Here is a 922,746-nt window from a genome sequence, read left to right as displayed (position 1 = left end):
ATGAACACGTTGATTTTAACAATATCAAAAATCAAATAGACGATTATTTAGACAAAAAATTTGAATTTTACATCCTCAACAAACTCCTTTTTTCGCTCCTTGTTTCCAGTGATTATTACGCTACAACTGATTACATGTCTGGTTTAAAAACCGACGATTTTGGAGTGTTCTCAAACTCCAAGAAACAGAAGCTTACGGAGCTTTTTTCTACCTTTACATGTAAACTCAAAAGCGATAAGGGAATTAACAAATTACGAAGCGAAATGTTTCAAGAAGCAGAGGAAAATCTGCTCAAAAACTTAGATAAAAACATCTTTTACCTTGAAGCTCCAACAGGAAGCGGTAAGACCATTACTTCTATCAACTTAGCGTTAAAACTTTTAGAACACCATGAGCATCTCAATAAATTACTCTACATCTTTCCGTTCAATACGCTCGTTGAGCAGACAAAAAACGTTTTTGATGACATCTTTAAAAATGAATTGTCAATCGAAGTGATTAACTCGATAACGCCGATAAACGTAAGTGAAAAAGACCAAGAAGATACAGAAAGCAAGTACGAAAAATCATACGTCAATCGACTCTTTTTTCATGCGCCAGCTATCATTACTACGCATGTGGCACTGTTTGATATTTTCTTTGGTACATCTAAAGAAGACAACTTTCCCCTTTGGCAGTTGGCAAACAGCGTCATTATCCTCGATGAAATACAAAGTTACAATAACCATCTTTGGTGGTACATGGTGGAGTTCTTTGATAAATATGCGAGCTTGCTCAATATGAAAATTATCATTATGTCAGCGACACTGCCTAAGCTAGATTTTTTTCTTGAAGAAAAAAACAATTTTGTTGCGCTTATCGGTGATGAAAAAAAAAGAGATTTATTTCAAAATGCACTTTTTAAAGATAGAGTAAAAATCAATTTTTTACTTGATAAAACTGAAAAAATGACGATACCAAAGTTAGTTGAGTTATTAAAAGAGCAACCCAAAGAGAAAAAAATACTCTTTGAGTTCATCAAAAAGCAAAGTGCGAGAGAGTTTTACAACGCCATCAAAGATGAGTTTGAAAATGTGTGCGAACTCAGTGGTGACGATAACAAAGCGTACCGACAATATGTCATCAACAAAAGTAAAAATGAGCCTCTCATCATCGTCGCAACACAAGTCATTGAAGCGGGTGTTGATATAGATATGGACATCGGTTTTAAAGATATTTCGACCATTGACAGTGAAGAGCAGTTTATGGGGCGCATCAATCGTAGTTGTTTAAGAGAAGGTATGGTTTACTTTTTCGATATGGATGATGCTGAAAAAATCTATCGAGGCGATAATCGTCTAGGGTTAGATTTGAAAACGCCAAAGTACCAAGATATTTTAAAAAACAAAGAGTTTGATGTGTACTATGGCGAGGTTTTAGAGAGAATCAAAACCGATAAATCGAAGTTTAAATCTGGTTTGATGACAAGCCACAATTACTTTGAAGAAGCTATCAAAAAACTCAATTATAAGAAAATCAAAGAAGAAATGACATTGATTAAAAGTGATACATTTACGCTTTATTTTCCGTTTCAAATTGATATAACGCTTTATCAAAATGTTAAAGAGTTTGATGGCTTAGATGAGTGTTTTCAAACGGACGGGAAGCTTGATGGGCACAAAGTATGGAATGCTTTTATCGAACTCAATGAGATTGAGGGATTTGCAGAAAAAGAGGTGGCAAAGTCTCACATTTATGCACTTATGCAATTTTTTACTTTCAATATTTTGAGATTTAATGATAAATATGTATTACCTCATTACGATGAGGAAAAAGGTGGTATTTATCTTGTAAAAGATTATGCAGAATATATTACTGAAGATGGCAAATTTAATAGAAAAAAATATCTAGGTTTGAAAGACGATATTTTTCTATGAACAACATCACAGGAACCCTCATCAACTACTATTTTCATTGTCATACACAGTGTTGGCTTCACGCCAATCGCATCAACCTTGAAGACAACAGCGAGGATGTGCGCATCGGGAAAGTGTTGCATGAGATTAGCGAAGAGAAAGCTCAAAAAGCCGAAGTGAAGATAGACAATGTCAAGATCGACAAGCTCACCAAAGAGTACCTTGTGGAGCTCAAAAAGTCCGACTCCGACCCCGAAGCGGTGAAATGGCAAGTGTTGCTTTATCTGTACAAACTTAAAGGCAAAGGCATCGAGCGCAAAGGCAAAGTCGAGTACCATGAAAAAAGTCACAATACCAAAAGCGAGATACTCGAATTAACCGAGCAAAACGAACACGAGCTTTTGCGTGTTTTAGAAGCCATTACACAGCTCATCAATGCCGAAGTTCCACCGCCACCTAAGTTTGAAAACAAATGCAAAAAATGCGCTTATTTTGATTACTGTTTTATATGAGGTAACATGGCAAAAAATCACACACGCTACATCTTCTCGATGGGCGAACTCAAACGCAAAGATAACTCCATCGCCTTTAGCAACGAAAAGGGCAATTTTTACCTGCCCATCGAAGAGACGAGGGAGCTTTATTGTCTCAACGAGGTGAGTTTCAACACGAAGTTTTTGGACTTCATCGCTAGGGCTGGCATCACGATGCACATCTTCAACTACCACGGCAACTACAGCGGCAGTTTTTACCCCAAAGAGTATCTCATCAGCGGCGATTTGACCATAAAACAGTCTTTGAGTTTTGTCAATGAACGCTTAGTTATCGCCAAAAGCATCGTCTCCGCCATCGCTCAAAACATCCACGAAGTGTTGTACCACTACTACCGTCACGACAAAAAAGAGCTCAAACCGTATCTGGATTGGTTGAAAAACGATGTGCCAACACTCTTACATGTAACGATGAAAGTCGAGCAAATTATGTTCGTTGAAGGGCAGATTTGGAGTCGATTTTACGACAGTTTTAAGTACTTTTTACCCGAAGATTTTGTGATGAACAAGCGTGTCAAACGCCCACCCGATAACCCCATGAACGCACTCATTAGCTTTGGCAACACGCTTTTATACACCAAAACCATCGCTTCCATCTACCACACGCATCTCAACCAAGCCATCAGTTTTCTTCATAGTCCAAGAGAAGGGCGGTTTAGCTTGAGTCTGGATTTGAGCGAAGCGTTTAAACCCGTCATCGTTTTTAAAACCATCTTTGATCTGGTCGGACGAAAGAAACTTCAAGTGCTCAAACACTTTGACAAATCCCTAAATTACGCACTTTTAAACGAAGAGGGCAAGAAGATTTTCATTGATGCGTTTGAAGAACGCATGAACGAAACATTCTTACATGTAAAGCTTAAACGCAAAGTCTCCTACAAACATTGCCTCAAACTAGACGGCTACAAACTCATTAAAACCATCGTCGAAGGACGAGAATTTACGCCCTTTTTGCTCAAGGAAAAGATGTGAAAAAAGACACGACCAATTACAATTATGTCTTTTTGTTCTACGACATCGCCGATGAGTTTAGTGAAGTCGGCAAATACCGTGTCGCCAAAGTCTTTAAAATCTGCAAAAAATACCTCAAACATCACCAAAAGTCCATTTTCAGAGGCAACATCACCCCTGCCAACCAAATAAAACTTCAAAGCGAACTCAAAAAAGTGATTGATAAAGAGATAGACTTTGTGACAATCATTAAGATGCTAACATCGGGAAGCTTCAGCGAAGAGACGCTAGGCAACCCAAAAAAGGAGAGCGAAGGAATTTTCATCTAATTTTCCAACCACAGTTTAGTCTTTTTTAGGCGAAAAGTTGCTAAAATAGGGCGTTAAATCGCCTTTTTGATCTTTAACAATTCATTGTTAATTTTAATTGGAAAAAACGACACAAATGGCTATTTTGTGGGATAGTGCTTTTTGAAAAGTCCCATAATCTAGCCCCTCAGACCGACACAAGATTTGTATTTAAACTTTTTTAAAAATTCAGCAGTCAAAGCGGATTTAATCCTCAGACCGACACAAGATTTGTATTTAAACTTTACTTTTTGCTGTTTTTTTATCGGTTCATTCCACTCAGACCGACACAAGATTTGTATTTAAACAACAATCTTGGGCTCCTAATGATTCTACGCGTCAACTCAGACCGACACAAGATTTGTATTTAAACTTTTGATGTTTTCTTCTTTATAGTCTAGTTTTTTTTCCTCAGACCGACACAAGATTTGTATTTAAACTGAGTAAGAGTCAGAAAAATAGGCGTTAAATCAAGATCTCAGACCGACACAAGATTTGTATTTAAACAGAATAGAGTTACCCATTTGAGTTGTGGCTTGTCCTCTCAGACCGACACAAGATTTGTATTTAAACTCTAACAACACCAACCAATCTATGCAATGCGATCTCCTCAGACCGACACAAGATTTGTATTTAAACCGCCTTTAGGTTTTTATTTTAAACTTATTAGTGAAACTCAGACCGACACAAGATTTGTATTTAAACAGCGTTTGATCTTCTTGGTACTTATTTCTCTTTTACTCAGACCGACACAAGATTTGTATTTAAACCGGACAGTATAACATAGATGAAGGTGAGTCAGGGTGCCTCAGACCGACACAAGATTTGTATTTAAACAATCTTGAAAAACCGGTTAACTCCCCCATCCGTGCACTCAGACCGACACAAGATTTGTATTTAAACCCGGTTTTGCTGTGGGAGGTGTTATGCACGTAAACTCAGACCGACACAAGATTTGTATTTAAACAACGCTTGATGGACTTGTCGGAAACGTTGCGATTTCTCAGACCGACACAAGATTTGTATTTAAACCTTGCTGTTTTATCCCAATTTGTACCAGTTGCAACTCAGACCGACACAAGATTTGTATTTAAACTAGCACCATAGTACGCAGGGCTTATCTCGCCTAATCTCAGACCGACACAAGATTTGTATTTAAACATCAACATTAGCGACTATCGGAATAGCGCAAGTAATCTCAGACCGACACAAGATTTGTATTTAAACGGCGTATCGGTAACTATAACTGTTACACCGTCTTTCTCAGACCGACACAAGATTTGTATTTAAACTAATAAAAAAAGTGTTTATTTTTTGTGCAGTGTTACTCAGACCGACACAAGATTTGTATTTAAACTTTACATTAATAGCGCAAACATCGCTAAAACTTTTACTCTCAGACCGACACAAGATTTGTATTTAAACTTAAGAATGAACTCTGCAACTTGATTACCAATAAGCCTCAGACCGACACAAGATTTGTATTTAAACCACTTGACTATTCCTAAGAACTATTACGGCTTAGCCTCAGACCGACACAAGATTTGTATTTAAACAGCGTATTAATGCCATCATTTACTTTTTGACCTAACTCAGACCGACACAAGATTTGTATTTAAACAATAATCGCCTTATCACATAACTACGTAAATAAGACTCAGACCGACACAAGATTTGTATTTAAACAGAATTCGAAGGATACAGCAAAAAGGTAGAAGAGCTCAGACCGACACAAGATTTGTATTTAAACTTAATTTACTTGGCGGTGGGTTGCTTGGTAGCGTAACTCAGACCGACACAAGATTTGTATTTAAACCAAAACACTTCTATATCTTGTTTCACTTTATTGTGTCTCAGACCGACACAAGATTTGTATTTAAACAGTATAAAATGTGTTTATTTAAATTATGCTATAACTCAGACCGACACAAGATTTGTATTTAAACAGAGTCTACATTTTCGCTTAACGGCATTACGCCAGCTCAGACCGACACAAGATTTGTATTTAAACAAAGAGTTATATAATTCTAAACTTTCGCCTTGCCCACTCAGACCGACACAAGATTTGTATTTAAACATGCGATGTGCAAGGGTATGAATTTACGGCTTTACTCAGACCGACACAAGATTTGTATTTAAACATACTTGCATCTATAAAGCTAAAGGTAACACCACAACTCAGACCGACACAAGATTTGTATTTAAACGATGACTACTGCCATGAGATTGAACTCAAAGAGCATCTCAGACCGACACAAGATTTGTATTTAAACAAGAAGAGGATAAACAAATTTACAAAGATCAGGAAACTCAGACCGACACAAGATTTGTATTTAAACAAGATGGCTACTCCTGCATCTACAAGAAGGCAAAATCTCAGACCGACACAAGATTTGTATTTAAACTACGCGGACGTACAAATGCAAATGTTTAAAGACGACCTCAGACCGACACAAGATTTGTATTTAAACTAAAAAATTACAGAATTAGGAAATTTTGTAAGAACTCAGACCGACACAAGATTTGTATTTAAACTGGAAATGAGTTCCCCATTTTTATTTTTTCGCTCACTCAGACCGACACAAGATTTGTATTTAAACTTAACATTAAAATAATGTGTCTTGTTGTTTGTTTCCTCAGACCGACACAAGATTTGTATTTAAACCGGGACGAGCTTATTTATAAGCCCCGAAATGTCCGCTCAGACCGACACAAGATTTGTATTTAAACGGCATAGCACCGCTAATATTCATATTAGCAGAACCGCTCAGACCGACACAAGATTTGTATTTAAACTGACTTTTTTTGTAATTACCGTAACGGATAACCTCTCAGACCGACACAAGATTTGTATTTAAACACTTAAACAAGGTAGTCGAACAATTGTAAATCAAACTCAGACCGACACAAGATTTGTATTTAAACTTCATTACACGGATACAAATACTGTTGAAGCGACTTCTCAGACCGACACAAGATTTGTATTTAAACCGAAAAAAACTTCAGAATGACATATCCACAATTCAACTCAGACCGACACAAGATTTGTATTTAAACGGCGACAAAGTAGAAGTCAGAACGGACTGGACAAACTCAGACCGACACAAGATTTGTATTTAAACTCGCGAACGTATTGACAAACGTGGTAAGCGTATCCTCAGACCGACACAAGATTTGTATTTAAACTTTTAACCCCCAACATCATCATCGATTTAAGAAACTCAGACCGACACAAGATTTGTATTTAAACACGAACATAATGTCTCCGTCTTCCAAAAACGGCGTCCTCAGACCGACACAAGATTTGTATTTAAACCTTGCGCCCATTATCGCAGGGCTATGGTACAAACCCTCAGACCGACACAAGATTTGTATTTAAACGGCGTTAGCTTCTAACAATAGTGGGGCGGGTGCTCCTCAGACCGACACAAGATTTGTATTTAAACTAGTGCATTTGCTGCGCTTGTAGCTCGATTTCTTCTCAGACCGACACAAGATTTGTATTTAAACGTCGGAAGAGGTTTATAGGTTGCAGGGTATTTACTTCAGACCGACACAAGATTTGTATTTAAACATAGTTGTTTCAGGCTTTAAAATGATAATTTCTCTGCTCAGACCGACACAAGATTTGTATTTAAACTTCGCGCTAGAATCGTCTATTGTTTGAGTAAGCGCGCCTCAGACCGACACAAGATTTGTATTTAAACCTCTTTTTTCCACTATGTCTGACTTCAATAATTCTCTCAGACCGACACAAGATTTGTATTTAAACTCGAACGCATCTAGCGCTGCTTCGGCTCCGATTTGGCTCAGACCGACACAAGATTTGTATTTAAACAACTATATCTAACGTCTTCGTCTATTTACATAACTCAAACCGCTACTCGTGTTTGATGTACGCCTTTGATGTTTAAAAGCGGGTTTTCAAATCGAAAACGGCGGGTGCATTTTTGAAAAGTATTTATGGCTCAGGCTGGTGTTGCCTTCGGCTAAAGAGAGTAGATTTTCGATGAGGGTTTGCAGGGCTTGGATCTCTTCGAGTTGCACTTCTAAGATACGACGGTATTCTTCATTGGAACGTTCTCTTCTCAAGGCTATTTCGATCTCTCCTCTCATAATGGTCAGGGGTGTTCTAAGCTCGTGGGAGGCTTGGGTATTAAACGCTTTAATCGCGGTAAATGAATACTCCAATCGCTCTAGCATCGCGTTAAACGCGGTGGCGAGTCGGTTGATCTCATCGTCGTTTTCGTGCGTTACGATGCGCTGAGAAAGTTCTTTCGCGTTGATTGTTTGCATGTTGTGAAGCATCGCTTTAAGCGGTTTAAAATACCGACCGATCAAAAAATATCCGCCAAAACTTGAAAGCACAATGCTAAAAGGGCTCAACAGCCACACCGTGTTTAAAAAGTGCTCGATCGCCTCATGCGTTTGGATGACGCCTGAAATATTTTCGCGAAGATTGTGCTCGACATTGATGTAAAGCGCGTAATTGAAACCGGCTAAAATAAGGCTCTGAATCAATAAATACCACAACAGCAACTTTACTTTAATCGGCATGCTCTGCCTTTATAAGTCGAATAATAACGACTTCGCTGGGTGCTTTAAAACGAAAATCAAAGCCCCAACTGCCATACCCCGTTGTCACAAATATCTGCGTTTTGTCTTTTACATGTAAACCGTGGAGGTAGGGTTGAAAAAGCCTCACGATGTAGCCAAACGGGTAAATCTGCCCGCCGTGCGTATGACCGCTTAGTTGCAAATCGATAGCAAACGTGTGTGCTAAACGAATATCTTTGGGCTGATGGGCAAGTAAGATGGAAGGAATCTTTGCATCCAGCTCACCAAACAGCTTCTTTGGGTCTCGTTTGATGCCAAAATAGCGGCTATACGCATCGCTTAGCCCGACAAATTGAAGTGCTTCATCGCCACGTTTGAGAGTGATAATGCGGTTGTCTAAAAAGATAAATCCAAGCATCTCAATTTCACGCGCTAACTCTTTACATGTAAACAAAAGATCGTGGTTGCCGCTCACAAAATAGACAGGGTGTTTGATGTGACTGAGACGTTCGAGTTGGGCGCGTATGCGTGCTGGATTGGCATCGAACAGATCGCCTGTGAGTGCGATCATGTCGATCTCCAGTTCATTGATTTTATCGATCAACTCTTCAAGCGCAGGCAAGGGTGTTTTAGCGTTTACATGTAAATCGCTCAGATGCACGATGGTAAAGTTTTCAAACGAGGAGGGGAGGTTTGTGATGCCAACCCTAAGACGTTTAAAATTCAGCCGTGTATACGCTTTTTCAAACATTAGTGCGCCTCTTAATTTTTCGCCAAAGTCAGGTCATAAGAGATGACAACTTCATCACGCACGCTTAAAAAAAGAAGGGTTGGAGGCTCGATGCCAAACTCACTCATCTTGATGCTAAAACCGCCTTTGAGTTTTAAAAGATCGTTTTGGTCGGTTATGTCGGCTTTAGTATTGATCTCTTTGGTCTGTTTATTGAGCGTGAGAAGACCGATAAGGTGGTAGCCGTCAGATTCTTTACTCACCTCTTTGAGTTGGAAAACCGTGCTTGGATGTTCTTTTACATGTAAAGTCTCATACATATGCTCATCGCGTTTGTCATTTTCACTCTTAAGATTTAAAAGATCGAGTGAAATGTCGCCTTTAAGGGATTCTATGGCATCGTCCATACTGAGTTTTGCCTCAACTTGAGAGCTTTTTGGGTTGATATTGCTATCACCTAAGATTTCCGTTTGAGCGCCAATGGTGCCCTCTTTAAAGCTGAGCTCTTTGGCATACATGCTACCGCAAAGCAGTGAAGCGCAAAGCAGTGAAAAGGCGATTTTAGTAAACATTGTTGATCCTTTTTTGAGAAGTTTGATATAGAAAGTTATAGATTTCGGCGCACAAAAGCACACAAATAAAGATAACACCAACATAGGTGTAGCCGCCAAGCGCGCTAAGGAGCCCGCCACCGCCTGCGATCCAACCGGTAAACACCATGATGACCCCAAGCAATCGTAAATTGCCAAACTTTGAAAGACGTTTAAGAATAACAAAGTTGTAGTACGAGATCACAAACGGATAGATCATACTTAACAGCACCGCTTCGCGCGCCGCGTAGAGCATGTAACTGAGTGCAAACAAAAACGCGATGATAAAGGAGTGATGCTCCTTTAGCGTGTCACGAAGCAAATAGGCTGAGCCCATTCCTACCAAGTGAAAGACTAAAATGATGTGCCATGTCTCCGCTCGCCAGATGGAGATGTCGCTCGTGCGTGAGAGTGTTTCAAATAGATTTGAATCCAAATACGCCCAAATAGACATCGATAAAACCGCGTAAATGCTCAAACGCTCAGGCGCAATCTCTTGCTCAAGAGCTGGTAAACGGTGAATAAAAAAGCTACATGTAAAGGCAATGAGTGAGAGCGCAATAGCAAGATTGCCCCGTAAAATAGGCTCATACGTAAAAAGAGCCGTAGCCAGTGCATAAGTAATGCCAAGCGCTATGGCAATTTCGGTGTAGCGACCTTTGGTAAATTTAATCAAAAGCGGTGCGCTCATACCCAAACTGACGCCAAGAGCACCTAAAACCACCAAATTTAACGAAGGGTAAAAGAGTGAACAGAGCGCTTGAAGCCCCACAAAAAAGATGATTTTTTTCTGGTCGGTATTGAGCCAGCCAAACGAACGGTACACCAGCAAACTTCCTAAAATTCCACCGAGCGGAAGGGTAAAGAAGGCTTGGATGTCGGAGTGAAACACTTCAATAATCCCTGTTTGTGCGATGAGCAAGTAGTAGCAAAACTCACTCGCAACAAAGAGAGTAAAAAGGGCATTAAACATACAGTCTCCTTTGTAATTGGGATGCAAACATAACGTAAATGGAGGCAAACACAAGGTCATACACAGCGATCAGCATCGCTTCAACCCCCAACTGGTGCGAAAGATAAAGCGATAAAAACATAGCGGAGACGACAATGCGATTAAACGCGCTTATTTTGGCGAGCATAGGCGCATATAAGGGCTGAAGCAGACCAAAAAGATGCAAAATGCCCGTCGTTGTCATAAAGGCAAACACGACATACTCGTACTTGCCTTCAAAGCCAAATCCTAAAAGTGGGTACAAGGTCGCGGCAAAGGCAAATAAAAAGATGCCACCCAGTGCGTCGGAGAGAAAGCCTGTGAGATGGTAGAGCCTAAGAGCGTCTAGTTTCTCAACATTGAGTCCAAGTTGTGGGTAGAAAAAGCCAATGCTCACGAGGATGATAAAGAGACCGCAGAGCATTCGAATCGTCCATAAAAGATGAATATCTGCTTGCAAAAAGCCCGCTTCCATCAGTCCTGCCATCGAAAGGGCGATCAGCATCAGCGTAAAACCAAGTGTGTAAAAAAGGCTAAACGAGCGTTGGTTGAGCTTTTTAAGGTAGGGCGAAACGACTGCCATTGCCATAAAAAAGATACCCACACCCATAGCAATATGTGCATGCGCTACAACGAGGTCATTGCGGTGAAATAACCAGCGAATGGAAGGGATAAACAAGATGTTTCCCTCTATGTCCACAAATAAAAACGAGTAGACTGAGATGGTCAAAAATGGGTTGTTTTTAAACGTAATGTTCGCATCTCTCAGCCATTTGATAAGCAAAGGCACAAAACAAAGCGTTAGGTACTGAAAAAACCACTCTTGGTTGTAGCTAAGATCACCGATAAAAATGCGGTGCGCAACCGAAGCAATGTAGCCAACCAATGGAATGATCCACATTGCGTGATATTTCGCAACAAACGTCTCTTTAGCATGCAGTTTAATGAGCAAGTAAAAAATAGGAATCAGGGTAAAACTCATACCCAAAGTATTGTCTCCATGCGGTCCTTGAATGGTCTTTTCCACTTGCCCGATAACTGGATTCATCAGCACCAAAAGCGCTATGGGTGAGGCGATGACAAGGTATAACGAGACTTTGATCCACAATGGAATGACCTTGTACGCTTTAATGTAGTCATAGAGTGCTAAGATGTAAAAAACACCCGAAAAGGCAAGAATGAAGTTGAGCTCATATGCAAAGTCGTAAAAGACCAGACCTCGATGCACGCCTAAAAGAAGGCTGATAGTCATAAAGACCAAAAAGATGCACCAAAGGGTAAAGTAGATTTTGAGCTTTTCAAGCCCTTTTTCACTGTGGACATTCTCTTTTTCCATCAAAACAAACGGCAAAAAGGAGAGCATCAACGGCACAAAACCATAGAGCATCAACGAGACATGTACACTTCTTGCATTGACCGCTGAGAGCGTGGAAGAGGGCAGAAAGTAACCCAAAAGGTTGAGCGAATACTCAAATCCAAAGGCTAAGCCAAGCACTAAAAAGAGTGCGCCTATCGCAAAGGCTTTTTGTATAAAACTAGAGAATTTTTCCATCTTTTACCTCGATAATTTTGTCTGCATACGTCGATACATTGCGGTCGTGCGTCGCGATGATAAGGGTCGTGCCACTTTGGGAGAGCGATTTGAATAGCTCATAGATATTTTGCGAATTGTGTGAGTCTAGGTTGCCTGTCGGCTCATCGGCAAAGATAATTTTAGGTGAGTTAACCAGAGCCCTGACAATGGCGGCACGTTGGCGTTGACCACCCGAAATCTCATCGGGGTATTTGCTTTTAATCGCTTCGATACCACATTGCTCAAAAAGCGTGTCGATGTAGGGGCTTTTTTTGTCAATGGCGGCAAGCTTGATGTTTTCCAAAATCGTTAAATACCCGATGAGGTAGTGAAACTGGAAGATAAACCCAATCTCTTTTTGACGAAATGCGTCGATGTCTTTAATGAGCGCGTACGACTTCTCCTCAAAAAACAGCTCGCCTTTAGTAGGGCGTAACAAGGATGAAAGAATAGAGAGTAGAGTGGATTTTCCACTGCCACTCTCCCCCACGATGGCGATAAACTCGCCACGTTTCGCTTTAAAATTGACGTCATCGAGAGCTAAGTCATTTTTGTAGTAATGGGTAATGCCACGTGCTTCAAGTATCATAATGCACCCCTTTGAATCAGGATGATCGGATCGATCTTTGAAGCGCTATAGGCTGGAAGCAGCGCGCCTAAAAGCGCCATGAAAAGGGAAAAACCAAAGACCGTTGCAATCGTCTCGAAGCTAAGCTCACCGTTCACATAGCCTTGAAACTTCTCAATATGCGCGATCATAAACAGAAGCACTTTGGAGAAAAGAAGAGCCGAGAGAAAGCCAACGCAGGTGATGATAAACGTCTCACCCACGACCATCGTCATGATGAAATTAGATGACTTACCGATGGCTCTTAAAATGCCAAACTCACTGCGACGTTCGTTAATCGTAATGCTGATGAGGCTCGCAATCCCAAGCAGTCCCATCAAAAATGCCACGGCACTAATGACGTTGGAAGAGGTTTCGATGATCTTAAACTGATTGTAATTGTCCACAAATTCATGGGTGGTTTTCGCCTCAATGTCAGGGCTAATCGCGTTGATATGCTCTATCAGCTTCTCCACATTCGTGTCTCGCTTGATGCTGACAAGCAAGATAGACGCGTCTTTGTTGAAAATGGCACTGGCATCCCAACGGTTTAAAACCGCCCCACCATCTTCAAAGCCGACACCGTTTTCAAAGATGCCTGAAACAGTAAATGTTTTATTTGAAATGGAGATAGATTTGGGTGCATGCAGGCGTGCGTTGATGTTTTTACCTAAAATGACTTCGCCTTTTTTTGGGTAAGCACCCTCCGTGAGCGCATAGGTTTTAAAGCGGTTTTCACTCACCCCGTAAATCGCAGCGATGGGAAGGTCATTGATAGGACTTGCCCCTAGAATGATCGCGTAAACCTCTTTCACCCCTGCAATCGTTTTGATGGTGTCGGCAAGAGACGCGTTCACATCGCTGAAAAAGGTATCGGCGATTTTAGCTTGCGTGACGATGATGTCGCCCTCGGTTTTGAGCATCGTGGAGTACATGCCGATGATACCCCGTGAAATCGAAGTGATCATAAAAATCGCCGTAATTGCAACGGTAATGCTTAGGTAAATGAGAAACGTTTTAAAGCGGTTACGATTCAGCGCTTTAAAGAAAAGTGAAATCAAAACGACCCCTTGTTTTATATTTGTGACAATTTTAGATAAATAAGATGAATTGAGTATGAATTACCTTTACATGTAAAAGAGTTAAAAGCTAGTTTGACGTACAATGAGGCAATTATGAAGATGAGGGCACGCCATGAAAATCATTGTGTTAGATACCGAAACCACGGGAATGTTTGAAAAAGATCGCATCTGTCAGCTCAGTTTTTTGGTGCTGAATGAAGAGTTTGAGATCGAAGAGGTGCATGACGCGCTGTGCAAGCCGCCTTTGCCCATCTCCTACGAAGCGATGGCGATTCACCACATTACCCATGAAATGGTTGAAGGCGAGCCTGCATGTGTTCAAACCAAAGCATACAAAAGGCTTCTAGAACTCAATTCGCCTGCGAACATCCTCGTCATTCAAAATGCTGCGTTTGACCTTAATATGCTTGCCAAAGAGGGTTTTGCTTCGCAGATGAATCTCATCGACACTTTTCGTATTTTGCGTGCGCTTTACCCCAACGATGGCTCGTTTAGCTTGCAATTTAAACGTTACCAATGGGGACTCTACAAAGAAGAAGAGGGAATCGCCAAAAAGCTTAACATCACCATCAAAGCACACGACGCACTCGGCGATGTCATCGTACTCAAACACCTCTTTGAACGACTGTGCGAAGAACACTCCATGCCCAAAATGATCCTGCTCTGTTCTGAACCCATCATCCTCAGCCACATTCCTTACGGCAAAAACAGAGGCAGAAAGTTCATCGACGTCGCCAAAACCGATCGCCAAGACCTCCACTATATGCTAAATTCCAACGGACTCGACGAAGACATGAAAGCCTCCATACTCCACGCCCTCGAATCCACCAAAGATGACATCACCCTCACCATCGGCTTTGGCAAATACGCAGGCAAAACGCCTCTGGAAGTTTTAGAGTGTGACCGAAACTATCTTGTGTGGATGGTGACTAAGATGGATAATCTGAGTGTCGAACTGAAAGAGGCGATAGAGAAGGTTTTGGTTTCGTATCCGTAGGTTTTACATGGAAAGGATAAAAATGGGATTTCATATTAGTAGTCATTTTGATAAAAATGATAAAAATGTTAATAATACTCAGGAGTTCTTTGAAAGTTTTCTTAATGCTTTTGCCGAAGAAGCATTAAATTTTTATGAGTGCTGGGGCTTACTTCCTTTTACTTACAGTGAAAAACAAGTAAATTCTATAATTGTTCCATCAATTCACAAAATAACAAGGAATGTGTGGCTTGAACAGCCGTTTAAGATAGGAACTGAGCAAAGATTTTTAGATATAGCTACGGTTTATAATAGTGATATCTATTTAATTGAGCTTAAACATTCATGGAATAGTAAAAATGATAGTATTGCTAAGAGAACGGATAAAGAATGGGAAACTGCTATTGATCAAATTGCTACTCTTAGACGAAGTAGTGTAAAACAATTTGTAAATCATAAAGATTTTAATATATATAAAATAGCATTAATGGTAATGCCAACATATCTTACTAATAACTTACAGCATAGTATTTTAGAACAATCTGCACAACAATATGCTCAGAATATTTTTATGAAATACCAAGAATATCGAAGTGAAAAATATCGTGCAAATTATGTTTCAACATGGAAAATTGATGAATATAATAATTATACCCATGAGTATGCTAGGGGTAAACAAGTTTTCCCATTTATTTCATTTATTGCAAAAATTGACAAAATTTTTGATTGATAAATTAAGAAAGATAATTCTAGTGAACAATCAAAGCTAAGAGAATAACAAAATAAGAGGACAGTCCACTTCACAAAACAAACGGAATAATTCTTTTCGTTTTGAGCCTATAGTTTTGGTACTCACTCGACTGCTCCACCCACAACGCCTCCTCTTTTTGAGCTTTCAAAAACAGCGTTACCACTAAAAGCACATAGATAAAAAGACTCAGCAACGTAGGCTTAGAAACCACAACCCCAAGCATCATCACAAGCACGGAAAAATACATAGGATGCCTGATGTAGCGGTAGGCTCCTGTAGTGATAAGTGCGGCATTTTGTTTGATTTCGGGGGTGATGTTGAAGTTGTTAAGGGTGTTGTGTTTGAGTGCATAGATCCCGAAGGCACTGCCTATCAAGAAGGTGAGTAAGGCTAAGGTGCTGGGTGTGTACAAGCCGTGGTTTATGGCGAGGATTGTGATGAAGATGAATTGCAACGATACGAGAAGGTAATAGTAACTTTTTGAACTCATTGATTTTCCCTTTCAAAAATTTCCACCAAACTGCTCAAAAATACTTTTACATGTAAATCATTTTCTATTTCAATGCGCTCTTTTACTTCAAGAACAATGATGCGCATAGCTTCGACACATTCATCATAAAGCGCTAGCGCCTCATTGGTATTTAGCTCACAACTTTCTTTGCCAAAACGCAATAAAAACGCTTTGCTCCACCATTTTTTACTTCCCAAAAGATGCAAAGCAGGGATGTCTTTTTGAATGTAGAGTGTCGTACAGACGACATCATACGCAGGTGCAAGCCAAATGTCGTGTATGTTTTCATAAAGTACACCAAAGTTTTTGAGGTGCGCATCACCATTTTGCACGAGTGTGTTGATGACCATCATTTTGAAAAAGTCTCGTAAAGCCTTTTTTTTGTGTTTGGATGAGACAAAGGTTTTGATGCTTTTGGCGATGTGCTCGTAGGAGCCTTCATATTTTTCATCGGCTTGACGTGCTTGAAGGACACACATATCTTCAAAACCTAAGTAGCTGCCATCGTCTTTGATGTCAAAGCGTTTCATGATGAAGAGCTTGTTGTCATCGGAGAGGTAAAACTCAGGCACTTCTATGCCAGAAAGTTTTACAACTTTCATGCAATAAAATTCGTTGAGCGCTAAGTGTGGGTACTCATCTCCCCATGACTTGACGATGTACTCTTGCAGTGGCAAGGTGATTTTGTCGCGCACTTTGGCTAAGACTTTGGGTTGTACGCCACTCAGCGGTGAATTAAGAGCAAAACGGGCTACGAGTTCATCAAAGAGTGTTTCACTTTTTGGGTGTAGGAGTGCGTCTAAGCTGAGGGTTGTTTCTTCTTGTGTGTCATCTGCTTCGTATGTGAGCCTGCCTTTGATGCTGTGTGCCATAAGATGAAGGAGTCCGAAGTCATCGGTTTTGGTGATTTTTGAGAAATGTTTTTTAATGATGGAAAGCAGATACCCCTCGGGCAAGTGCATCTCAAAAATGGGGTGGAGTTTTGGGTTTACATAACTCTTCGTTCGTACAGGCATACTGAGTGACACAAAAGCATCTTGATTATCGGTTGTGTAGTCAAAGATGTATTCGTTATTTTCAAGAAGGATAGTGCCTGCTTTTTCGCTAGAAACTTTTACATGTAAACTATCTTTCATCTCTTAGCTCCTCAAAAGTTGGGAAGGGAGATTTTTCTTTACATGTAAGCTCGTACCCTAAGTAGTCAAGGATGTGAAGTATCTTCTTTATGCCAACATCGGAACTTGTGCCGTTTTCAAGGGAACTGATGGTCGCGCGAGAAATAGAAAGATCACGAGAGAGTTGTTCTTGTGAGACTTTTTTCTCTTTACGAAGCTGTGCAACGTAGGCTCCAAACTCTTTTAAGTCCATGTTTTTCCTTGACTAATATTTTAGACATTTTATAACTTTAAAGTATAAATGTCAAATATATTAGTCAAATAAGTTTTACATGTAAACCCAAAAACCCTCTAACACACCAAACTAAAATGGTGCAACAGCGGGCATTTGGAAAAGAGGACGACGCCTTTTTCGGACTTGTTTTCGGAGACGATAAGGTTATCTTCGATGAGGTCGTTTAAGACAGCATTGATTTTGGCTTCGCTTGGGAAGATGTTGTAGCCGATGAGTTGTTTGTAAGCGTATTCTTTGGCTTGTTCGAACGTGTAGGCGCGTTTGTAGGTGCTCGGGAAGTAGTGGACGTTGTAGGCGATGGAGGCTTTTTCCAAGGCGTGTAAAAAGGCTTTGACTTCAACGCTGGGATTGGCGTGGTATTCGGGGGCGTTGTGGGCGATGAGCAAAAGGTCGAGCAAAGAATTGTGACGGTATCTCTTCCAGCCGACGAAAATTCCAAGCGAGCGGGTTACGTTTAGCATCGCTTCAATGTCGCGTTGCGTGCTGAGGGCGGGCGTCATAGAAGCAAGGACGATGTCGTAGACTTCTTCGGACGTAAATGCACTCCAATCGGCGTGTTGAAGCCTCACGGAGACGTCGGTATCGAGTGCTTCGCTTTTTTCATTGATGATTTTGAGCATATCGCACGAAAGATCAAGTGCCGTGACATGGGCTTTTTTGAGCGCAAGAGGAAGCGCAAACGTCCCCGTTCCGCATCCTATATCTAAAAGTGAATAGCCCTCAAAGCCGATGCCTTGATTTTCGATCCAGTTGAGAATATAGTTGGTGTCTTCGGAAAAATCGTTTGGTTGCAAAGCATGCTTGGACGCACGACTCCAAAGCGCTACATGTGAACTCATCGAGCATCCTTTTTATTTATATATTTAAAAATATAACGAAATTTCCTTTAAAAAAACTTCTGAGCCGCGACGCTACGCTTTACGCAACAATGCACGACTTCGTTACGCCTTTAACGTCAGTTCTTTTTGCGCGGCGTAAAGCAGTGTTTGAAAGTCGTCGAAGTAAGCGTATGCGCCTTGTTTTAACGTTTCTTGATCGTCGCGTGCGTAACGGTCGTACACAATGATCGCGTCGATGCCCGCATGGCGTGCGGCTTCGAGTCCGACGAGGGAATCTTCGATAATTAAACACTCCTCCGGCGTGACATTGAGCGTCTGCATGACGTGATGATGGACGTGCGGGTGCGGTTTGATGCGACTAACGCTTTCACGCCCGAGAATCATCGCAAAGGTTTCGGCAAAATCGACCTTTTGCATCATCTGAGAATTTTCGTACATGTATGTATGAAGATTGCTCTGTGAGGTCGTACTAGCGATGGTAAGCGTTAAGCCTTTTTCGCGAAGAAAATGCAACAGCGCAGGAGCGTCGGGCTTAAAATCGATAACGTTTTGAAGGTAATGCTTGGCAATGCGATACCGCATCGCGCGAATCTCTTCTTTCGAATAGCGCGCGTTATAGGCTTTTCGCAGCGCATCGCAATACTCCAAATAAGCGTCTTGCGTATGACTGAGAGCGTGTAAAAGCGCATCGCGTCGGTGTTGAATCGCACACTCGTTCGGTGCTTGTGCGCCCAAAGCATTGATAAGTTCGGCGTCGACGGCATTCCAAATACCGACCGAATCGATAAGCGTACCGTCCATATCGAAAATAACGACTTTTTTACCGTCAAACATGAGTAACTCTTTCAAAAAAACAAAGCAGGAGCGTCACTTTTAGCAAAGCCTTGTAAAGCGCGTTTCGCGTTATTAGGAATTTTAATGTAACCGAAGTATAGCGTAGTTTGGAAAAGAGAAAAACGCTCGAATCGGGCAATTCGAGCGTTTGGTATTTCAAGTGGTTAGGTTTTCTAAAAAGGAGGTATTGTCTTGGTATCGAAAGTATAGAAAAAAAGATTAAACGTTTTGCTAACCTTTTTTAAACTATAAGTAAACAAGAACCGTTTTGACGCGTGTGACGATTCTTTAACATGTCAGTGTAAAATTTATCTTAAAAAATTTTATTATAAGATAAAATCAGATACTATTTTTTCGCCTTTTGTGATCAACGCTTGATGCAAACGAAACTTGTGATATAAAAGATAATAGCTATGAACGAGTATAACCCTTTAGAAATTTTATCGGATAAAAAGGTTCTGTGCGTTGAAGACGAAGAGATTATTTTAAACAATATCGTCGAATCTTTGGAGCTTTTTTTCGGTAAAGTCGTCGGCGTGAAAGACGGGCTTGAAGCCTTGGACGAGGCTTTGGGAAACATCTACGACGTCTTAATGCTCGACATCTCGATTCCGCATATCGACGGGCTTGAAGTCGTCAAAAAAATTCGTCAAGTGAATAAAAAAATTCCGATTATTATTCTTTCGGCGCACACCGAACAAGAGTACCTTTGGCGTGCGGTGGAACTCAAAATTACGCGTTATTTAACCAAGCCGTACGACAAAAACAGTCTTATCAAAGCATTGGAAGAAGTGGCGTTGGAGCTGGTGGATCATCGTCCGAGTTTTCAAATCAGCGCGGAATACACGTATGATTATTGCCGTAAAACTTTATCCTGTCGCAACGAGACGATCCACCTTTCCAAAAGTGAAAGCCGCCTGCTCGAATACTTTTTAAAACGACCTAATCAAACGATTACGTATGAACAGCTTTTTGAGTACATGTGGGAATTTGAACAGCCGAGCAAAGAAGCCCTCAAGTCGATCGTGAAAGAGTTGCGCAAAAAGATCGATAACGGATTTATCAAAAATTTGTACGGTGTCGGGTACGTGTGTGAGGTATAATTTTAAAATCATCATCGCGCTTTTTGTCGTGCTCTATGCGATTATTACACTTTTGTTTTTCAACTTTTACCGCGAACTTGCGATGAAAGACGCCAGACAAGAGGCGTTTTTCGTTTTGGATACGATGAATGCGATTCGCGACTACGTTTCCGTGGTACAACGTCCGCTTATCGAAGAACTCAAAGAAAAAAAGATGCTTGCGCGCGATTTTTTTGACCCGAGACTCCTCTCGTCAACCTACATTACGCGTTCGATTTACGATATACAGCGTTTAAAAAAGAACATCAACTACGATTATAAATTGGTCGCATACAATCCGCTCAATCCCGCACACGAGGGAAACGAGTTTGAAAATGAAATCCTAGACGACTTTAAAGAGGGCAAGTATCAGGAGTATTCACGGATTATTCACGAAAACAATGCACCGTATTTTTTCGTCGGATTGCCGATTCGCAATTCGGACACTTCGTGTATGCAATGCCATACGTCCAATAGCGCGCCCAAGCGTATGATTGAGCAGTACCACGTCATTCCCTCGTTTGATAGCAAAGTCGGCGACGTCATTGCGATGATTACGTTTAAAATCCCCGTTTTTAGTATTTTAACGTACCACGTTAAAGAGTTTATGGTGGGCGGAGCGGTCATGTTTATCGTCTTTGTCGTGTTTATTTTGTTTTTGTATAAAATCTACCGTAGCGAACTTCGCTTACAGGAAAAAAATAAGATGCTGATGATGAGTCAAAACCGTCTTGCGTCGATGGGAGAGATGATCGGCAATATTTCCCATCAATGGCGTCAGCCTTTGGCACAAGTCAGCTCGATCTTAATCAACCTCGAATTGCACAGTGAAAAAGACAAGTTAACCAAAGAAAAACTCACGCAAAAAATCAAAGAAGCCAGCGAACAGCTCTCGTTTATGTCGCATACGATCGACGATTTTAAAAACTTTTTTACACCGAGTACGACCAAACACGAATTTAGCGCGCAAGAGGTCGTCTCGCAAGCCAAAAGACTACTAAGTGCCTCGCTGGAAAAATACGCGATCGACGTTCAAGTCGAGATTCAAGACAATTTTATACGTTTGGGGTATCGAAACGAGATCGTTCAAGTTTTGATTAATATTATGAACAACGCTAAAGAGGCTTTTTTGGCGAACGTGCCCGAACGACAAGAGCGCATTATTCGTATTCGCGCTTTTCTTGCCGATACTATACCGATTCTTACGATTGAAAACAATGCCGGAAATATCGATGCAAGTTTGATCGGGACGATTTTCGATCCTTACGTGACGACGAAAGAATCCGGTAGCGGACTCGGACTTTACATGAGCCGTATGATTGCCGAAAAAAACGGCGCATCCTTACGCGTGGACAATACGGATGATGGCGTTATCTTTACAATTATCTTTTAATTCTTCTATTTAACATACATTTAATACTTCCCCCTTTTCCCCCCTTTTTTAGTGTTACCATTCCCTTGAAGCATTTGTGCTGGTTAATGCTTTAATTGCTCGAAAGCGCATGTGAAATTTCCACGATTCATACGCGAAAAAGAGCGGTTTAGGTTGGTCTGTTTCAAAGGAGGAAACATGAGAAATTGGGACAAAGTGTTACTGGGTTTATTCATGTGCACGAGTATCTTTGCCGTCGGTGCAACCAGTGCCGCCGCCATGGAAGGCATGCAGATGACTAAGGAAGCGCGCGAGATTATTGCTCACGCGAAGGGAACGAAAGAGAGCCGAGGCGTCATTTCGTTGCAAGATTATATTGTCGAAGAGCAAGCGATGTACGACTGGCTCTTTAAAAATCACCCCATTTTTACCAAATACGGCGGAAAAACGGTCGGTAAGATGGTCGTAGGCGATCGCGGTCACGAGTGGATCGAAGAGGGACACGGCGTCGATTTTTCCAAAAACTCTAAACGCAGCGGCGGTGAGGGTTTGAGTTCGATGATGTATCGGGTAGCGCGTAATTCAACGCTTGCGTATCCTAACAAATTCATCGGACCTGAAAAATGCGGCGAGTGCCATACTGCGCAATATGAAGCTTGGAGCAGATCACGACACTCGTCCACAATACGTTTCCCGGGCGAACACCCTGAGGTCAATAATAAATTGAACGATCCCGTTTTTGACAGCGACACGGCATCGATTTTACCGCAAGGTATCACACCCGACGTTATTTATTGTACCGTAGGACACCTTAGAACAAAAATGGGCTTCTTTGATGCATGGTTATTACGTGGAACATACCATGTCGAAGGTGGTTTACTCAAAAACGGTACGGGTCAAATCACGGCCGGAGCAAACCAATGGCAACGTACGTGGGCGTACAACCTAACGCCTGAAGTCGCGAAAAAGATTAAAAAATGGGTTCCCGAGTTCCCCGTAACGCTTCAAGAATACGGCGATAACGGCGGATACGTCAGAGGACTTGCTTCTTATGCGGCGAAGTATAAAAAAGAGATGTCGTTCCAAGCATCGACTTCGTATTGTGAAGTATGCCACCCTTGGAAATTCGATTTTAAAAACCAAGGCGAATTTTTTGCGGCTTTAGGTAATGCCAAAGAGCTTCAAAAACATACGATCTCCAAAGGCGTTTCATGTGAAGAGTGCCACGGAGCGGGCGGTCACTTGGAAGGCGGTTCGGGCTTATTGATCTCTAACTGCGAACGCTGTCACCAACGCTTTAGCTACAACCCCGATTTGATGAAAAGCAATCCGCTTAACGTCGGTAAACCCGACCTAGCATTGAGTTCAAAATTCAAATCCATGGGACCTGGATGCGGAACCGAAGGTGCTCAATCGTACTTTACGGCGCACTACTTAAAAGGAATGCGTTGTTCTACATGTCATGATCCTCACGACGTTACGGGTGACGTTTCGGGTGAGAAAAACGTTAAAGGTACGAACTATAACGCCAACCAAGGTTACTTGAGTTCGTTCTATACGAAACCGAAACTCAAAAAAGAGTGTGCGGATTGCCATAAAGAGCAAGCGTATATTCACGCCAAATCCGATACGCACAGTAAAAACAGTTGTGCAACGTGCCATATGCCGTTCTTGATGAGTTGTGAAAACTTCTATGCGATCCAATTCCAAGACCAAGCGGGCTTTGATACGCAACGTCGTTCACATATCTGGAAAATCGAAGTCGATCCGAAAATGAAAACGATGGTTGCAAGCTCTGCCGCAACAGGACCTCGTGATACGAAAGATTGGCATTTCGATAGAAATAAAGACGGACGTAACTTTGTCGACTTGATGTGGGCGTGCGCTCGAACGACATGGGCGGATAAAGAGCAAGTCGAGGCAAAAGGATGTCATAGTCCGATTAACTCTGAATTAAAAGAGACCTTACACTTCAAAGACCAAAAACAAGTCTACGATGAAGTTATGGGCTGGCAAACACCGGTCAAAGACCAGTTTACGCAAGTCAAAGTCGGTATCCAAGGGCTTTATGCAATGCTTGAAGTCAAAAAATTGGCACCGTCCGATAAAGCTCGCGTTTACGAGTTGATCGAAAAAGCGCAAGAAACCGTTGATTTAGTGGAAAAAGACGGTTCATGGGGCGTACACGGATTTAAATATACGAAACAAAGACTCGATGCAGCGGTTGAGTATATTAATGAAGCGCAACGCGTCATGAAAAAGAATCTCTAAGCAGGTGTCGCGTTAGCGACTTTATCATGGGCCAAGCTCGCTTGGCTCATGAATTTTTACGGTAAAAGGCATGATGATGAGTAGTAAAAAAATCTCTATTGGGTTGTTTGTATTTATTTGTTTGGTATCAAGGGGTTTTGCGGTTGAGCTCAAAACGGATGTTCAAAAAGAGTCGTACAGTATCGGCGTTTCGACGGGTTCTTATATTTCGAATCAACTCTTTGAACAATCCGAGCTCGGCGTTAAGGCAGATGTTGAAGCATTGATCGACGGTTTCGTCGATGCTTTAAAGAAAAAGCAAAAACTTTCAGACGAAGAGATTATTACGTATCTAAACAATCGAGCAGAGGGTTTAAATAAAATCAGCCAAGAGAGATTTAACCAAGAGCTCAATAAAAATTTAGAAGAGGGTAAAAAATACCTTGCAAACAATGCCAAGAACAAGAAAGTCGTTACCACGAAATCAGGCCTTCAGTACGAAATGTTAGCGGAAGGTAAAGGCGAGAAGCCTAAACCTGAAAGCATTGTGATGATCAATTATAAAGGAACGTTGCTCAACGGTACGGTGTTCGACGACACCTATGCGCGCAAAACGCCGGCTCACCTTTCGATGGTCAACGTCATCGACGGTTTACAAGAGGGTTTGATGTTGATGCGCGAGGGTGAAAAAGCCAAATTGGTTATTCCAAGTGAGCTTGCGTACGGTAATGCGGACGTTCAAGCCATTCCTGCCGGATCGACGGTCGTTTTTGAAGTCGAACTCGTCAAAGTGCTTAAACCGGGCGAATTGAACAATAGCGCAAAACCGCTCAGCGAAGAGACGAAGAAAGAGTTGACGACGACGGACAAAACACTCAAGAAACAGTAGAGGTTCGTAGTCACACAAAAAGGGGAGACGAGAATGGAACAAGATGAGAAAAGAAGAAATTTTCTAAAGTATTTAGGTGCGAGTTCCGTCGTAGTAGGCACCATCGGGCAAGGTGTCTTAGCGGAAGAACAAGCGCAAACGTCAAACGAAGGTAAGAAACCCCATTACGGGATGATTTTCGATCAAAACAAATGCGTCGGTTGTACCGAGTGTGAAGTCGCATGTCACAAAATAAACGCCGTGCCCCAAGGTCAAGCAAGGCTTTACGTGCAAAATAAAACCGATCCTGCGACGCCGATGGAAAAACGTTATGTGCGCGTTTCGTGCCAACAATGCGAAGATGCGCCGTGCGTGAACGTATGTCCCACGAAAGCCTGTCATCGAGACGAGAAAACGGGCATCGTGACGATGAACGCCGACGATTGTATCGCATGTAAGTATTGTATCGTGGCGTGCCCGTACGACGTTCGTTTTATCAATCACGAAACCAAAGCGGCGGAGAACTGCAATTTTTGTTTCAATACGAATTTTGCGAAAAAACAAGACCCCGCATGCGTGCAATCGTGCAAGTATAAAGCATTGGTGTTCGGCAATCTGAACGATCCGGATTCGTACATCAACCAAATCTTACATGTTAAAGATGCGGTACGTATGAAACCGACGTTTGGAACCAAACCGAGCTTGCGTTATATTCCCGTTGTGAAAGTAGGAGTTTAATCATGAACGAAGCCATAGAATTTACCGTCGGATTTTCCCACGGTGTGGAATGGGGCTGGCCGATTGGCGTCTATTTGTTGTTGGCGGGAATCTCCGGAGGCGCGCTCATCGTCTCGTTGGCGCTTCGCTACTATCAACGCCAAAGCGTGGAGACGCCCTTACTCAAAGCCGCTTCGCTTGTTTCGTTTGTCACCATCGTTTTTGGAATGGTTTTCTTAGTGGGCGATTTGGAAAAACCGCTTTATTTTTGGAAAATCTTGATCAATTACAACTTTAAGTCGGTTATGTCGATCGGCGTTTTGGCGTTATGTCTGTACATACCGTTAACGTTTGTGTTGGTAGCGATCGTGTTTGAGGGGTGGATTAAAGAGCATTTGGCGACAACGCCTTTGGCAAAACTCTTTTTTCTCTTTCCTCTTTTGAAAGCTTTGCGTCCAGCGGTCGAAGTGTTGGCGTTTGTGTTCGCGATCGTCGTGTGTGCGTATACGGGATTTTTGATCTCGGTATTGGTTCGTTTTCCGCTTTTAAATACCGCGATTTTACCCGCCTTGTTTGTTGTATCGGGTCTTTCTGCCGGAACGGCGTTTTCAAGCCTGATCGCTTCGTTTTTCTTTCAAGCCGACGCTCACGCGGGTGATATGAAAACCTTGCATACGATCGAGTGGCCCGTTATGGCGTTGGAGATGCTGCTTTTGTTTATGCTTTTCGTCTCTTTAATCGTTGGAACGAGCTTCGATAAGCAAACGGCGGGTGCTTTTTTTCAAGGAGGCTACAGTGCGCTTTTCTGGTTCGGCGTCGTCGGAATCGGCTTTGGCGTACCTTTGGTATTGAATTTTCTCTTAGGAAAAAAAGTCGCCCATAGCGCATTCGCGTTTTATCTCAGCGGCGCGGCAAGCGTGCTGGGAGTTTTATCGTTACGTCTTTTTATTTTATATGCCGGACAAACGTTTAGCGCATAAGGGGTTTTTATGGTGTGGATTGAAAAAGGGATGCGTTATTTTTTCTCCTACGGGGTCGTGCTACTGTTATTGGCGCTTTTAGGCATCGGCGCAGGCGTTGCAACGTTTATCGAAAGCGCGTACGATACGCAAAGTGCGAAAATCGCCGTGTACGACGCGGCATGGTACGAAACGGTCATGGTGCTTTCATGCCTTTGCATGATCGGCTTGATGTATCAAACCCGTATGTGGAGACGAAAAGGTGCTTTTTTAATACACGCCGCTTTTGTCGTGATCTTAATCGGTGCGGGCTTGACGCGTTATTTCGGATACGAAGGAGTCATGCACGTTCGTGAGGGAAAGAGCGAAAACGAAATGCTCACGGTGACGTCGTACCTTCACGTCGAAACGCCTAAAGCTTCGTTTGAATATCCGCTCGCGTTAACGCAACTCGGATCGAACGATTTTACCTTTAAAGAGACGATCGAAGGAAAGCCTTTGGTCGTAACCTATAAAAATTACCGCTATAAAGCCAAAGGCGAATTGGCGACGCTTTGGGTCGACGTTCGTTACGGAAGTGAAATGCGCTCGGTAAAAATCGAAGGCGGTGCCGGTTGGATCGAAGAGCCGGTCACCGTTTCGTTTCAGGGGCTTGATGTTCATCTATCGTGGGGATCAAAAGTGCTGGTACTACCTTTTTCCATAGCCTTGCGCGACTTTCAGTTGGAACGCTATCCCGGTTCGATGAGTGCTTCTTCGTATGCGAGTGAAATCGATGTTTTAGACACCTACAAAAAGCCTGTGATGGCGTATCGCATTTTTATGAATCACCCCTTGCATTACGAAGGGTATACCTTTTTTCAATCGTCATACGATACGGATGAAAAAGGAACGGTTTTGGAGATCAATAAAGATCCCGGAAAGTGGCCGACGTATGCGGGATATTTTCTTTTAACGGCGGGATTTTTAATGAACTTTTTTACGCGCGGTAGCCGTTTTTTCAAATTAAGAGCTTATCTTAAAAACGCGCAATTGGTATGGATAGCCCTTTTTGTAAGCTTTTTAGGCGTGGACGTGAGGGCAAATACGGCAGATTATAGTGCTTATTTGGAGCAAGTCCGCGTGAACAGCGCGGTGCATGCCGATAAGGATCTCAGCGAGCTTTTGGTGCAGGATATGCAAGGAAGAATGAAGCCTTTTAGCACCGAAGCGACCGAAATCGTCACGAAATTGACGACACAACGTTCTCTTTACGGTTTAAGTGCGGAACAGATGGTTTTAGCCATGAGCACGCGACCGGACATCTGGCAAGACATTGCGATCGTCAAGCTTTCCAACCGACAAATCAAAACACTGATCGGTATGAAAGAGGATCAAGAGTATGCCTCGTTTTCGCAGGTGTTCGACGAAAGCGGACGTTATAAACTAGCGCAAGCGATGAACGATGCCAACCAAAAAGCGCAATCCAAACGCGGTACGTTCGAAAACGACTTGATTAAATTCGACGAGAAACTCAATATCGCCTATTTGACGTTTAAGGGCGTTTTGTTCAAATTTATCCCCCTGCCGAACGATCCGGCGCACACATGGGTCGATCCTAGCGGTGCATTAAACAATCCGAGCGTCTCTTCGGAAGTCAAAACGTTGATTAGCAACTATTTTGCGGGATTGCAAGAGGGCATCGAAACCAACCGTTGGGAGAAGGCGACGCAAGCACTTTACGGACTAAAAGCGTATCAAAGCGCGGAAGCTTCGGAGATTTTGCCAAGCACAACGCGCGTGAAAGCCGAAGTGACGTACAACCGCTTGGGGCTTTTTCAAAAGCTCGTCGGCTTTTACTTTATCGTCGGATTGTGGGCATTTGCGTTAGCGTTGGTCTACTTGTTTCGAGGGCGACGTTTGGTCGTCTTGGAAAAAGCGACGATCGTGCTTTTTGCCCTCGGTTTTGGCGTGCATACCTTTGCGCTTGCGCTTCGCTGGTACGTCTCCGCACATGCACCTTGGAGCGATTCGTACGAGTCGATGATATACATCGGCTGGTCGGCGGCACTGGCGGGTTTGGTCGTGTTTCGACGCTCTATGTTATCGCTTTCGTCCGCCGCGATTTTAGCCGCAATCGTCATGTTGGTAGCGCATATGAGTTTCGTCAATCCGCAAATCACCAACTTGGTTCCCGTCTTAAAATCTTATTGGTTGAGCATTCACGTGTCGGTTATTACGGCGAGTTACGGCTTTTTGGGTTTGGGTACGCTTTTGGGCGCGGTTAGTTTGGTCTTGATGGCACTCAAACGCACTTCCAACGAAGAACGCATCAACGAGCAAATTCGTATGATCGGCGCGATCAATGAAATCAGCTTGATTATCGGACTTTCGATGTTGAGCGTCGGTAACTTTTTCGGCGGTATTTGGGCGAACGAATCATGGGGACGCTATTGGGGTTGGGACCCAAAAGAGACGTGGTCGTACGTTTCGATTATCGTCTATGCGTTGATTTTGCATTTACGTTTTGTGCCCAAATTCTCTTCGCTTTACGTTTTTTCGATTGCTTCGATCGTCGGTTTCGGCTCGATTTTGATGACGTATTTCGGCGTCAATTTCTATTTGACTGGCATGCATTCGTATGCCGCCTCCGGAGAGAGTCCTGCGATTCCCTCAGGCGTTTATTACGTTTTGGCGATCATCGTGTGCTTAGCGTTTGCGGCGTATCGCGGTCGCAAAGTACGTTTAGTTTAAGGAGTGAAAAATGCTTTACATGTACCTTTTGGTGTTTCATATTATGGCGGTCATGTCGTGGATGGCGGTGATGTTTTACCAGCCGAGGCTTTACGTTTACCATCGAGAGCATAACGACAATGCAGGCTTTGTCTCGGTCGTGCAAATTCAAGAATACAAGCTCTATAAATACATCGGCTTACCCGCATTTTGGGCAAGCATCGTCAGCGGCGTATGGATGATCGCGCTCAACAATGTGCTTTTAGAGCAGTCGTGGATGCATCTAAAACTGCTCGTGCTGGTACTTTTAACGCTTTTTTCGTTTAGCATGGAGCATTACAGGCTCAAGCTTCAAGCACAACCGACGACGCGAAGCGGACAGTTTTTTAGAGCCTACAACGAAGTGCCGACGCTCTTGTCGATCCTGATCGTTACCTACGTGATTACCAAAGAGACGATGCCGCTTTTTTCCCTCGGCGTGATCGTGTTTTTCGGCTTCGTCATTTATAAAATCGCGACCTTAAAGGCTTGACATGTTAAAACGGTTTTCGTCTTATTTCGCGCAATCTATGATGCAATCCAAGCTCAAAGAAGCCCTCAAAATCCAAAGGCTCGACGCGCCCGTCACCTACGGCGTAGACGCGTCGAAACCCTATCTTCTGTACATGCACGTTCCTTTTTGTCACGATTTTTGCCCCTTTTGTTCGTTCCATAAATTTAAATACGACGCCCTAAACGCCAAAAGCTATTTTCGTTCGTTGCGCGAAGAGTTGTTCATTTTAAAACGCTTAGGGTTTTCCTTCGATCGCCTTTACATCGGCGGCGGTACGCCCTTCGTTGATCCCAAAGAGCTTTTTCAGACGATTCGTGTGGCAAAAGAGCTTTTTGATATCAAAGAAGTCTCCTGCGAAAGTTCGCCCGCTTCGATCGATCGTGAAAGAGTGTACGAAGCTAAAGGGCTGATCGATCGGCTTTCCATCGGCGTACAAACCTTTGACGATACGCTTTTAAAACGCATGGGGAGGTATGAGCGTTACGGCTCTTCCAAAGAGCTTCAACGCAAAATCGAATCGCTTCAAGGCATTTTGCCCACGATCAGTTTGGACTTGATCTTTAATTTTCCCGCCCAAAGCGAAGCGATGTTACGCGAAGATTTACGCATCGCCAAAGCATTAGGCAGTGAACAAATCACCACGTATCCGCTGATGCGCTCTTCGTTAATGAAGGAGAGCATCAAAAATGCTTTCGGAGAAGAAGAGGGCATCAAAGAGTGGACGCTTTACCAAGCGATTCGCGACGAAATGAGCGAGTATAACCTTAATAACGCATGGGCGTTTGCCAAAGAAAAAAGTGCGTTAAGCGACGAATACGTCGTTCATTATCCCGAATACATCGGAGTCGGAAGCGGTGCGTTTAGCGCGTTTAACGGCCGACTTTACGTGAACGCCTACTCTTTGAGCGAGTACCTTCAGTGTATCAAAGACCGACGCCATGCGATTATTGCGCAAACACCCGTTTTCTCGCCCAAACAGCAGGTGCAATATGCCTTTTTGCTGGAACTTTTTTCGCGAAGCCTCGATATGGAGCGTTTTAACGCGCGCTTTGGCATTTGCGTCGAAAAAATGTTTAGCATCGAGTTGTGGTGGTTGGAGTCCAACCATGCGATTCGCAAAGAAGGGGGCGTCATTTACACGACGCTTTTCGGCGATTACTTGTGTGCGACGATGATGAAAACGTTTTACAGCGGTATGGACCTCGTTCGTACGTATTTGAGTAAAACGTTTTATCAAAATGCTTCATAAAACCAAAGGAGAAACCATGAAATACCGTGTAGCACTATTATTTTTAGCGGCGGCACTTTGCGCGCATGCCGGATTTATCAAAGAGGGTATCGAAGCAAAAGAGGGCGGAGATCATCAAAAATTGGTCGAAGTGTACGATCAAGCGTGCAAAGAGGGCAAGGCTTCGGGATGCTATAACTTGGGCGTCGTTTACGAACAAGGCGAAGGCAATGTCGCCAAAGACCTCAAAAAAGCGGCGTTGTTCTACGAAAAAGCCTGCGATCAAAATTTCAGTTCGGCATGTTACAACTTGGGGTTAATGTACGTTGAGGGCACCGCTCTCAAACAAGACCTCAAAAAAGCCAAAGCGTTGTACGAAAAAGCGTGTGCGGACGATGATGACAGCGCATGTAACAGTTTGGGACTTTTATATGCCAACGGTTCGGGCGTGACGCAAGACTATCAAAAAGCAAGCGAGCTTTACAAAAAAGCCTGCCAAAGCGAAAACCTTTTTGCCTGTAACAATTTGGGCTTTTTGTATGCCGAAGGACGCGGCGTAGCGCAAGATGCTAAAAAAGCGAGCGAATACTACCAAAAAGCGTGCGACGGTAACGTCAGTATGGGTTGCGACAACTTGGGGCTTTTATACGTATCGGGTCGCGGCGTGACGCAAGAGTATAAAAAAGCGTTCGGGTTTTACGAGAAGGCGTGTCAACTCGGGTATGACAAAGGGTGCAACAACTTAGGGATCTTGTATGCCGAGGGAAAAGGCGTCGCGCAAGACGACCAAAAAGCCAAAGCGTTGTTCCAACAAAGTTGCGACAAAGGTTTACAAGTCGGTTGCGATAACGTGCGCATTATCGATTCGCCGCATATGAAATAGACGAGCTATCAATGGTTAAGGAGAAAAAATGTTAAAACGTATTGCCGTGTTTCTTATCACATGTTTGACCTTTGTGTGGGCGATGGATATGTTCCAAAGCGTTCCGGAAGAAAAGGCGACCTTGGTTCAAAAGGACGACGCAAAGCGTTATTGCCCCAATTGCGGTATGGATTTGGTGAAATTTTATAAAACGAGTTACGTTTATGAAGAGCATCAATACTGTTCGATTCACTGTTTGGTCGAAGCGACCAAAGGGGTGATTCCTCAAAAAGACGTTAAAGTCGCCGATACGAAAAACCTTGGATTGATCGATGCGTTCCAAGCGTTTATCATTGTGGGCAGTTCCAAACCCGGAACAATGACGATGAACAGCCAATACGCTTTTGCGAGTGAAGAAGACGCAAAAGCCTTTCAAAGCGAAAACGGCGGTCGTATCGTGAAATTTGAAGAAGCGTATGCCGTTGCGCAAGAAGATTTTTCCAAAGATACGGCGATGATTAAGGCAAAACGCGAGCAAAACGTTTACGGTACGGGTGAAAAACTGTACCAAAACGCTTGCGAAACGATCGATGCCAATCGCTTCGCAACGATTGCCGAATTAAAAGTTTCGCTTGCCAAATCATGCCGACTCGAATCCGAAGGTCAGTACCAAGCGGTCGCGCTTTATTTGTGGGATCATAAAAACGTCGTCGCCGCACAAAGCGAAGAGAAAATCGTCGTTCCCAAAGACGCCAAATGTCCCGTATGCGGTATGTTCGTCGCCAAATACCCTCAATGGGCGGCGATGATCGAAACTTCGGAGAAAAACATCTATTTCGACGGCGTCAAAGATATGATGAAGTATCTCTTCGCGCAAAAAAAGAATTTCGAGAAAATCTACGTGAGCGATTATTATAAGTTGAAAAAAATCGACGCTCGGAAGGCTTTTTTCGTGATCGGAGCGAACGTTTACGGACCGATGGGTTCGGAGTTGATCCCGTTTGCGAACGAAAACGAAGCGAGTGCTTTTATGAAAGATCATAACGGAAAACGCGTGTTAAGCTTTAGCGACATTGACGAAAAGACGCTCAAAAGCCTATGAAAACTTTGCGCTTGACGACACTTTTTTTCGCGCTTGCCTATGCGGTTGTACTGATACATTACGTCAGTTTCGATCATCGGGGAAAAGAAAAGAAGATCGAAGAGAGTGCGCTTCGCATGAAATACGTCGAGCCCTCTTTCTGCTTTAAAGAGACGGGGTATAAGGAGTTTGCGTATGTTCCGTAAAAACTTGATCGAATATGCCGTGATTTTACTTTTTAAAGATCGTGCCGATCATCTGTTTAGTTTTATTATTTTTACGTTTATCGTTTCGTTATTGAGTGCGGTACTGTTCGTCTCCGACGCGATTCGTTCCGATTTGGTCGATGCGGCGAAATTTGGTCCTGATATCGTCGTGGAAAACACTTTAGCCGGACGTGCGTTCAAACTCAACGAAGAGGACAGAGAAAGCATCGCCGATCTTGCGGGAGTCAGTGCCGTTGAGGGAGACGTCGAGGGGTACTACTACTTTTCGCAACAACGCGTTTGGTTTCACTTGATCGCCGATTCGAGCCTTTCGCTACGCGAAATGAGTGTCGGAGAGGGCGTCAAAGAAGCGATGAAAGCGTGGCACTACGACGATGCGTTTAATTTCTTTTCGACGGAAGGAAAAATCACGCTCAAAATGCTCAAAACGGAGTCGAAGCAGACAAATGTTCTCTCTAACGACGTGATTTTTATGCATCCGGCAAACGTTAGGGCGATTTTGGGCTTTAAGGTCGACGAATATTCCAAGCTTTTGGTCACGGTTCCCAATCCCAACGAAGTGGGGGACATTACGCTGAAAATCGTTCAGCTTCTTCCCACCGTTAAAGCAACGTCCAAAGAAGACATTCAAGCTAGCTATCGTCATCTTTTTTACTATAAGGGCGGGATTTTTATGATTTTGTATTGGGTCTGTATGGTCGCGTTTTTGATTTTGCTCAAAAACCAGATCAGCCTTGCGTACGGCGAAAAGAAAAAAGAGATCGCTATCTTGCGCAGTATCGGATACGCCATTAAAGATATTATCGCATTGAAGTTTATCCAAAACGCCGTCGTCGCCTTAAGTGCCTTTTTACTCGGCGTCTGGATAGCTTACATGTACGTTTTTATTTTCCAAGCTCCTTTGCTTCGAGCGATTTTTTTAGGCTCGCAATTGGGGCGTAGCGTTGAGTTTACCCCGATCGTGGATTTGAATCTGCTCTTTTTGCTTTTCGTCTTCAGCGTCATTCCTTTTCTAGCTTTCGTGATTATTCCTTCGTGGAAAATCGCCATTGCCGATATGAGCGAGGCGGTACGATGAAACAGATTAGGGTATCCAACGTCGATAAAATTTACAATTCAACCAAAGAAAACGCTTTTTATGCTTTGAAGCAGATTTCTTTTGAGATCGAAGCAGGGGAGATCGTGATCTTAAAAGGAGTCAGCGGAAGCGGTAAAAGTACGCTTTTATCGTTGATCGGAGGCTTAAGCAAACCCAGTTCCGGCGACATCATCGTCGAGGGCGAAGCCATCGCGAAACTTCCCGATCGGCTGGCGTCGCTTTACCGTCACGGGCGTGTCGGTTTTATCTTTCAATCGTTCAATCTTTTAAACGGGTTAAACGTGTACCAAAACGTGATGGCACCTTTGATGTTAAGCGAATGGAGTGCTTCGCAAAGGGAGGAAAAAATAGACCGAGCCCTTCAAATCGCCAATATTGCGCATAAAAAAAAGCAAAAAGTTTCGGATTTGAGCGGCGGCGAAAAGCAGCGTTGCGCTATCGCGCGAGCCCTTGTGATGGACCCTCCTATTATTTTAGCGGACGAACCGACCGCCAATTTGGACACGCACAACAGCTTGATGTTCATCGAGATCTTAAAAACGTTTAAAGCAATGGGCAAAACGGTGCTGATCGCAACGCACGACGTTTTGTTCGAAGAATCGGACGTGATCGATCGATGCATTCGTATGAAAGACGGAGAAATAGTTTCATGAGTATCTTTTTATCGCATGAAATCGTCGTTTTTTTACTGATAGAGGTTATTTTGTTGGCGTTGATGAGCATCGCACAAGCCAATATCGTCGTCATTTTGCGCTACTGGGATTTTGAAGCGAGCAGCGCGCTTCAGTATCGTTTGGAGAAGAAAAACTACCTAATCAATACGATTTTATATTTTACGGTCGCGACGAAAATCATTCTTTTTCTCTTTTTCGTTCAGTCGTTAAATTCACTCTCCGGCGTCGTCCCAGGTGCGATGTGCTCGGCGGGCGTCGTGGGCGCGAACGTATACGGCAATCTTTTATTGTTGGTAAAGTTATGGCTGATTTTCGGTTTCGGGCTTTGGTTGATCGTCAACAAACTGGATTTAGCTGCGGCGGATTTTCCGTATTTGAGGCGCAAATATTGGCTCTATACGTTTTTGTTTGTCGGCGTCGCAGTGGAGTTTTTCTTGGAAATCGCCTATTTTGGAGACATCCCCTTAAACGTTCCGGTTTTTTGTTGTTCGGTCGTCTTTCAAGCTCCCAAACTGCCTTTTGGGTACACGCAAGAGTTTTTGGTCAGCTTGTTTTACGGCCTTTTTGTTGCGATCGCAGTTTTGAACGTTTTGAAAAACGCGATGGCAAGTTTTATCTGTAACGTGCTTTTTTTGTTCGTCGCTTATTACGCGATTACTTATTTTTTCGGGCTTTACGTGTACGAGATGCCCAATCACAAGTGCCCGTACTGTATGTTGCAAAAAGAGTATTACTATATCGGTTACGTGATTTGGGGTGCACTTTTTTTGGGAATCTTTTTTGGAACGATGCCGTTTTTGATTGAGTTGATGACAAAAAAACCTCACCTGAGACTCTTGAAGTTTTCGACGTTTTATTTGAGTCTAATGACGGCGGTGTGTACGTTTTACGTGGTACGTTACTACGTGATGACCGGAGTTTTCCTATGATGAAATCGTTGATAAGCCTGATCGTGTTTGCCTGCATCGCTTTTACCTTAATCAGCGCGGTCGATATGGGTGAGCAAAAAATATACGTGGTCAAAGGCAATAAGGCGAAAGAGCCTTTGGAAATCGTGTTCGATCGCTATTTTTGCTCTCAAGACAGAGTACCGATTACGGAATATTTCAACACCGCGCAAGCGATCAAACCTAACGGCGACACCTACTTTTTTAACGACATCGGAAGCTTATTTTTATGGCTGGAACGTCAAGAAGAGAAGGACGAACTAACGCTTTTTGTCTATGCCCAAGATACCGAGCGTTACGTGCCCGCACGCAGTGCATGGTATTCGCGCATCGAAGTGACGCCGATGGGATACGGTTTTGGAGCGTATGAATTTCAAATTTACGCCTTAGCCGATCACTATTTTGATGAAATGTATACGTGCGCGATTCGCGGAGAGACGTTATGGAATCCTATCGTTCGTCGTCTGTTGGTCGAAAATAAGCTCTAAAACGCTTTTATTTCATTTTCGCTTTGTACGCCTCGTCTAAAATACCCATAAACGTTTTAGGTTCGATATAGCCGGTATATGCATCGACGATTTCTTTGGAAGCGGGTTCTAAAATCGCATTCGCCGGAACGCTTTGTACGCGAAAAACGGGAGGCAAGCTTGGATCGTTGAGATTTTTGGAGACAAAAATAAAGCGTTGATCGATTTGCTTGCGATAGAGGGCATCGTTAAAAATCTCTTTTTTCATTTTTTGGCAATACGGACAATTTTCACTCTCGATGTTTAACAAAATCAACTTCTTTTCTTTAAGCGCTTGGGCACTTTGCGTTTCCAAAAAATCCGCATGTAACACGACAAGACCGATGCTTGCCGCCAAAAGGCTTTTTAAAAGAAAATTCATGGTTGTTCCTTCGCTTATTTTGAACAAGGCTTCTTTCAAGGAGGGATGAAAGAAGCCTTAAAATGATAACGCGAAAAAAGGGGAAAAGAGGGGGATGGTGTTGGTGCTTGCTATGGAAAAACGAACGAAAAAATGCCTCAATGAATCTTAAATGTCAGTCGAAAGTTTGTTATTGCGTTTCCAAAAATGTGTAAAAAAAAATATGCTAAAAAAGCATATTTTTGTTTTAATAATTTTTGTTGACTTTGCTATTTTGGTGCTATACACTTTCTATATTATGGGGTAAACAACCAACCAAAAGGAGTATTTTATGGCTGATAAAATTTACAGAGTTAACATGTCAAATCTTAGTTTTAAGATTGAAGAGGTTCCCGCATCATGGATGGGATTAGGCGGACGCGGTCTTACTTCAACGATTGTTGCCGAAGAGGTCGATCCCGAGTGTCATCCTCTAGGACCCAATAACAAACTGGTTTTTGCTCCCGGCTTGCTTTCCGGTACGAGTGCTTCCAATAGCGGTCGTAACTCCTGTGGTGCGAAAAGCCCTTTAACCGGAGGTATCAAAGAATCCAACGTCGGCGGTACGAGTGCGGCTATTATGGCAAAACTCGGCGTCAAAGCCTTGATTATCGAAGGCTTGCCCAAAGATGAAGGGACTTTTTATCAATTACATGTTACCAAAGATTGTGTCGAATTTATTCCCGTCCCAGAACTCGTCGGTTTGGATAACTACGCCGTGTTGGATGCGATGGCGGCTAAATACGATAAAAAAGTAGCCGTTATGAGCATCGGACGTATCGGTGAGATGCGTATGAACATCGCCAATATTTCCGTCAAAGATCCCGGCGGAAAGCTTAGAAGCCACGGACGCGGCGGATTGGGTGCGGTTATGGGTTCTAAAAAGATCAAATGTATCACCGTCGATGCGGAAAACTATAAAGAAGTGACGATCGAGAATCCTGAAAAATTCAAAGAAGCGAGTAAAATCTTCACCAAAGCCTTGCAAGAAAATCCGATCAGCGGACAAGGCTTACCGGCATTCGGTACCAACGTTCTTGTCAATATTCTTAATGAAGCGGGCGGACTTCCGACGCGTAACTTTAGGGCCGGAACGTGGGAACATGCCGAAAAAATCTGCGGCGAGACGATGGCGGAAAACATCAAAGCTAGAGGCGGAAAAACGACTCACGGTTGTCATGCAGGCTGCGTTATTCAATGTTCTCAAGTCTATAACGATAAAGACGGCAATTATTTGACGTCGGGTTTTGAGTATGAGACCATCTGGGCTTTGGGTGCGCACTTAGGTATTCAAGACTTGGACTTAATCGCCAAAATGGACGGTTTGATGGACGATTTGGGTGTTGATTCGATTGAAACGTCCGTCATGTTGGGTCTTGCCGTCGATGCGGGAATCCTTGCTTACGGCGACGGTGCAAGAGCGTACGAATTGCTTTCGCATGAAATTCCTACCGGAACGCCTCTTGGAAGAATCTTGGGTGCGGGAACGCATATTTTAGGTAAAGCGTACGGGTTGGTCAGAGTTCCGACCGTGAAAGGTCAAGGTATTCCGGCGTACGAGCCAAGAGCGGTTAAAGGTCAAGGCATTACGTATGCGACGACGCCGATGGGTGCGGATCACACGGCAGGTTATGCGGTTGCGACCAACATTCTTAACAGCGGCGGACATGTCGATCCGCTTAAAAAAGAGGGTCAAGTCGAACTTGCGCGTAATCTCCAAATCGCTTCCGCGGCAGTCGATAGCACGGGTATGTGTATCTTCGTCGCTTTTGCCGCGCTTGATGACGCTAAATGTTTACCTTCGTTGATCGATATGATCAATGCACGTTTCGGTTGTTCTTTGACGATCGACGACGTGATGAATTTGGGTAAAACTATTCTCAAAAAAGAGCATGAGTTTAACATTAAAGCGGGATTCGGTAAAGCGGACGATCGTTTACCGGAATTTATGAAATACGAGACCTTGCCTCCTCACAACGTTACATGGGATTTTACGGGTGAAGAGATCGACGCGTTCTGGAATTTTTAATGCGCATCGTCGTTAAACTCTTTGCGCATTACCGAGAAGGACGATTTAAAGTGCAAGAGGGGGATTTCCCCCTCGGCACAACCGCCGCCAAGATCATTGCTTCTTTGGAGCTTGAAAAAACTTCTCCTTTAGGCGTATTGATGGTTAACGGCAGGCACGTATCGCCCGAGTATGTTTTACGTGAGGCGGACGAAATCGCTCTTTTCCCTAAAATAGGCGGAGGATGATGCGTATTATCTTGAATGCTTTCTCTTTTTTACGCGATACGTTACGCCTTCAAGGTATTGAACCTATTGAAGCACCAATGGAAATTACGCCGCCGTGCGACGTGCATACGCTCATCGCGACCTTAGGACTCAAACCAGAAGAGGTCGAAGCGGTTTTTATCAATCGCGTCGTTATGCCTAAAGAGACACTCTTAAAGGATAACGATCGCGTTGCCTTACTCCCGCCCGGCACACCGGGGTCGTATCGGCTGATGTTAGGCATTAAGGACGCCTCAGGCGCTTAAGATACCCTATAGACACCAAAGAGGAACTATGGAACTCTTAGATTTTTTACATGTGAACCAAGAAGAGGGTTTTTTACCCTTGGCGATGACGCTCAAAGCGGCAAAAGAGTACGGTATGAGTTTTCGCGATGTCGAAATCGTAGCCATGAACGAGGGTATCATGCCGCTTCGCTACAAACGAAACGTTAAGAGCCTGTGCGTGCAAGAACAATTAACACTGCTTCAATCCAACGTTCTGATCGTGGGATGCGGAGGGCTGGGCGGATTTGTCGCCGAATTGTTAACGCGTATCGGCGTGGGAAACATCCACTTATTTGACGGTGACGTTTTTGAGGAACACAACCTCAATCGTCAAATCGGGGCAACCGTACAAACGCTCGGAAAAAATAAAGCTCAAGTGCTCGCCGAACGGTTAATGCAGATCAATCCCTCTTTACATGTCAGCGCGTACCCCGAATTTTTTTCGTTAGATCACCATAGTGCCCTTCTAGAGACAATCCATGTGACGGTTGACGCTTTGGACGACCCGACGTTTAAAAAAGTGTTGGCGCGATGGACGTATGAACGTCATATGTCTTTTGTGCACGCCGCTATTGCGGGTATGACTTTAGAGTGTTCGACCAACCGATGTTTGGAAGAACTCTATCCGACAGAGGGCAAAGGTGCGGAAACGCTGTTGGGAAATCTTGCTTTTACCGTTGCATGTGCGGCAGCATTGCAAAGTGCGGAAGTCGTGAAACTCTTGCTCCATCGTCCGCATTTAGATCAAACGCTTTTTATGGACTTGAAAGAGTACGAGACGGTGCTCTTTTAAGCCTCGCGATCTCACGCGAACCGAAGGTCAAAAAATCTGTTATTTAGGAAAAATCCAAGAGCTATTCAGGAAAATTTAACCTTTTGTAAACTATACTTTTTTATCCGCAAAAACTCTCAAAGTAATATGCTTAAATTGCATATTTAAGTAATATTTAAGTTTTGATACTACTCTTTTTTCTCCATTTTCACCTAAGCAAATCTGTGGTACATTTTCTCAAAATCGGTAAACGGTTGTTTACTGAAATGGTATAACGCACCGTAAAAAAAGGGCAATGCTTCCACCAAGATTCCGTGCTTTCCCTTGTTTTCGGACTTTACGATCGTCGTTGACTAATTCGGACTAAATCGGTCTAGTTTTGTTGACTTTAAGAAATGGAGAACAAAAAGATGATAAACAAAGCATCGGTTAATCAAGCACGTTCGCTCTATTACGGCTTTTTGAGTAAAATGTTTGTTTTTACGATCGATAAAAATCGTTTTAAAGGCATTTTAGAAGCGATCAACGTGATGATTGCTAATCCCTTGGATGAAAATTCCGCCGAGGCCTTAAAAGAGCTCAAACAACTCTACCTTGAAGAGGGCGAAGGCGTGTTGATTCAAGAGTACGACGATATTTTTCACAACCCTTCTTATCGCGTTGTTCGCAATACGGCTTCGTATTATGACGAAGGCTTGGAGAGCGGTCGCAAACAACTCGAAGTTAAAAATTTTTTAGCCAAAACGCGTATTAGACGCGATGAAAAACACTTCAAAGAAAACGAAGATAGCGTTGGATTTATTTTGACGTTTATGCACGATATTATCGAGCTTATTCTCTCAAATCAACGTGAATACGACACCTTGGCGCATTGCCTCTTTACGGAAACGATCAATCCTTTTATCGATGAATTTATCGTGAACGTTTACGAACATCCTAAAGCACGAGCCTATAAAGCCGTAGCGATCGTGATGAATGCGTTTATCGCTTTTGAGCGTCTTTACTTCGAAGTGGCGCAACCGCCGTTTCGCGAGAAAAACCGCGTTGCCAGAGCGCAACCTCTAGAAGTCGTTTCGGGTGCCGAAGCAAGACGTAGGGCAGAAAACAAAGCCAAACGCGATGCGGAGAAGGCAGCCAAGAAGCTCGCGTCTCACGCTTAGCAATCCTGAAGGGATGGCTCAAGAAAACGTCGGTTTTTTTGAGCAATCTCTTACATGTAACGTTTAACATGTCAAAGAGATGAACCCCACCAAAGGAGGTATTCTATGAACGAGAGTCGACGCGGTTTTGTGAAAAAAGCCGCACTTGCCGGTGCCGTTAGCACGCTCGGTATTGCAACGCTACAAGCAAGTTCTTCCGCTTCAAAAGGTACAAACGGCGTTATTGTAGGTCACTCAAAGAAAAAAGAAGTGACGTACAAAAAAACACAAGCATGGGAAGATTATTATAAATCTGCCCATTAAGACAGGAGGATAGCGTAATGAAGAGTGAGACGCAACGTGCTCTAAGTACGACCGTCGGTAGAAGAAGTTTCCTCAAAATGGCGGCAATTGCCGGTACATTTGGCGCGACTTCAAGCTTCGCCGGAGAAAACGTCACCAGAGCGGCAACGGAAGAAGAAGTCAAAAATCCGTTTCCGGGAAGTAAAAAAGTAAAAACGATCTGTACGTCCTGTTCGGTAGGATGCGGCGTAATCGCAGAAGTTCAAAACGGCGTATGGGTGCGTCAAGAAGTTGCTCAAGATCACCCGATTAGCCTCGGCGGACACTGCTGTAAAGGTGCCGATATGATCGATATGGTCAGATCGGAAGTCCGTTTGAAATATCCGATGGTCAAAGAAAACGGCCAATGGAAACGCTTAAGTTGGGACGATGCGCTAAATCGCATTGCAAGCAAACTTAAAGAGCTTAAAAGTAAAGACGGTCCTGATGCGGTTCAGTTTTTAGGCTCGGCGAAAATGAGTAACGAGCAAGCCTATTATTTTAGAAAGTTTGCGGCATTTTTCGGCACGAACAATACCGATCACCAAGCAAGAATCTGACACTCTTCCACAGTCGCCGGTGTGGCGAATACATTTGGATACGGTGCGATGACGAATTCTCTTGGAGATATTCAAAAGTCAAAGGCCATTATCATTTTCGGTGCAAACCCTGCGGTCAACCACCCTGTCGGTTTTCAACACTTTTTAAAAGCGCAGGAGTTAAACAACTCTAAACTGATCGTTATTGATCCTCGTTTTACTAAAACGGCGGCGAAAGCGGATCTTTACGCACAAATTCGTCCCGGTACGGATATTCCGTTTATGTACGGTATGTTGAACATTATTTTCAAAAACGGTTGGGACGATAAAGAATACGTCGATGCACGTGTTTTCGGTATGGATAAAATCAGAGAAGAAGCGGCAAAATGGACGCCGGAAGTCGTTGCCGACGTTACGGGCGTTCCTGCGGATACGTTGATTCAAATTACGACGCTTTATGCTAAAAATCGTCCAGGAACGTTGATTTGGGCGATGGGATTGACGCAACATACGATTGGAACGTCCAATACCCGTATGGCTCCGATTCTTCAGTTAGCACTCGGAAATATGGGACGTGCCGGCGGCGGTACGAACATTCTTCGAGGTCACGATAACGTTCAAGGCGCAACCGATATGGGTTGTCTTGCCGATTCGCTTCCGGGATATTACGGTTTGGCGGCAGGTTCATGGAAATATTTTGCCAAGTCGTGGGGCGTCGATTACGATTATCTCGTTAAGCAGTTTAAAGATGCGTCGTGGATGGAGAAAAACGGTTTTTCACTCGCACGATGGTGGGCGGGCGTGCAAAACGTTAAATCCGACGAAAAAATAGAAAATGCGGGAACACCGCTGAAAGCACTTTTGGTTTTCGGAAACGGTATTACCTCTGTTGCGCAACAAGCCAAAATCAAAGAAGGCCTTGACAACCTCGATATGCTCGTACTTGCCGATCCGTTCGTGAATGAAGCGGCAATTTTGACCGACAAAAAAGACAATGTCTTTATTCTTCCTGCGGCAACGCAATTTGAAACGAGCGGCTTAGTCGTTGCAACCAACCGAAGTGCGCAATGGCGATACAAAGTCGTCGAGCCGATGTATGAGAGCAAGCCCGATCAAGAGATTATGTTTGAACTCGCCAAGCGTTTAGGTTTTTATGAGCAATATACCAAAGGTATGTTGATGCAAGAGACGAAAGACGGAAAACTTGAGACGATTCCGGGTAAAACGAACTTTATGTGGCCGGAAGATGCGACCAACGAAATCGCACGTATCATCAAAACCATCGGCTTAACAGGCTGGACGGCGGAGCGCGTGAAAAAGCATACCGACAACTGGCATATGTTCGATGAAGTAACGGGTGCGGGAATGGGACCGATGAAAGGCGAATTTTACGGACTTCCATGGCCGTGTTGGACGAAAACGCACGGCGGTTCTCCAAACCTTTACGATACAAGTATTCCTGTATCCGAGGGCGGTATGGGCTTTCGAAACAACTTCGGTTTGGAGAAAGACGGCGTAAACCTCTTGGCTGAGAAAGGCTCTTTCCCGAAAGGTTCTAAAATCGAAACGGGATACCCTGAAATCACGAAAGAAAATATCGAAAAAGTGCTCGGTATTACGCTAAGCGAAGAAGAAAAAGCGGCATGCGGTGCAAACTGGAAAGTCGATAACAGCGGTATTTTGGTTCAAAAATGTCTTGAAGCGGGCGTTTGCCCTTACGGTAATGCTAAAGCCAGAGCGATCGTTTGGAACTTCCCGGATCACATTCCGATGCACCGAGAGCCTCTACACTCTCCGCGTACCGACTTAGTCGCCAAATATCCGGCTTATCCGGACAAAGCGAACCACTTCCGCGTTATGACGAAGTATATCTCCGTCCAAAGCGCGCAAGACTACGCGAAAGAGTTCCCGATCAATATGGTCACGGGACGTTTGGTAACCATGAACGGTGCGGGTATCGAAAACCGTGCGTCGAAGTATATTGCAGCGTTAACGCCTGAGATGTTTTGTCATATCCATCCGGATTTAGCGTTGAAACACGGCATTAAAAACGGTACGATGATGTGGGTACACTCTCCGGAGGGTACGAAGATTAAAGTCAAAGCGAAGTATTCGTACAGCGTGCTTCCGGATATGGTCTTTATGCCGTTTCACTTTGCGGGTTACTTTCAAGGTACGGATCGAACGGGCAATTTCCCGGCAGGAACGAAACCGTATGCAAGCGGTGAGAGTGTTAACACCGTTACCAACTACGGTTACGACATCATCACTCAGATTCCTGAGACTAAAGGCGGCTTGTGCCGCATAGAGAAAGCGTAGGGGGTGGATGATGGAATACGCAAGAATGAAATTTTACTGTGATGAGCACCGATGTATCGAGTGCGACGGATGTTCGGTAGCGTGCGCGGAAGCGCATGAGCTGCCCGTAGGGATTGCAAGACGAAAAGTGATTACGATCAACGAAGGCATCCCCGGAAAAGAGTTTTCCACGTCGATTGCCTGCATGCACTGTACCGACGCACCGTGTGAGCAAGTCTGTCCGGTCGATTGTTTCTACATTCGTGAAGACGGCATCGTTTTACACGATAAAGAAAAATGTATCGGTTGCGGCTACTGCTTGTACGCATGTCCTTTCGGCGCACCGCAATTTCCGCGTGAAGGGATTTTCGGGGCTAAAGGAGCGATGGATAAATGTACCATGTGTGCCGGAGGACCACTTGAGACGAACTCCGAAAAAGAGCGACATCTTTACGGTCAAAATAGAATCGCTGAGGGAAAAGTACCCGTATGCGCGGCGATGTGTTCTACTAAAGCACTTTTGGTCGGAGACTCCGAATCGGTGTCTGCCATTATCCGAACCCGTGTCTCCTCCCGCGCAAAAGGCGCAAGCAATCCGTTGGTATGGGATAAGGCGTATAAAAACCAATGAAAGGAGCCGCAATGAAAAAATACCTTTACATGTTCATTGCGACCCTAGCGTTGGCATCGGCGGCATTTGCCGTCGATAGCCAAATATGGGGTGAGATGCGCATACAAAATATCTTAGGATACGGACAAGAAGAGAGCTTGAAATTAGGCCCCTTGTTTACCATGCTCCAACATCACTACTTTGCATGGATATTCTTAGGCATCTTAATCGGCGTACCGGGAGCTTTTTTCCTTCATTATAAGATTATAGGGCCTAAAGTGTTTCCGCACAGTGAAAAGAAATACTACGCCTTTAATCTGTATAACCGTATAATCCACCAAATCGCGGCGATTAGCTTTATCGTGATCGTCCCGACGGGATTCGTGATCGTTTTCGGCGACTTCTTCGGCGGAGGAATGTTTGTTAGATTTTGTAAAAATTTACACGGACTCTTTACGGTTCCTTTTACGATCGTCGTCATTCCGATGGCATTGATGTGGCTCAAAGAAGCTCTTTTTAACCTCGATGACGTTAAATGGTTTATGATCCTAGGAGGGTACCTCTCCAAAGAGAAAAAACCGATCCTCGCGGGAAAATTTAACGCGGGTCAAAAGATGTGGTATTGGGTAGCAATCCTTGGCGGCATTACGATGATTTTAAGCGGTGCGTTTATGTTTTTTCTTGACTTTAAAATGGAAATGCTCCATAATCTAACGGGCATGAGTCAAATCGACATGTTACGTGCCGCCGCGATTATCCATAACGTTATGGGTTTTGCGGTCGTTGCGCTCTTCATCACGCATGTTTACATGTCAATGTTTGCCATTAAAGGTGCGGTGCAAAGTATTATCACGGGTTACGTGGAAGAAGAGGAAGTGAAAATCCTCCACAGCACGTGGTATAAAAAGCTCAAAAATCAGGGTAAGTTCTAAAAAATAGCGTGTCATGTAGCGTACGATTAAGCTTCGTACGCTACACTTTTTTTGACGATAAATATGCGCTAAACGCATAACGAAGGAACGAATATGGAACCGATTTTTTCAACCAAAATTACTAAAATTAAAGGCAAAGAGGTCTTTGAGCGAGACGATACGCTGGTACGCGAAATTAAACTGGAACTTTTCGTCAATGAAAAGCGCGTGGGTGCGTTGATGGCAACACCCGTCGATCAAGAAGCGTTGGCAATCGGTTATTTGATGAGTGAAAACATTATCGAAAAATTTAGCGACGTCCTTTCGCTCAAGCTCCTAAACGACGGTATGCAAGTTCGTATCGAGGCTAAAGTCAATGAAGCAAACATTCACAAGCTCAACGCCGAAGGCGTGGTCATTAGCGGATGCGGTAAGAGTATGACCGCCAATATCGATCCCGAAGCCATCGAAGCGAAAGTGATCAAAAGCGATTTTTGCCTGAGTGCTCAAAAATTGAGTTACGAAATGAGCCGATTTTATACCGAATGTCCGTTGTACGAGCAAACGGGTTGCGTGCATACGGCAAAACTTTTTACCGATGAAAAGACCTATTTTATCGGCGAAGACATCGCCCAGCACAACACGATCGATAAAGTCGTCGGTAAAGCCGTGATGGCGGGTGTGGATACGCGCAATGCTTTTTTAATGGTTAGCGGCAGACTCTCTTCGGAAATGGTGGCAAAAGCGGTCATGCATCAAATTCCTATTTTAGCGTCACGTACCGCATCGACCTGTTTAGGTTTGATGATCGCCGAAAAATTCGGACTTACCTTAATCGGTTTTGTACGCGGCGATACGATGAACGTTTACCGCCATGCTCATCGTATCGTGATGGAGGAGGCATAAGCATGAATGAAATGGAAGCGTTGATTCGACAGTATTTGAACGAACACGGGAAGCTCGATTGCTCCGATGCGTATAAAATCGCCGCCAAGTTAAAATGTCCGATCCGCGAAGTCGGCGATGCCGCCAAAGCTCTTGAAATACGTATCGATCGTTGCGAACTCGGACAGTTCGGTAAGATTGAAGGCGGCGTATTCGACGTCGAAGCACTCAATCGCTTGACGCCGCTTTTAGACGATAAAAATCGCGTGACATGTCAGGCCGCACGCGCGCAGGCTTCGGGTATCGGGTTGAAAAAAATTCGAGGAACGCTCAAGGAAAAAAATATCGACGTGACGTATTGTTCTTTGGGATGTTTTACCGAGAAAAGACGTCCGAGGCTTTACGTTAAAACCAAAACGTGGATTGAAAACGCCGAGGGCGAATTGCTTTTCGGCAAAGGGAAAACCGAAATTTTAGAGTTGATCGAGCAAGAAGGCTCTATCGCCAAGGCATCCGAAAAAATCGGTATGAACTATAAAAAAGCATGGACGCATATTAAGATTTTACAGAAAAACATCAACGACGTGATGGTTGAAACCAAACAAGGCGGCGGAGAAGACGCGGGTACGAAACTCACCCTCGTTGCCAAAGAGTATATGGACAACTACCGCAAACTCCAAGCGGACATCGAAAATTATGCAAACGAACGCTTTAAAGAGTTATTCTTAAGACCGAGAAATAAAAAAGAATTTAAAGATTAAAACAGTATCGGCTATTTTGTCGCTATACAAATAGGGTAAGATTTTCCGATACGCCTCGTGTGAGCGCGCGCTTCATTTGAAGCCCCTCGCGCAGTGTGATTATGCAAAAAATACATATTTTAAAAGGAGTTGTATATGAAAAAAATATGGTTACTCAGTGCCTTAGCGGCGTCGTTTTTGTTGGCAAAAGAGCCTATCGTCGTTTTACATGCCGGAAGCCTTTCGGTGCCGTTTGCGGAGATCGAAAAAGTGTTTGAAGAAAAATACCCGCAGTATGACGTGCAAAGAGAACCCAGCGGCAGTATCGCCGCAGCGCGTAAAGTAACCGATCTTGGACGTGCGGCGGACGTTATGGGCAGTGCCGACTATCAAGTGATCGATGCGATGCTAATCCCTAATAATGCCAAATTTAACGCGCAGTTTGCGACCAATGAAATGGTTTTAGCCTATACCGACAAATCAAAATTTGCCAAAGAGATTAACGATAAGAACTGGACGGATATTTTTATGAAAGAGGGTGTTGTCGTGGGACATTCGAACCCAAATCTCGATCCATGCGGTTATCGCTCGATATTGGTGACAATGTTGGCGGAAAAATACTACGTTAAACCCGGTTTGTATCAAACGCTTTTTAATTACGGCGACCATTACGAAGTCGGAGAAGAAAACCCTAAAAAAGTCGTCGTCCGACCGAAAGAGACCGATCTTTTAGGTCTTTTGGAAGCAGGACAATACGACTATTTGTTTATTTATAAATCCGTAGCCGATCAACATCACCTCAAATACGTTACGCTCCCAGAAGCTATTTCGCTCAAAAGCGCAAAATATGACAACGTCTATTCCGAAGTATCGTTTAATATCGACGGTAAAAAACCTGGCGAAGTCGAGAAGCAAGTCGGTGCGCCGATGGTGTACGGTTTGAGTATTTTTGAAAATGCTAAATCTCCTGCCAATAAAGCGGGTGCGGTGGCATTTGTCAACTTTATTTTGAGTCCTGAGGGACAGGCGATCATGAAGAAAAACGGTCAAGATGCGATGAATCCGCCGATTATTACGGGTGATGCCTCTATTTTAGGAAAAAAATGAGTTATCTCTCCTTGCAAGCCCTTACATGTAAAGTAGGGGCGTTCGATTTAAAAGACATTAGCTTCGACGTCGGCGAGGGAGAATACTTTGTGATTTTGGGGCATTCGGGTGCGGGTAAAACGGTTATTTTAGAATCGATTGCCGGCTTACACCAAGTCGGCGGCAAGTTAATTTTTAATAACGAAGAGATCATGCACAAAGTTCCCGAAGAGCGTTCGATCGGATTTGTCTACCAAGACTTTGCGCTTTTCCCCAATTTAAGCGTACGTGAAAATATCCGTTTTGCCGGACGTTATAAGACGATCGAAGACGCCGAGAGCTTGTTTGAAGATTTGGTTGAATTTTTAGGATTGGAAAAATTGCTGGAACGTCGCATCGACAATCTCTCCGGCGGCGAAAAACAACGTATCGCCATTGCCAGAGCGATCTATGCGCGCCCCAAAATCTTACTGCTAGACGAACCGCTCAGCGCGATCGACCCGACGTTTCGAAATGCCATTATGAAATTTCTCAAAGACGTGCATCGTCGTTACGGCTTAACCACGCTACATGTCACGCACAATTTTCGAGAAGCGTCCTATTTGGCGGATCGTATCGCTATCGTAATGGACGGATGCGTCCAACAAGTCGGCTCCGCCAACGAAGTGCTTTCTCATCCGAGCTCGTTAAAAGTTGCCGAATTTTTAGGCTTTAAAAATATTTTTTCGACGACACTTATCGATGAAGACGCGAGCAAACTTTTTTCGATCGATCCGAACGACATTATGGTTTCCAAAGAAGATACGTTGACATGTGATTATCGTTTTAGCGGAACGTTGGACGAATGCATGGGCATCGTGGATCATTTTAAATTGTTTATTACGGTCGGAGAAGAGCAATTTTTCGTCAAAATCATCAAACGCGAACACGAAGGGTGTTCGATTCATCGGGGAGAAGCGATTTATATCGGATTTAATCGAAAGGATGTGTGTTACTTATGAGACGCTACTGGTTTACGACGTTCTTAGCACTGTTAGGGCTTGTGATGTTGCTGTTTTTAACCGTTCCTTTGTTTAAGATGCTGATCGGAAACGACGTTAAAACGCTTTTAAAGACGATTCAAGAAGCCGATGTCGCGGCTTCGGTATGGCTGACGATGAAAGTCTCTTTTTTCTCGACTCTCTTTGCGCTGTTCACCGGACTGCCTTTGGCGTATCTGATCGCGCGACACACTTTTTTCGGGCGTTCGTTTTTAGAAACCTTGATTGATATTCCGATTATGATTCCGCATACCGCGGCGGGAATTGCGTTGCTTGTGGCATTTGGAAGCGGTTTATGGGGCGATTTTTTCAACGCTTTGGGGATTCATTTTATCGGTACGGAAACGGGTATTATGATCGCGATGATGTTCCTCTCTTCCACGTTTTTGATTAACGGAGCCAAAGAGGGATTTAAAAAAGTGGACGTTAAGCTCGAAAAAGTTGCACGCACGCTTGGGGCAACGCCTCTGAAAGTCTTTTTTGCAATTTCTCTGCCCAATGCGAAAAAAGACATTGTTAACGGCTGTTTGATGATGTGGGGGAGAGGACTCGGAGAGTTCGGTGCCGTGGTGATTTTGGTTTACCATCCGATGACCGCGCCCGTTTTGATTTACGATCGTTTTACGAGTTTTGGGCTCAGTTATTCCGCTCCGGTTGCCGGCGTGATGATCATTTTATCGATTTTGGTTTTCTTGAGCGTGCGATTTATCAACAACCGATTGCGCTAAATCGATCGGTTTCGTCCAATAAAGTTGATCGGGATCGTAACCGATCGTCGGCAGATACGCCAAAATCGTTTGCTTATCGTGCGAGGAAAGCGTCGCGGTTCGAGAGAGTATCCACAAATAGCGTCTTGTAGGCTCGCCCACGACGCTATAGCGATACTCTTTATCGAGCATAACGATCCAATAATCACCGTAAAAAGGCCAAAAAAAGCTCACTTTTAGGCGACTGTTATTGCTCCCTTCTACCATTTTTGCTTCTCCTTTAGCTTCGCCGATGCGTTCGCCCTTCGCATCGTAACATTGATTGAGTACCGATACGCTAGCGGCTTCTACGCGGTACTGGGCGGTCGCTCCGACGCACCCTTTTTCAAAACGGTTTTCATAGCGTGCTATTTCGATCCATTTTCCCGCGTAGCGTTCCAAATCGACCGAAGCAACGCTTGGAAGCGGTGGCGTATCGGGATGCGTTGCACATCCGCTCCAAAAGAGGCATGCGCCTAGTAAACCAATGGTAAGTGCGAAGGCGGCTTTGTTTTGAAATCGATGCGTAACCATGTCACTCTCCTAACGATCGTTTTTTCGATCGAATATAGGCGATTCTAACACGCTTTTTCTTGACGGAAGCTAAGGTAACCGTTTTAGATGCAATGCGTGCTATAATTCTCGCTTACATGTCATTTTAAAGGATTTCGTATGCCTACGATTAACTTAGACGAAAAATCGCCGCAAGAGCTTCGAAAACTGCTCGATACGGTCAAAACCAGCAATCTCGAGTACCGCGAAAAAGAAGAGTGGATCCAAAAAATTCAATCCAAACTGGGCGTCGTCACGCGCGATTCTAAAAGAGAAAAAGAGCTTTTAGCCCAAATCGAAGAGGGACAAGCCGACATCGACGATTTGCTTTAACGCTTAAACGCGTCATAGCCGATCGTTTGCTTCAATACCATGCGATGTTAGACGCTCTTCATCGTATGGTATTGAAAAAGTCTTCCTTTGTAGCGCGGTCATTCTTCTGCTTATCCTTGCGTTATAGCACCTTTTGTGCGTGAAAAAATACGAATTTTTCCTTACTTTTATTTGCCCAACTTAAGAGACCCATCACTCAAAAAAATAATTTTGGCATATTTTTCTTACGAGCGACCGAAAAGAGACCGCCAAAGGTATAAAATTAAAAAATAAAATTAAAAAAATTTTTATAATAAGTCAAAAGGAGCTCATTATGAAAGTAGCGTATTGGCTATCAAAAATATTGGCGGGATTGGCTTTGATCGTTTTAATGTACGGATTTGTCGTTCCTTCGGTAGGCTTTCACGGAACGTTGGAGCGTATCAAAGACGGTAAAGTCGGAGAGATTCCCGCTTACGTCTACCCGCTGTGGAATTTTTATCAAAAAGATCGGTATATCAGTATCAATACACCCCAAAAAGTACGAGGCGATCTTAAAAAAATGATAGAGATATCCGAAGAGATCGGTGTCCCGTCCATGCCGGTATGGAAATTTTCGCTTGAAGCCCCGAACTATCCCAAAGAAGCTTTCCCTTACGGGCTACCCGTCTTTATTCATTTTGATGGACTCAGCGGCGAGGTACACGAGATGAATACGATTAACCACTATGTCGGTATGGCGCATATGGAAAGAGGCGGCATTTACGAACGTGCGCTTGCTCCTTACGCTTTGATTATGCTGGCGCTGTTGCTTGCCTTATTTATGATTTACGATTATAAATGGATTGATTTTTTGATGGCGATTCCCGTACTCTTGCCTTTTTTGTTTATGGGAATTTACGGGTATTGGCTTTATTGGTTCGGGCATACGCTTCAAAGCGGTGCGATTACGATAAAACCGTTTATGCCTATACTGCTTGGAGACGGAAAAGTTGCTCAATTTACGACACATGCCTATCCCGTTATCGGTTTTTGGGCATTGGCGTTTATTAGCGCATTGTCTTTAACGGCTTGGATACTCAAAGTCAAAGCATGCAAATATCACGTCGAACGCAAAGCGACGCTTCTTCGCCATTTTTGGGCAGCATGGGTAGTGATAGCCGCCCTATCGGCAGGATTTTATACGTTAATGACGGATATGAACGTCAATACGTTGGCAAAAATTTCCGCTATCGTCGGTACGACGAAACCCCAACCCGTAACGGAAGTCATCGTTCAAACCCCCTCCGTGAAGACGCAAGAAGCGATCGAAAAAGAGAGAGAAGAAGACCAAAAAAAGCAAGCACTCAAAGTCAAAGCTCTAGAAAATCGAGCAGGTTCTCTTGGAAAGTTTAAAGTCAGCCAACTCTATAAAAGCAATTGTGCTCCCTGCCACGGCGTTAACGGCGAAGGGGCGATGGGAACAAAACTGCTTGGGCTAAAACAAGACGCGATGATGCAAACGTTATTGGACTATAAGCAACACCAAGAAGAGATGCACATTGCCGTGCTGGATCACATGTCAAAAGAAGAGATACAAAGCGTTATCGACGAGATTAGTCGGTTTGAAGCCAGATAAGTCGGGCTTATGAGAAAGGAGAAGTGATGAAAAAGTATGTATGGCTGATGTATAGCGTGATAGCAGTGTGGTTGTTTTTCACACAATCTATGGAGGCACAATCTAAATTTCAAGACGTGATGCAACAACGCGGGCTCTCCGAACAAGACGCGATTGCGGCGTTAAAAGTTTATCAGCCGAGCGGTAAGCATGATGAATACTACGTGTTTGCCAGCGGCGGACAATCGGGGCAGGTGTTGGTTTACGGAGTACCTTCGATGCGGATATTGAAATATATCAGCGTTTTTACTCCCGAGCCGTGGCAAGGATACGGTTTTGATACGGATTCAAAAGAAATTTTACGCGAAGGCAATATCCGAGGTCGTGAAATTAATTGGGGCGATACGCACCATCCCGCACTTTCCGAAACCAACGGCGTGTATGACGGGCAATACCTTTTTATCAACGATAAAGCCAATGCGCGAATCGCCGTGATTAACTTGAAGTATTTCGAAACTTCGCAAATTGTCGTTAACCCTCTTTTTAAATCGGATCACGGCGGTGCATTCGTAACGCCCAATACCGAATATATTCTCGAATCGTGCCAGTATGCCGCACCTTTAACAAACGATTATTATCCGATGGAAGCGTATCAAGACACGTATCGAGGAGGCGTGACATTTTGGAAATTTAACAAAGAAAAAGGAAGAATTTTACCCGAACAATCGTTTACTCTGGAACTGCCTCCGTACATGCAAGACTTGACTGATGCCGGAAAAGGTATTTCGGAAGGGTGGGGATTTACCAATTCTTATAATTCCGAACTTTATACGGGAGGCATCGAAAAAGGGCTTCCTCCTTTTGAAGCCGGATGCAGTCGAAACGATACGGATTATTTACATGTCTATAACTGGAAAAAATTGGCAGAGCTTGCTAAAGATGCAAAAAACGTTAAAATCATTAATAATCACAAAGTCATTCCGATCGACGTAGCGGTCAAAAACAATGCGCTTTTTTTAATTCCCGAAAATAAATCTCCGCACGGCGTCGACGTGAATCCGGACGGTCAATACATTATCGTTTCCGGAAAGCTCGATACGCATGCGTCCGTCTATGACTTTAAAAAAATTCTTCAACAAATAGACGCTAAAGAGTTCGTCGGTAAAGATGCGTACGGCATACCGATCCTTGATTTAAAGAAATCACTACACGGTCAACTGGAATTAGGATTGGGGCATCTTCATAACAGCTTCGGAAAAGAAGACGGGATTGTGTACAGCTCGCTATACGTCGACTCTCAAATCGTCAAATGGGACTATAAAAACTTGAAGATATACGATAGGGTCAATATTCACTACAATGTCGGTCACCTCGAAGCGATGGAGGGCAAATCCGCCGATCCGCAAGGAAAATATCTGATTGCTTTAAATAAATTGGCGATCGATAGATTTTTACCGGTAGGGCCGTTGCATCCGCAAAATAATCAGCTCATCGACATCGGTGATAAGAAAATGGAACTCTTATACGACTTGCCGATACCTTTAGGCGAGCCGCATCAAGCCGCATCCATTCGCGCCAGTAAAATACACCCCGAAGTCAGATACCCTATGGGAACGAACCCGAAAACAAATCAGCCGCATATCGGTAAAACGCTTGCGGGAGAAGAGCATATCGTTCGTAAAGGAGATCATGTGTATGTTTATGCGACGATGGTACGTTCGCATATCAACCCAGAGCATATTACCGTCAACAAAGGGGATAAAATTACGATGTATATTACCAACGTCGAACGTGCCGAAGACGAAACACACGGCTTTACGATCGACCATCACGATATTCACGTCTCCGTCGAACCGGGCGAAACGGCGCAGATCGATTTTATTGCCGACATCGAAGGCGTTTTCCCTTACTATTGTACGGAATTTTGTTCGGCGTTGCATCTGGAAATGATGGGGTATTTTTTAGTCAAAGATCCGAAAAAAGAGTATGATTGGAGCCAAAAATCCAAAATCAAAAATCTTTCTCCGGCGGAACTGCAAGAAGAGTATCAAAAAATTACGGCCAATAACGAAGCGACTCAACGCGTCGTCGATGCTCTGTTTGCGTTTTTAAAAGAGAACCAAGCTTCAAAATATCCGACCGTAAATAACTTGCTCGAAGACGCAAAAGACCAATATGCGAAGATTCTTCCGGAGAAAGAGAAAGCGGCAAAAGCATTCAAGGAAAATAATTTGGAAAATGCGATTCTTTTTGAGAATATGGCATGGCAGTACATCATTAAAACCGCGGACTCGGCGATTAGAGCGAAAGATCTCTTGGTCAACACCTTGGCTTCTCCCAAATCTGCCGCCGCAAAACGGGGCGAGGGTGCTTTTAAAGAAGGCGGCTGTTCGGGATGCCATGTCGTAGGGAGAGTGAGTTCGGGACCTGACGTAACGGGCGTGTTAAAACGTCACAAAAATGCGGAACAATGGGTTGCCGAATACGTCAAAAATCCCGAGAGCAAATTTCAAGAACCTTATATGAAAAAGCTGATCGAATTTTTCAATCTTAAAATGCCGAACCAAAATATGAACGATCAAGAGATCAAAGATATTATCGAGTATTTTAAATGGATAGACGAAAACGCCGATCTTTTTTAACATGTGATGTGCAAGGAGTCTTAGGAAGCAGCTTCTTGGCTCATTCACCCTCCTAGCCCAAACGATGTTGTAACGAGGCATGTAAGAGACGGCATGCCTCGATTTCTTTTGACATGTCATTATCACTTTACAGTGGCGTAAAAGAGTGCATTTTGTATAATAGACTTTGTTAAAGTTGAAGGGCTGATGCAAAAAGCCTGTGACAAAGCGATTTTTACCATAAAGGTTTTTGAGCGATGAAAACACGGATTTATTACGACGATACCGATGCCGGAGGCGTTGTCTATCATGCAAATTATCTCACGTTGTGCGAACGTGCGCGTAGCGATCTTTTTTACGAACGGGGTATGAGTCCTGCGGTAAACGGCGGCCATTTCGTCGTGAAGCATTTGGAAGCCGATTATCTCAAATCCGCAAAGCTCGGCGATCTTATCGAAGTGAAAAGCGAATTGGTCGAATTGAAAAATGCATCGTTGGTCTTAAAGCAAACGATTTACAAAGAAGAAGCGGTATTGTTCAGGATGGTTGCGACGTTGGCGTACGTCAAAGAAGGAAAACCCTCTCGTATCGATGAGGATACGAAAGCGTTTTTCCTAAGCCTCAAGGCGTAACACGAATAAATTCGTTACGTCCGGCTTGATAAAGCGATGTGTGATACGCCACTTGATTATCGATCATCGGTTCTTTAAACGCGCGAGCCACGCGTCCTTCAAAAAAGTTGGAGCAGACGAAATCCGCTCCGATAGAGGTCGAATAGTTGACCCAATCGTACACGATGTCATGCCCAAACATTGCGTTGATCTCTTCAAGTCCGCTCGGTGCGCGCTGAATCGAGTTGGCGATGTAGAGGCGGTTACGATCTTCGTATTGCGTCAACGTGAGCAATAAAGGGTTGTAATTGATTTGCGATGAAAGCAGGGCGTAAGCTTGAATGTCGTTTGCGCGTAATTGCGATGCGATCAAGCTTGACGTGACGATCGGCGTATTGAGGTAAAACGAAGCGTTGTTTAAAGAGCCGTTTCCTTTAAACATTCCTTTAAAATTGGCTTTGGAGTTTTCGACGCGTTTCTCGTAAAAAACACGGCTGTTGTGTTGTCTAACAAGCGTATTGAGTTGTGAACTAAGCGCACTTCCGTCTTCAAAAGTCCCCACTTTTTCATTGGCTTTTTCGGTAAGAAGCGCGATTTGTTTGTCGTAATCGATACCGCCGAAGACGATATTGGCGTTGGTGATCGATACGGCGGATTTATTGAGCGTCGGGATGAAAACCAAAGTATCGTGAACGTTGTTCGCGATGATGACCGCTCCCTCGTTTGTTACCGGCGCGATAATATAGCGGTAACCGCCTGCTTTGATGTCGTTCAACGCTTGAACGATCGAAGCTTCTCTTTCGTCTCCGGAATTAAAGACGTTCAAATCGAAATAGTAGTTTTTATACAACAGATACGACATGACGGAATTGACCGTTGAAATCGCGTATTTTTTAATGGTTTTTTGCGGAATTAAAACGGCAACTTTAATCATCGTACTATCGTCGTTTAAGGGTTTTGGCATCGGCGATGCGACGCTAAGCGCGCCTTCTTTTTCTTCGGAAACTTCCGGCGTCGGCGTCATCGGAGTCGCTTCAACGCCGGTAGAGGGTGTTGGCGTCGCCATAGCCAAAGTCGTTGAGCTGATCGCCGTTTCGGCGTAAGGTGTCGCGGGTTCTTGTTGTGGGGTCGCTTTGGGTTGTTGTTGAATCACTTTACCGGTAATTGTCGGTGCGGCACCTTCCGAACCGGGATAGGTTACGGTGCTTTTTTGGTTGCCTTTTTGGGCGGACGATACATTGTAGGTTGAGGGTTTATAGGGTTGCGGCGTCGACTGGGTCGTCGTACAACCGGTTAAAAAAGCTACGAGAATCGCTACGGTTGTCCAAAATCTCATAACATACTCCTTATTTTTAGCAAATCGGCGAAAACCTCTTTTTTGGCACTGGGATTTCGCAATAAAAAGCTCGGATGAAACGTCGCAACAAGTTTCGCTTCTCCGAAATTTAGCACGGAGCCTCGCACGCGATCGATCGGCGTGTCGTATTCGCCCGTTAAATGGTGAAAGGCGGTCGAGCCTAAAGCCACGATGATCTGAGGCTTAATCGTTTGAATTTGTTGCATCACGTAGGGTTTGCAACATGCCACTTCTTCCGGCGTCGGAACGCGATTTTGCGGCGTTTTGCACTTTAAAATCGTCGTCACATAAACCTCTTCTTTGGGAACGAGTAAAACGTTTTCGATCATTTTGGCAAGCAACTCACCGCTTTTTCCCGCGTAGAGCAAGCCCGTTTCATCTTCGTTCGCTCCTGGATTATCCCCGATGAACATCACTTTCGCCCTCAAATTTCCGGCTCCGAAAACGACGTTTTTTCGGCTTTTGGAAAGTGCGCATAAATGGCAATGCGCCACGTCGCGCTTAAGCTCTTCAAGCGTTTGAGGCAAGGAGGGCACGGACGCTAAAGGTCGGTATTCTTGAAAATACTCAAAGCCCATGGCACGGTATTGGTACAAGAGCTTTAGAAGTCTAATTTTTTCAATAGGAGTCATTCATATATGGTAGCCAAGGAGGAGTTAAAAACTCCTTATTCTACGTCGCAGTATTCCAACGAAGCAAGCTTGGGACGTTTGAGCCCTCGGTTATCGGCAATGTAGAGGTTTTTGAGGTGTTTGAGCTCTTTGATGGATTCGGGAAGCGAACTGATGGCATTTTCCTCGACATCGAGTTCATAGAGGTTTTCCAACTTCCCGATGCATTCGGGCAGGCTTTTGAGGCGGTTGGCACTCAGATCGAGCGAGGTCAATTTTTTGAGTGAACAAAGCGAGTCGGGCACGCTCTCAAGTCGGTTGTTTTCTAAAGAGAGGATTTGCAAATCTTCGAGTTTGGAAAAATCGATATCGATCGAAGAGAGATTGTTGGACGCAAGGTTGAGTTTGACTAACATGTCATGCACTTCCAAAGCGGGCAAGTCGCGTAAAAGATTGCCTTCTAGAATCAGCGTTTCTAGTTCTTGGATTTCGCCGAGCGATTGCGGAAGCGCGTGGAGTTTATTGAAAGAAAGATCCAGATAATAAAGCGATTGCATCGAGCCGAACACTTCGGGCAAATGGGCGAAATAATTGGTATCCAAACTGACATGTAAGAGTTTTTTGAGGTTTTTAAACGCGTCGTCCAAACGACTCAATCGGTTAACCGCTAAGGTTAAACGCGTCAAATTGCACAACTCGTAAAACCCCAAAGGAAGAGAGCTGAGTTGGTTGCCGTTGAGATTGAGGATGACCAAGGAAGAGAGGTCTCCGATTGCTTCGGGGAGGCTTTCTAAGAGGTTGTTTTCGCATTGGAGGTTACGCAAATTTTTAAGCCTACAAAGGCTCTCGGGTAGCTCGCTTAAACGATTGCCCGAGAGTTTGAGGATGCTTAATTCTTGGAGTGCGCCGATGCTCTCCGGAAGGCTTTTGAGCTTTTTGCGACTCAAATCCAAGGTCGTGAGCCCCTCGAGTTTACTCAAATCGCGCGGTAACGTATGTTCCAATCCTTGAGACTTGATCCATGCGGCAAAATCGCGAATTCCCTCAGCCATCGTTTTCTCCTTCCGTTTCATCGCGGCGATTGTTTTTTTGATCGATTAAAAAGGCAATCTCTTCATAATCGATTTCTCCGAATTCGACCATGTTAAAAAGTGCCATGAGCGGTCTTCGACAACAGGTTTGATTGCATTCGGTGACTAGTTTTTTGGCTTTTTTATACGGGAGCGTCGTCGATTTGAAAATGTCGACGGCGTCTTGAATCGTTTTGTGCCCGCATTCGCAAATAATTTTTGAGGCGTACTCGTGCATCGCTTTATCCGGCTTTATGTGCGTTGTAAAGTGCCTTAAGTTCTTTTTTGTTGAGGACTTTTTTACGCTCCGTAACCAATTCCCGTACGGTCGGTAAAATGCGATTGACGACTTCGTGTTCGGGTTCAACGCCCATAGCGCGCAGATGATACACGAGGGTGGAGCTACCCGAATGTTTGCCGATCGGATAGGTGCGTTTCATGCCCACGCTTTGCGGCGAAAAGGCTTCATAGGCTTGTTCGTGCTTGATCATGCCGTTGACGTGAATGCCCGATTCGTGCGAAAAGATGTTTTTCCCGACGATGGGCATGGTCGGCGAAATGGTTTGATGTGCGGCTTTTTGTACCAAAGAGACGACGTGATGAAGCGCTTTAGCGTCAACCGTACGCGCTTCGCCGAAAAGATGGGTCAGTGCCATGAGCGTTTGCTCGAAGCTGGCGTTTCCGGCGCGTTCGCCTAGCCCGATGACGGTCGTATTGACGCTGATAGCACCCGCTTCTAAACCGCTGATCGCATTGGCGGTTGCCATCCCGAAATCGTTATGCGTGTGCATTTCGATCTCTAAAAGGTGAAGATCGCACAGTGCGGAAATATGCTCATAAATTTGATGCGGACGCATAATGCCGACCGTATCGCAGTAGCGAAAGCGATCGGCTCCCTCTTGGGCACCTAAGCTCATGACTTCTTTTAAAAAGCCTAGATCGGCACGCGAACTGTCTTCGCCGCCGATGCAGGTAAAAAGTCCTTCGGATCGACTGACATGTAAGACTTCTTCGAGGTTCTTTAAGAGGCGTGTTTTATCGCCTTTAAATTTTGCCTCGATCAAAATATCTGAAACCGGAATCGACAGATCGACCGCTTTCAGACCGCAGGCAAGGGAAGCTTCAAGGTCGCTCATCGTAGCGCGGTTCCAGCTCATAATGCGTAGCGGAAGATCGAGTGCCAAAATCTCTTTAATGTCGGCTTGTTCTTTTGCGCCCATTGCCGGAATACCGACCTCAAGTTCGTCTGCTCCGGCAAGGTATAATGCCGATGCGATGGCGATTTTCTCATCCGTATTGAAAGCGACGTAAGGGGCTTGTTCCCCGTCTCGAAGCGTCGTATCGTTGATAATCATAGCCGTATCCTTTGCTTCTTAAGAAGCGGTATAAAAGTGTTTTCGCGCACCTTTCAAAACGGAAATCTCGATGGGTTCGTCCGCAAAACTCTCATCGCATGTCAGCTGAATGCTATTGAGCTCTTTTTGCGGGCATTCGCCGATTTTTTGCGTGAGTAACAGATCACAATCTTGCAACGTTTGCTTGATCTCGTCGATCGGATACGTTCCGTCGCATCCTTCTTTACCCATGCAGTACGCTTTTTCGACTTTGCGGTGCATCAAAAACTTAATTGCTTTATCGCCCGCTTCGTAAATTAAAAACTCTTTCGCGCTTCCGAAATGATCGTTGATCAGCCCGTTTCCGCGTGTCGTCACGGCAATGAGTTTGGTCTCTCCCGTGGAGCTAAGCGCGTGCTTGTCAAGGGCTTCTTCTTGAAGCACGCGGCCGTTCGCCGCGCGAAGCGCACGACGCCACGTTTCGATATTTTCGTGTGTCTTCATACGCTGATTGAGATTATAATGGTGGGAAAGTTCTTCAAAACTTTTCTCTACAAAACTCTCTTTAAAAAACTCGTCGCTTCGATCTTCGCCTAAAAGTCCGACCGCATCGGCACGGCACTGACGGCAATGACGCATCATTTTGACGTTAACGTCGCACGCTTCTTGTGCTTTCATCAACTGTTTGTGCGTTGCGCTCGGAACGCCGTCTAAGCCGAATTTCGTACCGAATTCCGGTTTGGAGATCAACGGCATAACGTTTTGAATAAAAACGCCGAGTTCTTTGACTTTTTTGGCGACCAAAGGAAGGTGCTCGTCGTTGATGCCCGGAATGAGGACGGAGTTGACTTTAACCAAAATACCGCGTTCAACGAGCATCTTAATGCCCAAAAGCTGCTTTTCAAGAAGCAGTTTTGCACCCTCGACGCCGCGGTGTTTTTTGTGTTCGTAAAACACCCACGGATAGATTTTTGCGCCGATTTCACCGCTTTCGTCGACGCTGTTTAACGTAACCGTCACGTGTTCAATGGTGTACTTAGCGATCTCATCGATATGTTTATGAATCATCAAACCGTTGGTGGAAAGACACAGTTTGATGTCCGGAGCATATTTTTTCAAAAGTGCAAAGGTCTCAAAGGTTTGTTTCGGATTGGCAAGACCGTCCCCCGGACCTGCGATGCCTACGACGCTTAGTTGTTGGATGAGTCCGCCTACATGTAAGACTTTTTTGACGGCTTCTTCGGGCTTAAGTTTGTAACTGGTCACGCCCGGACGACTTTCGTTGGAACAGTCGTATTTGCGGTTGCAGTAGTTGCATTGGATGTTACAAGCGGGAGCAACCGCTACGTGGATACGCGCATAATGTTGATGAGCGTCTTGAGAGTAACAAGGGTGGTTGTTAATCTTTTGTAAGATGCTCGCATGCAGCTCGTTTTGTGTATTGGTTGAGGATGAGCAAGAGCAACTCATGTGCGATCCTTTGAAGTGATTTTGTCTAAAAAGTGCACGAAGTGTTCCTTGGACGCGTCAATGCTTTTAAGGTTTCGTAGTTACTCGATGAGTGCATTTCATAAGCTATAAGCTTGGTTTTAAACGGTTGTTGGCAAAATAGCACCTTTCTTTGGTGTATAATGTTTACAATGAATTTTTGGGCGGTTAGGACGAATGCAAAAAAAAATTAAGATTCTTTTAGTGCAAAGCGATTGCGATGCCGCAAATCAAACGGTGCATTTTATGGAGAATGTCGGGTTTGAGGTCGACGTTTCGGAGACGGCGGTGGACGGGCTTTTAAAACTCTCGCTTCATGCTTACGACATGCTTTTGTTGGATTTAAGCCTGCCCGATTTTAGCGGTTTGGAAGTGATTAAACAGATCAACAACCAAAGTTCCATTCCGATTATCGTGTTAAGTGCCTACAACGACACCGCGATCAAAATACAGGCTTTTCGTTTCGGCGTGGACGATTATTTATGCAAGCCTTTCGTTTTGGAGGAGCTAGAAGTACGTATTTGGGCGATTTTAAAACGTTGTTCGCGCATCAAATTGGACGTCGCTAGAAAAAGTTTGGCGATCGATTACAATACGCAGACGATTTTATTTAACCAACAACCGCTCTCCTTGACCGCCATCGAATATAAAATTCTTGCTTTCCTCATAGAAAATAAAAATCGCGTGGTTTATCGTAACGTTTTAGCCATTCATCTCTCCTCTCTCAGTTCTCCTCAATCGTTAAATTACCATATCCAAAATATTCGCAAAAAGTTGGGAGATAACCCAAAAAAGCCGATTTATCTGATGACCGAATACGGAACGGGTTATAGGCTTGTCTTATAAAAAGAGGTTTCTCTAACGATCCTCATAATGAGCTGATAATACACGAAGTTTTGTCCGCTATACTTCGTGTATCTAGCTTGGGGCATGCTAATGAATTTTTCCGACATTGAGGCGTTAAAAATACGCACTAAACCGCTTTTTCTTTTATACGCTGAAGACGACGAAGAAATTCGTTGTTCGATGTTGGATATTCTCAAAGATTTTTTCGGACACGTCGACACGGCGCAAGACGGAGAAGAGGCGTATCGACTCTTTCTTGAAGCAAGACGACCTTACGATTTGGTGATGAGCGATATCAAAATGCCGAAAATGAACGGTTTGGAGTTAATCGCTAACATACGTAAACACTCTCGTGACGTCGCAACGATCGTTACTTCCGCGTATAACGACAGCGAGTTCTTTATCGAAACGATTCGCTTAAACGTCAACGGCTATATTTTAAAACCCCTCGAACTCGACCAATTTTTTGAAACGCTTGCTTCCACCGTCGAGACGATTGTGATGAAACAAGAGACCAAAGCTTACATGTACGGTTTGGAACAGACGATTTTGACGCAAAATCATGCGCTTGAAGAGCAACGTTACAGTGACCCTTTAACCAAACTTTCCAATAAAAACGCACTCGATTTGATGTTGAAAGAGATTTCCTCCGACGACGTACCGGCTCTTTTCCTGATTACGATCGATCAATTTAAAAATTACAATAAACTCTACGGTATGGAGATCGGCAACGATATTCTTAAAGCCTTTGCAGACGTTTTAAAAGAGGTGGCGCAGTCTCTTTTTTACAGCACGTTTCGCATTGGGACCAACGAATTTGTGATGCTCTCGATCGATCAACAGCTCGATCCCGAAAAGATTTACGAAGACGTTCAAGCAACCTTGGAGGCCCTCGACGGTTTGGAGTTAAAAGTCGACGCGTTAAGCGAAAAAATCTTGATTCATATCTCGATGGGCGTGACGTTCGATCAGGAAAATCTTTTCAATAAAGCCTTTACCGCACTTGATTTTGCCAAGCAAACAGGAAAAAGTTTCGTCGTTTATACAAGCAATCTTGACGAAACCGAATCCTTATCGAACGATTTTTATTGGCAAGACGTCATTAACGACACGCTTAACCAAGACAACGTCGTTCCGTTCTTTCAGCCGATTTGCAATGCCGATAAGCGCATCGTCAAGTATGAGGCGTTGATTCGCATTCGCACGAAAGATAAATTTGGAGTGGAGCAATACGTCTCTCCGTACTATTTTCTCGATATTGCGCGCCGAACGAAACAGTATGACATGTTAAGTTTTTGTATGATCGAAAAAGTTCTCGAAAAAGCACAAGCCAACTTAGATCTTGATTTTTCGATCAATTTTAGTTTTCGGGATATGCTCAATAAAGAGATTCGCGATTGCGTGCGTGCGAAAATCATCGATTACCAAGAGAAGCATCAACGATTTAACTTGGTGTTTGAGGTTGTAGAAAGTGAAAAAATCGGAGATTTTAATACGATCAAGCATTTTTTAAAATACGTCAAGTATGAAAAAGCGCCTATTGCGATCGACGATTTTGGGACGGGGTATTCCAACTTTACCAACATTATGGAGATGCATCCGGCTTACTTGAAAATCGACGGGAGCTTGATTAAAAACATCGACCACGATACTCAATCGTTTCAGCTGGTCAAAGCGATCGTCTCGTTTGCCAAAGCTTTGCAAATCAAAACGATTGCCGAGTTCGTGCATAACGAAGCGGTTTTCGATACGTTGATCCCCTTAGGCATCGACGAATTTCAAGGGTATTTTATCGGTAAACCGCAACAAGAGCTGCTCAACTAACGCCTTGTTACGCCAGATCGATTTCGATCATTTTACCGTTTAAAATTTCGGCAAATTCGACGCCGTAACCAAAGCATCGTTGAAGCTCTTCTTCGGTGGGAATCAGCTTGATTTTCATCGGCTCTAGCGGAGGAACCCTGAGTTTGAGAGCTTTCAAGCGCGCAAGAATATGATCGATGGCTTCACCGCTCCAGCCGTAAGAGCCGAACGCTCCGGCACTTTTACCTTGCTTATCCAAAAACATCAAACACGAAAGCAGATTCCAGACCGGTTTGGGCGCATCGGCGTTAATGGTCGGCGTTCCGATTAAAAATCCGTCGCTCTCTTCCAGAATCCGAATCATATTTTGCTCTTCGATAGACGCCAAATCGTAGATATTGGTTACGATGTTTTCCACGCTCTCCGCACCCTCGTAAATGGCTTGCGCCATCTCTTGCGTGTTTTTGTAGCTCGTCAAATAAAAAATCGAGAGAACTTTTTGCCCCTCTTTATGGCGTTCGAGCTTGGTGCTCCATTGACGGTATGCTTCGATATACGTGGAAGGATTTTCGCGAATGATCGGACCGTGAAGCGGCGCGATCGTTTGAATATCCAAGCGATCGTAGAGTTTAAGCGCACTTTTCACATAGCTTTGAAACGGGCGCATAATATGGTCGTAATAATATTCAAACGCATACCAAAAATCGCCCACTTTATCGTTAAAAAGGCGTCGATCGCAATAGTGCGCCCCGAAAACGTCGCCGCTAAAGAGCAGTTTGTCCTCTTCGACGTACGAACTCATCGTCTCGGGCCAATGCAAATAAGGCGTGCTCAAAAACGTTAAGGTTTTGTTTCCTAAACGCAGTTGTTTGTTGGTCCAGATCGTTTCAAAGTCGATATTTTCGCTTCCGGTAAGGGCTTTGAGCATCGTCGTGGCTTGCGGCGATATCAAGACTTTAGCATGCGGTGCGCGCGCGATGAGTTCGGGAAGTGCCCCCGAATGATCGGGCTCGATGTGATGAACGATGACGTAGCGAATCGCCGCATAATCGCATAAAGACTCGATGCGGTTAAAAAAAAGTTCCTGAAACTCTTTTTTGACGGTATCGACGATGATAACGCCTTGGCTTGTTTGAATCAAATAAGCGTTATAGCTCGAGCCGTTAGCGGTGTGCATCACGATGTCGAACGTTCGAATATCGGGATCGAGTACGCCTATGTAAAAAATATCCGGTGCGATTTCAAGAGGCAGAGGGTGCATGTAAAAACCTTTGCATCCACAAAGGAGGTTGCGTGTTTTTGAGCCGTAAAAGCGTGTTTAAAACATCCTCGATGGGTTCGTTCTCTTTTTCGCTTTTTAAAACAAAAATACCCGAGCCCTTGACCAAGAGCGAAGCACGCGGTCCGATATGGGAAGCACAGAGGATATTCGCATCTTCCAAACAGGCAATTTTATAGGCAAGTTTATCGCCTTCTTCGCTGTGTTCGTTCGGTGAAGGAAGCGTTTTTAAAAAGCTAAAAGAGTCGTTATGAAGTTCGTACATGTAAAAGCATTTGCACCATCCGAAATGGTCGTTGACATGGAGGTTATCTGTTGATGCAAATGCTATTTTCATCGTATTTCCTTACGCGTTAACGGGAACGTGCGCTTGGCGATCAGCGATAGAGATAGCTTCGCGATACGGTTTAGGGGAAACTTCGGGAAACATGATGCCGTTTTTCTTATGCTCGCGGATATTGTACAAACCGCTTTCGTGACCCGATACGTAGTACGCGTTAAATTCTGCCGTATAAGGCATATCCCAAACGATAGCGCCCTCGGTGGGACAGGCGTCTGCACATTTTGGCATCGTACCGTCGGCACATTCGATGCACTTTTCGGGCTTAACGTACGTTGTTTCGCCGTTGATAGGCGAATCGGATGCACTTACGATCGCGGTTGCGGGGCACTCGTCGATACAACTGTCGCAATTGATGCAAAGTTCGGTGATTTTGACTGCCATGATAGATCCTTTACATGTAAAATAGTGTCTCTCAAAAAACCTTTGTAAAAATCAACCCTGAGGCAAATAAGGGCATATTTGCATCAGGGTCGCGTTGAGTAAGGGTTTTTAAAGGTACACGCTTTCTACATTGCATAAGGTGTTCCTTTGGAGATAAAAAAGTCAAAGGAACACCTCTTGCAAATTAAGCTATATGGTAAATACGAAACTGATCAAGGATTTGTTAAACGAGAGTGCTTGTTCTCATAACAAAACCAAAAAAAGTAGCTGTGATAAACCCAAACCCGGAGCGACAAGCGGAGGGTGTGCGTTTGAAGGAGCGCAAATATCCCTCTTTCCTTATGCCGACGCCGTGCACCTCGTACACGGTCCGGACACCTGTCTTGGTGCTTCGTGGGAAACACGAGCAACGCTTACAAGCTATCAAGGCGAGAATAATACGCCTTTGGGATATTGCACGAACGTGACGACGCAAGACATCATTTTCGGCGGCGACAAGAAGCTAGCTTCGGCTTTGGCGTACATCGTAGAGCATAAAAAGCCTAAGGCGATTTTTGTCTACGAAACATGCGTCACGGCGATGATCGGGGACAACATCGACTATACATGTAAGGTTGCACAAGAGCAGTTCGGTCTTCCGATCGTTGCGGTGCATGCTCCCGGATTCGTCGGCAGTAAAAACCTTGGCTCAAGACTTGCCGGCGAAGCGGTTTTGGACGCACTCATCGGCACGAAAGAGCCTGAGACGATTCATCCTTACGGTATTAATTTGATCGGCGATTACAACGTGACGGGAGATATGTGGCAGTACCGTCCGATTTTAGAGCGCATCGGCATTCACGTCGTTTCGACGCTTTCGGGTGACGGACGTATCGAGGCGATCCAACAAGCGCATACCGCCAAACTCAACGTCATCGTCTGTGCGAAGTCGTTAGTGACCTTGTGCCGCAAGATGCAAGAGCGTTACGGTATTCCTTACGTGAGCGTTTCGTTTTACGGTAAGCGCGATACTTCAAACGCCATTCGCTCCATCGTCAACGCGTTTGGAGATGCGGATTTGTCGGCACGCGCCGAGCGGGTTATCGCCGAAGAAGAGGCAAAGCTCGAGGAGCGTTTGGCTCCGTATCGATTGTTGCTTAAAGGGAAAAAAGCGATTTTAAATACCGGCGGCAACAAGTCGTGGTCGATCGCTTCGGCACTTCAGGACATCGGTATCGACGTGGTTGCAACGTCGATTCAAAAGGCGACCGAAGAAGACATCGCCATCGCCAAAGAGTACGTGCCGATCGTGTTTAAAAGTCCCGCAACCGAACAACCGCGTCTCATCGACGAACATAAGGTCGATATTTTATTAGCGGGCGGGCGTAGCCTTTATACGGCGATTAAGAAGCGCATCGCCTTTGTCGACGTCAATCAAGAGAAAAAAGTGAGTTACGGAGCGTACGGCGGACTTGAAAATCTAGCACTCGACGTTTGTGCGGCGTTACGCAATCCCGTTTTTAAACTCGTCGGAACACAAGCACCGTGGGAAGCGGCTTAGGAGGATCATATGAGTACGGCATTTTCGTTGAAAGAGGCAAAAACAAACACGCTTAAACCCTTACATGTCAATCCGCTGAAGCTTTCGCAACCGATGGGTGCGACCTTGGCGTTTTTAGGGATCAAAAACTGTATGCCTTTAATGCACGGAGCGCAAGGGTGCGCTTCGTTTACGAAAGTGCTTTTTACGCGTCACTTTAACGACCCGATCGCGATTCAAACAACCGCGGTCAACGATATTAGCGCGGTAATCGACGGCGGGGAAAGGGGCATCTCCGAAGCGATCGAGAATATTACGAAAAAAACGACGCCCGATTTGGTCGGTCTTTTTACGACGGGAATGACCGAAACCAAAGGGGATGACATCAAAGGCGCAACGCTGCTTTTGAAGGAAAAGCAAAAAATCGTTTACGTACATACGCCCGATTTTGAAGGCGGATTGGAGAGCGGTTGGAGCTTAAGCGTTCAAAATATCATAACGCAACTCGTTGCACCCGCAAGCGAAGTGAAAAAAGAGAAAGCCTTACTCGTCCCCAACGTCAATATGAGTCCGATCGAAGTCGAAAAACTCAAAGAAGCGATGGAAGAATTGGGATTTGACGTGTTTGCCCTTCCGGATTTGAGCGATTCGCTTGACGGACATTTGGGCGTGAAACAAGGCTCTTTAAGCGGCGGCGGAATTTTAGTACGCGACATCGAAGCACTCGGTGATTGCGGGCTTGTTGTCACGATAGGGCGTTCGGTTCGAAAATGCGGCGAGCTTTTTTCGGAGAAAAACGCACAAACGAAACATGTGCATTTTGACACCTTAACGGGCTTGGAAGCTAGCGATCGCTTTTACGCCGAGATGTTGGCGTATCTTGGCATTCAAAGCGTTCCTAACCGTGTCAAGCGTTGGCGAGCACGCTTGCAAGACGTTCTTTTGGATACCCATTTCGTTTTAGGCAAAAGCAAAGTCATCATTGCCGACGAACCCGATAGCGCGTATGCCATTGCCAAAGCGTTGTTAGAAGTCGGCACTTCCATTGAAGTTTTTATCGCGCAACGAAGCGAGATTCAAGAAGAGTTTACATGTGAAGTTCGCATCGGCGATTTTGAAGAGGTCGAAACGTCTTTGCCGCTTTCTGACATGTTGATTTCCAACTTCCACGGCGAACGTCTGGCCCATCGCTACCATAAAGCTTTGTTGATTCGAGGATTTCCCAATTATGAGCAAGTCGGCGTCGGGCTTCGCAACACTATTTTGTACGAGGGTAGTTGCACGTTTTTGTGCGAAGTCAACAATCTGTTAGTACATCATCAAGCGTCACAATAATTTACCTAACACAAGGGGGTTTGAGTATGGTTCAAGAAGGAGACACGTCGCGTTACAATGCCTTTATCCCCGAGGTGGTCGCTTATCAAAAAGCACTCGATCAACTTTCCGAACGATGGAATTTACTCTCTTTACTAGGGCAAATGAGTAACATCGGTATGGATATTTCCGAAACACGACAAGCCTTTAGCCTCCTTTCCGAACAACTTTTAGGACGACTGTGCGAAGAGACCGTTAAAAAACTTTCGACCGAAATGTGTTCCAAAGCGCAAGTCGCCATCGATATTTTGATACGCAATTTGTTCGAACGAACCGCAGACGTCGGTTTTTTGGCGACGGACGTTAGCTTATGCGATTTTGCGACGATGGACGCGCCCGCACAACGCGATGCGCTGGCTTCTATACAAGCACGGTTTGCCGAGTACATCGAAAAATACAGCGTTTACGACGACGTGCTCTTGTTTGATTTGGACGGTACGCTCATCGCTTCGACGCACGGCGAAAAATTAGGTAAGAAAATCGATCGGCGTTTTATCGATACGGCGTTGAACACGTCCAAAGAGTACGTTGAAAATTTCGGTATCTATCCCATCGTCAACGACAAAGAGAGTTTGATCTACTCCTACCGCGTCTGCGACGATCAGGGCAAACCTTTGGCGGTGCTGGGATTGGTGTTTAAATTTCAAGACGAAATGCACGTGATTATCTCTCCTTTGATCGATCATGAAACGTGGACGGATATTTTGCTCTTAGACGCTAAAAATCGCACGATTTACAGTAGTAACCCGTTTCATTACCCTTTGTGTGCGCCGCACAAAACCGTTTTGAATCGAGTCGATACGGTACCCTTTTTAGCCCAAGAGTACGTTGCATGTACGAAGCAGACCAAAGGGTATCAGGGGTTTTTCGGTTTGGGATGGCAATCCCACGCGCTCATACCGCTTTCGTTTGCATTTTCCAAAAAACAAGCGCATTTGCCTTTTAGCGATGAACAGACAAAAATCATTAAAAACTCGTCGCTTTTTTCCGAAGAGTTCACGAATATCCCTTCCAAAGCCGAAGCGATTCAGCGCAAACTCGATATGACGATTTGGAACGGAAACGTGCAAATCGCCAATCAAAAAAGCGGCGATAATTCGTTTTCAAAATCGCTTCTCAACGAGATCTCGCGTACGGGCGCACAAACGAAAAAGACTTTTGAGGAGTCGATCGGCAATTTGAATTGGACGGTGGTGGCTTCGTATATTAACGATGCGGCGTTTCGTGCGACGTTGGCGATCGATATTATGGATCGCAACCTTTACGAGCGTGCCAACGATTGCCGTTGGTGGGCGCTCAGTCCCGTGTTTATTAAAGCCTTTAGCGCTAAGTATAAAGATTTTAGTACGATTAAAAAAGAGTTCGGACGCGAGATGAGTGATGTTCTTAGCACGATCAACGCACTTTACACCGTTTATGCGCACCTGCTTGTATACGATGCGCAAGGATGTGTTTTGGCGGTCAGTCAAGAAAAATACGCGCATTTCGTCGGGAAACGTATCGGTGCGCCTTATATCGCTCAAACCTTGGCGTTAAAAAGTTCTAAAGAGTATGTCGTCAGTGCCTTCGAACCCAGCGAACTGTACGAAGGCAAATACACGTATATCTATAATGCTCCGATCTTTATCGAAGGGCACAAAGAGGCATTGGGAGGCATTGCGATCGTTTTTGACGCTCAAGCGCAATTTGAGGCGATGTTGCATGACGTGATTGGCGAAGACGAACGCTCTTTCGCACTGTTTATCGAAGCTAAAACCCAAACGATCATCGCATCGACGTCGCCTAAAATGAACGTAGGCGAGCGTTGCCGTTTTTGTGACACGAACGAAAAAATCGTTTTAATCGACGATGATTATTATATCGTCGGGAAAGCGTTATCCAAAGGGTATCGCGAGTATAAAGTCAGCGACGGATACGTCAACGACGTTTTTGCGGTCGTGTGTATTCGTATCGCGCATAAAAACGCTTTGACGCAAGAGGCGAAAAAAGTCCACGCAAAACATTATGCGTATCCTAAAGTCACGGCAAGCGAAAAAAGCGTCGATCTTTCGACGTTTTGGCTATACGGAAACTTGTACGCGATACAAAGCGAGCAGATCTACGCCGCGTTAGAAGGGCAAGACGTCACAAAAGTGATCGGTTCGGACGAAATCTACGTCGGTATGATTACGTGGAATAATAAAACGATCCCCGTTGCTTCGTTGGCAAAGTATTTTCAACACGAACGCAGTTACGATAAAGAAAAAAATTATATTATCGTTTTGAAGGGAAACGACGATCATCCTTTCGGATTGGTGATCGATGCGGTACAAGATAGTCCCGAAGTGCCCATTCGTTGCATCGACGAGACGAACCAAGCGATGCTCGGGCAACATACCCTCACTAAAGCCATCGTCAAATCAGATGCCGGACAGGAAAAAGCGGAGATGCTTTCGATTTTAGATCCGCTAAAAATTGAGCGGTATTTACTGTTGGAAAAACAAGGAAGGTAGCATAGAAGGGTTGCCTTCTATGCTCAAAAAGACTCAGGCAGGTTCTGCCGTTGTTGCGGCGGCGGCCGCCATCGTCGCTTTTTTCTTACTGCGTTCCATGGATTGAAGGACGAGGTATTGCTCACCGAATTTAAGCATATTGTCCATCTCGTCGTCGTACTCGGCGTAATGTCCTTCTTCGTCTAAAACCAGTTCTTCAAAGAGCTTTTTGGTCACGCTGTCGGCGTTATTGCCGCACTCGATCGCAAATTGGTTGTACATCGTTACCGCATCGTCTTCGCCTTGACGTGCAAATTCGAGCATCGCTTTGACGTCGGTAATTTGTTGAACCTCTTGGGCGGCTTTCATCTCGATGGTTCCTTTTAAGAAAAGCACGCGATCGGCTAAACGTTCGATATGAAGCATTTCGGCAATCGCGATACGTTTAAAAAGGGTTGAAAGTAAGTCGTATCCTTGATCGTCGCAATGAAAATGAAAAAACATGTACTGATGAACCGTGGCAAGCTCGTCGGCAATAGCGCGATTGAGCAACTCGATACTTTTATCTCGTTTCATACGTTCTCCTTAGAGGTTGGTGAATTATATCCTACCATAAACTTGGCTAGAAACGACTAAGAAGAACGCGTGGTCGTTGACATGTCAATAATCGTGCGGTATTCCTTTGATGTGTAACATAAAATGTTCCTTGTTGTCGACGTCCTCGAGCCATCCGTAATTGGCATCGCTTTTATCGTCCAACTCTTTGATATAGGGTTTGATGTCCAAAAGCGGCGTACCGTCAAAGACGTCGAGTCCCGATACGATGATTTTACGATCGATAACGTTAACGAGCTTTACGATACTCAGTCCGATAGGATTGGGGCGATTGGGCGTACGCGTCGCAAAAAGACCCAACTCCTTGTTCTTAAGCCAAGGCGGCGTCAAGCGCATTTTCGGTTTTTCGTGAAGCCGATCGATATAAAACAGAAGGTAGATGTATTTAAAACGCAACAACTCTTTAAGCCCGTCCGTATAGGCTTCGTTGAGATCGATATAAAATTCTCCGGCGTCGTTTGAAACCGGCTGGTATGGGGCATTGTTACGGTAGGGTGTGTGAATAACTCCGATCGGCTCAAAGCGTATCATAGAAAAACTCCTCATATTATTTTTGTTTAGTTTATCTTATCGGAACTAAATTTGTCTACGGAACACTTTTTGAAAATACATCCGTAAGTTTAAGGATAGGAGGAACACACCGATGGTTAAAGTAGCGTTTTTTACGAACGATTTGAAAAACATTGATGCACATTTCGGTTCAGGCGAGCAGTTTGCCGTTTACGACGTCGATGCAAACGGTTATAGTCTACACGGCGTTATTCCGACCGGTGAAGAGCGCACCGAGGGCAGAGTCGAGATGCTCGTTAACGAACATGTCGATATTATGTACTGTGTCGAGATCGGACCTGCGGCAGCGGCAAAAGTCGTCAACGGAAAGATTTTCCCTATCAAATATAAAACTGTCGTCAACATCGAAGACGAATTGGAAAAGCTCACCTCTATGATGGCGACCAATCCTCCTCCGTTTATCAAAAAAATTTTAGAAGCAAGGGCATAGGTTATGAACGAGCTTGAAAAATTGTTTATCGAAACGCTGATTTCACAGACCCGAGCACTCGATCAGTTCGGTACGTGGGCAAAAAAAAGCGATGAAGAGCTTTTGTGCGAAAAATACGTCAAAAGCAAAGAAGAGCTTAAAAATGTTCCCATCATTGCCGACATCGATGAGATGCAGATTCAAGATATTCGTCTCATTTTTCAAGCGATCGCTTTGGCGTTTGAACTCAAAACGGGTGTGATGTGTTCGGTCGTGATGGAGATGAGTCACGAGGGTTTCGGTCGGGCGGTCGTCTTGGCGGATAAAATCGTCGTGACGAATAAATTTTTTAAAGATGCGCACCGTTACAGTTTCCGCACGTATGAAGACGTGGTCAAAGAAGGCGGTAAGATGCTCAAAAGCGCAATTGAAATTTACGAACAATACACTTTAAAAGTAGGATAGAACGATGGCTAATATCGGTATTTTTTACGCGAGTGCGGGCGGTAATACGACGCAAATCGCCGAGGCGTTGAAAGAAGCGTTTGAGGTTGAAGACGATGCGTGCGTTTTAATGGAAGACGACTTCGATAGCGTTGAGCAGTTTGAGGAATTCGATGTCCTTTTCTTCGGAAGTTCGACATGGGGACAAGGCGACGTTCACTTTAGCTGGGTCGACGCTCTTTTTGAAATCACTTCCGAAAATATCGATTTTAAAGGCAAAACGATGGCGTTTTTCGGTGCGGGCGATAGTAAGACGCACGGAGAACATTTTTGCAGCGCTTTGGGCAAGTTTTATCAGATTTTTTCCAAAGCGGGTGCGAAGGTTATCGGTTTTGTCGATGCTAGCGATTACGATTACGAGGCGAGCTTGGCGTGCGTGGGAGATAAATTTTGCGGTTTGGCTATCGACAATATCAATGAAGAGGACAAATCCGAAGAGCGTATCGAAAAGTGGATAGCGCAACTTAAAAAAGAATTGGCGTAAAGGATACGACATGAGAACGCTGGAGCAATTTTATCAATTAAGAGCGGCAGAAGACTACTTTGATTTTTTTGCTATCGAGTATGACGAACACATCGTTCACGTTAAGCGTTTTCACATTATGAAAGAGTACGGCACGTTGATTAAAAAGGGTTTTGAGTTTTACAAAGGCGATGAAAAATACTTGATGGATTTTTTAAAGTTTGCTTTGATGCGCGTTTATATGGACTATAAACACGGCCATTCCCCGAGTGCCGCGGAAGTGTGGGGTATGGCGGAAGACGGACATGCCAAAGGGTGTGCTTCGTGTACGACGTCTTCGCAAAAAGGAGGCAGTTGTGATTGTTGATCCAAACGTCGTATTACACGATACGGTCACCGCAAAGTTGTCGGGTAAAGACGAAGCCAAAGCAAAGTTTTTTCTCGGACAGAAAGTAAAATTGCTCGAAGACGTGAAAAACGACGGAACCTATCCGTACCTTCAAATCGGCGAAGTGATGATTCAAAAAGGCTCGATCGGTTATATCCGATCCGTCGGGGATTTTTTACAAGTCATACGCGTTTACGAAGTTCATTTTTTAGACGCCGAAGCGGTTGTCGAAGTGATCGGATGTAGGGAACACGAATTAGAGGCGATGGAGCCGTATCGCGATCTTGAAGCCGAAGAGCATGCGTGGATGAGTGAGCATTACAAAAACAAATCTTAGTAAGGAGGAAGTGTTATGGCCAAAGTGATTTTTATGCATTTTGATGCGGAAAAAGACGGTATTTACGATGCCAAAATCGGCGAACCCGTTGTTCGTTTAGCGAAAGAAAAAGGGATTCCTATTACGTTTGATCCCAAAGATCATTCGACGTGCCTGATTAGCGTTGAGCATATTAGCGAAGAGGAACCGACGAGTTATATGGAAGACGAAGAGCTCGATGAACTCGTCAAGTTAGGTGCGATTAGCCAAGAAGACGCCGATATTTGCCAACAATTTACCGTAAGCCCGAAAATTCGCATCGCTTCGATGATGATGATTAAGGGCGATGTTTTGATTAAACCATTTAAAAAGTAAAGGATCAACCATGACAACAAGAGTAGAAATCGTCAACGACTTTTTAGCCGTCAACGTTAAACCGGGTGCTACCATTCAAGACGTCGTAGAAGCAAGCGGAAGCGCATTGCCCTTTGGCTGTCGTGACGGTCAATGCGGAACGTGTGCCGTGGAGATCGTTCAAGGTATGGAGTTTTTATCGCCTAAAACCGACAAAGAGATCAAGGTTTTAAAAGAGATACTTGCAAGTACATGTACACCCAATACGCGCCTTTCATGCCAGATGAAAATCGAAAAGCCAAACGGCGTCGTTCGTATCAAATACTAATCCTTCTTTTCAAGAGTCGCTACGCATTCAAACATCCCGCGTAGCCTCTTTTTCCCCGTCTCGACCCCTTGTTACATTTTTGTAAAATCTCTTTTAAAATGCATAAAAATTAATCAAGAAAAAAATGAAAATAGCTCATAAATAGGGCATACTTTTTGTATGAGAAGTATCAATCTAGAATTTAAACAAAAGCAGAGTCTTAACCTCTCGCTCAAACTTTGGCTCCCGTTGTTACAGCTACCTCTTCAAGAGTTAAGTACGCATCTTGAAACGCTTTCGTACGAAAATCCGTTTTTAGAGGTCAAACGCCCGTATGAGCATACGATGGGTGCTAGCAGTCACGGCATGGTGGAAGAGTTGGTGTTGAGCCATGAGTCTTTGCATGAAAAGATACTCGAACAAATCGTTCCGCCGCTTTTCCCCACGCCTGTTTCGCAAAAAGTTGCCCACGAGATACTGTGCGACATCAACGAAGAGGGTTATTTTGACGGCGATATCGAACAAATCGCGATCACCTGTAACGTGTATAGCGACTATGTCGAGCGGATACGACAACGTTTTTCCAAGATCGAGCCTTATGGAGTCGGCGCTTTGGATGCGCATGAATCGTTCGTGTTTCAACTCGACGCAATGAGCGACGAGGTCGATGACGAGCTGTATCATTTAGTCTTAAAGATGATCGAACAGATGCACAAAGTCGATAAGTTTTCCAAACATCACCGTTTTGAAGAGGCAAGGGCGGTTTTAAAGAAATTTTCCAACCCTCCGGCATTGGAGTATCAAGCCACACCCAAGCAAATTATTCCCGATTTTTACGTGGAAGTGGATGAAGATATACGGCTTCGGATCAATAACGAATATTACCCCGACATCGTGATTCAAGAGCCTTTTTCGAGCAAAAACGACTCCATCAAAGACAAGCTCAAAGAGGCACGCGACATCGTCAACCTTTTGGAATTACGCAAAAGTACGTTGTATAAGATCGTGCTTTTAATCGTCGAAAAGCAGCTCTCTTTTTTTGTCGGAGGCGAGCTTAGGCCGCTCAATATGAGTCATTTAGCCGATGAACTCTCTTTCGCCGAATCGACGATCTCACGGGCAATTTCGAATAAATACGTCGAATCGAAACAAGGTATTTTCCCGCTAAAGTCGTTCTTTACCAACGCGGTAGCGACCAAAGAGCTCTCTTCCTCCGAGATCAAAAATTTTATTAACCAACAAATCGAATACGAAAACAAAGAAGAGCCTTTAACCGACGACGACTTACTCGAACGGATTGAAAAACGCTTCAACATCAAAATGGTCCGACGCACGATTACGAAATACCGAAAGCTGATGAACGTCGCATCGTCTAAAGAACGCAAAAAAATTTACAAGGTACAAGCATGAACCCCTATACGAAAGAAGAACGCTTAAAGATAGAAGCGACGGTCACGATCTTCTTGCAAGGTTACGCCAAAAATCGTTACTCCAAATACGTCATCGCCCCGCACGTTGCGGCAATGTCGATGCGCGAACGCCACTTGTACGAAGACATGGGTTTTAAAAACCGCGTGCAGATGGGCAAATACATGAAATGCCACTTTCCCAAACTCTTCGAGCTCAAGCCCGCCGATAAACTCTGGAAAAAATTTATCTACGATTCGCTCGATCTTGTCGCCCCCGCATGCTTTACATGTAAAGATCAAACCAACTGCTTCGCCTGTCGATTGGTGGGGTAAGTAAAGAGACAGTTTTCAGTATAGTATAATAGTTGCTGTAAAACTATTTTTTACAAGGATGATACTTGTGTATAAACATAGAAAAAATTAATTGTAAAAATATAGATCTCTCACAACCAAAAGATAATTATATTGCTTATTCTCCAAACATCAAATCAATATCAAATGTAGTTTTTGATGATGTTCATTTGGAAAACTTGCATTTGTCTAGTATAAAAAATTTGCCTAAAGACATTGATTCTATTTCGGTCGATCATTCAACAACGAGCGATGTATCGTTGGTATTTAAAAATTGTGAAATAAAATGCTTAACAATTCAAAATTATAGTCATCCAATTGAATTTAAAAATTGCACTTTTCAAAAAATTGAGGTTTCTCATCAGTTTTTAAATATTATTTTTGATCATTGTACAATCTCAGACTTTAAGATTACCAATTATCATTCGCCCAAAGAACCACCAATAAATAATCAAAATCTTGTCGTTTTGGCTTTTTTGGGAGGAACTATCACAACGATGAATTTGTATGGACTTATAAATTTTACGCATCGTTTATACATCAATCCGCAATCCAAACGAAATGATCAGCCGATGCAAATTTCGATACTTCGTTTGGAAGCTTGTCACTTGATGGATAATTTCAAACTTCACAATGCCGTTATCGATGAAGTTGAAATAACAGACGTTAATTTTGAGTCAAACGCTGATTTTTTTAAATCCGTGTTTAAAAAAGGGGTTGTTTTCGATCTTCAGACAGGAAAAAAATCGCTACAAAGCGATATTGAATTTGCATCAATTAATTTTCGAGGTATGGCATTGTTCGATTCCACGCTCTTTGAACAAAAATTGGTAATGCAATATGCCACCTTTGAAAAAACAACAAATTTTCGTAATGCGACATTTCGAGAAGGTATTGATTTGGACAAGATTAATTCTAAAGAAGGAATCAATTTCTTTAATATATCGGGTTTAAATCCTTTAAATACCTCACAAGAATCTTTTAGAATTATCAAACACAATCTCAAAAAAATTGACAATACGATTGAAGCCAATCATTATCATTCGCTAGAATTAAATGTGCATAGAAAAAATATAAAGATATTTAATAACTCCTCATGTTTCCCGATACAAAGTATTCTTGATTGGGCTGTATCTTCTTTTCATTTTATAAGTTCAAATTATTCAAAAAATTGGCTTCTCTCATTGGCGTGGATGGCTTGTACAAGTATAGGTACAAATTTGTATTTGGGACATAATTTAAGTTTAGAATGTATTTTCAAATACATTAACATTTTAACTACCGTTGATGATTTCGATCAATCTTATATCGCAATGACGCTTAACAAAGTTACATTAGGATACTTATACTATCAGTTTCTAACTGCCGTTAGAATCAATACGAAAGAATAGAAAATAATGTTGTCTATCTCCCACAAAGAGTGATCTGGAGTTTTTGACCTCTCTTTTTCGTTCGTCGGGTGTTCATCCAAGGCATTCGGCATTTCTTACATGTAAAGAAAAAATCCTCAAGGTGCTTTGGTTATAATGGTTTGAAAAAGGAGCTGTCGTGAAAAAAATGTGGTTGTTGTTTTTAGCTACGTTGTCATTGTTTGCACACGACGACGCGGTTCTTGCAAAGCTTTTTGAAGACTACGGCGTGAAAGGCGCGATGCTGATCGAATCGCTGGATGGCAAAGAGCGGTATGTTTACAATGATGTGCGCGCTAAAATACCGCTCTTGCCCGCATCTACGTTTAAAATTCCCCATACGCTCATCGCATTAGACCAAAACGTCGTGAATGCGCAAAGTATCATCGTTTGGGATAAAATTGCGCGAGGTATTCCCGCATGGAACGGCGATCAGACTTTAGAGAGTGCGTTTAAAACCTCGTGTGTTTGGTGTTACCAAAAGTTCGCGCGTCACATCGGCTTGGAAAAGTACGATAGTTACCTTAAAAAAATGCACTACGGCAACGAAAAAACGGGCGATGACGTCGAGCGTTTTTGGTTGGACGGCAAACTTCGCATCAGTGCGGAAGAGCAGATTGCTTTTCTCAAAAAACTCTATCGAAACGAACTTCCTTTTCGCCGAAGCGACATCGATTTACTGAAAAAAATGATGATCGACGAGCAAAGAGAAGAGTGTGTTATACGCGCTAAAACGGGCTGGGCCGTTCCCAAAGATGACGAACATCACGGCTGGTACGTGGGGTATGTGGAAAGTTCTAAAGGCGTTTACTTTTTTGCGACGAATTTACTCACTCCCTCAAGCGACGAATTGCCTTTACGCAAAAGTATTACCTTGGACGCATTGCGATACAAGAAGCTTTTAGAGTGATAAACGGTTTCACATGTCAACGCTCGGTCTTTGAGCTTTGGCGTGCGCCATTCTTCTTTTGTGCTATAATCAAAAAACATCAGCTCAAGGAGGTAGATATGGATTTCGTATTGGGTCAAATTCAATTGTTTGCATTTCACTTCGAGATGGAAGGGTGGCTCTTGTGCGACGGGCGAGCGTTGCCGATTTCTCAAAACCAAGCGTTGTTTTCGCATTTGGGAACGACGTACGGCGGAGACGGACATAGCACGTTTTGCATTCCAAATCTCAAGGACAAAGCACCGCTTCCGGAGTTACGGTACTACATCGCTATTCAAGGGCTCTATCCGATGCGTTCGATGTAAGCTATTGCCTCAGGCAAAATGAGGCAACGGCTTTACATGTCAATGTCTTTTTTGTTCTTCTACAAACGTTTGGAGTGCGTCGTAAGTCAACGGTTTAGCGTAAAAATAGCCTTGAAAACGATCGCACCCCAAATGTAGAAGCTTCTCTTCTTGCGCCTTGGTCTCTACACCTTCGGCTAAAATCGCCAATTCTAAATTTTTACCGATCGTGATGATATTTTGAACCATCTTTTCCGCGGTAACGTCCTCGATGAGGGTATCGATAAAACTTTTATCGATTTTGAGTTCGTCAATAGGCAATTTACGCAAAATATTGAGCGACGAATAACCCGTACCGAAGTCGTCCATCGAGATGTACAGCCCCATTTCGCGTATTTTTTTTAGAAGCGGCAAAAGATAGTCGATGTCCTCGATAAACAGACTTTCCGTAATTTCAAGGCATATCGCAAGGTTGTCGAGCTTAGTTTTTTGGATTTCGCGCGTGAGCTTTTCAAGAAAGTTCGCTTCCATAAATTGCTTAATCGAGATATTAATGGAGACTTGAAACCTTATGTCTAACGTCTCTTGAAAACGTTGCATCTCTTCGAGCGTTTTTTTCAAGATATAATCTCCCAATTTGGGCATCAAACCCGATGCTTCGGCGACCGGAATAAATTGATCGGGCGGAACGAGCCCCAATTCGGCATTTTGCCATCGCGCTAACGCCTCGACGCCGTACATAACGCCGTTTCTATCCATCTGCGGTTGATACGCGACGTAAAGCTCCCCTTTTTCCAATGCTTGGCGGAGCATATGTTCCATCATCACGCGATTGAGGTATCCTTCTTGCATCGAAGCGGCAAAAAGACGAACGCTATTTTTGTATTTTTTCGCCTCGTACATCGCAATGTCGGCGGCACGCAAAAGCATATCCACGCTTTGGGCGTGTTCAGGATACTTGGCGATACCGATGCTTGCACCTACCACAAAATTAAACTGTTTGATACGGTAAGGTTTGGAAATCTCTTGCATAATTTTTTCGGCTTGGGCTAAGAGTTCGTGATCGTCCGTTACGTAGCTTAAGAGAAGAAACTCGTCGCCGCCTTGTCGAATGGCGATGCTTTCGGGCGTCTTAACCTCTAAAAGCCGCCTTGAAAATTCGATGAGCAAGAGATCGCCGAAATGATGTCCGAAACTGTCGTTCACGTTTTTAAAATGGTCTAAATCAAGGTACAAAAGGCTAAAAGGCGGAGCGTTTTCGCCCATCCAATCGTGGATGTATTGTTGAAAGTAAGCGCGATTGGGCAGATGCGTAAGCGAATCGTGCGTGGCTTGGAACATTAAATCGGCACGGCGTTTGTTCTCCGCGTTCGAAATGATTTTAAAGAGAATAAACAAAACAACATGTACGCCGACAAAAAGAAGGATGTAGATGAAAAAATGGTTCATAAATTCGCGCGTAATTTGCGTTTCGTCAATATCGGAGAGAATCCATAATGCATAGCGGGGTTCGTACTTGAGCGCAAACTGGATATTCTCTCCCGTCACGTCGCGCGCATTTGCGGTGTAAATACGGCCGCTTGCTTTAATGTCGTCTTTGGAAACGGTGTATCGTTGCACGATTGCGTCCATCAATGCATTAAAAAACGTTTGGGGAAGAGGGTTTTCGTAAATTTCTTTAGAGATTTCGCGGCTTGCGGATTGAAATTGAACAAAATGATCGCGTTCTCGAATGAGCGTGACTTTATTGTAATCTCCAAGCGAAAGGTTCTCGGTGTAAATTTTAAACGCTCCTTCTATGCCGAGTCCGGCGGTCATAACGCCCATGATTTTACCCGAATCGTCCACAACGCTTTTGCGAATCGGAATGCCCCAGCGTCCGCTTGCCGCGATATAATAGGTTCTGCCTAAGATCATCGATTCTTGCGTGAGGGTATACTCGAACGACTCTTTCGTGAGAGGGTTTTGACGAAGATTGGGGAGTTTGGCTTTGTCAAATTTGGTATTGACGTAACGGTAATTGCCCTCGACATCGACAAAACCGAAGGCTACGACGGAGGGATTGAGCAAGAGCAATTCGTCTAAAATACGAGGATCTTTGTCTCTGAGAACTTGTTTGCCTAAAACATCGAGTATCATCTCTTGCGATAGAAGCAAAGAGTGCGTCGCGTTGCCGACGAGTTTTACGAGATTGATCTGATCTTCGGCGTAGTGTTCGCGAACGTTATCCCATTTGGCGTACGATACGACGCCTAAAAAGCCAATACCGCAAAGAAGAAGAATATAAAAAATCGTCCAAATGTTTTTTTGAATCAAGGCCATATTTTCTCCTTTATTCCTTAGCGATTATCTTAACATAAAAATGATCGACGGAAGTGACATTGTGAAAATGAAGCGGTAAATGCACGTAAAAAAGAGAGAATAGCTACAAAATCGATACCGCAAAGAAAAGAGTTCTTGTAGAACTCTTGAGAAAAAGAGGATTTCCTTCTTTGCGCTTTATTCGTTTTTGCGTTGTAAAAACGTTTCGATCTCTTGAATGGCTTGTTTGTTGGAGAGGCTAAATTTGATTTCGATGCGACGCGAGGCGTCTTTGTCTTCGATGCCGTTTTTAAAGATACGGTCGCTGTAAGAACGTCCGATGGCACTGACGTAGCGTTGTAAAAGCGCATTTTTACTTTCGTCCCACGAATAGATCAACGCCATAACCGCATAGGCTCTTTTTTGGGAAAGATCCAGATTGTGCATGTAGGTACCGTCTGAGTCGGTATGCCCTTCGATCATGATATGGTCGATATTTTCACGGATGGGCGCGTCGTTTAAAAGAACGTCCAAGTAGGGTTGTAAGGTCTCTTTTAAGCGTGCTTTGGCTTCGGGTTTGATCTCGTAAGAGCCCACGTCGAAAAGAACGCCCGAGGGAAGTCGGATCGCTCCGCTATTGGGATCGATATTGATCTTTTTGCCCAATTTGTTTTTCAACTCCTGTACGACTTTGATGCGAAGTCCCGTCAGGTTTTTAATGCGCGCTTTGGTCACGTTTAAATCATCAACCAGTTGCTGATGCGCCGCGGTGCTTTCCAAGAGTTTTGCGCTCAAAAGAGCGAGCTCTCCCTCTTTGAGCTTCAATGTTTGCGTTGTCGTGCCCAGTTCCATTTGGCTAGCAACCAATTCGCCTTTGACTTCGTCGCGTGCCAGTTCGGTATCTAAAAGTAGCTTTTTAAGATTTTCGATTTCTCGGTCGCTGAGTTGAAGTTTTGCGTTGGATTCGTTTAGGTCGGACTCTTTTTGCATTAACAACTCTTGGGCAATTTGCAATGAAGCACTGGTCGCGTTCATATCGGTTTTGAGGCGTAAAAAGTCTTGTTTTTGGCGTAAAAGCTCCTCTTGGCTTTGGCGTAAGACGCGCGTTTGCGCCTCAAGATCGTTTTTAATGCCCTTCAAATCCGTCTGAACGTAGACGTATTTGACGACGATCGCGCCGATGAGCAAAATAAAAACGAACAAAAGCCCTGCCATCAAGTCGGCGTAAGAGACCCAAAAGTTTTGATCCGAGCTTTTTGAAGGACGGTAGCGCATTATTTTAACGCATCCATTTTTTGAATGATCTCTTCGGTTTCGGCGTCGATCATTTTGAGGCTCTCTTTGAGCGATTCGACTTCCGCGTTAGGCTCGTTGGGATTGCGCGCCGCGGCGGATTCTTTGAGTACGCGTAAAAGCTCTTGATTGGTGGCGATCATCTCTTCGTGGTTCTGCGCCATTGCGACATGTAACGCCGTCGTATTTTCGTTAAAGCCCTCGATTTTGGCAAGCATTTGTTCGTGCAGTTCGATCAACCCTTTTTGCTTTTCTTGGGAACGCGCTAAGGTATCCATACCCTCTTTGATATGCTCGGAGACGCGTTTGACCGCACTGGCTTCCATAGTGAGCATTTCGTCGAAGAGTTCAAATTTGGATTCAATATTTTTACCCAAACGCTCGAAAAAGTCGTTTGAGCTAAGACGTTCGAACATCAAGCCGATTTTTTCAAAATGTTGGAGGTTCTCTTTGAGGTAGGCTTGTTCGATCTCTTCTTTGGTCCAAAAAAGCGATGCGGTCGCTTCACGAATAATCTCAACGTCTCGATCGAAACGGCTGAGTCCTCGTTTTTCGAAGAAAATCCACCAAAGCGAAAGCAAAATACCGTAAATCGAGACGTAAAACGCCGTGCCCACGCCGCTTAGCAAAACGGAAATCTCTTGCTCCAAAGCACCCGCCGTTTGAGACGAAAAATCGGGAAGCGTCAACGCGATGGAGATAAACGTACCCAAAATTCCCATCGTCGGGAAAACGCCCGCGGCGATTGAAGCATAATTGTCGTTTCGAATGCGTTTAGCGTAAGCGTCCATAAACGTCTCGAACGTTGCGTTTGACTTTTCGGTTTCGCCGATACGCATAAGGTTTTTCGTCACGTACGCGTTGAGTTCGCTTTTGAGCTCGTTGCCGTAGCGGCGAAACGTGCATGCGCCGTACTCTCCGTTATGTTTGGCAAACATAAGCGACACGAAAAAGATCAGTCCGATTAAAACGATGCTGTGTATGCCGACATGGAAGTGAAGAACGTCCAAATAACCGAGAATAAAATAAAGATACGCCGCACTCGGTAGGGCGATTAAGCTTAAATACGTTCCGATGCCCGATGTCGGTTTGCGCTCTAGCGCACTTAAGTCTTGAAGCATTTCATCCATTCGTTCATTCATCATAGAGCCTTTGTGACAATTCAAACGTTCTTGCAGTGTGGCAAGAACATGCGTTAAAGATGTCCTATTATAGCCTTATTTGTTATACGGAAAGTAAATATACGGGCTTTTTAATGCCGTTTTTACGATGAAAAGACTACAATCTTTTTTGATACGCCGAGTGTTTTCTCTTTTGCTTAATACTCGCACAACCTTTCTTCATAAGGCGCAAAATGAGCTCTTTCAACGATGACGGTACGCTTGAAATTCCGATGCTTCTCCAACAAAATCTCATGCACGCGCAAAGCGAGATAGCCTTACATGTCAAACGCTTTATGCAAACCGACGAGCCGGAGAGTTTGCATCGTTACCGCATACACCTTCGTTTTAGTCGCTCTTTATGCCAAGAATTCGGTTCGTTTCTGGAAAAAAAACGCCGCAAAGTCCTTCTTCAAACCTTTAAATTTTTACAAAAAGAGACCAATGCTATGCGGGATTTGGATGTTTTTTTAGCGTGTATCGGGACGTATAAAAACCGCGTCGAAGCCGTTTCGCTTGCCGAACTTGAAGCGGTTGAAAACGCGTTGCGTCAAGAACGACAAGACGCATACGATCGTTTTTGCGAACGCTACGCGCGTGAATCTGAGATGCTTTCATCGCTACAGCGTTGCGTAGAAGATGCAAACTTGTATCTCACTCCAACGCAAAAACATGCTTCGCACCGTCTCGAAGCAATCGTTCGCGCCCGCGTGAAAAAGATCGCTAAGCTTTCGCAACACCTCGTGGCGGATGCTTCCAACGAACGTTTACATCAACTACGCCTACACTACAAAACTTTACGCTATACCTGCGACGCTCTTGGATGGAAAGATTTTGCCAAGAGTTTGAAGCCGATGCAAACCGCCTTGGGAAACGTACAGGATAAACATGTCCAAATCAAACGTATCAAACGCTATAACACGTTGCATCAAACCGAACTTCGAGAACTTTCGGCACTGCTGAAAGCGGATTTGCGTGAAGATAAACGTACATGTATCGCTACATGTAAAGCCGAAAACCTCAAAAAACGTTTTCGCCGCTTTCAACGATGCGATGAGGCACGATGAATCCTTTAAACTACGTAGAACACTATCCTCATAGCCTGCAACAACAAGTACAACGCCTCATCGACGAGGAAAAACTCGGTTTATACCTGCTAAAAAAGTACCCCACCACGCACGCGATCAGCGGCGATAAAGCCTTGTATGCCTACGTCATAGCGTTACGTTCGGAATTTCTTCGTAAAAGCGAACCGATCAGCCGCGTCTCGTACGACGGAAAGATCAGTGACATTAACGACGCACTTGGGCTGCATCGCACCACCATCAAAAACCACGGCGGACGCCTTCGAAGCAAAAGCGAAATCCGTATCGCAACGCTTTTCAAAACCGCACCGGAGCCTTTTTTAAAGATGATCTGCGTGCACGAACTAGCGCACCTCAAAGAAAAAGAGCACAACAAAGCCTTTTATGCCCTGTGCGAAAAAATGGAGCCAAGTTACCATCAACTTGAGTTTGACGTCAGGCTTTACCTCACGCATTTAGAGTTATTCGGGAAGGTGTATTAAAACTATAAAAATTACCCTAAAAGGATAGGATATGATTTGGAAATTGCTTTTAACGGCGATCGTTATTACGATGTTTGCAGGATGTGCAAAGATGTATGAGGTACAGCCAAGCATACAAAAACTCAATGACGAAACGAAAGGTAGAGTCGTCGTGACTTCGTATTATGTGCCTCAAGGTTCGGGCGAAAAGCTTTCCCTTTTCGTTTTCGGTATCCCTCAAAATCTTGAAGCTTCTATTTACGATGTGACTGATGGTGATGTTCGCTATATCGGAACGCTTCCTATTGTTTACATACACAATGGAGGGTATTTGATTGAGTATTTTCCCAGTATTGGAAAACATGTATTTATGTTAACCGTACCGCCGTTTCCAACACCGCTTGCTTGGCGACATACGGATTTTATAGAAGTGACTGTTGAAAAAGATAAAACGACACATCTTGCACTTCCCTTTAGCGGATTTCGAAAAATGCCGTATTTTACGCCAGTTGATATGCCTGAAGAAGATTTTATCGGTTGTTCAAGTATTAAAGGAGACTATTATCAAACACGAGACGGTGTGAATGCTTATTTAACACGTCATAATGTTCCAAAAGAAATGGAAGATTTTAGGCACTATTGTTTAAAACTTGCGGCAAGTAGTCCTATTATTGCAACGAATGATGCTGTAAAAAAATTTAATGAGGGAAAAGAACAAGTGATTCAGTGGTACAAAGAAGACGTCAAAATATGGCAAGAAAAGCATGAAAATAGACCGCTTTTCAACTTAATGCATGTGTACGAAACACAAGATCAACCCAAAGAAAGTGAATCAAAATAAAACAAAACGGTATTTTACAATATCGTAACAGATTAGAATTTGACCCAAGGAACATAAAGAATGTCTGAAATAACGCTCCAACTTGAAACCGCACAACCCCACCATAGCGAAGCTTTGATCGCGTTGCAGGTCGTAGCGGTTCGCAATCGTTTTAAAATCGCTCAAGCTGTAGCGGATGAGCCCATCAAACTTTTTGTCGAACAACGCCTTTTGAATTCTTTTGACGAACCTTTTTCCCATTGCGTCGTTGCGTGCGTAGATGAGCATATTGTCGGTACACTTTGCTTGACATGGAAGCCCAAGAGTGGTGAAGAAAAAGCTCGTAGTACACTTTTTTCCAAAGCGATGTTTCATGCATGGGGAGCGTGGAAACTGCTGATGCTAGCGTATTCAGTGCATCTCATCAAGCACGAACCAGTCGCACAGGAGTGTTACATCGCTGATCTGTTCGTGCTTCCTGAGTATCAAGGGCAGGGCATTGAAACGCGTCTCATCCAATGGGCATGTGATCTTGCCAAAAAAGAGGCAAACTTCAACCTCATTTCTGTGCATCTCAATGACACCGACAAAGAAATAGCACAGTTTTTTGAGACGTTTTTCTTCCGAACATGCTTGCAAAAAGGCAGTTTTGTTCGTTCACTGCTTTTGGGTTCACACCGATGGAACTATATGGCATTGGCGTTGTGAAATTTATGTATTTATAATTATGATATAATTATTTTGCTATAAGGAAATAGCATGAAAAAAAAGATAGTTTGGGATGAAGCGAAGAACCAACTTTTAAAAGAACAACGAGGCATATGCTTTGAAGAGATACTTCAAGCGATAGAAGAGGGTGGAATTTTGAATATTTACAAACACCCAAATACTGAAAAATACCCTAATCAAAAAATGGTCGAAGTTCTTTTTAACAAGTATGTGTGGGTCATCCCTTTTGTTGAAAATGAAGAAGAAATCTTTTTTAAAACAGCATTTCCAAGTCGCAAAGCTACGAAGAAAATCAAGGAGTAAGCCATGAAAACAAAACAACAACCGCTTGATGCAGAAGAAAAAGCATTGATGGAAAGCCTAGAAGCAGGTGAATGGCAAGCTATGGATAAAACAGAATTGAAAGCACACAAAACCTTACTTGAAGCTTCTGCTAAAGAAACACGCAAACAACAGCGCATGGAAAAAAAGCAAATTACCATCAAACTAGGGGTTTCTGACATTGAATTTGTCAAAGCAAAAGCTCAAGAAACAGGCATTTCGTATCAAAATATTATCAGTGCTTTGGTGCATAATTATACGGTGGGGAAAGTGAAATTGGAGATTTGAAAAGCTAATCTATATCTTTACATGTAAGGAAATACTATTTTAAGTAATATAAAACCTATTTTTAAAAAATTAATTCACTCAGAGCAAGCTTCCGAAAATAACCATGATATGAATATGGAATATTTTCATAACGAAAAAGACCCAAAAGATAATTTAGAAACCACGCCACCGAGCGATGAAAAAATAAGAATACCTTGTATTTGGGCTTTTGAAGTTTTTCCACCAGAATACATAGGCAATTTTTATGAAAGTATAGATAAGCTCGGATGGTTAGACGAAAAAATCGATTCGTTAGATGATTTCCAAGATACATTACTTGAAATGCGCCATCGCGTAGGAGAAAGTGGATGGCTAAACCTTGGAGTAATTGTTGATAAATCTGATAAACGCCATTGGATAAACCCAAGGAAGGGTAATTTACCCAAAGGTGTAAGTTATATTCGCGCATCTATCTTCCAAGCTATTCCAAGTACAACCATGTTGATTTGCCAATTTAATTTTGAAGATGATTTAGCAAATATATTGGAAGAACCTCTGCGAAAGTCTTATAAAACGTATACAAAAAAGCATAAACGTGGATATAGCATCATTGGCGTTGAACATCAAAAGAAAGATGCCGTTGATTTAAATAAAGAGTATCTCAATAGCATTTGTTCTACGTGGCTAAAAGAAAATTTTGCAGGGTTGTATGCTTCTGATACAATTAAAGATGAACATCCCGTTTGTATGTTTCTTACATTAGAAAAAGATACACCTTTTGTTCATAACCAATCATTGCACAATTATATGTCTATTCTTGACATAAAAAGTCGATGGGAAGTTTGGATTAATGACAAATTAGAAGGACTTTATTTACAATTTAAGAAAGATAAAAATGCTATTCGCCGAAGTTTACTTTTAACAGGAAATATTCATCACATATTACAGAATGAAGATATAGAGCATTATGGAGAAACTAAAGAAGCACGTGTTGTAAACTATTTTCAATCTTTAGATGATACTCTTGGAACATGGGTTTTGAGTGAATTATTAGATTCATATATTTATAAAATAACTGATTTGCGAGATTTATATGGAAAAATGGATATGAATAATCTTCGTCAGTCCATTAAAACGATGACAAACTTAGACCATGAAGTTCTCAAATCACAAAAAAATATCATTCCTTTTATCATTGAATTAAAAAATTACTGTAATGATACAGGTATTTATATGCATAATATATATGAATTTAAATATCTCAGAGAAAATCCTTTTATAATGGATAATTTGTTTAGCAGTATGAGAGAATCAATGATACATCGAATTGATTTATTAATCGAAAATGAAAAAATATTGAAAGAAACAGCGAATGCTATACGCCAAATTAGCGTTACCATTTCTTCAGATAATGTTGCTGAAACCAATATACGTTTACAAAATAGCATGCGTAGGATGACCATTGTAATGCTCATCTTAACTGTTATATCAACATGCGCAACTATTATTTCAATTAGAGATGCTGAGCCCATACAAAGTATGATAACTCAGGTGACGACGTTATATCATAATATACAAAAATAATTTATAGAATAGGACACAATAATGACCCAAACCCAACTTCCCCTCTACGTCATCGATGCATTCACCGACACGCTTTTTAAAGGCAATCAAGCTGCCGTTGTGCCGCTTGAGCATTGGCTACCAGAATCTATGATGCAAAGCATTGCGTCTGAAAACAACCTCTCGGAGACGGCTTTTTTTGTGAAAAATGCTGAGGGTATTTTTGAGATTCGTTGGTTTTCGCCACTCAAAGAGATCGACTTTTGCGGACATGCGACGTTGGCGAGTGCGTATGTCATCTTTAACCATCTGGGCGAAAAAGACACTCTCAAATTTTGGGCGAAGGCGGTGGGTACCATCGAGGTCGATGAGCGTGAAAACGGGCGTATCGAGATGCGTTTTCCCAACCGTTCACCCGAAAAACTAAGCGTTATTCCAAGCGCACTTCAAACAGGGCTTTCTATCGCACCGCTTGAATTTCATAAAAACCAACAAGCCTATTTTGCCGTGTATGCAAACGAAGAAGACGTTAAAAACGTCGTGCCTGATCTTGAAAAACTAAAAACGCTTGCCCCTTTGGATGTTGTCGTGACCGCTCCAAGCAAGGCGTATGACTTTGCATCGCGTTACTTTTGGCCAGCCAATGGCGGCGTGGAAGACCCAGTCACAGGCTCGATTCATGCAGGGCTTGCCCCTTTTTGGGCAAAGCGTTTAGGAAAAAGTGAACTAGTAGCGCTGCAAGCGTCAAAACGTACGGGCGTGCTTTATTGTCGTGTTACGCAAGAGCGTATTTTTGTCTCAGGTACGTGTGTTCAGTATTTACAAGGCTCCGTAACACTCAACGCTTAGAGTGGTGGTTCAGTAGCATGAGCGTTGAAACAGCAGAAACACCGATGCCCACGCCAATGTCCCATGTAAGTGTGGCTCCTTCAATCAAATAGAGTAAAAGAGCTATACTTGCCGGGTTGATGTAAACATACGCCATCACTTTTTTGGGACCAATGATGATGGAGGCTTTTTGTGTGAGATACACAGTCATCAACGTTGCTCCGATGACAAGATAAAGCATATACATGAATGCATCGCCTTTGATTTGGCTCCATTGAAGCGGTATGTCCATCAGCATCAATGCCGCAAACATCCAAAGGCTGCCGCCTACTAATGTCATAAAAACCAACACCAGCACGTCATCCTCTTCTTGATGTAAAAATTTGGTCAAAATCGAATAAATAGCCATAAAAAGTACGGCACTCAAAAAGATAAAATCACCTCTATTGATTGAAAAATGAAGCAACAAAGAGAGTTCTCCCTTAAAAACGATAGTCACCGTTCCCACGATACCGCAAAGATAAATCAATAATTGAAAAGGGCTGATGCGCTCTTTAAAGAAAAAGATGCACAAAATGGCCGTAACAAGCGGCACAAGCGTGTAAAGTGTGCCTGTATTGAGCGCTGTTGTTATCTCCAACGCTTTAAAAAAAGCGATGAAATAGAGTGCGTAAAAAAGGCTAATCATCATCGCTTTAGGAAATGTTTTTGTCAGCTTTTCTCGTTTCGTGGAGCTGAAAAAAATGAAAGGGCTCAGTAAAATGGACGCAAGAACAAAACGCAACAGTGTCAGCGAAATAGGGTGAATGAGCCCCGCAATTTTTTGAGAGGCAATGAACGAACCTGCGACTAAAAATGTGTTGAGTAAAACCAATAAATGCGCTTTGCTCTCTTTTGGCATAAACGACCTTTGTATGAAATGGACGCATCATAGTCTGTTTTGGCGCGATTCGTCGTAGATATTAGTAGAACACTCGGTGTAAAAGCTCAAAAGGAAGCGTTTTCGAACACATACGATTTCCTTTGAAAATAGAGTTCTTCTAAAACCACTCATCTTTGGGGATAGGACAAAAAGCCGACCTTGACGTGCTTGTCAACAGCAGCGCAAGGTCGGTTACATGTTAAGGCTTTACATGTAAGAAAAAAACAGAACTATTTGTTGCGTAAAAATTTATAGCCTAACGCAAGAATGATCAGCCAAACGGGGATCAGGAAGACCGATGTACGAATACCGTCGATGAAACACATCACGACTAAAATACCGATGAAAAACGCAAGGCAAAGGTAATTTCCGTATGGAAACCACAACGCTTTAAATTTCGGAACGATTTTCTCTTTATTTTTCGCCAAGCGGAATTTTAGATGCGCGTAACTAATCATAAACCAATTGAGAACCAATGCCGAAACGACCAATGCCATGAGATAATTCAAAGCGTCTTCGGGCATAAAGTAGTTCAAAACGACGCACAGACCCGTAATGAGAGCCGAAAATAAAACGGCATTGACCGGCACGCCCGCGCGATTGGTTTTCATAAAGCGTTTGGGTGCGTTACCTTGTGCGGCAAGACCGTAGAGCATACGCGAATTGGAGTAAACGCCGCTATTGTAGACCGAAAGTGCGGCGGTAAGAACGATGGCGTTGAGAATGTGCGCAACAAAGTTTTGATCCAGACTGTGAAAGACCATCACAAAAGGCGTTACCTCTTTGGTCATTTTCATCCACGGCATTAACGAAAGTAAAACGACGAGCGCTCCGACGTAGAAGATTAAAATACGGTAAATGACCTGATTGGTCGCTTGGGGAATCGTACGGCTCGGATCGTCCGTTTCGGCTGCTGCGATACCGATCAGTTCGAGCCCGCCGAATGAGAACATAATAAACACCATCGCCATCGCAAAGCCCGAAAATCCGTGCGGCATAAAACCGCCCTCAAGTGCCCAAAGGTTGCTCAAATGTGCTTGTTCGCCGCCGTTGCCGCTGATGAGAAGGTATGAACCAAAAGCGATCATCGCAATAATCGCGATCACTTTGATGATGGCAAACCAAAATTCAAATTCGCCGTAAAAACGTACGTTGGCAAGATTGACGAGGTTGATGATGACGAAAAAGAAGGCCGCGGACGCCCATGTCGGAACGTTGGGTAACCAAAAATGAATAAACGTTCCGATAGCGGTGAGTTCCGCCATACCGACTAAAACGTAAAGCATCCAGTAGTTCCAGCCCGAAGCAAAGCCGGCAAAGTGATGCCAATAGGTATTTGCAAAGTGGCTAAAAGAACCTGCTACCGGCTCTTCGACGATCATTTCGCCGAGTTGTCGCATAATCATAAACGCGATAAATCCGCCTAACGCATAGCCTAAAAGAACCGCCGGACCGGTCATTTGGACGGTGGTTGAAACGCCTAAGAACAGTCCCGTTCCGATCGCTCCGCCCAAGGCGATCAACTGAACGTGTCTGTTTTTGAGACCTCGACTCAGAGAGTTTTTGTGCATGTAGTTCCTTTCTCAATTAAAAGCGTATATTGTATCTTTTTTGAAGCAAAAGGAGGCTGACATCTGCTCAAAAAAGAAGTACAATTACGAAAATTATTTGAGGATGATATGACATGCGCTTTTGGATGGCTTTAGGATGTTTGGTTTCGCTTGTGTGTGCCCAGTCGGGTTTTAAGATAACGCCTGAACTTCTTGCGTCCGTGATGGCAAAAAGTATGGAGTCCAATCTCCCGCAAACGTTTAAGTACAAAGAGTTAAGGCTCGTCGTCCAACATGTCGATGTGGAAGGAAAACGGGTTTTGCTCGATGCGACGACGTCGCAGTCGAAAGAGATTCTTGACGAACTTTACAAATACAAAACCTTGCCGGACGATCTGAAACGACAGTGCAACGACTTTTCCAAAGTCTCCATGGTCGCTCAAGGCGTAGAATACATGTTACGCGTTAAGGACGGGAAAAGAGGTATCGAAGTGATTTACGATAAAGAAGCTTGCGGCGAGAGTTTCGATCCGTCGCAGAAAATTTTCGTCGACGGATACAATCGCTACGGCTTGGATCGTTTCGGACATACGAAAAAAGAGAACGCCAAGCTCAAAAAAGCCTCTTAACGCACGCAGTTGCGTCCGGCGCTTTTGGCTTCGTAAAGTTTTTTATCGGCACGCAGATACAAATCTTCAAAACTTTGCACTTCAGAGGTAATCGAAGCCACGCCGATACTGGCAGTAATGTTTAAAGGCTCGATTCCTTGCGCGTACGTGATACGCAATCGGCTTAAAGCGATACGCAAGTGTTCCATCTTCTCTTTCGCCTTTTCTTCGTTGACATGTAAGAGTAAAAATGCCAACTCTTCGCCGCCCAATCGCCCGACAATATCGGTATCGCGAACCTGAGAAACGCAATACTCTCCGAGCGTTTGCAGTACGACGTCGCCTACGGGATGTCCTAAGCTGTCGTTAATGTGTTTAAAGTGGTCGACGTCCAAAAGGGCGAAGGCCAGATCGTAACCGTAACGTTTGGCGCGGATGAACTCTTTGTGAGCGCAGTTGAGAAAGTGACGGCGATTGTAAAGTTTGGTCAGCATGTCGGTTTGCGCAAGGTAGTGCAGTTCCTCTTCCAAAAGCGTGCGTCTGTGAATCTCTTCTTTTAAAAGGCTCTGTTCCGCTAAAAGGGCTTCACGGTTGGCTTCGGACTCGTGTTGGTAGCGATGTCTGTAGTATTCGATCCAGCTGGTAATAAACGCGATCGCAAGATACGAAAAGCAAAAACGGATTTTAAACGCTAGATCGTACGCGTGATCGACGTGCGGAACCCATATGAAAAAGACCATGACGATCGCAAGCAATACGCAACTCCACATAAAACCGATACGATTTCCAAATAAAAAAATCGTTCCCAACGGATAGGTAAAAAGCCATAAAATCATCGAGGCGTCAAAATCGGCATGGTAGAGCAGATAAATCATCAAAACGGTAAAAATGACATTGGAGACAAAATACAAAAGGTACGTTTTACGGGTTTTGGCAATCAAAAAAAGCGTGGTGACGAGGTACGCCGAAAAGAGAACGATTAAAAACGTTAAGGCGTAATTGCGTACGGAAGCATGATACGCTCCGGCAATCAGCGTGATAGGAAGCATCATAAACGTTACCCACACGTAGTGGTTCAGCCTGACACGTTCTTCTTTATCGCTTACGGGCGATTTGACGACGATGAGATCGACAAGGTGTTGCATTTTTTTTGCCAAGGTTAACATGGAAGGAGTATCCCTTTGTATGTGAAAAAAGGGCGGATAGAGTCACCGCCCGATACGATGCGCTTAGGCTTCGCTTGCTTCTTTAAGTGCGGCTTGTACGTACATAGCACGTAATTTTTGAACCATGGGGCCCGGTTTTCCCGTACCGATCGGTTTTCCGTCGATTTCAACGATCGGAAGAACGAAAATCGTAGCACTTGCCATAAAAGCTTCATCGGCATGGATGGCTTCTTCGATGCTAAAAAGACGCTCTTCGACTTTGATGTTGTTCTCTTTGGTGTACTCCATCAAAAGTTTGCGACGAATGCTCGGTAAGATAGCGTTTGAAAGAGGTCTCGTGATGATGACGCCGTCTTTAATGATAAACGCCGCGGAAGAAGTACCTTCCGTGACAAAACCGTCTTCAACCATCCAACCCTCGTAAGCGCCTTTTTGGTGCACTTCTTCTTTGGCAAGCACTTGTCCCAAAAGCGAGATGGATTTGATGTCGCGGCGTTTCCAACGAATATCGTTAACGCTTAAAACTTTAACCCCTTTTTCGGCGAGCGCGTTGTGAATGATCTCTTTTTTAAAGGTAAACGCCGTAAACGTCGTAGGCGTGTTCTCGGGAAAATAAAATTCTCTAGGGGCGACGCCGCGCGTAACTTGCATGTAAATTCCGCCTTCGACGACGTCGTTTTTCGCGATCAAGGTATTTAAAATCGTCATAACCTCATCATGCGAATAAGGCGCTTGAAGACCGATTTTGCGCATACTCCCGTCAAAACGCTCAAAAAAAGGCTCTTTGTCGATCACTTTGCCATTAATAACAGGAACCACTTCGTAGATACCGTCGCCAAAAAGATACCCACGATCAAAAATCGATACTTTCGCATCTTCCTCTTTACAAAAATCTCCGTTTAAAAAAACAATACTGCTCATTACAGACTCCAAAAAAAATAATACGACATTGTATCAAAAGGTTTCTTAGGCGGGTGTGCAATAAGTAGGCAAAAATGCTTTTACATGTAAAGAATTGAAAGATATAGCTTGCTTTTAAAGACGAAAGCGATATTATTTTTGTCAGGCGTTGAATGAGCTTCACGTACAAAAGTTAAAAGTCAAGCCCTCTAAAGTTTTTAAAACTTGACTCCTAAAGTTGTTAGCGAGGAAAACACTGATGTCACACTGTAAATCTCTATGCATTGCGTTTTTATACGCAACCTTTTCTTTTGTTACAGTCTCTTATGGAGCTGAAGCCTTCATTGAAGAAGCTGGCTTAACGATGACCTTACCAGATGCTTGGACATCAAAATATCAACAATCCAAGATACCTACAGGTCAGCTGTTGCAGCGATGGGTACGAGATTCCGTCGAGGTTGGTAATTTCAAAGCATCTCCGGGTTTAATTGTTGTAACATCCGTCTTACCAAAGAATGCAGATCTTGCTCTAATTACACAAGGGGTACTGAGCCGTGAACCTTATCGCGTCAAACTCGGTGCGGATACGCAATGCATCAAATGCGTAAAATATCAATTTTTAGATCCAAGCGGCGGAGTCGTCACTTTAATTGCCCCATCTGCTCCACCAAATTGTATACCGTACAAATCAGGGGTGCAGGCTGAGTGCCAGTATCTTTCGATAAATTATCTTGGACTCAAGATAGAACCATCATGGGCTAATAGGTTTGAAAAAAAGGATCAACCCTATGGGGAGTCATACTACTTAGTAGTCCATGCCATTGTCGATGAAAAGCTTGTTGACCTTACCTTTATTTACCCCAAACAGGTAGCAGAACAAATTGAACCGGAGATTGTGTCTATTGTTTCATCCCTCAGGAAAGGTACCGCTAAGCCCTCGCATTAACATGAAGAGAGGGGAAAAAGGTGACGGGGCTACTTTAATGAAATTAGCGAATTTCGGGGGGTGGTACGAAGGCTAAACTTTTAACTTTTTACTAATTGATTAGACTAAAGGTCAATGGGCTTAGAGTTTATCTCATTTTTCCAAGTCTAGCTTCATCTGTTTAAGCGTCATTGACAAATCACCAATATGATTTTTACAAATACCAAATATCACTTCTGCATCCAAATCAAAATAATGATGCGATATAAAATCTCGAATTCCTTTTATCTTTTTCCATTCAATAAGAGGGTAAGATGCTAAAAGCTTATTATCCGTAATTTTATCGATATTTTTTAAACTCTCCACGATAGCGATGAGCTTCATACAGATACTATCTAGTTTTTCTTGACCTTCTTTAGTATCCATAAAATCATTTTGACAGTTTGCAAATGTGCATCGCTCTTGTACAATGGCTATCGCTTCGATAATCTGCTCTAAAATATCGAGTACAAGCTCTTTATCATACATAGATACCATCCTTTAAAATTCTCTTTTTTAAAGAAGGATTCATTTTTTCTCTAAGTCTAACAACATCGACTTTGGCATCAAATGCTTTTTCTAAACTCTCTTTAAAATCATAAAGCAAAAAATAATCACTTAGACTTGTATCGATGGCTATATCTATATCGCTGTTATGATGGTTTTCATTGCGTGCAAATGAACCAAAGAGTGCAAGGTTTGAGATGTGATACTTTTGTGCAAACTCATCTTTGTGATTTTTTAAGTATGCCAAAATAGTCTCTCTTTCCATAGCTTGCCTCCAACATCTGAATTTTTCATGTTAAGTATAGCAAAAAATGAAATACCTTATTTTGAAAATTTTTTGTTCTCTTTTTTTCTCAAAAAAGGTGATACTAGGCTACTGTAATGAAATTAATCAATTAAATCTTTACATGTAAAGTGGAAAATTTAAAAAGTAGCCAGTGCCCATTTATGTTAAAGCCCTAAAATAGGGCTTTAACTTATGTTCTGAATTTATTGAGGATGGCGTTGAGTTGTGTGGTGAGTTCATTGAGGTGCTCACTTGCCCCTGCGATTTCTTCCACACTTCTGGTATTTTGCGTTGCTAACGTATTGATCTCTTCGATTTTGGAAACGATGATGTCGATTTTTTCACCGGTTTGGATGTAGTCGTTAACCGTTTTCTCATTGAGTTTAGTTGCAACATTCATCATAGAAACAGTGTTATCGAGTTTGCTTTCCACATCCCCCGCGAGCGCGTTTAATTCTTGGATTTGTGCTGAATTAACATTCATTCTCTCTGAGCTGTCCGTGATAGCTTGAACAATGACATTAATGGTTGCGTTGATTTCAACCAAACTTTTTTGGGTGCGCTCTGCCAAGGTGCGTACTTCATCGGCAACGACTGCAAAACCACGTCCGTGTTCTCCTGCACGTGCAGCTTCGATGGCAGCATTGAGTGCTAGAAGGTTTGTTTGATCCGCAATATCGCCGATAACGGTAAGAACATTTTTAACTTGGTCGGCATCAGAGTTAAGTTGTTGGATTTTTTGTGCAAGTTCTTGCTCTGTTTGCGCGCTCTCTTCAACACGCTGTCCTAGTTTTTGAAGGAACTTACGAGCACTTTGGAGTTCATTATTTGCCTTAACGATCTCTTCTTTTGAAGCTTTTGCTTCATTGACGGAAGCGACAATTTCTTGTTTGGTCTCGCTTGACATGTGTGTGGCTTGAGCAATGATGACTGAGGAGTCTTCCACGCGTTTGCCCACTTGCAGGGTTGTCGCTGAGAGCTCATGCGCAATCGATGCATTTTCAGAACTGGTATCTTTTGCTAATTTGATGGTTGAGTGAACTTTATCGATAAATTGGTTAATCTCATGGGAAGCATCACCAATTTCATCTTGATTTTTAATAGCTAATTTTTTGGTTAAATCACCATCACCCGTTGCCAAATCATGGGCAGTTTCTTTAAGGTTTAAAAGAGGTTTGGCAATCATACTGGTGGTAAGAAAATAGATGGCAATAATAGCGAGTAATGCAACGATAACACCAACGACAACTTGCATTGAAGCATTGCTGTAAAGTCGATCGCTCATATCTTTATCAAGCACCAACGCTTTAGCCAATATAATTTCCCGTGGCACTTGAATCAAAACCGCCCAAGGTTTACCGGTCGCTCCAAGCTGGATGGGAGCAACCGTTTCGATCATACCACTATCATTGTTGATACGAACCAACGCCTTACCTACTTGAATCGCTTCATAAATCTTTTCCCAACCTTTAGGCATCACTTGTTTAAAATGACCTCCGATCATATTAGGATTTTCGCTCTGGGCTACTAAAAGACCATTGTCTGCAATGATGGACACCTGTCCATGCGCTTCAAACAATGCTGCATCAGCTTTTTTGGCAATTTGCTGAACAAAATCTAAGTTATAATCAGCTCCAGCAACACCATAAAATTTTCCATTGACGGTAATGGGCACAGACATGGTTGCTAAAAATACTTGCTTCCCTTGCACGATATAAGGCAAAGGTCCTAGCACACTCTCTTTATTCTGCTCACGTGGGGTAATATACCAGCCACCTTTTAGAACACCGTTAGGATGCTTGTCGTAGGTGTCGTACTCGACTAACGGTTGAACGGCAATGTTGCCTTTATCATCACGTGTCCAATAAGGGGTAAAGCGTCCGGTAGTCGGGTTGTTACCGTCTTTGTTGACACGGAAGTTTTCATCCGCCCCATCGATGGCATTTGGCTCCCAACAGGAGTAGGTACCGTTAAAGCTCGTGTTATGTTTCAATACATTAAGAAGCACCGCATTGAGCTGATCACGGCCGATGTCCAAAGCTTCTTTACCGTCTTTAGGTTTAAGTTTGCTCACTTCAAAGGTATTCGCCATCGTACGCGCAGCATCCAAAGCCAACTCTAATTCGGCTTGAATGAGACCACTTTGCTCGCCGGCTAAATTTTGCAGTCTCTCCATGTTGAGTTCCGTCAACAAAGAGGAAACTTCCGCGGAAACGCGATCTTGTGTTCGTGTGGATGAGAACAACCCGTAACCCACCAATAGAACAACGGCTGAAACCAAGCACAGCCCGGCTATCAAAACAATCTTAGTTTGAATCGACTTAAATAGCATCATATGCCCCTCTTTGTTGTTATTTGTTGCGAGACTATTCTAGATGAAAATCGATTTAAATTCAATGTACATGTCGCTATTTTGCTTTTTGTTGAATTTTTTTTTCAAAAGAGTTTTTCTACGTAACACTTTATGCGGTTTCTAGTGTGAAATAATAGAAAAAGTGACAGGATAGTTGATTAAAATGACGAAAAAATCTTTACATGTAAGAAAAAGAAGTGCCCTCTTTGAAAGACAAAGAGAGCAAAAAGGCTTAGACTCCTTTAGGAGCGGAGAATGCCGTTAGAGGAAGTGTTTTTCCGGTATATTTTTCGATATTGACCAATGCCGTATGCGAGATGTTTCCATTTGCCAGTTTGGACGTTGGAATATCAATCGTTAAAAGATTGGGGCTACCGTTTTTGCAGATGCTTCCTACCGCACCCGGTTTTTCAGGGTCGTACCATACCCCCTCATAAATACACACCACGCCTTCGATTACATCGTCTGTTACGACAGCACCTGCCAAAATTTCACCTCTTGCGTTAAAAACACGTACGGTATCGCCGTTTTTGATCTGTTTTTTAGCCGCATCTTTAGGGTTGATATAGATCGGCTCATGATTGGCAACCGCATACGCGTCACGTAAACGTGTTTGATTTTGTTGTGAATGCAAACGATCGTATGGATGCGGGCTTAACATGTGAAATTCCGCCGGTTTTTGTTTCATACCCAGCCACTCAATCGGCTCAAACCAACTAGGATACGCCCTACAATCGTCGTAGTTCATTTTTGCGATCGTATCGGAGTAAATCTCAATTAAACCCGATGGCGTACCGAGCGGTTGCAAGATCGGATCGTCCCTAAAATCTTTAAATTTCACGAAGCTTTCACTTTCCATTGTGCTGTTAAAAACAACGGGTTGATTTTCACTCCAAAATGTTTGAAACGGTTTCATATCCGTCAAAAGTTGCGGTGTTTTTAAGATCGTATTGTACGCGACGTTATAATACTCCTCGATCCAATCCATCTCTTTTTTGCCATTTTCGGTGTAAGCATTAAAAAGTTCTTTACCCGCATATGCCAAACATAAATCGCTGAAAATCTGATAATCGTCTCTCGCTTCAAACTGTTTTTCGACCAACTGTTTGATCGGTGCGATACCGTGCTTGGAGTAATCGCCTATCATTGCGATGTCGTTTCGCTCGTACTGGGAAGTCGTAGGGAACACAATATCCGCCATTTTGGCACTCGGTGTCCAATAAATGGAATTTACGACGATCGTACGAGGTTTTTTCCATGCTTTCACAAGCGTATTGGTATCTTGATGGTGTGAAAAAGGATTGCCTCCGACCCAATAGATAAAGTCGATGTCAGGATAGGTAATCGTTTTTCCATTATGCTGTATCGTTTTTCCCGGATGCATTAATGCATCGGCGATTCTGGCAACCGGAAACGATGAGGCTGAGACTTTGAGTTTCCAACTCTCTCCGGTACTGGATGCGTCGCTTCCGCTACTTTTCGTACCGATAAATTTACCGCTTTCGTCAAAATACCCTAAACTTGCCGCATTGATACCGCCGATCGTTGCACCTTTACGTGTGGGTACACCGGCTCCGCTGTAGTGATGTCCTAGTGAAAAACCGCCGCCTTGAAGTCCGATTTGACCTAGCATTGAAGCTAAGGTAACCAACATCCAGTGCGGTTGCTCTCCGTGGTGCGCGCGTTGCATACCCCAGCCGCTCATCATAAACGTTCGGTTATCGTAAAAGAGTTCTGCTAATTCTTGGATCGTTTTTTCATCGATACGACAGATACCGCTTGCCCATGCCGTTGTTTTGTCGATACCGTCGGTTTTTCCTAAAAGGTATTCGCTAAAGCGGTCAAATCCAACCGTGTAGGTTTCAAGGAACTCTTTGTCGTATTTCCCTTTTTTGTACAGGTGGTTTGCCATACCGAGCATCATCGCGACATCGGTATTGGGAAGCGGTGCAATCCATCTGGCTTTATCAAAATAGCGAATGGTCTCCGAACGTCTCGGATCGATAATAATGAGTTTTTTCCCGCTTGCTTTAAGTTTTTCCAGATAAGCAAAAGCTTGCGCGTCGTCGACTTGCCATGAAATTTTGAGCGTCGTAATGGGATTGACGCCCCAAAGAACAACGACTTTGGAGTGTTCCAAGATCACCGGCCAGCTGGTTTGTTGTTCATAAACGCTGATGCTACCGACAACATGAGGCATAATGATTTGACTTGCTCCCGTGGAGTAGTCGCCTAAACTTCCCGTAAATCCACCGCTTAAGTTCATAAAACGATGCAGTAAGATTCTGGAGTTATGAACGTTTCCGACGCTTTTCCAACCGTAACTTCCCGCAAAAACGCTTGCAGGTCCTTTTTGGGCACGTGTTTTTTTGAGTTCGCGTGCAACGAGTTTGATCGCATCTTCGTAACTCACGCGTACAAATTCTTCGCTACCTCTAAGGGCGGGCTTTGGATCGTCCGGATTTTCAAGGTAACTTTTACGCACCATCGGGTATTTGACACGCGATTTATAGATCATATCGGCGGTGTTGCCTTGCAGGGAGTTGGGAATTTTACTCGTGTTAAAAAACGGTTTAGAATCAACAACTTTGCCGTCTTTTAACGTTACTTTTAAAACGCCCCAGTGCGTACCCGTAATGACTTCGCCGTTTTTAACCAAATCGCTCGCTTCTTTGGCAAAAAGCGAATAGGTTCCAGACAACTGCGAAAAAACAGGAACGGACGCTAATGTGGCACCGATTTTTAAAAATCCTCTTCGATTGATTGTTTCTTGCATAACGTTCTCCTCTTACTTTTTCATATCGCTGGCATTTTTTTGCAAATACTGAGTCACTAACCACACATCGTCTTTTTGAATCGGCGTTCGATCTAGCATCGAGCGAAACGTGGATGGCCATTGGTTGGCGGTAAAGTGATCGACGGCATTGAGCGTATGGCACATGGAGCAGTTGTCCGAATAGAGTTTAGCGGCTTTCTCCATCATCGGCTGAAGCTCTTTTTCAAAATCCCCTTTAGTGGTGTACGCTTCAGCGGTAACGAGATTCCACTGATCTTTGCTTTCCACGATTTGCGTTACGGGCGTGATGTTTTTAGCAAAGGCTAAAGAAAAGATACGCGCTTTGTCGGTAAAATAAATCACGTTGGGCGCAGTTTTGTTTTGATACCCGGTGATCTTAAATTTGATTCGATCACCCTCTTGCGAAAGAATTTCGACCGCGTTAGTAGGAAGAAGTTTCCCCACGACTTTTCCGGATGTTGCGTCCAAATAAACGGGCTTTTCTTTCACGAAATAGACGACGTCGTTCGAAAAAAGCGCGCTTGACGCCAAGGCGATACCCGCGATTTGTTTCCACATAAAATACCTCCGTAGTAACTAAAATATTTGAAACATACAAAGGAGTATAAGCGATAAAAAAGGGAATTTGGTGGAAAAAAAATGGCGAAAAAACGGCGTTTAGAGCGGTAAATGCAGTTTGATCGAAAAGAGTGCTCCTTGATCGGTGTTTTCGACGTTGACGTAGCCTTGCATGTTGTTCTCGATAATCGCTTTGGTCATATAAAGCCCGATACCCGTGCCTTGTTTGGCGTGTTTGGTCGTAAAATAGGGCTCAAAAATACGATCGATATTTTCAGGTGCGATGCCCCCGCCGTTGTCTTCGATACGAATGATCGTAAAGTGCTTACCCGTTTTAATGTTGATGCGAATGGAAGGCTCTAAAACACGTCGTTCGATTAAGACGTCTTTTGCGTTGGATAAAATATTTAAAACGGCATGGGCAAACTCGTTGGGATAGCCGATAATCAAACTGTCTTTGGCGGCGTAATCATAGCTGAGCGTGATGTTATGGTATTTGAGCGAAGCATTGATGATGGAGATGGCGTTATTGCATGCTTCCATAACGCTAAAACTTTCTTTATTTTTGGAGGGTTGAAAGAAGTTTTGAAAATCGTAAATCGTATTGGACATGTGTTCGGTGACGTCGCAACAGGTATGGATGTACGTGAGAAGCTTCTCTTGACTTAACGTGTCGTAACGCGCGACGGCTTCGACTTCCATCAAAATAGCGTTGATTTCGCTGATGGGCTGACGCCATTGGTGGGCGATATTGCCGAGCATATTGCCCATCGCGGCAAGTTTGGATTGTTGGACTAAAAGCTTTTCTTGATCGCTTCGTTGTTTGATCTCTTCTTGAATTTTTTGCTCCAAACTGTCCATCATTTCGTTCATGACGTCTTTAAGCGCGTTGAGTTCGTGGTAGTTGGAACTTAAACTCAATCGCTGACCGAATTTCCCCTCTTTGAGATGATTTACCGTTTGCGTCGCTTCTTGAATCAACAATCGATCTTGATTGAGCCTCTCTTGCACGCTTGCGACATGTTGGTTGATCGTTTGCGCCATTTTCCCGAGTTCGTCGTTATGATCAAGCTTGATAAAAACCTGCTCGTCCGTTTTGGCGGGATTTTTCAAATAGCTAAAAAACTGTTGCAGACCGTGTTGAACTTTTTCGATCGACTCGACGATTTGTTTGACGATAACAGAATCAAATAAAAAGCTAATAACAGCAATTAAAAAGAACCCCGCAATCAAATAATAATGGCTTTGAATCACGTTCTTCTCGGCATTGGAAAAGGTCGATTGCGAAGCTTCCAAACGATCTTCTTGCAAGGCTTTCAATGAATCGATGAGCGTGTAAAAAGCGTCTCTTTCCGCTGAAACGGCATTCATAAACGAGCCCTCGTCAAAGCTTTGCAGGGCGTAAGAGCGCGTCGTGAGCAAAAGTTCTTTGTAACGAATCCATTGTTCGGCTATCGGTTCGGGAGCTTGTTCGATCATCGTTTCAAGCTTGTTAAAAATGGGCATGAGCTTTTGATCCGCACGCTTTTTATAGTCGTCGTTGGGCGACATGACCATGGTTAGCATCGTTTCGCGTAACATAAAAAGCGGTTCGATGTAGTTGCTTTGCAGGTTTTGAACTTTTTTGAAGTCGGTAAAGACGTGATGCAAGTTGGCAAAGCCGCGTTGATTAATGTTCATCGAAAGAAGTGCCAGCGATAAAAGCGACACAAAGGCGATAATGCCCAAAATGAGAAATTTGGTGCGGATGCTGAGGTTATTCATCGGGTAAGACCTTTGTCGGTAAACGGTAACGTAAACGCTCTTGCGGCAGAGGTGCCGAGCGAATCGACCAATGATAGGGTGTGAGTTTGGCTTCCCATAGACGCATAATTGCTACGCTTGAGGGGGTAAAATCGACTTCTTTATTGATGCCTACGACCATATTGGGAGAAGGAATGCTTAACATGTAAGCTTTTTCGTACACATGTTTCAAAATAGTATCCATCAAGGGTAAAAAACGAGAATCGCTGTTTTCGAGCGTAAAGAGGGTTCGCATGTAAGCATCAAGCGCGTCGTCTTTGTCGATGGCGCACCATTGATTGGGCGTGTAAAGTGTAAAGAGGCTCGACCAAGGATGTCCGTACCAATCCTCGTTTCCCCACAATAACAGATCCCAATCATACCGGTGTTCACGATTGGTCAAGAGTTGTTTGAAAACGTATTTTTCATCGCTCGTGACATCGTAACTGAACGTGACGCCGAAGCGTTTGAGTTGGTATTCAATTCCTTTACAGATGGATAAAAAGCGATCTTGCGTGACGACTTTGAGATGAACGCCGTTTAAAATGCGTGCGATCTCCTCGTCGCTCATTCGCGCGGGCGGGTGTGACATGTAAGCATTCGAAAGTGCTTTGGCGGCGTGCATGTTCGCCGAGATCGGAAAAGGAGAGGGAACGCCTTCGCCTTTGTACGCAAATTTGACGAGGTTTTCTTGGTTTAAAGCTTCATTCAGCGCTTGGCGTATACGAAGATCGTGCAAAGGCGTTTGGGGGTTCATCAGATTCATATGAAAACTCAGCGTCGTGGTTGAGGGAAGTGTGTATAATTTTGCGTATTTTGAATTGACGATCTCTGTTTTTTTATTCAGCGGGATAAAGGCAATGTCGATTTGACCTTCTTTATTGCTCAGTGCGTCGATCACGCGATCGATGGGCATACGCGTGTGAATCGTTAAAGTTTGGATATAGGGTTGCGATTTTTCAAAATAGTAAGGATTGGCTTTTAAAACAACCGTATCGCTTTGGGCTAACCCCGTTGCATACCCTTGCGTTAAAATATACGGTCCCGCACCGAAAGGCCCTACAAGAGCGGTATTTTCGGCAGTGATGCTTTTTGACCATTGATGGTGTCGGTAATACTCTTTGGTGTAAAAATTGATGCGTGCGAGATCGTGAAAAAGCATACCGTAAGGGGCATTGAGGTGGATGCGAATACGGTACGCGTCTAGTTTTTCGACGGATTTGAGTTTGCGGTGAATGTCTGTGTAAGTAAAAGCACCTTGCAGAAAATGGTTAAAATTTTCAACGACGGCATCGGCGTTCAAGGGCGTACCGTCTTGAAATTTTACATCATTGCGTAGCCAAAAATCATAGGTCAGATCATCGCGTTTTTCATGCTTATACGCGATAAAATACTCCCAACCGCGCGTAGAATCGTCCAGTCTCACCAACGTCCCGTTGATTAAACGCATAATATACGCATAGGGCAACGAGGGGATATAGACATGTAAATGCGAATTGGGATCGCGATGCGCAAGGCTGATCTTTGCCGCATCGTCGGTTTCGTAGGTTGACTCGGCGGCGTACATGTAAAAAGGTATCAGACCTAAAGCAAAGCAGATAAGGCTTTTGGCAAGCATTTTATTCAAGTTTGTATCCGATCCCCGAGAGATTGACGATAATGTCTTTGGGAAGCTTGTTGCGTAGGTTTCTCACCAAAGAGCGAATCGCATCGTCGGTCATGACCGCATCGCCCCAAACGTAGGTTTGAAACTCTTCGTAGGTGACGATGCGGTGTTGGTTGTGAAATAAAAGTTCCAAAAACGAAATCTCTTTTTTGGTGAGCGTAATACTCCGGTTTTCGTAAGTCAAAATTTTTTGATTCCAATCGTAACCGTAGCCTTGAGGCAAATCGCGGCGGTCGTTACCGGTGCCTAGTTTTGAACAACATTGTTGCAAAATAGAGAGCATTTTTTCAAAACGGATGGGTTTAACCACGTAATGTTCGATGTGCATATTAATCAACGGTAGCAGATACTCTTGGCTTGTGTATGCCGTTAAAACGACGATGCACGTGTTGATCTCTTTTTTACGAATCGTTGTAATCAACTCCACGCCGTTCATGATCGGCATTTCAAGATCGGTCATAATAATATCGGGAGAAAACGTTTTGAGTATTTCCAACGCTTCTAGCCCGTTGGAGGCTTCTTTGATCTCATGAACGATATAGCCTAAAGCGTTGGCGATATGCTTACGGATATTCTCTTCGTCTTCGACAAATAAAATGTTTAAATGTTTCAGCGGATTTTGCGTCATTACAAACCTTTATTCTAGCACTGAGATTATATACCATTCCACATGTAAGTCTTTCCGGCACTCTCAATATGACACAAAAAAATGGCGAAAAAATGGCAAAAGCAGATCAGGGGAAGGTGAGGGGCGGCGTGATAACACTTCGGTAACGCAAAACGTCAAAGAGGAGAGGGCATACAGCCGCTCTCCTTGAAAACCTTAGAATTTATAGTTGGCTCTAAAGCGATACTCTTCGGACGTAACGTTGGTATTGACGCCTGCGGCGTTACGTTTGTCGTTGTCCTCTTTTTCATATTGTAAAGAGAGGCTAAAGCCTTTTAACGCGCCCTCAAAAGCGTAGGTAACGTCACATGCGGTGTTTTTCCAATCGCCGCTGGTTTGAGCGACACCTTGCGTATAGCCTTGGTCGTTATCCGCGTACAAGACAAACGCGCTTAAACCCGTGACGCCGATTTTGCTGAAATCGTATGAGATTTTACCCATATACGAATCCGTATCGCGTGCGTAGGTATGCGCTGAGGTTAAGATACTTCCGGTGTAGGTACTATCCGCACCGTTGCCGACACCCGCGATCAAGTCGTCGCTTTTATCCGACGTTGCCGCGGCAACGCTGATACCGAAACCCGCAAGGTCGATAATACTAACGCGACCGCCGAAATAGCTACCTTCTAAGTTGAGGTTATCGAGTGCAGAGTCGGTACGAGACGTACGATACATCGCGTCAAATCCTAATTTAAAACCGTTTAGCGGAAGAACGTAGTTTGCCTCGGCATGGTAAAGGCTAACGTCGCCTAAATGCGCAACGTCGTTCGCCAAGGCGTATTGAGCGGTTAACGTCAGTCCCGTAATCGATTTGTTAATCACTCCGGCACTGTAAGCATCGTCGATAAACGCTTTGCTCACGCTTCCGCCTTTACCGACGGAAAGGGCATAGGTTTTGGTAAAATCGCCGATATCTCCGACGTCGCTAGCGTCGGCTAGCGTACTGGTTCTGCCTTGAAATTTGTTGACGTAAGCGGCGATCAACGTCGTTGAAGGAAGATCCGTATTGGTTAAGACTGCCCCTTGGAAAGCCTCTTTGACGATGCGTGAACCGCTACCGCTAACCAACGGCGTAGAGATGAATTGGCGACCGATTTTAAGGTCGGTTTTTCCAATCGCATAGCCGATATAGGCTTCGGATAACATAGCACCCGAGCCGTACATGTCACCCTTGAAAAGATCTTTAGAATCACTGTCCGCATACGGCGCATAATTGGATTGCATCGTTGCTCCAAGACGAAATCCGTAGAACGTGTCCGTTACGTAGTTCAAAATGACGGCGGTATTGAAAATATCTTGATGCGACGTCGTTCCGTTATCTCTATCGAAATACCATGCACGAAGTTCTCCGCCTACCTTGCCGTTTTTAAATGCATCGGCAAGCGTATCGGCGGCACAAAGAGAAGAGACTACTCCCACAGCCATGAGGGCAACCAAACTGTATTTGGCACTTTTCATAAAACACACTCCTTAAAATAAAATGAATGACAAAGGTAATATACAGAAAAAAAATGATGAAAAAATGTAAGAACACTTTTTCTCGATACGCTTTTCTTTTAACATGTAAGGCGGATGCGTTGGATAAGAGCATCGGCGTTGGTGGTATGTGCATATCAAAAACGTACGGTAGTTTAAAGTGCCAAAGGGATTTTAAAACGATTTTTTCGACAAACGGCTTTGGCTCGATACGGATACGCTACGATGACATGTAAGCACGGTATGCTCTATTTTTGATTTTTTTTACGCTATACGTCAAATTTTTTACGCGTTTTTTTTTCTACGGAACACTCTATGCAATATCTCGTTCGAACAAAAACTCACACAAGGAGAACACAATGTCAGAGCTTCGTCAAATTGCCTTCTACGGCAAAGGTGGTATCGGTAAATCAACCACTTCACAAAATACACTTGCCGCAATGGCACACTACTTCGGTAAAAAAATTCTTATCGTCGGATGTGATCCTAAAGCGGATTCAACACGTCTTATCTTGCATGAAAAAGCACAATGTACGATTATGCAATTAGCATCAGAGGTCGGTACGGTTGAGGATTTGGAGCTCGAAGACGTATGTAAACCGGGTGCGGCGGAATTTCACCCCGATGATACGACGATTACGGAAGGTTACATTATGTGTACGGAATCTGGCGGTCCAGAGCCGGGAGTCGGTTGTGCAGGTCGCGGTGTTATCACGGCGATTAACTTTTTGGAAGAAGAGGGTGCTTACGACGAAGAACTCGATTTCGTTTCTTACGACGTACTCGGCGACGTTGTTTGCGGCGGATTTGCGATGCCGATTCGTGAAGGTAAAGCACAAGAGATTTATATCGTTATGTCAGGCGAAATGATGGCGATGTATGCGGCAAACAATATTTCTAAAGGTATTTTGAAATATGCCAACACCGGCGGCGTGAGACTTGCAGGACTTATTTGTAACGCTCGTATGACGGATCGCGAGTATGACCTAGCCAAACACTTGGCAGAGCAAATCGGAACGCAAATGATTCACTTCGTACCAAGAAGTAACCACGTTCAACGTGCAGAGCTTCGCCGTATGACGGTTGTTGAATTTGCCGACAAATCCGACCAAGCGTTCGAGTACAGAGAATTAGCGCGCAAAATCATCGCCAACGATCTTAAAGTGATCCCTAAACCGTTAGAGATGGACGACCTTGAAGCACTCTTGATGGAATTCGGTTTGGAAGAAGAAGTCGAAGCAGACGCTATCGGCAAAAAAGCATCAGCTTAATTTATACACTAGATACATACAAGGAGCACATTATGTTTATTTGCGGATACCACTTCCCTGCCTCTATGGGAAATAAAATTAGTCATGAGCAAGTTGTTGAAAGAGTTACGGCTGAAGCGGGCGATCTTTCAGATGTTAGCTATGCCGTTCTTATCTCTGAAAACCGTGACGGTGTCAAACAAGAAGACCTTAAAGTTGAAAAAGGTTCTTTCCTTTTTACAGCGTTGGCAGACTATTATAAAAAGTCTGACATTGAAGGTGAATATAAAATGATTTATTACACCAACAAATATCAAATGAGTGAAGTTTCAAAAGCGGTTGATGGCGAAAAAACGGCGGCTGTTTGTAAAAAACTCGATGATATGCTTCTTTATAGAGTTAAAGTCGCTTAATCGCGATAGCTCTCAAATCAGTTAAAGGAAAGAGCCATGACGACAGAAACATTGCTAAGCCAGCAACAAGCCGTAATCGCGGAAGTGCTTGAAGCCTATCCGGATAAAGCAAAAAAAAGTAGAGCCAAACACTTGGGCGTCGATGCGCCCGATGGTGTTAAAGGTGCATGCGATAGTACCAAAAGCAACAAACAAACGATTCCGGGCGTCATGTCTCAGCGCGGCTGTGCGTACGCGGGAAGTAAAGGCGTCGTTTGGGGACCGATTAAAGATATGATTCATATCAGCCACGGTCCTATCGGTTGCGGTCAATACTCTCGAGCCGGAAGAAGAAACTATTATATCGGAACGACGGGTGTCGATACCTATGTTACGATGAACTTTTCAACCGATTATCAAGAAAAAGACATCGTTTTCGGCGGCGACAAAAAACTCAAAGCCGCATTGGCCGAAATTGACGAGCTTTTCCCTTTGAATAACGGTATTTCGATTCAAAGCGAATGTCCTATCGGTTTGATCGGCGACGATATTCAAGCGGTTGCCAAAGCGTATAAAAAAGAGACGGGAAAACCGACTGTTGCGGTATCGTGCGAAGGTTTCCGCGGCGTTTCGCAAAGTTTGGGTCACCATATCGCCAACGATATGATCCGCGATGAGGTTTTACCGGACGGTTCGTATCGCAAAGATTTTGAAAGTACGCCTTACGACGTTGCGATCGTCGGCGACTATAACATCGGCGGCGACGCATGGAGTTCACGTATTTTACTCGAAGAGATAGGACTTCGCGTCATCGCTCAATGGAGCGGCGATGCAACCTATAAAGAGATGACGACCGCGCCCAAAGCGAAAATCAACTTGCTTCACTGCTACCGTAGTATGAACTACGTCGTACGCCATATGGAGCAAGAGTTCGGCGTGCCTTGGATGGAGTATAACTTCTTCGGTCCTTCCAAAACGACGGAGAGTTTACGCAAAATCGCCGCTTTCTTCGACGAGAGCATTCAAGCCAAAACCGAAGCGGTTATCGCAAAATATACGGCAATGACCGATGCGGTCATCGCTAAATATCGCCCGAAATTAGAGGGTAAAAAAGTCATGCTTTACGTGGGCGGACTTCGTCCTCGTCACGTTATCGGCGCGTATGAAGATCTCGGTATGCAAGTTATCGGTACGGGTTACGAATTTGCGCACGGCGACGACTATAAACGTACCAAAGACGAGCTTGCGGGTTCAACCCTTATTTACGATGACGTCAACGAATACGAGCTTGAGGCGTTTGTTAAAAAACTCAAACCCGATTTAGTGGCGAGCGGCGTTAAAGAAAAATACGTCTTCCAAAAAATGGGTTTACCGTTTAGACAAATGCACTCTTGGGATTACAGCGGTCCGTACCACGGATACGACGCATTCGCGATTTTCGCAAAAGACATGGACTTGGCTATGAATTCTCCGGTATGGGGATACACCAAAGCGCCATGGGAATCAAAGTAAGGAGGGCATCATGCAAGACGTAGAAAACATTGTCAACGGACAAAAACTTTTTCTAAAACCCGAATACCAAGAGGTTTTTAAAAATAAAAAGCAATTTGAAGGTCACGCAGGTGCTACCAATCCCGAAAAAGTCAAAGACGTCGCAAAGTGGATGACATCATGGGAGTACCGTGAGAAAAACTTGGCGCGTGAGCACATCACGATTAACCCGGCCAAAGCGTGTCAACCTTTAGGGGCGGTCATGGCAGCCCTCGGTTTTGAAAACACGATGCCTTACGTTCACGGCAGTCACGGATGCGTTGCGTACTTTAGAAGTTACTTTACGCGTCACTTTAAAGAACCGACTCCGTGCGTCAGCGACTCGATGAGCGAAAGTGCGGCGGTTTTCGGCGGTTTGGCCAATATGAAAGAGGGTTTACGAAACTGTAAAGCACTTTACAAACCTGAAATGATCGCGGTTTCGACGACATGTATGGCAGAAGTTATCGGCGACGACTTGGATGCGTTTGTCAAAGGTGCGCGCACTGAAGCCGAAGGCGAACTCGATACGACCTATATTCCGGCGGCACATACGCCTTCTTTCAAAGGTAGCCACATTACGGGTTACGACAATATGATGGAAGCGATCTTAAAAACCTTGACGCCCGAGGGTGAAGTAGCAAAAGATGAAGAGCGCATCAACATCATCCCCGGTTTTGAGACGTATTTAGGAAGCCTTAAAGAAGTCAAAAAAATCGCTTCGATGTTTAGCGACAAGATCGTTATGCTAGGCGATCACGAAGAGCAATGGAACACCGGTGCGGGCGAGTACAAACTCTATGCGGGCGGTACGCCGATCGAAATAGCTAAAAGTGCCAAAGGCGCTAAAGCGACGATTAGCTTGCAAAAGTATACGACGCCGACAACGGGCAAGTTTATTAAAAACGAATGGAAACAAGAGTACGTGACATGTAACCCGATCGGTCTTAACGGAACCGACGCGTTTGTCATGAAGCTTAGCGAATTGACGGGCAAACCCGTTCCCGCTGAACTTGCCAAACTCAGAGCGCAATTGGTCGATGCGATGCAAGATTCATATCCGTATATGCACGGTAAAAAGTTTGCGATCTGGGGCGATCCCGATTTCTTACTCGGCGTCGTTTCGTTTTTAGTCGAAATGGGAGCCGTTCCCGTACATGTACTTTGCCACAACGCTCCGCGTAAGGGTTGGGAAAAAGAGATGCAGGCTATTCTTGATAAATGTACGTTTAAAGAGGATTGCCATATTTGGATGGGAAAAGACTTGTGGGCACTTAGAAGCTTATTGTTCACCGAGCCGGTTGATTTTATGATCGGTAACGTCTACGGTAAAGAGCTTTACAGAGATACGGGAATTCCTTTGATTCGTATCGGTTTCCCGATTTTCGATAGACATCACCTTCACCGATATTCGATTAGCGGATATGAAGGATGTTTAAATCTTTTAACATGGATTACCAACGCCGTGTTAGATCATTTGGATGAAGAGACGAAAGATATCGCGAAAACCGATTATTTCTTCGATTGCGTACGCTAAAACGTTGAGGGCTTCGGCTCTCAACCTACTTTCCTCCTCCGCGGCCGCCGCCGTGACCGCCGTTTCCATTACCGCTTCCGCTTCCCGAACTTCCACCGCCGCTTGTATTTCCGTTACCTGAAATCGTGCTTGTCGATTCGTTTTTTCCCGTTAACGTATTGACATGGTGTTCTTGCAAAGTTTGCATCGCTAAAGCGCGTTTTGCTTGATTTTCATCGGCACTGCGTTCTTTGATCGCTTGAATGTAGCGGTGGCGGTATTGTTTGGGAGCATTGTTCATTTTCGTCGTTAAATCGTCAATCGTGGACGTATTTTTGATCTCTTGATCGATAAGGTCTTCAGCGTAAAGGCAAACGGCGAAGCTTAGCCCTAAGAAAAAACGCTTCACAAGGACTCCTTCAAGGCAAATGTAAGGCGGACGCACGTACCTTGTTGCGGCGTGCTTTGCAGGTCAATGTCGATCCCTAAAAGTCGGCATAAAGAGTGCACGATATGAAGCCCGAGTCCGAGTCCTTTGTTTTGCTCTTTATAGTAACGCTCGAAAACGCGTTTCGTATCGCGAATGCCGATGCCAGTATCGCAAATGCTCACGGTGTTTTCACGGTTGCACAGTTCGACCGAGCCGTTTTTTCGGTTGTATTTACACGCATTGGAGATCAGATTGTCGAAAATGCGTGCCACCGCGTCTTCATCGCTGATGAGTGTGTAGGAGTGCGTTTGAAAGACGAAGTTCAAGTGCGGATAGAGCTTTTGATAGGGTTTGGCTCTGGTGTGCAAAAGCTTTTCCAAATCGATTTCGTTTTTTTGGGCAATAAATCCTTTTTGAAGCGATTCTAAATTGCGGTAGAGCGATGCAATGGTACACGCCGCCAATTCGATGCGTTCGAGTGCCTCGTCGCTACGACGTTTTGCCAAGGCTTTGGTATTGAGCAAAATCGACGTAATGGGCGTATTGAGGTCGTGAATGACGTCTTTGAGAAAACCTTCCAGCAAATTGAGTGCTTTTTTGAGAGGATAGAGCGCATAAAAAGAGTAAAACAGCGCAAAAACGAAAATCGCCGCTAAAACACCCATGTATAACAAGAGCACTTTATAAACGATTCCGTTTTCGTGTTCGACGTATTGATCGTAAGGCAAAATTACTTTAAACAGTGACTGTTTACTTCGCGGAATCGTAAAATAGCCGCACATGCCCTCTGGGCAAGGGATCAGATTGAGCTGATCGACCGTTGCATCGTAAGGAACGACGTCAAGCTCAAAAGGCGAGCCTTGAAAGCTATAGGTAAATTCTCGCATTTGCGAAAAAATAAATTCTCCTAAAATATGCTTTTGTTCTTTGTAATAAAAATACGAAACAATGCCGCTAAACAGCGCTAAGGAGAGAAAAAAGATACCGAACGTTTTTAAAAACGCCTCTTTTTCATATTTTTTCAAGACGGTATCCTATGCCTTTAATATTGGTGATATTCAAAGCAAAGCGTTGTTTGAGTTTGCTAAGATGAACGCGTAGGGCAATGTCGCTTGGTTTTTCCATAGCGTCGAAGAACATCTCCTTATCAATCGTTTGGCACATATTACGCATCAAAAGATCGAAAATCGCTTTTTCGACGATCCCTAAATCCATCTCTTTATCGTCTATGTAAATACGTTTACTTAAAAGATCGTAACGCATAGCCCCGTAAACAATCGTCGGATTGTGCTTGTGAATATGCGCCTTGATTCGCACGACGAGTTCATCGAAATCGAAAGGCTTTTTAATATAATCATCACATGCTCCCTCAAACGCTTTCGTAATCGTCTGAATATCTTTATACGCGCTGATAAAAAAAGCCGGCGTTTTATCGTCGTTATCGCGCAAAAGCTTTAAAACGTCGATGCCGTTGAGTAAAGGCACGTTAATATCAAAAAGGTAAAGATCAAAAATCGTATCGTAGCTTAAAGACAATGCTTCTTCACCGTCTTGGGCATGGGCTACTTCAAACCCCGCTTCCCTCAGTAAACCGATGAGTGTTTGACTTAAAAGATAGTCATCTTCAAGCAGTAAAATTTTTGACATAACGCTCTCCTTGGTCTAAAGCATAACATATCTGCGTTAACGAAGTGTTAAAGTAAAAAATTTTTTCCCTTAACGATTTGCTAACACTTGCATTATAGAATTTCATTATAAAATTTTTCAAAGGGGGTTATGATGAAAAAAAGTCTTTTAGCATTATGTATGCTTAGTGTAGCGGTTTTTGCGGTGGATTATTCCGCGATGAGCGCAGCGGAACTTTCGGCAATGCGAGGAACGGTTCCCGCAGAAGATCGAGCGGCGTTTCAAGCAGCCATGCAATCCAAAATGCAAGCGCTTTCACAAGAAGAGAGGCAGTCTCTCTCTCAATCCCAACGTGCCAATACTAACGGCACGGGAGCCGGCGTAGGTGCGGGTAACGGAAATTCCGGTGCTAACGGCGGCGGAGCGGGCGGCGGCGGAAGAGGAAACGGACGTGGCGGTCGATAAGGTTTTATCTTCGTTTTTTCAAGAGAGCCTCGGCTCTCTTTTTTAACTTCTCTACTGACATTAAGTTTGAAATTCAACTCCTCCTAAACCCAAAGCGTGCTAAGATAACGACGTTATTTTATTTGCGACGGTATCAAAGGATTTTGAATGGGAAACAACGATGAATTAAAACAGACCAACAAACTTATTTTACGCAATTTGCAAGCAGAAGATTATGATGACGTCAAACGTATTATGGATAGAGTGTATCCGACGCTTGGGGGTTGGACGATCGAAGAGTTTAGCGCACAGCTTTCGACTTTTCCTGAAGGTCAGATTTGTATCGAGGACGACGGTAAAGTCATTGCCGCGGCGCAGAGCCTGATCGTCGATTATAACACATACGGCGATCGCCATACGTACGATCAAATTACGGGAAATTGTTTGCTGAGCACGCACGATCCCAAGGGCGATACGCTTTATGGATTGGATATTTACGTCGATCCGGATTATCAAGGATTGCGACTCGGGCGTAGGCTTTATGATGCCAGAAAAGAGCTTTGCTACCGACTCAACCTTAAGCGCATCATCGCAGGCGGGCGCATTCCGGGCTACGCGGCACATGCCCACGAGATGACCCCTTCTAAATACATCGAACGGGTGAAAGACAAAGAACTTCGAGATCATGTGTTGGGCTTTCAGCTTGCCAACGACTTTCACGTCAGGCGCATTTTAAAAGGGTATCTCAAAGGGGACGCCGCATCTCGTGAGTATGCCACCCTTTTGGAATGGAGCAACGTCGATTATGAAGAGCCTCATACGCATCCGACGGTCAATCGCGGTATTATTCGCGTCAGCGTCGTGCAGTGGCAGATGCGGAGCGTCAAAAGCGTCGAGGAGTTTTTGGATCAAGTCGAATTTTTCGTCGATGCGATGGCGGGGTATAAAGCCGATTTTGTGTTATTTCCCGAGTTTTTCAATGCGCCTTTGATGGCATTGCGCAGTGATGAAAACCAAGAAACGGCGATTCGTACCGTAGCGGCGTATACCGATACTTTAGTCGAAAAAATAGGTCAATTTGCAGTGCGCTACAACATCAACATCATCGCAGGCAGTATGCCCGAATACGACGGTAACACGCTTTATAACGCCAGTTACCTCTGCCGACGTGACGGTACGAAAGATGCGCAAAAAAAATTGCACATCACTCCCGATGAAGAGGCGTACTGGGGCATGCACGGCGGCGATAAACTCTGCGTGTTTGAGACCGATGTGGGACGCGTGGGCATTTTGGTCTGTTACGATGTCGAGTACCCCGAACTGCCGCGCCTCTTAGCCGAGCAAGGCATCGACATCTTATTTATACCTTACTGGACCGATACGAAAAACAGCTACTTAAGGGTGCGTCGTTGCGCGCAAGCTAGAGCGATTGAAAACGAGTGTTACGTGGCGATCTCAGGCAGTGTCGGCACACTCCCCAAAGTGGAAAATATGGACATCCAATACTCCCAAGCCGCCGTTTTTAGCCCATCCGATTTTGCGTTTCCACACGATGCTATTATGGCGGAAGCCACGCCCAATACGGAAATGACCTTGGTTGCCGATCTTGATCTCAGTCTTCTAAAGGAGCTAAGAGAGCGCGGAAGCGTGCGCAACATGCGTTCGCGTCGCCACGATCTGTACAGCTTGCGTTGGCGTGGTGACAAAGAGGATTTCCTCGTCGTTAAAGGCTAAAAATCTTTACATGTAAAACGGTTGCGCTTCAAAACCAACCGTTTTTTCTCACACTTTAAATTCGTTGAGTTTTTCGTGCAGAGCAACACCCCAATGATCTAACACCGTGCTAATCTCCAAAATCTCTTCGCTTTTCGCATAGGTTGCGTGAAAGATCGTTTCGATCTTGCCGGAGGCTTCTTTGATCTGCTCGGTTTCGTCTTTTAGATCGACCGATTTGGCGGCGACTTCGTTGGAGAGTGTTATGTTTTTTGTTGCAACGACGATCAGTTGTTCCAGTACAGCGTTGGCACTACTTGAAACCTCTTGGAGAATGTTGATCTCTGAGGCGTTGTGCTTCATCTGTTGGCCGATGGACGTGATCGCATCGACGATGGACGTGATGGTCACATTGATCTCTTCAAGGCTTTTTTGCGTCTTCTCCGCTAAAAGTCTGACTTCATCGGCAACAACGGCAAATCCACGCCCGTGTTCGCCTGCTCGTGCGGCTTCGATGGCGGCATTGAGTGCGAGCAGATTGGTCTGATCGGCGATGTCGTCGATGACGCCAAGAATGCTCTTGGTCTCTTTGGTTTGCTGTGTGAGCGCGTGTAGTTGTGTGACAAGCTGGTTCTCTTTTTGAACGCTTTGGGCGATTTTAACGCCTAGATCGGCGATGTTGTGTTGTGTGTCGCCAAGGTACGTTCCGATCTGTTGCATCTGCGCTTTACTCTCGTGCGCATTGTGGCTGATCTCATCAAAGGCGATTTGCATGGTGTTGATATGCTTGGTATTGTCATCGATGATCTTTTTTTCTTCTTTGGTTTGCGTATGCAAAAACGAAGCGATCTGTTGCAACTGCGTTGAAATCTGCCCGTGAGTCGTCGCATGGGCTTGAAAACCAAGAATGGCATGTCGGATCTTCTCTTTGAAAAAGATGACCGAATCGAGCATCTTGGCGGATTCTTGGTTGAAGTTCGTGTTAATCGTGATCGCTTTGGTTAAGTCCATCGACGCTAAGGCTTGGTTGATCTTGAGGCTTAGATCCACACCCCATTTTTTCTCATCTAGATCATGCACGATGAGAATCACCGCGATGGTATACTGAATGAACGCCCCTAGCGTGTTGGTCGTAAAAAAGAAAGCATTGAGCGGAAGGATCAAAAAAGCGGCGATATGTATAACGCGCATTCTTAAAAACAGAGATTTCATCAAATTTCTCCTGTATGAAATAGAATTCGCATTCTACTTCATACGAAAAAAGAAAGGATTGATTCGCATCAAAAAATAAGATAAAGTTACTCTCTTTTTATAAAACAGGCTATATTAAGCTTTTTTTCACGCGTATGAGGTGTTTTTGGCATGTCGTAAAAACGAAGCGTATAGCTCTTATCGGCGTGATCGGTAGTGACAAGGCAAAGAACGAGAGCCGAGCTCTCACTCTTTACCGACGGGTTTGTTCAAAAAATGCCGCCATCGCTTCCAAGCAGATTTGCGGTTGTTCTTCCGGTACAAAGTGACCGCACTCGGGCACGGCAAAACCGCTAACGTTATCGGCGTACTGTTCCCAGCCCTCCAAAACGTTCCAGATTTTTCCGACCACGCCGTCGGCTCCCCATAAAACCAGCAACGGCGTTTTGATGCGTTTGGCTCTATCGACTTTATCGTGTTCCAAGTCGATGCTAGCCGACGCGCGGTAATCCTCACAAATACCGTGAACACACGCAGGGTCGGCATAACAACGGATATAATCGTCCAATACCTCTTTAGAAAAGCGTTTTGCCGCTTTGGGACCGACTTTGTTGGTCAGGTTGAAATGAATGAAAAAAGAGGGATCGACGCTAAGGGCACGTTCGGGGAACGGATACTTTTGGATATAAAAGAACCAATGCCAGTATTTGGTCGCAAACTCACGGTTGGTCTCTTCGTACATGTCATAGGTCGGTAAAATATCCATAAGCGTACATGTCAGCACTTTTTCGGGGTGATCAAGAATCAGCCGATGCGCCACGCGAGCCCCTCTGTCGTGCCCGACGAGATGAAATTTGGCGATGCCGAGCTTTTGCATGACGCGTACGTTGTCTTGTGCCATGACGCGCTTGGAGTAGTTGGAGTGATCTTCAAAGCCTACGGGTTTGGAGCTGTCGCCGTAGCCTCTTAGGTCTGTTACGACCACACGGTATTTTTGGGCTAAAGCAGGAGCAATATCGCGCCAAATGAGATAGTTTTCAGGATGACCGTGCAGTAATAAAACGGCTTCTTCGCCGCTTCCGCCTACCCACGTATTGATAAATATATCTTCTTCAACCTCTACATGTACGTTTTCAAATCCTTGAAAATAAGCTTCCAATGCCATAGTTACGCTCCTCGTAAAAGTTGGGCTCGAATGAGCGGTTTGATGCCGCCGGCTTCTAAGATGCTCATCACGTAAGGCGAAAGCGGCTCGGCGGTTACGAGAATGCCTTTTTCGTTAGAAATCGTACCGCTTTTTAAATCCACTAAGAGCATATCTCTTGGTTGCACGAGCTTTAAAATGTGAGGGCAAACGATAAGAGGAAGAGCTAGATTGATCGCGTTGCGGTAAAAAATACGTCCGAACGACTCGGCGATAATCGCTCCTACTCCTACGGCTTTGAGCGTAATGGCGGCGTGTTCTCTACTGCTACCGCAGCCAAAATTCGTACCTGCGACGATGATGTCGCCTTGTTTGATTGTGTGAATAAACTCGGGGTCGGCTCCGTGCATCGCGTATTTGGCAACGTCTTCGACATCGGTGTATTGCACGAAACGGCCCGGATAGATTTGATCGGTGTCGACATTGTTACCGAAAACAAAAGCTCTTCCTTGTAGGTTCGTGTTCATGCGTTCTCCTTGATGATGTAAGGCGTCGGATCGACGATCTTTCCCTCGAGTGCCGCGGCGGCAACGGCGGCGGGCGAAGCTAAAAAGATGCGTGCTTTGGTGTCGCCCATACGTCCGGGAAAGTTGCGATTGGTCGTGGTAATGCACGTTTCATCTGAGGCGAGCATTCCCTCGTGCGTGCCCAAACACGCCGCACATCCGGGCGTTACAAAGGTCGCCCCCGCTTCCACCAAACTTTGCACATACCCTTTTGCCATGGCTTCCAAAAAGACGCCTTTGGACGCGGGAACGATAATAAAACGCGTGCGAGGTGCAATATGTTTGCCTTTTAAAATCCCCGCGGCGATGCCGATGTCTTCGCATCTGCCGCCCGTACAGGATCCTAGATAGGCTTGATCGACGGGCGTATCGATGAATGTTTGAATGTCAAAGACGTTATCCACGCTGGAAGGTGCGGCAAGTTTGGGCTGAAGATGCGTAACGTCAAAGCTGACCTGCGCCGCATAGACAAAATCGGGGTCGGTATGATAAATCTCATACGGGCGCGTCACTTTTTCGTTTAAAAAAGCCCTCGTAACATCATCGGGTTGGATGTAACTGGTCTTTGCACCCATCTCCGTACTCATATTGCACAGTGCCATACGCTCGGAGATGCTCAAATACTGCAAAGTCGAGCCTGCAAATTCGACCGCTTTATAAACGGCAAAATCGGCACCCAACGCTCCGATGGCGTGCAAGATGATGTCTTTGGCATAAACACCCTGACGCGGTTTGCCTTCAAAGTTGATCTTGATGATCTCAGGCACTCTAAACCACAGCTTGCCCGTTGCCAAGATGATGGCCAGATCGGTCGCACCCACACCCGTTCCAAAAGCACCGAATGCACCGTGCGTGGTCGTATGCGAATCGGTGATGACGATGATTTCCCCCGGATGCGCTAAACCTTTGTCGGCAACGACTTGATGGCATACGCCTTGGTCGATGTCCATGAGCATCTCAATGCCTTGATCCCAACAAAACGCGCGAAACGTCTTTTGGTTTTGTGCTTGCATAATGGTCGAAGCGGGGGCATAGTGGTCTAGAAACATCATAACGCGGCTGGGATCATAGACTTTGACACCGCCCATCTCGTGAAAGGAGCGCACCGTTTGCAAGTATAAGTCGTTAATACCGGCAAGATCGACTTCGCAGTTGACGATCTCGCCCGTTGTAACGCTATCCTTTCCGGCTTTGTTTGCCAGCAATTTTTCGATCGCATGCATTAAAAATCCTTCGCTTTGATTTTGGATAATTGTATGATAAATAATTATATAAAAGCAAATAATGTATAATCATAGACAATATAACGGAGGGTAATATGGACTCGAATCTTCTCAAAATTTTTGTGGCGGTAAGCGAGCAAAAAAGCATCTCCTTAGGAGCCTTGGAGCTTGGTTTTACGCAGTCCAACGTCACGCTTCGCATCAAGCAATTGGAAAAAACGTTGGGGTATGCTTTGTTTCACCGTGTTCCCAAAGGCGTCATTTTAACCCAAGAGGGCGAAAAACTCTATCCTTTGGCAAAAGAGATCGTTCAGAAAATCGAAAATGCCGCGGTGCAGATGCAAAACATGAAAGAACAAACCCTGCTTCGTATCGGCACGAGTCAAGCCAACGCAACCATACGGCTTTTGAGCTTTATCGAGACCGTGCAACATGATTTTCCTTTGATATCTTTGGAAGTCTATACAAGCGGAACGCCGAGTGTTTTGGAAAAACTCTTAGCGTATCAAATCGATATTGCCTTCATCACGGGCGATCCGAAACATCCCGACATCGAAGTGCTCAATCAGTTCAACGACGATTTGTACCTCGTGGAGCCCAAAGACAAACGCTGTCCCAACACGCTCATCGGGTATCGTGAAAAGAGCACGCATTTTGATTTTTTAAAGGCATACGAGAAGCATTCGGGAAATAAAACCTACCAAACGATGATCGTGGAAAACTATGAAGTGATGCTCGGATGCGTGAAAGCAGGGATGGGAAAAGCCTTTTTATCCAAAAAAATCATCGAAAAATTCGGCTATGTTGATGCTTTAACGCTAACGAAGTTGGAGCAATTCGAGTGTGACTTGCAGACGCGTTTGGTGTGCCGCAAAGACAACGTGCCGTTTATCGCGGATTATTTGCGTACGCTTGGCTAAAACCTTACATGTAAGATTGCGTAGGGTAAGAAAAGTTGAAAAATTTAAAAAAATGCTGTTTGTTCAAAAGCAAGGATAGTTTTAGCAACCGTGAACGCATAGGAAGCGGCGGGATTGACTGCGCGCTCCCGATGTTTTTATTAGCCTTCTTGCAGAACTCTTGACACGTCTTTAAAGCAAAGCTCTAAAGACTACGTTAACACTGCGTTTTCTTCGGTGCAAAGCCCGCCGCGCACCTTGGGTGCTTTTTCTTCTTTCAAATGCGTTTTGCAAGCAGTCTATTTACCGAAATGTTTAGATGCGTGGTGTAGGGTGGATTTGGTGGATTGCCAGATCGATTCCACTCCCTTTTTCATCGCTATGAATTTTTCTTCGCTTGCGGCAACAAGCTCTACGAGTTTAGCTTGAGCTTCATTGATTTTATCTTCAAGTTGTTTGATTTGTTTATTCATTTCTATTTGAACCGTAGCATTTGCTCTTGAAACTTCTGCTTTAAAGTGAGCGACTTTGGCTTTACATGTATCAAGTTCGGCTTGTATTTTTTGTTCATATAGGTTTTTTTCACTCATGATTCGTCCTTGATTTTTGATAACTTGATAGATCTTGGGTGGAGGATTTTAAAGTAATCGCTTGGAATTTCGAAGGGGTTTCCGCAAGGGCTTTTCTCAGCGATTCGTAATGTGTTTCAAATATTTTTTTCGATACGTCAAAATTATTTCCCGTGATTTTGGCTAATTCCGTTAGCTTCAGTTTAAGTTCTTCTATAGTGTTGTCAAGCATCTTGACATGCTTTGCAAGTTCTACTTGTACGTTGGTACGTGCGGCGAATGCTTGTGTTCTAAAGACGACCATACCGCTTTTCCATTCGTTGAGTTGTATTTGTTTTCGTTGTCTGTATAGTTCTTTATCCATCATAATATCTCCTTTTTCGTTATAGCGTGACGTTCGCATGTAGCTTCGAACGTCACGCGTGTTCACGCTTTGATCGTATCGTCTTTTTTAGGCGTTACGACGGGAGCATCTTTATTCGGCTCAACAGGTTTAACTTCTTCGATTTTCGGTTCAACCGGCGTGTCGATTTTTTTTGTATCGGGTGTTTTTGCTTTGTCGTTAAACATGAAATTTCCTTATGATTCGGTTAGGTCGGTAGATATGGGGTAGAGGGGTGAAAACGTAAAGGCACAGGACTTACAAATGTTAGTGAACGATTCTTCCTTTCAGGACACGTTCGAATATGCCTCGTTGTCGCTAGATCACTTTAAAATGCGCGGAAGAAAGAACCCGAACAAAAAGGTCGGTATTCTTATCGACTAATTTCACTATACTCTTATTTTAAAGAATACGGTACGTTTAAGGAAAAGAATGGAAATAGATTCTATAATGTTACGAAATTACCCGTTTTTGAGAATTTTAAAGGAGGAGGGAGAGACCTTAGCGCGTTTTGGTCGCTCCCACTTCTTACATGTAAAGTTTTTGATCTTCCATGATGCCTAGTTTTCGAGCGATAGCAACGGCGGCTTCTCTTCCGTCGAGTGCGGCGTTGACGACCAAGTTTGCGCCTCTGACCACATCGCCGCCCGCGAAGATAAAAGGATGGCTCGTCTCTTTGTTTTCATTGACGATCAGCGTATTGGAGCGACCTATCGCAAGGTCTAACTCTTCGTAAAAACTAAAACGCTTCGCCTCAAAGCCGAGTGCCAAGATAATACTGTCCGCCGGTAAGGTTTGCACGCTCTCTTCTTTGGTTTGCAGACGGTTGTTTGCATCAAGATAGGTTTCTAAAATTTCAAGACCGACGACGTGACGGTTCACATCGACTAAAGCTTTTTTGGGCAGAGCGTTAAAGCGAAATACCACTCCCTCTTCTTTGGCGTTGACGACTTCGGCAGGGCTTCCGGGCATGCTTGCTTCGTTTCGTCGGTATACACATGTCACGCTTTTGGCTTTATGGCGAATCGCGGTGCGAAGAGCGTCCATCGCCGAGTCTCCGCCGCCGATGACGATGACGTGTTTGTCGCGTAAAATCGATTGTTGAAGCGCATGGTCTAAAAGATTTTTTTGCGTTTGCGTGAGAAGCTCCATCACCTGATACACCCCCTTGGCGTCTTCGTTTTCCATACCCGCGCAACGACCGATCGGAACACCCAAGCCCAAAAAGACGGCGTCGAATTTTTCTTGGAGTTCGCTCAAACTGACGTCTTTGCCGACTTCGGTATTAAGGTGTACTTTCATTCCGGCATTTTTCATCCACTCGAAACGGCGTAAAATGACGCTTTTGGGGAGTTTAAAATTGGGGATTCCGTACATCAACAGTCCGCCCACGCGATTTTCCCTCTCGTAAAGCTCGACGTCGATGCCGGCTCTGAGTAAGAACGTCGCACAACTAAGCCCCGCAGGACCGGACCCAACGACCGCGACTTTGAACGTGCGTTCGCTGGCGCGACCGTAAAAAGGAACGGCTCCCTCTTCGATGGCTTTTTCGTTGAGATAGACTTCGACGTTGCCGATAGAAACGGCATGATAGGGCGTTTTCTCTAACGTACACGCACTTTCGCATAAGCCTTTTTTGGGGCAAACGCGACCTAAAATTTCAGGGAAGGGCGAGCGTGCGTTGGAGAGTTCGAATGCGCTTGCGTAGTCATGTTCGTAGGTTTTTTTCAGCCATCTGGGAATGTTGTTATTGAGCGGACAGCCCGTACGGCAGAACGTAAATTCACTCTCAAGCCCTCGCAAAAGGTCGATGGGGCATTGCAAACAACGGCTAGCTTGTGCCTTAGCTTCGTTCTCTTCAAAGTTATGGTAAATCGGATAATAATCCTGTGTACGTTCCTTTGCCGGACGCTTTTTCGGGTATGCTTTTGCAACGGTTTTATACTCTCTCATGCTCTTCCTCGATAATTTCTATGCTCTTGACATGTAACTCTTGTCCGCCGATCATCTTAACTTCCGCACTTTGGCATTTCGGGCAGACAAAACGGTTTTCGCTTACGACGCTTTGCGTGCCGCACGCTTTGCACACAAGCACGACGTCGCACACTTCAATTTCCAAGATCGCGTCGCGACAGATCGTATCTTCTTTAAAGGTTTCAAAACACTGTTCTAAAAAATGAATCTCGATGCCGCTGAGGCGTCCGATGCGAACACTTAGGCGTTTAATCGCTTTGGCACGATGCTTTTTCGCCTCTTTTTCGCACACGTCGATCAGCGATGCGACGATGGAATACTCATGCACGTTCTAGCCTTTATCGGCTTGAAGCGTTTCAAACGTATCATAATCCGCCACGCGAATCGCATCGGTCGTACAGACTTGCACGCACGAGGGACCTGTGGAAAGATGAAAACAAAGATTGCACTTTTGCGCGATCAGACGCCCTTTTTGAGGGTTGAGCGCGAGTGCTCCGTAGGGACAAACCAAGACGCACGTACCGCAACCGACGCACGCTTCTTCGTTGAGGCGAACCGTATCGCCCGTCGTTTCGATGACACCGTGCGGACAGACGCTCACGCAAGGCGCATCTTCGCAATGCATGCATTGAAGCGGTGCGGTTTTCCCTTCGATTTTTACCACGCGATTGCGCGAAAAAAGCGGCCGCTTGGTCGTATAGGCTTCTTCAAAACTAATGCCCGCATTGGCGGCGGCACAGGCGAGTTCGCAACTTAAACACCCGATACATTTGCGCGAGTCGGCTACAATAAATCGATGTCGCATCTTAACGCTCGGTACAGGAGATACAAGGATCGATGCTGTTAAAAATCAGCGCAACGTCCTCAATCGTGTTGTTTGGCATCATAATTTTGAGCGCCTCCCAGTTCATATACGTCGGAACCCTCCATTTCATACGTTCGGGCTTTCGCGTGCCGTTACTTTTGAGGTAATAGACCAACTCTCCGCGCGGTGCTTCGCTACGGGAGACGGCTTCGCCCTCGGGTACCATCGTTTTGACATGTAAGGCGATTTCGCCTTGCGGCAAGGCGTTTAAAACTTGGCGTACGAGCGCGATCGACTCTACGATTTCGTACAAACGCACGAGTGCGCGCGAGAGTACGTCGCCGTCTTGTTTGAGAATGACCTTAAAGTCCAAAGAAGCGTACGCCGCGTAAGGAGCATGTTTGCGTACGTCGTTGTCGACGCCGCTGGCTCTAGCGACCGGACCTACGACACCGAGCTTGAGGGCATCTTCGTGCGGTAAAACGCCTACGCCTTTTAAGCGTTTGATCAGCATTTCGTCGTGTTCGAAGCGTTCGATAAAACGTTTGATTGCCTCTTCGTTTTGATCGTGCGTTGTTTGAATTGCGGTTATGAGGGTTTGATCGAGGTCAAACTTGACGCCGCCGATCGTATTGGCGCTTAAGTCCATACGATTGCCCCAAATGCGCTCTTTAAGGTCTTGAAACGCTTCGCGCGTCTCGAGAAAATCCCGCATTAACGCGCCGTCGTGGATCAAATGCGAGAGCATACCCAAATTGAAAAGATGGCTAGCGATACGCTTGATCTCGTCGGTCAAGACGCGAAGGTATTGTGCGCGCATCGGAACGTCGATACGCGCGATTTTTTCCACTGCCATACAGTAGGTAAAAGGATGGTTGTTGGAGCAAAGCGCACACACTTTTTCGGTAATGATCAGGTTTTGTAAAAAGTTTTTTTGCAGTACGATCGACTCGATGCCTCGATGTACGAAACCGTTGACCATATCAACGCTTTTAATCGTTCGAGCGTCGTCGTTGGGCTCGATTTTAAAGTAAACGGGTTCTTCCAGCGCGACGTCGAAAGGGCCTAAAATCACGGTCGTTTTATCCATGGCGTGCCTCCTTTTGCGCTTTGACTTTACTCCAGAGCGTTTCGCTAACGCGCCCGTTCATCATCGACGAGAGCGAGTAGTATTCGTCTAAAACGCTTTGGGAAATCGAATCGTCCAAAAAGAGACGTTGGGGGTTGGGATGGTTTTGAAGCGCGATACCGTAAATTTCGCTGAGTTCCCGCTCCGTCCAATCGGCACTTTTAAACAAAGGCGTGATCGAGAAAACGCATCGATCGGCGACGTACACTTTGACGTTTACCATGACGCCGCCGCAGTCAAAATGGTACACGAGTTCGTGTGCTTCGTCTTTAGCGTATGCGCTAATCATACACACGCGTGCTTCTACACGGCGTAAAAGCTCCGCCAAGGCTAAAAAGAGCGTTTGATCGTCCGTTTCGCACCAAAGGCTGTCGTAGTGCGGCGTAAAACGTAACGGATTGTTTTGCGCGGCTAATGAGTCGTTCAAGGTTTTTTCAAGGGTATGCATTTAAAGAACTCGCTTTGTAAAAGTAGATTCGCGTCGGCATTTCGGACAGAGGTTAAAGAGCGACCGAAGAGCATCGTCTCGTTTTGAAAATCCTTTGTTGAGGAGCGAATCGGGTGTTTGAATCATCGGTTCGGAACATTTCGGGCAACGATCAAACGCCAAAGTCGCCGAAGTGATCGCCGTGTATTTTTGACTTTGAGGTAAAGCTTCGGCGCGTACGTCGCTCAGTGCGATCGCTCCGGTCGGACAAAAATAGGTACAATTGCCGCATAACGTACACGAATTGTGCCAAATGATAAATTCGTAACTTTGCTTGAGCGCCTTACATGTAATGTTGATCGCTCCGGCGGGACAGACGAAAGCACAGGTTTGACAAACGATACACTGCGTTTGATCGTAAGAGAGTTTGCCTTTATATGCGCTCATGCTCCCTCCTTGTCGCGGTAGAGTCGACAGGCGAGCACTAAGCCCTCAACGATACTTTGCGGACTCGGCGGACACCCCGCGATATTGACGTCGACTTCGACGAAGCGGTCTAAGGGCCCTTCAATCGAGTAACTATCCCGAAAAACGCCGCAACTGATCGGGCATATGCCCATCGCAACGACGATCTTACGTTTGGGAAGGCGTTTGAGGGTGGATTCTAAAAAGGGTTTGGAGCGTGCGGTAATCGAACCCGTAACGATCACGACGTCGGCTGCTTCGGGATCGTTCGTGTACGTACAGCCTAAAGTATCAAAGCCGAATTTCGGCACCAGAACGCTGGCTAAAAGCTCGACGTCGCAACCGTTACACGAGCCCGTGTTGATGCGATAAACGTTAATCGGATTCAAACTATTCTCTCTTTATAGCGTTTTTGAATGTAAATTATACATTTTTAATCTAACTAAAAAATAAAAGCTTTTTTTAAGTAGAGCATTTTAGCACAAAAAGACTTCTTTGTCGTGACGAATGTGTTACAATAAGCTCTTTAGTGAGACTTTTTGCCTAAGCCTGCTCCAAGATGCCTTTTTGCGCTAAAGCCTAGCGTTAGGACATCATGCCTTTTGTAGCTTATGAAAGAAGTTCATTTTACCTAGAAAGGAAACCTATGCCTACACGCGAAGATGCGCTTGCGCTACTCAAACGTTATAACTCGAATGCCCTCGTGACGCACGGACTTGCCGTCGAAGGTACGATGCGATATTTTGCCGAGAAATCGGGGGAAAATAAGGAGCTTTGGGGAATCGTCGGATTGTTACACGACGTCGATTACGAACGCTATCCCGAGGAACATTGCCGTAAAGGTGCCGAGATTCTTCGTGAAAACGGTTATCCCGAAGAGGTCGTTCGCGCGATGATGTCGCACGGATGGGAAATCTGTACCGACGTCGAACCTCTCTCGCAAATGGAAAAAACCTTATACGCGGTCGATGAACTTACGGGACTCATTACCGCGTGTGCACTGGTACGACCGAGCAAATCCGTAATGGACTTGGAACTTTCCTCGGCGAAAAAGAAGTTTAAAGACAAAGGCTTTGCCGCGGGTGCGAGCAGGGAAGTGATCCAAAAAGGAGCCGACATGTTACATGTAAGTATCGACGAACTGATCGTTGACGTCATATCGGCAATGCGCGCTATCGCGCCGAGCTTGGGTTTGGAGATGAAATCCTAACTTAGCGTCGCTTACGGGCAGGGGATTTTTTGATCATCGGTCGATAATCGACGATGGTCGTCGTTCCTTTTCCCGGATAGCGTTTCATCTCAAAATGCTCGCTTAGCTTGGCAAGAAGCGAGGTTAATTTACTCGAACCGTAGGTGCGCGGATCAAAATCGGGCGATTGGCGTTTGATGTACGCGCCGGCGGCCGAAATACTTGCCCATCCTTCTTCGTCTTGCGTCTTCTCCCAACCGATATGCAAAAGCTTGATCAACTCTTTGAGTGCGTCGTCGTCGGCTTTTGGCGTCGGTTTGGCTTCGGGAAGCTCTTCCAGCGGTTCAGGTTCGATACTAAGGTTCTCGGTGAAGATAAAATCGTCGCAGGCGTTACGAAACGAAAGCGGCGTTTTATGCTCGCCGAATCCAAAAACGTAAATCTCAGACTCTTTGAGGCGTGAAGCCAACTTGGTAAAGTCGCTATCGCTCGAGACCAACGCAAACGCATCGAATTTTTGCGTGTAAAGCAAATCCATCGCGTCGATAATCATCGAAGCGTCGGTCGAATTTTTGCCCGTCGTATAGGCAAATTGCTGAATCGGCTGAATCGCCAGCTCGTTAAGTCGCTCTTTCCAATTTTTGAGGTAGCTGCTCGACCAGTCGCCGTACGCTCGTTTGACGATAATGCGCCCGTGCGTCGAAAGCTCCGCCAAAATCGGTTCTACTTTACTTTGTTGTGCATTGTCCGCGTCGATAAGGACGACGATACGCTTCTCTTCGCTACCGTTTTTCATAATGTGATACCTTTGGTTAAAAATGCTCTAACGTCTATTATAGCTTAGTTTAGGCGTTAAAGCGTTTTAGCGTATGCGTCTTGTTCGGGTACGTTTTTCCATAAAAAAGAGCGAAATGCAAGTGCCAGGCATAGGGCAAGAAGTCCTTGAAGCAACAGCGTATGTTCCACGCCGATACGATGCGAAATCGTACCGATCAACAACGCTCCGATCGGTTGCATACCGAAAAGCGCCATCGCGTAATAGCTCATCACGCGTCCGCGCATACGAACGTCGGAGAGGGTTTGCAGCAAGGTATTGACGATCGTCGTATGCAGCATCATACCGAGTCCGGAGAGTGCGGCAAACGCAAAAGCGGGCAAATCGACGGTACAAAAGGAGAGTGCAACGATGCTACCGCCGAGCAAGAGCGTCGCAAGGTATAAAATTTTTTGGTGATAAAGGATGCTCGACAACGAAGCCAGCCGTGCGGCTCCAAAGAGTGCGCCGATACCGACGCAACTAATAAGATAACCGTACGTCAAAGCGTTACCGTTTAAAACCTCTTTAGCGACGATCGGTAAAAGCGTCGCGTAGGGTAACACGCAAAAGCTTATCAGTGCCAACAAAAGGATCAGCTTAAACAAATAAGGCGAAGTCCGAACGTAACGTAGCCCCTCTTGCAAGTCGCCGAGCAGTTTTTGCTTCGTAGGTCGCGGCGCATACGAGGGGAGTTTCATCATCGACAAGGAAGCGATAACCGCCATAAAACTCAATGCGTTGAGCATAAAACAAAGGCTTGCTCCCAAACTCTCCAAAACCAAACCGGAGAGTGCAGGGCCTACGAGCCTTGCCAAATTGACCATGGAAGAATTGAGCGCGATGGCATTGCCTAAATCCTCGTTTTTCGCAACGAGCAAGTAGACAAGCGATTGACGCGCCGGAAGATCAAAAGCGTTAATCACGCCCAAAAAAGTGCTCAAAAGTAAAATTTCCGTGACGCTATAATGCGTAAACGCCACGACCAGCGTTAAGATGATCGCTTGCATCATTGAAAGAATTTGCGTGAACAAGAGCACTTTATAACGATCGTAACGATCGGCGACGATTCCACCGACCAGCGAAAAGACGAAAGAGGGAAACTGCGTCGCAAAAACGCTCAAGCCCAACATAAACGCCGAATGCGTTTGCATGTAAACAACCCAATAAACGGCCGTTCGTTGCATCCACGTCCCCATCAAAGAGATCGATTGCCCCGCAAAAAAGAGCCGATAATTGCGACTTTGAAAAGCCCGAAAGGTATTAATGTTCATAATGAAATTATAGCGGAGTTAAGGTTTGAAACGGTTTTACATGTCAGAAGAAGAAAAGCTACATAGTCCTTTTTAAAAGAGTCTTATCGCATCTTTCATCGGTAAAAAATTGCGTATTCTGAAAAGATGGGATTTCCTTCAGTGTATCGGAAAGTAAATCTCTTCTTAGCTCTTTTTCGCACTTCTCAAATTCTCATACATTCGTCATTCGCGTGAGCTACAATATTTAGTGTTTAGATTAAATATAATAATTTATATTTTATTAAGAAATTTCTTACATGTCAAAAAGAGTTTACGAAAAAGGAGAGGCATCTATGTTTGAAAGTTTTAAAGCAAAAGCGGAGGCGTCGGGCAATACCGAAGTGAAGCGTTTTGCGACAACCTCAGAGGCATTGGGGTTTATCGAGGCGTTTATGGCGCAAGAGGGCGTTAAGGATGAAGCGGGTTCGTACGCCGTATGGGCGCAGAGTCCTATTTTAGAAGCGTTTGACAATGAAGCGATGGCTCAGAAATTTCCGGGACTTCATTTTGACGTGACGCGGGAATTGGCAAAAGGGGCAAAAGTAGGCATTAGCCAACTGAAATGGGGGCTTGCGGAGACGGGCAGTATGGCACAAGACTCGACCGACGTGACGCAACGCCTTGTTTCAGCACTGGCGTGGATTCACGTAGCGATTTTGCCGACATCAAAAATCATTGCGGATATTCCGGCATTGATGAGCAAAATGCACCCCAAAGAGGACAAATACATCACGCTGATTACGGGTGCGAGTAAAACCGCAGATATTGAGCGCGTACTTGCTATCGGGGTGCATGGACCTGAGCGATTGGTGATCGTATGTGTGGATGATTTAGCGTTAGAAGGAGCAGCATCATGAAAGAGGGTATGTCGGCATCGATTCATAAGGCACTTGAAAATCAAAACTTGGCTGGGATTTTAGACCGGTGGAATTATCCGGCAACCCGAGCCAAAGCGTTTGAAGGCGTTGACTTTGAAGCACTGCGTTCGAAAATCGCCGATATTAAAGGTGAAGCGGCGGGGCATTTGGATGAGCTTGCCCAAACGTTTAAGCACAATGCGGAAAAAAGCGGTATGAAAGTCTTCATCGCCAAAAGTCCCGATGAAGCGCGCGAATACATCGCCAATCTGTGCCAAGAAAAAGGGGTCAAAAAGATCGTTAAGTCTAAGTCGATGGCAACGGAGGAAATTCATCTCAACCATTTCCTTGATCAATTTGACATTCAATCGGACGAAACGGATTTGGGCGAGTGGATCTGCCAGCTTGCGCACCAAACGCCCTCCCATATGGTTATGCCCGCCCTTCACTTAACGAAAGAGGAGATTTCCGACCTTTTTGCGCAGGAAACAAAGCAACCGCTGGACAATGACATTCAAAAACTCGTCAAAGTAGCGCGTAAAGCGATTCGCGAGAAATTTTTTGAAGCCGATATGGGTATCTCCGGTGCGAACATCGCCATTGCGGAGACGGGTTCCATCGTCATCTGTACCAACGAGGGCAATGCCCGCCTTGTCACGACACTTCCCAAAATTCACGTCGCATTGGTCGGTCTTGAAAAACTGGTTCCCAACTATACGGACGCCGCGCCTATTTTAGCCGCGCTTCCGCGCAATGCAACCAGTCAGCTCCTTACCAGCTACGCTTCATTCATTTCCGCTCCCACGCTCAATGACGACGGCGAAATGAAAGAGGTGCATATCGTCTTGATGGACAACAACCGAACCGCGATGGCAAAAGACCCGAAATTTAAAGAAGCGCTTCAGTGCATTCGCTGTGCGGCGTGTTTGAACGTCTGCCCTGTGTACCGTCTGGTCACGGGTCATGTCTTCGGCGACATCTACACGGGTGGTATCGGCACGATCTTAACGGCGTGGTTTAACGAGCTAAAATCCGCTGAAGACATTCAAGCACTTTGCATTGGGTGTGACAAGTGTAAAGAGATTTGCGCCGCAAAGATCGACATTCCGGGGCTCATCTTAGAGATTCGCCGTCGTGCCGCAAAAAAAGAGGGTTTGCCGTTTATCTACAAAAGTGCGCTTCAAGTCATCAACAACCGCAAGGTTTTCCATACGATGTTGCGCGCCGCTTCTGTGGTGCAAAAACCGTTTGTGAAAGAGGGCTTTATACGCCATCTTCCGATGTTTCTCTCAGGTCTTTCGGAGTATCGAAGTTTGCCTTCCGTCGCACCGGTTCCGTTTCGCGATCTTTTTACGAGCATCCGACAACCTAAATGCGAGCAAAAAGCGGCATTTTACGCGGGCTGTGCGTTGGATTTCGTTTACCCCGATGCGGGCGTGGCGATTGTGAAGATTTTGAACAAAGCGGGCATTGAAGTGCTCTTCCCCGAAGCGCAATCGTGCTGTGGCATTCCACACTGGGGAAGCGGTTCGTTTGATATGGCGGCCGACGCGGCGGAGCGCAACATTTTACCGCTTTTAGAAGGCAATCCCGACTATGTCGTGGTTAGTTGTGCCAGTTGTACGACCGCTTTGAAAAAAGAGTGGATTAAAATTCTTAAAGAACAACACCGAGAATCCCTCATCCCGCAAGCCGAAAAAGTCGCATCAAAAACCTACATGTTCACCGAATTGGTCGATAAGCTCATCAAAGAAAAACGCTTAACGCCTAAAGAGGGCATGGAACTTCATACCTTAACCTATCATGACTCGTGCCACGCCAAACGTCACGTAGGCGTTTTCAAAGAGCCTCGTGAAGCACTGAGTGCGGCAGGGTATGAGATCAAAGAGATGCACGAGTGCGATACGTGTTGCGGTATGGGCGGTTCGTACACCCTCAAACAACCCGAGATTTCGATGAAAATGCTCAAACGTAAACTTGAAAACATCGAAGCGACGGGTGCGGAGTTCGTGACCGCCGAGTGTCCGGGCTGTTTGATTCAGATACGAGGCGGTTTGGATAAATCAGGCTCGAAAGTCAAAGCGATTCATCCCGCCGAACTCATGGTCGATAAGTTTAAATAAAGTGTGAAGTCTACATGTAAGGAAGAAATTCCTTACATGTAGGATACTAGCGTTGATTTTTCAAGAACTCAAAGAAGGATTAGCGTGCGTATTGCTCTTTGATCTCTTCTTTGCTTGCTTCGCGTACGTCGGCGACGATCGCGTGGAAGAGAATCTCTTTGCCCGCAAAAGGGTGGTTACCGTCTAAGATGACATGCTCTTTCGTGACTTCGCTGACGAGGTATAAGACGGATTCGTCGTCGCCGACTTCATCTTCAACAATCTCTTCAAACTGTTCTCCGACATGGACGTGCTCGTCAAAATCGCTTCGCGGTTGCGTCACGACCAAGTTTTCGTCGTATTCGCCGAACGACTCTTTTGCGCTTAAAACGAGCGTGACTTCATCGCCGATCTTTTTGTTTTCCAAAGCGTGTTCGACTTTTTCAAACAGATCGCCGTATCCTCCGTGGAGGTAAACCAACGGTTCGTCGCCCGTATCCAAAGGTTGACGATTGCTTGCGTCAAAGAGCTGATAGCTGAGCGTGACCACGCGGTTTTTTTGAATGTTCATTGTTTATCCTTCAAATAGTTTTTTAAACGCTCGATGCCTTCGCGCATATGTTCGATGCTTCGCGTGTAGGCAAAACGCACATAGCAGTGTGTGCCGTTTTCGCCGAAGTCGATCCCCGGCGTGAGTGCGATGTGAATGTTCTCCAAGAGCTCTTTGGCAAACGCAAAGCCGTCGTCGGAATATTTCGAGACGTTTGCCCAGATGTAAAAAGCACCCTCGGGTTTGGCGTCGATCTCAAAAAGTTGCGAGAGCTCGGCGTATAAAAAGTCTCGGCGGGCTTTGAACTCGGCTTTGATTTTTCTAAGGTAATGTTCATCAAAAGCTTCCAGTGCGCCGTATTGGCTAAGGGTGGGAGCGCAAATAAAGAAGTTTTGCGCCACCATTTCGGCATGGCGGATTTTCTCTTTGGGCACGATGACCCAACCCAAACGCTGACCGGGCATACAATAGTATTTGGAAAAGCCGTTGATAACATAGACGTTATCGCTTCCAAATTCAAGGGCACAATGCGCCTCTTTTTCATAGGTTAGCCCATGATAAAGCTCATCGGAGATAAAAGCGATGTTTTTTGCTTCACAGTAGCTAACAAGCTCTTTAAGGTTTTCTTTACCGTAGATATTTCCCGTGGGATTGGCAGGGGAAGAGATTTGCAGAGCATCGAGTGTGTGTTCTTCTAAATGCTTTACATGTAACTGAAAATCGTCCTCTTTGCCGATAGGCATAAAGCAAGGCGTGATGTTCAAAAGATAGGCAAAGTTTTTGTAACACGGATACGAAGGGTCGCTAAAGCCTAAAGTCGCGTTTTTGCCGAGCGTTAAAGCATAGGCGATGAGAAACGCACCGCTGGTTCCGGGTGTTAAAAAGATTTGGTCGATGTCGATGGTGACATTGTACGTGTTGGCGTAATGCGCGGCGATCTTTTCACGTAGTGCGATGAGTCCATGGCTTTGCGTATACGAAAAGCGGTCGTCGTCGATACCGACATGTAAAGCCTGTTTGACGTTTGGAGAGGGCGGAAGATCGGGTTGTCCGATCTCAAAGTGGATACAATCGTCGTATTTTTCCGCTTCTTTGACGATGTCCATGACAATAAAAGAACTCATTTTTTCACAACGCACGTTTATTCCTAACAATTTGAATACGAGAAGTCTATTATACCTATAAAAGATTTAAGCCAATGAAAAGTCGTTCATACGAAGCGAGAGGTTTTGAGAGTGCATCGGCATTGCTTATATTTTAATCAAAATAATTACGTTTTTGAAGGCATAATGCTGACGTCGTAAAGGGCACTTCAATGCTCAAAAGTAACGGAACGCTTCTTGTATAGAAAGCCGTATCGAAAAAAATTATGAGGTGAACGATGCACGAATTGTATGCAACTCCCGAAGCAACTCATCGCTTTGCCAAACGATTTTCCCATTATAAAGATTTTTACGCACGTTTTGACGGGCTGATCTTTTCCAAACTGGGATTTGGAACGTTTAAAAAAGAGCCTTATAAAGAAGAAAACTATCTGTTCGACTACAAAGAAGCCTTAAAAACGGCGATACGCGGCGGTATTAACCTGATCGACACGGCAATTAACTACCGTTACCAACAAAGCGAGCGCGAGATCGGCGAAGCGTTGGAAGAGCTGCTAGAAGCCGGTGAAATCAAGCGCGACGAGCTGATTATCTGCTCTAAAGGCGGTTTTATTCCGCTTGATTTTCCCTTCCCTCAAAATCCTTACATGTGGATCGACGAACACATCGTGCAAAAAGGCTTGGCGCGTCCCGATGATATCGAACTCGATCAGCATTGTATGACGCCTGCTTTTTTGTACGATTCGTTGCATCGCTCGTTAGAAAATTTACGTGTCGAAACGCTAGACGTCTATTTTTTACACAATCCCGAAACCCAACTTCAACGTTTGGGGCGTCGTCATTTTTTGCATCGGCTTGAAGATATTTTTCGCTTGTTCGAAGCGATGGTTGAAGAGGGGAAAATACGCGCTTACGGTATTGCCGTTTGGAATGCGCTGACGTACGAAGAGCATAACGAAGAGCATATCAACCTCGAAGAGGTGTTTGACGTTGCACGTGAAGTCGGCGGTTCAAACCACCACTTTAAATACGTCCAACTTCCGTTTAATATCGCTAAAACCCATGCCTACTCCGTGCCGACGCAAAAGATGAGCGACGCAAAAGAGTACACGGTTTTACAAGTTGCCCATAAATTGGGATTAGGCGTTTTAAGCAGTGCTTCTTTGTTACAGATGCATCTGTTTAAGCGTCCCTTTAAGCCGGAAGTCGGCTATTTGCTCGATTCGAAAATGGAGCTTGAAAGCGACGTGCAATTAGCATTACAGTTTGTGCGTTCTACTCGCGGCGTCGTTAGTTCGCTTTTTAGCTCGAGCAATCCCGAACATGTCCTGACCAATCTCGGCATTGCCAAAACCAATGCCGCCACTCTTGCCAAATACAATCTTTTATACCAAGTGGAGCGTTAAAATGACGTATGACGTGATTATTATCGGTTCGGGTATCGCCGGACTGATGGCGGCGATTGAAGCGAAAAGCGAGACCAACAGTGTCGCCATCATTACCAAAGGCAATCTTTTTAAGTCGAACAGTGCCGTCGCCAGCGGCGGAATTAACGCGGTATTGGATCCTAAAGACGAAGCGGAGATTCAAAAACACATCGACGATACGCGTAAAAGCGCGCAAGGTTTGGGCAATCCAAAAGCGATTGCGTATTTATGCCGCCAAGCACCGCATATCATTCAAAAGCTCGTCGATTACGGTGTTGCTTTCGATCGCGACGAAAACGGAAAAATTTTACAACGCAGTTTCGGAGGCGGAAGTTCAAAACGCACCTGTTTCGTCGGCGACAGTACGGGTTCGGCAATTACGCAGGCGTTGATAAAAAAGGCGCGCTTGATCGGCGTGGATTTCTTAGTGAACCATTACGTGATGGACATTACGAAAATCGAGAAATACGTCAGCGGCATCGTCGTTTTGAAAAAGCAAGACTCTACGGTGGCGGTTTATCCGACCAAAGCCGTCGTATTTGCCGGCGGCGGATATGCGGGCATTTATCGAGGATACAGTACCAATGCCCAAGATTGTACGGGCGATTTGCTGAGCGTCGCGTTACGGGCGGGACTCAGTTTGCAAGATATGGAATTCGTGCAATTTCACCCGACGGGATTTGCTAAAACCAGTTACCTTGTTTCCGAAGCGGCGCGAGGTGAAGGCGGATTGCTCGTCAATTCGCAAGGGGAACGTTTCGTGAACGAACTGGGAACAAGAGACGTCTTGGCGCGCGCGATTTTTTCTCAAATCAAAGCGGGTCAAAAAGTCTATATCGATATGCGTCATATTCCCAAAGAAGTTTTGGAAACGCGCGTGCCTTCTTTGTACAAAAGTGCTTATAACCAAGCGGGCATCGACTTGTCAAGCGAGCTTTTAGAGATCAAACCCGTCGCGCATTACAGTATGGGCGGTATCGCTTCGGTGATGTGCGAATGCGATGTGAAGGGGCTTTTCATTTGCGGCGAGAGTGCTTCTTTAGGCGTTCACGGTGCCAATCGTTTGGGTGGAAATTCGCTTTTGGAAGGAGCAGTTTTCGGCGAACTTGCCGGAAAAAAAGCCAAAGAGTATGCGCATACGCGTGATCTTTTGCCGATCGATTATAGCGTCGTTATCAAAAATATGGATTTGGTACAACGCATTTTCGAGGGAGATTGCACGAAAAACTTCAACGCTATGCGAATTTCGGTCGGAAAGGTTATGTTCGACAAAGCGGGTATTTTTCGCAACGAAAGCTCCTTGCAAGAAGCGTTTGATTATATGAAATATTTGCGTCTGGAAGCCAATACCCTGCATTGCATCGACAAAGGCAAACACAATAACGTCGAATTGATTTCGATTTTGGAGCTTCGTAACGCTTTAGAACTTTCCGAAGCGATTATCTTAGGCGCATTGCACCGTAAAGAGAGCCGCGGTTCGCATTATAGGGAAGAGCATCCTTACATGTCAAAAGAGGGAAATCGTCACGTTTTGGTCAAAGAGCTTCAAAAAGGCTTTTTCAAAGTTTCGTATGAAGATCAATGGTTGACGCGCTTTTTAAAAAAACTATTAACCTAAGGAGAAAAAATGGCAAAAGTAATGTTACGCGAAGAGGGAAACGAAATCTACTTTTATATCGCAAAAAAAGATATGGAGGAGACCATCAAAACCATCGAATTTAACAGCGAAGAAAAATGGGGCGGCGAAGTGGTTTTGAGTAACGACGAAACGTGGTGGATACAACCAGGTCCCAAGAACCTTCCCAAAGAAGAGGTGTGTAAAAAGATTTCGGAATAACATGTGGGTTTGTGGTTAAAATATAAACATAAAAAGTGGATATTAAATATTCATTTTGTCTATAATTACGTATCGAAACTAGCGGTTTAGGAGTGTACGATGGTTCCATTAGACGCAAAATGTGGAGATTGTCTGAACACGAGAGAACTAATGACACTCTATGAAACGGCAACGGTCGTTTCCAATTCACTGAATTTGGTCGCATCGCTTGAAAAAGCGTTAATGATTTTAAAAAATAGATTGCATCTTGAAAAATGCGTAATTCATACGCTCGGCGAAGATAATATTTTAAGCGTTTATGCCAGTATCGATTTTAGCAGACACCAAAAAGAGTTGGCGACGTATAAACTCGGCGAAGGCGTCACGGGACACGCCGCGGAGAGTAAAGAGCCCGTCGTCATCGAAAACCTTCATAACGATATGATGTTTTTAAACAAATCGGGCAATCGCGATCAAAGCGCGATTTCGTATATTGCCGTGCCGATGTTGGTCGATCAAGAGGTCATCGGCGTTTTGGGTGCCAGTACGACGCGTAAGACGGCGATTGATTTTGAAAGTACGATTCGCGTTTTGACGATTTTGAGTTCGATTTTTGCTCAATCCATTCGCTCGCACGATATTAATTTGAAAGAAAAAGAGCGTCTCAAAGAGTTAAAACTTTACTACAAAATGGAGTGGGACTCGAAGGTTCACAATTTCGGCGACATTATCGGAGAAAGTCCGAAAATGAAGATGGTCTACAACGTCGTCGAGCGGATCGCCGAGAGTAACGTCACGGTGTTGGTACGAGGCGAAACGGGTACGGGTAAGGAACTCGTCGCCGCCGCGATTCACAAACGCTCCAAACGCAAAGAAGAGCCTTTTGTGAAGCTCAACTGCGCGGCGATTACCGATACTTTGATCGAAAGCGAACTTTTCGGGCATGAAAAAGGGGCGTTTACCGATGCGAAAGAGGCGCGCAAGGGTCGTTTCGAACTTGCCGACGGCGGAACGCTCTTTTTAGACGAGATCGGCGATATTTCGGCTTCGGCGCAAGTCAAACTGTTACGCGTTTTACAAGAACGCGAATTTGAGCGCGTCGGCGGCAGTAAAACGATTAAAGTCAACGTTCGTTTGGTCGCCGCAACCAATCGCAATTTGGAAGAGATGGTAAAAAACGGGACGTTCAGAGAAGATTTGTACTATCGTCTCAACGTCATTCCTATCGATTTGCCGCCGCTTCGCGAACGCGGCGACGATATTGCGTTGCTCGTCAATTTCTTTTTACAAAAATCGATGAGCAATCATAAGAAAAAAGTGCTTATTACCGACGAAGCGATGGAAATCTTGTGCCAATACACGTGGCCAGGAAACGTGCGAGAGCTGGAAAATACGGTTGAGAGAATCGTATTGATGGGAAGCGAAGACGGTATTAGTGCGGATGAAATGCTGTTGCTTTTACCGGCGTTTAACCAAAAACTAATGTGCCAACGAAGGATCATGAGTGAAGAAGCATGAATTAGAAGCCCAAATTAAAGAGGGCACGACGGTTCCTTTCATCGGAATGGGCGTTTTTAAAGGCACAAAGACCGAAGACGGCTTTCAAATTCCTTTTGACAGCGATTCGATGATTTTAGCGTTAAATTCGGGGCGCGCGATGTCTCCAAGGCTGATGTACGAGTATTCGCGCGCGGCGATGAGCTTGGAACAACGCAAAGGACGAGCGTATATCGAAGGAATGACAAACCATATCTTTACGGCAAAGCCTTACGCAATGCCTGAGGTGTACGTGTGGCTCAAAACCTTGATGCCTCGCTACGTCGTCGATCTTAATCTGGACGATTCGCTGCTCAAACTGTACGATGCGACGGAGCATTTTTTGATTACGGGCGTGAGTCGTATTATGGCGGGGTATGATCGTTTTATCGTGTATCGTTACGACGTTGCGACTCAAACCTATACGCGTGTCGACAAAGAAGCCTTACATGTACAAATTCCTATCGTTTTTAAACCGCTCGGCTGTACGGTTCCCGAGAAAAACTTTATTATTTCCGATGCCGATTTTGTCGATTGGTTGACCGAAGCGATGGGTGGTTACGCGCTTCCTCCTTTATTGAAAACCTATAAAAACGACAAAAGCTATCTTTTCCTCGGCGTCGATTTCGATCGCGATACTTTTCGTATGGTAGCAAACGAGATTACGTTAGGATTGAAAGGCGGTTATACGATCAACGATCAAGAGACGATGCGTAAAAAAGAGGAAAAGTTTTTGAAAGCCCATCGTGTCGAAAAGCTTCCCGTTTCATTAGAAACATTTTTAAAGAGTGCCGAGTAGCACTCTTTATAATATATTTATTCTTCGACGCTTACTTCAACGGGATCGCTCTCCCAAATACCGTGTTTAGTACAGTAGCTTTGTGCGACGAGGTGGAGTTTTTTACCGGTCGGAACGATCGTAAACGTGACTTCCGCTTGACCTTTTTTATCTTGTCCTCCGAGTGTTCCGGCGACAAAATCGGCTCTTGCTAAAAGCGTTTCGCCGTTGTAAAGTTGGATATTGGCGATGTAGTGGTCAAAATCGTCCGGATGTGTATAGGCGTTTCCGACTTTAACGGTTACTTTAAACGGTGCATTTTGTTTAGCGTTTTGCTCACAGGCGATAAAGGGAGAGTGTCGATCGATATAATCTTTTTTAGCTTCTCTCTCAACGGTGTCGATATCGACGTAACGATTAATTTTTGGCATTCCATGACTCCTTGTTGTTTAAAAGATGTGAAATCATAATACACAATCGTGAAAATAACTCTTAAAAATAGGAGAGATAAAGTCCTATTTATAATTTTTTAAGGAGCAAAGATCTTTTGCTCCTTACATGTGAGGTTTTAGAGGAGGGTAACGCGAACGTTGTGCTTATCAACGCCGATCGCTTTAGCATTCGTTTCTCCCAATGCCAACACTAAAAGTTCGGGAAGCGTGAGGCTAAAAAGTCCGATTTCGCGACCGAGGAGTTTTTCGCTCTCTTTTTGGTAGGCGTCGCACATCACAAAACTGCGCGCGTCCGTCACGACGATGAAATCCGCCGCATTGTCGAACATATCGAGCATCGCTTTGCCGCAAAGTTTTTGGGCGGCTTGCGGATTGGCATCGAAGAGTTCGTATCCGTCGCTTTCAAAACGGTGCTCGTGTTTAACGCGTTTGAGTTCTATCAGTTCCAAAAGGGTGTTTAAATCTTCATCGCGGTTAAATTTGCGAGCACGGCAATATGCGTTGCTTTGGAAAAGTGCTGCTTGAAACTTCGTAAAAGGGTGCTTGAGCATCGTTTTGAGCTTTTCACTGTCGCAGACTTCCAGTAAAAAACGCTCTAAGCTTAAAATTTCGACGTCAAGGTTCAGCGTAACGCTTTTATCCAAGAGCGCGGAGGCTACTTTTTCATAGAGCTCGGGATTTGTCTGAAGAGCCTCTTTCGTTATAGCAAGAGAGCTGAACGAACTTTGCTCCGGACAGACGATATGCGCGTTTTCTTTCGCGGCTTTGGAAAGCGTGAAGGCATTGCGAATGAAGAACTTTTCTTGATCCAGCATCATCATCTCAAATCCGACGTCGGATTTAACCTCTTTTAAAGAGGGAACGTCAAGCTCCAACATGCGAAAAAGTGTTTGGGTCGCTTGCGTGAAAGGGGTTGTTTTATCGGCTTCGATTAAACTATCGAATAAAAAGTAACGTTTCATCGTCTCTCCTTACAACGTGTCGACGCGACGGGATAATTTTTCGACCAAAGGATTGAAAAACGGTCGATGTTGCATCATCGTGTTTTTCAATGCGGCGATTTTTCGCTCGACTTCGCCTGCACACGGATAGATTTTTTGGCACAATCTCGTGCGTACGAAGATACCGGTTTTTTCATCGGCGATCACGTTTAAAATTTTCTCTTTTTGCTCGGGATATTTTTGAATCATATCGAAAGCAAACGCAAACAAAGCGTCGCCTTGAAAATCTTCAATGACGTCTAAAGCACTGGAAGCATAACGGTAAATCAGATACTGCTCGTAAAGGGCTTTATCTTTACCGTCCACCCAAGCATTGAGCCGATCAAAGTTGCGATAAAAATCGTCGGTATCGATGATCATATCTTTGATAGCACGTTTGATGCTAAGCGGTTCTAAGCACAACTCTTTACCCATTGACTCGACGACACCTTTGAGTGTTTCGGAAGCAAAAAGGGCTTTTTGATTGATTTTAAGAGCCGAAAGAGCGTCTTTTGGGAAATCAAAGCTAGGATCTTGTGCCTGAATAAGCGTTAAAAGCGTTTGAACGCTTTCGTTAAGATCGACGGTGACGTAGTGGGTTTTGTAGTAAGGAAGAAAATCTGTTTTTGCGTCAAAGCGAAAAACGCTGAGGGCAAGTTTACACTCCATTTTTTCGAACTCCTTTTAAGGTAATACTCTATTCTAGCGCACTTTTACTTAAGGAAAACGCCTATTTTTCAAGTGGTTTTAGGCGCACGCGTCGCTATAATGGCTTCTTAATGCGTATCATCTTACAATAGCTTTCGTACAAAATTTTTGGTATAGGTAAAAAGCACCAAGGGTGCGTAGGCGTTACGTCTTGCAAAACCCAGTGTTAACGCAGCTTTTAGAGCTTTGCTCTCAAAGCATGTTAAGGTAAAAAAGTTTAAACGCAAGTGGGGTTACATGGACAAAGAGTCTTTTTTTATTTCACAATTTCCAAGTACGAGCATCGGCGACGACGGTGCGGTTGTGGGAAATTTCGTCTATGCAAAAGACCTGTTTTGCGAAGGGATTCATTTTAGACGCGACTGGATGCGTTTGGATCAAATCGCGCAAAAAAGCATGTTGGTCAATATCTCCGACGCGATTGCGATGAATGCAAAACCTAAATGGGCATTGATCGGCGTCGTGATGCCTAAAACATTCGACTACGCGCAACTCAAAGAATTAAGCGGAGGGTTTCAAAAGGTAGCACGCCGCTACGGAATCGACATCATCGGCGGCGACACGACCGCGGGGGAAACCTTGGCGATCTCGATTACGATCATTGCCGAGCGTCCTTCGCATGTTTTGTATCGAAGCGGTGCAAAAATAGGCGATTACGTCGCGTATACCGGGACGCTCGGTCGTTCTTATCGTGAGTTGACGCGCCTGTTGCGAGGAGGGAGCGTCTCTTCGTCGGGACGCTTTATGCAACCCGATCTTAAAGAGCGTTTCGTTTACAAAGCCGCTCGTTATTGGCATGCGGGTATGGATATTTCCGACGGACTCTTTAAAGACCTTTCGCGTCTTTTAAAACAAAGCGGTAAAAAGGGCGTTCGCTGGCTCAAACGGCTCCCTAAAAGGCTTACATGTAGCGGGGAAGAGTATGAGATGCTTTTTTGTTTCGATCCGCGTAAAAAACGAACGGTTGCGCGCCTTGCCCGTCAAACGCGCACGAAAATGACGATTGTTGGTCGCGTGCAAAGAGGACGGCTTAGGTGTCGTTGTCGGGAACATCATTTTTGAGGGTGACGTACTTCGCACGCCAACCAACATCGCAACGCTGGCCTCATCGAGCGTAGAAACCGTATGCAAAAGGGCATACTATTAACCAATCAAGGACATTTATGAACAGGCAATTTTTTCTTTCCCATTCGCCGATCAATGCGATGTTTACCAAAAACAGCAGTGACTTCGTGGTCAATGAAATCCCTCTTTATCCTTTCAGCGGCGAGGGTGAGCATTTGGTCTTACATGTCAGAAAAAAAGACCTCACGACATGGGATATGCTTCAATACCTTAGTGAAGTGACGGGGTGTAAAGTGCGTGATTTTGGTTATGCAGGACTCAAAGACAAAGAGGGCATGACGACGCAGTACATTTCGTTGCATAAAAATTTCGAGCCAAAACTTGCCAACTTTAGCCATGAAAAGATCAAAATTTTAGACAAAACCTACCACAACAATAAAATCCGTACAGGACACTTAAAAGGCAATCGCTTTTTTGTACGCCTTAAAAAAGTAGGCCCCATCGATGGGAAAAAACTTCAAGACGGTCTTAAAAAGATCGCTAAAGAGGGTTTCCCGAATTTTTTCGGCTACCAGCGTTTTGGCATTGACGGCGACAACTACGTTAAGGGTAAAGCGATTTTAGAGGGGAGTCGCAAAGAACGCAACCCTAAGATGAAAGAGTTTTTTATCAACGCGTATCAGAGCTATCTGTTTAACATGTGGCTTTCAAAACGCATCGAAATGAGCCGCTTGATCGAAGAGTTCAATGTCGCCGATGCGACACGCGCAACAAACCTACCCAAAGAGATGGTCGAAAGCCTTAAAAAACAACCCCAGTTTTTTAAACTTTTGCACGGCGATGTGTTGCATCATTACCCTGCGGGCAAAGCGTTCGTGTGTGAAACTGTTGCAGAAGAGCTTCCGCGTTTTTTAGCACACGGTATCACGATAGCCGGTTGGTTGGTCGGCGGTAAAAATATTCGTGCCGAATACGAGGCGGGCGAAATCGAACAGATGATTTTTAAAGAGAGCGTGCCTTTTTTAGACAAAATCAACGGAAGCCGTCGCTTTGCATGGAGTTTTGCGGAAGATGTTGAGGGTATTTACAAAGAAGAAGAGGCATGGTTTGAAATGCATTTTTCCCTTCCAAAAGGCTCGTACGCTACCGTGATCATCGAGGAATTACTTAAGATAGAATTATAAAAATTTCTTAATGGAATACTTTATGCAAGATTTCCTTTTAGCATTGTCGTTGGCGTAAAACGACGACGGTGCTAATCCGTAACGGAGCTTGCTATGACAATCAAATACCGTTTGATTATTTCCGCTTTCATCAGTTCATGCGTGGTTATTTTACTCATAGGTCTTTCGTTTATCACGATTCAACGGGTACAAATTCAAGGAAGTTTATACGAACAAATCATTCTCTCCAAAGACCTTTTAGCCGACATTCTTCCGCCTCCGGAATATATCATCGAAGCGCGCTTGGTCAGTTATCAACTTGCCGACAGCACGCAAGCACAGATTGAAGAGCACAAACACAAGCTTGAAACCTTACAAAAAGATTTTTTAGATCGTCAGCGTTATTGGGAGCAAAGTACTTTACCCCAACCGTTACGACAACTCATTTTGGAACATATAAAAGCTCCGGCATTACGTTATTTTGAAGTAACGGCAACCAAGTTGATTCCTGCCGTCGAACGCGGAGATTTAAAAGAGGCGTATGCCCTGTTACACGGTGAGTTACAAACGTATTATGAAGAACATCGTCGCTTTGTCGATCAATTGGTCGTGCTTTCCAATGAACAGGCTCAAAAAGACGAAAACCGTTCTAACGAAGCCTTAAAATCGGGATACGCAACGATGATTTTAACCGCTACGTTCGGTATCGGTATTTTACTCTTTGTATCGTGGTATACGTCACGGGTCATTCTTAAAAATATCAATAAACTCAAAGATATTGCCGCACTGCTTGCTTCCGAAAAAGCCGATCTTGCCCGTCGCTTACCGATTGAGAGCAATGATGAAATCGCGCATACTTCCGAACATTTCAATCGCCTTTTCGATCAATTCGAACATGTCGTTCTCATGGCTCAAGAAGAAGAGGCGAAAATGAAAGAGGCGCATCGCGAAGTGAACGAACATATGGCACAATCTCGTTTGATGATAGCATTAAGCAATGCCATGACCTCCGGTGCGATTGAAGGAAGCGTTGCTATACAACATACGATGCAATCGACGATAGTGACATTGCAGGAGATATTAACTCTGAACGAGCAAACCTCCGTGGTCGTAACCGACGTACATCAAAGCACCGATGAAATCATACATGCAATCGATCGCATCGTCGAAAAAGTCAACGAAACGCGTCAAAATGCTCAAAGCGTGACGCAAAGTACGCAAGAAATCGGTCACGTCATCGCTTTAATCAAAGATATTTCCGATCAAACCAATCTTTTAGCACTGAATGCCGCCATCGAAGCGGCGCGTGCGGGCGAACACGGACGCGGGTTTGCGGTGGTTGCCGATGAAGTTAGAAAATTGGCGGAGCGAACGCAAAAAGCAACTGCCGAAGTCGAAGCAACCATCAATATTCTTAGACAAAACTCCGAAGTCATGGTCGAAAACACCGAATCTACGGAAAACTACGCACTCGAATCGGCACAAAAACTGGATCGCTTCAAAAACGCGTTGCATCATTTAACCGATAATGCCGATGCGATTCGAAGGGAAAATCGACTGATTTCTTACGATATTTTCATTGAATTAGCCAAATTGGATCATATTATTTTTAAACTCAACGCTTATAATGCCCTTTTCAATAACGATACTAAAATAAACTTGAGCAATCATCACGAATGTCGTTTGGGCAAATGGTATGACGAAGGAGACGGAAAAACCGCTTTCGGACATGTTCCGAGTTTTCAACGTTTAGCCGCGCCGCATGCCTTGATTCACGAAAAAATCTTGGAATCGTTAAAATGCCTTCGTACCGACGGTTGCACGCAAAATGCCGCAGCTATTTTGGAGAATTTTAAAACCGTCGAAATCAAAAGCAAAGAGCTTTTTGAAGTTCTTGATCGAATGATCGAAGAGGTCAAAAAGTCGTAGCTCTTCTCTCCTTCAGAGCACCTTTAAGGGGAAGTTTGCTACAATAATCGTTCTAAAGGTACGGCAGGTGATTGCTTGGACGCGTGCGTTCAAGAGGAAAGTCCGGGCTACATGTGAGACATGGTTCCGTCTAACGGACGGCTAGGGTAACCTAAGGGACAGTGCAACAGAGAGTAAACTACCATGCTGACTATCATTCTTGCGAAAGCATAGCTTTTGTGAGATGAATTGGAGACGAGCTTTGCTTGTCTCCAAGAGGACAGTTTAATGGAAAAGGTGAAACGGCGGGGTAAGAGCCCACCAGCGCTTTGAGTAATCATCGCGGCTATGTAAACCCAACCTGTAGCAAGAAGGGACGGTTTTGGTCTCACGCTTCATAAACCCTTCGCTAGAGGCTTATCGTAAGATAAGTCGTAGATAAATAATCACCCCAGACAGAACCCGGCTTATCGCCGTACCTTTTGTCCCAAAGCCTAAAAAAGGATGTTTTTGGAAAATCTTATCTTTTTAGCGCATGTGGTACTTTTAATGGTACTCTCTCCGATTATTTCTCGCCTTTTTCGCCTTCCCACAGCCGTCGTCGAAATTTTACTCGGTACGTTTGCTATTTGGTCGGGATTCTTACATGTCGATAACGACGTCTTTAAAAACCTCGCCAAAATCGGGTTTTTTTATCTGATGTTTTTAGCGGGTTTAGAGATCGATATTCAGCGTTTTTTAGAGTATAAAGATCGTTTTTTAAAAAAAGCGATGTTGTATTTCGGATGTTTATACGGTATTTCGTTTTCGCTTTATTTTATCATGGGTCTTTCTGCCGTCTATATCGTTGCTATACCGATCGTCTCGTTAGGGATGATTATGGCGTTGATCAACCAGCACGGACGTCGACACAAATGGCTTGAGCTTTCATTGATTATCGGCGTGATCGGTGAGATTATTAGCATCGGCGCATTGGTAATTTTCGACGGTATGATTACCCACGGGTTCGGTTGGCATTTTGTCAAAAGTTTGATGATTTTAGCCTTGGTTTTTCTCTCTTCGTACGTTCTTTTCCGCTTAGTTAAAATTCTTTTTTGGTGGTATCCGCAACTCAAAAATATTATTATGCCCAATCACGATACGATGCACCAAAGTTTACGTTTTAGTATGGCGCTTTTTTTCGTTTTGATCGCAACGATGCAATGGCTTGAAATCGATATGGTTTTAGGTGCGTTTATCGCCGGTATTTATATTTCGAATTTTTTTACGCATAAACGCGAACTGCCGCATCAACTCTCAACGTTCGGTTTTGGATTTTTGGTACCACTTTTTTTCATCTTCGTCGGAACGACGTTGGATCTTAATCTCGTGTTTAGTTCGCATATTTTAATGCATGCTCTGTGGATTATGATTGCGATGGTTTTGGCACGTATGATCAGCTCTTTTATTGCCTATTACAGCTATTTGGGATTTAAAAGTACAATTCTTTTTAGTTTGGGCGATTCGATGCCTTTGACGTTTTTGGTTGCCATTGCAACCATTGCGGTTAAAAACGGAGCGATCGATGCAAATGAATATGCTTCGTTTATCGTTGCCGCTTTAATGGAAGGTATTTTGATTATGACCTTGATACAGATCTTGATGTATCTGTTCGCCAAGTTTGAAAAAAACGATCTCTAAATAACGCCCGAGGAAGCGCAGTGAGTCAAAAATTAAGTTTTTTCCGCTATTTCCACTTGATGGCGATTGCGGTTTTTTTACTCTTTTCGGTTGCGTTTTTCGGCTTTAGTTTTTACAACATCAAACATAAATTTTATAACGATGTTGCGGCCTTGAAGGAGAGCTATTTTCAGACGCAAAAAGAGCTCTTGCAAAAAGAGGTCAATCGCTTCATCGAAGAGATCGACCAAAAGCGCCGATCGGCCTATGCCAATACCCAACGTCTCGTTCGTGCGCGCGTGGATGAAGCCTACAATGTGGCGGTGCACATATACGAGGAGAACAAAGATAAACACTCCCCCTCACAAATCCAAGAGCGCATTATTCAAACGCTTCGTATGTTGCGTTACGAGCACAATAAAGGGTATTTTTTTATTCTTGATTTGAACGGCACGGCAATGCTTTTGACCAATCATCCCGAGATGGAAGGAAAAACACTTCTCAACGTGCACAATATCGAAGGAAGATGTATTGCCAAAGGCATGATCGATATTGCCCAAACGATGTCGGAAGGTTATTACGAATACCTTTGGAGCAAACCTTTTGAAGAAGCCGACAACCATAAAAAAATCTCGTATGTTAAACGGTTCGAACCTTTTGACTGGTTGATCGGAACAGGCTATTACGTCGAAGATTCGGAGACACAAATACGCCAAGAGATTTTGGCGGATGAGCGACGCTTTCATTTTGACGATCAACAAGACGGGTATGTGTTTATCGGTACGTGGGAGGGTTTTTCGCTTTCGTATCCCGCGCCGAATCGTAACATGTACGATACTCAAGACGCACAAGGCAAACGGGTCGTTCAAGAATTGATTCAAACTGCCAAATCAGGAGGCGGTTTTGTCGAATACGTTATGCCTCCGTTGAAAAACGAAAAAGCCTTGCCGAAACTAAGTTACGTAAGAGCCTATCCGGATTGGCGATGGTATGTCGGAGCCGGGGTTTACGTCGATAAAATAGAACAAGACATCGCGCAATTGGAAGCTAAAATGTACGACGAGCTTAAGGCGATGCTTTCGTCGATCGGTATTTGGATTTTGCTTTTTATCGCCACGGTATGGACGGTTTATTTTTATCTTAACCGTCGTTTGCGTAAAGATTTTGAAACGTTTATCGCTTTTTTCGATTCCTTATCGAGCAAAGACCGTCTGATCGATACGCAATCGTTAAAATTCAAGGAGTTTGAAGAGCTGGCACTTCATGCTAACACGATGTTGACGGCAAAAATACATAGCAATAAACATCTTGAGCAGTATAAGAAAATCGTCTCGAGTTCTGAAGATTTTTTAGCGCTTATTGATCGTCATTATACCTATTTGGCAATTAGCGAGGCGTATTTAAGCTTTTTTGATAAAGAAAAAGAGGCAATCGTCGGACATACGATGCCCGAGCTTTTTGGAGAACAGTATTTTGCCGAGACGCTAAAGCCCATGAGCGATCGAGTTTTGTGCGGTGAAACGTTTGAATCCGAATATTGGGTGCTCTCGTCGTTCGGCAAGCGTTTTTTACATGCAAAATATTTTCCTTATTACGAACAAGGCGACAAACTACCTTCCGCTTACGTTGTTTCCGCGCGCGACAATACCGAGAAAAAAGCCAATGAAGAGCGTTTAATCGCCTCGGAAAAGGCCCTCGAATTTTTAGCGCACAACGACGTTTTAACCGGACTTCCTAACCGCTTATTGTTAAACGACAGAATTGCCCATGCGATTGAAAACAGCAAACGGCATATGCAAATGATTGCCGTTTGTTTTATGGACTTGGACAATTTTAAGAAGATCAACGACAGCTTCGGGCACAGTTACGGCGACGAAATATTAAAGCAGTTTGCCCTTCGCGTGCAGCATAAAATTCGCCACTGCGATACGTTATCTCGTATCGGCGGAGACGAGTTTGTCTTAGTCATCGAGTCAATCAACGAACGCGCTGAAGTCGAAGTGATTTTGCGTAAGATTCAGACGATTTTTGAAGAGCCTTTTATCAATAAAGATCAAAAATTCTTTTTAACGGCAAGTATCGGCGTTAGTTTATATCCCGATCACGGAACCGAGGGCGAAACACTGATTAAAAATGCCGATGCGGCAATGTATAAAGCCAAAGACGCCGGCAAAAACGCCTATGCTTTCTATACGATCGATATGACCGTCGCTTCGTACGAGCGTATCGGCATGGAAAACGCGCTTCGCGAAGCGGTTAAAGAGGAACAATTTTTGGTTTATTATCAACCGCAAATCGATCTTCAAACACGTGAACTCGTCGGCGTGGAAGCACTCGTTCGCTGGCGGCACCCTTTGGAGGGTATTTTGGCTCCGGGACGCTTTATCGCGTATGCCGAAGAGACGAGGTTGATCGTCGAAATCGGAGCATGGGTGTTGCGACAAACCTGTTTGGATTGGGTCGCATTGCACGAAGAGGGGCTTTTTAGCGGGACGGTTTCCGTGAATATCTCGGGTGTGCAAATTGAATTTAGCGATTTTCTTCAAACCCTTAAAACGGTTTTAGACGAGACCAAGATCGATCCGTCCGTGATTGAAATGGAAGTCACCGAGTCGATTTTGATGCACGATCCTAAGCGATGGATTATGCTTTTAAAAGAGATGCAAAGCTTGGGGCTTAATATCGCGATTGACGATTTCGGTACGGGGTATTCGTCTTTGAGTTATTTACGAAAGTTACCGATCAACAAACTCAAAGTCGACATGTCGTTTGTTAAAGATCTTCCGGATCATGAAGATGCTTGTGCGATTGCCGATTCGATTATTCAGCTCTCACGTAGTATGAAGATTACGACCTTGGCGGAAGGAATCGAACATGAAGCGCAAGAACGCTTCTTGGCAGAACACGGTTGCGCTCAAGGTCAAGGTTATTTGTACGCAAAACCGATGAGCATCGAAGACTTACGCCAATGGATACGCCAAAGAACTACGGTTTAAAAAAATCGCAAATATCGACTTCTAAAATCGTTGCTATTTTATACAAATGCTCGATATTGTAGTGTTTATTCTCCAATCCTGCTTCGATTTTGGCTATCGTACTGACCGATTTATGCCCGATCGTCAGGGCTAGATCGAGTTGCGTCATCTTTTTTTCTTTACGAATATGCTGAACGTTACGGGCAATCAAGCGGTGAAACGCTTGAATCTCGTCCGGTAAAAAATCTCTAAATGCCAGCATGATAATTTTCCCTATAGTGAAGTATTATCTAAGTTTATAACGGTTAAAATGTTTTTAAAATTCCCTATAGTGAATTAAAACAGTATGGTACGGTGTAGGATGATCGATAATTTTTGTTTTAGTATTATGGTCGTAGCGGGTATTTTTTTTGTTTCCGTCTTGCTTTTCCTCATCAAAATCATTGTTTCCCTTAAACGAAAAATGCTTTACCTCAATGAGCTGACGCAAAAAGATGAGTTAACTCAAGCCTACACGCGACGCTATTTTCTTGAAATTTTGGAATATCATTTAAGACTACTACATCGTTACCATAATTCTTCTGCCGTTTTAATGATAGACGTGGATGATTTTAAACAGATAAATGATACACACGGACACCTTTTCGGTGACGAAGTTTTAGTGCATATCGTCAATGAATGTAACTTAAAGTTACGCGAAGGCGACGTACTGGCTCGCTTTGGAGGCGACGAATTTATTCTGTTATGTCCGCTGATCGATCGGGAGGATATTTTTGTCGTTATCGAAAAAATTCAAGACGCTTTGCGAACGTATAAGAACATACCGATTAGTATCAGCGTCGGCGTGTGCCTTTTTTCCCATTCTTTAAGTGCCGAAGCGATCGTTCAGTGCGCCGATCGCGCATTATACGAAGCGAAAGAGAAAGGGAAAAACCGCATCGAATGCGTTATGCCTTGAAAATTCCGCTAAATCAGAGTACAATTATCCGAAACTCTTATGCTAGGAGAGCCGGTTAAACCGGCTGAGATAAAGAATGACGATTCTTTGATCCTCAAAGCCGAGTCTTTTGCTCGGTCGAGACCTGATCCGGATAATACCGGCGTAGGCAAGCATCAAAAATTCCTCCGTACTTTTTCCCTCTCTTATTGCATCAGAGCGTTGAACTCTCTTTTTGAGGATAGCGTATGAAACACTGTTTAACCATTGCCGGCTCGGATAGCTGCGGAGGTGCGGGCATTCAAGCCGATCTGAAAACCTTTAGTGCGAACGGAACGTACGGTATGAGCGTTATTACGGCGATTACGGCTCAAAATACGCAAGGCGTTTTTGACGTTCAAGACGTGACCCCAAATGTCATTACACGTCAAATCGAAGCCATTTTCGACGATATTCGCGTCGATGCGGTCAAGATCGGTATGGTATCGCGCCCCGAGACGATTCGCGCAATCGTCTCTACATTAAAACGCTATGCCTTGCCGCCGCTTGTCGTCGACCCCGTGATGATTTCCAAAAGCGGTTACGATCTGTTACAACCCGAAGCCAAAAAAGCGTTGATTGAAGAACTCTTGCCGATGGCGACGCTGATTACGCCCAATTTACCCGAAGCGGAAGTCATCGTAGGCTATCGTATCGATTCTTTGGAAAAGATGCGCCGTGCCGCAGGCGATTTACACGCGCTTGGATGTTCGAACGTTTTAGTCAAAGGCGGCCATTTGGAAGCGGACGCTATCGACGTCTTGTATGACGGAGAGCATTTTTTCGAATTACATTCGCCGCGCTTACACACGCGTAATACGCACGGTACGGGTTGTACGCTCTCATCGGCGATTGCGGCTTATTTAGCCCAAGACTATCCGCTCAAAGAGGCGGTGGAAGAAGCAAAAGCCTATATTACCGAAGCGATTGAACACGGTTTTGCCTTGGGGCAGGGTGTGGGACCGGTGCATCATTTTTACGCACTGTATCGCAAAGCGGGGTTGGACGTATGACGCGCGACAAAACCGTTTTGGGCGGATGGAGCCTTTTTGCGCTGTGGTTTGGTGCCGCGATCTCTTTGGCGGAGATTTTAACGGGCTCTTTTTTGGCTCCTTTGGGATTTATACAAGGCGTATGGGCGATCGTGATCGGACATCTGATCGGCGGAGCGATTTTAATTTTGGGCGGTATGATCGGGTTTAACGCCAAAATAGGGGCGATGACCTCGACGCGTATAGCGTTCGGCAGATACGGATCGTATCTTTTCTCCGTTTTAAATATGCTTCAGCTCTTAGGCTGGACGGCAGTGATGATGCTCTCCGGTGCCAAAGCCGCCGACGCGTTAAGCTTTTCTCTTTGGGGAATCGAAAATCTTCACGTTTGGACGATCGTGATTGCCGCTTTAATCCTGCTGTGGATTGCTTTGGGCAAACAGGGCTTTACGCGATTGAACGTTATTGCAGTCGTATTGCTTTTGGGTTTGACGCTTCTATTGTGTTTTGTCGTTTTTAGAGAGCAAGAGATTTTTTCCTTGCCTTCGACCGGTGAGATGAGCTTTGGCGCGGCGTTGGAACTTTGCGTGATCATGCCGCTTTCGTGGTTACCGTTGATTGCCGATTATACGCGCTTTGCGGCGCATAAAACGCGCGGTTTGATCGGTAGTTTTTTAGGCTATTTTCTCGGTAGTTCGTTGATGTACACGATCGGTTTGGCGATGGCATTGTATGCACAAGACGCAAGTGTCGCCAGCATGATGAACGCGTTAAATTTAGGATTTTTCGCTTTGGGTATCGTTTTGCTTTCAACCGTAACGACGACATTTTTGGACGCTTATTCCGCCGGAGTAACGTTTCGAAATCTTTTTCCGCAATTTTCCGAACGTTCAATCGCTTTAGTCATGACGTTGATAGGACTAGGCGTTGCGCTTTTAACGCCGATTGAGGCGTATGAAAGCTTTTTGTATGCGATCGGTTCGGTGTTTGCTCCTTTATTTGCGATCGTGCTGAGCGATTATTTTCTCTTCGGCAATACACGTATCGATGAAACGTTACGCTTACATGTAGGGTATGTTTTTATTTGGATTGCGGGGATTATCGTCTATTATTATTTTTTAACGCTCGATTTTATTTTGGGGTCGACGTTACCGACGATGATCGTGACGCTTTTATTGTTTGTTACGCTTAGGAAAGGAGTTCGAACATGGACGTTAAAGAACAACTAAAGGCACTCTTTGAAGCATTAGCGCATAAACGCGCCTTGATTCACCATATTACCAATTACGTGACGGTCAACGATTGTGCCAATACGGTTTTAGCCATCGGCGCATCGCCTATTATGGCGGACGCGTTACAAGAAGTCGAAGCGATGGTCTCTTTGTGCGACGCTTTGGTTCTAAATATCGGAACACTCAACGCCCAAACGTTCGAAGCAATGCAAAAGGCCGCTAGCAAGGCGAATACAAAACAGATTCCCGTTGTTTTAGACCCCGTGGGTGTGGGTGCGACACCCTTTCGCCTTCAAAGCGTTACAGAATTATTGCGACATGTACGCATGGACGTCGTTCGCGGCAATATGGCGGAGATCAAAACGATTGCGGGATTGGAAGCGAAAAGCTCCGGCGTCGATTCGTTGGATGATGAAGCAGACGGCGGATTGATCGCCGCTTCGTTAGCCAAAAAACTTCAGTGTACGATTGCGATTACGGGTAAAGAAGATATCGTCTCAAACGGCAATGTAACGTATCGCTTGCAAAACGGCGATGCGTTGTTAACGAAAGTGACGGGCACGGGATGCATGACGAGTTCGTTGATCGGTAGTTTTTTAGGAACCAAAAGCGATGCGTTGATTTCGGCTATTGCCGGTATTTCGACGATGGCGATAGCTTCCGAATTAGCGGATAAAACCAAAGGCACAGGCAGTTTTCGCGTTTCGTTGATCGATGAAATCAGTAAGATGGACGCAGCGACGCTTCATCGTTTTTTACGTATTCAAAACGTGTTATAATCTCGCAAAAAGGAGCGAGAATGGAGTCAATAACGTTTGCGCAATTTTTTCCCGCTTTTTTACTAACGCTCTTAGCCGGGCTTAGTACCGGTTTTGGTGCGTTAATTGCTTTTTTTTCTAAAAATAAAAGCCATACGTTTCTATCGATCGGACTCGGTTTCTCCGCAGGCGTGATGGTGTACGTTTCATTCGTCGAAATTTTAAATAAGTCTAAACTCTCCTTTGTTACGCTTTTTCACAGTGACGTTAAGGGCGAAGCGATTGCGTTGGTCTGTTTTTTTGCGGGAATTGCGCTCAGTGCCTTGATCGATAAAATGATCCCCGAAGACGTCAATCCTCACGAACTCAAATCAACCCAAGAACTGAGCGTTCTTCACGAAACAAATGCACAAACGCCCATCAATCATTCGGCACTGCATCGTACGGGTATTTTTACGGCACTTGCGATCACGATTCACAATTTTCCCGAAGGGTTTGCGACGTTTATCGCCGCGGTCGAAAACGTTACTATCGGCTTAACGATCGCGCTTGCGATCGCAATTCACAATATTCCAGAGGGAATGGCGGTTTCGTTACCGATTTATCATGCGACGGGAAATCGTAAAAAAGCGTTTTGGTACGCTTTTCTCTCAGGTTTAGCGGAGCCTATCGGCGCGATAGTAGGATTTTTTCTCTTACTTCCGATCATGGGCGAGCTGACGTTAGGCATTACGTTTGGCGTGGTTGCGGGCATCATGGTATATATCTCTTTTGACGAACTCTTACCTTCAGCGCGCGTGTACGGTAATGCACATACGACGATTTTCGGCATTGTTCTAGGTATGTTTGTAATGGCAATAAGCTTGGTTGCGTTCAAATTAATTTAACATCTCAGACGTGATTCCAATCTGACATGTAACGGTAAACGTCAATCATTAAGTGCACGGAACTGCGTTTATTCAAAGTCGAAAAACTCTTTGATGCTGACATTAAGCGCTTTAGAAATTTTGTAGAGGTGTTCTAAAGAAAACTTAATGTTATGGTATCCCGATTCCGCTCCGGCGATTAATGAAGTCGACTTAAATCCAAGCATATTCGAAAGTTCGAGCTGGCTAATGCCTTTTTTTTTACGAATAGCCTGAATGCGCCGCCCGACGCTTAAAAAAAACGCTCGCATTTCTGTACTGTCATATTCTATTTCTTGTTGAAAATGCTCTAGTGTTTTTTTCATAAAATTTCTTTAATGCTTTTAATTTTCCATGCGTGAGTTTATACCGATAAACGACTTCAATCAATCTACCATAGTAGAGTGTTTGAGTTTTGATTGATTTTACGATTAAAAGTAAGACGGAAAATGATTACGTATGTCAAATTAATATCATTTTAATTTTATTTGAAATAAAATGCATATTTATCTACTATAATAGAGTATTTAGCTTTCTTTCTCAATTAAACTCATTAGAAAAACGTAGGTATACGTACACAAAAGAAGGTATTATGATTTATCGCGAAGCCATCCATATGCTCAATACGATTTTGGAAGAGAAAGACCCTTATACGGCCGGACATTCAAGAAGAGTCGCCTATTATGCTTCTAAAATTGCAGAAAATTTGGGCATGGATACCAAAGAACAGACTCTAGCGCACGAAACCGGTTTACTTCATGATGTCGGGAAGCTTTTAACCCCCGAATCCATTCTTTTAAAACCCAAACGCTTTACCAAAAAAGAGCTTATTATTATGCAGCGTCATGCGATTGATAGCGTGAAAATCATTGAAAATATTTCCGCGTTAAAAGACCATGTCCCTATTGTGCGGCATCATCACGAATCGTTTGACGGGACGGGCTATCCCGATCGACTCAGAGGCGATGCTATTCCTCTGATCTCGCGCATTTTATGCGTTGCCGACGCTTTTGACGCTATGACGACCAACCGTATCTACAAACCGCGAAAAAGCAAAAACGAAGCCTTAAACGAGTTACGACGATGCTCTAATACGCAATTTGATCCGCGCGTCGTTGAAGCCGCCGTACGTTTTTTTGAAACCCAACAAGAGCTTACAAGCGTTCATCAAATTCCGACATCGTATCATCAAGAAGAGTATTTTGCGTTTTTCTACAAAGATAAAATCACGACGGGATATTCCAGCGATTATTTGAACTACTTTTTAATGCAACGGGGTGAAAACGAGTGTATTTGCTGCTACTTGATAGAAATGCATCACATGCATTGCTATAACGATTATTACGGTTGGAAAGCGGGAAATCATCTTTTGAAAGAGACGTTTTTAAGGCTCAAACTTCTCTTTGACCATGCGCCGATTTTTCGTATCTACGGCGATGATTTTGTGATCTTGAATTCGCACCATATGAATGTCGACACTCAAGAGGTTAAAGAAAAACTCTGTTTAGGATTTGAGGGGATCGACATTAGTCTGACCCATTTTCATCTGAATGATTTTTCGTTCCGAACATGGGAAGATTTTGAACCGTATTTGCATAAAAAAAAGAATATTAAATACCTCAAAGGAGTGGTCAATTTATGAGTATCTCAAAACAGTTAATTACCATGCTTCTCATTGCAATTTTAGGCATTATCGCCGTTTTTAGCATCGGGATGACGAAGATGGAACACGTCTATGCCAAGACCAATACATGTAACGTCAATTCCTTACCGAGTATTTTACTGATCGGAGATTTACAGCAAGCGATGTATCGCATGCGCATTGTTGCTTTACAGCATATAGAAAGTGATGATCTTAAAACGCAAAAAGTGTTGGAAGAAAAATTTGACGGCTATAAACGCGATTTTGAAAAAGCCAATCACGATTACGAACGTTTCATTTCCGATACTAAAGATAGAGGTTATTACGAAAAAGAAAAAGAGTATTTTAAAAAATATACCCAGATCGTGAACAAAATTTTTACCCTTTCAAGAGAAGGTAAAAAAGAAGAAATTAAACAGTTGATCGCCGCTACGGCAGAAGTGCCTCAAACGCTTACGAAGACGACGGATGAGCATATGGACGATGTCCAAGAAGATGCATTACGTGAATCGCAAGAAGCGGCTGCAGAAAAGAATAGCGCCTCGTCGATGATGATAGGACTTTCCCTAATCGTAGCCTTGAGCGTGATTGTCTTAGGCGTGATGATCCGTAATAACGTTATGCAAGGAGTGCATCTGATACGTGATAGTATCAGTGGATTCGTTCAAAAAAAAGAGTTGAAGTTTCGTATCCATTACGGTAAGAAGAATGAGATTCAAGAGATCGTCAATAGCTTTAATACGCTGGTGGATACCTTAGAGCATATTATCGAAGACGTTAAACGCTCTTCTAGCGAAAACGCTTCGGTTTCGCATGAACTCTCTACCACCAGTATGCAAATCGGCAGAAACGCCGAAAACAGTACCGTGATCGTTAACAATACGATTGAAGAGATCGTATCGATTAAAAAGTTTGTTCAAGAAACGGCGATCCTCTCCGAATCGATGAAACAAAGTATCGCCCTTGCAGGCAATAAACTCGAAGCCGCCAAAAATGAAGTAATCCAACTGAAAAATGAAGTCGAACTTGCCAGTGAAGCCGAAAGTGCGCTTGCCGGACAATTGGAGCAGATGAGTAAAGATGCCGAACAGGTCAAAGAGATCTTAACCGTCATCTCCGATATTGCCGATCAAACCAATTTGCTTGCACTCAATGCCGCCATTGAAGCCGCTCGTGCGGGAGAGCACGGACGAGGCTTTGCGGTGGTTGCCGATGAAGTACGTAAACTTGCCGAACGTACCCAATCGTCTCTAACCGAGATTAACGCAACGATTAACGTCATCGTTCAATCCATCGTTAACTCTTCGGACAAGATGAGTAAAAACGCCCAAAACATTCGTCATCTAGCTTCGGTTTCAACCAATGTCGAAAATACTATTATCTCTACGACCTCGGTCATGAACGAAAGCGTAGCATCGGTCGGCGTGAGTGCCGATAATTCTCATAAGATTGCTAAAGATACCGATAAGATCGTTGATCTTGTCACCAATATCAACGCGATTACGAGTGAAAATGCCAGAAGCGTCGAAGAGATCGCCTCTGCGGCCGATCATCTCTCTAAGTTAGCGGAAAATCTCAATACTAAGCTAGGGCAGTTTCGATAATTCTTCGAGCTTCATACGTAAAGTATGAAGCTTGAATCCTCTTTTTCGTGTATAATTTCACATCTTTTTTAAAGGGAATGCGTGAAATTTGAATTTCTAGGAACTTCGGACACGGGCGGTATTCCGCTTCATCAATGTACATGTAAGGTTTGTCAAGAGGCGCGGAAACAAGGAATCAGCAATCGTTCCACGTCGGCATATCTCACCTTAGACGACGGAAGCGTGATTTTGTTTGATGCCGGATACGATGCGCTCATGGATCGCTTCAATACCGTTACGATTCGTGCCGTCTTTTTAACGCACTTTCATGCCGATCATTGTTTGGGGCTGATGCGTCTTCGTAAATCCGTTACGACTATTCCGTGCTATATACCCGACGATGCCGACGGTTTTGGGGATTTATTGGTGCGCAAAGATGCTTTGGAGTACCGCGTGTTAAATCCTTTACAAAGCGTTAAAATTCAAGGTGTCACGATTACGGCGGTTGCACTTGTACACTCGAAGCCGACTTTGGGATATGTGATTCGTACCGCAACGAAAACGGCGGCGTATTTGACCGATTGCGGCGACATCGAAGAAACGATGCTTACGTTTTTACACGCTCAAAAAATCGACCATCTCTTTATCGATGCGTGCTATAGTGACGGGATGTTGTCTAAAAAACATTGTACGCCTCAAACCGCCGCGGCATTGATCCGCCGAATCGAGCCGCAAAAGGGCTATTTTATTCATGCAAGTTGTCAAACATTATTGCCGATACGTGAGAAAAAAATCAAGGTAGCGTATCCTTACATCGAGCAAGGATTCAATATCGAGGTGTGAAGAAGAGGATTATTCCTCTTCTTCGTCGTCTTCAAAGGCTTCTTCGCCGTCTTCGTCTTCAAAATAGATATCGTCTTCGTTGCCCTCGTAATTGTACTCGCTTTGATAAATAGGATCGTCTTCCTCTTCGTCAAAATCGTCCTCATCGTCTAGTGCTTCTTCATCGTACTCTTCTTCGTTCATCAAAATATCTTCGACGGTATCGAGAAAGGCGTCGACGTCTCCTTTAAAAAGATGCTCATAGCGCATGGCGTCAATGATAAACTCCGGCGAGCAACCGTTTTCCAAGAGGAGTTCTTTTAAATTTTGCATCGTGTGTACCTTTGCTTTTTTGGCAATTTTACACTAATTTTCAATGTTTTTCAATTGAATTTCATAGGCTTCAAAGAGTGAATCGTGACGTACATGTAACGATTCAAACGTTTCGAAAAATTTTTCAAGCTCTTCTTCGTCGATTTTAATCATTTTGCTAAGACGTTGCAATTCCGACAAATCGTTAGTGCTTGATGAACAAACGACAAGGGCTTCGTTAGTGTTTTTGATGCGCTCCTCAAGCGCGATAATTTTATGTTCTAAACGCTCGATCTCTTTTTTCAGAGGCGATAGGGCGTTACTTCTCTCCTGAATCAGCTTGGTACGTCGCTTTTTGATCTCGTTATAATCGCTCGATATGACTTTTTTAGGTGTGTCGTCAAATTCTTCTTCCCATCCGATTTTTTCTAAAAACGTATCGTAGTTTCCGTCAAAAAACTCCGCTTTATCGTGATGAAAAATAATCAAGGTATCGGCTAATGCTCGAAGCATCGCCTCGGAGTGCGTGACTAAAACGGTTGATCCTTCAAAGCTTTTAATCGCTTCGCAAAGAGCGTCGATGGAGTACATGTCAAGATGGTTTGTGGGCTCGTCCAAGAAAAGAAGGTTCGCGGGCGTTGCGATAATTTTACCGAGCATAACGCGGCTTCGTTCGCCTCCGGAGAGAATTGCTATCTCTTTTTCGGCAAGTTTACCGCTAAACATCATCGCTCCGCAAATCGAACGCACGCGCGTAATTCCAAGAAGCGGGTCTGTTTCGTAGATTTCGTCGATGATCGTATTTTTAAGATTAAGCCTTTGGATATTGGTTTGCCCGAAATGCGCATGCGTCGTTTCCGGATGAAAATACAGCGAACCTTCTTGAGGGTTTAATTCCCCCGCTAAAAGGTTAAGGAGCGTGGATTTTCCCTTGCCGTTTTTACCGATAATCGCTAAGCATTTTCCTTTTTCGAGTTTAAACGAAAGGTTGTTGAAAAGCGGTTTCGCAGCATCGTATCCGAACGTAAGATTGTGCGCTTCCAACATAATTTTCGCCGGCGTTTTTTTGTAATTAAACGTAAAAGTAAGGCTGCTCTCCGCTTCCAAATCTTCCATTTCGCCCATTTTATCGAGTTGTTTTGCCTTGCTTTGCGCCATGACGGCTTTAGAAGCTTTGGCTTTTTGCCGCGTAATAAAATCTTCCAATTCGGCACGTTTTTTGTCTAAATTGGCTTTGGTTTTGAGGTAATATTCATCGTCTTCTTCCAGTTTGGCGTAGTATTTGTGCGTATTGCCTTCGATCACTTTGAGCGATCGACGCCTGAGTCCCATCGTATGCGTACAAACCGCGTCCATGAAATCGCGATCGTGGGTAATAAGTATCAGCTCGCCTTTAAACTCTTTGAGAAAATTTTTAAGCCAACGCATCGAGACGATGTCAAGGTAGTTGGTCGGCTCGTCCAACAATAACATGTTAGGATCGGCGGCAAGAAGTTTGACAAGGTTAAGGCGAATTTGATAACCGCCGGAAAAGCTCATCGGGTCTTTGTCCAAATCGTCTTGCGTAAAGCCTAAACCGAAAAGTAGCTTCTCGATTTTGTACACGTCAAAGGCTTCCTCGTGCTTGAGTGCGGAAGCGCACTCTTCGCGAACGCTTTGATGCGTAAAGAGGATATGTTGGCGAAGCGTTCCAACAGTATAGTTTTTTGGAATCAAAATATCGCCGGCGTCGGCTTCTTCTTCGTCCAAAAGTATTTTAAAAAGCGTGGATTTTCCTGAACCGTTTCGTCCGACGAAGCCGACTTTATAGCCGCTTCCTAAACTAAAATTAATATCTTCAAAAAGGCTTTGTTCGCCGAAATGTTTATACAAATGACTGACTTGAATCATAAAAACTCGTTCGTGTTAGAGATGAAGCAAAATAGTCGAAACTATTCTGCTTTTTTATTGATGGTATTAAGCGTATCGAGGATAGACTCTTTTTTGGCGGAATTATCGGGACCTGAGATGCGCATCGTAAACTCGACGCGACCGTTCTTCTCTCGACCTTCTTGCGTATCGTTGCTTGCAACGGGTTTGGTATCGCCGTATCCGGCGGAGCTCAGGCGATCGCGCGCAATGCCGTTTTTAATTAAAACGCGAATGACGGCATTGGCGCGCGCGCTTGAGAGCTCTAAATTGTCTTGAAACTTACTGCCGCTCGGTACGGGCGTATTGTCGGTGTAGCCCTTCACGACGACGTCGACGTTTTTGGGTAACATTGAGATAATATCCGAAACGCGTTTTAAGAAAAGCATCGAATCACTGTTGGTAATGTCGGCGGAGCCCGGAGCAAATAACATCTTTGTGGGGAGTTTGAGCATTGCGCCGTCGATTTTTTGTTCCAAAGAGCCTTCGCCGATGTTCATTTTTTCAATCATTTCGGCCAATTTGGCAATCTCGTCCAGTTGCGTCGATACGCCCCCCGCGTTGCCTTTGTCTTTATCTTTTGCCGCATCGCCGGCTTTGGCGTTTAAGCGAATAACGGGATTGGCTTCTTCGGGTTTGGCACTGTAATCGTAAATTTTAACAAACTCTTCTTTGAGGGCTTTCATCTTTTCGCTGTTGACGGAAGCAAGCGCGTAAAGTGCGATAAAAAGCGCTAAGAGAAGGCTAAGAAAGTCAGCATAAGGAACGGCCCATTTTTCACCGGCGGGGCATTCTAACTTTTTACATTTTTTACCCACGAAGTTTCCTTATTTATCGAATTGACTTTTCTTCTCTTCAAGCGGAGAGAGGTAGTTGAGAAGTTTCATCTCTAAAGTTCTCGGATTGTCGCCGTGCGAAATGCCTAAAATACCGGCTAAAATGACATGTTTTTCTTTGATAAAATCGTGTGATTTTCCTTTGAGCTTATTTCCCCAAGGGCCTAAGAACATGTAAGCACCCGCAATACCCGTAACCGTTGCGGTAAACGCACCCGCGATACCTGCTGCCATTTCGGCGGGGTTATCGAGTTTTTGAAGTGCAAGGATCAAACCCAAAACGGCACCGACGAGTCCCATAACGGGGCAGGTTTCACCGGCGAGAAGCCAGTAGTGCGCCGCACCGTGGTAATATTCCTCGGTTTGTTCGATCATAATTTCCAGCGTCTCTTCGATTTCGTGCGCTTCCGTACCGTCAACCGCCATGCTTAAGCCTTTTTTGAAAAACTCGTCTTCCATCTGGTTGGCATGTGATTCTAACGCCAAAATACCGTCGCGTCTGGCGATAATGGCAAAATCGACGATTTGTTTAATGCGTGCGTGAAGATCGATAGGGGATTTTTTAAAAACGAGTTTAAATTCTTTAAAAGCAGCTTTAACGTTTTCTTGGGTCGTGCCCGTCATGGCCGATGCCATAGCGGTTGGAACCACGATCAAAAAAGAGGTAAAATGTAAAACGTGAACGGGATTGCCGCCCTCTAAAAGATCACCCACGGAGATCGACGTAACGGCAAGCAACATGCCTAAGATGACGGTTAAATCCATACCTTGTGCTCCAAACTGATTCAATATTAATTGCTAAAAAATACTATCGGTAAAAATGCAAAAAAATTTACATAATTTCGGGAATAATATAACAATCTTCCTTAGTTCCTAGGCTAAGTTTTTGTTTAAAGCCAATAAAACTGTATAATTTTGAAAAACCGTGCAAGGAGGTTCGAAGGAATGAATAAAGAAGGATGTTGCTTTTTTAACTCTTTTTTTAAACAATTAAGCACGAAAGCCGAATCGCGCTGTACTAAAATCGTTGATGTCGCCTATCGTTTGTTTCTTGAAAAAGGGTATAAAAACGTAAGTATGTGCGATATCGTTAAAGTCGCCGGCGGTTCATTGGCAACGCTTTATAAGCATTTCGGCAATAAAGAGCAATTATTCATTGCGGCACTTGAGGCAAAATCACAAGAGTTATTCGGCGAGTGGTCCAAAATGAGTCAAGGCTACGAGGGGCGTTTGGAAGCGTTTTTAACGATGATCGGTCATGAATTTTTACGCGTAGTGATTGAAAACGATGCCGTTTTATTTCATCGTTTGATTGTTTCGGTCGGTTATTTGGACGATCTTCCTTTTAGCGAGCAAGTCATGCAAAAAGTCATGATGCGTCCTAAAAAAGTCATTAGCGACTATTTTGACCGCGAAAAAAAAGAAGGAAGAATCGATGTTGAGGATACGCTTTTATGTGCGGAACAATTTTTACACGCACTGAAAGACCCTTTTATATTCGGAAGGCTTGTCGGTGCGAAGATCGATATTTCACACGAAAAACAAGAACGAGCGTTGCGCCAAGTCGTGACCATTTTTGTCAAAGGATTGCAACGATTGTAGGCTTGACTTGTTAACATTTTGGGGATATAATTCGCCACAAAATGTAATGTAATATACATTACACTAAACAACGGAGTAAAACATATGATAAACACAAAGATGTCTTTACAGTATGCAACGTATGCCTTAATCGCAACATTAGGAACCTTTTGGATGAGTGGATGTAGCGGTTCGGAACATAAAACCGCGGCCGCACAAGCGATGCCGCCTTTATCCGTCGCAACGTATAAAGTTGTTGCGAGCGACGTTCCGGTCTCGCTAGAGTACCCCGCTAAAATTAGGAGTATTCAACAAATTAATGTTGTTGCTCGGGTAAGCGGTATTTTGGAGAAAAAGTATTTTACGGAAGGAAATTTCGTGAAAGCCGGCGAAATGCTTTATCAAATCGATTTTGAGCGTTACGAAGCGTTAATGCAAGAAGCGGCAGCGGACGTGGGTGTCAAAGAAGCCACGTTAAAACAAGCGACGCGTGATTGGGAACGTATTAAAACCTTATTTGCACAAGACGCCGTTTCTCAAAAAGAACGCGACAGTGCTTTATCGGCATACGAATCAGCCATCGCTTCACTCAAAGCATCGCAAGCGGCACTTAAAAAAGCGACTATTGATTTTAATTATACGAAAGTCAAAGCGCCGATTTCGGGCATGACGAGTCTTAATACTCAAGATATCGGAAGTTACGTCGGGTCTAATAGCGATACGATGACCCTGACGACAATCACGCAGATTGATCCGATTTATGTCGAGTTTTCGCTTCCCGATATTGAATTGCTCAAAAAGCGATACGTGATGGGAACGGGAAATTGGAACAGTATCGCACAAGCAAAGCTTCCCGTTCGTCTTTTGACACCGGACGGATCGGCGTATGCAAAAGAGGGAACGCTTGATTTTCTCGATAATTCGGTAGATGCCGAAACCTCGACGATTAAAGCCAGAGCGACGTTTTCTAATCCGAATCATATTTTGATTCCGGGGCTATTCGTACGCGTTAACGTGGGAGGTTTGGTTTACAAAGATGCGATCAGTATTCCTCAAAAAGCACTTTTACAAGATGCAACGGGTTCTTACGTCTATATCGTCAAAGAGGGCAAAGCGCATAAGCTTCCCGTTAAAGCCGGAACGGTACATAACGACACGTATATTATCGAAAGCGGGTTAAATGTAGGCGACACGGTCATCACGAATAATTTGACCAAATTGCGTCCCGGTGCTCCTATTAACGTTGCCCAAACAAAGGAATAAGGTATGTTTTCCAAATTTTTTATCAACAGACCTATTTTCGCAACCGTTCTTTCGATCGTTGTGATTATTGCGGGTTTGATGGGTATTAAAGGTCTTCCGATCGAAGAATACCCTGAAGTGACGCCGCCGCAAGTGAGCGTCAGTGCAACCTATGTCGGAGCGAGTGCCGAAACGATTGCGAAGACGGTTGCCGCTCCGATCGAACAACAAATCAACGGTGTCGAAGATATGATTTACATGTCCTCAACCGCTTCGTCCAACGGATCGCTGACGATCAATGTCTATTTTAAAATCGGAACCGATCCGGATATGGCGACGATTAACGTCAATAACCGTGTTCAAGCAGCGTTGAGCAGTCTTCCGAGCGAAGTGCAGGCTCAAGGCGTTACGGTACGTAAAAAGTCTTCGACGATTTTGAAAGTTATCTCGATTATTTCGCCGAATAATAGCTATGATCGTATTTACATGGCCAATTACGCGCTGGTGAACGTCATCGACGAATTGAAGAGGATCCCCGGCGTGGGTGATGCTTCATTGTTCGGGAATCAAGACTATTCGATGCGTATTTGGATGCAGCCGGATCAATTGGCCAAATACAATTTAACGCCTACGGAAGTTATCAACGCAATTTCCGAGCAAAATTCACAATTTGCAAGCGGAAAGTTTAACCAATCACCGTCTCAGACCTCTCAAGCGTATACCTATACGGTTACGACGCAAGGGCGTTTTGACAAGGTTGAAGAGTTTGAAAATATTATTTTAAAATCCAATAAAGACGGATCAAGCCTTCGCCTCAAAGACATTGCGCGTATCGAACTCGGTGCCGAGTCGTACGACGTTACCGCGATGTTAAACGGTCAAACGATGGTTCCTATCGGTATTTATTTGCAATCGGGTGCAAATGCGTTAGCGACGTCTCAAAAAGTCGATGCCGCGATGGAGAAGATTGCTAAAACGTTCCCCGAGAACATCGAGTATCGTATTCCTTACGATACGACGACGTTTATCCAAGTTTCCGTCAAAGAGGTCATCAAAACGCTGATCGAAGCTCTTTTGTTGGTCGTCGTGATTGTGTATCTTTTCTTGCAAAATATGCGTGCGACGATTATTCCAGTGTTGGCGATTCCCGTTTCCATCATCGGTTCGTTTGCCGGTATGTATGCGCTTGGTTTTTCGATCAATCTTTTGACACTTTTCGGCTTGGTTCTTGCGATCGGTATCGTCGTTGACGACGCAATCATCGTTATTGAAAACGTGGAGCGGATTCTGCATTCACGAAAGGACATTAGCGTTAAAGACGCAACGATCGAGGCGATGCAAGAAGTCACGGGTCCGGTTATCGCGATTGTTTTGGTTTTGTGCGCCGTCTTCATTCCCGTATCGTTTATGGGCGGTTTTACCGGAGCGATGTATCAACAATTTGCGATTACAATCGTTATTTCCGTCATTATTTCCGGTATGGTTGCCTTAACGCTTACCCCTGCGTTGTGTGCGATTTTTCTTAAGAAAAAAGAGCCGCAACCTTTTTGGTTCGTGAAAAAATTTAATCAATTTTTTGATCTTTCGACTGACTGGTTTACTCAAGGTGTCGGATTGGTCGTAAAACACGGTTTTATCAGTATTATGTTGTTTTTTGGACTCATGGGACTCACGTACGGGCTTTTTCAAAAAGTACCCTCTAGCCTCGTTCCTTTGGAAGATAAAGGCTTTTTGATCGCTTCGGCGTCTTTACCTCCCGCATCGTCGCTTCCTCGTACGCAAGAAGTCGGTGGCAATATGAGTAAAATTATGAACTCCGTGAACGACATTCGTTATAGCATCGTGATCTCCGGTTTTGATATTATCAGCGGTGCGGTAAAAACCAATGCGTTAACCTCTTTTATCGACTTGAAGGACTGGAGTGAACGTAAAAGTCCAAACCAAAACTCTCAAGCATTGAGCGGTTCGTTAACCGGAGCGTTTTTTCAAATTCCCGAAGCGACGATCTTTGCCTTGAACCCTCCGCCGATTATGGGGCTTAGTATCTCGGGCGGCTTTGAGATGTATTTACAAGATCGTACCGGCGGTTCATTGGATTCGCTAGGGGAGATTGTCAACCAAATCGTCGCAAAAGCGCGTCAAAGACCGGAATTGACAATGGTGCGTAGTACGTTTGATACGACGGTACCTCAGTATAAAATTACGCTGGATCGCGAAAAAGCCAAGGCACTAGGCGTTTCGATTAAAGATGTTTTTAAAACACTTCAATCGACATTCGGCTCGTACTATGTTAACGACTTTAACTTGTTCGGTCGTACGTATCAGGTCAACGTTCAATCGGAAGTCAATTACCGAGAAAAACCGGAAGATTTAAAATACGTTTTTGTGAAATCCAGTTCGGGAAAATTAATCCCTATTAGTGCGTTGGTGAGTTTTGATCGTATTGTCGGACCGGACGTCGTGGACCGTTTCAATATCTTTGCCGCGGCTAAAATCGTCGGCGAACCCAAACCGGGATACACTTCCGGCGATGCGATTAAAGCAATCGAAGAAGTCGTAAATGAAGTTGCACCGCAAGGTTACGCAACCGCATGGGCGGGAACGTCGTATCAGGAAAAAGAGATGGAAGGAAGCGGTTCGCAAGCCTTTTTATTCGGTATCGTCTTTATCTTCTTGATTTTGGCGGCGCAGTACGAGCGATGGTTGATGCCTCTAGCCGTTGTTACCGCCGTTCCGTTTGCGGTATTCGGTGCGATTGCGGCGGTTTATTTGCGAGGGCTCAGTAACGACATTTATTTCCAAATCGGTCTATTGGTACTGATCGGACTTTCGGCAAAAAATGCGATCTTGATCGTTGAGTTTGCGATGCAAGCACAAGAAAAAGGCAAATCGATCTTAGATGCGACGCTTGAGGCGGCACGTCTTCGTTTCCGTCCGATCGTCATGACGTCTTTAGCCTTTACGATCGGTGTTTTACCGCTTGCCATTAGCTCAGGTGCAGGTGCGGGAAGTCGTCACGCAATCGGTACGGGCGTTATCGGCGGTATGATTGCGGCAACGACGATTGCGATTTTCTTTGTACCGCTTTTTTACAATTGGTTGGCAAAATTGAACGAAAAATTTATGAAAAAAGGAGAGAGCCATGACGCGTAATACTTATATCGCCGCACTGGCGGTCATTATGATGAGCGGATGTTCGCTCTCTCCGGACTTGAAAGTCCCCGAACAAGCTATGCCCGATGCTTACCGTAGCGATAGCGTGCAAGCGGTATCCTCCTTTGACGCTTCATGGTGGAACAACTACCGTGACGAGAAGCTTTCTGCGTTAATCGAGGAGGCGTTGAAAAATAATTACGACCTCCAAAGTGCGATGGCAAATATCTCTTTGGCGCGCGCTTCGTTGTCGCTTAGCACGTCCGATCGCTATCCAAGTGTCGATATCGAGGGTTCGGGTAAGCGTACTCGAACGAGTTCCGATACGTTTAGTTCCAAAGCGCATAATACTTACAACGATTTTTCGTTGAGTGCCGTACTCAGTTACGAAGTGGATCTTTGGGGTAAATACAAAGAAGCCGAAGCTTCCGCACGAGCAACTTTATTAGCGACGTATGCGGCAAAAGAGACGGTTAAAATCGCATTGGCGGCTAGCGTTGCCGATAGCTATTTTACGCTTTTAAGTTTATACGAGCAGTACGATATCGTCAAAGAGACGATTCAAACCAGAGAAGAGAGTCTCAAACGTTACCAAGCGCAATACGTTGCGGGTGCGATTACCAAAGCAACGCTTTTACAAGAACAAGCTTCGCTTGATAGCGCGCGCATTAACCAAGACGCCCTAGCGCAATCGATTGCGTTACAACAAAGTGCTTTGGCCGTATTGGTCGGGAAATCGCCTCGTGCCATTGCCGAGTTTGCACACGAAACGTTGAATCGTAAATTGCCGAACGATATCGTCGTCCCCGCCGATTTACCTTCATCGCTTTTGCAAAAGCGTCCCGATATTCTTCAAGCCGAAGAGCAACTCAAAGCCGCCAATGCCAACATCGGCGTAGCTAGAGCAGCGTATTTTCCGAGCATTAGCCTCTCCGGTGCGCTTGGCTTTGAAAGCACGCAGCTTTCCAACCTTTTCCAATCGCAATCGGCGATGCACAGTTTCGGCGGCAGTTTAGCGACACCGCTTTTTAACATGGGGAAAACTTCCGCCAATGTGGAAAGTGCTAAAGCAAACAAAGAGCTAGCCGAGATCAATTATGCTAAAACGGTGCAACAAGCGTTTCAAGATACGTATGATGCGTTAAATTCACGCCATACGTTGACGCAACAGTTAGAGCATCAAAAGGCGTATTTGGACAGCGTTTCGCAAGTGTATGTTCTTACGAAGCGACAATACGAGCAAGGATACAGCGACTATTTGAGCTTGCTGGATGCTAAACGAAACTATCTTGCGGCACAATTAAGTTTGGTGCAAACCAAACAATCGTTGATTAGTTCCGGCATTTCACTCTATAAAGCCTTAGGCGGCGGCTTCGATAAACAAGCCTTTGAAAAAGAGACTTCGGAGTTATAAAAAAGATGCGTAGACGTTTGGTTTACTGCCAAGCGTTTACGCGTCAAATTCGTACATGTAGATGCGATATAAAAGCGGAACCCAGTTTTTCTGAAGCTTGGGATTGAGTCGTTCTTGCACTGCCGCGGCTTTAAAAAAGCTTTTCCATAACGCTTTAAATTTCTCCTCTTCACTTGAAACTGTCGGTGCATCAAAAGCGGCAATAGAGCGTATTTCTCGTATTTCGTCATTTTTTACAAAAGCAAGAGCGCGTTTAACGTCGTGGATGATAAAAGGAATGGTACCTAAGCGTTTGCAAAAATGGTCTCCCAAAAAAGGAACGATATTAAACTTCGTCTCGATTTTGGCATAAAGCGTGCCATCGTCTAGCTCTTCAAAGCGGGTAAAACCGTACATCTTATGCACCAAACTCAACAACTCTTTTTCAAGCGTTTGGATGTAAAAAAGGTTGGGGTTGTTGATGTTTTGTAGTTCTTTTTGGTTTTTAAACCCGATGCGAATGTACTCTAAAAGCGCCATTTCATGCTCCCTTGTGTCGCATAAAAAAATATTGAAAAGGGTGCGTTGTTGCTCTTTAGTGAAGTGCTTGATGATCGCATCTAAGACTTTGCGCGCTTTGGCTTCATCGCTAAAGACTTCATGAAAGCGCTCAAACAGAAGTGTTTCAGGGAGTTTTTTGACAATGGCGTTTACATGTAACTTCTCATAATAGACCTCATACACCAAAGACAGAAAACCCTCAAAAGTACCATCGTACAGCAAGATCATCACAGCTCTCCTGTATAAATAGACGCATCAAAAAGGCTCGGTTGGATGATGTTCTCTCCTTGATGAATAAGCGCAAGTTTGATCTTCTCTTCGTAAAGACTGGTACTTCGGTAAAAATCCTTACCCGCAACGATGAAATAGCGCGCCTTTTTGAGCGAGATTTTAAGCTGTGTTAAGTCCTCAAAACTGAGCTGTTTAAAGCGCCTTGCTTGCAAAATTTTCAATGTCCCTCTAATGCCGATCCCTGGAATGCGGACCAAAACTTCTTTGGGCGCGCGGTTGACGTCGATGGGAAACAGATGCAAATTGGAGAGTGCCCAAAAGGTTTTAGGGTCAAACTGGATGTCAAGGTTTTGGTTTTCACTCAAAATCTCATCGTAGCTAAAGCCGTAAAAGCGCAACAACCAATCCGCCTGATACAGTCTGTGTTCACGAAGTAACGGCGGTTTGGAAAGCTCTGGAACGGGGAGATATTTGTGGGTGTTTACCGCAATATACGCGGAGTAATAGACCCGTTTTAGCAACGCTTTTTGGTAAAGCGATGAGGAGAGCTTCAAGATCTCAAAGTCGCTCTCACTTGTCGCACCGATGATCATCTGTGTGCTCATCGAAATCGGCTTACTACTTCTTTGCAACGTGATGTCGCGCGCATGTTTGAGTGGTGAGAGCAGTGTCTCTTTGGTTTTATCGGGTGCTAAAAGCGCAAGGCTTTTGGAGCTTGGAAGTTCGATGTTGGAACTCACACGATGCGCCAAAAGTGTCGCTTCCTCGATAAGCTCTTTAGAAGCTCCGGGGATAAGCTTGACGTGAATGTAGCCGTTAAAGCGGTACTCATGGCGCAAAATACGCAAGGTTTGAAGCAGCAGGCTCATCGTATGGTCTTCGTTTTTGATGATGCCAGAGCTTAGGAAAAGTCCTTCGATGTAGTTACGTTTGTAAAAGTTGATCGTCAGGTCTGCCAGTTCTCTTGGCGTAAAAGCAGTGCGAGGAATGTCGTTGCTTACGCGGTTGATGCAGTAGGCACAGTCGTAAATGCAGATATTGGAGAGCAAAACTTTCAAAAGCGAAACACACCTGCCATCACTGGTAAAACTGTGGCAAATGCCGCTGTTGTGCGCACAGCCGAGCTCGCCTGTTTTGTAATTGTTCTCACTGCCACTTGAGGAGCATGAGACATCGTATTTGGCACTGCCTGCTAAGAGGGAGAGTTTATCTTCGGTGGTTAGTTTCATGCACGCATGATAAAACTTTTTTACATGTAAAGGCTAAAATATTTCAAAATGAAATGAAAAAGAGAGAAGAAGAGAGAGCGTCTCTTGGGCGTAATCGCAAGAGACGCGTTGATTGTTATTCGATGATCTCGACTATTTCATCGTAAGGAACGCGAAGGTGTGCGGGTTGCGGGTTGATGCGATACCCCAAAGGTAAGACGATGGCAACTTGGTATTTGCTCGTATCAAGCTCTAACGCTTTTTCAAGGTTCTCTTTTTCAAATCCCTCGATCGGGCACGAATCGATACCGAGATACGCCGCCGCGGTCATGATGTTGCCTAGCGCGATGTAGCATTGGCGTGCCGTCCATGCGTAGACCTTGGTATCAGAGCTTAGCGTCTCTTTGAGATGGTTGGCATAAAGGTTGATGTAAAAGTCTTTTTTTTCTTGCGGCATATCGCGTCGTGAGAAACGTTTCATCGGAATACCGCTTTCGACTTTGACGGCGTCAATGGCGGCTAGAATGACGACCAGATGCGAACATGTCGTAATTTGCGGCTGATCCCAGCAAAACGGGCGAAGTTTGGCTTTAAGCGACTCGTTTTTGATGACGAGAAATTTCCAAGGCTCCATTCCGAAAGAAGAGGGCGAATTGTGTGCGGCTTCCATGATAAAGCGCAGATTTTCATCAGAGATTTTTTTGTTTTCGTCAAAAAGTTTGCACGCATGACGAAAGTCCATAGCTTTTGAAAACTCGTTTTGTAGCATAGTGTCTCCTTATAGTGTGGCGCAAAAATTATAGTCATTAAAAACTTTCATTACCCTTACGATACTTTTGGTATGTAATTCATTTAGACAAAGGATGCTAAAAAACGTTTTCGAGCACTTTCGTGCGCAATGATGGGCTTAGGATAGCCTGAAATAGCATGATGCAGTAGATACGCTTCGTTGTGCAAAGACGCAGAAGATACGTCACGCAAGAGCGGAAGATAACGTTTGATATAGCGGGCTTCTTTATCAAATTTCAACGATTGGGCGTAGGGGTTGAAGATGCGAAAATAGGGTTGCGGATCGATCCCCGTTCCCGCGCACCATTGCCATGAAAGAATGTTCGCGCTTGCGTCGTAATCCAAAAGATGTTTGGCGAAAAATGCTTCGCCCTTTTGCCACGGCAACATCAAATGTTTGGTAAAAAACGAGCCGACGATCATACGTGCGCGGTTGTGCATCAAGCCGGTTTCTAGAAGCTCCGTGATCGCCGCATCGACAAGCGGATAGCCCGTTTGAGCCAAGATAAATCGCTCATACGCCTCATCGTCATTGGAAACAGGCGGGGAATATTTGTAATTTTCCCATGCCAGTTTGGGAAAATGGTAAAGCAAGTAAGCGTAAAATTCGCGAAAGATTAACTGCCTGAAAAATGGTTCCGTTGGGTGTCCCTCTTTTTTCAACGCAACCAAATAACGCACGACTTCGCGAATCGAGATCGTGCCGAAACGTAGATGTACGCTTAGGTGCGATGTGGCGTCCGCATCCAAAAAGTCACGTTTCTCTTCGTACGCATCGATCTTACATGTAAAGAGTTCGAGTGCTTTTTGAGGCTCTAAAATGTTGACATGTAAAGACGCAAAGCCAAGACTTTCAAGTTTGACATGTAAAGGTGTTTGAATGCCGTTTTGAATGCTCCAAAGCACGTCGTAGTCGTAGTTTGCAAGGCTTTGATCGGCTTTTACGTATTTTAATGCGTGAAATTGTGTGTAAAATTGCTGACAAGCCCTGTAATAAGGGGTAAAAACAAGGTAAGGTGAGCCGTCTTTTTTGAGCACTTCATTTGGTTCAAAAAGATAGCAGTCGTTAAGTGCGTGAAAGTGAAGCACCGAGGAGATAGCGTTATCGCGCTCTTTGGCGTACGCATCGTAATCGACGGCGGCGTAAACTTCTTCAAATCCGAGCGTTTTGAGGTAGGTAAACACCTCCAAAGGCGTGCCGTAAAACAGGGCTAGATCGAGTCCGATCGCTTTAAGGTCGGCTTTGAGCTTTAGCACCCATTCAAAAATAAACGAAACCCTACGGTCGTTTGCTTCCAGTACGTTTAAAAGGTTCGTATCGAAAATAAACAGCGGTAAAACTTCGCCTTTTGTCGCCAAAAGCATCGAGTCCTCAATGCGCAAATCGCGCCTAAACCAGAGTAATTTTTTCACATGTTAACCTTGAAGATAGTTGGAAAGTATTATATAGTAAAAGAAATCCTAAAATTGTCCCTTTTTTGATGTAAAATTGAAATATTCTGAATTTTCGCAAGGACGGTCTTGTATGCTCAAAGCTTCGCTCAAAATACGAATTCTCTTGGTTTTTATCGTCTCCATCTCGGTGATGGCGTCCATCTTTTTCATTATCGTCGTGCGCGGTACGTACGATCTTGGTGCAACGCAGATGTCTGATCAAGAAGAGCTGATCAAAACGCTGAATAAGCAAGAGGTGAAAAACTATCTCCAAATCGCGCAAGAAGCGGTCAAAGCCTCTTACGACAAAACCAGCGACGCAAAAATCGTCGAAAAAATCAAAGAAGACGCTTTGATGTTCGAAGAACTTTTGACTTTTATTTATCAAGAGAAAAAAGAGAGTATGAGCGAACAAGCACTCAAAGAGCTTTTAATTCACTTGATTCAAAGTTATCGCTACAACAAGGGGGCAGGCTATTTTTTCGCCTACACGCCTGAGGGAGTGAACGTCGCGCACGAAAGTAAAAACCTTATCGGCAAAAATTTGATCGACCGAAAGGACGTCAAAGGAAACTACACGGTCAAGCCGATTATCGAGTCGGCATTACCGGGCGGAAACAACGTGACCAAGTATTTCAATAAAAATCCCCTCAGCGGCGAAATCGAAGAGAAAATCTCGTACAATTTTTACTTTAAACCGCTCAATCTCATCATCGGAACGGGCGAATACATGTCGCTCATCAAAGCTTACCACCAAAATAGAGCCATCGAAACGCTTTCCAACCTCAAATACGGCAACGGCGGCTATTTTTATGCGGTTAAAAAGCTCAAAGACGGTAAATATTCGGTCGTTTTCAACGGCGCAAACCCCAAATTGCGCGATACGGTTTTTGACTTAGGCGATAAGGACGTAGACGGAAAACCGTACCGTCAGTTATTGATTCAAGAGAGTATGGCGCATGAGGAGGAGGGGGCTTACATCTCGTATAAGTACCAAAATCCTACGACCGGCAAAGTCGAGCCGAAAATGGTTTATGCAAAATACTTTAAAGATTGGGAATGGTTTTTAGTTTCCAACATCTACTTACAAGACGTCGAAAATAACGTCGCTACGCAAAAAGAGAAGATCGACTCCAATATAACGCATCTGATCGTGAAATTAATCCTCTCGGGCATCGTGATGGTGTTGATTATTTTCGGCGTGATTTACGTCGTTTTAGGACGCGTGGTCAATCGTCCTTTAGATGCGCTTACCGCCAAAGCCGCGGACTTGGCACGGGGAGAAGGCGATTTGACATGTAAGCTTGACGTAGACGGAAACGACGAGATCGGTAAAGCGGCGACGCAGATCAATCATTTTATCGAAAAAGTCCATCAGACGATGATTGCCGCCAAAGAAGCCAGCAGCGAAAATACCAACCTTTCCAATACGCTCTCAACCATTTCTCAAACGATTACGCAGCGCGTAGAACACTCTACGGAACTTATCGCGGACGCGACTAAGGTTTCGCAAACCCTACGTAGCGAGATCGAAAGTTCGGTCGATGAAGCCAAGCGATCGAAAGAGCAGATCGCCCGTGCAAACGAAAACCTCAAAAGCGCATGCGCTGAGATTATCGCGCTTGGGAATAAAGTCGATGAAAGCGCGCATACCGAAATGGAGTTGGCAACGCGAATGCGACAACTCAGCTCAGACGCCGACCAAGTGAAAAACGTCTTAACGGTCATCTCCGATATTGCCGATCAAACCAATCTTTTAGCACTGAACGCCGCCATCGAAGCCGCACGTGCGGGAGAGCACGGACGAGGCTTTGCGGTCGTTGCCGATGAAGTGCGAAAACTCGCCGAGCGAACGCAAAAAAGCCTTATGGAGATCAATGCAACCATTAACGTCATCGTTCAAGCCATTATCGATTCGGGTGAACAGATGAATCAAAACTCCGAAAAAGTTCAAGAGCTAACGCATACCGCGGAAACCGTCGAAGAGAAGATTAAAGAGACGACGAGCATCATGGAAATGGCGACGAAAATGAGCGATAAAACGGTCAACGACTACGTCAATACCGAAAAAAGTATCGACGTTATCGTCGAAAAGATCGAAAGCATCAACACCATTTCCCATCAAAATGCGCAAGGACTCGAAGAAATCAGCGTTACGAGCAAAGACCTTCGCCAAATGGCGGAAAATCTTAACGCAACGCTTAGCACGTTCAAAACGTGATTATTTCCCCTCTTGAATCACGGAGCGGAGCGCTAAGTCTTTAGGGTAGGGGTTTAAAAACTTCTGCCCTAAGAGGTAATGTACTTCATACTTTTTAGCCAAAAATTCGATGGTATTCATCACAGCTATGAGTGGAACGATCTCGTCTCTGAATGCTTCGATCTGAAGGTGAAGCTCCTGTTTTTCGGCACTGCTCAACTCTTTTTTGAAAAAACCGACAATATGTTGAAGCACGTTGACCGTTTTGCCGATGGAGCCTTTGTGTGCTATCGTCTTTTTAAACAGCGCAAGGTACTCGTGCGTCACAACATGCAGGCTTTTTTTCGCATGGTTGGCAACGATCTTGCCCAAAAGGCGGTAGTTTACTTCGTGCTTGCTTTGCAGTAAAAACTTATACGCCGTATGAAAGTTCACAAGCTCTTGCATGGTTTGAATGTTCTCTTGAAGCACCATCGCATCCTCATACGCAAAAAGTTGCATCACAAAATTCTCTCTCAGCCAAGGGTCGATCAAACGCGCCTCTTCCTCGATGGGAAAATCCACAAAATGTTCTTTACATGTAAACGCAAAAAGCCCATCTTTTTTTCCTTCACTCATCGACTCTGTATAGTATTTCGTACTGCCAAGCCCACAACTTGGCGACTTGGACTTAAGGATAATGCCGCAAATAGGCTCACTTTGAATCTTATGCAGTTCATGCTCCACCGCCTCATTCATTGCCTCTGTGACATCGTTTTTGGAAAAAACGGTGATGACCTTTTTATGCTCATTGTCAAGCACAATACGTATGGTTTCACGCGGCGTTCCAAACGCTAAATGCTCAGGGCAAAACGGAATAAATGAAGCGTATTTTCCAAGCTTGTCGGTAATGAAACGATCTCTTTGACCCGTTTTATCGTAACGAATAGGCTCACCCAGTAAACAGGCGGAAACGGCGATTTTGAGCATGGTCGTCCTTTTGAAAAAGCTATGAGTATTATAGCTAGGAGTTTTGATAAAAGGCTTAGTGGGGATGTGGTAAACTATAGACATACAAGATATACATGTTTGAAAATTTTTTTGAGTAGAAAAGAGAGGGTATAAAATATGATAAATTGGCTTAGAGCAATACCTTATATTTCTCTTGCAATAGTGTCTTTTGGAATTTTTGTACTATCAGAATTTATTCCAGATAGTCAAATTGAAAATATTTTACTTAATGTATTTTCTAATGCTATTTTCTTTTTTATTGTTTATCTGTTCTATGACATTATTAAAGAGGTTATCCTTGTTAAGGAACGAAAATCTTTAGATGATTATATTAAAAATAAAGTATCTAATGATATTTTTGTTGCTTTATACTATTTAAAAAAAATCATACATGGGTATAACTTAGATACAAATACATTAAAAAATATTTTTGCAATCGTTAATTACTCAAAAATAGAAATAAATAATTCTGTAAAAAATCAAAGTTTTATAGGTTTTCAAATATTTAAAAATACTGATGAAGTCCGTTCTTTGTTTGCAGATGCCCTCAATGATAATTTGATTTTAAAATATTCCTCACATATTGAGTCAATTAATATTTTAAGAATAGTTAATAATCTTGCAAAGCTTGAATCCATTTTGAAAAATGAATCAAATTATGATAAATCAGCAGAAAAAGGTATTGAATTTGAAGTTGTAAATGGAAAAGTTTTAAATCCAATCAATGATGATAAATATTTATTGATGAAAAAAACTTCATATGACAATAGATTTGTTGTTTACGATAGTGGCTTTTTTGAGGAAGAAAAAGTTAATTTTTTGCTAAGTCGATACATTCTAAAAGAAAAGTTTTCAGAAGAAGTTTCAAATATTCTTTTTGAGACATTTTCTTTGATGAAACGTTGGATTCCTGAATCTATATATTTGGCAAGAAATGAATCTCGTTTTAGAATTATCAAAGATTTTTTTAGTGCAAATACAAATTCAAAAACAAGCAAGTCCAAAATATTTGTTGCTGATATAGTAGAGGTTAAATAAAAATAAAAATAAAGCTTGCCAATAAAAAAGATTCTTTACATGTAAAGCCAAAAAGACTTTACATGTAAAAGATTATTTCGCTCGTTTATCCACCACGCGTGTGGCTTTTCCCTCGCTTCTTTGCAAAGATTTGGGTGCGACGAGTTTGACTTCGACGTTGATGTAGAGGTTGTTTAAAAGAGCGTGTTGAAGCTCTTTTTTGAGGTTTCCGAGGTAGCTGACATCATCGCTGATGAGATGCTCATCGAGTTCCACATCGATCTCGAGTTTATCGAGGTAGCCTTTTTTATCAGCGATGATTTGGTAGTTGAGTGTGATGCCTTCTTGTTTGGAAAGTACGTGCTCGATTTGCGATGGGAAGACGTTGACGCCGTTGATGAGGAGCATATCATCGCTTCTGCCGACGATGCTTTCAATTCTTCCGATGGTTCTGCCACAACGACACGGAATGCGTGTTAAGGATGTAATGTCGCCCGTTCGGTAGCGAATGATCGGCAAGCCTTGTTTGGTCAGCGTCGTGATGACCAGCTCGCCGCGTGTGCCCTCTGGCAAGACTTCACCCGTTTTAGGGTCGATGATCTCAGGGTAGAAATGGTCTTCATGAATGTGAAGTAAATTGGAGTGTTTGCAGTTACACGCCACGCCCGGCCCTATGATCTCAGAAAGACCGTAAATCTCGTGGTAGTCGATACCCCAGATGTGCGCGATCTCATTTTTAAGCCCCTCACTCGTTGGTTCTGCTCCGAAAAATCCCACTCTGAGTTTGAAATCTTTTTGTATGTCATAACCTTCCGCTTTCGCCACTTCTGCCATATGAAGAGCAAACGAAGGTGTGGCGGTGAGTACCGTTGCACCAAAATCTTTGAGTAACAACAGTTGGCGAGAGGTAAAGCCAGTGGAGCTGGGGATGACGGCGATTTTCATGCGCTCTGCCGCGTTATGAAAACCAAGACCGCCCGTGAAAAGCCCGTATCCATGTGAGTTTTGCATGATGTCTTGACAGGTCACGCCACCCATGGTAAACGCTCTTCCCATCACTTCTGCCCATATGTCCATATCGTGTTCGGTGTAGCCTACGACGGTGGGTTTACCCGTGGTTCCACTTGAGCTGTGAATGCGCACGATTTGATCCATATCGACGGAGAACATGCCAAAAGGGTAGTTGTCGCGCAGGTCGTGTTTTTTGGTGAAAGGAAGCTTGGCGATGTCCTCAAGAGTCTTAATGTCTTGCGGCAAAACGCCATGTTCATCAAACTTTTTTTTGTAAAACGGCACGAGATGATAGACGCGAAGCAAGGTCTCTTTGAGGTGTTTTAACTGCCACGCTTGAAGTTCGTCTTTACACAAACTTTCGTTTTTACTGAATGTCATTGGTCTTTCCAACCTTTACATGTAAAAATGTTTGGCTTGAACAATCTCAATAGTTTGAGCTTGAAGTGCAGCAATCGCGTCGTCAAATCGGTCTTTATCGACACTGAAAATGAAAATGCCCGTGCTCGCTTCGTAAAAACTGTAGGTGTAGAGAATGTTGATGCCCGCACGTGAAAGCGCGCCCACGGCTTGGTCAAAGCTTCCCACAACATCTTCGATCTTCACGCCAAATACATCGGTGAAACGCACACTAAAGCCCTCATCTTCAAGGACGGTTTTGGCTTTCTCAGGATTGTCAACGATGGTGCGTACCAAACCAAAATCGGTTGAATCAGCGAGCAAAATCGACTTGATCGAGATGCCATTTTTGGAAAGCACGTTGGTCAGTACTGAGAGTTCGCCCGCCTTATTTTCTAGAAAAATCGTTAATTGTTTAATGTTGCATTTCATTACAGACTCCTTTTGTCGATGACGCGGACGGCTTTGCCGACACTGCGCTCTATGGTTCGAGGTTCAACGAGTTTGATCTCCGCGTTGATGTAGAGGTTGTTGAGCAGTTCGTGCTGGATCTTCTTTTTCAAGCTTTCCAGTTGCCCGATGCTATCCAGTGGCATATTTTCAGTCACTTCGACCATGATCTCTAGTTTATCAAGGTAGCCTTTTTTATCGGCGATGATTTGGTAGTTGAGCGTAATGCCCTCGATGTTGGAAAGTACGTGTTCGACTTGAGAAGGGAAGACATTGACGCCGTTGACGATAAGCATGTCATCGACACGTCCCATGACACTTTTCATGCGCACATGCGTTCTGCCGCACTTGCATGGGGTTCTATCCAACGAGGTGATGTCGCCCGTGCGGTAGCGAATGATCGGGAAGGCTTGTTTGGTAAGGCTTGTGATGACCAGTTCGCCTTTTTCGCCGTACGGCAAGACTTCTAAGGTTTTAGGGTCGATAATTTCGGGGTAAAAATGGTCTTCAAAGACGTGCAAATCTTTGCTCTCAAAACAGTTGCTCGACACACCCGGTCCGATGATCTCGGAGAGTCCGTAAATCTCACAGTAGTGAATGCCCCACACTTTTGCGACTTCTTCTTTGAGTCCCAGACTGGTCGGTTCAGCTCCAAAGATGCCGCATTTGAGTTTGAAATCTTTCTTTATGTCGTAGCCCTCAGCGACCGCGGCTTCTGCCATGTGAAGCGCAAAGGAGGGCGTAGAGGTCAACACGGTTGCTTCAAAGTCTTTCATCAGCATCAGTTGGCGTGAGGTAAAACCGCCACTGCTTGGCACAACGGTCGCACCGACGGTTTCAGCCCCATAATGAAGCCCCAGACCGCCTGTGAAAAGACCGTAACCGTACGCATTGTGTGAGGTGTCTTCGCTTGTGACGCCCGCCATCGTAAAGACGCGCGCCATCACTTCGTTCCATGTATCAAGATCAGCCTTGGTGTATCCAACAACGGTGGGTTTTCCCGTCGTTCCGCTACTGCTGTGAACGCGCACAACTGCATCTTTTTTGACCGCAAAAAGCCCAAAAGGGTAGTTGTCGCGCAAATCTTGCTTTTTCGTAAACGGCAATTTTGCGATGTCGTCGATGGAGGTAATATCTTCAGGCGTGATGCCCAGTTCTGCAAATTTTCTCTGATAAAACGGCACATTGGCGTAAACACGCGCGACGGTCTCTTTGAGGCGTTCGGTTTGAAGCTCGCTTAGTTTATGACGTGGTAATGTCTCCTCTTTGGACCAGATCATTTCTTTGCCTTTGCATCGTTGATGCCTTGGTGAAGCACCGCGATATTTTTCTCCGCAACTTTCGCATTCATCGCAGTAATCGCCTCTTCGATCTCTTTACATGTAAACGGAAATCGTGTATCAAGTGCTAGCGTAACGCCTAGCATATAGACGTTGAGCGCATCGATGGGAAACGCTTTTGCTTTTGCTTTTTTAAACGCGTCGATGCTGTGGGTCTCAAAGTCGACTTTGGGAAAACTTTTGGGTGCATTGACAACGATGACACCTTTGTCTTTGCTTAGATACTGGATATTGCGTAACGCTTCATTGCCCTCAAGTGCGATCAAAAGGTCGGCTTGTCCTTCATCAATGGCAGGAGCGTAAAAGTCGCCGATTTTGACATAGCATGAAACCGAGCCGCCGCGTTGGCTCATGCCGTGGTTTTCCGTGCCTAAACATTTTTGACCTGCAAGGGCTGAGGCGATGCTAAGCACTTTGACCAAAAAGACCGCACCTTGTCCGCCGATACCTGCGATAACGATTTGATATTTCATGATTAGTTCTCCTCTTTTTTCACAAACGCGTCGGTTGGACAGACCACATCAAGGCACGAGCCGCATCCTGCACACAAGAACGGATCGATAGCCATTTTGCCTGCATCGTTGTAGAACATCGGTGGGCATTTGTAGTTGGTGATGCACGAATCGCATGCAACGCATTTGTCTTCATCGACTTCGACACTCACATTGCCAAGGCGTCCCGCGGCATTGTCTTTATCGAGTACACAAAATTCACGAATAACCGCGACGACTGGTGCGGTAGCGGTTTTGTAGGCTTCTTGAAGCGATTTGACGAAACCGACGGTTTTGTTTAGGTCTTGCTCGTAGACGTACTCGTGACAGGTGATACCACACCCCTCAACGATGCGTTTAATGTCGATTTGATAAGGGTTTGTGCGCTCAGGCGTGGTTTGTCGACCCGTCATTGCGGTGGTGGAGTTGTCTAAAATAATGAGGACAAACTTATGGTTTTGGTACACCGCGTTAATAAGCGGTGCAATACCTGAGTGCATAAAGGTACTATCGCCGATGGTTGCAATAACGCTTTTATCGGGATCAGAGATGCTAAAACCACTCGCCATCGAAACACTCGCACCCATGCATAAGATGGTATCAATCGCCGCTTGATTGAGTCCTAACGTGTAACAGCCGATGTCAGAGGTGTAGATGGACTTTTTCTTTTTAAAGACTTTGGTAATAGCATAATGCACGTCGCGGTGCGGACAGCCGGGGCACATATTGGGTGGGCGTTTGGGAAGTTCTTTTTCGTACTTCTCACTTTGGTACGCATGATTTGGCTCCATGACACCTGCTTTAGCAAACGCAGCGAGCACTTTGTCTTTAGAAAATTCATCGATGAGATGGACGTGTTTGGTCAGTTTCCCGTAGAGTTTTGGTGAGCTTAACTGCTCTTCGATACAGGGGTAACTCTCTTCAAAAACGATCACTTTTTCGTAAGGTGCAAAAAGCGCTTCGAGCTTTTCTTTGGGAAGCGGGTAGGGCATGTCGAGTTTTAAAATATCGGCTTGAATGCCACGCTCTTCCACGGCTTCTTTGACATAACCATCGCCCGTGCCACTGGTAAGACAAAGTACCTTAGCGCCTTTTAAGTGGTGCGTTTTAGGCTCAATGAGATGTTCCCAGTTCCACGTCTTAATCGCTTCCAAACGCTCAATCTGCTCTAAACCTTGGCGAAATCTCCCAGCAGGAGGAACCGCACCCCAACGCGGAATATTGCGCTCAAAATTGCCCTCATTGGCGTTTACGCTTATCGTATCATCGACCTCGCAAATCTCTCTGGCGTGGCTCACGCGCATGACGGGGCGAAGCATCACCACGGATTCAAAGTGGTGCGATAGCTCAGAGCCAAGTTTGACCATATCGTACGCTTCTTGCGGTGTGGCAGGATCAAGCACGGGGATTTTTGCAAACTTGGCAAAGCTTCGACTGTCTTGTTCGGTTTGGGAGGAGTAAAAGCCGGGGTCATCACAGGAGACCAAGAGCATCGCACCTTTAAGTCCGATGTACGAAGCGCTCATCAGTGCGTCACTGGCGACATTGAGTCCGACTTGCTTCATCGTCGCACAGGTGCGTTTACCCGAAATGGCACCTGCGTAGGCGACTTCAAAGCCCACTTTTTCATTGGTCGCCCATTGTGCGTAGGCATTCAGTTTGTTCTTGTCGCGAAACTTTTGAAAGTTTCCCAAAATCTCGCTTGAGGGTGTTCCAGGATACCCTGAAATCATATCGACACCCGCATGAATGAGCCCTAAGGCAATCGCTTCATTTCCCATCAAAATCTGTTTCATCGTCGCGGCGCTCCAGTACAAAGTGTATAATGGTTTAAAGCCTATTGAAAGTAAGATTATAAGTTACTTATCTAAGCCATCTTCGCAAAATCCTTACATGTAAAGTGGGCAATTTTGAAACTTCACCTATTTTTTAGAATCCATTAATTGTTCGGCTAAAGGTTCATTAAAGCATTTTATATTACTTTAAGGAACATTAAAAGGTGGGAGCTGTGAATGGGAACATTTGATCTAGGGGTTGGAGCGGCATTTTGGCTGATGAACGCAAGTGCACTTTTGTGCGTGATTTACGGTGTCATCAACTGGAATAAAGACAAAGAAGAGAAGGTGCTAAGCACCAAGTCTTGGGAAAAAGACGAAGCAAAAATGACGAAGGATTTGGGATGAATCTGATCGAAAATATCGTCATCATCGTTTATCTTGCTGTATTAGCCTATTTGGGCTATGTCGGATACAAACAGACCAAAAGTTCCGCAGATTACTTGATCGCAGGAGGCAATACCCATCCGTTTGTCATGGCGCTGAGTTATGGAGCGACGTTTATCTCTACTGCGGCGATCGTAGGATTTGGTGGCGTGGCGGCGTGGCTTGGTAATTCGCTGTTGTGGTTGACCTTTTGTAACATCTTCATCGGCGTCTTCATCGCGTTTGTTTTTCTGGGCAATCCAACGCGAAAAATGGGTATTCGCCTCAACGCACACACCTTTCCTGAACTCTTAGGCCGACGTTTTCATTCGAAATTTATTCAGGTATTCGGCGGCGTTTTGATCACAATTTTTATGCCTCTCTACACTTCAGCAGTTTTAATTGGCGGAACAGAATTTTTGGTCGCGTATTTCCATGTTGATTATCACATCGCACTTTTGGTAATGTCCGTGATCGTCACGGGGTATGTTTTAGCGGGCGGTCTGAAAGGCGTTATGTTAACCGACGCGCTTCAAGGGGTCATTATGTTTGTCGCGATGATCATCTTGATGGTGATGGTGTTTGATGCCGTTGGCGGTATGGATGCGGGTCTTTCAAAACTCGATATGGTGTGGGATAAAACTGTTGCACCGCTTTTACATGTAAACATCAAAGAACTCGCCGCGGGAAGTCCTGATTTTTTGATGAAACTCTCGATGAACTGGGGATTTCAAGGTTGGAACAAGATGCCCGTTTTCCTCTCTGAGGGATGGCTTTTTATCATCACAACTATCGCGATGGGCGTGGGCGTGGGTGTTTTGGCACAACCACAGTTGGTGGTGCGTTTTATGACCGTGAAAAGCAAAAATGAACTAAACCGTGCCGTTTTGATCGGTGGTATTTTTATTATCGCCATGACGGGCATTATCTATCTGGTGGGTTCGGTGACGAACGTCTGGTATTATGAATTTAACGAGGGCAAAAACGCGCTTCAAAGCACAGGCGGTATCGGAAAGGTGATTCCACATTTTATCAATGCCGCGATGCCTAAATGGTTTGCGTTTATCTTTTTATTTGCCCTAATTTCAGCGGCGATGAGTACGCTTTCGAGTCAATTTCATGCGATGGGAACGGCGATTGGTCGCGATGTTTTTGAACAACTTGCAGGCAAGAACAATCCCAATTCTCTGCTCATTACGCGTGTAGGAATCATCGTCATGATCGTGATCTCGGTCTCTTTAGCCTATGTGTTTGACAAACAACCTGCTATCATCGCACGCAGTACGGCGATCTTTTTTGCATTGTGTGCGAGCATCTTTTTACCGACCTATTTTGGTGGACTTTTTTGGAAACGCATGACCAAAAAAGGAGCCATCGCTTCGATGATCGTAGGAACGGTGGTAACGACGTTTTGGTTGTTGTTTGTGCACTTTCAAGAAGCCAAACAGCTAGGTGTTGCAAAAATGCTTTTTGGGGTGGATTCGCTCTTAAGCGGCAAAATCATCTTTGTTGATGCAATGATGATCGCTCTGCCACTTTCGGCACTGACCGCGGTGATTGTCTCTTTGATGACAAAGCCTGAGAGTGCAGCGTTGATTAAAAAGTGTTTTGAAGACTAAGTTGAGAAGGAGGGTAGTTTTACCCTCTGTACTCTTTTTCGTAGGATGATAATATTTCCGAAGAGGCAATGAAATCGCGTGTTTTTTTAAGTTTTTGCATCGCCTCTTGTATACCACGACGTTCATCTTGCATATACGTTAAGGCTTCTTGAATCAACGCTTGTGCACACTGCATTTCTTCTCGAGTAGTAAATTGCGGCATTCGTGCGAGCAATCGTTCTATCTCGTGATCGTTTTTTGAAACCAAGGCTACCGTAAAATCGTTATTCCATGACATTTTCGGTTTCGTCTTTCCACGCATCTAAAAGGCCGCGTGCTACGTTCATGACTTGATCTAATTTTTCGGTATCGTTGTTTAAATTGGCTTCCGAAAGCAATTTTAACTGATACGTATAAAGACCTTGCAGGTAGTATGCAACTCGACCGTTATCGTAATTAAGTGAATGAATTAACTCTGCGAAGATAGCGGAAGTGCGGTTAATCCAATAGGTTCGTTTTTCGATATTTCCGTCTTCTATGGCTCTTTTTGCTTGAGAAGCAAAGCGTAAAATACCTTCGTATAGCATTTTTATCAACTTTTCAGGTGATTCTATCGAGATGTTATTTTGTGAGTAAGTTGAGTATGCTAGATTGGAGTACATTCTATTTTCCTTAAATAAATTAATTTTGTGACGTGTAAGATTGTTTGATCATTAGCGATAAAGAGTCAAAACTTGTTTGAAGTTGATTGATAATCCTATCGTACTCGGCAAAACGTTTTGCCATCAAGTCGTATTTTTTATCCAAATTTGTGACGGTTTTTTCACGTTCCGTAGTTAGCGATTTTTTCTCCGTCGTTAAACTTGTTTTATAAAGCGACAAAATACCGTCTTTACTATTGGTATAAGAGTTTAAGAGCGTATTAAACGAGGTAAAAACACCTTCCTTGGTTTCGCTTTGCGCATAAGCCGTCGTCGGTTGTAATCCTAAAGATGCCAGCTTAGTTTTATCGCCCGTAATTTCGATGTCCAAACCTTGAATCGTGCTTTTGAGGTAGATATTATTATTGCTACCCAATGTCGCTTCGATTCCCGAAATGCCTGCTTTATTAATCGCCGTTTGTAAGGCCGTAAGATTTTCGGCCGCCGTGGCACCTGCGGATGTGGAAAACGTGATGGAAGTTCCGTTGATTTTAAATTCTTCCGTAGCGATATTCAGAGCATCGGAAGCAACGGGAGTTCCGATGTATTGCGTCGTTTTGTACGTGGTTGAACCTCTAAAATACTCTTGAAGTTCGGCAGGGTCTTCTTTCATTTTTTTGTCAAATACCGATGAGTCAAATTCAAGCTGTCCGTCAGTATTTAATTCGAGGCCGTAGTCTGCCAAGCTTCTACCTTCGGAATCGACGCTTAAGACTTGTTTGCGTACTTCTCTGCTTAATGCCGTAATTTGGCTGACGCCTTGGAATGTTCCGGCGGTTTTCGTATCGATATCGTATTTTGTCAGTTCCGTGAGTTGCGACATTAAACTATTATACGAAGAGACGAGGGATTCAACGGTTTTTTTTAGTTCGCTGGAATCTTGCGTAATCGATACGGTTGTATTTTTGCCCGTTTCTTGCGTCTCGTTTAACGTAACGCTAACGCCTTTAATCAGATCGTCAAACGTGTTGGTTGCACGTGAAATTGCCACTCCGTTATACGTGAAAGAAGCATCCGTCGCTTCTTGTAAATGGTTGGCTGCCGTGCTAAAGCCTAAGTCAGCATTGGTCGTACCCGTTGAGGAAAGTGTTATGGCATTATCTTTTCCCGTCGTATCCGACTTAATAACTAAACGATACGGTTCTGTGCCTCCGACATTCAAAATAGAAGCCGTTACCTTGTCTCCTGCTTTATCGTTAATCATATCTTTAAGCTCGGATAAAGTTGTCGTCGAGGTTACGTTAAAATCGTAACTTTTACCGTTAATTTTGAGCGTTAACGTATCGTCGGCCGAAGCAAACGTAGCGGTTTGAGACGTGTATGTCTTGGACTGATAAACGTCTTGCTTGGCTAGGGTCGTGACATGTAACGAAAAATCTTGAACGTCCGTACCTGATTGCGCCGTAATCGAAACGGCACTGTTCGAAACGGTCGTAGTTCTTTTAAGGTACGTCATTTCACTGGCAAGCGAGTTGGTAGATGTTTTTAACGTCGTTACCAAAGAGGTTAAGGACGTTAAGTCATTTTGTTTGGTCGTATTGGTCGTGATTTTTTTATCAATAGGATCCAATTGCGCTTTTTCATCGACGGTACGTAATTTATCAATCGTATCGTAACTAAGAGCACCGTCGCTTCCGAGCCCGAGTGAGCTTAAGCTTGAAGTTGCCATCTTCTATCCTTTTTTATCAAAAATCATTCCTACGATTTCTTTCATTTTTGCCGACAGATTCATGGCTTCTTCCGTCGGAAATTTACGAATAAGTTTACCCGTACTTTTTTCCATGACATTGACGTACATAATGTCGATTTTATCGTTAAAACCGAATTTAAGGTTGGTGTCAAGCATGTCCATTTGCTCGTTCAACTCTTTGACCGTTTTTTCAAGGGAGGCTTTGACGTCTTTCGTTTGATCTTTTTGATTGTCTGGATTGGCGTCGGTTGTTTCACTGTAGTGTTCTACTTGCTTGGTCGGCATAACATTTGCCGATTTGGGCGTAGTAGTAGCTTCAACATGTTTGCTGGTCGCGCTAAAAATATCCATGATAGCTCTCCTTACTCCGTAAGTTGTTTATTTCCTATTGACCTAAATCGACACATCTTTTTTTTTGTTTAACTCTTTAAGAGATTGTGTGTTATATTTCGCGATATTGTATCTTAAAGGAAGCCGATGAAGATTGCCGTTGTATGTCAATCTCTTTTATTAAGCCGTGCGCTTAAGTCGTTTTTGGGCGATGCGATTGTTGCGTATAAACAATGTGATTTCGTCATTAGCGACAAGAAAATCGAACTTGATAAGCCGGTTTTTTATATTGCTCCCTCCGAGGGAAATTTAAATATACCGTTTTCAAAATCGACGCTTTTGTTAGAGCTTGATAAATTTTTCCAACATCTTTTAATGGTGCAAAACAGTATGGACGGTCTGATGAGCGACTTACCTAAAAGCACCTATGCCCTTGAAGAAAAGATTACGGCATTGACCGATCAATTTAGAACAGATTTGATTCAGACGATTCGGAGTTATTATGGTAACTAAGCCTTTATATACGACGATTAATACGGGAAAATATAAAGGGAAAAAGCTTGAATTGCCTTCTTTGGAAAGTACGCGCAGTACAAAAGCAATTTTAAAAGGTTCGTTGTTCGATACCTTACAATACGAATTAATCGACAACGCGTTTGTCGAAGTTTTCGGCGGAAGCGGTTCTATCGGGCTTGAAGCACTCAGCCGAGGTGCCGATCATGCTTACTTTATCGAAAAAGACCATGATGCCGCCCGCATTTTGAAGCGTAATTGTAAAGCGATCGACGATGCACGCACGACGGTCATTTGCGGAGATAGTTTTATGCTTTTACCCACGCTTTTTTCTACATTACGCACGCCGACCTATTTTTATTTCGATCCTCCTTTTTCGATTCGCGAAGGAATGGAAGACGTGTATCAAAATACGCTTCGCTTAATCGCCTCGTTACCGCAGGAAAAAACGATAGCCGCTATCGTAGAACATATGAGTGCGGAAGTCTTACCTGAAACGATCGGCTCATATACCCTTCAAAAAACGAAAAAATTTGGAAAAAGTTCCCTTTCGTATTACCGATAAATCTTTGGAACGCGAATTGCTTTACACTTAGCAAGAATGCTACATGTAAAGGGAATAAATGAAAATTATCAACATCTCATTGGTAATTGTTTCCATCGTATCGTCGCTTTTCGCTGAAAGGCTCGGAGATGTCGCCAACGTCATCGGCGTGCGCGAAAACCAACTGATCGGTTACGGCTTGGTCGTGGGACTAAATGGAACGGGGGACGGTTCTTCTTCGGAATTTACGCTTCGCTCTTTGTCGAATCTTTTACAGACCGTGAACGTTAAAATCGATCCGGCGGATATTAAATCTAAAAATATCGCCGCTGTAGTAGTTACCGCAAAGCTGCCCGCTTTTGCGCGTCAAGGCGATAAAATCGATGTCTCGGTCTCATCCATCGGCGATGCCAAATCCTTGCAAGGCGGCAATCTCTTGCTAACGCCTCTTAAAGGCGTCGACGGGAAAATCTACTCTCTTGCACAAGGTTCGCTTACGATCGGCGGTATGAACGGCAAAGAAAAAGGACAGGTCAATCATCCGGCATCGGCAAATATTTTCGGTGGAGCTCTTGTGGAACGCGAAATCGAATTTGACTTACACGAACAAGAATTTATCAACCTTTCGTTAAAAGAGGCAAATTTTAATACGGCGGTATCCGTTCAAAACGAACTCAATCGTGCGTTCGGTAAAAAAATAGCCGTAGCAACCGATTCTCGAACGATTCGTTTAATGAAGCCCGCAAATTATACGTCCGTCGAGTTTTTGGCCAAAACGCTGGATACTCAAGTTAAATACGAACGTGAAGACAAAATTATTATCGATGAGCGTACGGGAACGATCGTTTCGGGTGTTAATATTAAAGTCGATCCCGTTGTCATTACCCACGGCGATATTACGATTAAAATCGAAGCAAACGATAACGTACCAAGCGATAAAAATGTCGACATCGGCGGTAATGTTCAAATAGCCGCAAGCGAAAACCGCATTAAAATGCAAGAAGAGAGTATGACCGTTGCCAACGTAGCGCGAGCACTCAATAAATTGGGGGCAAAACCCAAAGATATTATCTCGATTTTTGAAAATATCAAACGTTCCGGTGCTATTACGGCACAACTGGTGGTGATCTGATGAGCAACGATACGTCGCTTGCATTGATGAATGCAAATTACGGCTCTTTACCGACGACAAACATTAAAACGGCTTCGGCGACAAGCCATTCGTCTCAAAGCGATGCTTTACTGAAAGAACAAACCGATAAATTTGAAGCTTTTTTCCTTAAGCAAATTTTAGACATCGCAACGGACACGGAGGAACAAGATCCGCTTTTCCCCAAAGATGCTGGAGATAAAATTTATCGATCGATGTATAACGATACGATGAGTTCGGCACTCAGCGGCGGACTCGGAATTAGTCAGATGCTTTTTAATTATTTGAAAGAAGGGCGTTAAAGTTTTATTGTTTTAGACGATATAGGGTTAACACAAACGTTAAACTATAAAGGGTCTCAAATGATTTCAACCGTTCAAGCGTCCAACGCGGCGTACGTACAAGGCAGTGCATTCAAAGACGACACCGTAAAGAGTGCCGGAAAAACCGAAAAAAGCGAAGGCATAGACAAGCTCTCTACGCTAAAAGCCGAGATCGAAGAAGGAACCTATAAAGTCGATCTGAAAAAAACGGCAAAAGCGATCACGGAAGAGTTGCTCTAAGTCCTTTCTATTCAAAAGGATAAAAAAATGTTAACTCATTATCTACAAAATGCGATCAAAGATATTGAAAACCTGATTGAACAAACAGAAAAAGATATTGTGGATATCAAGGTTGCCAAACATGTCAACGTTTTCGAGCGCGCTAAAATTAAAGAAGATTTACTTCGCTCTTTTGAACATAAAAAATCACTGCTAGATAATGAGTTAATGAAAATGCTCAAAGAGAGCGGACAAAAATCGCTTGAAGAGCTTCTTGAACCAGAGCAAAAACAACTTTTAGCCTATATGAAAACCAAACTCTCCGAGCTCAAAACGTGCAATAAACAGTATGCACGATACGTCGTAACCGTCAGCCAGTTTTATAACGTTCTGTTGGATAGTATCTTCCCTCGAGAAATGGACGGGTATACTGCTTCCAATCATAAGCCGGCTTCATTACTGAAAGTAAGGGCTTAAAGATGAGCCTTTTTAGCACGCTCAATACCGGAAAAACGGCACTTAACGCTTCTCAAATCGCCATAGCGACGACCAGTCAAAATATTTCCAATGCCGACAACGATTCGTACACGCGTCAGCGCGTCTCGTTTGCGGCAAGTTCACCTCTTTATACGCAAGGCGTGAGTATAGGAAGCGGTGTTTCCGTTACTTCTATCGTTCGTATCCATGATGAATTCGTTTATTCAAAGCTACGTGAAGCTTCTTCGAATCTCTCTTACGATACGTTTTCGACTAAAACCTTACAGGAAACGGCAAAATATTTTCCCGATTTGAGCGATTCAGGATTGGCGCAAGATTTAACAAACTATTTTACGGAGTGGAGTAATTTAGCTTCCAATACGACGGAAGGTTCTCAAAAAATTGCTTTAATTCAAAAAAGCGTTACCTTAACGACCAATATTCAATCGACAAGGGATTCGTTAAGAAGTTTGCAAGACTCTATGAACACACAATTAAAAACGGCCGTCGACGAGATGAACAGCATCGGAAGCCAAATTGCGGATTTGAATAAACAAATCGGTATTGTCGAAGCGACAAAAGGGGCTTCCGCCAACGATTTACGCGATCAACGCGATAAATTGGAGTTAACGTTATCTAAATTAGTTAATATTTCCGTTTTTAAAGGCAATATTACCAGCGATACGACCGTAGATGCCAATATGACCGATACGGGAAAAGAATACTATCTTAATATATCAGGGGCTTCTTTTGTAGACGGACCTACATTTCATCCGATCGTTATCGATAACTCTTCTAACGAAAGCAGTTATTATTCTATCTCTTCACAAATGCAAGACGGGCGTTTGTACGGGTTAACGGAACAATTATCCGGCGGTAAAATCGGTGCTATCTTGGATCTCAGAGGACGCGTTATCGATAAGAGCGTCAACGGTGGATACCCGCAGGACGGTATTTTACAAGGATATATAGACGATCTTGACAGTTTTGCTCAAACGTTTATTACGGAAACCAACAATATTTACGCCCAAAGCGCTCAAAAACGTATGGATAGCCCTTCATTATCGCTTCAAGGTAACGAATCTCTTAAAAACGTTTACAACAATATGAACGACGGGTCTATGGACGTCATCGTTTACGATACCAACGGAAAAGAGGTTGCACGAAAAACGCTTAACATTAACGGTATGACGACGATGAGTGACGATACGTTTTCGCAAAGTATCTTAACGCAATTTAACAGCGATACGGACGATAATCACGATAATAACGCCCTCAATGACGTCAGCGACTATTTTAAAGCAGAGTTTATGGACAACGGCTCTTTTTCTATTAGTCCCACTTCTTTAAATAACGGCTATACAGTTGCGATTAAAGACAACGGCAGTAATTTTCCGGGTATTATCGGCGTGAGTCAGTTTTTAACGGGTAACGACGCTTCAAATATTAACGTTAAAACGGAATACAAAGAAAATCCCTCCGCTTTACAAGGATACGGAGCTCCCATCGCCGGAAACCATAGTGTCGCCAATAGTATGCTTCAACTTCAATATACTTCTTTGAATTTTTACCATAAAGACGGTTCGATTTCTCAGGGGACGATTCAAGGTCAATACAGTGCGTTTACGGCTAAGATAGCTACGGATGCTTCCGCGGCAAAAAGTCAATACGATACGAATGAAGCTTTAAATGCGACGATTACTTCCGAATTTCAATCGATTAGCGGTGTTAACAAGGAAGAAGAGCTGATCGATTTGATGCAATACCAAAAATCGTTCGCAGCGGCAGCTAAAATTATTACGACAATCGATCAAATGTTAGACACGCTCTTAGGAATTAAATCCTAGTGAAACGCTTTCCTTACGCGAGCACCTGTTTATTGGTGCTCATTTTCTTTTTATGCTTCGGTGCGCCTTTTTTCTATCATATTTCGCCTTACGATCTCCATCCCGACGCCATTTTACTAGCACCCGATTGTGATCATCTTTTGGGAACCGATCGCTTGGGGCGCGATCTTTTAGCCCGTTTAATGCTCGGCGGTCAAATTTCGCTTTTGATCGGACTCGGGAGTGCTTTTATCGCAAGTGTCATCGGCTTGCTGATCGGCATCAGCGCTGGTTTCTTTCAAAAAGGCGTCGATCGTTTGGTTATTATCGTGATCGATCTTTTTTTAACGTTTCCGACTTTTTTCTTACTCTTGGCGTTGATTAGTTATATGAATGCGTCGGTGTGGATACTTGTTGTGATTATCTCTGTGACGGGATGGATGGGCATGGCGCGTATGATTCGAAGCGAGAGCTTTGCGATTGCCAATGCGCCGTTTATCAAAATTTTACAACTCTCACATGTAGGAACGTTTAAAATTATTTTTAAATATTTTGCTCCTTTACTTGCGCCTATCTTTTTCATCAGTTTTACCTTCGGCGTTAGCGGCGCGATACTTTCCGAAAGCGGATTGAGTTTTTTAGGGATCGGCATTATGCCGCCTCAAATCAGTTGGGGCGTTATTTTAAGCGAAGGGCGCGACGTTATCGACATTGCGTGGTGGCTGAGTTTTTTCCCCGGTCTTTTGATCTTTTTAGTGACGTTTTCTTTGCTTCAACTTTCCGACTACCTTCAAGAAAAAAGTAACGAAAAAGAGGCTTTACGCGATGCATAAAAGCATTGCCGATCGTTTACGCGAAGAAGCTCTTAAACGCAATTGCGCTTTAGAATTATCCGTTTCAAAACCCGATCCTTTAATGGTCGCTTCGTGGTATAAAGACGAATACGTCGCTTTGGTTTGTGCGCTTTTTGCTTACGGAAATGCTCAAGCGATCGTGCATTTTTTAGAGAGTTTGGACTTTAGCCTTTTGGAAACAAGCGAATCGCATATCGCCGAGGCTTTGCAATCTTCGTATTATCGTTTTCAAAGCAGTCTTGACATTCAAGCATTTTTTATAACGCTCAAACGCCTCAAAGAGACGCACGGAAGTTTGGAAAAACTGTTTTTACGCGGGTATCGAAAAAAGCAAAACGTTATGGACGGAATTGCCGTACTGATCGACATGTTGTACGCTTCTAATCCGTATCGTTCAAAAGGGTATCAGTTTCTCTTAGGTAAAATGCCTTCATCTAACCCGACTTCCGCTTACAAACGATGGCATATGTATTTACGTTGGATGGTTCGTTGCGACGCATTAGATTTGGGCTTGTGGAACGAGGTTCGTCCTCAAGACCTTTTGATGCCCTTAGATACGCATACGTTTCGCGTCGGTCGAAAATTAGGGTTGATTACGCGTAAAACATACGATTTTAAAGCGGTTCTCGAGCTGACCGATGCCTTAAAAACACTTGATCCTAACGATCCCGTCAAATTCGATTTTGCCCTGTATCGCTTAGGACAGGAGAAACAAATACTGTAAAGAAAGGCGGTTTTGATGAATGTAAAAAATTGGCTTCCTAGAAGCTATACGCTTTTAAAGGAAGGGTACACTTTCGCACACTTTTCTTCGGACGTGCTTGCGGGAGCGACGGTGGCGATTATTGCCTTACCTTTGGCGATGGCGTTTGCGATTGCCAGCGGCGTAAGTCCCGAACGCGGTCTTTTTACGGCGATCGTTGCGGGGTTTATTATCTCCTTACTCGGAGGTAGCAGGTATCAGATTGGAGGTCCTACGGGGGCTTTTGTTGTGGTACTTTATGCGGTGATTTTAAAACACGGCTATGACGGTTTGGTGATTGCGACGTTTTTAGCCGGCGGAATGCTCGTTTTAATGGGTGTTTTTAAACTCGGCAATATCATCAAGTTTATTCCGTATCCCGTAACGGTGGGATTTACGAGCGGTATTGCCTTAATTATTTTTTCATCGCAAATCAAAGATTTTTTAGGCTTGCCGATTGCAAAAATGCCGGCGGAATTTACCGATCAATGGGTTTTGTATTCGCATGAAGTCTTACATGTGAATTATTACGCACTGGCTATAGGGCTGATCAGCATCGCGATGTTAATTAAACTTCGCCATCGTTTTCCGCGTGTTCCCGCTCCGATGCTAGTCATTGTTTTTGCTTCATTTGCGGTTTGGTGGTTTAATATACCGGTTGAAACGATAGGATCGAAATTCGGATCGTTACCTTCGACGCTTCCGTCGCCTTCGATTCCCGCTTTTTCACTGGAAAAAATTCGCGCTGTTTTCCCCGATGCTATTACGATAGCGATTTTAGGAGCAATCGAGTCTTTGCTCTCTTGCGTCGTCGCGGACGGTATGACGGGCGATCATCACCATTCTAACAAGGAGTTGATTGCTCAAGGCATCGCTAACATCGGGTCGGTGCTATTCGGCGGTATTGCAGCGACGGGTGCGATTGCTCGAACGGCAACCAATATTAAATCGGGCGCATACGGTCCAGTTTCGGGTATGTTACACGCGTTGATGTTATTGATCTTTATGTTTTTGTTTTCAAAATTGATTTTATTAATTCCCTTGGCGGCGTTGGCGGCAATTTTAGTGGTCGTTGCATGGAATATGAGCGAATTCCACCATTTTAAAGCGATTGCACTCAAGTCGGAACGAAATGACGTCGTCGTACTTTTAATGACTTTCTTTTTGACCGTTTTTATCGATTTGAACACCGGCGTACAAACGGGCATTATGTTGGCGGGTCTTTTATTTATCAAGCGTATGATCGACGTGACGGGGATTATCGACACGAAAGAGAGTGTGGTTATGCCTTTTGACGAAACCGACGAGCCGATTGACGAAACCGACATTCATGCGATCAGTAATAAAATCGTCCCGCAAGGCGTCGAAGTGTATGAAATTAACGGTCCCTTCTTCTTTGGCGTCGCTGATCGTTTGAAAAATATTTTGGGCGAATTGGAAGATGCTCCTAAAGTATTTATTTTACGAATGCGTCATGTTCCCATGATCGATGCGACGGGATTACATGCTTTGGAAGAATTTTTAGAGTTGTGTCAAAGCAACGGAACGGTTCTTGTACTCTCCGGCGTCAACGAGCGTATTAAACATAAAATGGAACGCCTCGGTTTTGATAAAAACGTCGGACAAGAAAACATTACCGATCATATCGATACGGCACTCCTTCGTGCCGATCGACTACTCAATCAGGAGATGCCATGCCCTACGTCAATATCAAAATAACCAAAGAAGGTGCCAGCAAAGAGCAAAAAGAAAAACTCATTGCGGGCGTGACCGATTTATTGGTCGACGTGTTAGGAAAAAATCGTTCGACGACCGTCGTCGTTATCGATGAAGTCGATACCGACAATTGGGGTATCGGCGGTGAACAAGTCACAAAGCTTCGCCAAAAAGCGAAGTCTTAATGAATGATTAAATGATTTATCGATACAATCACGCAAATAATAATTAAAGGAACGGTGTAATGGGTGAAATTTTTACCTTTGTAGGCTTAATCAGTCACGACCATAACTTTCTTTTCGTATCCCACATTCTTTTGGTAGCATTGATCGTCTTGGGACTCGCCAAAATGGCAACGTCTAAGATGCAATTGGTCCCAAGCGGCGTACAAAACGTTATGGAAGCATATCTTGTAGGCGTTATCTCTATGGGCAGAGACGTCATCGGAGAAGAGTTATCTCGCAAATATTTACCGCTTGTAGCAACCATCGGTTTGGTTGTTTTTGTTGCCAATATGATCGGTATCGTTCCCGGTTTTGAAGCACCTTCAAGCAGTCTAAACATGACATTGGCATTGGCGTTAATGGTTTTTGTTTATTATAATTTTGAAGGTATCCGCGTCAACGGCGTCGTTCACTATTTCGCACATTTTATGGGACCGGTCAAACTTTTGGCTCCGTTAATGTTTCCTATCGAAATCGTTTCGCATTTTTCGCGTATTATTTCCCTTTCCTTCCGACTTTTCGGTAACATCAAAGGCGAAGATATTTTCTTGGCGGTAGTTTTAATGCTTGCTCCTTGGGTTGCTCCGCTTCCCGCATATGCGCTTTTAACGTTTTCCGCACTTTTACAAACGTTTATTTTTATGATCTTAACGTACGTTTATCTTGCAGGTGCGGTCTTGATCAGTGAAGAACACTAAAGATTTCACGCGTTTTGAAAAACTGCTGAGCTTTTTGCAAGGTGCCTCTTGGGCTCTTGCAATTGCCGGCGGGACTTACTTCTTTTTACTCTTCTTACCTTTCGGATGGATCGTCGCTTGCGTGATCGGGCTTTTTTGTTTTCTCTTCGGAGCACTTTTTGTGGTTGTTTTTGAAGTGGCGTCTTTGCAGATTGCCAAATTTTCGGAAGCGCAAAAGCAAACGGCTTTATTGCAACGCTGGATCGACACAAACGATGCTCAAACGCTATCTGATCACTGATCCGCTTTATTACACTTCCGATGCACAAATCTGTGCGCAAAAACTTCGTGAGATTACGCAAAAACACCGCGTCGATTATCTCTGTTTGCGCGATAAACATGTTGTCGATTATGCAGTGTTTGCTACGGAGGTTCTTGCTTTGCTTCCGCAAAATTTATATGCAAACGTCCTTCTTCACGGCGATTATCGCTTAGCTCATCGTTTAGGTGTTTTGGGCGTACATTTGCCCTCAAATGCGTTACATGTCGTTGAAGAGGCTAAAGCTTTAGGACTTTTTGTCGTGGTCAGTACGCATACCTTACGCGAAGCGGAAGAGGCACAAAAAAACGGTGCCGATGCGTTGACGTTTAGTCCCATCTTCGAATCCCCCGGCAAAGGAAAGCCCGTAGGTTTAGAGAAGTTAAAAGAAATAAATGATAAAATCTCTCTCAAATGTTTCGCGCTTGGAGGTATCGTCAAACCTGCGCATGTCAAGGCGTGTGAAGCACTTGGGGTGTACGGAATTGCTTCTATCCGCTTGTTTTTAGATTAATCCGCAAAGGCTTATTAATGGAATTTGAAGTTGTTATAGGACTTGAGGTTCATGCTCAGTTAAATACGAAAACCAAAATTTTTTGCAGTTGTCCGACCAGTTTCGGCGATGAACCCAATACTAACGTGTGCGAGGTCTGCTTAGGCCTTCCGGGAGCTTTGCCCGTTTTAAATAAAGAGGCGGTGAAAAAAGCCATTGCGCTTGGAACGGCCATCAACGCAACGATCAATCGAAAATCTATTTTTAACCGTAAAAACTATTTTTATCCCGATTTACCCAAAGGGTATCAAATCAGCCAGTTTGAAATACCTATCGTCGAAGCAGGCGAGATCTATATCGATTTTGAGGACGGGACGAAAAAACGCATCGGGGTTACGCGCGCGCATCTCGAAGAAGACGCGGGAAAAAATATTCACCACGGCAACGTCTCACATGTCGATCTTAACCGTGCCGGAACACCGCTGTTAGAGATCGTCAGCGAACCGGATATGCGCAGTAGCGAAGAGGCGGTTTTATACCTTAAAAAGCTTCATGCTATTTTGCGTTACCTCGACATTAGCGACGCGAATATGCAAGAGGGAAGTTTTCGTTGCGACGCGAACGTCTCGATTCGCCCGAAAGGCGATACGAAGCTTTATACGAGAGCGGAGATTAAGAACCTAAACTCGTTTAAATTCATCCAAAGAGCCATCGATTACGAAGTAGAGCGTCAAAGTGCGGCATGGGAAGACGGCGTATACGAGCAAGAAGTCGTCCAAGAGACACGGCTTTTCGACATCGATAAAAATGAAACACGCAGCATGCGCTCCAAAGAAGACAGTGCGGAGTATCGCTATTTTCCCGATCCGGATTTATTACCGGTTCTGATTCCCGAAGATATGTTAGCCGAGTGTATTCAAATCCCTGAATTACCCGATGAGAAAAGAGATCGTTTCGTAACGGAATACGGCATCAAGGCGTACGATGCAAACGTGATTACCGCAAGTGTCGAGACGGCACGCTTTTTTGAAACGATGATCGAACACGGTGCGAGTCCGAAAAATAGCGTGACGTGGCTAAGCGTCGAGCTTCAAGGTCGTTTGGGAAACGGTGTGACGATTGTGAATTCACCGGTTGACGCCGCGACGTTGGCATTACTCGTTAAACGTATTGAAGATGCTACGATTAGCGGTAAAGCCGCCAAAGAGGTTTTGGACTATTTAATGCAAAATCGCGTCGGCGTTGATGAAGCGATTGCAACGCTGGGCTTACAACAAATGAGCGATGAGGGTGCACTGGTAGCGATCATCGATGCCATTATTGCCGCCAACGGCGATAAAGTCGCCGAATATAAAGCAGGTAAAGAGAAGCTTTTTGCTTTTTTTGTCGGTCAAGCGATGAAAGAGAGCAAAGGAACGGCCAATCCTTCCAAAGTCAACGAGCTTTTAAAAGCCAGACTTCACTAACGCAAAGGTTTTTTGTGAGTATAGCGGTCATTGGAGCGGGAAAATGGGGGCAAGCGCTTCAGTTTGCCATTTCCCGTAATGTTACATGTAAGATTACGTCGCGACGCGCAAAAGCCGTTGAAAATTTTGTAGGACTTGAAGAAGCCCTTCAAAGCGACTATCTCATTTTTGCTTTACCGGCGCAAGTAGTGCGAAGCTGGTTGGAAGAGCATTTTCGCTTTTCGGGGCAAAAAATTTTGGTTGCCGCAAAAGGGATCGAACAAGGAAGCGGAAAATTTTTAAATGAAATTTTTGCACAATACGTGCCCGAAACCCATCTGGCATTTCTTTCCGGTCCTTCGTTTGCTTCAGAAGTGATGCAAGCTCTCCCCACGGCGGTCGTCGTCAATGCTTCCAATGAAAGTCTTGCCAAAGAATTTTGCGCATTTTTCCCTTCGTTTATCAAAACTTATATTTCGCAAGACGTCATCGGCGCGGAAGTTTGCGGTGCCTATAAAAACGTTTTGGCGATTGCTAGCGGTATTTGCGACGGATTAAAACTCGGCAATAATGCACGGGCGAGCTTAATTGCCAGAGGCTTGGTCGAGATGCAACGCTTCGGTCATTTTTTCGGTGCAAAAGAAGCGACTTTTTTGGGGCTTAGCGGTGCGGGCGATCTTTTTTTAACGGCTTCGAGTACGCTTTCACGTAATTACCGCGTCGGTCTTTTTTTAGCGCAAGGCAAAGCTTTAGACGCGATTTTGGAAGAATTAGGCGAAGTGGCGGAGGGTGTTTATACCTCTGAAGCCGTTTTCGAGCTTTCTGCAAAACACGCTATTTATACGCCCATTGCTCATGAAATTGCTTTGATCTTAAAGGGAAAGGCTCCCAAACAAAGCGTGAAAGATTTATTGGCGGATTGATGAAACGAATTTTTTTACTGACGGCATTGTGCCTTAGTCTTGCCTGTGCGAAAAGCACGTCGTTGGAAGAGATGATTGCACAAATGATCGTGATCGGATTTGACGGAACGAAAGAGAGCGATAAGTGGGTTGAACAAGTCGCGAAAGATATTAAACGCGAAAAAATAGGCGGTGTTTTTTTAACGGAAAAAAATATCCAAAATGTTGCCCAGTTGAAAAAATTGACCGATTATCTCAAAGCGCAAGCCCCGGCAGATGCGGCTTTGATCGTTGCGGTTGAACATGACGGAAGCGATGCAAATCTCTTTTCCCTCAAAAAAGGATTTGCTCCCGCATACGGTGCCAATGAAATCGCAACGAGTAAAGACGTGAACGAAACCGCCTCGATTTACGATGCCATGTGCTCTTCTATGGCAAAAGGCGGCGTAAACGTCAATTTAGCTCCCGTACTCGATTTACAACGTAAAATCGCCGGTAACGCTAAAGAGTCGGAGCGTTCTTATGCTTCTTACGAAGAGATCGTTACCACGTATGCCCTTTTATTTATCGATGCGATGTATCGAAACGGTATGACGCCTGTCGTTAAGTATTTTCCCTATGCGGGAGCCAATTTATGGGATGATTTTTCAAGCCGTGCGGATGCTTCGGCTTCATGGCGATTTGAGCAACTCAAACCCTATTACGATCTCATTGCCTACGATAAAATCGATGCGGTTTTGATGTCGCATGCCAAAATTAACGATTTAGACCCGAAAGAGCCTTCTCTTTTTTCAAAAACGATCATTCAAAACTTACTGCGCGATAAGATGCACTTCAAAGGCGTTGTTTTCGTGCATAATTTACGTACCGACTCTTTGCCTAATACGCTTGATTTTAAACAGCGCGTTATTCGAAGCGTACAAGCCGGCGGCGATATTCTTGTTTTTACCAATTATTTTGCCGATAATGCCAGTATGCCCTTTACGGTTCAAAAAATTCTACTGGATGCCGTTCGTAGCGGAGAAATTTCGCAAGCTAGCATCGAGCAATCTTACGCACGCATCTTGACGTTTAAAAAAAATCTATCCAAGCGAGGAAGCTATGCTTATTAAAAACGCACGAATTCACGAAAAAAGACAAGACGTGTTGATTCAGGACAACAAGATCGTTGCGATCGGAGAAAACCTTAACGCTCCTTCGCATGAGGAAGTTTTAGAGGCTAACGGCATGGTTTTGCTTCCGGGGATGATCGATCTGAACGTACGTTTTTCCAATAGCATTCTCAACCAAGACCATATCGACAAGCTCGCACAAAGTTGCCTTAAAGGCGGTGTAACGACGGCGGTGGTGATGTCGGATTTTACGCCTCGTTTGGAGAGTGCGACGCTTTTAGAGTTGGTAAAATTTAAAATTGATCAAGCTAAAGTCAATATTGTGATGAGCGCTCCTTTGGCGGACCAAAAAGAAGACCAATTGCACAATATTGCCACGTTGCTCAATAACGGAGCTTCGGCGATTTTGGCCGATTCGCACCGTAACGCTAATTTGCTTCGCCGCGGGATGCAATACGCTACGATGAAAGACAAACCGGTTTTCGTACAGTGTTACGAGCCGAATCTTGACGATAACGGATTGATGAACGACGGATGCATAGCTTCAACACTAGGACTTTCGGGAATTTCGAAGATTTCCGAAACGGCCGAAGTGGCGAAAGTCTGTGAAATGGCACTTTTTTACGGTGCCAACGTCGTTTTAAAATCACTTTCGACGAAGCGTTCTTTGGAGATAGCCCAAGCGCATAAAAAAGCATGCCCTTCTTCTCTTTTTACCGAAGTTTCGATTCATCATCTGTCCAAAAACGATGCAAGTTGTGACGGCTTTAATACCTATGCCAAATTGATGCCTCCATTGCGCGAAGAAGACGAAAGAATCGCCCTAATCGATGCTTTGAAAACGGGAATGATTGATTGCGTCACCTCTTCGCACTCTCCTAAATCGATTTTGTATAAAGACGTCGCGTTTGAGGATGCGGAGTTCGGTATCGGATCGATTGAAGAATTTTTAACGTTGGCGTATACGTTTTTAGTCAAAAACGGCACGATCGATTTGCAAACGCTTGAAACGTTGTGTGCACGCAATCCGGCAATGATTTTAGGCTTAGAGCATAAAGGAAAAATTGAAGAAGGATGCGATGCGGACGTCGTTTTGTTTGATCCTAACCATACTTATACCGTGACGAACAAACACTCTTTATACTACGGCGATACGTTATACGGTCGAGTCGCCAAAGTGATCGTCGGCGGAAAACTTTTGTTTGAAAACGAATAAGCTTCGACACAACTTCTAATAATAAATACGCGAGAGGTAAAGCCCGCAGGCGGGAGCTAGCGTTGAGCTGATCTTCTTGCGTTTATCCCGCTGTGCGATTAAATCTTCAGGCGACAAAGAACCGCTCTCGACTTTTAAGAGCATATCGGTCATCATACGAATTTGAGATCGTAAAAAAGCGTCGCCTAAAAAGTAAAGAATGATTTTTTTTTGATAACGATAAGCTCCGGCTTTAAAAATAGTACGCTCTTCTCCCGTCGTTCCGCCTCCGGTTTTTTTAAAAAAACCGAACGCGTGTTTTCCTTCAAAAAGCTTGGCAAGCGTATCGAGTTTTGCAACGTCGAGAGAGCTTACATGTAAAGCGTAAGCACTTAAAAAAGGCTGGTACACTCCCTCGTACATAATATAGCGATAAAGCCTTTTTTGGGCGTCGAAGCGGGCATTAAAACATTCGTCTACCGGCTCAATTTTTTTGACATAAGAATGAGGCATTAAAGAACGGTTCAAATAATGACGTAATTTTGCCAGATCATTCCAAGGTTCCGGAACGTCAAAATGCACGACTTGTGCTAAGGCGTGTACACCCGTATCCGTGCGTCCGCTTGCAACGGGGGTTGAGTCGATATGAAGACGATTTAGGGCTTCCTCCAGCGTACCGGCAACGGTTTTCACGTCGGCGTCTAAGGGCTGTTTTTGCAAGCCGTTAAAAGCACTTCCGTCGTAGCTGAGGGTTACTTTAACACGCATATCGGTTTAAAAAACACGGCGAATACGTTTTTGATAGAGCAAGTATGAAGCGATCATCGTGATTGCAAAAACGATTAACGGCGCATATTGCGGTAGTTTTGAAGAAAAAACCGTCGTAAGCGTCAAATAAAACGCAAGGCACAAAAAGATACCCACGTAAATACTCTCTTTATTATAACGATACGTCACGATGCCGATGCTCATCGCGATCATCGTCGAGGCAATCGGGAAGAGGGCGACGGTAAGGAAAAAGGATAAATCGTAAGCGCGTTTCCAGTTGACGAAAACGTCGTTCCAATACTCCTTAACCGTTTGTATCGCCCCGACGGCCGTTTTAGGTTGGCTATTGATATACATCGTTTCAAAATCGGTTTGTCCGATACCGTCTTTTTGAAATTCAAAGACTTTGCCCGCATCAAGATGCAAACGTAATATACCGCTATCATTATTGATCGTAGCGGCATTGGCTAGAATCAATTGCTCTTTATCCTCTTGCTTTTCGGGATTGTGGTAAAGCGTGATGCCTTCGTACTGCTTGGCATTGTCGCTGTGCTCGATGTAGACAAGCCAGTCTGAAAATTTTTGTCCAAATTCATTGGCTTTGATATTAAATTTGGCTTCGGCTTTTTTATATTCGATAAAATTGCTGTTAAGCTGTTTTGAAATCGGTACGAGAACCATAATATCCATCAAAAGAATGACGGAAAGCCCCGTTGCTAAGCTCATAAAAAGACGCGTAATTTTTTTAGGATCATATCCGAGTGTGAAGAGCACAATCGTTTCGTTCTCTTTTGAGAGGTTGTACAAAGAGATGCTTAAAGCAATGAAAAAGGTAATCGGAAGCGTATAAACCAGCGTTTTGGGTAGAAGATAGATGTAAAGCGTTCCGAGTTCCCAAAAATTCATCGTAATAATAGCCGTTAAGGCGGTTATTTTAATGAAAAAAACAATCGACGTGATAAAAAACAGAATAAAAAAAAGTGCGCTAAAGAGTTCTAAAAAGTGTTTCAAGAGATAAAAAGATGCTTTATTCATACCAATGTTCCATAAACGTTAAAATAGGTTGATCGAAAATCCATGCAATCAAAAGTCCCAAAGATAAAAATGGGATAAAAGGCAGTTCATAGCCTCTTTGACGTAAAAGTATAAACGCGACTAAGGCGATGAGTGCGGCAAGGTAAATTGCGGCAAATCCTAGCGTGATACCCAATATCGCTCCGATAATGCCGGCGATGATACTGTCGGCTTCACCCATCGCCTCTTTACGGGAAATCGCCGAGACGCTTAAACGAAGCAGCGCAAAAGCTCCTAAAAAGACCAATCCGTCTTGAAGGGATTCCAAGGGCAATCGGTACAAAAACGAAAGAAATAACGCCGGAAGCGACAAGGCGTCGGGTACGGCTTTGTAGCGCATATCGATGATGCTGAGCGCGAGCAAAAGAGAAAAAATCGTTCCTAAAAGCAAGGCTTGCGGCCACGTAGAGACGCGCCATGCAACGAGCAGGTAACACAGTGCGCATGCCGCTTCGACGAGCGGATATTGTTTGGAAATAGGCGTACGGCAAAAAGCACATTTCCCTTTAAGTCCTAGCCACGAAATCAAGGGGATATTGTGATACCATTTGAGCGGATGAAGACAATGCGGACAATGCGATGAGGGAAGTGCGATGCTTTCGTTTTTCGGCAAACGCAAAATAACGACGTTTAAAAACGAGCCGATGCACGCTCCAAAAATTCCTATCGCCAAAAAATACATACCCTATTAGCCTTTAATGTCTAAAATGACGTCTGCGGAATCAAACAGAGGTTTAATCTCTCGTTCCAAACGTATCTGTGTAATCATACCCAATTTTGCTTGCTCTTTTTGTAAATAGTAGAGACTCTTCTCATACATGACGCAAAGTTCGAGTTGACGGTTGCTCCAAGTTCCGCGCAAGGGTCCTAAGTGCTCCAACGCCATATAAAACGATACGTCGTGCGTATCAAAAAGGGAGAATTGTATCATATGTTTTTGTTCACTCCAAAGCAAGGGGAGGTGAACGACGTATTTGGAAAGGGCTAAGAGCATATAACCGTAGGTCTGAAAAAGCGTTTTGTCCTGCTCTTCGCGTGCAAGATTATCGAGTAAGAAAGTTTTAAAAAGCGTTGTGTTAAAGCCTTCATCATTGCAAAAGAGCTCAATTTCCAAAGGCGTGAAGAGCGCATCGTCGAAAAGAGAAGGTTGCGGATACAGATGCGAAATCGTCAAAATACCGCCCTTGCCCTCGGAAAAATTCGCCCAATATTTTTTACCCGCGATCAGTTCTTTTTGACTTTTGGTCGTTAGCTCTTTTCGTCCGACTCGAAGGCGGTATCGCAAAGGGTCGATCTTTTTGAGCACTTCGATCGTCACCGGAAGATTGGCGTTAAAATTAACGCTTGAAGAAGACGTTTTGGCGATGTCCGAGCTAAGACCGGAGAGCTTTCGAAGCGTAGAGATCATAAGGTTTGCGCAAGTGTGATAATCTGCTCGGCAATCTCGAATTTACTTCGAAGCGGTAAGTGAACGATAGCGTCTAAGCCGATAAAATACACTTCGTTTTGGTTAGAACCGAAACGGTTTTGCTCTTTGACGATATTTAAACAAACGCCGTTTAGCCCTTTTTTCTCTAGCATCGTTTGGGCGTTTTGAAGAGCGTTTTCTTCGTCCGTCTCCGCTTTAAAGCCGACGACGACCCAACCGGTTTTATCCAATTCGCTTAAGATGTCGACGTTACGTTTTAATTTCAAGCAATACGATTCGCCCAAAGTCTCTTTTTTGAGTTTTCCGTGATGAACGTGTTCGGGCAGATAATCGCTAATAGCGGCGGTCATAAAAAGATAAGGCGTTTTTTCGGCATTTTGGCATAAACGCATTTGTGCCTCCAAAGTTGTGCGAAGCTCGTGCGAACTGCTGACATGTAAGGTGGAGATCGCTTTAAATTCGGGTGCTTCACCGCCGGTAATCAGCGTAACGTTTGCGCCTTTAAGGTAAGCAACCGTCGCTAATGCCAAGGCTTGTTTGCCGCTGGAAAAGTTGCTAAGGCATCGAACGTCGTCAATTTTTTCGCGCGTACCTCCGCCTGTGATAATGACGTCGCGCCCTTCCCAAAACGGCTCTTTGAGAAGCACTCTAGCGGCGGCGTAGAAAATCTCTTCGACGCTTGCTAGCGCACCTACGCCCTCATCGTTGCACGCAAGCAGTTTGGATTCGGGAGCGACGATCACGTATCCGAAGTTTTGCAGTCGCTTTAAGCTCTCCTGCGTGATAGGATTGAGCATCATATGGGTATTGGCGGATGGGGCTAAGAGGATCGGTTTGGTAAACGCTATCGCCGTTTGCGTTAGGAGATTGTCGGCAATACCGTAGGAGAGTTTATTGATCGTATTGACCGAGGCGGGCGCGATGATAAACATATCTGCCCACTTCCCGATATGAATATGGCTAAGTTCTTCGCTCCAGCTTTCGGTGTCTACATGTAAGACTTTGTTTTGGCTGATCGTCTCGAAGGTGAGGGGTGAGATGAAGCGTTTGGCGTCTTTGCTCATTACGACTTTTACGTCACCGCTTGCTTTTACCAGCAGTCGAATCAACTCCAGCGTTTTGTAAATCGCGATGCTCCCCGTAACGCCGACGAGAATTTTTTTGCCGGAAAGTAAGGTATTACGCATCTTTTTTTCCGAAAAATTTGTAAAAAAATCCCTCGACGATCTTCAAGGGCTCGCGATTGATGGCAAGTGCGCCTTTGGGGATGTTTTTCGTGACCGTCGTTCCCGAAGCGATGATGACGTCGTCTTCGATCGTGACGGGCGCAACCAGTTGCGTGTCGCTTCCGACGAAGACGTTTTTGCCGATCATCGTTCGGTATTTTTTCTTGCCGTCGTAATTACATGTAATCGTACCGCAACCGATATTGGTGCCCTCATCGATGCTCGCATCGCCGAGATAGCTTAGGTGTCCGGCTTTAACCCCTTTGAGCGTTGATTTTTTGACTTCCACGAAGTTGCCGATATGCGTATCTTCGATCAAAGAGTCGGGGCGGATGCGTGCCATCGGACCGATATCGGAGTTTTTCAGGGTACTTTTTTCAACGATGCTGTGTGCTTTCACGTGGACGTTTTCTAACGAAGTGCCTTTTAAAAGCGTTACGCCGTTTTCGAGGATACATTCGCCTTTGAGTTCGACGTCCGCTTCGATGTAGATCGTCTCGGGTAATCGCATGATAACGCCTTGTTCCATGAAGCGACGTTTGATGCGTCGTTGCATGATCTCTTCGGCTTGAGAAAGGTGGTATTTGGAATTGACGCCCATGTACGTTTCTTCATTGACGAGGAGGGCTTTAACGCCTTTTCGATCGCGGTGCGCAAAAGCGATTAAGTCGGTAAGATAATACTCTTTTTGCTTGTTTTGGTTATCAAGACGCGGTAAATATTCGCGTAAAAATGTGGATTTGAAGAGATAAACGCCCGCATTGACCGCAGTAATCTTTTTTTCTTCGTCGCTTGCGTCCTTTTCTTCAACGATTTTCTCGACGTCGGCACGATCGTTCATCACGACCCTGCCGTATCCGAAAGGCTCTTTCGCGCAAAAACTGCTCATTACCACATCAGCGTCTATCTCTAAAAAACGTTGCATGTCGCTTGCTTCCAAAAGCGGCATATCGCCGCTTAAAACAAGCAATCGATCGTATTTTGGAGTAACGCCCATAATCGCTCCGCCCGTACCGGGAAAGTTTTTATGATCTTGAATGACGTAACGGACACCTTGAAAATAGGCGTTCATTTGCTCTTGAACACGGTCGGCTTGATGGTATAAAACGACATGGACATCGTCGCTGATTTTTTGCGCCTCTTTGATAGAATGGTAAAGCATCTCAAAACCGCTAATCGTATGGAGGACTTTGGGAAGAGCGGATTTCATGCGGGTGCCGAGACCTGCCGCCATAATTGCGATCGAAATATTCATACGGATGTTCCTAAGAAGATGAAATAAAGGTTATTTTAACGAAAAGTTGTTTAAAAATTAAATGCTTTTTAACGCAAAACCGACTAGAATGATGCATTATTTTATGAGGATAGCCGTTGAAAACAGTGATGCGAGTCGTTTTAATCTTGATATTAGGATGTGCAAGCTTTGCCGCCGATACGATTCCGACCGTCAATCTCTCTTTAAGCGCGCCCAACTCTCCGCAACAATTGGTGACAAGCCTCAATCTTGTTTTAGTCTTAACGATTCTCGTCTTAGCTCCGTCGTTAATTTTTATGATGACGAGCTTCTTGCGTTTGACCATCGTTTTTTCGTTTTTACGTCAAGCTTTAGGAACGCAACAACTTCCGCCGACGCAGGTACTGGTTTCTTTGGCGATGGTATTGACGTTTTTCATTATGGAACCGGTCGCCAAAGAGTCCTACAACGTCGGAATTAAGCCGTATCTGGAAGAAAAAATGAGCTATCAAGAGGCATTTGAAAAAGGAGCCGCTCCGTTTAAAGCCTTTATGGTACGCAATACGCGTGAAAAAGATTTGGCACTTTTTTTTCGTATTCGACAATTGGAAAATCCCAAAAATATCGAAGATATTCCTTTAACGATCGCCGTTTCCGCCTTTATGATTAGCGAAATGAAAACGGCGTTTGAGATCGGCTTTTTACTCTATTTGCCGTTTTTAGTAATCGATATGGTCGTCAGTTCGGTGTTAATGGCAATGGGTATGATGATGCTGCCGCCGGCGATGATCTCTTTGCCGTTTAAATTGCTGATTTTCGTATTGGTCGACGGCTGGAACTTACTCGTCGGTAAAATGGTCGAAAGCTTTCATTAAACGTTCTTACAGAACTTTGACACGCTTTTAAAGCTAAGCTCTAAAAGCTACGTTAACACTGGGTTCTCCTCGGCGGAGTGCCCACGCACCTTTGGTGCTTTTTTATCTTTGACACGCTTTTAAAGCTAAGCTTGGGTTCTCCAAGACGGAGTGCCCGCGCACCTTGGGTGCTTTTACTTCTCGCAAAATGATTTTAGCATGAAGCCGGCTTAAAAGTATGGTGTTAAGAAGCCTTGGGTAGGGTTCGTTTAATTTCTTGACGAATGTGTAGAAAAATCGATTTTACCATCTCTTGATGTAGCGTTTCTATCGTTTCTATTCGTGCGCGAAGCGACTCGTGCGATTCGAGCATTCTAGCTTCTAAAAGTTCTTTTGCGAGACGATGAAGATGCTTATGAAGGGTTTCAAATTTGCGAAACCATGCTTTTTCGCGGTATGCGTGAAAAGGTTTTTCATGCAGCCATTTTCCGAAATAGCATAAATCGGCACTAATTTCAGGCGGTGTCGGTTTGACATTGTCGATAAAATTTTTTAAATCGTTGATCCATGCATTATGCTCGCAGAGCGCGTAAAGCCAAGGAAGAGCCTCCGAGTCGTAGCCGTAACGTCGCCATATGCGTAAATTATCTTTCATGGATTGGGGATCGGCGATCCATTGGACAAGTTGATCGGCGTTCATCGGTCGAGCAATTCCGTATCCTTGGGCGTATTGACATCCTTGTAGCAATAAAAAGATACCGTGTTCGACACTCTCGACTCCTTCGGCGATAATGTTTTTATGAAACGATTTTGCCAAGCCGATCACACCCTCTACGATGGTAAGGTCTTCCGGATTAGCAACCATATCGGCGATGAAGCTTTTATCCATCTTTAAAATTTTTGCGGGCAATTTTTTAAGGTGCATTAACGTGGAATAACCTGTTCCAAAATCATCCAGCGCAAAGTGAATTCCCATAGCGGCGCATTCGTGAATAATGTGTGAAACGCGCTCAATCTCTTCGAGTGCGCTGGTTTCCAATATTTCGATTTCTAACTGGTTGGGTAAAATATCTGCGTAATCTTCCCATAAAATTTTTAAACGTTCCAAAAACGTCTCTTCTTGAAGTTGATACGCGCTAATGTTAATGCTAACGGGAAGAAAGAGCCCTTTGGTATTCCATTCCCTAAGTTGCCATAAGACTTGGCTGATAACCCATTCTCCGAGTTTTACGATGAGAGGATGGTGTTCGATCAACGGGATAAACGTCATCGGTAACAAAAGACCTTTTTGAGGATGCTCCCAACGAATTAACGCTTCGACGCCGACGATAGTACCCGTTTGCATGTTGACTTTGGGTTGGTAATAAAGCACAAACTCTTGACGGTTTAATCCTTGCGCAATTGCGCTTAGCTCATCGTTCATGGCTTTTAAGAGCCTATTTTCGTTGAAATCGAAAAAGTGATACCGGTTTTTACCGGATTGCTTGGCGATATACATCGCTTGATCGGCATGGCGTATCAGTTGTTCCGCATCATGATGATCCATAGGATAGAGCGTCACGCCGATGCTGCATGAGATCGAAAGTTTAATATCGCCTAAAAGTACGGGTGCGGATAGGGTTTTGAGCAAGCGTTCCAAAACGATTTGACACGCATATGCTTCATCGATACTTTGAAGAACGATGACAAATTCGTCGCCGCCGATTCGTGCGATCGTATCGTCCTCGTGCATGACATGTCGCATTTTTTGCGCGACGACGACCAAAAGTTGATCTCCCGTAAAGTGACCGTAAGTATCGTTTACGGTTTTAAAGCCGTCAAGATCCAGATAGATAACGCCGACCATCCGCCCGTTTTGGTCGGCTTTGAGAAGTGCTTGATGCAGTCGTTCGGCAAGTAAAACGCGATTGGGAAGATGGGTCAAAACGTCGTAATAAGCGTTGTATTCTAATTGCTTGCTTAAAGATTGTTCTTTAATATGAAGTTGTTCTAGCGTCGCAATGCGTTCTTGGATACTCTGCGCCATCGCATTAAACGCGGTTGCAAGCTTTGAAATTTCCTTGTCATGGCTCAATTCAACGCGCTTGGAGTAGTTGCCTTCTGCTATCGCTTGTGCGCTTTGGGTAAGTTTGATGAGATTTTGATTGATCCAACGGGCAAGTAAATTGAGAATTAAGGCGGATAAAAGCAATTCGACCAAGGCGATGGCAATACTTTTGATCATCATTGAGCGACGTTCCGTTTGGTAAAACTCCGTAGAAATTCCGATGCGAAGGGAGCCGATTTTTTGATCGGAAATCATCAGATCGATGGAAGTATCATACGTGGGTTCTTGAACGCTTTGTGCATTTAGCGGTGTATTTTGAAGCGTTTGAAGAGCATTTAAGTCTACCGCTCCGACGCTTGCGATCGGCGTATGTTGGAGATCGAGCGCAACCAAATAGAGCATGTTAAGATTTTGGTACGACTCTTCTAAAATAGCTTGAACCGTTGCATAATCGTTTTGAACGAACGGAGCAATCAATGCGCTTTGTAAAAGGACTTTTTCGGCTTGAAGCCGTTGGGCGGTTTGTCGTAATAAATTGTCGCTTAATTGTTCAACATTGCGGTAAACAAGGATAGAAAGCATCACGCTTTCGATGAGTAAGGCGGCAATAAGCCATTTCCATGCAAGAGAGAGCTTCATCGATCGTTAATGCGTTAATCGCGAAGAGGTTTTTTGGGCTATAGCGCGTAGTGTGTCTAACGCATGAGGCTCAAGCATTTCAAAGCCCTCCAATTTCGTAGCCTTAAGATGCCGTGCGCCTTCTTGACTTTGGGAAAAAGCGACCAACGCATTGCGCCACTCTTCGATCGTAATCCCCTTTGAAGCTTTGGCTAAAAAAATACGACCCGGTTTGGGCGAGCTATGGTAGACGACGAAAAGTTGATTTTGCAATTCTTGATCCAGTCTCAAATAATTAGGTAACGAAATAATGATGAGATCGACTTGGTTTTTGAGTAATAACGTCGCTAAACTGTCCGAAGCGCTGATGTAATAACTGTAAATTAAATTTCTGCCCGGAACGTAACCTTGTTGTTCTAGCCACTCTTCGCCGCAGAGCGTTGCATAGGAGACGGGGTCTTGTCCTGCAATTTTGATGTTTTCGGGATGATCTTTAAGCGAAGAAGACGTTTTGCTTAAAATAATCGTCTCCAAGCCTTTGGTGTAGGTCATTAAAGGTACGTAATGCGCTTGGTGTTGCGCCAAATAAGCTAAATTCGGTGAGGTAATAATCAAATCGTAAGTATCGCCTTGATTGCAAGTATCGGCAAAATCGCTAAATGTTTTTGCGCTTAAAATTTGTACGGGTCGATTGAAATAATGTTCTAAAAACGTTTTAAGATCGCGATGTACATCATAGATAATACGAGCGGAGGAATGCGGTGCGATTCCTATTTTGAGGCTCTCTATTTCTTGGGCAAAAAGCGCAGAAGCCATACTTAGAAGAACAATCGAAACAAACTTAAAATTAAACACTAAATATCACCTTTTTGTCACACTATCACGAATTATATAGAAAATAGCGAGAGAATGTCAATGCAATGTCAGGCGATACGCTAAAGGAAAAATGAATCCAAAAAGGCGAAGCTTAGATGTAAAGCTCAAAGCCTTTTTGCTGTTTGAGGACGCTTTCAAAGAGCTTTTGTGCTCCTTCTAGCACCTTTTCGTTTTGCTTATCCGCTTGCTCCATCATCTGATCGATCATTTTTAACAGAGAATTATTAGTATAATTTTGCGTATTTTGATCTTTGGCACTCGGCAAAGTTTGATTGACTTCGTAAGCGGTATTGATAGCGGATGCGAGCGTGACCGTTTCAGAGCTTTGTTGCACGTTGGAAAGGTACTCGTCGATTTGCGGTTGAATGAGCTTCATCGCCGCATCGATCTCTTTTTGATCGTTTTCGTCGATTCCGTCGCCTTCGTAGTGAAAATTGTAACCGTAAGCATGTGAAAGCGAGAGCATCGTATTTTGCGTTCCGCCGCTTTGTTCGTGTGAAATCGAAGCGGAACGCTCGTCGTACATGTTAAGATCGATGACGTCGCCGCTACTGGTTTGGAGTGAAAATCCAAGACTGTTGTAACTGTAATTATTAGTATTGATCGATTGTGATTGCATAGCAATGCCCCTTTGACTATGGTACAACCAAATCGACGTAAATAGAGTTTACTTTAGGCGTTAATAGGGCGATTTAATTTTTTTTGAACGGAAGCGACTTTTTGATGCATCCCGTCTTCTCGGTTTTTGCGAATATCAAATTTTAAGCACGCATACACGCGTTCGCATTCTTCCAGACATTCGTACGCTTGCTCGACAAGCGACAAGGCTTCTTGCATCGTAGACGTTTCCACGACCGTACTCATCGGCGTGAGTTTATAGGCAAAACCGCTTTGATCGATTTGATCGATAATCTTCGCGACAAACGCGCTTTTTGAACCGCTTCCTTCCAACGGGAACATACTCATTTCCAATAATACGCTCATCAAAAATCCTTACATGTCGGTTTTTAGCTGTCAAATCCGCTATGATATTTTTTCTCTTTGGCGACGACAATCTCTTTTTGGCGCTCTTTTTTGTGCATCTCTTTTTCGACGAAAATCGGTTTCCGAGTGATCGGATGCAAGCCCGTATAATACATCAAAGTCGCATACGTCGAAGGCGTCGGCGTAAAGATTTGTGCTTGTTCGGGATTGATTTTGAGTACGTTGGACGCAAAATTTTTCAAAGAGTGCATATGCCGTTCTTCGCATCCCGGATGCGCGGCAATCAGGTAGTAGGTTAAAAATTGCTTTTTACCCGATTCTTTGGTCAGTTTGTCGAAAAGTGCTTTGAATGTGACCAAAGAGTCTTTGCCGGGTTTTCCCATCAGTGCTAAAATCTCGTCGTCGATATGCTCGGGCGCGATTTTCATCTGTCCGCTTAAATGGTGTTCGACGATCTCTTTGAGGTATTCGTAACCGTATGCTTTATCTTCACTGATCAGATCGTAGCGAATGCCTGAAGCCACAAACGCTTTTTTGATACCCGGAAGTGCTCGCACTTTGCGTAAAAGATCGATTTGTTTTTTATGGGTCGGTTTGAGGGCAGGGCAGAGCTTGGGAAACATACAGCTTTTATCTTCACAGGTTCCTTTGGAGAGCTTTTTTGAACATTCATATCCGTACATGTTAGCCGTCGGTCCTCCTAAATCGGAGATAATGCCTTTAAAATCCTTATACGTAGTAAACAGTTTGGCTTCTTTGAGAATAGACGCTTCCGAGCGGCTTCGAATGGTTCTTCCTTGATGAACGCTGATGGCACAAAAACTGCATTCGCCGTAACAGCCTTGATGGGTGTTAATGGAAAATTTGATGGTCTCCAACGCTTTGATATGCCCTTGTTTTTTATAATACGGGTGTGCGTCGCGCATAAAAGGAAGCGCGCTGATTTCATCCATCTGTGCGGTCGTGAGGTAACGAGCGGGTGGATTTTGAATCCAATAGCGCGTATCGACTTTTTGGCATAACCCTTTGGCGGAAACCGGATCGTTATTGTGGTAAAAAAGATCAAACATATCCATAAATTTGAGTTTATCGTTGATGACTTCCTCGTGGCTGGGGAGTTGAAGATACTCGGTTTTCGGCTCTTTCGCGATGTAACAAAGTCCTCTTACATGTAAGGGTGAAATGCCTTGTTTTAGGGCATCGGCAAACTCGACGACGCTAAGATCACTCATACCGTAAAGCAGATAATCGGCTTTGGCGTCGAATAAAATGGGTTTTCGAACGGCGTTCGACCAAAAATCGTAGTGACTGACCCGTCTCAAGCTCGCTTCGATACCGCCGAGCATAATCGGTACGGTGTTTTTAAAGTGTTGTCGAATGAGATTAACGTAAACAAGACTCGCGCGATCGGGTCGTTTGTTATTGATGCCGCCGGGCGTATAGTCGTCGGAGTTTCTAAATTTCTTCGTCGCGGTATAGTTAGAGACCATCGAGTCCACGCTTCCGCCGCTCACGCCCCAAAAAAGTTTCGGCTCTCCCAGCCGCGTGATGTCGGCAGCACTTTTGATGTCCGGTTGAGCGATAATGCCGACTTTATACCCCGCTTTTTCCAAAACGCGACCGACTACGGAAACGCCCATATAAGGACTATCGATATACGCATCGGAAGTGACGAGAATCACGTCGCAACGATCCCATCCGCGTTGCTTTATTTCATCAAAAGTCGTGGGTAAAAACATAGGGCTCCTCAGGGCTAAAAATACTTTATCGAACTATAACGAATTTCCTATTGCGTTTGGCTTTTTTTAAGATGCATCGTAGTAATATCGCTCTACTTATTTTTACGGAGGATTCGTTTGAAAAACTCGCTTTATTTCAATATAAAAGTCGAAGAAGGCATCTTTGAAAAAATCGTCGAAGAACAAAAAAACATCGGCTATTATACATTGCCCGAGCAAGATATTAGTTATCTTGAAGCGTACTTGGAAGAGTTTCGCTCCAAAAACGACGACAATGCGATTAAAGACATTGCCATTATCGGTATCGGCGGGAGTTCTTTGGGACCTAAAGCTATTTTTAGAGTGTTACAAGGAATTCGCGATTTCGATAAACGTTTACATTTTTTCGAAAGTACCGATCCTGCGTCAATTCGCTCGACCTTAAATAAACTTGACATCAAGAACACGCACTTTTTTGTCATCAGCAAGTCCGGAAGTACGATCGAAACCATTTCCGTGTACAAATACGTCCTTTCCTTACTGAAAGCCAAAGAAATTAGCTTGGATTACCGCTTTACGTTCGTAACCGACGTCGGTTCCAAACTCGAAGCACACGCCAAATCGCTTAAAGCGTTTGTTTTACATATTCCGATCAATGTCGGAGGACGTTATTCCGTACTTTCCGCGGCGGGTTTAGCTCCGCTTTTATTGGCGGGTGTAGACGTTCAACGTTTGCTTGACGGTGCTAAAGCCATTAAGCAAAGTTTCTTCGAAGACGGATACATCAAAGAGACCTTGTTGAAAAAAGCGACCTATTACGCCAAAAATTCGATGAACTATAATATCAATACGTTATTTGCCTATTCGGAGAGTTTGGACTATTTTACGGATTGGTACGTGCAACTGTGGGGCGAGAGTTTAGGAAAAAAACAACGTAATAGCAGTTTTAACGTCGGTTTAACGCCGGTCGGTTTGATCGGACCTAAGGATCAACACTCCTTTTTACAGCTCATCGTCGAAGGACTTCGCGATAAAAGTGTCACGGTTTTAAAAGTCGAAAATTTTGACGATAAGATTAAGATTCCGTCCATTACCCTCAAAGAGCTTGAAGATTTGGATTTGATGAACGGTATTGCTTTTTGCGATTTGATTAACATGCAAGCCGATTCTACGATTGAAGCGTTGCTCGATAAAAAAGATATTCCCGTCGATACGATTACGATGCAACATATCGACGAAGAGAATATGGGAAAATTGATTTTCTATTACGAGCTTTTAACCTCGATCGTCGGTCAAATGATGGATGTTAACGCTTACGACCAACCTGGCGTCGAAGACGGAAAGCGTATCTTAAAAGGTAAATTGATCGAAGAAAAACGTCTTAAAAAAATACGTTAAATACCGTGTCGGGAAGCTCTCCCGACACTATTTTTCCACAAAACTGAGCGCTTGCTCGTACAATGCAGATCCCATTTTCCCCCACATTGAAAAAAGGTGTAAGGTTTTATCGTCGATATGAAACGTTTGCGCGATTTTTGAGATGACTTTATGTTCGTTGATGCCGTAGCGATCGTCGATATGCACTAAAACCAACAATGCCAACATAGCGATTTTTTGATTTTTAGGCGATAAAAACAGGTTTAAGATCGCGTCCAAATCAAAGGCGTTTAACTCTATTTCAACGTTTTCAATTCCCATTTCCGTGCAGTATTCTTCTACGACTTCTCTCTCTTTTAGTCCGTATTCGCCGTCAAGTTTTGCGACGTATTGCGCCAGTTGTAAAAAAGCAAATTTCTCTTCGGCACGTAATTTCATCAGTAACACATTGGGCTCCTTTTGGTAAGAAATAGCAAAATTATAGTCAAAAATTTTAAATAAAGATTAATAATATGTTAGAATAAACGAAGCGTATTTTGAAGGATGGGTATCGTGGATAAAAAAAGTAAAAAAAGCGAAAAAATTTTAGAAGCCGCCTTGATGCTTTTTGCTAGTCGAGGTTTCTATTCGACGACAATCCCCGATATTGCGAAAGCAATCGATATGAGCGTCGGAAATATTTACAATTACTTTTCTTCTAAAGAGATCTTGGCCAAAGAGATTATTAAATACTCTTCGGATATTTTAGGTGCGGAAATCAGACGTGTCAACGAAGAGACATGCAGCGTCCAAGAAAAGATTCGTAAGATCGTTTCGCTCTATTTTGAGATGGCGTCTTCCAAACCGCAACACATCAACTACTTTTTGCGCGTTTATATTGCCAACAGGGAAGTTTTTAAAGACGGGTGCGAAGGGATGCTGTGCGTATCGGCGTTTGTCACGGAGTTGATGATTTTTTTTGAGGAAGGCGTTGCGTGCGGCGAACTTCGCAATCAAGACTTCTTTTCGGCTTTCGGTCTTTTTATGGGCTACTTGGGCGGTTTCGTCTTTTTAAACGGAGAGGGCGTTTTAGATAAAAATATCAATTGTTATATCGACGATATTGCATTGAACATCTACAATGCCTTAAAGCAACCGTGAAAGAAAATACAAAATCAACGGTTATTTGGATTCAAGGCATTACATGTAACGGTAATAGCCACTCTTTTTTGAATTACTCAAACATGGCACTTTTTGCCGCCTCTTTTGAAATGCTCTACCATCCTTTGTTATTTACGGCACACACCTTAGAATCGCTTTTAGACAAACCCGAAGCGTTTGACTTTCTGATCGTTGAGGGTGCGTTTACGAAAGAAGCGCGTTATCTACAGCGTTTTGGGCGTTCGTTTCCCGAAATTTTGGAACCGCTCGCGAACAAAGCGCGTTTTATCGTGTGCGTGGGAAGCTGTGCAAGTTTCGGCGGTATGTTTCGTTTACGCGATCCTCGGCACATTAGCGGCGCGCTCTTTAATGCTAAAGAAAAAGGCGGGTATTGGGAGAAAAAATCCAACGTCGTGAATATTCCCGGTTGTCCCGCACACCCGCGTTGGATTGCGGAAACGATGATGGCGTTGAGAGAGGGGAAAACGGTTCTTTTGGACGAATTCTTGCGACCGAAAGAGATCTTTGCCTACTTGGCGCATCACGGATGTTTGCGAAACGAATATTTCGAATGGAAAGTCGATTGTAAACAGTTGGGCGAAAAAGAGGGATGCATGTTTTACGAACACGGTTGCTTGGGCCCTAATACGCATGCCAATTGCAATAAAATACTCTGGAACGACGTTAGTTCGAAAACCAGAGCCGGATCGCCGTGTCTTGGTTGCACGGAGTTTGATTTTCCGCGACGTGCGCTTTACGAAACGCATAAGAACATGTCTTTGCCGCAAACACCTTACGGTATCGGTAAACGTGCCTATTATACGCTAGCAGGCGTTGCCAAAAGTTTTAAAATCGAACGATTGGAAAAGAAACTCATCGATGAAGATCACTAAAGAAATCATAGAACGAATCGAAGGCGAAGCCGCTTTAGAGGTAGAATGGGAAGACGAAAAAATCGCATTTGCGAAGCTGAAGTTTTTCAATTATCGCGGCATTGAAGAGATTTTACGCAAACGACCTTTGTACGATGCGCTTGCCTTTACGCCGCGGGTTTGCGGTATTTGTTCGCATTCGCATGCACTGGCATGCGTTCGTGCGATTGAATCGTGCTTCGAACATGCTCAAGAGACGATCACTTTAAACAAAAAAGCGCGCGATATACGCGAAATTGCACTGAATGCCGAAAAAATTCACAATCATATCAAATGGTATTTTTTCTCCATCCTTCCCGAATTGGAAAAAATCGACGATCCTACGTACCGAGGCGACGCTTTTAAAAAACCGCGTTGGTTCTTAGCCCAAAATGCTATTACCGAAACGTTAAAAATGGGTGCGATCTTCTCGGGGCAATGGCCGCACGGCTCTTTCGTCGCACCCGGAGGCGTGACATGTGATCCTGTGAGTTTGGACGTTTTGAATGCCCGCGGTATTTTAGAAAAAGTCATCACGTTTTGCGAAGAGACGCTTTTTGGATTTTCCTTGGAAGAGTTTACGGGATTTGATTCCGCCGTACAGGTTATGGCAAGTCCTTCCGCGCTTTCGTGGGGAATCGATACGATGATTCGTCATGCATTTGACCGTCTCGGGCGTAGTCACGATCGCTTTTTGGCGCTGGGGGATTCGTTTTTGTACGAAGGCGCGCTTAAATCGGCTAAAACGACCGTTTTGCCGGCCGATATCAAATACATCTCCGAAAGCCTTGCACATACTTTTTTTGAAGATACTACGCAAGGTTATACCTATTCTAAAACGGCAACGTATAAAAAGAGTTTTTTTGAAGTCGGCCCTTTGGCGCGGATGATGGTAGCCAAAGAGGGATTGATTCGCGATTTTCATCGCCGTTTTAAAGACGCGGCATTAACGCGCGTGATGGCACGCGTCGCCGAATGTGCACATTTGTTGGTTCAAACGAAGCGATTGCTGGAAAACTTGGATATTCGCGAAGCTTCTTTAATACCGCCAAAACGTAACGTCCATGAGCTGAGCGCAGAAGGTATCGGCGTGGTTGAAGCTCCCAGAGGTAGCTTGATTCACACGATCAACGTGCGCCACGGCGTGATTGAGCGTTACGATATCATTACGCCGACCGTTTGGAATCTCGGCAACGGAGAACGCGATAATTTATCGGTCGTTCAAAAAGCTCTAGTCGGTCTAGATTCGTTGACCAAAGCAGACTTTATCGTCAAGAGTTTTGATGTTTGTTCGGTGTGTACGACTCAATAACGCACGATTATTCAGTGTGACAATTTATACATTTTTAATACTATACACTTTTTATCTCCTTTTTTTGTTACATTTTTACTCTATTTACTGAAAATAAGCTAAAGATTATGCACATCTAACATATTGTGAAATAATTTTTGATTTAATACTAAATGAATAATCATTCAGGTAATAATTTTTAACCTGCATGAGGAGTCTACATTGATCTTGGAAAATTTACACAGGAGAAACTGATGGAACACGCAAAACTGTACGAAAGGCTTTCTCAAAGATTGAATGATCTTGAGAAGTTCCCCCGTATTAAGGAAGAGAAATCAATTGCGGCACTCATGGAAGAACACGGTATTAGCCGTAGGGATTTCATGAAGTGGGCAGCCGGAGTCACGGCAATGCTTTCTTTACCGTCTGAATTTACGCCTCTTATGGCGCAAGCTGCCGAATTGACCGACCGTTTACCGGTTGTATGGTTGCATATGGCAGAGTGTACCGGTTGTTCTGAGAGCTTACTTAGAACCGACGCCCCTACGATCGATAGTCTTATTTTCGATCATATCTCTTTGGAATACCACGAGACGTTAATGGTCGCCTGTGGTTGGCAAGCAGAGCACAATTTAGAAAGTGCGATCGAGAAATATAAAGGCAAATTTATTTTGATGGTTGAAGGCGGTATTCCGGCAGGAAGCAGCGAATTCTTTTTAACGGTTGGTCCACACGGACAAACGGGTCAAGCCAGTGCAAAAAAAGCGGCCGATGCGGCAGCAGCTATTTTTGCGATCGGTACATGTTCAAGTTTCGGCGGTATACAAGCGGCATATCCAAACCCTACAAACGCACAACCTTTGAGTAAAATCACGAATAAACCGGTCATTAACGTTCCGGGTTGTCCTCCAAGCGAGAAAAATATCGTCGGTAACGTGTTGCATTACATTCTTTTCGGTACGCTTCCGGCATTGGATGCTTACAATCGTCCAAAATGGGCATACGGACTTAGAATACACGATCTTTGCGAAAGACGCGGACACTTCGATGCGGGCGAATTCGTGCAAGAATTCGGCGATGCGGGCGCTAAAAAAGGTTTTTGTCTCTACAAAGTCGGCTGTAAAGGTCCTTATACATTTAATAACTGCTCACGCGAACGCTTTAATCAACACACTTCATGGCCGGTCCAAGCGGGACACGGTTGTATCGGATGTTCCGAACCGGGTTTTTGGGATAACATGGGACCGTTTGAAGAGCCTTTGGGCGATAGACTTTACCATACCGTTTACGGTGAGGGTGCCGATAAAACAGCCGATAAAGTCGGTGTTGCGCTTCTAACGGTTACGGCGGTCGGTATTGCGGCTCACGCGGCTATTGCTGCGGTTAAGGGCAGTGGAAAAACTGAAGAATAAGAGAAGGATAAGTAAATGAGCAAAAGAATCGTAGTCGATCCAATTACCAGAATCGAAGGACACTTAAGGGTTGAAGTTATCGTTGACGATAACAATGTTGTCACGGAGGCTTACTCTTCCTCGACGCTTTGGAGAGGTATTGAAACTATCCTTAAAGGAAGAGACCCCAGAGATGCGGGTTTTATGACCCAAAGAATTTGCGGCGTTTGTACCTATTCGCATTATAAAGCGGGTATCGTCGCCGTTGAAGATGCTCTTGGTATCGAACCTCCGTTAAATGCTAAATTAACGCGTACGTTAATGAACTGTGCTCTTTTCTTGCACGATCACCCCGTCCATTTTTATCACCTTCACGGACTCGACTGGGTAGACGTCGTCTCCGCGCTTAAAGCCGATCCGCATAAAGCGGCGCAAGAAGCGTTTAAATATACCGATGCACCGCTCGCGTGCGGTGCCGACGACCTTGTCGTCGTACAAAAACGGGTTGCGGAATTTGTTAAAAAAGGTCACCTTGGACCGTTCGCTAACGCTTACTGGGGACACTCAACGTATAAATTAACGCCTGAGCAAAACCTGATTGCGGTCTCTCACTACCTCAAAGCTTTAGAAATGCAACGTATTGCGGCACAAATGATGGCGGTTTTCGGTGCAAAACAACCGCATCCTCAAAGTTTGACCGTCGGCGGTGTTACATGTATTATGGATCTTCAATCTCCGGCTCGTTTGGGCGAATTTATGACGAAATTCAAAGAATTGGCGGATTTCGTGAATCGTGCGTACTATCCGGACGTCGTTATGGCGGGCCTTGCTTATGCGGGTGAGCCGAGCGTCAATGCCGGTCTTGGCGTACCGAACCTCTTTACGTACAAAGAGTTCCAGCTTAACGCTAAAGAGTTCTTGTTTGAAAGCGGCGTGATGATGGGCGAAGACGTCATTAATCTCGTGAGCGGTAAACCGTTTAAAGTTCAAGAACTCGACGAAAGTAAAATTACCGAAGAAGCAACGCACTCTTGGTACAAAGACAATGCTGCGTACCATCCGTACGAAGGAAGACAAGAACCGAACTATACCGGTTTTAAAGATGCCGAGACGATTAACGATAAAGGCGTACTTGCTCCGACGAAAGTTATTGACGAAAAAGGCAAATATACATGGGTTAAAGCACCTCGCTACGACGGCAAACCGCTTCAAGTCGGACCTTTGGCAAATATTGTCGTTAACTATGCACTCGGTAACAAACGTGTTAAAACCGTTGTCGACAAATTCTTAAAAGATACGGGTCTTCCTATTACGGCGGTTGCGTCAACGCTCGGTCGTACGGCATGCCGTATGCTTGAAGCCAAAGTGATTGCGGATTACGGTTTGGAAGCGTTTAGCGCATTGATTCAAAACCTCAAAGTCGACGACTCGACGTACACGAGCTATAAAATCGATAAAAACAAAGAGTACAAAGGTCGCTATATCGGTAACGTACCAAGAGGCGTATTAAGCCACTGGGTTAAAATCAAAAACGGCGTGATCGAAAACTACCAAGCCGTTGTTCCAACGACGTGGAACGCCAGTCCAAAAGATGCCAAGGGCGTTAGAGGTTCGTATGAAGAATCCCTCATCGGACTTAAACTAGCAGACCTTTCTCAACCGCTCGAAATCGTAAGGATCATTCACTCTTACGACCCATGCCTTGCATGTGCGGTACATGTCATGGATAAAAAAGGCAACGAGATGAGCAGTTATAAGGTAAACGTCAGCGGCGCATCTTGCTAAGAAAAGGGAGTCTAAGATGAAAAGAAATTTAGAATTTGAGTTCTCGGCAGGGCTTCGTTGGACGCACTGGCTAAGAGCAATCGCTATCGCGGTATTAACCGTAACGGGTTTTTACTTGACGTATGTTTTCATTATTCCGGAAGCTTCGGATGAGCCGATTCTCTTTTTGAATGCCAAATTTAGAATGTGGCACGAGATCGCAGGCTTTTTGTTGATTGCCGTTACGCTTTTTAAACTCTACCTTTTCTTAATCGACAAGGTCAGTATGAAAGAGCGAATCGCATTTTTAGACTTTATCAGTCCGAAAATTTGGATTCAACAAATTAAATATTACCTTTTTATGGGAGAACATCCTCATTTAAGAGGCGTGTACAATCCTTTGCAATTCATTGCATACGTCGGTTTATACGCAATGGTTTTCGTGATCAGTTTAACGGGACTTATCCTGTACGTTCACATGTACCAAGGCGGCGGCATCGGTCTTTTCTTGTACGACTTTATGCGTCCGATTGAGGCGATGATGGGTGGTCTTGCGATGGTAAGAGAAATTCACCATATCGTTATGTGGGGTATTTTGATCTTCTTACCGATCCACATTTATATGGCTATCTTTAACTCGATTATGGGTAAAGAGGGCTCTATGGATGCCATTATTAGCGGTTACAAGTTTACAAAACACGATTCAAAACACTAAGCGAGTTTTGGCTTGAAAGTGTTGATTTTAGGCATTGGCAACGTGATGTTCTCCGACGAAGGCGTCGGAGTGCATCTTTGCCGCCTTGTGGAACAAAAATATGCGTTTTCTTCTTCTGAGCATACCTTAGATTTTATCGACGGCGGTACGCTCGCACAAAGATTAATTCCCGTCATTGCCGAATACGATTATTTGATCGTTCTCGATTGCGTCGATGCCGACGACGGCGAGATCGGCGATGTTTACTTCTTCGACTTTGAAAGCGTTCCTAGCTCTATTACATGGCAAGGAAGCGCGCATGAAGTCGAAATGCTTCAAACCTTAACGATGATGGATATGGTCGGCGATAGACCGCCGACGAAAGTTATCGGCATCGTTCCCGAAGTCGTAGACGATACGACGCTTGAGATGACGCAAGCCGTCCTTAAAGGCAGCAGCGTTATGGAAAGCGTTTTACTCAAACATTTGGTCGAATTAGGTTTTACTTATGAACAAATTGCTACGCTTACGATACAAGAAGTCGCAAACGCATCTTGTTTGGAGGAGCGATGATTTTAGCATTTGAATTTGAATACGGTTCGAATAACGACATTTTAGAGAGATTGCTGTGTGAGATTGCAACAGATTTTGCGATTTTACATGCCATTCAACGCACACACAATACGATAACGCTGTTCGTAGAAGATAACGAAGAGCGTTTAGGTGCTTTTGCCGATACTTTAGCAACAATGCTTCCCTTGTCGATTTTTTTCAAATCGACCAATGTCTTTGTCGCACCGAATAGACCTCAAGACGGCATTGTATGTACGTCTGCCTTATGCGAAGATATTGTGTTTACTCCCAAACATTTGGCTTTCGTCGACGAAACGCTTTCGCCTTCTTTGACAACCAGCGGTTTTGACATGTACGAAAACGAGACGCTTATCGCCAAGGGAACCACGCGCGACGAACGTGAGAGCCTTTACGAGAAGTTGGTCGATACGCTCGTTCAAGGTCATTTCATCAAGGTTTGTTATCGTAACGAAACGTATACGATCGCGCCGATCGAAGCGTACGAGGCAGTTTCTCAAACGGGTGATGCGGAGGTGATCGCTACCGATTTATCGGCGTTGGAGCGTATGGTTGTCATCCGCGACAATGAAATTAAAGCCTTGGCGACGTTAGAACGTCCGGCGTTACGTTTAAAAGTCAATGCCGTATTTGCACAAAAAAACTCTATTGCTTCACGCGTCTGGATACGTTTAGCGAACGATCTTTTTTTATACCAGCTTTCCAAAGCACTTCAAAAAAAAGGCGTAGCGTTTCTGGCTAAAGCGACGAAACCTTGCGAGTCTGCTTCTTTTTCAGTCGTGATCGACGAAAATACGATAATCGATACGAGGCGTATTTGCGTTTTTGAAAACGGCGAAATCGTAGTGTTAAAAGACGATACGGTTCCTATGCCCGAAGCATTGCAAAAGATCGAAGAGCCTTCTCATCGCGCTTTTGCTTCGATTATGCATGAGCATCAAATTTTTGAGAACGTGACGACGTGTTTTTACCTGAGTTGCACTCACGACGATCGCATTATGCAGTATTCTAAAGAACACGGCATGCTCAATCTGGTTTCGTTTCCTTTGCCCGCAAGCTACCAAGCTTTGTTTGAGGAAATTGAGCATACGAGCGCAAGTGCGAAGCGTTTGGTTGAAAATTATCGAACGCAATTTCCTGATCTTTACGCCAAAGCATTGGCGACACCTATTCCTGCGAATTTACCGAAAAGTATTTTTTCGTTATGGAACATCGCTTCACTTCTTTTAGGATTGTGCGACGTATGGGAAGAGGGTGCGCAAAAATTGATTGAAAATGCCGAAGACTTCGGGGGTCAAAAAGGACCTCGCATCGATTATTATCTCCAAAAAGAAGATGCTTTAATCAGCGACTTTAATTACCTTCGTTTGATTCGTAGCGCAATGAGTTTTAAACTCGCGGGAACGGACGACGTAACGCTTAGTTTCGGTTTTATGGAGAGTTTGGCGTATTTTATCAGCGATATTTCCGATGCGCACAAAGAGAATATGGGATGCGAAAAAATCGCTTTGGGCGGCTTGATGTTCGGATTGAAACGTTTCAGTGAAATGGTCATTAAAAATATCAAACCTAACCATACGATTTGTATGAATCAAGAATTGCCGATTGATGGCTAAAGAGCGTATTTTTTACCGTATCGAGGGTATCGTTCAAGGGGTCGGTTTTCGACCTTTTGTTTACGTTTTAGCCCTTCGGTACGCTCTTAGCGGTGTCGTTTTTAACAATGCATCGGGTGTTTTCATCGAAGTTCAAGGAAACGAAGCGGCGTTGAGGGCTTTTGAAAAAGCACTTTTTGACGAATTGCCTCCGCTTGCACGTATCGATTTTTGGGAGAAAAAAAGAGTTGCGTTTCAGGCGGACGAAAGCACTTTCGTTATTGCTCCCAGCGATGCGAGTATGCAAAAATCGTCTTTAGTTCTGCCCGACATGAGCTTGTGCGAGGAGTGTTTGCGGGAGCTAAACGACCCGAACAACCGACGTCACGGCTATTTTTTTATCAACTGCACGCATTGCGGACCTCGTTATTCGATCATTCAAACCGTTCCTTACGATAGAGTCTCGACATCGATGGCTTCGTTTCAGATGTGCGAAGCATGCGAAAAAGAGTATCAAGACCCTACCGATAGGCGTTACCATGCCCAGCCGATCAGTTGTTCCAAATGCGGTCCTACGCTTACGTTGCGATCGATGCAAGGCGAAACGCTTGCGACGAACGAAGCCGCAATCGTGCGTTTGGCAGAACTGATTCATGCGGGTCATATCGTCGCAATGAAAGGTATGGGCGGCTTTCATCTAATCTGCGACGCAACCGACGATAACGTCGTTTTAAAACTCCGAGAGCGCAAACACCGTCCTTCAAAACCCTTTGCCGTGATGCTAAAAGACCTAGACGCCGTCAAAAACATATGCGTTATGCGTGAAGAAGAAGCCCAAGGTATTAGCTCGCAACTGCGCCCGATCGTGCTTTTAAAACGCAATGAAACCGCCTCGTCATTAAGCTTACATGTAGCGCCTTTTACCGATAGACTCGGCGTTTTTTTACCGTATACGCCTTTACATGTTATCTTATTTCAAAACTTACGCGTTCCGATTATTGCGACAAGCGCCAATCGTTCGGGCGAACCGATTATTAGTGATAGCGAAACCTTGGTTGAAAAACTCTCAAACGTCGTCGAATATTATCTGGATTATAACCGCGATATCGTGCATCGAAGCGACGATAGCGTCGTGCAGTTTATCGGTGATAAGATGCTTTTGATGCGTGCTTCACGAGGCATTGCGCCGCATAGTTTTCGCGTCGATTCAAGCGATCATCGTGCGATTTTAGCCGTTGGAGCGCACCAAAAAAACGCGATCGCTATTTATCTTAACCACCAGATTATTGTTTCGCCTTATATCGGCGATTTGGACAACGTGGCAAGCCATATGTTGTTTGAAGAGATGATTGCTTCGTTTGAGCGTTTTTACGGTTTTGTTCCCGAATTGATCGTGGGCGATTTACATCCGCAGTATCTCTCGACGCTTTGGGCGAAAAAACAACCCGTCGCCTTTTTGCAAGTGCAACATCACTACGCGCATGTTTTGTCGGTGATGTGCGAATACGGACTGAACGAAAAAGTCTTAGGTTTTGCATGGGACGGGACGGGATACGGAGACGACGGCGTCATTTGGGGAAGCGAATGCATGGTGTGCGATAAGCAAGGCTATGAACGCGTTGCTTCGTTAGAGCCTTTTTTACTCTTGGGCGGCGATGCGAGCATTAAAGAGAGTAAACGTATCTTGGCATCGATGTTGTGGCAAGCAATGGGTGATCGAGCCGATGAAGTGCTGCTTGAGTATTTTGACGAAGGTTCTCTCAAAACGCTCAAGCACGCCTATACTAAAAAGATCAACGCGCCGCTGTGTTCGTCGATGGGACGGCTTTTCGATGCGGTGGCGATTTTGTGCGGTATGCAAAGCGACGTTAGCTACGACGGTCAAAGCGGGCTTTGGTTGGAGCGCCTTTACGACGAGACGATCGTAGAGCGTTACGACGTCACGATCGATGCTCAAACGATCCGTTTTTTACCGATGCTCGAAGCGATGCTTCACGAAAGCGAACCGCGTATGATTGCCTCTAAATTTATCAATACGTTAGTCGGCATTATAGATGAAATAATACAACGATACTCCCTAAAAATCGTACTTTGCGGCGGTGTGTTTCAAAATCGCACATTGATGGAACAACTTGTTTTGCACATCTCAAAACCGCTTTATTTCCCGCAAAAGATCGCTATTAACGACGGCGGCATTTGCGTCGGTCAACTCTACAAAGCACTTCAGAGCTAGCATTAATATTTTTATTATGCAATAATTAAAGAATAATCTGATTAGAATCGTTATGAATGTTATTTTAAAGGATACACTATGGATAAAATTATTCGATTTAGCGTCTCTTTGCCGGAAAAGCTTTTAGAAGAGCTGGATAAAAAGGTGGACGTACAAGGGTATGCGTCTCGCAGTGAATTTACAAGAGATTTAATCCGAGAAAAAATCGTTAAAGACGATTGGCAAGACGACGGTAGCGACGTTATCGGCGTTTTAGCTATGATTTACACGCATCATCAAAACGAATTGGTCCAAAAAATTTTAGAGATTCAACACGACGCCAAAGTGCATATCATGTGCAATACGCACGTACATGTTACGCATGAAAACTGTTTAGAAACGGTTATGGTGACGGGAAAAGTCTCCGATATTAAAGATTTTGCGCAAAAAATCGCAGGATTGAAAGGCGTCAAATTCTGTAAACTCATCGAAGCATCGATTCCCGCTTCGTAAATCTTTGATCGTAAAGGGTAAACACGCCGTTTACCCTCTCTTCATACGCCTAATGCTACGCGATATTTTTTTAATACGGAATATGCCTGATGTCTCTAACAACGAACGATTCTCAAAAACTCTTAGTGTTAAATAAGCCAAAAGGCTATCTGGTCACGCGCTCTGACGATTTGGGGCGTAAAACCGTTTACGCACTTTTACCCGAGTGGGTATATACCGAGGGCTGGATGCCTATCGGTCGCTTAGACCTTGACTCCAAAGGATTGTTGCTTTTTACGACCGACGGGCAGATCGGCAACGCGCTTACCAAACCGGGGCATTGCATCAAAACGTATGAGATTTGGGTAAGAGGGCATGTCATGGACGAACACATTGCTCAAGCACTCAAGGGCGTGCAAAGCCCTGAGGGTTTACTCAAAGCACTCGAGGTCGAAAAAATCAGCACGGGCGGCGCGAAAACAAAACTTCGTGTCAAAATAGACGAAGGAAAAAACCGCCACATTCGCCGCCTTTTCGGAGCACTCAAAGACCCAAAATACGGCACGCCCTTAAAAGTTTTGGAACTCACGCGCACGCATATCGGCTTTTTTGAACTGGACGTTCCCCTCGGAAAATGGCGTTTCCTAAGCACGGAAGAAGAGAAGAAGCTTTTAAAGAAACTCAAGTAACATCAAAACGCAACCGTTTCGCTTTGAATACCGACATGTAAGATACAAACAAAGACAAGGGATAAAATGAAAAAAACAATGCTCCTCTTCCTCATAGGCTTAAACCTCTTCGCTGGCACGCCCGTGTGTGACTCGGGCAAAGTGGTTAAGCTCCTCAGTGATGACACTGTAGGCAGTCGTCATCAGCGTTTCATCGTCAAATTGGCATCGGGTAAAACGCTCTTAATCGCTCACAACATCGACATCGCGCCTAAAGTTACACCCTTGCAAGAGGGCGGAGTTGTGAATTTTTGCGGTGACTTGGAAACCAATGACAAAGGCGGCGTCGTCCACTGGACGCACCGTGACCCTCAACATCGTCACAATGGCGGCTTTTTGGAATATAATGGGAAGAGATATGAGTAGAGGGGAAAAGTTTATTTCATTTAAATTCTGATACTATCAGTAATGAAACATAAAAAAATCTAATTTTTTGCTAAACTTACAATATTGCCAAAATAAATTATTACGAAATTTTCACAAAGGAACTAAATGAAAACAATTGATGTCTTTGGAGTTTCAAATAGCAATATCGCATCTTATATTCAAAGAGAAGATGTTGACTCACGCTTTCTTGAAGGATTAAAACGTAATAAACATATAGTTGTTTTTGGATCATCTAAACAAGGTAAGACAGCTTTAACCAATAAACATCTAAAAGAAAGTGACTTTGTTCGAGTAAATTGTTCTCCAGAAACAGAGCCGATTGATATTTATAAATCAATTCTCAGACAACTCAAAGTTGAGTTTGAAGAAGAAAAAACGACCAATTCTTCTGATGAAATAAGTAGCAAAATTGGATTGAAAGCAAAAGTAAAAATTCCTTTTTTTGCAGATTCCGAAGCACAAGGTGAAATGGCTCTAAAAGGATCTTCAGGAGAGCAAAGTAAGTATAAACATATTGAGTATAATTTAGCGTTACCTCAAGATATAAGTGAAATTTTAAAATCTAACAATTTTACAAAACGTATAATTTTAGAAAACTTCCACTACCTTGAAGAATCTGCCCAACAGGACATGGCATTTCATCTTCGAGTATTTGAAGATTATAACATTTTGTTTATCATTCTTGGTATCTGGCGTGAAAAAAATCGGTTAGCTCAATTTAATGGTGATCTACAAGATAGATTAATTGAAATCCCTGTCGAACCATGGAAAAGAGAAGATTTCCAAAAAGTAGTTGAAGTTGGTGAAAACTTATTAAATGTATCTTTTCAAGATGTATTTGAAACTATTATTGATAATTCTTTTGACAGTATTGGCGTATTCCAAGAATTATGTAAAGAATGCTGTTTGGCTGCTGAAGTCGAAACTACACAAGAAGATCGACACTTTATCTTGCAAGAAAATTTAAATACAGCAATTGCAAGAAAAGTCGAGGATTACACAGGTAGACACATTCGCAGTTTAGAAACATTTGTTGAACAGAAAGTGAAAAAAACCGATGAAATTCCATTATATATTGCATACTACTTTGTTAAATATCTCTTTAGCTTAACATCATTAAATATTGAAGCTGGACTTAAACGTCCTGACATTTTAGGGGGTATACAAGCTAATCACCATAGACCATCTGATGTCAGATCGTCCGACATGAGTTATTTCTTACACAACCTTACAGCAACTCAAATTAAAAAGAATATTATTCCTCCATTATTTGATTACGATAGAAGTACACGAAAGCTAAAAGTTATTGATTCAACACTTTATTTTTTTCTAAAGAATATAGATAAAGACGAGCTTTTTGAAGAATTTGATAAACCAGCAGGAATTTAAAAAGGAATAAACATTAGGATCAAAGCTAAAATTTTTATTCTTTGATCCTTTTCATCGCCTCTTTATACACTTCCATCTCTTCACGTTTGCCGACGGTGACGACATAGATCACCAATTCATTCTCGATGATTTTATACACAATACGCACCTGTTTTTTCGCGACATACGTTTTATAGTAACCGCTCAAATCGAGGTTGTTTTTATTGCCGAGAGGTTGACCCAAGAGAGGTGAGTGTTGTAACTGCGCTAGTTTTTTGAAGATCAATACAACCAAAGAGTGATCAAAGCTTTTTAAATCTTCTTCAACCAAAGGATGCGTTTTGATGGCATACATTTACAGTGACTTTGGATCGACATTGAACTTTTTAGCAAGCTCTTCAAAGGGCACATACGAAGACAAAGGAGTATTTTTGCGCGCTTGTACCGCTTCAAAAATCTCTTGATGTTCCATCGTTTCAAAAAGCTCTTCAAGCGATTTGAGGCGTTCGTATTCATCGGTGGAGATGACGACGGCTTCAAGTTTATTGTTTTTCAAAATCCCCACTTTTTCGCACGATTGCTCTTTGATGCCTTTAAGAATGGTAGCAATCTTTTTCGTAAAATCCGTAATTGATAAAAGCTCATTTGGAGCGTATTTGACTGTCATGGTATATCCTATTATTTATATGCAAATATTATAGTAAATTTACCAGTAAATTACAAGTTACTTCTCATTAATCTACCAACACAATTCCCACCCCCTCAAGCAACCCAAGTGCTTCAAAACGGCTGAAAATGGCACCTTTGAGGTGGTTGGTACGAAGGTCGATGCGGGTGTTGATGGCGTCTGTGAAGTTGGCGTTTTCCAGATGGGTTTGGTGAAATAGCGCGCCTTTGAAGTCGGTTCCGGCGAAATTGGCGTGAGAGAGCAGGGCGGAGCGAAAGTCGACCTCTTTGGCGCGACACGCTTTCATGACAAGCCCTTCCATAAAAAGCCCAAAAAAGTTACTATCATCTACAATGCACTCGTCAAATTTGAGCGGCAAAGGGTTCAGCAGGCTTTTCCAGTTTGCCATGCACCAGTCGATGCCGTTCATTTTACAGCTCGTAAATGCCGTATTGGAGAATTTGGTGTCGGTCAGTTTCATAACACTGAGGTTGCAGTTTTCAAAATGGCAGTCGATGAAACGGCACGCGTAAAAGAACGTTTCGCTAAAGTCGCACGAGACAAAGGTGCACTCCTCAAATTCGGCTTTATTGACACGCTTTGCGTGCAAATCAACCCCCTCAAAACGTTCGGCAAAACAGTCCAAATGATCGACGATAGCGATGTTAGGCATGCTCATTTCCTTTTACATGTAAAGCGACCCACGCCTTAGGTGTCATGGCAAACCACTTCTTAAATGCCCTTAAAAACGGGCTTGGCTCAGCATAACCCAAGTATGTCGCAATGGTCGCGATGCCCAGACCTTTTTGCAGATAATGCGCCGCTAACTTTTGACGCACCTCGCCTAAAAGTTCGACAAAACTGCTGTTTTCCTCTTTGAGTTTTTTTTGAAGCGTTCGCGGATGCAAACCCACCTTTTGCGCTACACTCTCAAGCGAAACATCAAGCTCACCTGTGGCGATAAGAATGTAGCCTAAGACCTGCTCTTTGAGACTTCCATGCACACTCATACCCAAGCTCTGTTCCGCCTCTTTTTCAAAGACACGAAGCAAGTAAGGATTGTCATAGCTGGTTTTCATTGAGAGTTGCGTCTTGTCAAAAAAGAGGGCGTTTTCCACCTCATCAAAAACGATGTTCAGCCCAAAAACGTTCTGGTACGCTTTTACATGTAAAGGTTTGGCATGCCTAAATGTCGTGCGTATGGGGAAGATGGGTTTGGGGATGATTTTGTTGATGAGATGGAGCATCGCACTGAGGTGAATCTCCGCGCTGTACTTTTCAAGATGATACATCTCGCCCTCTTTGTGAATGAGCAGGGTCAGTTTGTAAACGCCATCGTCTTTTGTAAAAATGGGCTTAAGCGTTTTACCAACAAGCGGATAGTAGCGGCACAGCTTCACGATGGCATCTTCAACGTTGCTTGAATGTAGTAACAAATAGCCTAAAATGCCCAGATTGTTGGGTGTGACAGACTCAGCAAAGGTAAATAACACCCCCGCATCGCCTGTGCGAGTGACTGCTTCATCGATGAGATCGTGCACGTATGTAGCATTGATTTTTGCACCTTTTACATGTAAATCTTTGAGCACTATTCCACGCTCGTTAAGAAAGGGTGTTGCATCAAAGGCATACTGCTTGGTTAAAAACGAGAGAATGAACAAAAAAGCTTCCGCAGGTGCTTGCTTCAAATCTTCCGGTCGCAAAATGTCATCCTTAGAGTCGTAAAATGTCACTTAAATTTTTAAAGCAGATTATATACTAAGGGCTCTAAATCTTGCTTAAGGACTTCAAATGAACGCTTACAGTCTCGTTCTTGCAGTGCACGTTATCTCCGTTGCGACATGGATGATCATGCTGGTGTATCTGCCCAAACTTTTCGTCTATCACATCAATGCACCCCAAAATGCTCATGCGACTATCGCGCTTCAAGAGAGCAGTCTCTTTAAAGTCGGTACGGTTGCGATGCTTTTCTCAATCAAATTCGGGGCAATTTTACTCTACCTCAATCCGCATCTGCTTCAAAGCGGAGGGTGGTTGCATCTTAAACTTACATTGGTTACGGGTATGGTAGTATATCACCTTACATGTAAAACGTTTATACGCCGATTTGCGCAAGAGAGCATTCCTCAAAACGTGCGCTTTTTCAAGCTTTTTCGCGTGATACCGGAGATCACTACGGCGGTTATTATCCTGCTTAGCATCGTTAAACCGTTTTAGTTTCTTTTCTTCATTTTTAAGTCGTCTCAGGTTATGATTGGACGAGCAAACGCGCAAGGAGAAGCAATGGAAAAAATCGGCGACGCGATATTGACGCTACTGGGTACATTGGAAGAGATCTTAAAAAAGGCGGACATCAACACGGTTGCGACCAAAACCAACGCACAGCATCGTACGATCAAGCAAATTGTCGGGCATCTGTGCGATTCGGCGTCGAACAATACCCATCGCATCGTTCATTTACAGTATCAAAGCAGTCCGTTGATCTTTCCCGATTATGCCAATCTCGGTAAAAACGACTTATGGATCAAACTTCAAGCCTACAATGCCTACGATTGGGAAGATTTGCAAGCATTACTGAAAGCGACCGCTAAACACGTTGTCCATGTCATTAAAAACGTCGATGAAACAAAGCTCCAAAACGAGTGGATTAGCGCATTGAACGAGCGAATTTCTTTAGAAGCGATGATCGTTGATTTTCCAAGACATTTCAAACTCCATCTTGACGAAATCGTCGCATTGTTACAAGATTAAAGAAGCAGTGATGCCGAACATTTTAGAAATATCGCAATTGGGCTCTTCCGTCATTCGCATGCATGCCAAAGAAATACGCGACATCCGCGCACCTGAAATTCAAATGCTGATCGACGCTATGATCGCGACATGTCAAGAGGCTAAAGGTGCGGGAATCGCAGCACCCCAAGTCGGACATTCGCTTTGTGTGCTGATTATGGCTTCTGCTCCCAATAAACGCTATCCCAACGCTCCGTTGATGGAGCCGACCGCGCTAATCAATCCGCGCATTCTTGCATTCTCCGAGGAAAAAGAGAAAGATTGGGAAGGGTGTTTGAGCATTCCGGGGATTCGAGCGCGCGTGCCGAGACACGCTCACGTCGAAGTCGCCTACGTCGATAGAAAAGGCAAAGCGCAACACGCTTTTTTTGACGGATTTTTGGCGCGTCTTTTTCAACACGAGTTTGATCATCTCATCGGCAAAGTCTTTATCGACCGTGTCGATTCGACCGAAGATATCATCACGGAAAAAGAGTACCAACGTCTCCTTAACATGTAAAAACTTTTCTACATGTAAGCTTTTTTATCGTCCGATCTCTTGACATTTAAAAATCAAAAATGTACCATTTCACAAAATAAATGACTGACGGTCATTCATTAAAGAGGTGACATGGCACGTATTATCGACAAGGAAGAAAAACGTTTAGAAATAGCCCGAGCGGCCATACCGCTGTTTGCCGCTAAAAATATCTCTCAAATCAGCATCGACGAAATTGCTAAAAACGCCGGTGTTGCCAAAGGGACGATCTACCTCTATTTTAAAAATAAAGAGGAGATCATCTTTACGATTTGGGATATGCTCTCACGCAATCATGAAGAAGCGTATGCCAAACGAGCCATGCATGTAACGAGTGCAAAAGCGAAGATTTTGGAGTATTTTAATTTCAACGAATGCGGACTCGAATACGACAAAGAGCAGATGATTACGCTTTATCAACACTCGCTCAGCGCTATGCTGATCGATACGACGGGACTTTACACGGCTTATTTTGATAGGTTTATCCGACAAGATTACGATCTCATCTCCGCTTGTTTGCAAGAAGGTATTCAATCGGGCGAATTTGAAATCGACGACGTGGAACTCCTGACCTACACGATCATCATGTTACTCAAAGGAATGCTCGTACGTGCAAAAGCCGGCAATATGCACTTTGATGAAGCACAACAAACACTTTCAAAACATATCTCTAACCTTTTGCAACAGTATATAAGGAAATCACGATGAAAAAACGGATACTTTTTTTGCCTTTTCTTTTTCCGCTTTTGGCGATGGCGGGAAATTTGCCCGAACTCTTAAGCTTGGCGGAGCAAAACAAGCTCGTCGAGTCGTCTCGCTATAGCGTCGAGTCCGCGCAAGAAAAGGAGTATGCCCTCAAAAGTTCATACTTACCGAGCCTCTCTTTAGGCGCCAATCAAACATTCAATCAGGTCGAAAGCGTTCTTTCCCCCGATAAAAGTCGAACGGGTTCGGCAACGCTTTCGTTTGTGATCTACGACGGCGGAAAACGCGGGGCATTGTTCGATCAGCAAGAAGCTTTAGTACGCTCCGCCACGTTTTCGCTCGCTTCCACACAAAACAACGTCTCCTTAAACGTCGTTTATTATTATTACAACTATCTTAGCACCTTAGCGAGCAAAGAAGCGACCTTACAAAAAAAAGAGCAACTCGAAGCCGAGCGTTACCGTCTTGAAAAATTTCTCTCCGTCGGGACGACGACCGAAGACGAACTCCAAAAAATCGTCTCCAATATCGAACAAACTAACGTCGATCTTTTAAGCTTGGACAATACGCTCAATAATATTTCCAACGCGTTAGAGTACCTCACGGGAACGCGCGTATCGGTTGAAAAAGGCTCAATTTTACGGCTCGAAAACACGTCTGAAAACGCAAGCGAGCGTTTCGATATTTTAGCGATGGAACAAAACGTCCAAAGTGCCAAATCCGAAGCGGACGTTGCCAAAGCCGGATACTTACCGACGATCAAACTCCAAGATACGTATTCTCGCTACAAATACGATTACGAAAATCCCAAATTAGCGGCGCAAAACGACGGCGATCATCAAAATACGGTTATGTTGGCCTTAGAATGGAAAGTTTTTGATTTCGGTTCTACCGCGGCAACCGACGAAGCGGCACGTAAAAACTATCTTGCTAAAAGCAGTGAACTTTCTTACGAGAAAAGCAAAGCCAAAGCTTCGTTAAAAAGTGCTCAAAACAGTTACCAAACCGCTCTTGCCAAGATCGAAGCCGCTCGAGCCAAACTCACTGCTTCTTCGATGACCTATGAACTCGTAAAAAAGAAATACCAGCAAGGTATCGTCAATAACGTCAGCTATCTCGACGCTCTAAGCGATAAATACAATGCAACATCCCAATTACAAACCGCTCTCAATGAAGTAGAGTACCAAAAAGCCGTCCTTTTATATGAAATGGGGCGAGAAATAAAAGGAGCTATCCAATGAAAAAACTTTTGATCACCCTATGTTTGCTACTCAACGCTCTTTATGCCGAAGATATTTACGCGACCTTTGACGTGTTGAGCGACCAAACGTCTGATCTAGGCGTTTCGGTTTCCGGCGTCGTCGGTGCATTATACGTTAACGTCGGCACGTATGCCAAAAAAGGCGATCTTTTATTAGCGCTTCAAAATAGTGAAGAAAAACAGGAGGTAGAGAGTGCGCGCATCGCGATGCAAAGTGCTCAAAAAAGTGCCGAACACGCCCAAAAAACATACGAGCGTTATGCGGCGATTGCCGATGTGATCGACAAAGAGAAGATGGACAACTACCGCTACGAAAAAGACGTTGCGGCACTCTCTTACCAAAATGCGCGAACGACGCTTGCTATGAAAGAAGCGGCTTTTGCTAAAACCGAACTTCGCGCACCCTACGATTTGGTCGTTACTAAAAAACAAACGGAGCTAGGCAGTATCGTTTTTGGAGGTCAAACGACGCTTTTAAGCGCAATGAACCCTCATATGATCAAACTTGTGTTGAAATTTGACGAGAAATATTGGCAAAAAGTGAAAATCGGACAAAAATTTACCTACAAAGTCGACGGAAGCGATAAAACGTATGAGGGAACGATCACGAAGATTTACCCTTCCGTTTTAAGTGCGACGCGTGAGATGCAAGCCGAAGTCAAAGCGGCGGATTTGATGCCCGGACTTTTCGGTAACGGCATGATTAAAGCGGAATAGCCTTATGTATAAACTATCCATTAATCGCCCCATAACAACGCTTATGGGTGTTTTAACGTTCATCGTTTTCGGACTGATGTCGTACAATACGATGCCGATTAACCTTTACCCCAACGTCGACTTCCCCGTCGTGACGATTCAAACAACCTACAACGGTGCCGATCCGTCCACGGTTGAGACGAAAGTCACCGATAAAATCGAAGAAGCGGTTTCGGGCGTCGACGGTATCGATAAATTGATGTCGACCAGCTACGAAGGATTTAGCGTCGTGACCGTTCAATTTGAACTCACGAAAAATCTAGACGTCGCGACCAACGACGTGCGCGACAAAATCGGTGCTTTAAATTTACCGATCGAAGTCGATAAGCCCGTCGTGAAAAAACTAGGCGCCAGCGGCGCGGTCGTGAGCCTTTTTATTGCCGATAAAGGCGATAACTCCAAAGCCTTGATGCGCTTAGCCGACGAAAAGCTCAAAGCCCAACTGCAACGCATTAAAGGCGTAGGCGAAGTCAATATCGTCGGTTACCAAGATCGGGAAATCCGCATCTTTATCGATCCGTTTTTATTGGCAAAGTATGCGCTTTCTTCCTCCGACGTCAGTGCGATTATCGCGAAGCAAAATATTAAGCAAGGTACCGGCAAGATGGTCGATCAAACGCAAGAGATCATCCTCAAAGCCGAAGGCGACGCACAAAATTTCGACGAAATAGGAGAGATCCTCGTCAAACCGGGCGTGCGGCTTAAAGACGTTGCGACGATTCAAGACGGACTCAGCGATGCAAAAAGCTACTCATCGTACAACGGCCAACGCGGCGTCACGCTTGAAGTGAAAAAGATTGCGGGCGAAAACTCGTTGACGATTATTAACGGCGTCAAAAAAGCCTTACCGCACCTTCAGCATTTAGCCGGCGATCAATTTGAAATTAAAGTGCTTCAAGATCAATCCGAAAAGATTATGATCAATATTAACAACGTGCGTTTCGACCTGATTTTCGGTGCATTTTTATCGATTATCATCGTGTTTGCTTTTTTACGCAACATGACTGCGACCGTCGTTTCGGCACTTGCCATTCCGACGTCGGTTATCGGAACGTTTGCCATTATTCATGCCTTAGGCTATGACCTTAACCGCCTAACGTTGATCGGCTTGACGCTTGCCATCGGTATTTTTATCGACGATGCCATCGTCGTTATCGAAAATATTATGAAAAAAATGGAAGAGGGCATGGAGCCTTTTCGCGCCTCGTTTGAGGGTATTAAAGAGGTGGCGTTTTCGATCTTGGCGATTTCATCCGTCTTACTTGCCGTTTTTATTCCGGTGGCGTTTATGGACGGCATCGTGGGAATGTTCTTTAACTCGTTTGCGATGACGGTAGCTGCGGGTATCGTGATCTCGTATCTGGTAGCGGTCATGTTTATTCCCAGTGTCGGAGCTAGGGTTTTGAGTGCCAAAGAGAGCAAGTTTTACTATGCGACCGAGCCGATTTTAAAAGCCGTCGATCAAGCGTACGTCAAAATCTTAAAACCGATTTTACGCTTTAAAACGTTGACGATTATCGCCACCGTCGGGTTATTGATTTTTTCGACGACGTTGAAAGTGGGCATGAGCTTTTTACCGATGCAAGACAACAGCGAGTTTCAAGTCGTCATTAAAGCACCCGTGGGGATTAATCTGGAAACGATGAAAGCGAAAATCGCACCGATCGATGCTTTGCTAAAAGAGGATCACGACATTGTTTATTCGATCTCTTCGATCGGCTACAACTCCGCAAAAGAGATTCACAAAGCTAAATTCTATGCCAAATTAAAACCCGTTGCCGAACGTACGCGAACGCAAGAACAGATTATTCAGTTCTATCGCGATAAGCTTAAAACGTATCAAGATTTTACGATTTTAGTGGAAAAAGTCGACGATTTCGACACGGGCGGAACGACCGCACCCGTACAAGTCGTCATTACCGGAGATAGCCTCGAAGAGCTCGATACCGCTTCGCGTAAGCTGATGGACGTTTTAAAACAGACCCAAGGTATCGTCGATATCGACCGCGATTTTGAGGACGGAAAACCTGAAGTTAAAGTCTCCATTTTACGTGAAAACGCTCAACGCGTCGGCGTTAGCGTTAAAGAGATCGCTTCGGTGTTGGCATCGGCGTATTCAAGCGACAGTGCCGTTTCTTACTTTGAAGACAACGGCCGACAATTTGATATTACGGTGCGCTATAACGACGATTACCGAAAATCGCTGGAAGATTTAAAAAAGCTCAAAGTACGTAATGCGGAAGGCAATTTCGTGGCACTTGAAGGACTCTTAAACTTAGAAGAGGGAACGGGTAACGCATCGATCAACCGATTTGATCGTGAAAGAAAAGTGCTTGTCACCGCCAATATTTTCAACACGTCGTTGGATAAGATCGTGACCGTGATTAACGAAAAGATGCCTTCAATTTTACAAAAAGGGTACAGTTATCGTTATACCGGCGACGTCGAAAATATGGAAGACACCAATAAAGCTTTCGGTGCGGCGGTTTTACTTGCCGTGATCTTAATTTACCTTATTTTGGCGGCCTTGTACGAATCCGTCGTTCAACCGTTTATCATTATGATTTCGATGCCGCTCTCTTTTACCGGTGTTATGATTGCGCTGTATCTCAGCGGTAATGCCTTTAGTTTGTTCGTTATGATCGGTATTATCTTGCTTTTGGGTATGGTCGGTAAAAACGCCATTTTGGTCGTCGACTTTGCGAACCGCGCGATCAAAGAGGGAAAAAGCATCGACGATGCGCTTTTGGAAGCGGGAGAAAAACGTTTACGTCCGATTTTAATGACCACGTTTGCGATGATCGGAGCGATGGCTCCTTTGGCGTTCGGACACGGCGCGGGACACGAATCCAACTCTCCGATGGCATTGGCGATTATCGGCGGACTTTTAAGTTCAACCGTTTTAACGCTTTTGGTCGTTCCTGCGATTTATAAGTTTATGTATCCGCTGGATGCATGGTTGAGAAAATGGTACGAAAAAGGTATTGTTGAATAATAATCCAGCAGTGAAAATACTCGGGCGTTAATAAACGTCACAACCCTTACATGTAAAGGGAAAACCTTTACATGTAAGAATTTATTGATTGCGTTTTCTGTCTTTTTTCGCTTGTTTGGCTTTCGCTTTCGCCTTAGCTTTTTGCGCGTCGCTCGGTTTTGCTTTATCGGAGTTGACCGCACCGACGTTTTCTTGTTTTTTTTCATACGGAACCGTATGCTTTTGTTGCGTCGCAAGTCCCGCTAGCTTATAACCTTTTTCCATTTTAACGCTGTTATTGAGCAATCCGCCCATTTTTTTCTCCTTCATATTTTACCCATCGGGCGATTTGAGCAATATCCTCGGGCGTGGTTTGACAACACCCTCCGATAATGTTTGCTCCTTTTTGATACCAAGTATACGCCATTTTAGCATGCATTCCGCTTTGAGAGACGCCGTCCCACGTTTTGCTAAGCGCATTATACGTCGCTCCGCCGTTGGGATAGACGATAATCGGCTTTTGAGTGACGGCGCGTATTTGCTCGATCAACGCTTCAATGTACTGCGGCGCGGTACAATTAATGCCGATAGCAACGATATTCTCGCACGTATCTAAAACCTTGGCACACTCTTGAATCGATTCGCCGCTGTTTATGTGCTTGCCGTCTTTGGCACTAAAGCTTATCCATGCATAGACGTTTGGATGATTTTTGAGCAAAGAAGCGAGTGCTTTAGCTTCCAAAAGGCAGGGAATCGTCTCACACGCCAGCAAATCGGGTTTGGCTTCAATGAGTGCTTCCAAACGATCGGCATGAAACGCTTCCAACATTTCTTGGCTTAAACCGTAGTTGCCGCGAAACTCCGAACCGTCCGCCAAATACGCCCCGTATGGTCCAACCGACGCGGCGACCAAAGGTTTGAGACGGTCTTTTCGATTGGCTTCATCTGCCCAAAACGATGCTACCGTCTCTTGCGCGATACGCACCGAGGATTGTATCAGTTTTTTTGCTTCTTCACGACTCACGCCGCGCTTCATAAAACCCTCAAACGTGGCTTGATAACTAGCACTCGTTACGCAATCGGCTCCCGCTTTGAGGTAATCTTCGTGTACTTTCGCGACGGCACGCGGATTGTGCATCAAAAACGTTGCCGACCATAACGGATCGTTGATCTCATAGCCTTGACGTTCCAACTCCGTTCCGAACGCTCCGTCTAAAATCAACACGTTTTGCTTTTTTAAAAAAGGTTCTATCGGATTCATGCGTTTTTGCCTCGATAATTTTTCGTGCATTATACCCTGAGTTTCTTTTTAGCTACAATATGCACGAAGTTTTTTACCTATCAAAAGGAACGTCGTGAACGAGAACAACCTTGTGAGCATTCAACAATATGCCGTTAAACATAAAATGAGCACGTTTGCCGTAATCAAACAAATCAACGCAGGTCACGTGAAAACCGTTAAAAAAGACGACCAAGACTATGTTCTTGATGAAAGTATTTCTCAAACGCCGCCTAGTGCTTTATTGCCACAACCTGTCAAAAAGGTAGAAGAGGAGGGGAAAACAGCAGACGTCGATTACGAAGCAAAGTTTCATGAACTTCTTTCCAAATACATCGACCTTCACGAAAAATACACCCGCCTTATCGAGGAAAAATACGATGCGAAGAAATGAATTTGAGGTCAATGACAAACAAGCCTCGATTGCGCTTTTGAACGAATGCGACTACGGTACGCTCTGCTTACTCGATAAAACCGTTCCTTACGGCGTGCCGCTCAATTTTGCATGCTGGGAAGAGGGCATCGTTTTTCACGGTGCGAAAGAGGGCAAAAAGATGGAACTTATCGCACGCAACAACGCAGCGTCGTTTAATGCCGTTTCATGTTATTCGTACATTCCTTCCTATTTTAGTCACACGAGTGCCGCGTGTCCCGCGACGCAATTTTTTGCCAGCGTGAGTATGGGCGGAGAAATCGTCATCATCGACAATGCCGAGCAAAAAGCAAGTGCTTTAAACGCGTTGATGCAAAAACTCCAACCAGAAAAGCGTTACGAAACCATCGACGTTCAAAATCCTATCTACACCAAAATGGTCGAAAAAACGGCGATTTTCAAATTGGAGCCTACGTGGATGACGATGAAACTCAAATTAGGGCAACAGCTTAGCAAGGAAAAAAAAGAAGATTTTATTGCGCAGTTAGAAGAACGCGGTACGCCTTTGGATCGTATCACCGCTCAAGCCATGCGAGCTACGCTTTAAAACGTACATGTAAGAAACGAGGGCAGAGCGTCTCAACCCTCGTTTTGGCTTAATCGCGATGCAAAATATCGAGCGTTTTTTCGTAAACACCGAGCTTTTGAAGCTCTTCGCCTAGCGTTTGCGTTAAGGTTGCTTGGGATTTTAACTCATTGGAAATCGTATGGCTTTGTTCGGCAAGTTTTTCCATATTGGACGAAAGCGTGCCGCTCTTAGACGAAACATCCATCAATCCGCTGCTCACGCCGCCCATTGTTTTACTGATATTTTCGACCGCTTGAATAATCGTACTGACCGAAGCATTCGTCTCAGAGAGGCTTTTTTGCGTGCGTTCCGCCAGCTTTCTGACTTCATCGGCAACGACGGCAAAACCGCGACCGTGTTCACCCGCACGTGCGGCTTCGATGGCGGCATTGAGTGCAAGCAAATTGGTTTGATCGGCAATATCGGAAATAACGCTTAAAACGACGCGAATATCGCGTACATTGTTGGTTAAATTTTCAATATCGATCACAAGATTGGCGTTATCGACGCTTCCTTTTTCCATACTCGAGGCAAAAAGTCCAAACTCTTGTTCGACATGCCCGAGATTGTCTTCGATCGCATTGATAGAGCTTACCGCTTGACTGAGAACGTTACCGATATTTTGAAGTACGGGCATACTGTGCTTCATCTGATCCAACATCGCTTTATAAATGGCTTGGATCATCGTTTGGCGATTGATTTTTCGCTGCAAAAAGTAACTTTGAAATCCGGCGTATTTTTGCACAAAATTTTCGACGTAGTCGTCTTCAAAAACGCTTTGATCGAGAGCATAAAAGAAAATAGCACTTAAAGTTTGGTTGATATTGACGCCCAAAAGTTCTCCGAACGTCGAAAAGCCGGCGACTGGAACCTCTTTGAAAATGGAAAGACGATGAATTTCCGAAGCATTGCACAAACGTCTTAAGATACAGTCGTTAAAAATCGCCCCGATAGGTTTTGGTTTGTTGCGGCTAAATTGCGCATAGTCTTGTTGCGTTGTCTGCACAAAATCCGTCTTTTCCAACAACAAAAGCTCTTCTCCCGCTTCGATGTCGCAATAAAAATGTATCGTATCGTTGATCGTATCGATGGAAGCGACGGAACGAATATAAATTTCGCCGTTAATTTCGATACCGAAAGTGTAATTGGCAAGTTTAGCGTTCAAAGCATCGACAGAGCATTTAAAATGGTCGCTTAAAGCGGCAACGACGCCGATTCCCGTATGGTTGCGGCGGTCTAAAAAAGTATGAACCGAGCGCGTAAGCGGATTTGCGGATAAAACGCTAAACGAAGTGGATGTTTTTCTGAAATTTTGGCTTTTAAAAATGCCGAAACGAAACTGCGGCGATAATTTGATAAAAGTAACGACGGCATGGTGGCGCAATGTTCGCGTTCCGTCATATATGTAGGTATTTTGAAAGTCGAGTTTTCCGCCGGCACTCCCTCCGATGAGAAGACAGGGAAACTTACCGACATTGTAAACGGCCTCCATAAAAAAACTTTCACTGGCACTCAATCCGTCGATCAAAGTGTAACCGATAGTATCATCAAAACGCATTTTAAAAGGAATACGAATTTTTTTAATCTCTTCTTCGATACTTTTAACGCGCTCAAGCGTTGATTTTTTACTCGTCCCTATATCTTCGCTTTTTAAGGCAACGGAGGCGACAAAGACATCGCTTACCATTTGCTCCGAAAAAAGCATCAAAACGATATTGTCTCCTTCTCCGGCATTCGCGGAAGAGTACAACGAAGACGCAGCGGCGTTTTGATGAAGTGCGCAACTGCACAATTCTCCCGCCGTCGTGGAAAGTATTAAGGTCGTATTAGGAGGAAGCGTCGCTTTGAGCTTCGAAGCGATTGTATTAAAGTCTAGTGCCGGCGATACAAAGCCTAAAGCTACCTTCGGGACAAACGAGAGTGCATTTAAAGTGCTCGTAATCTCGTTTTCGTGAAAATTGAGCGTAATAAGAGAATCTAAAAGTGCGGAGGGCATTTTTTGAGACGTCGTTTCGGCCGATGAATGTAAAAAACTAAACATGTAAGACTTGCTCCTTTTTATAACAACGATAGACCGTATACCAATAGTAACGCTAATTATCTTAAAAATAATCTAAAGCGTTCTGAAGATATATTACATCATATTCATAGCACGAGAATAGCTTAGTTTGGTGACATACAACTTCTAAATAGCAGTCATTTTTTCACAAAAAATAAATGCCGTTAACTTTACGTGTCGTAAATTTTTTTTTGGATATAATAGAAATCATATCAAGCGTCTCAATAGAGGCAACGCATTGCAAAAGTCTTATATGCGCATCATTATATGTCGCTTTGTAAGGGCGTGTAAGAGGATACGGCAAAGTAAAACGTACGGAGTGAAAATGTTATGAAAATGGTGATATGGGTTTTGGTCTCGATTTTTTGTTTGTGCGGTTGTTCTTCTCATCCTGCCGACCCGAGAATTACGATGCAAGCACCTGCGTACGTCGACGAATTGCCATCGCGCGTCAATGAAAATATGGGTTCAAATCCCGGTAGTCTTTTTGGGCAAGGAGAAAATCCTCTCTTTTCCGATCGAAAAGCAATGAACGTTAACGATGTCGTAACGGTAACGATTACGGAAAAAACGGCACAAACTTCTACCGGGAAAAAAGCATTAACCAAAGAAGGATCGGATGCTTTAAATGCCGGTATTACGACAGCTTCCGGAGGCGGAGTGATGGGAAGCGTATCGAATCAGGTAAATAAATTGGGTAATATCGGCTTTACGGCCGGATCCAATAATTCGTTTACGGGAACGGGAAGCTCAACGCGTAACGAAAGTTTTGCCACGACGATTTCCGCACGTATCATTAAAGTGTTAAATAACGGGAACTACTTTATCGAAGGAAGTAGAGAACTGCTTTTAAACGGAGAAAAGCAGATTATTCAAGTCAGCGGCGTCATTCGACCGTATGACATCGATCAATACAATAATATTGATTCAAAATACATTGCCGATGCCAAAATACTCTACAAAACGGAAGGGGATATCGATCAAACGACGACCAAGCCGTGGGGTAGTAAATTTATGGAAACTATTTGGCCATTTTAAAAGAAGGATTATCATTGCAAGAAACGATTGCACCGAAATTTGCGGAAAAAGAGAAAATTTTTAAAGCAAAAGACATTATTGTAGCACTGAAGTATTTCGGTGCCAGTTTTGATAAAGTCAAAACCAATAACCCCGAACGTGCTCGCGCACTTGTTTTAGGCTATAAGGCTTGGCGATTGGGGCTTAACGAAGCTCATTTACGCTCATGCATCGATCATAAGGTCGATGATAAAGAAATTTTAAACGTGCTAGGTTATAAAGAAAAGAAGAGTATTCGCAGTTGGAGCATTTCGACTAAAATCAAAGAAGCCGATTATAAAATCAAAATTGAAAGGCTATGGTGTAAAAAGCTAGGTGCATTGTGCCTTATTGCGCACTTGACGCAAAAAGAGTTGATTGATCTGGCACAAGAGAAGTTTTCAGATACGCTCGAATGTGCTATTCCCAAAGAGTTCTAAGACGTAAACTTCACAAAGCTTTTGCTTTGTGAAGTCTCTTAATTCATTTTAACCGCTTTTGCCATATCCCACATCGGCATAAAAATACCTAATGCCATCAAAAGAACCATTCCCGCAATAAATCCCAACAAAATAGGCTCAATATAACTTGCGATATTGTCGATAATTTGATTAAAGCGCGATTTTAAATACAAGGTCACTTTTTCTAACATTTTATCCAACGTACCGCTTTGTTCACCCGCTTGAATCATCTGAACGAGCATCCCCTCAAAAAGAGCCGTATCTCGAAAAGCTTCGGTAAGCGATATACCGCGCTGTACCGAAACTTTAACGGCGGAAAGCCTTTTTTTAAGATGCGTATTGTCGAGTGTAAGTAATGAAGTGTCCAATGCATCGGCGATAGGAATACCCGCACGAATCAGCTCGGTAAAGACAAGGCAAAAACGGCTCAAAGTTGCATAAAAGATAATGTCGCCGATCAAGTAAGTCTTTAAAATATACCTGTCAAATCCTTTTTTAAACTCTTCGTTATTGTTTAAAAGGTATTTGAATAAAATAATCGTGCCGATAATACCGGCTAAAAGGTATAAACCGTATTGGTTAATCATCTGTTCCATAAAGAGTAAAATCTTGGTCGGAAGAGGGAGCTCTGCTTTAAGTTTGGAAAAGATGTCTTTAAATTTTGGAACGACGTAAACCATCAAAATCGTAAAGGCGATCGCGATGGCTACCACGACCGTAATAGGATAACGCATGGCTTTTTTAAATTTTTGCCTGTTTTCTTCGATTTCCTCTAAAATATCGGCAAGCTTTGCTAAAGACTCCGCCATATTACCGGTACTTTCACCTAATTCCACCAAGGCGATTGTTACGTCTCCGACGGTTTCACGATAGGGCATTAATGCCTGCGTTAAGCTCAAACCGGAGTTAAGATCGTCGTTAACGCTTGAAAAAATCTCTTTTAACGTTTTATCGACCGTTGCCGCCTCAACTTCTTTGACGCTGTCGTGAATTGAAATTCCGGCATTCGTCATAACGCTTAATTGGCGTATCGCGGCAATTAAACTTGTCATTTTGACTTTTTTACGTAAGATCGTATTTAAAAATTGATCTTTAAAGGCACTTAACTGATCTTCTAACGGTGCGGAAGTCTCTTTGACATTAACGATAATACCCGGAATTTTTATTTTGGCTATCGCAATGGCATCGTGTTTATTGGGAGACTTAATAATCGTTTTGCTTCTTTTGCCTTTGGAAAGGTAATTCACTTCGAAATATTTCATCCTTTTGCCACCCTTGCAATTTCATCAAATGTGGTTACGCCGTTTGCCGCACGTATAATACCGTCTTGGTACATGTCGATAAAACCCTCTTTTAATGCCTGTTCTTTTATTTCGCTTTTGCTAGCACCTTGGGCAATCATACTTGAAATTTTTTCACTAATGACGAGAATCTCCGAAATCATTTCTCTTCCGAGATATCCCGTTTGGGCACATTTTTCGCAACCGTTATTTTTATAAAATTGATACGTCGACGGTAACATGTCGTGAATCTCATCGTGCGCCGTCTTGGGTAGCGTGTATTTGCTTTTACAATAAGGACAAAGTTTTCGTATGAGTCTTTGAGCTTCGATAGCAATCAAAGAACCGCTAATTAAATAGGGCTCAATGCCCATATCGACGACCCTTGTAACGGCACTGATCGCATCGTTCGTGTGGAGTGTTGAAAACACAAGGTGCCCCGTTAATGCGGCTTGAACGGCAATGCGAAGCGTTTCGGTATCGCGGACCTCACCGATCATAATAATATCGGGATCTTGCCTCAAAATAGAACGCAAGGCCGAGGCAAACGTGAGATTAGCTTTTTCGTTCACCTGTACTTGTTGTGTTAAATTGAGTTGGTATTCCACCGGATCTTCTACGGTAATAATTTTGGTTTGTACGCTTTTAATCGCATTAAGTGCCGCATATAGTGTTGTTGTTTTACCGCTTCCCGTAGGTCCTGTAACAAAAATAATGCCGTAAGGCGAGCGCATCGATTGTGAAAACTTGGCATAATTTTTCGGATGCATTCCCAAATCTTCAATTTTTATCATCACTTTGGATTTGTCTAGAATACGAATGACGATAGACTCACCGTTAATGGTCGGAAGTGCCGAAATCCTAAAATCATACTCTCTTCCTAAAATGGTTGCCGAAAAACGTCCATCCTGAGGTTTTCTTTTTTCCGCAATATCCATATTGGAAAGAAGTTTCATACGAGATGCTAAGGGAGGATAGATATCTTTATCAAAAATAAATGTTTCCGTTAGCATGCCGTCGATCCTGCTTCGGACGATACAATTGTTTTCGGTCGGTTCGATGTGAATATCGCTGGCTCTTGCCAAGATAGAGGTTTTTAAGATAATTTCAATGAGTTTAAGAATACCGGAAGATTCTTGCGGATTTTCGACGGCACTGGAAGTAATCTCTTTTCGAATTTCGCCGATAAGCCCTTTAATACTCTCTCCCAATTCTATTTTAATAAGGTATTTATCGATTTGTACGGGATCGGCAATAATGATTTTCAGAAGCTTACGCGGAAAAAGACGTTGTACACCTTCTTGCGCATGAATATCCATCGGATCTTTGAGTGCCACAAAGATATTAATTTCATCTTCACGAATCGGTAAAGCTTTGTATTTCTTAAGTTGAGGGAAAGGTAACTTAGAAGCGAGTCGGTAATCGATATCGATCGAATCTAGATCCAAATACTCATAACTTAAATTTTTTGCCAATGCCTGTAAAAATCTCTCACTTTCTATAGCAAAATTGCTGTTAACGTCTTCAAGAGACAGATACCCTTTTTTGAAAAATTCGATTACTAAGATGAAAAGATCTTCTTTGGTAAAAAAACGATTTTCAAGTAAAATTTCGCCTAAAGCTTTTTGGTCATTTTGCTTTGCTTCATCTTGAATTCTATGAGCCGTATTTTCGTCAATGATGCGATTTTGGATCAAGTACGTTAATAAAGTCGTCGTAATATCACTCATGCTTCTGACCGTTACCTTTTCATTTCTAGATATGTATTATTTAGCTTGCTTCATAGCGTAAAACGTTATTGAATCGGTTCTCCCAATGTAATTTGGTTGAGCAAACTTTGTGCCGCTTGAGATTTTGTGTTTTTTAAATAGGTCTTTAACGCTAGAACAGCATCTTCTTTTTGTCCTAATTTGACTTTGGATTTAGCAAACCAAATCCAGCTTTTTTCATTTTCGGCATCAATATTATTGGCGATCAACGCCCATTTATTGCTCTCGACATAGTTTTTACTTAAATAATACTCTTCCGCCAACATTAAAGCAAAGACAATATTGTGCGTCGTATCGAATTTCTCTTTCAAATATGAAATTGAGTTGATCTCTTGGCTTTCAATCTTAATAACACCCTTGGGTTTGCTCTCTTCTAACGGAGGAGGCGGAGGCAATAGCGTAGCGTCGATTTGTTCTTCTTTATTGCGATAAAATGTTTGTTCTTCACTACTACCGTTACGTTTTAATACCGGCAAATCCAATTCGTTTTCCGCTTTCTTTTTTGCAGGCGGTGTATCGAAATCTTCGGGTGGCGGCGTATAGGATTTTTTATCCGATGTTGACGTTTTATTCAATGTATCCGGAAGGCGTAAGAGTAAAATCTCTTCTTTTGATTTTTCATGCACATCGGGAATCGTGTTCTCCGTTTGTGTCATATTGTTTTCCACTGCAAGCACGGGTGCGGATACACTACTACCGTTATTTTCTTTTTCTTGTATGCTTTCATGCGGTACTTGAACTTCTTGATGTGTTGGCACATCTGAACGATAAAAAAAGAAAAGCAAAGAGAACGTAGTGACTATGAATACGCCTATTAAAATCGATCCACTGTACAATAATGTTCTTTTTAATCGGTACTTCGATAGTTTTTTTTCAAGCTCATTGATTTCAGAATGGCTAAGCATGAAGCATTCCTAAGCTAATTCCGGCCATCTCAATATATTTGATATGCAAAGCATTGGCTTTAATTAAAGAGGGTTTATGCTGATCGTAATATTCTAAGATTTCGAAGAGTTTATACATCAGTTTGTTGATTGTACGTAGATTACCGGAAGTAAGGTGCGCAATCAATTTATAATGTTTTTCTCTAAATAAATTAAGATACTCAAAACGATTATGAAACAATAATTTTTTTTCAATATAGGTTTTAATCTCATTTAAAGAGGCATTATCGATTTCAATTGTTTCCCAAATACGCGTTTGGAAATAATCTTTAGCAAGAACGTCCTCCTTGTCCGTTTTATGAACCGTAAAGAGAAATTTAAAAAGCCTCGAATCTGCCATTAGACGAATTTTTTCGATAAGATCCGTCGGATAAAGCTGTGCTTCATCGATTAAAACGGTAATACCTTGTTCGGGAGAAGTGATGTGTTTGCCTACCAAGGCTAAAAACTCATTATAATTGGAAAATTCCGGAGAAGCTTTACCAAACGTTGCTTCGTATAAAGCTTTAATAAAAACTTTTTCGTCGAAAAAAGGCCTCGGGAAAAAAATAATACGCTTTTTTTGGCGTAAATCATTATAGATTTTTTGCAATAAAAACGTTTTTCCTGTCCCCGGTTTACCGTAAAACAAAATAAGTTTTAAAGGCTTATCCAACGTTTGTATCAATTTATCGTACGTCAATGCTGCCTTGTCTAAATTAATATAGTCAAATACTTCTCCATCGACAAAGATGGATTTTAGATCACTGTAATGGCTGTTCATAGACTTTTTGGCTATACCCAAGATCTTTAAGCGTTGTTTTATCCGTTCCTTTAGCACCGATAATACGTGGGGTAATAACAAAAACAAGTTCTGTCGTGCTAATCGTGTCGGCAGAATGTTTAAAGGCTTCACCGAGCAAAGGGATACTACTAAGAACAGGGACGTTACTTGCTTCTTTTCCTTTGGTATTGGCTATAAGTCCGCCTAAAATAATCGTACTGCCGTCTTTGACTTTTACAACCGTTGAAAGCTTTTTCTCGGTCGTGTCCGGAGCAATTTCACGAGGGTTTGTTGTTCGCGTGTCGTCGTCAGAATATTTAAAGTTACTCACGGAAGGGTTGATTCGCAAAATAATTTCATTATCTTCGGATATTTCAGGTGTAATATTGAGCAAAATACCTATAAAAATTGAATAATTAGTATAGGTGGTTGTTAATGTTGTTGTCGTTGTTGCCGTGTTGGTCGTATCTTCAGGTACACGATAATTAATGTTGTCTCCTACCGTGATCAGGGCTTGTTGATTATTCATTGTTAAAACTTTCGGACTGGATACGACGCGCGTATCTCCATTAGAGGCAAGAAAATCAACGAGACCGGAGATTGAAAAGACGGCATCGTTAACAACGGTTAAATTATTCATCACGGCACTATTCCCCGTTAGAGAGTCGTTGGCTCCAACTTGGGCATAAGGTTCTTTATGGTAGGCATTTAAATTGTTACTATTATTAAACATAGACGTACTGTTAATGCTAAGTTGGAATTTACTCCAATCAACGCCTGTTTTATTACTTGTACTTAATGCGACGGATAAGATTGATACATCGATAAGTACTTGTTTATGCAATCGCTCTTTGAGTAAGTCAATATATTCGGCAACACGATTGAGTTGCTTTTTTGTTGCAGTTACGGTAATAATGCCTGCACTTGCGTTAATAATAGGCGTTTGCACAGTATAGGATTCTGCTCCCGTATTTAAAACAGACATAAGCTCACTTGAAATCGTTTTCCAAAAATCGAAAGACTCATTAGAAGAAATGGAGTTTTGATTGGTACTAAGGTTTGCCCCGCTCGATGTACCGTTGCTACCGACTTCTTTAGGCGTAGCGTCTACTGAAGCATTGATAACTGCTTTACCTTCACGAACGGATGAAATATAATCGACTTTAAAAGATTTTGTTGAGAGTGCAGAAATTTTAAGAAAATTTTTATCATACGTATAGAAAAGGTCATTATCGTTAAGAACAATTTGAAAGACTTCGTCCAAAGAGAGATTTTTAATATTAATGCCGTTTAAATTTTTTGCTAGAATTTTTTCTGCTTCCGTATCTTTCACGACAATACTAAAATCGCATACTTCGGCTAATTCGGTTAACAATTCTGCACCCGTCGCTTTATTATTGGTTTTGATATTAAAAGTACGATGTTCACATGTTTTTGCTTTATCGACCGCCAAAACGGGAGATAGTGCAAATGCTATAATTGCCATACATGCAATAATATTATTTGGCAAAAATTTTAACATTACTCTCATCTTTCGTCCTTATAAAAAGTTCTTTTTTATCATTGTCGTTTTGTAATAGGGCACTATTTCGCGTAATTTTGACAAGCTTGTATGCTCCAACATCATCATTTTTCCCATACCAAACACCGTTAATTTTTGCTTTTGCCTCAAAAGTGGCTTCGAGCGTAAAAGTTTCTATTTTTGACGATGCGTTATGCTCCGAGACATTTAAATCGGATGAAAGTGAAACAAAAGGGTTTCCCAATGTATCCAAAAGAACAATATTCGCACCGATTCTTTTTTCTGCGATCTTCTCAAAAATAGTATCGTACGTTTTGACTTCATCATTTAACGTTAGATTGCTTTTTGCTTCGATCACCGCTACGATCGTACATGCTATGGCGATAATTGATAACACTGTTTTCAATATTTCATCCCCCAAACGGCAATGTTCAATTGTCCTTCAATATTTTTCTTTCCTGTACAGTTTAGCTCGTAAATATCGACGACTAATTCACTTTCTTCAATGGCATTCATAAATTTCATCGTGTTGACAAAAGGACCGTTAAAATCAACTTTTAAAGAGAGTATCTGTTCAATTTTTTGTAAACTCGGTTCATTGATTTTATTTTCGATGACTTTGATGCGTACGGCATATTTTTGGGCTAATTGCGTGATAGAATTTAAAAATTTTGCCCAATTTTCATCGTTAAAAAGAAGGTAGGAAAGCTCTTTTAATTTCGTATCGACATAAGCGTTCGTATACGTTGCTTTTTCAAGAAGAATTTTAGAATGCTCAATGTCGGATTTGATTTTAGTAATTAAAAAATTTTCATTGCCGTCTTTTGAAACCGAAGCTAAATATGATTGTTCATTTTTAAGTTTTTTTTCAGTTTCTTGCGCGCTTCGTAATGATTGTTTTAACAAGGATTCTGTGATTGGAAAAAGATAGCTATAGACTATAAAACCAACGACGGAAGCGAGCATGAAAAAAATTAAATACGTCTCGTTTTTTTTCTTTCCCGCAAAAAAAGCATCAATTTTATCAAAGAGTGAATCAAGGCTATTCATCATGCAATCCTATTGAAATGTTGCTACTATACAATTTACCTGCGTCGTCTTGAGCTATTTTATCGGTATTAATTTTATATTTTTTAAGTTCGGTAAGGTCTTGGATAAATTCTGTAATTTTTTTCTCACTTCTATTTTGAATGGATACTGTGAGTTGTTGGTTCTTAAAAACAATGTTTTCAACTTTGCTTCCGCTTTGGTTGGAAAGTTGAAATATCTCAAGAAGCATGGCGGCTTTCATCGGATAAGAGATTTTTTTACGGTAAATTTCCGAGAGCAATTTTTTTCTAAATTCAAATTTTGCCGTTTCATCTTTGAGAAGAACATCCACTTTCTCTTTTTCTGTTTTCAATGCCGCAATATCCTGACGAATTTTAGAGGTTTTTTGTAAAAGCGTATTGTATTCGTTAGTATTTTGTGCCGTTTGTAAACTTAAAAAAGAGTGGTAAGCAAATTGATAGGCGGGATAAATAAGACTCACGATTAAACTGGCTGCCAAAATTGCTAAAAGTTGTCCTACCGGTCTGTATTTTAGCGGAGGAGGACGTTTAAAAATCGAAAAGTTAAGTCGATCGTCGTGGTTGTCAAAATAAAGTTGTGCACTGAGCATCATCAGAATATGAATTTGATCGATATACCACTCTTTGGAATTAATAGCGATGCTAAAATTGAATTCAAACGATTCCAATCCTAAATAACTTCTTCCGTACTCGTCAATTCCTGAAAATGTTCCTATTTCTGAACCTAGAAAAATTTTATCGATATAATCGATATTGTAAGATCGTTTACAAAAAACTAAAACATCGTTGATATAAAGGAAAATTTCTCCGAAAAGCTGCATGAGGCTTTGTTGGTGTTGGCTGTTGGTTGCACGAAGTCCTTCATTGACGAGTAACTTATAAAAGTCTTCTTCATCGATTCTTTCGCCGATAAGTTCACAAAATTTTTCATTAATTTCTTTTAAAGAATAATGCAAAGATTTGGAATAAATATATTCGCCGCCTTTATAAATAGCTAAAAAAGCGTCGTTTTTTTGAAAATAGACGAAACAGTGCGTACCGTCAGGTTCAAGTAAATTTTTAGAGTATAACGCTTTGATTAAAAAGGGAGCCGGCGTCACGTAATCGATATAGCGCGTTTTTTCTTTGATCGGGGATAATTTAGCGTCAATTAACGCGGCATCGACGATAAAAACGTTAAATGAGCGATTTTTAGTATCTTTGGAATCCGTTTCGCTATACGTAATCGTATATTCTACGGATGTGTCTAGCGCCAACTCGTCGTAGACTTTGATTTCGATAGCATCTTTAAGATCGCTATCAGGGATATTTCGACTAATATCGATCGTTGCGCTAATCATATCCCGTGCGTAAAGATAAGAGATAAAAAATGCATTTTTATCGCTTTTTTCAAGCTTGTTCAGTTTGATTTCATTTTTTGAATAGGCATATGAGACAAGAGATGAAGGGTCGATGGAGACGATTTGCGAACTGTAACGTCTATCCTCTGGTATGGACATTTTTAAAACCCCTTTTATTTTAAAAATTAATCATTGTAGAACAATTATATCATAATATGTTATTGTCACTTTATTCTACTATATAACCTATTTTCTTCAATAATTCTTTATCTTGGCTCCAGCCTTGCTTCACAACGACGACAAGTTTCAAAAAGAGACGTTTTTGTGACAATTCTTCAATTAATCGACGAGCATGAGAGCCGATTCTTTTGAGCGTTTGCCCTTCTTTTCCGATAATAATACCCTTTTGGCTCTTTTTATCGACGACAATAGTAGCATAAATATGATCGATTGACTCTTTTTCTTCGACTTTATCGATTAAAACATCTGAAAAGTAGGGCACTTCATCGCTCGTGTATTCAAAAATCGCTTCACGAATCAGCTCTTTATAGATATCGCGAGAACGTTCCGTCGTCAATATTTCCGGATCGTATAAGTAAGGATGTTCCGGAATAAATCGACTAATCGTGTCTAAAAGATAGGATTGTGAGATTCCTTTTTTTACGGAAACGGGAATTAAGGCCGCAAATTTGTCTTGATAGGTTTGATATTGCGTTATTTTATCCAAAAGTACCGTTTGAGAAACGGTATCCGTTTTGGTTAAAAGAACGATGTGCGGTACGTCAGGCTTGGTTAAAGCTAAAAAATCTGCGTAGTGTTGCAGAGTATCGGTAACGGGGGTTAGAAACAAGATAAGATCGCAATCGCCCATTGCTTTCATGGCTTCTTCGAGCATAAATTGATTGAGGAGTCGTTCCTGTTCGTGGATACCCGGCGTATCGATAAAGATAATTTGAGCATTTTCATGCATGGCGATCATATTGAGTCGCTTGCGCGTTGCATTGGCTTTATGCGAAACCAAGGCAAGTTTTTCGCCGATAAGCCAGTTGAGTAGCGAGCTTTTACCGGCATTGGGGCGTCCGACGACGGCAACAAAGCCGACTTTTGTTTTAAGAGGTTCTATCATAATCCTACTTTATAAAATATAGCGACTGCTATCTTCGTTCTCAACGATAGCGTCTAATTTTTGGTGTACCAACTCTTTTGTGACGTAAAGGGTCTCGCCTTGATGTTCGTCGGCACTATAACTGATCTCTTCCAATACTTTTTCAATGACGGTATGCAATCTCCTAGCTCCGATATCTTCAGTTCTTTCGTTGGTTGTTTGCGCAATTTTCGCAATAGCACGAATCGCATCTTCTTCAAAAACCAACTCGACGCCTTCCGTTTTGAGTAACGCTTGATACTGACGAAGGAGCGAATTTTTAGGTTGCGTTAATATTTGGAAAAGAACCTCTTCGCTTAAGGCATTCAACTCGACGCGTAACGGAAATCGCCCTTGCAATTCGGGAATCAAATCGCTCGGTTTACTTAAGTGAAACGCACCTGCCGAAATAAAAAGTACGTGGTCGGTTTTAATCGTACCGAATTTCGTCGTAACGTCGCTGCCTTCGACAATGGGCAATAAATCACGTTGAACGCCTTCTTTGCTTGGATCGCTGCGGTTCGATTGTGAAGAGCTGACGGCTATTTTATCGATTTCGTCGATAAAAATAATACCGCCGTTTTGAGCTCGGTCTCTTGCTTCGCTTTTAATCGCTTCCATATCGAGTAATTTTTCGCTCGCTTCGAGTTTGAGTGCCTCTTTTGCATCTTTAACGCTCATCTCTTTTTTGATCGAACTTTGACCCGTGCCTAAAATTTTAATAAACGACTCTTGCACTTTGACCATTTCCGGCGGTAAAGAGGAGTCTCCCAAATCGTTATTACCTTGTGAAAGTTCGATTTCGATTTTGAGTTCGTCCAATTCTCCGTCGCGAAGTTTTTGGCGCATTTTTTCAAAGCTTCTTTCGTATTCGGCTTTTTTTTCTTCGCTCACGCCTTTGGGAAGCGGAGGAAGCAATTTTTCGATAATAATTTTTTCGACATGTAAGGCGATAGTTTCTTGATTTTTCTCTCGATGCTCTGCTTTTACTAGATTGATCGAAGCCATCATTAAGTCGCGAACCATCGATTCAACGTCTCGACCGACGAAACCGACTTCGGTGTATTTGCTAGCTTCCACTTTAACAAAAGGCAAAGAGAGCATTTTTGCCATTCTACGCGCAATCTCGGTTTTACCTACACCCGTAGAGCCGATCATAAGAATATTTTTCGGCATGACTTCATCGACCATATCGCCTTCGAGTAAAAGCCTGCGGTATCGATTGCGAAGGGCGATGGCGATGGCTTTTTTGGCGTTGGTTTGACCGATAATGTACTCATCCAAATAGGCAACAATTTGTTTGGGAGTTAAATTCATGAAGCACTCTTTTCTAAAACAAACGTTTTAATACGATCATTGGTGTAGATACACAATTCGCTTGCGATTTTAAGGCTCTCAAGAACGATGGTCTCTTCATCGAGTTTCGCATGCCTATCCAGAGCGCGAGCCGCCGCAATGGCATAGTTTCCGCCGCTACCGATTGCAGCGATTTTCCCGTCTTCAGGCTCGACCACGTCGCCGGTACCGCTTAAAATAAAAATATGATCGCAATCAAGTACGATCATCATCGCTTCCAGCCGACGCAACATCTTGTCTTTGCGCCACTCTTTGGAAAATTCGATCACCGATTTGTATAAGTCGCCTTTTTTTTGCTCTAAAATCGTTTCGAACATGTCAAAAAGGTTGAAAGCGTCGGCGGTACTTCCGGCAAAGCCCGTTAAGACTTTACCGTTGTAGAGTTTGCGAATTTTGGTGGCGTTGTTTTTAAGCACCGTATTGCCGAACGTGACTTGTCCGTCGCCGCCGATGACCGCTTTGTTTTCGCCTCGACATGCAAGAATGGTGGTTGCTTCAAACATTAATCTTACTCTCCGATAATGATAAGGGACAAGAGGGCGTGAATGCCGTGTCCTAATTTGATGCTGACGTCGAAATTGCCCGTCGTTTTGATCGCTTGATCAATTTCGACGGTTTTTTTATCGATTTCAATACCGTGTTGCGTTTTAAGTTCGTGCGCAATTTCATCTTTGGTAACGGCACCGAAAAGGCTACCGTTTGCCCCGAGTTTACGTTTGACGGTCAGTTTGAGCGTTGCTAATTTCGCTTGTATCGCTTTGAGGTTAGCGATCTCTTCTTCTTGCACGGCAGCTTTTTTACGTTGTTCCGCTTCGTATTTACGCATGACTTCGTTTGTCGCCAAAAGGGCAAACCCTTTTCCGATGAGGAAGTTTTGACCGTAACCGTCTTTGACCTCTTTAATTTCGCCTTTTTTTCCTAAATCTTTGACGTCTTTGATTAATAAAACTTTCATAGTATCTCCTTATGATTGATGCTAGAAGGCAGAGGAGCGTTTTTCAACTTTTCTCCGCCGTATTCGATAATTCCGCCGCTAAGGTGCGCTATTTTGGTAAAACCCATACGTTTGAGGCGCGGAATCAAACGAAAGGTTCGACTTGCATTCGTGCAGTAAAAAATCACTAAACGATCTTGTAATTTAAAAATCGCATTGAGTTGCGTATGAAGCGTCGAGGTCGGGAACACGCCGTCGGTTCCCTTAATGCTCGATGCCGTATACTCGTTTTTTTCGCGAACATCGATTAACCAAAACGAAACACGACCCTTTGCCCTCGCTTGAAGAAGTACATGTAACGCTTCCGAGCCTATTTCGTGGCTTCTTTCAATCTCTTGCAGACATAATTGACTCATCGACGTATCTTTCGGAGATCATCGGCACCGTAATGCCTTAATTTCCTTGTTTTTTTCTGTTTTTACCGCTAATAATAAAACGAAGCGCATTGAGTTTAATAAACCCTGCCGCATCTTTTTGATTGTAAACTTCGTCTTCTTCAAAGGTACAAAAAGCTTCGTTGAAGAGATTGTTGGTTTTAGAATCTCTGCCGATGACCGACACGTTACCTTTGTAAAGTTTCAATCTTACCGTGCCGTTGACGCCTTCTTGCGATTTATCGATCGCCGCTTGCATCATTTCGCGTTCGGGCGAAAACCAAAAGCCGTTGTAAATCGTTTTTGCGTAGCGCGGCATCAACTCGTCTTTAAAATGCGCCGCTTCACGGTCTAACGTAATGCTCTCGATCGCTCTGTGGGCACGAAGCATAATCGTACCGCCCGGAGTTTCGTAGCAACCTCGGCTTTTCATACCCACAAAGCGGTTCTCAACAATGTCGATACGTCCGATGCCGTGTTTGCATCCAAGAGCATTGAGCTTAGAAAGCATCGTTGCAGGAGAAAGCTTTTCGCCGTTGAGTGCGACTGGATCGCCTTTTTCGTACGTGAGTTCAATCACTTCGGATTGATCGGGCGCTTTTTCGGGGCTCACCGTCCATCGCCACATGTCTTCTTCCGGTTCGGCGGCAGGATTTTCAAGCACCAATCCTTCATAAGAGATATGCAATAAATTTGCATCCATCGAATAAGGCGATTTACCCGGCTTTTTCTCAATGCTGATACCGTTTTTCTCGGCATACGCCAATAATTTCTCGCGTGAATTTAGATCCCATTCTCTCCAAGGAGCGATAATCACAAGATCGGAATTCATACTAAGATACCCCATCTCGAAGCGTACTTGATCGTTTCCTTTACCTGTTGCACCGTGGCTTACGCCATCGGCTCCGACCATTGCCGCGATTTGCGCTTGACGTTTTGCGATTAAAGGTCGCGCGATAGACGTACCCAAAAGATACTCTCCTTCGTAAATCGCGTTGGCTCTAAACATCGGGAAAACGTAATCTCTTACAAACTCTTCTTTTAAGTCTTCGATAAAAATATTCTCGGGTTTAATGCCCAAAGAGATCGCTTTTTTGCGTGCTGGTTCCAACTCTTCGCCTTGACCGATGTCGGCGGTAAACGTGACGACCTCACATTGGTACTCGTCTTGGAGCCATTTTAAAATAATACTGGTATCAAGTCCGCCGGAGTATGCTAAAACCACTTTTTTGACATTTTTTTTCATCGTATGAATCCTCATAAAATTGATAGAATTTCGTGATAGTAGCGCAACTTTATAAAAACTTTGCTTATGCTCTAGGGGCGATTTGGCGGTCAAGCTCAAAAACCAAATTTAAATATTCTTTTGCTAGAATGGACGTTAAATCAAGGAAGAAAGATGCGAATCGATAAATTTTTAAACAGCGTCAATATCACGAAGCGAAGAGCCGTTTCCGAAGATATGTGTAAAAACGGCGTCGTCAGCATTAACGGCGTAACGGCCAAACCCGCTAAAGACGTTAAAGTAGGCGATATTATCACCGTGGCTTATCTTGAACGCTCCGTTCGATACGAAGTCGTGCAATTGCCGCAAACCAAAACCATACCTAAAACCCAACAAAACGACTACGTAAGGGAACTAAAATGAATTATCAAGAGGCATACGAAGCGTTTAACGCGTTGTTTGAAAATCAGCTTTCAAGCGAAGAAGCCGCGCGTTTTTTAGTCGAGCTTTACCATCGGGGAGAAAGCTTTGAAGAGATTGCCGCCGCGGCAAAAGTGATGCGCGAACACAGCGTTAAACTCGACATTCCACACGATTTAAAAACTGAAATCATCGATATCGTCGGAACGGGAGGAGATAAAAGCGGTACGTTCAATATATCAACCACGACCTCTATCGTTTTAAGTGCGCTCGGGTGTAAAGTCGCCAAGCACGGTAGCGGTTCGGCAACGAGTTTATCGGGAAGTGCCGATGTTTTAAGATCGCTCGGGCTCAATTTAAATTTAACGCCCGAAAAACAGGTTAAAATGCTTCAAGAGTGCGGTTTTGTTTTTATGTTTGCGATGAACCATCATCCGTGTATGAAACACATTATGCCGATTCGCCGCTCACTGCCGCATCGAACGATTTTTAACATGTTAGGACCGCTTGCCAATCCCGCGAATGCGCAAAAACAAGTTGTCGGCGTCTTTCACGTCGATTACGTCGAACGTTTTAGCAAAGCTTTACAAGCACTCGGTACGCAAAAGAGCATGGTGTTAAGTTCGCATGACGGCTTGGACGAAGTAGGGATGTCTGCTCCTACATTTTATATGATGATTGAAAATACGCAAATAAGCCAAGGCGAAATCGATCCTCAAGCTTACGGCTTCAAATCGGCCTCTTTGGAATCGATTCAAGGCGGCGATAGCGACCATAACGCTGACATTACGCGGGCTATTTTGAAAAACGAAGAAAAAGGTCCTAAGCGCGATGTTGTGTTACTAAACGGTGCATGCGCTTTGGTCGTCGATTCCAAAGCCAGAGATATTCAAGAAGGTATCGAAATGATGGATGCGGCGCTTACAAGCAAACAAGCGTGGGATAAGCTCGGCGAAATTATTAAACTCTCCTATTTAGTATGACGTACGAAACGACATGTGACGTGACGGGGCTTAGGGCACTGGCGCAAACGATTAGGGAGCAAATGGGAGAAGAGGGGATTTTATTGCTTCGAGGCGGTTTGGCAAGCGGAAAAACGACGTTTGTCCAAACGTTTGCCGCCGTTTTAGGCATTCGCGAACCCGTCTCTTCGCCGACCTTTTCCATTTTGCACGAATATGAAAACCGTTTGTTTCATTACGACATTTACCAATGCGGTACGGACGGATTCGTCAAAAGCGGTTTGATCGAAAAACTCGATAGCCGCGGATACCATCTGATCGAATGGGCCATGTCGGATTTTGAAGCCCTGTTAGGGCGCTTGGGCATTGCTTACGGCACGCTCGATATTGAAGAAAAAAACGATCAACGAACCTATAAGGTAAACATACATGCATACGCTTAAAGTAGAAAAACTTGAAAAAGTAATTAAAAAAACGCCGATCATCAAAGGCGTCTCCCTTGATGTCAAAAGCGGCGAAGTCGTCGGACTTTTAGGCCCTAACGGAGCCGGAAAAACGACGATGTTTTATATGATTTGCGGCCTGATAGAACCGACTTCGGGTGCGGTTTATTTCGATAACCAAGACGTGACGCATATTCCCTTACATGTCAGAGCCAAACAAGGTATCGGCTACTTGCCGCAAGAATCGAGTATTTTTAAAGATTTAAGCGTGGAAGAAAATATTATGCTTGCTGCGGAGATCGTTTACAGCAATAAAGAAGAGGCCGCCAAACGCGTCGAAGAACTCTTAAATCTTTTAAACATCGAACCGATTCGTAAACGTAACGGCGTGAGCCTTAGCGGCGGTGAACGACGCCGATGCGAAATCGCTCGCTCTTTGGTGTTGCATCCCAAATTTTTGCTTTTGGACGAACCTTTTGCGGGTGTCGACCCTTTGGCAGTCGCGGATATTCAAAGTATCGTCGAAGAGTTGGCAAAACTCAATATCGGCGTTTTGATTACCGATCACAACGTACGAGAGACGCTTGCAATTTGCGATCGTGCTTACGTTATCAAAGACGGAACTCTCCTTGCCAGCGGCAGTAGTGAAGAAGTGGCGCAAAATAAACTGGTGAAGACCTATTATCTCGGCGAAGATTTTCGATTTTAATTTTAGGAGAGAGGAGTGAAACTTAGGGTCAACACTACACAGACCGCCAAACAAAAATTCTCCTCAACCCTGAGAGGTTGGCTGCCCATTTTACAAGCCAATCTTGATACTTTAACCGAAACGCTCGAGCCGTTCGTGCAAGAAAATCCGTTGATTCATATTCGATCCGGATGCGAAGTTCCCGAAAAAAAGTTCGAAAAAAAGAGCTTTTTTCAACATGCCTCTAAAACGTCGGTTTCGGATACCATCGAAGCGTTAACGCTTTATAAAAAATCACTCTACGAGGCTTTGTTCGAGCAGATCAATCCGCCGCTTTTTCCGACGGAAAAATCGCAAAATATTGCTTATGAAATCATTGAAAATATCAATTGTGAAGGCTATTTCGAAGCTCAGGCTCTACACGATATTGCACACAAATTGAACGTATCGATGTCCGAAGTCGAAAAAATCAGACAACGCTTTGCTTATCTTGAACCTTTGGGAATCGGCGCGGTTGACGTCAAAGAGGCGTTTTTATTTCAACTCCAAGACCTTACGCTTGAAAATGAGCTCTACGAAGCCGTTGAAAATCTCATCGTCCATTTCGAAGCGATCGAATCCATGAGTAAAGAGCCTTTGTTTCATGAAGCGCTTAGCATTATTCAGCGTTTTCGCAATCCTCCCGCCATTGATTTTTTGGAAGACGAACGAGAGATTATTCCCGATATTTTTATCTATGCAAACGACGGTGCGATTGAGGTGCGCTTAAACGACGCCTATTACCCCGAAATCCTCATCGATACGGAAGGTATGGACGAAAGCCACAGCTTCGTTTCGCAGAAAATCAAAGATGCTAAAGACCTGATCGACGCGCTTGAAATGCGTAAAGCCACACTGTATAAAATCGGTCTGATGATCGTCGAATACCAATACGATTTTTTCTTCGGCAAAGCCATTAAACCGATGAAACTGAAAGATTTGGCGGACGATTTGGGGCGCAATCCTTCGACGATTTCGCGTGCGATTGCCGGTAAATATCTTTCATGCAGTCGCGGTGTCATCGCATTAAAACAATTTTTTGCGACCGCCTTGGACGAAGATATTTCCAATAGCGCCATTAAAGACTACATGTTAGAGTTGGTTAAAAACGAAAGTCGCATAAAACCGATGAGCGATCTTAAGTTGTTGGAGATGATTGAAGAGAAATTTAATATCAAAATGGTGCGTCGCACGATTACCAAATACCGCCAACAGTTCAATATCGCCAGTTCGTCAGAACGTAAAAAACTTTACATGTTAACGCGTTAGGCGATGCAACGCTCGGAGTTTTGAAAGTGCATTTTGACCATTTCGTATGCCGTTTGCACCTCTTGAAACTTTGCAACGTATTTGACATGTAAGTCTCCGTCGTAAAGTCCGCAACTATCGGGATGGTATTTTTTCACTAATGCCAAGTAGTTACTACGAACGATCTCGAACGAATCTTCTATTTTGCACCCTAAAATACCGAAATAGTCTTCCAAGAGCGAGAAGAGGGCATTGTGACGATTACGGCGGATTTTTTTCGCCATCAGAGTTCGTGTATAGGCTTCATAATGCGCCCGATCGTAATGAAATTCGACGTAAGAGCCGAAAAGCTCCTTTTGTGCTACAAGTTTGTCTAAAAGCACGGCGGTTTGATCGGAATTGGGATAGAGCGTAATCGTTCCGTTTTTAGGGCGTATTCTGACGAGATGATCTTTAAAATAGCTTTTTAAGTAAGATGCGAAAAGCGTATTGTGCGACCCCAAATCAAAAATAACGGCATAATTGTCTTCAATAGCGATGCGAATCGACATTTTTTGGATGACTTGATTGGGCTTTAAAAGGGAAATTTTGATGCTTTTATCGATAGCGTTTTCGATGATGCTTGCTTGCGTTTGATCATTATGCTCGCGCAAGTAAATTTTAGAGATAAGTTTTAGAAAATAACGACGCTGAACCGTCTCTTCGGGTTCTTTAAAAATAATCATTTTTTCTTTGCGCCCGATTTTTTTCGTGAAATTTTTAGCGGCGATATTTTGTAAAAAATAAAACGTCTTTGCATCTTCTTGAATTGTAACGGCAAGCATATCGTGAGTAAGGCAGCAGTGCATCGAGCTCTCCTTTTTGCATTCAGATACGCATCTTAAGCAAAAAAGATTCCAAGTTTTTAAAGCCAGATAGCATCCTCGTCTATTTTGGGGTTTCCTTGTAAAATCTGATAAGGACGATAGTTTCCTTTGTATTTTAAACTTTGGCAGTTTTCAACGTAATATCCTAAATAAATCCACGCTAAACCGTACTCTTTTGCCAAAATTAATTGCTCGTAAATCGAAAGGCGTCCTAGCGAAAGATGGGCAAAATCGGGATCGTAAAAAAAGTAAATCGAGGAGATCCCGTCATCCAAAAAGTCGATCAAATCCACACCGATCAATTTGTCTTCGTAAAAATAAAGTACCTCTTTACCGAAATCCTGCGCGCCGCTAACATAAAGTTCGTGGTAGCTTTGCGGTTTGAGGTAGTAGTATTGCCAGCCGCGTTTTTGTTCCATAAAACGATGGTATTTATCGTAGAGTTCCAGATGTTCGTTGCTAATACTCGGCACTTGAATCACGTAACGAATCCCCTCGGCTTTTTTAAAAGTCCGTTTTGCGGAGCGTGAAAATTGATAATTTCGAACATCGATACGAAGGCTTAAACATGCCTTGCAATGCGAGCATTGCGGTCTGGAATAATAATGTCCAAAACGTCTCCAACCCCGTTCAACCAGAGCTTGATTGAGTTCTGAAGTCGCGTTTTCGATGTATTTGTATTCCATACGCGTTTTACATCCGTCCAAGTAAGAACAAGACGTCTCTAAGGTCGAAAATTCGATCATACGTGAGTGTAATGCCATAATCAGTGGAGTTTTTTAACGCCCGAAGTTTTCATAAAAGTCTCAAATTGCGCTTGCAATTTTTTTTCCTTTTCTTGCTTTTGCGCTTCTATAAGCTTTTCTTGATTGATTTTTTCATCTTGATTCATCTTCTCTTTGATCGATTTTAAATCGTCAAACAACGCATTTTGCATTGTAAAGTCCTTGTCTATAGCTAAAATAAGTTTGGATTATAGCAAAAAACGGCATGATTAAAGATAAGGTACTTTGTGTTGGAGATAAAGAGTAATCATCACACAAAAAAATGAAAAATACGACAGGTTTGCATCAAGACTCGAAATAAGCAGTTATAGAATGAGTGGCAGTATAGGCGGAAATATCTTTCATATGTGCATAAAGCGTATAAACAAGAATATGTCTAAACGCTTATCGATGCATTTGAACACATCGAATAATACAAAAAAGATAAATAAATGACAGACCTCTATAAATTTGTACTAGGGCTTGGTGCCGTGGTAATCGTATTAGACCTCTTATTTGTCTCTCCTAGCCCTAAAGTGGAAGTTCCTAAGCCCAGTGCTGAAGAAACCAAACAAGGTGAAGAGGAGCTTGCACGCGTTATGTTTATAAAAATGTCTTTGGGAAGCTTAAAAAAGGAAACTTCGAGCGTCGTTATGCCTAAAAGCACCTACGAGCATCTTCTCAAACAAGCAAAACGCCTTAAAGACGTTGTCGATGAAAAAAAGAGTGATGCGGCATTTAACGATACCGTACACAAAAACATCGAAGAGTCTCTAGCAACGCTTAAAGCGCACCAAGAACGTTATGAAAAGATCTTGCAAGCCCTTCAAAACGATGAAGTGCTGCGTGCAACACAGATAGCAGGTATGCAAACACCCGAAGCATTGGTAACCAAGATGTATGAAGAAGAACCCTCCACGCTTGCGCTTTTTTTTGAAAAAAAGTGTGAAATATCTGAAGGCTTTTTAACCAAGGCACTTGAAGAAGATATAAAACGCTTAACAAAGCAGCGTTGTATCGCGCAAGAAGAGGTGCTCAATGCGCAACATATCGTCTCCTTTTTAGAACAAAACTTGCAAAGTGCCCAAAAAGAGACACTCTTATCTTCGCTTCACCAACAGTTAGCTTCTCTTCAAACCGTAGCCAAGTCTCTTTTGGACGACTCAATGGATGCCAAAGAGCTCAAACAACTCTACATCGAGGCGATAAAATTTAACTGCACGCAAACACTCGAACAACTCTTTACATGTAAAGAATGCGAGACCTTTTTAAATGAGCCCATTGAGGTGGCTGAAAAGCCTATAGGGCTTCGTCGTTATGAGACCAACAGTTACACACCTATAGAATTTGCAAGACGCTATGCCCATGAAAAAACATACAAAATTATCAAAAATAAGTTTGAACAGTAAGGCTGAACTGGGAATTTTGACGATGAAATCATTACATGTACTTTGTATTTTGCATGGAAAGCGTGACACTAGAGCTTAAAAGCGTGTACGGAGTTTAGCTAATAAAGTAAAATAACGCATTGTATAACGGGGAAAAGATAAAATAACGTTATAATCGCAGAAGGAGAAGCTGCGGAGTCGGGCTATTATCGATCTTCTCTTACACGCATACGGGCAAAACCACCGATGCATGGGCTGTTGTTTTCTATGCCGGTGCCGACTTTTAGAGCAATATGAGCTATCGTCACCATGTTCGGTGTGTGAGTAGGACAGATAGACTCTGCCAGTTTATTTTCTTTAAAGGCAAAATAGCACAAGAGCAGATAGATAAAATTAATCCAAAATGAGATAGTAACACATACTCTTTACATGTAAAGGCAAATATGCACTACGTCATCGGTGATGTTCACGGACATTTTGAGACCTTAAAAGCCCTTGTAGATGAGTTACCCACGGAGGCAACGCTCGTTTTTGTGGGTGATCTGGTGGATAGAGGCAAACAAAGTGCTCAGGTCGTAAAGTTTGTGAAAGACGGTGGGCATTTATGCGTGATGGGAAACCATGAAGAAGCGATGTGTGTCTATGGGTTTAACATCGTTCAAGCGTATGAAAACAGTGTACCTTTGCCGTTGCATAACATCTGGTTTAGTAACGGCGGTGTTGCGACACTGCTTTCGTATGGCTTAGTACAACTCAAAGAGGGCAAACCTGCCAAAGTTGAAAACTACCGTGAGGCACTAAAAGCGTTTAAAGAAGATATCGCTTGGATGAAAAAATTGCCGCTTTATCTGGAATTTCCCGTCATACATGCTTCCGGTAAACCCGTGGTCGTTTCGCATGCTCCTATCGGCACAGTGTGGGGAATGCGACATATGAACGCTATGTACGATACGTTTTTCCGCACGGCAATGTCGAGCCGAAGAGAACCCGATAGCGATACGAAAATCTTCAATATCTTTGGACATACGCCCGTGCAAAACGGTGTTAAAATAAGAGAACATTTTGCCAATATCGATACGGGGTGTTACGTTGAAGATGAAGAGGGTTTTGGTATGGGAAAGCTTAGCGCGTACTGTGTCGAAACAGGTAAAGTTATCAGCGTGGAGAGAGTTTAAATATGAAATTTTTTATTATGATATTTTTAAGTTTGATCTTAGCGTATGGTAGTGATAAAGATTGTAAAAGCGTTGATATTATGGGGACAAATGAACTCATTTTTGCAGCAGATTCGCTTAATCTCAAAAGATTTGCCACGGCACTTGATGGATGTAACGCAAAAGATGTCTATGCGCTTAGGTTTAAAGGTAGTGACCTTTTAGATATGGCGATAGAGGGCAATTTTGCGCCCATCGTGCAGTACCTTTTGGAAAAGTACCCCCGTTTTTCTTTGGATGAGCATCGTATTTTTAAGTATGTCTCTAAAGACTCTATTAACTATAAAGATCCCGAAATGATAGAGCTTTTGTTGAATTTTGGGAAATTTTCCATCAATGTGACCGATGCTGAGGGTAAAACTATATTGCATCATATCGTGTATGACCCGCAAATTTTTGAGATAAAGTATGTGCTTAGCAAAGGGATTGATACGACATTAAAAGATAACGAAGGACTTGATGCTTTAAGCACTGCCAAAAAATGGCTCACATTTCATCAAGAGATGGACGCTAAACACCCATGGGCTGAAACAAAAAAAAGAATCGCCAGAGTCCAAAAAGCTATCGCGTTGATAGAAGATTATAACGCACAAAGAGAAAAAAAGATGGTAGATAGATGTAATAGAATAATTTGAGGTAATCTAAAGTTTGCTTATTGATAATACTTTGGTTGAGTAGTTTTGGAAGAATGGTTGCGGGAGCCGGATTTATTAAATTAAACTTAATAAAACTACAAATGACTATAAAAACGGACTTTCGTAATTCTATCTTTTTTAAAAAACTGCATTTTTTGTTTATTTTGGACACGATTTGGGCGCAGTAAGATATTGTATTTTACAGTTACAATTCATAAAATTCAACTATTTTAAATTTAATAAAGTGTAATAAGATTTATTACGCATTACCTAGACATATATGATAAGCTACCAATTTCTAAAGAGGTCTATTCTTTAGTAAGTTTTATGAAATCCTAGTTTTAGATACATTGATCGGAAGATTACAGAAGTTAATTTTATAATCAAATTGGTGTATATTTCTTATTTGCAATTTCAATAGGTACGTCAATTCTATCCATAGCAACACATATATTATCTTTGACAATATAGCACTCTACATAATGAGCTCCTTTAAATTTAGTTGGTTCTATATGTGATTTATTACCTTTAAAAATTGATCCTCTTAACTGACCTGCCATTTTAGCTGCGTGACCTTCATTTTTAACTTTCCACCAAATTTCATAAGGTTCTGGAACATCAGTGCTATCAACATTAAATTCTAATTTTTTTTGAGCAAATAGAACTTGTACATACTGTAACAACATATCTCTAAAACCAGCTTGCCCTTTAACGGTACAACTAATTTTTAAGTTATAATCTAAAGAAACATTAGAGAATTTATTATCCGGGAACTCTTCTTCTTCAGTATAGTTTTCATCTACAGATTCAAGTTTAGCACTTCTCTCAAAATCTGGGAACTTATCGCCAAATACTTTTCTCCACGTTTTAATACTTTTTTTCTGATCTTCTTCGTTATAAGCTTCATTAGTTTTTTCTGTTAAAGATTTGATCTTATCTCTAAAATTAGAATATTGATCTTGCGTCCAATTTCTCATAAAATCTTCTTCAGGCATAGTAGGGTTATAAATATGTGGCATAAAATAATTTGTCTGCAAATAATCATTTAATCTGTTAATTATAGTTTTAAATGCTGTAGGTAAATTACTATAATCACTATCTGTATCATAAGTATTAACTTGACTAGCCAACATGGTATTTAATAAAATAGATTTAGACGTAAATGTTTGTTTAATATCTCTCATATACTTAAATAGTCGTATTATCTTTTTTAGTTGATACCTACTGTGTCTATGTTTATCCATGAGCCAAGCGGTATATTCAATAGGATTTGTTTTTTCAAAAACATTATCGGATTTATTGATAATGTAGTAGCTACCGCTTCTCTTAACAAGTGGAACAATGTCTATATGGAAGTCTCCAGAATAATTTAATGTTACACAACGTGTATTTTTTATAACTATATTTTTATATCTATCAGAGCTCTTAAAAATTTTATAAAGTTCATTGATATATTCAGAAGGATTAGATTCCCATTCTGAAAATGTTTCTAGTTCTAACAATAGATCAGCGTCAAATTCTTTATTGCTTTTTGGTGGTTTTATAATCGTTTCGTGTTTATATGATCCTTGCGAGAATAAATCTTTATAGTTAGCCTTAAAAGTATCACTATTGTTTATAAAATTATCAATTGTAATAGCTTTTTGATCTAAAATATTAATTCTTGATTGATTTAGATTTACCGTATCTTTCATAAATTGATTAAAATATTTTACTAGCTGCATAATTAATCCTCCAGTTCTAAAAGAGTTTTTATTTTTTCACTATTGTGTGCAAATGCACGTGCAGCTTTTGATTCAAGTTCTGTAATAATATCAACACTGTCCAATGATAGGTTTTTATCTGATTCAAAATTTATTCTTAAATAGTTGTTTGTTGGCAACATAAAGTTTACTGTATTATGAACATTGATAGATTGTAAATTTAAAATAGTATCAACAAGTTTACTATTTCCCCATTTTGTCAAAAAGCCCCAATTGTTTGAACTAGAATCTTTTGAGTCATAATATTTATGTCCGATCCCTGTTCCAATTGAAAGTAAATGCGTATTATCTAGTGTAATTTTTTCAATCTCTTCTGTGGATTTTATTTTGCCAATACCTTCAGTTAGTGCTACTAATGAAGGATTATTAGCCCATAAACCACCGTCAGCCAATAAATATTTATCTACTTTATTTGGATTAAAATATAAAGGTGCAGAACATGAAGACAATACTGCATCTTGAATCTTTCTATCTTTATCTCTTTTAAACTCTTTAATATAATAAGACTTAATAACATGAACGTCACCATTAGATATATCAGTTGTTGGAATAAGAAGTCTTGTTTTTATGGAAGGGTCAGAAAGTGTTTTGTTGTCAAATTTTTCAGAAAGTATCTTTTTTAAATGACTATTATTATATCTACTTTTAAATAAACCCTTAGCACCTGTCATTCTTAATTTAAAAATTTTCTCACCTTCATCTTTATAGAGATTTATAACTTCTGAAAGTGGAATATCAGTTGCTATTGAAGCCGCTAATATTGAGCCTGTGCTAGTACCTGCAATCAAATCAAAATGTTCATTTAGTTTTATATTAAATTTATCCTCAATTTCTTTAAGTATGATTGCCGAATAAATACCTCTTATTCCCCCACCGTCAATTGACAATATTTTAAACTTTTTATCCATATTTACCAACTTATATCATTGTTGTATACATTATACTAAAATTAATTTTGCCTATTAAATTATATGTCATTTTGCAATCTTTTTAAAAAAATTCAGCATTGAAGAAATTGAATTTAAAGTATTTGCTATCACTTTATTATCAACTCTATGTGTCATCTAGTGTAGTTAGATTAAGATTTATTATTTTTGCCAAGAGGAATAAAAACAGGTTTTTCATAATTCTTAATATTTTTAAAAAATGTAATCACCATCGTTAAATCTCCTTTGTATAAAAAATTAAATCAAAGACAGATTATTAATTTTTAATATAAACTTCAATCCTATGTGTCACTAATGCTATATCTTCGGTTATAAGCTTATTGTCTTGATTTTGAATAAATTTTTCTAACCCTTTAGGATTTAAAATCCAAATATCTTTGAGTGGAACTTTTGATTCAGTAAACCATCCTGGAAAAACGACAACAGGAAACACATTGAATTCTTTTTTTGTTGTCTCTTTCAAATAATTTTTAAGCCAATTTGCGCCTGCTTTAGCTTGAATAATAGGCTTGTCACTCTCAACCGTTCCATTGTAAGATAATTTCTCACCATCATAAATAATTTTACATTGACCTTTTAATGGTTTTGAGTAGGTTTTTGTTTCAACGACAAAGATGCCTTTTGTGCCAACAAGAACATGATCTAAATTGAAATCTTTGCTAATAATGTCATGATAAACTTTAAAACCTTTTTCTCTTAGTAATTCAAGATTCATGCCGACTTCACGTTCGCCATCTCGACCTTGTTTAAAAGATTTTATATCTTTAATCATAGTGATAATTTTGTAAATAGACCATGCAGTTGTAATGATTGCTAAACCTGTTAATAGGTAAGGATTCGGTATTACTTTGTTAAAGTAAGTAATCCATGAGTTGAAAGCAATTGTTATAAAAATGGCAGGAGCAATAATATAAGGAAGGAATTTTTCAATAAAAAGATCATCTAGTTTTTCATCTAATGATTGAGCAGGATACCGTAGAGGTTTATCTTCAATAGGTGATTTCGTTTGAGGTTTTTCTTTTTTCATTAAAAGTTATCCATTTTTAAATATAAAATGTTACTATAAAATTATACTTTTTTTTCAATAATATGCCTAAAATACATATTTCTTGATATTTAGAGGAGTAACGTAACATTGAAAGATTTAACACCTGAAAAATTCAAAACAACTGTTTACAAGGTTTTACAAGATTATGAGATTCCTAATCTTGAAGCAAAACTCAAAAATGGGGGTGAACTTCATTTATTATTAACTACAATCAATAATTTATTTGCCTATCAAACATGGACTTCAAAGCATATTTATTCTACGATACCTAAAAATGCAATCGCAAGTAAAAATATTGATACTTATCTTTCTTCACAAATTAAACATATCGAAACAACAATGCAAATATGCCAATTTCAATATAATGCCATGTATGCGTTTTTTGAATTATTTGGTATGCACTTTGGATTAAAATTGCTTCTAAGGGATAAAAAAAGCTTTCTTAATTCTTTATATGATCTTCACATGAAATATTGGACTGATTTAGAAGCGTTCCATCATCCCTTTGAATTAGTCCGTAATTTTTTTATGCCACTTTATGACATTAAAAATTTATTTCCAAAAGGTACAATAGAAAACTCCGATACATTTACTAATGCCTTTGCCTGTAGTTTTTTAAATACATACTCATTTTTTCATGCTTTCAATATCACAGAAAAGCGTATTAAAACATCGTTTTCAATTCATGTTTACCAAGAGCTATGCAAGCTATCCCTTTCAAAGTATAAAACCAAAGAGATTACCGATACTATTATGCACCATTTAGATATTGATACAACCATTAATCTGCGTAAAATAGATCAAGTTCAATGTATTGGTAAGATAGGTATGCATCAAATCGATGGCTATGATGCGCCCTTAATACCTCTTAAATTTCTTGATCATAAATTGATTCATACAATTCAAAATCATCACATACAAGAAGCCATTAATAACCACAATGAAGACCTAGCCGATGAATGGAAAGAGATTCAAATAAACATGGGTTTTGGTTATCACGTGCAAAAATACCGATAAATTTCGAAAAAAATTCCTAGATATATCCTCGCTCTTTTTCCTAAACTTCCTTTGTTTTAAAACATAAATCAAAGCTTTGGTTAATTTCATACAAGGAGTTAACTATGTTAACGCTCAAGGCACATTTGCTGAATATCTTTACCGGTAATGACTTTACCAATCAGCAAACAGGGGAAACCATTAAGGGTAAAACCAAACTTCAACTCTTGGCACGAGTACCACTTAAGAACGGTGAGTACAAAAACCAGTTGATTGATCTTTCTATTCCGGTAGAGAAACTCTCTTTATACGTGGATAAGCTCAATAGTGAAGTGGAAGTAGAGGTTGGTTTGATTGGTGATGCTAAATTCTACGGCATTTAAAAACAGGAGAGGAACAGGAGAGGAACAGGAGAAGCTCTTGGGGGACTTTGTCCCCTTAAGCTTCGGGTTCCTCCATTCTCTTTCAGCGATGCTTTTGGTAACACATCGCTCTCATACGGAAAACGATAAAAAAAGAAAGGAATTTTATGCAAGTAAAGTCTATTTATGGCATTGATACGCTTTACTACTTTGCTCAAAGTAATGAAGCGTATGAAAACGCCTTTTTTGATCTTCAAGGACAACTTGAAAGCCAAACCAAACTTCACGAAACTGATCTTTATGCTTACGCTCATTCATCTATGATTGTAAAACTTGGCAATACCGCTTTACAGTATCTTGGAAAAGATAAAGGGGTGTATTGGTTTAGAGATGTTAATGAGTATTTCAAACTAGGACTTAAAAACCCCAATATTGCAAGTTATCAACAAAATATTCATATACAGCTTCAAGGGGTTGGTATCTATACCATAGGGCTAAAGAGCCTCTTAGCTTTTATTAATGAAGAACTGCTCAAAGATATTACAACAGGACTCTTTGAAATCTCACGCGCTGATCTTAACTGCTTTGTACAATATGAGTTTGGATTTGTCACCAAAGAGATGTTTGTCTCTAAGAAAAAAGGGTATCACGTCATTTCAGAGTTTGGCAACTCCAAACGTACTCAAACGATCTATGTCGGTAAAAAACCTTTTTTACTAAGACTCTATGATAAAAAAATAGAACTGGATAAATCCGATAAAGCAGAGATCATGCAAGACTATTTTGTCTATCATGGATTTGATCTTAATGAGCCTATTTTTAACCTAGAGTTTGAAATGCACCGTGTTCATTTTAAAAATATGGGGATTCGTACCTTAGAGGGATTACTCAGTAATGCCAACAATCTTTTTAAAAAAGCAATGGATGATATACGATTGATTGATCTTTCAACGATCAGTAAAAAAGATATGCTCAATAACTCTAAAAACAGAGCTAAAACCTTAGAGATTTGGGAGTCTATCAAAGAGAACTACTCTATTGCAGAGTTTTTACAATATGAGATTGATTTAAAGCGTATTCCTCAAAAACGATCTGTTTATGATTTGCCAAAGTTTATTACAGATACCCATGAGCTTATCCATAAAGCACTCAATAACAATATTGTTCTTTCACCTGATCTGATAACCAAAATATCAGATCGTGCTATTGATCTTTATGGTGAGATTAAAGAGAAACCCTCTCATCCATCACCACGTGTTGCAACAAAATATGATGTGTTTATTCGAGATAAAGAGGATGATTTAATAGCACGGTATAAATGCACAAAAGATGATGAGCTGATTCCTTATCAACTGCCGTTTAAACTGCTTGGCACAAAAGAGCTACAACATACCATTAAGCGATTATCCAAGCAACTAACAACTGCAACACATGATGATGCTAAAACGCTTACACAACAGCTTAAAATTGCCAATAATGAACTTAGCAAGCGGTTAGAGGTGATGTGATGATAGAAATGGAAAACATTAATCTCATTAAAGCTATGGCGCAAGATATAGAGCTGATTAAAAAAGCACTTGAAAACCAAACGGCAAAAAGATGGCTAAATGTCAAAGAGTTATCAACATATCTTGGTTATTCCAAAGATCATATCTATAAACTCAAAGAGGACACATTTATTGAAGGTGTTCATTTTTACAAGAAAACGGGTAAAATAATATTTGATAGAGTTACGATTGATTCGTGGGTGGTCGGAAAGGAAAATACCGATGACATTAACCAATCGAGAAGGCAAATTGTGGATAACGTTTTATTATCAATCCAAAAGGTATCGTAAATCTTTAGGCTTAGATGATACGAAAGCTAATCGCAAATTAGCCCTCAACACCATAATACCTGAGATTCAGTACAAGCTGAACTCAGGTGAGTTCTTTAACAACACTAACGAAAAGAAAGTTCCTACTGTTGGTGAGTTTGCTAAGGTAAGTTTGGAGCTTCATAAGAGCTATCGAAAGCAATCAACGATTTATGATTATCTCTCATCGTTAAAAAATCACATTTTGCCATATTTTGAAAATACACCCATCAATCAGATAAAGCCATCTGATTTGGCACTTTGGCAAAATAAAGTTTTAGAGAGAGTAAGTGCAGGGCGACTAAAAAATATTCGTATTGTTCTAAATACGATTTTAGAAGATGCACTTAATGATGAGATAATTACAAAAAATCCTTTTAGCTCGGTGAAGCTACCCAAAAGAAACCCTATTATCATTCATCCATTTACATTGGATGAAATCAAGGCTATTCTTGGAAGAGCAGAAGGAATGCATCAATCTTTTTATGCTGTTGGTTTTTTTACTGGTATGAGAACTGGTGAAATTGTAGGTTTGAAATGGGAGGATATTGATTTTGAAAGAAAAGAAATTCATATTTCAAGATCAATTCGTATGGGTGTAGAATCTAGCCCCAAAACTTCTAACAGTATTAGAACGATTGATTTGCTTGATAGCCTTGTTCCATATCTCAAAAAACAGTTTTATAGAACAGGGGCAAAACAGTCCTATGTGTTCCTTACTCAAAATGACACTCATATCTTTGATGCTAAAAATATTAGAGATTTTGATTGGACAAAATTGCTAAAGAAGCTTGATTTGACATATCGTCCTATTTATCACATGCGACATTCGTTTGCAAGCATGATGATTGAAAATGGTGAAGATATATTATGGGTTTCAAATATGCTTGGTCACAAAAGTAGCAAGACGACACTTGATCGTTATGCGAAGTTTACAAGCCAAAAAAGCAAGAAGAGGGCAACGTTTCTGCAATCATTTTTTTAGAGCGACACAACGTGGGCACAGTTTGGACACATTCGAGATTTTTGTTTGTGAAAGAAGCCTGTTTTTGGGGAGTTATATAATGATGGTTGCGGGAGCCGGACTTGAACCAGCGACCTTCGGGTTATGAGCCCGACGAGCTACCAACTGCTCTATCCCGCGACGGAAAATGTAAAAGGTGGATGGGGTAAAGGGATTCGAACCCCTGAAATGACTGGACCAAAACCAGTTGCCTTACCGCTTGGCTATACCCCAATGCCTTAAACGAGGTGAAATTATAGTCACTTTTAATGTGTTTGTCAAGGGTTTTTGATTATACTTTTTTAAAATCACTTTTGGAGCGAAAATGCCTATTCAAAGAGTCAAGCAAGCCATCGAAGATATTAAGAACGGTAAAATGGTTATGATGGTAGACGATGAAGATCGGGAGAACGAGGGGGATTTAGTCTATGCCGCGACGTTCTCGACACCGGAGAAAGTCAATTTTATGGCTTCGGAAGCTAGGGGGCTTATTTGCGTCGCGCTGAACGACGAGATTGCCACGCGTTTAGACCTCACGCCGATGGTCAAGTACAACGACTCTCAGCATGAGACGGCCTTCACGGTGTCGGTGGATGCACGGGTGTGTTCGACGGGTATTTCGGCATACGAGCGCGACGTAACGATCAAGATTTTAGCCGATACGATGAGCTCTCCTAAAGAGTTAGTACGTCCCGGACATATTTTCCCGTTGATTGCGCGTAAGGGCGGCACATTGGTGCGAACGGGGCATACGGAAGGCTCTGTCGATCTTTGTCGTTTAGCGGGTCTTCGGGAAGCGGCGGTGATCTGCGAAGTGATGAAAGCAGACGGTCATATGGCACGACGAGACGATTTGGATCTTTTTTGCCAAAAACACGATATTAATATCGTTTATATTTCCGATATCGTAGCTTACCGTATGCAATCGGAATCTCTGGTTCGAGAGGTTTTCTCGGCAAACGTCGAATTTTTCGGAGTACAAACCCGTAAAATCGATATGGTCGATCATGAAGGTAACCATCATATTGTCTACATGTTCGGCGAAGTCGGGGAAAAATCTGCAGTTAAATTTCACCATATTTTACCCGATAACGAGTTACTGGCCAATGAAAAAAAGTATCACGGTATCTTGAAGGCGATTGAGTATTTGAAAACGCACGGCGGCGTCTTTATTTTTGTCGATAGCGAATATTCGAGCAATCAAGAGTTAAGGGAATTTGGTATCGGTGCGCAAATATTGAAAAAACTAGGGATTAAAAGTCTCGATTTGATTTCTATTACGCCGCATAAAGATTATGTCGGCTTAGCGGGTTTTGGTTTGAACATTGCGCAAGAAATAGTTTTATAACTCCAACGTTAAAGGCTCTGTATGGATTTTTTCCTACTCTCCTCATTGGTTTTATTGGCGGTAACGTCGATTATGGTAACGATTTCTAAGCGTATCGGTTTGGGTTCTATTTTAGGATTGTTGCTTGCCGGTATTATCGTCGGTCCACATACGGGAGGGTTTACGGTAACGAGCGAAGTCGAAACGTTACGCCACTTTACGGAATTCGGCGTTGTGTTACTTTTGTTTATTATCGGATTGGAGATGCAACCGACAAAGCTTTGGTCGATGCGCAAAGAAGTCTTCGGTATGGGCTCTTTGCAAGTCGTCGTCTCCGGCGTTGTTCTTGGATGGTATATGACGCTTTTTGTCGAAGACATTCGTGTAGCAATGCTTTTAGGTTTCACGTTGGCACTCTCATCAACGGCGTTTGTGATGCAAATTTTACAAGAAAAGGGCAAGCTCAATACCGAGCACGGTAAAAATGCTTTTGCTATTTTATTGCTTCAAGACTTGGCCGTCGTTCCGCTTTTGGCGATTTTACCCTTGTTGTCTTCGCATCAGCCTTCCGTTGACGAAACATCGTGGATCGAAACCATCTTAAATATCGTCGTCATGATCATACTTTTGGTCGTATTCGGTCGTTATATTATTCCCAAAGCCTTGGACAAAGTCGCCAAACAGCGCAATAAAGACGCTTTTTTACTTTTAACGATGCTCAGCGTCGTTCTTTCGGCATACTTAATGGACCATGCAGGGCTTTCGATGGCACTCGGTGCTTTTTTGATGGGAATGTTTCTCTCCACCTCACGTTACAGCTTTCAAATCGAATCGAGCCTTGAGCCTTTTAAAGGCATGCTCATGAGCCTTTTTTTCATCGCCGTAGGAATGTCGATCGATTTTAATGCCATCATGAACGATCCGTGGGTGTTTAGCGGACATATCGGCGTTATTTTGGTGCTTAAGGCATTGGTTATTTTCGTTTTGGTGCTTGCTTTCGGCGGTACGAAAAGTGCTGCGATAAAATTGGCGTTTTTGCTCAATCAAAGCGGCGAATTCGGCTTTGTTCTCTTTGGCGCGGCAAAGGCTTTAGGCATTATCGACGATCAACTTTTCGTCGTCGGAATCGGTGTGATTTCGATTAGTATGCTTTTTACGCCGGTGCTCTATTCGTTTGGGTGTTCGCTTGCCAATAAACTGGCCAATGTCTCACCGTTTTCCTACTTGAATGCGGACGGTGTGAGCATCGAGCATAAAGTCGTTATTGCCGGATACGGAAGCACGGGCAAAGTAATCGCTCAAATGCTCAAGAGTAGTAAGATTCCATTTATGGTGTTTGACGTCAACACGAGCGAAGTAGCGCACGGGCGTAAACAAGGATTTCCGGTTTTTTTCGGCGATATTACCGATATGAGGCTTCTCAATACGATCAAACTCGATCAAGCGTCTATGCTCATCGTTTCGATTGATCATAGTTTAAATGCGATTAAAGTGGTGAAGCACATCAAAGAAAATTATCCGCATATTAAAGTCTTGGCACGAGCACTCGACATCAAAGCTATGGACAAAATGCTCATGGCGGGGGCAAGTTGGGTGATTGCCGAGACCTTAGAAAGCAGTATTCGCACAGGTTCGGAAGCGCTCAGTCAAATGGGCGTTCAACCCGACGAAATTAGCGTATTGTTGGAGTCTTTACGCAAAAACGAATATGAACTGATTCGCGAAATAACGAAAGAATAAATGTGAAGGAGAAGTTGATGTACCGATGTTATCGTCTTGCGGCTTTAGGTATTGGCGTATGTATGATGTGCGGTTGTACGCCTTCTTCGCCCAAGCTTGCACCTACCGCTCAGCATGAAGAAACCAAGCAAACCGAAGCCGCAAACATAGACGTCAAAGACGAGACGGAATTGTTGCCGACGCGTATTCAAGAAGTGCATTGGAAGCTGATCGGCGTTGAAGGCAAAGCCGTGATCGCCTTAACGGGCGAACGTGAAGCCTATTTGATTTTAAAATTGGAAAATCGACGCTTACAGGGTTTTGGCGGATGCAATATTCTTTTAGGTACGTATACGCTTGATGAAACTTCTCAACGCGTCGGCTTTGAAAAGGTAGCTTCCACGATGATGGCGTGCCCTAGACTTCAAGACGAACGCGACTTTTTAAACGCTTTGTCCAAAGCTCAAACGTATAAGATAGAAGAGGGTGTATTATTGCTTCAAAAAGAGGGCAAAACGTTACTCAGTTTCGAAGCGGTACTTTAAAAAAACCGCTTTATTTATCGATTTTTTTATACGTCGTTTTCACGCCCAAAAGGTTGAGTTCGATCGTCTTATCGCCGGTAATGTAAAACGGTATGCGCATTTTCGTATTGAGGTCGACGACTTCGACGTATTGGGACTCTATCGTATACTCGATCGGCGTCGTTACACCGTTGGCCAAGAGTTGGTCTTTCCGAAACTCAATTTCACCGGTCGGTGCGAAAATATTGGTTTTTTTGATCGGCTGCCATTTCCCGAGAAGCGGATTGGGTGTTTCGTGGAGCATCAACGCGATGAAAGCGGCTAAAAGAACGGTTCCGGATAAAGCTATGAGGATTTTGGGATGGTGTTTCGGGTTCCAATCGCGTTCTTTCATGCACGCATACATTTTTTTTAAAGTCGATTCACGCGACGTCGGTGTCGTTTGGGGTGAAGGGCTTTCTTCTTGAATCGCCAAATCTTCTTTTTCGAGGTGCTCAAAAAAAGCGTCTTCCTCTTCTTGGCTAAATCGATGATTTTTTGAAGGTTTTTGAAACGCTTCTTGATTGATAAAATTTAAAGTATCGTCTTCTTTAACTTTAAAAAGATTGATCAATTTTGAAAACATAGTCGAAATCTTCCTTTGAGAGTAATGCTTTCAGAAATTATAACACGCAGAAGCTTTTAACCTTACATGTAAGAATGTTATAATGCGTCGATAACTCATTTTTAAAAGGTAACGGATGCACTCAGAGAGTCGAAAATCTCGCATGTCAAACGCTAAAACAGTCTCTCGTAAAGCAAAAACACCCTCTCGTGCTCGAACAGTGTCGAAAGTTCCCGCCAAAAAACCTTCAACGCCTGTATTTCAGATTTTTTCAGGTATCGTCATCGTGCTCTTTTTGGCATTGGGCGTTACATTTTATTGGGATGAAACGCATCGCAATCCTTTAATCGGCACGTGGAGAGCCGAAACAAAGCTGGGCATTTTAGAAATTCAGTTTGATCGTAAAAGTATGCTTTTTTTCGGTACGAAGACGCCGGTGAGTTACGATATCCAAGCAGATAAAGTGATCGTTTTCGATGATGATATTAAAGTAGGGAATGCCTATAAAATCATCGATAAAAAGACCATTTCCACAGAAGCAGGCGGGTATAAAACGGTTTATAAAAAAGTTCAATAATCTTAGATTTCATCATACAAACACATCGATATGTCGGTGTTTCTTTTTAAGAATATTTTTAGCTAAGAGATATTAATATTCCAATATGTTTAAGATTTTAGGAATATAGAAATGAAAACAATCGACACCCATGTTCACCTGCTGAACAGTGAAGTCTCTTTCAACCGCTTTTACGATAAAGTTGCTTTACGCTTTTTTGCCAAACGCTTCGGTATCGACGCCAAAGCCCTTGCGAAAGAGCCGTACAAAGCCTACACCGACGCACTGATGCACTCGGTGAAAAGCTCTGAACACATCGAAAAAATCGTGCTTTTTGGCGTCGATGCGAAGGTCGATGATGAAGGGAACATCTTACATAAAGACAAAACCGTCTGCGCAAGCAATGAGGATGTGACGGCGTTGTACGCGAAGTTTCCAGAGCTCATTATCCCTTTTTTCTCCATCAATCCTAAACGACCCGATGCGCTGGAATTGATTGAAAAGTACCACGCCTTAGGCTTTAAAGGGGCAAAATTTTTACAAAATTATTGGGGTGTGGATACGCGAGAAGCGCGGTATCGTCCCTATTTTGAGAAGCTTGCGGCTCTTGATCTGCCATTGATCATTCATGTGGGAAGCGAGAGTAGTGTACATTCCGATAAAACCTGCGAAAGCATCGAGATGCTGCGCCAACCTTTAGAAGTCGGCGTGAAAGTCATTTGCGCGCACATGGCACTTTCTTACGAGCCTCGTCACATCTTTAAAGCACTCTCATCCAACCCTAAACGCTTTAACGAAGACTATTTCACCTTACTTGAGATGCTCAAAACGCACGATAATCTCTACGCCGATGTCTCAGCCTTGCTAACGCCCGTGCGCGCCAAAGTGTTGCGCCATCTCTCCACGCAAACCGACATCCACCCCAAACTGCTCTTTGGAAGTGACTACCCAGTGCCGTTTACGACGGTATGGAATAGTTACGATATAGCGCTTTTAAAACGTATTTGCATTGCCCTTGAGAGAAATGTGTTTGATCGTTACGCCAAAGCGATGTTGGTTTATTTTCCTGCGAATAATCCCATTTATTCTAATTATCGGAAAGTGTTACATGTGGCGTAGTTTTTTGACGAGCAGTTGATACAAAAAAATATTATGGAGGTAAAAAGTGTGAAATTTAGGCTAAAATTTTCGTAATATAAAATGGTTTATAACCTTGACATGTAAAAATAAGATGACAAAAGAGAGAATGGCAGATCAATACTTTAACATGTAAGGATATGGATCTATTTTTTGATACTAAACTGTAGGAATATAACAATGAAGATGCCAACGATTTATGATTTAAAACCTGCTTTTCAAAGTGTGCTTCGCCCTATCGTTCGAGTTCTTGCGAACAGGGGTATTACTGCCAACCAAATTACCTTAGCCGCTTTAGGTCTTAGCGTTGTTTGGGGTGGGCTGATTGCTCTGACGAAAGGGGCATTGTGGACCTTATGGATGCTTCCTATAGTTTTGTTTGTTCGGATGGCACTGAATGCGATTGATGGGATGTTAGCCAAAGAGCATGATATGAAAAGCGATCTCGGTGCGATGCTGAATGAAATGGGCGATGTGCTCAGCGATACGGCACTTTACTTGCCTTTTGCCATGATAGAAGGTGTTTTACCTTTGTGGGTGACGCTTTTTGTGATTGCCTCTATTTTGACGGAAACGGCAGGTATTTTGGGTGCGGTCATTGGAAAAACGCGTCGTTATGATGGACCGATGGGCAAGAGTGATAGAGCCTTTGTGATAGGAAGTACGGCGTTGGTGTTGGGACTTGGCGTGACGCCTCACATTTGGGTCAACGGCGTGTTCATGATCGCTACGATTTTAGCGTCGTGGACCGTGCTTAGACGTTGTCAAAAAGGGTTAGCATGATGGATTCTATAGCGATGCTTTTTAGCGGTAAAAGTGGGATAGTCATCGGTGTTATTTTAGGGTTGCTTTTACTGGCAACGCTCATTGTTCGGGTATTCTTTCGTACTTCAACCGAGCTTAAAGATCGTGTTCAATCGTGGTGGATTATCGTGCTTGCTTTTGTGGTTGGAGCAATGTTACATACGACTGTGGCAATGTTCTTTTTTGCGCTGATTAGTTATTTGGCATTGAAAGAGTATTTCACGCTGATTCCAACGCGCAGAACGGATAGGCGAATTATCTTTTACGCGTATCTTTCTATCGTTATTCAGTATTGGTTTGCCGGTATTCAGTGGTATGGTATGTTTATCATTTGGATACCCGTGTATCTTTTTTTACTTTTGCCTTTTCGTCAAGTGCTTATAGGCGATACAAAAGGGTTTTTGGAGCATACGAGTCGCGTACAATGGGGATTGATGATGTTTGTGTTTGGTCTAAGCCATATCGCTTATATGATGACCTTACCCGTCCTCAACGGTCATGATGTCGGAGGAAAAGAGCTTGTGCTCTACTTGGTTCTTTTAACGGAGCTGAATGACATTTTGCAGTATCTTTGGGGTAAAACGCTTGGAAAGCATAAAATCATCCCAAAAGTGAGTCCCAATAAAACGGTTGAAGGGTTTTTAGGGGCATTTTTCACACTCAGCTTTTTAGGGGTTGCTTTCTCTTTCTTAACACCTTTTACGTGGATTCAAGCACTCCTTGCAGGTATGCTTATCAGTAGTGCCGGCTTTATCGGTGATGTGGTCATTTCGATGGTCAAACGAGACATCGGCGTAAAAGATTCGGGCAATCTTTTACCGGGACATGGCGGCATACTTGATCGCATCGATAGTTTAACCTACACCGCACCGCTATTTTTTCACTATACGTATTATTTGTACTATTAAGGATAGCGTATGTTTAAATGGCTTTTTTTTGGGTTTATCGTTCGTCCTCTTGTATTGTTTATCTTTGGCGTACATGTAAGAGGTAGAGAAAACCTCCCGCTTGATATACCGTGCATCATTGTTGCAAATCATAACAGCCATATCGATACGCTTGTTCTGATGAGTCTTTTTCCGATGCGACGTATTAGAGCTTTACGACCCGTTGCAGCGGCAGATTATTTTATGAAAAATAGATGGATTAAGTGGTTTTCAACGCATGTTATCGGCATTATAGCTCTGAGTCGCACGGTGGCTAAAACGCATTCCCATCCCCTAGAAGCGGTACGAAAAGCTTTAGAAGAGGGGCAGAGCGTGATTATATTTCCCGAGGGGAGTCGCGGAGAAGCAGGGCAGATGGAAAAGTTTAAATCCGGCATCGGACATTTGGCGAAAATGGCTCCTTTCGTGCCTATTATTCCCATCTATATCCATGGTGCCGGAAAAGTTTTACCCAAAGGCGAAGCTCTTTTAGTTCCTTTTATTATAGATATTTTTATTGATAAACCACTGTTTATTGAAGACGATACGACACACGCTTTAACAGAGCGTTTGGAGAGTCGTATTAAAGCATTGGAAGATGTGAATCAAAACAATTTAACCCAAGTATAAAAAGTCTTAAAAGGATAAAGTATGAAGACCGGAACATTTAGAAGTTTTGATAAAGCGGAACTGTTTTACAGGGAATGGGAACCGACCCAAGAAGCCAACGGCAAAGTTGTTTTACTGCTTCATCGCGGGCATGAACACTCTGAAAGACTGGATAGTATAGCGCGCTCTTCCATATTTGCGGGCTACAAAGTTTTTTCATACGACAATCGCGGGCATGGTTACACCAAAGAAGGTGCTGCGTATGAGTTTATGAATCTCGTACGCGATTTGGATGCGTTTGTACGATTTGTGTGTGAAAAAGAGCACATCACGCAAGAAGCTATTTTTGTAGTTGCAAACTCTGTTGCAGGCGTCGTTGCTTCGACGTGGGTGCATGATTTTGCTCCTAAAATTGCGGGGATGGCATTGGTTGCACCTGCTTTTAAAATCAAACTTTACGTTCCTTTGGCAAAACCTGCTTTGGCGTTGATGCTTCATTTTAAAGAGGATCTCACTATCACGTCTTATGTCAAAGCGAAGTTTCTCACGCACAATGTTGAAGAGCAAAAACGTTACAACACAGACCCGCTTATCACACCCAATATCCCGGCAAAGCAGTTGGTAACGCTTCTAGATACCGCGCAAAGAGTCGTAGAGGATGCGTCTTTGATCGTTACACCGACACTGGTTCTCTCCGCTACGGCAGATTACGTGGTGGAGAGCTCGGTTCAAAAGATTTTTTACGACAAGCTTTCATCGCCGTTGAAACGCTTTGTGGTTTTAGAAGGATTTTACCATGGGGTTTTGTATGAGCAAAATGCTCAAATAGCCCTTGATGCCATTGGAGCTTTTATGCGTGAAGCGTTTGCCGCACCGAAAGTTTCGTTAAAAGAGCATTTAATTAAGATAACGCAGCTCGAAAAAGACACCATCGCCAAAGGAGAAATACCGTTTTTGCAAAATTGCTCTTTTGCCTTTCAGCGGTTTATGTTGCATCGTTTTGGAAGGCTAAGCGAAGGGATGAGCATAGGGCTTCGTTATGGGTTTGATTCGGGTGTGACGCTGGATTATATTTATAAAAACAGACCAAGTGGTAAAGGTGCATTGGGGCAGATGATTGATAAGAATTATCTCAATAGCATTGGTTGGAAGGGAATACGTCAACGAAAAGTCAATGCCATTGCCACCATTCGTGAAAAAATAGAGCTCTTACGTGCCCAAGGCGAAAAAGTACGGATTTTAGATATTGCAGGAGGTCCGGCTCGCTATTTGATTGAGTTAGCACGAGAGTATCCGGATATTGAAGTTTTGGTGCGGGATTATCAGGAGCAAAACATTGAGCAAGGAAGAGCGTTAGCGAAAGAGTTTTCCTTGAAAAATATAAGCTATGAACAAGCAGATGCTTTTGATAAACAAACGTATGAGAACCGTTCTTATCAACCCAATATTGTCATTATCTCCGGCGTGTTTGAGTTGTTTGAAGATAATGCACTCATTCAAAACGCTATTGACGGCGTAACTTCCATGATGCCAAAAGGTTCTTTTTTGGTTTACACGGGTCAACCATGGCACCCACAACTTGAACAAATCGCTTATGTTTTAGGTAACCACCAACAAAAGCAGTGGATCATGCGTCGTAGAAGCCAATACGAACTCGATACCCTTTTTGCGCAGAGCGGATTTGAGAAAAATTCTATGAAAATCGATGATTGGGGTATCTTTACCGTTTCGGTTGCCACCTTGACATGTAAAGATGCCTAAGCATGTATGCGTTTGATGCAAAACTAGAGGCTCGCGCAACACTTAAAGAGCGTTTTGTGTGGACGCTCTTTATGGGTGCGCTCTTTTTTATCCTTTACGGTGCAGCCAATCAGTACGCGCATATGACGGCTCCTCATTCCTCTTTTTATGGAGAATGGGAGCATCAAATCCCCTTTGTTTCATCGTTTATTATTCCTTATATGTCCTCGGACGTGATGTTTTGTATCGCCTTTTTATTGCCACAAACAAGGCTTGAACTGCGTACTCTCTCTTTGAGAGTTCTGTTTATCGTAGTATCTTCTGTTCTTATTTTTGTATTTTTTCCGTTGCAATGTGCATTTACGAAGCCTCAAGTAGATTCGTACCGTTTTTTGTTCAATCTTTTGCTGGCAGATTTACCCTACAACCAACTTCCTTCCTTGCATATTAGCTTTGCCGTTGTATTGTGGGCTTCAATGCGAGAGCATTTCGTTAACCGTTTAGTAAAGTACGGTGTGGCGCTTTGGTTTTGGCTCATTGCCTTATCGACGCTTTTAGTGTATCAGCACCATTTTATCGACTTACCTACGGGGTTTTTGATGGGCTTGTGTGCTATTTGGCTGATTCCATCTCAAAAAAGCAATCCACTCTTAAACCGTTTTATGACGCCGCGAAGTTTAAAAGTAGGGCTTTATTATCTCAGTGGAGCTTTGGTCTTTTTAGTAGGAGCCTTTTATGCGCACTCATTGTTTTTACTTTGGATTTTTGTTTCCTTGCTTTTGGTAAGCCTTGCCTATGCATTTGGTTTTAATGAGCTGATTGCGGGCAAAAACGTACAGGCATCGTGGTGGCAATGGGCTCTTTTTGCGCCTTATTTTATAGGTACTTATTTGTCGTGGCGATGGTACAAACGAACATTGCCTCTTTTTGCACAGGTACAAGAGCAAGTTTATGTCGGGCGTTATCCTGATAAAAAAGAGTACGCACGCTTAAAAGAAGTAGGGGTTCAGCATATCGTCAATTTAGCACTAGAGCATCAATGCCACCAACGTTTCATCTCGCAAACGAGGTTTGCTTTTTTGGATTTGACAATTCCCTCGACCGAGGTGCTTTATGAAGTTGTTTTACTCATTGAAAAGTACAAAGAAGAGGGGGTTTACGTGCATTGTGCCTTAGGACTTTCGCGTAGTATTCTAGCAATTGGTGCATGGCTTATGTATCAAGGTTATTCATTAGAGCAGATACACGAACGTTTACGCCAAATCCGACCGGCATATGTCGCTTCAAAATATATGCACGTGAGTTTAAGCCTTTATGCAACGTACTTGGAAGAGCAGAAGAGGGGTTGAGTTTGCTTTACATGTAAAGCCCAATCCCAAAGTTTTCTAAGAAATCCTTAAGACAAAAAAGATTATTATGTCGATAAACTTAAACATTTAGGAATATAAGATGCAAACACAGTACGCCAAAGATTTACCGCTTGAATGGAAACCGATGTCTGCCATTTTTATGGCTTTGGGCGACGCACACCGTCAAAAAATTCTTTTGCTCTTTGAAGATGGGGAACGTCTTAATGCAGGGCAAATCGCTGAAGTGTCACCTTTGGCGCGTACTACCGTTTCGCATCACCTCAAAATCCTTCACCAAGCCGAAGTGCTTTTAAGTGAGAAGATCGGCAAAGAGGTTTGGTTTTGGGTCAATAAACCGCTTTTAGAAGCGACGTTTAACAACGTTTTAGATTATCTACACGGGAAATAAATATGATCAAAACAATTTTACGTATAATTTTACGTATTTTATTTAAAATACGTGTTCATGGGCATTTTACAGCCAATAAACATGAGCCGATGCTCATCATCGCCAACCACCAATCGTTTTTAGATGGGTTGATTTTGGGCGCGATGTTGCCCGTTTCGCCGGTATTTATCATCAACACGCAAATCGCCAACAATCCTTTTATACGATTTTTTCTTATGCTCGTCGATCATCTTACCGTCGATCCGTCCAATCCGATGGCGATTAAGGCGATTATTCGCTTAGTGGAGAGCGGACGTCCTGTGGTCATTTTTCCCGAAGGGCGCATTACGACGACAGGCAGTTTGATGAAGATTTACGAAGGTAGTGCCTTCGTGGCGGTCAAAACCAATGCAACCGTTGTTCCGATCATCATTCAAGGTGCGACGTTTAGTAAGCTTTCGCGCATGCCAAAGACATACCCGCACAGACTATTTCCGCAGATTTCGCTTCGTTATTGCACGCCGACCAAACTCGTTGTTTCGCATGAGGGAACATCGCATGAAAGACGTCTGCTCTCCGGTGAAGTGATGCGACGTTTGATGCAAGAGTGCTCGTTTGACGCACGTCCTGCCAATGATCTTTTCGGCACTTTTTTGGATGCCATTGAAACGTACGGCAAAAACAAAGCCATCGTCGAAGACATCAAGCAGGTCGAATACACTTATGCACAGCTTCTTAAAATGGCGCTAGGTTTGGGACGACTCCTAAGTCCTATCACTCAAAAAGACGAAGCGGTGGGCGTTTTGATGCCAACAGCGGTTGCTTCACTCGCACTGGTTTTAGGACTCTCAGGTATGAAACGAGTACCTGCCATGCTCAATTTCACAGCAGGCGTGGACGGTTTGCAAAGTGCGTGTGACGCGGCAAAAATCAAAACGATCGTCACGTCAAAAGCCTTTGTGGAGCAAGCGAAACTCGCTCCGAAATTAGAAGCCTTAAAAGGTGTGCGCATTGTCTACCTTGAAGAGCTCAAAGCAACCATGCGCTTGGTTGATAAACTGTGGTTGATGCTTTATGCGATTCACTTTCCACGCCTTGTCACAGTATCTCAAGATGAAAAAGAGACGGCGGTGATTTTATTTACCTCTGGAAGTGAAGGCAAACCTAAAGGCGTGGTACTCTCGCATGAAGCGTTGCTTGCCAATATCGCTCAGATCAGCTCCATCGTGGATTTTTCCACGGAAGATAAAATGCTCAACGCTCTGCCGATTTTCCACTCCTTTGGTCTCACTGCAGGCTCACTGCTTCCGATCTTTCGAGGTATGCACCTGTTTATGTACCCTTCGCCACTTCATTACCGTGTCATTCCTGAGATCGCGTATGATCGCTCTTGCACGATTTTGCTAGGGACAAGCACGTTTTTGCATAACTACGCACGACACGCGCATCCGTACGACTTTTACCGTGTGCGCTACGTCATCGCTGGGGCAGAAAAGCTCGCTGAAAATGTGCGTGAGCTTTGGTTTGAGAAGTTTGGCTTACGCATTTTTGAAGGGTACGGTGCCACTGAAACGGCTCCTGTGATCGCGGTCAATACGCCGATGGCGTATAAAAAAGGAACAGTCGGACAGATCTTACCGGGCATCGAGCATAAACTGATTCCCGTTCCAGGAATTGAGGAGGGCGGCATCTTACATGTAAAGGGTGCGAATGTCATGAGCGGCTATTTGCGCGCTGAAAATCCGGGTGTTTTGGAAAAGCCGACGTCCGAAGCAGGCGAGGGGTGGTACAACACAGGCGACATCGTGAGCATCGACGAATCTGGGTTTGTGCAGATCAAAGGGCGTGTTAAACGCTTTGCCAAGATCGCAGGCGAGATGATCTCCCTAGAATCAGTCGAAAAACTAGCAACATTAACATCGAACGGTTTTTTACATGCCAGCTCATCCATCCCCGATGTCGCTAGAGGCGAAGCGATCGTACTCTTTACGACCGATAAAAACCTAACCCGAGATGCCTTGCAAAAAAGTGCTCAAAGCAACGGTTTCCCTGAAATTGCCGTGCCTCGCAAAATCGTCCATGTGGAAGCATTGCCGCTTTTGGGAACAGGCAAGACTGATTATGTCACCTTAAAATCCATGGCAAGCGAGATCGCATGAGTGCTTTTTACCTTTTGAAAACCAAACGGTTCGCGCCGTTGTTTACGGTACAGTTTTTAGGTGCGTTTAACGACAATATCTTCAAAAATACCCTCGCTATTTTGGTGACGTTTCACGCAGCTTCTTGGACGAGTTTGCCCTTAGGCATTTTAGCGCCGCTTATCGGGGCAATTTTCATTCTGCCTTTTTTCATCTTTTCAGGACTGGCTGGAGCACTGGCGGACAAATACGACAAAGCTACTTTAACACGCCTTGTCAAGCTTTTGGAATTGGGGTTGATGAGCATTGCCACCCTTGGTTTTTACATGCATTGGTTTAGTTTGTTGTTGGTCGTGGTTTTTGGCATGGGCTTGCATTCAACGCTTTTTGGACCCATCAAATACGCCATCATCCCCCAACATATGGGCGAAAATGAACTGGTGATGGCAAACGCGTTGGTCGAGTCTGGAACGTTTGGCGCCATTTTGCTTGGAACGCTTGGCGGTGGACTGATCGCCGCTTCCACATATGGCGGCATTATCGCAGGGGTTATGGGCATGGCAATCGCGCTGATCGGCTACGTGTGCAGTCGCTACATTCCCACAGCACCTTCACTGAATGCGCAGATGAATCTTTCGTACAACATCTTCTCTCAAACGGCGCAAACGCTGAAACTGGCGTATGCCAATAAGACCGTGTTTCTCGCCATCATCGCCATTTCATGGTTTTGGCTTTACGGCGCACTGTTGCTTTCGCAATTTCCCGCGTTCGTCAAAATCGTTTTAGAGGGCGACGAGACCACCGTAACACTCTTGCTTAGTCTTTTTACCGTCGGTATCGGTGTGGGCTCTTTCTTATGTGAAAAACTCAGTCACCATACCATTCGCCCTTCTTTGATCATACTGGGTGCTTTGGGAATGACTTTTTTTGGAATCGACTTTGCGCTCACCTCTTCAAGCTTTGTGCCTGTAGAAGTCCTTTTTTCAAGCAGCACCTTTTGGCATATCTTGATCGATCTAACGCTCATCGCTCTTTTTGGCGGACTCTTTAGTGTCCCTCTTTACGCTATCATGCAAAGCCAAAGCGATCCCGCGTTTCGCTCACGCATCATCGCCGCCAATAACATCTTAAATGCGCTTTTTATGGTACTTGGCGCGGTACTTACGATGGTTTTGCTCGATGCTTCATGGCGAATCCCTGAGGTCTTTTTGGCAGCAGCGATTGGAACGGGAATCATAGCAACTTGGATCGCTTGGGTGGTATACAAACGGATTGATTAGTCTTGACATGTAAAGAATGTGAACGATTTGTTCAGGTTCTATTAACGAATGGTTCATCTCTTGTTTAAGCTAATCGCCTATACTTTTACATGTAAGACACATACCTCCTTTTTGTGTAGAACCTACCAATTTTTAAGACCAACGCTCGGATTGCCCGGTTCGAGCGTTTTTTCTTTTCTCCAACACTTTTTTTATTTTATACATAAACATTTTACAACTTCAAAATCTTTACATGTAAGAGTATTAGGAAGGGAATAGGGCACGCATCCTTTTACATGTAAATTTATATTTCAATAGATGCATTTACTTTAGAAGCTCAAAAGCGGATTTTATTCACACGATCAGAAATTTTTTAGACCCCAAGCATACGCTATTTATCCATGCAAACATTTTACGATAAATCTTACGTCAGCACGTAAAGCGATTGAATGATCGACCCTCTTTTCTACGTCTTTCGTGTCACACAAACGAGCACGTGTAAAACAACGACAATGTCTTTGCAAGGAAAATAAAAGAAGCGTTTTAAAGCAAAATCAGGGGATTGGTTTGGTAAAGTAATCGAATTGAAATATTTATAGGATACGAGATGTCTGTACTTTGGGATGCGTTGAACGGTGTCGGTGCGATTACGATCGCTTTATTGATTCTATCGCTTGGAATTGCGCTTTTTTACGAGATGATTAACGGTTTTCACGATACCGCGAATGCCGTAGCCATGATTATTTATACCCATTCGATGAAAGCAAAATACTCCGTCGTGATGTCGGGAATGATGAATTTTCTAGGCGTTATCACGGGTGGTATCGGCGTTGCGTATTCGATCGTGCATCTCTTGCCCGTCGATATTATGGTAACGTCCAATCCCAATGCTTCACTAGCAATGGTCTATTCGCTCTTAATTGCGGCGGTCATTTGGAATTTCGGTACATGGTACTTCGCACTTCCCGTTTCCAGTTCACATTCACTGATCGGTGCCATTATCGGCGTGAGTGCCACGTTTGGCATTATGAACGGCTTTGATATTTCGCATAGCGTCAACTGGAAAGTCGTTTATACCGTTTTAACCGGCTTAGCGGTTTCACCCTTTTTAGGTTTCGGATTTGCCTATCTTTTAATGCGTCTGTCTCGAAAATACATTAATAACCCACGCCTTTTTAGAACTCCCGAACAAGAAGAAAAACGTAAACATCCAAGCTTTTGGGCTCGAACGGGTATCGTTGCCACGGGGGCAGGTGTAAGTTTTGCGCACGGCTCGAACGACGGGCAAAAAGGCATCGGTCTTATTATGATCATTTTAATCGGTATTTTACCGCAATATTATGCCCTCAATATGGACTCGCATCACTACAAAATCATTCAAACCCGAGACGCCGCTAATAACCTTGCGCGCTTCTACCAAGACAATCAAGACTCCCTTGCACAACTCGTCAGCGAAAAAAGGCTTATCAGTGCGTTAAAAACCAAAAACACCATTGCCGAATGCAACGTCAATCAAGTCGGCGAGACCGTCTCTTTAGTCGCGTCTAAGCTTGATCATTTGCATTCGTATTCCGAACTTTCGATCGAAGATCGATGGAGCGTTCGTACGGCGATTTTATGTTCCGATAACTTTTTTGCACAAGCGGAAAAAATCTATTTGCTAAGCGATAAAGATAAATCCGATTATATCGCAGCCCAACGCAAACACATCGTCTCGGCTATCGAATACGCTCCTTATTGGGTCATTATCGCCGTAGCGTTAGCAATTGGCATCGGTACGATGATCGGCTATCAACGTATCGTTTTAACCATCGGCGAAAAAATCGGTTCAAAACCGATCAATTATATGCAAGGAACGGTGTCCCAAGCTACGGCGATGTTGACGATTTTACTTGCAAACTTCGCACATGCACCCGTTAGCACGACACACATTTTATCAAGTGCCGTGACCGGCTCGATGGTAGCAGAACCCGACGGCGGTGTTCAGAAAAATACGATTAAAGTGATTGTGCTTTCGTGGGTTTTTACTTTACCCGTAACGGCGTTACTCGGATCGGTCATTTATATGGGATTAAACTTTTTGATGAAGTGATAAATTTTGAAGTAAGGAGAAATCGTACGATACAAGATCGTACGATTTTGATCGAATATAAAGTATTATTTTGCGGAAGCGACGGAGTCTTTCAATTTTTTACCGACTTTAAATTTAACGGCGGTTGTTTTAGCAACATCGACGACTCTGTTTGTACCGGGAACTCTTGCTTTTCTAGCAGCTCTTGTCGCCGTACTAAACGTACCGAATCCGATAAAGCTAACTTCTTTACCGGCGACAAGCGCTTCGCTAATCGCTTCTAATGCTGCATCAACAGCTTTTTGACTATCTTTCTTTGAAAGACCCGCTTTCTCAGAGACCGCTTGGATAAATTCCGCTTTTTTCATTGCCCATTCCTTAAAATAAAGTGTTTGTGCGAGGATTGTACAATTTTTTTTAAAAAAAGACAATAATTTTTCTTAAAAAGTTAAAGAATATACCCAAAGAGACGATATTTTGCTCAAGGAATTAAATTTGCTTACACTAAGAAAGATCATTTATTAAGGATAATTTATGAGGATAACGAATTCTTTATTACACTCCACGTCGTTGCGTAATTATCGCACCAATAGTGAGAGCCTTTATAATATTAACCAACAAATCGCCTCTAAATTGAAAATTCAAAACAGCTACGAAGATACCGGTATTTATATCGATGCGATGCGTTTGAATACAGAAATCGACACGTTAACGCAATCAAGTGCTATTTCGTCAAAAGCCGCAACTTTTGCTAACAATACGGATACGACGCTGACGTCGTTTTCCAGTACATTGGATCAGTTTAAGGCAAAATTGGTTCAAGCTTCCACGAGTACGAATTCAACGACCAGTCTCGAAGCGTTGGCAAACGATCTAACCGGAATAAAACAACAACTTTTAAGTCTTGCCAATACCTCTATTAACGGTCAATTCTTGTTTTCAGGTTCCTCTTTGAACCAAAAACCTATCGATGCTTACGGCAACTACCAAGGTAACGATGAAAATTTAAAAGCATTAATCGGCTCTGGCGTAGAATTGGATTATAACATTAACGGACAATCGCTTTTCTTAGGAAAAGACAGCGATTACAGCAAAATCGTATCAAGTAACGTAGCATTGCTCAACCAATCCAAATTGCATCCGGACGTGATGACGCAAAACAGTCAAAACGAAACGGCAAGCGAAGTGTACATTACGCAAGAGGACACGATACGCGATCTTGTAGGCGATACGAATAATAATGCTTCCGATGACGGAAAAGCCGTTTTTTATCTCTCCGGTCGTAAAAGTAACGGTACCACTTTTTCAAACACCATTAAAATGGATACGGGTTCTAAAGTATCGAATCTTCTTGATAGCATCGGCGAAGCATACGGAAATACGGCAACCAATAAAGTCGTCAGCGTGAGTCTTAACGCACACGGGCAAATTGAAGTAAAAGATTTAATGACCGGTCATCAAACGCTCGAAATGAATATGTTCGGGGCAATCGATCGAAACGCAACCGCCGGACAAACGGGTGATGCCGAGCAAATTATGAATATCGATAATTTAACCTTGCATCCGAACGTCGACATTATCGCTTTTAACAAAAGCAACTACGCAACGTCGCTTTCTTCTCCCGATCTAACGATGCGATCAAGTGTACTTAGCGGCGGCAATTTCGGTATCAGCTTCCCGCAAAGCGGTGTCGATACCTCTACGATCAGCACGACGACGGCATTAAAAGATATTTTCCCTGCCGATGTCGATCATCTCGATTTCGGAGCAACCTCCTTTTCAATTGCCGGTAAAACGGTACAAGACTTAATGAGTGCCATCGATACGGAATATTACGGAGGCGTACCTACGGCAACGCTCGGTTCGGGAATGATAAAAGTACCGACAAACGTCGTTTCGATTGTTCCTAAAAACGCGTCCAACGGATTGGCTCACGGAAATGCGCTTCCCGATGCAATGAATTATGCACGCAGAGGCTTTGAAAAAGACGGTAACCTTCTTTCGGGTAACGTTTCTCAAGTCGTTAAATCAACCAATAACTTTGCAACCGCTTCAACTAAACTCGTAGACGTTGCAGGTGTCGATAGCTTAAACGGGAAACAACTGGTTTTAAATTTCACGGACAAAAACGGTATCAGCCGTACGGGAACACTCAATTTAGACTCCTCGGATACGACATTTTCGATTGACTTAGACGGCGACGGTATCATCAATAGCAGCGAACCGAACGAAATTATCTCTATTTATAACGGTAAAGGAGATTTAAACAATACGAAAACCAAAGCCGATGAAATGACGTATCAACAACTTTTGGATATCGTGAGCATGGTCACGTCAGGCAATATTCCTAAGCAAGGCGTAACGAGCGATGCTCAAACGGCCATTAACAATGCCATTGCGTTCGGTATAGCCGGTGATACGACCAACCGCGATGCACAAGCCGCAATTGCCAAAAGCGGTGTTTCGCTTGAAACACAAGCGTATATTCAAAAAGCGATCGATGCCGGAATCGTTAAAGCCGATCCTACTTCTTCAGCCGCTCAAATCGCTCAAGCGACAATTGATTACGATAATGCTATCGCTAATGCTAATACAGCCGAATACAATTATGCTTTATCAACGGCTAAAAACAGCGTTGAGGCAACTTTGGATTACAAAGGAAGAATAAATATCGTCGATAAAAAATCTTCTGAGACCAAAATTGCATTATCCATGTACGATAAAAGTGCGACGGATTTTACGGGCATCGGAAGTACGGCACTCTCTTTTATGGCAAACGATTCCGTAACCGTAGAGAGCCCAAGCGTAGATATTTTTAAACAATTAGATGAAATGATTGAAGCCGTAAGATCCGGCAATCTTTATATGGATGCTTCTTCGGACGATCCTCGCGCGATGGGAATTCAAAATGCATTGCTTCAAATCGACCATATCGCAGATCACGTCAACAAAGCACACACGAAAATCGGTGCGCTCGGGAATGCACTGACCGATGCCAATGCCCGTAGCGAAATGTTGACGGTCAATGTCAAAACGGTTCAAAATAGCGTGATTAGCGTCGATACGGCAGAAGCCTATTTGGAATATCAGGCGATTTATACCTCCTACCAAGCTATGTTATCGACACTTTCGCAAATTAATAAGCTGTCTCTTTTAGATTACATGTAATAATTTGTTATAATAAACGTCTTGTAATATCATGCTTACAAGACGTTAGAGCACCGATACTTAGGAGTGCTTAAATTCTACGAGAGACGCTTACGAGCCTAGAAAGCTTGAATCGCTTGAGGGGATTACGATTACATGTAAAGGATATACTATCTTAAAAGAGACTTTTTTTATTATTTTTATTGCGATTGTTTTGTATTTGGGCGTTGCCACCGTTTTACCGGACGCTTCCGTCGTCGGAAGGTTCGGTGCTTATTTGGGGCACGGAAATCAACATTTTTTCGGCTATCTAGCGTTTATCTACCCTTTTATGCTCATTTTACCGGCATTTACGCTTTACAAAGAAGGAAAAGTAACGGAACGAAGCGTCGGTATTTTTGTCGCCTCCGCCATTCTTTTTTTCGCTTTTTTAATGGCTCAGTCGATTATCGTTCATAATGAATACAACGGTTTATTCGGTCGTTCTATCGTTGATTTATTGATCGGATTTATCGGCATTATGGGCGTTTGGATTTTTATCTTAGCCGTTTTTATGCTCTCCATGACACTTTTAGTCGAATCCAGTATTAGCGATTTTTTCGCCTTGATTAAACCTACGTTTACGAAAACAAGCGTTAAAGAGTATAAAGCAGAACCCGCCGAAGAGCCCAAACGCGAAGAGAAAAAAGTCAAATCCGTGCGAAAACAAGAGACGTTAATACCCGCCGATGAGGAGATGGAAGAAAATCCTACCATTCTTCAACCGCTTTTCCCCGAAGAGAGCGAACCGAAAAAAAGTTTGGTTAAGCTCAAAAGTTCCAACGCAAAAGTCGAGATTTTGAGCGAAGTCGAAGAAAACAAAAAATTGCTTTCGCAAATTGATCAAGGCGAAGTCGACAAACCCAAAGATTTTAAACTACCGCCGCTTTCGTTTTTAGCCAATCCTCCGACAAAAGCGGTTCATGTCAATGAAAACGAGATCGATCAAAAAATCCAAGACTTACTCGAAAAACTCAGACGCTTTAAAATCGAAGGCGACGTCGTTCGTACCTATTCAGGTCCGGTGGTAACGACATTTGAATTCAAACCCGCACCGCATGTCAAGGTTTCGCGTATTTTAACGCTTCAAGACGACCTTGCGATGGCACTTCGCGCTAAAACGATTCGTATTCAAGCACCCGTTCCCGGTAAAGACGTCGTGGGTATCGAAGTTCCGAACCAAAAAATCGAAACAATTTACCTCAAAGAGATTTTAGAGAGCGATATCTTCAAAAAATCGGCTTCGCCTTTAACGATTGCCTTAGGTAAAGACATCGTCGGAAATGCCTTTGTGACCGATCTTAAAAAATTACCGCATCTTTTGATCGCCGGAACGACCGGAAGCGGTAAGAGTGTGGGGATTAATGCGATGCTATTATCGCTTTTATACCGCAATTCGCCCGATACGTTGCGCTTTTTGATGATCGACCCTAAGATGCTCGAATTTTCGATTTACAACGACATTCCGCATCTTTTAACGCCGGTCATTACCAAACCGAAACAAGCCATCGTTGCTCTTGCCAATATGGTCTCCGAAATGGAGCGACGCTATCAGATTATGAGCCGTTCCAAAACGAAAAATATCGAAAATTACAACGAAAAAGCCAAAAGTTTAGGGCTAGAGCCGATGCCTTATATTGTCATTATTATCGACGAGCTGGCAGACTTGATGATGACGAGCGGTAAAGACGTCGAATTTTACATCGCGCGTTTGGCGCAAATGGCACGAGCCAGCGGTATTCATATCGTCGTAGCGACGCAACGCCCGTCGGTGGACGTCGTAACGGGTCTTATTAAAGCAAACTTACCTTCGCGTATTAGTTTTAAAGTCGGGCAAAAAATCGACTCAAAAGTCATTTTAGACGCTATGGGAGCCGATTCGCTTCTTGGAAACGGCGACATGCTTTTCACCCCTCCGGGCACATCCGGACTCATTCGTTTGCATGCACCCTATACCACCGAAGATGAAATCGACAAAGTGGTCGAATACCTCAAAAAACAGCGTCCCGTCGTCTATGACGAAAGCTTTTTAAAAGAGAGCGAAGAGGGTTTTTCTTCTGCTTCCGGATCCAAAGATAACGGGGAACTCGACGAACTTTTTGAAGATGCCAAAGCCATTGTCCTTAATGAAAGAAAGAGCTCGATTTCTTATATTCAAAGACGATTAAATATTGGCTATAATAGAGCCGCAACGATCGTCGAGCAACTGGAGGCGATGGGAATTCTATCGGCTCAAAATGCCAAAGGTCAGCGCGAAATTATCGTTTAATCAACTTTAAAGGAGTCAATCACAATGGATTTTTTTGAAAGCTATCAAGCTGAAGTGAATGAAAGAGCAAAATTAGGTGTTCCTCCTTTACCGCTTGACGCAAAAAAAACGGCTCAAGTCGTAGAATTACTCAAAAAAGAAGAGGGCGATCAAGCGTTTCTTCGCTCATTATTGGCCGATCGCGTTCCGCCCGGCGTTGACGAAGCCGCTTACGTTAAGGCAGCATTTTTAAACGACGTTGCTCAAAAAAAAGTGACATGTAAGGCCATTTCCGCCGTTTATGCGGTTGAATTATTAGGCACGATGCTCGGAGGCTACAACGTTCAGCCGCTTGTCGATGCACTGAGCTCTTCGGACAAAGAGGTCGCGCAAGCCGCCTGTAACGCTCTTAAAAACACGATTCTCGTCTACGGCTCTTTTAACGACATTGAAACACTCTCCAAAACCAATACGTATGCCAAAGAAGTGATGCTTTCATGGGCAAATGCGCAGTGGTTTACGTCAAAACCCGCTCTTCCCGAAAAAATGACCGTTGCGGTATTAAAAGTCGCGGGAGAAACCAATACGGACGATTTAAGTCCCGCAAGCGAAGCGTTTACGAGAAGCGATATTCCTTTGCATGCCAATGCGATGCTCCTCAAACGACTTCCGGGCGCACTTGAAAAAATCACCGAATTAAAAGCCAAAGGCTATGAGGTCGCTTACGTGGGTGACGTCGTCGGAACGGGAAGTAGCCGAAAGTCCGGTATCAACTCTATTCAATGGTGGATGGGCAAAGAAATTGCGGGCGTTCCCAATAAAAAAACAAGCGGCCTTATTTTAGGCTCAACCATTGCCCCTATTTTTTTTAACACCGCCGAAGACAGCGGTGCGCTTCCGATCGAAGTCAACGTCGACGCATTTGAAACCGGCGATATTATCGATGTCTATCCGCTTTTAGGCAAGGTCGAAAAAGCAGGGAAAACGGTCGGTACGTTTAAACTCTCCCCCAATACCTTAGCCGACGAGTACCGAGCGGGCGGACGTATTCCGCTCATTATCGGTCGAGGACTGACCGCAAAAGCCAGAGCAAGTCTTGGCATGGGTGCCGAGACTATTTTCGCTAAACCAGAGCAACCTGAAGAACTTCAAGGCGTAGGATACACGTTGGCACAAAAAATGGTCGGACGCGCCTGCGGCGTCAAAGGCGTACGTGCCGGAATGTACGTTGAACCGCAAACGTTAACCGTTGGTTCCCAAGATACCACCGGACCGATGACGAGGGACGAGATTAAAGAGCTTGCCGCGCTTGGTTTTAGTGCCGATTTGGTGATGCAAAGCTTCTGTCATACCGCCGCTTACCCCAAACCCAGCGACGTCAAACTTCACCACACGCTTCCCGATTTCATCACTTCCCGTAGCGGCGTGAGCCTTCGTGCGGGGGACGGCGTTATTCACTCGTGGCTAAATCGTATGGTTCTCCCCGATACCGTCGGAACGGGCGGCGACAGTCATACGCGTTTTCCTATCGGCATTTCGTTTCCGGCAGGCTCGGGTCTTGTAGCCTTTGCCGCGGTTACCGGTAGCATGCCTCTTAATATGCCAGAATCGGTGTTAGTACGCTTTAAAGGCGAGATGCAACCGGGCATTACGCTACGCGATCTTGTCAATGCCATTCCGTATTACGCGATCCAAAAAGGCTTACTCACGGTTCCGAAGAAAAACAAAAAGAACGTCTTTGCGGGACGTATTTTAGAGATTGAAGGGTTACCCAAACTCAAAGTCGAACAAGCCTTTGAGCTCAGCGACGCGTCGGCGGAGCGAAGTGCGGCGGCATGTACGGTTGCTTTAGATGAAGAAAGCGTCGTCGAATATCTCCAATCCAACATTACGCTCTTAGAAGCTATGATCAAAGCCGGTTACCAAGACGCCAAAACGCTTCAACGTCGCGCCGATAAAATGAAAGCATGGATCAAAGAGCCAAAACTGCTCAAAGCCGATGCCGACGCACACTACGCCGAAGTCATCGAAATCGATCTCAATGAAATCAAAGAGCCGATTTTAGCATGTCCGAACGATCCGGACGATGTTGCGACCCTAAGCGAAATCTTAGCCGACGACAATCGCCCTAAAAAAATCGATGAAGTCTTCGTCGGAAGCTGTATGACCAATATCGGACATTACCGAGCACTCGGCGAAGTCTTGCAAGGAGAGGGCAAAGTTCCTACGACCTTGTGGATTGCACCTCCGACGAAAATGGATAAAAACCAACTCACGCAAGAGGGTTACTACGCGCTTTTCGGAACGGCGGGCGCGCGTATCGAAATTCCGGGATGTTCGCTTTGTATGGGCAACCAAGCCAACGTACGCGAGGGTGCCGTTGTCTTTTCGACATCGACTCGAAACTTCGACAACCGTATGGGGCCTAACTCGAAAGTTTACTTAGGAAGCGCGGAACTCGCCGCTTTATGCGCGCTTTTGGGACGACTTCCTAGCGTGGAAGAGTACATGAGCTTAGTGCCTAAAAAATTGGCGGGAAAAACCGAAAAGGTCTATCAATACCTCAATTTTAATCTCATCGAAGATTTCGCTTTAGGTCACTAAAACAACACCAAGCCGTCTTTGAAAAGACGGCTCATTTTTCTTACATGTAAGGATTGATTTGACTGTTCATAAAAATTGCGTCGTGACGCTTGATTATACTTTATTTAATACCCAACACGAACTTCTCGATAGCGGAGCGACTCCTTTGGTGTATCTGCACGGCGGATATGACGAAGTTTTCGTAAAAATCGAGCAGGCGTTAGAGGGAAAACGCATCGGAGAGAGCGTGCATATGCAACTGCTTCCTGAAGAGGCGTTTGGAGAGTATAAAGGCGAATTGGTTTTAGTAGAAGATCGTTCACAATTTGAAGACGATTTACAAATCGGAGAGCAAGTTGAAATGGTTTTCAGTGAGGACGACGACGAAGAGATTATGATGGTCTATACGGTCAGCGAGATTCGAGACGATCAGGTCGTCTTAGATGCCAATCATCCGCTATCAGGCGTAACGGTCGTCTTTGACGCCACCGTTATCGGTATCCGTGAAGCCTTACCCGAAGAGATCGAGAAGCGCTTCCATTCGATCGACGTCGAACGCTCCGTTTTATAAGCCATGTACGACACGCTCGGCTTATTCGAACATTTAACGATCCTCTACGCCGAAGACGAAGAGAGCTTACGCCATAGCGTCGCACAAACCTTAGAGCTTTTCTTTAAACGCGTGATTCAAGCGTCCAACGGCGAAGAAGCCGAAGAGCTTTTTTACGAACACCGTCCCGACGTACTGCTGTTGGATATTTGTATGCCCAAATGCAACGGACTGGAGTTGCTAAGGAGGATTCGCGAATCCCATAAACGCGTTCCCGTCATTATTATGAGCGCATATGCCGAGCAACGCTATTTTTTAGAAGCGATCGAACTTAATATTTGCACATACCTTCTCAAGCCTTTTTCCAAAGAGAGTTTTTTAAACGCCTTAAAAACATGCGCACATTGGATGTACGAATGGGGAGAGGGTAACGTCATTAAAGTCAACGAAAGCGTCTTTTACAATCCCGAATCGTGTACGCTTTACGTCAATGAAACGCCTAGCGTACTGACGAAAAAAGAGCGTCTTTTATTTGAATATCTTTTGCGCCAAAAAAATCGCGTTCTCTCTTATGACATGTTAGAAGAGGCGGTTTGGGCGGGTGACGGCGGTAATAAAGAGGCTTTAAAAGCACTGGTAAAAGAACTGCGTAAAAAACTTCCGAACGATTTGATCGAAAACATTTTCGGTATCGGGTACAAACTTGCCGTACGCTAAAAAACGCCTCTCGCCTTCTACGAAAACCAAAACGATGATCTTCGTGTTATTGCTTTTTGCGGCAATGGCAATGATCTTTGGATGGATGCGATACCTCGACGTCAAAGAGTCGATCGAAAAATCACGCAAAGATTATGCGTTACAGATTCACAGTCTCTACCAAACGACGCTAGAGCGCACCGCGACGTTTTACCTCAATCGCGCCTATGCCAATCTCGACTCTTACGGCATTAAAGACGCATTGGTGCATAAAAACGTCGAACAGCTCACGGGGCTTTCAAGCTTTCGATGGAAAGTTTTAAAGCAGGAAAATCCGTTTTTGCTCGGTATCCGTTTTTACGACAAAAACCGCCATCTCATCGCGCATCTCGGGAAAGACCCTAAGCAAAGCGAAATCGATGAAAAAAGAGCCGTTCCAAGCGAACCTCAATTTGGATTTTTCTTCTCCAAACATTATGCGGCATATCATATCATCGTGCCGGTTTACGTCGACAGAGCTTTAGTCGGAATGTTGGAATTTGCGATTGCGCCGGAGTATTTTTTAAACGAAGTCGAAGAGTTTTCGGGTCTTAAAGGCTATATATTGTTTAAAGGCGAAACGTTTGAGCCCAAAGAGAACGATTTGCGCTCCATCAGCCTCCAAGACGGGGCAATTTCACAAAATCGTACCCGCACGTACATCACGCACGTCATTCAACTCGAAGGACTTATCGGCGATCATCTAGCGCAACTTCTCTTCTTTCAAGATATTAGCGATCAGCAACAAAAACTTTTAGATACCGTCTATGAAGCGTTTTTCCTCGCGCTTGCGATGATCGGCGTATTGCTCGTCATTTTAAACTACGGATTTGACGTTTTAATCAAACGGCTTGAAGAGAGCGAAGCGAGTTTGCGCCACCTCAATCACACGCTTGAAGATCGCGTTAACCAAGAGATCAAACAGCGTTTACACCACGAACAACTTTTAATGCACCAAAGCCGTTTGGCGAGTATGGGAGAAATGATCGGCAATATTGCCCATCAGTGGCGCCAACCTTTAAGCGAGCTGGGAGCGACGCTTATGAACCTTCAACTTTTATGGGAGAGAAAGAGACTCAACCGCGATATTTTCGAAGAGCGTATCGCGCGTTCGGAGAAGCTGATCGCTTACATGTCAAAAACTATCGACGATTTTCGCAATTTTTTTATGAGCGACAACCAAAAAAAAGATTACGTCATCAACGATACGATTCAAAAAGCAATCGATCTCATCGATTCGGCACTCAAAAACCATCATATCCGCTTGACTTTCGAAGCCCAAGAGCGCCTAGAGATCAAAGGATGTCCAAGCCAGTTTGCGCAGGTCGTTTTAAATATTATCGGTAACGCCAAAGACATTTTACTCGAACGCGCGATCGACGATCCGCATATTAGCATTACGCTTCAACGCATCGACGGTCGCATTCGTATTCGCATCGTCGATAACGGCGGCGGAATCGAAATGGAACCGATTGAGCGCATTTTCGAGCCTTACGTCAGTACCAAACATGCCAAAAGCGGCACGGGTATCGGTCTTTACATGAGTAAAACCATTATCGAACAACACGCGCAAGGAAGCCTCAAAGCATTCAATACCGATCTGGGAGCCTGCTTCGAAATCATTCTCTAATCCCTCGCTTTTTGTTTCTCCCTAGTTTCTCTCGACTGCTCGTTATCATACCTTTTGGAAATTGTCAAAAGGAGTTTTTATGCCAAGTAAGAGCAGAAGGGAGTTCGTCAAAAAAGCGACGGGCTTGATCGGCGTTAGTACGCTAGCATCAACGCATGCACACGCATTAAGCCTTACCAATCCCGGTCGCGACGCCAAAGACGCCCGTTACGTCGGGCAAGAGGGTAAACGCTTCGGTATGGTCATCGATCTTCGCAAATGCGTCGGATGCCAAGCCTGCACGAGTGCGTGTAAAAGTGAAAATAAAGTCCCCAAAGAGAAATTTAGAACTTACGTTCCCGAATACGAACTCGGAAGTTACCCAAGCGTCAGGAAAGCGTTTTTACCGCAACTGTGTAACCACTGCGCCGAGCCTTCGTGCGTAAGCGTCTGCCCGACCGGAGCGACGTTTGCCCGCAAAGACGGTATCGTCGTCGTAGATAACGAGATTTGTTGGGGATGCGGATACTGCATCAATGCTTGTCCTTACGATAAACGTTATTTCAATCCGATCTCCAACGTTGCCGACAAATGCACGCTTTGCGCGCATCGCGTCGATCACGGATTGCTTCCGGCATGCGTGGAAAGTTGTGTCGGCGGAGCACGAGTTTTCGGTGATCTGAACGATCCTTCTTCGCACGTCTCACGCTTGCTTGCAACGTTTCCGGCCACCGTTTTAAAACCTGCTTCCGGAACGAAACCGCGCGTATTTTACATTGCGTTGAGCGGCGAAATCCAGTCATTGCCGTATTCAAACGGAATTTTGGACGACGCGGTACGCAAACGCGAGGGTGCTTTGCATAAAGAATGGTCAAGTAAAGGAGAATAACATGGATTTTGGATCACTATTGCATACGATTAGCTCGATTACGCCCGATCGACCTTGGGGTATCGACATTCCAAACTATTTTTGGTTTACCGGAAGTTCCGCCGCGGCGTTTATCATTTCGAGTTTTGCGCATGTTTTCGGTATGAAAGAGTATAAGCCTATTGCCGGTTTCTCGCTGCTTTTGGCCTTTGTTTTACTCGTTGCCGCACCGATGAATCTTATCGACGATTTACGTCAACCCGGCCGCATTATCAACTTCTTTTTTTACGGATGGGAAAACTTCCCGACCTCTCCGATGAAATGGGGCGTTTTGTTGCTGATAGCATATCCGCTTTTAATTTTAGCCGAAGCAATCGTCTTGTATAGACCTTATTTTACGATGAAAAAAGGGGTCGCCTACACGAAAGAACAAGAAGAAAAAGACCATCGTTTAGGCGTTTTACTTGGAGCGATCGGTATTCCTTTGGCACTAAGCGTACACGGATACACCGGTTATATTTTAGGTGCGGTTCACGCGATTCCTTTATTTCATACGCCGATTATGCCTATTTTGTTTTTAGCTTCCGCAATGGTTTCGGGTACGGGCTTGCTCATTATTTTGCTACCGATTTTTCAGAAATTTTTTACCGATTTTAAACGTATCGATTATGCGATGATGCAACGTTTGGCACGATTGCTTGCATGGTTTATCGTCATCGATTTGGTGATTCGTTTCTTTTGGCTCACCTTTGCGATTACGTTCAATAACGAAGAAAAATATGCCCTCAAACTCTTTTTCGGCGAAAACTTTTGGGAAGTCCTGATCGTCGATTACGTTATTTGTCTTTTTGTACCGATGGCAATCGGTTTTATTCGCTTTTTCTCCCGCTCGCTCAAATGGGTTCTTTTTGCGGGCGTTCTCTCGGCAATCGGCGTATGGATTTTTAGATGGAACACCGTTATCGGCGGTCAGAGCATCGGAAAAACGACGCCTTTTTTATTGGAATACCATCCTCATGTCTTAGGATTCGATAGCATTCTTTCCGTAGTGTCCAACTGGAGTTTGCTCATCGCTTTAATTGCCGCGATTATGGCACTTTTCCCTTGGGATAAAGAGATGGCGAATTATTATACGAAGGAGCAATAATTATGGAAAGTTCACGCAGAAAATTTTTAATCGGAACCAGCATCGTCACCGGAAGCGCGGCACTTGGAGGTTATAGCGATACGCTCAAACATGTCGCTACGCTTTCCAGACGCGGCGAAAAAGCAAACGATCCTATTTACGGAAACGCACCTCAAACCGAAGGCTTACATGTCAAAGGTTCTTTTACGCCCTCTAACGATTTTAGCATGAAACCGAGCATTTGTAACGGATGTACGACCCACTGTTCGGTTCGCGTCAAAATCAACCGTAAAACAGGTCACGTCGAGCGTGTTTTCGGCAATCCGTACAGTCTTCTCTCTTCCGATCCGTGGTTGGCATACAAAACTCCTTTAAGCGAAAGCTTTCAAGCAACCTCCGCGTGGAAAGAAAAAGGCTTGGAGATGCGCTCGACCGCGTGTGCAAGAGGCAATCTGGTTTATGAAAAACTCAATGATCCTTTTCGCGTCACAGCACCGCTAAAACGCGTCGGTAAACGCGGCGACAATCAGTGGCAAACGATTTCGATCGAGCAGTTGATTCGTGAAATTACGCAAGGCGGTAATCTTTTCCAAGAAGGCTATGTTGACGGGCTCAAAGCCTTTGCCGATACGAAAACCTTGATCGACGAAAACAACCCCGATTACGGTCCGATAGCCAATAAATTGTGCGTTTTAGGCACGGCGGACGAGGGACGTCAAAACTTTATCGTGCATCGCTTCGTGCAAAGTTTCGGTACGGTCAATTTTATGGGGCACACCTCGATCTGCGGTCTTTCCATGCGAGCAGGCGAAGCGGCGTATTTAGACGATTTTAACGCATATCCGCATATGAAGCCCGATTACGAACATTGTCAATTTATGCTGAACATCGCTACGGCTCCGGCACAAGCGGGCAATCCGTTTAAGCGTCAAGCCAAACTCTTGGCAAAAGGTCGAAGCGAAGGAAATCTTCGCTATGTCGTCGTCACGCCGATTTTGACCAACAGCGACTCGATTGCCTCAAGCGACCGCTCACGTTGGCTACCGATCAAACCTTCCGGAGACTTGGCGTTTGTCATGGGTATGATGCGCGTCATTATCGAAGAAGAGCGTTATTTGAAAGCGTACTTGGCGATTCCGAGCGAAACGTCGCAAAAAGCTTTACACGATTACAGCTTTACCAATGCGTCGCATTTGGTCGTTCAAGAAGGCGAAAACCAAGGTAAAATTCTCGTCGATGCCAAAGGAATCGTCCATGTCGTCGATGCCAAAGATGCCAAACTCAAATCCGCCGAGGAAGTTCTAGAAGCCGATATCGCATTTGAGGGAGACGTGAGCCTTGAGGGGAAAACATACCGCGTTAAAAGTGCCTTTTTACTTCTTAAAGAGGCGGCATTGGAGCATCCGCTCTCGTTTTACGCCCAAGAAAGCGGTATCGATGAGCAAACGATCGTCCATTTGGCGCGTGAATTTACCTCTTACGGTCGTAGCGTCGGCGTCGATTGTCACGGCGGAACGATGCATTCGACCGGATTTTACACGACGTATGCCGTGATGATGTTAGGGGCGTTGGTGGGCAATTTAAATTACAAAGGCGGTATGAGTACGGGAGGCGGTAAATTTAAAGATTTTAACGGTTCCGTTTACAACCTTTTGGCCTATGCCGGTAAACAAAAGCCTTTCGGTACGCGTTTGGATCGCGCTCGAAAAGCGTATGAAACCAGCAGCGAATACAAACAAAAAGTTGCCCGAGGCGAAAATCCCTATCCGGCAAAAGATGCATGGTTTCCTTTTACCAACGCGATCGAATCGGAAGTGATTCATAGCAGTGCTAGTGCCTATCCGTATAAAATGGGGGCGTTAATCTCATGGTGCTCGAACTTTATGTACGGACAAAGCGGTGCGGAACATTTGATCCCGCTTTTAAAAGACCCCAAAAAAGCCGTGCCGCTTTTTATTGCGATCGATCCGTTTATCAATGAAACCAGCCGTTACGCCGATTATATCGTGCCCGATTCGGTTCTTTACGAAACATGGGGCGTCGTTTCGCCGTGGGCGGCACACCTGACGAAAACTTCACATGTACGTTACCCAATCGTCGCTTCGCCCAATGCAAAGCTGCAAAACGGCGAACCGATTTCGATGGACAGTTTTCTTATCGAATTGGGAAAATCGCTTAATTTAGCGGGATTCGGTGCTAACGCCATCAACGGAGCCAATGCAAAATTTGCGCTTGAGCGTCCCGAAGATTTTTATTTAAGAGCCTTTGAAAACATCGCGATGGACGGAGCCGCACCCGTACCTGAAATTAGCGACGAAGAGATTGCTTTGGCAGGACTGGAAGAGTATGTAGTGTCGCTCAAACGTATTTGCGGCGAAAATTGGAAAAGGGTTGCTTACGTCATGAGTCGGGGAGGGCGTTTTGCCGATAAAGGTAGCGCATACGAAGGCAATAAAATGACCAAATCTTATACCAAGGCGATTGCCGTTTATAACCAGACCGTAGGAACGTCGCATCATGCGTTAACGGGAGAGCGTTACAGCGGCGTACCGCGTTATTATGCACCGCGTCTTGCTAACGGTGAAAAATTAAAATTCAATACGCCCGAATACCCGTTTCTAGCCTTTAGCTACAAGTCCAACGTGCTTTCTTCGGCAACTTCGGCCTTGGAAGCGTTGCGCGATACGCGTTACACGTCCTACATCGATTTGAACGCAAAAACGGCGCAACAGTTGGGTATCGCGCACGGCGAAGCGGTACGCGTACGCTCGCTTGACGGAACGATTGAGGGCATTTGCCGCGTCAAAGAGGGCATCCATCCGCTTTCTATCGGCATCGAACACGGTAGCGGACGCGAGGGAGAAGGGGCGATCGACGTTAAGATCGATAGCGTGCTCAAACAAGGACGCATCGCCAGAAGAAGCGGCGTCAATATCAATAAATTAGGCTTACGCGATATAACGCGCTTGAATATGCCGACCTTAAGCGACTTTGCCGTCGGTTCCAACGCACGCCAAGCCGTTCCGGTTCGCATCGAAAAAATCTAACCAAACCGCAGGCTATGAAACGACGTTTTCATAGCCTCGCTTAAGGCGAAACGATCATAAATTGAGCCCCTTGGTCAAGGTTATGTATGAAAAGACTTTTGCCGTATTTTTGCACGATTTCCCTTGACATGTTAATTCCCAAACCGTTTTTATAGCTTCCATTGTTCAGCTTTTCCACTATCTCAGGTTCTATCCCGCCGCAATTATCGTGAAACGAAATCGCATTTTCGCTAATCGTAATTTCGATATAAGGATACTTGATAGCACGTTTTTGCGCTATGTTGAGCATATTGGATAAAAGGTTCATCCACACTTGCATCCACTCGTTACGAATACCGATAAAATGGGTATTTGACGTCTGATGAAACGCTATAGCGACGTTAAGGTTTTTAATGCGGGTATCCAAAATGCGAATCACGGCTCGAATCGAGTCTTCGACCTCAAATTCATAAACGTTGGTAGAAGGTTTGTAATACTCTAAAAAGTTTTGCATCGTCTCGGACATAAAATCCAAGGTTTGCTCGATTTCCCGCGTGTTTTTATCCAACAATTCGTCCGGAATCTTTTTATTTTGCAAGATATGAGCACGAAACGTTAAATTTGCATAACTGATTTTAGTCAGGCTTTCCCGCCATTGATGCGAAATCGTCGCAATAAGCGCGCCAAGAGCGGCTTGTTTGGATTGCTGAAAAAGCATTTGAGAGTGTTCAAGGTTTTTTTTGACTTCTTGTGCGACGCGTTTACGCAATTGGTAATTCCAAATTAAGATCAGAGACGAAATCAACAAAAGCGTTAAAATACCGTAAATCAATAAGTGATGATTACGTTCGTTGGATTCGACTTTGATGTAAATATGTTTATTAACAATGTGTTCTTTTTCGCTTGGCGTGATTGCTTGAATGCCTCGATTTAAAATATCCCGCAAAATCGGTTCGTCTTTGCGAACGCCGATACGTAAAATATTGACATAATCTTTGGGTTGTGCGACGACTTTGAGGTTGAAAATACTCTCTTTTTTGATCGTGTACGCCGTGACCATGAGCGAACGAAGCGTCAAATCCGCTTTTTTATTTTCCACCATCCAAAAGGCTTCTTCTTCCGTATCGACGGGAATGATTTTAAGGTTGGGAAAATCGTTTTGAAACCGCTCGAGAATGGATGTTTCTTTCAGTAAGGCAATGCTGGTATGACGCAAGGAGCGGATGTCGTCGATCGGCGGATAATCGCTACGAGCAACCAGTACGTTGGGATCTTTAATGATCGGTTCGGTAAATACGAGCCATTCTTCGCGTTTTGGAGTTTGATTGACCAAACTTAAGAGGTCGCACTCTTGACGCTTGGATTTTAACACCGTTTCTTCCCATGTTTTTGTCGGAATCAATCGTAACGTTAGATCGAGTTTAGAAGCAATCAATCGTATTATATCCGCGGCAATGCCTTCGTGCTCTTTGTCGGCATTAATCGTTTCAAAAGGAGCCCAATCGGGATCGACACACATCGTAATGACTTTTTTCTCTTTGAGGTATGCTTCTTGCGCTTGGCTTAACGCAACGGAAGAGGCAAAAACAACCGATATAACGCCCCAAAGGCACAACGCCCAAAACGATTTCATCATACGATCAACTTATAGCCGACGTCCGGAATCGTATGTAAAAACGTTTTTCCGAAACGTCTTCGTATGCGCATAATAAAATTATTAAGCGCACTTTCACTCATCGGTTCGTACTCATAAACGTAAGCTAAAAACATGTCGCGTGTCAAAATCGTATTTTTATGCTGGCAGAGCATTTCGAAAAAGAGAATCTCTTTTTTATTCAATTCAAACGCAACGTTATTTTTCGTAACGTTTTTCAGTGCTTTATCGTAACAAAAACCGTCTTTAAGCGTAACGATCGTCTGCGAGCTTGCTTCCATTTTTTTAATGCATTCGTGAAGTCCGTCCACCAGCATTTTAAAATTAATCGGTTTTAAAAGGTAACCGCTGAGATTTAAGGTCATCGCTTTAAAGAGGAATTCTTCATCTTTATGACCGCTAAGGACTAAAACAGGGACACTGTCGTTACTTTTTCGCAACTCTTTGATAAAATCGAGCCCGTTTTCATTTTTGAGGTGAATATCCGAAATAATAATATCGATGCGCTCTTTCTCAAAAAGTTCATACGCCTCTTTAATCGTATGTGCAACATAAACACGTGCGACGAACATCTCAAATAAAGAGACGGCGTTATCGATAAATTCGACGTTGTCTTCTAAAAGTAGTAAATTTTTATCCGCTAATCGTTTCATCGGTGTTTTACCGGCCTTTTTTTAAATCTTGATGCGTATGATCGATTTTCGTAACTGTATTATAATCAAATCGCAAACACATCGCAAAAAAAATTTTAACGTGCGATAAAGCTACGATATGAAAAAAGTACAATGAGGCTTAGCGTAAAACGTATGAATATGAGGATTGGCGTATGTTAAATCGTCGCTTTCACGATGTCAGGCTTTCTCTTTCGATTTTGAGACTTCCGCTATTAAAGACTAAAAATAAAATTACAAAAGGTGTTCATCATGCTAAAACAAGTGTCTAAAAACGTTGTTCTGTCCATAGCCGCTTCGGTTGTCATTACGGGTTGTTCCGTTGCACCGCAACCGATGCTGCAAGAAGACGTCAAAGCGCAAGTGAAGAAGGATTTATCGACGCTCAGCGAGGCGGCTTTGCCGGTCACAAAACCCATTACGCTGGATGAGGCAATTTATCGCGGTATCAACCACAATCTTCAAAAGCGTGTCAAAGTTTTAGAATCGGCTCTCTCCGAACAACAACTTGATTTAGTTTATTATGACATGTTGCCGAGTTTGACCGCGGCGGCGGGATATTCCGAACGCAATAACTATGCGGCGAGCCAAAGTGCTTCTTTTACCAACGGAAAACCCCAACCGTTGAATAATACGTACTCCATCTCCCAAGAAAAAGAGAGAGCAACTACCGATGTTACGTTTAGTTGGAATATTCTTGATTTCGGTTTGTCTTACGTCAGGGCAGAACAACAAGCCGATAAATTTTTAATCGCCAAAGAAAAAGAGAAAAAGATCGAGCATACGTTGACCCAAGAGATCAGAAGAGCTTACTATCAAGCCGTCTCCGCACAAGATCTACTCAAACGCATTCAACCGATGATGGTCGAAGTGAAACAAGCATTAAACGACTCTAAAGCGGTTCAAGACCAACGCGTTTCCAAAACCCCGATGGAAGCTTTGGCGTATCAGCGAGAATTACTCGACATTTTACGATCGCTTCATACTTTAGAAAGCGGTCTTATCTCGGCTAAAGTCGAGCTTTCGGAGCTGATGGGGCTTAAACCGGGAACCGAATTTGAATTAGCCGATAAAGTCGAAAAAAACTATGAGATTCCCCAACTTCACTTAAGCCTTGATCAAATGGAAGAGATCGCTTTGGAAAATCGCCCCGAGTTGACCGAAAGCAGGTATCAAGAGCGCATCTCGGAAAAAGAGTTAACCGCCGCTAAGCTTAAAATGTTACCGGGGGTTAATCTTAGTGCTTCCTTATCCTACGACAATAGCGATTATTTGCTCAACAATGACTGGTACTCTTACGGTGCGAATGTCTCATGGAATCTTTTGAACGTCTTTAAAGCAAGCTCGTATAATAAGTTGGCAAAAACTCAAATCGAAGTGGCAAAAGAGCAAAAACTTGCTCTATCGATGGCGGTACTCTCACAAGTGCATCTCTCCATCGTTAACTTCAACCAAGCGAAAAAAGAGTACCTCTTAGCCAAAGAGTATCTCACGGTTGCCGATGATATATATCATCTCACAGAAGTTGAAAACTCCGTTAATGTTAACAGCCGTTTGATTCTTATCAAAGAAAAACTCAATAATATCTTGGCGACTTTACGTTACTCGGCAGCATATGCCAATGTTCAAAACGGTTACGGAAAAATCTTTGCCTCTTTAGGTGTGGATGAAAAAGCTCTTGAAACGCCAAACATGGAACCGATTCAAGCGGCACAAACCCCCGTTGAGGAAGTAAAACCCGTCGCGGAAGTTCCGGAAGAAAAGCTACATGTAACGCCTGTCGTTGTGCCGGAAGCACAAGAGCAAGAGCCTATCGTTGAAGCTAAACCCGTCGCCGAAACAAAAGAGGAAACGTTACATGTAACGCCTGCCGTTATGCCGGAAGAGAAAGAAACGCAAGCTGTTGAAGCACCGCAAAAAGCAACACCCAAAAAAGAAGACAATCGCTTTTCAACGATGAATTTCAGAACGGCGAAAGTGCTTCTTTACCCCGGTGACAAGCTAACGGTCAACGCAAAACCGTATAGCGTCAAAGAGGGTGATAGCCTTCCTAAAATTGCCGAAGAAGCGGGAGTTTCTCCATCATGGATCGTGTCTGAAAATCCATGGCTCGTTGAAAAAAACAGGGTTAGTGCTAAATAAAAAAGGTGAGCGCAATGAAAAGAGTTTTAAGTATCGTATTAGCGTTAGCATCGATGCTCTGTGCCGCAGAAAATCCTACGGCACGTGCCATTATCGTATCGCTTGATCGCACCGTTTTATCCAGTGAAATTGCAGGGGAAATTATTGAGCTTAGCAAGCATGAGGGTGATTCTTTTAAAAAAGGCGAATCCCTTTTGAAAATCGATTGTGCGGTTTATCGAGCGCAAAAACGCAAAATAGACGTTGAAAAAGAGATCGCCAAGCTTGAACTGGAAAAAAACAAAAAACTTGACTCTTTCGGTTCCGTGGGGACGTTTGAGATTCAAATCTCAAATGAAAACTACAACAAACAAAAAGCGGAAAGCGATATTGCCGCCATTAACGTCTCGCGATGCGAGATCAATGCCCCTTTTGACGGCAAAATTGCCTCTAAAAAAGTATCGAAATACCAAAGTATTAAACCCCAAGACGAGCTCTTTGAAATCGTCGGACTCGATAATCTTGAAGCCAGGGTCGTCGTTCCCTCTTCGTGGCTTGCATGGCTGAAAAGAGGGATGGAATTTGAACTCAATGTCGATGAAACCAAAACGACGCTGAAAGCACAAATCGTACAGATCGATTCGGTAGTAGATCCGACAAGCCAATCGATTACGATACGAGCAAAGTTGATCAAGCCTTTTGAAAATATTATTCCGGGAATGAGTGCTACGGCACATTTCCCTCAAAATACCCATTAATATCAAGGACGGACGCCATGAAAACACTCAGAAAAAAACCGGTTATTAGCGCGTTAGAACAAAGAATGCTTTTCGACGGAGCCGCAATCGGCACGGCGGTCGACGTCCTTGATAAGAGCAGTTTCTCGACACAAACAAATGATACGACCGTTAAAAACAGTGATGTGACGAACGACAACGCCGAAAATAGCGTTCACAAAATACAAGCAACGCCGAGCAATGAAACAACGACCCGCAAAGAAGTTGCTTTTGTCGACACCAGCGTCAAAGATTATGAAACGTTAGTTCAAGGGATCGGCGATAACGTTGAAATTTATTTGGTCAATTCCTTAGACGAGATTCAAACGATTCTTAAGCATGAAACCGAGATTGACGCTCTTCACGTTCTCTCTCACGGTAGTACCGGTGAAATTACGGTCGGGAACGATGTTTTAAATCAAAATACCTTAGCACATTACGACGCGTTAATACAAACGATTAAAAACGCTATGTCCGAAAACGGCGACGTGTTGCTCTACGGATGCGACGTTGCTGCCAACGGAGAAGGGCAAGCCTTTGTCAATGCCGTTGCCGCTTCGACCGATGCCGATATTGCCGCCTCAAACGATACGACCGGCGTCGGCGGAGATTGGGATTTGGAAATCAAAAGCGGTATGGTCGAGACGGCGTCTTTTAATATTATGTCTTATCAAGGAGACATGGGAACACCTTCAATTTCCGGTTTAGAAAATGTCACATTTTATGAAAACGGTTCAAGCGTAAACCCTGCCTCAAATATTTCTATTACGAACGGCACAAGCTATGCGGGACAATATATCGAGTATAGCTTTACGAATGCTACAACTTCGGATCAGCTTGTACTCAATAGTGCAAGTAACGCCACCGCGAACGGCGCTATTTCTCTTGATGGTTCCAATGTGTACTTGGGAAACGGCTCCGGAAAAGATATTATCGGTTCGATAGATTCCACCTATAACGGAGTTAACGGACAAAAATTAAGAATTAATTTTGCCAGTAGCTTTACCAATGCAAGTTTTGAGACGGGAACGATCACCGGATGGACGGCAATGAATCAAATGATCGATTTAGGTTCTACGGTTATTGCCGGATGGACATCGCAAGATACAAGCGATTATTCGAATAATGCAAACTCCGGCGGAAACGACAATGACATACCAAGCGGTTCTTATTCGACAACCATTGTTTCCGAAGCCGGAAACGCGACAGACGGTAACTATGCTTTAAAACTTACCAGTAGTATGACGACACTCAACGGCTACGATGTGGTTCACGGACCTGCCGTATACAGCTCTGCTTTTGAAGCAAGCTCGGGTGATGTCATCTATTTTGACTGGAGAGCCTATGCCGGAGGTGATGATTTTGATGCTTTCGGATATATCGTCAATGTTAATACGGGGGCGCAAATTGAAGTTTTAGATGCGACGGGTGCGTCCAACACTGCATGGGCAACGAAAGCAACCACTATTTCAACATCCGGTACGTATAGATTTGTTTTTGTTAACGGTACATACGACGCATCAGGAGGGCAAGCGGCAGGCGGACAGCTTTACATCGATAACGTAAGAGTTTACGGAACGAAAGTGAATGATGCAGTCGTAACGTCAATTTCGAAACTGGTTTCGTTTTCCAATACTTCCGACGATCCTTCAACCGCGAATCGGACATTTACCGTAACGGCTGTTGATTCAAGCGGTAACGTAGGCAGTGCTTCCAGTACGATTAGCGTTAGCTCAACAAATGATTTACCTTATATTTCAGGTAGAGAGACGCTTTCTGTGAATGAAGATACGTCCATTACGATTTCCGGGATCAGCGTTAGCGATAATGATGCCGGAAGCGATGTTAAAGTAACCATATCGTCCAATCACGGTAATTTAAGTTTAGGCAGTTCCAGCGGTGTAACGGTTAGCGGTACAGGCACGCATACGTTGGAAATTACGGGTAGTACCACCAACCTTAATAGCACTCTTGCTACGCTTCGCTATCAAGCCGATTCCAATTGGTTCGGCGACGATCCTTTAACCATTACGGTTAACGACAACCAAGGAAGCGGCGAGCAACCTTATAGAATCAACCAAACGGGTAAATTCTTCAATACGCTCAACGGACATTACTACGAATTTGTTAGCGCATCGGGTATTTCTTGGACCGATGCTAAAACCGCGGCGGAAGCTCGTACTTTATACGGATTAAATGGATACTTGGTTACCATTACATCCGCGAACGAAAATGCGCTCATCACTTCGATGGCGGGCGGAAACGGTTGGATCGGTGCTAGTGATGCCGCTAGCGAAGGGATTTGGAAGTGGGTCACAGGTCCGGAAGCCGGAACACAATTTTGGACAGGCGATACGAGTGCCGGAACCAATTCGACGTCCAATTACGGCTCAGCGTATAACAGCCAATATGCCAACTGGGATAGCGGTGAACCGAATAATTCCGATGCTTCACGCGGCGGAGAAGACGTGGCACACTTTTACTATTCCGGAGCCAATGCCGGAAAATGGAATGATTTTGCAGCCAATAATACAAGCGCAATTGCCGGATACATTGTCGAATACGGCGGAGCAGGGGGAACGTTAAGTGCTGCTCAATTAACCGTTAAGGTATTATCCGTTAACGATGCACCTACGTTAGAAACCAGTCAGACGTCAAATTATTCGGAAAACGGTTCGCCTATCGCGCTCTCGCCTTCGTTAACGCTAAACGATATAGACAATACGACTTTAGCAAGTGCTCAAGTCAGCATTAGTTCCGGTTTTTTAAGCGGTGATGTATTAAGTTTTACGAATGACGGCTCTACGATGGGCAATATCACGGCACTCTACGATAGCTCAACCGGTGTTTTAACCTTAACATCCTCAGGTGCAACAGCAACGCTTGCCCAATGGCAAAGTGCATTACGAAGCGTTACGTATCATTCCACCAGTGAAACGTTGAGTCTCACGCAAGCGACGCGAACCGTTTCGTGGAAAATTAACGATGGAAATTTAGAGAGTTCGGTTGATACGTCGACGTTACATGTAACGGGTGTCAACGATGCGCCGACGATTTCCGTTTCAACCCCTTCAGGCTTTACGGAAACGACCGGTATCGACAACCAGAACGTGACGCAAAGCGGAACGGTGACCTTTGGGGATGTCGATAGTAATGTCAATGTAACGTACAGCTACAACAACGATATTGCATGGAGCGGAGGTACGCTAAATTCGACACTTTCGTCGGCATTGAGTGCGGGATTTCACGCAAGTGCGACCAATGCTTCTTCCGGTACGACGACATGGAGCTATAGCGTTAACAATGTTGATTTAAATTTTCTTGCCGAAGGAGAGACGATTACGTTTAGTTATGACGTGATCGCAACCGACACGGCAAGTGCTACGCAAAGTACAAGGATTACGTTTACGATCACGGGAACAAACGATGCGCCGGTCTTTGGAACGATTACGAGCGGAGGGACGGGCGTTGTAACAGCTCCAAGCGCAGGAACGACAGCTCCAAGCGCAGGGGTTGAAATTTTCAATAATGGACTCTTACGATTCGGAAGCGGCACCATTGACTCCGTGAACCCAAGCACGGGTATGTTGGAACAACCGTGGTATTACAAAGACGGTGTATGGAATAAATTAACGTTTTCAAGCTATCAATTAAACATGGCAATTGCCGCAGATTATAATTCCGGCAGTGCTAAAACGGATACGGACTGGAACTTGGAAGGAACGGTTAATCTAACTCCAACCTTTACCAATACGACGGTTGATAATTCCGGTTTCAATACCGCTACGGGAACGGGTACGATTGTTTGGAGCGGTGAGATTACGGTCGGAACGGCTCATCTGAAAGTGACGAATGTCTATGCCTTGGAATCGGGGGCTAAATATATTAAAGCAAACACGTATATTACAAATCTCGGGACCACATCAACGGAAAACTTGAGATTTTGGGTCGGAACACGCGACGATTTTGTCGCAGGTAGCGATAGTCCAGCCAAACAAAAAGGCAATATCGTCGACGGTGAATTTACGATGATTTCTAATGCTTCGGAGCAAGCTAAAGCGATTAAAATTTATACGGGTACAGGTGCCAATGCGACGGCCGTACTTTTCTATTCGACCAATGAAAACGTTAATACCGTGATTGCCCCCGGATACGGTTGGACCACATCCAACCAGTACGCTCCGGGGATTGATCCTTTAAATTCCGTCTACAATCAATCGTATGATGACGGCGGATATGCTATGTTTACAAACCTGAACAACATCAATGCCTCACAAACGGTTATGTTTGATTGGTATTATGCGGCCGGAGCCGTATCAGAACTTTCTAATATCACTTCCAGTTTAGAGCACGCGGCATCGACCAACCTGCAAGAAAACAGTTCATCGCTTGTTTTAACCGACGATTATACGATTACGGATATTGATCTAACCGATGAGGTCAATGTTGCGGTCAATTCCGTACAGGTAACGCTTCCTAGCGGGTTAACCTTGCCTTCAGGTTATACGGAAGAGATTATCAAAAATATGCTCCACATCAACTCCAACCCCGTCATCGATAACGATTCAACGACGGGAACGGTCTCGTGGAGTTTTAATTCAGGAACGGAACACACGTTTAACTTCTTGGGCAGAGGGCAGACGGTGACGCTTCTTTATACATTAACGGCAACGGACTCTCAAGGAGCAACGGCAACGACGACCGTTTCAATAGCCATCGACGGCGTGAATGACACGCCTACCGTTGTTGTTGATTCAGGCGATAGCGATGTTTTAACGATGAGTGAAACCGACACGACACTCAGTTCAAGCGGTACCTTAAGTATTGAAGATATTGATACGATGGATACAAGTTTTTCAGTCAGTAAAGTCGGTGTCGTCGCATCGGGGGCAACGGAAGGATTGACGCTAAACACGAACGCTTTACTTAACATGTTAAGCGTTGCGACGCACGATTCTGACGTCAATTGGTCTTTTAATTCCGGTAGCAACTATTTTAACGCTTTACCGGCAGGCGAGACATTAACATTGACCTATACGATTAGCGTAAAAGATTCCGGTAATGCAAGCGTAAATAAAACGATTACGGTTCATATCGTCGGCACGAATGATAGTGTCACATTAAATACGCCTGCTACGATTTACTATACAGATACGGATGCAAATGACGTTTTCAACGCAACATCTTCTTCTTTAAGTGCAATCGACATTGATCACAATACGGTATTTGAATACGGAATTGACGGAGGAGTGTTGCTAAACTCAACGGTGACGAAAGTGGGCTTATACGGTACACTCTCACTTAATACCGTTACGGGGGCTTATACGTATACTCCAAACGCCGATGTCATCAATGCTCTTAGGGCTAATACTTCAGAAGCCTTTACCGTGACGCTTAGTGATAACGACGGTTCTACCGACACTAAGCAATTGGTCATTGCCATAGATGCGGTTAATGATGCTCCGCTTTTAGGCGGAACATTACAGCCCAAAACATTTGTTGAAAACGGATCACCCGTTCAAGTCGATTCCGATATAACGGTGACGGACTTGGAAGGCACGAGTTATGATGGAGGGTACATTTCTTTTGCCGTGACGACACATAAAGAATCTCTTGATACTTTGGCGATTGCATCCCTTGGCGGCATTTCGTTCGAAGGCTTACATGTAAAATACGGCGGTGTCGTCATCGGCACCATCGACTCTGTTTTAAACGGTGAAAACGGTAAAGAATTACGCGTACATTTGAATGAAAATGCTTACTCTTCACATGTACAAGCCTTGGCAAGAGCGATCACGTTTAGCAATGCATCTGATAATTTCACTGATGCGGCGAGAACGGTTGAGATTAAAGTCAACGACGGCGGAAACGGCGGTGAGACGGCGGCACGTTATAGCGTCAAAACGGCAAGTGTGAACCTTCAATCGATCAATGACTTACCATCGATCGATTTAAATACGACAACGCTCATTGTTGAAAAAGTTATCGGTCAAAATGACAATGGAACACTCTCTATAGGCTCTATTTTACGGGTTTCTGATTTAGACGATACGACGCTCAGTGTCACGATTGAAACAACCCGTTACGGTCACATCACGATCAATGACTCGATCACCAACGGTCTTAACGCTTCGCAGATCAGCGGAAACGGTTCACGCGTCGTAACGCTCAGCGGAACGATCGATCAAATCAATGCTACGTTAGCCGCTTCTAACGGTGTAACATACGCTGCTGGATACGGAAACGACTATATCACTCCGGGTGCCGATTATATGAAAATAACGGCAAGGGACGCATTAAACGGTACGAACGTATCGGAAAAATTGGTCATGGTTTTACCGGCAATTCCAAATATTTACAGTGACAATATCGTAGGATCCGAAGATAACACCTCTTCGACTATCGCCAATATCAATGATCTTGTGACGGATATTAACGATAACGGAGGAACATTCGTGTTTGGAACGGGAACACCCGACATCACGAATGCAAGCGGTACAATAACAACCGCAGGAACATTCCATGCCTTTGATACAAGCACGTATATCTATGATTCCAATGCAAAAGTTATCGGTTATCAATTAACCAACGGTAAAATTATGTTGAATGAAGGTAAGAATAGAGCAGATCATCCCGATTACGCGAAATTTACCTTTATTCCGAATGAAAACTGGTACGGATACGAAACGTTTTTATACCAATTTACGTCGAATGACGGCGAAGTGAGCAACATCGCACAAGTCGCATTTTTTGTGACTCCGGTCAATGATGCACCGGTGATTACGATCGCCGATACGACCGTATCAATAAACGAAGATACGCCTTTTGTTTTTGACAATACTCATGCGATTGTTCTGTCCGATTTGGATGTGATAGATGCATCCCAACTCTTAGACGTGACGCTTCATGTCACTAACGGAACATTAGAATTGTCACAAATGACGGGGCTAAGTGTTTTGGAAGGTTCTAATCATTCCTCTATCCTTAAAATACGCGGCAGCTTGGAAGATTTGCAAAATGCAATCAATGGATTAACGTATACACCCAATAGCGATTATAACGGAAGCGATAGTTTAACCATCAGCATTAACGACCTTGGCAATATTGGTGAGGGCAATCGTTTGGAAGCTACTCAAACCATCGCTATTACCATCAATGCGGTCAATGATAGTCCTGTGTTTGAAGCACAGTCCGGAAGTGTGATTGAAGGTGAACACCTCCAAGGCGTTCTTCCGGCAAGCGACGTTGATAGCGGCTCTATTACGTTTAGCGTAAACGGAACGGCACCTAAGGGCTTCGTCTTACATGATGACGGTTCGTTTACGTTTGATTCTTCAAGTTATAATTATATCGGACAAGGTGAAACCGATACGATTGTTATTCCTATTGCCGTTACGGATGCGGAAGGCTTAACGACGATTGCGAATTTTTCGATCACGATTACGGGTACAAACGATGCACCGACGGTTGCATCGGATAATATCGATGTCGAAATACCTTTTGGAGACGTTTACCGCAAAGATATTTCCGTTCTCTTTAGCGATAGCGATGCAAGCAACGTCTTTACGTTTGAAGCAACGAATTTACCGATAGGCTTATCAATCGATCCGGTTACGGGCGTCATCTCCGGAAGAGCTTCGCAATCGGGAGTTTTTGAGATTACGCTTAAAGCAACAGATCCGTTCGGCGCAACGATTAATCGAACCTATTCGATGCTAGTCATCGCCCCCGCTCCGCTGGAAACGGCAAAACCGGCATCATCAAGCAGCGGTAGTACGGATACGTCCACCCCTACGGGAAGCTCTTTTGGCGGTACAAATCCGTTTGGAAACACGGGAACGACGGGAGGCTCTCTTGGAGGATTGGGTGTTATCAACTATGCACCTAGCGCTCAATCTAGCGGATTACCGACAGAGGTCGGAAGAGGCTTTTTAAGCACGACCCCCTCTTCTGGGAGTGAAGCCTCAAGCGGTGGAAGCGGCGGTTTTGGAACAAGTAATGCTCAAGAAACGCCTCGAGCAGGAACCGATGCACCATCATCGAATAGTGCCGGAGAGAGGGACACTCAAAACGAGCGTTCCGCTTCATCAGGCGATACGACGACACAAAGAGGTGTTCAAGGCGGTAGCGGCACACTTCAGGTCAATGTTGACGTGAACGTTTTAACTAACGGACAAATCGTCTTTAATCAATCCAGTCGTGACTCATTCTCCATTGTCGGTATTGCCATTGAAGAGATCAAACTCGTTAACAACTATATCGAAGTCAAAGTCGTCGACACCAATCTTGCTCAAAGTTTTGTCGTAACGCTAGCAGACGGTGCGGAGTTACCGAAAGGCTTGTCATTTGATCCACGAACGGGTAATATCACCGGCACGTTACTCGAAGAGCTCGAAACGTTACATGTCAGCATCAAAGCGATCAACTCGGACGGTACGACAAGGGTACTGAATCTTACCATCGATTTAAAACAGTTGAAAAACAAAAATCAAACCGATGCCAAGAGCTTTGTGGGCTTTAAAGAGCAAATCACACTTGAAAACCAACGACTAGAGCATTACGGCTCTTATTTAACGCAACTACTCGCATAAGAAAAGAGAGAGATTGGAACCGACTTTAGCAAAACTCCTACAGTTAGAGCATAACTGTAGGAGTTGTGAAACCTTAAAAGAGCTCTATTTTCAAGTTGTCAACGAAACGCGAAACCTCGTATCCTATACGCAAGGGGTTTTACTCACGACAGATTTAAGAGAAACGTACCGTGTTGTGGCAATCTCCGATATTGCCATTATGGACGCAACTTCACCTTACGTTCAATGGATCGAAGAGATTGCCGAAGATATTAGGCATAATGAAAAAGCAAAAGAGATTTTCAGCGTCGATACCGCACGCGATTTAAAAGAGATCAACGCCAAATCTTTTCACGAATTTGCGCCTCCGCACCTTTTAGCAATACCGCTTCATTGCGAGAAAGAGCAAAAACAAACCCGTTACATGTTACTCTTATTTAAAGAAGAGCCGTGGAGCGAAAATGACGTTGCCTTGTGTAAGCATCTCTCTTCGTCATTAGCCTACTTTTTATTTGCAATGCGTAAATGCGCTCTTTTCCAAACGTTTAAAAACATCTCGTTTCGCAATAAATACATCAAAATAGCGGCATTAACGCTTCTAGTTCTGATGTTTATGCCGGTAAAGCTCTCCGTTTTAGCGCCGCTGGAAGTCGATGCCAAAAATCCTTACGTGGTGACGTCGCCTCTTAATGCGGTCATTGAAGAGGTTAAGGTGTTTCCGAACGAAAAGGTAACAAAAGATCAATTGGTCGTAAAGTTTGACGACGTCGATTTTAACAACAACTATTTAGTTGCCAAACGAACACTTGACGTGAGCAATGCCGAATTGTTTACCGCACGGCAAAGCAGTTTTTTTGATCCGAAACAAAAAAGCCAAATTGCGCAGCTTGAAAACCATGTCAAACTCAAAGAAGCTGAGCTCGCGCATGCCAAAGACCAGTTGGATAAAACCTCTATTTTTGCCAAAGAAGAAGGAATTGCGATTATTACCAATCCTAACGATTGGAAAGGAAAACCCGTCGCAACGGGAGAGCGTATCTTTTTGATTGCGGATGCTCGTAAAATAGAGCTCAAAATCATGCTTCCCGTCAATGATGCTCTTTTCCTCGAAGAAAATGCCTCCGTCAAAGCATTTTTTGACAACGATCCGATTAACGCGTGGAATGCCAAAATCAAATATATCTCTTATAAACCTGAACTCACCGAACAAAATATTTTGTCGTATCGTATCGTCGCGGATTTTGACGATATTCAAGAAAACGGGTACATTCCCTCTATCGGGCTAAGAGGTACGGCGAAAATCTATTCGCACAATGTAACGCTTTTCTTTTACCTTTTTCGTAAACCCATCACCGCCGTTAGGCAATGGATCGGCTGGTAATGCTTCCACAGACGCAAGAACCGCTTCTACCGCCGTTACGAAACGATTTAAAGCTTTTGGATACCTCTTCGGCTGAAGACGGTTCCAAACGCTGGTTACTGTTTGACCCCATTCAAAACAAGTATTTCACAATCGGTATTGATGCATTTGAGCTGATTTCACATTGGCAAAGCGGCATCACGACCGCAGAATTTTTAAAAACCTTAGAAGAGAAAAACTACGCGATCGATGCGGAATCCTTGCAGACCTTTATCGAATTTTTAAGCCAAAACAACTTGATCGTTTGTGAAGACGCAAAGTCTTTGTATCGCATCAAAGCGATGTATAAACACTCCAGACAAACGTTGTTCAAATGGCTTTTGCATAACTACTTGTTTATTCGAATCCCGTTGGTAAAACCCGATCGTTGGTTGGATGACAATCTACACCGCATTGATTTTTTATACTCTAAGCTCTGGCAAAACATCGTTTTAATTCTAGGCTTTATCGGCATCATTTTTATCTTAAGAGACTGGACAACGTTTAGTTCAACGTTTCTCTATTTTTTCTCGCAAGAGGGTGCTGCTTATTATTTTCTCTCTTTGGTGTTCGTTAAAAGCTTTCACGAATTAGGACATGCCTTTAGTGCAAAGCGTTTTGGGTGCAAAGTCCCCACGATGGGCGTTGCGTTCTTAGTGCTTTTCCCCGTTTTATACACCGATACGACCAGTGCTTGGAAGTTAAAGTCTAACTATCAGCGTTTGCAAATCGTTCTAGCGGGCATTAAAGTCGAGCTTTATTTGGCGTTGATCGCAACGTTTTTATGGTCGTTTGCACCGATCGGCGTTTTTAAAAGTATTTTATTTATCATCGCAACAACCAGTTGGACCAGCTCTTTGCTCATCAATATCAGTCCTTTTTTGCGTTTTGACGGATACTACGCCCTTGCAGATTTGACCGATACGCAAAATTTACAACCGCGCTCTTTTGCGATGGCGAAGTGGTTTTTACGTCATCATATTTTAGGGTTAGAGCAAGAAAAACCCGAACTTTTGACGAAAAAGCGCGAAGTATTTTTTATCGTTTACGCAATTGCGACATGGATATACCGCTTCTTTTTATTTGCCGGAATCGCCGCATTAGTGTACTATTTTGCGTTTAAAGCTTTGGGTATTATTCTCTTTGTTGTTGAAGTCGCATGGTTTATTTTTTTACCGATTTACAAAGAGATCAACATTTGGTGGAAAAAAAGAGGCGAACTTACGTTCAATCGAAAAAACCAACGTTCGCTTTTGGTATTTTTACTTCTTTTAGCTGGGATTTTTCTTCCATGGCATAGCACGATCAAAATGCCTGCGGTGATCGAATCAAAGCACTATTTTGAATTTTATCCGATTGAAGACGGCTACATTGAAAGCATCTTTTTTACGAATGGAGCGGAAGTTAAACAAGGCGATCTTTTGATGAAAATACGTTCATCGGAAATGGAGTTCAAGATCACCCAAGTGAAGACGCAAATCGAGCAACTCAAGCAAGAACTGGACAAACAAGCCGGTTTTAAAGAGAGCTTGGACAAACGTTTTGTCTTGCAAGAGAGCCTACTCAAAAGCTTAAACGAATTAGAAGGTTTAGAAAAAATCCGACAAAAATTTGACATCAAGGCAAATTTTGACGGCAAAGTCTATCTTTACGATACGTTCAAAGAAAATCAATGGGTCAGTAAAACTAAACCGATTTTTGTGCTATACGACGACACGGACCATCGCATTACCGCTTTTTGCAACGAATACGACATGGCGTTCCTTAAAAACAGTGCCAAAAGTACGTTTTTCTTTCACTCCGGCGATAGAAAAGATATTCATGCAAACGTGAACGAGATAGCCAAAGTATCAAGTCCGTATTTAGAATTTCCAGAATTAGCCTCCGTATTCGGCGGAAAAATCGCTACGCGGCAAGACGGCAATAAACGTCTCAAAACCGAACAAGCTTATTATAAAATCATCATTGATTTAAACGAAAGCAATGTACGGTTGCGAAATCGAAGTGTTGGGACATTGTTAGTCGAGGGTGAATCGTCAAGCTTGATCACGAAAGTTTACAAAAAAGCACTCTCCGTTCTTATTCGTGAAAGTGAATTTTAAAAAATGCTATGAATTTTTTAGGGTAAGAAGAGTGACATGTCAAGAAGATTTAACACAAAAATGGTCGGAGTGACGTGATTCGAACACGCGACCTCTACCACCCCAAGGTAGCGCGCTAGCCAGGCTGCGCTACACCCCGATCCATTTTAGAATGTGGATTTTAACAAAAATAACCAAAAAGTTTTATTATAATAAACAAAAAAATAAACGGTACACATGAAAGAAATTATTTTAACGACCTTTAATGCACGCTACACGCATACGTCGATTGCTATGCGTTATTTGTACGCCAATTTACGCGAGCTCCAACCCCACGCTTTGATTTTAGAGAGCGTCATCAATACAAGCGTTGCGGACGTCGCGGAGCACATACTTGCACATCAACCGCGCATCGTCGGTATCGGTGCGTATATTTGGAATGCGCTTGAAGTACAAGAACTGACGGCACTTTTGAAAAAAGTATCGCCCAAGACGTTTATTATCTTAGGCGGTCCCGAAGCGTCACATCTGCCGCATCGCGTCGATTTTTCCAAAGCCGATTATATCATTCAAGGCGAAGGAGAAAATGCTTTTTACGCATTGTGCCGAAGGCTTTTAAACGACGATTTACCCGAAGAACGTTTCATTAAAGCGCCGATGGTCGATTTAAGTACGATTGTTTTACCGTACGATTTTTACAGCGATCATGACGTCAAACATCGCTACTGTTACGTAGAAGCGAGTCGCGGTTGTCCCTTTACATGTGAGTTTTGTCTCTCTTCGGCAGATAAAAAAGTACGCGACATTCCGATGGAACGCTTTTTAGGCGAGCTCGAAAAATTATGGCAACGAGGCGTGCGTAATTTCAAATTTATCGATCGAACGTTTAATTTAAGTATTGAGAACGCAACGCAACTTTTAGACTTTTTTCTCTCCAAAAAAGAGGAGTATTTTGTCCATTTTGAGGTCATTCCCGACCATTTCCCAAAAGCCCTGCGTGAAAAAATCGCTCAGTTTCCTCCGGCGGCTTTGCAACTTGAAGTCGGAATTCAAACGCTCGATCCGAACATCTCTCAAAATATTCATCGACGCCTCAATGTGGAAAAAATCGAAGAAAACCTCGCTTTCTTACAGAACGAAACCCATGCACACTTACATGTCGATTTGATCGTGGGGTTACCCGGAGAAAGTATCGAGGGATTCGGGCGCAATTTAAACCGACTCCATGCCCTGACGCAATGCGAAATTCAAATCGGTATTTTAAAAAAACTTTCCGGTACGACGCTCTCGCGTCACGACGAAATCTACGGCATGGTTTATTCGGACAAACCTCCGTACGATATTGTGCAAAACGATTTAATCCCGTTTGCACTGATGCAAAAAATGAAACGATTTGCGCGTTTTTGGGATATGGTGTATAACAGCGGCAATTTTAAACGCTCGTGCGAGCTTTTATGGAAAGAGGGGAAGGTGTTTGAAGGCTTTTACGCCTTTAGCGAATGGCTCTACATCCAAACCGAATCTACATGGCAGATTGCCTTGGACCGTTTGGCGGAATTGGTTTTTCGTTATCTTTGTGAAGAGCAAGGCTATGAAAAAGAAAGGATCAAAGCGCAGCTCATCGAAGATATTATGACCGTTCGCGGACGCAAAATGCCTTCTTTTTTGCGTGACAACTACGTACCGCGAGACGAAAGTGAAGAGAACACGATCAAAGTTAACAAACGACAATTAAAACATGCAAACGCAGTGTAAAGGAGAAACGATGAAATACGATAAAAGCTTTATGACCGATCTGATAAGCCTTGGATTGGTAGCACTCTCTTACGTTTTAAGCGAACCCTTCGCGCATTGGCTACTTTTAGCGGGACTTTTTGCCCTTTCGGGCGCGATTACCAATCAAATTGCCATTCATATGCTTTTTGAAAAAGTACCTTTTTTTTACGGAAGCGGCGTCATAGAATTACGTTTTGAAGCCTTTAAAGCATCGATTAAAAACCTGATGATGGAACAGTTTTTTACCAAAACACAACTCGACGCATTCTTTGCACACGAAGAAAAAACGCTCGATCTTGGCTCTATCATCGATGAGATAGACACCTCTTTGGCCTTTGACGCGCTCAGTAAAACCGTCATGGAGTCCTCTTTCGGCGGGATGTTGGCGATGTTCGGAGGAGCAAGCGCATTGGAAGGACTGCGTGCTCCGTTTAACGAAAAGCTCAAAATCTCGCTCAATGAAATCGTTAAAAGTGATGTATTTCAACAAAAAATATCTAAAAAAATACAAAATTCATCACTAAGTGATGACATGTTAATCACCATAGAAAAGATGGTCGATGCACGCCTTAATGAGCTGACGCCGCGAATGGTCAAAGAAATCGTTCAAGATTTTATTAAAGAACATTTGGGTTGGCTGGTCGTATGGGGCGGCGTTTTCGGCGCAATTATCGGCGTGTTTTCAAGCTTAATCCTTTAAATACGTTTCCGACAAAACCTATAAACAACCTATAAGCACTGAAACGTGCCATGTTAGAAAAGCTAGAAATAAATAAAATTTTACATATAATATTACATAAAAGGAATGCGATGGAGTGCTCATATTTCGGGAAGTGCGGTAGTTGTACGCTGTACCGTTTAGATTACGAAGACCAAATAATCTCTAAAAAAGAGGCGATTACGACCTTGTTCGAATCCCTCTATCAAGGTTCTTTCGATTTTTTTCCTTCCCAAGATAGCCATTATCGATCACGCGCGGAATTTCGCTTGTGGAAAGAGGGCGACACGCTTTCATACGCCATGGGTGCGGCAGATAAAAAAAGTACGCTTTGCATCGACGCTTGCCCTAAAGTCGATCTAAAAATCGCTGTGCTGATGCCCGAACTTTTAAAGGCAATCGAAAGCTCTTCGATCCTGCGCGAAAAAATTTTTTCAATCGAGTTTTTGTGCACATCGGAGCATCTTTTGGTCACGCTCCTTTACCACAAACCTTTACATGTAGCATGGGATGAAGAGGCTAAAATCTTAGAGCAGCGATTCGGTATCGGTATCATCGGTCGCTCGCGCGGCGTCAAACGCGTTTTAAGCCGCGATTTTGCCGAAGAGTGTTTGGACGTAGCGGGAAGAACGTATCGATACCGTGTGTTTGAAGGAGGGTTTTCACAACCCAATCGCGCCATCAATCGTGCGATGATCGCTTGGGTTTTAGAGCAAATGAGCGAATGCGAAGACCTGTTGGAGCTTTATTGCGGTTACGGCAACTTTACGATTCCTTTGGCCAGTAAATTTCAGAAGGTTTTAGCGACGGAAATTTCTAAAACCTCCATCAAATCGGCACTGATAAACTGTGAATTGAACGACGTTCACACGATCTCGTTTTTGCGCATGAGTGCCGAGGAGCTCACCTCTGCACTCAATCACGAACGTACGTTCAACCGCTTAGCACATCTTGATTTGGATGCGTATCGCTTTAGTCACGTTTTCGTCGATCCGCCGCGCTCGGGAATGGACGAAAAAAGCCTTGCGTTTATTTCGCAATTTGAGCATATTATTTATATTTCGTGCAATCCGCAAACACTCAAACGCGATTTGGAGATTTTAGCGTTGCGATACGAAATCAAACGGTTTGCCCTGTTCGACCAATTTCCCAATACCGAACACCTCGAATCGGGCGTCATTCTCAAACGACGCTCGATTTCGTAACTTTAGATTTGGAATTGGTTGAGTTTATGCGAAAGTTCGCCGGCTTGCGCGAGAAGGTTTTTGGACGCACCGTTTAACTCGTGTACGTCGGTACTGTTTTTCAACGAAACTTCGTACATGTAAGTAACGTTTTCCAAGATCATCGTCGTATCGCTGGAGAGTTTTTGCGATACTTCGGATGCTTGAGACGAGACGAGCGATGCTTTTTTGATAACGCCTTCGGCTTCGCCGATATGACTCTGCGCCAGTGCCGAGTGATGGACGATTTTTTCGATAAAGGCGTAATTGTCGTTCATTTGACCGCTGGCATCGATAATATTTTGCACGATCACGCTAATGGTCGTATTAATTTCACTCAAACTTTTTTGCGTACGTTCGGCTAAGTTTCGCACTTCATCGGCGACGACGGCAAAACCGCGTCCGTGTTCGCCCGCGCGTGCGGCTTCGATCGCGGCATTAAGTGCTAAAAGGTTAGTTTGATCGGCGATGTCGGAAATGACCGTTAAAACGTTTTTGACCTGATTGGCGTCGGTACTCAGTTGATTGAGCCTCTCGACCGTGACCGACTCCACTTCGGAAGCTTTTTGTATATCTTCGACCAAACGTTGTATCTCGCATGCCGTTTCGTTCAACGTCGAAGAGGCGGCTAAAATATCGCGACTCGTATCTTTCGAGCTTTGCGTCGATTGTTCCAAGACGCCTTTCATCGTATCGCCCAAAGTTTTTGTTTTTTGGGCAAAACTGAGCTCTTCGGCAATACGTTGATGAATATTTTGAGCGATGAGCGCAAAACGATCGGCTGTGGAAGTGCTCTCTTGCGACGCTTTGGTTGCGGCGATAACGGTTTGATGGATTTTATCGATAAAGTGATTGATATTGGCGGAAAGCTCGGCAATTTCGTCATGCGACGTTACGGTGATGCGTTTCGTTAAATCGCCGCTTCCTTGCGCCAAATCAAACGTAACGGCAGAAAGCGCGTCAATCGAACGCGAAATACTTAAGGTCATAATGCGCGTAAAGATGAAGAAAAAAATCATCCCTAAAATCGAACCCGTTACCAAAATCGTACGATTCGTTCCTTCCAATAAAAAAAAGACTAAGATCGTATTTGCCGTAAATCCTCCGACCGTCGAAAGCGCTAAAATCCAGCCTTTCGTTTTAATGCTAATTTCCCCGAGAAACATCATATTCCCTTATAATACAAAATGTAATTTCGTGGGGATTATAGCACAAAAAAATGGCAAAACAGACGACATACGTCAAACGTAATTTTTTCGATAAAGGCTAAGAAAGTTTGGGTGTGCTATACTCCTCACTTCAATTTTTTTAAAGGAGCAATAATGGAATGCGACATTTCTAACATTAGCATGCCCGATGATGCGGGCATTAAAGATATTTTTTCGATGTGCAAGAGCATTGCCATTATCGGCCTTTCTCCCGATCCCGATAAAGACAGTCATAAAGTAGCACGTTATTTACAAAAAAAGGGCTTTAAAATCTATCCAATTTATCCAAAGGAAGAGACGATTTTAGGGGAAAAAGTGTATCGATCGCTTCTGGACATTCCCGAAAAAGTAGCAATGGTCGATATGTTTCGTAAACCTGAAATTGCCGATTCGCTCGTCGATGAAGCCTTGCAAAGAGGCGACGTAAAAGTCGTATGGTTGCAATTGGGCATTATTAACAATGCCGCCTGCCAAAAAGCAAAAGAAAACGGCTTAATCGCCGTTCAAAATAAATGTACGAAAGTAGAGTACGAAAGGTTACACCTATGATACCCCTTAGTGAAATCGTTAAAGCCAAACGACAATTAGCCGGCGTCGTGACCAACACGCCTTGTGCCTTAGCTCCGATTTTGAGTGAAGAAGTCGGAACAAACGTCTATCTAAAAAAAGAAAATCTCCAAATTACGGGTGCTTATAAACTTCGCGGTGCGTACAACAAAATCGCCTCATTAACCAAAGAAGAACGCAAAAAGGGCGTTATTGCGGCGAGTGCGGGCAATCACGCACAAGGCGTTGCCTACAGTGCTCGGGTTTTCGGCATCCAAGCAACGATCGTGATGCCCGAAGCCACGCCTCTTTTAAAAGTCACGGGAACCAAAGCTTTGGGTGCGGAAGTAATCTTGCAAGGCGATAACTACGACGAAGCCTACGCGTATGCGCTCACGTACGCCAACGAACACGGCTTGACGTTTATTCACCCTTTTGAAGACGAAAAAGTCATTGCGGGGCAAGGAACGGTTGCTTTAGAAATGATCGATGAAATCAACGACCTTGACGTCGTCGTCGTTCCCATCGGTGGCGGCGGACTGATTAGCGGTATGAGCTCGGCGATCAAACAGATCGATCCGAAAATCAAAGTCATCGGCGTCAATGCATCAGGAGCTCCCGCTATGTGCGAATCGTTTCACGCCAAACAAGCGATCAATTCCAAAAGCGTACGAACGATTGCCGACGGTATCGCCGTACGCGACGTCAGTGAAAGCAATTTAGCACATATTTTGGAGTGTGTCGATGAAGTCGTCACGGTAGACGACGAAGAGATTGCATCGGCAATTTTGTTTTTATTGGAGCGACAAAAATTGGTCGTTGAAGGCGGCGGTGCGGCAAGCGTTGCGGCCATTATGCATAAAAAATTTGCCTTTGACAAACATACCAAAATCGGCGCGGTTTTAAGCGGCGGAAATATCGACGTACAAGTGCTATCGATCATTATCGAGAAAGGTTTGATCAAATCGCACCGTAAAATGAAGTTGGTCATCACGTTGATCGACAAACCGGGCGCACTGATGCGTCTGACGGACTTATTTAAAAATGCCAACGCCAATATTATTCAAATCGATTACGATCGTTTTTCAACAAAACTCTCTTACGGCGATGCACAAATTACGATTATGTTGGAAACCAAAGGCGTAGAACATCAAGCGATGATCCGCGAACTCTTAAACGACGCGAAATATCCGTTTATCGAAGAGGTCTAAACCTCTTCGTTCGCGAGTGCCTCGTAGGCGACCATGAGGCTCTCGCGAAGCTTTTCGCTTTGAGCCTCTCCCTCTTTACAATAGGTTTTTAAAAACTGCTCCAAGGCGTTTAAAATTTCAAAAAGTTCCGCTTCAATCTCTTGAGGATTTTTTTGCCGTGCCGTCATCGTTTCAAAAAAAACGAGCTTGCGAATCATATCGGAGAGCTGTTCCAACGCGTACGTTTCTTGGCTCTCGTCGATTAACATGTACGTTCTTAACGCTACCTGTTTTGAGCTGTCGATACTCTGTTTCATCGCGCGCACATGCTCTTGAATAATCGCCGAAAACTTCGCATAACGCTCAAACGCGTCCGCATCGTGCACGCGATCGAGCCTTTGGGTAATGTTACCGATTTGTTTGATCATCACGAAAGCGACCGCTCCGACAATCACTAAAACGGGAATCAACTCTTCCATACCACAATCCTTACATGTCAACAATGATTAGTGCGATAAGATTTGCTCTAAAAAGAGTTTTAAACGCTCAGATTCGGGATGTTGGAAAAACTCTTCGGGAGTATTTTCTTCAACGATTTGTCCCGCGTCCATAAAAATGATACGGTCGGCTACTTTTTTAGCAAAACCCATTTCATGCGTCACGCACACCATTGTTTTATCTTCTTTGGCTAATTCTATCATAACATCTAAAACTTCGGCAACCATTTCGGGGTCAAGTGCGGAAGTCGGTTCGTCAAAAAGCATAATTTTCGGATTTTTACATAACGCTCTTGCGATTGCAACGCGTTGTTGCTGACCGCCGGAGAGTTGATTGGGGTATTTATTCGCTTGATTGGCGATACCCACGCGCTCCAAATATTTCATCGCCATCGCTTCGGCCTCTTTGCGCGGCATCTTTTTGACCCAAATCGGAGCCAAGGTAAGATTGTCTAAAATCGTCAAATGCGGGAAGAGGTTAAAGTGTTGAAACACCATCGCTACTTCTTCGCGAATCGCTTTGATCTTTTTGACGTCGTTGACCAAATCGATACCTTCAACGCTAATGCTACCTTCTTGAAATTGCTCTAAGTAATTAATACAGCGAATCAGCGTCGATTTACCCGATCCGGAAGGTCCGCATACCACGATAATTTCACCTGTTTTCACCGTGAGATTGACCTCTTTGAGGACATGAAAATCGCCGTACCATTTATTGAGATTTTTAATCTCTATAATCTCTTTTCTCTCTTTCATAAAGTGTCCTATTTTCGTAAATTCGTATTAAAACGTTTTTCAAGCTTTTGGCTGAAATTCGACATCATGTAACAGAAAAACCAAAAGATAAAGGTAACGAATACGTAACCTTCCGTCTCGTAGCCGAGCCAATACGAATCGGCGGCACTCAGACGCACCATCGCCAACAAATCGAATAAACCGATGATCAAAACAAGCGTCGTATCTTGAAAAAGGGCAATCGAAACGCCGACAAGGTTGGGAATGGCGACTTTTAACGCTTGCGGCAAGATGACTAAAAACATCTTTTGCCAATACGACAAACCGATTGCATCCGCCGCTTCGTATTGACCTTTGGGAATCGATTGAAGTCCGCCGCGGATATTTTCGGCGATATACGCCGCTTCAAACATCGCAATACCGATCAGTGCGCGCAACAATTTATCGAAGTTCATTCCCTCGGGGAAGAAAAGCGGCAAAATAACCGAGGACATAAACAAAATCGTAATGAGCGGTACGCCTCGAATAAACTCGATGTACGTAACGCTTAGGCTACGAATAATCGGTAAATGCGACGCACGTCCCAACGCCAAAATAACGCCCAAAGGAAACGCCGAGACGATACCGACGGCGGCCACCATAATCGTCAACATCAAACCGCCCCATTTGTCGGTCGGAACGACTTCTAAGCCGGCTAAACCGCCATGAACCAAAATGAAGCCGGCGATGAAATAGACATGTGCCAATACGATTTTGAGTACAGGGCTTTTGAGATAACGAAACGCCGCAACCAATACGAGAAACAGCCCGTAAACCGTATTGACGCGCCAACGAAATTCGGAGGGGTAAAACCCGTACATAAACATATCGATTTTCATGCGAATGAACACCCAACATGCTCCTCCGCCCGTACAATCTTCTCGCGTACTTCCCGCAAAATTGGCATCCAGATACGCCCATTTAACGAACGGCGGAAGCACCCATACCAAAAGCATCACGCCCAAAAGCGTTAATGCGACGTTAAACGGGGAAGAAAAAAGGTTTTCACGTAACCAAAACGTTAAGCCTTTAACGTTGGAGGGAGCCTTGCGCGCCTCTTTTTTGGAATAAACCGCCATCTTAGCGCTCCTTGATCTTCATTTTATGGTTAAACCAGTTAAGCAGCGCCGAAACCAGCAAACTAATAATAAGGTAAACTAACATCGTCATCGCAATAATTTCAATCGCTTGACCGACTTGATTTAACGACGTTCCCGCAAAAACCGTTACGATCTCCGGATAACCCACTGCCGTTGCCAAAGAAGAGTTCTTCGTTAAATTCAAGTATTGGTTGATAATCGGAGGAATCGCAATACGAATGGCTTGAGGTAAAATAACGAGTTTGAGGGACTGATACGGACTAAAACCCATCGAAGCGGCGGCTTCTTTTTGTCCATGACTGACCGCTTCGATGCCTGAACGTACCGCTTCGGCAATAAACGTTGCGGTATAAATCGTTAACGCAAACGCCAACGCCAAAAATTCCGGTGAAAGCACTTTGCCGCCTTTAAAGTTGAAACCCCGAAGTTCGGGAAAACTAAAATGCAACTGCGCTCCGCCGATCCAATAAGCAAGGGCGGGAAGTAGAAGAAAAAGCGCGATACCCCAAGGTAAGACGAAAAAGTCTTTACCCGTGGCTTCTTTGCGGCGATTTGCCCATCGATTGAGAAGATAAACACACGTGAAGGCAACCGCGAAACTTATTAAAATCGCAAAAAACGTCGTATTGTATTCGGGTTGCGGGAAGTAAAGTCCTCGGTTGTTGATAAAAATCGTGTCGAAGAAATTGTAACTTTGCTTGGGGTTTGGCATAGCGCGCAACACGACGTTGTACCAAAACAAAATTTGCAGTAAAAGCGGAATATTACGGAAAAAATCGATATAAGCTTTGGCGAGCTTGGCGATTAACCAGTTGTTCGAAAGCCTTAAAATACCGATCAACAATCCGACGATCGTCGAAAAAACGATACCGACGGCGGCAATAATCATCGTATTTAACAATCCGACGATAAAAACTCTGCCGTGCGTATCCTCTTCGGTGTAGGGAATCGGGGATTGATCGATACCGAATCCCGCCGTTCCTTCCAAAAATCCAAAACCGGTTTGAATGCCTCTTTGTTCTATATTTGCAACCGTATTAGCACCAATATACCACAAAAAAGCAACCAAGCCGATTACCGTTAAAAGCTGAAAAATAATCCCTCGAATCTTTTGATTTCTCAAAAGTGCTAACATGTACGTCCTTTGTTTAAGAAGTTAAGAGAGCGGACGTGCCGCTCTCGTGAAAAACATTCCAACGCTTCTTATCTAAAAGGAGGTGCGTATTGTAAACCGCCGTTTGTCCATAGGGCATTGTAGCCTCTTTGAATTTTAAGCGGAGAGCCTTGACCGACGGTTCGCTCAAACGATTCGCCGTAATTACCGACTTGTTTGATGATTTGGTAAGCAAAATCTTTTTTAAGTCCCAAGTTTTCGCCCATCTGACCTTCCGCACCTAAAAGACGTTTCACGTCCGGATTGTCGGATTTAAGCATCGCATCAACATTGGCACTCGTAACGCCCGCTTCTTCCGCCGTCAACATCGCATAAAACGACCATCTAACGATATCGAACCATCGACCGTCGCCTTTACGAACGACCGGTCCCAAAGGCTCTTTGGAAATAACTTCGGGTAAAACGATGGATTCGTCCGGTTTTGCCAATTTAATACGCAAACCGTAAAGTTGAGATTGATCGGAAGTTAAAACGTCGCAACGACCGCTTTCATATGCTTTAACGACTTGATCGTTGGTATCGTAGGAGACAAGTTTGTATTTCATTTTGTTGGTTCTAAAATAGTCCGCAACGTTCAACTCGGTCGTCGTTCCCGTTTGAAGACAAATCGAAGCACCGTCTAACTCTTTGGCACTTTTGACGCCGAGTTTTTTCGTCACCATAAAGCCTTGTCCGTCATAATAATTGACGCCGGCGAAATTTAAACCCAAAGAGGTATCGCGTGTTTCCGTCCATGTCGTATTACGGGAAAGCATATCAATCTCGCCCGATTGAAGCGCGGTTAATCTCTCTTTTGCGTTCAAAGCGACGTATTTAACCTTTTTAGCATCACCGAGTGTTGCCGCGGCGACGGCACGGCATACGTCCACGTCGATTCCTCTGTAAATACCGTCGCTACCGACTTCGGAGAACCCCGGAAGACCGCCGTCGACGCCGCACTTCACAAAACCTTGCTTTTGTACTTCACTGAGCGTATCGGCACTAAGTGTCGTGACGCCTAAACCCAAAATCGTTACGGTTGCTAAAGAGACTTTAGCGATACGAGATAAAACCATTATTTCTTTCCTTTCGTTTGAGAATTGGTGTACGTCCATTTTAACATCAAAAGATTTTTTTTGGCGAAAAAATTGCCTATAAATTAATCAGTCGAAAAAGGTGTGTAGAATCTACATTCTTGAAGAAAAAAGGCTTTTTCGAAATCTTATGATTATTTTTTAATCAGTTTTATCATTGCATCGTGATTCCTATTTTTGTATAGTTCTGCGTTGTTTTTTTTAAAATATAAAGCTTTCAATGCTCTATATTAAGGGGCTTATAGACGATACTTTTTTTGAGGCGATTCAATGACGCAAAACCGTCAGAAGCGTTTATGAATCAAAGCAATTGTTAAACGTCTTTCGATAATAAAAGAAAATGATTAAAAATTAAACAATTAAACCGTATAAAGGAAAATACCGTGCTTTCACTCAAAGATAAAGGGACTATTTGGTCGAAATGGACGCGCAATAAAGGAATGCTCCGTGCCGTCGAGACCGCATTTGAAGGTATTGCGCAAACACGTAAACGGCTTATGGTCGAATGGGCAAACGAAATATGGCGCGAAGTCGAAAATACAGCTATTCTTCTCGATCAAGAAGCAGGCGATCCCATCGGTATCCTCAAAGAGCAAGAAAAGCTAAGCGAAACGATTTTAGAATATTTCATTCTTAACAGTGCCAAAACGATGCTTTTTAGCTCGATACAACGTCCGTTAAAAGAGTATCGTTACGATGCAACCGCTTTTTGCGAAGCCGTCGATTACGTTCAGCTTGCCTCCTCGCAACTGCTTTTCGGCCCTTACGTCGATGAAGATACGCTTTTATTTAGACCGAAGGCTTCGACGTTCCACGATTGCGTAACGCTCGCTTTTATGAAACACGTTACATGTCAAAACGAAAAGTGCCTTCTCGTCGCACGTGTTTCCAACGATACGCTCAGCGATCTTATTCAACGCGAAGCGGGACATATCTTTAAAGAATCCGGCGATAACTATCTTTTTATGATCAAACCCTATTTTAATAAAAACATTAAAACCGGAACGGCACTTTCTCGCTCGCGTTTTGAAGACGACACGTTTAGCTTCGGTGAAAACCTCAAAGAGGGCGTGCACACAAAACAAGGCATCATTTCGATTCAAAAACATACCGAATTTGAGATCGTTTTTAACGACCCCGCGACCAAAGCATTGCACTTTGGCGTAGCCAACACCGTTAAAAAAGGAGCAAATCTCTGTTGTGCGTATCCGGGGTATTCCGATTATCGCGGCATTCCCGTGATCGGCAAAGGTATTACCGTAACGCTTCCTTATAGCCTCGATACGTGGGGAATGATGTGCGAGGGCGATCTTTTGGAAGTATACGACATCATGCAATTTCGCCATAAACTTTATTTTAGAATGGCTTTGCTCATCGGTCTTTTCATTCCGAGTGCCTATTATGCAACACTCACGTTTATGCCGTTTTTAACCCGCTTACAAGAAATCGGCATCATTACGACGGTTTCTTTAGCGATGATTTTAGGGATGACCAAAAACGAACTGTCTAATTTTTTTAATGCATACGCCTCTTTACGTTCACTCTTGCAAAGTTTTGTCGAAGGTGACGGCGATATTACCCAACGGGCAGATTTGAATCGATTTGCAAAAGACGAGAACCGACGTACGGCCGTTTGGATTAACAGCGTCATCGATATTTTCGATACGATCTTACAAAAAACCAAAAGCTCGCTTCTCAATTTGCTCAACCTCAATCAACATCTCACCAACACGATCGTCGTTACGGGCAAAAAAATCGAGCAAATCGGCGTTAGCATTCAAAATATCGCGACGCATATTCAAACCCAAAACAACGCGATCCAAAATTCGGTCACTAAAGCCGACGCGATGAGCCTTAAAATTAGCCAAACGCAAGCACATGTCGCCGAAAAACTCGGAAAAGTAGAATCGTCCATCGGCAACATCAAAACCATCGCAGACGAAACGACGCAGATTATTTTTACGCTGGAGCAAAACGTCGCCGAGGTTTCGTCGATGATCGAAACCATCAAAGACATTACCGACAAAACCAATCTTCTCTCCCTCAATGCGGCGGTAGAAGCCAGTCGTGCGGGCGAACAAGGACGCGGATTTGCGGTCGTCGCCGAAGAGGTTCGCAAACTAGCCGACATGACCGATAAAGCCACCGTACGTATCGAAGCCATCGTGCATAACATTAACGACAACGTCGGGGACGCGCTTTCGAGTATGCAAAACGTCAATCGTACGGTCGACAACGGTGTTGCGATCTCCACCGAATCACTACAAAGTATCGATGCGATTTTACACGATCAAAAAGAGGTAATCTTGGCAATGAAAGAAGACGTTTACGCCGTTTTTGAAGATTCGAAAAACACGATGCTTCACGCGAAGGCGATTAGCGACGAAGTGTACGAGTTAACGCACCTGAACCGCCGCGTACGTACGATTAGCGACAGCGTCACGCATCACGTCAATTCGCTCAGTAAAACCGTCGGGCAGTTTAAAACGTCCTAAAACGTCGGGACTTTTCAATTCTCTTTAAAGCCAATCTCATTATAATAGAGAAAATCATTAAAGGGTCTTTTATGAGTTCTTGGACGCGTGCATCTTGGAGAGACAAACCGATCAAACAACAACCGACTTATGCCAATCAAGAGATTTTACAAAATGTCGAAGAAGAGCTAAGTAAGTATCCGCCGCTCGTATTTGCCGGAGAAGTACGACAACTCAAATCCGCTTTGGCGGACGTCGTACACGGTAAGGCTTTTTTACTGCAAGGCGGCGACTGTGCCGAAAGTTTTGCGGAATTTAATGCGGTCAATATTCGCGACATGTTCAAAGTTCTGCTTCAAATGGCGGTCGTTTTGACCTTTGCCGGAGGGTGTCCGATCGTTAAAGTCGGAAGACTCGCGGGACAATTCGCCAAGCCCCGCTCAAGCGATTACGAAGAGTTGAACGGCGTCAAATTGCCGAGTTATCGCGGCGATATTATTAACGATATCGAATTTACCGAAGAAGCGCGTATCCCAAACCCGAAACGCATGCTCAAAGCCTACAACCAATCGGCGGCGACGATGAACTTACTGCGCGCCTTTTCGCGCGGCGGTTTGGCAGACTTGCATCAAGTGCATAAATGGACCTTAGGTTTTGTCCAAGAGAGTCCTTTGGGCGATCGCTACCGACATTTATGCGAGCGCATTTCCGAAACGCTTGCGTTTATGGAAGCATGCGGGATCACATCGACTAGCACGCCGAGCATTCACGAAACCGTCGTCTATACCTCACATGAAGCCTTGCTTCTCAACTACGAAGAAGCCCTCACGCGTCAAGACAGTTTGACCGGAGACTGGTACGATTGTTCGGCGCATATGCTGTGGATCGGCGATCGAACGAGAGAAGTCGACGAAGCACATGTCGAGTTTTTAACCGGCGTTAAAAACCCTATCGGCATTAAAGCAGGTCCTAGCATGACGGCTGAAAAGCTGATGGCGTTAATCGAAAAATTGAACCCCGAAAACGAAGCGGGACGCATCAATATTATCGTTCGTATGGGTGCCGATAAAATCGAATCCGAATTCCCAAAACTCGTACGCGCGGTCAAAGCAGCGAGAAAAGAAGTGCTTTGGAGTATCGATCCGATGCACGGAAATACCATCAAAGCTTCCAATAACTACAAAACGCGTTCGTTTGATGAAGTCTTACGCGAAGTCAAAGGCTTTTTTAAAGTTCACGAAGAAGAGGGCACGTTTCCGGGCGGCGTTCATTTGGAGATGACGGGACAAGATGTCACCGAGTGCATCGGCGGCGCACAAGAGATCACCGAAGAGAACCTTGCATGCCGTTACCAAACCCAATGCGACCCGCGTCTCAACGCGAACCAAGCTCTTGAACTTGCCTTTTTGATTGCAGATTCCCTCAAAGCGGCACGCCAACGTCTGATAGAATCTTAACGCTCGTTCATCCATATTCCCGCTTTGGCGTCATAAAGCGGGAATTGGTGCTTAAACTCTTCTTCGTCAAAGTCAAATCGATAGGCTTCCATATAATCCATCACCAGTGTGTACGCATCGTTAATGGCTTGAAATTTTGCGTGATCGCCTGTTGGCATATCGGGATGAAACTCTTTGCATAAGAGCAGATAAACGCTTCGAACGGTCTTTTTATCGGTTTTTCCGACAAGACCCAACGTCTCTACGGCACGGCTAAACGCTTCAAAACTGATCTCTTTTTCCATCACGCGAGTTCCTTATTTTTTGACATGTAGCTTTGAATATGCCTCATTGGCGCATCGATTATTATTTAATCTTTAATTTACATTGCTTGCATTATAATCGTTTCACAAAATAATATTTTTGGACAAAAAATGAAACAAGCCGTTCTTTCTGCCGCTGAGAATTTTTGCTCCACGATCTTATCGACGTCTTTACGACAAGGGCGACTCGAAACAGACAACTTTTACGGTGCCGCAGTTTCTTTGTACGAAAACGAAGCCGAGCATATTTGGTATCTCTTATTTCAACGAGAAACCCTCAACCAAATCGCACAAAACCTTCTTTTTGAAGATAGCCTGTGCGAAGACGATCTGGACGACTTAATCAAAGAGGTTTCCAACCAAATTATCGGCGGAGCCAAAGTCATCTTACAACAAAAATACCCAAATCACACCTACCAACTCAGCGTTCCCGAATTTATGGGACATATCTCGCATCCTTTCCCGTTTACGACGCAAGAAACGCTGTGTTATTCGCTTAACGATTTTTCGTTTGTGATTGCGCGCCAATAGCACTACGAGCGCGTTTTTTCTCTTTTGTACGAAATACTTTGACGTACACGAGCGAACTAACGACGATCAAAGCGAGTAAACTCCACGTTATCGTATGCAAATTTTCTTCCAAAAGGGCTTGATTCTGACCGAAGAAATACCCCAAAAGCGTCAAAATCGTGACCCAAATACCGGCACCCAATCCCGTGTAAAAGCAAAAAAGTGCCACATTCATACGCGCCAATCCGGCGGGCAACGAGATGTAATGGCGTACAACGGGGATCAGACGTCCCGTAAACGTTGAAAACGAACCGTGCGTTTTGAAAAATCGTTCGACTTTTTCAAGCTTTTCGGCACTAAAAAAGAGATAATGGCCGTATTTTAAAATCAATTTTCGACCCAAAAAGACTGCCAAATAGTAATTAAGTAAAGCTCCGGCGATACTTCCGAGCGTTCCTAACACGATCACGACCGGCATACTCATTTCGCCTTTAGCACATAAATAGCCCGCCGGGATCATCACAACTTCGCTGGGAAGCGGAAAAACACTGCTTTCGATCAACATCATCACGAAAATACCCAAATACCCTAAAGCTCCAACCGTTTGAACAATCCAATCTATCATAGCGTGCATGCCGTTTTAATCCTTACTTTATGTTAATTTAATCGTTTTATCGCTACACCATGCGGCTAAATGCGTATCGTGCGTAATAAGTACGATTCCCACGCGATCTAAAAAACGCATCAGCAACTGCATGACATGTAAGCCCGTAACGTTATCGAGCGCGGAAGAGGGCTCGTCGGCTAAAAGCAGTTGAGGCTTCATCAATAATGCACGTAAAATCGAGCATCGTTGCAATTGACCGCCGCTTAATTGATGCGGTTTTTTCGTTAAAAGGTTCGCATCAAGGTCCAAGTCGTGCAATAACGCTTCGCAATCTTCCATCGACGCGACGTCTTTGATTTGATTTTCAATGCTATACGTCGGGTGAAACGACGTGTAAGGGTCTTGAAAAATTTGTGAAAGCGGTGCGGCAACGATGCTTCCTTTAAGCGGTTTAAGGTGTCCGGTAATGAGCTCGAAAAGCGTGCTTTTCCCGCTTCCGCTCGCTCCCAAAATCGAAACGCATTCTCCCTGATGCACGCTTAAACAAAAATCCTCGTACAAAAGCCGTCCATGAGGATAACCGAAGCAAAGGCCTTCAATCGCTAACACCTCTTGGTTCATTCGCGAATTTGCCCTTGCCCGTAAACTTTAAATTTATAAGTCGTCAAATCGTTAATACCCATAGGACCGCGCGCATGCAGTTTATTGGTACTGATGCCCACTTCCGCCCCGAAGCCGAATTCTCCGCCGTCGGTAAAACGCGTCGAAGCGTTGGCGTACACTGCCGCCGCGTCTACTTCGTTTAAAAAACGCTCAACGACGCTGTAATTGTCGCTCAAAATTGCCTCCGAATGCGAAGAGCCGTAAGCCGCGATATGCGCAATTGCCGCATCGACGTTCGCAACGATCTTGATGTTTAAAGCGTTGCTTAAGTGTTCGGTATGATAATCTTCGTCACTCGCACGTTCTACATGTAAGAGTTCTTGTGTTTTTTCGCACCCTTTGACGTGCGTTCCCGCGCGATCAAGTGCCTCTTTCATCCGCGGTAAAAACGTTTCGGCGATTGCTTCGTGTACCAAAAGCGTTTCAAGAGAGTTGCATGCGCTGGGACGTTGGCATTTGGCATTTAAAACGATTGCGACGGCACGTTCGTGATCGGCGTCTCGGTCGACGTAGGTATGGCAAACGCCTTTATCGTGTTTGACGACCGGAACGGTTGCGTTTTCGCTGACGTAGCGAATCAACGCTTCGCCGCCCCGCGGAATAATCAAATCAACGTAGCGATCCATTTTAATGAGTTTTGCGACGCCTTCACGGGAAGCATCGGGTAGGAGCGAAATAATCTCTTCGGGCAAACGGTTGTTTCGCAACACCGCTTGCAAAAGCGCGGCAATCGCCCGATTACTGTGCAATGCCTCTTTCCCGCCTTTGAGCACGCATGCGTTGCCGCTTTTGAAACACAATGCCGCCGTATCGCTCGTGACGTTCGGACGGCTCTCGTAAATAATACCGATGACGCCGATGGGAATACTCACTTTTTCAATGCGCAACCCGCTTTGAACGACCCATCCTTCCAAAACGCGTCCGATCGGCTCTTTGAGTGCCGCGATTTCGCGAATGGCCTGCGCCATATCCGCAATGCGCTTGGCGTTTAAGAGCAATCGATCGACCAAAGCAGTCGCTAAATTTGCTTTTCGTGCCTCTTGTAAATCTTTTTCGTTTTCGCTGAGGATCGTATCGACATTTTTTTCCAGAGCATCCGCCATCTGCATCAATACCGATACTTTCGTATGGGGATCAAGCGTGGCGATCGTCTTGCTTGCCGCTTTAGCATGTTCTAAAAAAGTTTGCACGGTTCTCTTTCCTTAATCATCGCATTTACGGGGATTTTACACTTTTTATATTTAATAAGCCATAAGTAAGCTCGGGGTATAATGGACGTTATAAAGAAGAAACAAACGGGAGACGACATACATCATGGTACAGTTATACGATTTAGTCATTATCGGAGGAGGCCCCGGAGGCATCGGTGCGGCGGTTGAAGCAAAAGCCTTAGGGCTTCAAAACATCTTGATGATCGAAAAAGGCGAAAACCATTCGCAAACTATTCGCAAATTTTACAAAGACAACAAACGCGTCGATAAGAACTACAAAGGACAAGAGATTGAGCTCAAAGGGACGATCGATTTTCGAGACGGCACGAAAGAGAGCACGCTCAACTATTTTGATTCCTTACTCGATAAAGGCGAAATCGATACGGCGTTTAACAGCGAAGTCGAAAGCATCACGAAAGAGAACGGACAATTCTACGTCGTAACTTCCAAAGCCGGATACCGTGCAAAAAACGTTATCGTTGCCATCGGAACGATGGGTAAGCCCAATAAACCCGACTATACGCTTCCGATCTCGCTTAAAGAGCGCATCAACTTCAACCTCGACAAATGTTCGCAAAAAGAGAAACTGTTGATCGTCGGCGGCGGCAATTCGGCGGTCGAATACGCAATCGAGCTTTCCAAAACCAATAACGTCACGCTGAACTACCGTCGTGAGACCTTTAGTCGACTCAACGACATCAATTTAACCCTTATCAACGAATACAACGGTCAAGAAAAACTACGCCTACGCTTAGGCATGGACATCGTCTCGATCGAAAACGAAAACGGTCTGGTGAAAGTGAATTTTACCGACGGCTACTACACGATTTACGATCGTGTCATCTATGCCATCGGCGGAACGACGCCGGTCGATTTTCTTAAAAAATGCGGTATTACCTTCGATGCGGAAGGCAAACCCGAGTTTGACGAGCACTACGAGACAAAAACCAAAGGGCTCTACCTTGCCGGCGACATCGCGGTTAAAAGCGGCGGAAGTATCGCTATTGCGCTCAACCACGCCCACGATATCGTAACGCATATTTTAACTTCGTCTCACATGTAAGGATCGAAATGGCAAAAATCCCTCTTTCGTCGTCACAAAGTTTAAACATTCTTTTAAGCGTCATTATCGTCGTAGGCGGTTTTTCCGCTTACGAATTCGGTCATTTCGACGGTGTTTCGTTTGACGAACTCGGCGAAAAATACATTAGTAAAAGCGACGTCAAATTTAGCGATTTACCCAGAGACGTTCAAAAACGCTATATCGATAAAGAAGCGACTTTGGAACAAAACAAAGAGGCTTCCGATCTTTTAGAAGACACCTATCTCGACGAGCAAGGAAAACCTATTCCCGAGTCGGAAGTGACGCCGCAAGATATGAAACGCCTGATTGCCAAGTTGCAAAAAACGCTTCTTTTCTTACAACACGACAATTTACTGATAACGAATGAAAAAAACGAACTTGCTAAAAAACTTGACGAACAAGAGAACGAACGCGAGAGCGAAAAAGCGGAACTTCAAAGCAAAAATACCGAACGCCTCAACGAGGCGGAACAGCAGCATTATCGTAACATCAGCGATCTGACGATGAAAATCAACGAATTGCAAAAAGAAAACGTGGTCATCGCGCAAAAAGCCAATCTGGAAGCCAACGCATTGCGTTCTCAAATCGACGAATTAAAAAGCCAAGCCGTTGAAGCCGAAACGCGCAAGGGCAAAGAGATTCAAAAAGCGCGCGAAGAAGAACAAGCCAAGCTGAGCGACTATAAAGAAAAAATCAAACTTCTGAACGATCAAATTTCACTTCTGAACGAACAAATCGCCAACAACAACGATACGGCGAAAAATGCCTTTATGCGCAAACAAGACGAAATCGATAAACTGAAAAACCAACTCGATCTTGCGGCAAAAGAGAAAAACGAGCTTTTAAGCAAGCAAACCCAAAACCTTCTTGCGGCGGATCAAAAACATAAAGACGAAATTGCCCAATACGTCAGAACCATCGAACAACTCAAAGCCGACACCGAAACGCTCATCGCAAAAAATCGCCAAGAAATGAGTGACCAAGAACAAGTGGGCCTTAAAAAATTAGCCGTCCAAGAAGAGAAAATCAAAGGTCTCAACGCCGAACTTGCAAGTGCGCAAAAACACGTAGATGCCTTAATTTTGGAGAATGAAAAAGATTTCAATAAGTTTAAAACCTATCTTGAAGACGAGAAAAAGCTCAACAAAGAACTCACCGCGGGCAATAAAAAACTGGAAGAAAATGCGCAAGCGATGGAAAAAAGTTTGAACGACAGCTTGCTCAAACATAAAGAGGAGTTGGCAAAAAAAGAGATTGTCATTCAAGAACTCAACGATAAAATTGCCAAACTCAACAACGATAAACTCAACGTCGAAGCCGAAGTAAAACGTCGCGTCGACGAAAACGACAAAGTCCATAATAAAAACTACAAAATTTTCAACGAGAAAATCGCAAGCTTCGAAGCCTCTAAAAAAGCCTTAACGGAAAACCTCGACAAACAATTAGCCGAGTACAAAGCCAGTGCAAAAGAGACGTATGATCGCGTTCAGTTCCATACGGAAGAGCTTACGCGCGCCAACGAAGAGTTGAAACAAAAAATGAGTGCCAAAGACCAAGAACTCCAAAACGCGAAAAATCAACTCGTAGCGTTTAAACTTGAACAGCAAAAAGCTCAAGACGCCAAAGATACTTCGCTCAAATCCGCCCAAAGCACGCTGGAAACGCTTCGCGGCGAAACCAAACAAAAAGAAGAAGCCTACCTTCTTAAAATTCAAACGCTAGAGGCCGATCTGCGCGCAAAAGAGGCAACGGCGACAGCGGCAAAAAAAGACGAAACGCTTAAAATTGCGGCACTGGAGAAAGAGATTAAAACCAAAGCGGTTGAGATGCAAGCACTTCGCGATGAAAATTCGCGCCACGAAAGCGCGCTCAAAACGCTTCAAGTCAAAATCAAAGATATGGAAGACTCCGCAACCAAGGCAAGCAATAAGCAAATCGAAGAGCTCAAAGCCAAACTGGCGCAAACCGAGAAAAACCGTGCAACCGAAAACACGCAATTGGTCGATCTTAAAGATACGTTACGTGCCAAAGAGATCGAATACCTAGACGCCCTTAAAGAAAAAGACAAAGCGTTCAAAGCCAAAGAGACGCAACTTTCGGCGAGCAAAGAAGAGATTAAAAAGATAAGTGCCGCGCAACAAAACAGCGAAGAAGAGATTAAAAAACTCAAAGAAGAGCTGAAACAAAAAGAGTTTAAGCATCTTGAAGAGACCAAAACGCTTCAAAACGAGCTCAAAGTGAAAGAAAGTGCGCTCAACGGCAACCAAAAACAAGAGACGCTCAAAAGTATCGCTTTGGAAAAAGAGCTCAAACAAAAAGAACTGGCGTTTGCTCAAGAAAAAGACGCTCTGAGCAAACGTTTGGCGGCAAGCGAACAGTCGCTCAAAACGTTAAACGAAAAGTTGGCGTTACTCGAAGCGTCCGAATCGACGAAAAACGCGCCTAAAACGGCCGCCGCAACGTCAACACCGAACAAACCCGCCGGCAAGGGACAAAAGCCCGTTTTCGTCGATTCGATTATGTGTACCGATATGGGAACGGGTGTCAACGCCATTTCCGAGCAGTGCAAACAAAACGTGCAAGCCTTCTTAAGCAAATACGACGGTACTTATTTCTTTGAGGTCGCACCTATCGTCGATAACGGCGGATTTGCCTCGTTAAAACTGATTAAAAGTAAAAAAGTCGGCGTCGAGGACAGCGAAATTGATCGCATCAGTTCCCTTGCCAACATCGGCTTAGGAAAAGCACGCGCCAAAGCGGGCGGAGAGCTCATTGAAACGTTTGTGGGCGATGGCGCGAAGATCAGCTATGCGCTTTCCAACGTCGAAAAAGATAAATCCAAAGGGTTTTTAATCAAGGTGTACCGATAAGCATGCAACTTTACCAATACGAAACGGGCTATCGCTACAACAGCGATACGCTCTTACTTTACGATTTTATCGCGGCATGTCACCCCAAAGGATCGATACTGGACGTCGGATGCGGATGCGGTATTTTAGGGCTTTTGCTCAAACGCGATTTTCCTGAAACGTCAATGACACTTTTGGATATTCAAGAAGCGAACATGATTCTCAGCGAGCGCAATGCGGGGCTCAATTCTTTACATGTAGGTTTCATACACGGCAATTTTACGGAAACGTCGTTTAGCGATAAGTTCGACTGGATCGTCTCTAACCCGCCTTTTTACCATCAAGGCGTCGTGAAAAGCCAAAACGAGTCGCTTTTTTTGAGTCGTCACGGCAGTGCCTTACCGTTTGGAGCATTGGCGCATAAAGTCACGAAAAACTTGAGCAACCGCGGCTATTTTTGCTTTTGTTACGACGCCAAACAACTGGATATGCTCATGCAAGAGTTACAAAAAGCAAAGCTCAACGTCGAAGAGATCTGTTTCGTTCACCCCAGCTACGATAAAGAGTCCTCGCTGGTTTTGATTCGCGCGCGTAAAAATTCTAAAACTTTATGCAAAGTACGTCCGCCGATTATTTTATACGAGAACGATCGGTTTACTCCTCGCGTCGCACATATTTTTGAAAAATCACAAACCAAGAGCTTAGCATGGCAGAACTAATGCGTTGCAATGCTTATCCCTACGCTTTTGATCCTAGCGCGTGCGAAACGTGTCAGGGCAACTGCTGTATCGGTGAAAGCGGTTATATTTGGGTCAGCACAGAAGAGATCGAAGCGATCGCGGCAAAACTTTCTTTGAGCAAAGCGCTTTTTATCAATAACTATTTAAACAAAATTCGCTATCGTTTCACGATCAAAGAGGTCGTTCACGAAAGCGGGTATGCGTGTATTTTTTTCGATTCGCACCGCAAACAATGCGGCATCTACGAAGTACGTCCCAAACAGTGTCGAACGTTTCCTTTTTGGGAACATTTTAAAGATAACATGAACGAGGTAGTTTCAGAATGTCCCGGTATTATTCCTTTATAGTCGTTTTTTTCCTTTTGGTGGGATGTAGCACCAAAGAAGTCGTCTTCACCGAAACGACCAAAAAAGTCTTTGAAGAAGAGGATAACCTTATTCTTCAAGCCCTTGATTATCAACAACGCGGCGATTATGCGAATGCTAAAAGAGTATACCACGTTCTTTACGATCAGAGCCAAAAGAAAGACTATTTGACCGAAGAAGCGGGATTGGCGTTTGTTCTCCAAACGCAAGATGCCGCCGCATTGATCGACGAAGGACTTCGAAAATACCCCGAAGAGAAAAACTTTACACGCTTACATGTCGGTCAACTCGTCAAAGAAAAACGCTACGAAGAAGCGGAAAAAGAGATCCTTTCGTTAATCGGTACCGACAAGACCGTTCAACACTTAAGCATTGCCGCCAATTTGTATTTGCAGATGAAAAACTACGACGTTGCGCTCAAATACTTTGAAAGTGCGTACAAACTCGAACCTTCCGAAGAGCTGTTGATGAATATGGTCGAAGTGTTGTACCGCTTTTTAGACCGTAAAGACGACGCCATGGCGTACCTTGAAACCTTTGCGTCCATGGAAGGATGCGGGCAACACGTGTGCTACAAACTCGTTGAAATCTACGGACGCGATCGTAACGTGAACGGATTGATCGCAACGTACAAAAAACTCTATAAAGAGAACCAAAACGAAGAAATCGCCAAGAAAATCGTCGAATTGATGCTCTATTCCAAAGACATCAAAGGCGCGATCGCCTTTTTGGAAAAAAGTCGGTTTAACGAAGATTTATTGCTCCAAATTTATGCAACGCAAAAGAAATTTAAAAACGCTTACGAACTTGCCGAAGAACTCTACGACGATACGAAAAACATCGACTACCTCGGTAAAATGGCAATTTATGAATATGAGCTCAATAAAAACGCACTTTCGCCCGAAGTTTTACAGTCTATAATGCATAAATTTGAAGAAGTAACCGCTATTTTGAACGATTCGGTCTACTTAAATTACTACGGCTACTTATTGATCGATCATACTATCGATGTTAAAAAAGGAATCGCTTTGGTGGAGAGGGCGTTAAAACTCGAACCCGATTCGCCTTACTATTTGGACTCTTTAGCGTGGGGATACTACAAGCTAGGAGAGTGCCAAAAAGCCTACGATATTATGAAAGATTTCGACGAAAGCATCTCCGAACCCGAAGTGTTAAGCCACATTAATGCCATCAAACAATGCCTCAAAGAGAAACGACCATGATTTTAGACGAGATTATCAAGCGTACCAAAGACGATTTGGAGAAAAAGAAAAAAAAGTATACGATCGATTGGTTAGGGCGAAGCCTTGCGTTTAATCCTTATATGCCGCGCGACGTTAAGCCGTATCTAAAAGCAACGAGCGACAATCCTTACCGCATTATCGCCGAAGTGAAAAAAGCAAGCCCGAGCAAAGGAATTATCAAAGAGGATTTCGATCCGCTTGAGATCGCAAAAGCGTATGAATTAGGCAAAGCCGATGCGATTTCCGTTTTAACCGAGCCGTACTATTTTAAAGGCGATTTAGAATACCTCACGCAAATACGCCGTTACGTTCCGACGCCGTTGCTTCGAAAAGATTTTATCGTAGACGAGTATCAGATCGTCGAGGCGCTCGTTTACGGTGCCGATTTTATTTTGTTGATCGCCAAAGCGCTCAGTAAAACCGAGCTTAAACACCTCTTAGAGTATGCGTTTCGCTTAGGATTGGAAGTCTTAGTCGAAATTCACGACAAAGAAGATTTGGTCAAAGCAATTTTTGCGGGTGCAAATATTATCGGTATCAACCATCGCAACTTGGAAACGTTTGATATGGATATGAGCCTCACCGAAAAGCTCATGCCGCTTATTCCTCAAGGTAAAATTATCGTCGCGGAAAGCGGTTTGAACGATAAAGAGACGATTCGGCATTTAAGCAAAGTCGGCGCGGACGCTTTTTTGATCGGCGAATACTTTATGCGCGAACCCGATATCGCGTCCGCATTGGAAGCGATCAAAAAGGTCGACTAATGGATTACATGTACGCACCGTGGCGCGATGTTTATTTTAAAGAAAAAGAAGAGGGATGTGTGTTTTGCCGTATTAGCGAACATCCCGAAATGGACGAAGCGCATCACGTTCTCTATCGTGACGAGCTCTGTTTTGTCGTGATGAACCGCTACCCGTACACGCCGGGGCATTTTATGGTTATACCGCACGTTCATACCGACGCTATCGAGTCTTTAGAGTCTTCGACGTGGCTTCGTATGTCGCATTTGGTGCAATGTTCGGTTAAAATGCTCAAAGAAGGACTAGGAGCACACGGCGTCAATTTAGGTATGAATTTGGGCAAAAGCGGCGGTGCCGGCATTGCCGAACATGTACATTACCATATTCTTCCGCGTTGGAGCGGCGATACCAATTTTATTACCGCGATAGCGCAAACCCGCGTCTACGGTACGGATTTTGATGCCTTGTATCACACACTTCACGCGATGATCCCGACGTATTTTTCATGTTAAAAGAATGCGATGTCGAAACGTTTTTAGCGTCTCGCGAAGCGTTAGATCTTCTGATCGACGCCCGTAGCCCCAAAGAATTTAGCGAATCTTGCATTGTAGGCGCACAAAACTTTTATGCGCTAAACGATGCGCAACACCAAGAAATCGGTACGATTTACAAACAACGATCGCGCAACGAAGCCAAGATTTTAGGCGCGCGTTACATCTGCGAAAATGTTGCCGCACACCTTCAAACGATCGCAAAATACTATCCCATAGGCTCGAAGATCGGCATTTATTGTGCTAGAGGAGGGCTAAGATCCAGTTCAATCGCCATTATATTATCGCATATCGGTTATCAAGTCTATCGTTTGGAAGGCGGTTATAAACGTTATCGCGCTTACGTACTAACGTTTTTCGAGCAATTGCCTCACCGACGTTTTATCGTCCTCGGAGGAAAAACGGGTTGCGGCAAAACCGAGTTGCTCAAACGACTCTCGCCTTCGCTCGATATCGAAGGATTCGCCAATCATTTAGGTTCGAGTTTCGGCGCGGTCTGCGGAGCGCAACCGAGCCAAAAGATGTTTGAAAACAGCCTCTTTAACGCTCTTTTCGCTTTAGAACCCGATCAGAGTATCTTTGTCGAAGCCGAGAGCAAGCGTCTTGGAAAAGTCACGATTCCCGCGCGCGTGTATCAAAACATTCAAGCAGGCGTTCGCGTCGAAATTACCGCACCCTTTGAAATGCGTACGAAACGCATCTTGCACTACTATCAAAACGTAACGCCGGAATTTTTTTACCGCGCAATGGCGATTATCGCGCCTTACATTCGCAAAAGCGTTAAAGAGGCGATTATCGATGCGTACGAACGCCGTGATTTACAAAGCGTCGTTACCTTCTTACTGCGCGATTATTACGATTTGGTCTATCAAAAACCTTTACATGTAAGCTTTGTTTTCGACAATGCAAACGAAGCGGCATGCATCGCTTCACTCTTAAACCTTCGCGAAACGCTTTAAGCCCTTTTTTACGTCATAAATGCGACAATAATATCAAATTAATTCAAGTATTATTTATGAGGAGTATTCGTATGAAAATATTATTGGCATCACTGGTTTGCGCAACGTCGCTTTTGGCTCACTTTCAAACGGTTATGACCGATCAGTCGGTCGTCGAACAAAAAAATCCGAAAGTTTCGATTCAATACGAGTTTACGCACCCGTTTGAACAACAATCGATGAACATGCAAAAACCTAAGGAAGCAGGCGTCTTCTTTGAAGGTAAAAAAACATCGCTTCTAAGCAATCTCCAATCGGTCGAAAAAAATAAAATGACGACGTGGAAAAGCGAATATACGATCAAAGAACCCGGCGTATACCAATTTTACGTCGATCCGATGCCGTACTTCGAACCTGCGGAAGACAAGTTTATTCGCCATCAAACGAAAACAATCGTCGATGCGTTTAATTCAGGCGAAGGTTGGGATAAACCCATCGGACTCAAAGCCGAAATCATTCCGCTTTCACGCCCTTACTCGCTTTATGCCGGAAATCTTTTTAGCGGCAAAGTGCTCTATAAAGGTAAACCCGTCCCCAATGCCGAAATCGAAATCGAATACTACAACACACAAGGGCTTAAAGCTCCCAACGACATGTACGTAACACAAGTCGTCAAAGCCGATAATAACGGTGTTTTTCATGTGGCTTTACCGCTTGATGGCTGGTGGGGATTTGCCGCTTTAATCGACGACGACGAAAAAATCAAACACGAGGGTAAAAGCTATCCGGTAGAACTGGGTGCCGTTTTGTGGCTTAAAACCGAAAAGATTCACTAATGCATATTAGCGAAGGGGTATTACGCCCCGAAATTCTGATCGGAGGTGCCGTTCTTTCGACGGCACTGGTTTTTTACGCGTTTAAAACACTTAAAAACGAAGAGATTCCTAAAACCGCCGTTTTATCCGCACTCTTTTTCTTAGCGTCGTTTATTCATATTCCCTTAGGTCCGACGTCGGTTCACTTGGTTTTAGGCGGTATCGTCGGCGCACTGTTAGGTCCGCGCGCTTTTGTGGCAATTTTCGTCGCGCTCTTCTTACAAGGTATTTTATTCGGCTACGGCGGACTCACGACGCTCGGCGTTAACGTGTTCAATCTTGCGTTTCCGACGCTTGCGGGGTATTTTCTCTTTCGCTTACACCCGCATACGCTATGGAAAAAAACCGCCTTATGGTTTTGCATCGGCTTTGTTCCCTTAGGTTTATCGGCGTTCTTGCTCTCGCTTACCTTAGCCTTAAACGGCGAAGCGTTCGTCAGTGCCGCACAATTGGCGTTTTTAGCACACCTACCCGTGATGTTCATCGAAGGCGTCATCACGCTTTTTGCACTTCGTTTTATCGAAAAAGTCGCACCCGCATGGTTGGAGGTCGTATGATAGTTCGTTTTATAATCATCGCTTTTTTAAGTATCTCGACTTTGTACGCACATAAAATCAATCTTTTCGCTTACGACGAAGAGGGGAGTTTATACGTTCAAAGCTACTTTACCAAATCCGCTCCGTGTAAACAATGCACGATCCTGCTTCAAGATTTTCAAGACAAAGAATTGGCACGCGTTCAAACCGACGACGAAGGAAAAGCCTCCATCAAGTTGCCTGCGCCGCATTTCAAAATTACCGTTGAGGGCGGTATGGGGCATCAAGCGACGTTGGACTACGAAGCAAAATCCCACACAAAAGAAGAGCTCAAAACCTTGCCTGCCGATACGCCTTTGAGTAAAGTCGCCTTAGGATTGGCTATAATTGTCTTTTTCTTTGGAGCACTCTTTTGGATCAAACGTCCCACCCGCCGATAACGCCTTGCGTCGCCTTGCTTTTAGCCCTCGTATACAGTTGCACGATCGCACTTCAAACGCACATGTACCTTTCGATGTCGCTGATCTTATTTTTTTTGGCATGGCTCAAACGACGCTTTTTGCTGATTATTTTCAAGCGTCTTGTCATGCTCAATACGCTGATCGTTTTCATTGCACTCACGCTTTATTGGCAACACCAAGAGCACCTTGCGGGATTGATGCTCCTTCGTTCCAACTTGATGCTACTTTGTATTTTACTGCTCTTTCACGGCTGTAACGAATTTACGATCGCGATTGCGATGCAACGCCTCGCTTTACCGCATAAAATAACGACGCTCTTTTTCTTTACGAGTAAATCGATTTTTCTGATTCGCCATGAACTCGTACTCTTTAAAAATACGTTACGCATTCGCGGTTTTACGCCCAAAACCGATCTTTTATCGTATAAAACGTTGGCGGGATTTATCGGCACGCTGGTAATCAAGGCTTTAGAACGATCGGTCGCTTTGCAAAAAGCAATGCTGCTTCGAGGATTTCAAGGTGAAATTTACACCTTAAGCCGCCGCCAAAGCTTGAGCTCCAACGACGCGATTGCAACATTATTGACGCTTATCTCACTTTTTTGGCATCAAGGGTATCTGCTATGAGTTGTTCGCTAACGATGAAAAATATTTCCGCCGCACGTAACGGCGTGACGCTCTATAACGGCATCACGTTAAACCTTTCGCATAAAGAGAAAATTGCGATTATCGGACCTAACGGTTGCGGTAAAACGACGCTTTTGGAGATGATCGCCGGATTGTCTTTGCCGCAAAGCGGTCTTTTGGAACTGTTTCACCGACCGATGCGCTCTTTGGACGATTTTAAAACCGTGCGCACGATGATCGGCTATCTTTTTCAAGACTCCGACAATCAGTTTTTAGCGCCTATCGTCGAGGATGATGTCGCGTTTAGCCTCCTTGCCCAAGGCATATCCAAGGAAGAAGCCGCACTCAAAACCGCCATGATGCTTCAGGATTTAGGCATTTCGCATTTGGCGAAGAAAGTGGTCTATCATCTCTCCGGAGGCGAAAAAAAATTAGTAGCCCTTGCCGGCGTCTTAATCGCCGAACCAAAACTTATGCTTTTAGACGAACCGACCAACGGGTTGGACGATGCCATGCAACAAAAGCTCGTTGCGATTTTACGCAAAATCGATAAAAGCATCATCATCGTTTCGCATCACAGAGAGTTCCTCGAATCCATCGTCGATACAATCTACACGATGACGCCGCAGGGTCTACGCGGTACGTTTAACGCCTCAAACCCGCAAAAATCTTATATATGGAGAACTTATGACGGACACGAAACAACGCTTTGATGCCGTAGCGCAACAATGGGATCAAAACGATATGCGTTTAAGCCTTGCTAAAAATATTACCGATGCGATCTTAGAATCCGTTTCGTTTTCAAAAGACGACTGTGTTTTAGACTTTGGCTGCGGCACCGGACTTGTGGGACTCAATATCGCTCCTTTTGTCGGCAAACTCGTCGGTGCAGATCTTTCAAGCGCGATGTTGGAACAATTTCAACGTAAAGCCGATGAAAGCGGATTGTCTCACGTTGAAACCTTAGCGTTGGACGCGGATGCAAATTTCGGTACTTGGCAATTCGATCGTATCGTAAGTGCCATGGCGTTTCACCATATCGAAGAGCCTTCGCGCCTTATTCGAAAATTTTCCCGTATCCTCTCAAACAAAGGGCTCTTAGCGATTGCCGACTTGGACAAAGAGGACGGAAGTTTTCACTCGGACAACACGGGCGTATACCATTTCGGATTTTCAAGGGAAGAGTGGGTACGTTTTTTCACCGAAAACGGCTTTGAAAAACCGAGTTTCGTCCAAGCGCACACCGTGAGCAAAAACGGCAAAACGTATGAAATCATCCTCTGTTTTGCCGCAAAAGCTTAAAAGGTCAATAAGACTTTGGAACTGGTCAGTTTCAACGCTTCGTGAACGGCATTGACGTAACTGAGCGTTGAAAGTTCTTGAGCGTTTTTATAGGCAATATCAAAAGCGGTTCCGTGATCAACCGACGTTCGTATAATGCCCGCATTGAGGCTCACGTTGATACTCTCTTCAAAATAGAGCGTTTTGAGAGGAATCAAGCCTTGATCGTGGTACATGCAAACGAAATACTTAAATTTTTCACGATTGGCGGTTGAAAAAGCGGTATCGGGAACCATGGGACCGAAGAAAACTTCACGCTCTAAAAAATGGTTGGCTTTTTGAATCGCTTTTTCGATTTCGCTATCTTCGTCGCCGATAACGCCGTGATCTCCCGCATGCGGATTTAACCCTAAAACCGCAATACGTTCACATCCGAGTTCTTCATATATTTTGAGTAAAAACGGTTTAAGCTTTTTCGTTTTGATCTCGTGCGGCACATCGCGAAGCGGAATATGATGCGTGTACAAAATGACGAACATCGCTTCGCATCCGAGCATCATGATCGCTTCGCATCCGAGTAAATCGCTAAGAGCATCGGTATGACCTTTATATTCCAAACCCGCTTTTTCCCATGCCTCTTTATTGATCGGCAGCGTCACGATCGCATCGACTTCGTTACTTTTAGCTAATGCCACCGCCGTGATAAACGAATCGTAGGAACTCTCTCCGGCATCGGCACAACAAATGCCCGGAGTAATTTCAAAAACTTTTCCGCAATCGCGAATTTCGAAATCTTCGGGTACGTCGAGTCCCAAAAGTGCACTTCCCCATGCTAACATGTTTTCGTTAATGCAATAAATCGGCTTACAGACTTTCGTAATTTCTCGGTGCGCTCTGAGCGCAATTTCCAAACCGACGCCGTTGAGATCGCCGATGCTGATGGCAAGTTTTTTCATCGTACCAATCCTAACATCTCTTTAATCGCGCATTCTAAGCCGACAAAAACGGAACGCGCGATAATACTCTGTCCGATATTGAGTTCTTCGATCGCAGCCATAGCGACGATTGGCTTGACGTTTTGATAATTAAGACCGTGCCCTGCGGCGACTTTCATTCCCAATCGACGTGCTACATTGGCGGCATTTTCAAGCTCCCTCAAAGATGCTTCCAACTTGACATGTAAGGTTTTTCGATCCAGTTGCAACGTAGCAATCGAATGAGGCGTTCGCGCCAAATTGGCATACAACATCGCATAAATATTGGCGTACAAACCCGTATGCAGTTCAACCCATTCAACGCCTAAACGGTGCGCCGCTTCGATCATCTCCACCGAAGGATCGATAAAAAGCGATACTTCGATCTGCGCTTGATGCAAACGCTTTATCGCCTGATTGAGAGCATCGAAATGCGCAAGAACGTCTAAGCCGCCTTCCGTCGTGACTTCTTCGCGTTTTTCGGGAACCAAGGTCGCTCGATGCGGCAAGAAAGCTAACACTTTTTCAAGAATTTCAGCATTCATCGAACACTCTAAATTCACGGGAAGTTGCGATTGTGAAATGATTTTTTGCGCATCTTCGTCGTTCATATGGCGTCGATCTTCGCGAAGATGAATCGTGATCTGATCGGCTCCGGAGCGTTTAACGAAAAAGAGCGCGTCCAAAGGATCGGGATCGTTGATCTTGCGCGCTTCCCTTAATACGGCGATATGGTCGATATTCACACCCAAAAGCATTCTGCATCCTTTGTTTTTAGTTTCAAAACGAGCCTACGCGTCAGGTACAAAATACGCTACATCATCTTACATGTAAAAATCTTGCATCAACGACGCGTCAGACAGTTGCTAGGAACGTTTTGTATTATAACCAAAATAGGGTTTCAAAAAAATTGCGACGTTACGAAACGGTCGCTATTGGGGAATATGAATATGCGTATTGTCCAAAATACCGAACTCAAATCCTTCGTGACAGGCGAAACAGTTGGAAGCCTCTTTGATCGAAGGACGTTTGTACACGCTACGGTCGATGTCCTCGTGTGCCGCGCGCCAGTAGGGAACTTTACTCATTGAAATCGGGTGCATCGTCCCCAAAGAGTCCAGCGTTTTAAACGCCAACTTGCGAGAGGACGTTTCGGCACTACGGCTTGCAAGATACGCACGAATGCTCTCTTGCTCGCTTTGGGTAATATTGCGATCGCTAATCGCTTCGCCGAAATGGTTCGATAAGCCGTCCATTAAAAGCGTCCACGAAGCACTTGGAAGCATAAAAGGAGGGTAAGGTTTGTGGCATTTTCCGCATTTTTGCGCATAAGCCTCGTTTTCGGCGGCATAGTCGATTTTCGCAAAACGTTCATGCGTCAAATAACTCTTTTCGTCGTAAACGATCGTATAAAGCATACCGATCGAAATCGCAATCACGCTGTACGCAAACAGATGGTGCCAAATTGAGACGACGGTATCTTCACCCTCGGCTCTTTTATAGCCCGTTACCATTGCAAACGCCATATTCGTTTTATGGTAAAACTGTTCCACGAGAACGCCTGAAATATGAATGAACGCCCATGCAACGAGAATATACGCTCCGTATTCATGCACGTAAAACAGGAACGTCGATGCCTTAAAAAAATCGTTGTTTAAAAAGCAAAACGGACCGCTTGCTTCTTGCGTTCCTTGCAGTAAAAGCCCGCTTAGAACGATTTCCAAACCGAAGCACAGCACGATAATCGTAAACCAACTGGAAGCGGCATTATGCCCGGCGTGAATCTTGCGCCACCGGTTTTGGACCTTTTCGACAAAATAGTATCGCAGTTCCGCAAAAGAGAGTTTAAACGTTTTGAACGTCGCATAATTTGGACCGACGATGCCCCAAACGAGCCGATAAATCAAAACAATTCCGAAAATCCAACCGAAGGCTAAATGCCATTTAAAAAGCGAGTGAAAAAAAGCCGTGATAAAAGAGGTGATAAAGGAGAGTGCGATCATCCAATGAATAATGCGCGTACACAAAGGCCATACGAAAACTTCATTTTGTCGCTTGTTCATTCTTCGCTTTCAGAGACTTCTCGGCTCACATGTCGCCGAGAAGTACCGTTGATAATTACTTGCTGATATTAAACGTGTTGAAAATGTAACTTGCCATCACTTTAATGTCGTAATCATAACCTTTTTCGGCTAATTTTTTCATATTATGTTCCATCACTTCGTGCTCGCTTGCCGTAGATTGTCCTAAACCGCCGTTTTTGATGTCAAAAAGTGACATCTCAAGCTCTTGGATGCTTTGTTTGTTAATCGCAGGAGCTTTTTTCTCTGGATTGCCTTCGCCCTTATTGCCGTGGCAATGTAAACACGTCTCTTTATAAACTTCCGCCGCGGAATACTTATACTTTGCCGCATCCGATTTTGGTTTATCCCCGCAACCGCTTAACAAAGCCAAACTTGCTACCGTCATACATAGTAAAGTCAATTGTTTCATCTGTTTTATTCCTTTTTCTATTCGTTCGTTATTTTAAGCTCTACCGGATAGCATGCCGTAAATCGTCATCGGTTTAAGGGCATACACTTTCAACAACCACCAAATCCATCGCTCTTGCGTCGGATCGAGAGGGAAAGAAGGCGTAGGTTTTGCCGTCCAGTTAAATTCGGCAAGCATAACCGTACCGAGGCTCGTAATCAACGGGCATACGGTATAACCGTCGTATGCGGCCGGCAATTTCTCTTTTTTCTCCATAACGGCAATCAAGTTGTCGACCAAAACCGCGTACTCTTTACGCGCGCTTCCTCCGGTTTTTGCCATGGGAAGAGCGGCAACGTCTCCGATAGCAAAAACGTTCTTATAGGTTACATGTTGCAAAGTCTCTTTAACGACGGGAACCCAGCCTTTGGAAGAGCCGATCGGAGATTTACCGACAAGATCGGGTGCTTTTTGAGGCGGCGTAATGTGGATAAAGTCATATTTTTTCTCGATATTTTTAGACATCGGAATCATCGTATACTCTTTCAAATCCTCGTCGTATTCGCCCTTTTCCAACCATTTGTATTCAAACGTCGCTACTTTTTTCTCGGTATCGATAGCGACGAGATTGGTTTTAAATTCCCACTTAAAGCCGCGTTTTTTAAATTGTTCAAAAATAGCATCGTTGTATTCAGGCACGCCGAACATCTTATCGCCGCTCGGACAAAACGTAAGTTCAACTTTATCGCGTACGCCGGCTTTGGTTAAAAGATCGTGGATAATATACATAATCTTTTTAGGAGCACCGCCGCACTTAATCGCCGTAGCGGGATCGGTAAAAAGTGCTTGTAGCTTTTCGCTTCCCGTATGTGCTTTGGCTTTGGCGATCAATTCTTGAATGCCTTTATACGTATCGACCGCACCGTCGGCAAAATAGATAGAGTAGACACCGTTTTTGCCCACCTTCTTACGAACGATTTCATTGTCGCCCGAAGACATAATTTCGCCCTCCAAGCCTTTAATCGAAGCAAAGTCAAGCACCAAACCCGTTGCCACGACCAAATAGTCGTACGTCACTTCCATACCGCTTTGCGTTTTGACTTTGTTATTTGCCGGATCGAAAGAGACGACCATCTCTTTAATCCATTTTGTGCCTTTGGGAATGAAATTGGCGGTATCATACGTAATATCGCTTTTTTGCCATACGCCGGCTGCTACCAATGTTTGCCCCGGTTGATACGAAACCGAATGCGGATTAGGCTCGATAATCGTAATGTCGGGATTGGACAGTTTATTCGTCAATTTTGCCGCCGTAGCAACACCGGCAAGACCGCCTCCGACGATCACGATTTTTCCCTTTGCATCGGAAGAAGCATACGCTTCGGTTGTCGTTGTCGTACCTGCTAAAACGCCTGCGGCAATAGGAGACGCCGCCAATAGCTTCATAGCGTCACGACGGGAAAGGACACCTTCGTGTTTTTCAATCTCACCTAGAATCTCTTCGATGATTTTGTCAGACTTCATAATTTAACCATCCTTTTTGTTGTATGTCTCCCCATTCTACTGCCAACAATATAAAGTTTTCCTTGGCTAGTAATATTATAGTTGATTATTTTAGTTATTTATAATCTTCTAAGATTGTAGCGATAATGTAACGTTATTCTAAATCTTCTATTAAGTCTTTTTTGCTTACAATCTGTAAAAATTTTAGCTCCCGTAGTGAGGCATCGTGAAAAAAGAGTTCTTCATTTTTGTCGTGATATTTTTCGTCTTATCCTTAGGCATGCATATGAATCAGTGGGTTTCACATCCTTTAGAGCATTTTTCTCGTCTGATGGCGCACGATATGCCCTACCATCCGCTGTTATATACCTTCATTGCATATGTATTGATCGGCGTGCTTCGTCTTGCTATTGCCCTTGTAATGAAACTTTTCGGTTTTCAAAAACGTTAGTTCTTGCCGTATGATTGCATGTGATTTAGGCTCAAACACGCTTCGTATCGCACGTTTTGATTGTCAAACACGCCGAAGAACGGCATGCTTTGAACGCATCGTACGTACGGCAAAAGACTTACATGTCAACCGTGCGATTGCTCCAGAGTCGCAAGAACGCCTTTTTGCGGCACTGCATGAAGCTTCGTTACATTTTGACTTCCGAAACGAACCTTGCTTTGCGGTAACGACGCAAGCGATGCGTATGGCATCCAATGCGCGTGAAATTCTTAGTCGTATCGAAACAACGTTTGGGATTTGCTTTGAAATTATTTCAGGCGAAAAAGAGGCGGCATTGACCTCTTTAGCGGTTGAACACGCCTTAACGCGAGAAGGATTCGACGCGTCTTGTTATGTTTTATTCGATCTAGGCGGCGGGTCGACGGAAATTACTTTTTGTAACACGACGAGCAAAGAGAGTCGAAGCTTTCCGTTCGGTATCGTCACGACCACCGAACGCTATGTCTCAATCGACGCATCGCAAATTGATCGCATCGTATCGGTCATCGAACCTTTCGTCGAGCAACATCAACCCGTCGTATCGCGTTACCGTCAATTGATCGCGACCGCCGGAACGCCTACGACCGTTGCCGCTTTCAAACAAGGTATGGATTATGCCCATTACGATGCGAACGCGATTAACGGCACGTCTTTACATGTCAACGATTTTGAAGAGGCTTTCGTACGTTTAAGCCGTATGCCTATCGAAGAAGCGACGCGCTTTACGGGAACCAATCGCCGTGACTCCATGATCGCCGGAATTTTACTCGTTAAAACCATTATGCAAAAACTAGGGTTTGCGACCTGCATCGTTATCGACGATAGCCTTCGAGAAGGCGTGGCTATAGCAAATTGTAACACCTCTTCCATTTAATGATTCAAAGTACCGAAAATAGCCTCTTTTAATCTTTATTTGCTATAATAACCCACTTTTTTTACCGAGCTTTAACACTCGATACAACAGAGGTGTTCGGGCTTTACGTGAAGATGTAAAAACAGCGGTATGCGGAAAATTTGACTTCGTTACGAAACAAACTTTGACGCTCGGTACAACCTCGGCGTTGAGGCTTTTGCCCCGACATGTAAAAATAATTTGCTTTGCAAAAAGCGAATTTTAGCGCGAAGTCGCAACCAAAAAAAATATGAAAGGAGAGGTCATGGAGTTAAGCGGTTCCCAGATGGTTATAGAAGCACTACGGAAGGAGAACGTCAGCGTCGTCTTTGGCTATCCCGGCGGTGCGATTATGAATGTTTACGATGAAGTCTATAAACAAAACCATTTTAAACATATTTTAACGAGACACGAACAAGCGGCGATTCATGCCGCAGACGGTTATGCAAGGGCAACGGGCGAGGTCGGTGTTGCGTTTGTGACCAGCGGACCTGGCTTTACCAACGCGGTGACGGGTCTTGCAACGGCTTATATGGACTCGATTCCTCTGGTCGTCATTAGCGGACAAGTTCCCATTAGTATGATCGGTACGGACGCGTTTCAAGAAATCGATGCGGTCGGTATCAGCCGCCCGTGCGTCAAACACAACTATTTGGTCAAAGACGCCAAAGATTTGTCGCGTATTTTAAAAGAGGCGTTTTATATCGCGCGAAGCGGCAGACCCGGTCCCGTACATGTCGATATTCCCAAAGACGTGACCGCACAGATTGCACATTTTAGCTACCCTAGCGAAATTAAAATGCAAACTTACAAACCGACGTACAAAGGCAATCCTCGTCAAATTAAAAAGGCGATCGAAGCGATTGCGGCGGCGAAGCGTCCCGTTTTATACATCGGCGGCGGTGCGATTAATTCCAACGCGGCAAACGAAGTACGCGAATTTGCACACATTTGCGGCATTCCCGCCGTCGAAACGTTGATGGCACGCGGCGTTATGGGCGATGAAAATCCTTTATTACTCGGAATGCTGGGTATGCACGGTTGCTATTGCGCCAATATGGCGATGAGCGAAGCCGATTTGATGATCGCTTTTGGCCCTCGTTTTGACGATAGGGTTACTGGAAAACTCAGTGAATTTGCCAAACATGCCAAAATCATTCACGTCGATATCGACCCAAGCAGCATCGGGAAAATCGTTCCGATCGATTATCCGATCGTCGGAGACCTTAAAAACGTCGTCGAAGCGATGATCCCGCTGGCAAAAGAGCAAATACAAGCCGATAAATACAAACCGTGGCGTGAACTGTTAAAACGCTACAACGAAATTCATCCGCTCCGATACGAAGACAGCAACGACGTCATTAAACCGCAATGGGCGATTGAACGCGTAGGGGAACTTCTCGGCGATAAAGCCGTCATCTGTACCGACGTCGGTCAACACCAAATGTGGGCGGCGCAATTTTACCCGTTTAGCTATCCAAGACAATGGCTTAGCAGCGGCGGTTTAGGAACGATGGGGTACGGTTTGCCCGCGGCGATGGGTGCTAAAGTCGCATTACCGAACAAAACGGTCATTAACTTCACGGGAGACGGCTCAATTTTGATGAATATTCAAGAGCTTATGACCGCGGTCGAAAATAAAATTGCCGTTATCAACATTATTTTGAACAATCAATTTTTAGGAATGGTTCGCCAATGGCAAACTTTTTTCTATAACAAACGCTACTCTTCAACCGATCTTTCGGTACAACCCGATTTTGTTAAATTGGTTGAGAGTTTCGGCGGACGCGGATTTAGAGTCAAAACCAAAGCGGAATTCGATCAAGCCTTAAGCGATGCGATGCAAAGCGGTTGTGTTTGTATGATCGACGTTCAAGTCGACCGCTTTGAAAACGTTTTACCGATGGTTCCGGCAGGCGGAACGCTTTACAATATGATGTTAGAGTATAAGGAGTAAGCCCATGGATGCGATTAGAAGAGTATTATCGGTTATCGTCCTCAACGAAGACGGCGTACTATCTCGTATTTCAGGCTTATTTGCCGGTCGCGGATACAACATCGACTCTTTAACGGTAGCGCCTATTCCGAAAACGAATTTGTCGCGCTTGACGATTGTTACCTCAGGCAGTACCGCCGTTTTGGAGCAAATCGTCAAACAACTTCATAAATTGATACCGACCTATAAAGTCATCGAATCGGGCGAGTTCGTCGAAAAAGAGCTTGCATTGGTCAAAATTCCTCTGAGTGAAGATTTCAACGGTCTGGATGCCATGCTCAAAGCCTATAACGGCACGATCGCCAGTAGCAGCGAAGAGTCGATCGTCTTAATGGTTGCGGACGATTACAATCGAATCGACAGTTTTTTGAAAGCCGTTAAAAAATATAATCCGACCGATATCGTTCGCAGCGGTTCGGTAGCGATGGATCTGTAATGAAAATTAGCCTCCTTGCACAAGCGTTAGGATTAGACTACGCCGGAAGAGATTTTGATGTTGCCTCTTTTGCAACGCTCAAGGAGGCAACGCCTTCGCATATTGCTTTTTTTAAAGACGCCAAGCTACTCGACGACTTAAAAAACACCCAAGCAGGCGTTGTCATCCTTCCCAAAGCCTATTTAGAAGCTTTACCTTCAAACGTAGAAGCTCTCGTGAGCGACGATCCTTATTTGAGCATGGCATACGCCAGCCGCTACTTCGCGAAAAAAGTTTTTGAGACTTCCGTTGCTCCGCGTATCGATCCCGCGGCATCGATCGAGCAAAACGTCGTCGTCGGTAGTGGAAGCGTCATCGAAGCGGGCGCGCGTATTATGCCAAACGTAACGATCGGAGCGAACGTCACCGTCGGTCAAAACGTCGTCATATACCCTAACGTCGTCGTTTACGACGATTGTGTAATTAAAGCAGGCTCCATCCTTCAAGCCGGCGTCGTCGTCGGGAGCGACGGCTTCGGTTACGCGCATACGAAAACCGGCGAACACATCAAGATTTACCATAACGGTAACTTGATTATCGAAGAAAACGTCGAAATAGGTGCTAATTCCACGATCGATCGTGCGGTTTTCGGCTCTACGGTTATTAAAAAAGGAACAAAAATCGATAACCTTGTGCACATCGGACACAATTGCGAAATCGGTCAATTTTGTATCATCGTCGCGCAAACCGGCTTGGCGGGATCGACGAAGTTAGGACGAAACGTTGTCATGGGCGGACAAAGCGCAACCGCAGGTCATTTGGAAATCGGCGATTTCGCAACCGTCGCGGCACGAGGCGGAGTGAGCAAATCCATCGAAGGCGGTAAAGTCTACGGCGGATTTCCATTGATGCTTCAAAGCGATTGGCTTAAAAAACAGGCCAAAATCGCTCAATTTTTTAAAAGGAATTCATAATTATGGGTGGAAAAAATACGATATTAACCAAATTTCCGTTAGCAGGTACGAAAAACGGCGTCATCTCCGTTTCACATTTGGAAGAGCCTTACGGCAACGGATCGTTTCCGGTCGTGAGTATCGGCATTTCATTAAAGAAAAATACCGAAGATCCGGATTGGAAAGCGCACATTCCTTATGAAAATCTCGATGAACTGATCAATGCACTCAAAGACGCCAAAGCGCGTTTTGAAGCGCAACCGCGTTCGTAAAAATTACTCACGCTATACCGTCTAGACGGTATAGCTTTTTTTCGTTTGCGACTACAGCGTCGCCACATACTCCTCAATCGCTACAGCAACGCGTTTTGAAAACGCTACTGCTTCAACAACCGTTCGCGCACCCGTTACCACGTCTCCGGAAGCAAAAACGCCTTGCATCGTCGTTCGACCGCTTTCATCGGTAATCACGAGACCTTTCCCGTCCACTTCGATCTGTTTTGCCGTTTGTACGATATTGTCTTTTGGATTTTGACTAATGGCGATCAAAACCGAATCCGCTTCCAACATTCCGGCTTCAACGCTTTCGTTCGTACCTTGATAGATCACACCTTGTTCGTTGATTTCAACGGGTTGTTTGTACAGCTCGAATTTAACGCCGTCGATTTTGGCACATTCAACTTCATGGTTGGACGCGGGAATATCTTCCATCCCTTTGCGGTACATAATAATCACGTCACGCGCTCCGTGTCGCACCGCCGTTCTCGCCACGTCCATTGCTACGTTACCTGCACCTAAAACAACGACCTTATGACCGAGACGGTACACGGAAGGATTTTTGAGATAATCGATCGCAAAATGAACATGTCCCAAACTCTCACCTTTAATCCCCAATTTTTTCGGAGACCACACACCCGTACCGATAAAGACCGCTTTAAAATCGTCGCGAAACAAGTCGGCGATCGTGATGTTTTTACCGACCGTAATATTAGGGCGTATCGTCACATCCAATTGACGCAATTTGTTTTCAATCGTATCGAGGATCTCTTTATTCAGACGAAAATCGGGAATACCGTAGCGAAGAACACCGCCGATTTTATCGTGAGCGTCGTACATCGTGATCTCGTAGCCTTTCATACCAAGAAGTATCGCCAACGCAATTCCCGCAGGTCCGCTTCCGATAATGGCGACTTTCGTGCCGTTTTTAAGAGGTTTTTCAAATTGAAGGTCGTTCATATACAGATCGGAAATGTAATTTTCGATACTGCCTACGCTCACCGCCGTACCTTTTTTATTCAAGATACAATGCCCTTCGCAATGCTTTTCATGCGGACAGACCATTGAACAGATGACAGAGAGCGGATTGTTTTCAAACAGCATTTTTCCCGCTTCTTTAATCTCACCCGCCAAAAACAGACGAATCATCTCCGGAATAGGCGTTCCCACGGGACAGCCCGTACGACAGGAGGGTTTTTTGCATCCTAAACAGGTTTTAGCGAGCGTAATGACGTACTTGTTCATCGTATTCCTTTGCTACATGTCAAAATCGTGTCGGGATTGTAGCAAAAATTTGAGGATTTTTTGAGAAGTTTTAAAAGTAGGGTGCTATTTTAAGCACCCCGGAAGAAAATTATCGTTCGTAATGTTGAACAAAATCGGCAATACGCGCGATACCGTTTCGGATGGTCGTATCATCGGTTGCAAACGACAGTCTAAAATAGCCTTCCATTCCGAATCCGATACCAGGAACCACCGCCACACCCGTTTTTTCAAGCAGTTTAGAACAAAACTTCATCGAATCGTTTTCGACCGCTTTCGTATTGACGTAAAGATAAAATGCGCCTTCGGGTTTGACGACGCTAAGTTGCGGAATCTTGCTAAAAAGTTCGCAAGCCAAATTACGTCGTTTTTCAAACGCGACGCGCATCGTTTCAATGTCGTCGTCCACCAAACCCTCAAGTGCCGGAATAGCGGCTTTTTGGGTGATAGAATTGATATTGGACGTGCTTTGTCCTTGCAAATCGACAATCGCGTTGACGATTTCTTTGATCGGACATGCCAAATATCCAAAACGCCATCCGGGCATCGCGACGGATTTGCTCAAACCGTTGACGGTAATCGTTCGTTGGTACATGTCGTCGCTGATCGCCGCAACGGAAGTAAATGTACGTCCGTCAAATAAAATCTTTTCATACATTTCATCGGAAACGACAAGAATTTTCGTACCCTTCAAAACGTCCGCAAGAGCTTGAAGCTCCTCTTTGGAGTAAACCGAACCCGTCGGATTGGAAGGCGTGTTTAGCAACAAGACTTTCGTTTTAGGCGTAATGGCGGATTTGAGTTGTGCCGGCGTAATTTTAAAACAACTTGCCTCGTCGGTTTCGATAAAAACGGGCGTTCCGTTGCTGTATTTGACGATTTCGGGATACGTGACCCAATAAGGCGAAGGAATAATCACTTCATCCTTTTCATCGAGAATCGCTTGAAAAATATTGAACAACGAATGCTTTGCACCTACGTTTACGACAATATCGGAGGGTTTGTATTCAAGATTGTTTTCGCGTTTAAGCTTTCCTGCGATCGCTTTAAGAACTTCGGGCGTTCCCGCGACGGCGGTATACTTGGAGCAACCTTTTTGAATCGCTTCGATAGCGGCATCTTTAACGCGTTGAGGCGTGTCAAAATCGGGCTCACCGGCCGAAAAGCTTAAAATATCTCTTCCCTGCGCTTTAAGATCTCTTGCCAAGGCGGTAATCGCCAAGGTTAAAGAGGGCGACAATACTTGAATTCGTTTAGATAACATGCACGTTCCCTTAAAAAAATATCGTCGAGATTATAGCGAAAAAATCCCTATTTCCCTAACACGTTCAGGCGTTTTTATGCTTGCCGCGGCGGATTTTGAGAGACGATATTCCATGCGGCGTTTTGAAGTACGAACGAAAGTTCCCGCACCAACGCGAATTCAGCTTCCACCTCCGAAACAAAGCGCTTCTCAACAACGATCGATAATAAAAAAAGGGGCTATATTCTACAGAGTGATCATGCAATGCGTCGTGACGATAGCGATATGCTTTTTATGCCGTTGTTAAAGGCGCGAAAGGGTGCGCCTCTTACGGTAGAAGTACTACTCTTTGACCGATTCCAAGTAGCTTTTGTAAATGGCTTCCAATTCGTCGTCTTTGACCTTCACGTTTTGATCGTGATGACTTTGCAAGACAGCGTCTTCTAAAATCTTAATACGTTTGAACATATAAATAAAAAGCTCTTTGTTAATATCGGGAAGTTTATTATGTGCCATCGGGCTTTTGTCGCGCCCTTTTTCGATCACACGTGCGGGTACGCCCACGGCGGTGGAGTCGTCCGGAATACTCTTAACGACCACCGAATTGGAGCCGATACGGCAATTTTCGCCGATCGTGATATCGCCTAAGATTTTAGCCCCCGAGCCGATAACCGAACCGTTTTTGACCGTCGGATGGCGTTTGACGCCGCGTTCTAAACTCACACCGCCTAACGTGACGCACTGGTAAATCAAAACATCGTCTCCGATCACCGCCGTTTCACCGACGACTACGCCGAAAGCGTGATCGAAAAAGACACGTCTGCCGATCGTACATGCGGGGTGAATGTCCATATTGGTAATAATCTGGGAAATCCCCATAATCGCTCGCGCAAGGGTACGAAAACCTTTGATATGTAAGGCATGGGCAATACGGTAATTTGCTAATGCCCATACGCCCGGATAGTTGAAAAAAAGCTCTATTTTAGAATTGAGTGCCGGATCGTGCAAAACGGGTTGGGAAAAATCTTCCTTGATCTTTTGCCATAAAGAGATGTCGCTCATTGCGTATTATCCTCGTTATTGATCGTTTTCAAGTAACCGTTATCGTTCAAAAAGAGATAAATCTCGCCTAAAATATGTTTTTTCTCTTTTTCGCTGATAATATCGGAAGCTTCGATACGATCGTTCAGGTTTTCTTGGACTTCTTTAATATCGTAATCTAAATCCTCTAAAATATCGCTAATGCTTTGAGACTCTAAGATATTTTCGATCTCGTATCCGTCGTCGTCGATGCGAATCGTCGCCTCTGTGGGATGCGTAAAGAGATTGTGTTTCATGCCTAAAACTTCTTGATAAGCACCGACCAAGAAAAATCCTAAAAAGTAATCGCGTTGCGTAACGTCTACGTCATGCAAGAACAGCGGCGTTTCGGTACTAAAGCCGATTTCGCCGTCGCTATCGCAGGTAATGTCCCAAAGCGAAGCCGAACGCGTCGGAACTTCGTCCAAACGATCCAAAGGCATGACCGGAAACGTCTGATCGATACCCCAAAAATCGGGCAAACTTTGAAAGAGGGAAAAGTTGACCAAATAGCGTTCTTGAACGCGATCTTGAATGTCCAAAATTTCGCTCAATTTTTTATCGGCACTGAGTCCCACCGCTTTTTTAATAATCAAGTTAACCAAAATTTCGGTGTTGGAACGGTCTTGAAGATCGATGTAACCCAAATCGAACAAAGTCAATAAAGATTCCATATGATCGATACTGTCGTGAAGAAACTCTAAAGCGTTTTTACGGTTCATCGTATTGAAAAGATCGTACAATTCCTGAACGAGAGGAGGGTTTTTGTCTTTAAGACGCAATTTTTGATCGGTATACTCTTGCGAAAAAAGCTCCAAAACGGGTGCAACCAAAACAGCATGATGAGCCGCGACAAAACGTCCAGACTCGATAAAAATATCCGGTTCGTGAACGTTTTTTTGCGTTGCGATGTCTTTTAAAAGATACACGACGTCGTTGGCGTACTCGCCCAAAGTATAGTTTTTATGCAAAGTCGTTTTGTGTTGCGAATACTCGACCGCCAAACCGCCGCCCAAATTGATCGCACGAAGATTTGTTGCACCCATGCGGCAAAGCTCGGCATAAATATTACCCGCTTCCCGTAAGGCTTTTTTCAAAGGCGCAATGTCGGTGATTTGCGAGCCGATATGAAAGTGAATCATCGTAAATTTATCGAGGAGATTCGCATCGCGGATCATATTGACCGCTTCTAAGAGTTCGGTAGAGGTTAAGCCGAATTTGGAATTGATACCGCCGCTTTTTGCCCAGATACCGATTCCCGAACTGTGAAGACGAATACGAAGACCGATATTGGGAACGCAACCGAAGCGATCTTTCGTAATCGAGATAATGCTTTCAAGCTCGTTCAAGCCCTCGATGGTCAGCGTAATATTATGCCCCATCTCCGCGGCGATAAAACCCAAAGAGATCATCTCGTTGTCTTTAAAACCGTTAACGGTAATCGGCGCATGCGGATTGTTATACGCCATCGCCAAAATAAGCTCGGCTTTCGATCCCGCTTCCAAGCCGTAATTGTATTTTTGTCCCAATGCGACAAGGTTTTTGACGAAATTTGGGAACTGATTGACTTTCAAAGGATAAACGGCGCTAAAATTTCCCTCGTAGTTAAACTCTTTTTTAGCGTCGGCAAAACTTTTGTAGATCATTCGAATCTGTTTTTGAATCAAATGAGGAAACCGTAATAAAATAGGACCTCGAATACCGTCTTTTCGTATCTCTTGAATAATTTCGATGAGTGAAGGTTCACATCCGGTGTTGACCTTGACTTTACCGTCTTCAATAAAAAAGTTGTCGTTTCCCCAGGTTTTAATACCGTAGTCCAATGTTTTGCTCCTTAAAAGTTCTCGATAGGCATAATGCGCTCTTCTTTACTCTCTAAATCCTTCACCCATACCGTTTGATTTGCCAGCTCGTCTTCACCGATACATACACAAAATTTTACATAAAATTTATCGGCGGCTTTGAGATGATTTTTAAGCGATTTGGGCTCATAGCTCGTTAGCACTTGCGCAATCGCGCGTTTTTGCTGAACCAACGTATAAACGCTTGGTAACGCCTCGTCGCATAAAGCGGCAATGTAGTATCCCTCACGTTTGGATTCGGGCATTTTGACTAAATCCATTAAACGCTCGATACCCATCGCAAAGCCGACCGCGGGAGTAGGTTTTCCGTCTAAAAATTCCACCAAACGGTCGTAACGTCCTCCGCCGGCAATAGCGCTTTGCGCTCCGATCTCGGAACTGACGAACTCAAACGCCGTTTTGGAGTAATAATCAAGCCCGCGTACCAACTTAGGATTGACGCGATACACCATCCCGAAACGATCTAAAATCGATTTCAACGTCTCAAAATCATTTTGACATGTAGGGCATAAATGATCGACGATCAACGGTGCGTTTTGAAGCAACGTTTGGCAATGTTCGTTTTTACAATCAAGCACGCGAATCGGATTGGTCGTTTTTCTTCGTTCGCAATCTTCACACAATCCCTCGACGCTTTCTAAAAACGAGACCAAACGCGTACGGTAAGCGGGCATACACGCGGGGCAGCCTAAGGAGTTGATTTCTAACATATAACCGATACCGAGGGCTTCGAAAATCGCTTTAATCATTAAAATAATCGTTGCGTCTTCTCTCACGTTCGCTTCGCCGAAACTCTCCGCACCGAATTGGTGGAATTGTCTAAGTCGTCCTTTTTGCGGTCGTTCATAGCGAAACATCGGTCCATGGTAAAAAAAGCGTTTGGAAAGACCCGCTTTGTCGTATTTTTCTTGAATAAAAGCCCTCACGATGCCTGCCGTTCCCTCAGGACGCAAACAAACGTCGTTATCCCCTTTATCTCGAAACTGGTACATCTCTTTACCGACGATGTCGCTGCTTTCGCCGACACTGCGTTTAAACAACGCCGTCTCTTCCAAAATCGGCGTTTCAATAAACGAAAAACCGTAGTTTCGGGCAATTTTGGTACATGTATCGATCACGTACATGTAAACTTCATTGTGCGGGAAAAGCGTATCTTTCATACCGCGTAATGCATTAATCATGTAAAAATTCCTCAATCTGTTGATAAATTGCTTCGACGCTCTGCGTTGCATCGACTTCCAAATAGCGTATCGGCAAGCTCTTAACGATGCGGCGCATTATAGCTTGAATTCGTAACAAATAGCTTACGCCTCGCTCTTCGATCGCATCGTTTTCTTTTACGCCTAAACGTTTTTGGATCAATGCTTCGTCGGTCAAAAAAAGAACGATTTTATCGGGATAGGTTCCGTGTAAGGCCAAACGGTTCATTTGAAGCAAGAATTCGCCCTCGATTTCTTCGTGATTGGCGCAAGCGTAGGCGATACCCGAGACAAATCCCCGATCGCTAATCACGATGCGTCGATCGCGATGCGGTTGAACGACCGTGTCGTAATGCAACGCACGATCGGCTAAAAATAAGAACAACTCCGCATACAGCGACGCTTTTGCCTCACCGTTTAAGAGTATCTCGCGAAGCTTCATACCTAAGGGCGTACCGCCGGGCTCTTTAGTCGCGAGCACATCGGGATTTTTTTGTTCAAAAAGGCGCACTTGCGTGCTTTTTCCGGTCGTATCGACCCCTTCAAAAATTACATACATAAGAGCTTTCTTTCGACAAAAGGTAAAACGGAAGAGGGAATTAAATGCGATACGTTTCCGCCGTGTTTAGCGATAGAGCGAACCACGGAAGAGCTAATAAACGCATTTTTCAGGCTCGGCATCAAATAGACCGTTTCGATTTCGTTCCAGAGCGACGCATTGGCGTAACCCATCTGCAATTCAAACTCAAAGTCGCTGACGGCACGAAGGCCTCGAATCATCACGCGAATATTTTTTTCTTGGGAAAAACGTACCAACAAGCCGTCAAAAGCTTCTACATGTACGTCTTCCAAATCGCTCACGGCGGCTTGTGCCATCTCGACGCGCGTTTGCACGTCGAACATCGGACGTTTTTCTTCCGAAAACGCTACGGCGACGAGTACTTTATCGAAAAGTTTACGCGCCCGCTTAATCACGTCCATATGGCCGTTGGTAATAGGATCAAACGTCCCCGGATAAATTGCAACGCGCATTATGCTCCCTCCCATCGTTTAAATAGCGTATGTTCGATGCCTAAAAGATCAAACCACTTACCGATAAAAAAGTTTTCCATCTTTTCCAAAGAATCGACATCGGCATAATAGCCTGCAACCGGCGGTGCGATATGGACTCCGAGCACAGAGAGTTTGTGCATATTTTCCAAGGCGATAGCAGAAAAAGGCATTTCGCGCGGAGCCAATAAGAGCGGTCGTTTTTCTTTCAACATAACGCTTGCACTGCGCGTTAAAAGATTGTCGGCGATACCGTAGGCAATTTTTGCCAAAGTGTTCATACTGCACGGAATAATAACCATGGCGTCGCATTGAAACGAACCCGAAGCACTCGGTGCTGCGATATCGGTATCGTCCAAGCGGTGGATGGACGCGTGTTCCTTTTCGAAAACGACTCTAGCGTGATCGGAGACAATCACATAAGACTCGATGTCGCAAGGAAGCGCTTTTAAAAAGGCTAAGCCCAATTCCACGCCGCTTGCACCGCTGATACCGATGATAAGGCGTTTCATTCGAGAATGACCGCTTCGTTGGCGGACACGATTTTTGCGTTTAAAATTTTACCTTGTTCGGTTTTGATTCTCACGATATCTCCTACGTCACCGTCATCTAAAAGGGTTGCTTGAACCTCGATGCTTAAACTTTCGTCTTTATACAATGCTTTAATAGCCGATTTTTTTGTCACGAGACGTTTGGGTTCAAAGAGATAATCGGTAAGAATTTGCCCCTCTTTGACGGTGCTTTTTACCATTAACGTTTGCGTGTTTTCACGGAGCATAGCGCGGTTCGGTAATGCGTCTAATCCGACGAGCACCGTTTCAAAATCATCGTTGCCGAGGATTGTACCGTTAAGCAAATTACGTTTCGCTTTAAATACGCGTGCTTTAGCGTCCATTTCATACGAGAAGTAAAGCTTCCGCTCTTTGTCGCCGACTTTAAAAAGTGCAACGAACGAGCCGCTGTTTTTACGAAGCGTATTGTCGCTTAAGAGAATATCGATAAGTTCGTATCGTTTAAAATCGGCCGGTAAAGAGGCCTTCGTTCCGATATGCGGTTTGGTCTCGATCAGTACGTATGGAGCTGCGGCTTGAAATTTTTTCAAGAAGAGGGCTTCAATCGCGTCGGCTTTGCCCATTAAACGGCACTCTTTTTTAAAAATGACGACGCCTTCGCTCGTGTCGACGACGCTGATATTGCGGTCGTTAAAAAAGGAGAGAATCGCACCACTCATAACGGTGTATTGCATACGATCTTTAGGAATTTCGACCAACACGGGGTCGTCTTTGGAATGGGCATCTTTGTAACCGAAAAAAGAGGCTCTCACATCTGATTGATCGACGCAATAAGTTTTATCGAGGTAAATCGTTTGGGAAAAGAGAAAGGAAGAAAAACATAAAAAGACAATAATGGAGCGGGAAACGAGGTTCGAACTCGCGACCCCGACCTTGGCAAGGTCGTGCTCTACCACTGAGCTATTCCCGCAAAACGGACGGAATTCTATCAAAAAAGCCCCTTCATGTCAATAGTTTTTGCTGCTCTTTAACGCAAAAATGCATATTTTTGCGTCGTTCAAGCGTGATAATTGTAACACAAATTGACCGTGAAGGGCTTTAAAGCGCGTTTAAACCTGAAAACTATTGATCTCTTGTTCAAGCTCCGCCGTCGAACGATTTAAGTCGTTAGAGATAGAAAGCAAATTATCGGCGACTTGTTTATTTTCGTGCGCTAAGCCGTTGGCTTCTTCGACGCCTTTGGTCAGCGCATCGATCTCTTTGGAAATATCGACGGCTTTTTTATACGCGACGTTGGTAATGTCCAAACTCTTCGCCGTTTTTTCTTTGGTTTCGTTTGCCATCGACGAAATTTTAATGGCATTTTCGTTCAAATCGACCACTTTTTGGCTGTTTTCTTTGATGTTTTCACTCGCACTCGAAACACTTTGAACCACCACGCTAATCGTCACGTCGATTTCCGAAAGCGATTTTTGCGTACGTTCGGCAAGCTTGCGTACTTCATCGGCAACCACCGCAAAGCCGCGCCCGTGTTCGCCCGCACGCGCCGCTTCGATCGCGGCATTGAGGGCTAAAAGGTTGGTTTGATCGGCTATATCTTTAATCATTTCCAAAATCGAGCGGATCTGCGCCGTTTGCTCGGCTAAATCGTGCATTTGCGTCGAAATATTTTGCTCTTCGCGACTCACGGTATTGATACTTTCGACGATTTTGTCCAAGGTCTCGATCATCATATCGAGCATGGCGTAGTCCTCTTTCATATACGTGGCCGACGTCTCGGAAATTTCACAGGATTCTTGCAATTCGCGATTGATTTTCGCCGTTAATTTTTTGACGTTTTCAACGATGCGATCTTGCTCTTCTGCAACATTAGTGATTTGCTGAGAAAACGTTTGCATGCTTTTGTTGATCGTCGAATTGCCGGACATCGTCGTTTTGGCTTTGAGTAAGGCTTGCTGCAAGGTCGACAAAAGCGTATTGAGATTGCTGCTTATCTCTCCGATTTCATCGTAATTACACGGAACGATCGGTCGATTTAACGCCAAATCTTTGCTAATTTCGGACAAATGCTCGCCGATACGACCGATACGTTTGACGATATAGCGACTAATGGAAAATAACAAGCCCGTCGTAATGACTAAAATAATGACCGAAACGGCGATGACGATGTACAAATTGCGATTGAGTTTCGCACTGATTTCGACGCTGATGTCTTTGACGCGTTGATTGGTAAACGAAGAGATATTGTGAAAACGTTGGCTGATATAGTGACAATCCTCTTCGATCTCAACCGCCATATCGCCGATGTCTTCTCGGTGATCTTTAACGTAAAGCGCATGAATTTTTTGAAGTTTCGGAGCGATCTTTTGAGAGTAACGTTCGTATGCTTCGTTTAAATTTTGCTTGAGCGTCGGATCGTTGTAAAATTCGCTCTTCAAGGCTTTAGCAAAAAAACTATTCATTTCGGTTTCGATTTTGGGTAAGCGATCTCTGGCTTGTCCCGTCGGCAAAAATTCACTGGTGACGTGAATTAAATCGTTTAAAATCATTTCAAACGTTGTACGTGCGGTCGTAATTTCAGCATCGGGAACCACATTTTTTTCATAAATCGTTTCCAAAGAACTTTTACCGACCAAACTAGCATTGATTCCGATATACGAAAGCAGCGATAATCCGAAAACCGTTACGAGAGAGATGACGAGAAGTTTTGTAGAAATCTTTAAATTCTTAAACATTACCAAGCCTTTAGATCTTTCTGGATAAATTTTTCGTTCAATATACCGAAAAAAGGTTAAACGGTCAAGTTTTTTATACTATTTTTCTGAAAATTAAATTATTTTTTACAATTAATCTCACAAAAGAGATGTAATACGAATCGTATCTCCCGCATTGACATGTAAATCCGTCTCATCGCTAATCCATAGCGCATTGGCATTTTGAAGAGGGCGAACCATCCCCGATCCGTATTTATTATTGCCGTACACTTCGAAGACGCCGTCGTTATGATACCCTAAAACAAAGTTGACGCGACCGGATTTCATCGTAAAAGAGGTTTTATTGACGGCGGTCAGTCGCGTATGGTAAAAATTCGTCTGCCCTTGAAGCTTTTTGAGCAAAGGAATTAAAAAAACAAACGCGTTGACGTATGCCGCCAAAGGATTTCCCGGCATCGAGGCGATAATCGTGTGATCCATAATACCCATCATCGTCGGCTTTCCGGGTTTGATGTTGATTCCGTTAAAAACCGCTTCAAAACCGTTAGCTTTGAGCGCACGCTCGACAAAGTCCGCCTCGCCCATGCTCACGCCGCCGCTCGTAACCAAAACGTCGTAATGTTTCATCGCCGCAAAATAGCGCGTCGCCGTTCTTAAATTATCGGGAATAACACCGCAATACGAAGCTTTAAAGCCGTGTTCTTCCAAAAGTGAAATCAAAGAAAGCGCGTTAATATCGTAAATTTCGTCTTCATTGGCTCTTTCCCACGGAGCCTTCAATTCGTTGCCGGTTGAAAAAACCGCAATATTTAGCTGTTTATACGTCAGAACCATACTGATGCCTTGCGAAGCGAGAACCGCCATTTCACGAGACGTGAGCACCGTACCTTTTTTCAATAACAAAGAACCTAAAGCGGCTTCTTCGCCTTTTTGACGCAACGCATTGCCTTTGACGACTTTAGCGCGAGGTTTCATCCACATGTCGCCTTCAACGGAACACTCTTCAAACGGTATGATCGTATCGGCGTCGTCGGGTACTTTGGCTCCGGTCATAATCTTATAACACTCGTGTTCGCCCAAGCATTCCGACACGACTTCGCCCGCTAAAATCGTTCGTTTGATACGCATTTTTTCACTCAAACTCTCGAAACGAAACGCAAAGCCGTCTAAGGCGGCATTGTTATACGAAGGAAGATTTTTTTGACATGTAATATCGTGCGCCAAGGTACGTCCTAAGGCCTGAAAGATACTGACCCATTCGGAATGCGGCGTTTGCGTCGCTAGAGAAAGGCTTTTTTCGACGGCACTTAAAAAATCGATACTGCTTTGCTTTGCCATAATTTACTCCTCTAATCGTTCGATATTGGCACCGAGTCTTGAAAATTTTCCCTCTAAATCTTCATACCCGCGATCTAAATGGTAAATACGATGGATTTTCGTCGTACCCTCGGCAACGAGTGCGGCTAAAATTAACGCCGAACTTGCCCGCAAGTCGGTCGCCATGACGTCCGCGGCGTTGAGTTTCATTTTTCCCTCGACCGTCGCGGTGTGACCTTTGAGCTTAATGTTGGCTCCCATACGAGCGAGTTCGCTAACATGCATAAAGCGGTTTTCGAACAGTCGCTCATCGATCAGGCTCGTTCCTTTTGCCTGCGTACACAATGCCATAAATTGTGCCTGCAAATCGGTCGGGAAGCCGGGATATTCGGATGTTTCGATGTCGCATGCGATCATTTTTTCATTCGGGTGGATCGTCAACGACTCTTCCGTCTCGTCAATTTCAAAACCCATCTGTTTCAGTTTTAAAATTACCGCTTCCAAATGCTTCGGATTGACGTTTTTGAGCGTTATTTTGGACTTGGTAATCGCTCCGGCGCACAAATACGTTCCCGCTTCGATACGATCGGGAATAACTCGAAAATCGGGGATATTGAGCAATTTGCCGCCGCTTCCTTCGATGATAAGTTTTGAGCTTCCCACGCCCTCGATCGTCACGCCAGCATCGCGTAGGACTTCACATAATTGCACGACCTCAGGCTCTTTTGCCACGTTAACGAGCATCGTCGTTCCGTGCGCCAACGCCGCCGCCATAATGATATTTTCGCTACCCGTCACCGTGACTTTATCGAAAACGATCGTCGCACCTTTCAGTCCTTTGGGAGCTTTAGCCAAAACATACCCTTGTTTAATCTCGATTTCCGCACCCATTTGTTCTAAAGCTTTTAAATGCAAATCGATCGGACGCTGACCGATAGCGCAACCTCCGGGCAAGGAGACTTCGCAATGCCCGAAACGCGCGAGTAAAGGGCCAAGCGTCAAAATAGACGCGCGCATTTTGCGGACGATGTCGTAATTGGCGCACGCCGAATTAACGCTCGTCGCATCCACGTCCACGACGTTTTTTTGAACAAACGCATAGGTTGCGCCCAAATTGGCAAGCAGTTGTAAAAGCGTTTTGACGTCGGCAACTTCGGGAATATTGGATATTTTAATTTTTCGTTTGGAAAGAAGCGTTAATGCCAGCAACGGCAACGCGGCGTTCTTCGCTCCTGAAATCGTTACCGATCCGCTTAATTTTTGTTTGCCTTCGACGGCTAAATAGTACATCATACCCATGTCCTTTTAAAAGATGCATCTATTGTAGTCATTTATGATTGAATTTTCGATGAATTTTGGTAGAATTGACATCATTAAGATTGTGAGGAAAGCAGTGGTCTTAGAGCAATTTTTATTTGAAACGCGCTATTTGAGTATCGCGTACCTTTATTTCGGCGAAAAACGCTTAAGCGTGCTTGAATCCGTTCTAAACCGACATGTAAAGTTTTCGTCTTACGATCTAGACTTATCGTCTTATCGCGATCACAACGACATTCTTTTTATCGAATTAGGTGAAAGTTCCAAAGAGAAGCTCAAACGCCTGCTCGGGATTTTTACGCAGCACAAACCCGTCGTCGCGTATCTTTTCGCTCAAGACGTCGAAAATAGGCTACTTCTAAAATTTGCGTTGCATTTTGGCATTACCGATGTTTTACCGCTGAACAACGAAGCGACGCTTTTAGCGTCGATCTTTACCAAAAATCCCAATAAACTCGACGATAAGCTCTACATGTACCAAAAAATCGAACTGGAAAAAAAGATCGAACGCTTTTTCCCGTTTCTCGTCTTTCAAAACGCTCAATTAACCTATGCCAACGCACAGGCAAAAAGAATTTACGAAACAAACGATCTTTTGGAAATCGAAGCGAAAGTTCACGAAGACGTCGAATTAAGCGAGGTTCTGCTCAGCCACGAAGACGTACAAGGAAACATCGTCATCGAAACCGCCTCCAACAAAGAAGCGGAATATACGTGTATCGTCAAGGCGTTTGACCAAAGCGACGAAAAGATTATCACGCTGATCCCCGTCGATCAACTCCAAGACGTTAAACCCGCACAAACCGTCTTAAACCGTTTTGATTTCATCGACCGTCTCAAAGACCGTCTTGCGCAACAAAGCGTTACGAAAATGCCGGTTTCGCTCGTATTTATCAACATTTCCAACCTCGATAAACTCAGTCGAACGTTCAAAAGTACCACACTTTACGATGCTTTTAAAAATCTAATGCTTAAACTGTTTCAGCTGAAAGAAGAGAATCAAGAGTTGATTCAATGGAGTCCGAATCTTTACATTTTGATGGGGGAAGATCGAACTTTTGAGCATACGTGCGAACAAACAAAACACCTTCAACAAGAGCTGATTTACGCTACGGCAAGCGAAAAAATCACGCCGATCATTCTCTCTTCGGCCTTTCACGTCGAATCAGACGACTTGAACGTCGTTATCGACTATATCGAAAAGATTAACACCCAAACGCTTTTGCCCCAAGATATTGAAAAGATCAAATATTTTGAGCTCGAATACCTTGAAAACGTTATCGAAGAGCAAGAACAGATTCGGTATTTGATGCACAATTGCGTAAATAACAAAATTCCGATCAAACTGTTAAATATCTACAAAGGCTTGTGCATCAATACGCACGCTTATATCCTCAAAATCACGGAAGACAGTTATCAGATGAGTTGCGAAAACCTCCAAGGATATGCGATGCAGATCGAAAAAGAGACGGTATTGCAAGCACCCAATTTTCCCAAAGACATCAAAGCGGAAGTCTCGTTGGTCGACATTAAGCGTTCTTTCGTCGTCATTAGAAACCTCAAATTTATGCCCAGCAGTGCTAACAACCGTCAACACACGCGCGTTCAAACCAGCATTCGCACTCCCGTACTCATCAAATACGCCCATCGTTCTTCTGCCCAAGGCGATATTATCGATATTTCCGTGAATTCTATTGCGATGAAAGTCAGTAAATCGTTTCGCGAAGAAGAGATGCTCAACCAAAAAGTCCGTCTGAATTTTTCGCTTCCGAACGAAGAGGGCGACAACGGATACGTTATCATGGAGATCGAGGCAAAAGTAACCTACATTTTACAAAAAGACGAATTTACCAAGATCGTCGTGATGCTTGATAAGCTTCCAAAACCCTACGACGACTATCTGCTTCGCTACATGTACAACCGCCAAAAAGAGCTTATTTTCGAGATCAAAAAGGCAACGAAAGCGTATAATTGAAAGCGTGAAGCGTTCAAACAAGAGGCACGTTTAAGCGTACCTCTTGCAAGTGATTAGGTAAAGAAGAGGGGTTTATTCGAAAACTTCGTATTGAGCGCGACCCATTTTGTAAAGATCGGCTCCAAATGTGTCGTTAATAACGGTTAAAGGAAAATCGACGACTTCAAGTCTGCGAATTGCTTCAGGTCCCAATTCAGGATAGGCGATAACTTCCGCTTTTTTGATTTGACGAGCAAGAAGAGCACCCGCGCCGCCGGTTGCACCGAAATAAATCGCTTTGGATTTAACACATGCATCGATGACGTCTTGGTTACGTTTACCTTTTCCGATCATCCCTTTAAGCCCTTGCTCGTTGATCAAGCGCGGTGAATAAGAGTCCATTCTGTATGAAGTTGTAGGACCTGCACTTCCGATCGGATCGCCAGGTTTTGGAGGAGTCGGTCCGACGAAATAGATAACCGCACCGTTCATATCGAAAGGAAGGGCTTGACCCGCATCTAAAAGATCCACCAATTTTTTATGTGCCGCATCGCGTGCCGTGTAAACAACGCCCGTTAAATAAACAATATCGCCTGCTTTAAGTTGAATGACGTCTGCTTCGCTAAGCGGTGCCGTTAAATGATAAGTTTTGCTCATTGTAATTCCTTCTTATAGCGTAATGTGCATATGGCGTGAGCTGTGGCATTGAACGTTGACGCTCACGGGTAAACTTGCGATATGGCAAGGATTTTTTTCGATATGAACGCCCAGTACCGTTTGCGTACCGCCCATACCCATAGCACCGATACCCAAGTTATTGAGAAGATGCATCAACTCTTCTTCCATGGATTCGAGTACCGGATCGGGATTTTTACTTCCCAATTCTCTAAAAAGCGCATGTTTCGAAGAAATAACGGCTTTTTCAAACGTACCGCCGATACCGACACCGACTGTAAGCGGAGGACACGGGTTTGGACCTGCATCGGAAATGACCTGTTTAACGTATTCGATAATACCTTTTCTGCCTTTTGCGGGAGGAAATACGGTCGCGCGAGAGACGTTCTCGGAACCGCCGCCTTTAGCTGCGTATTCGATGTCGATTTTATCGCCTTCGACGATATCGAAGTGAATGATCGCCGGAAGGTTGTAGCCGACTTCGTCTTTAAGGTTCGCGCGCGTATCCCAATGACAGGTAGAAGCACGTAAATAACCCTCTTTATAGCCTTGCTCCGTCCCTTCGTTGATCGCTTTTTTCAAGCTGCCTCCGACGACTTTAACGTCTTCGCCGACTTTGACGAAAAAGACGGCCAATCCGGTGTCTTGACAAAGCGGTCGCGCTTCATTCGCGGCAATATCCGCATTCTCTAAAATTTGCTTCAAGACTTGTCTACACACTTCACTTTTTTCCGTGTCGTAGGCACTTTGCAATGCTTTATAAGCATCTTTAGGCAAGTTTGTCGCACTGTAAAGGATCATATCCTTTACGCTCTTGACGATATCTTCGTACTTAATCTCTCTCATTTTTCATCTCCGAAAAAGTTTGATTTTGAATAGAACTGATCAAATCGCTTGCGCAAACCATTTAATCAATTCTATTGTACCCAAAAGTAAAGTAGAGGTGCTAGTTTAGAGTTTACATTTAAAAGGAGGGCACCTCTACGAATCCTTACATGTAAAGATTCGTAAAAATGCACACCCCGAATCGCTTCGGGGTTGCGTACTTTTAATATGTTAGACGAAAAGGAAAACACCTACTAACAAGACGGCAAGGTAGATCGCGGCAAAAAGCGCACCCAAAGCCCACCATCTGGCTTGAGAGATATAACCTGCACCGTACCAAATCGGAGAAGGACCCGTACCGTACGGAGTGATGATACCCATGATACCGAGTGAACCGGCAAGTAAGATCATAAACGCAGGCAATTGATCCGGCGCGATAAATTTAACGGCGATCAATGCAAAAACCGGAACCAACGCGGAAACGTGTGCCGTAACGCTCGCAAAGAAATAGTGAAGGATAAAAAATACGATAATCATCGAGATCATTAACGCCATCGGAGAAAGACCCGTTAAAGAACTTTCCGCCATCGTTCCGATCCATTTCAAGATACCGACTTTACCCAAACCGCCTGCAAGCGCAACCAACGTGGAGAACCATACGAGAACGTTCCAAGCACCTTTGTTACCGATAACGTCTTCCCAAGAGATAACTTTGCAAAGGACCATTAAAGCAACGATGGAAACGGCCGCAGTCGTAGCGTCGACGCTCAATTCTTTACCGAAAATCCAAAGGACAAGCGCAAGAACCGCAAAGAGCAACATCATGATCTCTTTAAACGTAATCGATCCCATTTTTTTAAGCTCGTTTGCCGCCCAAATCGGTGCTTCGGGAGATTGTTTTTGTGTCGGAGGATAAACGATATACGCCAACAACGGAGTCAATAGGAAAAGCGGTAACATCAAAGGAATCATCACTTTTGCCCAAGCACCCCATTCGATAGAGACTTTAGCACTTTTAGCGATCAAATCGACGGCTAGTAGGTTCGGTGCGAGAGCCGTTAAGAACATTGAACTCGTAACGCATGTCGCAGCCATCGCTACCCACGTAATATACGAACCGAGTTTGCGCGGCTCGTTATCGGGGAGAGAGTTGAAAATTTGAGGAATGTTAATCGCGATAGGGAAAATCGTACCGCCGCTACGTGCCGTATTGGAAGGCATAAAAGGAGCAAGCAAAAGGTCGGCAAACGCTACCGCATAGCCAAGACCGAGTGAGCTTTTGCCCATAAACTTAACCATAATAAGAGAAATTCTCTTTCCGAGTCCCGTTTTTTGATAACCCGCCGCAAACATAAAAGCTGCAAAGATTAACCAAATAATAGAGTTAGAGAAACCGGAAAGTGCCCATTTGATACCTTCGGCAGGCTTTGGATCGATAATACCCATAAGGGCAACCAAACATACGCCTACAAGCCCCACAAGAGCAGCCGGAACGGGCTCTAAAACGAGACCTACGACGACACCCAAGAAAATAGCCATAAAGTGCCAAGCGTTCGCACTTAACCCTTCAGGTGCCGGAAGAAACCAAACAACCAACATTACCAATACCGGAACCAGCATTGAAATGGCTTGTTTTGACATGTAAAACCTCCATTAAATAATTTTTACTCAACATCTCATAAGTAAGACTGACGTAATTATAGGCGTAGAAAAGAGATATAAATGAGACTTTTTTGCTAAAATGGTAAAAAAAATAGCTGGAAACTTATGAATATCTTAAAAATAATAATTGGATTGTTTTTTTATAGCTCTTTTTTATTCGGGAACGAAATTTTATTGCTCCATTCCTATAATAAAGGGCTGAAATGGACGGATGGAATCTCAAGCGGCGTTGAAGACGTCATGAAAAAACATCCCGAATACGAACTGACGACCCAATATATGGATAGTAAAAAAATCGAATCGCAAAACTACTTCGACGAATTGCTGGACCTTTACCGCAAAAAATTTCGCGATCGCACCTATAAAGCAATCATTGCGGCCGACAACTACGCCTATGAATTTGCTTTAAAATACCATCGTGAATTGTTTCCCAATACGCCGATTGTCTTTTGCGGCGTCGAAAATTTCAATCCCAAAGACATTACGCCGTATCTCAAACAATACGTCACCGGAATCGTCGAATACAAAGACATACGCAAAAACTTGGAGCTCATCCAAACCCTTTTCCCCGCAACGAAAATGGTCTATATTATCAGTGACGATGCTTATTCTTCGTTGGTGATTAAAGACCAAATCGTCGAAGAGTCGAGCCACTTTCAAGATAAAGTACGCATCGTTTTCGACAATAAAATCGATTTTAAGACCATTGACGAAAAAATCGATAAATTACCCAAACACAGCGTCATCTTATTTACCAGCTTTTACCGTGACATGTACGGAAACTATATTCCCTATCATCGCTTACAATCTTTTTTCCAACGTTCCAAATACCCCGTATTTGCACTCAACCGTATTCATGTCGGCGAGGGCGTCATCGGAGGCTATATGGTCGATCCTTACGAGCAGGGCTATTTGGCGGCTAAAAGGGCTTTTGAGATTATCTCCGGCAAAAAAATCAGCTCTCTTCCCGTCAGCACGCCTTCGAATAACTATTTTTTCGATAACCTCGTATTGAAAAAATTCGGTCTTTCGACAAGCGACATCCCAAGCCCTTCCGTCGTGATTAACGGCGTGGAAAGTTTTTACGAAAAACACCAAAAATTCGTCGAGAACGCTTTTACTTTGATGCCCTTGCTCCTTTTGCTCACGACGATTCTCGTCTTAAACATTATCAAACGCATCTCTTTGGAGAAAGAGCAACTCAGGCAAAGTAAGCTTGACTACGTTCTTTTGAATAACATTCAAAGTGCCATTTTTTGGAAAGCCAACGACGGAACCGTTTTAGGATGTAACGAGCTTTTATGCGAAATCGTTGGTAGGGATAAATGGGACATCGTCGGACGTAACATTCAAGAAGTGATGCCCTCTATCTGCGATCAGATCCAAAACGTGCCGCTCAATAATCCTAACAGCACCGAAATCGAAATCCAATTTCCGCATCATGAGAAAAAAACCTTTGCGATTAGGCGCACCTACTATACCGACGAAAAAAACCTCGAAGCCGGCGTTGTTACCATTATGACCGACATCACCGAAAAGAAAAAGATCGACACCGAACACAAACGCCACGAACAATTCGTCGTGCAACGTTCCAAACAGTCCGAAGTCGGAGAAATGATCGCCAGTATTGCCCATCAGTGGAAAACGCCGTTGGTCGAAATCTCTGCAATTGCACAGGAGTTGATCTATAAACGCCGTAAAAAAGTGCTTGACGAAGCCGATACGCAAAAATTCGTCGACGACATTATGACGCAAGTTAAGTACATGTCGCGTACCATTGACGATTTTAGACAGTTCATCAAACCCTCGACCCGACAAAGTGCCTTTGACGTCAAAGAGGCCGTCGAAACGATGCTCGAAGTCGTTAACCACAACCTTAAATACAATTACATTACGATTACGATTCACGATTTATGTCAGGAAAAACTCTTAGCGTTCGGCTACCCTAATGAATTTAAACAATGTATTTTAAATATCGTTAATAATGCAAAAGATAGTATTCTAAAGCGAAGAGAAACCCTTCCGACCGAAGGCGTGATTTTGATTACGCTCAAAAGCGACGAAACGTCGATTTACCTCACGATCGAAGACGACGGTTGCGGAATCGAACAAGAGACGTTGGAGACGATCTTCAATCCGTTTATGAGCACCAAAGAACACGGCGACGGTTTTGGTTTATACATGGCTCGCCTGATTATCGAAGATAAAATGGGCGGAAAAATTTATGCAGAACAAAAAGAGCAGGGCGCACGCTTGTGCATCGTTGTTCAAAAATACAAAGGAAGCGTATGAAAATCTTGGTACTCGAGGATAACGAACGTTTGGCAAACGTCATCGTTGAAGCGTTCGAAGATAAAAAATACCGCGTCGATCTTTTCGATAACGGCAAAAAAGCTCTTGAGGCGATCGACAACGGATACGACTGCTATATCTTGGATATTAACGTTCCGGGCATCGACGGGTTATCGCTTTTGAAAGAAATACGCAGTATGGACGGTGAAACTCCCGCCATTATTATCAGCGCAAACGTCGAACTCGAAACGATTCAAGAGGCGTACTGTAAAGGATGCGACGAATACCTCAAAAAACCGTTTTACATGTACGAATTGGAGACCAAAATCGAACGTCTGTGCAAACCCAAAGCCCATACGATTCGCCTTGCCCAAAACTTTAGCTATTGCGTTGAGCATGAAAGATTGCTCGATAACCGAGGCGAAGAGGTAAAACTGGCGAAAAAAGAGATTTTATTGCTCAATCTTTTTGCAAAAAATCTGGATAAGAACATCACGTTCGAGCGTATCGAGCAGTACGTTTGGGGCGGAGAACTCACGACGACCGAAAACATACGAGCCCTCATTAAACGCTTGCGTAAAAAGTTGCCCGAAGAAGCCATCGAAAACCAAGGCGGCGTCGGTTATCGTCTCAATTATGAACGTTAAAACGCCTTTTCTCGCCTCACGCGAGGGGCTTTTGTACCTTTTAGCCGCCGCCGTTCCCGTTGCCTTTAGCGCATGGAACTCTTTGCTCAACAATTTTGCCGTAGAAGTCGTTCGTTTCGACGGCGAAAAAATCGGCTTACTCCAGAGTCTGCGCGAAGTTCCCGGCCTTTTGGCATTTACGATCGTCTTTGTTCTCATCTTTTTGCGCCAGCAAAGCGCGGCATATCTTTCATTGGCCTTGTTAGGAATCGGTACGATGCTCACGGGCTTTTTCCCCTCCGCCGTCGGACTTTACGTCACGACGATCGTGATGTCCGTAGGATTTCATTATCTTGAAACCCTACACAGCTCGTTAAGTTTACAGTGGATCGACAAAAACAAAGCACCGTCGTTTTTAGGAAAACTCTCTTCCCTCCGGTCGTTTATAGGTTTAGGTATCTTGGCACTTTTATACGTTTTGATGCAATACGCTAACGTCGGTTATACGGCGATTTATGCTTTAAGCGGTGCGATCACCGTTGCCGCCGCATTGTTTGCGTGGAGGGTTTTTCCGCATTTTAAAGACGACGTCATCCAAGAGAACAGACTTTTTTTACGTCGAAAATATTGGATTTTTTACGTTTTGACCTTTTTAGCCGGAGCCAGACGCCAAATCGTGGTCGTTTTTGCGGGATTTTTGCTCGTGGAGCGCTTTCATTTCAGCGTCCAAAATATGCTTCTTTTACTCATCGTCAACACGGTTTTAAATATGCTCTGCGCTCCTTACGTCGGAAAACTCATCGAACGTTTCGGCGAAAATCTTTCGCTCAAAATCGAATACGGCTCCATCGTGCTCATTTTTGTCCTATATGCTATGGTACAATCCCTTGAAATGGCGGTAGGGCTTTACGTGATCGACAATCTCTTTTTTACGATCGCGATCGCGCTTAAAACCTATTTTCAAAAAATTGCCGATGCCCGCGATATTGCCGTTACGTCGAGTATCGGATTTACGATCAACCATATTTCGGCGGTTTTATTGCCTTTTAGTTTAGGTATTATTTGGACCTATTCCGTCTCCGCCGTTTTTTTGATCGGAGCTTTTTTGGCAACGATTTCATTTTGTTTAACGTTTCTGATGCCTAAAGGAGTGATGCATGAACCTTCAGTCTCTTGACGACGATTTTTTACAATTGGATTACGTATCCGACCCCAAACTATACGATGAAAAACGCTATTTTAACGAAGAGGGCGACGAACCTTTTGATACGACCTCCAAAGCCCAAATGCTTTTAATGCTCAACACGCTCGCGTACGAGATGCAATTAGACACGTACGCGCTTAAAAAAATGGAAATCTTCTTACGAAGCGAATTACCTTTTTTTGCGGTTACCCGACGCTTGGTACGCCAATGGGTCACGCAGAATTTTTTATATTAATATCATATTACGATGTTATAATGACGTACCAAGTGTGAGGTAAACAATGAAAAAAATTTATTTAATACGCCATGCCAAATCCAGCTGGAAAGACGAAACGCTCGATGATTTTATAAGACCTTTAAACGCAAGAGGCAAGCGCGACGTTCTTTTTATGGGCAAACGTTTGAAGATGTTCGACGTTTTGCCCTGCGCAATTTACGCAAGCCCTGCCAAACGTTCGGAAAAAACGGCAAAAGAGCTTGCTAAAGCCGTCGAATTCAATAGAAAGAAGATTATCTATACGAAAAAACTTTACGACAGTACCTTTGAAACCTATCTTTCGTTGATTCAATCCATCGACGATCACTGCAACGACGTGTTCATCATCGGACATAACCCGACGATTACCGAAGTCGGCGAACGCCTTAGTGGCGCAATTTTAAGCAATATCCCGACGTGTGCAATCGTTTGCCTTCGTTTCGATGTCGAACATTTTCACGAAATCACCGAAGAGAGCGGACATATCCTCTTTTTTGACTATCCCAAAAAACACCTTAAAGAGACTTCGCAAGAGTCTTAAAGCTCGTCCGCCTATAGTTTCCGGCGTAGGTAAAAGATCAGCCCGATCATCACTCCGGCACAAAGCCCCAGCAAAACCGTTACCTTTTCCGATCCCGAAGCGATCGTGGAAAAAGGTAAATTTTGCGTGTTCATCCCAAAATAACCGACCACTAAATTAAGCGGTAAGAAAATCGCCGATAAAATCGTTAAAAAATAGATCGTTTTGTTCATACGCTCGTTGTTGCGACTGGTGTAAAAGGTGTACAGGTTCCCCAGCTTATCGATGGCCAATAATGCAGAACGGTTGGTGCGGCTTAAATGCTCGTGAATATCGTTAAAATGCGTTGCCAGAAAGCCTTCTTCTTGGATATAACTTTGAACGAACGTTTCCAAAACTTCCGTCGCCAACGTTAAAAGGCGCACGATGCGTGCTAAATCTTTTTTGTACGTTAACCAATAATGCATAAATTCCGTAAACGATTTATTTTCGTAAAGCCGCTCTTCCATCCAATCGATACTCTCGTGAATCAAAGCGACAAGTTTCATCGTTTCGTTCGTCTTTTCGTTGAGATACGCATACACTTCTTCCATCGAAGCAAGGTCTAAAAACACGCTTTGCACGGAATCGTAGCGGTAATAATGCCGATCGTCGAAAACAAAAGCATGGGCATTGACGATAAGCTCTTTGTCTTTATGCGGTAGCGTCAAAATCAAAATATCGTACGCCGCTTCTTCAACGAACATCGACGGGTGCGTCGGATTTTTGATATCCAAGAGGTAAAAACGATCGATTTTTTCGTAAAGGGTTTGCATCTTAAACCGCCGCATCGTCATACATTTTAGTTGCCTCTTTTGCGATAAAACTCGGCTTTGAATGCCGCAAAGGAGCCTTGTAAGATTGCTTCGCGCATTTGTGCCATCAAGTGCAAATAATAATGCAGGTTATGAATCGAAGCCAACCGAAAATACGTTAACTCTTTCGCACGATACAAGTGGTGCAAATAGCCTCTTGAATAGTGCTTACATGTTAAGCAGTCGCATTCGGGATCGATCGGACTTTCGTCCAAAGCGAACTTGGCGTTTTTAATGCTGATTTTTCCGAAAGAGGTGAATAAAGAGCCGTTTCGCGCATTGCGGGTCGGCATAACGCAATCAAACATATCCACGCCGCGTTCGACGTTTTCGACCAAATCCTCGGGTGTTCCCACGCCCATCAAATACCGCGGCTTATGCGTCGGCATGAGCGGTGTTACGAATTCAACCGTATCGTACATTTCGCGGTTGGCTTCTCCCACGCTAAGCCCTCCGATCGCAAAACCGTCAAAAGGAAGCTCGCATAATTCGTTCGCGCTGATGCGGCGAAACTCTTGATCGGTACCGCCTTGAATGATCGCGAAAATATTTTGATGCGTGCCGATCCCCTCGGCTTTTTTGCGCAAATGATACGCAATAGCCCGTTTCGCCCAATCCGTCGTTCGTTGAATCGAAAGCGCAATACGCTCTTTGGTAGCAGGAAGGGCTACAAGGTCGTCCAAAATCATCATAATATCGGAATTGAAGTTGTACTGAATGTCTAAGACTTTCTCGGGCGTAAAATAGTGCGTCGAGCCGTCGATGTGGCTTTTAAACGTAATGCCGTTTTGATCGGCTTTGGAAATGTCGCTGAGGCTAAAGGCTTGAAAGCCACCGCTATCGGTCAAAAAGCTATACGGAAACTTCGTAAAGCCGTGCAATCCGCCGAAATGACGAATCGTTTCGTCTCCGGGGCGCAAATACAAGTGGTAGGTATTGCCTAAAATAATCTTCGCTCCGACTTCTTCCATCACGTCTTTCGCATCCAAACTCTTCACGCTTCCGACCGTTCCGACCGGCATAAAGATAGGCGTTTGAATCGTGCTGTGCGCCGTTTGAATCGTACATGCGCGCGCATTTCCGTCGGTTTTATCTATCTGAAATTTCATATCCGTTATAATATCCTCTCATTAGAGTACGCTTTTAAAGCTAAGCTCTAAAAGCTACGTTAACACTGGGTTCTCTCACGCAGAGTGCCCACGCACCTTCGGTGCTTTTTTATTTTTAACACGCTTTTAAAGCTAAGCTCTAAAAGCTACGTTAACACTGGGTTCTCCTCGGCGGAGTGCCCACGCACCTTCGGTGCTTATTATTTTGGGAGCTCGTATGAAAAAAATCCTTATCATCGCTGATGGCATTCTAGCAAAACAATTTTTAGAAAAGGTTATGGAAACCGAAGCCGGCGAAAATAGCTATACGATTATCACGTACAAAGAAGAGACGCTGCCCAAACGTCGCCCCGAAAATTTTAAATTTTTCGAGTTTGACCCGACCAGTTACGAAAAGTTGGCCGTCGTTTTAAACGAACAATTCTTTCAAATTATGATTTTACTCTCCAACGAAATGGACGTTACGGCGACGTACAAAAATATTCGACGTATCGATAATAAAGTACGCATCGTTTTGATGGACCGTTGGGGTCTTCAACTGGAAGATAAACGTCTTTTTATGGTCAATTCCAGAGAAATTTTAGCTTCACGTTTTACCGATCACCTCCCCAATATGCCCATTATGGCACAAAATATCGGTTTGGGTATCGGTGAAATTATGGAAGTCTCCATTCCGGTCGGGAGCTCGTATGCATACCGCCATCTAGCGTCCATCGAGCAAAGCAAATGGAAAATCGCCGCGGTCTATCGCGCCAACGCTTTGTTACTTCCGCGACCGACGTTGATGCTTTTACCCAACGATCTTATTCTCTTAGTCGGCGATCCTAAAGTGCTTCAAAGTGTTTTTCGAAGTATCAAACGCGAGCTCGGGCAGTTTCCATCACCGTTTGGAAGCAGTATCTACTGCTTGGTCGATATGCTCGAGATGAACGATAAAGAGATGGAATCTCTGCTCAACGACGCCTTGTTGTTGCACTCTAAGCTCAATAGTAACAAATTGCATATCAAAGTGATTCATCCGACGTACTGCAAGTCGTTGGACAAAATCAAAAGTTACCATAGCACGCATATTAACGTGATGATCGATTATTACGAGACCAATCCGCGCAAAGTCCTCCGCGCGGATACCGAAACGATGGACATCGGACTGATCGTCACGATGAATCGTTTCTTTCAACACAACCGTAAAGCACTCTACAAAACCAAACTTCCCGTTTTCAAAATGGGCAAACGCGGTTTTTCAAGCCTCAATCAAGGCGTCGTCCTCAGCAACGACGCGCATGAAATCGAACAAGAATCCTCCGTAATTTTCGACGTCGCGACGCAACTCGCATTGGAAATCAAGCTTTATACTTACAATCCCGATCATCCCGAAGCGAAAAATAGCTTAATCGAGCATTTTGAAAACCTTTCCAAAATTTTCGGTCGTGAAGTCGATATGATTCAAAGCGAAAAAAATCCTCTTTTTAAGCTAAAAAACAGAGACAATATTTTGCAATTTCTCCCTTTTAGCCATAAAATTTTAGAGTCCAATATGCTCTCTATTTTTTCAACCGATATGGATAAACTGCACTTTAAATTGGCGGATAATTATCAACTTTTTATTCCGGTTAATACAAATTAATGCCTTTTTGAGATACTATAAAATAAAAAATTTGGATCAAATATGCACGTCAACGTCGTTTTTAACCCAACCGCTTCTTCAAAAGATTACACCGTCTTCATCGACGAACTGCAAACGCTTTGCTTCGATACGAAAGTCATGATCGTGACCAATACGACCGTCGCCGCTTTGCACCTTGAAACCCTCAAAACACGCTTACATGTTAAAACCTTGCATACGGTTATTTTACCGGACGGAGAACAGTATAAAAATTTTGAAAGCCTTCATTGCATTTTAAACGCCTGCTTTGAACACCGACTCGATCGCAAATCGCTTTTGATCGCCTTCGGCGGCGGCGTGATCGGCGATATGACGGGCTTTGCCGCTTCGATTTATCAACGAGGTATCGACTTTATTCAAATTCCGACCACGCTTTTGGCGCAAGTGGATGCAAGCGTAGGCGGGAAAACGGGTATCAACAACGATTACGGCAAAAACCTGATCGGAACGTTTTGGCAACCGCGCGCGGTGTACTGTGAAAGCTCTTTTTTAAAGACGCTTCCGAACCGCGAATTTGCCGCAGGCGTCGCCGAAGTCGTCAAAATGGCGGTGACGTTCGATCGTGAATTTTTTGCATGGCTCGAAACGCACGACTTACATGTCGACCAAAATCTTGCCGAAGCGATTCGCAAAAGCATCGCTATTAAAGCACGCGTTGTTGCGCAAGACGAAACCGAACAAGGCGTTCGTGCCGTACTGAACTACGGTCATACGTTTGCACATGTCATCGAAAACCAAACCGCGTACAGCGTTTATTTACACGGAGAAGCCGTAGCAATCGGTATGGTTATGGCCAATACGCTCGCCAAAAGTCTTGATCTTTTAAGCCAAGAAGACGCGCTTCGCATTCAAACGCTTTTAAGCCGTTACGACCTGCCGACGCACTACGACGTTCCTTCTTCGGAAGCGTTTTACGAAGCGTTTTTCTTAGACAAAAAAAGCGCGAACGATACGATCAAATTTATTTTACCCCAAGGTATCGGAAACTACGCGATGCGTAACGATATTCCCAAAGAAACGGTTCTGCGTGCGTTAAAGGGCGATCATGTTTAAAACACTGTGTTGCTTTTTTTTAACATGTACGTTTTTGTTTGCCGACGTAAACGCTACGTCTAAACTCGAAGATGGCATCAAAATCGATGCCTTACATCAAAAAATTGCCCTCATCGACGAAGCGGTCAAAGACAATCTATGGTTTAAACGCTACGGCAATTACCTGACGTACCAAAAACTTTTAGAAGAGCTCTCCACCGTCGATGCCGAAGTGAAAAAATTTAAAAATACCAAAGACAAAGCCTCTTTGGAAAAATACGAAAAACTCTTAACCAAACAAGAGTCTTTGGAAAAGCAGATCGAGCTTTTACAAGAGTTTAAAAATTCGCCTTTTAGCAAACTCGTCGACGCGGCGGACGTGGAAAGTTACACGAAAGTGACCAACCCGTTTGCGATTCTTTCGGCACTCTCGTACATCAAAAAAATAAAACAAGAGAGTTTGGACTACAAAGCGCGCTTGGAACGTTTGGACTTTTTGGTCGAAAAACTCAAAGAAAAAGAGACGCTTTTAGCGACCTTGTACGAAATTGAGCCGATGATTACGAATGAAGATGCCTTATACGAAGCGCAAAAAGAGCTGAACGCCTTTACCTCCGCGCAAGAGATCGCACGCACGAGCTACTCGCTTTACGTGAAAAAAGTCGAAGAAGCGACGATTCGGGTAACGCAAGACATTACCGTACAGATGAAGCGCGCTTTTAACATCGGTATTTTTATTATCGTCGTTATCGTCGTGACGTTTTTATTGAAATTTATCGCCAAACGCTACGTCAAGGACAACGAACGTTTTTATACCGCCAATAAGATCATCAATTTTGTGAACGTCACGTTGATTCTGTTGATTTTACTCTTTTCCTACATCGAAAACGTTTCGTATCTGGTCACCGTTTTAGGATTTGCGTCCGCGGGTATCGCGATTGCTATGAAAGACTGGTTTATGAGCATCTTGGGCTGGATGGTCATCGTTTTCGGCGGCAGTTTTCACGTCGGCGATCGTATTAAGATTCAAAAAGACGGACTGCCTTACGTTGGCGATATTATCGATATTTCGCTTTTACGTATGACGGTTTTGGAAGACATTACGCTTACCAGCTATAAAGAAAATATCCGTTCCGGTCGTATCTTTTTCGTGCCGAACAACTTGGTTTTTACCTCGGTCATTTCCAACTACACCCACGGAACGATGCGCACCGTTTGGGACGGTATCTACATCTATATCACGTTTGATTCCAATCACAAAAAAGCCGTGCATATCGCACGCGAAATTACGAAAAAATACGCCAAAGGCTACACCGACATCGCGCGTACGCAACTCAATTTATTGCGCAACCAGTATAGCCTTAAAAACACCAACGTCGAGCCGCGAATCTTTGCGTTTGTCGAAGAACAAGGCTTTTGCGTCAACTGCTGGTATATGACCAATTCATATGCGGCAATGGCACTTCGCGGCACGATCGGCTGCGAAATCATCGATGCGTATAACAAAGAAGAGGATATTACGATCGCTTACCAAACGCAAAACGTCAATCTCGCGCGTCAGGACAAACCGATGCCGACGCACGAATCGCCAAAGAGCGTAGATGAAAAAAGTCTATTTTAAAACGTTCGGGTGCCGTACCAACATCTACGATACCCAAGTCATGATGGAAAATTTACACGATTTTGAGCTAACGGAAGACGAACATGCCGCCGATATCGTCGTCGTGAACTCGTGTACGGTCACCAACGGCGCGGACAGCGGGGTGCGAAGCTATATCAATCACGTCTCAAAAGAAGGCAAAAAAGTAATCGTCGCCGGATGCGGCGCAATGAGCAAAGGCGAAAGTCTTTTCGCGCAAAAAAAAGTCTTCGGCGTCATGGGGCATTCGGAAAAAGCACATATCAACACGCTTTTAAAATACGACCGTCCGTTTTTCGAAATCGGCGATCTAACCTCGCTGGATGAGACCATCGTACACGAATATACGGGCAAAACCAAAGCATTTATCAAAATCCAAGAAGGGTGCAACTTCAGGTGTGCTTATTGTATTATTCCTTTCGTTCGCGGAAATGCGCGCAGTCAAGATGAAAACACCATCGTCGAGCAAGTACGAAAGTTAGCCCTCAACGGATACGGCGAATTCGTTTTAACGGGAACAAATATCGGAAGTTACGGTAAAGATAAAGGAAGCTCACTAGGAAAACTCGTTCAGCGATTAGGTGCTATTCGCGGCGTACGCCGTATCCGTCTAGGCAGCATCGAGCCGATCCAAATCGACGAGAGTTTTCGCGAAATCTTACGCGAACCGTGGTTGGAGCGACACTTGCATATTGCGTTGCAACACACTTCCGAGACGATGTTGGAGCTGATGCGAAGGCGCAACCGCGTTATGCACGATTTGGAACTTTTTTGCGAACTGAGCGAGCAAGGCTTTGCGCTCGGAACCGATTTTATCACGGGACATCCGGGGGAAAGCGATGCAATTTGGCAAGAGGCGTATCGCACGTTGGAAAAATTTCCGTTAACGCACTTGCACGCTTTTACCTACTCCAAGCGCGACGGCACGCCGTCTGCTTTAATGAAACCCGAGATCAAAGGCGATATCGCCAAAGAACGCCTTAAGCAAATCGAAGCGTTGGTTCACGCAAAAAATATCGCGTTTCGTCAAGCACGCCGACATGTCGCTTTAGATGTTTTGGTTGAAGAGTATAAAGACGGTCTTTTTATCGGTTACGATCAATTTTTCAATAAAGTAACCCTGCAAAGTGAACGCGACGTCCTGAAAGAGTGGGTCAATGTCACATCGTACGAGATTTTAGGGGAGTGCAATCATGCAAATTTTTAAGTCGCAAAAGCTGATGCTGTCGTTTATGGCGTTAAGCATTTTTATCGTTTTACTCGCTTTCGGCTATATGCGCATTACGCCGAAAATCATCGATTTACCGACGTACAACGCGCTTTTAAATTCCGGCGCGATTCAAAAAGCCAAAGTCGAAAACGACGAAGTCTTTTTATACGGCATCAACGACCAATTCGTTATTATTAAAGACGGTATCGACATTAGCGAACTGCTCAAAAAAGTTCCGGTCGAAGTTGCCCGTAGCAATGCACTCATCGACGATATGCTGATTATCGCTTTGCTCTTGGGAGGACTGTTGGCACTCTTGTTGTATGCACGAAAAAAACGCGCCGAAGATGCCAAGAAAGAACAAGAAAACGCTCAAAAAGCATACGCCTCTTACGATCCGTTTTTAGGCAACGTCATTCGTCCGGTACGCGCACACGTAAGCTTTAAAGACGTTGCGGGCATTCAAGACGTCAAAGAAGAACTCGAAGAGATCGTCGATTTTTTAAAAAATCCCGCCAAATACAAACGCTACGGCATTTCGCTTCCCAAAGGCGTGCTCTTAGTCGGACCTCCGGGCGTGGGAAAAACGATGATCGCCAAAGCCGTTGCAGGGGAGGCAAGCGTACCGTTTTTTTACCAAAGCGGCGCAACGTTCGTGCAAATCTACGTCGGCATGGGAGCCAAAAGGGTGAAAGAGCTTTTTTCGCAAGCCAAGGCACACGCGCCTTCTATCATCTTTATCGATGAAATCGATGCGGTAGGTAAAGCTAGAGGAGGGTTGCGTAACGACGAAAGAGAAGCGACGCTCAATCAACTTTTAACCGAAATGGACGGATTTGAAGACAGTAGCGGCGTGATCGTCATTGCCGCAACCAATAAAATCGAAGTAATCGACGAAGCATTGCTTCGCTCGGGACGCTTCGATCGACGCATTTTTATTTCGCTTCCCGATAAACACGACAGAACGGAGATTTTAAAAACGTACTTGCGTAACAAACCGAGCGAAATCAACATTGAAGAACTCGCGAACATGAGCGTGGGTTTTAGCGGAGCAGCCCTTGCGACATGGGTCAACGAAGCCGCGATCAACGCACTTCGTAGAAATTCGCAAACGCTTGAAACGAGCGATTTTATCGCCGTACGCCAAAAAGTATTGATGGGTAAGAAAAAAGTCCTTAGTTTTTCCAACGAAGAGAAAAAAATTCAAGCACGCTACCAAGCCGCCAAAGCCGTATGTGCGTATTGGTTTGAAATCGATTTCGACAAAGTGACGATCGTCAACGATCGCATTAAAGACATGGATCGGGAAATCGAATCCAAAACGCAAATGCAAAGTAAAATCAAAGTCTATCTTGCCGGAATGGTCGCTACGGAGCTTGCCTACAACGAAAAATACACCAATGCGACCGAAGACCTCAACCGCGCTTTGGAAATCGCCAAGGAAATGGTCGAAATTTACGGCATGGGCGAAAAAATTTTACCGAACGAGAACGACGTGTTGATTATCTTGGAAACCGCCCAAAAAGAGTTGGAACGTTTTTTAGAAGGGATGAAGAGCATTTTGGACAAAGTGAGCGACACCTTGTACACGCACGAAAGTATCTCGCGCAATGAGTTAAAAGCCATTATCGATGACGTTCTTTAGCGGTTTTTGTTTTCACGGTGAAGAGGCTCTTTTTGAGCCTTACCTCATTCAAAACGACTTCACGGTAGCCGGATTTAGCTACGGAGCCATCAAAGCGTTTGAGTATACCCTGACATGTCAAACGCGTATCGACACGTTGCAACTCTTTTCTCCCGCGTTTTTTCAACACAAAGACGCGAAGTTTAAAAAGCTTCAAACTCTCTTTTTTGCTAAGAATAGCGAGAGTTATACCCAAAATTTTATGCAAAACACCGTCTATCCTTCGACTTTTGATGTGACGCCCTATCTTCATCAAGGCTCGATTGAAGAACTCAATGAGCTATTAAATTACGTATGGGACGAAACCAAGCTGCACATGCTCGTCGCCAAAGGTATCACGATCGAAGTCTACACCGGCGAATGCGATGCGGTTGTCGATAGCCTTACATGTAAGGATTTTTTCGTGCCGTTTGCGAGCGTTTACTACGTCAAAAGAGTAGGGCATCTTTTAAAATAATGCAAGCCCTAAACGAAACCGAACTTTTAGAACGCCTTAGCCAACCTCATCGCGCTTTTTTACTGCTTTTACACACCGCACACTGTTCTCAATGCAAGATCGCCGACGCAAGAGTAAAGCGCGTAGAGCAAAATCCTGTGTTACATGTAGACTTTTTGACATGTAATCTTGATGAAGCACCTCGTATCCATGAGCTTTTTAACATTCGCTCCGTCCCCGTCTGCATAGCGTACAACGAAAAAAACGAGCTACATCGGATCGAATACGGGCTCAAATCCGAAGCGGTGTACGAAAGTATGGCACTGGGCGTTAACACCCAAAAAGGGAACCCTAAAAATCGACTTCTAGGCTTTTAATTGCACTAGAGTAAACCATATTTTATGATTTTACGGTTATTTAAGTTTTTTCTTGTATAATTCGAACTCTTAATTCAATGTGCCTGAGTGGTGAAATTGGTAGACGCGCTAGACTCAAAATCTAGTATGGAGACATGTGCCGGTTCGAGTCCGGCCTCAGGTACCACCTCAATCCCCTTCAAATCGACATTCTAAACCTTAAACTTTGCTGGTATCAATGAGATGTCAAGAAGTGTCAATTTACGCAATAATTTTACTCACATCTACCGTAATAGTTCCCGTGTAATGATTGCGATTCACTTCATCTGTTTCATGACCCATTTGATGTAAAATCCAATCCAAAGGCAAACCGCATTGTTTCAACATAGTATTATGCGTTCGCCTCATTTTTTGTAATCCGCCGCCGCTTTCAATACCAATCTTTTTACACAATTCTTGAATGGATTGTGTAATGCTCGTTTCACTAAAATAAGGCTTACCCTCTTTAGAATGAAATATATAGGTTGAAAGTCCCGTAAGTTGTCTTTGAACTAAAAGAGCTTCTTTTGCTTGAGGGAGTAAATCAATCAGTCTGATTTTATCTCCTTTGGGTAAATCAATCGTACCTTTGCGAACCCTCATACAAACATTGATTTTATTTAGATATAAATCAACATTTTCCCATTTTAAGCCAATAATTTCTCCCGCCCTTAGTCCGCTATAGAAAGCAAACTGAATCAAGTTATGCAATTGACCGTTTGAGTGTTCTAAAAGTAAATCTCTTTCTTCGTTACTAAAGATGTCTACGACTCTACGAGGTAATTTTGGCGACTTAACGGGTGAAAGAGGATTCTTTCGTATAAGATCATCATTATAAGCAAACTTAAGAATGACACTTAACGTACTTCGATACTCTTTCACAGTTTTGGGTGCAAGTGTCTTTAGGTAGGTATCTTGCCAAGCTTGAATCGTTGAGGGCTTTATATCTTCTAAAGCCATATCGCCAAAATACTTAATGAGCCGTTCAACCTTTTTGATTTCCCCTCGTTGTGAAAATTCATTGCGATTACTTTGTGTAATATCTACAATATATCTTGCATATTCAGAAAAAGCCATACGTTGATCGGCTTCTTGATTTTTTTGGTAATAGAGTTTCCAAAACTCATCTTCAATATGCGCCTTATACCAACCAATAAGCTTACTTGTCGCCTTTTTACCTGTAGATAAACGGATGATTTTACCATTAACATTGTTTTCTAAAAGAACGTTCCCACTTTTGGGATGAATTACTGTACAAGCCACTTGAAAATCTCCTTTCAAGTTAGCCAAGAACAACGCAATCATACAACTTTTGGTCGTACATTTGCAATCTCACTTTTATGAATATACCAAAAACGGCCTCGTTTCATAAAATGATCAGGATGAATGTTTTTAGTACACCATTGACGCAAACCGTTCAAACTCATATGGTGCTGTTTCGCAAATTCCAATGTTAAAGGAAACCATGTCGGAAGATTGAGCAAAGTCGTGTGTATAGCTTTAAGTTCACTTTCCATTTTAAAAATACGCTCCATTAGCATTTTGTCCTCTCTTAAAACGGAATATTAGGTTTGAGCTTACGTTTGACGGCTTCGGCATAAGCTATTTTATAGCGATGGTAAATTTGTTTTGAGTCGATATGTTCTTGGTTGAAATCTTGGCTGATATCTTCTAAATAGCTCAGCAGTTCGTAATCGCTCAATTTATCGACCGACAACACGTTGACGGGTTTAATGAGTTGCCCGTCTCTTAATAATCTAAAATGTTGAACGCTTCCGTTAAACTGCTTAATCTCAATCGGTATAAACGCTTTGGCATAATGAAACGGTTTAGGACTTGGACGTGTCGGCTCTTGTAATTCGTTGACGGTTTCGTTCAAGTTTTGAATCAACATTGTTTCGCTAATCGGTACGGAATTGATTAAACCTTTACGAATTAAAAGCTTATATTCCGTAATAAAACGGTTTTCATCGTATAGGTAAGCTTTACGTTTGATTCTCTCGAGCGGTGACGTGATTTGTAAAAAAGCGTCGAGGCGGTAGCGTTCTTTGATAAATTCCCAAATCGGTAAGCTTTTCGCTCTGTTTTTGGTATGGTTGTCACTATCCTTTTCGCTGATAGAGTTTAAATCAATGAGTCTTATGTCGTCCATTGCCGTTTTAAAGAGCATTTGCGCCTTTGCCAATGCCTCTTCTAGGGTTGTGATGTTAAAAGTCCTTAAATGGCTTCGATGCATCTCAAATTCGACGTTAAAGATCGGTTGTGTTACGTCAAACCCGTTGAGCCTAAAATACGCTTCCATAAGCTCTTGTTTTTTGGATTGTTTGAGTTCACGGGTTTTATTGTAAAGTCTGAGACGAAACGGAGGCTTACCCACGTAAAGCGTTTGAATCGTACTTGAATCTCCGATTTCGCTAATAGAAGCATAATTTCTTTTTTTAGTTACAAACATACGCTTATCCACAAAGCCAAGATCGTATTGAATAAAACAATTCAAATCGATTCGCGTCACGGGATGCGCTTGTGTGATAAAGCCTTCTAACATTTCATCGATAAAAGCGATGACGGATTTTATACCAACGGTGTAAATCCCATTACCGAGTAGCTGTACTCGAATATCGTGCAAGCCCCGATTGGTTAAGGTATCTTTGAATCCGATCTTAAAAAATTCATTGATGTCCTTAAACCAATAATAGCCTTCACTTTTTCCAAGAGAGGAAAGCGAGACTTCGCGAATACAAATCGTAATATCTGCATTATCATAAGCGATCTCCTTTTGTTCAAATTTGCCTTTGATGCATTCCACCTGATCTAAGATATCTAAAAAAAGATCATCGTATTCACGTGAACTCTCACAGAAGTAATACAAGGTATCAATGCCACAAATATATTTTATATCTTCAAAGTTTTTCATCATGAGTGTTTTCCTTATACGTTTGGAAAGGGGTATTACTATAAACCCCTTTGACGCATCAAAGCACGTGAACGCTCAAGAGACGCGAAGCGCATCTTTCGCTTTTCACGTGTTTCATGCGTCTTTGGCTTTAGCCTTCTTCCCCCGACTTCGTCGGAGTCCCCCTAAGGCTAAATGCCGTAGAATTTGTATTCGCCCATAATGCCAACTTCCACATCGATCTCTTTATTGATCGAGTTAGAATACTTAGCAACCTTTTCAGGCGGTACGGTTAGATCGTACAAGGTATTTTTATGACCGCCGTTTTTTAACGGAACTTTCACTAAGAGCTGTAACTTTATCTTGCCCTTTGTGATCTCTTTTGTCTCTTGATTCGTATAATCACTGGACGTGAAGATATTCAAGAGCGTGCCTTTGAGTGTTAACATGGGTTAATCCTTGTTTTTGAATTAACCAAAGCTTTGGTTTGATGTAAATTACAAGGTGTAGTATAAAGAGGTTTTAAAAAATAGTTTTCGGAAAAATGACTAAATTTTTTCTAACATTTCCGAGGGAAATCGTGCAGAATAAAGGTATAGAGGATTGGTAATTAAGCTTTTTTGATACTCTATCGGTAAATCTAAAACAATATTACACTCTCTTTTGGCTTTATTGTGTAGAGTACATAATGTACGTATTTCACGATCGTTATAATATTGTTCTTGTTTTGTGGCAATTGAAAAAATTGGAATAAAACCTATAGTGTTAGATAAATGTATATTTTGTAAAAGTTCGGAACTTTTGTAGCTCATTTTGATATCGTCTTTATGATGTGAAAAGCATGTATTAATAACATATCTAATAAATGGTTCAATAACTTTTGGTTGGAGCTTCATACGAAAGCGCATATAAAAATTAAGTGCTATTGCCAAACTAAGGGCAATTTCATTTTTAGTTAATGTTGCTGCCGAGAAGAACGATAAAAATTGGATTAAAAGATGTGTAACATCATCATCTTCATGAAACATTTTGATTTGATGTAAAGGAATTAATGAAAATACACCTAAATAGTATTTTGTCAGTTTTGGTATATGAATGAGCATATCGTAGACATCATATTTAACTGAATGTTCCGTTTTGATGATGATGGAAGGATCGTCAAGTTGATTTTCATGATATTTCAAATTTAGAATGAAATTTGTTTTAGTTGTCGGTATTTTTGCAACAGTGCCAGCAAGGTATTGTTTATTGATAGATAAAGAATAGGCATGCAAAGCATCATAAATAAAACAGAGTAAGCGCATGGTATGAAATGAATAGTATTTATCATCTAATGCAAAAATAAAATCATTATTGCGTAAGAGTTTAAAATCACTTATTAATTGATTGATCTTTGATTGCTTGATTGTAAGAATATTTTCTCTAATCTTAAAAAAGTCATGAATTGTTAAATCAATATTTTTTTCATTTGGCTGTATGTTCTTATGGATTATCATATTTGATTTTAATTTATAGGAAATCACGTGTTCACCCAAAACATTCCAAGCATTTTTAACTTGTAATATCTCTTTCTCTGTTGGAATATAATTTACTATTTCTTTAATAGTATTCATAACTTTAGAACCTTTTAATAATACTTAATATAATATTAATCGTCTTACTTATAATTATGTCATATAAATATTAACAAATACTTAAAGGTATTACCATTGAAACTCATAAACTTTAAAATAGAAGATGATTTGTTACAAAAAATAGAAGAAGAAGCCAATAGTCAATCGATTAATAAATCTGAGTTTTATAGAGCATGTTTAGAAAGAGGATTTGATGAGATTACCAATTATAAATATGAAAGGGATCAATACTTAGTTGCCTTTTATGTAGATGCTAAAAAATACCGTAAACTTTTAGAACTTGTTAACAAATACAAAATTAAAATGCAAAAAGTTTTACCCGTCACATTTGAAACGGGGTTTAATCTCTATAAAACCTTAGATTTTACAGGTTTTATGAAAATTACTAAAGGGCTAATCGCTATTGAAGATATAATTAAAAAAACTTTAAAAAATAAAACTTAGGTATTATACTTAATTTTTAAGATGATTTTACAATTAAATGATCTTCTAAAACAATATCTTCCATAAAGCTATCTAAAAATTCTTCATTGACGCCTCTAATTTTACGTCTCTCACATAAATTGTATAATTCTTCAACTGCTGAATATGGAAAAAATTTACATTGTAATGATTTAAAATGCTCTTTATTGGCTTCATGAATGACCTTGTTTCTCAATTCATCTGGTGCGACTATTGTATAACGTGTTGGGAAGGGAGGAAAATATCCTTGAAAATTTTTCATTCTTTCTAATCCACTCGTAACACCTGTGCTATGTTCAATTTCCATAACGGCTGGCATTAAACGTCCATTTTTGAACCACAAACAATCAATTAATTTAGCTGCTTGTGCGGCCTTGGGATGTCCTAACATTAAATTTTCTTGTTGTAAAGATGTAATAACACTATCAATATTACATATACGTTCATTATTATATATAATACCTTTATCATTTTGAGCGACCCATGTTCTAAAACCAAGTTGTTTACCAATTAACACTAAAGCAACTTGAATTTGTGCGTGTCTACGATCTATAGCAATATCAATTTTTTTAGTTATTGTTGACGCATCATCTTCAAGTTGAATATTATTATAATAAGTATCTTGTTGTTGAGTTTCAGAAATTACCACATCAGTTTCTACTGTATTAAGTAAACCATTAGCATGTGGTTGCATTGGTAGCCATATTATATATTTATGCCCTTTAACAAATTTAGGTTCCATTAATCCTTGTTCTTCTATTCTATGCGGACGACATGTATGAAATTCAGGTGTATATGCCAATAAAGTTTCAAGTGCCGATCTTGTATTATAACTTGCACCTAAAATTCGATCAATATTAATTGGACAACCTTCTCTAAAAGCATTTGCAACACGCCAAAGCATATTGGTGGAAATAGTTTCTTCTTTACTTTTTGTGGATGTTGTACGTTGAACAATAATAGGACCTTCAGGTCCTTCAATACGAAGAATTTTAATACTATTTTTTCCAGAAATATAAGTATAATATCTATCTTTTGGTAAATTTTTAATTCTTTGTACCAAATCAGAGCATGTGAGTTTCATAGTGATTCTCCAAAAAGTCTTTTACTGTTTTGCCAATACCTAATGCAGCCAAATAAGGAACGCCATTGCCAACCATTTTAAACATATTTGACAAACTTATATCTTTTGGCATTTGATATTCTCTAGGTAAAGATTGTATTGCTAGGGTTTCTGAAATACTCATTCTTCTCGCTCGATAAGGATGTAGATGTACTTCATTGTTTCCATAACTAGCGGTAGGCGAGTATCTCCATCGATGAGGGCGTTTATATGATTTTTTTGAGCAATCACCTTCTTCAACAATCAAAAATTTTGATAGTCCTTCTCTTGGCTTAAAAAAGTGATTAGCATTTGGATGATTTGTTACATCATTTTGTTGGAACCAATATTCAATTGTAATATCGGATAAAATTTCATTTGGCATTTTTAAAATAGATTGTTCATTAAAGGATGTTGTTTTTGGAAAATTTATTGAATTGATTTGTTCTTTTGAATATATCTGAAATTTTTTCCAATTAAAATATTCGGATAAATTTTGTGTATTGGTTTTTGTTTTTAAAATACCAAATAAAATAATTCTATCCCTGTCTTGAGGGACACCGTATTCCAGTGCATTAATTAAATTATCAATTAACAAGTAGTCATTAGCCATGAACTCTTGTTTTAATTCTTCATAATATTCTCGATGCCTTTTCGTTCGCCAAAGTCCTTTAACATTTTCAAAAATAAAAAAATCAGGTTTATACTGACAAATTAATTTAGTATATAGACCTGATAATCGACCATTATTTCCTTCACGGCCTTTATTCTTTCCAGCAACTGAGAAATCAGGGCATGGTGGCCCCCCTATAAATCCTATAGGCTGTTTTTTATGTGTTGCTTTTTGAAATATTTTATTAAATTGTTCTCTAATCTCTTTATCAGTAAAGAATGATTCAATACTATTAACAAAGCAACCCAATTTCGGCTCTTTAATTGATAGTTTTTGCCTAGCAAAATTATATGTTTTCATAAATTCAGGATGTATTTCATTTGCAAAAATTGTTTCGAAACCAGCTTGCTCAAAACCAAGATCAAGAAAGCCTGCGCCTGAAAAAAAAGAAAAAATTTTAGGAGTCATCTATTATCCAATTAGATATATAAAATAAATATTTTAAAGTGTAATAGATTTTTACTTTAAAAGAGATTGATTGCTCTCTATAATTAATATTTAAATTGATAGAATATATAACATGTATTATATTATGTATTTTTTTATTTATTGAGTGTCAATATAATCGTTAAAAAAGTGTGTTCTTGGCTAACTAATTTTTCATTAAAATGCCTAAATATTGGGCTTTTGAAGGTGCTTTTCCATGAGTTCGAGTCCGGCCTCAGGTACCACCTCAATCCCCTTCAAATCGACATTCTAAACCTTAAACTTTGCCGGTATCCATGAGATGTCATAATGACACGCTCATCTCATTTATTTTTTGCTGTTTTCTACGTATCGATGCTTACATGTATTTATTTGCCCTAATATTTGGTGTTGCTCTTCTTTCGTGTGGTTAAATCTAAACTCCGCTTCTTTGAGATAGTAGATAAAATTGGTATGATCGACGCCTTTAAAACGATGCATAAACGTCTCTAAAAAACCCCAAAAACGGCTCAATCGACTATCGAAACTTTCTAAGCGTGCAATCTTATGGTGTTGAAGATATTTTGCGTAAGCCTCTTTTTCCTCAAGGTCACAACTGTTTTGTTTTAAAGACTCAAAGTGATCGGGCAATAAAAGCGTGTAAACGCCTTCGTCGGAGAGCATCCCTAAAATACCGACGGCATCGAAAATATAACGGGAATTTCCCTTTTTGGACGTCGGTAAATAATAATATTCGTCGTATTCGTTAAACAGAGCCGCACGTTGATACCGTGCTTCGCTTTTTTGAACAAGAAACGAGCGGTAACTCGCATAACGTTTTTGAACGGTTGCGTAGTTTAATCGCAACAAAGAAGATGCCGCGTTAATGCTTAAACCCTCAACGAAAGCCTCGATGATTAAAGCTTCTTTGTGAGCTTTTTGGGCACTCCACGTACGCTTGCATGTCGCACAGCGGTATTGCGTTTTGCTCACGCGGTAAAGTTTTGAGTCGCCGCAAAAAATACATGAAAGATTTTCGGAAGATTTCATAACGATATTTTTCCTGAAAACAACTAAGAAAATTCTTTTTTTAGCTCCTATTTAAAGAATTAGTCTATAATCTCCTAAAAACTCAAAAGGATATTCTATGTGTAAAGATTGCGGTTGTTCCATTACGCCGACACAATGGTCCGCACATGAGCATACTCACAGCCATGACGGTCATGAACATAGCCACGCGCATACGCACGACGATCATCACGATCACGACCATCCCCATTCTCACGATCATAAGCACAAACACGAACATTTACATGCCAATCCGCAACTCAACGACGCCAAAACGATTTCGGTCATTACGAAAATTTTAGACGCGAACGATACGCAAGCGGCACACAATCGAGCGCATTTCGAAGAACACGGTATTTTAGCGATCAATTTAATGAGCAGTCCGGGTAGCGGCAAAACTACACTTTTGGAAGCGACGATCGATGCGAAAGAGATCAAACTCGGCGTGATCGAAGGCGATTTGGAAACCAATCAAGATGCCGATCGTATCGTTGCCAAAGGAGCTCCCGCGTATCAAATTACGACCGGACAAGCTTGCCATCTCGATGCTTTTATGGTTCATGACGCTTTGCATCATCTTCCCGTTGAAGGGTTGGACGTCGTCTTTATCGAAAATGTGGGTAATCTCGTTTGCCCCGCCAGCTACGACGTCGGATCGCATTTAAACGTCGTCTTGCTTTCCGTACCCGAAGGCGACGACAAACCGGCAAAATACCCCGTTATGTTTAAAAACGCCGATCTTTTTTTAATTACGAAATGCGATTTATTGCCGTATTTTGATTTTAGCATCGAAAAAGCGATTCGTGAAGCACGCAAACTCAACCCGAAAGTCGACGTCATCGAAATCGACAGCAAATCGGGTAAAGGAATCGATCAATGGATCGCTTACCTTAAAATGAAAAAAGCATTGAGGTAATCGTTATGTGCCTATCCATTCCCTCCAAAGTCGTGGAAATCGACGAAAACAATTACGCAACCGTAGATACCTTAGGCGTGAGACGCCAAGTGACGCTTGATTTGATTAGCGAACCCGTTCATGTCGGCGATTACGTCTTAATTCACGTCGGATTTGCGATGAACAAAATCAGCAAAGAAGAGGCGGAAGATAGCATCGCCGCGTATAATGAAATCGCGGAAGCGATGAAAAACGGAGAAATCGACGAAGACGAAGGAAACAGCCATTATGCCTGAAGTCGATCTCATCGAAGGTTTTCGTGATCCCGTCCATATGAAAGCGTTGGCGGCGATCATTCGCAAAGAGTGTACGCGCAAAATCAATATCATGGAAGTGTGCGGCGGACATACCCATACGATTATGAAATACGGACTTCCTCAACTCCTACCGGATAATATCGAATTTGTTCACGGGCCGGGATGCCCCGTGTGTATTATGCCCAAAGAGCGCATCGATCACGCGATTGCGTTAGCGCTCATGCCGAACACGATCTTAGCGACGCTCGGCGATATGATACGCGTCCCCGGAAGCAAAAGCTCTTTACAAAAGTTACGGGCGGATGGATGCGATATTCGTTCGCTCTATTCGCCTTTGGACGTCATCAAGATTGCACAAGACAATCCCGATAAAAACGTCGTTTTCTTTGCCATAGGGTTTGAAACGACCACGCCCATGAGTGCGGTCGTCCTAGAACAAGCTTTGCGTTTAGGGCTGAAAAACATCTTTTTTCATATCAATCACGTCAGCGTCCCCGAAGCGGTTGATGCGATTATGAGCGGCGGCGATGCTCATATCGACGCGTTTTTAGGACCTTCACATGTTAGCGTGATTACGGGATATAAAATTTACGAGCCGATCGCAAAAGCGTATCATACGCCAATCGTCGTAGCGGGCTTTGAACCGACCGACGTTATGGAATCGGTACTGCGTATCGTACGTCAAATCAATCACGGTAAAGCCGAAGTGGAAAACCAATATGCCAGAGCCGTTTCCAAAGAAGGAAACCTCAAAGCGCAAGCTTTGGTGGAAATCTATTTTGAGAAAAGAGACCATTTTAGATGGCGAGGCATCGGCGACATTGCACACAGTGCGTTAAAGCTAAAACCCGCCTATGCCGCGATGGATGCCGAAGTCGTTTTTGACGACATTCTTCCCAAAGTGTTGTTAGACGACCATAAAATGTGTATTTGCGGCGATATCTTAAAAGGGCGCGCGAAGCCGTACGACTGCAAAGTCTTCGCAAAAGCCTGTATTCCGAGCAATCCGATGGGCTCGTGCATGGTTTCAAGTGAAGGGGCGTGTGCGGCATATTTTAAATACGGCAATTTGAACCTTAAAGGAGCAAAAGCGTGAGTGCAAAAATATTACTTTCTCACGGAGGCGGCGGCGAAGAGACGCAAAGCCTGATTAAAAACCTTTTTTTTAAACATTTCGGCAACGATATTTTATTACGCATGGAAGATGCGGCTGTTTTAACGATGAAAAGCGAAAAAATCGCTTTTACGACCGACTCTTTTACTGTTTCGCCGCTTTTTTTTAAAGGGGGCAATATCGGAAAATTAGCCATTGCCGGAACCGTCAACGACCTTTCGATGATGGGGGCACGTCCGAAATATTTAACATGTGCGTTTATGATCGAAGAAGGATTTGAGTACGAAAAGCTTGAAGAAATCGTCATTTCTATGCGCGACGAAATGGCAAAAAGCGGCGTTAAAATCGTGGCCGGAGATACCAAAGTCGTTCCCAAAGGCGGCGTGGACGGTGTTTTTATCAATACCGCAGGTGTCGGAGAAGTGCTTAAAGAGGGTATTTCGGCGCATGCGTTACGCCAAGGCGATGCGATCATCGTAACGAACGAAGTCGGAAACCACGGAGCGTGTATTTTGGCGATGCGCGAAGAGTTAGAATTACAAAGCGACTTAAAAACCGATTGTGCGTCATTATGGAAAAGTGTAGAGGCTTTGATCGACGCCGACATTGAAATCCATGCACTGCGCGATGCGACGCGCGGGGGCGTGAGTGCGGTACTCAACGAATGGGCGCAAACGTCAAACGTCGGTATCCATGTTAGGGAAGCAGACATTCCCGTTGCTAACGAAGTTAAAGGAATGTGCGAACTTTTAGGGTTTGAGCCTTACGAGTTTGCGAATGAAGGGACAATGCTGATTGCACTTCCGCAAAGCGAAGTTGCTAAAGCATTAGAGGTACTCAAGCGCTTTGAAGAGACCTCTAAAAGCACTCTGATCGGCGATGTGGACGATCGATTCGAAGGAAGAGTCGTTTTACAAACGCCATGGGACTCAGAACGCTTTTTAGAACCGCCTAAAGGTGAGTTATTGCCGAGGATTTGCTAATGCACGAGTTTTCGATCGTGAATGCGCTTTTAGAATTGTGCGAAAAAAACGCACGCGAAAACCGCGCAACGAAAATTACGAAAGTGGAGATTAAAGTCGGCAAATTAAGCGGCGTCGAAATCCACTTTTTAGAAACGGCTTTCGATACGTTTAAAGAACAAACAATCTGTCACGATGCCCAACTCGCGGTACATGTGCAAGACGTCGTCGTACGATGCGAGCAGTGCAAGCAAGAGTCTACCTTGGAACATTATGAGCTCATCTGCCCGACATGTCAAAGTCGCGACGTGAGTATTATCGACGGCGAAGAGATGCTTTTAATGCGCCTTGAAATGGAGTAAAGCTAGACTAAGAGAGCATTGTGTATAATCAGGGATGATTCAACTTTAAGGATTGCCCTGTATGTTACAAACGCTACGAGAAGCAACCATCGACGATTTGGCGGAAATTATTAAAATCTACAACGAAGCGATCAAAGACGGCATTTCGACCGCCGATAGCAAGACGGTCGGAATTGATGAAAAACTGGAGTGGTTTTACGCACATACGGAACAACGTCCGATGCTGGTGAAAGAGTATTGCGGACGTATTATCGCGTGGATTAGCATTCAGCCTTTTTACGCCAATTTGTTAGCCTACCAAGATACGGCGCGTATCAATATCTACATCGATAAAAATTTTCAAGGTAAAAAACTCGGACAGCAATTTCTCGGCGAAGCGATAGAGCGTGCAAAATCTATCGGCATTAAAACGCTTTTAGCCTTGATTTTTTCCGAAAATATCGCAAGTTTGACGTTATTTAAGAAAATCGGTTTCAAAGAGTGGGGCAATCTAAGCCGCATCGCTACGATCGAGGGGATCGATAAAGACCTTTTGATCTTAGGTCAACGGATTCAAGACTAAAATCACATGAAAGAAAAATGCATTATTTTTGATATGGACGGTACGTTGATCGATTCGAGTGCCGCTATGACGCAAAGCGTCAATTTTGTAAGAGATAGCATCGGACTTGCGCCTATCGGGAAAAAAGAGTTAGAGTATCATATTAACCAGCCCGATCAACATCTTCCGATGATTTTTTACGGTACCGACGAATACGATCCAAACCATCGTGCATTGTTTAAAGAACATTATATGCAAAGCTCGATTACCAGCGTTCTTTATCCGGGCGTCAAAGAGATGTTGCATGAACTAAACGCTAAAGCGCATTTGTGCATTGCAACCAACGCAAGCGATTTTTTTGCGCGCCGTATGCTAGAAGCCTTACATGTAGCCGAATATTTTAGCGCAATCGTCGGCGGTAATAACGTCTTGGAGCCTAAACCGAGTCCTTTAATGGTGCAGTATTTAATGCGTGAAGTCGACGCAAAACCGAACGATACGCTTTTAATCGGCGACAGCGTAAAAGACGAAGGTGCCGCTAAAAATGCCGGAATCGACTTTATTTTCGCGGAGTGGGGCTACGGAACCGCCCAAGAAGCTTCGCTTCGCGCCCGAAACGTGCCGGAACTTTTACGCTTGTTAAAGACGTTTATTTAAAAAGTTCCAAAGGCAATTCGAGCGTTCGTTTAATCACGTTAACCGGACTTTTAATCGTGTCCATGAGAAGATGCGTTTCTACTTTCGGGTCGTCTATCGAGCCTTTTACGTTGACTCTGGTGGCAATCTTACCGTCTTCGCCTAAAATAATGCCGCCGACGATCGGTATTTTATCCAAGGCGGAGCTAAACGTTTTTAAGGTTTTGATTTGAAGGTTTAGATCAAGCGTACCGGCCGTAAAATCAACCGTTCCTTCTCCGGTAATATCGGTGTTGTTTCCTCGTAATTGCAGCTCTTTTATGAGCATCTTCTCGCCTTCTTGCGAAAATTCGATGTATCCGTTTTCGACGAAATACCCCTCTTTATTAAAGCTCGGATCGTTAAAAACGAGCAGAGAAGGGACGGCATTAATCGTTGCCATCAGGTTATTGAAAAATTTTAAATCTTTAATCAAAGTTTTGTGCATGATAAACGTGCCTTGCATGTGTTTATCGTCTTTGCCTTCAATATCGAGCGAAAAATTGCCTTCTTTAAAATAGTTTTTTTTGAAAAGCCGATTGGTCATATTATCATCCATCGCAGTCGCGTTGATCGTTAAGCGATCGCGTTTTTTATCGTAATTGAAAAGCGATTTTCCTAAAGACGAGCGTAATTGGGTTTGATCGAGAAAGAGAATGAGCGTGTACCTATCGCTTAGAAGAAACGCGCTTCGGTTTTGATCGAGAAACGAAGCATTTTCTCCCGAAATCGTCGTTTTTATCGGCATTTGCGACGTCGAATTGCCCTCGGGAACGGAAAGGTTGATATCTTTTAAGCGTATCGCGAGCTCTTTGTCGTAGTGAACGGAGAGTTTGCGATCTTTCGTATAGGCATCGATGACTTTGCCGTCGGTTGAAAATGCGATATCGAAGCGACTGCGTGTTTGGTTGTTCTCGATTAAGACGGAATCGACGTTGTCCAAAAGAATATCGGCACGAAATTTTTGAAAATCGTCGGTTTGAAGTTTCAAGTTTCCTTGCGAAAGATTGTGTTCTTGCATCAAAGGCGAAAGCGGACGTATGAGCGAAAGATCGCTCATTTCAAAAAGGTTGGTCGCTTTACCGAAACGCATCACGGTTTGAAGCGAAGGTAAACTTAAGGTCGTTGCATTGTCGTCGATGCGAAACGAACCGTTTAGGTCGCGTATCTCTTTCGCATTAAGAAGGGTATTTCCATTAAAATCTATCAAAAGTGAATGAATATCGACTTTTCCGTCGTATACGCCCGTTTTCGTATCCAAGCGTCCCGTCGTATCGATATCGAAAAGATTTTTATACCGAAGGTTGGTTTGATTGAGTTTTACGTTAAAATTATCGAGTTCAACGCTACCCGAACGCGTCGACATAGGAAGTCCGCTGAGCTCAAACGTACTAGGGGAAAGTTTAAAGAGTCCCGTTGCATTGAGATCGTACGGTAAAAAACGAATATCCAGCTTGATCGACGCCTCGGTCGTTCCCGATGTTTGTACCAAAGGTACGTCGATTTTGAAAGTATGTAAAATTTTATGTATAGAAGCGTCTAAGCGTGCTTTGGTCGCTAGATCAACGACGATTCCCGTGCCTTTCGTGAGCAAATTGTAGATATGAATATCGGCTTTTGAAAGCGATTTGGCTTCGTAAATCGGATTGCGAAGCGCAAAAAACAAGGTGTCTTTATCAAGTCGAATGCCTATTTCATCAGCATGTGCCGGCGTAACATGTGAGGCAAACGTAATATTGGTATCGCTAACGATCGCTTCGCCTTTCATTTCTAAAGGAAAATACTCTTGCGTTTTTAAATCGAATTTCCCCTCTAAATGCGTCAAACGATACTCTTTAGCAACGATATTTTCATGAATCCATGCTTTCACGATCGGTTCGAGTTCGACTTGCGTGACCAAAAAATTCATCAAATTGCTTAGCGATCGATGCGTAAAAGGTTCGCTTTGAAGTTGATACGAAAGCAGGTCTTTTTCAAGTCCGATCTTAGCTTCGCCTTGAATGCCGAAAGTCTCGAAATGTCCCTCAAACGTTGACTCGGAACGGGAAAGATCGGCAAAAAAGATACCGTTGACATGTAAGGCGAAATCTTTTAAAAAAGCCTCTTCCAAAAAAATCGTTAAGCGATGTTTATCCAACGCTTCCATACGCGCTTTAACGTTTAAATGCTTGCTCTCCAAACTGAAAAGGGCCTTATCGTATAAAAGCGAAAACGTTTCGTTGTCGTAAACAATCGTCTGAATATCGATATGGCTAAAAAACTGATTGAGGTACGGAAAATTTTCAAGAATCAACGCACTCTCTTCCAAAGAGGTATCCGCCGACGTTGATTTATCGATCGTCAACGTTTGAATGTTCACAATCAATTTTTTATCTAGTTTCATATATAATTGATCGATTTTTACGTTCGGTAGACGTAAACTCTCAAGGAAAAGACCATGCATCAGCGTGGCGATAAAAGCAACGAAAAAGAGAACGATGAATAAAAAAAGAATCCAAATTTTTTTAATGGTATGCGACGTCGCGTTAATAATCATATATGCACTTTTGTTTCACTTATCAAGACCTATGAGTTCTACGTCGGTAGCATTTGTCCCGCAGGGCTCGATTGGGCAAATTATAACATATATGGTTGATAAAAACTTTGATTTGCACGCACGCGTCGATAAATACCTTTTGTATCTGATCGGCAAGCCGCAAGCCGGTTGGGTCAGTATCCAAGAGAGCGTTTTAACGCGCGGTGATTTTCTGTATAAACTCAGCCATTCCAAAGCCCCTTTGAAAATTATTACGTACATTCCGGGGGAAACGAAAGAGTTCTTATTGGCGCAATTGGCATTGGAGTTTAACCTCTCGTACGAAACGTTACAACAAGAATATGCCAAAGCCACGCCTTATGCGGACGGTTTTATCGTTCCGGAGACCTATTACATTCCTGTCGGTATCAAAGAAGCACAGTTGATCCACTTTTTGTTTGCACATGCCAAACGTTACCATAAAGACGTTTTTGAGAAAATCTTCGGCGAATTTAACGAGCAAAAATGGCTCAAATTTATTATCATCGCGTCGATCATCCAAAAAGAAGCCGCCAACAACGAAGAGATGCCTTTCGTCTCGTCCGTCATCTACAATCGATTGAAAAAAGATATGAAGCTCCAAATGGACGGATCGCTCAACTACGGACAATTCTCGCATACGAAAATCACGCCGCAACGTATTCGAGAAGATACGTCGCCTTACAATACTTACATGTACAAAGGTTTGCCGCCTCAGCCGATTTGTAGCGTCAGCAAAGAAGCGATTTTTGCCGCTATTTTTCCAAAACAGACGAATTATCTCTATTTTGTCAAAAATAAAAACGGAACGCATACCTTTTCCCAAAATTATGAGACGCATTTGGAAAATATAAAAAAAGAGTAGAGTTTTTGCAAAACGCATTTTGCAAAAAATAAAAGCACCAAGGGTTGTGTGGGCACTCCGCCGAGGAGAACTCAGCGTTAGCGTAGTCTTGAAAGCTTTGCTTTTAAGACGTATTTAGAGTTTTTGTAAAACTCTAGTGATATAAATTTAATTAATAACGTGATAGCATTAGCGAAAATTAGTTTTAAAGGGGTACCTAAATGGCTCACACTCAAAGCAAAATGATTTATACGATTGTGGATGAAGCACCGGCATTAGCGACGTATTCACTCCTTCCGATCGTGAAAGCCTTTGCCAAAACGGCAAATATCGACGTCGAAACCAGAGATATTTCGCTTGCGGGACGTATCTTGGCAAATTTTCCGGAAGGACTGGACGAAACGCAAAAGCGAAACGACGATTTGAGCTATTTAGGAGAACTTGCCGCCAAACCCGAAGCCAATATTATTAAGTTACCCAATATCAGCGCATCGCTTCCGCAACTGCTCAGTGCGATTAAAGAGCTTCAAGACAAAGGTTTTAAGATTCCTTCTTACCCCGAAAATCCGACCGACGAAAACGAAAAAGAGATCAAAGCGCGCTACGCTAAAGTCTTAGGCAGTGCGGTCAATCCCGTATTACGCGAGGGAAACTCCGATAGACGCGCTCCTTTATGCGTCAAAGAGTATGCACGCAAACATCCGCATCGTATGGGTGAATGGACCAAGGAGTCTCGCGCCGAAGTGGCTTATATGCATGAAGGAGATTTTTACGGTAACGAAAAATCCGTGATGATGCAAGAAGCGACGACCGTACGCATCGAATTGGTCGCATTAGACGGAAGCGTTAGCGTCTTAAAAGAGAGTTTGCCTCTGCAAAAAGACGAGATTTTCGACGCTACGTTTATGAGTGCCAAAAAACTCTCCGCTTTTTACGAAGCGCAAATGAACGATGCCAAAGCAAACAATCTTCTACTCTCTTTACATTTAAAAGCGACGATGATGAAAATCAGCGATCCTGTTATGTTCGGGTACGCTTTGCGTACGTTTTTTAAAGACGTTTTTGAAAAACATGCCGCTCTTTTTGACGAACTGGGCGTTAATCCTAACAACGGCTTGGGCGATTTGTACGTCAAATTAGCCTCTTTACCCGAAGCGCAAAAAGCCGCTATCGAAGCCGATATTCAAGCGTGCTATGACAAACGACCTGAAATTGCGATGGTGAACTCCGACAAAGGTATTACGAATCTTCACGTTCCCAGCGACGTCATTATCGACGCTTCGATGCCCGCATGCATCCGAGAATCGGGCAAAATGTGGGGCAAAGACGGAAAGCTCCATGAAACCAAAGCTTTAATTCCCGATCGTTGCTACGCACGCATTTATGAAGAGACGATCGCGTTTTGTAAACAAAACGGTGCGCTTGATCCGCGAACGATGGGATCGGTTCCCAATGTGGGCTTAATGGCACAAAAAGCCGAAGAATACGGCTCTCACGATAAAACCTTTGTGTGTCAAAACGAAGGCATCGTGCGTGTCGTAGATAACGTAAGCGGTCAAATCTACCTCGAACATTCGGTCGAAAAAGGCGATATTTACCGCGGTTGTCAAGCCAAAGACGCTCCGATTCGCGATTGGGTCAAACTGGCGATCAACCGTGCGCGATTAAGCCAAACACCGGCAATTTTTTGGCTTGACTCAGAGCGCGCTCATGATGCTTTAATGATTCAAAAAGTCGAAAAGTACCTTAAAGAGTACGATTTAACCGGACTCGATATTCACATTATGTCGCCCGAGCAAGCCATCCGTACCTCTTTGGAGCGTATCGTTAAAGGTCTAGACACGATTGCGGTAACGGGGAACGTGTTGCGCGATTATTTAACCGATTTATTTCCGATTTTAGAGGTGGGCACTTCGGCTAAGATGCTTTCCATCGTTCCGTTGATGAACGGCGGCGGTTTGTTTGAAACGGGTGCGGGAGGATCGGCTCCTAAGCACGTGCAGCAATTTGTCGAAGAAAACCACTTGCGTTGGGACTCTTTAGGCGAATTTATGGCACTCACGGCATCTTTGGAACATTTAAGCCATGTTACCGACAATCCCAAAGCGGCTCTTTTAGCACAAACGCTCGATGCGGCAACCGGAAAATTTTTAGATAACAACAAATCGCCTTCTTCCAAAGTAGGCGAGCTAGACAATCGCGGAAGCCATTTTTATTTGACCTTATATTGGGCAGAAGCATTGGCGGCACAAACGATTGACATGTCGCTTTCAAAAACATTTCAACCTTTGGCACAAACGCTTGCTCAAAATGAAGAACTCATCGTTCACGAGCTCAATGCGGTTCAAGGAAAAGCCGTGGATATGGGAGGCTATTATTTACCCGATTTTGACAAAACCAATGCCGCTATGCGTCCGAGTGCCACGTTGAATCGCGCACTTGAAACGCTTAATGCGTAAGACGTTTTCATTATTTACAACACTTTAGAAGGATAGCGTTTGTCACACAGTAAAAAAGTTTCCATTATCGGCACGGGAAATGTCGGTGCTACCGTTTGCTATTGGCTTGCGATGCGAAAATATTGTCGTGAAATCGTGATGATCGACCGCGACAACGATATGGCGCAAGGTAAAGCGATCGATATTTTACAAGCAACCAGTCCGGAAGGCAGTTACACGCAAATCTACAGTTCTGCCGAATACGACGCCATCGTCGGTAGCAATATCGTCGTCGTTACGGCGGGAAGTCCACGAAAACCGGGTATGAGTCGAGACGATCTTTTGATGATTAACGCCGCTATTACGCGTGAAATTATCGAAAAAGTACGCGAATACGCACCTCAAGCCGTCGTTATCATGGTTTCAAATCCTTTGGATGCCATGGTCTATACGGCACTCAAAGTCGGCGAATACCCGCGCAATCAAGTTCTCGGTATGGCAGGTATTTTGGACAGTTCCCGAATGGAAACGTTTATCTCCCAAAAACTCGGATTCGGTTACGGACAAGTTACCGCCAGCGTCATGGGAGGACACGGAGACGATATGGTTCCTCTTCCGCGTTACTCTTCGGTCAACGGTGTTGCGCTAACCGATCTTTTAACGGCAGAAGAGATTGACGAAATTATTACGCAAACACGTTACGGCGGCGCAGAAATCGTCGAATATATGGGAACGTCCGCATATTACGCTCCCGCAAACTCTACGGTTAAAATGATCGAAGCGATTTTAAACGATTCGCGTGCCATTTTTCCGTGTGCCGTTTTATTGGAGGGAGAATACGGATACAACGATACGGTGAACGGCGTGCCCGTCGTACTCGGTGCCAACGGTATGGAAAAAGTTCTCGAATTGCCGTTAAACGCCGATGAAAAAAGTCAATTCGCCAAAAGCGTTGCTTCCGTCGATAGCTTGATTCAAACGCTCCATAAGAGTAATTTTTTCACAAAAACCCTTTAGTCTACGGATAAGCTAAACTTAAATCTGTAGCAAAAAAAAGATATAGTTGATATTTTAATTGACTAAGGTGTTAGATTCACATTAGAGTCATACCCAAGAAACGAAAAAATGAAAGCAAAATGGAGGTTTTATGAATATTCACGAGTATCAAGCGAAAGAGATTTTTAAACGATACAATGTTCCTACTCCAAACGGACATGTTGCCTGTACGACAGACGAGGCGGTTGCTAACGCACAAAAATTAGGCGGCACGCTATGGGTCGTCAAAGCGCAAATCCATGCGGGCGGTCGAGGGTTGGGCGGTGGCGTTAAATTGGCACGCAGTCTTGAAGAGGTCAAAACGCTCGCAAACGAAATTTTGGGAATGACGCTCGTAACGCACCAAACGGGACCTGCGGGTAAAGTGGTTCATAAAGTGTACATCGAAGAAGGTGTGGATATCGCCGATGAACTTTATCTTGGAATCGTTCTTGATCGCGCTCGTGAAATGCCCGTGATTATGGCATCGCGTGAAGGCGGTATGGAAATTGAAAAAGTCGCCGCCGAATCTCCCGAAAAAATTATCAAAGTTGCCGTCGATCCGTTTATCGGATTCCAGCCGTTTCACGGACGCGAGCTTGCTTATGGACTCGGGTTGGAGAAAGAAGCCATAGCCTCTTTTAGTGCCTTTGCCGCATCACTGTATAAAGTCTACATGGAAAACGATGCCGAACTCATCGAAATCAATCCTCTGGTCAAAACCAAAAGCGGTACATTCGTTGCGTTGGACGGAAAAATGAGTTTTGACGACAATGCGCTGTTTCGCCATCCGGAAATCGAAGTGATGCGCGATTTAAGCGAAGAAAATCCTATTGAACGCGAAGCATCCGAATTTGGATTAAGCTACGTAAAGCTAGACGGTAACGTCGGGTGTATGGTTAACGGTGCCGGGCTTGCGATGGGAACGATGGATACGATTCATTACGTCGGCGGATTCCCCGCAAACTTTTTGGACGTCGGCGGCGGAGCCAATGCCTCAACCGTAGCTAAGGGATTTGAAATTATTCTCAAAGACCCCAACGTCAAATCGATTTTCGTCAATATTTTCGGCGGTATCGTACGTTGCGACCGTATTGCAAACGGTATTTTGGAAGCGACGAAACTCATTGACGTCCACGTTCCCGTGATTGTCCGTTTGGACGGCACCAATGCTAAAGAGGCCGCCGAAATTCTTAAAAATGCCCATATACCTAATATTATCAGTGCGACGGATCTTCTAGAAGGCGCGATGAAAGCCGTTGCCGCCGCTAAAGGAGAGATCGCATGAGTATTTTAATCGATAAAAACACGAAAGTTATCGTACAAGGTTTTACCGGGAAAGAGGGCAGTTTTCATGCGGAACAATGCCTTTCCTACGGTACGAAAATCGTCGGAGGCGTCACTCCGGGAAAAGGGGGAAGCGAGCATTTAGGCAAACCCGTTTTCAATACCGTCTCCGAAGCCGTTCGCGCTACTGGTGCAACGGTCAGCATGGTATTCGTACCGCCTGCCTTTGTCGCCGATGCCGTCATGGAAGCCGCCGACGCGGGTATCGAACTAGCCGTGATCATCACCGAAGGTTCTCCGGTTCGCGATATGCAACGCGTTAAGGCATATGCCGTCAAAAAAGGCATGAAGACGATCGGGCCTAACTGTCCCGGAATTATTACTGCGCAAGAGTGCAAAATCGGCATTATGCCCGGAGCCATTTTTAAAAAAGGCTGCGTCGGGTTGATCAGTAAATCCGGAACGTTAACCTATGAAGGAGCCAATCAAGTCTGTAACGAAGGGTACGGTATTACGACGGCGGTCGGCATCGGCGGCGATCCGATTATCGGACTTTCATACAAACAGTTATTGGCAATGTTTGAGTCCGATCCCGAAACAAAAGCGATCGTCTTAATCGGCGAAATCGGCGGAGATCTTGAAATTCAAGCCGCGGCTTTTATCCAAGAGCATATTTCCAAACCCGTCGTCGCTTTTATCGCCGGACAAAGCGCACCTAAAGGAAAACGTATGGGACATGCCGGCGCGATCGTGAGCGGAAGCTCCGGAACGGCGGCCGAAAAGATGGAAGCATTGGAGAAAGCAGGCGTACATGTCGTGAAATCTCCGGCGGAAATAGGCAAAAAGATAGCCGAAGTGTTGAAATGATAAAATTTTCGTCCATGAGGTACGGTCGTCTTATCGCAACCGTCTCCTCTTTTTTTTGAAACAAGCATTATGTTAAGTAAAGGAGAACGATAGGATGGGTTTAATCACTGCACCGAGCAATACGCCCGTATGGGTCAACGTCTCAAGGTGTAAAGCATGCGATATTTGTGTTAGTTTGTGTCCGGCCGGTGTTTTAGCGATGGTACAAGCACCCAATTCGACCTTAGGTTCAATGATAGAAGTCGTAGAACCCGAAGCCTGTATCGGATGTAGGGATTGCGAATTACATTGTCCCGATTTTGCGATTTACGTCGCCGATAAAAGCGAATTTAAATTTGCGAAGCTTTCGGAAACCGCAAAAGAGCGCGCCGAAGCGGTCAAAAAAAATAAATTTAGAAAACTTGGTGCATAAGGAAGCAAGATGGCAAGAGAAGTAATTTCAAGCGGAAATGCACTGGTAGCAAAAGCGGCGGTTGAATGCGGATGTAAATTTTTCGGAGGCTATCCTATTACGCCTTCAAGCGAAATTGCGGAAGATTTGAGCAAACTTTTACCCCGAGTCGGGGGTAAATTTATCCAAATGGAAGATGAAATCGGCGGTATTTGCGTCGCGTTAGGCGCTTCCATGAGCGGAACGAAAGCGATGACGGCATCTTCGGGACCTGGAATCTCCCTCAAAGCGGAGCAAATCGGTTATAGTTTTATCGCAGAGATCCCTTTGGTCATCGTCAACGTTATGCGCGGCGGCCCTTCAACGGGTCTTCCGACACGCGTTTCGCAAGCCGACATCGGGCAAGCAAAGTATCCTACACACGGCGATTACGCATCGATTGCTTTATGTCCGGGAAGTTTGGAAGAGGCCTATACCGAAACGATACGCGCGTTTAACATCGCCGAAAAGTATATGACGCCCGTCTTTGTGCTTTTGGACGAAACCTTAGGTCATATGCACGGTAAAGCGATTCTTCCCGATTTGGAGGACGTCGAAAAAAGCGTGATCAAACGCGCCGAATTTACGGGCGATCCTGCGGAATATAAACCCTATGCCGCCGCACCCGCCGAACCTGCCGTACTCAATCCTTTTTTTAAAGGTTACCGTTACCACGTTACGGGATTGCACCACGGAGACAAAGGGTTCCCGACCGAAGACGGCGAAATGTGTGAATACAATATCGAACGTTTAACCAATAAAATCAAAACCAAAGCCGACAATTTGGTACGATACGAAGAGTTTATGCTCGAAGACGCCGAAGTCTGTATTATCGCTTACGGTAGTATCAGCCGCGGTGCAAAAGAAGCGGTGATGAAACTTCGAAACGATGGCATCAAAGCGGGACTTTTTAGACCAATTACGCTCTGGCCGAGTCCGGTAGCAAAATTGCAAGAAATCGGTAAGCGTTTTTCAAAAATCATGGTAACCGAGCTCAATATGGGACAATACCTCGAAGAAATCGAGCGCGTTATGAAGCGAAACGACTTTGCGACCCTGCACAAAGCAAACGGTCGTCCGATCGCGCCTTTGGAGATGGTTGCAAAAGTGAAGGAGATGTTCTAATGGCGTTTAATTACGATAAATATTTACGGGTAGATAAAATGCCCACACTTTGGTGTTGGGGTTGCGGCGACGGTGTTATTTTAAAATCCGTCATTCGCGCTATCGATAAAATGGGTTGGAATATGGACGATGTGTGCGTCGTCTCCGGAATCGGCTGTAGCGGACGTTTTAGTTCGTATGTCGACTGCAATACCGTGCATACGACGCACGGTCGTGCTATCGCGTACGCAACAGGCATTAAACTTGCCAATCCCGAAAAACACGTTATCGTCGTTACGGGCGACGGCGACGGTTTGGCCATCGGCGGTAACCATACGATTCACGGCTGCCGAAGAAATATCGATTTGAACCATATTTTGATCAATAACTTTATTTACGGTTTAACCAACTCGCAAACAAGCCCGACGACACCGCAGGGTATGTGGACGTCGACGGCAAACTACGGTAACGTCGATCCGAGTTTTGATGCGGCAAAACTAGCAGATGCCGCCGGAGCAACTTTTGTTGCCCGAGAATCCGTACTCGATCCTCAAAAATTGGAAAAAATGTTCGTCGCCGGCTTTTCGCACAAAGGGTATTCGTTCTTCGACGTCTTTTCCAATTGCCATATTAACTTGGGGCGAAAAAACAAAATGGGCGAGGCCGTCTTAAATCTTGCATGGATCGAAAGCCGCATCGTCGGTAAAAACAAGTTTGATCTTCTCAGCGAAGAAGAGCGTGCAGGTAAATTTCCGACGGGCATTTTAAAGCAAGAAGAGGGCAAACTCGAATATTGCGAAGCGTACGATAAAGTCATTTACGCCGCTCAAAATAAAACAACCGTAGCGCTATAAGGAGCCTTGAATGAGAAGACAATTACGTTTTGTGGGCGTCGGCGGTCAAGGCGTTATTTTAGCGGGAGAGATTTTGGCGGTCGCGAAGATCAAAGAGGGCGGATACGGCGTTAAAGCGTCGACGTATACCTCTCAAGTGCGCGGAGGGCCTACGAAGGTCGATATTTTGTTGGATGAGAGTGAAATTTTATTTCCGTATGCCAACGAAGGCGAAATCGAATTCATGATTGCTACGGCGCAAGTTAGTTTCAATCAATTTAAAAACGGCGTTAAAGAGGGCGGGCTCATTGTCGTCGAACCCAACCTTGTTAAAACGAGCGAAGAAGATCGTCAAAAATGGAAAATCATCGAAATACCGTTGATTACGATAGCCAAAGAAGAGGTCGGAAACGTCATTACGCAGTCCGTCGTTGCCTTGGCGATTACCGTTGAAATGACGAAGGTGCTTCCTCACGATCTCGTCCGCGAAGTCATGCTTTCCAAAGTACCCGAAAAAGTGCATCCCGAAAATAAAAAAGCGTATGAACTCGGTATCAAATACGCCGACGAGGCATTAAAAAACCTTTAAACTCTTAAGCTCTTTAGAAAATTTTCTAAAGAGCTCTCTGCTTTTTGTAGGCGTTTTCATGCTTACATGTTAAGGTCTGCGCTTACAAAAACAACCAAACAAACAAAGCGATACCGACGCAAAGATTGAGATAACTGACACCGTCTTCAAAAAGTTTAATCAACAGTTCGTCCGTGTAACGCTCTATAAGGGAAGGATGCGTCATTAAACCGTTTTGGGCAAAATGAACAATATCCGATGCCCAAAAATAGGCGATAATTTCGGGAGCGATAAAAAAGAGAAACACACCGAATATTCCCCAAAAAGATTTTTCGGGTTTCATGTCCGATAGGACTTTTTTGGTTACGGGATGGCGGGCGATCTTTTGAAGTTTTTCTTTCACGAAAATACCTTTGGAAGGTTTTGAGACGTCGTGGAGCGGGTGACGGGAATCGAACCCGCTACTTTCAGCTTGGGAAGCTAACACTCTACCGATGAGTTACACCCGCGTTTTAGAGGTGACATTATAGCATAACCTTTTCCTTACATGTCAAAAAAATCATACGCATTCTCTTATTCGGACTTGAGTATAATGTCGCATCAGGAGAAAGATCATGAAACAAAGCGTCGATACCCAAAAAGCACTCAGACAACAACAAAACGAAATAGACGATTATACGATCTACAGTATACTCGCACGATCGGAAAAACACGAAGCCAACCGAGATATTTTTCGTAAAATCGCCAAAGAAGAGCAGGGGCATTATGCCTATCTTCGCTCTTTTACGCAAAAAGAGTTACGACCGCGCTCGTTTGTCGTGCTTTTTTACCTTTTACTTTCCAAAATTCTCGGTGTTTCGTTTACGCTTAAATTTCTGGAAAACCGCGAAGAGGGTGCTAAACAATTTTACAAAGAGCTCATCGAAATCGACCCTAAGGCTAACGATATTTACGAACAAGAGATGCATCATGAAATCGAATTGATCGATATGCTTCACGACAAAAAACTGCTCTATGCCGGTGCAATCGTGTTGGGAATGAACGATGCCCTCGTCGAACTCACGGGTACGCTGAGCGGTCTTGCCCTTGCCTTTGAAAAAAGTAGCGTCGTAGGCGTGACCGGCCTTATCATGGGTATTGCCGCTTCACTCTCGATGGCGGGATCGGCGTATTTGGAGTCGAAAGAGACGCCAAACGAAGACGTTAGTGCGATGACGTATTCGCTGTATACGGGCATTTCGTATATTATCACGACGGCATTGCTCGTGTTGCCGTTTTTTCTGTTCGATGCAATTTACATGTCGATATTTTGGATGTTTTGTGCGGCACTTGCGGCAATTTTTGCATATAACTTTTACATTAGCGTCGCCAAAGAGTTGGCATTTTGGAAACGCGTACGCGAAATGTCGTACATTACGTTCGGCGTCGCCTTAATCTCTTTTGGTATCGGCTACGTCGTCAAACATTACTTCGGGATCGAGATTTAAGGACTTTGCTTCGGGCGGAGCGTCGACGAATAAAACCTATGAAAAATCCGATACCGAGGATGACAACGGGAACGAAAAAGTACCAATGTGTTTTAGCGTAAGCGATAAGCGATAAAATCGTATCGCCGAAGTACCAGACGGGCACAATAATAATCGCGCTCCAGCAAAATGCGGAGATCCCGTTTAAAATCGCAAAATAACGCGGCGAATACCCCATTAGCCCGATACAAAGCGGTAAAATCGTACGAAGACCGTAGAGATAGCGTTGAATAAAGATGATAAATCCGCCGTATTCGCGTAGTAAAAGCTTCGCAAGGGCAAATTTGCGCTTTTGAGAACCGAATTTGCGAATGACGTACTCTTTTTTAAATCGCCCTAAATAAAAGTAGATTTGATCGCCGACAAACGCACCCAATCCCGCCGTTGTAATCGCCCAAACCAACGCCATATCGCCGGTATGCACAAAAAGTCCCGCCATCACCAGACCGCTTTCGCCTTCCAATATACTCCAAAAAAAGAGAATGATATAGCCGTATTGGCGCATTAAATCGAGTAGTTCCGCTTCCATGATCTTTTTCTTAAAATGTTTCGTGCATCTTACTCTTTTTCATCTAAAAGATGCTTTGCACCAAGCATGCGTTGCGGTATGTCGTGTTGGTTATAAATGCGGAAGCACTTTTGTTTCAAAAACACTCCAACCGCACAAAAGCCATAAGCGAGCCTTTTGGTTAAAAAGTTGACTCTCCAACGAAGCGACTTTGGCTTCGACGGCGGCACGTGAGGCGATCGCACGGGAGAGTTCGTCCGCGCTGATGAGTTGGTTGTCGAAACGTCCTTGCGAAAGGGCGGTGTAGGTATCGCTTGCACGAAGCTCTTCTTTGGCACTTTGCAGTTTGGCTTCAAGCGTATGAAACTCCAAAAAACCGTTTTGAATTTCTGTTTGAATCTCGCTTTTATACGCTGCGAGCTCAAAAGAAGCGGACATTTGCGTCGCACGTGCCGCTTCAAGCGTTTGGCGGTCGCTCATACCGTTAAAAAGATTCCACGAAATACTCATTCCCGCATAGCTTTTATCGGCATTCGTATACCCGTCGCCGTTTAATGCCAACGAATCGCCTTGATGTTTAATCGCACCGACAAGAGCGACGTTTGGATAGTATTTGCTTTGGGCAAGCTCGATGCTTTTATGCGCGACGTCGACGGATTTTTGCATCGCTTTCATATCTTCGCGCTCTTCCAGCGCAAACGTTAATGCTTCATTTTCGCTCGGAGCGTGCATCTCAAGCGACGTTTCGTCGTGTAACGTGACGATTTTCGTATTTAACAGTGTTCCCAGTTGATTGAGGTACTGTTCGCGTAGGTTTTGGCGATCAATAAGTTGCGCGTGAATATCGTATTTTTTCGCCTCTATCGCAAAAAGTTCGCTTTGGGCTAATAGTCCGTTCTCATAATAACCTTTGGCTTTTAAATAGGCTTTTTCGATGGCGTTTTCGGAACTTTTCAACGCTACGATCGCTTTGGTTTCGGCAATAACGGCACTGTAAAGAGCCGTGGTTTGTAAGGCAAGGTTGCGTTTAAGATTGAAACGTTTTAAAGAGGCTTGTTCGCTTTCCAATTTGGCTTTGTCGATCGTTGCGGAGATCGCAAATCCGCTAAAAAGAGGGTACGTTAACACCAGTGCGCCCTCAAGGTGTCTGCGCGTACCTACCGGTGCGGTAATGCCCGAAAACAGAGGCGGCATATTGAGCGTCATCGTCGGCGTATCGTTCCATTCGATCGCACTTAAGGTCGCATCGAGCGAGGGTAAATTTTTTCCTTTGGCGGCTTGATACAAGGCTTCGGAAGCATTTTCAAGTGCTTGCGCGCTTTGGTAACGGTAGCTAGACTCCAAAAGGCTCAGCAATTCGCCGTACGTCTGTGCAAAGAGCCATGCCGGTAGCATTGTCGAGAGAAACAACCATCGCATTATTACTCCTTTAAACGAGGGACGAATCGATAAAATGGTAGTCCTGCTTGGATTAATTTGCTCTTAATTAGGCAAAGTTATACCCTTTTCGTTATATAATTAAACGTGTGTCGAAAGAAGGAGTGCTTATGTTGGAAAAAATCAAACAGTATCGTTTAGGCGTTTTGATCGTTCTTTTGCTCCTCGGGGCTTCGGGATTCATTTTCATGAAACTTCGCACGCAAACACTCGCCCCCAACCTCGTCTTCGGATCGGGGCGTATGGACGGCGATTTAATCAATCTTAATGCCAAGTATGCCGGAAGAATCGAACGTATCGACATCGAAGAGGGACAAGCCGTGCATCGAGGCGACGTTATCGCCGTTTTGAAAAGCGATGAGTACGAAGCGCAAAAAAATCAAATCGAAGCACAAATCAATGCCAAAGAGACGGAACTGAAAGTTGCGGAAACGACGATAAGCGAAACATTGCGTCAGGCAAACGATACGATTCAAATTCGTAAACACCAGCACGAAGAGCTTGAAAAAAGCATTGCATCGCAAATACGCTCGCTTGAACAAGACAAACGCGATTTGGAACGGGTTCAAAACCTTTATGCACAAAACCTCATCGAAAAGCGTCAAATCGAAACTGCCGATTTAAAATACAAAACGGCTCACAATACCTTAGACGCGTTGTACCAAAAACGTGCGCAAACGTCTTTGGCGATTCAAGTCGCGACAAGTGAGCATACGAAAGCGAATGCCCAACAACAAACGCTTCAGGCGATGCGCCAAAGTATCGATGCGCTGAGGGCTTCCAAACGTCAAATCGACGCCGTCTTGAACGAAATGACGTTACGCTCTTCTATTGACGGCGTCGTGGTCGAAAAAATCGCCAACGTCGGCGAAGTCGTGGGTGCGGGAAGCGTGGTGGCGACCTTGTTGGACCCTCGCTCGTTGTACTTGAAGATTTTTGTCGATACCAAAGAAAACGGAAAGCTACATGTAGGAGATGAAGCGGTCATTTTTTTGGATGCGACTCCGGATAAACCGATAGCCTCAAACGTCGTTCGCATCGAGCAACGCGCGGAGTTTACGCCCAAAGAAGTCAGCGTACCGAGCGATCGAATTCAACGCGTTTTTGCTTTACATGTCAAGCCCAAAGAGCCTCAGCCGACGCTTAAAATGGGATTGCCCGCGGTCGGCGTCGTTTCCATGGACGCGCAAGGGCTTCCGGTTCACCTCAAAAACGTTCCCGAATAAAGAGCCCTTATGCGACTTGTTGTTCGTGACGTAAGCGTTTTTCATAAAAATCGTTTGGGCATTGCGCATGCGAATTTTGAAGCGAACGAGGGGGAAATTGTCGGTTTTATCGGTGCGGACGGCGCGGGGAAAAGCTCCTTGATTCACGCAATCGCCGGCGTCATTGCATGCAAGGGAGAAATCGTTTTCGACAACCATACCTACCGTTCGTGCAAAGAGGCCGAACCGCTTAAAGCGCGTATCGGCTTGATGCCCCAAGGTATCGGGCTTGTCTTGTACGACATGTTAACCGTGGACGAGCACCTACGTTTTTTTGCCGATATTCACGATCTCGTTCAAAATGAGGCTTTTGATACCTATAAAACACGCTTGCTTCAAATGGCGGGGTTGGAAAAATTTCAAGATCGCCAAGCGGGGAAACTCAGCGGCGGAATGATGCAAAAACTCTCTTTAATCTGCACGCTCTTACATCGCCCGAAACTGTTGCTCTTGGACGAGCCGACGACGGGTGTGGATCCTTTGAGCCGGATCGAATTATGGGAAATCCTTGAGGAGATACGCCGAAGTGAAGGCACGATTTGCTTGATCAGTACCGCGTACATGCAAGAAGCGGCGAAGATGGATAAAATCTTACTTTTCGACGAACAAAAAATCATTGCGCAAGGTACTTCCGAAGCCCTTTTACAAACGGTAGAATCTTTATGTTACGACCCAGGTACCCCCTGTGTTGAACCGTGCATCAAAACCTTACAAACCCTTTACACGCTTACCCCGCTCGCATCCAAGTCGACGCAAACGCCTACGCTTGAGGCACTTTTTTTCGTTAACGCCTTAAAAAACGACAAGACGATGCCGCCGATCGTTTTAAGCGACAAAGAAAAAAGCGATTTTGACGGCGACGTTTTAATGGACGCCAAAGGCTTAACCAAACGTTTCGGAACTTTCGTCGCCAACGATAACGTTGATATTACCCTAAAAAAAGGCGAGATTTTAGGACTGCTCGGAGCCAACGGTGCCGGAAAAACGACGTTTATTAAGATGCTTTTGGGACTCTATCCGATTGACGGAGGCGAATTGCGACTTTTAGGCAAAACGATTCAAACACCCCAAGATCGACAAGCACTTAAAGCTTCCATCGGCTACGTAAGTCAACATTTTGCCTTGTATAACGATATGAGCGTACAGGAAAATTTGCTCTATTTTGCTTCGATGCGCGGTTTGCCGAGTGAAACGGCCAAAGAGCGCATCAAACGTTATGCGCAAGAGCTCGGTTTTGAAAACTATCTCAACGCCTTGCCTCCGGAGCTTCCTTTGGGAATCAATCAGCGTTTTTCCTTAGCTTCAGCACTCTTACACGAACCGGTGATCTTGTTTTTGGACGAACCGACTTCGGGTGTCGATGCCATTGCTAGGGCGCAGTTTTGGGAACTTTTGAAGTGTTTGAAAGAAAAATGGAAAATCGCTATTTTGATTACGACGCACTATATGAGCGAAGCGGAATTTTGCGACCGCGTCGTTTTAATGCGCCAAGGAGCGAAAATCGCCGACGATACGATAGAAGGCTTTTACGCCAAGCATCCTCAAGCGCATACTTTTGAAGAGATATTTTTGGAGTATTTTCGATGAAACTCTCCGTCGTTAAGGCTTATGTTCTCAAAGAACTGAGCGAAATTGTACGAAGCCGATTGATTATTATGGTCTATTTGATGCCCACGATGGTGCTGGTGCTTTTCGGTTACGGGATTCGCATGGAAGTGACGGGAGCACGTACTTTGATTATCGATTACGACCAAAGCCATTATTCACGCTTATTGATCGAAAAATTTGCGCACTCAAAATATTTTACGGTTCAAAAAGAGCTTCGTTTGGAGAGCGAAGCACTTGATGCCATCCACCGAGCGCAAAGCGACGTGGTTATTATCATCCCCGAATCGTTCGAAAAACGTCTGCTTCACGGACAAAAAATCCAAATCGGCGTCTTCGTCGACACGGCATTTCCGATGCGAGGCTCGACGATCGAAAGTTACGTCAAAGGCGTCGTTCTCAATGCGGCGTCCGCTATCCAAGAGCGTATGCTCGATCGCGATGCACATACGATAGCCATTAACCAACGAACGCTTTTCAATCAAGCGATGCGTGACGAAGATGCGATCGTCCCGGGATTGATCGGTTTGGTTTTATTGATCGCTCCGGCGATTTTAGCGGCATTGCTCATCGTCAAAGAGAAAGAAAAAGGCACGATCTTTAACTTCTACGCTTCCGCTCTCTCCAAAGCGGAGTTTATCGCCGCCAAGCTAATTCCCGTTTTTTTCCTCCACTCGATCAATATCTTTATTCTCTTTTTATGGGCGACGTATTGGTTCGACGTACCGTTTCGAGGGAGTTTTTGGCTTTATTGGGTCGCTTCGGAGCTTTATTTGGTCATTAGTCTTTCCATCGGTATGCTCATCTCTATCGTGACGCGAACGCAAATCGTTGCGGTTGTTTTGACGGTGATCGTGACGATTATTCCGGGATTTTTATATTCGGGTATTTTGATGCCGATCTCTTCGATGGTCGGTTTTTCGCGCTATGAAGCACATATTTTTCCCGTAATGTATTACAACCACATTTTATACGACGTCTTTTTGGTCGGCGAAGGCTTGGCTTCGGCAAAAACGCAACTTTACCTCTTTATTTTGGCCTTTTACGGGCTTTTCTTAATGGGGCTAGGAAGCTTGATACTGAAAAAGGAGCTTCGATGAGGGTCTTTTGGACGGTCGTCGCACGCGAACTCGTGCGTTTCATTCGTTCGTGGCAGCTGGTACTCGTCGTTTTGTACGCTTTTACGATGGAAGTTTATATCGCAGGAAGCGGCATAGAACTGAAACCTCGCAACGTGGCGATCGGCTATGTCGACGAAAGCGGCGGCGGATTGAGCCAAAAGCTCTTACACTATTTCCACGAACCCGAATTTTTGCCTCCCGTGGCGTTTAGTTCCCAATCAGCACTTTCACAAGCCGTATTTGATAAAGAGATCATTTTAGGATTGATTTTCGACGAAGATTTTGAGCGGACGTTTCGTAAAAACAAACACGCGACGCTCAATGTTCTTTTAGACGCAACCGCCGCGTCTCAAGCGTATACGACGCTGAGTTACTTGAGCAACATCGTGCTTAATTTTTCCGATACCGCTTTTAGCGTCGAGCTCGTCACGCACAAACTTTTCAACGAAAACGCCGATAACGCAACGTTTATGGCATTAACGGAGCTTTTGTCGATTACGACAATGCTCTCGGTCATCTTAACGGCGGTCGTCTTTGTGAAAGAGAAAGAAGACGGTACGTGGGATATTATGCTCTTAATGCCCGTCGACGCAAAAAGCATTATTCTCGCCAAATCGTTTTCCCAAGTCATTATCGTGATGATCGGCATCGTGATTTCGGTCGGATTTGTCATTTTCGGAGCCTTTGACACGCCCATTCACGGCTCTTTTATCGCTTTTTTAGTGTTAGCGTTTTTCTATGCGTTTACGGGAGCGGGCATCGGGCTTTTTGTCGCGGCGGTCGCCAAAGACGTGATGCAAGTCGCACAACTCTCCGTTGTCATTATGCTTCCGCTTATCTTTTTAAGCGGAGCGTGGACGCCTATTTATGCGATGCATCCGTGGTTGCAAACGCTCTCTTTATTGTCTCCGCTTCGCTATTTCATCGAGGGAACAGAGAGTATTTTCTTTCGAGGAACGCCCGTTTTGGAATTGTACCCTTACTTTTTGGGCGTTTTTAGCGTCGGAAGTATTTTATACGTGATCGGTTTTCGAAAGATCGGGCACCTTTTTTAACGCAAAAAGTTTTTGATGCCCGTGAAAATCAGTTGTGCCGAAAGAGCGGCGAGAACGAGTCCGGTAACTTTGCTAAAGACGATCAATCCGGCACGACCGATCAAACGTTCAATATGCCCCGAGAGATAGAGCAAAACGCCGATACTGCCGATGGCACACAAAAGCGCGCTTGAGCCGAGTAACATGTCGTCAAAGCTCTCGATGTCCGCACCCATAACCATCAACGCACCCACCGTTCCGGGACCTACGGTAACGGGAATCGCCAAAGGAACGACCGCATGCTTTAAAATATCGGCTTTACATGTCGGTTCGGCGTTAATGTCTTTTTGCACGAGATCGACCGCCGTTAAAAATAAAAGTGCCCCCGCACCGATACGAAAAGCATCAAGGGTAATACCGAAAAGTTCAAAAATGTATTTACCGAAAAAAAGAATAATCAAACAACTCGTAGCAATCGCAAACGTTACTTTAATCGCAAGACGTCTTTTATCGCTTTCGTCGACGCCTTTGGTCATCGATAAAAAGATCGTCGTTACGAAAAACGGCGTCATAATAAAGAAAAATTTGACGTAAATCGCAAAAAAAGCCGAAAGATGAATCATAAAACCTCCTTAAAAAGCGTTGGCATTATAGCACTTTTTCAGCCGGGCTTTGGCAGAATGGAAGCATGAAAAAAGAGATCCTTTACTTACTCGAATATTTGGCAAAAAGTCCGAACGAAGACGAAAAAGCGTTGTACGCTCTTTTACTTCAAACCCTCTCTTCGCTGGAACTGTACACTCCTACGAAATTTACGCAAACGCAAATCCGTACGTTAATGTCGCATCAAGGGCTCCACGATGCTTTGGGATTCGAAGCGAGCGTTAAAGCCTTTGATGATGCGTTGGACGCTACGATTCCTACCGCGTTACGTGAAGCGAAACAAAACCTTTTCACGACGCTTTTGCATGCCAATTTTCCGAAAAAGAAAAGTTTTTTAGCGCTCTCTTTAGAATGCTTTCTTTCCCAACTAGAACCGGTCGAGAAAAGCATTTACGAGAATCTTCTTGCCTATGTTACGGCGCTCAATCGTGCTTTAGCGCTCTTTTTTGCCTTAGGAAAAGAAGCGTCTCCCTCGTTTACGCCGGAGCGGTTAGTCCTTTTCGGCGAAACCTTACATGTCAAACTTTTAGAGAGCATTTTTCACAAAGAAGAGCGAGTACACGTACATCAAGGATTAAAAGAGTTGCTCGGCGTCTACCTAAGCCTTTACGGCACATACCTTTACATGTCAAAAGGATAACCACCATGCATACGGAAGAAAAAGAGCTAAGTTGCGCCGAATGCGCGACGCTTAATTGCCATAAACACGAGAGTCGTTACCCCAAGTTTTGCTTGACGAGCAACGTCGAAACGTCGATGCTAGACGCCTCTTTGGCATGTTACCAAGAAGAGGGTATGGATCGCACCATCGCTTTAGCCGCGGCGGAAATCGAAGGGAAATACTACGGAACGCTGACGCGCGTGGAAGAGATACTGGCATTTGCGAGACGCATCGGAGCACGCAAAATAGGCATTGCTTCGTGTGTAGGCTTGGTCAATGAGTCTCAAATTTTCGCCGAAATCTTAAAAATCAACGGATTTGACGTTTTTATGGCGATCTGTAAAGTCGGCTCGCGCGATAAGATCGAAATCGGACTCCAAGAAGCGCAAAAAATCCGACCGAATACGTTTGAGCCGATGTGCAACCCCGTCTTGCAAGCCAAATACGTCAATAAAGCGAAAACCGATTTAAACGTCATTATGGGATTGTGCGTCGGACACGACTCTCTTTTTATCAAATACGCCAAAGCTCCGATCACGTATCTGGTCGTCAAAGACAGAGTCCTCGGTCACAACCCGATCGCCGCCTTGCATTTAACCAAAACCTATTATAAAAAACTTCTAACGCCGCGCGAACTTTAAGCAACGTTATAGCGATTCGATAGGGTCTTTAAACGTCTCTCGGATGTGTAAAAATTCGCTCAAGTGGTTGAAAAAAATATCAACGATTTTGGGATCGAAGTGTTCCCCTCATTCTTGATGAAAAAAGTTAAAGATAGCTTCGTCTTTCCACGCCGGTTTGTAGCATCGTTGGTTTCCCAAAGCGTCAAATACATCGGCAAATGCGGTAATACGGCTGTAAATATGAATATTGGCTCCTTTAAGTCCGCGCGGATACCCTTGTCCGTTAAATTTTTCATGGTGCTCGTAGGCGACGATTGCCGCCGTTTGGAGGAGGGGGCGATGCGAATGTTTTAACATGTCATAGCCAAGCTCCGTATGTTTTTTCATGATTTCAAACTCTTCGGGCGTGAGTTTGCCCGGTTTATTTAAGATGGCGTCCGGAATGGCGACTTTGCCTATATCGTGCATCGGACTTGCTTGTTTGAGCATCTCGGCATCGTGTTCGCAAAGCCCGTAATGCAAGGCAATCAACTTTGAGTATTCGGCAACGCGACGCACATGGTTTCCCGTCTCTTTGCTACGGCTTTCGCCGATCGAACCCATCGTAAAAATAACCTCTTTTTGTGTCTCTTCAATCTCTTGTTGCAAGGCTTCCACTTCGGCAAATTTACGCTGGAGCTCGTCGTATTCTTGCTTTTGACGCTTATCGGCTTTGGTCATAATTTTTTCATGACGTTGAATATCTTTAATCAATTTTTCCGTTGTTCTATCGAAATTGACGCGTAAGAGTTCCAATTCGACGATCAAAGGGTTTTTCATCACTTCATGTTCCATACTGCGCCTCTATTTTGCCATAAGATGAATCGTAAGATCGGTAAAATCTTCGATAAAATCTTCGCCCGCCTCTTTGGCACTATCGTTTTCGCGATCAAAAATCCAATTGACGGTGATATTGAAATTTTCTTTATTGGCATCTAAAATATCGAAAAAATCGAAGAAGAGTTTGGAGCTACTGGAATTAAAATAGGTAATTTCGACATTGACGGTCAACGAATGAGGAGCGTTTGGCTCGGTAAAATACGTTCGGAGCCAATGCAAAATCGGCATGTAAAACTCAAACGTATTTTCAGGGTAAGATTTGCCTTTAATGTTAATTTCCCCATAAGTCTCCAACGAAATTTCAGGAGTATATTGCGTGGCTTCAACTTTTAAATTCTTCATATCAATGCCTTCCCTTGTGTTTTAATGATAGCTTTCATGCGGAAATAATACCTTTTTTCACTAATTTGTTCAAACTCGTAGGAGAGTTTATCGCTTCGTTTGGCAATTTCGTAAAACCCGATACCCCCGCCTTTATGATGCGCTTCGCTACCGCTTTTTCGAAGCTCTCTGTAACGCTGTTTAATCGTCTCTTTATTCATCAAAACGAGTTCGGAAAGCTTGGGCAATATCCTCTCTTTATCTTCAAGTGTGATGATATTTTGACTTAAGACGTAATAGTGCTTTTGTTTGGGGCGTTTGCCTACAAGAATCAAGCCCTCGGACTTATGGGAGGAGGCTTGTTCGTTTTTGGATTTGGAGTAGTTCATCATATTTTGCGCCAATTCGATAAAAATCGTAAAAATATTCGTCGACTCGTTCATCCCCAAATCACTCTCTTTCGCCTCTTTTTCCAAAGCTTCCGTCATGCCGGCAATCAGCGTTTGCGATAAAAAACCGCCGTACGCTAAAAAGACGATGCCGTCTTTTTCGATTAATTTTTTAACGGTGTTGATGTCTATCATCGCAGACGCTCCTTTTTGCTTTTGATGAAGATCGTGTTTAAAATGTTGCCGTTTTTTCTCTGTTCGATGGATTAGATTTTCAAGCCGATAAGCATAATATCGTCGCTTCGTATTTCACTTCCCTGATACGCATGCAAGGTCTTAATAAAAATTTCTTCTTGATCGGCAAACGGCTCTTGATAGTGCTGTTTGAGCAAGTCTATAAATCTACTTTTACCGAAAGGAAAGCCTTTTTCGCCGCCGTTTTGATCCCAAAAACCGTCACTTGTGATATAAAAACGCATGCCTTGTTCGACGGATAGTACGTGTTCGCGGAAAACGTATTCGGTTTGCGACTGTTTGTAGCCTACGGAGTGCTTATCGCCTTGAAGGATGCTCAGCGTACCGTCGGCTTGAAGGCAAAAAAGCGGTAAACATGCACCGGCAAACGTGATGCGTGCATTGATTTTGTCGTAAAGAAGAACGGCACCGTCAAACCCCGCATTATTGATGGCCGTGGCATCGTGTTGATTTAAAAGATGCTTGATACTTTGATTGAAAATACCGAGGATTTTGGCCGGACTGATGCGTTCGTGTTGATGACGGATCGTAGCGATAATCTGTCGTTCGACGGCTTTGACGAGCATGGTCACAAAAGCTCCCGCAACGCCGTGACCGGTGCAATCCATCATCATCACGAGCAAGGTGTTGCCGTCGTCAAACTCTTCCATAAAATAAATATCGCCGCCGACGATGTCTTTGGGTTGCCAAAGCAAGCAATAATCGGAAAAAAAACGGTGTAAAAGCGTATGGTTCGGCAGTAAAGAGTGCTGGATCAAGGAGGCATATTCAATCGAATCTTTCATCGCTTTATGACTCTCTTCGACTTCGTGACGGGAAATTTCAAGTTCGTGCTGAATCTTTTTTTGATGCGAAATATCGGCAAAAATGCCGATTAATCCGCCCGGTTTTCCCTTTAAGGTTTTAAAACCGTTTACTGAATAGAGCGTATGGTGCACGGCTCCGTCGTGAAAAACCATATCCTGTTCACGCTTTAACGAAAGTGTGTGTTGAATGACGCGCATATCCTCTTGATGGTATTTTAGGCGATCTTCCGGCGGTAAGTAGTCTAATTCTAAAACGGTTTTCCCGATAAAACGTGTAGAATCGATACCGAAAGCCTCTTCGTATGCTTGGTTAAATCCTAAAAAAACACCGTTTGCATCTTTGTAAAAAAGAGGATTGGGGATGGCGTTTAAGAGATTGTGCATTAAAAAATTAGAATCGGCGAGCTCTTTTTGAATCCGCTTGACACGCCATGTCCAAAAAAGCGTTCCTGCTAAAATCAATAAAAAGAAAAACAGAATTTTAAATAGCAAATTCCAATTCATAATTTTTTCGACGTTCGTATTGACCCAAAGATTGACGATACGGTTGCGCTCTTCCTGATCGATCGCATCCAAACCTTTTTGAAGAATACCGATCAAAATAGGATTGTGGATAGACGTCGCGATGCGCAAATCTTTGGGCGCAAAAAGCTCTTCGTCGGAAATGCCGATCACTTTAAGGTTACTCAGCCCGTAACGCTTAATCATATACGTTTCTACCGGAACCAAACCTACGGTTAAATCGGTTTCGTTATAAGCGATACTTTGCAACGTCGATAAGGTATCTTTTTTGAGCGTTAAGCGCGTGTTTGGATAATGTTCTTTTAAATAATGATGGTTAAAAAACCCTTCTTCTATAGCGATATTTTTATCGAGAATATCGTGAATCGTTTCGATTTTCCAAGGAGCGTCGTTACGCACGACGACGCAATGGGCGACCGATTGGTAGGGTGTCGTAAACAGAAGGTAGTTTTCGCGATCGTCGTTTTTCACGATGTTAAGCATGACGTCGAGACGGTTTTCTTGCATCATGGTCAAAAATTCATTCCATGAATATCCCGTAATATACGCCACTTTTAAGCCGACTTTTTGGGCAATGAGATTCATCACGTCAATCGAAAGACCTTGTGCACGTCCGTCTTCGTAGAAATTGAAAGGTGCCCAATCCATTTCATTGTGAACGCGAACGATCGGATGAGCCTCAATATAACGTTGTTCTTCTTGGCTTAACGCGACTTCGCTTGCATGGACGTATAAAGAAAAAAGCAGTAGAGAAAATACTAAAAAACGCATTTCAAACCGCCGAATGGTAAGGTTGCGTTTATTATAACGTAAATCGGTATGATGCGTTTAGAAAAAAGAAGAAAAATAGGCACCGGCAATTAAAAAGGTAACGTTTTTTTTAACGTAAACATTACCCCTATAGGGAAGAATCTTATTTAAATAAAATACTGCCCAAACGAATCATATTAGCACCGCAGGCAATCGCCAATTCAAAATCACCGCTCATACCCATCGAACAGTACTTTGCTCCATGTTTTTGGAGAGACTCAAATAGTTTATAGGTCGTCTCAAAACTCTTTTGAACGATGTTTCGCTCTTCGGTGTGCGCGCCGATACTCATAACGCCTTTGAGGCGAAGATTCTGACATGTAAGGCTGATTTGCTCGTACGCTTCAAGCGCGGCTTCGGGCATCACGCCTGCTTTTTGCGCTTCGTATGCACTATTGATTTGAAGTAAAACATTCATCGTTTTACCTTTGACATGTAAGCGTTTGTCTAGCTCTTGCGCAAGTTCGATCGAGCTTAAAGAGTGCATTAAAAAAGGATCAAGGTCGATAAGTTGGTTGATTTTATTGGTTTGTAAACGTCCGATAAAGTGCCATTCCAACGGAAGAGAGGAGAGGGCATGGACTTTGTCGCTCATATCTTGAACTTTATTTTCACCGAAACTTCGCTGTCCCGCATGATACATCGCTTCGATCATCGCCGTATCGGCACTTTTGCTCGCCGCTACGATTTTGACGATGTGATGTTCGCTAATCTGTAAGCGCGCTTTTTCCACACGCGTCAAAATGTCGTCTAAGGTCGTTACAAAATCTTTAGTTTCCATTGGTTAACCTGTAAATATCGTTAAAAAGGCTCAAAGCCATCAAGCTTAAAAGCACCATCCATCCTGCCGTCGTCATCGTCGCCAAAACGCGTTCGCTCGGTACGCGTTTCGTTACAAGCTCATAGAAATTGAACATTATGTGTCCGCCGTCCAGTGCCGGAATCGGTAAGAGATTGAGAACGCCTAAATTGACGGAAATTAATGCCGTTAAGCCTAAAAGCACCACTAGCCCCGCATCACTTGCTTCGGAAGTAACTTTAACTATGGTGATTACACCGCCAAGTTCTTTCATCGGAACTTCTCCGACAATAAATTTTTCCAATCCTTTAACGATCAACGTCGTCGATTGCACGGTCTGATCCCATGCAAAAGCAAGCAGTTCGCTTCCTGCGTAACGAACGTTCATCGTTTGAGTGCTAGGCGCGATACCGATCATTTTTTTATATTTGGTCTCTTTAAACATATTTTGATACGCGCTGATTTTCGGCTCGATCATCAGCGTGTGCACCAATCCTTCTCGTTCGACTTTGACGCGCAATGCGCCTTCGCTTGCTTGAATCGCACGGCTCACGTCGTCCCACGTCTGAATCATGGAATCGTTAATCGAAACGATACGGTCGTTCGTCATGATGCCGGAAACCAGAGCGGGAGAGTTTTCACCGATCTGACCGACGATAGGCGAAAACTTCGTAATGCCCATCGTGCCGGTAGCGATAAAGAGTAAAAACGCCAGTAAAAAGTTGGCAAAAGGACCGGCAAAAAGAATAATTATGCGCTTCCACGGTGCTTGGATCGTGTAACTGTCGGGATCAAAACTGACTTTGGTCGGATCGCGATCGTCTTGACCTTTCATCTGCACGTATCCGCCAAGCGGAATCAGACTGATGCAATATTCGGTTTTGCCGAATATCTTTTTGAAGACTTTTGTGCCAAATCCGATGCTAAAAACTTCAACATGTACGCCAAAAAAACGCGCCGCTAAAAAGTGCCCGAGTTCGTGAAAAAAGATCAAAAACGATAAAACGAGAACGGACGCAAAGATCCCCATTAATGCGTTCCTTTTTTCGTATAACCGATGATATATTCGTATCCCGAATAGAGCGTCAACGCCACGGCCGCCCACAATAAGAGCTCGGCAAAAGGCCAATTCATCATTAAAAAGCCGATAGCGATCATTTGAAGAACGGTTTTGACTTTACCCGCCATCGATGCAGCGATATTTTTTCCCTCGCCGATTGCCGCGACGCGAAGACCCGTAATGAAAAATTCACGCGTTAAGATTAAGTAAATCGCCCACGCATTGGCACGATCGATCATCATCAAACCTAAGAATGCCGCTAAGGTCAGCATTTTATCGGCAAGCGGATCTAAAATAGCACCCAGTTGCGTTTTTTGATTCCAATTACGGGCAATGTATCCGTCGAAAAAATCGGTCGCACTCGCAATCACGAAAATCAATGCCGCAAAATAGTCCAGCCAACTGACATGTAAGCCTTCGAATAACGCTAAATCGCGATTGACGAGCAAAATGAACATTAAAGGGGCAAGCGCGATACGCGTACTTGCCAAAAAGTTGGGTAAGTTCATCATTTAAACGTCGTACCGCCGTCGATAATCAACGTATGTCCCGTTACCCACGACGCTTTATCGGAGCAAAGGAATAAGCAAGCACCCGCCAAATCTTCGGGTTGCCCCATGCGTCCTAAAGGCGAAAGTTTTGCCGTAATGTCGCGTACCTCTTCGTAGTTGGTAAATGCACGCAAAGCATCGGTTTCGATAGGCCCTCCGCTGACCGCATTGACGCGAATGCCTAAAGCTCCAAGCTCCGCCGCCGCATAACGCACCATCGTCTCGACAGCCGCTTTTGCCGTACCGTGACCCGCATAATTTTCGATATAGACGAGATTTCCCGTCGAAGAGAGGGAAATGATGCTACCGCCGCCGATTTTTTCCATACGTTTGGCGGCCTCTTGCGCACCGACGACGAACGCGTTAACGGTTGCGGTAAAGATATTATTGATACCTTTGGGTTTTAGTTTCATAAATTTCGTATAACCGCCGACGACGGGTCGTCCGGAAATAATCGCATTGGAAATAAAAAAATCGACGCGATCAAACTCTTTATCGATCTCCAAGAAAAGGTCTTTATAGGTTTCCGGCTCTAAAATATTCAAAGCAAACGCTCTGGCTTTAATGCCGTAAGTTTTTTCCAAATCGTTGACCTGTTCTTTGGCTAGTTCTTCATTTGAGTTGTATGTAAACGCGATATTGACGCCCTCGCGTGCAAATTCATAAACGATTGCTTTGCCGATACCGCGCGTACCGCCGCTAATGACCAGTGTTTTACCTCGCATCAAAATCCTTTAATCGTATATTTTTTAAGGGTATTTTCTATTTTTTTCATATTCTCGTGGCTTGGAGCGCATAAAGGCAAACGGTATTCCAAGGTTTCAAGAAGCCCTGCGATGTACATCGCCGCTTTAATCGGAATAGGGTTGCTCTCGCAAAATAAAATTTTATTGATCTCGTAAAGCGAATCGTTAATCGCTTTAGCACCGTGAAAATCGCCTTTGAGCGCTAAATGCGTCAAATTTGCCGTTTGATCGGGCAAGATATTGGACGTTACGGAAATAACGCCCGAACCGCCGTTGGAAAGTATCGGGTAATTAATCGCGTCTTCGCCGCTAAAAACGGCAAGTTTCGGCTGATGTGCAAGCAAATCGACGCAACGATCGATCGAACCGGTCGCTTCTTTCACTCCGAAAATATTCGGACATGCATCAAAGAGTCTAAAAATCGTATCGGGCAATAAATCACATCCGGTACGACCGGGAACATTGTACAAAAGCACCGGAATATCCACCGAACCGGCGATGGCTTTGTAATGTTGAAAAAGACCCTCTTGGGTCGGTTTATTGTAATAAGGTGTCACGGATAAAATACCGTGTGCGCCGTGCGCTTGGGCAAATTTTGCCAAACCGATCGCTTCGTGCGTAGCATTGCTTCCGGCTCCCGCCAAAACTTTGACGTCGCTTTTGGAACAAACGTCTACGGCAATTTCGATACAGCGGCGATGCTCTTCGTGATCAAGCGTTGCGCTCTCTCCCGTCGTTCCGACAGGCACGACGACGTCGATACCGTTTTTGATTTGTCTTTCTATTAATTTTGCATAATGAACTTCATCGAGTTTTCCGTTTTTAAACGGGGTAATGAGTGCGGTCATGGCACCTTGTAAAACATGTTGCATCTTAATACTCCTTTCGTAATATAACCGTCGTTGATGTTTGCGGAACCAAATATTTTTTGACAACGCCTATAATATCCTCTTTTTTCAGTCGATTGATACGCTCTTCGTAAGATAAAAGCGGAGCGATATCCCCTTTGGCGTAATACGAGCCGAAAAGTGTCGCCAATTCGCTTGAACTTTCTAAATTATGAATAAAATCAGCTTTGGTATTGATTTTGATCTTTTCAACGTCTTTATCGCTAATATCGCCTTTTTTAAGGCTTTCGATAATTTTTAAAATCTCCGCTTCGACGCTTTCGGCTTTCACGCCCGGATTGCATACCGCTAAAAATAAAAAGACGGAAGGATCTTTTGCTTCCATCGCATAGCCGTAAATCTGGTTGACCCATTGTTTTTCGTCTACCAAAACCCTTTGCAATTTACTGCTCTTTCCGCTACTCAAAAGCTCGCTTAAAGCCGAAAGTGCCGCCTGATCTTCGTGTTTAAAATCGGGAATCTTATAAGCGATCGCCACCATTTCGACTTCACTCTCTTTTTTGATCATAATGCGCTTAGCCCCGTCTTGTACGGGCTCGACTTGATGGTGCGGTGCGGGAAGATCGCTATCGTTTTTAATGCCGCCGAATTGCTTCTCGACTTCGCTAAAAACATCGTTGGCATGAATATCGCCCGCGACAACCACGATCGCGTTTGCGGGTTGATAATATTTAGAGTGAAAACTGCGAATGTCTTCAATCGTCCAGTTTTTAATATCGTCTTTAAATCCTATCGGCGTCCAATGGTACGGATGATACGTAAATGCGTTGTTAAAAAGCCGAAAATAGAGATACCCGATCGGTGAATTGTCGGTTCGCCATAAACGCTCTTCCAAAACGACGTTACGTTCAGGTTGAAACTCTTCGTCGCTGAGGCGTAGATTTTGCATCAACTCCGCAAATAATTCCAACGATTTTGAGAGGTTTTTCGATGAACTTTTGATGTAATAATGCGTATAATCAAATCCCGTGGAAGCGTTATTAACGCCGCCGAATCCTTTGACGACTTCGTCAAACTCTCCGGCTTTCAGATTTTTCGTCGATTTAAAGTTCAAATGTTCCAACATGTGAGCGATACCGCTTTTTCCCATTGTTTCATTTCCGCTACCGACGCGGTAAAAAATATCCGTCGTAATAACGTCGCTTTTATTGTTCATGGGAATGACGACGACTTGAAGACCGTTGTCCAAAGTTTTTGTGAAATGTTGCGGCAACGAATTAGCCATTAATGCTCCTAAAAAAAGTAAAAATAATCCTAACGCTTTCATACGGTATCATCTCCTATCCGATCCTATCAATTCGCCGATACGGCTAAATCCTTCGTGTTCCATACGGGACAAGATGCCTAAATTGATCTCTTTATTGACGCTCGGTCCTTTAAAAATAAACGACGTGTACGTCTGAATGAGGCTTGCGCCTGCTTTAAGTCTTCGATACGCTTCTTCCGCCGAGTCGATACCGCCGACGGAAATCAACGTCGTTTTGCCGAAAAATTCTTTGGCAAGAGCTTCAAACAAAGCAAAGCTTTTTTCTCTCAGGACTTTACCGCTGATGCCGCCGAAATCTTTGGCGTTTTTCAACAGACTATAATCGATCGTCGTATTGGTCGCGACGATACCCGCCGCACCGTTTTCGAGGGCGCACGAACACAAATCGATCGCATCTTTGACCGTCAAATCCGGAGCGATTTTGAGTAAAACGGGTTTATTCGTCAACGATTTTGCCATGACAAAAAGGTCTTTGATAAACGCTTCGTTTTGCAAATCGCGTAAGCCCGGAGTATTGGGTGAGGAGATATTGATGACCAAATAGTCGCTCAAACGATCGAATTGACGAATCAATTGCTCGTAATCTTTGAGCGCGTCCTCGCTCGGCGTTACTTTGTTCTTACCGATATTGGCACCCAAAGGTGTCGCAAAAGGGTAGAGCGATTCTAAACGTTTTGCGATCACGTCCATGCCTTCGTTATTAAAGCCCATCGCATTTTGAATCGATTCTTCTTCGACAAAACGAAACAGTCTGGGTTTGGCATTACCGCTTTGGGGTTTGGGAGTAATCGTACCGTATTCGATATAACCGAATCCAAGGGCGGTAAGCATTTTAATCATCGTCGCGTTTTTATCAAATCCCGCACCCAATCCCAGAGGGTTTAAAAACGTACAACCGAAAAGGTTTTGTTCCAAGCGTTTGTCGTGAACAAAAAAGCGTTCCGCCAGAAGAGGGAGTATAAAGGGAGCGTACTTGGCACCGTTTTTAAAGAAAAATTCTGCAATATGATGCGCATTTTCAGGGGAAAAATTGAACATAAGTTTTTTCATCGTCGCATAATCAAACATCTTTCGTTTCCTTGGCATATAAGTACGCGATTATACCCCATTGAACATAAAAGATGGTTGATTTAAGGCGCGTTTAATACTGTAAACTTTTCAGCTGAACATACTCGGCGGAACTGTTTTGCAACTCTTCGTCACTGCCTAACGCGACGATGCGTCCTTGTTTTAAAAAAGCGATTTTATCGGCTTTTTTAATCGTTGAGAGCCGATGGGCAATCACGAACGTGATTTTATCTTTAACGAGGTTTTCGATTGCTTCGGTTATTTTTTGTTCGCTATGCGAATCCAACGCCGAAGTCGCTTCGTCTAAAATTAAGATTTGAGGGTTTTTATAAATGGCTCTGGCAATGGCAATACGTTGTCTTTGTCCGCCTGAAAGATTCGTACCGAATTCGTCCAAATGGGTATAGATACCGTGTTCGAGATCTTGGATAAACTCATAGGCATTGGCTTTTTTCAAAGCTTCGATGACGCGTTCTTCTTCGATCGTTTTACCGTAAGCGACGTTCGCCGCAACGGTGTCGTGAAAGATATAAACCCGTTGCGTCACCATACCGATTTTTTCGCGTAAAGCGTGCAAATCAAAGGAAGAGAGGGAACGCTCGTTGAGCAAAATATCTCCGCTTGAGGGAGCGTAAAAGCGCATCAAAAGGTTCATTAAAGAGCTTTTGCCGCCGCCGCTGTTACCGATGAGCGCGACCATTTCTCCGGATTTGGCGTCCAAATCGACGCCTTTGAGTGCTTCTTGATTGCCGTACGATAAAAAGACGTTTTCAAACCGAATCGTTTCGATTTTTTCAGGCAATGCCGAACCGCCGTTTTGCACGCTCGGTTCCAAGTCCAATAAAAAGAAAATACGCTCGCTGGCAACAATGGCGTCTTGCATTTTGTTGTAAAGACCCGATATCTTTTTAATCGGCGTATAAAGCATAAAAAGAGCCGCTAAGAACGAGAAGAAAGCCCCTACGCTCATAGCTCCTTGAATGACTTCGTTTCCGCCGACGATAATGACGACCGCAACGCCGATAGAGCCTAAAATTTCCATTACGGGGCTGACGAGCTCGTTGACTTTGGTCGCTTTCATCGTAAGTTTAAAGTAGCGTTCGTTCTCGTTCTTAAACAAAGTATGTTCGTACGCTTGCGCATTGTTAGCTTGGATAATTTCGATATTGTTGAAAATCTCACTGAGTTTTGCCGTAATGTCGGAAACTTTTTCTTGCGACTGACGTGAGACCTTTTTCATTTTTTTAGAAAGGCGACTGAGCGGATAAATCGCTAAGGGCATAATCACCAAGGCATAAAATGCCAGTTCCGAATTTTGATAAATCACGACGCCGATCAACCCTAAAATCGTAAACGACTCTTTTAAAAGCTCGGGGACAAGGTTGGAAACAACGGTTCGTACGCGTTCCACATCGTTCGTATTGCGGCTGATCAGTTCGCCCGTTCGGTATTCGTGAAAAAACGACAAGTCTAAGCGTAAAAGATTTTGAAGCATCAAATCGCGGAATCGACGAATTAAATCTTGCCCGATATAAGCGGTATAGTACGCTTGCATATACCTGCCTGCTTCTTTTAAACCGTAAACGAGAATAATAACGTAAGGTAAACGCGCCAACATTTCGTGGTCTTTTGCGATAAAAATTTTATCCAACAAAGGTTGCACGAGATAGGCCGAAAAAGCGGTTCCGCCGCTTGAGAGAATCATCCCGATGACGACCAAAACAAAGTAGGGGATATAATCTTTAAAAAAAGGTTGAAAACGTTTAAAAATAACTTTCATACCGCCCATTAAAGTACCTTCTCCCATTGCGTGCCGTTTGGCGTATCCATCAATTGAATCCGTTTGGATTCCAAAAGAGCGCGAATCTCATCGGCTTTGGCAAAATCTTTGGCTTTTTTAGCAAGAGCGCGTTCTTCGATCAATGCTTCGATGTGAGCTTTTTCGGCATCGTCAACGCCGAGCTGAAAGTACATGTAAGGATTGTAAAGTCCTATGCCCAAAAGCGACTCTATCCAATGAAGATTGGCGTGTGCTTGACGTTTGAGAGCTTTATCTTTCGGATTTTGATCGATTTGATCGTTAAAACGCGAAATCGTTTCATCTAAAATCGCCAAGGCTTTTGAGATATTCAGGTCGTCGCACAACGCCTCTAGCATCTGGTCGCGAAAAAGAGGCTCAACGGGCGTCTCTTCCCTCGCGATGTCAAAAACGCGTTTTTTCAATCGATACACTTTGTCCAAACGTTTTTTGCTCATTAAGAGGTCTTCTTCGGAAAAGTTAAAATTAGCGCGATAATGCGTCGATAAAAGATAAAAACGAAGCACTTCGCCGTCGTAGTGTTTCAAGGCGTCTTTGAGAAAAAAACTGTTTCCGAGCGATTTGCTCATTTTCTCGCCGTTAATGGTAACAAAGCCGTTATGCATCCAGTATTTTGCCAATTCCTGATCGCTTTTACATCGGGTTTGTGCCGCTTCGTTTTCATGGTGAGGAAAGAGCAAATCGGCTCCGCCGGCGTGAATATCGATCTGGTAGGCACCGTCACGATAGGCTAAATGTTTCTCGATCATCGCCGAACATTCGATATGCCATCCGGGACGTCCCGCGCCGAAAGGTGCAGGGTAGCTCGGCTCGTTTGCTTTGGAAAATTTCCATAAAGCAAAATCTTTGGCGTCTTTCTTCTCTTCTTTCGTCTCAACTCTTGCAAGAGCGGTTTCTTCTTCCATGCTACGATGGCTCAAGCAGAGGTATTTCGTATCTTTGGACGTATCGAAATAGACGCCGTCGCTCGTGCCGTACGCAACGCCTTTAGCAAGCATCGTTTCGATAAACGCGATGATCTCGTGAATCGTTTGGGTCGCTTTAGGCTCGATGTCGGCATCATCGACATGTAAAGCTCGCATTTCGTCTTTGTAACGCTCGATGTAAAACGCGGTGATCTCGTCTAGCGATTGACCGCTTTGGTGCATTTTAGCGATAATTTTATCGTCGATGTCGGTAAAGTTTTTGACGAAACAGACCCGATACCCCGATGCGATCAAAACGCGACGCAACAAATCGAAGGCAACCGCGCTTCTGGCATGCCCCAAATGAGCATCGTCGTAAACGGTCGGACCGCAAACGTATAGTTTTGCTTCGCCCTGACGTATCGATTCGAAAAGAACTTTCTTTTTTTGAGCCGAATCAAAAATGTACATGTAAGAATTCCTTGAAAAAATAGAGTAATACCGCTTCCGCGACGAGAACGAGCGCTAAAAGGATTAATTTTTTATCGTACAGTATAGCAAAAAAGGCTTGAGTGCCGAACGATCGAATCGTTAAAGACAGAAGCACGCATGCCGATAACGATCCCGCCAATGCAAGCCCTGCCGCCCCCATAGGTTGAATCAGCGCAAACGAGAAGAGAAGGTTAGCACCTAGCGCGTACATGGCGATTACCGCCGCCTCTCTTTGCCGCATGCTCGCATAAAGCCACAACGAAAAGAGCTTGGAGAGCCCAAAGGGAATCAAGCCTAACATGTACATCGCCAAAACCCATGAAGTGACTTCCGCATCGTGACTTGAAAACGAGCCTCTTTCAAACAAAAGCCAAACGATTTCTCGGCTTAACATACAACCTCCGAGCGTCGACGTCGTCAGCAAAAAAGCCAAAAGCCAAAAGCCCTGCGAGAGTAGCCGCGTTGCTTCCGCTTCGTCGTTTGCTTTAAGCAATCGCGTCATTTTCGGAAAAATACCCGTCGTCAAAGCAATCGCAAAAAGGGCTAAGGGCAATTGAAAGATACGGTTACCGTAATAAAGGTAACTAATACTCCCCGTGACTAAAAAACTTGCCAAAGTCGTATCGACGAAAGAGACGATTTGGGGCGTCGAGTTTCCGACGATCGAATGCAAGAACGAGCGGTTAAAGCTTGTTTGCGTCGCTTGAAGTGCCGCATCGTTTCGTTTTCGATGCACAAAACCGGCACGAAAGAGTTTACACAGGTTCTCTTTTTTAAGCGCGATTACATGCGCCAAAACCTGCAAAGCACCGCCGAGTAAAACACCGTAACTGAGGGCATATACGATGGTTTTACGATCCCAATTTTGAAACAACAATAACGCAGCGATCATACCGATGTTTAACAATGCCGTCGAAAACGCCGTTACGGCGAAACGGTGTTTGTATTGTAATAATGATCCTAAAAGCGTCACGATAAAAATCAGCGGAAGGTAGTAAAAATTGATCGCAACGAACGGAGCGGACAGGGCAACCGTCTCCTCGTCGAACCCGAACGCGATGACTTTGGCAAAAAATTCGCTAAAGAGTGTTACGAAAAGGGAAAAAACGACGAGGAAAAGTAAAAAGCGTACAAAAATGCGATACGTAAAAAGCGATTTGTGCGTCGTTTTGATAAAAACGGGAATAAAGCTTTGCGTAAACGCACCCTCGGCAAAAATTCGCCTAAAAAGGTTGGGAAATTTAAAGGCAACAAAGAAAATATCGCTGTAAATATTGGCTCCTAAAATAGAAGCGCTCAGCATGTCGCGGATGAATCCGAAAATTCTCGAAACCAATGTTCCGATACTGTTTGTAAAAAATGATTTGATAAGCATTTCGAATTTTATCTAAAAATCGTTTAAACAAATTTTTTATCTATTTTTTGCTAAGATACCCTTATATTTTTTTTTGAATGTGCCGATATTTAGGCTAAAGTAAGCCTTTTGGTTTATGAGAATTATGAGGAAAACACTTTGGGACTGTTTGATAAAATTAAAGGGGTTGGCTCAAACGAAACGGCTTTAAACGAACGCCAAACGTCGGAGTTTAAATCCATCATCATCGATACGACCAACGTTCATAAGGAACTGAAAAACATTGCGTTAGCCCAACATGTCAAGCCGGCGGAATTGGGATTTAAGTTACTCAAAGTAACAACGTTTTTCAGCGACGAAAAAAGCGAAAACAATGAAGTGACCGAAGAGCTGATGAAGCTTTTTTTAGACGATACGTTTTTGCTCAATCCTAATCTCAAAATTTCACAATATTACCGCGTCGAAATCTTTAAAATAGATCCGACGCAAGAGACGATCGAACTTCCTGAAATCGCTTTAAGCGGCAATAAAAATTTGACGAAAATTATCGCCAAAGTATCGCAAAGCCATCACGTCACCTATAGTTCGAGACTCGAAGAGATGATACTCCACGATATTCAAACCAAAAAGATTAAAGCAGGTATTTTGGTCGGCATTCGCGATCAAAACATGTACAAAGAGGTTAAGAAACTCGTAGCGAATATTCGCGTAAACGGATTTTTAGACCAAGACGTTTCGTTTGTCGTTTGCCAAGGCGTCGATGAAATCCCATGTATCAACGACGATCTCATTTTTCATTACAAAAAAAAGATGAATGCAAAGACATCCGACGGTAAGGTCGATTATTCTAAACGCGGATACGTTTTGGCCGTCGAAAAAGACGAATGCATCATCGAATACGTTAAGCCTCAGCCCGGAACGCCCGGACGCAATTGTCGAGGTGCTTTTTTACCCGTCAAAGAACCAAGAAGAAGCAACGATACGGCGATCGTCGTTTCGGCGAACATTACGAAAAAAGAGAACGAAACCGGCATCAAATACATTGCAAACCGTGGCGGATACGTTAATTTCGACAAAGGTAGCTACGACATCCAAGATCAGATGGAAATCAATGAAATTAGTTTTCGCTCAACCGGCTCGATCGATACCAACCTTAACTCGAACATCAAGATAAACATAAAAGAAAAAGACATTTTAAAAGACGCGATCGGTGCTGGTATGAGCGTTGAGACTTCCGAAGTCCACGTTCAAGGCAACATCGGAAGCGGTGCCAAAATTAAAGCTAAACTGGCCGAAATCGGCGGACAGACGCATCAAAGTGCCGTGATCGAAGCCGATAAAATCATCATCGCGGTGCATCGAGGCGAAGCCAACGGGCAAGACGTCCAGATCGATCGTTTGGAAGGCGGTAAAGTTATCGCCGATACGGTACATGTCAAACAGATGATCGGCGGCGAAATTAATGCCAAGATCGTAAAAATCGAAAATCTCATCTCCAACGGGAAGATTACGGCCTCGGAAGTGATTGAGATCCAAGAGCTCAAGGGCAATAATAACAAGCTGATTATCGATCCGAGCGTTACTAAAGAGTTTAACGAAATGATTGCTTCGATCAATCGTAAAATCGAAAAACTTGAAGAAGAGCTCAAAGCATATCCAAGGCAACTCAGTGCCAAAAAAGAGTACATCGATAAGAACAAACCGATGGCGGAAATGGTCAAAGACAAAATTTTAGAGTTGAAACGAAACGGCGTCGAACCTCCCGTCACGCTTTTTGCGAAAATTAAAGATTTTCAGGAAAAAGTGTTGGATTACAATACGGTTTTGCAAACCTTTAAAGACAAAAAAGAAGAGCTTCAAGAGTTTCGTGAAGACCTCAATAAAGTACAAAACAAAGTTTTTTCGGCTAAAATTATCAATCATTCCGCATGGAAAGAGTTTAACGAAGTGAGATTTAAACTGATTTCGCCGCCTAAAGACGTGACGTATAACCCCAAAGAGCATGAAATTTCACGCGAAATTACGCTCAAAGACTTAGGTAACGGCGAGCAAAAAATTATACGTTCAAGCGAGTATAGCAGCAAATGATTGTAGGTATTGAAGGAAAAATTGTCAAAAAAGAGATCACCGCGCTGCACCTCAAAATCGCTTCGGGTATCACGTATAAAGTCTTTATTTCGTTGTTTAGCCTCGGTAAGATTACCTCGGACGCAATCAGCTTACATGTCACGCAAATTATTCGCGAAGATCAACATAGCCTTTACGGTTTCGTCGATGAAAACGAAAAAAAAGTTTTTGACACCTTAATCAAACTAAACGGCATCGGTCCCTCAACCGCGCTTGCGGTCTGTTCAACGTTGAGTCCGGACGATTTTACGCAAGCGTTACTCAGTCAAAACGTTCACGCGTTTCAAAAAGTTCCCGGTATCGGGCCTAAAAGTGCCAAACGTATTTTGGTCGAATTAAGCGACTTTTCGCTTCACTTATCCGATGAGGAGAGTAGCGGCGGCAGTATGTTGGAAGCAACCATGGCTTTGGAAAGTTTGGGTTTTAAAAAAGACGCGATCAAAAAAGCTTTAGGTTCTCTTCCAAGCGGCGATACGCAAACACTTATCAAAGAAGCTTTACGCAAGCTTAGTTAAAAGAAGGATACTTTATGACTCTAGCCGTTTTATTCGGAGCACACAGTTTTGAGCACGAAATCAGCGTCGTTAGTGCGATCGCACTCAAAAAAATACTTCCGAAAACCGAAATCGTCTATATTTTTTGCGATTACGATCGCAATTTTTACCTGATCCCGACCGAGACCATCACGTCAAAACGTTTCAGTAGCGGCGCATACAAAAACGATACGGCGTTGGTATTAAAACAAGGCGGTTTTTACGCGAAAAAATTTTTAGGCGAACGTAAAGTTGCTTTTGACGTCATGGTCAATCTTGTTCACGGAATGGACGGCGAAGACGGAACACTCAGCTCGATGCTAACCTTTTTCAGTGTTCCCTTTATCGGTCCTCGAACCGAGGGCTGTGCGATCAGCTATAACAAGCTCTTTACCAAACTCTATGCGCAAGAAGTCGGCGTAAACGTGCTTGACTACCAAGTGCTACGCAAAGATTCTCCGATGCCGATTCGCATCGAGTATCCGTTTATCGTCAAGCCGCTTCGTTTGGGAAGTTCTATCGGTATCAGCGTCGTGAAAGAGGAAAAAGAGCTTTCATATGCCTTAGACGTTGCGTATGAGTTCGACGATACCGTGCTGATCGAACCGTTTAAAAAAGGGGTTAAAGAGTTTAATTTAGCGGGATGCAAAGCCGACGATTTTATTTTTTCAATCATCGAAGAGCCTCAAAAAGAGGAATTTTTGGATTTTGATAAAAAATACCTCGATTTTTCACGCACAAAGCGCGTTAACGAAGCGACGATCGACGAGCGGCTCGAACAATCGATTCGCGAAGCATTTAAACGACTTTACGATCCTTTGTTTATCGGTGCATTGATTCGCTGCGATTTTTTTGTGATCGACGATGAAGTCTACCTCAACGAAATCAATCCGATTCCGGGCAGTATGGCCAATTACCTCTTTGATGATTTTGAAGGGGTTTTATATGCATTGCGTTATCATCTTCCGCAAGGTATCGCGATGCCAAAAGCATATCGTTATATCAACTCGATTCAAGCAGCAAAAGGGAAATAAAAGCCTCTTTTTCGTATGATTTTACATAAAATTATGCACAAAAAGAGGTTCAGCGCTATGATGACCTATGCAAAAGACGAAATAATGACGGCGACCGATATGGTACGAAACTTTAGTACGGTTTTGGGAAGCATTACCAAAGGGAAGCAAAAGCGTGTCGTTATCGTTAAAAACAATCGCTTTGAAGCAGTGATGATTCCGATAGACGCTTACGAAAAAATGAGTGAAGCCGTCACTATTTTAGAGAAAATCTACGCAAGTTCGAAAAAGAAGAGTGATGGCTAAGAAAGAGATTTTGTTTGAAGGTGCGCGTTATCGTCTTAGCTACGAAATGCTTCGACCGCATTGTGAAAAAGCCATTTTATTTCTACACGGTTGGGGAAGCAATAAAGAGAGCATGAAGCATGCTTTTAGTAAAACGTTCCCGTACTGTACGCATCTGTATTTGGACTTACCCGGGTTTGGAGATTCGAGTATCGAGGAGCGCGTTTTAAATTCGCAGGAATACGCCGCAATCGTCAATGCATTTTTAGACGCCCTTTCGATTCGCCCGTGGATGATCGTCGGACACTCTTTCGGCGGTAAAGTCGCAACTTTGCTGCATCCCAAAATTTTAGTATTACTTTCAAGCGCAGGTATCGTTGCTCCGAAATCTTTTAAAGTACGCTTCAAAATAGCACTTTTTAAATGCTTTAAACCGTTTTTTCCAAAACGTTTTTACCGCTTTTTCGCCACAAAAGACGTCGAGGGAATGAGTGAAACGATGTATGAAATACTAAAATGCGTCGTTAATGAAGATTTTAGCGATACCTTTGCTAAAATTCGCTCTCAAACATTTATTTTTTGGGGCAAAGAAGATAAAGCGACTCCGCTCTTAAGCGGTGAAACTATCCATACGCTCATCGCAGGTAGCCGTTTTTTCCCTTTAGAGGGTGATCATTTCTTTTTTTTACGAAACGGCAAAACAATCGAAAAAATTATGATGGAGTCTTTGGGTTGAGTACATATCGGATGATTGTTACAGGGCGCGTTCAAGGCGTTAATTATAGAAAATACGTGCTCGAAGTTGCTCACGCACTTGAGTATTACGGATACATACGCAACCTAGCGGACGGTAGCGTCGAAGTGGTTTTGAATGCCGATTATGAAGAAGATTTGGAATTTTTTATCACTAAATTGTACGACGGTTCTTTGTTTTCCGACGTGAAAAACGTTACATGTGAAAAAATCGAGTCGATGCATTTCGATACTTTCGAGAAGAGGGCGTAATGGAACTGTTGATACGGATGAGTTCGCAACTGCTTTTAACCTTAGGCCTTGGCTATTATTTTATGAGTGCTATGCAATGGTACTCCTATCGATTAGAGCGTTTGTGTTTTCACTACCATCGTTACGATTGGCATCTTTATTTTCTAGCCATACCGCTTGCAGGTTATTATCTTTTATCGGGATGGCCGGTTCTGCTGTGGAGCGTGGGTTATCTTATTTCTCTTTTCGCATGGTACCGTAAGCTCGATAAAAAGCTCGTTTTTACCCCTCGCGTAAAACGTTTTTTTCTCTTTTTACTCTTAGCTGCTTTGTTTCAAGATACGCTATGCATCAGTGTTTGGCGCGGTTGCGAGACGTTTGGCGTTTTGATTCCTCTTCTAACGGCGCATATGATCGCACTTGCATACGAAAAGATTCTTTTTGCAGGTTTTAAACAATCCGCACGTCAAAAATTGATGCGCAATCCTTCGTTAAAAGTCGTAGCGATTACGGCAAGTTACGGTAAAACAAGTATTAAAAATTTTTTAGCGCATATTCTCTCCTTTGCCTATCGCGTCTATAAAACTCCCCGTAGCGTTAATACGTTAGGCGGTATTATCAAAGATATTAACGAAAACCTACCCGAAGCGTGCGATATCTATATCGTCGAAGCCGGTGCTAGGCTCAAAGGCGACATTGACGAAATCACGCGTTTTGTCAATCCTCACATCGCCGTTGTAGGATGCATCGGTGCTCAACATATCGAATACTTCAAGACGCTCGAAAACATTCGCAATACGAAAATGGAACTTTTACACTCCGCGCGCCTTGAAAGAGCGTTTGTTCATGAAAGCGCGCATGCTAAAGAAGGCGGATGCATCAGCGTTTTCGGTTCGGAAATTACGCACGTCGACGCCACCTTGGAGGGATTATCGTTTACGCTTCCGATTGAAGGAAAAGAAGAACGCTTTCATTGTAATCTTTTAGGGGCATTTAACGCCGCCAATTTAAGTGCGGCTATTTACGTCGCACACGCTTTGGGCATCGATACGGAGACGATTCGCGCTTCGATTTCGACCTTGCGTAGCGTCGAACACCGCTTAGAACGTATCGAAGCCGGCGGAAAAATCATTATCGACGATAGCTTTAACGGTAATTTGGAAGGAATGCTCGGTTCGTACGATTTAATCGCGACGTATCAAGGCCGTAAAGTGATCATTACGCCGGGTATCGTTGAAAGTAACGAACACGACAATACGCTTTTGGCGAAGAAGATCGACGACGTTTTCGATCTAGTGATTATTACCGGAAAAACGAATGTTACGATACTAAACAAAGCGATTCAAAAAGCTCAAAAAATTATTTTATCCGATAAAAGTACACTCCAAGACGTATTAGCCGAGTTTACGCAAAAAGGCGACATTATCCTTTTTTCCAACGATGCGCCGAATTTTATGTAGTCATTTTATTTTGTTATATCTTTATTAGACGTTTGCTATAGTATAGTGAGTAGAGTTACATTTAAAAGGAGAGAGATGAAAACGAAAAGTTTGTATATTTCATCGCTAGCACCCGCGGCCGGTAGTTTGGTCGTAGCGATGGGTATCATGGAGCTTTTAAAAGGACGTCTAGGCAAAGTTGCTTTTTTTCGCCCCGTCGTTGCAGACGACAAAACGGTCGATAAAGATATCGAGTTTATGCTTGAACATTATGCCTTGGGTATGGACGTTCATGAAATGGTCGGTTATAGCGTTCACGAAGTCGAGAGTTTGGTTGCCGAAAACAAATATAACGAAGTGCTTGAAACGCTGATCGATAAATTGAAGAATTTAGAGAGCCGGTACGACTTTGTATTGATTGAGGGATTAAACCAATCCAACTTTTCGCCGACGATCGATTTTGATATTAATCTCTCCATCGCCAAAAACCTTAGTAGCCCTTTTATTAGCGTTTTAAAAGGTAAAGGTAAAAACGTTAAAGAGGTAATCGACGAAATTCATATCGAAGCCGAAGCCATTAAAGCGGCAGGTTGTCAGCACTTTGCGACTTTTGTCAACCGCTTAGGCGAAACGGAATGGGAAGCGCTTAAAGAGCTGACGCAAAAAGAGTCCTTACAAGAAGCGCCTCTGTACTTTTTACAAGAGATTCCCGAACTGGATACGCCTACCGTCGCCGAAATCAAAAAAACGTTAGGATGCGTTCATATCTACGGAGAAGAAAAAGATTTACGCCGCGTGGTCAAACAAAGCAAAATCGCCGCTATGAAACTCGATAATTTTTTAGAATACATCGAAGACGGCGATTTAATTATTACCTCGGGCGACCGATCCGATATTATCGTAGGATGCTTAAGCACCGTTTTTTCAAACAACTATCCGAATATCTCGGGTATTTTACTCACCGCAGGTATGATGCCGCACAAGTCGATTAACAAATTGATTGCGGGATTTAAAGACCTTTCCATTCCCATTTTAAGCGTCGACGAGGGTACGTTTACCACTGCCGTCAACGTTGCCAACGTGCCTGCCCGCATTACGCCGCAAAGCGTACGTAAAATTGCGCTTGCTATGGGACTTTTCTCGTCTAATGTCAATATTGAAGAGATGCATCGCTCTATCAATATGCCTTCTTCCGCAAGCTCGATTACACCGGTAATGTTTGAATACGCCTTGTTCGAAAGAGCACGAAGAGATCGCAAACGCATTGTTCTTCCGGAGAGTAACGACGAACGTATCTTGCGAGCGACGGAGATTTTGCTTCGACGCGACGTTGCCGATATTATCTTACTCGGTGTCGAAGAAGAAGTACGACAGAAAAGTGCTACGCTAGGGCTGGATATTAGCAAAGCGACGATTATCGATCCGCTCAACTCTTCGCTTATGGACTCTTTCGTTACCTCTTTTTACGAGATGCGTAAAGCCAAAGGCTTAACCCTCGAAGTCGCTAAAGACAGTATGATGATGAAAAATTACTTCGGTACGATGATGGTGTATTTGGGACATGCCGACGGTATGGTTTCCGGTGCGATTCATACGACGCAAGAAACGATTCGTCCGGCACTTCAGATCATTAAAACCAAACCGGGTATTTCCATCGTATCAAGCCTCTTTTTTATGTGTTTGGATACGCGCGTTTTAGTTTACGGCGACTGTGCCGTTAACCAAGACCCCAATGCGGAAGAGTTAGCGCAAATCGCTATCTCGTCTGCCGATACGGCAAAAATGTTCGGTATTGAGCCGAAAATTGCGATGCTTTCGTACTCTACGGGAGATTCCGGCAAAGGCGAAGAGGTCGAAAAAGTACGCTTGGCGACCAAAATCGTCAAAGAAGCTCGTCCCGATCTTTTGGTCGAAGGGCCGATACAGTACGATGCGGCAATCGACCCGATCGTTGCAAAAACAAAACTGCCTAATAGCCACGTTGCGGGGCAAGCAACGATTTTCATTTTTCCGGATCTCAACACCGGTAATAACACGTATAAAGCGGTTCAGCGAAGCTCCGGAGCCGTTGCTATCGGTCCGGTACTTCAGGGATTACGCAAACCGGTCAACGACTTAAGCCGAGGCTGTTTGGTTCCCGACATCGTCAATACGGTTGCCATCACGGCAATCCAAGCGCAAAGCGGCGAAGGGGAGGCTCAATGAAAATCTTAGTGCTCAATGCGGGAAGTTCTTCAATTAAATACCAATTAATTAACATGGAAAATTATGCCGTCATTGCCAGCGGCTTAATCGAGCAAATCGGGGAAAACTCTTCGCTTGCACGTATTAAATACCTTGACAAAGAGGGTGCTGAACAAAAAATTGAGCATAAATTGCCGATTCCAAACCATGAAATCGCTTTAAAACTCATGAGCGCACTTTTGATCGAATCGAGTGCCATTCACGATTTAAACGACCTTGACGGAATAGGGCACCGCGTCGTGCAAGGCGGCTCTTCTTTCCGTGAACCCGTAATCGTCGATGAATGGGTCGCCTCGGAAATCGAACGTTTGATTCCATTGGCGCCGCTTCATAATCCGGGGCATTTAGCCGGTATCAAAGTCTCTTTGGAACAAAGCCCCAGCGTTCCGCAAGTCGTCGTATTTGATACGGCGTTTCACGCGACGATGCCCCCGCATGCTTACATGTACGCAATTCCTTATCATTATTACGAAGATTTAAAAATCAGACGCTACGGTTTTCACGGAACTTCGCATCGTTTTGTCGCAAAAGAGGCGGCAAAATTTATGGGCAAAAAGCTTTCTCAACTTAACGCAATTACCTTGCACTTGGGAAACGGCGCAAGCGTTAGTGCGATTCAAAACGGGCAGAGCGTCGATACTTCTATGGGGTTAACACCGCTTGAAGGATTGATGATGGGAACGCGAAGCGGCGATATCGATCCGGCCGTTTTATTTTACCTTGCACGAAAAGAAGGGTTGGATATTGAAACCTTAGATCGCGTCTTAAACAAAGAAAGCGGTCTCAAAGGCATTTGCGGTATCAATGACATGCGAGAAGTCGGGCAAATGGCAGAAGAGGGTAACGAAAAAGCTCAATTGGCATTGGAGATGTTCAACTACCGCATCAAAAAATACATCGGTGCCTACAGTGCCGCATTAGGACGCGTCGATTGTATCGTCTTTACCGGAGGTATCGGAGAAAATGCCGTCAACGTTCGTGCTAAGAGTTGCGAGAATCTGCAAAATCTGGGTATCGAAATCGATCCGATTCTCAATCAAAAACGTTCTTCGCGTACCATGCAAATTAGCACAAAAGAGAGCTCGGTGACGGTACTGGTCATTCCAACGAACGAAGAGTTAGAGATTGCCCTACAGACGCAAGAAGTCATTTTGGCACACAAACAAAAACATCACTAAAGAAAATGACATGTAAGAGAAAATCTCTTACATGTCATTTTTACGCCAACATGGTTTTTGCGATAAGATTAATGCGTTTTCCATCCGCCACGCCGGCACATTCGCTTAAAATAACCGGCATCAATTTTCCGATTTCTTTCATAGAGCTAATGCCTAAAGCGGCAATATGCTTTTGAATAATAGCTTTCAGCTCATCATCGCTTAATTGTTGAGGCAAATAACTTTTAAGCAGTGAAGCTTCCGCCGTCTCTTTTTCAACAAGATCGTTACGTCCGGCTTCTTGAAACGCGCTAATCGCATCTTCGCGTTGTTTGAGAGATTTTTGGATAATTTTCATAATATCCTCGTCGCTCAACTCTTTGCGCTCGTCAACTTCGATTTGTTTGAGGGCGCTCATTAAAAAGCGTATCGCGTCGCGTTTAAAAGCATCTTTGTTTTTCATGGCTTCTTTCAAGTCGTCTTGAAGTTTCATTTTTAATTGAGACATCTTTTTCTCCTGTATTCATACAATGTGAAATGTAAAAGGTATTTTATAGTTTATATTATAAAAAACGCCCATAAAAAAGGGTTGTTAACGATAAAATGACTGTCATAAATATTGAACGGCTATAGACGTGCCCTATTAATATGTCATATTTGTATTGGAAACTATAATTTCCAAACTAATTAATTTGAAGTTTTTATTCGAGATTTAAATGAAAAAACGTTAGTATAAGTCACTTATTTCAATAAAAGCGACGTATCGATGAAATACCCTTTGGATTGTGAAAACTCGTTTAACGACACTTACCTTTTTTGGCTTGTACGATTCATCAGAAATAAAATTACGTCCCTTTCAAATCGGCATGTTAAAGATAAGGATCGGCTAGCGTTGATTCTCCAAAAGCTTTCGAAAAATCTCTATTCACTTGAGGCGTTAAAACCGCTTATCAAGGAAATTCGCAATATCGGTATCAACAGTATTCACGTCTATTTTATTCCTCTTGAAAAATTATCGCTCTTTTTAAACACTTACGGAGCTTCCTCAATGCGAGAGATAGACGAAGAGTTATTAAGTGACTTTTTAGCATCCGAAACGGCTAATCTATCGGATGCGACTAAAAAAAACTATCGCATTGCACTCATCTCCTTTTTCGGATTTATCGATAAACAAAATGCAGACGAAACCGGTAATGCCTTTCGATACGGAATCGAGCTCAAAAATTGGGGCGGACTGGGAGGTAAAAGCGGTACGAAACTCCCCTCTTTTATGAATCAGGAAGAAGCTCAACGCTTTATTGAAGGTATCGATGCTTATCCTTTCGATGTCAAATCAGCCGCTCGAAACCGCTTGATTATCAAAGTAATTTTGTATACGGGAATCAGGGTCAGCGAAGCCCTTCATATTCTTATCAAAGATTTTGTCAAAGACGGAAACGCTTACGTAATTCAAGTGAGAGGAAAAGGCAACAAACCTAGAGTCGTCATGATCAAAGAAACGATTATTCAAGAAGATTTACGGCTGTGGCTAGCCTCCAAAACATGTGATAACGGCCTTTTATTTTGCAACCACAAAGGTAAGGTATTAACCCAAGCATACGTCAGTCGACTTGTTGAAAAAATTCTTTTACATGTCGGTATTCGTAAAAATAAAAACGGAGCGCATATGTTACGACATACATTTGCCACGTTGCTTTATCAAAAAAGTAAAGATTTGATTTTAGTACAAGAATCGCTTGGGCATGCAGACATTAATACGTCAAGAATTTATACGCATTTCGACAAAGACCGTCTCACGAAAACAACGGATATTTTTTAAAGAATAGCCGCGTGGATATAAATGCGGCTATTTTTTCAATAAGTGCTTTTTAGAGTCCTAAGCATTGGCGTTTAAAATACTCTTTACCGACTTTACAAAGCGGACAGGCGTTAGGTGCGCGTTTACCTCGATGAATGTGTCCGCATACCTCACAGACCCAAATCTCTTCTTCCTCCTCATCGCTAAAGAAACCGTCTTCTCTCATCGCATCTTGTAAGGCTTTGTATTCGCGTTCATGTTCGACTTCGACTTTACCGATAGCGTTAAAAAGGCGCGCAAGTTCTTTATGTCCTTCGTCTTCCGCAATCTTCGCAAAATTCGGATACATTGTCGTATGCTCGTAGTTTTCGCCCGCCATTGCGCTATCCAAGTTTTTAAGCGTTAATTCCGTTTCCGCACCGTCTACGAGTTTATGATACGCTTTAAATTCTGCGCGCGCATGCCATTTTTCATTCTCCGCCGCTTCTCTAAAGTGACGCGCAACCGCATGCCAGCCCTCTTCTTGTGCAATATCCGCAAAAAGATCGTACTTATTTCTCGCTTGCGATTCACCGGCAAAGGCTTTCATTAAATTGACAGCCGTAAGATCTTCGGTAATACAGCTCATTTCTTGACCGCAACAGGTAAGCTTTCCGCCTCCGACATTTTGCACTTCAACCTCATTACCGCATTTGCTACATTTATACGTTTCGTACTGTCTCATTGTTTCTCCTTTTGGGTTTTGATGATAGTATCTTAGAGCAATTTAACTTATAAAGAAATAAATATCATATAATAAATTTTATTATTTAAAGCATATTTTATGTATTATTATATGTAAAATATGGCATTTTAGCACTTTTTGTACCTATTCGAAAGATTTTTAACGATGCCGTATACGGTAATAACGATCCAAAAAATTTCAATTAGAAACGACCCTAAATTAAAATGAACGTATAACGAGACGATGAGTGCAACGGCTCCCGTTAAATTTAAAAGCTGATACGTCAAAGAATGCACGTCGCATTTACCGATTTGCAACAAAAAATAAGCAAGAACGATACAGAGCATTCCTCCAAATCCAAGCCATTGAAACAGATCCATCTCGATATGCGCCATTTATAAAATCCCTTTATTTTTAAAAAATGTTTCGATGCTTTTAAGCGAAAACGCCTTATCGTAGGTAAAGAGCTCTTGCCACGTTTTGCCTTCTAAACATGCTTTCGTATCGATGCGGTACTTGCTTTTTGCCGCATGAACAAATTCTATCGCCGCACTCAAAAGTACGGCATACTGTGCCGCCGTTAGATGTTTTAAAAGATCGAACAAACGGTAATAATTGACCATCTTTTTACTTGATTCCTCGCCCATACGTAGCGACCAGATTCGTCCGGCAAATTCGTGCTGATATTCAACGCCGTTTCGCACTTCGAGCGCAAAAGCGCGAAAGCCTCGCATGAGGTCATCTTTGGGAATATAAGAGTCGATAGTATAAAAAAAGAGATAAACGCAAAGCAAGAAGAGTTCTTCCGGGCACGGAGCATATTTTTTAATTTCGGCACACGTCTCTTTTTCAACGCAAAGTTGCATCCGAAGATACGCCAAATGTTTCACACGCCAATTTTCTTTTTCTTCTGCCCTCTTCTGCCACTCGATTAAGGTAGGTCGAGGAATTGAAAAACGCTCTACTAAAGGCTTATAAGAGATTTGCATCGTAAAATCCTTAGTCGAAATACATCATTTTATAATTTTATTTAAAATATTTCAATACTGAAGGCAAAACGCAACCGTGAAGCAAAGAGATGTATATCATTACTTTATTTTATAAAATAATGATATACTGTTTATTAAATCAAATCTGAAAATGTTTCAAAAAAATCGGGTCGTTTTTGACAAGACCTCGTTCAATCAGGCGTTGAATGATCATAGGATCGCATACGGTGTCCTCAGGCCACTCTCTGGTATAGCCTTCAAGTTCCGTTTTCGTCGTTGCGTCGATGCCGATCAATTCACCGTCGATAAAAATGTCGCGCAACGCATCGATATTATTAACCGTACGCCAAATCAACATGTAAGCGTTATCGACGTTGTTGGAAGCATCATCGACGATGACAAAAAACTTGATATGCTCTCTAAAAGCTTTAAGGGCTTCAAAAACGTCGTGTGCGTTTCGTTTTTTCTCAATTGCTAAAACACATATCGGCGTCTTCGTATGGATTTTATATTGTTTTAAAGCTTTGACTTCGGGAACAAGCGTGGTAACTTTGAGCCATAATTCTTGATCGCTCAGTAACGTTCTTACGCCAGTTTCCACCGCTTCACCCGTCGCATCGACCCCAAGTTTTCCGCCGAAAAGCGCATTGGGCGAAGCATGATCCAAGGCATCGCAAACGCCTTCGCTGATCAACAATCGTTTGGCACACACACGGTTTAAAATATAATCGCTGATTTGCTCATAATCGTTAAGATCCGGTGCTTTTTCGTCGACAAAAAGCGCATGCTTGACAAAGCTCATCTGCCCTACACCCCAAAACGCATGCATAAACTGTTTGGCATGCCCCGGATAAAGTACGTTCATCTTGGCTAAAATGAGATTATGAAAGACCCCGTTTTCAGGCATATTGTAGTCGATCAGATCAGGTGCGGTGGTCTTGAGAAGCGGTAAAAAAATACGCTCGGTCGCCCAGCCCATGTATTTGTCTTCCAAAGGAGGCTTACCCACTACGGTGGCTTGATAGATCGGTTTTTCTTTAGCGGTAATGCAACTCACGTCCATCACGGGATAAGGCTCTTTAAGCGTGTAGTAGCCCGTATGGTCACCAAACGGCCCTTCGATTTCCATCACGCTTGGATCGACCCACCCTTCAATCACAATGTCCGTATCTTCGGGAATATAAATCGGATTAGTCAACGATTTGACCAAACGCGCGTTTTGATCTTTGATGAAGCCGTAAAGTAAGAGTTCAAACATACCGATGGGCATTGGTGCTTGACCGCACCAAATATACAAAGGATCGCCTCCGATAGCCACGGATACAGGCATTTTTTGCCCTGCTTTTTTGTACTCATGGAAAAAATGTGCGCTGTCTTTGTGAATCTGCCAGTGCATTCCCAAACGATTTTTACTATAGACTTGCAGGCGGTACATGCCTAAGTTTTGTTTCGTACCGTCCAAACTTTGCGTATAGACCTGCCCCATCGTGATAAACGGTCCGCCGTCTTGCGGCCATGTCGTTAATATCGGTAAATCGTAAAGATCGGGTTCTTGGTAGATTTTTGTTTGACATGTACCTTTTTTGGAAAGGCGTTTTGGAAGTGCATTTTTAAGGTTGAAAAGCGTTCCAAGCATGCCGAGTTTATCCATAAACGATGAGGGCGGTTTCATATGCATCAACGATTCGATTTGCTTGGCAACCGCGTCGGGATGTTTTCCGAAAATGAGTTCGGTCGCCCTCTTCGAGCCAAAAACATTCATCAACACCGGCATATCAAAGGCTTTTCCCAAACGTTTACTGACGGGTTTGGTGAACAACAGTGCCTTTGAATCCTCTTTTTTCACTTCAATGTACGCTAAATGAGGAATTTCAAGGTCAATATCAAGTTCATCGTCGATGACACGTAGCAAATCGTTTTGGCGGAGCAGTGCAATCACGCGTTCCATACGTTTTCCTTAAAAGACTTCGTTGAGTGCCATTGCTTCGGCACGCTCTAAAAGTGCTTTCGCTCCACGCTCCAGCACGCTTTGCGCCAATGCTTTGCCGACGTTTGCATACTCGGCACGTGTCGAGGTGATCGATTCGCTCATCATTTCAGAACCGTCGGGCATTCCTAAAATCGCTTTGACATGTAAGTTTTCGCCTTCAATTTCGGCATTGACTCCGATGGGGACTTGGCAACCGCCTTCCAAAATCGTTACAAAATCGCGTTCTACGCGCGTTTCAATGATCGCATTTTGATCGTTCAAGACCGATACCAAACGTTCAACTTCGGGATCATCGACGATTTCGATACCCAAAGCGGCTTGTCCGGAAGCAGGAATCATCACGTCTTTGGAAATAGGAACAAAATGAGCCACTTCATGTGCCAATCCCAAACGGTTAATGCCGGCACTCGCTAAAATAATCGCGTCAAATTCGCCCTCTTTGAGCTTACGAATGCGTGTATTAACATTGCCGCGAAGGTTTTTGATCACAAAATCGGGGCGAAGTTTGAGCAATTGCATTCGACGTCTTAAACTCGTCGTTCCGACAACCGCACCGTGAGGTAAAGTCTCCAAGGAGGCGTATTTTTCGGAAAGCATCGCATCGCGCACGTCTTCGCGCTTAGTGATAACGCCCAATTTTAAGCCCGTAGGAAACTCCATCGGAACGTCTTTAAGGCTGTGCACGGCAATGTGCGCTTCGCCTCGAAGCATCGCTTCTTCCAACTCTTTCGTAAAGAGTCCCTTACCACCGATTTTGGCTAAGGGCGTATCTAAAATTTTGTCGCCTTTGGTCATCATAACGGAGAGTTCAACCTCTAATCCAAGATGTGCTTTTTCCAGCTCCGCTTTCACGTGTTCGGATTGCCAAAGGGCTAGTTTACTGCCGCGGGTTGCAATGATTAGTTTTTTCATTTGGACTCTTTCATAAACGTTTTATACACTTTTTTCGTATCGTCTTTTTTTCCGTCGATATAAATCGTCGGCGTAGCATTAACCATCATCGTCTGAGCGAAAGCAAGATCGTCGTTCAAGCGCTTGAGAATAGAGGCTTGGTTAATTTCTTGGAGCGTAAAGCGTTTGTTAAATGTTTTATTGAAAATATCTAAAATCTTTTGTTCGTCTTTTTCTTGAATATCCAAATACGCCTTATAGACTTTTTGCGTGATCGCTTTATCGCCCTTCTCCTCGGCTAAGAGTATCGCTTTCACCAACGTAGGAGACGCCGGATGAATCGAAAGCGGGAAGTGATAGTAAAAAAGTGCAAACGTTTCAGGATTTTTTTGAACATCCTCAATCACTTCGGGTACGAAATCCATGCAAAACGGGCATAAAGGATCGCTAAAGATGACCAACTTATGCGGTGCGTCGAAATTGCCTACAAGAAGATGCTCTTTATCATAGGCTTTTGCGTCCATATCGAGTGAAAAACGACTTTTAATGCTTCGTTTACTTCCCAACGCCGTAAAATCTTTGCTAAACAACACGCCGTCGGAGAAAACAACGTCGCTAAGCGATACGGTCTTACTGCCGTCTTTAAGCTTCAAATCGAGACGCACGAAATAAGCCGTCCATCCGGCGATCTCTTTGAGCGGTTCTTTTTTGACGATCGTCGCTTTTTCAAGCGTATAGTTTTCGTTATTACTCACGGCTTGTTCTAAAAAAGCGAGTACCTTTTGATCGGAGGATTCTTTCTTTTCCGCCGCCGCAAAGAGAGAAAGGTTACTTAAGAGTGCGAGAATCGTCAATAACTTCAACATCGATAATTTCATCGTGATTTCCTTTGCTAAAATGGCGAGGCGTCGTTTTTTCCTCGCCGACATGTAAAAGTTTGGAGACAATCAGCGTCATCATAGAGCTAAACTGAAGTAAAAGTCCTACGATATCGCCTAAAAAACCGGGTAAAATCAATAAAATCGCGCCGACGATCGTCCAAAGATTCAAACGTTGAAACGACGACAGGCTAATCTCTCCTTGCATCAAAGCGTTCATGTTCTGCATCAACGTCACGCGCATATTGGCGAGAATGATTAACCCGACCAAGGCGGAAAAAACCATCTCGACAAACGTTGCTACCGCGCCGATCCACGAGGTCATATTGACTGTTACGACCACTTCCAAGAACAGATAGATTAAAAAATATTTCACGCGAGAAGCTCTTTGAGCGCGGCATAAGCGTCTTCTTTTTTGACGACGGTTTTGTCCAATGTTTTGCGCTCGACGATCTCGACGAAACCTTCTTCCAGCTCTTTACCGACAATCAAGGCATACGGAAAACCGATCAATTCGAAATCTTTCATTTTAAAGCCGAAACGTTCGTTACGATCGTCCCATAAAACGTTCACGCCTTCATCTTGAAGTTTCGTATACATGGCTTCGGCAAATGCGTTTTGTGCCTCGTCTTTGCTATTGGAAACAATAATATCTAAGACGTAAGGTGCGGTTTGTTTGTTCCAAATACATCCTTTATCGTCATGGCTGGCTTCAATCATCACGGCAACCAATCGGCTTACGCCGATACCGTAGCAGCCCATATAAAACGGTTGTGCTTTACCGTTTTTATCCAAGAACGTTGCACCCATCGCTTTGGCGTATTTTTGTCCGAGCTGGAAAATATGCCCGACTTCAATTCCTTTGGTTACGTGAAGTACGCCGCCGCAGCACGCGCATCGATCGTCGGCATGAACGGAGATCAAATCTTTATAACGCTCTTCTTTAAAATTAAACATCGAAACGCCGACGAAGTGGTAATCGACTTCGTTTGCTCCGCAGATCAGATTTTTTGCTTCTTTGAGTTCGAAATCGATGTAAAAACGGACGTTTTCCAAACCGATCGGTCCGATAAAGCCGGCGTATAAACCCGCTTTTTCAACCTCTTCCAAGCTTGCGTCGACCAAATCCAAAGCACCGCACGCATTTTGCGCTTTCGTCTCTTGAAGTTCGTCGTTGCCGCGAACGAAAAAGACGACCACTTCTTCTTTGTCGACATAGATTGCTTTTTTTACGACGGCTTTAATACTGTAAAACGGATCGACTTTGAAAAAATCGCTGACATCGTCAATCGTCTTCATATCGGGTGTTTTAAACTTTCCAAAGTTGGCTTCGGGTGCTTGAGCGTTCGTCGTTTTAGGTGCCCGTTTTGCCGCTTCGACGTTGGCGGCGTACGCACAACTTTGACATACGACGATGTCGTCTTCGCCGTTTTGCGCCAGCACCATAAACTCTTTGCTACCGCTTCCGCCGATGGCGCCGCTATCGGCTTCGACCGCTCGAAAATCAAGCCCCAAACGCGTAAAAATTTTAGTATACGTTTTTTCCATCACGTCGAACTCTTGTTTCATACACGCTTCGTCTTCATGGAAACTGTAACCGTCTTTCATCGTAAATTCGCGCCCGCGAAGCAAGCCAAAACGAGGTCTGGCTTCGTCGCGAAATTTCGTCGTGATTTGATACAAATGAAGCGGAAGCTGTTTGTAGCTGTTAATGCGGTTGCGAACGATGTCTACGACCACTTCTTCGTGTGTCGGTCCTAAAACGAACTCGTTGTCTTTGCGATCTTTAAAACGGCATAACTCTTTACCGAAAACATCGTAACGCCCGCTTTGTTTCCAGAGTTCCGCAGGCGTTACCACGTCCATTTGGATCTCTTGCGCTCCGGTTTTGTCCATCTCTTCTTTGACGACGTTTTTAATCTTATCAAAGACGATTTTTCCCATCGGTAGGAAGTTATACAGTCCGCTTCCGACTTGTGAGATAAAACCGCCGCGCACCAAGTACTGATGGCTAGGAAGCGTCGCATCTTTAGGCGCATCTTTGGTCGTCGGTGCATAGAGTTTGGAAAATTTCATTTCAGTACTCCCATTTGGTATTCACATTTATAAAGATTGAGTTGTTTGGTTTGGTCTTCGTTAATATCAAAAATATATTGAACCGCTTGTACGATCGTGTCGGCTTCGGGTTTTTCGGCGACGTCTTTAAGATTTTTCGTTGCGGAGTGTAAAAAAGAGTTAAAAGCGTGGTGCAAGACTTTTGAGACTTGATCTTGTAACTCTTCGGGAATATACCCTTTTTTGACTGCCCGATCCAACTCTTGCATCGAACAGGTTTTGGCATGATCTCGAATCTCTTTAATAATCGGATCGACGCACATACTCTGTAACCATTTAAAAAAGTCCATAGTAGCGCGCCCGACGATACTGTAGGCGACTTTTGCCTGTTCTTCGCGAAGCGACATGTTACGGTTGACGATCTCTTCCAAATCGTCGACGGCAAAAACATGCAAATGGGCATGCTCGTTCACGTCGATGTCGCGCGGAACGGCAATATCGAACCAATAACGCGAGAAATCCCTCTCTTCGACCATATCGTCGGTAATCACGCTATGCGGCGCGCCCGTCGCCGAAAAAACCAAACGGTAGCGATTGATAAATTCCGTCAGTTTCGCATACGGTGCTACGGTGGCAAGTTCGCCCAATTCGTTCGCCAACTCTTGCGCACGCTCGATGTTACGGTTAATAATAATTAAATTGACCCCGCTTGCGATCAGATGCTTTGCCGCTAATTGACTCATTTCCCCCGCTCCCACGATCAATGCGGTGAGTCCGCCTAAATTACCGAGCAAATCTTTGGCTTTACTGACCGCAACGCTCGAAACGGAAACGGGACTTTTGGAAATATCGGTACGACTGCGAACCTCCGCCGCACAACGAAACGCATGATGCATCGCGCGACCGAGTTTTTGAGCGCAGAAGTTGTGTTCAAACGCATATTTAAACGCGTCTTTAAGTTGTCCGGCGATTTGGGTTTCACCGATAACCAAGCTGTCTAAAGAAGAGCTGACGGTGAAAAGATGATGAATCGCACCGTTGTCCTCATACACGTCGGCTCTTCCTTCCAAATCTTCTCGTGCAATACCCGATACGTGCGAGAGCAGATCAAAGGTATCGCTTAAAGCGGAAGAGATGTCCGAGACGCTGGCGATGATCTCGACGCGGTTACATGTCGAAAGTAAGATAACCTCGTTCACCGCAGCGCACGCTTTCAAAGCCGTCATAAAATGAATGCTTTTTTCTTCGGAGTTAAACGCCAATTTTTCCCGAACTTTAATATCGGTATTTTTATGGGTAAAACTAACTGTCATATAATGCATTAAAATTTCCTCTCTATCATCTCTCGCATAATCGCGCCGAGTCCTACGTCTTCTTCGTTTGAAATCACATGTAAGGCTTCGTATCCAAGCTTTTTCGCAAACGAAAGGGCATCTTCAAGTCCTTGCGTTTCAGCCATCTTTTGTTTAATCCACGCACTTTGCGTTTCGTCCAAAGGCTTCGCAAACAGTGAAAGCAAAACGGAACGATCTTTTGCGTCTAATTTTTGGTACGTATACAAATAAGGCAACGTCGTCTTACCCTCTTTAAAATCGTTCAAAGAAGGCTTTCCAAGCGTCTCGCTCGATTGGGTAATATCTAAAATATCATCGATAATCTGGAACGCCAAACCCAAGTTTCTTCCGTAAAGAGCGTAAATATCGGGATTTTTGCCTGCAAGAATCGCCGCAGAAGCGGCAGATGCTTCAATTAAAGAAGCGGTTTTTTTATAAATCATGTCCATATAGCGTTCTTCATCCGCATTGAACGCATCGGCAAGTTCAACGTCCAAAAGCTCGCCCACCGAAAGAAGCGAAACGGCGTTAGAGATCGTAAAAGCAATTTTTTGAGGTAAAAACGTCAGTGCACTAAACCCCTTGGAATACAGAATATCACCGAGCATAATTGCGGTTTTATTGCCGAAAAGCGCGTTCAAGGAAGCTTCTCCGCGTCTGGTAAACGCATCGTCGATAACGTCGTCGTGCAGTAAACTCGCGGCGTGAATCAACTCGACGATCGCCGCCAAACGAATAGACTCTTCGCTTGCGCCCGCAATTTTTAAAATCAACTTCGCGCGTAATCGCTTACCTTTTGGAACTTGATGAAACAGTTCAACACTTCTCGCATCTTTTAAAGAGGCGACCATTTCCAGCATCGCATTTTCGACTTTTTCCAGCACGCTTTTCCTACCCTACTCTGTTTTTTTCGGTTTAAACTCTACTTCTATTCTATTGGCTTCATCGGCAATCGAAACATCGATATACGCCGTTTTTCCGGTTTGATTAAAATCGTAAAATTGTATTCGGGCATACGTTTGAGACGTTATCGGATTCACCCCGACAGGCAATAAAGGAACGACGATGTTTTGCAACGGATACTTTTTTTCTAAAATATATTGCGTCGGATAGCCTCGATAGTTGACTAAAAGCGTCAACATATCGTTGGTAAAAAGCGTCCAACGAAGCCGAAGCAAATATTCATTGTTCGGGTTGTCGGCCGTCGGCTTTTTCGTGACCTCTTTATGATTGATAAATACCAACCCCTGCTCGTCTTTTTTCAAAATAAAGCGATGCTCGTACTTGTAAATTTCGGCATCGGCGATGGAAATAACCAGCGCGACGACACCAAACAAAAAGGCTATTTTACTCATTTTGAGTTAATATTTCCCCAACGGCGGCGATAAAAAAGTCGTTATTGCGATTTAAAATCGCATCGGGTTCTTCGACAAGCACGTTTTCAATCGCGCGGTACGCCTCTTCTTCGCCTAATATCTTTTCCAATAAAAGCTCCATAGCACTGAAACGATCGATCGTTTCTAAAAGCTTTTGCTCGACCAAGGTCTTGTTGGCGTGAAAAACAATATCGAAAAATTTACTTTTTGCGGAGCCTACTAAAAAATCGTCTTCGTCTTCATATAACATCGCTGCTTCCTCAAATCGTTAAACGTTCTCTTCGATTATAGCTTTTCTCTTCTGAAAAAGGGCTTCTGCCATACAAGCTTTTTGGCGACGTTTCGACTAACACAGCGTTAGTTTACCCCATTCTTTCGCCATTAATTTACAGTGCAACAAAAGCCTATAAATAGCTATTTAGATAAAATAATATGTATAATAATCTGCATAAAATATCCCGTTAGTTCGTTGCTTAAAAATAATCGTTGCGTATTATTACGGCTCAAATCTTTCCTGACATGTGAACTGTCGTCATTTATCCCCTGCCCTCTTCTTTGAGAATCCTTTGGATCTTTTTCCATGGTATATCCGACACCAAGACACATGTTTTATCTTTCTAACGAGAAGAAAAATTAAATCTCTAGTTTTTTTATAAAAATACTTGACAATAGTTAAAAATTTGTCTATACTGTCATCAGCAAAACTCAAAAAGGATTGAACATGCATCAAGAAACACTTGCTCTTCACTACGGTTACGATAAACAAGCGTTCGGTACGATGTCGGTTCCCGTCTATCAAACGACGGCGTACGATTTCGGTTCTGCCGAAACGGCCGCCGATCGTTTCGCTCTGAGAGAACTCGGACCTATTTATACAAGGCTTAACAATCCGACTACCGACGTATTGGAAGCGCGTATTGCAGCTTTGGAAAGCGGTGAAGCGGCTATCGCGACCGCCAGCGGACAAGCCGCCATTTTTTACGCTATCGTCAATTTAGCCGAAGCCGGCGACAATATCATCGTGGCCAAAAAAATTTACGGCGGAGCGACGACGCTTCTCACCCATACGCTTAAACGCTTCGGCATTCACGCAAAAGTCTTTGAAAGTGATCATGCCGATGATTTGGAAGCGTTAATCGACGATAAGACCAAAGCGATCTTTTTTGAATCGCTTTCCAATCCGCAAATCGCCGTTCCCAACATCGAAAAAATCGTCTCAATCGCTCAAAAATACGCCGTTGTAAGCATCTGCGACAATACCGTCGCGACACCGATTTTATTTCAACCGCTCTTAAACGGCATCGACGTTAGCGTTCACAGCGCGAGCAAGTACATTAACGGACAAGGCAGTGCTATCGGCGGTTTAATCGTTGAAGCCAAAGGCTTAAATGCCAAGCTGATCGGCAATCCACGTTATGCGCATTTTAACGAACCCGACGAGAGTTATCATGGCTTAGTGTATGCGACCTTGCCTTTCCCGATCTTTTCACTCAGGATTCGCTTGTCGCTCATTCGCGATATCGGAGCAACGTTAGCACCGTATAACGCTTGGTTGTTGATTCAAGGATTAGAGACCTTGGCATTACGCATGAAAGAGCACTCTTCCAATGCACACAAAGTCGCGGCATTTTTAAAAGCGCATCCCAAAGTCAAAAACGTTTCGTATCCGGGATTGCAAAGCGATCCTTTACATGTAAGAGCCCAACGGTATTTTAAAAACGCGCAAACATCGGGTTTGCTGAGTTTTGAAGTCGAAGGATTGGAGTTTGCCAAACACATTCTCAACACGACCAAACTCTTTAGCGTCGTCGTCAACATCGGCGATTCCAAGTCGATCATCACGCATCCGGCTAGTACGACACACCAACAACTTTCAAAAGAGGAGTTGGATAAAGCGGGCGTTAAAGAAGGTTTAATTCGTCTAAGCATCGGACTTGAAAACGTCGACGACTTAATCGAAGACTTGAAAATTGCATTAGGATAAGGAGCTTACATGTCATTACTCTCAACCAAAGGAATGTACGGGCTCAATGCGATGTACCAACTCTTTTTAGCCAAAAGCGAAAAGCCGATGCAAATCAAAGAGATTTCGCATCGGGCGCATATCCCGCAGAACTATTTGGAACAACTGTTAATCTTATTACGTCAAGCCGGTTTAGTTACGAGCGTTCGAGGAGCCTATGGAGGCTATTTATTGGCTAAAAACGCGCAAGATATTTTGATCAAAGATATTTTAATCGCGTTAGAAGGAAAAATCACGGTGGTCGATAGCGAAATCAAAGATCCCGTATTGCAACTCTTTTATGAAGAAAGCAATGCTAAAATTCAAGAGATTTTCACGATTCCGTTATCCGATTTTTCGATTTACATCGAGCGTTTCAACGCTCAACTCAACTATTCTATTTAAGAAAGGAATTCACATGTACGCACAAAACGTCACCGAACTCATCGGCAATACGCCTTTGGTGAAGCTCAATACGGCTTCTAACGCCTCCGAGACCCTCGTTTTAGGCAAATGCGAATTTTTAAACCCTTCGCATTCGGTCAAAGACCGCATCGGCTTCAATATGATTAAAACGGCACTCGATAAAGGTCTTATCGACCGCAATAGCGTTATTATCGAGCCTACCAGCGGCAATACCGGTATCGGTTTGGCAACCGTGTGCGCAAGCCTCGGACTCAAACTGATGCTGACGATGCCAAGTTCCATGAGCTTAGAGCGACGTAAACTCTTAGCGGCTTTAGGCGCGGAACTCGTACTGACAGAACCAACGCTCGGTATGCGAGGCGCGGTGGAAAAAGCGACGGAACTTTCCAAAGAGATTCCAAACGCTTTCGTACCGCAACAATTTGCCAACGAAGCCAATCCGGCTGCACATTATGCCACCACCGCGGAAGAAATTTGGAGAGATACCGACGGTAAAGTCGATATTCTCATTGCCGCCGTAGGAACGGGCGGTACGCTTACGGGAACGGGAAAACGCCTCAAAGAGTTAAATCCCGATATTCAAATTATCGCCGTCGAACCGGACACTTCTCCCGTACTTTCGGGCGAAAATCCAGGACCGCATAAAATTCAAGGTATCGGTGCCGGATTTGTTCCCGCCGTTTTGGACACGAAGTTGTACCAAGAAGTCGTTAAAGTCAGTTACGACAATGCTATCGAAACTTCGCGAAACCTTGCGAAACGCGAAGGATTGTTGGTAGGCATTTCCGCCGGAGCAAACGTCTACGTCGCTTCACAAATAGCCGCACGTCCGGAGAATAAAGGCAAAACGATCGTCACGATTTTATGCGATACGGGCGAGCGTTATTTAAGTTCGGGTTTGTATGAGTATAAAGAGTCGTAACCCGACTCTTTTACGTTTCAATTTTCAAAAAAACAGAATGCTTTTACGCATTTTATGCTACTATCTCGTATCGACGTAAAGGGGCGTGCGTACGAATGAAACACCTACCGAAAACCATGCTTAAAAGACCGCTTCTTTTAGGCGCAATGACATTTATCATCAACCTTTTTATGAGTACCGTACCCGTTTTATTGCTCCATCAACAACATGTTGAACACTACTTAGCCCTCTCTTTTGTCAACGAAACCTACATTTCCGATTGGCAGAGTATGCAACAAACCATCGTTTATCACACGCTCATTTATGCGTTCGTCTTTACCGTTATCATCTCGAGCTTGGTCACGCTCTTGGCATATTTTTTGAACAAATCGTACGTCGAAGTGGAAAATCTCTCCCACTTCGACGGATTGACGGGCTTGTATAATCGCTTGATGTTCGTTACCGTCGTCCATCAAGAGATCCAAAAGATCAAACGCTCGGCACAAGCACTTTTTCTGATTATTTTGGACATCGACGATTTTAAACCGATTAACGATACCTACGGTCACCTCATCGGCGATGAAGCGATCAAAACAACGGCGCATACGCTTAAGCGTTTACTGCGTTCGTGCGATACGATCGGACGTTTCGGAGGCGACGAGTTTGTTTTGTGTATCGTCGACAACGATAAAAATGCGGCTTCGACGGTCGTCAATCGCATTTTAGAGGAGTTCAACCACAAAACGATTCCGGTCTCGCGCAATAACGAAGCCCAAGAGCTCCAAATCAACCTCAGTATCGGCTATACCGCTTATAAAGACGAAGATACGTTCAACACGATGCTTCAACGTGCCGATCAAGCCCTTTACATCTCTAAAGCCGCCGGCAAAAACACCGCTACGTTCCTTGCTTAAACCAAGTCTTACCGCTCTTTTTGTATAATCCAACCAAAAAAAGCAAGGTAACGAACCCCATGAGTGAAAAAAGCACCGTCTATAACCCCAAAGAGATTGAAGAACGTTATTATAAAATTTGGGAGAGCAGAGGCTACTTTGAAATAGAAGGCAACAAAGCTATTCAAGAAAAAGGCAAAAACTTCTCGATCATGATGCCGCCTCCCAACGTCACGGGAAGCTTGCACATCGGGCATGCTTTAACATTCACGCTCCAAGACGTTATCACACGTTATAAACGTATGGACGGTTACAAAACTCTTTGGCAACCGGGTATGGACCATGCGGGCATTGCGACGCAAAACGTCGTCGAAAAACAACTTTTAGCGCAAGGTATCAAAAAAGAAGAACTCGGGCGCGAAAAATTTTTAGAAAAAGTGTGGGAGTGGAAAGCCTACAGCGGCGGTCAAATCTTTCATCAAATGCGAAAACTCGGAGCTTCTCCGGCATGGAGTAGGGAACGCTTTACCATGGACGACGGGCTTAAAAAAGCCGTTCGAAAAGCGTTTGTCAAATGGTACGAAGAGGGGCTGATCGTCCGCGGCAATTATATGGTCAACTGGTGTACGCACGACGGCGCACTCAGCGATATCGAAGTCGAGTACGAAACACACAAAGGCAAATTGTACCATCTCAAATATTTTCTTCAAAATTCGCAAGAATACCTCGTCGTCGCCACGACGCGTCCTGAGACCTATTTCGGAGACACGGCGGTCATGGTTCACCCGGAAGACGAACGCTACAAACACCTTGTCGGGCAAAAAGTCGTTTTACCGCTCATCGGAAGAGAAATCACTATTATCGCCGACGAACACGTCGATATGAGCTTTGGTACCGGTTGCGTGAAAGTTACGCCGGCCCATGACGTCAACGATTACGAAGTCGGGAAACGCCACGGATTGGAATTTATCACGATTTTCGACGAAGCGGGTATGCTCAACGATTATTGCGGCGCATTTCAAGGCATGGAACGCTTAAATGCACGCGAACATGTCGTCGCGAAGCTGCAAGAAGAAGGCTTTGTCGATAAAATCGAAGATTACGAAAACCAAGTCGGTCACTGTTACCGTTGTAAAAACGTCGTTGAACCGTACATCTCTAAACAATGGTTTGTTAAAAAAGAGATTGCGCAAGGTGCGATCGAAAAAGTCAACCGCCACTTAACGGAATTTTACCCGAGCCACTGGATCAATTCGTACAATGCGTGGATGAAAGAGTTACGCGATTGGTGTATTTCAAGACAGCTTTGGTGGGGACATCAAATTCCCGTTTTCTACTGCGATGCCTGCGGACACGAATGGGCAAGTGAAAATGAAAGCGAGCATGAATGTCCTACATGTAAGAGTACCCAAATCCATCAAGACCCCGACGTTTTAGATACGTGGTTTAGCTCGGGGCTTTGGCCTTTTTCAACGTTAGGCTGGGGAAACGGCGATGTTTTCAAAGAAGAAAAATGGTCGCAAAGCGATTTAAGCGATTTTTACCCTAACAGCCTTTTAATTACGGGATTTGATATTCTCTTCTTTTGGGTTGCGCGTATGATGTTTTCGGGCGAACATACGTTCCAAGAGCTTCCGTTTAAAGACGTCTATTTGCATGCATTGGTAAAAGACGAACACGGGCAAAAAATGAGCAAAAGCAAAGGCAACGTCATCGACCCGCTCGACAGTATCGAAGCCTTTAGCGCGGACACGCTACGTTTTACGCTTGCCATTTTGGCGGTTCAAGGACGCGATATTAAACTCAGTACGGAAAAATTGGAACAGATGCGTAATTTTACCAACAAACTCTACAACGCATCTCGTTTCTTGCTGATGAACGCCTCCTCCTTTGAAGACCTCGAAAATATTGAGATTCGAACGGCTTTGGGTGCTTATATGAAAAGCCGTTTAAGTGCGGCAACCGAAGAGGTACGCGGCTATTTTAGCGATTATCGTTTTAACGATGCGGCAACGACTTTGTACCGCTTTTTATGGGGCGAATTTTGCGATTGGGGTATTGAGCTCAGCAAAGCGGATAAACCGGCAATCTTGGAACTCGGTGCTATTTTTAAAGAAGCGATGAAACTCTTACACCCTTTTATGCCGTTTATCTCCGAATTTCTTTACCAAGAACTTTCCGACACGACCTTGGAAGCAAACGAATCGATTATGATTAAACGCTATCCTCGTGATTTAAAACGCAACGAGAAAATCGAAGAAACGTTTGAAATCGTTATCGAAGCGATTGTTGCGATTCGTCGCGCCAAAGCAAATATCGATCTTGCCAATAAGAAAATCGAACATGCCTATCTTAAAGTAACTGACCATTCGACCCTTCAAGAAGCGATGAAATACATCTGTTTGTTGGCTAAAGTTGAGCATATCGACTTTACGGAAACGAAAATCGCCAATGCCGTTACCGACGTTAGCGATCACGTCGAGGTTTTCATCCCCCTTACGGGCGTTGATTTAACCCCTATCATCGAGCGTCTTAACCACCAAAAAATCAAACTCGAAAAAGAGATCGCAAAACTAAGCGGTATGCTTTCCAACGAGCGATTCGTCGCCAATGCTCCTCAAGAGGTCATTGCCGAAAATCAAAAAGGATTGGAAGACGCCCAAAATAAAATGGCAAAAATAGAGAGTGAACTCCGCTCTTTAAGCCTTTAAATCGGTATAAGGAAAAACACCATGCGCTTAAAACTATTCACGCTTCTTACCGCATCGCTTATGTTCTTTAGCGGATGCGGCGAAAATGCAAAAGAGGACAAAAGTAAAGAGGTCAAAACAAGCTCAATACCCGAAAAAACCTACACGCTAACATTGGCAACCACGTGGGCGGAACAAGTTCCCTTTTTAGGTCCGGCACCCCTCACGCTAGCGCAAACCGTTGAGAAAATGTCTAACGGCCGCTTGAAAATTAAAGTCGATTCCCCCAATAAGCATAAAGCCCCTTTTGGCGTTATGGATATGGTCAAAGAGGGACAATACGACCTTGCGTATACCGCTTCGTACTACTACAAAGGGAAAGATTATAAGTTGGTTTTCTTTACGACCGTACCGTTTGGAATGCTCTTAAGCGAACAATACGCATGGTACAACTACGGCGGCGGTAAAGAGTTAGCGGCAAAAGTTTACGGTGAACACGGACTGATTTCCTATCCTATGGGTTCAACCGGCATGCAAATGGGCGGCTGGTTTAAAAAAGAGATTAAATCCCTAGACGATCTCAAAGGTCTTAAGTTTAGAATTCCCGGACAAGGCGGCGAAGTTATGGCAAAACTCGGCGTCAATGCCGTTAATACGCCTCCGGGCGAACTTTACACGTCTTTAGAGCGCAACACGATCGACGCGGTAGAATGGATTAGTCCCGTTTTTGACTTTGCGATGGGCTTTCATAAATTGGCAAATTACTATTATACCGGTTGGCAAGAACCGGCAAGCGAGATTCAACTCCTTGCCAATAAAAAGAAAATCGACGCCCTCCCCGCCGACTTACGTGCTATCTTAGAATCGGCTGTCAAATCGGTCGGTTCTCAACTTATGGATCAAGCGACCCATGCCAACGCCGAAGCATGGGCCAATATTGCGAAAGAGTACCCTAACGTCAAAGTACAGCAATTTCCGGCGGACGTAATGGCGGCTTTGAAAAAAGCGGCACGCGAGATTGAAGACGAACAAGCGGCAAAAGATCCGGTTTTTAAAGAAATTTTAGAGTCGCAACGCGCTTATTTGGCTAAAGTACGTCCTTGGACGCTGATGGGCGAATACGGCTATCTTAAACAACTCGAACAATAGACTTCTTACAAAACGTATTTTGCAAGAAGAAGCACTAAAGGTGCGTGGGCTTTACACCAAAGAAAACGCAGCGTTAACGTAGTCTTTAGAGCTTTTGCTTGAAAGACGTGTCATGAGTTCGGCAAGAACTCTTTGCATACCTAAAAAGTAGCAAGGGCGTCTTGCCCTTGCTTAACGTTTACGCTTTAGGGCGAAACGGTTTGATGATTTCTTCATGACATGTCAAGAAAGGCCCCTCTAAAAGATCGATGCAATAAGGTACGGCCGGAAAGACCGCATCCAAACACTCTCGAATCGATTTGGGTTTACCGGGAAGATTGATAATAAGGCTTTTTCCTCGAATTCCTGCCGTTTGACGCGACAAAATTGCCGTCGGTACGTATTTAAGGCTGACTTGACGCATCAATTCTCCAAAACCGGGCATCATTTTCTCACATACCGCTTCGGTTGCCTCAGGCGTTACGTCTCTAAGTGCCGGTCCCGTACCTCCGGTCGTTACGATCAAACAGCATCCCTCTTCGTCTGCCATCTGCTTCAACGACGCTTCGATCAACGCTTGTTCGTCGGGAATAACGCGATACGCACTTTTCCACGGAGAACTTAAATACTCATTGAGGGTAGCGATAATCGCCTGCCCTGAGAGGTCTTCGTAAACACCGGCACTGGCGCGATCCGATACGGTTAAAATTCCGATTTTAATCTCTGTCATGGTTTCGTTTCTCCGTCTTAAATTCTAAAAGCGTCGCAATCGTTTTCGTATACGCCGCGTCCTCACCGATTTGATGAAGGGCGCGAATCACGATACCGCAAATCTCATCGATTTCCAACGCACGATGATGTTCCCAATCGACCAACATCGAAGGTTTGATCGAGTCGAAATGCGAAATCAGTTCAAACATCGCATCGACGTCTTCTTGAGAAATCTTGACATGTAAGCTTCGTGCTGCACGTGCCGTCTCCTGCATTAAGCCGTAAACCAAGGCAGAGAGTTTGGTATCGTCGAACAAAACGCCCGTTTTAACTTCCAAAAGGGCACACAACGCATTTACTCCGTTGTTAATGATCAGCTTTTTCCATAACTCTTGACGAATATCGTACGTCGTATGCGTCGGGATACCCGCTTCGTTGAACGATTGTGCAAGTGTTTCCAAAAACAACTCGTTTTCCGTTGTCGAAAACAACGTACCCACGATCGTTTCAGCCTCACCGACCGCTTCGATACGTCCCGGGGCGATTACATGTGCGCCTATTTTGCGCGTCAACGCGCCGATAACGTACTCTTCCGCGAAGTAATCGCATAAAATCGCTTCATTTTCGACACCGTTTTGCAATGAAACGATATAAGGAATTTTCACGTTTCCACGTAAGCGTTTTGCCAAAAAAATCGCAACTTCTCGCGTCGCCATCGACTTTGTCGCAAGTAAAATCGCGTCGTACTCAAGCACGTCGATAGAGGATAACGCCTCCATGTCCACGGCGTGAACGGGCATCGAACACGTCAAATCGGGGTGAAATAAGTGCAAACCTTCCGTACGCAACGCTTCCAAATGCGCGCCGCGTGCAACCAATAAAACTTCATGACCCGCTCGCAAAAGCTTTGCGGCAAAATAACTTCCGACTCCGCCCGCGCCTAAAACGATAAACTTCATGCTTTTAATCGAACCTTAACGCTCGCTTCGTGTGCGCCGAGCCCTTCGGTCTTAGCAAGCAGTGCGCACGCTTCACCGATCTCCTCGATACCTTGTTTGCTCATGCTAATGATCGAAGAACGTTTCAAAAAGTGATCGACGCTCAAAGGCGAATAAAATTTTGCGGTTCCTCCCGTAGGAAGCGTATGATTAGGACCTGCGATATAATCTCCGATCGGTTCTGGCGTATACGCTCCCATAAAAATGGCCCCCGCGTGACGAATTTTCGGCAAAAGATCAAACGGGTGAGACGTGACGATTTCCAGATGCTCCGGTGCAATTTGATTCATCAAAGCCACCGCTTCGTCCATATCGCGCGTGAGAATAATCGCGCCTCGCTCTTTAATCGACACCTCCGCAATCGCTTTTCGTTGCAAGGTTTGAAGCCATTTTTCAATCTCTTCGCGCGTTTTTTCCGCAATCTCGGATGAAGGCGTAATCAAAATAGAACTTGCCATTTCATCGTGTTCGGCTTGCGAGAGCAAATCGATCGCCAAATGGTTCGCATTTGCGCTCTCATCGGCTAAGACGCCGATTTCGCTAGGACCTGCGATCATATCGATATTGACCTCGCCGAATACCATTTTCTTGGCCGTCGCGACGAAAATATTGCCAGGGCCCGTAATCACGTCGACTTTCGGAATACTTTGCGTGCCGTACGCCATCGCTCCGATGGCACTCGCTCCGCCGACTTTGTACGCTTTTTCGATACGGCACACGTGCATCGCCGCCAATAATAAAGGGTTAAGCTCGTTATCGGGTGCCGGAGTACACACGACGATTTCTTTGACGCCTGCGACGATCGCGGGAATGGCGTTCATCAGTAAACTGCTCGGATATGCCGCTTTCCCACCGGGAATATAAAGTCCCGCACGATCCATCGGCGTGACTTTTTGCCCGAGCACCGTTCCGTTGTCTTCAAAATCAAGCCATGATTTAGGCATTAATTTCTCGTGGTAGGTATAAATGCGTCGATACGCAAGCTCCAATGCTTTTTTCAGTTGCTCATCCAACGCCTCATACGCCGCTTTCATCGTCTCAGGCGTCACGCATAAAGCCTCATCGTTTTCAACATGCCATCGGTCGAACTTCTCGATATGTCGCTTCAGCGCATCGTTTCCTTCGGTTTTGATCTCGTTCAAAATACCTCCGACGATTTTAGAAACGTTTTCCATATCCATATGTCCGCGGCGTAGAAGCTCGTCAAAATGCGTTTGAAAGTCTTTTTGCTCGGTTTTTAAAAGTAGCATTGTTTTTCCTTGTTAAAATTCATCAATCAATTTTGTTCAATCAGCCCTAAACATCGCAACGGCACGTCACAATAAATGTTGGTGCGCTATGCTTTTGAAAACGGCTTATGAAAGAGCTCTATTATAACATAATTGCTTTGCGCGCGTAGCGTTGAAGCATCGACGTATTTCCCAAAAGTCCACCTTGGTGCAAATAAATCGGCGTTCCTTTTAACATCCCAAGATGCTCTATCAGAACTTTCCAGCCCAAAGGGTCGTACACCAAATCGAACGTGACGCCCGTTTCCGTTTGCACGGTTTTCCAAACCTCGAAAAGCTCGCGGTAAAGTTTACCGTAACGGTATTTTCGATGCGTTTCCAAAATCGTCGGATAGACATGTACGTTTGCCTCAATAGATTCCCATTGCCGCCTCAAATACGCGCTATCGCCTACCGTAGCACAGGTATAAACCTTGAATGGCAAGTGTTTTTGTAAAAAAAGTGCCGTCGTTCCCGTACCTGAGGGTAAAAAAAGATAGGGATTTTCAACATGCTCGCGCGCGACGTCGCACACTAACTCTTGCGCTAAAAGTGCGACGCCCTCTTCCGCCTCTTTTTGCCTTCCGCCCTCCTTAACATGTAAGGTATGCGAATCCAAGAAAGCCTCTAGAGCGACTTCGCGCGAGGAAGATTCAAAAATACGCATACCGTTTTCAAGGGCTTTAGCGTAATTGCCGATGGGATTTTGTTTGAGAAACGACGGAATATGATCGCAAACGTAAATAAATTCCCATCCTCGTTTCTTTGCTAAAACGGAGAGCGAATACATGGCATTGGATTGATTGGAACCGGAACTGACGACACGTCGAATATGTGGAAAATCGCGCACTAAAAAAGCGTAAAATTTACGCGCTTTGTTGCCGGAAAAATCGACGTCTAAGAGGTCGTCGCGTTTAAAATAGATGCGGTGGTTTTGAAAAAATTTTTCTTCAAATAAGGAGGGTTGAAAAGAAACCATCGGTAAAGGTCAAGACCTCTTTCGAGGCCTTGCGTTTTAAAGACGATTCATACAATTAAGCGCGTCGAAAGCTTGAAGCAATCGAACTTTAAGAGCTTCTTCGCCCGATCTCAACCATTTGCGCGGATCGTAGTATTTTTTATTGGGTTTATCGTCGCCTTCGGGATTGCCGATTTGACCTTGCAGATACGGAGCGTATTTTTCGGCATACTCTTTAACGCCTTCCCAAAAAGCCCATTGCGTATCGGTGTCGATGTTCATTTTGATCACGCCGTAACCGACCGCTTCGCGAATATCCGAAAGCTCGCTACCGCTACCTCCGTGAAAAACGAAATTAACGGGTTTTGCCATCGTTGCAAATTTAGTTTCGATATATTTTTGAGAATTATCCAAAATTTTCGGCGTTAAGTGAACGTTTCCGGGCTTATACACGCCGTGAACGTTTCCGAACGATGCGGCAACCGTAAAATAAGGGCTGATTTTCATCAAGGTTTCATACGCATACGCCACGTCTTGCGGTTGCGTATAAAGTGCCGAGTTATCAAGTCCCGTATTGTCGACGCCGTCTTCTTCGCCGCCCGTGCAACCTAGTTCGAGTTCAAGCGTCATACCGATTTTACTCATACGCGCCAAATACTCCGCACACGTTTTGACGTTTTGTTCTAAAGGTTCTTCAGAAAGGTCTAACATGTGAGAACTAAAAAGCGGTTTACCCGTTTGTGCAAAATGCGCTTCACTTGCCTTTAAAAGCTCGTCGATCCACGGTAATAGTTTGCGTGCGGCATGATCGGTATGCAAGATAACCGCAACACCGTATGCTTCGGCTACCGTATGCACATGTAACGCTCCGCTGATCGCACCCAACACGCCGGCTTGGAGACCGCTCACACCTTTGCCCGCATAAAACTCGGCACCGCCGTTAGAAAATTGAATAATCACCGGAGAATGAGCCGCTTTTGCCGCTTCTAAAACGGCATTGATCGAATCGGTTCCCACGACGTTGACCGCAGGAATAGCATAGGCATTCGCTTTTGCGATTGCAAACACTTTTTGGACGTCTTCGCCCGTAACGACACCCGGTTTTACAAAATCAAAAATTTTTGCATTCACCATAAAACGCCTTTGTTTTTAATTTTTACACGCCTTCCGGGCAAAGCCCGAAAAGCTACGCTTCGCTTTGACTAAAGCTTGCCTCTTGCGAGGCAGAAAGAACTGCCTTGCTTTAACGATCTATCATTTTAACGCCTTAGCGGCAAAGCGCAAGGCGTGTCATTTGACTATTTCGTCGTTACTTTAGCGTTTTGGCGTAATTTTTTAGCTTTTTCGGAAACTTGAACACGGAATTTTTCCATTTTCAAACCGTTTTCGATGTTAGCTTTAACCGTTTCAAACGTTGCTTTTTCAGCCGCTTTCGTATCTTCGACTAAAATAACGTGGTATCCGAATTGTGTTTGAACGGGAACTTTCGTAATTTCGCCTTTTTTAAGCGCAAATGCCGCATCCGCAAAAGGTTTTACCATTTGATTTGCCGCAAACCAACCGAGATCGCCACCGCCTTGACCGCTAGGACCCGTTGATTTGGTCGTTGCAAGTTCAATGAATTTATCGGCAAGTTTTTGACCGGAAAGACCGTCGAGTTGTTTGATGACGTCTTTAGCTTCTTCTTCCGTTTTAACAAGGACATGTCGTGCTTTTACGGTTGCCGGTTGCATAAATTTATCGGCATTTTTATCGTAATAGTCTTTGACTTCTTGAGGGCTTACTTTGACGCCGTCAAAGATTTTTTTCATCCAAACTTCAAGGGCTAAATCGCTCTTAATGCGTTTGAGTGCTTCGGCATAATCTTTGTCTTTTTCGACGCCGCTTTTCATCGCTTCGGCGGTTAACAATTTACGTTCAATCGCTTGCTCGACGATTTTTTGTTTGGCATCTTCGGGGAGTGTCTCAAACTTTGCACCTTGCATTGCGCGCATTAATACCGCAATATCTTGATCCGTTACGTCTTCGCCGTTAACGGTTGCAAAAACCGTCGCATTTAAACTCACGCCAAGTACTGCCGCGGCAATACTACTTAGAATAATTTTTTTCACTCAAGTCCTTTAAGAAAGTTATTGTGGAATTCTATCTAAAATGATATTACGATTTCTTAAATAAAGTGTTAATTTCAAGGATTAGCGGTATAATTTTTCCAAAAAGAATCAAGGTTTAGTCAATTATGAAAAAAGCCGCCGCCAAAGAAGTTCAAGCCATTAAAGCCTTTTTTTTAGAGCATTATGCGCAAGCCGTTACGGAATTACGCTATCACTCGTTGTACGAGCTTTTGGTATGCGTTATGCTCTCCGCACAATGCACCGACAAACGCGTCAACATCATTACTCCCGAGCTTTTTAAACACTACCCGGACGTCCAAGCCTTAGCTTCCGCCGATCTTGAAAACGTCAAAGCCCTGATTCGTTCGTGTTCGTTCTTTAACAACAAAGCGCAAAACCTCATCAAGATGGCGCAAACCGTCGTTCAAACATACGGCGGAGAAATCCCGCTTGACGAAACGCAACTGATCACACTCGCGGGAGTCGGACAAAAAACGGCTCACGTCGTTATGATCGAGTACGCCAAAGCGAATTTGATGGCGGTCGATACGCACGTTTTTCGCGTCGCTCACCGATTGGGGCTTTCAAATGCTAAAACAGCCGTTAAAACCGAAGAAGAGTTAACGAAACTTTTTAAGAACGATTTGGATACGCTCCATCAAGCAATGGTATTGTTCGGCAGATACCATTGCAAAGCGATCAAGCCGCTTTGCGATACCTGCCTTTTGCAGCCTTATTGTAAAAGTAAAGACGGGTTTAAAGCCGTTTAACCCGTGACCGTATCGATCCATTTGATCGAACATCCCATAGAAGGGTGTTGGACTTTTGGGGCTTCTTGTTTGCTAAAAAGCAACATAATCGCTTCGCGGAGCTCCTCTTCTTTCACGGCGGATTCATCGCGCCAATTATCGTCGATACGCCCGTGATAATAGAGTTTTTGTTCCGCATCGAATAAAAAGATATCGGGCGTACATGTCGCGCCCAAACTCTGTGCGACTTCTTGTTTTTCATCAATCAAATACGGGAAGAAAATGCCCATTTCGGCAATTTTATCACGCATATGCGCCGGCGAATCTTCCGGATAATTGGGATGAATGTTCGGGTTGATCGCAACGGTCGTAATATCCAATTTTTTCGCAAACTCCGCTACGGCGACCAGACGTTTCCACACTGCGTTGGCATAAGGGCAATGATTACACATCACCGCCAGCAAAAAACCGCCTTTGCCGAAGAGCGTTTTACTGCTCAACCCGTTTCCGTCGGGATCTTCAAGACTAAAATGTTTAAGCGGCGTACCTAAAGCAATAGGAGCCGATTGAATCAGTGCCATGAGTTAATCCTTATAAAATGAAATAATTTTTTGAACGACATGTGCAATGCGCTCTACCGAATCCAAATCGCATTCTTCGCGTACCGAATGGGGATAGCGAATCGTAGGTCCGATGGAGACCGCTTCAATTTTTTTCGATTGGCGCGCGACGAGTTCACCGCATTCGAGCCCTGCATGAATTGCTTTAAAGACGGCATGCGGGTAAAAAGTTTGCATGGCGTCTCGTACAACGTCGGCAAAAGCACCGACGGAAGGCTTCCATGCTCCGTGTCCGCCTTCTAGCTTACATGTAAAGCTAAAACCCTTAAAAAACGCCGTCGTTTCGTTTGCAAGTATAGCTAAATTTTCATCATCCATCGCACGAATCGACACTTCGACGTGAAGTTCGTTTTGCTTTTGCGTCACGATACCTAAATTCATGCTCAAAGAGGGAATATCCAAGGTTTTGTCCCATGCGCGAACGCCTTGAGCAAAAGCACCCAAAGCACTGACGATACGATCGCTTTGAACGAGTGCGTGCGTAAAACGTGCGTCTTCAAGGCGTCGTACCCGTATGCGAGGATCGGTGATGCCTAAAGGGTGAGAACACGCAACGACTGCCGTAGCACTTTTAGGAATGGCATTTAAACGTTCTCCGCCCTCAATCGAAACGAGTCGAATCTCCTTTTGATGCAATAACTCGTACGCCAATGCTTTAATCGCCGAGGGGATCGGTTTATCGATATCGACGCCCGAATGACCGCCTAAAAAATCAAATGCATGCACTTCGTAAAGCAATGCCTCTTTTTCCAACGGCACGTACGTGAGCTCTAGCGTTGCATGCACGTCAACGCCTCCGGCGCAACCGATGTAAATTTCGCCCGCTTCTTCCGCATCTAAATTTAAAATATAATCCGATCGTAACGGTAATGAAAATCCCATCGCACCTAAAAGTCCGACCTCTTCGTCGCTCGTAAAAAGGCATTCCAAATCGTCGTGACGCTCCATCGCCCAGAACATGATCGCCATGCCCATACCGTTGTCCGCACCGAGTGTCGATGCGCGCGCTTTGAGCCAAGAATCCTCTTGATAAAGCACTATCGGATCGGTATCGCCGATGCATACCATATCGTAATGCGCCTGTAAACAAACGCGCGGCGTTCCTTTGACGCATAAAACGTTACCGCAAGCGTCTTCTTGTACTCTAAAGCCTAAATCGGAAGCAAAATTCTTAATAAAATCCTTCATTTTTTCGGCATGGTAACTGCAACGGGGAATCGCGCTAATCGCTTTAAAATGTTCTAAAATCGCTTGCATACTGACCCTTGAAAAATTAATCGTCGAATGGTATTATACCCGCTATGAAAACAATATTAATCCTTTTACCTCTTTTTATTTTTCAAGGATGCCTCTATTTTAACGATCGCGGCGTATCGGGAAGATACTATAACGATTGCAAAGAATACTACGATTCGATGGGCGTCTATCACAAAACGTGCGACGAAAATATCGTGGATTATAAAACCGTCACCGACGGCGTGGGTAAAGGCGTCGATAAAACCAAAAGCCTTTTTGAATAATGTCTTCTTTGGATACGATTCGCCAAGAGCGCCTCGCTTGGCTTGAGTGGAAGGATATTAAGCCGATGCGAGAAGCTCTTTCTTCGCTTCCGCAGTTTAAAAACCTACATGTAACGCTTGAAGACTGTATTCACGTCGATGACGCCTCCGTTTCTTCAGCAGTACGAAACCTCGTTCACGAGTGCGCTCAAAAACTGATGCCGTGGCGAAAAGGACCCTTTCGACTCTTCGATACCTTCATCGATACCGAATGGCAAAGCTTTATCAAATACAACCTTTTAGAGCCTCATTTCGATTTGTCGGATAAAATCGTCGGCGACATCGGTTGTAACAACGGCTATTACCTTTTTCGCATGTTAACGCAAAAGCCTAAAAAATTGGTCGGATTCGACCCTTCCGCTTTGTACAAAACCCAATTTGACTTTATCAATCGTTTTGTTCAAAGCGACATCGTCTACGAAATGCTCGGCGTCGAACACCTTCCCCTGTACGAACACCGTTTCGATACGCTTTTTTGTTTAGGAGTTTTGTACCACCGAAGCGATCCGATTCAAACCCTCAAAGCACTCTATCAAGGCTTAAATCAAGGAGGCGAACTCTTCTTGGATACTTTTATGATCGAAGGAGAGAGCCCCGTTGCACTTTGCCCCGCACAAACCTATTCTAAAATCCCCAACGTCTATTTCGTTCCGACGGTTCAAGCCCTTTTCAATTGGCTGGAACGCGCTAAATTTAAAGACGCGGAAGTCTTGGAAATCAAAGTTACCGATACGAACGAACAACGTAAAACCGAATGGATTTTCGGCGAGAGTTTGGAACATTTTCTAGATCCGAAAGACCCGAGTCGCACGATAGAGGGATATCCCGCTCCAAAACGCGTTTACGTTAAAGCAAAACGCTAAAACGCCGATTTGTTTTTCATATTTTAGAGCAAGGATGCTAGATGGGCAAGAATAAGTTAGGACTCGTCAAAGAGATGATCGAAAATGCGACGACATACGACGAGACGTCGTCTGAAGATGCAATCGACGAGTCGATGACCGACGAAAACGTAATCGACTTCCACGAAGGACTTAAAACCCATCAAAAAATTAAAAATACCTATGTCGGATCGCTAAGTGCTCTTTCCAAAAACAATGCTAAAGTGATACTTCAAACCACTTATGAAATGGCGGTAGACGATTTAGGTTTAGTGCATAACGGCTTTATTTTCGGTGCGGCGGAGTATGCCGCCGTTGCAGCCATCAACGAAGCCAATCTCGTCGTGATCGGATGTCGCTCGAAATTTTTTGCGCCTGCGCGCGTCGGCGATATTATCTCCTTTGAAGCAAAAGGACGGTTTGAAGAAGCGCGTAAACGCGAAGTCAAAGTCGTCGGTATCATCAACGAAATCAAAGTGTTTGAAGGCGTTTTTCAAGCCGTTTTACTCGAACACCATATTTTAGAAACGAAATTAGACGATTTACAAGCCAATCTCGCCAAAGAGTTTGCTTAAAAATATTCTAGCCAATACGGTATATTCTTCTGTTCCTCTTTAACGCTGGTTTTCTCGCCGTGTCCGGGAAAGATTTCCCAATCGTCTTGAAGTGTTAAAAACTGCTCTAAACTGCGTCGCATTTGAGAAGCATCGCTGTAAGGAAAATCGTACCTACCGATCGATCGGCGAAAAATAAAATCCCCGCTAAAAAGTTTATCGACAATACGGATCATACTACATCCGGGCGTATGTCCCGGACAATGCAAAAACGTGACGTCGATACCCTCTATCGTAAAGCTTTGGTTACCCACGACTTCCACGTCGGCTTTCGATGAAGGCGTTCCTTGTAAAAAAGGATCGTTTTCGAGCATAAAGCAATCGTCTTTAGGCGCATAAATCGGGACGGAAAATCGTTTGACCAATGCGGCGTTGCTCCAAACATGATCGAAATGACCGTGCGTATTTAAAATGGCGACCGGATGCTTTACATTACGCTCCACCCAAGCAAACGCATCGACACCCGGATCGATAATCAGTTCTTTATCCTTTATTTTGACGATATAACAGTTCGTTCCGTACGCGCCGCATGCGCGATGCATTATTTCCATCATCGATCCTTCTAAGACTAAAAGAGCCATTTTAAAAAGTGTAACATAACTCTTCTTGGATTTCTTTTGAAGCTTAAAAGAATGCATTAATTTTATCTTGTGTATAATTAGTCGACTTAGGCGCGCACGGATAGGTTACATGTCAGTCTAAGCCGCCATGCAAAGACAAAGAGTTCCGCAAAAACGTTTAGAAAGTCGTTGCTCACATTTTGTAAAGGTCGTAGTATGAACAAATATGAAAAAATCGAAGCTTACTTGGTTCAATTTTTGAAAGACGAAGTCGCCAAAGCGGGATTTTCCAAAGTCGTTTTAGGCATTAGCGGCGGCGTAGATTCGGCCGTGGTGGCTCTTTTAGCACGTCAAGCGTTTCACAACGATCTTTTGGGACTGATGCTTCCGGCTTCAACTTCCAGTAACGCTAGCATAGAACATGCAAGCGAATTATGCGAAAAATTCGGCATTCGCTATGAAAAAATTCCCGTAGGGTCATTAGTCGATCTCTACTTCAGCCATCATCCCGACGCTTCAAAACTGCGTATCGGAAATTTTAGTGCGCGTATGCGTATGTCCGTTTTATACGATATTTCCGCACGTGAAAACGCACTGGTTTTAGGCACGGGCAATAAAAGCGAAATTCTGTTAGGCTACGGTACGATTTTCGGCGATTTGGCATGCGCGATCAATCCCATCGGAAACCTTTACAAAACGGAAATTTTTGAACTGGCACGTCATTTAGGCGTCCCCGATTCTATCTTAAACAAAGCACCTTCCGCCGATTTATGGGAAGACCAAAGCGACGAAGGCGAGTTCGGTTTTACCTACGCTCAAATCGACAAAGTCCTCTTTGCCCATATCGAAGAAAAGAAAGATAAAAATGCTCTCATTGCGCTCGGTTTCGAACGTGAACTGGTCGAAATGACCCTAAATCGTATCGAAAACAATCGTTTCAAAGGTAAACTTCCCACTATCGCTGATTTACATAGCGTCAAATAAAGGACTATTATGAAAGAAATACCGTTTTACAAGCCTTACATCGATCAACGCGAGCGTTCCTTAATCAACGAAGTCTTAGATTTGGAAAAAGCCAATAAAGTCGAAACGCTTGAGAAAGAATTTATCAAGTACATCGATTGCGGCGATGCGATTTCAACCGTAAACGGTACGGCGGCAATGCATCTTGCGATGTGCGCGTTGGATCTCAAACGCGGCGATAAAATCATCTGTTCGGTAAACGCTTTTCCTTCCGTAGCCGAAGTCGTACGTCATTTTGACGCCGAGCCGATTTTTGTCGATATCGACAAAGACGATTTTAACATCGATGTCGATCAGCTCGAAAGCGTTCTTAAAAACAACAAAGCTAAAAAACTCAAAGGTGCGTTTATCAGCCATATCGCGGGGCAACCTGCCGATATGAATCGCATTTACGAATTGGCGCGCCATTACGACATTAAAATCGTCGAAGATGCAACCGCGGCACTCGGTGCAACGTACGAGAAGAAAAAAATAGGCTCACTTGAAGCCGATATTACCGTTTTTCGCTTCAATCCGCAATCCAATTACTCCGTCTCCAGCGCAGGCATTATGACGACCAAAGACGAAGAGTTAAGCCGTCGCGCACGTCTTTTGCGTAACCATGCGATCGTCAGCGAAGGCTGGGATAAATTCGGCAACATCGGTTACGTGTACGACGTCGTCGATATCGGACTCAAATACGATCTCAACGAGCTTAATGCCGCTTTTGCGATCGGACAATTGGAAAAAAACGACGATTTTATCGAACGAAGAATGGAAATCGCCGATATTTACAACCGTGAACTCGCTTCGTGCCCGCACGTCAGCACTCCGATCAAAAAACGCGATCATGTTTACACGCAATACATCATTAAAATCGATAAGAATCGCGATAATTTTGCTCGTGAATTGAAAGATAAAGGTATTTACACGGGACTTCATTTTATTCCCCTACACCTTTTAAGCTACTACAAACACAAATACAACTTACGGGTTAACGATTTTCCAAAAGCTCTCAGCAACTATCAGCAAATTCTCTCTTTGCCGATTTATTCGAGCCTCAGCGATAAAGAGGTTTTACACGTGTGCGAACAGATCAAAGAAATTGCAAAAAACCGTGTTTAAAAACCCTAAATTCGTTTTATGGGTAGAAGAGTATCTCTTTTACCCTCATACGTTGAGTCACAAGCTCCTTTCGTATGCTCTTTTACCGATCAGCTTTCTTTATTGTGCGATCACCCTTTTTAAACGTTACCGAGGGAAAAAGAAACGGCTGAGCTTTGGAATTCCGATTGTCAGCGTCGGTAATTTAACCCTCGGAGGTAACGGGAAAACGCCTTTTTGCATCACGCTGGCGCAACAGTATGACAACGTTGCCGTCATTTTGAGAGGATACGGAAGAAAATCGCACGGCATGCTTGTCGTCAGCGATCGCGGACAAATGATGTGCGATGCGATGGCAAGCGGCGATGAAGCGATGTTGTACGCTAAAGCCTTGCCCGAATCTACCGTCATCGTCAGCGAAGACCGCGTCGATGCGATTCGCCTTGCCAAGAAAAAAGGGGCAAAACTCATCTTTTTGGACGACGGTTTTTCTAAAAGCCATATCGCTAAAATCGATATTTTAATGAAACCCAATCCCGAGCCGATCAATGCATTTTGCCTTCCGAGCGGTCCGTATCGGGAACCTCGCTTTTTATACCAAAAAGCCGATCTGATTATTACCGAAGGCGTTGATTTTTTCCGTCGCGTCGAGGTCGTTGCGCCGACGCGCAAAATGCTACTGGTCACCGCCATTTCCAAACCGAGCCGCTTAGACGCTTATCTCCCCGATAACGTGATCGGTAAAGTCGCCTTTCCCGATCATTACATGTACACGGAAAAAGAGCTTGAAACGCTGATGCACGAGCATCAGGCGACTTCAATACTCACGACGCAAAAAGACGCCGTTAAAATGGCAACGTTTGATCTGCCGCTTTCTATTTTAAAACTCGACATCGATATCTTCCCCGAAACGCTGACAAAAATCAACGCACTTTTAGCTCCTAAACGCTAAAATAATTCCTCTGAAATTGTCCCCAAAGGATACGAACGTGCAACATAAAATTCATCAAGCACAAATCTTAATGGACGCGCTTCCTTATATTAAACTTTTTAATAAAAAAACCATCGTGATCAAATACGGCGGTGCGGCGCAAATCAACCCCGAACTCAAAGAAAAATTTGCCAAAGACTTGGTGCTGCTTTACCTTGTCGGCATTAAACCTATCATCGTTCACGGCGGCGGCAAAAAAATCAATGCGCTTTTGGATAAACTCGACGTACAAAGCAGTTTCGTCGACGGACTTCGCGTCACGGACGAACATGTCATGGAAGTCGTCGAAATGGTTTTAAGCGGTAGCATCAATAAAGAGATTACGACGCTTTTGAACCATAACGGCGCAAAAGCCATCGGTATCACGGGAAAAGACGCCAATTTTATGCGTGCAAAACCTCTAAGCGAAGGACGCTACGGTTTGGTCGGCGATATTACGCATATTAATAAAAAAGTGATCAAAAAATTGATGGAAGAGAAATTTATTCCCGTCATCGCACCGATTGCCGCAGGCGATACGCCCGAACATCCCGGATACAACATCAACGCCGATCTTGCCGCCAGTAAGATCGCCGTGGCGCTCAAAGCCAAAAAAATCATCTTCTTAACCGATACTCCGGGCGTTCTCGATAAAGAAGGCAATCTGATTTCCGTTTTAGATAAAGCCAAAATCAAAGAACTCAAAAAAGACGGCACGATCAGCGGAGGAATGATTCCCAAACTTGATGCGTGCTTGGAAACCGTTCGTGCGGGCGTCGAATGTGCACATATCATCGACGGACGCATCGAACACTCGATTTTATTAGAGCTTTTTACCAAAGACGGTATCGGCACCATCATTAAAGAATAAGAGCTAAAGGAATTCCATGTTTATCGAAACTCGCGGAAACGACGGCATTAAACCTCAAAACGTCCCGTTTTCGTTTGCCATTTTAAATCCGAGCGCAAGCTTCGGCGGACTTTACGTACCCGAAACACTCCCTAAAATCGATGCCGATTTTTTAGAAAAAGCCGTTCATAAAAGCTACAAAGAGATTACGTTCGATATTTTACGTCTTTTTCAAATCGATATCGAAGAAAAAGTGATCCAAGAAGCACTCGCGCTTTACGATACGTTTGACGATGCAAAAGAACCTACACCGCTTGTGCAAATCGAAAACGACCTTTTCGTGAACGAGCTCTACCACGGACCGACGCGTGCCTTTAAAGACATGGCATTGCAACCTTTCGGTTATATTCTCTCCCATCTTGCGCAACAGCGAAACGAACAGTACCTTATCTTAGCGGCGACCAGCGGCGATACGGGACCTGCGACCTTGGATACTTTTGCCGATAAAGCGAATATTCACGTCGCATGCCTTTATCCAAGCGGCGGAACAAGCGACGTACAACGTCTTCAAATGACGACGCAAAAAAGTCGCAACCTTAAAGTCATCGGCATTCACGGCAACTTCGACGATGCACAAAACGCACTCAAAACGCTCTTAGCTTCACCGACGTTCAAAGAAGCTCTGCATGCAAAACAGATGAAACTTAGTGCTGCCAATTCGGTTAATTTCGGGCGCATTATCTTTCAGATCGTTTACCATATTTACGCCTATATCGCATTACTGAAACAACGTAAAGCAACGCTAGGAGAACCTTTTTACACGATTATTCCAAGCGGGAATTTCGGAAACGCTTTGGGAGCTTACTATGCCAAAAAGATGGGATTGCCGATTGAAAAAATCCTAATCGCTTCCAATATCAACAATATTTTAACCGACCTGATTACGACGGGTGTTTACGACTTGCGTCATCGAAGCTTGCTGCAAACCACTTCGCCGGCGATGGATATTTTGATCTCCTCCAACGTCGAGCGCGTTTTATTCGATAAGTTCGGAGCTGCACGTACCAAAGAGCTGATGGAGTCGCTCAAAGAAAACAAAGTCTATATGCTAAACAATCAAGAGCTTTTAGCTTTACAAGAAGATTTTGCGGCGGTGTATTGCGACGACGATTTCGGCAAAGATCAAATCCGTCATTATGCCGATAAAGGCTATGTACTCGATCCGCATACGGCAACGTGCCTCAAAGCCTATCAAACGCTGAAAGCCAAACCGCTTACGTGTGTTCTATGCTCAACCGCCGAATGGACGAAATTTGCACCCACAATGCTTAACGCTCTTCGACACGATACGCTCAAATACAGCGATAAAGAGGCATTGGAAGGCATCGCTCAAACCTTACATGTCACGATTCCACCTTGCATTCAAAGCCTCTTTAACGAAACGATCATTCACGATCGCGTCGTTGAAAAAGATCGCATCGAAGAAGAGATTTTTGATTTCTTAAACGCTACATGTCAAAAGGATGCACAGTGATTATCATCCCAGCGCGTTTTGCATCGACGCGCTTTCCCGGTAAGATTTTAGCTCCAATTGACGGTATTCCGATGGTGATCGCAACCGCTAAGCGCGTAGAACATCTCGACGATGTTGCGATTGCCGCCGATACGGCAGAAGTTGTGGCATTAGCCCAATCTTACGGATTCAAGGCGATTTTAACTTCAAAAGAGCATCAAAGCGGAACGGATCGCATTAACGAAGCCGCATCCAAACTCAGCCTTCCTTCCGACGAAATCATCGTGAACGTGCAAGCAGATGAGCCGTTTATCGAGGAAAGCGTCGTTCAACACGTGATCCAACGTGCCGAACAAACCAAAGCATTGATTACCAGCGCATGCAAACCGATCGATCTTTTACATGTCAAAGACCCCAATCTCGTCAAGGTCATTTTAGATGCCGACGATCAAGCGATCTATTTTTCCAGAAGTGCGATTCCTTATGATCGTGAAGGCGGTTTCGAGGGTTATTTCGGGCATTTAGGGATTTATGCCTTTCGTAAAGAAGCATTGGAAACTTTTTGTGCGCTTCCTTATGCACCTATTGAACATATCGAAAAACTGGAACAACTACGCGCCCTATACCACGGCTATAAAATTGCCATGGTCAAAGTGCACAGTCAAAGCTTCGGTATCGACACCCCCGAAGATTTAGAGCGCGCATTGCGCTTTTTTAACCGTTCGTAAGCACAAACTCTTGGGAAGACGTATCGAAGCGATATGTCTCCATCGGATTTTCTCCGACTTGAAACATAATACGGCACTCTAAAAATCCTGATTTATCCAAAGCTTTACCCACAACTTCCATGATAAACGCTCGCGTGCTAAACAAATGCGTCGTCGTATCGCCCTCATATGCGAACGACTCCCCGCTAATAGGCGTAAAACCCTCTTTTTTCAAATGCTTTTCAAAAACGACTTGATCGTTTAAGCCCTCGACGTCAACAACTAAAATCACTTTCATTTAGTGCCCTACTTTCTCGATATGTGTTAAAAATTCGTCGGCGTTTTTATAACCGACAAGGCGCAGTTCGCTTATTTCTTGGGCATTTTTAAAAAATAAAATTGCCGGAGGTCCGAAAATACCGAACGCTTTTTGGAGCTTTTTATCTTCATCGCTGTTGTTCGTTACGTCGATTTTCACCCGCTCCATCGTTTTGAGCTTCTCTTGAACGCGAGCGTCTTGGAACGTAAAACGCTCAAACTCGACGCAATTCACACACCAATCGGCATAAAAATCGACCATAACGGGTTTTTGCGCTTTGGCAATGAACGCGTTTAACTCCTCTAACGTTTTGACATGTAACATGGAAGCGTCTGACGAAGAGGCGGTATGAAGCGTATTTTCTTTCAACGTCAAGCGTTCAAACGGAGAAAGTGGATTGCTAGCACCGCTTAAAAGCCCTACAAATAAAGCAATCCCGTAGAGCAAAACGATAAACCAAAATCCTTTGATAAGTCTTTTCCATCCGCTCACAGTGTTCGCAAGCGGTTCGATTGCACCGAAAAAGAGCGCGGAGAGAAGGCATAAAAGCATCCACAATCCCATCGTAACAAACGAAGGAAGGATACGAGAAAGCATCCAAACGGCCACGCCCAAAAGCGTCACGCCGAAAAAAGCCGTTACGTTTTGCATCCATGCGCCCGGACGCGGCATGTAGCGCCCTGCCGTCGTTCCGATTGCCAAAAGCGGAACGCCCATACCCAAGCTCATAACAAACAAAGCCGTTCCGCCCAAAAGGACGTCTCCCGATTGCCCGATATAAATCAAAGCGCCCGCCAAAGGAGCCGCAACGCACGGGCCGACGATCAACGCCGACACAAACCCCATAACCGCGATACCCGCTATTCCTTGCGATTGTGCTTCGTCGGACGTTTTACTGAGTCTATTTTGAATGCGGCTTGGCATCTTAATTTCAAAGAAACCGAACATCGATAACGCCAATACGACGAACATCGCGCTAAACACGCTAATCACCCATGGATTTTGCAACGAAGCTTGTAAATTGGCCCCAAAAAGTGCCGCTAAAATTCCCGCGATCGTATACGCCGATGCCATTGAAAGAACGTATACCAACGATAAAACGAACCCTTTTTTTGCACCCATCGCCACACTCGGCTGAGAGACGATGATGGACGAGAGGATCGGAATCATCGGGAAAACGCACGGCGTAAGCGATAAAAGCAATCCAAAACCGAAAAAGCTCAAAAGAATCCAACCGTAATTGCCTTCCGCTAAACGCATCGCAATCGCGTCTTGCTCCGAAAGAGAAGTTTTAGAAGCAGCTTGTTGGTCGAATCTAAACTGTTTAACTTGAGGCTGATAACAAATTCCCATCTCCGCACACCCTTGGTATGAAACCTTAAGCTCAAACGCGGAAGCTTGAGAGGCAAGAAGAGGTTCCGGGATCAACATCTCAAAAGATCGACGTTGGGTTTGATATTCGTGAAACGATTCGGCCGGCGGGCGCGTTAAAGAAGAGGTAATATCGCGACTTTTCGGCGTTAAAAGCTCTATTTTGATCTTATCGTCGTATAAATAAACGCCCTGTGCAATCGTAAACGCGATACGAATGCCTTGAGTATCGCGCGAAGTTGTCACGTTAAACGCTTCTTCGGGAGTTAAAATTTTAGGTTTTTCGATCGCAAATAACGAAATCGCGAAGAAAAGAACTAAGCAAAAAGAGCTTACAATACGTTTCACAATGTTACCTTTAAAAAAAGAATGATTTATTGTAGCGAATAAGCCTAAATATTTTTTAAATTACAACGATTTAAAGGCATTCAAGGGCTAAAAGGAAGAGGAATGGGAAAGAAAAAGAAAACAAAAATCGCCTTTCAAAATGAAGAGATTCTTGCTTCAAAAGAAGAAAAACATGATGACAAAGTTCAAATTTGGGTCAAAAAAAGCGAGCTAAAATATGAAAAAGAGCTTACAAAACTCCAAGTCGAATTGCTGAAATTTCAAAACCATGTGAAAGATAAAGGCTTAAAAGTTCTGATTCTCGTCGAAGGACGCGATGCGGCAGGCAAGGGTGGAACGATTAAACGCATTACCGAACATCTTAACCCGCGAGGCGCGCGTATCGTCGCACTTTCCAAGCCCTCCGATACGGAGCGTTCGCAATGGTATTTCCAACGTTATACCCAACACCTACCCTCTGCCGGAGAAATCGTTTTGTTTGACCGTTCATGGTACAATCGCGCCGGCGTTGAACCGGTGATGGGTTTTTGTACCCAAGAAGAACACAAAGAGTTTTTACGCGAAGTCCCAAAATTTGAAACCATGTTGGTCAATTCGGGCATTATTTTATTCAAATTCTATTTTTCGGTCGGAAAAGAAGAACAAGCCAAACGTTTTAGAGAACGCAAAACCGATCCGCTTAAACAATTTAAACTCTCTCCCGTCGATGAAAAATCGCAAGAACTTTGGGACGAATACACGGTCGCCAAATATTCCATGCTTTTAGCATCCAACAATCCGCGTTGTCCGTGGACGATTATTTTATCCGACGATAAACGCAAAGCCAGACTCAATACGATTCGCCACATCTTACAAAACGTCGATTATCCCGATAAAATTAAGAAAAAACATCTAACACTTGATCCAAACGTCGTACGAACCGGTAAAGAAGAAATTGAGATTATGGAAAAAAGCTTACCGAGCGAAAACCTCTCTCATCTCAACGGATAAATCCTATTTTAAATCTTTAACCAAAAGATTCACATAACGCATCTCAAGCTTGTCTCGCGCCTCTAGGCGCATAAGCTTGAGTGCATTATACGTACTGTACGCACCTCGATACGGTTTAATCGTAATCATAGCATCGAACATATCGCATACCGCAAGAATTTTTCCGAACATACTGATACGATCTTCCTTCGCGCCTTTAGGATACCCGCTACCGTCCAAACGCTCGTGATGATCTTTAATGGCATTTAAAATCACGCGATCTTTCAGTCCGCTTTGACGAACCATGTGGGCACTCGCCTCTGCATGTCGTTGTATAAGCTTATACTCAAATTCCGATAAGAAATCCGATTTGTGTAGCAGCTCTTCATCCAATTCCGTCTTACCGACATCATGCAAAATGGCGGCAATCAGCAACTTCTTTTGATCACTAAAATCCAAATTGATATGACTTCCTATCATGGCTGCGAAAAAAGCGACTTTGACTAAATGTGCCGCCAAATCGTCTTCTTCATCCAAAAAATCATTGAACTTTGAAAGCGTTAAATGCTCACTATTGGCGACAAAAACGAATTCTTCCATTAAAAAAGATACCGCATCCACGGGAACGAGTTCACGCTGCTTGGATTGCAACCAAGCATTTAAAAGGTACTTGGAATACGTATAGATAATCTTTAATTTATCGTGCAATGATTGCGATTGCTTTAAAAGAGACTTCATATCATAGCATTGCGCTAAAACTTCCTCTAATTCCTGTGTTTCGTAAGACGTATGCCTCTCACCGATTTGAGGAGAAAAGCGCTGTACATACGTTTTATAATCTTCGTATTTTCGTGTTTGAACAAAAATTTGGAGGTTTTTTTGTACCAGTTTACGATACGTCGACTCGTTTAAGAACGTACCGCTTTCAAGAACGATAAAAAAACCGTTAAACCTCTGAATATAACAATCAAAAGGGAGGACGGAGCCTAGTTTAAAGACCCGAGTATCTACGGGGGTAAAGCCTTGTTTCAAAAAGAGTTTAATGATTTTGCTCATAATACAACCTTGAATCTACAAGACGATTATATAAAGAGAATTATATATTTTTGTTTAAAACTTATATTTCTAATAATTAAAGAAAGTCAGGAAAAGGGAAAGAGGTATCCAAGCGTTAAAAGGCTTGGATACCGAAAAGAAAAAGAAGTTTATTCGACTTCGGCGTCGATGACGTCGTCGTCTTTTTTAGCTTTAGGCTGTTCGCCTCCGGCGGCTCCGCCTTGCTCTTTTTTATACATCGCTTCGGCTAGTTTATGGCTGGCTTCGCTTAATGATTTCACTTTAGCGTCGATTTGCTCTTTGGTCGCACTTTCATTCGCGAGAACCTCTTTAAGAGCTTTAAGCTCTGCTTCGATTTTCGTCTTATCTTCGGCACTAATCGCATCGCCCATCTCGCCTAAAGATTTTTCGGTTTGATGCGCTAATGCATCGGCTTGATTACGTGCGTCAACCGCTTCTTTACGTTTTTTGTCCTCTTCTTTATGCAATTCTGCATCTTTAACCATTCTTTCGATTTCGGCGTCATCGAGTCCCGAACTGCCGGAAATTTTAATCTCTTGAGCTTTACCCGTCGCTTTATCTTTCGCAGAAACGGTTAAAATACCGTTGGCATCGATGTCAAAAGAGACTTCGATTTGCGGTACGCCGCGGGGTGCCGGTGGAATGCTCTCAAGGTTAAATTGACCGAGCGATTTATTATCGCGTGCAAATTCACGCTCACCTTGAAGTGCGTGAATCGTAACGGCAGGTTGATTATCTTCCGCGGTCGAGAAGACTTGCGACTTTTTAACCGGAATCGTCGTACCTTTTTCAATCAATTTCGTCATAACGCCGCCCAACGTTTCGATACCGAGGCTTAGAGGCGTAACATCGAGTAGAAGAATATCTTTGACGTCGCCTTTAATAACCGCGCCTTGGATAGCCGCACCGATCGCAACGACTTCATCCGGATTTACGGATTTGTTGAGCTCTTTTTCGAAGAACTCTTTCACTTTTTGTTGGACTAAAGGTACACGCGTTGATCCGCCGACCATAACGATTTCTTTAATTTCGCCTTTTTTAAGATCGGAATCATTGACGACTTCTTTGATTTTCTTGATCGTCAATGCTACCAAATCTTCAATCATCGATTCAAATTTTGCACGCGTAAGCTTTTTAACCAAGTGTTTTGGACCGGTTGCATCGGCTGTGATAAACGGTAAGTTCACCTCGGTCTCCATGGAAGACGAAAGCTCTTTTTTTGCATTTTCCGCTGCTTCTTTGAGACGTTGAAGTGCCATCACATCCGCTTTTAAATCGATACCGTTTTCACTTTTAAATTCACCGACTAACCAGTCGATAAGACGGTTATCAAAGTCGTCACCGCCCAAGAAGGCATCTCCGCCCGTTGCCAATACTTCAACGACGTTATCGCCCGTTTCCAGTACGGTAACGTCGAACGTTCCGCCGCCGAGGTCGTAAACAACGATTTTTTCCGCTTCTTTTTTATCCAAACCGTAAGCTAACGCTGCTGCCGTCGGCTCGTTAATAATACGCAACACGTTCAATCCGGCAATCGTACCGGCTTCTTTCGTCGCTTTTCTTTGGCTATCGTTAAAATATGCCGGAACGGTAATAACCGCATCGGTCACGCTCTCGCCCAAAAAGCCCTCTGCATCTTCTTTAAGTTTCATCAAGACTTTGGCGCTAATTTCTTGTGGAGTGTACACTTTGCCGTCGATTTCAATCGCACATGCACCGTTTCGGTCGACAACCGCGTAAGGAAGACGTTTTTTCGCTTCACCGGCTTTTTCTTCGTTGCTCATCAAACCCATAATTCTTTTGATAGAATAGATGGTGCGCTTAGGATTCGTTACCGCTTGGCGTTTTGCCGTATCTCCGACTAAAACCTCTTCTTTGTCCGTAAAGGCAACAACCGAAGGGGTCGTATTTTTTCCTTCTTTGTTAGGAATAACTTTACTCTCTCCTCTTTCATACACGGAAACGCATGAATTGGTCGTTCCCAAATCTATACCGATTACTTTTCCCATTTTTTATCCTTTATTTAATTTTAATATAAATGCCGATAAACGCAAGATTGCTTTATTTGGCGATACTGACCATTGCCGGTCGTAAAATTCTATCCTTGATTTTATAGCCTTTTTGAAAGACTTGTAAAATCTCCCCGCTTTGCTTCTCTTCACTCTCAAGTTGCATCACCGCTTCATGAACGTTCGGATCAAAACCGCCTTCACTTTCAACCAGTTCGATTCCGTGTTTTTCAAAAGCTTTTCGGAACTGCTCAATCGTTAGTTCCAACCCTTCTTTAACTTTTCCTAAAAGTTCCGTGCTATCGATTTCGGTATTTTTACCGGCTACGAGAGCCATCTCTAACGCATCGATTACGGGAAGTAGGTCTCTTGCAAAGACTTCATGGGCATAAGAGATCGCCTGCATTTTCTCTTTTTCCAAACGACGTTTGATATTATCGAAGTCGGCATTGGCTCGTAAATATTTATCTTCAAGCTCGGCAAGCTTGGTTTTTAATTGTTCGACTTCATTGTTTTCCGAACACGGCTGCGCATCGCATACCGCTTCCGAGCAAACGTCTTGCGTCACTTCCTCGGGAGCAGCTTCTTGCCGCTGTTGCTCTTCGTTTAACGGTTCATTCACGTTTTACTCCTTCACTTGATTGAAAAAATCTTCGAAATCACTCTCGATGCGACCGAAACACAACATGTCGGCCATCGCATTTTGGTCTTTTAATTGAACCTTTTGTTTTACCGCCATGCATCCAAACGGAATAAATCCGTCAAAATACAAACCGTCTTCAATCGATTCTAGAAAATGCAATCGTCTAAAACGCTCTATAAACGCATCGGTTTGAAATTCTTGCGCAATCGCATACATCTCTTTTTCGCCTTCTCGAAGAAGCGGAGATTGCTGAAAAATCATCGAAAGTTTTTCATGTAGCTCGTAAAGACCTACCTGCACGGAAATATCTTTAAGTTCGCGCATCGTACAGCCGATAAGGCGTTGAAGAAACTGCTCCACTTTCGTATTGTATTTTAATGCAACTTCGTGTGCGTCAAAGACTAAAATCAAAAAGCGATCCTGAACGGCAACGATCTCTTTAAAAATAGCTTCAGAACTTCTTTCGACGACGCAAAAAAGCTGATGTTCGTTCGTGGAACGTCTCAACTTCTCGATATTTTTAATTTCGACGGGAAGCGACGTGTCGATACGCTCTTGCCAATACCCTTGCAATGCTCGGTGTGTCGGTACGCGCCCGCTACTGACATGGAGCTGAACTAACGATCCTTCTTCGGAAAGCTTTTTAAAATAGATGCGAATCGTTGAAGGCGAAATCCCTAACGTCATCTTCATTTGAAGTTCGGATGAGCCGATAGGCATTTTCGACTTCAAATAAGCTTGAATAATCGATTCTAAAATCAACGCTTGCTTCGAAGGTTTTTTCATTTTTTAGCACTCTTGTTATTTAATTGCTGATGTAATTATACAACATTGAGTCAAGTATTGTCAAGTAATACCGTTTAAGACTGACATGTCAGAAAAAGCGTTAGTGAGATCAGGCGTAGGTCAATCATTTCAATAAAAAAAGAGTGAATATGCTCGCATACCAAACGCGCGAGAATGAACAACTCTCGTAATATAAAGTTCTTTTGAAAAACTAAAATGCAAACAAAATTAAAAAAATATACTTCATTTTTAGACTTTATTTGTTCTCAATTATTAAAAAACATCGTTTCAATCTGCTGCATTTTCGTAAGTGACAAATCTCCTGTTAAAGCTAAAAGGTTTAGCTCATTAAGGAGCATTTCATAAAAGGTAATGGCTAGTTCACTTTTCATTGATTGAAATTTAGTTTCAGCTTCTAAAATATCTACTTGGCTTTTTGTACCCTCTTTTTCTCCTTGTCGTATCGCCAATAAATACATTTGAGCAGAATGCTTCGCTTCTTCTAAAATGCCAATGCTTTCCAATAAGGATTCTCGTTGTGTCCAAATATCTTCAAATTGATCTAATATTTGTGTATTAACGGCATTGAAGTTTTCTGAAGCTGCATGAAAAAGCAAAGTTGCTTCTTGAACTCTGGATTTTGTATATCCTCCTTGATATAAAGGGACACTAATCTGAACCATCGCCTTATTGTCATATTTATGAGCCACAAGATCATTGGTATAGTTTTGTGCTTTACTCACAACTAAATCTACTTTGGGGTAATGTTCATACTTACGTATATCCATCTCCATCCTAGCCGCTTCTTTAGAGAGTTCTGCAATTTTACTATCTTTGTTATTTTCCTGCAGACGTTTTTTCCAAAGAGATTTGGCTTTAGAAAATTTTTGAATATCATAGTTACCTTCGTAAGGTAGCACTTGATGAACACTCTGTCCTATTAAGCGTTCTAACTTAGCTTTTTCAGCTTGAAATTCTCTCTTCTTTGCAACATAATCTACTAACGCTTTATCTTTATTCGCTTTTACATCAAGCATTTCAATTGTATTTGAAAACCCTAAAGGAAGCATACTAAGAATTTTTTGATACTTACTTTCATAGAATATTTTCTGCGTATCAAGTTTTTCCATCTCCATTGAAATTTGTAAAACCTTGAAATAAGCCTTCGCAACATCAATACCTAATTGCTGTTCTTGCTGAGATAGTTCCTCTCTAGAAGCATCATACCTCGTTTTGGATTGTTCAATAACATCAAGGATTTCAGGTCGATACAAGGGTTGAACCAACGATAATGAATAGGTTTTATACATCTCAGAGGTGCTTTCACCATTGTAATATGTTTCGTATTCATATTTACCGCCCGATCCTGTTAAATCGATTTTGGGATAGAGCTTTGATTTTGCTTGCTCAATGCCCTCAGCCGTTGCATCTGTTTTATAACTTTGCGCTTTATACTTTGGAGCATAGGAGAGTGCTAGTTCATAGGCTTGATAAAGATGTAATGATTCGTCATTCGCATGGGCTAAGGATACGCAGAACCAAAGCAAGGAAATTAATCCTTTTTTAATCATCGCTCTCTTCCTGATTCCTGCCACGCTTTTTGTACAGGGGATAGGAGATATTCCATAACGGTGCGTTTACCTAAATGAATTTCACAAACCGTTTGCATACCTGATGTAAGATTGAGTATTTTGTCATCCAAGTGTATATGTTGAGCATTCAATTTAATTAAAGCTTTATAGTTCATTACCATCGTTTGTTGCGGCGATGAATTGCCATTACTCGATGCATCCATTTGAGGTTGTTGCGATTGGATAGAATCCGCTCCAACATGGATAACCTCTCCTTCTATCATGCCGTATTTTTGAAAAGGATAGGCAGTCAGTTTTATCTTAACCTCTTGTCCAGGATGCACAAATCCTACATCTTCATTTTTGATCATCACTTCTGCTTGAAGCGGATCATCATAAGGTACTAAAGACATTAAAACAGAACCTGGAGAAACAACAGAGCCTTGTGTATGTGTGGCAAGATCTTTAATAATCCCACTTTGAGGAGCTTTTAACTCTAAAAGAGTGGCTTTATGGAGATTTTTCCCCCACTCTTGGATTAATTTATTATATTGAGATTGAGCATCGGAGCGCTCATTTTCAAGTTGACTATTATGATTAGACGTAATCTGTGCTAACCGCTTTTCTGAAGCTTTGACTGCGGCAAGAAGCCCTTGAACCGTTGATTTTTGGGCACGAAAATCTTGTTCTTTTTCGATTCGTTCACGCTCTTTGTCTTGTGCTTCTATTTGGCTTACAAATCCTTCTTTTGCAAGTTTTTCAAACGAAGCAGCATTGCGTTGATATAAAGGTAATGTCTGTGCTAGTTTTTCTAAAACCTCTTTAGCAGAAAAGAGATCATGCTGTACTTTCTGAAGATTTTGCACTTCTTGAGAAAAAGCATCTTCATACGCTTGTAGATTTGCCTCATAATGTTGTTTGGTTTTCAAAAAGAGATCTTGTGGATCTTCGGGTAATTGCACAAATTTACCTTCACCAAGTTCGGCATCGATTCTTCTTAATTGTAATGCTCTAAGTCTCATTTCACCTTCGACACTTTGAGTATCTGAAAGGGTGCTGTTTGCATCCATGCGCATGAGAACATCGCCTTGTTGAACAGACTGCCCTTCATGCACTAAAATTTCTTGCACAATACCACCATCAGCGGGTTGTACAATCTTGACATAAGATTTTGGAATGAGCTTACCCTCAGCAGATGCCACAATGTCAAGCTTTCCAAAAATTGCCCATGCCAATAAAATACAAAAGAGCACAAGCACCAAATACAGAATGACTTTTGGCAATTTACGTGGAGGACTCTCCTGAATTGCCAAAAGCCTGGGAGCAAACTCTATGGCTTCTTTAGAAATCAGAGCAATGCGCGAATTGTCCATCCGTTATTCATCCTGTTTGGGAACATCCCATGCCATAACTTTGAGTGGTGGATTTGACCCAAGGGCTGGAACAAATCCTTGAACACGTTGATTTGGAAATAAAGCAAGCAGTTCTGCAATGGTTTCATCTGTCTGTCCAAAAGGTGTTACGATATCCATAAGCCATACATGAGATCCACTTTGCCATTCATGAGGAGCAATCTTAGGCTGTCCTAAAAGAAGACGTTGGTGTACTTCATCGCTTACTTTTGCCCATGTGATAAAGGCAAAAGGAATCTGACTACGCGTATAAAGACGGCATTGATCAAGAATAATTGGAGGCATAACGGTCCAATCCGTATCGGCAATAAACGTGTATTTACGTAAAGGATCTTTTGCATATAGCCACAAGGCTGGTCCTAATATTGGCAATTTAGCAAGCGCTTGTTGCGCTTGCTGTAAATCACCTTCTGAAAATGGATGCTGTTTTTTTTCTTCTGACATATTTTTATTCTCCCTTTTTAGTAATGACATAAATCTTGTGTATTAATAGCTTGTGTACTCGCGCCAAGTGATGGATTTTGAAGGATCGTTTGAGCAGAAGCTAATGCAACATTGGAAAGATCTCCGGATTTTGCATAATTCCATGCTAAATCACCTCCAATTGCCGCAGAATCACTTGAGCTTAAATGAGCATCTAATAGTCCATTCATCGCATTCCAACTATTGAGACGTGGATTGGCAGTTCGTGCTTCATCAAACGCTTCAACTAAGGCATGAAAATCAAATGTTTCGACATCAGGTTTCTCGGTAATCCCTACATGTAAAAATCCAAAATTGTATTCATAGGTTGATGAAACCATTTGGAGCGTGTCAAAGTTTTGATTTTCCTCGCTAGTATACCAATTTTTCAATGTGACCTGTGAGTTGCATCCCATATTGAAAATAAGGTCATCCCCTTTTTTGCTCAGTTTGATATCATCAAGGTCAACGCCACTTAAGGAAAGTGTATTATGTGCTCCAACTGCTGGTAAAATTGTATCGTACCCATCACCATGATTGAAAGCAAATACGTTATAGCCAGCTCCACCGTTTAACGTATCATCCCATGTTCCACCTGCTATAAAATCATTTCCTTTACCTGCTATGATGGTGTCTCTCCCACTTCCTCCAAGCAATATATTATTACCGGAGCTATCTTTGAGATAGTCATTACCGCATGCACCACTTAAAATATCATTGCCACATCCACCATCTAATGTATCATTACCGATATCGCCGTAAAGGTAGTCATTGCCGCCTTCTCCATAGACAGTATCCCCACCACTGTATGCATAGACAATATCATTGCCCGTTCCTGAATGAATGACATTGCTGAAAGGACTTGCATAAATAATATCGTCGTTTCTTCCTGTTTGAATGGTTGTTTGCCAAAAGGACGCATACGTCACTTGGGTTTTAATCAGTAAATCATCAAGCGTTTTACTGCTGCCATCGGCAAACGTAAAATGCTCAATCGGAGATACAAATCGCCCACATTTGTCTTGGCTTACCTCAAAATCAAATCCTTGATCTGCTTGTTCGCATCCACCCTCATTTAAGATACGCACTTGTGCCATCAATTTACCATTAACATTCGCAACACGAAGCGCTACATTATCCAATGATAAACCCTGTGTAAATTTAACGGTATCGTCACCTTGTGCTTCAATAATAGTATCGAGCCCATCGCCTAGGTTATAGACAAACGTATCATTACCACTGCTCCCAATCAGCATATCATTACCGAGCCCCCCTTCTAGCGTATTATTACCGCCTTTTCCATCGATATAATCATCACCTGCTCCACCAAAAATATAATTGTCAGCACCATTTCCAATCAATGTATTATTGGCACTATTACCGCTAGCACTGATGGAGCCGTCTCCTATCATGATGAGATTTTCAACATTTTCGGGTAGAACATAGCTTACAGATGAATAAATGGTATCGATACCTTCATTGAAGTTTTCAATGACTCTATCTTGCTCGTTGTCTACATAGTAGCTATCATTGCCTTGAGCACCGAGCATTGCATCGGCACCTTTTTTACCATCAATGATATTATCTAATGCATTGCCTTGAATGGTATTGTCCAAATCATTTCCCGTTGCACTTTGTGCGTGATCGCCAACGAGCGTGAGATTTTCCACGTTGTTTGATAATGTATAAGAGACACTTGAGATAACACTATCTATTCCTTCGTTAATATTTTCAACAACGGTATCATTAGCATTATCAACGATATACGTATCATCACCTTTACCGCCACTCATGACATCCACACCCAAGCCACCATCTAGGATATTGTTGGCACTGTTTCCAACTAAAATATTGTCAAGCTCATTACCCGTTGCATTGATCGCTTCACTTCCAAGAAGTTCTAAGCGTTCGACATTTGCAGATGCGGTATAACTTACGGATGAACGAATAGTGTCATAGCCCTCATTGACATTCTCAATAACCGTATCATTAGTATTGTCAACAATATAAATGTCATCGCCTGTTCCACCGCTCATAGCATCAGTGCCTAATCTTCCATCTAGGATATTAGCTGCATTATTTCCAATTAGAACGTTGTCAAGATCATTACCTGTTGCATTGATCGCTTCACTTCCAAGAAGTTCCAAGCGTTCAACATTTGCAGATGCGGTATAACTGACAGATGAACGAATGGTGTCATAGCCCTCATTGGAATTTTCAACAACGGTATCATTAGTATTGTCAACATAGTAGATGTCATCACCTGCTTGACCGCTCATAGCATCTACACCTAAGCCGCCATCTAAAATATTGTTGGCACTGTTTCCAATCAAAACGTTATCAAGGTCATTTCCTGTTGCATTGATTGCTTCACTTCCAAGAAGTTCTAAGCGTTCGACATTTGCAGATGCTGTATAACTGACAGATGAATGAATAGTGTCGTAGCCTTCATTGATATTCTCGACAACCATATCATTAGCATTCTCAACAATATAAATGTCATCACCTGCTTGACCGCTCATAGCATCAGCGCCTAATCCTCCATCAAGGATATTATTGGCACTGTTTCCTATAAGAACGTTATCAAGAGCATTACCCGTTGCATTAATATTTAGACTTCCTGCTAATGTCACGTTCTCAACATTTTCTGAAAGAGTATACGTAACTTGAGAGACTACACTATCGTTCCCTCCATTGGCATTTTCTACAATGGTATCGTTAGTATTGTCAACATAGTAAATATCATTACCTGCTCCACCGCTCATAGCATCGGCACCTAAGCCACCATCTAGGATATTATTGGCACTGTTCCCAACCAAAATGTTGTCAAGTTCATTTCCTATCGCATTGATCACTTCATTGCCTGTTAAGAAGAGATTTTCGGTATTGTCTCCTAATGTCCATGAAACACTTGCTTTGATTGTATCGATGCCTTCATTGGAAAGTTCAGTAACTGTATCATTCGCATTATCAACAATATACGTATCATCACCTTTACCGCCACTCATGACATCCACACCTAAGCCACCATCTAGGATATTGTTGGCACTGTTTCCAATTAGAATATTGTCAAGATCATTACCTGTCGCATTGATCGCTTCACTTCCAAGAAGTTCCAAGCGTTCAACATTTGCAGATACTGTATAACTGAGAGATGAACGAATGGTATCATAGCCTTCATTGGCATTTTCCACAGCGGTATCATTGGCATTGTCAACGTAGTAAATATCATCGCCTATTTTACCAGCCATAGCATCGGCACCTAATCCTCCATCAAGGATATTGGTAGCACCATTGCCCACTAAGATATTGTTCAATGTATTACCCGTGGCGTTAATGGATTCATTGCCCGTTAAGAAAAGATTTTCAGTGTTTTCACCCAACGTCCAAGAGATGCTTGCTTTGATCGTATCGATTCCTTCATTGGAAAGTTCAGTCACTGTATCGTTAGCATTATCAACGATATACGTATCATCACCTTTGCCACCACTCATAACATCTGCACCCAAGCTACCATCAAGGATGTTGCTTGCGCTATTACCTACAAGGATATTATTGGCATCATTACCCGTTGCATTGATCGCTTCATATCCGGTAAGAACAAGTTTTTCGACATTATCTGCTATTTTATAGTTAACAGATGCATAGATAGTATCGTTACCTTCGCCACCTGCCTCAACCACAACATCACCGCTATTGTCAACATAATAAGAATCATCACCCAAACCGCCGATCATTCTATCGGCGCCTAAGCCACCATTGAGGGTATCATTTCCAGCTTGCCCCTCTAGAATATTATCTTTGCTATTGCCGATGATGATGTTATCTAACTCATTACCAATGCCATGAAGATTTTTGTCGCCAAGAAGCGTCAAGTTTTCAAGATTGGCACCTAAGGTATAATCAATAGAGGTATTAACGGTATCGTTGCCCTCATTTACAAGCTCTGTTACAATGTCGGCAGCGTCATCGACAACATACGTGTCATCACCTACTCCACCGATCATCTCATCTGCATCAGATCCACCATCAAGCATATCATTGCCTGCACCGCCATCAAGTCTATCGTGACCATCAAGTCCGCTCAATTTGTCGTCGCCATCACTACCAAATAAAGCATCATTACCGCTCTCACCGTACAATTCATCATTACCTGCATCGCCTGAAAGGACATCGTTACCTGCACCGCCCGAGATAAAGTCATTGCCTTCGCCTCCAAAAACAATATCATTGCCTTCTTCTGCAAATAAGACATCATTACCCTCTTCACCTAAGATAACATCATCACCTTTGCCACCGTACACAACATCATTGCCCTTTCCGGCAAAAACAAGGTCATTATCTGCTCCTGAATAGGCAACATCATTACCATCACCTGCATAGATAATATCATTTCCGCCATCTTCAAAAATGACATCGTCTCCACTGTAAGCATTAATGATGTTATTGCCATTTTTACCAAGAATCAAGTCTTTGTCTTCCGTTCCATTAATCTCTTCACCACTGGTAGAAAAAGGTGATGTTGGTGTAACAGAAGTATTGATTCCGGGAATTTGTGTTTCAGCACTGTACTCAAGTGTAACATCTGCAATAGCAAGAGAAGTGCCATCGCTTTTTGTCATAGAACCAACACCGTGAACTGTTTGTTTATTGATAACCGTAAATTTACCGTCACTGCTTAAACCAATCGATTCAATTCCTAAATCAGAGAGTTTTTTAAATTCACCCTCATCAGTAATGCCGTTTTGATTCGCATCTTGCCAGATACCAAATTGATTCCATTTTTCATCGGATGCGTCAAATTTTCCATCATTGTTGGTATCAAACGCTTTGAGCCCTTCTAAGTCTGTTTGAGCACTCTCTTTGTAGCCTACAAAGCTGATTTCAGAGGCTTTTTCGATTTTACCATTGTTGTCGCTATCAAATGCTAAGATACCATCATCGGCACCGACCCATGCGGTTTTTCGTTTCCAACCATCGCCAGTGACATCAAAAAAGACATTGGAGTCATTAACATTGACAAAGTTAAATCCATCACCATTCAGATCAACAGCGATTGGTTTTTTACCGCCACCGCCACCCGGAGGTGTTGGTGGGAGATAAGGTCCAAAGTGCGGTACTGTGATGGATTGGATAGTCGTTGCTCCATGCGGGTCGGTAATTTTTACTTGAAAGACATCTGTTGTTGGATAAACTGCTTGGCTTGGAAGATTGTCCTGCGTATATAAATTACCATCTTTAAGAGCGCCATACTGCCCATCTACGACAATGCGATCACTTGGAATTCCAGGTTCCTTCCAACTAACATACGTATAATTTCCTTGTGCATCAATACTGATAGAACCATATTGTGGTCCATTGACGAGCTCATATGTTAAAGAGCCAGTAGGATCATCAATATCTGCACCAATGACTTTTCCTTTACCTGAATCTTCATAGGCTATAGGCAAATTCCCGTCATATATTGGGGTACCTCCTGATAAGTAAAACCTCGTATCGTTATGATAATTATACATTAAGCGAATAGGAGTATACCCATAAACAGCTCTCGTCTCATGCTCTACATGGTCTAACGTCGGTGCGTCATTCACGTTTTGCAAGATAATTTTTACTTCACCTGTGCCTGATTGTCCGTTTTGAGCCGTTGTGGTATAGCTAAATCCCGCATCGCTTCCTGCATAATTGGCTTCAGGTATAAAATGCACAAAGCCATTGGCATCGATGAAACCTGTACCATGTTTAAAATCACCAAGGGCGCTCAAACTTAAGTCTCTACCGCTAAAACCACCTACTTTATCATTGGCAAGTAAGTCCGCAGCAGCGATGATCATCTCTACATCTTCATACCCGCTGATGCCATCTTGATTGGCTTGTACCGCTGTTTGGTCATCGATGCGTGTCACAAGAAGCGATAACTCACCTTTAGAAGACTCTACGATGATGCCCTCGGGTACGACATTGATGCGAGAGCCTTCGGTATCGGCTACAAGGTCTTGGCTTGAGAGTTTTTTCACTACACCGTTTTGGGTAAACGTTCCCATAGCATAGTTAAGCTCTGTAATGCCAAGATCGCTTAGCTTATGACTCTCTGCATCAACTTCGATACCATCTTCATTCACATCTTGCCAAATGCGCAGTTCATTCCACACAGGATCAGCCGCTGTGATCTTGCCGTCATAATTCGCATCAACCCATGCCATACCAGCAAGTCCTCTTCGCCCAAGAGCTACGGCGGCATTGGAGAACATCTCTTTGCCTGTGTTTGTTTCACCGTTATAGTCACGATCTAAGGTTAAGAAAGCATCGCCACCATCAATCCACGCTGTCTTTTTTAAGTAACCCGAATCATCCACATCGAAACTGACCGCTGAAGCATCTTTGGAGATCACATCGATCTTTCCATCACCACTAAGATCAAGTGTGACAGGTCTGAACGTTTGGGTATCTCCTGTGACAGTTGTGGCTAAGGCACCATCTCTTCCTGCTCGTGCTTCTTCGGTAAGTCCTGCTTTTGGGTCACCCGCGTCGGTTTGCATCTTTGCGGTTTGCACTTCCCAAAGAGGAGCAATAGCAGAGCGTGATAAAGCAGAACGTACCATCGCTTCGATGATAGACTGGTAAGACTCTGTACTTCCTGGAGTGGCATTGTAAGGATTGCCTGAAGTGTCAAACCTTAGGTAAGCATGTTTTTCTTCACCTGTCAGTGGGTCGATGTCGGTATAGCGATACCCTGACATATCGTAAGCAATGGTTGGCATACGGTTGGGGATGATGCCTAAAGCACTGGTAGGGTTAGTTTTTCTTTCTTGTTCGATCAAGTTGTTAAGAACGCTAAGCACATTGTTCATCACATTACTCACGGCTTCTTTACCACCGGTTTGTCCTGCACTTTGGTAGGTAATACTATTGCCATTCCAAATGTATTGACCATTTCCCCATGGGTCTGGAATGCTATCGTGATGTCCGAAGAGAGATTTGACGATGGAGTAAACGGCGTATGCCCAACCAACGTAAGGAATATTTCTCCATATCAGACTAGCAACGCCCACGCCTGCTCCAAGAGCATCACCATGAGCTATGGAATTGACAATATTAAGATAAGGAAGTGCATTACCAAGAGAACCTATCGTTGTAGTTGCCGTATCGCCAAACGTTGTTGAGAGTGCTTTAGCTACTTCTGTTGAAGATGAAGATAAAACGGCATACCCTGTTGCACTAAAATAAAGAGCATTAGCACCAGCTGTTACCGCGCCAATAGTATCGCCTTTTTTAAGAGCATTCGTAAGACTCATAATGCTTAAAATACCTGAAGCGATACTTGAAGCCGCCGCAAGATTTGGCATATCTCTCACACCGTCTAAATAATCTATATCTGCTGCAAGTCTGATACCCGTAACAGCAATAGGCAGTGCCTTACCACTTTGGATGGCATTGATAAGAGATAGCGCATCGGTAAGTGAAGCTATGCCTGTACCAATCGTTTGGAGTGTCGCTTCACTTTGGGTCACTAGCTTTGGCGCACCGTAATAGTCGGTGACACTCACAGAATTTTTCATCGTTGCATCAAAAGCATCTTTGAAATCATTCATCTCTGTAGTATCTGTGAGATTTAGATGCTGTATATCTTCTATAGAAGGAGCATTAACACCTTTTACATGTAAATTTTCTAACAAAAGTTGATTGAACCCATCACTGAGTGCTACATTGCCCATAGAGCTAAAGCCTTGAAACACACCATCACTATAGTTAGCTACAAAGCCATCTGTTTTAACTCTGACTATGAGCGGCAAGGAAGCATCATCGAAGCTTTGGGTGGTAGTTTCAACATCTCCTTCTTTGATGGTTTTTATGGTACCAATCACATTACCATCACTATCACTCATAGGCGCAAGGCTTATTTGATTGCCATTTGAGCTTAACACAATACTTCCATCAAAGCCTTCAGGAAGTGTAACGGTTGAAGAAGTTGAAAGTGCCTCAGCGATGGAACCTAAGAGTTCATCACTCATGGGAGTTGTGGAAGCTAGGGTGTAACTTGATTCGGTGTATTGTCCTGTAACGACAAAGACTTTAGAGTTACTTGCATCATATTGGATAATTTGCCCGTGGTCGGTGATGACAAAGGTATTGCCATTGGCTTTAATGGTACTAAACTTTCCACTAGCATCTTCAACTATGGAAGCATCGGTACTGTTCAAAGCGGATTCGAGGGAAGCGATGGAAGATTCTAGTCCAGAGATTTCATAGTGTTGATTACTTAAGATGATGTTACTCTCATCTATCAACCATGGATTATTTCCTAACATACTGTAAAGATCGACAAAACCTTTGGTGCCAAGTTCATAAAGAAGGTTACCTTTAGTTAGTGTGGTACTTATATTGGTATCGGTTAGATTAACGATAACATCACTTGGAGTAATAGCGGAGCTATCGATCATTCCAAAGACAGAATCAATAATGGCTGAAGCGTTCATTAAATCAGAGGCTGTTAAGGTATAAGTTGCCTTTTGGGTGTCTGGGGAAATAGTTTTTTTAATGCTGAGTTGTTCCCCTGTCGAAGTGATATTCACATTAAAGTAACTATCGCTTAGTGGTGTATCGACCAAAGGATAGAGTGTGGTGAGGATGCTGGTGGCGTTTGCTACATCCGTTGTTGAGAGAGAGTAAAGATTAAAATCGTTGGTCTCTGGATATCCTGTATAATCAGTATTATTTTTCAACCAATTCCATACATTTGTAGTGACATAGTGCGACATATCATAACTATTTTGAAAAGCAGTGTCGATACTGTCTTGTATAATATCCAATATCGAATCATTTGAAATATTATTCTTATAATATGTTATTCCTTGCTCTATATTTAATATATTATTTGGATTATTAAAGTATTTTCCATCTATATTGATAGAACTTGATCCTTTACTAAATATTTGGAGTAAATTATTTAATAAATTCAGTCCTCCGCCTCCAGCTTCAGCGATATTACTTGGAACACACATGGCTACCGAAGCAGCACCAAAGTACAATGATGCAGATGAAGTATAATCTGAAACAAATAGTTCGTGCTTAATTTTATTATCATCTATAAATTGATATTTAGTACCATCTGGATTAGTTCGTTGCAAATCAAAACTACCACTAGTTCTAAAATTAGATAGAAGTAATAAAGTCTGTTCAGGTGTATGAAAACCTTCAAATACTTTAATCAGCGAATCAAAATCCATATTTGCAGGAATAATGTATGGCTCACCTGTGGGCGAAGTAGGGTTAATCACATAATTACCATTTGAATCAGTTAAATATTTTGAATCAACTGATGGTCCTTCATATGACTTACCAGTTTTATCATAATAAGTCGTTTTTGACTGAAATATCAGCTCACTATGTAAAGGCATTGTTTCTCCTTTTTAATTATTTTTTGGACAACAGACATATGAAAAATAAGGCTCAAGTTCTATCACTTTACAATTCTGCAAATCTTTTCTATTAGAAGTTGCTATATTTGTTTCATTATAAGCGATATAACACATAGTATTTTCTTTTTCTATAGGGCGAAATGTGTCATAAATTGGGTTCAAATATTTATGTGTTTTAATATAGCGAAGGTAATATCTTTTTTCAACTTGAAACTTCTCAATAGTTTGAGTAAATGGAGGCGATAAGTATGCACTAAGAAAGAACGTACCAATGACTGTTAAAATTCTTGCAATGTGTTCAACTAATCTTGCAATTTTTAGTGAAATAAGGAGCCATAGTGCGTATAATAATTCAATGATAAGCAAGAAATAAATACATAAGAGTAGAATATCAATATTCGTCTTTGCATTATCAAGCCAATAAGGAATGTTGTCTGAATCCAAATCTGGAACCATTACTACTCCATTAAGATATGCAAATATAAATATACTTGCTATACCTATAGCGGGAATCAAAACAATTGATAAAAGTTTTTCTTTCCATAATCGTGGATTTTTAAATGCGTTCATACTAGAATTATTACTTTGTTCATTTTTCATCGCAAATCTCCTCCTTTACATGTGAAGCTTTCAGCTTCCTTTGAAGCCACTTATTCCACTTCATTGCCTCTCCTTATTGTCTTTCTCTAACCAGACTTACGCCACCATTTGATTCTTTACATGTAAAGCTTTTTGCATTGAAAAAGATTTACATGTAAAAAAGTTAAAAGTTTAGACCTGACCCCTATTCTTCCTAATGCTTTCATCGTTGCCGTGTATTTACTGGAAAAATTCTGTCCCACGTATTTAGAAGGAATACCACCAAACTCCATCAAAGCTGCAACTTCTTGAGCTATGGGATTTGACTGAAATTGCTCAATAGTATTGACGCCAAGTATTTGACCAAAACTTTTATAGAAATTTGTATAATTTAGTAATTCATCATTCTGTTGATAGATACCATAGTGAGTTCCTGTAGGTTTAGCATTATATGCGCTATCACTTTCTATTCTGCCTACTGCATCTAAAAAGCTTAACCAATTTGTTCCAGTTAGGTTTTGTAATTTTTGAAGTGCCCTTGCCGTAAATTTACTGTTTTCTGTCACGCTAACCGTATCCTTTTTGAGTTGTTAGTTGTGTTAAATTGCAAATATCGTTGTTACTTTGATAAAAAAGTTCTTTGCCACGCAAAAACAAAATTCCATCAAAATTATTCGTGATGCATCCTTGTTTTGGTTCTGAATAAAGTTGCATTGTTTTTTCGCTGCCTTTTATTTTTTGATAAAAAGGCATTTGATATTCTCCTTTAATCGAATAAATCCATCTATCTCTGGCACTCCATTTATCTCCAGTAGGCGCAAAATCCAAAATGCCATCATTATTGATATCTAATAAATACGCATTTTTCAAATCATTTAATACATAAGGATTTGAATAATTTAATGTTTTTATATCTCGCTGTATTGTTGTAAGATATGTTTCTATTTCTTCATCGCTTAAAACCTTACTAGCTCTTTTCATTTCATAAAAAACTGCCGTTTGCTCATCAGGTTTTACTATGCACACATTTTTATAGTTTTGTGTCATAGAAAATCTATATTTACTATTGTCATACTTCTGACCTTGATAGTGAAGGGTAAATTGTTGATTATTACCTGTAATCGTCATTTTTTGGATGACATCTTTCCATGTCTCTTTAAAAGCTTTTTGGATGAAATAAAGACCGTAGTAATGAACACTTCCGTTCTCTTCGATTTCTACCATTTCATAACCACCGTCTTCTTTATCGCTCAATATGTCTTTTTGGGTATCATCATTGTAAATATAGGGGTAATAGGTATAGTACCGCCATCCTCTTTGCCGCTCATTGTTTTTTTTATCTAACCAATGGACATCAATAAACTCATCGCACATTGGAAATTGTTTTTGGTAATTGGCTCTTTTTTCACCTTTAATAAATCCCACATTTTGACTATATTTTTGTATTTGTTCTTGTATATATTCTTTCGTATCTGCACACATGTTTGTTACAACTAAACCAAGCACAAATATCCATCCTATTTTTTGCATTGAAACTCCTTTACATGTAAAGGTTATTTGCTCTTGTAACCATTTATGTTGTCGCATATTACCTCCTGAGATTTGGTTTCCAATGTCATTTTGTCTAGCTTACGCCACCTCGTGATAAAGCCCATAATTTGCCTCCTTTGGTGTTCTTTGATTCTTTACATGTAAAGCTAAAGCTTCAACGCATAATTCCCACCAACAGGGCTAAAGCCGAGTCGTTTAAAGAATTTATCCATCTTGCCTGAATCATCACCACTGTTAACCCCTGCGGAGAGTTCAACAGCGCCTCTGTTTTCTGCCCACGTTCGAAAGGCTTTTAAAAGTCTTAGTGCCGCTCCACTCATCCTTCGCTCAGGAATGACATCGTAATGGATGATACTAGCAACAATCTGGTCTGAAAAGAAATGGCGTTCCACACACCCGATGAGTCCGCCAACTCCTCTGCCCTCACTATCTTCTGCTACAAAAAAGCAGTGGGTTCCGTTTTTATGCCCTGTTTCGATGACGGCTTTAAATTGAGAAGCTATGCGTATTTCATCATACACAAAGTCTTTAAATCTCGTATGTGCACAAAAATATCTTCCAAGTTCCACAAAAGTGGGAATGTCCTCTAATGTTGCGTATCGTATGGTCATGCGGTTGCTATCTCCTTCGTGGGTGCTATGGTAGTATTGTCTCCAATGCGGATGATGTTATCGACTTTTAAACTTTTAGGAAGTGCATGGGTAATGAAGAGCATCGTAACCTTGCCATGCAGTTGATTGACCGTTGCGGCAAAGTGTTCCGCCGTTCCTGCATCTAAAGCACTCGTTGCTTCATCGAAGATGAGAATCTTTGGACGTTTAAGCAGTGCTCTTGCAATAGCAAGACGTTGTCTTTGCCCACCTGAAAGCCCTGCTCCTCTCTCACCAATGACGGTTTTATAACCTTGAGGAAGCTTTTCGATGGTCTCGTGCATCTCTGCAAGTTTGCACACTTGAACGATTTGTTCAAAGGTCGCATGAGGATTGGCAGCTATTAGGTTGTCGTAAATGCTTCCTGAAAAAAGGACTGTCTCTTGAGGAACAACACCAAAGTAGTGACGCAGTTCATTGGCTGAAAAGTTTTTGATGTCCGTTCCATCAATGCGAATACGCCCATTGTTAGGTTGGTAAAACCCTTGAAGGATTTTGGCAAAGGTACTTTTACCAGAACCCGATGGTCCCATGATGACGACAGTCGAACCTGCTAGAACATTGAGTGAGAAGTCTTCGTATAAAAAAGGAAGTTGTTCGTTATAACGAAACCCAAGGCTATCGATCTCGATGGCACCTTTTCCCTCTTTTAAGCGGGAGGGTTGCATGGTATAAGGTTCAGTTGGGGCATTCATAACATCACCAAGGCGTTGAACCGATAAAGAAGCTTGTTGAAACTGTTGCCAAAGTCCTACGAGTCTCATAACAGGTTGAGAGAGTTTGCCAGAGAACATTTGAAAGGCAACCAGCATACCGATAGTAAACTCGGTGCTTTTCATAACAGTATATGCCCCCAAGACCAAAATGAGCAGCGTTAAGAACTGGTCTAAAAACGTAGCCATAGTATTGTAGGTATTGGCAAGCTGTTTGGTTTTAAAGGTAGCAAGAAGATACTCCGCCAAATAATCCGAAAAACGAGAGCGAAGCTGAGGCTCCATCTGAAGGCTTTTCACGGTTTCAACACCGGAGATATACTCTGTTAAAAAGGCTTGATTGCGAGCACCTAGCAAAAACTGCTCATTGAGTTGGGTTTGAAACAGTGGCGCGACAAAAAAGCTCATAAGTGCAATCACGCTTAAAACCGCTAACGTTACCAATGTCAGCATCACGCTGTAGTAAAACATAATGCCTACAAAGATCACCAAAAAAGGAAGATCTAGCACTAAACTTACAGCAGCACTGGCAATAAACTCTCGAATCGTCTCGACTCCATGTAAACGTGCCGCGATAACACCGGTAGGTCTGTTTTCAAAGTAACGAGGGGGAAGTTTGAACAGATGATCAAACACGCCTGCGGCTAAAACGGCATCGACACGGTTACCTGTATGAAGGACTAAGTACTGTCTAACCCATGAAAGGATGGAAGAAAAGACCATAAAAACACACAGTCCAAAGGCAATGACCATCAACGTACTTTCCGTTCGATGGACAACAACTTTATCGATAATCGCTTGTGTGAAAAGAGGTGTCCCGAGGGCTAATAGCTGAATAACAAGTGACGCTAAGAGAACATCGCTCCATACTTTTTTATATTTAAACAGTTCCGGTAAAAACCACGAAAAACCAAAATTGCCTTTTTCCTGACTTTTTACGGCATCAGGGTCACTTAAACTCTCTTGCTCTTTGGCGAGTAGAATCACATTACCTAAATAGCGTTTTGAAAAGTCTTCTAAGGAGAGTTGTACGGGTGTGTTGGTATTAGCTTCAAACAGCATAACCTGTTCATCGGTGACATCGGTGAGTAGTGCTATAGACGCAATATTATCCTCTTGATTTTTTGAGGATGCGATGAAGGCGAAGCATGGGAAAGTGAGGTTTTTAAGCTGATGCGGTTTACGAGAAAATGTTTTACTTTTAAAACCCATATGTCTTATAGCACGAATCAATGAATCCATGCTTAATGGCAGTGGAAATTGATTGAGGATAAGTTGAGGATCAAACGCTATGCGATTAAGCGCACAGATGCTACCTACTGCCCATATAAATTCATCTGGTACAAGAATATGATCTGAAACTGAAATAGTGGAATGCCAAGGTTTACGTAGTTTTGAAACAAAACGCCTTAACATGGAATACCACCAGATGCTTGTATACTTCTCAATAGAGGCCCCTCTTAGAGTATTACAAAATAAATCTGATTGTCTGTGATATAAAGGTGATATTCTAGTCGTCATAACCTTAAAAATTATAATGAAAAGTATTATTTTTTATAAAAAACTAGGTGATTTAGACTCAATATGTAAAAATTGCATAGTTATGACCAAACATGTTGTGATGACAATTACCATCTAAATAGTACCTATATGCTAAAACAAGAGTGAATATGCTCGCACACCAAACGTGAGAGAAGGAAAGAAACGAAAAAGGGGTTTATCGAACGGGGTGTTTAATACGTTTTTTATGGCGCATAAAAATCAATCTAAAAAAATGTTTCAATTCGCCTTTGCTCTCTTTAAGACGGGAAAAGAATGTCTCTTTTTCGGTCATAGCCGTGAAAATATCGTTGAGTGCTTTGCGTTCATTTTGAGAGAGCGTGCTCATCATGCATCCTTTGAATCTTTAACAATACGTTTAATCAATCTGATCGCATCGTCTTCATCAAGCTCTCCTAGCATTTTAAAAATCGCTAAAGCCGCTTGAGGCATGGAGTTACCTAATCTCCAATCTTGATACGTTCGCATCGATACGCCGAGTTTATCCGCCATTTCACGCTGAGAAATCTTCTTTCCCAAATACTTCGATTCGACAGCATTATGAAGCAGATTAAAAATATCGTTTGTTTTCATGTATACGATTCTAACCAATACCGGATTAATTATACATAAATAGGATATTTTATAAGTTATTATATCTTAAAAACGATGTTTTAGTATATATTTATAATAAAATTTGACATAAATATCTAATTTTTTTATTTTTTATACAATAAGTATATATTTTATACATTAAACCGTATAAAATTATTAACCAAAGGGTTCAAAGAATGCTGTTCTAAACTATTACGGTATCGGTAAAGAAGAGGTATGGAAAGGGAAAAACGGGGCAAAAAAAGCCGAGTATAGCAAAAAATGCTATCTCGGCACGGAAGGACAAACGATATTATTTGTCGCGGATAGAAAGTTCTTTAATAACTTTGCTGTACGTAGCAAAATCTTTACGTTTAAGGTATTGCATTAAACGTTTTCTTTGTCCGACAAGTTTTAAGAGACCAAGGCGTGAAGAGTGATCTTTCGCATTAAGTTTAAGGTGTTCCGTTAAATCGCTGATTCTTTTTGAAAGAAGCGCAATTTGAACCTCCGGTGAACCTGTGTCACCCTCTTTTCTACCGAATTGTGAAACAATAACTTGTTTTTCCGCCGAACCTAAAGCCATAACGACCTCCTGATTGGTAATGTTAGTTGCTTTTCAAAAGCCTGAAATTGTATCTTAAAGAACGAAAATTGTCAATAAACCCTTCCGTAACATTTTGAGGCAACGCATACGAATTATCTTATGAATTAAAGCTAACTCTAACGTTTATTTAGTACAATATTTCTCTTAATTAAAGAAAACCGAGGATGCATGGATGCTCTTAACCAAAGCTAGCGAATACGCTCTATTGTCACTGATTATTATTGCACAAAAAAACTCGCCGCAAGACGTCGATACGCTCTCAAACCAATTAGGTATTTCCAAAAGCTTCTTAGCCAAAATCCTCCAATCTCTTGCCAAAGAAAATATTTTAAGCTCTTTTAAAGGCGCTCACGGCGGTTTTATGCTGGCAAAAAAACCGGACGAATTAACGCTTAAAGCCATTGTCGAATGTGCCGAAAAAAAACAAACCGTTGTCTTCGAATGTTCTCCGTCATCGCAAAAATGCCCCGGAGGCAAAGGTGATTTTTGCCGCGTTTGGCCGATCTTAAATAGACTTCAATCAAAAATTGACCATTTTTTGGATAATATGACACTTAAAGATATTATCGAAATTTAGAGGTCTTTATTGGCAAAAAATCAAAATGAGTTGCTCAGGCGTATTATCCCGTATTTAGAACCGATCATTAAGTCGAAAGACTTAACGATTGTCGTTTTTATCGTTGCGATTTTAGCGATTATCATCGTTCCGCTTCCCAGTCCCGTACTCGATTTTTTTCTTGTTATTTCATTGTCGATCTCCGTTTTGATTATTCTGATTTCGCTTTATATCCCTAAACCGACCGATTTGACAACGTTTCCGACGCTTATTTTGATTATTACGCTCTATCGTTTGGCATTGAACATTTCGACGACGCGTATGATTTTAACTAACGGACACAATGGACCAGACGCGGTAAGCGAGATAATTTCTAGCTTCGGACAATTCGTCGTCGGCGGTAATTACGTTATCGGCGTTATCGTCTTTTCAATTCTCGTTTTAATCAATTTTATGGTTATTACCAAAGGTTCGACCCGCGTTGCGGAAGTTGCGGCACGTTTTACCCTAGATGCGATGCCCGGAAAACAAATGGCGATCGATGCGGATCTTAATGCAGGACTGATCGATGAAAAAGCCGCACGTAAACGCCGTGAAGAGATTATTCAAGAAGCCAATTTTTACGGAGCGATGGACGGTTCGAGTAAATTCGTCAAAGGCGACGCGGTCGCGGGTATTATCATTACGATCATTAACATTATCGGCGGCTTTTTAATCGGAGCGTTTCAACACGGCCTCGATTTGGCGACCAGTGCATCGACGTATACGATTTTAACGATCGGGGACGGTCTGGTCTCCCAACTTCCCGCACTCATCACCTCGACCGCGACGGGTATTATCATCACACGCGCCAATAAAGCCGATGAATCGAGCTTTTCCGACGGAGCGGTCAACCAACTCTTCGGCGACTACAAAACCTTGGCGATCGTCGGCTTTATTTTAGTTCTTTTTGCCTTGGTTCCAGGGCTTCCGAGTCTTTCGCTCGCATTTGTCGGATTGATCTTTTTAGGATTGGCGTACTTGATCAAACAAACGCACGACGGCCATTTTTCACTACAATCTTTTTTTGCATCCACGCCCGCAGCCGTGCAAAAAGCCAAGCAAGAAGCCGAAGCAAAGGCACAAACGTCCCAAGCTCCGAAAAAAAGTCCCGAAGAGTTGCGCAAAGAAGAAGAAAACACGCTCAACGATATTTTAAAATTGGAAATTTTAGAGCTTGACTTGGGGTATCAACTCATCAAATTAGCCGATCCCGCACAAGGCGGAGACCTTCTGGATCGCGTGAAAAGTATGCGTCGCAAAATTGCCTCCGATTTTGGTTATTTGATCCCGCAAGTTCGTATCCGCGATAACTTACATCTTGCGCCGAACCATTATCAACTTTTATTAAAAGGCATCGAAATCGGTAGCGGCGAAATCTATCCCGATAAATTTTTGGCGATGGACAGCGGCTTGACCATCGATAAAGTTCAAGGTATCCCGACCAAAGAGCCGGCTTTCGGACTGGATGCGATTTGGATTGACGCCAATATTAAAGAAGACGCGATTATCAAAGGCTATACGACGGTCGATCCGGCGACCGTTATTTCAACGCATTTAAGCGAATTGATTAAAAAATACTCCGAAGAGTTGCTCACGCGCCAAGAGGTGCAAAGCCTCGTCGATAAACTCCAAAAAGATTATCCGGTCGTTGTGGGAGATTGTCTCAAAGTTGCCAATATCGGTTTGATTCAAAAAGTGCTCAAAGCCTTGTTGCATGAAAAAATTCCGATTAAAGATCTGCTCACGATCATCGAGACGATCAGCGACATTGCCGAAGTGACGAAAAACGTCTCGATTATCGTCGAACAGGTGCGCGCACGGCTTGCCCGCGTCATTACGAAACTGTACAAAGACGAAAACGGCGTTTTAAAGCTTTTAACGTTTAATGCCGCAACCGAACAAAAACTGTTAGATTCGCTGAAAGAACGCGACGGCGTGCGCGATTTGATGCTCAACATCGGTCAAATCAATTTGCTCGTTAAAGTCTGCAGCGACGAAGCGGGAAAGCTTTTGCATAAAGGCGTCGCACCGGTCATTATCATCGTCGATCCGATGCTTCGCAAATCGTTATCGGACATTTTTGAAAAGTTCGGTCTCGATATCGTCGTTCTTTCGCATGCCGAGATCGATTCGGCTTCAAAATTCGAGGTGATGGGTTCCATCGAAATCGACAAACTTTAAACTTTACATGTAAGGATTTTTATGAATTATCTTCTCCACCACCTCTCGCATACGGACCTAGACGGCTACGGTTGTCAGATGGTGAGTGCACGCTATTTTGATTCTATCGTATTTTACAATTCCAACTACGGCAAAGAAATCAACGAATGCTTCAACCAAATTTTAGAATCCATCCAAGCTTCTTCCATCGAGAAACACGTCATTCTCATCACCGATTTAAACCTTACGATGGAGCAGGCTAAGGAGTTTGAATCCAAAGCCACGATTTGCGAAAAAGAGATTCAACTGCTCTTGTTGGATCATCATAAATCCGGCTTTGAATGCGCCGAAACGTTTGAATGGTATTACCTCGATTCCATGCGTTGCGCCACTAAAATTACCTACGATTTTTTTAGTTCCATTTACGGTCACGATGCGAAACTTTCGCATTTCGTCGATGTCGTAAACGCCGTCGATATTTGGCTCGAAAACGACCCTCATTTTGAGCTCGGCAAAGTCTGCATGGGAATGGTTAGCGGTGCTAAAGAGGTCAATAAAGTGATGTTTCCGCACGAAAATACCGCTTATATTTTCAACCTTCTTCACAATGCACAGGCTTTTTTTACGCAAGAGGGTGCGCATATCGCCTTGGACGATGCGGTACACGGCTTGAAAAAAGCTTTTTTTCAAACGGATAAAAACGATACGCTTAGCAATCTTGTTTCCGCATACAACGTCGTGTTACTAAGCAATGCCAAAGAGAAAATGCGCATCACCTACAAAGAGTACCAAGGGATTCTCACGTACAACATCGGAAACGTCTCGATTATCGGAAACGACTTTTTAACCGCCAATCCCGATTTCGATTTTTTCATGGACGTTACCTCGAAAAAGACAATCAGTCTACGCTCCAACGGTAAAGTCGACGTCAGTAAGATGGCGGCACACCTTGCAAACGGCGGCGGACATCACAACGCAAGCGGAGGACTTCTCAGCAGTTTTAAAGATGCGTTTACGTATGATGCGATTAAGTCACAAGTGACGAATATTATCGCGTCAAAAGGATAATCTATGGAAAAGAAAGACCTTCAACACGAACTTCAACGCGCCGAAGAAGAGATCGAAGAGATGGCGATGCAATTAGCCGACATGTTAGGTGCGGCACTCTTTTTTGCGGGTGCGAAAAAAGAAGACCTTCCTAAAGCGATTGATCTTTATTTAAAAAGTATCGACGAAGTTTTTGAAGACGAAGACGACGATGCAGAGATGGGATTCGACGAGATTATCGAAGTCATTACCTATATGAAAAACAAATACCCTAAATTATTCCACCCACAGCATTAAAAAGGGGATTTACCCCTTTTTCTTTGCGATAAACGTTGCAAAATTTCCCCATTTAAAAAGCGTCTCTATCGTTTCAAATCCAACCTCTTCCAGCATCGCTTTATTTTCTTGTTCGGTATAAGGAATCAAAACGTTTTCCAAAGCTTCGCGCTTTTGCGCTATCTCAAAATCGCTATAGCCTTGTTTGCGTTTAAAATCGTAATATACGTCAATCATCTGCTTGTTAAGCACTTTATCGTCAAAAACGATTTTTTCGCTCAAAAGAAAAATACCCTGAGGCTTGAGGGCATCATAGAGTTTTTGAACAAACGCACTTCGCTGTAAAGGGCGAATAAACTGAAGCATATAATTGGCGATAATCGCATCGTGGGGTTCGAGTGCCACTTCGGTAATGTCGGCGTTGAGAAAACTCATCTGCGCTCCGTACGCATGCACTTTTTGCCGTGCTAGATGTAGCATCGCTTCGGAATTATCGACGCCCAACAACCGATAGCTTTTATCGCTTTTTTTATAAAGCGTCAAAAGCGTGTTCGCGGTCGAACACCCCAAATCCACGATCGACGCGCAAGGAGAAACGTGCCGTACGATACAATCGCATGTCAATTCAATGACTTCTTTGTAAAAAGGGATAGAACGTTCCAACATGTCGTCGAAAACGACGGCAACGTCTTCGTCGAATTCAAACTGTTTCGAAATCGGTTTTGAAAAAAGCGTATCGTCCATCACGAAAAATCTCCCAAATAAAAACGGCATGTTTTCAAAAAGAGACGTGCTTTTTGAATATCCGTTTGAATCTCTTGTTTTAACGCCTCCAAGCTTTCAAATCGTCTGTTTTCACGTAGAAAATGCACAAAAGAGAGTTGTACGCTGCCTTCAACGTTACCGATATCGAGGTCTAAGATATGCGTTTCAATCGAAAAGCGTCCGTCCGTGCTCTCTCGAACGCCGATAAACGAAACCGAGTCGTAAATACAATCGCGAATTTTCGTACGCGTTGCATAAACGCCCTCGGCGGGAATCAGATATTCGTGTACTTTGAGATTGAGCGTGGCAAAAAGGTGTGATTTACCGATCCCCTGCCCCGCAATCACGTCGCCGATTATTGCGTATTCACGCCCTAAAAAACGGTTTGCTTCTTCTAGTTTTGCTTCTTTTAAGTAGTCGCGGATCGCACTCGAGTGAACCGAAACGCCTCGATAGCTAAACTCGTCCACGATGACGACTTCGCCGTCAAAAAAGGTACGTAAATCGATTGCCGTACACGAACGGTGTTTGCCGAAACAAAAATCGTATCCGACGACCAGTTTTTTGAGATGAATAAATTCGCGTTTAAGCAGTGCGACAAACTCTTCGCCGCTCATATTTTTTACTTTGAGAAAATGAAAAAACATACACGGATAGCCCGCATATTCGCTACGCTTAACGCCCGGAGTCAGATTGGCTTGATCTTTGTCGATCACAAAAAGCGCACCGTTAGCTCCAAGGTGTTTTAAAAGTTGTCTGTGCCCAACGTGCATACCGTCAAAACTGCCGATGGCAAGGGTATCGACGCTATCTTTTTTTAAAACAGTAGAACGTTTCAACATTCCCCTCTTTTCCTTGAAGCGTTGAATCGCATTTGGAAACCAACGTCCATCCGAAAGAAAGAGCGTGTGCTTCAAAGCGATGTTGTGCGCGAATGATAGCCGAGCTATCTTTAACCACGCCTTTGGAAGAGCGTTTAACCTCTTTGCCGACTTCGAACTGGGGTTTAAACAAAAGAATAATCCAGTCGTGTGCTAAACGATCGATGCTTTCTAGAATCGTCGTCAGACCGATAAACGAGACGTCGCAACTGACGATACCGTAGGTTTTTTCTGGGGTAAACGTGCGAATGTCGGTATTTTCGTAGACCAAAATACGTTCATCTTCACGTAAACTGACATGTAACTGCTCGCTTCCGACGTCGACCGCCGTAATCGAGCGTGCCCCCTCTTCCAACCATACCTGCACAAATCCGCCCGTACTGCTTCCGATATCCAAAACTTCTTGATCTTGGGCTTCGATCATGCGGTATTCGTTTAAAAATCCACGCAATTTAAGCCCCGCACGGCTCACATAAGCATGAATCTTACTCACTTCGACGCAATCGTTCGCTACGACTTCGTAAGCACTTTTTTTCTCAACGTGTCCGTTGACCCAAACACTCCCCTCGGCGATCAGCTCGGAAGCTTTATTGCGGCTTTGCGCAAACCCGTGTTCAAAAACGTAGCGATCAAGCCTCATCAAGCATCTCCGCCATTTCGTGTTCGCTGAGAGTTTTAACGCCGAGTTCTTGCGCTTTGGAGAGTTTGCTTCCCGCATCGTCGCCGTAAATTACGAAGTCGGTTTTTTTGGAAACGCTCCCGCTGACTTTTGCCCCCAGTTTTTCAAGCCGCTCTTTAATCGCATCGCGAGATTCGCTCATCGCACCCGTTAAAACAACGGTTTTCCCCGTAAAAACCGACTCGGTAATCTCCAATTTCTGACATGTAGGTTCTAAAATCGCCATCAATTCTTGTGTTTCTTGAGCATTAACGCGAATAAACTCCATCAAGCTTTTCGCCATCTCCTCGCCGAATCCCTCTAACGCAATGACCGCGTCGTAATGCGCCTGTAGCCATTCGTTGCCGAATGCGCGTGCGATTTTCTTTGCCGCCACTTCGCCGATATGCTCAATCCCTAAGGCATTGATAAATTTTTCTAACGCGACGCCTTTGCACGACGCAATCGCCTCCAAAAGATTGCGTGCTTTTTTCTCTTTAAAGCCTTCTAAGGTTAAAAGATCATCCATTGTAAGCGTAAAAAGGTCTTTGACATGTAAGATCAATTTTTGCGCATAAAGCTGCTCGATAATTTTGTCGCCGAGCCCGTCGATGTTGAGTGCTTTTTTAGACGCAAAGTGAATCATCGCCCCTAAAATCCTTGCGTCGCACGAAAGGTTTTGACACTTAATCAACGCCCCTTCGTCCAAAAGCTCTTCGCCGCAGACGGGACAATGCGTCGGACGCTTCGGAACGATTTCGTTGCCCTTACGCCTTGATTCGAGCACTTTAATAATTTTAGGAATAACGTCGCCGCTTCGAATAATAATCACGGTATCGTGAATGCGAATATCCTTGCGCTCTATCTCGTCAAAGTTATGCAAGGTTGCACGTTCGACGATAACGCCCTCGATATTGACCGCTTCGACCTCCGCCACGGGCGTTACCACGCCCGTACGTCCGACTTGAAGGGTAATAGCGTTGATCGTCGTTACTTTTTCGATCGCCGGAAATTTAAATGCAACCATCCAACGCGGGTATTTCACCGTGTAGCCTAGCTCTTCTTGCAGTGCGATTTCGTCGATTTTCACGACCATACCGTCCATCATCATTTCAATCGCGTCGCGTGTCGCGATCAGTTCGTTATAGAGGTCATGAACCGCTTCGATATGAGACGTCACGAGAATACGCGGAGGCTTTAAAAAACCCAAACCGTATACATACGCCATACGTTCGCTCAATCGGCTCTGCGTCAAGGAATTCATCCCGATACCCCAAGGATAAAACATTAACTTACGCTTTGAGGTCACACTCGTATCCAACTGCCGTAAACTGCCCGCGGCGGCATTTCGCGGATTGGCGAAAAGGGCTTCGCCCGCACAAAGGCGTTCGTCGTTTAAACGCTCGAAATCGGCTTTTTTGATCACGACCTCGCCCCTGATTTCAAGCAAACCTTGATGCTCTATCGTTAAAGGAATCGATGCAATCGTTTTAACGTTTTGCGTGACGTCTTCGCCGATACTTCCATCGCCTCGCGTAATCGCCTGTTTTAAAAAGCCGTGTTCGTAAATGAGGTTCAAACTGGCTCCGTCGAATTTGGGTTCGCAATAAAACGTAAACGTTTCTTTCACTTTTTTGACCCGTTCGATCCACGCATCAAGTTCAAACTGATCGAATACGTCTTCCATACTCCACATACGCGCGCCGTGAGCCGCTTTTTCAAAACCCTCAAGCACCTTGCCGCCGACGCGTTTGGTCGGACTGCTCTCGTCGATTAAAAGCGGATTGGCTTGTTCGTACGCTACGATCTCATGATACAGAAGGTCATACTCTTCATCGCTCGCCAAAGGAGCGTCATCGACGTAATAGGCTTTCGCCCACGTGTTTGCCAAGGAGACTTTGTCTAAATAATCGTGATGTGTCATGAAAAATAACTACCGTAAATAAGTTTGATGAGCGTCAAAGCAACCATCGTTAAAAAAAAGAGTCGAATAAACTTTACCTCTTTGTGAATGACCATGTTGGAGCCCACGTAGGCACCGATCAGTTGACCTATACCCATTAAGAGACCTACTAAGAGTAAAACATTGCCGCTGTACAGGAAAACCGCTAAGGAGACGACGTTGCTCGTAAAGTTCATCACTTTCGTTTGAGCCGTCGCTTTTTTAAGATTTAAACCTAAAAGCGCAACCAAGGCAATCGTCCAAAACGTACCCGTTCCCGGACCGAAAAATCCGTCGTAAAAACCAATACCTAAACCGAAAATCAGGAAAAAAAGATGCCGTCCCAAATAAGCGTGACGATCGTTTTCGCCCATTTTCGGCGATAAGAGCGTATAAACAAAAATAGCGACGAGCATCAAAGGAATCGTCTTCGCCAACACGCTTGCGTCTAAAAGCAAAATAGCATACGTTCCAAGCGCCGCGCCGATAAACGTATACCAAACGCCGATAGCAACTTCACGCCAGTGAATGAAGCCTTTGCGAATAAAATTGAACGACGCCATACCGCTTCCAAACGTTCCTTGGAGTTTATTGGTCGCAAGAGCAATATGCGGCGGCATACCCGAAGCCAACAAAACGGGAATCGTGATAATCCCTCCGCCTCCGGCAATCGAATCGATAAATCCGGCAATCACGCCCGTCGCAAGAAAAATGAGATAGTAGTAAAACTCAAACTCCATGACGCTCTGCCTCAGGTTTTGCTTCCTCTACGTTCCCTTGCTTTTCGTTATTTTGTTCCTCTTGAGGAGGTATGGAAGCATCATCGTTTGATTGCGACGCTTCTTCTGTGGGCAAAAGCTCATTTGCATGTTCATCGGTATTGTTTAAGGGTTCTTGAGGCGTTTCTTTTTCGAGGATAGGTTCTTCACTTAGAGATTCCGTCGACATCGCCTCTTGCAACGTGGACGGTTCTTGCGTAGTATCGTGAAGTTCTGCTTTTCGTTCCTCTTCAAGGTGTTGCAACAGTTCCAAAGCCTCTTTGGTCGCTTTGGCAACCTCGTTATACGTTCCGTCTTTAATATGCCTCCAAATATCGCGTCTGACCAAACTGAGCGCATAGCGTCTATCGCCGCCTACCACGCGCCCGAGTTCGTTTCCGCCGCATTCGTTACACACGAAAAAGGTAATTTTATCTTGTAAAACGTCCGTCGTCCGACAATTTTCGTCATCGCAAAACAACATTGCGCGGCACTTCGGACAATAACACCAAAGCGCGATAATGTCGCCTTTTTTGTATTTCCATCGCCATAACACTTTAAATAAAAGCATTTCACGAAATTTATAATACTTAGGTCGCATTAAAAAACGTGCTACAAAAGGCGAAGCGACCAATATAATGCAAATCGTGATAGCACCGCTATTGACGATCCATTGAGGAATCGCATAAAGCGTGCTGATACGATTTAAAAGATCCATTATTTTTTCCACAATTACTATCCTAAACAGTCAAATGGAGTGCTTTAAACACACTCAGGGCTTGTACATGTGCTTTAACATCATGCGCACGGATGATCGTCGCACCCTCTTCGTAAGCTTTGAGATGCAAGGCAAGCGTGCCGGGCAATCGCTCTTCGATGGGCGTGGGAATAATTTTGTCGATCATCGATTTTCGACTCGCTCCGATTAAAAGCGGATAGCCGAAGTGCAAAAAGTGGGCATGATGCTTCAAAAGTTGTAAATTATGCTCAAGCGTTTTTCCAAAACCGATGCCTACGTCTAAAATCATATCGGAAATTCCAAATCGTTTCGCCTTTTCGATGCGCTCTTCGAAAAATGCATCGACGGCTAAAACAACGTTATCGTAAACGGGCTCGCATTGCATCGTCGTAGGATCGTTTTGCATATGCATCAAAACAACCGTCGCTCGGTATTTTGCCGCAACGCGCGCCACCGCATCGTCGGACAAAGCGGTAATATCGTTTACGATCGAAAAACCATGTGAGAGTGCGTATTCGAGGCAAAGCGGCGAATAGCTATCTAACGAAAAACGTGCCTTACATGTCAGGTTATGGTGCGCAATCAAATCGATAATCGGACGGACGCGCGAAAGTTCTTCCTCTTCGCTAACGCCGAGGCTTCCGGGGCGGCTGGAAACGCCGCCCAAATCGATGATCGTAGCTCCCTCGTCGATCATCGATACGATATGCGATAACGCGGCGTCTCCGTGAAAACGACTGCCTTGAAAAAAACTGTCTTCATTAGCATTCACGACGCCCATCACCTCGAAGGCATTGTCATCAACGGGCTGCTTTACAAGCGATGTCAACGCTTCGGAAACCGTTTTGAGTCCGAAAGGTTGTGCTTTTTCTTTTTGAATCAGCTCTTTGAGCTGTTTTTCGTTGGCAATCAAGAGCGCATCAACCAAAGGAACGCTACATGTCACCGTCTCTTTGGGTACTGCCAAATCCGCACCGATACTGAGTGCATCTTGTTTTAAGATATTGGCCGCCGGTGTTTTAAGATCACGGATATAAATCAAGTGCAATCTGCTTTTTGGAACTAAAAGCTTCTGCCCTTCGTGCGTAACGCCCAGACGCTCCAAAACCGTTTTGACATCGGAAGCAGACGAAAGTTCATAGAGTTTCACGGTGTTTCCTTAACATCACGGAAAGCAAAAGCGACGTGAGAATCGTTTGCGGTCTGGAATTGAGCTCGACCAAATGCAAAAGCTTTTGAAAATGCTCCAGCTCCTTCTCGCTAAAATGGAGACGATGTTCGTGAATCGCTTCGTAAACGATCCCTTGTACCAACTCTTTGAGCGCATTTTTTTCGATCGTTTGATGGGCTTGCACAAATGCGTAAATATCGGAAATATCCAGTTTGGAAAGCGCAAGTTCGCTGCGAACGCGTTCGTGTTCGACCGCTAATTCCTTATACGCCAATCGGGAACGAATCGTCGGGAGAAGCGCCGTTTTTGAAGGGGCGACGACGATAAAAACGATGTGACGCGGCGGTTCTTCTAAAATTTTCAAAAGTGCGTTTTGAGCTTCGATACGGTAGCTTTTTGCGACCAAAATCAGGTATTTATCTGCCGCTTCAGCGACGTACGCCTCTTTGATAACCTCTTTGGCGTCTTCCATCAAAAATTCGTCTTTTACAAAAAACAGATGCCTCTTTTTATCCAACAAAAGGCTTAAATGCTCTTTGGCTTTTTCCACATTTTTACAAATAAAAATATGGCTTAAAACCTCTTCGTCACTCATTTTCAAACGCAACCTCAGCAAAAAGCACGGCATCGATACTTTTATCGAGAAGTCTAAAAAGTTGAATCAATTTAATATCCAAACTGTCATCGTCACTTAAAAGATAGAAACTGTTTTGGATATGTTCGTCCATAATCCACATAAAACTATCGTCTTTGCGTTTAGCGATTTGCATTTTAATATCGCTGTTCTTACCGACGTAAAAGAAGGTATAACCGCCGGGAAACGCTTGAGAGAGCATATCTTCTAAAAGCTCGATGTCTTCGTTATTTTTGACCTGATACAAATTGGGATAAAGTGTTTGCAACGCAATGAAAGGTAAAAGCGGACGATTTTTCTGACGATTATTGACCGCGCGAAGCAGGTAATGGCAAAACCACGCCCTATCATCGTCCGTTACGACGATAAAGGTATGCCCATCGAGTAAATTTTTAAGCATGGAAGCACAAAGCGGCACCCATTCGAACCGCTTCTCTTCCATCCAGCTCATCGAAGAGCCGTCTTTGCGTATTTGCTCTAAGGTCCACTTTAAGAACTGTTGCATTAACTATTTATCCAGCTGGTATGCGCTATGAAGGGCTCGAACGGCAAGCTCACCGTATTTTGCCTGAATGACCATCGAAATCTTAATTTCGCTCGTGCTGATCATCTCGATATTGATGCCCTCTTTTGCCATCGTGGAAAACGCTTTGCAGGCAACGCCGCTGTGCGATTTCATACCCACGCCGACGACGGAAACTTTAACGATGTCGCTGTCGTATTGCATAATCTCGCTGGCTTTGAGTTCGCTCATCGCTTGTTTGGTCACTTCAAGCTCGTTTTGCGGTACGGTAAAACCGAGGTTCGTCGTACCGTCATACCCTACGTTTTGAATAATCATATCGACGTTTACGTTGCAATCGGCTAATTTTTGAAAAATCTCTGCGGCAATACCCGGTTTATCGGTAACGCCTCGAAGCGTCACGCGTGCTTGATTTTTATCTAAAGCGATGCCGCTCACTAACGGTTGTTCCATAATATTTTCTTCCTTTGTAATGAGTGTTCCTTCATGATGGTTAAAACTACTGCGCGTTACCAAGTTGACGTTGAGTTTCTTCGCCAATTCGACCGAACGGCTTTGCAACACTTTTGCACCCAAGCTGGCAAGTTCCAACATCTCTTCGTAGCTAATCTTATCGAGTTTTTTAGCTTTAGGCTCGATTCGAGGGTCGGTCGTATACACGCCGTCCACATCGGTATAAATCTCACAAAGATCCGCTTCCAACGCTCCGGCAACCGCTACGGCGGACAAATCGCTACCGCCGCGTCCGAGCGTCGTAACTTCGCCGTTATCGCTAACGCCTTGAAAACCCGCAACGACGATAATTTTACCTTCACCGAGTGTTTTTTTCATCTCCGTCGTATCGATATACTCGATTCTAGCTTTGGTATGAATCGTATCGGTCACGATACCGGCACGTCTTCCGCTCATGGAAACGGCGGGATAGCCTTTGGCTTCCAATGCGATAGCCAGCAACGCGCTTGTAACGCGTTCGCCCGAACTGAGCAACATGTCAACTTCGCGATGATTGGGCGTTTGACTAAAAAATCCCGCAAATTCCAACAATTTATTGGTCTCTCCGCTCATAGCGGAAACGACCACGACAAGATCGTGTCCTGCTTTTTTACTTTCAATCACTCTAGCGGCCACCGCGTCGATTCTTTCGACGTTTCCGACACTCGTACCGCCATATTTCTGGACGATCAACATCTTACAAATACCCTTCTTTTTTAAAATATTCTAACACTTGTTTGTATACCGGACGCTTGAAATAGGTGATAAAATCGAAAATCTCTTCTAACGCGACAAATTTATAGTCGTTAAATTCCGGCTCTTTCGTCGCCAAATTGAGCTTAGCGTCTTTTTTAAGCCTGACTAAAAAGTACTTTTGACTCTGTCCGTCAAAAGGGTACATTTTTTGGGCTATCTTTTGAGGAAAATCGTACTGTAGCCATTCGGGAAATTCGGCGATAATCTCTACCTCTGCCGTGCCGATTTCCTCTTCAAGCTCTCGGTAAAGCGCATCTTTGGGAGTTTCCCCCGCGTCAATGCCTCCTTGAGGAAATTGCCATGCACCTTCGATATCGCTGCGGCTGGCAATAAAAAGCTCGCACTTAAACGGATATTTATCGGAGACGATGACGGCGGCAACATTGGGTCTGTATCGTTTTGGAGATTCCATGCTTATACATTACCTCTATATTTTTGTTAAAATAGTAGCCAAAAAGTCATTAAACTTGCTTGATACCGAGGAATCCCGTGCTAGCCTACCTTCATATCCCTTTTTGCGACAGTAAGTGCCATTACTGCGCCTTTAACTCGTACGACACTAAATCAACGCTCAAAAAAGCTTACATGTCGGCGATTAACGATCAACTCCGTTTTGAACTAGAACAAAACACTATCGAAAAACAAAGCATCCGTTCGTTATTTATAGGAGGCGGAACGCCTTCTTGCATCGAAGCGGCATGGTACGAGCCTTTTTTTGCGCTTATAACGCCCTATTTGACTCCGGATGCCGAAATCACGACCGAGGCAAACCCGCATTCGGCGACCCCTTCGTGGTTACAAACCATGCACGCTTTGGGCGTCAACCGCATCAGTTTCGGCGTACAAAGTTTCCATGCGCAAAAGCTTGCCTTCTTAGGACGCAATCATACGCCCTCCACGGCGATTCGTGCCGTCGAAAACGCTTTTAACGCCGGTATACGAAACCTCTCCGTCGATCTCATTTACGCAACGGCGTACGACACGGAAGCACTTTTAAACGAAGACTTGCGTATTGCGTGTTCTCTTCCGATCAATCACATCAGTGCTTACGCGCTCACGCTAGAAGAAAACACGCCTTTTTTCGGACGAAACGAGACGACCAATCCCTCCGAAGAGCTCGCACGCGCTTTTGTCGCGTCTATCGTCAAGGCGGGCTTCCCCCAATACGAAATCTCCAACTTCGGACGTTACCAAAGCAGGCATAACACAGGGTATTGGCTACATGAAAATTATATGGGAATCGGTGCCGGAGCGGTCGGGTTTTTCGACGATCGGCGTTTTTATCCTCCGAGCGAAATCGAAGCATACGTGCAAAATCCTCTGGAAAGACGTACCGAAATGCTCAGCCTAGAAGACTTACATGTCGAAAAGATTTTTTTAGGATTGCGCAGCAACGTCGGCGTTCTAACATCGCTGTTATCGCAACGAGAGCGTGAAAATGCCGCCATTTTGCTTCATGAGAAAAAACTCGTGCAAAACAACGATCGTCTTTTCAATCAGGATTATTTTCTCAGCGACGAACTGGCACTTTTTCTCACGCGTTAAGATGCTTCCATCGCCTCTTTCAAAAGAGCTTTCGCCGCTTCGCGTCCTTCATTGACGATGTGGCGAATCTGTAAGGCTTTGAGCAGTTTTTTCTCTTCAAAGTCACTGGCTTTAGCAACGATTTTGATCGGTGTTCCGAAAGATTTAAGCACTTCACAGAGTAAAATCAGCTTTTTCTCGTTGTTAATGGCGATAATCACCGCTTTGGCATCTTCGACAAAGGCATTTTTTAAAATAATTTTTTCGGCGGCATTTCCGAAGTAAACGGGTTCGCCTCTGCTTTGCCCGAGCTTGACGAGTGTAATGTCGTGTTCCAATACCAAATAATTAACGTTCATTTTTTTCAATCGATAAACGATCTCTTGCCCGAGCTTTCCGTATCCGCAGACGATAATATGATCTTTGATGCCTGATGAGTGAATTCTAAAATCACCGACGTTGGGCTCTTTGGTAATAGCATTAACGATTTTTTGCATATTTTTGAGAATAAAGGGCGTTAAAACCATCGAAATAACGACCGTAACGATTAAAACTTGTACCGTAGCCTGACTTAAAAGCGAAGAAGAGCTCGCCAACGCTAAGACCGCAAGCGAAAATTCGCCGCCCTGACACAATGCCAAAGCCGTTTTAAGCGCAATACGACTGCCTTGCCTCCACACGAGTATCACATAAACGACCCCGATTTTAATCGCCAAAATAGCCGCTAAAAGAATCAAAATCCAATCGTAGTGTTTTTCGATCAAGGCAATATCGATTTGCATACCGACGGTAATAAAAAACAGACCGAGTAAAATGTCGCGGAAGGGAACCAAGTCTGCTTCGATTTGATGTTTATACTGCGTATCGGACATCATCATGCCCGCTAAAAAAGCACCTAAAGAGTATGAAAATCCAAACGTATGCGCTAAAAATGAAGCTCCGACGACCAACAATAACACCGACGCGATAAAAATTTCTTGCGTATCCGCCCATACCACGAGCGATAAAAAACGATTCAATAAATATTTTCCGATGAGGTACATCAGTCCTAAAATAATGACCGCACTAATCAACGTTTCCAACAAAAGCGACGAGAGCGTACTGGTCTGATTGGAAAAAATATTGATCATCAACAAGATCGGAATCACGGCAATATCTTGAAACAACAAGATACCCAACGACTTTCGCCCGTAGATCGTATGCATCGTTCCGGTATCGTTCAGAATCTTCAAAACAATCGCCGTTGAAGAGAGTGCCAAGGCATAGCCCACGATAATCGCACTCTTTCGATCCATGCCGAAAAGGTATTCGGCACTAAGCGAAATAATGCCTCCGGCTAGTAGAACCTGTAAAAAGCCGTTAACGAAAACGTCGCGCTTCATGCTGAGCAAGTGTTTAAGCGAAAATTCCAAACCGATCGTGAACATTAAAAAAACGATACCGAATTCCGCGATATGCGTTAACGAGTCGTTGTTACGAAGATTAAAAAACGAAGCGATCGCAAAACCGGTTAAAATATAACCGATAATCGTCGGAAGATTAATGCGTTTGAATAAAATATTGAGTACGGTAGCAATCGCCGTCGCACTTAAAATAATGACCAGTATATTATCCAAAACGCTTCTCCCTACTCTCCGAAAAGAATAATTTCATAACTGTTTTTATGTTTCACCAACGGATTTTTCGTTTGCGTACTTTTTTTCGACAATCCGCTAATTTCATTGCGCAATCCCTCGATTAACGTTTCGTACTCATCGATTTTATCTTTGAGCTGCATGATAATATCCACGCCGGCAAGATTGACGCCCAGATCGCGTGTTAAACGTTGAATCATCTTGATTTTATCGATGTCGCGTTGCGAATAAAGACGCATCTTACCGTCCGTTCGAGAAGGCATAACCAACCCTTCGCGTTCATATTGTCTGAGCGTTTGAGGATGAATGGTCAATACTTTCGCCACGACGCTGATGAGATAAACGGGTTCTTCATATCCATGATGCATTTTGCGCTCCTTTGCCGATAGCTTCGTTTAAAGTTTGGCTTCCATCATCGCCTTTAAGTCTCGATCCAAAGACGAAAGGCTCGGAAGAACGATATTGGCAACCAAATAAAGGTCGCCTTTGGTTTGTGTTTTACGATTTAAAGCACCGTACTCTTTCACACGGAATTTTTGACCGTTTTTCGTCTCTTCTTTGACTTTAAGCGTAATCTCTTTGTAAAGCGTATCCGTCGTGATTTTACCGCCGAAAAGTGCCGTTTTGAGAGGAATATCCACGGTCTTGACTAAATCGTCTCCTTCTCGAACATACTCGGGACTCGGCGCAACGTCGACGGTTAAAAGTAGATCGCCTTTGTAACCTTGATAGCTTTTACCCTTCTCTTTCACGCGCATTTTCTCGCCGCTTTGAATCCCTGCGGGAATCTTAACGTCAAAGCTTTCGCCGTTATAAGAAAGCGAATGTTTTCCGCCTAAAATCGCCACGTTAAATGGAACGACGATCTTAGCATTAACGTCTAAATCCGGTTCGTTAAAACCGCTAAATCCGCCGCCGCCGAATCCGCCGAATCCGCCGCTAAAGCCGCGTGCCGAACCGCCGAATCCCCCAAATCCGCCGCCGCCGAAAATGCTGCGTAAAATGTCGTCGAGATTGGCTCCGCCTTGCGCATTGGCAAAATCGTGGAAATTTTGTCCGCCGAACATACTATCGCCGTATTGATCGTATTGGCGGCGTTTTTGTTCGTCGCTTAAAATTTCGTATGCGGCGTTGATCTCTTTAAATTTGTCTTCCGCTCCAGGGTCTTTATTGACGTCGGGATGGTATTTACGTGCCAAACGGCGATACGCCTTTTTGATCTCGTCGGCACTTGCACTTTGCGCTACGTCTAAGGTTTCGTATAAACTTTTACTCATCATATCACCCTTCAAAAGCGATGTATCGAGGCATCTTCTCAAGAAGAAGCTTCTTCTTCGCCTGAAAATATTTATAGTGATTATAACATAAAAGTTTAGTCTAGGTCAATCAAGTTTTATTCCGGCATTAGCTTAATATTTACTTTATATTTACTTCACTCTTTTATAATTTCACGACCAGCACATTTTTAAAAGGATTAACGATGCAAAAAACGATTTTACTCTCTCTTATCGCTTCCCTTTCCCTTTTTGCAGGAACGATTCAAATCGCTCAAATGCCTAAAGATTCGCCAAGACAAGACGCAACGTCTTCCAACGTTATTCTCTCTTATAACAATGCGATCAAAAACGTTAGACAAAGCGTCGTCAATATCGCAACGACCAAGAAAACCAAGCAGAGCGACCAACTCAACGAACTGATGATGCTCAATCCGTTTTTTAAAGAATTTTTCGGAAACCGACTTCCCGAATTAAAACAGCAAGAGCGTAAATCGCACTCTTTAGGCTCAGGCGTCATTATCTCCACGGACGGCTATATCGTTACCAACAACCACGTCGTCGAGGGTGCCGATGAAATCGTCGTGACGCTTCCGAACGACGAAAAAGAGTACAAAGCTAAAGTCATCGGAGAAGATTCGAAAACCGATCTTGCAGTCATTAAAATCGATGCCAAAAACCTACATGTAGCCTCATTTGGAGACTCTTCCAATCTGTTGGAAGGCGACGTGGTGTTCGCGATCGGAAATCCTTTCGGCGTGGGGGAGACCATTACGCAAGGCATCGTCTCCGCTCTCAATAAAAACAACGTCGGACTCAATCAATACGAAAACTTTATTCAAACCGACGCTTCGATCAATCCCGGTAATTCAGGCGGTGCTTTAGTCGATAGCCGCGGCGCGCTCATCGGTATCAACAGTGCCATTCTTTCTAAAGGAGGCGGTAACAACGGTGTAGGATTTGCCATCCCTTCCAATATGGTTCAAAAAATCGCTACTTCGTTGGTTGAAAACGGCAAAATCGAACGCGGTTTTATGGGCGTTTCCATCTCCGATTTAACGTCCGATCTGAAAGAACTGTACGACAATAAACAAGGTGCGCTCATCGTAATGGTCGAAAAAGATTCACCGGCGGAAAAAGGCGGCTTGCAGGTTTCCGACCTGATTATTGAAGTCGACGGCACGAAAATCAAAAATTCCAACGACTTGAAAAATACGATTGCCGCCATTGCACCCGAGAGTAGCGTCACGATTACGTACGAACGCGACAAAAAAATTAAAACGGCAAAACTCAAACTCGCCAAAATGGATACTCAAAGCAGTAAAGCCGAGAGCAAAGGAGCGTCCAGTCCTATCGAAGGTCTCGATCTCACCGAAATCAATAACCAAACGCGTATGCAATACCAAATTCCCAAAGAGACCGAAGGTATTTTGGTTACCGACGTCCAAGAAGATTCTAAAGCGGAACTAATGGGCTTTAGAGAAGGCGATATTATCGTTCAAATCGAGCAAAAACGTATCGTAACGATGAAAGACTTGAACAATGCCTTGAAAGAGTATAAAAACCATAAAAAACGCGTCATCATCAACCGTCAAAATTACAGAGCCATTTTGGTTATGCCTTAAGGTTTTAGGAGGGAAACCCTCCTAAAATTGGCTATAATATCGTTGACATGTAAGGAGCATTATGACGAAAATATTGATGATCGAAGACGATTTGGAATTAGCCGAAATTTTAACGGAGTATTTAGAACCTTTCGACATGTCCGTCACGGTCGCGGAAGATCCTTACATAGGACTCTCGACGCTAGATATGCATCCTTTCGATCTTTTGATTTTAGACTTGACGCTTCCGGGTATCGACGGGCTTGACGTCTGTAAAGAGATTCGCAAACGTCATACGATTCCTATCATCATCTCCTCCGCACGCACCGATATAACCGATAAAGTGACGGCTTTGGAAAACGGCGCGGACGATTATTTACCCAAACCTTACAATCCAAGAGAACTGCAAGCGCGCATCATGAGTCTACTACGACGCAATAAAGGCTTAACCCCTATCGATCAAAACGTACAAAAAACGAAAGATTTAGTCCTCAACGAAGAACAACGCACCATTGCTTTTCACGGGAAAGCCCTTCCTTTAACGGCAGCCGAATACGGCATTTTGGGTTATCTCATCAAAAAAGAAGGCGGCGTCGTCTCACGCGAAGAGCTGATTTACAATATCGAAGCCATTAGCGAAGAAACGACCAACAAAAGCATCGACGTCATTATCGGACGTATTCGTCAAAAACTCGGAGAAAACCCTAAAGAACCGACGTATATTCATGCCATTCGCGGTATAGGATACAAATTTTTACAATGACCAAATCCTCTATTTTTTACAGCATTACCTTTATTTTTGCGATCAGCATCGTGAGTATTTTTCTCGCACTGCTTTTTTTATTGGAGTACGACAAACAAACTTACACCGAAAAACTCAATATCAAGTACTCCATCATCGCGCGTGCAACACTCTTTCACCTCAATAATTTTATTACCAACGAAGAGTTGAAAAAGCAGGTGCAAGGGTACCAAATGCGCGAGATTACGGATAAAGCGCAACAAGAGCATATTATCCAAAATGCGCAAGTGATTCAAAAAATCTCCGATCGAATCGGATCGAGTGCCATTTTGCGCTACGAAAACGACCACTACTTGCAAATCGAGACCAAATACTCGTCGTTACTGCTTAAAGACGAAGATTTTCAGCCCTACCGTTACGATTTGATTAAAACGATTTTCGGCGTTGTTTTTACGATTATTATCATCGCATATATTTTGACGATTCGTAAAATCAAACCTTTACGAAAACTCAAACGCCAAATGGATGCGTTTGCCAAAGGCAACCTTACGATCAACTGTAAAACCGACGGTGAAGACGAAATCTCCCAAGTCGCCAATGCGTTTCACAATGCGGTCGAACAAATCAACAAACTCAACCAATCCCGACAACTTTTTTTACGCAATATCATGCACGAACTCAAAACGCCCATCACGAAAGGGCGCATTAGTGCCGAAATGCTCGAAGAAGGCAAGCAGCGTACGCGTCTGATCGGCACGTTTGAAAAACTGGAACTTCTGATTAACGAATTTGCCTCGATTGAACAAATTACCTCCGGAGAGGGTCTCAAAAACGTCAAACCGTACCGTTTGGTCGATATGCTTGACGAAGCCATTGATCTTGCGATGATTTCTCCTACGCAAATCGAAATCGACGGTGAAGAAGAGATTATTTTAAACGTCGATTTTAGACTCTTTACGACGGCGATGAAAAACGTCATCGACAACGGCATCAAATACTCCATCGATCAAAAGGTACGTATCGTTGCGCGCAAAACGAAAATGGCGTTTATTAGCCAAGGCAAGCCGCTCAAATACGAGCTGGCACATTATTTAGAGCCGTTTGTGCAAGAAAACAATTCACACCACAGTTTCGGACTCGGTCTTTACATCGTGCATCATATTCTCAAAGCACACCGTTTGACGTTTACTTACGAACACAAAGACGGGTATAATTATTTTAATTTTGAAAAACTCGATACGCTCGAACCAAATTAATGTTACAATAGATTGCTTTCATCGCCCTCTTTCAAGACGGGTGTTCGCGATCATCTCTTTTGCGGCAAATGAAAGACAGTAAACAAAAACTCATTGACAAGGAGACGTTTTATGTCCGGAATCGCTTTTTCCAAGATCAATCTCGCCAATCTTATCGACCATCATATCGCCTTATTGGAGCGTTTCGGAATCAAAGACGAAGTTCCGTTTTCGCTGATTTTTTTCTCCCTTGAAGATCGCAAAGAGATGGATAGTTTAGAGATGTTTCAACGCATTCTTCGACGCACCGACGCGATTTTCAACCACAACAACCATTATGTCGTTATCTTGACGGGAACCGATTGGAACGGTGCGACCGAAGTGCTTTCGGGGATTCAGGAATTTTTAGATCAATCGCCGCACGATAACGTCGTCACCTATCCGGAAGACGGAACCGATTCCAAGACGCTTTTGAGCAAGCTTCAAGAGATGGTGGAAGATAACTGCAATATCACGACCGAACTTCTACATGTATAAAAAAGCGGGCAAAATATTGCCCGCTTTGAAGCATGGCTATTCGTTACGAAGGGTATCTAAAACGTTAATTTGCGTCGCTTTATACGCGGGATAATACGAAGAAAGGGCCACGATAGCACTCGTTCCTAAGACGATCAAGAAAAAGTCGAGCGACGATAAATCAAGCGGTAAGCGTGCCGTACCGTAAACATCGGCAGGAAGAGAGATAATATCAAACGAGCCGAGTACCCATAAAACAATACCGCCTAAGAGCATACCAAAAAGCATTCCACCGCCGCCGATCACTAAGCCTAGGTAAAAAAACGTATTTTTGATCTCTTTTTTATAAGCTCCCAGCGAAAGCAAAAGAGCGATTTCTTTGCGTCGGTTCATAACCGTCATCAACAAAGAGCTGATAATATTCAAAGACGCAATGAGAATAATCAGCATTAAGACGATAAACAAAGCGCGTTTTTCCAATGCTAAGGCGGCAAAAAAATTGCCGTTCATCTGCCACCAACCGACAATTCCTAAATCCGCCGGTAAGGTTTTTCGAATCTTTTCGATATCAACGAGAGGATCGTCAGAATAGATGTGAATGCCGTCAAACGTTCCCTCTTGGTATTGCAAAATTTGCGCTAAAGAGTCCAACGTCGTGTACATGTAAGCTTTGTCGTACGCGATTAAGCCCGAATGAAACGAACCTTGATAGTTAAACCGTTTCATCTTCGGAATCAAACTCATACCGCCCGGATCGTTTTTCGTAAAAATCAACGTCGCTTTTTCATCGGCACTGAGTAAATGGTGTTTTGCCAGTTCGCTTCCGGTAATCAAATCGTATTTTTCAAGCGTTTTTCCGCGCACCGCATCGGCGACGATACTGTTAATTTGTGCCTCTTGCTCGAAATGAACGCCGAAAAGCAATCCGCCTTCTAAGCGGTCTCCTTTTTTCACGATCACTTGGGTGGAAATATACGGGCTAAACTTCAGTGAAGGAAAATTCGCTTTCAGCGTTTCCAAATCGTTTTGCGTCACCGGAGAAAAGGTACGCGAATAGATCGAAAGCGGATAATTCATCGTAAAAAGTTTTTTTTCAAACTCTTTGTCAAAACCGTTCATAATCGCCATAGCGACCATTAAAACCGTCAATCCGATCGCCACGCCGAAAAACGCTAAAAGCGAAATAACGGTAATGAACGGCTGCGATTTATCGAATCGCAAATATTTTTTAACGAGATAAAGACTCAGATTTCCTTGCACCGTTACCCTTTATGCTAAAAGCCCTTTTTTAGGACCGCTCTTACCGCAACATTGTTTGTATTTTTTACCGCTTCCGCACGGGCACGGTTCATTTCTAGGAATTTTTTTCTCTTTTTCGTCTTCTTCGTCTTCCGCATAAGGATTTTGGTGTTCTAAGGTCGTCGAAGTATTGCTCTCTTCCATACGACGGATCATCTCTTCCATCGCTTGACGTCGTTCGTCCTCTTCTTTTTGATCGCGAAGTTTAACGATATGAAGCGTTTTAAAACTTTCAAATTTGATTTGTTCGACCAATTCGATAAAGAGGTTGTAACTCTCTTTTTTATATTCGGTTAACGGGTCTTTTTGATTATAACCGCGAAGCCCGATACCTGTTTTTAAAATATCCATTTGGTATAAATGGGCACGCCATGCATTGTCTAAAACTTGAAGGTATAAGATACGCTCGATTTCCTTACGTTGCGTCGCATCGACAAGGGACATTTTTTCATCGTAACGTGCTTCCAATAACTCCGTCAATTTCGTGCGCAACGCGTCAAAATCAAGCTCTTGAAACGATGCGGCTTCGAATGTCTCTCCAAGCTCGTCTCTCACAACGGCACAAAGACGTTCAAGATCGTATTGCGTCTCGGAAATACCTTCGTAAATTTCGGCTCTAAAGAGCAGATTGGTAACGAACTCGAGGCGAATTTCTTTGATTTTCTCTTCGATACCGAACGTAGGATTTAAAAGATCGTTTCTAAAATTGTAAATAGTTTTACGTTGTTTATTCGCAACGTCGTCGTATTCCAACAAGTGTTTACGTGCTTCAAAGTGAAGGGCTTCAACTTTTTTCTGTGCGTTTTCAACCGCGCGGGTTACCATTTTCGACTCGATATGCTCACCCTCTTCGATGCCAAGTCGCTCCATAATCGCTTTGATACGATCGCTTCCGAAAATACGTAAAAGATTGTCTTCCAAACTTAAATAAAAACGGCTCTTACCCACGTCACCCTGACGTCCAGAACGACCGCGAAGTTGGTTGTCGATACGGCGGCTTTCATGACGTTCCGTGCCGATAATATAAAGACCGCCCAAAGCTTTGACTTCATCAGTCAATTTGATGTCTACACCGCGTCCCGCCATATTCGTTGCGATCGTAACGGCACCTTTTAAGCCCGCATCTTTGATAATTTGTGCCTCTTTTTCATGGTTTTTCGCATTTAAAACCGAATGCGGCACTTTCTCTTTTTTCAGCAACGTATGTAACAATTCGCTTTTTTCGATGGATGCCGTACCCACCAAAACAGGTTGACCTTTTTCATGGCACGCTTTAATGTCTTTAATGACCGCTTCGAATTTCTCGCGTTCGGTTTTATAAATCAAATCGTTCATATCTTCGCGACGCATCGGTAAATTTGTCGGAATAGAGATAACTTCTAAATTGTAAATCTGAGAAAATTCCGTTGCTTCGGTTTGTGCGGTTCCCGTCATACCCGCAAGCTTTTTATACAATCGAAAATAGTTTTGGAAAGTAATATCCGCCAAAGTTTGCGACTCTTCTTTGATCATCACGCCCTCTTTGGCTTCCAAGGCTTGGTGTAAACCTTCGGAAAAGCGTCTGCCTTCGCTCAATCGACCCGTAAATTCGTCTACGATAACAATTTCGCCTTCTCTGACGACATAGTGAACGTCCGCTTCAAAAAGATAGTGGGCTTTCAACGCTTGATCGAGGTGGTGTGATAAAACGGCATTTTCCAAACTGTACAAGTTGTCGACTTCAAACAATTTTTCGGCGTTGCTGATGCCCTCTTCGCTCAAAATAATCGTTCGATTTTTTTCATCGACGCTAAAATCGCGCTCTTTAATCAATTTTCGCGCTACGCCGTCGGCAAGTTTATATCCTTCCAACGTTCGATTCGCAGGTCCGGAGATAATCAAAGGCGTTCTCGCTTCGTCGATTAAAATCGAGTCGACTTCGTCGACAATCACGAAATTATGCATGCGTTGTACTTTTTCGCCCGAAGAGTAGCGCATATTGTCGCGCAAGTAGTCAAAACCGAATTCGTTATTCGTGCCGTACGTAATGTCGGCGTCGTATTGCGCCTTACGTTCGGTGTCGTTGGCAAGATCGTTGGTAACAACGCCTACGCTAAGCCCTAAAAAGTTATAAATTCGCGCCATATCCGCCGCATCGCGTTTCGCCAAATAATCGTTCACTGTCACGACATGTACGCCCTCGCCGCTCATTGCATTGAGTACGACCGGAAGCGTTGCAACCAACGTTTTACCCTCACCCGTTTTCATCTCGGCGATATTGCCGCCGTGCAAAACTAAACCGCCGACCATTTGTACGTCGAAATGGCGCATCGTCGTCGTACGTTTGCTGACTTCTCGCGTCATCGCAAAGACATCGTTCAAAACCTCGTCCAAAGATTTTAAACCGGCTTGAACATCCGCTTTCAAAGCGTTAAACGCCGCCTTAAGATCTTCATCGCTTAGCCTTTCATACGTCGGTTCTAAGGCATTGATTTTTTTGACGCGTCCCATTAACTCTTTCACGACGCGATCATTTTTCGTGCCGAAAATTTTACGAACGATACTACTGAGTGACATACGATTTTCCTCTAATTTTCTTTCTTTTTTCTGATCTGTTTTCATTAGAATTCAGGATTTTATCATACTTTTACTATCTCTTTGATAAAACTCCATAACGATATTGCACGACCAAGGGGTTTTTATGCGTTTGATTGGAATTTTGCTCTGCTTTACAACGCTTTTATGCGCAAAAATAGGTGATTTTAAAACGATTCAAAGCGATTTTATTCAAAAAGTGACTAACGATCAAAATAAAACGATTGCGTACGAAGGGACGTTTTATGCAACCAAAGAGCAAAAAGCGTTATGGGTTTATCAAAAACCCGTCGTAAAAAAAATCTATTTTAACCAAAACAAAGTGCTAATTGTCGAACCGGAGTTGGAACAAGTCATCATTACGACGCTACAAAACACGCCCAATATCGCACAATTGCTTCGCGAAGCCAAAGAAATCGCTCCGAACCGTTATGTGACCCGTTTTATGGACACGACGTATACGATTGTAGGTTCAAACGATACGATCGAGAAGATAAGCTACAAAGATAAATTGGAAAATAACGTCGAAATTCTCTTTTCCAATGCTTCGACCGATCTTTTTATCGACGACGAAATGTTTCGCCCCGATATTCCGAAAGGATACGATATCGTCCGTGAATAAGCGATATTAAAGAAGCTCCGGAGCCGTGGGTTTTGCAAAGAGATACCCTTGAAAATAACGGCATCCGAGTTCTTTTAACGCCTCAAACTGTTCTTGCGTTTCCACACCTTCGGCGATGACTTCGAGATGAAAATTTTGCCCCATAGAAAGAATCGTTTCCACGATCATCGCATCGCTTCGATTGTGAATAAAATCGCGAATAAACGATTGGTCGATTTTTAATTCGTCGACGTGAAAATTTTTGAGATACTGCAAACTCGAATATCCCGTTCCAAAATCATCGATCGACAATGAAACGCCGAGTGTTTTGAGCGCATTGATCTTCTTCAACGCTTTTTCACTGTCTCCGATCAAAAGGCTCTCCGTTAATTCCAAGCGAAGCCGTGAGGGGTCGATGCCGTTTTCTTTCAACATCGCTTCCAAAATAGCGATAAAATCTTCACGTTCAAACTGCTTGATACTCACATTAATCGAAATGCGCCATAGCGATTTTTCAGCGTCTTCTTTCCATCTCGCCGCTTGAGAAATCGCCTCTTTCATAACCCAATAACCTAAGGGTATAATCAATCCGGATTCTTCGCAAACAGGAATGAAATGTGCCGGCGAAATGATCTCTCCGTCTTTCGTCTGAAGTCTAACCAATGCCTCCACGCCGACGATACGGCGATTATGATCAAGTTGCGGCTGATAGAGCAAGAAAAACTGCTCGCTATCCAACGCATCGCGTAAATGTTGTAACATCAACGATTTTTCTTCCATGACATGTTGAATAAACGCATCGAAAAAACGAATCGTATCGCGACCGTCTCTTTTAGCCGCATACATGGCACTGTCCGCATGGCTTAATAAAGACTCTACGCTCTCTTTTTCACCGAAAAGTCCGATCCCGATACTAACCGTCACAAAGAAGGGATGATGATCGATCATAAAAGGCTCTTTTGCCGCAATTAAAATCTTCATAGCTATCTCTTCGGCGCTGCGTGCGGTCGCTTCCACATTGTCCGCAATATTCGGAAGCAAGACGGTAAACTCGTCGCCGCCGAAGCGTGCCAAAACATCATTGTCCCGCGTAAAGCCTTTGAGACGCTCCGCCATCAATACCAAAAGCTTATCGCCCGTTGCATGGCCTTTGAGATCGTTAATCGATTTAAAATTATCGATATCTAAAAATAACAACGCACCATACATGTGAGAATTTTGATGCGCTTGAATGGCAAGGCGAATGTGTTCGCTTAGCATCGTTTTGTTAGCCAAATCGGTTAGCGGATCGTAATACGAAAGCTTCATAATGCTCTCTTTTTGATGAAACGAGTTAATGGCAAAGCCGACGTCTCCCGCCAACTCTTCGATCATCGCGCGCTCTTCTTGACTAAAACCTTGCGGTATCGTCGTACAAATCGTTAACACGCCCAAAACGTTACGCGCAAATTTATCGCTTCTAAGTGCGGTAATATACGCTTCGCTCACACCGTAACGACGCATCATCGTTTGGCATGAAAAGCCCACGGCTTTATCGTTATGCGTTAAAATACGGTAACCCCCTTTATGAAAAACCTCTTCTTCGACGTCGGAAATATTAAAGTCGTCCGCAAGTCCCAACGACTCCTTAACCGAGAGTTTTTCTTCTTCCCATAAAATAATTTTGACATGGGCAAACGAATCGTTTTCAAAAAGGCATCGTGCCGTTTGTTCTAATAATTCGCCAAGCGTCTGCGTCGTAATCAAGATTTGATTGCTATCGGCAACCGTACGCAAAACCGAATAAAGATGCTTTTGATGATCGTACGCTTTTTCCAGTTCATCGCTTTTTTGCAACAATTTTTGCGTCCGTTCTTGAACTAACGCTTCTAACTCTTTTTTCTGCGCTACCTCTCTTTTTGTCAGCTCTTTAATCGCCAAAAACATTACAACCAATAAAAACAAAGTAACCGTTACGCTAAAAGCAACTTCTTCCCAAAAGAGCATAATCACGTCTCCAAAGAGAAGATTTTTAGGCATTTTTATACTGGTAAGCCCTCTTACTTCACCCAAAGAATAACCGTAAGCATTGTCGTAACGCTGGGCGATATAGGGCAATACTTCCTCTTTCTTTCCGTGGCACGCCAAACAATACGCCTGAATTCGTAACGGCGACGAGAAAAAATAAAACGATTGCCCGTTCGCCTCTTCGATTAATTCGAGCTTTTCGTCTTCTTTAGGGTGGGCATCGAAATAGCGAATCATCTTCTCTTCAAGCGCATCGGCTTTATTGTCCGGATTGCGCGGTCTATCCGAAACATTACGAATCGTAATACCTTGTTTGGAGCGTTGGCTAAAGAAATCACTGATATGCGTTGAAGCGTGCGCAGGTAAAAATCCGACCGTCGAGTCGTTTAAATCGATACCGCTTGAGAGAAACTGTTGGTGATATACGTAACGCATCGAGATAAAATAGTCGTGGAGCGTTTTAGCTTTCGAATAAGCCCGAATCGCGGTCAACTCGTGCGCTTGTCGGTATAAATAGCCGATAACAACGGCATTGGCAAGAAAAATAAAAAACGTTATTATCCAAAAAAGACGTTTGGTAAGACTCAATTGTTTCACTGTCGGCTCCTTTGACGAGGCACAAAACGTATTACAGTATAGCTTTCCTTAGCTTATGTCATAATTATAAAGTTTTTTTAAGAAACAAATACCCGACGATGCCCGAGCAAAAAGAACCGATGAGAATCGCCAGTTTATCGGCCTGAAAAAAAACAGTGCTATCGTTGTACGCTAACGTCGTCACAAATAAGCTCATCGTAAAACCGATTCCCGTCAAAACGGCGACACCGTAGAGTTGTCTAAAATTACTGCCTTCGGGCAATTTGGCCCATTTTAATTTCACGGCAATATAACTAAAGCAAAAAACACCGACTTGCTTGCCGAAGAAAAGCCCGAGTGCAATTCCAAGCGAAACATTCGAAACCAACGTTTGAACGGAAGCACCCTTAAGATCAACGCCGGCATTGACGAAAGCAAACAGAGGTAAAATCAAAAAGGCGACCCAATAATGTAAGTCGTGTTCCAACTCTTTGAGCATCGAAAAACGCTCTCCTTGAGCAGTGTAAGAATAAAGCGGAATCGTAAAAGCTAACACGACGCCGGCAATGGTTGCATGAACGCCCGATTTTAAAACGGCAACCCACAAAACGATACCGACTAAAATATAAGCCGCTTTTTTCACGACGCCCAAACGGTTCATAGTCACTAAAAGCATAATAGCCCCTAAAGCAACCATCATCGACATAAATGAGAGTTTTGAGGTGTAAAAAAGTGCGATAATCACGACAGCTCCCAAATCGTCGATAATCGCAAGTGCCATTAAAAAGATTTTTAAAGAAGGCGGAACGCGAGACCCGAGCAAAGACAAAATGCCTAAAGCAAACGCAATATCCGTCGCGGTCGGAATCGCCCATCCGTTCATTGCAAAGCTATCTCCGTAATTAAAAAGCGTAAAAACGAACGCGGGAGTTAGCATTCCGCCTATCGCGGCAAACAAAGGTAAAGTAATTTGACTTCGAGAAGAGAGTTCTCCCTCTAAAATTTCACGTTTGATTTCCAAGCCGACTAAAAAAAAGAATACCGCCATCAATCCGTCGTTCACCCAAAGTAAAAGCGGTTTGGCTATGCCGAACGAGCCGAAACTGATCTGTAAAGGCGTTTCTAAAAAACGAGAGTAAAAGTCGGTTAAAACGCTATTTTGAAGCAAAAGTGCCGTTAAGGTAACCACAATCAAAAGAATACCCGAAGAGGACTCTTTTTTAATAAATTCTTCTATCGATGTTAACATAAAACCCCCTTTCGTTCGAGTTTTTATAGTAACGAAAAGAAGTAAATAGTTTGTAAATCGCTATTTTCCCAAGCAAAAGCGGCTAAACATTTTATCGAGAATTTCATCGCGTTCGAAAGCGGACGTAATCGAAGAAATCGCTTCGACGGCAGTGTTGATGTGAAATGCGAACAATTCAAGCTGGCCTTCTTTGAGGCGATCAAACGAAGCGACAACCTCTTTGTACGCCGTTTTAACCGCTTCGACTTGACGCGAAGAGGTCAACATAATACTATCTTCGTGTGCACATCGATCCAAAAGCGATTGAAGCGATTGAATCAAAAGATCGGTATCGCGATGAGCGGAGAGCATCAAACACCCTTCCTGTAAGAGTGAACGATCAAATAAAGTGGGTAAATCGCTTTTATTCAAGACATAAATCACGGATTTCGTTGCTTCGTACGTTTGAAGTAAGGTTAACATGTGAAGATCTTCCGAATCACATGTACGGCTATTGTCAAACATCGCAATGACGATTTCAGATTCTTCGATCGCCGCGATCGAACGTTCGATACCGATTTGTTCGATCGTATCGTGGGCTTGGCGAATTCCCGCCGTATCGACGATACGCACCAAGTGCGAACCGACACGAAGCTCCTCTTCGATCGTGTCACGCGTCGTACCGGCAATATCGCTGATAATGGCTCTGTCGTAACTCAAAAGTGCATTCAGAAGTGAACTTTTACCGACGTTCGGTTTACCGACAATGGCTATTTTAAAGCCGCTCATCAGTCCTTTTCGACGTTCGCTACTCTCATAAGTACGGCGCAATTCTTCACTCAAAGCATCTAAACGCAGGCGAATTTTTTGCATCATATCCAGCGGTAAATCTTCTTCGGCATAGTCGATATTGACTTCGATAAAGGCCAACATTTCAACGAGTTGATCTCTCACATGTTCGACAAACTGTTTCAGTTCGCCTTTGAGCTGACGCGTTAATATTTTTGCGGCATCCGTACTTCTCGTTTCGATTAAGGCGGCTATCGCTTCGGCTTCGGACAAATCGATACGACCGTTTAAAAAAGCTCTTTTGGAAAATTCCCCCGGCTGTGCAAGGCGCACGCCTAAGCCTAAGAGCGCGTCAAGAACCATACTTGCGACAATCGAACCGCCGTGACATTGAAACTCGACGACGTCTTCACCCGTAAAACTGTGCGGTGCTTTAAAATAAAGAACGATCGCTTGATCAATCGGTGCACAAGTACTATCGTATAAAAACGATAAAGTCGCATGCCTTGGTATTAGCGTCGTTTGGCGAGAAAGTCGTAGGGCTACGCTTAGGGCATCCGCTCCGCTCACGCGAACAATCGCGATGGAGCCGATACCCGAACTCGTAGCTATCGCAGCTATCGTGTCTATGCGTTTTTCCTGTTAAAATCATTCACGACGATAAACTTACCGCCGTCTTTTCCCGATTTGATACCGACGTATTTTTCGGGAAATTCGGTGCGTAATGCTTCAAGCGCGATTTTAATCAAGACTCCGTCTAAAATCTTCGTTTGACCTTTTCCGCTGTTACGAATACGCTCAATCACCGGTACTAAATACTTCTCAATCATCTCTTCTTGATTTTTCAAAAATTCCGCAATCTCAAGGCGAATATTAAGACCGTACTTTAAATTAATCCAATTGTACAACAAATACGAAAGCGCTTTATAGCGATACCCCTCTTTTCCGATTAAAAGAGCCGCGTCTTCACCGCTAAATTCGATTAAAATCGTCTCTTCGTCGTATTTTGAGACCAAGGGCGTATCCAGCGTAAAACATCCGTACTTAAAAAGATTTTTGATGTTTTGTCGCACTTCGTCTAAAATATCGTTAACTTCGCGTTTTTCCTGATGGAAATTTTGATCGATAACGCTAGACGCTATCGTATGACGCACTTCTCTTAACGGTTTAACTTGCTCAAATTTTGGCTCGTGCGCTACGGGCATCTCTTTTGCGCTTAGCGGTTTCCGCTCGGGTCGCTCTTGTACGCCTTCTTTAAAGGGTTCTTTATTTTTCGTACGATGGCGTCTATTTTTAGAACGTTTTTGAAACTCTTTACGCTCGTCAAAACTTGCATCGCTAGGCGTTTCACCGCCTCTTTGATGCTCTGTAGGTTCTTTGACTTCACGCTCTTCGCGTTCTTTAAAATGAGGCTTATGTGCCCCTTTACGTTGAACTTCGATAATGGCTTTTTTCTTAAAAAGCCCCAAAAATCCGCCTGATCCGTTTTGGATAATGTTGATTTCTAAATCCACTACCGAACACGACAACTCGCCAGCGGCTTTTGAATAAGCCTCTTGAAGTGTTTCAGCTTCGACTCGTATCATTTCTCGACCTTTGGCTCTTCATGTTTTTTAGCAAAAATTCTATTAACGTAAAACTGTTGAACGATCGATGCAAGGTTATTGGTAAACCAATAAAGCGTTAAACCCGCAGGGAACGTGACAAAGAAAAACGTAAAGATAAGCGGTAAAAATTTCATAATTTTTTCTTGCATCGGATCGGTGAAACTCGTCGGCGTAATGCGTTGATGGACGAACATCGTAATACCCATCAAAATCGGAAGAATAAAATAAGGATCCATAACGGCAAGATCGTTAATCCATAAAATCCACTCTGCTCCTTTGAGTTCGATCGCATTTTGTAACACACGATACACGGCAAAGAAGACCGGAATTTGAAGAAGAATCGGCAAACATCCGCCCATCGGATTGGCACCGTGTTTTTTATACAACTCCATCATGTGCATATTCAATTTTTGCTTATCGTCACCGTATTTTTTCTGTAATTCTTTAATTTTCGGAGCAAGCTCTTTGAGCTTGTTCATTGAAACCATGCCTTTATAGGTTAAGGGATACAATACCAAACGTACGATAATCGTCATCGCAACGATAGCCCAACCCCAGTTACCGAAAATGCCGTGCAAGTAAGAGAGTAGCATAAAAAGCGGTTTTGCGATAAACGTAAAAAAGCCGTATTCAACGACATCGGTCAATCCCGGATGAATCGAATGAAGCAATTTGTGGTCTTTAGGACCGATATATCCGCCCAATTTAAAATCGGCTTCGCCTTGAACGAATAAAAGAGGATCTTTGTCTTTACCGATCGTTACGACGCTGTTAAGACCTTTATCGAGGCTGTAAAAAAACGTCGTATAGTATTTATCGGCCGCCGCTACGATTTTAGCCGCGCTAAAATGTAAATCGCTTTTGGCGGAACCGTCGTCAATCGTTTGAATCGTATCGTCTGACTTTTTAATCAATGCACCGTGGAAAGTATAACTGTCGATCGCGACATGCGGACGAAAGCCCGGAGAGATAAAATACTCTTTCGGACTGGAAAGCATTACGTGAATATCGTAATTTCCGTTAGGATAAAACGTTAATGTCTTTGTGACGCTTAAACCGCTAAGTAGTTGCGTCAATACGACCGTAGCACCTTTTTCATCAACTTCTACCGTACTTTTGTCCGTACTGTACGACATAGCAAAAGCATCGTCGTTAAGCGATTTATCTTTAAAACGAATTTCTAAAGGCAACAGGTTTTGAGAAACGTCGATAAGCTGAAAACGCTCGCCTTTATCGTCTTTGTATTTCCCTTCTTGAAGGTACATTTTGGCAATGCGCCCTAAACGATCGATTTGAATTTCATAAGAAGCCGCTTTAATCGTCGCGATGACTTCCGTCGTAGACGTCGCATTGGTCGGAGCGGCCGTTACGTCTTGGCTATTCGTCGTTACGCTCGGTGCCGAGGTAACGACTTTTTGCTCAGCAGCAACAGAAGTATTGGCATCGGTCATCGGAGGATTTTTGGGGATAAAAAAGTGATCGTAGAGTGCAAAAAATAAAAAAGATAAAACGGTGGCGATAATAATACGCACCTGAGGAGTCAGTTTATCTGTCATTGAGATTCCCTTTATTTCAATGTTTTAAAAGCTTTTACGATGTAAAAACTTTGTGTGCCTTTTGGCACGAACCAATAAACAACACGTTGTGAGGAAATCCGTTTTACATGTACAAAAGAAGGAGCGGCAAACACTTTGCGAACGATAGGATAATCGATTCCGCCTACAAAAAGTTGATTGCATTTTAAAATGCGTATAACACTGTACCAAAGTGCTTTGAAAAAATTATTGTACAAAAGCTGTTCTTTCGCGTACTGCGAACATGTCGGATAATACCTACAACTTCCGTAACTAAAAAGCGTCAAAAACTTTTGGTACAGTTTTATAAGCCACAATGTCAAGGATTTCATTCTTTAACACAGTTCAACTTTTTCATAGACCATATTATCCCCTTTTTGAGTGCCTCGTAGGATAATTGGTGTATCTTCTCTTTTGCAACAAAAACATAAACACCGTCGTTCAACGTAGGTTGAATATCTAAAAAAATTGCCCGAAGCCTTCGTTTGGCTAAATTGCGTTTAATAGCATTACCGACTTTTTTACTCGCGGTAAATCCAACCCTTTTTGTCGTATCGTTCAAGTAAAAAACAAGGGCACCTTCGTAGTGCCATTTTTTCCCGTGATTGTAAATATATGAATACTCTCGTGTTTCCTTGAGAGTTTCATACGCCCTTAAGCGGCCAATCTTCTTCTTCCTTTAGCACGACGTGCTGCAATGACTTTACGTCCGCCTTTGGTTTTCATTCTCTCTCTAAAACCGTGTGTACGCTTTTTAGGGGTACTGTGAGGTTGATACGTTCTTTTCATCGAAAGTTTCCTTCTGTAAAAATAATTTAAGGTATGGATTTTACCTTAGCTTTACTTAAAAATTGCATAAGATTCGATTAAGAACTCCAAGATACGCAAGGTTCTAACGAAGTTCCAAGACCTCTTTTCGTAAAGCTTCTTTGTCAATTTTGACTTCACTCGGACTCGTTTGCGGCAACTTTTCTTTGTAAACGATAATCGAAGGAATCATATGATTGGGCAAATGTTTTTTCAACTCGAAAAGAATTTCATTTTTCGGAATTTCCCTTAGAGCACCGTAAACCATGACGATCTCTTCTTCCGTTTTTTCGTTTTCAATGGAAAAAACAGCACATTGTGCTACGCTCGGAAGTTTATCGTAAACGACGCTTTCAATCTCGTAAGGGCTAATACGAAAACCGCTGACTTTAATCATGTCATCTTTACGAGAGACGAAATACAAATACCCCTCTTCGTCTCGATAAACGAAATCACCGCTCGCAACGACGATTTCATCGGTCAAATCGCCCTCAAGGTTTACGATATTTTTCAAAATATCGACGCTTTTATAACGTTTTTGCGTATCTTCTTTGGATTTCCAATAGCCTTTATAAATATAACCGCCTCGATGAATGAGCTCGCCGATTTCTCTAGGCGCACACTCCAAGCCTTGTTCGTTGATTACGTGAATTTCAACGCCCGGAATCGGTTTACCGATGGAATTAGGACGAATTTTAAGTTGTGCCGGATCGAGGTAGGTCGAACGAAATGCTTCGGTTAAACCGTGCATCGAATAAAACTTAGCGTTTTTAAAATGTGCTTCGATGTCGTGGATCATTTTCGGCGTAATTTTACCGCCCGAAGAGGTCACGATGCGCACGTTTTGCAATAATTTGGCATTGGGAATTCGGCTACTATCGTCAAACATTTGGGTAATGTGCGGCGGCATCACCGGTAAAACGGTCACTTTATCGTTGATAAGATGGTTGAAAAAATCGGCCGGAAGAACCAAAGAATGAAGTGCCAAGGTCGCATGATGGTAGATCGAAACGAAAAGTTGATTTAAACCGTAGTCTAAAATAAACGGCAACGTTCCCGAAATGACGTCTTCTTCTTTGAGTTCAAGGTAGTTGGAAACAACGCGTGCACTGTCGATTAAGTTGCGATGGGTAATAACGATACCGCGCGGAAAACCCGTCAAACCGAAACTGTACGTAATCGCCGCATTTTTATAATCGCCGATGTTACATGTATAAGCATCGTTGCAACATTTGTAAATTTCTTCAAACGAAACGATGTCGCGTTCGCTTGCCTCGTAAGTCATAATTTTACCGTTATAGTCGATTGCATCGATATTTTTGATCTTATTTTTATCGGTAACGATGCATGAAATCCCACAATCTTTGATGATGTGCTCGACTTGTTCGGGTTTCAAAAGACGCGAAATGGGTACGAAAATATGCTCGGTTGAAAGCACCGCCAAAACGGCGATAATCTGCTCATAACTTTTGTGCGAATAAATACCGATACGCGAACCGCTCGGTAATTCCAATTCGCTAAAATAACGTGCGACTTGATTAACTTTTTTAAAAAGTTCACCGTAACTGAGTTTTTTAGCACCGTCGATAACGGCGATTTTATCGGGACATACGAGAGCGGCTTTTTCAATAAGCGCACGAATACAATTGATCGACATTTTAACTCCTTGAAGCGGTATCGTTTTGCATGCCAAGCGTCCAAATGGCATACTCGTAATCCATCACGATGTTGGGTATGGCGTGAAGTCCTAATACTTTTTTATAGAAAAACTGCATAATACTCTCCGCCTCTTCATACGAAAGCACTTTGGTGATACCGCCCGTTAAGACGACGGTTTTGAGCTGTTCAAGATGTAGCGTTACGTACAACGGGTGCAAGCGCGAGACTTTATAAAGCACCAAGAAAATGGAGAGCTGCATCAAAATGCGAAGTGCCTTCTCGCTCTCTTCTTCCAAGATATTTTCCGTTACGTTCAAATACGCTAAAAGCTCGTACACAAATTCGTTGTTTTTGGCGGCAAAGATCAGCGTCTCACGTGATTTATAGACGCCCAGTTTTTTAAACACCAAACGATCAAATCCGCTTTCGCTGACGATATTGTCGCGTACCAAATCGCGGCTGTAATGAATATCGGTCGTTGCGCCGCCGATATCCACGACGATGAACGGATTGACCACGTCAAAATTGGCGTCAATCAACGGCAAAGAGCGATTGACGATGTAAGGCGTCGAATAAATTTGATTGGCCGTAATAGCGTAGAGGTGTTTGATGTCCTCTTTTCCGACGATATCGGCTTGGTACAGATTGGTCAAGTATTCTTTCAGCTCACTGCCGTTGACATGTAGCTTTTCAGTAATAATGTTTCCGAGCACTTTAAGTTCTTGAATGTTCTCGCTCAAAAACATTTCGTCTTGTTTTGTGCCGACGTACACGATGTTGTTGTAACGAACATTGCGTAAAAAATCAAACAGCTTTTCGTCAAACACGTTTGCGATACCGTCGATCCCGCCGACGATAATCACGACGTCGATCAGTTCACCGGGAGCTTTGGCTTCGTCGATTTTATGGTACAAAATCGTATCGATGATGTTAATCCCCGAGTTAAACGCTATGTTTTTGGCGAATTTGAGGCTAAACGAATTGGTAAGACCGATAATGAGCGTACTTAAACCGCCGTTAGCGGAAGAGCAAATATAGATGTCTTCTTTTGCGTAGTTGGAAAAAATATCGCCGCATTTATTGAGCAAATCATCAAAAATATCTTTGTTAAAATCGCGAAAATATTGGTTAATACCGCTTTGCTGACACACTTTAAAATAGGTACTACCCACGTCGATCAGTAGTTTACTCATAGCATGGCTCCTATGTCGTGGATAATTTTGTTGATGACTTCCGTTTTACTTTCCGGCAAATTGACTTTAGACTTTTCATACGCAAAACAGCGATCCGGAAGCGGAAGCTTTCCTTTGTCGATGATACGGATATTGCCTTGATCGTCGCGAATCGTAATGACGGCGTTGTGGTTGATAATGTGCGGCGAAAACGGCACATCGATGAGTCCGCTTTTGATAGTGTTAAACACTTTTCGCCACAAGGTATCGGCAGGATCGTTCATGACCGCATCCATTAACGCCCGTACTTCCAACTCAAGATTTTCCTCTTCTTCGGCATCACTCATCACGGGAAGTCCTTTGAGAGTACGAAGCGTATATTTGGTATTAGCGACCGATTGGGCGTTGCACTGCATGGTCGGAATGCCAAAGGCTTCGTCGCGCGTTTTGATGATGATTTTATCGGCTCTGACCATCGCGGCGATGACCGTGTTAGTATTGATCAACTGATCGGAAAGTTCTTTGTTGCGCGGAAACGCACCCATCCACTGATGGTAAACGAGATTGATGATGGCGTCTTGGCTTCCGAACGTATCGGCGTATTCGCGTGCCAATTTTTTCAAGACGTTTGAGGTAATGACGTCTTGCATCATCGAACCGTTTTGCGAGAAACTGACCGAAAAGGATTTGACGCCTTCTTCCAACGATAGAAGCATCTCGATGAGCTGGATCACGATAACGATACACGGCGGAACGAGCGTTGCCGTCAGAGGACCAAACGATTCACGGTTGATCGGCTCATTCAATTTGGAGTACAGAGCACAGACTTTATCGACGTATTTCCAGTACAAGAAGGCTTTATCGAGCGGAAAATTTTTCGAGTAAGGCAACATGTACGTAATCGGTCCGCCCTCGATCTCAAAAATGCCCGATGCCAAAGCGGTTTCCACCAAAAGCCTCGCATCGGGTGTGCCGTGGCGAAGGCTAACTGGTTTGTTAAAGTGTGTGATCATCTTTCTGGTCGTTCGATAACCGTGATTGACGAGCGGATAGCCGTTGAGCATATCCATTTCGTTCTCTTCGGAGAGGCGAAGCATCTTTTGAGCCATCGCATAGTCGTTGAGGCGCGTGTTGCTGTCCACCGTTAAAGGCAGAACGTCGATGTCCGCGCCCATAAACGTTTCGTAGAGTTCAAACATCTTTTTATAAGTCGGAAAACCGCCGCGCGGCTGAACCAAAAGACGATCGCGTTTTTTAAAATGATGCGTGATAAAAAGCTCTTTGGGAGCATTCGCGATAAAGTTTTCGATTTCGGCGAAATCAAACGTGTCGGCGTATTCGTTGCGCGTAATGACGTCGCGCTCTTTTTGCAACAAACTCATGCGCGCTCCTTGACGTATCGCTCTAACTCGTCTAAACCGGTATTGAGATCGACTTGATGGAACACGAGATCGAACCCGTAAGATCGGTATTTGGGGATAATATCGTCTTGTTTAGCTTCACCCACGGCTAAGTTGCCGCCGATCACAAAGATAACGTCTTCACGCAAGTTATACTCGGAGCGCAAAAACTGCAAATCTCTACACCACCCTTCCGCTTCACCGTTGAGCGACGAGATCAACAAAATGTCGGCATCGGTTTCGACTACCGCGTCGATAAACTCTTCCAAAGAAGTATTCACGCCCAGATTGAACACCTCAAACCCTCTTGCTTGTAACGATATATCGATAAGTCGGTTGGCGACCACGTGAATATCGTTGCCGACTACGCCCGTGACAACTTTCATTCTTTTAGCCTAAATTTTGAATAATTTTGTATTTTATCTTAACCTTATTAAAGTATAATTAACACAAATTTCTCGAAAAAGTTTTAGCATGTATCGTATTTTACTCGCGTGTAGCATTTTTCTAGCGGCTTTCGGCACTAACGTATCGGCATGCGGAGGCAGTTGCTTGGAGTGTCATCCCAAACTGCAACCTTATATCGACGATTCCAACCATTTCGTATTAAAAGAGTGCATTACATGTCACAATAAACCCTCCGAAAAAGGGCAATGCGGAAAAGACTGCTTTGATTGCCATTCACGTGAAAACGTTTATGCGCAAAAAGACGTCGGGGCACATCAAGAGCTCAAACTCTGCGGTTCTTGCCATGAAGAAAAAGTCGATTTTACCGTACCGAAGCGTTCACCCATGTCCACTCAAGATAACCTAATACGCCTTTTCAAATAACAAGGAGCTCTTATGAAATTTTACACCGCAGACCTTTGCGATGCCTATCCTAATCACGTTCGCGTTCTCGATCCTCTTTTTAAATCCTACGGCGGACGCAAACGCATCTTTGGTGCTATCGTTACCGTTCAACTCTTTGGCAATAACAAAACGTTAGTCGAACTGCTCAAAAGCGAAGGTGCCGGACGCATAGCCGTCGTCGACGTTCATGCCGCATACACGGCCGTCGTCGGCGATAATTTGATGAAATTCGCGTATGAAAATCACTGGGCAGGAATCGTGATCAACGGTTACGTCCGCGATACTAAAAATACAAAAGAGATCGATGTAGGGCTTTTCGCATTGGGAACATGTCCGAAAAAGACGATGGAACCTCAAGAAGGAAGCTTACATGTAAGCTTCTCGTTCGGCGGCGTAACGTTCAACGAAGGCGACTATCTTTACGCCGATCGCGATGGAATCATCCTAAGCGCTACGCCTTTAGAGCATGCTCAAGACACGCTCTCATAAGGTGTTTCCACTCCAAATCGAAGTGTTTTGCGATAAACGCTTCGGTATGGGGAACCGTGCACAAAGAGCAATCCAAATGCGCAACATTTTCAAAAACCGCGTATCGTCCCTTGCGTGAATCGATCGCACAAGTGCTTTTATACGTTATTCCTTCGCGGCACGCAATACCCTCATCGTTAAACCGAAAATGCGGGCAAGCGCACAAATAACAATTCAGTTTCTCCATCGTATGGCACTTTTGACAATCTCCATACAAAGGGCAAAAATCCGGCTCGTTCAAGCGCATCTTTTCAAACGTAAAATAGTCGATGATCGCTTCTTTGGACATCTTTTGCATCAAAAGTTTAACGATAATCGCGTGATGTTTGTTAGCATGTGCTTCAAACCAATGCAAATAGCTCATAATTTGTCGTTTCCTTGAAAAAAAGACCGTTATATTGAGAATTTTATAGTAAAATTCGCTCAAAGGAATAAGGTTATGAAAAAATACGCGATTATTGTAGCACTTCTCACGTCGCTTTTCGCCAATGACGTCACCGACGACGATAATTTCAAAGAGGAAGATATTCCCAAAATTTTATCGATTATCAAAGACGGCACCAAAGAGCATATTCCGATGCTTTTGGACGACTACACCACACTCGTGGACGTCGTGAGTTTTCAAAACGCGATCGAGTACCGTAACCGCATCAATTCACATAACGAAATGATTCAAACCATCCTGAAAACCGACAAAGGTACGCTCATCAAAACGACGTTTGAGAACAATCGAAGCTATTTGTGTAGCGATGAAGAGATCAAGCAGTTGTTAAAACACGGTGCCGTTTTCGTTTACGTTTTTTACGATCTAAACAACACCGAATTGTTTAAATTTTCCGTTCAATACAAAGATTGCCAACCCTAAAGAAAGTTACATGTAAGGCTTACATGTAACTTTTAAGGCTTACTTTTTTCGAATGACGATTTTGCCTTCTTGGGCATCGATGACGATATTTTCACCCTCATGCAACCGATCTTCCAAAATCAGCTCCGCCAATTTGTCTTCCACTAACTCATACAAAGCACGTTTCAAAGGACGCGCTCCGTAGACCGGATCAAATCCCGCTTCGGCGATCAACGCTTTTGCGGTAGTCGTCAATTCGGCTTTGATCTCTTTGCCGGCGAGTTTAGTTTCGATCTCTTTAAACATAATGCTCACGATCTCTCTCAAGCCGTCTTCGGTGAGCGGATTGAAGATCACAATATCGTCCAAACGATTGAGAAATTCGGGTTTAAAGTAGGCACGAAGCTCTTTCATCACCTCTTCTTGGCGTTTTGAACCCTCAAACTCCATAATTTTGCTACTGGCGATATTGGACGTTAAAATGATGATCGTATTTTTAAAATCGACCGTCACGCCCTTATTGTCCGTCAAACGTCCTTCATCGAGTACCTGAAGCAAGATGTTAAAGACATCCGGATGCGCTTTTTCAATCTCGTCGAATAATACGACGCTGTAAGGTTTTCGTCGTACCGCTTCGGTAAGTTGTCCGCCCTCATCGTAACCGACGTAGCCCGGAGGCGCACCGACCAAACGACTGACCGAATGTTTTTCCATATATTCGCTCATATCAAAACGTATCAGCGCTTTGGTCGTATCGAACAAAAAGTTTGCCAACGCTTTGGCACTTTGCGTTTTACCCACGCCCGTAGGCCCCAAGAAAAGAAAACTGCCGATCGGCTTGTTTTGCTCGCTAAGACCTGCTTTATTACGTTTAATCGCACGACCGATCGCCTTGATCGCTTCGTCTTGCCCGATAACCTCTTTTTGGAGATACGCCTCGACATGTAAGACTTTCGTCTTCTCGCTTTGGAGCATTTTCGTCACCGGAATGCCCGTCCATTTACTGACGATCGTTGCGATCATCTCTTCATCGACGCTGTTTTTAAGCAACGTCCCGCTCTCTTGCATCTTTTCCCATTTAGCCTTAAGCTCGTCCTCTTGTTTTAAGAGTTCAGGTAGCTTACCGTACTCGATCTCGGCGGCTTTGTTAAACTCGCTGCGTTTTTTCGCACTTTCCGCTTCTCGTTTCAAGGCTTCCGCTTGGCTTTTGATGGAAGCGATGTCGTTAAAAACGCTCTTTTCGTTTTCAAACTGTGCATCAAGCGCGTGCATCTTCTCTTTAGCATCGCTAAGCTCTTTTTCAATGGCATGCAAACGCTCGTCGTTCTTTTTGTTTTTTTCCATCAAAAGTGCCTCTTTTTCAACCATCAGCGTACTGATAGAGCGTTTAATACGGCTCAGCTCGGTGGGCTCGCTCTCGATTTGCATTTTAAGTTCTGCCGCGGCTTCGTCGATCAAATCGATCGCTTTATCGGGTAAAAAACGATCGCTAATGTAACGCGAACTTAGCTTTGCCGCCGCGACCAGTGCGGAGTCTTGAATGCTAACGTTATGGTGGGCTTCAAGATGCTCTTTAATACCGCGTAAAATCTGTAACGCTTCGTTGATGCTCGGCTCGTTGACCGTGACCGGTTGGAAACGACGTTGCAGAGCCGCATCTTTTTCAAAATACTTGCGGTACTCTTTTAAGGTCGTCGCACCGATGGTGTGAAGCTCGCCTCTGGCAAGGGCTGGTTTTAAGATATTCGCCGCGTCCATACTGCCTTCACTGGCACCCGCACCGACGATGGTGTGAATTTCGTCGATAAACAAGATAATATTGCCGTTTTTTTTCACTTCGTCGATGACGGCTTTGAGTCGGTCTTCAAACTCGCCGCGGTATTTGGCTCCGGCGATTAACGCACTCATATCAAGCGCGATCACGCTTTTGTTTTGCAAGCTTAAAGGCACGTCGTTGTGCGCGATACGCAAGGCTAATCCCTCGGCAATCGCCGTTTTACCCGTACCGGGTTCGCCGATTAAGATCGGATTGTTTTTCGTCTTACGAATCAAAATCTGCATCATACGACTGATCTCTTCGTCGCGTCCGATCACCGGATCGAGCTTGCCTTCGACAGCCAGTTTGGTCAGATTGATACCGTATTTATCCAAAGACTCTAAAGTATCGTCGGCACTTTGTTTGTCGATCTTTTTACCGCCGCGCAACGCTTCAAGATTCTTTTTAAATTGCAATAGGTCTAAGTATTTGCCCAAAATCTTTTTAAAAGGATCGTTGTCGACGTTTGCCAAAAGCCACGTATCGACCGATAAATAGCTGTCGCCTTTTTGTTTCATTAAGCCTTCGGCTTTTTGAAGCGTCTCGACTAAAGCACGCGAAACGGTGATATTCTCTTTCGTCACCGAAGAAGCCGTCGGTAATTTTTGAATTTCACTTTTGACTTCAAGTTCGATAGCACTCTTATCGATGTTCATTTTAGTAAAGACTTGATTGAGAATCGAAGCCGAATTGGTAATCAATCCCCAAAGTACATGTAAAGGGGTTGCCTCTTGATTTTTCGAATGTAAAGATAGGCTAATAGCGCTTTCTATCGCCTCGCGCATTTGATTGGTAAGTTGTTCAAAAAGTGAGTTCATCGCATCTCCTTTGATTTTTACGCTATTATATAACTTTAGTCTATTGTTGTCAAGTTTATTTAGCACTAAGGCATTATGTATGGCGACTATTTTAGCATTAAATACCGACCTGTCAAACGTTTTAAACCTACCGATCCGCCCTCGGATTTCATAGAAATTTTAGGGAACTTCCACTATAATCAACACTCCAAATATATGCATCTCTTGCTAGGAGTTAAACACACCCTATGAAACATCCATCTTTTGCCGCCCTCGGCTTCATCGCTACGTTTGTAGCCCTCATAACGTTTTTTTCTTCGACACTCTTTGCGGAAACTCCCGAAGGAGAAAAAAGTCGCCTTGCATCGCTTGCCAAATTTACGCGTGTTTTGGCTACGATTGAAAAATACTACGTCGACGACCTTAAAATCGACGATATCGTCACGAAAGCAATCGAAGGACTTTTAACCAACCTTGACGCGCACTCTTCGTATTTAGACGAGAAACATCTTAAAGACCTTAAAATTCAAACCGAAGGCGAATTCGGCGGTTTAGGAATTACCGTCGGTCAAAAAGACGGAGCCTTAACCGTTATCGCTCCGATGGAAGGAACGCCTGCGGATAAAGCAGGAGTCAAAGCCGGAGACATTATCCTAAAAATCAATAAACAATCAACGTTAAATATGACGATTGACGAAGCGGTCAATATCATGAGAGGTAAACCCGGTACCGGTATCGAGCTAACCTTGGTACGCGAAGGCGAGACAAAACCCCTACTGATCTCCATCGTCCGCGATATTATTAAAATCGAATCGGTTTATACCAAAACTGTCGAAAACGAAAACATGCTTTACGTTCGCGTCGTTAACTTCGATAAAAACATCGTAGGCGACGTTCAAGAAGCGATCAACAAAAACAAAAACGTTAAAGGTATTATTTTAGATCTCCGCAACAATCCCGGAGGCCTTCTCAACCAAGCCGTCGGATTGGTAAACCTTTTCGTCGACGAGGGAATCATCGTTTCGCAAAAAGGACGCGTCGAGTCCGAAAACGCCGAATATAAAGCCAACAAAGCCGATATGATTACCAAAAAACCGTTGGTCGTTCTCGTCAACGGCGGAAGTGCCAGTGCCAGCGAAATCGTCAGCGGTGCGTTACAAGACCACAAACGCGCGGTCATCGTCGGTGAAAAAACGTTCGGTAAAGGTAGCGTTCAAGCCATTCTTCCCGTCGTCGATAACGAAGCCATCCGCTTAACCATCGCACGTTATTACCTCCCAAGCGGTCGTACCATTCAAGCCGAAGGCGTCGTGCCGGACATCGTCGTTTATCCCGGCGACGTACCGAATAAAACCAACGAACAGACGATTAAAGAAAAAGATTTGAAAAAACACCTTGAAAGTGAACTTAAAAAAGTAGACGAAAATAAAACAACCGCGGTCGCGGATACGAAAGAGGCAAAAACAAAAGCGAAGGGCGGTAAGGACTCTAAAACAACCAATAAAGAGATCGTAACCCAAGAGAATCTTTACAAAGATTTACAACTCAAAAGTGCCGTTGACATTATCAAGGTACTTTCTATTAAAAAATAAGCGAGGAGCTTTCTGTGAACAAAGGTGCGTTAATATACGAAGGTAAAGGTAAAAAACTTTTTGTAACCGATGACGAAAATCTCTTGATTTCCGAGTTTAAAGACGATTTGACGGCATTTAATGCCGAAAAAAGAGGCAATGAAGCAGGAAAAGGCGCACTCAACTGTAAAATCAGTACGCAGTTGTTTCATCTTTTGGAACAACACGGTATCCAAACGCATTTGGTCAAAACGCTTGACGATACGCACCAATTGATTAAAAAAGTTAAAATTATTCCTATCGAAGTGGTCGTCCGTAACATCGCAACCGGTTCATTGGCAAAACGTCTGGGTATCAAAGACGGTACGGTTCTTCCGTTTACCTTGGTAGAATTTTATTATAAAGACGATGCACTCGGCGATCCTATTATCAACGACGAACATTGTTTATTGCTCAATCTCGTCAAAAGCGAATCGGATCTTGAAGAACTCAAACGTTTGGGTCGCGAAATCAACGCAATCATGAAAAGCTTTTTCGCAGAACGCAAACTCAAACTCGTCGATTTTAAAGTCGAATTTGGCGTCGATCAAGAAGGCACGATTCTCCTTGCCGATGAAATCAGCCCCGATAGCTGTCGCTTCTGGGATATGGATACCAACGAAAAACTCGATAAAGATAGATTTAGACAAGGTCTCGGCAGCGTCAAAGTTGCTTACGAAGAGGTTTTAAAACGTATACTCTCGCACTAAATACTGAAGGAAAACGAAACGATGAAAGTTATTGTCAATATTCAACTGAAAAACGGCGTTCTCGACCCGCAAGGAAAAGCCGTCCATCATGCGCTCGCTTCGCTCAAATTTGACGAAGTCGGCGACGTACGTATCGGAAAGCAGATTATTCTCGAGGTTGCGACCGACGATCAAGCCAAGGCAAAAGAACGCGTAACCGTTATGTGTGAAGAACTCTTAGCCAATACGGTTATCGAAAACTATACGATCGAGTTTCCCGCATGTTAGTCGCCGTCGCGGTATTTCCGGGAACCAACTGTGAAATCGATACGAAATATGCGTTCGAAAAATTAGGTCAAGAAGTTGTTTTGGTTTTTCATAAAGAGGAAAAATTACCCGAGGGAACCGATCTTGTGGTTCTCCCCGGAGGTTTTAGCTACGGCGATTATTTACGAAGTGCGGCTATTGCTAAATTTTCACCGATTATGAAAGCCGTCATCGCGTTTGCCCAACAAGGCGGAAAGGTACTCGGTATCTGTAACGGATTTCAAATGCTAGTCGAAGCGCGTCTTTTACCCGGAGCGATGAAACGTAATGAAAACGTCCATTTTATTTCGCAATTTCATCACTTAAAAGTCGTTCACAACGACAATACCTTTTTACGCCGATGTTCTGTTGGCGAAGTGCTCAACATCCCTATCGCTCACGGTGAGGGAAGTTTTTACATCGATCCGGAAGGGCTCAAAGAACTCTATGCTAAGCATCAAGTTCTCTTAACCTATTGCGATGAAAAAGGCACTCCTCAAAATCCTAACGGTTCGATCGACGCGATTGCGGGCATTTGTAACGAAGCCAAAAACGTTTTCGGTCTTATGCCGCATCCCGAGCGTGCGATTGAAGCGATTTTGGGCTCAGACGACGGCGTCAAAATGCTCCGAGGTTTTCTTGACTAAGCTTATACGAAGTTTTTTACTTCCGTTTATCCTTCTTGCTATCCTCTTCCAAAGCCTTTATGCCGAAGAAGGGGTTTTTGCGGAAACATCGTCACGCTCCAAATCGCTGTTCGTCTCGCTCGAATCCAGCCCGCAAAAAGTCTATATCGGACAAGTTTTTAGCGTTAAAGTTAAAGCCATCGTTGCCAAGAGCAAAGTCGATGCGTTAAGCAACACTTTTTCAGAAGGTTCTAACGTCGTCGTCCTCAATCCTCAAGCGACGTGGGAATCGGCGGGTTCCAATACGTATTATGCGACGTTTCTTTTCAAAGTCACGTCTAAAAATGCTTCCATGCCGCGTTTAAGCGTCTCGTTGATTCAAAATCAAGAAGCCTTAGAGAGCGAAATCATCGGCTTAAGCCTTCCTTCCGTCGTTCAACTCAAAAGCGATCCTCTTTTTTGCAACGTTATCGCCCAATCGTTTAACGTCAATAAGTACAAAACGACGACTTTCGATGCTAAAAACGTCATCGTTGTTTTGGAGATTGAAACAAGCGGTGCGAATCTGCAAGATTTTAAACTCGGCGGTATCGCTAAAAGCGGCATCGATTCGTACTCTCAAACCGCTAACGGCGAGAAGATTTACTATTACGCCATTATCCCCAATTATCAACGCGAATTCGAGTTTACCTATTTTGATCTTCCGAGCAATAAATTTCAAAAAATAACGCTTCCGGTCATCATCGAAAGCGACGAAGTCAGTACCCAACTGGGGCTCAACCCGAAAGAGAGTATTTTCGAGTTTTACAAAACGATCGCTTACGGTGTTTTTGCTTTTGTCTTTTTTGTCATTCTTTTAAAGAAACGACGCTGGTACTATCTGCTTCCCGTTTTAATTTTTACGGCACTGTTTTTCTTGGATAAAAACCCTTTAAATAAAGTCAAACTCAAAGCCAATAGCGCTTTGATGATTTTGCCGACCGAACGCTCCACGGTTTTTTTTACGAACGATAAAATGCTGGACGTCGAAAGGCTCGGCGATCGCGATAATTACATCAAAATCTTACTTCCTGATGGGAAAATAGGATGGACGCAACGTGAAAATATTACCCAGAATTAGAGCTTTTTTCGTTATGATCGAATTCGTCGTGACCGTTTTGATCACGATCGTTTTAATGTATCTGTTTCGAAACCGTACGCACGGCATTCGAAAAACGTGGGCCAATCTTCAAACCTATTTGATCGGATTTAAGATCGTCACCCACGGCGACATTTCGCCTAAGACGACCTTGTTGGTCATGAACCATCAAAGTTTGCTCGACATCGTGACGCTCGAAGCGATTTACCCTAAAAATCTCTGTTGGATCGCTAAAAAAGAGATTGAAGATATCCCGCTTTTTGGGCATATTATCCCGGCACCTCGTATGATTTCGATCGATCGAAAAGATAAACGCTCCATTATCAAAATGCTTAAAGAAGGCAAAGAGCGCGTTAGCGAAGGTCGTGTGCTTGCGATGTTTCCCGAAGGTACACGAGGAAGAGGCGATAAGCTTTTAAAATTCCAAAGCGGAGCCAAAGCATTGGCGGAAAAATTGGACCTTGTCGTACAACCTGCTCTCATCACGGGTGCGCGCTACGTTCTCGACTCGCAAAACTTTATGGCAAACGGCGGAGAAGTCCATGTGCATTTTCTTGATCCCATCGATCCCAAAGCCGACGAGCAATGGTTTGAGAAGATGTACGACGCGATGAATCAAACACTGCAAAGCAATTTAAACCAAGCATGACGTTAAGAGAAACGTCACAAAAGTGGCGTTTTCTTTTTTTATTTTTTGCTACAATAACGCCGTTTTTCGGATTTTTCAAAATACTTTCAAACCTAAAAGTATTTGAAAAAACCCAACAAATACATACATTAACAAAGGAACTACGATGTCAAAACACCCTTTTCAAACCGAAGTGACGCAACTTTTAGACCTGATGATTCACTCGCTCTACTCGAATAAAGAGATCTTTTTGCGTGAGCTTGTCTCCAATGCCTCTGATGCACTCGACAAACTAAACTACCTAACGTTAACAGACGAAAAATATAAGGCTCTTTCTTACGTTCCTCGTATCGATATTGCGATCAATAAAGAAGCCAAAACCCTAACGATCAGCGATACGGGTATCGGTATGAACGAAGAGGACTTGGTCGAAAACCTCGGAACTATCGCTAAAAGCGGTACAAAATCCTTCTTGCAAAACCTTAGCGGCGACAAAAAGAAAGACTCTAGCCTCATCGGTCAATTTGGTGTCGGTTTTTACTCAGCCTTTATGGTGGCAAATAAAATCGAAGTTTTAAGCAAAAAAGCCGGTGAAGAAAAAGCTTACATGTGGAGCAGTGAAGCCGGTGCGGAATATGAAATTGCCGAAACATCCAAAGAGAGCCACGGAACATCCATCACCCTTTACCTCAAAGACGATGAAGATGAATTTTTAGAGTTTTACCGCATTCAAAACGTCATTAAAAAATACTCCAACCACATCCAATTCCCTATTTTTATGGACAAAGAAGTCAAAGAGTATGACGATGAAGGCAAAGAAAAAAGCAGCGAAATCAAAAATGAGCAGATCAACAAAGCGAGCGCACTTTGGACAGTAGCAAAAAGTCAAATCAAACCGGAAGAGTACAAAGACTTTTACCAACAAATCTCTCACGATAGCACCGAACCGCAACTGTGGATTCACACCAAAGCCGAAGGCACGCATGAATACACCACGCTCTTTTACATTCCTTCACAACCGCCGTTCGATCTTTTCCGTATGGACTACAAACCGGGCGTTAAACTCTACGTTAAACGCGTCTTTATTACCGACGATGAAAAAGAACTTTTACCGACTTACTTACGTTTCGTTCGCGGTATCATTGATGCGGAAGACTTACCGCTTAACGTCAGCCGTGAGATTTTACAACAAAACCGAATTTTGGAGACCATCAAAAAAGCTTCGGTTAAAAAAATCTTGAGCGAACTTAAATCACTCAAAGAAAAAGACACCGACAAATACCTTGAATTTTACAAAAACTTCGGTCGCGTCATCAAAGAAGGCTTGTACAATGACTGGGAAAACAAAGAAGCGCTTTTAGAGTTAGTGCTTTTCAAATCGTCTAAACGTGACGGACTTGTCAGCCTTAAAGAGTACAAAGAGAGCATGAAAGAAGATCAAAAAAGCATCTACTATATCACAGGTGAAAATGAAAGAATCCTTCGTAATTCGCCACTGATTGAGCAGTTTAAAGCCAAAGATATTGAAGTCTTGCTTCTTGATGAAGAAGTCGATGCCATCGTCTTCCCAATGGTGGGCGAATACGATAAAACGCCAATTAAACCGGTCAATAACTCCGACATCGACGAAGAGATCAAAGAAGATAAAGCCAAAGTTGAAGAGGATGAAAAAACGTATAAAGAGATTTTAGTCAAAATGAAAGAGATTTTAAAAGACGATGCGAAAGATGTCAAAATTTCAAGTCGTTTGAGTGATTCACCTTCATGCCTTGTGTACGATAAAAACGATCCCGATTTCCAAATGCAACAGATGCTCAAACAGATGGGACAAGACAACCTTCCAGCCGTTAAGCCGATTCTAGAGATCAATCCTGAACATGAGATTTTCAAAAAGTTAAGTGCAAAATCTGATTTGTTAGAGCTTAATGACATCGCATTCTTACTCCTTGACCAAGCAAAACTTCAAGAAGGTATGAAGATCGAAGATACAGCTGCTTTTGCTAAACGTTTGAACCGTTTTATCGCGAAAGCGCTTTAAAACAAACTTTACATGTAAGGATTTTCCTTACATGTAAAAAAGAACGACCCTTACTTCTCCAAGCTACATGAAACCTCCATTTTCATAAAATAGTAAAAGTTAAAAGTAAAGCCCTGACCCCTATATTTTCTCATCAATTAAACAGTAAACTGTTATAATGTCTCGCTCCATAATCTCGCCTCCCACGGCTTTTTATGGAGTTTTAAGCAACTTTTAGACCTTTTCCCCAACTAGCAGTTTGGGTTAAGGTTATGATTTTTGATATGTTCAAAGTAATTAAAGTCTAACAAATCAGTGGAGCCAATAAATTACCCTGCGAGCAATTTATTGGCTCATTTTAAACGTTAAACAAAAAAAAGAGCTAAGCTTTTAACTTTTTACATGTAAAGCGTGATTGCCCTCGCCGCTTCGGGGTACGCATGCGCATATTTTTGAATACCCGCTCCAAAACTCTCCAACATATCTTTTGCTCTTATAAACAGTGCCGTATCATCTTCAATCTTCGCCAATTCAAAAAGATTTTTAATCATCGTTGAAAGCGGACTTTTGTAACTGTTATCTTCCAAAACTGCTTTGGCACGAAACGCTTTATCGGAGAGATACCATGTCTCATTAATGTAGAATTTATGCTCAGCTTCATGGCTGAGTTTTTTTGCCAACTCTAAGTAGTTTGCTTCTTTGGTATGTGCATAACCACGCAATAAAGCTTCAATGACAAAAGCATAATCTTCGAGCAATGCTTCCACTTTCAAACTGCCACCTAAGACAATTTGATGGTATAAAACGCCGTTTACATGTAAGGTTTTTAGAAGCGTATCTAGCACATCTTTTGCTTTCTCACTCTTGCCCGCCTCAAAGAGTGCTGTAACCATTAAAGCGTTCCACGATGTCAAAATCTTCGTGTCGATAAACGGGTAAGCGACCTTTTGACGCACCTCTTTTAAAATAGCAATGGCTTCATCCAAACGGGCAGGTTTTTCGTTATATGTAAGCGTAGGATTGGTGGTTTGATGTTCAAAATTGCCGAACTTTGAAAATAAGGGGTCAGGGCTAAACTTTTAACTTTTTATATGTAAAGTGCAACTGCCCTCACCGCTTCTGGGTATGCGTGCGCATACTTTTGAATGCCAGCTCCAAAACTCTCCAACATATCTTTCGCTCGAATAAAGAGCACCGTATCATCCTCAATTTTTGCGAGTTCAAACAGATTTTTGATCATCGTTGAAAGCGGGCTTTTATAGCTATTATCTTCCAAAACGGCTTTGGCACGAAAGGCTTTATCGGAGAGGTACCATGTGCCTTCTTTGTAGAATTTCTGCTCCGCTTCATGGCTGAGTCTCTTTGCCAGTTCCAAATAATGTGCTTCGTTACTATACGCGTAAGCTCGCAATAATGCCTCAATCAAAAAGGCATAATCTTCCAACAATGCTTCCACTTTCAAACTACCGCCTAAAACCATCTGATGGTACAAAATACCGTTTACATGTAAAGAGTTTAAAAGTGTATCAAGCACGCTTTTTGCTTTTTCAATCTTGTCTGCCTCGAAGAGTGCTGTGACCATTAACGCATTCCACGCGGTCAAAATTTTGGTGTCGATAAACGGATACGCTACCTTTTGACGTTCCGCCTTTAAAATCACAATGGCTTCATCTAAACGGACAGGTTTATCGTTACATGTAAGAGTAGGATTAGTGGTTTGGTGCTCGAAATTCCCAAATTTTGTAATGCCAAAATAGTCCATCACGGCTTTCGTTTCTACTTCACTTAATCCACCGTTTAAAAGTGCTTCTTGGGCTTGTTTAAAACCAAATACAAAGTATTTGCCCTCTTCTCCCTCGGAGTCAGCATCACTCGCACTAAGGTAAAGTCCCTCTTTTAAAAACCGCTCATCCATCGCTTTGATGGTTGTGTCAATAACCTCTTGAAAGTACGGTTTTTGCGTGATTTTAAACACTTTGGCATAGACTTCGATGAGTTCGGCATTCGTATAAAGCATCTTTTCAAAATGGGGAATCACCCAAGCCTCATCGACGCTGTAACGGTAAAAGCCACCCTCAATTTGATCGTTTATGCCTCCTTGTGCCATCGCAAACAGCGCATCTTCGCTCATATACAACGCTTCAAGGTTTTTAGTTTGGGCGTAAATATCTAAAAGCGCATTCCACGTGGACGCATGGGGAAATTTTGGCGCACTTCCGATGCCTTTGGAAACATCATCGTAGCTCGTTTTCACCTTGCTCACAAATGTTTCCAGAACCGTGCCTGCATCAATGTGCTCTTTTTGCTCAAAACTGCGCTCATACTGCTTGATCGCCGCTTCAATGCTCACGGCACTTTTTTGCACCTCTTCGTACGCATCGTCAAACTTTCCTTTGATAAAACTCGTAAGTTCACGAAACCCCATGCGCCCCTGAGCACTTTGCGGCGGCAGATAGGTTCCTGCAAAAATCACTTGTTGCTGTGGTGTCATAATGATGCTCAGCGGCCAACCGCCGGCGCGTTTGGTGAGTAGATAATGCACATCTTGGTAGTATTTATCCAGATCAGGCATCTCTTCACGATCGACTTTGATGCTGACATATGAGTCGTTGAGTAGCTTTGCACTCACCTCGTCCTCAAACGTCTCACGTTCCATCACATGGCACCAATGACAGGTGCTGTACCCGATGGAAAGAAAGATCAGTTTGTTTTCCTCTTTGGCTTTGGCAAGGGCTTTATCGCTCCATGCCATCCAATTCACAGGATTGTGCGCGTGTTGCAACAAATAAGGAGAATCCTCGTGTATCAGCTCGTTCGTGTGCATTTTAGACTCCTAAGGATTGTAGGGCGTAGGTACGTAGCCTTTTTGAAGGAGTAATTTCATACCGCCGCGTAGATTTACGACTTTGTAACCTTGTTTGGAAAGCAAATCCGAAACGGCGGAAGTTCGGCTTCCCGTACGGCAGATCAAAGCAAATTCTTTGTCTTTACTGACATGTTTGTCAAGTTCTTTTAAAAAGGCATCGACGTCGTAGCGTCCTTGCTCGTCAAAGAACGTCAACAAAACCGCACCTTTCACAACACCCGTATCGGCCCACTCGGGTTTAGTGCGAATATCCACGACCGTTATACCGCTTTTGACGACGGCTTCGTCGACTTCAACGTTTCGCAAATCTGCAAAAAGAAATGAACTCAGAAAGATTAAAAAGAGACCGATTTTACGCATTATAACTCCTCTATTTTTAGGAGTTATTTTATCCGTTTAAAGTAAGAGACGACTTTAAAACTTAATGTACCATTCCCGCTTCAACTAAAAACGGCGAATGGGTATAGCTGATCTTTTTGATTTTGTCGTACTTGGCATACGAAAGATAAAGCGTATCTTTGGCCCGTGTGGTCGCCACGTAAAAAAGACGTCGCTCTTCTTCCAAACTTCCACCCTTTTGCATCAACTTTCGATTGGGGAAACGTCCGTCCATGAGGTCGATGACGTAGACTTCTTTAAACTCCAGCCCTTTGCTCGCATGAATGCTGAGCAAATTAACCCCCTCGCCTTCGCTCATTTCGTTACTTCCTAACGTTAAGGCATTTAAAAAACGCTCGCTCGAAGCGTACGAACTTGAGAGGTCTTTGAGCAGATGCCCTTTGCGAAAGATGCGTGAGCGTGCTTCGGTTTTTTGTTTTTCATCGACACTGCCGTCTTTTTTAATCGAACGTTTAAGTGCCAAAGTTTCGGCGATCGCGCTGAATACTTCGGAGCTTAAAACGTGATTGATGAGACTTTGCGGCGTTTTAATGCGCGTGGCATGTTTCATAAATTTGTAAAATTGGTATAAAAACTTCGCTCCATCAACGCTCAAACGCGGGTGTTTTAAAATCGGACTGGATAAAAATAGCTCTTCAAAACCCAAATTGTAAAAACGGCTCACGCTACCCAAATCGTAAATCTCATCAAAAAGCCCTAACTGATGGTTTTTGGGACGTTTTTTAAACAGGTCTTCGACGCCGGATTTGGGATGAAAAAACCCTTCGTAAATATTGCCCTCGCCCAATTTAAAAAGGGCGTCAAAAAGTTCTTTCGAAAGAGAACTCCCCACGCCTCTAGCATACTCAAACGTATGAATAAACGCCATCATATCTTTGGGATTGACCACAACGCCTACAAGGTCTAACATCGCCTTGACTTCAGCCGCGTCAAAAAAGCTGATGCCTCCTTTTCGCTTACAGGCAATGCCTTGTTCTCGAAGCGTTGCCTCAATGCCGTCCGCGGTAGAGTTATTGCGGAAAATAACGGCAATTTCCTGCGGCGGATTGGCGGAATTGCGAATCAACGAAGCGATGGAATGGTATTGGGCGAACAACTCATCGTAAATCAGCAGTTGCGGTGCTTCAAACGCTCCTTCGCGCGTAACTTCCAAGTGCTTTTCGTAGAGCCTTGGATTTTGTTCGATCACGCGATTGGCTAAGGAGAGAATTTTATGAGATGATCGGTAATTTTTATTGAGGGTAAAAACGTTTGCATGAGGATAACGTGTGGCAAAAGAGCCGATGATGTCGATGTTGGCCCCGTTAAAGGCGTAAATACTCTGATCGTAATCTCCTACGCAAAAAAGAGACTTGGAACGAAACGCGTCGATCAAAGAGCCTTGTAAGGTGTTCGTGTCTTGGTACTCGTCGATTAGGACTTCCTCAAAACCGATCAGATCGTTTTTCGTCAACGCTTCGCGCATCAAAATCAACAAATCGTTAAAATCCACGTATCCGAATTCGTGTTTGAGCGCTTTAAACTCTTCAAAAATATCTTCGTAAATGTCAAAAAAAACGCCGTGTTCACTGTCGTTTTCCGCCAACCATTCGGTAAAGCTTTGCGTCACGGTACTGTTTTGATAGAGCGAAAAAAGATCGTATAGATAACCCGCGCTGTAAGCTTTGACGCCTGATTCGATATGATCGAACCGTCTTCGTTCCACAATGGTTTTGAGTAAAATTTTCAGGTCTTTAGGCTGTTTTAAAACGATGTTGTAGCCCATTTTTTTGAGCAAGCGATAACTGACCGCATGAAAGGTTCCCGATTCGATTTGAGAGGTAATCGACGTGTTAAAAAAAACGCCCACGCGCTCGATCATCTCGGCGGCGGCTTTGTTGGTAAACGTTAAAAGCAGTATTTGAGAAGGGGCGATGCCTCGTCCGAGCAAGTAGGCTAAACGTGCCACGATCGTAGACGTTTTGCCCGTTCCGGCACTTGCGATAATAAGATTGTACCCTAACGGTGCGGTTGCGGCACTTTTTTGTTCGGGATTTAAACGGCTTAGAGGCATGGTATTCCTAGAAAAAACATTTGAGGCGAAATTGTAGTCCAACTCACCCAAAATCTAGGTAAAAACGTTTACAAATACCAGTGACGTTGAACCAATTTTCCGTCTTTATGCTCATCGATATAGACTTTTTTCGGCTCGTCTTTGGAAAGCCATAGCAGATAGTCCATCGTATCGGTCGTGATTTCGATGCCGTTGGAACCTTCTTTGTAATTGCCTTTTGAAAGCTGTTCAAACACGCGTGAGAGCACATGATCGGTTCGCGGTAAGGTTAACTCTTTAAGGTTGATCGCATCGTGCATAAATTGATAGATAAGCTTTTTTTGAAGCAGCAGCGTAGCAAAATACGAACCGCTTTCACGGTACTCTTTCGTGCTGATAAGGTTTTTTGAGATATTTCCTAAAGGGTTAATCGAATCGGTTTTGGCGCATGCGTCTCCGATCATCACCAAAATTTGCTCGTTTTTCTCATTTTTCAAATAGCTTTGAGAAGCGGCGTCGTTACAGACTTTATCGTAATTTTTTGCCTCATAATCGCGGGTAAGCTCTTTATACGTATAAGCGTAAGACATCGTCAACAAAAGTCCAAACCATACAACTAAAATTTTCATTGCTGTCCTTTGTAAAAAGTGAGAAGTGCTTCAACTTCGGGAGATTTAATATAGCTTAAAAATAATTCTAAAGAGCTTATAGCTTCTTGCGGATAGCCAAGATGAAATTTTGCTTTGGCGTACAAGAGGCGAGGCAGCGGCGAATGGGTATCGTACGTGCTTGCTTTTTGTGCCCAAAGAATCGTCTCTTGATAGGCTCGAAGATGAAAATAAAACTCCGCTAAAGCGTACGCATTTTTAAAATCGGGTTCTTTGGAAAAAGCTTCGACGAGCTTGCGCTCTTCTTGTAGGGCACGTAAAGCTTCTTCGGACTCTTTTTCGGGCAAAGAGGCTTTAGAGTGCAGACCGCTAACGCCTAAAAAAAGGACCTCTTTGGCTTTGGGTTTGGCAACCTCATTCAAAGGTGCCGCTTCAATCGGCGGTACGGAAACGAGAGTGGGAATCGTCTCTGCGGACTTAGTCACAACCGGAGCGACGATCGGTGTATCGCTCTTGAGGTGATGAATGCCGAACCAAGCGGGACGATACGCATAAACAACCGCCACCGTAAGGCAAAAAAGCCCTAAACAAAGGCTTAAAATCTTCATCGTACGTTTTTTTCGGAGCTTAGCGCACCGTTTTTCCAAGTCCAAAAAACGATTAGGCGTCATGAATCAGTCCTATATCGAGTGCCGTCATCGTTAAAAGGCAACGCGTTATTTTTCGGTATTTGGCAAGGTTGTTTTTATGCGCATAGGCAAGCAGTTTCATCAACGTATAGCAAAATTTTTTAATCGTGCGAAAATTGCCTTGCGTGTAACGCGTGATAAATTTTGCTTCACTTTTGGAAAACATACACGCAATATCGCCGTACGAATGGGACATCAGCAAAGCATGGATATAGCGTAGGACTTCGTGCTCGTCGAGATTTCCATACTCTATGACCCATTTTGAACGGGTTTGAAACTGCTTTTTACGCAATAAACGTACCCCTTCGTCTTTGTGCATCGCCAAGACGAATTGAAACAGTTTATAATCTCCCAAAATACGAATCAGCTCAAATTGATCGTCGTTGAGCAGTTGCGCCTCATCGATGAAAATCGTACATCGCAATCCGACGAAAGCTTCGAATAACTCTTCAAGCATCTCGCCTTGCGTCTTATGCGGCGAAAACTCCATACCGCGCACGTCGTAGAGCTGTTTAAATAAATCTTTAGGTTCAAAAAACGGATGATCGATAAAAACGGTTAGCGAACGTACCGCCGTCGCGTGATGCATAAAGCGCATCATATGACTTTTTCCCACGCCCGGATCGCCGACGATAAAAATCAACGGCACGGACTCGTCTCCGATGGATTCTTGGAGCTTTTTGCGTGCAATTTCGGCACTGATACTGTCAAAATAAAACGACGGATCGATAGCGTCTTTGAAAAGTTCTTTAGCGGCTTCGAATTCACGCATTAAAAGTTGATTCCATTTTCTTCCGGGATTAACGAACGCTTCGGTAAAGGCGGTGCAAGGTTGAGTTGCGGGGATTGTTGTTGTCTGGGTGCGGTATTTTGCTGTTGTTGCTGAAAAACGCCCTCTTTTTTGATCGCTTCGACGATCTCTTGGGTGGTTGGATTGGTTTTCACGGTGAGTTCTTTAATAAAAACCGAATCGATCGTTATATTGTGTGTTTTTTTGGCATATGCGATTAACGTCGCTTTTAAAAGCTCTTTTCCGCGTGAGGTAACCAAATCTTCGGCGTAATAACTGCCGATGACGATATTGAGCGCATCGATGGCTTTGTATTCGTTTTTCTTAATATCGTTGCCTTCAAAAATAAGCCCGAGCGTTACCTCAACGGGCTTTTTATCGGACTTTGCAAAGACGTTGGCTTTGAAATGCTCAATTGCCAACGTCTCGGCAAAAAGACTGACATGTAAGAGTAAAAATGCGATAAAAATGCGTCTCATTTGAGCCTTTGTTATACGGATGTATCGAGTACACTCCCGCCAAGTTCGGCGATGCGTGCATCAACTTTTTCAAGTGCTTTTTGCATCGTAGTATAACTAATTTCAGGTAATTTTCCACCCCAAAGTTTCTCGGCTTCATCAAAACCTTGAAGCATTCCCGAGCGTCCCGCTTGAAGCTTAGAAAGATCATCGCCAGCGCCGTTGATGACAAAATCGGCGATGCGCGCACTCGTCTGTGCGATGCCAAAAAAGCCATCGTCTGCGACCAAGGCTTTGGCTTCATCTTGGCTGAGTTGCCCAATGGGTTTTCCCGTATAGCCAATGTCGGCTAAACGAAATGTATCGGCTTGTGTACCAAACGTCGCACGTGATTGTGCCATCATCTCTTTTTGGTACTCTGCCAAGTAACTGTTAAAAATATCTTTCCCGCTCAGCTTGTTTTTTTGTGCCTCTTCAAGAGAGACATTGCTTGCGCGTGTTGTCGTGCTAGACGTGCTTTCGTAACTGACATTGAGTTCCATGGGTGACTCCTTGTATTTTACATGTAAATCGTCAAAACGCATCAAAAAGTGAATCTGGCTTGGGCTCTTCGATTTTTAAGATGTCTGATTTTCGGTAAAACTCACCCACTTTGGGAGAGACTTGCACACACCGTGTCAAATGCTCAAAAAAGCGCTGATAATGGTAGTCGAGCAGAAGCTGTTTAGGGTAACGAGCGCGCGAAATCGCCACATAAAACTGGCTTTTTTCAAAGATGTTGTTGATGTTACACACCAAAGAGTCGATGCTCATGCCTTGGCTTTTGTGAATCGTGATAGCATACGCGAGTTTGAGCGGAAACTGTTCTAGCGAAACGAGCGGCTTTTCTTTGACTTCGCCTTCCATCACGACATTTTCATGCAAGGTGTACTCTTGGCGCTCCACTTTGACCCATTCACCCGCTTTTTCCACCAAAACGCTCTCACCCTCGATGGCACGAACGATGCCCGTTTCACCGTTGTAGTATTTACCCCATTTGTTGGTACAAAAGAGCACCTTCGCGCCCACTTTCAACGTCAAATCCACAGGAATGGGAAGCGCGTTTTTCCACCCTTCGATCTTGTTTACATGTAAAGATTGCTCGTGTACTTTCTCTTTCGCTTTCAGCACAATAGGCTCGCTCTCGATCTGTGCCAATTTTTGAATATTGAGCATCTCCGCCTCTTTATTTCTGCCGAACAAAACGGTCGGATCATTGTCCCACACGCCTACATTGGCACGCAACGCTTCAAGGTACGCGATAGTATCGTTTTCCAAAATGCCTCGTCGTATCTTGCCCAGATGCTCAAAAAATTGCACATCGTGCGTACGCTTCGTGATGGTCAGCTCCACGATCACTGGTTCAAAAGCATTCCACGAACTGCTCTCAAACGCATACTCAAATCCACCCCACAGGCTATCGTCTTTGCCTTTTGAAACAGGAGGAAGCTGGAAAAAATCGCCCACAAACAGCACACTTCCCTCAAACCCAGCGTTTCTCAAACGATAATAGATCATATCAAGCAGATCAGCCGAAACCATGCTGATCTCATCGATGACCAACAGATCGCAGCGTGTCAACACCTTTTTGATCTCCATGAGTCTGGCTTTGGTATAGCGATCATGACGGGTGAGTTCATCGAGATGATTGCAGATGCCAAACGCAAAAAAGCTATGCAAGGTTTGACCGCCCACATTGACCGCACTGACACCTGTACTGCCAAGAACGACCACTTGTTTGCCGATTTTTCGAAGCTCCGTCACCACTTCACCGACCAGATAACTCTTGCCCACTCCCGCACCGCCTGTGAGCAATACGTTCTCTTTTTTTAAAATGTCGATGAGTTTTTGTGCTACGTTCAAAGAGGCTTCCTAAGTTGTTTTTGGTATTATAGCATTAAGAAAATTCAAGGCTTCACATATGTCATTACGAAATATTTTTCTTTTTACATGTACACTCTTTTTTCTCAGCGGTTGTACACCCAAAGAGCCGACACCCCAAGCGGTTGTAGCCCAAAATGCGGCTTCTAACGCGATGCTTTTGTACCCGCAAAAAGTAGACTTTTTAGCGCAAAATGTCTCGCCGCAAAAGGTCGCACAAGATGACTTTACCTACCGCTACTACAGCCCTTGGTTTCGAACGCATGTGAGCCACGACAAAGAGGACGCACTGTGGGCAAACCGATCGTACGGACTGAAAAATCGCTACTATGGCGAGAACTTACAGCTCATCGATGGCGACGAGATCGATGCGATCATCCAAAGTACCAACAAAGAGGCGTATGGAAGCATCAATGCCCATGCGATTATGATCCAAAATGCGCAGATGCGCAACCTTCCTACTGAAAAGCCTTTTTTCAAAAAGACAACCTTGCCGGGAGAAGGCTACCCCTTTGACTACTTGCAAACCTCACGCATTCACATCGCAGAACCCATTATCATTTCACACTACAGCCGTGATGGTGCTTGGGCATTTGTGGAGAGCTCATTTGCTTCAGGGTGGATTCCAACGGAGAGTTTCGTACTTGTAAACGCTCCCGAGCGAACCGAGTTTATCAACGCGACCAAAATCGCCATCGTCAAAGACAATGTGCCGCTTTACAATGCCCAACAGCGCTTCATCACTTACGCCAAAATAGGCGCTATCTTGCCCATCGTGCCACGTGAGGACAATGACTTTTTTCACGCGTACATGTACACACGCGATGCCAACTTTCAGGCGCAAAAATTAGAACTGCGCATCCCAAAAAGTGTTGCGCAAATCGTGCCGATTGATTTTACAAAAGAAAATCTCAGCCAAATCGGAGACGCACTTTTGGGCGAAAAATACGGCTGGGGCGGTTACCTTGCTAACCGCGACTGCTCGGCAATGACACGCGACTTCCTTTCCCCTTTTGGCATTTGGATTCCACGCAATTCAGCCGCACAAAAAAGTTTTGGCGAATACGTCTCGCTCAAAGATCTCACACCGAAGGAAAAAGAAGCGATGATACTCAAAAACGGCATAGCCTTTTTAAGCCTGATCTATCTCAAAGGTCACATTATGCTCTATGCGGGCGAGTATGAGGGTAAAGCACTTGTGATGCAAAACATCTGGGGAGTGCGAACGATGGAGGATGGCAAAGAGGGTCGCAATGTCATCGGTAAAGCCATCATTTCTGACCTTTATGTTGGCGCCAATCAGCCCAATGTACCTGAAAATGGACTCCTCATCAACCGCGTTGAGGGCATTACTATCAAACCTGCCAATCCTAAAAGCAACAACCTTGTGCAAAAATACCCCAGTGTGAAAGTCATCAAGGACAATACCGTCTTTTTTATGGATGGAAGCACCCTGCCGTATGATGATAAAAAAGTAAAAACCTTTGATCAGTTGCTCGAAAATGCGGACATCGAAGATATGTTTAGCCAAAAATACCCCGCTTTTGCACCCATCACCGCTCCAGCGCTCAACGATGACCCAGGTCGCTTTCGCAATGATGCTTTTTTGAAAAAACTCTACGGAACGAGCAAAAGCGAGATCGAAAAGAACCTCACAACCGTAAACTGGCTTCCCAACCACGGCGGCAAAAAACTGCAATTTAACAAAAACGAAAACGCGAGCGTACAACTTCAAAAAGTCTCCGATGAGCTAGACAAACTCCCTGAAGAGTACATGAAGTACCTCAAAAAAGTCGACGGCACGTACTACTACCGAAAAATCGCCAAAACCGAACGCCTCAGTGCTCACAGCTACGGCATCGCCATCGACCTAGACACCCACTACTCTCGCTACTGGCAATGGGACAAAACGCATACCTTTCACAATGAATTTCCCAAAGAGATCGTCGATATTTTTGAAAAACACGGCTTCGTCTGGGGCGGCAGATGGTACCACTACGACACGATGCACTTTGAGTACCGACCTGAGTTGTTTGAAAGCATTGACTAAGAGCTTTGTCACGCAAAGCTCTTAGTTCGTAAAACCGCACGCCTTTACGTCTTTATCTTCTTCTTTCACAATCGCTTGTGCTGCTATGACTGTTTGACCATTAAACGTTATGGCAGGATTGCCATGTAACTTCCAGCCATTATTTAAAAACTCCGTGATTCTTGCACAAAAGGTTGAGTCATCAGGTCCTGTGATCAGTTTGTATTGCATTTTTCCTCCTTTCAATCTTTACATGTAAACGTATTTTAGTCTGTTTCGCCTAAAAGATTGACGATAAGTTTGACCATCAGCTCTTTTTGACTTGGCTCACTTGCGGCGACTAAAAGAGCAAGTGAGACTAAAGCGTTATCGTTGATTTTAGGCTCTCCGTTTGGCTTGTAAGCGATGCCGTTTTTATGTAAAAAAAGAATGAACAAAAACGAGCCAATGCGTTTATTGCCATCACTAAATGCATGGTCTTTGATGACATAGTAGAGCAGATTTGCCGCTTTTTCTTCAATGCTTGGAAGCAGATCAACCCCACCGAACGTTTGATAGATATTGAGCAGTGCGCTTTGAAATTCGCTCGCTTTTTCATTGCCGAAAAGCTCTGTTGCATCGCCTTTTGCCATTAGGTCTTTTTTGAGCGCTTTGATGGCACTTCTGGCTTCATCGTAGTCTAAAATGAACCTTTGATGCAGCGTACCTTGCAGTGCATGAAGGGCGTCTGCGTCATAGCCTTGAAGCAATGCCCACGTTTTGGCATAGTTATTGATGATGTCAAGCAATCCTTTGGCTTCGTTGCTACTAAGTTCTTGCGTTTCGATGCTTTTTCGCACCAACTCCATCGTGGCGGTAAGTTCACTCAGACTTTGAGCATTGATGCGATGGTGGTTGAGGGCGTAGCCTTTGATGAGATACTGTTTCAAAACATTGGTCGCCCATTTTCGAAACTCAGTCGCTCGTTTTGAATTAACACGATACCCTAAAGAGACAATCATATCGAGATTGTAAAATTCAACAACATAGGTTTTACCGTCGCTCGCAGTTGTTGCATTTTTTGCAACAACTGAATTTTCTTCAAGTTCACCTTCTTTGTAGATGTTCTTAATATGCCTAGAAATGACCGATTTGTCTCTGTCAAAAAGTTCACATAGTTGCTTTTGACTCAGCCAAACTGTCTCATTCTCTAAGCTCACTTCTAAATTCACATGTCCCAAATCATCGGTATATAAAACAACATTTTGATTTTCCATTTGAGTTTCCCTTTTTACATGTAAAACTTTACGCTCATTCTAGCTTGATTTAGTCTCACATTTCAAAAATATTTCACGATGAAATAAGACTTTACATGTAAAAAGATTTTCAAATTCCTAGATGTAGATCAAGGTTTTTTTGTTTTAAATGGGATAAAATTGCTCTCATATAAAATACGAGAAAGGATTGACATGATTTTTACGGCGAAAATTGACAAGACAGCTCTTAAAGGAACTCCTGTAAAGTTGGAGGGGAAGTATCAAGAGGTGGGAAACTATGCGCCTTTGGTGAAAGTAACGACGCCTGATTTGCAGGAGAAAACCATCGGTGGTGAGAGCAACAAAGCGCAACTCATCATCGCTGTTCCCTCTTTAGACACGCCTGTGTGCGACGCCGAAGCGAGACGTTTTAACCAAGAAGCGGCGAAGCATGAGAACATCGACGTGACGATTGTTTCGATGGACTTACCGTTTGCGGCGGCGAAGTTTTGCAACGTTGCCGGCATCGAAAATCTCACCGTCGGTAGTGACTTTAGAGACAAAGCGTTCGCACGCACATACGGCATGCTCATCGGTGATGGAGCGCTTCAAGGGTTATGTGCGCGCGCCCTTTTTGTGATCAGTAAAGACGGCAAGATCGTGTACAAACAGGTGGTTCCCGAGATTACCGAAGAGCCTAATTATGACGAAGCGCTAACTGCCGCTATCGATGCAGCCAAGGCAGGGGCTAGTTGTTGTGGTTTTTGTCAGTAGTTTAACCCCACCAGAGCCGCCTAAAACGACGGCTCTTCAGAACTTAAAAGCCCAACCACACCGCATCTTTTTCTTTGCGGGCGTGATGCAAGGGCTTTTATTTGTGTCGCTTTTAGGATTCGTATATACGGGGCTTTTCAGCTTACATGTAAGCCTTGGACTTTACCATGCGTACGCGATGGCATTTGTCATTTTTACGCAATTTTTTGCAGGGTTTTTACTGACGGTATTTCCTCGTTATTTAGCCCGTCCTTCGGTTGCGCAAAAAACGTATATGCCGATTGTCTGGCTGATTAACGGCGGCGGGGTACTGTTTATCGCTCTTTCATTGTTTTCCCAAAAAGCGACGCTTCTTGCGATGGCGTTTATTTTCGTCGGATACTGCCTTCTTTTTAAGACGCTTTGGCAAATGCAAAAAGCAAGTCACGTCTCCGCTAAAAAAGATACGACGTGGATGCTCGTTGCGTTTGCATTCGGTATGCTCTCGCAACTCTTGTTTTTCGCCGACTTCTTCGTCGACGTCTACCGTTTTGCATTAGGAAGCGGATTTTACCTTTACCTCTTTTTGATCGTTTTGATCGTTTCGCAAAAAATGATGCCGTTTTTTACGTCCAATACGGTTGCCGGCTACACAATCAACAAAAGCACATATTTCTTAGAGAGCGTCTTTGCCGCATTGATGCTTAAAGTGCTTTTGGAAGGATGCGAGCTCAACGCTTTTGTAGCGGATAGTGCGTTATTTGCTATCGTGACCTACGAACTTTTCAAATGGCGTTTGCCCTTTAGCAAAGCCCCGGCAATTTTATGGGTACTGTTTCTTTCGATTTGGTGGGTTCCCGTTGCTTTTGCGCTTTTCGTCGTACACGATTTTAGCGCACTTTTAAGTGCTTCGATTTACATCGAAAAAGCACCGCTTCATGCTTTGGCATTGGGGTATTTTACCACTGTTTTGATCGGTTTTGGAACCCGCGTTATTTTGGGACATTCGGGACGTACGCCCAAAGCGGATGCGTATGCGATAACGCTTTTTGGATTGATTCAAGCGATGACGCTTTTACGGATTTTTGCCGGTATCTTTCCGCAGATAGGTTACATGCACGCGATTTTAACGGTTGCCGGTTTGTGGATACTGATTTTTGGACTGTGGGCAAAACGGTATATTAAGATTTTATTCGAGAAGTAGGCGCATTCGCCTACTCCCAAGCACGATTATTGCTCGACTTCAAAACCCGCTTCGTCGATCGCTTTTTCAAACACGCTGACGTCGATCGGTGCATCGTATTCGATGATGGTTTTTCCGCTGGCTAGATCGACATCGACTTTGCTCACGCCTTGGATCGCCTCCAACACGCCTTTGACGCTTTTGACGCATCCCATACAACTCATGCCTTTGACCGTTAAGGTTATATTTGCCATAGATTTTCCTTTGATTAAAGTTTAATTTTCCAACGTCGAAGTAGGAGCGAATTGCTCACAACCGATACCGAACTCATCGCCATTGCCGCACCCGCGACGACGGGACTAAGCATTCCTAAAAAGGCGAGCGGGATCGCTAGGGTATTATACACAAATGCCAAGAAAAGGTTTTGTTTAATTTTTGACATCGTAGCACGAGAGAGATCGATCGCGTGTAAAACGTTCATCGGATCGTTTTTCGTCAAAATAAGGTCCGCACTCTCGATGGCAATGTCCGAGCCTTGCGCCATCGCTACGGCAACGTCGGAAAGTGCAAGTGCGGGCGCGTCGTTGATGCCATCCCCCACCATACAGACAAATGCATTTTGCGCTTTGAGCTCAGCGATTTTATCGGCTTTTTGATGCGGTAACACTTCGGCGAAAACATGCGAAATCCCTAAACGCTCGGCGATCGCGTGTGCGCTAGCTTCATGATCGCCCGTGAGCATATAAACGTCGATATTTCGTTCGCGTAGTTTAGCAATCGCCTCTTTGGCACTCTCTCGAAGCGTATCGGAAATGACGATATAGCCTAAAATGCTCTCTTGCGTTCCAAGCGCTACGATGCTGTTGCCCTCTTCTACATAAGGTTTGATCTTTGCGCTCACGTCGCATCCGCTCATTTGCGCGACGAAGTGAAGCGACCCCGCGTAATAAAGCACGCCCTCGATAATGCCCGAAATTCCCTGCCCCGAATAATTGTGAAAATCGCTCATCGTCTGTTTTGAAGACGCGGCGGCGGTAACGATCGCTTTGGCAAGCGGATGGTTTGAGCCCTCTTCCAATGCCGCACAAAGCGTTAAAATTTCCTCCGGACTTGCATTATCGTGTGCGACGACGGCATTGACTTTAACGTCGCCGTAGGTCAAGGTTCCCGTTTTATCAAAAACTACCGCCGTGATTTTGCCGATGTTTTCAAGCACTTCGGCATTTTTGATCAAAATTCCTTCACTCGCCCCGCGTCCTACTCCGACCATAATTGCCGTCGGCGTTGCAAGCCCCAAGGCGCACGGACACGCGATGACTAAAACCGCTACGGCGTTAATCAACGCATTTTCAAATCCCGCTCCCAACATCCACCACGCGATAAACGTGATGAGTGCGACGCTTACGACGACGGGAACGAAAATACCCGAAATCCTGTCGGCAAGACGTTGAATAGGGGCTTTGGAGCCTTGCGCCTCTTCGATGAGTTTGACCACCGAAGCTAAAAAAGTGTCAGATCCCACTTGGGTCGCTTGGCATTTGAGCATACCGTCCGCATTTTTCGTCGCACCCACGACCTTATCGCCTTGGGCTTTGAGAACGGGAAGGCTCTCTCCCGTCACCATCGACTCGTCTACCACGCTATGCCCTTCCAAAACGATACCGTCGGTAGGAATGCCCTCTCCCGCTTTGACGACGAAAATATCGCCGACATGTAAACTTTCGATACTGACTTCGTGAAGTTTGCCCTCTTTTTCGACAAAAGCGGTTTTTGGCTGAAGATGAAGGAGCTTTTGAATGGCAAACCCCGTTTTCGCTTTCGCACGAAGTTCTAAGAGTTTTCCTAAAAGTACCAACGTAATGACCGATGCGGAAGCTTCAAAATACAAATGCCCCGAAAGCCCTAAAACCATTACGCCAAGGCTTAGAAGATACGCGGCACTCGTGCCTAAGACGACCAAAACGTCCATATTGGCACCCCCGCCCGCCAAACTTTTGTAAGCACCTTTGTAAAACTTTGCTCCGGCGTAAAACTGTACGACGCTCGCTAAAAGAAGCTGTAGAAAAGGCGGCATATGCCAAAGATGATAGCCCGTGAGCATAAAAAGCATTTCGATAAAAAACGGCAACGTCAGCAGTGCCGCAATACAAAATTGAATCAAGAGCTTGCGGTACTCCTGCTCTTTTTCCAAGCTTTTTTGCTCCGGATCGACTTTTTCGAGTTTGCTCGCTTGAAAGCCTGTTTTTTCGATGGTTTGAATGATGTGTTCTAACGTAATATCGGGGTTGGAAGAGATGACGTGAGCACTCTCGGCGGCAAGATTGACGTTGGCGTTTACGCCCTCTATTTTGTTTAATACACGTTCAATTCGCGCCGAACATGCCGCACACGTCATGCCTTTCACGTCAAGGTCAAACTGCTTTTCGGACATTTTTTATCCTTGTTTTTTGTGACATTCTAACGCTTCAAGGCTTTTGCGAAGATAAACGAAAAACCTTACATGTCAGTTTCTTGCTCGTCTTGCTTCTCTTCCAAAAGTTCGACGGTTTCGACTTCGGGATTGAAATCTTGATAGTCGATCTTGGCGTCTTTGAGGTTTTTCGTCGCTTTTGCACCGAGCCGTTTGAGGTTTTCAACCCTGCTCATAATATTGCCCGAACCTTCGGTGAGTTGTTTATGCGCAATGTCGTAACTGTTGTTGAGGGTTTGAATTTGCGCACCTACTCGCCTAAAGTTTTCGGCAAAACCGACCATTTTATCGTACATTTTTCCCGCTTCGTCAAAGAGTTTTGAAGCAAGAGTACTGGACTGTTCGCTTTGCCAGTAGAGATAAATCGTACGCAACGAAACGGTCAGCGTGGAAGGGTTGACGATAGCGATATGCTTACGCAAAGCATACTCGTACAGTTTCGGATCTTCGCTTACGGCTACCGAAAACGCTCCTTCGATGGGCACGAACATAAAGACGTATTGAAGCGTACCTTGTCGGTAATGCGCGTAATCTTTGGAATCCAGCGTATCGACATGTTCGCGAAACGCCGCCGTTAACGTTTTGGCGGCATAACGTTTCTCTTCGTCGCTCTCGGCGCGCACGTATTCGTCGTAACTGTTGAGGGAAACTTTCGAATCGATAATGATCGTTCTTTCTTGCGGTAACTTGATAATCACGTCGGGGCGTTTGGTGCGTCCCTCTTCGTCTTTATAACTCTCTTGCGTTTCGTAATGCACCCCTTTTAGAAGCCCAGAATACTCCAAAACGCTCTCCAAAATCATCTCGCCCCAACTGCCTTGACTCTGTTTTTTACCTTTGAGTGCTTTGGTCAGGTTTTCCGCCTCTTTGGAGATATTGAGCCCCGCACGCGCCACGAGTTCGATCTCTTTGGAGAGTTCGGCAAATTTTTTCGTACTGTGCTCTTGAGACGTTTCCACGCTCTTTTTAAAAGTTTCTAAATTTTCTTTAAACGGTTTTAAAAGCGTTTCAAGCGACTTGGTCGATGTTTCGTCCAATTTTTGGAGCTTTTTCTCCAAGTGTTGTTCCATAATAGCGTTCAGTTTGAGCTCCAACTTTTGGCTTTGCTCCTCCAAATCGGCTTTTAACGCGGCATTACCCTCTTTTTGGGCGACGAGTTCGGCTTCCAATTTGGCTTTTTGAACGCTGAGCTCCATATTTTCGCTTTGAAGCGTCGTACAAAAACTACGTAATTCGCCAAGTTCCCTCGCTTTATCCCGAAACGAAGCGTACAGCCAAAGCGCCGTCGCAATCATCCACACGCCGATACCGACGAACAAAGCTATCGTTTGTATTTCAAAAGACATATCGCACTCCTAAAAAACGTACATGTAAGAAAATTAATTGATGTAGATCGTATCCAAAATCTGGTTTTTAAAACGGATATTTTCCAAATTTTGCTTCAAAACGCGGTTCTCTTCCTTGAGAATCGAATACTCGCCGTAGAGTTTATTAATATCGCGGCTCATATAATAGATTTGGTTTTTGATATAAATTTTCGGCAAAATCAATAAAAAAGCGACGCCGATGACCATATAGACCAGTAATAAAAAGCGAAAATCGAGATTTTTTTCGACCCTTTGCTCCGCGTCGTATTGATCGAGTAGCTGATTTTTATCGTCCATTAGGCTCTTCTTATCTCAAAAATTCGAAGTTTTGCACTGCGACTTCTGGGATTTTTCTTCAACTCCGCGGCACTCGCTTCTATCGGCTTTTTGCTCAGGAGTTTTCCGATAGCATGGTTATTACCGCACATACATCGCATGACTTCGGGTGGGCAAATACAGTTTTGACTCCACAGTTTAAACGTTTGCTTGACGATACGATCTTCCAAAGAGTGAAACGAAATAATCCCCACGATGCAATGTTCAAGATCGGCATTTTTGATACTTTCTAAAAGCGTGCTCAAAACGCCCAGCTCGTTATTGACTTCGATGCGAATCGCTTGAAACAGAAGCGTCGAAGGATGAATTTTCTTCTTGCCGCCGACTTTTTCGGCAATTTTGGAGAGTTCTTTGGCACTCTTTATCGGTGCTTTTGCCCTTGCGTCGCAAATGAGTTGTGCCAATTTTTTATGCTCGTGAATCTCGCCGTACTCGCGTAAAATAAACTCCAGCGCATCTTGGTCGTAACGGTTGATCACGTCGTAAGCGCTGAGTTCTTGCTCTGGATTCATACGCATATCCAACACGTCCGAATCAAAGGCAAAACCACGCTCTTTTTTATCAAGCTGTAAAGACGAAACGCCGATATCGGCAAGGATTCCTCGAAGAGGTAGGTGTCGGTATTTCGCGATCACGTTGGAAAAATTATCGTGTTCAAACTGTACGCGTTCTCCAAAACGCTCCAAACGTTTTTGACTAAAACGTAACGCTTCTGCGTCTTGATCGCAACCGATGAGTTTAATATTCGGATTTTGCTCCAAAAGGGCTTCGCTGTGACCGCCGTATCCGAGCGTGCAATCCACGATAACACCCTCGTCAATGCCTTGAAAAGCCGCTTTGACTTCGTTTAAAAGTACGGGGATGTGGGGAATATTCACGCAAAATCCTTCTTAAAAATAAGGGGCGTATTATAGCGCATCTAGACTTACAATCGCCTCATACGCGGCATCCATCATCGTCTCGATCTCTTCACATGTAATGACGTAAGGAGGCATAAAATAGACCACGTTACCGAGCGGACGTAAAATAACCCCTTTACCTAAGGCGTACTGAAAAATTTTCAAATTAACGCGAAACGAAACGGGATAGGTTTTAAGCTCGACTGCGGCAATCATGCCCGTTTGGCGCACGCTTTTGACATTACCGAGTGTTTTAAAACGCTCAAGGCATTGCGCGATAAAAGCAATTTTTTCATGATTTTTTTCCAGTACCGCTTCGTTTTCAAACAGGTCCAACACCGCATTTGCGGCACTGCATGCGATCGGATTGCCCGTGTAGCTGTGTGAATGTAAAAAGGCTTTAAATTCGGTGTAATCGCAATAAAACACATCGTACACTTTTTGAGTCGTCAAGACCACCGAAAGCGGTAAATATCCGCCCGTAAGGCCTTTGGACAAGGTCATAAAATCAGGACTAACGTCGGCATGCTCACACGCAAACATTTTACCCGTTCGACCGAAACCAACCGCGATTTCATCGGCAATAAGATGAATATCGTAACGATCACACAGTTTGCGAGCAAGCGCAATGTAAAGCGGATGGTACATGTGCATATAACCGGAACATTGAATCAACGGCTCGATAATAAAAGCGGAAATTTCCGAGCCCTTCTCTTTGAAAATAGCTTCCAATCCCGATGCGGCTTCACGAGCCGCCTCTTCGCTTTGATCTTTGGGAACGGGTGCTTGTAACGTCGGTATTAAAATATCTTCGTAAATCTCTTTATACAACGCAACATCGCCCACGGAAAGCGCACCGATCGTCTCTCCGTGATAACTGTTTTGCAAGGAAACGAAAAAAGGACGCTTTTGTCCTTTGTTTTGATGGTATTGGAAGCTCATTTTCAAAGCGACTTCGATCGCGCTTGAACCGTTATCGGCATAAAAGCATTTTTCCAGACCTCTTGGCGCAAGCTTGCACAAACGTTCGGAAAGTCGGATAATGGGTTCATGCGTAAATCCGGCAAAAATGACGTGTTCCAACGTGTCGATTTGCTCTTTGACTTTTTGATTGATATAGGGATGTGCATGACCGAAAAGATTGACCCACCACGAACTAACGCCGTCGATATAACGGTTGTTATTAAAATCGGTTAAATAGACGCCTTTGCCGCTTTTAATCGGAATTAACGGAAGCGTTTCATGGTCTTTCATTTGAGTGCAAGGATGCCAAATATGCTTTAAATCGGCATCAATTAACGTTTGTGGATTCATGATACTTTTTGACCTTTTTGTTAGGAGGATTCTTTGAATTTATCGTTATTTAATAACTATATGGATAGAATTATATCAAAATACACCGTTCTTAAAGGGCTTGAATGATTACGTGGATGCAACGTCATAAAAAATACTTGGTCGTTACGATTTGGATCAGTACGATCGCTTTCGTAGGAGCCGGTTTTGTAGGCTGGGGTGCTTACGATTTAAATAAAGACCGTGCGGCGTCCGTAGCAAAAGTCGGTCACCGTTCCATCTCCGTACAAGAATTTCAATCCGCATATGCCAACCACTTCGCGATGTACAACAACCTTCTAGGAGGCAAACTTACCCAAGAACAAGCCGAACAAATGGGCCTTGATAAAATCGTAATGCAAAATCTTATCAATCAAGCGCTTATCCTCAATTATGCCGATGAAATAGGACTTTTAGCCACGAAAGAAGACGTCAAGGAACGCTTGGTCAACACGCCGAATTTTCAAAACAACGGCACGTTTAGCAAAGAGCTTTACTACTCGATTTTAAAAGCCAACCGAATCAACCCGAGCGACTACGAAAAAAGCTTGGAAAAAGAGATTTTATACGCAAAATTGGAAAAAGCGTTTAAACTTCCCGCAACACAAAAAGAGATCGAGCTTTTTACATCGGCATTTTTTATGGAAGATCGCCTATCCGTCGCATCCGTAACGCTAGAACCCAACGAAGTCAACGTGAACGAAGAGCAGATTAAAACCTATTGGGATGCGCACAAATCAAACTACCTCACGAAAAAAAGTTACCTAATTGATCTGATTACGATCGCTTCTTCGGATGCCAAAGTCGATCCAAAAGAGTTGGAAGAGTTTTACGCGCAAGAAAAACATAATTACACGCATCCAGACGGTAAATTGATGAGCTTTGACGAGGCGAAAGACGCGCTTTTAAAAGATTTCAAACTCAAAGGCGATAAGAAAACGGCACTCGAAACGTATTTGGCATTTAAAAAAGGCGAAACCAACGCTACGGAAACAAAAACGATCTACGACGACGATGCAACGTTTCCGGTTGATAAAATCCAAACGGCGGCAAAAGACGAAGTGTTAAAACCGTTCATTGTGGATAATCGCTACGTCGTCGTCAAAGTCAAAGAGATTAAATTCCCAGAGCCCATGCCTTACGAACTTGCTAAAAAAGAAGCTGCTAAAAACCTTCTCGACGAACTCAAATCGGCGGCGTTGGAGAAAAAAGCACAAGCCAGACTCGATACGTTTAACGGTACCGACATCGGCTTTGTTAGTCGCGACAGCGTGAAGTCGATTGCGGGACTTAGCGAAGCGAAAAGTACCGAATTTTTAAGTCACGTTTTTGATAACACGGCTAAAAAAGGTTATCAAGTTATTGACGGGAAAGCCATTGTTTACGAGATTTTGGAACAAAAGTTGCTTAATAATGACAAAGCTAAGCAATACGTTAGTATGATTAGCGAGAATGTGGCTCAAGCTAAGCAAACGGACTTGAATCAAAATCTGATTAAAAAGCTTGCGACGATTTATCCGATCGAGCAATATTATAAAGGAAAATAGTTGAGCACTACGATTTTAGGCATTGACATTGGTTCAACCAAGATTTGCGCAATTATTGCTCAAAAAAGTGATGACGGCGACATCAAAATCTTAGGCGCGGGTATTGCAAAGTCTCAGGGTCTAAAAAAAGGTATTATTACCAATATCGACCTTGCTTCAAAATCCATTCGCAATGCACTCAACGATGCAAAACGTGTTGCCGGTACACAGTACGAACGCGTGATCGTTTCCATCTCCGGAGCATATACGAAAAGTGTCGACAGTAGCGGTATCGTCAATATTCCTAACCGTGACATCGGCATCAAAGAGATTAACCGAGCCATGCAAATGGCGGATCACAATGCCAACATTCCAAACGAATACGAAAAACTCCATGTATTACCTTACAACTTTAAAGTCGACGACCAAGAATTTATTGAAGATCCGCTAGGCATGAACGGCGCGAGGCTCGAAGTACAAGTACATATCATTACCGCACAAAAATCATCGTTAAGCAACCTTCGAAAAGCCGTAAAATCTGCAGGTGTCGAAATCGACAATATCGTTTTGAACTGCTATGCATCCGCTATCGCCGTTTTAAACCACGACGAACGCGAACTCGGCGTTGCGGTTATCGATATGGGCGGCGCAACGTGTAACGTGATGATCCATGCGGGTAACTCAATGCGTTTTAACGACTATTTAGGCGTCGGATCACTTAATATTACCAACGATTTATCGACGGCACTTCACACGCCTTTGGGAGCGGCCGAAGAGATTAAGATCAATTACGGTTCTTTAAAAAACAACTCAAACGAACTGATCGAACTTCCCGTGATCGGAGACGACGGTTCCACACATGAAGTTTCGCTCAATATCGTTTCCAACGTCATTTACGTTCGCGTCGAAGAGACCTTAATGATTTTAGCTAAAGCGCTTGAAGACAGTAGTTTTAAAGAACAAATCGGTGCGGGCGTGGTTTTAACGGGCGGTATGACGAAATTAGACGGTATTCGAGAATTAGCCTCTGCTATTTTCGACAATGTGCCGATTCGTATCGCAAAGCCTAGAGAAGTCGACGGACTTTTTGAAACCTTACGCGATCCAAGCTATTCAACCGCTATTGGACTTGTGCTTTACGGGGGCGGTCAATTTACGCCGTATGAAATCGATTCCAATAAAAAATTACGTTACAAAGAAGAGACGATTGAACCGAGTCGCCACCACCATCAAGAAAAACTTTTTGACGACATAGATGATGACGAGATGATAGAAAATGAACCGACAACAACCAATACGAACATAAAATTACAAACAGACAACGCAAAAGAAAAACTGAAAGACTTGGCCAATATCCAAGAAGAACATAGCGAAGGCTTCGGCGCAAAGTTATGGAACAGATTGACACAACTATTTTAGAGAGGGGTACGGGGTTATGAACGGATTTAGCATAGAAGAATCAAAAGGTGTTTACGGCGCTAAAATAAAAGTGATCGGCGTCGGCGGCGGCGGCGGTAATATGATTAACCATATGGTACGAGAAGGCATTAACGGTATCGACCTTATTGCCGCCAACACGGATGCACAGGCCTTGGAAAATTGTTTAGCAAAAACAAAAATTCAACTCGGCAAAAAAGGATTGGGTGCGGGTATGCGTCCCGAAGTCGGAAAAGAATCCGCATTGGAAAGCTATGATGAGATTAAAAGTTCTCTTGAAAAATCCGACATCGTTTTCATCGCTTCGGGATTCGGCGGAGGTACCGGTACGGGTGCCGCACCGATCGTTGCACAAGCGGCAAAAGAAGTCGGAGCGTTAACCGTTGCCGTCGTCACGCGCCCGTTTGCGTTCGAAGGTAAAAAACGCGCGAAACTTGCCGATCTCGGGATTAACGAACTTCGCAAAGAAAGCGATTCGATCGTTATTATCCCTAACGATAAACTCCTCTCTATCGTTGATGCAAAATTCGGTATTAAAGACAGCTTTAGAATCGTCGACGACGTTTTAAGTCGTGCGGTCGGCGGTATGAGCTTGGTTGTTCTTTCTTCGGGACAAAGCGATATTAACGTTGACTTTGCCGACGTACAAACCGTTATGAGTCACCGAGGTATGGCGTTGATGGGTATCGGCGAAAGTACCGGAGACGAAGCGGCGATCGAAGCGATCAAAAGTGCCATCGAATCTCCGTTATTGGACAACATGTCGATTAACGGTGCTTTAGGCGTACTCGTTCATTTCCAACTTCCTCCGACGTATCCGTTGAACGAAATCAGTACGGCGATGGGACTCATTATGGATTGTGCCGATGAAGACGCCGACGTCATTTTCGGTACGACGACCGATGAAAATATGCCTGAAAATAGTGTCAAAGTCACGATCGTCGCAACGGGATTTGAAAATAAAGCAGAAGCTAAAGAGCTAAAAGCACTCAACACGAACCAAGAAGCAATTAAAAAAGAGCGTATTTTACGCCTGAAAAAAGTCAGCGGCGGCTATGAAGGACAAGACGATTATCTTGATATTCCAACATACATTCGCCACCAAATGGATTAACCCAACCCCGTAACTCCTCAAAACCTCATCAAAAAAGAGGGAAGATCACACTTCCCTCTTTTAACGTTGAGCCAACCACCCTCGTCTTAAAAAAAGAATCAACTGAAAGCCCATGAGCACTTTCATAACGAGTTCGCTTTGTTTGTGCATCCTCAAAAAAGCTTCTCCGGTCGTATGCTCTGCTCCTAATTGTTGGGCATGAATGATAAAAGGCGTATAATAAAAAATAAATAAGCCCGTCGCAATGGCACAACCTAAAGAAAGAAAAAACGAAAGCATATCGTTTCGTTTGCGTGCCATCGTCGTTTGCACTTCAAAAATCATACTGTAAAGTGCAATAAAACCGATCACAAGGTTGGTTTTCAAAAAAACCTGCGTCATCAAAATACCGCTTTGAAAATGTGTTAAGACACCTTCTCCCAAATACTTTTGAGGAAAGAAAATGACCGGAGCGACAAAAGCACCCGCCGCAATTTCAACGCCTAACGCAACTCCCAATACCATCAAATAAAGCGATGTTAAACTTTTCATTTTTGCTCCTTAATCCAAAATCCGCGATCCAAGCCCGCTAAATCTTTGTAAAACTCGATCTCTAGACCCTTTTGCTCGGCATAACATGTCAAGGCGATTCGCTGATCGTATCCCATTTCGCAGATAAGGGTTTTAATGTTATGAAAAACGTATAAGTCGATGATGCGACACAACATTTCATCGCCTTTTTCTCCTCCGAACAGTGCCAACGAAGGCTCGTACGCAAGTCCTTGGGCTAAAGGCTCACCCAAAGCGATATAAGGCGGATTCGATACTAAAATATCGATCGGTTTTTGAATACCCGCCAAATAACTCCCCTCGATAAATTCGATACGATCTTCAACCCCGTGTAAACGTGCATTTTTTTTTGCGACATTTAACGCCTCGCCTGAAATATCGACGGCTATAATCGAAGCATTGGGCAGTAAATGCGCCGTCATAATAGCGATAATGCCGCTTCCCGTACCGATCTCAACAATCACGGGCGCATTCAAAGCGCGTGCTTCTTCTACGACTTTATCGACCAAAAGTTCCGTTTCGGGACGCGGGATTAAAACGTTTGAATCGACGTAAAACGTTTTGGCGTAAAATTCGGCACGCCCTAAGATATATTCTAACGGTTCATGCCGCATACGTCGGTTTATCCATTCTTCAAAAAGCAAAGGCAAAACGATCTCTTCGTCACCGTGCGCTACAAGCCAGCTCGTCTCTTGGTGTAAAAGTTCCGCTAAAAGCACCATAACCTCTTTTTGAGGAACGTCGCTGACGTTTTTTAGCAAACGCGCATGATGAGCGATGATCTCTTTAATGCGCACACGCGTCCTTCGTCGAAGACTCAAAATGCATACCGAGCCGTTCCAACCGTTTGGTTAACGGCGGATGGGTAAAATAAAGCGCGATCGTTAAAGGGTGGGCAAAAGGAAAGCTTTTATTTTCATCGGCGAGCTTCATCAATGCGTCACGCAAGGCTTCTTGATTTTCACATTCGCTTCCGTAAGCGTCGGCTCGGTATTCGTTGTAACGGCTCATTAGCCCAAACAAAGGCATCATCGCAAACGAAATGACGGGAGAGAACAACAGAAAAAGAGCGATGATAGCATGCGCGCTCGGTTCTACATGTAAAGATTCAAACAACGCTAGAGGAAGGTTTCCAAAAAGTGCAAACATCACCAAAAGCATCAAAGCACTCGCGGCAATATTTTTCAGAATATCTTTGTGTGCAAAATGTCCCAGTTCATGTCCTAAAACCGCCAACAATTCAGACGTCGTCAGTTTCGCGATCAGCGTATCGAATAAAACAACCCGCTTCGAACGCCCTAAGCCCCCAAAATACGCATTCAAACGGTTGTCTCTTTTACTGGCGTCCAAACAAAAAACACCGCTACTGTGAAGCCCCGCTTTTTCCAGCAAACGTTCAATCGCACCTTGTAACGTTTCGTCTTGAAGCGGCGTCAGTTTGTTAAACATCGGAACGATCACGATGGGATAGATCATATTGATAAACAAAACGACCGCAAACGAAAACACAAATCCGTAAATCCACCAATCCTTAAACGTATCGATAATAGACACCATTGCGGCAAAAAAAGCTCCGCCGAAGAGTACAAACATCACGGCGGATTTACACTGATCGAGCACAAAAGTTCGAGGGGTAATCGTTGAAAAACCGAACTTTTTATCAAGCCCGAATGTTTGGTAAATCTCAAACGGAAGCGTTAAAAGATAATTGATCGCGCTAAAAACCAACACGTAAGCGGCGGAATTTAAAAGAGTGTTTTCAAAAATCACGATTTCGTCCAAACGTCGCAACCCAAAACCGATCCAAGAAAAAAAGAGGATAAAATCGTACAACGTCGTCGTTAACAAGAGTTTTTGCGATGCTATTTTGTACGCGGCGGCTTTGGTATAATTCACAGCCGATAAGATAACCGGTTCAAACCGTTGTGCTTTTTCGACAAAGCCAATCTCCATCAAAGCGGCATAAAGCTTGATCAAAAGATAAAGACAATAAAGCCCTAAAATCCATTCTAACATTCCATGCATCCTTCATGCGATAAAGTGCCGTATGATACCAAGATTTGATCAATATTTTCTAAATCATAACATTGCAACGCATTTGTCACGCATCGTAGTGTATCCTTTCTCTATACATTATCAAAAACTTGTTTATTTGATTATCAGTAAAAGAGAGTTTAAACGTATTGTTAGGAAAATAAGTTTACGATCTATCTGATGTTATATAGTAAGGGGGGGGAAACTATGACAATCGGAAAACAGCTAACGGGCATATTAGCGGTAGCAATTTTAGGTACATGTACGATTTTCGGTATCGCGTTACAAAAGATGGAGCACGTTTACGACGAGACGAACTATGCGAACGTCAATTCCATTCCAAGCATCGATCTTCTCAACGATACGATCCAAAACGGCTATCGCTTACGTCTGAATCTATGGGAACATATTACCCATGATGCACCAGAAGAAAAAGTCAAACGCGACGAAGCGATTCAAAAAGTAAGGCAAAGTATCGAAGCATCGTTTAAAACGTATGAAACGATGGTTTCCGATGAAAAAGATAAAGAGCATTTAGCCAAAGATCGCGTTATGCTCGGCAAAGCATTAGAAATCATCGCAAATGTCAGCAAACTCTCCAAGGAGAATAAAACCGTTGAAGCTGCGGCATTGCTCAATAAAAGCCGCCCTACGTTACTCGATTTTACGAAAGCCTTGGATGCGCACATCAAATACAATATCGAAGTTTCCAAAAAAATGGCGAATAATGCGATGGAAGTGAAACGCAATGCCGATACGTGGATGTTCGTCGTTTTATTGCTTGTTGGCGTAACGATTTTTATCACGACGTTTTACATCCGTAAAAATATTATGCACGGCGTTCATCTGATTCGCGATAGCATCACGGGGTTTGTTCAACACAAACGCCTTAATTTTCGTATTCCTTACGATAAAGCCAACGAAATCAAAGAAATCGTCGACAGTTTCAACGCGCTTGTTCATACGTTAGAGCAGACGATTATCGATGCCAAAAATTCTTCCAGCGAAAACGCTTCGGTATCGCATGAGCTTAGCACCACCAGTATGCAAATCGGACGTAACGCCGAACAAAGCTCGCTGATCGTCGAAAATACGATTCACGAAATCGATACCATTAAAACGTTCGTTCAAGAAACCGCTAAATTATCGGATGTCACAAAAGATAAAATCGCTTTGGCAAACGACAAACTCTCACGCGCCAAAAATGAGATCATCACGCTTCGAAACGACGTTGAAGGTGCTAGCCAATCCGAAACCGCCTTGGCTCAAAAATTAGAGCAGATGAGTCATGACGCCGAACAAGTAAAACATATTTTAACGGTCATCTCCGATATTGCCGATCAAACCAATCTTTTAGCCCTCAATGCCGCCATCGAAGCCGCGCGCGCGGGCGAACACGGACGAGGTTTTGCGGTCGTTGCCGATGAAGTGCGAAAACTTGCCGAGCGTACGCAAACATCGTTAACCGAAATCAATGCGACGATTAACGTGATCGTACAAGCCATCGTCGATTCTTCGGATCAAATGAATAAAAACGCACGTAATATTCAAAGGCTATCAAGCGTATCAAACGGTGTCGAAGAGACTATCGTCGATACGACGAACGTGATGGATGAAACCGTCACGACGGTGGCTTCCAACGCTCAAAATTCGCGAAAAATTTCACACGATACCGATAAAATCGTCGAAATGGTCTCCAATATTAACACGCTTACCAGCCAAAACGCACGTAGCGTTGAAGAAATTGCGGCGGCGGCGGATCATCTCTCCCGTTTAGCGGAAAATCTAAACAACAAACTCAACCAATTCCAATCGTAATCGCTTCTTCGGGCAAGGCTTTTTGCTTTGCCCGCTTAATGGTATAATACGCGTAAAAACAAGGTACTCGTTTGGCACTTCTAGATCTTATCGGCATTCATAAAGCATACGAAACGCAAAAAATTCTCTCCGACGTCGACTTTTCGCTCCACGCAAACGAACGCGTCGCCCTCATCGGCAAAAACGGCGGCGGGAAATCGACCTTAATGAAGATTCTCTACGGCATATTGGAACCGGACGAAGGTAGGCGTATTCTTCAAAAAAACACGACGATCGGCATGCTCGATCAAACACCGCATTTTAAAGAAGGCATGAACGTTAAAGAGGCGATTGAAGAGAGTCTTAAAGAGCTTAAAGTTGCTTTGACGCGCTATCATGAACTCCTCAAAACATTGGAAACCGACTTTCAAAATGCATCGCTTTTAAAAGAACAAAGTGAACTCGTAAGCTATTTGGAACTGCACGATGCATGGAATTTAGATGAAAAAATCGAACGCGTTTTGGAAGTTTTCGACCTGAAACAATTTGAACAAAGCGACGTAACGATGCTAAGCGGAGGTGAACAACGCCGTGTTACGCTTGCAGGTCTGATTTTACAAAAACCCGATATTTTGCTTTTAGACGAACCGACAAACCACTTGGACGTCTATATGGTCGAATTTTTAGAACAGATGATTTTGAACGGAAAATTTACGTTGCTCTTTATTTCGCACGATCGTTATTTTATCGACCGAATCGCAACACGTACGATCGAAATCGAAGAAGCTTCGTTACGCAGTTTCGATGGAGGATACGAACGCTATTTGACATGTAAAGAACTGCTCATTCTTTCGTTGCAAAAACAACACGAAAATCTTCTCAAATACTTAAAAGGCGAAGAAGAGTGGTTAAGACGCGGCGTTAAAGCCAGACTCAAACGTAATGAAGGACGCAAACAAAGGGTTTTTGAATTACGCGATCAGGCAAAAAAAAATCCCTCACTCGTTCGCAAGCTCAAATTGGAGCTAGAGCGTGAAAAGCACAACTTTAACGGCGACAAGATTCTCAATAAGCAAAAGATGTTGTTCGAAATGGAATCCATCGCTAAAACGCTCGGCGACAAGCCTCTTATCAAGGCTTTTAGTGCGCGCATTTTGCAAAAAGACCGCATTGCGATCGTCGGTAAAAACGGTGCCGGAAAATCGACCCTTCTCAAAATTCTCCTCGGTGATTTAGCCATCGATCAAGGGAGCATTAAACAAGGAGAGTTTAAAATAGGCTACTTCGACCAACAACGTGCCATGCTTGACGACACCAAAGACCTGCTCGCAACGTTTTGTCCTAACGGAGGCGATCGCGTAGACGTCAAAGGGAAAAATATGCACGTCTTCGGTTACCTCAAAAACTTCCTTTTTCCAAAAGAAGATTTGGCAAAAAAAATAGGCGTTTTAAGCGGCGGCGAAAAAAATCGCGTGGCATTGGCACTTTTGTTTACCCAAGAAGTCGATTGTTTGATTTTGGACGAACCGACCAACGATTTGGATATACCGACGATTAACATTTTAGAAGAGTACATTCAAAGTTTTCAAGGTGCGGTTATTTTTGTCAGCCACGATCGTTATTTCGTCGATAAAATCGCTACGAAGCTTTACGTCTTCAAAGGCGACGGACGTATCGAAGAGAGTTATCAAAACTACAGCGAATACCTTGAAATCGAAAAAGAGATTGCCGAACTTGAAGCCATGGAAAACGAAACGTCAAGCGAGGCTAAGGAGAGCTCTTCCAAAACGCAAAAGAATAAAGAGGCAATGACGCTTAAGCTGAGCTACAAAGAGCAACAAGCCCTTAAAACGCTTCCGCATCAAATCGAAACCCTTGAAGAAGAGATCAAAGCGATTAAAAAATGCCTTGAAAATCCCGATTGCTACCAAAAAATAGGATTAAGCAAACTGTCGGAAGATTTACGTTTGAAAGAAGACGCTTTAGAGCCGCTGATCGAAGCATGGCTAGAGCTTGAAGAAAAAATCGAAACGATGCAAAAAGGCTAAAAAAGCCCTTTGCATCATACTTTAAACGACGAGAGCGTCGAGTCTAAACGCTGAGACGATTCTAACATGTTACCGGAAATCACTGAAAGTTCTTCGGCAATCTTTTCGTTATTGTTTGAAAGACTCAGTGTCTTTTTCATCTGCTCCATCATTTGGTTGGTTAAGTGCGAAATTTCGACGACTTTTTTAGACGCTTTTTTCGAAATCTCGATGGATTGAATCGTGCGATTTCGCGTCTCTTCCGTTTCATTTTGCACTTCAACGGCATTGTCTGAAATAAGGCGAATATTGTCCGCGTTGGTTTCCATATGCGCACTGAGTTGCGTTACGCCTTGAACGATAACGCTAATCGTCGCGTCGATCTCTGCTAGAGATTTTTGCGTGCGCTCGGCAAGTTTTCGCACTTCATCGGCAACGACCGCAAACCCTCGTCCGTGTTCTCCCGCGCGCGCGGCTTCGATGGCGGCATTGAGGGCTAGAAGATTAGTCTGATCGGCAATATCTTTGATCATCTCTAAGACGCCTTTAATTTGGTCGGTTTGAGCGACGACGCTTTGTATTTGGTGCGCCATATCTTGTTCTTGCTCGCTTGCACCGTTGATTTTTTGAACGACCTCGTTCAACGATAAACTCATGCGCTCCAAAACGCTAAAGGAAGCATTATTGTCTTCAACGGTGTGAATCGCTAACTCTTCGGAAAGATCAAGATCGGCTTCGATATCTTTCATCAGATCAAATGACGTTTTAATCTGTTTGGCTTGTTCAAAAACGCCTTGCGAAAAGTTAACGGCGTTGGTATTGAGCGTCTCGCCCGTATGTTCGACGTTTTTTGAAATCGTTTGCGACGTAACGATAATCGACTGAATTTTTTCGATAAAAAGGTTGATATGATGAGCAATCTCGCCCATCTCGTCTTGACTGTTAATATTGACGCGTGCGGTTAAATCGCCGCTTCCGCCGGAGAGATTTTTAATTCTTTCCAACAAAATACCCAAAGGATTTCCGACCACGCTTTTTAAAACCCACATAATCAAAATCGACGTCACCAGTAACGAAAAAGCAAAAATCGTAATGAGCTTCCAACTGATCGAACCGATGTAAGCATCGATCTCGTCAAACGAAAACGTCATATCCATAACGCCCAAAACATCGCCTTTTTGAGACGTCGCATGACAGGCCAAACAATCTTGCTCGGCAATCAGCGGTTTTAAAAGACGCAAACGATGCCCTTTAGCATCATCCAAAGTCGAACTTGTTTGGACGGGATTTTTAAAAATAGCGACGACGGCTTCTTCCGTTGAGGGTTTGGCATCGATGCCAAACGTATCGATGACGCTTTGGGCTTGATGAATTTTGAGCTCTTTAATGCCTTTCATTCCTTCGGCGTCTTTGAGCGATTTTTCGATCAATGCTCTATCGCCCAAATTCATAGCGGCACGTACCGTTTGAAAAACCGATTGACTCAAAAGATTGAGATTGTTTTCGCTTTGAATTTGCGAAGATTTTTTAAACTCGCCTACGATCACGAATTGTAAAATAACAAAACTTACCAGCAAAAGCGGAATAAGCGTAAAGCCGATTTTCGTTCCGATGCCCTTTTTCATACCGATGCCTTTCGCACGTTCATAATTTCAATCAAGTTCATATCTTCAAGCATCTCGTAAAGCTCTAAACTTCCGACTTCTACGATAAGAGCATAATGATCCATCTTAATTACTTTAATTAAGAAACCGATTAACGAAGAGGTTATAATAAACGAGTCTTGAAGAAGAAGCCGAATCGGAACGTCGATATGACTCGTATGCGCTTTTAAAACGGCGTCTTTAATTGCTTGCGTATCACTCACGGTTTTGATCGTCCCCGTAACGACGACGTCGACACTCTCACTACGTACTTTAGTTACCACGTGCATTCTTTTCCCCCAAAAACCTTACGTTTACCCATTATAATACATATTCTATCGATTGTAACTAAAGATCGACTAAAAATGAGAGAGTATCTTCTATTTTTAAACACCGAGTGCTTGTTTGACGGTATCGTTTGCCATCGAGATATTCCAAGCGGGTTCCCAAACGAGCTCGATCGTACATGTTGCGACGTTCTCTAACTTCAAAACCGCCTCTTTCGTCCATTGTTGCATCAATTCATGCAACGGACACCCTTTCGTCGAAAGCGTCATACGTACGTAAACGTCTTCTCCTTCAACGCGTACGCCGTAAATTAACCCTAAAGAAACGATGTCGAAACCGACTTCCGGATCGATCACGGTTTGGATGGCTTGATACACTTCATGTTCGTTACATGTCATTTTAGTTTTCTCCTTTATACGTAAATGCGTAAACAACGTTAAACGCAACCAACACAACACTCGACATCACACCCAAACTTGCACCGTAGAAAAGAACTTGAAGAGGCAAGAGCGTCGCAATGCTTAAACACACGACGGAAATAAACAGTAAAAAAGCCTGTATATCGGCGCTTTTAGTATGAACCATTTGGTGTAAAAGCGGCACTTTCTGTTTCCCGACAAGCGGGGAAAAGGTTTTATACCAAATTAAAAACGGCAAAATCTTGTATAAATGTCCAACGATGAACGCCAACAAAAACCCGAAGAAAAAGAGTTCCGCAGCCGCAAATAAATAACGCTCCTGAGCCTCGATGAAAAAAAGTAGTAGCATCACCATCGCACCGAGAAGCGACAAAAACGAGAAGAAGAGATTTTTTACCCAATAATCGTTTTGCTTTCGCACCCTAACGCTAAAAATAATTCCCATCTGAAACAGGTACAACCCCATCGAGATAAGCACTGACCCAAGAGCCGCATAAAATACCACCGTAGGCAACGCCGCGACCAAGGCTAAAATCGCAACGCTTACGCCGATACCGTGCAAAAATAACGCCGCATGGATGTAGCGGTCTTTGAAGCCGTGTGCTAGCGAGAACATCGGGATCAGCACCATCGAAACGCCCATAACGATCATCATGACAAATCCGAAAAGCGTGCCGATAACGTGAGCTTTGACCCACGCGTCGATGTCGATACTGAGCATGCCGTGCGCTAAAACAAACCCCAACAAAATGCCAAGCGTGACCGCAACCGCTAAAAAAATCGTTCCCATCAACAAATAACTGCTCACGATACTGTTTTTTTCCAAGCGGTAGAAGGTTAAAAAGACGTTCGCGCAAAAAATAGCGATTGACATGTAGGTTAAAAAACCGCCGTAAGCGATCAAAAGGTGCCATTCAAGATACCGAAACCCTAAGACCATCATACCAAGTCCGATGACGTAAGCGTAGAACTGCACGTAGGCAAAATCTTTGGAAAAAAGCGGTATTTCCAAGACGACCGGCAGCAGTTGGTACATCGCTCCGAAGATGACCATCATCACGAAACCCAAAAGGTATAAATGAGCAAACGAGGCGAGGCTAAAAGAGATTCCGTAACCGGAAAGATCGGGATAAACCTCAAAAAGCGCCACCGTGCTTAAGAGAAGAAAGACCACGGCGGCAATGAAAAAATGTGCTACCAAAGCAAACGGCGGAGCCATTTCGGTCGCGAGCGATCGCATCGTCTTAACCCGCACACTGTTTTTGGCTAAGATCGGCTTGATCGCTTACGCCTTCTTTGTACGAAAAGATCAATTGAAGTTTTCCCTCTTCGAGCTGTGTCGTTTCGATATCGTAAAATTTTTCGACTTTTGCCAACAAACCGACCGGAGAGCGATGGTTGATCATCACGACTTTTTTCGTGACGCTGTCCAAAAGCTCGAGTGCCAGCATCGCATTGATCATAGGCTCGGGAGGAATGCACGCCGAAGTATCGAAATAGATGTATGACGTGCCGTGCGCTTCATACGTAAAAAACGGCACCGTCGCGTCTTGGACGGTGAAAGAGTGAGCGGTATCGGGTAACATAGTTTTGTCCTTTTTTTTTGACACCACTATAACCCTATTTGAGACAAAATTCCTTAATCTATATCAAGCACTTTAGCGAATTTCGGCACGCCTTGAAACGCCGATAAGCTTTTCGTTCGGGAAATTGTAAAAGCTTACGAAATTGGGCGACATATCTTTAATAAGCCCGTAAAGTTTCCACCATAACGAGGAAGAGACGATCTCTTCGTCACCGTAGAAAATCGTACGTTCATTAATTTTTTGGCTTTTTAAAATCGTTTCCATATTGAAGATTTCCATGTAACCGACGAAAATCACAAGCAAATCAAGTCCTGCGGCAAGAGTGCTTAGTTCGCATTCGACGCCTAATGGCTCACTGGTAGGCTTCATTTTGACGATCACGTTTCGCTCGTAAATAATGCCGTTTTTAAACATCGTTTTGGGAATATATGCCGGAATATTCTCTTTTTTACGTGCAAAGAAAAGTGCCGTACCGCCGATGTGCGGTTGAGACGCATAGTAGGCTTCGTACTCTTTGACAAACGTCTCTTTTTCAACGGAAATAAACGAAGCGTACAACCGTTTTTGCCCTTCGGTATAGAGAATAATCAATCCTAAAGGAACCGAAGCGATCAACAAAGACCAATAGCCGCCGTGCGGAATTTTTAACAAACAAGAGATAAAGAAAATAAGACTCGTCGCTCCCGAAAGAACCGAAAACGCCATTTTGATCCACGCTCCTTGATGCGCGAAAATCATACACATCAAACACCCCGTAATGCTCATCGCCCCCGAAACCGCTAAACCGTACGCCGCGGCTAATTGGGCGGATTCTTGAAACACGAACAGCATCACGACGACGCAAATAAATAAAAACCAATTGATCGAACCGACATAAATTTGAGAGTGTAATTCATGCGACGTATACGCAACGCGAAAATGGGGAAAAATACGCGTCGTCATTGCTTGGTACAAAACGGAAAAAATACCGCTGATCATCGCCTGCGACGCGATAATCGTCGCTAAGATCGTCAATACTAAAAAAGGAACGTACATGTAAGGTGCAAACTCTTGCATCATTTCAAACAACGGGCTTCCGACGCATTCGGGATGCGTCAATAAGAACGATCCTTGTCCGAAATAACTGAGCACCAATGCGCTAAACGCAAAGACCCACCCTTTTAAGATCGGAAGCCTACCCAAATGCCCCATATCTGCATACAACGCTTCGCCTCCGGTCGTCGCAAGAACGATGTCCGCTAACAACACAAAGGTAATCCAAGGATGATGATACGCAAACGAAATCGCATACGTCGGATTGATCGCTAAAAGGATGGAAGACTCTTGCAAAACGTAAAACAATCCCACGCTTCCCAAACTCAAAAACCACACCACCATAATCGGCCCAAATGCCGCAGCTACCCTCTCGACGCCTTTTTTTTGAACGACAAATAACCCTAACGCGATCAACGACGCTAAAAGAAGCAGATAAAGCCTCGGCGTCTCTTCGTAATGCGGAATCAGCAAAACACCCTCGACCGCACTTAAAATACTGATCGCCGGCGTAATCACCCCATCACCGATCATAAGGGAAATCCCTAAAAACCCTAAAATCGAAACGATCGTTCCGGTTTTGGCATGCCTGAGATACGGGGTTAGAATTTGAACCAACACGACCGTACCGCCCTCGCCTTTTTGGCTCAAACTCGTGGCAAGCCATGCATATTGAATCGTTACCAAAACGACCAATGCCCAAAAAACAAACGATAAAATCCCTAAAATACTCTCAACCGTCGGAGGCACGATCATAAAAATAACCGCTAAGGTATAAATCGGACTCGTTCCGATGTCGCCGTAAACCACTCCTAACGCTTTGATCGTCATCATCTCTTTTTTCATACGTTCGCAAATTTTCATAAGAGCCTTACTGTTTGATTATCAATGCAAAAGAGATTATAAAACGAGACGCGTTAAAAAAGTATCAAAATGCACACGCGACTAAAACCTGCATAATAGATTTGATCGCAAGAGCCGTTAAGACTATTTTGAGTGCCAAAACAAGTTTCTTCCCGTCGATTCGATGGCGTAAATAAGTTCCGACGTAAGATCCGAAAACAGAGCCGATCGTCATAGTCAAGATGATACCGAGATACTCGCGAAAGACAAATCCAAAGTAGACAAAAACCGTTATTTTCATAACATGCGTCATACACATCAAAACGGCCGATGTTGCGATCACTTTATCTTTATCATGAAAATCTTTCAATAATTTTGCGATCGCGAGTTGTCCCGTCGTCCCGACGATGACGGATAAGCCGGTTTGAAAGAAACCGATGAAATAGTAATTTTCATAATGCATCATCGTAGTATTAAACGTTTGAGACCATAACGACAGTAAGATATACGTTCCGATAAAGACGGGAATATACGTCATGGATATGTAATTGAGGCTATAACTAAAAAGCCCGACGCCGAGTAAAGATCCGATAAAAAACTTCGGTATGACTTGAAATTGGATCTCTTTGTAGCCAAAATACGCTCGTGAGACATTGCTGGTAATTTGATTGAGGCTATGAATAGGAATCAGAACATTTGCCGGTAAAAACGACGGAAGGATCGCAAGCAGTAATAAACCTCCGCCTATTCCGATAACCGCCGTTATGCTCGACGTACAAAAACTGATCAATCCAAAGAATAATGCATCCATCTTGTCATTTTCCCTTAAAAAATCTCAAGTGTCAATAATGCAACGTCACTCTTAAAAGAGCCTCTTCGATACAATGCATATAGAAAAAACGCTTTTTTAATATAGGTTACATGTAAGCATATACGCTTACATGTAACGACTTGCGTTTGCTATTTTTCTTTGGCTATAGCATGTGTCGTTGCCGCCGGAACAAGACCTTGTGCGACTAAACGGGGATAATTTTCCTCCGATGTGAGAAAGCCGACTAACTCTTGTGCCGCGGAGGGCTCTTTACTTCCTTTTGCAACACCGATTGAAAAGACAGTCACTTTTTGATACGGAGCCGGAATAGGACCGACCAAGTCTACACTACCGTTTTCGCCCGTAAAAGGGACAATCTCGCTCACTTGTTGAAAGCCGATTTCCAGATCACCGCGCCCAACCCATGTGGCAACGCGATCACCCACAATCAGTTTCGACTTCGCTTTCACTTCCTCCCCAAAATGAGGGAATACGTTTTCACTCAGATGCGTCCCGCTTGCACTAGCCGAATAACCGATCGATTTGGCATCCACTAAAACTTTGTCAAATTTTTCTTGCGTGCTAATATCCGGTTTGGGTTGCCCTTTTTTGACCATCATTCCGATGGAAGAGTGTACAAGGTCAACTCTGCTTCCTTTAATCGCAAAACCATCGTCAATCATTTTATCCAATTGGTTACTCGCAAGAATGATAAGATCGAAGGTTTCGCCTCGCTTTAGACGATGGGGAATAGATGTCTCGGAAGCCCCCATCGACGAACCTGAGGAAAGATGGATGGTATGTCCCGTTTTTTCTTCAAATGCGGGTTTTAACTCATTCATCGTAGCATAAAACGCTCCCGAACTGATCACTTCAATGGTTGCGGCCTGTAGCCCCAATACCACTAAAAGCGATATACCTACAACCGATGTTACCTTAGAAAAGAACTTCAACATAATGTGACTCCTAAACTTAAAAAAGCATATCAACAAGGATCGAGACAAGAAGTTCAACGATCCTTATTGATTTTCAAGCCTTTGATCATTTTATAGACGATCTTTCGACACCATGCAGACGGATTCATTCACGTTAGAATTTATAGTTTGCCTTAAATCTTAACTCATCCAAATCTGCCCTAAATGTCGTATTATTTGAGTAACGTGTCGTTTCGATCTCTTGTTTTTCATACAAAAGTTCTAAACTTAACCCTTTCAAAACGGGAACGGCATACATAATACCGCCGGCATACGAGGTATAATCGGCACTCGTGGAAGCATTTTTGACCCGATCTTGATTCGCTTGGGCATATTGTAAAATGCTTTTAAGCCCAATCACGCCTATCGTGGAAAAATCATATGTAAAATCTAAGCGATACGAGTCGGTATTGGCACGTAATGAAGGACTGCTAGCTTTTACCAAAGTTGCGGTACTACTTGCGGCACCGTTTCCCATACCGGCGATCACGGCGTCGTTTTTGCTATTCGTTGCCGCCGTCAAAGCCAAACCAAATCCCGATAATTCGCTAATAGAAATCCGTCCTGCGGTTTGTGCACCGTCAAAAGAGATCGCATTGCTTCCCGTACCGGAAACCAAATCCGTTTTGGCACCGCGGTAATTTGCATAAAAACCTAATTTAAAGCCGTTCATCGGAAGTACGTAATCGGCATCGGTGTAATAAAGGTCAACGTCTTTCGTATTGGTTGCAACGACATCGCCTACATTAGCGTACTGCGCCGTTAACGTAAGATTGGAGATTGATTTATTGATAAGCGCAAGAGTGTAGGCGTCATCGAATTGATACGTATCGGAAGCTGAAACGCCGTTAAAAATCGCTCTTTTCTCAAAACTCGGAGCATTGCCGCCTACGTCATTTTTTTTAAGATAGCTTGTTCGCGTTTGAAATTTATCCACAAAACCTGCAATCAATGTTGTTGCCGGAATATCCGTATTGACGACGGTGGCACCCTCAAACGACTCCTTGACGATACGAGAACCGCTTCCGTTCACAAGAGGCGTCGAAATAAACTGACGACCGATCTTTGCATTCGTTTTACCAAGCGTATATCCGACATACGCTTCCGAAAGAACGGCACCCGAGCCATACATGTCACTTGCATATGCTTTTTTACCTTCCGTATCGGCAAACGGAGCGGCACTGGCTTGAATCGTTGAGCCAAGACTCAAACCGTAAAACGTATCCGTAACATAGTTTAAAACTGCAACGGTATTGAAAATATCACCCGATTTTTCAGTATCTTTGAGAACCCTACTCGGGGAAGTCGAAGAATCGAGTTTTTCCGAATCTTTATCAAAATACCATGCTTTAAGCTCGCCCTTGACCGTGCCGTTTTTAAAAGCATCCGCGAGCGTATCCGCCGCCGCGAAAGCATGAGAAGACAAACCGACCGCTACGATAGCCGCAACACTCAAATGAGCATATTTCATTTTTTTCCTTTAAGCTTTTTACCAAGACATGCGTTTTAAAGAGCGACTCTTCTTTTTGGAAGCGCCGCTCTAAAAGCGTTAAGCGAGCTTGCTCGCATCTATGACGTTATAATCCAGACCTAATTTTTTAGCATCAATACCGAGTGCCAAACCTACCAATTGAGCAAGGTGTATCACCGGTAAGCGTGCTTTAGATTTGGTCGTTTCTTGTGCATCGTCTTGGTAAATGTCAAGTTGCATTTGGCATAGAGGACACGGCGTGACGACGCAATCGGCTTTCGATTCAGCCGCACTGTTGACAATTCCACTGGTCATTTTCATAACGGATTTTTCAGCAGGATAGACCGCATGGAATCCACAACAATCCAAACGTTTCGTAAACGGAACGACTTCCGCCCCAAGTGCTCTTACCACCGTTTCAAAACTGCTAGGATTGGTTGAACTCTCAAATCCGAGATCTTTGTGTGGACGAATGCTGTGGCAACCGTAAAAGACGGCGACTTTGAGTTTAGACAAAGGCTTTTTCACTTTTGTTTTCAACTCTTCGGCATTTTGTGCCAATAACCAAAGAAGACTGGTCACTTCGCTCGTACCTTGATAATTCATATTTCCTTTGGCAAGAAATGTATTGATGCTCTCTTTTTTACCGTTGTCCAGTTCTGCTTTGGCGCGACGCAACATCAATAAACAGGTACTACATGTCGTGAGTACCGGCAATTTCATTTGCTCTGCCAATGCAAGATTTCTCGCATTCGCGACCAAAGTGGCTAACGGATCGACGTCTTGCGCTTGAGAAGCACCGCAACAACTCCATCCTTTCATCTCTTTTAACGTAATGCCTAATACGGGAGCAATGGCTTCGATTGACATTTTAGCTTCGATAGCGGCTTGTGTAAGCACGCATCCGGGGAAAAAAGCAAATTCTTTTTGCATACCTTACTCCTTATGTGCAGCATGCGCTGCTTCAATCATTTTTACCAAGTCTTTATGACCTTCGATTTCATGTCCGCCGAAAATCTCTAACGGATTCATTTTACCTGCGCGCATCAACGTGATGGCCGTACCGGCACGAAGCGCCGTACTCATACCTTCGGTTCTAAGAGCCAAACGTATCTCGTTGAGTCGACCGGAGTCTTCGACTAAGTCCGTATAGAATGATTTGGCATGTGCCGGACCGACGCCGCTGTTTAAGCCTTTTCTCATGGCAAGAGCACGTAAACCCGCAATATCTTCGGCACCACTGATATGTTTTGGACAACGGTTGGTACATTCATGGCAGTGGACACAGTTCCATAAACCATTGACGACTGCTGGTTTAACATGAGTCATTGGGTCTTTTGAACGTGAATCATTGGCTAATTTCCACGCATGAGTAAAGACAAACGGTTCCATATAGTCAGAATGATCAGCGGTGAGTTTATTACACTCAGACGCGCACACACCGCATAAGATACAGTCCCATTGTCCAACGATACGGTCGTATTGTTCTTGGTTTTGACGACAACCCTCTTTTTCGGAAAATTCATCTTTGGCGACAAGACCCGGTTTGATTTTGCGAAGATTTTCAATCGCAGGCTCCCAATCGACGACGAGATCGGAAAGCACGGTATAATTCGCAAGCGGAGAGATACGGAATGTCTCGGCATCTTTATACTCTTCAAAAAGTTCCGTCATTTTGGTGTCACAACCAAGATACGCATGTCCGTTGACACGTACGCCGCACGCGCCGCAAATGGCCATACGGCATGACGCGGTAAAATTGAGCGTAAGGTCTTGGTGTTGTTTAATAAACAGCAACGTCCCAAGCAACGTTAATGCTTCAATATCTTTTTTCTCAACCGTATAGGTTTGCTGATAATTTTTTTTGCCATCAAAGCGATCAATGATAAATTTCATTAGTATTTCCTCTCTTCAACTTTAAACTGACCTACCACAACGTCTTTCCATGCTAAATGCATTTTGCCGCTCTCATCCATCGTAACCATCGAGTGTTTGAGGAAGTTTTCATCGTCACGCTTCAAGTAATCTTCTCTAAAGTGTGAACCGCGTGATTCTTTACGTGCCGTTGCACCCATAAGTGCAGCGCGAGAGGCAAGAAGTAAGTTACCCAACTCGACATACTCCGTAAAGGCGGTATTAAACACCGGATTGGCGTTTGGAATACGAAGCGCATCGTAACGTGCTTGAAATTCCGCGTGTTTGTCGGCAAGGGCGAGTAATTTAGATTCGGTTCTAAAGATACCCATATTGTACCAGTTTGCCGCACCCATCTCTTCGCGAAGCGCATACATGTCATTCACATTGCCTTTGCCTGATCCCGTGACTTCTTTAAAATGACTGATCCATTTAAGGGTTAGGTCATTGAGGCGTTTGCCTGTACCGAAATCCGCTTTTGCCGCGTATTCAGCCGCATTCGTCCCTGCAATTTTACCTGTTACCGTTGCATCGCACAAAGAGTTACCGCCCAAGCGATTTGCCCCATGAATCGAAACACACGCTGCCTCGCCTGCCGCAAAAAGACCGGGAGCCGGCGTTGCCATCGTATCAAGACTATCAACGTGAATACCGCCCATAGAGTAGTGTGCCGTTGGACGAATCGCAATCGGTTTTTCAACTAAGTCCATGTTCTCAAACAAAAGACCGATATGACGAATTTGCGGCAAGTTTCGCATAATTTTCTCTTTGCCGAGGTGGGTAACGTCAAGCAGAACATAGGCTTCCATATCGTGACCGAAACCGCGACCTTCACGAATTTCCATTTCGATAGAACGTGCAACGATGTCACGAGGTGCTAGTTCCATTTTGTTGGGAACATACCGTTTCATAAAACGTTCGCCAAGGTTATTGAGTAAGATACCGCCTTCCCCGCGTGCCGCTTCGGTAATCAACGTACCGCCGTGGCATACGCCGGTCGGATGGAATTGAAGCATCTCAGGGTCTTTAAAGATCAACCCAGCACGAAGGGCAGCTGCTGCACCATCACCGGTTGCAATGTAAGGCGTTGATGTTCTATTCCAAAACACGCGCGTGTAACCGCCTGTGGCTAAAACAACGGATTTTGCGCGAACGGGAGCGATGTCGCCGGTACGAACATTACGAAGAACGACACCCTCACAACGACCGTTATCAATGCTAATATCTAGCATATGATGGTCCATCAAAAACTTCACGCCGTGTTTAAGAGCATCGTCCAAACAGGTATGCGTTAAGATATGACCGGTTTTATCCGATGCAAAGTTACAACGAATTTTCGAAGCACCGCCTGCGTAGCGTTTATCGACACGACCTTTACTATCGCGTGAAAACGGCATACCCAGATAATCAAGTTCATGAATAGCGGCACCTGCGTACGTCGCAAATTTTAGTGCCGTATCTTGATCAACGAGATAATCGCCGCCTTTAACGGTATCTTTGGCGTGAAGTTCAAACGAATCGCCTTCGCTAAAATCGATAACACCGTTAATGCCGCCCTCCGCCATCGTCGTTGCGCTACGTGAGGGCATCACTTTGCTCACAACCACAACGCTAAGATTTGGATTTTTCTTGCGTGCGGCGACGGCTGCCCTTAGTCCTGCCGCACCTGTTCCAATAATCAAAACATCACATGTAGGTATGCCTGACGTGTTGATAGAGGTTGAAGATGCCGCAAACGCTTTTTCAACGCCTGTCGTACTGGCGGCCAAAGCACCCATGGTAATACAGGCGGATTGCAGAAATTCTCTTCTGGTAAACTGTTCACTCATAAGATTTCCTCTCAATGATTTTATAAATTTAAAATTATATTTTTGAAATACATTTTAAATTTAATTACAGCAAAATATTAATACACTTTTATCCATATGTCAAAGTAGATTTTTCATATATTCTTATAGGTTTTACCTATGAATATAAATGTTCTTAAATGCTTGTATATAGGAGATTTTGATGAGTTTCAAACAGATAGAATGTATCGTAACGGTAGCAAAATTAAAAAGCTTTACGAAAGCGGCAAATAAACTGAAAATCGCCCAACCGTCTTTAAGTCAGAATATCAATACGATCGAAAAGCAGCTGGGTGTTCCACTTTTTGATCGCAGTACGACGCCTATCAGCCTGACGCATGCGGGTGAAATTTATGTCTCCAAAGCCAATGCCATCATCGAACTGTACAATGATTTAACGATACAGATGAAAGACGTTACCGGTTTTGAAAGCGGTAAATTGCGTTTGGGTTTTTCGCAAACGGGGTACCATTTCATTCCGACCGCTTTAGCCTCTTTTTACAAAAAATTTCCCAAAGCGGACATTAAAGTTTCACAAGTTTTTTCAACCCTCAAACTAGAAAAAATGCTTTTAGACGGCGATATCGATATTGCGACATTAATGCTACCGCTGAGTTCTGAAGAATTGAATTATAAAATTATTAAAGAAGATCAAGCACTTCTTGCTTTGCCGATTACGCATCCTTTGGCTCAAAAAGCTAAGAAAAAAAGCAAAGGCTATCCGATGCTTTCTTTAAGCGAATTGCGAAATGAAAAGTTTATTTTGCCGAAAGAAACGCAAAGGAGTCGTGCTATTTTTGACCATATTTTCAAGAAAGCCGGTTTTGAACCGAACGTCTTTTGCGAAACCGAAACATTTGATATCGCTAATGCCATCGTCGCTTCCGGAATCGGAGCCTGTTTTACGTTACCGCAATTTATTAAAGAAGACAAAGCCGATAAAGTGATGTTATTTACGATCGATGAACCTCTTTTAAAGCGTACCGCCGTACTCGCATACCGTAAAGATAAACGTTTATCGAAAATTGCCTACGAATTTTTACTCACCGTGAAAAACCAATCGTAATGCAAAAGTAATCATCGGGAAATGTGTCGCACAGGCTTCTTTCAATGCCGACATTGAAAGAAGCTCTGCCATGGAGTTAATGCAAGAAGTGGCGTACGCCCGTAAAGTAGAGTGCGATACCGTATTCGTCGGCGGCTTTGACGACCTCGTCGTCGCGGATACTACCGCCCGGCTCGATAATGGCTTTCACACCCGCGGCTGCCGCCGCGTCGATGGAGTCGCGAAACGGGAAAAACGCTTCGCTTGCAAGAGCCGCACCGCTCACGTCGATGCCCATCTCCTCGGCTTTTCGGAGTGCCGCTTTGGCGGCATCTACGCGACTGGTCATTCCCATACCGATAGCGACCATCATCGCGTCTTTCACGTAAACGACGCAGTTGGATTTAGTCAGTGCCGCTACTTTGTAGGCGATTTCAAGATCGCTCAGCTCTTGTTGCGTCGCCGCTCTTTGGCTAAGGCATTTAGCGTTAGCGATCTCTTCGTCTTTGACCGCGTCGCTCTCTTGGAAAACAAATCCGCCGTCGACATGTTTAAAATCGTAAGCGTCTTCGCTGAGCACCAAGTATTTGCTCTCTTGCGTAAAGATTTTGATGCGTTTTTTGGTGTCAAAGACATGTAACGCATCTTCATCGACGTTAGCCGCAATGATGACTTCGACGAAAATCTCGTTGATTTTTTCCGCCAAGGCACGATCGAGCGTTCCGTTGATCGCCACGACGCCGCCGTAAGCCGAAACGGGATCGCATTTTAAGGCTTTCACGTAGCTCTCGAACACATTTTCGCCGATGGCAAAACCGCACGGATTGGCATGTTTGATGATACAAACCGCCGGAAGATCGCCGAAAGATGCGGCAATTTTGACCGCACCGTTGATGTCCGTCATATTGTTAAAGCTGGCTTCGCCTTTGAGGGTTTTAAAGTTGTTCGTAAAGAAGTAGTCAAACTCGTACAGTGCCCCTTTTTGGTGCGGGTTTTCGCCGTAACGCGTATCGAAGGCTTTTGTTCCGACGATAAACTGCTTTTCACCGAAACCTCCGTTAAAGCGTTTGTTCATATAATTTGCGATCATGCTATCGTACGCCGCGGTATGCTCGAACGCTTTGATCATTAACGCGCGTCGAAATTCAAGCGTATTGTTTTTTTCACGAATTGCTTCGATGACGCCGTCGTAATCGAGTACATCGGTGACGATCATAACGTCGTTAAAATTTTTTGCCGCACTTCGTACCATCGCCGGACCGCCGATGTCGATATTTTCGATAATCTCATCAAAATCGTCCGTTTTGGAGATAGTCTCTTTAAACGGGTAAAGATTGACGCAGACCAAGTCGATACCTTCGATGCCGTGCTCTTTTGCGACTTTGACATGTAAAGGTAAATCCCTGCGGTGCAAGATGCCTCCGTGAATCATCGGATTGAGCGTTTTAACGCGCCCGTCGAACATCTCGGGAAACTTGGTCACTTCGGAAATTTCAAGTGCCTTGACGCCCTCTTCTTTTAACAGCTTATACGTTCCGCCCGTTGAGATAATCTCAAAATCCAATGCCGCCAAATTCTTGGCAAACTCTACAACTCCCGTTTTATCGCTCACACTGATTAACGCTCTCACACTCGTCCTTTTTGACATGTTAATAATTTATTGATGTTTTTATTTTACAATAGCTTCGTTTTAGGATCGATTAAATACAATACGCCAATTTTTCAGGAAAAAGAATGAATCAAACACAAAAATCGTCACAAAAAGCATGGCTCATCCTTTTTTTAGCATGGGTAGTCACGATGATATCAACGCTTGGAAGCCTATTTTTTAGCGAAATAATGCTCTTTCCGCCGTGCGTTTTATGTTGGTATCAACGTATTTGTATGTACCCGCTTACGCTTATTTTTATCGTCGGAATTTTTTCCAACGATCGTACGGTTTTTCGTTATTCTTTACCGCTTGTCGCCGTAGGTCTCTTTTTTGCGCTCTACCATAACTTGCTCTACTACGGTATCGTTCCCGAAAGGCTTGCACCGTGTACGCAAGGCGTTTCATGCACGAGCGATTATATTCACTGGTTCGGATTTATCACGATTCAAGGGCTTTCGCTCTTTGCGTTTAGCCTTCTTGCCGCACTCCTCTATTTTTTTCAAAAGGTTTCACGATGAATAAACAACTCCTCATTGCTTCCAGTTTATTGCTTTTTGTCGCTTTTTATTTCGGCGGAAGCTACCTTTATCAAAAAAGCAATGTAAACGTCTCAAGCGACAAACAATCCGCACTCGTTCGTCCAACTGCCTTTGTTCTTGGAAATCCCGATGCCAAAACGACGATCGTCGAGTTTTTCGACCCAGCGTGTGAGACATGCAAAAGTTTTTACCCTTTTGTTAAAAACATTCTCAAACAACATCCCGACAAACTCAAACTCGTTTTACGTTATGCGCCTTTTCACACGGACTCTTATTACGTGGTTGCGATGATCGAAGCGGCACGTTTGCAAAACAAATACCTTGAAGCTTTGGAAGTCATCTATAAGTACCAAGACAAATGGGCAAGTCATACCGGCACGCCCAATATCGGTCTGATTTGGAGTTTTTTACCCGAAGCGGGAATCGACGTCGAACAACTGAAAAACGATATGAAAAAGCCTGAAATCGACGCGATCATCAAGCAAGACATCGCCGATACCAAAACCCTCGGCGTAAGAGCGACGCCCGAGTTTTTCGTCAACGCTAAGCCGCTCGTAAAATTCGGAAAGATAGAGCTTCAAGCCTTAATCGACTCGGAACTCTAGAGCTTATTCGTGATGGAGCGGCGTGATTTCGTTGTAGCCGTGAAGCCTGATGTCTCGGCGACGTCTTGCGTCGTGAAAACGTCTTTTTTGCACGTCGGTTTCGGGAATCAGGGGCGGCACGGGTGTCGGACGTCCTTTGTCGTCGACCGCGACCATCGTAAAAAAACAACTGTTCGTATGCGTCGCGATTCCTTGTTGGATATTTTCGGCAATGACTTTGATGCCTACTTCCATCGAGGTTTTGCCCGTAAAATTCACGCTGGCTAAAAAGCTCACGAGCGTTCCGACGGGAATGGCTTGCTTGAAAATGACCTGATCGACCGACATCGTCACGACGTACGTGCCGCAATAGCGCGATGCGCACGCGTAGGCGACTTGATCGAGCAGCTTCAAAAGATCGCCGCCGTGTACGTTACCGGAGAAATTTGCCTTATCGGGCGTCATTAAAACCGACATCGAAAGCGTGTGTTTTTCAAACGGTGTAGAGAGCATTAGCTTTTTTCCTTTTTAATCGTTTCATAGGCTTCGTTGATCTCTTGTAACTTTGCCGTCGCCGCATCGATCATACTTTGATCTTTACCTTGTCCCATTAAAATATCGGGGTGGTATTCTTTGACCAAGGCTCGGTATTTTTTCTTGATGCTTTCCATATCGTCTTGCGGACTTACGCCTAAAACGTCATAGGCATTTTGTATTCCAAAACGCTTTTGTTCAGCTTTATGCGTATAAAATGTTTTAAATTGCTCAATCATACGCTCAAAATCAGCCCGTCGGATCTCTAGCGCGTCGGAAATATCTTCGTTAATCATCCGCTCCGTTTGCGAAAATTCCCCGTCGATAAAGGCAAGATTGAGCAAATACTCCATTACTTTCAGACGCTTTGCGTAGTCGTTTTGCGTGAGTTTGAGGTATTTTTTCGAAATAACAAGCGTATTGTCAAACGTCTGCATTTCGGTTTGATAAATTGCTTTGAGTTCTTCGCGTACGCGCTCGCTCTCTTCAAACACGCGTGCGATGTCGCTAAACGTCAAACTTAAAAGCTCCGCCTCCAGTTCGTTGACTTTGCCGTCGGCTTTCGCCACTTTTGCCATGAGTGCGACCAAAAGCCCCGCTTCATGCTCGCGAAGATCGCCTTGCAACGCCTGTTTCTCATTCACATGAATTTTTTGCGCATAATCGTCCGCATTGTAATTTTTCGTTAAAAAATAAAAAAGAACGATCACGGCAAGAACAATCATATAGGTCATTTTTTTACCTTTACATGTCAAACGAAATTGAGGCAAATATGCTACAATTTTTTCATTAAAGAAAAGGACACTTTCTATGTTTAATTTCGATGAAATCGTTGATAGAACCAAGACTCCGTGTGAAAAATGGAATAAATACAAAGGAGCTGATGTCATTCCTGCGTGGGTGGCGGATATGGATTTTAAATCGCCTCCATGCGTGATCGAAGCGTTGCAACAAAGAATTGCTGAGGGCGTTTTTGGCTACACGGACATTGATGAAGAGACATACGGTGCGATTCTTTCGTTTTTAAAACGTCACTACGACTGGGAGATCCAAAAAGAGTGGTTGGTCTTTACGCACGGCGTGGTCAGCAGTATGAACGTCGCATGCCTCACGGTAGAAGGAGAGAGCGTGATGACGACTACGCCGATTTACCCGCATTTCATCAAAGCACCCATGCATGCGAACAAAGAAGTCATAGCGATTGCGATGAAAGAGGAGAACAACCGTTGGACGCTGGATTTTGAAGCGATGGAGGCACACATCAAACCTACATGTAAACTCTTTATGCTCTGCAATCCCTACAATCCGGCCGGAACCGTTTTTACATGTCATGAATTAGAGCAACTCGGAGCGTTTTGCCTCAAGCACGATCTTTTGATCTGTTCCGATGAAATTCATGCCGATCTGCTTTTAAACCAGACTGCTAAACACATTCCGATTGCCTCACTCAGTGAAGCGCTTGCTAAGCGAAGCATCACGCTGATGGCTCCAAGCAAAACCTTCAACATCGCAGGGCTGCAAGCCTCGTTTGCCGTGATCCCCGATGCCGAACTTCGCAAGCGTTTTAAAAAGACGATGGGAAGCATGGTCGGCGGTATCAACCTTTTGGGCATTACCGCGCTTAAAGCGGCGTATCTTGGGGGCGATGCGTGGCTGGGTGAGCTTCGTGTCTACTTAGCGGAAAATCTCAAAACGGTTCAAGCGTTTGTGGCACGCAATCCCAAGCTCAAACTCTTAGATCAAGAAGCGACCTTTCTCGCGTGGATCGATGCATCAGCGTTACATGTCAAGAGTCCGTACGAATTTTTCTTACAACACGGCGTGGGACTAAGCGATGGCGGACCGTTTGGCAATGAACAGTGCGTTCGCCTCAATTTTGGGACGCAAAGAAGTGTTTTAGAAACCATCTTAGAGCGCATGCAAAAAGCAATGGACAGCCTATGTTAAAGTGTCTCTTAGGGCTTTTCGTTGCGCTAAGCCTTAATGCAAGCACACACATCGTCATTCTCGGCGATCCGCATATTCCGGGTAAACACCTTGAAGCCAAAGAGCAGGTCTTAGAGCAGATCAACCAATGGAGCGATGTCGATAGCGTCGTTGCGACGGGCGATCTTTGCTCATTGACGGGCACACACGAAGAATATACTCAAGTCAAAGACTATTTTTCAAAGCTTCGCAAGCCGCTTTACGTCATCACGGGCAATCACGACTTTATCTATGCCGATGAATTAGGCGAGGACGGCAAGTTTTTGCACGGAACGCCTAAGATGCAAAACGAAAAGCTCCAACGCTTTCAAAAGGCATTTCATCTTCCAAAATTCTATTACAGCGTGCAAAAAGAGTCTTACCTGCTGATCTTTCTCTCCGCGGATAATCCAGAGCATCTTGCCCAGCTTTCGATGGAGCAGTTAAGTTGGTTTGAAAATGAACTCAAAACCCATCCCAAAATGCCGACCATCGTCTTTTTTCATGCCCCGCTCGATCACACGCTTGAGAATTACAACCGTTGGGCCAACACACCCAACTTTGTCGCCCAGCCTAAAGAAGCAATACACCGACTCATCGTTCAAAACCCGCAACTTTTTTTATGGGTGAGTGGGCATACGCATACCTCTGCGAAAGAGTCCAGTTTTAGCTCTTCCATCAACCGTTATGAGCAGGTCACCAACATTCATAACAGCGATATGAACAAAGAGACGATCTGGAGCAATTCGCTTTTTTTGGAAAAGGATTTGGTGCGCATAAAAACGTACGATCATCAGACGCATCAATGGCTTCCTTCGTTGGAGCGAACGATTTTAGTGCCGAAATTTTAGGAAAAAGTCGGTACTATTTTTCAATTTTTTTAAGGAAACGTATGACGAAACTATGGATAAGCTTTAGCATAGCCGTACTTTTACTCACGGGATGCGCTCAAAAAGAACTCTCACAAAATGCCCCAGAACTTCCGCAAAAAGTCGAAGACGAAAAAAAAGAACTTCGAGCCCATATCGTTGCCAATGCGATGAAACACAAGAACCGACAAGACGGAGGAGATTGTTCCGGATTTGTCACGCTCGTCAATAAAGAGAGCAACGAGCCTTTCTTTCAAACGCAAGCTTTAAACGATTATTATGAAGATTCACGCAAATCGCTTGCGATTTACAACTACTTAGCCGACCGCAACAGGCTCTATTACGAAAACCCCAAAGTAGGCGATCTGGTCTTTTTCGCCAATACCGTTAAAGCCTACGCCAAAGCAAAAAGTGCCGACAACATCACGCATATCGGTATCATCACGCGTATCGACGCCGATGAAACCGTCTACTTTATCCACCATACCAAAGGAAAAAACTTGATAGGACAAATGAACTTAAAATATCCCGATGCATCGTTATACGAGCATAAAGTCGTCAATTCGTATATGGAAAAATGCGCGGCAAAAAACAGCCAAAACAAATGCTTGGCACCGGAATATTTTAGCGCTTACGGGAAAATTCAATGAAACGATGGCTAATTTTAGGTATTACGACACTCTACTTTGCGGGATGCACGCCCCAACCTTCGCCCCAAATCGAAAAACACGTCGCCGAACCCGAACCGACACCCGAAACGGCGCAACTTTACTTGGAGCAAATCCCGAGCGAAGATTTGTATATCCAACGCGATGAAAAAAGCTTTTCACTTCGTCCTATTTCCCCGATGACGACGCGTCAAAGTATCGTCAATACGGCAATGAGCTATCTCAACAAACGCGACGGAGGCGATTGTTCCGGCTTTGTCAATCTCGTCAATTTAAAAACAGGGCGTCCTTATTACAATGAAAAAGAGCTCAGTGCTAACTTTGACAATGCGCGCAAATCACGTGCGATGTTTAATCTTATGGCAAAACGCGGACATGCTTTTGAAACCATGTTACCTAACCTCGGCGATTTAGTTTTCTTTGAAAATACCGAGAGAAGACCGGCGGTTAAAACCAAAACCAAAGGTAAAAATCCGCCCAAGCCGCAACCCGCCGCTTCGGTTATCGAAAACATTACGCACGTCGGCATCGTTACGCGCATCGATACTGACGGTACGGTCGAGTTTATTCACCACTCCAACGGGAAAAATATTTTGGATTATATGAACTTTAACTACCCAATGCTTACCAACAAAGACGGCAAAAAGATTAACACCTATATGAAACGCTGCCCTTCCAAAGGCGGCGCGGCACAACCACAGTGTATGAACATCGCCTTTTTTGTAGCGTATGGGACGTTTTAGACAGAAATGTATGAAATAGATTTAAATAGATGACAATGATAAAATTAAAAGGCATATTGTTCGTATAATTCTAGTGAGCAATAATGTTATAGTGAAATCTTATATTTATAGCAATAATGAAAAAAAGTATGAATTTATAGATATTTCAAAGTTGCCTCAAGATATAAAAGAGTTCATAAAAAATAAATTCTCTGAATTGTTTATATAAGCTATTAAATCTTCAAGAGGTGCTTTCACACCTCTTGCAAATGATTAGATGTCTTGTTCGATCACTTCGGCAAAACGGTTAAAGTAACGCTCGCAAATCGCTTCGACCGATTTTGAAACATCGTTACATGTAAACATGTTTCCACCCACGGTTCCGATTTTAACGACATTTAAACCGATGGTTTTTGCCATGGCTTCAAAGCCTGCTTCATCACTCACTTCAACGAGTGCGCGGGAGAAACTCTCTGCAAAAATATCTCGTGCATCGTTACATGTAACCTTACATGTAACGCCTTTTTGACTCTTAGCGACCATCTTCGCTAGCGCGATAGCGATACCACCGACATTGATGTCTTTTGCCGCGTTTAAATAGCCTTTTTTGTTCGCTTCAATGACAAGCTCCCAAAGTTTCAACTCTTTATCATAATTAAGCTCTGCAAGCGTTCCCTCAACTTTGTTGTAGAGCTCTTTCATATACAAACTACCACCAAAGTCACTTTTGGTTTCACCGATAAGATAAATGGAAGCGCCCTCTTTTTGGAAGCTTGATGGAAGCGTTTTATTCGCATCATCGTTTAGACCGACCATAACAATCGCAGGGGTTGGGAAAACACCAATACCATTGGTTTCATTGTACAAAGAGACGTTACCGCTGACAACAGGCGTGTTGAGCTTCGCGCACGCCTCTTTGATGCCGTAACAGCCCTGTGCAAATTGCCACATGACTTCTGGATTTTCAGGATTTCCGTAGTTTAAGCAGTCTGTAATCGCTAAAGGACGTGCGCCACTCATCGCTACGTTTCGTCCACTCTCCGCCACAGCCGCCGCCGCGCCCATTTTAGGGTCGATGTAGTTGTAACGTGGGTTACAGTCACTGCTCATGGAGAGGGCTTTACCGTTTTCTTTGATGCGAATCACGCTCGCATCAAGGCTTCCCGGAGCTTTGATCGTGTTGGTTTGGACGGTTGAGTCGTATTGATTAAAAATCCATGTTTTATCAGAAACTTCAACGGAGTTCAAAAGCGCATCAAACGCTTTTTGGTTCTCAATCTTTGCGAAATCATTGATCGTTGTATTTTGAATGCTTGCAAGGTAAGCAGGCTCTTTCACAGGTCTGTCATAAATCGGTGCTTGCTCACTGACGGGTTGGACTGGCATATTTGCCACTCTCTCGCCATGCCAGAAGAGTTCCATATTGCCCGTGGCTGTTACTTCACCGATGATTTCAGCGTTAAGATCCCATTTTCTAAAGATCTCGACGACTTTGTCTTCATACCCTTTTTTTGCACAAATGAGCATACGCTCTTGCGATTCGGAGAGCATAAATTCAAAGGGTTGCATCCCCTCTTCGCGCGCTGGAACTTTGTCCAAGTGCATGATCATGCCGCTACCACTACGTCCTGCCATCTCGAAGGAACTTGAAGTAAGCCCCGCCGCTCCCATATCTTGGATACCGACGATGTAGTCGGTTTTAAAGAGTTCCAAACACGCTTCCAAAAGCAGTTTTTCCGCAAATGGATCACCTACTTGAACCGTTGGGCGAAGGCTTTTATTGGCTTCGGTAAAGCTATCACTTGCCATAACAGCACCACCCAGACCATCACGACCGGTTTTAGAACCGACATAGACAACAGGATTGCCGATGCCTTCAGCTCTGCCGTAGAAAATTTCATCGCTTTTTGCAAGACCAAGTGTGAACGCATTGACCAAAATGTTTCCGTTGTAACTCTCATCAAAGAAAGTCTCGCCACCGATGGTTGGGACACCCATACAATTACCATATCCACCGATGCCTGCAACGACACCACGGACAAGAAAACGTTGGTGACGTGACGTGTCATCGTTATTGGTAACATTGCCAAAACGAAGGGAGTTCATATTTGCAACCGGGCGCGCACCCATCGTAAAAACGTCTCTTAAGATACCACCCACACCTGTTGCCGCACCTTGGTACGGTTCGATGAAACTTGGGTGGTTGTGGGATTCCATCTTAAACACGGCCGCCATGCCATTTCCCACGTCGATAACGCCCGCATTTTCACCCGGTCCTTGAATAACCCACGGCGCTTTTGTCGGGAACCCGTTAAGGTATTTTTTACTGGATTTATACGAGCAGTGCTCACTCCACATCGCAGAAAAGATGCCGATCTCTAGCATATTTGGCTCGCGCCCCAAAATCGTTAAAATATTTGCATACTCTTCTTTGGACAACTTATGTTTTTTCAACACCGCTTCTAAATTTTCCATGGATATTTCGCCCTATCTGATGTAATTTAAGATGGGCTTATTGTACAAAAAAGGAGCTAAAAGTTAGTTGTGCCAATCGTTGTTTTACCAAGAAGAAAGACTAAGCTTTATAGAATTTTGATGAAAATTCAGATAGAATCCAATCCTCTATTTTAGATTGAAGGCGGTCGTTTGTATGTTTGGACTCGATTTTGGAGAAATTATCGTCATAGCCCTTGTTGCTGTTATCTTCCTCGGACCGGAAAAACTCCCCGAAGCCATGGTGAAAGTAGCCAAATTTTTTAAATCCGTCAAAAACAGCGTCAATGACGTTAAAAGTACCTTTGAACAAGAGATGAAGATTCAAGAGCTCAAAGATGAAGCACTTACGTACAAAAAAAAGCTAGACGAAATGGCGACCAGTGCTCGCAAAACAATTACGTTTGATGAGCTCGAAGAGATTAAAAAAAGTACGCAAAACGTTAGCGACTCTTTCAAAGAGCTCGAAAACAGCGTGAAAAACGACGTCATCTCCGAAACGCCTCAAGCGGAAACCGCACCCTCACCTGCGCTCACAGCCGTCACCCAAACCAACAAAGAGGAAAAAGCCTAATGTTCGAGGAGTTAAGACCGCATATTGCCGAATTACGTAAACGTCTTACGATTTCTTTAGTGGTCGTTATCGCGATGTTTCTGATCTGTTTTTCATTTTGGCAACCCATCTTAAGCTGGATGATCGCCCCTTTAAAAGCCGTTCTTCCCGAGGGAAGCAACGTGATCTTTACCGGTGTGCAAGAACCCTTTTTTACCGCAATGAAAGTTGCCTTTTTTGCCGGCTTTATCGGTGCACTTCCGATTATTTTTTGGCAGTTTTGGCTTTTTGTCGCACCCGGACTTTACGATAACGAAAAACGTTTGGTCATTCCTTTCGTCACCGCGGCGACGGGTATGTTTTTAATGGGAGCAGCTTTTTGTTACTACGTCGTCGTACCCTTAGCATTTGCATTTTTGGTTGCCTTCGGTAGCACCCTTTTTACCGCCCTTCCCAGCATCGGCGAATACGTCGGTTTTTTTAGCAAAATCCTTTTTGGATTCGGGCTATCGTTTGAAATGCCCGTCGTGATTTTCTTTTTTGCCAAATTAGGTTTGGTAACCGACCAAACACTTAAAGAGTTTTTTCGATACGCAATCGTCATCATTTTTACGATAGCGGCGATCTTAACGCCGCCCGATGTTTTATCGCAACTTCTCATGGCGGCACCGCTCACGCTTTTATACGGTATTTCCATTTGGATCGCCAAAATCGTCAATCCTTATGTTCCGCCCGAAGAGGGCGAAACACAAACCGATGACGACGATGAAGCACAAAAGGATTAAGCCATCGATCCGCTCTTAAAATCGACGTACGACTACGCACTGCCCGAAGAACTGATTGCTACGCATCCCGTCGAACCGCGCGATGCCGCAAGATTGTTGGTCTTCGAGCGTGCCGGTCAAACGATCACGCATACAACGTTTGATCGTTTATTTGAATTCATTCCCAGCGACACTGCGGTCGTTTTAAACGATACGAAAGTTATCAAAGCACGCGTTTTCGGGAAAAAAGAAAGCGGCGGTGCCGTCGAAATCCTTTTAAACGCACCGCTACAAGACAACCTTTATAGCGTCTATATTAAAGGGCGCGTCAAGGTCGGAAGTCTGCTTTTTTTCGACGAAAACCTGCACGCGGAAGTGGTTGAGCTCAAAGAAGAAGGTCTACGCGTCGTTGCCTTTTTTCACGAAGGAAAAGCCGTCGATACGCAAGAGCTTTTCGCGATTTTAGAGCGTATCGGACATATTCCTTTACCTCCGTACATCAAACGAAGCGACACGCACGAGGACCGCATCGATTATCAAAGCGTTTTTGCCAAAGAACAAGGCGCCGTTGCCGCGCCGACCGCATCGTTGCATTTTTCCGACACGATGTTCGAGACACTCAAACAACGCTATGAAACGCATTTTTTAACCTTACATGTAGGAGCGGGAACCTTTAAGCCCGTCGAAGCGGAGCATATTCAAGACCACGTGATGCATTCAGAAATTTACGCTATTCCGGAAGCGACATGTCGCCTCATCGATTCGCCTAAGCCGCTTCTAGCCGTCGGTACGACCGTCACACGAACGATCGAATATTATGCAAGAACGCATCATCAACAAGGCGCATGCAATCTCTTTTTGCATCCCAAAAACCCGCCGATTCGGGTCAATTATCTTTTAACCAATTTTCACTTACCCCAATCCACGCTCATCATGCTGGTCGCTTCGTTTATAGGTATCGAAGAGACGCTCAAACTCTACGCCATTGCCGTAAAAGAAAAATACCGCTTTTTCTCTTACGGCGATGCGATGTTGATCGTGTAATATATGAAATTGAAAGGGATAAAAAAAGAGGATTACGCCTTCATATCCAACAAACTGCCGATCATCTCGTCTTCGGTTTGAATCGGTTTTGTGTTGGCTTCAAACCCCGCTTCGAGCGCAATTTGATCGGTAAATTCGGTCGTAAGATCGGTGTTATTCTCGGTTTTGCTACTGTTCGCTACGACGCTATTTGCTTCTTCGCTCAAAGTCGTTTGCGTGGCTTGATAAGTTTGCGTATTGACGTTGGCGACGTTGTTCGCACTGTTATTCATCCATGTCGACATCGCATTCATAGCGTTGGCATTGACTTGCATACGCACTCCTTTGATAGTTAATACGATGACACTATACTCTTTAGGGCTTGAAAAGAAACTAAAAAAATTACGGACGAATTGCTTTAAGCGTTTGGTTTAATCTCTCAATGAGTGCCGGATCGGTGTCTTTGTGAAATGCAAAATAGAGGTCGTTTTCGCGCAATAAGCTCACGATTTCATAGGCGTCTAACGAGCAACCGGTTGCTTGTAAGGTATAAAACATCGCATCGACGCTAAAAGCGACCGCGTCCAAACGATCTTCTCGTAATTTGCGCAATTGCGAATCGATGTTGCTAAAGCGGTCAAAATCTTCCAACGTAAATCCTTCTTTGAGCAAAAGCTGTTCGGCTCCGCTATCGTGAACCGTACCGATTTTACCTAAATTGTGACCGCGCAAAGCTTGAAGATTGACATGTCGTTCTTTTTTGGCAATGACGCCGATGCGTAATTTTCCGATAGGTCCGACCCAGGCAAACAACGCTTCGCGTTCTTGCGTACGGGCGGCACTGAACAAAACCGTACGGGGGTGTTCAAGCACTTCGTGATAACCGCGCGACCACGGAACGACGTTGATTTGTCCGTCGACAATCGTTTGCCCCGTTTTGCGAAAGAGTTCTTGGAGTAGCCAAACGGACGGACCTTCAACGTTGCCGTCGGCATTTTTATAGTTAAACGGTGGATTGTACTCGCTGTAAACGCGAAAACTCTCGGCATTGAGGGTTAAAAATAGTGTGCATAAAAGCACTATCCAACGCATCATAATGCTATTTTTCCCGTTTGAAGTGCTTTCCACGTATAGATGAACATGTCGAAATTTTCGAGTAAAAGCGTTGCGATTTTAGGATCGAACTGTGTCCCGCTTGCCATCTCAAAATACTCTTTGACGGCTTTTTCTTCCCACGGCTCTTTGTAAACGCGTTTATCTAACAAGGAATCAAATACGTCCGCAACGGCGCAAATACGTCCGACTAAAGAAATTTCTTCGCCCTTTTTACCGTAAGGATACCCCTCTCCGTCCCATCGCTCATGGTGTTCCAAAGCGATAACCGCCGCCAAGCGCATCATCTCAAATTCCGAATCCGCAAGCATCTCGTAACCCAACATCGAGTGGGTTTTCATCACAACCCATTCGTCCTCGTCCAGTTTGGAAGGTTTGTTTAAAATTTCGTCGCTAATGCCGACCTTGCCGATATCGTGTAACACGGCCGCCATTTTAATTTTTTCACATTCGGCTTCGTCTTTACCCAAAAACTTGCAAAAAAGATAACAAAACTCGGCAACCCGCCTTAAATGCTGTCCCGTCTCTTTTGACTTTAATTCGGCGATAGACGCCGAAATATAGGTAATTTCATGGTTCAGTTTTTGAATCTCTTTGGTTTGCTCGTCGACTTGCTGTTGCAAGGAAGACTGTAACCGGTAAAGGTCGACATGGGTTTTAACCCGTGCTCTTAAAATTGCAGTATTGAACGGTTTGGATATATAATCCACCGCACCGACGTTAAAACCGATCTCTTCATACTCCAACCCTTCGTTGGCGGTTAAAAAAATCACGGGAATAGCTCGGGTTTTTTGCATTTGCTTCAACCGTCGACACACTTCGTATCCGGTCATAAAAGGCATATTGATGTCGAGTAAGATCAAATCGGGTTCGATAGACTCCGCCAACGCCAAGCCTTTTTTTCCCTCTTTGGCGGCATAAACTTCATAATCGCTCAAAAGCGACGTCAACATTTCGATATATTCGGGCGTATCTTCGATTACCAATACTTTAGCCATGTTCTTTCTCCTGACGAAGCTCTTGCAAATACGCTAATGCCGCATCAAAATCAAATTGTTTGCAGGCTAAAGAGAGTTTCGTAAACCGTTCATCTTCTTTTAAGTCCGCATCGAGCGTTAGCGTTTCAAGAAGCGCATGCACTTTAGAAACGTTGGATTGCTCCAATGCTTCGTGCAACGCTTGTAAGTGTTGTTTTTGTTCTAAAATCCCTGCCTCATTTTCGATCGACGAAGGGTTGCATAACGCCGTATTGTTGACAAACTTTTCATACTCTTTGTTTACGAAGGGGGCGGCGTTACGGTGCGCTACAATAATGTTATCAAAACAAGAAGGCTCGATCGATCGGTCGGTTTTCACTAACGTTTCGGCTTCCAAAAGCGCATGTTCTAAGGCAAAAAGTCCCAACGACCCGCACAATCCTTTTTGCGTATGTAGGTAATCGACGAACATGGCACGATCGTTGCCGGAAGAGAGTGAAGCTATTTTTTGCGGCATATGCGTAAACGTTTCGTAAAAGCGACTCAAAATTTTGCGCCATAACGTCTCATTGCCTCCAAGTCTTGCAATTGCCTCTTTGGGGTCGAAGACGCGTTCGTGTTTGGCTTTGCCCGCCGTTTGGTGTTTGGGCGAAACCGTACTGCTGACATGTAAGGTTTCCAAAAGCGTACCGTAAAAATCTTCGACCTCGAACGGTTTACCGATATGCGCGTCCATACCCGCCTTCAAACATTTTTCGATATCTTGAACCATCACGTTTGCCGTCATCGCCACGATCGGCGTCAAAATATCGAGCTCTTTTCGAATCATACGCGTCGCCTCAAACCCGTCCATAATAGGCATTTGAACGTCCATTAAAATCAGATCGTAAGCGGTTGAATGTTCTTGGAGTTTTTCAACCGCCTCGAGTCCATTGCGGGCGGTATCGACTTGAGCGTGCGTCTCTTTTAAAAGATAGACGGCAACGTCCAAATTGATCTCATTGTCTTCAACGACTAAAATACGTTTTTTGGAAAGATCGATTTTGGAAGGATCGAAAAGCGGCGTTTTCGTATGCATCGTACAAAGCGATACCAGTTCGTCGTACAACATCGACGCATTAATCGGTTTTTTCAAAAGGACGTGAATCCCCGAAGCCTTGACGTTTGCTTGAAACGAAGCATCGTCGTTTACTGAAAACATAATCGTCGGAGGCAGCGCAACAGGCGTTTCTTTGAGTAAAGAAGCATAAAGCGCAAATCCGTTTTTACCGCGGGAAAGTTCGTGATCGATCACTAAAACGTCATAGGGACTTTGCGCACGTTGCAGTGCTTCAATAATAGCGTCTTTACTTTTCATCACGCTCATGAAAAAGCCGAAAGATCGCACGAGCTCGTTAAAATAATCTGCCGTTTTCTTATAATCTTCAATCAACAAAATGTGAAGCGGAGAGGAGCGCTCATTGGAACTATCCGAATGAAGATCAATCCCTTTGGCAACACCTAAAGGAATCGTGAACGCAAAGAGGCTTCCCCTTCCCTCTTCGCTCGAAAAAGCAATCTTTGCATGCATCATCTGAGCCAGTTGCGCGCAAATGTAAAGTCCCAAACCCGTTCCGCCGTGTTTGCGTGTTACCGATGCGTCGACTTGCGAGAAGGCTTGAAACAAAAGGTTTTGTTTCTCTTTGGCAATACCGATACCGCTATCTTTGACGCTAAAACTCAAAGAAGATCGCTCTTCGTCGAGTACGTTTTCGCAAACGCTTAAAAACACGCCGCCTTCGGACGTAAACTTGATCGCGTTGCTTAAAAAGTTATTGACGATTTGCATAATCTTATGCGGATCGCCCCTAAAAAAACGATTGGTCTCGATAAAATCACATTGAAAGTCGATGTTTTTTTCTTTGGCGAGCACCGAAAAGATAGAGCAACTCTTTTTAAGCTCTTTATGCAAATCAAACGCGACGACTTCGACGTCCATCTTTCCCGCTTCGATTTTCGAAAAATCTAAAATATCGTTAATAATACGAAGCAGTAACGAAGAAGCCTCTTTGATCTTTGAAACGTAGTTTTGCTGTACGGGGCTCATCGCCGTTTTACCGAGTAGATGCGACATTCCCATGACGGCGTTCATCGGCGTTCGGATTTCGTGGCTCATATTGGCTAAAAATTCCGATTTATAACGACTAGCGTCTTCTAACTCTTGCGTGCGTTGCTTGACCTTCTCGTCCAAACGTTCGTTCTCTTTTTGAAGTACCTTAAAAAGATGTTGAAGCTTGATGCGCGTTTGATCGAGCGAATGTCCCAATAAACCGATTTCGTCGTTTTCCTCCCACTCAAAGGGCTCGTCCAACTTTTGTGCCGCCAAAAGATGCGAATGCGCGACCAACCGCTTGATCGGTTTTAAGACCTTATAGTAGTAAATCAGTGAAATCACGCTCACGAGAAAAAGAATCTGAAGCAAAATCATAGAGCCGAACAACCGCATATCTTTGACGATCGACTCGATCAGATCGATGCGTTTAAAACCCATTTCCAAAGTTCCAATCGCGACGTCGTCTTTTTTCAACACTTTGCGTAAAACAAGCGTATCGGCAGGGTTTTGTTGAGGCAACTCCCACATCAAAAACAGTTTTTCGTCGTTATCGCGGACCCGAACGAATTGGATATTTTGATCCAAAAGAAGCTGATCGAGCATCGTTTGACCGAGTTCGGGATAGTAGTTCCAAAGCGACTCGGCGAAAATCGCCGAGGAGAAGTCGAATTTTTTCGTGTTGAGCGTATTTTGTTCTTCTTGCTTGGAAGGAAACGTACTGTTCACGTAAATCAAGGTCGCAACCGGTATCGGCACGATGAGCGCAATCACGATCATCACGATCAAAGATTGGAGTAAAGAGACTTTGTGTAAAAACGTTTTCATAAGACGCCCATTTTATTCAATGAAAAATTCACTCTAAGATTTTACTATTGTACCCTCTTTTTACTAAACTTCGAGCAAAATCGACCTAAAGCCGCCTAAATATAAATCGTTTCGGCGGCTTTCACGATATGAATTTTTGCCTGCGTACGTTCGTGAAGATAGGCTTTGAAAAGCTCCATTTTGTCGATTTCGCCGTGAATTAAATAGATCGTATGCAAGCCCTCCATCGGAGCAATCCACGCCGACATGTCGGCACGATCCGCATGAGCGGAAAAGCCGTTGATTGTATGAATTTTAGCTCGCACTTTAATATCTTCGCCGTAAATACGCACGAACGGTTCGTGATCGATAATCTCTCTGCCCAGCGTTCCTTGGACTTGAAAACCGACGAAGATTACGGCATTTTTCGGATTCCAAATACGCTGTTTAAGATGATGCAACACGCGTCCGCCCGTACACATACCGCTTCCGGCAATAATAATCGCACGTTTTTGCACGTCGTTAATCTCAATCGAATCTTTTTTCTTCGGCGTTAAAGCAAGTTCGGGAAACGAAAACGGATCGTCGCCGAGACTGACATGTAAGCCTACGGGTTGATTGAGCTGTGCGGGATATTTGCGGTAAATTTTCGTAGCTTCAATCGCCAAAGGGCTGTCCAAGAAAACGCGGCAATTGCGCAAAGAACCCTCTTGATGCATCTGATGCAAAAGCCATAAAATCTCTTGGGTGCGTTCAAGCGCAAACGAAGGAATGACGACGCATCCGCCCTCATCCAAGGTTTGCGTAATCGCCTCTTTAAATTCGCGAATGCTCTCTTCCAAGGAGCGGTGTTCACGATCGCCGTAGGTTGATTCGAGGTAAAGGATTTGCGTATGCGACGCCGGTGTGAGCGCATTGAGTAAAAGCCTGTTTTTACTGCCCAAATCGCCTGAAAAAATAACACTTTTACGCACATTCTCTTCTTCGTATTCGACGTTCACGTAAGCACTTCCCATAATGTGCCCCGCATTGTGCAACGTGATCTTTAAAAACGGCGCAAGGGCTATGGTCTGTTCGTACGCGACTCGACGCATTTTTCGCGCAAAAACCATTTCGACATGTTCTTTGGTGTAAAGCGGCTCTTGTACGCTGTTTTCTTCGCCTCTGCGCAACGCTTTTTTAAGTTGGGTTTGGTACTCTTCTTCCAAAAGCGCGGCACTGTCGAGCAACATAATATACGCAATATCCAAGGTTGCTTCCGTGGCAATGATCTCGCCGCGAAAGCCCTCTTTGACCAATTTGGGAACGCGCCCGATATGGTCGTTATGCGCATGGGTCAAGATCAGATAATCGATACTCGCGGCATCAAACCCCAAAGGGGCATAATTATCCCTCCATTGCGCTCCTTGGATCATACCGCAATCGATTAAAATCCGTACCGAACTTACATCCAATAAATGACACGAACCCGTGACCGTAGAGGCCGCACCGTAACTCGTCACTTTTGCCATCGTTTATCCTTTGAATACGATTTTTGCCAAGCGCTAAAGACGACGCACACCGGATCATCTTAAAAATCCACACGCCTTTGGTGCCTTTACCTCTTGCAAAATACGTTTACAAGAGGGTTAATGTATAAACTTATCAATAATTTCTTGATACTTTTTCTCGATCACATGTCGCTTCTTTTTAAGCGTATTGGTCAACTCTTCTCCCACGGTAAATTCTTTGTCCAGAAAGTGGATATTTTGCAGCGTTTCAAAAGGTTTAAATCCTTTGGTATGGTGTAGAAGTTCGTTCATTTCACCTTTTAGTTTCGCGACAATTTGCTTGTCGTCCATCACCTGCTCGATCGTTTGAACCGCTTTGTCGAAATGCTCCGCTACATAGACTTTGAGTTTTTCAAAATCGGGTACGATCAGCGCACCCAAACCTTTTTTGGCATGTCCGACCAAAATTGCGTCGGTAATGAAGGGCAACATCGAAAGCGTCGACTCGATACGGCTCGGATCGACGTTTTCGCCATTGGCAAGTACGATAATCTCCTTGGAACGTCCCGTAATGACGAGTTCGTTTTTTAGCGTCAGTTTTCCCAAATCACCCGTTTTGAAGAAGCCCTCTTCGCTAAAGCTTTTGGCGTTTTCTTCGGGGTTTTTATAATAACCGCTCATGACCTGCTCGCCTTTGACCCATATTTCGCCGACTTCGCCCGCACCTAAATATGCCCCATCTTTCGAGACGATGCGAATTTGCGTTCGAGGTATGACAGGACCTAGCGTCGAAAAAGTGTCGCACAAGACCGAACGTCCCGCAATCGTCGGCGCGCATTCGCTCATACCGTAGGCGTTAACGATACGAATGCCGATCGCATCGATCCATTCATCGAGAAAATCGGGCAAAGTACCGCCGCCGCTCACGGCAAGGCGTAGTCTTCCGCCGAATTTTTCTTGCACCAAAGAGAGCTTTTTTTTGGCAAAGCGATTGAGTGGAGCCAGTAAAAGACGTTGAAAGTATGCAGGTATTTTTGTACGACATGTCAGCCAAAAAGAGGGCTTTTCAAAACAGGGTAATTGATCTTTGAGGATGCGATCCGCACGATTGTACGCCGCCGAAATCGCAACGAGCTTTTTAAAAATCTTTGCTTTTTGGGGGTCTTTTTTCTCTAAGGTCGTATTGATTTTCGTGTACATCGACTCCCAAAGCCTCGGAACCGTTGCGACGATCGTCGGTTTATAGCGTTCCAAATCCGCCGCAAACGTCTTTAGCGTCGAGTAAACGATGCAACACCCGTGCGACATTGCAACGTATTCGGCGGCACGCTCGAAAATATGCCACGAGGGTAAGATCGAAACCCATACGTCTTCACTTTGCAGCGCAATGAGCGGAGGAAGTTCGCGAACGTTGTACATCACGTTTTGATGGCTCAATACGACGCCTTTGGGCGTACCGGTCGTACCGGACGTATAAATCAGCGTCAAGGTATCCGTCTCGCTCAAACGCTCTTTTTGCCTCTTAAACGCGTCGACGTCGTCTTGATAAACGGTTTTATCTTTTAAAAGGTCATTGTAAGAATAAAGATGATTAAGGAGCGAATGCACTTTGGGTGCTTCGACGATAAAAATCGCTTTAAGTTCTTGATTTTTGAGCATAGCTTCGTGTTGAGCATAGGTTTTTTCGTTTTCAACGATCAAGAAATCGGCTTCGGAGTGCGAAAGGATAAACGCTAACTCCTGCGTAGGCGTGTCGCACCCTCTGGGAATACTGATCGCACCGAGCGAAAGCAACGCCATATCGGTTACGATCCACTCGTAACGATTGTCGCAAAGCAACATAACTTTAGAATTTTTGTCGATTTTTTTGGCTTTAAAAGCCCGAGAGAGCACTAAAACGTCGTCGAAGAGTTTGGCATACGTGACTTCAAACTCCTGATCGGCAACGTTGTAAATAAAGGCTTTGTGATCTTTATAGCGTTCACAGACGCTCAGGAAAAGGTGAAAAAGCGTATTGTCCGCGCGATGCAAGCATAATCCTTAAATGAAAAAATTACTTTGATTGTAATCTATCTTTGTAAAAGGGAAGCTTATCTTTGGCGAAAGGATTTCAAAACCGATACGATAATAGCAATTTGGAGCACTAAAAGCAAAACATGTAATGCGTAAACTTGTTCTATTTTCTGCGTCGTACCGCACCATTCGAGAGCTTTGTAAAAAAGATAGGCGACGATCATACCGATCAGGTAGCCTTTTTGTTTCATAACGTCGGCAAGAGAGAGCAATGCGGTACGCTTTAACGCCAAGGTTTCGATACGGATGAGATACCCGCCGAAGACGAAAATCGTTTGGTACGAAAGGTAGATAAATAAAGCGTTGAGATAACTCAACTTAAACGCCAAAAAAGCCAAAACACTCCCTAGCGTTACGACTTCGACGAGCAACGAAATGCGGTAAAACACGAGAAGATTCATCATCTTCTCGTAAAATTTCGCTACAACCAGCAACCCGATCGCCAAAGCGATACCGCCCAAAGAAAACACCGAAGGCTCAAGCGGTGTATACAGCACAAAAACACTCCCGACCGTCACGCCGAAAAAGAGGGAATTTAAAAGCTTGTACCAAAGATACGGTCGTAACGCCAAGCGCATTAAAATCTCGCCTCTACACCTGCGTAGTAGCTTCGCTCCGCCGACGCGTATCCGTATACCGTTTGATAGTAACGATCGAAGAGGTTATTGACTTTTACGTATACGTCCCATGTTTTATCGATATGGTACGTCATTTTGGTATTAGCGACAAAATAATTGCCCGTTTCATGTGTCGTAAAACCGTCTTGGCGCGATCCGACGTAAGTTCCGTTCAACGTCCAAGCCACCTGTTTAACAGGCATATATGTGGTATAAAACGTTGTTTGGTATCGTGGGACGTTAGGGAGTCGTGCGTCGTTTTTATCTTTTGCATCCACGTACGTATAATTCGCTCCCGCCAGCAAAGTTTGAAAAAGCTGGTGTTCATAAGAAAGTTCAACGCCTTTAAAAACAGACGTACCGTCGATATTGACGTTTCCGTATCCGACCCAACCGATCAAATCTTCAATTTCGTTTCTAAAAAAATTCATATTAAAACCGGCATAGCGAATTCCGGCATTAAAACTTTGAATCGTCTCCGGCTTTAGGGTAAAATTTGCCGTTCCCCACGGATTAATCATATCCAGCATCGAAGGCGTTTTATAGGCCGTCGCATAATTGGCATAAACGTCGCATTGATCGTTCACAAGGTATTTTACGCCGATTTTTCCGGTTGCTTTATCGTCAAACGCGCTAAAACTATCGTAACGTAACGCTTCGTTAAGCACGATATTTCCAAATCGATTGGTATTATTGAAAAATAAAGCTTTGGAATGCTCGTCGCGTTCTTTTTCGCTATCGCCGATAGAAGTATAATTGAGTTCTCGTTTTTCGTACGATGTTCCTAAAACCATATGAGAATTATCGGCGTATTTCCACGTATCTTTGATCTCTGCGGAAGGAGTTTTACCCTCATAGTCGTTTAATCCCCACGTCGCATCTAAATTTTTCTTTGTAAAATTGCTTTGGGAAAGCGTCGTCTCGATCGTATGATCGGCAATCAAATAGTGATAGCTAACATAGCCTGAGCGTTGGCGAAAATCGCTTCGCTCTATCGAATTTGGATCCATCGCATACGTCAAAGGATCTGAACCGTCATAGTGATTAAATGCGTTAATGTCGTGATACCCAGCTTCAATGCGGTTACGCTCATCAATCCAATAACCCGCTTTTAGGTTAATCGTCGTATTACGGTAAGGATCGTCTTCAAAACGATCAATGTCTTCTCCGTGAGGCGCATATGCGCTAAAACCGTCTTCAAGTACCCGTTGAACCGTAAGCATAACATCGAATTTATCGGTTTTATGGGACACGGAAGTATTAATGTTTTGATACCCGTAGCTACCGATTTCAACGCCTGCACTCGCATGCGTCCCGTTTTGCGCTTTTTTCGTAATAATATTGACGACGCCCGCCGCCGCATCTGCTCCCCAAATACCGCTTTGCGCTCCCTTAATCACTTCGATACGCTCAATATCTTGGATGAGAAGATGGCTAAAATCGGCACCGGAAGTATTGCTTGGATCATTGTAACGTACGCCGTCTACCATAAGAAGCGTGTATTTATTGCCCATGCCTTGTATAAAGAGGCTTGAAGACTTGCCTTGCCCCCCGTTTGCGGTAAAGCTGATGCCTGGGATGGTATTTAAAGCTTCAACAACGGTGGTGATGCCTTTGAGAGAAAGTTCTTCGGAGGTGATAATGCTGACATTATCGGTGACGTTGGTCGCACTGACCAAGGATTTGGAAGCGGTGTAGACTTCAGACTTTTGTTCTTTGATCTTTTTTGAGACGACCAAAACGGGTGCGCTTGTCTCTTCAAGCAGTTCCGTCGTCTCGGAGGAAGCTTCGGCTTTGGGCGTACTGAGTTGCTTTTCGTTATCGGCGACGCTTTGTCCTTCTTGGGCAAGCGCAATCGTCGCGTTTAAAGCCAGTATCGCCGCTAGGCTAAAATACTTCCCGCGGAAACCTTTGAGTTTTTTCATCTATTCTCCTTAAAAATTGAGAAGCTTATTTTATCTTAAATGGCGTTATTTTGATACTTTTTTGATGGATTGTACTTTATAATAAATACGTTACAATCTTTTACATGTAAGGTAAAAATGCGCGGGCGTTGCGTCTTGCAAAACTCAACGTTAGCGTAGTCTTTAGAGCTTTGCTTCAAAGGCGTGACAAAGGCAACAAGCACCGAAGGTGCGCGGGCGTTGCGCCGAGCAAAACTCAGCGTTAGCGTAGTCTTTAGAGCTTTGCTCTAAAGGCGTGACAAAGGCAACAAGCACCAAAGGTGCGCGGGCGTTGCGCCGAGCAAAACTCAGCGTTAGCGTAGTCTTTAGAGCTTTGCTCTAAAGACGTGACTAAAGATAAAAAAGGAGCCGGTATGTTTTTTGACTCGCGTTACACGCTTCCGACACTCGCGGCTCTGGCTTTCGTGACGAGCATTTGTCTGCTTTTTTACGACTCTTTGGAACTGATCAACATTGCGTTGATTCATTTTATTCCGATTATCGTCATTGCGTTAGAGGGAAATTATGCACGTACGACGCTTATCGCTTCGATCAGCGTTTTGCTCTTTAACTACCTTTACGTCCCTCCCGTTTTTACGTTTAACGTGTACGACATTATTCACGTATGGACCTTTGCGATTTTCCTCTTTTTCGGATACGTCATTACGTGGCAAGCCAAAAAAATTAAACGCAACGAGATGAAAGAGATCTTGCTCAATACGATTTCACACGATCTTAAAACGCCTCTATCTTCGATCTTAGGCTCTATTACCCTCCTCTTGGAAGATCAGAAATTAAGCCCCGAAACCCAAAAAACGTTGCTCAACGACATCAAAAACAGCTCCGACAAGATGAATCGCCTCATCAACAACCTTTTAGACAATGCCAGACTGAAAGATAAAAAACTCGAACTTAAAATGGAGTGGTGCGATCTTGAAGATTTACTCGGCGTCGCGCTTAAAGACTTTGACGACGCGCATATCAAACGCTCGTTGCACATTTTCATCGATCCGACGCTACCGCTTTATTGGGGCGATTACAACCTTTTGGGAAGACTTTTTGCCAACTTATTGGATAACGCTTTTAAATATTCCAACCAAAACAAACAAATTTACATCAAACTCAAACAAGAAGACGATCGCATTCGCATCCTCTTTTTCAACGAGAGCAATCCTCTCAACGAGCGTACGCTTGAGACGATTTTCGATAAATTTTACCGTGCCGAGGACAATCAAGAAATTTCAGGCAGCGGCATCGGCTTATTTATTTGCCAAAGTATCGTCCAAGCCCATCACGGAGAGATTCGAGCGTACAACAAAGACAACGGTATCTGCTTTGAAATTACCTTGCCGATTCTCAAATACCCTACCAAACTGCATAACGAGGCGGAATAATGGCAAACGAATGCATCCTCATCGTCGAAGACGACGAAGCCATCGCAAAACTTTTGACGATTTCACTCCAAGAATACGGTTTTAAAAGCAAACACGCCCACGATCTTGCGTCTGCCAAACGCGACGTTTTAAGCCTCAATCCGCTTTTGGTCATTTTGGATTTAGGACTACCCGACGGCGACGGAAAACACCTCATCGCCAAGATACGTAAACAAAGTAAAATACCCATCATCGTGCTTTCGGCGCGTAACGACGAAAAAGAAATTATCGCGGCGTTGGATTTGGGCGCGGACGACTACGTGACGAAGCCTTTTTCCACCAGCGAACTTTTGGCGCGTATTCGCTCGACCTTGCGTCGAATCCATCCCGAACCGCCGCATGCCATTCTTACATGTAAGGAATTAACGATCGATTTCAATCAAAAACAAGTCACGCTTCAAGGCGCATTGCTGAAACTGACGCCGACCGAATACGCCCTGCTTTCCTATATGATGAAAAACGCCGACAAAGTGCTACCGCATCGCCAAATTTTAAAAGAAGTCTGGGGTGTGGGTTATCAAAACGAGATGCAATACCTTCGCACTTATATCAACTCGTTGCGCAAAAAAATCGAAAAAAATTCGACCTATCCCGAATATATTTCCACCGAATCAAGTATCGGGTACCGTTTTTCAAGCCACGGTACAAAGGAGTCCGAATGAATCAAAAGACGCTTAAGATCATCTTTTTAAGCTACCTCTTGGTCGTTTTGGCCGGCGCGATCGCATTGATGCTTCCCTTTGCGCATCACGGCAAGCTCGCTTTTATCGACGCCCTTTTTACGGCGACGTCCGCAACGTGCGTGACGGGACTGATCGTGAAAATAACGCCGGAAAGTTTTAGCATTTTCGGACAAGCGATCTTGGTGCTTTTAATGCAAATCGGAGGCGTAGGTTACATGAGTATCGTATCGCTTTTTTACCTTTTTATGCGAAAAAGCCTCAATATCCACGAAAAAAATCTTGCCAAAGAGTCGCTCAACTACGCCAACCACGATATTCCTATTTTTTTACGTAAGGTCTTTCTCTTTACCTTCATCATCGAACTTGCGGGCACACTCATTTTAGCCTTACGCTTTTCAACGCACATGTCGATTCCTCAAGCTTTATGGCAAGGATTTTTTCACAGTGTCGCGGCGTTTAACAATGCCGGTTTTTCGCTTTTTAGAGACAATCTTATGGGCTACCAAACCGATGCGACGATTCTCTTGACGATCGGTGCGTTGATTATTTTAGGAGGGCTTGGCTATTTGGTCTTGGTTGAACTTCACGCAAAACTTATGCACCAACGTTTTATGCTCTCCGCCCACACCAAAATCACGTTGGTCGGTACAGTGCTTTTGCTGCTTTCGGGAACGCTTCTTTTAGGGGCGATCGAATGGAACAATCCAAACTTTTTCGGTCATCTTTCACTCGAACATCGCTTTTTAAACAGCTTTTTTCTCTCGGTCAATTTTCGAACTTCGGGCTTTAACAGTCTGGATTTATCGCAACTCAGCGATACGTCGCTTTTTTGTTCGACGATTTTTATGATGATCGGAGGCGGTGCCGGAAGTACGGCGGGCGGTATCAAAATCACCACCGTCGCCGTTTTGATTATCGCAACGTTGCACACGATCAAAATCAGCAACCAACCTCCGCATGCGTTTAAACGTACGATTTCCGCCGAAGTGATTCATCGCTCTTCCGCGATTATTTTCGTTGCTTCGTTTATCGTCATCCTTGCGACCGTTGTCTTGGTACAAACGCAACACAGCGCTTTTTTGCCGACGCTTTTTGAAGTCGTTTCCGCATTTTGTACCGTAGGCGTATCGGTCGGAAACGGCGACGTATTGAGTCTTTCGCAAACGTTTGATCTTGTAGGAAAATCGCTTGTCATCGCACTGATGCTCATCGGACGTATGGGTATTTTTGCCGTCGGCTTTTTGATCGTCGGAAAAGAAAAAATCAAACATGTACAGTACCCTGAAGGAAGGATTATTTTATGAAAACGTATGCCGTCATCGGACTAGGAAAATTCGGTTTTCACATCGCCAAAGGTTTGGCGGAGCAAGGTATGGACATTATCGCCATCGACAACGATGCGCATAAAATCCAAGATATCAGCGAATTTATCGAAGATGCCGTCGTTTTAGACAGTACCGATATTCGTGCTTTAAAAGAAGCCGGCGTCGTCGGACTCGATACGGTCATTATCAGCATCGGCGAAAATATCGAAGCGAGTATTTTGACCCTGATGGCACTTAAAGAGCTTGAAAACAAAACGATTATCGCCAAAGCGATTACGTTGACGCACGGGGAGATTTTAGCAAGGCTCGGAGCCTTTAAAGTCATCTATCCCGAGCGCGAATCCGCCAAAAAACTCGTCGAAAACCTTGTGGGAAACGTCGTCATCGACCAAATCGATTTTAGCAGTACGATTAAAATCGCCAAACTGATCGCAACCCGTTCGCTCATCGGCAAAACGATCGGCGAAATCGAAACGGAGTTTGAAAACGAAATCCATCTGATTGCCTGTAAAACACGTGATAATTGGCAATTTTCCCTCGAAAAAAGTTATAAAATTCGCGAAGGCGACATGTTATCGTTTATCGGGAAAAAAGCGTTCATCGAAAAGCTAAGAAGCTTAGCCAAACATGAAAGTGCCTAATTCTAACGGTTTTTTTATCCGATCTACGCTATAAACGACGTGCGGTAAAAAACGCATTGCCCAATTTTTCATCATAGAAAGGAGTGACGATGAACCTTATGCCTCTCACACCCGAAGAAGAACGCGTCATCGTTCATAAAGGCACGGAAATGCCCTATTCGGGAGCATACAACGACTTTTACGACGAAGGCGTTTACCTGTGCAAACGTTGCCTTACGCCGCTTTTTCGCTCACAAGACAAGTTTCATTCCGGTTGCGGTTGGCCGAGTTTCGACGATGAAATCCCTCAAGCGATCCAACGCGAAAAAGACCGTGACGGTAGGCGCACGGAAATCCTCTGCAACGCCTGCAAGGCGCACTTGGGACATGTTTTCGAGGACGAAGGGTTTACGCCCAAAAACACGCGCCATTGCGTCAATTCGATCGCGCTTGTCTTCCAAGCCCGAAAGAAGTAGCATCCAGTTTATGCTATAATACTTCCATCAATTATTTCATAAAGGAATTTCGTATGACCCCAAGCGACCCGGACTCGTGTAGCTTAACGTTTTTTGTTCTAGGAGCAATCCTATGACGCTACTGATTGTGTATCTCTCCCTTGCTCTTTTCATCTCCTTTCTTTGCTCCGTCCTTGAAGCGGTACTGCTCTCAAGCACCAACTCTTATATCGAGACGCTTCCTAAAGAGACCAACGAAAATGCTATTGTTTTGCTCAAAGAGCTTAAAAACAACATCGATAAGCCTATCTCTTCGATTTTAACGTTCAATACCTTTGCCCATACGATGGGTGCGGCGGGCGTAGGAGCGCAAGCACAAATTTTATTCGGAGAGGAGTGGCAAACGGCGGTTGCTTTTGTCGTAACGTTACTGATTTTATACGTTTCCGAAATTATCCCTAAAACCTTCGGTGCTTTATACTGGAAAAAATTACTCATTCCTTCTGCGTATATGATCTCGTTTTTGATCACGATTACGACGCCTTTTACATGGGTTTCTTCGCTTTTGACGAACTATATTTCCCGCAATAAAAAACATCAAAGCAATTATTCGCGCGACGAGATTATGGCGGTTGTCGCCATGGGCGAAAAAGAGGGATCGATCTTAAGTAAAGAGAGCGATTTGATCGAAAATCTTTTAAAACTGAAAAACATTAAAGCCAAAGACATTATGACGCCAAGAAGCGTCGTGTTTGCACTGCCTGCGACCACCACCATCGAAGATGCGATCGAAGACGATCGCATGTACATTCACTCGCGTATTCCCATCTTCGGCGAAACGCTTGACGATGTCGTGGGTATCGTCTTTAATCAACGCATTTTAGAAGAGAGCGTGGAAGACCACGATTCGACGACCTTGGAGCAAATCTCGTATGAAGTGCATATGGTTTCCGAGAACTTACCCGTTCCCAACCTGATCGACCAATTCGTCAAACGTAAAACCCACCTTTTCGTGGTATTTGATAGCTACGGACAAACCGCGGGCGTCGTCACGCTTGAAGATGCGATCGAAACACTTTTAGGCGTTGAAATCGTGGACGAAATGGACGAGGTTGAAGATATGCAGCTTTTTGCCAAAGATCGAAGTAAGAAATTTCAAGACCGTATGAAAGTCGAGCGTAAAAAGCTCGAAAAAGCCAAAGTCGGCTAAACCGAGAGGTTTTTTAAAAACCTCTTGCGTACCGCCACGTTCCCTGATGCCTCGTTAAACGATTGACGCAGGCATAGGGTTGATCGATGCGCATCATCTCTTGAATCGGAAGGTTTAAGAGCGTTGAAAGCAGCACGCGATTGACCCCCGCATGCGCAACGATAATCACGCTCGAATGAATCGCTTCGCAGGTAATTGCGTCAAAAGCTTCTTTTGCCCTCAGGGCTACGGCATGAAAATTTTCACCGCAAGGCGGCGTAAAATATTCCAAATCCTCCCCTCTTTTCGCATACGATTCCGGATCGTGTGATCGAATCTCCGCCATCGTTTTGTTTTCCCATTCCCCCATATCGATCTCGCGCAACGCTTCGACGATACGATACTCTTGTGAAATAATATGCGCCGTTTTGACGCAACGTTTGAGAGGACTGGTATAGACGGCGTCGATACGAATCGATTGAAACGCCTCACGTAAAGCGTATGCCTGCTCGATACCTAAAGCATCGAGTCCAAGGTCGGTTCGCCCCAAATACCGCTTTTCGTCCCCGTTATCGATATGCCCGTGACGCAAGAGATATACCGTGTCAACCATAGGCAAAAACCTTACATGTACATTGCTCGATCTTGGCGATAATCATTTTAACGGCTTCCAAACGTTGGGCAATATGGCGTTGTGCTTCGAGATTTCCTTCGCATTTTTTCAGTGCCTTTTCAAAACGCTTTTCATACCCGCACACTTCTGTTTCGCACACCAGTTTATCGGCTAAAAACAATAACTCGTTTGCGCTTAACGGTGCTGTGCGATCCACCGTAATGTCCATATGCGTCGCGATCATATCGCCGATCGTTTCATAGCCCATCGCACGCAGTTTTTCCGCACCGCGCATTGCATGATCCTTTTCTTGCCGTGCGATGTCGTGCAAATACGCCGCCGCTAAAAGCGCGTTTTTATCAAACACGAGATGGCATAACGAAATTTCGTTCAAAAGCGCCAACACCGTTTTACCGACCGCTTCGCAATGTTGAATCACGGGTTCGGGAACATCGTTTAAACGCATGATCGCCAAGCACTCCTCTTTGGTAGGAACTTTTATCGCATCGTAACGTAAAAGAGCAAAATAATCCTCTTTTTCGTCCATATCCATCAAAATCGATTGGTCGCATACGTCGACATGTAAAGCATCGTGCTCCAACGTTTCCAAAACGTTTTTCAAACCGCCCTCGCCTTTGCTTGAAAGAATCGCATTGTGATACTTTCGATCGATCAAAGGCGGATGACCTTTACGCCCTAAAAAGACCGGATAGACAACCCCTTTTTTTTCACGAACGTACGCCTCGTATAAGCGTTCCAGCGTTTGCGTTTTAATGAGCGGAATATCCACGGGATTCATGTAAAACGCTTCTACGGTTTCGTCCATCGCCTTTATACCCTTTTGAATCGAGCTAAACATCCCTTGATCGAATGCCTCGTTGTAGACGATATGAACGTTATAGCCCCGAAGCGTTGCGATAATTTCTTCTTTTAAATATCCCACCACCACGTAAATATGCTCGATTCCAAACGTTTCATAGGTTTGAACGAGACGTTTGATCGCATTGGTGTTTTCAAAAGAGAGTAAGGGTTTGAAATCGTGCATTCTCGAAGAATATCCTGCCGCGATAATTAAAGCGGCAACGGTATCTTTTGCCATGGTTACGCCCTTTTGACTAGTGTTAATTCGGCAACGATACTGATGGCGATCTCTTCGGGCGTTTGCGCATTGATGCTCACGCCGATCGGACAATGTACCGCATCGAGTTCTTGTTGCGAAAAGCCTTCGTGCAAGAGCAAATCGTACACGTAATTACGTTTGGTCTTGCTACCGATCATACCGATGTACTTCGCATTCATGCGTAACGCTTGCTCCAACACGACTTTATCGACGCCGCGCGTTACGATAACGATGTAACTGTTCGGCGGGATACCCACCGTTTGCGCTAAATCTTCATAGCTAGAGGAGACGACGTGAATTTCGTCGACATTCGCAAAACGCTCTTTATTGGCAAATGCTTCCCGATCGTCCAGCACGACGGTGTAAAAACCCAAACTTTTGGAAAGCAACGCGATTTGTTGGGAAACATGCCCCGCACCGATAATGTAGAGCCGATCCATCGCGTAAAAAGGTTCGATCATATAACGGCTTTTACCGACGTAAAGGTGAAATTTAATCCGGTAAAAGTGTTCGCGGAGTTCTTTTGCGATGCTTTGAACTTCGCTATCGTCCGCACCGAAAAGCTCGTTTTGCGTGCATATCCATTTGTGCTTTCCGCCGATGCGTTTACTGCTTTGCGTAATATTCGTGATCATAATAAAATCAATGCCCGAAGCCTTAAGCTCTTGGGCTTTATGGTAAATATTGAACTGCGGAATATCCAAAGCGTCGATATGTTCCAAAAGTACGCTCACCTCTCCTCCGCACACCATGCCGGCGGCTTTTGCGTCTTCATCGGTCAATTCGATGTCTTCGATCGCACTGCGCTTGCTTTTAAAAATTTCCGGAGCCAATCGTATCGCCATCGCTTCGAGTGTTCCTCCGCCTATCGTCCCTTCAATCGAGGAATCTTTGCGAATGACCATCTTCGTGCCCGCTTCTCTAGGGGCCGATCCGCTTTTGTGTAAAATGGTTGCCGTAACGATTTCGTGTTGTTCGTTTAAGCTCTCTATTATATGTTCGACGATCGTTTTCATCGCTTCGCTCCTTGTCTGCAATCGTGTATTTTTCGTTTAATCATACTTCGGGTTATTTTAGAAGATCTATCGTCTTCTTCGATTTCGATCTCAAAATCGAACTTCGATTGAAAACGTACATGTAACTCTTGTTTGAGGGCATTTTGAAAGGCCTTTGCATCCGTGTTTTTATCCAGAACCAAACGAACATGTAAGCGGTTAGGATCATAACACTCGACGCGATAATCCATGAGCGATTCGTATGCCAAAAAGATTTCGTCCAAATCTCTGAGCGTTATCTCGTGCCCTTCAACGCTTAAGGTATTTTCGATACGTCCGCGCACTTTTTCCATTCGACGCAAAAACGTACCGCACGCACAAGGCTCAACCAAAAAACGCGCCCTATCGCCCGTTTTATAGCGAATAAGCGGCATTGCTTGGCGGTTTAAGGTTGTAAAAACGACTTCCCCGTACGTGCCGTCTTCAACGACTTTGCCCGTAATCGGATCAACGATTTCAAAATAAAGATCGTTTTCCCTTAAATGATAACCGCTCAAACAAGCGCACTCGACGCCTCCGCCATAACCCATCTCCGTCATACCGTAATGGTTAAAAACCTGACATGTACCGTTACGAGAGAGGCTTTTTACAAGCGCGTCGGCAACATAATCCGTACTTAAAAGCACTTTTTTGATGTGCGTGTCAAACAGTTCTTTTTTCATGCGCGCAAGATACGATACTTGCATCGGAATCCCCACGATTGCGGTAATACCGTTTTGAAAAATGCATGCCGCAGCGGCTTCGACATCGTCTAAAACGCCGTGAACGATGCACTCGATACCGCTTCGTTGAAGTGCTTTTTTCAACAAATCGCCGATACTTGCAAACGAAGGTCCCGGAAGCAAAACCATCACTTTATCACGCTCGTCGACCAAACAACGCATGCCGTAATGAAAAAAATCGATCGTCGTTTCCAAATCTTCGTGCGTAAAAAAAAGACGCTTTTCATCGCCGGTCGTACCCGACGTATTTAAGGTCACGATGCGTTCGATCTCATGCGTAGGAACGCACAAAAAATCGTATGCGTTGTGCCTAATATCCTCAGGCGTCGTAAAAGCAATCGTTTCGAACGTTTTGAAAGAGTCAATCGCATCCAAATCGATTTCGCCCAAACGTTCGCGATAAAAACGGCTCTTACTTTGGGCGTAACGAAGCGTTGTTTGCACTTTTTCGAGCTGGTACGCACGAAGAGCTTCTTGACTCGGCCGTGCAAGATGCGTGCGTTCTTGGATCCAAGATTGAAGCGGCGTAACGTTCATGAAAGCCTCTTTACGTCGCGATATAAAGATTCGCCTCGGGTATTGGTCAGATTGTACATGCAAAAAGGAATCAACTTTCCCTCCGCGGTGGAGACGTGAATGCAACAATCCCGAATACGCTCCAAATTGACGTTCCACACGTCTTGAAACGCCATACCCGAAAGGCTAAAAGAGTTGTTTTGAATGGTACTGAGAATTTTGTCCCAATCGAAGAGCGTTTCGCTTGGCGTCTGTTTTTGATACGACCAATTTCGCGCCACGAACGCTTTGGCTTTCGAAGCTCCGACTTCGGCTTTTTCGCTCTCTTGCGAACAACATACCGCACGTTTCGTTACGGGTTTTAACACTCCCTCTTCGATCAGAAAATTGCCGTTAAACGAACAAAGCGCATTTTCGCATCCGGGAGGCTGTAGGCTCGCCAAAGAGATCATACCGTCGGTTTGTTCGCAAAGGGCATCCATCACTTCGGGTAGAGTGATACGATCTTCGTCTTTGGGAGGATTGGGAATCCGTCCGAAATAACTCACGGGCTGAAAATGCACGCCTCTGACGACCGGAGAACGACCTATCGCAAAACGAACAATTTCACCAATATGGTGATCATTGATTTTCGGTACGATCGTCGGAACCAACACGACGCCGATACCGTATTTTTGACAATTTTCGATGGCTTGGCATTTCAACTCAAAAAGTGCACGTCCTCGCAAATGTCGGTAAATCGCATCGTCGACGCCGTCAAATTGTAAAAAGACGGAGCTTAACTCTGCCTCTTTAAGGGCTTTGACATAAGCCTCGTCTTGCGCCAAGCGGATACCGTTGGTATTGAGTTGAATAAAGGAAAAACCCGCTTCCCGCCCCATGCGAACAATCGCGTCCAAATCGTTCCGTACGCTCGGCTCGCCTCCCGAGAGTTGGATATTGCAAGCACCGGAAACCTTGAAAATACTCTCAAACTGAAAGCGCAACTGCTCTAAGCTCGGATCTTCGTTAGACGCGTCCAAGGCATCGGCAAAGCAAAAACGGCACTTTAAATTGCAGCGTTTCGTCACTTCGATCAGTGCCGTACATGTATGTTGTCGGTGTGCACTGCACAGCCCGCAATCAAACGGGCATCCTTTTTCGATCGGAGTTATCGGATGGTTGATAAAAGCTCTCTCTTTGGTACGTACCCACTCGTGCATCGGCATTTTACCGCGCCACACGATCGTCTCAAACGCTCCGTGCTCCAAACAAGTTTTGAGCATGAACGCCTTATCGTCTTCTTGAACGATAAAAGCCTCCACCGAGCGTAAGCAGATAGGACATAAACTTTGCGTACGCACCAAAGGGGGTAACGTCATGGCATCGACTCCCTGTTGCCGTATTCGTAACCGTGCTCTTGTAAAATTTCGTATACTTTGACGTACGCTTTTTGGATCATTCCCGCACAAATCGGCTTGTAGCTTTGATCGAGACCGTGAAAATCCCTCTCTCCGATCAACGTCGCACATTGGCTTGAGCCAAATTCCGTCATAAACCACGCATGAAATTCGTCTAACATTGCTTTGAAATTCTCTTGGGCGCTCTCTTCTTCTTTACCCTTAGCGCCGTACAAGCCCAAAACGCCGATACCTCCGCTTAAAACGCCGCACGTTTGTTGCGTATCGGCAATCCCTCGGCACAACCCTTGTGCGGCGCGTATCAAGTCGTCGTTTTCGACACCCTCGTCTTCAAGCGCAAGCTTATACATGATTTGCGCACAGCAAAACCCTGCCGAGGAAAGGCGAAATAATCGTAGCGATAAATCATCCATTGCTTTAGTCTCCTTTTTTCACGATCATTCTAAAATAGCCCGGTTTACATTGCGTAATACGTTGGTCAAACGAACAAGACGTTTGCGCCGTCTTGTCTTCCATCGTTTTGCTCCAAAACGTACTCATCGAGCCATGCGAAAAGATGATTTTTACCATCAACTCTTTCAACAACCCACTGCAATCCTCAACCAACATCACGTCAAAACCGGCACGCTGCAACGCCTGTTGCAACGATGCTAAATCGTGCATTCCCCGCATACACGAGGTAACGGAAAAGTTATCCATCGCCTTGAGGGCTTCGGGATTTTTTGCATACACGTCGTTTAGCACGAACCATCCTCCGTGCGCCAAAACGCGATAGATTTCGTCTAAGCTGCCTTGCAAATCATGCATTAACGACAAGGTACACTCCGCAAAAACGCACGTGAACGTTTCGTCGTCAAAGGGTAGATCATGCCCGAACCCTTGAACAAACGAAGCAAAAGGATTATTTCGGCGAGCTTTTTCGAGCAGTTTTTCGGAAGGATCGATGCCGACCGCCTTGATACCGTAAGCATGATACAAATACGAAACGGTCGCGCCCATACCGCATCCTACGTCCAAAATACGATCGCGTTTGTTCAAAGCGCAAAAGCGAACCGCTTCTTCGGTAAGCGTGAAGCCTCCGGGACGTAACGTATCGCCCGTGGCTTCTTGCATGTAAGGGCTTTCGTAGACGTTCACCTACTTATCCTCCAAACCTTTTTCGACTTCAAGCATTTTCCCCATTGCCAACTCGTCGCTAATAAAAACCATTTGACATGTAGGGCATTTGAGAAGATCGACTTCAAAATTACCGTCAAGATAACGTACTTTGACTTTTTGCGACACCAACGCTTGGCGGCATTTGTCGCATACCCACTCGGTTGTTGTATCGATGTGCTCGTTCATGTTCAGCCTTCCACGACTTCCATGCGGTGCATGTACGCGTCTTTAACCGTAATATCGCGTCCCGATTCTTCATAACGAACCCAATACGTGACGTTTTGAATCCTAAGACGCGCAAGATAATCCGAACTCTTCGGATTGAAAAAACGCTCTTGATGCACAAGAGAGTTTGCCACTACTTTTTCCACGTCACCGAGCAAGATAAATCGTTTCTCCATCAATGCCGTGATCTCATCTGAAATATGCAGTGCAAAATCATACGTCGGATCCATCGCACCCTCCTCTTCTTCATTCCATATCTCTTTTAAGAGTTGTCGTTTCAAACGTTTGCGGTTGTTTTGACGATCCGAAAGCGTAGGCATTTTTTGAGGCGTCTCTTGGTTGATTTCGTTGGCGTAGATAATGTCCAAAATATGATAGGCCCTCTTGTTGCCCTTGACCAACATATCTTTACACATCGCGCAATAAACCAACACGTCCGGATCACTCTCACAGATTCGATCCGCCGCAAACTCCTCGGCTTGTTCGGGATTGGCGCAAGCAACCAAACCGCCGTAACCGCAACACTTCGTCTTCTCTTTGGAATATTTTAGTTCTTGAACGCTGTACCCTAAAGTCTTGACGATATTGCGGATACTTTCGTGAATTTTGGGATTATCTCTTGTTGCGCACGCATCGTGAATGCAAAGCTCACGCTTGCCTTTTTTAATATCCACTTCGGGCAAACCGTACGTATCGAAAATTTCCCATAACGAAACGGTTTGAATCATCGGCAAATACTTGGCAAACGTGGAAGCACAACTCGAACACGCCAAAATAAACGTCGGACGACCTTCTGCTTCCCATGTTTGGCGTATCTTTTCGACGTTGTCGTGTATCAAATCCCCTCTTCCCGCCCAATCGGCAGGTGCGCCGCAACATCCTAAAAAGAGCCCGACGTCGCTTATGGCATCTTTTTCTTTAATCACTCCGACGAGATGTTTGTAAATCGAGCCGATATAATCGGTGTGCGTCGAACTGAGTTGACATCCGGGATAAAAAAGATAACCCGTTTTGCCCGAACCTTTGTACAAACCTCTCGCATACGCCGAAAATGCAATCATCGGATAGTAAAAAAGGTCTTTTGACGCCTCTTTGCTCGGCTGTTTACGAACCAACGAAAAATAGTCGCTTTGGCTAAATGCCATGTCTTTGAGTGCAAAATCATGCGCCGAAAGCGGCATTTTGTTACGTTTGACCATACTTTCACGCGTCGCATGGATAATATCCGCCATACCGATGCCCACGGGACACACGGCTTTACACAAGCCGCACTCGGTACAAGAATTGATCATCAAATTTGCTCGACGCGTGCCTAAAACGATGCGTTCGTTATGGCAAATACTGCGGATATAACTATCGGGAGTGATGGAAAATCGTTGCATATGAACGCACGCTTTAATACAAGCGTCGCATTGGCATTTAAGGCAACGACTCGCCTCTGCCGTCGCTTCGTCTTGAGAATAGATCGACGCGCTTAAAGGCACGCTTGCAAGCGGCGCGACCTGATCCGTCGCATAGTGCAATTTCGTTTCGAAAACGCCTTCGCGCTCCCGTGAAGCCAGCATCGAAGCTTGGGTTATATAACGATCGATCGATACGGCGGCGCGCTTCCCGGAACTTGCAGACTCGATCATTAAAGCGTTTGGATTTTGAATACCTCCGCCGATAAAGAGAGCTGAAATTTCCGATTGAAACGAGTGCGGATCGACGCTATAAGAGTTGCTCCACGTGTGTGTGCCTAAATAGATCGCATCGTACGTTTCCAAATAACGAGGTAAATCTTCTTCAAGCACTTCGACGCCATAATGCACCGCAATGCCTTTTTGCTCGATCATGCCGAGCTCTTCTTCAATTTCATGCGCTTCCAAACCCTTGGAAACATACTCCCATAACCTTCCGCCTAAACGGTTCGACTTTTCAAAAAGAGCAACTTTATAGCCCTTTTTATCCAACTCGATTGCCGCGACGCATCCGCTTAATCCGCCGCCGATAACGGCGATATTGCCTTTGTTCTTAGGCAAAAGTAACGGTTTTTTAGGTGCGCTATAGCCAAAAGTAACCACGCTTTTTTCAAGTTCGCCGATGCGGATACTTCCGCCCGCATGACTTCTAACGCATGCTGTTTCACAGGGATGATCGCAAATCTTTCCGATAAGCCGACTAAGAGGAATTTTACTTTCCATCATTTTATAGGCACCGGAAAAATTACCTTTTTCAACTTCAGATACAAATGCGATCACGTCCATATGAACCGGACATGATGCAACGCATACGGGAGGCTCTGAATGAATACATTGATTGCTAATTTCTAATAATTGATCTAAATCCATTCTTGATCTCCTCTTTATCGCGTTAAACACAAAGCCCAACAAGGCACACCGTGCCTTGTTGAGGAATTTAGCGGCGATAGACTATTTTTTCAAAGCCGCTAGAACTTTCTCAGGACGTGCCGGTAAGTGTGTTACCCGTGCGCCGCACGCATTGTAAATGGCGTTGATAATCGCCGCGTGAGGAGCCGCAAGAGGCATTTCACCCGCACCCGAAGCACCTAAGAAGTTGTTCGGTCGTTGATACTCGGTGTACATTAACTCAATATTGTCCGGAACGTCTTTGATTTTAGGAATACCGCATCCGGTCAAAGTCGTATGTTTTTTCAAATCGTCGAAATCTTCCGTTAACGCCAAACCGATACCTTGTACCAATCCGCCGTACATTTGTCCGTCGACGACGAGTTTATTGATGATCGTCCCCACATCCGCCGCTAACATCATTTTTTCAACGTTCGTTTTACCCGTTGACGTGTCGACTTCGACTTCGGCAACGCACACGCCGTACATGTAACCCGCGAACGGATTGCCTTGACCGTCGGTCGGAGGCGTATCGGTACATGGAGCCGTCCATTTACCCATGTATTTAAGTTCTCTTCCTTCGGCGACCATTTCATCATACGTTCGATACGTACCGTCCGGTTTTTTCAACGCTTCAAGTAAGTTGCGGCAGGCAACAACCGTGGCATTACCCGTCACAAGGTTAGAACGGCTACCGCCGGCCGGTCCGCTGTTGGGTGTTTTCGTCATATCGTTAAGCACAAGATCGATTTGTTCCGGTCTAAGGTGCAACGGTTTGAGCGTTTCATGCGCATACGTCAACGTTCCGATATCCGCACCTTGACCGTGATCTTCCCATGAGTTACCTACCGCTACGCCCGTTTTCGTAATTTCAGCCCATGCTTCAGAAGAGTCCGGACCGTCCAAACCGCATCCGTAGATGTTCACGGAAACGCCCACACCGTATTTTTTATGAGGAGCGGCATTCGCGTTTTTCTCTTTAGCGGTTTTTTTTGCCAATTCGTAAACCGGTCTTGATTTTTCGAAAAGCTCTTCTAAACAATAAACGTCCGGTTGGCATCCCGTCGGTGTCGTATCGCCCGGTCTGTAGATATTTTTGTATCTAAATTCAAACGGATCCATACCGACTTTTTCTGCTAATTCGTCGATCAATACTTCTGAAGGGAACATGATTTCAGGTGAACCGTATCCTCTAAAGGCTGAGCCCCAACCGTGGTTGGTACAAACGGTACGTCCGTTACCGCGAATGTTCGGGATCATATACCCAGCACCGCCGAATTGGAAACCGCGTTGCGTTAACAAATCGCCGAATTCTGAGTATGGACCGTGATCGACGCTCCAATCAGACTCTAATGCCAAGATTTTACCCTCTTTATCGGCCGCCATTTTCATCGTCGTCCAGAAAGGTGAACGTTTACCCGTATAAGTGATTTGTTGTTTCATATTGAATTCTAGATAAACCGGTCTTCCCGTTGCCATCGTCGCAACGCCGAGCAAACCTTCCATCGTCGGACTAAATTTATAACCGAACGTCGCACCCGTGTTATTTTGAACGATATAAACGTTTTCGGCTTTCATACCTACACCCTCTGCAATCATCAAAGCGTGGAAGTGAAGCGCAATACTTTTTGAATGGATGATAAGTTTACCCTCATCGTCTACGTACGCAAAACCGACATCGGGCTCAAGCGGCAAGTGCGGTTGGCGTTGCGTATAGAAGCTGTCTTCAACGACATACGGAGCTTTTTCCATGATCGGAGCAGTCTCGGAGCCTTTGCTGATATGATTGGTAAAATAGACGTTTGGAGTGCCGGGGTGAATTTCGATCGCATCGTCCGCCATCGCGTCAGGGGCATTCATATACGCCGGTAAAACCTCTAATTCAACTTTGACTTTATCGACGCCCGCATGTGCTGCTTTCTCGTTTTCTGCGAGAACGATTGCAATCGCATCGCCGTATTGGAAGATTTTGGTATCGTTCAAGATCGGTCTGTCCATACCGTCGCCTTTATTGGTAGGGAACGCCAAACCGTTAATGCGGTTTGTTCCTTTGACGTCTTTATAGGTCAAAACGGCAACGACGCCCGGAACTTTTTTCGCTTCTTCGGTATCGATGGAGAGGATATTGGCGTGAGAAACTTCGGCTTGAACGATTTTAGCATGTAAGGTATTTTCAGGAAGTTTAAGTCCTAAATCCGCACCAAAATCCCACGTACCCATAACTTTGGCAAGTGCGGAAGGACGGATAAATTCAGAACCGACCAAAGAAGCACCGTCTGGAAGTTGTTTCCAGATATCTTTGACTTGAATTTCGCCGCGCATTAATTTCGCCGCATCCATAACCGCATCGACCAAAGGAATGTATCCCGTACAACGGCAAAGGTTTTTATTTTTTTGGAACCAATCACGAACTTCTTCGCGGGTAGGATTGACGTTTTGATCAAGAAGTGCTTTGGCCGAAACGATAAATCCGGGAGTACAATAACCGCATTGTGCCGCGCCGTGAACCATCCACGAAACTTGAAGCGGGTGAAGTTTATCTTTCGTACCTACACCTTCGATCGTAATGACTTCATCGTACTCTTCCAATTTTTTCATTTTTAAAAGACACGATCTGACGACCTTACCGTTATGAATAACGCTACACGTACCGCATTCGCCGCTGTTACAACCTACTTTTGTACCGGTAAGTTTCAGTTGTTTTCGTAAGACATCGGATAGTTTTTCTTCCATATCCGCGACCAACGTCGTTTTCACCCCGTTAATAATCAATGTTTTCTTTAACATGTTGTTTCCCCTTGTCAATAGAGTCTTTGCATTTTTCTTACATGTCAAGAAATATGCAAAAATCACATATTTGTATCCATAAGTTTTCTAAAAATCCGATCGATACGTTAATATGCTCTTTTTGCATATTAAATAGGATAGATAATTAAAAAACTCACCCACGTTAAACCCGCCATATGCATATACATTTTACAATGTACATGTGATGTAGATGACTTCTTAACCTCCCGTAAGCTATGTTTTTTCTTAATCTTGTTTATTAAGTTTTGTTACTAAAGATCATATACTATGACTGTAGCATGAATATAGCAAAAAGAGCTATTTCACCCTCATTCGGATAAAAAAATGACCGATGTGTGATATTGTGACAAGCAAAACCTTATCTTTTTCACTTTATAATGAACGTGTTTATCTTCCAAAACCATCGGGTCATTTTAAGGTAATTAGGTAACGATAAGGAGACACGGTTTGAAAACATACAATTTTTGCTATGAATCGGGCTCGCTCGATCATATCATCGATTTTACGCCTTTACGTCAGGAACAGAATATTCTCGTACAACTCTTTTGCGGGCAAGGGCAAGAAGTCCTGCAAAAGATGGTCGATCTCTTTGCCTCCGCTTTGCCGCAAGCGATCTGTATCGGAACGACGACTGATGGCGAAATTTACGGAGAGCGTATTACGACGCAACAAAGCGTTATTTCGATCAGCGTTTTTGAGCAGACGTTGCTGAAAACGGCATATTCGCTCGATGAAGACTCGTTTCAATGCGGTTATAAGTTGGCCTCCGACTTAATTACGCCGAACACGAAATTGTTGATTCTTTTCTCCGACGGCACGCATATGAACGCCGAAGAGTTTCTAAAAGGCGTCGAAGCATACGATGCGACGATACCGATTTGCGGCGGTATGGCAGGCGATAACGGCAAATTTGAACAAACGTTTATTGCCTCGCAAACGACCGTTTTAAGCAAAGGCGTCGTCGGCGTTTCGTTGAATTCCGATCGCTTACATGTCGCAACCGACTATAAATTCGACTGGAAACCCGTCGGACTTAAACATACCATTACGAAAGTCCACAACAACCGTGTCTATAAGATAGACGATATGAAAGCCGCTTTTTTTTATGACAAATACCTCGGCGGAAAGTTTTCACGCATCGAATTTCCCCTTATTATGGAAAAAAACGGCATTATTATGGCACGCGCCGTGATCGCGAAACACGAAGACGGAAGCCTCAGCTTTAGCGGTAATTTGGAAGAAGGCGATCAAGTACGAATCGGCTTTGGAGATGCAGAATCGCTGATGAAAGACCCCATAGAAGTTTTGACGAATCTTCATACGATTAACGTCGAGACCTTTTACGTCTTTTCGTGTATGGCCCGCAGACGATTTATGCCTTTTTTAATTAAAATGGGTATCGGATCGTTTTCCAAAACGGCTCCCACATCGGGGTTTTTTACCTATTCAGAATTTTTTCACCACAACGGTCACAACAAACTGCTCAATCAAACGCTCACCGTCGTGGCTCTGAGCGAATCTTTAGAGCCCGCTTTTATCCCTATCCCGGATCAAGAAGAGACCAAAAAAAGTGCTCCTTATTCCAAGACGATTGAGTCGCTGACCCATTTGATCGAACAAAGCGCGCGCGATTACGACAAACAATCCAAGCGGCTTGAAAAACAGATGAATTACTCCAAAAACCTTCTCGCGTCGCACCGACAATTTTTGCGTTATACCGTTCACGAGATGAATACGCCCCTAAGCATCATCATGAGCAGTATCGAGCTACACGAAATGGAGTTTGGCAAAAGCGTTTATTTGGAAAATATCGAAGTTGCGGTCAAAAGCATCTTTTCAATGTACGATGATCTCAGTTACCTCATCAAACAAGACCAAATTCACTACGCCAAACGTCCAATCGATTTAGTCGATTACGTTCGTTGCCGCATCGATTTTTTCGCCCAAGTCGCCGATAAAGCCAAATCCGTTTTTTGTTTTGAAACCGATTGCGCACAAGCACTCATCTTATTTAACGATACGAAATTACAACGTATTATCGACAATAATTTAACCAATGCCATCAAATATACGTTTGAAAATGAAAAAATCACGGTCGGGGTTCATGCCAAAGAAGACGGTTATCTTTTCAGCATCGCATCGCATTCGCGCAAAATCCAAAAACCCGAAAAAGTCTTTGAAGAGTACTACCGCGAAGAGCAGGCGCAAGACGGCTTTGGGCTCGGACTCAATCTCGTTAAAAGAATCTGTAAGGAAGAAAATGTGAAAATCACGTTGCTCTCAGACGAGAACGTGACCTCTTTTTCATACCAATTTAAAATCGAGAACGCATGAAAATTTTACTGTTAGAAGACGATATTATCCTGAACGAATCGATCACGCAATACCTCACGACGTCCGGACACGCGATCAAGGCCGTTCGAGACGGCAACGTTTGTTTGGGTATTTTGGAGAAAGAGAAGTTCGACTTGCTCATTTTCGATATTAACGTACCCAATATTGACGGATTAACGATTTTAGAGATATTGCATGCGCAAAAAAACGTCACACCCGTCATTTTTATCTCGACGCTCATCGATATCGAAGATATTTCCAAAGCGTTTGAGTTGGGCTGTTTCGATTACCTCAAAAAACCGTTCCATCTCAAAGAGCTCAATCTTCGAATCGATCGCATCTCCAAAACCGCCAAAAAAGAGATGCATCATAAAAGGCTCTCCGCCTCTTACAGTTTCGACTGCGACGCGATGACGCTCTACTTTCACGAAGAACCCCAAGTGCTCTCCAAGCGACAACTGCAAATCATCAAATTTTTAACCCACAATCGAGGATTTGTCTGTAGCTACGATATGTTCAGAGAAAACGTGTGGGAAGATTCCGACACGATTGTCGACGACGCAACGATCAGGGCGGAAATCAACCGCCTCAAAAACAACTTAAAAGAAGATTTTATCGTCAATATTCGAGGCATCGGCTATATGGTCAAAGTGCCTTCGATGTAAACGTGCGCAAAGAGATTTTTACATTTAAAGATACGGTGCCAAACCTATCGGCACCGCAACACATTACGATTTTGCAGCATTGAGCTTTTTAAGCAACCTGTTGGTGTTGTAAATGCTGATAAACAGCGTCGCGCCCAAAAGCACAAATGCCAAGCCGAGGCAAATGCTAAGGGCGAGCGGTACGCTTTGACTCATCGCTTTTGTGGGAGAAGCCGGTTCATTTTTGGTGGCTTTTTTTTCAAATCCAACTTTAGGGGCAATGCCTTTACGGCTTATCTGATGCCCAGGTCCGCCATCTAAAATCACCTCGTACGGCACTTTAGGGATGTTCAAAACAAGTTCACTGCTATCGGGCAGTCTTTGTTGGAATAAAATCTCTTGGCTTCCTAAGGCTTGCAGTTTGACTAACGCACCCGAAGCGCCCTCACCTGTGCTAAATTCACCTTTGATGCTGATCGTGTCATCGTCATTGTCGCTGACATGTAACAACAGTGTATGCGCACACATCAGCGTTGGCACCATCACTACCATCACCCACACCATAAATTTTTTCATGCTCTCTCCTTTTTTCCAATCCAAAATGCGTGTGCCTCTTCAGGCTTACGTGGTAGTTTTCGTGCACTCCAAAGCAGCACGCTTCCTAATCCTAAAAGCCAAAGATCAACCCCTAAAATAGCGCTAAAAGAGAAAAATCCTAGCATAAACCAGTGCAGAAAAACCGAGCCTATAAACAAGGCACCGCCTAAGGCTAAAAACTCTTTGGCGGCTTGGTAGGTGTTGAAACGGTAAAACGCCCAAAACAGCGTTGCAAGCCACGCATTGTAAAAGAGCCCTTTTTGCCATAAAAGCCGATCGGGAAGATCAAACGGCAAAAGCCATTGCAATACAAAAAGCACGCCCGTTGCAGGAATGACGCCGACCATGATGCTTAAAGAGAGTTTTCCCATCCAGTGGTAAAAAGGAATGCGTTCATCAAACTTTTTCGCCTGTTTTTCAAGCCACAACATCACGCCAAAGCCAATCGCTAAGGCAGAGGCGACCATGACCAATGCCACCACTGTTCGGCTGATAATATCCACGCCTGCTAAGAAGTGAAGAAAAAAGGTCGCTTCCGCAAAGAAAACGCTCCACGAACGATCCAGTGCTTTTTGCTCTGAGATAAGTGAGCCATCGACTGCGCTGAGGGTTAAACTCGGCTTATTAAAGGCACCGCCATTTAAAAAAGGCTTGGTAACATCGTACCCTTTGAGCTCGATCTGGGCATTTGTAGCGTTCCAGTTGACCAGCTTTAATTGCTGAAAGTTGATCTGAGGATTGAAGGTTTGCGCTTTGGCGATTAATGTCTTAATCGGTAGCATGGGTGCCGTTTCACTTGAAGCGATAGTCGCCTCTTCTTTAGGAAACAGCACGGGACCGATGATCGCATCGATGCGACTCTCTTTGCCACCACTTGCCAGTTTTGCCATCGGGACGGAGCTTAGAAGCGAAAGATTCATAAAAGCACCGCTGAGCGTAATCAGTAAAAAGATAGGAAAAACCCACGTAAAAATCTTTACATGTAAACGTGAAAAAAGCGCTTGCGGCGTTTTGGGTTTGTTCTTGTAGGAGAAGATGATGATCAAAATAACGCCTGAAATGACGATGCTCATCACACCCACAGCCATAAACCCAAAGAGCAAACGCCCAAAAAAGCTAAAGGCGACTCCAAAAAGCTCTTTGTCAAAATCCAGCACTTTGCCGTAATGAAGCTTATTTAAAAAGCTCGCTAGTTGCGACTGTGCGCCTTCATCTTGGATTATTTCACCACTGATGGGATTGAAAAAACGTGGAGCACTAAAACGATGCGAAATGCTCAACGCCGTTTCCCCTTTTGTGCCGGGAAGTGTGATAAGCAGGTTATTTTTGGGAAAATTAGGGTCTTCTAAAACCTGATTGAGCATCGTTTCATACTCAATCTGCGTGACATCTGTCCTCTCAATATGACGCGATGGCTTTTCCCACACCTGAAGATACGGCAAAAAAATGGCAAAAATGCCAAAGAAAACGCTGATGTACATGACCAGCGAAACAACCATACCAAGAGCGGCATGAAGCCTTAAAAGGCGTTGTTTCCATAATTTGGATGCGTTGATCTCATTCATACAGCCATCCTAAAATGCCCACAACGATCAGCGTTGGAAGCACAAAGCGAAGCAGTGCGCTAAGTTTGGTAGGCGCTAAGGCGATCCACAAAGCGACTGCCGCCCATGCCAAGGTGTTGTACAAAAGCGCGATCACGGCAAAATCGTTTTTGAAAGGCGTGTTGAGCGCAACTAAAACGCACAGACTAAGGTACGAAAGCACCAAACCGCCGAAGATGGCGGTGATGATGCGAAAGAGCCCTATTTTTTTACCGTTGGGCTCAGGCGTGGCTAAATAGCGATAAAGATTCATTGACAAGGCTTCCCTTAAAATCGGTAATCAAACGTCACGCCAAAGGTGCGTGGTTGACCGACTTGGCGAAACGTTCCTCGGTAATTATAAAGTACGTCTTCGTCGAATGCGTTTTTAAGGTAGGTTCGAATCGTATACGCTTTCGTCTCATATCCTACATTGAAATTGACAAGCGTATAATCGCCCGCTTTATATGCTTCGGTATTGGTAACGTTGGTGTAGTATTCGCTGACGTAATTTAAGTCGCCGCCAACGAAAAAGCCGGACATAAAATGTTGTTTAAAGCCAAGGCTTCCCGTAAAATGCGGCGCGTGGTTAAATTCATTACCTTTTTTGGCGTAATTGTTAGTATCCGCTTCCGTTATTTTCGTACGTAAAAGACCAAAGCCACCTTGAAGTTCCAAATCAGACGTTACACGGTAAATCGACTCGGCTTCAAACCCGTAACTTTCGCCCTCAGGTATATTGATAAACCGTTGTCCGTAACCCGAACCCGCAATCCCCTGATAGCCTTTATACTCATTGTAAAAAAGGTTGGTATTCAAGGTCAGCGTTTTATCGAGCAACAAAGAACGTGTCGTGGCTTCATACGTCCATACCTCTTCTTTATCATATTCGTAATACTCATACGTATCCCATGTCAATGCGCCACCACCTGGACTGTAACCTTTACGCACGGTAAACCCAATATTGTGTTCGGGAGTCAGCTTGTAATTGACACCCACTTTAGGTAAAAACATCGTCTCGGCAAGATCAGCATTCATCGGCTTATTCATATATGTGACATCACGTTTTTGATGTTCTCTCTCCACGCGCCCACCTAAAATGATGTCAAATTTATTATTTACATGTAAAGACTCTTCTGTATAAAATGCTAACGCCGTAATATCGTCATCACCGTTCATCTTGATTTGGTCTGTCACCACTATATCTTGTGCACGATGGTAGAAATAAAGTCCTGCCATACTCGTTAAAAGCCCATCTTTAGGGTCATACACCAAGCGTGTCTCCAAAGTCTCACTTTTTTCGTCGATGTCCAAATTCATGGCTGTCGGTGCTTGTTTGGTCTTCGTTTCAGTACTGTTGTAACCGGCTAAAACGTAAAGCTTAAGATCATTATTGATAGCGTACTCAACATCGGTGCTAAACGTATCGTTGGTGGAATCGTTGTAACGTACAAGATTGGAAGACGAGAGACGAAATGCATAATCAGAAATCGCTGAATTTGGCATAATCTCATTCATATGACCACCCTCACTCGCACGATGCGATGCCGAAACTTTGACAATCAGTCCATCCACATCTTGAGGTAGCCATAGAGCTTTTGCACGAACATTTCCTTGCTTAACATCAGAAGGATCCCAATAATTAGCATAATTTTGGTAATTGATATAGTTATGTCCGTAAACGCCCTCAGCGCTTAAACGCAGTGCCAAAACATCATCTATAACAGGACCTGAAATCATCGCCGCAACCAGTGCTTTATCGTCTTGATTTTCGTATCCGATACGAACCGCACCCTCAGGTTCAAAGCTTGGATCTTTGGTCGTCACGACGACCGCACCGCCGATGCTATTGCGTCCTTGTGTGGTCGATTGAGGGCCCCTTAGAACCTCAACCTGCTCAATATCCCACGAACCGATGTCTAAATAACGCTGTCCGTTCCACGCTTCGCTGATACCGTCCACACTCGTGCTAATACGAGGACGAGAACCTGAGAGCATCGAAAAGCCGCCGATTGCCGCACCGGCTCCGTTAACACCGCGAATAACGGGAATATCCGAGGGATTATTGATCATATTGGGCACATGCGATGCTACATCGTACACCGAGTGTGCCCCTGCCGTATCGACTTGATCGGTTTGGAACACACTGACTGCGGTTGTTGTCTCTTGCAACGAACGTTCGATTTTTTCGCCCGAAACGGTCACTTCGTTTAGCTGAATCGTCGCATTGGTGTCCGAAAAAGCAAGAGAAGGAAGAAATAAGCATGTTGCAAGACTGATTTGCCAAAATGTATTGTGTGACATCACTATCCTTTTTTTTTGATGAAGGAAGTGTGCCATTTATGATGACGATTATCAATAAATAAAAGTCACAAAAGGGAAAAAAAACGCCACAAAGAGGAAAAAAAGAAGTTAACGATGTCGTTTGCGGTAGATACTGGGGGTGACACCAAAGTGTTCTGTGAAAAGTTTACTGAAATTACCTGTATGTTTATAACCAACTTTAAACGCCACTTCTTTCACACTATGATTGCTTTGAAGCAAGCTTTTTGCAACATTCAAGCGCTGTTTTTGAAGCATCGCATAGACCGTCATTCCATAGTATGCTTTAAAATCTTTTTTGAGATAACACTCATTGATCGCTGAACGATACGCGATTTGTTTAATGGAAAGCTCTTTGTCGTACTCGTGCAAAATAATATGTCTCGCCTTTTCAAGCGAATGGATCGTTTTAATATCCAACGAAAAATCGGCAATCTTGTGCATCGTACTCATCATACGCTCAATCGTATAGTGCGCCAAATACATAATATGCGCTTCCAAATGAAACACGTTTAAAAGGTTTGTGTCCATTTCATGGGTCTGAAACGCTTCTAAAATTTCAAACTGCCTTCGATCGATCTCACCGCCTTCTAAAATCGCATAACCGTTTTGATTTGCTTCCGATTCCATACGTTGATGCACTTCACGGTAATTAGAGATCAAATGTCCCAATAACGCCTCTTTAATACCAATCGTAACAGTACGATACTCTTTACCTTTGAGCGTTTGCATCTCCACATGAAACGCATCAGAAGAAAATCCGATAAAGAAACTGTTTTTCTTAATGGCATACTTCACACCGTTTTTAAACGCATGCGTAAATTCATCACCGAGATTGAACACCAGCACGGCACCGGGAATATCTGAATACAACGACGTTATCGTATCTTGATACAACGTGTACGCATAAAGATACGCCGCAATGCCGTTACCAAGGTTATACCATACGAACGATCCCTTCCCTAGTTCGGGTTTAATGTTCGCCATAAAATTCTCACGCGAAAAAGGATACTGCTTCGTTTGAGCGATCTGCAAGAGATCAAAAGAGTTTACATGTAAAACCGAATTTTCGTCCACAAAACTACCTCAAAGTCAATTCATCCTAAGTTGAGAAACGTTATCAAACAAAGGTATTGTATATTGTAGCAAAAATTGAGGTTTTTGAGATTTTTAAGGACTGTTTTGCCTTACATGTAAAGAGAATTTTGTAAAGTTAAAAATTTAGCCCTGTTTTTTTATTAAGATATTGAGTGTTTTAAAAGAGTTTACGCCTTTAAATCTTTGCACATTTGTTTGACAACACTCGATAATTCAACGAGTTTGGAAGAGCATACATCGAACAATATTTCAGCGTTAATATCAAAATAATGATGCGATAACACATCTCTAAGTCCTTTGATATTTTTCCACTCAATGCTTGGGTAACGTGGTAGTAGTTGCCCATCGGTCAATTTGTCGATGTTTTTTAAACCTTCACCGATTGCCAGTAAACGCATGGCGATACTGTCTAATTTTTCGATATTCTCGCGGCACTGGAAAGAAAATCATCTACCGTTTTAATGGCTTTAAATCGCTCAATGACCATATCGATAGACATATCGATGTCTTCAAGCGTTGACAATACCATCAAGGTTCGATCAGACATATATCACATCTTTCGTAATCATCTGAAGCAAAAAAGGTTTCATGTATTTATGTTTCGTCATCAAATCGACTTTTTTTTGTAAGGAGGTTTCAAGGTCATATTTTAAACCCATCACGTTGTCAAATTTTGCTTGCATACTCACAAAAATATCGACATCACTATCGTCTTTGGCTTCATCACGTGCATACGAGCCAAACAAACCGATCTCTTCCACACCGTACTTCTTTTGAAACTCAGGTTTATGCATGGAAAGATAATCAAGTATGTGTTGCTTTGTCATACATCCTCCTTTGGTTTTGGGTGATTATATTTTTTAAATTTAGCAAAATAGCCAACCAAAAACACCATTTTCTCGCATACGCTCTATTTCTGGTAAATTACATTCTAAATGTGTATTTTTCCAATGAGATAAATTTCCATGAGGGCAATCCTCAACCAATTTTTTACCTATGTCTTCAAAATCTGACATTCCAAAAAAATCTTTTAAGGCCTCACTTTCTTCATGATTAACACCTAATAGAAACACTCTGTCTGCACAACCTAAAGGTATTAATCTCTGCAACATATCTTTTCTGCTTTGAAAATTTGACAAAGAACCTACTTCATCGTCAAAATCTATAAGAAGCAAAATATGACATTCTGAATATTTATGTAAAAGAGATAGATTCTTCTTAAATTCTTCAAAAACTTTTAACCATCCGCCACATGGATTTTTGACATCAATGAAATTGTAGTTTACATTTGGTAGAATTTTCACTCCATTCAAAATGCTTCTATACGGTTTATCTTCTAAGAAAACAACTAAATGTTTTCTATAACGATTGACTGCCATTATCAATCCAATTCGTTATTATCAAAGGCATCAACAACGGTTTGGCTATCATATTTAATATTTTCCAATACTTCAATCCTCGTTGGCGATAAATGAGATGCCCTACTGACTACAAAAATATTGTGATCTGAAAAATTATTAATCACTCGTTCATTATGTGAAGTCATTATTAATTGTGCTTGGCTATTCGATGCCTCAAATGCTTTTCTGCAAGCAATAATAAAATGATTTAATTCGACTAAGCCAATAAAATTATCTGGTTCATCCCATAAACAAAGCGTTGTTGGATTATTGTTTTGCGCAGCTATTACAGTAGCCCCTAAAAAAAAGATTTTTTCACCGTCTGAAAGCTGCGCAAAATCAATAGATTTACGCTTATTACCCTCTTTAAATGTAAAAAGCAATCTTCGATCATCCCTTCCACTATTGTCCCATTTAAAAACATCAAGGTCAGGCATACGGGATTTTAAAAAATCAGACATAACCATATAAAGGCTTGGATTTGAAGAGAGTAACCATCTTGCCCAATCTATAACATTCTCAGCTTTTCTATTGATTGTCATACTTTCAGTTTTAGACAAATCATTAAAATCTCTCGGGAAAGGTGACACAATAATAATATTTTTTAGCCAATCTCTAAAAATAGCCAGAGGTTCATCATCTGATCTTACAGAAATGAGAGGAAGTCCTATATGATGCCAATCCAATAAAAAATGAGCCGTATCTTTAAAAGATGTTTGACCACCATCTCGTTCTAAAATCGACTTTTTACCTACAAATAGACTTTCTTTGATTATTCGTGGAGCAAAAAAGTTTTCTGGAAATTCAATCGATAATTTGTAACTAAAATTTTCTTTTGCAATTGCAACATCTAATTCAAGTTCAATAGGTGTATTTTTATTACCAAAATTAAAACTATATTCACCAATTAATTCTTTTAAAGAAGTAACCCCTTGTCCAATTTTTTGAAAAATTTCTAGTACCTCGAATATTGTTGTTTTTCCAGAGCCATTTTTCCCAAGTAAAAAAACTGAATTTAATCCATTTAAACTCATTTCAAAATTCTGTAAACATTTAAAATTATGAGCATAAAGTCTTTTTAACATTTTATAAATCCTTTATTCATTTTATGTATAAAAATATCCTATATTATAGCTGAAATATTACTCTTGTAAAAACCTCTCCACATCCGCCACGATCTCATCCACCGCTTCAGTCGCTTTTTTATACAACACTTTGCTATAAACCCGCTCATTGATCGCGTCGCTTTTCTTCAAATTATTGAGGATGGAATGCTTTACATGTAAAGCGAAATGATCCATCGCGACGACGTTTCCGCTTGAGCCGATGATGACTAGAAACTGGCAATCTTCCATCGCATCATAGAGGTGTTCGTACATAGGTGCGGCTTCGCCGAAGAAGACGATGTCTGGGCGAAAGGAGCCGTTACAGCGTTTACATGTAAAAGCTCGATCTTGCTTGGTGTAGCCGATAATCTGGGTTGCGCCGCACTGTTCACAGCGAAGGCGGGGCAAAAAACCGTGCAAGTGCAAAACGTCTTTGCAGCCTGCTCGCTCGAACAGATCGTCCACATTTTGGGTGATGATGGCGATGTCTTTGGGGAATTTTGCTTGTAGTTTGGCGATGGCATGGTGCGCGGCATTGGGTTCAACCGCGCTTAATTGTTCGCGCCTTGCGTCGTAAAATGCCAGAGTGTTTTCACGGTTCCAAGAAAGACACCCCGCTTGACAGATCTCTTCGATGCGGTACTTCTCCCACAGCCCATCCGCGTCGCGAAAGGTGGAGAGTCCACTCTCCGCGCTGATGCCTGCTCCTGAAAATATCACCACTTTTGCCATGAAAAACTCCTTTTACACGTTGAAGTAAAGTGCCTCTTTATGGTGCATCACGATCGCGGTGGTGCTTTGTTCGGGGTGGATTTGGAACGTCTCGCTTAATTCAATGCCAAACTCCTCAGGCTTTAGAAGATCGAAAATGACTCTGGTATCTTCCAAGGCAGGGCATGCTGGGTAACCAAACGAGTAGCGACATCCGTGGTAGCGTTTCATCTGCACATCGCGCAAACTATGCCCCTCATGCTCTGCGATGCCAAGGTCAAGCCGTATCTGTTTATGCACGATCTCCGCCAACGCTTCGGCAAGCTCCACACCCAGTCCGTGCACGAAAAAGTATTCGGTAAAATTGCCCGCATCGTAAAGCTCTTTCTCATACGCTGAAAACTTCGCTCCCGCACTCACGCACGTCAGTGCTAAAACATCGTGACGATCAGGGCTGATAAAATCGCTTAACGAGCGGTACGGAGCGCGGTTTTGACGCGGAAAGTCAAAGACTTTGATAGCACGCTTGCTCGCTTCTTCGATGCTCTCACGACACACTTGTTCCTCACTAAAATAGCCCTCGCTCTCGTCGAAAAGGTAGAGCTTGTTCTCCAGTGAACGTGCAGGAAAATAGCCGTAGATGAGTGTCGGCTCAAACAGCCCAAGACGCTCGATGTCTGCTTTGACACGCTCATAGGTTGGGTAAAGCACCTCATCAAGCTGCTTTTGTTTTTCTTCTTTACTCTGCCCTTTACCGCTATAACCCCAACGTTGTGCAAAAAGGATTTTGTGGTTGATCCACGAAAATGCGAGCTCTTTGACATCGGTTTTTAACACCCGTCTGCCCCAAAACGGCGGTGTCGGGATTTTGATGTCACGACTTGGCATTTTAAGCTCATGAAACGGAGGCATTGGTTTGGCTTCTTTGGTGGCGCGATTGACACTGTTTTCCAAGACAACACGGCTAAAGGAGGTGTCGTAGTTTTTTGCTTCGATGCGGCTCATTGCCGTTATACCCTCAAACGCGTCTTTACAGTAAAAAATAGGTCCATCGTAAATCGGTCGGCAAAACTCTTCCACAAAATTGTCCGTCAGTGCCGCACCGCCTAAGATCACGGGGATTTTGATGCCCATTTTTTGCATCATTTCTAGGTTTTCTTTCATCACATTCGTGGACTTTACCAAAAGTCCGCTCATACCGATCGCATCGGCATTGTGCTCTTTTAGCGCTTGCAAAAACTGTTCAAGCTCGGCTTTGATGCCGATGTTGACGACTTTAAAACCGTTGTTGCTTAAGATGATGTCGACCAAGTTTTTACCCACGTCATGCACGTCGCCTTTGACGGTTCCGATGATGAGCGTCGTGGTCGTACTTTTTTCGGTTTTGGGTAAAAAGGGTTGTAAATAATCGACCGAAGCTTTCATCACTTCGGCTGATTGCAACACAAAAGGCAGTTGCATTTTTCCGCTTCCGAAAAGCTCACCGACGACTTTCATCGCATCAATAAGGATTTCATTAACGATCACTTCCGCAGCGATCTCCTCTTTAGCCGTCGGTAATAATGTGAGCATACGCTCTTTATCGCCATCAATAAGCAGGGTTGAAATCTTCTCTTGCGTGCTCATCGCAAGAAACGCCGCGTCACTCTCGTCTTTGTTCTCCACCACGCCCTCAAAATGCGCGATAAATTTAAAAAGTGGGTCGCCCTCTTCGCGCTGGTTGAAAAGAAGATCTTCACACACTTTTTTATCCACGTCACTGATCTTGTGCATCGGAAGCGTGTTTTTAACGTTCACGATCGCCATGCTAAGCCCCGCTTCGACACAATGGTGTAAGAAGACGGAGTTAAGGTATTCACGCGCGTGTTTTGCCAAACCAAAGGAGATATTAGAGATACCAAGAACAAAACCTACTTCAGGGTGCAGTGCATGAAATTCGCGAATGGCATCAATGGTCTCAATCGCCGCGGTATGGTACTCCGCATCGCCGCTACCTACGGTAAAGGTGAGTAAGTCAAACACCAAATCTTCGGGATGAATGCCGTGTTTTTGCGTCGCTAAGGTATAGATGCGCTCGGCAATCGCCACTTTTTGCGCTTTGGTTTTTGCCATACCTTTCTCATCAATGCTCAGGCACACCAATGCCGCACCGAAACGTTTGGCTAAAGAGCAGACTTTATCGAACTTTTCGATGCCGTCTTCTAGGTTCACCGAGTTGATGATGGGCTTTCCGCCGATCAGCTTTAACGCGCACTCTAAGGAAGGTAGTTGCGTGGTATCGGGCATAAGCGGCAAAAGAATCTTTTGCACGTAACGCCCTATCACCTCTTTGGTATCTTTGATCTCGTCACGTCCTGCAAAGCCGACACTCACGTCGATGCCATGTGCTCCACTTCGTACTTGTTGTTGTGCGACACTCAGTGTTCCATCGTAATCTTCCGCCAATAAAAGCTCACGAAACGCTTTAGACCCTGTAGCATTGCTTCGCTCACCGATCAAAAAGGGTGCGGGGTCTTGTTTGAGTGCTCTGGTTTCAAAAAGCGATGCGATGGAGCGAGGCATGCTTCCTGTAGGAGGAAGCGGTTTTTTGCCCTCCACGCGTTTGGAGAGCTCTAAAATGTGTTGTGGCGTCGTACCGCAACACCCTCCCAAGATCGCCACACCCGCGATGTCGGTAAACTTTTCTTGAAGCTCGGCAAATTCGCGAGGTCCCATCGGATAAAACGTGTACCCTCCGCGGTTTTGCGGAAGTCCCGCGTTGGCATGCACACTGATGGGTTTGCTCCAAACGGAACTCAGCGTTTTGACATGCTTTTCAACCTGCTCAGGTCCTGTACCGCAGTTAAAACCCAGACTTAAGATGTCAAAGGGTTCTAAGATCGCCGCTATCGTGGTTGCGTCGGTGCCAATAAGCATCGTTCCGCTAAGTTCAATAGTGACCGAAACCATCACGGGAAGCTTTACATGTAAAGATTTTTGAGCATCAAAAATGGCGTGAAGGGCGGCTTTGATTTGAAGCGGATCTTGTGCCGTTTCGATAAGAAAAAGATCTGCCCCGCCGTCCACGGCTCCGCGTGCCGCCTCTTTGTAGCCCTGATACATCTCATCGTAACCGATATGCCCTAAAGAGGGAAGCTTGGTTCCCGGACCAAACGCCGCGGCGGTAAAGCGGGGTTTTTGGGGCGTTTCAAAATCCGCACACGCCTCTTTAACGATAGCAACGCCCGCGCGGACAAGTTCATAGGCTCTCTCACCGATGCCGTAATCCTCCAAAACCCACGGCAATGCACCAAAGGTGTTGGTCTTGATGATGTCCGCGCCTGCAAGCAAATAACCGCGATGAATTTTTGAAATGGCATCTTTACATGTAACGTTCAAAAGCTCATTACATCCCTCTTTGCCCTCCCAAAGTTCAGGCGCAATCTGTAAAGCTTGTATCTGTGTGCCCATCGCACCATCGATGACTAAAATTTTTTCTTTTATGCGTTCTTGGAGTCCTAACACGCTTCTGTTTCCTCGTGGTAAATATCAATCTATCATAGCAAATCTCCTCTAACGTCCGCCTAAAAAGATTGTTACATGTAATAAAATCGTAGTCGTTTGAAGTTACAATGAACGTCGATTTTGCTTTCCAAAGGATAGGTTGTCCGTGCGATTTAAAACGAAAATTATGCTTGTCGTCTCACTACTCATAGCCGTATGTCTCTTTTCTTTCGGGCTTTTTAGCTACCAAGACACCAAAAAAAACAGTATTCGCCAGATCACGTCGAGTCTGCACTCTACGGCTCGCTCGTTTACCGACTATATCGATCTTCTGATCGCCACGAAGCAAAACGACGTCGAAAGTGCCGCACGTTTTTTTCACGACATTGATCTCATTAGCTACCATCAAATGGTGCAAAAACTTCAAGAAACGACTAAAACCATCGGTGCGCTTGACACCTACGTCGGCTTTGAGAACGGCGATATGGTTTGGGGAAGCGAAAAACAACGTCCGCAAGGGTACGACCCTCGAAAACGCCCGTGGTATCTCCACGTCAAACAGACGCAAAAAACCGCTATCAGCGACGTTTACCGCGGTGCAACCGATACGCGCTTGATGGTCACCGTGATGAGCCCGATTTTTGACGATACGAAAAAATTCGTCGGCGTCATCGGTACGGATATTTTACTCGAGAACCTCACGCATGCCCTTTCGCATATCGATTTTGAGGGCGGTTACGGCATTTTGCAAGATACCAAAGGCATTATCGCGGCACATCCGAATCCCAAGCATTTAGGCGTCGCACTTGAGAGTATCGCACCTTCGTTAAGCGCACAATTGGGAGAGCAAAAAGAGGGTATCGCCGATTATTCTTTTGAAGGAAAAGAAAAATTGTACGCTTACGCAACGTCTGAAAAAAGCGGCTGGCGTATCGGCATCGCTTACGACAAAGCCAACTCCTATACCTTTTTAAACGCGCAAGTTCAAAAGCTTCTGATCATCGCAACGCTTATGCTGTGCGTTTCCCTCGTCATCATCGTGATAACGACGCAAGCACTTTTACGCCCGTTAAGCAGGTTGGGAACGATTGCGTCCGCGCTTTCAAGCAACGATGCGGATTTACGCCAACGACTGGAAGTGAAAGGAAAAGACGAGTTTGCGGAGGTAACGATACACATCAATACGTTTATCGAAAAGCTACACGACATCGTAACGACGTCCAAATCCATCAGCCATGAAAATGCTTCGATTTCGCAGGAACTCTCACGCACCGCACAAGCCGTCTTACACAACGTCGCCACCGAATCGTCGATTATCGCGCAAACGAAACACGACGGCGAAATCATTTCAAAAACGTTGGAAAATTCCGTCGATTTAGCGCAAGAGTCGAAAAAGAAGCTGACGCAAACGCAACACGACATTCAAGACGTTAAGCTTCATGTCGAACAACTCGAAGAGACGATGAAAACGACCGTTGAGAAAGAGTACTATTTGGCACAAAAGCTTGAAGCCGTCAGTAAAAATACCCATGAGATCAAAGACGTGCTGATTATCATCAAAGATATAGCCGATCAAACCAATCTTTTAGCCCTCAATGCCGCCATCGAAGCCGCACGTGCGGGAGAGCACGGACGCGGTTTTGCCGTCGTTGCCGATGAAGTGCGAAAGCTAGCCGAGCGTACGCAAAAAAGCCTTGTCGAAATCGACGCGACGATTAACGTCGTCGTTCAGTCGATCTTGGACGCCAACGGCGATATCGCGTCCAACACGCAAGAAGTTCACCGTTTAGCCGAAGTTTCCCAAAAGCTTCAAGGAGGTATGGGCTATATCGATACTATCATCGCTGAAACGATCGACCATACTAAAGAATCGGTCGGACGCTTTATCGACAATGCTCAAAAAGTCAAGAAGATGGTTGAAGAAATCGATAAGATCAACACGCTTTCACACGAAAACGTACAAAGTATCAAAAACGTCTCTCAGGCTTCCGAACACCTTCACGGGATGACCGAAAGCCTTAAAAACGAACTGGGGAAATTTCAAAGTTAAGCTCTCGAAAAACTTTTATTTTCCGCGGTATTGAGCTCTTGCGAAACGTTGACGATAACTTGAAGTTTTTGAATAATCTCATTCATCGCTTTGCTCTCTTCTTGCGCGGCGATGCTGATGCGCTCGACTTCGGCTTGCGTCTTAATAATCTCGTCCACGGTTTTTTGCAACGCCGGAACGATCTGATCGACCACTTTTTGCACGTCCATAATAAAAACGCGAATATTATCGGTCGATTTGTTGCTCTGATCGGAAAGCTTGCGTACTTCGCTCGCAACCACCGCAAAACCGCGTCCGTGATCTCCCGCGCGTGCGGCTTCGATGGTGGCATTGAGGGCTAAAAGGTTGGTTTCGCTCGCGATGTATTTGATTGCGGTGGTAATCGTACCGATTTGCTCGACCGCCGAACTCAAATCTTTTGCCATGCCGTTCGTGACTTGCACGTTTTTGACTTCGGCCGCCAATTTATCGTTGACGACGACGATCGTATTGGCGGTATCTTCGATTGATTGGGACGCACTTTGGATAATGCCCGAAATCTCCTTGGTCTGCTCCGCCAATTTGTGCGAAATATCCCGAGCCTCTTTAAGCGCTTTATCGTTATTGATCGCCGTAACGACTTGCGCTAAAGCACTGACGCTCTCCGCCGTCGCCGAACGCGGAGGACTCGGAATCACGACGACGTCAGGAAGAAGGTAGTGTTGGTATTTACTGTAAAGTGCTTTTCCGCTTGAGACGTAACCGTCCGTTCCGATAATGTAGCGTGCCCGACTTAACGCCTCTTTCGTTTCGCTCTCCGTGCACTCTTCAAACGCAACGATTCGATACGTGACGTGGTCGAGTTTGTAGAATTTTAAAAATTTTAATAATACGTTCGCTCCGGAAGTGCTGTTATTGAAAATCACGACCTCTTCGCCCGCTTGGATACGGCTCACCGCAACGAAAAAATCGGTCGGAGGAACAAATTCGACCGCCACGACGATCTCTTTGCCGTATTTTTTAACCATTTCGTCGTAACGATTGGTAAAGCAGACCACCAAATCAAATTGTTGAACGTCGAAATTTTGATAGTTACTTAATGTAGCTTTTTGATACACCGCCGTCGTCGATAAGGTGGCATCGACCAAAGACACTAGCTCTTGCGTCGTTGCTTCATTTGCCCCGATTAAGAGAAGATTAACGCTCATATCCGTCCTTTTAACGCAAAGTATTTACCGTATCACCAACCCTAAAAATACAAGAACGCTTGATTATAAATCAACCGATGGGATATAAATAGGACGAAAATTCATCAAACGATCGATGAAAATCAGTGTATAATCGTACCCATCATCCCACTAAAAGGCTAGAGTATGTTCGAGATTCAAAACTACGTCGGTTTTATCGGTGCTATCATCGTCTTTCAATTGATTCCGGGAGCAGGAACGATCGCTATCTTAAACGCAACCGCACGCAACGGCATTTCAGCGGGGCTTGGAGCGGTTTTTGGAACCTTGCTCGGCGATTTTGTTTTTATGGTAGCCGCTTTAGCCGGACTTGCGGCAGTGATGCAACAAAATCCGTTCTTATTCGAATGCCTTCAATACTTCGGTGCTTTGTATTTGTGTTGGCTCGGCTTGGGGCTGATTCGTGCGAAAATAACGCCGGAAAAAGCACATCAAGAGCCGAAAAAATCTGCTTGGGTCTATTTGAAGCAAGCCTTTTTCGTCAGCATCACCAACCCAAAAGTCATGCTCTTTTTCGTTGCGTTTTTCCCGCTTTTTCTCAAAGCAGACGCTTCACATGTCACGCTGATCGCGATGATGGTTCACGTCAGTATGATGAGTTTGATCTATCAAACGCTCTTGGTACTTTTGGGTAACGCGTTGGCTCTTCGGTTGAAAGCCTTTCCTTTTGCGCGAACGTTGGCGACCAAACTTGCCGGTTTTGCGCTCATTGCCTTTGGCGTCAAACTTGCCGTCAATAACCGTTAAGCGTTTGATTGATGCCGATTAAAGAGAGCCTTTTAGCGCTAAGCGTGGTCGTCATTTGGGGTGTGAATTTTGTGGTTATTCAAGTCGCCCTTCGCGAAATTCCTCCTTTATTGCTGACCTTTTTACGCTTTTCGTGCGTCGCTTTTCCGTGGATATTTTTCTTTAAAAAGCCTCAAAATACTTCGTGGAAACTGCTTTTAGCATATGCATTAAGTATGTTTGTGCTTGATTTTGCTTTTTTATTTTCAGGAATGTATGTCGGGGTCAGTTCGGGAATCGCCTCGCTGGCCTTACAAACACAAGTCTTTTTTACTGCGGCTTTGGCGGTTATTGTCTTTAAAGAAAAAATGACGCCCGCAAAAGTGCTAGGAGCGGCTATTGCCTTTTTCGGTATCGTATTCGTCGGCTTTCATACCGGAGGCGACGTCAATCTGTTAGGGCTTTTCTTCGTCGAATGCGCCGCACTTTCGTGGGCGATCGGCAATCTCGTTTCCAAGCGCATCGGTCACGTCGATATGTTGGGACTCGTCGTTTGGGGAAGTTTTATCTCGCTTCCGTTTTTAGGAGTGTTAGCCTATTGTTTCGAATCGCATCTGTGGCATACCGAGATGTTTACGCACCTCTCGTTTAAAAGTATCGCCGCCCTTGCCTATCTTGCCTATCCGGTTACGTTTTTCGGCTTTGGAATTTGGAGTTGGTTACTGAGTCGCTATCCCGCTACGACCGTCGCGCCGTTTACGCTTTTGGTTCCCGTCGTCGGATTTACCTCTTCGGCACTTTTACTCCAAGAAGCCCTTCCCTTATGGAAACTTTTTGCCGCCGCTTTAATCGTTACGGGGCTCGTCGTCAATCTTTACGCGGATCGATGGTTCTTTTCTCGTAAGCGCGTTTGATTACTTCTCTTTAATCTGCTCCAATCGTTCTCGTCTAGGCTTTGCCAAGGGTTCGCCGGATGGGGTTTCGAGCATCTTTTGTAAGGTATCTAAAGGTATCGTCGTATCGTTTTTAAGCGCATCAACGAGCATTTCGCCGCCGAGTTTTCCAAGGGCGTAACAATACTTACCTTTGACGCTTTGATTAGCATCGCTCAAAACCCCGATACGCGAGCATTGATCGATCCATAAAAAAAGATCGTTGTCTTGAAACTCTTGCAGATACTTAAAGAGCTTCATCGTTTCGAAAAATTTGATTTTGACTTCGAAGAACGGGCTCACTTCAAGGGTTTCGTTCAAACGAAGCAAGACGGGATATTTGTAGGTACTTTTTCCGATCTTAACGGCTCGCGTCGTACTTCCGAGTGCAAGGTCTTCTTCAATTTTAGGAAACTCCCAAAAGCGGCTGATCTCATGCGACCATGCGCTTAAAACGGCATCGAAACTCTCGAAAGAAGCTTCCAAAGAGGGCTCGTCGCTTAAAAGGTTTCGAGAAAGTCCCAACTGCGCGTCATAGCCCAAAAACGGTAAAATCGTCGCACCGATGTCGAGCGTCGATCCGACTTTATCGACGGTTCTAGGCTCCGTAATACGAGGATCTAAAATAACGAATTGATCGCGACGCGTCCCTTTCATCAAGTCGTCGATTGCCATATTGTGCATCGCCAAATGATCCGAACCGATGACGATCAGCGTATTTTTCCCGTACGGCGATTCTTGAATGCGCGTAATAAACCGTGCCAGCAATTCATCCGAACACGTCACCGCATTGAGCATCGAATTGCTCCCGTCTTTATAGCGTTGCGCCTCACAACTTTTCGATACGTGTCCGTAGGGATGGTGGGTATCCATCGTCGAAAGGAACATCGCAAATTTTTGTTTGGATTTGGAAAACTTTTTAAAATCGTTAAACGCAATGTCCAACAGCGTATCGTCAAACAAACCCCAAGGCGTTTGGTAACTTGGCGTTTTTAGGAGCGGTTTGAGCTCTTTATCGCCTTTTACGTCTTCAAAACGATGCGTACGATACAGTTTGTCGACGCCCGCAAATTCTAAGGGCGATCCGCTTCGATAGATCAGTTTGTACCCTTCTTTATGCAACATATCGCTTAAACACGTCGCACCCGAGTAAAACGAACTCATTTTCGACATGGAATTACCCTGAGGCGAATAGAGATTCGTGCTCGGCGTGACCAAAGGAAGACCGCACAGCACGGACGTCATTCCGGCGATCGTCCAACTTGTTCCGTGCGCTTGCTCGATTTGAGTGAAAACTAAACCTTTTTCGCGCAACAAGCGAAGCTTCGTGACCAAATTGGGAAAAATCGTTTCGTCAAAATAGGTCTCCTCGAAACTCTCCGCAAAAATGTAAACCAAATTCAGATGCTCTTCGCTCGAAGCTATCAGACTCGGCTCCCGATAATAATCGCTAAAACGGTAAACCATACTTAAAGGATTTTCCACGCCGACGCTTTTCAAAAACGTTTCGGCTAAGAAGCGACTGCTCGGATGAATTGCAAATGCCAAGAAAAGTGCGAAAGCCGATACGATGCGTTTGAAACGGACGTAACGTTGCGAAGACTCTTTTTGCAACGCTTTGTAATAAACGATGCACAACACCAAACTGCTCATAAACAAGACGACGCCGACACCCATGATTAAATAATAATCAGCATATCCTGAACCGTCTAGCCCGTAGCGAAGATGAAATAAAACGGCGTCGTTGATACCCTCGCCCGTAAAATAATTGGATACGATATAAAAGGTGCTCAACACTAAATAAACAAAGATCATCAGCGTCGAGAAAAAAGCATGTAGCGGTTTGTAAACCTTATGCCTTGCCGTCAACAACGAAAGAAAAAAAAGTACGATCGATAGCCCCAATAGCGTATTCATTCGGTTACATGTGCCCCTTTTTTTAAAAGCGCATTATATCTTTTTCCGTTTTGTTTTAATAGCGTACTTCAAAACCTTCGTATTCGCGTTACAATAACAACAAACTTCGGCGAAAATTGATCAGTCGCCAAAGCGGAAAGCTATGCTCGGGGTTTTTTTCACAAGAAGACTCTTTCGCGACGGAGGATGGTTTGCGTTTTTTAAGAGGTCTAGCAACGTATAGCATCATGGCGAACCGAAACCTCAGCCTCGTTTTAGCTAACTGGTTAAAATTTAATCATTTTAATGCATAGATTAAAAACCGCTAAGTGATACAATTTCATCAGTTCAACACTACTAGGAGGAATCAATGAGAAGTAAACTACTTGCTCTTGCAACTATGTTGCCGTTATCAACATTGTGGGCGGCAGAAGAAGCGGCAGCCGAAGCGGCTGAAGCGGCACCGACTTTAGACGTCGGTAATACGGCATGGGTTTTAACGGCGACGGCGCTCGTTATGTTTATGACCCCTGCGGGTTTAGCACTTTTTTACGGCGGTATGGCTCGCTCTAAAAACTTGCTTAACACGATTGCAATGAGCGTTATGGGCTATATCGTCGCCTCTATCGTTTGGGTCGTTTGCGGTTATACCTTAGCTTTCGGTACGGACATCAGCGGCGTTATCGGTTTCGATAGCTTCTTTTTAAGCGGTATTAAGGTGACGGACCTTTGGGCAACCGGAAATATCCCCGTACTTCTTTTTGCGGCCTTCCAAATGACGTTTGCAGGCATTACCGTAGCACTTGCCAGCGGTGCGGTCATCGAGCGACTTAAGTTTTCGACGTGGATTGTTTTTGCGGCACTTTGGATCATCGCATGCTACGCACCGATTGCACACTGGGTATGGGGCGGCGGTTTCTTGTCGGCTGACGGTGTTTTAGACTTTGCCGGCGGTACGGTTGTTCATATCAATGCCGGTGTTGCGGGTCTTGTCATGGCTTTAATGCTCGGCAAACGAAGCGACTACGGTAAAGCGATGTTCCCTTCATCCGTAACGCTAACGGTTTTGGGTGCAAGTATGCTATGGTTTGGTTGGTTCGGGTTTAACGCCGGTAGCGAACTTGGAGCAGACGGTATCGCGGCAAGTGCTTTCTTGGTCACCAACACGGCGGCGGCGGTTGCGGCATTTTCATGGATGCTTGTTGAATACGTTACGTATAAAAAATTCACACTTTTGGGTATCGCTTCGGGTATCGTAGCAGGTCTTGTCGCCATTACGCCGGCAGCAGGTTTTGTCGATACGGCGGGTGCATTAGTGATCGGCGTTGTTGCGGGTATCGTAGCGTTTTACGGTGTTAACGGACTTAAAAAAGCTCTTAAATACGACGATTCGCTCGATGCGTTCGGTATCCACGGTGTTGCGGGTATCTGGGGTGCGATTGCGACCGGTATTTTTGCAAACCCTGAAGTCAACGAACTAGGAACAGGTTTACTTTACGGTAATGCAGGTCAAGTGCTCGTACAAGTCGAAGGCGTTGTCGTCACTATCATCTATACGGCGATCGTAACGGCGGTAGTCTTTAAAATCGCTTCGATCCTCACGGGCGGTGCAAGAGTCAGTGCCGAAGCCGAATCTCAAGGTTTAGATGAAGTCGAACACGGCGAAAAAGCTTTTAACTTAAGATAAGAAGGACTGAAGATGAAAAAAATAGAATCTATTATTAAACCTTTCAAACTCGAAGACGTCAAAGATGCGCTAGCAGAACTTGATATTACGGGTATGACGGTCAGTGAAGTCAAAGGTTATGGACGCCAACAAGGTCACTCGGAACTCTACAGAGGTGCCGAGTACGTCGTCGATTTTTTACCGAAAATCAAGATTGAAGTCGTCGTCGTAGACGAGCTGGTCGATAAAGTCATCGACGTCATCGTAAAAAGTGCCCGTACGGGTAAAATCGGCGACGGAAAGATTTTTGTTTCCAACGTCGAAAAAAGCGTTCGCATTAGAACCGGCGAACTCGATAACGAAGCGGTATAAAACGTTGATGGGAGAAGGATTACATCTCTTCTCCCATCGCTTCTTCTTGTAACTCTTTTTCTTCTTTTTTACGGTAGGTCATCACGAGGTTAAAACACAATTCGCTGAGCATCAAAAGTTCCCACATCGAAAGAATCTCTAAAAACGGCATTCCTTCTTCAAGGCTTTCAAAATCGATCTGACATGTAAAGGTATAAGCGTCGTTGGGAGCACCGAGTTCGGGAAGGCGCAAAGCGTATTGAAACGCAAAGGCGATATTTGGATTGCGCCCCATACGTCGAATGCGTTTTAGCGTTCCGTCGTAATCTTTTTCGCTGAGGCGAATCTCCGAATGGATATTGTGCGAAAGTACGTTGCGCACGAAAGAGAGAATATCGACAAAATTCTCGTATTGCTCGCCGCACAGGCGTTGCATAAAGACTTTAAACGGACTTTCAAACCGCAAACTCTCGACCATCGCCATACAAATACCCCGAAACGCATTGAACTCGACAAAATATTCAAACAACGAAATCGCTTCGTTTTGCGTCTCTCTTGCATTGACTAAAAGTTCGTGAATCAATTCGGCGTTAAAATAGTACGCTTGATCGTTGTCGTATTTTTTGACGACGAATAAACTTCGATCGCTCAAATCTTCCGTTTTGGTCAATTTGCCGAGAAATTCGCCCATATGCAAAAAATAAAAATTTTGCTCGACGAGTAACAAAGCATCGTCCAACAAAACGCCCGTATCGCTCACGAGAGTCGCTCCAAATGCACTTTCATATCCTGAAAAACCGCACATTGTCCCTCTTGACTCGTTGCGTAAGGCGTTAACATGTTCGCGTTTTTCGCACCGCTGTAGAGCAACAAACAATCGTCTCGAAGCTTAGAACTGGGCATCACGGAGTAAATACAAGAGCCGTAACGATTCGAAAGCCTGACGCGTTCTTCTTGTTTAAGCCCCAAACTTTGCGGTACGTACAAATAATCGTCGGTTACAAATTGTGAATTGAGCGATCGGTTTTGCTTCGCGGCGATCAGAAAAAATCCCCCCTCTTCCAAAACCTCTCCCTCATCAAAAGAGTCCATAAATTCAAAACGACCGGTAGGCGTGTAAAAACGCTCTTCGTAGGGTAGCGTTTCATACGTTTTCGACATCAAAAAGCCCTCTTTTTCAACACTGTTCGTTGCGATCATACGCTCTAATATGACCGTATCTTCTTCCAAAGGCGCGTGTTTAAACGTTTTTAAGAGCCGCTGCGTCAATGCGTATTCGCTGATCGCGAAGGTTGCCTCTTCAAGTTTAGGCATACGTCCGATAAACGGGTGTCCGTAGCTGAGTTTGAGGTCGTTTTTTTCCAAAAACGATTGGGCGGGAATCACTAAATGCGCTTTCGCAGACGTCTCGTTTTCGTGAAGCCCGAAATAAACGACGCACTTTGCCTTGGAGAGTCCTTCTTGAACTTTGGAAGAACAGGGCATTTGGCTCAACGGATTGCCGCCTTGAATAAACACCAAATCGTAATCGCCGAAATTGACGGTCGGTAGCGTTACTTTCGTAGCATCAATTTTAAAAGGCGAGCTAAACCCAAAACCGCTGTCGCTAATATACCCTACGCCGCACCCTTCTTTTCCAAAAAGCCCCAACATCGCCGCGAAAGCGTCGATTGAGCGCAAAACGCTGTGTCCGAAACGGTATTTTTGCACGCCGATGCCGACCAAAACGGAAGTTTTTTTCCCAGCGATCAAGGAGAGCAACGCGCTTGCTTCTTCAAGACTTACTCCCGATTTTTCTACAAGATACGGTAGTGAAAATTTTTCGATCAGAGCTGAAAAAGCCGTGTAATGTAAACAACGCGACTCTAAAAAGGAGCGATCTTCCATACCTTTCGTTGCGATTAAACGGCATAGAAGCAGTGCCAAATACAGATCGCTTTTCGGCCGAATCGGAATAAACAGATCCGCACGCTCGGCAAGATCGATTTTGACGGGATTGATGACGATAAGGGTTTTCCCTTTTAACGCGGGTAACATGTGAGAATTGGTCACGCTCGGGTTTCGTCCCCATACGATGACGACTTCGGACTTTTTGACATGTAAGGGAGAAAGCGAAAGATCTGCCCCTCTTCCTTGCACGATTCCGCTCGCTCCCGCTTCTTCGCACAAAGAACCGGAGGCAAATACGGCTCCGTGTCGGGCAAAAAACATTTTCGTGACGCTTTGCATCACGCCTAAATTGCCGCTTCCTTTAAAATAAAGCGTGCGTGAAGGCAGATACGTTTGAAGCTGTGTTTCTAAAATTTCGCATGCCCGCTCTAATGAGACGGTTTGCCCCAAGTAGCGAGCCTCTTCGATGCGATCAAATTGATGGTAATGGTTGAGATGGTGGCAAAGATAGCCTTGCGTAATCGGGTGGGCTTTATTGCCCTTAAGCACGCGGTTCTCGTTAACGACGATGCTACACCCGTCGAAGCAATCCAAAGGACAGGTCGTAAGACGCATTTGATCCCCTTTAACGATGAGAAATGGCGTTAATTATACCCTAATTCTCCAAACGCAAAAGTTTATCTTCCAAGATTTCCAAGCTTAAAGGCTCGTTCACGTCAATATCCAGATGTTGGTATTCCATGCTTAAAGCGTACTCTTCCAACATAGCGTCTAACGCTTCGTAGCGCATATGCGTATGTTCTTGCGTATGGATTACCAAAAAATTGTCGCTGTAGGCCCGAACGATCATCGCTTCGGGATAAATTTCGTGGATACATTGTGCGATACGCCTTAAAAAAAGATCACCTTTTTTCCAGCCGTAACGTTTATTGTACTCGGCAAAATGCGTACAGTTGAGATGGTCGATGCATAACAATTTCATGGAACAATCTCCCGCATGCGCGAAGAGAAATTTGAGATAATTGATATTGTAAAAACCGGTCAGTTGATCGCGGAAGTAGTATGAAAAGCGCATCTCTTCCAATAAATCTTTAGGCATTTGCGTCGTATTTTCAGGCAATTTTACATTTTTAAACACTTTTTTGGCAGCGGCAACGATGGAAGGGTTGAATTGTTTGCCGCTCTCTTCTTCCAAAAGAAAAAGTGCCTCTTCGCGACGTAAGCATTTACGATACGCTCGATTCGTCGTCATTGCGTCAAAGGCATCCGCTACGGTGATGATTTGAGAGAAAATCGGAATTTGCTCCCCTTTCAATCCGCTCGGATACCCTCGTCCGTCGTAACGTTCGTGATGGTGCAAAACGATGGTTGCCAATGCGCTAAAAGGTTCACGTGACAACAATTCGTAGCTGGCGGTCGAATGGCGTTGAATCAGTGAATATTCCATCGAAGAGAGCGTATCGGGTTTGAGGAGGATCGAGTCTGGAATCTCGATCTTTCCGATGTCGTGCAACATTCCCGCTTTATAGATAAAATCGGCTTCGTCGTGGGAGTAGCCGAGCTCAAGCGTAAGGAGTTTGGCATACTCGGCAACCCTTTGGCTGTGACCGGCGGTATAACTGTCGCGTTTCTCGACCATATCGATGAGCGCGTACATGCTCTCTTCGTAGAGTTTCGTTTTTTCGTTCAAATAGTTACGTCCTTTGGCGTGAATCCACCAAATCGCAAAGAGTCCTAAACACCACGTTCCCAAATACATACCGATTAAAAAATAGTAACTTTGCGCATTAGCTTCCCGAAACGTGGGAACTTGCATCGAAATCGTCGTAAAACCCAACAACGCACCGATCTTCTCGTCGCCGTGAACGTGGCAGGAGATGCACGAGTGGTTTGCCAACATCGGCACGGCGTAAAAAAGGTATTTGCGTTCGTTTTTGTAAAAAATGTTGTAGGTATCTTGTTTCGTCTCTTTGACGCTCAAAAGCGATTGTTTCACGCTAGTAGGAACGCTCATCGCATGAATATCTTTGTAAATCGAGTTAATGGAAAGATCCATATCGCTATGACGAGCCAAAACGGCCAGAAGGTCGCGAAGGGAAAAATTATTGCGAATGCTGTACTTTTGTTCGTCGCTTAACGCTTTGGCTTTTTGTTCATACGCCCAATACACAAAAGCGACCGATTGTTCGGCAACACCTTTGATTTTTTCCAAAGAGCTTTGCTCGATATGCTTCTCTTCGTTGATAAATTGGTATACGACAAAAAGCGAGGTTAAAAACGTCCAGCAAATCGTCAGCAAAATAGCGATTTGTTTAAAATATTTAATTTTCTTGCTTAAGGACATCTTTTTTTGTCATCTTTTTTTAATTTAGTAAAAATAATTTTACCAATTATGCCCCAACAAAGCTTAAGCAACGATTTAAGAGGAAAAAGAGGAAGGACAAACGAGGAGAGCGCGTATCTCCTCGTCATAGGGTTAAATGCTAATTTCTTTAATATCCGCGATAGATTTAAACGCAAGATAAATAGAAGCGATCAGGTTTTGACGATTGGTTCTTCGTGCAAGATCGTCCGTATTGACCATGACGTTATCGAAAAAGGCGTCGATCGCGGGTTTGAGTCCAAAAAGTGCGTCAAGGTGCTCTTCGTACGAAGCGTAATGTTGCGCGTTGAGGGCTTGAAACGCTTGAAAGAGTGCTGTTTCGTGTGCATCGTCCAATAACGCCTCGTCGATACGAAGCTCGTTCGTTAAGTGCATATTTTTGATGATATTCGCAACCCTTTTGAAAGTCGAGAACATCTCTTTAAATCCTTCGCTCGTCGCAATCGAAGACAAGGCTTTGATTTTATCGGCAAGGCGTACAACGTCCCGTTCTCCGCTATCGATGACCGCCGTGATAATCGAAGGATTGACGTCGAAGAACTGGTATAAACGCTCTAAAAAGAAGTTTTCCAACACGGCGAAATCAAACGGACGATACCCTTGCGCCAAGGACTGTAAATCGTTTTTAATATCAAACGCGATGCGTTGATCCAAAACGATTTTAATAATGCCGTTAACCGCACGTCGAAGTGCGTAAGGGTCTTTGTTACCCGTCGGAATTTTTTGAATGCTAAAGAGCGCAATCAACGAATCCAATTTATACGCCAAAGCGACGATAGCACTAAAAAGCGTGCTCGGAAGAGCACTCTCTTCGGAATTGGGAAGGTATTGTTCCCTCAACGCCAACGCCACAAGAGGCTCTTCGCCCGCCGCCGTCGCGTAGTAGTAGCCCATTAAACCTTGAAGCTCCGTAAACTCGTACACCATTTCAGAGAGCAAATCGCTTTTAGAGTACATCACGGCTTTGTGCATCAAAGCGTTTAAAGTCGCCTCGTCGATCGGCGCATGTTGGGCTAAAAGCGTCGATGCGTATCGGTGTGTCAAATAATCGGCAATCGTTTTTTCGCGAAGCTCTTTATCCAAAAGCGATCCTAAGCCTTCAAGGTAGGTAATATCGCTCAATCCTTCGTAACGAAGACCGTTTTTGAGGTCGTTTTCCCAAAAGAAAAGCGCGTCGGAAAGGCGAGCGCGAAGCACTTTTTCGTTGCCCTTAACGATCAAATCGTAATCGTCGCTGATCGCGTTGGAAACGACGATAAAACGATTGCTTAGTTTGCCCTCTTTAAAGACGGGAAAATAGCGTTGATTCTCTTTCATCGACGTAATAATGACTTCGGGAGGCAATTGTAAAAAACGCTCTTCAAACGAACCGATCAATGCTTTGGGATACTCCGTAATCGCAACGACTTCGGCCAAAAGATCCGCATCAATTTCGATATGAACGCCCTCTTTGGCTTCGATCGCTTTAAAGTCATCCAAAATAATCGCTTCGCGTTTGTGCGGATACAATACGACGCCGCGCTTTTCCAATCGCTCGAAATAATCACCCGCAAACATGTAAGCAAAAGGTTCGTACGAAACCGTTCGATGCGGATACGAAAACGGCGTCGACTCGACACCGAAGAGCGAAAAGCTCACATGTTCGTCTCCGAGCATACATCCGATCCAACGAATCGGACGAATAAAATGCTCCTCTAAAAAGCCCCAACGCATCGATTTACCGAAATTGAGCCCTTTGAGAAACGTCTCGATCATCCCCTTGAGCAAGCGTTGACTCGCTTGTCCTTCAACGGTTTTTTTGTAGTAAAGAACCGTTTTACCGTCTTTTTCGCCTTGGGCGATTTCGCTAAAATCGACGCCGCATTTTTTAGCAAAACTGAGTGCCGCGGGAGTCGGTTCGCCGTCTTTAAACGCAACGTTTAAAGGTGCGCCGAAAAACTCTTCTTCACGCGCTTCTTGTTCGGTAGGAAACGCTTGATGCCATAAGACGAGACGACGCGGCGTATAGTAAAATTGAAATTCGCACGCCAAAGCGTTTTTTTCTAAAATATCGAGCCAGAGTTTTTCAATGTTGGGAAGTTCTTTTAAGAAGGGAACGGCGGGAAGCTCTTCGACGCCTATTTCAATTAAAAGGGGTTTGATCATCGATCGACCTTTACATGTAAATAATTTACTGACCTTACGCACTCTTTGCGATATGCAACGTTGCAAAGAGTGCGTAAGGTCAGTAATTTAGGTTTATTGTAACCAAGAGTTGGTTAAATCGTCCTTTTACATGTCAAGGTCGCAAACGCCTTAGGCTTTGGATTTACAATGCCCGACCCACTTGCTTAAAAGCCAAATCGAAGGGCAAAAATCGGTAATCGCCCAAACGACGATCATTGCGATCACGAAGCCTAAGAGGATCGTACCGTAAATCGAGCCGGCACTCATCAAGCAACATGCGATAAAAAGTACCGCCGCCATCATTAAACGTTGAAGTTTTTCCGCACATCTCATATCGTATCCTTTTATCTCATTTATAAGGTATAACTATAAAAAGAAGGCACTTAGAAACGTGTTATTTTTTAAAATTACTCTTTTAGCGTATGGAAAATCGCAGTTATCGGAAAGTGATCGGAATAACCGATACCGAGGTGTTGTCCTCGTCCTCGGTCGCTGATTTGCCAGCGATTGGGATTTCCTTTTTCGTCTAACATGTAAGGCGCAATAAAGACCCGCATCGAAAACGGAACGTACTCGATTTTTTGGCGGTCGAAAAGCGTTTTAGAGACGATAATGTGATCTAAAGTCTCTTTTTCTTTGCCGTAACTATGCGAATAACGCGCATTTTGAGGCAGATCGTACCACAAGTTATACAACGGCGCGTTTTTATCGCCGGCTTTTAAAAACGTTGAGAGCCCCATGCCCCAATGCCCTTTGCGCTCCTGATACGGCGAATTTAAATCGCCCATCACGATGACTTCGGCGTTTTTGTCCTGTTCTAAGAGATTGTGCAAGGTTTTTGCGTAGACGAGCCGTTCGTCCTCTTTTTCTTTATACGCCGGCCAGTGGCTCACGTAAAGCGTGAGCGGATACGCACCGACGCGTAGGGAAAGTTTGTGAATGCCTCGGGCTTGGTCGGGTAACCAAAACGTTTGCGTCTTCTCGATCGCAAAACGCGAAAGCAGTGCCGTTTCGACGCTTACGCGCTCTTTTTTCTTGGGATAAAACACGAATGCATACGCTTTATCGCCGAGTGCGGCGTTTAAACGCTCCAAAACCGCTTGGTTTTCGACCTCTTCCAAGGCGATCACGTCCGCGTCAATATCGCGTATGACGCGTGCAAGGTTGGCGATTTTGATGCGAAGCATCGCTTCGTTCCAACCGTGTTTGGCATTGGGGATATACTCTTGGTATTCACCGCCTTGAACGCTGGCGTCGAACAAATTTTCGACGTTATAATTGGCGACTTTAAACTCGAGTGCTCCTAGCACTAAAGGACAAAGAAGCCACAAAAAACGCATCAACCCTCGCATCCGAGCATGGGCTCAAACTCGCCCGTTTCGGTATTGAAATACTCCAATTCGCCCGTTTCCAAATGATAGTACCACGAACGAATAAAAAGCTCTCCTTCATTCACGCGTCGTTCGACGTCCGGATACGTTAGCAAATTTTTAGACTGAAATAAAAGCGAGATTTTTTCCGTCAACTCCAAACGTTTGGCATGGTCGATGTTTTGACCCAGCTTGGCCTCCACGTAGTTTTTAGCATCGAGCCCTAATTGCAACCACTTTTTAACATGTACTAAATTAATGTCGGTAATTTTCGTATACATCGTCTCGATCGCCCCGCAATGCGAATGACCGCACACGATAATATCGCTCACGCCCAAAACCGAAACGGCATATTCGATTCCCGCCGCCGTCGCGTGATAATCATCGTCCGGCGCAAACGGCGGAACAAAATTGCCGATATTGCGTAAAACAAACAACTCTCCCGGAGCCGCATCGGTAATCAAAGTCGGGTCAACGCGCGAATCGCTGCACGCGATAAAAAGAACTTTAGGCTTTTGTCCGTTCTTTACCAAGTCTATAAACTTATTTTCGTATTTTTTAAACTTCGTGTCTTTAAACTTCTCGTAACCGCTTATCAAATCCGCTATTTTCATCGTCGCTCCTCGGTAGTTTCAACGACGTCATTATATACAAAGAGCATGAAAAAGAAATTACAAGCTCGAAACGATTATAATAGAGCTCTTCAAAACACGTTTTGTAAGAAAAAACATTCAGGTACGCAAGTACCTTTAACCTTAGCGTCGCTTTTCACGCAAACTTCGTTTGGAAGCTTTGTTTCAAAGGCTCGCATACCAAAACTCTCTTTAAAGGAAAACGATGGAATTTAGCAATGTTACGGTCGTCAAAAAAGCCAACGTCTATTACGACGGAAACGTGGTCAGCCGCACCGTTAAGTTTGAAGACGGAACGACCAAAACGCTCGGTTTTATGCAAAAAGGCGATTATACCTTTCGTACCGGCGTCGCCGAAGTGATGGAAATCTTAAGCGGTGAATTAATCGTCGAGTTACCCGATCGTAAAGAGCCTCTTAGTATTTGCGGAGAAGCGACGTTTCGCGTTCCGGCCAATTCCTCTTTTACGTTACATGTCACGACGTTTGCGGATTATTGTTGTTCTTACGTTCTATAATTTCGGGATGCAAGCGTAACGCTTCGAGATCTTCTACGCTTAAGGGTTTACTAAAGTAGTACCCTTGAGCTTCGTCGCACCCGTGTTCTTTGAGAAAATCAAGCTGCTCTTGCGTCTCAACGCCCTCGGCAATAACCTTCAATCCCAAGCTTTTTCCCAAGGCGATAATCGTCTTAACGATCTCTTTATCTTCAGGATCGCTGTGAATATCGCGAATAAACGATTGATCGATTTTGAGTTTATAGACTTTAAAACGTTTCAAATAACTCAACGACGAATATCCCGTACCGAAATCGTCGATCGAAAGCCGTATGCCTTGCGCGACAAGCGCATTCATCGTTTCAATGGCATGTTCGGGATTTTGCGCCGCGACGCTTTCGGTCAGTTCCAACTCCAAATACTCCGCCGGAAGCTTTACCTCGTCCAAAATCGTTCCGACCAGATGCGACAGGTGCGTATGATGAAACTGCACCGCCGAGAGGTTCACCGCCACGCTAATCGGAGAAAAACCCGCCTCGATCCACTGTTTCATCCGCATTGCCGCACTTCGCATCACCCACTCGCCGATCAACAAAATTTGCCCGCTCTCTTCGGCAATCGGAATAAATTCGGCGGGAGAAATCGTCCCGAGTTCGGGATGCGTCCATCGCAACAGAGCTTCAACGCCGACGATCGTCCCCTCTTTCAACGAAATTTGCGGCTGATAATGAAGGCTTAATTCCCCTCGCGTGTGCGCGTAACGCAAGGCGTTTTCAAGGCTTAAAAGGCGTGCCGAACGGCTTTGAATTTCGAAGGTAAAAAAGCGGTAATTGTTCCTGCCGTCTTTTTTTGCCAAATACATCGCCGCATCGGCACTTTTAAACAAGCTCTCAACGTCTTTTCCGTCGTTAGGATACAACGCGATACCGATCGAAGCGGTAATCACGAGTTCGTGTTCTTGCAAAACGATCGGCTGCTCAATCGTCTGCAACACGCGTTTTGCCGTATGCACCGCATCGTCGACGCGCACGCTGGGCAAGACCATCACAAATTCGTCCCCGCCTTGTCTTGAAAGCGTATCAACGGGACGAATGAGGCTTTTAAGCCGCTTGGAGACCTTGATGAGCAATTCATCGCCGAATGCATGCCCTAACGTATCGTTAATGTTTTTAAAATGATCGAAGTCGATAAATAAAACCGCCAATTGCTCTTGTTTTTTCTCCATCATCGTCAAATCGTGTTCGAGGCGTAAATGCAATTGAACTTTATTGGGAAGAGACGTTAAAGGATCAAAGTATTCCAAACGCTCCAATTTAACTTCGCTTTCCCTGCGCGCCGTAATGTCGCGGGCGATTCCCAAAACGCCGATAAGCTCGCCTTTGGTATCGTACATCGGCGTTTTGATCGTCTCGAACAAGCCGTTGTAGCCGTCTTCTTTAAAGCAAAGTTCTTCTTCGTTGGTCACCGATGTTTGAGCATCGATCGCGATCAAATCGTTGGTTCTAAAAAAATCCGCCGCTTGTTTATCGACAAAATCGTAATCCGTTTTTCCCATCATATCGGCTTCTTTAGCACCGTACAACTTTTCGAAAGCTCGATTGCAAAACAGGTAAACGCCCTCGGGATTTTTTAAAAAAACCAAATCGGGAACGGCATCTAAAAGCGTCGATAAGCGTTGTTCAAGAATCTCTTTTTCGTTGTGGGTTTGAATAATTCTTGTTTCCAAAGCTTTTTTAGCGATACGCAAATCAACAAAAAATTTTGCCATATACGCAGACAAAAGTGAAAATGCTAGGACGATCAACTCGCGAAACATCAATGCCGAAGCATCGCCCCAGCCTCGATGCGGCGACATGTGAATCATCCATCGACCGTTAGGAACGTCGAAACCGTGTTCGATCGGATACGTCAAGCTCGAAGCGTCGGAAGCATAGATGACTTGTTTTTCGCGGCTTTGCGGCTCAATCCGCCAAACCTCGTACGCCATCGTTTCTCCGCCTAACGAGGCCGCTTTAACTGTCTCGAAAATCTCCGAGATACGAATAATCGCCACGGCAAAACCCCAAAACGTCTCTTTTTGGTCTTGAGCTTCAAAAATCGGCAACCGTCCGGCAAGTCCGACGCCGCCTTGAACCAGATTAAAAGGACCTGCCAGCGTTAAACTTCCCGTCTCTTTGGCCAAGAGTGCTTCGGTTTGCTGTGAAGCCGTTTCAAAGAGGTTAAGCCCTAACGCTTTTTCGTTACCCCTCAAGGGCGCGACTTGTTGAATGATACCTTTAGGGGCGATCGCTAGCTCGATAACGCCGGGATAAAAAGGCAAAATATCGTTGGCGACACTCTCAAAATTTTCAATACGGGTATTGTTGTTTTCATTAAGCAGGGCTTGAAGCATATACGTCGATGAAAGTGCTCTTTCCAACATCGACTTAATATCGTATCCGTAGTTCGTTGCGATCGCTTCGACTTGTTTTCGTTCGGTATCGAGTTCAAAGGTATGCAAGCGGTACACGACCAAAGAAAGTAAAACAAACGTACTTGTAAAAACCGATACCAAAACGATTTTAGGTTGATTGAGTCGTTGAACGATCGTATGTATCACGGCTACCCCTCGCATTTGCGCTATTGTATCAAAAATTTTTTACAAACCGCATTGCGGAAGCAAATGCCCATTGAAAATTAAATCCGCCAAGCTCTCCGGTCACGTCAACAACCTCGCCTAAAAAATAAAGCCCCTCGCACAAACGACTTTGCATCGTTAAATCGTCAATTTCGAAAGTTGCAACACCGCCTCGGGTAACTTCGGCTTTGGTGTAGCCAAAATTGCCCGCGGGAGCGAATGTGTAGGCTTTTAGGGAAGCAATACTCTCGCGCTCGCCGGGGGTCAGTTTTACGATGGTTTTATCTTCCAGCCCCAGTGCTTCTAAAAAGGCTTTGGTAAAGCGTTTGGGAAGAGGAAGTGCTGTGCTAATCTGCTTTTGGCGTTGTGCTTTAAACAAAGATTCCATGTTGACGACATCGGGTAAAAAGTCGATGCAAATCGCCCCTTTTTTCCAGTACAACGAACCGCTTAAAACGGCCGGTCCGCTGATGCCTTTGTGGGCAAACAGCAGGTTTTCGCGAAAGCGTTTTCCCTCGACATGGAACACCACAGGAATGGCAATACCGCTGAGCTCTTTCATCCAAAATTGCTCTTTTTGAAGCGTCAAACCTACAAGGGCGGGAGAAGGTGTGATGAGCGTGTGCCCAAAGTGCTCGGCGACCTTGTAGCCAATATCGCTCGCACCGATGCTGGCGTAACTTAGCCCACCGCTGGCGACCACAAGCTTTTGAGCGTAAATTTCACCCTTGTTTGTCTGCACCACAAAGTGCTTCTCTTTCTTTACATGTAAAACGTTTGTCTGCAAATAAAAGGTGCAAAACGAGGTCAATCGCCCAAAAATAGAGACCAGATCTTTCGCGCTATTCGCACAAAACATCTGCCCGTGCGCGCGCTCTTCTAACGCAAGGCGATGTTCTTTGGCAAACAAAAGCGTCGAGTTCGCATCAAACGCTTTTAAAACGAGCGCGATAAATCCTGCATCGCCCAGATAGTTCTCAGCCGTGGCAAAACGGTTCGTGAGGTTGCATTTGCCGCCACCCGAGATCAGCAGTTTCATGCCAATTTTGGGGTTAGAGTCTACAAGTGCGACATCGCGTCCTTGCAACTGCGAAGCCGCCATCAGCGCACTCGCCCCCGCACCGATGAAAAGAATATCGTGGATTTTCAAACACAACGCTTCATCAAAAGATTACTCGTTCACACAGGTGTACTGAACGTTCGCATCCAAAAAGAGCGTTTCATCACGCAAAATAGGTGCTTCAGTAGAAGTAGACTCTTCTTTGAGCGGTGCGCTAGCGCGAAGCATGCTTTTCATCATCACAGGCTCAGAGGGTTGTGTGCCGTCAAACGAAACGGAGCTTACGTTACAGCGCATTTTGGTCTCTTTGGAGAAAAAAAGCGCTTGCTCCGTTGCCGTCTTTAACAGTGATGTTCGCATCAAAAGACGCGCTTTTTCACGTGCTTTGACGCTCACATCCCACGAAAGTGCGCTTTGATTGACTTGCACGCTGGGTGCTTTGATCGCATTTAGCTGGGCAAGAAGCGTATTGTGCTGATCGATGCTTGTAAACTCGCACCCCAAAGAGAGCGAGCCACTGTAGCCTAAAAATGTCTGTTTTTGATCTTTATAACTGTAACGAGGCGAGAGATAATACCCACCACCATGGCACACTTCACCTTTAGAGTCAAACTGCTTGATCGAAGCAACTAATGCGTTGAGATGCTCTTTGATGCCATCGGCACTCTTGCCCTGCTCTTCAAAACCGATCTGTGCGCGCAAAATATCCGGCGTTAACACCTGTGAGACGCGCTCCGTCGTTGAAATTGACATATCTGCCCATGCTAGAAGCGGAAAAAGGCTGACCATAAGAATCCATTTTTTCATAAAAGCCCCTTTTACGCGAGTGATGTCGCTTTAAATGCGTCAAAATTTTGACGAATCGCATCGTAGAGAATGATGCCTGCCGATGTGGCTTGGTTGAGGCTTCTGCCTTGTTTGCCCATCGGAATCGTGATGGCATTGTCCCATTTCATCTGCATGAGTTCCATCGGAAGTCCTGTGGATTCGCCACCGAAAAAGAGAAAATCCCCCGGCTGAAACGAGGCTTCAAAATACGTTTTTGTAGTTTTTGTGGTCGCAAAAAAGAAACGATCTAGTTTGTCTTGATGCGCTTCTAAAAAAGCATCCAGATTTTCCCACACCGTGACATCTAAGAGATGCCAATAATCCAACCCTGCCCGCTTGACCGTTTTATCGCTGATCTCAAACATCGTAGGTTTGATGATGTGCAATTTACAATCAGCATTAACGCACATGCGCCCAATGCTGCCCGTATTTTGCGGAATTTGTGGGTGGACTAAAACGATATTAAACATAAACTTATCTCCTCAGAAGAAAAACGGTTGGCTTTTTTTCTGCCACACAGTGGCTAGCTTCATCAGTGCCTAGTGCAACGTAGCTTTATGAGCTTTGCTCACACGGCGCGTAAAAATGGTTTTAAAAGATAATGGTCTTATTATCATGCACAAAAATGCGCTCTTCAAAGACCAAATCAAGAGCATTGGAAAGCACCACTTTTTCAACATTGCGACCGGCTCGTTGCATATCTTTCCAGCTCATTTCATGATTGACTCTCACCACGTCTTGCGCGATGATGGGACCTTCGTCCAAATGATTGTTCACGAAATGCGCGGTCGCGCCGATAATCTTTACGCCTCGCTCATAGGCTTGTTTATACGGATTTGCGCCGATAAATGCCGGTAAAAAGGAGTGGTGAATATTGATCATTCGCTCTTCGTAATGGCTCACGAACTCGCTCGATAAAATACGCATGTACTTGGCTAAAACGATATAGTCGATCGTATAGCCCGCCAAAACTTCCAAAACTTTGGCTTCGTGTTCCGCACGGTTGAGTCCCTCATGGCTCACGCAATGATAGGGAATGTGAAATTTTTCGCTCAAATCCCTCAAATCGTCGTAGTTGGAAACCAGTGCCAAGATGTTTGCGTTTAAATCGCCGCTGTCGTGCTTCAGTAAAATATCGCCCAAGCAGTGCGTCTCTTTCGTTCCCATTAAAATAATATCTTTTTTGCGCGCTTCGGCGACGTAAATCTCGGCACCTGAGGGCAACATCGCCTCAAGCGTTCCTTTAAACGCGTTCATATCGACTTCGCCGCTTACTTCCGCGCGCATAAAAAACTTGCCGTTTTCCCGATCGACGTATTCATCGTTTTTGATGATGTTGAGTTGGTACTTAAATACCACGTCTGAAATACGGTAAATCAACCCTTTTTCGTCGGTACAATCGATCTTTAAAATATAGTTTCTATTCTCTTGCATACCTTATGCCTCACACTGTTGTTGTATTTTTTCGATTCGTCTTCGTTTCAATTCTATGCCGATCGCCTCTTTTTCAAACCCGTCTGATATTACCTCTTGAACGTCCACACCGCCGGTAAAGATCTGATCCCAAATCCCCAAAGCGATCGCGCGTTCTTTAACGCCGCGACGGTAATTGCCGAGCCATTGCGAAAGGGGTTTTTCAAGACTGACATGTAAGAGTGCCTCATCGCCGATCTTTCCTTCAAAAAACGGCTGCCGCCTCAAAGCGTGAAGGTAGTGCTTGGGAGCTTCCAACACGTTGAGCCAGCGAAGCGGGTCTTCGCCTAAACGATTGGCGACGATGTAAACAAAATAGTAAGGAAGCAACGCTTCTTCAAAATTTTGCTTGCATCGTAGCAATTCGTGCGCGATCTCAAAAAAGCGGTTTTCGACGTTACATGTAAAGCATTTTTCAAACAACCCAAGCGCGTACATGTAAAAAAGCCCGTAATGCAAAAACGGGGCGCGAAAAAGCTTTTCAAACTCCCATAAAATGCGCGGACGACTTAGATCGCTAAGGTCGATGCTTCGCATCACGTCCAAACTTCGAGGCTCGATCTTAAAGCCCAACCGTGCGCTAAATTGCACCGCACGCAGAACCCTCAAACTGTCCTCCCTAAAGCGCGCTTCATCGATCATCGCCAGCGTTTTGCGCGCAATGGCGGCTTGTCCGCCCCAAAAATCGAGTAGCGTTTCGTCGAAAATATTGAGCATCATCGCGTTCATACTAAAATCGCGACGCTTGGACGCTTCGCGTTCGTCTTGGCACACTTCGATCTCAAATGCGCTATGTCCGACACCGCTTTTACGCTCGACGCGCGGCAGTGCAAAATCGATGTCGCCCAGTTTATACACGAAAAAACTTTTTCCCACACCCACCGCTCCGGCTTGGAGCATGACGCTCTCAAACGTTTCGGGCGTCATGTCGTAAACTTCGATGTCAAGATCGTGCAAAGGCGTGTTTGTCAGCAAATCGCGCACGCTTCCGCCGACCAGATACGCACGTTTCGTGTACGGCTTCAGCAGTTCAACCGCGCGCGACACTTGGGTATAAAAGTGCCGTGGAATCGAACAAAGCGGCTTCATGAGACGCGAGGTTCCATCTTCTCCAATTGCTCGTCGATCGTCGCTAAAAGATACTCTAAAAAATTCAGCGTCAAATCGATCTTGGCTTCGATGTTTTTATTGTTCGGCGACTGAAAGCCCTCGAAGAGAACCAAAATACGCTCGCGCAAATTCAGATAAAACTGCTTGTGCTTGTCGTCTTCGTGCATCAGCTCGTCGTCGTAGACTTTAAGCATATTCGGCTCTTCGGCAAACTCTAAAAGCGGTTCGGGTTGAAATTCGACGTCTTGTACTTCAGGGCGTCTTGGAGGCTGTAGGGATTGTTTTTCCTCTTGAGGAACGCTTTGTTCAAGCTCCTTGAGGGTGGATAAAATCATCTCTTTTAGTTCCATGCTCTCACTTCCATAGTTTTACTAGCCAACGCTCAAACTCTAAAAACTCCACTTCCGAATTCATCGTTAAAAAAAACTTTTTCATCTCTTCATCGACGCCCAAATATTTTTTACGAATGCCCGAAAGCCGTTTGATGGCGATTTTCGCCTCTTTATTGTCGGGATTTTCACGCAAAAGCTCTTTGTAAATCTCCAAAGCCTCGTTTTTGAGACCTTGGAGTTCGTAAATCGAAGCCAGCGTTAAGGTTTTCATAGTTTCGCAACGTAATCCGCGATAATCGAGCCGATTTGCGTCGTAGAACAAACCTCTTTCGCACCGTAATTCGCCAAGTCTTTCGTACGATAGCCCTCTTTTAAGACGTTTTTGATTGCCGTTTCAATACGATCGGCGGCTGATACTTCGCCCAAAGCGAAACGAAGCATCATCGACGCACTCAAAATCGTCGCTAAGGGATTGGCGATGCCTTGTCCCGCGATGTCCGGAGCCGAACCGTGAATCGGCTCGAAAAGTCCGACCGTTCCGCCGATAGAAGCTGAGGGCAATAAGCCGATAGAACCGCTGATCATACTCGCTTCGTCGCTTAAGATATCGCCAAAAATATTGCCCGTTAAAATGACGTCGAATTGTTTGGGATTTCGAACCAACTGCATCGCCGCATTATCGACGTACATGTGAGAAAGTGTTACTTCGGGGTACTCTTTGGAAATTTCGATGACCGTGTCGCGCCAAAGCTGAGAGACTTCCAAAACGTTGGCTTTATCGACCGAACAGACGATTTTACGACGTTTCATCGCCGATTCAAATGCGACGCGTGCGATACGTTCGATCTCGGGTTTGGTGTAAACCATCGTGTTGTAGCCTTTAAAACCGTCGTTGGCTCTGGGCTCGCCGAAATAGATACCGCCGGTAAGTTCGCGCACGACCAAAAGGTCTACGCCCTGAAGCACTTCGGGTTTGAGGGTACTGGCTTCCAACAATTCGTCGTAAACGCTGGTCGGTCGGAGGTTAGCAAAAAGCCCCAACGCTTTGCGAAGTTTTAAAAGTCCCGTCTCAGGGCGAAATTCACGCGCTAAAGTGTCCCATTTTTCGCCGCCGATCGCACCGAAAAGTACGGCGTCGCTTTTTAAACATCCCTCGATCGTCTCCTCCGGAAGCGGCGTTCCTTTAAAATCGTACGCCACGCCGCCCATCAAATAGTCTTCGTAACGCAACTCGAAATTCTCTTTCGCACACACGCTGTCTAAAACTTTAATCGCCTCATCGACGATTTCAGGACCGATACCGTCGCCTCGAATGACTGCTATATTGTAAATTTTTTTCATTTCGTTATCTCTTTTTTTGCGTAATTCATCAAACCGCCGCACGCTAAAAGCTCTTGCATAAACGGAGGAATCGGCGTAAATCGGTATGTTTGTGCGCCGTGTTTAATCTCGCCGCTTTCCATCGAAATAGCGATATTATCGCCCTCTTGAATCGCTTCGGTATTGGAAAGCTCGAAAATAGGCAGTCCCGTATTGAACGCGTTGCGGTAAAAAATACGCGCAAAACTCTTCGCCACTACGGCTCGAATACCCGCCGCTTTTAAAGCGATAGGCGCATGCTCGCGACTACTGCCGCATCCAAAATTCTCGCCCGCAACGATAATATCGCCTGCTTGCATTTTTTTAACAAATTCGGGATCGGCGTCTTCCATCACGTGTTTTGCCAATTCTTTAGGGTCGGAAGTATTGAGATAGCGTGCCGCGATAATCAAATCGGTGTCGATATTATCGCCAAAACACCACACTTTTCCGCTAATGGTACTCATGACATTGTCCTTCGTAGTCTCTTGATATGATAAAATTTTAGCCAAAGAGGCTTGTGAAAAAGTTTAATCCCCGACGCTTTGCACAAAATAACGTCCGTTTTCACATCCTACATGTAAAGGCAGATCGAAGACGTTTTTCAAATGTGCGTCGGTCAAAAGTTCCGTTTTATCGCCTTGCGCGTAGATGCGCCCTTGGCGAATCAGCACCACCTGAGCGATCTCTTCAAAAACCTCTTCGAGATGATGCGTCACCAAAATAATCGTTCGTTCGCGCGCGATTTTGCGTACCAATTGAATGAAATTGATTTGCGCTTTAATGTCAAGCCCCACGGTCGGCTCGTCCAAAATCATCGCTTGGGGTTCATGCACCAAGGCTCTTGCGATAATGCATTTACGAAGCTCTCCCGTGGACATTTGGGAAATGCGTTTGTCGCGCAAATGCACAATCTCCAAAAACTCCAAAACTTCTTTCACTTTTTGTACATGTAAGGGTGAAAACTCTTGATGCTCGTAGATGTGAAAGCTACTGTAAAATCCCGAAAGCGTCACTTCAAAGCCGTTTAAATCGGGAGCGCGCTCGCTAAATTGGTAGTGCAGATCGTTCGTGATGATGCCCAGATGTTTTTTAAGCTCCCAAATATCCCAAATGCTCTTGCCGAAAATCTCTTTGCGCATTTTCGGATTAAAACGCGGATAAATGTCGTTGGAAAAGAGTTTCAAAAGCGTCGATTTGCCCGAACCGTTCGCGCCCAAAATCGCCGTATGTTGCCCTTTTTCGATCCCTAAAGCGATGTCGTGGAGGACGTTTTCTCCATCGTACGCAACGCTGACATGTTCAAAATCGATCATTTTCATCCCTAAACCCCTCAATTACGAAACAATAGGACGATTATAGCGCATTTCCTTATTAAGAAAATTTAGTTAAAATGTGACATTCCTAATCCATGCCAAAGGTCGTCGTCTCGATGTTTTCCAAATTTTTTATCAACCGCCCCAATTTTGCTATCGTCGTTTCGCTGCTGATCGTTATTGCGGGTATCGTCGCGATTCGTACGCTTCCCGTTCAAGAGTATCCCGACGTCGTACCGCCGCAAATCGTCGTTTCGACGACCTATTCGGGTGCAGATGCCAAAACCTTGGAAGAGAGCGTCGCTTCGGTGTTGGAACAACAACTCAACGGCGTGGAACATATGCTCTATATGATGTCGACGACGTCTCCTAGCGGCTTGCTGACGATGAACCTCTACTTTGAAGTCGATACCGACATCGCGCAAGCTAAACTCGACGTCAACAACCGGATTCGTATCGCCGAGAGCAAACTGCCCGACGCGGTCAAACGTCAAGGCGTGGAAGTTGCCGACAAATCCGCGGACGTTTTACGCGTTTTGGCGTTAACGTCCAAAGACAACCGCTACGACACGACCTATATGGCAAACTACGCAATCAACAATATCTTAGAAGAGTTCAAACGTATCCCCGGCGTCTCCGAAGCGAGCGTCGTGGGCAATCAAGAGTATTCGATTCGCGTTTGGCTCGACCCGCAAAAACTCGCCTTTTACGAAGTAACGCCTTCCGAAGTCATCGGTGCGATTCAAGCGCAAAACGAACAGTTTCCCGTCGGTCAACTCGGGCAAGAGCCGATGGAAAAACCGCTGGCTTATACCTATACCGTCACTTCTAAAGGACGCCTAAAAACACCCGAAGCCTTCGGCGATATTTTGATTAAAACGCAAAGCGACGGCTCTTCTCTTTTCCTGAAAAACGTCGCTTCGGTGGAACTTGGAGCGGAAAAGTATTTTTTCAAAGGGCTTTTTAACAACCAACCTATGGCGGCGATTCGCGTTTATTTGACCTCTTCGGCAAACGCCTTGGAGGTTTCGGACTTGTTAGATCAAAAAATAGAAGAGCTTTCACGCCATTTTCCCGACGGCCTTCGCATCGACGCGACCTACGATCCGACGACGTTTGTACGAGCGTCCATTCATGAAGTGATCGTCACGCTTTTAGAAGCGATCGTGTTGGTTATCGGCGTCGTGTATCTCTTCTTGGGCAATCTTCGCGCAACGCTGATTCCCGTTTTGGCGATTCCCGTTTCGATCGTCGGAACGTTCGCGGGATTTTACGCCAGCGGCTTTTCGATCAATCTTTTAACGCTATTTGGATTGACCCTTGCCATCGGTTTGGTCGTTGACGACGCGATTATCGTCATTGAAAATATCGAGCGTATTTTGCGCAAAGAGGCGTTAAGCGTCAAAGAAGCGACGATCAAGGCGATGCGAGAGATCACGGCACCCGTTTTAGCCATCGTTTTAGTTCTCAGTGCGGTGTTTATCCCTGCGGCGTTTATGGGCGGATTAAGCGGTACGATGTCACGCCAGTTTGCCGTTACGATCGTCATTTCGGTCACGATCTCGGGATTGGTTGCCTTAACGCTTACGCCTGCATTGTGTGCGTTGATTTTAAAACAAGAGGAAGAAGAGCCTTTATGGTTGATTCGAAAATTTAACGCCTTGTTCGATCTTTTAACGCAGCGTTTCGGGCAAATCGTCACGAAAACGATTCGCTACGGAGCTTTTAATCTGCTTCTTTTCGGCGTAATGATTTTCGGGATTTACCAACTGTCGCATCATATTCCTACCGGTTTGATTCCCAAAGAGGACAAAGGCGTCTTTTTCGCGGTTAGCACGCTACCCTCCGGCGCATCGCTGAGCCGTACCCATGAGGTCAATCGTTTCGTAGGCGAGGTGGCGATGCGTTTTTCGGACGTAGCCAAAGTCGGCGGGTTTTCGGGATCGGACTTTAGCTCCAAGGCCTACACGACCGATGCGGGTTATAGCTACGTCAGGCTAAACGACTGGGATCGACGCACGGATGCCAACCAAAGCGTAGAAGCCGTTTCAAAAGCCATGCTTAAAGAGTTTTCGAAAAACAAAGAGGCGCGTATTATTACCGTTGCGCCCTCTTCCATCATCGGACTCGGCGTTTCAGGCGGTTTTGAAATGTATATTCAAGATAAAACGGGCGGTAATTACGCCGCATTGGAAACCTATGCCAAAGAGATCGTCCAAAGAGCTTCAAAACGCGAAGAACTGCAAGCGGTTCGCTCCACGCTCAGTGCCGGTACGCCCCAATACCGCATCGACGTCGACGAAGCTAAAGTCAAAGCCTACGGCGTCAACATCGCCGACGTGTACACGACGATTCAGGCGATGTTCGGAAGCGTTTACGTCAACGACGTCAATCTTTTCGGGCGCAACTACAAAGTCAACGTCCAAGCCAAAGACGAATTTCGCGAAACGATTCAAAATTACGGCGACGTTTACGTCAAATCCTCAAGCGGGGCGTTTATTGCGCTAAACGAACTGATGACGCTTCAACGCACGCTCAATCCTAGCATTACCAAACGCTTTAACATGTTCCCCTCGGCGCAAATTTTAGGCGAAACGGCGATGGGATACTCCTCAGGCGACGCCTTGCGTATCATGGAAGAGATCGCGCGGGAAGTCCTGCCCGAAAACTACGCGATTGCATGGGGCGGAGCGTCACTCCAAGAGAAACTGCTCTTAGGCAAAGGCAATCTCTCGTTTGTCTTCGCGGTCTTGTTTATCTTTTTAATTCTCGTAGCATTGTATGAGAGTTGGCTGATCCCTTGGGCAATCGTCCTTGCCGTTCCGTTTGCACTTTTGGGTGCTTACGCGGGTGTTTGGCTTCGCGGACTCCAAAACGACATCTATTTTCAAATCGGATTGATTACTCTCGTCGGTCTTTCGGCGAAAAACGCGATCTTAATGGTCGAGTTTGCGTTGCAAAAGATGGAGGAAGGCTTAAGCCTGATCGATGCAACGATCGAGGGCGCAAAAATCCGCTTTCGTCCCATTATTATGACCTCTTTGGCATTTATCGCCGGAACGATACCTTTGGCGTTAAGTTCGGGTGCGGGTGCTAACAGTCGCCATATTATCGGAACAACCGTCGTTGGCGGAATGTTGACGTTAACCTTGATCGGCGTTTTCTTTACGCCGCTATTTTTTTACGGGATGATGAAGATCAAAGAAAAAATTTTATAAGCATTACGTTAAAGGTAACGCAAATACTAGATTTTCTTCGACAAGAAGCTCCACACGGGTGCGTTCATCGCTTGCACACGCTTATTGTCTCAGAATCTTATTTGCGTTCAAGCCCTAAAAGCCCCAAACCCAAAGCGATGAAAATCGCCCCTACGGCACGGTTAAACCACGAAGCTCTTTGCGAAGTCAAAAACCACGCTTTAAGTCGTTTAGCAAAATACGCATATCCCATCAACGTGCTAAACGAAAGCATCATAAACGTCAACGTCAAAATAAAAAACTGCTCCAAAAGCGGTGCTTCGGGATTGATAAATTGCGGGAAAAGTGCCGTAAAAAAGATAATCGGTTTGGGGTTGGTGATGCAGACCAAAAACCCTTTTTGGAAGATCTTTGCATCTTGTGCTTTGCGCTTACGATGCTCAAGTTCAACCTGTTGGAAAATGTTACCGAAGGCACGAAACTGCTTGATACCGATGTAAATAAGATAGCATGCCCCTAAAACTTTAAATACCGCAAAAAGTATTGCGGACGTTTTTAACATCACGCCAAGCCCGAGCATCGCGGCACTTGAGAGGACAAAAAGACCGATGATATTGCCCAAAGAGGAAAAAGCGGTCGCTTTGAGATCGTAGATAATGGAGTTATTGATTGCCAAAAGTACGGCAGGACCTGGGCTTACGATAGCAATAAGCGCAACCGTCAGGTACAAAAGCCATGTATGAAGTTCCATGACAAACCTTTTTATAAAATTATAGCGCATTTTATAAATCAATATATCTTGATATGAAATCTTCTTATGCTATACTACTCCACATTAAACCCAAAAGAGTGCTTATGGAAACTTTTTTAAAAACCGTCGGCGCGCTCAACGACGAAACGCGCTTGCAAATCTTAAACTTTATTCATCAAAACGGCGAAGTTTGCGTCTGCGAAATTGAATCGGCATTTTGCATGATCCAGTCGCGCGTCTCGCGCCATCTTAAAATCCTCAAAGATGCCGGCTTTTTGCGCGTTGAGCGGCGCGGTAAATGGGCCTACTATAAAGTTCGCTCACCCTTAGATCGTTTTAGGCTGGCATGTTTAGAAGAGATCGGCTATTTGGAGATGCCCGTTCCGCTTTGCAACGTTACATGTAAGAGTGAAAAATGATTTTCTTTTGTTCCAGTTTATGTTGAACGAATCGCCCCATTGCCTAAGAGAACGGTCATATTGCCCGTCTTGCCGTTTAGAGAAGCTTAGGATTGAAACGGCGGGTGGGTTTTGTTTTGGGAAGAAACGGTTTTATCAAACCTTAAAAACAGGGTAAAACATTTGAAGGTTAATCCGTAAATACCAATGAGCATTAAGCAAAAAAGCGTCAAAATACTGCTAATTTCACATAGCGAACAAAAAATCGTATTGAAAACTTCCATCGCGACTCCTTTGATCAACGAACCGTCAAAGCTTCAAACATGGGGAAGCGCATGAAGCCTTGACGCTCAAATCAGAAGCATAGTATATCGTAATATATTTTAAAACATAACGAATTTTTCAATTTTTTTCTTTTTCCTCTCAAAAATCCACTTTTAAGGCTCTTTAGGGGGTTTGTGCTATGATGCTTCGATCAAAAAAAGAGGATTTTGCGATGGCGAACCCTATTGTTCCGTTTTTTAAACCGACGCAACACGAACCAAATCGATTCATTTTAGCATTTTCGGATGATTTAGTCTTACTGCTTCCCGATCTTACCTTTCCCTCGGAAGAAGATTTAGCCCGCTTTCAAGAACCGACGCACCGATTCGATATCGCTAAAAACGATCGACAAACCTTTAGCCTCTACCTTTGGGATGGGGCTTTGGAAGTGAATGCACCTTTTGAAAAAAGACAGCTTCGAAGCATTCTTCCTTTGGTCGGAGATCATCTCTTAGAGCCGTTAATTCGCGCGAAACAACTCGTACACTGGTTACAAGACAACCGTTTTTGCGGCAGATGCGGTGCGCCTTTTAGCTACTTTGCAACCATGTCATCGCTCAAATGTACCGCTTGCGGACAACTTTCGTTTCCAAAACTCTCCCCCGCATGCATCGTCCTGATTACGCGCGGCGATGAGATACTCTTAGCGCGTTCGTACCATTATGCCAATAGCATGTACAGCCTGATCGCCGGATTCGTCGAAGCCGGAGAGAGTGCCGAAGCGTGTGTGGTGCGGGAAGTCAAAGAAGAAGTCGGACTCGAAATCGAAGACTTGGAGTATTTCGGTACGCAACCGTGGCCGTTTCCCCATTCGTTTATGATCGGCTTTTTCGCCCGATACAAAAGCGGAGAAATCATCATTCAAGAAGAGGAGCTCGAAGACGCCAAATGGTTTACCAAAGAGACGCTTCCCGACCTGCCCTATTCCACAAGTATCGCTTATCAAATGATCCAAACGTGGCTACAAAAACACTAAATCGCGTTTGAACTCTTTTTCAAACCGATAGGTTTGTACCACCGTTTCGAAGCGGAGGAAATTGTAAGTAAAACGTGGTTTCCTTCATGGCTACGGATTCAACCCAAACTTTAATACGGTACATTTTGCAAACAGAATTCACAATATCCAGTCCTATACCAAAACCACCGACCGTGGTGCTTCTACGTTCAAATCGCTTAAAAATAGTTTTTTTATTTTCTTCGCTAATACCGATACCCTTGTCGGTAACCGTCAAAAGGTACTCGGAAAGTTTCACGGAAATCGTTGTTTTGGGATAACTGTATTTGATGGCATTGGATAAAAGATTGTGAATCACTTTTTGAATACGGGACTTATCCATATGAATAAAGGTTGTTTGAAGTTGCGCGGTAATCGTATTTTCTTTCGTCGCGGCGATTTCATTGAAATAGCTAACGCTCTCTTGGATTAAAAGAGCAAGATCAAAGGACTCTTCAAAGACTTCATCGATATCGTTAAAAGCGATGTAGCTTAAGCTATTGTAAATCTGTGAAATGAGTTTGGTACTAATAGAGATATGGTTAATAATGCGTCTATCGCTAAAAGAGCTTTGTTTCAGGCTTGAAACGCTCATCATCAAAGCCGCTACGGGCGTATTGAGTTCATGCGAACTGTCTTTAATAAATTTATTGAGTTTTTCAATGCGCGAATGAACGGGCTTGAGTAAAAACCGACTTAAAAAATAACCTTCAATACCGACAAAAATAGCGGATATAAAAATACTCAAGAAAATAATGAATTTTAACGTGAATATCTCTTGTTCGCTCTTGGCTTCATCGACAACAATATAGGCGACTTCATTGATAGGCGTTGCTAATTCGCGAACGGCGTAACGTGTTGCATTCACATCAACAATCTGATTTTTGAAGTTCGAAAAAAGAGGTTGTTTTTCCCTGTTTAACAATGCCACGCTAAAAAACTCTTTCGGTGGATGAAACGCATAAGGTACTTTATCCATTTCCGCCCTCATCAGCTCTTTTTCGTAACCCATGATGACGGTTTTAATTTCCATTAAGCGTTTTTCGTTAATTTTATATGTCTCGTTACGGTAATACAAAATAGCAATGATCACCATAAGGATCAAAGCGGAGGCAACATAGACGATTAAAAATCCCCATAATGTTTTAAGTTCTTCTTTATTCAAAAAGGTATCCATTTCCTCTAACGGTTTGAATTTTATCTTTTCCTAAAATAGTGCGTAAATTTTTAATATAAACTCTAATCGTCGCTTCACTGGGCATTTCATGATAATCCCATAAATTTTGAATAAGCTCTTCCGAAGAAACGACTTTCCCTTTTTGATTGCACAGATACAGTAAAATTTTACACTCTTTGCGAGTAAGCGTGTAGGATATTCCATTGACAAGCAAACGATTTTTTGAAACGATTAACGAAACATCGTCGTCTAATTTTAGGGCTTCTTCATTGACGATGTGAAAGCGTTTTTGAATATTTTTAATTCTTAAATCCAGCTCTTCCAGATCAAAAGGTTTTTTAATATAATCATCACAGCCGTTCTCAAAGCCTTTTTTTAAATGAGCCGTATCTTGAAAGGCGGTTATAATAATGGTAGGAGTATTGTTTTGATACGTACGAATTTCTTTAAGAAGGTCGATACCGCTTAATTTGGGGACATTGATGTCAAGAATTAAAAGGTCAAATTTTTGATCGTTCAGTGCATCAAAAGCTGATTGTCCATCGCAAAAATGCACGGTTTGATGCCTATGTCCGTTGAGATGACAGAGTAAAATGTCGGACAAAATAGGATCGTCCTCCAACACTAAAATCTTCATCGAGCATTCCCTTTTTCATCCATTATACCATAGCCTTTTGCGAAGGCTACGGTATGACTGTGAGCCTTACTTATTTCTTTTCCGCTCCGCACTTTGCATCGGCGGGTTTTTTGGTATCCTGAGACATTTTATCGCCGCCGCATTTTGCATCGACAGGCTTTTTCATCTCTTTGGTATCTTTGGTAGCGTTCATCTCTCCGCCGCATTTACCCTCGGCTGCCATTGCACCGCTTACGAACATTGCAGCCATACCTAACGCTACAAGAGGTTTAACTTTAACTTGCATAAAATCTCCTTTTTTGGGGTTTGGATAGTGGCAGTATAATGATTTTACGTGTAGTCATTATGTAGTTTTATTACACAAATCCTTTACATGCGGTGTGCTAAAATAGCTACCATGAAGAGACGAACCTTTATAGCACTCGGTGCTACATCACCTTTGTTTTTGAGAATGGATACGCACGCTCGAGAAATTCCTAAAGACGTATGGGAAACCATAGCAAGTGTGCAAGACGTTTTATTTCCCAAAACCCAACACATGCCATCAGCACAGGAGGTAAATGCACTTTTTTATTTGGTATCGAACAGTTCATCCGAATATTTTGATGCAAATGATTTAGAGTTGCTTATCAAAGGAGCTTTTGTTTTTCATCAAAAATTTCCGGATTTTTGGGAGAAAGATACTGTATCCAAAAACAAAATCTTAGAGATTGTAACAAAAGATGATGACTTAGAAAAATGGCTTTCAAGACTTATCTATTATACGCTTGAAGCTATGTTTAGCGATCCTATTTACGGTGGAAATACCCATGAACGAGGGTGGAATGCAACCTTACATGTCAATGGAAATCCTCGCCCTATGCAAAAATACGGAAGAAAAGCATGAAGTACGATGTTTGCATTATCGGTAGCGGTGCGGGAGCAGGACCGCTTGCTTATGAGCTTTCACATGCTGGGAAAAAGGTCGTTATCCTCGAAAAAGGCGATATTTACAGTGAAAAAGATTTTTCCAAAGATGAAATCGCTTATACCAAACGCCCAGTTTTTACGCCCAAACTAAGCGATGAGTACCATACGATTGAAACCTTGGAAGAGGGAAAATGGATCAAAACACCTACCTATGAAAATCATTGGAATTTTTGGAACGGAAGTCTTCTGGGAGGCTCTTCCAATTTCATGAGCGGCTTTTTTCATCGCCTTAAACCAAATGATTTTAAGCTAAAATCCGTTTACGGCGCGTATGAGGGAGCCAATATTGAAGATTGGCCTATACGCTATGAAGAGCTTGAGCCTTACTATGATATGGTTGAAAAAATCGTTGGTGTTTCAGGACGTGTTAGCGAACATGCGCATCAAGAACCAAGAAGCACTAACGCATACCCGTATCCCCCTTTAGCAGAACACCCCATTGTTGAAAAATTTGATGCGGCATGTAAAGAGTTAAACTTCACCCCTTTCATGACACCAAGAGCCATTCTTTCCGAACCTAAAGGGAACCGAAACCCGTGTTACTATTCTCATTATTGCGGCTCTTACGCATGTTCAAGCGGAGCAAAAGGAAGCTCAAGAGCTGCTTTAATTCAACCTGCTTTAGCAACCGGTAATTTACATATCATAGCAAACGCTTTTGTAGTCAAATTGGAAACCGATGGTACGCACAAGGTTAAAAAAGCACTTTATCTTACAAAGGAAGGCACTCAAAAACAGGTAAAAGCAAAACTTTTTATCCTTGCAGCGCAAGCAGTTGAGAGTTCACGTTTATTGTTAAATTCCAAAAATGAGGCATTTCCGAATGGGTTAGCCAATTCTTCAGGAGCCGTTGGAAAAAATCTTCTCTTTTCAGGTGGGGGTATGGGTTCAGGTGAGTTTGATGTAAGCCATTTTAGTCAAGAAGTTCTTTTGCAACCGGGGCTTTTTGTAAATCGTGCCTTAAAAGATTGGTATTTTACACCAAAGTTTAAAGGTGGATTGATCGACTTTTTATTTGAACATGCCAACCCGATTCGACGTGCCAACGCTTTGAAACGAGAAGACGACAAACTCATCTTTGGGCAAAAGCTTCAAGATAAAATCTTTCAAACCTTTACGACAAAGAGAGTGCTTAATTTTGAAATATTTAACGACTGGATGCCCAATGATAACTGTTTCGTCTCCGTTGATGAAAAATACAAAGATAAATACGGCATTCCCGTTGCAAACATTCGCATAGGGGCGCATCCCGAAGATATAAGGGTGGGAGAATTTTTAGCCACCAAAGCGACTCAATTACTCCAACACATGGGAGCAAAAAATATAGCGTACGAAATTTCTCCTTTACCGTCTCAAAATCTCCAAGCGGGAGGCTGCCGTTTTGGTGACGATCCTAAAAAACACGTGCTCAATCGCTATTGCCAAAGCCACGATATTCCCAATCTTTTCGTAACAGACGGGAGTTTTATGCCCACAGGAGGCAGTGTTCCTTACACATGGACGATTTATGCAAACGCCTTTCGTATCGCCGATTATATTAAAAACCATTTTGATCTCCTCGTATAAGCGCAGGACAAAGGAATAAACATGCCGACACCTTCTATCACGCCGGAAATCCTCTTTGAGGCACGCCGTCATTTTCTCAAACTCGGAGCGGGCGCACTGGTAAGCTCCACCGCGCTCTCGCAACTTTTAGCTTCTATGCCAGAAGAGATACAACTCTCTTTCACGAAAGACCCCAACCCGTTAAAACTGACACCCAATACGTTCGAGCAAGTCAGCAACTACGTCAATTTCTACGAGTTTTCCACCGATAAAACCGCCCCCGTGAAAATGGCGCAAGTAATAAAACTGAAACCGTGGAGTTTAGGATTTTTCGGCGAAATTGCACGCGAAGAGATGGTCGAAGTAGACGATCTTATCGCGAAATTCGGGCTGGAAGAGCGGATTTACCGTTTTCGTTGCGTCGAAGGTTGGTCGATGGTCGTACCGTGGATCGGATTTCCGCTTTATAAGCTGCTTGATTATTTACAACCAAACTCCAAAGCCAAATACGTCAAATTTACCACGCGTCACGAACCGGACATCTTCCCAGACCAAGCCAAAGGTCTTTTTGCCTCCATCAAACACCCCTACGTGGAAGGACTTCGTATGGACGAAGCAAGGCATCCGCTTACCTTTTTAGCGGTCGGTATGTACGGCAAGCCTTTGCCCAAACAAAACGGCGCGCCCATTCGTCTTGTCGTTCCGTGGAAATACGGCTTTAAATCCATCAAATCGCTTGATCTCATCGAATGCGTGGAAGAACAACCCCTCAACACATGGCAGGCGATGGCACCGGAAGAGTACGGGTTTTACGCCAACGTCAACCCTCACGTCGATCATCCAAGGTGGAGCCAAGCCAAAGAACGCCTACTCGGTAAACTCTCCAAGCAAGAGACGCTGATGTTTAACGGTTACGAAAAAGAGGTTTCGCATTTATATGCCGGTATGGATTTGAGGAAGCAGTATTGAAAACACTCATCGTTGTTTTAGCCCTTTTACCGCTAGGCTATGCGTACTACACGCTTGAAAGTGCCATCGACCCTATCAAGATGCTCTACACTACGACGGGTGTGGGAGCCTTGTTGCTTCTGTTACTTTCCTTAGTGCCTTCTACATGTCAAAGAGTTTGCACCCTCAATCTGCTTCGTTTTCGCAAAACGCTCGGACTTTTTGCGTTTGTCTACGCCTTTTTACATGTAAGCGTTTTTATCGTTTTAGACAGCGAATTGGACTTCGTGACGCTCTTTAAAAAAAGCCTCAAAAAGCCGTTCATCTACGTCGGTGTTATCGCCTTTTTGATTCTTTTGTTGATGGCGTTGACGTCTACCAAAAAACTTTTTGCGCGTTTTTCGCGCTATCATAAAGCCGTTTACGGTGCACTGGTGCTTATTTTGCTTCACGATTTTTGGGCGCAAAAAGTCGCCGGAGCGTTTGAGTACGGCATGATGGCGATCGGCATCGTGTTACTCGGAGAAAGGGTGTGGAAGGAGTGCCGCTTTACCATGTCAAAGCGGCACTAAGATTTAGAACGAATAGTGCAAGTTGATATAACCGTAACGACCCGGCTCGTTAATGAGCATAACGGTATCGTCGCTTCCGGAATAGTTGATAAGCGTTAAATCTTTATACGTATTGGAGACGGCGTACGTTTTGTCGAAGAGATTGTCGATACCGACCGTGACGTCAAAGTTTTTACTGATTTTATAGGTATATTTGACGTTTAAAACGGCGTATCCTCCGAGGATTTGCTCTCCGTTATCGCTATCGACGTTATCCCAACGTTTTGCCGCAACGACTTCCGTTTTCAAGGTATGCGCCGCTTCATGATAGGTCAACGACGTTACGGCGCGAAGCGGTACGATATCGGCTAAATCTTTATCGCTTTGTCCCGCAAGCGGTTTATCTTTTTCGCCTTTAAGATAGCTCATACCGTAATTGATCGTCCATGCTTTGGAAAAATCGTAATACGCATCCAAGGCAGCACCGTAAATCGTTGCATCGACATTGACGTATTTCGTCGCATCGGCGTTATAGTAGATATAATCTTTTAAATCCGAATAGAAAATTTTTCCTTTAACGCCGGCATTGTCGTAGTGAGCTTTAAAACCAAGATCGGTTTCGTAATTGGTCACTTGATCCAAAATACCCGTCGAGCGAGCCGCGTGGTACAACTCTCTTGCATCCGGTACGCGCGATGCTTTTCCGAAACCGATAAAATAGTCCACGTTATCGGTTGCTTTATAGGTGACAATCGCATTCGCCGAAAGTGCTTCGTAATCGTTGTCGTAACGTTGGACGTAGGTTTGTCCTTTGCGATGGGCTTTTATGTCCGTATCATCGTAGCGAGCACCCGCTTGAACGTTCACGCGATCGATCGTTTTCTCGTAATGTGCAAACAGTGCCTTATTGGTCGTATCGACGTCGGGAATCGTCGATAAATCGGTAACGCTTGAGATTACTCCCGTCGCTACGTTCGTTACGTAACTTTTTCCGTCCCAATTACGTTTGCTCGTATCGATACCGTAAACGAGCTCTCCGCCGCCTAAGTCCATACTATTTTTTACCTTAGCGCCCTCAACCGAAGAATCCATATCGGCCGTGTTGTACGTGGCAGAGGAAGGACGTATGCGAAATTTGTTCGACATAGGATGTTCCACTTTGGAATAATACGTTTCCAACGCCAGCTCTTTGGAAAACGTGCCCAAATCGTATAGGCTATAACCGAAGGTGTAAATATCGCTATCGTCGCGATCTGCATCCATCATACGCGAAGGGTAAAGCACGTTATCGCTACGATTGAGCGTATAGCCTAAACGGATTTCTTGATTGTCAGCGGGGTTGATAAAGACTTTGCCCATAAACGTTTTCTTTTCGTAAGAGCGTAAATCGCTCGTACTGTAGCGATTGGCGTTCATACCCATTCCTTGAGCGACGGCATTGTTGAGTTGATCGTAAAACGTATCGCCGTTACCGTCTTTGTACTGATCGCTTCGTTCGGTTGACGCACTGAGCAAAGCTCGAATATACTCGTTTCCGCCGCCCGCACTCGCAGATGCTTTACGATAACCGTAACTACCGATACCCAAATTAACGTCGCCGTTTGGCTCTTTGGTCGGAGTTTTGGTTTCCGCTACGACCAAACCGCTCAGCGTTCCAAAATTTTCGACGTCGTAAGGACCTTCGACGATCTTAACGCTTTCGATATTATCGGCATTGATATGCGTGACGGCGGGGTCCATACGATTGGGGCATCCACCGTAAAGTTTGGCATCGTCGATCAAAACGTTGATGTTATCCCTCTTTTGCCCGCGTAAAATAATGTCGTTGGCAATGCCGCTTCCTCGTAGCATCGTAATGGACGCGCTATTACGAGAGAGTGCATCGGCTAAATCCGCCGATTTGAGCTCTTCGCCGCTAATATTTTTGATTTCCGTCGAAAAACGCTCACCCTCAACGCTAATCGCTCCAAGATCGATTGTCTCCGCAATTAAAAGCGTCGAGACCGCCAAAGACACTCCGATAATTCTTTTCATATATCCTCCCTTAAAATGGTGCATTAATCTTAAAGTCCTAGTGTTAAAAGTGTGTTAAATGAAACCTATTTCAAGAAATATTGACATGTTTTATCGTCAGTTAAAAACCTACATGTCATGCTGACTGAAACCTTAAGTCTTCCCAAGGCATTACATGTCAGGTTTTTCTTCGCTTTTCCTTGACGTAACGCAACGACAAAAAAGCCCTTTTTTGGCTACAATCCGACAAAAAGGAGCAGCGATGCATGTCATTTCTTGGGGATTGATCTCTTTGTTAAGCGTCTCTTTGTATGCCGCCCCTAGCGGTGAGACATTGTTCCAAGGCAACTGCGTGACATGTCACGACTACACAAAAACCCTCTCCGCGCCTGCGATAAAAGAGATACAAGCACGTTACAAAAACGTGTTTCAGACAAAAGAAGCTTTCGTGTCGTTTACGGTACGATGGTTAAACGCACCTGATGCGAAGAGTGCGATTTTACAAGATGCGGTCAAAAAATTTGAGCTTATGCCGACCATAGGCGTCGACCAAGAGAGCCTTAAAGCGATCGCCGAATTTCTTTACGACGGCTCTTTTTAAAGCGTTTCTTAAAGCGCAAACACCATCGTTAACGCCCTCACGGTTGCTTCGGCGTTAACGAGAAGGGATGACGTTTAAGCGGTTTTAAATTGTGCGAGGGTATCGCTGAGGTTGGATGAGAGCTTGGAGAGGTGTTCTGCCGCACCCGCAATCTCTTCGACGCTTCTGGCATTGGAGCTTGAGAGCGTATTGATCTCACCGATTTTTTCGATTACGGCGGATTTAATGAGCGTGACGTTGGCATTGGCATTGCGTACGACCTCTTGCGTTGCTTGCGTACTTTGCTCCAACATTCCCACCGCATCGTTGGTTTGGATCGTGACTTGGTTGGAAAATGTACTGAGTTCATGAATACGTTTAGCGTTTTGGTTCATTTCGCCGCTAATGTCGCCGATAGACTGGACGATAACATTGACCGTGGCGTTGGTCTCCACAAGGCTTTTTTGCGTGCGTTCGGCAAGTTGGCGCACCTCATCGGCGACAACGGCAAATCCGCGCCCGTGATCTCCCGCACGTGCGGCTTCTATGGCGGCGTTCAGGGCTAAAAGATTGGTCTGATCGGCAATATCTCCGATAACGTCTAGAACCGACCTTACTTGTTCGGCTTCGCCGGCAAGATGGTTCAGTCGATCGTTGATCGTCGCTTCCGCTTCCGCCGTTTGACTCAGTTGCGTCAGCGTTTCATCGAGCAACGCTTGCGCGCTCAGCAAGCTTTTGTGTGCCCCAAACGTAATTTCTTGAACGCTATGCGACCGCTCGCTGGCATCACCGATGGCTTTGGCAACTTCTTGGGCGTCGTTGGTGGTTTCAAAAACGACTTTCGCTTCTTCTTCGGCACGCTTACCGATTTGCAGGCTCGTACTTGAGAGTTCTTCGGCAACGGAAGCGTTTTCGAGGGCGTTGCTTTTGGCAAGATTTAGTGCGGTAGCGACGTCGGCGATTAACATGTTAATGGCGTTCATAATATCGTTGATCTCGTCTTTGCTTCCCGTGTTAATCCGTACGCTTAAATCTTTACTCGTTCGCATCTGCTCACAGGCGTTTTTGGCATGAAAAACGGACCGCTTGATGGAGCGGGTGACAAGAAAGAAAATGCCGACCACAAAAAGAGAAATAATCCCCAAAGAGAGTTGCGAGGCAAATTTGTTGGTATCTAAACGCTCAAAGTTGTTGGTTTTAACTGAAGAGGCTAAATCGTCTAGTTTTTCGACCAGTACGCGAAACATTTTGCTGCTTTTTTGGTAGTATTCATCGAGTTTTTTGGCATCTTCGGGAAAATTTTGCGCAAAAGCTTCGTCATAGATTTTCACGCCGTAGGTTCCGAAGAGCTTCATGCGCGGCACGTTGATCTCATGCCACTCGATGAGCAGGCTTTTTAGCGTTTCGATACGTTTATGGTTAGAAGAACTCATCAAAATTGTCTTAAGCTCATCCAAATCAGCCAAGAGCTTTCGGTACGTTTTTTCGTAATTTTCGAGATTGACCGATTTAAAATAGATCTGATAATCGCGTTGTTGAATGCGCAATTCCAATGTTGCATTTTCGATCTCGGCGATAGTCGTCAAGCGAATCGCCGCCATTTTGGCATCGTTCGCCTCCTTAATAATCTCATACCCGATAGCACTAAACCCTAAAAAAATGATCGCCAGTAAAAAGACGAGCTTGTTGTTAATCGTCGCTAAAAACATAATACCCTTTCAATTGTATTCATATTCAAAAGCTAGAATAGCAAAACTGCGTAAATTATACGTAAATATAAAAGGAAAATGAGGAAATATCTTAAACTAAGGAGTCAAAATTTTTAGAGAGGTTTGGTTATAATCCATCAATTTTTTTCCCAAAAGAGCCCTTTATGAACGCATTTATTTCCGGTTTTAGTCTCGGTTTCTCTCTGATCTTGGCCATCGGCGCACAAAATGCTTTTGTGCTCAAACAAGGCATCAAAAAAGAGCATGTGTTCGTCATTTGCTTGATTTGCGCACTTTCCGACGCTGTTTTAATTTTCGCGGGCGTTTTTGGTTTCGGGTATTTGGTAGAGCAGTTTCCCACACTGCAAACGGTCGCGAAGTACGGCGGCTTTGTGTTTTTAGTGACTTACGGATTGAAGAGTTTTTACACCGCATGGAGCATGACGCATGAGCTAAACCCTCTCGACCAACCGATTGCATCGCTTGTGAAAACCGTTTTGATTGTGCTTGCCTTTACGTGGCTCAATCCGCATGTGTATCTCGATACGGTTATTTTACTAGGCTCCGTCTCGACCAAATTCGGCTCACTTGCTCCGATGTTCGGCTTGGGAGCGATGAGTGCATCGTTTGTCTTTTTCTTCTCGTTGGGGTATGGTGCTAGGATTTTAACGCCTGTTTTTCAAAAGCCGCTTTCATGGAAGATTTTAGAAGTGCTCATCGGGATTATCATGCTTTCTTTAGCATGGATGCTTTTTCGATTGTAAACAAAGCGGATATAACGTCTGAAAACGTTATATCCGTGCAAAAGAGATTTAAGATTTAAATTGATTTAACTTCGTGTTGAGGCTTTCCGCCAATTTTGAGAGGTGATCTGCCGCGCTTGCGATCTCTTCGACGCTTCTGGCATTTTCACTCGTTAGGGCGTTAATATTGGTTACCATAGAGACGATTCTATCGGTATCGCTTGCGATACGAACGGCGTTTTGCGAGCTGGTCGTTACGGAAACGACGCCCTCTTGCATCACGTGCGTCGTGCCGAGAATGGTCTGTTCGACACCGGAAGAGACATCGGAAAGACGTTGAATATTCTTAGCATTGCGCCCCATTTGTTCAGAAGAATCGACGATGGATTGAACAATGACGTTGATTGTCGCATTGATTTCGGTGAGCGAATTTTGCGTACGTTCGGCCAGTTTTCGCACTTCATCGGCGACAACGGCAAAACCTCGTCCGTGCTCTCCCGCACGTGCGGCTTCAATGGCGGCATTAAGGGCTAAAAGATTGGTTTGATCGGCAATATCCGAAATAACGGTTAGGATTTGCTTGACCTGTTCGGCATCGCTGCTCATCTGCTCCAATTTCGAAGCAAGCGCCGTTTCCGCTTCACTGGCAAGACCTACTTCATTGCGTAAGGTAACGACTTCATTTTTAGCGTTATCAAGTTTTTGCCCTGCGTCGATGATGCTTTTTCGCGTCTCTTCCGAAAGCGCGGCGGTTTCTTGCACAAAGGTCTTAATGGTCGCTATTTCCTGAATGGTGTTTTCGACGATTAACGTACTTTTCTCCGCATTACGCCCTATTTGCATACTGGTTGCGCTAAGCTCGTGCGAAACGGAGGCATTTTCGTTGGAAGAGTTTTTGGCATCCACGATCGTCTGTTCAAGCGTCGATACTAAGTCGTTGAAACCGTCAGATATATCTTTAAGCTCATTTTGCTTATCGTATTGCATTCTAAAATTGAGCTCTTTTTTCTCGACAAAACCCAACATACCGTCTCGAATAATATGCACGCCTTGAAGGATATTGCGACGAATCATGACGCTCGTCAAAACAACTAGAACAATGACGACGATCGAAAGTCCTATCATCAAAGCACTGGCGCTATCTTTGGTATTGGATGCTACTCCTGCCATTTTTTCTGCCAACTCTTTATTGTAATTCATATGAGCGCGAAGCGTATCGCTGATGGTCGCTAAAAAAGGTCGTTTGGCAAAGGCAAGGGTTCGCGCTTCTTCTTTTTGATTGGCTTTAGAGAGCGCTAAAAACTGATCGAGCAAGTCGTTGTATTGTTTTAAGATGGCTATGTCTTTATCGTAAAGCTCTTGATCTTTAGCGTCGGAAAGAAGTTCTTTATAAGATTTTACTTTTTTATCCAACGAAGCCCTCACCTCTTTAATCATTGCGGCGGACTCGTCCATCGACTTTTGATCCGTAGCCGATAAAAACTCGAAAGCATAAACCCTCAAATAATAATAATCTTCCATAATGCCGTTCATTACCAAAATACTCGGTACGGTATTGACATTGCCGTAATTGGTCTCGGTATATACCTCATCCATTTTGTAAAAGCTAATACTAAAAACCGAAGCGATGCCGATGATCGCAAGCGTTAGCATCGTAATCAGCTGCTTTGAAATATTCATAAGAACTCCTTTTGTGTTTGTCCTTATCATCATAACAAAGAAGCGTTGCAAACGCGTTATATTTAAAATATTTTTAATTATTTATGTTACTTTTACACATAAAGAATAAAACTTTCAACCTTTTTGCCTAATATATTTACATGTCGTTCATTTTAGATGAAAAAGTGCGCTAATACCCCTACCTTCCCTCTTTTAATTTTCTCTATACGACAATATAAAAAAGTTTTGCTTTGACCCATAAGCTTAATAAAATTGCTTAATGAAAGAAATTTTATTTTTTTGATACAATCCAAAATGCCTGCTAATTTTTAAAAAGGAAATGAAGATGCAACTTCAAACAGTTGGCGAGCCATGGATGCTCGGAGTTTTTTTTGTAATCGTAATCGTAATGATATTTATAGATATGTTTATGTTAGGTCGCAAAGGAGATACTAAAGTATCTACAAAAGAGGCACTTATATGGTCTGTTGTTTGGATCACTATCGCTATGTTATTTAATTTGTGGCTCTATTTTTATTTAAGCGATAAATACGATGCAGATATAGCAACTCAAAAAAGTCTTGAATTTTTGACAGGTTATATTTTGGAAAAGTCATTGGCGGTAGATAATCTTTTTGTATTTGTGATGTTATTTGCATACTTTAAGGTGCCAACTATTTATCAAAAAAGAGTGCTAATATATGGTATTTTTGGTGCTTTAATTTTGAGATCTATTATGATTGTTATCGGTGCAACTTTAGTGAGTGAATTTCAATGGATTTTGTATCTATTTGGTGCGTTCTTACTATTTTCTGGGATTAAGATGTTCAAAACTAGCGAGCATAGTGGTGATATAGAAAATAATTTTAGTATCAAGTTTTTGAGAAAAAATTTTAAAATAACAGATAATTACCATGGTGAGAAATTCTTTGTAAAAATAGATGGCAAAACATGGATTACACCTCTTTTTGTTGTTTTAATCTTTATAGAGGTTACAGATCTTATTTTTGCAGTAGATAGTATTCCAGCTATTTTTGCAGTCACTACAGATCCTTTTATCGTTTATACATCAAATATTTTTGCTATTTTAGGTCTTAGAGCATTATATTTTATTTTAGCGGATATGGCTAATAGGTTTGAACTACTGAAATATGGCTTGGCTGTTATACTGATGTTTATAGGGGTAAAACTTCTTATTATGGAGTTTTACAAGATGCCAATACTATTGTCTCTTGGATTTGTCATAGGTGTTCTAGCAATATCTATCATAGCTAGTATCAAAAAAACAAGTAAAAAAATATAAATTTTATTTATCATAGAATGCAAAATTTTTATTCTGCATTCTATATCATTAAAATATTTTTCCTACTTCTATTGCCTCTATACAAATAACAACTATCCATACAAAAATAGTAACCCCCGTAGCAGATGCTGCTATATCTTTGATAATTTTGATCTTTTCGTTATGACGAGTTTCCATAAAATCACAAATTGCTTCTATAGCACTATTAAACATCTCAGCTGCTAGCATTACACCCGTAGCTAAAATAATCAATGATGCATCAAGCCATTCTTTAAATATAACGACTGGTATAAATATCAAAATTGAGATGATAATTTTATACATAACACTAAAATCATATATAACGGCATATCTTAAGCCTGAAAGTATAATTTTAAATTTTCGTAAAGGGTGGTATCCATACTCACCTGTATTTAGAAATTTATTTTTCATAGAATTCCTCCTAATTTGATTTTATCGTTAATAAAGCAGTAAAACAGCATAGAATTGCAACAAGAAATCCCGCTAATACATCTGTAAGAAAATGAACTTGTAAATAAATACGAGAAGAAGCTACTGTCATAGCAATAAGTAATAATATGCTGCTGAATAAAATACTCTTTAATGAACTTTCCCTAAAAAAAAGCACCCATACTAAAAATGTAAATGCAGTTATTTGTGCTGTATGAGCACTTGGAAACGAAAAATCTAACGGCATATCGATTAATGTATCAAAAAAACTTGGTCTTGGTCGTTCAACACTATTTTTTAGAGTATGAGTTACCACGATCGTACTCAAAAATCCAACGGCAAAAACTATTTTAAAGTTTTTAAATCGGTATGGAAGAAAAATAAGCATAGCAATGCTTAATGGTAATAATATCCAAAGAGAGCCAAGCCACGTAATCGTTAAGAAAAAATGGTTTAGTATCACACTTTTTAATTGATAAAATGCTCTGAGTGCTGTATAATCAAAATGTGTCAGATAACCATTATATGTACAATACATTAAAGAGATAAGAGAAGCGCTCGACACCATAATAAACACAATAATACATGACCTACTCAGTTGTATCATTTTGTCACCTAAAAAATTTAGTTTATTGCGAAATTGTACCATGCAATAGTGTAAAAATTACGATATTACATCATAATCAGGCAATTAAAAAAGAGGTCAGTAAAAAGGGGTCAGGTCTAAACTTTTAACTTTCTACCGCTTTTCTTTGCTCATTTTAGTGCGGTAGTGCTGACCAAAACCTTACATGTAAGGTTTTTGCTTTGTATTCAACTTCTTAAAAAGTTAAAAGTTTAGACCTGACCCCTTTTGACTGGTACTTTCCTTTAAAAACAATTTCATAAAAATAAAAAGGGACAGGCTACTTTTTCTTTACATGTAAAAGATTTATTGACTAACTCCATTAAAGTAGCCTGTCCCCTTTATTTTTCTTTGTAAATAAAGTTATATAAAAATTTAACTTTTTTTAAATCAGTATTTGGAGAAATCCACTTATTGAAATTTGTTAAAATCCATTTGGTAGAAAGGACTCTTGTCCCATCATAATATGCCTCTATAGGCAGATGAACCCATATTATTCCTGCTTTTTTACCTGTTAAAATAACTAAACTTAGACTACAGTCTTCTTGTGATGATTCAATAAACATTAGCTTAGTACATTTTTCATCAGCAAAAAAATTTGGTATATCTAAAACAGCCCCTCTACAAATATATTCTTCGCCATACATATATAAATCAACCCATCTTATTATTTGAGGATCTTTAAAAACTTTTGTTAGTTTCATATTTAAATCGTATTCTTTCTCATTTAACATTTAAATTATGCCCTCCTGTTTTATCTGTTTTCCCTTCTGGCTTTAAATTAAAATCTACTTCATCAATATGCTTACCGTCTTTATCTCGAGATTTATCATTTTCTAGCTTTTGTTTAGCCTTTTTTAAAACCATTTCAAAAACTTTCATACTAATCTTTTGTTCTGCCAACTCTAACTTTAAATCTTCAAGTCCATTATCTTGATTTAGTAAACCTATATAGCTATTTTTGTAGTACATTTCTAAAACAAGCTTTTCATATTCACAATCACTTACATATAAAAATTTAAAATCATCTTCATTTATCATGGTTCTAAAAAGCCTTTCATTTTATTATCAGAGTAAATGGGGACAGGCTACTTTTTCTTTACATGTAAAAGATTGATTGTCTAGTTTCATTAAAGTAGCCTGTCCCCTTTATCTCTCCACTGCTCATTTTGGCTAAACTCCTGTGCGGCGGCGATGAGCACTTCATTGGCAGCTAGGAGTTGAAGGTCTGAAGCTGCATCGATGTTGGAGCCGATGACTTTGATGTCGTTACCTGATTTCATGATGATGTTCAACGCTTCAGTTCTAAGCTCTGCTTCTTTAGCATTTAGGGCATCGACTCGGTTCATCGAAGCACTTTGTTTGAGCCCACCAAACGATGACTTCGTGACAGAGTGCATCTCTCCTTCTCGGTACTGTTTGGCAAGGACATTGATGTCAGCTTTCGCATCAACGACGATGTTCTCTTTAGCGATAAGGTTGGCTGCTTCTAAAGTGACACTTGCGTCACTGGATTGGATGAGAATGTTGTTGGCATTTAGGTTACTTTGGACAACACTCTCTTTATGGCTCATATCAAGAGTTGTTTTTTTACTTCCAAAGCTTCCTTTCGTTTTAAGTTTTGACTCGGTGTAGGCAAGATCATTTTCTGCTAAAATGCTTACACCTTCTTTTCCCTGTAGCACAATGTCCTTTTTAGCCGCAAGATCAGAGGCAATGACATTTACTTGATTAGCATTGATAGATATATTTTCTGCATTGAGGGATGAAGCAAGATGTTCAACACTTTTTCCCTTATTATAACCGCCCTTAATGTTAAAGTCGAAGCTATCTTCATGCGTTTTAGAGGCTATGGCGATATCTCCTTCGGTGGAAACAAGGCTTAATGCTCCGCCTGCGTTAAGGGTCGTTCCGATCAGAGAGAGGGTGTTTTTCGTTTGGATCGAAATGCCGTTTAAGGCGTTAAGGGTTGACATGTCAGAGAGCAATTGGGAGTTTTGCGATCCTATGCCTGCGTAGGTTTGACTGATGTTTTTAACATCCATATCACTTTGAAAGGTATTGGCGTTAATCGCTATAACCTGCGCCGATAGATTGGAGCTGATATTGTAGATACCGCCGTTTGCTTGAAGCATAAGAGCGTTGTCCGCATGAATGTTTCCGCCTTCGTTGTAGATATTGCCGGAGGCGTTAAGCGTTGTAGTACCGCCTGAGCTCATATCTCCTTGGTTGGTGATCGTCGTGCTATTGAGGTTAATATCGCCACTAGCGATAATCTTCGCTCCGTTGTCGGTGGCTTTTAACGTAGCATTGGCATAAAGGCTTTGATTGAGAAGTAAAAGAAGGCTAACGATAAGCGATACAATGCGTTTACTTCTCATTATTTTCCATTTCATTATTTTTACATGTAAAAATATTTATCTGCAAGATTGTATTTATTTGGTAAATTAGCAACTCAAAAGTTAAAAGTTTAGCCCTGACCCCTATAACTTTTAGACTTACCATAGTTTTACATGTAAAGATATTTGGAATAAAACTATGGCAGTAACTCATCATTTTCCTTGATTTAGTTTTTTACATGTAAACATAAATGACTCAAAAGTTAAAAGTTTAGCTCGGACCCCTAGACCTTTAATTCTTCGGTTATCATTAAAATATTCCATTTTGTTTATTTCTTTCAATGATAGTTTTAATCGTATCATCTATCAATTTACTATCATGGAGTAAATGGGGACAGGTAAATGGGGACAGGCTACTTTTTCTTTACATGTAAAAGATTGATTGTCTAGTTTCATTAAAGTAATTAAAGTAGCCTGTCCCCTTTATCTTCTTTAAAGTAATTAAAGTAGCCTGTCCCCTTTATCTTCTTTATCTCTCTTGACGTAAAATATTTTCAAAGTTCCCAAATACGGGGAACGGTTCATAATTATCTGAAACATCTATGGTATTGGTCGCTTTTTCTAACAAGTGCTCAGGCAAAAAAGTTTCTCTGTCTATAATAAGTCTTCCATCTTCTTCAAAAAGATACAGTGTCCCCTTAGAAACTTTATCGCTGTCGCCATCAAATTCACGATAGACTGCTTTATCTAAAAAAAGCTTGTTATTCCCGATAATATTAAAACTATACTCGAGATAAGCACGTAGTTTATCATCTAAGAAATTCACCCAAATTCCGTTACTCACAAATTGAGCAAACGCCGTCGGCTTTTCTAAAGAGCCTAAGAGAACCGTGTATTGTAAAATCCCTCCTCGGTGCCTTTTTGTGTACTCTTTAAACCCTCCTTGAACGTTTTGATTAGAAATGCCATAGAGTGTTTCATGAATTTTTTTAGCTTCTTCTTCGTTCATTGGGTTGCGAGCCTCTTTAAAAGCTCCTGCCCAGCTTCTACAATAAATATATTCTTGCATTAGTTATACACCTTTCCGTTTGTATCACGAATTTTTATATTTTTTGAACTTGCCGCGTCCAGTATTGATTGCGATATCGGATTGTTTTGTGGTGGTACTTCTAAGAAGTAAATGGGGATAGGCTACTTTTTATCATACTTCTTTCCTTTTTGGTCTTCCTCGTGAATTGAGTGTTGAAGCAAGTCCAAATATTTCTGCCGTTTTTTCCATCCACTCTAATTCACCCAATGGACTCTGACGATTGACGCTATTGCGCACAATGGTTAGCTCTTTTTCGTGCAAAGGAGTGTTTACATGTAAAGCCCAATCCTTTGGTAATGCTATCAAAGATTCATCAAGTAATTGCCTCTCTTGACTCATTCGCTCCCACAAGGAACCATAAACCCACGCCTCAGCTTCATTCACCAGGTTGGCACGCAGAGCATTGGCTTCGATGTAACGCAAGAGTGAAAGATAATAACTATCTTTTTGAACGATAAAGCTCTTATATCTCCCTTGCCAAATATGCCCTGAAGTTTTGTTTTTTCGATGATAATAACGCACATGCGACGTCATCACCCATTGCATCAAGCGACTCAGACTTCCTTCAACAAGAGGTACAAGCAAAAGGTGAAAATGGTTTGGCATAAGGCAATACGCATGAAGTTCAACAGCTTCTCTTTTTAGTCCATCCTGAAGCAACTTTAAAAAGTAAGCATAATCTTCAGCATCATCAAACACTTGCATTCGCATATTTCCACGGTTAATCACATGATAAATACCTCCAACACTCTCACCTCTAGTAATTCGTGGCATGGATTTATCCTTTTACATGTAAAGATTTTTGGAGAAAGTTTAGCACAATAGTTATTTAAAGTAGCCTGTCCCCTTTATTCCTCTAAAATATAATCATTCACTTTGTCATATTTGATACTATAAACTGGGTACAAGGCTACTTCTTTAGCATTTATAATACATAGCATCATGATAATTGTTATGATAAATCTCATTGTTTTTCCTTTAGTGTTTCTTTTGGTTTGTTATCTTGAATTATATCCGATGTTGTATTGCCTACTTTCCATGCATCAACTTCTGATGGATCACTTCGATAAAGTTTATAAGTCAAATCATCACTGTATTTTATCTCTTTCCCTGGCCACATTTTAGTTATATAAGCTAACGTTAAAAGACGAATATCATCGGCTTGAAAGTAAATGGGGACAGGCTACTTTTTCTTTACATGTAAAAGATTTATTTTTCAATTTCATTAAAGTAGCCTGTCCCCTGTCCCCTGATTAATTTCAAAAAAAGTATGAGTTTGTTTTTCATTTGACACTTCCTCTAAATTTTGTCGGCTTAGTTTCTGTATTATCCATAAAAATTTGACGATATTTTATAAAATCTTCATTTCCTTGTTCCCAGCCTAAAGTTTCTCCTGAAACAGACTGATCAACTTCTGTTCCATCACCAAAGATAAATGGGAAGATAAATGGGGACAGGCTACTTTTTCTTTACATGTAAAAGATTTATCTCTTAATTTCATTAAAGTAGCCTGTCCCCTTTATCCTAAAGAATAGTTGTCTAGTTCCATCCCCTTTATTGTGCTGTTTTCATTGTAAATCAGCTCTTAGCCATACTTTTAAATCTTCGTCTGTAAGGGTTGAAAGGTGTTTGATATATTCTTCGACCATATATAAATTGTCTTTTTTTTGGGAATTACCATATACTGTATCGAAACCATATAACAAAATATTACCTTGCTTGTATTCACCACTTAGTAAAGTTGCCACATAAAGTTTGTAATAGAAGTAGTATCTGACTTCTTCCAGTGTTCGAAAGCCCACCAAATTTTGAGGATCATCTTGCTCTAAATTAAGAATTTCACCATATAAGTTACCTAGTTTATACAGCTCTTGCTCAATTTTTTTTGACAAGCCTAAGCTTTCAATTGGAGCAAGATACTCAAATTCATCTGTAACCAAATATTGATTATCTTCACTATTTAAACACTTGAGATATATTAATCCATAGTCATATTCAAACATAACAATATCTATTTTTTTTTGATTATTTATTTCCATATGACACCACCTAGATTTTTAATACCTAATGGATAAGAATTTACAATGTATCCATTAGAGCCTATCACAACATTGAGATATTTTGTTTCTCCATTTACTAAGACTTTATAAACGCTACCATCTGCACCATATGTGCCGATAGATTTACCTGTTTTGATTGTATTTGGGTAAATGGGGACAGGCTACTTTTTCTTTACATGTAAAAGATTGATTGTCTAGTTTCATTAAAGTAATTAAAGTAGCCTGTCCCCTTTACCCTTCTAACGATAAGCGATACAATGCGTTTACTTCTCATTATTTTCCATTTCATTATTTTTACATGTAAAAATATTTATCTGCAAGATTGTATTTATTTGGTAAATTAGCAACTCAAAAGTTAAAAGTTTAGCCCTGCCCCTAGACTCCAAAAGTTAAAAGTTTAACCCTGACCCCTATAACTTCAGCTTAAATGGGGACAGCTTAAACTTAAATGGGGACAGGCTATTTTTTCTTTACATGTAAAAGATTTATTGCCTAATTTCATTAAAGTAGCCTGTCCCCTTTATTTACTTGGATTTGTCCTTTTACATGTAAAGATTTTGGAAAAAGTTTAGCACAATAGTTATTTAAAGTAGCCTGTCCCCTTTATTTGTCCCCTTTATTTTCGTGTCCCATGGTATTCGCGGTATCAAGGGCTCCTTGATTTGATTGGTTATCTACATAGATGTTAGAACTTGTATTTGTGCTATTGGTATAGGTTGAACCAAACTTAGCCAATGTAGCAGATTTTGCAGATTCGATGCTGACTCCGTATTGGTAAGCATAGATTTGAGCGTAAGCGTTCAGTGCTTCATCTCTTTGTTCTTGGGTATAGGTACTTCTTGTTTTATCATCAAGGATAGCAATGTATTTTCCACCATCTTTAAGAGCAAACTCTTTTTGCACATCAAGGTCAGTGTTTACATCTCCAATATGATTAAAGGTGTCTTTGATTTCAATGTAAAAAGGGGTCAGGTCTAAACTTTTAACTTTCTACCGCTTTTCTTTGCTCATTTTAGTGCGGTAGTGCTGACCAGAACCTTACATGTAAGGTTTTTGCTTTGTATTCAACTTCTTAAAAAATTAAAAGTTTAGACCTGACTCCTATACTTCTAAAATATTTTCAAAAAAATAATGATAAAAACTCATTGACTTTATATTTGTTCCATTGTTGTTTTATTCTTTACATGTAAAGATTTTGACTTGTCAAATTGCACTTATTTATTGAATTGGCACTCAAAAGTTAAAAGTTTAGTCCTGACCCCTATGCTTACTTTTAGAGTATCAAAACTATTACAATGTATCTCACACAAGAAAGCATTTTATTCCTTAAAAGCGATGAACGCGCTTTTGTAAAGCAACGATTTTATCTATTTTGGGAGAAGGCAAAAGAAGGAAGGCAAAAATAATAACGAAAGTTTATCACACTAATCTTACGATATTATTATTTATAAGACTTTTTCTGAGCAAAATAACATGTAAGCCTCTCTTTTTGATAGCTTCGTTTATCTTGAAACACGTTCTCTAAAAAATTACTTATTATAATGATTTAATTTTAATTGACTTATGTTAAGGATTTTTTTGAGACGAACTGTTACTATGGCGTATCATTTTATAAATTAATGAAAATTATTTTATAAAATAATAATTACAGCCTTACTATCGATTCAAATCGTAACATAAATCTTTGAAGGAGTCCCATTGGAAGTAGAAATATCTCGTAGACGGTTTTTACAAGGAAGCGTTGCTTTAAGCGTTGTTGCGGCAAGTAGCACTTTTGGCGGTACAAAGCCGCAGGACAATACGCACATGCCCGCTAACGCTTACGGCATTACCAAAACCTCCACCGGCGGTATCGAAATACCGACTTTATGCGAAGTATGCGTCAACAAATGTGCCCTCCTCGCACGGGTTGAAAAAGGCGTTGTGACCAAACTCGACCCAAACCCTTTGTTTCCAAAGTCGAAAAATATGCTCTGCCCGCGCGGTAATGCCGGCATTCAAGCCCTGTACGATCCGGACAGGCTCAAATATCCTTTGATTCGTAGCGGAGAAAAAGGCTCAGGCAAATTTAGACGTGCGTCATGGGCTGAAGTCAATACCTATCTTAAAGAAAAGATCGTCACGATTTTAGACGAAGAAAAAGATAACCGTTCTTCCTTTTTATTTTGTGCCGGAGAGGGTATGGCGGAACATACTTTCAAAACGTTTTACCAACTTTTCGGCTCTTCCAACTGGCTCAACCACGCTTCTTTATGCCTTCAAACCGTTGTTTCGGCTTACGGTGTTACTTTAGGCGCTTATCCGTTTGCCGATTTGCAAAACGCCCAGTACGTTATTATGGCGGGAGCCAATCGTGCGGAGGCGATCGTGACGCCCGACTCGACGGAGCTTTTCAAAAAAACGCAAGGTCGAGGTGCTAAATTGGTCTATATCGACCCTCGTTTTACCAATACCGCCGCCAAAGCCGACGTGTGGCTACCGATCAAACCCGGAACCGACTTGGCTTTCGTCTTGGCGTTAACCTACGTCGTCATTCAGGAAAAAATGTACAACCTTGCATACGTCGAAACCTATTTTTCGGACTTTGAAGCGTATGAAGAGCATATTTTAAGCCATGAGTACACCCCCGAATGGGCGGAAAACATTACGGGAATCAGTGCCAAACAGATTCGGGAAATCGCACGCGAATTTATGCTCTATGCGCCCAAAGCGATCTATTATCCCGGAAGGCGCAGTACGTTTTCGCAAAGCGATTTTCAGCTTCGACGTGCGATGGCTCTGTTTCAGGCTTTAAGCGGCGGCATCGATACGAAAGGCGGGCTGATTTTCGGAAAAAATCTTCCTTTAGCCGAACACGAAGTCTCAAGCCCGATTTACGCCCAAGCAAAATCGCGTGCGATCGCGCGTAAAAAGAACGTCAAAAAAGGCGAAAGCGGCTATGAAGATTGCGCGATTATCTCCGGAGGCGGATCGTGGATCGGATGGCGTAACCGCTTTTTAGAAGGCAAAATGCCCTATCCCGTTAGAGGTGCCTTCATCTACAAACACAATCCCGTTTTAAATATGCCCAATAGTGCTAAAAGCATCGAAATGCTTAAAAAAATGGACTTGGTCGTCGTCATTGATACCATGCCGAGCGATACGGCGATGTATGCCGACGTGATTCTGCCCGAATGTACCTATTTGGAGCGTACCGACCCCGTGGTCTCTTTCGCGGGAGCGGAACCTTCGATCGCGCAAAGAAACAAAGTCGTCGATCCGATGTTCGAGAGCAAACCGGTCCGCGAAATTTTGAACGATTTGAGTCACATGATAAGCAAGCCGCTGTTTGACGTGACGAAAAAATACGACGAAGACGTCCAAGCCGCTATCGAAGAGAGCTCGGAAGAAGAAGTTTATGCGGATTTCGACATCTCTAAAGCGTTTGAACATTCGCAAGAAGAAGCCAATAAAGCGGCGGTCGCGAAATACGCGGGTGCCTATGAAACCTTGTGCACGAAAGGAGTTTTTTATCCCGAGATGGAACGTCGCTTTAAAGCCATCAACGCCAATGAATTTCAATACTACCCCGAAAACGAAAAAGCCTATAGCGTTCAAAACGGCAAACCGAAAACCGCTTCGGGAAAAATCGAATGTAAACTCTCAACGATGGCGGAACAAGGCGTAGACGCAATGCCGACATGGCACGAAGCGTTTGCCTTTAGCGTGCCTGAGGGAAAATTTAGACTGATTACGGGACGGCACGCACAATTTACGCAAAGCGGAACCGCCAATAACGCCATGTTGCGGGACTTGATGAACGAAAACTATCTTTGGATCAATGCAAGCGTCGCCAAAAAGATGAAAATTCGTTTCGGCGATACGGTCGAAGTCTCCGGCAAAGTCGGCAAAACGCGCCTTAAAGCGTATCCGACGGAAAAAATCGGACACGAAGTCGTCTTTTTCGTGCACGGATTCGGAAGCGAAAGCTCAGCTTTAACGCTTGCTTACCGACAAGGTGCCAACGATAACGCCCTCATCGAAGATATTATCGAACCGGTGTACGGCTCTTCGATCATGCACGAAACCAACGTCGAAATTAAAAAGGTGTAATCATGGCAAAGTACGCAATGATCTTAAACTATAAAAACTGCATTAACTGTAAGGCGTGCGAAGTCGCCTGTAAGGAAGAAAACGGAATCGAACTGGGAGCTAAAGCGCATCGTATTTGGGTCGGTACGTATGAGATCGAAGGAAAATACCCGTTTTTGAGCATTCCATCCAGCACGTTTTACCCAAGCCAATGCCAACATTGCGCCAATGCGCCGTGTGAAGAGGTTTGCCCGACGCATGCAACCTACTACGACAAAAACGGCGTCGTTCAAATCGACGCGCAAAAGTGTATTTTGTGCAGTTACTGTATGGTCGCATGTCCGTATGACGCACGCTACGTCGATACGCGCACGATGAGCGTCGATAAGTGCAATTTTTGCAGCGATACGCGTCTGGCGCGAGGGCTCAAAACCACGGCATGCCAAGCGACCTGCCCGACCAAAGTACGCATCTTCGGCGATATGGAAGATCCCAACAGCGAAGTTTCGCACATTCTTCGCACCAAAGAGCACTTTACGCTTAAAGCCGGTATCGGTACGGAACCGAGACTCTTTTACATCAAATAAGGAACACGCATGTTAGATCATTTGATTCCGCATAAAAGCATTACGTTACGATCCGTTTTCGATTTTGAGAGAACCCCGTTTAATCTCGTTATGGCACTGACGACCCTGCTTCTTTTGGCGGCGTTTGCGGGAGGATTCGTGCACTATCTGATGCACGGGCACCACGCTTACGGCGTTACGAGAGAGCATCCTTGGGGATTGCTGATCGCGATGTATATCTTTTTCGTCGTTTCATCGACGGGACTTTGCATCATCTCCTCATTGGGACACGTTTTTCATATCAAAAGCTTTGAATTTATCGGCAAACGCGCCATTTTCGGTGCGATCATTACGATTGTTTCGGGCTTTGTAGTAATCGGCTTAGAGATCGGTCATCCCGTGCGTATGGTCATCTACAATACCCTCTCGCCCGGTTTTTCTTCCGCGATTTGGGGTATGGGCGTCTTGTACTCCGTGTATCTTTTTTTGATTATTTTAGAGTTTATCTTTCTTTCGCGCGACGATCATAAATGGTCGCGCATTTTCGGTCTTGGAGGTTTGTTGGTCGGCATTGCGGCACACTCCAACTTGGGTGCCGTCTTTGGCTTTTTGATCGGGAGACCTATGGCAAACGGCGTTTTTTATCCCGTTTATTTTATTTTATCGGCGATGATTACGGGGTGCTATCTTCTGTTTCTGATGTACGGTTACAAGTACAAAATGGTTTTTAACGATGAGATGCAAAAGTTTTTAATGCACTTGGGGCGGCTTTTGGGATTGCTCATCGCGATTCTCGTCTTTTTTGAATTTTGGCGTTTTTTAACGGCGATTTACGGTAACTTTCCCGAGCGTGCCGAAACGGCATTGCATATCTTAGGCTCGTTTAACTTCTGGGTCGGCGAAGTGCTTTTGGGTATGGCGATTCCTTTCGTCATCATTTTATACAGCAAAGCCAAAGCGCTTAAAGCGATGATCTACGCATCCGTTTCGGGCATGATAGGCATCTTTTTTATGCGCTACGATCTTGTACACGACACGCTTGTCTATCCAATGCAAACGATGAAGCTCAAAGAGTATCAACTCGCACCTTCATGGGTAGAGTATATGCCGACGATGACGGAATGGGCGATTGCGTTTGGAGGGATCGGCATCTGTTTAGCGTTGTATTACGTCGGCGAGAATTTCTTCTTTCTAGACCCGAATGAAGATGACGCGTATTTTCAAAACTATCAAGAAGAGGCTTAAGCACGCGTGAGATCACAATCGTAAAATCGCGTGCGTTTAGCGTTTGACATGTAAAGCGTTTAAGGTCGTTTTGCCTTAAACGCTTTCTTTTAAAACTTCATTTTTAGGTATATTTCAGAAAGGTTACAAATCCATTTGGGTTTTATTTTTCTTCTAGTCTATTATGCTAAAATAATACTTACTTAGTAAACTTTTTCATCACGTAGCAGGAACCTATGCTTTTTAAATGCATTTTTATCGGTCTTCTTTTTTGCACTTCTTTACACGCTAAAGAGTATATTTTTGCGACCTATCCCTCTAACAACCCCGAAAAAATCATGCATGCCTTTGCCCCTTTGATGGAGTATTTAAGTGCCGACACGAACGACACGTTTAAAATCGTCGTGACCAAAGATTACGATGAACTCTTTTCGCGCATCGAAGAGAAAAGTGTCGATTTTGCGTGGGTCAATACCAAAAGCTTTGTCCTTTTAAAAGAGAAAATTCCCTCTTTGCATTACCTCGTAACCTATTTGGAACACTCCAAAAACGGGAAAATCACGCCGTATTATCAGTCCTTTATCGTCACCCTGAAAAGCTTACATGTAAACACACTTGAAGAGGCAAAAGGGAAGCATTTTGCCTTTACCGACAAAGACTCGACCTCCGGTTATGCGTACCCGATGCTCATGTTAGAAGAGCGTCACATCAACCCTTATACCTTTTTTCAAAAAGTCTTTTTTCTCAAAAAACACGACAAAGTGGTCGAAGCGCTCGTCAACCGCTCCATCGACGTGGGAGCGATGTCCGATGGCACTTATTACAATGCGCTGGCAAAGTACGGCGATCAATTCACCATCCTAGCCGCCTCAGAGCCGATCCCGCTTGATGCCATCGTTGCATCGCAAAACGTCTCGAAAGAAGAGAGTGAGCGTATTGCGGTACTACTGGAGCGCATACCCATGGATTCGGCGTCCAACAAGGCGTTTGAAGAATTTTTAGGCTGGAAAAGTGCAGGATTTATCCGCAAAGACGAGCGCTTTTACGAACCGTTTAAGCGCATATTAAAAGCACCTATCTATGAAACTGTACCATAAAATCCTCTTTCTCACCCTCGTTCAGTTGGGAGCTATCTTTAGTTTCGGAATTTATCAAATTCAGTCTCTTTACGTGACGCAAAAAGCGGCGTTTGATCAAAAAAACCTGATCCAATCGGAGATGATTCAAAAACGTTTTGAAGAAAAACTTGACCAACTCCAAAAAACGGCGCAAATTCTCATCAACTCGCAAGAGGTCGTTACGGGCATCATCAGTAACGACACCGACATGCTCTACAACTGGAGCAAACTCTTTCTCTCCTCTTCCGCACACAAAATCCATTTTATCGATTTGGACGGAACGATCATCAGCCGAGGCGAGTCCGAATTTCGGTTTGGTGACGATGCTTCCAAACGTTTTTACGTACAACAGGCACTTAAGAACGACACTTTTTTAGGCATCGACACCGTTGACGACAAAGAGTGTCTCATCTTTGCCAAGCGCATTAGACAATACGGCGAAAGGCCCATCGGTCTGATCAGCGTCGCGCTCATCATTGATGATGATTTGCTCTCTTCGTTGGTGCAAGGAACGACGATGAACATCGCCTATCATTCCGAAAACCAAACGCTCTTAGCAACGAACCACGAAGCACTCATCAATGCATCGTCCTTACATGTCATGCTTCAAGCAAGCAGTGTCAAAGAGGCAAGTTTTACCATCGGACTGGCATCGGACGCTGAGCTTCATGCTCTCAAAGAGGCGCGCACCAATTTTTTCGTAAGTATTGGGATTGCGTTGATTTTATTTGTGTTTGCCCTGCATTTTACCCTGCTAAGACACTTACGAGAGTATCGATCGATCTCTCAAGTGCTGATCGATTTTTACGAAGACCGCTTGGACATCAAAGAAGTCGGCACGACGATCAAGCATACCGCTCAAGAACGCTCGACGCCGGAAGTGAAAAAAATCGCCGAAGCCCTTTTCAATATGAGCCAAAAAGTCGCCGAAACGCAAGATGCGCTGGAACATCTAAGTTCTATCGACCAGCTTACTTCTCTTTGGAACCGACGCAAATTGGAAGAGTTCTTAGATCAAAAGCTTAAAGAGAGTGAGCGGGGAAGTTTTTTCTCCGTGCTGATGATCGACATAGACCGTTTTAAAACCATTAACGACACCTGCGGGCACGAGATAGGCGATCATGTGTTGGAAGTGACGGCGCAGCTGATGCGCCAAAGCGTTCGCGCCAGCGATATATTAGGACGATGGGGCGGTGAAGAGTTTTTGCTGATATTGCCGCAAACTGATACCCAAGGGGCTTGCGTGATTGCTGAGCAAATGCGCACAAAAGTCAAACACCATACGTTTGATCATTATGCCAACACCGTCACGCTGAGCTTGGGTGTTGCGACGTACCGCTCGGGCGACACGCCCAATGCGATCTTAAAACGTGCCGATACCGCGCTGTACCGCGCTAAAAATAACGGAAGGGATAGGGTTGAACATGAAGATTAAAAAACTCCTCAGCATCATGCTGTTGTGCTGTACCTGCTTGTGCGCTAAAGACCAACTTATCTTAGGCGTTAACCCTTACAAAACGACACCTGAGCTTCAAGCCATTCATGCCGAACTGATCGCGTACCTTGAAAAAGCACTCGATAAAGAGATCGTTTTGGTCGTTTCCAAAGATTATAATCAGCTGATTACGCTCATTGAGCAAGGCAATGTGGACATCGCGTCTATTTCACCGAAACTGTTTGCGATGTTACGCCAAAAAGAGATCAAAGCCGATTATCTAGCAACCATTCAGTTTGCAGATACGCAAATGCCTAAACGAAGTACATACCGTAGTTTGATCCTCACGCAAAACGAGAGTACCATCAAAGAACTTGCCGATCTCAAAGGCAAAAGCTTCGGCTTTACCGACATCGACTCCACTTCGGGTTATCTTTACCCGCGTTTTACGATGCGCCAAAACGGCATTGACCCGAGTAAGGAGTTGGGAAAAATCTACATGTTGAAAAAGCACCCTAAGATCATTGATGCCCTTTTGGAAAAGTCGATTGATGCGGGAGCGGTATACGACGGTATTTACCGTGCGTTGCCCAAAGAAACTCAAAATAAAATTCGTATTTTAAGCACATCCGAGGAGATTCCCTACGATGCGATGATCGCGTCTGAGCATTTAGATCCAACCCTTAGGGCACACATTAAAACGCTTCTGTTAGCGTTTCACACCTCTTCTTCCAACACGCAAAGCGGTATTGCGGGATTTGAAGAAAAGCCGCTGTTTTTGTACGACCGTTTACTGCATTTGGAGTAAAACGCTTTGACATGTAAGCTTAGAGAACGATCTCTTTGACGCGCCCTACTTCGCCGCTTTCAAGTCGCACTTTGATGCCGTGCGGATGGTTAGCAGAGTTGGTAAGGATATCTTTGACCACGCCTTCGGTTAACTTGCCGCTTCGTTGATCTTCTTTGAGCACGATCTGTACGCGCACGCCTTTTTTGATGTTACTTCGTTGTTGTCCTTCATTCATCGTTTATCCTTTACATGTAAGCAATAGATGTTTTGCATAACCCTATTTCGAGACGGTTGTTCACGATGGGTACCCCAAAGCTAAAGCTTTGACCCATCGGAACAAAGTCTCTCTTGCGGATTATGCAAAACATCTATGAAACCAACGTCGCACAACGCTCTAAAAAAGCCTCGCCGTAGCGCTCAAATTTTACTTCGCCCACACCGCTGATCTGAAGCATCGCCTCTTTATCCAAAGGCAATTTCTCCGCCATCTCTTTAAGCGTCTTGTCGCTAAAGATGACGTAAGGCGGCAAGCTGTTCTCTTTGGCGATCTCCAAACGTAACGCGCGCAACTGCTCAAACACAGAAGTCTCAAATGCACCGCTGAGTGTTTTTTCCACTTTTTTAGACGCCCTCTTTTTCTCTTCCAAACGCTTGGCATGAATACTTACATGTAAACGCTCTTTGAGGATTTTAGCGCCGTATTCGCTGAGGCTTACGACGCGATATTCGCCCACATTAAGCGCTTCAAGCTCCAACAACCGCTCAGCAATGCTCAACCACTGCGCCCTGCTTCGCTCCTTGCCGATACCGAAAACCGACAAATCCTGATGCGCGTTTTGTACAATTTTTTCACTGACAGAGCCCAGTAAGACATCGACCACGTACGCAAGCCCAAAACGCTGACCCGTGCGGTACACCGTCGATAAAAACTTTAACGCTTCTTGCGAAATGTCTACGCTTTGACGTTCTCCCTCGACACAGTTATCGCACCGCGTTTGACATGTAAGAATCGCATCGTCAAAATAACGCGCGATCTGCTGATGACGACACACTTGCGAGGTCGCAAATTTGGCGATGGCATCTAGTTTTTCGTACGCGACTTTTTGGTACGCAGAAGCCGACTGTTCGCCGATGCGACGCTTGTGCTCCACGATGTCGGACGCCGAGAAAAGAAGCAAGGTCGAAGAAGCAAGCCCGTCACGCCCCGCACGCCCGATCTCTTGGTAGTAATTTTCGATGGTTTTTGGCAAAGACATGTGCGCGACAAAGCGGATATTGCTCTTATCGATCCCCATGCCAAACGCCACGGTTGCCACCACTACGTCGATCGCATCGTTTAAAAACGCTTGATAGGTCGCATTTTTTGCTTCACTTGAAAGTCCCGCATGGTACGGCTTGGCAGAAATGCCGCGGGTGTTTAAAAACGAAGCGAGACTTTCGGTCTCTTTGCGGCTTAGCGTATAGACGATGCCGCTTTCATGCGCAAACGCTTTTAAAAATTCAAGCAGTTGATCGCGTCCGTTGCCGTTTCGATACGCAGCGCTGATGTGCAGATTGTCCCGCTCAACTTTGGCTCGAACGATCAGAGGATTTGCCAGTCCCAACTGATGCACGATGTCCTGCTCGACGATCTTCGTCGCCGTCGCCGTAAATGCGGCAATGGGCGTGTTCGGAAAGTAGTGTTTCAGGCGAAAAAGTTGTCGATAATCTTCCCTAAACTCATGCCCCCACTCACTCATGCAGTGCGCTTCGTCGATGACAAAAAAGTTGATGGAAAGCGTTTGCAAAAAGTGCAAAAACGACTCACCTTTTAAGCGCTCAGGTGCTACATACAAGAGTTTCAGCTCACCTTTGCGACACGCGTGCATGCTTTCATGGATTTCATCGGCTGATTGCATCGACGAGATCATCGCCGCTTTGATGCCAAAGGCGGAGAGTGCCGTGATCTGGTCGTGCATCAAGGCTAAAAGCGGCGAAACCACCACACTAAGTCCTTCCATCACCAAAGAGGGAAGCTGATAACAAAGCGATTTGCCGGCACCCGTGGGGACGATCATCATCACGTCGTGCCCCGCTAAGATCGCATCGACCGTCGCTTCTTGATTGGCACGAAAACACTTATGTCCAAAGACGCTTTGAAGTATTCGGTATTTTTTTTCCACCTAAACGTCTATCTCGTCTCGTTCTTTTCCGTCGCTTTCAAACCATTCATCTTCGATAAAATCGTTTTCAACGATCTGATTGACGTCGCGTTTCATATAACGCCCCGTTGCACTGACCGCAACTTCACCGTCCGGTAAGATCAACTCTCCCGTGCCTTCAAAAATGCGCCCTTTATCAAGCGTAATGCGCCCGACGACTTTGAGTTCGACATCCAAAGGAACGGGTTTTTTGTATTTGACGTTTAATTCGATCGTCATACCGAATTTATCTTGTCCGTAGTGCGCCATAATCGCCCTACCGATCGTTTCGTCCAAAATGGTCGCCGAGATGCCGCCGTGCAAGATGCCGGGGTAACTTTGAAGGTAGGTATGCGGCGTAAAGTACGCCACGACCTCTTTGTTTTCCAATTCGTAAAACTTGGTTTTCAATCCAAAAGGGTTTTCAATTCCACAGACCAAACAGTTTTTTGAGATGTGCTGTTGGTTCGTTACTTTAAACTTCATTTCCCCGCTCCATGCACCTTTTCAAGTTCTTTGCGCACTTTGGAGTAGAGTTTTAGATCAACGATTTTATAACTTTTGAGTAATCCATCCAGCAGTGCCGCATCCAGTTCGTTTTGATCGTCTTTGTTCTCGGGAACGATTTTATCTTTGACCGCACAGTTGTTGCAAAAATCGTAAAGATAGGTCAGATCGATCTGATAATCCAAACGGTGCGTCAGTTCGTTTTTAAGCTTTCGCGTCTCGTTCATGATGACAAACTCTTGCTCGCTAATCGTCTTTAACGCCCGAAGTTCCTCCAACAGTTTAAACTGCGTCATACTACGAGAGGTTCCCGGAATCAGCACTTCGGCGACAAACTCGTAGTACGCTTCTACCGCCAAGATCATCATATAAAGGTTTTTACCCAACGGGTTTTCCTCTTGCTCGATAAATGCTTTAAAATAGTGCAATTTGTGCATTTCAACCGTCATCTCTTACTCCCTTTATCCTTGCCTTGCGCTTGCTTTTTCGTTTTGGTTTTGTGGTACGCTTCACGTTTTTTCTGAATGGAGACGGAGCGTTTATTGGCTTTTTCATACTCGATTTTTGCCTTAACCGTTCCTTTTTTTGCCTCTTTTTCCAACTGCTTTTTGGTTTCGAAACCGGCATACGATTCGACGTTAATGGCGTATTTTAAAATCTTTTCGATCTCTTTGAGCTTTTGCTTTTCTTCTTGGGAAACCAAAGAGATAGCACATCCCTCTTTTCCGGCACGTCCCGTACGTCCCGCGCGATGCACGTAATCTTCCGCGTCGCCGGGCAATTCGTAGTTAATAACATGCTCCAAATCTTCAATATCGAGTCCGCGGGAAGCAATATCGGTGGCGACTAAAACGCGAATGGCATTTTCTTTAAACGCCTTAATCGCTTGCGAACGCTTTGCATGAGCTTTATCGCCGTGAAGCACCAAGGTTTTCAAACCGCTCTCTTCCAAATAGTGTCCAACTTCGTCCGCACTTTGTTTCGTTTTGGTAAAAACTAAGACTTGTTGCCAGTTTTTTGAGCCGATCATATACGAAAGCAGTTCGCTTTTTCGCTCTTGATCGACCAAATAGACGGTCTGCTCGACTTTTTTGGCAAAATTGCCTTGATTGTTGATAGCGATTTTTTGAGGTTTTTTCAAACTGATCTCGCTCAAACGTTTCAGCGATTTGGTCATACCGACCGAAAATAAAAGCGTTTGACGTTTTTTGCTTATCAACGATAAAAGCAGTTCGACCTCATCCCAAAAGCCCATATCCAAAATGCGATCGGCTTCATCAAAAATAAGCACTTCCACGCGCGCAAGATCGATATTGCCGAGCTTGACATGTTCGAGCAATCGTCCCGGCGTCGCGATTAAAATATCCGTACCTTTTTCCAATTTTTTCGTTTGGGGCGTAAATTTGACGCCGCCGTACACCGTACAAATCTGCAACGACGTATATTTGCCGTACGCTTGAATGCTTTGTCCGACTTGCGACGCCAATTCGCGCGTCGGAACCAAAATCAACGAACGCGTACTCTTCGGAAGCGTCGCTTTTTGGCTTTTTTTCGTAAGAATTTCTAAAAGAGGCAGGGCATACGCCGCCGTTTTTCCCGTACCCGTTTGGGCGGTTACCATAACGTCTTTTCCATCAAGAACGATCGGAATGGCTTTTTCTTGAACGGGGGTCGGTTTAAGATAGCCTAGTTCGTCGATCGCTTTTTGAATCACGGAAAGTAAACCGAGTTTTTCAAAGACCATCTGTTTCCTTTGTACAATTAAGATAATCTTTAATTGTACCTAAGTTTTATTGAAAGTTACTTTTACGTTTTGATCGTACCTAAGAGCTATCATTAGTTGGATTTTTTTACTAATTATTAAGACTTTCTTTATTGTTCCTTATGTATGATGTATGTCGAGATTTTAGAAAAAGGTGAATCCATGCGATGGATTTATTACATCGGTTTGATATCGATATGCGCTCTTCCTTTGGAAGCGAGATCGCTTATATTTACTTCTTTGCCCTATAAAAACAATGCCGCTATCGTAGAAGATTTTGCCCCGATGCTTCGCTATCTTGAAAGCACCCTCAACCGATCCGTAGAGTTTCGGTTTGAACCCTCTTACCAAAGATTGATTGCGGATTTTATCGACGATAAGATCGATATGGCGTATATGGGACCTTTGCCTACGCTTGCTTTGATGAAACAAGATGCCTCCGCCCTCCCCGTCGTAACGTTTAACGACGCTAAGGGTAAAAACGGTTATCGTTGCGTTTTAGTCAAATTCATGCCCGACATGTTAGTGCTTGAACAGCCTCAAACGCTTAAAGTAGCCCTCACCGAGCCGCTTTCGACCTGCGGTTATTTTTCAACCGCCCCGTTGGTTCAGGCTTACGCGAAAGCACCGCTTTCTGCGATGCACTATCGCTATATTCATAAACACGACGAAGTCGCTCTTTCCGTTCTTCGCGGAGAATTTCATTTGGGCGGAATGAAAGAGAGTATCGCCGAGTCGTACCGATCGCTTGGCTTGGAGATCATTGCTTATTCGCCTATCGTTCCGAGCTTTGCGCTGATTTTAAATACCAAAACGCTCTCGTCCGAACAGATCGAGGCGATTCGTACGCGCCTTTTAAATGCTCCTGCCAAAGAGTACGCTTCGTGGGGAAAAGAGATCTCTTGGGGCGTTCAAGCCGTTCAAGCCGATACCTATCGTCATATGCAATTTTTTTCCGATATCGAAAGCATCCCACAAGAAGGGAACTTACGATGAAACAGATTTTACTCTCCTTTTCCCTTTTGGGTATTTTATATTTTCTCTTTTTTTTAAACAGTTACGCCGTGAAAGAGCGGGAAATTCAGATTATTTTAGACGGTAAAAATCAGAGTTTGGAGTCTTCGTATAAAGCGGTCACACAGATGTACCGCATCTCGATTGAAAATTATTTTAAATACGTCATTATGCAACCGCACGTCATCGAAATTTTGCACCAATCTGTACACGCTTCCGAAGAGGAAAAAGCACTCTTGCGTGGAAATTTATACCGTTATTTGTACCCGCTTTATCAGCAAGAACTCATCACTCACGGTATTCGACAACTGCATTTTCATACCGCAAAAGGCGAAAGTTTTTTACGCTTTCACCAACCCAACGAAAACGGCGACCTTTTAATCGACGTTCGAGCGACGATCAAAAAAGCCAACGAAGAGCGCACCTTCGTTTCCGGCTTTGAAGGCGGACGTATTTATCCCGGATTTCGTTACGTCTATCCGATCGTCGATCAAGGGACGTTTTTAGGAACCGTCGAACTTTCGCTTTCCTACGAGCGCATCGTTGCCGAACTTTCAAAACTTCTCAACGCACAGCACTATCTTTTGCTACTCAATAAGGAGACGACAACGGACGTCGTATTTGAAAAACACCAAGATCATTTTGTACCGTCGATGATTTCCGAACGTTTTATGATCGAAAATCCCTCTATCTCGTCTTTAAGCGATCAGGCCTTAAAATCCCCCTTGCTGATACAAATCAATACACTGCTTCGAGACGATCCGCGCGTGCAAAAGTTACTTGCTCACAATAAATCGTTTTCAATTCCTCTGGTGCTAGAGCACCAAGGATACAGTATCAACTTTTATCCTATTTTTGCGATCGACGATCGTCTCGGCGGATACGTCACGACTTACGATTGTGCCCCAGAACTCGTCGATATTGAAAACAAGTACCTCACAATCTATCTTTTAGGTTTTCTCACGCTTACGATTTTCACGTTTGGACTTTATCTTCTGTTGGTACAACGCAAACGAATCGTCCTTGAAAAAATTCAATTTGAAACGATCGTGACCTCTACCGTTAACGGCGTCATTCTTCTCACGAACGATGGGGCTATTCGCTTCGTCAACGCCGCAACCTTAAAAATGTTAGGTTATCGAGCCGACGAGATGTTAGGAGCGGATGCACACCGTTTGATTCACGTACATCCCCAATCGCTAGATCACATGCCCTGCCCTATTATGGAAAGCATCGCGCATCAGCGTTCCTATGTCGGCGAAGAGCTCTTTCGAACGGCGCAAGGCGAGCATATTTTCGTACATGTCAATTTGACGCCGTTTATTCAGGAAAACCGAAGTGTAGGTTCGGTGATGATTTTTAGAAATATTACCGAAGAAAAAAAAGCGAAAGAGACGATTGAACATTTAGCCTATTACGACTCGCTAACCGAACTTCCCAACCGTAAACTTTTATTGGATCGCTTAAATTATACCGTGGCGATGTGTGCGCGCTCGCATGAATACTGCGGCTTATTGTTTATCGATTTGGATAATTTTAAAAACCTCAACGATACTTTAGGGCACGAATACGGCGACGTTTTGCTCCAAAAAGTCGCCAAACGTCTTCAAAAAACACTGCGTCATTGCGATACGGTCGCACGTTTCGGCGGCGACGAATTTGTCGTTTTGATTACGCAACTCGGATTGAACGAACATCCATCCAAGGAACAACTACGCCGTATCGCGCACAAAGTTCTCAAAGAATTTTCTAAACCTTTTTCTTTAATCGATTGCGACTACGAATGTTCCGCCAGTATCGGAGGAACGCTCTTTTGGGATAATTCCAAAACGATCAACGACATTCTCAAAGATGCGGATATTGCGATGTATGCGGTCAAAAGAAGCGGTAAAAACAAAATTAATATTGCTTAAACACGATTGCGTACGTGTAGCACCCTTCACGGTAATCCTGCCGTAATAAAAAGCCGTGTTTTTGGAGAATTTTCTGAACGATGCTAAGCCCAAGCCCAAATCCCGTACCGTCTCGCGCATCATTGCCTCTCACAAACGGCTCGCAATAATACGCTAAAGGACGACTCAAAGCCTCGCCTTGGTTTTTGACGGCAATCGTACGGTTTTCCACATCGATCACGACAGGCAGATGCACGGCATATTTGAGCGCGTTGTCGATAAGGTTTTTTAACGCAATTGCGAGATAATTCAAATCGCCCTCGATCGTAAAAGAGTCTGCGATACGAATCTCCAAAAGCGATTCATCCTCAATCATCAGTTTGGTCAGTGCTTCGGAAAGAAGCGTCTCGACTTCAAAACGCTCCGTTTTAAATTCCGCCATATTTGCACCCAAACGCTCGATTTGCAAAAGTTCGTTCGTGAGTCGATCGATTTGAAAAATCGCTTTTTGGAGAATTTTTTGATGCGGATTTGAGGGCATCATTTCCAATGCCAATTTTGATTTGGCTAAGGGTGTTCGTAGCTCGTGCCCGATGTCGCGGAGCAAGCGTTCCCGTGAACTGAGCAGATTTTCGATATTGGACGCCATCGCGTTAAAACTCTCCACAAGCCGCCCAAGCTCGTTGGAGCCTTGCTGCGACATTCTGACATGTAAGTCTCCTTCTCCAAAACGCTTCAAAGTTTGCGTCATCGTTTTTAACGGCAATAAAAGCTTCGCGATCAGAAGGAAAATGACGACGAGCAGTGCTACGTCCGCATCGATGAGATAGCCAAGGCGTGCTTGTTGGTCAAAATACTCTTCTTGATTTTTAACGCGTACGAGCAAAGGTTCGTCCAAATAGCGCAACAAAAGCGTATAGTAACCTTGGGCATCCTCATAGATTTTCATTTCGCCAAAACTACTTTGTTCTTCGTATATTCGACGTGCTTTTTGTTCGTAAATATCGTACGCAACGCTTTCAAAACCCCAAGCATCGAGCTTTTTTTGAAAAGCGACCATATCGTTGTTTGCCAAATCTTTAAAGAGTTCGTTGCTCGCTTGAAGGTATTTTTCCCTGAGTAATGCTTCGATATTGGTTTTGGCTAAAGAATGCGTCTCTTTACCGACAAAAAACATAACCGCGAGGCTGGCTAGAAAAAGCAGTAAAAGTTTCGTAAAAATCGACATCAATGCACCAACTGATAACCCACGCCCCACACCGATTTGATGTACTTGGGATTTTTAGAATCATCGCCGAGTTTTGCGCGAAGATTGCTCACGTGCATATCGACCGTTCGGTCTTTGGAACTATATCCGATGCCGTTAATGGCGTTGAAAAGCGTTTCGCGCGAAAAAACTTTTCCGGGGTGAGACAAAAGCAGGTGCAACAGATCAAACTCGATTTTGGTCAAATCCAAAGCGTAACCCTCTAAGACGATTTGCATTTTTTCCTCATCAATCTCGAAATCGCCGATTTTCTTTTTACTTTTGAGCGTTCTTCGAAGGGCGGAATTGATTTTTAACACCAACTCTCTAGGCTCATACGGCTTGGCGAGATAATCATCCGCACCGAGTCCGTATCCGAGTATTTTATCGCTCAGTTCGTTGCGCGCGGAGGAGATGATGATGTACACCTCTTCATTCAACGCCCGTAACGCTTTGCACACGTCAAAACCGTCCATTTGAGGAAGCATCAAATCCAGTACGATCAGTTGAATCTCTTGAGAATGTGCTTTGACGTACGCAAGTGCTTCTTTGGGCTTATCGATCGCGACAACCTCGAAGTCGTAGTTCGTTAAATATTCTTTGATAAGAGATTGCATCTCCAAATCGTCTTCGATGAGTAAAATTTTCTCGCTCATTCGACCTCCCACTCGTCTAAATTACGGGCGAATTTTTCACGCTGTGAGGGCGTTAGGATAGCGTGCATTTGCAGTAAAAAACGCGTTTCGATTTGCGATGCTTTTTGGGATAAAGAGGTTTGCAAAGCAACTAAAGCGCGCTCGTCAAGTTGCTTTTCACGAAACAATCTCTCTTTGTGTTTTTCGACGCTCTCTTTTTCGTCGCGAAAGGCTTTAAGCTCGTGTCGATACGCTTTAACAATCTCTTTAACGTCGTTTTGTTGTTCAAGACTCAGTTCTAAAGAAGACAGATCTTTACTCAAATGGTGTTTTTCATGCCCGTCGGCAACACCTAAAGTGACCATAATCAGTAAAAACGCTACGATTCGTTTCATCGTTTTAGCCTTTAATATCCCTGTCGTTAATCGAGCCTTGTTCTATCATCGGATGACACGCCTTACAGTTGGAAATTTTACCGATTTTAGGGTCGCTTGACGCTACTTTTTCGATTCCGTGGTGGCGTTTTTTCCAAAACGATGTTTCCGTAATGCTCTTGGGCATTGTATCATTTTTGAGACGTGAGAGCATATACACGGCGGCTTCTTTGGTAGCGTGTTCGGCACTGTTATCGTCTAAAAAGGCTTTAATCGACTGCATCGTTGCGGTCTCTAGCGAGGCATCATCGCCAAAATGATTGTCCAAAGAGCTCATCATCTCGTCCCACGAGGTTTTAGGCAATAAAAACGGCGGATAAAGCATATGACAGCTGCCGCACTCTTTCGCAAAAGCGGGGTGGACTTTGGCATAATCCACCTTCGGGTTGTTATCGGCTAAAAGCAAAGCATTGGGCGAGGCTAAAAGATAAATCAGCGCAACGACAGTCGCCCCCAACCACAACACTCCGAACGCTTTTTGAAAGAGACTGAGCTGAACGCTTTGCCCGTCGCCCTCTTTATAGCCGTCCACCATAGAGCGTAAAATCAGTTTGGAATGAAGCAATCTATCCAATAAGGCTCCGGCAATGTGTGCGAAAATAAGAAACATCAACGCGTTGGCAAAAAATTCATGCACTTCTTTAAAGAGTTTCATCTTCGCAAACCACGTGTGATTCAAAAAGGAGGCGATGCCCATCCCCTCTTGCGCGCCGTACGCCAACGCACCGCTTATGATGCTTAAAAACAAAAGCACTATCATTCCGATGATCGCATAACTGGATGCCGGATTGTGCCCGATATAGCTTTTTTTCGCGCCGAAAACGCTTAACATGTACGTTTTTAAATCGGCGATTTTGAAACTAAAATCTTTAAATTTCGAGTAGGGAATATCCAAAAATCCCCACACGATACGACCCAAAAAAAGCACGCCGATCGCATAGCCTAAAGAGGCATGAATGGAAAGCCACCGATCTTCGTCGCTACTGAGGTATACGCCCAACATCAACACCATTGCCAAAAGATGAAACACCCTTGTGTAGAGGCTCCAAACGAGTATTTTTTTCATTCCCATCTCCCGTAATTGGGTATCACGATAGTACGCTCGCTATAATCGCCCTGTTCGGCCTTGGTATGACACGCCGCGCATTGACTGAGCGATTTGACTTCCGGTTGGTCGATAAGACGTTCTGGAATGCGTCGGTGTTCTTTGATAAAATACGGCGATTGCGAAATGCGCATCGTCGTATTGCCTTGTGTTAGTTTACTATTTCCCGCGTTTTGTGTCACGTACGTTAAAATAGCATCGTGCTCTTTTTGGGAGAGCGACGCATCGGTTCCAAAGTGGTCTTTCAAATTTCCCATCACCTTTTGCCAACCGCTCGCGTTTAAAAGTGCGGGTTGATACCCGAAATGACAACTCGCACACTCTTTTTGGTACAACGCATCGGTTGCCGCAGGAACGTTTTTTGCCCACGACATTGAGGCTAAAACCAAACAACTTAAAATAATTCGTTTCATCGTTTTTCCTTATTGGTTGATCAAATAGGTTAAAACGTCGCCTTTTTCAAGCGCGCTTCCCTCACGATTATAGACGTCGTTAAAATTGCGACGCAACCATTTTTGCACTTCTTCAACGTCGGTGAGCCTTTGCGCATTGGCTGAAGGAGCTAAAGGAGCGATGGTTTTATTGGTATTGACATTGAGTCCCGTCGCTTTCAAATCACTCTTGTGACACGTCGTACAACGCATCTCTTGAGCTTTTTTTCCGATATGTTGACTCGTAAAAATGCTCTCGCCTCGTTTGGCGTCAAACCTCTCAAAAGAAGCATCTTGGGCTTTGGCCTCTTTTTCAAGCTCATTCATATAAGCTTTCATCGGCGCATTAAAATCCTGCGCAAGCAGTATAACCGCACTGCACGATAACATCAAAAATATTTTTTTCATTACAACTCCTCGGTTTTTATATTGAAATGTTAAAATAACGGTGTCAATTTCGTATTGACTTTTTCTTGACACTTTCTTTACATGTAAGGAGTTTCTATGCGTCGTCTTTTGCTTTTATGCGTCACTACGTTGGCGTTTCTTTTAAGCGGCTGTGCTTCCAAAGAAGTCAATCCCGCGTCCTTCAACACTTCCGTGAACCTGTTGCAAGCGGGTGAAATCAGCGTTTACGATACGAAAAAAGATGCCATTTTGTTTTACACGTATACGCAAGAAAACGGAAAATTGATCGAAAACAGTTCGGGAAAATTGTTGCCGTTTCGCGTTTTATTTATGGATTTGTGGGTGACGGGATTGGGACACGACTTAAGACGCCTCACGGATAATCATGCCGAAACGATCAAAGATGCGTTGATGTACGCCGCGGAACAAAAAGGTATGCAACCCTTGCATATCAATCAAAAAGAGTTTATCATCGATACGAAATTCGCACACGATATGGTCGATGCCATCAATGCCTACGAAGAGAAGATGAAACGTTACGACAGAGACCGAAGAGTGCCGCCGCTTAAAGATCTCTAAGCGAAGCTATGCCATACTAAAAAGAAAAAGGTCTTGAAATGAGTCAACTGCCTCCGTGTCCAAAATGCAACTGTGAATACACGTACGAAGACGCCGATACGATCATTTGTCCCGAATGTGCCTACGAGTGGTCTAACAATGCCGCTTCCGACGAAGCATCGAGCGAAGTCGTCAAAGATGCTCACGGAACGATCTTACACGACGGCGATACCGTCACGGTCATCAAAGACCTCAAACTTAAAGGCTCTTCGGCAGTCATTAAAGGCGGTACGAAAGTCAAAAATATTCGACTGAATTTTGAGAGCGATCACAATATCGATTGTAAAATCGAGGGTATCGGTGCGATGGGATTAAAGTCGGAGTTTGTAAAAAAAGCCTAAATCTAAAGAGAATTTGCGAGAGAGCGTCATACGCAATGTCGCAAATTCGACGTGTTTAAAAAACGTTTTGAATTAAAATCATATACGCCAGCGTCGCGACAAAAATGCTTAGAAGCGCGTTTTTAAACCTGACATGTAAGAAAATTGCAATGCCTACGCCGATGATCTCCGCCAACCCGTAAGGATAGCTTTCCCACTTCACGTCTTTGAGAGCATAAAAAACCAAAATGACCATAATCATCACGGGCATCGTAAGTTCGATATACTTAATCAGCGGCGAAGGTTCGCGGTTGCGAAACACCAAGAACGGAATGATGCGCGTCGCATACGTCGCAAGCGTCGCGACAACGATACTTCCGATAAGATAGCTACTTTCCACTTTCCATACTCCTCTTAAAAACAATCAAAACAAACGCCGCTAAACAGAGCGACAAAATCAACATTTTTTGCGGCGGAAAGAAAACCATGCCGAAAAGCCCGATAATCAGTGCCACAAAAAACGGTTTATGAAGCCTGTTTTTCGTATACAGTTCAATGGAAAGCACGACAAAAAGAGCCGTCAGCGAAAACTCGATGCCTTGGTAATTAAACGGTACGATATTGCCGAGCACCGCACCCGCAACGCTTCCGACAATCCAATAGCATTGATTTAAAAACGTAATCCACAAATAGACCCGCTCGCGTTCGTCTTTGTCAACTTCGCTTGTTTTTAAAAGGGCAAACGTTTCGTCGGTTAAGCCGAAAATCAAGTAATGTTTTTTCCATGAAAAATCTTTAAACGCCGAAATCATCGAAAGTCCGTAAAAAGTATGGCGTAGATTGAGTAAAAACGTGGCGATGCCGATTTCCAAAATTGTCGCTTGCGAAGCAAACAAGGTTAAGGCCAAAAATTGCCCCGAACCCGCGAAAATAAACACGCTCATAAAAAAAGCGTAATACCACGGAATCAATAATTTCGAGAGTAAAAGCCCAAACGCCATACCCAGCGGAATGTAGCCCATCATTACGGGAATCGTCAACTTAACGATAGTAAAAAAAGACACTCAAATCCTTTGACATGTAAAGATTAGTATCGGCGTTATGAAAAACGCTATTTTTGAATGTAACGATCCAAATAGTTTTTGGAGACGTTGGAATCGTGCAACGTTTGACGTACCTCTTTGGAAGGAGGTACGTCGTGAGGTTTGACGTCGCTGAAATAAAGATAATCCACCGTAACGATCAAAGCGATAATCACGACGATCGGAAGTAAAAAAATCATCTTAGCGTTTACGCCTTAAGGTCGTTGACAATTTTGAGCATTTGATCGCTCGTCGTAATCGCTTTGGAGTTTGCCTCATACGCACGTTGCCCCGTAATCAAATCGGTCATCTCGTCAACCAACTGCACGTTACTCATCTCGACAAATTGCTGTCGTGTCTGCCCAAGACCGTTGAGGCCGGGCGTGCTCACGATCGGATCGCCCGAAGCGGTGGTATTGACGTAGTTGTTGTCGCCTAAAGAGTGAAGACCGGCGGGATTAATGAAGTTTGCCAATTCCAATTGCCCGATTTGCGTCGTTGCCGTTTGTCCCGCCTGAAGTACGGAAACCATACCGTCTACACCGATCGTAATTTGGGTTGCATCTTCAGGAATCACCAATTCGGGCAAAAGTTTATAACCGTCGCTATTGATAACGTTACCGTCTGCGTCGAGTTTAAACGAGCCGTTTCGCGTATATGCCGTCGTACCGTCGGGTAATTGAATTTGAAAAAAGCCGTTACCCGTAATTGCTAAGTCCAAAGAACCGCCGGTCTCCTTAAAATTACCCTGCGTAAACTGTTTCGCAATCGCCGTCGGACGCGTTCCCAAACCCACTTCGATACCGGTAGGAGAAACAGACGTTCCGCTGGTGGACGTACCCGCATACGTCATGGTTTGATACATCAAATCCGCAAACTCGGCACGTTGTTTTTTATATCCGATCGTATTGACGTTTGAAATATTATTAGACGTCGTGTCGATTTGTGTTTGTTGTGCGATCATACCGGTTGCTGCGGTATACAAAGAGCGCATCATAGGCTATCCTTTAAAATTAAGCTTTAGTCGAAGCCAATTTACTAATGGCTTCGGAATTGAGGTCGTTCATATGCGATTTCATCACTTTTTGATACATCTCGACCATACGATTGGCTTCGATCAAATTCGTCATCTCGTATACGGGGTTAATATTGCTCGTTTCTAAAAAGCCTTGCGCCACGAGTTCGCCCGTATCCAGTTCGGTCAATTCGTCGGTACTTTTAAACTTGAAAAGGTTTGCACCCTCTTTTAAAAGTGATTTCACATCATCGCTTTGGACGATATAAAGGCGACCGATCTCGTCTTCTCGGTTGTACAAATTGCCGCTTTTATCGACGCGAAGTTCACCGTCATCGGGAAGCGTAACGTATTGACGGTTTTGAAAATAGGTCGAAGGTAGTACGGGAAAGCCCTCTTTCGTGACCAAGGTTCCTTCGTTATTCAGCGTAAATGCACCGTTTTGCGTTAAACGAATACCCTGCGGCGTTTCAACCATGAAAAAAATGTCATTGCGTTTTAGCGCAAGATCAAGCGAATTGCCGGTATTTTTGATGCCGCCTTGCTCGTACTTGACGTATCCTTCAACAATTTGAGGAACACGATCAATCGTTGCGTTGATAAATTTACTCGCCTCTTTCGTATTGTCTTTTAAGGGCATCTCTTCTTGAAATTCTTGAAAAATACGTTTAAAATCACCGATAACGACATCGTCTCTTTTAAATGCGGGCGTATTCAGATTGGCAAGATTATTGGAGATGACGTCGAGTTTGTTAAACTGGGTAACCATCGCTCCGGTAACGCTGTAATAGCCGTTTTGCATACTTTATGTCTCGCTTTTTTCATTCGTTGATACACTAAAGCAACTCCCGTTCCATCTTTGCCAAAATTATTTTTTAACGCCGTTTAAAAAAAAACTCGGTATAATCCACATCTTTTTATGAGAATTTTAAAGAAAAAATCAAACTCCTACACCCACACTCTTAAGGAGAGTTACCCTATGGCTTCAAAAGAACTTTACACCGAGTTGGAAGAACTTTTTGTCGAACATGAAAAATCATACGTAACGTATGAAAACGTCATGGAACTTTTTACCAAACCCCCGACTCCGGCAAACGTAAAAAAATTAATGGCATTGCTCGAAAAGTACAAAGTTTCGCTTATTTCGTCCGCTGAAATTGCCAAACTTCGAAACAAAGAGGAAGCCAAAAAACGTGAAGAAGAGCGTCAAAAACTCCAAGACGAAGCCCTTGAAGAAGAGTTTGATCTTGCCAGCGAAAAAGAGCTTTTAGAATGGTCCAGAAGCGATAGTCCCGTTCGAATGTACCTTCGTGAAATGGGACAGATTTCTCTTTTGACCAAAGACGAAGAGATTGAGATCAGCAAAAAAATCGAATTCGGCGAAGATATTATCATCGACGCGTTTTGTTCCGTTCCGTACCTCATCGACTTTATTTTGGACTATAAAGAAGCCCTAATCAACCGAGAACGACGCGTTAAAGAGCTTTTTAAAACGTTTGAAGACGACGACGATAGCGACGACGATAGCGATGATGAAGGCGAAGAATACGACGAGGACGGCGAAGAAAAACGTACGTTTTCTAAAAAAGACAACACGCGTACCGAAAAAGTAATCGAAAGTTTTAAAGCCTTGGAGAAAGCCAAAAAAGATTGGTTGAAAAGTTTCTCTAGACCGCCCGAAGAAGTGCTGGATGCCGAAGAGCGTATGAACTACGATTTAGGGCTTGCGTATAAGAAAAAATTGCTCAAAGAAGCGCTGATGGATTTAGGACCGACCAGTAAACTGATTAACGAACTGGTAAAGTCGATGGAAACCGCACTTAAGAGCGATTTTGAATTCGACAAAGAACTCAAACGCCTTGAATACCGTTTGCCGCTTTTTAACGACGCACTCAAAGAAAACCATATGAAGCTTCTTAAAAACATCGTCGATTTGAACAAAGAAGATATTACGACGATGGTACCCGAAGCGACGATGGTTTCGACGTACATGGAGATCAAAAAACTGTTTCAAACCAAAGAAGCCAGCAAACAAGGGTTTGATTTGGAACCAGAAACCCTCAAAGAGATTTTAGAGCAAATCAAACGCGGTAAACGCATCGCCGACGAGTCTAAAACACGTATGGCAAAAAGTAACTTGCGTCTGGTCGTTTCCATCGCCAAGCGTTACACCAACCGCGGTTTGCCGTTTTTGGATTTGATTCAAGAAGGCAACATCGGTTTGATGAAAGCGGTTGATAAATTTGAGTATAAAAAAGGCTACAAATTTTCGACCTACGCGACTTGGTGGATCAGACAAGCCATTTCACGTGCCATCGCCGATCAAGCCCGTACGATTCGTATTCCGATCCACATGATCGAGACGATCAACCGTATCAACAAAATCATTCGTAAACATCTTCAAGAAGAAGGCAAAGAACCCGACATCGAGACCATTGCTTTGGAAGTGGGTTTGAGTGCGGATAAAGTCAAAAACGTCATTAAAATTACCAAAGAACCTATCTCGCTTGAAGCGCCTATCGGTAACGAAGACGACGGTAAATTCGGCGATTTCGTGGAAGATAAAAACTCCATCGCACCGATCGATCATATCTTAAAATCCGATCTTAAAGATCAGATCGATGAAGTGCTCGATCAACTCAATGACCGTGAAAAAGCGGTGATTCGTATGCGATTCGGGCTAATGCACGACGAGAGCGATCGAACGCTCGAAGAGATCGGAAAAGAGCTCAATGTCACGCGTGAACGCGTTCGTCAGATCGAAAGTTCGGCGATCAAAAAGCTCAAACACCCGAAAGTGGGACGTAAACTTAAAAACTATATCGAGAGCTAACGATGACGTTCGCTGAAGCGTGGATTGAGCACGACTACAATCCTTTTATCGTATTCGATACCAACGGCAAAATTCTCTCCCTTAACCAAGAAGCGCAATACCTTCTTGGTGAGGTCAACCATAAAAAAATCTTCGACATCGCCGGGACGTATGCCAGCATGACCTACGGTTTTAAAACGACGATCGTTGATATTGCGTTCGGATCGTATAAATTTTACGCGATTACGGTCGGATACGACGATGAAACGTCCATCGGAATCAAGCTGTATAAAAGTGCTACCAAAAAGTTTGCCAATGTTGAAGAGTACGGAGAGAGCGTCAATATTTACGCGCTTTTAGATTTGTGTATCAGCGCTTCTTCGACCAATACGACGATCAAATTTCGCAAAGAGTTCGACCCAACGTTTCCCGACGTTCGCTTGAAAGTCGAGGACTTTATGAAACTGCTCACGAAAGTGTATCAATCCCATGCCGTTTCGGCAACGATTACGACGCGTTTAGCCCTTATTACGGGCGAGTACATTCGTTTCAATACCAAGAAATACCCTATTTTTTCCATCTCGATCAAAGGCGAAAATCGTGATAAAGGTTACGAAAAAAGCATCGAAGAGATTGCTCAAAAAAGTAACTGCACGATTCATTTTGAAAAAGACGAAACCGTTATTCACGCCGCATTGGTCTCGTAATCTTGTTTACATGTAAAACCAAAAAGCTTTACATGTAAACTTTTTTTCCTCGCTTTACCCATGCTCACACCCCGTATCATTGCTTCTATCTTCAGACTTCCTATGCTCTTTACCCCATTGGTACATCAAGCTTAAAATGGGTATGAGCGTTTCACCCTCAGCGGTAAGCGAATACTCCACTTTAGGCGGTACTTGGTTGTACTGTTCTCTGTGAATGATATTATGGCTTTCAAGCTCTTTGAGCTGTTGTGTCAGCGTTTTATGCGTGATAGGCTGCAAAATCGTTTTGAGCTGATTGTAGCGTACTACTTTGTTTTCATAGATCTTCCACAAAATGATCCATTTCCATTTTCCCTCCAAAATCGACATTGCATAATACATCGGGCATTTTTCATATTTGTCACTGAAATTTTCCATCCATTGCTCCTTTACTTCCCTTTTAGTTAGTATATAACTAAAAAGTTCATTCTATACTTAAGTTACATATTGTCCTATAATGCACCGCATCATACTCTCAAAGGAAACAGAATGAACATTGTCGCCATTAACGGAAGCCCTAGAAAAAATGCCAACACCGCAACACTGCTTAAAAAAGCACTTGAAGGAGCACGTCAAAACGGTGCGCAAACCGAGCTGATCCACCTTTACGATCTTACCTACCAAGGCTGTGTCAGTTGCTTTGCCTGCAAACTTCCTAACGGCAAATCACACGGCAGATGCGCGCACAAAGACGAGCTTAAACCGCTTTTAGAAAAACTTCACCATGCCGATGCGATCGTGCTTGGTTCGCCCATCTATTTTGGCAATCTCACAGGCATGATGCGCTCTTTCATCGAACGTTTAGCGTTTCAATACACCGTGTACGACACACACTACTCTTCACTCTTTCCTCGCAAAATCCCCATCGGCTTTATCTACACGATGAACTTGGATGAAAAACGCATGAAAGAGTGGGGTTATGTCGAAGCACTAAGCGGTCTTCAAAACAGGCTGGGAAGCATTTTTGGCTCTTCGGAAGGGCTTTACGTGACCGATACGTACCAGTTTAAAGACTATTCCAAATACGACATCACCGCATTTAGCGAACCGCTTAAAGCCAAAAGACGCCAAGAGTTTTTTCCACAAGACTGCGAAAAAGCCTACGATATGGGAGCACGATTTGCACGCGAGGGTATTTCAAACGATTTTAACGCTAAAATCGAACCGCATTAACGGCGGTTATACGCGTTTACATGTCAAAAGGTAAACCGACATGTAAACGTCGTCAAACCTACATACCTAAACGTCTGATATTACTAAGAGAGATCAAATGAGCCGTGATTAAAGGCGTTGCCCCTTTTTTGCACATGTCGAGTTTTTTCTTATCGTTCAAACGGTTGAATTTTTCTTCGTCGAGCGTAAAAAAACCGTTGATCGTATGGGTTTTGCCCTCTTCGTCGATGACGTTCGCACTTTTTTGTACCAACAACTCTCCTTTGTAGAGCTCTTTGATGAACGCACTGCACGATTGAAGTTCGCCTTGAAAACGCACTAAAAAATCCAAAATATTTTTGGTTAAATCGCTTGGCGTTTTATCCTCTTTGAACAAAGCTCTTGCTTGATTGGACGCGTTAAGCTCTTCCAAGCCCTCTTCTTCGATCGCCAACGAAAATCCCTCTTGAGCCTCGTTTTGAACCAATGCAAACGGGTAGCGTCTCAAAAATGCGGGAACGTATTTGCCTCGTTTGAAACGTCCGTTTTCGTCCAAAGAGACGTTTTTGTCGTTAAAACCGAGTAATGCAATCGCCAGCCAATCGCCCTCTTGGTTTTTCGTAAACAAAATCGGATAATCCTTACACGCTTCGTAAAACTCTCCGATTCCCAAAGGAACGCTGATGATTTTTTCAAGATTGGGATAGCGCATTGCGTCGTTAACGGCTTTGGTTTGATCGTGCGGTTGGTTGATTACATGTAATGCCATGATGAATGTTCCTCTATGGATAGTAAAATAAAACATATCATAGCATTTTAAGGTGCAATTTGCACTGTAGAAACGATCAGAAAGGACGGCTACACTGTCACGGTGTAGCCGTTTGGAAAGATTAGAACTGGACGAGATTTTGGATCTTCTCAACGATGCTTGGATCTTCCAACGTTGAGATATCTTGAGTGATCGGCTCTTTCTTTGCGATCGAACGTAAAATTCTTCGCATGATCTTGCCGCTTCTGGTTTTCGGAAGTCCCGGAACGAAACGAATCGCATCGAGTTTGGCGATATTGCCGATCTCTTTGACGATCAGCTTGTTGAGCTCTTGGATCATGTAAACTTCTTCGCCGATGGTATCGTCGCCTTTAATCACGATATACGCAAAAATACCCTCTCCTTTGATCGGATCGGGACGTCCGACGACCGCCACTTCGGCAACGTTTTCATGATGCCCGAGGACGGCTTCGATTTCCGCCGTTCCGATGCGGTGACCCGAAACGTTAATAACATCATCCGTTCGTCCGGTAATGATAATATAACCGTCCTCGTCGTACATCGCACCGTCTCCCGAAAAGTACACGGGAACACCGTCTTTTTTATGATCGCCGAAATACGACTTCACAAAGCGATCGCTATCACCCCAGATATTGCGAATCATGGACGGCCACGGGCGCGTAATGCATAAAAAGCCTTTTTCATGCGGCGTGCTCACGCGTTGTCCATGCTCATCTAAAATCTCTGCTTTAATGCCCGGAAGCGGAAACGTCGCCGAACCCGGTTTAATCGGTGTCGCACCCGGAAGCGGCGTAATCATATGACCGCCCGTTTCGGTTTGCCACCACGTATCCACGATCGGACAACGTCCGCCGCCGATCTCCTCATAGTACCACATCCACGCATCGGGATTGATCGGTTCGCCGACCGTTCCTAAGACTTTGAGCGAACTCAAATCGTAACGTTTGGGTGCATCGGCTCCCTCTTTATGCAACAATCGAATCGCCGTCGGCGCGGTGTAAAACTGATTGACGCGATGCTCTTCGATCATACTCCACCATCGACCGACATCGGGGAACGTCGGAACGCCCTCGTACATAATGGTCGTTGCGCCCATCGCCAAAGGGCCGTAAACGATGTACGTATGCCCCGTTATCCAACCCACGTCCGCCGTACACCAGAACGTATCGTTTTCTTTGACGTCGAAAACGTGTTCCATCGTGTATTGCGCCCAAAGGATATAACCGGCACTACTGTGTTGAACGCCTTTTGGCTTGCCCGTACTTCCCGAAGTATAAAGTAAGAAAAGCGGATCTTCCGCATCCATCCACTCAGGCTCGCAGTATTGCGATTCGTTCATGATAATTTCGTTGTACACGTAATCGCGCCCCGGAACGTACTCGATATCTTCAAAGTTACGTTGAACGATCAACACTTTATCGCAACATTCGCATCCTTCCTTAAGTGCTTCATCGACGACGGGTTTTAACATGTAAGGTTTGCCGCGTCGAAACGCACCGTCGGCGGTGATGACGAGTTTGGCCTGTGCATCTTGAATACGATCTCTTAAAGCATCTGCCGAAAACCCGCCGAATACGACCGAATGAATCGCTCCGATTTTAGCGCACGCCAACATCGCAAACGCCGCTTCGGGAATCATCGGCATGTACAAAACGACGCGGTCGCCTTTTTTAATCCCGAAACGATTGCGCATCAAATTCGCTAAACGATTGACGCGATAAAAAAGTTGAAGGTAGGTGATGATGCGACGTTTGCCGTCTTCGCCCTCCCAAATAATCGCCGCCTTATTTTTACGGCTGTTTAAATGCCGGCCTAAACATTGATGCGTAACGTTGAGTTTTCCTCCTTCAAACCATTTGTAAAACGGAGCGTTGTCTTCGTTGAGCACGCGATCGTAAGGTTTAAACCATTCGATTTTTTCGCGAGCAAGCTTATCCCAATACCCCTCGAAATTTTCATCGGCTTGAATACAAAGCTCTTTGTATTCGCACATATTTTTAATTCTTGCCTCTTTGCTGAGTGTTCTGTTAGGTTCAAAAACGTGTGACATTGTTCTAATCCTTAAAAGTTCATTTTTACACGGTGTTTGGGCAAAGCCCAAACACCTACTAAAGCTTGCTTCTAACGAAGCAGAATTTCTTTACATGTCAAGGCAAAGCCCAAACACCTACTAAAGCTTGCTTCTAACGAAGCAGAATTCTTTACATGTGAAGGCAAAGCCCTTTAATGTGCGCTTGCGCCTTCCGCACCGATACCCGTTTGACTTCGGATAAATTGGTGCTCGTATGCCGCGATCTCTTTTTTAGCATCTTCGCTTTGATCCATTAAAGAGAAGAGCCAAATTCCGATAAAGGCAACCGCCATAGAAAAGATCGCCGGATTGCCGTAAGCGTAAATCGCGGTTTTATTACCTAAGACGTCCACCCAAACCGCTTTACTCAAGACGACCAACACGACCGCCGTTAAAAGTCCCAACGATCCGCCCCAAACGGCGCCTTTGGTTGTCAACTTTTTCCAGAACATCGATAAGAACAAGATAGGGAAGTTCGCACTTGCCGCAATTGCAAACGCAAGTCCTACCATGAACGCGATGTTTTGTTTTTCAAACGCAATTCCCAAGAAAATCGCAACAATACCTAAAGCGATCGTCGAGTATTTCGATACCTTCATCTCCATCATCTCATCCACGCGACCTCTGGCAAAGACGTTCGCGTAAAGGTCGTGGCTGACCGCACTCGCACCCGCAAGCGTCAATCCCGAAACAACCGCCAAGATCGTCGCAAACGCAACCGCCGAGATAAACCCTAAGAAAAGGTTTCCGCCGATCGCATGGGCCGTGTGAATCGCCGACATGTTACCCCCACCGATAATGCCACCTTTGATCGGATCGAGATAGGTCGGATTATTGGTTAACAAAACGATAGCACCAAATCCGATAATAAACGTTAAAATATAAAAGTAACCGATAAATCCCGTCGCAAAAAAGACCGACTTTCTCGCTTCTTTTGCGTCGCTTACGGTAAAGAATCGCATCAAGATATGCGGTAATCCCGCCGTTCCGAACATCAACGCCATACCTAAGCTAATCGCCGAAATCGGATCACTGACCAAACCGCCCGGAGCCATGATCGCAGCACTTTTCTTAGCCGCAACCGCTTGCGAAAAGAGCGTTTCAAAACTAAATCCGACTTGATACATAATCATAATCGCCATAAACGATGCGCCGGAAAGTAACAAAACCGCTTTGATGATTTGCACCCACGTCGTCGCCAACATACCGCCGAACGTTACGTAGAGAATCATCAAAATACCGACCATCACGACCGCGTATTCGTAATCAAGCCCGAACAAAATCTGAATCAATTGCCCCGCACCGACCATTTGCGCGATCAAATACAACGCCACCGTCGCTAAAGAGCCTAAAGCCGCCAACGTTCGGATCGGTGTTTGTCGTAAACGGTACGATGCCACGTCGCTAAACGTATATTTTCCGAGATTTCGAAGTTGCTCCGCCACCAAAAACAAGATAATCGGCCAACCGACCAAAAAGCCGATGGAGTAGATCAATCCGTCAAATCCTTTGAGGTAAACCAAGCCCGAAATGCCTAAAAACGATGCCGCGGACATATAATCTCCCGCGATCGCAAGACCGTTTTGAAAGCCCGTAATTCCTCCGCCGGCAGTGTAAAAATCTTTCGCCGTTTTCGTTCGTTTTGCCGCCCAATACGTAATGCCCAGCGTTGCTAAAACGAAAATAAGAAACATCACGATCGCCGATACGTTGATGTCGCGTTTACCGCTAAATTGTGCGTCCGCCGCAAAAACAAAGCTGCTTAAGCTTAAAAGGAGTAAGCCCCATTTCATTCGCCGCTCCTTACTTCTTCTTTAATTTGATGCGTCATATCGTCAAATTCTCCGTTGGCTCGTTGAGTGTAGATACCCGTAAGCACAAACGCGATCACGATGACCGCCAATCCTACCGGAATTCCGACCGTCGTAACGCCCTCTCCGATCTTTTGCGCAAAGGTTGCGGGAGAAAAAGCAATTACGAGAATAAACGCGTAATACACGACAAGCATCACAATTGAAAGTTGCCATGCAAAGCGGCTTCTTTTTTGTACGAGTTCGGCAAATTTTGGGTTTGCCTTGACTCTGTCGTAGACATGTTGGCTCATAAATGCTCCTTCATAGTAAATGTGTGAATCACGAAGAAATTGTAAATAAGTAACATAGCATTATCGTAGCATTTTCAAAACAGCAGAAGAACCGTGAAGATATTTAAAATAAATGTGTATTTTTGTAACTTTTAACGCTTTTGCTCCGGTAAGTAACGTTCAATTTTATAGCCGACACCTTTGAGATTGACAATAAAATCTTCCTTAAGAAGCTTACGAAAACGGCTTATTTCAGCCCTAATTGTGGCATTGTCGACCGGTTCGTCGTTCCACGCGTAACTGCGAAATTTTTCGAAGTCTACCACGATGCCGATGTTCTCGCACAATAGTGTCACTATTTGTAACTGTTTTTTGGTCAAGACTTGAACATTATTATTGTAAAACAACATTTGCTCTTGTTTGGAGAAGACGTATTTGGGACTTAAGATGATGTGTTGCATCCGTTTGATCTCATACTCTTTTTTAATTTTATCGATGCGAAGCCCCAACTCTTTAAGATGAAACGGTTTTTTAAGGTAGTCCGACGCTCCGAGTTCAAACGCTTGGGTAATATCGTCGATATCGACGTTGGCGCTAATAAAAATACTCGGGTAGTTTTGTTCGATCTCGTTGAGCGATTTTAAGAGTTCCAAACCCGTCATTTTCGGAATGTTAATGTCCAAAATCAAAAGATCGAACGACTCTTGGCGGATCGCGGCATACGCTTCGTCTCCCTTGCCGAAACTCACGACCTTGTGCCCTAAGGCCTCCAAATACTCCTCAATCGAACTGCGAAGCATCCATTCGTCTTCCAAGAGTAAAATTTTCATCGTTATCCTTTCCTAAAACGGTACGTAAAGCGCGTCGACGTGTCCGAAGCCACGCTGACCTCAACGTCGTTACGATCGCAAATCTCTTTGACGATATTGAGCCCTAAGCCAAAACCGCCGCGAACGTCGTTTTCACGGTAGTATCGGCTGAAGAGATTTTCAAGGGACTGAATCGTATCGCCGACGTTTTGTACTTCAAAGACGACGAACGCCTCTTGCGCGTAAAGCTTGACATGTACGTTTTGTTTTTCGTAACTGTATTTTATCGCATTGGAGATATTGTTGTCGCAAATACGCTGCAACTCGATCTCGTTGAAAACGATAAAAAGATCGGGGCTTATGTCGGTACAAAGCGTCAGCTTGTTTCCTTCGGCAACATCTTCAAAATAATGCACCCTCTCTTGTAAAAACGATGAAAAATCGACCATCGATTTGGCATAGACGACATGATCTTTTTTTGCCACGTACGCCAAATCTTCGTAAATATTGTCCAGCACCTTCACCGCCGCTTCGATTTTGACGAGGTAAGGGTTTTTCTCAAATTTGAGATTGTACAAATCGATGTTCATCAAAATAATCGAAAGAGGCGTATTGATCTCGTGGATCGCATTTTTCACAAAACGGTCTTGCGTTTCCAAGAGCTCTTGCGTATAGGCGACCGAGCGTTTGAGCTCTTCGGTCTTTTGCTCGATGATCGCCTCCAAGTTGGTATTGAGCTTTGCTAGATCGTCGTTTTTACCGTGAATCTCCTCGATCATCGCGTTGGCGTGGTTGGCAATCTCGCGAAATTCCCGAAAACGCATCTTTTCCGTATCGATAAAACGGTAACTCTGCGCCGCTTCTTTAAACGACGCGACGATCAAACGCACTTCGCGCGCCATCAACTCATTGACGTAGCGGTACTCGATCGTACTGATCATATACATCACGAGTGCCAACGCATAAATTTTGACCATAAAGTCGATGATTTTATCTTTGTACTCTTTGTGCTTATGCTCCAAAACGACCTCAAGCGAATGTGCCGCTTCGACGCTGTTTCCAAGCGTTAACAATGTCGACGGGTACGATGCTTCGATGCGTTCGATCTCTTTTTGGTAAGCAAAATATTCGTTCGCGATAATCAAACAAGCAAAAATAAAAACAAACAAGCCCGCAAACAAAAGTGCCATAAAATTGATTTGGCGGATGCTTTTATTGGTTTTATCTTGCCATAACATGTAAGAGCCTTTGGAAAAACAATTTCGTCCCTATTTTACCTTATAAAAGCCTCGCTCAAACCTATTTTGGTATAATTTAGCCCAAATACACGAAAGACGGAGCGCAAAATGAAACTAAGATTACCCGCCGAATGGGAAGAACAAGAAGCTCTCATCGTCGTTTTCCCTCCCAAAAAGAGCGACTGGGCGCACTCCATCGAAGCAATTCATCAAACGTATCTCACGTTTATCTCGACCGTCGCGCGCTTTCAACCGTGCATCGTCGTTTGCGAAGATAAACAACACCTTGCCAACATTTTGCCCACGCTTCAAAATATCACGCTGGTCGAAATGCTCACGAACGATACGTGGATACGCGATTTTGGAGGCATCAACGTTTACAAAAACCATCAACGCCGTACCTACGACTTCATCTTCAACGCATGGGGCAATAAATTTGACGCAAGTATCGACAACACGATTACCAAACGCCTTTTTGAAGAGGGCTTTTTAACAGGAAAGCTCAAAAGCATCGATTTCGTACTGGAAGGCGGAAGCATCGAAAGCAACGGACATGGCGTGATGCTTTCGACCGCATATTGCCTTTTTGAAGAGAACCGCAACGCACACCTTTCAAAAAAAGAGATCAAAAAAACGTTGATTAAGCTTTTCGGACTCAAAGAGTTGATTATCTTAAAGCACGGCGCGCTTATGGGCGACGACACCGATTCGCACATCGATACGCTGGCACGCTTTTTAAACAAAAATACGATCGCTTACGTGAAATGCTACGACAAAGAAGACGAACACTACGACGAACTTAAAAAGATGGAAAAAGAGCTCAAAAAAACCTCTTTCGATCTCGTTCCGCTGCCTTTACCTTCGGCGAAGTTCTTTAACGACCACCGTCTTCCCGCGACGTACCTCAATTTTATTTTAATCAACAACGCGGTTTTAGTACCGCTTTACAACGACGCCTACGATACCAAAGCACTTAAAACGTTTGCGCGCTATTTTCCTGAGCGTGAAATCGTCGGCATCGACGCTTCCGTGTTGATTCGCGAGCACGGCAGTTTGCATTGCGCTTCGATGAATATTTATAAAAAGAAGGATAACCTCTCGTGACACTCCAAAAAAAAGCAACCGTCGTCTCCAGTGCCACGGCAAGCGTTTTAATTATCGTCAAACTTTTTATCGGCTTGATGAGCGGCTCCGTCGCCGTTTTGGCTTCGGCGATCGATTCGGTTTTAGACCTTATCGTCTCCGCCTTCAACTATTTTGCGATTTTAAAATCCGAACAACCCGCCAATAAAACGTTCAATTACGGTAAAGGCAAAATCGAAGCCTTAGCCGCCGTGATCGAAGGTACGGTCATTAGCGTTTCGGGACTTTTTATTTTTTACACGTCGATTAAAAAAGCGATCGTGCATGAGCCTTTGGAATATTTGGGAAGTTCCATCCTCGTAATGGCAATCTCTTTGGTGTTGACGATTGCGTTGGTCGCATTTCTCAACTACGTTGCGAAAAAAACGCGCAGTATGGTCGTCAAATCCGATGCGCTTCATTATCAAACGGACGTTTTAAGCAACGGTGCTATTTTAATTTCGCTCGTTCTTATCCAAATAACGCACTTTGAGCTGATCGACTCGATTATGGGCGTGGTTATTTCGATTTATATTATTCATTCGGCGTACGAGCTCATTAAAGACGGCGTGTATATTTTGCTAGACGCCTCGTTGGACGAACAGATCGTAGAAGATATTCGCAACATCATCGTCGCGGAGAAAGAGATTAGCGATTTTCACTACCTGAAAACTCGTAAATCCGGCAATACCAACTTCGTCGACGTTCACTTGGTTTTTAGCCCCGGTATTTCGCTTTTACGCGCGCACCACGCGGGAGATCGCATCGAAGAGAAGATCAAAGAGCTGATCCCAAACGACGAATGGGTCATCACCGCACACCTTGATCCTTACGACGATTCGGAGATGAACGATCGCGTGTCGTCGTTCAAGATCGACGAAGACCTTTAGCTAAACAACAAGGTCACGCGGTATCCGATGAAGGCTAAAACCCAAGCGATGATCGTCGTAAAGACGAACAGATACGCCAAATATTTATAACCGCCGCTCTCTTTCGTAAAAACGATGGAAGCGGCAAGGCACGGCAAATAAAACATCACGAAGATCATAAAAGAGACCGCCGAAGCCAAAGGTATTTGCTTTTGAAGCTCCGCAATGAGACTTTCGTTGCCCTCGTCCACGCCCGAACCGAGCGCATACAAAACGCCTAAGGTCGAAACGACGACCTCTTTAGCCGCCAATCCTGACTCCAAGGCGACCGTCATTTTCCAATCAAATCCCAACGGGGTAAACAACCAATCGGTCGATTTTCCGATTTTGCCTAAGAAACTTTTTTCCAGCAAAACTTTGGACTTTTCGTTTTCGTACTCGACTTTTAAAGCCTCGTCGCTTGCTTGTTCGATTTTCTGATCGAAAGAGGCTTCAAGGTCGGGATATTTGGGATAGTTGCTCGCAAACCAAATCAACAAAGATGCCGCTAAAATAAACGTTCCCGCTTTTTGAAGGTACATAATCGCCTTGCTTACGACCGTATGCCAAATGAGCTTCAACGAAGGCAGGCGGTATTTGGGCATTTCCATGACGAACGGCTCGTCTGCACCCTTAAAGACGAATCGTTTCAAAAATTTTGCCGCCAAAAGCCCGATAAACGCTCCGGCAAGATAGATCGCAAACAAAGCGTTACCCGCATGTTCTTGCCCGAAAAACGCTCCGGCGAACAACACGTAAACCGGAAGTTTCGCCCCACAACTCATAAACCCGATGATAAAAAGCGTAATCAGCCGATCTTTATCGTTTTTGAGCGTGCGCGCGCTCATATACGCAGGTACCGAACAACCAAAACCCGTAACAAGAGGAATAAAGCTTTTGCCGTGAAGTCCGAAACGGTGGAAAAATCCGTCCAGTAAAAACGCAACGCGCGCCATATATCCGGTCGTCTCCAACAAAGCGATGCCTAAAAATAAAATGACAATATTGGGTAAGAACATCACCACCGCACCCACGCCCGAAATTGCGCCGTCAGCGATAATAGAGCCCAGCTCGCCCTCTCCGAAAACCGTTTTGGCGTAATTGCCCAAAGCAACGAAAAAAGCATCGATCCAATCCATCGGAATCGAGCCTAGCGTAAACGTTAACTGAAACAAACTCCACATTAAAAAGAAAAAGATGGGAATACCGTAAACGGGGTGAATTAACACGGCGTCGATTTTTTGCGTGAGCGTTTGCGAGGTGCATTTTTTACAACTTAACGTCTCAACGACCGCGCCTTTGGCAAATGCGGCGCGTTCTTCGGCAAAAATTTCGGCGACGTCTTTCGTCTCGTAGTGAACGTAAAGATGCTCTAACGCCTCTTTCAAGAACGAAGAGAGCTCGACCCAAATCGGCTCTTCGTGCATCTTGCGGTAAGTTGCGGTATCTTCTTGTAAAAGCCTCAGGGCGATTTCGCGCGACGAAAGGCGAGACGCATAATGTTTGCGGTCTAAAAACGAAGCAAGCTTGCCGATTTCTTCTTCCACGACGTCGCTGTAAATCAGTTTTGATTTTTCAAGCGGGAAAAGCGAAACGTCGATGGCGCGGTTGAGCAACTTACCGATGCCTCTTTTCGTTGCGGCGGAGACTTTGACGCACGGCACGCCCAAAATAGAACTCAGTTGTTCATGATCGATGCATTGCCCTTCTTTGTGGGCTTCGTCCATCATATTGAGTGCGACGATCATTTTTTTGCCGAGCTCCAAAAGTTGTGTCGTCAAATACAAATTGCGCTCTAAATTGGTCGCGTCGACCACGTTAATAATCAAATCGTAATGCTCGTTTTGTAAAAAGTCTTTGGTCACGCGTTCGTCTTGCGTGTAGTCGTTGAGCGAGTACGTGCCGGGTAAATCGACGATTTTAATCGAATGCCCTTGCGCACTAAAATTGACTTCGGCTTTTTCGACCGTAACACCCGAAAAATTGCCGACCTTAAGCCTCGCATCGGCAATCGAGTTGATGAGCATGCTTTTGCCGACATTGGGTTGCCCCACAAGGGCGATAATCAGCTCGTTCATAGCGTCTCGATTCCGATGCGTTTGGCCTCTTCAAAACGCAGTGCCAAAAGTGTCGTACCGACTTCGATCTCCATCGTACTTTTTGCCATACTCATGGCTTTCACTTCCAAAAGACTTCCTTTTCGAAGACCCAACGAAAAAAGCCGCTGCTTCAATTCTCCCTCGGCGTCGATTTTTTTGACTTTGCCTTTTTCTCCGGCATTGAGATCCGAGAGTGCTTTCATAGTGTTCCTTCTTGATAATACTCATCAAAATTCTAAATTAAAACCGATTAAAAGCTCATTAATGTATAATTAACTCCTATAACCTAAGCGCACAAGAGGATTTTTTATGAAAGTCGGACTCATCCAACACGCCATTGAAAGCACGTCAGAAAAAACCATAGCTAAGAGCGTTTCCCTCATCCAAAAAGCCGCTCGTGAGGGCGCAGAGCTTGTCGTTTTGCAAGAACTCCACCAAGACCGCTACTTTTGCATCAACGAAGACGTAGCGTGTTTTGACCTTGCCAGTAACTGGGAAGAGGACATCGTTTTTTGGTCTAGCATCGCCAAAGAAAACAAGGTCGTTTTAGTCACCTCACTGTTTGAAAAACGCTCCGCCGGTCTGTACCACAACACCGCCGTCGTCTTTGAAAAAGATGGCACGGTAGCAGGCAAATACCGCAAAATGCACATCCCCGATGACCCAGGATTTTACGAAAAATTCTACTTTACCCCCGGTGACATGGGCTATAACCCCATCCAAACCAGTGTCGGCAAATTAGGTGTTTTAGTCTGTTGGGATCAATGGTACCCCGAAGCCGCCCGTTTGATGGCGTTAAAAGGTGCTGACATGCTCATCTACCCCACCGCCATCGGTTGGTTTGACGAAGACATGGAAGATGAAAAACGAAGGCAATGCGACGCATGGGAAACTGTACAACGCGGACACGCCATCGCAAATGGCTTACCCGTCATTAGCGTGAATCGCATCGGCAAAGAAGCAGACAACCACGGTGTACTTGATGGCATCCGCTTCTGGGGTAACTCCTTTGTAGCAGGCCCACAAGGCGAGATCATCGTGCGTGCAAGTCACGACCAAGAAGAAGTGCTCATCGTCGAAGTCGATCTTGAAAGAGGCGAACACGTCAGACGCATCTGGCCGTTTTTACGTGACCGAAGAATCGAGACATATGGAGATTTGACGAAGCGATTTATTGATTGAAACCTTTTTACATGTAAAGATTTTAGACTTTACATGTAAACCTTTGGAGTGAGCATGGAACTGGTTTATTTGTGGGTTGAAGAGTATAAAAATATCAAAAATCAGGGGTTTAATTTTTCGCCTAGGTTTACATGTAAGTATGATAAAGATAAAAACGAACTCACGATTGAAGAAAAAAAAGACTACGTTTCTATCTTCCCTGACAATATTAATGTTACGGCGATTGTCGGGGAAAATGGAAGTGGGAAAAGTAGCCTCTGCGAAGAAATCCTTAATATTGTATCGACAAAAATTTTAGTTATTAGGCTCAATAATACTTTCTATGTTCACAAAAAAGACGATGTTACAATAAACGTTAAATATGAAAAAAGAAATTTGAAATTGTTTCATATAGTATATTTGCATACTGATATTCTCAAATACGACCTTATCAAGAATTGGACTGAATACGCCAATCTAGGTACTAAAGGCTCAAACCCTTTTTACACAATGCTCAAAGACAAGTCACAATCGTTACTCCATTTAGACAAATTTCGCAATAAATTCTATCTGCTGATATTTCAATATTTTGGTAAGTTTCAACAAGCTCCTTTTGTATTTCAACCCAAAAAAGTTGTTTTACTATTTAGTTCAAACAATGATAGTGCCCATATCAAGAATAAATTAATAGAATTTGAGCAACAGGAAAAACTTAAAGATTTTGATATAGAAAAGTACATTGAATTTCTTAAAAAGATAGAGCCACTCTTAGGCGAGCATAATGATATTACTAATTTATATAATGCAATATTGAACCAAAGTGAGATTTTTTTCAGCTTGATAAAAATTGGGATTTTAGAAATTAATTTTTTTGATGATAAAGAAAGAGATTTTTTTCAACTAAGTCAAGGAGAAAGAAAAGCTTTTATAGATAGTCTCATACTTTATAATGAAATTTCTGCAAGTAAAAAAAATGATATGCTTATTTTAGTTGATGAACCTGATTTATCATTACATCCTGAATGGCAAAGACGATATCTTTTTAATTTATTAACATTAGTCGAAACATTCAAATCAAAAAAATTTCATTTTATTATATCTTCACATTCGCCCTTTATTCTCTCAGATATTCCAAAAGAAAATGTTATTTTTTTAGAAAAAGGTAAACAAGCTTATCCAAACATTGAAACTTTCGGAGCAAATATCCATACTCTGCTTTCTCATAGTTTTTTTATGAAAGATGGGCTTATGGGCGAATTTGCGAAAAGTAAAATCAATGAAGTAATTGACTATTTAAACGGTAAAAAGTCTCCCATTACAGACGATGACGAAGCACAAAGGTACATTCGCATCATCGGTGAGCCTATCGTCAAAAGGCAATTACAGCGTATGCTTGATAGCAAAAAATTAGACAAGATGAAAGAAATTGATGCGCTTAAAAACCAAATAGAAAGCCTCCAAAATCGCTTAGACAATTTGGAAAAGAAACCATGATAAAAATTGCCACACCAAATTTGGAAGAGTTGGCGCACAAGCATTTTGAAGCACTGAAATCAAAAATAAAATTTCCTACATGTAAATATTCTCTTGAAGAAGTCATCACCGCAAAACCTGAAAAACTGCATGAAATTGCCATGACTTACAAAGGCGATACTACTTTTAATTTTATGATAAATCTATACGATAATTTTTGTGATAAAAAGAAAGAATATGACGCCTACGATTTAGCGCAATCTCTTAATGTCACTGTTTGCCCGTATTGCAACCGCAATTATACGTTTACGGTTCGCTCCAAAAATGGCTCAACGCGACCGCAATTTGACCATTTTTACGATAAAGCGACCTATCCTATCTTGGCATTGTCGTTTTACAATCTCATTCCCAGTTGCCCTACATGTAATACAAGTATGAAAGGAACAAAGCAATTTTCACTTACGACGCACATTCATCCTTACGTTGAAGGCTTCGATGACAAAGCTCGTTTTGCTTTACATGTAAAGGATAGTTCGTTTTATTACGATGAAAAAGGGTTTGATTTAGAGCTTAGTTCAAACGACGCAAAAGCCAAAAAAAACATCAAAGATTTTGCGTTGGAAGAGATTTATAAAAACCACAAAGACATCGTCCTAGAACTCATCCAAAAATCCATTATGTACAATGAAAGCTACATCGAAGAGCTGATGAAAAACTACGAGGGAACGCTCTTTAAAAACGAAGAAGATTTACTGCGCCTTATTTTTGGTGGATACATCAGCGATGAAGATTTGGGCAAGCGCCCGCTTTCCAAACTCACTAAAGACATCTTAGAGCAGTTAGAGATCGTCTAAAACCGCTTTTTTCGATCTCGCGTATGGTTTCTTGGCTACTCGTTTGTAGGTGTTTTGGGTGACGTTGCGGCAATTTTTGCGCTATACATTATATTTTAAATTATATTACGGTAGAATATGTTTCATTGCACTAAGGAGAAGCACGATGAGTGAAGTTTACGCTATCTTTTTGTCCGCCGTTTTTTCAAGTTTTGTCGTCACTTTGGGCATCGCAACGCTCATCAGTGCGGTATATGTCCTGACGTATAAATGCTTTGCATCGTATATTTCGTTTGACAAAATCGCACAAGCCGGAAAGAAAAAATAGCAACGCATCGCGATGATTGCGTTAGCAATTGACAATACATATCCGTCCGTGACATAATTCTCACATGTATTAAGTTTTGGCTTGATAGACACACTAAAAGGATTGCATATGAAGATTAGCGCACGAAATCAAATTTTAGGAAAAATCGTCGAAGTGAAAAAAGGACCCGTTAACAGTGAAGTGATCGTCACTCCCGCTAGCGGCGAAAAAATTGTTTCCGTTATTACCAACGATGCGGTTGAAATGCTCGGCTTGAAAGCGGGGAGCGAAGTGGTCTGTATTTTCAAAGCGCAAAGCGTTTTACTGGCAAAAGCCGACATCGCATTGGCAGTTAGCGCACGCAATAAAATCAAAGGAACGATCACAGAGATTAAAAACGGAGCGGTCAATTGTGAAGTCGTTATCACGACGCCAGCGGGTATCGTCGTTACCGCCGTCGTTACCGAAGATGCGAAACAAGAGCTCTCTTTGGCAAAAGGCGATAGCATTTACGCTATCATCAAAGCTTCCAATATTTTAGTCGGTGTTAATTAACAAACGTTTTCGTAGGCTCATACGTTTTAAAGTACCACATCAGCGCAAACATCAGCCCTGATGTGGTCGCGATACTCTCGTCGAACATAAATTCGATCGTTTTTTCCCGCTTCAAATAAATCACTTCGATATTTTCATTGTCGATTCCGCCGCCTTCGCTCACTTTCATACTTTCATCTAAAACGACGTAATAAAGCGTCTGACGACCGCCCGCAAAACCTACCGCCGTGTAAAACGACGAAATTTTTTCTATTTTACCTAAGGGTACGTCATAGCCCGTCTCTTCTAAAATCTCTTCTTGCGCGATTTCGATCAGGCTTTTGTCTTTATCGACGATGCCCGCACACAACTCGTACGTAAAGCCGTCATGATTTTTCAGATAGATGGAAGGGCGAAACTGTTTGACGAATACAAAAGAGTCTAAGGCTTTATGATAAAGTAAAATGGCGACGCTGTTATGCGTATCGACGATATCCCAACGTTTTTCGACATTGTTGTGCATGTAGTACATGCTTTTGGGTTTAATATAGCACGAGTCGATACACTCCTCGATTTTGAGCACTTCAATCGTATGGTCCATCGCTTAAATCCAGCCTTTTTTCTTAAAAAACAAGATAGGCGTAATCGCCGAAAGTACCATCAAAAAGAGTGAAAAGGCATATCCGTATTGCCAATCAAGTTCGGGCAAAACTTTAAAGTTCATTCCGTAAATACTCGCGATCAACGTCGGCGGTAAAAAGATAACGTTCATAATCGTAAAGATTTTAATGACTTTATTTTGCTCGATGTTCAAAACACCCACGAAAATGTTTTGCAAATAATCGAGCCTTTCAAAATTAAATTCGGTATAGTCGATCAAGGACTTAATATCCTTAAGCATGATGACGATGTCGCCTCGAAGCGAACTGTCGTCGTATTTGTTCGATTTTAAAAAAGAGGTTAAGATGCGTTGCTTATCCATCAAGTTTTCGCGAATATTCATATTGAGATCTTCAAACGAGGAGATTTTCTCCAACATCTCTTCATCATCGTTCGTATAGTCGGTAAAAACGTGTTTACGCAAACGTGTGATGTCTTTGGAAAGTTTTTCGATAATGTCGGCGTCCGCGTCGATTCTGATGTCTAAAAGTTGCGAAAAGATGTAGTAACCGTTTTTAAATTCGCGCGGGGCATAGTAAAAGCGTTTACTAAATTCTTCAAAGGTTTTGAGCTCTTTATAGCGAATAGAGATCAAAAGATTGCCCTGCAAAATAAACGAAACCGTTTCGTTATGCGCACTATCGTCGTTGGCGATCAAAAAGAAACTGTTGATTTCGATTTTTTTATCTTCTTCCCAATAACGAGACGAGATCTCGATCTCTTCGGACTCTTGTTTGGTCGGGAAATCGATCCCGAACGTATGTTCGACAAAGACGATCTCTTCGCTGGTCGGAAGTAACATGTCAAGCCAAACGACTTTGCTTTTTTTATCTTCGTTATCGTCGAATTCGCTTAAATCCGTAATGACTTCTAGCTTATTGCTGTTTTTAAAGAAACATCGTATCATGGACTCTTCTTCTCTTTTTTTTAAAATTCTATCGCAAAACGGTTATCGTTTGCTTACATGTCACTTTTTTTATCGAACGGATACGCGTATTCGAAATTCTCTTCTTGTACGGGAGGCACATGTTCTTTTAACGCCGTTTCAACCTTGTTTTTCAGTGCTTTAGTATACTCTAAAAATCCGCGAAGATCGTTACCGCTTAAAGCACTTTTAGCGATTTTGACGACGCTTGCGGGATTAATAGCGACATTATTACGGTAAAGTCCAAAATGCAAGTGCGGTCCGCTACTAAGCCCCGTATTGCCGACGTAGCCGATAACTTGCCCCTGTTTGACGACTTGCCCGCTACGAAGCCCTTTGGCAAAACCGTTAAGATGTCCGTAAAGCGTTTTGTAACTGCCGTCGTGGTTGACTTCGATCGTATTGCCGTACCCGCCTTTTTCGCCGACAAAATTCACGCGTCCGTTACCCGCCGATTTGACGGGTGTTCCCACGCTTGCGGCATAGTCGATACCTAAATGCGCACGGTATTTCTGTAAAATGGGATGCCAGCGCATCAACGTAAATGGCGAAGAGATACGCGTATAATTGACGGGCGTACTGAGCAAGAAATTTTCGAGTTCCTGACCTTTAGCGTCGTAATAACTCTCTTTATAATAAAAAATATAGTTTTGTTTATTTTTGGTCTCGATCATCGAAACGTCGATCTTGATAGAACCGAACTGTTTTCCGAGCCTTCGTTTTTGGCGATACAGTAATACCAATTGATCGTCTTTTTTCAAATTGCGAAGATTTACGCCGCTGTCGCGAAACGATTGCGCGAATTCGTTGGCTAAAAGATTGTTTTTCGTCGCATTGACGATATCCACAAAAGGAGAATTTTGAATGTCAAGAACCAAAGCATGCTCTTCCAACTGCACGGCTATCGGCTCTATCTCCATGATAAACTGATCGTTTTTTTGCTTGATATGCATCTGAAGCTCTTCACCGATCGGAATCAGCACTTGCTCTAAAGCACTCGTATCGCTATTGCGGAGGACTTGGTATTTGATGCCGGCGATAATCTCGGCGGCCAATTCTTGCTCTTCTTTATCCAAACTGTAGTAAATCGATGAAGGAAGTTGATTGTGTTCTAGAAACGTTAAGAAAGTTTCGCCTTTAGGCCATTTGAGCTCTTCTAAATAAGCCGCGGCGGAGAAGGATAGCAGTAGCAGCCACGCGATGATTAGTTTAGTCATTGTCCCTCCTCGTCTGGATGGATTTTAGCGGAACAAATCTTACAAAACGCCTAAGAAAGCCTAGCAAAATCCCTAAATTTTTCTCCGATTGCCGCTTCGAACCCTCAAGAATACCCCGTCCATAAAGCGTTATGAAAGAACTCTATAGTATAATCATTGGCAAAAAATAAAGGGTTAGTTTGCCCTTCAAGGAGTTCGTATTGAATAAGCTCGTTTTAGCTCTATCTTTTTTGGTGTTATGTACGTTTGCGCAAGCTCAAACCCTCTTTAAAGAATACAAGACGAAGGTTCTTGAGACGTCCGACACCCAAGTCGTCATTGCCGATTCTCCGGAGATTGTTATAGGTGCGAGCGGCGTTATTAAACACTCTTTTGATGCTAAAACGACCACGATTATTGCCCGCGGCGACGTCGTCCAAAAAGACGGTACGAAAGCCGTTTTAAAACTTGCTAAATTTGAAATGCTCTCTCAAGGCGCATTCCCCGAAGCGGGCGTCAAACCGATCGTCGGCGACGAAGTGATTATGAACTACCTGTACGATCGTGCATTGATCGTCGTTCCAAACGCCAACGTCTTTCGCGACATTACCAAAGAGTATTCGGACATTACGTGGATTCACCCCGATCTTGTTGCGGCATACCTTAGTAAACTCTATCGTCCAAACCCCGATCAATCGATTTTTCGACAAGCATGCTATCAAAACACGGCTTCTTTGATCTTCTTCGGTATCAAAGACCAAGGGTATTTCGTCGATTGCCACAATTTCAATACGATCAAAACCGTTAAAATCTCCAACTCGGGCGAAACGCAACTGCCGTTTTACGCACGCGTCAAAGACATCGAAACGTCATGGTTTAGTTGGAGTAGCTCCAAAATTAGCGACTACGATAGCTACTATAAAACGTTGATCGGAAAATAAACAATGTTAGAGACAAGTCATCTTAGCCATTTTAAACGCCTCTTAGGCGAAGAAAACGTTTACGACGATAAAGCCCATCTGCTAGCGTATTGCTACGATGCGACGCGTACGCGTTACTTACCCGACGCGGTTTTGTTTCCGCGCCATGAAGAAGACGTCGCGGCGATTTTAACGTATTGTAACGAACACCGCATCGTGATCACGCCACGAGGGGCGGGAAGCGGATTTACCGGCGGTGCATTACCCGCAAACGGCGGTATCGTCCTTGCGTTTGAAAAACATATGAACAAAATCCTTGAAATCGATATGGAAAACATGGTAGCGGTCGTGCAGCCGGGCGTTATCAACATGCACCTTCAAAAAGCGGTCGAAGAGTTAGGTCTTTTTTACCCGCCCGATCCGGCGAGCGAAGAGTATTCAACCCTTGGAGGAAACGTCAGCGAAAATGCCGGCGGTATGCGTGCGGCAAAATACGGAATTACCAAAGATTACGTGATGGCACTTCGTGCGGTACTTCCAAACGGCGAAGTCATTCGTGCGGGCAAACGTACCATTAAAGACGTTGCGGGTTACAATATCGCGGGTATTTTAATCGCCAGCGAAGGAACGCTCGCCGTAATTACCGAAATCACGCTTAAACTCATCGCCAAACCCAAAATGGCACAAACCGCCATGGGCGTTTTTCCAAGCGTCGATGATGCGATGAACGCGGTTTATAAAACGATGGCATTAGGCGTAACGCCCGTTGCGATGGAATTTTTAGACAATTACTCGATTCGTGCGGTCGAGCAAAAATTCCATAAAGGCCTCCCGATCGATGCGGGTGCTATTTTGATTACCGACGTGGACGGAAATAGCCAAGACGAATTAAGCCAACAACTCGACATTATCGAAAAAGCGTTCCATGAAAACGGCTGCTCCCACTTTAAACGTGCACAAAACGAACAAGAATCCAAAGATTTGTGGTTCGCCAGACGCAATGCTAGCCAGTCTATCACGATTTACGGCAGTAAAAAACTCAACGAAGACATTACCGTTCCGCGAAGCAAGCTTCCCGCTCTTCTTAAAGCGATCGGCGAAATTGCACAAAAATACGACGTCACGGTTCCGTGCTTCGGACACACGGGTGATGGCAACGTGCATACCAACGTGATGGTCGACGGAAGCGATCCGAAACAACTCGAAATCGGACATCATGCTATCGAAGAAATTTTCAAAGCTACCGTTGCTTTGGGCGGAACATTGAGCGGTGAACACGGTATCGGACTCAGTAAAGCGCCTTTTATGCATTTGGCGTTCAGCGATGCGGAGATGGAACTCTTCCGCTCGATCAAAAAAGCGTTTGATCCCAACAATATTCTCAATCCGTCCAAAATGGGGCTTTAGTGTTAAGCGCGAAAGAGTGTAAAGACTTTTTCAAAACCTTAAGAGACGTAGAACTAGCGCACTACGCCTCTTCTTTAAGCTTTCATACGATTCTTTCGTTGATTCCTATTTTACTCGTTACCTTTAGTATTTTCACCAAAATGCCCCTGTTTGAAGTTTACTACGAAAAGCTTCAAGGGTTTATCTTCAGTTCTTTGATTCCGACCCAACAAGACGTTATGATACGCTACTTGCGCGATTTTATGGAAAACACCGGCAATATGGGCGTCGTAGGGCTTATCTTTGTGGTGTATATCTCGGTTATGTTCTTTTTGGATTACGAAAAAATCGTCAGCAAAATCTTTGAAATTCCGACCCGTAGTTTTTGGGAAGCCCTTTCGACGTATTGGACGACCGTAACGTTAATGCCCTTGGGGCTTATCGTCTTTTTTTACGTTCAATCGTTTGTGACGAGCGACTCGCCGTTTGTCGTCAACTTGATGGCATATGCGGTCATCTGGTTACTCTTTTTTACGCTTTACAGCATCTCCGCCAAAATCAAGATTTACTTTAAAAGCGTACTGATCGCCTCGTTTATCGCTTCGTTGTCTTGGTACTGCTCCAAAATCGTCTTCGTCCTTTACGTCACTTACAACAAAACCTACCTCAGCATTTACGGCTCTTTTAGTATTTTACTTTTCTTCTTCATCTGGATTTACCTCTCGTGGTTTATCTACCTTTACGGGTTAAAACTTTGCTTTTTACTGAATCAAAAAGAGGCTCGCGCCGCTCAAGCCTAAACAGACGAACACAAGGCTTTTAAAACGAATCGCCCCCAACGATAAAAGAACAAAAAGCGCTAAAAACCATATGGGAAAATTGAGAAAATAGTGCGTTGAGGGCACGCTTAAAAACGCTAAAAGCACGTCGTCAAGAACCCCTCCGTAACCCATGACATGTAACAAAACACCCAAAGGATAAAAAGCCACGAACACAAGGCTGGTTATCGGAGTCGTTAATTGTAAAAAGGTAAAGACGGGGAAAAACGTATGCACGAGCGGTAGCATCAAGAAAAAAACACCCAAATCGACGATAAGCACTAAAACGCCTTTTGGCAACGTTCCGAAGTGATGCAAAAGCAAAAAAAGATAAAACACGCCCGCAACGGAGAACCAAAACGAAAGCGAAAACCAAAGAGAGGGAAAAAGTGCCAGTAAAAACAACGACGTCAGTCCAAGTGTTCCGAAGGATAGAAGTTTGATACCGCGGGAGAAGAGGAAAAAGCCAAAGACGCTCATCGCAAAAGCCCTTAAAAACGAAGGCATAAAATCAAGAACGACCATATAGCCAAACAAAACGCCAAAAACGATACAACTCAAATCAAACGTTGCGTTACGATACGGGAAATAGCGACTTTGAAAAAAACGATAGATCGGGCGAAGGAAGAAAAAAAGTAAAAAGCTAATCACGCCGACGTTATAGCCGCTAATCGCGATCAAGTGCGAAATACCCCATTTTTGCACCTCGTCTCGCAACTCTTTGGAAATCGGCGTGGCAAAAAAAAGCGTTTGGTACAGTTCGGCAAGCTTTTCGTTTTCGTGTTGCTCGGTAATGAAGCGATACCACGCTTTGGCATTCCACGGCGGAGCGTCTTCATAGATTTCGTAGATCGAAAGATTGGGTGCGTAAAAACCTTTCACGTAATCGTAAAAAGTGACTTTATCGACTTTTAGCTTGACTTTTACCCTACTTTGAAACGTCACGTCCATCGCACGCCACGACGTCGTGTAAACTTCCGCACCGCCTAAGTCTAGTTTGAGCTTTAAAACGTCGTAGGTTTTGCCTTTATCGTTGGTTTTACGGTAATGGTTTAAAACGGTCGCTTTTCCTACATGTAAGGATTCTTTGACCAAGCTTTGGTAACGGTAAAACTCAAAAAGCAGTGAAACAAACGCTATGCAAACGACCGCTCCCATCAAAACAAAAAACTCTTTTTTGTTCGCAAAGAGCGGTAGATCGCGCATTACAACGGCGGTAAGTCGATTTTAGCTTCGGGAGGATTGATCGAAGCGTTATACTGCACCACTTCGATCGGAATACCCATTTTACGATCCACGAAGCGCGTGCACGCTTTTTGAAAGACGAGGTTTGCCACGCCTACAGGACCGTTTCTGTTTTTACCGACGATCACTTCGGCGTCTTCTTCAGGTTTTTCAAAGAAATTGCTTTTGTACTCTTTGCCTTCCGTGCGTGCTTTTTGCTCTTTTTCTTTCTCTTCGCGAATTTTATACACGTCGTCGCGGTAAACAAACAAAATCATATCGGCATCTTGTTCGATGGCTCCGGATTCACGAAGATCGCTCAGCATCGGTCGCTTATCGCTTCTGGCTTCCAAACCTCGGTTTAGCTGAGAAAGCGCGATAATCGGAATACTCAATTCACGCGCTAAAAGCTTCAATCCTCGGCTAATATCGCTGACTTCCAAATGCCGATCACGATTGCCGCCGGAGGTCATCAACTGCAAATAATCGATAATCGCCAACGAAATTTCGGGATGTTGGGACTTGAGTTTTCGAAGTTTCGCGCGCACTTGGTGAATGTCCACCGAGCCGTTATCGTCGACGAAAAATTTGCGTTTGCTCATTTCGTCCGCCGCACGCGTCAAATGTCCCCACTGCTCGTCGTTCATGTCGCCGACTTTGAGTTTTTGAAGCGGAATCGACGTTTTAGCGCTGAGCATCCTAAGCATCAACTGCTCAGCCGGCATTTCTAACGAAAAGATCGCCACGCCGCGCCCTTCATTCAAGGCGTTTTGCGCTAAATTGAGACAAAAAGCGGTCTTTCCCATCGCCGGACGTGCCGCGACGATGATGAGATCGCCTTCTCCAAAGCCGGTCGTCAGTTTGTTGATCTCGGCAAAACCCGTGTCGACGCCGACGACGCCCGAATTACCGCGTTTTTTCATCTCGTGAATGTGCGCGATGGTCGCATGCGTCATCTCGGGCGATTCACGGAATTCTCGCGAGCTGTTTTCTTGCGTAATTTGATAGAGTTTTTGCTGAACCAAGTCCACGACGTCGCTTGAGGGAAGGTCTTTTTCGACCGCGATCTCTTTAATGTCGCTGGTTAGTTGCACCAACTCCCGCTTAATCGCTTTTTCTTTAATCTCTTCGACGTACGCTTTGGTTGCCGGAAGCGGATTGGTCGAGAGGATTTCCAACATTGCGTCTTCGTCGAATCGCCCTTGTTGATTCAGCTTTTTCTTGATGAACTCTTCATCGATCGGTAAATCTTCCCGCTCGCACGCTTCCATCGCTTCGTAAATATAGCGGTGGCTCGGTAAGTAAAAATCTTTTGCGTTCAAGTTCGCCGCGACGTCTTCAAACGTTGCGGGATTAAACAAAATAGAGCTTAAAACAGAACGCTCGATATTGATATTGTGGAGGTTATTCACGCTTTATACTCCTTGGCGGCACGTTCGACGGCTTCTAAAAAGGTATCGACCAAATTTTCTTCCTTGAGTTTGGCAACCACTTCGCCTTTGACCATCACGAGTCCTTGTCCTTTACCGAACGCTATGGCGACATCGGCATGTTTGGCTTCGCCGATGGCATTGACCACGCAACCCATTACCGAAATATTCAGCGGTGCTTTAATGTGTTTCGTACGACGTTCCACTTCCGCAACGGCATTGACGAGGTTGGCTTCCAAACGTCCGCATGTCGGGCAGGAAATGATGTTGAGACCTTCGGCTTGCACGCCGCTGTCTTTCAAAATAGCCCGCCCTACTTTGATCTCTTCTTCCAACTCTCCCGTAATCGATACGCGCAAGGTATCGCCGATACCTTCCAACAAGAGCGTTCCAAGCGCGATGGACGACTTGACGGTCGAATGAAAAAGCGTGCCCGCTTCGGTCACGCCCAAATGAAACGGGTAATCGACCAAAGGACGAAGCATACGGTACGCTTCGACGGTGCGCTCCACGTCGCTGGCTTTGAGGGAAACTTTCATATTCGTAAAGCCTAAGTCTTCAAGGTATTTGATATTATAAAGTGCCGATTCGACCATACCTTTGGAAGTCGGGCCGTACTTTTCGTCAAACTCTTTTTCCAAACTACCGCTGTTAACGCCGATACGAATCGGAATACCCCTTTCGTTGCACGCTTTAACGACCTCTTTAACGCGTGCTTTAGTGCCGATATTGCCCGGATTGATGCGAATACAATCCACGACTTCCGCGGCAATGAGTGCTAAACGGTAGTTAAAATGAATATCTGCGACCAAAGGAAGCGAACTTTGCGCTTTGATACTTTTAAGAGCGCGAGCGTCTTCTTCGTTAGGAACGGCGACGCGAACGATGTCGCATCCGGCAAAATGCAACCGACGTATCTGTTCAACCGTCGCGTCCACGTCGTGCGTTTTGGAAAACGTCATCGATTGAACGGGTATTTTGGCATCGCCGCCGATAGGCACGTTGCCGACAAAAATTTGTTTGGTTGGGTAGCGTTTTATCATGATTGATCCAACTTTATCGTACCTGAAAATTCCTTTTTCGAAACGGTCATCGACGATGAAAATCTCGAAGCGATCGCTTTGACTTCATGGAGACTCCGTGTTTCGTGCGCAATTTTTACAGGTGTTTTTAGAATAGACTTCTTTCATAACCTTTAAAATATAAAGAGTTTAAACAGAGTGCGTTAATTTTTAAAACTCAAAATTGAGTCATAGCCAAACTATGGCGATGTTTTTAGTTTTAAAAAGTGATGTGCTATGTCTCAATACTCTTATTTTCATAGGTTATGAAAGAAGTCTAATAGAAAAGATTATACACTTTTTGTTTTTAAGAAAAAGACAGAGGATCCATATCGGCTTCGACATGTAAGGATCGAAGCGCATGGGCAAATTCAAGCAATGCTTTGCTTGAGTCGCTTCTTGCTAAAAGTTCGTAACGGTATTTACCCGCGATTTTAGCGATATTCGCTTTACCGAATCCCACGACTTCGACGTTTGGAAAGTGTGTGGCAATACCTACGACGTGCTCGATGATCGCTTGAGCTTTTTCCTCTTTGGCATGCGAACTCATCAAGCGAAGCATCTTTTTAAACGGCGGATAAAGCCCCTTTCGACTCTGGGCTTCTTCGTGTAAGAATGCCTCAAAATCATCTAAATAACGCTTGAAAAAAGCGGCGTTTTTGGTTTGAATCAGTACCTCTCCGTAACCTTTACGCCCGCTTCGTCCCGCGATTTGTTTGACCAACGCCAGCGTCTTTTCTCTGGCGCGAAAATCGCTCATGGCCATTAAGGCGTCGATTCCTAAAATAACGGCAAGCCCGACGTCGTGGTAGTCGTGCCCTTTGGAGAGCATTTGCGTTCCGACCATAATGTCGATGCGATGTTCGTTAAAGCGCGTTAAAATCTCGCTTAAATGCTTTTCGGTACGCACGACGTCGCGATCGAACTGTTGAACGACAAAGCTTTCAAAGTGTGCTTGGAGTTTTTGGGCGACCTCCGCCGTTCCTAAGCGTTCGGCGATAATCTCGTCGTGACCGCAGGTCGGGCAAACGCTCGGAATCGTCTCGGCGTAATTGCAGTAATGGCACTTCAACGCGTTTGCGGCATGATGCAAGCTCATCGCAACACTGCAAAACGGACATTCGATATGCGCGCCGCACTTTTTACATGTCACGTATTTGAAGTTGGCGCGCGTCGGTAAAAAGACGACGACTTGACGGTGTGCTTTAAGCGCGTTTTGAATCGCTTGCGTCATCACGTACGAAATGCCGTGTTCGCCCTCATCGTACAAAACCCTGCTTTGCGAAGGGAAAAACGTCCCTTTGAGTCGAAACGTCGGCAGTTTTTGAAAACTTCCAAGGCTTGGCGTCGCCGAACCCAAAAGCACGCGAATGCCTAATTTTTGTCCGAACAAAAGTGCCAAGTCTTTGGCGTTATAACGCGGACGTGAGCCCGATTTGTAGCTTTCGTCGTGTTCTTCGTCAACGACGATAAACCCTAAATGCGAAAACGGTAAAAAAAGTGCCGAACGCGTTCCCGCCACGACGGCGATTTTGCCCTCAGAAAGATCGCTTAAAATCTGCTCTTTTTTCTTCGCGCTAATTTTGGAGTGCCAAATGGCGACATGGGAACCGAAATGCTTCTTCAAGCGCTCTTTCATTTGCGGGGTTAAACCGATTTCGGGAAGCAAAAAAATCGCTTGCTTGCCCTCGTCAATGCACTGTTCGAAAAGTTTCATATAGATTTCGGTTTTACCGCTTCCCGTATCTCCGAAAAGCAACAACGAAGGATGCTCTTGAATAAAATCCAACGCTTTTTGCTGTTCCGAAGAAAGCACAATCGACGTGCTCGTTTGTACCTTCAGTTCGCAAGACGCGTGCGTGTCGTAAGGAACGAACAAGGCTAAAGCTTCCCCCAAAGAACAGACGTAATACTCCGCTATAAAACGGGCAAGCTCGATGATTTTAGGAGGATAAAAAAGCTCACATGTAGATCCGATGCACTCACATGTAAAGGAGGGTTCTTCAACGCTTTCCAACACGACGCCGCGCATCGTTCGACGCGAAAGCGACACTTCCACCAGCGTACCTCGTGCAAGCGGCTCGTTGGAGCTATAGCTTAAAGGCGAAAGTGGAGATTTTAAAAGAGAGATTTGGTAGTAAAACACACGTATTTATTTGGTCAACAACGCACAATCGTTATTATTCGCGGCATTGTGTAAGCAATCAAAAATACCTGTTGCTCTCGTGTAATTAAAATCGACGAAACGCGCGTCACTGATATAATAGCGATACGTTGTGTTAGCACCGTTAGCGGATTTTTTCATCCAGTTACCGCCGGTTGCTTTAGAATAAAGCGGGTATTGAAGCATATTAACCGTTGCATTACCGTCAAACAAAGATTCATTTTCCGTATCTTGAGCCGCGTCGTCGAGAATTTGCGGATAAGCGACTGTTCCGTTAAGCATATTTTTAGCGCGTTCGTTGGCGATAGCAGAACGAATCGCCGATACGTTACTCTGACCTCGTGCTATTTTGGCATCTTCTAAAAAAGGTGCCATTTTCGGGAAAGCAACGGCACTTAAAATACCCAAAACAACGATAATAAAAACAAGTTCGATCATAGTAAATGCGGATTTCATCACTGATACCTTTTTACGTTAAGAGCGATATTTCGCTCTTAACGTGATATACTGATTAAAACGATGATTTAGAAACGTTAAAGTCGTTCGCTGCACCGGCAGTTTTTGTACTGTACCAAAAGCGAGGTGCTTCTGTACTATTACCATCTCGAACAAAAATATAAATAGAATTTGTTGCATCCGCGAGAACTTGACAGTTTGTCGTTGGTGCGTTATCGTCAGCATCACAATCAGCGTGATTAATCGCTTCCGTTAATGTATGAGGTACTGTAAAGTTAGAAGGAATTTCAATGTAATAACGTAATTCTTTTCTCTCATCGCCATTGGCAAGCGCATTTAATGCGGCACCGACATTACCGTCATTGGTGACTTGTGCTTTTGCCCAAAGCCCTGGTGCTACGACGCTATTAAGTTGTGCCACCAATTCGCCTGCTTTTGCCAAACGTGCTTGCTCTTGAACACCGACCATTCTCGGCAATGCCACTGCCGCCAAGATACCTAAAATAACAATGACGAAGATCAATTCGATCATCGTGAAACCTTTTCTCATGAAAACTCCTTGTTATGGTGTTTGCCAATACACTTATTGACAATTGTTAGGATTATAATGAAAGGAACGTAAAGTCTAACTTAAAGCTCGTCTAACTTTCGTACCAATTGCGCGATTTCATTTTCCAACATAAAAGCGTCGTAGCATTTACCGACATACGCGAACAGTAACTCTTTAGGATCGATGGTGCTTCTATTTTTAAACCGTTCTTTAAAATCTTGTTCAAATTGAACGGCAAAATCGCCTTCCAACTTGATGTCGTAGTCTTTGCCGCCGAGGCTGATCGTAATCTTATTCATTTTTTCAGTACGGCTTCGATTTTGCTCAAAAGGTCGTCGGCATTGACGTCTTTGCTGATCAGGTCGTTTTCCAGCTTGGCGATTTGCACGCTTTTGGCTTCGCTTTGAGCCTTTTCTTTGACGAGTTCTTGGCGTAAAAACTCGTTTTGCGCTTGAAGTTCTTGGTATTTTTCGACAAGTTCGCCGATCTTTTGCGTTAAAACGTTGATGGTTTGCTCTTGCATTTAAGGCTCCATGGTGGACTGTTTGCTATAATTGTAACAAAATTATTCCCAAAGTGTCTATATGAACCCTTTTCACATTCAAAGTCCCTACCGACCCTCCGGCGATCAACCCGAGGCGATCGCTAAACTGAGCGCGTCTATTCAAAAAGGCAATCGTTACCAAACGCTCATCGGCGTGACCGGAAGCGGCAAAACGTACACGATGGCACAGATTATCCAAACGCTTCAAATGCCCACGTTGATTATGACGCACAACAAAACCCTTGCCGCCCAGCTTTACAGTGAATTTAAGGGTTTTTTCCCTCAAAACCACGTGGAGTATTTCATCAGTTATTACGATTATTATCAGCCCGAAGCCTATATTCCGCGAAGCGATCTTTTCATCGAGAAAGACAGTTCGATCAACGAAGAGCTTGAGAGGTTGCGTCTCAGTGCCACCGCTTCGTTGCTTTCGTATCGCGACGTCATTTGCGTCGCTTCGGTCTCCGCCAACTACGGATTGGGCAATCCGCACGAATACAAAAAAATGGTACAGATCATCGAAAAAGGGGTTTCGATCAACCAAAAAACCCTGCTCTTACGTTTGGTCGATATGGGGTATAAACGCAACGACGTCTATTTCGATCGGGGCTGTTTCAGGGTCAACGGCGACATCGTCGATATCTATCCCGCCTACAATGAAGAAGAGGCGATACGGGTTGAATTTTTCGGCGACGAGGTCGAGAGCATCTACTATTTTGACGTTTTGCTCAATCAAAAAAGACAATCCCTCACCAAAGTCGTTATCTACGCCGCCAATCAATTTATCGTCGGACACGAACGCCTTCAACTTGCCATCAAACAGATCGAAACAGAGCTCGAAGAGCGTTTGGCGTTTTTGAAACAAGAGGACAAACTGGTCGAATACCAACGCCTCAAACAACGCGTCGAATTTGATCTTGAAATGCTCCAAAGTACGGGCATGTGCAAAGGCATCGAAAACTATGCGCGCTATCTTACCGGCATCGAAGCAGGCGGTACGCCCTACTCGCTTTTCGATTACTTTGAAGCCATGAACGAAGAGTACCTCGTCATCGTCGACGAATCCCATGTCAGTCTACCGCAATTTCGCGGTATGTTTGCGGGAGATCGCAGTCGCAAAGAGGTCTTGGTAGAGTACGGTTTTAGGCTTCCGAGCGCTTTGGACAACCGTCCGTTGATGTTCGACGAATTTATTCGCAAAGCACCGCGCTATTTGTTCGTGAGTGCCACGCCCAAAGAGTTGGAGTTAGAACTCAGCGGTGAAAATACCGCCGAACAGATTATCCGTCCGACGGGACTTTTAGATCCCGAAGTGGAGATTTTAAGCAGCAAACATCAAGTCGAAACGCTCTACGACGAGATCAAAAAAGTGACATGTAAAGACGAAAAAGTGCTCGTGACCGTTCTGACCAAAAAGATGGCGGAAGAGCTCACGCGCTACTACGCCGATCTTGGCATCAAAATCAAATACATGCACTCGGAAATCGACGCGATCGAACGCAATCAAATCATTCGCGCACTGCGTAACGGCGAATTCGACGTCTTAGTGGGCATTAACCTTTTGCGGGAGGGGTTGGACCTACCCGAAGTCTCTTTGGTCGCTATTTTGGACGCCGATAAAGAGGGGTTTTTACGCTCCGAAACGAGCTTGATCCAAACGATGGGACGTGCCGCGCGCAATATCAACGGTCGGGTTTTGATGTTTGCGGAAAAGATTACCGATTCGATGCAAAAAGCGATTGAAACGACGATGCGAAGACGTGCCATTCAAGAAGCCTTCAACCAAGAACACGGCATTACCCCGCACAGTACGACGCGAAAAATGGATGAAAATCTTAAACTCGAAGAGCAAGCCGAGCTCTACAACGTTTATTCAAAAACGGAAAAAATTCCGCCGTCCCAAAAGAAAAAAATTATCGCTGAATTAACCAAAGCGATGATGGAAGCGGCAAAAATTTTAGAGTTTGAAAAAGCAGCGAAACTGCGCGACCAAATCGAAAAGCTCAAAAAAGCATAACGTTTAAGCACGTTTTCGTTACCTTTTTATAACCTTTTTTCGATAAAATATCCCCACTTTTTATAAAGGATAAGACGTGCCTGATTTAAACGACTCTAGCTTATATCTCAATCGCGAGCTTTCATGGCTCAAATTTAACACCAGAGTCCTTGCCCAATCGATGAAAAAAGAGTTGCCTTTGTTCGAACGACTCAAATTTTTGGCGATTTACGCTACCAACCTCGATGAATTTTACATGATTCGCGTGGCGGGACTTAAACAGCTTTTTAGTGCCGGAGTCATCGAAACGGGAGCCGATCAAAAAACGCCCCTCGATCAGTTACGCGAAATCAGAGCCTACCTCGCAAGCGAAAAAGAGGTGATTCAAAGCAGTTACGAAGAGATCGTCGCCGACTTGGAAAAAGAGAATCTTTACATCAAGAACTACCACGAATTAGGTCCGGTATTAGCGCGTCAGGCCAACGACTATTTCTTTTCCAATATCCTGCCCGTCATCGTGCCCATCGCCGTCAATGCGACCCATCCGTTTCCGCACCTCAACAACCTGAGCTTTTCGTTGGCGGTCAAACTTCAAGACGGAGAGAATGAAGAAGAAGGTAACTACAAATACGGCATGATACGCATTCCCCGTGTTTTGCCTCGTTTTTTCCAAGCGGGCGAAAACACTTACGTTCCGATCGAATCGATCGTTAAAAAGCATGTTGAAGAGATTTTCCCCGGCTATAAATTGGTCGCTTCCGCCGCGTTTCGCGTAACGCGCAACGCCGATATGGTCATCGAAGAAGAGGAAGCCGACGACTTTATGATGATTATGGAACAAGGACTCAAACTCAGACGTAAAGGTGCGTTTGTACGTCTCAATATCGAAGAAGGCGCCGATCCGGATATTTTAGAGTTTTTAAATTCGCACATGCAAATCTTTTTCAAAGATATTTATACCTATAAAATTCCGCTCAATTTAGGAGCATTATGGCAAATCGTCGGCAACAAAGACTTTTCGCATCTTGCGTTACCGCCGTACAATCCCAAAGTCCTACCGCCTTTTGATAGCAACGAATCGGTTTTCAAAGTCATCGATAAAGGCGACGTGTTATTGTTCCACCCGTACGAAAGTTTCGATCCTGTCTTAAAACTTATCCGAGAGGCGTCTAAAGATCCGAAAGTGATCTCCATTCGTATGACGCTCTATCGCGTGGAGAAGAACTCTCAAATCGTTCAAGCCTTGATCGATGCGGCAAACGAAGGAAAACAAGTCACCGCCGTCGTGGAACTCAAAGCGCGTTTTGACGAAGAGAACAACTTGCATTGGGCTAAAGCGTTAGAGCAAGCCGGCGCACATGTCGTGTACGGTATTACGGGTTTTAAAGTCCATGCGAAAATCGCGCAAGTCATTCGCCAAGAAGAAGACGGCAAACTCAAGTTTTACATGCATCTGAGTACCGGAAACTACAACGGGGCTACCGCTAAAGTCTATACCGACACCAGTTTCTTTACATGTAAAGAGGATTTTGCGAAAGACGGCACGACGTTTTTCCATATTCTCTCGGGTTTTTCAAAATACAAAAAGCTTCAAACGCTTTCGATGTCTCCGACGCAAATCAAACCCAAAGTGATTAGCCTCATCCGTAACGAAGCCAAATTCGGCGCGGAAGGGCGTATGGTCGTTAAGATGAACTCTTTGGTCGATCAGGACGTTATTCAAGCCTTGTATGAAGCATCGATGGCGGGCGTTCAGATCGATATTATTGCCCGAGGTATTTGTTGTTTGCGTCCCGGCGTTGCGGGTATCAGCGAAACGATTCGCGTCAAATCGATCGTCGGTAAATATTTGGAGCATGCGCGCATTTTTTATTTTAAAAATGCCGAACCGACCACGACGTTTATTTCGAGTGCGGATTGGATGCCTCGAAACTTAGAGCGACGCTTGGAGCTGATGACGCCGATTTTCGATAAAGCTTTGCAACAAAAACTCTTCGAAATTTTACAATTGCAGCTCAACGACAATGCTTTAAGCTGGAATCTAGGAAGCAACGGAGAATACACGCAAGCCGTCAGCGGCGATGAAAAATCGATCAATAACCATACGATTTTAGAAGATTATATGAACAAAATCTACAAAGCGCAAAAGAAAGACAGTACGCACAGAGCCGAGAAGTTGGTGAAACGTCTTTTTAAAGAGAGCTAAGCGTGCTCATCGCATTTCAAGGAGTAACGCCTCGCATTCACGAAAGCGTTTTCCTTGCCCCGAGCGCGGACATCATCGGCGACGTTTGCATCGGGGAAAATAGCTCCGTATGGTTTGGCTGCGTCATTCGAGGCGACGTCAATCGTATCCGTATCGGGTGCAATACGAACATTCAAGATTTAAGTATGATTCATGTGACGCATTACACGCGAGAAGACCAAGGAGACGGATTTGAAACCCTCATCGGCGATAACGTCACGATCGGCCATCGCGTTATGCTACACGGCTGTACGATTGAGAACAACTGCCTGATCGGTATGAGTGCGACGATTCTCGACGGTGCGATTATCGGCGAATCGTCGATCGTCGGAGCCGGATCGCTCGTCACAAAAAACAAAGTCTTTCCTCCGCGTTCGCTCATTATGGGAAATCCCGCAAAATTCGTGCGTGAATTAAACGAACACGAAATCGACTCGTTACTTCGATCGGCGGAAAATTACGTTCGTTTTAAAGCGTTGTATTCGATTTAAACGACGCGTCTTTCTCTTTTTTGCGTTTTTTCGGATGTTGCGGTTTTGTAAAAGCGATGAGTTCTTCGACGGTCTGAACCGATTCGGGTAGTTTTTCCAACGCTTTAAAAAACACTTCCGCCGTCGCTTTGGCATCGCAAAGTGCGCGATGGTGATGCTCAAAACCGATCCCCAAATACTCCGTCAAAGCACCCAATCCGTATTTCGGTGCTTCGATACATTTGCGGGAAAGCTCTATCGTATCAAGCTTGCGGTTGAGTAAAGGTCCAAATCCGGCTTGTTCGAGCGCGTATGAAATAAAATAGTAATCAAAATTCACGTTATGCGCAACAAAAACCGCATCTTTTAAAAAAAGTCGAAACGACTCAAGCACTTGGCGCAACGGCGGGGCTTTTTGTAGCTCTTCGAGCGTAATGCCCGTTAATTGCTCGATACTTTCAGGCAATACGTCCGCTTTAGCAAGGGAAGAAAATTCGGCAACGACCACGCCGTTTTCGATCATCACCGCCCCGATTTCGATAATTTGGTGCAGACTCGGCTTGCTCCCGTTCGCCTCGATGTCCACGATGCAAAATTTTCCCGCGGCGATGCCGGTATCAACGGTTTCTAAACTAAACGCATAATTAGAATATTTGATCAAAGGAAGTCCCAAAAGCTTTAACATGTTCACGTCTTCGACGTCGATATGTTCCAACTCTTTGAAGGTACGCATTTTGGCAAAAAATTCTTTATGAAAGACCGGCTTTTGCACCATTTTCGTAATGTACGTATCCAAAGGCCTCACGCTTTTGCCTTCTGAAGAAACGCTCGGATTTTGGCATGATCTTTAATGCCTTTGCTTTTTTCGACGCCGCTGCTGACATCCGCGCCGTAAAAGCCTAAGGCTTTCACATGTTCGATATTTTCAGGGGTTAAACCGCCGGCTAAAATAATATTTTTTCTATCAACGTTTTCAAACCACGAAAGATCGATCTGTTTGCCCGCTCCGCCGTAATCGTCCACATAAGCGTCTACCAAGCGAATTGAACCTTCATAGCGCATCACGTCGGAGGGATTTTTTGCACGAACGACGCGCATATACGGTACATGTAAGGCACGTAAGAACGCATCGTCTACATCAAAATGGATCTGTGCCGTATCCATTCGCGCCTGCTGACATGTCAGATTGATCTCTTCAGGCGTAACGTCGACGAAGAGACCGATTTTTTGTACATGTAAAGGCAGCATTTGCGCAATCGCTTGAGCCTCTTCGGGGCAAATATAACGCGGAGATTTCGGATAAAAAACAAAGCCAAGCGCATCGGCTTGCGCATCGATTGCACACCGCGCGTCTTCAAGGTTGGTAATACCGCAAATTTTAACCCACATTCTTAGACTTTTAAAGAATCGATCGCATTTTTATAATGATCGGAACCGAAAACGTAATTGCCCGCAACGACGATGTCGACACCCGCATCGGCTAAAGCCTTGATGTTCGTATCGTTAACGCCGCCGTCCACTTCTATCAACGTTTTGGCATTTCGTTTTAAAATCATCTCTTTTAAGATCAAAGCTTTCTCCAAAACGCTCGGAATAAATTTTTGACCCCCAAATCCGGGATTGACGCTCATTAAAAGCACCATATCCAAATCTTCGAGCAAATACTCGATCAAAGAAGGCGGCGTGTGCGGATTGAGCACGATTGCCGGAGAAATTCCCAAATCCCTAATTTTTTGAATCAAACGATGCGGATGTTTCTCTTCTTCGATATGAAAGGAAAGGTATCGAGGTTTTAAAGGAGCAAACAAGTCGACAAAAAACGGATTGTTTTCCACCATCAAATGAATATCCAAAGGCTTAGTCGCCGCCTTAGCTACGGCATTAACAACGACGGGGCCTATCGTTAAGTTAGGCACGAAATGCCCGTCCATCACATCGACATGCACCAAATCGCATCCTGCCGTACAAATTGCCGTTATCTCATCGTTTAACTTTCCAAAATCAGCAGAAAGGATACTCGGAGCCACTAACATTCTCAAAACCTTTATGAAAAAAATAAAAACACCGAAGGTACGCGGGTATACTCTATCAATATTAAGATTACCCGATCTTCACGTCGCTTTCAAAGTTTCACTTTCAAAAGCGTGCCGTCCGTTCGTCAAAACTTTTAAAGTAAAATTGTACCTAAATTTATAAAAATTTTGCTATAATCTTCGGCTCACTAAATTAAGTAGTTCTTTTGCTTTTTTAGTGTAAAATTCACGACAAAAAATTTCTAAGGATATCGATATGGCAAGAAAATGCGCTATTACGGGTAAAGGCCCTATGGTTGGTAACAACGTAAGCCATGCGAACAACAAAACTAAAAGAAGATTCCTTCCAAACTTAAGAACCGTCCGCGTGACGCTTGAAGACGGAACGACTAAGAAAATTAGAATTGCTGCTTCGACACTTCGTACCATGAAGAAACACGGCTAAAATTTCTCCGTTTACGGGGAAATTTTACCTTTACTTTTTCGTCCCTTTCTTTCACGACACTTTATAAAAATCCAAAAGGATTTACCGATGTTTACACTGCTTCCTGTTCAAAATGGATTGGATAACGTTGAGGGCTTTTTTTGCCAAGGCGTTCATGCGGGTTTTAAACCTAACCAAAAAGAGGACGTCGCGTTTATTCGCACCGACGAACCGTGCGACGTTAGCGGTATTTTTACGAGTAACGTCTTTCAAGCCGCTCCTATCAAACATTTTTTACGTTATCCCAAAGGCTTTCAAACCAACTTTATTTTAATGAATGCCAAAAATGCCAATGCGATGACGGGAGAAAAAGGAATCGAAGATATCGATACCTTGTTTGCAAAACTTCAAACGATTTTTCCGAACTTACACCATCCTATCATGAGTTCGACGGGCGTTATCGGCTATCGTCTCAATGTCGATAAAATGGCGCTCGCATTTGAAAAATTCGACTTTAACGCAAAAGATTCGCATTCGACGGCATCAGCGATTATGACCACCGACTCGTTTAAAAAAGAGCTATGCCTTAAAGTCATTCTAGAAGACGGAAGCTTCTTTCATATCGCCGCTATTTGTAAAGGTGCGGGTATGATTAATCCCGCGATGGCGACGATGCTTTGCTTCATTTTAACCGATGCTGCCATTCCCAAAGCCGATATGGACGCGTTGTTATTGCCTGCCGTACAAGCATCGTTTAATTCTGTGAGCGTGGACGGAGACACATCGACTAACGATACGGTGTTACTTTTAAGTTCTCGCAAAAGCGGCGTTTACGAGAAAGAAGCGTTTAACGAAGCTCTCAAACGTATCACGCAAGAGTTAAGTTTAATGTTGGTTCGAGACGGAGAAGGCTCTACAAAAGTGGTTGCATTTGAAGTTAGCGGTGCTCAAAACGACGAAGAAGCCGAACGTGCGGCGAAAGCACTTAGTAATTCGCTTTTAGTCAAAACCGCACTTTTCGGCGAAGATCCGAATTGGGGGCGTATTGCCTCGACGATCGGAGCAAGCGGCATTACATGTAGCGAGGAAACGTTAGTTATTCACTACGACGACATTTTAATTTATTCGAAAGATCAGCGTTCCCTCGACGAACAAACGGAAAAAAAAGCGGCGGAAGTGATGAAAAAAGCATCGTTTCGTATCCGTTGCGAACTGGGAATCGCAGACGGTTCTTTTACCGCTTACGGGTGCGATTTGGGACACCGTTACGTCGAAATCAATGCGGATTACAGAACGTAGCCCTAAGATTAAGTACTTTTAGGTAAAATAAAACAAATATAAAAGGAGAAGCCATGCTACACGAGTACCGAGATATTATCTCAAAATTAAAATTGGACAACGCCCACTTTGCAAAAATTTTTGAACGACATAACGAGCTCGACCAAAAAATTGCCGATGCCGATGCGGGCAGAGATCATATCAGCGATGCCGAGCTTGATGCACTTAAAAAAGAAAAACTCAAACTTAAAGACGAAGCGTACGCCATGATTCTTGCGTATAAAAAAGAGCACAGCCTTTAATCGATTCGTTTGGGCTTAAAGGCCCAAACGCTCTACATCTACGACTTTTCCTCGACTGTTTTCCTTACAATATTCTACGATTTTTCCATGAAAGCGCGCATAGAGTTCGTGCAAAGATATCTCTTTGGCATACAATCGTCGCAGTGCATCCTTATCGCTTAGTCCTTCGAGCATCCACGATTGAAGTGCTTCGTAGCTTTCAAAATCGTACCCGTAAGCATTAAGAAGTCTTGCCGTATAGGCATCGACGACCAACGCCTCTTGGTAACAGGCATAACATAAAATAGAATCCGCACTCTCTTCTCCGACGCCTTTTTGCGCCAAGAGCCATTCTCGCGTCACGTTTGCTTGAAAGGTTTCAAAGGTGCTAAACGTTTCAAGAATCGCTTTGGCTAAAGCACGAAGGTTTTTAGCTTTGGTGTTGTAAAAGCCGCTCGGTTTGATGCATTCGGCTAGGGTTTCAATCTCGAGTCGAGCCAAAATATCCAAACGATCGACGCCGCACGTTTCTAGATTTTCGATACTTTTTTCAACTTTTTCCCATTTGGTCTGTTGGGTTAAAATCGCACCGACGATGACCCAAAACGTCCCCGATCGCGGCCACCAAAAAGGATCGCGAGCCGATTTCGGGTAGCCCGCATTTTTTAACGCACGTAAGAGTTCAAAACTATCGTTCATCAATCGCCTTTGCAATGTGACGTTCTTGATCGTCGAAAATACGCACTTTAAACGCATCGATGCATTTTCCTTCTTCGATCTTCACAATCACCATTTGAAAAATTTTCTTGCATTTTTTAGGAAGTTCTAATGCACAGGGAAGTCCTGTTAAAAAGCGTTTGAGCGGTGCGGTTTTGTCCATCCCGATAACGCCGTCGCGTGCCCCGCTCAGCCCTACGTCACTCACAAAACACGTTCCTTCGTCGATCTGCAAATCGTCCGTTCCGACATGCGTATGCGTTCCGAAAACGGCACTCGCTTTGCCTTTAAGCAGGTGAAACATCGCATATTTCTCAGAAGTCGCTTCGGCGTGAAAATCGACGATAATCGTTCGAATTCCCTCGTGCAAAAGCGCGTCGACCGTCTCTTGCGCGCACAAAAAGGCATTATTCAGCGTCGGCATACCGTAATGCCCCATAATATTGAGTACGGCGATCGGTTCGGCATTCACATGTACGATTTTCACGCCCGAACCCGCAACGCCTTTGGGATAATTATGCGGTCTTAAAATCGGCAAAGTCTCTAAAAGCGGAATAATCTCTTTTTTATCCCACGTATGGTTTCCGCCCGTGATGAGATTAACGCCGTAAGAGAAAAGCTCGTTTGCGTGCTGTGCGTTAAGCCCGAAACCGTGACTGGCATTTTCCGCATTAGCGATCACGTAATCAAGCGCAAACTCTTGGCGAATCTTTTTCAGATGCGCCTCGATCATCGCACGTCCGGGGCGACCGACGATATCGCCGATGAAACCTATCGTCATGGTGTTTGCTTTAAATACGTCAACACGCAAGCAATAACATCGTCATCGTCGCGGCTTCGCGACTGAAGCGTCGTTTTTTGCTCGGTTTCGTATTTGATCGTAATCATTTGGTGGTAATTGGAAATCAAACTAATGCCTTTTTGCGCCGCTAGTATCTTGATTTCGATTAGCTGTAAAAACTGTCGTGTCGTAACGTCTAACTTACCGAAACGGTCCAACATCTCCTCTTCGATTAAGAAAAGTTCTTGAACGTTTTGGCATCGACTCAACCTTCGGTAGAGTTCCAATCTCACGCGTTCTTCAAAAATATACTGTTCACTGATAAAAGCGTTTATAGAGAGCTTGATATCGACTTCGCGATGGGCGACCGGTGCTTTACCGAGTAAGGCGTTGATGGCGTCCTCGAGCATTTTTAGGTATAACGCGTAGCCGATATGCTTGATGTGTCCGCTTTGCGCTTCGCCGACGAGATTGCCTCCGCCGCGGATTTCAAGATCATGGTATGCCAAAATCGAGCCGCTTCCTAAATACGAATTGGATTCCAAGGCGATTAAGCGTTTTTTAGCGGCTTCGGAAAGTTCTTCTTTGTTTTTGACCAAAAAGTAGCAAAAGCCTTGTCGTTTGCCTCGCCCTACACGTCCGCGCAGCTGATGCAAATCCGCCATACCGAAATGATCGGCCGAATCGATCATAATCGTATTGACGTTGGGAATATGAATTCCAGACTCGATAATTGAGGTCGAAAGCAATACGTCGTACGCTTTTTCTTCGAAACGAAGCATCTCTTTTTCGGTCACGCTCGCGCTAATTTCGGAGTGTAACGTTAAAATGCGCAGATGCGGCATCATACGTTGCAAAGCTTTGCGTTTGTCTTCGATCGTCGCAATGCGGTTGTGAACGAAAAAGACCTGACCGCCGCGTCGCAACTCTCGTAAAATAGCCTCTTTAATCACTTTTTCGTCATACTCTTTAACAAACGTACGCACGTCTTCGCGATCGTTCGGAGGCGTGAGCAGTTGCGAATACTGTTTGATGGAACTGAGTGCCATATTGAGGCTTCTGGGAATCGGCGTCGCGCTCATCGAGAGAATATGCACGTTTTCGCGGAAATTTTTGAGTTTTTCTTTTTGTTTCACGCCGAATTTATGCTCTTCGTCCACGACGATGAGCGCAGGATTGTGCAATTCCACGTCAAAAAGGGCATGCGTTCCGACGCACACATGTAAGCTTCCGTCTTTAAGCCCTTTGAGAATCGTTTGTTTTTGTGCCGGCGTGGTAAAGCGATCGAGTTGCGCGACGCGAATGCCGTATTTTGAAAAACGCGTTGAAAGACTTTTAAAATGTTGCGAACATAAAAGCGTCGTCGGCGCGATTAACAAAGCTTGATACCCTTTTTGAACGGTTGCAAAAATAGCATTCATCGCGACTTCGGTTTTTCCGAATCCCACATCGCCACTTAGGAGCCGATCCATCATTTTACCGCTGTGCAAGTCGTTTAAAATCTCGCTAATCGTACGTTTTTGATCTTCGGTATAGACGAATCCGGCATCGTCTTGAAATGCCGCCAAGGCTTCTGCGGAGCTTTCAATATCCAAAGCCTCGATCATCTCGCGTTTTGCGGCAATCGCAATAATCTCGCTTGCGATCTCCATCAAACGCTCTTGGGTTTTGGCTTTCAGCTTTTGGAAGCTGCCTTTACCCAAACGATCGACGCTGATTAAACCGCCGCTTTCGCCGATGTAACGATCGATAACGTGGAGGTTTTCGACCGGCAACAATAATTTGTCGTCGCCGAGGTATTCGATGAGCACGAAATCTTTCGTCGCCCCTAAAACGCTAATGGGCGTCAAACCTCTAAAAATACCGATACCGTAGTGCTCATGCACCACGTAATCACCGATTTTTAGTTCATCGAGTACGAAATTTGCACGCTTTCGTTTGGCTTTGACGACGGGTTTATTGAGCGAAAAAATAACCTCGTCTTGACTCATAATCGTAACGATGCGTTCGCTCTCGGTAAATTTCGTCTGCAAAGAATCGAGTTCCGCCATCCGCAAGAGAAGCTCGTTTTTGGCAAGAAGCGTGATTTTCTTAGCGCGATGTAGCTCTAAAAACGTTTTAAGATTGCTCGTAGCGATATCAATATCCCTAAAACGCGTTGCCTCGGGAATTTTTGGTAATGCACGTAACGATGCGGCTTCTTCTTCGTTAAACAAAGCAATCTCTTCAAGTTCATCGTCTATATCGCCTGCCAAGCGGATACGAAAACGCGTTAAATAGTTATCGGCATACTCTCCCAGAACCCACAAACCTAGCGAATGCATATCTTTGGTAAAACTATCGCTTTTGAGATGCCCTATACGTTTTTCCATCGTTTCGTAGCGCGTTTGATCGAGTGCAAACAAAGCCGGAATAATCCTCAAGCTTTCAAGCTCTTCTTTATCGCTCTTTTGTGTCTCGCAATCAAAAAAACGAAGGCTTTCGATTTCATCGTCGAAGAGGCAAATACGCACGGCATAGTCTTGATCGGGAGGAAAAAGATCGATAATATCGCCGCGTACGGAAATTTCGCCTTTACCTTGCACCACATCGACAAAACGGTATCCCCAATAAAACATTGTTTCTCGAAATACGTCTAGCTCAAGGCGGGAGCCGAATTCTACATGTAAGGTTTGAAAGATTTCAGGTTTGGGAAGCGGCGTCAAAAGCGTTCGAATCGGTGCAATCAGCAATTTTTTCGACGAAGCGTCTTGATAAAATGCCTGCAAGGTTCGAAGCAAAACGAACATCTCGTCGTGAAACGAGAGTAAGTCATCGCCGCTATTGGCCCGAAGATCGGGAAGTACGTACGCTTTATATCCGACGTAAAGTGCGACTTCGCAGGCTAAAAATGCCTCTTTATCGCCTTTGACGCCGATGAGTTGGGTATCCGGTTTGGATATTAAAAATTCGTAACACGAGGCTTGTAACAAAAAATTCCTTTATCCTTCATAGGAGAGTTTGGGTGCTTCTTCGCTTGCGGTTTTAATCTTACTCTCGCCTTCAAAAATAGCTTTCGCTTCAATAATCAGCTCTTTGGAAACCACTTTACCCAAAAGCTTTCCGCCTTCTAAGACTTCAACGTTGTCGCAATCGGCATTGCCCTCGAAAAGCCCGTTGATAATCAGCCGACTTGCACGAATTTCGCCGCTCACCTTTCCTTGTTTACCGATCGTCACGATACTTTCGGAAAGAATTTTACCGATAATTTCACCGTCGACATGTAAACGTGTTTCGCAATGAAAAATACCCTCGACTTTTGCGCCGCTTGCTACGATGGTTGTTTCGGAAGCGGGTACTGCGCATTGATTAGTTTTATCAAAGATTCCCATGTGACTCTCTTCTCCTTTTGAAAGATTTCCGTAAAATTAGACCCTTTCCAACGTAAAAAGGTTTCAGGGTCTAAAAGACGCCCTATAAACTTGATTTCATAATGCAAATGAGGACCTGTGGACATACCGCTGTTACCCGAATAGGCAATAATATCCCCTTTTTTCACGAACTGCCCCTCTTTGACGATCGGTTTGTTCATCAAATGAGCATAATAACTCTCAAACCCGTAATTATGGCTGAGAGAGACGACATTTCCGTAACCGCTGTTTTGATTGTACTGAATAAATTTAACGACGCCGTCCGCCGGTGCTAAGACAGGCGTTCCGACCGGCGCACGTAAATCGGTTCCCGCATGGAACTCTTTACGCTTCAAAATAGGATTTTCCCGCCATCCAAAACGCGAAGAAAATTCACTGTACGCCATCACGTCGCCGCTGGGGATATTGTCAAAAAAGGTTTTTTGCTGTAAAACGGTTACGTCGATCTCCTCAAGACGCGTATCAAGCGCTTCTTCATCGTTGGCTCTTAGCCCGATTAACTCTTCGACGTTGCTGATTTTATCGCGAATCGCTTCGTACTCTTTTGACTTTTCCGAAATTTCTTCTTGTAAAGACTCGTTTTGCGCTAATAAAATATTGCGTTCGTTAATCGCGCTCTCTTTTTTTGCTTCTAACGCAGACACCTCTTTCATGAGAAAAAGAATGACGAAACTGCCGACAAGAATCACTAAGGCGACAAAAAGCGTAAAATACAAAAGAAATTTTTTAATGACTTGGTGCAATAAAAAATGGCGCGAACCGTGAACGTCGGAGATCGTAACCGTAAATTTATCTTTCACTTTATCCCTTTTAAAAATGCCTCGGCAACACTGAAAGAGCCGAAAACGACATACTCTTTTTGAGGATCAATCGCTTGAAACGAGGAGATTTTCAAACCGTATTCTTTCGCCGTCTCGTACAAAAGTGCTTCATCCACCGCACGCGGACTTTGAATCGCAATCACGTAGATCTCTTCGATGATAGGAGCCAAGAGTTTTAAAATCGCCCTGTAATCTTTATCTTTATAGCAATTATAAATAAGCCCTACTTTTTTTCCATCAAAGCTTTGTGTTAACGCTAAAGCCGCCATTACGTTATGCCCGACGTCTAAAGTAACGTTGGGAAGGATTTTTTGATGGCGTCCTTGTAACATCGCCACGGAAAAACTTTCAAACGTTATATCATACCCAAGAAAGGTTAACGCGCAAAACGCCGTCTTAAAGTTATCGATTAAAAAGGGCGCGTTCGTATACGAAGAGATATACGCTTCTAACATGTCAGACGTTTTTGCGTCAAAATGAGGCTGAACCATCGTGACATGTAAGCTTTGAGCTTTTTGACGCGCTAAAACTTCGACGCTCGCTTCGTATTGTGCGGCTAAGACGAAATCGTTGGCGATGCTATTGAGTTTTGTCGTTGCAATCGCTTCGATCGTATCGCCTAAAAAATCTTGATGATCGTACCCGATAGGCGTTACAATCGAAAGTATTTTAGGAAAAACGTTGGTCGCGTCAAACTCACCGCCAAGCCCCGCCTCCAAAACAACGTAATCGCAAAAATCGCAAAAAATAGCCATGGCTAAAAGCGTCGTATACTCAAAATACGAAAGAGCCTGTGCCTCGTGTGCATCAAGCCATGAAAGCAGTTTTTGATGATACGCTTCTAAAATCGCATCTTGGACGTCGCCCCCGTCGATCCAGATTCGCTCGTTAAAACGAAGAATGTGCGGCGAAGTGTAATGTCCGACGTGAAAGCCGTTATGGCGCAACATCTGTGCTAAAAAGCGTCCCGTCGTTCCTTTACCGTTCGTACCGACGACGTGAACGATACGAGGAAGCTTAAAGTGCGATGCAATACGACGATACGTTCTTGGCATACGTTCATAGTCGATCTCGTCGTAAGAAAGCGGTTTAGGGTCTAAAAAAGAAAAAAGCGTCATTTACAAAATAGGCATCACTTGATTGCGCCCGTTTTCTTTGGCTTTATATAAAAGCGTATCGGCGGCGTTTAAGACTTCTTCTTTAGAGGCGTATTGCGAACGCTGTGCAACGCCGCAACTGATCGTAACGCTGATACGTTCGTTTTTGTATAAAAACTTAAACTGCTCGATGACGTTTCGAATTTTTTCCGCAAAATGAATTCCCTGTGCCAAATCGGTACTCGGTAAAATAACCAAAAACTCCTCGCCGCCGTAACGTCCCGCAAAATCGACCTGACGGATATACTTGCGTAAAATCTTACCAACCGTCGAAAGAATAACGTCGCCCGCTTCGTGTCCATAGTTGTCGTTTACGTTTTTAAAGTGATCGATGTCGATAAAACAGAGCGTATAATCGACTTTATAGCGCGCAAAAGCATCTTCGACGCGTTCGAGTTCGTTTGATAAGGCTCTACGCGTTGCAACGTGCGTAAGATAATCTTCTTTAACCTCTTGCTTAGCGACCAGTAACGCCGATTCAAGCTTCGTGATACGGCTTTGCAATTTGGTAATGGTCTCTTGATTGCTCATCATCTTTTCGCTTAAGGAACGCGTTTCGTTTTCCAAAGAAGAGGCAATATGCAAAAGTTTCGAATGTACGCTCTCAAAACCGTCTTGCGAAAAATCGATTTTTTGTAAATCGGCACGAATAATTTTGACTTGTTGATGGCTAAGATTGCTGCTTTGAATCAAATCAACGATTTTTTTATTGATTTCGTCTAAGATTTTATCCAACGCGGCAACTTTCTTTTTAACTTCTTCTTTATCGAGCGTAATGCGCTTAGAAATTAACTGCTTGATCTCTTGTTGAAACGCCGGCGTGCCTAACGCTTCGGGAGAAGCCCGAAGTTCGTGTCCGATATTGGCAAGTTCGTCGTTCATACCCGAAGCAATAGAGGGTGATAACGAAGCGACGATCAAAGGAACCAACCCTTTGTAAATTTCTAAACTGTCGTCTTTGTTTAACAAACGCAAGACGTCTCGAACCATCATCTCCAAATCGTCTTTGGCGATATGCCCGAATACATCGAGTTTTTTAAGGTAACTGTCGTCGTAGTTGGAGATAAAATCAAACCATTTTTCTTTGACTAACTCAATGGATTGGAGGTTTTGGTGAAAATCCAAACGCTCCAAAGAAGCGTTGGCAAGGTTCGTCGCTTTGGCATCATGCAACAAAGTAATTGCCTGCAAAACGCGTTTGGTCAACAACGCTAAAGCACTCACCATTTTAAGCGCATCACCTTCATTAGCGCGATTGAGCTTGGCGACGAGAAACGAGAGCAATTCGTCCACCGAGCCGATATTAAAGCGTTTCATATCGGCGATAATCGTCGCATCAAGCTTTTTGACGTACTTTTCGACTTTTTGGCAATCTTCAACGATAACGCCTTTTTGCTTCGCAACTTTGCAGAAAACTTTTGCGTAATTATCGGGCGTTAGACTAAGATGTTCGGCTTTAATGGATTCTAAAGACTCTTTAATGATTTCATTGATGGTGGTTGCCATTGCGTAGTCCTTTGATCGCAATTTTCGAAATAAACTCGTCCAAAGCTTCGCTTGACGCCGCTTTAATCGCCTCATAACGATTCGTATCGGAGATAATGCTGTTGGTTGCGATAAAAAAGTCGTATTCTCCCGAAGCGGTTAGTTTTTCCACTTTTTTATCTTTCGCCTCATACGTAAACGAAAGAACAACCGAAGTTTTATAGGCATTGACGTAACCGTATTTATCGTAAATCGTCGGTGAAAACGAGAGGCTATCGATACGTACTTTCAAGATCGTGTCCGCACGCTCTTTCGTAGAAATCTTCGCACCGAAGCGACTTACGATCGCTTCGTTTACCGCATCGTTAATTAAAACGCTATTTCTTGGGTCCTGCCTCGAAATACTCACTTCCGCATAAATCGTATCGCCTAAAGCCTCTTTTGCATAATACGAAGAGGGTTTATACCCGCATCCGCCGAGCCATAGGAGAACGACAAGTCCAAGAAAAAGTTGTTTCATACTACTTTACCACCAGATTGATCAATTTATTGGGAACGTAAATTTCTTTGAGAAGCGTCATGCCTTCCAGCCATTTTGCCGCACTCTCTTTGCCGCATTTTAAAGCTTCTTCTTGAGAAATACTCGTAGACACTTCGATTTCGGCGCGTTTTTTACCGTTAACCGTAACGGCCAAGATCATACTATCGCTGACAAAGACCTCTTCTTTTAATGCAATCGTCGTAAAATTCTTACATGTAAAAAGATTTTCGCTGAGTTCCCAACACGTATGCGGGATCACCGGTTCCAAAAGGTTGAGCAAGATAAAATAACCCTCCGTCCAAACATCCGAATCGTTTTGTTCACCAAGCGCGTTGAGAGCTTCCATGCATGCTGCGATTAAAGTATTGAACGTGTAACTTCCCTCAAAAACCTCATTGGATTTTTTAAGTGCTTCGTAGACTTTTTTACGCGCGTATTGCGATGCTTTGGAAAGAGTTGCATGATCGATGTTCGGCAAAGCCTTACATGTAAGAACGTTTTCGCTTTTTTGCACAAACCGTTTGATGAAGCGAAACGCCCCTTCCACCGCACTATCGTTCCACTCAAGCTCTTTTTGAGGCGGTGCGGCAAAAAGAATAAACAGACGTGCCGTATCCGCTCCGTAAGTCTTAATTATCGAATCGGGATCGACCGTATTGCCTTTGCTTTTGCTCATTTTCGAACCGTCTTTAAGCACCATGCCTTGGGTTAAAAGATTGGCAAACGGTTCATCGCAATTCACGTATCCCAAATCGCGAAGCACTTTGGTAAAAAAGCGCGAATACAACAGGTGTAAAATCGCATGTTCGATACCGCCGATGTATTGATCGACGTTCATCCAGTAATTAACGCTCTCTTTATCAAAAGGTACGTCGCTCCAAAACGCCGGATCGGACGTATAACGTAAAAAATACCAACTGGATTGAAAAAAGGTATCCATCGTATCGGTTTCGCGCGTTGCGTCGTGTCCGCATACGGGACACTTCGTGTGCTTCCACGTCGGGTGCTTGTCTAAAGGATTGCCCTCGCCCGAGATTTCGACGTCATCGGGAAGCGCAACCGGAAGATTTTCAAATTTTTCGGGAACGAGCCCGCATTTAGGACAATGCACCATCGGAATCGGCGCACCCCAATAACGCTGACGGCTAATGCCCCAATCGCGCAATTTATAATTAACGACTTTCGTACCGATGCCTTTTTCTTCAAAACGGGCGATAATGCGTTTTTGTGCGCTTTTGGAATCTAACCCGCTAAATTCTCCCGAATTCACAAGCGTGCCGTATTCACATGTCGCCGCACTTCCGTCAAAAGGCAAAGCAGTTTCAATGCTTTGAATAATCGGTAAATCGTATTTTTTGGCAAATTCGAAGTCGCGCTCGTCATGAGCGGGAACCGCCATAACCGCACCGCCGCCGTATTCGATCAAAACGAAGTTGGCAACCCAAACAGGAACGCTTTTCCCCGTTAAAGGATGAATCACGTCGATGCCTAAGCTAACACCCTCTTTTTCCGATTGGGCGCGTTCACGCGCACCCACGCGTTGCATCGCTTTAATCTGCGCCGTTTTTTCTTCACTTAAAAGCCGATGTTCGATCAGATAATTGACGATCGGATGTTCCGGTGCCAAGGCGGAATAACTCACCCCGTAAATCGTATCGGGGCGGGTCGTAAAAACATTATACGCTTCAAATTTTCCGTCCAATTTTGCCTTGGATTCGGGAGTTAAAGCAAACGTAAATTCCAAACCTTCGCTTCGACCGATCCAATTTTCCTGCATCGTTAAAACTTGGTTCGGCCAACCTGCGCGCAACTTCTCGCAATCATCCAATAATTCTTGTGCATATTGCGTAATTTTAAGGTAATAGCCCGGAAGCAAGCGTTGTTCGACCGGATTGTCGCAACGCCAACAACATCCCTCTTCGACTTGTTCATTGGCTAAAACGGTTTGACATGTATTGCACCAATTTAAAACGGCGTTTTTTTGATAGACCAAACCTTTATTAAACATTTCGATAAAAATACGCTGTTCATGCTTCGTGTACAAAGGATCGCTCGCGGCAAATTCACGTTTGGCGGAAAACGAAAGTCCCAAAGAAGAGAGTTCTTTACGCATATAGTCGATATTTTCGTACGTCCACTTTTTAGGGTGAACTTTGTGCTTGATTGCCGCGTTTTCGGCGGGCATTCCGAAACTGTCCCAGCCGATCGGGTGTAAAACGTTAAAACCGTTTTTACGATAATGTCTTGCAATCGCATCGCCGATCGTATAGTTGCGTACGTGCCCCATATGAATCCGACCGCTCGGATAGGGAAACATACTTAAAATGTATTTTTTCTTTTGTGCAAAATCGCTATGGGGTTCGAACGCATTCGTTGCATGCCAGCGATCTTGCCATTTTTTTTCAATTTCTAAAGGATTGTACTGCATCTTAATTCCTATACCGTGCCTTTTTCGTACTGTGAGCGCATTTTAGCTTTTTCCAGTCTGTTTTTCTCTTTAAGTGCCATTTTATTTTTGTAGTCTTCAACGCTAAAACCCAACACTTTCAAAAACGGTGCGGAGATAAAAATAGAACTGTAACTACCGATAATCAGACCCAACAACATGGTAAAACTAAATCCGTGAATAATCTCGCCGCCGAAAAGATACAAGGTAAAAACCACAAAGAAGACGGTTAATACCGTTAAAATCGTTCGCGAAAGGGTTTTGGAAACGGAGGTATTAATAACGTGCATCAAATCCATATCTTTGGTACTTTTGAGCTCTTCACGAATACGGTCGTAAATAATAATCGTATCGTTAATCGAATAACCGATCAAGGTCAAAATTGCTGCCAAGACATCCAAACTCATCTCTATATCAAAGAGAATCAAAGCCCCTACGGTAATACAAACATCGTGCAACAACGTAATAATCGAAGCCACCGCAAACGTCCACTCAAAACGAAACGCAACGTAGACCATAATGCCAAGCATACTTAAAACGGCTGCCATAATACCTTTTTGGCGAAGTTCCCCACCCACTTTTGGTCCTACGATATCGACTTTACGTACATCGAATTTTCCCGTTTCTTTTAAAAGCGTTCGTACGATATCGCCTACGTCTTGCGTGACACCTTCCGTCGTCGTCGCAAAACGTATTTGGACCTCTTCGGGAGAACCGAACTCAGTAATTAAAGCACCTGAGAACATTTTGTCTTTCGCGAGTAACTGACGTATATCGTGAATCGGTGCCGGTTGTTCGTATTTAAGCTGAACGATCGTTCCGCCGGAGAAATCGATTCCGTAACTCATCCCTTTGCTAAAAAAAAGAATGGCGGAGAAGAGTGCTAAAGAAAGCGTCGTTACAATAAAAAAACGACTTACTTTCATAAAATCGTATACTTTATGCTGTGAGAAAAACTCCATTAATGACTCCTCTTCATACCAAACCACATGTGAATGTTTTTACTTTTTTCGATACGCGGCATAAAAAAGTCATAAATACCGTGTGTTCCCAAAATTGCCGTTAACATCGATACGCTAATACCGATTGCCGTACTAATCGCAAATCCTTTAATCGGCCCCGTACCGTATACGTACAGTAGCACCGAGGTAATAATCGACGTAAGGTTGCTGTCCAAGATAGCACTCATGGCATTTTCGTAGCCGTGTTCGATCGCTTGTTTCATCGAGACGCCTTGGCGTAAGAGTTCGCGAATCCGCTCATTGATGATAACGTTGGCGTCGACCGCCATACCGATGGTCAAGACGATACCCGCCATACCCGGCAAGGTCAACGTCGCTCCAAAAAGCGCCATAATCGAAATCAGCAAAAAGAGATTAACGATCAATGCCATATTGGCGATAACACCCGCTAATCGATAATAAAAGAGCATAAAGCCGGAGACTAAAAGGAAGCCTGAAATTAACGCTAGTAAACTGGCTTGAATACTATCCGCTCCTAAAGAAGGACCGACGCTTCGTTTTTCAAGCAAAGTTACCGGAGCCAAAAGCGCTCCGCTACGAAGCGCAATTGCTACGTCGTGTGCTTCTTTGACGCTAAAGCCGCCGCTAATCTGTCCGCTACCGCCGCCGATACGTTCGCGAATATTGGGTGCAGAATAGACTTTATTGTCCAAAACGATCGCCAAGCGATTGCCGACGTTACCGGCCGTAAAATCGCCGAAAATTTTAGCGCCTTCGGAGTTGAGGGTAAAATTGATGACGGGTTGTTGCATTTGGTCAAAACCGACTTTCGCATCGGTCAACATACTGCCGTCTAAGATGGGAATCTCTTTCAAGATATAGCGAATATGATCACTCTTCGCATCGCTTAAAATGATGTCGCCGTACTGCTCCGCTTCGGTCGGACTCATCGTCGCGGAACGATCTTGTTTTTTCTCGTCGACCGCCATCAATTGAAGATGGGCGGCTTTGGCGATTAACTCGCGCGCACGTTGTTCGTCTTCGGCATTTTTAACGCCCGGAAGTTCGACCAAAATTTTATCGCTTCCTTGTTTGGCGACGTTAGGCTCTGCCAAACCGAATTGATCCAAACGATTACGAATCGTCTCGACGGCTTGGGAAAGCGCGTACTCTTTGATCAAATCTTTTTCTTTATCGCTCAACGTAAGCGTATATCTTAACGCCTCTTTATTGACTTGCAAACCGCTAATCGTTTTGAGCATCTCGTCGATTTTTTTCTCTTCGTCTTTATCGAGAAGGCTAAACGAAATCGTCTCTTCGATCGCGCGTAAATCGTCGATAATAATATCGCTGCTTTGCGCAAAAAATTTGACGCTTGAAGCAATCGATTTGACTTTGGACTTAATCGCTTCGTCGGTTTTAACGCCTAAAACCATATGCAGACCGCCTTGAAGGTCGAGTCCTAACGAGACTTTCGCACCTTTTTGCGTTTGTAGAAACGTCGGCATGGACATTCCCACGCCGAAAATAATAGCTATTAAAAAAATAACTAAACGATAGTTAAATTTTCCGGTGTTATTCATCGATTTTCTTTGAAATAAAGTCTCTGGAAACCTTTACGATCACCCCTTCATCATTAAGCTTAACTTTGATAGAATCTTCCTCAGGTTTCACGACTTCGCATATTAAACCGCCGTTAGTAATAATTTTATCGCCTTTTTTCAGTGCATCGAGCATCTCTTTATGCTTCTTCACTTGTTTTTGTTGTGGACGAATCACAAGAAAATAAAAAATCGCGAAAAGCACGACGAGTGGAAGTAATGAAGAAAGTAAACTTGCAGAACCTTGCATGGAAATCCTTTATGAAAAAAATTGTAATGTCCTATTTTACACGCATTTATCTAATAAAAGCCTTTCTTATCGCTTCATGCCTCTCCGCCTTCATCTATTTCGCCTATGCAAACCTTACAATCCCCATGATAAATTCCCTGCTTGCGGGCATCGGATTCTACCTTTTGTTGGGCGAAAATCGTATCGTCTATTTTTGGAGCGGTTTTTTCATCGGTATTTTATGGTTTTATTGGATTAGCTTTAGCTTTGTCTACTACGATTTGGCGTTTCTTATTCCTTTTATTATCCTAAGCGTCGCGTTGGCGTACGCGTTTCTTTTTTGGCTAATCGCGCGCATCAGCACTTTTCCCATCGTCCAAAGCGCGCTTCTCGTCGCTACGATTTTTATCGCGCCGTTTGAGTTTAATTGGTTCAAACTCGATCTCTTGTTCCTCGACAGTTATATGAAGCCGACGTGGTGGGCTCTTTGGCTTTTTCTTGTGGCGATTTCCCTGTTGAAAATGCCCACAAAAGCCTTCAAACTCATTGCGATCATTCTGTTTCTTGCGTCCTTGAACTACCCTCTAGAATCCTTACATGTAAGCATTCCGCCGCTCAAAGCGACACTGCCTACGACGAACGTTCCTCAGTCACAACGTTGGGATAGAGCGTATCAAGAAGCCGCATTGAACGAAAATTTTCGGCTGATCGAAACGGCGATTCAAAACGGCGACGAGCTGATCGTTTTGCCTGAGAGTGCCTTTCCGATGTATTTGAATCGTGCCTTACCCGTGATCGAAAAGCTCAAATCTTACTCCCGACAAATCGCCATCGTTGCGGGGGCACTAACGTACGAAGAGAACGTCGGTTATTACAATTCGTCGTATTTTTTCGCCGACGGCACGATGCAAATCGCCCATAAAATTATTTTAGTGCCTTTCGGCGAAGAGGTTCCCTTACCCGAACGGATCGTCAAAATCGTCAACCGACTCTTTTTCGACGGCGCGCAAGATTATCAAAAAGCAAAAACGCCGCAAGATTTCGTCATTCATGGAACGACCTTTAGAAGTGCTATTTGTTTTGAAGCTACCAGAGACGAACTGTTTGAAGGACATCCGCGTTATATGATCGCCATAAGCAACAATGCGTGGTTTGAACCTTCCATCGAACAAACCTTGCAACACCTGTTACTTCGTTATTATGCGGCAAAATACCAAACGGTGATTTATCATGCCGCTAACGGCGGTATCAGCGGTATTATCTTACCGTAAAGACGCCGCAGCGTCTTTACATGTAAGCTTCGTTCGATCTGAGTGTTTTTTATTTTTTGAGGTTTTTAAATAATTCGACGGCGTCGAGTTGTTCCCACGGATAGTCGCTTTGACCGACTTGCCCGCGTGCCGCGACGTCGGCATACAAAAACGTATCGGGGCCTGGTTTGTCCAATCCGAATTTACGCGTAATCCAGCGAGGCGTTAAGCTGAACGTTTCGTAAACAAATTGCGAAAGCTCGTCGTCTCCGATACTCGTAAACGTTCCGAAGGTATCGACCGAAACGGAAACGGGTTTTGCTACGCCGATCGCGTAGGAGAGTTGAACGGAACATTTTTTCGCCAAACCCGCCGCAACGATATTTTTCGCAATCCAACGTCCGGCATAAAGGCCGCTGCGATCTACTTTCGTATAATCTTTGCTCGATTGCGCGCCTCCGCCGATAGGAGAGTAGCCGCCGAAGCTATCGACGATGAGCTTGCGTCCGGTTAAACCCGAATCGTGAAGCGAACTATGGTTGACGTAACGTCCGGTAGGATTGATGTGAATAATCGTATTGTTCGGATCGTAAAGCTCCGTAGGTAGTCCCGTATCGTCGATCAGACCTTTAATCAACGAACGCACTTCTTCGATCGTCATATTTTCGTTGGAAGGAGCCGAAACGACGATCGTATGAATACGCTGAGGCTTGCACTCTTCAAAATTTTTTTTCGTACCGTAATCGACGGTCACTTGCGTTTTAATATCAACTCCGAGTTTATGGTTGTGAATCAAAGCGTAGTTATACACTTTATCGCACAACATACGTGCGTACGTAATCGCGGCGGGCATCAAATCCGCCGTTTCGCACGAAGCAAATCCAAACATAATGCCTTGATCGCCCGCACCGATCTCGCCGCTTTCTTGATCGACGCCTTGGTTAATGTCGCTACTTTGTTGATTGAGTAATACTTGCACTTTAAGATCGTCCGGATGGAGGCATTGCGCTTTGGTAAAGGCCGATTTGCCGTTATAGCCGATCTTAATCAGCGCGTCTTTGACGATTTTTTCATAATCTTCAAACGAGAGAATCGTTTTGGTATTGACTTCGCCGCCGATAACGACGTGTTTGCCCGCAACGAAAACTTCGCTGGCGACGCGTGAATTGCTATCGTTAATTAAAAGCGTATCGACGATACTGTCGGCGATAATATCCGCGCATTTGTCCGGATGTCCGGGGCTAACGACTTCTGAGGTAAAAAGGTAGTGTTGTTGAGTGTGTTCCATGTTTGTTTTCCATTTCTTTGTTTTCCTATTTTCAGACTTGGTTACGTGTCCGAAAACTTGTTTTCCATCCTTTTGTTTTCCATTTATGGTTTCACGAGAAGAGAAACATAAAATAAAAGTAAAAGTTTGAACCAAGGCTTTAAAAAGCCCGCCGCCGCTAAAACCGTGAATGCATCATACTCTTTTTTTTATAAACTAATCTTAGACGCTTCAACGACCGCTTAAAGCTTCAACGCTTCTAAAGGCTCCAATGAGACAGGAGTATTCCACGTTTGAATCGTCTTTTTATTCACCGTCTCGTGGAGAAAGCCCAAAAACGTCTCACGGCTTATTTCGATCGCTCCTAAAGATTTGAGATGATCGGTCGGTAATTGGCAATCGATAAAATCGCCTCCCAAAGCGTCTATTTTTTGGCAAAGTCCGACCAATGCGGCTTTAGAAGCATCGCGTCTTATTGAGAACATCGACTCGCCGCAAAACATACCGCCCAAATGCAACCCGTACAAACCGCCGACCAAAGCTCCCTCGAAAAACGTTTCGACCGAATGGGCAAAGCCTTTGACATGTAAGTCGCAAAACGCTTCGATTAACGCTTCGCTGATCCAGCTGTTTTGTCCCTTTTGCAACCGCGTTTGCCAACATTGACGCATCACCGTTTCAAAACAGGTGTCGTAGCAAATCTCAAAATGTTTGAGGCTTTTGGCTAAACTTTTGGAAATTTTTATCGCATTCGGATAAAGAATAAGTCGCGGGTCGGGAGACCACCATAACACCGGATCGCCCTCGTTGAACCACGGGAAAATGCCTTGTTCGTAAGCACGCAACAAGCGATCGGAATTCAAATCGCCGCCCCATGCTAAAAGTCCCTCTTCGCTCGCGCAACGAGGATCGGGAAACGTATGCTCGTGCGGATGCAGTTTGGGAATAAGGATTTTAGTTGCCACCGCTGTACGTGAAGACCAATTGATCGGCTTTACAATCGATACGACAAAGCCCGCCGTTTTTCAATCGACCGAAAAGCACCTCTTCCGAAAGGGTCGTTTTGATTTGTTCGGCAATCACGCGACGTATCACGCGCGCGCCCATCTCTTTGCTGTACCCTTCCGCGGCAAGGTATTTTTTAGCCGCCGGCGTAGCTTGAATTTCGACATGTTTGTTTTTAAGCTGATCGCTAAGTTCGTTTAACATCTTCTCTACGACATGGATCATCACGGATTCGCTCAAAGGCGCAAAATGAATCACTTCATCCAAGCGGTTCCTAAACTCGGGAGAGAAGAACTCTTTAATCGCATGATCCGTTCGCGAATTCTCGCTCTTCGTGAAGCCCATCGTCGGGGCTTCTTTCGTTCCCAAATTGGAAGTCATAATGATGATAACGTTACGAAAATCGATCTTGGTTCCGTTATTGTCCGTCAACGTCGCGCTGTCAAAGATTTGGAGCAAAATGTTCAGCATATCGGGGTGCGCTTTTTCGATTTCGTCTAAGAGTAATACGGTATACGGGTGCTTTTTAATCGCTTCGCTGAGCTGTCCGCCCTCATCGTAACCGACGTATCCCGGAGGGGCGCCGATCAGGCGACTGACGGTATGCTTTTCCATGTATTCGCTCATATCGTAACGCTCGAAATGGACGCCCAATTCATACGCAAGCTGTTTGGCAACTTCGGTTTTTCCTACGCCCGTAGGCCCTGCAAATAAAAATGCTCCGATCGGTGCGGTCGGATTTCCCAGTCCCGCACGGCTACGTTTGATCGCTTTTGCCAACGCCTCGATCGCGGCGTCTTGTCCAAAAATTTTCGCTTTAAGGTGCGCTTCTAAGTGTTGCATAATCTCGCCCTCGTCTTTGCTGACGTTCGGACTTGGAATATGCGCTACCCGTGAGAGTACGGCTTCAATGTCGCTCATTTCCACGACTTTTTTACGTTTTTTCGCTAAATGAAACGACGCCCCCACTTCATCGATCAGATCGATCGCCGAATCGGGTAAAAATTTATCGTTGATATACTTTTTCGCCAACTCGACCGATGCGCGAATCACTTCATTCGGATATTTGACGCCGTGGTGCTTTTCGTAACTGCTTTTCAACCCTTTTAAGATCAAAAACGAGTCTTCGATGCTCGGCTCTAAAACGTCGATTTTGGCAAAACGACGGCTGAGTGCTTTGTCTTTGTCGAAGAAATTACGAAACTCTCCGTACGTCGTCGCGCCGATACACCGAATTTTTCCCGACGCCAAAGAGGGTTTTAACAAATTGGAAAGGTCCATCGAACCGCTTCCGGTTGCACCCGCTCCCACGATCGTATGAATTTCGTCGATAAATAAGATCGCCCCTTTTTTTTGCTCGAGTTCGCTCAAAATCTCCTTGAGACGTTTCTCAAAATCGCCTCGATACTTGGTTCCTGAAAGCAAAGAGCCCATATCAAGGGCATAAACGGGCGTGTTTTTCAAAATTTCGGGAACGGTATGTTCGCTGATTTTTTTGGCCAAACCTTCCACGATCGCCGTTTTACCCACGCCGGGTTCTCCGACTAAGATCGGATTGTTTTTCTTTCTGCGACACAACACTTGCATCACGCGGGCAACTTCTTCGCTTCGCCCGATGAGCGGATCGATTTGATGGGATTTGGCTAAAGCGATGAGATCGAGCGTGTATTTTGCCAAAGCGCTTTCGCCCGCTTCTTCGTCATTTTCGCTCTTTTTGTGTTCCGGAGTGCTTAGAGCCGTGACCTCTTCGGTAATCAAGAGCTTGTCCGCGCCTTGTTGAACCAAGAGCGAAACGCAAAAAGCGTTGGGCTCGTCCATCATCGCGATCAAAAGATCGTAGACGTTCGCTTCGCTTTTCCCCGCACTTTTGACATGTAACATCATGGTTTCGATGACGCGCGTTAACGCGACCGTTTCAACGGGCTCGTAATTCTCTTCATTCGGTACGATTTGGGGATGTGCGGCAAAATATTTTTCCATGGAACGTTGCAAAAACGTAATACTTAAGCCGCAATTGATCAGAAGATCGACGATACTCTCATTGCTTAAAAGCGCGTAAAAAAGATGATCGATCGTGATATATTCATAGCGATGTTTGCGAACGAACGTCATCGCGTCGTTGAAAACGAAGTTGAGTTCTTGGCTAACCATTTTTCATCCTTTCAATCTTCTTCCATGACGGCGCGAAGAGGAAATTTTTCCTCTTTCGCCATTTTGCGCACGCGTGCCACTTTGGTTTCGGCGATTTCGTAAACGTAAACGCCGCATAAGCCTTTGCCTTGTTCGTGTACGTTTAACATAATTTCGGCGGCTTTTTCAAAACGATGATGAAAGACTTGCATCAAGACTTTAATCACAAAATCCATACTGCTGTAATCGTCGTTTAAAAGCAAAACTTTATAGAGTTTAGGCTCTTGAACCCTGATCGCCTCGACAGTGTCGTTTTGAACTTCCCCTTGCGCCTTTGAATGCATATTTGCCTACTTTTCCACGATACGGTCGATGTCGCGTTGAATCACGTCCAAACCGACTTTACCGATGTAAAATTTAGTGTCGGGAAGATTTGTATAAATATCCCGAACGTTTTGATAAACGCCTTTTTTCAAAACGACTTTAAAAGGAACTTGCAACGTCGCTTTATACTGAATATCGCGCAAAATCGTCTCGACCAAACGTTTATTGGCAGCCGCGTTGCTGATAAAATAATAGGCGTTGTATTTCGCGGCAAAATTTTCGACCACGTACTCGTCGCTCACCTCTTCAAAGAAGTTGAGACCTATTAACATCACGTTGTCGCCGTTTTGCAACTGAAAATCCATCAACGAAGGAGCTTCTTCTTGGCAAGGTGCACAAAACGTACCGAAGATATCAAACATCAGGATCTTCTCTTCATCGTCTTCGATCACAAATCCGCCGTTTTTGCGCAAAAGCGTTATTTTCGCACCCGAAACGCTTTTGAGTTCAACTTTATCGCCGTCTTTAAAGGGTTCAACGACGCTAGGCGACGCTTTGGACGTCGAAGAGTCGCAACCGACAAAAAACGTGAGTGACAGTATTGTCAAAAAAAGTCGTAAAAAATGTTTCATAAGATCATCCTCATTTTTTCAAAATTCTACATGCTTTATATAAATAATATGTAAATTACTCTTTATAAAGATGATTTTTGATAGCCGTTTTAGCCTCTCGTTCCGCATCTTTGCGCTTCAAATCCTCACGCTTGTCGTGCAAGTTTTTACCGCGCACCAAAGCAATTTCGACTTTAACGATGTTTTTGACGTTAAAGTAAACCGACAAAGGAACGATCGTCAGCCCCTCTTTTGCGACTTTTGCATCCCACTTTCGAAGTTCTTTGATATGAAGCAATAATTTGCGATCGCTTCGTTCGTTCGGCGTAAAATGCGGATTGGCGGTACTTAAATGCGAAATATGCGCATTAAGTAAAAACGCCTCGCCCTTAATCAATCGCACAAACGAATCTTTCAGATTGATCTTGCCTTGGCGAATGGCTTTTACTTCGCTGCCTTGCAAGACGATTCCCGCTTCTAATTTTTCTAAAATTTCATAATCGTGATACGCTTTTTTATTGCGTGCAACGGGTTCACCCATTTAAAAACCTCTTCTAGTGTGCTTTAATTCGAAAAAAACTGCTGCCGCTACCGCTAAAAAACCATCCTTCGTTTGCCATCGTCGGAAGCTCAGGGTAGGCTTTTAAACACGCGGCGTACAAGTCGTTGAGCCTTTGAGGTTCATACGACGCTAAAAGCTCCGCGCTTTTGCACGAAAGCATAGGCAAAGCGTCTTGCGGCGCGATCGACGCTAAAAAAAACTCCCGAAAAGTCGCATAAACGCGTGCGGTGTCGCATGCAAGATTTGGCGTGAAAACCTCAAGCTCCAACGCCTCTTCTTCGTATAATGAGACGGTTTCGCCGATGCCGCTGACGTTGGCACTTTCATAGCCAGAGGCGAAAAAAGCGACGTCGGCTCCCACGCGCGAGCCGATACGCATCATCTCTTCGTTCGATAAGAAAAGCCCTGCCCTGTCGTTTAGCATCCGTAAAAAGGTTGCCGCGTCGCTGCTTCCGCCGCCAAGACCCGCTCCCGTCGGAATTTGTTTCTTGACATGTAAGGCGTACATTTGCATCACGCGCTCGATCTCTTTGGAAAATCCCTGCTCTTGCAAAACGCGATAGATTTTGTAAAGCGTATTGTGTTCGAGCGCACAATTAAAATCACCGATCAATTCAAACGCTTGCGTCGTTTGTTTCGGGACGAAAGAAAGCGTGTCGTACAGATCGCGAACGCGCATAAATCGGGAATAAAGTTCGTGATAGTTTCCGCGCGTACCGACGATTTTCAGAAAGATATTGACTTTAGCGTGAGCAAAATAGTGCATTATTTGAGCTTTTGGCTGAGACTTAAAAGCAGTTCCGTTTCGACATGTCGACTGGCTTCAATGTTGCTTTGCTTGATGGCGCGCGCTAACTCTTCACGCAAAATCAACGTCTCTTTGGGCGCATCGAAACCGAGTTTCACGACGCCTTTGGAAATTTCAACGACGCGTATCGTGACGTTGTCGTTTAAAACGATGCCCTCGCCGGTTTTTCGTGTAAGTATTAACATGTAACGCCTTTGAGCGATAGTGAATTGAGAAGATATTCTACTCCATTTGCGCTGATTTGCACAATGCTTAAGACCTCATCGATGACGAGAGCATAGACGCCCTCGTCGCGGCATTCGAAATTTTCAACAGCAAGCTTTCGACCCAATGCAATATCGCTCGGATTACCCAAATACGTATTTCTCGGTAAATCCAGATAATCTAAAGGAGCTAAAGCGCGTTCGTTTTCGTACGTAAAATCGCCTTCGCTCAAGCGTTCCAAAGCGCTTAAAGCTCCCTCAAATCCCAATTTTCGTGCGATCATTTCGCCGATACTGCGTACGTAACCACCCTCTGAAATCGTGATATCAAAGGTTAAAAACGGATGCGCGTAATGCACCAACGTACAGTCAAAAACCTCGCTGGTAATGTGTTTGAGCTCAAACGCTTTATCGGCACGCGCCAAATCGTACGCGCGTTCGCCTTCGATCTTCTTTGCCGAATATTTAGGCGGTACGTAAGTTATTCGCCCGATCATACTCTTTAAAACAATGGCGATCGAATCGGGGTGAAAAGGCATCATCTGCTCTACACGATCGATCTTCTCGATGTCCAAACTCGGACTATGCGCGCCGATCCAAAGCGTCGCGCGATAACGCTTGGGAGCTTTTTTCAAAAAACGAAAAAGCTTGGTATAACTTCCGAAAGCAACAATCAAAACGCCTTTGGCAAACGGATCAAGCGTTCCCGAAAAGCCCGCTTTTTTAACGCCGTAGCGTCGTTTGATGCGGCTTAAAAAATGGTTGCATACCGTACCCTCGGGTTTATAAGCGACAAAAAGGCGATTTGACATTAGATTTTTTCCACGAACGACGCCAAAATATCGCGTTTCGTTCCGCTAAAATTAATTTGAAGTTTGAATTCTCTGCCGACTTTACTGACTTCGCTTACGCGACCGATACCGAAAATCTTATGTTTGACCAAATCGCCTTTTTTAAACGACGTCGTCTTTTCAAAAATCAAACTTCCCTCACAGACGCCCGCCTCTTTAAGAAAGCGGCTTTTACTGAGTTCGGCGCGGCGTCCTTTGTAAAAACGGCTACTCGAATAACTCAGCGTCAACTCTTTTTTCGCACGCGTAATCGCGACGTAGCCTAAGCGTCTTTCTTCTTCGATATCGCTTCCGTCTCCGATCAACGGGAAAAAACCCTCTTCCAATCCGATAACGAAAAGGTATTCAAACTCCAATCCCTTGCTGGCATGAATGCTCATAATCGAAATATTCTCACTGTCGATTTGATCTTGGTCGCTTTGAAGCGCAAGTTCGTTAAGAAAATCGTCCACGTTCATCTGCGGATTTTGTTTGACGTAATCGCGGAAAAGTCCGTAAAACTCGTCGATGTTGGAAAGCCTTTCCACCGAATCGGGCTGGTTGTCGTAATAAGACTTGATCGCAAACGCCTCTTCAATCGCATCGATCATGTCGTAGGTAGAATTTTGTTGAATCTCGCGCATACGGTCGATATTTTGCACAAACGCTTTGAGGGCGACGGCCGCTTTTTTCGTCGCTTCTTTTTCGATGATCTCTTCGTTTTTCCCGATATATTCGTACACCGATAAACGTTGATCGTATGCGGCTTTAAAAATACGCTCCATCGTCACTTTTCCGAGTCCGCGTTTGGGGCGGTTGATAATGCGTTTGATAGAGAAATCGTCATGCGGGTTGGCGATCATACGCAAATAGCTAATCACGTCTTTAACTTCCGCACGCTCGTAAAATTTGACACCGCCGACCATATTGTAAGGAATTTGCGCTTTATTGAGTCCCTCTTCCAAAGAACGGCTTAAGGCATTAATGCGGTATAAAACGGCAATGTCTTTAGGATTGACGCCGCTTTCAATCAATTTTTTAATGCGCTTGGCGATCGTGGACGCTTCTTGATTCTCGTCGCTCGATTCGATCACTTCGATCTCTTTTCCCTCGCCTTTGGTGCTCTCCAAAACTTTTCCGATACGTCCGCGGTTATGATCGATCAAATCGTTGGCGGCTTTAAGGATCTGAGCGCTTGAGCGGTAATTTTTTTCAAGCTTAATAATCGTCACGTCCTCAAACGATTCGTGAAATTCCAAAATATTTTTGATGTTTGCGCCGCGCCAACCGTAAATACTTTGATCGTCGTCGCCGACGACGCAAAGATTGTTGTGCGTATGGCAGAGTTTGCGAAGCAATTTGTACTGCAATTCGTTCGTGTCTTGATATTCGTCGACCATGATGTACTGATAACGTCGGCTCATCTCTTCGCACAAGGCTTCGTCTTTTTCTAAAATGAGATAGGGCAAAACCAGCAAATCGTCAAAATCGACCAGATTGTTCTCTTGCAGGTACGTTTCGTAACGTTCGTAAATTTTAGCGATGCTTTGATAGTGCTTTTGTTCGGCTTTTTCCCATGCCGTTTGCGGATCGAGCAAGGAAGTTTTATAGCGTGAAATTTCGCTTGAGATCATACCAGTCGGTAACTCCGTCGAGGTATTAAGTGCTTTTAAAATGCGTTTTTTATCATCGGTATCGATCACGACAAAGCTGTTTTTTCGCCCGATTTTTTCGATGTGAAACTTCAAAAAAAGCAACCCGAATTTGTGAAACGTACACAATAACGGAGGATACGACTGGTGATCTCCCAACAACGCCATCGCACGTTCGCGCATTTCGCTTGCGGCTTTGTTGGTAAACGTTAGGGTCAACGTATTGGACGGAGGAATGCCTTGGTCTAAAAGGTACGCCAAGCGAGCGGTGATCGTTTTCGTTTTACCGCTACCGGCTCCCGCCAAAATCAAAATAGGACCGTCGATACATTCAACGGCTTTTTGTTGCGATTCGTTCAGTGTGGCTGCATCTTGCATCGTTCGGTCTACTTTTTATTTTTATTATAGCAAAAAAAGTTTAAGCAAACCTCTAAAGAGCGCGCAAAGCAGGTCGTCATTGTTTTTACTATTATTTTTGGTTATAATAAAATGCTCAAACGAAGCACGGTTATACACTACGAAATTACAAGGATTTTTATGTTAAAAGATTTCTCCAAAATAGAAACCTTTTTGACGGTCGTTCGCGAAAAAAGCTTTTCAAAAGCTTCTAAAAAACTCGGCATCAGTCAGCCCGCCGTAACGCAGCAAATTAAGCTTTTAGAAGAGTATCTGGATACGCAAATCGTCGATCGTAAAAAAAACGGCATTAAATTAACGACGGCCGGCGAAGAACTTTTCAAAGTCGCGATTAAACTCGAAAAACAGATTTTAGCGGCGGAACGAGAGATGTTACGACTCGTCAACAAAGAGGTTATTTTCGTCTTGGGAGCCTCTCCCGTCATCGGAAACTATATCCTGCCCAACTTTCTCAACGACATCCAAGAAGCGATTAAAAACAACGTGATGCTGAAAGTTGAAGACGCCGCCGATATTACCGAAAAATTGCTCGATAAAAAGATCGATTTGGCATTGATCGAAGCGCCGATTTTCCAAGAAGGGATTATCTATCGCGAATGGCTTGAAGACGAATTAGTCATTACCAGCCGTTCACCGCTTCCCAAAGTCGTTCGCAAAGAAGATTTACTCTCCTACAATTGGATTTGTCGCGAAGAGGAGTCCAACACGCGTAAAATTATTCACGAAACGTTTGAGAAGATGGACATCGATTGCAAAAGTTTTAAAGTAAAGAGTATCGTCACGAGTTCGACCGCCGTTAAAAATACGCTGATGAAAGCCAACATCGAAGAAAAACCGACCGTATCGATTCTCTCGAAACATATTATTAGCGAAGAGGTCGAGCAAGGCTTACTGTTTACGACGAAAATGAAAGGGCTTAAACTCACGCGAATGCTCTATCTTTGCCATATCAAAGACCGCAAACACGATGCTTTGATCGATAACGTCATTAATTACATTATGAGCAAACAAGAGCTCAAGAACTAACGGATTTTTCTTACATGTAAGCTTTACATGTAAGAATCAAAGCGGGCTGTTTCGTACAACCCGCCTTCTTCGATCCTTTGTTATTTTTTAATCAATTTTTGATTGTGGGGATTGGAGAGAAACGCGCTCATGGAGCGTTGAAGCCCGTTTGATTTGTCTTCTTTGGGTGTTTTTTTGCTAGAAGCGGTACCGAGGTTAATAAAAATAGGCACTTCCTCGACGATAATTTGTAAAATCGACTCCAACGGAAACGTCACCAAAGAGCCGAAATTATGACTTCCGAATCCCGCTTCAAAACTGATCGTCCCGTTATACACCTGCGTACTTTCAAACGTATAACCCGCCAAATAAAACATCGTAATGGGTTTAAAATTTTGTCGAATTTCAGGCGGGAGTTCCGGATCAAACGTCACATCGGCAATATTGGTCAAAACGGAAAAATGAACGCCTCGCTTTAAAAGCAACTCTACCATCTCTTTACCGTGCTTCTTCATCAATTGACAAAACTCTTCGTCCCCCAATAAAGCGTCAAGCATCGCACATTCCTTTGAATTCTTGGAGTAAGTTTTCGATTTCGCCGATACCCAAAAGCCAAAAACGCTCGTCGTCGATATCAAATCCGAATTTTTGAATCAACGTCTTAGGACTTTGACTTCCTCCGGCACTTAAAAAATTCGTATAGTGTTGTACAAACGTCGCTTTATCGCTTTTTTTATACAAACCGTACAACGCAAGTACCAACAATTGCCCGTAACTGTAAGCGTAACAATAAAACGGAGAATGAATAAAATGCGGAATATAACTCCACCACAAATGATAATTGGAACTCAGCGTAATGCTCGAACCGAACATCTTTTGACTCTCTTGCATCCAGTAACGATTGAACGTTGCCGTATCCAATTCGCCTTCATGCGCATGCACTTTGCGTTCAAACGTCGTAAAGTTGATCTGACGGTAAAGCGTTGAAAAAATATCTTCGATTTTGCTGGCGTACAAAGAGCGTTTTTCGTCCATGCTCAAACCCTCTTTAATGGCGTCGAAAACAAGCATTTCGGCAAAGACCGAAGCGGTTTCGGAAGTGGTTAAAGGCGTATCGCTTCCTAAATAACCGACGTCGCGAGAAAGATACTGATGAATCGCATGCCCAAGCTCGTGCGCCAAGGTAAACAGATCACGCCGCGTATCGGTGTGGTTGAGCAACACGTACGGATGCGTGCTAGGCGTCGCCGGATGTGAAAATGCGCCGCCGCGTTTTTTCGTTTGAGGAAAAACGTCGATCCAACCTTGCGTAAATGCCGTTGAAGCGATCTCGTAAAATTTGGGATTAAATTTGGCAAACGCGTCTAAGACGATCTGTTTCGAGTTTTCAAAATCATAGCACGCCTTGCTCTCTTCCAAAGGTGCGTAACGATCGTACTCGTACAACGTTTCCAATCCCAAAAGCTTGGCTTTCAACGCATAATATTCATGCACGAGGTGAAAACTGTTTTCGGCGGCGGCGATGAGCGCATCGACACTTTTTTGCGTGATTTTATTGTCTAAATGGCGCGGTTGTTCGGCATTTTTATAACCGCGAAGTTCACATTCGCTTGCCAAATCGGTTTTGATCATGTTAAAAATATACGCTAACAAAGGCTGATGGGGTTTTAAGCCCTTCGTAAAAGCGTCGGCGGCTTTTTTGCGCACTTCGCGGGAGGGGTCTTGAAGCTTGCTGAGAATCTCTTCTTCGGAGAGCTTTTTGCCTTCAAAGTTAAACGTCAATCGGCTAAAGTGTTCATCGAACAAACGGCTAAACGCCGAAGCGGACGTCATCTCTTTTTTCAATAAAATACGCTCTTCTTTTTGAGAAAGCTGATAGGGTTTTTCTTCGATGAGCGATTCTAAATAAAAGGCGTAATGCGGGCTTAACGCGATGAGTTCTTCTTGTTTAGTTTTCGTTAGTTTGTTAAATTCAAGTTCGAAAAAAAGCAAATGCTCGCCGATACGGCTTTGTTCTTGCTGGTAACGGGCGAAAAAACCGCCTTTGTCGCTATCGGTCGCAAAGTTTAAAAAAGCATACGTCATAATGCGACCCAAAATCTCGTTAATCGCCTCGTACTCACGAATCGATTCTAAAAATTCGTGACCGCTCAGCTCTTTGAGCTTGCCTTTGCAGACGTTCTCAAAACCGATCGCACGATTTCGTGCCTCGTTCAAATCTGCTTCTAAGTCAGATTCGTGCTTATATAAAGCGGATAAATCCCAATTCAATACTTAGTCCTTCACACATACGTTTTCAAGAATTTCAAATCCTCTAAGAGCATTCATTATAGCAAATTTTCGGGCTTTTTGAATGTCTCCTACGGATAAACTTTCAGCTTTAATCTTCCCTTGCGCCAGCAATCTTGCCCGTGTCGTTCCTGCCAAAAGCGGACACAAAGGCGTTTTCCATTCGCCGTCGATCCATAAAGCGATATTGGCGATCGTCGTATCTTTTAATTCGCCGTGACGAACGATCAACACCTCATCGGCATCGTCGCGTTTCAGCAGATTCAACGCTTCGCGATCGCAATATTTGTAGTCGTACGCAAGCGGGCTTTCGACCAAAGCGATCGTCTGGATCGATGTAGGTTCGTACGCACGGTAGTCGATGCGCATAATCGTCTCACCGTATTCGACGCGCACCCGAAAAACGCCGCGGCAAGGCGGAATGATCGCCCGTGAAAGCGCGATCGGCTCTTGACATGTAAAAAGCGTTCGACGCGTTTGATCGAAACGGGCTTGATGGTACTCTAAATGCAATAACGTGCCATCAACGGCCTTGATCGTTTCAAAGCACGGGGATATAAACTTTATGGCACACCTCTTCGTACTCTTTCAGCGGATCGCTTAAAAGCGTGATTCCTCCGCCGCTTTTGTAGACAAACCCTTCATCGGTTTTTTCGATAAAACGGATCATCACCGCACTGTCCAGCCCTTTTGCATCGTATACGCCAAAAATTCCGGTAAAAAAACCGCGTTCATAGCCTTCGATTTGTTCGATCAACTCGACGCTTTTTCGTTTCGGCGTTCCGCTGATCGACCCCGCCGGCAATAAATCGGCGATAATCTCGCCGATACGATCATGCCATGTCGGCTCCAAGCTCGCGCTAATATGCGAACTGACATGTAAAAGCTCTTTTTCGCCCGCTTGGATAGCCTCGACGTAACGAAAACGCTTGACACGGACGTTTGTCGCGACACGTGCGAGATCGTTGCGTAAAAGATCGACGACCATCACATGTTCGGCTTTTTCTTTTTCGTCGTTTAAAATACGTTCTTTCGCATTATCGATGCTTGCATCGATCGTTCCCTTCATCGGATACGCCATAATGCAATCGTTTTCGATTTTGACGAAACGTTCGGGCGAAAAGCAGACGAACCGATCTTTAAAACAGAGTTTAAACGGTGCGTTTGCCGCATAAAAAATCGCGCGAAGGTCTAAATCGCCGCGCAACAACGTCGGTGCGGTCAAATTGAGAAGGTAGGTATTACCCGAGCGTATTGCTTCTTGAACCGCCTCGATTTTACGAAGGTAATTGTGAAAATCCGGAAACGATTTTTCAAACGTAAACGTCTGTTTCAAAGAAGGACGCTCGGCATCGAGCGCATACAAAATATCCAGATCAAGCATTTGAAGCGCTTGGGCGTAAAACTGTTTAATGTTATAATCGACGACAAAGAAAAAAGGCGTACGTTGTTGTCCGAAACGATTGAGCGTTTGAACGAACTCAATGGGCAATCAGCTTCTCCAAAACCGCCATTCGAACGGCAACGCCGTTTTTAACCTGCTCCAAAATCTTAGACCGCGGATCTTTCATCATAAAATCATCTACGTCCACGTTGCGATGCACGGGACCTGGATGCAAAACGATAATATCGCGATCTTTCATCAACTTAGACGTAATGCAAAAATCAGTCGCATAATCTTTGAGCGAAGCGTAAATTTGGTTGGTATGGCGTTCTGTTTGCGTGCGAAGGCTCATGATGACATTGACTTCGTCGATCACGTCTTCGATGCGGTGAGAGGTACGTAAATGCGTTTGCGGTAGGAAATGCGGTGGAGCGACTAAAATGACCTCGACGCCCATACGGCCTAAAAGCTCGATATTGCTGTTGGCAACGCGGGAATTTTTAATATCGCCGACAATCGCGACCTTTTTGCCGCGCACGTCGCCGAAATGGCGTCGCATCGTAAAAAGGTCCAATAAAGCCTGCGTCGGATGCGCATGCGAGCCGTCGCCGCCGTTCACGATAGGGCAATTGACGTAATTGGCTAAGATATGCGGAACGCCCGAACTTTTATGACGCACGACGATCGCATCGGGGCCCATAGCATCGAGATTGGCCGCCGTATCGAAAAGCGTTTCGCCCTTGCTCGAAGAACTGCGTGAAACGTCCAAACTCACGACCATCGCGCCGAGCCGTTTTGCGGCAATTTCAAAACTACTGCGCGTTCGCGTCGAATTTTCGAAAAAAATCGTAATGACCGTTTTATTGTTCAAAATATCTCTTGGTTTTTCGTCTAAAAATTCATCGGCGCGCGCCAAGATATGTTCGACTTCTTCCAACGAAAAATCTCGCGTATTAATCAAATGTTTCACGCGTTGCTCCTTGCAAAATCTGCCAAAATTGTAACAAAGCATGACTGTAAGTTTGATTAACGTTTTATTGTTCAAGATGTGCTACAATTCCGAAAAAAAGGAGAAAAACGTTATGAAAAGACACCTTTATCTCTCATGCTTATGCCTTTTCGCTTCTGCACTTTATGCCGAAAGTTTTACGTTTCAAGAAGACGTTCGCGTCTCCAATAGCCAACGAGAATACCACGGCTCATCCACAAGCGTTCCGTATCAAGAGTGTTGGGACGAACAAGTCGAAGTGCCCTCTTCCTCTTCGGGAAACGAAGGAACCGTGGGTGCGATTATCGGCGGTGTCGCCGGCGGCGTTTTAGGTCATCAAGTCGGCGGAGGAACGGGTAAAACGGCGGCAACGATCGGCGGAGCGGTGGTCGGAACGATGGTCGGGAAAAACGTTGCGGAAAACAATTCGGGACCGACGTATAAAACGCAAAGACGTTGTACGACGCGTTACGAAGAACGAAACGACGGTGCGCCGCTTTTTCGCAACACCGCGTATTATAAAAACCAACCGATCGTCAAATACTCCGATCGTCCGTTAGACTATATTCGCGTTAACGTCACGGTAAGTTACTAAACTGCGCGCGATTGCGGGCATATCGTCTTGCACGCTTAAAACCCTGCCGAAGAGTTTTTTTAAAAACGGCAGGGAAATCTTCTCAAACGCCGCACGATCCTCCGCGCATTTGGAATTGACGCACCATTCGTAGTTATCGACGCCTAAAGAATCCAACAAATGCAAATTAAGCAATAAATCGTTAATGCACCCTAGTCTATCGTGCGCCACCAAGAGCGTTCGGGCGTTAAAAAGACGCATCAGGTCGTACATGTAAAAATCTTCTTCGATCGGTACGAGCAAACCGCCCGCCCCCTCAATCAAAACGATGTCGCTTAAAGCTTCGATCTTTTCGTAAGCATGGCGTAAAACGTCCGGATCGATTTTTTTACGCCCTTTGGCGACATACGGCGCCGCGGGCAATTCAAACCGGTACGGAACGATGTCGTTGATCGTCAAAGATTCTAACGCCTTATTGTGCGCTTTGGCTGTTTCGAACAAAAGTGTCCCGTCTAAAGGAACAGGGGCTACGCCCGTCTCGATAGGTTTCATCACACCGACTTTCAAGCCTTGTTCGCTCAATGTTTCAAGTAACCTAAGCGTCGTATAGGTTTTACCGATATCGGTATTGGTCGCACTTATAAATATAGGAGGATATTTCATCATGAAGCTTCTTTTTTTGCAAAATTATACTCTTAAAAAATAAAGATGCAATCAAAATCCGGCTTTTACTTAAACCGTACGGGAACGCAAAAGTCAAGGTCGAACCGTTCGCACGGATCGATGAAGTGGTTTTGCCGATAGATCGCAAACGAAGGTAAAGAGACTTTTTCGTAATCGCTTTTAGGAAACCATTCATGGTAAATAACGTCCATATACTTTTTCAAATCGCCGTAGACGCCTTGCAACGAGAAAATGGCACAAAAGGTTTGCGGTATTTTCATTACGCCGATTTCACCGCTTCGGTAAAATTTGCGTGTTTTGGGAAGCTCCAGACACGCAACGTAATGGCATTTAGAAGCCTCGACAAAACGCGGATTACTATGGTGTAGGGCGATCATGGTTTGCGCGTTAAATGCGATACCCTCTTGCAATGCCCACGCCTGAAGTTTCAGCCATGCGGTTTGAATGCTCTTGTCGTAACCTTTATGCCGAACGTAGGCAACCTCAAACGAAGGCATCGCCGCCACTTTGACATGTAAGGATTTCCCCGAGAAACTCAGATCGCGATGGGCATTGATTTGGTCGACTTCGCGCCATTTACTGGGCGTAACGCCGAAGTTTTCTTTAAAAGCCTGCGTAAAAGAAGCATTGGAGTGAAATCCGACTTCGCGCATAATGTGCGTAATCGTTGCCTCGGGCGTGAAAAGTAACACGTTAGCGGCATGTTCGAGTTTGACGCGCTTCGCATACGCATGAACGCTCTCGCCGACGACTTCTTTAAAAATGCGGTTAAAATGAAAGACCGACATCGCAACGTTACCCGCCAAAGTTTCGACACTTAAATTTTGCGACAAGTCGGCATGAATCGCATACAACGTTTCGTTGATACGCTCGATATGGTCGTTTTGAGTCGTTCTTTTGTGTTTCATGCAACAATTATAGCACAAACGGACAAAGGAAATCGGTGTTTCTCGGTGGTTATTTCATCGTATCTTTTCTATAATAACGCTTTATATTTTTAAAAAGGCTCTTCTTATGCAAACCAAATTAGCCAAACGCATTACAACCGCTTCACGCTCGTTTACGCGAACGATTTTAGATTTGACGGCACAAAATACGATTATCTCTTTTGCCGGCGGACTTCCCGATGCGGCGTTGTTTCCGGCGGATGCTATCGAAAAACACTCCAAAGCGCTTTTTGCCGAAAAAGACAATCGTCTTTTCCAATACAGCAATGCTTCAGGCGTTCCTGCCCTCAAAGAGCAAATCGCCAAACACTACCGCGACACGCACGCAGAAGAGATTATGTTAACGAACGGCTCTCAACAAGGGCTTGATTTGATGTGTAAAACGTTTTTAGATCCGAACGATTGCATTATCGTCGAAGACCCAAGCTATCTTGCGGCATTGGGGCTTTTTCGCATGTACGACGTTACGATCAAAGCGGCACCCTTAACGCCTGATGGCGTTGATACCGAAGCCTTGGAAGTTCTTTTTAAAACCTATCGTCCCAAATTTTTTTATACGATACCGATTTTTCAAAACCCCACAGGCTATTCATACACCATGCAAACCCGTCTTGAAGTAGTGCGTTTGGCGAAAGCATATCACGTCATCTTGTTGGAAGACAGCCCGTACGAAGCACTTCGCTACGAAGGCGTATCGACGACTTCGTTTGCCGATCTCTTACCCGAATGGACCGTGGCGTTGGGAACGTTTTCGAAAACTTTGGCACCGGATTTTCGTATCGGTTGGATCAAAGCACCCAAAGAGATTATCAGTGCGTTAACCCTTTCCAAAGAGAGCACGGATCTTCAAAATTCCAAATTTTTTCAACTCGTCTGCGCGCGCATGATGCAAAGCGGCGAATTGCAAGCACATGTCAAAAGCCTCGTCGATTATTATCGTCCGAAACGCGATGCGATGGTAGCGGCACTCAAACGTTATTTTGGCGAGAGTATCGATTTTGTCGTACCGGAGGGAGGTATGTTTATTTGGGTTCATTTTAAAAAATGCAACGACAGTATGAAACTGTTCGACCTTGCCATTCAAAAAGGGGTTGCCTTTGTGCCCGGTTCGGTTTTCTTTGCCGACAAACATGAAAGCGGTTACGGAAGGCTCAACTATACCAACTCGAGCTTAGAGCAAATCGATGAAGGCGTGAGAAAATTACAACAAGCTTATAGCGAACTTTAAGATTTTTTACACACGATGTCGCCGAGCGTTGCCCCTACGGCTTCGGCGACAACCTGACATTTGACTTTAAACAGAAAAAAAATCGGATCATCGCTTCGTTCGTTCAGACATTCAAAATTACCCATTCCTTTGGAAAGAATACAGTCGGCTTTTTCATAAAGTTCTCTAGCCGACGGCGACATTAGCTCAAATGCCAGTCCGGGCGTCGGAACACCGCTGTCGACAAGCGTTGCAACTTCGTCCATGCCCGAAGCCATAGCATCTTCATACGTCAAATCGTTGATAATCGGTCGACCGCGCACGAAATAATAGACGTCGATCGTCGGGTAAAGCCTTCGTATCGTCTGAATACAGAGTTTATCAAAAATTTCTTCCCCCGCATTGTCCGCAAGGTAAACTAAGGTTTTCGTTTTTTGAAGTGTTGCTTGCAATGCCGAAAAATCATCGATTGCAAAAGGGGTATGATAGATTTTTTCCAGTTCTTCGGAGAGGTCGTAGAGCATAACCGCCGCCAAATCGATCACATTACCCGCCACTGCAGTTTTAAGCGCACTTAAAAGAGGAGCCGTGCTTTGTTCGATATGCGTTTGACATAAAGGGAGAAAGGCTTTTGCTTTGAGAGACGAAGCTTTTTTGAAGTCACCGTACAAATCCCGAATGCCCAATAACCGAGCTATTGCTTCATAAAGAGGTGCGGCATTGTGAGGCGGCGTTTGATCGGTGTCAAAATCCTCAATCAATCGGCGGGCCAAGGAGTCGATAGCGTTTTTTTGTTCCGACGTTAGATTTAAGAGCGTACCCACACGTTTACTTTGGTCGTAAATACATGTTAAACAGCGTTGATCAAGATACATTACAAACTTTCAAAGAAGATACGCGAAGAAAAAAGAAGAAGAAGCGGCGAAACCAAGACATCCACCGCTTCGAAAAAAAATTATTTTCTAAGTTCTTTAATTTTTGCAGCTTTACCGCGTCTATCTCGAAGATAGAAGAGTTTTGAACGTCTAACGATACCGCGTCTTACGACAACGATTTCTTCGATACTGTCGGAAAAAATAGGGAAAATTCTTTCAACGCCTACGCCGTTAGCACCTATTTTACGTACGATAAATGTTTCACCCGTACCGGTTCCGCGTCTTGCAATACAGATACCCTCAAAATTTTGAACACGTTGTTTGTCGCCTTCGATAATTTTAACGGCTACTTTAATCGTATCACCTGCTCTAAAATCAGGAATATTCTTCGCAGAAATCTGTCCTGCTTCAAAAGCTTCAATATATTTATTTCTCATTGCATCATCCTTTATATCATTTCTAATGCTTCACGCTAAAGCGAGAAAACAGATCCGGTCTGAAATATTTCGTCTTTGATTCAGACATTTTATTTTTTAAGCTTGTGATTTTAGCGTGGTTTCCCTTTAAAAACTCTGAGGGCACGGATTTATTTTCATAAATTGCCGGCTTTGAGAAACACGGAGCCTCTAAAAGAGGCTCTTCAAAGCTCTCCACGTTTAACGAATCACTGTTGCCTAAAACACCTTTGATGTTACGGCTAATGGCATCGCTGAGTACCAAACTCGGAAGTTCCCCTCCGGTTAGGACATAATCCCCGATGCAAAAGAGCTCATCGGCGAACGTCTCGATAACGCGTTCGTCGATCCCCTCATACCGTCCGCTAACAAAAACAATATGCTCTTTTTGCGCCAAGCGTTTCGCATCGTTTTGCGTAAAAAGTTTTCCGGCGGGTGTCGGAAAAATCATATATGCCTCGGGCGAAGATTCTTTGATCCGACGTAACAGATCAAAAAGCGGTTGCGGAAACAACACGAGTCCTGCTCCGCCGCTGGCTTGATAGTCGTCTACTTTACCGTGTTTGTTGTCAGTAAAATCGCGAGGATTAAAAAAATCTACGCTTAAGAGCCCTTTGGCGATCGCCCTCTTCAAAATAGAATCTTCAAAATACGAAGCGATCAATCCCTCAAAAAGCGTCACGTAAGAAAAACGCATCACGAATTCTCCAGAATTCCTAAAGCATCTTTACTACGTATCTCTTTTGCACTTGGGTCGAACGAGAGAATATACCGCTCGATATACGGAAGATAAAAGGATATGACATGTCCTTTTTTGACCAACTCCGCATCGGTTCGAACTACCAAATAATCCGTCGTTACGATACGCTCGATCTCATCGACGGTTCCTAAGAGCGTCCCGTCTTCATCGATCACGCGAGCATCGATCAGCTCAAACCAAAAGAACTCGTCTTTTTGAAGCGCACACTCTTTAAGCGAAGTTTCCTTCGACGTAAACAACTGAGTATTGACAAGCTTTGCGGCAGATTCTCGGTCAAGATAACCGACAAAAGAGATGAGCGAGCGCGCTTGGTGGTACGAAAAGACTTCAAGCGTTTCGCCTTTTTGGGTCGTAAACGTTTTGCCTTTTCTAAACTGTTCCGGAAAATCGCACTCCAAATGAAGTTTGAGTTCTCCCTTAAGTCCCACGAGTCGCCCGAGAACGGCGACTTCGATGAGAGAAGATTGATTATTCATCGTTGGCTTTAACGGTAACTCTATAAGACTTGCCGTCTTTGGCTTTACAACCGGAAATAAGCGTTTTAAGCGAGTTAATCATTTTGCCGTCTTTACCGATCAATTTACCCGTATCGATTTTGTCCGCATAAATGACTACTTCGCAAAAACTGCCGTCGACATCGCTTCGTTCGACTCTTACGCCTTTAGGATTGTCTACCAAAAGTTTTGCAAACTCTTCGAGGAATTTATCAATCATCATTATTTACCGGTAATTTTTGCAACCCTGTCGCTAAGCTTTGCGCCGACGCTTTTCCAATAAGCAAGTCTCTCCGCATCGAATTTAATGCTTTCGGGATTAGTTAGAGGATTGTAATAACCGATAGACTCGATCCAACCGCCGTCGCGTTTTTTTCTGCTGTCCGTTACGACGATTCTGTAAAACGGAGTTTTGTTTCTACCCATTCGTGTTAATCTTACAACTGTTGCCATTTTATGGTCTCCTATGTTTATGTTTCGTTTGTTACAACTTATATCTACATGTAAGTCTACATGTAGATATAAACCGTCACATCTTAACGAAGATGTGCGTGTTTATTTTGGGATAGCATATTTTGCAAATCTTGCATTCCCTTTTTGCCCGAAAACTTCTTTGCCATTTTCGCAGCATTGGCAAACTGCTTTAAAAAGCGGTTGACTTCAACTTGAGAAAGTCCGGAGCCTTCCGCAATTCTTCTTTTGCGACTGTTGTTTAAAAGCTCCGGATCTTCGCGTTCTTTTTTGGTCATTGAGCCGATCATCGCTTTGATGCGCTTCATTTCAACGGAATTTTCCATATCGACGTCTTGAAGTTTTCCCGCGACCGACGAGAGTCCCGGAATCATCCCGATCAACGATTTCATGCTTCCGAGCTTTTTCATCTGCTCCATTTGTTCCAAAAAGTCGTTAAAGTTAAACTCGCCTTTTTTGATCTTTTTCGTAATCGCTTTGGCTTGCTGCTCGTTGATAATCGAACCGGTCTTCTCCGCCAAAGTTTCAAGATCGCCCTCGCCCATTAAACGGTTAACGATACGATCGGGAATAAAATGCTCGAGATCCGCTACTTTTTCGCCCACGCCCACGAAACGAAGCGGAACGCCGGTTTGCTCGGCGATACCTAACGCTACGCCGCCTTTACCGTCACCGTCGAATTTACTGAGAATCACGCCGCTTAAGGTAATTTTTTCATGAAAACTTACCGCACTTCGCACCGCATCTTGACCTGTCATCGAATCGGCAACGTAAAAGATTTCATCGGGCGCGGTCTCTTTTTTAATCGCTTCGAGTTGATCCATCAACTCTGCATCGATCGCCAATCGACCCGCAGTATCGACTAAAACGACGTCGTACAAGCCTTCGTTGGCTTTTTTGAGTGCATTTTTGGCAATCGTTACGGGATTACCGTTTTCTTCAAAATAAAGATCGATTTCGTTAGCGCTACACAACTGTCTTAACTGCTCTACGGCGGCTAAACGCTGTAAATCGCAGGCGACGACCAACACTTTTTTCTGTTTTAATTTTAAATAATTTGCCAATTTCACGGTCGTCGTCGTCTTACCGCTACCTTGAAGACCGACCATCAAAACTTTGGTCGGCGGTTTTGACGCATAAACGAATCCTTGGCGACCGGGAACCGTCAAAATCTGCGTTAAATTTGTTTTGAGAGCGCGTAAAAAATTAACCTGTCCGATGCCTTTCGCTTTAGTCTCGATCTCGACTTGTTTGAGCAAGTCTCGAACGATTTTATGATGCACATCGGCTTTGAGTAATGCTTTTTTTAAATTTTCAAGTGCATTTTTGAGCGACTTTTCATCGTCGCTGAAACGAATTTTATTAACGGCCGTACGAAATGAATCGGTTAAAACCTCAAACACGCATTATCCTTCCTAAGCTATTCAAACATCTTCATTTGAAAAAGAGTTCGTATTGTATCCAACCAATACTTTAAACTAAATTAAACCTTAATTTTTGCGTATATTCAAAAGAGCCTTATTGTTTATAAATAACGATTTTATCGTATTTTTGAGTGTCTCAATTCTAAATCAGACTGCCGCGAATTTAATGAAATCTTCAGGTTCTTTGCTCTCAAATTTATACCCTAAAAGTGCGATTTTGGAAGCATGAAGCATTAAGCGTTTGTAAGGACGCCCGCCGTATTCGGTATCGCCTAAAATGGAAGCTCCGATACTTTTTAAATGCACGCGAATTTGATGCGTTCGTCCCGTTTCGATCTTGACGCGAATCTTGGAGCGTTTACCTTCGATCATTAAAGGTTCAATGTAACTGATCGCTTCTTTACCGTCATCGCTAATTTTACTGTACGCCGTATTGCCCTTTTTAATCGTCAAAATCGGAGCGTTAATCTCCATAGCTTCAACGACTTTACCTTCGACGATCGCAATATACTCTTTTTGAACATCGCGTTTTTTAAATGCATTGACCGCTTTTTTACGAAAATCATCGTCTTTGGTTAATAATAAAACTCCGCTCGTCTCGCGATCCAAACGATGTAACAACGGTAAATTTTTCGCTTCTGCGACCTCTTCGGAAGTCATAAATGCCGGCTTATCGACCGCCATAAGAAACGCGTCTTCAAATAAAACGCGAATCGGTGCGATTTTTTCGACTTTAAACTTCGTCGAACTGTCCAACTCTCCGCGCGCAACACTTACTTTTTTTCCCGCCGCGTAAACAACGCCTCGATCGATTAACTCTTTTGCGGCGCGATTGGAAATTTTTTCTTGAAGGGCTAAAAGTTTATAGGCTTTATCTATCATGGTCTGTTCCTCTGATTTTTTCCAAAAGAGGCTCAATCGCATCTTTGGGAGTAATGAAAGAAGGACGGACTTCGTCGATGTGTTCAAAAACATCGTAAAGTGCGTCGATCGCAACGATTTTAGCATTTTCTACCGCTTCAAAAAGCACTTTTTGATTGAAGATCGATGCTCCGCTAATTAATTTAACGCCGAAAAATGCTGGCTCTAGCGGATTGTGCCCGCCGACGCCTTCCACAAACGAGCCGCCTAAGATAACCACGTCGGCAACGGCATAAAGATCGATCAAGCGTCCCATTTGGTCGCATAAAATAAAATCGCTATCCAAGCGCTCGCTGTGCGAAAGAGAGTCAAATGAACGTCGATGCTCTGTCGCATACGATGCCAACCAACGTCGAATTTTTTCAAAACGCTCCGGATGTCTGGGTACGACGACGATCGTATCGTTTTCTTTGATCGCGATATGCTCTAAGATCAACGCCTCTTCTTTTTCATGCGTACTTGCAATGACGATCAATCGCTTGTTTTTCGGCTTATCGTAAACTTTCGTAACGCCGTAGCGTTGGTACTGTTTGATATTGCCGACGACGCTGATGCGCTTCGCGCCTAAAAAAGCCAAACGCTCCTTATCCTCTTCGCTTTGCGCCAATACCGTATCGACGTAGCGAAAAATCCAACGGTAAAACCATGCAAATTTCGCGTACGAAGCATAGGAATGATCCGATATTCTTGCATTCAGTAACACCGTTCGTATTCCTTTGGCTTTCGCGCTGATAAACAAAAGCGGCCAAAGCTCGGCTTCCATCACGACTAAAACGTCTTGAGGGCGTATCCAAAACGGTAAAAAAATTTCAAACGGCAAATAACGCACCGCCGTATGAAGTAAAGCGGCTTCGCGAAATCCGGTTTGCGTCATAACGCTAATGCGAACGTCGCTCGGCGCAAAAGTCTCCACCAAAGGCTTCAACGATCGCACCTCGCCTAAAGAACACGCGTGAAACCACATACGGGCATTCGGTTCGAAAGGAGCGTTATTTTTCAGAAAAAAGCGTGCGGGAATCGAAAACGTATATTTGGATTTAAAGCAAAGGAAAACTAAAAAAGGCAGTGCCGCTACGTAGAGCAACACCGCCGCACCGTAATAGACAAAGCGCAACGCTTACGCCTTCTCTTCCTCGATCTCTTTGTATAAAATGCGACCGCAATGAGGACATGTCACGATATCGTCTTGTTTTAAAACACTCGCATACGTTTTATCGTTGATACGCATAAAACATCCGTAGCAAGCCTGTTTTTTGACCGGCACGACCGTAGAGTTTCCTGCCCATTTACGAATTTTTTGGTAAAACGTCAAAATTTTATGACTCATATCGGAAACCAATTCGTCTTTGGCTTTGTAAACATTTTTGCGTTCTTCTTCAATCGCTTGAATTTGCGAATCGATCGTCTCTTTAATCTTTTCGGCTTCGGCTGCGGCTTGCGCGATTTTCTCTTGAAGGGCACTGATGCTGTTTTGTTTTAGCTCGATGATTTTTTCCAAACGAGCGATCTCTTCGTTCGCAAAATCGCATTGTTCTTTGGCGATTTCCTCTTCAAGTTGCAAGGCTTTAATCTCTTTTGCCGTTTTTACCAACGCACTTTTTTTCGTAAAATCTTTTAATTTAGCAGAAAGTTCCGCCAAATGTGCTTCGTTTTTTGCTTTTTTGAGTTTAGCGTCGGCGATGTCGGCTTGAAAAACCTCGGTTTGCGATTTTAGCTCTTTTTCTTTATCTAAAGAGAGTTTTAACGTCTTCTCCACTTTAGCGATGCGCGGCGCAAAATCGTCAATCTCTTTGTCTAAATTGGAAAGCTCAATTAACTGCTCTAAGTACTTATTCATATGCTCTGTGTCCTCTATATGTGTTGGAAGGGGTTTTTAGAATTTGATATTATAGCTTTTAATGGCAAATTTTTCAAATGCTCACTTAAACACGCCCCAAAATACGCTTCACTCTCAAAGTGTCCGATGTCGATTAAACTAAGCCCGTTTTCTTTGGCTTCTAAAGCTTGATGGTATTTTAAATCGCCCGTTAAAAAACAATCGGCCTCGACGGTGCGGATCAAATCTCCGCCCGCACCCGTCGTTAAGGCGCAACGCTTGACATGTTCGCAGGTTTGAACGACGCGTAGATGCTTTATCCCTAAGACGTTTTTAACCTTACATGCCAAAGCTTCAAAACTTTCATCGACGTCGCAATACGCCACGAAATCTTTCGTCAGTGCGATCTCAAAACCCAATTTTCGAGCGACGTACGCGTTGAGATGCGAAAGATCGAAATTGGTGTGCATCGCAATCAACGCAATATTTTTCCGTACGATTGTTTGAATCAAATTTGACGGATAACGCGCAAAATCGAGCTGTTTCAAACCGCTAAAAATGAGTGGATGATGCGTGATGATCAACGAGTGTTCTTCCGCCGCTTCGACCAAAGCGCGATCAACGTCGAGGCTTAAATAGATACGCTCGATGGCAGCGGATCGCGCTCCGATCTGTAAACCGCTGTTGTCCCAAGAAGCTTGCGTCGCAAAGGGGCTTAAGGCGTCTAGAAAGTCGTAAATCTCGCCTAAGCGCATTATCCGACTACTTCTTTGTATTTGAGCGCGCACCCTTTGGCAAGCTCGCGAATTTTTAAAATATAATTTTGACGTTGCGTTACCGAAATCGCTTTTCTGGCATCCAATACGTTAAACGTATGCGACGCCGCCAAACAATAATCGTACGCAGGTAACGGCAAATTTTCGTCCAAACAACGCTTGCATTCGACTTGCGCGTTTTCAAAATGCTCAAAAAGCATTGCAACGTTTGCGACTTCAAAATTATAACGGCTAAACTCGTATTCGCTTTGTTTATGCACGTCGCCGTACGTCGTTACGCCAAATGCGTTTTCGTTCCACACGAGATCGAAAACGGACTCTTTTTCTTGAAGGTACATCGCCAAGCGTTCGACGCCGTAGGTAATTTCAACCGAAACGGGATTGCATGCGATACCGCCGACTTGCTGAAAGTACGTAAATTGCGTCACTTCCATACCGTCTAACCACACTTCCCAGCCTAAGCCCCATGCGCCTAAAGTCGGCGATTCCCAGTTGTCTTCCACGAAACGAATATCGTGTTTTTTAATGTCGAGTCCTAGCATCTCAAGGCTTTTAAGGTAAAGCTCTTGAATATTATCGGGACTCGGTTTGATAAGCACTTGGAACTGATAATAACTTCCCAAACGATTGGGATTTTCACCGTAACGTCCGTCGGTTGGTCTTCGGCTCGGAGCGACATATGCCGTTGCCCACGGTTTTGAACTGAGGCTTCGTAAAAACGTTGCATTGTGAAACGTTCCCGCACCTGCTGGCATATCGTAGGGCTGAACGATCGTACATCCCTCTTGCTGCCAATAGGTTTGGAGGTTTAAAAGCATTTGACTAAAAGTAAGCACGCACAGATCCTTTTTCTTACATGTAAAGATTATTTCGTAGGCGGGGTATAACCCTCGACCGCTTTATTCCACATCATTTTATATTTTCGTTTGGTAAAATCGAGCTCGTCTTTTAAAAATTCGATTTGCTTGCTCAGCGTTTCGATCGTTTTGCGATCTTCGTCGTAAAGTTCCTGCATCGAAAAAAGCGCCTCTTTTAAAAAACGGTTTTCACTTTTGAGTGCATCTAGCGTCTCTTCTTTCGCATCCAAAACTTTTTCGTGCAAGCTTAAAATGGCACCGACGGTTTTTTCGACGAACTCCGAGCTCATCGTCAGGTTTCCGGTATTGCTAAAGCCGTCTTCAACGACGACGCCTTGCGTTGCCGGAATCAAAGCTTGCGCACTTCGACTGATTTCGACGAAACATTGCCCCTCTTCTTCTTTGGACGCAAGTTTCCCCTCGTCTATCAATAAACGAACAGCGGGTATGTCTAAGTTGACCAAACGGCTAAACGCCTCAATTTCTAACCAACTGTTCATTATGCGTCTCCTTACGATAAAATAACTTCAATTCCTGAAGAATCGGTTTCGACTTTTTTGGCTTTTAAAATGCGGTCTTCTTTCAATTTAGCCGCCAACTCTTCATCATCGATCGCGAGAATTTGCATTGCCAAATACGCACTGTTCATCGCACCCGCCGAACCGATCGCTACCGTCCCTACGGGCATACCTCCGGGCATTTGAACCGTACTTAAAAGGGCATCCATCCCTTCCATGACACCGCCTTTCATCGGAACGCCGATAACGGGTTTCGTCGTTAACGAAGCGACGACTCCCGCTAAATGCGCCGCCATTCCCGCCGCGCAAATAAACACTTTCGCCCCCTTAGCTTCCGCATTTTTAACGTAAGCATGGGTACGATCCGGACTTCGGTGCGCCGAAGAAACGATCAATTCGTACATGACGCCGAATTTTTCCAACGTTTTGGCACACTCTTCCATCACGCCGTAATCGCTTTTACTTCCCATTAATATAGAAACGAATTTCACATACTATCCTTTTGTTTTATTCTAAAAAACGTAAATCCCGCCAAAGACGTCGGTAAAACGATCGCATTGACGTTGCCGCTATGAATCTCCTCAAACTGTTTGCCTGAAGGCGTTTGAAGCTTTTTAAACCGAATTTTCCAAAGACCGTTTTCTTCAAAGACCGTCCCGATTTCATTATCGACGGCTTCAACGTGTGCCGATGAGGGCGTAACGATTTCATAGGCTACATGTAACGCCAAAACGTCTTTGCACAAACAGGTTTTGCCCGATTCGTCGACTTGTGCCGCCACCTGATGCGACCCTTCGCTGATCGAATGCGCCAAATTTTGCGTATCGTTTTTTTCGTAAGGACGGTTGACCAAATAACCGTCGCTAAAACCTCTGTTTTTCGTCGTGGCAAGCTCTTTCGCATAGACGTTTGCATCAAAAGCTCCGCGCGCATAATCGTCAATCGCTTGGCGATACGTCTTGGTCGTGATACCTACGTAATAAGCACTCTTCGTACGTCCTTCGATTTTCAACGAATCGATCACGCCCGAATCTAAAATTTCTTTGACATGTGCACTTAAATTGAGGTCTTTTGCATTCATAATATGCGTTCCCTCTTCGTTCTCTTCAACTCTAAAGAGGGTTCCGCTCTCTTCGTTGTGCGCGTAAAGCGTGTAAGGAAAACGGCAATCATTGGCACAACTTCCGCGATTGGAAACGCGACCGCTTTGAACCGAACTAATCAAACAACGCCCGCTATATGCAAAACACATGGAACCGTGAATGAAAACTTCGAGTTCGATATGCGGCAAGTGTTTTTTAATCTGTTCCAAATCTTTGAGACTGACTTCGCGCGCGGCGATAATGCGCTTGACGCCCATATCTGCATACACTTCCGCGTCCAAATAACTTAAAACGTTGGCTTGCGTCGAAAGATGCACGGGAATATGCGGGGCGATCTTTTGCGCAAGTTTGATGACGCCCGGAGCCGCAACGATAAAAGCATCGGGATTCATCGCGCTGACACGTTCGATATGCTTTTCCAAAAGAGGAATCTGCGCATTAAACGGAAACCCGTTAATCGTCGCATGCAAGCGTTTGTTCTTCGCATGCGTATACGCGATGGCCTCTTCGAAACTCTCGTACGTAAACTCTTTACCCGACCTGATACGCAAAGAGAAATGGCTCACTCCCGCGTAAACGGCATCAGCGCCGTATGAGAGCGCTATTTTTAACTTTTCAAAATTTCCGGCAGGAGAAAGCAGTTCGACGTTAGACACCTATTTTTTTCCTAAACTAGCGATCAACGCTTCGATATCTTCGTTGCTAACGACGTCTTCGGTCGTTTCGTCTCCGTGAATATGTACCGCGGAGCTGACCCGTTTGGTATCGTCTTTCGCACCTTCGAAAAGCGCGCTCATATACTTCGAAAGTGCTCGCATAACGTTGATAACGCGTTCAATTTTTTGGCGATGAATGTCTTGATACTGCATAATATCCATCGTCATCATAATTTCGTCTTCCGCCATCTGCGCATTCATCAACATATCTTCAACGCGTACTTTCATTGTTTTATTGTCGTCTAATGCGTTTTGAAATTGTTCGATTTTAGGAAATTTCGTTACTAAAGTCTCAAAAAGAGCGATGTTGCTCTCGATCAATTTAATGACTTCTTTGGCGTTTTCTTCGGCACTCATCATAAAGTTATTGACGGTTTCAAGTTTGTCGAAGACTTGAGTGGCTTTAATCTCGGAATCTTTCGTCACGTCGTCAAGCTGATGCACCATTTTATGATCATCCGTCGGAGGCGGCGGCGGCCAAGACATCGTGGAAGACGGTCGGTATTCGTGCATCAATTTATGATGCGCCAAATCTTCATCGCTTTGTATATCGGGTTCTTGATTTTCTTGCACATTCAATCCTTCGTCCGATTCTTCGTCGAGGGCAACGGGGGAAGGCAACGTTTCGTCGGCATCGTCTAAATCACCCGCCATTAAAGCATCCAGTTCTTCTTGCGTCATAAGCTTTCTCCTAAAGTGACAAATTATGGTCTATTATAGTGAACTTTTTATATAATTTTATTTAAGACACCAAAAGCACGGAGAACGCACGATGATCATCGACCTACACAACCATACGCCCTTATGCCACCATGCGAAAGGAAGTATGCAATCCTTCGTCGAACAAGCCATTACCCGAAAAATAGACGTTTTCGGATTTTCGGATCATGCCCCGATGCGCTTTGACGAAGCCTATCGTATGGACTTTGGCGAGATGCAAGGGTATGAACAAGAAGTGCTTTTGCTTCGTGAAAAACACCGCAACGCTATCAAAATTTTACTGGCGTACGAAGTCGATTTTTTAGACGGTTATATCGATGAAAGCGTTTTAAAGCGCGATGTCGATTACTTCATCGGTTCGGTACATTTTTTAGGCAAATGGGGATTTGACAATCCTGAATTTATCGGAGAGTACACGCATCACGATATCGACGTGATTTGGCAACGTTATTTCGACGCGATCGAAGCATTAGCACAAAGCCGCTTGTTTGAAGTCGTAGGACATCTCGATCTGATCAAAATTTTCAACTACCTCCCTAAAAAAGATATTCGGAGCATTGCCCAAAAGGCGATTAAAGCCATTAAAAAAGCCGATATGGTCGTCGAAATCAATGCCGCAGGATTACGCAAACCCGTCAAAGAGCAGTATCCCGGAGATGCCCTGATGGAATTACTGGCACAAAGCGATATTCCGATTACGTTCGGTTCCGACGCACACGCAATCGATCAAATCGGTTTTTGCCAAGAAGAAATTCGTCAAGTCGCCAAACAATACGGGTATAAAAAATGTGCACTATTTGAAAAGAGAGAGCGGGAAATGGTTAATTTTTAAGCACTCTTTTCGGCTTTATTTTCAGCTCATTCTGATAAAATTACTGAAATTTAAATTCTAGGAGTTACACCATGGGTAAATTCGTTAACAGTGTTGAAGAATTTTTCAAATACTGTGCTGACAATGAAGTTGAATTCGTCGATTTTCGTTTCACGGACATGAAAGGAACATGGCATCACCTTACGTATACGATGGAAGCCATCAGTGCAGATTCTTTTACAAACGGTATTCCTTTTGACGGTTCTTCTATCGAAGCATGGCAACCGATTAATAAATCCGACATGTTATTGAAACCGGAAGCCGAAACTGCATTTTTAGATCCTTTTACGGCAGATTCGACCGTTGTCGTTTTTTGCGACGTTTTTGATATTTACAAAGGCGAATTATACGAAAAATGCCCAAGAAGCATCGCTAAAAAAACATTGAAATACCTTGCCGAAACAGGCTTAGGCGACGTCGCTTATTTTGGTCCTGAAAACGAATTTTTCGTATTCGACGACGTTAAAATCAGAGACGATATCAACTGCTCATACTATGAAGTCGACTCCGAAGAAGGTACATGGAATAGCGCAAAAAGTTATACCGACGGTTACAACACGGGTCATCGTCCCGGCACCAAAGGCGGTTACTTTCCGGTTCAACCGATCGACACGATGGTTGATTTACGCGCCGAAATGGTACAAACCCTTAAACAAATCGGTCTTGAAGTCTTCGTTCTTCATCACGAGGTAGCACAAGCACAAGGCGAAATCGGTGTTAAATTCGGCTCACTCATCGAAGCGGCTGATAACGTTCAAAAATACAAATACGTTGTTAAAATGGTAGCGCACCTTAACGGTAAAACAGCTACGTTTATGCCTAAACCACTTTACGGCGACAACGGTAACGGTATGCACGTTCACCAATCTATCTGGAAAGACGGCAAAAACATGTTCTACAAAGCGGGCGAATACGCGAACCTTAGCGATATGGCACGCTGGTATATCGGTGGTGTCTTGAAACACGCACGAAGCGTTGCGGCGTTTACAAACCCATCAACCAACTCTTACAAACGTTTGATCCCCGGATTTGAAGCACCATCCATCCTTACGTACTCTATGCAAAACCGTTCTGCTTCATGCCGTATCCCTTACGGAGCTGGCGAGAAATCAGTTCGTGTTGAGATGCGTTTCCCAGACTCAACTTCATGCCCATACCTTGCATTTGCTTCTATGCTTCTTGCAGGAATTGACGGTATCAAAACAAAAACTGAGCCTGTTGGTCCAATGGATGAAGACTTGTTTGAACTTTCACTTGATGAAATTAGAGAAAAAGGTATCAACCAAATGCCTCATACCCTAAGAGGTTCTCTTGAAGCGTTGATTCGCGACAATGACTATCTTAAACCGGTTATGACTCCCGAGTTTTTAGATACGTATCAACACTACAAATTCGAAACGCAAGTTTGGCCGGACGAAGCAAGACCTACGGCGTTTGAATTTAAAACCGTATTTTCGTGCTAGTCTAAGCCCTAACACGCCTCAAGGGAAGCGCGACTCGCAAGAGTCGCCTTCCCTTTTTTATTTTACACGCTTTTCGGGCAAAGCCCGCAAAGCTACGTTGCGACTGCGCACTAAAGCTTGACTCTTCGAGTCAGAATCTAATCGGTTAAAACATGTACTTTTTACGTTTTACACGCTTTTCGGGCAAAGCCCGCAAAGCTACGTTGCGACTGCGCACTAAAGCTTGACTCTTCGAGTCAGAATCTAATCGGTTAAAACATGTACTTTTTACGTTTTACACGCTTTTCGGGCAAAGCCCGCAAAGCTACGTTGTGACTGCGCACTAAAGCTTGACTCTTCGAGTCAGAATCTAATCGGTTAACATGTACTTTTTATGTTTTACACGCTTTTCGGGCAAAGCCCGCAAAGCTACGTTGCGACTGCGCACTAAAGCTTGACTTCGAGTCACAGAATCCAATCCAACATGTAGAAAAGATTGTAACCTATTTTTACCGGTAAAGGCGTTGAGACCGATATTCTTAAAGATGTTATCGGTGCATGAACGCTTGTTAGAACATCAAGCCGCCTTCGTCTTGTTGTTGTTTAATCGTCACTTTCGGAAAAGGCGATTTTTCGGTAAAGTATTCGATAACGCCGTTAATTTTGCGTGAACCGACGCCTTCTGGCATTTTAAATTCTCTCGTCGTTTCAGGGTACATCTCAAGGTATTTACCCATAAAATATTTAAATGCCGGAGCTGCCGCACGACCGCCCGTTTCGCCTTTTTTCAGCGGCGTGTTGTTATCGTTGCCGTACCATGTGATGATTTCGATGTCCGGAGAAAACCCGCAAAACCATGTATCTACGTTGCTGTTCGTCGTACCGGTTTTTCCGGCGATTTCAATGCCCGCAACTTGCGCATTTCTTCCGGTACCGCGCTTAACGACTTCACGCATCATATCGATCATCAAAAAGCTTTGCTCCGGAGTCGTTACCGTCGTAGACTTCGTCTCGTAAACCTTTTCGACGCCGTCACGGTTGATGACTTTTTTGACCAAAAGCGGCTCCGTTTTAACCCCGTAATTCGGAAACATTGAATAAAAACTGCTGAATTCCAAAGGTGAAATACCGAAACTTCCGAGGGCTAAAGTCAAGTCCATCGAAAGGCTTTTAAATCCGTCTTTTTTCAACTCTTTATAAACGCTATCGAGTCCCAAGATCGAGAGTAGATTGATCGTCGCAAGGTTGCGCGAATGCACCAACGCTTCTTTAAGCGTAATCAAGCCCTCAAAATCGTTTTCATAATTTTTCGGTTTCCACTCTTCGTCCGTTTCGCTGTTGACGAACGTACGCGAAATATCGGGAATTTCGGAAAGCGGCGAATACCCCCAATCCAATGCTTTTTGATAAATAAACGGTTTAAAACTCGAACCGGGTTGGCGTTTACTTTGGGTGGCACGGTTAAAACTGCTTTTGGCATAATCGATACCGCCGACCAAAGCCAACACGTTACCCGAACCGTTTTCCATAACCACCATCGCACCGTTGAGTTCGGAGAGATTCATATCTTTCGCGCGCGATGCCATACCGTTATAACCGACTTTTAACGCTTCTTGTGCCAAATGCTGGAGCTTCAAATCCACGGTCGTATAGATCTGATAACCGCCTTTTTTCAAATCGTCATATTCGCTTCCGACCGCTTTTACGACCTCATCGACGACGTAAGGAGCGCGATTACGCGTTAAGGTTTCGTCATATACGACGGGATGCTCTAACGTAGCTTTGGTGTATTCTGCTTCGCTGATCCAACCGAGCGTATACATACGATTGACGACTTGATTGGCACGGCTCAAAGAGAGGTCCATATGACGCGTCGGATCGTACGAACTCGGAGCTTTCGGAAGCCCGACCAAAATCGCGATCTCTTTGATGCTCAAAGCATCGAGGTTTTTTTTGAAATACCCGAGTGCCGCTGTTTTAATACCGTAATAGCCGTGTCCGAAATACACATGATTAAAATAGCGTTCTAAAATCTCTTCTTTACTAAGCTCCGCTTCGACGATGTAAGCTAAAACCGCTTCGTTCAGTTTGCGCGAAAGCGTTTTTTGACGTGTTAAAACGGTATTTTTAATCAATTGTTGCGTCACCGTACTAGCCCCCTCGACCATCTTCATCGCTTGAAGGTCTTTGACGAGTGCTCTGAAAATCGCTTCGAGATTAATACCGCTGTGCTCGAAAAACGACGTATCTTCGGTTGCGACCAAAGCTTCGATCACCCGCGCGGGAATCTCTTTGTACTCGACGAACAAACGGTTTTCTTCATCAAATAAATTGGCTATCAATTCGCCGTTACGATCGTAAATCTGCGTGGTTAGTTTCGGACTGTAATGAATAATTTTATCGGCATCGAAACGAATTTGCGCGTAGAGAAAAAGTACGGCTAAAATGCCGGCAAACATAATCATAAAAATCGTCGTTAAAATAAATTTCACGTTCTAAAACTCCTTTGTTTAAATCCGGAAGCAAATAAGGCTTGCGTATAGGCTTCTTTCGGAGACGAAAAAATGTCCGAACCGCGCCCTTGCTCGATCAATCGTCCGTTTTGTAAAATACCGACTTCGTCGCACACGTTGCGAATGGTTTCGATATCGTGCGTGACAAAAAGCATATCAAAACCGTAAACGTTTTGCAACCGCCGTATCAAGCGCAATACGGTCTCTTTGCTCTCTTCGTCCAACGCCGTCGTCGGTTCGTCTAAAAGCAAGAGTTTCGGCTCCAAAGAAAGTGCCATCGCAATACAAATACGTTGCAATTGCCCGCCGCTGAGTTCGGAAGGAAAGCGATTGGCTAAAGCAGGATCCAGTTCGACCATTTCTAAATAGGCGTTTGTTTTGGCTTCGTCCCGAAGAAATTGCCGCCCTATTTTGGTTAAGGGAGAGAGTGCCGTAAACGGGTTTTGAGGAACAAATGCGACCGTATGACCGCGAACGAGTTCATACGAAGCGTGATACTCCAACGTCACGTCCAAAGCCTGAGGCAACATCCCCAAAAGTGCTTTGAGCGTCAAACTTTTTCCACTGCCGCTTTGCCCGATCAGAGCAAACGAGCGTTCAAACGAAAACGCCGTGTCGACAAGAACGTGTTCTTGATGGCGGATCGTTAAACGCTGACATGTAAAGCTCAAGCATGCGCCTTTTCGATCAACAAACAAAGCGTTTCCAAATCTTCGATAGACTCCGCTAGTCGCGGAATAATCCGCAAAATAGGCGCGGGAACGGTCGGCGGTCGAATCGCACCGACCGTAAATCCTGCTTCCAAAAGACTCTTTTGCAAGGCTAAAGTTTGTGCGTTATCTTCCATCGCATACGAGCCGATCAGTCCGGGCATCGTGATCTGGAGGCGTTTTTGCATCAGCGTTTGGCGCACGTTAATCGCCTCTTTTAAGCTGTGTGCGTGTTTCATCACGTATAAAAAACCTTGGTATCCCAGCGCAATGTCGAAAAGCGAAGGAGCCGTCGTGTAAATAATCGCCTTGGCGCGGTTATTTAAAAACTCGGCAATATGCGCGCTGCATAAGATATACGCTCCGTAACTGCCTAACGCTTTTCCGAGCGTGCCCATTTTGATATGATTGGCTTGGGGCGTAATGCCGAATAAGTCGAAAACGCCGCGAAGATGGTCTCCCACGACGCCCACACTGTGCGCTTCATCGACGATCAATAAGGCGTTGTAGCGATCGGCAATCTCGAAAATCGCACGGTTTAGTAGATCTCCGCTCATGGAGTAAATGCCCTCAACCGCGATAATCACGCGATTATGAGGACGAGAGTTGATGAGGCTTTCCAAATGATCGGCGTCGTTGTGTCGAAACGTCAAGACTTCCGCATCCACCGTTTTGGACGCCACCATACCGCTGGCATGATACTCTTCGTCCAAAATCAACAGGTCTTTTTTACGCGGTAACGCTTCTATCAACGAAAAATTGGCTAAAAAACCGCTTCCGCATACCAACGCCGTTTCAAATCCGTTTTGACGCGCGACCAATGTTTCAAATTCTTCATGAATCGGGTGATAGCCGTTGACCAAAATCGATGCTTTGGGTGCATGCGTTTTGTACATCGAAACGTGTGCAACCGCACGTTCAAAGAGCGTTTTATTCTCGGCAAGTCCCAAATAGTCGTTGGAGCTAAAATCGTGAATGCCTTCATCGTATACCGTTTTGGTTCGGTATCGGTTGGCTTTGCGGATGGCTTGAAGTTCGTGTTCGTACATCGTTAGGATAAAAACGGTAGCAGTCTTTCGACGCTTAAGCCCATGGCGGTACTTTCCAGTCCCGTGACCTCTTGAATGTAAGATTTACAAAAGCCTTCGACCATGCATGCCCCTGCTTTGCCGACCCACGCGTCGGTGTTTAAATAGGCTTCCAAATCCGCTTTTTCAAACGGTGCAAAACGATAATTCGTTGACGCAAGGTCGATCAACTCGCACGTTTTGGATTTATAAATCATACATGTGATAATACTAACCGTATTCCCGCTTTGAAGCTCTAAAATGCGTTTGGCGTCCGCTCGATCTTTGGCTTTTCGTAAAATCTGGCGGTTTGCCGTAACAACCGTATCGGCGCATAAAACGGGCATATCTAATGCGTAAGTGTCAAGATAACTTTGCATCTTTCCTTTCGTGGCGTGATACACGAAATGTGCCGGATCGTCGATGCATAATTGTTCTTCGTCAAATCCCGTATCCCTTTGCACGAAAGGAACGCAAAATCGACTCAAAAGTTCCGCTCGGGTTATCGAAGAAGAGCCTAGTACGATGGTTTGCATCTTAATAACCCCTCAAAATCACGCCGAAATAGACTGAAATCAATGCTAATAAAAGATTGAGCGGGATCAAATAGCGCACCATCAAGATGACGTTTTCTTCCGTCTCGATGTAATTTTCTTCGTCAAAACCTTTTTTGGCTTTCAGATATTTGAAGTACATGTAAATAAAATTGAAAGTAATAAACGTCCACAACGCCTCTTTCGTATGCACCATAATGTTACTCATCGGATGACCGTTTTTAAACCCTAATCCGATATGCATAAACACGGACGTACCGGCGATAATCAACATCACCGGAACCAGAAAAACGATATACCGACGTAGCATATTGATGCAACTGGTAAATTTAATCTTTACATCGGGAATGTCCACTTCGACCGGTTGAATCACAAAGCGCATCACAAACATACTGCCGATAAGAATAGCGGCACTGATGATATGCAAAAAGACGATGATTCGACTAAAATCGCTGAAGATTTCCGTAATCAGATCCCGCATCGTTTATCCTTGAAGTCCCGCCTTGGCATACGCAAGGGCGGCTTGTTTTGCCTCTTCGATCTTAGAAGCGTCTTTCCCGCCCGCTTGTGCGAAATCGTCTCTTCCTCCGCCTCCGCCGCCGACGATCGGAGCAATCGCTTTAATCCATGCACCCGCTTTAATCGGCGCGTTTTTAACGCCCGCGGCGATCATCACTTTGTCGTCTTTTTCTTGAAGCAATAAAACCGCAACCGCGTCTCTTTCGTTTTTTAAATCGTCGATTCGCGCTTTGATGTCACCCGCGCTTAAAACATCGACGATCACTTCGACGCCGTTCATCTGCAAGGATTCGACGGCTTTTCCTGCCTGTGCGTTGAGCGATTCTACTTCGGATTTTAATGTTTTGAGCTCTTCTTTCAGACGGTTAATACCGATCAACGGCTCTTTATGTTTCACGCTCTCTTTAATCGCTTCAAGCTCGCTTCGCATGTTTTGCGCGTACGCCAACGCCGCACCGCCGCACACGGCTTCGATACGTCGCACGCCGGCACTCACGCCGCTCTCTTTTAAGATGAAAAAGCTTCCGATATGGGCCGTATTGCGTACGTGCGTTCCGCCGCAAAGCTCGACGCTGGCGTCGCCGAAACTGACGACGCGCACTTCGTTACCGTATTTTTCGCCGAACAACGCCATCGCACCGCTTTTTTTCGCTTCATCGACGTTCATCAATCGCGTAATGCCCTCGACGCCGCTTGCAACGACGGCATTGACGAAAGCTTCGATCTGAGTCAACTCTTCGCTATTAAGTGCTTTAGGATGGGAAAAGTCGAAACGAAGTCGGTCTTTTTCGACCAAACTGCCCGCTTGACTGACATGTTCGCCCAAAACCTTGCGAAGCGCGCTGTGAAGCAAGTGTGTCGCACTGTGGTGTTTTTCGATCTCCAAGCGTGACGTATCGACGATTAAGTTCACCGTATCGCCGACATGTAAAGGTTTTTCAAGTTCGACCAACGAAAGGTTCAAATCAAAAAATTTCTTCGTATCGAGCACTTTTCCGTAGCCTTCTACGATTCCTTCATCACCGCTTTGTCCGCCGCTCATCGCGTAAAACGGTGTTTGATCAAACATCACCCAACCGTTTTCGTCCAAGCTTTGAACCTCTTTGAAGTTCTCATCCAACAAGGCCAATATCTTACCCGTTGCCCTCTGGTGCGTGTAACCGACGAACGCGTTGTGTCCGAATTTTTCCAAGAGCGGTTTAAAATCGCCCTGCGTCGCTTTATCGCCGCTGCCTTTCCAAGAAGCTTTTGAACGCGCTTTTTGTTCTGCCATCAAGTGCTCAAACTCCGCTTCGTTAACGCTAAGTCCTTTTTCTCTGAGCATATCCGCCGTCAAATCTAAAGGAAACCCGTAAGTGTCGTACAGTTTAAACGCCACTTCGCCGCTAAACGTCTCTTTGGTGTTGGGAAGCTCTTTTTCAAACAATTCAAGCCCTGAAGCAATCGTCGTGAAAAAGCTCTCTTCTTCGTTTTTGATCTGTTCGGCAATCGTCTCTTTTTTCTCCGTCAAATAAGGATACTGCTGCGCCATCAAATCACACAAGGTATCGAGCAAGCGGTACATAAACGGCTCGCGAAGTCCTAAAAGGTATCCGTGTCGTACCGCACGGCGTAAAATTCGACGTAAAACGTATCCGCGACCTACACGACCGAACGTCGTTCCTTGCGCTAACAAAAAGGAGACCGCGCGAATATGATCGGCGATGACGCGATAGCTCGCCCCGCTAGCATACGCGTAAGGTTTACCGCACAGTGTCGCAACGTGATTGAGAAGCGGCATAAAAAGCGATGAGTCGTAGTTGCTAAACACACCCTCTTTGACCGCCGTAACACGCTCTAGCCCCATTCCCGTATCGATCGAAGGTTTGGGAAGTTTGTGTAAAACGCCCGCTTTATCGCGCTCGTACTGCATAAAAACCAGATTCCAAATCTCTAAAAAGCGATCGCCGTCGCCGCCCATATAATCTTCGGGCGTGTTAAAATGCTCTGCGCCTTGGTCGATGAAGATTTCACTGCACGGACCACACGGTCCCGTATCGCCCATTTGCCAAAAGTTGTCTTTATCGCCAAAGCGCATAATGCGAGAGGCGTCGATGTGTTTTTTCCAAATCGCTTCGGCTTCGTCGTCGCTTTCATGTACGGTCACCCACAGTTTTTCTTTGGGAAGTTTTAACACTTCGGTGACGAACTCCCACGCATGAGAGATAGCGTCTTCTTTAAAATAATCGCCGAACGAAAAGTTTCCGAGCATCTCGAAAAAAGTATGATGGCGCGCGGTGTAGCCGACGTTATCAAGGTCGTTATGTTTACCCCCGGCTCGAATACACGTCTGACAACTCGTCGCGCGCGGCGGGTTAGGACGAGGAACTTCGCCCGTGAAAATACTCTTAAAAGGAACCATACCGGCATTGGTAAACAGCAGCGTCGCATCATCGGGAACGAGAGGCGAACTCTCGACGATCTGATGCCCTTTTTGCTCGAAAAACTTTAGAAACTCGGCTCTTACATCCATACTTTTTTCCCTATTTCATGATTCAAAATTGATCTATTTTAACGAAAAAACCTAAAGGCTATTATTAAATGCCCTAAAATACTCCGTTGAAGGGAGCTTTTAACGTTATAACGTACATTTTTCGCCCAAACGGTATCCGACGACCCACCAACCCAAAACGACCAGAATCGCGCCTAAAAATCCGTTAAACGTTAGCAAACCAAACAGTCCCATCACCATCGCGAGCACGCCTAAAAGATAACTGCCCGAGAGCACGGCAAACAGGGCAACGACGCTACCGGAAAGTCCGACGTAATTGAGGTAAATGATCTTGCCTAACCAAACTTTGAGCTGACATGTCAAAAGTAAAGGATTGCTCGCGCATACGTCGATCCATTTTTCGTTCACGTAAATTCCCTCTTTGAGCGCAAAAATTGCCAATGCCGCAACGAGCAAAAACGAGAACGTTCGGACTATGCCGCACATTTTAGACACGGAAAGCCATAAAGTCGAGCCTAAAACGACCATCATAACCACCCAATTGAGCGCAAAATCGTTGCGTGCGCTTTCGTGTAAAAGCACCGCCAATGCGGCGATAAAAAGTGCCAAACCCGTCACTTTTTCTAAAAGCCCGTTCAACGCTTTGCGATCGGTCGTCACATACGCGATCGCGTAAAATGCCGTAATGATGCCGAGCGTTCCGATCTCGAAATTCAAGTAGCGTCCGTCAAACGCCATCGAAAGTGCCATGACAAGAGCAACGCCGCTGCTGAGCGTATGCAACAGATCATGCGCAAAAAAGCTTTTTTGAAACGGCTCGCTAAGCGTTACGACCGACATCAAACGGCTCATACGTGCCGGAAAAACCATCTCTTCGGTCATCACGTAGCGTACGATTTTGAGCCATAAGATCAACGCAAGCCCCAAACACAAAATCGCCCAAACGACCTCAAGGGTATTTCTCGAAACCATCCAATACTGATACGCTTGCCACACAAGCGCTACCGATCCGCCCCACAAACTTACAAACCAATACGCCGCTTTTTTACATGCGCACGTCTGGATACGCACCAGCCAAATCAACCCGAGCAAGCTTAAAGCAAAGCTTCCCGCAAACATCCATTGTGCGTACGGATAATTGCTCACAAATCCGTGCAAGATATGTTTATCCGCCCTATCTGCGTCAAAAAGTCCCCAATAACCACCGACCGCACCCTCACTCACGCGTTTCCACGGTTGGTCAAACGCCTCGATAAAGTTGTATTTCCATCCGCCTTCTTGCGCCATTTTCACAAAACCGCGCGTAAAAATCGCTTGATTTTCCGCACTCGGGTAAGCACCTTCGCGCATGCGCCCGAAACTCGGCCAGCCCGTCTCACCGATGACGATCTCTTTGTCGGGGATTTTTTGCATCATCGCTTCGCGAATCGCTTTGACATGTAAGAGTGCTTTATCGACGCTAATAGGCTTATCTTCCCAATACGGCAAGATATGTATCGTCACGCGATCGACCGCGGGTGCGACTTCGGGATGTTTGTTCCAAAACTCCCATACGTCGGCATACGTGATCGTCATATCGGGCAACGCCTCTTTGACGCTTTGAATATACGCGACCAACTGAGACGCACTCACGTCGCGGCGCAATAACGCTTCATTGCCGACGACGACGGTCTCGACAATGTCTTTGTTCTCTTGCGCAAGCGCGATCACGGTTTCGATCTCTTTTTTCGTCAACGTTGCATCACTGCTGACCCATGCACCCAACCAAAGTTTCAGCCCGTGCTTGCGGGCAATTTCGGGTAACGCCTCCAACCCGACGCTCGAATACGTTCGAATACACCCCGTAATCGTCGCCAAATGCGCCAAATCTTTGTCCATCTGTTCGAGCGAAGGCTTAAACCCGTTTGGAATATCAAACGGCGAATCGTCTTTCCCGAAGGGTGCGTAAGAGAGGCATTGGAGCTTGACGTCCTCGGGAAGCGTTACAAGAGAATCGGAAGGTTTTGCCGCCCAAAACCAAAAAAGCCCGAGACTGACAAACATGACCAAATAAAAAAGCGTGATTTTAAGCGTATGCTTCATAAAACAATACTCCCTACTAAAATGGCGCGATTATACAGAAATTGGGTTTAAGGGTTGACATGTAGATCAATTTTAAGAGTATTTGTTCGAATCTTTATACAGCGTTTTTATTATTACATTATTTCAAAAGTACCTTACTCTGCCGCTTCACACTTCGCGGAATAGTTCTTGTATAAGCCTTTTTATCACACAAAAAGGAAACATCATGTCGATCGTAGCGTATATTAAAGAGAACAATCTTGCGTGGCAGCCCTCTTTTAGCGGAGAATTGGGGCAAGGACTGGTCGGTTACCGAGGTGCTTTAATTATCGAAGCGGGGAAACAGCTCTCCGCCGATAGAGTTTTGCCGCCGAAAATTCAAGCGAAACAAGTTTTGGTCGTAGCCGACGATGCGAGTATTAAATTTTTTGCATGCGAACTTGAAAGTATTGTGCATTTTGAGCCTTTTTTCGAAAAGTACAAAGCATTTTTTACACCCGCAACTTTGGTCGTTCTCTACGTCACCGACTTGGATAAAAACGGTACGTTTACGTATGAGGGCATTACTTTCAATGCCTATTCGCTTGCGGAAAGCTCCGTTTGGAACGAGCTTTTAGACCTCTCCAACTTAGAGAAAGGTGAACTCAAAAAAATGGACAATGCCGAGAAAATCGAAGCACTTTACGAAGCGCTTTTAGGCGTCGATTGCACTGCTACGGCGATGAGTTTTGAAGAGGTGTTAAGCCACAAAGGCGAGAGCTCCAAAAAAATTATGGGTGCGGTTTAACCATCCTGCCTTATTTCATGCTACACTTTGACATGTCAAAAAAAGGCGTAGCATGAAAATCAAAAAACTCTGTTCTCTGAAAAAAGACGACGTAAAAGCGTATGCCAACAAGATCGTCAAGATCGTCTCAAAACCCAAGTTTATCTGCGAAAAATGCGCGCGTGTGGCAAAAGATGAAAAGCATTTGTGCCACGGCGTGCCCCTTAAAAAGCTCTAACGTACCAACCGCACGGCACCCACAAAGCCTTTGGTGTGCGCATCAATACCTCCGTTTAACAAATCGATCGTGTAAAAAAGTGTCGGTATGACCTCATCGCCTTCAAGGTAGACGGACGCCGTGAGGTAGTTTGCCCCCTCGCCCGTCATATCGACCACCTTGCCGAAAATCTTTGTGTTGATCACGGGATTTTGACAGCGAGCATCGACTAGGGTCAGCAGTTCATCGACCGTTGGTAAACGCCATTTTTCGCCAAGCGAGCGTACTTTTTCATCAACGTCCACGCGCCGCATCAGCTCGACCTCACCCACACATCCTCTGTTTTTCTGCCACGTTTGCCCAAGGACACAGCGTTTCCAAATGAGTCCTGTTTTTGTGTCGCGCACTTCGTCCGCGGTGGCGATCAAAGTATTTGCGGGAAAGGAACATTCTGCCGCTACGTTTAGCGCGCAACCAAGGAAAGTTGCTATATATTTTTTCATCGATTTGTCCTCTCTCTTTTAAAACACTCTTTCAAAACATACCACAGCACCGCTTAATCGTTTCAGCACTTTTGACATGTAAAGCACTCTTTAGCATCTTACATGTACAATAGAGATTATCTTACGCAAAGGTTTTTCCATGAAAAAAGCACTGGTACTTCTCAATATGGGAGGTCCGAACAATCTTGATGAAGTCAAACTCTTTTTATCTAACATGTTCAACGATGCCAACATTATCACCGTCAAAAGTGCTCTCTTACGCCGTTTGATCGCGTTTATGATCACGACTTCGCGCACCAAAACGGCACAAGCCAACTACGCCAAACTGGGCGGCAAATCGCCTTTGGTCGGGTACACCAAACAACTGGTTTCAAAACTGCAAAGTGCCCTTCCTTCTTTACATGTAAGCTTTGCGATGCGCTATACGCCGCCTTTTTGCGATGAAGCGATCCGTGAGCTTCAAGCACAAGGAATAGAAGAAGTCATCTTGTTGCCGCTGTATCCGCACTACTCGACCACGACGACCAAGTCTTCGGTAGAGGATTTTACGAAAACGGCGAAAACGTTGGGATTGCACGCCAAAATACGCGTGATAGAGCGTTTTTTTGAAAATGAAAGCTACAACCGCCTTTTACTCAAAAAGATCAAAGAAGCACTTGCCGAAAACGACCCGACACGAATGGAGCTGATCTTCTCGGCACACTCTTTGCCGCAAAAAATCATCATTAACGGCGATCCGTATGAGAAAGAGATTATCTTACATGTCAAAGCGATGGAGACACTTTTGGAAGCAGAAAACTTGCATTTTAAAGCGGTGCATCTAGCGTATCAGTCCAAACTAGGACCGGTTAAATGGCTAGAGCCCTCTTTGGAAGACAAACTCAAAACACTAGAGAACAAAAACGCACTTATCGTTCCCATTTCGTTTACGATCGACAATTCCGAAACGGAATTTGAACTGAGCATGGAGTATGCACATCTTGCGCAGGAATTAGGATTTGAGCGATACCTTGTGGCAAAGTGCCCCAACGACGACGATGATTTCGTTGCAGCGATTAGTTGCTGGGTACAAGATCGCTTGAAGGGGTAAGGTAGCCGTTTTCGACAAGCTTTTCGACCACTTCTTTAAAAACGGGAACCGCACTTTGCGCCGCAAAATACGCTTGTCGTTTTTTGGCTTCGCGAACTAAGACGCCGATCGTGTAGCGATTTTTTTTATCGTTGGCAAAGCCGAAAAACGAGCCGTTATAACTTCGAACGTACTCTCCGTCCTCCGCGATATGTGCCGTACCGGTTTTACCGCCGATTTCGAGTCCTTCGATTTTGGCACCCGTTCCCGTACCTTGTTGAACGACTTTAATTAAAATCTTCTGCATTCGTTTTGCCACCGAAACGGGGATAATTTGATTTTCGGGGCTTTTTTCGGGAAACAGTTCTTGCCCGATAGGCGAAACTAACTTTTTAACCAACATCGGCGTTAAAATACGTCCGTTGTTATTGAAAACGTTGTACGCGCGAATCACTTGCATAAAAGTCGCGTTCATACCGTATCCGTATCCGACCGTAGCTTTGTAAATCGGAGAATTGAAGCGGTTAATCGTAGGAATAATGCCCGGATTTTCAAAAGGCAAATCCACGCCGCTTCGCACCGAAAACCCAAAATCTTTGAGTCCTTGGTAAAACTCCATTGCATCGAGTTTTTGAGCGATTTGCGCCGTTCCGACGTTACTCGAATAGACGATAATATCTTCGGCGGTCAGTTTGTCCGCCTTGTGCGTATCTTTAATGACTTTCGTACCGAGTTTGTAACTTCCGCCGTACACGTTCACGATATCGTAGGGATTGACTTTATTTGCTTTGAGCAATAGCGCAAACGTAATGCTTTTCAAAACCGAACCGGGTTCGTAAATATACTCGATCGCCGATACGTTTAATGAACCGTAATCTTTTTTCTCGATCAGATCGGGATTGAAACGATTGCTCGACGCCAACGCGACGAATTCGGCCGTGTCGCTGTTTAAAATACCAACGATAATCTCTTTGGCTTCTAAGTTTTTTTGATATTGATCCAAAACGCTTTCGATAATTTTTTGCATTTTTAACGAGATCGTCAGATGCACGTCGTAACCGTCAAAGCGACGCGAAGAGACGCTATTTCCGTCCAAAATAACCGTATTGGCGATATCGCGAAAACCGTAGACCAACGAGTCTTGTACCGAAGAGAGCTTGTCTTCATAGTAGCGCTCGATGCCCTTAACGCCGGTCGTTTTCGTAATGTTTTTTTGCTCGACTTTACGTACGTAACCGACAATCGGCGTCAGTGAATCCACCGCCGGATAAAGTCTGTCTTCACCGCTTTCGACCACACTCAGTCCGTGCAAAAACGCTACGCCCGTTTTGGGGTCTTCATAACTTCTAAAAACACCGAGTTTATAGAGCTTTCGTGAAAGTTCTTGAAGGTATTTGGCCGTTTTAGAATCAATGCGATACGATAACACCGTACTGCCGGAATTGGAACCAAGCGTCGCAGCGACCGCTTTAGGATCGTCACCGCTGTAAAGCGAATACAAACGCACGAAAAGGTCTAGTTTTTTAGGATCGATATTGCGCGTGTCGACGATGGCTTTGTAGAGTTGTTGGCTCGTCGCGATTTTAAAACCGTCCGCACTCACGATATTGCCGCGCAACGCATGGTTGACTTCACTGTGTTCCAAACGAGGCAATCGTCGTTCGATGGTAGCCCAATAAAAGAGGGTTCCCAAAAAGATCATAAACCCTAAAAGAACGACGACGAATAAGAAGAGAATTTTAATTTTTTTAGTATCTGAGGGTTCCATGCAAAGGCAAAAGTTAAATTTGAGTTTTAGAGATCTCTTTATAAGCACTAAGGGCTTTATTGCGAATCTCTAGCATTAGTTTCATACTTGTTTCGGCTTTATTGATAGCAATAGCGGCTTGATGCAAATCTTTGACTTCACCGGTTGCGATATCTGCCATAGCACGATCGCCTTTGACCTGCGAATCGTTAATTTCGGCAATCGATTGTTCTAAAATCTTTGAAAAATCGTCACCGCTTTTAACATCACTTTTGTCACCGGTTGAGAGCAAGGTATTGAGTGATGAAAGTTTATCAATGCTACTAGGCATTTAGCTTATCCTTTTAAAAGATCTATCGCATTTTGAGCGATGGATTTAGCACTTTGAAACGCCGAAACGTTGGCTTGATACGCACGGGTCGCTTCGATGAGATTGGACATCTCGATGACGGGATTGATATTCGGATATGCCACGTATCCCTCTTCGTTGGCGTCCGGATGCGTCGGGTCGTATTTGTAGCGGAACTCGCTCTCGTCGCGTACCACCTTATCCACGGCAACACTCATTATAGCAGGATTGGCATTCTCTTGCAAGAACGGATCGTCTAAGGGATTTTCATAACTTAAGAGGTTATTTTGGCTCGCCAGTTTGTCATTGAGCGTTTGATTGAAATCCGTCGCTTTAAAGACGACGTCGCGACGTTGGTAAGGACCGCCCTCGCTTGTTCGCGTAGTATTGGCGTTGGCGATATTGGAGCTGATCACTTCCATACGGAAGCGTTGCGCGGAAAGTCCGTAGCTGCTAATATCGAAACTGCTCAAGTATGCCATAGCTCAATCCTTATAGTTTAGACGAATATTCGATGACGCTTTTAAAAATAGCACCGTTTTTTTGCAACGCCGACGTGAGTGCGTTAAACATCATCGCATTTTTACCGAGCTCGGAAGTCTCGACGTCCAAATCGACGGTATTACCGTCATTGCGTGCCGTATGCCCGTCTCTGAGGTAAATCGTCGCTTTGGAAGTATCAAAACTTTTATCTCCGCTTAAATGCGACATGTCGGTTTGCGCCATTTCCAATGTTGCGTTTCCTGTCTCGCCCGCACCGTAAATCTCTTTGGTTTTTTCGATCAAAGCCGTCTCAAAATCAACGTCTCTCGATTTATAAAAAGGGGTATCGATATTGGCGATATTGCTTGAAATCAAATCTTGACGCAAAGCTCTTGCATTTAAGCCTTCGACCATCAAAGCGTTTGATTTACTGATCTCAAATCCCATTTGTTTCCCTTTCTCGAATCTTGCCTTATGTAAGCAATTTTTATTCCAAAATATGCTTCAACCAAGCTTTAATCTATTTTTGTGTAGAATAGATCAAAATCTAATTATACACAAAGAAAGCATGCAAACCGATAAAATACTTTTTTCACTCTGTGCTTTTGCACTCTTTGTAGGGATGGTCTTTTCACTCTCCCTACCGGTGTTTACGACACTTTTTTTCGACTATTCCGAATACCATTTTTTCATTCGCCAATTTGCCGTAGGAATGCTGTGTATTTTTATCATGTGGTCGCTTTCGCAACTCGATCCCGATAAGTTCTTAATGCATATCGGCTTTACGATTTTTTTAAGTTGCCTCTTGCTCATGGGCGTCATGCACTACCTTCCCGAGTCTTTAGTTACCTCCGCGGGCGGTGCGAAACGGTGGATTCGTCTTCCGGGCTTTTCGTTAGCTCCGGTTGAGTTTTTCAAAATCGGATTTGTCTATTTCCTTGCGTGGAGTTTTGCACGCAAACTGAACAACGATAAAAAAAGCCTCAAAGAAGAGATGTTACTGATTTTGCCGTATATCGCTATGTTCGTTTTGGTCATTTATTTGATCGCCGTTATGCAAAACGATTTAGGGCAAGTCGTCGTCCTTGCCTTGACGTTTGCCGTAATGGCATTTTTCGCCGGAACCAGCGCGCAACTCTTTATGCTCGCGATTTTAGGTTCTATTTTCGTCTTTTTAGTCGCCATCTTTAGCTCAACGCACCGTATTTTAAGAATCAAAACATGGTGGGCGACGATTCAGAACATGGTTCTTTCAATGTTTCCCGAAAGCATCGCATCCGTTTTGCGTGTCGAAGACGCACCCGAGCCTTATCAAATTTCCCACTCGCTCAATGCCATCAAACACGGCGGTATTTTCGGTGAAGGTATCGGCAACGGACTGTTTAAACTCGGCTATTTGAGTGAAGTACACACCGACTTTGCCCTTGCGGGAATCGCCGAAGAAGTCGGAGCTTTAGGCGTCACGCTCTTAACGCTCGTCATTGTGACGATTATTTACCGTATCTTTAAAATCGCTTCCAGAAGTCATAGTAAAGTCTACTATCTTTTTTCTTTGGGTATCGGTCTTTTGATCGTTTTTTCATTTTTAATGAATGCCTACGGCATTACCTCGATCACGCCGATTAAAGGTATTTCCGTTCCCTTTATCAGCTACGGAGGTAGCTCCATTTTAGCCCTCTCGGTCGGTATCGGAATGGTGTTAATGATCAGCAAAAAGGCAAAATTATGATTGCAATTACCGGAGGCGGCACGGGTGGCCATTTGGTCATCGCACGGGCGATTAAAGAAGAGTTACTCAAACGAGGTCATAAACCGCTTTATATCGGTTCAACCGCAGGGCAAGACCGTGCATGGTTTGAAGGCGACGATGCGTTTGAACACACGTACTTTTTGGAGAGTAGAGGTGTGGTCAATAAAAAAGGTATTCACAAACTTCGTTCGCTTTTCACGACGGTGCGTTTGGCCTTTACATGTAGACGTCTTTTTAAACAACACGGCGTAAGTGCCGTCTTTTCCGTCGGCGGATATTCGGCGGCACCGGCGTCCTTCGGTGCGTTGATCGCAAGGTTACCGCTTTATATCCATGAGCAAAATGCCGTAGAGGGAAAGCTCAACCGACTGCTCAAGCCGTTTGCTAAAGCGTTTTTTAACTCTTATCGACACGACGCAATTATGACGGATTATCCCGTAAGCGATGCGTTTTTTGCGATCCGTAAACAGCGTCAAATGCTCAAAACCGTCATCTTTTTAGGCGGAAGTCAAGGCGCAACGTTTATTAACGAACTTGCATGTACGCTTGCCCCGTTTTTCCATGAAAGAGGCATTGCAATTATCCACCAAACGGGAGCGAAAGAGTTTGAACGCATACGACGTTTCTATGACGAGACCGCTATCCCCGCCGACGTATTCGACTTTTCCAAAGAGATTGCCCAAAAGCTCTCACGTGCCGATTTTGCGATCAGCCGATCGGGTGCAAGCACGCTTTGGGAACTCTGCGCCGTTTCTTTGCCTGCTTGTTTTATTCCCTACCCGCATGCCGCCGCCAACCACCAATATTACAATGCCAAAACATTGGTCGATCAAGGTGCCGCACTGATGATGGAACAAGCGCACGTCGATTCTCAAAAGCTATTTGAGATGATTTTGGCATGCGATCTTGCCTCTTTATCGCAAAAACTGACCGCGTTAATTCATGAAGGCGGAGCTAAAGCGATTGTCGATACAATACTGCAAAATCAACCTAAGGAGTCAACATGTTAGAAAACTTAATCGTTCGTATCGCAACGCGCGACGATGCCAAAGAAATTGCCGCTTTTAACGTTTTGTTCGCTAAAGAAACCGTCAATAAAAACGTTTCGCTCGCATTGACCACCGAGGGCGTTCATCAAGTTTTTGCTAAATTTCACAACGGTTTTTACCTGATGGCGGAAGTCAATCAAACTATTGTCGGATTGACGATGATCACAAGAGAATGGAGCGATTGGAACAACGGAGCGTATTATTGCATTCAAAGTATTTTCGTGACTGATCACGAGCATGAAAAAGAGATTCACGACGCCTTGTTGGATAAAGCCAAAAGTCTCGCAAAAGAGCATTACGACGTCTGCGGAATTCGACTTTACGTTCACAAAGATGACAAAACGACTCAAAAAGCTTATGAAGAGTTGGGATTGCAAAAAACAAAATACAGAGTATTTGAAGAGACGTTTTAAATGATTGTAAGGTGTTTAGGAGAACAAAAAAACATTATCAAGAAGTATAAAACAAAGTGGTGCGCCCGAAGGAATTCGAATCCCTGACCTCCGGTACCGCAAACCGATGCTCTATCCAGCTGAGCTACGAGCGCACATTTCTCTTTGAGGTCGGTATTATAGCTTAGCTAATATAAATTAAGTATTAAACAAAGAGCCAAAATGTCATTTAGTTTCGAAAAATCTTTTAAAACGGCGTTACGAAGTTCATGGGTCATTTTAAAACTGATCGTACCGATTTATATTTTAGCGGATGTCCTTTTCTACTATGATCTTTTGAGCTATATTACGTTTATATTTAAGCCCCTTGCGCTCTTTTTAGGTCTCCCTCAAGAGGCGGCTCTTTCTATCGTAAGCGGTCTTTTCCTCAACCTATACGCCGCCATAGCATTTGCTGCACCTTTGGGTCTTGATGCAAAAAGTTGGACGGTTTTGGCCGTATTTCTAGGGATTGCTCATGCTCTTTTGGTAGAAACCGAGATTATGAAGCGACTCGGTCTTTCGCGTGTCTACTCGATTGTTTTACGCTTATCGGTCGGACTTTTGGTAAGCTTCTTCGTTACGCAAATGCCAAACGAGTGGTTTATTTCTTCCATTGTCTCCCATCCCGAAACATTACAACCCGTACGCTACGACTCGATTCAAGCTTTGGTGCTTAACGCCGCTTACGAAGCCTTTTCTTTGAGCTTAAAAATCATCATGCTCGTTTCGCTGCTTATCTTTCTATTGGACATGATTAAATCGCGCCCATGGATGCAACGGCATGCCCAAAACGTCAATAGCGGATTTTCGATTTTAGTTGGCGTCATTTTAGGCATTACCTACGGTGCGGGCATTTTAATTGCGGAATACGAAAAGGGGCTTTTAAAAAAACGTGAAATTCTTTTTATCGGAACTTATTTAATGATCGCACATGCGATGATCGAAGATACGCTTTTATTTGTCATCTTCGGGGCAAACCCTTGGATTATCGTCTCGTTACGCCTTATTTTTGCCACGTTGATTGCTTATGGTATTGCAAAATACGTCAACGTGCGTTAAACTCTTGCTTATAAACCTCTTCTAAAAGTTCGACAAAAATATCGGGTTTCGTATAACCGATAAATTCGTCGATAACGCTAAGATCTTTTGGATTGAGAACAAGATTCGTCGGATAATATTTGACGTGAAGATGCTTCGGTAACGCCTTATCGTCCTTATCAACTTCAACGTGAAGGTAATGTTGGTCGATTTTTCGGCGAACAAGCTCCGTTTCAAAAACGTCATGCCTCATTTGAAGACAATACGGGCACTGATCTTTCGTGACGCTCAATACAATCAGCTTTTGACTTTTGATTGCGTTTTCTCTCTCTTGCTCTAAAAAATCAGCCTTTAAAAACGAGCAAACAAGCATAAAACACCATACGATTTTCATTAACATATCGACTCTCTTTAATTTATAACTTTTGTTGAAGTCATTCAAAAAATACGTTATTGTAGCTTTTCAAAGATTAGAAAAAAAGCTAACGACGAAATCTCTCTTTTTGCTGTACTAAAAGACCTGCGATGATTAAGATTAAGCCAATAAAGGTGGAAGGAAGTATTTCCTCTTTGAGGAAATATGCAATAAAAAGAAGTGATAAAAAAGGTGATAAGAAAATTAAGTTCGCAATTTTCGCCGTATTCGTACTATACCTCATTGCCTGTAGCCATAAAATAAACGTTATGCCCATTTCAAATAAACCGACATAAAAAGCTCCTAGCAACCCGTAAACATCTCCCGTAAACGCGATATTTTGCATGAACATGTAGCCTACGATACAAGGAACACCAACTAAAAAATTAACAAAAAGCCCAATGAGAGGATCGACATTTAACTTCGTAGTATAAATCCAATAAAGCGACCATAAAACGGTAGAAAAAAGTGCTAGACCAATGCCGTTAAGATCGGTAAAAGAAAACGAAAGTAACTCCCCGTGGGTAGATATCACGAAAACGCCGAAATAACATATAAACCCAGCTAAAATATCATATACACTAATCTGATGCTTTAAAATCATTACCGATAAGTAGCTTAACATCAGCGCCCACGTATAGTTGATTGGCTGAACCTCTTGCGCCGGTAAAAGCTCATACGCGTGGAACAGCACTAAATAATACGTAAAAGGGTTAATAACCCCAAGAAGAGATAGATGCCAATATATTTTGATTGAATAGCGCTTAAAAAGAAGCCACTTTTTTTGATAACTTATAACACAAAACAATAGAATTAAAGAAACGCTAGACGCATAAAAGAGTAATTGGGTTGCATTCAAATAGTGAAGAGAAAGTTTAAAGGCACTTGCTACTGTTGACCAAAGAAAGACAGATAAGAAAGCGAATAAATAAGCTTTTAATTGATTTTTTTCCAAGAAAGACCGCCTTTGTAGAAGACGAAATAGTGGATAATCGAGTGAGGGAATCACGGAACTGGCGGCGACCTACGTTTCCATCCCAGTAAGGGAAAGTATTATCGGCGATGAAGAGCTTAGCTTCCTGGTTCGAAATGGGACAGGGCGTTTCCTCTTCTCAATAGCCACCAGAATCGTGAAGTAAATCTATGTCGTATTATAGCGAAATAGGCTTAATTCACCATTCTTTAGGTGATTTTAGTATTGTCTAGTCAACAAAGCGCTTTACACTTAATAAGGAAGTGAAATAGCATTATCATACGTTAATATAGAATAAGCCAAACGACCTATTAGTACTGGTCAGCTAAAGGGCTCTCACCCATTACACACCCAGCCTATCAAACATGTAGTCTTCATGAGGTCTTCAGGGAAAGTTCATCTTGGAGTTGGCTTCCCGCTTAGATGCTTTCAGCGGTTATCACATCCGAACATAGCTACCGGGCGATGCTCTTGGCAGAACAACCCGTACACCAGTGGTTCGTTCGACCCGGTCCTCTCGTACTAGGGTCAACTCTCCTCAACTTTCCTACGCCCACGGCAGATAGGGACCGAACTGTCTCACGACGTTCTGAACCCAGCTCGCGTACCGCTTTAAATGGCGAACAGCCATACCCTTGGGACCTGCTCCAGCCCCAGGATGCGATGAGCCGACATCGAGGTGCCAAACCTCCCCGTCGATGTGAGCTCTTGGGGGAGATCAGCCTGTTATCCCCGGGGTACCTTTTATCCTTTGAGCGATGGCCCTTCCACACAGAACCACCGGATCACTATGACCGACTTTCGTCTCTGCTCGAGGTGTATCTCTCACAGTCAAGCTGGCTTGTACCATTATACTCTACGAACGATTTCCAACCGTTCTGAGCCAACCTTTGTAAGCCTCCGTTACTTTTTAGGAGGCGACCGCCCCAGTCAAACTACCCACCAGACATTGTCCTGAACATAGATAATATGTCCCAGTTAGCTATCAGAATAAAGAAGAGTGGTATCTCAACAATGGCTCAGGTGCAACTGGCGTCACACCCTCAAAGCCTCCCACCTATCCTGCACATCTTTATCCCAACAGCAGTGTCAAGCTATAGTAAAGGTCCACGGGGTCTTTCCGTCTTGCCGCGGGTAGGAGGAATTTTCACCTCCACTACAATTTCACTGGATTCCTGGTCGAGACAGCTCCCATCTCGTTACGCCATTCATGCAGGTCGATATTTAATCGACAAGGAATTTCGCTACCTTAGGACCGTTATAGTTACGGCCGCCGTTTACTGGGGCTTCGATCAATGGCTTCGCTTGCGCTAACCACATCAATTAACCTTCCAGCACCGGGCAGGCGTCACACCCTATACATCCTCTTACGAGTTAGCAGAGTGCTGTGTTTTTGGTAAACAGTCGGGAGGGACTCTTTGTTGCAACCTTTTCCGCTTTCAGAAGCAAGTTCTTATACAGAAGGAGGCACACCTTATACCGAAGATACGGTGCTATTTTGCAGAGTTCCTTAACCAGATTTCTTCCACGCGCCTTAGAATACTCATCTCACCCACCTGTGTCGGTTTACGGTACGAGCAATAACAGATATACTTAGAAACTTTTCTTGGCTCGACGGCATCAACGATTCACCATCCACTCCGAAGAGCATCAAGTGCCTGTCGGGTCTCGAATAAAAGATGACGGATTTGCCTATCATCTAATCTACACCCTTCGAACAACTATTCCATCAGTTGCCTCGTTTAGCCCTAAGCGTCCTTCCATCGCGCTCTATTATTGGTGTTGGAATATTAACCAACTTTCCATCGACTACCCCTTTCGGACTTGTCTTAGGTCCCGACTAACCCTACGATGACGAACATCGCGTAGGAAACCTTGGGTTTTCGGCGAACGGGATTCTCACCCGTTTTATCGCTACTCATGCCTGCATACTCACTTCTAGCCGCTCCAGCGCTCCTTACCGGTACACCTTCAATGCTGACTAGAACGCTCTCCTACCACTCTATTAAAAATAGAATCTACAGCTTCGGTGGATAACTTTAGCCCCGTTATATTTTCCGCGCAGAATCGCTAGACCAGTGAGCTGTTACGCTTTCTTTAAAGGATGGCTGCTTCTAAGCCAACCTCCTGGTTGTTTAAGCAACTCCACATCGTTTTCCACTGAGTTATCACTTTGGGACCTTAGCTGGTAGTCTGGGTTGTTCCCCTTTTGACGACGCATTTTATCACCCGCCGCCTGACTGCCATGATTACATATACGGTATTCGGAGTTTGACAGGGTTTGGTACCTTGGTATAGGCCCTAGCCCAATCAGTGCTCTACCCCCGTATACTACAACATGACGCTATACCTAAATATATTTCGGAGAGAACCAGCTATCACGAAGTTTGATTGGCCTTTCACCCCTATCCACAAGTCATCCCAAGACTTTTCAACGTCAGCGAGTTCGGTCCTCCACTAGCTCTTACACCAGCTTCAACCTGCTCATGGATAGATCACTTCGCTTCGGGTCTGCAGCATCTGACTAATTCGCCCTATTAAGACTCGCTTTCGCTACGGCTCCGAGTTTTCTTAACCTCGCCAGATACCACAACTCGCAGGCTCATTATGCAAAAGGCAGTCCATCACCCTGATAAATCATAGGGCTCTGAATGATTGTAAGCAAATGGTTTCAGGTTCTATTTCACTCCCCTCACTGGGGTTCTTTTCACCTTTCCCTCACGGTACTGGTTCACTATCGGTCTGTAAGTAGTATTTAGGGTTGGGAGGTGGTCCTCCCGGCTTCAGACAGAATACCACGTGTTCCGCCCTACTCAGGATACTGCTAAGATGAATCTAGATTTCGTATATGGGACTATCACCCGCTATGGTTAACCTTTCCAGGTTACTCTACTACCTATCATCATTCTACAACGCAGTCCTACAACCCCAGATGCAAGCATCTGGTTTGCCCTCTTCCAAGTTCGCTCGCCGCTACTATCGGAATCTCTATTTGATTTCTTCTCCTCTGGCTACTGAGATGTTTCACTTCGCCAGGTTCGCCCCCCGCAGGGTAACTGATATCACTATCAGCTGGGTTGCCCCATTCGGATACTTACGGATCAAAGCCTCTTGACGGCTCCCCGTAACTTTTCGCAGTCTAGTACGTCCTTCATCGCCTCTTACAGCCTAGGCATCCACCATTCGCTCTTAATAGCTTACCTATTTGTATTCTAATGCACATTTCACTCCCTTATTAAATGTAATTCATTCTTCCGTCTCATAAAGCCTGAACAAAGTCCAGTCTTTATTCAATCACTAAAGCTTTCGCCTTGCGAAGAACACATCCAACAAGTTGTAAATTGTTTTTTTTGCGTTTTGTTGACTTTGACAATATTAAATTAAATAACATTAGACTAAAAAAGTCTAATATCAACCCTTACATGTAAGAACTGATATTAAACTTCTTCTTTCTTAAACAATGTCTTTTACACGTGACCGAGAAAGTAAAAATTCTAACGCCGTTATGATGAAAAAGCACCATTTAAAAAATGGTGGAGAATAGCGGGATCGAACCGCTGACCTCCTGCGTGCAAAGCAGGCGCTCTCCCAGCTGAGCTAATTCCCCATGGTGGGCTTAAGAGGACTCGAACCTCTGACCTTACCCTTATCAGGGGTACGCTCTAACCACCTGAGCTATAAGCCCCTTTTTCATTCTTCTCTTCAATCTCTCAAAACTAAATAAGCAACCAAGCTATTCTCGCCGAGACACCATTGTGAGATAGTGTCTCTTATACTCTAGAAAGGAGGTGATCCAACCGCAGGTTCTCCTACGGTTACCTTGTTACGACTTCACCCCAGTCGCTGAACCCACCGTGGTCGGTAACTAGTTTAGTATTCCGGCTTCGGGTGAATTCAACTCCCATGGTGTGACGGGCGGTGAGTACAAGACCCGGGAACGTATTCACCGTAGCATATCTGATCTACGATTACTAGCGATTCCAGCTTCATGGAGTCGAGTTGCAGACTCCAATCCGAACTGAGACGCGTTTTTAAGATTTGCTCCACCTCGCGGTATCGCCTCTCTTTGTACGCGCCATTGTAGCACGTGTGTAGCCCTGGGCATAAGGGCCATGATGACTTGACGTCGTCCTCACCTTCCTCCTCCTTGCGAAGGCAGTCTGATTAGAGTGCTCAGCCAAACTGTTAGCAACTAATCACGAGGGTTGCGCTCGTTGCGGGACTTAACCCAACATCTCACGACACGAGCTGACGACAGCCGTGCAGCACCTGTCTCTTGGTTCTAGTAAACTAGCACTCTCGTATCTCTACAAGATTCCAAGGATATCAAGCCCAGGTAAGGTTCTTCGTGTATCTTCGAATTAAACCACATGCTCCACCGCTTGTGCGGGTCCCCGTCTATTCCTTTGAGTTTTAATCTTGCGACCGTACTCCCCAGGCGGCACACTTAATCTGTTAAGTGCATTACTGCAATGACTAGCATCGCAACAACTAGTGTGCATCGTTTAGGGCGTGGACTACCAGGGTATCTAATCCTGTTTGCTCCCCACGCTTTCATGCCTCAGCGTCAATAATGTTCCAGTAGATCGCCTTCGCAATCGGTATTCCTGGTGATATCTACGGATTTTACCCCTACACCACCAATTCCATCTACCTCTCCCATATTCTAGTAAAACAGTTTCAAAAGCAGTTCAACGGTTAAGCCGTTGGATTTCACTTCTGACTTATATTACAGCCTACGCATCCTTTACGCCCAGTGATTCCGAGTAACGCTTGCACCCTCCGTATTACCGCGGCTGCTGGCACGGAGTTAGCCGGTGCTTATTCATAAGGTACCGTCATTATCTTCCCTTATAAAAGGAGTTTACACACCGAAATGCGTCATCCTCCACGCGGCGTTGCTGCATCAGGGTTTCCCCCATTGTGCAATATTCCCCACTGCTGCCTCCCGTAGGAGTCTGGACCGTGTCTCAGTTCCAGTGTGCCTGATCATCCTCTCAGACCAGGTAGGCGTCATTGCCTTGGTAGGCCGTTACCCCACCAACTAGCTGATACCATAAAGCCCCATCCTTTAGCAATAAATCTTTCCCAACGTATCTTATGATACGCAGGAGTATGGGGTATTAGCAGACGTTTCCATCTGTTGTCCCCCACTAAAGGGCAGGTTAGCTATACATTACTCACCCGTGCGCCACTAACGAAATAAGCAAGCTTATTTCATCCGTTCGACTTGCATGTGTTAAGCACGCCGCCAGCGTTCACTCTGAGCCAGGATCAAACTCTCCATTATAATGTTTCTTCAAAGCGAAGTAATTCGCTTTGAATTCATTACACTAAAGCTAGACCTTACGGTCAGAATCGACGAATCGAAATCTTTAGTTTTATGAAGTTTGATTTATCTCTTTTATTCCGAAGAGTTGATAATCTCTTACATGTTTGCGTCCTAGCTCGGTCGCTTATTTAGATTTCAAAGATTGAATTTGACATTGTTAAAATGGTAATGAACGTGAAGCTAATCCCCTACTTTGGGAGCTTCTCTTTAACCCCGTTCTCTCAAACGAGGACGAAATTATATACTCGAACTCCTTAAAATTAGGTTAAAGCAAAGAAAGGCTACAAAATATGCGTATACCCTGTTTCCGGTTCTATTGCAATAATGATTGCATTACCGGACACATCGGTTAATGTGATCTGGCATTGAGCCGTAATCATTCTATTCCTTTGGTAAATTGCTCCAAATCCACTAGGAACTCCTTTAAGCGGTCGCCCCAAATAATCAAACGATATTCTTTGGCTTCCTCCAAACTGGCATGCCGCATTAAAAGTTATTGTAGATACTCCATACTTCATTCCTAAATTCATCTCTTGCGTAGCTCCTACACCGTCAGAAAAAATAATTCCTGTATATCCTCCAGTGAGGTATTTTGCAGGATCTAAAGGGTTAAGAGCAACTTCATTTAACGTAAGATTGGGATTTGCATTTTTATTGCCATCGGAAAAAATCGTATAAGCCCATTGATTATAAGTATTGGCATCTGAGTTAAACACTATTTGCCATCGTTCTTGATACCATGTTGCATCATTCACATTAAACTTATCATCCATCATTGCCAAATGTTGCGTATAGCGTATGTGGCTTACCACTTGGTCGGCGGCTTCTCGGAGGGGGTTGCGCGTGAAGCTTGAGGCTACCATATAGGAGAGAATTCCTACGACGACAATGACAAAAACCAATTCCAACATCGTGAATGCTTTTTTCATGCGAGCCTCTTTTAGCCTAGCCTGTAGACGTAAAATGTTTTGACGACTTTTCCGACATAGACGATATCGATTTGTTCAAACCCTTCATCTAGTTCTTTTTGAGGGCTGAGTTTGACGAAACCGCCGCTTTGAATACCGTAAAATTTCAAACGCAAGGAGAGTTTGTCGTCCTTGAGAATAATTTTATCGATGCCTTTTTCATGTAAAGCTTGCGCCAACTCTTTAGCGATATGGTATTTGATAGCAAAATTACGCGACGGATTTTCCAAAAAGTAGTATAGCGGTTTGTGCAAATAGCTTACAACCGTATTGCACACAAGCGTGATCAGGATCAATCCGAAGACCAAAGTATGCCATTTGCGAAATTGCGGTAAGCGCACACGATAGCTGTTAAAAAAGACTTTAACCATCAACGGAACGGACAAAACGACAAACGGCGCAAAATCTTCCAATGCCAAACGCTGACGAAGCGACAAAATAAACGAAACAATCAAGGAGATAAACGAGATGTACCATAGAAGATTTTTCTCTTCTTTAATCAAAATACGGTACATCGCATACACAAAATAGAGAAACAGCAACGGGGAAAATACGGCCGCATAAATACCGAGCGTATCGACGAAATAGCCCTTAGGCTTTCCTCCCGTGTCAAAACCGTACAGGTACATCGCCGCACTAAACAAGATTAGCGTCAAAATCGCCAAGTCGGTTTTTTTCTGCATCAACGCATAAATGAACAAAGCAATGTAAAAAATCGCAAACGAATTATCGACAAAAAGCGAGCCGATCAAGATGACATGTGAAACGACTTTATACTCTTTGAGGTAGCAATAGGTAAAAAGAAGCGTTAAAAAGATGACGAGGCTTCCTTGATTGACCAGTAACGCCGCACTATTGACGCCCGGAAGAAACGCATAAATCGCCACGGCGATAATGCGATCGATCGTTCTTTTTAAAAATAATTTTCCGATTTTATAAAGCAAAAAGATCGAGAGTAAATGCAAAAGGATGGATGGCAAACGTAACGCCAAATCATTTTGTCCCAAAAGACTCGTCGAAGCATGCGCCAAATAATGCACGATCGTATGGGCGTTAAAATAAATCTCGGCTTCGTCGTAGCTAATCGAAAGCGTTTGCGTCTCAAACATCAACGCCGCGGCACTGAAAAGCAAGATGAGTCCGAGGAAAAGACGCTCTCTCATAGTTTTAAAAAGTTATTTAAAATGGCATGACCGTGTTCACTCAAAATAGACTCGGGGTGAAACTGAACGCCGTAGATGGGTTTATCTTTGATTTGCAACGCCATAATCTCGTGGTCGTCGGTACTGTACGCCGTAGGAATCACACACTCGGGAAGCCCTTCTTGCTCCACGATGAGCGAATGGTAACGTGTCGTCGTAAATTCTTCAGGCAATCCTGCAAATAAACAACTGTTGTGAAGCTGTTTGGTTTGAGAAGTTTTACCGTGCATCATACGTTTGGCGCGAACGACTTTCGCCCCGAACGCCTGTCCGATAGCTTGATGTCCCAGACAAATACCTAAAATAGGGATTTTTCCGCCGAAATATCGAATAACGTCCAAACTCACACCCGCTTCGTTGGGAGTTGCGGGCCCCGGGGAAATGATAATTTTTTCCGGATGCAACGCTTCGATCTCTTCAACGCTCAACTCGTCGTTTCGGATAACCTTAAGATCGGCTCCGAGTTCTAAACAATATTGCACGATGTTGTACGTAAAACTATCGTAATTATCGATCATTAACACCATAAGTAGTTCCATAAGCAAGTTTTAACTATCATAACACGCTTTTGCTTAAGATTCGACAATTCGGGAAAGCAACCACGTAAGTGCCAGTAAATCCGCGCTGCCTCCGGGGGAGAGATTTTTGGCGATCATGGCTTGATCGAAACGTTTGAGCGCGTCGTCCAAATTTTGGTTTTTTAGACTTACATGTAAGATTTTTTGCGCTTCGTTTTTCGTGAATGTCAAACCTTCCAAACCGCCGCGCGACCAGAGCGTGCTGTCCTCAACCGTGCTCATCAGCAAAAGCAGCGTTTGTTTGAGAGCATTTTCCTCGCCGAAACGCGCATAGCATTCGCGAAAAAACGGGAGCGACGTTTCAAAGACGAGTGCAAAACCGCTTTGCGCCACCCCTCGAATGCCCAAACTGCCCGTCTCTTTGAAAAAGCGCATTCCCGCACTGTTGGGTGTTTGACGCATCAAATCTTCTTCGACGACATGCGCGCACAAAACGTGAATCTCCGTTTGCAACGCCTGACATGTCAAGCTTTCGTTTCGAGCTTTAAGTCGCCCGATCGCTCCGCACAAAAGGGCTAAACAAAAGATCATGCCTTTGTGCGTATTGACGCCTCGGGTCGCTTCAAACATCGCGTTTTCGCACGCAATTCCGATGCGTCGCAAACGCGAAAATGCTGCTTGAGGTTCTTCGTTTGCGTACATGTAAGCCTCTTCGAGAAAACGTTGCGTCCAAGGAACGATCGCTTCGATGCTTGCGTAAAACGTCGACATATCCATATCGCGATGCGCACCGGAATTTTCTTGATCGACCAGCCCGGGTTTTGGGGTGAGTTCGACTTCCGTTTTCATCGCACGTTTGCACCACAGTGCTATACTCTGTTTCCATGCGTGCTTTTGCACAGATGCATCGATATGCCGATGCAGTTCTTCGTACGAATGAACGTGCGCTCTTGCACAGATTTTGGCTTCGTTATCGCATATCAAGCAGCGTCTTTTGGGGTATCCGAATGCTTCGCGCGATAGGATTTTTCCTTGTGCGTCGAGCACGTCGATGTCCATAAAACGCCCCAAGGGATGCTCTTCTTCGATCTTACATGTCAGCCTTTTCAATTCTTCAGAACGAGCCTGACATGTAAAGATAGCTTCCGCACCGCTGATGGCTAAGGTGGATTCAAAGGCTAAAAGCGTCAGTGTTTCACGCTCTAAAAGGAAGCGAATTTCGCGAAGGGCAATGTCAAAGATCACGACGGCGGAATGCGAAAGTTTGAGCGAACCGGGAATCGTGAGGCTTAAGCAGATGAGCGATACTTCGCCAAAGTGCGCCAAAAGCTCTTTTTGCCTTTGCGCACGCTTCTCTTTGGCGTTTAAAATACTCTCTAGCGTCGCATGCGTATCGATCATTTAGGCAAGTTGTCGCACCACGTCGATGATCGAGCCGTCGCGGTAGCGAATGACCGCAACGATTTTGTCGGTGTACGCGATCTGTGCAGGTTCCCCGCAAAGCGCAATCGCGCGCTCATACAGGGTATGAATATCGACGACATGTAAGCCTGCTTTTTGGAGTCGCTCTTTCAATTCACGGTTTTTAGGATTGACCGCGATACCTTGGTCGGTGACGAGTACGTCTACGCTCTCTCCGGGCGTAACGACGGTATTGACACGCTTGGTCACGGTCGGAATGCGCCCGCGTGTCAAAGGAGCAACGATGATGGAGAGCTTTGCTTCCGCCGCCGTGTCGCTATGTCCGCCCGAAGCTCCCCTCAAAAGACCCTTCGAACCGGTAATAACGTTGACGTTAAACGCCACGTCTACTTCGAGCGCACTCAAAACGACGATGTCGAGTTGTTTGATGGAAGCACCTTTGGAAGAGGGGTTGGCGTATTCGTTGGCACTGATTTCGATATGGTTTTTATTTTCTCCGAGCGATTTGGCGGCAAATTCGTCGAAGCTTTGCACGTCCAATAGGTTTTTGATTAAGCCTCGTTTGAGCATATACACCATCGTCCCCGTAATGCCTCCGAGCCCAAAACTGGCCTTAATGCCCTTTTCTTCCATACGTTCACTCAAAAAGACGGTCGTTGCCAAAGAAGCTCCGCCCGTTCCGGTTTGGATACTAAATCCCTCTTGAAACAATCCCGAATGTTCAATCACTTTTGCCGTAAGGCTTGCGAGCAAAAGCTCTTTGGGATTGGTCGTCATCCGCGTCTCTCCCGCGCCGATTTTAGAAGGATCGCCTACCTCGTCGACCACGACGATCGCATCGACTTGGTCTTGATGCAAACTTGCCGGAACGTTCGGGTACGCTTCCAGCGATTCACTCAAAACGACGACGTAATCGGCATAGTGCGCGTCCATCATCGCGTATCCCAAAGAGCCGCATTTGGAACGTCCCGAATAGCCGTTGGCATTGCCGAACTCGTCGCTAACGGGAACGCCTAAAAAGGCAACGTCGATGTGAAGTTCGCCCGATTGAAGCAGATGCACGCGCCCGCCGTGCGAGTGAATCTGTACCGGTTTTTGCATCAACCCTTTCGAGATCGCTTCACCCAACTTTGAACGAAGTCCCGACGTATAAATTTGCGTTACGACGCCGTTTTGAATGTGCTCGATCAGCGGATCGTGAACGGAGGCCAAAGAGCTCGACGCCAAGGTCAAATTTTTAAATCCCATTTTGGCGATAACGTTCATCACATTATTTAAAAGCAAGTCACCGCCCCGAAACGCATGATGAAACGAAATCGTCATGCCGTCTTTCAATCCGGAGCGGTAAATCGCCTCTTCGATACTCAAACACAGCTTCGCACGTCGTTCTTCGCCTTTATTTTTCTCTTCGTAGCGAAAAAAAGGAGCGTTACTCGGCGTTAACGCTTTAGGGTTAACGTATTTTTCGATATCTTTCATTGTTCTTCTCCTAACACACCCGACGCACGCGCCAAATCTAAAATCCATTCCGCACGCAAGACAACCGGAGCATCGACCATTTTTCCGTCCAAGGAGACGACGCCGAGCCCTTTTTCTTTGGCGTCTTTCGCCGCTTCGCAAACTTCTATCGCCCAATCGACCTCTTTTTTGGAAGGTTCGAACACTTTGTGAAGCCATGGAATCTGATTGGGATTGATGAGCGATTTTCCGTCAAATCCAAGCCCTTTGATGTACTGCGCTTCGTGTACAAACCCCTCTTTGTCTTTCACGTCCGAAAAGACCGAGTCGAACGCGCCGATTTTTGCCGCACGCGCCGCCAATAAAATCTGATTGCGCGCCGCGCTCAGTTCGGTTCCTTCTTTAGTCCGTTGAGTGCGAAGGTCGCGTACGAAATCTTCCGCACCCAAGGCAATGCCCATCATCCGTTTGGAACAACGTGCGATATCGACGGCATTCACGACGCCTAAGGCACTCTCGATCGCCGCAAGAAGCAGCGTCTTTTTCTCCCGTCCGATGCGGTTTTCGATATGCGCGATCTCTTGTTCCATCTCCAAAACGTCGTCCATCGTATCGGTTTTGGGAAGACGAATAATATCCGCTCCCGCACGAATCACCGCTTCTAAATCCTGTAACCCGAAAGGCGAACTCAGCGGATTGACCCTCACCGCGGTTTCGATATTTTGGTAGGTAAAATGTTGTAAAGCGTGAAAAACCATCATCCGTGCCGAATCTTTTTCGCTCAAGGCCACCGAGTCTTCCAAGTCGAACATAACGGTATCGGGTTGATAAATAAACGCGTTGCAGACCATACCGGTGTTGGATCCGGGCACAAAAAGCATGCTACGTCGAAGTTTTTGTTTCATAACGTACTCCAATCGGGCTCATTCACGCCCAAAGCACGCAAAAGTGCCGTTTGCACGCGCGCTTTGATCACAAAATCCAAAGCCCCTTTATCTTGAACCGTCACTTTCACGCGATCGACGTTCATGGAAAGTACCGTCTGAAGCACTAAAGCCTCGATCGCATCGCCGTAGATTTCGGCAACGCTGCTCTCCAACACGATTTCGACTCCCGTTTGATCGTTCGGCATCACGCGCACAAACGCATCGCTCGATTCTAACGTTCCCGCATGTGCGGGTTGTAAGTGTACATGTAAGGTATTCATTCTACTTCCTCTTTCATCGCCGCAAGCAATCGATAGGTACTTTGCGGTACGAGACGGGCTATCTCGTCCCAACGATTCTCTTTCATCGCACCTCGGACTCTCGAAGCCGAAATCGGCTCACCCGACTCGGCGATACGCTTAAGCTCCACAAGCTCGATAGGCGGATACTCGCTCGCTTCGGCAAGCCGTCGTTTCATTTGCGTATTATACTCGTTTGTGACGACACATAAAGGCTCTTCTCCCACAAAACGATGCGTAATGCCTAAAGGAGGGGCTAAATGATGCCGAAAAATCGCCAAATCCAGTTCGGTATAAAGCGAATCGATTCGCCCCTTGTCTTTAATAAAGTACGTCGGGAACGTCGCTTTAGAGATCATATAATCCGAACCCTCGTGCAACGTGAGGTTCGAAAAATCGCGCACGCCTTCTTCAATCATACGGTAGCGATCCGCAAAACGAAAGAACGAAGCGTCTTCTTTGACCACAAACAGATGCACCCAATCCGATCGCGCACACGCCTCTTGCACCAAATAACGATGCCCCAACGTAAAGGGATTGGCGTTCATCACGATGCATCCGACCGTATCGCCCGAATGACGCAGTTTTCGTAGACGTTTTTTATACGCTTCGATCGCGTAGCTGTTTTCCATCAAGATGACTTCGCCGTGCGCTTGTTCGATGTATTTAAATCCGCACGATTCGAAGACCTCTTGATAGTGGGGTTTGGTAAATAAAAAGAGCTCAAAACACCCTTCACGGTAGGCGACTTTTAAGAGTTCGCTCATCAGGCTTAAAGCCGCGCCTTCGCCGCGAATGCTTTCGTCGATGGCGATATTTTTCAACACTTTGCCGCTCAATCCGCCGCATGCGACGATGCGATCTTCTTCTTTAGCGACGACGAACGTTTCGACGTCTTCGGACATTTCCAATGAAACGCTTTGTAAAAATTCTCTGATTTTCTGCCTTCGAACCTTGCTTGTTTGGGGCACTTCAGAGAAAACCATTAGACTCCTTTTTGAAGCGCGTAAGCAAACCAAAGCGTCGCAAACGCGATGCACGTCAACAAGCCGATAAACGCGTGCCATCCGAGATACGCGTAAAAAACACCCGGCGCGAACGTCCCGATCGTACCTCCCGCATAGTAAAAAGAGAGGTAGAGTCCGTTGGAAATCGCCCGTTTTTCATGCGCCAATTTGCTGATGAGCCCCGAAGCAACCGAATGGATAATGAAAAATCCCGCGCAAAAGACAAACATCCCCGCAAACATCACGGTATAATCGCCGATATGAAAGATTTGAAGCCCGAGAGCGAAGATCACGATGCCGATCATAATGGTTTTCGTCTCGCCGCCTAAGCGTTTGATCAACCACAAAATCCGAATCGACACGATAAAACCGATGATATACCCCGCATACATCATTCCGACTTTTCCGTATCCCATCGCCGAGCTGAGTTGTTTGAGCTGAAACGGAATAAAATTCAACAGTGCTTGAAAGACGAAAAAGATAAAAAACATCATCATATAAATATTCAAAAAACTTTTTTGCTTCAAAACATCAACGATTTGAGAGAGTTTCGGCTTCACGAAATCGACCTTCACCTCTTCGCCGACGTAATGCAAGCAACCGTACATCGCGATTAATGCGATGCCCAAGAGAATAAAAAAGAGTCGCCACCCGAAAAGATCGCTCAGCGTTCCGGAGAGTAATCGTCCGATGAACCCTCCCAAAATCGTCGCCGCGATGTAATAACCGATGGCTTGCTGAACCCTCTCTTTGGGCGTAATAAAACTGATATAGCTCATCAAAGAGGTTAAAACGGCGGGAATCAAAACGCCTTGAAGCGCTCGAATGCCGAGTAACGCCGCGTACGTATCGCTATAGGCAAATAAAAGTTCCAACACGCCCAAAATCAAAACGGCATTTCTCAAAAAAAGTTTGGAGGAGAGCGTTTCTAAAACATACCCGTACACAATCGGCGCAAAACCTAAGGGGAGCATAATGACGGTCGTAAAAATAACCGCCTCAAAACGGCTTAAGGCAAACTCTTTTTCAAAAAGGGGTTGAATGGGCTGCACCGCATAAAGGGTGCAAAGCGTTAAAATCGTACATGTATAAATAATAAGAAGTTGGTAACGCGTCAAAAACATAAAAAAGGAGCCGAAACTCCCTTTGTTATTTGTATTGGTCAATTTGGAAATCCCAGAAAAACTCGATCCATTCGGTCGCTTCTCTGGCGGCAAAATCAGGACGAAGCAGAGCTTTTTCTTTGTAGAAAACCGCCGCCACTTTCAAGTCCACATCCGGATATTTTGCGTTCAACACGCGCTTAATCTCGATCATCGTCTCACCGCTGTCGATAATGTCGTCCACTAAAACGACCCGATTGGCACGCGAAAGATCGGGAATATTAAAAATTTGAATCGTATCGAGCTTGCGCGTCTCTTCATAGTGAATCGAGTTGATCGAATACAGTGAACGCATTTCCAAGGCTTCGGATAAAAAATGTCCTAAGGTCATACCGCCGCGCGCCACGGCTAAAATCACGTCGGGCGCGTAGGGTTTGATCTCTTTGGCGAGATGATTGACATCGACTTTGAACTCTTCATAACTGTAATAACGCATTAATGCCCCTCTTGTACGATAAATACGGTTAAACTCACCAAGGTTAAAAAGATGATACCGAAATTAATCTCTTTAAACTCTTTTTTGAGTAATTTAATAAAAACATACGCAATTAAACCAAACGCCAATCCGTTCGTAATCGAAAACGTTAAAGGCATCATAATGACGATCAAAAAGGTCGAAACCGCAATCGCCGTGTCTTTAAAATTGATATGCGACAATTCGCCGAACATCAAAACGCCGACCATCACCAAAACGGGATAAATCGCATTTTCGGGAATCGCTTTAAAAAGCGGCATCATAAACAACGTCAAAATAAAACACAATCCCGTAACCACGGCCGTTAAACCGGTGCGACCGCCCTCTTCCACACCCGCGGCACTTTCGATAAACGCCGTCGTCGTCGAAACGCCTACCACCGCACATGCCGTACTCGCAAGCGCATCGATTTCAAGCGTTTTTTGAAGCTCTTTTCCGTCGTCTTTAAACAGACCCGCACGAAAGCCGACCCCCGCAAGCGTTCCTAACGAGTCGAACAGATCGGTAATCAAAAAAGTAATAATGACGGGAAACAACGAAAGCGTCAACGCGCTTTTTATATCCAACTGCAAAGCAATCGGACTGACCGATGCGGGAAGTGAAAAAAATTCGCTCGGATACGCGGCAATGCCTAACACCCACGCGATAATCGCCGTCGAGACGACTGCTAAAATAAACGCACCTTTGAGTTTCCACGTATAAAACGCGACGACCAAAACCAATCCTACGACGCCTAAGAGCACGTTTGGATTTTTAAAATTGCCGACGCCCACTAAAACGGCAGGGTTGGCAACGACCATTCCCATACTTTTAAGCCCGATAAACGCGATGAAAGAGCCGATACCGGCACTAATGGCACGCCTTAAATCGTGCGGTACGCTTTTCATAATCCAAACGCGAAGCGGCGTCAACGAAAGCACGAGAAATAAAACGCCCGAAAGAAATACGACGCCTAACGCCGTTTGCCACGGTACTTTCATCCCTAAAACCAAACCGAACGTAAAATACGCGTTAAGCCCCATACCCACGCTCATCGCAATCGGCGTATTGGCCCAAAGTCCGTTGAGGATACTCGAGAAGATCGTAATCAATGCCGTCGCGGTAATCAGAGCGTCCATAGGCATACCCGTTTTGCTCATAATAATCGCGTTGACCGGTACGATGTACATCATCGTTAAAAAGGTCGTAAAACCCGCCGTTACTTCGGTTTTAACCGTCGTACCGTTTTTTTCAAGTTTGAAAAAGTCGCTCAAAGTCAATCCTTTGAATTAAGATAGTGTGTGATGTTTAAGTTCGTGATAAAGACTGTCACGCTCGATCGCCTGAAAACCGCTCGTGTGAATCAGCTCCAAAATCGTTTGCAAGCCAAGGCCGTGAGCACTTTTGGCTCCCGCGGCACTTTGAATCGACTCGACTTCGATCGTCCCGTCTAAATCGTCCGCGCCGTATTCCATCGCGACAAGTGCCAAATTGATCGTCGAGGTTGCCCAATACGCTTTGATGTGAGCGATATTGTCGAGCATCAAACGGCTGATCGCAAAGGTTTTTAAAATTTCGGTAGAGCTTAAAAAATCGTCTACATGTAAGTAATTGTTGTCGCGTTGATAGACCAAAGGGATAAAGGCGTTAAAGCCGTGCGTTTTGTCTTGGAGCGCTCTTAGGCGAAGCATATGATCGATGCGGTGTTCGCGTTTTTCGACATGCCCGAACAACATCGTCGCATTGGACTCTTTGCCTCTTTGGTGCCATTTCTCGTGAATTTCGAGCCACTGTTGCGAGCTAACCTTGCCTTTGCAAATGTATTCGCGCACGCCTTCGTCAAAAATCTCGGCACCGCCTCCGGGCATCGAATCCACGCCGTGTTCGATCATTTTATCGATCACTTGATCGTAGCTTAAGCCATACTCGCCGGCTAAAAAGTTAATCTCCGCCGCGGTTAACGCTTTGACATGTAAAGAGGGAAATTTTGCTTTGATTTTGGAGAAAACTTCCAAATACCACTCAAGCCCCGTATGAGGATTGTGGGCGGAAACGATATGCACTTCGGTAATATGCTTTTCCTTCAGCGAATGCGAAACGGCCTGTAAAATCTCTTCATGGCTCATCGTATACGGGTTGGGATTTTTGCGGTGCGCGCTAAACGCACAAAATTTACAGACGTCTTTGCAGATATTCGTAGGATTGATATGGCGATTGACGTTAAAAAAGACTTTATCGCCGTGAAGCGCACGACGTTTTTGATTGGCGTATTTGCCGAGCGTAAACAGGTCTAAATCGTACAGCGCGATGCCCTCATCAAGGCTGAGGCGTTCATCGTTTTCTAATTTTTCGATCAGTGTCATGGAATTCTTTCAGAAAGAAATAAAGAGAGATTTTAACCACTTTTTTTATAAAGAGAGGTTAAAGCATTCCACACTGCTCTTTTGTTTAAGAAGGAGCACGATGCTCCTTCTTTGTGTCCCTTACATGTAATATTCGGGCTTATAGTTTTCCACCACAAAATCAATGTCTTTATCGCCTCTGCCGCTTAGATTTACCAAGATGGATTCATACGGTTTTTCTTTGGCAAGCTTCATCGCAAATGCGACCGCATGGGCACTCTCTAAAGCCGGAATAATACCCTCGTAATGGCTTAAATCGTAAAATGCCCGAATCGTCTCCGCATCATCGGCGATACCCACTTTCGTGCGTCCGCTGGTTTTCAAATAGGCATGTTCGGGTCCAACGGACGGATAGTCCAAACCGCTAGCGATCGAGTAAACTTCGGCAGGCTCTCCGGCATCGTTTTTAAGCATGATGGAGTTGAAGCCGTGTAACACGCCCTCGCTTCCGTACGTCAAACTCGCCGCATGTTCGCCCAATTTCGTACCGCGGCCGCCGGGTTCAACGCCGTACATCTCGCACGGATCGTCGATGAATGCGGAGAAAAGTCCCATCGCGTTACTGCCGCCGCCCACGCAGGCGACGAGGTTATCGGGAAGATTGCCCGTCATTTCCAAGAATTGCTCCCTTGCTTCGATACCGACGATGCTTTGAAAATCTCTAACCATTTTGGGGAACGGGTGAGGCCCTACGACCGAACCGATACAATAGATACTGTTTTCCGGGTCTTTAAGGTACGCTACAAATGCCGAATCGACCGCTTCTTTGAGCGTTCGCGCGCCAAAGGAGACCGGAACGACTTTCGCGCCGAGTACGCGCATACGCACAACGTTAGGGTGCTCTTTGGCGATGTCCACTTCACCCATATGAATTTCACACTCCAACCCGAAATACGCCGCCGCGGTCGCCAACGCCACACCGTGTTGCCCTGCTCCCGTTTCGGCGATGAGCTTTTTCTTGCCCAAATACTTTGCGAGCAAGGCCTCGCCCATACAGTGGTTGAGCTTGTGTGCACCCGTATGATTTAGATCTTCGCGCTTCAAATAAATGCGTGCTCCCCCGACGTACTCGCTTAAACGCTTGGCATAATAAACGGGGGTCGGACGACCTTGATAGTGTTTGCGAATATCGCGAAGCTCACGAATAAAATCGTGAGAATTTCCGATGGTTAAGTAGGCTTGTTCTATTTTTTTGAACTGGGTTTCCAATTCGGGCGGCAAAAAAGCACCGCCGAATTTTCCAAAATATCCCTCGGCATCCGGAAAGGCGTTAATATAAGGCTTTTGCATACGTTTTCCTTTGACATGTAACGTGAATGAAATTTTTTAGAGAGCATTATATCGCACTTTTAAGCGCGCGAAAGAGGAAAAAAAGAGGTGGTGGTCCGTGTAGGCTTCGAACCTACGACCCCATCATTAAGAGTGATATGCTCTACCAACTGAGCTAACGGACCGCGCTTGATTTGCGTTTTGAAATGCTACTCCTTTCTTGTTAAAATAAATATTAACACCCTATTTGGAGTCTTTCGGAAAATTTTTGTCACGATTTTATTACGTTTTGGTTACAAACAAGCTCTTTTAATGTATCATATGTGACTTCAAACGAGAGCAGGAAGTAGGATGGACATCGAAGAAATTATTGAAGATTTAATCGAAAAAAATGCGGACGACTTTGAAATTTCAAAACTGATCAAAGAGCATATCAAACATTATTTAGGCTCTTTAAACGAAATTTTTACCGAGAATCAGGGTAAAGATTTTTTAGTGAAACATACCAAAACCATCGATCATTTCATTACGATCATTTACAAATACACGCTTCGCAAATATTTTGGCTACTACATGCCTTTTGCCAATGCCGTACCGATCGTTCTGGTTGCGATGGGCAGTTACGGAAGGGAAGAGTTGTGCGTCTATTCGGACGTCGATTTGATGGTCGTATATAAAGCGGTTCCGGGCTACAACATCGAGCCGATTATTCAATCGATGCTCTATTTGGCGTGGGATGCGGGAATGAAACTAGGACATCGTACGCACAAACTCGAAGAGATCGTCCATGCGAGCAACCAAGACTTGACGATCAAGACTGCGATGCTCGAATCGCGTTTTTTGTGCGGCTCGAAACTGCTCTGGATGGAAACCGAACGCGAACTGCTTAAAATCCAACGCTGGCAAAAAAAAGAGGTCATTCAAAGCATCATTCAAGCGTGCGAAGAGCGACGTAAAAAAAACCCGATGAGCATGGAGCCCAACATCAAAGAAGGCGTGGGCGGATTACGCGACGCCAATACGCTTTCGTGGATTTGTAAAATTCTCTTCGGAAGCATTCGCCTCAAAGATCGCGTCCCCGAAGTTATCGATGAAGAGGAGTATAAAGAGTTTCGAAGCGCACTCGAATTTCTCTACCGCGTACGCTCCGCGTTACACCTCAGCGCCAAGAAAAAACAAGACGTCTTAATCCTCGAGTATATTCCGGACGTCGCCGCAAAATTGGGATTTGAAAACAAAATTCTCAAAAATGCGCAGATGCAACTTGCCTCCAAAACGTTTGCCTGTATGCATACGATCGACATTACGTTCCAAATCTTCACGCGTAAGCTCACCGCTTCGCTTCTTGCCGTGCCTTCACGCTTAAGCGTCTTAAAACAAGGACGTATCGCCCAAGGCTTGTACCTTGTCGATCATTGCGTATACGCGTCGCTCAAAAAACCGATCCCAACACTCGGAACGGTTTTGGAACAACTGCAACAATTCGACGATCGCGACGTGAGCTTTGATATTAGCTACATTCATTACATCCGACAAGCGCGTTTTGCCGCCCATAACTCTAAAAAAATCTATAAACAATTTTACGCGCTTTTATTTCAGTCCAATGTGTATGCACTCTTTAACGTTCTCTACGAAGCTTCGCTGCTTCAACAATTAATTAAACCGTTGAAACAGATCCAAAACCTCGCGCAATTCGACGGATACCACAAACTTCCGGCGGATATTCACTCGTTGCATACGCTTTATCATCTCGAACATATCAAAGATCCGTTCATTCAATCGCTCTTCGACGATTTATGCCCTGAAGGAAAAGCTTTAATACGCTTGGTCTCCTTTTTGCACGACATCGGAAAAGGACGTAAAAACGACCACAGCGAATTGGGCGCGAAAATTTTCCGCATTTACGCCTCCAAACTCTATTTTTCCGAAGAGGCGATTGAAACGGGTGCAACGCTGATTCGCTACCATACGTTGATGAGCAATACCGCCAGTCGCGAAGACATCTACAGTGAAAAAGTCGTTTTGGCGTTTATCTCCAAACTCCAAACCCCACATGTCTTAAAAATGCTCTACATCTTAACGTATGCCGATATGAACGCCGTTAACGACAATATCTACACCGGTTTTATCGGTAAGCTTTTACGAGAATTTTACAACGCGTCGATGGAAATGTTCGATAAAGAAGAGCTTATCGACGAAACGACCAAACGCCTTCGTAAAGAAAACAGTTTGAAAAAAAGCCCCGAATTTTTAGAACTCCCCAAAACCTTGCAGAAAAAAACGCTCTCGGTGCCTTCAAACTTTTTCTTTTTGAAACTCAAACCCCAAGCCATCGTCAAAACCGTCAAAGAAGCAGAAGATACGCCGCTTAATTCGTACCGTTACGTGATTAAAAACGACGATCATCTCAGTATCAACGTGATTCGGGGTATCAGCTTTAATATCGGCTACCTTTTGGGAAAACTCTCCTACCTCGATTTGGTGCAAATGGATATTTATAAACTCTTCGACGGCAAAAAATATTTTCAACTCGACTTTAACGAAAAAGTCGACGAAAGCGATATTCCGCTGATAGAAGAATTGATCGAAAATTCGTTTGATATGCATAAAAAAGCCGTCTTAAAAAAGCCGATTATTTTAAAAGGCGAGATCGACCTTAACTGTGAGCATTCCAAATCGTACGCGCTCATGCATGTCAACGCAAAGAACCAACGGGGCTTGATGGCATACATGATGAGTATGTTCGACGAATACGGCATCGACATTGCGATGGCAAAAATACAAACGATCAAGAATAAGACGCGAAACTTGATCTTAATTGAAAAAACAGTCCCTTTATGTGACAATAAAGAGAAAATTCTCGGCATTTTTCTCTGAATAGGCTGCTCGCAAAACAAGTTTTACAAGCAGTAAAAGCACCCAAAGGTGCGTGTGTTAACGTAGTCTTTCAAGCTTTGCTTCAAAGATGTGCAAAAAGTTCTTTTGCAAGAACTCTCAATAAGAAAAAGAAAGGTAAAACGGTATGTGCGGAATCGTAGGATACATCGGAACGGCGGAAAAAAGAAGCTTTTTACTCGGCGGACTTAAAGAGCTTGAATACAGAGGGTACGACTCGGCAGGCATTGCGGTTTTAAAAGACGGCGAAATCGACGCCTTTAAAGCCACGGGAAAGCTTTCCAACCTTGCACGCAAAGTCGAGCACTATAGCTCGGAAGGATTCGGCGTCGGCATCGGACATACAAGATGGGCAACGCACGGCAAACCGACCGAAGCCAACGCGCACCCGCATTGGGGCGAATTTTCGTACATCATTCATAACGGTATTATCGAAAACTACAAAGAGATCAAAGACGAACTGCTCAAAGACGGCGTCAACTTTTTAAGCCAAACCGACACGGAAGTCGCCGTGCATCTGTTTGAAAAAAACGTGCGCCTTTTGAACGACTGCTTTCAAGCCTTCGAAGCTACGATCCAAGCGCTTCACGGCGCGTATGCGATTTTACTGATTACGCAAAAACAACCCGACGTCATTTTCTTCGCTAAAAACGCCGTACCGCTTCTACTCGGCAAAAATGAATGCGGCGAAGTCTTTTTCAGCTCCTCAGACGCACCGCTAATCGGTTTGGCAAAAGAAGTATGCTACCTCGAAGACGGTCAATACGGCTGGGCAAAAAACAAAACCGTCACGCTTAAAAGCGAGGGTATCGAACATCGCCTTGAATTTAAAGCATTAACGAAAGACAAACTTTCCGCCCAAAAAGATGGGTTCCGCTATTTTATGGAAAAAGAGATCTACGAACAATCCCATGTCGTGACCGAAACGCTGATGGGCAGAACCAAAGAAGATAGCGTCGTTTTAGACGAACTATCTTCTCTTGACGTCGATGCAATCGATGCGATTAAAATTTGTGCCTGCGGCACGAGTTACCATGCCGCACTAAGCGCAAGCTATCTTTTCGAACGCCTTTCCAAAATCCGCTCCAACGTCGAAATTGCGAGCGAATTTCGGTATAAAGACCCTTTGCTAGAGCCTCGAACGCTCTTTATCGTGATTTCCCAAAGCGGCGAAACCGCCGATACCTTAGAAGCACTGAAAATGGCCAAAAAAGGCGGTATGAAGACCCTTGCTATCTGTAACGTCGATAATTCTTCTATCGTACGAACCGCGGACATGAGCATTTTAACGCGTGCGGGCATCGAAAAAGGGGTTGCCAGTACCAAAGCGTTTGCGACGCAAGTCGTGACCTTATGGCTTTTAAGCCTCTTTCTTGCCGAAAAGAAAAAGACGATCACAAAAGAACGCATGAAAACCGAAATCGACGCGTTGTTGCATATTCCTTTGGTCTTAAAAGTCAACGAAAGCGTTCACGAAAAAATCAGACGCCTCTCCAAGCGCTATTTGCACGGTCACGGCTTCTTCTTTATCGGGCGCGATCTTTTTTATCCCCTAGCGTTGGAAGGGGCTTTAAAGCTTAAAGAGATCAGCTACTTACACGCCGAAGGGTATCCTGCCGGAGAGATGAAGCACGGGCCGATTGCACTAGCCGACAGCGAACTTTTTACGATCGCTCTAATGCCCAAAAATCTCCTCTACGATAAGATGAAAAGTAACGTCGAAGAGCTCGGAGCGCGTGATTCGACGATGTTAATTATTAGTCCTGAACCTTTTGATTTGGCGGACGACGTCATTAAAACGCGAACGCATACCCATGTTATGAGCGAATATTTTGAGATGATGGTCATTACACAATTGCTTGCTTTGGAAATTTCGGTGCGTTTGGGTAACGACGTGGATATGCCTCGAAATTTAGCCAAAAGCGTTACGGTAGAATAAACCTAAGGATACGCGATGCAGAAAAAACTCTCGATCGTCATTGTCGGAACGATTTTCGCCTCTTTTATGCTTTCCATGTTCTATTCCGCACTTTCCATCCGCAATTTAGGGATAAAGAACGCGGAGGAAAAGGCGCAAATCATTGCCGACTTGGTTCAAGACGGTCTTTCGGCGCATATGCTCACCGGAACAATGGATCAACGCGAGTTTTTTCTCAATAAAATCAGCCAAGCCAAAGGCGTCGAAGCGTTATGGGTCGTTCGCAGCGATTCGGTCATTAAGCAGTTCGGTAAAGGGTTCAATAATGAAACCGTACGCGACGACATCGATGATAAAACGCTTAAAACCGGTCTGGTGCATCAGCAAAGCGAAGAGAGTTCGCATACGGCAAAACTTCGCATCAGTACGCCTTACATCGCTAAAGAACGCAGTAACCCTAATTGTATGGAGTGTCACCACGCTAAAGAAGGTGAAGTTTTAGGCGCGATCAGCATCGTTTTTGATATTTCCGAAATTCGCACGAACGGTATTTTGACGTCCTTAAGCGTTTTTGTACTCTCCTTGGTCATTATGACGGCAGTCTTTTTGGTCATCAACAACTCGATGAAACCTCTCATGGAGCTTTTCGATTCCATTACCTATGTGATGAACAAAGCCCAAGAGGGGGATTATAGCAAACGTATTCGTTTTAGCGGCAGCGATAAAGAGTGCCATAACGTGATGTTCTGGATCAATTCGCTTTTAGAAAAGCTGGAGAACACACTCAACGACATCGAAGTGACCGTCAAAAAATTTCTAGCACTCTCTCCGAATCATCAACCCGATCTTTTGCTCGACGCACAAGCAATCGTGCATGAACTGTCCGATATTTACCAGTTTAAACGAACCATTGAATTCGACGAAGATAAAGAGCAAGTCTATCGCCGTATCGGTATGATTTTAAAAAACGACTTTTCACTTAACGATTTCGTCTTGGTCGAATCCGGAAAAGAGTTTTTCCGTCCGCAAGTCGTTTTCGACGCTTCCACGAAAGAACGTAACGTCGAGATGTCGTGTCGCGCTCTTCGTACGAAACAGTCGGTTTATTCCGATCAGTTTCACAATATCTGCGAAACGTGCGACGCGTGTCAGCATTTTTTATGTATTCCTTATCTCATTTCCAACGATTTAGAATTGCTCCTTAGTATTTGGGCGCGCTCGGACGAAGAGTTAAACCAAATTAAAGCGCAATTGCCGAAAATTCAAAATTATATCGATGCCGCACGTCCCGAGCTCGTCAGTAAGAACCTAACGCAAATTTTAAAAGTCTCTTCGACGACCGATGCGTTGACCGGACTGTATAATCGCAAATATTTGGACGAATATATTGAAAAAGCCCTTTCGCAAGCCAAACGCAATAACATTGTTTACGGCATTTTAATGATCGACATCGACTTTTTCAAAATGGTCAACGATACCTACGGTCACGATGTCGGCGATCAAGCGATTCGCGCCCTTTCCAAATGCCTCAAAGAGAATATTCGCGAGGCCGATACGGCGTTTCGTTTCGGCGGCGAAGAGTTCTTAGTCTTGCTTTACGAATGCGATGAAGCGATGGTGCAAAATATCGCCGAAAAAATTCGCCTCGCTTTTGAAAAGACGCCGATTCAAGCACCTAACGGCACGGCGTTTTACAAAACACTCAGCGTCGGAGCCTCTATCTTCCCGAAAAATTCCGATTCGCTTTGGAAATGCATCAAATTTGCGGATATCGCGCTTTACAAAGCCAAAGAGAGCGGGCGCAATTGCGTCAAACGTTTTGACCCTTCCATGCTAGACGAGCAAGAGCTCAAAAACGCGTTTTAACGGGAGTTCAATGAAGTTTCATCGCGTTTACGTCGAGCTGAGTAATATTTGCGGGCTTAAGTGTAGCTTTTGTCCGCAAAGCACCTTGAAACCTCAATCCATGTCGCTCGATTTTTTCGAGTCTCTTTTAGCTCAACTTTTAGCCTATACGAAAGAGATCGCTTACCATATGGGAGGCGATCCTCTGAGCCTTTCCAACCTTGAAGCTTACCTCGGCGCAACGAAGCGATACGGATTGCAAGGCTTGTTAACGACCAGCGGATACTATCTGGGTAAACATTCGCACGAAACGCTTTTACACCCTGCTTTAAAACAAGTGAATATCTCGCTCAATAGCTACAACAAAAACGCTATGCCGCTCTCGTTTGAAGCGTATATGCAACCCATCCTTGAACTGTGTCGCGCAAAAAACGAGACGCGCAAAGACCTCTTTATCAATCTGCGCGTCTGGAATTTCGACGAAAAGCAAAGCGAAAAAGCGTTTAACGCTATGCTTTTTGCTTACCTTTCGCAAGCCTTCGGCGTTACGTTGGACGCCCAAACCATCGAGCGCGAAAGACCGCGTTCGCTTCGTCTTGCCGAAAAAGTCCTCGTGCATTTCGATCGCTATTTCGAATGGCCTTCCTTAGCTTCGACGAACGAGAGCGAAGGAACTTGTTTGGGTTTAAAATCGCATTTCGGCATTCTCTCAAGCGGTATCGTCGTTCCGTGTTGCTTGGATAAAGAAGGCGTTATACCGCTTGGAAACTTACATGTAGACTCTTTAGAGACGATTTTAAACGCTCAAAGAGCCCAAACGATTCTCCAAGGTTTTCGACAAGGTCGCTGTGTGGAAACTTTGTGTCGAAAATGCACCTATAAACACCGATTTCAAAAGGATGAACAATGAACGAAAACGTCTACGAAAACGACTTTTTTTACCTTCAAAAAGAAAACGCTTCTATCCCGTGGGTTAAGATTTTTAGCCGACACCCTTACAAAGAGCTCAGCGATTGTGACGAAAAGACGCGAAGCGTTCTTTTAGACGCCATGCTCGTCGTTGAAAAAACGATGCTCGATTTTTACGCTCCCGATAAAATCAATATTGCGATGTTCGGCAATTACGTGCCGCATTTGCACATTCACGTGATGGCACGCTTTCAAAACGATACGCATTTCCCCGAATCGATGTGGGGAGTTAAACAACGCGAAGCGCAACTCTCTCTCCCTTCGTTTGAAACGTTTGTTACCGTTTTACGTGAAAACTTGTCGGCTAAAGAGAAGCTTTGGTAAAATTTAATCTCCTATTTGCTAAGCTTCTTGGAAAAAATTTTATGAAAAAGATAACCATGCCCATGACGATGATTCAACGTTTGATCTTTCTTTGCCTTCTTTGCATCGCAACACTTGATGCCGCTAACTTACACTATTCGCTGATTAAAAAAGAGAGCTCCCAAGCCGGTAGCACGCTATTGATTATCGGAGGAATTCACGGAGACGAACCGGGCGGATACTTCGCGCCGATGCTTTTAGCCAAACATTATAAAATCGAAAGCGGCAATGTTTGGGTCGTTCCCAACCTTAACTTTGACAGTATCGTCCAAAATAAGCGCGGCGTTTACGGCGATATGAACCGAAAATTTGCCAAAATAGAGCCCAAAGATAAAGACCTCGAGATTGTAAACGAAATCAAAAAATTGATTTTAACGCCCAAAGTCGACCTCACGCTCAACCTTCACGACGGCATCGGATTTTACCGAGAACGCAACCTCAATAAAGATTTTAATCCCAAAGCATGGGGACAAGCGACGATTATCGATCAACAGCAAATTCCCAGTGCCAAATTCGGTAATTTAGGTGATATCGCAAAAAAAGTCAATCAAGAAACCAATATCGCACTGATTGAAGACGTTCATGAATTTAACGTCAAAAACACCAATACCAAGACGCAAGATAAAGCAATGCAACAGAGCTTGACCTATTTTTCGATTACGAACAATAAGCCCGCTTTTGCAATCGAAACCAGTAAAAACATTACCGATCTTTCGCAAAAAGTCTATTACCAACTGCGTACGATCGAGAAATTTATGGATTTGATGGGTATCAAATTTTCACGCCCTTTCGAACTCTCGCAACCCGTGATTAAAAAACTCCTTGAGGACGACGGTACGCTTGAAATTCCACCGACAAAAATTTTCTTAGACCTTTCAACGCTCAAATCTTCCATACGTTTTTTCCCGATGGATCCGACTAAATTGGAGTATAAAAGCAATAACCCGCTCGTTGCCGTCATTAAAGAAAAAAACGTCTACAAAGTGATGAACGGTAACCAAGTCGTCTCGACGCTGATTCCCGATTTTATCGAATTCGATCATTCGTTGGATAGCGTTTCGATCGTCATCGACGGGAAAGTCCAAAAAGTGAAAATCGGCTCGCTCGTCACCGTTAAAAACGACTTTTCGGTCGAACCGATTAGAGGGTACCGCATTAACGTCATCGGTTATTCCAAACACGGCGTCGAAAACGAAAGCGGTCTAAAAATTATGCAAAAAGAAATTATGAGTAATTACGCTATCGATAAACAAGAAAGCACCTACATGGTACAATTCTATAAAGATAAAAAGTTTTGCGGTATCGTCACGGTTAAATTTGAAGATGCGGCCAAAAGCAAAAAATAGACGTAGGTCTTGATCTCTCTTGAAAGGAACGATTCGTGAGCACGTATGTCGGTAGGCAGCCTATTTTTAACACCGAAGGGGCTTGTTTTGGCTATGAATTGCTGTACCGCTCGTGCGATACGCAAAACCTTGCCACCTTTATGGACAACGCCAAGGCAACCGCACGCGTCATTGTCAATATTATCCATAATATCGGACTTTCTCCTATCATCGGACAAAAGTTCGGTTTTATCAACGTCGACGAGACGATGATTTTTAGCGACGCGATTTTACTGCTCCCCAAAGAGTATTTCGGGTTTGAGATCCTAGAACATACGCAAATTTCCTTGGCATTGTACGAGCGCATTAAGCATTTAAGAACGTTGGGGTACCGACTGAGTCTAGACGATTTTGATTGCAGTGAAGCGATGTTTAAAGCCTATGAACCTCTTTTCCCCTACATCGATTTTATCAAAGTCGATATTCAAGCCATCGGATTGGAAAATCTTCCGCAAGCCGTTGCAAAACTGGCGCACTACAATATCCCTTTATTGGCGGAAAAGATCGAAACTTACGAAGAGCATGAAGCCTGTCTTCACCACGGATTTACGTTTTACCAAGGCTATTTTTTTGAAAAACCCGTTATCCTAAGCGGTCGCAAGATCGAGCCTAACACGCTCAGTGCCATTCAATTGATGAACTGCATTCACGAAGACAGCGACGCGACCTTTATCGCGAGTCGTTTTGCGACATGTCCGGATTTGGTCTACAATCTGTTACGACATATCAACTCCGGTGCTTACCATTTTAAAAATAAAATTAGCTCGATTAAACAAATGGTTCTGCTGCTCGGTCCTAAAAAGCTGCTTTCGTGGCTCGGACTTTTTCTGTATATGACGCCGAACCATCGCCCTTTCGGAGGCGAATTGTTTAACAATGCGAAATTTCGTGCTAAAGTTATGGAAGAACTCACGCTCATTTGCAATAAAAAAGAGTATGCTAACCAAGCGTTTTTAACCGGAAGTCTCTCGCTCATCGACGCTTATCTAAACGTTTCGATGGAAGAATTCTTGGCGCATATTCACTTGGACGACGAAATCAAAATCGCATTATTGCGCAAAGAGGGATTTTTAGGCAATTTATTGCAAATCGCAATTGAGATGAACCATGCCAACGATGCTCAAAATATCGTCAATTCCATCAACGATACGCGCTGCTTTACAACCGATCAGCTCTACGAGGCATGCACCAAAGCGCTCGTTTTTGTTGAAGAAACCGAACATTAATCAAAGGATTGAAACATGAATGTTACGATTTATTATTGTACGCGTTGAGGATATATGCCAAGAGCTTTCCGTGTGAAAGAAGAAATTTTACAAGCATTTCCGGATGCCTCCATTACGTTAAGCCCTAAAACGGGCGGTTTTTTCGACGTTGTCGTCGATAATGTCGTCATTTTTTCCAAAACCGAGAAAATCGGAACCAAGGTTGAGCGTTTCCCCGAAATCGGAGAAATCGCAACGCTCATACGCAAAACGTCTTTTTAGCATCTTGCGTAACCAAATTAACTTTTAAGGAACGCCTTGTGTCATTGGCTACTTTAGTGATTCGTTTCGCTTATTTTCTTGACACCAGCGTTTCTTACCGACGTTTGAAAGAAGCTGCACGCACACTTTTAGAGTACCCTCATTCCAAAATCAAGTTTTATTTCGATATTTTTATGGTCATTTTAGTCGTCTTAAGCGTTTTATGTTTACTCTATGAAGTCAAGCATCCCGATGAATCCGTCCTTGAATGGATCATTCAAGGATCGCTTTTCATCTTCATTTTAGAGTATCTTTTACGATTTTGGATCTATTCCGATAGCCATGCGATTATTATCGAACACTATGAATACGCACTTAAAAACAATCTCCCTTTTTCCTTAGGACGTGCGCTTGCCAAAGTCGTTCGTAAAAAATTAGATTACGTTTTTTCGCTTTTGGCAATTATCGATCTTTTAGCAATTCTGCCTAGTTACAGACCGCTTCGATTTTTGCGTATCTTTCTTCTGTTCCGTATTTTTAAGCTCTTTCGCTATGCCAGAAGTATGAAAACGTTTGCCGCCATTTTACATGAAAAGAAATTTGAGCTTATGACCTTGGCAATTTTTGCGGGTTTTGTAATTTTTGCGGGCAGTTCGGCAATTTATATCTTTGAAACCAATCAAAATCCGAAAATCAACACGCTTTTTGATGCGATTTATTGGTCTATCGTTACGATGGGAACCGTCGGATACGGAGACATCGTCCCCTTAACGCAAGAAGGTATGGTCGTTGCGATGGTGTTGATTATTCTCGGCATATGCGTGTTGGCATTTTTAACATCCATTATCGTCTCGTCGTTTCAAAACAAACTCGTCGAACTTAAAGAAAGCCGCCTTTATTACGACATCGAAAAGCTTGAACGCTATATTCTCATTTGCGGCTACGGAAGAGTCGGCGAAGTCGTCGCAAAAATGCTCCACGAAGACGGAAACGCTTTGGTGATTATCGATACGGACGCCGCTAAAATCAAACTTGCGCAAGAAAGAGGATTGATCGGTATCGTAGGCGACGCCTCCAAAAGCAAACTGTTAGGAACACTCGGTATCGATAAACGTGCTACGCATATCATTTGTGCAACCAACAGCGACGAACTGAATATTTTTATCACGTTGAGCGCTCGAAGCTTAAGTCCTCACGCGACGATTATCGCGCGCGTCATTAAAGCGGCGCACAAGAAAAAGTATTTGCTTGCCGGTGCAAATTATGCGTTTAGTGCCGATGAAACGATCGGTCTGATGGGTGCGCAACTGGTGACACAACCGGTTTCCTATGCCGCATTGGAAGGGATGCTCAGCGAAAATACGGGCATTGTGTTTGAAAGTATTTTTGTGCATGAATACTCTTTTTTCAACCGTCAAACGGTCGCCTCTTTAAGCTTATATGCCAAACGTTTGCTCTTATTCGGCATCGTACGTCAAGACGAAGGTACATGTGATAAATGCTTTTTCTTCAACCCTGCAGACGATTTTATCTTACAACCGCACGACAGTCTCATCGTCATGGGGCGTAAACACGCCATTAACGCATTTCGCAAACAAAACGAGAAGAGGAGTCGCGAATGAGCAATGCTTTGATTTTACTCTTCGGTTTCAGCCGTACGGCACTGGAAATTGCGACGAAACTTAAAAAGCAAGGCTACGCGTTCAGTCTGGTCGATTACGATCCTGCATCCCAAGTCAAAGCGCAAAAAGAGGGATTTGATCTGATCGTCTGCGACTACGGCGACGACGATGCGCTTGAATCGCTCGGTATCGCTCAAAACGTCGGTTTCGTCTTTTGCCTTTTTGACGACGACGTACACAACGTCTTTTTAACCCTTTCCGTGCGCGCTATCGATCCAAACGTTCCTATCATTGCGACCACGCACACGAAAGATGCCGTTCATAAGCTCGAAATTGCCGGAGCGACGACCATTCTCGATCCTTACCAAATTACGGGTAAAAAAATTTACAAGCTTATTACGCAACCCGAAGTCATGCAAATCGTCGAAACAACGATTTTTGGAGAAGAAGACGTCAATATGGCGCAACTGACCGTGACCGAGACGTCGCCTCTCAACGGTACGCTTCTGAGCCAATATTCCGCATGGAAAGCGTATAACATGTTACTGTTAGGACTCCACGATAAAGAACTAACCAAAGAGTTTATTTTCATTACCGAAGGACATACGCATAAGCTCGACGCCGGAGACGTTCTTGTCGTTATGGGTTCGATGAGCGAGATCCGTCGTTTTAAAACGGATTTTTGTTTAGAGTAACGGAAGAATCAAGAAAAGCGTTCCCATACATGCCAAAGTTTGCACGGTAATAATCGACGCCATCAAGCTGACGTCTCCGCCCATTTCGCGTGCTAAAATATACGCCGACGTTGCCGTAGGCATCGAAGCAAAAATAACGGCGATGCTCAAACTCATGCCACTTAACCCCGTACATGTTCCTAAAGCATAAGCGATCAGCGGAAAAACGACCAATTTAGCACTCGAAGAGACGACCAGAGCTTTTTTAGCATGGCTTAGATGCTTTAACTCCAATCCCACGCCGACCGATAAAAGACCCATCGGCAATGCCGCATGACTGATAATTGCGATACTTTTAAGCATAAAAGTCGGTAAAGGGTTTCCAAGCACGTTGAGCAATCCGCCGATCGCACATGCGACGATCAGAGGATTTTTCACGACCGTCGTCAAAAAACGTTTCATCGAAAACGTTCCCTCGCGCGTATAAATCGCAAAAACACTAATGCACAAGACGTTGATGAACGGAATCGCAAAGGCGATGACGATTGCGCTTAAAACCAAGCCCTGTGCACCGTAAAGCGCATTGACCAGAGCCAAAAGAACATAGGTATTAAAACGAATGCCGCCTTGAACGATAGAGGTAAACGCTCGGTTTTCAAAATGGAAAACGCCCTTAAGCAACATCAAAAGTACCAGAACGAGAAAAATTCCCGACAAACTGATTGCCACCAAATTGACCGTATGGCTCACGTCGATTTTGGCGACGGCGAGTTCGTAAACCAACAACGAAGGCATCAAAACGTAATACGTAAAGCGATCCATCTTCGGCCAAAAATCCGCCGTAGGAAATTTCATATGCTTAAAAAGGTAGCCCGTAAAAATAATCAAAGCAATCGGTAACAACGCGTTGATTAAAAGAGTCGACACTGTTTATCCTTTAAAACGAAATCCTTGCGCTTGCAGTAATACTTTTAATTTTTCGCGGCATTCGCCTTGAAATTCCAATCGATCATCTTTACATGTACCGCCGCTTCCCAACTTTTTTTTCAACTGCGAACACAAAGTGCTCAACGCCTCTTTGCCTAGAAAAAAAGGCTCGACGATACTGACGGGCTTGCCTTGGCGTTTTTCCATATGCATGACTAAAAGGTGCTTGCAAGGCTCTTTAAACTCACATGTAAGCACGGAGGACTTTTCTTCCTCCATTTCCCACGCTTGAATACAATCTAACGACGAGCCGATCGTAAAAGGGGCTTTTTTATCGGCCATACGTCTCTCGAAACGCTTCGTAATTGCCTTTAAAATCGATCATACTCCCATCGGCGTGAAGTTCGATAATTCGGTTGGCAAACGCGTCGATCAGTTCGCGATCGTGCGTGACGCAAATCACGTTGCCGGGGAATTTGAACAATCCTTCGCCCAAAGCGATAATCGCCTCAAGATCGAGGTGGTTGTTCGGCTCGTCTAACACTAAAAAGTTGCCTTTTTCCAACATCATTTTCGAAAGTCCGATACGGTGTTTTTCCCCGCCGCTGAGTTGTCCGACGCCTTTTTTTTGCTCTTCGCCCGAGAACAACATTCGCCCCAAACATTTACGAATCTCGTCCAGATCTTTTTTGTCGTCAAATTGTTGCAACCACTCAAACAACTGCAAATCACCGTTAATCATATCGGTCGTATTTTGAGGGAAATAGCTCGGGATAATCGTCGCGCCCCATTTAATCGTTCCGGCGTCTTTCTCCAATTGTTCCATGATGATGTTGCACAACGTCGTTTTTCCGACGCCGTTATGACCGATTAACGCTATTTTTTCGCCTTTTTCGACTTTAAACGAAACCGAATGCAACACTTTTTGATCACCGTAGCTTTTTTCGATGCCTTCGACTTCCAAGACTTCGTTACCGATGTCGCGCCCCATGCGAAACACGATGCTCGGATCCCTTCGCGAAGAGGTTTGAATATCGGCGATATCGAGCTTTTCAAGACGTTTTTGACGGGAAGTCGCTTGTTTGGCCTTAGACGCGTTGGCGGAGAAACGGCGCACGAACGCTTCGAGCTCCTCTTTTTCTTTGAGCTTTTTATCGCGCTCCATCTCTTGCTGTTTGGCGATCAAATTTGCCGCCATGTACCATTCGTCGTAATTGCCCGTAAATTCGCGAATCTTTTTAAAATCGACGTCTAAAATATGCGTCACGACCGCATTTAAAAAGTGTCTATCATGTGAGATCACGACCATCGTACCCTCATGACGCACCAACTGTTCTTCCAACCACGAAATCGCTTCCAAGTCCAAGTTGTTGGTCGGCTCGTCGAGAAATAAAACGTCCGGTTTGGGATAGAGCACTTGTGCTAGCAAAATCTTAAATTTATCGCCGCCGGTAAGTTCGCTCATTAACATGTCGTGCATATCGACCGAAAAGCCCAAAGAGGCTAAAATCTTTTCGATGTTTACTTCCACTTCATAGGTCGGATCTTCTTCGGCACAGATAATCTCCAACTCCGCCAAGCGGTCGTTGACTTTATCGTCGTTAAAATCGCCCGTTGCATACAAATGTTCTTTTTCTTTGATTGCATCGTACAATCTTTTATTGCCGTACATAACCGCATCTTTAAGGGTATACTCTTCAAACGCATACTGATTTTGATTTAAAACGCCGACGCGAAGACCGTTTTCAATTGAAATATTGCCGCTGGTCGGCTCGATTTGGCGCGATAAAATTTTTAAAAACGTTGTTTTACCCGCTCCGTTTGCGCCGATCAATCCGTAGCGTTTGCCTTTGTCCAATTTCAGATTGATATTTTCAAATAAAAGCTGATGCGAAAAGCGCATCGTTAGATTGTTGACTTCGACCATACATACTCGCTTTAGTTTTTCGCGGATTATACCATTAAGGTTCTTTTATCTTGATTTATCGCCCAATCAGACTAAAAAATGCTACAATTAATGCACGTAGATTGTGGTAAGGAACGCTTGGTGGCACTTTTCAAAAAAAATATTTGGTTGATTTTTTACAGCTTAACCTTAACCGCCGTTATCTTATTTCTTTTACTCAGCTATTTTAAATGGCAAAACATCTCTTTAAAGTACCAAATTGCGCAAGAAAATACCGTCGAACTGATCGCCAACGCAACCCACTCTTTGTTTGATACGCAAGAGCGTTTGATGGACGTTTTAGGAGCGGCTATCGCCGAAGACGACCGTTACGTACATCACCCTTCCGGTATCGGCAAGTACGCCCGAGCACTTTTAGACAACCCCGACGTTTTGGCATTCGGCGTCACGACGCCCGAGGGCGTTTTTCTCTACGGCAGTTCCGATAGCGATCCCACGCGTATTCCCAATCTCAAAAATAGACCCGAAAGTTATGCCTCTTTTATGGACGCGCTTTCACACAAAGGGATGGTTTTCGGTCGCACCTATTTTACGCCCGAACTTCAAAAATGGGCGATGCCGATTCGTAAAACGATTCGCGATACCGAGGGAAAGCCTCTGTTTGTAATGACCACGCTTTTGAAACTCACCAGCACGTTCGACCGCTTAATTAGCACGGTGCGTTATCGCCAAAATCTCGTCGTCTCGGTGATTCGCGAGAGTGATTCGTATCTACAATACCGTTCGCAAGAACACGACGAGTACAACCGAACCTATCAAAAGCCTTTTCCTCCCGAGACGATGGAGCGTATTTGGACCACGATTTTCGATACGTACGGACTCAATCCTCAAACGTTGCAAAACAACGAACTTTTAGTGTCGTTTCGCTATCAAGACGAACATTCTCGTCGCTACCTCTCTTCGTTGAAATACAATGCCCAATATAAACTTTGGATCGTGGCACAAACCTCTTTTGACGTTATTGTGGGAGAATTTATGGAAACGCTCGGACTGTATGCAGGCGTTTTTCTTCTTTTCGGTACGGTTTTTTACCTTCTGTTCCTCTTTATTGCGCAAGCAGAATCCAAGCGCCGTGCGGATTTAACGTACCAAGCGACGCACGATCAACTCACCGACTTACCCAACCGCAACTATTTACAACAAACCGTGAGTTCAAACCGAATCGCAAAAGACGCACCTCCGTTTACGCTTTTATATATCGATATGGACCATTTTAAAAATATCAACGATAGCTTCGGACATCACTACGGCGATAGGCTCTTGGTCGCGATCGCGAACCGTTTAAAAACGCTTCTGCCCTCCGACGCCGAAATTATCCGTTACGGCGGTGACGAATTTATACTGTTCACGCAGCTGTCTGAAAAGCAAGCGGTACTCGATTTTGCGACGCACCTCATCGAGACTCTTTCCAAGCCTTATACGATCGATACGTTACGTTTCACGATCGGCGCTAGCGTCGGCATTGCACTGTACCCTCAACACGGGGAAGACCTTGACATGTTAATGCGTGCGGCGGATATTGCCCTTTACGCTTCCAAAAAACTCAAAAACAGTGCGCATATTTTTGCCGAAACGATGCAAGAAGGTTTTCTACGTAACGTTCACGTCGAACAGGAGTTACGAAAAGCCCTCGACACTCATGAGCTTTTTATGGTCTACCAACCGCAAGTCGACGCGCAAGAGAGGCTTCACGGAGTCGAAGCCTTGGTACGTTGGAACAATGCACACTTAGGCTCCGTTGCTCCCGATCTGTTTATTCCTTTAGCGGAAGCTTCGGGTTTAATGCCGAACATCGGACGATTTATTCTTGAAAGCGTTTGTACGCAAATGCACGACATGCATCAACGCCTCGGATACGATTTTTGCGTCTCGATCAATATTTCGGTACGCCAATTCACCGACCCCTCTTTTTTACGACATCTAATCGAAACGATTGAAAAAACGCACATTAGGTCGCTTTCGTTAACGCTGGAAGTCACGGAAAATCTCTTTATCGAAGATCTTCATTTTTTAGTACCGCTTTTACAAGAGATTAAAACGATGGGCATTCAAATTTCGATGGACGATTTCGGGACGGGGTACTCTTCTTTGAGCATGCTACGCAAACTTCCTATCGATGAGCTCAAAATCGACAAAAGCTTCATCGACGAAATTTTAAAAGACGACGTATCGGCAAGTACGGTACGCAATATCATAGCGATTGCGAAAAATTTCGGGATGCGCGTCGTTGCCGAAGGCGTTGAATCTCAAGCGCAAAAAGAGCTTTTGAGCACTTTGGGATGCGATCTTTTTCAAGGATACTATTTTGCGAAACCGCTTTTGAAAGAGGAGCTGGAACGTTTTCTTCAAGGGAAAAAACCTATCTCGGAACCATAGGCTTCATTTTTTTAAACAAAGTTGTTGTAAAATCTTCTACTTTTTAGCGGCACCGCGTGCGGCTTAAAAACATTATCCTTTTTGGAGCATTCGATTGAAATATTTCAAATACATTCTGTTGTCTATTCTCCTCACCTCGTTGGTGCAAGTTTTCATTTGGACGCGAGGCGGCGACAAAATCGTTACGTCCCCTCAAATCGGCGATAAAATCGAGTCCCTCTCGTACACGCCGTACAAAGGTTTCGATAAAGCACCCAAAAGCAATCAAGAAATCGCCGACGATATGAAAATTATCGAGAGTATCGCGCGTAAAGTTCGTACCTATGCTATCAGCGACGCTAAACGCGTTTTGGAAAACGTCGGCGATACCAAGCTCAAAGTCGACGTGGGTCTTTGGCTCTCCACCGATAAAGGTGCCAACGAAGGCGAAATCGAAACCCTGTTTGAATTAACCAAACTGTATGCACCGCGTATCGCTTCCATCATCGTCGGAAACGAGGTTTTGCTGCGTGCCGATTTAACGTCCGACGAACTCATCGAGTACATCGACCGCGTTTCCAAACGTACGCGGATTCCGGTAACGTCTGCGGAGGTGCAACATGTCTGGCTGACCAACAAAGAACTTGCCAAACATGTCGATTTTATTAACGTGCATATTCTTCCCTACTGGGAAAAAATTCCTATCGAAAAAACGTTGGCTTTCGCCAAGGAAAAATACGACGCCATCGCCGCAATGTATCCTAAAAAACCGATTACGATCGGGGAATTCGGTTGGCCGAGCAGCGGTTACAACAATGAAAAAGCCGAAGCCACGCTTAGCAATCAAATCGCCGCGATTACGGGCTTTTTAGAGATGGCAAAAGCGAACAAATGGAGTTATAATATCGTCGAAGCATTCGATCAGCCGTGGAAAGGCGTTCACGAGGGAAGCGTTGGACCTTACTGGGGACTGTTCGATATTAACAAACAACCGAAATTTCACTTCGTTAAACAAACCGTTTTAAACCCTCTTTGGCGTTACCAAATGGCGGGAGCCGTCTTTTTAGGCATCTTACTGACCTATTTCGGTCTGCGCAACCAGCGCGTCAATTTCGCGCATTCCATGACCTTTGCCGCCGCGGCTCAGGCGATGGGATTTGGTATCGCTATGGCGGCAACCTATCCGTTTGTTTACTATATGAACTTCGGTATGTGGGTCATGTGGGTGATGGGTATTATTTTAATGATTCCTTTGGTCATCATCACGCTGGCAAAGATCAACGAGCTCTTCAAATGTACGCTCGGTATTGCGCCTAAGCGTCTCGTACCGCTTCACCTGAAACTAGAACACGCTCCGTTTGTTTCGATTCACGTGCCCGCATACAAAGAGCAACCGCACGTTCTCATCGAAACGCTGGATGCGCTTTCCAGAATGCAATACACCAATTACGAAGTTTTGGTCGTCATCAACAACACGTCCGAAGAGTTTTACTGGAAACCGATTGAAGAGCATTGCAAAAAACTCGGCGACAAATTCGTCTTTTTAAACATTACCTGTACCGGATTTAAAGCGGGTGCGCTCAACGTTGCCCTCCAACACACGAACGAAAAAGCCGAGATTTTAGCGGTCATCGATGCGGACTACGTCGTAAGCGATCATTGGCTCGTCGATCTCGTACCGCTTTTCGATGATCCTAAAGTCGCGCTCGTTCAAGCACCGCAAGATCACAGAGACGGTAACGAATCCTTGATCAAGCAAGCGATGAATGCCGAGTATGCGGGCTTTTTCGACATCGGTATGGTGGAAAGAAACGAAGAAAACGCCATCGTTGCACACGGAACGATGCTCATGGCGCGCCTCTCGGCGATGCACGAAGTGGGAGATTGGACGACGTATACGATCGTCGAAGACTCCGAATTGGGACTTCGCCTGTTTGAAGCGGGCTACAGCGCACACTACACGAACCGCCGTTACGGCTGGGGACTATTGCCCGATACCGTTGAAGCGTTTCGAACGCAACGCCATCGATGGGCGTACGGTGCGATTCAGATTTTGAAAAAGCATTGGCGTCATTTTATGCCCTCTTCCAAAACCTTAACACCGTACCAAAAATACCACTTCGTCGCAGGTTGGTTTTTCTGGCTCTCCGACGCATTCGGCGCGATGACTGCATTTTTAAATATTTTTTGGGTTCCGTTTATCATTTTCGTCGGCGTTACGATCCCGACCTTGCCGCTGACCTTGCCTATCGTCGTTGCCTTCTTGGTTAACATCTTGCATGCGTTTATTTTGTACCATACCCGCGTCAAAATGGGCATTAAAGAGACGATTCTGAGTGCGATTGCATCGATGAGCCTCCAACTGGTCATCTTTAAAGCGGTTTACGACGGATTCGTAAAAGACGGGCTTCCGTTCAAACGTACCGAAAAAGGCGGCAATACGAAAAAAGTAAATAAAAATCCGATCCGTCACGAGATGATTTTGGCAAGCTTACTAACGATTTCATTTTTTGCGCTTTACTTTACCAATTTTACGCGCATTACCGAAATTTACGTTTTTGCGTTTACGCTTTTGATTCAAAGTATTCCGTACTACTCGGCGATTATCCTTCGCATCATTGAACTTCAATCGATGAAACCCAAATCCCAAACCGCAGCCTAAGACGCTGCGGTTTTATAACGCAATGCGTAACGCACGCATGTTATACTACCGCTATTTACGTTCTAAAGAGGTTTTATGGTCAATGTCCTTATCTTAGAAGACGATCCGATTATTGCTTTGGATATTAAAAGCATCGTCGACACCTTGCCTAGATTTCACGCTTTTATCGCTTCGGATACGCCAAGTGCTATGAAAATTGCCCATAAATACCGCCTTCACGTCGTTTTAGCCGATATTCAGATCAAAGGCTCAATCGACGGTATCGAAACGGCGCAAATGCTCCAACAATTGTACCATTCACATGTGATTTTTCTGACCTCTTTTAGCGATGAAGCAACGCTTAAAAGAGCTTCTTCCATCAGTATCACGGGCTATATTTTAAAACCGTTTCGCGAAGAAGAGCTGATCGCTTCGTTACGTTTATGCGCGCTTAGGATTCAAGAGACTTCTGCTTTTATCGACATCGGACAAGGCTACGTTTACAGTATCAAACATCAACAGCTCTATTTAAACGACGTACCGGTCATTTTAGCGGCAAAAGAACAACAACTTTTTTTATTGTTGCTTCACAATCGCGGTAAAATCGTTCCACTCTCTTACATCGACGAAGTCATCTGGTCCGATAGCGTTATCAGCGATACGGCGCGAAGGCAATTGATGCATCGTTTACGCACAAAACTACCCGAACTTTCGTTTGAAGTCGTCAAATACAGCGGATACAAACTCAACGACTAGCGCCATCGAATCGTATAATGACTCCCATGGGCATGCTCGTAGTGCAACGTTCCTTTAAGTTCATCGTGTATTAGCCGTTTGACTAAAGAGATCCCGAAAGAATCGCGCTTCTCGCCCCATTCAAACCCTTTTCCGTTATCGTAAATTTCCAAACTGTACGTCTTTTGCGCATAGGTGAGTTGGAGAATGATTTCCCCTTCATGTGCGTCAAAAGCGTATTTGAGCGCATTGGTCACCAGCTCGTTGATAATCAAACCGCAATAAATCGCATGATCGATCGAGAGAACCACCTCGTCCGCTTCGATCACCACGGTAATGTTGCTTTGCGGATACCCTCGTTTAATCTCTTTAATCAGATCGTTGATATACACCGAAGCGGCGAGTTCCGAGATATTTTGATGCGCATGTAAAATCTCATGAATCTTACCGATAGAGCGCACGTTACTCTCTGCTTCGACGAGCTTTGCCTTCCCGATAGCATCCAAGCTCGGACGCAACTTGAGTCGATACAAAGAGACGATAAACTGGAGATTGTTTTTAACGCGATGATGCAATTCCCGTATCAAAATACGTTCGGTATCCAACGCTTTTGCCAATGCTTTGGTACGATTGAGCCTTTTAGAGAGCACGATAGAAAAGACAAGTCCTTCAAAGACCATGCTTAACTCGTAAAAGTACCAGTACTCGCCGTTATGGGGGATATAAACGCCCATATTGTAAAGTAAAAATAGGAACGTTCCCGTGATATTGACACCCCAACTCACGAGGAAATAAACGCTGTTTTCTTCTTGCTTATACACGAGGTAAACGGCAATAGCCAAGATGTAGAGCAAAATAAAGCACATGTAATACATAATCCACTCAAACATGCCCTCATTGATCACAAGATAAAGCAATGAAAAACCGGCACTTCCTAACAACAGCCATTGAAAACTTCGATACAGTTTTGGGTAGCGTTTTATCCGCATAAAATCTTGAATAAAGACTATAATCGCCACGGAAACGGCAATCGTAAATAAAGGTCCCAAATAAGCATCGATATGCGCCCAAGCAAGCATCTCTTGATGCGATAAAAACGGTTCCATTACGAAAAAAGACATCCCCGTATACGTCAGGTTATTGTAAACCACCACGCACAAATAAAACACATAGGTAAGATAAACGCGCTCTTTGGTAAAAAGAAAAATAAAGGTATTGTAAACGATGAGTGTTCCCATGACGGAAAATAAAAGCGTTAAGATAAGCTCTCTCTTGAGTGTCTTTTGCCATAAAACCGCCTCACTCTCAGAATGCACATGAAAGTACGTCGCACAACTGTTGCTCAAAACTTTGAGATAAAACGTTCGCTCTTCTAAGGGTTTGAGTTCAACCGAAAAGTAATAATCAAAAATATCGCTAAATACTGTTCGATACAGAATACCGCTTTTGAACACATTACCATTGCTATCATACAGCACGACGCTATCAAGCATCGAGTTATTGACATGTAAGAAACGTTTCACCGTTACGGCGCTTTCATTTTTGAGGTTGAAACGCACCCAAACCGCTTCATCGGCTAAATACCCTTGGCTGATAAAAGATGACATGTAAGGCTGAAAGACCTCTTGCGGCGGCACGTCCGAGACTTCAAAGTTTGCACCTTTTTCAAGGTAGATTTCGGCGTGTTCCAGTAACGAGACGTTATCGCTCTGCCCTATATCGATCGAAGCCGCCGATAAAGAAAGTACCCACAAACACCACAAAAGAAGTTTTTGCATCGCTTATCCGCTCATTTTTTTCAAAAAGTATACCTTTCATACGATAAATTTATCAAAAAATCGTACATAGTAAAAAATATAACGGAGGGCGTAACGCATCGATACTACAATATACGATAAAGATTTTATGACAGAGGGGCAGGATTTATGAAGAGGTTTTCGTATCGAAAGATAACGGTTTTAGTGAGTTTAGTAACACTGAATCTTCTTGCACAAGAAGATCAAGGTATTTTGGTGCGTTCGCAAGAGGCTTTACAAAACGATCAACCGCAAATTGCTTACGAGTTGTTAACACCTGCGTATGCGGACAAATCGCTTTCCAATCAAGGACTTTTTTTACTGGGGATGTCGGCAAAAGAAACGGGCAAATTAAAAGAGAGCGAAGCCTATTTTTCCGAATTGCTCGAAAAAGAACCCAACGCCCTACGCGTTAAGCTTGAGTTAGCCGAAGTGTATTATTTGGAAAAAGACCAAGTAAAAGCAAAACGTCTACTTCAAGACGTCAAATCGGCAAATCCTCCGGCGAAAGTCGGCGAGAATATCGATCGATTCTTAGCGACTATCGACGCTTCGTCTCCTAAAAAATGGAACGCTTACGTCGGCGCAGGCTACATGTACGATACCAACGCCAATCAAGGACCGAGCATCGACTCCGTATTAATGTACGACTTGCCGTTTACCCTCGATCAAAATGCAAAAAATACGCGAGATTGGGCGTTAACGCTTAAAGCGGGAGCGGATTATAGTTATGACATGTCAGATGAATGGTCATGGCAAAACAGCATCGGCGTCAGCACGATCGACTACCGCAAAGTCAATACGTACGACTCGACCAATCTCTCCCTTTCGACGGGTTTTGGGTATAAAGAAGGCGATTGGACGTTTGCCCTGCCTTATGTCGTCAATCGCATTAAGATCGGTCACGACAAAGATTATTACTCCTTTAGCCACGGTATCGTACCGCAAGTCAGTTATGCGCTCTCCCAAGAACTTTTACTTATCTCAAGCCTTGCGCTTCAAAAAAAGCACTACTACGATAACAGCGATAGAGACGGTAACGCCATCACATTTTCGCCGTCTTTGCGCTATTTAGTAGATAACCATTCATACGTTACCTTCGGTGGCTATTTTGGGCATGAAAACTCGGGCGTCCAAACTTTTGAAAACAATTCTAAAGGCGTCAACGTCGGTTATTTTAATGCCATCAATGCCGAGTGGAGCATTTATATCTCTCCCAGTTATAGCAAAACCGATTACGACGGCATCGAAGCCGCATATGCCACGGGAAGAGTCGATAAACGTTTTGACGCAACCGCCAACCTCAACTACCAAATCCAAGAATGGGCGGCAAACGTGACCCTCTCGTACACCTACACAAAAAACAGTTCCACCATCGACATGTACGACTATAACCGTCAACAAACAATGCTAACGTTGACCAAAAATTTTTAACATTAAAGACTAGGGGCAAACAATGAAAAATACAATGAAAAAAATAGCCATTTCAGCAGCGGCGTGCATGGTGTTGAGCGGAGGGGTATCGGCTGATATTATTGATCCAACTTGGTTTATTGAACAAGGTATTGGAAATATGACAGCGATAGTGGAAGAATGGAAGGCATCTGACGAAAAAATCAAAGATATGGAAACTAAATTACGAAATAAAGAGAAAAATTTATCATCGACCAAAAAAGCAATTGAAAATAAGAACATTAAAAGCACTACAGAAGGATTGCATAAGCTTGAAAGCAGAGCATCAACTGTTGAAAAAAATATACAAACATTAACAAAAGATTTAAAAGGAACCTTAAACCTAAAAGCGACAACAACGCTTGTTGGTGGAGCTATTAATGCATACGATGCTGGAAAAAGTACCGGAGAGTTAGCCGCAAAAATACAAATGGGGGAAGCTAGTGTAAGAGATTATTTTAATACAGCACTTTCTGATTTAGCTTTAGCTCCTGTCATTGGACCTGCTTTTGGATTTGCAAGTGCTTTCAACGATGTTGAACAAACCTATGAAGCTACATTAGACAAGAAAAGAGAAATCAATCAAAATTATTTAAACATGATTCAAACAGAAGGAGAACTAGCAAAATATCTCATTCTCAACGGGGTTACCGACCGTCTTAAAAATCCATTTTATAGTGCGAAATTAGCAAATGCAAAAAATGCGGATGAAATTGAAAGCATAATTCGTTTAGCAATAAATGAGAATAATCAGGCAATACAAAACTTGCGAAAAAGTATAGAACAAGATAAAAAATTCATTCAAGCAAATATGAAAACAACACTTTGGGGAATTGAAGTAGAAGCAGATGTTATGCTGAAAAAAACATTTTTGAACAGTCTTGATATGTATGATCATATCGCTAGTGACTATCTTAAAAATCCTATGACAAACGAGCCATTATTATATGCATCTACTGCAATGGAAATAATCTATAACAATAATGTTGAAAAACTGAGAAAAGTAGTCAATCAAATTAAAGTTGATTTTGAACATAATCAAAAAACGACCAAGAAAGACAAAGTTGCATATGATATGCACGAAGTTGAAACACCTGTTGTACTGCTTGCTTCCGCAAAAGAAAGCGACACTATGCCTCTGCCTATAATGGAAGCATGGTCTTCCGATGCCTATTTAAAAGACGCTCTAAGCACCAAAGTGGTAGATAATACTAAAACGATCGAAAAGGCACGAAAACTTGAGCTTGACCGATTGCTTGCCAAGCATGATGTCGATATTTTTCTCTTAGCCGACAATACCGGAAGTATGGGTGGGCTCGTCGGTAGTGCTCAAACCAATGCGCAAGCGATCTTAGACGCCCTACGCGCCGATAGTCGTTTTGCCAAAGTCAATGCGCAGTTTGGCGTCGGGCGTTACCTCGGAGATCCTAGCGAAGGTGGAGAAACGGCGACATCTTCGTATCAACTTATTCAACCGATTACAAATAGTGATACCGCTGTAACAACGGCGATCAATCAATGGTATGCGTCAGGCGGCGGCGATTGGGAAGAAGGTAACTTTTATGCGATTCAGCAAGTCATTGATTCAGGTGCCCCAACCCCGCGCAATGCTTCGCTTGCCAGTGGACAAGTAACCAATTGGAGAACCGGTGCTCAAAAAGTCATCGTCGTTTTCGGAGACGCACCTTCGTGGCAAAACAGTGTCAATGAAAAAGAGCTCAAAGCCTTGGCGATTGCCGCCGGAGCGAAAATAGTGTTCATCGACACTTCGGGAATTAACGTGGGACAAACATCCAACGTCTATGCTTCGACGTCGGGTCAACAAATGCAAGATGCCGCCGTTGAAATTGCCGATGCTACGGGCGGGTCTTATATGCGCTTAACCGACGTATCCAATATTCAAGATGCCGTTTTAAACGCTATTTACGATGCGGTCGCCGATAATAAATGGACGGGCGGTATGGTCTCCAAAATCGACAGTACGGTTTGGCGCGTACGAACCCCTAGTAGCGTCACCGCGTCAAGCGACGCAAGCGGTAAAATCCTAACGTTTACGCTTACCTATCCCAACCAAAGCGATAGCACCTTTAGCATCGATACGGCGAGTGCGGCACACGTCGTAGGAACGGAATATTATCAAGGTTCGATTAGCGACGCAACGTCTATTTTCGGTCAAGATATGAGCGGTGCTTCCGTTTTTCATGCCGACGGCGATCAAGATTTCTTTAGGTATATTTTGCAAAACGGTTCAAGTACCGTTGAAGGCTATTACGGGGAGCGCTTAAGTTCTTCCTCCAAACTTCCTACGACCGGTGTTTCTACCTACGATATTCGCGAACGAGTCGTTTCTCCTTATACAAAAACTTCTTATGCTTCCGATACGATGAAGCTATTTGTCAATTGGGCGACAGGTAAAGTGTATGGGTTTGATACGAACGCATTGATGGATAGTGCCGAAGGAACGACGATTTTTGTCGGCGACATCGATCGAGCCGCTTTGGAAATTTCAGGAAACTATACGTTTAAAACACGTCGGTTGAGCGCATCTGAAAGCAGTAATCTACCCAGAGTCATCAAAGATGCTATGCGTGACACGACGACGCTTCAGCTTTATGGAAACGCTTATCCTAACGGTATGGGCGGAACATTCGGGGCGACGTACTACAGTGAAAGCGGTACGCCGTCTTTAAGTTCGATGATGATGAGCGGGTATGTCAATACGAAAACCGTTGCAAAATCTTACACGCCAAGCGACGGTGAAGTTTGGTCGGGACATGCGGTAGGTTTCGTAGCCAACCGTTCAACCGGTGCCGTTGCAATCGACGCTAGTACGACGACGGATGATGTACAAATGACGTTGAAACCTTCAACCGGAGAGGTTAAAGCGTCCATCACGGTTACGGACGGATCGACCAATCGAACGCTTACGACGGATTATACCGACACAAACGTATACGTCAACCAAAATGCGTTCGTTGCGATGAAAGATTCGGGAAGCGTTCCAACCTATGCGGCAACGACCATGAGCGAAAACGATAGCTACAACTATCTATCATGGGGAACGTGGAGCACCGAACTCTCGGCTTCTCACAAAACGGTCGTAGACGGGTCACGTTGGATTGCGGGAAAATTGACTCCGACTACTTCCATGCCATCAAGCGGAACGGCAACCTATAACGGCACGGTACAAGGTATGAGCTATGAAAGCGGCGCATTGAAAACCTTGAACGGTACCCATACGATGAATGCAAATTTTGCTAGCGGTACGATTACGGGTACGATGAACGTCAATTATGCATCAAGCGGCGCGTCTTATGCAACAACCAATTTAAATGCGGTCTCTATCAGCGGAAACGGCTTTGCAGGCGGATTGAACGGTACGGATAATACCGGATCGATCAAAGGAAGCTTTTACGGTCCTGAGGCTAACGAGATCGGAGGTACGTGGGCACTTTCCAAAACGGGCTCGTCTGCCGCGGGTATTTTTGCCGGGAAAAAATAGCCCTAACGCGCCTCTTTCTCTTTACATGTCAAACTCTTTCATTGCGGAAGGAAAAGAATTTCCTTCCGTGCTTTTTAAAGCTTCCGATACCTTTTACCGTCTCAAACCAAAGCCTAAAGATGGTAAAATCATACGGAATGACAGGAGATGAAGGGATGCAATGCAACGAATGAAAGAGGTACTTTATACCTTTAACGCGCTTTGTTTAGGAGCAATTCTTCTAGGCTTCGTCGCGCTTTATTTTGAGCTGATTCCTGCTTACATGTACTATTTTTTATGGCAAAGCACCTTTGTTTTTTTAGGATTGGCATTGGCGTTAAGCGTCTATTTTAATAAAAGCAAACTCTTTGCATTACTCCTCTTCCCTCTTTTTTTCAACCTGATTTTGGCGTTTCCCAATACGTTTTTTACCAAACTGAGCGGAACGGCGTTTTGGCACATCGTTCCTTTGAGTTGTGCTATCGGCTATTTGCTCTTGTATGCCTTGCAAGAAAGAGGACTTTTTAGCGCATTCGGTGCGTTGCGTACCACGATTGCGATTGCGATTTTGGGGTTAAGCTATGCCGCTCTCGTGTATTTTTCGCCTGCACTTCAAACCGCACTCAACACGACGCTTTTACCCTCTTTTTTGCATCAACTGACCCAAACCAACGACTTTACGGTGATTATCGTCGTCATTGCGCTGCTTTTTATTTTTCTCGTCTCCTTGCTCTTTAACGCCTACACGCAAAAAGCACCTTTTTGGATGCTTGCCGCATTGTGCGTATCGTTTCTTTTTAGGCAAGAAGCGCACGGCTTTATCCTCTACTCTTTACTGGCTTCGCTCATTGCCATTAGTGCGCTGGTCAGAGACGCTTACACGATGGCGTACATCGATACCCTCACCGGTATTCCCGCACGTAGAGCACTTGAAGAGCGTTTTTTGCATATCGGTTCGAATTATCTGCTAGCGATGGTGGATATCGACTTTTTCAAAAAATTTAACGATACTTTCGGACACGACATCGGCGACGAAGTGCTCAAAATGGTCGCCAAAGAACTTTCGCAGGTAAAAAACGGCGGTAGGGCGTATCGGTACGGCGGAGAAGAGTTTACGATCGTTTTTAGCGGTAAAAAGAGAGAAGATTGCATCATGGCACTCGAAGAGGTACGGGAGCGCATTTTTAGACGAGGGTTTGTCATTCGCGATCAAAACCGTCCCGAACAAGCACCTAAAAAAACGCCGACTCCCGTGAAGCCTAAAAAAGAACGTCTTTCCGTGAGCATCGGCGCGGCACAATCTTTCAAAGGTAAAACGCCTCACGAGATTATCAAACTAGCGGACGATGCGCTCTATAAGGCAAAAGAGAGCGGAAGAAATTGTTTGATTTGTGCCTAAAGCGAGCGGGGATTTTCCGCTCGCTTTAGAAAGCGTTAGTGAAGGTCGCTGTTGAGTTTGATCTCGCGTTTGGAACGTGCGGCTTGAATCATTCCGTTGACGCTGTTTTGACGGAAATGAATTCCGTTAAGTCCTGCAAGATCTAAGCCTTTAAAGAAAACGATCTCTTCTTTGTCGGCTTTTTTCAAGTGTTTCGCTTTAGGATTGGCTTCGATGATTTTAACGAGCTCTTTCGCGCTAACGCCGACTTTTGTCCCCTCTAAAATCGCAATACCTGCATCAACGATACATGCATCACCCAAAGGAATGCCCGTTACCGAGTTTGCGCCGAGCAAGGTGTTTTCGCCGATACTGACGGGATTGCCGTTGGTGCCGCTTAGAACGCCTAAGATGCTCGCACCGCCGCCCACGTCGCTGCCTTTACCGACGACGACTGAAGAGCTGATGCGTCCCTCAACCATCACCGCACCCGTCGTTCCGGCGTTGAAATTGACGTAACTTGCACCGGGCATAATGGTCGTTCCCGAATGTAAATGCGCTCCCATACGAACTTTACTGGCGTCTAGCACGCGCGTATTGTCCGCAGGAATGACATGTGAGAGGTAACGCGGGAATTTATCGACCGACTCGATCATCGGATAATTACCGTAAAGCTTCATCTCGACTTCATGCATACGAAGCCATTCAAGTTCGATAGGCTGTCCGAATGACCATGCAACGTTTTCGAGTACGCCGAACGCTCCGGTAAGATTTAAAGAGCGTAAAGCGGCTTTACCCGTTGAAAGAGCGTAAAGTTTGAGGTAGACCGATTCGGGACTGAGCGGCTTATCGTCTTCAAAAATAAACACGATACGATACTCTTTTTTCAATTTTTCGGTTTGCGCAATCCAATCGAGCGTTTTAATCACTTGCACGTTTTTATGTGCATCGCCGAATGCTTTATTCAGATAAGGCGTAAACGCGTTCATCGCATTTTTAACAAACTTTTTCTTCACGTCGCAAACGTATTCGCTTCCGCTAAAATCAATCTCGACGCCGCTTTCTTGCAACGCTGCGATCAAGATGGCCGCCGAACCGAAATTTTCGTTCCAGTTCACGACGGGAAACGTGGCTTGTAAAATTTTATGCGGATTGAGTTGTCCGCGATCCACTCGAGCGATACCGAACGCAATCGGCTTTTTATACCCTTCTTGCGCTTCAATCTCGCCGACTAACGCTTTGAAATCGGCTTCGTCAACCGTCATACGTAATGCCATATCTCTTTATCCTTTTTTTAATGTTGGGAACAAGCACTCGGGCTTCCGTTGATACCCATCGTCGGTTGGATCGCTTCGTTGCTTGCGCCGCCCTCTTCGTTGACTTTCTCGATGCATTCCCATAGTTTTCGAGCAGACGCTTGGTAGCGTTTCGCCGTTTCGCTCTCGGGATGGAAAAACGTGACCGGTTTTCCGGCATCGCCGCCTTCACGAACGGCAGGCTCGATAGGAATCTCTCCGATAACGATCGTCTCGAATTTTTCCGCCAACGGCTTGGTCGTACCTTTACCGAAAATATCGTACTCTTTATGTGTCTCGGGACAGATAAAACCGCTCATATTCTCCATAATACCAGCAATCGGAATGTGCAATTTTTGGAACATGTCAAGGCTTCTCTCGGTATCGTCGAGTGCGACTTGTTGCGGCGTGGTAACGCAAATACCTGCCGTCACCGGAACGCTTTGAGCCAAGGTAAGTTGCGCATCGCCGGTTCCCGGAGGCATATCGATAAACAAAACGTCCAAATCGCTCCATAAAATATCGCGTAAGAGCTGCTCAATCGCTTTCATAATCATCGCTCCGCGCCAAATCAACGACTGACCGCTTTCCATCAAAGAGCCCATACTCATCATCTCTACGCCGTACGCAACGATAGGTTTGACTTTTTGACCGACGATTTCGGGATGTTGATCGACCGCGCCCATCATACGAGGCACGTTTGGACCGTAAATATCGGCATCTAAAAGTCCGACTTTTTTGCCTTGGCTTGCCATAGCAATCGCCAAGTTTACGGTTGTCGTCGTTTTACCGACACCGCCTTTTCCCGAACTAACCATCACGAAATTTTTAATGTGCGGAGCCATATTTTTACCCGATTGCGAATTGCTTTTTTCAACCGGAGGTTTGGGCTGTTTGACGACAACGTCGACACGTGCCGCGCCGAGTGCATCAATTTCTTTTTCAATATTGGCTTTTAATTCGTCACCTACTTCTTTACTAGAGGAGACGATATCGACTTCAACATAAACATTATTCTCTGAAACTTCGACGCTTTTGACAAAACCGAATGTCACGATATCCTTTTCAAATCCGGGA

Annotated in this window: 878 protein-coding genes, 10 tRNA genes, 3 rRNA genes, 1 other RNA gene, 1 pseudogene, 1 CRISPR repeat array and 1 riboswitch (2 of these 895 cut by a window edge); of the genes and pseudogenes, 403 read left to right on the top strand and 490 right to left on the bottom strand. The window is 43.9% G+C overall.

Translation table 11 applies throughout. From position 1 onward, the window contains the following. The 4 genes in view from cas3 to cas2 are tightly spaced (at most 6 nt apart) and all read left to right on the top strand, a layout consistent with a single transcriptional unit that may run on beyond the window. Positions 1-1,916: the 3' portion of a CRISPR-associated helicase Cas3' gene (gene cas3, locus NL930_RS08080; RefSeq protein WP_254376308.1), read on the top strand. Its footprint begins 493 nt before the window's first position; the window shows 1,916 of its 2,409 coding nt (coding positions 494-2,409); its start codon lies off the left edge, out of view; it ends in the stop codon at positions 1,914-1,916. After that, positions 1,913-2,407, top strand: coding sequence for a CRISPR-associated protein Cas4 (cas4, locus tag NL930_RS08075; protein WP_254376307.1), 495 nt, complete (start codon positions 1,913-1,915; stop codon positions 2,405-2,407). Before cas3 ends, cas4 begins: the two co-directional genes overlap by 4 nt. 6 nt (positions 2,408-2,413) lie before the next feature. Further along, complete coding sequence (gene cas1b, locus NL930_RS08070; RefSeq protein WP_039675947.1) at positions 2,414-3,418, top strand: type I-B CRISPR-associated endonuclease Cas1b; 1,005 nt, start codon at positions 2,414-2,416, stop codon at positions 3,416-3,418. Continuing rightward, positions 3,415-3,726 carry a CRISPR-associated endonuclease Cas2 gene (gene cas2, locus NL930_RS08065; RefSeq protein WP_025344303.1) on the top strand — a complete coding sequence of 104 codons (312 nt, stop codon included), beginning with the start codon at positions 3,415-3,417 and terminating at the stop codon, positions 3,724-3,726. The genes cas1b and cas2 overlap by 4 nt, the downstream gene beginning before the upstream one ends. Before the next feature lie 165 nt (positions 3,727-3,891). Further along, a CRISPR array of direct repeats spans positions 3,892-7,582; the repeat unit is 30 nt; unit sequence CTCAGACCGACACAAGATTTGTATTTAAAC. Between the two features lie 86 nt (positions 7,583-7,668). Here cas2 and NL930_RS08060 read toward each other — a convergent pair. The 7 genes from NL930_RS08060 to NL930_RS08030 are packed head-to-tail and all read right to left on the bottom strand — an operon-like array spanning position 7,669 to position 13,853. After that, positions 7,669-8,301: a histidine kinase dimerization/phospho-acceptor domain-containing protein gene (locus NL930_RS08060; RefSeq protein ID WP_039674758.1), complete on the bottom strand. Its 633-nt coding sequence runs from the start codon at positions 8,299-8,301 to the stop codon at positions 7,669-7,671. Next, positions 8,291-9,052, bottom strand: a complete 762-nt coding sequence (locus tag NL930_RS08055; RefSeq protein WP_254376306.1) for a metallophosphoesterase — start codon at positions 9,050-9,052, stop codon at positions 8,291-8,293. The genes NL930_RS08060 and NL930_RS08055 overlap by 11 nt, the downstream gene beginning before the upstream one ends. A gap of 11 nt (positions 9,053-9,063) precedes the next feature. After that, the gene (locus tag NL930_RS08050) at positions 9,064-9,603 is read right to left on the bottom strand and encodes a YceI family protein (RefSeq protein WP_254376305.1); all 540 of its coding nucleotides are present in this window, start codon (positions 9,601-9,603) and stop codon (positions 9,064-9,066) included. After that, positions 9,593-10,594: a hypothetical protein gene (locus NL930_RS08045; protein ID WP_254376304.1), complete on the bottom strand. Its 1,002-nt coding sequence runs from the start codon at positions 10,592-10,594 to the stop codon at positions 9,593-9,595. The genes NL930_RS08050 and NL930_RS08045 overlap by 11 nt, the downstream gene beginning before the upstream one ends. Next, the gene (locus NL930_RS08040) at positions 10,587-12,164 is read right to left on the bottom strand and encodes a cbb3-type cytochrome c oxidase subunit I (RefSeq protein ID WP_254376303.1); all 1,578 of its coding nucleotides are present in this window, start codon (positions 12,162-12,164) and stop codon (positions 10,587-10,589) included. The genes NL930_RS08045 and NL930_RS08040 overlap by 8 nt, the downstream gene beginning before the upstream one ends. After that, a complete protein-coding gene (locus tag NL930_RS08035) occupies positions 12,148-12,774 on the bottom strand; it encodes an ABC transporter ATP-binding protein (protein WP_254376302.1) in 627 nt (208 codons plus the stop codon). The genes NL930_RS08040 and NL930_RS08035 overlap by 17 nt, the downstream gene beginning before the upstream one ends. Next, complete coding sequence (locus tag NL930_RS08030; protein WP_254376301.1) at positions 12,771-13,853, bottom strand: ABC transporter permease; 1,083 nt, start codon at positions 13,851-13,853, stop codon at positions 12,771-12,773. The genes NL930_RS08035 and NL930_RS08030 overlap by 4 nt, the downstream gene beginning before the upstream one ends. A gap of 133 nt (positions 13,854-13,986) precedes the next feature. Between NL930_RS08030 and NL930_RS08025 the strand changes: the two genes are divergently transcribed. Both NL930_RS08025 and NL930_RS08020 read left to right on the top strand, forming a co-directional pair. Further along, a complete protein-coding gene (locus NL930_RS08025) occupies positions 13,987-14,871 on the top strand; it encodes a 3'-5' exonuclease (protein ID WP_254376300.1) in 885 nt (294 codons plus the stop codon). 22 nt (positions 14,872-14,893) lie between these two features. Then, the gene (locus NL930_RS08020) at positions 14,894-15,580 is read left to right on the top strand and encodes a hypothetical protein (protein WP_254376299.1); all 687 of its coding nucleotides are present in this window, start codon (positions 14,894-14,896) and stop codon (positions 15,578-15,580) included. Positions 15,581-15,650: 70 nt separating this feature from the next. Here the strand turns inward: NL930_RS08020 and NL930_RS08015 are convergent, their stop codons facing one another. The 5 genes from NL930_RS08015 to NL930_RS07995 all read right to left on the bottom strand — a co-directional run bounded on the left by NL930_RS08015 (position 15,651) and on the right by NL930_RS07995 (position 19,195). Next, entirely contained in the window at positions 15,651-16,091 is a 441-nt protein-coding gene (locus tag NL930_RS08015) for an isoprenylcysteine carboxylmethyltransferase family protein (RefSeq protein WP_254376298.1), read from the bottom strand. Then, positions 16,088-17,248: a type II toxin-antitoxin system HipA family toxin gene (locus NL930_RS08010; protein WP_254376297.1), complete on the bottom strand. Its 1,161-nt coding sequence runs from the start codon at positions 17,246-17,248 to the stop codon at positions 16,088-16,090. Before NL930_RS08010 ends, NL930_RS08015 begins: the two co-directional genes overlap by 4 nt. Beyond that, on the bottom strand, positions 17,238-17,480 hold the full coding sequence (locus NL930_RS08005) for a helix-turn-helix domain-containing protein (protein ID WP_060826133.1): 243 nt from the start codon (positions 17,478-17,480) through the stop codon (positions 17,238-17,240). Before NL930_RS08005 ends, NL930_RS08010 begins: the two co-directional genes overlap by 11 nt. 98 nt (positions 17,481-17,578) lie before the next feature. Further along, positions 17,579-18,361, bottom strand: a complete 783-nt coding sequence (locus tag NL930_RS08000) for a class I SAM-dependent methyltransferase (RefSeq protein ID WP_254376296.1) — start codon at positions 18,359-18,361, stop codon at positions 17,579-17,581. 102 nt (positions 18,362-18,463) lie between these two features. Continuing rightward, the gene (locus NL930_RS07995) at positions 18,464-19,195 is read right to left on the bottom strand and encodes an HAD family phosphatase (protein WP_254376295.1); all 732 of its coding nucleotides are present in this window, start codon (positions 19,193-19,195) and stop codon (positions 18,464-18,466) included. A 413-nt stretch (positions 19,196-19,608) separates the two neighbouring features. On the opposite strand from NL930_RS07995, the gene NL930_RS07990 reads away from it, so the two are divergent. From NL930_RS07990 to NL930_RS07915, 16 genes are all read left to right on the top strand, one after another. Beyond that, positions 19,609-20,298 carry a response regulator transcription factor gene (locus NL930_RS07990; protein WP_039674738.1) on the top strand — a complete coding sequence of 230 codons (690 nt, stop codon included), beginning with the start codon at positions 19,609-19,611 and terminating at the stop codon, positions 20,296-20,298. Then, positions 20,288-21,709 (top strand): DUF3365 domain-containing protein, encoded by a 1,422-nt coding sequence (locus NL930_RS07985; protein ID WP_254376294.1) that lies wholly within the window; start codon positions 20,288-20,290, stop codon positions 21,707-21,709. The genes NL930_RS07990 and NL930_RS07985 overlap by 11 nt, the downstream gene beginning before the upstream one ends. 177 nt (positions 21,710-21,886) lie before the next feature. Beyond that, positions 21,887-23,959, top strand: coding sequence for a cytochrome C (locus NL930_RS07980; protein WP_254376293.1), 2,073 nt, complete (start codon positions 21,887-21,889; stop codon positions 23,957-23,959). 76 nt (positions 23,960-24,035) lie between these two features. Then, positions 24,036-24,827 carry an FKBP-type peptidyl-prolyl cis-trans isomerase gene (locus tag NL930_RS07975; protein ID WP_039674732.1) on the top strand — a complete coding sequence of 264 codons (792 nt, stop codon included), beginning with the start codon at positions 24,036-24,038 and terminating at the stop codon, positions 24,825-24,827. A gap of 33 nt (positions 24,828-24,860) precedes the next feature. After that, positions 24,861-25,544 carry a 4Fe-4S dicluster domain-containing protein gene (locus NL930_RS07970; protein WP_254376292.1) on the top strand — a complete coding sequence of 228 codons (684 nt, stop codon included), beginning with the start codon at positions 24,861-24,863 and terminating at the stop codon, positions 25,542-25,544. A gap of 2 nt (positions 25,545-25,546) precedes the next feature. After that, positions 25,547-26,503, top strand: a complete 957-nt coding sequence (gene nrfD / locus NL930_RS07965; protein ID WP_041962493.1) for an NrfD/PsrC family molybdoenzyme membrane anchor subunit — start codon at positions 25,547-25,549, stop codon at positions 26,501-26,503. Between the two features lie 9 nt (positions 26,504-26,512). Continuing rightward, on the top strand, positions 26,513-29,215 hold the full coding sequence (gene ccsA, locus NL930_RS07960) for a cytochrome c biogenesis protein CcsA (protein WP_254376291.1): 2,703 nt from the start codon (positions 26,513-26,515) through the stop codon (positions 29,213-29,215). A 10-nt stretch (positions 29,216-29,225) separates the two neighbouring features. Beyond that, positions 29,226-29,726, top strand: coding sequence for a CopD family protein (locus NL930_RS07955; protein WP_039674726.1), 501 nt, complete (start codon positions 29,226-29,228; stop codon positions 29,724-29,726). A 1-nt stretch (position 29,727) separates the two neighbouring features. Then, positions 29,728-30,996 carry a coproporphyrinogen III oxidase family protein gene (locus NL930_RS07950; RefSeq protein WP_254376290.1) on the top strand — a complete coding sequence of 423 codons (1,269 nt, stop codon included), beginning with the start codon at positions 29,728-29,730 and terminating at the stop codon, positions 30,994-30,996. Positions 30,997-31,012: 16 nt separating this feature from the next. Then, on the top strand, positions 31,013-31,858 hold the full coding sequence (locus tag NL930_RS07945; RefSeq protein ID WP_039674722.1) for a cysteine-rich Sel1 repeat protein: 846 nt from the start codon (positions 31,013-31,015) through the stop codon (positions 31,856-31,858). Positions 31,859-31,886: 28 nt separating this feature from the next. Beyond that, positions 31,887-32,939 (top strand): nitrous oxide reductase accessory protein NosL, encoded by a 1,053-nt coding sequence (locus NL930_RS07940; RefSeq protein ID WP_254376288.1) that lies wholly within the window; start codon positions 31,887-31,889, stop codon positions 32,937-32,939. Beyond that, positions 32,936-33,124, top strand: coding sequence for a hypothetical protein (locus NL930_RS07935; RefSeq protein WP_039674717.1), 189 nt, complete (start codon positions 32,936-32,938; stop codon positions 33,122-33,124). The genes NL930_RS07940 and NL930_RS07935 overlap by 4 nt, the downstream gene beginning before the upstream one ends. Next, positions 33,114-34,223, top strand: coding sequence for an ABC transporter permease (locus NL930_RS07930; RefSeq protein WP_254376287.1), 1,110 nt, complete (start codon positions 33,114-33,116; stop codon positions 34,221-34,223). The genes NL930_RS07935 and NL930_RS07930 overlap by 11 nt, the downstream gene beginning before the upstream one ends. Beyond that, a complete protein-coding gene (locus tag NL930_RS07925; protein ID WP_039674713.1) occupies positions 34,220-34,897 on the top strand; it encodes an ABC transporter ATP-binding protein in 678 nt (225 codons plus the stop codon). Before NL930_RS07930 ends, NL930_RS07925 begins: the two co-directional genes overlap by 4 nt. Further along, positions 34,894-35,847, top strand: a complete 954-nt coding sequence (locus NL930_RS07920) for a hypothetical protein (protein WP_039674712.1) — start codon at positions 34,894-34,896, stop codon at positions 35,845-35,847. Before NL930_RS07925 ends, NL930_RS07920 begins: the two co-directional genes overlap by 4 nt. Continuing rightward, positions 35,844-36,353 carry a hypothetical protein gene (locus tag NL930_RS07915; RefSeq protein ID WP_254376285.1) on the top strand — a complete coding sequence of 170 codons (510 nt, stop codon included), beginning with the start codon at positions 35,844-35,846 and terminating at the stop codon, positions 36,351-36,353. The genes NL930_RS07920 and NL930_RS07915 overlap by 4 nt, the downstream gene beginning before the upstream one ends. Positions 36,354-36,360: 7 nt before the next feature. On the opposite strand, the gene NL930_RS07910 is transcribed toward NL930_RS07915, so the two are convergent. Further along, positions 36,361-36,753, bottom strand: a complete 393-nt coding sequence (locus NL930_RS07910) for a thioredoxin fold domain-containing protein (RefSeq protein WP_254376283.1) — start codon at positions 36,751-36,753, stop codon at positions 36,361-36,363. Positions 36,754-37,063: 310 nt separating this feature from the next. On the opposite strand from NL930_RS07910, the gene NL930_RS07905 reads away from it, so the two are divergent. The 14 genes from NL930_RS07905 (at position 37,064) to NL930_RS07840 (ending at position 50,422) form a co-directional block, all read left to right on the top strand. Continuing rightward, a complete protein-coding gene (locus NL930_RS07905; protein ID WP_039674706.1) occupies positions 37,064-38,800 on the top strand; it encodes an aldehyde ferredoxin oxidoreductase C-terminal domain-containing protein in 1,737 nt (578 codons plus the stop codon). Further along, on the top strand, positions 38,800-39,027 hold the full coding sequence (locus NL930_RS07900) for a MoaD/ThiS family protein (protein WP_039674704.1): 228 nt from the start codon (positions 38,800-38,802) through the stop codon (positions 39,025-39,027). Before NL930_RS07905 ends, NL930_RS07900 begins: the two co-directional genes overlap by 1 nt. Next, complete coding sequence (locus tag NL930_RS07895; protein ID WP_041962482.1) at positions 39,024-39,311, top strand: MoaD/ThiS family protein; 288 nt, start codon at positions 39,024-39,026, stop codon at positions 39,309-39,311. Before NL930_RS07900 ends, NL930_RS07895 begins: the two co-directional genes overlap by 4 nt. Positions 39,312-39,339: 28 nt before the next feature. Beyond that, the gene (locus tag NL930_RS07890) at positions 39,340-40,125 is read left to right on the top strand and encodes a ThiF family adenylyltransferase (RefSeq protein WP_039674701.1); all 786 of its coding nucleotides are present in this window, start codon (positions 39,340-39,342) and stop codon (positions 40,123-40,125) included. Positions 40,126-40,514: 389 nt separating this feature from the next. Then, positions 40,515-41,264, top strand: a complete 750-nt coding sequence (locus NL930_RS07885) for a molecular chaperone (RefSeq protein ID WP_254376281.1) — start codon at positions 40,515-40,517, stop codon at positions 41,262-41,264. Between the two features lie 105 nt (positions 41,265-41,369). Then, on the top strand, positions 41,370-41,567 hold the full coding sequence (locus NL930_RS07880) for a twin-arginine translocation signal domain-containing protein (protein ID WP_039674699.1): 198 nt from the start codon (positions 41,370-41,372) through the stop codon (positions 41,565-41,567). A 17-nt stretch (positions 41,568-41,584) separates the two neighbouring features. Next, positions 41,585-44,443, top strand: a complete 2,859-nt coding sequence (locus tag NL930_RS07875) for a formate dehydrogenase subunit alpha (RefSeq protein ID WP_254376280.1) — start codon at positions 41,585-41,587, stop codon at positions 44,441-44,443. 7 nt (positions 44,444-44,450) lie between these two features. After that, the gene (gene fdh3B, locus NL930_RS07870; protein WP_173636960.1) at positions 44,451-45,053 is read left to right on the top strand and encodes a formate dehydrogenase FDH3 subunit beta; all 603 of its coding nucleotides are present in this window, start codon (positions 44,451-44,453) and stop codon (positions 45,051-45,053) included. Positions 45,054-45,064: 11 nt separating this feature from the next. Next, the gene (locus tag NL930_RS07865) at positions 45,065-45,964 is read left to right on the top strand and encodes a formate dehydrogenase subunit gamma (protein WP_039674696.1); all 900 of its coding nucleotides are present in this window, start codon (positions 45,065-45,067) and stop codon (positions 45,962-45,964) included. A 93-nt stretch (positions 45,965-46,057) separates the two neighbouring features. Beyond that, on the top strand, positions 46,058-46,849 hold the full coding sequence (gene fdhD / locus NL930_RS07860) for a formate dehydrogenase accessory sulfurtransferase FdhD (RefSeq protein ID WP_254376279.1): 792 nt from the start codon (positions 46,058-46,060) through the stop codon (positions 46,847-46,849). 2 nt (positions 46,850-46,851) lie between these two features. Then, complete coding sequence (locus NL930_RS07855; RefSeq protein ID WP_039674694.1) at positions 46,852-47,589, top strand: winged helix-turn-helix domain-containing protein; 738 nt, start codon at positions 46,852-46,854, stop codon at positions 47,587-47,589. A gap of 135 nt (positions 47,590-47,724) precedes the next feature. Beyond that, complete coding sequence (wtpA, locus tag NL930_RS07850) at positions 47,725-48,675, top strand: tungstate ABC transporter substrate-binding protein WtpA (RefSeq protein WP_254376277.1); 951 nt, start codon at positions 47,725-47,727, stop codon at positions 48,673-48,675. After that, positions 48,672-49,655 carry an ABC transporter ATP-binding protein gene (locus NL930_RS07845; RefSeq protein ID WP_039674692.1) on the top strand — a complete coding sequence of 328 codons (984 nt, stop codon included), beginning with the start codon at positions 48,672-48,674 and terminating at the stop codon, positions 49,653-49,655. The genes wtpA and NL930_RS07845 overlap by 4 nt, the downstream gene beginning before the upstream one ends. Further along, positions 49,652-50,422: an ABC transporter permease gene (locus NL930_RS07840; protein ID WP_254376276.1), complete on the top strand. Its 771-nt coding sequence runs from the start codon at positions 49,652-49,654 to the stop codon at positions 50,420-50,422. Before NL930_RS07845 ends, NL930_RS07840 begins: the two co-directional genes overlap by 4 nt. Here the strand turns inward: NL930_RS07840 and NL930_RS07835 are convergent. After that, entirely contained in the window at positions 50,369-50,974 is a 606-nt protein-coding gene (locus NL930_RS07835) for a lipocalin family protein (RefSeq protein ID WP_254376274.1), read from the bottom strand. The genes NL930_RS07840 and NL930_RS07835 overlap by 54 nt on opposite strands. A 138-nt stretch (positions 50,975-51,112) precedes the next feature. Here NL930_RS07835 and NL930_RS07830 point away from each other — a divergent pair, with 138 nt between their 5' ends. From NL930_RS07830 to NL930_RS07815, 4 genes are all read left to right on the top strand, one after another. Continuing rightward, positions 51,113-51,325: a hypothetical protein gene (locus NL930_RS07830; RefSeq protein WP_039674690.1), complete on the top strand. Its 213-nt coding sequence runs from the start codon at positions 51,113-51,115 to the stop codon at positions 51,323-51,325. Between the two features lie 313 nt (positions 51,326-51,638). Beyond that, positions 51,639-52,922 carry a c-type cytochrome gene (locus NL930_RS07825; RefSeq protein WP_306808573.1) on the top strand — a complete coding sequence of 428 codons (1,284 nt, stop codon included), beginning with the start codon at positions 51,639-51,641 and terminating at the stop codon, positions 52,920-52,922. A gap of 26 nt (positions 52,923-52,948) precedes the next feature. Continuing rightward, positions 52,949-55,543, top strand: coding sequence for a Sec-dependent nitrous-oxide reductase (nosZ, locus tag NL930_RS07820; RefSeq protein WP_373027858.1), 2,595 nt, complete (start codon positions 52,949-52,951; stop codon positions 55,541-55,543). Positions 55,544-55,779: 236 nt separating this feature from the next. Then, complete coding sequence (locus NL930_RS07815) at positions 55,780-56,154, top strand: YbgC/FadM family acyl-CoA thioesterase (RefSeq protein ID WP_039674689.1); 375 nt, start codon at positions 55,780-55,782, stop codon at positions 56,152-56,154. Here NL930_RS07815 and NL930_RS07810 read toward each other — a convergent pair. From NL930_RS07810 to nifB, 6 genes are read right to left on the bottom strand one after another with little or no spacing between them, the layout of a single operon-like run. Next, positions 56,144-57,469, bottom strand: a complete 1,326-nt coding sequence (locus NL930_RS07810; RefSeq protein WP_254376273.1) for a hypothetical protein — start codon at positions 57,467-57,469, stop codon at positions 56,144-56,146. The genes NL930_RS07815 and NL930_RS07810 overlap by 11 nt on opposite strands. Further along, positions 57,466-58,122 carry a uracil-DNA glycosylase gene (locus NL930_RS07805; protein ID WP_039674685.1) on the bottom strand — a complete coding sequence of 219 codons (657 nt, stop codon included), beginning with the start codon at positions 58,120-58,122 and terminating at the stop codon, positions 57,466-57,468. Before NL930_RS07805 ends, NL930_RS07810 begins: the two co-directional genes overlap by 4 nt. Positions 58,123-58,157: 35 nt before the next feature. Continuing rightward, complete coding sequence (locus NL930_RS07800; RefSeq protein WP_254376271.1) at positions 58,158-59,153, bottom strand: leucine-rich repeat domain-containing protein; 996 nt, start codon at positions 59,151-59,153, stop codon at positions 58,158-58,160. After that, a complete protein-coding gene (locus NL930_RS07795) occupies positions 59,146-59,409 on the bottom strand; it encodes a hypothetical protein (protein WP_041962468.1) in 264 nt (87 codons plus the stop codon). Before NL930_RS07795 ends, NL930_RS07800 begins: the two co-directional genes overlap by 8 nt. Before the next feature lie 4 nt (positions 59,410-59,413). Then, complete coding sequence (gene nifV / locus NL930_RS07790) at positions 59,414-60,526, bottom strand: homocitrate synthase (RefSeq protein WP_041962467.1); 1,113 nt, start codon at positions 60,524-60,526, stop codon at positions 59,414-59,416. Between the two features lie 18 nt (positions 60,527-60,544). Further along, complete coding sequence (gene nifB / locus NL930_RS07785) at positions 60,545-61,975, bottom strand: nitrogenase cofactor biosynthesis protein NifB (RefSeq protein ID WP_039674677.1); 1,431 nt, start codon at positions 61,973-61,975, stop codon at positions 60,545-60,547. A 195-nt stretch (positions 61,976-62,170) separates the two neighbouring features. Here nifB and NL930_RS07780 point away from each other — a divergent pair, with 195 nt between their 5' ends. Further along, positions 62,171-62,839, top strand: coding sequence for a response regulator transcription factor (locus NL930_RS07780; protein ID WP_039674675.1), 669 nt, complete (start codon positions 62,171-62,173; stop codon positions 62,837-62,839). A gap of 90 nt (positions 62,840-62,929) precedes the next feature. Next, positions 62,930-64,663, top strand: coding sequence for an EAL domain-containing protein (locus NL930_RS07775; RefSeq protein WP_254376270.1), 1,734 nt, complete (start codon positions 62,930-62,932; stop codon positions 64,661-64,663). 7 nt (positions 64,664-64,670) lie between these two features. Here the strand turns inward: NL930_RS07775 and NL930_RS07770 are convergent, their stop codons facing one another. The 3 genes from NL930_RS07770 to NL930_RS07760 are packed head-to-tail and all read right to left on the bottom strand — an operon-like array spanning position 64,671 to position 66,645. Further along, positions 64,671-65,903 carry an FprA family A-type flavoprotein gene (locus NL930_RS07770; RefSeq protein WP_254376269.1) on the bottom strand — a complete coding sequence of 411 codons (1,233 nt, stop codon included), beginning with the start codon at positions 65,901-65,903 and terminating at the stop codon, positions 64,671-64,673. Next, positions 65,884-66,258 carry a NifB/NifX family molybdenum-iron cluster-binding protein gene (locus tag NL930_RS07765; RefSeq protein WP_039674668.1) on the bottom strand — a complete coding sequence of 125 codons (375 nt, stop codon included), beginning with the start codon at positions 66,256-66,258 and terminating at the stop codon, positions 65,884-65,886. The genes NL930_RS07770 and NL930_RS07765 overlap by 20 nt, the downstream gene beginning before the upstream one ends. Before the next feature lie 9 nt (positions 66,259-66,267). After that, complete coding sequence (locus NL930_RS07760) at positions 66,268-66,645, bottom strand: DUF362 domain-containing protein (protein ID WP_039674667.1); 378 nt, start codon at positions 66,643-66,645, stop codon at positions 66,268-66,270. 193 nt (positions 66,646-66,838) lie between these two features. On the opposite strand from NL930_RS07760, the gene NL930_RS07755 reads away from it, so the two are divergent. Genes NL930_RS07755 through NL930_RS07745 form a run of 3 tightly spaced genes read left to right on the top strand, consistent with a single transcriptional unit; the run spans position 66,839 to position 72,030 of the window. Further along, a complete protein-coding gene (locus tag NL930_RS07755) occupies positions 66,839-68,185 on the top strand; it encodes a nitrogenase component 1 (protein WP_254376267.1) in 1,347 nt (448 codons plus the stop codon). 9 nt (positions 68,186-68,194) lie between these two features. Continuing rightward, positions 68,195-69,499 (top strand): nitrogenase iron-molybdenum cofactor biosynthesis protein NifN, encoded by a 1,305-nt coding sequence (gene nifN, locus NL930_RS07750; RefSeq protein ID WP_254376266.1) that lies wholly within the window; start codon positions 68,195-68,197, stop codon positions 69,497-69,499. Positions 69,500-69,525: 26 nt separating this feature from the next. After that, complete coding sequence (locus NL930_RS07745) at positions 69,526-72,030, top strand: chemotaxis protein CheW (RefSeq protein ID WP_254376264.1); 2,505 nt, start codon at positions 69,526-69,528, stop codon at positions 72,028-72,030. 33 nt (positions 72,031-72,063) lie between these two features. On the opposite strand, the gene NL930_RS07740 is transcribed toward NL930_RS07745, so the two are convergent. Together NL930_RS07740 and tsaA are read right to left on the bottom strand one after the other, a co-directional pair. Next, the gene (locus tag NL930_RS07740; RefSeq protein WP_039674661.1) at positions 72,064-72,585 is read right to left on the bottom strand and encodes a ferritin-like domain-containing protein; all 522 of its coding nucleotides are present in this window, start codon (positions 72,583-72,585) and stop codon (positions 72,064-72,066) included. Between the two features lie 84 nt (positions 72,586-72,669). Beyond that, the gene (tsaA, locus tag NL930_RS07735; RefSeq protein WP_254376262.1) at positions 72,670-73,155 is read right to left on the bottom strand and encodes a tRNA (N6-threonylcarbamoyladenosine(37)-N6)-methyltransferase TrmO; all 486 of its coding nucleotides are present in this window, start codon (positions 73,153-73,155) and stop codon (positions 72,670-72,672) included. A gap of 112 nt (positions 73,156-73,267) precedes the next feature. Here tsaA and NL930_RS07730 point away from each other — a divergent pair, with 112 nt between their 5' ends. The 12 genes from NL930_RS07730 to NL930_RS07675 all read left to right on the top strand — a co-directional run bounded on the left by NL930_RS07730 (position 73,268) and on the right by NL930_RS07675 (position 80,358). After that, on the top strand, positions 73,268-73,624 hold the full coding sequence (locus NL930_RS07730) for a NifB/NifX family molybdenum-iron cluster-binding protein (RefSeq protein ID WP_039674657.1): 357 nt from the start codon (positions 73,268-73,270) through the stop codon (positions 73,622-73,624). A gap of 3 nt (positions 73,625-73,627) precedes the next feature. Next, positions 73,628-74,068 (top strand): NifX-associated nitrogen fixation protein, encoded by a 441-nt coding sequence (locus NL930_RS07725; RefSeq protein WP_039674655.1) that lies wholly within the window; start codon positions 73,628-73,630, stop codon positions 74,066-74,068. 4 nt (positions 74,069-74,072) lie between these two features. Next, complete coding sequence (locus NL930_RS07720; protein WP_254376260.1) at positions 74,073-74,591, top strand: flavodoxin; 519 nt, start codon at positions 74,073-74,075, stop codon at positions 74,589-74,591. A 10-nt stretch (positions 74,592-74,601) separates the two neighbouring features. Next, positions 74,602-74,937 (top strand): nitrogenase-stabilizing/protective protein NifW, encoded by a 336-nt coding sequence (locus tag NL930_RS07715; protein WP_039674651.1) that lies wholly within the window; start codon positions 74,602-74,604, stop codon positions 74,935-74,937. Beyond that, positions 74,927-75,295: a nitrogen fixation protein NifZ gene (locus tag NL930_RS07710; RefSeq protein WP_231964760.1), complete on the top strand. Its 369-nt coding sequence runs from the start codon at positions 74,927-74,929 to the stop codon at positions 75,293-75,295. Before NL930_RS07715 ends, NL930_RS07710 begins: the two co-directional genes overlap by 11 nt. A gap of 15 nt (positions 75,296-75,310) precedes the next feature. After that, positions 75,311-75,649: a hypothetical protein gene (locus tag NL930_RS07705; RefSeq protein WP_254376258.1), complete on the top strand. Its 339-nt coding sequence runs from the start codon at positions 75,311-75,313 to the stop codon at positions 75,647-75,649. 10 nt (positions 75,650-75,659) lie between these two features. Next, positions 75,660-75,956, top strand: coding sequence for a 2Fe-2S iron-sulfur cluster-binding protein (locus NL930_RS07700; RefSeq protein WP_039674647.1), 297 nt, complete (start codon positions 75,660-75,662; stop codon positions 75,954-75,956). A 159-nt stretch (positions 75,957-76,115) separates the two neighbouring features. Next, complete coding sequence (locus NL930_RS07695) at positions 76,116-77,345, top strand: RNA polymerase factor sigma-54 (RefSeq protein WP_041962456.1); 1,230 nt, start codon at positions 76,116-76,118, stop codon at positions 77,343-77,345. Then, positions 77,342-77,677 (top strand): nitrogen fixation protein NifQ, encoded by a 336-nt coding sequence (locus tag NL930_RS07690; protein ID WP_039674645.1) that lies wholly within the window; start codon positions 77,342-77,344, stop codon positions 77,675-77,677. The genes NL930_RS07695 and NL930_RS07690 overlap by 4 nt, the downstream gene beginning before the upstream one ends. Before the next feature lie 65 nt (positions 77,678-77,742). Further along, positions 77,743-79,086 (top strand): pentapeptide repeat-containing protein, encoded by a 1,344-nt coding sequence (locus tag NL930_RS07685; protein ID WP_254376256.1) that lies wholly within the window; start codon positions 77,743-77,745, stop codon positions 79,084-79,086. Positions 79,087-79,252: 166 nt separating this feature from the next. Next, positions 79,253-80,014: a class D beta-lactamase gene (gene blaOXA / locus NL930_RS07680; protein ID WP_254376431.1), complete on the top strand. Its 762-nt coding sequence runs from the start codon at positions 79,253-79,255 to the stop codon at positions 80,012-80,014. 98 nt (positions 80,015-80,112) lie between these two features. After that, on the top strand, positions 80,113-80,358 hold the full coding sequence (locus NL930_RS07675; protein WP_254376255.1) for a phage tail protein: 246 nt from the start codon (positions 80,113-80,115) through the stop codon (positions 80,356-80,358). Positions 80,359-80,397: 39 nt separating this feature from the next. On the opposite strand, the gene NL930_RS07670 is transcribed toward NL930_RS07675, so the two are convergent. The 3 genes from NL930_RS07670 to NL930_RS07660 all read right to left on the bottom strand — a co-directional run bounded on the left by NL930_RS07670 (position 80,398) and on the right by NL930_RS07660 (position 85,073). After that, positions 80,398-82,659 (bottom strand): EAL domain-containing protein, encoded by a 2,262-nt coding sequence (locus tag NL930_RS07670; RefSeq protein WP_254376254.1) that lies wholly within the window; start codon positions 82,657-82,659, stop codon positions 80,398-80,400. A 177-nt stretch (positions 82,660-82,836) separates the two neighbouring features. After that, positions 82,837-83,913: an OmpA family protein gene (locus NL930_RS07665; protein WP_254376252.1), complete on the bottom strand. Its 1,077-nt coding sequence runs from the start codon at positions 83,911-83,913 to the stop codon at positions 82,837-82,839. After that, positions 83,913-85,073: a MotA/TolQ/ExbB proton channel family protein gene (locus tag NL930_RS07660; RefSeq protein WP_254376250.1), complete on the bottom strand. Its 1,161-nt coding sequence runs from the start codon at positions 85,071-85,073 to the stop codon at positions 83,913-83,915. Before NL930_RS07660 ends, NL930_RS07665 begins: the two co-directional genes overlap by 1 nt. Before the next feature lie 212 nt (positions 85,074-85,285). Here NL930_RS07660 and NL930_RS07655 point away from each other — a divergent pair, with 212 nt between their 5' ends. The 8 genes from NL930_RS07655 to NL930_RS07620 all read left to right on the top strand — a co-directional run bounded on the left by NL930_RS07655 (position 85,286) and on the right by NL930_RS07620 (position 91,186). Beyond that, positions 85,286-86,158 (top strand): CHAD domain-containing protein, encoded by an 873-nt coding sequence (locus tag NL930_RS07655; protein WP_254376248.1) that lies wholly within the window; start codon positions 85,286-85,288, stop codon positions 86,156-86,158. After that, positions 86,155-86,658, top strand: coding sequence for a M48 family metallopeptidase (locus tag NL930_RS07650; protein ID WP_254376246.1), 504 nt, complete (start codon positions 86,155-86,157; stop codon positions 86,656-86,658). The genes NL930_RS07655 and NL930_RS07650 overlap by 4 nt, the downstream gene beginning before the upstream one ends. A 31-nt stretch (positions 86,659-86,689) precedes the next feature. Next, complete coding sequence (locus tag NL930_RS07645; RefSeq protein WP_254376245.1) at positions 86,690-87,478, top strand: hypothetical protein; 789 nt, start codon at positions 86,690-86,692, stop codon at positions 87,476-87,478. 60 nt (positions 87,479-87,538) lie between these two features. Further along, the gene (locus NL930_RS07640; RefSeq protein ID WP_254376244.1) at positions 87,539-88,165 is read left to right on the top strand and encodes a GNAT family N-acetyltransferase; all 627 of its coding nucleotides are present in this window, start codon (positions 87,539-87,541) and stop codon (positions 88,163-88,165) included. 51 nt (positions 88,166-88,216) lie between these two features. Then, positions 88,217-88,489 (top strand): BrnT family toxin, encoded by a 273-nt coding sequence (locus NL930_RS07635; RefSeq protein ID WP_254376243.1) that lies wholly within the window; start codon positions 88,217-88,219, stop codon positions 88,487-88,489. 3 nt (positions 88,490-88,492) lie between these two features. Then, positions 88,493-88,795, top strand: a complete 303-nt coding sequence (locus NL930_RS07630; RefSeq protein ID WP_254376241.1) for a hypothetical protein — start codon at positions 88,493-88,495, stop codon at positions 88,793-88,795. 114 nt (positions 88,796-88,909) lie between these two features. Continuing rightward, on the top strand, positions 88,910-90,358 hold the full coding sequence (locus NL930_RS07625; RefSeq protein ID WP_254376240.1) for a hypothetical protein: 1,449 nt from the start codon (positions 88,910-88,912) through the stop codon (positions 90,356-90,358). A gap of 21 nt (positions 90,359-90,379) precedes the next feature. Beyond that, positions 90,380-91,186: a PhzF family phenazine biosynthesis protein gene (locus NL930_RS07620; protein WP_254376238.1), complete on the top strand. Its 807-nt coding sequence runs from the start codon at positions 90,380-90,382 to the stop codon at positions 91,184-91,186. On the opposite strand, the gene NL930_RS07615 is transcribed toward NL930_RS07620, so the two are convergent. Further along, the gene (locus NL930_RS07615) at positions 91,176-92,066 is read right to left on the bottom strand and encodes a DMT family transporter (RefSeq protein ID WP_254376237.1); all 891 of its coding nucleotides are present in this window, start codon (positions 92,064-92,066) and stop codon (positions 91,176-91,178) included. The two genes, NL930_RS07620 and NL930_RS07615, sit on opposite strands and share 11 nt — an antisense overlap. A gap of 251 nt (positions 92,067-92,317) precedes the next feature. Further along, on the bottom strand, positions 92,318-93,658 hold the full coding sequence (locus NL930_RS07610) for an amino acid permease (protein ID WP_254376235.1): 1,341 nt from the start codon (positions 93,656-93,658) through the stop codon (positions 92,318-92,320). Positions 93,659-93,771: 113 nt separating this feature from the next. On the opposite strand from NL930_RS07610, the gene NL930_RS07605 reads away from it, so the two are divergent. After that, on the top strand, positions 93,772-94,266 hold the full coding sequence (locus tag NL930_RS07605; RefSeq protein ID WP_039674617.1) for a hypothetical protein: 495 nt from the start codon (positions 93,772-93,774) through the stop codon (positions 94,264-94,266). On the opposite strand, the gene NL930_RS07600 is transcribed toward NL930_RS07605, so the two are convergent. Further along, positions 94,263-95,411: a GGDEF domain-containing protein gene (locus NL930_RS07600; protein ID WP_254376233.1), complete on the bottom strand. Its 1,149-nt coding sequence runs from the start codon at positions 95,409-95,411 to the stop codon at positions 94,263-94,265. The genes NL930_RS07605 and NL930_RS07600 overlap by 4 nt on opposite strands. Before the next feature lie 63 nt (positions 95,412-95,474). After that, complete coding sequence (locus NL930_RS07595; protein WP_039674613.1) at positions 95,475-96,332, bottom strand: D-amino-acid transaminase; 858 nt, start codon at positions 96,330-96,332, stop codon at positions 95,475-95,477. Between the two features lie 238 nt (positions 96,333-96,570). Between NL930_RS07595 and NL930_RS07590 the strand changes: the two genes are divergently transcribed. Beyond that, positions 96,571-97,257, top strand: coding sequence for a hypothetical protein (locus NL930_RS07590; protein ID WP_254376232.1), 687 nt, complete (start codon positions 96,571-96,573; stop codon positions 97,255-97,257). Positions 97,258-97,389: 132 nt separating this feature from the next. Here the strand turns inward: NL930_RS07590 and NL930_RS07585 are convergent, their stop codons facing one another. From NL930_RS07585 to NL930_RS07545, 9 genes are all read right to left on the bottom strand, one after another. After that, positions 97,390-97,764: a DUF86 domain-containing protein gene (locus tag NL930_RS07585; RefSeq protein ID WP_254376230.1), complete on the bottom strand. Its 375-nt coding sequence runs from the start codon at positions 97,762-97,764 to the stop codon at positions 97,390-97,392. Further along, entirely contained in the window at positions 97,757-98,047 is a 291-nt protein-coding gene (locus NL930_RS07580; RefSeq protein WP_060826064.1) for a nucleotidyltransferase family protein, read from the bottom strand. Before NL930_RS07580 ends, NL930_RS07585 begins: the two co-directional genes overlap by 8 nt. A 211-nt stretch (positions 98,048-98,258) precedes the next feature. Next, positions 98,259-100,403 carry a methyl-accepting chemotaxis protein gene (locus NL930_RS07575; protein ID WP_254376229.1) on the bottom strand — a complete coding sequence of 715 codons (2,145 nt, stop codon included), beginning with the start codon at positions 100,401-100,403 and terminating at the stop codon, positions 98,259-98,261. 250 nt (positions 100,404-100,653) lie between these two features. Continuing rightward, positions 100,654-103,197 (bottom strand): molybdopterin guanine dinucleotide-containing S/N-oxide reductase, encoded by a 2,544-nt coding sequence (locus NL930_RS07570; protein WP_254376228.1) that lies wholly within the window; start codon positions 103,195-103,197, stop codon positions 100,654-100,656. A gap of 12 nt (positions 103,198-103,209) precedes the next feature. After that, a complete protein-coding gene (locus tag NL930_RS07565) occupies positions 103,210-103,776 on the bottom strand; it encodes a cytochrome C (RefSeq protein ID WP_254376226.1) in 567 nt (188 codons plus the stop codon). Positions 103,777-103,875: 99 nt separating this feature from the next. Further along, positions 103,876-105,540, bottom strand: coding sequence for a HAMP domain-containing sensor histidine kinase (locus NL930_RS07560; protein ID WP_254376224.1), 1,665 nt, complete (start codon positions 105,538-105,540; stop codon positions 103,876-103,878). Then, on the bottom strand, positions 105,533-107,176 hold the full coding sequence (locus NL930_RS07555) for an ABC transporter substrate-binding protein (protein ID WP_254376430.1): 1,644 nt from the start codon (positions 107,174-107,176) through the stop codon (positions 105,533-105,535). The genes NL930_RS07560 and NL930_RS07555 overlap by 8 nt, the downstream gene beginning before the upstream one ends. A gap of 1 nt (position 107,177) precedes the next feature. Beyond that, positions 107,178-107,852, bottom strand: coding sequence for a response regulator transcription factor (locus tag NL930_RS07550; RefSeq protein WP_254376222.1), 675 nt, complete (start codon positions 107,850-107,852; stop codon positions 107,178-107,180). A 195-nt stretch (positions 107,853-108,047) separates the two neighbouring features. Further along, positions 108,048-109,349: an OprD family outer membrane porin gene (locus tag NL930_RS07545; protein ID WP_254376221.1), complete on the bottom strand. Its 1,302-nt coding sequence runs from the start codon at positions 109,347-109,349 to the stop codon at positions 108,048-108,050. Positions 109,350-109,726: 377 nt separating this feature from the next. Here NL930_RS07545 and nifH point away from each other — a divergent pair, with 377 nt between their 5' ends. From nifH to nifK, 4 genes are read left to right on the top strand one after another with little or no spacing between them, the layout of a single operon-like run. Continuing rightward, positions 109,727-110,638, top strand: coding sequence for a nitrogenase iron protein (nifH, locus tag NL930_RS07540; RefSeq protein ID WP_039676092.1), 912 nt, complete (start codon positions 109,727-109,729; stop codon positions 110,636-110,638). 32 nt (positions 110,639-110,670) lie between these two features. Beyond that, positions 110,671-111,030, top strand: coding sequence for a hypothetical protein (locus NL930_RS07535; protein ID WP_039676094.1), 360 nt, complete (start codon positions 110,671-110,673; stop codon positions 111,028-111,030). 36 nt (positions 111,031-111,066) lie between these two features. Further along, positions 111,067-112,521, top strand: coding sequence for a nitrogenase molybdenum-iron protein alpha chain (gene nifD / locus NL930_RS07530; protein WP_254376220.1), 1,455 nt, complete (start codon positions 111,067-111,069; stop codon positions 112,519-112,521). Between the two features lie 10 nt (positions 112,522-112,531). Beyond that, a complete protein-coding gene (nifK, locus tag NL930_RS07525; RefSeq protein WP_254376218.1) occupies positions 112,532-114,076 on the top strand; it encodes a nitrogenase molybdenum-iron protein subunit beta in 1,545 nt (514 codons plus the stop codon). Between the two features lie 25 nt (positions 114,077-114,101). On the opposite strand, the gene NL930_RS07520 is transcribed toward nifK, so the two are convergent. From NL930_RS07520 to NL930_RS07510, 3 genes are read right to left on the bottom strand one after another with little or no spacing between them, the layout of a single operon-like run. Next, positions 114,102-114,464 (bottom strand): hypothetical protein, encoded by a 363-nt coding sequence (locus tag NL930_RS07520; RefSeq protein WP_254376217.1) that lies wholly within the window; start codon positions 114,462-114,464, stop codon positions 114,102-114,104. After that, a complete protein-coding gene (locus NL930_RS07515; RefSeq protein WP_254376215.1) occupies positions 114,461-115,510 on the bottom strand; it encodes a HAMP domain-containing sensor histidine kinase in 1,050 nt (349 codons plus the stop codon). The genes NL930_RS07520 and NL930_RS07515 overlap by 4 nt, the downstream gene beginning before the upstream one ends. Continuing rightward, positions 115,497-116,132: a response regulator transcription factor gene (locus NL930_RS07510; RefSeq protein ID WP_254376213.1), complete on the bottom strand. Its 636-nt coding sequence runs from the start codon at positions 116,130-116,132 to the stop codon at positions 115,497-115,499. The genes NL930_RS07515 and NL930_RS07510 overlap by 14 nt, the downstream gene beginning before the upstream one ends. Before the next feature lie 132 nt (positions 116,133-116,264). Here NL930_RS07510 and NL930_RS07505 point away from each other — a divergent pair, with 132 nt between their 5' ends. Together NL930_RS07505 and NL930_RS07500 are read left to right on the top strand one after the other, a co-directional pair. After that, a complete protein-coding gene (locus tag NL930_RS07505; RefSeq protein WP_039676185.1) occupies positions 116,265-116,576 on the top strand; it encodes a DUF1104 domain-containing protein in 312 nt (103 codons plus the stop codon). A gap of 147 nt (positions 116,577-116,723) precedes the next feature. Beyond that, positions 116,724-118,289, top strand: a complete 1,566-nt coding sequence (locus NL930_RS07500; RefSeq protein WP_254376211.1) for a bifunctional GNAT family N-acetyltransferase/carbon-nitrogen hydrolase family protein — start codon at positions 116,724-116,726, stop codon at positions 118,287-118,289. 48 nt (positions 118,290-118,337) lie between these two features. Here NL930_RS07500 and NL930_RS13395 read toward each other — a convergent pair whose 3' ends face one another. From NL930_RS13395 to NL930_RS07480, 4 genes are all read right to left on the bottom strand, one after another. After that, the gene (locus tag NL930_RS13395) at positions 118,338-118,988 is read right to left on the bottom strand and encodes a methyl-accepting chemotaxis protein (RefSeq protein ID WP_373028073.1); all 651 of its coding nucleotides are present in this window, start codon (positions 118,986-118,988) and stop codon (positions 118,338-118,340) included. 724 nt (positions 118,989-119,712) lie between these two features. Continuing rightward, on the bottom strand, positions 119,713-120,624 hold the full coding sequence (locus NL930_RS07490) for an alpha/beta fold hydrolase (protein WP_254376209.1): 912 nt from the start codon (positions 120,622-120,624) through the stop codon (positions 119,713-119,715). A gap of 2 nt (positions 120,625-120,626) precedes the next feature. Next, positions 120,627-121,130, bottom strand: a complete 504-nt coding sequence (locus NL930_RS07485) for a 3-isopropylmalate dehydratase (RefSeq protein WP_254376207.1) — start codon at positions 121,128-121,130, stop codon at positions 120,627-120,629. Then, positions 121,127-122,392 carry an aconitase/3-isopropylmalate dehydratase large subunit family protein gene (locus tag NL930_RS07480; RefSeq protein ID WP_254376206.1) on the bottom strand — a complete coding sequence of 422 codons (1,266 nt, stop codon included), beginning with the start codon at positions 122,390-122,392 and terminating at the stop codon, positions 121,127-121,129. The genes NL930_RS07485 and NL930_RS07480 overlap by 4 nt, the downstream gene beginning before the upstream one ends. Before the next feature lie 95 nt (positions 122,393-122,487). Between NL930_RS07480 and NL930_RS07475 the strand changes: the two genes are divergently transcribed. After that, the gene (locus tag NL930_RS07475; protein WP_254376204.1) at positions 122,488-123,312 is read left to right on the top strand and encodes a LysR family transcriptional regulator; all 825 of its coding nucleotides are present in this window, start codon (positions 122,488-122,490) and stop codon (positions 123,310-123,312) included. 278 nt (positions 123,313-123,590) lie between these two features. On the opposite strand, the gene NL930_RS07470 is transcribed toward NL930_RS07475, so the two are convergent. From NL930_RS07470 to NL930_RS07425, 10 genes are all read right to left on the bottom strand, one after another. Further along, entirely contained in the window at positions 123,591-123,881 is a 291-nt protein-coding gene (locus NL930_RS07470) for a hypothetical protein (protein WP_254376202.1), read from the bottom strand. Continuing rightward, the gene (locus tag NL930_RS07465) at positions 123,874-124,227 is read right to left on the bottom strand and encodes a hypothetical protein (protein ID WP_041963471.1); all 354 of its coding nucleotides are present in this window, start codon (positions 124,225-124,227) and stop codon (positions 123,874-123,876) included. The genes NL930_RS07470 and NL930_RS07465 overlap by 8 nt, the downstream gene beginning before the upstream one ends. 59 nt (positions 124,228-124,286) lie before the next feature. Continuing rightward, positions 124,287-124,430 (bottom strand): hypothetical protein, encoded by a 144-nt coding sequence (locus tag NL930_RS07460; RefSeq protein WP_254376200.1) that lies wholly within the window; start codon positions 124,428-124,430, stop codon positions 124,287-124,289. 340 nt (positions 124,431-124,770) lie between these two features. Then, complete coding sequence (locus NL930_RS07455; RefSeq protein ID WP_305880137.1) at positions 124,771-126,195, bottom strand: glutamate synthase subunit beta; 1,425 nt, start codon at positions 126,193-126,195, stop codon at positions 124,771-124,773. After that, positions 126,182-126,544 (bottom strand): hydrogenase maturation nickel metallochaperone HypA, encoded by a 363-nt coding sequence (gene hypA / locus NL930_RS07450; protein WP_254376198.1) that lies wholly within the window; start codon positions 126,542-126,544, stop codon positions 126,182-126,184. Before hypA (NL930_RS07450) ends, NL930_RS07455 begins: the two co-directional genes overlap by 14 nt. Before the next feature lie 3 nt (positions 126,545-126,547). Beyond that, positions 126,548-127,021: a 4Fe-4S dicluster domain-containing protein gene (locus tag NL930_RS07445; RefSeq protein ID WP_254376196.1), complete on the bottom strand. Its 474-nt coding sequence runs from the start codon at positions 127,019-127,021 to the stop codon at positions 126,548-126,550. Between the two features lies 1 nt (position 127,022). Next, a complete protein-coding gene (locus NL930_RS07440; RefSeq protein WP_254376194.1) occupies positions 127,023-128,111 on the bottom strand; it encodes a nickel-dependent hydrogenase large subunit in 1,089 nt (362 codons plus the stop codon). After that, on the bottom strand, positions 128,104-128,598 hold the full coding sequence (locus NL930_RS07435; RefSeq protein ID WP_254376192.1) for an NADH-quinone oxidoreductase subunit C: 495 nt from the start codon (positions 128,596-128,598) through the stop codon (positions 128,104-128,106). Before NL930_RS07435 ends, NL930_RS07440 begins: the two co-directional genes overlap by 8 nt. Beyond that, positions 128,599-129,024, bottom strand: a complete 426-nt coding sequence (locus tag NL930_RS07430) for a 4Fe-4S dicluster domain-containing protein (protein ID WP_052435393.1) — start codon at positions 129,022-129,024, stop codon at positions 128,599-128,601. Further along, on the bottom strand, positions 129,021-129,431 hold the full coding sequence (locus tag NL930_RS07425) for an NADH-quinone oxidoreductase subunit B family protein (RefSeq protein ID WP_039675684.1): 411 nt from the start codon (positions 129,429-129,431) through the stop codon (positions 129,021-129,023). The genes NL930_RS07430 and NL930_RS07425 overlap by 4 nt, the downstream gene beginning before the upstream one ends. 257 nt (positions 129,432-129,688) lie before the next feature. Here NL930_RS07425 and NL930_RS07420 point away from each other — a divergent pair, with 257 nt between their 5' ends. Then, entirely contained in the window at positions 129,689-130,252 is a 564-nt protein-coding gene (locus tag NL930_RS07420; protein WP_254376191.1) for an HDIG domain-containing metalloprotein, read from the top strand. Between the two features lies 1 nt (position 130,253). Here the strand turns inward: NL930_RS07420 and NL930_RS07415 are convergent, their stop codons facing one another. Together NL930_RS07415 and NL930_RS07410 are read right to left on the bottom strand one after the other, a co-directional pair. Then, entirely contained in the window at positions 130,254-131,027 is a 774-nt protein-coding gene (locus NL930_RS07415; protein ID WP_254376190.1) for an NYN domain-containing protein, read from the bottom strand. A gap of 56 nt (positions 131,028-131,083) precedes the next feature. Beyond that, entirely contained in the window at positions 131,084-132,319 is a 1,236-nt protein-coding gene (locus NL930_RS07410; RefSeq protein ID WP_254376189.1) for an MFS transporter, read from the bottom strand. 314 nt (positions 132,320-132,633) lie between these two features. Here NL930_RS07410 and NL930_RS07405 point away from each other — a divergent pair, with 314 nt between their 5' ends. Both NL930_RS07405 and ldhH read left to right on the top strand, forming a co-directional pair. After that, positions 132,634-133,197 carry a lactate utilization protein gene (locus NL930_RS07405; RefSeq protein WP_254376188.1) on the top strand — a complete coding sequence of 188 codons (564 nt, stop codon included), beginning with the start codon at positions 132,634-132,636 and terminating at the stop codon, positions 133,195-133,197. Continuing rightward, positions 133,194-135,320, top strand: a complete 2,127-nt coding sequence (gene ldhH / locus NL930_RS07400) for an L-lactate dehydrogenase (quinone) large subunit LdhH (RefSeq protein ID WP_254376187.1) — start codon at positions 133,194-133,196, stop codon at positions 135,318-135,320. Before NL930_RS07405 ends, ldhH begins: the two co-directional genes overlap by 4 nt. A 79-nt stretch (positions 135,321-135,399) precedes the next feature. Here ldhH and NL930_RS07395 read toward each other — a convergent pair whose 3' ends face one another. Both NL930_RS07395 and NL930_RS07390 read right to left on the bottom strand, forming a co-directional pair. Continuing rightward, positions 135,400-135,870, bottom strand: coding sequence for a peptidylprolyl isomerase (locus tag NL930_RS07395; RefSeq protein ID WP_254376186.1), 471 nt, complete (start codon positions 135,868-135,870; stop codon positions 135,400-135,402). Further along, positions 135,867-136,988 carry a pyridoxal phosphate-dependent aminotransferase gene (locus tag NL930_RS07390; RefSeq protein ID WP_039675672.1) on the bottom strand — a complete coding sequence of 374 codons (1,122 nt, stop codon included), beginning with the start codon at positions 136,986-136,988 and terminating at the stop codon, positions 135,867-135,869. The genes NL930_RS07395 and NL930_RS07390 overlap by 4 nt, the downstream gene beginning before the upstream one ends. A gap of 242 nt (positions 136,989-137,230) precedes the next feature. Between NL930_RS07390 and NL930_RS07385 the strand changes: the two genes are divergently transcribed. From NL930_RS07385 to NL930_RS07365, 5 genes are all read left to right on the top strand, one after another. After that, a complete protein-coding gene (locus NL930_RS07385; RefSeq protein WP_254376185.1) occupies positions 137,231-138,358 on the top strand; it encodes an aldo/keto reductase in 1,128 nt (375 codons plus the stop codon). A 1-nt stretch (position 138,359) separates the two neighbouring features. Continuing rightward, entirely contained in the window at positions 138,360-139,997 is a 1,638-nt protein-coding gene (locus NL930_RS07380) for an L-aspartate oxidase (RefSeq protein WP_254376184.1), read from the top strand. A 9-nt stretch (positions 139,998-140,006) separates the two neighbouring features. Continuing rightward, positions 140,007-140,216 carry a putative nitrogen fixation protein NifT gene (gene nifT, locus NL930_RS07375; RefSeq protein WP_039675666.1) on the top strand — a complete coding sequence of 70 codons (210 nt, stop codon included), beginning with the start codon at positions 140,007-140,009 and terminating at the stop codon, positions 140,214-140,216. 150 nt (positions 140,217-140,366) lie between these two features. Continuing rightward, the gene (locus NL930_RS07370) at positions 140,367-141,713 is read left to right on the top strand and encodes a sigma 54-interacting transcriptional regulator (protein WP_231964758.1); all 1,347 of its coding nucleotides are present in this window, start codon (positions 140,367-140,369) and stop codon (positions 141,711-141,713) included. After that, a complete protein-coding gene (locus tag NL930_RS07365) occupies positions 141,700-142,530 on the top strand; it encodes an SIR2 family protein (RefSeq protein ID WP_254376183.1) in 831 nt (276 codons plus the stop codon). The genes NL930_RS07370 and NL930_RS07365 overlap by 14 nt, the downstream gene beginning before the upstream one ends. A gap of 17 nt (positions 142,531-142,547) precedes the next feature. Here the strand turns inward: NL930_RS07365 and NL930_RS07360 are convergent, their stop codons facing one another. The 3 genes from NL930_RS07360 to NL930_RS07350 form a co-directional block, all read right to left on the bottom strand. Then, a complete protein-coding gene (locus tag NL930_RS07360) occupies positions 142,548-142,940 on the bottom strand; it encodes a class II SORL domain-containing protein (protein ID WP_254376182.1) in 393 nt (130 codons plus the stop codon). A gap of 137 nt (positions 142,941-143,077) precedes the next feature. Next, the gene (locus tag NL930_RS07355) at positions 143,078-143,923 is read right to left on the bottom strand and encodes a heterodisulfide reductase (protein ID WP_254376181.1); all 846 of its coding nucleotides are present in this window, start codon (positions 143,921-143,923) and stop codon (positions 143,078-143,080) included. Between the two features lie 9 nt (positions 143,924-143,932). Continuing rightward, positions 143,933-144,610: a DUF5644 domain-containing protein gene (locus tag NL930_RS07350; protein ID WP_060826022.1), complete on the bottom strand. Its 678-nt coding sequence runs from the start codon at positions 144,608-144,610 to the stop codon at positions 143,933-143,935. A gap of 276 nt (positions 144,611-144,886) precedes the next feature. On the opposite strand from NL930_RS07350, the gene NL930_RS07345 reads away from it, so the two are divergent. The 6 genes from NL930_RS07345 to NL930_RS07320 all read left to right on the top strand — a co-directional run bounded on the left by NL930_RS07345 (position 144,887) and on the right by NL930_RS07320 (position 153,440). Then, positions 144,887-145,711, top strand: a complete 825-nt coding sequence (locus NL930_RS07345) for a thiamine-phosphate kinase (protein WP_254376180.1) — start codon at positions 144,887-144,889, stop codon at positions 145,709-145,711. Positions 145,712-145,812: 101 nt separating this feature from the next. Then, on the top strand, positions 145,813-146,898 hold the full coding sequence (gene truD / locus NL930_RS07340) for a tRNA pseudouridine(13) synthase TruD (RefSeq protein WP_254376179.1): 1,086 nt from the start codon (positions 145,813-145,815) through the stop codon (positions 146,896-146,898). A 93-nt stretch (positions 146,899-146,991) separates the two neighbouring features. Continuing rightward, complete coding sequence (locus NL930_RS07335; protein WP_254376178.1) at positions 146,992-148,806, top strand: methyl-accepting chemotaxis protein; 1,815 nt, start codon at positions 146,992-146,994, stop codon at positions 148,804-148,806. Positions 148,807-148,861: 55 nt separating this feature from the next. Further along, positions 148,862-149,271, top strand: an RNA gene (rnpB, locus tag NL930_RS07330) — RNase P RNA component class A. 24 nt (positions 149,272-149,295) lie between these two features. Further along, positions 149,296-150,465 carry a cation:proton antiporter gene (locus NL930_RS07325; RefSeq protein WP_373027857.1) on the top strand — a complete coding sequence of 390 codons (1,170 nt, stop codon included), beginning with the start codon at positions 149,296-149,298 and terminating at the stop codon, positions 150,463-150,465. Between the two features lie 20 nt (positions 150,466-150,485). Further along, on the top strand, positions 150,486-153,440 hold the full coding sequence (locus tag NL930_RS07320) for a cache domain-containing protein (RefSeq protein WP_254376176.1): 2,955 nt from the start codon (positions 150,486-150,488) through the stop codon (positions 153,438-153,440). Here the strand turns inward: NL930_RS07320 and NL930_RS07315 are convergent. Next, on the bottom strand, positions 153,430-153,681 hold the full coding sequence (locus NL930_RS07315; protein WP_060826018.1) for a helix-turn-helix domain-containing protein: 252 nt from the start codon (positions 153,679-153,681) through the stop codon (positions 153,430-153,432). The two genes, NL930_RS07320 and NL930_RS07315, sit on opposite strands and share 11 nt — an antisense overlap. Before the next feature lie 99 nt (positions 153,682-153,780). On the opposite strand from NL930_RS07315, the gene NL930_RS07310 reads away from it, so the two are divergent. From NL930_RS07310 to zupT, 5 genes are all read left to right on the top strand, one after another. Continuing rightward, positions 153,781-154,377: a GGDEF domain-containing protein gene (locus NL930_RS07310; RefSeq protein ID WP_254376175.1), complete on the top strand. Its 597-nt coding sequence runs from the start codon at positions 153,781-153,783 to the stop codon at positions 154,375-154,377. Between the two features lie 34 nt (positions 154,378-154,411). Further along, positions 154,412-154,545: riboswitch (TPP riboswitch) on the top strand. A gap of 59 nt (positions 154,546-154,604) precedes the next feature. Then, positions 154,605-155,408, top strand: a complete 804-nt coding sequence (gene thiD, locus NL930_RS07305; protein ID WP_254376174.1) for a bifunctional hydroxymethylpyrimidine kinase/phosphomethylpyrimidine kinase — start codon at positions 154,605-154,607, stop codon at positions 155,406-155,408. After that, the gene (gene cytX, locus NL930_RS07300; RefSeq protein ID WP_254376173.1) at positions 155,405-156,616 is read left to right on the top strand and encodes a putative hydroxymethylpyrimidine transporter CytX; all 1,212 of its coding nucleotides are present in this window, start codon (positions 155,405-155,407) and stop codon (positions 156,614-156,616) included. The genes thiD and cytX overlap by 4 nt, the downstream gene beginning before the upstream one ends. Beyond that, positions 156,595-157,398 (top strand): hydroxyethylthiazole kinase, encoded by an 804-nt coding sequence (thiM, locus tag NL930_RS07295; protein WP_254376172.1) that lies wholly within the window; start codon positions 156,595-156,597, stop codon positions 157,396-157,398. The genes cytX and thiM overlap by 22 nt, the downstream gene beginning before the upstream one ends. 20 nt (positions 157,399-157,418) lie before the next feature. Continuing rightward, positions 157,419-158,264, top strand: coding sequence for a zinc transporter ZupT (gene zupT, locus NL930_RS07290; protein ID WP_254376171.1), 846 nt, complete (start codon positions 157,419-157,421; stop codon positions 158,262-158,264). A gap of 68 nt (positions 158,265-158,332) precedes the next feature. Here zupT and NL930_RS07285 read toward each other — a convergent pair whose 3' ends face one another. Continuing rightward, on the bottom strand, positions 158,333-158,608 hold the full coding sequence (locus NL930_RS07285; RefSeq protein ID WP_041963405.1) for a helix-turn-helix domain-containing protein: 276 nt from the start codon (positions 158,606-158,608) through the stop codon (positions 158,333-158,335). A 266-nt stretch (positions 158,609-158,874) separates the two neighbouring features. Here NL930_RS07285 and NL930_RS07280 point away from each other — a divergent pair, with 266 nt between their 5' ends. The 3 genes from NL930_RS07280 to NL930_RS07270 all read left to right on the top strand — a co-directional run bounded on the left by NL930_RS07280 (position 158,875) and on the right by NL930_RS07270 (position 162,350). Beyond that, positions 158,875-159,924, top strand: a complete 1,050-nt coding sequence (locus NL930_RS07280) for an HD domain-containing phosphohydrolase (RefSeq protein WP_254376170.1) — start codon at positions 158,875-158,877, stop codon at positions 159,922-159,924. Then, entirely contained in the window at positions 159,921-161,528 is a 1,608-nt protein-coding gene (locus tag NL930_RS07275) for a methyl-accepting chemotaxis protein (protein ID WP_254376169.1), read from the top strand. Before NL930_RS07280 ends, NL930_RS07275 begins: the two co-directional genes overlap by 4 nt. A gap of 81 nt (positions 161,529-161,609) precedes the next feature. Then, complete coding sequence (locus NL930_RS07270; RefSeq protein ID WP_254376168.1) at positions 161,610-162,350, top strand: MBL fold metallo-hydrolase; 741 nt, start codon at positions 161,610-161,612, stop codon at positions 162,348-162,350. 9 nt (positions 162,351-162,359) lie between these two features. Here the strand turns inward: NL930_RS07270 and NL930_RS07265 are convergent, their stop codons facing one another. From NL930_RS07265 to motA, 4 genes are read right to left on the bottom strand one after another with little or no spacing between them, the layout of a single operon-like run. Continuing rightward, positions 162,360-162,662 carry a hypothetical protein gene (locus NL930_RS07265; RefSeq protein WP_254376167.1) on the bottom strand — a complete coding sequence of 101 codons (303 nt, stop codon included), beginning with the start codon at positions 162,660-162,662 and terminating at the stop codon, positions 162,360-162,362. 33 nt (positions 162,663-162,695) lie between these two features. After that, entirely contained in the window at positions 162,696-164,531 is a 1,836-nt protein-coding gene (locus NL930_RS07260; protein ID WP_254376166.1) for an ABC-F family ATP-binding cassette domain-containing protein, read from the bottom strand. 41 nt (positions 164,532-164,572) lie between these two features. Then, entirely contained in the window at positions 164,573-165,367 is a 795-nt protein-coding gene (motB, locus tag NL930_RS07255; RefSeq protein ID WP_039674350.1) for a flagellar motor protein MotB, read from the bottom strand. A gap of 9 nt (positions 165,368-165,376) precedes the next feature. Continuing rightward, positions 165,377-166,150, bottom strand: coding sequence for a flagellar motor stator protein MotA (gene motA, locus NL930_RS07250; protein WP_039674352.1), 774 nt, complete (start codon positions 166,148-166,150; stop codon positions 165,377-165,379). Positions 166,151-166,330: 180 nt separating this feature from the next. Between motA and NL930_RS07245 the strand changes: the two genes are divergently transcribed. The 4 genes from NL930_RS07245 (at position 166,331) to NL930_RS07230 (ending at position 172,775) form a co-directional block, all read left to right on the top strand. Next, on the top strand, positions 166,331-166,987 hold the full coding sequence (locus tag NL930_RS07245) for a TetR/AcrR family transcriptional regulator (RefSeq protein ID WP_256497187.1): 657 nt from the start codon (positions 166,331-166,333) through the stop codon (positions 166,985-166,987). 84 nt (positions 166,988-167,071) lie between these two features. Next, positions 167,072-168,229, top strand: a complete 1,158-nt coding sequence (locus NL930_RS07240) for an efflux RND transporter periplasmic adaptor subunit (RefSeq protein ID WP_254376165.1) — start codon at positions 167,072-167,074, stop codon at positions 168,227-168,229. Positions 168,230-168,232: 3 nt separating this feature from the next. Further along, entirely contained in the window at positions 168,233-171,361 is a 3,129-nt protein-coding gene (locus NL930_RS07235; RefSeq protein ID WP_254376164.1) for an efflux RND transporter permease subunit, read from the top strand. Then, entirely contained in the window at positions 171,351-172,775 is a 1,425-nt protein-coding gene (locus tag NL930_RS07230) for an efflux transporter outer membrane subunit (RefSeq protein WP_254376163.1), read from the top strand. Before NL930_RS07235 ends, NL930_RS07230 begins: the two co-directional genes overlap by 11 nt. Before the next feature lie 36 nt (positions 172,776-172,811). On the opposite strand, the gene NL930_RS07225 is transcribed toward NL930_RS07230, so the two are convergent. The 4 genes from NL930_RS07225 to NL930_RS07210 all read right to left on the bottom strand — a co-directional run bounded on the left by NL930_RS07225 (position 172,812) and on the right by NL930_RS07210 (position 176,956). Beyond that, positions 172,812-173,543, bottom strand: coding sequence for a TIGR03915 family putative DNA repair protein (locus NL930_RS07225; protein ID WP_254376162.1), 732 nt, complete (start codon positions 173,541-173,543; stop codon positions 172,812-172,814). Then, the gene (locus NL930_RS07220; RefSeq protein WP_254376161.1) at positions 173,543-174,775 is read right to left on the bottom strand and encodes a putative DNA modification/repair radical SAM protein; all 1,233 of its coding nucleotides are present in this window, start codon (positions 174,773-174,775) and stop codon (positions 173,543-173,545) included. The genes NL930_RS07225 and NL930_RS07220 overlap by 1 nt, the downstream gene beginning before the upstream one ends. Positions 174,776-174,890: 115 nt before the next feature. Next, positions 174,891-175,523 carry an NAD(P)H-dependent oxidoreductase gene (locus tag NL930_RS07215; protein ID WP_254376160.1) on the bottom strand — a complete coding sequence of 211 codons (633 nt, stop codon included), beginning with the start codon at positions 175,521-175,523 and terminating at the stop codon, positions 174,891-174,893. A gap of 83 nt (positions 175,524-175,606) precedes the next feature. Continuing rightward, positions 175,607-176,956: a deoxyribodipyrimidine photo-lyase gene (locus NL930_RS07210; RefSeq protein WP_254376159.1), complete on the bottom strand. Its 1,350-nt coding sequence runs from the start codon at positions 176,954-176,956 to the stop codon at positions 175,607-175,609. A gap of 112 nt (positions 176,957-177,068) precedes the next feature. Here NL930_RS07210 and NL930_RS07205 point away from each other — a divergent pair, with 112 nt between their 5' ends. Next, the gene (locus NL930_RS07205; protein WP_254376158.1) at positions 177,069-179,198 is read left to right on the top strand and encodes a methyl-accepting chemotaxis protein; all 2,130 of its coding nucleotides are present in this window, start codon (positions 177,069-177,071) and stop codon (positions 179,196-179,198) included. Here the strand turns inward: NL930_RS07205 and NL930_RS07200 are convergent, their stop codons facing one another. Next, positions 179,199-180,146, bottom strand: coding sequence for a DUF523 and DUF1722 domain-containing protein (locus NL930_RS07200; RefSeq protein ID WP_254376157.1), 948 nt, complete (start codon positions 180,144-180,146; stop codon positions 179,199-179,201). A gap of 138 nt (positions 180,147-180,284) precedes the next feature. Here NL930_RS07200 and NL930_RS07195 point away from each other — a divergent pair, with 138 nt between their 5' ends. Then, positions 180,285-181,205, top strand: a complete 921-nt coding sequence (locus NL930_RS07195) for a hypothetical protein (RefSeq protein WP_254376156.1) — start codon at positions 180,285-180,287, stop codon at positions 181,203-181,205. Positions 181,206-181,277: 72 nt separating this feature from the next. Here the strand turns inward: NL930_RS07195 and NL930_RS07190 are convergent, their stop codons facing one another. Genes NL930_RS07190 through NL930_RS07170 form a run of 5 tightly spaced genes read right to left on the bottom strand, consistent with a single transcriptional unit; the run spans position 181,278 to position 186,671 of the window. Then, entirely contained in the window at positions 181,278-182,576 is a 1,299-nt protein-coding gene (locus NL930_RS07190) for a phenylacetate--CoA ligase family protein (protein WP_254376155.1), read from the bottom strand. Between the two features lie 15 nt (positions 182,577-182,591). Then, on the bottom strand, positions 182,592-183,026 hold the full coding sequence (locus NL930_RS07185) for an amino acid-binding protein (protein ID WP_254376154.1): 435 nt from the start codon (positions 183,024-183,026) through the stop codon (positions 182,592-182,594). Next, entirely contained in the window at positions 183,026-184,324 is a 1,299-nt protein-coding gene (locus NL930_RS07180; protein WP_254376153.1) for a phenylacetate--CoA ligase family protein, read from the bottom strand. The genes NL930_RS07185 and NL930_RS07180 overlap by 1 nt, the downstream gene beginning before the upstream one ends. Beyond that, entirely contained in the window at positions 184,321-184,857 is a 537-nt protein-coding gene (locus NL930_RS07175; RefSeq protein ID WP_254376152.1) for a 2-oxoacid:acceptor oxidoreductase family protein, read from the bottom strand. The genes NL930_RS07180 and NL930_RS07175 overlap by 4 nt, the downstream gene beginning before the upstream one ends. Before the next feature lie 2 nt (positions 184,858-184,859). Beyond that, positions 184,860-186,671 carry a thiamine pyrophosphate-dependent enzyme gene (locus NL930_RS07170; protein ID WP_254376151.1) on the bottom strand — a complete coding sequence of 604 codons (1,812 nt, stop codon included), beginning with the start codon at positions 186,669-186,671 and terminating at the stop codon, positions 184,860-184,862. Between the two features lie 216 nt (positions 186,672-186,887). On the opposite strand from NL930_RS07170, the gene NL930_RS07165 reads away from it, so the two are divergent. Together NL930_RS07165 and NL930_RS07160 are read left to right on the top strand one after the other, a co-directional pair. Beyond that, the gene (locus NL930_RS07165) at positions 186,888-187,058 is read left to right on the top strand and encodes a symporter small accessory protein (protein ID WP_254376150.1); all 171 of its coding nucleotides are present in this window, start codon (positions 186,888-186,890) and stop codon (positions 187,056-187,058) included. Next, positions 187,055-188,695 (top strand): sodium:solute symporter, encoded by a 1,641-nt coding sequence (locus tag NL930_RS07160; protein WP_254376149.1) that lies wholly within the window; start codon positions 187,055-187,057, stop codon positions 188,693-188,695. Before NL930_RS07165 ends, NL930_RS07160 begins: the two co-directional genes overlap by 4 nt. Before the next feature lie 19 nt (positions 188,696-188,714). Here NL930_RS07160 and NL930_RS07155 read toward each other — a convergent pair whose 3' ends face one another. From NL930_RS07155 to NL930_RS07140, 4 genes are read right to left on the bottom strand one after another with little or no spacing between them, the layout of a single operon-like run. Continuing rightward, positions 188,715-188,972 (bottom strand): hypothetical protein, encoded by a 258-nt coding sequence (locus NL930_RS07155; RefSeq protein ID WP_039674385.1) that lies wholly within the window; start codon positions 188,970-188,972, stop codon positions 188,715-188,717. Further along, complete coding sequence (gene fliS / locus NL930_RS07150; RefSeq protein ID WP_254376148.1) at positions 188,959-189,336, bottom strand: flagellar export chaperone FliS; 378 nt, start codon at positions 189,334-189,336, stop codon at positions 188,959-188,961. Before fliS ends, NL930_RS07155 begins: the two co-directional genes overlap by 14 nt. A 19-nt stretch (positions 189,337-189,355) precedes the next feature. Continuing rightward, entirely contained in the window at positions 189,356-191,044 is a 1,689-nt protein-coding gene (gene fliD, locus NL930_RS07145; protein WP_254376147.1) for a flagellar filament capping protein FliD, read from the bottom strand. 3 nt (positions 191,045-191,047) lie between these two features. Further along, entirely contained in the window at positions 191,048-191,416 is a 369-nt protein-coding gene (locus tag NL930_RS07140; protein ID WP_039674391.1) for a FlaG family protein, read from the bottom strand. 126 nt (positions 191,417-191,542) lie between these two features. Here NL930_RS07140 and NL930_RS07135 point away from each other — a divergent pair, with 126 nt between their 5' ends. The 18 genes from NL930_RS07135 to NL930_RS07050 are packed head-to-tail and all read left to right on the top strand — an operon-like array spanning position 191,543 to position 206,147. Beyond that, a complete protein-coding gene (locus NL930_RS07135) occupies positions 191,543-191,908 on the top strand; it encodes a hypothetical protein (protein ID WP_254376146.1) in 366 nt (121 codons plus the stop codon). Then, on the top strand, positions 191,898-192,473 hold the full coding sequence (rsmD, locus tag NL930_RS07130; RefSeq protein WP_254376145.1) for a 16S rRNA (guanine(966)-N(2))-methyltransferase RsmD: 576 nt from the start codon (positions 191,898-191,900) through the stop codon (positions 192,471-192,473). The genes NL930_RS07135 and rsmD overlap by 11 nt, the downstream gene beginning before the upstream one ends. Before the next feature lie 58 nt (positions 192,474-192,531). Then, complete coding sequence (locus tag NL930_RS07125; RefSeq protein ID WP_173636957.1) at positions 192,532-193,584, top strand: flagellar basal body P-ring protein FlgI; 1,053 nt, start codon at positions 192,532-192,534, stop codon at positions 193,582-193,584. Positions 193,585-193,607: 23 nt separating this feature from the next. Further along, a complete protein-coding gene (locus NL930_RS07120) occupies positions 193,608-193,904 on the top strand; it encodes a rod-binding protein (RefSeq protein ID WP_373028072.1) in 297 nt (98 codons plus the stop codon). Positions 193,905-193,964: 60 nt separating this feature from the next. Continuing rightward, positions 193,965-194,165, top strand: a complete 201-nt coding sequence (locus NL930_RS07115) for a flagellar biosynthesis anti-sigma factor FlgM (protein ID WP_254376143.1) — start codon at positions 193,965-193,967, stop codon at positions 194,163-194,165. Between the two features lie 27 nt (positions 194,166-194,192). Continuing rightward, positions 194,193-194,621 carry a hypothetical protein gene (locus NL930_RS07110; protein WP_254376142.1) on the top strand — a complete coding sequence of 143 codons (429 nt, stop codon included), beginning with the start codon at positions 194,193-194,195 and terminating at the stop codon, positions 194,619-194,621. Between the two features lie 2 nt (positions 194,622-194,623). Further along, on the top strand, positions 194,624-196,468 hold the full coding sequence (gene flgK, locus NL930_RS07105; protein WP_254376141.1) for a flagellar hook-associated protein FlgK: 1,845 nt from the start codon (positions 194,624-194,626) through the stop codon (positions 196,466-196,468). Continuing rightward, positions 196,468-197,280: an ABC transporter permease subunit gene (locus NL930_RS07100; RefSeq protein ID WP_254376140.1), complete on the top strand. Its 813-nt coding sequence runs from the start codon at positions 196,468-196,470 to the stop codon at positions 197,278-197,280. The genes flgK and NL930_RS07100 overlap by 1 nt, the downstream gene beginning before the upstream one ends. Next, on the top strand, positions 197,273-198,025 hold the full coding sequence (locus NL930_RS07095; protein ID WP_254376139.1) for a TIGR02757 family protein: 753 nt from the start codon (positions 197,273-197,275) through the stop codon (positions 198,023-198,025). Before NL930_RS07100 ends, NL930_RS07095 begins: the two co-directional genes overlap by 8 nt. A gap of 15 nt (positions 198,026-198,040) precedes the next feature. Further along, positions 198,041-199,762 (top strand): SulP family inorganic anion transporter, encoded by a 1,722-nt coding sequence (locus NL930_RS07090; RefSeq protein WP_254376138.1) that lies wholly within the window; start codon positions 198,041-198,043, stop codon positions 199,760-199,762. Then, the gene (locus NL930_RS07085) at positions 199,738-199,944 is read left to right on the top strand and encodes a 2-hydroxymuconate tautomerase family protein (RefSeq protein ID WP_039674406.1); all 207 of its coding nucleotides are present in this window, start codon (positions 199,738-199,740) and stop codon (positions 199,942-199,944) included. The genes NL930_RS07090 and NL930_RS07085 overlap by 25 nt, the downstream gene beginning before the upstream one ends. A 59-nt stretch (positions 199,945-200,003) precedes the next feature. Then, a complete protein-coding gene (locus tag NL930_RS07080) occupies positions 200,004-200,681 on the top strand; it encodes a F0F1 ATP synthase subunit A (protein WP_039674407.1) in 678 nt (225 codons plus the stop codon). Continuing rightward, positions 200,668-200,961, top strand: coding sequence for a hypothetical protein (locus NL930_RS07075; RefSeq protein ID WP_254376137.1), 294 nt, complete (start codon positions 200,668-200,670; stop codon positions 200,959-200,961). The genes NL930_RS07080 and NL930_RS07075 overlap by 14 nt, the downstream gene beginning before the upstream one ends. Continuing rightward, a complete protein-coding gene (locus tag NL930_RS07070; protein WP_254376136.1) occupies positions 200,936-201,493 on the top strand; it encodes a thiamine phosphate synthase in 558 nt (185 codons plus the stop codon). Before NL930_RS07075 ends, NL930_RS07070 begins: the two co-directional genes overlap by 26 nt. A gap of 17 nt (positions 201,494-201,510) precedes the next feature. After that, the gene (gatB, locus tag NL930_RS07065; protein WP_254376135.1) at positions 201,511-202,938 is read left to right on the top strand and encodes an Asp-tRNA(Asn)/Glu-tRNA(Gln) amidotransferase subunit GatB; all 1,428 of its coding nucleotides are present in this window, start codon (positions 201,511-201,513) and stop codon (positions 202,936-202,938) included. Between the two features lie 14 nt (positions 202,939-202,952). Further along, on the top strand, positions 202,953-203,840 hold the full coding sequence (locus tag NL930_RS07060; RefSeq protein WP_254376134.1) for an NAD(P)H-dependent glycerol-3-phosphate dehydrogenase: 888 nt from the start codon (positions 202,953-202,955) through the stop codon (positions 203,838-203,840). Continuing rightward, the gene (locus tag NL930_RS07055) at positions 203,840-204,931 is read left to right on the top strand and encodes a glycoside hydrolase family 3 N-terminal domain-containing protein (protein ID WP_254376133.1); all 1,092 of its coding nucleotides are present in this window, start codon (positions 203,840-203,842) and stop codon (positions 204,929-204,931) included. The genes NL930_RS07060 and NL930_RS07055 overlap by 1 nt, the downstream gene beginning before the upstream one ends. Then, positions 204,921-206,147, top strand: a complete 1,227-nt coding sequence (locus tag NL930_RS07050; RefSeq protein ID WP_039674413.1) for an amidohydrolase family protein — start codon at positions 204,921-204,923, stop codon at positions 206,145-206,147. Before NL930_RS07055 ends, NL930_RS07050 begins: the two co-directional genes overlap by 11 nt. Positions 206,148-206,162: 15 nt before the next feature. On the opposite strand, the gene truA is transcribed toward NL930_RS07050, so the two are convergent. Genes truA through glmU form a run of 6 tightly spaced genes read right to left on the bottom strand, consistent with a single transcriptional unit; the run spans position 206,163 to position 211,878 of the window. After that, positions 206,163-206,894 carry a tRNA pseudouridine(38-40) synthase TruA gene (truA, locus tag NL930_RS07045; protein ID WP_039674414.1) on the bottom strand — a complete coding sequence of 244 codons (732 nt, stop codon included), beginning with the start codon at positions 206,892-206,894 and terminating at the stop codon, positions 206,163-206,165. Between the two features lie 6 nt (positions 206,895-206,900). Beyond that, the gene (locus tag NL930_RS07040) at positions 206,901-207,929 is read right to left on the bottom strand and encodes an LptF/LptG family permease (RefSeq protein ID WP_039674415.1); all 1,029 of its coding nucleotides are present in this window, start codon (positions 207,927-207,929) and stop codon (positions 206,901-206,903) included. Then, complete coding sequence (locus NL930_RS07035) at positions 207,922-208,650, bottom strand: A24 family peptidase (RefSeq protein ID WP_254376131.1); 729 nt, start codon at positions 208,648-208,650, stop codon at positions 207,922-207,924. Before NL930_RS07035 ends, NL930_RS07040 begins: the two co-directional genes overlap by 8 nt. 6 nt (positions 208,651-208,656) lie before the next feature. Then, on the bottom strand, positions 208,657-209,376 hold the full coding sequence (locus NL930_RS07030) for a hypothetical protein (protein WP_039674417.1): 720 nt from the start codon (positions 209,374-209,376) through the stop codon (positions 208,657-208,659). Beyond that, positions 209,373-210,584: a bifunctional phosphopantothenoylcysteine decarboxylase/phosphopantothenate--cysteine ligase CoaBC gene (coaBC, locus tag NL930_RS07025; protein WP_254376130.1), complete on the bottom strand. Its 1,212-nt coding sequence runs from the start codon at positions 210,582-210,584 to the stop codon at positions 209,373-209,375. Before coaBC ends, NL930_RS07030 begins: the two co-directional genes overlap by 4 nt. Further along, positions 210,577-211,878, bottom strand: a complete 1,302-nt coding sequence (glmU, locus tag NL930_RS07020) for a bifunctional UDP-N-acetylglucosamine diphosphorylase/glucosamine-1-phosphate N-acetyltransferase GlmU (protein WP_254376129.1) — start codon at positions 211,876-211,878, stop codon at positions 210,577-210,579. The genes coaBC and glmU overlap by 8 nt, the downstream gene beginning before the upstream one ends. A 128-nt stretch (positions 211,879-212,006) precedes the next feature. Here glmU and fliP point away from each other — a divergent pair, with 128 nt between their 5' ends. Beyond that, complete coding sequence (gene fliP / locus NL930_RS07015) at positions 212,007-212,732, top strand: flagellar type III secretion system pore protein FliP (RefSeq protein ID WP_041961916.1); 726 nt, start codon at positions 212,007-212,009, stop codon at positions 212,730-212,732. Between the two features lie 223 nt (positions 212,733-212,955). On the opposite strand, the gene NL930_RS07010 is transcribed toward fliP, so the two are convergent. The 5 genes from NL930_RS07010 to NL930_RS06990 all read right to left on the bottom strand — a co-directional run bounded on the left by NL930_RS07010 (position 212,956) and on the right by NL930_RS06990 (position 218,975). Then, positions 212,956-215,397 (bottom strand): EAL domain-containing protein, encoded by a 2,442-nt coding sequence (locus tag NL930_RS07010; protein WP_254376128.1) that lies wholly within the window; start codon positions 215,395-215,397, stop codon positions 212,956-212,958. A gap of 6 nt (positions 215,398-215,403) precedes the next feature. After that, the gene (locus NL930_RS07005) at positions 215,404-216,231 is read right to left on the bottom strand and encodes a PhnD/SsuA/transferrin family substrate-binding protein (protein ID WP_254376127.1); all 828 of its coding nucleotides are present in this window, start codon (positions 216,229-216,231) and stop codon (positions 215,404-215,406) included. Between the two features lie 112 nt (positions 216,232-216,343). After that, positions 216,344-216,871 carry a hypothetical protein gene (locus tag NL930_RS07000; protein WP_254376126.1) on the bottom strand — a complete coding sequence of 176 codons (528 nt, stop codon included), beginning with the start codon at positions 216,869-216,871 and terminating at the stop codon, positions 216,344-216,346. 53 nt (positions 216,872-216,924) lie between these two features. Beyond that, positions 216,925-217,236: an MTH1187 family thiamine-binding protein gene (locus NL930_RS06995; RefSeq protein ID WP_254376125.1), complete on the bottom strand. Its 312-nt coding sequence runs from the start codon at positions 217,234-217,236 to the stop codon at positions 216,925-216,927. Between the two features lie 23 nt (positions 217,237-217,259). Further along, positions 217,260-218,975, bottom strand: a complete 1,716-nt coding sequence (locus NL930_RS06990; RefSeq protein ID WP_254376124.1) for a YgiQ family radical SAM protein — start codon at positions 218,973-218,975, stop codon at positions 217,260-217,262. 117 nt (positions 218,976-219,092) lie between these two features. Here NL930_RS06990 and NL930_RS06985 point away from each other — a divergent pair, with 117 nt between their 5' ends. After that, positions 219,093-220,352 (top strand): glucose-6-phosphate isomerase, encoded by a 1,260-nt coding sequence (locus tag NL930_RS06985; RefSeq protein ID WP_254376123.1) that lies wholly within the window; start codon positions 219,093-219,095, stop codon positions 220,350-220,352. Between the two features lie 27 nt (positions 220,353-220,379). Here NL930_RS06985 and NL930_RS06980 read toward each other — a convergent pair whose 3' ends face one another. After that, positions 220,380-220,769, bottom strand: coding sequence for a TerB family tellurite resistance protein (locus NL930_RS06980; RefSeq protein WP_231563837.1), 390 nt, complete (start codon positions 220,767-220,769; stop codon positions 220,380-220,382). Between the two features lie 105 nt (positions 220,770-220,874). Between NL930_RS06980 and NL930_RS06975 the strand changes: the two genes are divergently transcribed. The 13 genes from NL930_RS06975 to NL930_RS06915 all read left to right on the top strand — a co-directional run bounded on the left by NL930_RS06975 (position 220,875) and on the right by NL930_RS06915 (position 234,916). Beyond that, positions 220,875-221,471 carry a TetR/AcrR family transcriptional regulator gene (locus NL930_RS06975; RefSeq protein ID WP_173636956.1) on the top strand — a complete coding sequence of 199 codons (597 nt, stop codon included), beginning with the start codon at positions 220,875-220,877 and terminating at the stop codon, positions 221,469-221,471. Then, positions 221,468-222,364: a hydrogenase gene (locus NL930_RS06970; protein ID WP_254376122.1), complete on the top strand. Its 897-nt coding sequence runs from the start codon at positions 221,468-221,470 to the stop codon at positions 222,362-222,364. The genes NL930_RS06975 and NL930_RS06970 overlap by 4 nt, the downstream gene beginning before the upstream one ends. Further along, the gene (locus NL930_RS06965; protein WP_254376121.1) at positions 222,351-223,694 is read left to right on the top strand and encodes a nickel-dependent hydrogenase large subunit; all 1,344 of its coding nucleotides are present in this window, start codon (positions 222,351-222,353) and stop codon (positions 223,692-223,694) included. The genes NL930_RS06970 and NL930_RS06965 overlap by 14 nt, the downstream gene beginning before the upstream one ends. Before the next feature lie 233 nt (positions 223,695-223,927). Next, entirely contained in the window at positions 223,928-225,085 is a 1,158-nt protein-coding gene (locus NL930_RS06960; RefSeq protein WP_039674427.1) for a hydrogenase small subunit, read from the top strand. 15 nt (positions 225,086-225,100) lie between these two features. After that, complete coding sequence (locus NL930_RS06955) at positions 225,101-226,849, top strand: nickel-dependent hydrogenase large subunit (RefSeq protein WP_039674428.1); 1,749 nt, start codon at positions 225,101-225,103, stop codon at positions 226,847-226,849. A gap of 16 nt (positions 226,850-226,865) precedes the next feature. After that, entirely contained in the window at positions 226,866-227,543 is a 678-nt protein-coding gene (gene cybH, locus NL930_RS06950) for a Ni/Fe-hydrogenase, b-type cytochrome subunit (protein WP_039674429.1), read from the top strand. 12 nt (positions 227,544-227,555) lie between these two features. Beyond that, positions 227,556-228,095 (top strand): HyaD/HybD family hydrogenase maturation endopeptidase, encoded by a 540-nt coding sequence (locus NL930_RS06945; protein WP_254376120.1) that lies wholly within the window; start codon positions 227,556-227,558, stop codon positions 228,093-228,095. Beyond that, positions 228,092-229,729 (top strand): hypothetical protein, encoded by a 1,638-nt coding sequence (locus tag NL930_RS06940; RefSeq protein ID WP_254376119.1) that lies wholly within the window; start codon positions 228,092-228,094, stop codon positions 229,727-229,729. The genes NL930_RS06945 and NL930_RS06940 overlap by 4 nt, the downstream gene beginning before the upstream one ends. Further along, positions 229,722-231,941 (top strand): carbamoyltransferase HypF, encoded by a 2,220-nt coding sequence (gene hypF / locus NL930_RS06935; RefSeq protein ID WP_254376118.1) that lies wholly within the window; start codon positions 229,722-229,724, stop codon positions 231,939-231,941. The genes NL930_RS06940 and hypF overlap by 8 nt, the downstream gene beginning before the upstream one ends. Before the next feature lie 78 nt (positions 231,942-232,019). Then, positions 232,020-232,433 (top strand): nickel-responsive transcriptional regulator NikR, encoded by a 414-nt coding sequence (nikR, locus tag NL930_RS06930; RefSeq protein ID WP_039674438.1) that lies wholly within the window; start codon positions 232,020-232,022, stop codon positions 232,431-232,433. Positions 232,434-232,522: 89 nt separating this feature from the next. Next, complete coding sequence (locus tag NL930_RS06925; protein ID WP_254376117.1) at positions 232,523-233,101, top strand: pseudouridine synthase; 579 nt, start codon at positions 232,523-232,525, stop codon at positions 233,099-233,101. A 66-nt stretch (positions 233,102-233,167) separates the two neighbouring features. Then, the gene (locus tag NL930_RS06920) at positions 233,168-233,506 is read left to right on the top strand and encodes a DUF3465 domain-containing protein (RefSeq protein ID WP_254376116.1); all 339 of its coding nucleotides are present in this window, start codon (positions 233,168-233,170) and stop codon (positions 233,504-233,506) included. A 126-nt stretch (positions 233,507-233,632) separates the two neighbouring features. Further along, complete coding sequence (locus tag NL930_RS06915) at positions 233,633-234,916, top strand: ATP-binding protein (RefSeq protein WP_254376115.1); 1,284 nt, start codon at positions 233,633-233,635, stop codon at positions 234,914-234,916. Positions 234,917-234,950: 34 nt separating this feature from the next. Here NL930_RS06915 and NL930_RS06910 read toward each other — a convergent pair whose 3' ends face one another. The 4 genes from NL930_RS06910 to NL930_RS06895 form a co-directional block, all read right to left on the bottom strand. Next, positions 234,951-235,250, bottom strand: coding sequence for a type II toxin-antitoxin system RelE/ParE family toxin (locus tag NL930_RS06910; protein ID WP_254376114.1), 300 nt, complete (start codon positions 235,248-235,250; stop codon positions 234,951-234,953). Then, positions 235,251-235,562 carry a type II toxin-antitoxin system Phd/YefM family antitoxin gene (locus NL930_RS06905; protein ID WP_254376113.1) on the bottom strand — a complete coding sequence of 104 codons (312 nt, stop codon included), beginning with the start codon at positions 235,560-235,562 and terminating at the stop codon, positions 235,251-235,253. It lies immediately after the preceding gene. Between the two features lie 67 nt (positions 235,563-235,629). Further along, a complete protein-coding gene (locus tag NL930_RS06900; protein ID WP_254376112.1) occupies positions 235,630-236,235 on the bottom strand; it encodes a pentapeptide repeat-containing protein in 606 nt (201 codons plus the stop codon). Continuing rightward, entirely contained in the window at positions 236,228-237,265 is a 1,038-nt protein-coding gene (locus NL930_RS06895; RefSeq protein ID WP_254376111.1) for an AraC family transcriptional regulator, read from the bottom strand. The genes NL930_RS06900 and NL930_RS06895 overlap by 8 nt, the downstream gene beginning before the upstream one ends. An 88-nt stretch (positions 237,266-237,353) precedes the next feature. On the opposite strand from NL930_RS06895, the gene NL930_RS06890 reads away from it, so the two are divergent. The 7 genes from NL930_RS06890 to NL930_RS06860 all read left to right on the top strand — a co-directional run bounded on the left by NL930_RS06890 (position 237,354) and on the right by NL930_RS06860 (position 244,586). Then, entirely contained in the window at positions 237,354-237,779 is a 426-nt protein-coding gene (locus tag NL930_RS06890) for a CopD family protein (protein WP_039674450.1), read from the top strand. 66 nt (positions 237,780-237,845) lie between these two features. Beyond that, complete coding sequence (locus NL930_RS06885) at positions 237,846-238,313, top strand: hypothetical protein (RefSeq protein ID WP_254376110.1); 468 nt, start codon at positions 237,846-237,848, stop codon at positions 238,311-238,313. A 10-nt stretch (positions 238,314-238,323) separates the two neighbouring features. Further along, positions 238,324-238,851, top strand: a complete 528-nt coding sequence (def, locus tag NL930_RS06880) for a peptide deformylase (RefSeq protein WP_254376109.1) — start codon at positions 238,324-238,326, stop codon at positions 238,849-238,851. A gap of 111 nt (positions 238,852-238,962) precedes the next feature. Continuing rightward, the gene (locus NL930_RS06875) at positions 238,963-239,577 is read left to right on the top strand and encodes a TetR/AcrR family transcriptional regulator (RefSeq protein WP_254376108.1); all 615 of its coding nucleotides are present in this window, start codon (positions 238,963-238,965) and stop codon (positions 239,575-239,577) included. Next, entirely contained in the window at positions 239,574-240,815 is a 1,242-nt protein-coding gene (locus NL930_RS06870; RefSeq protein ID WP_254376107.1) for a TolC family protein, read from the top strand. Before NL930_RS06875 ends, NL930_RS06870 begins: the two co-directional genes overlap by 4 nt. After that, positions 240,812-241,552 carry an efflux RND transporter periplasmic adaptor subunit gene (locus NL930_RS06865; RefSeq protein ID WP_254376106.1) on the top strand — a complete coding sequence of 247 codons (741 nt, stop codon included), beginning with the start codon at positions 240,812-240,814 and terminating at the stop codon, positions 241,550-241,552. Before NL930_RS06870 ends, NL930_RS06865 begins: the two co-directional genes overlap by 4 nt. Positions 241,553-241,556: 4 nt before the next feature. Next, positions 241,557-244,586: an efflux RND transporter permease subunit gene (locus tag NL930_RS06860; RefSeq protein ID WP_254376105.1), complete on the top strand. Its 3,030-nt coding sequence runs from the start codon at positions 241,557-241,559 to the stop codon at positions 244,584-244,586. A gap of 81 nt (positions 244,587-244,667) precedes the next feature. On the opposite strand, the gene NL930_RS06855 is transcribed toward NL930_RS06860, so the two are convergent. Both NL930_RS06855 and mmuM read right to left on the bottom strand, forming a co-directional pair. After that, complete coding sequence (locus NL930_RS06855) at positions 244,668-244,880, bottom strand: hypothetical protein (protein WP_039674462.1); 213 nt, start codon at positions 244,878-244,880, stop codon at positions 244,668-244,670. Further along, the gene (gene mmuM, locus NL930_RS06850; protein ID WP_254376104.1) at positions 244,861-245,826 is read right to left on the bottom strand and encodes a homocysteine S-methyltransferase; all 966 of its coding nucleotides are present in this window, start codon (positions 245,824-245,826) and stop codon (positions 244,861-244,863) included. Before mmuM ends, NL930_RS06855 begins: the two co-directional genes overlap by 20 nt. A 94-nt stretch (positions 245,827-245,920) precedes the next feature. On the opposite strand from mmuM, the gene NL930_RS06845 reads away from it, so the two are divergent. Together NL930_RS06845 and NL930_RS06840 are read left to right on the top strand one after the other, a co-directional pair. Continuing rightward, a complete protein-coding gene (locus tag NL930_RS06845; RefSeq protein ID WP_254376103.1) occupies positions 245,921-246,238 on the top strand; it encodes a hypothetical protein in 318 nt (105 codons plus the stop codon). Then, positions 246,225-246,824, top strand: a complete 600-nt coding sequence (locus tag NL930_RS06840) for a pyridoxamine 5'-phosphate oxidase family protein (protein WP_254376102.1) — start codon at positions 246,225-246,227, stop codon at positions 246,822-246,824. The genes NL930_RS06845 and NL930_RS06840 overlap by 14 nt, the downstream gene beginning before the upstream one ends. 49 nt (positions 246,825-246,873) lie before the next feature. Here NL930_RS06840 and NL930_RS13390 read toward each other — a convergent pair whose 3' ends face one another. Beyond that, the gene (locus tag NL930_RS13390; protein ID WP_373027856.1) at positions 246,874-248,886 is read right to left on the bottom strand and encodes a methyl-accepting chemotaxis protein; all 2,013 of its coding nucleotides are present in this window, start codon (positions 248,884-248,886) and stop codon (positions 246,874-246,876) included. 348 nt (positions 248,887-249,234) lie between these two features. On the opposite strand from NL930_RS13390, the gene flgH reads away from it, so the two are divergent. Next, positions 249,235-249,942: a flagellar basal body L-ring protein FlgH gene (flgH, locus tag NL930_RS06825; protein ID WP_254376101.1), complete on the top strand. Its 708-nt coding sequence runs from the start codon at positions 249,235-249,237 to the stop codon at positions 249,940-249,942. A gap of 14 nt (positions 249,943-249,956) precedes the next feature. Beyond that, the gene (locus tag NL930_RS06820; protein WP_039674583.1) at positions 249,957-250,400 is read left to right on the top strand and encodes a hypothetical protein; all 444 of its coding nucleotides are present in this window, start codon (positions 249,957-249,959) and stop codon (positions 250,398-250,400) included. A gap of 38 nt (positions 250,401-250,438) precedes the next feature. Here the strand turns inward: NL930_RS06820 and NL930_RS06815 are convergent, their stop codons facing one another. The 14 genes from NL930_RS06815 to NL930_RS06750 all read right to left on the bottom strand — a co-directional run bounded on the left by NL930_RS06815 (position 250,439) and on the right by NL930_RS06750 (position 264,223). Continuing rightward, positions 250,439-251,683 (bottom strand): type II secretion system F family protein, encoded by a 1,245-nt coding sequence (locus NL930_RS06815; RefSeq protein WP_254376100.1) that lies wholly within the window; start codon positions 251,681-251,683, stop codon positions 250,439-250,441. After that, positions 251,680-253,431, bottom strand: a complete 1,752-nt coding sequence (locus NL930_RS06810; RefSeq protein ID WP_254376099.1) for a GspE/PulE family protein — start codon at positions 253,429-253,431, stop codon at positions 251,680-251,682. The genes NL930_RS06815 and NL930_RS06810 overlap by 4 nt, the downstream gene beginning before the upstream one ends. A 65-nt stretch (positions 253,432-253,496) precedes the next feature. Further along, complete coding sequence (locus NL930_RS06805; protein ID WP_254376098.1) at positions 253,497-254,126, bottom strand: CDC27 family protein; 630 nt, start codon at positions 254,124-254,126, stop codon at positions 253,497-253,499. Between the two features lie 241 nt (positions 254,127-254,367). Next, positions 254,368-255,177, bottom strand: coding sequence for an ATP-binding protein (locus NL930_RS06800; RefSeq protein ID WP_254376428.1), 810 nt, complete (start codon positions 255,175-255,177; stop codon positions 254,368-254,370). After that, a complete protein-coding gene (gene mshL / locus NL930_RS06795; protein ID WP_254376097.1) occupies positions 255,158-256,708 on the bottom strand; it encodes a pilus (MSHA type) biogenesis protein MshL in 1,551 nt (516 codons plus the stop codon). Before mshL ends, NL930_RS06800 begins: the two co-directional genes overlap by 20 nt. After that, entirely contained in the window at positions 256,677-257,105 is a 429-nt protein-coding gene (locus tag NL930_RS06790; RefSeq protein ID WP_354672751.1) for a hypothetical protein, read from the bottom strand. Before NL930_RS06790 ends, mshL begins: the two co-directional genes overlap by 32 nt. Beyond that, positions 257,102-257,749 carry a hypothetical protein gene (locus NL930_RS06785; protein ID WP_254376095.1) on the bottom strand — a complete coding sequence of 216 codons (648 nt, stop codon included), beginning with the start codon at positions 257,747-257,749 and terminating at the stop codon, positions 257,102-257,104. The genes NL930_RS06790 and NL930_RS06785 overlap by 4 nt, the downstream gene beginning before the upstream one ends. After that, entirely contained in the window at positions 257,742-259,268 is a 1,527-nt protein-coding gene (locus NL930_RS06780; protein ID WP_254376094.1) for a hypothetical protein, read from the bottom strand. The genes NL930_RS06785 and NL930_RS06780 overlap by 8 nt, the downstream gene beginning before the upstream one ends. Positions 259,269-259,338: 70 nt before the next feature. Beyond that, positions 259,339-260,235, bottom strand: a complete 897-nt coding sequence (gene era, locus NL930_RS06775) for a GTPase Era (RefSeq protein WP_254376093.1) — start codon at positions 260,233-260,235, stop codon at positions 259,339-259,341. Between the two features lie 9 nt (positions 260,236-260,244). Beyond that, positions 260,245-261,570, bottom strand: coding sequence for an HslU--HslV peptidase ATPase subunit (hslU, locus tag NL930_RS06770; protein WP_254376092.1), 1,326 nt, complete (start codon positions 261,568-261,570; stop codon positions 260,245-260,247). Further along, the gene (gene hslV / locus NL930_RS06765; protein ID WP_039674486.1) at positions 261,567-262,112 is read right to left on the bottom strand and encodes an ATP-dependent protease subunit HslV; all 546 of its coding nucleotides are present in this window, start codon (positions 262,110-262,112) and stop codon (positions 261,567-261,569) included. The genes hslU and hslV overlap by 4 nt, the downstream gene beginning before the upstream one ends. Positions 262,113-262,117: 5 nt before the next feature. Next, the gene (rplI, locus tag NL930_RS06760) at positions 262,118-262,564 is read right to left on the bottom strand and encodes a 50S ribosomal protein L9 (protein WP_254376091.1); all 447 of its coding nucleotides are present in this window, start codon (positions 262,562-262,564) and stop codon (positions 262,118-262,120) included. Beyond that, positions 262,561-262,959 carry a rhodanese-like domain-containing protein gene (locus NL930_RS06755; protein ID WP_254376090.1) on the bottom strand — a complete coding sequence of 133 codons (399 nt, stop codon included), beginning with the start codon at positions 262,957-262,959 and terminating at the stop codon, positions 262,561-262,563. Before NL930_RS06755 ends, rplI begins: the two co-directional genes overlap by 4 nt. Before the next feature lie 37 nt (positions 262,960-262,996). Further along, positions 262,997-264,223: an argininosuccinate synthase gene (locus NL930_RS06750; protein ID WP_254376089.1), complete on the bottom strand. Its 1,227-nt coding sequence runs from the start codon at positions 264,221-264,223 to the stop codon at positions 262,997-262,999. Positions 264,224-264,376: 153 nt separating this feature from the next. Between NL930_RS06750 and NL930_RS06745 the strand changes: the two genes are divergently transcribed. Genes NL930_RS06745 through NL930_RS06725 form a run of 5 tightly spaced genes read left to right on the top strand, consistent with a single transcriptional unit; the run spans position 264,377 to position 268,023 of the window. Next, positions 264,377-264,625, top strand: a complete 249-nt coding sequence (locus tag NL930_RS06745) for an RNA-binding S4 domain-containing protein (protein ID WP_039674492.1) — start codon at positions 264,377-264,379, stop codon at positions 264,623-264,625. Then, complete coding sequence (gene trpD / locus NL930_RS06740; RefSeq protein ID WP_039674493.1) at positions 264,622-265,605, top strand: anthranilate phosphoribosyltransferase; 984 nt, start codon at positions 264,622-264,624, stop codon at positions 265,603-265,605. The genes NL930_RS06745 and trpD overlap by 4 nt, the downstream gene beginning before the upstream one ends. Continuing rightward, on the top strand, positions 265,602-266,027 hold the full coding sequence (gene tsaE, locus NL930_RS06735; protein ID WP_254376088.1) for a tRNA (adenosine(37)-N6)-threonylcarbamoyltransferase complex ATPase subunit type 1 TsaE: 426 nt from the start codon (positions 265,602-265,604) through the stop codon (positions 266,025-266,027). Before trpD ends, tsaE begins: the two co-directional genes overlap by 4 nt. After that, the gene (gene lptB / locus NL930_RS06730; protein WP_041961811.1) at positions 266,014-266,736 is read left to right on the top strand and encodes an LPS export ABC transporter ATP-binding protein; all 723 of its coding nucleotides are present in this window, start codon (positions 266,014-266,016) and stop codon (positions 266,734-266,736) included. The genes tsaE and lptB overlap by 14 nt, the downstream gene beginning before the upstream one ends. Positions 266,737-266,751: 15 nt before the next feature. Continuing rightward, positions 266,752-268,023, top strand: coding sequence for an RNA polymerase factor sigma-54 (locus NL930_RS06725; RefSeq protein ID WP_039674496.1), 1,272 nt, complete (start codon positions 266,752-266,754; stop codon positions 268,021-268,023). Here the strand turns inward: NL930_RS06725 and NL930_RS06720 are convergent. Genes NL930_RS06720 through NL930_RS06710 form a run of 3 tightly spaced genes read right to left on the bottom strand, consistent with a single transcriptional unit; the run spans position 268,020 to position 269,805 of the window. Beyond that, on the bottom strand, positions 268,020-268,850 hold the full coding sequence (locus tag NL930_RS06720) for an adenylosuccinate lyase (protein ID WP_254376087.1): 831 nt from the start codon (positions 268,848-268,850) through the stop codon (positions 268,020-268,022). The genes NL930_RS06725 and NL930_RS06720 overlap by 4 nt on opposite strands. A 56-nt stretch (positions 268,851-268,906) precedes the next feature. Next, positions 268,907-269,632: an arginyltransferase gene (locus NL930_RS06715; protein ID WP_373027855.1), complete on the bottom strand. Its 726-nt coding sequence runs from the start codon at positions 269,630-269,632 to the stop codon at positions 268,907-268,909. Between the two features lie 2 nt (positions 269,633-269,634). Next, positions 269,635-269,805 (bottom strand): hypothetical protein, encoded by a 171-nt coding sequence (locus NL930_RS06710; RefSeq protein ID WP_173636955.1) that lies wholly within the window; start codon positions 269,803-269,805, stop codon positions 269,635-269,637. 279 nt (positions 269,806-270,084) lie between these two features. Here NL930_RS06710 and NL930_RS06705 point away from each other — a divergent pair, with 279 nt between their 5' ends. The 3 genes from NL930_RS06705 to NL930_RS06695 all read left to right on the top strand — a co-directional run bounded on the left by NL930_RS06705 (position 270,085) and on the right by NL930_RS06695 (position 272,869). Then, positions 270,085-271,041: a hypothetical protein gene (locus NL930_RS06705; protein WP_254376086.1), complete on the top strand. Its 957-nt coding sequence runs from the start codon at positions 270,085-270,087 to the stop codon at positions 271,039-271,041. A gap of 422 nt (positions 271,042-271,463) precedes the next feature. After that, on the top strand, positions 271,464-272,195 hold the full coding sequence (locus NL930_RS06700) for a metallophosphoesterase (protein WP_254376085.1): 732 nt from the start codon (positions 271,464-271,466) through the stop codon (positions 272,193-272,195). A gap of 2 nt (positions 272,196-272,197) precedes the next feature. Beyond that, positions 272,198-272,869 carry a hypothetical protein gene (locus NL930_RS06695; protein WP_254376084.1) on the top strand — a complete coding sequence of 224 codons (672 nt, stop codon included), beginning with the start codon at positions 272,198-272,200 and terminating at the stop codon, positions 272,867-272,869. 383 nt (positions 272,870-273,252) lie between these two features. Here the strand turns inward: NL930_RS06695 and NL930_RS06690 are convergent, their stop codons facing one another. The 3 genes from NL930_RS06690 to NL930_RS06680 all read right to left on the bottom strand — a co-directional run bounded on the left by NL930_RS06690 (position 273,253) and on the right by NL930_RS06680 (position 276,606). After that, positions 273,253-274,593: a cyclic GMP-AMP synthase DncV-like nucleotidyltransferase gene (locus NL930_RS06690; RefSeq protein WP_254376083.1), complete on the bottom strand. Its 1,341-nt coding sequence runs from the start codon at positions 274,591-274,593 to the stop codon at positions 273,253-273,255. Between the two features lie 2 nt (positions 274,594-274,595). Beyond that, positions 274,596-275,540, bottom strand: coding sequence for a CBASS cGAMP-activated phospholipase (locus NL930_RS06685; RefSeq protein WP_254376082.1), 945 nt, complete (start codon positions 275,538-275,540; stop codon positions 274,596-274,598). Between the two features lie 295 nt (positions 275,541-275,835). Continuing rightward, positions 275,836-276,606: a nuclease-related domain-containing protein gene (locus NL930_RS06680; protein ID WP_254376081.1), complete on the bottom strand. Its 771-nt coding sequence runs from the start codon at positions 276,604-276,606 to the stop codon at positions 275,836-275,838. Between the two features lie 108 nt (positions 276,607-276,714). On the opposite strand from NL930_RS06680, the gene NL930_RS06675 reads away from it, so the two are divergent. The 5 genes from NL930_RS06675 to NL930_RS06655 all read left to right on the top strand — a co-directional run bounded on the left by NL930_RS06675 (position 276,715) and on the right by NL930_RS06655 (position 280,825). Then, the gene (locus tag NL930_RS06675) at positions 276,715-277,644 is read left to right on the top strand and encodes a hypothetical protein (protein WP_254376080.1); all 930 of its coding nucleotides are present in this window, start codon (positions 276,715-276,717) and stop codon (positions 277,642-277,644) included. A gap of 104 nt (positions 277,645-277,748) precedes the next feature. Further along, positions 277,749-278,006: a hypothetical protein gene (locus NL930_RS06670; RefSeq protein WP_254376079.1), complete on the top strand. Its 258-nt coding sequence runs from the start codon at positions 277,749-277,751 to the stop codon at positions 278,004-278,006. 146 nt (positions 278,007-278,152) lie between these two features. Further along, the gene (locus tag NL930_RS06665; RefSeq protein ID WP_254376078.1) at positions 278,153-279,493 is read left to right on the top strand and encodes a hypothetical protein; all 1,341 of its coding nucleotides are present in this window, start codon (positions 278,153-278,155) and stop codon (positions 279,491-279,493) included. Beyond that, on the top strand, positions 279,493-279,822 hold the full coding sequence (locus tag NL930_RS06660) for an AlpA family transcriptional regulator (RefSeq protein WP_254376077.1): 330 nt from the start codon (positions 279,493-279,495) through the stop codon (positions 279,820-279,822). Before NL930_RS06665 ends, NL930_RS06660 begins: the two co-directional genes overlap by 1 nt. Continuing rightward, entirely contained in the window at positions 279,755-280,825 is a 1,071-nt protein-coding gene (locus tag NL930_RS06655) for a site-specific integrase (RefSeq protein WP_254376076.1), read from the top strand. The genes NL930_RS06660 and NL930_RS06655 overlap by 68 nt, the downstream gene beginning before the upstream one ends. A gap of 83 nt (positions 280,826-280,908) precedes the next feature. On the opposite strand, the gene NL930_RS06650 is transcribed toward NL930_RS06655, so the two are convergent. Together NL930_RS06650 and NL930_RS06645 are read right to left on the bottom strand one after the other, a co-directional pair. After that, positions 280,909-280,984, bottom strand: a tRNA-Met gene (locus NL930_RS06650). 17 nt (positions 280,985-281,001) lie between these two features. Then, positions 281,002-281,077 (bottom strand) — tRNA-Gln (locus NL930_RS06645). Between the two features lie 91 nt (positions 281,078-281,168). On the opposite strand from NL930_RS06645, the gene NL930_RS06640 reads away from it, so the two are divergent. The 3 genes from NL930_RS06640 to NL930_RS06630 are packed head-to-tail and all read left to right on the top strand — an operon-like array spanning position 281,169 to position 284,434. Continuing rightward, positions 281,169-282,191, top strand: a complete 1,023-nt coding sequence (locus NL930_RS06640) for a bifunctional 3,4-dihydroxy-2-butanone 4-phosphate synthase/GTP cyclohydrolase II (RefSeq protein ID WP_254376075.1) — start codon at positions 281,169-281,171, stop codon at positions 282,189-282,191. A 21-nt stretch (positions 282,192-282,212) separates the two neighbouring features. After that, entirely contained in the window at positions 282,213-283,910 is a 1,698-nt protein-coding gene (locus tag NL930_RS06635; RefSeq protein WP_254376074.1) for a monovalent cation:proton antiporter-2 (CPA2) family protein, read from the top strand. A 17-nt stretch (positions 283,911-283,927) separates the two neighbouring features. Further along, positions 283,928-284,434 carry an META domain-containing protein gene (locus tag NL930_RS06630; protein ID WP_254376073.1) on the top strand — a complete coding sequence of 169 codons (507 nt, stop codon included), beginning with the start codon at positions 283,928-283,930 and terminating at the stop codon, positions 284,432-284,434. A 10-nt stretch (positions 284,435-284,444) separates the two neighbouring features. Here NL930_RS06630 and NL930_RS06625 read toward each other — a convergent pair whose 3' ends face one another. Beyond that, a complete protein-coding gene (locus NL930_RS06625) occupies positions 284,445-285,038 on the bottom strand; it encodes a hypothetical protein (protein ID WP_254376072.1) in 594 nt (197 codons plus the stop codon). A gap of 115 nt (positions 285,039-285,153) precedes the next feature. On the opposite strand from NL930_RS06625, the gene NL930_RS06620 reads away from it, so the two are divergent. The 11 genes from NL930_RS06620 to NL930_RS06570 all read left to right on the top strand — a co-directional run bounded on the left by NL930_RS06620 (position 285,154) and on the right by NL930_RS06570 (position 298,015). Continuing rightward, positions 285,154-285,594 (top strand): hypothetical protein, encoded by a 441-nt coding sequence (locus NL930_RS06620; RefSeq protein ID WP_254376071.1) that lies wholly within the window; start codon positions 285,154-285,156, stop codon positions 285,592-285,594. 111 nt (positions 285,595-285,705) lie between these two features. Then, positions 285,706-286,692, top strand: a complete 987-nt coding sequence (locus NL930_RS06615) for an amidohydrolase family protein (RefSeq protein WP_254376070.1) — start codon at positions 285,706-285,708, stop codon at positions 286,690-286,692. 204 nt (positions 286,693-286,896) lie between these two features. Beyond that, positions 286,897-287,493, top strand: coding sequence for a CDP-alcohol phosphatidyltransferase family protein (locus NL930_RS06610; RefSeq protein ID WP_254376069.1), 597 nt, complete (start codon positions 286,897-286,899; stop codon positions 287,491-287,493). Next, entirely contained in the window at positions 287,490-288,422 is a 933-nt protein-coding gene (locus tag NL930_RS06605; RefSeq protein ID WP_254376068.1) for a phosphatidate cytidylyltransferase, read from the top strand. Before NL930_RS06610 ends, NL930_RS06605 begins: the two co-directional genes overlap by 4 nt. 9 nt (positions 288,423-288,431) lie before the next feature. Continuing rightward, the gene (locus NL930_RS06600; protein ID WP_041961804.1) at positions 288,432-289,070 is read left to right on the top strand and encodes a 1-acyl-sn-glycerol-3-phosphate acyltransferase; all 639 of its coding nucleotides are present in this window, start codon (positions 288,432-288,434) and stop codon (positions 289,068-289,070) included. A 21-nt stretch (positions 289,071-289,091) separates the two neighbouring features. Next, complete coding sequence (locus tag NL930_RS06595; RefSeq protein WP_254376067.1) at positions 289,092-290,810, top strand: bifunctional alpha/beta hydrolase/class I SAM-dependent methyltransferase; 1,719 nt, start codon at positions 289,092-289,094, stop codon at positions 290,808-290,810. A 2-nt stretch (positions 290,811-290,812) separates the two neighbouring features. Then, positions 290,813-292,138 carry a dual specificity protein phosphatase family protein gene (locus tag NL930_RS06590; protein WP_254376066.1) on the top strand — a complete coding sequence of 442 codons (1,326 nt, stop codon included), beginning with the start codon at positions 290,813-290,815 and terminating at the stop codon, positions 292,136-292,138. Positions 292,139-292,238: 100 nt separating this feature from the next. Further along, a complete protein-coding gene (locus NL930_RS06585; RefSeq protein ID WP_039674519.1) occupies positions 292,239-292,547 on the top strand; it encodes a helix-turn-helix transcriptional regulator in 309 nt (102 codons plus the stop codon). A gap of 2 nt (positions 292,548-292,549) precedes the next feature. Further along, a complete protein-coding gene (gene aas, locus NL930_RS06580) occupies positions 292,550-294,685 on the top strand; it encodes a bifunctional acyl-ACP--phospholipid O-acyltransferase/long-chain-fatty-acid--ACP ligase (RefSeq protein WP_254376065.1) in 2,136 nt (711 codons plus the stop codon). After that, on the top strand, positions 294,682-295,944 hold the full coding sequence (locus tag NL930_RS06575; protein WP_254376064.1) for an MFS transporter: 1,263 nt from the start codon (positions 294,682-294,684) through the stop codon (positions 295,942-295,944). Before aas ends, NL930_RS06575 begins: the two co-directional genes overlap by 4 nt. Positions 295,945-296,530: 586 nt before the next feature. Then, the gene (locus NL930_RS06570; RefSeq protein WP_039674521.1) at positions 296,531-298,015 is read left to right on the top strand and encodes an inorganic phosphate transporter; all 1,485 of its coding nucleotides are present in this window, start codon (positions 296,531-296,533) and stop codon (positions 298,013-298,015) included. 65 nt (positions 298,016-298,080) lie between these two features. Here NL930_RS06570 and NL930_RS06565 read toward each other — a convergent pair whose 3' ends face one another. Continuing rightward, on the bottom strand, positions 298,081-298,362 hold the full coding sequence (locus NL930_RS06565; RefSeq protein ID WP_039674522.1) for an HU family DNA-binding protein: 282 nt from the start codon (positions 298,360-298,362) through the stop codon (positions 298,081-298,083). A gap of 166 nt (positions 298,363-298,528) precedes the next feature. Here NL930_RS06565 and NL930_RS06560 point away from each other — a divergent pair, with 166 nt between their 5' ends. The 9 genes from NL930_RS06560 (at position 298,529) to NL930_RS06520 (ending at position 313,946) form a co-directional block, all read left to right on the top strand. Then, positions 298,529-301,162 carry a flagellin gene (locus NL930_RS06560; RefSeq protein ID WP_254376063.1) on the top strand — a complete coding sequence of 878 codons (2,634 nt, stop codon included), beginning with the start codon at positions 298,529-298,531 and terminating at the stop codon, positions 301,160-301,162. Positions 301,163-301,355: 193 nt separating this feature from the next. Next, positions 301,356-303,449: a DNA translocase FtsK gene (locus tag NL930_RS06555; RefSeq protein WP_256497179.1), complete on the top strand. Its 2,094-nt coding sequence runs from the start codon at positions 301,356-301,358 to the stop codon at positions 303,447-303,449. Positions 303,450-303,473: 24 nt separating this feature from the next. Continuing rightward, entirely contained in the window at positions 303,474-306,032 is a 2,559-nt protein-coding gene (gene acnB, locus NL930_RS06550) for a bifunctional aconitate hydratase 2/2-methylisocitrate dehydratase (RefSeq protein WP_254376062.1), read from the top strand. Between the two features lie 58 nt (positions 306,033-306,090). Next, positions 306,091-306,582, top strand: a complete 492-nt coding sequence (locus NL930_RS06545; protein WP_039674527.1) for a peptidylprolyl isomerase — start codon at positions 306,091-306,093, stop codon at positions 306,580-306,582. Between the two features lie 3 nt (positions 306,583-306,585). Continuing rightward, entirely contained in the window at positions 306,586-307,278 is a 693-nt protein-coding gene (locus tag NL930_RS06540; protein WP_039674530.1) for a response regulator transcription factor, read from the top strand. Next, positions 307,265-308,926: an ATP-binding protein gene (locus tag NL930_RS06535; protein WP_254376061.1), complete on the top strand. Its 1,662-nt coding sequence runs from the start codon at positions 307,265-307,267 to the stop codon at positions 308,924-308,926. The genes NL930_RS06540 and NL930_RS06535 overlap by 14 nt, the downstream gene beginning before the upstream one ends. A 79-nt stretch (positions 308,927-309,005) precedes the next feature. Further along, complete coding sequence (gene dsrO, locus NL930_RS06530; RefSeq protein WP_039674532.1) at positions 309,006-309,794, top strand: sulfate reduction electron transfer complex DsrMKJOP subunit DsrO; 789 nt, start codon at positions 309,006-309,008, stop codon at positions 309,792-309,794. A gap of 1 nt (position 309,795) precedes the next feature. Then, positions 309,796-310,920 (top strand): NrfD/PsrC family molybdoenzyme membrane anchor subunit, encoded by a 1,125-nt coding sequence (nrfD, locus tag NL930_RS06525; protein WP_254376060.1) that lies wholly within the window; start codon positions 309,796-309,798, stop codon positions 310,918-310,920. A 2-nt stretch (positions 310,921-310,922) separates the two neighbouring features. Beyond that, complete coding sequence (locus tag NL930_RS06520; protein WP_254376059.1) at positions 310,923-313,946, top strand: molybdopterin dinucleotide binding domain-containing protein; 3,024 nt, start codon at positions 310,923-310,925, stop codon at positions 313,944-313,946. Between the two features lie 40 nt (positions 313,947-313,986). Here the strand turns inward: NL930_RS06520 and NL930_RS06515 are convergent, their stop codons facing one another. Both NL930_RS06515 and NL930_RS06510 read right to left on the bottom strand, forming a co-directional pair. Continuing rightward, on the bottom strand, positions 313,987-315,561 hold the full coding sequence (locus NL930_RS06515) for a transporter substrate-binding domain-containing protein (protein WP_254376058.1): 1,575 nt from the start codon (positions 315,559-315,561) through the stop codon (positions 313,987-313,989). Then, the gene (locus NL930_RS06510; protein WP_254376057.1) at positions 315,558-316,232 is read right to left on the bottom strand and encodes a response regulator transcription factor; all 675 of its coding nucleotides are present in this window, start codon (positions 316,230-316,232) and stop codon (positions 315,558-315,560) included. The genes NL930_RS06515 and NL930_RS06510 overlap by 4 nt, the downstream gene beginning before the upstream one ends. A 270-nt stretch (positions 316,233-316,502) precedes the next feature. Between NL930_RS06510 and NL930_RS06505 the strand changes: the two genes are divergently transcribed. From NL930_RS06505 to NL930_RS06485, 5 genes are read left to right on the top strand one after another with little or no spacing between them, the layout of a single operon-like run. Beyond that, complete coding sequence (locus NL930_RS06505) at positions 316,503-318,392, top strand: TolC family protein (protein ID WP_254376056.1); 1,890 nt, start codon at positions 316,503-316,505, stop codon at positions 318,390-318,392. A 14-nt stretch (positions 318,393-318,406) separates the two neighbouring features. After that, the gene (locus NL930_RS06500; RefSeq protein WP_254376055.1) at positions 318,407-319,129 is read left to right on the top strand and encodes an efflux RND transporter periplasmic adaptor subunit; all 723 of its coding nucleotides are present in this window, start codon (positions 318,407-318,409) and stop codon (positions 319,127-319,129) included. A gap of 17 nt (positions 319,130-319,146) precedes the next feature. Continuing rightward, positions 319,147-327,738 carry a DUF4347 domain-containing protein gene (locus tag NL930_RS06495; protein WP_254376054.1) on the top strand — a complete coding sequence of 2,864 codons (8,592 nt, stop codon included), beginning with the start codon at positions 319,147-319,149 and terminating at the stop codon, positions 327,736-327,738. A 13-nt stretch (positions 327,739-327,751) separates the two neighbouring features. Beyond that, entirely contained in the window at positions 327,752-329,098 is a 1,347-nt protein-coding gene (locus NL930_RS06490; protein ID WP_254376053.1) for an efflux RND transporter periplasmic adaptor subunit, read from the top strand. Further along, positions 329,098-331,218, top strand: coding sequence for a site-2 protease family protein (locus tag NL930_RS06485; protein WP_254376052.1), 2,121 nt, complete (start codon positions 329,098-329,100; stop codon positions 331,216-331,218). Before NL930_RS06490 ends, NL930_RS06485 begins: the two co-directional genes overlap by 1 nt. A gap of 61 nt (positions 331,219-331,279) precedes the next feature. On the opposite strand, the gene NL930_RS06480 is transcribed toward NL930_RS06485, so the two are convergent. Further along, positions 331,280-331,357, bottom strand: a tRNA-Pro gene (locus tag NL930_RS06480). A gap of 77 nt (positions 331,358-331,434) precedes the next feature. Here NL930_RS06480 and NL930_RS06475 point away from each other — a divergent pair. From NL930_RS06475 to trmA, 3 genes are all read left to right on the top strand, one after another. Continuing rightward, a complete protein-coding gene (locus NL930_RS06475; protein WP_254376051.1) occupies positions 331,435-332,952 on the top strand; it encodes a B12-binding domain-containing radical SAM protein in 1,518 nt (505 codons plus the stop codon). A 10-nt stretch (positions 332,953-332,962) separates the two neighbouring features. Beyond that, positions 332,963-333,673 (top strand): hypothetical protein, encoded by a 711-nt coding sequence (locus tag NL930_RS06470; protein ID WP_039674538.1) that lies wholly within the window; start codon positions 332,963-332,965, stop codon positions 333,671-333,673. Positions 333,674-333,783: 110 nt separating this feature from the next. Continuing rightward, complete coding sequence (trmA, locus tag NL930_RS06465) at positions 333,784-334,896, top strand: tRNA (uridine(54)-C5)-methyltransferase TrmA (protein WP_254376050.1); 1,113 nt, start codon at positions 333,784-333,786, stop codon at positions 334,894-334,896. A gap of 2 nt (positions 334,897-334,898) precedes the next feature. On the opposite strand, the gene NL930_RS06460 is transcribed toward trmA, so the two are convergent. After that, complete coding sequence (locus tag NL930_RS06460) at positions 334,899-336,080, bottom strand: methyl-accepting chemotaxis protein (protein WP_254376049.1); 1,182 nt, start codon at positions 336,078-336,080, stop codon at positions 334,899-334,901. Positions 336,081-336,236: 156 nt separating this feature from the next. On the opposite strand from NL930_RS06460, the gene NL930_RS06455 reads away from it, so the two are divergent. After that, positions 336,237-336,671, top strand: coding sequence for a CoA-binding protein (locus NL930_RS06455; protein ID WP_254376048.1), 435 nt, complete (start codon positions 336,237-336,239; stop codon positions 336,669-336,671). Then, complete coding sequence (gene ilvA, locus NL930_RS06450; protein WP_039674546.1) at positions 336,668-337,879, top strand: threonine ammonia-lyase; 1,212 nt, start codon at positions 336,668-336,670, stop codon at positions 337,877-337,879. The genes NL930_RS06455 and ilvA overlap by 4 nt, the downstream gene beginning before the upstream one ends. Here ilvA and NL930_RS06445 read toward each other — a convergent pair. The 5 genes from NL930_RS06445 to NL930_RS06425 all read right to left on the bottom strand — a co-directional run bounded on the left by NL930_RS06445 (position 337,876) and on the right by NL930_RS06425 (position 342,458). Then, positions 337,876-338,337 (bottom strand): hypothetical protein, encoded by a 462-nt coding sequence (locus tag NL930_RS06445; protein WP_039674548.1) that lies wholly within the window; start codon positions 338,335-338,337, stop codon positions 337,876-337,878. The two genes, ilvA and NL930_RS06445, sit on opposite strands and share 4 nt — an antisense overlap. A gap of 27 nt (positions 338,338-338,364) precedes the next feature. Further along, positions 338,365-339,093 (bottom strand): amino acid ABC transporter ATP-binding protein, encoded by a 729-nt coding sequence (locus NL930_RS06440; protein WP_197051075.1) that lies wholly within the window; start codon positions 339,091-339,093, stop codon positions 338,365-338,367. Between the two features lie 26 nt (positions 339,094-339,119). After that, positions 339,120-340,208 carry an amino acid ABC transporter permease gene (locus NL930_RS06435; RefSeq protein WP_254376047.1) on the bottom strand — a complete coding sequence of 363 codons (1,089 nt, stop codon included), beginning with the start codon at positions 340,206-340,208 and terminating at the stop codon, positions 339,120-339,122. 1 nt (position 340,209) lies between these two features. Next, on the bottom strand, positions 340,210-341,364 hold the full coding sequence (locus tag NL930_RS06430) for an amino acid ABC transporter permease (RefSeq protein WP_060825867.1): 1,155 nt from the start codon (positions 341,362-341,364) through the stop codon (positions 340,210-340,212). Positions 341,365-341,432: 68 nt separating this feature from the next. Beyond that, positions 341,433-342,458, bottom strand: coding sequence for an amino acid ABC transporter substrate-binding protein (locus NL930_RS06425; RefSeq protein ID WP_254376046.1), 1,026 nt, complete (start codon positions 342,456-342,458; stop codon positions 341,433-341,435). A gap of 401 nt (positions 342,459-342,859) precedes the next feature. On the opposite strand from NL930_RS06425, the gene NL930_RS06420 reads away from it, so the two are divergent. Further along, positions 342,860-344,971, top strand: a complete 2,112-nt coding sequence (locus tag NL930_RS06420; protein ID WP_254376045.1) for a methyl-accepting chemotaxis protein — start codon at positions 342,860-342,862, stop codon at positions 344,969-344,971. 71 nt (positions 344,972-345,042) lie between these two features. Further along, positions 345,043-346,407, top strand: a complete 1,365-nt coding sequence (locus NL930_RS06415) for a class II 3-deoxy-7-phosphoheptulonate synthase (RefSeq protein ID WP_254376044.1) — start codon at positions 345,043-345,045, stop codon at positions 346,405-346,407. On the opposite strand, the gene NL930_RS06410 is transcribed toward NL930_RS06415, so the two are convergent. Next, positions 346,404-346,691, bottom strand: a complete 288-nt coding sequence (locus tag NL930_RS06410; RefSeq protein ID WP_060825864.1) for a DnaJ domain-containing protein — start codon at positions 346,689-346,691, stop codon at positions 346,404-346,406. The two genes, NL930_RS06415 and NL930_RS06410, sit on opposite strands and share 4 nt — an antisense overlap. A 129-nt stretch (positions 346,692-346,820) precedes the next feature. On the opposite strand from NL930_RS06410, the gene NL930_RS06405 reads away from it, so the two are divergent. Then, entirely contained in the window at positions 346,821-347,240 is a 420-nt protein-coding gene (locus NL930_RS06405) for a chemotaxis protein CheX (RefSeq protein WP_039674785.1), read from the top strand. Here the strand turns inward: NL930_RS06405 and NL930_RS06400 are convergent. Genes NL930_RS06400 through NL930_RS06390 form a run of 3 tightly spaced genes read right to left on the bottom strand, consistent with a single transcriptional unit; the run spans position 347,206 to position 349,679 of the window. Further along, positions 347,206-347,853, bottom strand: coding sequence for a DedA family protein (locus NL930_RS06400; protein WP_254376043.1), 648 nt, complete (start codon positions 347,851-347,853; stop codon positions 347,206-347,208). The genes NL930_RS06405 and NL930_RS06400 overlap by 35 nt on opposite strands. An 18-nt stretch (positions 347,854-347,871) precedes the next feature. Then, a complete protein-coding gene (locus NL930_RS06395; protein ID WP_254376042.1) occupies positions 347,872-348,447 on the bottom strand; it encodes an ATP-binding cassette domain-containing protein in 576 nt (191 codons plus the stop codon). Next, complete coding sequence (locus tag NL930_RS06390; RefSeq protein ID WP_254376041.1) at positions 348,444-349,679, bottom strand: glutamate-5-semialdehyde dehydrogenase; 1,236 nt, start codon at positions 349,677-349,679, stop codon at positions 348,444-348,446. The genes NL930_RS06395 and NL930_RS06390 overlap by 4 nt, the downstream gene beginning before the upstream one ends. Positions 349,680-349,803: 124 nt before the next feature. Between NL930_RS06390 and NL930_RS06385 the strand changes: the two genes are divergently transcribed. From NL930_RS06385 to NL930_RS06320, 14 genes are all read left to right on the top strand, one after another. Continuing rightward, positions 349,804-350,763: an NAD(P)-binding domain-containing protein gene (locus NL930_RS06385; RefSeq protein WP_254376040.1), complete on the top strand. Its 960-nt coding sequence runs from the start codon at positions 349,804-349,806 to the stop codon at positions 350,761-350,763. Positions 350,764-350,771: 8 nt separating this feature from the next. Next, a complete protein-coding gene (locus NL930_RS06380) occupies positions 350,772-353,654 on the top strand; it encodes a hypothetical protein (RefSeq protein ID WP_254376039.1) in 2,883 nt (960 codons plus the stop codon). 2 nt (positions 353,655-353,656) lie between these two features. Continuing rightward, positions 353,657-354,352 carry a tRNA1(Val) (adenine(37)-N6)-methyltransferase gene (locus tag NL930_RS06375; RefSeq protein ID WP_039674800.1) on the top strand — a complete coding sequence of 232 codons (696 nt, stop codon included), beginning with the start codon at positions 353,657-353,659 and terminating at the stop codon, positions 354,350-354,352. Further along, entirely contained in the window at positions 354,340-354,720 is a 381-nt protein-coding gene (locus NL930_RS06370) for a YkgJ family cysteine cluster protein (RefSeq protein WP_039674802.1), read from the top strand. The genes NL930_RS06375 and NL930_RS06370 overlap by 13 nt, the downstream gene beginning before the upstream one ends. Further along, complete coding sequence (locus NL930_RS06365) at positions 354,696-355,961, top strand: hypothetical protein (RefSeq protein ID WP_039674804.1); 1,266 nt, start codon at positions 354,696-354,698, stop codon at positions 355,959-355,961. The genes NL930_RS06370 and NL930_RS06365 overlap by 25 nt, the downstream gene beginning before the upstream one ends. Beyond that, complete coding sequence (trpC, locus tag NL930_RS06360; RefSeq protein WP_254376038.1) at positions 355,958-356,746, top strand: indole-3-glycerol phosphate synthase TrpC; 789 nt, start codon at positions 355,958-355,960, stop codon at positions 356,744-356,746. Before NL930_RS06365 ends, trpC begins: the two co-directional genes overlap by 4 nt. Continuing rightward, positions 356,746-357,237, top strand: a complete 492-nt coding sequence (locus NL930_RS06355; protein WP_254376037.1) for an HIT domain-containing protein — start codon at positions 356,746-356,748, stop codon at positions 357,235-357,237. Before trpC ends, NL930_RS06355 begins: the two co-directional genes overlap by 1 nt. Further along, positions 357,231-358,235, top strand: coding sequence for a tRNA 2-selenouridine(34) synthase MnmH (gene mnmH / locus NL930_RS06350; protein WP_254376036.1), 1,005 nt, complete (start codon positions 357,231-357,233; stop codon positions 358,233-358,235). Before NL930_RS06355 ends, mnmH begins: the two co-directional genes overlap by 7 nt. Before the next feature lie 71 nt (positions 358,236-358,306). Continuing rightward, the gene (locus NL930_RS06345) at positions 358,307-359,050 is read left to right on the top strand and encodes a DUF4198 domain-containing protein (protein ID WP_254376035.1); all 744 of its coding nucleotides are present in this window, start codon (positions 358,307-358,309) and stop codon (positions 359,048-359,050) included. Continuing rightward, on the top strand, positions 359,050-359,646 hold the full coding sequence (gene cbiM, locus NL930_RS06340; protein ID WP_041961768.1) for a cobalt transporter CbiM: 597 nt from the start codon (positions 359,050-359,052) through the stop codon (positions 359,644-359,646). The genes NL930_RS06345 and cbiM overlap by 1 nt, the downstream gene beginning before the upstream one ends. Next, positions 359,643-360,065: a hypothetical protein gene (locus NL930_RS06335; RefSeq protein ID WP_041961767.1), complete on the top strand. Its 423-nt coding sequence runs from the start codon at positions 359,643-359,645 to the stop codon at positions 360,063-360,065. Before cbiM ends, NL930_RS06335 begins: the two co-directional genes overlap by 4 nt. Continuing rightward, positions 360,038-360,712, top strand: a complete 675-nt coding sequence (locus tag NL930_RS06330; protein WP_254376034.1) for an energy-coupling factor transporter transmembrane protein EcfT — start codon at positions 360,038-360,040, stop codon at positions 360,710-360,712. Before NL930_RS06335 ends, NL930_RS06330 begins: the two co-directional genes overlap by 28 nt. Then, positions 360,709-361,425, top strand: a complete 717-nt coding sequence (locus NL930_RS06325; RefSeq protein ID WP_254376033.1) for an energy-coupling factor ABC transporter ATP-binding protein — start codon at positions 360,709-360,711, stop codon at positions 361,423-361,425. The genes NL930_RS06330 and NL930_RS06325 overlap by 4 nt, the downstream gene beginning before the upstream one ends. Then, positions 361,400-362,014 carry a class I SAM-dependent methyltransferase gene (locus tag NL930_RS06320; protein ID WP_254376032.1) on the top strand — a complete coding sequence of 205 codons (615 nt, stop codon included), beginning with the start codon at positions 361,400-361,402 and terminating at the stop codon, positions 362,012-362,014. Before NL930_RS06325 ends, NL930_RS06320 begins: the two co-directional genes overlap by 26 nt. Here the strand turns inward: NL930_RS06320 and pdxA are convergent. The 5 genes from pdxA to NL930_RS06295 form a co-directional block, all read right to left on the bottom strand. Next, positions 362,011-362,949, bottom strand: coding sequence for a 4-hydroxythreonine-4-phosphate dehydrogenase (gene pdxA, locus NL930_RS06315; protein WP_254376031.1), 939 nt, complete (start codon positions 362,947-362,949; stop codon positions 362,011-362,013). The genes NL930_RS06320 and pdxA overlap by 4 nt on opposite strands. Continuing rightward, positions 362,946-363,725: a pyridoxine 5'-phosphate synthase gene (locus NL930_RS06310; protein WP_254376030.1), complete on the bottom strand. Its 780-nt coding sequence runs from the start codon at positions 363,723-363,725 to the stop codon at positions 362,946-362,948. The genes pdxA and NL930_RS06310 overlap by 4 nt, the downstream gene beginning before the upstream one ends. A 174-nt stretch (positions 363,726-363,899) precedes the next feature. Beyond that, a complete protein-coding gene (locus NL930_RS06305) occupies positions 363,900-365,030 on the bottom strand; it encodes a cytochrome b/b6 domain-containing protein (protein ID WP_254376029.1) in 1,131 nt (376 codons plus the stop codon). A gap of 55 nt (positions 365,031-365,085) precedes the next feature. Further along, a complete protein-coding gene (locus tag NL930_RS06300; protein ID WP_039674822.1) occupies positions 365,086-365,460 on the bottom strand; it encodes a c-type cytochrome in 375 nt (124 codons plus the stop codon). Between the two features lie 33 nt (positions 365,461-365,493). Next, positions 365,494-366,963 (bottom strand): NAD(P)/FAD-dependent oxidoreductase, encoded by a 1,470-nt coding sequence (locus NL930_RS06295; RefSeq protein ID WP_254376028.1) that lies wholly within the window; start codon positions 366,961-366,963, stop codon positions 365,494-365,496. Positions 366,964-367,228: 265 nt separating this feature from the next. On the opposite strand from NL930_RS06295, the gene NL930_RS06290 reads away from it, so the two are divergent. The 6 genes from NL930_RS06290 to NL930_RS06265 all read left to right on the top strand — a co-directional run bounded on the left by NL930_RS06290 (position 367,229) and on the right by NL930_RS06265 (position 371,960). Beyond that, the gene (locus NL930_RS06290) at positions 367,229-367,393 is read left to right on the top strand and encodes a hypothetical protein (RefSeq protein WP_254376027.1); all 165 of its coding nucleotides are present in this window, start codon (positions 367,229-367,231) and stop codon (positions 367,391-367,393) included. Positions 367,394-367,403: 10 nt separating this feature from the next. Next, positions 367,404-368,306 carry a phosphatase gene (locus tag NL930_RS06285; RefSeq protein WP_254376026.1) on the top strand — a complete coding sequence of 301 codons (903 nt, stop codon included), beginning with the start codon at positions 367,404-367,406 and terminating at the stop codon, positions 368,304-368,306. Positions 368,307-368,589: 283 nt separating this feature from the next. Beyond that, positions 368,590-370,281, top strand: coding sequence for an acetolactate synthase large subunit (locus NL930_RS06280; protein WP_254376025.1), 1,692 nt, complete (start codon positions 368,590-368,592; stop codon positions 370,279-370,281). 13 nt (positions 370,282-370,294) lie between these two features. Further along, positions 370,295-370,756, top strand: a complete 462-nt coding sequence (ilvN, locus tag NL930_RS06275) for an acetolactate synthase small subunit (RefSeq protein ID WP_173636971.1) — start codon at positions 370,295-370,297, stop codon at positions 370,754-370,756. Continuing rightward, entirely contained in the window at positions 370,756-371,709 is a 954-nt protein-coding gene (gene lpxD, locus NL930_RS06270; protein ID WP_039674831.1) for a UDP-3-O-(3-hydroxymyristoyl)glucosamine N-acyltransferase, read from the top strand. Before ilvN ends, lpxD begins: the two co-directional genes overlap by 1 nt. A gap of 2 nt (positions 371,710-371,711) precedes the next feature. After that, the gene (locus NL930_RS06265) at positions 371,712-371,960 is read left to right on the top strand and encodes a hypothetical protein (protein WP_041961761.1); all 249 of its coding nucleotides are present in this window, start codon (positions 371,712-371,714) and stop codon (positions 371,958-371,960) included. A 51-nt stretch (positions 371,961-372,011) separates the two neighbouring features. On the opposite strand, the gene NL930_RS06260 is transcribed toward NL930_RS06265, so the two are convergent. From NL930_RS06260 to murA, 13 genes and pseudogenes are all read right to left on the bottom strand, one after another. Next, entirely contained in the window at positions 372,012-373,208 is a 1,197-nt protein-coding gene (locus NL930_RS06260; protein ID WP_039674833.1) for an NAD(P)-dependent oxidoreductase, read from the bottom strand. Positions 373,209-373,317: 109 nt separating this feature from the next. Next, on the bottom strand, positions 373,318-374,490 hold the full coding sequence (locus NL930_RS06255) for a pyridoxal phosphate-dependent aminotransferase (protein ID WP_254376024.1): 1,173 nt from the start codon (positions 374,488-374,490) through the stop codon (positions 373,318-373,320). 321 nt (positions 374,491-374,811) lie between these two features. Then, positions 374,812-375,531 carry a serine O-acetyltransferase gene (cysE, locus tag NL930_RS06250; RefSeq protein ID WP_039674838.1) on the bottom strand — a complete coding sequence of 240 codons (720 nt, stop codon included), beginning with the start codon at positions 375,529-375,531 and terminating at the stop codon, positions 374,812-374,814. After that, positions 375,528-377,372, bottom strand: coding sequence for a biosynthetic arginine decarboxylase (speA, locus tag NL930_RS06245; RefSeq protein WP_039674839.1), 1,845 nt, complete (start codon positions 377,370-377,372; stop codon positions 375,528-375,530). The genes cysE and speA overlap by 4 nt, the downstream gene beginning before the upstream one ends. Before the next feature lie 11 nt (positions 377,373-377,383). Further along, complete coding sequence (gene hisS / locus NL930_RS06240; RefSeq protein ID WP_254376023.1) at positions 377,384-378,592, bottom strand: histidine--tRNA ligase; 1,209 nt, start codon at positions 378,590-378,592, stop codon at positions 377,384-377,386. Beyond that, positions 378,585-379,169, bottom strand: coding sequence for a dTMP kinase (tmk, locus tag NL930_RS06235; RefSeq protein WP_039674841.1), 585 nt, complete (start codon positions 379,167-379,169; stop codon positions 378,585-378,587). Before tmk ends, hisS begins: the two co-directional genes overlap by 8 nt. Next, on the bottom strand, positions 379,160-379,645 hold the full coding sequence (gene coaD, locus NL930_RS06230) for a pantetheine-phosphate adenylyltransferase (RefSeq protein WP_173636970.1): 486 nt from the start codon (positions 379,643-379,645) through the stop codon (positions 379,160-379,162). Before coaD ends, tmk begins: the two co-directional genes overlap by 10 nt. Further along, entirely contained in the window at positions 379,642-380,172 is a 531-nt protein-coding gene (locus NL930_RS06225; RefSeq protein ID WP_254376022.1) for a UbiX family flavin prenyltransferase, read from the bottom strand. Before NL930_RS06225 ends, coaD begins: the two co-directional genes overlap by 4 nt. Further along, complete coding sequence (gene flgA, locus NL930_RS06220) at positions 380,169-380,984, bottom strand: flagellar basal body P-ring formation chaperone FlgA (protein ID WP_254376021.1); 816 nt, start codon at positions 380,982-380,984, stop codon at positions 380,169-380,171. The genes NL930_RS06225 and flgA overlap by 4 nt, the downstream gene beginning before the upstream one ends. An 83-nt stretch (positions 380,985-381,067) precedes the next feature. Continuing rightward, positions 381,068-381,142 (bottom strand) — tRNA-Gly (locus NL930_RS06215). 301 nt (positions 381,143-381,443) lie between these two features. Next, positions 381,444-381,791, bottom strand: a pseudogene (locus NL930_RS13385) (methyl-accepting chemotaxis protein); the annotation flags it as partial. A gap of 1,233 nt (positions 381,792-383,024) precedes the next feature. After that, a complete protein-coding gene (locus tag NL930_RS06205; RefSeq protein WP_254376020.1) occupies positions 383,025-384,224 on the bottom strand; it encodes a molybdopterin molybdotransferase MoeA in 1,200 nt (399 codons plus the stop codon). Between the two features lie 3 nt (positions 384,225-384,227). After that, the gene (murA, locus tag NL930_RS06200) at positions 384,228-385,496 is read right to left on the bottom strand and encodes a UDP-N-acetylglucosamine 1-carboxyvinyltransferase (protein WP_041961745.1); all 1,269 of its coding nucleotides are present in this window, start codon (positions 385,494-385,496) and stop codon (positions 384,228-384,230) included. Positions 385,497-385,596: 100 nt separating this feature from the next. Here murA and NL930_RS06195 point away from each other — a divergent pair, with 100 nt between their 5' ends. Continuing rightward, entirely contained in the window at positions 385,597-387,495 is a 1,899-nt protein-coding gene (locus NL930_RS06195) for a pilus assembly protein PilZ (protein WP_254376019.1), read from the top strand. A 72-nt stretch (positions 387,496-387,567) separates the two neighbouring features. Here NL930_RS06195 and NL930_RS06190 read toward each other — a convergent pair whose 3' ends face one another. From NL930_RS06190 to NL930_RS06180, 3 genes are all read right to left on the bottom strand, one after another. After that, on the bottom strand, positions 387,568-388,131 hold the full coding sequence (locus NL930_RS06190) for a Fe-S-containing hydro-lyase (protein WP_039674856.1): 564 nt from the start codon (positions 388,129-388,131) through the stop codon (positions 387,568-387,570). A 12-nt stretch (positions 388,132-388,143) separates the two neighbouring features. Then, positions 388,144-388,995 carry a fumarate hydratase gene (locus NL930_RS06185; RefSeq protein ID WP_254376018.1) on the bottom strand — a complete coding sequence of 284 codons (852 nt, stop codon included), beginning with the start codon at positions 388,993-388,995 and terminating at the stop codon, positions 388,144-388,146. Positions 388,996-389,205: 210 nt separating this feature from the next. Beyond that, on the bottom strand, positions 389,206-390,615 hold the full coding sequence (locus NL930_RS06180; protein ID WP_039674860.1) for a DASS family sodium-coupled anion symporter: 1,410 nt from the start codon (positions 390,613-390,615) through the stop codon (positions 389,206-389,208). Positions 390,616-390,810: 195 nt separating this feature from the next. Here NL930_RS06180 and NL930_RS06175 point away from each other — a divergent pair, with 195 nt between their 5' ends. The 5 genes from NL930_RS06175 to NL930_RS06155 are packed head-to-tail and all read left to right on the top strand — an operon-like array spanning position 390,811 to position 395,555. Continuing rightward, the gene (locus NL930_RS06175) at positions 390,811-392,928 is read left to right on the top strand and encodes an ABC transporter substrate binding protein (protein WP_254376017.1); all 2,118 of its coding nucleotides are present in this window, start codon (positions 390,811-390,813) and stop codon (positions 392,926-392,928) included. Beyond that, on the top strand, positions 392,925-393,575 hold the full coding sequence (locus NL930_RS06170) for a response regulator transcription factor (protein WP_041961739.1): 651 nt from the start codon (positions 392,925-392,927) through the stop codon (positions 393,573-393,575). The genes NL930_RS06175 and NL930_RS06170 overlap by 4 nt, the downstream gene beginning before the upstream one ends. After that, entirely contained in the window at positions 393,565-394,731 is a 1,167-nt protein-coding gene (locus tag NL930_RS06165; RefSeq protein WP_254376016.1) for an MFS transporter, read from the top strand. Before NL930_RS06170 ends, NL930_RS06165 begins: the two co-directional genes overlap by 11 nt. Continuing rightward, positions 394,712-394,993 (top strand): hypothetical protein, encoded by a 282-nt coding sequence (locus NL930_RS06160; RefSeq protein ID WP_041961737.1) that lies wholly within the window; start codon positions 394,712-394,714, stop codon positions 394,991-394,993. The genes NL930_RS06165 and NL930_RS06160 overlap by 20 nt, the downstream gene beginning before the upstream one ends. 46 nt (positions 394,994-395,039) lie before the next feature. Beyond that, complete coding sequence (locus NL930_RS06155) at positions 395,040-395,555, top strand: histidine phosphatase family protein (protein WP_039674869.1); 516 nt, start codon at positions 395,040-395,042, stop codon at positions 395,553-395,555. A gap of 11 nt (positions 395,556-395,566) precedes the next feature. Here the strand turns inward: NL930_RS06155 and NL930_RS06150 are convergent, their stop codons facing one another. Continuing rightward, entirely contained in the window at positions 395,567-396,349 is a 783-nt protein-coding gene (locus NL930_RS06150) for a CorA family divalent cation transporter (RefSeq protein WP_254376015.1), read from the bottom strand. A 26-nt stretch (positions 396,350-396,375) separates the two neighbouring features. Continuing rightward, positions 396,376-397,497: a tRNA guanosine(34) transglycosylase Tgt gene (tgt, locus tag NL930_RS06145; protein WP_039674870.1), complete on the bottom strand. Its 1,122-nt coding sequence runs from the start codon at positions 397,495-397,497 to the stop codon at positions 396,376-396,378. 217 nt (positions 397,498-397,714) lie between these two features. Between tgt and NL930_RS06140 the strand changes: the two genes are divergently transcribed. The 8 genes from NL930_RS06140 (at position 397,715) to NL930_RS06105 (ending at position 405,704) form a co-directional block, all read left to right on the top strand. After that, the gene (locus tag NL930_RS06140) at positions 397,715-399,121 is read left to right on the top strand and encodes a COG3400 family protein (protein ID WP_060826951.1); all 1,407 of its coding nucleotides are present in this window, start codon (positions 397,715-397,717) and stop codon (positions 399,119-399,121) included. A gap of 42 nt (positions 399,122-399,163) precedes the next feature. Continuing rightward, positions 399,164-400,213 (top strand): 3-dehydroquinate synthase, encoded by a 1,050-nt coding sequence (aroB, locus tag NL930_RS06135; protein WP_254376014.1) that lies wholly within the window; start codon positions 399,164-399,166, stop codon positions 400,211-400,213. Further along, the gene (locus tag NL930_RS06130; RefSeq protein WP_254376013.1) at positions 400,206-401,813 is read left to right on the top strand and encodes a mechanosensitive ion channel domain-containing protein; all 1,608 of its coding nucleotides are present in this window, start codon (positions 400,206-400,208) and stop codon (positions 401,811-401,813) included. Before aroB ends, NL930_RS06130 begins: the two co-directional genes overlap by 8 nt. Next, the gene (gene mtaB, locus NL930_RS06125) at positions 401,794-403,038 is read left to right on the top strand and encodes a tRNA (N(6)-L-threonylcarbamoyladenosine(37)-C(2))-methylthiotransferase MtaB (RefSeq protein ID WP_254376012.1); all 1,245 of its coding nucleotides are present in this window, start codon (positions 401,794-401,796) and stop codon (positions 403,036-403,038) included. Before NL930_RS06130 ends, mtaB begins: the two co-directional genes overlap by 20 nt. Beyond that, a complete protein-coding gene (locus tag NL930_RS06120; protein WP_254376011.1) occupies positions 403,025-404,686 on the top strand; it encodes an ATP-dependent metallopeptidase FtsH/Yme1/Tma family protein in 1,662 nt (553 codons plus the stop codon). The genes mtaB and NL930_RS06120 overlap by 14 nt, the downstream gene beginning before the upstream one ends. Beyond that, positions 404,673-405,182: a pimelyl-ACP methyl ester esterase BioV gene (gene bioV / locus NL930_RS06115; RefSeq protein WP_254376010.1), complete on the top strand. Its 510-nt coding sequence runs from the start codon at positions 404,673-404,675 to the stop codon at positions 405,180-405,182. The genes NL930_RS06120 and bioV overlap by 14 nt, the downstream gene beginning before the upstream one ends. Beyond that, entirely contained in the window at positions 405,182-405,538 is a 357-nt protein-coding gene (locus NL930_RS06110) for a thioredoxin domain-containing protein (RefSeq protein ID WP_254376009.1), read from the top strand. The genes bioV and NL930_RS06110 overlap by 1 nt, the downstream gene beginning before the upstream one ends. An 81-nt stretch (positions 405,539-405,619) precedes the next feature. Beyond that, positions 405,620-405,704 (top strand) — tRNA-Leu (locus NL930_RS06105). Positions 405,705-405,778: 74 nt separating this feature from the next. Here NL930_RS06105 and NL930_RS06100 read toward each other — a convergent pair. From NL930_RS06100 to NL930_RS06080, 5 genes are all read right to left on the bottom strand, one after another. Then, positions 405,779-406,819 (bottom strand): tyrosine-type recombinase/integrase, encoded by a 1,041-nt coding sequence (locus NL930_RS06100; protein WP_254376008.1) that lies wholly within the window; start codon positions 406,817-406,819, stop codon positions 405,779-405,781. A gap of 38 nt (positions 406,820-406,857) precedes the next feature. Then, a complete protein-coding gene (locus NL930_RS06095; protein ID WP_254376007.1) occupies positions 406,858-407,091 on the bottom strand; it encodes a hypothetical protein in 234 nt (77 codons plus the stop codon). 17 nt (positions 407,092-407,108) lie between these two features. Continuing rightward, positions 407,109-408,473, bottom strand: a complete 1,365-nt coding sequence (locus NL930_RS06090; RefSeq protein WP_254376006.1) for a hypothetical protein — start codon at positions 408,471-408,473, stop codon at positions 407,109-407,111. A 167-nt stretch (positions 408,474-408,640) separates the two neighbouring features. Further along, positions 408,641-408,898: a hypothetical protein gene (locus NL930_RS06085; RefSeq protein ID WP_254376005.1), complete on the bottom strand. Its 258-nt coding sequence runs from the start codon at positions 408,896-408,898 to the stop codon at positions 408,641-408,643. Positions 408,899-408,997: 99 nt separating this feature from the next. Further along, complete coding sequence (locus NL930_RS06080; RefSeq protein ID WP_254376004.1) at positions 408,998-410,062, bottom strand: hypothetical protein; 1,065 nt, start codon at positions 410,060-410,062, stop codon at positions 408,998-409,000. 96 nt (positions 410,063-410,158) lie between these two features. Between NL930_RS06080 and NL930_RS06075 the strand changes: the two genes are divergently transcribed. After that, on the top strand, positions 410,159-410,527 hold the full coding sequence (locus NL930_RS06075) for a hypothetical protein (protein WP_254376003.1): 369 nt from the start codon (positions 410,159-410,161) through the stop codon (positions 410,525-410,527). Between the two features lie 16 nt (positions 410,528-410,543). Here the strand turns inward: NL930_RS06075 and NL930_RS06070 are convergent, their stop codons facing one another. The 3 genes from NL930_RS06070 to NL930_RS06060 all read right to left on the bottom strand — a co-directional run bounded on the left by NL930_RS06070 (position 410,544) and on the right by NL930_RS06060 (position 413,718). Further along, positions 410,544-411,629: a hypothetical protein gene (locus tag NL930_RS06070; protein WP_254376002.1), complete on the bottom strand. Its 1,086-nt coding sequence runs from the start codon at positions 411,627-411,629 to the stop codon at positions 410,544-410,546. After that, entirely contained in the window at positions 411,610-412,728 is a 1,119-nt protein-coding gene (locus tag NL930_RS06065; RefSeq protein ID WP_254376001.1) for a DNA cytosine methyltransferase, read from the bottom strand. The genes NL930_RS06070 and NL930_RS06065 overlap by 20 nt, the downstream gene beginning before the upstream one ends. 345 nt (positions 412,729-413,073) lie before the next feature. Further along, the gene (locus NL930_RS06060) at positions 413,074-413,718 is read right to left on the bottom strand and encodes a hypothetical protein (protein ID WP_354672767.1); all 645 of its coding nucleotides are present in this window, start codon (positions 413,716-413,718) and stop codon (positions 413,074-413,076) included. Between NL930_RS06060 and NL930_RS06055 the strand changes: the two genes are divergently transcribed. The 8 genes from NL930_RS06055 (at position 413,688) to NL930_RS06020 (ending at position 418,641) form a co-directional block, all read left to right on the top strand. After that, a complete protein-coding gene (locus tag NL930_RS06055; RefSeq protein WP_354672766.1) occupies positions 413,688-413,777 on the top strand; it encodes a hypothetical protein in 90 nt (29 codons plus the stop codon). The two genes, NL930_RS06060 and NL930_RS06055, sit on opposite strands and share 31 nt — an antisense overlap. Before the next feature lie 95 nt (positions 413,778-413,872). After that, positions 413,873-414,709, top strand: a complete 837-nt coding sequence (gene hypB / locus NL930_RS06050) for a hydrogenase nickel incorporation protein HypB (protein WP_254375999.1) — start codon at positions 413,873-413,875, stop codon at positions 414,707-414,709. 5 nt (positions 414,710-414,714) lie between these two features. Next, complete coding sequence (locus NL930_RS06045) at positions 414,715-414,984, top strand: HypC/HybG/HupF family hydrogenase formation chaperone (RefSeq protein WP_039674882.1); 270 nt, start codon at positions 414,715-414,717, stop codon at positions 414,982-414,984. Further along, complete coding sequence (hypD, locus tag NL930_RS06040) at positions 414,977-416,101, top strand: hydrogenase formation protein HypD (RefSeq protein WP_039674883.1); 1,125 nt, start codon at positions 414,977-414,979, stop codon at positions 416,099-416,101. Before NL930_RS06045 ends, hypD begins: the two co-directional genes overlap by 8 nt. Next, positions 416,098-417,102: a hydrogenase expression/formation protein HypE gene (gene hypE, locus NL930_RS06035; protein WP_254375998.1), complete on the top strand. Its 1,005-nt coding sequence runs from the start codon at positions 416,098-416,100 to the stop codon at positions 417,100-417,102. Before hypD ends, hypE begins: the two co-directional genes overlap by 4 nt. Then, entirely contained in the window at positions 417,102-417,443 is a 342-nt protein-coding gene (gene hypA / locus NL930_RS06030; RefSeq protein ID WP_254375997.1) for a hydrogenase maturation nickel metallochaperone HypA, read from the top strand. Before hypE ends, hypA (NL930_RS06030) begins: the two co-directional genes overlap by 1 nt. A 61-nt stretch (positions 417,444-417,504) precedes the next feature. Beyond that, positions 417,505-418,005 (top strand): GNAT family N-acetyltransferase, encoded by a 501-nt coding sequence (locus tag NL930_RS06025; protein ID WP_254375996.1) that lies wholly within the window; start codon positions 417,505-417,507, stop codon positions 418,003-418,005. A 6-nt stretch (positions 418,006-418,011) separates the two neighbouring features. Continuing rightward, a complete protein-coding gene (locus NL930_RS06020) occupies positions 418,012-418,641 on the top strand; it encodes an HAD family hydrolase (protein WP_039674889.1) in 630 nt (209 codons plus the stop codon). On the opposite strand, the gene NL930_RS06015 is transcribed toward NL930_RS06020, so the two are convergent. Further along, positions 418,634-421,195 (bottom strand): AsmA-like C-terminal domain-containing protein, encoded by a 2,562-nt coding sequence (locus NL930_RS06015; RefSeq protein WP_254375995.1) that lies wholly within the window; start codon positions 421,193-421,195, stop codon positions 418,634-418,636. The two genes, NL930_RS06020 and NL930_RS06015, sit on opposite strands and share 8 nt — an antisense overlap. Here NL930_RS06015 and mltG point away from each other — a divergent pair. The 9 genes from mltG to NL930_RS05970 all read left to right on the top strand — a co-directional run bounded on the left by mltG (position 421,137) and on the right by NL930_RS05970 (position 430,640). Beyond that, positions 421,137-422,078 carry an endolytic transglycosylase MltG gene (gene mltG, locus NL930_RS06010; protein ID WP_256497176.1) on the top strand — a complete coding sequence of 314 codons (942 nt, stop codon included), beginning with the start codon at positions 421,137-421,139 and terminating at the stop codon, positions 422,076-422,078. The genes NL930_RS06015 and mltG overlap by 59 nt on opposite strands. Before the next feature lie 200 nt (positions 422,079-422,278). After that, positions 422,279-424,516, top strand: coding sequence for an NADP-dependent isocitrate dehydrogenase (locus tag NL930_RS06005; RefSeq protein WP_254375993.1), 2,238 nt, complete (start codon positions 422,279-422,281; stop codon positions 424,514-424,516). A 39-nt stretch (positions 424,517-424,555) separates the two neighbouring features. Then, entirely contained in the window at positions 424,556-425,512 is a 957-nt protein-coding gene (gene mdh / locus NL930_RS06000; RefSeq protein WP_039674895.1) for a malate dehydrogenase, read from the top strand. Between the two features lie 130 nt (positions 425,513-425,642). Continuing rightward, a complete protein-coding gene (gene sucC / locus NL930_RS05995) occupies positions 425,643-426,818 on the top strand; it encodes an ADP-forming succinate--CoA ligase subunit beta (RefSeq protein WP_039674897.1) in 1,176 nt (391 codons plus the stop codon). Further along, the gene (gene sucD, locus NL930_RS05990; RefSeq protein ID WP_039674899.1) at positions 426,815-427,684 is read left to right on the top strand and encodes a succinate--CoA ligase subunit alpha; all 870 of its coding nucleotides are present in this window, start codon (positions 426,815-426,817) and stop codon (positions 427,682-427,684) included. The genes sucC and sucD overlap by 4 nt, the downstream gene beginning before the upstream one ends. Positions 427,685-427,778: 94 nt before the next feature. Continuing rightward, positions 427,779-428,096: a 4Fe-4S dicluster domain-containing protein gene (locus NL930_RS05985; protein WP_039674901.1), complete on the top strand. Its 318-nt coding sequence runs from the start codon at positions 427,779-427,781 to the stop codon at positions 428,094-428,096. 9 nt (positions 428,097-428,105) lie between these two features. Beyond that, positions 428,106-429,239 carry a 2-oxoglutarate synthase subunit alpha gene (locus NL930_RS05980; protein WP_254375992.1) on the top strand — a complete coding sequence of 378 codons (1,134 nt, stop codon included), beginning with the start codon at positions 428,106-428,108 and terminating at the stop codon, positions 429,237-429,239. Beyond that, positions 429,239-430,072 carry a 2-oxoglutarate ferredoxin oxidoreductase subunit beta gene (locus NL930_RS05975; RefSeq protein ID WP_039674905.1) on the top strand — a complete coding sequence of 278 codons (834 nt, stop codon included), beginning with the start codon at positions 429,239-429,241 and terminating at the stop codon, positions 430,070-430,072. Before NL930_RS05980 ends, NL930_RS05975 begins: the two co-directional genes overlap by 1 nt. A gap of 10 nt (positions 430,073-430,082) precedes the next feature. Beyond that, a complete protein-coding gene (locus NL930_RS05970) occupies positions 430,083-430,640 on the top strand; it encodes a 2-oxoacid:acceptor oxidoreductase family protein (protein WP_039674907.1) in 558 nt (185 codons plus the stop codon). A gap of 82 nt (positions 430,641-430,722) precedes the next feature. Here the strand turns inward: NL930_RS05970 and NL930_RS05965 are convergent, their stop codons facing one another. After that, entirely contained in the window at positions 430,723-431,022 is a 300-nt protein-coding gene (locus NL930_RS05965) for a hypothetical protein (RefSeq protein ID WP_039674954.1), read from the bottom strand. Positions 431,023-431,053: 31 nt separating this feature from the next. Continuing rightward, positions 431,054-431,128, bottom strand: a tRNA-Gly gene (locus NL930_RS05960). 105 nt (positions 431,129-431,233) lie between these two features. Between NL930_RS05960 and NL930_RS05955 the strand changes: the two genes are divergently transcribed. Next, entirely contained in the window at positions 431,234-432,106 is an 873-nt protein-coding gene (locus NL930_RS05955) for a VIT1/CCC1 family protein (RefSeq protein ID WP_254375991.1), read from the top strand. On the opposite strand, the gene NL930_RS05950 is transcribed toward NL930_RS05955, so the two are convergent. After that, complete coding sequence (locus NL930_RS05950; protein ID WP_254375990.1) at positions 432,078-432,674, bottom strand: DedA family protein; 597 nt, start codon at positions 432,672-432,674, stop codon at positions 432,078-432,080. The two genes, NL930_RS05955 and NL930_RS05950, sit on opposite strands and share 29 nt — an antisense overlap. A gap of 90 nt (positions 432,675-432,764) precedes the next feature. Continuing rightward, the gene (locus tag NL930_RS05945; protein WP_254375989.1) at positions 432,765-434,072 is read right to left on the bottom strand and encodes a TolC family protein; all 1,308 of its coding nucleotides are present in this window, start codon (positions 434,070-434,072) and stop codon (positions 432,765-432,767) included. 128 nt (positions 434,073-434,200) lie between these two features. Here NL930_RS05945 and NL930_RS05940 point away from each other — a divergent pair, with 128 nt between their 5' ends. Genes NL930_RS05940 through NL930_RS05925 form a run of 4 tightly spaced genes read left to right on the top strand, consistent with a single transcriptional unit; the run spans position 434,201 to position 439,136 of the window. Next, on the top strand, positions 434,201-435,316 hold the full coding sequence (locus NL930_RS05940; protein WP_254375988.1) for an HlyD family secretion protein: 1,116 nt from the start codon (positions 434,201-434,203) through the stop codon (positions 435,314-435,316). A 9-nt stretch (positions 435,317-435,325) separates the two neighbouring features. Further along, positions 435,326-436,942 carry an ATP-binding cassette domain-containing protein gene (locus tag NL930_RS05935; RefSeq protein WP_254375987.1) on the top strand — a complete coding sequence of 539 codons (1,617 nt, stop codon included), beginning with the start codon at positions 435,326-435,328 and terminating at the stop codon, positions 436,940-436,942. Then, on the top strand, positions 436,939-438,060 hold the full coding sequence (locus tag NL930_RS05930) for an ABC transporter permease (RefSeq protein WP_039674924.1): 1,122 nt from the start codon (positions 436,939-436,941) through the stop codon (positions 438,058-438,060). Before NL930_RS05935 ends, NL930_RS05930 begins: the two co-directional genes overlap by 4 nt. Beyond that, positions 438,057-439,136, top strand: coding sequence for an ABC transporter permease (locus NL930_RS05925; RefSeq protein WP_039674926.1), 1,080 nt, complete (start codon positions 438,057-438,059; stop codon positions 439,134-439,136). The genes NL930_RS05930 and NL930_RS05925 overlap by 4 nt, the downstream gene beginning before the upstream one ends. On the opposite strand, the gene NL930_RS05920 is transcribed toward NL930_RS05925, so the two are convergent. After that, entirely contained in the window at positions 439,133-439,738 is a 606-nt protein-coding gene (locus NL930_RS05920; protein ID WP_039674927.1) for a MarC family protein, read from the bottom strand. The two genes, NL930_RS05925 and NL930_RS05920, sit on opposite strands and share 4 nt — an antisense overlap. Before the next feature lie 65 nt (positions 439,739-439,803). Between NL930_RS05920 and NL930_RS05915 the strand changes: the two genes are divergently transcribed. Beyond that, on the top strand, positions 439,804-440,418 hold the full coding sequence (locus tag NL930_RS05915; protein ID WP_254375986.1) for a hypothetical protein: 615 nt from the start codon (positions 439,804-439,806) through the stop codon (positions 440,416-440,418). 5 nt (positions 440,419-440,423) lie between these two features. After that, entirely contained in the window at positions 440,424-441,080 is a 657-nt protein-coding gene (locus tag NL930_RS05910; protein ID WP_254375985.1) for a DUF1847 domain-containing protein, read from the top strand. Positions 441,081-441,188: 108 nt separating this feature from the next. On the opposite strand, the gene NL930_RS05905 is transcribed toward NL930_RS05910, so the two are convergent. The 14 genes from NL930_RS05905 to murJ form a co-directional block, all read right to left on the bottom strand. Beyond that, on the bottom strand, positions 441,189-441,896 hold the full coding sequence (locus NL930_RS05905; protein WP_254375984.1) for an HD-GYP domain-containing protein: 708 nt from the start codon (positions 441,894-441,896) through the stop codon (positions 441,189-441,191). Between the two features lie 9 nt (positions 441,897-441,905). Then, positions 441,906-442,283, bottom strand: coding sequence for a DUF1987 domain-containing protein (locus tag NL930_RS05900; protein WP_039674935.1), 378 nt, complete (start codon positions 442,281-442,283; stop codon positions 441,906-441,908). Further along, positions 442,280-442,846, bottom strand: a complete 567-nt coding sequence (locus NL930_RS05895) for a SiaB family protein kinase (protein WP_254375983.1) — start codon at positions 442,844-442,846, stop codon at positions 442,280-442,282. Before NL930_RS05895 ends, NL930_RS05900 begins: the two co-directional genes overlap by 4 nt. A gap of 71 nt (positions 442,847-442,917) precedes the next feature. Further along, a complete protein-coding gene (locus NL930_RS05890; protein WP_254375982.1) occupies positions 442,918-445,005 on the bottom strand; it encodes a transporter substrate-binding domain-containing protein in 2,088 nt (695 codons plus the stop codon). Positions 445,006-445,147: 142 nt separating this feature from the next. Further along, positions 445,148-445,825, bottom strand: coding sequence for a YggS family pyridoxal phosphate-dependent enzyme (locus NL930_RS05885; RefSeq protein ID WP_254375981.1), 678 nt, complete (start codon positions 445,823-445,825; stop codon positions 445,148-445,150). Further along, complete coding sequence (rseP, locus tag NL930_RS05880; RefSeq protein ID WP_254375980.1) at positions 445,815-446,873, bottom strand: RIP metalloprotease RseP; 1,059 nt, start codon at positions 446,871-446,873, stop codon at positions 445,815-445,817. The genes NL930_RS05885 and rseP overlap by 11 nt, the downstream gene beginning before the upstream one ends. Then, positions 446,873-447,415: a CDP-diacylglycerol--glycerol-3-phosphate 3-phosphatidyltransferase gene (gene pgsA / locus NL930_RS05875; RefSeq protein ID WP_039672554.1), complete on the bottom strand. Its 543-nt coding sequence runs from the start codon at positions 447,413-447,415 to the stop codon at positions 446,873-446,875. The genes rseP and pgsA overlap by 1 nt, the downstream gene beginning before the upstream one ends. Further along, positions 447,412-448,179, bottom strand: a complete 768-nt coding sequence (locus tag NL930_RS05870; RefSeq protein WP_254375979.1) for an enoyl-ACP reductase — start codon at positions 448,177-448,179, stop codon at positions 447,412-447,414. Before NL930_RS05870 ends, pgsA begins: the two co-directional genes overlap by 4 nt. After that, positions 448,179-449,072, bottom strand: coding sequence for a 4-hydroxy-tetrahydrodipicolinate synthase (gene dapA / locus NL930_RS05865; RefSeq protein WP_039672558.1), 894 nt, complete (start codon positions 449,070-449,072; stop codon positions 448,179-448,181). The genes NL930_RS05870 and dapA overlap by 1 nt, the downstream gene beginning before the upstream one ends. Before the next feature lies 1 nt (position 449,073). Beyond that, on the bottom strand, positions 449,074-450,333 hold the full coding sequence (locus tag NL930_RS05860) for a pitrilysin family protein (RefSeq protein ID WP_254375978.1): 1,260 nt from the start codon (positions 450,331-450,333) through the stop codon (positions 449,074-449,076). A 48-nt stretch (positions 450,334-450,381) separates the two neighbouring features. Next, positions 450,382-451,443: a quinone-dependent dihydroorotate dehydrogenase gene (locus tag NL930_RS05855; RefSeq protein WP_254375977.1), complete on the bottom strand. Its 1,062-nt coding sequence runs from the start codon at positions 451,441-451,443 to the stop codon at positions 450,382-450,384. Between the two features lie 73 nt (positions 451,444-451,516). After that, positions 451,517-453,250 (bottom strand): ABC transporter ATP-binding protein, encoded by a 1,734-nt coding sequence (locus tag NL930_RS05850; RefSeq protein WP_373028048.1) that lies wholly within the window; start codon positions 453,248-453,250, stop codon positions 451,517-451,519. Beyond that, positions 453,232-454,638, bottom strand: a complete 1,407-nt coding sequence (gene cysS / locus NL930_RS05845; protein ID WP_254375976.1) for a cysteine--tRNA ligase — start codon at positions 454,636-454,638, stop codon at positions 453,232-453,234. Before cysS ends, NL930_RS05850 begins: the two co-directional genes overlap by 19 nt. After that, a complete protein-coding gene (gene murJ / locus NL930_RS05840) occupies positions 454,625-456,034 on the bottom strand; it encodes a murein biosynthesis integral membrane protein MurJ (protein ID WP_254375975.1) in 1,410 nt (469 codons plus the stop codon). Before murJ ends, cysS begins: the two co-directional genes overlap by 14 nt. A gap of 138 nt (positions 456,035-456,172) precedes the next feature. Here murJ and NL930_RS05835 point away from each other — a divergent pair, with 138 nt between their 5' ends. The 9 genes from NL930_RS05835 (at position 456,173) to NL930_RS05795 (ending at position 465,816) form a co-directional block, all read left to right on the top strand. Continuing rightward, entirely contained in the window at positions 456,173-458,101 is a 1,929-nt protein-coding gene (locus NL930_RS05835; protein WP_254375974.1) for a flagellar assembly protein A, read from the top strand. Next, positions 458,098-458,655: a Holliday junction branch migration protein RuvA gene (ruvA, locus tag NL930_RS05830; protein ID WP_039672572.1), complete on the top strand. Its 558-nt coding sequence runs from the start codon at positions 458,098-458,100 to the stop codon at positions 458,653-458,655. The genes NL930_RS05835 and ruvA overlap by 4 nt, the downstream gene beginning before the upstream one ends. A 14-nt stretch (positions 458,656-458,669) precedes the next feature. Further along, positions 458,670-459,707, top strand: a complete 1,038-nt coding sequence (locus NL930_RS05825; protein ID WP_254375973.1) for a D-alanine--D-alanine ligase — start codon at positions 458,670-458,672, stop codon at positions 459,705-459,707. A 60-nt stretch (positions 459,708-459,767) separates the two neighbouring features. Then, positions 459,768-459,992: a type II toxin-antitoxin system Phd/YefM family antitoxin gene (locus NL930_RS05820; RefSeq protein ID WP_082006815.1), complete on the top strand. Its 225-nt coding sequence runs from the start codon at positions 459,768-459,770 to the stop codon at positions 459,990-459,992. After that, on the top strand, positions 459,985-460,707 hold the full coding sequence (locus NL930_RS05815; RefSeq protein WP_254375972.1) for an alpha/beta fold hydrolase: 723 nt from the start codon (positions 459,985-459,987) through the stop codon (positions 460,705-460,707). The genes NL930_RS05820 and NL930_RS05815 overlap by 8 nt, the downstream gene beginning before the upstream one ends. A gap of 11 nt (positions 460,708-460,718) precedes the next feature. Then, the gene (locus tag NL930_RS05810) at positions 460,719-460,976 is read left to right on the top strand and encodes an acylphosphatase (RefSeq protein WP_254375971.1); all 258 of its coding nucleotides are present in this window, start codon (positions 460,719-460,721) and stop codon (positions 460,974-460,976) included. Beyond that, positions 460,976-462,415 carry a UDP-N-acetylmuramoyl-tripeptide--D-alanyl-D-alanine ligase gene (locus NL930_RS05805; protein ID WP_254375970.1) on the top strand — a complete coding sequence of 480 codons (1,440 nt, stop codon included), beginning with the start codon at positions 460,976-460,978 and terminating at the stop codon, positions 462,413-462,415. The genes NL930_RS05810 and NL930_RS05805 overlap by 1 nt, the downstream gene beginning before the upstream one ends. Before the next feature lie 75 nt (positions 462,416-462,490). Then, positions 462,491-464,599, top strand: a complete 2,109-nt coding sequence (pta, locus tag NL930_RS05800) for a phosphate acetyltransferase (RefSeq protein ID WP_039672582.1) — start codon at positions 462,491-462,493, stop codon at positions 464,597-464,599. Then, positions 464,596-465,816 carry an acetate/propionate family kinase gene (locus NL930_RS05795; RefSeq protein WP_254375969.1) on the top strand — a complete coding sequence of 407 codons (1,221 nt, stop codon included), beginning with the start codon at positions 464,596-464,598 and terminating at the stop codon, positions 465,814-465,816. Before pta ends, NL930_RS05795 begins: the two co-directional genes overlap by 4 nt. 40 nt (positions 465,817-465,856) lie before the next feature. On the opposite strand, the gene NL930_RS05790 is transcribed toward NL930_RS05795, so the two are convergent. After that, positions 465,857-466,303 carry a GatB/YqeY domain-containing protein gene (locus NL930_RS05790; protein WP_254375968.1) on the bottom strand — a complete coding sequence of 149 codons (447 nt, stop codon included), beginning with the start codon at positions 466,301-466,303 and terminating at the stop codon, positions 465,857-465,859. A gap of 258 nt (positions 466,304-466,561) precedes the next feature. Here NL930_RS05790 and NL930_RS05785 point away from each other — a divergent pair, with 258 nt between their 5' ends. Further along, a complete protein-coding gene (locus tag NL930_RS05785; protein ID WP_254375967.1) occupies positions 466,562-467,614 on the top strand; it encodes a tyrosine-type recombinase/integrase in 1,053 nt (350 codons plus the stop codon). A 49-nt stretch (positions 467,615-467,663) separates the two neighbouring features. On the opposite strand, the gene NL930_RS05780 is transcribed toward NL930_RS05785, so the two are convergent. The 12 genes from NL930_RS05780 to NL930_RS05725 form a co-directional block, all read right to left on the bottom strand. Continuing rightward, positions 467,664-468,317: a ferritin family protein gene (locus NL930_RS05780; RefSeq protein WP_254375966.1), complete on the bottom strand. Its 654-nt coding sequence runs from the start codon at positions 468,315-468,317 to the stop codon at positions 467,664-467,666. 128 nt (positions 468,318-468,445) lie between these two features. Then, positions 468,446-468,712: a hypothetical protein gene (locus tag NL930_RS05775; protein ID WP_254375965.1), complete on the bottom strand. Its 267-nt coding sequence runs from the start codon at positions 468,710-468,712 to the stop codon at positions 468,446-468,448. Continuing rightward, the gene (locus NL930_RS05770) at positions 468,713-469,306 is read right to left on the bottom strand and encodes a hypothetical protein (RefSeq protein ID WP_039672594.1); all 594 of its coding nucleotides are present in this window, start codon (positions 469,304-469,306) and stop codon (positions 468,713-468,715) included. 139 nt (positions 469,307-469,445) lie between these two features. Then, a complete protein-coding gene (locus tag NL930_RS05765; RefSeq protein ID WP_254375964.1) occupies positions 469,446-471,254 on the bottom strand; it encodes a menaquinone biosynthesis decarboxylase in 1,809 nt (602 codons plus the stop codon). A 9-nt stretch (positions 471,255-471,263) separates the two neighbouring features. Further along, positions 471,264-472,208, bottom strand: a complete 945-nt coding sequence (gene hemC, locus NL930_RS05760) for a hydroxymethylbilane synthase (RefSeq protein WP_254375963.1) — start codon at positions 472,206-472,208, stop codon at positions 471,264-471,266. Further along, positions 472,205-473,065, bottom strand: coding sequence for a thioredoxin domain-containing protein (locus NL930_RS05755; protein ID WP_254375962.1), 861 nt, complete (start codon positions 473,063-473,065; stop codon positions 472,205-472,207). Before NL930_RS05755 ends, hemC begins: the two co-directional genes overlap by 4 nt. After that, entirely contained in the window at positions 473,016-473,441 is a 426-nt protein-coding gene (locus tag NL930_RS05750) for an FxsA family protein (protein ID WP_039672600.1), read from the bottom strand. The genes NL930_RS05755 and NL930_RS05750 overlap by 50 nt, the downstream gene beginning before the upstream one ends. Then, positions 473,438-475,141, bottom strand: coding sequence for a proline--tRNA ligase (locus NL930_RS05745; RefSeq protein WP_254375961.1), 1,704 nt, complete (start codon positions 475,139-475,141; stop codon positions 473,438-473,440). Before NL930_RS05745 ends, NL930_RS05750 begins: the two co-directional genes overlap by 4 nt. Further along, positions 475,138-476,442, bottom strand: coding sequence for a glutamyl-tRNA reductase (gene hemA / locus NL930_RS05740; protein ID WP_254375960.1), 1,305 nt, complete (start codon positions 476,440-476,442; stop codon positions 475,138-475,140). Before hemA ends, NL930_RS05745 begins: the two co-directional genes overlap by 4 nt. Next, positions 476,442-477,335, bottom strand: coding sequence for a polyprenyl synthetase family protein (locus tag NL930_RS05735; RefSeq protein WP_256497210.1), 894 nt, complete (start codon positions 477,333-477,335; stop codon positions 476,442-476,444). The genes hemA and NL930_RS05735 overlap by 1 nt, the downstream gene beginning before the upstream one ends. A 15-nt stretch (positions 477,336-477,350) precedes the next feature. Then, entirely contained in the window at positions 477,351-477,809 is a 459-nt protein-coding gene (locus NL930_RS05730) for a hypothetical protein (protein WP_039672607.1), read from the bottom strand. After that, positions 477,802-478,080: a DUF2018 family protein gene (locus NL930_RS05725; protein WP_039672609.1), complete on the bottom strand. Its 279-nt coding sequence runs from the start codon at positions 478,078-478,080 to the stop codon at positions 477,802-477,804. The genes NL930_RS05730 and NL930_RS05725 overlap by 8 nt, the downstream gene beginning before the upstream one ends. Positions 478,081-478,551: 471 nt before the next feature. Between NL930_RS05725 and NL930_RS05720 the strand changes: the two genes are divergently transcribed. The 6 genes from NL930_RS05720 (at position 478,552) to NL930_RS05695 (ending at position 485,891) form a co-directional block, all read left to right on the top strand. Then, positions 478,552-479,814 (top strand): O-acetylhomoserine aminocarboxypropyltransferase/cysteine synthase family protein, encoded by a 1,263-nt coding sequence (locus NL930_RS05720; protein WP_254375958.1) that lies wholly within the window; start codon positions 478,552-478,554, stop codon positions 479,812-479,814. A gap of 9 nt (positions 479,815-479,823) precedes the next feature. Continuing rightward, positions 479,824-480,237 (top strand): Rrf2 family transcriptional regulator, encoded by a 414-nt coding sequence (locus NL930_RS05715; RefSeq protein WP_039672615.1) that lies wholly within the window; start codon positions 479,824-479,826, stop codon positions 480,235-480,237. Between the two features lie 13 nt (positions 480,238-480,250). Then, the gene (gene cysK, locus NL930_RS05710) at positions 480,251-481,180 is read left to right on the top strand and encodes a cysteine synthase A (protein WP_254375957.1); all 930 of its coding nucleotides are present in this window, start codon (positions 480,251-480,253) and stop codon (positions 481,178-481,180) included. A gap of 95 nt (positions 481,181-481,275) precedes the next feature. Next, positions 481,276-482,073, top strand: a complete 798-nt coding sequence (locus NL930_RS05705; RefSeq protein ID WP_041961675.1) for a GGDEF domain-containing protein — start codon at positions 481,276-481,278, stop codon at positions 482,071-482,073. A 59-nt stretch (positions 482,074-482,132) separates the two neighbouring features. Beyond that, positions 482,133-484,763 (top strand): valine--tRNA ligase, encoded by a 2,631-nt coding sequence (locus NL930_RS05700; protein ID WP_254375956.1) that lies wholly within the window; start codon positions 482,133-482,135, stop codon positions 484,761-484,763. A gap of 21 nt (positions 484,764-484,784) precedes the next feature. Next, positions 484,785-485,891, top strand: coding sequence for a TRAP transporter substrate-binding protein (locus NL930_RS05695; RefSeq protein ID WP_254375955.1), 1,107 nt, complete (start codon positions 484,785-484,787; stop codon positions 485,889-485,891). Positions 485,892-486,069: 178 nt separating this feature from the next. Here the strand turns inward: NL930_RS05695 and mog are convergent, their stop codons facing one another. The 6 genes from mog to NL930_RS05665 form a co-directional block, all read right to left on the bottom strand. Next, positions 486,070-486,600 (bottom strand): molybdopterin adenylyltransferase, encoded by a 531-nt coding sequence (gene mog / locus NL930_RS05690; protein WP_039672624.1) that lies wholly within the window; start codon positions 486,598-486,600, stop codon positions 486,070-486,072. Then, entirely contained in the window at positions 486,587-487,540 is a 954-nt protein-coding gene (locus NL930_RS05685) for a ketopantoate reductase family protein (protein WP_254375954.1), read from the bottom strand. Before NL930_RS05685 ends, mog begins: the two co-directional genes overlap by 14 nt. Beyond that, the gene (hisD, locus tag NL930_RS05680; RefSeq protein WP_254375953.1) at positions 487,537-488,829 is read right to left on the bottom strand and encodes a histidinol dehydrogenase; all 1,293 of its coding nucleotides are present in this window, start codon (positions 488,827-488,829) and stop codon (positions 487,537-487,539) included. The genes NL930_RS05685 and hisD overlap by 4 nt, the downstream gene beginning before the upstream one ends. Before the next feature lie 121 nt (positions 488,830-488,950). Then, positions 488,951-489,826, bottom strand: a complete 876-nt coding sequence (locus tag NL930_RS05675; RefSeq protein ID WP_254375952.1) for a 1-aminocyclopropane-1-carboxylate deaminase/D-cysteine desulfhydrase — start codon at positions 489,824-489,826, stop codon at positions 488,951-488,953. Between the two features lie 36 nt (positions 489,827-489,862). Next, on the bottom strand, positions 489,863-490,939 hold the full coding sequence (fbaA, locus tag NL930_RS05670; RefSeq protein ID WP_254375951.1) for a class II fructose-bisphosphate aldolase: 1,077 nt from the start codon (positions 490,937-490,939) through the stop codon (positions 489,863-489,865). A 164-nt stretch (positions 490,940-491,103) separates the two neighbouring features. Continuing rightward, the gene (locus tag NL930_RS05665; protein ID WP_039672628.1) at positions 491,104-491,916 is read right to left on the bottom strand and encodes a peptidyl-prolyl cis-trans isomerase; all 813 of its coding nucleotides are present in this window, start codon (positions 491,914-491,916) and stop codon (positions 491,104-491,106) included. A gap of 125 nt (positions 491,917-492,041) precedes the next feature. On the opposite strand from NL930_RS05665, the gene nth reads away from it, so the two are divergent. Then, a complete protein-coding gene (nth, locus tag NL930_RS05660; RefSeq protein ID WP_254375950.1) occupies positions 492,042-492,686 on the top strand; it encodes an endonuclease III in 645 nt (214 codons plus the stop codon). Here nth and NL930_RS05655 read toward each other — a convergent pair. Both NL930_RS05655 and NL930_RS05650 read right to left on the bottom strand, forming a co-directional pair. Next, positions 492,683-493,246 carry a thioredoxin family protein gene (locus NL930_RS05655; RefSeq protein WP_039672632.1) on the bottom strand — a complete coding sequence of 188 codons (564 nt, stop codon included), beginning with the start codon at positions 493,244-493,246 and terminating at the stop codon, positions 492,683-492,685. The two genes, nth and NL930_RS05655, sit on opposite strands and share 4 nt — an antisense overlap. 3 nt (positions 493,247-493,249) lie before the next feature. After that, positions 493,250-494,542 (bottom strand): M20/M25/M40 family metallo-hydrolase, encoded by a 1,293-nt coding sequence (locus NL930_RS05650; RefSeq protein WP_254375949.1) that lies wholly within the window; start codon positions 494,540-494,542, stop codon positions 493,250-493,252. 44 nt (positions 494,543-494,586) lie between these two features. Between NL930_RS05650 and NL930_RS05645 the strand changes: the two genes are divergently transcribed. Genes NL930_RS05645 through NL930_RS05635 form a run of 3 tightly spaced genes read left to right on the top strand, consistent with a single transcriptional unit; the run spans position 494,587 to position 496,300 of the window. After that, entirely contained in the window at positions 494,587-494,805 is a 219-nt protein-coding gene (locus NL930_RS05645) for a hypothetical protein (protein WP_039672637.1), read from the top strand. Further along, positions 494,805-495,707: a tRNA 5-methoxyuridine(34)/uridine 5-oxyacetic acid(34) synthase CmoB gene (cmoB, locus tag NL930_RS05640; protein ID WP_254375948.1), complete on the top strand. Its 903-nt coding sequence runs from the start codon at positions 494,805-494,807 to the stop codon at positions 495,705-495,707. The genes NL930_RS05645 and cmoB overlap by 1 nt, the downstream gene beginning before the upstream one ends. A gap of 41 nt (positions 495,708-495,748) precedes the next feature. Next, the gene (locus NL930_RS05635; protein ID WP_039672642.1) at positions 495,749-496,300 is read left to right on the top strand and encodes a hotdog domain-containing protein; all 552 of its coding nucleotides are present in this window, start codon (positions 495,749-495,751) and stop codon (positions 496,298-496,300) included. Here NL930_RS05635 and NL930_RS05630 read toward each other — a convergent pair. Continuing rightward, positions 496,297-496,890: an MBL fold metallo-hydrolase gene (locus NL930_RS05630; RefSeq protein ID WP_254375947.1), complete on the bottom strand. Its 594-nt coding sequence runs from the start codon at positions 496,888-496,890 to the stop codon at positions 496,297-496,299. The genes NL930_RS05635 and NL930_RS05630 overlap by 4 nt on opposite strands. Positions 496,891-497,115: 225 nt before the next feature. Here NL930_RS05630 and NL930_RS05625 point away from each other — a divergent pair, with 225 nt between their 5' ends. The 6 genes from NL930_RS05625 to kdsB are packed head-to-tail and all read left to right on the top strand — an operon-like array spanning position 497,116 to position 503,066. Further along, on the top strand, positions 497,116-497,883 hold the full coding sequence (locus tag NL930_RS05625; RefSeq protein ID WP_039672647.1) for an NAD+ synthase: 768 nt from the start codon (positions 497,116-497,118) through the stop codon (positions 497,881-497,883). Positions 497,884-497,892: 9 nt separating this feature from the next. Continuing rightward, positions 497,893-499,026 (top strand): DegT/DnrJ/EryC1/StrS aminotransferase family protein, encoded by a 1,134-nt coding sequence (locus tag NL930_RS05620; RefSeq protein ID WP_039672648.1) that lies wholly within the window; start codon positions 497,893-497,895, stop codon positions 499,024-499,026. Then, entirely contained in the window at positions 499,019-499,957 is a 939-nt protein-coding gene (locus NL930_RS05615; protein ID WP_254375946.1) for a tetraacyldisaccharide 4'-kinase, read from the top strand. The genes NL930_RS05620 and NL930_RS05615 overlap by 8 nt, the downstream gene beginning before the upstream one ends. 37 nt (positions 499,958-499,994) lie before the next feature. Further along, the gene (gene argB, locus NL930_RS05610) at positions 499,995-500,846 is read left to right on the top strand and encodes an acetylglutamate kinase (RefSeq protein WP_039672651.1); all 852 of its coding nucleotides are present in this window, start codon (positions 499,995-499,997) and stop codon (positions 500,844-500,846) included. Positions 500,847-500,862: 16 nt separating this feature from the next. Beyond that, complete coding sequence (gene thrC / locus NL930_RS05605) at positions 500,863-502,359, top strand: threonine synthase (protein WP_254375945.1); 1,497 nt, start codon at positions 500,863-500,865, stop codon at positions 502,357-502,359. Beyond that, positions 502,356-503,066, top strand: coding sequence for a 3-deoxy-manno-octulosonate cytidylyltransferase (gene kdsB, locus NL930_RS05600; protein ID WP_254375944.1), 711 nt, complete (start codon positions 502,356-502,358; stop codon positions 503,064-503,066). The genes thrC and kdsB overlap by 4 nt, the downstream gene beginning before the upstream one ends. Here kdsB and NL930_RS05595 read toward each other — a convergent pair. Together NL930_RS05595 and dsbD are read right to left on the bottom strand one after the other, a co-directional pair. Then, a complete protein-coding gene (locus NL930_RS05595; RefSeq protein WP_039672655.1) occupies positions 503,053-503,343 on the bottom strand; it encodes a hypothetical protein in 291 nt (96 codons plus the stop codon). The two genes, kdsB and NL930_RS05595, sit on opposite strands and share 14 nt — an antisense overlap. After that, on the bottom strand, positions 503,344-505,083 hold the full coding sequence (gene dsbD, locus NL930_RS05590; RefSeq protein WP_254375943.1) for a protein-disulfide reductase DsbD: 1,740 nt from the start codon (positions 505,081-505,083) through the stop codon (positions 503,344-503,346). A gap of 102 nt (positions 505,084-505,185) precedes the next feature. Here dsbD and ppk2 point away from each other — a divergent pair, with 102 nt between their 5' ends. Continuing rightward, positions 505,186-506,073, top strand: a complete 888-nt coding sequence (gene ppk2, locus NL930_RS05585; RefSeq protein WP_060825747.1) for a polyphosphate kinase 2 — start codon at positions 505,186-505,188, stop codon at positions 506,071-506,073. 3 nt (positions 506,074-506,076) lie between these two features. Here ppk2 and NL930_RS05580 read toward each other — a convergent pair whose 3' ends face one another. The 16 genes from NL930_RS05580 to rpsO form a co-directional block, all read right to left on the bottom strand. Continuing rightward, positions 506,077-507,108: an HD-GYP domain-containing protein gene (locus tag NL930_RS05580; RefSeq protein ID WP_254375942.1), complete on the bottom strand. Its 1,032-nt coding sequence runs from the start codon at positions 507,106-507,108 to the stop codon at positions 506,077-506,079. A gap of 149 nt (positions 507,109-507,257) precedes the next feature. Then, the gene (dnaK, locus tag NL930_RS05575; RefSeq protein ID WP_039672659.1) at positions 507,258-509,138 is read right to left on the bottom strand and encodes a molecular chaperone DnaK; all 1,881 of its coding nucleotides are present in this window, start codon (positions 509,136-509,138) and stop codon (positions 507,258-507,260) included. A 52-nt stretch (positions 509,139-509,190) separates the two neighbouring features. Beyond that, a complete protein-coding gene (gene grpE, locus NL930_RS05570; protein WP_041961658.1) occupies positions 509,191-509,760 on the bottom strand; it encodes a nucleotide exchange factor GrpE in 570 nt (189 codons plus the stop codon). 3 nt (positions 509,761-509,763) lie between these two features. Further along, positions 509,764-510,567: an HrcA family transcriptional regulator gene (locus NL930_RS05565; RefSeq protein WP_039672663.1), complete on the bottom strand. Its 804-nt coding sequence runs from the start codon at positions 510,565-510,567 to the stop codon at positions 509,764-509,766. A gap of 266 nt (positions 510,568-510,833) precedes the next feature. Then, positions 510,834-512,138 (bottom strand): TolC family protein, encoded by a 1,305-nt coding sequence (locus NL930_RS05560; protein WP_254375941.1) that lies wholly within the window; start codon positions 512,136-512,138, stop codon positions 510,834-510,836. After that, complete coding sequence (locus NL930_RS05555) at positions 512,135-513,511, bottom strand: HlyD family type I secretion periplasmic adaptor subunit (RefSeq protein ID WP_254375940.1); 1,377 nt, start codon at positions 513,509-513,511, stop codon at positions 512,135-512,137. The genes NL930_RS05560 and NL930_RS05555 overlap by 4 nt, the downstream gene beginning before the upstream one ends. Before the next feature lie 3 nt (positions 513,512-513,514). Next, positions 513,515-513,994, bottom strand: a complete 480-nt coding sequence (locus tag NL930_RS05550; RefSeq protein WP_254375939.1) for a toxin-activating lysine-acyltransferase — start codon at positions 513,992-513,994, stop codon at positions 513,515-513,517. A 17-nt stretch (positions 513,995-514,011) separates the two neighbouring features. Continuing rightward, positions 514,012-523,407 (bottom strand): Ig-like domain-containing protein, encoded by a 9,396-nt coding sequence (locus NL930_RS05545; protein WP_254375938.1) that lies wholly within the window; start codon positions 523,405-523,407, stop codon positions 514,012-514,014. A 12-nt stretch (positions 523,408-523,419) separates the two neighbouring features. Continuing rightward, positions 523,420-524,028 carry a hypothetical protein gene (locus NL930_RS05540; RefSeq protein WP_254375937.1) on the bottom strand — a complete coding sequence of 203 codons (609 nt, stop codon included), beginning with the start codon at positions 524,026-524,028 and terminating at the stop codon, positions 523,420-523,422. A gap of 116 nt (positions 524,029-524,144) precedes the next feature. After that, positions 524,145-524,573 (bottom strand): hypothetical protein, encoded by a 429-nt coding sequence (locus NL930_RS05535; protein ID WP_254375936.1) that lies wholly within the window; start codon positions 524,571-524,573, stop codon positions 524,145-524,147. A gap of 1 nt (position 524,574) precedes the next feature. After that, a complete protein-coding gene (locus tag NL930_RS05530) occupies positions 524,575-525,537 on the bottom strand; it encodes a hypothetical protein (protein ID WP_254375935.1) in 963 nt (320 codons plus the stop codon). Between the two features lie 167 nt (positions 525,538-525,704). After that, positions 525,705-526,169 carry a GNAT family N-acetyltransferase gene (locus tag NL930_RS05525; protein ID WP_254375934.1) on the bottom strand — a complete coding sequence of 155 codons (465 nt, stop codon included), beginning with the start codon at positions 526,167-526,169 and terminating at the stop codon, positions 525,705-525,707. Then, entirely contained in the window at positions 526,166-528,163 is a 1,998-nt protein-coding gene (locus NL930_RS05520) for a peptidase domain-containing ABC transporter (RefSeq protein WP_256497174.1), read from the bottom strand. The genes NL930_RS05525 and NL930_RS05520 overlap by 4 nt, the downstream gene beginning before the upstream one ends. Before the next feature lie 475 nt (positions 528,164-528,638). Further along, a complete protein-coding gene (locus NL930_RS05515) occupies positions 528,639-528,809 on the bottom strand; it encodes a hypothetical protein (RefSeq protein ID WP_173636954.1) in 171 nt (56 codons plus the stop codon). After that, positions 528,809-529,054 carry a helix-turn-helix transcriptional regulator gene (locus NL930_RS05510; RefSeq protein WP_039672669.1) on the bottom strand — a complete coding sequence of 82 codons (246 nt, stop codon included), beginning with the start codon at positions 529,052-529,054 and terminating at the stop codon, positions 528,809-528,811. Before NL930_RS05510 ends, NL930_RS05515 begins: the two co-directional genes overlap by 1 nt. A 313-nt stretch (positions 529,055-529,367) precedes the next feature. Further along, positions 529,368-529,640: a 30S ribosomal protein S15 gene (rpsO, locus tag NL930_RS05505; protein WP_039672670.1), complete on the bottom strand. Its 273-nt coding sequence runs from the start codon at positions 529,638-529,640 to the stop codon at positions 529,368-529,370. Between the two features lie 193 nt (positions 529,641-529,833). Here rpsO and NL930_RS05500 point away from each other — a divergent pair, with 193 nt between their 5' ends. The 4 genes from NL930_RS05500 to NL930_RS05485 are packed head-to-tail and all read left to right on the top strand — an operon-like array spanning position 529,834 to position 533,763. Beyond that, positions 529,834-530,238, top strand: a complete 405-nt coding sequence (locus NL930_RS05500) for an Rrf2 family transcriptional regulator (protein ID WP_039672671.1) — start codon at positions 529,834-529,836, stop codon at positions 530,236-530,238. A gap of 9 nt (positions 530,239-530,247) precedes the next feature. Further along, the gene (gene flhA / locus NL930_RS05495) at positions 530,248-532,440 is read left to right on the top strand and encodes a flagellar biosynthesis protein FlhA (protein WP_254375932.1); all 2,193 of its coding nucleotides are present in this window, start codon (positions 530,248-530,250) and stop codon (positions 532,438-532,440) included. Positions 532,441-532,461: 21 nt separating this feature from the next. Beyond that, positions 532,462-533,487: a DHH family phosphoesterase gene (locus NL930_RS05490; RefSeq protein WP_060825742.1), complete on the top strand. Its 1,026-nt coding sequence runs from the start codon at positions 532,462-532,464 to the stop codon at positions 533,485-533,487. 3 nt (positions 533,488-533,490) lie between these two features. After that, entirely contained in the window at positions 533,491-533,763 is a 273-nt protein-coding gene (locus NL930_RS05485) for a hypothetical protein (RefSeq protein WP_041963390.1), read from the top strand. Positions 533,764-533,772: 9 nt separating this feature from the next. Here the strand turns inward: NL930_RS05485 and cmoA are convergent, their stop codons facing one another. Genes cmoA through NL930_RS05430 form a run of 11 tightly spaced genes read right to left on the bottom strand, consistent with a single transcriptional unit; the run spans position 533,773 to position 543,473 of the window. After that, complete coding sequence (gene cmoA, locus NL930_RS05480) at positions 533,773-534,486, bottom strand: carboxy-S-adenosyl-L-methionine synthase CmoA (RefSeq protein WP_254375931.1); 714 nt, start codon at positions 534,484-534,486, stop codon at positions 533,773-533,775. After that, on the bottom strand, positions 534,486-535,349 hold the full coding sequence (locus NL930_RS05475) for a bifunctional riboflavin kinase/FAD synthetase (protein ID WP_254375930.1): 864 nt from the start codon (positions 535,347-535,349) through the stop codon (positions 534,486-534,488). The genes cmoA and NL930_RS05475 overlap by 1 nt, the downstream gene beginning before the upstream one ends. Further along, positions 535,315-536,028 carry a TlyA family RNA methyltransferase gene (locus NL930_RS05470; RefSeq protein WP_060825739.1) on the bottom strand — a complete coding sequence of 238 codons (714 nt, stop codon included), beginning with the start codon at positions 536,026-536,028 and terminating at the stop codon, positions 535,315-535,317. The genes NL930_RS05475 and NL930_RS05470 overlap by 35 nt, the downstream gene beginning before the upstream one ends. Continuing rightward, complete coding sequence (gene ligA, locus NL930_RS05465; protein WP_254375929.1) at positions 536,018-537,970, bottom strand: NAD-dependent DNA ligase LigA; 1,953 nt, start codon at positions 537,968-537,970, stop codon at positions 536,018-536,020. Before ligA ends, NL930_RS05470 begins: the two co-directional genes overlap by 11 nt. Next, entirely contained in the window at positions 537,967-538,728 is a 762-nt protein-coding gene (locus NL930_RS05460) for a TSUP family transporter (protein ID WP_041963385.1), read from the bottom strand. Before NL930_RS05460 ends, ligA begins: the two co-directional genes overlap by 4 nt. Continuing rightward, positions 538,718-539,476, bottom strand: coding sequence for a hypothetical protein (locus NL930_RS05455; protein ID WP_254375928.1), 759 nt, complete (start codon positions 539,474-539,476; stop codon positions 538,718-538,720). The genes NL930_RS05460 and NL930_RS05455 overlap by 11 nt, the downstream gene beginning before the upstream one ends. A gap of 10 nt (positions 539,477-539,486) precedes the next feature. After that, positions 539,487-540,635, bottom strand: coding sequence for a dihydropteroate synthase (folP, locus tag NL930_RS05450; protein ID WP_254375927.1), 1,149 nt, complete (start codon positions 540,633-540,635; stop codon positions 539,487-539,489). Beyond that, positions 540,622-541,251 (bottom strand): DNA polymerase III subunit delta', encoded by a 630-nt coding sequence (locus tag NL930_RS05445; protein WP_039672692.1) that lies wholly within the window; start codon positions 541,249-541,251, stop codon positions 540,622-540,624. The genes folP and NL930_RS05445 overlap by 14 nt, the downstream gene beginning before the upstream one ends. Continuing rightward, positions 541,244-541,795 (bottom strand): HobA family DNA replication regulator, encoded by a 552-nt coding sequence (locus tag NL930_RS05440; RefSeq protein ID WP_039672694.1) that lies wholly within the window; start codon positions 541,793-541,795, stop codon positions 541,244-541,246. The genes NL930_RS05445 and NL930_RS05440 overlap by 8 nt, the downstream gene beginning before the upstream one ends. Before the next feature lie 3 nt (positions 541,796-541,798). Beyond that, positions 541,799-543,001 (bottom strand): aspartate kinase, encoded by a 1,203-nt coding sequence (locus tag NL930_RS05435; protein WP_039672695.1) that lies wholly within the window; start codon positions 542,999-543,001, stop codon positions 541,799-541,801. Position 543,002: 1 nt separating this feature from the next. After that, on the bottom strand, positions 543,003-543,473 hold the full coding sequence (locus tag NL930_RS05430) for an RNA pyrophosphohydrolase (protein WP_039672696.1): 471 nt from the start codon (positions 543,471-543,473) through the stop codon (positions 543,003-543,005). A 77-nt stretch (positions 543,474-543,550) separates the two neighbouring features. Between NL930_RS05430 and hemW the strand changes: the two genes are divergently transcribed. Further along, a complete protein-coding gene (gene hemW, locus NL930_RS05425; RefSeq protein WP_254375926.1) occupies positions 543,551-544,606 on the top strand; it encodes a radical SAM family heme chaperone HemW in 1,056 nt (351 codons plus the stop codon). On the opposite strand, the gene NL930_RS05420 is transcribed toward hemW, so the two are convergent. Genes NL930_RS05420 through NL930_RS05410 form a run of 3 tightly spaced genes read right to left on the bottom strand, consistent with a single transcriptional unit; the run spans position 544,603 to position 547,496 of the window. After that, entirely contained in the window at positions 544,603-546,201 is a 1,599-nt protein-coding gene (locus NL930_RS05420; protein ID WP_254375925.1) for a cation:proton antiporter, read from the bottom strand. The genes hemW and NL930_RS05420 overlap by 4 nt on opposite strands. A gap of 11 nt (positions 546,202-546,212) precedes the next feature. Continuing rightward, positions 546,213-546,587 carry a heat shock protein transcriptional repressor HspR gene (locus NL930_RS05415; RefSeq protein ID WP_039672699.1) on the bottom strand — a complete coding sequence of 125 codons (375 nt, stop codon included), beginning with the start codon at positions 546,585-546,587 and terminating at the stop codon, positions 546,213-546,215. 27 nt (positions 546,588-546,614) lie between these two features. Beyond that, entirely contained in the window at positions 546,615-547,496 is an 882-nt protein-coding gene (locus NL930_RS05410) for a DnaJ family protein (protein WP_039672700.1), read from the bottom strand. A 203-nt stretch (positions 547,497-547,699) separates the two neighbouring features. Here NL930_RS05410 and NL930_RS05405 point away from each other — a divergent pair, with 203 nt between their 5' ends. From NL930_RS05405 to NL930_RS05390, 4 genes are all read left to right on the top strand, one after another. Beyond that, positions 547,700-549,118 carry a Do family serine endopeptidase gene (locus NL930_RS05405; RefSeq protein ID WP_254375924.1) on the top strand — a complete coding sequence of 473 codons (1,419 nt, stop codon included), beginning with the start codon at positions 547,700-547,702 and terminating at the stop codon, positions 549,116-549,118. Between the two features lie 61 nt (positions 549,119-549,179). Further along, positions 549,180-549,860, top strand: a complete 681-nt coding sequence (locus NL930_RS05400) for a response regulator transcription factor (protein WP_254375923.1) — start codon at positions 549,180-549,182, stop codon at positions 549,858-549,860. Then, positions 549,857-551,095, top strand: coding sequence for an ArsS family sensor histidine kinase (locus NL930_RS05395; protein ID WP_039672705.1), 1,239 nt, complete (start codon positions 549,857-549,859; stop codon positions 551,093-551,095). The genes NL930_RS05400 and NL930_RS05395 overlap by 4 nt, the downstream gene beginning before the upstream one ends. Before the next feature lie 111 nt (positions 551,096-551,206). Next, entirely contained in the window at positions 551,207-551,611 is a 405-nt protein-coding gene (locus tag NL930_RS05390) for a hypothetical protein (protein WP_039672706.1), read from the top strand. Positions 551,612-551,647: 36 nt separating this feature from the next. Here NL930_RS05390 and NL930_RS05385 read toward each other — a convergent pair whose 3' ends face one another. Together NL930_RS05385 and secA are read right to left on the bottom strand one after the other, a co-directional pair. Continuing rightward, a complete protein-coding gene (locus NL930_RS05385; protein WP_254375922.1) occupies positions 551,648-552,850 on the bottom strand; it encodes an FtsX-like permease family protein in 1,203 nt (400 codons plus the stop codon). A gap of 9 nt (positions 552,851-552,859) precedes the next feature. Beyond that, positions 552,860-555,445 carry a preprotein translocase subunit SecA gene (secA, locus tag NL930_RS05380; protein ID WP_254375921.1) on the bottom strand — a complete coding sequence of 862 codons (2,586 nt, stop codon included), beginning with the start codon at positions 555,443-555,445 and terminating at the stop codon, positions 552,860-552,862. Positions 555,446-555,569: 124 nt separating this feature from the next. Here secA and lolA point away from each other — a divergent pair, with 124 nt between their 5' ends. After that, positions 555,570-556,085 carry a LolA-like outer membrane lipoprotein chaperone gene (gene lolA / locus NL930_RS05375; RefSeq protein ID WP_041963378.1) on the top strand — a complete coding sequence of 172 codons (516 nt, stop codon included), beginning with the start codon at positions 555,570-555,572 and terminating at the stop codon, positions 556,083-556,085. A gap of 6 nt (positions 556,086-556,091) precedes the next feature. On the opposite strand, the gene NL930_RS05370 is transcribed toward lolA, so the two are convergent. From NL930_RS05370 to glmS (NL930_RS05315), 12 genes are all read right to left on the bottom strand, one after another. Next, positions 556,092-558,668, bottom strand: a complete 2,577-nt coding sequence (locus tag NL930_RS05370) for an EAL domain-containing protein (protein WP_254375920.1) — start codon at positions 558,666-558,668, stop codon at positions 556,092-556,094. 64 nt (positions 558,669-558,732) lie between these two features. Then, entirely contained in the window at positions 558,733-559,896 is a 1,164-nt protein-coding gene (nhaA, locus tag NL930_RS05365) for a Na+/H+ antiporter NhaA (RefSeq protein WP_254375919.1), read from the bottom strand. A gap of 60 nt (positions 559,897-559,956) precedes the next feature. Then, entirely contained in the window at positions 559,957-561,294 is a 1,338-nt protein-coding gene (gene mnmE / locus NL930_RS05360; protein ID WP_254376425.1) for a tRNA uridine-5-carboxymethylaminomethyl(34) synthesis GTPase MnmE, read from the bottom strand. After that, on the bottom strand, positions 561,291-562,247 hold the full coding sequence (locus NL930_RS05355; protein WP_254376424.1) for a Jag N-terminal domain-containing protein: 957 nt from the start codon (positions 562,245-562,247) through the stop codon (positions 561,291-561,293). The genes mnmE and NL930_RS05355 overlap by 4 nt, the downstream gene beginning before the upstream one ends. Next, positions 562,247-563,833 carry a membrane protein insertase YidC gene (gene yidC, locus NL930_RS05350; protein WP_254376423.1) on the bottom strand — a complete coding sequence of 529 codons (1,587 nt, stop codon included), beginning with the start codon at positions 563,831-563,833 and terminating at the stop codon, positions 562,247-562,249. Before yidC ends, NL930_RS05355 begins: the two co-directional genes overlap by 1 nt. Positions 563,834-563,838: 5 nt before the next feature. Further along, positions 563,839-564,177 carry a membrane protein insertion efficiency factor YidD gene (gene yidD, locus NL930_RS05345; protein ID WP_254375918.1) on the bottom strand — a complete coding sequence of 113 codons (339 nt, stop codon included), beginning with the start codon at positions 564,175-564,177 and terminating at the stop codon, positions 563,839-563,841. After that, a complete protein-coding gene (gene rnpA / locus NL930_RS05340) occupies positions 564,174-564,512 on the bottom strand; it encodes a ribonuclease P protein component (protein ID WP_060825722.1) in 339 nt (112 codons plus the stop codon). Before rnpA ends, yidD begins: the two co-directional genes overlap by 4 nt. Next, complete coding sequence (gene rpmH, locus NL930_RS05335; RefSeq protein WP_039672720.1) at positions 564,500-564,634, bottom strand: 50S ribosomal protein L34; 135 nt, start codon at positions 564,632-564,634, stop codon at positions 564,500-564,502. The genes rnpA and rpmH overlap by 13 nt, the downstream gene beginning before the upstream one ends. 103 nt (positions 564,635-564,737) lie before the next feature. Continuing rightward, positions 564,738-566,309 carry an AMP-binding protein gene (locus NL930_RS05330; RefSeq protein ID WP_254375917.1) on the bottom strand — a complete coding sequence of 524 codons (1,572 nt, stop codon included), beginning with the start codon at positions 566,307-566,309 and terminating at the stop codon, positions 564,738-564,740. 1 nt (position 566,310) lies between these two features. Further along, positions 566,311-567,504, bottom strand: a complete 1,194-nt coding sequence (locus NL930_RS05325) for a glutamate mutase L (protein WP_254375916.1) — start codon at positions 567,502-567,504, stop codon at positions 566,311-566,313. Continuing rightward, complete coding sequence (locus NL930_RS05320) at positions 567,501-568,865, bottom strand: methylaspartate mutase (protein WP_254375915.1); 1,365 nt, start codon at positions 568,863-568,865, stop codon at positions 567,501-567,503. The genes NL930_RS05325 and NL930_RS05320 overlap by 4 nt, the downstream gene beginning before the upstream one ends. After that, positions 568,862-569,269: a methylaspartate mutase subunit S gene (gene glmS, locus NL930_RS05315; RefSeq protein ID WP_039672727.1), complete on the bottom strand. Its 408-nt coding sequence runs from the start codon at positions 569,267-569,269 to the stop codon at positions 568,862-568,864. Before glmS (NL930_RS05315) ends, NL930_RS05320 begins: the two co-directional genes overlap by 4 nt. 88 nt (positions 569,270-569,357) lie before the next feature. On the opposite strand from glmS (NL930_RS05315), the gene NL930_RS05310 reads away from it, so the two are divergent. Together NL930_RS05310 and rraA are read left to right on the top strand one after the other, a co-directional pair. Then, a complete protein-coding gene (locus NL930_RS05310; protein WP_039672729.1) occupies positions 569,358-569,714 on the top strand; it encodes a hypothetical protein in 357 nt (118 codons plus the stop codon). A gap of 12 nt (positions 569,715-569,726) precedes the next feature. Further along, positions 569,727-570,224 carry a ribonuclease E activity regulator RraA gene (gene rraA, locus NL930_RS05305; protein ID WP_254375914.1) on the top strand — a complete coding sequence of 166 codons (498 nt, stop codon included), beginning with the start codon at positions 569,727-569,729 and terminating at the stop codon, positions 570,222-570,224. Here the strand turns inward: rraA and NL930_RS05300 are convergent. Further along, entirely contained in the window at positions 570,187-570,627 is a 441-nt protein-coding gene (locus tag NL930_RS05300) for a hypothetical protein (RefSeq protein ID WP_060825717.1), read from the bottom strand. The genes rraA and NL930_RS05300 overlap by 38 nt on opposite strands. Before the next feature lie 75 nt (positions 570,628-570,702). Between NL930_RS05300 and NL930_RS05295 the strand changes: the two genes are divergently transcribed. Continuing rightward, positions 570,703-571,128, top strand: a complete 426-nt coding sequence (locus NL930_RS05295; protein WP_039672735.1) for a hypothetical protein — start codon at positions 570,703-570,705, stop codon at positions 571,126-571,128. 39 nt (positions 571,129-571,167) lie between these two features. Here the strand turns inward: NL930_RS05295 and NL930_RS05290 are convergent, their stop codons facing one another. Then, positions 571,168-573,741 carry an ATP-dependent Clp protease ATP-binding subunit gene (locus NL930_RS05290; RefSeq protein ID WP_254375913.1) on the bottom strand — a complete coding sequence of 858 codons (2,574 nt, stop codon included), beginning with the start codon at positions 573,739-573,741 and terminating at the stop codon, positions 571,168-571,170. A 227-nt stretch (positions 573,742-573,968) separates the two neighbouring features. Between NL930_RS05290 and NL930_RS05285 the strand changes: the two genes are divergently transcribed. The 7 genes from NL930_RS05285 (at position 573,969) to htpG (ending at position 580,755) form a co-directional block, all read left to right on the top strand. Next, entirely contained in the window at positions 573,969-575,312 is a 1,344-nt protein-coding gene (locus NL930_RS05285) for a S41 family peptidase (protein ID WP_254375912.1), read from the top strand. Between the two features lie 14 nt (positions 575,313-575,326). Beyond that, positions 575,327-576,040 carry a phosphoribosylaminoimidazolesuccinocarboxamide synthase gene (gene purC / locus NL930_RS05280; protein ID WP_039672741.1) on the top strand — a complete coding sequence of 238 codons (714 nt, stop codon included), beginning with the start codon at positions 575,327-575,329 and terminating at the stop codon, positions 576,038-576,040. 21 nt (positions 576,041-576,061) lie between these two features. Continuing rightward, positions 576,062-576,307: a phosphoribosylformylglycinamidine synthase subunit PurS gene (purS, locus tag NL930_RS05275; protein ID WP_060825714.1), complete on the top strand. Its 246-nt coding sequence runs from the start codon at positions 576,062-576,064 to the stop codon at positions 576,305-576,307. Then, a complete protein-coding gene (gene purQ, locus NL930_RS05270) occupies positions 576,301-576,972 on the top strand; it encodes a phosphoribosylformylglycinamidine synthase subunit PurQ (protein WP_039672745.1) in 672 nt (223 codons plus the stop codon). The genes purS and purQ overlap by 7 nt, the downstream gene beginning before the upstream one ends. Next, the gene (locus NL930_RS05265) at positions 576,965-578,071 is read left to right on the top strand and encodes a hypothetical protein (protein ID WP_254375911.1); all 1,107 of its coding nucleotides are present in this window, start codon (positions 576,965-576,967) and stop codon (positions 578,069-578,071) included. Before purQ ends, NL930_RS05265 begins: the two co-directional genes overlap by 8 nt. Next, a complete protein-coding gene (locus NL930_RS05260) occupies positions 578,049-578,738 on the top strand; it encodes a 1-acyl-sn-glycerol-3-phosphate acyltransferase (protein ID WP_060825712.1) in 690 nt (229 codons plus the stop codon). Before NL930_RS05265 ends, NL930_RS05260 begins: the two co-directional genes overlap by 23 nt. Positions 578,739-578,883: 145 nt before the next feature. Then, positions 578,884-580,755, top strand: a complete 1,872-nt coding sequence (gene htpG, locus NL930_RS05255; RefSeq protein WP_254375910.1) for a molecular chaperone HtpG — start codon at positions 578,884-578,886, stop codon at positions 580,753-580,755. A gap of 377 nt (positions 580,756-581,132) precedes the next feature. On the opposite strand, the gene NL930_RS05250 is transcribed toward htpG, so the two are convergent. The 10 genes from NL930_RS05250 to NL930_RS05205 all read right to left on the bottom strand — a co-directional run bounded on the left by NL930_RS05250 (position 581,133) and on the right by NL930_RS05205 (position 590,478). Next, positions 581,133-581,720 (bottom strand): hypothetical protein, encoded by a 588-nt coding sequence (locus NL930_RS05250; protein WP_254375909.1) that lies wholly within the window; start codon positions 581,718-581,720, stop codon positions 581,133-581,135. Between the two features lie 101 nt (positions 581,721-581,821). Further along, entirely contained in the window at positions 581,822-583,558 is a 1,737-nt protein-coding gene (locus tag NL930_RS05245) for a thioredoxin domain-containing protein (RefSeq protein WP_254375908.1), read from the bottom strand. Between the two features lie 9 nt (positions 583,559-583,567). After that, positions 583,568-583,960, bottom strand: coding sequence for a rhodanese-like domain-containing protein (locus tag NL930_RS05240; protein ID WP_039672752.1), 393 nt, complete (start codon positions 583,958-583,960; stop codon positions 583,568-583,570). Positions 583,961-584,021: 61 nt separating this feature from the next. Next, positions 584,022-586,052 carry an ATP-dependent helicase gene (locus tag NL930_RS05235; protein ID WP_254375907.1) on the bottom strand — a complete coding sequence of 677 codons (2,031 nt, stop codon included), beginning with the start codon at positions 586,050-586,052 and terminating at the stop codon, positions 584,022-584,024. Positions 586,053-586,120: 68 nt separating this feature from the next. Continuing rightward, a complete protein-coding gene (locus tag NL930_RS05230; RefSeq protein WP_039672754.1) occupies positions 586,121-586,660 on the bottom strand; it encodes a hypothetical protein in 540 nt (179 codons plus the stop codon). Beyond that, positions 586,657-587,310, bottom strand: a complete 654-nt coding sequence (locus NL930_RS05225) for a CDC27 family protein (RefSeq protein WP_254375906.1) — start codon at positions 587,308-587,310, stop codon at positions 586,657-586,659. The genes NL930_RS05230 and NL930_RS05225 overlap by 4 nt, the downstream gene beginning before the upstream one ends. Beyond that, positions 587,300-588,100, bottom strand: coding sequence for an ATP-binding protein (locus NL930_RS05220; protein WP_254375905.1), 801 nt, complete (start codon positions 588,098-588,100; stop codon positions 587,300-587,302). Before NL930_RS05220 ends, NL930_RS05225 begins: the two co-directional genes overlap by 11 nt. Then, on the bottom strand, positions 588,100-588,597 hold the full coding sequence (locus tag NL930_RS05215) for a hypothetical protein (protein ID WP_254375904.1): 498 nt from the start codon (positions 588,595-588,597) through the stop codon (positions 588,100-588,102). The genes NL930_RS05220 and NL930_RS05215 overlap by 1 nt, the downstream gene beginning before the upstream one ends. An 11-nt stretch (positions 588,598-588,608) precedes the next feature. After that, a complete protein-coding gene (locus NL930_RS05210) occupies positions 588,609-589,118 on the bottom strand; it encodes a hydrogenase-4 component G (protein WP_254375903.1) in 510 nt (169 codons plus the stop codon). 31 nt (positions 589,119-589,149) lie between these two features. Further along, complete coding sequence (locus NL930_RS05205) at positions 589,150-590,478, bottom strand: ATP-dependent RecD-like DNA helicase (protein WP_254375902.1); 1,329 nt, start codon at positions 590,476-590,478, stop codon at positions 589,150-589,152. A gap of 58 nt (positions 590,479-590,536) precedes the next feature. Between NL930_RS05205 and NL930_RS05200 the strand changes: the two genes are divergently transcribed. Next, on the top strand, positions 590,537-592,546 hold the full coding sequence (locus NL930_RS05200; RefSeq protein ID WP_254375901.1) for an SH3 domain-containing protein: 2,010 nt from the start codon (positions 590,537-590,539) through the stop codon (positions 592,544-592,546). A gap of 21 nt (positions 592,547-592,567) precedes the next feature. On the opposite strand, the gene NL930_RS05195 is transcribed toward NL930_RS05200, so the two are convergent. Together NL930_RS05195 and rhuM are read right to left on the bottom strand one after the other, a co-directional pair. Then, positions 592,568-592,756 (bottom strand): DUF1737 domain-containing protein, encoded by a 189-nt coding sequence (locus tag NL930_RS05195; RefSeq protein ID WP_060825701.1) that lies wholly within the window; start codon positions 592,754-592,756, stop codon positions 592,568-592,570. 35 nt (positions 592,757-592,791) lie between these two features. After that, positions 592,792-593,781, bottom strand: a complete 990-nt coding sequence (gene rhuM / locus NL930_RS05190; protein ID WP_254375900.1) for a RhuM family protein — start codon at positions 593,779-593,781, stop codon at positions 592,792-592,794. 192 nt (positions 593,782-593,973) lie between these two features. On the opposite strand from rhuM, the gene tpx reads away from it, so the two are divergent. Then, positions 593,974-594,534: a thiol peroxidase gene (gene tpx, locus NL930_RS05185; RefSeq protein WP_254375899.1), complete on the top strand. Its 561-nt coding sequence runs from the start codon at positions 593,974-593,976 to the stop codon at positions 594,532-594,534. Next, entirely contained in the window at positions 594,518-595,717 is a 1,200-nt protein-coding gene (locus NL930_RS05180; RefSeq protein ID WP_254375898.1) for an NnrS family protein, read from the top strand. The genes tpx and NL930_RS05180 overlap by 17 nt, the downstream gene beginning before the upstream one ends. Before the next feature lie 26 nt (positions 595,718-595,743). On the opposite strand, the gene NL930_RS05175 is transcribed toward NL930_RS05180, so the two are convergent. From NL930_RS05175 to NL930_RS05150, 6 genes are all read right to left on the bottom strand, one after another. After that, entirely contained in the window at positions 595,744-595,950 is a 207-nt protein-coding gene (locus tag NL930_RS05175) for a heavy-metal-associated domain-containing protein (protein ID WP_039672774.1), read from the bottom strand. Positions 595,951-595,964: 14 nt separating this feature from the next. Continuing rightward, positions 595,965-598,127, bottom strand: coding sequence for a cation-translocating P-type ATPase (locus NL930_RS05170; protein ID WP_254375897.1), 2,163 nt, complete (start codon positions 598,125-598,127; stop codon positions 595,965-595,967). A gap of 65 nt (positions 598,128-598,192) precedes the next feature. Next, the gene (rmuC, locus tag NL930_RS05165) at positions 598,193-599,512 is read right to left on the bottom strand and encodes a DNA recombination protein RmuC (RefSeq protein ID WP_060825696.1); all 1,320 of its coding nucleotides are present in this window, start codon (positions 599,510-599,512) and stop codon (positions 598,193-598,195) included. 33 nt (positions 599,513-599,545) lie between these two features. Beyond that, entirely contained in the window at positions 599,546-599,830 is a 285-nt protein-coding gene (locus tag NL930_RS05160) for a hypothetical protein (protein ID WP_039672778.1), read from the bottom strand. Beyond that, on the bottom strand, positions 599,830-600,747 hold the full coding sequence (rsmH, locus tag NL930_RS05155; protein ID WP_041963344.1) for a 16S rRNA (cytosine(1402)-N(4))-methyltransferase RsmH: 918 nt from the start codon (positions 600,745-600,747) through the stop codon (positions 599,830-599,832). The genes NL930_RS05160 and rsmH overlap by 1 nt, the downstream gene beginning before the upstream one ends. Positions 600,748-600,777: 30 nt before the next feature. Beyond that, complete coding sequence (locus NL930_RS05150) at positions 600,778-602,082, bottom strand: adenosylmethionine--8-amino-7-oxononanoate transaminase (protein ID WP_254375896.1); 1,305 nt, start codon at positions 602,080-602,082, stop codon at positions 600,778-600,780. A 104-nt stretch (positions 602,083-602,186) separates the two neighbouring features. Between NL930_RS05150 and NL930_RS05145 the strand changes: the two genes are divergently transcribed. From NL930_RS05145 to ftsZ, 3 genes are read left to right on the top strand one after another with little or no spacing between them, the layout of a single operon-like run. After that, positions 602,187-603,647, top strand: coding sequence for a peptidylprolyl isomerase (locus NL930_RS05145; RefSeq protein WP_039672783.1), 1,461 nt, complete (start codon positions 602,187-602,189; stop codon positions 603,645-603,647). Then, positions 603,648-605,045, top strand: coding sequence for a cell division protein FtsA (gene ftsA, locus NL930_RS05140; protein WP_039672785.1), 1,398 nt, complete (start codon positions 603,648-603,650; stop codon positions 605,043-605,045). It abuts the gene before it with no gap. Positions 605,046-605,061: 16 nt separating this feature from the next. Next, positions 605,062-606,177 (top strand): cell division protein FtsZ, encoded by a 1,116-nt coding sequence (ftsZ, locus tag NL930_RS05135; protein ID WP_039672787.1) that lies wholly within the window; start codon positions 605,062-605,064, stop codon positions 606,175-606,177. Positions 606,178-606,237: 60 nt separating this feature from the next. Here ftsZ and NL930_RS05130 read toward each other — a convergent pair whose 3' ends face one another. The 3 genes from NL930_RS05130 to NL930_RS05120 are packed head-to-tail and all read right to left on the bottom strand — an operon-like array spanning position 606,238 to position 608,742. After that, a complete protein-coding gene (locus tag NL930_RS05130) occupies positions 606,238-606,708 on the bottom strand; it encodes a DUF4149 domain-containing protein (RefSeq protein ID WP_254375895.1) in 471 nt (156 codons plus the stop codon). Further along, complete coding sequence (gene prmC / locus NL930_RS05125) at positions 606,705-607,523, bottom strand: peptide chain release factor N(5)-glutamine methyltransferase (RefSeq protein ID WP_254375894.1); 819 nt, start codon at positions 607,521-607,523, stop codon at positions 606,705-606,707. The genes NL930_RS05130 and prmC overlap by 4 nt, the downstream gene beginning before the upstream one ends. Beyond that, the gene (locus NL930_RS05120; RefSeq protein WP_039672793.1) at positions 607,513-608,742 is read right to left on the bottom strand and encodes a M48 family metallopeptidase; all 1,230 of its coding nucleotides are present in this window, start codon (positions 608,740-608,742) and stop codon (positions 607,513-607,515) included. Before NL930_RS05120 ends, prmC begins: the two co-directional genes overlap by 11 nt. 225 nt (positions 608,743-608,967) lie before the next feature. Between NL930_RS05120 and NL930_RS05115 the strand changes: the two genes are divergently transcribed. Both NL930_RS05115 and NL930_RS05110 read left to right on the top strand, forming a co-directional pair. Beyond that, a complete protein-coding gene (locus NL930_RS05115) occupies positions 608,968-610,578 on the top strand; it encodes a methyl-accepting chemotaxis protein (protein WP_254375893.1) in 1,611 nt (536 codons plus the stop codon). Between the two features lie 71 nt (positions 610,579-610,649). Then, the gene (locus NL930_RS05110) at positions 610,650-612,605 is read left to right on the top strand and encodes an ABC-F family ATP-binding cassette domain-containing protein (RefSeq protein ID WP_254375892.1); all 1,956 of its coding nucleotides are present in this window, start codon (positions 610,650-610,652) and stop codon (positions 612,603-612,605) included. 14 nt (positions 612,606-612,619) lie between these two features. On the opposite strand, the gene NL930_RS05105 is transcribed toward NL930_RS05110, so the two are convergent. From NL930_RS05105 to sdhA, 12 genes are all read right to left on the bottom strand, one after another. Continuing rightward, entirely contained in the window at positions 612,620-614,209 is a 1,590-nt protein-coding gene (locus NL930_RS05105; protein WP_254375891.1) for a methyl-accepting chemotaxis protein, read from the bottom strand. Next, positions 614,206-614,511: a hypothetical protein gene (locus NL930_RS05100; protein ID WP_254375890.1), complete on the bottom strand. Its 306-nt coding sequence runs from the start codon at positions 614,509-614,511 to the stop codon at positions 614,206-614,208. The genes NL930_RS05105 and NL930_RS05100 overlap by 4 nt, the downstream gene beginning before the upstream one ends. Positions 614,512-614,613: 102 nt before the next feature. Further along, on the bottom strand, positions 614,614-614,913 hold the full coding sequence (locus NL930_RS05095) for a metal-sulfur cluster assembly factor (RefSeq protein ID WP_254375889.1): 300 nt from the start codon (positions 614,911-614,913) through the stop codon (positions 614,614-614,616). 1 nt (position 614,914) lies between these two features. Then, positions 614,915-616,174: a hypothetical protein gene (locus NL930_RS05090; RefSeq protein ID WP_254375888.1), complete on the bottom strand. Its 1,260-nt coding sequence runs from the start codon at positions 616,172-616,174 to the stop codon at positions 614,915-614,917. A gap of 4 nt (positions 616,175-616,178) precedes the next feature. Next, entirely contained in the window at positions 616,179-616,520 is a 342-nt protein-coding gene (locus tag NL930_RS05085; RefSeq protein ID WP_039672803.1) for a hypothetical protein, read from the bottom strand. A 72-nt stretch (positions 616,521-616,592) separates the two neighbouring features. Next, entirely contained in the window at positions 616,593-618,416 is a 1,824-nt protein-coding gene (locus NL930_RS05080; protein ID WP_254375887.1) for a KUP/HAK/KT family potassium transporter, read from the bottom strand. A 64-nt stretch (positions 618,417-618,480) separates the two neighbouring features. Beyond that, positions 618,481-619,206 carry a sulfite exporter TauE/SafE family protein gene (locus NL930_RS05075; protein ID WP_254375886.1) on the bottom strand — a complete coding sequence of 242 codons (726 nt, stop codon included), beginning with the start codon at positions 619,204-619,206 and terminating at the stop codon, positions 618,481-618,483. Positions 619,207-619,355: 149 nt separating this feature from the next. Further along, positions 619,356-620,162 (bottom strand): substrate-binding domain-containing protein, encoded by an 807-nt coding sequence (locus NL930_RS05070; protein ID WP_254375885.1) that lies wholly within the window; start codon positions 620,160-620,162, stop codon positions 619,356-619,358. 133 nt (positions 620,163-620,295) lie between these two features. Then, positions 620,296-621,651: an OprD family outer membrane porin gene (locus NL930_RS05065; RefSeq protein WP_254375884.1), complete on the bottom strand. Its 1,356-nt coding sequence runs from the start codon at positions 621,649-621,651 to the stop codon at positions 620,296-620,298. Between the two features lie 78 nt (positions 621,652-621,729). Then, entirely contained in the window at positions 621,730-622,584 is an 855-nt protein-coding gene (gene sdhE, locus NL930_RS05060) for an 8-methylmenaquinol:fumarate reductase membrane anchor subunit (protein WP_039672810.1), read from the bottom strand. Positions 622,585-622,587: 3 nt separating this feature from the next. Beyond that, a complete protein-coding gene (locus NL930_RS05055; protein WP_039672812.1) occupies positions 622,588-623,547 on the bottom strand; it encodes a succinate dehydrogenase/fumarate reductase iron-sulfur subunit in 960 nt (319 codons plus the stop codon). After that, entirely contained in the window at positions 623,547-625,394 is a 1,848-nt protein-coding gene (gene sdhA, locus NL930_RS05050; RefSeq protein WP_039672814.1) for an 8-methylmenaquinol:fumarate reductase flavoprotein subunit, read from the bottom strand. The genes NL930_RS05055 and sdhA overlap by 1 nt, the downstream gene beginning before the upstream one ends. 181 nt (positions 625,395-625,575) lie before the next feature. Here sdhA and NL930_RS05045 point away from each other — a divergent pair, with 181 nt between their 5' ends. Beyond that, positions 625,576-626,478, top strand: a complete 903-nt coding sequence (locus tag NL930_RS05045) for a LysR family transcriptional regulator (protein WP_039672815.1) — start codon at positions 625,576-625,578, stop codon at positions 626,476-626,478. A 76-nt stretch (positions 626,479-626,554) separates the two neighbouring features. Here NL930_RS05045 and purH read toward each other — a convergent pair whose 3' ends face one another. Further along, entirely contained in the window at positions 626,555-628,087 is a 1,533-nt protein-coding gene (purH, locus tag NL930_RS05040; protein ID WP_039672817.1) for a bifunctional phosphoribosylaminoimidazolecarboxamide formyltransferase/IMP cyclohydrolase, read from the bottom strand. 104 nt (positions 628,088-628,191) lie between these two features. Here purH and NL930_RS05035 point away from each other — a divergent pair, with 104 nt between their 5' ends. Both NL930_RS05035 and NL930_RS05030 read left to right on the top strand, forming a co-directional pair. Further along, positions 628,192-628,626, top strand: a complete 435-nt coding sequence (locus tag NL930_RS05035) for a disulfide oxidoreductase (RefSeq protein ID WP_254375883.1) — start codon at positions 628,192-628,194, stop codon at positions 628,624-628,626. Continuing rightward, complete coding sequence (locus tag NL930_RS05030; protein WP_039672819.1) at positions 628,623-629,252, top strand: thioredoxin domain-containing protein; 630 nt, start codon at positions 628,623-628,625, stop codon at positions 629,250-629,252. Before NL930_RS05035 ends, NL930_RS05030 begins: the two co-directional genes overlap by 4 nt. A 3-nt stretch (positions 629,253-629,255) precedes the next feature. Here NL930_RS05030 and NL930_RS05025 read toward each other — a convergent pair whose 3' ends face one another. Further along, positions 629,256-629,744 carry an acyl-CoA thioesterase gene (locus NL930_RS05025; protein WP_039672821.1) on the bottom strand — a complete coding sequence of 163 codons (489 nt, stop codon included), beginning with the start codon at positions 629,742-629,744 and terminating at the stop codon, positions 629,256-629,258. Then, positions 629,744-630,499, bottom strand: coding sequence for a DnaJ domain-containing protein (locus tag NL930_RS05020; RefSeq protein ID WP_254375882.1), 756 nt, complete (start codon positions 630,497-630,499; stop codon positions 629,744-629,746). Before NL930_RS05020 ends, NL930_RS05025 begins: the two co-directional genes overlap by 1 nt. A 76-nt stretch (positions 630,500-630,575) precedes the next feature. Here NL930_RS05020 and NL930_RS05015 point away from each other — a divergent pair, with 76 nt between their 5' ends. Genes NL930_RS05015 through NL930_RS05000 form a run of 4 tightly spaced genes read left to right on the top strand, consistent with a single transcriptional unit; the run spans position 630,576 to position 634,010 of the window. Further along, entirely contained in the window at positions 630,576-631,712 is a 1,137-nt protein-coding gene (locus NL930_RS05015) for a MalY/PatB family protein (protein ID WP_254375881.1), read from the top strand. Continuing rightward, on the top strand, positions 631,706-632,581 hold the full coding sequence (locus NL930_RS05010; protein ID WP_254375880.1) for a metallophosphoesterase: 876 nt from the start codon (positions 631,706-631,708) through the stop codon (positions 632,579-632,581). Before NL930_RS05015 ends, NL930_RS05010 begins: the two co-directional genes overlap by 7 nt. A gap of 41 nt (positions 632,582-632,622) precedes the next feature. Continuing rightward, positions 632,623-633,249, top strand: a complete 627-nt coding sequence (locus NL930_RS05005; protein WP_039672827.1) for a hypothetical protein — start codon at positions 632,623-632,625, stop codon at positions 633,247-633,249. Next, the gene (locus tag NL930_RS05000) at positions 633,246-634,010 is read left to right on the top strand and encodes a hypothetical protein (protein WP_060825676.1); all 765 of its coding nucleotides are present in this window, start codon (positions 633,246-633,248) and stop codon (positions 634,008-634,010) included. The genes NL930_RS05005 and NL930_RS05000 overlap by 4 nt, the downstream gene beginning before the upstream one ends. A 252-nt stretch (positions 634,011-634,262) precedes the next feature. Here the strand turns inward: NL930_RS05000 and purL are convergent, their stop codons facing one another. Next, complete coding sequence (gene purL, locus NL930_RS04995; protein WP_254375879.1) at positions 634,263-636,464, bottom strand: phosphoribosylformylglycinamidine synthase subunit PurL; 2,202 nt, start codon at positions 636,462-636,464, stop codon at positions 634,263-634,265. 175 nt (positions 636,465-636,639) lie between these two features. Here purL and tatB point away from each other — a divergent pair, with 175 nt between their 5' ends. Genes tatB through queA form a run of 3 tightly spaced genes read left to right on the top strand, consistent with a single transcriptional unit; the run spans position 636,640 to position 638,843 of the window. Continuing rightward, positions 636,640-637,056 carry a Sec-independent protein translocase protein TatB gene (gene tatB / locus NL930_RS04990; RefSeq protein ID WP_254375878.1) on the top strand — a complete coding sequence of 139 codons (417 nt, stop codon included), beginning with the start codon at positions 636,640-636,642 and terminating at the stop codon, positions 637,054-637,056. Continuing rightward, positions 637,056-637,820 carry a twin-arginine translocase subunit TatC gene (tatC, locus tag NL930_RS04985; protein ID WP_254375877.1) on the top strand — a complete coding sequence of 255 codons (765 nt, stop codon included), beginning with the start codon at positions 637,056-637,058 and terminating at the stop codon, positions 637,818-637,820. The genes tatB and tatC overlap by 1 nt, the downstream gene beginning before the upstream one ends. A gap of 3 nt (positions 637,821-637,823) precedes the next feature. Further along, complete coding sequence (gene queA / locus NL930_RS04980; RefSeq protein WP_254376422.1) at positions 637,824-638,843, top strand: tRNA preQ1(34) S-adenosylmethionine ribosyltransferase-isomerase QueA; 1,020 nt, start codon at positions 637,824-637,826, stop codon at positions 638,841-638,843. Between the two features lie 32 nt (positions 638,844-638,875). Here the strand turns inward: queA and NL930_RS04975 are convergent, their stop codons facing one another. From NL930_RS04975 to NL930_RS04940, 8 genes are all read right to left on the bottom strand, one after another. Then, entirely contained in the window at positions 638,876-639,157 is a 282-nt protein-coding gene (locus NL930_RS04975; protein ID WP_060825669.1) for a flagellar basal body rod C-terminal domain-containing protein, read from the bottom strand. A gap of 67 nt (positions 639,158-639,224) precedes the next feature. Then, positions 639,225-639,917 (bottom strand): ABC transporter substrate-binding protein, encoded by a 693-nt coding sequence (locus NL930_RS04970; protein WP_060825668.1) that lies wholly within the window; start codon positions 639,915-639,917, stop codon positions 639,225-639,227. Next, on the bottom strand, positions 639,914-640,933 hold the full coding sequence (locus NL930_RS04965) for an HD domain-containing phosphohydrolase (RefSeq protein ID WP_254375876.1): 1,020 nt from the start codon (positions 640,931-640,933) through the stop codon (positions 639,914-639,916). The genes NL930_RS04970 and NL930_RS04965 overlap by 4 nt, the downstream gene beginning before the upstream one ends. Beyond that, on the bottom strand, positions 640,926-643,829 hold the full coding sequence (locus NL930_RS04960) for a response regulator (protein ID WP_254375875.1): 2,904 nt from the start codon (positions 643,827-643,829) through the stop codon (positions 640,926-640,928). Before NL930_RS04960 ends, NL930_RS04965 begins: the two co-directional genes overlap by 8 nt. A gap of 95 nt (positions 643,830-643,924) precedes the next feature. Then, entirely contained in the window at positions 643,925-645,319 is a 1,395-nt protein-coding gene (locus NL930_RS04955; protein ID WP_254375874.1) for an MBL fold metallo-hydrolase RNA specificity domain-containing protein, read from the bottom strand. Positions 645,320-645,436: 117 nt separating this feature from the next. After that, positions 645,437-647,329, bottom strand: a complete 1,893-nt coding sequence (locus tag NL930_RS04950; RefSeq protein WP_254375873.1) for a long-chain fatty acid--CoA ligase — start codon at positions 647,327-647,329, stop codon at positions 645,437-645,439. A 59-nt stretch (positions 647,330-647,388) separates the two neighbouring features. Beyond that, complete coding sequence (locus tag NL930_RS04945; RefSeq protein ID WP_254375872.1) at positions 647,389-647,949, bottom strand: hypothetical protein; 561 nt, start codon at positions 647,947-647,949, stop codon at positions 647,389-647,391. Continuing rightward, positions 647,949-649,913, bottom strand: a complete 1,965-nt coding sequence (locus tag NL930_RS04940) for a TonB-dependent receptor domain-containing protein (protein ID WP_254375871.1) — start codon at positions 649,911-649,913, stop codon at positions 647,949-647,951. Before NL930_RS04940 ends, NL930_RS04945 begins: the two co-directional genes overlap by 1 nt. 392 nt (positions 649,914-650,305) lie before the next feature. On the opposite strand from NL930_RS04940, the gene NL930_RS04935 reads away from it, so the two are divergent. The 6 genes from NL930_RS04935 (at position 650,306) to NL930_RS04910 (ending at position 655,657) form a co-directional block, all read left to right on the top strand. Next, entirely contained in the window at positions 650,306-651,325 is a 1,020-nt protein-coding gene (locus NL930_RS04935) for an ATP-binding protein (protein ID WP_254375870.1), read from the top strand. Further along, positions 651,325-652,026 carry a response regulator gene (locus NL930_RS04930; protein WP_039672852.1) on the top strand — a complete coding sequence of 234 codons (702 nt, stop codon included), beginning with the start codon at positions 651,325-651,327 and terminating at the stop codon, positions 652,024-652,026. Before NL930_RS04935 ends, NL930_RS04930 begins: the two co-directional genes overlap by 1 nt. Further along, a complete protein-coding gene (locus NL930_RS04925; RefSeq protein WP_254375869.1) occupies positions 652,023-653,351 on the top strand; it encodes a TrkH family potassium uptake protein in 1,329 nt (442 codons plus the stop codon). Before NL930_RS04930 ends, NL930_RS04925 begins: the two co-directional genes overlap by 4 nt. Continuing rightward, positions 653,348-654,013, top strand: coding sequence for a TrkA family potassium uptake protein (locus NL930_RS04920; protein WP_060825660.1), 666 nt, complete (start codon positions 653,348-653,350; stop codon positions 654,011-654,013). The genes NL930_RS04925 and NL930_RS04920 overlap by 4 nt, the downstream gene beginning before the upstream one ends. Before the next feature lie 89 nt (positions 654,014-654,102). Then, positions 654,103-654,468: a methionine-R-sulfoxide reductase gene (locus NL930_RS04915; RefSeq protein ID WP_373028029.1), complete on the top strand. Its 366-nt coding sequence runs from the start codon at positions 654,103-654,105 to the stop codon at positions 654,466-654,468. 112 nt (positions 654,469-654,580) lie between these two features. Then, complete coding sequence (locus tag NL930_RS04910) at positions 654,581-655,657, top strand: CNNM domain-containing protein (RefSeq protein ID WP_039672860.1); 1,077 nt, start codon at positions 654,581-654,583, stop codon at positions 655,655-655,657. 13 nt (positions 655,658-655,670) lie between these two features. Here the strand turns inward: NL930_RS04910 and NL930_RS04905 are convergent, their stop codons facing one another. The 10 genes from NL930_RS04905 to NL930_RS04860 form a co-directional block, all read right to left on the bottom strand. Then, the gene (locus tag NL930_RS04905) at positions 655,671-656,249 is read right to left on the bottom strand and encodes a histidine phosphatase family protein (RefSeq protein ID WP_254375868.1); all 579 of its coding nucleotides are present in this window, start codon (positions 656,247-656,249) and stop codon (positions 655,671-655,673) included. Then, positions 656,242-657,348, bottom strand: a complete 1,107-nt coding sequence (locus NL930_RS04900) for a DVU_1551 family NTP transferase (RefSeq protein ID WP_254375867.1) — start codon at positions 657,346-657,348, stop codon at positions 656,242-656,244. The genes NL930_RS04905 and NL930_RS04900 overlap by 8 nt, the downstream gene beginning before the upstream one ends. A gap of 2 nt (positions 657,349-657,350) precedes the next feature. Next, a complete protein-coding gene (locus NL930_RS04895; protein WP_254375866.1) occupies positions 657,351-658,385 on the bottom strand; it encodes an XdhC family aldehyde oxidoreductase maturation factor in 1,035 nt (344 codons plus the stop codon). Further along, positions 658,382-659,683 (bottom strand): DVU_1553 family AMP-dependent CoA ligase, encoded by a 1,302-nt coding sequence (locus NL930_RS04890; protein ID WP_254375865.1) that lies wholly within the window; start codon positions 659,681-659,683, stop codon positions 658,382-658,384. Before NL930_RS04890 ends, NL930_RS04895 begins: the two co-directional genes overlap by 4 nt. Then, the gene (gene trsS, locus NL930_RS04885; protein WP_254375864.1) at positions 659,680-661,023 is read right to left on the bottom strand and encodes a radical SAM (seleno)protein TrsS; all 1,344 of its coding nucleotides are present in this window, start codon (positions 661,021-661,023) and stop codon (positions 659,680-659,682) included. The genes NL930_RS04890 and trsS overlap by 4 nt, the downstream gene beginning before the upstream one ends. Then, positions 661,020-661,475, bottom strand: a complete 456-nt coding sequence (locus tag NL930_RS04880; protein ID WP_254375863.1) for a DVU_1555 family C-GCAxxG-C-C protein — start codon at positions 661,473-661,475, stop codon at positions 661,020-661,022. The genes trsS and NL930_RS04880 overlap by 4 nt, the downstream gene beginning before the upstream one ends. A 4-nt stretch (positions 661,476-661,479) precedes the next feature. Further along, on the bottom strand, positions 661,480-662,199 hold the full coding sequence (trsM, locus tag NL930_RS04875) for a DVU_1556 family methyltransferase (protein ID WP_254375862.1): 720 nt from the start codon (positions 662,197-662,199) through the stop codon (positions 661,480-661,482). Then, a complete protein-coding gene (locus NL930_RS04870) occupies positions 662,200-662,406 on the bottom strand; it encodes a DVU_1557 family redox protein (protein ID WP_039672874.1) in 207 nt (68 codons plus the stop codon). It abuts the gene before it with no gap. 2 nt (positions 662,407-662,408) lie between these two features. Next, positions 662,409-664,775 (bottom strand): pyridine nucleotide-disulfide oxidoreductase/dicluster-binding protein, encoded by a 2,367-nt coding sequence (locus NL930_RS04865; protein ID WP_254375861.1) that lies wholly within the window; start codon positions 664,773-664,775, stop codon positions 662,409-662,411. An 81-nt stretch (positions 664,776-664,856) separates the two neighbouring features. Continuing rightward, complete coding sequence (locus tag NL930_RS04860) at positions 664,857-667,580, bottom strand: molybdopterin-dependent aldehyde oxidoreductase (protein ID WP_254375860.1); 2,724 nt, start codon at positions 667,578-667,580, stop codon at positions 664,857-664,859. Positions 667,581-668,048: 468 nt separating this feature from the next. On the opposite strand from NL930_RS04860, the gene NL930_RS04855 reads away from it, so the two are divergent. Together NL930_RS04855 and NL930_RS04850 are read left to right on the top strand one after the other, a co-directional pair. Then, positions 668,049-669,935, top strand: a complete 1,887-nt coding sequence (locus NL930_RS04855) for an FIST N-terminal domain-containing protein (RefSeq protein WP_254375859.1) — start codon at positions 668,049-668,051, stop codon at positions 669,933-669,935. Further along, on the top strand, positions 669,932-670,600 hold the full coding sequence (locus NL930_RS04850; protein WP_041963297.1) for a response regulator transcription factor: 669 nt from the start codon (positions 669,932-669,934) through the stop codon (positions 670,598-670,600). The genes NL930_RS04855 and NL930_RS04850 overlap by 4 nt, the downstream gene beginning before the upstream one ends. 63 nt (positions 670,601-670,663) lie before the next feature. Here NL930_RS04850 and NL930_RS04845 read toward each other — a convergent pair whose 3' ends face one another. The 12 genes from NL930_RS04845 to metH all read right to left on the bottom strand — a co-directional run bounded on the left by NL930_RS04845 (position 670,664) and on the right by metH (position 682,900). Further along, complete coding sequence (locus tag NL930_RS04845; RefSeq protein ID WP_254375858.1) at positions 670,664-671,155, bottom strand: hypothetical protein; 492 nt, start codon at positions 671,153-671,155, stop codon at positions 670,664-670,666. Further along, complete coding sequence (locus tag NL930_RS04840) at positions 671,152-672,741, bottom strand: PepSY domain-containing protein (protein WP_254375857.1); 1,590 nt, start codon at positions 672,739-672,741, stop codon at positions 671,152-671,154. Before NL930_RS04840 ends, NL930_RS04845 begins: the two co-directional genes overlap by 4 nt. After that, positions 672,734-673,033, bottom strand: coding sequence for a hypothetical protein (locus NL930_RS04835; protein ID WP_254376420.1), 300 nt, complete (start codon positions 673,031-673,033; stop codon positions 672,734-672,736). The genes NL930_RS04840 and NL930_RS04835 overlap by 8 nt, the downstream gene beginning before the upstream one ends. A 14-nt stretch (positions 673,034-673,047) precedes the next feature. After that, the gene (locus tag NL930_RS04830; protein WP_254375856.1) at positions 673,048-675,063 is read right to left on the bottom strand and encodes a TonB-dependent receptor; all 2,016 of its coding nucleotides are present in this window, start codon (positions 675,061-675,063) and stop codon (positions 673,048-673,050) included. 108 nt (positions 675,064-675,171) lie between these two features. Continuing rightward, positions 675,172-676,158: a helix-turn-helix domain-containing protein gene (locus NL930_RS04825; protein ID WP_254375855.1), complete on the bottom strand. Its 987-nt coding sequence runs from the start codon at positions 676,156-676,158 to the stop codon at positions 675,172-675,174. Between the two features lie 188 nt (positions 676,159-676,346). Further along, positions 676,347-676,577: a DUF86 domain-containing protein gene (locus NL930_RS04820; protein WP_254375854.1), complete on the bottom strand. Its 231-nt coding sequence runs from the start codon at positions 676,575-676,577 to the stop codon at positions 676,347-676,349. Positions 676,578-676,588: 11 nt separating this feature from the next. Then, positions 676,589-676,726 carry a hypothetical protein gene (locus NL930_RS04815; RefSeq protein WP_254375853.1) on the bottom strand — a complete coding sequence of 46 codons (138 nt, stop codon included), beginning with the start codon at positions 676,724-676,726 and terminating at the stop codon, positions 676,589-676,591. Next, positions 676,719-677,006 carry a nucleotidyltransferase family protein gene (locus NL930_RS04810; RefSeq protein ID WP_039672910.1) on the bottom strand — a complete coding sequence of 96 codons (288 nt, stop codon included), beginning with the start codon at positions 677,004-677,006 and terminating at the stop codon, positions 676,719-676,721. The genes NL930_RS04815 and NL930_RS04810 overlap by 8 nt, the downstream gene beginning before the upstream one ends. A gap of 39 nt (positions 677,007-677,045) precedes the next feature. After that, positions 677,046-677,558 carry a hypothetical protein gene (locus tag NL930_RS04805; protein WP_254375852.1) on the bottom strand — a complete coding sequence of 171 codons (513 nt, stop codon included), beginning with the start codon at positions 677,556-677,558 and terminating at the stop codon, positions 677,046-677,048. Positions 677,559-677,560: 2 nt separating this feature from the next. Beyond that, the gene (locus tag NL930_RS04800; RefSeq protein WP_041963658.1) at positions 677,561-678,664 is read right to left on the bottom strand and encodes an AAA family ATPase; all 1,104 of its coding nucleotides are present in this window, start codon (positions 678,662-678,664) and stop codon (positions 677,561-677,563) included. 57 nt (positions 678,665-678,721) lie between these two features. Beyond that, positions 678,722-679,417: a Sir2 family NAD-dependent protein deacetylase gene (locus NL930_RS04795; RefSeq protein ID WP_041963659.1), complete on the bottom strand. Its 696-nt coding sequence runs from the start codon at positions 679,415-679,417 to the stop codon at positions 678,722-678,724. A gap of 12 nt (positions 679,418-679,429) precedes the next feature. After that, positions 679,430-682,900: a methionine synthase gene (metH, locus tag NL930_RS04790; protein ID WP_257561065.1), complete on the bottom strand. Its 3,471-nt coding sequence runs from the start codon at positions 682,898-682,900 to the stop codon at positions 679,430-679,432. Positions 682,901-683,045: 145 nt separating this feature from the next. On the opposite strand from metH, the gene NL930_RS04785 reads away from it, so the two are divergent. Continuing rightward, on the top strand, positions 683,046-684,929 hold the full coding sequence (locus NL930_RS04785) for a methyl-accepting chemotaxis protein (protein WP_060825638.1): 1,884 nt from the start codon (positions 683,046-683,048) through the stop codon (positions 684,927-684,929). Here the strand turns inward: NL930_RS04785 and NL930_RS04780 are convergent. After that, positions 684,926-686,116: a methyl-accepting chemotaxis protein gene (locus tag NL930_RS04780; protein WP_060825637.1), complete on the bottom strand. Its 1,191-nt coding sequence runs from the start codon at positions 686,114-686,116 to the stop codon at positions 684,926-684,928. The two genes, NL930_RS04785 and NL930_RS04780, sit on opposite strands and share 4 nt — an antisense overlap. 165 nt (positions 686,117-686,281) lie before the next feature. Between NL930_RS04780 and NL930_RS04775 the strand changes: the two genes are divergently transcribed. Then, positions 686,282-686,902, top strand: a complete 621-nt coding sequence (locus tag NL930_RS04775) for a LysE family translocator (protein ID WP_060825636.1) — start codon at positions 686,282-686,284, stop codon at positions 686,900-686,902. An 11-nt stretch (positions 686,903-686,913) separates the two neighbouring features. Beyond that, a complete protein-coding gene (locus NL930_RS04770) occupies positions 686,914-687,795 on the top strand; it encodes an EamA family transporter (protein ID WP_060825635.1) in 882 nt (293 codons plus the stop codon). On the opposite strand, the gene NL930_RS04765 is transcribed toward NL930_RS04770, so the two are convergent. Then, entirely contained in the window at positions 687,796-689,730 is a 1,935-nt protein-coding gene (locus NL930_RS04765; protein WP_060825634.1) for a sulfatase-like hydrolase/transferase, read from the bottom strand. It lies immediately after the preceding gene. A 349-nt stretch (positions 689,731-690,079) separates the two neighbouring features. Here NL930_RS04765 and NL930_RS04760 point away from each other — a divergent pair, with 349 nt between their 5' ends. Then, entirely contained in the window at positions 690,080-691,396 is a 1,317-nt protein-coding gene (locus NL930_RS04760) for an ammonium transporter (RefSeq protein ID WP_039672933.1), read from the top strand. A 12-nt stretch (positions 691,397-691,408) separates the two neighbouring features. Beyond that, a complete protein-coding gene (locus NL930_RS04755) occupies positions 691,409-691,747 on the top strand; it encodes a P-II family nitrogen regulator (protein WP_025345241.1) in 339 nt (112 codons plus the stop codon). 19 nt (positions 691,748-691,766) lie between these two features. Here NL930_RS04755 and NL930_RS04750 read toward each other — a convergent pair whose 3' ends face one another. The 7 genes from NL930_RS04750 to NL930_RS04720 all read right to left on the bottom strand — a co-directional run bounded on the left by NL930_RS04750 (position 691,767) and on the right by NL930_RS04720 (position 700,149). Then, the gene (locus NL930_RS04750; RefSeq protein ID WP_254375851.1) at positions 691,767-692,531 is read right to left on the bottom strand and encodes a hypothetical protein; all 765 of its coding nucleotides are present in this window, start codon (positions 692,529-692,531) and stop codon (positions 691,767-691,769) included. Next, on the bottom strand, positions 692,483-694,231 hold the full coding sequence (locus NL930_RS04745; protein WP_254375850.1) for a molybdopterin-dependent oxidoreductase: 1,749 nt from the start codon (positions 694,229-694,231) through the stop codon (positions 692,483-692,485). Before NL930_RS04745 ends, NL930_RS04750 begins: the two co-directional genes overlap by 49 nt. A gap of 40 nt (positions 694,232-694,271) precedes the next feature. Further along, a complete protein-coding gene (locus tag NL930_RS04740; protein ID WP_254375849.1) occupies positions 694,272-695,960 on the bottom strand; it encodes an HD domain-containing phosphohydrolase in 1,689 nt (562 codons plus the stop codon). Between the two features lie 132 nt (positions 695,961-696,092). Then, complete coding sequence (glyS, locus tag NL930_RS04735) at positions 696,093-698,144, bottom strand: glycine--tRNA ligase subunit beta (protein ID WP_254375848.1); 2,052 nt, start codon at positions 698,142-698,144, stop codon at positions 696,093-696,095. A gap of 150 nt (positions 698,145-698,294) precedes the next feature. Further along, positions 698,295-698,498 carry a phosphoribosylaminoimidazole synthetase gene (locus NL930_RS04730; protein ID WP_060825629.1) on the bottom strand — a complete coding sequence of 68 codons (204 nt, stop codon included), beginning with the start codon at positions 698,496-698,498 and terminating at the stop codon, positions 698,295-698,297. Positions 698,499-698,572: 74 nt separating this feature from the next. Then, positions 698,573-699,505, bottom strand: coding sequence for an endonuclease/exonuclease/phosphatase family protein (locus tag NL930_RS04725; protein ID WP_254375847.1), 933 nt, complete (start codon positions 699,503-699,505; stop codon positions 698,573-698,575). Continuing rightward, the gene (locus NL930_RS04720; RefSeq protein WP_039672945.1) at positions 699,505-700,149 is read right to left on the bottom strand and encodes a carbonic anhydrase; all 645 of its coding nucleotides are present in this window, start codon (positions 700,147-700,149) and stop codon (positions 699,505-699,507) included. The genes NL930_RS04725 and NL930_RS04720 overlap by 1 nt, the downstream gene beginning before the upstream one ends. Before the next feature lie 223 nt (positions 700,150-700,372). On the opposite strand from NL930_RS04720, the gene NL930_RS04715 reads away from it, so the two are divergent. Then, positions 700,373-700,684, top strand: a complete 312-nt coding sequence (locus NL930_RS04715; protein ID WP_254375846.1) for a pyrimidine/purine nucleoside phosphorylase — start codon at positions 700,373-700,375, stop codon at positions 700,682-700,684. Here NL930_RS04715 and NL930_RS04710 read toward each other — a convergent pair. The 11 genes from NL930_RS04710 to NL930_RS04660 all read right to left on the bottom strand — a co-directional run bounded on the left by NL930_RS04710 (position 700,644) and on the right by NL930_RS04660 (position 710,764). Then, positions 700,644-703,262, bottom strand: a complete 2,619-nt coding sequence (locus NL930_RS04710; protein WP_254375845.1) for an EAL domain-containing protein — start codon at positions 703,260-703,262, stop codon at positions 700,644-700,646. The two genes, NL930_RS04715 and NL930_RS04710, sit on opposite strands and share 41 nt — an antisense overlap. 28 nt (positions 703,263-703,290) lie before the next feature. Beyond that, complete coding sequence (locus tag NL930_RS04705; RefSeq protein WP_254375844.1) at positions 703,291-704,430, bottom strand: aminoacetone oxidase family FAD-binding enzyme; 1,140 nt, start codon at positions 704,428-704,430, stop codon at positions 703,291-703,293. 21 nt (positions 704,431-704,451) lie between these two features. Next, the gene (locus NL930_RS04700) at positions 704,452-705,147 is read right to left on the bottom strand and encodes an SIMPL domain-containing protein (protein WP_254375843.1); all 696 of its coding nucleotides are present in this window, start codon (positions 705,145-705,147) and stop codon (positions 704,452-704,454) included. Between the two features lie 11 nt (positions 705,148-705,158). After that, entirely contained in the window at positions 705,159-705,638 is a 480-nt protein-coding gene (locus NL930_RS04695) for a tRNA (cytidine(34)-2'-O)-methyltransferase (RefSeq protein WP_060825623.1), read from the bottom strand. Positions 705,639-705,759: 121 nt separating this feature from the next. Continuing rightward, entirely contained in the window at positions 705,760-706,602 is an 843-nt protein-coding gene (gene purU, locus NL930_RS04690) for a formyltetrahydrofolate deformylase (protein WP_039672955.1), read from the bottom strand. Between the two features lie 3 nt (positions 706,603-706,605). Further along, positions 706,606-707,730 (bottom strand): CCA tRNA nucleotidyltransferase, encoded by a 1,125-nt coding sequence (locus tag NL930_RS04685; RefSeq protein WP_254375842.1) that lies wholly within the window; start codon positions 707,728-707,730, stop codon positions 706,606-706,608. Beyond that, the gene (locus NL930_RS04680; RefSeq protein WP_060825621.1) at positions 707,727-708,101 is read right to left on the bottom strand and encodes a hypothetical protein; all 375 of its coding nucleotides are present in this window, start codon (positions 708,099-708,101) and stop codon (positions 707,727-707,729) included. The genes NL930_RS04685 and NL930_RS04680 overlap by 4 nt, the downstream gene beginning before the upstream one ends. Before the next feature lie 4 nt (positions 708,102-708,105). After that, positions 708,106-708,354, bottom strand: a complete 249-nt coding sequence (locus NL930_RS04675; protein ID WP_025345259.1) for a tol-pal system YbgF family protein — start codon at positions 708,352-708,354, stop codon at positions 708,106-708,108. Further along, positions 708,351-709,424, bottom strand: a complete 1,074-nt coding sequence (gene leuB / locus NL930_RS04670) for a 3-isopropylmalate dehydrogenase (protein ID WP_060825620.1) — start codon at positions 709,422-709,424, stop codon at positions 708,351-708,353. Before leuB ends, NL930_RS04675 begins: the two co-directional genes overlap by 4 nt. Beyond that, positions 709,421-709,909, bottom strand: coding sequence for a 3-isopropylmalate dehydratase small subunit (locus tag NL930_RS04665; RefSeq protein WP_039672964.1), 489 nt, complete (start codon positions 709,907-709,909; stop codon positions 709,421-709,423). Before NL930_RS04665 ends, leuB begins: the two co-directional genes overlap by 4 nt. Before the next feature lie 63 nt (positions 709,910-709,972). Then, complete coding sequence (locus NL930_RS04660) at positions 709,973-710,764, bottom strand: ABC transporter ATP-binding protein (protein ID WP_254375841.1); 792 nt, start codon at positions 710,762-710,764, stop codon at positions 709,973-709,975. 110 nt (positions 710,765-710,874) lie between these two features. Here NL930_RS04660 and NL930_RS04655 point away from each other — a divergent pair, with 110 nt between their 5' ends. Continuing rightward, the gene (locus NL930_RS04655) at positions 710,875-713,976 is read left to right on the top strand and encodes an efflux RND transporter permease subunit (RefSeq protein WP_254375840.1); all 3,102 of its coding nucleotides are present in this window, start codon (positions 710,875-710,877) and stop codon (positions 713,974-713,976) included. A gap of 97 nt (positions 713,977-714,073) precedes the next feature. Here NL930_RS04655 and NL930_RS04650 read toward each other — a convergent pair whose 3' ends face one another. Then, entirely contained in the window at positions 714,074-714,706 is a 633-nt protein-coding gene (locus NL930_RS04650) for a LysE family translocator (RefSeq protein WP_254375839.1), read from the bottom strand. Positions 714,707-714,810: 104 nt separating this feature from the next. Here NL930_RS04650 and NL930_RS04645 point away from each other — a divergent pair, with 104 nt between their 5' ends. After that, a complete protein-coding gene (locus tag NL930_RS04645; RefSeq protein WP_041963684.1) occupies positions 714,811-715,125 on the top strand; it encodes a helix-turn-helix transcriptional regulator in 315 nt (104 codons plus the stop codon). 86 nt (positions 715,126-715,211) lie between these two features. On the opposite strand, the gene NL930_RS04640 is transcribed toward NL930_RS04645, so the two are convergent. Beyond that, a complete protein-coding gene (locus tag NL930_RS04640) occupies positions 715,212-715,388 on the bottom strand; it encodes a hypothetical protein (protein ID WP_254375838.1) in 177 nt (58 codons plus the stop codon). Between the two features lie 179 nt (positions 715,389-715,567). Here NL930_RS04640 and nudC point away from each other — a divergent pair, with 179 nt between their 5' ends. Then, positions 715,568-716,404 carry an NAD(+) diphosphatase gene (gene nudC / locus NL930_RS04635; RefSeq protein ID WP_254375837.1) on the top strand — a complete coding sequence of 279 codons (837 nt, stop codon included), beginning with the start codon at positions 715,568-715,570 and terminating at the stop codon, positions 716,402-716,404. A gap of 19 nt (positions 716,405-716,423) precedes the next feature. On the opposite strand, the gene NL930_RS04630 is transcribed toward nudC, so the two are convergent. The 3 genes from NL930_RS04630 to NL930_RS04620 form a co-directional block, all read right to left on the bottom strand. Beyond that, positions 716,424-717,587, bottom strand: a complete 1,164-nt coding sequence (locus tag NL930_RS04630; protein ID WP_254375836.1) for a HAMP domain-containing sensor histidine kinase — start codon at positions 717,585-717,587, stop codon at positions 716,424-716,426. Then, complete coding sequence (locus NL930_RS04625; protein ID WP_060825612.1) at positions 717,580-718,236, bottom strand: response regulator transcription factor; 657 nt, start codon at positions 718,234-718,236, stop codon at positions 717,580-717,582. Before NL930_RS04625 ends, NL930_RS04630 begins: the two co-directional genes overlap by 8 nt. A gap of 70 nt (positions 718,237-718,306) precedes the next feature. Beyond that, the gene (locus NL930_RS04620; RefSeq protein WP_254375835.1) at positions 718,307-718,522 is read right to left on the bottom strand and encodes a hypothetical protein; all 216 of its coding nucleotides are present in this window, start codon (positions 718,520-718,522) and stop codon (positions 718,307-718,309) included. 111 nt (positions 718,523-718,633) lie between these two features. Between NL930_RS04620 and NL930_RS04615 the strand changes: the two genes are divergently transcribed. Genes NL930_RS04615 through NL930_RS04600 form a run of 4 tightly spaced genes read left to right on the top strand, consistent with a single transcriptional unit; the run spans position 718,634 to position 722,270 of the window. Continuing rightward, complete coding sequence (locus NL930_RS04615) at positions 718,634-719,122, top strand: hypothetical protein (protein ID WP_254375834.1); 489 nt, start codon at positions 718,634-718,636, stop codon at positions 719,120-719,122. Further along, the gene (locus NL930_RS04610; protein ID WP_254375833.1) at positions 719,119-720,771 is read left to right on the top strand and encodes a GMC family oxidoreductase; all 1,653 of its coding nucleotides are present in this window, start codon (positions 719,119-719,121) and stop codon (positions 720,769-720,771) included. Before NL930_RS04615 ends, NL930_RS04610 begins: the two co-directional genes overlap by 4 nt. A 21-nt stretch (positions 720,772-720,792) precedes the next feature. After that, the gene (msrP, locus tag NL930_RS04605) at positions 720,793-721,719 is read left to right on the top strand and encodes a protein-methionine-sulfoxide reductase catalytic subunit MsrP (RefSeq protein WP_254375832.1); all 927 of its coding nucleotides are present in this window, start codon (positions 720,793-720,795) and stop codon (positions 721,717-721,719) included. Then, entirely contained in the window at positions 721,716-722,270 is a 555-nt protein-coding gene (locus tag NL930_RS04600) for a ferric reductase-like transmembrane domain-containing protein (protein ID WP_254375831.1), read from the top strand. The genes msrP and NL930_RS04600 overlap by 4 nt, the downstream gene beginning before the upstream one ends. A gap of 3 nt (positions 722,271-722,273) precedes the next feature. Here NL930_RS04600 and NL930_RS04595 read toward each other — a convergent pair whose 3' ends face one another. After that, positions 722,274-724,283, bottom strand: a complete 2,010-nt coding sequence (locus NL930_RS04595; RefSeq protein ID WP_254375830.1) for a TonB-dependent receptor — start codon at positions 724,281-724,283, stop codon at positions 722,274-722,276. Between the two features lie 241 nt (positions 724,284-724,524). Between NL930_RS04595 and NL930_RS04590 the strand changes: the two genes are divergently transcribed. Beyond that, positions 724,525-724,863 (top strand): cytochrome c, encoded by a 339-nt coding sequence (locus NL930_RS04590; RefSeq protein ID WP_254375829.1) that lies wholly within the window; start codon positions 724,525-724,527, stop codon positions 724,861-724,863. Between the two features lie 74 nt (positions 724,864-724,937). On the opposite strand, the gene NL930_RS04585 is transcribed toward NL930_RS04590, so the two are convergent. Next, entirely contained in the window at positions 724,938-726,551 is a 1,614-nt protein-coding gene (locus tag NL930_RS04585) for a methyl-accepting chemotaxis protein (protein WP_305880134.1), read from the bottom strand. A gap of 164 nt (positions 726,552-726,715) precedes the next feature. Here NL930_RS04585 and NL930_RS04580 point away from each other — a divergent pair, with 164 nt between their 5' ends. Further along, positions 726,716-727,315, top strand: coding sequence for a LysE/ArgO family amino acid transporter (locus NL930_RS04580; RefSeq protein WP_254375828.1), 600 nt, complete (start codon positions 726,716-726,718; stop codon positions 727,313-727,315). A 48-nt stretch (positions 727,316-727,363) separates the two neighbouring features. Here the strand turns inward: NL930_RS04580 and NL930_RS04575 are convergent, their stop codons facing one another. Then, a complete protein-coding gene (locus NL930_RS04575) occupies positions 727,364-728,974 on the bottom strand; it encodes a methyl-accepting chemotaxis protein (RefSeq protein WP_254375827.1) in 1,611 nt (536 codons plus the stop codon). 325 nt (positions 728,975-729,299) lie between these two features. Between NL930_RS04575 and NL930_RS04570 the strand changes: the two genes are divergently transcribed. Next, on the top strand, positions 729,300-730,256 hold the full coding sequence (locus tag NL930_RS04570; protein ID WP_254375826.1) for a TerC family protein: 957 nt from the start codon (positions 729,300-729,302) through the stop codon (positions 730,254-730,256). A 48-nt stretch (positions 730,257-730,304) separates the two neighbouring features. On the opposite strand, the gene NL930_RS04565 is transcribed toward NL930_RS04570, so the two are convergent. The 9 genes from NL930_RS04565 to NL930_RS04525 form a co-directional block, all read right to left on the bottom strand. Next, a complete protein-coding gene (locus NL930_RS04565; protein WP_254375825.1) occupies positions 730,305-730,688 on the bottom strand; it encodes a diacylglycerol kinase in 384 nt (127 codons plus the stop codon). A 10-nt stretch (positions 730,689-730,698) separates the two neighbouring features. After that, on the bottom strand, positions 730,699-731,313 hold the full coding sequence (locus tag NL930_RS04560) for a phosphatase PAP2 family protein (RefSeq protein WP_254375824.1): 615 nt from the start codon (positions 731,311-731,313) through the stop codon (positions 730,699-730,701). A 359-nt stretch (positions 731,314-731,672) separates the two neighbouring features. Beyond that, positions 731,673-732,065, bottom strand: a complete 393-nt coding sequence (gene imm45 / locus NL930_RS04555; protein ID WP_254375823.1) for an Imm45 family immunity protein — start codon at positions 732,063-732,065, stop codon at positions 731,673-731,675. Continuing rightward, positions 732,055-732,372: a hypothetical protein gene (locus NL930_RS04550; protein ID WP_254375822.1), complete on the bottom strand. Its 318-nt coding sequence runs from the start codon at positions 732,370-732,372 to the stop codon at positions 732,055-732,057. The genes imm45 and NL930_RS04550 overlap by 11 nt, the downstream gene beginning before the upstream one ends. Positions 732,373-732,461: 89 nt before the next feature. Continuing rightward, on the bottom strand, positions 732,462-733,712 hold the full coding sequence (locus tag NL930_RS04545) for a hemagglutinin repeat-containing protein (protein WP_254375821.1): 1,251 nt from the start codon (positions 733,710-733,712) through the stop codon (positions 732,462-732,464). A 487-nt stretch (positions 733,713-734,199) separates the two neighbouring features. Next, the gene (locus tag NL930_RS04540) at positions 734,200-734,739 is read right to left on the bottom strand and encodes a hypothetical protein (RefSeq protein ID WP_254375820.1); all 540 of its coding nucleotides are present in this window, start codon (positions 734,737-734,739) and stop codon (positions 734,200-734,202) included. A gap of 132 nt (positions 734,740-734,871) precedes the next feature. Beyond that, positions 734,872-735,534: a transposase gene (locus tag NL930_RS04535; RefSeq protein WP_254375819.1), complete on the bottom strand. Its 663-nt coding sequence runs from the start codon at positions 735,532-735,534 to the stop codon at positions 734,872-734,874. A gap of 794 nt (positions 735,535-736,328) precedes the next feature. Then, complete coding sequence (locus NL930_RS04530; RefSeq protein WP_254375818.1) at positions 736,329-736,799, bottom strand: hypothetical protein; 471 nt, start codon at positions 736,797-736,799, stop codon at positions 736,329-736,331. A gap of 624 nt (positions 736,800-737,423) precedes the next feature. Continuing rightward, complete coding sequence (locus NL930_RS04525) at positions 737,424-737,723, bottom strand: hypothetical protein (RefSeq protein WP_254375817.1); 300 nt, start codon at positions 737,721-737,723, stop codon at positions 737,424-737,426. Between the two features lie 795 nt (positions 737,724-738,518). Between NL930_RS04525 and NL930_RS04520 the strand changes: the two genes are divergently transcribed. The 6 genes from NL930_RS04520 (at position 738,519) to NL930_RS04495 (ending at position 746,042) form a co-directional block, all read left to right on the top strand. Continuing rightward, positions 738,519-740,912: a molybdopterin-dependent oxidoreductase gene (locus tag NL930_RS04520; protein WP_254375816.1), complete on the top strand. Its 2,394-nt coding sequence runs from the start codon at positions 738,519-738,521 to the stop codon at positions 740,910-740,912. Between the two features lie 2 nt (positions 740,913-740,914). After that, positions 740,915-741,478 (top strand): 4Fe-4S dicluster domain-containing protein, encoded by a 564-nt coding sequence (locus NL930_RS04515; RefSeq protein WP_039673008.1) that lies wholly within the window; start codon positions 740,915-740,917, stop codon positions 741,476-741,478. Positions 741,479-741,487: 9 nt separating this feature from the next. After that, the gene (gene nrfD / locus NL930_RS04510; RefSeq protein WP_254375815.1) at positions 741,488-742,702 is read left to right on the top strand and encodes an NrfD/PsrC family molybdoenzyme membrane anchor subunit; all 1,215 of its coding nucleotides are present in this window, start codon (positions 741,488-741,490) and stop codon (positions 742,700-742,702) included. A gap of 215 nt (positions 742,703-742,917) precedes the next feature. After that, entirely contained in the window at positions 742,918-743,778 is an 861-nt protein-coding gene (locus tag NL930_RS04505; RefSeq protein ID WP_254375814.1) for a phosphate/phosphite/phosphonate ABC transporter substrate-binding protein, read from the top strand. Then, complete coding sequence (locus tag NL930_RS04500) at positions 743,762-745,234, top strand: diguanylate cyclase (RefSeq protein ID WP_254375813.1); 1,473 nt, start codon at positions 743,762-743,764, stop codon at positions 745,232-745,234. Before NL930_RS04505 ends, NL930_RS04500 begins: the two co-directional genes overlap by 17 nt. Next, positions 745,224-746,042, top strand: a complete 819-nt coding sequence (locus NL930_RS04495; protein ID WP_254375812.1) for a phosphate/phosphite/phosphonate ABC transporter substrate-binding protein — start codon at positions 745,224-745,226, stop codon at positions 746,040-746,042. The genes NL930_RS04500 and NL930_RS04495 overlap by 11 nt, the downstream gene beginning before the upstream one ends. 19 nt (positions 746,043-746,061) lie before the next feature. Here the strand turns inward: NL930_RS04495 and NL930_RS04490 are convergent, their stop codons facing one another. From NL930_RS04490 to NL930_RS04470, 5 genes are all read right to left on the bottom strand, one after another. Beyond that, on the bottom strand, positions 746,062-746,259 hold the full coding sequence (locus tag NL930_RS04490; RefSeq protein ID WP_039673014.1) for a YwbE family protein: 198 nt from the start codon (positions 746,257-746,259) through the stop codon (positions 746,062-746,064). 133 nt (positions 746,260-746,392) lie between these two features. Beyond that, the gene (gene recQ, locus NL930_RS04485) at positions 746,393-748,186 is read right to left on the bottom strand and encodes a DNA helicase RecQ (protein WP_254375811.1); all 1,794 of its coding nucleotides are present in this window, start codon (positions 748,184-748,186) and stop codon (positions 746,393-746,395) included. Further along, positions 748,187-748,690 carry a PaaI family thioesterase gene (locus NL930_RS04480; protein WP_254375810.1) on the bottom strand — a complete coding sequence of 168 codons (504 nt, stop codon included), beginning with the start codon at positions 748,688-748,690 and terminating at the stop codon, positions 748,187-748,189. After that, positions 748,687-749,160 carry a hypothetical protein gene (locus NL930_RS04475; protein WP_041963703.1) on the bottom strand — a complete coding sequence of 158 codons (474 nt, stop codon included), beginning with the start codon at positions 749,158-749,160 and terminating at the stop codon, positions 748,687-748,689. The genes NL930_RS04480 and NL930_RS04475 overlap by 4 nt, the downstream gene beginning before the upstream one ends. Continuing rightward, a complete protein-coding gene (locus NL930_RS04470; RefSeq protein WP_254375809.1) occupies positions 749,157-750,455 on the bottom strand; it encodes a DEAD/DEAH box helicase in 1,299 nt (432 codons plus the stop codon). Before NL930_RS04470 ends, NL930_RS04475 begins: the two co-directional genes overlap by 4 nt. 180 nt (positions 750,456-750,635) lie before the next feature. Here NL930_RS04470 and NL930_RS04465 point away from each other — a divergent pair, with 180 nt between their 5' ends. Both NL930_RS04465 and NL930_RS04460 read left to right on the top strand, forming a co-directional pair. Beyond that, a complete protein-coding gene (locus tag NL930_RS04465) occupies positions 750,636-751,469 on the top strand; it encodes a PhnD/SsuA/transferrin family substrate-binding protein (protein WP_254375808.1) in 834 nt (277 codons plus the stop codon). Beyond that, positions 751,466-753,400, top strand: coding sequence for a diguanylate cyclase domain-containing protein (locus tag NL930_RS04460; RefSeq protein ID WP_254375807.1), 1,935 nt, complete (start codon positions 751,466-751,468; stop codon positions 753,398-753,400). The genes NL930_RS04465 and NL930_RS04460 overlap by 4 nt, the downstream gene beginning before the upstream one ends. On the opposite strand, the gene NL930_RS04455 is transcribed toward NL930_RS04460, so the two are convergent. The 6 genes from NL930_RS04455 to NL930_RS04430 are packed head-to-tail and all read right to left on the bottom strand — an operon-like array spanning position 753,387 to position 757,638. Beyond that, complete coding sequence (locus tag NL930_RS04455) at positions 753,387-754,607, bottom strand: ArsS family sensor histidine kinase (RefSeq protein ID WP_254375806.1); 1,221 nt, start codon at positions 754,605-754,607, stop codon at positions 753,387-753,389. The genes NL930_RS04460 and NL930_RS04455 overlap by 14 nt on opposite strands. After that, positions 754,607-755,281 carry a response regulator transcription factor gene (locus NL930_RS04450; protein WP_254375805.1) on the bottom strand — a complete coding sequence of 225 codons (675 nt, stop codon included), beginning with the start codon at positions 755,279-755,281 and terminating at the stop codon, positions 754,607-754,609. The genes NL930_RS04455 and NL930_RS04450 overlap by 1 nt, the downstream gene beginning before the upstream one ends. Next, positions 755,278-755,655: a Spy/CpxP family protein refolding chaperone gene (locus NL930_RS04445; protein WP_060825589.1), complete on the bottom strand. Its 378-nt coding sequence runs from the start codon at positions 755,653-755,655 to the stop codon at positions 755,278-755,280. Before NL930_RS04445 ends, NL930_RS04450 begins: the two co-directional genes overlap by 4 nt. 4 nt (positions 755,656-755,659) lie before the next feature. After that, a complete protein-coding gene (locus tag NL930_RS04440; RefSeq protein ID WP_254375804.1) occupies positions 755,660-756,760 on the bottom strand; it encodes a cytochrome b/b6 domain-containing protein in 1,101 nt (366 codons plus the stop codon). Continuing rightward, positions 756,757-757,212: a diheme cytochrome c gene (locus NL930_RS04435; protein WP_254375803.1), complete on the bottom strand. Its 456-nt coding sequence runs from the start codon at positions 757,210-757,212 to the stop codon at positions 756,757-756,759. The genes NL930_RS04440 and NL930_RS04435 overlap by 4 nt, the downstream gene beginning before the upstream one ends. Positions 757,213-757,221: 9 nt before the next feature. Then, the gene (locus tag NL930_RS04430) at positions 757,222-757,638 is read right to left on the bottom strand and encodes a DUF1924 domain-containing protein (RefSeq protein ID WP_039673031.1); all 417 of its coding nucleotides are present in this window, start codon (positions 757,636-757,638) and stop codon (positions 757,222-757,224) included. Between the two features lie 96 nt (positions 757,639-757,734). Here NL930_RS04430 and NL930_RS04425 point away from each other — a divergent pair, with 96 nt between their 5' ends. Both NL930_RS04425 and NL930_RS04420 read left to right on the top strand, forming a co-directional pair. Next, on the top strand, positions 757,735-758,217 hold the full coding sequence (locus NL930_RS04425) for a hypothetical protein (protein WP_060825585.1): 483 nt from the start codon (positions 757,735-757,737) through the stop codon (positions 758,215-758,217). Between the two features lie 38 nt (positions 758,218-758,255). Further along, entirely contained in the window at positions 758,256-758,597 is a 342-nt protein-coding gene (locus tag NL930_RS04420; RefSeq protein ID WP_254375802.1) for a zinc ribbon domain-containing protein YjdM, read from the top strand. Positions 758,598-758,652: 55 nt separating this feature from the next. On the opposite strand, the gene NL930_RS04415 is transcribed toward NL930_RS04420, so the two are convergent. From NL930_RS04415 to NL930_RS04395, 5 genes are read right to left on the bottom strand one after another with little or no spacing between them, the layout of a single operon-like run. Continuing rightward, complete coding sequence (locus tag NL930_RS04415) at positions 758,653-758,976, bottom strand: branched-chain amino acid transporter permease (protein WP_039673037.1); 324 nt, start codon at positions 758,974-758,976, stop codon at positions 758,653-758,655. Beyond that, positions 758,966-759,640 (bottom strand): AzlC family ABC transporter permease, encoded by a 675-nt coding sequence (locus NL930_RS04410; RefSeq protein WP_254375801.1) that lies wholly within the window; start codon positions 759,638-759,640, stop codon positions 758,966-758,968. The genes NL930_RS04415 and NL930_RS04410 overlap by 11 nt, the downstream gene beginning before the upstream one ends. Before the next feature lie 47 nt (positions 759,641-759,687). Beyond that, positions 759,688-759,858, bottom strand: coding sequence for a hypothetical protein (locus tag NL930_RS04405; RefSeq protein WP_254375800.1), 171 nt, complete (start codon positions 759,856-759,858; stop codon positions 759,688-759,690). Between the two features lie 8 nt (positions 759,859-759,866). Then, complete coding sequence (gene flgG / locus NL930_RS04400; protein WP_060825582.1) at positions 759,867-760,655, bottom strand: flagellar basal-body rod protein FlgG; 789 nt, start codon at positions 760,653-760,655, stop codon at positions 759,867-759,869. A gap of 16 nt (positions 760,656-760,671) precedes the next feature. Continuing rightward, positions 760,672-761,475: a flagellar hook-basal body protein gene (locus NL930_RS04395; protein WP_041963712.1), complete on the bottom strand. Its 804-nt coding sequence runs from the start codon at positions 761,473-761,475 to the stop codon at positions 760,672-760,674. Between the two features lie 117 nt (positions 761,476-761,592). Here NL930_RS04395 and rpoD point away from each other — a divergent pair, with 117 nt between their 5' ends. Next, positions 761,593-763,506 carry an RNA polymerase sigma factor RpoD gene (rpoD, locus tag NL930_RS04390; RefSeq protein WP_256497168.1) on the top strand — a complete coding sequence of 638 codons (1,914 nt, stop codon included), beginning with the start codon at positions 761,593-761,595 and terminating at the stop codon, positions 763,504-763,506. Positions 763,507-763,508: 2 nt separating this feature from the next. Next, entirely contained in the window at positions 763,509-764,192 is a 684-nt protein-coding gene (locus NL930_RS04385; RefSeq protein WP_039673046.1) for a hypothetical protein, read from the top strand. A 54-nt stretch (positions 764,193-764,246) separates the two neighbouring features. On the opposite strand, the gene NL930_RS04380 is transcribed toward NL930_RS04385, so the two are convergent. After that, the gene (locus NL930_RS04380) at positions 764,247-764,609 is read right to left on the bottom strand and encodes a helix-turn-helix domain-containing protein (RefSeq protein ID WP_254375799.1); all 363 of its coding nucleotides are present in this window, start codon (positions 764,607-764,609) and stop codon (positions 764,247-764,249) included. A 111-nt stretch (positions 764,610-764,720) separates the two neighbouring features. Here NL930_RS04380 and NL930_RS04375 point away from each other — a divergent pair, with 111 nt between their 5' ends. Next, on the top strand, positions 764,721-765,404 hold the full coding sequence (locus NL930_RS04375) for a flavodoxin family protein (protein ID WP_254375798.1): 684 nt from the start codon (positions 764,721-764,723) through the stop codon (positions 765,402-765,404). A gap of 58 nt (positions 765,405-765,462) precedes the next feature. Here the strand turns inward: NL930_RS04375 and NL930_RS04370 are convergent, their stop codons facing one another. The 6 genes from NL930_RS04370 to NL930_RS04345 form a co-directional block, all read right to left on the bottom strand. Beyond that, entirely contained in the window at positions 765,463-766,152 is a 690-nt protein-coding gene (locus NL930_RS04370) for a SapC family protein (protein ID WP_041963717.1), read from the bottom strand. Between the two features lie 121 nt (positions 766,153-766,273). Beyond that, entirely contained in the window at positions 766,274-768,223 is a 1,950-nt protein-coding gene (gene acs, locus NL930_RS04365) for an acetate--CoA ligase (RefSeq protein WP_041963718.1), read from the bottom strand. Between the two features lie 173 nt (positions 768,224-768,396). Next, entirely contained in the window at positions 768,397-770,037 is a 1,641-nt protein-coding gene (locus tag NL930_RS04360) for a cation acetate symporter (RefSeq protein ID WP_039673055.1), read from the bottom strand. Continuing rightward, the gene (locus tag NL930_RS04355; RefSeq protein WP_254375797.1) at positions 770,034-770,348 is read right to left on the bottom strand and encodes a DUF485 domain-containing protein; all 315 of its coding nucleotides are present in this window, start codon (positions 770,346-770,348) and stop codon (positions 770,034-770,036) included. Before NL930_RS04355 ends, NL930_RS04360 begins: the two co-directional genes overlap by 4 nt. A 131-nt stretch (positions 770,349-770,479) precedes the next feature. After that, positions 770,480-771,157, bottom strand: a complete 678-nt coding sequence (locus tag NL930_RS04350; protein ID WP_041963721.1) for a response regulator transcription factor — start codon at positions 771,155-771,157, stop codon at positions 770,480-770,482. Between the two features lie 2 nt (positions 771,158-771,159). Then, positions 771,160-772,374: a HAMP domain-containing sensor histidine kinase gene (locus tag NL930_RS04345; protein WP_060825574.1), complete on the bottom strand. Its 1,215-nt coding sequence runs from the start codon at positions 772,372-772,374 to the stop codon at positions 771,160-771,162. A 108-nt stretch (positions 772,375-772,482) separates the two neighbouring features. On the opposite strand from NL930_RS04345, the gene NL930_RS04340 reads away from it, so the two are divergent. Both NL930_RS04340 and NL930_RS04335 read left to right on the top strand, forming a co-directional pair. Next, positions 772,483-773,478, top strand: a complete 996-nt coding sequence (locus NL930_RS04340; RefSeq protein WP_039673062.1) for an agmatine deiminase family protein — start codon at positions 772,483-772,485, stop codon at positions 773,476-773,478. Then, positions 773,475-774,386 (top strand): cation diffusion facilitator family transporter, encoded by a 912-nt coding sequence (locus tag NL930_RS04335; protein ID WP_039673063.1) that lies wholly within the window; start codon positions 773,475-773,477, stop codon positions 774,384-774,386. Before NL930_RS04340 ends, NL930_RS04335 begins: the two co-directional genes overlap by 4 nt. On the opposite strand, the gene feoB is transcribed toward NL930_RS04335, so the two are convergent. Beyond that, the gene (gene feoB, locus NL930_RS04330) at positions 774,383-776,482 is read right to left on the bottom strand and encodes a ferrous iron transport protein B (protein WP_060825572.1); all 2,100 of its coding nucleotides are present in this window, start codon (positions 776,480-776,482) and stop codon (positions 774,383-774,385) included. The genes NL930_RS04335 and feoB overlap by 4 nt on opposite strands. Beyond that, on the bottom strand, positions 776,479-776,706 hold the full coding sequence (locus tag NL930_RS04325) for a FeoA family protein (protein ID WP_039673067.1): 228 nt from the start codon (positions 776,704-776,706) through the stop codon (positions 776,479-776,481). The genes feoB and NL930_RS04325 overlap by 4 nt, the downstream gene beginning before the upstream one ends. A 106-nt stretch (positions 776,707-776,812) precedes the next feature. On the opposite strand from NL930_RS04325, the gene NL930_RS04320 reads away from it, so the two are divergent. From NL930_RS04320 to NL930_RS04300, 5 genes are all read left to right on the top strand, one after another. After that, positions 776,813-777,685, top strand: coding sequence for a carbon-nitrogen hydrolase (locus NL930_RS04320; protein ID WP_254375796.1), 873 nt, complete (start codon positions 776,813-776,815; stop codon positions 777,683-777,685). Positions 777,686-777,739: 54 nt separating this feature from the next. Beyond that, positions 777,740-779,158 (top strand): AAA family ATPase, encoded by a 1,419-nt coding sequence (locus NL930_RS04315; protein WP_254375795.1) that lies wholly within the window; start codon positions 777,740-777,742, stop codon positions 779,156-779,158. After that, a complete protein-coding gene (locus tag NL930_RS04310; protein ID WP_254375794.1) occupies positions 779,155-779,991 on the top strand; it encodes a hypothetical protein in 837 nt (278 codons plus the stop codon). Before NL930_RS04315 ends, NL930_RS04310 begins: the two co-directional genes overlap by 4 nt. A 145-nt stretch (positions 779,992-780,136) precedes the next feature. Further along, positions 780,137-780,298: a hypothetical protein gene (locus NL930_RS04305; RefSeq protein WP_254375793.1), complete on the top strand. Its 162-nt coding sequence runs from the start codon at positions 780,137-780,139 to the stop codon at positions 780,296-780,298. 108 nt (positions 780,299-780,406) lie between these two features. Then, positions 780,407-780,832, top strand: a complete 426-nt coding sequence (locus NL930_RS04300; RefSeq protein WP_039673075.1) for a molybdopterin-binding protein — start codon at positions 780,407-780,409, stop codon at positions 780,830-780,832. On the opposite strand, the gene NL930_RS04295 is transcribed toward NL930_RS04300, so the two are convergent. From NL930_RS04295 to NL930_RS04285, 3 genes are read right to left on the bottom strand one after another with little or no spacing between them, the layout of a single operon-like run. Beyond that, positions 780,825-781,412, bottom strand: coding sequence for an NUDIX domain-containing protein (locus tag NL930_RS04295; protein WP_041963586.1), 588 nt, complete (start codon positions 781,410-781,412; stop codon positions 780,825-780,827). The genes NL930_RS04300 and NL930_RS04295 overlap by 8 nt on opposite strands. Before the next feature lie 3 nt (positions 781,413-781,415). Next, on the bottom strand, positions 781,416-782,378 hold the full coding sequence (gene corA, locus NL930_RS04290) for a magnesium/cobalt transporter CorA (protein ID WP_060825566.1): 963 nt from the start codon (positions 782,376-782,378) through the stop codon (positions 781,416-781,418). Positions 782,379-782,431: 53 nt separating this feature from the next. Next, positions 782,432-783,613 carry a peptidoglycan DD-metalloendopeptidase family protein gene (locus tag NL930_RS04285; protein ID WP_254375792.1) on the bottom strand — a complete coding sequence of 394 codons (1,182 nt, stop codon included), beginning with the start codon at positions 783,611-783,613 and terminating at the stop codon, positions 782,432-782,434. A gap of 200 nt (positions 783,614-783,813) precedes the next feature. On the opposite strand from NL930_RS04285, the gene NL930_RS04280 reads away from it, so the two are divergent. The 3 genes from NL930_RS04280 to NL930_RS04270 are packed head-to-tail and all read left to right on the top strand — an operon-like array spanning position 783,814 to position 786,698. After that, on the top strand, positions 783,814-784,533 hold the full coding sequence (locus NL930_RS04280) for a plasminogen-binding N-terminal domain-containing protein (protein ID WP_052435404.1): 720 nt from the start codon (positions 783,814-783,816) through the stop codon (positions 784,531-784,533). Positions 784,534-784,536: 3 nt separating this feature from the next. After that, entirely contained in the window at positions 784,537-785,919 is a 1,383-nt protein-coding gene (gene glcD, locus NL930_RS04275) for a glycolate oxidase subunit GlcD (RefSeq protein ID WP_254375791.1), read from the top strand. Further along, positions 785,919-786,698 (top strand): YihY family inner membrane protein, encoded by a 780-nt coding sequence (locus NL930_RS04270; protein WP_254375790.1) that lies wholly within the window; start codon positions 785,919-785,921, stop codon positions 786,696-786,698. Before glcD ends, NL930_RS04270 begins: the two co-directional genes overlap by 1 nt. Here the strand turns inward: NL930_RS04270 and NL930_RS04265 are convergent. From NL930_RS04265 to NL930_RS04230, 8 genes are all read right to left on the bottom strand, one after another. After that, positions 786,660-787,922 (bottom strand): ComEC/Rec2 family competence protein, encoded by a 1,263-nt coding sequence (locus tag NL930_RS04265; protein ID WP_254375789.1) that lies wholly within the window; start codon positions 787,920-787,922, stop codon positions 786,660-786,662. The two genes, NL930_RS04270 and NL930_RS04265, sit on opposite strands and share 39 nt — an antisense overlap. Beyond that, positions 787,922-789,352 (bottom strand): replicative DNA helicase, encoded by a 1,431-nt coding sequence (locus NL930_RS04260; protein WP_254375788.1) that lies wholly within the window; start codon positions 789,350-789,352, stop codon positions 787,922-787,924. The genes NL930_RS04265 and NL930_RS04260 overlap by 1 nt, the downstream gene beginning before the upstream one ends. Then, positions 789,349-790,413, bottom strand: a complete 1,065-nt coding sequence (ispG, locus tag NL930_RS04255) for a flavodoxin-dependent (E)-4-hydroxy-3-methylbut-2-enyl-diphosphate synthase (RefSeq protein WP_060825559.1) — start codon at positions 790,411-790,413, stop codon at positions 789,349-789,351. The genes NL930_RS04260 and ispG overlap by 4 nt, the downstream gene beginning before the upstream one ends. 325 nt (positions 790,414-790,738) lie before the next feature. Next, on the bottom strand, positions 790,739-792,577 hold the full coding sequence (locus tag NL930_RS04250; protein WP_254375787.1) for a primosomal protein N': 1,839 nt from the start codon (positions 792,575-792,577) through the stop codon (positions 790,739-790,741). 6 nt (positions 792,578-792,583) lie between these two features. Continuing rightward, positions 792,584-793,051, bottom strand: coding sequence for a type II secretion system protein (locus NL930_RS04245; protein WP_254375786.1), 468 nt, complete (start codon positions 793,049-793,051; stop codon positions 792,584-792,586). Between the two features lie 55 nt (positions 793,052-793,106). Then, the gene (locus NL930_RS04240) at positions 793,107-793,601 is read right to left on the bottom strand and encodes a type II secretion system protein (protein WP_254375785.1); all 495 of its coding nucleotides are present in this window, start codon (positions 793,599-793,601) and stop codon (positions 793,107-793,109) included. An 80-nt stretch (positions 793,602-793,681) separates the two neighbouring features. Further along, positions 793,682-793,900 carry a hypothetical protein gene (locus NL930_RS04235; RefSeq protein ID WP_039673093.1) on the bottom strand — a complete coding sequence of 73 codons (219 nt, stop codon included), beginning with the start codon at positions 793,898-793,900 and terminating at the stop codon, positions 793,682-793,684. Beyond that, on the bottom strand, positions 793,897-794,124 hold the full coding sequence (locus NL930_RS04230) for a hypothetical protein (RefSeq protein WP_039673095.1): 228 nt from the start codon (positions 794,122-794,124) through the stop codon (positions 793,897-793,899). The genes NL930_RS04235 and NL930_RS04230 overlap by 4 nt, the downstream gene beginning before the upstream one ends. Before the next feature lie 61 nt (positions 794,125-794,185). On the opposite strand from NL930_RS04230, the gene uvrB reads away from it, so the two are divergent. From uvrB to NL930_RS04215, 3 genes are all read left to right on the top strand, one after another. Continuing rightward, positions 794,186-796,162: an excinuclease ABC subunit UvrB gene (gene uvrB / locus NL930_RS04225; RefSeq protein ID WP_254375784.1), complete on the top strand. Its 1,977-nt coding sequence runs from the start codon at positions 794,186-794,188 to the stop codon at positions 796,160-796,162. Between the two features lie 76 nt (positions 796,163-796,238). After that, a complete protein-coding gene (locus NL930_RS04220) occupies positions 796,239-798,347 on the top strand; it encodes an RNA degradosome polyphosphate kinase (protein ID WP_254375783.1) in 2,109 nt (702 codons plus the stop codon). Between the two features lie 2 nt (positions 798,348-798,349). After that, on the top strand, positions 798,350-798,877 hold the full coding sequence (locus NL930_RS04215) for a gamma carbonic anhydrase family protein (protein ID WP_254375782.1): 528 nt from the start codon (positions 798,350-798,352) through the stop codon (positions 798,875-798,877). Here the strand turns inward: NL930_RS04215 and NL930_RS04210 are convergent. The 3 genes from NL930_RS04210 to rpe are packed head-to-tail and all read right to left on the bottom strand — an operon-like array spanning position 798,855 to position 800,889. Then, positions 798,855-799,661, bottom strand: a complete 807-nt coding sequence (locus NL930_RS04210) for a 3'-5' exonuclease (protein WP_254375781.1) — start codon at positions 799,659-799,661, stop codon at positions 798,855-798,857. The two genes, NL930_RS04215 and NL930_RS04210, sit on opposite strands and share 23 nt — an antisense overlap. Further along, positions 799,658-800,245 (bottom strand): phosphoribosylanthranilate isomerase, encoded by a 588-nt coding sequence (locus NL930_RS04205; RefSeq protein ID WP_254375780.1) that lies wholly within the window; start codon positions 800,243-800,245, stop codon positions 799,658-799,660. The genes NL930_RS04210 and NL930_RS04205 overlap by 4 nt, the downstream gene beginning before the upstream one ends. A gap of 2 nt (positions 800,246-800,247) precedes the next feature. Further along, complete coding sequence (rpe, locus tag NL930_RS04200) at positions 800,248-800,889, bottom strand: ribulose-phosphate 3-epimerase (RefSeq protein ID WP_254375779.1); 642 nt, start codon at positions 800,887-800,889, stop codon at positions 800,248-800,250. A gap of 256 nt (positions 800,890-801,145) precedes the next feature. Here rpe and rpmB point away from each other — a divergent pair, with 256 nt between their 5' ends. The 3 genes from rpmB (at position 801,146) to NL930_RS04185 (ending at position 802,893) form a co-directional block, all read left to right on the top strand. After that, the gene (gene rpmB, locus NL930_RS04195; RefSeq protein WP_039673109.1) at positions 801,146-801,334 is read left to right on the top strand and encodes a 50S ribosomal protein L28; all 189 of its coding nucleotides are present in this window, start codon (positions 801,146-801,148) and stop codon (positions 801,332-801,334) included. Between the two features lie 87 nt (positions 801,335-801,421). Beyond that, positions 801,422-802,612, top strand: coding sequence for a bifunctional glutamate N-acetyltransferase/amino-acid acetyltransferase ArgJ (argJ, locus tag NL930_RS04190; protein WP_254375778.1), 1,191 nt, complete (start codon positions 801,422-801,424; stop codon positions 802,610-802,612). Between the two features lie 53 nt (positions 802,613-802,665). Further along, positions 802,666-802,893 (top strand): YdcH family protein, encoded by a 228-nt coding sequence (locus NL930_RS04185; RefSeq protein WP_039673112.1) that lies wholly within the window; start codon positions 802,666-802,668, stop codon positions 802,891-802,893. 15 nt (positions 802,894-802,908) lie between these two features. Here the strand turns inward: NL930_RS04185 and NL930_RS04180 are convergent, their stop codons facing one another. The 12 genes from NL930_RS04180 to yajC are packed head-to-tail and all read right to left on the bottom strand — an operon-like array spanning position 802,909 to position 817,043. Continuing rightward, a complete protein-coding gene (locus tag NL930_RS04180) occupies positions 802,909-803,571 on the bottom strand; it encodes a 3-methyladenine DNA glycosylase (protein ID WP_254375777.1) in 663 nt (220 codons plus the stop codon). Further along, on the bottom strand, positions 803,561-804,370 hold the full coding sequence (locus tag NL930_RS04175; RefSeq protein ID WP_254375776.1) for a TIGR00282 family metallophosphoesterase: 810 nt from the start codon (positions 804,368-804,370) through the stop codon (positions 803,561-803,563). Before NL930_RS04175 ends, NL930_RS04180 begins: the two co-directional genes overlap by 11 nt. After that, positions 804,367-807,342: a transcription-repair coupling factor gene (gene mfd, locus NL930_RS04170; RefSeq protein ID WP_254375775.1), complete on the bottom strand. Its 2,976-nt coding sequence runs from the start codon at positions 807,340-807,342 to the stop codon at positions 804,367-804,369. Before mfd ends, NL930_RS04175 begins: the two co-directional genes overlap by 4 nt. A gap of 9 nt (positions 807,343-807,351) precedes the next feature. Further along, positions 807,352-807,741, bottom strand: coding sequence for a polymer-forming cytoskeletal protein (locus NL930_RS04165; protein ID WP_039673119.1), 390 nt, complete (start codon positions 807,739-807,741; stop codon positions 807,352-807,354). Beyond that, positions 807,681-808,580 carry a M23 family metallopeptidase gene (locus tag NL930_RS04160; protein ID WP_254375774.1) on the bottom strand — a complete coding sequence of 300 codons (900 nt, stop codon included), beginning with the start codon at positions 808,578-808,580 and terminating at the stop codon, positions 807,681-807,683. The genes NL930_RS04165 and NL930_RS04160 overlap by 61 nt, the downstream gene beginning before the upstream one ends. Beyond that, positions 808,577-809,719, bottom strand: a complete 1,143-nt coding sequence (locus tag NL930_RS04155) for a folylpolyglutamate synthase/dihydrofolate synthase family protein (RefSeq protein ID WP_254375773.1) — start codon at positions 809,717-809,719, stop codon at positions 808,577-808,579. Before NL930_RS04155 ends, NL930_RS04160 begins: the two co-directional genes overlap by 4 nt. Continuing rightward, on the bottom strand, positions 809,720-811,264 hold the full coding sequence (locus NL930_RS04150; RefSeq protein ID WP_254375772.1) for a GGDEF domain-containing protein: 1,545 nt from the start codon (positions 811,262-811,264) through the stop codon (positions 809,720-809,722). Then, positions 811,245-811,763, bottom strand: a complete 519-nt coding sequence (lptE, locus tag NL930_RS04145; protein WP_254375771.1) for an LPS assembly lipoprotein LptE — start codon at positions 811,761-811,763, stop codon at positions 811,245-811,247. Before lptE ends, NL930_RS04150 begins: the two co-directional genes overlap by 20 nt. Position 811,764: 1 nt before the next feature. Next, complete coding sequence (leuS, locus tag NL930_RS04140) at positions 811,765-814,212, bottom strand: leucine--tRNA ligase (protein ID WP_039673128.1); 2,448 nt, start codon at positions 814,210-814,212, stop codon at positions 811,765-811,767. An 8-nt stretch (positions 814,213-814,220) separates the two neighbouring features. After that, positions 814,221-815,192 carry a protein translocase subunit SecF gene (gene secF / locus NL930_RS04135; RefSeq protein WP_039673130.1) on the bottom strand — a complete coding sequence of 324 codons (972 nt, stop codon included), beginning with the start codon at positions 815,190-815,192 and terminating at the stop codon, positions 814,221-814,223. Continuing rightward, positions 815,192-816,775 (bottom strand): protein translocase subunit SecD, encoded by a 1,584-nt coding sequence (secD, locus tag NL930_RS04130; RefSeq protein WP_254375770.1) that lies wholly within the window; start codon positions 816,773-816,775, stop codon positions 815,192-815,194. The genes secF and secD overlap by 1 nt, the downstream gene beginning before the upstream one ends. Next, a complete protein-coding gene (gene yajC / locus NL930_RS04125; RefSeq protein ID WP_254375769.1) occupies positions 816,768-817,043 on the bottom strand; it encodes a preprotein translocase subunit YajC in 276 nt (91 codons plus the stop codon). Before yajC ends, secD begins: the two co-directional genes overlap by 8 nt. On the opposite strand from yajC, the gene NL930_RS04120 reads away from it, so the two are divergent. After that, positions 817,013-818,293: an apolipoprotein N-acyltransferase gene (locus NL930_RS04120; RefSeq protein ID WP_306808569.1), complete on the top strand. Its 1,281-nt coding sequence runs from the start codon at positions 817,013-817,015 to the stop codon at positions 818,291-818,293. The two genes, yajC and NL930_RS04120, sit on opposite strands and share 31 nt — an antisense overlap. 49 nt (positions 818,294-818,342) lie before the next feature. On the opposite strand, the gene metK is transcribed toward NL930_RS04120, so the two are convergent. From metK to NL930_RS04070, 10 genes are all read right to left on the bottom strand, one after another. Next, positions 818,343-819,560, bottom strand: coding sequence for a methionine adenosyltransferase (metK, locus tag NL930_RS04115; protein WP_060825535.1), 1,218 nt, complete (start codon positions 819,558-819,560; stop codon positions 818,343-818,345). Positions 819,561-819,781: 221 nt separating this feature from the next. Continuing rightward, positions 819,782-820,504: a leucyl/phenylalanyl-tRNA--protein transferase gene (gene aat, locus NL930_RS04110; RefSeq protein WP_254375768.1), complete on the bottom strand. Its 723-nt coding sequence runs from the start codon at positions 820,502-820,504 to the stop codon at positions 819,782-819,784. Next, entirely contained in the window at positions 820,494-822,695 is a 2,202-nt protein-coding gene (gene clpA / locus NL930_RS04105) for an ATP-dependent Clp protease ATP-binding subunit ClpA (protein WP_254375767.1), read from the bottom strand. Before clpA ends, aat begins: the two co-directional genes overlap by 11 nt. Before the next feature lie 11 nt (positions 822,696-822,706). Next, positions 822,707-823,018 (bottom strand): ATP-dependent Clp protease adaptor ClpS, encoded by a 312-nt coding sequence (locus NL930_RS04100; RefSeq protein ID WP_254375766.1) that lies wholly within the window; start codon positions 823,016-823,018, stop codon positions 822,707-822,709. A 6-nt stretch (positions 823,019-823,024) separates the two neighbouring features. Further along, complete coding sequence (locus NL930_RS04095; RefSeq protein WP_254375765.1) at positions 823,025-823,630, bottom strand: TlpA family protein disulfide reductase; 606 nt, start codon at positions 823,628-823,630, stop codon at positions 823,025-823,027. A gap of 55 nt (positions 823,631-823,685) precedes the next feature. Continuing rightward, positions 823,686-824,150 (bottom strand): SsrA-binding protein SmpB, encoded by a 465-nt coding sequence (gene smpB, locus NL930_RS04090; protein WP_254375764.1) that lies wholly within the window; start codon positions 824,148-824,150, stop codon positions 823,686-823,688. A 13-nt stretch (positions 824,151-824,163) separates the two neighbouring features. Further along, positions 824,164-824,937 (bottom strand): 4-(cytidine 5'-diphospho)-2-C-methyl-D-erythritol kinase, encoded by a 774-nt coding sequence (locus tag NL930_RS04085; RefSeq protein ID WP_254375763.1) that lies wholly within the window; start codon positions 824,935-824,937, stop codon positions 824,164-824,166. After that, positions 824,937-825,164, bottom strand: coding sequence for a carbon storage regulator CsrA (gene csrA, locus NL930_RS04080; protein ID WP_039673151.1), 228 nt, complete (start codon positions 825,162-825,164; stop codon positions 824,937-824,939). The genes NL930_RS04085 and csrA overlap by 1 nt, the downstream gene beginning before the upstream one ends. Continuing rightward, the gene (gene truB / locus NL930_RS04075) at positions 825,158-825,994 is read right to left on the bottom strand and encodes a tRNA pseudouridine(55) synthase TruB (RefSeq protein ID WP_254375762.1); all 837 of its coding nucleotides are present in this window, start codon (positions 825,992-825,994) and stop codon (positions 825,158-825,160) included. The genes csrA and truB overlap by 7 nt, the downstream gene beginning before the upstream one ends. After that, on the bottom strand, positions 825,994-828,042 hold the full coding sequence (locus NL930_RS04070) for an ATP-dependent helicase (protein WP_060825529.1): 2,049 nt from the start codon (positions 828,040-828,042) through the stop codon (positions 825,994-825,996). Before NL930_RS04070 ends, truB begins: the two co-directional genes overlap by 1 nt. A gap of 159 nt (positions 828,043-828,201) precedes the next feature. On the opposite strand from NL930_RS04070, the gene NL930_RS04065 reads away from it, so the two are divergent. Continuing rightward, positions 828,202-829,107, top strand: a complete 906-nt coding sequence (locus tag NL930_RS04065; protein ID WP_254375761.1) for a LysR family transcriptional regulator — start codon at positions 828,202-828,204, stop codon at positions 829,105-829,107. A gap of 80 nt (positions 829,108-829,187) precedes the next feature. Here the strand turns inward: NL930_RS04065 and NL930_RS04060 are convergent, their stop codons facing one another. Genes NL930_RS04060 through NL930_RS04040 form a run of 5 tightly spaced genes read right to left on the bottom strand, consistent with a single transcriptional unit; the run spans position 829,188 to position 833,729 of the window. Beyond that, positions 829,188-829,643 (bottom strand): hypothetical protein, encoded by a 456-nt coding sequence (locus NL930_RS04060; RefSeq protein ID WP_254375760.1) that lies wholly within the window; start codon positions 829,641-829,643, stop codon positions 829,188-829,190. Then, positions 829,636-831,357: a M3 family oligoendopeptidase gene (locus NL930_RS04055; protein ID WP_254375759.1), complete on the bottom strand. Its 1,722-nt coding sequence runs from the start codon at positions 831,355-831,357 to the stop codon at positions 829,636-829,638. Before NL930_RS04055 ends, NL930_RS04060 begins: the two co-directional genes overlap by 8 nt. Before the next feature lie 3 nt (positions 831,358-831,360). Continuing rightward, positions 831,361-831,888, bottom strand: a complete 528-nt coding sequence (locus NL930_RS04050; protein WP_254375758.1) for an aminotransferase class IV — start codon at positions 831,886-831,888, stop codon at positions 831,361-831,363. A gap of 28 nt (positions 831,889-831,916) precedes the next feature. Then, positions 831,917-832,867 carry an aminodeoxychorismate synthase component I gene (locus tag NL930_RS04045; RefSeq protein ID WP_254375757.1) on the bottom strand — a complete coding sequence of 317 codons (951 nt, stop codon included), beginning with the start codon at positions 832,865-832,867 and terminating at the stop codon, positions 831,917-831,919. Further along, on the bottom strand, positions 832,857-833,729 hold the full coding sequence (locus NL930_RS04040) for an aspartate carbamoyltransferase catalytic subunit (RefSeq protein ID WP_254375756.1): 873 nt from the start codon (positions 833,727-833,729) through the stop codon (positions 832,857-832,859). Before NL930_RS04040 ends, NL930_RS04045 begins: the two co-directional genes overlap by 11 nt. Before the next feature lie 112 nt (positions 833,730-833,841). Here NL930_RS04040 and NL930_RS04035 point away from each other — a divergent pair, with 112 nt between their 5' ends. After that, on the top strand, positions 833,842-834,342 hold the full coding sequence (locus NL930_RS04035; protein ID WP_254375755.1) for a glycine zipper 2TM domain-containing protein: 501 nt from the start codon (positions 833,842-833,844) through the stop codon (positions 834,340-834,342). On the opposite strand, the gene bioD is transcribed toward NL930_RS04035, so the two are convergent. Continuing rightward, complete coding sequence (gene bioD / locus NL930_RS04030) at positions 834,304-834,987, bottom strand: dethiobiotin synthase (protein WP_254375754.1); 684 nt, start codon at positions 834,985-834,987, stop codon at positions 834,304-834,306. The genes NL930_RS04035 and bioD overlap by 39 nt on opposite strands. A gap of 62 nt (positions 834,988-835,049) precedes the next feature. Then, the gene (locus tag NL930_RS04025) at positions 835,050-835,913 is read right to left on the bottom strand and encodes a GyrI-like domain-containing protein (RefSeq protein ID WP_254375753.1); all 864 of its coding nucleotides are present in this window, start codon (positions 835,911-835,913) and stop codon (positions 835,050-835,052) included. Between the two features lie 106 nt (positions 835,914-836,019). Between NL930_RS04025 and NL930_RS04020 the strand changes: the two genes are divergently transcribed. Next, the gene (locus tag NL930_RS04020) at positions 836,020-837,180 is read left to right on the top strand and encodes a PLP-dependent aminotransferase family protein (protein WP_254375752.1); all 1,161 of its coding nucleotides are present in this window, start codon (positions 836,020-836,022) and stop codon (positions 837,178-837,180) included. Here NL930_RS04020 and NL930_RS04015 read toward each other — a convergent pair. From NL930_RS04015 to NL930_RS03940, 16 genes are all read right to left on the bottom strand, one after another. Continuing rightward, positions 837,177-838,034, bottom strand: a complete 858-nt coding sequence (locus NL930_RS04015) for a DUF89 domain-containing protein (RefSeq protein ID WP_254375751.1) — start codon at positions 838,032-838,034, stop codon at positions 837,177-837,179. The genes NL930_RS04020 and NL930_RS04015 overlap by 4 nt on opposite strands. Positions 838,035-838,114: 80 nt before the next feature. Beyond that, complete coding sequence (rplS, locus tag NL930_RS04010; protein ID WP_039673171.1) at positions 838,115-838,471, bottom strand: 50S ribosomal protein L19; 357 nt, start codon at positions 838,469-838,471, stop codon at positions 838,115-838,117. A gap of 22 nt (positions 838,472-838,493) precedes the next feature. Further along, positions 838,494-839,186, bottom strand: a complete 693-nt coding sequence (gene trmD, locus NL930_RS04005; protein ID WP_039673173.1) for a tRNA (guanosine(37)-N1)-methyltransferase TrmD — start codon at positions 839,184-839,186, stop codon at positions 838,494-838,496. Further along, a complete protein-coding gene (gene rimM, locus NL930_RS04000; RefSeq protein WP_254375750.1) occupies positions 839,186-839,725 on the bottom strand; it encodes a ribosome maturation factor RimM in 540 nt (179 codons plus the stop codon). The genes trmD and rimM overlap by 1 nt, the downstream gene beginning before the upstream one ends. After that, positions 839,718-839,963: a KH domain-containing protein gene (locus tag NL930_RS03995; RefSeq protein WP_039673329.1), complete on the bottom strand. Its 246-nt coding sequence runs from the start codon at positions 839,961-839,963 to the stop codon at positions 839,718-839,720. The genes rimM and NL930_RS03995 overlap by 8 nt, the downstream gene beginning before the upstream one ends. Positions 839,964-839,965: 2 nt before the next feature. Further along, on the bottom strand, positions 839,966-840,196 hold the full coding sequence (gene rpsP, locus NL930_RS03990; protein WP_039673177.1) for a 30S ribosomal protein S16: 231 nt from the start codon (positions 840,194-840,196) through the stop codon (positions 839,966-839,968). Positions 840,197-840,279: 83 nt separating this feature from the next. Then, positions 840,280-841,617 (bottom strand): signal recognition particle protein, encoded by a 1,338-nt coding sequence (ffh, locus tag NL930_RS03985; protein WP_039673178.1) that lies wholly within the window; start codon positions 841,615-841,617, stop codon positions 840,280-840,282. A 168-nt stretch (positions 841,618-841,785) separates the two neighbouring features. Then, complete coding sequence (locus tag NL930_RS03980; protein WP_039673180.1) at positions 841,786-842,520, bottom strand: RluA family pseudouridine synthase; 735 nt, start codon at positions 842,518-842,520, stop codon at positions 841,786-841,788. After that, positions 842,510-843,673: a lipid IV(A) 3-deoxy-D-manno-octulosonic acid transferase gene (gene waaA / locus NL930_RS03975; RefSeq protein WP_254375749.1), complete on the bottom strand. Its 1,164-nt coding sequence runs from the start codon at positions 843,671-843,673 to the stop codon at positions 842,510-842,512. The genes NL930_RS03980 and waaA overlap by 11 nt, the downstream gene beginning before the upstream one ends. Before the next feature lie 3 nt (positions 843,674-843,676). Then, positions 843,677-844,396, bottom strand: a complete 720-nt coding sequence (locus NL930_RS03970) for a zinc ribbon domain-containing protein (protein WP_039673184.1) — start codon at positions 844,394-844,396, stop codon at positions 843,677-843,679. 14 nt (positions 844,397-844,410) lie between these two features. Beyond that, on the bottom strand, positions 844,411-845,130 hold the full coding sequence (locus NL930_RS03965; protein ID WP_254375748.1) for a Nif3-like dinuclear metal center hexameric protein: 720 nt from the start codon (positions 845,128-845,130) through the stop codon (positions 844,411-844,413). Next, a complete protein-coding gene (gene glyQ / locus NL930_RS03960) occupies positions 845,130-845,987 on the bottom strand; it encodes a glycine--tRNA ligase subunit alpha (protein ID WP_254375747.1) in 858 nt (285 codons plus the stop codon). The genes NL930_RS03965 and glyQ overlap by 1 nt, the downstream gene beginning before the upstream one ends. Before the next feature lie 29 nt (positions 845,988-846,016). After that, entirely contained in the window at positions 846,017-846,508 is a 492-nt protein-coding gene (locus NL930_RS03955) for a DUF3972 domain-containing protein (protein ID WP_039673190.1), read from the bottom strand. An 11-nt stretch (positions 846,509-846,519) separates the two neighbouring features. Continuing rightward, a complete protein-coding gene (gene purE / locus NL930_RS03950; protein WP_039673192.1) occupies positions 846,520-847,017 on the bottom strand; it encodes a 5-(carboxyamino)imidazole ribonucleotide mutase in 498 nt (165 codons plus the stop codon). Then, positions 847,014-848,285 carry a U32 family peptidase gene (locus NL930_RS03945; protein ID WP_254375746.1) on the bottom strand — a complete coding sequence of 424 codons (1,272 nt, stop codon included), beginning with the start codon at positions 848,283-848,285 and terminating at the stop codon, positions 847,014-847,016. Before NL930_RS03945 ends, purE begins: the two co-directional genes overlap by 4 nt. Continuing rightward, entirely contained in the window at positions 848,286-849,026 is a 741-nt protein-coding gene (locus tag NL930_RS03940; protein ID WP_254375745.1) for a chemotaxis protein, read from the bottom strand. A 91-nt stretch (positions 849,027-849,117) separates the two neighbouring features. Between NL930_RS03940 and NL930_RS03935 the strand changes: the two genes are divergently transcribed. Together NL930_RS03935 and glnA are read left to right on the top strand one after the other, a co-directional pair. Then, a complete protein-coding gene (locus NL930_RS03935) occupies positions 849,118-849,897 on the top strand; it encodes a histidinol-phosphatase (protein WP_254375744.1) in 780 nt (259 codons plus the stop codon). A gap of 71 nt (positions 849,898-849,968) precedes the next feature. Then, a complete protein-coding gene (gene glnA / locus NL930_RS03930; protein ID WP_254375743.1) occupies positions 849,969-851,399 on the top strand; it encodes a type I glutamate--ammonia ligase in 1,431 nt (476 codons plus the stop codon). Positions 851,400-851,947: 548 nt separating this feature from the next. On the opposite strand, the gene NL930_RS03925 is transcribed toward glnA, so the two are convergent. The 7 genes from NL930_RS03925 to NL930_RS03895 all read right to left on the bottom strand — a co-directional run bounded on the left by NL930_RS03925 (position 851,948) and on the right by NL930_RS03895 (position 861,314). Next, entirely contained in the window at positions 851,948-853,870 is a 1,923-nt protein-coding gene (locus NL930_RS03925; RefSeq protein WP_041963634.1) for a penicillin-binding protein 1A, read from the bottom strand. Further along, the gene (locus NL930_RS03920; RefSeq protein WP_060825511.1) at positions 853,867-854,562 is read right to left on the bottom strand and encodes an ATP-binding cassette domain-containing protein; all 696 of its coding nucleotides are present in this window, start codon (positions 854,560-854,562) and stop codon (positions 853,867-853,869) included. The genes NL930_RS03925 and NL930_RS03920 overlap by 4 nt, the downstream gene beginning before the upstream one ends. Further along, positions 854,559-855,650, bottom strand: a complete 1,092-nt coding sequence (locus NL930_RS03915) for a pyridoxal phosphate-dependent aminotransferase family protein (protein WP_254375742.1) — start codon at positions 855,648-855,650, stop codon at positions 854,559-854,561. The genes NL930_RS03920 and NL930_RS03915 overlap by 4 nt, the downstream gene beginning before the upstream one ends. 2 nt (positions 855,651-855,652) lie before the next feature. Then, a complete protein-coding gene (gene maf / locus NL930_RS03910; protein WP_060825509.1) occupies positions 855,653-856,204 on the bottom strand; it encodes a septum formation inhibitor Maf in 552 nt (183 codons plus the stop codon). Between the two features lies 1 nt (position 856,205). Next, a complete protein-coding gene (locus tag NL930_RS03905; RefSeq protein ID WP_060825508.1) occupies positions 856,206-856,703 on the bottom strand; it encodes a hypothetical protein in 498 nt (165 codons plus the stop codon). Between the two features lie 3 nt (positions 856,704-856,706). Then, complete coding sequence (gene alaS, locus NL930_RS03900) at positions 856,707-859,253, bottom strand: alanine--tRNA ligase (protein ID WP_254375741.1); 2,547 nt, start codon at positions 859,251-859,253, stop codon at positions 856,707-856,709. Between the two features lie 105 nt (positions 859,254-859,358). Next, entirely contained in the window at positions 859,359-861,314 is a 1,956-nt protein-coding gene (locus NL930_RS03895; RefSeq protein ID WP_254375740.1) for an exo-beta-1,3-glucanase, read from the bottom strand. Positions 861,315-861,519: 205 nt separating this feature from the next. On the opposite strand from NL930_RS03895, the gene NL930_RS03890 reads away from it, so the two are divergent. Both NL930_RS03890 and NL930_RS03885 read left to right on the top strand, forming a co-directional pair. Beyond that, on the top strand, positions 861,520-862,080 hold the full coding sequence (locus NL930_RS03890; RefSeq protein ID WP_254375739.1) for a hypothetical protein: 561 nt from the start codon (positions 861,520-861,522) through the stop codon (positions 862,078-862,080). A 52-nt stretch (positions 862,081-862,132) separates the two neighbouring features. Further along, complete coding sequence (locus tag NL930_RS03885) at positions 862,133-862,297, top strand: hypothetical protein (protein ID WP_254375738.1); 165 nt, start codon at positions 862,133-862,135, stop codon at positions 862,295-862,297. Here NL930_RS03885 and NL930_RS03880 read toward each other — a convergent pair. After that, positions 862,294-862,779: a DUF1566 domain-containing protein gene (locus NL930_RS03880; protein WP_254375737.1), complete on the bottom strand. Its 486-nt coding sequence runs from the start codon at positions 862,777-862,779 to the stop codon at positions 862,294-862,296. The genes NL930_RS03885 and NL930_RS03880 overlap by 4 nt on opposite strands. A gap of 139 nt (positions 862,780-862,918) precedes the next feature. Here NL930_RS03880 and hemH point away from each other — a divergent pair, with 139 nt between their 5' ends. Continuing rightward, positions 862,919-863,869 carry a ferrochelatase gene (gene hemH, locus NL930_RS03875; RefSeq protein WP_254375736.1) on the top strand — a complete coding sequence of 317 codons (951 nt, stop codon included), beginning with the start codon at positions 862,919-862,921 and terminating at the stop codon, positions 863,867-863,869. Here the strand turns inward: hemH and NL930_RS03870 are convergent. The 4 genes from NL930_RS03870 to flgB are packed head-to-tail and all read right to left on the bottom strand — an operon-like array spanning position 863,835 to position 866,874. Continuing rightward, a complete protein-coding gene (locus NL930_RS03870; RefSeq protein ID WP_041963642.1) occupies positions 863,835-865,616 on the bottom strand; it encodes a penicillin-binding protein 2 in 1,782 nt (593 codons plus the stop codon). The genes hemH and NL930_RS03870 overlap by 35 nt on opposite strands. A 13-nt stretch (positions 865,617-865,629) precedes the next feature. Further along, positions 865,630-865,926: a flagellar hook-basal body complex protein FliE gene (fliE, locus tag NL930_RS03865; protein ID WP_039673222.1), complete on the bottom strand. Its 297-nt coding sequence runs from the start codon at positions 865,924-865,926 to the stop codon at positions 865,630-865,632. A gap of 5 nt (positions 865,927-865,931) precedes the next feature. Further along, on the bottom strand, positions 865,932-866,426 hold the full coding sequence (gene flgC / locus NL930_RS03860; RefSeq protein WP_039673224.1) for a flagellar basal body rod protein FlgC: 495 nt from the start codon (positions 866,424-866,426) through the stop codon (positions 865,932-865,934). A gap of 10 nt (positions 866,427-866,436) precedes the next feature. Further along, positions 866,437-866,874, bottom strand: a complete 438-nt coding sequence (gene flgB / locus NL930_RS03855; protein ID WP_039673226.1) for a flagellar basal body rod protein FlgB — start codon at positions 866,872-866,874, stop codon at positions 866,437-866,439. A 121-nt stretch (positions 866,875-866,995) separates the two neighbouring features. On the opposite strand from flgB, the gene NL930_RS03850 reads away from it, so the two are divergent. Genes NL930_RS03850 through NL930_RS03840 form a run of 3 tightly spaced genes read left to right on the top strand, consistent with a single transcriptional unit; the run spans position 866,996 to position 869,639 of the window. Further along, positions 866,996-868,156 (top strand): FtsW/RodA/SpoVE family cell cycle protein, encoded by a 1,161-nt coding sequence (locus NL930_RS03850; protein ID WP_039673227.1) that lies wholly within the window; start codon positions 866,996-866,998, stop codon positions 868,154-868,156. Next, positions 868,153-869,187 carry an undecaprenyldiphospho-muramoylpentapeptide beta-N-acetylglucosaminyltransferase gene (gene murG, locus NL930_RS03845; RefSeq protein ID WP_254375735.1) on the top strand — a complete coding sequence of 345 codons (1,035 nt, stop codon included), beginning with the start codon at positions 868,153-868,155 and terminating at the stop codon, positions 869,185-869,187. Before NL930_RS03850 ends, murG begins: the two co-directional genes overlap by 4 nt. Beyond that, a complete protein-coding gene (locus tag NL930_RS03840) occupies positions 869,181-869,639 on the top strand; it encodes a GNAT family N-acetyltransferase (RefSeq protein ID WP_039673231.1) in 459 nt (152 codons plus the stop codon). The genes murG and NL930_RS03840 overlap by 7 nt, the downstream gene beginning before the upstream one ends. 57 nt (positions 869,640-869,696) lie before the next feature. Here the strand turns inward: NL930_RS03840 and NL930_RS03835 are convergent. Continuing rightward, a tRNA-Arg gene (locus NL930_RS03835) sits at positions 869,697-869,773 on the bottom strand. A gap of 67 nt (positions 869,774-869,840) precedes the next feature. Between NL930_RS03835 and NL930_RS03830 the strand changes: the two genes are divergently transcribed. After that, the gene (locus NL930_RS03830) at positions 869,841-870,719 is read left to right on the top strand and encodes a nucleoside recognition protein (RefSeq protein WP_254375734.1); all 879 of its coding nucleotides are present in this window, start codon (positions 869,841-869,843) and stop codon (positions 870,717-870,719) included. On the opposite strand, the gene NL930_RS03825 is transcribed toward NL930_RS03830, so the two are convergent. The 21 genes from NL930_RS03825 to NL930_RS03725 form a co-directional block, all read right to left on the bottom strand. Beyond that, complete coding sequence (locus NL930_RS03825) at positions 870,706-871,092, bottom strand: thioredoxin fold domain-containing protein (protein WP_286683057.1); 387 nt, start codon at positions 871,090-871,092, stop codon at positions 870,706-870,708. The two genes, NL930_RS03830 and NL930_RS03825, sit on opposite strands and share 14 nt — an antisense overlap. 88 nt (positions 871,093-871,180) lie before the next feature. Then, a complete protein-coding gene (locus NL930_RS03820) occupies positions 871,181-872,068 on the bottom strand; it encodes a DMT family transporter (protein ID WP_254376417.1) in 888 nt (295 codons plus the stop codon). Positions 872,069-872,124: 56 nt separating this feature from the next. Continuing rightward, a 5S ribosomal RNA gene (gene rrf / locus NL930_RS03815) occupies positions 872,125-872,240 on the bottom strand. A gap of 136 nt (positions 872,241-872,376) precedes the next feature. Continuing rightward, positions 872,377-875,289 (bottom strand): 23S ribosomal RNA (locus NL930_RS03810). Positions 875,290-875,617: 328 nt separating this feature from the next. After that, positions 875,618-875,693: transfer RNA gene (locus tag NL930_RS03805), tRNA-Ala, on the bottom strand. Position 875,694: 1 nt separating this feature from the next. Then, a tRNA-Ile gene (locus NL930_RS03800) sits at positions 875,695-875,771 on the bottom strand. A 96-nt stretch (positions 875,772-875,867) separates the two neighbouring features. Continuing rightward, a 16S ribosomal RNA gene (locus NL930_RS03795) occupies positions 875,868-877,376 on the bottom strand. The 16S, 23S and 5S rRNA genes sit together here with 2 tRNA genes alongside, the layout of an rRNA operon. A 323-nt stretch (positions 877,377-877,699) precedes the next feature. Then, complete coding sequence (locus NL930_RS03790; RefSeq protein ID WP_254377346.1) at positions 877,700-878,347, bottom strand: Tfp pilus assembly protein FimT/FimU; 648 nt, start codon at positions 878,345-878,347, stop codon at positions 877,700-877,702. An 11-nt stretch (positions 878,348-878,358) separates the two neighbouring features. Further along, positions 878,359-879,549: a glycosyltransferase family 39 protein gene (locus tag NL930_RS03785; protein ID WP_354672765.1), complete on the bottom strand. Its 1,191-nt coding sequence runs from the start codon at positions 879,547-879,549 to the stop codon at positions 878,359-878,361. Further along, a complete protein-coding gene (locus tag NL930_RS03780) occupies positions 879,546-880,115 on the bottom strand; it encodes an aminodeoxychorismate/anthranilate synthase component II (protein WP_041962165.1) in 570 nt (189 codons plus the stop codon). Before NL930_RS03780 ends, NL930_RS03785 begins: the two co-directional genes overlap by 4 nt. A gap of 45 nt (positions 880,116-880,160) precedes the next feature. Beyond that, positions 880,161-881,507, bottom strand: coding sequence for a triphosphoribosyl-dephospho-CoA synthase CitG (citG, locus tag NL930_RS03775; protein WP_254377348.1), 1,347 nt, complete (start codon positions 881,505-881,507; stop codon positions 880,161-880,163). Beyond that, the gene (citF, locus tag NL930_RS03770; protein WP_041962167.1) at positions 881,508-883,007 is read right to left on the bottom strand and encodes a citrate lyase subunit alpha; all 1,500 of its coding nucleotides are present in this window, start codon (positions 883,005-883,007) and stop codon (positions 881,508-881,510) included. Beyond that, positions 883,004-883,891 carry an aldolase/citrate lyase family protein gene (locus tag NL930_RS03765; RefSeq protein ID WP_039674072.1) on the bottom strand — a complete coding sequence of 296 codons (888 nt, stop codon included), beginning with the start codon at positions 883,889-883,891 and terminating at the stop codon, positions 883,004-883,006. The genes citF and NL930_RS03765 overlap by 4 nt, the downstream gene beginning before the upstream one ends. Beyond that, the gene (citD, locus tag NL930_RS03760; RefSeq protein ID WP_254377349.1) at positions 883,888-884,193 is read right to left on the bottom strand and encodes a citrate lyase acyl carrier protein; all 306 of its coding nucleotides are present in this window, start codon (positions 884,191-884,193) and stop codon (positions 883,888-883,890) included. The genes NL930_RS03765 and citD overlap by 4 nt, the downstream gene beginning before the upstream one ends. Beyond that, on the bottom strand, positions 884,190-885,197 hold the full coding sequence (gene citC, locus NL930_RS03755) for a [citrate (pro-3S)-lyase] ligase (RefSeq protein WP_254377350.1): 1,008 nt from the start codon (positions 885,195-885,197) through the stop codon (positions 884,190-884,192). Before citC ends, citD begins: the two co-directional genes overlap by 4 nt. Then, positions 885,197-886,384 carry an MFS transporter gene (locus NL930_RS03750; RefSeq protein WP_254377351.1) on the bottom strand — a complete coding sequence of 396 codons (1,188 nt, stop codon included), beginning with the start codon at positions 886,382-886,384 and terminating at the stop codon, positions 885,197-885,199. The genes citC and NL930_RS03750 overlap by 1 nt, the downstream gene beginning before the upstream one ends. Further along, on the bottom strand, positions 886,368-886,817 hold the full coding sequence (locus NL930_RS03745; protein ID WP_254377352.1) for a phosphoribosyltransferase: 450 nt from the start codon (positions 886,815-886,817) through the stop codon (positions 886,368-886,370). The genes NL930_RS03750 and NL930_RS03745 overlap by 17 nt, the downstream gene beginning before the upstream one ends. Then, a complete protein-coding gene (locus tag NL930_RS03740) occupies positions 886,817-888,109 on the bottom strand; it encodes an NCS2 family permease (protein ID WP_039674079.1) in 1,293 nt (430 codons plus the stop codon). Before NL930_RS03740 ends, NL930_RS03745 begins: the two co-directional genes overlap by 1 nt. Positions 888,110-888,124: 15 nt before the next feature. Further along, positions 888,125-889,198, bottom strand: coding sequence for an aminofutalosine synthase MqnE (mqnE, locus tag NL930_RS03735; protein ID WP_254377353.1), 1,074 nt, complete (start codon positions 889,196-889,198; stop codon positions 888,125-888,127). Between the two features lie 120 nt (positions 889,199-889,318). Then, positions 889,319-890,527 carry a tryptophan synthase subunit beta gene (trpB, locus tag NL930_RS03730; protein WP_254377354.1) on the bottom strand — a complete coding sequence of 403 codons (1,209 nt, stop codon included), beginning with the start codon at positions 890,525-890,527 and terminating at the stop codon, positions 889,319-889,321. An 88-nt stretch (positions 890,528-890,615) separates the two neighbouring features. Continuing rightward, positions 890,616-890,691, bottom strand: a tRNA-Lys gene (locus tag NL930_RS03725). Between the two features lie 166 nt (positions 890,692-890,857). On the opposite strand from NL930_RS03725, the gene NL930_RS03720 reads away from it, so the two are divergent. The 10 genes from NL930_RS03720 (at position 890,858) to NL930_RS03675 (ending at position 903,664) form a co-directional block, all read left to right on the top strand. Next, positions 890,858-893,383, top strand: a complete 2,526-nt coding sequence (locus NL930_RS03720) for an HD domain-containing protein (RefSeq protein ID WP_254377355.1) — start codon at positions 890,858-890,860, stop codon at positions 893,381-893,383. A 145-nt stretch (positions 893,384-893,528) separates the two neighbouring features. Continuing rightward, the gene (glmS, locus tag NL930_RS03715; RefSeq protein ID WP_039674087.1) at positions 893,529-895,340 is read left to right on the top strand and encodes a glutamine--fructose-6-phosphate transaminase (isomerizing); all 1,812 of its coding nucleotides are present in this window, start codon (positions 893,529-893,531) and stop codon (positions 895,338-895,340) included. Between the two features lie 15 nt (positions 895,341-895,355). Further along, positions 895,356-897,185, top strand: a complete 1,830-nt coding sequence (locus tag NL930_RS03710) for a GGDEF domain-containing protein (RefSeq protein ID WP_254377356.1) — start codon at positions 895,356-895,358, stop codon at positions 897,183-897,185. A gap of 10 nt (positions 897,186-897,195) precedes the next feature. Beyond that, positions 897,196-898,074 carry a radical SAM/SPASM domain-containing protein gene (locus NL930_RS03705; protein ID WP_039674089.1) on the top strand — a complete coding sequence of 293 codons (879 nt, stop codon included), beginning with the start codon at positions 897,196-897,198 and terminating at the stop codon, positions 898,072-898,074. Beyond that, on the top strand, positions 898,071-898,457 hold the full coding sequence (locus NL930_RS03700) for an HIT family protein (RefSeq protein ID WP_254377357.1): 387 nt from the start codon (positions 898,071-898,073) through the stop codon (positions 898,455-898,457). The genes NL930_RS03705 and NL930_RS03700 overlap by 4 nt, the downstream gene beginning before the upstream one ends. 41 nt (positions 898,458-898,498) lie before the next feature. After that, complete coding sequence (locus NL930_RS03695) at positions 898,499-899,842, top strand: M14 family metallopeptidase (protein WP_254377358.1); 1,344 nt, start codon at positions 898,499-898,501, stop codon at positions 899,840-899,842. A gap of 35 nt (positions 899,843-899,877) precedes the next feature. Then, a complete protein-coding gene (locus NL930_RS03690) occupies positions 899,878-901,107 on the top strand; it encodes an EAL domain-containing protein (protein WP_254377359.1) in 1,230 nt (409 codons plus the stop codon). Between the two features lie 54 nt (positions 901,108-901,161). Further along, on the top strand, positions 901,162-901,368 hold the full coding sequence (locus NL930_RS03685) for an Rdx family protein (protein WP_256497325.1): 207 nt from the start codon (positions 901,162-901,164) through the stop codon (positions 901,366-901,368). A gap of 38 nt (positions 901,369-901,406) precedes the next feature. Then, positions 901,407-902,969: an NAD-binding protein gene (locus tag NL930_RS03680; RefSeq protein ID WP_254377360.1), complete on the top strand. Its 1,563-nt coding sequence runs from the start codon at positions 901,407-901,409 to the stop codon at positions 902,967-902,969. Beyond that, positions 902,966-903,664 carry a TrkA family potassium uptake protein gene (locus tag NL930_RS03675; protein ID WP_254377361.1) on the top strand — a complete coding sequence of 233 codons (699 nt, stop codon included), beginning with the start codon at positions 902,966-902,968 and terminating at the stop codon, positions 903,662-903,664. The genes NL930_RS03680 and NL930_RS03675 overlap by 4 nt, the downstream gene beginning before the upstream one ends. Here the strand turns inward: NL930_RS03675 and NL930_RS03670 are convergent. The 3 genes from NL930_RS03670 to NL930_RS03660 are packed head-to-tail and all read right to left on the bottom strand — an operon-like array spanning position 903,656 to position 906,497. After that, positions 903,656-904,570 (bottom strand): AEC family transporter, encoded by a 915-nt coding sequence (locus tag NL930_RS03670; protein ID WP_254377362.1) that lies wholly within the window; start codon positions 904,568-904,570, stop codon positions 903,656-903,658. The two genes, NL930_RS03675 and NL930_RS03670, sit on opposite strands and share 9 nt — an antisense overlap. A gap of 3 nt (positions 904,571-904,573) precedes the next feature. Next, positions 904,574-904,912, bottom strand: coding sequence for a translation initiation factor (locus NL930_RS03665; RefSeq protein ID WP_039674102.1), 339 nt, complete (start codon positions 904,910-904,912; stop codon positions 904,574-904,576). Further along, positions 904,902-906,497 carry an ABC-F family ATP-binding cassette domain-containing protein gene (locus NL930_RS03660; RefSeq protein ID WP_039674104.1) on the bottom strand — a complete coding sequence of 532 codons (1,596 nt, stop codon included), beginning with the start codon at positions 906,495-906,497 and terminating at the stop codon, positions 904,902-904,904. Before NL930_RS03660 ends, NL930_RS03665 begins: the two co-directional genes overlap by 11 nt. A gap of 120 nt (positions 906,498-906,617) precedes the next feature. Between NL930_RS03660 and NL930_RS03655 the strand changes: the two genes are divergently transcribed. The 3 genes from NL930_RS03655 to NL930_RS03645 all read left to right on the top strand — a co-directional run bounded on the left by NL930_RS03655 (position 906,618) and on the right by NL930_RS03645 (position 912,288). Then, positions 906,618-908,912, top strand: a complete 2,295-nt coding sequence (locus tag NL930_RS03655) for an EAL domain-containing protein (protein ID WP_254377363.1) — start codon at positions 906,618-906,620, stop codon at positions 908,910-908,912. Between the two features lie 94 nt (positions 908,913-909,006). Then, positions 909,007-911,553, top strand: coding sequence for a glycosyltransferase (locus NL930_RS03650; RefSeq protein WP_039674106.1), 2,547 nt, complete (start codon positions 909,007-909,009; stop codon positions 911,551-911,553). A 75-nt stretch (positions 911,554-911,628) separates the two neighbouring features. Further along, positions 911,629-912,288 carry a response regulator gene (locus NL930_RS03645; RefSeq protein WP_039674108.1) on the top strand — a complete coding sequence of 220 codons (660 nt, stop codon included), beginning with the start codon at positions 911,629-911,631 and terminating at the stop codon, positions 912,286-912,288. On the opposite strand, the gene NL930_RS03640 is transcribed toward NL930_RS03645, so the two are convergent. Continuing rightward, entirely contained in the window at positions 912,285-914,045 is a 1,761-nt protein-coding gene (locus NL930_RS03640; RefSeq protein ID WP_254377364.1) for a 7TM diverse intracellular signaling domain-containing protein, read from the bottom strand. The genes NL930_RS03645 and NL930_RS03640 overlap by 4 nt on opposite strands. 147 nt (positions 914,046-914,192) lie before the next feature. Between NL930_RS03640 and NL930_RS03635 the strand changes: the two genes are divergently transcribed. The 3 genes from NL930_RS03635 (at position 914,193) to NL930_RS03625 (ending at position 920,395) form a co-directional block, all read left to right on the top strand. After that, positions 914,193-915,497, top strand: a complete 1,305-nt coding sequence (locus NL930_RS03635) for a surface lipoprotein assembly modifier (RefSeq protein WP_254377365.1) — start codon at positions 914,193-914,195, stop codon at positions 915,495-915,497. Positions 915,498-916,590: 1,093 nt separating this feature from the next. Continuing rightward, complete coding sequence (locus NL930_RS03630) at positions 916,591-919,017, top strand: transferrin-binding protein-like solute binding protein (protein WP_354672764.1); 2,427 nt, start codon at positions 916,591-916,593, stop codon at positions 919,015-919,017. A 160-nt stretch (positions 919,018-919,177) separates the two neighbouring features. Then, a complete protein-coding gene (locus NL930_RS03625; RefSeq protein WP_060825463.1) occupies positions 919,178-920,395 on the top strand; it encodes a GGDEF domain-containing protein in 1,218 nt (405 codons plus the stop codon). A gap of 35 nt (positions 920,396-920,430) precedes the next feature. Here NL930_RS03625 and NL930_RS03620 read toward each other — a convergent pair whose 3' ends face one another. Then, the gene (locus NL930_RS03620) at positions 920,431-921,651 is read right to left on the bottom strand and encodes a tetrahydrodipicolinate N-succinyltransferase N-terminal domain-containing protein (protein ID WP_254377367.1); all 1,221 of its coding nucleotides are present in this window, start codon (positions 921,649-921,651) and stop codon (positions 920,431-920,433) included. Positions 921,652-921,668: 17 nt separating this feature from the next. Then, positions 921,669-922,746, bottom strand: the 3' portion of a protein-coding gene (locus NL930_RS03615; RefSeq protein WP_039674119.1) for an Mrp/NBP35 family ATP-binding protein. It continues 47 nt past the right edge of the window; the window shows 1,078 of its 1,125 coding nt (coding positions 48-1,125); the start codon falls outside the window, past its right edge; its stop codon occupies positions 921,669-921,671.

Origin of the sequence: Sulfurospirillum sp. hDNRA2 (assembly GCF_024206095.2) — a bacterium.
In the GTDB taxonomy this organism is placed as follows: Bacteria; Campylobacterota; Campylobacteria; order Campylobacterales; family Sulfurospirillaceae; genus Sulfurospirillum.
Note: the sequence above shows the minus strand (reverse complement) of the source record. Positions and strands in the feature narration are given on the sequence as shown.

What these genes read in the sequence shown, in the direction of transcription:
- cas4 (WP_254376307.1), top strand. Translation starts at nt 1,913, where the DNA reads ATGAACAACATCACAGGAACCCTCATCAACTACTATTTTCATTGTCAT.
- cas1b (WP_039675947.1), top strand. Translation starts at nt 2,414, where the DNA reads ATGGCAAAAAATCACACACGCTACATCTTCTCGATGGGCGAACTCAAA.
- NL930_RS08060 (WP_039674758.1), bottom strand. Translation starts at nt 8,301, where the DNA reads ATGCCGATTAAAGTAAAGTTGCTGTTGTGGTATTTATTGATTCAGAGC.
- NL930_RS08055 (WP_254376306.1), bottom strand. Translation starts at nt 9,052, where the DNA reads ATGTTTGAAAAAGCGTATACACGGCTGAATTTTAAACGTCTTAGGGTT.
- NL930_RS08050 (WP_254376305.1), bottom strand. Translation starts at nt 9,603, where the DNA reads ATGTTTACTAAAATCGCCTTTTCACTGCTTTGCGCTTCACTGCTTTGC.
- NL930_RS08045 (WP_254376304.1), bottom strand. Translation starts at nt 10,594, where the DNA reads ATGTTTAATGCCCTTTTTACTCTCTTTGTTGCGAGTGAGTTTTGCTAC.
- NL930_RS08040 (WP_254376303.1), bottom strand. Translation starts at nt 12,164, where the DNA reads ATGGAAAAATTCTCTAGTTTTATACAAAAAGCCTTTGCGATAGGCGCA.
- NL930_RS08035 (WP_254376302.1), bottom strand. Translation starts at nt 12,774, where the DNA reads ATGATACTTGAAGCACGTGGCATTACCCATTACTACAAAAATGACTTA.
- NL930_RS08025 (WP_254376300.1), top strand. Translation starts at nt 13,987, where the DNA reads ATGAAAATCATTGTGTTAGATACCGAAACCACGGGAATGTTTGAAAAA.
- NL930_RS08020 (WP_254376299.1), top strand. Translation starts at nt 14,894, where the DNA reads ATGGGATTTCATATTAGTAGTCATTTTGATAAAAATGATAAAAATGTT.
- NL930_RS08015 (WP_254376298.1), bottom strand. Translation starts at nt 16,091, where the DNA reads ATGAGTTCAAAAAGTTACTATTACCTTCTCGTATCGTTGCAATTCATC.
- NL930_RS08010 (WP_254376297.1), bottom strand. Translation starts at nt 17,248, where the DNA reads ATGAAAGATAGTTTACATGTAAAAGTTTCTAGCGAAAAAGCAGGCACT.
- NL930_RS08005 (WP_060826133.1), bottom strand. Translation starts at nt 17,480, where the DNA reads ATGGACTTAAAAGAGTTTGGAGCCTACGTTGCACAGCTTCGTAAAGAG.
- NL930_RS08000 (WP_254376296.1), bottom strand. Translation starts at nt 18,361, where the DNA reads ATGAGTTCACATGTAGCGCTTTGGAGTCGTGCGTCCAAGCATGCTTTG.
- NL930_RS07995 (WP_254376295.1), bottom strand. Translation starts at nt 19,195, where the DNA reads ATGTTTGACGGTAAAAAAGTCGTTATTTTCGATATGGACGGTACGCTT.
- NL930_RS07990 (WP_039674738.1), top strand. Translation starts at nt 19,609, where the DNA reads ATGAACGAGTATAACCCTTTAGAAATTTTATCGGATAAAAAGGTTCTG.
- NL930_RS07980 (WP_254376293.1), top strand. Translation starts at nt 21,887, where the DNA reads ATGAGAAATTGGGACAAAGTGTTACTGGGTTTATTCATGTGCACGAGT.
- NL930_RS07975 (WP_039674732.1), top strand. Translation starts at nt 24,036, where the DNA reads ATGAGTAGTAAAAAAATCTCTATTGGGTTGTTTGTATTTATTTGTTTG.
- NL930_RS07970 (WP_254376292.1), top strand. Translation starts at nt 24,861, where the DNA reads ATGGAACAAGATGAGAAAAGAAGAAATTTTCTAAAGTATTTAGGTGCG.
- nrfD (WP_041962493.1), top strand. Translation starts at nt 25,547, where the DNA reads ATGAACGAAGCCATAGAATTTACCGTCGGATTTTCCCACGGTGTGGAA.
- ccsA (WP_254376291.1), top strand. Translation starts at nt 26,513, where the DNA reads ATGGTGTGGATTGAAAAAGGGATGCGTTATTTTTTCTCCTACGGGGTC.
- NL930_RS07955 (WP_039674726.1), top strand. Translation starts at nt 29,226, where the DNA reads ATGCTTTACATGTACCTTTTGGTGTTTCATATTATGGCGGTCATGTCG.
- NL930_RS07950 (WP_254376290.1), top strand. Translation starts at nt 29,728, where the DNA reads ATGTTAAAACGGTTTTCGTCTTATTTCGCGCAATCTATGATGCAATCC.
- NL930_RS07945 (WP_039674722.1), top strand. Translation starts at nt 31,013, where the DNA reads ATGAAATACCGTGTAGCACTATTATTTTTAGCGGCGGCACTTTGCGCG.
- NL930_RS07940 (WP_254376288.1), top strand. Translation starts at nt 31,887, where the DNA reads ATGTTAAAACGTATTGCCGTGTTTCTTATCACATGTTTGACCTTTGTG.
- NL930_RS07935 (WP_039674717.1), top strand. Translation starts at nt 32,936, where the DNA reads ATGAAAACTTTGCGCTTGACGACACTTTTTTTCGCGCTTGCCTATGCG.
- NL930_RS07930 (WP_254376287.1), top strand. Translation starts at nt 33,114, where the DNA reads ATGTTCCGTAAAAACTTGATCGAATATGCCGTGATTTTACTTTTTAAA.
- NL930_RS07925 (WP_039674713.1), top strand. Translation starts at nt 34,220, where the DNA reads ATGAAACAGATTAGGGTATCCAACGTCGATAAAATTTACAATTCAACC.
- NL930_RS07920 (WP_039674712.1), top strand. Translation starts at nt 34,894, where the DNA reads ATGAGTATCTTTTTATCGCATGAAATCGTCGTTTTTTTACTGATAGAG.
- NL930_RS07915 (WP_254376285.1), top strand. Translation starts at nt 35,844, where the DNA reads ATGATGAAATCGTTGATAAGCCTGATCGTGTTTGCCTGCATCGCTTTT.
- NL930_RS07910 (WP_254376283.1), bottom strand. Translation starts at nt 36,753, where the DNA reads ATGAATTTTCTTTTAAAAAGCCTTTTGGCGGCAAGCATCGGTCTTGTC.
- NL930_RS07905 (WP_039674706.1), top strand. Translation starts at nt 37,064, where the DNA reads ATGGCTGATAAAATTTACAGAGTTAACATGTCAAATCTTAGTTTTAAG.
- NL930_RS07900 (WP_039674704.1), top strand. Translation starts at nt 38,800, where the DNA reads ATGCGCATCGTCGTTAAACTCTTTGCGCATTACCGAGAAGGACGATTT.
- NL930_RS07895 (WP_041962482.1), top strand. Translation starts at nt 39,024, where the DNA reads ATGATGCGTATTATCTTGAATGCTTTCTCTTTTTTACGCGATACGTTA.
- NL930_RS07890 (WP_039674701.1), top strand. Translation starts at nt 39,340, where the DNA reads ATGGAACTCTTAGATTTTTTACATGTGAACCAAGAAGAGGGTTTTTTA.
- NL930_RS07885 (WP_254376281.1), top strand. Translation starts at nt 40,515, where the DNA reads ATGATAAACAAAGCATCGGTTAATCAAGCACGTTCGCTCTATTACGGC.
- NL930_RS07880 (WP_039674699.1), top strand. Translation starts at nt 41,370, where the DNA reads ATGAACGAGAGTCGACGCGGTTTTGTGAAAAAAGCCGCACTTGCCGGT.
- fdh3B (WP_173636960.1), top strand. Translation starts at nt 44,451, where the DNA reads ATGATGGAATACGCAAGAATGAAATTTTACTGTGATGAGCACCGATGT.
- NL930_RS07865 (WP_039674696.1), top strand. Translation starts at nt 45,065, where the DNA reads ATGAAAAAATACCTTTACATGTTCATTGCGACCCTAGCGTTGGCATCG.
- fdhD (WP_254376279.1), top strand. Translation starts at nt 46,058, where the DNA reads ATGGAACCGATTTTTTCAACCAAAATTACTAAAATTAAAGGCAAAGAG.
- NL930_RS07855 (WP_039674694.1), top strand. Translation starts at nt 46,852, where the DNA reads ATGAATGAAATGGAAGCGTTGATTCGACAGTATTTGAACGAACACGGG.
- wtpA (WP_254376277.1), top strand. Translation starts at nt 47,725, where the DNA reads ATGAAAAAAATATGGTTACTCAGTGCCTTAGCGGCGTCGTTTTTGTTG.
- NL930_RS07845 (WP_039674692.1), top strand. Translation starts at nt 48,672, where the DNA reads ATGAGTTATCTCTCCTTGCAAGCCCTTACATGTAAAGTAGGGGCGTTC.
- NL930_RS07840 (WP_254376276.1), top strand. Translation starts at nt 49,652, where the DNA reads ATGAGACGCTACTGGTTTACGACGTTCTTAGCACTGTTAGGGCTTGTG.
- NL930_RS07835 (WP_254376274.1), bottom strand. Translation starts at nt 50,974, where the DNA reads ATGGTTACGCATCGATTTCAAAACAAAGCCGCCTTCGCACTTACCATT.
- NL930_RS07830 (WP_039674690.1), top strand. Translation starts at nt 51,113, where the DNA reads ATGCCTACGATTAACTTAGACGAAAAATCGCCGCAAGAGCTTCGAAAA.
- NL930_RS07825 (WP_306808573.1), top strand. Translation starts at nt 51,639, where the DNA reads ATGAAAGTAGCGTATTGGCTATCAAAAATATTGGCGGGATTGGCTTTG.
- nosZ (WP_373027858.1), top strand. Translation starts at nt 52,949, where the DNA reads ATGAAAAAGTATGTATGGCTGATGTATAGCGTGATAGCAGTGTGGTTG.
- NL930_RS07815 (WP_039674689.1), top strand. Translation starts at nt 55,780, where the DNA reads ATGAAAACACGGATTTATTACGACGATACCGATGCCGGAGGCGTTGTC.
- NL930_RS07810 (WP_254376273.1), bottom strand. Translation starts at nt 57,469, where the DNA reads ATGAGATTTTGGACAACCGTAGCGATTCTCGTAGCTTTTTTAACCGGT.
- NL930_RS07805 (WP_039674685.1), bottom strand. Translation starts at nt 58,122, where the DNA reads ATGACTCCTATTGAAAAAATTAGACTTCTAAAGCTCTTGTACCAATAC.
- NL930_RS07800 (WP_254376271.1), bottom strand. Translation starts at nt 59,153, where the DNA reads ATGGCTGAGGGAATTCGCGATTTTGCCGCATGGATCAAGTCTCAAGGA.
- NL930_RS07795 (WP_041962468.1), bottom strand. Translation starts at nt 59,409, where the DNA reads ATGCACGAGTACGCCTCAAAAATTATTTGCGAATGCGGGCACAAAACG.
- nifV (WP_041962467.1), bottom strand. Translation starts at nt 60,526, where the DNA reads ATGATTATCAACGATACGACGCTTCGAGACGGGGAACAAGCCCCTTAC.
- nifB (WP_039674677.1), bottom strand. Translation starts at nt 61,975, where the DNA reads ATGAGTTGCTCTTGCTCATCCTCAACCAATACACAAAACGAGCTGCAT.
- NL930_RS07780 (WP_039674675.1), top strand. Translation starts at nt 62,171, where the DNA reads ATGCAAAAAAAAATTAAGATTCTTTTAGTGCAAAGCGATTGCGATGCC.
- NL930_RS07775 (WP_254376270.1), top strand. Translation starts at nt 62,930, where the DNA reads ATGAATTTTTCCGACATTGAGGCGTTAAAAATACGCACTAAACCGCTT.
- NL930_RS07770 (WP_254376269.1), bottom strand. Translation starts at nt 65,903, where the DNA reads ATGCACCCTCTGCCTCTTGAAATCGCACCGGATATTTTTTACATAGGC.
- NL930_RS07765 (WP_039674668.1), bottom strand. Translation starts at nt 66,258, where the DNA reads ATGAAAATAGCATTTGCATCAACAGATAACCTCCATGTCAACGACCAT.
- NL930_RS07760 (WP_039674667.1), bottom strand. Translation starts at nt 66,645, where the DNA reads ATGGCAGTCAAAATCACCGAACTTTGCATCAATTGCGACAGTTGTATC.
- NL930_RS07755 (WP_254376267.1), top strand. Translation starts at nt 66,839, where the DNA reads ATGGTAAATACGAAACTGATCAAGGATTTGTTAAACGAGAGTGCTTGT.
- nifN (WP_254376266.1), top strand. Translation starts at nt 68,195, where the DNA reads ATGAGTACGGCATTTTCGTTGAAAGAGGCAAAAACAAACACGCTTAAA.
- NL930_RS07745 (WP_254376264.1), top strand. Translation starts at nt 69,526, where the DNA reads ATGGTTCAAGAAGGAGACACGTCGCGTTACAATGCCTTTATCCCCGAG.
- NL930_RS07740 (WP_039674661.1), bottom strand. Translation starts at nt 72,585, where the DNA reads ATGAAACGAGATAAAAGTATCGAGTTGCTCAATCGCGCTATTGCCGAC.
- tsaA (WP_254376262.1), bottom strand. Translation starts at nt 73,155, where the DNA reads ATGATACGCTTTGAGCCGATCGGAGTTATTCACACACCCTACCGTAAC.
- NL930_RS07730 (WP_039674657.1), top strand. Translation starts at nt 73,268, where the DNA reads ATGGTTAAAGTAGCGTTTTTTACGAACGATTTGAAAAACATTGATGCA.
- NL930_RS07725 (WP_039674655.1), top strand. Translation starts at nt 73,628, where the DNA reads ATGAACGAGCTTGAAAAATTGTTTATCGAAACGCTGATTTCACAGACC.
- NL930_RS07720 (WP_254376260.1), top strand. Translation starts at nt 74,073, where the DNA reads ATGGCTAATATCGGTATTTTTTACGCGAGTGCGGGCGGTAATACGACG.
- NL930_RS07715 (WP_039674651.1), top strand. Translation starts at nt 74,602, where the DNA reads ATGAGAACGCTGGAGCAATTTTATCAATTAAGAGCGGCAGAAGACTAC.
- NL930_RS07705 (WP_254376258.1), top strand. Translation starts at nt 75,311, where the DNA reads ATGGCCAAAGTGATTTTTATGCATTTTGATGCGGAAAAAGACGGTATT.
- NL930_RS07700 (WP_039674647.1), top strand. Translation starts at nt 75,660, where the DNA reads ATGACAACAAGAGTAGAAATCGTCAACGACTTTTTAGCCGTCAACGTT.
- NL930_RS07695 (WP_041962456.1), top strand. Translation starts at nt 76,116, where the DNA reads ATGAGAAGTATCAATCTAGAATTTAAACAAAAGCAGAGTCTTAACCTC.
- NL930_RS07690 (WP_039674645.1), top strand. Translation starts at nt 77,342, where the DNA reads ATGAACCCCTATACGAAAGAAGAACGCTTAAAGATAGAAGCGACGGTC.
- blaOXA (WP_254376431.1), top strand. Translation starts at nt 79,253, where the DNA reads ATGTGGTTGTTGTTTTTAGCTACGTTGTCATTGTTTGCACACGACGAC.
- NL930_RS07675 (WP_254376255.1), top strand. Translation starts at nt 80,113, where the DNA reads ATGGATTTCGTATTGGGTCAAATTCAATTGTTTGCATTTCACTTCGAG.
- NL930_RS07670 (WP_254376254.1), bottom strand. Translation starts at nt 82,659, where the DNA reads ATGGCCTTGATTCAAAAAAACATTTGGACGATTTTTTATATTCTTCTT.
- NL930_RS07665 (WP_254376252.1), bottom strand. Translation starts at nt 83,913, where the DNA reads ATGCGCTACCGTCCTTCAAAAAGCTCGGATCAAAACTTTTGGGTCTCT.
- NL930_RS07660 (WP_254376250.1), bottom strand. Translation starts at nt 85,073, where the DNA reads ATGAATGAACGAATGGATGAAATGCTTCAAGACTTAAGTGCGCTAGAG.
- NL930_RS07655 (WP_254376248.1), top strand. Translation starts at nt 85,286, where the DNA reads ATGAGCTCTTTCAACGATGACGGTACGCTTGAAATTCCGATGCTTCTC.
- NL930_RS07650 (WP_254376246.1), top strand. Translation starts at nt 86,155, where the DNA reads ATGAATCCTTTAAACTACGTAGAACACTATCCTCATAGCCTGCAACAA.
- NL930_RS07645 (WP_254376245.1), top strand. Translation starts at nt 86,690, where the DNA reads ATGATTTGGAAATTGCTTTTAACGGCGATCGTTATTACGATGTTTGCA.
- NL930_RS07640 (WP_254376244.1), top strand. Translation starts at nt 87,539, where the DNA reads ATGTCTGAAATAACGCTCCAACTTGAAACCGCACAACCCCACCATAGC.
- NL930_RS07635 (WP_254376243.1), top strand. Translation starts at nt 88,217, where the DNA reads ATGAAAAAAAAGATAGTTTGGGATGAAGCGAAGAACCAACTTTTAAAA.
- NL930_RS07630 (WP_254376241.1), top strand. Translation starts at nt 88,493, where the DNA reads ATGAAAACAAAACAACAACCGCTTGATGCAGAAGAAAAAGCATTGATG.
- NL930_RS07625 (WP_254376240.1), top strand. Translation starts at nt 88,910, where the DNA reads ATGGAATATTTTCATAACGAAAAAGACCCAAAAGATAATTTAGAAACC.
- NL930_RS07620 (WP_254376238.1), top strand. Translation starts at nt 90,380, where the DNA reads ATGACCCAAACCCAACTTCCCCTCTACGTCATCGATGCATTCACCGAC.
- NL930_RS07615 (WP_254376237.1), bottom strand. Translation starts at nt 92,066, where the DNA reads ATGCCAAAAGAGAGCAAAGCGCATTTATTGGTTTTACTCAACACATTT.
- NL930_RS07610 (WP_254376235.1), bottom strand. Translation starts at nt 93,658, where the DNA reads ATGCACAAAAACTCTCTGAGTCGAGGTCTCAAAAACAGACACGTTCAG.
- NL930_RS07605 (WP_039674617.1), top strand. Translation starts at nt 93,772, where the DNA reads ATGCGCTTTTGGATGGCTTTAGGATGTTTGGTTTCGCTTGTGTGTGCC.
- NL930_RS07600 (WP_254376233.1), bottom strand. Translation starts at nt 95,411, where the DNA reads ATGTTAACCTTGGCAAAAAAAATGCAACACCTTGTCGATCTCATCGTC.
- NL930_RS07595 (WP_039674613.1), bottom strand. Translation starts at nt 96,332, where the DNA reads ATGAGCAGTATTGTTTTTTTAAACGGAGATTTTTGTAAAGAGGAAGAT.
- NL930_RS07590 (WP_254376232.1), top strand. Translation starts at nt 96,571, where the DNA reads ATGTCACACTGTAAATCTCTATGCATTGCGTTTTTATACGCAACCTTT.
- NL930_RS07585 (WP_254376230.1), bottom strand. Translation starts at nt 97,764, where the DNA reads ATGTATGATAAAGAGCTTGTACTCGATATTTTAGAGCAGATTATCGAA.
- NL930_RS07580 (WP_060826064.1), bottom strand. Translation starts at nt 98,047, where the DNA reads ATGGAAAGAGAGACTATTTTGGCATACTTAAAAAATCACAAAGATGAG.
- NL930_RS07575 (WP_254376229.1), bottom strand. Translation starts at nt 100,403, where the DNA reads ATGATGCTATTTAAGTCGATTCAAACTAAGATTGTTTTGATAGCCGGG.
- NL930_RS07570 (WP_254376228.1), bottom strand. Translation starts at nt 103,197, where the DNA reads ATGCAAGAAACAATCAATCGAAGAGGATTTTTAAAAATCGGTGCCACA.
- NL930_RS07565 (WP_254376226.1), bottom strand. Translation starts at nt 103,776, where the DNA reads ATGTGGAAACAAATCGCGGGTATCGCCTTGGCGTCAAGCGCGCTTTTT.
- NL930_RS07560 (WP_254376224.1), bottom strand. Translation starts at nt 105,540, where the DNA reads ATGAATAACCTCAGCATCCGCACCAAATTTCTCATTTTGGGCATTATC.
- NL930_RS07555 (WP_254376430.1), bottom strand. Translation starts at nt 107,176, where the DNA reads ATGCTTGCCAAAAGCCTTATCTGCTTTGCTTTAGGTCTGATACCTTTT.
- NL930_RS07550 (WP_254376222.1), bottom strand. Translation starts at nt 107,852, where the DNA reads ATGACGCAAAATCCGCTGAAACATTTAAACATTTTATTTGTCGAAGAC.
- NL930_RS07545 (WP_254376221.1), bottom strand. Translation starts at nt 109,349, where the DNA reads ATGAAAAGTGCCAAATACAGTTTGGTTGCCCTCATGGCTGTGGGAGTA.
- nifH (WP_039676092.1), top strand. Translation starts at nt 109,727, where the DNA reads ATGTCAGAGCTTCGTCAAATTGCCTTCTACGGCAAAGGTGGTATCGGT.
- NL930_RS07535 (WP_039676094.1), top strand. Translation starts at nt 110,671, where the DNA reads ATGTTTATTTGCGGATACCACTTCCCTGCCTCTATGGGAAATAAAATT.
- nifD (WP_254376220.1), top strand. Translation starts at nt 111,067, where the DNA reads ATGACGACAGAAACATTGCTAAGCCAGCAACAAGCCGTAATCGCGGAA.
- nifK (WP_254376218.1), top strand. Translation starts at nt 112,532, where the DNA reads ATGCAAGACGTAGAAAACATTGTCAACGGACAAAAACTTTTTCTAAAA.
- NL930_RS07510 (WP_254376213.1), bottom strand. Translation starts at nt 116,132, where the DNA reads ATGTCAAAAATTTTACTGCTTGAAGATGACTATCTTTTAAGTCAAACA.
- NL930_RS07505 (WP_039676185.1), top strand. Translation starts at nt 116,265, where the DNA reads ATGAAAAAAAGTCTTTTAGCATTATGTATGCTTAGTGTAGCGGTTTTT.
- NL930_RS07500 (WP_254376211.1), top strand. Translation starts at nt 116,724, where the DNA reads ATGGGAAACAACGATGAATTAAAACAGACCAACAAACTTATTTTACGC.
- NL930_RS13395 (WP_373028073.1), bottom strand. Translation starts at nt 118,988, where the DNA reads ATGCAACAGATCGGAACGTACCTTGGCGACACACAACACAACATCGCC.
- NL930_RS07490 (WP_254376209.1), bottom strand. Translation starts at nt 120,624, where the DNA reads ATGGCATTGGAAGCTTATTTTCAAGGATTTGAAAACGTACATGTAGAG.
- NL930_RS07485 (WP_254376207.1), bottom strand. Translation starts at nt 121,130, where the DNA reads ATGAACACGAACCTACAAGGAAGAGCTTTTGTTTTCGGTAACAATGTC.
- NL930_RS07480 (WP_254376206.1), bottom strand. Translation starts at nt 122,392, where the DNA reads ATGCATGCGATCGAAAAATTGCTGGCAAACAAAGCCGGAAAGGATAGC.
- NL930_RS07475 (WP_254376204.1), top strand. Translation starts at nt 122,488, where the DNA reads ATGGACTCGAATCTTCTCAAAATTTTTGTGGCGGTAAGCGAGCAAAAA.
- NL930_RS07470 (WP_254376202.1), bottom strand. Translation starts at nt 123,881, where the DNA reads ATGAGTGAAAAAAACCTATATGAACAAAAAATACAAGCCGAACTTGAT.
- NL930_RS07465 (WP_041963471.1), bottom strand. Translation starts at nt 124,227, where the DNA reads ATGATGGATAAAGAACTATACAGACAACGAAAACAAATACAACTCAAC.
- NL930_RS07460 (WP_254376200.1), bottom strand. Translation starts at nt 124,430, where the DNA reads ATGTTTAACGACAAAGCAAAAACACCCGATACAAAAAAAATCGACACG.
- NL930_RS07455 (WP_305880137.1), bottom strand. Translation starts at nt 126,195, where the DNA reads ATGAGAGAGTATAAAACCGTTGCAAAAGCATACCCGAAAAAGCGTCCG.
- NL930_RS07445 (WP_254376196.1), bottom strand. Translation starts at nt 127,021, where the DNA reads ATGCGACATCGATTTATTGTAGCCGACTCGCGCAAATGTATCGGGTGT.
- NL930_RS07440 (WP_254376194.1), bottom strand. Translation starts at nt 128,111, where the DNA reads ATGGATAAAACGACCGTGATTTTAGGCCCTTTCGACGTCGCGCTGGAA.
- NL930_RS07435 (WP_254376192.1), bottom strand. Translation starts at nt 128,598, where the DNA reads ATGCATACCCTTGAAAAAACCTTGAACGACTCATTAGCCGCGCAAAAC.
- NL930_RS07430 (WP_052435393.1), bottom strand. Translation starts at nt 129,024, where the DNA reads ATGAGCGCATATAAAGGCAAACTCTCTTACGATCAAACGCAGTGTATC.
- NL930_RS07420 (WP_254376191.1), top strand. Translation starts at nt 129,689, where the DNA reads ATGCCTACACGCGAAGATGCGCTTGCGCTACTCAAACGTTATAACTCG.
- NL930_RS07415 (WP_254376190.1), bottom strand. Translation starts at nt 131,027, where the DNA reads ATGAAAAACGGTAGCGAAGAGAAGCGTATCGTCGTCCTTATCGACGCG.
- NL930_RS07410 (WP_254376189.1), bottom strand. Translation starts at nt 132,319, where the DNA reads ATGAACATTAATACCTTTCGGGCTTTTCAAAGTCGCAATTATCGGCTC.
- NL930_RS07405 (WP_254376188.1), top strand. Translation starts at nt 132,634, where the DNA reads ATGTTTGAAAGTTTTAAAGCAAAAGCGGAGGCGTCGGGCAATACCGAA.
- ldhH (WP_254376187.1), top strand. Translation starts at nt 133,194, where the DNA reads ATGAAAGAGGGTATGTCGGCATCGATTCATAAGGCACTTGAAAATCAA.
- NL930_RS07395 (WP_254376186.1), bottom strand. Translation starts at nt 135,870, where the DNA reads ATGAACATTCAAAAAAACCGCGTGGTCACGCTCAGCTATCAGCTCTTT.
- NL930_RS07385 (WP_254376185.1), top strand. Translation starts at nt 137,231, where the DNA reads ATGCACGAATTGTATGCAACTCCCGAAGCAACTCATCGCTTTGCCAAA.
- NL930_RS07380 (WP_254376184.1), top strand. Translation starts at nt 138,360, where the DNA reads ATGACGTATGACGTGATTATTATCGGTTCGGGTATCGCCGGACTGATG.
- nifT (WP_039675666.1), top strand. Translation starts at nt 140,007, where the DNA reads ATGGCAAAAGTAATGTTACGCGAAGAGGGAAACGAAATCTACTTTTAT.
- NL930_RS07370 (WP_231964758.1), top strand. Translation starts at nt 140,367, where the DNA reads ATGACACTCTATGAAACGGCAACGGTCGTTTCCAATTCACTGAATTTG.
- NL930_RS07360 (WP_254376182.1), bottom strand. Translation starts at nt 142,940, where the DNA reads ATGCCAAAAATTAATCGTTACGTCGATATCGACACCGTTGAGAGAGAA.
- NL930_RS07355 (WP_254376181.1), bottom strand. Translation starts at nt 143,923, where the DNA reads ATGAAACGTTACTTTTTATTCGATAGTTTAATCGAAGCCGATAAAACA.
- NL930_RS07350 (WP_060826022.1), bottom strand. Translation starts at nt 144,610, where the DNA reads ATGGAGTGTAAACTTGCCCTCAGCGTTTTTCGCTTTGACGCAAAAACA.
- NL930_RS07345 (WP_254376180.1), top strand. Translation starts at nt 144,887, where the DNA reads ATGGACAAAGAGTCTTTTTTTATTTCACAATTTCCAAGTACGAGCATC.
- truD (WP_254376179.1), top strand. Translation starts at nt 145,813, where the DNA reads ATGAACAGGCAATTTTTTCTTTCCCATTCGCCGATCAATGCGATGTTT.
- NL930_RS07335 (WP_254376178.1), top strand. Translation starts at nt 146,992, where the DNA reads ATGACAATCAAATACCGTTTGATTATTTCCGCTTTCATCAGTTCATGC.
- NL930_RS07315 (WP_060826018.1), bottom strand. Translation starts at nt 153,681, where the DNA reads ATGCTGGCATTTAGAGATTTTTTACCGGACGAGATTCAAGCGTTTCAC.
- NL930_RS07310 (WP_254376175.1), top strand. Translation starts at nt 153,781, where the DNA reads ATGATCGATAATTTTTGTTTTAGTATTATGGTCGTAGCGGGTATTTTT.
- thiD (WP_254376174.1), top strand. Translation starts at nt 154,605, where the DNA reads ATGAAACACTGTTTAACCATTGCCGGCTCGGATAGCTGCGGAGGTGCG.
- cytX (WP_254376173.1), top strand. Translation starts at nt 155,405, where the DNA reads ATGACGCGCGACAAAACCGTTTTGGGCGGATGGAGCCTTTTTGCGCTG.
- thiM (WP_254376172.1), top strand. Translation starts at nt 156,595, where the DNA reads ATGGACGTTAAAGAACAACTAAAGGCACTCTTTGAAGCATTAGCGCAT.
- zupT (WP_254376171.1), top strand. Translation starts at nt 157,419, where the DNA reads ATGGAGTCAATAACGTTTGCGCAATTTTTTCCCGCTTTTTTACTAACG.
- NL930_RS07285 (WP_041963405.1), bottom strand. Translation starts at nt 158,608, where the DNA reads ATGAAAAAAACACTAGAGCATTTTCAACAAGAAATAGAATATGACAGT.
- NL930_RS07280 (WP_254376170.1), top strand. Translation starts at nt 158,875, where the DNA reads ATGATTTATCGCGAAGCCATCCATATGCTCAATACGATTTTGGAAGAG.
- NL930_RS07275 (WP_254376169.1), top strand. Translation starts at nt 159,921, where the DNA reads ATGAGTATCTCAAAACAGTTAATTACCATGCTTCTCATTGCAATTTTA.
- NL930_RS07265 (WP_254376167.1), bottom strand. Translation starts at nt 162,662, where the DNA reads ATGCAAAATTTAAAAGAACTCCTCTTGGAAAACGGTTGCTCGCCGGAG.
- NL930_RS07260 (WP_254376166.1), bottom strand. Translation starts at nt 164,531, where the DNA reads ATGATTCAAGTCAGTCATTTGTATAAACATTTCGGCGAACAAAGCCTT.
- motA (WP_039674352.1), bottom strand. Translation starts at nt 166,150, where the DNA reads ATGGATTTAACCGTCATCTTAGGCATGTTGCTTGCCGTTACGTCGATC.
- NL930_RS07245 (WP_256497187.1), top strand. Translation starts at nt 166,331, where the DNA reads ATGAATAAAGAAGGATGTTGCTTTTTTAACTCTTTTTTTAAACAATTA.
- NL930_RS07240 (WP_254376165.1), top strand. Translation starts at nt 167,072, where the DNA reads ATGATAAACACAAAGATGTCTTTACAGTATGCAACGTATGCCTTAATC.
- NL930_RS07235 (WP_254376164.1), top strand. Translation starts at nt 168,233, where the DNA reads ATGTTTTCCAAATTTTTTATCAACAGACCTATTTTCGCAACCGTTCTT.
- NL930_RS07230 (WP_254376163.1), top strand. Translation starts at nt 171,351, where the DNA reads ATGACGCGTAATACTTATATCGCCGCACTGGCGGTCATTATGATGAGC.
- NL930_RS07225 (WP_254376162.1), bottom strand. Translation starts at nt 173,543, where the DNA reads ATGATCTTGCTGTACGATGGTACTTTTGAGGGTTTTCTGTCTTTGGTG.
- NL930_RS07220 (WP_254376161.1), bottom strand. Translation starts at nt 174,775, where the DNA reads ATGAAACTAACCACCGAAGATAAACTCTCCCTCTTAGCAGGCAGTGCC.
- NL930_RS07215 (WP_254376160.1), bottom strand. Translation starts at nt 175,523, where the DNA reads ATGCTACAAAACGAGTTTTCAAAAGCTATGGACTTTCGTCATGCGTGC.
- NL930_RS07205 (WP_254376158.1), top strand. Translation starts at nt 177,069, where the DNA reads ATGCTCAAAGCTTCGCTCAAAATACGAATTCTCTTGGTTTTTATCGTC.
- NL930_RS07200 (WP_254376157.1), bottom strand. Translation starts at nt 180,146, where the DNA reads ATGCTCAAAATCGCCGTTTCCGCCTGTTTACTGGGTGAGCCTATTCGT.
- NL930_RS07195 (WP_254376156.1), top strand. Translation starts at nt 180,285, where the DNA reads ATGATAAATTGGCTTAGAGCAATACCTTATATTTCTCTTGCAATAGTG.
- NL930_RS07190 (WP_254376155.1), bottom strand. Translation starts at nt 182,576, where the DNA reads ATGACATTCAGTAAAAACGAAAGTTTGTGTAAAGACGAACTTCAAGCG.
- NL930_RS07185 (WP_254376154.1), bottom strand. Translation starts at nt 183,026, where the DNA reads ATGAAATGCAACATTAAACAATTAACGATTTTTCTAGAAAATAAGGCG.
- NL930_RS07180 (WP_254376153.1), bottom strand. Translation starts at nt 184,324, where the DNA reads ATGATCTGGTCCAAAGAGGAGACATTACCACGTCATAAACTAAGCGAG.
- NL930_RS07175 (WP_254376152.1), bottom strand. Translation starts at nt 184,857, where the DNA reads ATGAAATATCAAATCGTTATCGCAGGTATCGGCGGACAAGGTGCGGTC.
- NL930_RS07170 (WP_254376151.1), bottom strand. Translation starts at nt 186,671, where the DNA reads ATGAAACAGATTTTGATGGGAAATGAAGCGATTGCCTTAGGGCTCATT.
- NL930_RS07165 (WP_254376150.1), top strand. Translation starts at nt 186,888, where the DNA reads ATGGGAACATTTGATCTAGGGGTTGGAGCGGCATTTTGGCTGATGAAC.
- NL930_RS07160 (WP_254376149.1), top strand. Translation starts at nt 187,055, where the DNA reads ATGAATCTGATCGAAAATATCGTCATCATCGTTTATCTTGCTGTATTA.
- NL930_RS07155 (WP_039674385.1), bottom strand. Translation starts at nt 188,972, where the DNA reads ATGTCATGGAATAACGATTTTACGGTAGCCTTGGTTTCAAAAAACGAT.
- fliS (WP_254376148.1), bottom strand. Translation starts at nt 189,336, where the DNA reads ATGTACTCCAATCTAGCATACTCAACTTACTCACAAAATAACATCTCG.
- fliD (WP_254376147.1), bottom strand. Translation starts at nt 191,044, where the DNA reads ATGGCAACTTCAAGCTTAAGCTCACTCGGGCTCGGAAGCGACGGTGCT.
- NL930_RS07140 (WP_039674391.1), bottom strand. Translation starts at nt 191,416, where the DNA reads ATGGATATTTTTAGCGCGACCAGCAAACATGTTGAAGCTACTACTACG.
- NL930_RS07135 (WP_254376146.1), top strand. Translation starts at nt 191,543, where the DNA reads ATGAAGATTGCCGTTGTATGTCAATCTCTTTTATTAAGCCGTGCGCTT.
- rsmD (WP_254376145.1), top strand. Translation starts at nt 191,898, where the DNA reads ATGGTAACTAAGCCTTTATATACGACGATTAATACGGGAAAATATAAA.
- NL930_RS07125 (WP_173636957.1), top strand. Translation starts at nt 192,532, where the DNA reads ATGAAAATTATCAACATCTCATTGGTAATTGTTTCCATCGTATCGTCG.
- NL930_RS07115 (WP_254376143.1), top strand. Translation starts at nt 193,965, where the DNA reads ATGATTTCAACCGTTCAAGCGTCCAACGCGGCGTACGTACAAGGCAGT.
- NL930_RS07110 (WP_254376142.1), top strand. Translation starts at nt 194,193, where the DNA reads ATGTTAACTCATTATCTACAAAATGCGATCAAAGATATTGAAAACCTG.
- flgK (WP_254376141.1), top strand. Translation starts at nt 194,624, where the DNA reads ATGAGCCTTTTTAGCACGCTCAATACCGGAAAAACGGCACTTAACGCT.
- NL930_RS07095 (WP_254376139.1), top strand. Translation starts at nt 197,273, where the DNA reads ATGCATAAAAGCATTGCCGATCGTTTACGCGAAGAAGCTCTTAAACGC.
- NL930_RS07090 (WP_254376138.1), top strand. Translation starts at nt 198,041, where the DNA reads ATGAATGTAAAAAATTGGCTTCCTAGAAGCTATACGCTTTTAAAGGAA.
- NL930_RS07085 (WP_039674406.1), top strand. Translation starts at nt 199,738, where the DNA reads ATGCCCTACGTCAATATCAAAATAACCAAAGAAGGTGCCAGCAAAGAG.
- NL930_RS07080 (WP_039674407.1), top strand. Translation starts at nt 200,004, where the DNA reads ATGGGTGAAATTTTTACCTTTGTAGGCTTAATCAGTCACGACCATAAC.
- NL930_RS07070 (WP_254376136.1), top strand. Translation starts at nt 200,936, where the DNA reads ATGCTCAAACGCTATCTGATCACTGATCCGCTTTATTACACTTCCGAT.
- gatB (WP_254376135.1), top strand. Translation starts at nt 201,511, where the DNA reads ATGGAATTTGAAGTTGTTATAGGACTTGAGGTTCATGCTCAGTTAAAT.
- NL930_RS07055 (WP_254376133.1), top strand. Translation starts at nt 203,840, where the DNA reads ATGAAACGAATTTTTTTACTGACGGCATTGTGCCTTAGTCTTGCCTGT.
- NL930_RS07050 (WP_039674413.1), top strand. Translation starts at nt 204,921, where the DNA reads ATGCTTATTAAAAACGCACGAATTCACGAAAAAAGACAAGACGTGTTG.
- truA (WP_039674414.1), bottom strand. Translation starts at nt 206,894, where the DNA reads ATGCGTGTTAAAGTAACCCTCAGCTACGACGGAAGTGCTTTTAACGGC.
- NL930_RS07040 (WP_039674415.1), bottom strand. Translation starts at nt 207,929, where the DNA reads ATGAATAAAGCATCTTTTTATCTCTTGAAACACTTTTTAGAACTCTTT.
- NL930_RS07035 (WP_254376131.1), bottom strand. Translation starts at nt 208,650, where the DNA reads ATGTATTTTTTGGCGATAGGAATTTTTGGAGCGTGCATCGGCTCGTTT.
- NL930_RS07030 (WP_039674417.1), bottom strand. Translation starts at nt 209,376, where the DNA reads ATGATCTCTACGCTTCGAAAGCTCTCCGGTCTTAGCTCGGACATCGCC.
- coaBC (WP_254376130.1), bottom strand. Translation starts at nt 210,584, where the DNA reads ATGCGTAATACCTTACTTTCCGGCAAAAAAATTCTCGTCGGCGTTACG.
- glmU (WP_254376129.1), bottom strand. Translation starts at nt 211,878, where the DNA reads ATGAATATTTCGATCGCAATTATGGCGGCAGGTCTCGGCACCCGCATG.
- fliP (WP_041961916.1), top strand. Translation starts at nt 212,007, where the DNA reads ATGCGAGTCGTTTTAATCTTGATATTAGGATGTGCAAGCTTTGCCGCC.
- NL930_RS07010 (WP_254376128.1), bottom strand. Translation starts at nt 215,397, where the DNA reads ATGAAGCTCTCTCTTGCATGGAAATGGCTTATTGCCGCCTTACTCATC.
- NL930_RS07000 (WP_254376126.1), bottom strand. Translation starts at nt 216,871, where the DNA reads ATGCAATCACAATCGATCAATACTAATAATTACAGTTACAACAGTCTT.
- NL930_RS06995 (WP_254376125.1), bottom strand. Translation starts at nt 217,236, where the DNA reads ATGAGCGTATTATTGGAAATGAGTATGTTCCCGTTGGAAGGAAGCGGT.
- NL930_RS06990 (WP_254376124.1), bottom strand. Translation starts at nt 218,975, where the DNA reads ATGTTTTTACCCACGACTTTTGATGAAATAAAGCAACGCGGATGGGAT.
- NL930_RS06980 (WP_231563837.1), bottom strand. Translation starts at nt 220,769, where the DNA reads ATGAAATTACGTGCCGAAGAGAAATTTGCTTTTTTACAACTGGCGCAA.
- NL930_RS06975 (WP_173636956.1), top strand. Translation starts at nt 220,875, where the DNA reads ATGGGTATCGTGGATAAAAAAAGTAAAAAAAGCGAAAAAATTTTAGAA.
- NL930_RS06965 (WP_254376121.1), top strand. Translation starts at nt 222,351, where the DNA reads ATGAAGATCACTAAAGAAATCATAGAACGAATCGAAGGCGAAGCCGCT.
- NL930_RS06960 (WP_039674427.1), top strand. Translation starts at nt 223,928, where the DNA reads ATGGAACACGCAAAACTGTACGAAAGGCTTTCTCAAAGATTGAATGAT.
- NL930_RS06955 (WP_039674428.1), top strand. Translation starts at nt 225,101, where the DNA reads ATGAGCAAAAGAATCGTAGTCGATCCAATTACCAGAATCGAAGGACAC.
- cybH (WP_039674429.1), top strand. Translation starts at nt 226,866, where the DNA reads ATGAAAAGAAATTTAGAATTTGAGTTCTCGGCAGGGCTTCGTTGGACG.
- NL930_RS06940 (WP_254376119.1), top strand. Translation starts at nt 228,092, where the DNA reads ATGATTTTAGCATTTGAATTTGAATACGGTTCGAATAACGACATTTTA.
- hypF (WP_254376118.1), top strand. Translation starts at nt 229,722, where the DNA reads ATGGCTAAAGAGCGTATTTTTTACCGTATCGAGGGTATCGTTCAAGGG.
- nikR (WP_039674438.1), top strand. Translation starts at nt 232,020, where the DNA reads ATGGATAAAATTATTCGATTTAGCGTCTCTTTGCCGGAAAAGCTTTTA.
- NL930_RS06925 (WP_254376117.1), top strand. Translation starts at nt 232,523, where the DNA reads ATGTCTCTAACAACGAACGATTCTCAAAAACTCTTAGTGTTAAATAAG.
- NL930_RS06920 (WP_254376116.1), top strand. Translation starts at nt 233,168, where the DNA reads ATGAAAAAAACAATGCTCCTCTTCCTCATAGGCTTAAACCTCTTCGCT.
- NL930_RS06915 (WP_254376115.1), top strand. Translation starts at nt 233,633, where the DNA reads ATGAAAACAATTGATGTCTTTGGAGTTTCAAATAGCAATATCGCATCT.
- NL930_RS06910 (WP_254376114.1), bottom strand. Translation starts at nt 235,250, where the DNA reads ATGTATGCCATCAAAACGCATCCTTTGGTTGAAGAAGATTTAAAAAGC.
- NL930_RS06905 (WP_254376113.1), bottom strand. Translation starts at nt 235,562, where the DNA reads ATGACAGTCAAATACGCTCCAAATGAGCTTTTATCAATTACGGATTTT.
- NL930_RS06900 (WP_254376112.1), bottom strand. Translation starts at nt 236,235, where the DNA reads ATGCCTAACATCGCTATCGTCGATCATTTGGACTGTTTTGCCGAACGT.
- NL930_RS06890 (WP_039674450.1), top strand. Translation starts at nt 237,354, where the DNA reads ATGAACGCTTACAGTCTCGTTCTTGCAGTGCACGTTATCTCCGTTGCG.
- NL930_RS06885 (WP_254376110.1), top strand. Translation starts at nt 237,846, where the DNA reads ATGGAAAAAATCGGCGACGCGATATTGACGCTACTGGGTACATTGGAA.
- def (WP_254376109.1), top strand. Translation starts at nt 238,324, where the DNA reads ATGCCGAACATTTTAGAAATATCGCAATTGGGCTCTTCCGTCATTCGC.
- NL930_RS06875 (WP_254376108.1), top strand. Translation starts at nt 238,963, where the DNA reads ATGGCACGTATTATCGACAAGGAAGAAAAACGTTTAGAAATAGCCCGA.
- NL930_RS06870 (WP_254376107.1), top strand. Translation starts at nt 239,574, where the DNA reads ATGAAAAAACGGATACTTTTTTTGCCTTTTCTTTTTCCGCTTTTGGCG.
- NL930_RS06865 (WP_254376106.1), top strand. Translation starts at nt 240,812, where the DNA reads ATGAAAAAACTTTTGATCACCCTATGTTTGCTACTCAACGCTCTTTAT.
- NL930_RS06860 (WP_254376105.1), top strand. Translation starts at nt 241,557, where the DNA reads ATGTATAAACTATCCATTAATCGCCCCATAACAACGCTTATGGGTGTT.
- NL930_RS06855 (WP_039674462.1), bottom strand. Translation starts at nt 244,880, where the DNA reads ATGGGCGGATTGCTCAATAACAGCGTTAAAATGGAAAAAGGTTATAAG.
- mmuM (WP_254376104.1), bottom strand. Translation starts at nt 245,826, where the DNA reads ATGAATCCGATAGAACCTTTTTTAAAAAAGCAAAACGTGTTGATTTTA.
- NL930_RS06840 (WP_254376102.1), top strand. Translation starts at nt 246,225, where the DNA reads ATGCGAAGAAATGAATTTGAGGTCAATGACAAACAAGCCTCGATTGCG.
- NL930_RS13390 (WP_373027856.1), bottom strand. Translation starts at nt 248,886, where the DNA reads ATGTTTAGTTTTTTACATTCATCGGCCGAAACGACGTCTCAAAAAATG.
- flgH (WP_254376101.1), top strand. Translation starts at nt 249,235, where the DNA reads ATGAAAATGGTGATATGGGTTTTGGTCTCGATTTTTTGTTTGTGCGGT.
- NL930_RS06815 (WP_254376100.1), bottom strand. Translation starts at nt 251,683, where the DNA reads ATGAAATATTTCGAAGTGAATTACCTTTCCAAAGGCAAAAGAAGCAAA.
- NL930_RS06810 (WP_254376099.1), bottom strand. Translation starts at nt 253,431, where the DNA reads ATGAGTGATATTACGACGACTTTATTAACGTACTTGATCCAAAATCGC.
- NL930_RS06805 (WP_254376098.1), bottom strand. Translation starts at nt 254,126, where the DNA reads ATGACACAAACGGAGAACACGATTCCCGATGTGCATGAAAAATCAAAA.
- NL930_RS06800 (WP_254376428.1), bottom strand. Translation starts at nt 255,177, where the DNA reads ATGAACAGCCATTACAGTGATCTAAAATCCATCTTTGTCGATGGAGAA.
- mshL (WP_254376097.1), bottom strand. Translation starts at nt 256,708, where the DNA reads ATGAGAGTAATGTTAAAATTTTTGCCAAATAATATTATTGCATGTATG.
- NL930_RS06785 (WP_254376095.1), bottom strand. Translation starts at nt 257,749, where the DNA reads ATGAATAGCCTTGATTCACTCTTTGATAAAATTGATGCTTTTTTTGCG.
- NL930_RS06780 (WP_254376094.1), bottom strand. Translation starts at nt 259,268, where the DNA reads ATGTCCATACCAGAGGATAGACGTTACAGTTCGCAAATCGTCTCCATC.
- era (WP_254376093.1), bottom strand. Translation starts at nt 260,235, where the DNA reads ATGATAGAACCTCTTAAAACAAAAGTCGGCTTTGTTGCCGTCGTCGGA.
- hslU (WP_254376092.1), bottom strand. Translation starts at nt 261,570, where the DNA reads ATGAATTTAACTCCCAAACAAATTGTTGCCTATTTGGATGAGTACATT.
- hslV (WP_039674486.1), bottom strand. Translation starts at nt 262,112, where the DNA reads ATGTTTGAAGCAACCACCATTCTTGCATGTCGAGGCGAAAACAAAGCG.
- rplI (WP_254376091.1), bottom strand. Translation starts at nt 262,564, where the DNA reads ATGAAAGTTTTATTAATCAAAGACGTCAAAGATTTAGGAAAAAAAGGC.
- NL930_RS06755 (WP_254376090.1), bottom strand. Translation starts at nt 262,959, where the DNA reads ATGAGTCAATTATGTCTGCAAGAGATTGAAAGAAGCCACGAAATAGGC.
- NL930_RS06750 (WP_254376089.1), bottom strand. Translation starts at nt 264,223, where the DNA reads ATGAAAAAAAATGTCAAAAAAGTGGTTTTAGCATACTCCGGCGGACTT.
- NL930_RS06745 (WP_039674492.1), top strand. Translation starts at nt 264,377, where the DNA reads ATGCGAATCGATAAATTTTTAAACAGCGTCAATATCACGAAGCGAAGA.
- trpD (WP_039674493.1), top strand. Translation starts at nt 264,622, where the DNA reads ATGAATTATCAAGAGGCATACGAAGCGTTTAACGCGTTGTTTGAAAAT.
- tsaE (WP_254376088.1), top strand. Translation starts at nt 265,602, where the DNA reads ATGACGTACGAAACGACATGTGACGTGACGGGGCTTAGGGCACTGGCG.
- lptB (WP_041961811.1), top strand. Translation starts at nt 266,014, where the DNA reads ATGCATACGCTTAAAGTAGAAAAACTTGAAAAAGTAATTAAAAAAACG.
- NL930_RS06720 (WP_254376087.1), bottom strand. Translation starts at nt 268,850, where the DNA reads ATGCACTGCTGCCTTACTCACGATATGCTTGCCGTTACAATTCAAGAA.
- NL930_RS06715 (WP_373027855.1), bottom strand. Translation starts at nt 269,632, where the DNA reads ATGGCATTACACTCACGTATGATCGAATTTTCGACCTTAGAGACGTCT.
- NL930_RS06710 (WP_173636955.1), bottom strand. Translation starts at nt 269,805, where the DNA reads ATGCAAAATGCGTTGTTTGACGATTTAAAATCGATCAAAGAGAAGATG.
- NL930_RS06705 (WP_254376086.1), top strand. Translation starts at nt 270,085, where the DNA reads ATGACAGACCTCTATAAATTTGTACTAGGGCTTGGTGCCGTGGTAATC.
- NL930_RS06700 (WP_254376085.1), top strand. Translation starts at nt 271,464, where the DNA reads ATGCACTACGTCATCGGTGATGTTCACGGACATTTTGAGACCTTAAAA.
- NL930_RS06695 (WP_254376084.1), top strand. Translation starts at nt 272,198, where the DNA reads ATGAAATTTTTTATTATGATATTTTTAAGTTTGATCTTAGCGTATGGT.
- NL930_RS06690 (WP_254376083.1), bottom strand. Translation starts at nt 274,593, where the DNA reads ATGCAGCTAGTAAAATATTTTAATCAATTTATGAAAGATACGGTAAAT.
- NL930_RS06685 (WP_254376082.1), bottom strand. Translation starts at nt 275,540, where the DNA reads ATGGATAAAAAGTTTAAAATATTGTCAATTGACGGTGGGGGAATAAGA.
- NL930_RS06680 (WP_254376081.1), bottom strand. Translation starts at nt 276,606, where the DNA reads ATGAAAAAAGAAAAACCTCAAACGAAATCACCTATTGAAGATAAACCT.
- NL930_RS06670 (WP_254376079.1), top strand. Translation starts at nt 277,749, where the DNA reads ATGTTAACGCTCAAGGCACATTTGCTGAATATCTTTACCGGTAATGAC.
- NL930_RS06665 (WP_254376078.1), top strand. Translation starts at nt 278,153, where the DNA reads ATGCAAGTAAAGTCTATTTATGGCATTGATACGCTTTACTACTTTGCT.
- NL930_RS06660 (WP_254376077.1), top strand. Translation starts at nt 279,493, where the DNA reads ATGATAGAAATGGAAAACATTAATCTCATTAAAGCTATGGCGCAAGAT.
- NL930_RS06655 (WP_254376076.1), top strand. Translation starts at nt 279,755, where the DNA reads ATGACATTAACCAATCGAGAAGGCAAATTGTGGATAACGTTTTATTAT.
- NL930_RS06640 (WP_254376075.1), top strand. Translation starts at nt 281,169, where the DNA reads ATGCCTATTCAAAGAGTCAAGCAAGCCATCGAAGATATTAAGAACGGT.
- NL930_RS06635 (WP_254376074.1), top strand. Translation starts at nt 282,213, where the DNA reads ATGGATTTTTTCCTACTCTCCTCATTGGTTTTATTGGCGGTAACGTCG.
- NL930_RS06630 (WP_254376073.1), top strand. Translation starts at nt 283,928, where the DNA reads ATGTACCGATGTTATCGTCTTGCGGCTTTAGGTATTGGCGTATGTATG.
- NL930_RS06625 (WP_254376072.1), bottom strand. Translation starts at nt 285,038, where the DNA reads ATGTTTTCAAAATTGATCAATCTTTTTAAAGTTAAAGAAGACGATACT.
- NL930_RS06620 (WP_254376071.1), top strand. Translation starts at nt 285,154, where the DNA reads ATGCACTCAGAGAGTCGAAAATCTCGCATGTCAAACGCTAAAACAGTC.
- NL930_RS06615 (WP_254376070.1), top strand. Translation starts at nt 285,706, where the DNA reads ATGAAAACAATCGACACCCATGTTCACCTGCTGAACAGTGAAGTCTCT.
- NL930_RS06610 (WP_254376069.1), top strand. Translation starts at nt 286,897, where the DNA reads ATGCCAACGATTTATGATTTAAAACCTGCTTTTCAAAGTGTGCTTCGC.
- NL930_RS06605 (WP_254376068.1), top strand. Translation starts at nt 287,490, where the DNA reads ATGATGGATTCTATAGCGATGCTTTTTAGCGGTAAAAGTGGGATAGTC.
- NL930_RS06600 (WP_041961804.1), top strand. Translation starts at nt 288,432, where the DNA reads ATGTTTAAATGGCTTTTTTTTGGGTTTATCGTTCGTCCTCTTGTATTG.
- NL930_RS06595 (WP_254376067.1), top strand. Translation starts at nt 289,092, where the DNA reads ATGAAGACCGGAACATTTAGAAGTTTTGATAAAGCGGAACTGTTTTAC.
- NL930_RS06590 (WP_254376066.1), top strand. Translation starts at nt 290,813, where the DNA reads ATGTATGCGTTTGATGCAAAACTAGAGGCTCGCGCAACACTTAAAGAG.
- NL930_RS06585 (WP_039674519.1), top strand. Translation starts at nt 292,239, where the DNA reads ATGCAAACACAGTACGCCAAAGATTTACCGCTTGAATGGAAACCGATG.
- aas (WP_254376065.1), top strand. Translation starts at nt 292,550, where the DNA reads ATGATCAAAACAATTTTACGTATAATTTTACGTATTTTATTTAAAATA.
- NL930_RS06575 (WP_254376064.1), top strand. Translation starts at nt 294,682, where the DNA reads ATGAGTGCTTTTTACCTTTTGAAAACCAAACGGTTCGCGCCGTTGTTT.
- NL930_RS06570 (WP_039674521.1), top strand. Translation starts at nt 296,531, where the DNA reads ATGTCTGTACTTTGGGATGCGTTGAACGGTGTCGGTGCGATTACGATC.
- NL930_RS06565 (WP_039674522.1), bottom strand. Translation starts at nt 298,362, where the DNA reads ATGAAAAAAGCGGAATTTATCCAAGCGGTCTCTGAGAAAGCGGGTCTT.
- NL930_RS06560 (WP_254376063.1), top strand. Translation starts at nt 298,529, where the DNA reads ATGAGGATAACGAATTCTTTATTACACTCCACGTCGTTGCGTAATTAT.
- acnB (WP_254376062.1), top strand. Translation starts at nt 303,474, where the DNA reads ATGGATTTTTTTGAAAGCTATCAAGCTGAAGTGAATGAAAGAGCAAAA.
- NL930_RS06540 (WP_039674530.1), top strand. Translation starts at nt 306,586, where the DNA reads ATGTACGACACGCTCGGCTTATTCGAACATTTAACGATCCTCTACGCC.
- dsrO (WP_039674532.1), top strand. Translation starts at nt 309,006, where the DNA reads ATGCCAAGTAAGAGCAGAAGGGAGTTCGTCAAAAAAGCGACGGGCTTG.
- nrfD (WP_254376060.1), top strand. Translation starts at nt 309,796, where the DNA reads ATGGATTTTGGATCACTATTGCATACGATTAGCTCGATTACGCCCGAT.
- NL930_RS06520 (WP_254376059.1), top strand. Translation starts at nt 310,923, where the DNA reads ATGGAAAGTTCACGCAGAAAATTTTTAATCGGAACCAGCATCGTCACC.
- NL930_RS06515 (WP_254376058.1), bottom strand. Translation starts at nt 315,561, where the DNA reads ATGATGAAATCGTTTTGGGCGTTGTGCCTTTGGGGCGTTATATCGGTT.
- NL930_RS06510 (WP_254376057.1), bottom strand. Translation starts at nt 316,232, where the DNA reads ATGAAACGATTAGCGGATAAAAATTTACTACTTTTAGAAGACAACGTC.
- NL930_RS06505 (WP_254376056.1), top strand. Translation starts at nt 316,503, where the DNA reads ATGCTAAAACAAGTGTCTAAAAACGTTGTTCTGTCCATAGCCGCTTCG.
- NL930_RS06500 (WP_254376055.1), top strand. Translation starts at nt 318,407, where the DNA reads ATGAAAAGAGTTTTAAGTATCGTATTAGCGTTAGCATCGATGCTCTGT.
- NL930_RS06495 (WP_254376054.1), top strand. Translation starts at nt 319,147, where the DNA reads ATGAAAACACTCAGAAAAAAACCGGTTATTAGCGCGTTAGAACAAAGA.
- NL930_RS06485 (WP_254376052.1), top strand. Translation starts at nt 329,098, where the DNA reads ATGCTTCCACAGACGCAAGAACCGCTTCTACCGCCGTTACGAAACGAT.
- NL930_RS06475 (WP_254376051.1), top strand. Translation starts at nt 331,435, where the DNA reads ATGAAAGAAATTATTTTAACGACCTTTAATGCACGCTACACGCATACG.
- NL930_RS06470 (WP_039674538.1), top strand. Translation starts at nt 332,963, where the DNA reads ATGAAATACGATAAAAGCTTTATGACCGATCTGATAAGCCTTGGATTG.
- trmA (WP_254376050.1), top strand. Translation starts at nt 333,784, where the DNA reads ATGGAGTGCTCATATTTCGGGAAGTGCGGTAGTTGTACGCTGTACCGT.
- NL930_RS06460 (WP_254376049.1), bottom strand. Translation starts at nt 336,080, where the DNA reads ATGTTTCTCGGGGAAATTAGCATTAAAACGAAAGGCTGGATTTTAGCG.
- NL930_RS06455 (WP_254376048.1), top strand. Translation starts at nt 336,237, where the DNA reads ATGGAATGCGACATTTCTAACATTAGCATGCCCGATGATGCGGGCATT.
- ilvA (WP_039674546.1), top strand. Translation starts at nt 336,668, where the DNA reads ATGATACCCCTTAGTGAAATCGTTAAAGCCAAACGACAATTAGCCGGC.
- NL930_RS06445 (WP_039674548.1), bottom strand. Translation starts at nt 338,337, where the DNA reads ATGGAAGAGTTGATTCCCGTTTTAGTGATTGTCGGAGCGGTCGCTTTC.
- NL930_RS06435 (WP_254376047.1), bottom strand. Translation starts at nt 340,208, where the DNA reads ATGGCGGTTTATTCCAAAAAAGAGGCGCGCAAGGCTCCCTCCAACGTT.
- NL930_RS06430 (WP_060825867.1), bottom strand. Translation starts at nt 341,364, where the DNA reads ATGTTAGCACTTTTGAGAAATCAAAAGATTCGAGGGATTATTTTTCAG.
- NL930_RS06425 (WP_254376046.1), bottom strand. Translation starts at nt 342,458, where the DNA reads ATGGTTTTATCTCGTATCGCTAAAGTCTCTTTAGCAACCGTAACGATT.
- NL930_RS06415 (WP_254376044.1), top strand. Translation starts at nt 345,043, where the DNA reads ATGAGTTCTTGGACGCGTGCATCTTGGAGAGACAAACCGATCAAACAA.
- NL930_RS06410 (WP_060825864.1), bottom strand. Translation starts at nt 346,691, where the DNA reads ATGGAAAAAGAGATCAGTTTTGAAGCGTTTAGCCGTGCCGTAGAGACG.
- NL930_RS06405 (WP_039674785.1), top strand. Translation starts at nt 346,821, where the DNA reads ATGAAACAAGCCGTTCTTTCTGCCGCTGAGAATTTTTGCTCCACGATC.
- NL930_RS06400 (WP_254376043.1), bottom strand. Translation starts at nt 347,853, where the DNA reads ATGCACGCTATGATAGATTGGATTGTTCAAACGGTTGGAGCTTTAGGG.
- NL930_RS06395 (WP_254376042.1), bottom strand. Translation starts at nt 348,447, where the DNA reads ATGAACCAAGAGGTGTTAGCGATTGAAGGCCTTTGCTTCGGTTATCCT.
- NL930_RS06385 (WP_254376040.1), top strand. Translation starts at nt 349,804, where the DNA reads ATGGTACAGTTATACGATTTAGTCATTATCGGAGGAGGCCCCGGAGGC.
- NL930_RS06380 (WP_254376039.1), top strand. Translation starts at nt 350,772, where the DNA reads ATGGCAAAAATCCCTCTTTCGTCGTCACAAAGTTTAAACATTCTTTTA.
- NL930_RS06375 (WP_039674800.1), top strand. Translation starts at nt 353,657, where the DNA reads ATGCAACTTTACCAATACGAAACGGGCTATCGCTACAACAGCGATACG.
- NL930_RS06370 (WP_039674802.1), top strand. Translation starts at nt 354,340, where the DNA reads ATGGCAGAACTAATGCGTTGCAATGCTTATCCCTACGCTTTTGATCCT.
- NL930_RS06365 (WP_039674804.1), top strand. Translation starts at nt 354,696, where the DNA reads ATGTCCCGGTATTATTCCTTTATAGTCGTTTTTTTCCTTTTGGTGGGA.
- trpC (WP_254376038.1), top strand. Translation starts at nt 355,958, where the DNA reads ATGATTTTAGACGAGATTATCAAGCGTACCAAAGACGATTTGGAGAAA.
- NL930_RS06355 (WP_254376037.1), top strand. Translation starts at nt 356,746, where the DNA reads ATGGATTACATGTACGCACCGTGGCGCGATGTTTATTTTAAAGAAAAA.
- mnmH (WP_254376036.1), top strand. Translation starts at nt 357,231, where the DNA reads ATGTTAAAAGAATGCGATGTCGAAACGTTTTTAGCGTCTCGCGAAGCG.
- NL930_RS06345 (WP_254376035.1), top strand. Translation starts at nt 358,307, where the DNA reads ATGAAAATATTATTGGCATCACTGGTTTGCGCAACGTCGCTTTTGGCT.
- cbiM (WP_041961768.1), top strand. Translation starts at nt 359,050, where the DNA reads ATGCATATTAGCGAAGGGGTATTACGCCCCGAAATTCTGATCGGAGGT.
- NL930_RS06335 (WP_041961767.1), top strand. Translation starts at nt 359,643, where the DNA reads ATGATAGTTCGTTTTATAATCATCGCTTTTTTAAGTATCTCGACTTTG.
- NL930_RS06325 (WP_254376033.1), top strand. Translation starts at nt 360,709, where the DNA reads ATGAGTTGTTCGCTAACGATGAAAAATATTTCCGCCGCACGTAACGGC.
- NL930_RS06320 (WP_254376032.1), top strand. Translation starts at nt 361,400, where the DNA reads ATGACGGACACGAAACAACGCTTTGATGCCGTAGCGCAACAATGGGAT.
- pdxA (WP_254376031.1), bottom strand. Translation starts at nt 362,949, where the DNA reads ATGAAAAAACTTGCCATCAGCATCGGCGATCTCAACGGCGTCGGTTTG.
- NL930_RS06310 (WP_254376030.1), bottom strand. Translation starts at nt 363,725, where the DNA reads ATGCTTTTGGGTGTGAATATCGACCATATCGCCGTATTAAGGGAAGCG.
- NL930_RS06305 (WP_254376029.1), bottom strand. Translation starts at nt 365,030, where the DNA reads ATGAACAAGCGACAAAATGAAGTTTTCGTATGGCCTTTGTGTACGCGC.
- NL930_RS06300 (WP_039674822.1), bottom strand. Translation starts at nt 365,460, where the DNA reads ATGAAACAATTGACTTTACTATGTATGACGGTAGCAAGTTTGGCTTTG.
- NL930_RS06295 (WP_254376028.1), bottom strand. Translation starts at nt 366,963, where the DNA reads ATGAAGTCTGACAAAATCATCGAAGAGATTCTAGGTGAGATTGAAAAA.
- NL930_RS06290 (WP_254376027.1), top strand. Translation starts at nt 367,229, where the DNA reads ATGAATCAGTGGGTTTCACATCCTTTAGAGCATTTTTCTCGTCTGATG.
- NL930_RS06285 (WP_254376026.1), top strand. Translation starts at nt 367,404, where the DNA reads ATGATTGCATGTGATTTAGGCTCAAACACGCTTCGTATCGCACGTTTT.
- NL930_RS06280 (WP_254376025.1), top strand. Translation starts at nt 368,590, where the DNA reads ATGGAGTTAAGCGGTTCCCAGATGGTTATAGAAGCACTACGGAAGGAG.
- lpxD (WP_039674831.1), top strand. Translation starts at nt 370,756, where the DNA reads ATGAAAATTAGCCTCCTTGCACAAGCGTTAGGATTAGACTACGCCGGA.
- NL930_RS06265 (WP_041961761.1), top strand. Translation starts at nt 371,712, where the DNA reads ATGGGTGGAAAAAATACGATATTAACCAAATTTCCGTTAGCAGGTACG.
- NL930_RS06260 (WP_039674833.1), bottom strand. Translation starts at nt 373,208, where the DNA reads ATGAACAAGTACGTCATTACGCTCGCTAAAACCTGTTTAGGATGCAAA.
- NL930_RS06255 (WP_254376024.1), bottom strand. Translation starts at nt 374,490, where the DNA reads ATGTTATCTAAACGAATTCAAGTATTGTCGCCCTCTTTAACCTTGGCG.
- cysE (WP_039674838.1), bottom strand. Translation starts at nt 375,531, where the DNA reads ATGAGCGACATCTCTTTATGGCAAAAGATCAAGGAAGATTTTTCCCAA.
- hisS (WP_254376023.1), bottom strand. Translation starts at nt 378,592, where the DNA reads ATGATTAATGCATTACGCGGTATGAAAGATACGCTTTTCCCGCACAAT.
- tmk (WP_039674841.1), bottom strand. Translation starts at nt 379,169, where the DNA reads ATGTATGTAATTTTTGAAGGGGTCGATACGACCGGAAAAAGCACGCAA.
- NL930_RS06225 (WP_254376022.1), bottom strand. Translation starts at nt 380,172, where the DNA reads ATGAAACGCCTTATCATCGGTATCAGCGGTGCAAGCGGCGTGGAATTG.
- NL930_RS06205 (WP_254376020.1), bottom strand. Translation starts at nt 384,224, where the DNA reads ATGGCAAAGCAAAGCAGTATCGATTTTTTAAGTGCCGTCGAAAAAAGC.
- murA (WP_041961745.1), bottom strand. Translation starts at nt 385,496, where the DNA reads ATGATGTACTATTTAGCCGTCGAAGGCAAACAAAAATTAAGCGGATCG.
- NL930_RS06190 (WP_039674856.1), bottom strand. Translation starts at nt 388,131, where the DNA reads ATGAGCAAAACTTATCATTTAACGGCACCGCTTAGCGAAGCAGACGTC.
- NL930_RS06185 (WP_254376018.1), bottom strand. Translation starts at nt 388,995, where the DNA reads ATGAGAGAGATTAAGTACGAAGATATCGTCAAGAGCGTAAAGGATATG.
- NL930_RS06180 (WP_039674860.1), bottom strand. Translation starts at nt 390,615, where the DNA reads ATGTCAAAACAAGCCATTTCAATGCTGGTTCCGGTATTGGTAATGTTG.
- NL930_RS06170 (WP_041961739.1), top strand. Translation starts at nt 392,925, where the DNA reads ATGAAAATCTTGGTACTCGAGGATAACGAACGTTTGGCAAACGTCATC.
- NL930_RS06165 (WP_254376016.1), top strand. Translation starts at nt 393,565, where the DNA reads ATGAACGTTAAAACGCCTTTTCTCGCCTCACGCGAGGGGCTTTTGTAC.
- NL930_RS06160 (WP_041961737.1), top strand. Translation starts at nt 394,712, where the DNA reads ATGAACCTTCAGTCTCTTGACGACGATTTTTTACAATTGGATTACGTA.
- NL930_RS06155 (WP_039674869.1), top strand. Translation starts at nt 395,040, where the DNA reads ATGAAAAAAATTTATTTAATACGCCATGCCAAATCCAGCTGGAAAGAC.
- NL930_RS06150 (WP_254376015.1), bottom strand. Translation starts at nt 396,349, where the DNA reads ATGCAAACCCTTTACGAAAAAATCGATCGTTTTTACCTCTTGGATATC.
- tgt (WP_039674870.1), bottom strand. Translation starts at nt 397,497, where the DNA reads ATGAAATTTCAGATAGATAAAACCGACGGAAATGCGCGCGCATGTACG.
- NL930_RS06140 (WP_060826951.1), top strand. Translation starts at nt 397,715, where the DNA reads ATGAAAAAAATCCTTATCATCGCTGATGGCATTCTAGCAAAACAATTT.
- aroB (WP_254376014.1), top strand. Translation starts at nt 399,164, where the DNA reads ATGCACGTCAACGTCGTTTTTAACCCAACCGCTTCTTCAAAAGATTAC.
- NL930_RS06130 (WP_254376013.1), top strand. Translation starts at nt 400,206, where the DNA reads ATGTTTAAAACACTGTGTTGCTTTTTTTTAACATGTACGTTTTTGTTT.
- mtaB (WP_254376012.1), top strand. Translation starts at nt 401,794, where the DNA reads ATGAAAAAAGTCTATTTTAAAACGTTCGGGTGCCGTACCAACATCTAC.
- NL930_RS06120 (WP_254376011.1), top strand. Translation starts at nt 403,025, where the DNA reads ATGCAAATTTTTAAGTCGCAAAAGCTGATGCTGTCGTTTATGGCGTTA.
- bioV (WP_254376010.1), top strand. Translation starts at nt 404,673, where the DNA reads ATGACGTTCTTTAGCGGTTTTTGTTTTCACGGTGAAGAGGCTCTTTTT.
- NL930_RS06110 (WP_254376009.1), top strand. Translation starts at nt 405,182, where the DNA reads ATGCAAGCCCTAAACGAAACCGAACTTTTAGAACGCCTTAGCCAACCT.
- NL930_RS06095 (WP_254376007.1), bottom strand. Translation starts at nt 407,091, where the DNA reads ATGGAGCGTATTTTTAAAATGGAAAGTGAACTTAAAGCTATACACACG.
- NL930_RS06090 (WP_254376006.1), bottom strand. Translation starts at nt 408,473, where the DNA reads ATGATGAAAAACTTTGAAGATATAAAATATATTTGTGGCATTGATACC.
- NL930_RS06085 (WP_254376005.1), bottom strand. Translation starts at nt 408,898, where the DNA reads ATGTTAACACTCAAAGGCACGCTCTTGAATATCTTCACGTCCAGTGAT.
- NL930_RS06080 (WP_254376004.1), bottom strand. Translation starts at nt 410,062, where the DNA reads ATGAATACTATTAAAGAAATAGTAAATTATATTCCAACAGAGAAAGAG.
- NL930_RS06070 (WP_254376002.1), bottom strand. Translation starts at nt 411,629, where the DNA reads ATGAAACTCACATGCTCTGATTTGGTACAAAGAATTAAAAATTTACCA.
- NL930_RS06065 (WP_254376001.1), bottom strand. Translation starts at nt 412,728, where the DNA reads ATGACTCCTAAAATTTTTTCTTTTTTTTCAGGCGCAGGCTTTCTTGAT.
- NL930_RS06055 (WP_354672766.1), top strand. Translation starts at nt 413,688, where the DNA reads ATGTCGCACAGCGGTATTGCGTTTTGCTCACGCGGTAAAGTTTTGAGT.
- hypB (WP_254375999.1), top strand. Translation starts at nt 413,873, where the DNA reads ATGTGTAAAGATTGCGGTTGTTCCATTACGCCGACACAATGGTCCGCA.
- NL930_RS06045 (WP_039674882.1), top strand. Translation starts at nt 414,715, where the DNA reads ATGTGCCTATCCATTCCCTCCAAAGTCGTGGAAATCGACGAAAACAAT.
- hypD (WP_039674883.1), top strand. Translation starts at nt 414,977, where the DNA reads ATGCCTGAAGTCGATCTCATCGAAGGTTTTCGTGATCCCGTCCATATG.
- hypA (WP_254375997.1), top strand. Translation starts at nt 417,102, where the DNA reads ATGCACGAGTTTTCGATCGTGAATGCGCTTTTAGAATTGTGCGAAAAA.
- NL930_RS06025 (WP_254375996.1), top strand. Translation starts at nt 417,505, where the DNA reads ATGTTACAAACGCTACGAGAAGCAACCATCGACGATTTGGCGGAAATT.
- NL930_RS06020 (WP_039674889.1), top strand. Translation starts at nt 418,012, where the DNA reads ATGAAAGAAAAATGCATTATTTTTGATATGGACGGTACGTTGATCGAT.
- mltG (WP_256497176.1), top strand. Translation starts at nt 421,137, where the DNA reads ATGAATAAAAAAAGAATCCAAATTTTTTTAATGGTATGCGACGTCGCG.
- NL930_RS06015 (WP_254375995.1), bottom strand. Translation starts at nt 421,195, where the DNA reads ATGATTATTAACGCGACGTCGCATACCATTAAAAAAATTTGGATTCTT.
- NL930_RS06005 (WP_254375993.1), top strand. Translation starts at nt 422,279, where the DNA reads ATGGCTCACACTCAAAGCAAAATGATTTATACGATTGTGGATGAAGCA.
- sucC (WP_039674897.1), top strand. Translation starts at nt 425,643, where the DNA reads ATGAATATTCACGAGTATCAAGCGAAAGAGATTTTTAAACGATACAAT.
- sucD (WP_039674899.1), top strand. Translation starts at nt 426,815, where the DNA reads ATGAGTATTTTAATCGATAAAAACACGAAAGTTATCGTACAAGGTTTT.
- NL930_RS05985 (WP_039674901.1), top strand. Translation starts at nt 427,779, where the DNA reads ATGGGTTTAATCACTGCACCGAGCAATACGCCCGTATGGGTCAACGTC.
- NL930_RS05980 (WP_254375992.1), top strand. Translation starts at nt 428,106, where the DNA reads ATGGCAAGAGAAGTAATTTCAAGCGGAAATGCACTGGTAGCAAAAGCG.
- NL930_RS05975 (WP_039674905.1), top strand. Translation starts at nt 429,239, where the DNA reads ATGGCGTTTAATTACGATAAATATTTACGGGTAGATAAAATGCCCACA.
- NL930_RS05970 (WP_039674907.1), top strand. Translation starts at nt 430,083, where the DNA reads ATGAGAAGACAATTACGTTTTGTGGGCGTCGGCGGTCAAGGCGTTATT.
- NL930_RS05955 (WP_254375991.1), top strand. Translation starts at nt 431,234, where the DNA reads ATGAAACAAAGCGTCGATACCCAAAAAGCACTCAGACAACAACAAAAC.
- NL930_RS05950 (WP_254375990.1), bottom strand. Translation starts at nt 432,674, where the DNA reads ATGGAAGCGGAACTACTCGATTTAATGCGCCAATACGGCTATATCATT.
- NL930_RS05945 (WP_254375989.1), bottom strand. Translation starts at nt 434,072, where the DNA reads ATGCGATGGTTGTTTCTCTCGACAATGCTACCGGCATGGCTCTTTGCA.
- NL930_RS05940 (WP_254375988.1), top strand. Translation starts at nt 434,201, where the DNA reads ATGTTGGAAAAAATCAAACAGTATCGTTTAGGCGTTTTGATCGTTCTT.
- NL930_RS05935 (WP_254375987.1), top strand. Translation starts at nt 435,326, where the DNA reads ATGCGACTTGTTGTTCGTGACGTAAGCGTTTTTCATAAAAATCGTTTG.
- NL930_RS05930 (WP_039674924.1), top strand. Translation starts at nt 436,939, where the DNA reads ATGAAACTCTCCGTCGTTAAGGCTTATGTTCTCAAAGAACTGAGCGAA.
- NL930_RS05925 (WP_039674926.1), top strand. Translation starts at nt 438,057, where the DNA reads ATGAGGGTCTTTTGGACGGTCGTCGCACGCGAACTCGTGCGTTTCATT.
- NL930_RS05920 (WP_039674927.1), bottom strand. Translation starts at nt 439,738, where the DNA reads ATGATTCATCTTTCGGCTTTTTTTGCGATTTACGTCAAATTTTTCTTT.
- NL930_RS05915 (WP_254375986.1), top strand. Translation starts at nt 439,804, where the DNA reads ATGAAAAAAGAGATCCTTTACTTACTCGAATATTTGGCAAAAAGTCCG.
- NL930_RS05910 (WP_254375985.1), top strand. Translation starts at nt 440,424, where the DNA reads ATGCATACGGAAGAAAAAGAGCTAAGTTGCGCCGAATGCGCGACGCTT.
- NL930_RS05905 (WP_254375984.1), bottom strand. Translation starts at nt 441,896, where the DNA reads ATGGAACATGAAGTGATGAAAAACCCTTTGATCGTCGAATTGGAACTC.
- NL930_RS05900 (WP_039674935.1), bottom strand. Translation starts at nt 442,283, where the DNA reads ATGAAGAATTTAAAAGTTGAAGCCACGCAATATACTCCTGAAATTTCG.
- NL930_RS05895 (WP_254375983.1), bottom strand. Translation starts at nt 442,846, where the DNA reads ATGATAGACATCAACACCGTTAAAAAATTAATCGAAAAAGACGGCATC.
- NL930_RS05890 (WP_254375982.1), bottom strand. Translation starts at nt 445,005, where the DNA reads ATGCGTTTTTTAGTATTTTCTCTACTGCTTTTTTCTTTATACGTCCAT.
- NL930_RS05885 (WP_254375981.1), bottom strand. Translation starts at nt 445,825, where the DNA reads ATGGAAACTAAAGATTTTGTAACGACCTTAGACGACATTTTGACGCGT.
- rseP (WP_254375980.1), bottom strand. Translation starts at nt 446,873, where the DNA reads ATGGGGATCTTTGCGTCCGTTCTCGTTTTATCGTTTTTGATCTTTTTT.
- pgsA (WP_039672554.1), bottom strand. Translation starts at nt 447,415, where the DNA reads ATGATGAACTTACCCAACTTTTTGGCAAGTACGCGTATCGCGCTTGCC.
- NL930_RS05870 (WP_254375979.1), bottom strand. Translation starts at nt 448,179, where the DNA reads ATGCGAGGTAAAACACTGGTCATTAGCGGCGGTACGCGCGGTATCGGC.
- dapA (WP_039672558.1), bottom strand. Translation starts at nt 449,072, where the DNA reads ATGCAACATGTTTTACAAGGTGCCATGACCGCACTCATTACCCCGTTT.
- NL930_RS05860 (WP_254375978.1), bottom strand. Translation starts at nt 450,333, where the DNA reads ATGGCTAATTCGTTGCCGCAACATTTCACAAAAACTTTGGACAACGGT.
- NL930_RS05855 (WP_254375977.1), bottom strand. Translation starts at nt 451,443, where the DNA reads ATGTTTGATTATGCGACGATGAAAAAACTTATGTTCAATTTTTCCCCT.
- NL930_RS05850 (WP_373028048.1), bottom strand. Translation starts at nt 453,250, where the DNA reads ATGGGAGAAGGTACTTTAATGGGCGGTATGAAAGTTATTTTTAAACGT.
- cysS (WP_254375976.1), bottom strand. Translation starts at nt 454,638, where the DNA reads ATGTACATTTTTGATTCGGCTCAAAAAAAGAAAGTTCTTTTCGAATCG.
- murJ (WP_254375975.1), bottom strand. Translation starts at nt 456,034, where the DNA reads ATGCTTATCAAATCATTTTTTACAAACAGTATCGGAACATTGGTTTCG.
- ruvA (WP_039672572.1), top strand. Translation starts at nt 458,098, where the DNA reads ATGATTGTAGGTATTGAAGGAAAAATTGTCAAAAAAGAGATCACCGCG.
- NL930_RS05825 (WP_254375973.1), top strand. Translation starts at nt 458,670, where the DNA reads ATGACTCTAGCCGTTTTATTCGGAGCACACAGTTTTGAGCACGAAATC.
- NL930_RS05820 (WP_082006815.1), top strand. Translation starts at nt 459,768, where the DNA reads ATGACCTATGCAAAAGACGAAATAATGACGGCGACCGATATGGTACGA.
- NL930_RS05815 (WP_254375972.1), top strand. Translation starts at nt 459,985, where the DNA reads ATGGCTAAGAAAGAGATTTTGTTTGAAGGTGCGCGTTATCGTCTTAGC.
- NL930_RS05810 (WP_254375971.1), top strand. Translation starts at nt 460,719, where the DNA reads ATGATTGTTACAGGGCGCGTTCAAGGCGTTAATTATAGAAAATACGTG.
- NL930_RS05805 (WP_254375970.1), top strand. Translation starts at nt 460,976, where the DNA reads ATGGAACTGTTGATACGGATGAGTTCGCAACTGCTTTTAACCTTAGGC.
- pta (WP_039672582.1), top strand. Translation starts at nt 462,491, where the DNA reads ATGAAAACGAAAAGTTTGTATATTTCATCGCTAGCACCCGCGGCCGGT.
- NL930_RS05795 (WP_254375969.1), top strand. Translation starts at nt 464,596, where the DNA reads ATGAAAATCTTAGTGCTCAATGCGGGAAGTTCTTCAATTAAATACCAA.
- NL930_RS05790 (WP_254375968.1), bottom strand. Translation starts at nt 466,303, where the DNA reads ATGTCTCAATTAAAAATGAAACTTCAAGACGACTTGAAAGAAGCCATG.
- NL930_RS05785 (WP_254375967.1), top strand. Translation starts at nt 466,562, where the DNA reads ATGAAATACCCTTTGGATTGTGAAAACTCGTTTAACGACACTTACCTT.
- NL930_RS05780 (WP_254375966.1), bottom strand. Translation starts at nt 468,317, where the DNA reads ATGAGACAGTACGAAACGTATAAATGTAGCAAATGCGGTAATGAGGTT.
- NL930_RS05775 (WP_254375965.1), bottom strand. Translation starts at nt 468,712, where the DNA reads ATGGCGCATATCGAGATGGATCTGTTTCAATGGCTTGGATTTGGAGGA.
- NL930_RS05770 (WP_039672594.1), bottom strand. Translation starts at nt 469,306, where the DNA reads ATGCAAATCTCTTATAAGCCTTTAGTAGAGCGTTTTTCAATTCCTCGA.
- NL930_RS05765 (WP_254375964.1), bottom strand. Translation starts at nt 471,254, where the DNA reads ATGGAACGCGTGATTGCACTGCTCCGCCAAAACGATTTGCTACGTGTC.
- hemC (WP_254375963.1), bottom strand. Translation starts at nt 472,208, where the DNA reads ATGAAAAAACTAATCATTGCAACCCGCGGCAGTAAACTAGCCCTTTGG.
- NL930_RS05755 (WP_254375962.1), bottom strand. Translation starts at nt 473,065, where the DNA reads ATGAAATTATCGATGTTGAAGTTATTGACGATTCTCGCACTCTTAAGT.
- NL930_RS05745 (WP_254375961.1), bottom strand. Translation starts at nt 475,141, where the DNA reads ATGAAATTTTCCAAACTCTATGCACCGACGACCAAAGATGCGCCTAAA.
- hemA (WP_254375960.1), bottom strand. Translation starts at nt 476,442, where the DNA reads ATGCATTATATGACAGTTAGTTTTACCCATAAAAATACCGATATTAAA.
- NL930_RS05730 (WP_039672607.1), bottom strand. Translation starts at nt 477,809, where the DNA reads ATGAGTAAAATAGCCTTTTTGTTTGGTGTCGTCGCGCTGGTTATTTCC.
- NL930_RS05725 (WP_039672609.1), bottom strand. Translation starts at nt 478,080, where the DNA reads ATGTTATATGAAGACGAAGACGATTTTTTAGTAGGCTCCGCAAAAAGT.
- NL930_RS05720 (WP_254375958.1), top strand. Translation starts at nt 478,552, where the DNA reads ATGCATCAAGAAACACTTGCTCTTCACTACGGTTACGATAAACAAGCG.
- NL930_RS05715 (WP_039672615.1), top strand. Translation starts at nt 479,824, where the DNA reads ATGTCATTACTCTCAACCAAAGGAATGTACGGGCTCAATGCGATGTAC.
- cysK (WP_254375957.1), top strand. Translation starts at nt 480,251, where the DNA reads ATGTACGCACAAAACGTCACCGAACTCATCGGCAATACGCCTTTGGTG.
- NL930_RS05705 (WP_041961675.1), top strand. Translation starts at nt 481,276, where the DNA reads ATGAAACACCTACCGAAAACCATGCTTAAAAGACCGCTTCTTTTAGGC.
- NL930_RS05700 (WP_254375956.1), top strand. Translation starts at nt 482,133, where the DNA reads ATGAGTGAAAAAAGCACCGTCTATAACCCCAAAGAGATTGAAGAACGT.
- NL930_RS05695 (WP_254375955.1), top strand. Translation starts at nt 484,785, where the DNA reads ATGCGCTTAAAACTATTCACGCTTCTTACCGCATCGCTTATGTTCTTT.
- mog (WP_039672624.1), bottom strand. Translation starts at nt 486,600, where the DNA reads ATGACAGAGATTAAAATCGGAATTTTAACCGTATCGGATCGCGCCAGT.
- NL930_RS05685 (WP_254375954.1), bottom strand. Translation starts at nt 487,540, where the DNA reads ATGAAGTTTATCGTTTTAGGCGCGGGCGGAGTCGGAAGTTATTTTGCC.
- hisD (WP_254375953.1), bottom strand. Translation starts at nt 488,829, where the DNA reads ATGCTACTTTTAAAAACCGAGCAAAAAGACTTTCAAACGCATTTTGAC.
- NL930_RS05675 (WP_254375952.1), bottom strand. Translation starts at nt 489,826, where the DNA reads ATGGTTTCTTTTCAACCCTCCTTATTTGAAGAAAAATTTTTTCAAAAC.
- fbaA (WP_254375951.1), bottom strand. Translation starts at nt 490,939, where the DNA reads ATGGTGAATGCAAAAATTTTTGATTTTGTAAAACCGGGTGTCGTTACG.
- nth (WP_254375950.1), top strand. Translation starts at nt 492,042, where the DNA reads ATGAAAAAAGCCGCCGCCAAAGAAGTTCAAGCCATTAAAGCCTTTTTT.
- NL930_RS05655 (WP_039672632.1), bottom strand. Translation starts at nt 493,246, where the DNA reads ATGGCACTGATTCAATCGGCTCCTATTGCTTTAGGTACGCCGCTTAAA.
- NL930_RS05650 (WP_254375949.1), bottom strand. Translation starts at nt 494,542, where the DNA reads ATGCAAGCGATTTTAGAACATTTTAAAGCGATTAGCGCGATTCCCCGT.
- NL930_RS05645 (WP_039672637.1), top strand. Translation starts at nt 494,587, where the DNA reads ATGAAAACAATATTAATCCTTTTACCTCTTTTTATTTTTCAAGGATGC.
- cmoB (WP_254375948.1), top strand. Translation starts at nt 494,805, where the DNA reads ATGTCTTCTTTGGATACGATTCGCCAAGAGCGCCTCGCTTGGCTTGAG.
- NL930_RS05635 (WP_039672642.1), top strand. Translation starts at nt 495,749, where the DNA reads ATGGGCAAGAATAAGTTAGGACTCGTCAAAGAGATGATCGAAAATGCG.
- NL930_RS05630 (WP_254375947.1), bottom strand. Translation starts at nt 496,890, where the DNA reads ATGGAAATAATGCATCGCGCATGCGGCGCGTACGGAACGAACTGTTAT.
- NL930_RS05625 (WP_039672647.1), top strand. Translation starts at nt 497,116, where the DNA reads ATGAACAAATATGAAAAAATCGAAGCTTACTTGGTTCAATTTTTGAAA.
- NL930_RS05620 (WP_039672648.1), top strand. Translation starts at nt 497,893, where the DNA reads ATGAAAGAAATACCGTTTTACAAGCCTTACATCGATCAACGCGAGCGT.
- thrC (WP_254375945.1), top strand. Translation starts at nt 500,863, where the DNA reads ATGTTTATCGAAACTCGCGGAAACGACGGCATTAAACCTCAAAACGTC.
- NL930_RS05595 (WP_039672655.1), bottom strand. Translation starts at nt 503,343, where the DNA reads ATGAAAGTGATTTTAGTTGTTGACGTCGAGGGCTTAAACGATCAAGTC.
- ppk2 (WP_060825747.1), top strand. Translation starts at nt 505,186, where the DNA reads ATGGGAAAGAAAAAGAAAACAAAAATCGCCTTTCAAAATGAAGAGATT.
- NL930_RS05580 (WP_254375942.1), bottom strand. Translation starts at nt 507,108, where the DNA reads ATGAGCAAAATCATTAAACTCTTTTTGAAACAAGGCTTTACCCCCGTA.
- dnaK (WP_039672659.1), bottom strand. Translation starts at nt 509,138, where the DNA reads ATGGGAAAAGTAATCGGTATAGATTTGGGAACGACCAATTCATGCGTT.
- NL930_RS05565 (WP_039672663.1), bottom strand. Translation starts at nt 510,567, where the DNA reads ATGAAAAAACCTTCGAAGCAAGCGTTGATTTTAGAATCGATTATTCAA.
- NL930_RS05560 (WP_254375941.1), bottom strand. Translation starts at nt 512,138, where the DNA reads ATGATTAAAAAAGGATTAATTTCCTTGCTTTGGTTCTGCGTATCCTTA.
- NL930_RS05555 (WP_254375940.1), bottom strand. Translation starts at nt 513,511, where the DNA reads ATGGACAATTCGCGCATTGCTCTGATTTCTAAAGAAGCCATAGAGTTT.
- NL930_RS05550 (WP_254375939.1), bottom strand. Translation starts at nt 513,994, where the DNA reads ATGTCAGAAGAAAAAAAACAGCATCCATTTTCAGAAGGTGATTTACAG.
- NL930_RS05545 (WP_254375938.1), bottom strand. Translation starts at nt 523,407, where the DNA reads ATGCCTTTACATAGTGAGCTGATATTTCAGTCAAAAACGACTTATTAT.
- NL930_RS05540 (WP_254375937.1), bottom strand. Translation starts at nt 524,028, where the DNA reads ATGAAAAATGAACAAAGTAATAATTCTAGTATGAACGCATTTAAAAAT.
- NL930_RS05530 (WP_254375935.1), bottom strand. Translation starts at nt 525,537, where the DNA reads ATGCAAAAAATAGGATGGATATTTGTGCTTGGTTTAGTTGTAACAAAC.
- NL930_RS05525 (WP_254375934.1), bottom strand. Translation starts at nt 526,169, where the DNA reads ATGACCATACGATACGCAACATTAGAGGACATTCCCACTTTTGTGGAA.
- NL930_RS05520 (WP_256497174.1), bottom strand. Translation starts at nt 528,163, where the DNA reads ATGGATTCATTGATTCGTGCTATAAGACATATGGGTTTTAAAAGTAAA.
- NL930_RS05515 (WP_173636954.1), bottom strand. Translation starts at nt 528,809, where the DNA reads ATGAGCACGCTCTCTCAAAATGAACGCAAAGCACTCAACGATATTTTC.
- NL930_RS05510 (WP_039672669.1), bottom strand. Translation starts at nt 529,054, where the DNA reads ATGAAAACAAACGATATTTTTAATCTGCTTCATAATGCTGTCGAATCG.
- rpsO (WP_039672670.1), bottom strand. Translation starts at nt 529,640, where the DNA reads ATGGCTTTAGGTTCGGCGGAAAAACAAGTTATTGTTTCACAATTCGGT.
- NL930_RS05500 (WP_039672671.1), top strand. Translation starts at nt 529,834, where the DNA reads ATGCTCTTAACCAAAGCTAGCGAATACGCTCTATTGTCACTGATTATT.
- NL930_RS05490 (WP_060825742.1), top strand. Translation starts at nt 532,462, where the DNA reads ATGAATTATCTTCTCCACCACCTCTCGCATACGGACCTAGACGGCTAC.
- NL930_RS05485 (WP_041963390.1), top strand. Translation starts at nt 533,491, where the DNA reads ATGGAAAAGAAAGACCTTCAACACGAACTTCAACGCGCCGAAGAAGAG.
- cmoA (WP_254375931.1), bottom strand. Translation starts at nt 534,486, where the DNA reads ATGGACGATACGCTTTTTTCAAAACCGATTTCGAAACAGTTTGAATTC.
- NL930_RS05475 (WP_254375930.1), bottom strand. Translation starts at nt 535,349, where the DNA reads ATGTTGAAACGTTCTACTGTTTTAAAAAAAGATAGCGTCGATACCCTT.
- NL930_RS05470 (WP_060825739.1), bottom strand. Translation starts at nt 536,028, where the DNA reads ATGAGGCTTGATCGCTACGTTTTTGAACACGGGTTTGCGCAAAGCCGC.
- ligA (WP_254375929.1), bottom strand. Translation starts at nt 537,970, where the DNA reads ATGACACATCACGATTATTTAGACAAAGTCTCCTTGGCAAACACGTGG.
- NL930_RS05460 (WP_041963385.1), bottom strand. Translation starts at nt 538,728, where the DNA reads ATGGAGTTTGAGTTTTACTACTATCTCATTTTTCTTGCGACGGGCGTG.
- NL930_RS05445 (WP_039672692.1), bottom strand. Translation starts at nt 541,251, where the DNA reads ATGAGTGACGAAGAGGTTTTAAGCCATATTTTTATTTGTAAAAATGTG.
- NL930_RS05440 (WP_039672694.1), bottom strand. Translation starts at nt 541,795, where the DNA reads ATGCAACAGTTCTTAAAGTGGACCTTAGAGCAAATACGCAAAGACGGC.
- NL930_RS05435 (WP_039672695.1), bottom strand. Translation starts at nt 543,001, where the DNA reads ATGTTGATCGTCCAGAAATATGGCGGTACGAGTGTCGGAAACGTCGAA.
- NL930_RS05430 (WP_039672696.1), bottom strand. Translation starts at nt 543,473, where the DNA reads ATGGAATCTCCAAAACGATACAGACCCAATGTTGCCGCCGTCATCGTC.
- NL930_RS05415 (WP_039672699.1), bottom strand. Translation starts at nt 546,587, where the DNA reads ATGCATCATGGATATGAAGAACCCGTTTATCTCATCAGCGTCGTGGCG.
- NL930_RS05410 (WP_039672700.1), bottom strand. Translation starts at nt 547,496, where the DNA reads ATGAGTAAAAGTTTATACGAAACCTTAGACGTAGCGCAAAGTGCAAGT.
- NL930_RS05405 (WP_254375924.1), top strand. Translation starts at nt 547,700, where the DNA reads ATGCAAAAAACGATTTTACTCTCTCTTATCGCTTCCCTTTCCCTTTTT.
- NL930_RS05400 (WP_254375923.1), top strand. Translation starts at nt 549,180, where the DNA reads ATGACGAAAATATTGATGATCGAAGACGATTTGGAATTAGCCGAAATT.
- NL930_RS05395 (WP_039672705.1), top strand. Translation starts at nt 549,857, where the DNA reads ATGACCAAATCCTCTATTTTTTACAGCATTACCTTTATTTTTGCGATC.
- NL930_RS05390 (WP_039672706.1), top strand. Translation starts at nt 551,207, where the DNA reads ATGTCCGGAATCGCTTTTTCCAAGATCAATCTCGCCAATCTTATCGAC.
- secA (WP_254375921.1), bottom strand. Translation starts at nt 555,445, where the DNA reads ATGTCACTCAGTAGTATCGTTCGTAAAATTTTCGGCACGAAAAATGAT.
- lolA (WP_041963378.1), top strand. Translation starts at nt 555,570, where the DNA reads ATGCGTTTGATTGGAATTTTGCTCTGCTTTACAACGCTTTTATGCGCA.
- nhaA (WP_254375919.1), bottom strand. Translation starts at nt 559,896, where the DNA reads ATGTTAACATCGATAGAAGAATTTATTAAAAAAGAGTCCTCTTCGGGT.
- yidD (WP_254375918.1), bottom strand. Translation starts at nt 564,177, where the DNA reads ATGAAATCCTTGACATTGTGGCTTATAAAACTGTACCAAAAGTTTTTG.
- rpmH (WP_039672720.1), bottom strand. Translation starts at nt 564,634, where the DNA reads ATGAAAAGAACGTATCAACCTCACAGTACCCCTAAAAAGCGTACACAC.
- NL930_RS05330 (WP_254375917.1), bottom strand. Translation starts at nt 566,309, where the DNA reads ATGTCGATCAATTGTATTCGTGCGCTTATTGAAAAAGCCGCTCTCGTA.
- NL930_RS05325 (WP_254375916.1), bottom strand. Translation starts at nt 567,504, where the DNA reads ATGAGTAAACTACTGATCGACGTGGGTAGTACCTATTTTAAAGTGTGT.
- NL930_RS05320 (WP_254375915.1), bottom strand. Translation starts at nt 568,865, where the DNA reads ATGAGTTTGTTGCAAAAAGAGCGCGACGTCATTACGCGCAACGAATAC.
- glmS (WP_039672727.1), bottom strand. Translation starts at nt 569,269, where the DNA reads ATGAAAGTTGTCACGGGCGTAGTCGGCAACGATATTCACGTGGTCGCC.
- NL930_RS05310 (WP_039672729.1), top strand. Translation starts at nt 569,358, where the DNA reads ATGTATCGTATTTTACTCGCGTGTAGCATTTTTCTAGCGGCTTTCGGC.
- rraA (WP_254375914.1), top strand. Translation starts at nt 569,727, where the DNA reads ATGAAATTTTACACCGCAGACCTTTGCGATGCCTATCCTAATCACGTT.
- NL930_RS05300 (WP_060825717.1), bottom strand. Translation starts at nt 570,627, where the DNA reads ATGAGCTATTTGCATTGGTTTGAAGCACATGCTAACAAACATCACGCG.
- NL930_RS05295 (WP_039672735.1), top strand. Translation starts at nt 570,703, where the DNA reads ATGAAAAAATACGCGATTATTGTAGCACTTCTCACGTCGCTTTTCGCC.
- NL930_RS05290 (WP_254375913.1), bottom strand. Translation starts at nt 573,741, where the DNA reads ATGAACTCACTTTTTGAACAACTTACCAATCAAATGCGCGAGGCGATA.
- NL930_RS05285 (WP_254375912.1), top strand. Translation starts at nt 573,969, where the DNA reads ATGAAACATCCATCTTTTGCCGCCCTCGGCTTCATCGCTACGTTTGTA.
- purS (WP_060825714.1), top strand. Translation starts at nt 576,062, where the DNA reads ATGAAAGTTATTGTCAATATTCAACTGAAAAACGGCGTTCTCGACCCG.
- purQ (WP_039672745.1), top strand. Translation starts at nt 576,301, where the DNA reads ATGTTAGTCGCCGTCGCGGTATTTCCGGGAACCAACTGTGAAATCGAT.
- htpG (WP_254375910.1), top strand. Translation starts at nt 578,884, where the DNA reads ATGTCAAAACACCCTTTTCAAACCGAAGTGACGCAACTTTTAGACCTG.
- NL930_RS05245 (WP_254375908.1), bottom strand. Translation starts at nt 583,558, where the DNA reads ATGCACACGAACGAGCTGATACACGAGGATTCTCCTTATTTGTTGCAA.
- NL930_RS05240 (WP_039672752.1), bottom strand. Translation starts at nt 583,960, where the DNA reads ATGCGTAAAATCGGTCTCTTTTTAATCTTTCTGAGTTCATTTCTTTTT.
- NL930_RS05235 (WP_254375907.1), bottom strand. Translation starts at nt 586,052, where the DNA reads ATGCCTCTAAGCCGTTTAAATCCCGAACAAAAAAGTGCCGCAACCGCA.
- NL930_RS05230 (WP_039672754.1), bottom strand. Translation starts at nt 586,660, where the DNA reads ATGAAAATTTTAGTTGTATGGTTTGGACTTTTGTTGACGATGTCTTAC.
- NL930_RS05225 (WP_254375906.1), bottom strand. Translation starts at nt 587,310, where the DNA reads ATGACGCCTAATCGTTTTTTGGACTTGGAAAAACGGTGCGCTAAGCTC.
- NL930_RS05220 (WP_254375905.1), bottom strand. Translation starts at nt 588,100, where the DNA reads ATGCGTGAATTCGAAGCCGCTAAAGAACTTTTCAAAGACGCTATCGAT.
- NL930_RS05215 (WP_254375904.1), bottom strand. Translation starts at nt 588,597, where the DNA reads ATGAGACGCATTTTTATCGCATTTTTACTCTTACATGTCAGTCTTTTT.
- NL930_RS05210 (WP_254375903.1), bottom strand. Translation starts at nt 589,118, where the DNA reads ATGGAACTCAATGTCAGTTACGAAAGCACGTCTAGCACGACAACACGC.
- NL930_RS05200 (WP_254375901.1), top strand. Translation starts at nt 590,537, where the DNA reads ATGTCATTACGAAATATTTTTCTTTTTACATGTACACTCTTTTTTCTC.
- NL930_RS05195 (WP_060825701.1), bottom strand. Translation starts at nt 592,756, where the DNA reads ATGCAATACAAACTGATCACAGGACCTGATGACTCAACCTTTTGTGCA.
- rhuM (WP_254375900.1), bottom strand. Translation starts at nt 593,781, where the DNA reads ATGGAAAATCAAAATGTTGTTTTATATACCGATGATTTGGGACATGTG.
- tpx (WP_254375899.1), top strand. Translation starts at nt 593,974, where the DNA reads ATGATTTTTACGGCGAAAATTGACAAGACAGCTCTTAAAGGAACTCCT.
- NL930_RS05175 (WP_039672774.1), bottom strand. Translation starts at nt 595,950, where the DNA reads ATGGCAAATATAACCTTAACGGTCAAAGGCATGAGTTGTATGGGATGC.
- NL930_RS05170 (WP_254375897.1), bottom strand. Translation starts at nt 598,127, where the DNA reads ATGTCCGAAAAGCAGTTTGACCTTGACGTGAAAGGCATGACGTGTGCG.
- rmuC (WP_060825696.1), bottom strand. Translation starts at nt 599,512, where the DNA reads ATGTCTTTTGAAATACAAACGATAGCTTTGTTCGTCGGTATCGGCGTG.
- NL930_RS05160 (WP_039672778.1), bottom strand. Translation starts at nt 599,830, where the DNA reads ATGGACGATAAAAATCAGCTACTCGATCAATACGACGCGGAGCAAAGG.
- NL930_RS05150 (WP_254375896.1), bottom strand. Translation starts at nt 602,082, where the DNA reads ATGAATCCACAAACGTTAATTGATGCCGATTTAAAGCATATTTGGCAT.
- NL930_RS05145 (WP_039672783.1), top strand. Translation starts at nt 602,187, where the DNA reads ATGATTACGTGGATGCAACGTCATAAAAAATACTTGGTCGTTACGATT.
- ftsZ (WP_039672787.1), top strand. Translation starts at nt 605,062, where the DNA reads ATGAACGGATTTAGCATAGAAGAATCAAAAGGTGTTTACGGCGCTAAA.
- NL930_RS05130 (WP_254375895.1), bottom strand. Translation starts at nt 606,708, where the DNA reads ATGAAAAGTTTAACATCGCTTTATTTGATGGTATTGGGAGTTGCGTTA.
- NL930_RS05120 (WP_039672793.1), bottom strand. Translation starts at nt 608,742, where the DNA reads ATGTTAGAATGGATTTTAGGGCTTTATTGTCTTTATCTTTTGATCAAG.
- NL930_RS05115 (WP_254375893.1), top strand. Translation starts at nt 608,968, where the DNA reads ATGACAATCGGAAAACAGCTAACGGGCATATTAGCGGTAGCAATTTTA.
- NL930_RS05105 (WP_254375891.1), bottom strand. Translation starts at nt 614,209, where the DNA reads ATGAAAAAGGGCATCGGAACGAAAATCGGCTTTACGCTTATTCCGCTT.
- NL930_RS05095 (WP_254375889.1), bottom strand. Translation starts at nt 614,913, where the DNA reads ATGACATGTAACGAACATGAAGTGTATCAAGCCATCCAAACCGTGATC.
- NL930_RS05090 (WP_254375888.1), bottom strand. Translation starts at nt 616,174, where the DNA reads ATGCGATCGCTCGCGACCGAAATGGCTCCGCCGTTTGCTTTGGTAGCA.
- NL930_RS05085 (WP_039672803.1), bottom strand. Translation starts at nt 616,520, where the DNA reads ATGTTACCCGATACCGCTCACTCTTTCACCGTCCAAGACGCGACGGTG.
- NL930_RS05080 (WP_254375887.1), bottom strand. Translation starts at nt 618,416, where the DNA reads ATGAAAATTTGCGAACGTATGAAAAAAGAGATGATGACGATCAAAGCG.
- NL930_RS05075 (WP_254375886.1), bottom strand. Translation starts at nt 619,206, where the DNA reads ATGGATGCATTATTCTTTGGATTGATCAGTTTTTGTACGTCGAGCATA.
- NL930_RS05070 (WP_254375885.1), bottom strand. Translation starts at nt 620,162, where the DNA reads ATGTTGAAGTTCTTTTCTAAGGTAACATCGGTTGTAGGTATATCGCTT.
- NL930_RS05065 (WP_254375884.1), bottom strand. Translation starts at nt 621,651, where the DNA reads ATGAAATATGCTCATTTGAGTGTTGCGGCTATCGTAGCGGTCGGTTTG.
- sdhE (WP_039672810.1), bottom strand. Translation starts at nt 622,584, where the DNA reads ATGCAAAAAGAATTTGCTTTTTTCCCCGGATGCGTGCTTACACAAGCC.
- NL930_RS05055 (WP_039672812.1), bottom strand. Translation starts at nt 623,547, where the DNA reads ATGAAATTTATCATTGATCGCTTTGATGGCAAAAAAAATTATCAGCAA.
- sdhA (WP_039672814.1), bottom strand. Translation starts at nt 625,394, where the DNA reads ATGAGTGAACAGTTTACCAGAAGAGAATTTCTGCAATCCGCCTGTATT.
- NL930_RS05045 (WP_039672815.1), top strand. Translation starts at nt 625,576, where the DNA reads ATGAGTTTCAAACAGATAGAATGTATCGTAACGGTAGCAAAATTAAAA.
- NL930_RS05035 (WP_254375883.1), top strand. Translation starts at nt 628,192, where the DNA reads ATGAATCAAACACAAAAATCGTCACAAAAAGCATGGCTCATCCTTTTT.
- NL930_RS05030 (WP_039672819.1), top strand. Translation starts at nt 628,623, where the DNA reads ATGAATAAACAACTCCTCATTGCTTCCAGTTTATTGCTTTTTGTCGCT.
- NL930_RS05025 (WP_039672821.1), bottom strand. Translation starts at nt 629,744, where the DNA reads ATGCTCTCTACACCGTTTGAAAAACACACGCTTTCGATGTCGGTTTTA.
- NL930_RS05020 (WP_254375882.1), bottom strand. Translation starts at nt 630,499, where the DNA reads ATGACCTATATGATTGTTCTTGCCGTGATCGTTCTTTTTTATTTTTTA.
- NL930_RS05015 (WP_254375881.1), top strand. Translation starts at nt 630,576, where the DNA reads ATGTTTAATTTCGATGAAATCGTTGATAGAACCAAGACTCCGTGTGAA.
- NL930_RS05010 (WP_254375880.1), top strand. Translation starts at nt 631,706, where the DNA reads ATGTTAAAGTGTCTCTTAGGGCTTTTCGTTGCGCTAAGCCTTAATGCA.
- NL930_RS05005 (WP_039672827.1), top strand. Translation starts at nt 632,623, where the DNA reads ATGACGAAACTATGGATAAGCTTTAGCATAGCCGTACTTTTACTCACG.
- NL930_RS05000 (WP_060825676.1), top strand. Translation starts at nt 633,246, where the DNA reads ATGAAACGATGGCTAATTTTAGGTATTACGACACTCTACTTTGCGGGA.
- purL (WP_254375879.1), bottom strand. Translation starts at nt 636,464, where the DNA reads ATGGAAAATTTAGAAGCGGTGTTGAAAAAACATAAGTTGTCCAAAGAA.
- tatB (WP_254375878.1), top strand. Translation starts at nt 636,640, where the DNA reads ATGTTTGGACTCGATTTTGGAGAAATTATCGTCATAGCCCTTGTTGCT.
- tatC (WP_254375877.1), top strand. Translation starts at nt 637,056, where the DNA reads ATGTTCGAGGAGTTAAGACCGCATATTGCCGAATTACGTAAACGTCTT.
- NL930_RS04975 (WP_060825669.1), bottom strand. Translation starts at nt 639,157, where the DNA reads ATGCAAGTCAATGCCAACGCTATGAATGCGATGTCGACATGGATGAAT.
- NL930_RS04970 (WP_060825668.1), bottom strand. Translation starts at nt 639,917, where the DNA reads ATGATGCGTTGGATAGTGCTTTTATGCACACTATTTTTAACCCTCAAT.
- NL930_RS04965 (WP_254375876.1), bottom strand. Translation starts at nt 640,933, where the DNA reads ATGGCTAAAGTATTGGTAATCGAAGATACGCCCGAATATATCGAAATG.
- NL930_RS04960 (WP_254375875.1), bottom strand. Translation starts at nt 643,829, where the DNA reads ATGAAAACGTTTTTACACAAAGTCTCTTTACTCCAATCTTTGATCGTG.
- NL930_RS04955 (WP_254375874.1), bottom strand. Translation starts at nt 645,319, where the DNA reads ATGGCAAAAGTGACGAGTTACGGTGCGGCCTCTACGGTCACGGGTTCG.
- NL930_RS04945 (WP_254375872.1), bottom strand. Translation starts at nt 647,949, where the DNA reads ATGCGCTTGGCGTTACGACCGTATCTTTGGTACAAGCTTTTAAATTCC.
- NL930_RS04940 (WP_254375871.1), bottom strand. Translation starts at nt 649,913, where the DNA reads ATGAAAAAACTCAAAGGTTTCCGCGGGAAGTATTTTAGCCTAGCGGCG.
- NL930_RS04935 (WP_254375870.1), top strand. Translation starts at nt 650,306, where the DNA reads ATGTTTTTTGACTCGCGTTACACGCTTCCGACACTCGCGGCTCTGGCT.
- NL930_RS04930 (WP_039672852.1), top strand. Translation starts at nt 651,325, where the DNA reads ATGGCAAACGAATGCATCCTCATCGTCGAAGACGACGAAGCCATCGCA.
- NL930_RS04925 (WP_254375869.1), top strand. Translation starts at nt 652,023, where the DNA reads ATGAATCAAAAGACGCTTAAGATCATCTTTTTAAGCTACCTCTTGGTC.
- NL930_RS04920 (WP_060825660.1), top strand. Translation starts at nt 653,348, where the DNA reads ATGAAAACGTATGCCGTCATCGGACTAGGAAAATTCGGTTTTCACATC.
- NL930_RS04915 (WP_373028029.1), top strand. Translation starts at nt 654,103, where the DNA reads ATGAACCTTATGCCTCTCACACCCGAAGAAGAACGCGTCATCGTTCAT.
- NL930_RS04910 (WP_039672860.1), top strand. Translation starts at nt 654,581, where the DNA reads ATGACGCTACTGATTGTGTATCTCTCCCTTGCTCTTTTCATCTCCTTT.
- NL930_RS04905 (WP_254375868.1), bottom strand. Translation starts at nt 656,249, where the DNA reads ATGGTTGACACGGTATATCTCTTGCGTCACGGGCATATCGATAACGGG.
- NL930_RS04900 (WP_254375867.1), bottom strand. Translation starts at nt 657,348, where the DNA reads ATGGCAAAAGATACCGTTGCCGCTTTAATTATCGCGGCAGGATATTCT.
- NL930_RS04895 (WP_254375866.1), bottom strand. Translation starts at nt 658,385, where the DNA reads ATGAAAACGATCGTCGAACATATAATAGAGAGCTTAAACGAACAACAC.
- NL930_RS04890 (WP_254375865.1), bottom strand. Translation starts at nt 659,683, where the DNA reads ATGAACGTTACGCCGCTTCAATCTTGGATCCAAGAACGCACGCATCTT.
- trsS (WP_254375864.1), bottom strand. Translation starts at nt 661,023, where the DNA reads ATGACGTTACCCCCTTTGGTGCGTACGCAAAGTTTATGTCCTATCTGC.
- NL930_RS04880 (WP_254375863.1), bottom strand. Translation starts at nt 661,475, where the DNA reads ATGGATGATTTATCGCTACGATTATTTCGCCTTTCCTCGGCAGGGTTT.
- NL930_RS04870 (WP_039672874.1), bottom strand. Translation starts at nt 662,406, where the DNA reads ATGAACGAGCACATCGATACAACAACCGAGTGGGTATGCGACAAATGC.
- NL930_RS04865 (WP_254375861.1), bottom strand. Translation starts at nt 664,775, where the DNA reads ATGGATTTAGATCAATTATTAGAAATTAGCAATCAATGTATTCATTCA.
- NL930_RS04860 (WP_254375860.1), bottom strand. Translation starts at nt 667,580, where the DNA reads ATGTTAAAGAAAACATTGATTATTAACGGGGTGAAAACGACGTTGGTC.
- NL930_RS04850 (WP_041963297.1), top strand. Translation starts at nt 669,932, where the DNA reads ATGAAAATTTTACTGTTAGAAGACGATATTATCCTGAACGAATCGATC.
- NL930_RS04845 (WP_254375858.1), bottom strand. Translation starts at nt 671,155, where the DNA reads ATGAAAAAATTTATGGTGTGGGTGATGGTAGTGATGGTGCCAACGCTG.
- NL930_RS04840 (WP_254375857.1), bottom strand. Translation starts at nt 672,741, where the DNA reads ATGAATGAGATCAACGCATCCAAATTATGGAAACAACGCCTTTTAAGG.
- NL930_RS04835 (WP_254376420.1), bottom strand. Translation starts at nt 673,033, where the DNA reads ATGAATCTTTATCGCTATTTAGCCACGCCTGAGCCCAACGGTAAAAAA.
- NL930_RS04830 (WP_254375856.1), bottom strand. Translation starts at nt 675,063, where the DNA reads ATGTCACACAATACATTTTGGCAAATCAGTCTTGCAACATGCTTATTT.
- NL930_RS04820 (WP_254375854.1), bottom strand. Translation starts at nt 676,577, where the DNA reads ATGCGTTTACTGGCAATCGGTGAAGGTTTAAAAAACATCGACAAATTG.
- NL930_RS04815 (WP_254375853.1), bottom strand. Translation starts at nt 676,726, where the DNA reads ATGTCTGATCGAACCTTGATGGTATTGTCAACGCTTGAAGACATCGAT.
- NL930_RS04810 (WP_039672910.1), bottom strand. Translation starts at nt 677,006, where the DNA reads ATGACAAAGCAACACATACTTGATTATCTTTCCATGCATAAACCTGAG.
- NL930_RS04805 (WP_254375852.1), bottom strand. Translation starts at nt 677,558, where the DNA reads ATGGCAGTCAATCGTTATAGAAAACATTTAGTTGTTTTCTTAGAAGAT.
- NL930_RS04800 (WP_041963658.1), bottom strand. Translation starts at nt 678,664, where the DNA reads ATGTTAAAAAGACTTTATGCTCATAATTTTAAATGTTTACAGAATTTT.
- NL930_RS04795 (WP_041963659.1), bottom strand. Translation starts at nt 679,417, where the DNA reads ATGGCAAAAGTGGTGATATTTTCAGGAGCAGGCATCAGCGCGGAGAGT.
- NL930_RS04780 (WP_060825637.1), bottom strand. Translation starts at nt 686,116, where the DNA reads ATGAGCGTTAATCTTCTCTTAATCGGGGCAAATGAAGCAACGACGCAA.
- NL930_RS04775 (WP_060825636.1), top strand. Translation starts at nt 686,282, where the DNA reads ATGTTCGAGATTCAAAACTACGTCGGTTTTATCGGTGCTATCATCGTC.
- NL930_RS04770 (WP_060825635.1), top strand. Translation starts at nt 686,914, where the DNA reads ATGCCGATTAAAGAGAGCCTTTTAGCGCTAAGCGTGGTCGTCATTTGG.
- NL930_RS04765 (WP_060825634.1), bottom strand. Translation starts at nt 689,730, where the DNA reads ATGAATACGCTATTGGGGCTATCGATCGTACTTTTTTTTCTTTCGTTG.
- NL930_RS04760 (WP_039672933.1), top strand. Translation starts at nt 690,080, where the DNA reads ATGAGAAGTAAACTACTTGCTCTTGCAACTATGTTGCCGTTATCAACA.
- NL930_RS04755 (WP_025345241.1), top strand. Translation starts at nt 691,409, where the DNA reads ATGAAAAAAATAGAATCTATTATTAAACCTTTCAAACTCGAAGACGTC.
- NL930_RS04750 (WP_254375851.1), bottom strand. Translation starts at nt 692,531, where the DNA reads ATGTGCGGTTTTTCAGGATATGAAAGTGCATTTGGAGCGACTCTCGTG.
- NL930_RS04745 (WP_254375850.1), bottom strand. Translation starts at nt 694,231, where the DNA reads ATGCGTCTTACGACCTGTCCTTTGGATTGCTTCGACGGGTGTAGCATC.
- NL930_RS04740 (WP_254375849.1), bottom strand. Translation starts at nt 695,960, where the DNA reads ATGTCCTTAAGCAAGAAAATTAAATATTTTAAACAAATCGCTATTTTG.
- glyS (WP_254375848.1), bottom strand. Translation starts at nt 698,144, where the DNA reads ATGATCAAACCCCTTTTAATTGAAATAGGCGTCGAAGAGCTTCCCGCC.
- NL930_RS04730 (WP_060825629.1), bottom strand. Translation starts at nt 698,498, where the DNA reads ATGAGATGTGCGGAAAAACTTCAACGTTTAATGATGGCGGCGGTACTT.
- NL930_RS04725 (WP_254375847.1), bottom strand. Translation starts at nt 699,505, where the DNA reads ATGCGTTTTTTGTGGCTTCTTTGTCCTTTAGTGCTAGGAGCACTCGAG.
- NL930_RS04720 (WP_039672945.1), bottom strand. Translation starts at nt 700,149, where the DNA reads ATGAAAATAGCGGATTTGATAAGCGGTTACGAGAAGTTTAAAGACACG.
- NL930_RS04715 (WP_254375846.1), top strand. Translation starts at nt 700,373, where the DNA reads ATGGAATTTAGCAATGTTACGGTCGTCAAAAAAGCCAACGTCTATTAC.
- NL930_RS04700 (WP_254375843.1), bottom strand. Translation starts at nt 705,147, where the DNA reads ATGAAAAAATGGATTCTTATGGTCAGCCTTTTTCCGCTTCTAGCATGG.
- NL930_RS04695 (WP_060825623.1), bottom strand. Translation starts at nt 705,638, where the DNA reads ATGTTTAATATCGTTTTAGTCCACCCACAAATTCCGCAAAATACGGGC.
- purU (WP_039672955.1), bottom strand. Translation starts at nt 706,602, where the DNA reads ATGCAAGAGAATAGAAACTATATTTTAAAGATCGATTGTACCGACGAA.
- NL930_RS04685 (WP_254375842.1), bottom strand. Translation starts at nt 707,730, where the DNA reads ATGAAGCCGCTTTGTTCGATTCCACGGCACTTTTATACCCAAGTGTCG.
- NL930_RS04680 (WP_060825621.1), bottom strand. Translation starts at nt 708,101, where the DNA reads ATGGAACTAAAAGAGATGATTTTATCCACCCTCAAGGAGCTTGAACAA.
- NL930_RS04675 (WP_025345259.1), bottom strand. Translation starts at nt 708,354, where the DNA reads ATGAAAACCTTAACGCTGGCTTCGATTTACGAACTCCAAGGTCTCAAA.
- leuB (WP_060825620.1), bottom strand. Translation starts at nt 709,424, where the DNA reads ATGAAAAAAATTTACAATATAGCAGTCATTCGAGGCGACGGTATCGGT.
- NL930_RS04665 (WP_039672964.1), bottom strand. Translation starts at nt 709,909, where the DNA reads ATGAGTACCATTAGCGGAAAAGTGTGGTGTTTTGGCGATAATATCGAC.
- NL930_RS04660 (WP_254375841.1), bottom strand. Translation starts at nt 710,764, where the DNA reads ATGAAAATGATCGATTTTGAACATGTCAGCGTTGCGTACGATGGAGAA.
- NL930_RS04655 (WP_254375840.1), top strand. Translation starts at nt 710,875, where the DNA reads ATGTTTTCCAAATTTTTTATCAACCGCCCCAATTTTGCTATCGTCGTT.
- NL930_RS04650 (WP_254375839.1), bottom strand. Translation starts at nt 714,706, where the DNA reads ATGGAACTTCATACATGGCTTTTGTACCTGACGGTTGCGCTTATTGCT.
- NL930_RS04645 (WP_041963684.1), top strand. Translation starts at nt 714,811, where the DNA reads ATGGAAACTTTTTTAAAAACCGTCGGCGCGCTCAACGACGAAACGCGC.
- NL930_RS04640 (WP_254375838.1), bottom strand. Translation starts at nt 715,388, where the DNA reads ATGGAAGTTTTCAATACGATTTTTTGTTCGCTATGTGAAATTAGCAGT.
- nudC (WP_254375837.1), top strand. Translation starts at nt 715,568, where the DNA reads ATGATGCTTCGATCAAAAAAAGAGGATTTTGCGATGGCGAACCCTATT.
- NL930_RS04625 (WP_060825612.1), bottom strand. Translation starts at nt 718,236, where the DNA reads ATGAAGATTTTAGTGTTGGAGGACGATCCTATTTTGTCCGACATTTTA.
- NL930_RS04620 (WP_254375835.1), bottom strand. Translation starts at nt 718,522, where the DNA reads ATGCAAGTTAAAGTTAAACCTCTTGTAGCGTTAGGTATGGCTGCAATG.
- NL930_RS04615 (WP_254375834.1), top strand. Translation starts at nt 718,634, where the DNA reads ATGAAGAGACGAACCTTTATAGCACTCGGTGCTACATCACCTTTGTTT.
- NL930_RS04610 (WP_254375833.1), top strand. Translation starts at nt 719,119, where the DNA reads ATGAAGTACGATGTTTGCATTATCGGTAGCGGTGCGGGAGCAGGACCG.
- msrP (WP_254375832.1), top strand. Translation starts at nt 720,793, where the DNA reads ATGCCGACACCTTCTATCACGCCGGAAATCCTCTTTGAGGCACGCCGT.
- NL930_RS04595 (WP_254375830.1), bottom strand. Translation starts at nt 724,283, where the DNA reads ATGAAAAGAATTATCGGAGTGTCTTTGGCGGTCTCGACGCTTTTAATT.
- NL930_RS04590 (WP_254375829.1), top strand. Translation starts at nt 724,525, where the DNA reads ATGCATGTCATTTCTTGGGGATTGATCTCTTTGTTAAGCGTCTCTTTG.
- NL930_RS04585 (WP_305880134.1), bottom strand. Translation starts at nt 726,551, where the DNA reads ATGTTTTTAGCGACGATTAACAACAAGCTCGTCTTTTTACTGGCGATC.
- NL930_RS04580 (WP_254375828.1), top strand. Translation starts at nt 726,716, where the DNA reads ATGAACGCATTTATTTCCGGTTTTAGTCTCGGTTTCTCTCTGATCTTG.
- NL930_RS04575 (WP_254375827.1), bottom strand. Translation starts at nt 728,974, where the DNA reads ATGAATATTTCAAAGCAGCTGATTACGATGCTAACGCTTGCGATCATC.
- NL930_RS04570 (WP_254375826.1), top strand. Translation starts at nt 729,300, where the DNA reads ATGCAACTTCAAACAGTTGGCGAGCCATGGATGCTCGGAGTTTTTTTT.
- NL930_RS04565 (WP_254375825.1), bottom strand. Translation starts at nt 730,688, where the DNA reads ATGAAAAATAAATTTCTAAATACAGGTGAGTATGGATACCACCCTTTA.
- NL930_RS04560 (WP_254375824.1), bottom strand. Translation starts at nt 731,313, where the DNA reads ATGATACAACTGAGTAGGTCATGTATTATTGTGTTTATTATGGTGTCG.
- imm45 (WP_254375823.1), bottom strand. Translation starts at nt 732,065, where the DNA reads ATGTTAAATGAGAAAGAATACGATTTAAATATGAAACTAACAAAAGTT.
- NL930_RS04550 (WP_254375822.1), bottom strand. Translation starts at nt 732,372, where the DNA reads ATGATAAATGAAGATGATTTTAAATTTTTATATGTAAGTGATTGTGAA.
- NL930_RS04545 (WP_254375821.1), bottom strand. Translation starts at nt 733,712, where the DNA reads ATGAGAAGTAAACGCATTGTATCGCTTATCGTTAGCCTTCTTTTACTT.
- NL930_RS04540 (WP_254375820.1), bottom strand. Translation starts at nt 734,739, where the DNA reads ATGCAAGAATATATTTATTGTAGAAGCTGGGCAGGAGCTTTTAAAGAG.
- NL930_RS04535 (WP_254375819.1), bottom strand. Translation starts at nt 735,534, where the DNA reads ATGCCACGAATTACTAGAGGTGAGAGTGTTGGAGGTATTTATCATGTG.
- NL930_RS04530 (WP_254375818.1), bottom strand. Translation starts at nt 736,799, where the DNA reads ATGGAAATAAATAATCAAAAAAAAATAGATATTGTTATGTTTGAATAT.
- NL930_RS04515 (WP_039673008.1), top strand. Translation starts at nt 740,915, where the DNA reads ATGGCAAAGTACGCAATGATCTTAAACTATAAAAACTGCATTAACTGT.
- nrfD (WP_254375815.1), top strand. Translation starts at nt 741,488, where the DNA reads ATGTTAGATCATTTGATTCCGCATAAAAGCATTACGTTACGATCCGTT.
- NL930_RS04505 (WP_254375814.1), top strand. Translation starts at nt 742,918, where the DNA reads ATGCTTTTTAAATGCATTTTTATCGGTCTTCTTTTTTGCACTTCTTTA.
- NL930_RS04500 (WP_254375813.1), top strand. Translation starts at nt 743,762, where the DNA reads ATGAAACTGTACCATAAAATCCTCTTTCTCACCCTCGTTCAGTTGGGA.
- NL930_RS04495 (WP_254375812.1), top strand. Translation starts at nt 745,224, where the DNA reads ATGAAGATTAAAAAACTCCTCAGCATCATGCTGTTGTGCTGTACCTGC.
- NL930_RS04490 (WP_039673014.1), bottom strand. Translation starts at nt 746,259, where the DNA reads ATGAATGAAGGACAACAACGAAGTAACATCAAAAAAGGCGTGCGCGTA.
- NL930_RS04480 (WP_254375810.1), bottom strand. Translation starts at nt 748,690, where the DNA reads ATGAAGTTTAAAGTAACGAACCAACAGCACATCTCAAAAAACTGTTTG.
- NL930_RS04475 (WP_041963703.1), bottom strand. Translation starts at nt 749,160, where the DNA reads ATGACGGTTGAAATGCACAAATTGCACTATTTTAAAGCATTTATCGAG.
- NL930_RS04470 (WP_254375809.1), bottom strand. Translation starts at nt 750,455, where the DNA reads ATGGTCTTTGAAAAACTCGGTTTACTTTCCGTGATTCAAAAAGCGATC.
- NL930_RS04465 (WP_254375808.1), top strand. Translation starts at nt 750,636, where the DNA reads ATGCGATGGATTTATTACATCGGTTTGATATCGATATGCGCTCTTCCT.
- NL930_RS04460 (WP_254375807.1), top strand. Translation starts at nt 751,466, where the DNA reads ATGAAACAGATTTTACTCTCCTTTTCCCTTTTGGGTATTTTATATTTT.
- NL930_RS04455 (WP_254375806.1), bottom strand. Translation starts at nt 754,607, where the DNA reads ATGTCGATTTTTACGAAACTTTTACTGCTTTTTCTAGCCAGCCTCGCG.
- NL930_RS04450 (WP_254375805.1), bottom strand. Translation starts at nt 755,281, where the DNA reads ATGAGCGAGAAAATTTTACTCATCGAAGACGATTTGGAGATGCAATCT.
- NL930_RS04445 (WP_060825589.1), bottom strand. Translation starts at nt 755,655, where the DNA reads ATGAAACGAATCGTAGCGTTTTTACTGATTATGGTCACTTTAGGTGTT.
- NL930_RS04440 (WP_254375804.1), bottom strand. Translation starts at nt 756,760, where the DNA reads ATGAAAAAAATACTCGTTTGGAGCCTCTACACAAGGGTGTTTCATCTT.
- NL930_RS04435 (WP_254375803.1), bottom strand. Translation starts at nt 757,212, where the DNA reads ATGAAACGAATTATTTTAAGTTGTTTGGTTTTAGCCTCAATGTCGTGG.
- NL930_RS04430 (WP_039673031.1), bottom strand. Translation starts at nt 757,638, where the DNA reads ATGAAAAAAATATTTTTGATGTTATCGTGCAGTGCGGTTATACTGCTT.
- NL930_RS04425 (WP_060825585.1), top strand. Translation starts at nt 757,735, where the DNA reads ATGCGTCGTCTTTTGCTTTTATGCGTCACTACGTTGGCGTTTCTTTTA.
- NL930_RS04420 (WP_254375802.1), top strand. Translation starts at nt 758,256, where the DNA reads ATGAGTCAACTGCCTCCGTGTCCAAAATGCAACTGTGAATACACGTAC.
- NL930_RS04405 (WP_254375800.1), bottom strand. Translation starts at nt 759,858, where the DNA reads ATGATTTTTTTACTTCCGATCGTCGTGATTATCGCTTTGATCGTTACG.
- flgG (WP_060825582.1), bottom strand. Translation starts at nt 760,655, where the DNA reads ATGATGCGCTCTTTGTATACCGCAGCAACCGGTATGATCGCACAACAA.
- NL930_RS04395 (WP_041963712.1), bottom strand. Translation starts at nt 761,475, where the DNA reads ATGCAAAACGGCTATTACAGCGTTACCGGAGCGATGGTTACCCAGTTT.
- rpoD (WP_256497168.1), top strand. Translation starts at nt 761,593, where the DNA reads ATGAGAATTTTAAAGAAAAAATCAAACTCCTACACCCACACTCTTAAG.
- NL930_RS04385 (WP_039673046.1), top strand. Translation starts at nt 763,509, where the DNA reads ATGACGTTCGCTGAAGCGTGGATTGAGCACGACTACAATCCTTTTATC.
- NL930_RS04380 (WP_254375799.1), bottom strand. Translation starts at nt 764,609, where the DNA reads ATGGAAAATTTCAGTGACAAATATGAAAAATGCCCGATGTATTATGCA.
- NL930_RS04375 (WP_254375798.1), top strand. Translation starts at nt 764,721, where the DNA reads ATGAACATTGTCGCCATTAACGGAAGCCCTAGAAAAAATGCCAACACC.
- NL930_RS04370 (WP_041963717.1), bottom strand. Translation starts at nt 766,152, where the DNA reads ATGGCATTACATGTAATCAACCAACCGCACGATCAAACCAAAGCCGTT.
- acs (WP_041963718.1), bottom strand. Translation starts at nt 768,223, where the DNA reads ATGTCACACGTTTTTGAACCTAACAGAACACTCAGCAAAGAGGCAAGA.
- NL930_RS04360 (WP_039673055.1), bottom strand. Translation starts at nt 770,037, where the DNA reads ATGAAATGGGGCTTACTCCTTTTAAGCTTAAGCAGCTTTGTTTTTGCG.
- NL930_RS04355 (WP_254375797.1), bottom strand. Translation starts at nt 770,348, where the DNA reads ATGAGCCAACATGTCTACGACAGAGTCAAGGCAAACCCAAAATTTGCC.
- NL930_RS04350 (WP_041963721.1), bottom strand. Translation starts at nt 771,157, where the DNA reads ATGAAAATTTTACTCTTGGAAGACGAATGGATGCTTCGCAGTTCGATT.
- NL930_RS04345 (WP_060825574.1), bottom strand. Translation starts at nt 772,374, where the DNA reads ATGTTATGGCAAGATAAAACCAATAAAAGCATCCGCCAAATCAATTTT.
- NL930_RS04340 (WP_039673062.1), top strand. Translation starts at nt 772,483, where the DNA reads ATGAAACTAAGATTACCCGCCGAATGGGAAGAACAAGAAGCTCTCATC.
- feoB (WP_060825572.1), bottom strand. Translation starts at nt 776,482, where the DNA reads ATGAACGAGCTGATTATCGCCCTTGTGGGGCAACCCAATGTCGGCAAA.
- NL930_RS04325 (WP_039673067.1), bottom strand. Translation starts at nt 776,706, where the DNA reads ATGAAAGCACTCTCGGATCTCAATGCCGGAGAAAAAGGCAAAGTCAAA.
- NL930_RS04320 (WP_254375796.1), top strand. Translation starts at nt 776,813, where the DNA reads ATGAAAGTCGGACTCATCCAACACGCCATTGAAAGCACGTCAGAAAAA.
- NL930_RS04315 (WP_254375795.1), top strand. Translation starts at nt 777,740, where the DNA reads ATGGAACTGGTTTATTTGTGGGTTGAAGAGTATAAAAATATCAAAAAT.
- NL930_RS04310 (WP_254375794.1), top strand. Translation starts at nt 779,155, where the DNA reads ATGATAAAAATTGCCACACCAAATTTGGAAGAGTTGGCGCACAAGCAT.
- NL930_RS04305 (WP_254375793.1), top strand. Translation starts at nt 780,137, where the DNA reads ATGAGTGAAGTTTACGCTATCTTTTTGTCCGCCGTTTTTTCAAGTTTT.
- NL930_RS04300 (WP_039673075.1), top strand. Translation starts at nt 780,407, where the DNA reads ATGAAGATTAGCGCACGAAATCAAATTTTAGGAAAAATCGTCGAAGTG.
- NL930_RS04295 (WP_041963586.1), bottom strand. Translation starts at nt 781,412, where the DNA reads ATGGACCATACGATTGAAGTGCTCAAAATCGAGGAGTGTATCGACTCG.
- corA (WP_060825566.1), bottom strand. Translation starts at nt 782,378, where the DNA reads ATGATACGATGTTTCTTTAAAAACAGCAATAAGCTAGAAGTCATTACG.
- NL930_RS04285 (WP_254375792.1), bottom strand. Translation starts at nt 783,613, where the DNA reads ATGACTAAACTAATCATCGCGTGGCTGCTACTGCTATCCTTCTCCGCC.
- glcD (WP_254375791.1), top strand. Translation starts at nt 784,537, where the DNA reads ATGTTAGAGACAAGTCATCTTAGCCATTTTAAACGCCTCTTAGGCGAA.
- NL930_RS04265 (WP_254375789.1), bottom strand. Translation starts at nt 787,922, where the DNA reads ATGCGCGATCTACCGCTCTTTGCGAACAAAAAAGAGTTTTTTGTTTTG.
- ispG (WP_060825559.1), bottom strand. Translation starts at nt 790,413, where the DNA reads ATGATAAAACGCTACCCAACCAAACAAATTTTTGTCGGCAACGTGCCT.
- NL930_RS04245 (WP_254375786.1), bottom strand. Translation starts at nt 793,051, where the DNA reads ATGAAATCCGCATTTACTATGATCGAACTTGTTTTTATTATCGTTGTT.
- NL930_RS04240 (WP_254375785.1), bottom strand. Translation starts at nt 793,601, where the DNA reads ATGAGAAAAGGTTTCACGATGATCGAATTGATCTTCGTCATTGTTATT.
- NL930_RS04235 (WP_039673093.1), bottom strand. Translation starts at nt 793,900, where the DNA reads ATGAATAAGATTACGATCAGCCTCGGCGGCAAAGACTACGACATCAAG.
- NL930_RS04230 (WP_039673095.1), bottom strand. Translation starts at nt 794,124, where the DNA reads ATGCAAGAGCAAACCATCAACGTTTTAACGCAAAAGATCGGCGAACTT.
- uvrB (WP_254375784.1), top strand. Translation starts at nt 794,186, where the DNA reads ATGAACCCTTTTCACATTCAAAGTCCCTACCGACCCTCCGGCGATCAA.
- NL930_RS04205 (WP_254375780.1), bottom strand. Translation starts at nt 800,245, where the DNA reads ATGTGGGTTAAAATTTGCGGTATTACCAACCTTGAAGACGCGCGGTGT.
- rpe (WP_254375779.1), bottom strand. Translation starts at nt 800,889, where the DNA reads ATGTTAGTGGCTCCGAGTATCCTTTCTGCTGATTTTGGAAAGTTAAAC.
- rpmB (WP_039673109.1), top strand. Translation starts at nt 801,146, where the DNA reads ATGGCAAGAAAATGCGCTATTACGGGTAAAGGCCCTATGGTTGGTAAC.
- argJ (WP_254375778.1), top strand. Translation starts at nt 801,422, where the DNA reads ATGTTTACACTGCTTCCTGTTCAAAATGGATTGGATAACGTTGAGGGC.
- NL930_RS04185 (WP_039673112.1), top strand. Translation starts at nt 802,666, where the DNA reads ATGCTACACGAGTACCGAGATATTATCTCAAAATTAAAATTGGACAAC.
- NL930_RS04180 (WP_254375777.1), bottom strand. Translation starts at nt 803,571, where the DNA reads ATGAACGATAGTTTTGAACTCTTACGTGCGTTAAAAAATGCGGGCTAC.
- NL930_RS04175 (WP_254375776.1), bottom strand. Translation starts at nt 804,370, where the DNA reads ATGACGATAGGTTTCATCGGCGATATCGTCGGTCGCCCCGGACGTGCG.
- NL930_RS04165 (WP_039673119.1), bottom strand. Translation starts at nt 807,741, where the DNA reads ATGGGAATCTTTGATAAAACTAATCAATGCGCAGTACCCGCTTCCGAA.
- NL930_RS04155 (WP_254375773.1), bottom strand. Translation starts at nt 809,719, where the DNA reads ATGACGCTTTTTTCTTTTTTAGACCCTAAACCGCTTTCTTACGACGAG.
- NL930_RS04150 (WP_254375772.1), bottom strand. Translation starts at nt 811,264, where the DNA reads ATGGCAACCACCATCAATGAAATCATTAAAGAGTCTTTAGAATCCATT.
- lptE (WP_254375771.1), bottom strand. Translation starts at nt 811,763, where the DNA reads ATGAAACAACTTTTTCTTGGACTTGTCGTTCTCCTATGGCTCGGCGGA.
- leuS (WP_039673128.1), bottom strand. Translation starts at nt 814,212, where the DNA reads ATGCAGTACAATCCTTTAGAAATTGAAAAAAAATGGCAAGATCGCTGG.
- secF (WP_039673130.1), bottom strand. Translation starts at nt 815,192, where the DNA reads ATGGAGTTTTTCTCACAGCATAAAGTATACGATTTTATGAAAGTAAGT.
- secD (WP_254375770.1), bottom strand. Translation starts at nt 816,775, where the DNA reads ATGAATAACACCGGAAAATTTAACTATCGTTTAGTTATTTTTTTAATA.
- NL930_RS04120 (WP_306808569.1), top strand. Translation starts at nt 817,013, where the DNA reads ATGAAGAAAGTAAACTTGCAGAACCTTGCATGGAAATCCTTTATGAAA.
- yajC (WP_254375769.1), bottom strand. Translation starts at nt 817,043, where the DNA reads ATGCAAGGTTCTGCAAGTTTACTTTCTTCATTACTTCCACTCGTCGTG.
- metK (WP_060825535.1), bottom strand. Translation starts at nt 819,560, where the DNA reads ATGGAACACACTCAACAACACTACCTTTTTACCTCAGAAGTCGTTAGC.
- clpA (WP_254375767.1), bottom strand. Translation starts at nt 822,695, where the DNA reads ATGGTTAGCCAAGAACTCAACTTCGTTTTCAACGACGCGATGACGTTC.
- NL930_RS04100 (WP_254375766.1), bottom strand. Translation starts at nt 823,018, where the DNA reads ATGCATTCAAAGGCGCAAGGGGAAGTTCAAAACGACACTGTCGAGGCG.
- NL930_RS04095 (WP_254375765.1), bottom strand. Translation starts at nt 823,630, where the DNA reads ATGAAACATTTTTTACGACTTTTTTTGACAATACTGTCACTCACGTTT.
- smpB (WP_254375764.1), bottom strand. Translation starts at nt 824,150, where the DNA reads ATGGGTGAACCCGTTGCACGCAATAAAAAAGCGTATCACGATTATGAA.
- NL930_RS04085 (WP_254375763.1), bottom strand. Translation starts at nt 824,937, where the DNA reads ATGCACTATTTTGCTCACGCTAAAGTCAATATCTTTCTGAAAATCGTC.
- csrA (WP_039673151.1), bottom strand. Translation starts at nt 825,164, where the DNA reads ATGTTAATACTTACACGAAAAACCGGCGAGGGCATCGTTTTAAACGAC.
- truB (WP_254375762.1), bottom strand. Translation starts at nt 825,994, where the DNA reads ATGTCAAATCGCCTTTTTGTCGCTTATAAACCCGAGGGTACGGTATGC.
- NL930_RS04070 (WP_060825529.1), bottom strand. Translation starts at nt 828,042, where the DNA reads ATGCAAGATGCAGCCACACTGAACGAATCGCAACAAAAAGCCGTTGAA.
- NL930_RS04065 (WP_254375761.1), top strand. Translation starts at nt 828,202, where the DNA reads ATGTTAAAAGATTTCTCCAAAATAGAAACCTTTTTGACGGTCGTTCGC.
- NL930_RS04060 (WP_254375760.1), bottom strand. Translation starts at nt 829,643, where the DNA reads ATGCTTGACGCTTTATTGGGGGACGAAGAGTTTTGTCAATTGATGAAG.
- NL930_RS04035 (WP_254375755.1), top strand. Translation starts at nt 833,842, where the DNA reads ATGAAAAGACACCTTTATCTCTCATGCTTATGCCTTTTCGCTTCTGCA.
- bioD (WP_254375754.1), bottom strand. Translation starts at nt 834,987, where the DNA reads ATGATGAAATATCCTCCTATATTTATAAGTGCGACCAATACCGATATC.
- NL930_RS04025 (WP_254375753.1), bottom strand. Translation starts at nt 835,913, where the DNA reads ATGAAACACAAAAGAACGACTCAAAACGACCATATCGAGCGTATCAAC.
- NL930_RS04020 (WP_254375752.1), top strand. Translation starts at nt 836,020, where the DNA reads ATGCAAACCAAATTAGCCAAACGCATTACAACCGCTTCACGCTCGTTT.
- NL930_RS04015 (WP_254375751.1), bottom strand. Translation starts at nt 838,034, where the DNA reads ATGTATCTTGATCAACGCTGTTTAACATGTATTTACGACCAAAGTAAA.
- rplS (WP_039673171.1), bottom strand. Translation starts at nt 838,471, where the DNA reads ATGAGAAATAAATATATTGAAGCTTTTGAAGCAGGACAGATTTCTGCG.
- trmD (WP_039673173.1), bottom strand. Translation starts at nt 839,186, where the DNA reads ATGCGTTTTTCTTACGTGACGCTTTTTGAGGGATTGATCGCTTCGTAT.
- rimM (WP_254375750.1), bottom strand. Translation starts at nt 839,725, where the DNA reads ATGAATAATCAATCTTCTCTCATCGAAGTCGCCGTTCTCGGGCGACTC.
- NL930_RS03995 (WP_039673329.1), bottom strand. Translation starts at nt 839,963, where the DNA reads ATGATTGATAAATTCCTCGAAGAGTTTGCAAAACTTTTGGTAGACAAT.
- rpsP (WP_039673177.1), bottom strand. Translation starts at nt 840,196, where the DNA reads ATGGCAACAGTTGTAAGATTAACACGAATGGGTAGAAACAAAACTCCG.
- NL930_RS03980 (WP_039673180.1), bottom strand. Translation starts at nt 842,520, where the DNA reads ATGATAGATAAAGCCTATAAACTTTTAGCCCTTCAAGAAAAAATTTCC.
- NL930_RS03970 (WP_039673184.1), bottom strand. Translation starts at nt 844,396, where the DNA reads ATGAATAAGTACTTAGAGCAGTTAATTGAGCTTTCCAATTTAGACAAA.
- NL930_RS03965 (WP_254375748.1), bottom strand. Translation starts at nt 845,130, where the DNA reads ATGCGCTTAGGCGAGATTTACGACTTTCTAGACGCCTTAAGCCCCTTT.
- NL930_RS03955 (WP_039673190.1), bottom strand. Translation starts at nt 846,508, where the DNA reads ATGAACAGTTGGTTAGAAATTGAGGCGTTTAGCCGTTTGGTCAACTTA.
- NL930_RS03940 (WP_254375745.1), bottom strand. Translation starts at nt 849,026, where the DNA reads ATGACGCAAGAAGAACTGGATGCTTTAATGGCGGGTGATTTAGACGAT.
- NL930_RS03935 (WP_254375744.1), top strand. Translation starts at nt 849,118, where the DNA reads ATGATCATCGACCTACACAACCATACGCCCTTATGCCACCATGCGAAA.
- glnA (WP_254375743.1), top strand. Translation starts at nt 849,969, where the DNA reads ATGGGTAAATTCGTTAACAGTGTTGAAGAATTTTTCAAATACTGTGCT.
- NL930_RS03915 (WP_254375742.1), bottom strand. Translation starts at nt 855,650, where the DNA reads ATGTACGAACACGAACTTCAAGCCATCCGCAAAGCCAACCGATACCGA.
- maf (WP_060825509.1), bottom strand. Translation starts at nt 856,204, where the DNA reads ATGCAAACCATCGTACTAGGCTCTTCTTCGATAACCCGAGCGGAACTT.
- NL930_RS03905 (WP_060825508.1), bottom strand. Translation starts at nt 856,703, where the DNA reads ATGCGGGATCTGATTACGGAAATCTTCAGCGATTTTAGTCGAATCATC.
- alaS (WP_254375741.1), bottom strand. Translation starts at nt 859,253, where the DNA reads ATGGATGTAAGAGCCGAGTTTCTAAAGTTTTTCGAGCAAAAAGGGCAT.
- NL930_RS03895 (WP_254375740.1), bottom strand. Translation starts at nt 861,314, where the DNA reads ATGAAGCATACGCTTAAAATCACGCTTTTTTATTTGGTCATGTTTGTC.
- NL930_RS03890 (WP_254375739.1), top strand. Translation starts at nt 861,520, where the DNA reads ATGTCGATCGTAGCGTATATTAAAGAGAACAATCTTGCGTGGCAGCCC.
- NL930_RS03885 (WP_254375738.1), top strand. Translation starts at nt 862,133, where the DNA reads ATGAAAATCAAAAAACTCTGTTCTCTGAAAAAAGACGACGTAAAAGCG.
- NL930_RS03880 (WP_254375737.1), bottom strand. Translation starts at nt 862,779, where the DNA reads ATGAAAAAATATATAGCAACTTTCCTTGGTTGCGCGCTAAACGTAGCG.
- hemH (WP_254375736.1), top strand. Translation starts at nt 862,919, where the DNA reads ATGAAAAAAGCACTGGTACTTCTCAATATGGGAGGTCCGAACAATCTT.
- NL930_RS03870 (WP_041963642.1), bottom strand. Translation starts at nt 865,616, where the DNA reads ATGGAACCCTCAGATACTAAAAAAATTAAAATTCTCTTCTTATTCGTC.
- fliE (WP_039673222.1), bottom strand. Translation starts at nt 865,926, where the DNA reads ATGCCTAGTAGCATTGATAAACTTTCATCACTCAATACCTTGCTCTCA.
- flgC (WP_039673224.1), bottom strand. Translation starts at nt 866,426, where the DNA reads ATGGCATACTTGAGCAGTTTCGATATTAGCAGCTACGGACTTTCCGCG.
- flgB (WP_039673226.1), bottom strand. Translation starts at nt 866,874, where the DNA reads ATGGGATTTGAGATCAGTAAATCAAACGCTTTGATGGTCGAAGGCTTA.
- NL930_RS03850 (WP_039673227.1), top strand. Translation starts at nt 866,996, where the DNA reads ATGCAAACCGATAAAATACTTTTTTCACTCTGTGCTTTTGCACTCTTT.
- murG (WP_254375735.1), top strand. Translation starts at nt 868,153, where the DNA reads ATGATTGCAATTACCGGAGGCGGCACGGGTGGCCATTTGGTCATCGCA.
- NL930_RS03840 (WP_039673231.1), top strand. Translation starts at nt 869,181, where the DNA reads ATGTTAGAAAACTTAATCGTTCGTATCGCAACGCGCGACGATGCCAAA.
- NL930_RS03830 (WP_254375734.1), top strand. Translation starts at nt 869,841, where the DNA reads ATGTCATTTAGTTTCGAAAAATCTTTTAAAACGGCGTTACGAAGTTCA.
- NL930_RS03825 (WP_286683057.1), bottom strand. Translation starts at nt 871,092, where the DNA reads ATGAAAATCGTATGGTGTTTTATGCTTGTTTGCTCGTTTTTAAAGGCT.
- NL930_RS03790 (WP_254377346.1), bottom strand. Translation starts at nt 878,347, where the DNA reads ATGAAAAAAGCATTCACGATGTTGGAATTGGTTTTTGTCATTGTCGTC.
- NL930_RS03785 (WP_354672765.1), bottom strand. Translation starts at nt 879,549, where the DNA reads ATGAGAGAGCGTCTTTTCCTCGGACTCATCTTGCTTTTCAGTGCCGCG.
- NL930_RS03780 (WP_041962165.1), bottom strand. Translation starts at nt 880,115, where the DNA reads ATGGTGTTAATGATCGATAATTACGATAGTTTTACGTACAACATCGTG.
- citG (WP_254377348.1), bottom strand. Translation starts at nt 881,507, where the DNA reads ATGATCGATACGCATGCGACGCTAGAGAGTATTTTAAACGCCAAAGAG.
- citF (WP_041962167.1), bottom strand. Translation starts at nt 883,007, where the DNA reads ATGAAAGATATCGAAAAATACGTTAACCCTAAAGCGTTAACGCCGAGT.
- NL930_RS03765 (WP_039674072.1), bottom strand. Translation starts at nt 883,891, where the DNA reads ATGAAACAAAAACTTCGACGTAGCATGCTTTTTGTGCCCGGATCCAAC.
- citD (WP_254377349.1), bottom strand. Translation starts at nt 884,193, where the DNA reads ATGAATACCTTACATGTACACTTACAACCCGCACATGCGGGAACGTTA.
- citC (WP_254377350.1), bottom strand. Translation starts at nt 885,197, where the DNA reads ATGGTTTTCTCTGAAGTGCCCCAAACAAGCAAGGTTCGAAGGCAGAAA.
- NL930_RS03745 (WP_254377352.1), bottom strand. Translation starts at nt 886,817, where the DNA reads ATGCGTTATTACAGTTATGAAGAGTTCAAAGTCGATGTCAATCATCTC.
- mqnE (WP_254377353.1), bottom strand. Translation starts at nt 889,198, where the DNA reads ATGACACTGATCGAAAAATTAGAAAACGATGAACGCCTCAGCCTTGAT.
- trpB (WP_254377354.1), bottom strand. Translation starts at nt 890,527, where the DNA reads ATGCAAAAGCCTTATATTAACGCCTTTCCGGATGCCGAGGGATATTTT.
- NL930_RS03720 (WP_254377355.1), top strand. Translation starts at nt 890,858, where the DNA reads ATGGACATCGAAGAAATTATTGAAGATTTAATCGAAAAAAATGCGGAC.
- glmS (WP_039674087.1), top strand. Translation starts at nt 893,529, where the DNA reads ATGTGCGGAATCGTAGGATACATCGGAACGGCGGAAAAAAGAAGCTTT.
- NL930_RS03710 (WP_254377356.1), top strand. Translation starts at nt 895,356, where the DNA reads ATGCAGAAAAAACTCTCGATCGTCATTGTCGGAACGATTTTCGCCTCT.
- NL930_RS03705 (WP_039674089.1), top strand. Translation starts at nt 897,196, where the DNA reads ATGAAGTTTCATCGCGTTTACGTCGAGCTGAGTAATATTTGCGGGCTT.
- NL930_RS03700 (WP_254377357.1), top strand. Translation starts at nt 898,071, where the DNA reads ATGAACGAAAACGTCTACGAAAACGACTTTTTTTACCTTCAAAAAGAA.
- NL930_RS03695 (WP_254377358.1), top strand. Translation starts at nt 898,499, where the DNA reads ATGAAAAAGATAACCATGCCCATGACGATGATTCAACGTTTGATCTTT.
- NL930_RS03685 (WP_256497325.1), top strand. Translation starts at nt 901,162, where the DNA reads ATGCCAAGAGCTTTCCGTGTGAAAGAAGAAATTTTACAAGCATTTCCG.
- NL930_RS03675 (WP_254377361.1), top strand. Translation starts at nt 902,966, where the DNA reads ATGAGCAATGCTTTGATTTTACTCTTCGGTTTCAGCCGTACGGCACTG.
- NL930_RS03665 (WP_039674102.1), bottom strand. Translation starts at nt 904,912, where the DNA reads ATGGCCGATAAAAAAGCCCCTTTTACGATCGGCTCGTCGTTAGATTGT.
- NL930_RS03660 (WP_039674104.1), bottom strand. Translation starts at nt 906,497, where the DNA reads ATGGTCGAAGTCAACAATCTAACGATGCGCTTTTCGCATCAGCTTTTA.
- NL930_RS03645 (WP_039674108.1), top strand. Translation starts at nt 911,629, where the DNA reads ATGGTCAATGTCCTTATCTTAGAAGACGATCCGATTATTGCTTTGGAT.
- NL930_RS03640 (WP_254377364.1), bottom strand. Translation starts at nt 914,045, where the DNA reads ATGCAAAAACTTCTTTTGTGGTGTTTGTGGGTACTTTCTTTATCGGCG.
- NL930_RS03635 (WP_254377365.1), top strand. Translation starts at nt 914,193, where the DNA reads ATGAAGAGGTTTTCGTATCGAAAGATAACGGTTTTAGTGAGTTTAGTA.
- NL930_RS03630 (WP_354672764.1), top strand. Translation starts at nt 916,591, where the DNA reads ATGCACGAAGTTGAAACACCTGTTGTACTGCTTGCTTCCGCAAAAGAA.
- NL930_RS03625 (WP_060825463.1), top strand. Translation starts at nt 919,178, where the DNA reads ATGCAACGAATGAAAGAGGTACTTTATACCTTTAACGCGCTTTGTTTA.
- NL930_RS03620 (WP_254377367.1), bottom strand. Translation starts at nt 921,651, where the DNA reads ATGGCATTACGTATGACGGTTGACGAAGCCGATTTCAAAGCGTTAGTC.